The organism is Flavobacterium sp. AK-345 (assembly GCF_058310175.1).
Genome location: NZ_JBZEER010000002.1, coordinates 1 through 673,285, shown reverse-complemented (window position 1 = coordinate 673,285; position 673,285 = coordinate 1). Strand labels below are relative to the sequence as shown.

Below are 673,285 nucleotides of genomic sequence, written 5' to 3'. Positions count from 1 at the left end.
GTACTGCAGTTATGTGGGAGAGTATGTCGTCGCCTTTCTTTTGAGAATCCTCATCATTTATTTGATGGGGATTTTTTTGTTTTATAAATAGTTTGAAATATAAAATCTTCTTATTTTGGAATTTAGAGCTAAAACGGATTAATTCAATCTGCGCAACAACAAAATTTATGCATAAATGTTTAGTATAGTCTAAAAAGAAAAAAATCTACATTTCTGACACCCCTGAATTGTGATCTAAAACTTTTATTTTGCATTAAAAGCCTGTCGGAAGCATTGGTGTTTCTGTTTATATGATTTGATAGGTTTATTCTCGTTCTAATATTGCATTGAATGATTTAAATCCCGATTGGTTTACTTTTTCATGCCATTTGATCGTCTGGAAAGATCAATGATTTTTTGGTTATCTTTTAAAGATATTATACAAATTCTGGTAGGCTATATGCTTTTAGATATCCGGAATTCAAATAATAACACAGACTCTGTCTTGATTGCTCAAACCATTTGATTTGTTCTTTTATATAAATGTAGTGACTAATAATTATAAAAAAAACTCCTAAGTAAGGAGTTTTGATTACAATGTTAACTTTATTTTTTTAAACTTTTTAAATTAAAATTTATCATTATTTACATCATTTACGAATTGGACAACCCCATTCATAAAGACTTTTTGATCATCCCACATTGCTAAATGACTTCCATTAGGACAGTAAAGGTAACGTCCTTTTTGAACTAATTTACTTTGCTCTTCCATTGCTTTTGGATCCATAGTGTCATATTTTGCCCCAATCATTAAAGTTGGTATTATAAGTTCATGAAGACGATTCTTAATGTCCCATTTGGCTAAACGCCCACTAATCCCGAATTCACTTGGTCCCTGCATCAAGGTATAGATCTCTCCATTTACATGTTTGCTGGCTCTGTTTAGACCATCCGGCCATTCTTTTAAGCGGCATAAATGTTCTTTATAGAAATTTGGGATAAGTAATTCCATGTAACGTGGATTATTGAAATCTTTTTTAGCTTCTAATGCTCTTATTTCTGCAAGAATTTCCGGTTTCATTTGTTTGGCTAATACTTCATCTGCATATTTTCCGTATTCTGGCGCGCTGGCTACCATATTTGCGACTAATAGACCTTTTATGTTTTTTTGGTATTTTAAAGCATATTCCATAGCTAGAATCCCTCCCCAAGAATTTCCTAAAACATAAAAATTGTCTTTATCAGCACCAATTGCTTTTCGAACTTGTTCTACTTCATCTACGAAACGCTCTGTTGTCCATAAGCTACTGTCTTTTGGCTGGTCGCTGTAATATGATCCTAATTGATCGTATTCATAAAACTCAAAACCTTCACGTTGAAAATAGGTTTCGAAACACTCCATATATTCATGTGTCATGGCCGGACCACCATGTAATAATAAGATTTTTATTTTTGGATTCTTTCCAAAACGTTTTGTCCAAACTTTAAATTCCCCAACTGGTGTTTTAATTGAAATCATTTTTACTCCGGCTGATTCCACAGCGGTATTTTGACCATAGGTAAAATAATCTGAAAGTGTTTGTGATTTATTTTCATTTTTACAGGAAATAAATAAAGCAACGAATGCTAGAAGGATGATAGAACGCATATTTATAATTAAATTATTAGTTTCTGGTAGATTTATTCTACATCTAAAATACAAATTTTAATTACACTTTGATATTTATGTTTTACGAAGAAAAAAACATCCCAATACTCTTTAAAAAACGTCATTGGTCGAAATATTATGCAATCAAATACTCATTTACATTAAATTTATATTTTTAATTAGCTAACCACCAAAATTTTAATTGCAATCGTAATGAAAAACCTTTTTCTTTTACTGAGTTTTTTTTGTTTACTATCATCATCTGTCAATAGTCAGGAATTGGTAAAATCTCCGGAACCTTTTGGGCCACTTCCTACGCAAAAACAGATAGATTGGCAGCAAATGGAGTTTTATGCTTTTGTACATTTCTCCTTAAATACTTTTACAAATAAAGAGTGGGGCTATGGCGATGAGTCTCCGCAACTTTTTAATCCAACGAATTTAGATGTTCGTCAATGGGCGCGCGTGGTAAAGGCAGCCGGAATGAAAGGGATTATATTAGTAGCCAAACATCACGATGGTTTTTGTCTATGGCCTTCTGCTTATACGGAACGTTCTGTCAAAAATTCTCCATGGAAAAATGGGAAAGGTGATCTTGTTAAAGAGTTAGCTGCCGCTTGCAAGGAATATGATTTAAAACTAGGCTTATATCTTTCGCCTTGGGATAGAAATCATCCGGAATACGGAAAACCAGAATATATTACTTACTTCAGAAATCAGTTAAAAGAATTATTAAATAATTATGGTGATGTTTTTGAAATGTGGTTTGATGGTGCTAACGGTGGTGATGGATATTATGGTGGAGCAAACGAAACAAGAAAAATAAATACGCTTGAATATTATAATTGGGATGAAACTTATAAAATGATTTATGAGTTAGCTCCAAAAACATTAGTTTGGGGAGTTGGACCTGCAGAAGCAAGATGGATTGGAAATGAGGAAGGCCGGGCTGGAAAAACAAATTGGTCGCTTTTACGCCAGAAAGATGAATTGGCTGGTAAAGTACATTATACCGAATTTATGTCAGGACATGAAAATGGTGAAAAATGGGTTCCAGGTGAGGCCGACGTATCCATAAGACCGGGATGGTTTTACCATAGTGTTGAAGATGACAAGGTGCGCCCTTTGGATGAAATGGTTGATATTTATTATGAATCTATTGGTCGAAATGCTACTTTATTATTGAATCTTCCTGTGGACAGAAGAGGTTTGGTTCATGAAAATGATGAAGCAAGATTAAAAGAATTGGTGGCAACAATAAAAGAAGATTTTAAAACTGAATTATTGGCAGGAAGTAAAATAAGTGCCGATAATGTTAGAGGAAAGAGTACAGAATTTACTGCCAAGAATGTTACTGATGGAAATAAAAATACATATTGGGCAACAGATGACAATGTAAAAACTGCATCAATTGTGTTTGAATTTGACAAACCTACAGCTATTGATCGTGTTTTGCTTCAGGAATATATAAAATTAGGACAGCGCGTTAAGGCTTTTAATATTGAAGTCAAAGTTGATGGAAACTGGAAAACTGTTGCAAATGAAACAACCATTGGTTACAAAAGAATTTTAAGAATCGACCGGGTTATTGCTTCGGCATTAAAAGTGAATATTACAGATTCGAAAGCTAATATTGTAATTTCAAATATTCAGGCTTTTAATGCGCCTACTTTTGTTCGAATGCCGGAAATTCAACGTGATAAAAACGGAAATGTTACTATAAAATCTGAAGAAGGAAATAGTATTTATTATACCGTTGACGGAAGTAATCCAACAACAAAAAGCACATTATATAAAGATATATTTAAATACAACAAAGCCGTTCAGATAAAAGCGGTTGCATTCAATAAAGAAGAAAAAATATATAGTGCTGTTAAAACGGCAAAGTATGGAATTTCTAAAGAAAAATGGAAAATTGTTGCTGTTTCGAGTGGAGATTTAAATTCGGCTATTAAAATAATCGATGGAAATCCAAATACAGATTGGGGATTTGGAAATGAAACCAATAAACTTCCGCAAGAAGTATCAATTGATATGGGAGTAATTCTTAAAATTGCTGGTTTTACTTATGTTCCGCAGCAAGTTGGAAATAATCTTAATTTGATTTCAAAATATGAATTCTATACAAGTTTGGATAATGTAAAATGGACATTACAATCTGATGGTGAGTTTTCGAATATCAAAAATAATCCAATAGAACAAGTAAAAACATTTGCCGAAACGAAAGCAAGATACCTTCGTTTTGTAGCAAAATCTGCTGAAGGAAAAGGACAGACAGTTTCTATCAGCGAAATAAATGTAGTTGAAAAGTAAAATAAGACATCTCAATTGGAAGAAAAAAGTTTTAAAGTTTCTAATTATGTCTTTTACCGAAGCTAACGGGTTATTAGTCGAATTTTTAATTTTATCGGCAAAGTAATTCTTAATTTTATATTATAAATTAAATGAAACAGGCAAATGATTAAAGAAGGCATAAATTTTAAAGAAGCTGGAAAATTCGAAGAAACTCGTTTTGAGAAGATTCATAACGTGATTTTCGAATCATCAAAAGAGGCTTCAATATTAGTTGCTCAAGAAATAGCAAACATAATTCAAAGAAAAGAAGAATTAAACGAGCCTTGTGTTTTAGGATTAGCAACAGGATCTTCGCCAGTAAAAGTTTACGAAGAATTGGTTCGCTTGCATAAAGAAGAAGGTTTGAGTTTTGCAAATGTAGTAACCTTTAATCTGGACGAATATTATCCAATGGATAAAAATAATATTCAGAGTTACTATCATTTTATGCATGAGCACCTTTTTAATCATGTTGATATTCATCCGGAAAATGTAAATATTCCGGACGGAAAAATAAGTAATGAAGATTTACAACAATATTGTATCGATTATGAAATGAAAATTAAAGCCTACGGAGGTTTAGATTTTCAACTTTTAGGAATTGGAAGAACAGGTCATATTGGTTTTAACGAACCGGGATCTCACGTTAATTCAGGAACGAGAAGTATTACATTGGATCATTTGACTCGTACAGACGCGGCATCATCATTTTTAGGAATAGATAATGTGCCTAGAAAAGCAATTACAATGGGAATTGGTACTGTAAAAAATGCCAAAAGAATTGTACTTCTTGGATGGGGAATCAGCAAAGCTGAAATCATTAAAAAAACAATTGAAGGAAATATTTCTTCGCAAGTACCGGCAACGTATTTACAACAGCACAACAACACAACTTTTGTTTTAGATACCGAAGCTTCATCAGAATTAACACGAGTAAAAACTCCCTGGTTGGTAAAATCAGTGATTTGGGACGAAGAGTTAAAACTGAAAGCTGTAGCCTGGTTAAGTGAATTGACGAAAAAACCTTTCCTGAAATTAACAGACAAAGATTATAACGATAACGGTATGTCTAGTGTGTTGACGGAAGAAGGAACTGCGTATGATTTGAACATTAAAATGTTTAATAAAATGCAGCAGACTATTACGGGATGGCCAGGTGGAAAACCAAATGCCGATGATACTTACAGACCGGAACGTGCAACGCCGGAAAGAAAAAGAATTATCATTTTTAGTCCGCATCCAGATGATGATGTTATTTCGATGGGAGGAACTTTTGACAGATTGGTAGAGCAGGGTCACGATGTGCACATTGCATATCAAACTTCAGGAAATATTGCAGTTTCTAACGAAGAGGCTTTAAAATTTGCTGAGATTTCGTTGTCATTAAATCCGAACTCTTCTGAATCTGAAAAGATCATTAACTTTTTGAAAACCAAAAAGCACAATGATATTGATTCTTTAGAAGTTAGAAAATTAAAAGGAAGAATTAGAAGAAGCGAGTCTTTGGCTGCTACAAGATATTTAGGTTTACCGGATACGAATGTTAACTTTTTAGATCTACCATTTTATGAAACTGGAACAGTTAAGAAAAATAACCTTGGAGAGGCTGATATTCAAATTATGTGTGATATTATCGAAAGGATAAAACCACATCAGATATATGCAGCAGGAGATTTAGCAGACCCTCATGGAACCCATAAAGTTTGTTTAGATAGTTTGTTTGAAGCTTTAAAAAGATTAAAGCACAAAAAATTTATGGACGAATGCTGGGTCTGGTTATACAGAGGAGCATGGCATGAATGGGAATCATACCAAATCGAGATGGCGGTTCCGATGAGCCCTGATCAGGTTCTTAAAAAACGTCATGCCATTTTCTATCACCAATCTCAAAAAGATGGTGTTATGTTTCAGGGAGATGATAGCAGAGAATTCTGGGTAAGAGTTGAAGACAGAAACAGATTAACAGCAGAAAAATATCATGCTTTAGGTTTGGCAGATTATTCGGCTATTGAAGCGTTCAAAAGATATTATTTTTAGTTAATTTTTTTATAATACAATAAATTATTTTTTAAATGGTTTATTTTGGTTAGTTACCTGTATGTTGAAAATGCGGCCTTTTGGCCGCATTTTTTTTGCGTTGTGAATTTTACGCAAAGAGCGCAAAGTTTTATATAAAGCAATTATAGATTGAGAAGTTCGCTAAGCTTTTTACAAAGTCTAACTGTAATGTATGTCATCCTGAGCGAAGTCGAAGGAACGCAAAGTTATTCCTCAATAAAAATAAAAATCTTATAAAAGTTATGCGGACAAACCCGACAGGTTTTTAAAACCTGTCAGGTTTAGAAACGTACATGTCAATAACTAAAAAACCTTTGTCAAAGTTTTAAACTTTGACAAAGGTTTTCTCATAATATAATAAGTAATTATTTAAATCGAAGAATTCAAAATTCTTTGTTTTACATGATCAATGTACGATCTTCCAATTACATATCTAAGACCTTCAATTTCAATGCTGTTTCCTTCAACGGCGTCAATTTTATCAATGGCAATGGTGTAAGATCGGTGTATTCTTAAGAAATTTCTTTCGGGTAATAAATCGGTAAAATCAGATAGTGTGCTGTGGATGATATATTTTCCTGTAAGGGTATTTATTTTTAAATAATCTTTTAAACTTTCGATCACTAAAATTTCATTAAAAAAAATTTTCTTCATTCTCTTCTTATCAATCTTAACAAAGATAAAAGGACTTTCAGGGCTAGTTTCCTGAGGAAGATTACTATTACTGTTTAGTCTTTTGCTAATCTTGTTTAGCGTTTTCATTAACCTTGGAAATTCTATAGGTTTTACCAAATAATCCAAAACGTCCAATTCGTAAGTCTCTATTGCAAACTGACTGTAAGCACTTGTTATTACAAGTATCGGTGGATTATCCAGACTTTTTATAAAATTTATACCATCAAGAACCGGCATGTTAATATCCAGAAAAATGACATCAACTTTGTTGTTTTTTAAAAAATTCAGACCTTCTATTGGATTACTAAAAGTATTTATAACCTCAAAATTTTCAATAGGCTCCAGATAGTTTTTGATAACATTAATCGCTAATGGCTCATCGTCTATGATCAAACAGTTTATTTTCATTTTCGATTATTTTGGTGAGAGAAATAATTTTAGTAAGTATAGTTGGTAAAAAAGATGCTAATGCTTGCTAAGAGACCTTGATTACAAGCTTTACGACAAAAATATCCTTTTTATTTTTAAATGAAAGCTTATAGTCGTTTTTATTATAACCTAATTCGAGTCTTTTTTTGACATTCTCTAAACCTATACCACTAGACTTGTTAAAATTGTCCTTATGTTGCGTAATTTCAGGCATAGGATTACTAATAGTGAAATGCAGAAAATCTCCTTTTACCTTGAATTTGATATCAATTAGTACTTTTCCCGTGTTTTTATTAACGCCATGTTTGAATGCATTTTCCAGAAACGTTAATAATATAATAGGGCTAATTTCTTTATCATGAATGTCTCCCGAAATTTCCATATTTACTTCCAGGCGATCATCGTTTCTGATTCTTTCTAAATCCAGGTAATTTTGAATGCATAGTATTTCATTTTCTAAACTTTGTCTGGTGCTTTTTGTGTCATACAGCATATAACGCATTAATTCAGATAGTTTAAGAACGATTTTTGGCGTTTTGTTTGATTTTTCTACCGATAAGGAATAAATATTATTAAGCGTATTAAAGAAGAAATGCGGGGAAATTTGAGATTTCAAAAAAAGCAATTCGGTTTCTAACTGAGATTTTTCAAGATCTGTAACTCTTTTTTGTTCTTTCAAAAAGTCAAAAGTAATCTTAATTGCTGTTACAAAAGTCATCACATAAAGTTCTCCCATCATCATATCAATAGTATAATTGAGTGTCAATTTATCTATTGTTTCAGGACCTTCGGGCCAAACTTCGTGCGTTATTAATAAATAGGTAAGATTGAATTTTAAAACTACCATTATAAAGATAGCACATAAAATTGAAACAACATACTGCAAGTATTTCTTTTTATAAACCAAATTGGGCATCAAAACCAAAATATTCAAATAACATAACGCCATATGAATTGGAAAACCCAACAAATTTGTTTTAAACGAATAACCATAATCATTAAAATAACTTCCCCATCTAAAAGTATTAAATATGAAATAAGTTAACCAAAATATAATGTGATACTGCAATTGAATGCGGTATAACCTGCTTGAATTTAAAATCATAATAATGTGACGTTTTGTGACTTTTTTTGATGTTTATCTAAGTTTATACGTCATCCGTCTAAATTAGTTTTGGTAAAAGTCGTATTTGTTTAAATTTAAAGTTAAATTAAGATTGTTTTATATGAAGAAATTTACTCTGCTTGTTTTGTTCGTCATTTTGGTTACAAGTTGCAAAATAAATGTAAACAAAAATAACCAACAAGATAATTTTTTTACTAATCACGTAAATCCTTTTATCGGTACAGGCGGTCACGGACATACTTATCCGGGTGCAACTGTTCCGTTTGGAATGCTTCAGGTAAGTCCGGACAATGGTATTTCGAGCTGGGATTGGTGTTCAGGGTATCATTATTCAGATTCTATCGTTGCAGGTTTCAGTCATTTACACTTAAGCGGAACAGGAATTGGAGATTTGGCAGACATATTATTAATGCCAACAAATAAAAAACTTGATTTAACTACAAAAACAACTTCACGAGATCAATTACCTTATAAATCAAAATACAATCATGTTAACGAAAAAGCAACACCGGGCTCTTACCAAGTTTTTCTTGAAGATCCTAAAATCAATGTAGAATTAACTTCTTCACAACGCACCGCATTCCATAAATATACATTTGCCAAAAACGATAAACAATCTGTTGTAATCGATCTTGGTTTTGCAATTAATTGGGATAAAGCCTTAAAAACTTCCATAACAGTTGAAGATCAATTTACTATAAGTGGTTATCGATATAGTATGGGCTGGGCAAAAAATCAAAAAGTATTTTTTGTTGCAAAATTTTCAAAACCTATCACAGAATCTGTTTTATTAGCTAATAAACATATAGTTACAGGTAAATCTGCAGAAGGAGAAAACACAGCAGCACAATTATTTTTTGATGCTAATAATAATCAGGAACTATTTATAAAAGTAGCCTTATCATCGGTTAGTGTGGCTAATGCCAAAGATAATCTGGATGGAGAAAGTTCAAATTTTGAAAACACAAAAACAAAGGCAGCTAATATCTGGAATGCTGCTTTAAATAAAATAGAAGTCGAAACGCCGGTCGACTCATTAAAAACCATCTTTTATACCGCGATGTTCCACACCCAAGTTGCCCCTGTAGCCTATAGTGATAAAAACGGTCAATTTAGAAGAGAGGATGATCAAATTGTTACAGCAAAAGATTATACCGCTTATTCGACCTTATCACTATGGGATACTTTTAGAGCCGAAAATCCTTTATTGACTTTATTGGCACCAAAGCAAACATCAGACATTGTAAACTCAATGTTAGCGTATTACGATACTAAAAAAATATTACCGGTTTGGACACTCTACGCCAACGAAACAAATACAATGACAGGATATCATTCCATTCCGGTAATTGTTGACGCTTATCAAAAAGGCATTAAAGGTTTTGATGCCGAAAAAGCTTATCAAGCCATGAAAGCCACCATGATGCAGGACGAGCGCGGATTGAATTTCTACAAAAAATACGGCTACATTCCGTATAATTTATTGGACGAATCTGTTACCATAACTTTAGAATATGCTTATGATGACTGGTGCGTGGCTCAAATGGCAAAAGCATTGGGTAAAACCGAAGATTATCAATTTTTCTTAAACCGTTCAAAAGCTTATCAATATTTATTTGATTCGAAAACCGGATTTATGAGAGGAAAATCAGAAGATGGAAAATCATGGAACGAACCTTTCGATCCAAAACATTCGAATCACAGAGAACACACCGATTATACAGAAGGAAACGCCTGGCAACACAGCTGGTTTGTGCCTCATAATGTAGATGATTTTATTACGCTTCATGGAAGTAACGAAGTGTTTACAAAACGATTGGAACAGCTTTTTACAGAAAGTTCAGAAATTACAGGAAGTAATGTTTCTGCAGATATTTCAGGATTAATTGGTCAGTATGCACACGGAAACGAGCCAAGCCACCACATTGCTTATATGTTTAATCACGCCAATCAGCCGTGGAGAACGCAATATTGGGTGCGTCATATTTTAGACACACAATACAACACAACACCAAACGGATTGAGCGGAAATGAAGATTGCGGACAAATGTCGGCGTGGTATGTTTTCAGTTCAATGGGATTATATCCAATGAATCCCGCTTCTGGCGAATACGAAATAGGAAGTCCGATTTTCGAAAAAGCAAAAATCAATCTCGAAGGAGGAAAATCTTTTGTAATCGAAGCAGAAAATGTTTCAAACAAAAACTTTTATATACAATCGGCAACGCTTAACGGTGTTCCTTTTAATACAACAGTCATTACCCATAAACAAATACTACAAGGCGGAATTTTGCATTTTGTGATGGGAGCTGAACCCAATAAAAACTGGGGAACAAAACACTAAAACCACGTAACTAACTAAAAAACAAATAAAATTAATGGACATTATTGACGTATCAATCATCGTAGCCTATATCCTCCTCTCCGTAGGAATAGGAATTTGGATTTCAAGAAAAGCATCAAAAGGTTTAGATGATTATTTCCTTGGAGGAAAAACAATTAAATGGTATTTCCTGGGATTAAGTAACGGATCTGGAATGTTTGATGTTTCAGGAACTTCCTGGATGATTGGCGTACTGTTTTTATATGGCGTAAAAAGTTTTATGTTTATGTGGCTGTGGCCGATATGGAATCAGATTTTTGTAATGATGTTCCTCGCAGTCTGGATCAGAAGATCAAAAGTAATGACAGGTTCTGAATGGATTTTAACCCGTTTTGGAAGCGACAGAGCCGGAAAAGCATCTCATATTATCGTTGCCATTTTTGCTATTATTTCTACAATTGGTTTCATCGCTTACTTTTTTGAAGGAATCGGGAAATTTGTAACCATTATTCTTCCTTGGGACTTAACGCTTCATTACGGAGATTTAATTCTCCTGACTTCAGAAAGATCTTATGCTCTGATAATTATTTTGTTAACTACAATTTATACCGTAAAAGGCGGAATGTTTTCTGTAGTGGCTACAGAAGTGGTACAATATTTAATCATGATTGTTGCCGGAGTTTTAATCGCCGGTTACGCTTTTATCAACTATACAGATTTACAAATCAATTCGGTTATTACAGAAGAATGGAAAAATGTTTTCTTCGGATGGCAGTTTGAGACCCAATGGAGTGATAAATTTCAAACCTTCAATAATTTAATTGATTCTGAAGGATACAAAATGTTTGGTGCTTTTATCGGAATGACATTGTTCAAAGGATTTTTTGCCAGTGTTGCAGGACCAACACCAAGTTACGATTTACAAAGAATTCTTTCTACAAAATCTGTAAAAGAAGCCGCTTACATGAGTGGTTTTACCAACTTGATTTTGTTCATTCCAAGATATTTACTAATTACTGGAATCGTAGTAATTGCATTGGTAAACCTTGCGCCGGAGTTAAATGCAAACACAGGTTTAACAGGAGCTGATTTAGAATTATTAATGCCAAAAGTTGTTAACTTATACATTCCCGTTGGAATAAAAGGAATTCTTCTTGCTGGTTTATTAGCCGCATTTATGTCTGGATTCTCTGCTTTTGTAAATGCAGGTCCGGCTTATATCGTAAATGATATTTATAAAAAATACTTCAAACCCGTTGCAACAAACGAACATTACATTAAGGTAAGCCAGATTTCTTCTTTCCTTGTTGTTGGTTTAGGAGTTTTCATGGGATTCTTTGCAGACTCAATTAATTCATTAACCTTATGGATTACAAGTGCTTTATACGGAGGTTACGTTGCAGCCAATTTCTTAAAATGGATTTGGTGGAGATTTAACGGCTGGGGTTATTTCTGGGGAATGTTCGCTGGATTAGTGGTAGCGTCTTTGCAATTTGCATTAGGTCAGGCCAAAGGAAGTTTATCCGAAGGTTCATTCTTATTTGAGTTAGCGCATGTGCAGGCCATTTATCTGTTTCCTGTAATTTTTGGTTTCTCAATTTTAGGATGCCTTTTAGGAACTTTTCTAAGCAAACCAACAGATATGGAAGTTTTAAGATCTTTTTACAAAAACGTAAGGCCTTGGGGTTTCTGGAATCCGGTTTATAAAACATTAAAAGCAGAAGATCAGACTTTCGAAAAAAACAATGATTTCTGGACAGATATGCTTAATTGCGCGATAGGAATTGTATGGCAGTCGAGTATGATTTTATTACCGATATTTTTCATCATCAGAGATTATCCAAAAGCAATTACAGCATTAGTTGTGTTTTTGGTAACAACAACAATATTGAAATTTACGTGGTTAGATAAAGTTCGCAGAATAGAAGATTAGATAATTAGCCAATTAGATAATTAGTCAATTAGAAAATTAAAAGAACTACGACAGCTTTGTCAAAGTTTTAAACTTTGACAAAGCTTAACAACCCAGTTTGTCATTCCGAGGAATGACAAGATTGCGCGGAGCTTCAATTTTTTTTCAGAACAACAAACAAAAAAACAGCAAACAAAAAACAAACTATAATAATAAAGAAAGAGAGCATGAGTACAATTCCTTGGCAAGACAGACCCGAAAACAGTAACGATGTAATGTGGAGATATTCTGAAAATCCAATTATTGACAGATACGCAATTCCATCATCAAATAGTATTTTTAACAGTGCAGTTGTTCCTTTTGGAGACGGATTTGCAGGTGTTTTCAGATGTGATAACAAAGCAGTTCAAATGAATATTTTTGCCGGTTTTAGTAAAAACGGAATCGATTGGGACATTAATCACGAACCAATCGTAATGCAGTCTGGTAATACAGAAATGATTGAATCTGCTTATAAATATGATCCTCGTGTGGTTTGGATTGAAGATCGTTACTGGATCACTTGGTGTAATGGTTACAACGGACCAACAATTGGTATTGGTTATACTTTCGACTTCAAAGAATTTTTTCAATGTGAAAATGCCTTTTTACCTTTCAATAGAAATGGAGTTTTGTTTCCACAAAAAATAAACGGAAAATATGCCATGTTAAGCCGTCCAAGTGATAACGGACACACGCCTTTTGGAGATATCTGGATCAGTTACAGTCCGGATATGAAATATTGGGGAGAACACCGTTTGGTTATGAAACCATCTCCATTTGAGCAAAGTGCATGGCAATGTACAAAAGTTGGAGCAGGACCAATCCCAATTCTTACCGAAGAAGGATGGTTAATGTTATACCATGGTGTTATCAATACTTGCAACGGTTTCCGTTATGCAATGGGAGCAGCACTTTTAGAAGAAAATGCACCAGATCAGGTAAAATACAGAACACAGCCTTATTTATTAGGACCTGCAGAAATTTATGAGCAAGTTGGAGACGTAGGAAATGTGGTTTTCCCATGTGCTGCTTTACATAACATCGAAGAAGATAAATTAGCCGTATATTATGGTGCAGCAGATACTGTTGTTGCTATGGCATTTGGTAAATTAAGTGAGGTAATTCAGTTTACAAAAGATAATAGTTTATAGAAAAAAGCATGCATTTAAAATTTAAATGGTTAACAGTTGTTTTAGTATTTTTTTCGATTGCGGGTTTTTCGCAATCGAAAAAAAATACCGTTATACCTAAAACTTACGTAGCGGGTAAAACTATAAATCCAATTGTAATCGATGGAGACGAGTCTGATGCTGCCTGGAGCAAAACAGATTGGACAGATCTTTTTGAAGATATAGAAAATGGCATAAAGCCAAAATATGGAACAAAAGTTAAAATGCTCTGGGATGAAACCAATTTTTATATATTAGCAAAGCTTGATGAGCCACATGTTTGGGCAAATTTAAAACAACGCGACACCATTATTTTTTACAACAACGATTTTGAAGTTTTCATTGATCCCGATAGCGACACTTTTAACTATTATGAATTAGAAATTAATGCTTTAAATACAGCTTGGGACCTGTTTCTGTCAAAACCATATAGAGAAAATGATAACGTAGTATTAAATGACTGGAATATTCCGGGCCTGAAATCAGCGGTAAAAATCAACGGAACGCTTAATAACCCAAACGATACAGATCAAGGTTGGGTATTAGAAATGGCAATTCCCTGGGCATCTTATAGAAAATCCTATAATGAACAAAATGTGCCCGAAGATAAATTTTGGAGAGTCAATTTCTCAAGAGTTAATTGGCAGCATACCATAAAAGACGGGAGTTACGAACGCAAGAAAGATGCCGAAGGAAAATTTTTGCCCGAATACAATTGGGTTTGGTCGCCAATGGGTGTAATCAATATGCATGAGCCTGAAAAATGGGGTTATGTTTATTTTTCTTCGAAAGAAGGAAAAGAGACCTTTACAATTCCGCAGGAAGAAAAAGTGAGATGGGAATTGTACACCTTGTTCAGAGCTCAAAAAGAATATTATCAGAAGAATAAAACGTGGGCAAAATCAATACAAAATCTTACTAAGGAAACCATTAGTGTCGACGGTAAAATTTTAAAACCAGTATTAGAAAATCACGCTTCAGGATATAATATTTCAGTAAAAAGTCCTTTTTCTAACCAAACATTGATCATAAGGGAAGATGGCAAAATAATATCAAAATAAACCAACTATGAAGCTACCAAAACTATTACTTTTTTTATTGACGCTGAGCCTTTTTTCATGTGTTGAAAAAGAAGAACCAACCACTTTTAAATTTGGCGTATGGACCACTGCAGATCCTAAAAAATCAGATGCAGATTATACCAAAGAATTTAAAAAATATAAAGATGGCGGAATCGACGAAGTATTAATCAATACATCAACAGACCCAAAACTCTTGAAAAGATTAGTGCCTCTGGCTACAAAAGAAGGCCTAAAAGTTCACGCCTGGATTATGGCTATGAACAGACCCGGAGATTCAATAGCATTACAGCACCCGGATTGGTATCAGGTAAGTAAAGACGGAAAATCTTGTTTTGATAATCGTCCTTATGTAGATTATTACCAATGGTTGTGTCCAACAAGACAAGAATCAAGAAATCATGTTTTAAATTTAGTTGAAGAATTAGCAAAAGTAGACGGAATCGAAAGTGTTCACTTAGATTATATTCGTTTTCCGGATATCTTTTTACCAATAAGTTTATTGCCAAAATACAACTTGGTTCAGGATACAGAATTACCTCAATTCGACTTTTGTTATTGTGATGAATGTGTCAAAGCTTTTGAAAAGATTCACCATAAAAATCCAAAAAACAGCCACAACACTTCTATTGACATGGAGTGGAAAAACTTCAGATTAAATGCCATAAAAGCAGTTGTTGACGATGCTTATAAAATTGTTCACAAACACAATAAACAATTAACCGCAGCCGTATTTCCTTATCCTGAAATGGCAGATCATATGGTACGTCAGCGTTGGGACAAATGGAATATCGACGAAGTTTATCCAATGATTTACCATAGTTTTTATGACGAAGAAATTGACTGGGTTGGATACGCAACAAAACAAGGCGTTGCCGATTTAGAAGATAAAAAGACTAAAATCAATACAGGAATTTATATCCCGGGTTTAAAATCAGATAAAGAATTAAAAGAAGCAATTTTATTGGCAAAAGATAATGGAGCCACAGGAGTTTCGTTTTTTGACGGAAATGCTTTAACAGCAAGTAATTTAAAAACCATCAAAGAAACAAAAGACGGTTTAAAATAAAGAGTTAGAAGATTGTTTAACATATAGAAACATAGATTTAAATTAAAAGTCATTTTTATAAATCCTATTTTTTTTCGCATACAACTATTAGATTTATTTTAAGTAAAAGGACTTTTTTATATATTGAAACTATGTTTCTATGTGTTAAAATAAATTGTAAAGAATTCAACAAAATAAAACATCACAGGGATTACAACTAAAAAATAAGCATATGTCAAATAGAAGAGATTTTATCAAAAAAACAACTTTAGGGACATTGGCCGTAAGTTCAGTTTTAGGCTATAGCGGATTTGCAAATAGCAGGGAAGATGAAAAAGAGGAGATAGAAAATCCTTTGAAAAAGACAAAAAAGCCAGTCGTAATTTCAACATGGAATCACGGTTTGCCAGCTAATCAGGAAACCTGGAAAGAATTAAAAGCCGGAAAATCAGCCTTAGATGCGCTTGAAGCTGGTATGAAAATTCCTGAAGCAGATCCGAATGTCCGCAGTGTTGGTTATGGAGGATATCCGGATCGCGAAGGAAAAGTTACATTAGATGCCTGCATTATGGACCATAATAGTAATTGTGGTTCAGTATGTTTTCTGCAGGGAATTATGCACCCCATTTCGGTTGCAAAAAGAGTGTTGCAAAACACACCTCACGTTATGCTGGCCGGACAAGGAGCCTTGCAATTTGCCTTATCAGAAGGATTTAAAGAAGAGAACCTGTTAACTCCGGAGTCTGAAAAAGACTGGAAAAAATGGTTGGAAGATTCAAAATACAAGCCCGTGATTAATATCGAAAATCACGATACGATAAGCATGCTAATGTTAGATCAAGATGGAAATCTTGCCGGAGGCTGTACAACAAGTGGCGCCGCCTGGAAAATGCACGGACGCGTTGGTGACTCCCCAATAATCGGCGCGGGTCTTTTTCTGGATAATGAAGTCGGCGCCGCTGCGGCAACTGGTTTAGGTGAAGCCGTTATTAGGACCGCAGGAAGTGCAATGGTTGTAGAATTAATGCGTCAGGGAAAATCGCCTTTTGACGCCTGTAAAGAAATTACAGAACGTATTTACAACAAGCATAAAAACCACAAAGACATGGAATATCTTCAGGTTGGTTTTATCGCTTTGAATAAAAATGGAGAACACGCTGGTTACAGTTTAAGATCTGGTTTTAACTATGCCGTTTCTGACGACGAAAATGGACACAGAATGGAAGATGCAAAATTTAAAATGTCGTGGGATAAATAGGAATGCGATTATGGCACGCGGATGACGCGGATTGAGCAGATAAAGCGGATTTTTTTGCTGCGCCATTTACTAACCTTTTTGTCATTTCGACGGAGGAGAAATCACATCCAGAGAGCGACGTACTATATGTCTTCACTTTACGTGATTTCTCCGCCGAAATGACAAAGCAGACGAAAATATTTCTTATGAAAATGATTGCCCTAGCCCCGATAGAAGTGGAAATCCTTTTGTGTAATGAAATGGAGCAAAAGATTGCAACGGATAGCGGGATTTGCTCCTAAAAAAATGATTTATCATAGAAATCGAAAAGACAAGTTTTGCAGAAAATTGAATAAACTAAAATTTAAACACATAGAAAAAACATAGATTTTACTCTCTCATAAGATTAGAATTAAAGCCCCACACCTTTTTTTTTAACTTGAAAATCTATGTTCTATGTGTTTTAAAAAAATACAAAGAGAGAATAAAAAAACAAATAATGAAAAAAAGAATATCCATATTACTATTACTAATAGCTTCAATATTTTCGGTTAAGGCACAGGATAAAACTCCTTTCTGGCAAAATGAAAAAATCAATGAAGATAATAGAGAGCCCATGCACGCTGCTTATTATGTTTATGAAAATGAAGCATTGGCAGCTAAAAATGAATGGAGACAATCTAAGAATTACTTAGATATCAACGGAGCCTGGAAATTTAAATATGTTGACAGCCCAAGCGCACTTCCAAAAGATTTTGAAAAAACGAACTTTAACGATACAGCCTGGGACAATTTTAAAATTCCGGCAAGCTGGGATGTTAATGGTTATGGGTATCCTGTATATGTAAATACAACTTACGATTTTGATTATTTAATGGCACCAAATCCGCCGTTTGTGCCCACAAAATACAATCCGACAGGAGTTTACAGAAGAGAAATTACAATTGATAAATCATGGGAAGGAAAAGATATTTTTCTTCATATTGGTACTGCAAAATCCAATCTTACAGTTTGGGTAAATGGTGTTTATGTAGGTTATGGCGAAGATGGAAAATTGCCGTCTGAATTCAACTTAAATAAATATGTAAAAACCGGTAAAAACAGCATTGTTTTGCAGGTAATGAAGTGGAATGACGGTTCGTACTTAGAATGTCAGGACATGTGGAGAATGAGCGGAATCACAAGAGATTCTTACTTGATTGCCAGAAACAAAGCGCATTTAAAAGATTACGAAATTATTCCTGATTTAGATGCTTCTTACGTAAACGGAAGTCTAAAAATCTCAACTCAGTTTTCGAATTTAAATGCAAAAGACGGTTATACTTTAGATGTTCAGTTAAAAGAAGGTGATAAAATTATTACTTCAAAAGTTATTTCCGCTTTAAGCGAAAAACAAACTTTTGACTTCGCTGTAAATAATCCGAAGAAATGGAGTGCAGAAATTCCGAATTTGTATCAGGTAAGTTTTCTTTTAAAAGATAAAAAAGGAAATGTTATTGAAGTTATCAATCAAAATGTAGGCTTTAGAAAAGTAGAAATTAAAGGCGGACAACTTTTAGTAAACGGAAAAGCAGTTTACATAAAAGGGGTAAACCGTCATGAAGTTGATCCGGTTACAGGACAAACCATTTCAAGAGAACGTATGGAAGAAGATATTAAATTAATGAAACAATTTAATATCAATGCGGTAAGAATGTCGCATTATCCAAACGATGAATATTTTTATGAATTATGCGATAAATACGGAATTTATGTTGTTGATGAGGCAAACATAGAATCGCACGGAATGGGTTACGATATTACCAAAACTTTGGGTAACAAACCAGATTGGGAATTAGCGCACATTCAGCGTATGCAGCGTATGATCGAAAGAGATAAAAATCATACTTCGGTAATTATCTGGAGTATGGGTAACGAAGCAGGAAACGGATACAATTTTTACAGAGGTTATTTGTGGATAAAAAACAGAGATAAATCAAGACCAATTCAGTACGAAAGAGCTACTGCAGGGGCTTGGGACGGAAAAGATTTAAAATTTGAATGGGATTCTGATATTATTGACCCAATGTACAGTTCTCCAAATAAAATGGAAGAATATATTTTGGCAAACCCAAATCCTTCAAGACCTTACATTCAATGCGAGTATGCACACGCGATGGGGAATTCTATGGGGAATTTCAAAGATTATTGGGATGTAATTCGTAAATATCCAAACTTTCAGGGAGGATTTATTTGGGATATGATCGATCAGTCTGTTTATAAAACAACGGAAGATGGAACTCGTATTTTGGCTTACGGAGGAGATTTTGGACCAAAAGATGTAAAAAGCGACAACAACTTCGTAAATAATGGTGTTTTTACAGTTGACAGAAAACCGAATCCACATGCATTAGAAATGCGAAATGTGATGCAAAATATTTTAACTTCGTGGGAAGATAAAACAACAGCAACTATTAAAGTGTACAATGAGTTTTCGTTTAAAGATCTAAGCAATGTTAGTTTACATTGGAAATTAGTTCTCGACGGAAAAGATGATGCAATGGGAACAATTGATAATTTAGACATAAAACCAAGAGAAACTAAAACGTATCAGCTTCCGGTTAATGTAGAACAAAAGGAGTTTCAGGAAGCTTTTATTGTGGTAACATATCATATTAAAGAAGAGGAACCGTTTTTACCAAAAGGATTTCAAATTGCGACAGATCAATTGCCTCTTACCGGAACTTGGAAAAATGATATAAAAATAGCGGGTACAGGAAAAATTTCGGTTGAAAAACAAGCCAATGCAACTGTATTTAAAAGTGATAAAGCGACTATAACTTTCGATAAAAAAACAGGATTTATTACAGGTTATACATTCAATAATGAGCCTATTTTAAAGGATGGATACCAATTGCGACCAAACCTTTGGAGAGCGCCAAACGACAATGATTTTGGAGCTAATTTTCAGGTGAATTTAAAAGCATGGAAAGATGCGACAGAAAATCCGATACTTATAAACTGGGTATCTTCTGTAACAAAAGACAATAAAATTTTAGTAACAGCAACGTATAATTTACCTACTGTTTCTTCAAAAATAATCTTAAATTACGAATTCAACAGCAACGGAGAATTAAACGTAAAAGAACAATTGAATATCGATAAAAATAAAGAAATTCCGATGCTGCCAAGATTTGGTATGGAAATGATTTTGCCAAAAGATTTCAGCTCAATTACGTATTACGGAAAAGGTCCACAGGAAAATTACATCGACAGAAATTACAGTTCACAAGTCGGAATTTACAATCAAACCGTTTCCGAACAATATTATCCTTATATCCGTCCGCAGGAAACCGGAAATAAAACAGAAGTTCGCTGGTTAGAATTATCAAATGATAAACTGAAAATAAAAGTGACATCAGATGAATTTTTGGCAACTACAGCTTTACACTTTTTAAATGAAGATCTAGACGATGGATTGCAAAAAGACCAAAGACACGCTGCCGAATTGAAAGAAAGAGATTTAACTAGTTTAAAAATCGATTCGAAACAAATGGGAGTTGGCGGAATTGACAGTTGGCAAGCGTGGCCGATGAAAAAATATTTGCTTGAAGAAAAAGCGTATCAATATCAATTTAAAATTACACCATCAATAAAATAATTCAATTATGAGGGTTTTAAAACCATTCCTTATCGTAATCTTCCTGACTGTTTTTAATTTCGGCTACAGCCAAAAAATATATACAGAAAAGGATATTCAGATTATACCAAAACCAACAACGCAATTATTAATTAATAAAGGTGTTTTTGAATTTTCTGCGGCTACAAAATTTGTAGCAGCTACAGATTCTCAAAAAGAAATTTCAAATGCTTTGATCAGTAAGTTTGAAAAAGCAGGAGGATTCCGTCCTCAGCTTTCTACATCAGTTCCGCAAAGTAATTTTGTACAGTTTAAAGTTGATCAGAATTTAGAAAAAGAAGCCTATATTTTAGATGTAAATTCTAAAAATATTACGATTACAGCCAAAGGAAATGCAGGTTTTATTTATGCTTTAGAAAGTATCAGACAATTGCTTCCGGTTGTTATCGAAAGTAAAAATGCGCTGCCAAACCAAAAATGGCAAATTCCGAATGTGGTTATAAATGACAAACCGCGTTTTCAATGGAGAGGATTAATGCTCGATTTATCACGTCATTTCTTTGATAAAAACTACGTTATAGAAACCATAGATCGTTTGGCAATGCACAAAATGAATGTTTTGCATTTGCATTTAGTAGACGATCAGGGCTGGAGAATCGAGATAAAAAAATATCCAAAATTAACCGAAGTAGGAGCCTGGAGAGTGGATCAGGAAAACCTTGCCTGGAATGCAAGATTGACTACAAATCCAGATGAAAAAGGAACTTATGGCGGATTTTTAACGCAGGAAGAGTTAAAAGAAATTGTAAAATACGCAGCAACTAAAAACATCGAAATTATTCCTGAAATCGAAATGCCGGCGCACGTAAGCAGCGCCATTGCATCATATCCGGAACTGGCTTGTTTTGATCAGCGTATTGGCGTTCCGTCAGGCGGATTATGGCCTATTACAGATATTTATTGCGCAGGAAAAGAAACTACATTTGAATTCTTGCAGAATGTAATTGATGAAGTGATTACCATTTTCCCCTCAAAATACATTCATATTGGAGGTGATGAAGCCACAAAAACCAATTGGGAAAAATGTCCGAACTGCCAAAAAAGAATGAAAGATAACGGATTGAAAAATACCCACGAATTACAAAGTTATTTTGTAAAAAGAATGGAGAAATACATCAATTCTAAAGGAAAAAAAATCATTGGCTGGGATGAAATTTTAGAAGGCGGTCTGGCTCCAGATGCAACAGTAATGAGCTGGAGAGGAACACAAGGAGGAATTGATGCCACAAAACAAGGTCACGATGTGATCATGACACCGGAATCTCCTTGTTATTTTAATTTTTATCAAGGCCCGCAAAATGAAGAACCTGTAGCTTTTGATGCTTATAATCCTTTGAATGAAGTGTACAAATTTGATCCTGTTGTTCCCGGAATGACGCCTGAAGAAGCCAAACATGTTTTAGGCGGACAGGCAAATTTATGGGCAGAACATTTACCTGGGCCAAAAGATTCAGAATATATGATTTTCCCGAGATTGGCCGCTTTATCAGAAACTTTATGGAGTACAAAAGAAAGCCGTAACTGGAATGATTTTACGCCAAGACTAATTTCTTTAATGCAGCGTTACAATTACTTAGGAATTAATTATGCAAAAAGTGCTTATTTGGTAACAGCTTCTTCAACTGCAGATTTGGCTAAAAAACAAATTAATGTCACGTTGAAAAATGAGTTTCCAAACCCGGACATTCGCTATGTTTTGGGAGATAAAAACATCGAACATAATCCAATAAAATATACAAGTCCAATTGAATTTAAAGAAACTACTATTCTTAAAGCATCTTTATTTCAGGATGATAAACCAGTTGGAAAAACATTTATAGATACTATTATTTTTCATAAAGGATTTGCTAAGAAAGTAAGTTACTTAACTCCTTTTAATGATAATTACAAAGGAGACGGAAAAACGACGATGATCAATACCGTTAGGGGTTCGAAGAATTTTCATGACGGACAATGGCAAGCCTGGTTGGTAAACGATATGGAACTTGTAGTTGATCTTGAAAAACAAGAAAGTATTCAGGAAGTAACCATTGGAGCTTTAGAAAGTCAGGGTGCAGGAGTTAATTTCCCAACTCAGATAAAAGTTTTGGTTTCGAATGATGGAATAACGTATAAAGAAGTTGGAAAAGTGATGCGTCCGTATGCCGCGAATGTAAGCTCAGAATTGAAAGATTTTAAAATCAGTTTTGAAAAACGCAATGCAAGATTTGTAAAAGTAATCGCCTATAACTTAAAGAAAAGCCCAAAAGGCGAATCTTCATGGTTGTTTGTTGATGAAATTTTAGTGAATTAAACACGCACAAAAGCTTTGTCAAAGTTTTAAACTCTGACAAAGCTTGGATTACGCATAATACCAAAAACAAAGAATAATAAACAATAAACAGATTAAAGATGAAAAGAGGAATATTCATAATCGCACTTTTATTTTCGGTTCAAATGTTTTCACAAGCCATTTACGAAGATGAGCGCTATGTACCGGAAACGGATCCGCTGGTGTTGAAAAATTTAGATGAATGGCAAGGCAAAAAATTCGGATTGTTAATGCACTGGGGAACATATAGCGAATGGGGAATTGTAGAATCATGGTCTATTTGTCCAGAAGATTATGGATGGTGTGAGCGTAAAAAAGGAAGTAATCCTGCTAGTTATAATCAATATGTAAAAGATTATGAAGGCTTGAAAAAAACATTTAATCCAACAAAATTTGATCCTGCAAAATGGGCAAAAGCCGCTAAAAATGCCGGAATGAAATACATGGTTTTTACAACAAAACACCATGACGGATTTAATATGTACGACACTAAATATTCTGATTATAAAGTAACTGACGCAGGATGTGCTTTTAGTACAAACCCAAAAGCCAATATTGCAAAAGAAATTTTTAATGCTTTTAGAGCCGAAAATATTTCAACAGGAGCTTATTTTTCTAAACCAGACTGGCATAACGAAAATTACTGGGATCCCTATTTTCCTCCATTCGACAGAAACGTAAATTACGATCCGTCTTTATATCCTGAAAAATGGCAGAAATATGTTGATTTTACACACAACCAAATCTTAGAATTATTATCTGATTACGGTAAAATCGATATTTTATGGTTAGATGGTGGATGGGTTAGAAAAAGAGACCAACAAAACCTAAAAGAAAACTACGAAGAAAAATTCGCAGAAAATGAATCTAAAAACGGTTTCATTAAACACAGAGTTGTAGATCAGGATCCTAAAATGGATGAATTGGTTGTAAAAGCACGTCAAAAACAACCAGGATTAATTGTAGTAGACAGAGCTGTTCACGGAAAAAACCAAAACTATTTAACTCCTGAAGGTCGTGTTCCTGCTAAAACGTTGCCTTATCCTTGGGAATCTTGTATTACTTCTGGCGGTGGATGGTCTTATTCTCCGGATGCAACTTATTTAACTGGAAGACAAGGAATTCACATGCTTATTGATATTGTAGCAAAAGGTGGAAATTTATTATTGAATGTTGCTCCAAGCCCTGAAGGAGAATGGCAGCAAGGAGCTTATGATTTACTGGCAGCTTACGGTGATTGGATGAAAGTAAACGGCACAGCGATTTATAACACAAAACCAATCGAACCTTTTAAAGAAGAAAATATTTGTATGACGCAAAACAAAACCGGAAATGTTTTCTTGTTTTATTTGGCTAAAGAAGGAGAAGATAAAATCCCTGAAACAGTTACAGTGAAAGCTATCAATCCTAAAAAAGGAACAAAAATCACAATGTTAGGTTCAAAAACTTCATTGAAATGGACAAAAGAAGCAGAAGGATTTAAAGTTGTAATTCCGGAAAGCTTGAGAAACAATTTACCTTGTAAAGAGGCATGGACTTTAAAAATCGAAGCTATTAACAGATAGAAAAAAGATTATGTTTTTAAACAAAAGGATAACTATAAAAACAGCATGTATTTTTTACATGCTGTTTTTTAGCATCAGTATTTTTGCGCAGCAGCCTGCTGATTTTGTAAATCCGTTTATTGGAACTTCTAATTACGGAGCTACTTTTCCGGGTCCAATTGCGCCAAGAGGAATGGCAAGTATTAGTCCGTTTAATGTTGCCGGAAAGCAAAATAAATTAGAAAAAGACAGTCAGTGGCTTTCGAATCCTTATGTAAATGAAAATACATTTTTAACAGGATTCAGCCAGGTTAATATAAGCGGCGTTGGCTGTCCGGAGTTAGGGGTTTTAATACTTATGCCAACAACGGGAGCTGTTGAAACCAATCATTTAAAATACGGTTCGGCCTATAGAAACGAAGTTGCAAAAGCGGCCTATTACAGTGTAGATATTGATAAATACAATGTAAAAGCTGAGTTTACAGCATCAAAAAGAGTAGGCGTAAGCAAATTTACTTTCCCGAAAGGACAATCGAATATTTTACTGAATCTTGGTTTAGGTTTAACCAATGAAGAAGGTGCGATGGTAAAAGTGGTTTCTTCTACAGAAATTGAAGGAATGCGTTCCGTTGGTTCGTTTTGTTATAATAGTCCCGAAGATGCTTATCCGGTATATTTTGTGGCGAAGTTTTCAAAACCTGCGGATAAATTCGGCGTTTGGAAAAAGCCATCAAAATATGAAGGTACAGAAGCGCAATGGATGACCTACAACGGCAAAACCAGAATGATGGACAATACCATTAAAACGGTTGTTGGTGACAGTATTGGAACTTATTTTACCTATAAGTTTAATAAACAGGAAACGGTTGAGGTGAAAATTGGAATTTCGTATGTGAGCGTCGAAAATGCAAGAGAAAACTTAGAAAAAGAAACCGGAAACAAATCGTTTGAAGCTGTTTATAAAGATACTTACAACGAATGGAACGAAGAACTTTCGAAGATTTTAGTTGAAGGCGGATCAGGAGACGATAAAACGATTTTTTATACCGCATTATATCACACTTTAATTCATCCCAATACTTTAAACGATTATAACGGAGAGTATCCTGTAATAAAAAGAACCAAGATTGCTAAAACCGAAGATACTCGCTATACCACATTTTCTTTATGGGATACGTATCGAAACATGCATCCGTTAACGTCTTTAGTTTATCCTAAACAACAATCAGATATGATAAAAAGCATGTTAGAAATGTATGATGAAAACGGCTGGCTGCCAAAATGGGAATTAAATTCGACAGAAACATTTACTATGGTGGGCGATCCGGCGAGCATCGTTATCGTTGATGCCTGCTTAAAGGGAATTCAGGATTTTGATATTTACAAAGCGTATTATGCGATGTTAAAAGGTGCAGATCAAATCGAAAATAATCCGTTGCGTCCGGGACTAAAAGAATATATTGAAAAAGGGTATTTGTCAACTAATTATCGTGGACCGGTTTCTACCACACAGGAATATAATACTTCAGATTATGCCATTTCACTTTTAGCGAAAGCTTTGGGTAAAAAAGATGATTATAACCGTTTTACGAAACGCTCATTATCCTACCGAAAATTATATGACAGCGATTTAAAATTACTTCGACCAAGAACGGCTAACGGAAAATGGTATGAACCGTTTGATCCTGTATCCGGAGCAAACTTTGAAGAAAATGTTGGTTTTATCGAAGGAAATGCGTGGCAATATGCTTTTATGGTTCCGCATGATATCAAAGGATTAATCAAATTAATGGGCGGTGAAAAAGAGTTTTCCGACCAATTGCAAAAAGTATTTGACATCAAACAATTTGATATGGCAAACGAGCCGGATATTGCCAATCCTTACTTGTTTAATTACGTAAAAGGAGACGAATGGAAAGCGCAGGAAATGGTAAAAAAACTGGTGAAGGAATATTTTCAAAATAAACCAAAAGGATTGCCTGGAAATGACGATACCGGAACAATGTCGGCTTGGTTGGTATATTCTATGATGGGAATTTATCCAATTTCTCCGGGAGATCCAATTTATACGATTACAACGCCAATGTTTGATAAAATAACCATCAAATTAGATCCAAAATATTATAAAAAAGAAAATATTGTAATTGAAAAAGAAATCAATACTGATGGAAAAATCAATTCAATTGAATTAAACGGAAAAACACTAAATAGCTTTTTCATTTCTCATGAAGATTTTGTGAATGGAAAAACACTAAAAGTGATTCAAAATTAAAAACACACAACTATGTTACAATTAAGAATTAAAAAAACAGCCATTATCCTCGTAATGGCTGTAGGTTTTTTTAACCAGAGCCATGCGCAGAAAAAATACCCTTACCAAGATTCAAAATTACCTGTTGAAGACAGGGTAAAAGACTTGTTAAGTAGAATGAGTTTGGAGGAAAAAGCCCGCCAAATGGATATGTACAGAGGTGAACTTTTTAAAGAAAAAGAAGATTTTTCTAAATCAAAATCAGATGCTAAAATTGGAAAATTAGGAATTGGAGCGATTCATGATCTTTATCCGCGTTCGGCAAAAATGATCAATGACCTTCAAAGTGAAGTAATTAAAAATAACAAATGGGGAATTCCGGCACTTATTATGTGCGAGATGCTGCACGGATATCTGGATGACGGAAGTACAGCTTTCCCAATGAACATAGGTTTGGGCGCGACCTGGGATACTAATGTAATGGACAAAGTAGGTAAAGTAATTGCCATGGAAGCCAGAGCGCACGGAGTTCATTTTGGTTTAGGTCCGAATTTAGATTTGGGTCGCGAACCAAGATGGGGAAGAGTTGCAGAAACTTTTGGAGAAGATGCTTACTTAAACAGCGAGATTGGTTTGGCGATGATTAAAGGGATGCAAGGCGATGATTTAAGATCAGATCGTACTATAATTTCAGAACCAAAACACTTCGCTGTTCACGGAATTCCGCAAGCGGGAGGAAATTCATCTCCAATTTTAGTGGGAGAACGTTCGGCTCGTGAAGATCATCTTCCATCATTTGAAAAAGCATTTAGAAAAGGCGGCGCTTTAGGAACCATGTGTGCGTATTCTGAATTAGACGGAATTCCTTGTGCTGCAAATCATTGGTTATTGACAGATGTTTTGAGAAAAGAATGGGGTTTTAAAGGAATTGTAGTTTCAGATTTAGGCGCGATTAAATACCTTCAAACGACACATTATGTAACGAACTCTCCAAAAGAAAGTATTAGAGAAGCGGTTGCTGCTGGAGTTGATATGCAGTTTTATGATTTTACAAATGAATTTTGGCAACAAAGCATCATAGAATTGGTAGCCGAAAAGAAACTGACGATGGAGCAAATTGACCGTGCTGCCGGTGGTGTTTTAAGACTTAAATTTTTATTGGGATTATTCGAAAACCCATACACAGATAAAAACTTAATTAAAGAGCGTTTTCATACGAAAGAAAATCAGGAAGCTGCTTTAGAAGCGGGTCGAAAATCTATTATTTTATTAAAAAATGATAATAATATTCTGCCTTTAAGCAAAGATATTAAGACAGTTGCCGTGATCGGACCAAATGCTGATGCGTCAAGATTAGGGGGATATGCTGTAAAAAACAAAGTTGGAACTACGGTTCTTGAAGGAATTAAGCAAGTTGCCGGTGCAAAAACAAATGTACTTTATGAAGAAGGTGTTTCTTTAATTGTAAAAGGACAAATCATTCCGTCAAAATTTTTATTTACTCCTGATGGATCTCAAAACGGATTAAAAGGTGAATATTTCAATAACAGAAATGTAGAAGGAAATCCGGTATTAACGCGTATTGATAGTCAATTGGAATTTGACTGGCCTTGGTCTCCTGGTGATGGCGTTACAGATGATGATTTCTCTATTCGCTGGACAGGTTATATTCAATCAGAAAAGTCATTTGACGGCTGGTTAGGCTTAAGTTCAGATGATGGAATCAGAATGTGGGTTGATGATCAATTGGTTATTGACAATTGGACAAAAGGTGCTACAAGTATGGTGACAACGCCAAAAAATATTGAAGCAGGTAAAAAATACAAAGTCCGCATCGAAATGTGGGAAGGCGGCTGGGGAGCCAGAGCGCACTTGCGTTGGAATCTGGAAAAAGTAAACTTTCAGCCGGCGATCGATATTGCTAAAAAAGCAGATGTTGCGATTGTGGTTTTAGGAGAATCAAATGAATTGGTTGAAGAAAACAGAGACGTAGCGAGTTTAGACTTACACGGAATGCAGCAAGAATTGATCGAAGCGATCCAGAAAACAGGAACTCCGGTCGTTTGCGTGTTGTTAAACGGTCGTCCACTTTCAACAAATTGGATCAGCGAAAATATTCCGGCTCTTGTTGAAGCCTGGTTTCCGGGCGAAGCAGGAGGAAGAGCTGTGGCCGATGTTTTATTTGGAGATTATAATCCGGGTGGAAGGTTGCCAATTACAGTTCCAAAATCAGTTGGACAGCTACCTATATATTACAACCAAAAACCATCTGCAATTCACAGATATGTTTCTGAAAGCGAAAATCCATTATACACATTCGGTTACGGTTTAAGTTATACCAAGTTTGAATATTCAAATTTTGCTATCAACACCAAAGAAATTAAAGCCGATGGTGAATTGAAAGTAAGTGTAGATGTTAAAAATACAGGAAATTATGATGGAGATGAAGTCGTACAATTATATATTAAGGATGTATATAGTAGTGTAACGACTCCGAGAAAAACATTAAAAGGTTTCAAAAGGTTGTTTATTAAAAAAGGCGAAACCAAAAAAGTAGAATTTACATTAACGGCTGATGAATTATCTATCTGGAACAGAGAAATGAAGAGAGTTGTTGAGCCGGGAGACTTTGAAGTTATGGTAGGCGGGAATTCTACAGATTTACAAAAGTTAAATTTTAAGGTTGTGGAATAGTATTTTCGACGAAGGGGAAAGTAAAATACGTAGTGTTTTAAGTGTTTTATTTCGAATTCCTTTAAGAAACTGATAAAACGTAAAGATTAATAATATGTAACCCCTGAAAACGTAAGGATTTTAATAGTAAAATCAGGGGTTTTAAACAAAAGTTTGTCGAACACCTTTTCAAAGATGTCATTTGTCGAAATAATGATTTAGTTAACAAACGGGATCCTTAAATTTAACATGTTATTAACTCAAAAAACAACCTATATGATTAAAGACGTACTAAAATTATTGTTGTTGGTGTGCTTGTTTGGATTTCAAAATCTTCATGCACAAACTACAACAGTAAAGGGAATGATAACAGATGCTTCTAGCGGAATTCCGATCCCTGGAGCAAATGTTGTCGTTAAAGGAACGAAAACTAGTGTATCAACAGATTTTGATGGTAAATTTAGTATCAATGTTCCCAATCAATCAGCAGTTTTAGTTTTCTCTTATGTTGGTTCTGCCTCAAAAGAGATTCCTGTTTCAGGACAAACTACTATCAATGTAACTTTAGGTGCAGATACGCATCAGTTAGGCGAAGTAGTAGTAACTGCTCTTGGTATTAAAAGAGAGAAAAAAGCGGTTACTTATTCTGCTCAGAACATTGATGTAGCTGAGGTGTCTCAAGCCAGGTCTTTAAACGTTGCCAACTCACTTTCTGGTAAGGTAGCAGGACTTAACTATTCTACGACTTCAAATGGTGTAGGAAGTTCATCAAGAATTACTTTAAGAGGTAACAGGTCTCTTAATGGTAATAACCAACCATTATATGTAGTAGATGGTGTGCCAATTAGTAACGGAACTACAACTGGTAATCCTGATATTGATACAGGAGGAACTACACAGCCAGATGGTATTTCAAACATTAACCCTGAAGACATTGCTTCGATGACAGTTCTTAAAGGACCATCTGCTGCAGCACTTTACGGAAACAGAGCGAGTAATGGTGTTATCATTATTACTACTAAGTCTGGTAAAGCTGGTAAAACTTCAGTTTCGTTGTCATCTAATTTTATGGCTTCTACAGCTTACAATTTGACAAATTTCCAAAACGAGTACGGTCAGGGAGATGGAGGAGTTTATAATCCTATTTCTGTATCAAGCTGGGGAGGAAAATTAGACGGAAGACAGGTTGCAGCATGGCAGTTGCAACGTAATCCTAATTATGCAGGACCTGCAACTACAGATTACAGCCCACAGCCAAACAACGTTATCGATTTTTATAAAACAGGTTATAATTTAGCAAATACATTATCTATCACTACCGGAAATGAAAAAGCGCAAGGGTATTTCTCTTATACAAATACGCGTGCAGAAGGTATCGTTCAGGGTAATGCTTTAGACAGACACAACCTTAACTTAAGATTGACTAGTAAATTATCTGATAAATTTTCTTTGGATGTAAAAACAAACTACATCGTTCAAAACATTGATAATTTATTAAGAACTGGTGAGGAGTCTATCGGTACATCAGCTTATTTATTGCCTCGTAGTATTAAATTTAATGAATACAGAGATTTTGAATATACTGATGCTGCAGGTCAATTGCAACAAAATTACTTTATTGACGAAGCAGGTTCTCCAGGAGGAAATCCTTACTGGTCTGCATTACGTGACGATTCACGCGATGACAGAAGAAACAGATTTATTGGTCTTGCATCTCTTAAGTATGATATTACAAATACTTTAAGTTTACAGGTAAGAACTGGTTTAGATCAAATGACTAATAAAACAATTAGAAACAGATATGCAACCAGAGCATTTAACAACAACTTAGGTTCATATAGTGAATTCTATGAAACAGTAAGTGAATTTAATACTGATGCATTACTTTCTTATAAAGAGAAATTTGGAGATTTCACAATTGGTCTTAATGCTGGTGCCAACATGTTGAAACAGTCTAGTTCTTCTTTAACATCTGGAGGAGTTTTAAGTAAAAGAAACTATTTTTCTTTAATTAATGTTGCAACAGTTACATCTACTTCAGCAATGTCAGAAAAACAAGTTAACTCTGTTTACGGATTCTCTCAAATTGGTTTCAGAAACTACTTATTCTTAGACATCACAGCTAGAAATGATTGGTCTTCTGCTTTACCTTCTCAAAACAGATCTTTCTTCTATCCATCAGCAGGTCTTTCAGCAGTAATCTCTGACATGGCTACTTTGCCGGAAGTTATTAGCTTTGCAAAAGTTAGAGCTTCTTACGCAAAAGTTGGTAATGATACAGATCCTTATCAAACAAGTTCTCAATTATCTTACATTGGTGGTAATGGAGGTATGTTATATTCTCAAACTACAGCTGCAAACCCTAATTTAAAACCAGAGATGTCAAGCTCTTCTGAATTTGGTGCAGATGTTAGATTCTTTAAAAATCGTTTAGGATTGGATTTTACCTATTTCCAAACAAAAACATCAGATCAGATTTTCTACATTAATACTCCAGAGTCTTCTTCAAAATCAAGAGCTGTATTAAACGGTGGAGATATCGAAAACAAAGGTATCGAGCTTACGCTTACTGCAACTCCAATTCAAACAGAAAATTTCTCTTGGGATGTTATGGCGAATTATGCTTCTTATAAATCTAAAATTACTTCTATTTACGATAACAGAGAGGAATTGGTTATTGGTGAAGGAAGATTGGTTAGAAGTAAAGTTGTCAAAGGCGGAGAATATGGAGATTTATACATAAAAGGATTCCAAAGAACTCCAGATGGTCAAATGATTGTAAATGCTGCAGGTATACCTTTAGCAACAGATGATTTTAGTGTTCGTGCCGGTAACTTTAACCCGGACTGGACTGCAGGATTAAAAAATAATTTCAAATACAAAGATTTTTCACTAAGTTTCCTTGTTGATTTCAGAATTGGTGGAGAAGTGATCTCTTATACACAAGCAAGACAAGCTGGTTTAGGTGTAAGTGATATTACTTTGGCAGGAAGAGAAGGCGGAATTGTTGTTGATGGTGTTGTAGGAACAACTACTGGTGGTGTAACTACTTATGCTCCAAATACAACAAGTATTACTGCAGAACAATATTGGACAGCAATCGGACAAAGAACTCCGGTAGCAGAGCCTTTTATTTATGATGCTACAAACATTAGATTAAGAGAACTTGTTTTTGGATATTCTCTTCCAAAACGTATGTTACAAAACACTGGTTTCGCAAGTATTGACTTCTCAGTAGTTGGAAGAAACTTATTTTTCTTCTTGAATGAAGCAAAATACTTTGACCCAGAAGCTGGAGCAGGTACAGGAAATTTACAAGGTATTGAATCTTTTAACATTCCTTCAACAAGAGAGTACGGTGTTAATGTAAGGTTTGGATTTTAATTTTAATTTAAAAAAAGAGAGATAATATGAAAAATTATAAAATTAAAACAATAGGAGTTGTCGTGTCGATGCTCGCTGTTTTTTCAAGCTGTACTAAGGATTTTGATGAAATAAATACGAACAAAAATACCTTAACAGAAGATCAGTTAGATCAAACTCTTGCAGGTCCTGCGTTTGCGTCAGCATTATATGCAGGGATACACAACGGTTCTTATTCATCTCCAGGAGTTGATGATCAGGGAACCTGGGGTATTGCAACAGGTATTTTACCATCAACGTTTACACAATATCTTAGTTGTGGATATGGTACAGAAAGAAATGCTTTCGTAAATGGTTATGAAGGACGTGGATGGTTAAGATTTTACACAGTTGCTGTACCAGCTTTGAACAATGCTATTAAAGCATCTGAAGGAAATGCAGAAGCTCTTGCTGTATTGAAAATATGGAAAGTATTCATGTACAATCAAATGGTAGACGCTTATGGTCCAATTCCTTACACAGAAGCAGGAAATAATAAAGAAAAAGTACCTTATGATAGTGTAGATTTTATTTACGGAGATTTTTTCAAATTGTTAGACGAAGCAAATGCTACACTTAGTGGTACTTCTGTAACTACAGTGGCTGCACTTCAGCCAAATGACAGAGTGTATTCAGGAAATGTTGCAAACTGGAAAAGATTTGGTAACAGTATGAGATTACGTTTAGCCTTAAGAATTTCTGATGTAGATCCTGCAAAAGCAAAAACTCAGGCAGAAGCTGCAGTAGCTGCGGGTGTTATAGAAAATAATGAGGAAAGTGCTACTTTTAAAGTTAGTAATATTACACCAAACAACATGAATATGATTGTTAATGCATGGGGGTATTATATGACTGCATCTATGGAAAGTTTACTTGTAGGATATGGTGATCCTAGACTTGCTAAATGGTTCGCACCAGCTAATCCTACAGCTGCACCTGCAGCTCAATTTTATAGAGGTCGACCAGTTGGAGGTTTACAAGGTCAGTTTGGAACAACAACTTTCTCTATGTTTAATAATGACGTATTAGGAAGCGGTTCTAACGGAACTCTTAGCGAAACTAAAAATATTGAAATCTTCATGGCTTCTGAAAATTATTTAAGCAGAGCTGAAGGTGCATTGAATGGATGGAATATGAATGGTAGTGCACAATTTTTATACGAGCAGGGGATTTCATTATCATTGAGACAATGGGGAATTACAGATCCAACTGCGATTGCTAATTATATTGCAGGAACATCTACACCATCTGTACCATCTGCTGCAGCTCTTTACCCAACTATAGGTTTAGAAACAGTTCCGGTAACGCTTCCTGTTGCATGGGACGCTTCTGAAGCAAACCAACGTACACAAATTGCGGTTCAAAAATATTTAGCAATATTCCCTGAATCTTGGGAAGCATGGGCTGACTTACGTAGAAGTGATGCAAAAGTAATCTACCCACCTATTAACACAGATAATGTTGAAGCAGGTGTTGGAAAAAGTTTAATGAAACGTGTAATCTTTGTTACAAACGAATACTCTTCAAACAGAGATGCCGTTACAGATGCTATCACAAAACTTGGAGGTCCTGACTCAGGTGGTACAAGACTTTGGTGGGACATCAAATAAATAAATAAAGTAAAGATAAAGAGGTTCGTTACTTTAAAGATAAAAGGAGAGGTAACTCTCCTTTTGTTTTATACGACTATTTCTAAAATAGCCAAAAACAAAACAATGAAAACAGAATAATAAAAAAGGTTATCTCAATTTTTAATGTGAGTCAATAAAAATGAAGAAAGAAGATAACCAGCAAAAAATAAAATTATGGCTAATACCAATAAACCATCCTCATCTAACCAAACCACATTAATACCAATACTAATTATTGCCGGACTATTTTTTATTTTTGGATTTGTAACCTGGATTAATGGCGCATTAATCCCGTTTATGAAAACAATAAACGAATTAACATCTGCGCAATCACTTTTAGTAGCATCAGCATCTTATATTTCGTTTGTGGTGATGGCTTTGCCAGCATCTTATATTTTAAATAAAATTGGATATAAAAAAGGGATGTCACTCGGATTGTTTATTATAGGATTAGGTGCTTTAATTTTTATACCAGCAGCTGAAGCGAGAACCTATTGGATGTTTTTGATGGGTATTTTTATTCAGGGTACAGGAATGACATTATTACAAACGGCATCAAATCCTTATATCACTATTTTGGGGCCAATTGAAAGTGCTGCAAAACGTATTTCTATTATGGGTATTTGCAATAAAATAGCGGGTGCACTGGGATCTTTAATTTTTGGAGCAATCTTATTATCAGGAATTGATGAAATCCAACAAAAATTGAGTGTTGTAAACGCTACAGAAAAAGCACAATTATTAGATACGATGGCTGATAGTGTAGTAGCACCATATTTAATAATGGCTATTGTTTTATTTGTTTTGGGAGTTTTAATTTTAAAAGCCCCCTTGCCAGATGTTGAAGCGGCACCAATTGAAGAATCAAAAGAAGGCGAAACAACAAAAACAAGTATTTTTCAGTTTCCGCATTTATGGCTGGGCGTATTAACTTTGTTCATGTACGTTGGTGTTGAGGTTATTGCTGGAGACACAATTATTGCTTATGGTATTTCATTAGGTTTTCCAGCAGCAGATGCTAAGTTTTTTACCACGTTTACCTTAATGGCAATGGTAGGTACTTATATTTTGGGTGTATTTTTAATTCCGAAATTTATTACTCAGGCTTTGGCTTTAAGAATAAGTGCTATTTTAGGCATCATATTTTGTTTTTGCATCGTTTTCACTACAGGTTTTGTTTCCATACTTTTTGTGGCAGCGCTAGGAATTGCAAATGCACTTGTTTGGCCGGCAATATGGCCTTTAACATTAAAAGGTTTGGGTAAGTTTACCAAAACAGCTTCGGCATTGTTGATTATGGCAATTTCCGGAGGAGCAGTTATTCCGCCTTTATATGGAAAAATTGTAGATTTAACCAAAGCCGATATGGTTTCGTTTGGAATCAATGATACTTTTGCAACAGCTCAAGCAGCTACAGAAGGATATTGGATTTTGTTGCCATGTTATATCATTATTTTATACTATGCTGTTTGGGGACATAAATTAGGCCTGAGCAAAAAATAATTCCCGCCATTAAATTGAAAAGTGAGATTTGAAATTGCCATTCAAATTTCACTTTAAAAACTTTTACAATACAATGATTTCAAAATTTCATTCAATACTATTATTCGTTTTGATAAGTATTACGTGTACTTCTCAAAAACAGAACCCACAAGCTTATAATATTAGAAATAATTTTATAACAGAAAAACCAATTACTACAAACAGTCACGCTGTAACTTTGGTCGAAATAAAACCAAACGAAATTATGGCGGCATGGTTTGGCGGAAGTTACGAAGGTGCAAAAGACGTTGGAATTTATTTCTCAAACTATAAAAACAAAACATGGTCTGCACCGCAAAACTTGATTAAACCTTTAATAAAGGAAAAAGACACTCTGGCTTGTTGGAATCCGGTTTTATTTAAAGCCAAAAGTAAAACCTTATACTTGTTTTATAAAGTCGGTAAAAATCCAAGAGAATGGTTTGGCGCTATGATTACTTCTAAAGATGATGGAACGACATGGAGCAATCCCGAATATTTACCAGAAGGTATTTTAGGTCCGATAAAAAACAAACCGATTGAAGCAACGCCGGGAGTTATTTTATGCGGAAGCAGTACCGAAAGTGTAGAAAAAAACGAATGGAGAAGCCACGTAGAAACCTACACGGAAGCAACCGGAAAGTGGGAGAAAATAAACATCGAAAACAATCAGAATTTCGATATTATTCAGCCGACATTTTTGATGCATTCAGATAAAAACATTCAGATGTTATTTCGAAGCAAACACAATAAACTAATTACAAGCTGGTCGCAGGATAGTGGTCAAAGTTGGAATCATACAGATAGTATAAATGTTGTGAATTCAAATTCAGGAATTGATGCCTTAAGTTTATCTAAAAAATCTTTTTTGGTAGTTAATAACCCACTAAAGCAAGGGAAAGACTGGTTCAATGGAAGAAATGTATTAGATGTTGAACATTCAAAAGACGGAATTCATTGGAACAAACTTTTCGACCTTGAATATCAACCCGAAGGAGAATTTAGTTACCCCGCTATTATTCAAACCTCAGATAAAAAAGTTCATGTTTTATATACTTATAATCGAAAATATATCAAGCACGTAAGTTTTGATGTGAATTAGATAAATAGCATAACTCGTTGCTATAATTTGTTTTAACACATAGAAACATAGATTTATATTGAAATGAGTAAAAAAAGAATATAAAAAGAAACTAGTTTCCCACACATAGTCCCAAAGAAACTATGTTTGTTAATGCAAGTGAAACGCCTTTTTTTAAGCTACGAATACTATGTCTCTATGTGTTAAATTAATAAACGCTTATGATGAAACTTTTTAAAAATTCAAAATTTAAGACTGTATTACTATTTACATTATTTGCCAATATTGCAATTAATGCTCAAAATGGAATCAATCCTAAAACATTTTACAAACACGATAAATATCTTTCGTCAGATAAAATGCAAGGTCGTTTTCCTGGAACAAAAGGCAATAATGATGCAGCAGCTTATATCGAAAAATATTTTAAGAAATATGGTCTGAAAAAGTTCAACGATAGTTATTATCAATCTTTCAGTCTTTTTGTAAAAGAAGGTTTGAATAAAGTAAAATCAGACAGCGTTAAAACCCAAAACGTTGTCGGTTATATCGAAGGATCTGATGAAAATCTAAAAAACGAATTTATCGTAATTGGAGCACACTACGATCATTGGGGTTGGGGCGGACAAGCATCCGGAAGTAAAAAGAAAGATGTTGTAGCGATTCACAACGGAGCAGATGATAATGCATCTGGAGTTTCGGCTTTGTTGTGTATATTAGAAGAATTATCTAAAGCGAAAATCAAACCAAAACGAAGTATTATTTTCATTTCCTTTAGCGGAGAAGAAGAAGGCTTATTAGGATCTAAATATTTCGTTTCGCATTTACCAGTCGAAAAAACCGCCGTAAAAGTAATGCTTAACATGGATATGGTGGGAAGATTAAATGCAGAAAAACAAATCTACATGGGTGGTGCCGGAACTTTTCCCGATGGAGTAGAACTAATGAAAAAACTTGGAGAAAACAGCGGGCTCAATCCCGTAATTCACGCTGGAGAAGTGGGAGGTTCTGATCATGTTTCATTTTACAAATCTGGAATATCTGTAATAGGTTTCCATACAGGAGGACATCCACAATATCATACTCCCGAAGATGATATTGATTTGATTAATGTTGAGGGTGGGGCTTTGGTGGCGAAGTATATTTATAAAGCTTTGACTTCAATTGCAGATTATGATGAAGAGTTAGTTTTTATAAATCAGGATTAGAAAAGATTGACATGGTGTTGAAAATCTACGACAAGCAGAATCCAGAAGCTTTTTATGTGTCTGAAAGGTTTATAAAGACTGCTTAATGTTTAACGACTTTTGGTGTATTGCTAAATTTTCCATTGGTTTATATATGATTACAACATAAAAAAGCAACCCAGTTACGAGTTGCTTTTTGTTTTGATTTTGTTTGTGTCTTGTTGCGGGCACAGAAAGAATTTCCGCGCTATCGTCGTGTTGATATATCTGAGCCATCTGGTTCATTGTAATTAGGTAATCGGGAAAAAACGTCAACACCTCCATCTCCCATAATTAGAAAATAATTTTCTGACTTTGAAAATCCTAAATATTTATTTCCCTCATAACTATTTTGTTGCAACTCTAAAAAATATTTTTTTCCATTCTTACAATTTAAGAGTCTAGGCACCTTAATATTCCAAGTAATGTCAAAAATTTCTATGTTCCATGTATGATCTTTTGTTAATAAATTTCCACCACCACCTCTTAATCCAAAAATAAATACAGTTTCAGACTTACTTTGAACAAAATAAGTCAGATTATCATCAGATATATTTTTTCTAAATGAATTCTCATAATCACTAAATATGATATTCTTTTTAAGAATATCATAAATAAAAATTCCATCTAGATTAATTAGTAAAATATTATCATCTGAAAGCCATCCAATTGCTATTATTCCATTTAGCCGAATAGCCGAATAGTACTCCCATTCAGCTGCTTTGCCAACTAAATTTTCGTCTGATAACTCATTAAATACGTTGGCTTCATATTTGTTTTTTAACTCTCGTAATCTCATAATTATGGGTTTATAATTCTATCACTACCCGGAACTTGCCACTTAAGAAAACCGTTTATTTTATTGGAATGAACCCCGCTCGTGTACGTTCAAAGATCTATAAAAATTAAACAAGTTTGAAAGTCTTTTTAGATTTATATTATAAGCTGGAAATAATTTCCAGACATTTTGATACAAAAAAACTATTGAAAACTTTTGTTATCAATAGTTTAATAAGACTAGGAAATTAATTTATCCCACTATATTTTTAAAATTAAGCCACAGCCAACTTCACACTAGAAGAATTAATTAATGACAAAGTTTGTGAATCTAACTGACCAGAAAAAAATGTATCTAAAACTTCCTTAAATACTGGGTCAGCATTTTCAACTTGTGAAAAAAGGCTCATGGATGAACGTAGTTTACGAGCATCCAAATCTCCCAAAATAGACTCAATAGATTTTCTTTTAAAAGTCAGTAAAAGTTTTGAAATTTCTATAAGATGTTTTGCTAATACGGGATGCTGCAAAAATTCACTAGCTTCTTTCAGATCGAGAATTGCATAATAATTGGCAACGCTGCTAGTGCCAAGTCCTTTTATTTGTGGAAAGATAAACCACATCCAATGAGTTTGTTTTTTGCCTTTTTTTATTTCTGAAAGTGCAGTAAGATAAAGTTTGTTTTGTGCATCTAAAAATCGCATTAAGTCAGTATCTAAGTAAACCATTTGTATTGAATTTTAAAAGGATTCATAAAAGTTTTGAGCGTTCCTATGCTTGATTAAATAAAGTCTAATTTGATTTTTATTAATCATTTTAACAACATGTCAAATGTAAATGCTGAATTCAATTTATTGTTTATATAATTTTAGTCACTTGTTATATAATAACAACTTTATAAGACTATCTTAACTTAATTAGTTGGTTTCTATCTTAAAATTTGACAATAATAGAAGAAAAATTCGTGCTGGAATTATAAGAATAATTTTATATTAAAAAACCCAAAAAGTTTTTTGAACTTTTTGGGTTAAAATAAATGTGATATTTAATGTATGTTTAAACCTGTTTGTAGTCACTATGCCAAACAGCTTCTTCAGGACCATCTCCTTTATGTCCATCTAATTGAATTACAAAGCTTTTAGCTGGAAAATATGGTGTGATATGGATGTCTAATAAAATTCTGTCCTTTTGAGTTTTATCTTGTTCAATTTTCATCACTGTAAATTTTTCAATAAGATTAGTTGGACCTTTAATTCCATCTAAAAACTTAATGATTTGGCTTCTTAAATCAGCTTCTGTTCTTGTTGTCCAGTTTTCAAAAGCTCTTCTGTTTAAAAAGTCGAAAAGTACTTTTGTAATGTGGTCAAATACTCTTACTACAGAGTAAGTTTGTAAACCTAAGTTGTCTCCGTTAAATAATGTTTTAGCAGAGAAAGCCATAATTTTACTATACTCATTTACCATTGGTACAAGACCCATTTTTTCAAGCTCTGAAATTTCGCTCTTTTTTAAATCAAAACGAACACTTTCTACTTCGTTTAGACCTCCAAATTTTTTACCCGCAACAACCTGAGACATTAGCGTTTTGTAGATTTTACCTGCTAAAGAAGTGGATGGCGGTACATATAAATTATCTTCCTCTCCAACTTCATCATATTTACTTCTTCCCAGTAAATAGTTACAAGTCATGATTGTGTTAGATTTAAATACATCGCCACCTGTATGATTTGCATTAAAGAAAATATCTATAACGTCATCTGGAGTTTCAAGATCTTGAAAATCGGTTAATAATACCGTTTTGTTTTCGTGTGCTATTTTAGACCATTTATCTAAAACGGCATTAGAACCTAAATAACCGGGTACTGAAAGAATGGAGTAGTTTTTTCTCAAATCTAGTCTGTCAAAATTTTGTTTTAATTCGTTTGAAACATAATCAATAAACAAAGTATTATCTAAATCTTTTAATTGAGATATATCTGCATTTACGATAGTTACATTTTTAATTTTATCGCTTTCAGCATTTTTATAGAATAAAGCGACACTGCGGTAAGATGTTTCTAACTCTCTTGAAACATTTAATGCGTATTTTAAATTCCTGTTTAATGTTGAATCTGCAGATGTAGCTTTTGCATTTGCCACTTCAATCATAGATTCAACAGAATCGTTGCCTTTTAATAAATCCAACCATAACTCAAGTCTATTGGTTAAAGTTGTTCTCTCATTTTCCCATTGTGCATCATTAAGAAAAATATTTTTTCTTGCTTTTCTCGTAGGGTTTAAGTTTGACAATCCGTCGATTACATTTTCTAAAAAGGCAAAACCGCCATATTCATTTAATAAATTTATTTTGCTGCCTTGTTCCTGTAGCAATTGTTCGGTTGAAGAACCATGACTTTTTTGTTCTTTAGTTTGAGTTGCCATATTTATAGTTTATTGTTGTTAATTTCATTCTTAGCGTTTTCAAGTAATTCAATTATAGCCTCTTTAACAGCAGGGTCCTGAATAGCTTTAATTAATCCTCTGTTACTGGATAGTTGACGCACAATTTTATAAGCTTGTTCTTTTTCAGTATTTAATTTATTTAAAAAAGGACTATTCTCCTTAATTGATTTTGCTCCAAAATCTCCTAAGTTTTGAAATACCATAGATTCATTTAAATCCGAACCTTCTTCAGTAGTAAATTCAAAATCTACACTTGGTTTGTACTTTTCAAACACAGCTTCTACTGTCTGCAAATCATACACAGCTTCGGGTCCCACCGGTTGCTCATTTGTAAGTTTTTGAATTAGTAATGTTCTGTTTGAAGGAATTTCTAAAATTGATTCATTGGCATCAACCTTCACTTCATTGCCACCAATACCATAATTGAACATGCTCATAATTTTATAAGATTTTTAGTTAATTTTGTAAAACTAATAAAAAAAAACTTCTAAATAATATTGATTTGTAAGTATTTTATTTGGATTTTTGTCGTACTATGTTAAAAAATTAGAAACACCATAATTTTTGTTAAAAAACAACTTAATATTTTTTAAGATGAAATATCTGAAATACCCCGTTAATTTTAAGTCTTTGCTTAAAGGTTCACAGGAGAATTTTTGTAAGATTGACGAGTCGATTGCGTACAATATTATGATGATAATTACAACTTCTTTTGGTGAGATTCCAGAGACACCAAGCTATGGCACGATTATTTGGGATTTAGAATTTAATCAACATATTAAAAAAAGAGACTGGGAAGATTTGGTCAGAAAATCATTATATGATTCAATTCAGGCTTTCGAAAAAAGACTAATTCTAAGTGAAGTTTCTATTTCTTTAGATGAAATTAATGATAAAGAATTAGGTTCAAGTATTAGAAGAAAAGCCAATATAGTCGTAAAAGGTTCCATCATAGAAAGTTTAATTCCATTTAATTTTCACACAAAGTTGAATATTAGCCCAATTTCGCAATAAAATAAAATATGAAAGACGTTAAGTTTATCGAAATAAAGAACAGGATACAAAAAAAATGCCTGGAAATTTGGGGAATTGAAGATATCAATATGGCAGATCCTTTGGTGATGATGTTATTAGATGTTTTTGTTCATGAACTTTACTATTTGTATCAGGAAGGAGTAGAATCTGATAATAAAATTATCGAACGAATTGCCCAGGAGATCGTACCAAGCCAGTGGAATTTACCAATGCCTGCTCATACTTTGGCAAGTACAACAGCTACCAAAGGTATTGTTATGCTAAATAATGATACCGAATTTGTTGTAAAATCAGGAATGGTCACCAATGTTGATTATGATATCTATTTTACACCTTTTACAAATGAAAATATTGTAGAAGGGGAGATTAGTTTTCAAATGTATGACTCATTTTTAATAGATTCTTCAAAAACGGTACAGCATTTATCGGCACAAAATAAGGTTTTAGATCATCGTATTTGGGTTGGATTAGATGTTTCGAAAGAAAATCTGGAAAAGCTTAATTCATTGAAATTTACTTTTATAACAGAAAATTCATCATTAGACAACTTTTTGCAATTTATAAAAGTAAAAGATTCTTTGGGGAATAATATTGAAATCGAAAATGAAACTTTTGATGAAGTTCAGGATAATAAACATTATGCCGAAAATATAAAATCATTTTATAAAAATTCTATTTACAAAGTAAAACTTAACGCAGAAAACCTGGTATACGAATCGATATTAGACAGATTTGAAATTGACAAGGAAGAGCTAAAAACCAGCAAAAAAGATACTGGATTGATCTGGTTAGAATTTATATTTCCTGAAATTTTTACTAAAACAGAATTCGATAAAATTCAAATAAAAATAAATACGTTTCCAATTGTCAATAGAAAGTTAAACAATAGAGTTCATAATGCTCAGATCGAAGGGCGTCTTTTCCCGATGAAAGCAGAGAGGAATACCCATTTTCTTGATGTAATGAAAATTTTTAACGAAAAAAATATTGAGTTTACAAATGGTATAAAACAGGCTAATTCACTTACCTCAAATACATTTACTATTTTTTATGGCGGATTAGAAAATTATGATTCAAGAAATGCAAAGTTTTTTCTTAAAAAATTAGCTAGGGCATTACGAGAAGATATTGGTTCTTTTTCTAATATAAATGCAGATTATATTGATGCCACGATGACCAGAATCAACGAAGAACTTAATTCGATCGAAAGCAAAATTAATAGCAGTTACAGTCAGGTTAACGAAGAGGAAGTATATGCTTTAATCCATGAAACTGAGAAATCTAAAATTCTTTATTACTCGTATTGGACTTCGAATGGACAAGTGGCCAATAATTTAAAAAAAGGCACCATTTTAAAACAAACCTCTATATCCGAATTAGCTCAGGATTCCACCATTTTTGAAACAAGTTCAATTGGAGGGATTTACAGGAATAATAAAGTCGAAAAACTAATTAATCTGCGTTACGGTTTTTTGTCAAAAGAGCGCTTAGTAACCAAACAGGATATAAAATCAGCGGTGCACTATCATTTAAGAAATATTACTAAAGATGTTTTAATTACAGATGGAGTAGGGATAAGCAGCAATAGAAAACAAGGAGTACACAGAACCATTGATGTCGAAGTTGTTTTACAGGAAAAATATGCTTTGCAGATAGAAAACAAGAAAAAAATAGAGATGTTTTTAAAAGAAACATTAGAAAAACAATCGGTTATGAACATTCCGTTTCAAATTACAATTAATTAAACTTATGAACGAATTAGATTATAGTCCAAGCTTATTATCTGCAATTAAATCTGCTAAATCATTAGCAATTCAGGATGGTCACAGTACATATGGGGTAGCTCATTTAGCGTATGCATTGTTATTTGAACCAACAGGATTAGTAGAAGTATTAAAATCACTATCTAAGGATATAGAATATATAAAAGAATGGTTTGACGTGAGAAAAGAAGTATATACTTCTTCTCAAACCAATGATAATAGCATTACAAGTGATACCGAAGTTGAAAACGTTTTTACAGAATCAAATTTCAATAAAATTAGATTAGGGGCCGATTCTATCGATGCATTTTGTGTTTTTATTGCCATTATTAAACCCGGATTGGTTTATAGCGACAAACAAATTGATGGCTTAAACTTAAGCGATAAGGAACTTTTGAAACACTTTGGACTTAGAAATAATCAAAAGAGTTTTAGTCTGGCAGACAATGCAGATGAGCAGGAAACGATCGACATTAGCTATTGCGATACTTTATATAAAAAAAATATTATTGAAGAAGGAAGCAGTATCATTGGCAGAAATAGAGAAGTTCGATTGATACTTGAAAATATAGAAAGATATGAAAACCATGGTATTTTATTAATTGGAGAATCTGGTATTGGAAAAACAAGTATTATAAAAAACCTTATTCACAATTTACACGAAACAGATCCTAATTTCTTTGAAGAAACACTTGTTTTATCTTTAAATGTTTCTAAACTCGTTGCAAATTGCAGTAATGAAAATGAGATTTCGAAAAAGCTTATTGAAATTTTCGAAAAATTATCCAAAAACGGAAAAAGCATTCTTTTTATTGATGACATACAGGTGTTGTTAAACTCATCAAACTCAAAATCAAATGCTGTAATCAATATTATTAATACGCAATTAACTCAGGGAGATATTAATATTATTGCCTCAATTGATGCAGATTCTTATAGAAAATCAATTGAAGGAACTACAATAAATGGAAAATTTGAGAACATTTTTATTGAAGAACTGGATTATTCTTTATTGGTTGAATGTTTGAATATTTATAAAAATAAATTAGAAAAGCATTATAAAATAACCATTAATGAAGAGGTAATACAGGAAGCAATTCATTTGTCTAAACGATTTTATAAAGAAAAAAAACTGCCTTACGGAGCAATTGATTTATTAGACAGAACGGCTTCATCAGTAATTGTTTCTAACGCAAATTCATTAGTAGAAATTGTAAAAATAAAAGAACAGATAAAAGAATCTGATCCCGCTGATGAATCAAAAATGAGTTTGCTTGAAAAGGAAATATACAATCGAATAAGCTGTGTTGTAACTAGTAAAATTGATGTTACAGAAAATTCGAAAAGACAAAAAAATGAGCCGGTTACTTTTGAAGATATCGAGAAATTAGCATCAAACATTGAAAATATAGCCAAAGAAAAAATTACGGTTGTAACAAAATCTGAGATTCTGGCAGTGGTTTCTAATGCGACCGGGATACCGTTGGGAAAAATAAGCGCGGGCGAAAAAGAGAAGCTTTTAACAATCGAAGACAAACTGCAAGAAAGGGTAAAAGGACAATCGCATGCTATAAAAACGCTATCCGAAGCTATTATCGAATCCCGAAGTGGTTTGAGTAATCCTAAACAACCTATTGGATCCTTCTTTTTCTTAGGGCCAACAGGAACGGGAAAGACAGAATTGACAAAAACGCTGGCTGAATTGTTGTTTGATGATGAAAATGCGATGATTCGATTTGACATGTCAGAATTTAAAGAAGAACATTCGGCAGCTTTATTATATGGTGCTCCTCCGGGATATGTAGGGTATGAAGAAGGAGGGATGCTGGTTAATAAAATTAGGCAAAAACCATATTCAGTTGTACTTTTTGACGAAATCGAAAAAGCACACAGTTCTGTTTACGATGTGTTTTTGCAAATTATGGATGAAGGAAAAATTCATGATAAATTAGGACGTGAAGGTGATTTTTCTAATGCGATCATCATTTTTACTTCAAACATTGGAAGTCAATGGATTCAGGAGCAAATAGAAAGCGGTCATTTACCGACTTCTAATCAATTAATTGAGATAATGAGCCAGCATTTCAGACCTGAATTTTTAGGCCGTTTGACAGAGGTTGTTCCATTTGCGCCTATCAATATAGAAATTGCCAAAGCCATCTTTAAATTACACTTAAATCGCTTGCAAGAGCAATTAATAAGCATCAAAAATATTTCATTTGATCTATCAGATGGTGCTTTAGAATATCTGACAAATAAAGGATTTTCTAAAAAATATGGCGCCAGACCTATTGCCGGAATCGTGAGAACGTATCTAAAGAAAACAATTTCAAAATTAATTATATCAGAAGCTATTCTTGAGAATGAAGCTATTGTTTTAGATATAAAAGAAGATGAGTTTATTTGGGAAAAAAAGTAAGTTATGGAACAGGATATTACAGTTTTAAAACAACAGCTTAATTTCAATTTAAGAGGTGAAATTCTTTTTTATGAATTACAGAATATTCTAAAAGATGATACCGAAGTTTTTGTTAGGCACAAAGGTCTTTCAAAAAGAAACAATTCCAGAGATGCTATTGATCTTTCTTCAATGTTATATCAGGAAGATTCCAGATTTACCAAGGAAGCGCTTGTTTTGCATTTGGCGAAAAACAGCATTTACCATAATTTACCTGAACTGCTTTTTCATCCCTTGTCTGTTAGCAATCCTACAATGTCAAACAAAGAGATTGTAGAGGCGGTCAGAGAAAATAAAGAAACAGAAAAGAATGCTTTAGATTTCTTTATGCCTTTTGATAATGAGATTTTTTTTGCCAATACTCATTATGCGATCAGAAGCTTACACTTGTTTCAGGACAAGATTGATTTGTTTCTAAATATAGTAGATGAACTAGTTGGTATTGATTTTAATTTATCTAAAGAACAAAAAAAGAATCTGTTCATTTATTTATGTGAGGCTGAAAAACTAAAAGAAAATCTTCCGGAGCTGGAGAAAGTTTTAGAAATGCTGCTAGGCAATGTAGTAAAACTAAAATATAAAAAACATGTATTTACGACATCTCCTTTTTTAAAACTAAGCGAAGGTACTTTAGGCTTTGATTTAGGACTTAGCGGAGCGGTAGAAAGTGAGATTGATGATGTTGAGGTGACGTTATATTTTGAAGGAAATATTGATTATCCCATTTTAGAAAACAAGATGGAGCTTACGCGAAAAGTATTAGAGTATTTTCTTATTAGTAACAGAAAAGTTGATATTGTTTTTTTTAATAACTACCAATTAGGGATAAAACTAAACGAAAACTATTTAGGTATAAATACCATTTTATAATTTTTAAACTATAATAAAAGAGATAACATTCACTTATGAATACAATACTACCCTTTTTTTTAAAATACCTTTTAGCGCCGTTTTTGATACTTATTATAACGCTCATTATGAGTCAGTTTTCGAGTATAAAAATAAAAGCCAAGGCGGCCATAATATTTATTTTATGCTTTTCGCTTATAGCAGCTTTACCTTGTTTGTTTGCGTTTTTTAACAATGAGTTTATTTGGTTTGGCTTATTGTTTTCAGTATTATGGTACTTAATACTCGGAGTTGGATTGTTGTATTTTATGGATTCAGCCATGTTTCAAAAGATAGAAATACAAAATAGTGCTCCGGCAAAAGTTTTTCTTTTTTTAATTGTAGCAATTCTCTCTTCCTGGATTTACTATCTGGCGTTTAATTATATCGCGATTTCCAGTTATGCACATATCAGTATGCTTAATATTCTATGGTTATTTGCGCCAATCTTTTTTCAGGAATCAAAGAAAAAATATTTACAGATTCCTGAGTCATTTTATGAATATTGGAGGGTTGGAAAAGAACGTAAAGACATTGAGTATTGGGACAATATTGATAAGTTTCGTTTAATGCAGGTATCAATACATATAAAGAAAAAAAGCAATTCTGAATTTTTTTCAAAATTTGATGTAAAAATTGCCCAGGATGTTAATCTGGGTAATTGGTTTGATAAGTTTATTGAAGACCAAAATTATAGATTTCCCAATGATGCCATTGAATCCAGTGCTGAACATGAAGATAAGGGATGGACTTTTTATACAGCAAAATATTTCAGTTTTCCTTTGTTTATCAGGAATCTGAGTCCTTATCAGACGATTTCAGAGGGTAAACTAAAAAACAAACAAACCATTTTTGCTAAAAGAGTTACTTTGAAAAAGCAAAATCCAATAGAGGAATAATTAAAATGAAGTATGGAATACTTCATTAACTAAAAAAAACTAACTAATACCAGAATATAACACTTACCAATTATGAAATCAAACATACATTTACCAATTAACTGGACAGATGGTGTAAAACTAACAAAGGACCATTTTATCAATAATTATTTCAACTTTATAACAATTGTCAGTGATTATAATAAAGTTCAGTTAAACAACTTTAATTATGGGGCTATTCAGCCAGCAGGTAATATATCTATAGATGTTGAAATAAAAATTGAAGGCGGACAATTGGTTGCCTATTTAAAAAAATGCGATGTAATTGCTAAAAACGGATATGTAATTTCTTATAATCAGGATATTTATGGTACAAAACTTCCTGAAGCAAGTATCAATGCAAATGATTTAGACCGAAATTCTGCAGAGTATTATTATGTTATTGTTTCTATAAATCCTTATGATCTAATTCCTGTAGGTATTCCAGATCCGGAAATAATTCCGTTACATCATCCCCATGCGCTTCCGGAAATAAAGTTACATATTGTCAAAAAAAATGAGGTGAATGATAATTTTTTATCGGGCTACTTTTTAATCGTAAAAAAATTAGCATTTCAAAACGGTACATTCCTTGACGATGGCAAATATATAGCTCCGGTTGTAAAAACAAAAAACAATGAAACTTTAAATCAATTCATTACAAAAGTTAATACCGAATTATACCAGTTAAACGATTTTTCGATAAAAATTCATAAAAAAAACGCGCACAGTTCCAGTAATAACAAATTAGTATCGAACACATTTAGTTTGTGTACTAAAATAATTGATTACTATGCAGAGCACTGCTTTTATCTTAAAAACATAGCTTCTGAAGAAGCTCCGGTGTATATGTTTGACAAAATAATTGTGTTGGCCAATCATCTTATCTCAACATTGACCCTAATGGACGACAAAGAGAAAGAAATGCTTTTACAATATTATTACGAATGGATTGATGTAAAACCGTCAGAATTACTTAGCGTTTTATTTGAAGCAAAAAGTGCTGTTTATGACCATAATGACATTGCGCAAACGCTGGATAAACTAAATCAGTTTCTGGGGATTTTAAAACGCTTATGGCAAAAATTAAGCGAATTAGAATACATCGGAATCAGAAAAGAAAATATTGTAATTAGTGAAGAAACCAAAGTGTCAGCCCCAAAAAGCAATACGTGGTCAATACTAGATTAAACAAACAACTATGAAACCACTTAATCACGTTAAAATAGTAAGTAAAAAGCGCAAGTTTTTTATTATGTTTTTTATAACCTTCGCTTTTGTTTTTGGTTGCCTCTATATCACGCTGATAACTGCAAACAAAGGCGTTGCCGAGTTGGAACAAAAACATAAATATTACAATGATATCGCAGTAAAACAAGGCGAAATGAACCTGCTCTTAGATGAAATATTAATAGAAATCAACGATTTAAGATTTAAAGACAGAACCTTAAACGAACGCAAAAACCTTCAGTCTCTCATCAATGAGAAAAGATTTGCCATCAATAATGAGATTCAAAAATCAAAAACAAATTTGACAAATTCTTTTGTTTTATATGAAGAGTTTTTGGTCGAACTACAACATATACAGACTAAAATTGATGTTTTGAAAGAAGCCGAGACAAATTACGACATAAATAAAACTCAGCTTAAAAAATGTATTGATAAACACGATCAGGAAAATAAAAAAAAATAATCCCATTTTATGAAGAAGGCAATAGAATTTGATGAAACATATTGGAAAAAGGTAAAATTCAACTTATTATTTATCATCAGTGCTTGTATTATATTTATTGTTGTTACCAAGTTTTTATTAAAAACACCCAATTTTAATAATACAGATATGCTCAACAGAATCAATGATTATGAAAAAATGCAGAAGATTAAAGTAGATTATGCTAATAAATCAAGAAAAATTTTCCAGACCATTGATACTATTAAATATGACATCAACCAGGTACAGCGTATTGATGAAGTAAAAAGAAGAATATCAGATTATAAACGATTGTATAAGGATAACGAATTTCATTCGTCATATAACTTTTGTTTGATTGGCGGTAACCTGTTAAACGTTTTTTTAGAGATAAACCTTGAAGAAAGTACCGTGAAAAAAAACGATACTCTTGTACAAACAAGTCTTAACGAATGTAAAGCAAATTTTAAAAATGAACATTAAAAATAAAACAGTAGTTATCGTTTTGTTTTGTATTGCAATAATTTTGTTTATAGTGGCATTATTATTCCCGTACAATAAAAGATTAAGTAATCTTGATTTTTCAATATTAGACGATAACGATAATCATCAGTATGAATTAAACGAAAAATTATCTTTTAAGATAAATGACAGTACATTAATATCAGATAAAAAAGCAGTCTGGTATTTTGGTAACGGTGATTCAATTGTTAGTAAAGGAAGCGTAAATTATACTTATGACCGAGCAGGTAAATACTTAGTAACGCTAAAAATTGATAATAAATTCGATTTTTCAAAACAAATTAATATCGTCAATGGAAGAGCATTGACAGCAAAAGATTCTATTCCAAAAATATTTTGCTCAGAGTTTGGTTATGTGGGCGAAGAAATTGTGTTTACAGGATATTCTCCAAGTTCAAACAATTGGTATTGGGAATTTGGTGAAACCGGAACGATCGATTCTTATGAAAAGCAGGCTATTTATATTTTTACCCAGCCTGGTATTTATACCGTAAAATTGGAAACAGATAAAACCAGATATCCTATAACAAAAGAAATAGAGATTCTTCAATTGTACGAACCATTCAAAGAACCAGAAGTTGTAGATTCTGCAGGTATTGTTTTGAACGATATAAAAAAGCGCTTGCAAATTATTGCCAATCTGGGAGCAAGGGATACAAGAATGTATAAAGAACAGGTTAATTACTTGAAAAATAAATACATCTGCAATGATTTATCTGATGTAGTAGTAGTGGTAAACGAAGAAAAATACAATGATTTTTTAAGTTATTGTCAGGGACTTCATTACTTAGACGGAAATTCTACTATAATTCAGGAAGTAAAATTAGATACCATTAAATGCTTTAAGCAAATAAATGTTACTCAAAAAACTAAAAAACAAAGTAAATAGATGAAAATTAGTATTTTACTTCGATATACCTCGTTGATTTGCTTATTGGTAACAAATGGTGTTTTTTCTCAGGTTAAAAATAGCACAAGTGTTATCGAAAAAACAGGAAAAACAGTAAACACTTATGATAATGAAAAGCAAAAAGAAAGCGAAAAATCACAGCTTAAATTAGTTTTTTCAGATAGAAGTGATAATAATATTTATGAAGAACCTTATGGCGCCAAAGTAAATAATAAAGCCAATATTTTGTCTCCAATGTATGTGATCGATGAAGATAAAAACTATTATGAGGTTGTGGTTGCAGATAAAAAATTGATTGGGAAACCAAAAGGAACATTTTCCGTTTTACGCAGTAAAAAAAATCATTTTTCTAATGCAAAAGAAGTGCAGTATTTGGGTTGGATTAAAAAAGAAAATGTCATTGAATACAGCAGGGCGATGCAAAATCAGGTTAATTTAAAGTATGTAAAATATTTTGTGGCTTCAAATACCTTAGACAACTTGTTTTCCAGTGGTAAAAATGTCAAAAAAAGCACACTTTTATTAAAGAACGATCCCAACTTAGAATCGGCATCTAAAAAAAATATTAAACTAAATGATTTTGTATATGTATATAAAATCAACAAAACCACCAATTCAGCCTTTGTATCAAATTTTGATGATGTTATGCCAAAAGACACAACCAATCTTAAATTTGGCTGGGTTCCTTTGCAATATTTGAATCCTATAGAAGATAATATGGTTGTCAGGCTGAATCCTGCGGATACGCTGCATTTTTCTTCAGGAAAAATTAATTTTCTGGCTAATGAATTGTACAAGAATACTTTTTTTGTAAATGAAAATCAGTCAAGTGAGCCAATCAAGTTCGAAAACACAAGTAAAATATCGCTGCCCATAAATGTTTGGAACCATGACAAGAACAAAATTACAAATTTAAAAGGCGATGATATTTCGATTAAAACCATCGAACAAATCGCTTTGGAAAGTAAAAATATTAATTTTTATTACGTTTTTGAGAACAACAACTCAACAAAGCAATATTTAAAAAAAACGCTTTCGGCATTACAGAATCTTAAACTAACGACCAGTAGTGAATTATATGCCAATTATAATTTTACATATTCGTTTATAGCAAAAGGGAAATCTAAAAGTTATTATTTGATAAAATCCCAATCTTTTTCAAAATGGTTTGATTTAATAGAGAAAAGCATTAAGACACCGGATGAAATTTTGGATGAGAATATTTTACGCAACAGTAATACAAATATTAGCCAGTTTTTGAGTTCAGAAACAAATTTTGAAAATAACTTTTTTATCCTGACAGGTTTAGATGGATCTATAAACAACGTTTTACCGGATAGTTTCAATATTTTGGCAAAAAATAATGCTAAAATATTATTCATTATTTTTAAAAATGAAAACAATTCCGATAACCAGGATTTCATTCTGCAGAGTAAAATGTATTTAAGCGAGGCAAGTAGTGCCAATAAAAAAAATATCCAGAACTATTATGTTGACCCAAAACTGATTGCAAAAAACGATGAGTTTATATACAATGGTGATGTCGATAATGATTATATCTACGATGCACCATTAAAAAGTAATTTTAACGGAGGCATCATTTTTCCTAAATTAAATGGAGAGCTTACACCGGAAACTATCAATAAATCCATTGACAGCGTTATTAGTAAAACTATTAAAACAAATAATACATTATTAAAATCACTGACACAATACAAAAATGAGTTTAGCTTTTTAAGAAGTCAGCCAAGTGGAACGATCAATAATCTTATTCAAAATTATCCGCGAAAAGACAGTACAAGCACCGACATACCCAAAAACTATAAAAGCGAAACATTTGTAATAAATGCAAAAGATACTCTTAACAGTAGTTTAGAAAACAAAGTCCATATTTTACTGACTGAGAGCGAAATTAAGCAGCTTATTGAAAACTACAGAGAATTAATTAGCAAAGAATATACAAACGCAAATATTGATAAAGTCGAGATTTTAAGCTTTAGGGACAGATGTAAAATGTTTGCCAGTAAAATTAGACAAACAGAGTCAATAAAAAACAGAAGTTCTTTGGCAGATTTACTTTATTACAAGACAAGAGTATTTGTAAACAGTCCCGAGTTGCATGAAATAAGGATTAAAGATATTCGAAAGTTTAAGAAAAAACCGGACCAATTCAGAACAATTTTTACAACTTTAAACAGTAAGGTTGAAGTTTTAGAAAAAATGCAGCGCAATAATACTTTTGAGGTTTTTGACGATGAATCTCAAACTAAATATTATTATATATCAAAAAAACTTCTATTATAAAATAAGGATTATGGAGATTATGAATACGATAGAAATGACAAAACCTTTGCATGAAATAATTCTAGAATTATTTTATTTTGAAAGCAAAGGAAAACCGTGTGAGCTCACAAAAAATGAAATTTTATGGAGACTTAAAGATCCGGGCATTACTGAATACCAAATGGAAGAAGTGCTCAATTGGATGGTACATCATAAAAAACTAACCGAGAGTCTGGGGGTTTATTCCCTGGATCGCTTTGAACTGATAGATTTAGAAGAAAAATTTAAAAACGAAAGATTGAACAAAGAGAAAAAACAAGAACCTATTTTTTTTACTAATTACAGTACTATAAACAATATTCATAGTGCGGTGAGACCAAAACCTATAGAGATAATTGTTCAGTACATTTTACCAACGTTTTTATTATCCTATATTGTTTTTATCTTTTTTTTGGTAAACAAGCTAAATAAAAGTTTCGAAGTTAATAACAGTAAAATTGAAGATGTAAGTGAGTTAACCCTTAAAGAGCCTAAAACCGGGGTTATTAAGAAAAAAGCAGCTTTATCAGACAAGGAAGTAAAACGCTTGTTTTCTAATCAGCACCAAAACATTTTATATTTAAATAAAACGATTGATTCTTTACAAAAACAAGTAAACAAAATAAATGAAATCCATACAATTGCGACTTCAGATATAAAAACTCAGATAAACTCATTGCAGCCTCAGGTTAATGCTATCATCTTGCATATTACGGTTGTGCTTCTGGGATTTATTTTATTATTTTTTATGAAAAATATTATTAATTAAAATCTATTGTTAAGATTTTATTTATATATTCGTGCCTAATTGATTGCGAATCCTCCTCACCTTCCTACAAGAAGCAAATCAAAAAAGTACAATAGTACAAAAAGAGGTATTCTAAAATCATATAGAATACCTCTTTTTTTGTCTATACTAGTCAGACAACATGAGAGGATTCTAAACAAACAATTTTTAACAAATTAATTATTTTTATTATGGCATTTAAATCAATTTTAGAATTCGAAGGAAACGAGTACCAAGTATTATTTTCAAAAGTGGAAATGTTAAGACATACTGATGGGAAAGGTGCTGTTTCTTCTGAAATTAAAGGAGGCAGATTAAATTTAAGATTAAAATCTACAGACAATACTACTGTAATTGAGCAGGCAGTAAACAGTCAGCACAAACCTGTAAGTGGAAAAGTAAAATTTTTCAAAGCAGATTCTGAACAAGTAATGAAAGAACTTTCTTTTGAAAATGCATTTATTGTATTCTTCAGCGAGCAACTTGACGCTATGGCAGAAACTCCAATGACTACTGAGATCACTTTCTCAGCAGAAAAAATTACATTAGGTAATGCAACATTAGATAACAATTGGGCTAAAATCTAATTTATCTCAATTATCAGGAAGCGGTTAAGCACCGCTTCTTGTTTTTTATTATACAATTTCTTCAAAAACATTGAATAATATCACTTCTATTTCAGAGACTGATATTTTAGCTTAAAATCGAATTCGGCATAAAGAACTTTAAAGAAGAAGAGCTTTAGACTATAATCTGTTTAAGTTAAAATTTAAAAAGAATTAAACTTAAAAAGTATACAAATTATGGTCATCCCTAAAATAATCTTTGGTATAGACGGCAAGGAAATTTCTCATTTTACTAAAATCGATTTAAAACAAACCATCAATACTCATCACGAGTTTAAAATAAGTATTCCACATTCTGTTATAGAAAGGTCCAGAGCATACACGATGGAAAGCGCGCAAGAATCTCTTGGAAAAGTGCTGCATATTAGATTAGATGCAAATAATAATTTCTTAGGAATTATAACAAACGTACGATACCAACAAGAATTAGGACATGTAGGCAGTCAAATTGTTATTTCTGGTTATTCTAAAACTATTTTATTAGAGGCAGGTCAAAAATTAAACTCCTGGGAAGATTTTAATTTGAAAGATATGTTGCATGATGTAATTCAAACTGCAGCCGGTGAACAATTACAATATGAAATTGATCCTGAATTTACCTCAAAAATAGAATATCAAACACAATATCTGGAATCGGATTTTAGATATATCCAGCGATTGGCAAGACAATATAATGAATGGTTGTTTTATGATGGAGAAAAATTATTTATAGGAAAACCAAAAAAAGAAAGTAGTCCGATTAAATTAATTTATAACAAGGATTTATTTAATTTAAGTATATCAGTACAGGCAAAACCAAACCAGTATAGTGGTTTTACGTACAATGAAAATAACGACCAATTATACCAGGCTCAAACAGATGACAGTGTCGTAGAAGGTTTGCCAAAATTAGGCAAAGCTGCGTTTGAAGCTTCAACGAAATTATATAAAACATCTTCTTATGAATATGGACAATTTAGCACAGGAGATGATGTATATTTTGAAACTATTTTAAAAAAGAAACAAGAAAGTGCAGCTGCAGATGGCAATTATATTTTAGCCACAAGCGGAAATCCAAAACTTCGAATCGGCTCGATTATTAACATAGAATCTCAACAAGTATTAGATAAATCTGATGTTTTTAAAAAAGGATTAGATAGTACAAAAGTTCATTATGATTCTAATGAAATTGGCACCTATATTATTACCGAAATCACACATACAGCTACTGAAATAGGTGAGTATGAAAATAGTTTTAAGGCACTACCGGCCAAAATAAAAAAACTGCCTGAACCTGAAGTAAGTATGCCGGTAGCACAAGAACAAAGAGCCGTGGTGGTGGCTAATGATGACCCTAGTGGCAATGGAAGAATTCGTGTAGAATTGCTATGGCAGAAAAAACAACAATCCCGTACACCATGGTTGTATGTATTAACCCCAAATGCAGGGACAAGTGATATTATAAATAAAAACCGCGGCTGGGTTACAATACCGGAAGTAGGAGATCATGTGATGGTTAGTTTTCGTTACAATGATCCTAACAGACCATATGTGACAGGAAGTATCTTTAACGGAAAGACAGGCGAAGGGGGAAAATTAGACAATCATATTAAAAGTTTTTTTACACGCAGCGGCTGTACCATCACTTTTGATGATACACAGAAAAGTATACTAATTAAGGACCCATCAGACAATAGTATATATTTGGATGGTGAAGGAAATATTACAGTGAATGCGCCTAAGAATATGAGCATAAATGTGGGAGATAATCTTGATATTACGGTTGGTAAAAACATGTCTGTAGCTGTAGGTGGTAACAAAAAAACAACCATTGATGGAAATAACGAATTAAAAGTTGGAAAAAACAATACAGTAGACACAACCGAATTATATAAACTTATTACTCATATGTATGAGCAAAAAGTATCAGGAGATAAGACTGTGAAGATAAACGGTGATTTAAATAAAGTTACCGCTACAACGACTCACAAAGCCATAGGAGGAGATATTTTGATAAAAAGTTCAGGAATTTCAAAAGTATTAGGGGCAATTGATGCTAAAGTGAATAAGGGGTAAAATATTTGCTTGTAATTGAGATACTTGCATGATGAAGAAACAGGATTTATGCTCGGGAGTTAAACAATCTCTATAACAACGTTTAATGTAAACATTCCCAAAACGGTATAATTAAATAACAAAATGGAAAATGAAAAAAGCTTTTTAGAACATTTACTAATTGCAATTTTAATTGCAATAGGTATTGCTCTGTTTGGTGCTTTATTTGTACTTGCTGCATTCAAAGATCTGTATGCGGAATATGCCGCTTTATTCGTTTTTGGGAGTCTATTTTTCGGAAGCATTATTTTTTATTTCCTTTACATATATTTCAGATCCATACAAAAACTAACATGGCTTTTTGGAGGTATTGTTGTTTTTGGTTCTGTTTTAGCCATAGCTAACTCTGACATTGATATTTATTTAATAAACCAATTTAATAATAGTCGTTTACCTAAGGAATACAATCAATACCAAGATATAAAGCAATCTGTTTTACGGTTTAAAAACAAAGAAATGAGGTCCTTGTTTGACGGTTGTGATGATCCTCTCAAACAATATATTACTGTAAAAAATAATTTAATAGTAGAGGCTTCTGATTGCATACTAGCTAATAGCGAACGAATATTAGGAAAAATATATTATAAATTTGATAGTCTTGGCAATATTATAGCTAAATATAAACCATCTGAAAGTGAGGAGATATTTTTTGAAGGTTATCTGATCAATGTTGATGAAAACTATTATAGAAGTTGGCCTTTAGATGGGGATACCTTAAAACGAAAAATTGAAACATACAATGAAAATTTTAATTTAGATACAATAAAACAAAGTGACTTCGTTAAAAAAAAATTAGAAAAAGCTGATTTTTTATTTTCAACTGATTGTTACATAAAAATTAATAAATCTTATAAAAAATTCCGAAAAGTAATATTTTGGGAAAACAATAGATGGAATGCATTTTATGATGGTAGAAAAACTTATCAAATTCTTGAAAGTAAAGGTACAATAGGAAGTCGTTTGTTAACAAATGATTCAACAGGTAGAAATGTGGGAGAAAATTATATTGAAAATATTCAGTTCAAATATTTTCAAAAGACAAGGTTGCGGCGCTATGCTTATGGGGGGGAATATTGGGACGGTTCTTTATATTCTGACATTATTATTAGCAATGACACCTTAAAAATTAAGAAAGATTTTTCAATAGCTAATGATGGAAGTAAAAAGAATATAAAAATTAATAGAAAAGCTACTAGAGATTCATTACTTAAAACCTTCAAAAATATACCTTATTACTATTATAGTAATCCAAAAAATCAATATCAGTTATTTACTGATGATCCCTTTAGGTTATATCTAATAAAAAATAAGATATCAAAAAATTGAAATTAAATGAAGAAAATTAAGATCGAGTAGAAATGACATTAGAAAATTATAGTGTATAATGCAGATGAAGTTAAGAAGATTCAATGTTTTTTAAAATAATAAATAATATAAATGAGTAAAAACAATATTATAAATATAAAATCAATAATAATTGCACCAATTATTTCATTGATTATAACAAGTTGTATTTTTTCAAAAGGTTTTATAAGTTTTGCAGCAGCAGTTGTCGCAGTTGTTCTTTTTTTCGTGTTTGTTATATTATCTTTTGTAATCGTGAGACTTATTTTAAAAGCTATAGGATAAGATATTTGTATATGAGAATAATCAATTGACAGCAAATATTATAGAATTTAAGTAGGATGTTTTTGTTTTTCTCGTTAAATACAAATAACTACAGCGTGATATAAAATTAAATTTATTTGCATTTTTTAGGACAGAGATTGCGTGACAATTGGCCGCATTATTTTTGACCAAATTCAAAAAAAAATAGAAAAATATTTTTTTTACAACGATGGATCATTAAACGATTATAAAAAGGCAGATGAATTTGGTGTTTTTATAAACACTTAATAAAAAAGATATGAAAAAAATAAAAGTCCTGGCAATGGTACTGTTACTAACCCTAAGCACAGCCTGCCAAAACAAAAAAGAAGATATGAAGAAATACTCCATAATGGATGAAAAGAGACCGGAATTTGAATGGGAAGAAATGTGCAATGCACCAGAAGGCTACCCAATAGAAGTATACAAAGGAGGTATTACAGGCGCAGGACTCGCTAATGGACTTTCGGCGGGTAACAATGGAGGCTGGGGAGCAACAGGTAGTGGCTCTAGTCATGGCCCAAAAGAATTGCCGGATCATATTAACTGTATATGGGTATCGTACGCCGAGGATTGTACGTATAAAATAGATTGCCCAATAGACTATGATAAACTCTTTAAGGTATTTGAGGAAGGATATCAGGATAGCAATCGCAAATTTGGTTATAAAAAAACAACTTACAACTCTATTATAGTAGGTTTTGCACCGGGCGGTGTGGTGGTAATCTGGGCATCAGGCGCAGGAAGACAAGTAGAAATAGGCCGTTATAAAGGAGAAAAATACGAAGTTCCGAAAGAAGAAATAGCGGGATTAGATGCCAGTGGTTACACAATTTTTGATCCCAAGTTCCGAAAAATGATTATGACTTCGCCTAATATAATTCCTGTAGAAATGCAAAATAATCCAAAGCCCATTCCCTATGGCTTGTGGGACAGCTACAGAACCCGATATGTCTGGAAACCAGTGATAGAAGTACAAGACAATGCAACAGTACTTGATGTTTGGTTAGGTATGTTTAACGGAGAAAATGAGGCATTATTTGATAAGGTTTTACTTGAAAATAAATTTGAAAAAAGAGCTGTTCCCTCAGGGATTAGTATAGGCTGGCGAGATACTAGTGGACAAGGTTATGGAGGTGTAATTGATTTTGATGAAAAAGAGATTACCGATGCTTTTAAGGAAATGTACAAAAATAATCTGGAAGCCCAAGCTGAACTTTATTTTACAGTTAACCATGCTAACAATTATGTAACTGTAATGCTAAAATGGGGAGATAAAATAATAAGATTTCCTAAAACTAAAGTAGAAGTTTATAAATCTCGAAAATTAACAATTGAAAAAAAGTAACCCATGGGAAAATCATTTGTATACAACGATGGTGCATTAAACGATGATAAAAAGAGCAGATGAATTATGATTAGAATTTAGTGTTTTTATAAACACTTAATAAAAAGATATGAAAAAAATACAAGTCCTGGCAATGGTGCTGATATTAACCCTAAACACAGCCTGCCAAAACAAAAAAGAAGACATGAAGAAATACTCCATTATGGATGAAAAGAGACCGGAATTTGAATGGGAAGAAATGTGCAATGCGCCAGAAGGCTACCCTATAGAAGTATACAAAGGAGGTATTACAGGGGCAGGACTCGCCAATGGACTTTCGGCGGGTAACAATGGCGGCTGGGGAGCAACAGGCAGCGGCTCTAGTCATGGACCAAAAGAATTGCCCGATCATATTAACTGTATATGGGTATCGTATGCCGAGGATTGTACTTATAAAATAGATTGCCCAATAGACTATGATAAACTCCTTAAGGTATTTGATGAAGGATATCAGGACTCGGGGTTTTATTTTAATGGAAATGGCGAATACAAAAAAACAACTTACGATTCTATTATAGTAGGTTTTGCACCGGGTGGGGTAGTGGTAATCTGGGCATCAGGTGCAGGGAGACAAGTAGAAATAGGCCGTTATAAAGGAGAAAAACACGAAGTCCCAAAAGAAGAAATAGCGGGATTAGATGCCAGCGGTTACACTATTTTTGACCCAAAGTTCAGGAAAATGATTATGACCTCGCCTAATATCATTCCTATAGAAATGCAAAACAACCCAAAGCCCATTCCCTATGGTTTATGGGACAGCTACAGAACCCGATATACTTGGAAACCTGTTGTAGAAGTACAAGATGAAGGAGAATTAGTATATATATATATGGAAACTTTTAATGGAGAAAAAGAAAAATTATTTGACAATGCCTTACTTGAAAACAAATTCAAAAAAAGTGCGGTGATAAAATATTCAAACTTTGGATGGCGAAACATTGAAGGACAAGGTTATGGTGCTGATATTTATTTTGATGAGAAAGAGATAATGAATGCTTTTAAGGAGATGCATAAAGACAATCCGGAATCCCAAATTGAACTTTATTTTACCGTAAACCATGCCAACAATTTTGTAACTGTAATGCTTAAATGTGGAGACAAAAAAATAAGACTACCCAAAACAAACGTAGAAGTTTCAATATCAGAGACAATGACATTAAAAAAATAATATTATGGGGAAATCATTTGTATATAACGAAGGATCATCAAACGATGAAAAAAAGCAAAACGAGCTCTGCTTAGAATTTGGCGTTTTTATAGACGGTACGCTTAATAATAAAGAAAATACAAAAACACGTAAAATAGTACGGGGCGAAACTGACGAAAATGTCATTATTGATGCAGACTCTGAGCACCACAAAGATAATTTAAAACGAGAAGCGCTAAAGCATAAAGCCATTCTGGATGGAGCCGTTTTAGAAGACAAAAGGCTGGAAAATCCTAAAGATTATACCAAATACTTAAAAGGAGTTCATAGAACCTTCACGGAACAATTGGGTACTGATAACAGTTATAGCAACGATTATACCAATGTTGCCCGAATGTGGATGTGCTGTAAAGAAGAGTATAAGGTTTATGTGGAAGGTATGGGGTCTATAGATTTAATTCATGATGATGGTGATGGTTTTATGTTTGGCAAAGGACCAACGGGTATACGCGGAAGGGTGCGGGAAGCCTGTAAAAGGGTAGCCGAAAAAGTAAAAAAAGAGAAGGATAAGAATACAAAAAGTAAGGTTACTCAAATCACGTTAGATGTCTTTGGTTTTAGCCGTGGTGCGGCATCGGCGCGTAATTTTGTGTATGAGGTTACCAAATGGGAGTATGAGCCAAAAACAAAAATGGTCGAGGATGGTTATTACCCTATAAACCCATATAGAGAGGGATTTCCGAAAAAAAAATATAAAAAAGTAGCTACAGATGATGATTTTATTGAGATAAACCCAGATTTAATTATAGAGGGACAACTGCCCAAATACGGGTATTTAGGGTATTGCCTGCTTGAAAAAAAGATTATAACACTAAAAGAATTAGAAGATATCGAAATTGTCATACGCTTTGTTGGAGTATATGATACGGTTTCGTCTTACGATGAAAAAGGTTGGCTTTTAAGTTACGATTTTGATGATGATGTTAGTGAATTGCATTTGAATACAGCGAGCTTTCAAAAAATGGTTCATTTTACGGCTAAGGATGAGCACCGCACAAATTTTGCTCTCACCCGCATTAATAAATCGCAAAACGCGATCGAAAAAAATTTTCCGGGAGTACATTGCGATATTGGTGGCGCTTATGAACACGGTCCTGAAGTTATTGACGAAATTGGCACAAGTTTAAAAGATAATAATTTTAAGAAAGATTTAAAATGGGGACCAATTGCACCAATTGTTATGCTGTTTACAAAATCAGGACTTGAAGAACTTAAAGAATCACTTGTAGAACAATATTGGTACAAACCCGAAGAATTAACAATAGCGAAACAATATTTATCGCAGTTTTATAATCCTATTACAAATACAATAACAGCACCTTTATCTTATAAAAAACTAACAGGAACAAAAAAACTAGTAAGAAAAGATTATAGCTGGCTTTTTGTACATTTTATGGAAGAGTTTTGCAGGACTACGACTATGAAACAATATTTTAATTTAACAACAGAAGATAAATATCCAATTACAGAAGATTCTTTTTTAGGAGCCGTAAAGAAACAATTGCATGATTATGTTTTTAGTGATGGTTTAGAATGGGAATTTGTGAGTGATGCGCAGTTAGAACAAGAAAAAATCGAACGACAAAAAATTGAACAAGAAGAAATTGAACAGGCAGAAGTAGGAAAAGAAGAAATAAGTCAAGAGGAACTCGATAAAATATTTCTACAAAAGGAAAATTTAAAAACTGTTGTTTTAGAAGAAGTAGTTGTATACGGATACAATGTTCAAAAAGCATTGCGAACACTTAGACATGATTATTGCCATTGGTCATCAACCAGAGATTGGTTTGGTATGGATCCAAATGGCGGTTTCTTTTCCAGTCCTACAGAAAATCGTAAAAGAAAATTCCATTAAGTGTTTAAAAGTTAGATATAATGGAAACAACATCCACAAATTTTGTAGCACAAGTACAGAAATACTTACCTATACCTGGTAAAATATACCACTATCATTTTAATACCGAAACCAGTGATTTGGCGAAAATAGGCAAAGACTGGCATAAAATAGAACGAAAAGTAGAGGTTATCTATCTAGGGACGAAAGAAGGCTTTCGTTTGTATCAGATATTGACAACTAAAATTATTTTAACATCAAATAAAGCATTTCCTAACAAAGCATTACTAATAAAAACAGGGTATATTTTTGATTATATAGAAATTGGTGTGAACGATAAAGGTGTTATAAAAAAAGTTTTTAACATTGATGATTTAAAATTGCGACTGCAAGAGACAAAAAGGTATTTAGAAAAGGATCACTCTGGCGAAGTATTTACACAATTTATTAATGGCATTGCTACATTATTACAAGACGAAAAGAAGACAATACAGTTTTTACAATCTTATAAAATGTTTGGTTTGTATTTTAATGGATTGCACAAAAGATTTCAGGAAAGTACACCAAATTTAATTATAAAACCAAAAGTTTTAGATGATTTTGGCCAACTTGAAATTCAGAAAAAAGTAACATTTACAGAGGATAACAACAACTACATTTTTACAATAAAGAACAAAAATGAAGAAGAAAAAACACCAAAATATGCAGGCATCTATAAAATAGAATACAACCAATTGATAATAGGTTTTATAGAAGTAGAAAATCAAGAAACAAACATAAAACATAGTGTATCATGGGTAGGATAAATGATTGGCTAAATAATTTTTTAATGGGAGGTGATGAAGGAAAATTGATTGATATTACATCAATCGAAGAAGAAATTCCTATTGACAAACATCTTGAAGCTGGCAAATTACGAATTGAAGAAGCACGCAAAGAAAATAAAGAAAAAGAAGACGCTGAGGATGGTTTAAAATTTGTAATTGACGGAGCCAAACTCAAATGCGACTTATGCACTGTTCCGGCAGGTGACTTAAAAGTAAATTTTGACACACCTACCATACAAGACAAAAAAGTAGCTACAGTGGTTGAGAAAGACATGAAGAGTTTAATCTTTAAAGGCAACTGCAAAAAAAGTCCCAATAGTGCCAGTCCATGTGCTTCGGTAATGAAACTTGCCGATTGGAAAGATGTAGGAACAGTATACTTTCAGGACCAATTTCCGTTGCTTCTTAAAAGCACCATAAAATGCGAATATGGAGGTGTTGATATTAAAATTACAGATTCGGCACAACGTAATGAGATTGAAAAAATTGATACTACAGGTGCGCCTGTGCCTGATTTGGAAAAAAGGATTGTAGAAATGTATTGGACATATGGAAATACAAAATTAGCTGATAAATCAAGATTCTATGTAGACATGAATTTGGTTGTGAAAACTCTTAACTATAAAGAAGGAGAAAGTGTTACAGTATGTGTAAAAAATGATAATGGACAACCACTAACAGATGAATTGGATGAATTAACTCTTACAAAGACGGTTGGTAAAAGTAATAGTGTGATTTTTGAGGAAATTTTAAAGGATTTTACTCTGAATCTATTAGAAAAAGACGATTCAGGTCCAGATATCGAGCAAGATATAACAAATATAAACCAAGTATAATAAACCAATTATGGATTTTGAAAAAATAATTCCGATAGAATTAAGGCAAGCATTAGTGGTTGAATCCGGCGGAGTTCAAACTAAGCCAATTACTGTAGAACGACCTAAATGGAAACTTGTTTATGAAGGTTATCCTAAGAATTCAACAGATACAGATGATTTACCTGCAACTTTAGTTTTTCCAAAAATACTGGGAGATATTTATGACACTAAAACTTTTGGAAATGCATGTGCAACTAGGGTTTCCTTAGGATTATTAAATGGAAAAATGTCGGTAAGACAAGATTTTCAAATACAGAAAGGCTCTTTTAAGGGTAAAGGTTTTATTGCAAGTGCTGGAAGTTTAAAAAAATGGTTAGAGAAGAAAAGTGTTTGGGGTGGTGCTGATGTAACAGTTTCTGGACCATCTGATATAAATAGTGTAGCAGACAAAATAAATGAGAAAAAAATTAAAAATGGTGTATATATAATTTTAGGTGGCTTTGGTGGTGGAATTTCAGGACATGCTACGTTGTGGATCGGGAATAATAGAAATGTTATAGGAGGGCATAATTATGTGGATTACGGTGGAACTGTATATTTTTGGGAATTAAAATAAAGAAATATGAAAAAGCTAATATTAATAATTACATTGTTTATTTCATCTTTTATAAGAGCACAAGATGATGCCACATTCAATTTAGTAGTGAAAAAATTAAATAAAGATGAAATCTCATATAAACAATTTGTGAGTTTTGGAGAAACGAATTGCCTAAGAAATAAAACTAAAACTCTATTTGATGAGTATGGAAAGGCGTATAATTCTTTTTATCCATTACCAAGATTAATTAAGTTAAAATCTTTAGAGAAATCTTTTTATACTTATGAAAAGAATCTGGCAATTGAGAATAAAAATCGCAAAAAAAAATGTTCTTGTGCTTATAAAGAAAATAATGAGGAGTTAAAGTTGATATATATAAATTTAATAAATGATATAAAAAATTATAATGAAGAACCTGAATATGATATTGAAAATTATATGAAAGATTATTTAGATAGTTATTTCATAAAAATCCCAACCGAATAAAATATTGCTATAAAAACCGATGAAATAAAACTATGGGAACTAAAATAAAAGGTATATATGTATTAATCGTGTTATTAATTTCTTCAAAGATAATAGGACAGAATAAGGTATCAGAAATAAAAAAATATGCTTTCAATCAATGTATTGTTCTCAATTACAGCAAGATTGATTCGACATTTTATAAAACTTATAAAGATGCTTCTGGAGTTCAAATTTCAATAAATGGCAATTTCTTGGGGGATGTTGATTTGAAAAATAAGATAATAGATTATACTATAGCTGTAACTGGTTTATATTATTCTCAAAAGAATAATTTGCATTTTGAGACAGGAGATAAAAATATTATTTTTTGTAATTGTTTTGATTTTTATGAATCTAAAGAACTGGATAAATTTGTGAAGAAATTAATTAAAAAATAAGGAATAGCCAAGCAAGCTATTTTTTAATTAATATTTCACATTTAAAAAATCCATATAAATTCTCTGCAAGCCCTGCAAATACTGTATTCTTACATATTTAAATTGCTTCTCGGGAAAATATTTTACTATTTTTGATGAAAAAGATTACGAATAAACTTGTTTGTTTAATTTGTATTTGTATATTCGTACAAATTATTGATTGCGAATCACCCTCACCTTCCTACAAGAAGCAATTAAAAAAAAGTACGTTAGTACAAAAAAGAGGTATTCTAAAATCATGTAGAATACCTCTTTTTTTTGTTAATACTAGTCATACAAAATAAAGAGGATTCTAAAAAAAACATTTTTTAACTTAATTATTTTTATTATGGCATTTAAAGCAATTTTAGAATTCGAAGGAAACGAGTACCAAGTATTATTCTCAAAAGTCGATATGTTAAGACATACTGACGGTAAAGGAGCAGTTTCATCTGAAATTAAAGGAGGTAGATTAAACCTAAAATTAAAATCTACAGACAATACTACTGTTATCGAACAGGCAGTAAACAGTCAGCACAAACCTGTAAGCGGAAAAGTAAAATTTTTCAAAGCAGATTCTGAACAAGTAATGAAAGAACTTTCTTTTGAAAATGCATTTATTGTATTCTTCAGCGAGCAACTTGACGCTATGGCAGAAACTCCAATGACTACTGAGATCACTTTCTCAGCAGAAAAAATTACATTAGGTAATGCAACATTAGATAACAATTGGGCTAAAATCTAATTTATCTCAATTATCAGGAAGCGGTCAAGCACCGCTTCTTGTTTTTATAAAATCTTAGTGTTTTAAAATAGTAATATTTTTTACTCATCTAACTTATAGGAGTTTTCTAACTATAAAGAAAATATCTGTAATTTTTTGAGAACTATTTGTGTGGTGATATTTTTTTTCTTCTTTTTTATACGGATGAGAAGAATAAAAATAAATAAGAATTATAAGATGTCAAACAAAAATTAGGCTAATCATTACTAAAAATGAGTAGTTGTCTAGCTGTAATTTTATTTGTTCTTAATGCCTTGAATTGAAATGTATAAGGTAACTGATACTAAATAATAAGATATGCAACAACAGGATTTTCTTTATAGTAATTTAGATAAGAACTTTTTATTGAAAAAGATGTTGTCTGGTATTTTATTCTTGATGCTATTTGGAATTTTTTATATGTATTCTTTTATTATATTGATGACTATTGAATCTATTGACAGGAATTTTTTAGCTGAATATTTCTATATAATGAGAGTAGGAATAGCAACATCTTTAAGTTGTATATTCATGTTTTTATTTTATGATAAAAAAAATCCTCTTTTATCTATTTCAAAATTACTTCTGCTATTATTTATTGCCAGTTCCTTTTCAGCTGTATTTGTCTATCTGTTTAAGAATAGCCCTTTTTGGGTTTTGAAATATTCTATTGGTATTATAACAGGACTTTTTTTTTATTTCATATATAAAAAAGAAAAAGGAAATAGTCTCTCAGGAGTAGTTTCACTATTTGCACTTTTATTATGCGAAAATCTGGAGCGTTTTTTAATAATGGATCCCCCAGATTATCCATCAGTTTTATATATCAAATCATTTCCACATATATTTCTTTGGTGTGGAACAATTGTATTTGTTTTTTTCTCGTCGTATTTTTTTGCAAAAGGATTGTTGATCAAAAATAAATTTGTTAGTAGAAGCTCTAAAATATTGGTAAAATGAAATAAAACCAACCTAAACCTAGTAAACGACCAAAATAATATTCTGAATAAACCGAAATAAGATATATGATTTAATGTGTATTGAAATATTTCAAATTAATAAATTTTACCATGGCCAAATCTTCATCCTCAGGAAAACATAAAAATGCCAGCTCATTAGGTGTTAAAGGTCCTCAATATAACAGGCAAACGGGTCAATGGGAAAATACAGATAAGTTGTCGGCGATGATGCAGCGAAGAAGCGTACAAGGCTATCGTGTTGCAGAAGATGTTAAATCTAAAAATTTAAGTTCATCATTTAAAAAAGAAAAACTTCTTCATCACGAGTTTTTGACAACAATAGCCATTGATATTTATGATTTTGCAAAAGCAAAAGGAGCATCTGGTAAGGGTGCATTATTAGTTTTAGCGCAGGCAAGTTTAGAAAGCGGATATGGAGTATCTGCAATAAAAAACGGTGATTATAATTTATTTGGAGTAATGGGGAAACCTTCTAAAAGAAGTACCACCCACGGTAGTGTGAAAGATTATTCAAGCTTGGGAGGTTATCAGGCGGCTTTGACAGATTATTTTAATAAAATAAATAAAAACTGGAGTTATTTTTCAACAATAATAACTCAGGATAATATAACAGCAGATGATATTGATAAAGCTTTCAATACAGGAAAATATTATCCAACAGAAAAAGAAAGACATGCTGGTAAATATACCTATAATGCCGATAAGGATAGTGCAGGTAAAAATCATTATGGAGAGCATTTATTAAATCAGATAAGCGATTTTAAAAAACGTTTTAAAAAGAGTTTAGACTATCAAGTTGAGGAAAATAAAGAAAGATTAAAGGAAATAAATGCCCTCTTAACAAACAACTCCATTTTATTCACAGATCCGGGAAAAATTAAACTAGAGGATGAAAAGAGATTACTTATTAGACAAAACGAAAAATTCAATTCTATTTCAAATGAAATTAACTAATTTTTTTAAACTCAAAATAATTTTAATTGTTTTTGTTTTTTTTGGATGTAATGCAAAGACCAAAGAAAAAGATATTTCAAAACAGATAGTCAAAAATGAGCAAAATAAATTAGAAATTGACAGCCTTGAAGTTAAAGACAAGGTAGGAGCTTTATATACGATTAAGTATTATAATGATAGTATTCATATTAGTCAAAACAAAAAAGATATTATAAAAATAGGATATCTAAATCGATTCGATAAAGTATTTCCTTTAAATGGCCTGATTGTAAATGATAAATCCAGAGATTGTTATATCACAGATAATGAAATGCTTTTATTACCATTAAGTGAGGTTAATAATAGAATAAATCTGATAGTAATTGATCTAATAAATAAAAAACAAATTAACTATCAATTTAAAGAGACATCCGATGATATCCTGACAACAGCTATCAATTCTTTTTATTTTAATGAAAAAAGCAAGATAATTATAAGTACAAATAGCTTGAATTATGAAGGAAAAACAACCGTTCATTATTACAAACTAGGAAAAAAAACAATAACACATCAAGGAACTAAAGACCTGGATTTAACCGCTGAAATGCTTGAAAGCAATGAAGCTTTTTTTAAGTTTTTAAATACAAATAACAATAATATTCCTTAAGATTTGCTACTAATACAAAAAAATAAACTATGACACCACCAACAATAATTTTTGGAATAGATTCTAAAAAAATAAGCCACTTTACCAGCATTGAGTTGGTGCAAGTAATAAATGACCATCATCGATTTGAAATTCTTGTTCCACATGCTGCTGTAGAAAGTCCTTTGGCATATACGCTCGAAAATGCACAGGCATGGTTAGGTAAGGTAGTACACATTGTGCTGGAAGAGAATAATAATTTTTTGGGAGTTGTTACCAATATAGATTTCGATCAGGAAGACGGACATTCAGGAAATCATATTGTGGTTTCAGGCTATTCTAAAACCATATTATTAGAGTCTGGTGAAAAATTACATTCCTGGGAAGAACTATCTTTAAAAGACATCATAAAAGAGGTAATAAAAAATGGTGCTGGAGAGCAACTGCAAAATGATATCAATCCTGAATATACCAGTAAGATGGATTATCAGAATCAATATCTCGAAACAGATTTTCAGTTCATCCAGAGATTAGCAAAACAATACAATGAATGGTTGTATTATGATGGTGAAAAATTAATATTCGGTAAACCAAAAAGCTTTGATAGTCCTATATCGTTAACGTACAATAGTGAGATTTCTAAACTAAAAATATCTGTGCAGGCAGTACCTAATAAATTTAGTGCTTTTACATACAATGAAGGTGCTGATAAACGCTACACTGCAAAATCAAAAGACACAGTAAGCGGATTGCCAAAATTAGGTAATGAAGCATTTGCAAGCTCAAAAGAAGTGTTTGCAACACCTGCGTTTACGCATGGTATAGTGAGTACCGGTGATGATTTGGTTTTAGAATCTTTCTTAAAAAAGAAACAGGAAAGCGCAGCAGCCAATACTAATTATGTTTCAGCAACTACAAAAAACTCAAAACTAAAAGTAGGAAGTATTGTTACCATACAATCAAGTGTTTTAGAAAACTCAAGTATGTTGACACAAGAAGTAGGCTCTTTTATAATTACCGAAATTAGTCATTATGCAACACATTTGGGAGAGTATGAAAATAATTTCAGAGCCATACCTTCAAAAGTACTAAGCTTGCCGGAACCCGATGTTGCGTATCCAATTGCTCAAACACAGCAGGCTGTAGTAGAAAGCAATACAGATCCTCAAAATAAAGGAAGAGTGAGAGTTCAGATGCTTTGGCAGCAGGGTACTCAAATGAAAACCGCCTGGCTGCGTGTCATGACGCCGGATGCGGGTAGTAGTGATAAAGTAGGAACCAACCGAGGAATGGTATTTATTCCGGATGTAGGTGATCATGTAATGGTACATTTTCGTTATGGCGATCCTAACAGACCTTTTATTTTAGGAAGTGTTTTTCACGGAAAAAGCGGCGGTGGCGGCGGAAAAGACAATAACAAAAGAAGCTTTGCCACCAGAGGCGGAACTTCGCTTGTTCTCGATGAAGAAAAAAACACCTTTACAGCGACTGATCCAAGTGGTAATATGATAATGCTTAACGGAGACGGAACAATGACTATTTATGCCCCAAATAAGGTCGATATACAATCAAAAGAAATAAACCTTATTGCTGATGAAAAAGTAAGCATTAGCGGAGTAAATGAAGTAAATGTTGACAGTAAAAAAGTACTCGTTTCCGGGACAGATGAGGTGACCGTTAAAAGTGATACCCAAATTACTGATGAAGCACCAAGTATTAATATTAAAGGGAAAAATACAATTCTGGCAGAAGGAATGGTCGTTGATATAGATGGTAAAACCATGACTAACGTTAAAGGTGGAATTGTAAATTTAAATTAAAACCAAAAATGAACAATGCTCACAATCCTATTGCTGTAAGAGTCGAAAACATTCAAAAGATTTGGAATAAAACCAGAGCAGCCAAACCAAAAGCACAAGTGTTTAGTATGGTTTGTTATACCGAAGATTATCCATTGGTAGATAGTTTCATTCGGTTAGAATCTTCCGCTTACGGCAGATCAGAGGATTCGTTTGTAGCTTTTTCAATTGATTTTTATGATAAAAAAGACTTCTACACCACTATTATAGAACAATGGATTCTGGCTTTTGATGAAGACCTGAAAAAAAATACCGGTTGGAATTGGGAAGATTTCAATTCTTTTAAAGCTGCTCTTCAGGAGATTGATAAATTAAGTGTTGCTGGTTTAAAAGATTTTTACATCAACATGCTGGTAAGTTTCAAAAAGTTTGAAGCGAGAACAGGCAACCTTTTAATCGTTAGTTTTTTAATAAAAAAAGCCACTAATCCTGATTTATTAATAGAGAGTATAAAAGAACTTACAGTCTTATTACCAGACAATATAGGGTTCTTATTTCTTGATTATAAGGAAAGAAAACTGTACACTAAACTAATTGATTTCGTAAAACAAAAAGGAACCATAATAGAAATCCCTAATCAGGAAATAAATCAGGCGTACAAAGAAATAGCCACACAAGGAAACCCAAACGATCCACAGGTGCGCTATAGAAAATGTTTATTTGAAATAGGTGAAGCGGCAAAAGATAAAAAGCAGGAAAAAGTAAAAAAACTGGGCAATGAGCTTATAGACATTAGCAAGAGTACAGGAGAAACCAGTTTTTGGGCTTCCTCTTATCTTGTTTACGCCAGTTTTTTATTTCAGTTTAAAGATGAGCAGGAACTTATTCATCAGTTATTAGATAAGGGAATAAAAATAACAACTCCTTTTTATAAGGATAAACAAGATATTGCAGGTATTTTGATGCAGCTACTCATGTACAAAGGCTCACATTACAGCATCATGGGAAAACGCGATACTGCCATAGATTATTTTTTAAAACAAACCGATATAGCCAAAGAAGTCCAGCAGGAAATGCAGGTAATAAATGGCTATAATTATGCACTGTTATTGGCTGCAAAAAAACGAGACCAACAATATAGTGAAATTTTAAACGATGCTTTCGAATACGGATATGCCTTGACAGATGAAGTACTCAAAATCATCAATTTCACCTTTATAGCCAACAGTTATTTAGAAAATGACCCAAAAATTGATTATTCAGAAAAAGAAGCTATTTCGGACAGAATGAAGTCAATTTTTGGAAAAAACTGGAAAGACAATCCAAAACAAATTGCAAAACAAATACAAGAGGAATATCAATTAAACAACACCTATTAATTATGTTATTGACCGATAATCATTTGACTATGGTCGTAGGGATAGATATCCATTTTACAACCCTGCCTCCTTTTAATCCGTTTCATCCTTACATAGGTATTGTTATTGACCCGGCCGATTATATTCCTTTTTTAGGTACCAGTGTACATGTGAACGGTTTTAAGAGAGGGAACTCAGACACGGGAGGAATCATTATTCCGCTGGTGCACATTCCGCTTTTTACCCCTCCATGGCTTATGACGCCTATTATCGGTCATGAAAGCATGAACTTTTTTGCTTCCCAAACCGTTTTTTCAGACAGTACCAGAATGAGTCCCAAAGGACATATGCTGATGACTTGTAATGATATCGGGATTCCGTTATCGCTGTCGCTGGGAAAAACCAAAATAGGCAAAAAAATGCTTCCTTTTGCACCAACGCTTTTTGCGCCAACTTCATTTTCGCTTCCTATCCCAACGGGAAAACCGGTAATGGTAGGAGGTCCATATCCGCCGGACTGGGGAGGTATGTTAACCGGATTACTGGCCAGCATAGGATTTAGTACCCTGATGAAATATGGAAAAAAAGCATTCAATAAACTTCTAAAAGGATCCGTTGGTCCCAACTGGCTCAGTAAGCTTTTGTGTAAAGCAGGTTTTGAGCCGGTAAACCTTATCAACGGGGCAGTAATCTACGAAGGCAGCGATTTTGATATCACCGGTCCGATAGTCCTTAATTGGGAACGTCGCTGGTACTCAGATTCAGAGTATATCGGATGGCTTGGTCACGGTGTGCATTGTGTATATGACAGGGCTGTGGAGTTATATCCGGAAGATGATGCACTGGGGCTTCGTATGGATGATGGAAGAATAGTGGCATTCCCGTCGCTACTGCCGGAAGAAGAATTTTACCTGCGTCAGGAAAAAACAACCCTTAAAAGAACCGCAGACGGTTATCAGGCATATGATCATAAAGGCAAACTTTTTTATGATTTTACCCTTTTTGACGGTAAAAAATACCAGCTTACGCAAATAACCAATAACGATGGGCTGTGCATTATTTTTGAATTTACAGGATATCGCCTGAACAAAATTATCGATACCGCCGGCAGGGAAATAAAAGTAAGCACCATAAACGGACTTATCCAGAAATTAGAATTGGAGGGACCGGAAGGAGACGAACTTTTGATCGCTTATGAATATGATGAGCATCAAAACATGTCTGCCATTATAGATGCTTTAGGTAAACCGACTGTTATTAAATTCCAAAACCATCTTATGGTGGAAAAAACTGATCGTAACGGACAGACTTTTTATTGGGAATACGACACTAAAAACCGCTGTGTACACACTTGGGGCGACGGCGGATGGCAGGAAGGCTGGCTTGAATACCATCCCGAAGAAGGCTATAACCTTGTAACGGATGCCAACGGAGCGGTAACAACCTACTATTATGAGCCAAGCCAGCTGGTAACCCAGATAAAAGACCCTATGGGCAACAGCATTTTTTATGACTACACCGAGTTTATGGAACTCTATCGTGAGATCGATCAGGAAGGCCGAATCACAGGGTTTATTTACGATGAAAAAGGCAATAAAACAGGTACGGTTTACCCGGACGGCACAGAAGAAATGATGATTTATGATGACGAGAACCGTCCATCGATTGCCATTGATCCCGAAGGACAAAAGACCATTTATTTATACCATGCCCAAAACCCGAACCAGCTAAAAACCATAATTGCACCGGACAAAACCAGCACCCATTTTACCTATAATGCTGACGGACTTTTAGCAACCGTTGCCAAGAACAACAACGAACTCGAACTGGTTTATGATGAGCAGTACAACCTTATTGAATGGCGTGAAAACGACCAAAAACTAAAAACATGGGAATACGACCACCGCGGTCGCGTACGTGCAATATATACGCCAATGCAAATGGCAGATTATTTCAGCTATGATGCGCTTGACAGGGTAAGGCAAATTGTAGAGAAAGACAGCAACGTAATACAATTTAGCTACGATAGTTATGACGATGTAGTAGCCTTAAAAGACAATAAAAACAGCATTAAGTTTACCTATACCCCATTAGGAAGTCTTTCTACGAGAGAACAAAACGGCGTAAAAGTTCGTTTTGACTACGATAAGATGGAACAGCTCGTTGGTATTAAAAACGAAGATCAGGAAGCTTATTATTTTACACGAAACAAAGCCGGATATATTGTAAAAGAAACCGCTTTTGATGGTATCGTAAAAAAATACACCCGTAACCTTGCCGGAGAAGTGACCCGAATAGACCATGGAGACGGAAAATATACCGAATACGAGCAGGATGCCTTAGGACGTATTACAAGGGCCGATTACCATGACGGTACCTGGGAAACCTATACCTACAATAAAAACGGACAGCTAATAGAAGCCGTTAATCAAAATGTAAGCATATACTTTGAGCGAGATGCTGTTGGACGTATTATACAGGAAACCCAAAAGCAACATCTTGATAGCGTTGAGAATGGTGTAACAATTATATCAAATTATAATAAATTAGGACAGCGTACCAATATAACAACAAGTCTTGGAGCAGATATTAATACCAGCTATGACCAAAAAGGACGATTAGAACGCATAGAAGCCCAAAGCAACGAACTCAAGGAACAGCACCAGGCTTGGGAAACTACCCTGAAACGTGACGAATCTGGACGTGAAATAGAGCGTTTTGCCACAGGCGGACTACACATAAAAACGAGTTACAACAACAGCGGCAAGCAAAAAGAACAGGAAGTATTTGCCAATGGCAAACGCACCGGAGCGCGTTTTTATAATTGGGATACCAACCAGCAATTAAGAAGTGCGGTAAACCAAATGACCCAAAGTTTGACCTATTTTGATTATGACGATTTTGGAAACCTTGCCAAAGCCAGTTATGATGGAAAAGAAGAGCTGTACAAAACCCCTGATGCAGTGGGTAATTTATACAAAACGGCAGACCGCAGTGACCGTAAATACGGCAAAGGCGGAAAGCTTTTGAAAGACGAGAAATATTATTACAAATACGACAAACTGGGGAATTTAATACATAAAAGCCCCCGCGATATTACCAAACCGCTTATTTTTGAAAAAGCAACAAACTTCTTTGATAAACTTATAGGCAATAAAGCCGAAGAAGCAAGTTTACAAGAAGAACATGAGCAGTGGCAGGAGGGAGATACCCTTTATAACTGGCTGGCAAACGGAATGCTTGAAAGCGTAACCAACCCAGATGGAAAAGTAATAAGTTTTGAATACGATGCTCTTGGAAGACGTACGGCAAAAATTGCAAACAAAGAAATAAATCGCTATGTTTGGGATGGAAATGTTCTTTTACATGAGTGGAAATACGATCTAAAAGAGAGACCACAACTTATCGTTAGTGGTGATGATTTGGTTTACGATAAACCGGAACCAATTGAAAATCTCATTACCTGGGTATATGAAGGAGGAAGATTTGTGCCAAGCGCTAAGATTGTTGGAGGTAACAAATTTTCAATCATCAATGATTATATTGGTCGTCCTGTACAAGCCTATGATGAATTAGGAAATCTTGTTTGGGAAACTGATTATGATATTTATGGAGATTTAAGAAACCTAAAAGGAGATAGAAGTTTTATACCTTTTAGGCAACTCGGTCAATATGAAGATCAGGGTACGGGCTTATACTATAATAGACATCGTTATTACTCCCCTGAGACTGGACTTTATATTTCAAGAGACCCTGTCGGATTGGATAGTAGAGAATATAATTTTTATAGACATGTAAGCGATACAAATAGTATCGTTGATATTTTTGGATTAGATTGGAATTATTTTTTAACCAATTCTAATGGTGATGCTTACTATCATGGAAGAGCTGATGATAAGGCTACTATGGAAGATGTTGCTAAAAGACACGCAAAAACAGACGGTACTGACGGTGTTAGATTTGGAGAGGGAGATAAAATGACTAGAGTTACTGATGTAGGCTCAGATAAAGATTTAGTTAGAGGTATTGAACAAAGAGGTGTTGAAGAAAATGATTTGTTAGGTTATAATAGTGATAAAGCAAGAGGAAATAAAATAAATGGTATTTCTGAAGCTAAACAAAAAAAACCAAATGGTATTCGTAGGTTGGAAAAAGCTGATAATTTGCTTAATGGCAAAAAAGTAAGCGCATTACCATCTCTTCAAGAGTTAGAATTTGACAGTAAATTTAGAGGTTGTAAATAATTAATATGCAAGAAAAATTAGAAAATATCCACGATACTTGGATTGATAAATTGTTTGAAGAATACAAACAATGTGTTAAAGAAAAGGTTATTGAATCTTTTATAAGAAGTTTTAGCTCCAACAAGCATGATCTGAGATCAGCTTTACCAGTTTTTGCAATAATGCAAACATTCCCTAATCATAAATTTGTTTTAAGGGAAAATCAAGATTTAAAAAGGGAGTCTCCATGTGGAATCTGTTCTAATGCTTATGGCTATCCAAAAGAATTAAATGAAAAAAATATTGAAACATTGTTAATGTGTATAGATACAGGTGGATTGATTGGGCATGATTTACCTTACTATTATCATTATTTAGATTTTTTTAATAATAATAAAGATGTAGAAAATGTAAAAGTTAATGAAGAAGATATTCGCATTTTTTCAGAAATAATTGATATTCTTTTAGATACTGAAGAGGATGCTACTTTAAAAAAAGATGTAGTCAAAAGAATTGGAAAAATTAAAGGTTTTAAAACGAAACCAGAGCAAAGACAAGTTTTACTAGAAACTTTAGGATATTGTAGTATTTTGGAGACTGATGTACACAAAGGCTTATTAGAAAAATATATAAACCTTTCAGTTGCTCCAAAAAAAACTCATAGTTCAGATTGGAATTATCCTGTAGATTTTTGGCTTGGTAAAGATGGTATTAATAAGAAAGCTTTTAAATTTTGGTTTGGAGATTATAAAGAATTAGAAAAGTATTGGAAATAAATGAAGCTATTAGATACTTTTAGTAATTAATAAATTTGATTATATCATATGTCAAAAAATGTAACTGCTGTTACGCCCGGAGAAATATTTTGTATTCCTTTGTTTATGCCAAAAGATGATTGGAAATTAAAATCAAAATTGTCTGACGTAGATTTAGATAAGGATTTTGCATTTGGAAGAGTTATAGATACGAGTTCTTCTGTATTAATTGAAGTATTCAATAAAATAAGTTCTGCCAAAACAGATATAAATGAAATTATAAATTCAGGCATTATGTTTTCTCCAGTACAAATATTTTGGGATGCTATCATAAAAAAAAGATGGAGAATAATTTCACAAACAGAAAATTATGATAAATATAAGGATTCAAATTTTAATACTCTTAAAATGGCATTTGGATTAGATGGCGATTTTAGATTAAGACATTTAGATTCAGCTATAGAAACCTCAATCACAAGAAATGATCTTAGTAAATACGAATACGCAACGGTATGGTTTCCGATTGATTTTGAAAATAGAATATTAAAATCTATTACATAATTTTTTTATAATTGTAAAAAAAATTAAGAGAGGATATTAATTGAAAATTATCGAATAAACACCCGCTCTTTGAAGAGTTCTACTAAAAAGCTGTGCAAATGCCTCCTGATTTCGCATCGGTAAAGCGAATCATCGGCAAAACATAAAAAAACCTCGTCAGTATAACGAGGTTTTTTTATGTCAAAGTAAAATCTCAGAAAAAGATTTAGTTAGAGGTATTGAACAAAGGTGTTGAAGAAAATGATTTATTAGGCTACGGTAGTGATAAAGCAAGAGGTAATAAAATAAATGGTATTTCTGAAGCGAAACAAGGAACTGTTACTGGGAAAGATAGGCTACGTCAAGCAGATAAGTTTCGTAACGGTAAAAAAGTAAGCGAATTGCCATCTCTTCAAGAGTTAGAATTTGACAGTAAATTTAGAGGTTGTAAATAATTAGTATGCAAGAAAAATTAGAAAATATCCACGATACTTGGATTGATAAATTGTTTGAAGAATACAAACAATGTGTTAAAGAAAAGGTTATTGAATCTTTTATAAGAAGTTTTAGCTCCAACAAGCATGATCTGAGATCAGCTTTACCAGTTTTTGCAATAATGCAAACATTCCCTAATCATAAATTTGTTTTAAGGGAAAATCAAGATTTAAAAAGAGAATCTCCATGTGGAATTTGTTCAACAGCTTATGGTTATCCTAAAGAACTTGAAGAAGAAGATGTAGAAATACTAAATATGTCTGTAAATACAGGGGGATTAATAGGTCATCGACTGACTAGTTATTTCTATTATTTGCATTATTTTAACAAAAAAAAAGAAAAAGAAAATATAAAGATTAATGGCGAAGATATTCGAATTTTTTCTGAAATAATTGATATTATACTTAAAGCAGAAGAAGGTGATACCTTAAAAAAAGAAGTTCAGAAAAACATAGGGAAAATTAAGGGCTTTAAGACAACAATAGAAGACCGAAAAGTTTTACTAGAAACTTTAGGGTACTGTAGTATTTTTGGAGACTGAAAAATACAAAGGCTTATTAGAAGAATATACTAATCTTGCTGTTGCCCCAAAAAAAACTCATAGTTCAGATTGGAATTACCCTGTAGATTTCTGGCTTGGTAAAGATGGTATTAATAAAGAGGCTTTTAAGTTTTGGTTTGGAGATTATAAAGAATTAGAAAAGTATTGGAAATAAATCATCCATTAGATGTTTTTTAGTAATTAAAATAAATTTGATTACGTCATATGTCAAAAAGAGCAACACCTTGGAAAGAAGGTAAAATTATTAGTGTAGAAACAAGAAAAGGAATATTTGTATTGGCTCAAATGTTAAAAGATCCTTTTTTACGATTTTATAAAGTGTTTAGAGAAGATGAAAATTGGGGAAAAGTTGATACAGGTATATTCGATACATTAACTGTTACTGCTGTGACAGGACAGTTCTTAAAATCAAGTAATATAACAGAGATAAAAGGAGCTATACCCGATACATCTCGAGAGGATCCGGATACTTGGATTGATCAAAATAAAGGAACTAGAGCTGTTAAAGTATGGGGAAAAACGGAAAAGGAAAAAGAGTTTATAATTTTAGGAAAAGAAGCTGGAGGTAGTTTAGTTAAAAAAAACTTATGGTGGTCACCAACACCTGGTAATCCCACAAGACCCCATCCAAGCGGTGTTATTGATTCTGTAGTATTGGAGGATATACCATTAAATGCGAATGATATTATTGATAAACATGATTTAACTAATTTAGCTGTTTACCCTTCATTAAATGAAAGACTTTATTTATGTTATAAACTAGATAAAAATGTAGATCCTTATAAAGATTTAGTTTTCAATAGAGAAATCCCTGAAGAATATAGCGTAGCGATAGATATTTTGTCAGCAGGAGGGAATGCTGAAAAAAAAGAAAATATATTAAATACTTATTTTAGATAATTTAGTAAGCGCAAGCTTTTATAAGAGAATAAAACAACAAAATCCGCTAAATTAGCGGGTTTTGTTTAGTAAATAGTTCTTTGAAATTACCTTGCAATACGTCTAGAAAGTTATGAAGATGTATAAACGTTTATTATTAATCGTAGATATGAAATATATGGTTAAAGATTTAAGAGCTGCTGGAGGTTCCAGAAGCAAAAATAAAGAAGCAAAAAAAAGCTGTTAAAGAATATTTTTTAAAAATGTAAATAATTATGAAAAAAAATATCTTGAAAATATTTGATCAGTGGCATAAAAATGATAGTGTTAGTATTAATCAAATCAATGAAATAGCGAAAAAATTAAAAATTAATTTTCCAATTGAATATATTGAATTTCTGCAATGGAGTAATGGTGGAGAGGGTTCAGTACAAAATGAATATCTATATTTGTGGAAAGTAGAAGATATTAAACAATTAAATAATGATTATGGGATTCAAGAATTTCTTTCATCTGATTGTCTGGCTTTTGGTACAAATGGAGGGGATCTTTGTTATTGTTTTGATTTTTCCAAAGGAGCAAAGATTTTTCAAAGTCACCTAGGAGATCTTGATTATAGTGAAATTAAATTCTTAGGTTCTAATTTTTATGATTTTATCAAAAACATTAAATGATTGTAATATTTTAGATTAAGTTTTTTAAAGGAATGCATATAAACTTTAATCGTTAGTTGTATATCTCTAGTTTGGAAAATAAATAATTATGTTGGAAAAAAAAATAACTATTACCGACTATGGCATCTATATAATGTCAATAGAAAAATTGCTGATCTTTTTAAAAGAAAATAAAATAAAAAGTAAAAAAATATTAGAAGTTTTCCAAAAGAACCATGACTTGTATTTAAAATCTTTGAAAGAGGGTGTTTGGATTCCTATTATGTCTATTGAATCAACGAAATATATTATTAGTGAAAATGATATTTATTTCAATAACGGTTGGGAAAGGCAATTTAAATATGAAAATTTTAATCTTGATTTGAGTGATAATACATTTTGGGTTGGATCGTTCGGGAATTTATTAAATTTAAATGTAGAACAATTTACAAATTCTACTAACGATAGTATATCATACCAAACATTAGATGGGATTACTTTGTATAAATCATTTAAATTCAAATTAGAAAGTGGTAAATACCTAGTTAATATAATTGGTTATAAAAGAAAAAATAAGTTAGAATATCCTGAGGCTAATTATGGTTACTCATTTGAATTTAAAAAATTTCAGGAATTTAACGGTTATATGGATCCTAGAGAAGATGATAAGTATTTGTTTAATTTGTCAAAATATTAGACCATTACAATGCAAGTTCATGTAGATGTTAAGTATTATTCGTAAATAATAACAAAATGGAGCCAATTTTAAAACTAAACTTTTTCATTGAAAATGATTTGCCTGCAATTTTATCAAATTACACTGAAGATGATTTTGATATGATTTTAGATCAAAGAGATGAAGATTCTTTTTCTGAAAGATGGATGGAAATATTTGACAATGTCAAAGAGAAAATTATCAAGGATAAAGTAAATAAAACGATTACTGACAATGTGAGAGAAAAAGTTTTTAAATTGGTGTTTTCTTTAACCAGTCATTCTGATTTATCTTCGTATATATCGGATGATTTTGGATTAATATTACAAGCCATAGAAGTGAAATATAATAATTATTGGTTAAATTCTCTGTGGTTAGAATATAAAAATGGTAGTATTCCTTATAAAATACTCGTTGATGCTGAGGGAGAATTGATTGACTTATTATAATAAATGAAAATTTACAGTACAGTAACAAAAGGAAAGATATTCAACTTTACTAGAGCTCAAAAATAAAGATGAGACTATTTACTAAATAAAAAAAGAGGCTTTTAATAGCCTCTTAATTTTAGTGTTTTCCGTTTCCTTTACCATTTCCATGGCCGTTGCCATTTCCATTATTTCCTTTGTCTTTTCCTTGTTTATTATTTCCTTTTCCCGGTTTTTGTCCAATCGTTTTTTGAGGTTTCCCTTTATAACCTTTTCCGTATTTTACTTTATGCGTTTTAAAATTGTCATACGGGGTGTTTCCTCTGTAGTCTGTTAATACTACTTTATATTCGTTGTAAAGATCATAGTTTCTATAAACAGAAGGCAATGTTCTGGCTCTTAACCATTTTCCGTTACTAATGTAAATATAATTTGAAGTGTTCACATCATAATAAGTTTCAAGATCCGGCAAGTAGTAATAACGTGCCTCATTATAACCAACTGGACCCCATGCCGGAGGTGTACCAATATTGACATTAACATTCACTTGAGCATTTGAAAAATGAATAGTCAAAAGGAAAAAACCTATGAATAAATATTTTAATGATTTCATAATTTTGTTTTTTTAAATTATTATAATGATTGTTAAACAAAAAGTGTACCTAAAAGTATTATGTTACTTTTTAAACATGGCTATTTTAATGATTACCCCTAAAACAGCAGCAATAAGGATAATATAAGGTTCTTGATTTTTTTTATATAAAGTAAAGCAAAAATGGTTACAATAGCTATTTATAATGGTTTGAATATCAATAATGTTCCTTTTTTGCAACGATAATTACAGATCCTACTAAAGCGCCAATGATGGCAGCGATTTTCGCTAATGATATTAGTATTTAAAAAGCAATTCCAAATTGAAAACCTATTGTAAAAGAAGTGGGATGATCATTGCCAAAGCGAACTGGTAATGGTACGGCTGCATAGTAACTGCAGGTTTTATTTTTTACGATGGTTTTATTAAATACGGGAGTAACACCATACCTGCCGCTGGTTTCAAAAGCAACCCTTCCCGCAAAAGTATACCCATTGCCCAGAGCCACAAGAACACCGGGATGAAATAATAAGTTAGTTACTTTGTCTGTTCCCTGATCGTCTTTTATGTTGGGAACTATTTCAAAAGAAAATCCGATTTTTTCACTTTTCCAGATGTTAATTCCGGTCGGAAAACCAACAGCATAATAATCTCTAAAATTGACATTAGTTTCATGTTCACTAAAGGTAACCACCGGATGCATTATCCCAAAATAGCCAGTAATTTTTGGATAAACTGTTTGTGAAAATAAAACCGGGCTTGTAATCACGGCAAGCAAAAGGAGTGAATATCTGAGTGACATATTTTTGTTTTTTAATAATAAAAACAAAATTATAACTATCAAATCACCGTAAATAGAATCTTATTTACCTTTTGTATCTGGATTACTTTTCTTTGCTTTTTTGTGATAATAAACAGGAGAGATTGATTTTAATTTCTCTTGAAATTTGTTTTAAATCAAATAGAAATTAAGTGTCAATTTAATCCTGAATCCATTTCTTTTTTTGAAAAGATTTGGGCTTCATTCCAATATGCTCTTCAAAAACTTTAGCAAAATGACTTAAGTTAGAAAATCCCAGACTAAAACCAACTTGTGAAACAGACATTTCATTTTCTTTTAGTAATCGGGCAGCTTCTTTCATCCTGAATTTTTGGTAATAACTGAAAAAGCTGTCTCCAAATATTTGTTTAAATAATCTCTTAAACTTTGATTCGCTCATTCCTATTTGAGAAGCAAGATCTTTAATAACCGGAGGTTCATTAATGTCGGTTAAAATTAGATCTCTCACTTTATAAATTTTTTGAACATCGATTTGATTCAGGGCGTGCGTGGTAGGATTTTCTCTTTTAAAAAGCTCTTTTAAAGTTAGATATATTAATTCCTCGGCTTTGATTTTAAAGAAAAAATCACCCAAAGAATCTTGAATTTCAGCTTGAATAATTTCCAAAGCTACTTGTTGAATTTTTGGAGAAATTAACTCTTCAAAAAGAATGGATTGATCGCTATCAATAATATTTTTAAAAATTTCATTATCAATATGTAAACCTAAAGTTTTTGCTAATTTATCTGAATCAATCCCAATAAAAATAGAATTGAATTTGGTTCTGCCCGGATAAAATGTTTCAATATTTAGTTTTCCTTTAAAAATTTGAATCGAAGGCAAATCTTCTCTTGAGTATTTATTTTTTGAATTAGCATCAGGAAAAATATTATTAAAAGAAAATAGAATTCTATTTAATGTATTTTGACCTCCAAATCTCCTGGCAAGCAGATTATCATTAAACTCATAAAAACTTACAAGCATATTTATTGAATTGTCTAATCTAAATCCCATTAAATATCCTTTGCCTTTAGTTTCTGGTATTACTAATATTCCATTTTTTACTTCGGTACCTAATAAATCAGCAAAACCTTCTAAAAAACCGAAATCCTTTCTAACATTTAATTCCATTTATTTTGACCTTTTAGAGCTGTTATTGTGTCAAATATAGCTATTTTAACCCTTATTGATTAGATAATTTTGGCAAAAAATAATTTAAAAAACTACAAAATGACTAATACTAAAAGTAAGGCCATCATAAACGCGAATGTGTTTGATGGTAAAAATGTGATTGGTAAAAAAAACGTTGTTTTTATCGACGGTGTAATTGTTTCCGTTTCTGATGAATTGCCACAAAATATAGATGAGGTGATCGATGGAACGGGATGTACTCTTCTGCCGGGTTTAATAGATGCTCATGTTCATACATCAGTTGAATTTTTAAAAGATGCATTAAAATTTGGTATAACAACCGAGCTAGAAATGATGGGAGGTTTTACCAAAAAAGGACGTGATACGCAATTAAAAGGAATCACTGATGCTGCTGATGTTCGTTCTGCCGGAATGGGTCTGACAGCTCCCGGCGGTCATCCTGACGAGCTGATTCCAAAAGGGAATGGAATTCCTGAATTTGTGTTAAAAGAAATGGAAAAAATGAACGAAGAAGAAAAAGCCATATTTATAGCTGCTCACCAGGCTCAGAAAGAAGAAGAGGAATTAAGTCCCGATGTTACTTCACTTGAAGGAGCGATAGATTTTGTGAATCGTCAGGTAAATAATGGTGCAGATTATTTCAAAATAATGATTGAGGAAGGAACCGTAATGAATGCACCGGGTTTGCCTGTTATTGAAACTCACATATTAAAAGCGGCAGTAGACGAAGCTCATAAATTAGGTAAAATTGCAATAGCGCATGTTTTAACAGCCGAAGCAGCGAAAACAGCTGTCGCAATTGGTGTAGATGGCCTGGCGCATTTATTTATTGACAGACCGGACTGGACACAAGATCTTATTCAATCCATTGCCAGCAAAGGAATTTTTGTAACGCCTTGTCTGGTATTGAATTCATCGATTATCGGGAATTCTGCCTGTCATGTCGCCCATGACGAAAGAGTTGAAAATAAATTGAATGAAGACTGGAAAATGACAATGTGCTCTTGTTTCAATACTTTTCCGGAAGGCAATATGGAAGATAACTTTAATAACGTGAAAGATTTACGCGATGCAGGTGTAGATATACTTGTTGGAACAGATGTATCAGTACCGATGCCCCATTTGGGCGGTCTTGCACATGGTGTGAGCGTTCATCATGAAATGCAGCTGTTGGTAGAAGCCGGATTAAGCCCAATTGAGGCATTAAGATCTGCAACATCAGTAACTTCCAAAAGATTTAATTTATCAGACAGGGGATTAATTGCCGAAGGAATGAGAGCTGATTTACTATTAGTTAAAGGTGATCCTACCAAAAATATTTCAGATTCTCTATCTATAAGGGGTATATGGAAAGAAGGTGAATCTTATCACAGCTAGTCTTGCAGGATTTTATAATCCATAATACTCATAACTCCACTTTTGTCCACTTCATTACTCCGTTTGTCCATTCGGGCTATGTTGTCATTTCAATGCAGGTAATGCCTTGGTACTTTTGACAAGGAAATTAATAAAACAACAAATTAAATAAAACTAAAAACATGAAAACTTTAAATTTTGTATCGACCGCAGTTTCTGCCCTTAGCTTTTTAGCATTGATTATTACAAGTACTGCTTCTGCCCAGCAATCAGGAATAAAACGCACTGATTTACAACGTTATGATCTTAGTGTTCCCGGATACGAAACGGTTCAGGCACGTATTGATTTTGAAGCTCATACGGCTTTTGGAAAGCACTCTCACCCGGGTGAGGAAGTTATTTATGTCCTTGATGGCGTATTAGAGTATGAAGTTGAAGGTCAGTCTCCTGTTATTTTAAAGGCTGGAGAAGTACTTTTTATTCCGGCAGGCGTAGTGCACTCTGCAAGAAACAACAGCCACGCAAAAGCTTCGGAACTGGCAACATATATAGTAGAAAAAGGAAAACCTGTTCTGGTAATGAAAAAGTAATAAGAAGTTAAATTATAAATATAATTTATAAGTATTAAAAATTATTAATTTGATTTATAATTAAGAAAGACGCAATTTTGTCCTGTCAATAAGAAGTGACAGAATAAAAAATCAAAATTTTAAAATAACAATTAAAACACAAAAGAAATGAAAACCAATTTAAAAACAATCGTAACAACAAGCTTCGCCATTTTTTTATTAGCAGTAACAACTGCATTCTCTCAAAGCCAAAGAAAACCGGCAAGCCTTGGAAGAGAAGAGTATATTGAAGTAGAAAAAAATGTAAAATTGCATGTTACGGATTTAGGAGAAGGAAAACCGGTAGTACTAATTCATGGATGGCCATTGAGTGATGCCATGTACGAGTACCAATATGCAGAACTTATCCAGAAAGGATACCGCGTTATCGGAATTACTTTAAGAGGTTTTGGATTATCAGACAAACCGGGTGGGGCGTATAACTATGATGTTTATGCAGATGATATCAAAGTGATTCTGGATAAACTTAAAATTGAAGGAGCAACCATCGGCGGATTTTCTATGGGAGGCGCAACAGTAATTCATTATGTAGCCAAATACAATGCGGCCCATGTTTCAAAACTGGCTTTGTTTGGTGCAGCGGCTCCGTTATGGACTAAAAGAGCGGACTTTAACTATGGTTTTTGGACAAAAGAAGATATAAACGGCCTTATTGCCCTTAATAATACGAACAGACCACAATTGTTTGAGAATTTTGGAAAAATTTTCCCTGCTAATGAAACAAGCGTATCTGCAGGACAAGGTGCATGGCTTGGAACTATTCAGGCACAAGCCTCTCCATATGCAATGGCAGAATCTATGAAAGCACTTCGTGATACTGATTTAAGAGAAGATTTGAAAAAAATCAAAATACCAACTCTTATCCTTCACGGAACACAAGACAAAATCTGTTCTTATGAATTAGCAGAGCAAATGCACAAATCAATTGCCAATTCAACTTTGGTTCCATTCGAAAAAAGCGGTCATGCCTTGTTTATTGAAGAGCTTCCAAAATTCAATGCCGAATTGATCAAATTCATAAAATAAATAAAAACAAAATCAGGAAAGCTGTCTTTTATAGACGGCTTTCTTTTTTAAAACAAATAAAAAGAAACAATGAAAAATATAGCAACCGTGGTATTAGTACTACTGAGTTTTAATTTGTTTGCACAAACTCCGGAGCAAAAAATAAAGCAGTTGGGAATTGAGTTGCCACAAATACCAGAATCGTTAGGAAGTTATCTGGATATGGTAAGAGTTGGAAATCTTGTTTTCCTTTCGGGAAGAGGGCCCCTTAAAGCAGATGGTAAATATATTATCGGCAAAGTAGGGCAGGACTTAACTGCGAATGAAGGTTATCAGGCCGCCAGGCTAACGGCTATAAATCAGCTGGCGATACTTAAGCAGACTTTTGGAAGTCTGGACAAAATAAAAAGGATAATCAAAGTAAATGGTTATGTACATACTGCTGATTCTTTTACGGAGCAATCTAAAGTAATGAATGGTTTTTCGGATTTATTAATTGAGGTTTTTGGCGAGCAGGGAAAACATGCTCGTACTTCAGTAGGTGTATTTACACTTCCACAGAATATGGCAATAGAGGTAGAAATGATTGTTGAGGTGAAATAATAGCTAATAAAATAACTGCTGTTAAAACTAATGAAGAATATATCAATAATATCTTGTTTGATATGATTGCTGAAAAATACTAGATAGTATTTGTTGTTTGTTTTAAAGGCAGAGTTACTATAAATTCAGCCCCATTATCTTTTTCGCCTGTAACAGTAATAGTGCCGCCATGTCTTAGCACAATTTTTCTGCAAAGTGACAGCCCAAGACCGTTTCCTTCATATTGATCTTTAGAATGCAGTCTTTCAAAAGCATTAAATATTCTTTCGTAATGACTTGAATCAAGCCCAATTCCATTGTCTTTAATGTTTATTTGAACAAACTCTCTTTGATCATTCCTTACAATAAGAGATGATATAATAACTCTGGGCGGTAGGTCTGCTTTTGAAAATTTTAAGGCATTGTGTATCAAATTATAGAACAGCTGCTGAATTAAAATTGTAGCCCCTTCTATCTCAGGAAGCTCGCTTTTGATTAGTATGGCGCCTTTTTCTTTTATGATGAGCTCAAGATCAACTTTTATGTTTTCAATTACTTCATCAAGATTAATGTTTTCTATAGGCTGAGTTTTTTTATCCAGAGTAGAATAGGCTAGTATTCCTTCTATTATTGTCTGCATTCTTTGAGCAGACTGATCTACCTTAGTAAGATACTTGTTTGATATATCATTAAAGTAGGCACTGGAGTTATTCCTTAAAAGACTGATGAAGGTTTTGATTTTTCGAACAGGTTCTTTCAGGTCATGGCTTACAATATTGGCAAAATGCATAAGATCTTCATTTGATCTTCTAAGTTCCTGAGTGCTTTCATCCACTTGTTTTTTTAACTCCTGCTCAAATTGTCTTTGCTGGTCAATATCCTGAACAATTCCAATAATAGTAATTGGAATACCGTTCTGATCATTAATTAATTTACCGTTAACCTTTATCCACTTAACGGTCTGATCCTGATTTATAATTCTTGCTTCGTAATTTATTTTTCCGGTGATATGTGCCTCCTGGTGTGCTTTTTCGCGAAGAAGCTGATCTTCTGGATGCAGTTTTGCTATGAGCTGCTCATTCGGAATTTCCTTGTCAATGGACCATATTGTATTGAAATTTCCATTAGTATTGATCTTTTTTGTAGAAAGGTCTATTTCGTAAGTTCCCATTCCAGAAGATTCAATAGCCATTCTGAGCCGCTCATCTGAACTTTGAATTTTTTTATGTGCTTCGTAAAGATCAGAAACATCTGCACCTGTATTCATTATGCCATAGATTTTTTTCTCATTATCAAAAAGAGGAATAAAACTATAGTTGAAATAAAATGTTTTTAATACGTCGTCGATTACCAACTCTACTTTTTTGTTTTTGGCATGAAACGGAATTCCCGTTTGAAACACCCTTAATGCCTGGTCAAAAATCTGCTGGTTTTCGATTTCGGGAACGACCTCAAGATATTTTTTACCAATTACCTCGGTTCCTTTTCCCCATGCCTTAATCATGGCAGGATTAGCCAATTCTATTTTAAGTTCATTTCCTGTGTAAACAGCTATTGGCAAAGGGGTATTATCCACAATGTTTTTCAAAAGCATTAGGTTGTCGTACATCAGTATTGGTGGTTTAGATTTCTGACGAAACTAGCTATAAGTTTTCATCATTTTGTTACGTAAATATAAAAGAATGTTTCAAAATTACAATATTAGGTTCTTTTGGATATTTTATTTATAAATATGACGCTGCCTGAAATTCCCCAAAACTGCTCACTAATATAATTCAGTTTATTAGAAGTAGTAAATGAAAAATTATAACGTAAAGATTATTATCTGCATATTTAAACTTTTACAGGATTAACTTCCTGAAAAATTTTCTTTTTGTGGTTTAATCCCCAATCTTTCATAGCATAGATAATCGGTGTTAGCGTATCCGCATAGGGTTGCAGAGAATAGGATATTTTGACAGGATAATCGTTCGTTATAACTCTTTTAATCAGTTGATGTTGCTCAAGTTCCTTAAGTTCTTTAGAAAGCACTTTTGGAGTTAAGCCTGGAATGCTCTCTTGAATTTCTGTAAATCGGCTATTACCTACACCTACAGAAATAATGATGGATAATTTCCACTTTCCATTTATTACTTCCAATGTGTCACGCACTGGCTTGACGGTATTTAGGCATTCACAATAAGGTTTCTTTTTTGACATCATACAATTATTTATTTCGCTTTCCTTTGGGAAAGGACTATACAAAGGAAAGTAATTTTGAGTTAATTTTGCAACATAATCTCTTCAAAATTTGCAAATTATAACAACTAAAATTTACATAAAATGAAAATAGGAATAATAGGTACAGGCGCAATAGGCGGTACAATCGCAAAAAAAATGGCAGCCGCGGGGCATAATGTGAAAGTCACTAATTCAGGAGATGCTGATAAATTAAAGGCTCTTGCTGGAGAAATAGGTGTAGTAGCTGCAACGATTAAAGATGTTGTAAAAGACGTAGATGTTATCATATTATCAGTGCCGACAGTAGCAATCCCAATTTTGCCCAAAGATTTATTAGCAAACGTTCCCGAAAATGTAATTGTGGTTGATACATCAAATTATTATCCTTTTCGTGATGCCGATATTGAAGAAATCAAAAAAGGAAAAGTAGAAAGTGTCTGGGTGTCTGAGCAACTAGGAAGACCAGTAATAAAAACCTTCAACAATTTATTGGCAGAAACATTAGGAAACGGAGGAAAAGAACCTGGTGCTGAAGACAGAATAGCAATGGCTGTTGCAGGTGATAATACAGAGGCAAAAAAAACAATTACAGAATTAATTAATGATACCGGTTTTGATGCCGTTGACTCTGGAAATCTTTCCGGATCCTGGAGACATCAGCCAGGAACACCTGCTTACTGCACAGAACTTACTGCAGAAGAATTAAAACAGGCACTTTCTAATGCCGTAAAAGAAGAAGCACCGTTGTTAAGAGATAAAGCTATTGCTGATCTTTCTTCGCTGCCATCTTATCCATCTCATCAGGATATAGTAGAATATAATAGAGGATTGTTTCAAAAAAATCCTAAGTCTGTTTAAAAATCCGATTATAAATAGATCTTCCCTTTTTGATCAGGAAAGATCTATTTTGATTTTTTTTGTAACTCAATATAAGAACAATCCAGAAGAAATAGCAAGGAAATTATGTTGATATCTGTTACAAGTGCCGAGTTCGACAGGGATAGAATTTCGTAAAAACGTTTCATTATTGCCTACTTTTGTATCACAATAGCTATTACTGATTAGCAGAACTTTGTCATTATAATATTAAAGATAAAATAATGGCAAAAACAATTTTTATAACAGGTGCATCCCGCGGATTCGGGAGGATTGGACAGAAGCATTTTTACAATGTCGGGATAATGTAGTTGCAGCTGTCCACAACGCTGAAACATTAACCCAACTTACAACAGAATTTCCATCAAATCTATTGGTTGTAAAGCTTAGTTTTCTGAATTCATAAAATCTGCCAAGGTTACTATTGTGAAAAACTGCTTATTATTGGTAAAACACACCTACCCGAATCTAAATAACCCGATTCTTTTTTAAATTGAGAACAATGAGACATTTCAAAAAAATTAGCGATCTGCATGAAGCTCTTGGTGTAAAACCTCCGGAAAATCCACTTTTTAGTGTGGCTTACGGTGAACGTGGTACATGCAATGGTAGTAATATTCTCGAATTTTCTTCAGAATTTTATATCATCGGATTTAAAAAATTGAAATCCGGCAGTATGTTGTATGGAAAAACAAAATATGACCATGACCTTGGTTCAATGTCGTTTGTAAAGCCTCAGCAGAAAGTGGTTTTTAAAAATGTGGAACTAGAGGAAAAGGGATTCCTGATTATTATTCATGAAGATTTTTTACCGGGAACAATGCTTTACAACGAAATCAGGAAATATGGTTATTTTGATTATGAGGTCAATGAGGCACTGCATCTTTCACCTGCAGAAGAAGATATCATCTGGAATTTGTATTTCAGCATTGAAAAAGAATATCATAATAATACTGACGAACTGAGCAAAGCTATTATTGTAAGTCATCTGGATTCTATGCTTAAATATGCACAGCGTTTTTATAAGAGACAGTTTATTAACCGTAAACAACTAACCGGTTCTACAGTCACAAAGTTTAATGCACTGCTGGCCGCTAATTTTGAAGAAAGAAAAACAAAAAACATTGGATTGCCAACGGTATCCCTTATGTCAGAGAAGCTAAATATATCTTCGCGCTATTTAACCGATTTGCTCAAACAAGAAACAGGAAAGACGGCGTTAGAATTGATTCATCTTTTTTTGATTGGTGAGGCAAAAAACTTATTGACCGAAGGGGAATTGAATATTTCTGAAATTTCGCACTTACTTGGTTTTGAAAATACAACTTATTTTTCACGTCTGTTTAAAAAAGAAGTAGGCAGCACACCAAATGAATTTAGAGGAAGCAGGCTAAATTAACAACATATCTCATAAGTTATAAAGAAATAGATCTTGGCTGGTATAAGTGAAATTATATGGGCTGGGCTCTGTAATGATTAATTTTTAAAATACTAACAAATATAAAAACAATAAAAATGTCAAACAATCAAAATAAAATAGCATTAGTAACAGGCGCAAGCCGCGGACTTGGGAAAGATTCAGCTTTACAATTGGCCAGAAAAGGATTTGATATCATCCTTACTTATCAAACCAAAAAAGAATTTGCAGACCAAGTGGTAAAAGAGATTGAAACTCTTGGAAAAAAAGCATTTGCATTGTCTTTGGATATTTCAACAACGGCAGGTTTTGACCAATTTGTAAATGAAGTAAAAGATGTTTTAGCAACTCAATTTTCTTCGGCAAAATTGGATGCATTGGTAAACAACGCAGGCATCGGAATCAATGAAAATTTTGAAGTCACTACAGAAGAAACTTTGGATGCAATGACAAATATCCATTTTAAAGGGCCTTTTTTCTTAACACAAAAATTGCTTCCATTATTAAATGACGGAAGCAGTGTCGTGAACACGTCTTCAGGTTTGGCAAGATTTTCTTTTGCCGGATATTCCGCTTATGGCGCAATGAAAGCGGCAGTCGATTCATTATCAAGATATCAGGCTTTAGAATTGGGAAGCAGAAAAATAAGAGTCAATTCCATTGCTCCAGGCGCCATTGAAACAGATTTTGGAGGCGGTGCTGTTCGTGATGTTTCAGATTTGAATACGTACTTAGCTTCAGAAACAGTTTTAGGAAGAGTTGGTTTGCCGGATGATATTGGAAGTGTGGTAGCATTCCTTTGTTCTGATGATTCCAAATGGATTAACGCACAACGAATAGAAGTTTCCGGAGGATTTAAAATATAATAGAGTTTTAAATTTTAAAAAAGCCTTTAAATACAATATTTAAAGGCTTTTTGTTTTTTAACTTCTACAGAAAAATTATCTTCAGAATTAAACAATGCTTATTTTTTAGAATTTTCCTTTTGCAAATAGGTAATAAAGTCTAAAGGTGAAACTCCTGTGATTTTTTTAAAAGTTATTGTAAATCTGCTATGTGATGAAAACCCTGATTGATCTGCAAGATAACTGATCTTATATTTTAAATAGTTGCTGTCATTTTTCAAACGATCAACTATATAATTAATTCTTAACTCATTGATGTAACCGGCAAAATCTTTTGATTTATGTTTGTTTATAACATACGACAAATACCTATGATTGATATTAAGGTCTGCCGCTACAGAATTTAGCGATAAATCTTTATTCAAATAAAAATGTGACTTTTCAAATTCCTTTATACTTTCCAAAATAGTATTTTCAGTAGTCTCTGACATATATTCCCTGGCAATTTCCTTTTTTGGTTTTTCTTCAATCTGAACCTCTGAAATTACCTGGCTTTTATTGATAAAGCTTTTGAATTTTTTATAGTCCTGCTGTCTTCTGTAATAATTAAAGCAAACGATGAGGATAATGATAAAAATGGAAATACCTATAATTATTAAAGTAGTCTTTTGATATTCTGATTTGTTTTCTACTTGCTTTTTGCGGAGTGATTTGATTAAATCATCTGCAATAATTTTTCGGCTATGCTCTTCATTTTTATGTAGCTCCAGATTTTTTTCATTATAAAGAATGTATTTTTTATTATCGGTCTTTTTATAAAATTCCAAAAGAGAGCTGTATACTTCCTGTTTTAAAGCGAAGAAATTTGATTCATTAGCAATTTGTTCTGCTTTCTGATAATTTGAAATTGCATTTTTATAATCAGCCTTGGAGTAATAAACATTTGCAAGACCATTATATAGAAAACCTTTTAGAGGACTGTTAGAAGACTGCGATGCATTAAGTTCTGTCATTGCTTTTTGAAAGAATATCATAGCAGAATCAATCTTTTGCAATGAAAGATAATTTTTTGCGATAAGTTCATCATTCACTGCAAACTGAAAATTTTCGTCAATACTGGAACTGGCCTTTTCAAATAACTGATTTCCATTTTTAAGATGTTCAATTGCCTTGGCGTATTTCTTATCGTACATTTCATAGTAGGCTATTTCCTGAGATAAATTTCCCTGAAACTTATACATCTCATTTTTATCCTCTATTTTTTTACTCACAGCCAATGCTTTTTGCAAATGAATTTTCCCAAGACTATAAATTTCATTCTCACGGTAAAGCGTTGACAAAAAGCCATTTATTCTTGCCTGCAGATTGTAATTTTTATCAATTGTGACTATACTGTCTGCGCGTTTTAGAGATAAAATAGCTTCATTACGTAAACCGTATTGACGTAAAAGTGTTGCTCTAAGCATGCAGGCTTTAATTCTTTCTGCATTATTACTTGAGATTTTATAGAGATAATCGGTATTTTTTAGTGCTTTTTTTGGATTTGAACTTAGAAGAACTTGCGCTGTTTCAGAAAAAACACTATCGTATTTTGACTGGGAGAAACCTGAATAAGAAGAAACAACAATTAATAGCAGTAGGAGAAAAGATTTTAAGTGCATATAAATAAGTATGGAAATTAAAGTATAATAGATTTCTAGGTGGATATTTTAAATTTTAAGATAAGCAATTATTTTCATTATGATACTATTTTATCTGCATTCTAACAATATTACATTGTTAAGTTAGAAAATAGTAGTTGAGATGCTTTTGAAGACCTAACAGGATTAACATTTTACATCATCATTTTAAACTTCGTCATCTTATTGCAAAATTAAAAAAATGTTGGATTTAAAATATCATTTTCTCTTTGTACCTGCCTGATCTCAATTTAGATATTATTGTATCAGGATGGCGTACAAATATATTTTATACATCTTGTCTCGCGTTTTAGGACGATTCTTTCTTGAGGTTTATCCATAATATAACAGTTGTACGAGCAACTTATATACAGATATTAAGAATTAGCTATGAAAAGTGTAAATAATACTCTTTTTGTAAAGTTCTGTATTTTAGTTGTTTATAGGTTTTTTGAATGATAGATGTTTTTCTTTTTACGTAATTGGTAAAGGTTTAAGGTAATTTTCGGTGGTCAAATAATTTAGTTTCGCAGCCATATTCTATAAAGCTATTTTAAACTAAATTTTCACTTATGATCAGAAATATTTATTGGAAATACATCTGTTCCAACCTTAGAAAACAGTTAGTCTGTTCTTTATTTTTAATCTTATTTATACATCAATCTCAGGCTCAAAACCAAATCAATGGTGAAATTAAACAATTTTATGCAGTGATTTCATTTGATGAAAAAATGAATTTTGGACATTTTGATTCAGATGTATCTTGGAAGATTACAAATTCTCAAAACAACATTAATGTTTCTTTGCAGGGTAATGAAATTAACGATTATGTATTCCAGCAGGCCGGAGATTATGAAATAAATTTTACGGAAAACAGAAAGCATAATCCAGATGAATGCAATCATCCGGCAATGCCCGAAAAAGTACTTGTGAAAGTGCAGCCTGTTAAATTGGTTTTCGATTTTTCTAAAATTCAGTTTTCTGAGAAATTGCAAAAAGGGAGAAACTATTCAGATTTAATAATTACTGTTCCTGCAAAAGTTATATCAAAAGATAATTCGATCACAAAATTACCTGCGCCGGGACTGTCAGTTAACGGTATAGGAGTTGCTTTAACAGCTAAGCCTGTGAATACCGAGATTGTCTTAAATAACAAAATTCAATTATTGAAATATAAAATTTCAGGAAAAGCAGACAAAGAAGCTTATCTGATGTTTGACTTCTATGATTTCAATAATCAGGTGCAGACTTACAATCTTTCTGAGAAAATAAAATAATAAGATAACTTATGATAAAAAACTACTTTACACTAAATAAAATATTGAATTTCAAAAAAACAATCTTCTTGTTTTTTTTGTTTTTTATATTCAATCAGGTTTCCAATGCCCAGTGTTCGACGCCCATTGTTGGATGCTCAAATACTGATTTATCGAATTTTGGAAGCGATTCAAATAACAATGCAGCCACTATAGAGTATGATAATTTTGTTTCTAGTTTTCATACAACAGTAGTAAGAACTTCAGATGGTTCTTTTCAGGTATGGGGAGAAGATATTGGAAATGACGGACTTGCAGATGTACTTTCGCCACTAACAATAAATGTAGCAAATTTTCCTGCTTTAACAACTGCAACGCCTTTAAAGGTCGGATTAGGAAGTATTTCTGCGAATAATGTTCAGGGTATTGTTTTAGCTACAGATGGTTTGTATGCATGGTCAAAAGAAGGAATTGTTCTTGACGGGTCAATTACTTCAGGAACTGCTTTTCAAAAAATTACTATTGGTGGAAATGCAAATGGTTTACCAACAGGAGTAACTCCAGGAGATGTTAAAATGCTGTTTGCAACCTACAAGACATTAGCCATTACGACCTGTAGTGGAGATGTTTGGGTAATTTCACAAACCGCAAGTGTTCGCGGTAATGGGGGAGCAGGAAATGCAACCACCTGGTATAAAGTTACAACTGATGGGACAGGTAATCCATTTTTAAGTGATGTAGTAGTCTGTAGAGGAAATTATGACGGACTTATGGCTTTAAAATCAGATGGTTCAGTCTATGTGTGGGGAGTGAATGTATTATTAGGAGATAATACAGCTATAATTCCGAGCCAGACAAGAGCTATACAAATGGCACTGCCTGGTGGAACACCAAAAATGATTGGTTCATCTGGAAGTGGTACTGAAAGATCCTATTATATTTTAGCGACCGACGGTAACATGTATGCTGTAGGTGAAAATACAAACAGACAATTGGGAGATTGGACAACTATTGATAGATTAGGATGGGTTCAGCCCCGATATACATCTGTTACGGGCCCACTTATGGAGAATATGGATGATATTAAATGGTTCAGCGTACAGGAGCATGATAATTTATATGGCAGTGTTAACGTGATTAACAGCAATAAAAATTTATATGCTTTTGGACAAAGTAATAACTTTTTGCTTGGTACTGCTTCAGATCCAAGTAATCCGTCAATTCCAGCCGGACTAACCGTTGCAGATAAAATTCTTGCTGTTGAAACAGGAGGGCATACATCAATGATAGTTAAAAGCTGTCAGACTAATTTTGGTTATGTTGGTCATAGAATAAGAGGAAGTATGGGTAATGGTTCTAATGGTACCAGTGACGAAAAATCTTATAATTTTGCTACTGCAGCTGTACAAATTTGCGGTGCAGAGTCAAATCCTGTTATCCAGCCTATCTCAACAGGAGGAGGACCTGGTTCAAAATACTGTGTTGGCGATCCTGTTTTGCTAAATCCAACTCCCGCCGGAGGTACATTAAGCATAGTAAGCGGTCCGGGAAGCCTTACAGGAAATACTTTGAGTTTTACATCAGCCGGTAACGTAGTGGTTCAATACTCCGTAACCACCGAGTGTGGAGGTACTTCAGTTACTACTAAAAATTTTGAAGCGGCTCTTTGTCCTATAGATTTAGAGGTTACAAAAACAGTTGATAATATTAATGCAAGTGTTGGTAATAATTGTGTATTCACAATTACGACAACTAATAAAGGACCTTATAAGGCTACAGGAGTTAACGTAAATGACGTTCTTCCTGCTGGTTATACTTTTGTAAGTGCAACACCATCAGTAGGAACATGGTCAGCACCAAATTGGACTGTTGGCAGCCTTATTAATGGAGAAAGTGCCACCTTATCAATTGTAGCTACAGTTAATGCTTCAGGACCGTATGCGAATACGGCTATTATTTCAGGTAATGATCCTGATACTAATTCTGCAAATAATACAGCAACTGCAACACCTGTAGTTGATACTAATCTTTTGGTAACCAAAACGGCAAGCACTGGTACACATAATGTTGGGGACAACGTTACATTTACTATCACAGCTTCTAACTCAGGACCAAGCAATGCTACGGGAGTTAAAGTAACCGATACACTTCCGGCAGGTTATACCTTTGTAAGTGCAACACCTTCAACAGGAACATGGTTAGCACCAGACTGGACTATTGGAAATCTTGCCAATGGAGCCAATACAACACTTACGATTATTGCAAAAGTAAATGCTACTGGTTCTTATGCCAATACGGCCAGCATTACAGGAGAACAGAATGACCCAACACCTGGAAATAATTCAGAATCTGCTACGCCAACAGTAAATCATGCACCAGTGGCTACTGACGATGATCTTAGTGCTTCTCCTTTAAATGAAGATGGAGCTAATGGTACAGTAAATGTACTTTCTAATGATACTGATCCAGATGGTAACCCGATTGCTCCCGTAAATGGAGTTGGGCAATTTACAGTAGATTTAGATCCTGCTTTGCCAGGTATTCAAACAACGTATTCTGATGCTAAAGGTGTTTGGACATTAAACACATCTACAGGAATTGTAACTTTTAATCCTGCAGATAATTATAACGGAACAGCAATAATAACTTATACTTTATGTGATCCTTTCGGATTGTGTGATAATGCAGATATTACTTTTGTTGTGGCAGCAGTAAATGATAATCCGGTAGCGGTAGATGACGTTTATACTGTTGCAGAAGATGCTACGGTAACTTTAAATCCATTAGCGTTGGATTCGGATCTTGATGGCGATACATTGAGTATCACTTCAATTAATGGAACAACACTTACAGGTGGCGTACAAACAATTACCGTTACTAACGGAACAGTAAATATTTCAGCTGCAGGCGTGATTACTTTCACACCATCGGCAAACTTTAATTCAGCTACGGCTATAAGTATTCCTTACGTAATCAATGATGGTCATGGCGGAACTGCTACTGCAAATCAATTAATTACAGTAACGGCAGTAAATGATATTCCGGTAGCTGTAGATGATGTTTATACTGTTGCAGAAGATGCTACAGTAACCTTAAACCCATTGGCGTTGGATTCGGATCTTGATGGCGATACGTTGAGTATCACTTCAATTGGTGGAACAACACTTACAGGTGGCGCACAAACAATTCCTGTTACAAACGGAACAGTAAATATTTCAGCTACAGGCGTGATTACTTTCTCACCATCGGCAAATTTCAATTCGGCAACGGCTATTAGTATTCCTTATGTAATTAATGATGGTCATGGCGGAACTGACACGGCAAATCAATTAATTACAGTAACGGCAGTAAATGATAATCCGGTAGCTGTAAATGACGTTTATACTGTTGCAGAAGATGCGACAGTAACTTTAAACCCATTAGCATTGGATTCGGATCTTGATGGCGATACGTTAAGCATTACATCAATTAATGGAACAACACTTACAGGTGGCGTACAAACAATTCCTGTAACAAACGGAACAGTAAATATCTCCGCTGCGGGCGTGATTACTTTCACACCATCGGCAAACTATAATTCGGCAACAGCCATTAGTATTCCTTATGTAATTAACGATGGTCATGGCGGAACTGCTACTGCAAATCAATTAATTACAGTTACGGCTGTAAATGATAATCCGGTAGCGGTAGATGACATATATACTGTTGCAGAAGATGCTACAGTAAACTTAAACCCATTGGCATTGGATACGGATCTTGAAGGCGATACATTGAGTATCACTTCAATTGGCGGAACAATACTTACAGGAGGAGCACAAACTATCCCTGTAACTAACGGAACAGTAAATATCTCAGCTGCAGGTGTGATTACTTTCACGCCATCGGCAAACTTTAATTCGGCTACGGCTATCAGTATTCCTTATGTAATCAGCGATGGTCATGGTGGAACTGACACGGCAAATCAATTAATTACAGTTACGGCAGTAAATGATAATCCGGTAGCGGTAAATGATGTTTATACTGTTGCAGAAGATGCGACGGTAACCTTAAACCCATTGGCGTTGGATTCGGATCTTGATGGCGATACGTTGAGTATTACTTCAATTAATGGAACAACTCTTACTGGTGGCGTACAAACTATCCCTGTTACAAACGGAACAGTAAATGTCTCAGCTACAGGCGTGATTACTTTCTCACCATCGGCGAATTTTAATTCGGCAACGGCTATCAGTATTCCTTATGTAATCGGCGATGGTCATGGCGGAACAGCTACAGCAAATCAATTAATTACAGTTACGGCTGTAAATGATAATCCGGTAGCGGTAGATGATCTTTACACGATAAACGAAGATACTACAGTAACCTTAAACCCATTAGCATTGGATTCTGATCTTGACGGCGATACATTGAGTATCACTTCAATTGGCGGAACAATATTGACAGGTGGCGCACAAACTATCCCTGTAACAAACGGAACAGTAAATATCTCAGCTGCAGGTGTGATTACTTTCACACCATCGGCAAATTTCAATTCAGCAACAGCCATTAGTATTCCTTACCTGATCAGTGATGGAAAAGGCGGAACTGCTACAGCAAATCAGCTTGTAACAGTAAATGCTGTAAATGATAGTCCGATTGCAGCTGATGATATAAATACCCCAATTTCATCAACGGCAGGAGCGACAGCCCTAAACGCATTAAGCGCGACAGATATTGACGGAACGATATCAAACTATACAGTTTTAACATTACCATTTCATGGAATTTTAGCATTAGCAGGAGTTCCGGTTACCGTAAATCAGATTTTGACGCCTTTAGAAGCAAGCATGCTTACTTATGAACCAAGCGGAACATTTACAGGCAACGATACCTTTACTTTTACGGCAACAGATGACCTTGGTGCGATAGATTTATCAGCGGGAACAATTACAATTCCTGTTGGAAACAATGCACCAGTTGCAAACGACGATACTAATGCTGGTATTCCGTCAACAGCAGGAGCAACAGTGATCAATCCTTTAACAGCAACAGATACCGATGGAACTGTTGTAAGTTATACAATCCTGTCATTACCAGCTAATGGAACTTTAGCATTATCAGGAACACCAGTAACGGTAAATCAGGTATTAACACCTTTAGAAGTTAGTATGCTTACATACGATCCTAGCGGTGCTTTTTCAGGGAACGAAACTTTTACTTTTACAGCAACAGATAATAACGGCTCTATTGATGCAACGCCGGCAGTAATAACAATTGTGGTTGAAAAAACAATTTTGAATGCCGTAAATGATCCGGTAAATCCTGTAGTAGGAATTGATAAAACAGTTACAATTGTAAATGTATTTGATAATGATACTTTAAACAATAATCCTTTAATACCTTCAGATGTTGATTTACATGAATTGACCCCTGATCCAACAGGAACAATTACATTAAAACCTGATGGAACTGTAGAATTGATTCCAAATGCTCCGGCTGGAAACTATACTTTAACATACGAAATTTGCGAAAAAGCGAATCCGTCAAACTGTAGTCCTGCTACCGTTTCAGTTTCGGTTGTAGCCCCTACTATGACAATAACGGCAAATAGTTATTGCGATAATAATACACCGTATGTTTCTTATAATGTTGTTGCAGATAATTTTACACCAACAGGATTATTAACTATTAATTGGATAGACAGCGCTAACAACATTGTGGCAACCCAAAATAATATGCCATTAAGTGGTACTGTTTTATGGCCGGGAGCAGTTGTTGATAGTAATAATAAACCAACAGACTGGCCGGGATGGGTATTAGTAAACGGACAATGGACACAAGGAAATGACGGGTTTGAATTAACAAGACCTGCTGTTACTATGCAGTTTACATTAAACCCTACACAATCTGTTGTCGTTAATTATCCAGCAGCAGCAGCTGGTTGTAACGCGATGCCAACATTCGGAATTCATGCAGGTAATGAAGATGAGGTAACTCTTGCTGACGGACTTAATGGTTCATTAGAAGTAATCAATGTTTTAGACAACGATACCTTAAACGGTGTTCCTGTTAAACCTTCAGATGTTATAGTAAAAGGTATTGACTGGCCAACAGGAATTACCCTTAATAATGATGGTACAATCAATATAGCACCAGGTACAAAAGGAGGAGAACATACACTAACATATCAAATATGCGAAGTAGCCAATGGATCAAATTGTACTACTGCCACGGTTAAGATTTTTGTTGAAATTCCTGCAATTGCAATAGTAAAAACAGTTGTATTGAATGATGATAATGGAAATGGATTTGCCGAAGCCGGAGAAACTTTAACCTATAATTTCGCGATAACAAATAAAGGAAATGTTGCTCTGGAAAAAATAATGGTTTCAGATCCTTTACCTGGAATTGTTATGAATGGAGGCCCTATTAATCTGGCGGTTGGTGAAACCGATAATTCTTCAATAACAGGAACTTATACTTTAACTCAGGCAGATGTCGATTCCGGAAGCATAAGCAATCAGGCAACGGCATCAGGTACGACGAAAAGCGGAATAATTGTTTCGGATAAATCAGATTCTAGTGATACTGAAGGAGATAAACCAACTATTTTAGAATTAGGCGGTTGTGTGATTAAAATCTTTAATGCTGTTTCTGCAAATGGAGATAATCAAAACGAAAGATTCTACATTCAGGGCTTAGAATGTTATCCTGACAATAGCGTACAAATCTTCAACCGTTGGGGAGTTTTAGTATTCGAAAGAGAGCATTATAACAATGCAGACATTGCTTTTAGAGGTGTTTCAGAAGGTCGCGCTACTATTAAAGACTCAAACGGATTACCTGAAGGTACTTATTATTACATCATTAGATATAAAGATAAGCAATCTAACCTACAGCAAGAGGCTGGGTATTTATACCTTACCAAGTAACATACTATACAAATTAAATGGCTTAGTGAAAGCTAAGCCATTATTTTAAAAATAAAATAAATGAGAAAATTAGTTTTAGTTTTATTGTTTTGTTCGGTTGCAAGTTTTGCTCAGCAAGATGCGCAGTTTACACAATATATGTATAATACCATTAGTATAAATCCGGCTTACGCGGGTTCAAGAGGAGTCATAAGTGTTTTAGGACTTTATCGTACACAGTGGGTTGGGTTAGATGGTGCACCCGAAACAAGCAGTTTTTCTGTAAATACACCTGTAGGTAATAATGTAGGACTTGGAGTTTCATTAGTAAATGACAAAATTGGTCCTACAAATGAAAACAACATATCAGCAGATTTTTCGTATTCTATCCCAACATCGGCAACAGCCAAACTTTCTTTTGGTATAAAAGGATCAGCAAATTTATTCAAACTTGATCCCACAAAGTTAAACCCCGAAAATCAGGGCGATCCGCAATTTCAGGATTTTAAAAATAAATTTTCACCTAATGTTGGTGCTGGTGTATACTTGCATTCAGACAAAGGATATGTTGGTTTATCGGTACCCAATTTTATCGAAACAAATCGTTACGATGATAATGAAACTGCAATTTATAAAGAGCAGATAAATTACTATTTGATTGCCGGATATGTATTTAATCTGGATCGTTATGAGCAAATAAAGTTCAAACCAGCAGTTTTGGCCAAGATGATAGAAGGTTCACCGTTTCAGGTTGATGCTTCGGCAAATTTTATGTTTAATGACAAGTTTGTTGTTGGTGTTTCGTACAGATGGAGTGCTGCAGTAAGTGCACTGGCCGGATTTCAGATCACAGACAGTTTATATCTGGGTTATGCCTACGATCGCGAAACAACTAAGTTAGTGAACTACAATTCAGGATCGCATGAAATATTCCTGCGTTTCGAGTTTTTGAATAAGTATAGCCGAATAACATCACCAAGATTTTTCTAGTCATGAAAATAAAAAATATAATTTATACCGTACTAATGTCTTTTTGCTTTTTTAGCGGAATGGCTCAAAAGGCACTTTTGCAAAAAGCAGAAAAGCAATATGATAATTATGCCTATGCAGATGCAATTTCGATTTACGAAAAGCTTGCCGTTAAAGGATATAAAGACGAAAAAATGTTTCAGAGATTAGGTAATGCTTATTACTTTAATGCCGAATTAACAAAAGCAGTCGTTTCTTATGATGAACTTTTCTTTCTGAATCCCAAGCAGGAACCCGAATATTTGTACAGATATGCACAGTCTCTTAAAGCAGTAGGAGATTACGCTAAAGCGGATAAAATGCTCGACGAATTCAATAAGAAAGTAAATACAGATACCAGAGGAATTTTATTTGAAAATAACAGAAATTATTTAGAGCAGATAAAATTAAATTCTGGCCGATTTGATATAGTAGATACCAATATTAATACAGAACAATCAGATTTTGGAACTGCTGTTTTAAACAATAACCTGATATTTAGTTCGGCACGTAAAATTAGAAAGAAAGAAGGAAAGACTTTTTTATGGACAAACAGAGCTTTTACAAATTTATATACTGCAGCCATTCAGCCAGATGGTAATCTTGGGACTCCGGTTTTGCTGGATACAGATGTTAATTCAAAATTTAATGAATCGACTCCTGTTTTTACAAAAGATGGCAAGACGATGTATTTTACAAGAAATAATTTTTTGGATGGAAAACGAGGAAAAGACGACAAGAATATTACCTTATTAAAACTGTATAAGGCTAGTTTCTTAAATGGTAAATGGGATAATATTACAGAATTACCTTTTAACAGCGACGCTTATAGTACAGCTCATCCGGCGTTAAGTTTAGATGAAAAGAAATTATTTTTTGCATCGGATATGCCGGGAAGTTTAGGTCAGTCTGATTTATACAGCGTAACGATTAATAAGGACGGAGCATTTGGAAAACCAGAAAATCTGGGACCCAATATTAATACGGAAGGAAGAGAAACTTTTCCTTTTATTTCAGGAGATAACGAATTGTACTTTGCAACCGATGGACGTCCCGGACTTGGCGGACTGGACATATTTGTTTCGAAAATACTGGACAACGGAACTTTTGACAAAGTGCAAAATATCGGTGAACCGGTAAATACCAAATTTGATGATTTTGCTTTTATCATTGACAGTAATACGCGTAATGGATATTTTTCTTCTAATAAAAAAGGAGGAATAGGCTATGATGATATTTATAAATTTACCGAGACAAGAAAATTAGTTTGCGAAAGAACTTTAAAAGGAACTATTTATGATGGTAATTCTAATACTGTTTTAGAAAATGTAAAAGTAGTTTTGCTTGATGAAAAGCTTCAGGTTTTAGAAGAAGTACTTACAGGAAAAGACGGAAGTTATTCTTTTAAAGTTAACTGCAGCAAAGCATATACTGTTCGTGTAATTGGAGAAGGTTATCCAGTAAAAGAAAATCAGGTTACGATCTCATACGCTGTTGATAATAAGTTAGATTTTACTTTAGAAAAAGAAAAAACAGAAATTAAAGAAGCAAAACCAATTGCAATTGGAACAGATTTGGCCAAAACGCTAAATATTTCAATGATTTATTTCGATTTAGGAAAATGGAATATTACAGATAAAGCAGCAATTGAATTAGAGAAAATATTTGCCGTAATGCAGGAATATCCAAAAATGAAAATAGATATTCGTTCGCATACAGACAGCAGATCATCTGTAAAATCAAATATGGTTTTATCTGATAAAAGAGCAAAATCTATTATGGCGTGGCTTGTAAAAAAAGGCATTTCCGCAAATCGATTAAATGGAAAAGGATATGGCGAAAGCAAATTGCTTAACAGATGTAAGGATGGTGTAAAATGTAGTGAGGAAGAACATCTCTTAAACAGAAGAAGCGAATTTTTAATAATATCCATGTAATTTTAAAACAGCCCAATTCGAAAGAATTGGGCTGTTTTATTTTGGTACAAATTATTTAAAAAGAATAAGTCTGGTCTGAAGTACAATCCTCAATATCTCCTTTGACAATAGCAAAGCATATACATAAAAAAAGCTTCAGAGAAATCTGAAGCTTTTGTATTACTGATTGCGATATAATTTTAGATTGGTCTTTTGTAAACCGTTACATCATCTACCCACATCATTACAGATGAAAATAAGTTAATTTTATTAGGATCTATAAAATTAGAGTCTTTAGATCCCACATTCATATTGAAAATAATCGAATGTGTTCCAAAATTATTAAAATTTAGATTGGCTACACTACTGTTTGTATACGTTGCAACAGTTACATTGTCAACCTTTATGGTTACCGTTACGACATTGTTTTGCATTTTCCAGAAGGATTCATATAAGTGCCATCCGTTATTTCCGTTTAGATTAAAACTACCGGGATAGTTTCTTTCGGCAGCGTTTCCTAATAAGTTGTTTCCGGAAGAAGTTCCATAAAAAATATTTGAAGTATAACGGCTCGCATTTGGTGCAAAAGAGTAACCTTCCAGAATATCAATTTCTCCCTTAGTTGGCCATGCGTTTTGCTGTACAGACCAAAAGGCCGGCCATGCACCGTAAGTATCTGAGAAAGATTTGTAGGTTCCGCCATCCATCGCTATTAATTTAATATTAGCAGAAAGCATATACTCTGTATTGTTTTCCGGTTTGTATTGGTAATGAGAAGAAATGAAACCAGATTGATATTTGGTAGCACTTAACTTGGTTGTTTTGATTTCTAAACATTGTTTTCCATCCCTCCATTGTGTGGTAGGTACCGAACTATTATAGTCACAATACCAGGAATTATAATCCGCTCGTTGTTCTTTTGTCCATTGTGACAAATTAGAACCTACATTGAATGTGTCTTCAAATTGTTTCACCCAGGGTGCAGCGGCTATTTTGCCTGTACTTGGAGCCGTATTTACACTTGACAATTGCTCTTCTGCCAATACAGGATTTGTACTGTCTGAGCAGGATGCAAATCCTAAAGCACAGGATAATGCTAATGATAATAAATTTAATTTTTTCATAATTTTTTGTGGTTATATTAATAGTATAGTAAAGTATTATGCTTTAAAATTTAATCTAAACCTTCCAGAAATCCGGTATGCGAACTTTTGATAGCAAAATTAGAGTCATACAATAAAGGCCAGTCATTTCCAACATGGTTCAGATCTGTACTATACGGAATCCAGGATTCATTATCCTTCATTCCCCAAATCGTTAAAGCGTATTTATTTGCTGCCGGAATTGCATTATAGATTTTTACCATTTCCTTGTATTTTGCTTTTTGGGCTAACCTTCTTTCATTTGTAAAAGTAGAGATGTCATTAAATGGATTGACCTGAATGTCTAATTCTGAAACGTGAATTTTCAGACCTTTTGAGACAGCTCTGTTAATATCTGTTTCGATTTGAGTTTTTGTTGGGCTTAAATAAGTATTATGCATTTGAAAACCAACACCATCAATAAGGTTACTTGTTTTTAGATCATCTATAATGCTAAAAACTTTATCTTGTTTTGGGATATTGGCAGACGTTGCATAATCATTATAAAACAATAATAAGTTGGTGTCACCTGCCGCAGTTGCTGCATTTCTTGCCCATTGAAAACAATCTTTTACATAATTAGGACCCATTCGTCTAAGAAAAATAGTATTTCTCATATTTCCTCCATTGTCATCTACAGATTCATTAACCACATCCCAGGATTTTACTTTTCCGGCATAATGCGTAACAACATCTGTAATGTATTTTTTTACTTCTGCAGCAAATTCAGCATCAGTACCTGAAAAATCGGTTAACCATTTTGGTACTGAATTATGCCATACTAAAGCATGACCGTGAACATTGATACCATTTGAATTTCCGTAAGCAACAATTTGATCAGCCACCGTCCAGTTATAAACACCGCTTGCAGTAGAAATTTGATCCATTTTCATTTCATATTCAGCAGAAATACTGCTAAATTCATTTTTCAAAATGATATCATAAGGGCTTCCGCTGGTTAATTGCGAAGCCTTTATTGCCATACCAACAAAAAATGGATTTGCCGCCTTATTGACTTTTACTTTTAAGAAAGTAGGATCTTCAGGAATACCGTTAGACCCGGTAGTTACAACACTAATAACATTTGAATAATCTGAAATCTCTGTTTCTGATTTGGCTCTTACTCTGTAATAATATTGCGTGCCTCCTGTTAAACCAACTACAACTTCATTTAAATCAGTCACTTCTTTTGCATTGTAATTGGACACAAATGCTGTAAAATTTTCGGTTGTAGAAACATCCAAAAGGTAGCTTTTAGAATTGGAAACATAATTCCATTTAGCTTTAAACCCATTGTCATTCACATCTTTTGGTGCGTTTGCAACTGGATTTTCTAAAGTTTCAACAGTTTCATTGTCATCTTTAGAACAGGCACTTAAAAAAAGGAAGAGACTGCTGAGCACTAGTAAAAATTTAATTTTCATACTGTTTTTTTATTATAGAATATTCTGGAATACTCTTATTATATTTTCTTTATTATTTATGATATAATTTGCTTTTATAAAGAGGCTGCTTTTGATAACAACCTCTTTTTTAGTTAAAGCATATAATCCTCAATTATTCGTAACGAATTTTAATATTGTCAAATTTTATCACACTAGGATTTGGCGTATCACTCTGTACAATTCCTACTTTGATTTCATTAACTTTAGAAGCGTCCAGCGTAGTGGCAGGCAATCCAAACCCATAATTATCTTTAAAATCAGCTAAGGTTATGGTTTTTGTTGTCCAATTTGTATCGGTTACTTTAAAATTATAACCATAGTCTTTACCATCAATAGTGTTTAATTGTATGGCAAATTGAGCGCCTACGACATTGGCACTTACGTCAATATCTATAAAAGTTTTTGCAGCATCAGTGTTTGATGCACTTAGAAAGCTAGTTCCCCCTCCGGCGCTGCTTCCGTTGTAACCGTTGGCAGTTGAACCAGTCCATGCAAGTGTTGCGTAATTACCTGTTGGGCCACCTGTAGTATTTGCGTTAAAACTATCGATATCGCCATACGAATTCCAACTCGTTCTGACACCGTTTCCGTCAAAATCAGACACGATAACAATAACTTCCGGAGTAACAGGAGGAGGAATCTGTATTACTTTTTTTGCTATACCTCCCGGCGTTGTAAGTATTAATTCTGAGCCAAAGACTGCATCTTCAGGCACACCGATAATAATTGAAGAAGATGATTTTGAAGTATAACTTATTGCTTTTCCGTCTAAGGTTATCGAAGAAATATTATAAAACCATGTACCTTCAATTTCAAGCGGAGATCCCGGAGTTGCTATTTCAGGAATTGTTTTTGTAATGGTAGGTACAGGCTGTAAAATTTCAATTTCTTTTGTAAACGAACCAGCAGCAGTTTCAAATGTAATGGGTTGTACACCAAATCTGCTTCCTAGTTTGTCATCAAAGGGAATACTAAAAATAAACGCTTTATCTGAATTATGATTAGGATTAAAACTGATATTGATTTTATTATCCAGCGTAATCTTTTTTAATCCCGCTAAACCTTCACCTTCGACCCTAACTTTATTTAACGGAAAAGCCTGATTAAGTAAATCTCCGGGTTCAGCAACCATTGCGTCTATAGTTGCAACAGTATTATTATCATCATTTTGGCAAGCTGTAAAAGAAACCAAGGCCAAAAGAATTATAATTCTATATTTTATTTTATTGATCATAGTATAAAAATTAATTGAAGTTAAAAGGAACCGGCGCTTCTAATAATGATGGATTAGTATCAATAGCAGATTGAGGTAATGGCAATTCAAAATAATTGTTTCCCGGAGTTATCTTTCTGGAAACCAATTCTGTTCTGGCATCATCAGAATAAAAACCAACTTCCTGCTGTGAAATAATTGCTGTAGCTTCAGCAAGGCCGCGGCGTTTTAAATCAAAGAAATATTGTCCTTCAAGTGCAAATTCAACTCTTCTTTCATTAAACAGATCATCTCTTGTAAGTATTGTTTTAGCTGGTAATCCGGCTCTTGATCTCACTTCATTAAAAGCGATTAAAGCATCTGCAGAAGTAGTAGAACCTGCTCCGGCCAAAATCGCTTCGGCATGCATTAATAAAACATCAGAATATCTTAGTATAATCGTGTTTTGTGATGTTCTCATAAAAAACACATCGTTTCTTTCGGCTGCAGAACCTACAATGTATTTTCTGAAATTAGCTCCTGTAGAAGAAAGGATTTTTTTGTATGTGAAACCACCTTGATTTTTTAATAATTCAGGATAAAAGTCACCATCAGTCATAATCGTGTTCTTTTTTCTGGTATCCTGTGGCTCAAATCCAGCTTGTAGTGAGATAGAAGGCAGGTAAACTCCCCAGCCGTCACCACCACCGGTTATTCCTGTACCTCCCGGAACTATATAGGCCTGATTGGTGTTTTGTGTTCCCCATTCTGTAGCAATCGCTTTCCATTGCAGGGCAAACATACTCTCTGCGCTGTTATTATTTTCAGGGCTGCTAAATAAGTTTCCGTATTCCTGGATTAACTTATATTGGTTTCCAATAATTTGCTGGGTTAAGGCTAAACTTTCTCCGTATTCATTTAAGGTTAAATGCACTTTTGCAAGAATACCCATAGCGACATATTTGGTAACATACCCTTTTTTTAATGGTTTTTCAGGTAGATTTTCAACAGCATATTCCAAGTCCTGTTTTATAAATTTATACACATCAGCAACAAGATTTCTTTTTGGCTGTGCAGCAGAACCTGCTTTACTAATAATAGGCACAGCACCAAAAGTTCTCACGAGATAGAAATAAGCATTGGCTCTCATGAATCTGGATATTGCAATCGCTTTTTTATAAGATGCTTCTGGCAGTTCGCTTTTTCTTTCTTCAACCAGACTCATTAAATTATTGGATTGATCGACAACCGAAAATAACGAAACGTATCCTTCTGTCAGGATTGGGTTTTGCGAGGTTACCTCGGCATCTTTAAATTGCGCATAAGCACCATCAAACGAAAAAGCATTTCCCGCATACATATCTCCTACAGCAATCAGGAATTTATCATTAAAAGTAAACCACGGCTTAAAGTACAAACTCTCAGCGATTCCGTCAAAAGCGGTAACTCCTTCGGGTAAATCGCCCGGAGTTAATTGATTTTCAGATGGTGCATCCAAAAAATCATCTGAACAGGAAAATAAAGACAGCAATGGTATTAGCATTCCCATCATAAAAAGTTTAAAAAGTTTTTTCATAACTACTTTTTTTATGTTAACGATTATGAATCATTAAGTTAAATGTGTTTTTTATCAATTTTAGAATTCTAAATTCACTCCCATAGAAATTGTTCTTGGCACAGGATATCTTCCTAAATCAATACCGCTCAGGGTTATATTTTGATCTAAATTTCCAAGGGCAGGATCAAAACCGGAGTATTTAGTAAACGTGTATAAATTTTGAACATTTGCGTATAATCTTACTTTAGAGAAAATAGAGTTTTCGAATATTTTTTCTGGTAAATCATAGCTCAGTGAAACATTCTGAATTCTTAAATAAGAACCGTCTTCAACAAATCGATTCGAAATTCTGCCATTACCGTTTGGATCATTAAGTGTGATTCTCGGAACATCAGTATTTTCGTTTACTCCAGGTTCAAAAGCCTGCAGCGCCTCAGTACTAACGTTTCCAAAACGATCTCCAAATCCCGGATAAATACCATCTGTATAATGACGCGTAAAGTTGTAGATCTGGTTGCCCTGACTTCCTGTTAAAACAACAGATAAGCTGATATTTTTGTATTTAAAATTATTGGTAAATGCATACGTAAAATCTGGAATTGCATCTCCTATGGCTGTTTGATCTTTACTATCGATTTTTCCGTCGCTGTTAAGATCTTTAAAACGAATATCTCCAATTCCGGTTCCTGTTTCCTGAGTTGGTCCTGCAGCTAATTCGGCAGCATTTTTAAATAATCCATCAGTAACATATCCATAAAATTGTCCTACCGGCTGTCCTTCTGTAGTTCTGGTAACGTTATACAAATCGAATTGTACTTTTCCTAACAAAGATTTGCCCTGACCCTGAAAACTGGTCAGCTCATTATTGTATTTGGACAAAATAATTGTACTGTCCCATGTGAAATTTTCGGTAACAATATTTCTTGTATTCAAGGTAAATTCAACTCCTTTAGTTACAATCTCGCCTGTGTTGAGGTAGTAATTAAGTGCACTTTGATTTGATTCATCGTTGATTTGTTTAGTCAGGAAATCGGATGAATTCTTAACATAATAATCAAAATCTATTTTTACTCTGTTATCAAATAATCCTAATTCAAAACCAGTATTGAAAGATTTAAGAGATTCCCATTTAATATCCGGGTTACCTAAATTATCAATTGTTGGCGACACACCTCCAAACGGGGATGAAAGTAATGATAGTATAGTTTGATATCTGTTTGCCGGAATATTTTGATTTCCTACAAGACCATAACCTGCCCTGAATTTTAAATAATTTATAGTCTTTGATAAAGGCTCAAAGAACTTTTCGTTGCTTACTGTCCATCCTCCTGAAAATGATGGAAAATATCCCCATTTGTTGTTAGGGCCAAAATTTGACGAAGCATCTGCTCTTAAAGACGCAGAGAAAGAATATCTGTCAGAAAAACTATAGTTTAATCTCGAAATATAAGATGCCATCGACCATCTGCCAGAACCATTGCCGTTTAGTGCGGTATCAATATCGCCAATGTTTAGGTTTGTAAAATTCTTATTTAAAAACTCACCCGTTCTGTAACCGCTTAAATATTCATAGCGGCTTTCCTGAGCTTCCTGACCTAATAAGAAAGTAAAATTGTGATTTTCATTTAGCATTTTATTATAAGTCAGATAGTTTTTAATGTTCCAATAATAACTTTGATCTTGCTGTTTGAAAGATTTGTTTAAAAGTTCAGACACATTTCCTAAAGTATATTTAGGCGCAAAAGCACTGCTTTTTGAAAAATTAAGGTCATATCCTAATTCAGATCTAAAAACCAATCCTTTGATAATCGTGAAATCAGCAAATAAATTACCATTAATTTTAAATCTCTCTGTAGTTGAATTATTGTATTCCGATAAAGCAATAGGGTTCGTTGCTTCATTTGCCGAAGATCCTAAACCACTTGTTGGTCCCGCATAAGAACCATCGGCGTATCTAACCGGTAATTCCGGCGATTGTCTTAAAGTGTTCATCACTAAACCACCTCTGTCATCGTTTCTTACTACTTGTTGAGACGATTTGCTTACAGATAAGTTATTACCAATTTTTAGCCAGGATTTAACATTAGAATCTACATTTAATCGCATCGATAATCTGTTGAAATCTGAGTTTAGAACAATTCCTTCCTGATCAAAATAATTTAAAGAAGTATAATAACGTGTTCCGTCTTTTTCACCAGAAAATGACAGCTGATGATTGTACATTGTAGCGGTTCTAAAAAGTTCATCCTGCCAGTTTGTTCCATTACCTAACAAATTAGGTTTTTGATATTGATACGGAACAGGCTCGCCATTTAATTTGAAAATTTTTGCCTGATAAGCAGCATATTGAGGCAAGTTTAAAACATCAACAGTATTGGTAACCTGCTGAGTACCTAAATACGTTTCATAGGTAAACTTTGATTTTCCTTTTTTTCCTTTTTTGGTTGTAATCAAAACAACACCATTTGCACCATTTGCACCATATATAGCCGTTGCCGACGCATCTTTTAAAATATCAATAGTTTCGATATCAGAAATATTCAAGCCCGATAAAGCCGAGTTTTTAGTTTGTCCGTTTCCTCCACCTAAAGCGCTAAAAGAAAAAGAGTCGTTGTTTTTATCTGCAAAAACGGGAGTTCCGTCTATAACGTATAAAGGCTCGTTACCGTTAATGGAAGTTATTCCTCTAATTTGAACAGAGATTCCGCCTCCGGGAGTACCTGAATTTTGAGTCACGTTTACACCTGCAGCCTTACCCACAAGAGCCTGATCGATAGAAGTAAACGGTTTGTCCTGAATTTCAGAAGCTTTAATAGAAGAAACAGCACCGTTTATATCTTTTCTTTTTGAAGTTCCGTATCCTATTACAACAACCTCATTTAATTTTTCCAGATCATTGACCATAACCACCTGCATTACTGATTTTGCGGGCAGTATTAAATTTTTATATCCTACATAACTAAAAAGCAATGAAGCTGTTGGTTCGACATTGTTTAAGGCAAAACTACCGTCGAAATCGGTAACAGTTGCGTTTTTTGTTCCTTGTACTATTACACTAACACCTGGCAGACTGGTTCCGCCTGATGTTACTTTACCTTTAACAGTTTGAGCAAAGAAAAAATTTCCCCACATACACACTATTAAACACAATAGTTTTTTTAATGTTCTTTTCTGCATAAAATTTGGTTGTTAGACTGAGTTAAATAATTAGTTATTTTAGTTTGTAAAAAATATTTAATGGGTTGTTTTTGTCTCACTTATTATTTGAGTTGTGATAAAAAAAACTATTTCTTAAATATTTCTTAACGAAAGTAAAATCTACAGCAGTCCAAGTGTAGAACAGATGAAGCAAATCATGCATCATTTGATGCAAAACCGCATCTCAACCCTCTGGATTTAAATAATAAGAGGTAAAAACCCAAAAACTACCAATGAAGTATTGGTAAAAAATTATGCTTTAAAATATATTTTGCGAAATTATATTGTAGTATTTTTATTAAAATAACAAGTTTTCGCCAATTAAAAAAAATCCTTTTTTAGAAACACACCAACAAAAAAAGCCCTAATTTAAATCAGGGCTTTCTAAAATTATTATCGCTTTTAAAAGTCTTTTTATCTCTCTTCTATATTCTCTCTTCTATATTCTTTCATCTTCCATCTTTCCTCTTTCCTCTTTCCTCTATTCCTTCGATCCAGTTTCCTGCGTAGGCAGATGTCCGTATTTAAGTTTATAACATTTGGCAAAATAAGAAGGGGAAGTGAATCCTACTTTATAACTAATTTCATTGATATTAATAGTATTATTGCCTTGTTCGAGCAATTGTTTTGCTTTTTCTAATCGTACATTTCTAATAAACTCATTTACAGAAACACCCGTTAGCGTTTTTATTTTTCGATACAATTGACTTCTGCTCAGGAAAACTTTAGAAGAAAGCAGCTCCACACTTAAATCAGATTCGCTCAGGTTTCCATTAATAAAATGAAGAATTTTTTGAATGAAATCATTGTCTAAAGAAGTTGTTTTTTCCTTTCCATCTTTTGTAATACCGGTATAAAATTTCTTAAACATTATTTGTCTGCTTGTAATAAGCTGCGCCAGACTGGATTTTAAAATATCCAATTCAAATGGTTTGCTCAAATACATATCGGCACCAGAATCTATTCCTTCAATCCTGTCCTGTACCATTGCTTTTGCAGAAAGCATTAATAACGGAATATGACTTGTTTTCAGATCTCCTTTTATGTTTTTACACAACTGCAATCCATCCATTACCGGCATAATAACATCTGTAATTATGATATCCGGCAATTTTTGAACGGCCAGTTCGTAACCTTTTTTACCGTTTTCGGCGGTAATGACTTTATATAATTTACTCAATTCTGTTTTCAGATAATTTCGTAATTCAAGATTGTCTTCAACAATCAAAACGGTATATGCTTTTGCAGTATCTGCTTCAATTTCTTTTATTGATTCGTTAGAAATCTCTTCATCATCTGGCTGATATTTATTCGATTCAAACAAGAACTTATTTTTATTTTTTTCTATTTTAAAAACTTCATTGACTACTTCATTTTCCTTATAAAAAGAGTTGCCTAAAGGAAATATTACCATGAATTTTGTTCCTTCTCCCGGCGTACTTTCAACATCAATTTTTCCTTTATGAAGCTCAACAAATTCTTTTACAACCTCTAAGCCAATTCCGGTGCTTCCGTAGTAATCTTTATTTAGGTTATTTACCTGATAAAATCTATCAAAAATTCTTTTCAAATCCTCTTTGTAAATTCCTGAACCAGTATCTGTAATGGTTATTGAAAAGGAGGGAACCTTGCTTCCATTAATTATTAAGGAATTATTCTCATCTAATTTATCGATAGAAACAGTAATAAACCCATCATCGGGAGTAAACTTAAAAGCGTTTGAGATAATATTGAATATTATTTTTTCCAGCATTTTAGGATCTAACCAATCTTCAAGCTCATCAATTGATGGCTCAAAATCAATAGTTATGTTTCTCGCAGCTGCTTCCTCATCAAAATAACCTATAATTTCTTTTACAAAAGCGATCACTTCAATTTTTTTAACCTGAAGAAAAATTTTGTTGAACTCTAATTTATTAAAATCCATGAGTTCATTAATAAGCCTTGAAAGTCTGTCTGAGCTTTTATGGACCGTTTTTAATTTGTTATGTATTTCGCGCGATACATTCTTACTTCTTAAAATATCTTCGAGAGGGTTAATAATTAAGGTCAATGGTGTTCTGAATTCATGCGAAATATTAGTGAAAAACTGTAATTTTTTATTGTTTAATTTCTCTAACTGAATTGTTTTTTCTCTTTCTAAAATTATGGACTGTCTGGCTTTAAAGCGATTTTGATAAATCTTGTTGAAATATATAATCAGGAAAACTAAAATAGAAACGTATATTAAATAAGCCCAAATGGTTTTCCACCACGGGGGAAGGATTTTTATTTTTAGTTCTAACTGAACATTACTCCACGAACCATCTGCATTGGCCGATTTTACTTTAAAAACATAATTACCTGGCTCCAGATTGGTGTATGTGGCTGTTCTGTTATTGTCTACGTAATTCCAGTCTTTCTCAAAACCTTCAAGATAATAGGCGTATTGGTTTTTTTTAGAATAATTATAGTTTATCCCCACATATTCGATCGTAAAAACCGATTGTGCATGATTGAGAATAATTTCTTTTGTCTGCGAAATTACTTTGGTTAACGGCGAACCTTCTTCATTTGGTTTTACAGATTTATTGAATAATTTGAAATCACTAAAATACAGCCTTGGCGCTTTTTCTGTTTTTTTAATCTCGTTCGGGTTAAAATAGTTTACTCCTTCATAACCGCCAAAATACAGTTCGCCATTTCCGTCTTTAAAGACTGCATTATTATTAAAATCGTTGTCAATAAGACCATCATCTTTATTGAAATTGGTGCTTTGTTTGTTTTTAAAATCGAGTTTTGTTAGCCCGGATCCACCGCTTATCCATAAAGATCCATTGTTATCAGAAATGATGGCGCGAACTGATTTTTCTTCAAAACCCGGAAAATCATCATAATTAGAAAATATCTTGTTTTTTTTATTATAACTAAAAAGTCCTTCGCCATCTGTACCGATCCATATTTTTTTATCGTTGGATTCATAAATTGATAAAATGGTCTGAATACCGCTATATTTTGTTTTATCCCTGAACATTTCATCGCGCATGTTTATCACTCTAAAACTGGAATCGGCATTTAAGTGTACCTGATATAGCCCTAAAATTGTTCCTACCCATAAAATATTATCAGAGTCAACAAAAACTTTGCGGATAAAGGCTTCGTCTAAGGAGTTGTCTGCAAATGGTTTAGTGTCACAATGCACGAATGTGTTGCTCTTATTGTCAAAATAATGAAGTCCTTTTATGAAAGTTCCAATCCAGATTCGGCCTCCGGAATCTTCAGAAAAACTAAAAATCCTATTCGATTTCAGTCCTGCTGTATTTGTCGTATTGTAGTTTATGAATCGGGTAGTTCCATTTTTCAAAAAATAGATACCGCGATCCCAGCTTCCTACCCAGATATTTTGTTTACTGTCTATGAATATAGTCTGAATATCAACAGCATCAAGACCAGAATAGTAACTTTGATTGTTTTTGTTAACATGAATGTAAGTTTTAGCCGAAAGATTATATATATCAAGTCCGCCGCCTTCATTACTTATTATCAGATTGCCCTTTTTATCTTTTATAACTGAAGTTACATAGCTTGTTTGCAGGGAATTATCATTGTTAACAAGCGACTCAAGTGAATTAAATTTATTGTTTGGCTTATCAAATACGCCAAGCCCTTTATTGAAATAACCTAACCAAAGTCTTTTTTCCTTGTCTTCGTATAATGACCATACGGAATTCGACTTTAAACTAAAATTATTGTATTTGCTGTGCAGGTATTTTTGCAGTACTTCTCCTTTAAAATTTACAACTAATAAGCCATCATTTTCGGTACCGCAAAGTATATAATCCTGACTGCTTTGTATAATAGATAAGATTTTATTTTTGGTAATAAAAAAATTCTCAAATTGATAGTTATCCGTTTCAGGTTTAATTTTTATCAGCCCATTTTCAGTTGTTCCCAGCCATAAATATCCAAATTTGTCTATAACAACACTTTCTATATCATCTAATAAAGGTTCTCTTTTAAACTTGTCTTTATAAACCTGCTTTACTTTTCCGTTTAGATCGATCTCTAAAAGTCCATAACTGGTTCCTAAATAAATAATTCCCTGTTTATTTTTTACCGAACATTTGATTAAAAAGTTTGGTTTTTCGAGAACTTTTGAGTGCACTAAAGACGCTTTTAAGGTTTTTACATTTACTTTAAATAATCCAAAACCATAAGCACCTAAAAGTATGTCGCCATTGTTATCTTCAATAATGGTTTTTATAGTAATTGGCTGTTCGTAACCTTTTACAATTGCATCCTGAATATTGATTTTAGTAAAATTATCCAGATCCCGATTGTATAAACACAAGCCTTCATCTGTACCAATCCATAAGTTATTTTTAGAATCAATAAAAGTGGCATAAATAAAGTTACTGTTTACTGAACCTGGTTTTTTATCATGTTTATATCCAAAATAATTTACCCCGTCATATCGATATAATCCTGCGCCATTAGTTCCTATCCAAATAAAGCCATTGTGATCCTGAATGATAGAAGAAATAGCCCTTTTTGAAGTAGTTTCCTGTATGCTTCTAAATTGGTAGTTTTCAAATTTATCCTGAGAAAACATACAATTTACAAGACCAAAAAAGCACAGAAGAATATATTTGATATTTTTCATTTACATTTTAATATTTATCAATTCTATTAGAAATAAAATTTATAATTGATTTTATTTAATCATATCTAAAACAATATTAATAAAACTAAACAGAACACTTACTTTTTTTATCCAGATTTACCATATTGCTAAAAACCTGAGCAGATTAATAACCTCAAAAGGATTAATCGTACTCAGGCTATAAATTGCTTAAAAATAAATCAAATAATAAGGTTTATCTTTTTGTTTTTAAGTTCGTTAGCGTTTATTTTAGTTCGAATTTACTCGTAAGACCTTCATTAGAATTCCAGCCAACCATAACATTAAACAAACCAGCTTCGGTTAAAAATTTACCATTGTTGTCATAAAAACCAAGTTCCTTGTCAGTTAAGGTAAACTGAACGGTTTTAGTTTCTCCTTTTTTTAATGCAATAAGTTCAAAACCTTTTAATTCCTTCACAGGTCTAACCACACTGGCGGCGACATCATTTATATACAACTGAACGACTTCTTTCCCATCAAAATTTCCGGTATTGGTAACATCAACACTTAGTTCAATTTTTTCTCCTTTCTGGAAGGATGTTTTTGCTAATTTCAGATTTTTATATTCAAAAGAAGTATAGCTTAATCCATAACCAAATGGATATAATGGTGTTTTTTCGACATCAATATAATGAGACCAAAAAGCGTTTTGATCTTTATTGGTTGGTCGCCCTGTATTGTACAAATTGTAATAAATTGGACATTGCCCAACGTTTCTTGGAAATGACATTGTCAGCTTACCACTTGGGTTGTAATCTCCGTACAAAACCTGTGCAATTGCATTTCCGGATTGAGTTCCTAACTGCCAAGCTTCAACAATAGCAGGAATATTTTCTGCTGCCCAAGGTAATGCCAGCGGACGCCCGTTATTTAAGACCAAAACGATATTAGGATTCACTTTGTAAACTTCTTCTAGCAATTGCTGTTGATTACCAGGCAGACCTAATTCAGTCCTGCTGCGTCCTTCGCCACTTTGAAAACCAATTTCTCCTAAAACCATTACCACAACTTCTGCTTGTCTGGCGGCCTTTTTAGCGGCTTCAAATCCGGAAAAATCAGTGGTATTAATTTTTACTTCATCAACAAATACTTGTTTGTTTAAAGCCACATCAGTTCCTTTTTCATAAACTAAAGTATTATTTTTATATTGCTGCATTCCTTCAAGAACCGATATTGCTGTATTATCATCAGCGGCAATTCTCCAGCTTCCAAGCGGACTGGTTTTGTCATTTGCCAAAGCACCAATTAAAGCGATTTTTACTCCTTCTTTTTTTAATGGCAAAAGTTTTTCATTCCTCCCCGGCGGACTAGCATTCTTCAATAAAACAATTGATTTTTTTGCCATATCAAGGACAGCATCATTATTGGCCTTGTTTCCAATACTTGATTTTTCACGGGCTTCATCACAATATTTGTATGGATTATCAAACAAGCCCAATTCAAATTTTACTCTAAGAATTCTGCGAACAGCATCGTCGACCACACTTTCTTTTACCAATCCTTTTTTTACCAGCTTCGCCAATTCTGTTACATAAACATTTGATTCCATATCCATGTCAGAGCCTGCAATAGCAGCTTTTTGAGCGGCATCGGCTGCATCGGCTGCGTAACCGTGGGTAATCATTTCGCCTATAGAAGCCCAGTCAGAAACTACAAAACCATCAAATTTCCAGGCTCCCTTTAAAATGTCTCTTTGCAAAAAACTATTTCCGGTTGCCGGAACTCCGTTTAATGTATTAAATGAATTCATGAAAGTACGAATTCCCGCATCGACAGTCGCTTTAAAAGGCGGTAATACACTATTGTACAGCTTAGAATTACTCATGTCGACACTATTATATTCTCTGCCTGCTTCTACAAAACCATAACCTGCAAAATGTTTGGCGCAGGCAATAATAGAAGTATTCGCACTTAAGCTCTCTCCCTGAAACCCTTTAACACGAGCGGTAGCAATTTTGCTGCCCAGATAAGGGTCTTCTCCGGCACCTTCCATTACTCGTCCCCATCTTGCATCATTCGAGATATCTACATTAGGTGCAAAAGTCCAGTTTAATCCGGAAGCAGAAGCTTCAATAGCAGCAATGCGCGCCGAATTTTTAATGGCTTCTAAATCCCAGCTTGCAGCTTCAGCCAGCGGAATAGGGCTGAGGGTTTTATAACCGTGTATCACATCAAAACCAAAAAGTAACGGAATACCAAGACGGGTTTCTTCAACAGCTATTTTTTGTACGGCTCTTACTTCTTTAACGCCTCTTACACTTAGCATAGAACCTACCAGTCCTTTCTTTATATTATTGTATTTTTCTTCATTAGAACCTGATTCGGGTTTTGGGCCAGTAACATCCCATGAACCATTGTATTGATTCATTTGCCCTACTTTTTCTTCTAATGTCATTTCTTTCATCAAAAGCGAAACTCGTTCTTCAATTGGTTTATTGGTATCCAGATGTTTTTTTGATTGTGCATATCCGTTTCCAAAAACGATTAGCAGTAAAAAGGCATATTTTTTAATTGGTCTTTTCATCATTGTGTTTTAGTTAGCATCAAATTTTTAAAATCTGTATATATCATGCATTATCTTTTAGTATGATCTATATAGATTGTAAATGTACTTTTACAGTAGTGTCGATAGTACAAGATTTGAAGCATTTTCTAAAACAAATGATGTATTTGCATGTCTTTAAATAAACAAAGAGATTGCTATTAAAAGTTTTGGATACGATTTTCAATAAATTGATAAAAGCAGTGGGAGCAATTTTTTTAGAACTCCAAAGACCAAAATAAATGCCTCCATACGTATCTGTTTGGAGGCATTTATAAAATGTAATATATTGATAAGACAAAAAAAATGGAAAAACTAAAATAATTATTCCGTGGATTAGAATTCCTATAAGTTTTCGTGCGTTGTTGTCTGATAATTTTCAATTTCCGATTTTATAACATCTTTATATTTTGCAATCCCAATTCCTATTATCGGAATAGACAATTTCCCTACTATTGAGCCAGCCTGTTTATGGCCTGTTTTATTTAGGTACGAAGACAGAAGTAAAGCACCAATTGCTCCAAAAAGTATCACTTCTCCGGGAACGTCTGCAATTTTAGATTCTATTAATTCCCTGATGTCTTCAAGATTCTCCTGATTGATTAAGTTTTCCATATTTTTATTTTTAAGTGATTCTATTTATATGAATTAAAATTATGGGTAAAAAAACATTTTCACTTTATATAATTGAATGATACAGTTATATGATTATCATTATGATGTAAATTATTGTCGGACTTTGAAGTAAGTAGAAAAAACAGTAAAATATATTTAAAATTTATCTTTATAGAGAATAAAAACATTAGCATTAGCGTTGTTTAAATAAAACAATACTATATATGGGCTTATTTGATTTTATGATGGTGGAAATAGCGATGGATTTAGGAACGGCAAATACTTTAATAATTCATAATGGAAAAATAGTGGTAGACAGTCCTTCGATTGTAGCCAGAGATATTAGAAACGGAAAAATTATTGCAGTTGGTAAAGAAGCGAGTTTGATGCAGGGTAAAACGCATGAAAATATTAAGACAATCCGGCCTCTTAAAGATGGGGTTATTGCAGATTTTGATGCCTCTGAGAAAATGATCAACTGGTTTATAAAAAATATCCCAGAATTAAAAAGAAATTTTTTTACTCCTGCACTGCGAATGGTAGTCTGCATTCCCAGCGGTATAACTGAAGTAGAAATGAGAGCTGTAAAGGAGTCGTGCGAACGTGTAAATGGTAAAGAAGTATTTTTAATTCACGAACCTATGGCGGCCGCAATTGGAATTGGATTAGATGTAATGCTTCCAAAGGGAAACGTTATAGTAGATATTGGGGGCGGAACTACCGAAATTGCGGTTATTGCTCTGGGAGGCATAATTTGTGACAGTTCCTTAAAAATTGCGGGGGATGTTTTTACCAACGATATTTTATATTATATGAGAACGCACCATAACTTATATATTGGAGATGCAACCGCAGAGATAATAAAAATTGATGTTGGTGCCGCGATAGAGGAACTTGAGGATGCTCCTGACGACATAACAGTTCGAGGAAGGGATCTTCTAACCGGAAAACCTAAGGAAGTTAAGGTTAGTTATCGCGAAATTGCAAGAGCTTTGGATAAATCAATACAAAGAATCGAAGATGCTCTTATGGTAACACTTTCTATAACGCCGCCGGAACTTGCGGCTGATATTTATAATACAGGATTGTATCTTGCAGGAGGAGGAGCACTGCTGCGCGGTCTTGATAAAAGGCTTTCACAGAAAACAGATTTACCGGTTTTTATTGCAGAAGATCCTTTAAGAGCAGTAGTTAGAGGTACAGGTATTGTTTTAAAAGATATATCGAAATACCAAAGTGTGCTTATAAAGTAAGATCACAGCTCTGCAATAGCTTTTAGAATCCGAATTTTTAACATTAAAATTTAGCTATAAAAAAAGTCCTAATGAAAATTAGGACTTTTTTAGTGGTTCTAATCTGTTATTTGGCTTAATGGAAAGTTGGTTTTGTATTTGTGATAAAATTTGGCAAATTCGAATATTGGGTTTAATTTAGTCCCAAAATCGCTTTATTATCAGAATGTTATGCATCATTTTACACGATAAAAAACAGAAATTAATCTATGGAAACAAAAACATTAGTTAATATTATTTTGCTTTTAGTTGTTTTAACAGTAGTAATTTACTATCAATTAAAACAAAAAAGAACAGATGACAGATATTTTGGTAAAGAAGTAAAACTATCCAAAAAAGAGTTAAAGATTATTGAAAAATATAAAGCTGAATATGAAATTATTAAAAATGATTTAAGATTACCAACTTTAAAAAAAGATAAATTTATTTTAGATGATATTTCGAAGCTTGCAACACAAATAATTTTCGATTATCCAATACCAACAAAGCAGGAAAAAGAAAATCTTAATAACGGTGATTTGGTCAAACTTGTCTTTCTCGATAAAGAAAATTTTGGAGAAAGAATGTGGGTAGAATTTATAGAAAAAGAAAACGGACTCTTAAAAGGATTACTGAGAAATGATGCTCTTGACGATGAACAACTGAATTATGGCAAAATAATTTGGTTTCATCCAAATCATATTTTTGCAATAGATAAAAAATAAAACCAAATACATAACAGCAACTAAAACCATTTTGGCAATTGGCTTAATGGTAGTAATTTGTTTTTTGGGAAGATTGCCAGAATTAAATAATATCAAAATGGATTATAAAAGCATTGCTGAAAAAATAATTGACCTGAAAAATGCAGACTTGGAGTTAAGGGATAAACTTGTGAAAAGCGGACAACTTAGCGAAGGGTACAATGAAGAAATGAAAGAATTGCATAACAGAAATGCAAAAACATTAAACGATATAATTGATACTATAGGTTATCCAACAATAGATAAAGTTGGTAAAGAAGCAAGCGAAGCGACCTGGTTGGTTATACAACATTCGATTGGGCAGCCAGTATTTATGAAAAAGTGTGCAAAACTATTGAAAACTGCCGTTAGCGAAAATAAAGCAGACCCGAAATATTTGGCTTATCTTACTGACCGGATAGCAGTATTTGAAGATAAGCCGCAACTTTATGGAACTCAATTTGATTGGGACGAATATGGAAATTTAAGTCCAAATCTTTTTGATCATGTAACCAAAGTAAATGAAAGAAGAAAAGTAATCGGACTTAATACTCTTGAAGAGCAAACAGAAATTATAAGAAAACAGGTGGAAAACGAAAATCAATCGCCACCGGCAGACTTTGAAAAAAGAAAAAAGGAAATTGAAGAATGGAAAAAAACTGTTGGCTGGATAAAATAAAAACAACCACTAAAACAATTGATGTTTTTGAACTTTCCTATTCTCAATTACAATGATATTGCTACTTAATTTTTTTCTTTTTTTTCCTTCCCAGCCATATTATTAAACCCGTAACAGGCAGTGTCGCAGCAAAAAGGCAGACTAAAAAAGCCAGAATTTTTGTTGGATAGCCATAAATGCTTCCTGTATGAATGGGATAAATAAGACGGCGCACTTTATCGCCTCGGCTAAAAGATTCGTAAGGTTTTATTTTTAAAAGTTCTCCCGTATATTTATCAAAATAAGCCATACTTGAAATATTTGGAATCGATTTTTCAAGGTTGAGTTTAATCACCATAATACTGTTTATGGTGTCAGATGGGATTCTGATTTGAGTATCTCCTTTATATTTATAAATACTGTCTGTTTTTGAAAATATGTTTTGATAAAAATATGTTTTATCAAGTTTAGGATCAACTTTTGTTGGATTTTCAACTTTTGCTGAAGGCTTTTTTGTGGTTCCGTCTGCTAGTAAATAGATACCGCTTTCAAACCATTTAAAAGACCATGTTAATCCGGTCAGCGATATTATCAGAAGAAATAAAAAGCTGTAGAAACCAAAATTCGAATGGAAATCCCAATTGACTCTTTTAAAAGAAGCGCTCCATTTTACGGTTAATCTTTGCTTTAGGTTTTTTATTTTTTTTGGCCACCATAAAATAAGACCTGAAATAAGCATAAATGCAAAAATGAGACAACTGCAGCCGGTAATAAATTTTCCGACTTTTCCTAAAATCAAATGTCTGTGCAGATCTAGTACAACAGAAAAAAACCTGCTTTTTTCAGGAATAGACGCCAATACTTTTCCTGTGTAAGGATCTACAGAAAAGATCTGATCTTTTTTATCAGCATCGGTTCCGGAAATAATTACAGTTCTTGCCGGATCTTGATAAGTTTGAATACGATCTAATTCAGTAATATTATATTTTTTCTGAATGGTATTAACGTAAAGATCGACAGGTAATTTTTTTGTTCCCAGAGTCGAAACTTTATAAAATTCAGGATTGACAAAAGCATCAATTTCATCTTCAAAAACTAAAATGCTTCCTGTAAGTGCTACAATAAATACAATAAGCCCGGACGAAAGTCCGAGCCATAAATGTAAAAATCCAATATTTTTTTTAAATGTTTTATTCATGTAAAAGAGGAAAATATTCTCAAATATAATAAAGCTTTTTAAAACGAGTAACCAAGAGTTAAAAGCCAGTTCGAAGGCGCGCCGGGAAACAAACGAATATAATCATAGCCACCAACCCAGTAGGTTTTATTCAATATGTTATTGGCATTTACCTGAATTTTAAATTTATTAATGCTGTAATATAATGCCGCATTAAATAAAGTATAGCCAGGAAGTGTCTGCTTGTCGGTTTGGCTTAGTGTACGTGTGGTTGCAAAATTGCTTCCAAAAGCAAGTCCAAAATCTTTCAAAGCTCCGTCTGTAAAATTATAACGGGTCCATAAATTACCTTGCTGGCGCGGTGTATTTGGTTTTTGTCTTCCAATTTCAGATTCAATCGGACTTTCAGAAATTGCAGCTTCATTATAAGAATAAGCAGCAGAGATGCTCCAGTTTCTTGTGATATTTCCGTTCAAATCAATTTCAATACCTTTCGATTCTTCTTCACCTATAGCACGCATTAAATCAGGATTTGTAGTATCGTTTGCCGGATATAAAGTGTTTTTTTGCTGAATTTTGAAAAGGGCAACCGTTACAAAAAGCTTTTCTTTAAACCAGGAAGATTTTCCTCCAAACTCGATCATATTACTTTCTAACGGATCAAAAGGGCCACCCGCATTTGGGTTTGATAAAGAAGAAGCCGTTTGTGGATTATATCCTTTTACGTAAGTTCCGTACAAATTAATGTTTGGGTTAACAGTATATGTAAGTCCAAAACGAGGTAAAAACGAATGTTGTTTTACTTTGTTTTCATTTGTCTTTTTGTAGTTTTCTTTATCGCTGTATTCATCATAACGTACTCCAATTAAAGCCTGAAATGCACCAAACTTAATATGGTCCTGAAGATAAACTCCGTATAAAGAATAAAAAGTAGGATCAAAAGGACGGGCTGCATAAAAATACTTGCTCATGTCTTTTAACTGCTGTGATCCAGACGGATTTGTTAAATCAAAATGCGCCACGTTTGGCACCGGATTACCTTTGGAATCCAATAAATAATTAGCTTTATTAGCTGGGTTATATGTTGCAATCGATCCTGTATTTGCAGCATTTCTATATCCTGTAGCCTGCAATTGCGAACCTCCTGCAGGAACTTCTTCCTGAGCATAATCGTAACCCAAAATCAGGTTATGATCTAAAGCTCCGGTTTTGGCTTCGTATTTAAAAAACGTCGAAAGATTATCGATATAACGTTTACGTTTACGCATAAAAACCTGCATTTCTATAGAAGTCGGAATCGTAGATCCGTCACCGGCAGATGCATATTTATTGGCACCACGATGTTCCAAAAGATCTTCTGTGTAACCAGTACGGATATAAGATCCAGAAAATGACAAACGATCTGTAAATTGATGATTTAAGGAAGTCGTTACAATGTAAGTTTCTTCATTTAAATAATCGTTGGTAGAATTTAATGAATTAGAAATTTTGGTAGAGTATAAATCATCTTCATATGTCGATTGTCCACGATCCAGTATACTTTTTGAGCTAGTGTAAATTAAATCAAAATTGACACTCGTTTTATCATTTGGAAGGAAAGACAGGGAAGGAGCAAGTACAATATTTTTATCGAATTGTAAATCCCTAAAAGAATTTGCATTTTCATAACCTAGGTTTAATCGGTATAAAAGCGATTTATCCTCAGTCAATGGTCCTGTAAAATCGGCTAAAGCGCGTAAAGTATTAAAACTTCCGGTAGAAAAACTCACGCTGTTTGCAGCCTGATCCAAAGGTTTTTTGGTAACTCTGTTGATAACTCCTCCTGGAGAAGCATTTCCAAACAAAGCCGATGAAGGCCCTTTTAAAACTTCAACACGTTCCAGATAATTAGCAAGCGGTTGTTTCCAGAATCCTGTAGACGTTCGCATACCATTAAGTAATTGCGTGTTACTTCCTCCGTTTATTCTAAAACCTCTAATCGAAATATCATCATAAAAAGTAAACTGGCTCACACCACTGAAATTTTTCACCACTTCGCCTACGCGGATAGCACCCTGATCTGCAATTAATTCTTTGGTAGCATACGAAACGGCTTGTGGTAAATCTTTTAAAGCAATTTCTGTTTTGGCACCAATAAAAGATTTTGTGTTTCGATAAGATTTCTCTTTACGTCCTGTAATTTCTACAGTTTGCAGTGTATTGATATTTTCTTTTAAAACAACAGAAAGATCAAGGTTTTCATCTTCATGGAGTTCGATATTTTTTTCCTCAACTGTAAATCCCATTGCCGAGAAATTAACAGTATAGTTTCCAGGGGTAAGATTAGAGATTTCAAAATTTCCCTTATCATCAGAAACAGTATTTTTTTTAAGGCTTTTAATTGAGACAGAAGCATAAGAAACTGCTTCGTTATTTTCGGAAACAATCTTTCCGGTGATTTTGGCGTTTTGTGCCAGGCCTATATTAAAAACGGCAAGCAGCATTAATGAGAATGTTAACTTCATGGCGGTTATTTATTTTTAAGACTGCAAATCTAAACTTATTTAGATTAAATACAAATAAGATTCTTTAAATAAATGTTTTTAAATGAGCCAATATTGTTTCTAATAATTTGATTGTGATTTTGTTAATTTTTTAAACTAGCTAACATTTAAGAAATTAATTTTTGAGGGTTAAATTAAAATCTCCTAAAAAAACTCTAACAGCATTTTTTTTGTTAAATTATCTATTATTCTATCAATAAAGTAAAATTTACTATAAAAAACGGATAATATAGTATTAGCATGTGGTAATATAAACATTTTTGTTAACTCTAATTTAACATAATTTTACAAGTGTCAAAAGTACACTAACCAATATTGTTAAATTATGAAACCAGCCAAACAAGCTTTTAAAAGTACAGCAACATCCTGTTACAGAGATAAAATGCTGTATACGATTTTATTTTTGTTTGTAGTTTTTAGCTCATTTTCGCAACAGAAAATCAGCGGTAAAATTACAGATGCAAATAATCTTCCTCTGCCTGGAGTATCAGTTTTAGAAAAAAACACCTCTAATGGCGTTGTAAGTGATTTCGATGGAAATTTTGAGATTACGCTTAAAAATAAAGATTCAAAATTAATTGTCAGTTATTTAGGTTTTTTAACTCAGGAAATTTCTGTTTTGAATAAGAATAAAGTAAATGTAGTTCTTAAGGAAAGTAAAGAAGAATTAAATGAAGTAGTTGTTGTAGGATACGGAACTCAGAAAAAATCACGAATTACAAGTGCTATCGCCAGTATAAAAGAAAAAGATTTTACAAGAGGCGCAATTAATGATGCTTCTGATCTTATAAAAGGTAAAGTTGCGGGTCTGACCATTAATAATGGTTCAGGAGATCCGGGATCCAGACCAGATATTACATTGCGTGGATTCTCAACCTTAAAAGGAGGAACTGGTCCTTTGGTCTTAATTAATGGTGTACCCGGAGGTATTGATACGGTAGCTCCAAATGAAATTGCGTCGATAGATGTTTTAAAAGATGCTTCGGCAGCTGCAATTTACGGAACCAGAGGAGCTAACGGAGTAATTCTTATTACAACAAAAACAGTAAATAAAGAAACCGCACCCACAATTACGTACTCAACATTTGCTACAACATCTAATTTTGCTAATAAGGCTAAATTTTTGGATGCCAATCAACAAAGAAGTTTGCGTTCACAAGGTGTTACCTTACCTTTTACCGACGGTGGTGCCAGTACGGATTGGTTAGATCAAATCTCAGGAACAGGATTTTCTCAAAATCATAATTTAGCTTTAAAAGGCGGAAGTGCTAAAACAAATTATGTAGTAAACCTTAATTATGTTAATCAAACAGGAGTTTTTGTTAATACGTTTAATAAAGAGTATCGATTTTCATTTGATGTCAATCATACCATGTTCAATGATAAGTTAAAGATTAACTTAAGCTTGCTAAACGGGACAAGCGATATGGGAATTGAAGAGACCATCGCTGCATATGCTTACAGACAGGCAATGATAAGAAATCCTACTGCTCCTGTATATAACCCAAATGGTACATATAATGAAGATCCAAATAAACTTCAGTATTACAACCCTGTGGCAATTATGAATGAAACCACACAGGATAGAAATAGCACATGGCAAAGATTTACGGCTAATCTGACTCTGGATTTGTTACCGGGATGGGATATAAGTACACAGCTTTCAAAAAATAAAAATACAGGTTTAAATGGATATGTTGAAAGCAAAAAACATTATTCAAATACCATAAACAGAAGAAATGGAGTTGCCTCAAGAAGTACAGGAGCTACAGATAATGATTATGTGGAAATAACATCTAAATACCATAAAATTTTTGGTAAGCATGAGTTCACAGTATTAGGTGGTTATAGTTATCAATATACCCTTAACGAGGGATTTGAAGCCAGAAATTCTGATTTTCCAACAGATGCCTTTTCTTATAATAATTTAGAAGTAGGAAATGGTTTGTCAGATGGTATCGCATTTATGGATAGTTATAAAAATGACAGTAAATTAATTGGATTCTTTGGCAGGCTCAACTACAATTATAATAACAAATACGATTTATTGTTCAGTATCAGGCGTGAAGGTTCTTCTAAGTTTGGAGATAATCACAAATGGGGTAATTTTCCGGCAGCTTCTGCAGGATGGAGTATAAATAAAGAATCTTTTCTAAAAGACATTACTGCTGTAAATACTTTAAAACTAAGAGCTGGTTATGGAGAAACAGGAGTAATACCTAACGACCCTTATATGTCAATGACATTGTATGATTATGAGGGGTATTTCTTTAGTAATGGAAAATGGGTTAAGGGTTTAGAGCCGGTAAGCAACCCGAATCCTGATTTACGTTGGGAGAAAACTACGGAGATAAATATTGGTCTTGATTTTGGTTTTTTCAATAATAGAATTAGCGGAAGCTTTGATGTCTATAATAAAAAAACAAGTGATATGTTATGGGATTATAGTGTACCAACACCTCCTTATTTGTTCCCTGAGATTACTGCAAATGTTGGAAAAATGGAAAATAAAGGATTTGAAATTCTTCTTAATACGGTTCCGGTTAAAACAGAAAATTTTGTTTGGAACTCTTCAATGACTTTTTCGCACAATCAAAATAAGCTGACGAGTCTTTCTAATGATTTATATAAAATTGAAGGAGATTTTTTGAATACCGGAAACACAGGAGACCCAATTTCGTTTGAAACACACCGATTAGAAGTAGGACAGCCAATAGGTAATTTTTGGGGATTAAAATCGGTAGATATTACTACAGATGGAAAATGGATTGTTGAATTGCCAGACGGCACAAGAGAAACACTTACCACAGAAATGTATAACGATGATTATAAGCAATATTTAGGAAATGGTATTCCACAATATTATGCCGGATGGACAAATACTTTTACCTACAAGAAGTTTGATCTGAGTGTTGTATTAACAGGTGCTTTCGATTTTCAAATACTAAATACACAGCGTATGTTTTACGAAAATCCAACAATTGCTTACAATACATTAGATTCAGCATATGATAAAGTATATGATAAATCAGTATTAAGCTACAATCAAACCTATGTGAGTTATTATGTTGAACAAGGAGATTATGTAAAAGTAGATAACATAACCTTGTCTTATAATTTTGATGTTAAACCATTTAAAGTTATAAACGCAATGCGATTGTATGTATCCGGAAATAATTTAGCAACAATTACAAAGTATAAAGGATTAGATCCTGAGATAAAGAGAGATGATCCGTTGTCGCAAGGAATGGACAATAGAGATAAATATCCAAGTACTACAGGCTTAACCCTAGGCTTAAATGTAACTTTTTAAATTAAATCAAAATGAAAAATATAGTATATAAAATTCTTATTTCCGGCTTGCTTCTTTCAGGAGCAGGATGTACAAATCTGGATGAGACCGTTTATGATCAGGTAAGTGCAGAGGATACTAAATTAACCGCAGAAGATTTATCGAGTATTATTGCACCGGCCTACAACTCATTCAGACAAATTTACGCAGATTGGGATGCTATTTATAACTTGTATGAAGACTCATCAGATCTAATGGTAACACCTCAAAGAAACGGTATTGGCTGGGGTGATTATTACATCACAATGCATAAACATACCTGGGGAACTGCACTTCCAATGGCAGAGGGTAATTGGTATTATATGTATACCGGAGTAAATAAAGTCAATAGGGCGATATACCAAATAGAGGAATTAGAAGGTATTGAAAACAAAGAAAATATCATTCAGGAATTAAAAGCGTTAAGAGCCATTTATTATTATTTATTATTAGATAATTTTAGAAATGTACCCATTGTAACTTCTTATATCAATCCTCCGGGTTATTTACCTGTTCAAAATACAGGGAAAGAAGTATATGATTTTGTAGAAAGCGAATTAAAAACAGCTTTACCTTATTTAAGCAATAAGAATAATTCTGAGACTTATGGTAAAATTAATCAGTGGGCTGTTAAAATGACTTTGGCAAAATTGTATTTAAATTCGGGCGTTTATTTAGGTACACCAAAATGGGATGAAGCTTTGGCTCAGGTTAATGATGTTATAGATAATGGCGGGTTTCAATTGACACCTAATTATCGGGACAATTTCATCATTAAAAATGAACTTTCTAAAGAACAAATATTATCGATTCCTTTTGATCAGGTGAAAGCTCCGGGAACAAGCTGGCCCTACAGAACATTGGCGGCTGCAAGTCAGGCGACTTTTGATTTGGCGGGAGGTCCCTGGAATGGAACTGGTGGAATCCCACAATTTATAGATACGTATGATCCGGATGACCAAAGATTAAAAGACTGCTGGTTAGGAGGTAAACAATTTACCAGTCAAGGAGACCCAATAATGTTGGATGACAAAGTAACACAATTTGAATATATTAATTATATAACTAATGTTGATGGTGCCGAGCCTAATGAATGTTTTAGAATGGTTAAATATGAAATTGGCCCAGGTGTTGTAGGACAAGCAAGTAATGATGTTCCTTTTTACAGATTAGCAGATGCTATGATGATCAAAGCAGAATGTTTATTAAGAAAAGGTGATGCCGGAGGAGCCGCAGCTATTGTTACTGAAGTTAGACAAAGAAATTTTAAAAATACCAATCCTGCCAAAGCAACAGTAACAGGAGAAAAACTTTTAGGTGGCAGTGTTTATAAATACGGAACTTATGAGGCTGGAGTGATTACAAATTATGAAGGAGGTGCAGATATTCTGTATGGTGGTTTCCTTGATGAATTAGCCTGGGAATTTGTTGGCGAAGCACATAGAAGACAAGATTTAATACGATTTGGTGTATATTCAAAAAAATCATGGCTTTCGAAAAAAGGAGATGCCAGTGAAGAATTTAGAGCTATTTTTCCAATACCACAGTCAGAAATGGCTAAGAATGGCAATTTAAAGCAAAATCCGGGATACTAGATTTAAATATAAAATTTTTGCAGGTTGGTTACTTGTAATTTATAAGTGTGTGAAAAGCTATTCCTCCCCAGGAATGGCTTTTCATTTTAAATGATGTTGATATGAAAAATAAAATAGAAATCTTAAAAATATGCTTTTTTCTGATCTTTTTTCAAGTGATAATTTATGGTCAGACAAAAAACAAAAGTGCTAATTCAACCATAAAAATGAACTATTCGGTTGCTTTTCAGGAACCGGAATCTCATTATGTTGAAGTGACTTTGAATTTTGATGAGCTTCTGGCTTCGCAAACAAATTTGATACTTCCGGTTTGGACTCCGGGTTATTATTTGATTTTGGACACACCAAGATATATTGTAGATTTTGATGTGACAGATTCTGATGGAAACAAAATAAAATGGACTAAAAAATCTAAAAATTGCTGGGTTGTAGAAAATGGTAAAAAAGCCAAAATACAAGTAAAATACAGGGTTTTTGCCAATAAAAAATCGGTTGCAGAATCGTATGTTGATGCAGAAAAAGCGTTTTTAATGCCCAACACTATTTTTATGCATGTAGAAAATGCACTCAACAATCTGGTAACACTAACGATTAATCCTTATAAAAATTGGAAAAAAATCTCAACAGGATTAAAACCAGTCACTCCGGACAGCTTCACTTTTACAGCCAAAAACATCGATGTTTTTTATGATAGCCCTATTTATTTGGGAAATCAGAAAGTAATCAATTTTGAGCATGAAGGAAAATCCTATTCATTGGGTATTGCAACTCCGGAAGGATTAAATGAAGAAAAATTTACCTCAGATCTTAAAAAAATAATGACAGCAACAACGGCAATCATGAAGAAAGTTCCCTATGACCATTACACTTATGTTATGATGGAAGCCGGCGGCGGCGGACTGGAACATTGGAATTCTCAGGCCATTTTTACCAACGGAACTTTCGACTTTAAATCTGCTGAACAATACACCGATTTTTTGAATTTTGTAACCCATGAATATTTTCATCTTTACAATGTCAAAGCAATTCGCCCAATAGAATTAGGCCCTTTCGACTATAATAAAGAAAATTACACTTCTATGTTATGGGTTTCAGAAGGATTTACGGTGTATTACGAATACATCATTATGATCAATGCCGGATTACTGGACGGAAGAGAAGCCTTAAAATATATTACAGAATCCATAAAAAGATATGAAAACATTGAAGGAAGCAGACACATGTCGCTATCAAGATCAAGTTTTGATATTTGGCTGAACTTTTTTAATAATGAAGCAAATGCAAAACAAACTACAATATCATATTACAACAAAGGACCAGTAATTGGCCTTTTATTAGATTTGGAAATTAGAAACAACACACAAAATCAAAAATCATTAGACGATGTGATGCGTTTTTTATACAATGAATATTATGAAAAAAAAGGAAGAGGATTTACAGAACCCGAATTCTGGGAGGCATCTGAGCAAATCGCGGGAAAATCTTTAGCCGAAATAAAATCTTATGTTGATACCGTAAATGAAATCGATTATAAAAAATACTTAAAATACGCAGGCCTTCAAATCAATTTAAGTCCGATAAATTCTGATGCAAAAAATAATGATTTAGTAGAAATAAATTTTGAAATAAAAGAATTACCGCAAGCTTCAGCATTAGAATTACAAATCAGGAAATCGATATTTAAATTGTAATACAAATAACCAAAATCATTGTAAGCCCTTGTTTGTAATGACATAAAAAACGGAGCTAATTTTGTGTAACCTTTGTCAAAGCTTTAAACTTTGACAAAGGTTTTTAGGCATAATCAAACCCGACAGATTTCCAAAACCTTTCCGGAGAATAGAAATAGGGGCGACAAAAATATTCCGACATAGCCCGTGGTTTCAACCGCGGGAAACGAATCATGATCAATTTTATATTTCTATAACATGATAACATTTTCTCTGCATTAAATCAATTGCAAAAAATAACAATCAAAAATGTGCACGATAATGCGAAGGCGAAATTCCTTTTAACTCCTTAAATTTTCTGTTGAAATTGGCAATATCCTGAAAACCGCAAAGCTCAGATATCGAGGCAATCGAAAGGTCTTTTTTATGATGCAATAATTTACAGGCATTTTCAATTCTGATTTCAATCAAAAACTGAAAAAAAGTTTTATTGGTGCGCTTTTTAAAATAACGGCAAAAAGCATTTTTACTCATATTGGCTTTTTCTGCCACTTCATCAAGAGTAATATTTTGATGGTAAAATTCAATCGCATATTCAAAAACGGCGCTCATTCTTCTACCTTCATCATCAGTATATTTTTTCTTGTAAACAAAAGAAGAAAGTGGTGTTTTTTCTGAACCGATAATGATGTTAATAATTTTAAGAAAAGAAGCAATTCGCTGTATTTTATTTTGTTTTTTAAGTTTGGTAAAATGATGAATTATTTTCTTTTGGTTCGATAAGATTTTCATCCCATATTCAGATTCCTTAAAAAAATCGTCGAGACCACTCATATCATTCAGGCTGAAAAAATCTTTTCCAAAGGAAGTTTTGGTAAAAAATAAAGTGAGCATTACAGACTCCGGACTGGCTTCAACATTACTTCTAAAAACATGCGGTACATTCTCGCCAATGACCAAAATATCCTCTTCTTTATAATCGTTAATAGAATCTGCAACAATTAGTGAACCGGAACCTTTCATAATATAACTGATCTGAATTTCTTCATGCTGATGCAGCTGGTCATAGAAAACACGTTCAATATCTTCCTGATATATCAGCGCTTCCCGTTCGGTTTTAGGTATTTTAAAAGGTAAGATTTTCAACGTAATGTTTTTAGATATGTAAATATTAACAAAAAAAACAGATTATCCAACAGATATGGTAATATAGTATTGATAAAGGCTAATAATGACAAAGGAGCTATTTTGTTTAAGCTTTATTTTTGATAAAAATTAAGAATATGAAAATAAAATGGGAAGGCGTAATGCCAGCTGTAACAACAAAGTTTACAGCAAAAGGTGAGTTAGATCTCGTAATGTTCGAGAAGAATATTAAGGCACAAATTGACGCCGGTGTTAATGGAATTATACTTGGGGGTACTCTTGGAGAAGCCAGTACATTGACTAAGGAAGAAAAAGAGGTTTTAATAACGGCTACTTTAAAATTCGCCGACGGAAAAATTCCGGTTATCGTAAACATTGCCGAGCAAACTACAAGTGAGGCAATAACTTTGGCAAAACGTGCAGAAGAACTTGGGGTAAATGGTTTAATGTTACTGCCTCCAATGCGATATAAAGCAACAGATTACGAAACGGTGGTTTATTTTAAAGAAATTGCAAAAAGCACATCATTGCCTATCATGATTTACAATAATCCTGTCGATTATAAAATTGAGGTAACACTGGATATGTTTGAAGAACTTTTAAAATTAGATAATATTCAGGCGGTAAAAGAGTCCACTCGTGATATTAGTAATGTAACGAGAATCAGGAACCGTTTTGGAAATCGCTTAAAAGTGCTTTGCGGTGTCGATACTTTGGCACTTGAGAGTTTAGTGGCAGGAGCCGATGGATGGGTTGCCGGTTTAGTAGTGGCATATCCGGCAGAAACCGTTGCCATTTACAAATTGGTAAAAGCCGGAAAAGTAGAAGAAGCTTTAGCTATTTACAGATGGTTTATGCCATTGCTTGAACTGGATATCTCTCCGCAATTGGTACAAAATATCAAACTGGCAGAAGTAGCCACAGGACTTGGAACCGAAAATGTAAGAGCACCAAGATTGCCGTTACAAGGAGCAGAAAGAGAACGTGTCTTGGCGATCATTGATGTTGCCATGAAAAACAGACCGGTTTTGCCAGCCTACAAAAACATTTAATTTAATTTTAATAGAAAGCGATGACTACAGGTAAAAATTATATTGGAGACGTGCTTTCCGCAAAAGGTAAAACGACATACAAAACCGTAAATCCGGAATTAAATTCTGAAAATGACACTGTTTTCTACGAAGCTGCCGCAGATGAAATTTCCAAAGCTGTAGCATTAGCCGAAGAAGCTTTTAAAACATACGGTGTAATTGAAGATGCAAAAAAAGCCGATTTTCTCGAAGCTATCGCAGAAGAAATTGAAGCACTTGGCGAGGATTTATTAACCACTTATAGTCAGGAATCCGGTCTTCCGGCCGGAAGAGCCAACGGCGAGCGAGCCAGAACAACCGGACAGCTAAGAGCATTTTCGGCTATGTTGAGAGAAGGTTCCTGGGTAGAAGCGATTATTAATAAAACCGAAGGAAAACCAGATATTAGAAGATTGCAGATTCCGCTAGGACCTGTCGCTATTTTTGGAGCCAGTAATTTTCCACTTGCTTTTTCTACTGCAGGCGGTGATACTGCAAGCGCTTTGGCAGCCGGTTGCCCTGTAGTGGTTAAATCGCATCCGCTTCATGCGGGAACAGGAGAATTAGTAGCTTCTGCAGTTATTAAAGCAGCCCAAAGAACCGGAATGCCCAACGGTGTTTTTTCCAATCTTAATAGCAGCGGTATAGAAGTAGGAACAGCTTTGGTAGAACATCCTTCCATAAAAGCAGTAGGATTTACAGGAAGTATAAAAGCAGGTACGGCACTTTGTAAAATTGCTGCCAACAGACCTGTTCCAATTCCTGTTTATGCAGAAATGGGAAGTATCAATCCGGTACTCATTTTACCCTCTGCTTTGAAAACCGATGCCGAAAAATGGGCTCAAAATTATGCCGCATCTATTGTGGCAGGAACGGGTCAGTTTTGCACAAATCCGGGACTTATTTTAGGAATAAAAAGCAACGAATTGGACTATTTTATTACTATTTTAGCTTTAGAGATCGATAAATTAGAGCCAACTTGCATGCTGCATCCTAACATAAAAGCACAATATGAGCGTCTAAAATCAGAAGTGCTTGGAGAAGAAGGATATACGCAGCAGACCAATTTAGAGAGAAGTGTAAAACCAAATTATGCATTGCAAAATGTTATTACGGTTGATGGCGATATCTTCTTAAAAAACAAAACATTTCATAAGGAAGTTTTCGGGCCATTTTCTGTTGTAGTTAAATGTGATAATATTGAGCAGCTTAATGCAATTATTCTTGATTTAGAAGGGCAACTGACCGGCACAGTTTTAAATGCTGATTTAAACGAATGGGAAGATTTCAAAGAAGTAATTGAAAACCTTAAAAATAAAGTAGGCCGATTAATTTTTAATAATGTTCCGACAGGTGTTGAGGTTTGTTCAGGAATGACACACGGAGGACCTTTTCCGGCAAGCTCAGACTCCAAATTTACATCAGTTGGATTAACAGCGGTTAAAAGATGGGTACGTCCGGTAACTTTTCAGGATTGGCCAAATCAACTATTGCCAGTCGCGCTTCAGGATATCAATCCGTTAGGAATTAATAGAATAGTAAACGACATAGTAACCCACAATCCTATTTAATATATGCCTAGAAAAACCTTTTTTTGTGTAGATGCACATACTTGTGGAAATCCAGTAAGAGTTGTTGCTGGTGGTGGTCCAAATTTGATTGGAGCGAATATGAGTGAAAAACGCCAGCATTTTCTAAAAGAATTTGACTGGATTCGCAAAGGACTTATGTTCGAACCCCGTGGTCATGACATGATGAGCGGCAGTATATTGTATCCGCCAAGCAATCCCGAAAATGATTTTGGAATCTTATTTATTGAAACTTCAGGATGTCTGCCCATGTGCGGCCACGGAACTATCGGAACGATCACTATTGCCATTGAAGAAGGTTTGGTAATTCCTAAAATTCCGGGAAAAATTAAAATGGAAGCACCTGCAGGTTTGGTTCAGATTGAATATCAGCAGACCGGTAAAAAAGTAGATTGGGTGCGTTTGACCAATGTAAAATCATATCTGGCCGCTGAAGGACTTACGGTAGATTGTCCCGAATTGGGAGAAATTGTTTTTGATGTCGCTTACGGTGGAAATTATTACGCCATTGTCGACCCGCAAGAGAATTTTTCAGGAGTTCAGGATTTTACAGCAGGAAAAATTGTGCAATACAGTCAGGAAGTGCGCAAAAGAATTAATGAGAAATACCCAAATCTTTTCATTCATCCTGAAAACGATACAATTCGGGATGTAAGCCATATGCTGTGGACAGGCGATCCCATCGACCCGGCTTCATCAGGCAGAAATGCAGTTTTTTATGGAGATAAAGCAATCGACCGTTCTCCCTGCGGAACCGGAACTTCGGCCAGAATTGCACAACTTCACGCAAAAGGAAAACTTAAAAAAGGAGAAGATTATATTCATGAAAGCTTTATTGGAAGCAAATTTATTGGCAGAGTAGAAGAAGAAACTTCTATAGGAGATATCAAAGCCATAGTACCAAGTATTCAGGGCTGGGCAAAGGTTTACGGTTATAACAATATCATTATTGACGAAGATGATGATCCGTACGCGTTTGGTTTTCAGGTGATTTAAAAGAAAATAATAATATAAAAAATTCATTGGTTTGCAGATAACTTTCGAGGCCAATGAATTTTTAAATTTATAAGACTAATGAAAAAAGTAAGTATAATTGGTGGAGGGATAATAGGCTTGTGTTCAGCTTATTATTTAGCCAAAGAAGGTTATGAAGTAGTTGTTTTTGATAAATCAGATATGAATGATGGCTGTTCTTACGGAAATGCAGGAATGATCGTTCCTTCGCATATTATCCCACTGGCACAGCCGGGTATGATTGCTCAGGGAATAAAATGGATGTTTGACAGTCATAGTCCGTTTTATGTAAAACCCAGATTAAATATGGATTTAATGAAATGGGGATTGCAATTTTACAAACACGCCAATTTAAATCATGTCGAGAGAGCAATGCCGGCACTTTGCGATTTATCACTTTTAAGCAAAGAATTATATCAGGATCTTGCCAGACAAAACAACTCTTTTTTTTATGAAGAAAAAGGGCTGTTAATGCTTTATAAAACCGAAAAAACAGCAGAAGAAATTTATCATGAAGGAAAACTGGCAGAAGCATTAGGTTTAGAAGTTGATTTTCTTTCCAAAGAAGAAGTTACAAAATTAGAAAAAGGAACAGCCACAAATGTAATTGGCGGTGTACATTATAAAAGCGATGCACATGTTTATCCGCAAAAATTCATGCAGTTTATAAAAGACGAATTAAAACAGCTCAATGTAAAAATTCAACCTTTGACTACAGTTAGTGATTTTGTGTTAAAGAACAACACCATTGCCGAAATTATAACCGACAAAGGTAATTTTACAACAGACGAAGTAGTTTTGGCAACAGGATCATGGAGTCCGCATATCGCTAAAAAACTCAATATCAATATTTCGATTTTGCCGGGAAAAGGGTACAGTTTTACATTAAAAGATCAAAACCATAAACCATCTATCCCAAGTATTTTATGTGAAGGAAAAGTAGCCGTAACTCCCATGAACAATGATATACGTTTTGGAGGAACAATGGAAATTACGCACACCAATGACACCAAAATTAATCAAAACAGACTTCAGGGAATCGTTAATTCCATCAATGATTTTTACCCCGATCTAAAAATCGAAATGCCGAAAGAAGAAGAAACCTGGTTTGGATTCAGGCCTTGCACGCCTTCCGGAATGCCAATAATAGCCAGAGATAAAAAACTTAAAAACTTAACTTTGGTTACAGGCCACGCCATGATGGGATTAAGTCTTGCCCCTGCAACAGGAAAAATAGTAGCAGAGATTATTTCTGAAAAGAAAACTTCTGTAGACACCCAAATGTTTCAATTCTAAAATTCAGCTTCAATTTTTTAAAGATTGAAGCTGAATTTTTTATTTAGAACAAAACATGTAGGTTGCTAGCCTTGAAAGGGCGTAATATTTATAGAAAAAAGAATGTGTCGCTCCGCTGGAGTTCTAATGTTGAAATATATGGATTGCCGTAAATATTCCGTTCCGCCCGAGCACGCTGGACAATGATCTTTACAAGCCCTGAAAGGGCGAAATATGTATAGAAAATAATACGTTCATTTTGTTGAACCCCATCGGGGTGAAATATTTTTCCGTAAAACGCATATATCGCTCCGCTGGAGCTCATATAAAATAATCTAAAATTCAACTATAAATATCTTGCTCCGCCGGAGCTTTAAAATTGAAATATTATAGCATAAACATTCAGACTGATCATCTGAAAATCTAAATCCTAACTCAATTTAGATTCAATACAACCTTTTCGCATACCTAACAAAAAACAACCAAAAAACAAACCCAAAATGACAGATAATAATCAGGAAGAATTTAAAAAAGAACTCGGACTTCTCGACGGAACCATGCTTGTGGTAGGTTCCATGATAGGTTCCGGAATATTTATTGTAAGTGCCGATATTGCCCGACAAGTAGGATCAACAGGATGGCTTATTTTGATATGGCTTATTTCAGGAATCATAACGATGATTGCTGCAGTAAGCTACGCAGAATTAAGCGCCATGTTTCCCAATGCAGGCGGACAATATGTGTATCTAAAAGAAGCTTATAATAAATTGATTGCCTTTTTGTACGGCTGGAGTTTTTTTGCCGTTATCCAAACCGGAACAATTGCAGCAGTTGGAGTAGCATTTTCAAAATTTGCGGCCTACATAATTCCTGCTGTCAGTGACGAAAGTATCCTTTATGAAATGGGCAGTTTTAAGCTCAATGTAGCACAAATTGTTTCTATTATAACCATTGTTTTTCTTACCTATCTGAACACACGTGGTGTAAAAAATAGCAAGATTTTACAAACCATTTTAACCATTATAAAAATAGTATCCATTTCTGGATTAATCATTTTCGGATTTACATTAGCAGCTAAAGCTTCTATTTGGAATGAGAACTGGACAGATGCCTGGACACCACATTCTTTCAATACCGAAAACGGATCCTGGATGCCAATTGGTACAACAGCTTTAATTTCGGGAATTTCTGCTGCAATGGTTGGAACCTTATTTTCCAGTGATTCCTGGACTGGTGTAACTTTTATTGCAGGAGAAATTAAAAATCCGAAAAGAAATGTGGGATTAAGCATGTTTCTGGGAACTTTAATTGTAACCATAATTTATGTATTGACCAATTTGATGTATGTGGCCGTAATTCCGTTAAACGAAATAGCCGGCGCAAAATCAGATCGGGTAGCAGTAGTAGCGTGTGATTATATTTTTGGAGATATCGGAACTCTTATTATCGCATTAATGATTATGATCTCGACTTTTGCCTGTAATAACGGATTGATTATGGCCGGAGCCAGAGTTTATTATACAATGGCCAATGATGGCTTGTTCTTTAAAAAAGCAGCCGTATTAAACCATTCAAGTGTTCCCGCCTGGGCATTATGGGCACAATGTATTTGGGCTTCAGTATTATGCCTTACAGGCAAATATGGTGATTTGCTGGATTTTGTAATCATCATCGTGTTGATTTTCTACATTCTAACGATTTACGGAATCATACGCCTTCGTAAAAAAATGCCCGATGCCGTTCGTCCATATAAAGCAATAGGATATCCTTTTTTGCCAATATTCTATATTATAGTGGCTTCGGCAGTTTGCATTTCCTTATTGTTTACCAAATTTTCAACTTGTGGCTGGGGCGTTTTTATAATGCTGCTGGGAATTCCAATTTATTATTCAATTAAAGAAAAAACCTCTAATTAAAACCTCTTAAGTCTATCGAATTCCAAAATATAATGTAGAGACGCACAGCAGTGCGTCTTAGACATTGCATATCGACAACCTGTTGTAGACACTACTGTGTCTCTGCAATATTGAATACTTGTAATATGCATTTAATAACTGATTTTGCTTATATCTTTCTTCTGATGGGTAATATAATATTACTATCTGTTAATATTAACCCATAACCGTCAATAAATAATATATATTTTTATTAATATTTAAATTATGAAGACAACTAACAAAAAAATAAGTGTGTTTTTAACACTTTCATGGTGTTTGTTTGCTCACGCTCAGGGAACTTTGAAAGAGTATAAGAAAGCAAATGCCGTAGATTCTTTATTTAAGAATAAAGTGATTAATACGCCTAAAGAATTTCATTGGATTGGAAATGATTATGTATGGTATAGCAATAACCTGCAAAAAGGAAAAGAATTTCTTTTGGTAAACACCAAACAGCAAAAGCAATCTCAGGCGTTTGACCATACAAAATTAGCACAATCCTTATCTAAATTTTCGGGTAAAGAAGTTACTGCAAAAGATCTTCCAATTGAAAATTTAGAATTTGATAAAATGCTTGAAAAACTGGTTTTTACAACAGATACACTTAAACTTTCTTGTAATTTACAAACATACGAACTAACAAAAGTAAGTGGTTATAAACTGCCATTAAACAAAAATGAATACTGGGGCGGAAATTTTGATGAGTTCGGAAATAAACCCGTAGGCTCTCCGGATTCCCTGCATATTGCATTCATAAAAAATTATAATTTATACATACAAAACAAAAAAACAAAAGCAGAAACCCAATTAAGTTATGATGGCTCAAAAGGGTTTTATTATTCGTCTTATATGCAATGGTCGCCAGACAGTAAAATGATTATGGCCTACAAAGTGAGACCGGGAGAAGAGCATAAAATTTATTTTGTAGAATCAAGTCCTGCAGATCAGTTTCAGCCAAAACTGCAAAACAGAGATTATTTAAAACCAGGCGATCAATTACCATTCAAAAGTCCGCAGTTATTTGTAGTGGCTTCAAAAAAACATATTCCCGTTGCCACAGATTTATTTCCGGAGCAATATGAACTCACAGAAATAGAATGGAAAGACGACAACAGCGGCCTTACTTTTGAATACAATCAAAGAGGACATCAATTGTATCGTGTTCTCGAACTAAATGCAGCTACCGGAAATGTAAAAGTTATCATAGAAGAAAAAAGTCCAACCTTTATAGATTACAGCGGTAAAAAATTTCGTTACAACAGCAAAAAAAGCAACGAAATAGTTTGGGCTTCAGAACGTGACGGCTGGAATCACTTGTATTTGTATGATGCCCTTACGGGAAAAGTAAAAAATCAGATTACCAAAGGAAACTGGCCGGTAAGAGAAGTAATAAAAGTTGATGAAGAAAAGAAACAAATCTACTTTGCTGCCAGCGGATTAGACAGCAATCAGGATCCATATCTGCTTCAGTTTTGCCGAATTGATTTTAACGGTAAAAATTTCATCAAATTAACCAAAGAAAATGGTAATCATAAAGTAACTTTTTCGCCAGATTACAAATTTTATGTAGATCAGTATTCTCGTGTAGATGCTCCGCCAGTTACAGTTCTGAAAAGTGTAGACTCTCAAAAAACAATTGTCGAAATGCAAAAAGCCGATATTTCGGCATTAGAGAAAACAGGATGGATCGCACCTGAAGTTTTTACAGCAAAAGGCAGAGACGGAAAAACAGATATTTGGGGAATGATTGTGCGCCCGACTACTTTTGATCCTAATCGTAAATATCCAATTATCGAATACATATACGCCGGGCCTCATGATTCATTTGTTCCAAAAAATTTCCAGCCTTATTATTGGGCCATGACTTCTTTGGCAGAATTAGGATTTATTGTGGTTCAGATTGACGGAATGGGAACTTCAAATCGTTCAAAAGCTTTTCAGGATGTTTGCTGGAAAAACTTAAAAGATGCCGGTTTCCCTGATAGAAAACTTTGGATGAAAGCCGCTGCCGCAAAATATCCTTATATGAATATTGATAAAGTGGGAATTCACGGTACATCGGCAGGCGGACAAAATGCAGGAGCCGCTTTGGTCTTTAACTCAGATTTTTATGATGTAGCCGTATCATCTTGCGGTTGTCATGATAACCGAATGGATAAAATGTGGTGGAACGAACAATGGATGGGGTATCCCGTTGGGCCAGAATACGAAGCCTGTTCCAATACGACGCATGCAGCACAAGTAAAAGGAAACCTGATGCTAATTCTTGGAGAATTAGATGATAATGTCGATCCATCTTCAACCATGCAATTTGCAAATGCTTTGATAAAAGCCAATAAAAATTTCGAATTAGTAACCGTTCCCGGAATGGGACATTCTGCCGGAGGAGATTTTGGAGAACGCAAACGCAGAGACTATTTTGTACAGCATTTGTTAGGAGTTATTCCTCCAACATGGGAAGAAATTTATACGAAATAGGGAATTTCTAAAAGAAAAAGAGATTTTGTAATCATAAGAAAAAGAAGCAGTGATGAAAAAATATCAGTTATTTATTAGTGCGATTTTGAGTTTTTGTGCACTAGGCACAACAAACCTGAACGCGCAAAACGGCGATCAGATTTTAGACGGAATTGGAGAAACCGGATTAATTGCCCGCTATGTTTTTGATGGCGATACAAAAGACTGGTCACGAAATAATTTACACGGTAAAATTTCCGATACAAAAGCCAAATTTGTAAACGACGAACAATTTGGCACCGTACTTTCTTTACCCGCCGACAGTAAAGCTTTTGTTTCTATTCCTGCCGACGGATTGTTGGGAGAAGAATCATTGAGTATTTCAGGATGGATTTTCTTAAGATCTCTACAAAAAGACCAGCGCTTTTTTGATTTTGGAAAAAACACCAATTCACATTTGTTTTTTGCACCAGCCGGAACAGAAAATGAAGCCGGAACTCAAACGCAGGGTATTACTGAAACGGGAACAAAATACACAACAAAATCGGCAGCTTTAGAAACAGGAAAATGGAGCTATGTTGCAGTTGTGATTAATATTCCGTCCAAATCGATTAACACTTACGTGAATGGATTATTGGTAAATGATACCAAGAATGTAGAATTGGACTTAGCAAAATTATTCGATTATAATTCAGCAGAAAAAAATAAACTGTACATCGGAAAATCGCTCGCAGACAGCAATATTTATCTCAATGCAAAATTGCACGATTTCAGAATTTACAGAGTTCCATTAACAGACAAACAAATTACCAGAATTTACAATAATGCCCTCAAAGAAAATCAGGAAGAAGAATCTGGAGAAGAACAAACCGCAGATTTGCCAAAGTTTGCTGCAACAACTCCACAGCTTTATAATCAGTTCCTGACAAGCGTTTCAGATGTAAAAGTGGAAACAGTTGTAGGTACACTTCCAAGATTACCGAGTTATATAAAAGGCGTTTATTCTAATGGAATTGAAGGACCGGAAGTTAGAGTGATTTGGCCTTCGCCGAAGGATAATAGCGATGTACTTAAAAGCGGACAATATACCGTAACCGGAAGCATTTCCGGAACAGATTTAAAACCAAAAGCCACTGTAAGCGTAAAAGAAGCCAAAGAAACTGCAACACCAGAACGTAAATTAGAAGTTTTTAAACTGGATCAAGTTGTATTAAATACGGATCTTGACGGACATCAAACAAAATTTATAGAAAATCGTGACAAGTTCCTGACAACGCTTGCGACGACAGATCCGGATTCTTTCTTGTATATGTTTCGCAATGCTTTTGGACAGCAACAGCCAAAAGAAGCAGAGCCGCTTGGCGTTTGGGATACTCAGGAAACCAAATTACGTGGTCACGCTACAGGACATTACCTCACTGCAATTGCTCAGGCATATGCAAGTACAGGTTATGATAAAACGCTTCAGGCTAATTTTAAAGATAAAATGGAGTACATGGTTAATACGTTGTACGCCTTAGAACAGCTTTCAGGAAAACCAAAGGAAGCCGGAGGTAAATTTGTGTCAGATCCGACGGCAGTTCCTTTTGGTCCTGGAAAAACAAACTATGATTCAGATTTGAGTCCGGAAGGCATTCGCACCGATTACTGGAATTGGGGAGAAGGTTTTATTAGTGCTTATCCTCCGGATCAATTTATTATGCTCGAAAATGGAGCAACTTACGGCGGACAAAAAACTCAAATTTGGGCACCTTATTACACCTTACATAAAATTATGGCCGGATTAATGGATGTTTACGAAGTGAGCGGTAACGAAAAAGCGCTTGAAACTGCAAAAGGAATGGGAAATTGGGTGTATGCCCGTATGAAAAAATTACCGACCGAAACGCTTATCAGTATGTGGAATCGCTACATCGCAGGAGAATTTGGCGGAATGAACGAAGCCATGGCAAGGTTATACAGAATTACAAAAGATCCTCATTATCTGGAAGTAGCACAATTATTCGACAACATTAAAGTCTTTTACGGCGATGCTAACCATACACACGGACTGGCTAAAAATGTAGATACTTTTAGAGGATTACATGCTAATCAGCATATTCCGCAAATTATGGGAGCGCTGGAAATGTATCGCGATTCAAACACACCTGATTATTACCGTGTTGCTGATAATTTTTGGTACAAAACCGTAAACGATTATATGTACAGTATTGGAGGAGTTGCCGGAGCAAGAAATCCAGCCAATGCCGAATGTTTTATCAGTCAGCCCGCTACGATTTATGAAAACGGTTTTTCATCAGGAGGTCAAAATGAAACTTGTGCCACTTACAACATGCTTAAACTAACCGGAGATTTGTTTCTCTATGATCAACGTGCAGAATTAATGGATTATTACGAGCGTGGTCTTTACAATCACATTCTTTCTTCTGTAGCAGAAAACAGTCCTGCAAATACATACCATGTGCCGTTGAGACCAGGTTCAGTAAAACAATTTGGAAATGCGCACATGACAGGATTTACCTGCTGCAATGGAACAGCGATTGAAAGTAATACAAAATTCCAAAATTCAATTTATTTTAAAAGTGCCGATAACAATGCACTTTATGTAAATCTATATGTGCCTTCGACATTAAAATGGACAGAAAAAAACATAACAATCGAGCAAACAACAGATTTTCCTAATGAAGATTTTACCAAATTAACAATCAAAGGAAATGGTAAATTTGATCTTAAGGTTCGTGTACCGCATTGGGCAACCAAAGGATTTTTTGTGAAGATAAATGGAAAAGAGGAAAAAAAAGTAAAAGCACAGCCGGGAAGTTATCTTACGTTGAATAAAAAATGGAAAGACGGCGATGTAATTGAATTGCGTATGCCTTTTCAGTTTCATTTAGAACCTGTCATGGATCAGCAAAATATAGCCAGTTTGTTTTATGGACCAATTTTATTGGCAGCACAGGAAACAGAACCACGAAAAGACTGGCGTAAAGTAACTTTTGATGCAAAAGATATCAGCAAATCAATAACCGGAGATGCGAAAAAATTAGAGTTTACTATAGGCGGAATTTCGTATAAACCGTTTTATGAAACGTATGGACGCCATTCTGTTTATCTGGATGTTACGTTGAAATAATAGATTGAAATAGCTAAAAAAGTTCGCCACGAATTCCACAAATTATCACGAATTAAATTCACAAAAATTAGTGTGAATTAGTGTAATTCGTGGCAAAAAAAACATTCTAAACCATCAAACCACGAGCATGAAAAAAACAATTCTAAGCCTTATTCTATTTTTATTTATGATAACGCCTTCTTTTTCCAGCGAACTTATAGATGTCGTAAATACCTTTCAGGCAGATAAAACCGCGCTGCAAAATTTTTATTCGAACAATGAATCGGAAGAATATTATGTGCGTTTTTCTAAATTTTATGCCGATTGGTCCACAACAGTAAAAAATATTGATTTCAAAAATTTATCTAAAGACGGAAAATTCGATTATTTATTATTGAAAAACCTGATCAGCAAAGAAGATTATTTTCTGCAGATAGAATATAAAGCCTATAAAGAAGTGGCTTCAGTGTTGGATTTTTCAACTGATATTTCGCTGTTTATTCAGGAAAGAAGAAGAGGTAAAAAACCAGTTTCCAATCAATTGGCAAAAGCATTTGATAGTGCCGGAAACAGCATCGATAAAAAAACAGAAGTATTAAAAACAAAACCATTTAAAGATTGGTTTGCAGCCGATAAAGCCGCAAAATCAGTAGCTGCTTTTCAACGATCCTTAAAAGAAGCCTACGAGTTTTACTTTAGTTACGATCCTGATTTTACCTGGTGGATGGAAAAACCGTGTAAAAACCTGTCTGAGAAACTTAAAGTTTATGAAGAATTTCTAAAAACCAATTATCCAAAAACAAGTGTAAAAGATGATGGAAGCGGGATTATTGGAAAACCAATTGGAAGAGATGCGATCATTAAAAGTCTTGCATTTGAATACATTCCATATTCTCCGGAAGAATTAATATCGACGGCACAAAGTCAGTTTGAATGGTGCAAAAAAGAAATGATCAAAGCTTCGACAGAATTGGGTTATGGAAACGATTGGAAAAAAGCACTAGAACATGTTAAAGATACTTATGTTCCGGCAGGCGAACAGCCACAAGCAATCACGAGTTTGTATAATCAATCGATAAAATTTATAGAAGACAGAGATTTAATTACGTTGCCAGACTTGACAAAAGAAACCTGGCAGATGATTATGATGACGCCGGAACGTCAAAAAATAAATCCGTTTTTTACCGGAGGCTGGGAAATCAGTATATCCTATCCAACCGAAGATATGGATCAGAAAGACAAACTGATGAGCATGCGCGGTAATAATCCGAATTTTTCTTTTGCAACCGTACAGCACGAATTGCTTCCCGGACACAATTTACAGTTTTTCATGAACAGCCGTTACAAATCGTATCGTCAGCCTTTTGATACGCCGTTCTGGATGGAAGGCTGGGCTTTGTATTGGGAAATTAATCTTTGGAACAAGCAATTTCCGCAGACACCCGAACAAAAATTAGGAATGTTATTTTGGAGAATTCATCGTTGTGCCAGAATCATATTTTCACTAAAATATCATTTGGGCGAAATGACACCGCAGCAATGTATCGATTTATTAGTGAACGAAGTAGGACACGAAAAAGCAAATGCAGAAGCCGAAGTCAGACGTTCGTTTGCCAGCGGAGACGCACCTTTGTATCAGGTTGCATACATGACAGGAGGTTTGCAGTTTTATGCTTTAAGAAATGAATTATTAGCCAAAGGATGGACAGAAAAACAATTTCACGACCGCGTTCTAAAAGAAAATATTATGCCTGTAGAAATGCTGCGGATTTTACTCGAAGAGCTGCCTGTTTCTGAAGATTATAAAACCAATTGGAAGTTTTCGACTGATTTTAAATAATTAGAATACGCTGAAATTTATCTGTAAAAAGTATAACAAAGAAGCTGAATTAAGTCTGTTCAGCTCTTTAAAAAATAATAGGAATTATGAAGAAAATAAAATTATTTGCTTTAATTATTGGCTGCACCTTTGCTGTAAATAACTTGCAGGCGCAAGAATATTGGGATAAAATAAAAGCTAAAAAATCAACCCTTGAAATAGACAAAGGATTTCTTAATTTGAGCACAAAATCTTTTGAACTTAAATTAGTAAAAGCTTCTCAAACAGTTGCCGCTTTGTCTCCGGTTACAGATAAAACTTTCGATTTTACACCCGGAGAACGACTCTCGATTCGTGATAAAGACGGACTTTATCAATTAGGAGATATTAATCTGAGAATTAAAGCAGTAGATGGAAGCTGGAAAAGTTATTCAACAGCAGCAAAAAGAGCTTCAGTTACGCCTTTAAATGTTTCGGGAAATGTTTTGGCAGCAGCCGATCTTTCGAATACATTGCCAGCCGATATTCCTTTAACCATAAAACGTTTTTATGAGCAAAAAGATGGGGATTTAATATTGCGTTTTGAAATTTTAAATAAATCGGCTACAGCTCAGGAAATAGGAGCATTAGGCGTTCCTATGGTTTTTAATAATATTCTGGAAGGAAAAACATTAGATGAAACCCATCTTCACAACGTCTTTTTTGATCCTTATATTGGTAAAGATGCCGGTTATCTTGAAGTAAAAAGATTAAGTGGTCACGGCCCCGCATTGTTAGTACTTCCGGAAACGAATATGCCTTTTGAAGCGTATCGTCCTTTATTGGATGATGATACACCAAGAAGTATTGTCTTTGAAGGTTTTCATGAGTGGATGCCAATCAGTAAAGCCTATGCAGATAACGAATGGAAAACTGCCGAACAATGGAATACGCCAACTTCATTAGTGCTTCAGCCGGGAGAAACAAAAAGTTTTTCATTGAAGTTTGTTTTGGTTGACCAAATTGAAAACATTCAGGCTGGTTTAATTCAAAACGAACGTCCGGTAGCAGTTGGTGTTCCGGGTTATGTATTACCTCAGGATGTTGACGGTCAGCTTTTTTTGAAATATAAAAAAGCAGTAAAATCTTTTAAAATTGAGCCCGAAGGATCTTTGACAATCGAGGAAAAATCAAAAAATAAAAATGGCTATTTTCAATATGCTGTACACGGAAAAAAATGGGGAAGAGCCAGATTAACAGTTATATACGAAGACGGTTTAGAGCAGACAATCAATTATAAAGTAATAAAATCAGAAGCCAGTGTAGTAGCTGATTTTGGACATTTTTTGACAACAGCACAATGGTTTGATGAAAAAAATGATCCTTTTCATAGAAATCCTTCGGTTATCTCGTATGATTATGAAACCAAAAAACAAGTTGTTCAGGACAGTCGTGTCTGGATTTCGGGTTTAAGTGACGAAGGCGGAGCAGGAGGCTGGCTTGGCGCTGTCATGAAACAATTGGTAGAACCAAATAAAGAAGAAATAGAAAAACTACAGCAGTTTGTGGATAAAACGTTGTGGGGCGGAATTCAGTATAATACCGCTGATACATTGAAATACGGCGTTAAAAAAAGTGTTTTTTATTACGAACCCAAACTAATGCCAGAAGGAACATACAACAAAGATGTTAATTATAAAACCTGGGCTGCATGGGACAAAAAAGGTTCTGATGATCCGGGAAGATCTTATAATTATCCACACGTTGCAGCCGCATACTGGACAATGTATCGTTTGGCAAGATATCATGACGGTTTGGTTACCAATCACGATTGGGACTGGTATTTAAAAAGTGCTTACGAAACCAGTATTGCCATGACAACATTAGCACCTTATTATGCGCAGTTTGGACAAATGGAAGGAACGGTTTTTTTATTGATTTTGAAAGATTTAAAAACCGAAGGATATACAGAAATGGCCAATAATATGGAAGCTAAAATGAAAGTGAGAGCAGATCATTGGAGAACACTAAATTATCCTTTTGGAAGTGAAATGCCCTGGGATTCTACAGGTCAGGAAGAAGTGTATATGTGGTCTGATTATTTTGGATATAATGATAAAGCAAAAATAACCCTTGATGCTATTTTAGCCTATATGCCAACAATGCCGCACTGGGCGTATAACGGGAACGCGCGCAGGTATTGGGATTTTTTATACGGAGGAAAATTATCCAGAGTAGAGCGTCAAATTCATCATTATGGTTCGGCTTTAAATGCGATTCCAGTTTTGGAGCAATTTAGAAAAACACCTGATGATTTTCATTTATTAAAAGTTGGATACGGCGGATTATTAGGCGGAATTTCCAATATTACCGAAGATGGTTTTGGATCAGCTGCTTTTCACTCTTATCCTGAAACTTTGAGAATCGATTATTTATCAGGAGATTATGGTTCTGGTTTCTTTGGGTATGCGGTTAATACGGCTACTTTTATTACCAATGAAAAAGAATATGGTTGGGTAGCATTTGGAGGAAATGTAACAGAAAAAGGAGATGTAGTTGATGTAGCTATTACAACAGCAGCAAAATCCAAGATTTTCATTGCACCAAAAAAAATGTGGCTGACATTGGATGCAGGAACTTTTAAAAAGGTAAGCTACAATACTAAAACGGGTGTTGTTGCAATTACTTTAGACGCTAAAACAGCCTATACACCAAATGCTTATTTAAGAGTAGATCAGGATGTAAAATTATCTTATGAAAAAGTGAGAGGCGCCTATAAAATTGCCTTGAAAAATAAAGAGATTCAAATTAATTTATAAGGATGAAATGATGCCGCAATCAAAAAAACACCTTTTTAAAAAAATAATATTTACTGTATTTGGAGTACTTGCCAGTTTACATTCTGGTGCTCAAAATTTCGATAAATATTTCCCAAAAAAAGACCTGACAACAGTAGGGGTTTATTATTATCCTGAGCATTGGGATCAGAGTCAATGGGATCGTGATTTGAAAAAAATTGCCGAAATGGGTTTTGAGTTTACTCATTTTGGTGAATTTGCCTGGGCGCAATTAGAACCGAAAGAAGGTGTTTATGATTTTAAATGGTTGGATAAAGCTGTTGAAATTGCTGTAAAGTATAATTTAAAAATTATCATGTGTACTTCAACAGCGACACCTCCTGTATGGTTGGTTCGCCAGCATCCTGATATCCTTGCAACTTATGAAGATGGAACCAAAACAGATCACGGTTCTAGACAACATGCATCATTTTCAAGTAATTATTATCGAAGCTATTCGCTAAAAATGATTGAACAATTGGCAAAAAGATATGGCAATAATAAAAATATTATAGGTTGGCAGGTAGATAATGAACCATCACGTTTTCTGGATTATGGTCCGGATGCGCAACAACGCTATCGCAATTGGTTAAAAGAAAAATATGTAACTATTGACGCTTTAAATCAGGCTTGGGGCAACAATTTCTGGAGTGGAACTTATAGCAATTTTGATCAGATTAATATTCCGTTGCACAAGGAATGGGGGATGAACTTACATTCCCAATTAGATCACTATCGATTTGCAGATCAGGAAACGGCAACTTTTTTGGATAGTCAGGCGCTTACCATACGCAAATACATAACCAAAGACCAATGGATTACGTCTAATTACAGATCCAACTATGATGAAAGTTTCGTTGGTATGAGTAAAGAATTGGATTTTGATTGTTATACACGTTATTTGGTTTATGGTGGAAGTTTAGGAATTGGCTCAAAAGGATATCGTTTAGGAGATTATACCAGTATTGGTATGTCCAATGATTTTTTCAGGCCTTTAAAAGGTATGTATGGCTGTATGGAACTACAGCCAGGACAAGTAAATTGGGGAAGTATTAATCCGCAGCCATTGCCCGGAAGTGTTCGTATGTGGCTATGGCATGTTTTTGCCGGAGGAAGTAAATTTGCGTGTACGTATCGCTTTCGTGCGCCTTTGTATGGTTATGAGCAATTTCATTATGGTATTGTAGGTACAGATGGTGTAACACCAACCGTTGGCGGTATAGAGTTCTCCCAGTTTATAAAAGAAATTGATACGTTACGAAAAAAATATGATACCAAAGCAGTATTGCCGGATTACTACTTAAAACGTAAAACCGGAATTCTGTTCAACGCCGATAATGTGATGGGCATTGAATTAAACAAACAAACAAAAGAGTGGAATACCATTGGGCATTTTTTAAAATATTATAAAGCGACAAAATCGATGGGTGCGCCAGTTGATTTTGTTCGGGATACTACTAATTTCTCAAACTATCCTTTTTTAATAGTGCCAGCTTATCAGATGATTGATCAAAAAATGATTGATAAATTGACTTTGTATGCCAAAAACGGAGGAAATTTAATACTGAGTTGTCGATCCGGAATTCAAAATCGTGAAGGCCATCTTTGGGAAGCGAAATTCTATGAACCTATGTGGAATTTAATAGGTTCACAAATAGAATCCTATGATCTCTTAATGCCACAATCTCCGGGTATAATTAAGTTTAATAATCAGGAATTTGGTTGGACAAGCTGGGGAGATTTACTAAAACCAAATAAAGAAACAGAAATTTGGGGAACCTATGAAGGCGATTTTTACGCTGGAACTCCCGCTATTATTTTACGTAATTTAGGTAAGGGATCAGTTACTTATATTGGTGTAGATTCTAAAAATGGTGAACTTGAAAAACAAGTATTAAGGAAATTATATCAAAAGCAAAATGCTCCTATAGAAAATTATCCCGAGGGTATTATGGTGGAGTATCGGGACGGATTTGGTATTGCGGTCAATTATTCGGATAAAATCTACAATATCAATTTACCAAAAAGTGCCAAAATTATTATTGGAACTTCAGCAATAAAAACCGCTGATGTACTGGTTTGGAAATATTAATTGAATTCATTGAATGTAAATTAAATGATTAGGTTTCAGGCTGATGTTTCTATTTGTTTAATTTTTTTTCACGCAGATTTGGCAGATTGTGCAGATTCTTTTTTTTTAATTTTAATAATTTAATCAGGAGAACATAGATTTACTGCAGTGGTAAAAAAACATATTTTTTTAATAAATATAAAACAAGAGTTTATAAAATAAATCTGCTAAATCTGCCAAATCTGCGTGAAAAATAGACAAAGGATTTGCAAATCAATACAGAATAAATGGATCAAAATAATCATACCCAACGTTTTAAAATCAACAAAAGTTAATAATTGCAATGCTGAAAAAGAACCTATTATACAGTCTCATTTTACTTTTTTTTGTGGGAACTATTTTTGCCCAAAAAGACGTTGATGTAAATACACCAGGCGCCGTAAATCCCATTTTACCGGGCTGGTTTGCAGATCCTACAATTAAAAAATTTGGAGATATTTATTATATCTATGCCACTACAGATAATGAAATGCTGGCCTCTGGCGCACCAACGGTCTGGTATAGTAAAGACTTTAAAAACTGGTATAACTATATCATGGAAATCCCTTCTTTTTCAGCAAAATCGATTACTAATTTTTGGGCTCCCGATATTATTGAAGGCGACGATGGTAAATATTATTTGTATTTTGGAAACTGCGAAATAGGCTGTAATATTTACGGCTATGTTTCAGATTCGCCTGTTGGGCCGTGGAAAAAATTAAGCGAACAGGATGTTCCGGTAATTTCAAATGGGTATCCCAGAGAAAATTTCCCTTCGCTAGATGCACAGTTTTTTAAAGATACCGATGGAAAAATTTATGGATATTGGGGAACCTGGGTGCATTATAATGGCGGATATGCCGTAGGAGAGTTGAACAAAAAAAATATGAGCGGAATGATGAATTCTGCCAATATACCTTTACAACAAACTCCGGCTCCTTTTGAAGCCGCTTACATGATGAAAAAAGGTTCTAAGTATATTCTGATGTATTCCGGAGCGTCTTGTCATGACGAAACTTATAATGTGCGTTATTCTTATTCCGATTCGCCATACGGACCTTTTACTCCCGGAAAAAATAATCCTATTTTGAGTACCAATGAAATTCAGACAGTTCACGGGCCTGGTCATCATTCTGTTTTACAGGAAAATAACGACTATTACATTGTATATCACAAACACGATTATCCAATGACTCGTGGAGGTCTTGCCAGACAAGTTTGTATCGATAAAATGATTTTTGAGAATGATTCGACAATCAAAGCGGTTGTGCCTTCAAATAAAGGAATTGAAGATTTGGTAAAGTCTGAGGTTCCTGAAAATATTGCTTTTAAGGCAAAAACAACAGCTTCTTCTTTTTATCATTTAAAATCGACTCAATACGATTATGAATACCAACCTTCGTATGCAACTGATGATAATAATGCTACAATGTGGAAAGCGGCGGATAATACAACTCCACAACATTTAATCGTTGATTTGGGTTCAGAAAAAAAGATAAAAAGAATAATGACCCAATTTGAATTTGCCAGTTATTACTATCAATACAAATTGGAGTATTCTTTAAATGGAAAAAATTGGAATCTATATTCCGATAAATCCAAGAATCGAACAGCCGGAAGCCCAATGATTGATGACAACGACGTAACGGCGCGTTATATAAAACTAACTGTTTTAGCAACAGAAAAAACCGGACTTTATGCTGCAGTTTGGAACATTAAAGTATACAGTTCATTATTTGATCTTCCTTTAAAATTAAAAAATGCAGCATCAAAAAGAGTTCCTGCTGTCAAAAGCACGAAGAAATTGTTGGTTGATCTTGATGCAGGAAAATTTTCTGATATTAATACCATTTCCAATAAAGGTTTTATTGGCGGAATTTTCACAAAAAGCGGAGACATATCTTTAGAAAAATCAGAAGGAATTAAGGCTTTTCATTTTAAAAACGGAGCTTTTACTTTAAATAAATCAGTACCCAAAAGCCTTGCCTGGAACGGTTCTTACACAGTTGCAGCCTGGGTTAAAAAACCTGAAATTGCAAATGAAGGAGATATTATAGCATCATGGTGTGACAGAACCGAATTTGGTTTGGCAAACTCTTATAATGCACTGGCTTACAATAGCGGAAGTTATGGTGCAGGAGTACATTTAGATGGTCATTTTGATATGAAATTCAACAAGATTCCCGAAGCAAATAAATGGCATTATATCGTTTTAACTTTTGATGGTGTTGTGGAGAAAATTTATGTAGATGGTATTTTAGATAATTCTCAAAATATGCTGTTATCATCAGCAGTTGATAAGGCTAAAATTATAATAGGAGCTTCGGATATTGGTGAAAATTTCTCCGGATTTATTGCTTCACTTCGCATGTACGATTATGCGCTGAATCAGGAAGATTTACTTCAGCTAATGAAGCAGACTCAACCAAAAAAGGAATAATTAAAAACTTATTAATTTAGCCGTTTAAATTAAAAAAATAAAAAAATGACAATAGGTATAGGTGGTTCTGATGCAGCCACAGAATTAGGAAAAATAGCAAACAGAACTCAGGATGTACAACCCATTCTTTTAGAGGAATATCTGGAGCGTATCAAAAAATCAGTTTTGTTGATGAAAGAGCTTTCTGTAAAAGCAGTTTATCTAAATGCGGGAACAAATCTGTATTATTTTACAGGAACTCGTTGGAATGCTTCAGAAAGAATGGTGGGAGCTTTACTGTTTGATGATGGGACTTTAGAATATATAGTTCCAAAATTTGAAGAGGGTACTTTTAAAAAATACATGCAGGTTGAGTCACGCATTAATTGTTGGGAAGAACACGAATCTCCTTATGTTCTATTAGGAAAATTATTGACAGATAAAAACCTGAATAGCGGTACAATTGCCATTGATGAAGCTTCTCCTTATTTTTTAGTTGATGGAATTTCAAAAGCAAATATAGCTTATGATTTTACAACTGCTCAGAACATTACGTCGGCTTGCCGAATGCAAAAATCTAAAAATGAGATTGCTATAATTCAAAAAGCAAAAGATATAACGATGGAAGTACAGCGAGCTGCCGCTAAGATATTAAGACCGGGAATTTCGGTAAGCGAAGTAACAGATTTTATAAATAAAGCGCATATAAAGGCAGGGATATCTTCGGGCTCTTATTTCTGTATTGTTTTGTTTGCAGATGATACACAATATCCTCACGGCGTTTCTGTTCCTCAAGATTTAAAGGAAAATCAAGCTGTTATAATTGATACAGGCTGTAGATTAGAAGGATATCTTTCTGATATTACAAGATCGTATGTTTACGGAACAGCTTCTGAAGAATACAAAACGATTTGGAATTTAGAAAAAAACGTACAACTCGCTGCTTTTGAGGCTGCAAAAATTGGTTCTTCATGCGGATCTGTAGATGACGCTGCCCGAAAAACATTGTCCGAAGCCGGATTAAGTCCAGATTATGATTTACCCGGATTACCGCATAGAGTTGGACACGGAACCGGACTTGATATTCATGAATACCCGTATTTAGTTCGTGGAAGCGAAATAAAATTATTGGAAGGAATGGTTGTCAGTAATGAGCCTATGATTTGTATTCCCGGAAAATTTGGAATCAGGCATGAAGATCATTTTTACATGACTGAAAACGGAGCAAAGTGGTTTACCGAGCCTATGCATAGTGTTGATAATCCTTTTGGTTATTAATTGTTAGGCACATAGATTCTCTGTATTGATTAGCTAATCCGGTGTTTATTTTCACGCAGATTTAGCAGATTTTAGCAGATTTATTTATAAGCTCTTATTTTTTTAAACAGATTGAATATAGATTTTCTTTTTATATTAAATAGGATGCAAAAAGAAGTATATTTTTTTCAAACATCGCAGTAAATATATGCAGCGGATTAAATCTTAAAAGTTTAAAAAAGAATCTGCTAAAATCTGCAAAATCTGCGTGAAAAATTTATTCTATCTGTTTTCTAAAATATTGTAATTACATCCGGAAAGATTAATTTATAAAAATAAAAAATGAAACGACTCTTACTGTTATTCTTAACGATTGTTTATACTGCTGTTCAGGCACAGGAAAGTGCATTGATTTGTATTGAAACCGAAAGTTCGGCTTTGGTTTTAAAAGTGGGTAAAAACAAAAAACTGTATCAAACCTATTTTGGTACAAAGTTGAATAACAGTTTAGAATATGAATTGATTTCGAAAGAAAACACAAAAAAGTTTGTTGTCAATGACGGCAATCCTTTAATTGATTTACGTCATTCGGCATATCCAACTTTTGGTACCGATAATTTATTTGAACCCGCTATTCGTATGACGCATAACGATGGAAATCCTTCATTAGAATTTGAATATCAAAATCATAATGTTCAAAAAATAGATGATAATACTTCCGAAATCATTGTCAAATTAAAGGATCCTCAATATCCTGTTTTTGTCAATCTTCATTACAAAATATTTTATAAAGAAGATGTAATCGAAGCGTGGACAGAAATTCAGCATCAGAAAAAAAAAACAGTTACACTTTATAATTATGCTTCATCGGCTTTGCATTTAGATGCTGATAAATATTGGCTGACACAATTTTACAGCGATGTTGTGGAAGAAATGAGAATGGAAGAAAGCCAGCTGACAAGAGGAAGCAAAGTGATCGATTCAAAATTAGGAGTTCGAACCAATATGTTTGCGGCACCCAGTTTTTTTCTTTCTTTAAATGAAAAAGCAGGAGAGAATAACGGTGAAGTCATTGCGGGTTCAATTGCGTGGTCGGGAAATTTTAAGTACATTTTTGATATTGATAACAATAATGAATTGAGAATTATTTCGGGAATCAATGAATTTGCTTCAGAATACAATTTAGAACCCGGAAAAGTATTCAAAACACCAGCATTTATCTATACATTTTCGAATCACGGAAAAGGGCAGGCGAGTAGAAATTTACACGATTGGGCAAGAAAATACGGGCTTAAAGATGGAGAAAAAACCCGCCTTACTTTATTGAATAATTGGGAAACTACTTTTTTTGATTTTGATGAAAAGAAACTGGCCAATATGTTTACAGATGCCAAAACATTGGGTGTTGATATGTTTTTGTTGGATGACGGCTGGTTTGGCAATAAATACCCAAGAAGCGGTTCTACATCAGGTTTAGGAGATTGGGAAGCTACAAAGTCGAAACTACCGAATGGTATTGGTTTTTTGATGGAACAAGCTCAAAAAACAGATGTCAAATTTGGTATTTGGATCGAGCCGGAAATGATTAATGAAAAAAGTGAATTATTCGAAAAACATCCGGATTGGGTTTTAAGCCTTCCAAACAGAGAAAAAAGTATTTACCGCACGCAGCTGGTTTTGGATTTATGCAACCCGAAAGTACAGGATTTTGTATTTAAGGTTGTAGATGATATTATGCAGACGCAATCGGGTGTGGCTTTTTTTAAATGGGACTGCAATCGAATGATGACAAGTGCTTATTCAACTTATTTGAAGAATCAGCAATCGCATTTGTTTATTGAATATACTAAAGGACTGTATAAAGTTTTGGATCGAATAAAAACGAAATATCCAAACCTCCCGATGATGCTTTGCGCTGGCGGAGGCGGCAGGGTAGACTACGGTATGTTGAACTATTTTACGGAGTTTTGGGCGAGCGACAATACTGACCCTTTTGATCGTGTATTTATTCAATGGGGATATTCTAATTTTTATCCAGCATTGGCAACCTGTAATCACGTAACTTCCATGGGAAATCAGTCCATTAAGTTTAAAACCGATGTAGCGATGATGGGAAAACTAGGTTTTGATATTCATGTTGGAGGATTAAAACCAAACGAATTAAAATTTTGTCAGGAAGCTGTTTCGAATTATAAAAGATTAAGTCCGGTAATTTGGCAAGGAGAGTTGTACCGATTGATTTCGCCTTATGAAGATAGCAGAGCAGTTTTAATGTATGTTAATAAAGATAAAACCCAATCGGTAGTTTTTTCATACACCTTGCATCCGCTCACAGATCCTAATTACAGTATGGTGAAATTAGAAGGACTTGACCCTTCAAGAAAATATAAAGTAAAGGAAATCAATATAATGTCTGAAAGTAAAAATACTTTTGAAGAATCAGGCAATGTATTTTCTGGCGATTTTTTAATGAAAATTGGATTAAAAGTTTCTTCTTCCAAGCAGGAAAGCAGCGTTGTATTAGAACTTATTACTGTAGAATCGTAAAATTCATTTTTTACTATTCTTTTTAAATTAAAAAATCCAGATAATTTGGGTAAACAATTGTTTAGCAAATAGATATGGGTTTTTAAATAGGTAAAATAGTATTAATATAAGGTAATATTGTATTAGAAGTGCTACATTTTCATATTTACATTTACAAGAAAATATTCTTAACCTATTAAAAAGATGTAATTATGAAAAAACTTTTCTTACAAGTTCTACTTTTTCTTTGCAGTTATGTTGCAATTGGCCAAAAAACGCTGTTTACGCCCACAGAATGGAGTGATCCCAATAATGAGTTTTACAATAAAGTATCCAGTAGCAGAAAATATGAATCTACAAATTTTGTGGTTTATTGGGGAGATAAAGTTGGTACAAATCCGTCAACTTATTCAGATCCTGCGTTGAGGTTTACACCAAAATCGGTTGCCGATACGCTTGAAACAAGTTTTAAGCGCTATATAACCGATTTGCACTTTATTAATAATGCTTCAACAACAAATTTCGGCAAGTACAAGATCATTATTATGATGATGAATACCTGGAATTCTACAGATCCGCGTTTAGAAGCGTTTGCGCAGGCAAGTTCGTTTAGTAATACGATTGGTGCCATGTTTGTTCATCCCGAAGCCACGAGAGATGGAGGTGCATTATCTCACGAGTTTGCCCATACACTGCAAATGATGATGCGTATTCAGGAAAATCCGGGTAACGGAACCGCATTTTCAGGATATGATTGGGCTGGCCCTTTCTTTGAAGGACATGCTAATTTCATGAGAGCTCAGGCCTATTCACAGTGGGCGGAGATCGATGGAACTTTAACCCGCTGGATACAGACCAAACATTTTATGTGGTCTTCTACCAGGCATCATTACACCAATTTTCATTTAATGTATTATGTGCAGGAAAAAGAAGGTTTTGATTTTACCCGAAGAATGTGGGCAGAATCTATCAATGAAGAACATCCGCTTCAAACAATTAAGAGACTAAAAGGTTTTACACAAGACCAACTAGACGATTATCTTTGGGGATATGCTCAACGACAACCGGCATTTGATTATCCTATTCAGTGGAATTCCCAAATAAATACGACCAGCAATTTTGGTAAAACAATCAGAAACGTTTACAATAGTATAAAAACAAATATGCCGCGTTATACCAGCAGACAATACACACTGTTAACAAAAGTAGCAGGTACTACAGATCAATATTATACCAATAACGACTGGGCTCCACAGGATTACGGAATGAATGTAATTCCATTATACCCAACATGTACAGGAACTCAAAAGAAAGTTACGATTAAATTTAAAGGACATACAGAGGTTAATCCAACTCAGGCCGGCTGGAGATATGGTTTTGTAACGACAAAAGCAGACGGTACAGTATCTCGTTACAGCCCGATGTATAAAACGGATGGAGAAGCTTCTTTTACCTTAAATACTTCTACTGAAACGGGTATTTTTTTGGTAGTGTTTTCAGCACCAAAAGTTCATGTCAATTACAATATGGATGAGGGTTACCCTAAGCAGAGAAGATATCCTTATGAACTAAAAATTGCAAATGCAACTCCAGAAGGATTTCAGCCTGCCGCCAATTTTAGAAGTTTTCTTAAAACAAATGGTCATTTGCATACTAACGGAGGAGGATGGGTATCCAATAATGCGACAGTTGCATCAACCGTTTATGTTGGTCCTTATGCAGTTGTCAGAGCTGGTAGTATTTCGGGAAATGCCCGTATAGAAGATTATGCAATGGTCGATGGAGGAACTATAAATGGTAATGTAATTGTAAGAGGAAATGCATGTGTTTACAATGCAACGTTATCCAATAGCGCCATTGTTGAAGGTAACGCCTGGATGGAAGGCGGTTCTGTAGCCAATACAGCTAATATTAAAGGAAATGCGATGCTGTTTGCCGGTAATTTTGGAAGTTCAGTTGTAGTGGGTGGAGATGCAGAAATAGGTAGTTGCTCAACTCCGGGTGTTTATTTGCAATTTCCTTATTGGAGAAATGGCAGAACAGATTGTGATGGCAAAGGAGCCAGCGATGCTTCCAACATTGATATAAATCCAACTTTTACCAATTTTACAGCCGCACAAATGGCTTTTAGTACAACACCAAACTGTACGGTAAGCACGCTTGCTGCAAGTAAGGCAGTCGATTCAGAAGAAGATTTGAGTGTTTACCCAAATCCAACATCAGGAAGTATAAATATAACCTTTATGCAGACCGAACAGCAAAAAGTAACGATTTCATTATTTAACATTAGTGGGCATAAGTTAAATGTCATTACCGATCAAACCTATGATGTTGGCAGAATTGAAATTCCGTTCAATTGCAGTCATTTGATTAAAGGTGTTTATCTTTTAAAAATCCAAACAGGAGATACTATTGTAAATAAATCATTTATTAAACAATAAAAGACTAAACTTTTTAAAATTAAAGAGCGTGCAAAATAATATTTTACACGCTCTTTTTTAGTTAAATAAATCTAATTTATAAGTTGCTTTCAAGTCGTATGTACTGCATTCGAATTATTTTATTTATCAGAGACTTGCAAATCATCTTTTGTTGTAGAATTGTAAATATAAAGTTCTACCACGGGAATACTTGATTTTCTGTGTGAGCCTCATTCATAAAGAGGGCAATTTTTTTAACTATATCAGGATGTTTTAGTGCAATATCATGTTTTTCCTGAGGATCGGAACTAAGATCGTACAATGCAATTACTGCGTTTTTATCTTTTATAACGTTCAGTCGGATTCCTTTCCAATTTCCATAACGAACCGCTTGTTTGCCACCTCCTTCATGAAACTCCCAGTAAAGATATTCATGAGTGTTTTGATTTTTATTGCCCATAAGTGCATTGGTAAAAGAAATTCCGTCAATGTGTTCAGGACTTTTACTGCCCGTGATTTCTGATAAAGTAGGCATGATATCCCAAAAGGCACCTACGAAATCACTGCTTTGACCAGCCTTAATAACTTTCGGCCATTTGGCAACAAAAGGAACCCTGATGCCCCCTTCATACAAATCACGTTTAATGCCCCGAAAACCTGCAGCGCTGTTGAAAAAGTCAGGATCCGCTCCACCTTCTTTGTGAGGGCCATTATCACTGGTAAATATAATTAGTGTATTTTCTTCTAATCCTAATTCCTTTAATTTAGCAATAACCTGTCCAACATAGAGATCTAAACGGGTTACCATTGCTGCAAATGTGGCGTGCGGGTATTGTTGAGAAACATAACCTGTAGGTTTTGCGTTTGTTCCGTAGTCAAAACCTTTAAAAGGTTTTTCAGGAAACTTTGCTTTATAATAACGAAAAATACTATCGTTGGGTACAATAAGTTCAGCGTGAGGTAATATGTAAGGTAAAAAAAGAAAAAAGGGTTCCTCCTTATTTTTATCAATAAATGCTAATGCCTGCTGTTGGGTTAAGTCAGGTGCGTATTCTTTAAGGGATTCTAATTTACCATTTTCTTTCAGTATTACTTTCTCCTGATCGTTCCATAAATGCTCAGGGTAGTATCGATGTGCCAGAGACTGGCAGTTATAGCCAAAGAAATGATCAAATCCCTGTCGGTTTGGATCTCCCTGTGACCCAACAGGTCCAAGCCCCCATTTGCCGTAGGCGCCTGTTTTGTACCCGCTTTTCTTTAATACTTCAGCCAGCGTTACAATTGTATCGGGTATTGGATACTGTCCTTCAGGTTCAACACCCAAATTACCACGAATAAAAGTATGCCCGGTATGTTTACCGGTCATTAAGGAGGACCTTGATGGAGCACATACGGCAGTGCCGGCATAAAATTGTTTTAGTGTGATTCCGTCATTTGCCAATCGGTCCAGATTTGGGGTTTTAATCAGTTTCTGCCCATTAAAGCCCACATCTCCGTAGCCCAGATCATCCGCCAGTATCAGTACAATGTTTGGTTTTTTATTCTGCGATAAAACAGTAACAATACAGCATGGCAGAAGAAATAGTATTATTAATAATTTTTTTTTCATCTAATAGTATTTGATTAATATTGAATTCTGTGATTATTAAGATTAATTGGAAAATGATGGGAAACCTGCATTCAATTCGTTTCGTTTTTCTAATTTATATGTTATTGTATTAGTTATAGTCTTTGTTCAATGATTAATATCGTTGTAAATTCAAACAACTGATTATAAAGACTAATCTAAGAATTTTTTTGTATATCCTTAATGCATTAAAAATATTTAGACAACAAGATCATTCGGTATAAATTAAATAAATTTTACTGATTTACTGTTTGCCAGTAAAATGTTTGAACAAGTACAATCTAATTATGTTTTTTTTAACTACAAGAAGAGTCTTGTTAATAATTAAATAAATTACTAAATATAAAATTTAAGAGTACTTTAATGTAAAATATCTATAAAATTAACTTATAATTGTACTTGTTACACTTGGCAAAAACATTTTATTTTGAAGTATTTTGTTTTACATCTTCTTTTTTTAATAGGTTTTTCTTCTGTAGGTTTTACACAAGATAATCCTATAAAATTTCTTGATATTTCTGATGGTTTGTCTAATAATTCGGTAACGACCATTTTTCAGGATAGTGACGGTTATCTTTGGTTTGGAACTTATGACGGATTGAACCGCTATGATGGCTATAATTTCAAAGTTTTCCGTAACAGAATCAACGATAAAAAATCATTACTCTTTAATACGATTTATAATATCGAAGGGGATTCCCGAAAAAATATTTGGGTTGGAGGTTCCAACGGGATTTGCATTTATAGTAAAACGACAGCGACATTTCATCCTGTTGAATATACCTCTCTAAACAAAAAAAATAAAGTTTTAAAAGATATAATTCATCAGATGCGATCAGTGTCTGAGAATTTAGTTTTAGTTGCTTCACAGAATTTAGGTTTAATTGCTTTTGAGAACGGTTCTTTCGTCGGAAAACAAATTCCGCTTAAAGTTTTAGGCAATAATATTAGTATTGATAATTACGATGCAATTGCCCTTCAGGACGATAAAAAGAAAGGACATTGCTGGATTCATGTGCGAAATATTGGAATCTGCAGTTACAATTACAAATCAAAAACCTTAAAAGTAGTTTTTCCGTTTTCTAAAGAAGTAAAATCAATGAAACTGGCTTCTGATGGAAATCTATGGCTGGGAACTGATGAAGGTATTTTTCTCTTTAATACAAAATCAGGAGTTCTTTCAGATAATTATTTTTCGAATAAATGCGGCGTTACCGATATTCTTGTGGATAAAAAGAAGGAACTCTGGATTTCTACAGACGGCTGCGGCATCTACAAAATCATCGGAACAAATAAAAAAGCAATTCCATATAATGTTATAAATGGTGTACAGCTGGCCAAAAGTAACTCGGTCTGGAGCTTATACGAAGACAAATCAGGAAATAAATGGTTTGGTTCTTTGCGCGGTGGTATAAGTATGCTCAGCATCACACCAAAATATTTTAAAAGTATTCGTTATAATGCCACAAATCCGGCAGAGAATTTTATTTTATCTTTTTGTGAAGACGAAAAGAAAAATTTATGGGTTGGAACAGATGGTGCAGGATTGAAATATTGGAACCGAAAAAACAATACTTACACGAATTACAGCAACAAGCTTTCAAGTCCTTTTATAACCGGAATCGTACGCGATAATAACAATGAAATTTGGCTATCGACATGGAATGGCGGAGTAAACAAAATCAATCCGGGAAATAATTCAGTTACGCAATACTCTTGTTTTAATCCGTATACCAAACAAATCGAGAAGAAAATTTGGCTGGTTTATAAGGATTCAAAAGCAAATATTTGGGCCAGCGCTACAAACGAAGGTTCATTATATCTTTTCGACAGACCAAAAAACACTTTTGTTCTTTTCGATAAATCAATTACAAATTTGCAATGTTTGACCGAAACAAACGACGGGAAACTTTGGGGTGGTAATTATACTAGTCTCTTTTCTTTGGAAAAAAACACCAAAAAAATTGCGAGAGTTGCTATTGGAAATCCAGTTCGATGTATTCATGAAGACAAGGACAAAAATCTATGGCTGGGAACCCAGGAAGGCGGATTATTATTGTTCGACCGAAAAACTAATACTTTTAAAAGACTAACTACAGATGATGGTTTGCCTTCGAATACAATTTTAAGAATGCTAGAAGATAATGAAGGAAATCTTTGGATGAGTACGTATAATGGTGTTTGTCGATTCGATAAAAAAAGAAAAACCTTTCGTAATTTCTCTGTAAACGATGGTTTACAAAGCAATCAGTTTAGTTTTAATGCCGGAATTAAATTATCTACAGGCGAATTTCTGTTTGGAGGAATTAATGGTTTCAATATCTTTTTTCCGGAAGCAATCAAAGGATTTAATCAGCAGAATAATTTATTGCTGACCGATTTTTACGTAAACAATCAGCCTATTCAGGAAAGCAAAAATGATTTGGTTTCTGAATGGGAATCGGGTAAAATAAAAGAAGTAAATCTTCCTTACGATCAAACCACTTTATCGCTGGAGTTTGTTGCCTTGGATTACAATAATGCCGACAAAATAAATTATGCGTATTATTTAGAAGGCTGGGATGCACAGTGGAATTATGTGGGTCAGGCCCGAAAAGCAAATTACGCCAGATTAACGGAAGGAAAATATACTTTTAAAGTAAAAACTACGAATTTTAAAGGCGGTTGGAATAAAGAAATAAGCCTTGTAACAATCGAAATTTTACCGCCATGGTACAGAACATGGTGGGCATATACGTTGTATTTATTGGCTATGGCAGGGATTCTTTTTGCCTATTTGGAATATCATAAAAATAAGGAAAAACTAAAATATAAAGTAAAAATAGCCGAGCTGGAAAGCAAGAAAGAAAAGGAAGTTGCCGAAAAACAATCGTCGATGTTTACTTATATCTCACACGAGTTTAGAACGCCGCTTTCGCTAATTATAAATCCGCTCAAAAAAGCAGTTCAGAAAGAAAGTGTTCAAAATGGTTCTTCCGGAAGTGATTTGGCAATTGCACATCGAAATGCCCGCAGGCTTTTGAGTTTGGTAGATCAGCTGCTTCTTTTTCGAAAAGCCGAAAATGACGCTGATTCGCTCAGATTATCGAATATAAATGTAAATAATCTTTGCAATGAAGTTTATCAATGCTTCGTAAATCAGGCAAAAGAGAAAAACATTACTTATAAATTTGATATTCCACAACATGATATTGAAATTATTGGAGATTACGAAAAAATAGAAATTTCTTTATTTAATTTAATGTCAAATGCCTTTAAATACACACCAATTGGAGGGAAAATTAATCTGAAACTTTCTGAAAATACAAATGAAGTTATCCTGGAAATTTCAGATAATGGCGATGGAATTGAAAAGAAAGATATCGACGTTATTTTTGAAAAATTCAAACAGATCAACTCAAAAGTGTCTGTTGGAACAGGTTTTGGAATTGGACTTTATATTGTGAAATATTTTGTAAACAAACACAAGGGAACAGTAAACTGTAGCAGTGAACCAGGAAAAGGAAGCACTTTTACCTTGACGTTCCTTAAAGGAAACAGTCACTTTGAAGATATTGAAATTACTGATGTTGTGGCAACAAGAAGCCAGTTGTTTGATGAATTGATCATTGATGATTCTGAGGAAAACAATCAGTCTTTAAATAATACGGTTTCAGAAAGTGATTTTCAGAAAATTATGCTTACTGATAAACGTACCGTTTTAATAATAGATGATAATGCAGAAATCAGGGCATATCTGATCAAATTATTTTCTAAAAACTATATTGTTTATAGTGCTGAAAATGGAGAAGAGGGCTTGAAAATGACCAAAAAACATATGCCTGATCTGGTTATCAGCGATATTACGATGGAACATATGGACGGTCTCGAATTATGCCGAAAAATAAAAGAAAGTGACAGTTTATCTCATATTCCTGTTATTTTATTGACGGCGTCCAAAAATACCGAAACGCATTTACAGGGAATCACAGATGGTGCAGATGATTATATTACAAAACCGTTTGATGATGATATACTCGTAGCACGTGTGGAGTCATTATTGCGAAACAGAAGTAATCTGCGAACTTATTTCTTAGACAGTATAACACTTAGGGAAAACTCACAAAAAGTCCCGGTTGAATATCAGGAAATCCTGAAAAAGTGTATCGATATTGTCGAAGCCAATATTCATAAAAAAGATTTTACGATTAAGAATTTTGCACTCGAAATGGGAATGAGCCATAGAACTCTTTATACCAAAATCAAGATTATTTCAGGCCAGACTTTAAATGCTTTTATTCGTTCGCTCAGAATTCGAAGAGCGGCGATGTTAATGTTGACAGAAGATATGAATATTGCGCAGGCAAGTGCAGAAGTTGGTTTTGAAGATCCAAAATATTTCAGACAGCAGTTTGTCAAACTCTTCGGAATGACACCTTCAGAATACATTAAAAAGTATAAAAATTCGTTTAATTCTGACCTGAATATTATCAAATAACAATCATTTGTATTTTTATTCTTTGAATACTCTTTTGCTTTTTGTGCAGAAGAGTATAAAATTTTAAAAAAAAAATCAAACGTTGTAGTTGTAGTTTGAGGATTATTTAATAATTGCGAATTCCTGAAAAATACCCTATTATTTTTTTGTACTTGTTAATTTTAAATCCAAAATAATAGTTAATTTCCATTTTGACCTCCTTTTTTTTCCATTTTACCCCTCCTTAGAAGTCTGTATTACATATTTCTTTGCACTTATACGTTTAAGAAGAAAAAAAGAATATAAACCAAACTTTACTAGAATGACAAAAAACCACACCATTATCTTTTATTGTCCTATTTCTTTATTATTAGAAAGACAATTTAGATGCTCTTCAAAAATGAGTTTATCTCATCTTCAACAAACAATTTTTTAGTATAAAAACTAACTAACCTAACCTTAAAATTAAAGAAATGAAAAAAAATGTATTTTTATTTTTTCTTGCCCTTTTTGCCGTCCTTGTTACCGGATGTCAAAATAACGAATCCGGTTATCCTTCTTCTGATGATCCTACAGCTGTAGTGACAACAAAGGAAATTTACGGAGCACCAAACAGAAAATTCGAAATTAAAGCGGTGCTTAATGACGATTTAGGACTGAAAAGTGTGAGAATTCAAATTCCTGAATTATCCTTAGATAAAATGATCACGTTTGCAAGTGACCCATTACTTGAATCATATGATTTAAGCTATTTTTTTGAAGTGCCTTCAAACAGGGGAACTTCAGAATCTTTCAAAATTAAATTGACAATAACAGATGTTTCAGGAAATGCCATTGACGAAGATATCAATTTACGTCTGGATGGAGAATTTGCGGCACCGGCAATAACCATGATTACGCCAAAAGAAGGAGCTGTTATTTTATTGTCAACAAGCAATGAAATGCCCGTAAATTTTGTGGTAAACGATGATTCGGGAATAGATTATGTTCAGGTAAAATGTGAAGCTTTAGGTATTGATGAAACGATTCAGTTAGCGGGCTCGCCTCAATCTTATACTTTCAATAAAACGTATACTTTACCTGTAACTGCAGCAAATTATGTATTGACAATTACAGCCAAAGATAAATTTGCGATTCCCAATACAGGATCTTTAAATATCAATATTGTGGCAACAAACGAATATCCTGCCCTCTATTTATGCGATCAGCCAAAAGGTACCAACCTGACTACTGATGCTGTGGGTGTACCGATGTATTTCCACGAGAAAAACGGACAGGATTTTGAGTTTAAATATTATGCTGATAAAGACAATAAAGAAGTTTATTTCTTAGGTCAGGAAGCGGACTTTGCCCCACATTGTTTCGGATTAAATGCAGCTGGAGGTTTAGTAGACGATTTAACTGCAACACCAATTATTTTACCAACAAAAGGGTATTACAACATAAAAGTAAACCCAAATACACTAGCTTATACAGTGACTAAATATACGCCTTCAAGCAAAGTTTGGGCAGATGTTGCCAATGGATTATGGAGTGATGACGAAGCCTTAAGAAGACCGTTTGTGAGCGTATGTGGAGCAGGAATTCAGGGTGCAGACTGGGATACATGGACAGCCTGGACACAAACTGGATTGCATTTGGCAAATAACCCGAATAATGCATATCAATTAGTTGGTGAGTATACGCTGACAGGACAATTGGAAGCCACTTTTACAGGTCAATGGTGGAGTCCGTCATGGAGATTAATCAAAAATGGTATTGCTACAATGTCACCGGGCGAAAATGGAAATGCAAAATATCCAGCTGCTCCGGGTGTATACAAAGTTGTACTGGATACAGAATTGGAAAGAGTCTTTATCACAAAAAAATAGTTTGTTAGAACTTAAGTTTTAGCATTAATAAAAAAATATATTAATATGAAATATAAATTTATATGGTTATTTATCACCATGTTGTGCACCGCCGCGACATTCGGGCAAATAACGGTAAAAGGAACTGTTAAGGATAAAGGCAATGTGCCGATTCCCGGAGTTAATCTGGCAGTAAAAGGAACTTCAACAACAACATCAACAGATTTTGATGGGAACTTTTCTATCAGTGTGCCCAATAAAAATGCTCAAATTGAATTCTCGTTTGTTGGTTTTTCTAACAAAACAATTCAGGTTGGCGATAAAACAACTTTTGATGTTGTCTTGGAGGAATCAAGCCAGACACTAGATGAGATTGTCGTTGTTGGTTACGCCGCGGTAAAAAAGAGCGATGTAACGAGTTCTATTTCTTCTATAAAAGGAAAAGAACTCCAAACCATGACAGTGGGTAATGTAACCGAATCATTACAAGGGAAAGTTTCCGGGGTTCAGGTAACTGGGCAAGGAGGTCCCGGAGCACAGCCAAGAGTTTTGATACGTGGTATTTCTACGTTAAATCTGGATACTTCTCCTCTTTATGTAGTGGATGGTATTCCGATGGGAACCAGTATTAACTTTTTGAGTCCGAATGAAATTGAATCGATGGAGGTTTTGAAAGATGCTTCTGCAAGTGCTATTTATGGTTCACGTGCTTCTAACGGAGTTATTCTGATCACTACCAAAAAAGGGAAAGTGGGTCAGACAAGATTCAACTTTGATATAAGTTCAGGGATGCAGCTTATGAACAATCCCTATCATATGGCTGATGCCGAAGGATATGCAACAATCATGAACAAAGCATACAACAATTCAGGTTATGCAGATTATTTGCCAAACCCTTCTCAATACAAAGGTAAAACGACAGATTGGTGGAAAGCCGGAATTAAAAGTGGATCTCCCGTTACAAATGCTTCTTTAAGTGTTAGTGGTGGTTCTGAAAAACATACCTATGCAATCAGTATGAATTACTATGATGCAGAATCTATTTATGAAGTAGGAGGTTGGGAAAGAATAACGTTAAGAATTGCTAATGATTTTAAATTCTCAGATAAATTCTCAGCCGGAATCACTTTAAATCCACGTTATGAAACCTATGGTCAGCCTGGAAACTGGGCAGATTTTGATAAAATTGATCCGATTACGCCAATTTACAAACCGGCAGATCAGTTAACAGGAAGTGAAAACGAATATAGCATTTATGCGCGTTCGCCTTCGTATGTATGGAATCCGGTTGCAGGTGTAAAGAGATATGATGATTTTACAGATCAATATAATTTAAATACAAATGGGTATTTACAATATACTCCAATCAAAGGTTTAGTATTTCGTACACAGGCTTCTGTTGAAGTTGGTGATAAAATAAGAAGCAGGTTCAGACCCGATTTTATAATTGATGCGGCACACGAAAAAGAGGAGATTAATAAGGTTGAAAGATGGGCTACTAATAATGTAGACTGGACATGGCAAAATACAATTACCTATTCTAAAACATTTGCCGAAAAACACAATGTTTCCCTAATGATTGGTAATACAATGGAAGAGTACAATGGCAATGATGTCTGGGGGTACGGAGAAGGTGTGCCTAATAACTCAGATTTAATGAGAGAGGTAAATGCAGCAACTAAAAACCGCGATAGTAAAGGTAACACTTGGTCAAGTTCATTGATGTCTTATATTTCTCGTTTTTCTTATAACTACGACAATAAATATTATTTCACGGGAACTTTCAGACGTGATGGTTCTTCTAAATTTATGACGAACAACAAATGGGCAAATTTCCCTTCGGCATCTGTTTCATGGAGAATTTTGAACGAAGGATTTATGGAATCTACCAAAGATGTTTTGAGTGATCTTAGATTTAGAGCAGGTTGGGGTAAAGTAGGGAATCAGGGATTGCCAACGCAAGTGTATCAGTCCAACATTGGGCAAGGATTTTATCCTATCGGAGATGTTGTGGGAGATACTTCATTTCCTTCTTCTATGGCCAATAAAGACATTAAATGGGAAACTGTTGAAGATATGAGTTTTGGAATCGATTTCGGATTATGGAAAAACAAACTTTCAGGATCATTAGAATATTATCAGAAAAAAACAAATGATATGTTATTCTTAAAGCAATTCCCAGCTTACAGCGGATTTCCTGAAAATGCCACAATCTGGACAAACGTTGGTTCTATGCAATCCAGCGGTATCGATTTGCTAATTTCTTATAAAGATAAAAAAGGGGACTTCTCTTACGGGGCTGATGTGACTTTTACAACGGTTGATGTTGAGATGTTGTCTTTATCTTCTGATGGAGAAAAACTGTACGGAGCTAATAACAGAAGTGTGACTGTAAAAGGAGATGAACCAGGTTATTTCTACGGATACGTTGCTGATGGTTTATTCCAAAATCAAACGGAATTAAATTCTCATACAGATGAGCACGGAACTAAATTACAACCTTATGCAAAAGAAGGAGACATTCGTTTTAAAGATGTTAACGGAGACGGAAAATTAGATGATAAAGACCGTACTAAAATTGGTTCTCCATGGGCGGATTACAACATCGGACTGAATTTAAATTTTGCTTACAAACAATTTGATTTGGTTGCTAATTTTTATTCCAGTATCGGAAATGATATCGTCAATACAACCATTTCAGATTTATACAATGGTGCAAGTTTAACCAACAAAGTAAGCGGATTAGACCAAAAGGCGTGGCATGGAGAAGGAACTTCTAATTCTATTCCTCGTTTGTCTAAAGATGATAATAATGAGAACTACACTAAATTTTCTTCTTTATACGTAGAAGATGGTTCTTATGTCCGTATGAAAAACTTACAGTTAGGATTTTCATTCTATAATAAATTTGGATTAGACAAACTTAGAATTTCTTTATCAGGTCAGAATTTATGGACCTGGACAAAATACACGGGAGTTGATCCTGAAGTTGCAGGAGGAGATCCAGATAAGGGCGACAGAGTAAAAGGAGCAGGTTTTGGAGAGTGGAACTATCCTGTACAGCCAACAATTTTGATGGGTCTTAATGTAGCATTTTAATAAAAACGAACATGAAAAAAATAATTTTATCAATAATAGCTTTAGCTGCAGTTGCAGTTTCCTGCTCTGATTTTATTGAAAAAGACGAAAGAGGAAAGCAAACCTTAGAAAACTACTTTCAAACGGCACAGGAATGCGAGAATTATACCAACGAATTAACCCGCAGATTGTTAGTCACTAACGATTGGTGGGTATTGGTTGCACCGAGAGTTACCAACGAAATGGCAACAGATGATGCCTGGATGGGTAATACAGGTCAGGACAACAGTGCACACAGACCTTCTTCGCAATACATTATCTCGCCGGATAATATGGGAGATATGAACAGCAGTTATACAGCACATTTCTATACCATTCAATCGGCAAATATTGGTTTGGAGAGAATGGCTGAGGCACCAATTTCTGAGTCACAGAAGAATCAATATATGGGAGAATCTCTATTTGTTCGTGCCTATTGTTATTATGAACTGGTAAACCTTTTCGGAGGGGTTCCAGTCTATACAACATCATTAGGAACCGGTGATTTAAAGTTAGAACGCAGTTCTGCTGCAGAAGTGTATGCTCAGATTGAAGCCGATCTTAAAGAGTCTGCTGCAAAACTGGAAACTATTCCGGTAAACAGAAACGGAAGAATAAACAAATGGGCAGCTTATGCTTTATTGGCGCGTGTTTCTTTATTTCAGGAAAAATGGGCAGAAGCCAAACTATATTCAAACAAAGTAATCACGGAAGGCCCTTTTGCATTAGAAGCAGATTTTCTAAACATTTGGAATGTAAACAATCACAACGGTGTCGAATCCATTTTAGAAGCACAATCTTCAGATGTACAAAACAAAACTTTAGGTTCTGCATTGCCAACATTGGCAGGGGCAAGAGGAGAAGACAAGAAAAACTTTCCAAGCAATGATGCCGCAGATGTTTTAGACGGCTGGGGATGGTGTATGCCAACCAGTGATTTAGAAAATGCATATCTTTCTGAAAATGATTTAATTCGTCGCAGAAGCACTATTACAAAATGGGGAGAGGCTGCTTATGGAGATGAGGTTCTGAATCCAACACATAAATTCAGTTTAAATGACAATAAATCAGGACGTATCTGTCGTAAATATTATATTCCGATAGCAACACGTCGTGCTTTAGATAATAAAGACGGGCATTTGCCTTTGAATATTCCATTGATTCGTCTGGCAGAAATGTATCTGACAAGAGCTGAAGCAAATTATCATACAGGAGGAGATGCTTTAGGGGATATTAACATTATCAGAGCACGTGTAAAATTAGATCCAAAAACAGGTTTATCTGGTCCGACATTGCTGAACCAAATTTATAAAGAGCGTCGTTTAGAATTGGCTTTTGAAGGATTGCGTTTGTACGATATCCGTCGTGAAAAAGACCCAACTACCGGAAAACCGGTTATTGAATCTTTGATGGGACCAAACGGAACTTTTGTTCAATACAACCTGAACTCTGCAGACCCTTATGAAACAACCAATTTGAGAGAACCTCAGGATAAAGGAATCAATTTTAACCCTGCCAAAAACTTATTGTGGCCAATACCTCAAATGGAAATTGACTTAAGTGGAGGAGTAATCAAACAAAATCCAGGATATTAATGAAATTTATAAATAACAAAAAAGTAAGTCTGCTATGTGCAGGCTTGCTTTTCGCTAACTTTTTTATGATTAGTTGCGATTCTGAAAAATCAGATGATTCAGGTGCTGAAAATACCATTGCAGAATTAAGTGTAAATCTGGATATGAATCTCCAAACCATGGAAAGTTTTGGTGCTTCTGATGCCTGGCAATGTAATTTCATTGGAAAAAACTGGCCTTCTGATAAAAGAAATAAAATGGCGGATTTGCTTTTCAGCAGAGAATTGGATGCTGACGGAAATCCAAAAGGAATCGGACTATCATTATGGCGTTTTAACCTTGGAGCGGGAAGTACAGAACAAGGCGATGCCAGCGATATTTCAGATGAATGGAGACGTACAGAATGTTTTACAACAGATGGAGTTTCGTATGACATGAGCAAACAAGCCGGACAAGTTTGGTTTATGAAAGCTGCAAAAGAACGTGGTGTTGAGAAATTATTAGCTTTTACCAACAGTGCACCGGTTTATTTAACTCAAAACGGAAAAGCACACGCCAGCATAAAAGAATTTTATAATTTGCAAGATGGAAAAATGCCGGAATTGGCTGATTTCTGGGTTACTGCATTAGATAAATTAAAAACAGAACAAGGTTTAACAATCGATTATGTGAGTCCGTTTAATGAGCCGCAATACGAGTGGGACGGAACGGCACAAGAAGGATCTCCTGCTACCAATGCTAACATTTACAGTTTTGTAAATGTATTATCTCCTAAATTGCAGTCAAAAGGGCTTACGGCTCAAATTGTTGTTGGGGAAGCCGGAGCTTACGAATCTTTATATAAAACCGTTTCAGGTAAAGAAAGCAGATCGAACCAGATTGATTATTTCTTTGCAGCAAATTCTGCTAAAAAAATAACAGGATTATCAAACGTAAAGAAAACCATTTCAGGACACAGTTACTGGCAGGCATGGCCTTTGAACGAACTGGTTTCTTCAAGACAACAAGCAGCTTCAAGAATTCAGTCAGTTGGTGCAGTTAGTTTATGGTCTTCAGAATATTGTGTTTTAGAAAGTCCCGGAACATCAGAATTGTCAGGAGGCGGAGGTCCAGGAAGAGATTTAGGAATTCAGCTGGCACTTTGGACAGCCCGTATTATCAGTACAGATATTGCTGTTGGTGGCGTTACGTCATGGCAATGGTGGACAGCGATTAGTCGTGGTGATTACAAAGATGGGTTGATTCACGTTGATGACAATGCAAGCAACGGCGCAGGAGATGCAAATTACTGCAAAAACGACGGATACATTAGAGATTCCAAAACACTTTGGGCTTTAGGAAACTTTTCTTTCTTCGTAAAACCGGGAATGGTTAGAGTTCAGATTCCGAGTGTTGATAATGCCACTTCCGTGAATGATGTAATGGTAACGGCATATAAAGATGCGGCAACAAAGAAATTAGTTGTTGTTGCAGTTAACATTAGCAAATCGGCGAAAGCCTACAAATTAAATCTTACGGGAGGAACTTTAGCAGATAATAAATTTACGCCGTATACGACTTCTGAAACTTTAAGTTTGAAAAAAGGTGCAGCTGTAGATGTTTCTAATTTTACAATTCCGGCGAAGTCGGTTGTGACTTATGTTGGAACGTATAAATAATAAGGTTCAGAGGTTCAAAGAGGCAAAGGTTCAGAGGTTTTAGAATCGATGCGCAAATCTTTGTCAAAGTTTAAAACTTTGACAAAGATGAACTACTACAATGCATGAATAAAAATTGAAAATTACAAAAATGAGAAAAACCTATATCTCGCTTTTATTGGTAATAAGTTCGCTGTCTTACGGACAGCGAACCGTAACCATTAGCACAGATAATATTGTACAAACCATGGATGGTTTTGGAGGTTCTGATGCCTGGAGATGCCAGTTTGTGGGTAAATGGCCGGAACAGAAAAAAAACGCCATTGCCGATTTGCTTTTTAGCAAAGAAATCGACGCACAGGGAAATCCAAAAGGAATTGGGCTTTCGATCTGGAGATTTAATTTAGGTGCAGGAAGTACAGAGCAAGGTGAAAACAGCAAAGTTTCGGACGAATGGAGAAGAAGTGAATCTTTTCTGCAAGCAGATGGAACTTATGATTTCTCGAAACAGGAAGGACAAAGATGGTTTTTGCAGGCAGCTAAAAAACGAGGTGTTGAAAAATTCCTGATTTTTACCAATAGTCCGCCAGTTTATATGACAAACAACGGATTATCTTTTGCCTCTCAAAAGAATAAACTGAATCTAAAAGATGGTGCAATTCCAAAATTTGCCGATTTCTTAGTTCAAAGTATTCAAGGGTTGGAGAAAAAAGAAGGAATAAAATTCGATTATATAAGTCCGATAAACGAACCGCAGTGGGAGTGGATGCCAAAACACGGTGATACAAACAGTCAGGAAGGAACACCGGCAACCAATCAGGAAATTTATGATTTGACCAAATCACTTTCGGAAAAATTAAAAGCTCAAAAAATGAGCACCGAAATTGTAATTGCCGAAGCCGCACAAATCAATTATTTATATGAAAATGTAAATGGCGAAAACCGGGATAATCAGATTGATTATTTCTTTGGAAAAACAAAAACAAATATTTCGAAATTCCCAAATGTTAAAAATGTAATTTTAGGTCACAGTTATTTTACAACCTGGCCAATAGAAAAACAAGTTTTAAGCCGTAAATTGATCGCTGCAAATGTGAAACAAAATCCGGGATTAAAATATTGGCAATCTGAATACTGCATTTTAGAAAATCCGGGCGAAGCTGAAATCCCGGGTGGTTCAGGCGGAGGAAGAGACTTAGGAATGCAGACTGCGTTATTCGTAGCACGTTTGATTCATAACGATATTGCTGTCGCTAATGCGGCTTCATGGCAATGGTGGACTTCTATAACCCGTGTTGATTACAAAGACGGATTAATTTATCTGGATGATGGAAAAAGCAATGGAGGAACTGCACCGAATTATGTGAGAAACGATGGAGAATTTCACGATTCAAAACTGCTTTGGGCTTTAGGAAATTACTCTTTGTTTGTGCGTCCGGGAATGTTGAGAATTGATGTTCCAAATCAAAATGAACTCGATGCAGCAAACGATGTTATGCTAACAGCCTACAAAGATACGGCAAACAAAAAACTGATTGTCGTTGCAGTAAACTGCGGAAAATCAGATCAGAAATACAAATTCAATTTATCAAAAGGAGTGCTTAAAAACAACGAGTTTACTCCGTATATAACTTCTGAAAATTCAAACCTAAAAAGAGCCAATATTCAGAAAATTGATAATCTGGAAATCCCTGCAAAATCTATTGTAACGTTTGTGGGAGAATTAGAATATTAAAAAAATTCAAGTTTCAGGTTTCAAGTTACCAAAAAGAACTTGAAACCTAAATAAAAAAAAACATTAACAAAAAGCTTAGAACCTCAGAATCTTAGCAACTTAGAACCTTAAAAAAAAATGTTTACAAAAAAGAGCTTATTACCTGTTTTACTCTTTTCGTGCGTCTCGGCATTCAGCCAGATTTCGTTTGGAGATTCGAAAAAAATCAATGACAACTGGAAATTTAATCTTCAGGATATTTCAGATGCAAAAAACACCACTTTTGACGACAGCAAATGGCAGTCGGTAAATGTACCTCACGACTGGAGCGTAAAAGGACAGCTAAGTCCAACGCTGGCAAGCTGTACAGGTTATTTGCCGGGTGGAATTGCCTGGTATAGAAAATCAATCAATATTCCGCAGAGCAAAGCCGGAGAAAAAGTGTATTTATATTTTGAAGGAGTTTACAACAGAAGTGAAGTTTTTATCAACGGACATTCTTTAGGAAAACGCCCAAACGGATATATTTCTTTTGCTTATGATGCAACTCAGTTCGTAAAATATGACGGAGAAAACACGATTTCAGTTCGTGTAGATCACAGTCAAAGTGCTGATTCCAGATGGTATACAGGTTCTGGAATTTACAGAAATGTCTGGGTAGTATATGCAAATCCGGTTCATATTGCACAATGGGGCGTTTACGCGTATCCGGAAGTAAAAAAGGGAGTGGGAACCCTAAATGTTGAGGTTGATGTAGAGAATGGATCTTCTGCAAAATCAACTTTAACTGTAGTTAACGAATTGATTTCAAAAGACGGAAAATCTGTTGCAAAAGCTTCCAATAAAGTTGAGGTTGCGGCCAATCAAAGCGGTAAAATTGCAGCTAAATTAAATGTCACAAATCCACAATTATGGGACATAGATAATCCAAATTTATATCAGCTTAAAACAACCGTCCTGAAAGATGGAAAACAAATAGATCAAACAGTTACAAAAACTGGTTTTAGAACGTTCACTTTTGATCCAAATAATGGGTTTGCACTAAACGGAACCTGGATGAAAATGAAAGGCGTTTGTCTGCATCATGATGCCGGAGTTTTAGGTTCTGCAGTACCTCGCGAAGTTTGGGAAACAAGATTGAAAACATTAAAAGAAATTGGGGTAAATGCGATCCGTACAAGTCATAATCCACAAGCACCGGTTTTTTATGAGCTTTGCGATGAATTAGGATTATTAGTATTGAACGAAGCTTATGACGAATGGGAATTCCCAAAACGCAAGTGGTTAGAAGGATGGAATTACGGAACACCGGGATTCGAGGGTTCGTTTGATATTTTTGCAGATTATGGAGAAAAAGATCTGGAAGATTTTGTACGTCGTGACAGAAACCATCTTTCGGTTTTTGCGTGGAGTATTGGTAACGAAGTAGATTATCCAAACGATCCTTATTCGCACCCAGTTTTAGATAAAGGAAAAGAAGGTTTTGGACAAGCGGCTTACGGAGGTTATAAAAAAGATGCGCCAGATGCCATGCGTCTTGGAGTAATTGCAAAACGCTTGGTTGCAGCAGTAAAAAAATACGACAAATCTCGTCCGACAACTGCTGGTTTGGCCGGTGTTGCGATGTCTAACGAAACAGAATATCCGGGAGCTTTGGATATTACAGGATATAATTATACAGAAAGTAAATATAAATCGGATCACGAAAAATATCCAAACAGAGTTATTTTCGGAAGCGAGAATGTTCACGATATGGAGCCTTGGCTTGCCGTAAAAAACAACAAACATATTTTTGGACAATTCCTTTGGACAGGTATTGATTATTTAGGAGAATCAGGAAGATGGCCTTCAAGAGGATTTTATTCTGGTTTAGTTGATTTTGCGGGGATTATCAAACCGAGAGGGTATTTCCGTCAATCTTTATGGTCTGATAAACCAATGGCTTACATCGGAACTTATCCTTTAAAAAATGATAAAGATATTTCTAAAGATGCATGGGCAATCTGGAATTACACTCAAGGTGAAAAGATTCGCGTTGTGTGCTATACCAATGCTGCAAAAGCTCGTTTAGAGTTAAACGGAAAAGTGGTTGGCGAAGCAAAAGCTTATGATGAAAAAACAGGAATTATTTATTGGGATATTCCGTTTGCTGCTGGAAAATTAGAAGCGGTTGGTTTAAACAAAGACGACAAGGAAGTAAGCAGATACACGATTAATTCGACACAACAACCTGTTGAATTAACTATTGCTGATACTAATATCACAATTGCAAAGGACAAAGGTGTAGCTAAAATTATGGTGCAGTTAAAAGATCAAAACGGTCTTCCTGTAATGCTTTCAGACAATGAAGTTACCTGCACAATTACAGGTCCGGGGACTTTATTGGGCCTTGAAGCAGGAAATAATAGCGACATGACAGATTATACAGACAATGTACAGCGCGTATTCCACGGCCATATTGCGGCTTATGTACAGGCAACGGGAGAATCATCTCAGCCTATAAAAGTTACGTTTACAAGTCAATGGTTAAAACCGGTTGAAGTTACTGTGAATGTGAAGTAAATTAGTAGTTTGTTTTTAAATTGTCAATTAACCTGTCGGCGTTTTGGTTAGCAGACAGGTTAATTGTATTTAATGACGAAAAGTTTATTATATTCGAGTGTATTATTAACACTTATTAAAAATCATAATGAAAATAAAAAATATAGTTCCGTTGATTTTGGGGTTGGTTTTCGTATCGGTTTCTTCTAATGCCCAGACAAAAGTTTTTAAAAAGGATGAATTCAAACAATGGGCACAAACCCCGCCGATGGGCTGGAACAGCTGGGATTGCTATGGTCCGACTGTAGAAGAACACGAGGTTAAATCCAATGCCGATTATATGGCAAAAAACCTCAAGAAATTCGGTTGGGAATATATTGTCGTTGATATCAGATGGTTTGTTGAAAATGATAAAGCAGGAGGTTACAATCAAACAGATCCACGATATGTAATCGATCAATACGGAAGATATTTGCCAGCCGTAAATCGTTTTCCATCAGCAAAAGACGGACAAGGATTCAAACCTTTAGCAGATTATATTCATAAGAAAGGATTAAAATTCGGGATTCATATTATGCGCGGAATTCCGAAAAAAGCGGTTGAAGAGAAAATGCCAATTAAAGGTGCAAACGGAATCACGGCAGATCAAATTTATACTACAGCTTTGCAATGTGAGTGGTTAAAAGACAATTATACAATTGTTGCAGACAAGCCGGGAGCACAGGAATATTATGATTCTATATTTGAACTGTATGCAAGCTGGGGAGTAGATTTTATCAAAATTGATGATTTATCCAGACCGTATCACGAAGGCGAAATTAACCTGATTAGAAATGCAATCGACAAATGCGGACGCAAAATCGTATTGAGTACTTCTCCTGGTGAAACGCCTATAACCGCAGCTCCTCACGTAAAAGAGCACGCTAATATGTGGCGTATGGTTGATGATGTTTGGGATACCTGGCCTCATATTACACATTTAATGAAGGTAAGTGAACAATGGTATCCACATATTGCACCGGGAACATGGCCAGACTGCGATATGATTCCGTTAGGACGCATTTCTGTTAGGGGAGAACGTGGTGAAGACCGAATGACACGCTTAACAAAAGACGAGCAATACACTTTAATTACCTTTTTCAATATTTTTAAATCGCCGTTATTTTTTGGTGGAGATTTACCAAGTAATGATGCGTTTACATTATCATTATTAACAAATAAAGAAGTTGTGAAAATGCACAATGAAAGTACCGATGTAAAACAACTTTTCCAGAAAGACGGAAAAATTGCGGTGACTTCAAAAAATCCTAAAGACGGAAGTATTTATCTGGCTTTGTTTAATATCTCAGATAAAACTTCAGAAACTATTTCGGTAAATTTTTCTGATTTAGGAATTTCAGGAAATATAGAAGTTTTGAATATGTGGACTGGTGAGAAATCAAAAGTTGCTTCAACAGCAATTTCAGCAGAATTAAAACCTCACAGTTCAGTTTTGTATCAATTAAAAGGAAAAAAATAATGAGGAAAACACATTTTAGTATTGTATTATTTTTATTGTTCTTTAATTTTTTACAAGCACAAAACAAAAGTACAAAAGGGATACCTCCTGTAATTGCAGAGAAGGATTTAACGGCTTATTTGTTTGTTTACTTCACCGGAAATTCGGTTGAAGACGAGGCTGTTAGATATGCCATTAGTGCTGACGGATATCATTATTATCACTTAAATAATAACAAACCAGTCATAGACAGCAAAGTAATCAGTTCAACTGGTGGCGTTCGGGATCCGCATATTTTGCGCGGAGACGATGGCAAAACTTTTTATATGGTTTTGACAGATATGACGTCTTCAAAAGGCTGGGACAGCAATCGTGCAATGGTCTTGTTAAAAAGCACCGATTTAGTAAATTGGAAAAGCAGTATTGTAAATATTCAAACTACTTTTCCCGGAAATGAAAATTTAAAAAGAGTTTGGGCACCGCAGACCATTTACGATGCAAAAGCAGGAAAGTATTTAATTTACTTTAGTTTGCAATATGCAGGAGGTCCGGATAAAATTTATTACGCTTATGCTAATAAAGATTTTACGGGTTTAGAAAGTGCTCCAAAATTATTATTTGTTCCAAAATCGGAGAGAGCTTGTATAGATGGTGATATTATTGAAAAAGACGGAATTTATCATCTTTTTTATAAAACAGAAACCGAAAACCCAGGAATTAAAGTAGCTACAACAACTGATTTGACTTCTGGAAATTGGACAGAAAATGATAATTATCTACAACAAACAAAAGACGGTGTTGAAGGTTCCAGCGTCTTCAAACTAAATAATTCGGATGATTATATCTTAATGTATGATGTTTACACAAAAGGAAGATATCAGTTTACAAAAAGTAAAGATTTAGAGAATTTCACTGTTATTGATAATGATATTTCAATGGATTTTAATCCGCGCCACGGAACTATTTTGCCTATCACACGTTCTGAATTGAAGAAACTGATTACAAAATGGGGAATGCCGGATAAATTTCCAAAAATAAATAATAACCCGGTTTTAGAAGGTTATTATGCTGATCCGGAAATCTTATATTCAAACAAAACAAAGAAATACTATATCTATCCAACAAGCGATGGTTTTGATGGATGGTCAGGAAATTATTTCAAGACTTTCTCGTCAGATAATTTGACGGACTGGAAAGACGAAGGAATTATTGTAGATCTCAGAAAAGATGTGACTTGGGCCAACAGAAATGCCTGGGCACCTTGTATTGTTGAGAAAAAAATTAAAGGAAAATACAACTATTTTTATTATTTCACGGCAGCTCAAAAAATTGGAGTAGCATCATCAGATAATCCAAACGGACCTTTTACTGATAGTGGAAAAGCACTTGTAAGCACAAGACCAGAAGGAGTAAAGGGAGGTCAGGAAATTGACCCGGATGTATTTACAGATCCTAAAACAGGAAAAAGCTATTTGTATTGGGGTAATGGTTATATGGCTGTAGCAGAATTAAATGAGAATATGATTTCGATAAAAGAAGGAAGCACCAAAATAATCAAGGTTGATGATACTTTTAGAGAAGGAACTTATGTTATTTACAGAAAAGGAACCTACTATTTTTTATGGAGTGAGGACGATACCAGAAGTCCAAATTATAAAGTAAGATACGGAACGTCAAAATCGCCTTTAGGGCCAATTGAAATTCCGAAAGATAATATTGTAATTCAGGGAATTCCGGATCAGGGAATTTATGCTACGGGACATAATTCTGTATTACAAATTCCAGACAAAGACGAATGGTACATTACGTATCATCGTTTTTCTTATCCAACCGGAATAAAAATGGGTGATGCCGGCGGTTTCCATCGTGAAGTTTGTATGGATAAACTAGAGTTTAATCCTGACGGGAGTATCAAACAGGTAATTCCAACACACAGTGGGATTGATGCAATAAAATAATTTTAGAATTGTAGTTTTTAAAAAGCCGTTTCTGTATAAAGAAACGGCTTTATGAATTCTGGAAATGCTTGCAAACGCAATTTTATGAGTTCTTTAAATGTAATAAATCTAAAACTTTTGGTGAAACTTTCAAATCAGATCGGAACTTTAAAACACCTTTTATGAAATGTCTTTTTAATTCATTTCCATTGCGTATTGAAAATGGAGTTTTAAATATAATGGCTTTATAAATTATTGTATTCGTAGAGTTATCTAAATAATATACACAAATATCATAACCTACATCTTCACCCTCTGATAAAACTACATCATAATTTTTTAGATCGGGATTTGGGTATAAAGACTCAAAAGTTAGGGATTCAATGATTGTTTCATTTTTATAATGATGTAAACCATTTTGATCTACTATTACTTTGGTGATTTTGTTTTTTCGGTTAATAATTACATCCTTTAATACGAAATATATCAAAAAAGAAGAAAGAATTACGGATATTATTACAGAAGAAATTTTAAATTCAGCAGATAATTTTCCAGATTCAGTAATAATAATCTCTAAATTAATTATTCCTAAAATTGTACTCACAAAAAGAAATACTCCTATTGCCTTTGCTATAAAAGTTATTTTTTTTGATTTTAATGATTCTATTTTTGAAAATTCACTATTCTGAAAATCCATTTTTTGTCAGAAGTTAGAAATTAAAACATTACAGTTATTGGAGCAAATTTAGGAAAGATAAAATTTATTATTCAGATTTTTGATGCTGTTGTATAAATTTGAAAGAAATCATATCGTTCTGCTCCTCGTATTGTTCCTTATGAAAAGCAAGGCAAAACCCACTAAGAAGAAACGGTTTAGTTTGTTTATTCTTGATTAAATGTATGTTAAAAATGTTCCTGCCTTTTAATATTAATTTGAACTTTGTATAACTGTTTAATTAATAAAAAGATGATTATGGAAACGCAAATTATTGAACTGGAAAAAAAATATTGGCAGGGAATGGAAAATCACGACTATGAAACGGTAAAAAAACTTACTCGTTTTCCTTGTATAATCGCTGGCAAAAATGGAGTGTATAGTGTAGATGAGGCCAATTTTAAAAAGATGTTTGATTCAGGGGACGGTGATAAAATAAAAGTGTTGAATTTTTCTGATGTCCAAACACAATTAGTTGCTGAAAATACTGCTGTAATAGCATATTTGATAGAATTGGGAATAATGGGTGATGAACAAAAAGCACCTGCGAAATGTGCCTGCACTTCTACCTGGATAAAAGAAAATAACAATTGGACTTGTCTATTGCATACCGAAGCTGAATTGTCTCAGTAATAGGTTATTTTAAATTATTAATAGAACCAAGCCAGTGCTGTTAAGTGTTCTGCATGGACAATACGACCCTTTGAAACCCTGAAATTATTTGTAATCTCAGGGGCTTTCTTTAGGGTGTTAATATTAATTATTTTTTCTTCGGAGATAAAGTGTTGCTGACTGACTCATTGTAATCAGGGATGCTCCAAGAATAACAACATCCTTAAGAACTAATCGTCCACGTCCGGATAAATAAGGGAATCCATATTGATGATCTGTCAAATGTGGCACCCAGCTTTCTGGTGTTGTAACTAAAAATGAAAGTGTACCGATGGTGAGGATAAATACTAGTATGCTTCCTATCATACTTGCCAAAGGAGCCCAGTTATGAATAGCTACCAAAAAAGCAATACCAATTAGTAAAATTCCTAAACCATTTGCAAAACCATAAGTATTGTTTTGAATATTCCATTGGTGATTTTCAGCAATTAATTCACCTTCCTTATTGCTGTATTTTTTATACTCAGATGGATTATCATAAAAAAAAGACATAAAAGGACTGTTTGCTACAAAAGGCACTATGCCGTCAGCTTCATAAGTAAAAAATTTAAGTCCGCCAATCCATAAAAAAACGATTACGATACCAGCACGTACTGCATTTTTTCCAAGCGTATCAAGATTTGCTATTATGTTTAAAAGAGAATTTTTCATTGCTTTGTTTTTTTAATTTTTGTCATCATTAACAATGCAAAGTTATCTCCTGGATGAGAAGTAAGAAATGGATAAAAAAGGCTATTACTTAGACAAATCTGCCACAATAGAGATACCGGTTGTTTTCCTGAAGGTTTGAGGAGAAACTTTGGTCATTTTTTTAAATACGCGACTAAAATAATATTCATCCTGAAATTTTAAGGCATAAGCAATTTCCTTGATACTTAATCGGGTAAGATGAAGTTGTTTTTTTGCTTCCAAAATTAATCTTTCCTGAATCATTTGCGTGGGCGTTTTATTGAAACGCTTGCTGCATTGTTTCGTAAAATTATTTGCTGTCATAGAAAGTAAGGAGGCATAATCACTTGCTTTATGCAGCGTTAAGAAATTTTCTTCGAGCAGTATTTTAAACTGGTCCATTTTTTCATCTTTTTGAAAATTTTGTTTTTCATCGGTTATTTTCAAACTGCTGGATTTAGCAAGTATAAGCTGAAGATAAGCTCGTAAAACAATTTCTGAAGGAGTTTGCTGTTTAATCTCATTAATAATATGATCGACTAACTGACAATACAATTGATGCTGTTCATGGGTTAATTTTATAGAAGGCTCAACATAAATATTGTTAAACAATAAACCATTGCATGCAACCTCTTTTCTATGATATTCAATACAATAAAAGTCACCGTGAAATTGTAATGTGGTGTAGGTTAATGGTGTAATTTCCTTAATCGATATGGATTGTTGAGGTGTTGAAAACAGTATCGCCGGAGCCTTAAATGCAAAAGAGGCAAAATCAGCATGATAGATTCCTTCTCCTTTGCTTATTAGCAAAACAGTATACTCGCTAAATTGTACCGGCATATCTAAAAATGAATTATTTTCAGATTTTTCTATGCCTAAAAGTAAGGTTTTATTTTCTGAAAATACTTTGTTCATGTTGTAGGAGAGTTGGATGATATATGATTGTAAATTTAGAGAATGAATTCTTGTTATTCAATATTATTTAGAGTATAATTATTTCAAGTATAAAAGATTGATGTTCATCTGATCTATAATATCATTATTAAGATTAGAGAGTATATTTACAGCTTCATATTACTATTTTTTAATAGATACGAACTTCAAATAAATGACAAAATTATTATTTAAATTTTTGTGGCAGGGGCTGAAAAAAGAAAACGGCGTTTTCCGACTCTCCGTTCATGCCTATTTTTTTTTCTTCGCCATCTTTTTTTCTTTTAGCAGCAAAGTTTTTGCACAGGATTTCTTATTCTCTCCAATTGAAAACAGACACCAGCTTAATGAAGAGAGAATTAGGCATTTTATTGAACTGCAGGATGGCAGAATAGGTGTTTTTACTGAGGGAATGTTCAACTTATACGATGGAGCAGATTTTAAGACAATAGAAATTGACGATGATAATTCTGCTGCTCTTATATCATATAGGGGATTCCATCACAGTTATGTAGAGAACAATCGCATTTGGTTTAAGCATAAAGGAAAGATTAGCCTGATTAATGTCTCTAAAGAAAAGAGTGAATCAAATCCAATTAAAACGCTGCGTTTTTTAGGATTTAAAGGTATCCCGGTTGATTTATTTGTTGATGAAAAAAAAGATATATGGGTAGTAGATGATTTGGGTGCATTACTTTGTTACAATCAGGATTCAAAAAAGGTAGTCTGCTTTTTAAACAAAATTTTTATAAAGGGAAGCCCTGATGAACAACTTTATGATCTTGTTGTTCATCAGCAAAAGGTATATTTAATTTATAAATCGGGATTAATCCGTTGTTTTGATCGCTCCTCATCAAAAGAAATTTATAAACTATCTATTGTCAAAGGTACCTTGGATGATTTTAATGATTGGAATCACACCACGGCGGTTGGTAAATATCTATACCTTGTAAGGTCCGGAATTGCAAAAGGACAATTGATTCGATATGATGCTCAGACCAGGAAATCAAAAGTGTTATTACAAGCCAATACATATTGGCTGAATACCTTTGCAGCAAATAAAAATGGAGACTTTTTCATTAGCTGCAGCAAAGGACTTTGGTATTTTAGAGCGGGAAGTACTTTGGGCAGTTTTTATCCTGAGTTAAATTTAACAGAAAAAGACAAAATAAAAACCGAAGTAAGTACTGTTTTATTTGATTATCAGGGGGGACTCTGGATTGGGACATTAAATAAAGGAATTTACTATCATCATCCGGATCGTTCTCGTTTTAAATATTATCAGAAAAGTAATTTCAACTTAAAAGATAATGACGAATTTCAGGTAAATTGTTTTGAAGAAACTGGTGATGATAAATTGCTTATTGGTACAAATAAAGGACTCTATATAGCCGAACTTCCTCTCAATCATAGTAAATTATTCAAGGTTTTGCTTTCTGAATTGCATTGCTATTCTCTGCTCAAAGATTCTACAGGTAAAGTATGGATTTCGACCAATAAAGGACTTTATGTATTTGGCACAAATGGTTTTATAAAACAATATACAAAACAGCTTACCATTAGTGTTTACCAAACCACTAAAAACGAAATATTTGTCTGCACTGAAGATGGAGTTTTCAAGTGGAATAATTCTTTTCAGTCTTTTGGTCTCTCCTTTTTGAAGGATTCTCCTGCTGATGTATTTCAAATCACCCAGTGGAATCATCAATTAATAGGCATTTCTTTTGATGGCCCTTTTATAATTAATATTTCAGGTGATAAAATTATAAGACCTTTAGCAAAAGGGCATAAAAGAATACCAATGTTCAGCCAAAAAAGCCATAAATACAGTTGTCTTTTATCTGACTCTGATCAGGATTTATGGCTGGGCACTTATAATGGACTGACAATTTGGGATCATAAAAATCAAAAATTATATGAATTAAATACGGATAAAGGTTTAGTAAACAATAGCATTAAGGCGATAGTGGAAGATGTCGATCGTTCCTTATGGGTGACCACCTCACGTGGCGTAAGCCATATTATTAAAAAAAGAGCAGCAAGCGGACTTACTTTTAGAATTGTAAATTATGATAAATTTACCGGAGTCCTGGAATACCCATTTGTGGATCGTGCTGCACTTATTTCTTCAAAGAGTGGATTATTTATTGGAGGAATAGACGGTATGAACAATCTAAAAAGAAATGATGCGAGAGATAATCAATTTGTTCTTAATCCAATATTTATTAATTTCAAATTGTTTGGAAAGAATGTGACGAGTGGACAAAAAATAAACAAAGGGATTGTTTTAAAAAATTCGATAACATCAACAGATACCTTAAAGCTAAAACATGATCAAAACTTTTTTAGCATTGGGTTTTCCGGACTTAATTATGTTAATCAATCACACACTTATTTCAGATATAAATTGGAGCATGTTGATAAGAATTGGCGCAGTGAGAATTCTATATCCGGAATAGGCGAAGCTAGTTATACTAATATATCCCCCGGCCACTATGCTTTTAAGGTGCAAGCCAGTTCTGACGGTTTACACTGGCTTGGCAGAGTGAAAAATCTTTTAATTATCATCGAGCCTCCTATATGGAATACTACTCTTGCCAAAGTGCTTTATTTGGTAATATTGTGTATAGGGATTGCTTTAATTTCAAAGGTTCTTATAAAGCATAATACTTTAATCCGCAAAAGGCAACAAGATCATGCTATAGAAAGAGCAAAGTCAGATTTTATAACCAATATGAGTCATGAATTGCGTACGCCGCTCACACTTATAATAACACCTTTAAAATCATTGCTTGCAAAAGTGACAGATGAGAAAATAAAAAGAGAACTGCAGCAAATTAGCTCCAATAGCGATCTTTTATTGGACACTGTCAATCAGTTGCTTGATTTTAAAAAAATCGATACAGGAGAAGAAATATTACATTGCAATTTTTATGATAATCTTTCATTCATGATTGAATTGTGTAAAGCCTATGTAGCAATAGCAAAGGAAAAAGAAATTGACTTTACCTGGGATATAGACCCGCAAAACGATGATTTGTATCTGGACAGACAAAAAATTACCAGAATAATAATTAACCTGCTTTCTAATGCTTTTAAATTTACAGGTTCAGGAGGTACAGTTAAATTCTCAGCCATAATTGACAATTTGGATAAAGTTCTGATAATTTCGGTTGAAGATTCAGGAATTGGAATTCCTAAGATAGAAATAGATAATATTTTTAATCGTTTTTATCAGGCAGATAATCAAAATGAGATAGCAACAGGCAGTGGTATAGGCTTGTACATGGTAAAATATTATGCAGCAATGCATGGCGGGTGGGTCAGCGTAACAAGTAATCCAGAGCAGGGAACTTGTTTTAAGGTACTATTATCAGTGCTTAAAAAAACGGAATTGAAGTCTTTTGAAGGAGAAGTAGCAACAAGAAAAAATATACTTATTGTTGAGGATCACATTATTTTTAGAGGCTATTTGCTGGATGAATTGAAGAATTATTATAATGTGATCACAGCCCATAATGGGGAAGAAGGTTTAAAAAAAGCAATAATGCATGTTCCGGATCTTATCGTAACAGATATGATGATGCCTCAAATGGATGGTCCAGAATTAAGCCAGGCGATTCGAAATACGATTGCCGTAAGTCACATTCCCATTATCATGCTTACGGGAAGAACCTCTGATGAAGCCCGATTTGAAGGTTATAAGGCCGGAGTCGATGCTTATATGGTTAAACCCTTTGATATTAATTTACTGATACTTCGAATTAATAAACTACTGGAGATAAACGAAGCCAGACGAAAAACGTTCATTAATAAAAAGGAAGTGCAAATTGATGCCTTAACAGATAATCCAATTGATCAGGAGTTTTTAAAACGTACTTTTCAGTGTGTCTTAGATAATTTGTCGAATTCTGATTATACAGTAGAAAAGTTCAGTGAAGATATGAATATGGATCGCACTGGTTTATATCGAAAACTTATGGCACTTACAGATCATTCTCCCACAAATTTTATTCGTACTATTCGATTAAAAAAAGCAGCCGAATTACTATTGGATAAAAAACTGACGATTGCAGATGTATCTGATCAGGTAGGTTTTAATAGTATTTCTTATTTTACTAAATGCTTTCATGAAGCTTTTGGTAAAACACCCAGCCAGAGCAGAGGGTAAAAATGTTTCAAAACAGTAAATGAATTATTTTTAATACGCTGATTTTTTGTGTTTTGTGATAAGTATTATCTGATTTCAACATTAGTTATAATTATTTCAACATAGTTTAAAGACTTTAAAAATGACAAAAGTTATTTTTATTGCACTAAACTATTTAACCCAATTGAAATGAAAATTATTTACTCTTTATGTACTGTGCTGCTTTTTTGCTTTCATAGTAATGGGCAGAAATTCCAGAAAACCATTCAAGGAATCAAGACTATCGCCAATGGAAATAATATAGAAATACAGTTTTACAGTCCTGCTATCGTCAGGGTTATTAAATTTCCGGAGATGAAGAATTTTTCAAAAGAAAGTCTCTCGGTAGTTTTAAAGCCTGCCAAAACTGCTTTTAGTGTCAAAACTCTTGGCAAAATTATCTTTTTAAAATCAGATCAATTAACTGTTAGTATAGATACTGATTCAGGAAATGTAGCATTTGCATCCTCTAAAAATGAATTATTAAAAGAAAAACCTCAGGGAACGAAATTTGAAACTTTTGATGATGCAGGAGTAAATACCTTTACAGTCACACAGTCTTTTATCTTAGATAAAGAGGAACCTATTTATGGTTTGGGACAACATCAAAACGGAGAATTAAATCAAAGAAATCAAAAATATCATCTCGAGCAGGGTAATGTTGATGATGCCGTGACTTTTTTTCAATCAATAAAAGGATATGGACTTTATTGGGATAACTATTCTCCAACAGAATTTAAAGATGATGCCACCGAAACTTCTTTTAAATCGATTGTGGGCGATGCTGTTGATTATTATTTTATGTATGGAGGTAATGCAGACGGGGTAATCGGAGAAATGCGGGAATTGACCGGAAAAGCACCAATGTTTCCTTTGTGGACCTATGGCTTCTGGCAAAGTAAAGAGCGATATAAAAGTCAGAATGAATTGGTAGATGTCGTTAAAAAGTATCGTGAACTATCAGTACCCCTTGACGGAATAATACAGGATTGGCAATATTGGGGCAACAATTATTTATGGAATGCAATGGAGTTTTTGAATCCTGAATTTTCAGATCCAAAAAAAATGGTTGATGAGGTTCATAATCTTAATGCTCATATGATTATTTCGATTTGGTCTTCCTTTGGTCCGCAGACAAAACCTTATAAAGAAATGGATCAAAAGGGCATGTTATTTAATATTAAAACCTGGCCGGAATCTGGTTCAGAAATATGGCCTCCAAATGCAGATTATCCTTCAGGAGTTAGAGTATATGACCCATACAATCCTCAGGCGAGAGACATTTATTGGAAATATGCCAATAAAGGATTATTTTCTCATGGTATTGACGGCTGGTGGATGGATTCTACAGAGCCGGATCACTTTGAGCCAAAACCCGCAGATTATGATACAAAAACATATCTGGGATCTTTTAGAAAAGTGCGAAATGCATATCCTTTAATGACAGTGGGCGGAGTTTATGACCATCAGCGTAAAACTACATCAGACAAGCGTGTATTTATTTTAACCCGATCTGCTTTTGCAGGCCAACAGCGCTACGGTGCCAATACATGGTCTGGAGATACAGGTTCGAGTTGGGAAACACTTCGTAATCAGATTCCGGCCGGATTAAATTTCACCCTTACAGGTATACCACATTGGAATTCAGATATAGGAGGTTTTTTTGCAGGAGCTTATAAACAAGCATGGAATGAAAGATCAGGAGCCAAAAATCCGCTTTATCAGGAATTGTACGTGCGTTGGATTCAATTTGGCACTTTTAATTCAATGATGCGTTCTCATGGCACCGATGTTCCAAGAGAGATTTATAATTTTGGTGTAAAAGGTGAACCAATTTATGATGCAATAGAGAAATTTATTAATCTTCGTTATGCGCTTCTTCCTTATATTTATTCCACATCATGGGAAGTTACAAGCAAGAAATCCAGTTTTATGCGGGCATTATTTATGGATTTTCCAACTGATAAAAAAGGATGGGATATTAAAGATGAGTTTATGTTTGGCAAGTCAATCCTTGTAGCTCCCGTTGTCCACGCACAATACACTCCGGAGAAAATAGTAAAAGTAAACGAATCAACAGGCTGGGAACAGCAAGGAGATAAAAAAAATACAGAAAAAACAACTGTAGACTTTACAGCAGAAAAGTCAAAAAATGTGTATCTGCCCGCTGGTACACATTGGTATGACTTCTGGACAAATGAGAAAATTAAGGGAGGTCAGGAAATTATAAGAAAAACAGCCATCGATATGCTGCCAATTTATGTAAGGGAAGGAGCAATTATTCCCTTTGGTCCCAAAGTACAATATGCAACCCAGAAAAAGTGGGATAATTTGGAGATAAAAGTATATCCGGGCAAGGATTGTTCTTTTGTGCTTTATGAGGATGAGTTTGATAATTACAATTATGAGAAAGGATTTTATTCTGAAATTGAATTTTTATGGAATGAGGCATCAAAAATATTAACGATTTCAAATAGAAAAGGACAATATACCGGAATGCTAACCAGTAGAAAATTTACTATTGTAATGCCAAGTGGAATGACAAAGATTATTAATTACAATGGTAAAAAAGTGGAAGAGAGATTTTAGCGATAATTGATTACGGTTATTTTCTAATACTTCTACTTATAAATCCAAATTCAAATGCCGGGAAATATAAACGAAAATATAAAAAGAATCAGGGAACTAAAAGAGTACACTCAGGAATATATGGCCTTAATGCTTAACATTACCCAGACGAGCTACAATAGAATTGAAAAAGGCAAAAGTCCTCTCACTTGTGACAAATTAGAAGAGATTGTCTCTATTTTTGAAATGGATCTTATTAGCATTATAAAGTTTGAAAGCAGTCTGTATATTAAGAGCGATTTTATAAAGTCTAAGGCGCCTCTGGAGCAGTGCGATCTTTCTAAAATAGAGATACTCTACAGGGATAAAATTGCACTTCTGGAGAAACTGCTTGCTATAACAGATAGAGAGCTTATAAAATATAAGGACAAATATAAATGTATTTAAATATTGGTTTTTGACAGTTTTTTAGTAATGCAATGTTTCATGATTTAAAAACATTATCGTTAATTATTACTATAAGTTATATTTTATATCTAGGACAACAACTATATAATGCCAAACTACCGTATTTTTACAAAGTTGGGTAACACTTTTCTATATTGCTGAAAAGGTTTCGGCGATTTGCCTGTTTAATTTGGTAACAGAAGTTAATAATATGATTAATTCTATCATTAACGCTAATTCGGATTTGATTCTGATAATCATTGCTATTGCCTACGGATACTATATCACCATGGTAAAAAAGAACAAAAAGTAAGCTCTTTAAAGTACTTACAACTTTATAAAACAGATAGAAGCATAAAATGGAAGATTATGTTTTTATGGACAGCCGTCTTGTATTTCATGCAAGGCGTTTTTTTTTGTGATATGCATTTTTACATCAGATTTAACTTTGCATAGGCATATAGAAAATGGCTCTCAATACTAAGAAATAGCTCACTCCGCAGTTTATCTCTCAAGTCCCTTATCATTTGCTGCTATTTCATCATTATGCTTTCGAAATTCTTCCAGTACTTGGTTGTACTTTTATAAAGATTAAAAAAATTACTTTTTTATTTTTTTGGTGAAGTATATAAAGTTTCGAACTAATTCCATAAGCCTAAATTTTGCTGAGTTTCTAGTTTTCAAAAAACCCATGTACCACGAATGCGCCACAAAGATTTTGCGCGATTTTATAAATATTGAAAAGCGGTATAAAATAAAAAACCCTGCAAATCGTTGGATTTGCAGGGTTTACCGCTTTTTTTAGGCTTTTTTGAAAACTTTGAAAATCTTGTTTTTCCTTTGTTTTCGGGCCTTCGCGGAGAAAGAGGGATTCGAACCCCCGGACCTGTTACAGTCAACAGTTTTCAAGACTGCCGCATTCGACCGCTCTGCCATTTCTCCAATATGTTGCGATCATTTGCTGATTGCGAGTGCAAATATAAGACCCTTTTTCGGTTCTCAAAACTTTTTTTAAGCTTTTTTACTGATTATTTTAAATTAATTTTCAAGTGCTTCATAATCAGTATTTATTTTAAAAACATTTTTACGTTAAATAACGTGATTAATCTAAAATTGGTGTTGGTTTCTTGTTTTCATCAACTGCAACAAACGAAAAAGTTCCTGAAACTACCGTTTCACGAAGCTCCGAATACATCTGTTCCATGAAAATATCAACGTGAATTTTACAGCTGGTTCTTCCTACGCTATCAACTTTTGCAACTAATTCGATTAAAGTTCCGGCCGGAATTGCTTTTTTAAAATCAATTTGACCAGTTGAAATCGTCACAACTTTCTTTCTGCTGAATCTTGTCGCACAAATAAAAGCCACTTCATCCATAAGATGAAGCGCAGTTCCCCCAAATAATGTATCATAATGATTTGTAGTACTCGGAAAAACTGCTTTAAATATATGGGTCTCTGCCTTTGAAATTCGTTCTTCTAAAGTTCCCATATTAGTAGCTTACGTATTCAGTGATTTCAAGACCATATCCAATCATTCCCACACGTTTTGTTTGTTCCGTATTAGAAACTAGTCTAATTTTAGAAATATCAATATCATGCAGAATTTGAGCTCCAATTCCGTAATCTTTACTGTCAATTACAATTTTTGGTGCTTTCAATGTGCCATTAGACTGTAAAGCTTTCAGTTCAGAAATTCTGTTTAGTAAGTTTACAGCAGACATATCCTGATTAATAAAAATAATGGCACCTTTGCCGTTTTCATTAATCACCTTAAACATATCGTCTAATTGCTGTTCTGCATTATTTGTCAAAGTGCCTAATAAATCATTATTTACCTGCGAAGAGTGAATTCTTGTTAAGATAGGTTCTCCAAGATTCCATGTTCCTTTCGTTAAAGCAATATGAATTTGTTTATTTGTCGTTTGTTCGTAAGCTCTTAATCTAAAAGTTCCAAAACGGGTTTCAATATCAAAATCCTCTTTCTTAACAATTAAACTATCGTGTTGCATTCTGTAAGCTACAAGATCTTCAATCGAAACTAATTTCAAGTTAAATTTTTTAGCCACTTTCACAAGTTCCGGCAAACGAGACATCGTTCCGTCTTCATTTAAAATTTCACAGATTACACCAGCTGATTTAAATCCTGCCAATCTTGCAAAATCAATTGCCGCTTCCGTATGTCCGGTTCTTCTTAAAACACCACCTTGTTTGGCTACCAAAGGAAAAATATGCCCAGGTCGTGCCAGTTCATGTGGTTTTACATTTGCATCCGTTAGAGCCAATACTGTCTTTGCCCTGTCTGCAGCTGAAATTCCTGTTGTTACTCCATGTCCTTTTAAATCTACAGAAACTGTAAAAGCAGTTTCCATATGATCTGTATTATTAGTGACCATTGGTCTTAAATCCAATTCTTTACAACGGCTTTCTGTTAATGGAGCGCAAATTAATCCACGTCCGTGTGTAGCCATGAAATTGATCATTTCCGGAGTTACTTTTTCGGCTGCAGCCAAAAAATCACCTTCATTTTCACGATCTTCATCATCGACTACAATGATTACTTTACCTTGACGAATATCCTCTATAGCTTCTTCAATGGTATTAAGTTGTATTTTTGTTGACATAATTATTGTTTGTTTTGAGCGGGAAAAAAGCGCTCGGAAATTTTTTGAAACAGTTGTGATATTGGAGTTGTAATGGCATCAAAATTAATTAATCCATTGTCGTTTGTGGCACGATATGTTAATAAAACCGCCAACGGCAGTAATATAAAAGAAGACATCCATGAGCCCATAAAAGGAGTCATACCACCTTCTTGCGAAAGTCGTTTTCCAAAAGTGTTAATAAAGTGGAATGTAATAAAAATCAAAACGGCAAATACAATTGGTAAACCAAGTCCGCCTTTACGGATGATAGCGCCCAATGGGGCACCAATAAAAAACATTAAAAAGCAGGCAAAAGCAATTACAAATTTCTCGTATAATGCGCTTAAATGTTTATTGATATCTCTCTGTTTATCTTTTAAATCTTTTTGAGTCGACTCGATAGAGTAGATGTTACTTGTAACAGTACTGCTCGCCATTTTTAATATATCAGACTTTTGTTTGTTGGTATACAGAGATAAAAGATCATTTGGTAATGCCTTTTTCTTTTTGTCTGTTTTTAAAATTTTAGGAGAAGCTTTGATTCCAACACGCTGATTTATATTTTCTGAAAATGAAACTATTTCGTTATTCAGGTTTTTATTTAAGGAGTCTAAAGTGTAGCGTAATTCATTTACATTCAACATTCCGTTTGTACTGTTTACGCTTGCCTGGTTTTCATCAACTTTGTTTAGTTCAGATAAATCAATGTTGATGATTTGTTTTTTAAAATCACTTTTTATAAAAGGAAGTTTTGAACGATCTTCATATTTTTTTGGAGTTACATCCTGATAATAATAACCGTCATTTAAAACAAGTTTTAAAATACTCGATTTTTCATTACTGATTAATTCACCATCTTTAGCTTTTATAACAGTTTTGTTTTCGCCAAAACTATTTGCTTTTTCATGAATCGTAACACCAGTTAAAATGTTTCCGTTTTCGCCTGATTTTTTGTTTACCTTAATATTATATGTTCCAACGTCGTTAAACTGACCTTCGGCAATAGCCATAGCGGGCTTGGCCTGAGCAATGTTTTTTCTGAAATTGACAAATTTATATTCAGCATACGGAATCACATTATTGGCAAACCAAAACGCAACAATACTTAATACGAAGATAAAAATGATTAAAACCCGCATCGCTCTTTGCAATGATATTCCCGAAGATTTCATGGCTGCAAACTCATAATTTTCGGCTAAATTTCCGAAAGTCATAATCGACGACAGTAAAACCGATAAAGGTAAAACCAACGGAATAATTCGAGGCATTGAGAAAAGAAGGAACTTTATAACCAATATCAAATCTAGGTCTTTACCTGCTAATTCAGAGATAAAGAGCCATACAGTTTGAAGAATGAATATAAAAAAAAGGATTACAAATACCGTAGTAAATGTAATCAGAAATGTTTTTAGTAAGTATTTGTCTAAAATTTTCAACCTTGGTTTAATCTAATTTGTTGATGTAGTATTTTGGATATTTGCTCGCTACAAAGGTAAATTGATTTTTTGATAAAGGCTGATTGGTTTTAAAAGAATTAACGGTTAAAGTGGTTTTTGTTCCATTTTTTCCTGTTTCAATCAAATTATAGATGTGTTTTGTTTGTACATCAATACCTAAAAGAATCTCTTTTCTTTGATCTTTGGTGTTTGTAGGTGCTAATTTAATGTATTGAATTTTTCTTCCTTTTACATTTTGAACAATATCCATATTGTATTTGTATCCGGAATTAAAGAAAGTAAGCATTTTTGAAGGCGTAATAGCATTATCGTCTTTTTCGTTTACTTTTGAAATAGTAACTTCTTCATCTTCAGGAACAATAGTATACGTTTTTTGCCCGTCAAATATTTTAGTAACGCCCATGAAATTCAATACATATTGATTGCCTTTCATTACAACATTTCCTTTGCTGTCCTGATTGATATTTTCTTTAGCATTGTTCAAAGAATATTTAAAGTCAATAGCAATATTGTCGTAACTTTTTATTTTGGCTGTTACCTGGTTCAATAAATCCTTTGCTTTTTTATCCTGAGCCTGAATAGAGGTAAAGCTCAAAAGAAATAAAAGTGCTATTTGTAAGCATTTTTTAGTCCTGTTTTTGATAGAATTGTTGTTGATTTCTTGAATTTTTGCTTTCATGATAGAATTAATTTTGTTCATTGTTAAAAAATTGATCAAGAGCACTTAAATCTAAGATGTTCACACTACGTGCTTTACTGCCTTCAAACGGACCAACAATACCGGCTGCCTCCAGTTGATCGATCAAACGACCTGCTCTGTTGTATCCTAATTTTAATTTTCTTTGCAATAAAGATGCTGAACCTTGTTGTGCGTTGACAATAATTTCAGCGGCTTCTCTAAATAAAGTATCTCTTTCGGAAATATCTATATCAAGATTAATGCCATTTTCTTCTCCAACAAACTCCGGAAGCAAATATGCTGTGGCATATGCTTTTTGTGAACCAATAAAATCTGTAATTTTTTCAACCTCAGGTGTATCAATGAAAGCACACTGAACACGGGTTACATCATTTCCATTTGTATATAATAAATCTCCGCGACCAATTAACTGATCGGCTCCCTGAGTATCCAAAATTGTTCTTGAATCAATTTTTGAAGTTACTCTAAAAGCAATTCTCGCGGGGAAATTCGCTTTAATCAAACCTGTAATTACGTTTACCGAAGGTCTTTGTGTTGCGATAATTAAGTGAATACCAATAGCACGTGCTAACTGTGCCAAACGTGCAATTGGAATTTCAACTTCTTTTCCTGCCGTCATAATCAAATCGGCAAACTCATCGACAACTAAAACTATGTAAGGTAAAAAGCGATGTCCAGCTTCGGGATTTAATTTTCTCGATTTGAATTTTTCGTTGTATTCTTTAATATTACGCACCATTGCATCTTTCAACAATGAATAACGATTGTCCATTTCAACGCAAAGTGAATTTAACGTGTTCACTACTTTTGCATTGTCTGTAATAATCGCATCTCCTGCATCAGGAAGTTTGGCTAGATAATGTCTTTCAATTTTATTGAAAAGCGTAAGTTCTACTTTTTTCGGATCGACCAAAACGAATTTTACTTCTGCCGGATGTTTTTTATATAAAAGCGAAGTTAAGACCGCATTTAATCCAACAGATTTTCCTTGTCCGGTAGCTCCTGCCATCAATAGGTGAGGCATTTTGGCTAAATCGACAACAAATGTTTCGTTTGAAATTGTTTTTCCCAAAGCAATTGGAAGTTCCATTTCAGCTTCCTGAAACTTTGCTGAACCGATAACGCTTTTCATCGAAACCATCGTTGGATTCTTGTTTGGAACCTCGATACCGATTGTTCCTTTTCCTGGAATTGGCGCAATAATACGAATTCCTAATGCCGAAAGTGATAATGCAATATCATCTTCTAAACTCTTAATTTTAGAAATCCTGATTCCTGCTTCCGGTACAATTTCATATAAAGTTACCGATGGACCAACGGTAGCTTTAATCTGTGCAATTTCAATTTTGTAGTTACGAAGTGTATCTACAATTTTGTTTTTATTTTCTTCTAATTCTTCCTGATTAATCGTGATCCCGCCCGTCGAATATTCTTTTAATAGATCGATGGTTGGGAATTTATAATTCGATAAATCCAAAGTTGGGTCAAATAAACCAAAATCAGCAACCAGACGCGAAGCCAGATTTTCTTCGATAATATCTTCCTCTTCCGGTTTTTCGATAACCAATTCGTCGTTGTGAGCAGGAGTTTCCGTTACCGGATTTATATTCATCTGAACTGGTTTTAAAACCGGATTTAAATCAATTTCTGATGAATTTGTAATAGTTGGTTTTAAAGCCTCTTTGTTGATTTCGAATTGAGTATCTTCCGTTTTTAAATGAATATTGTCTAATTCAGGATCTTCTTCCTCAATAGCAAATTCTTCTAAATTATAGGCGCTTTCCGCTTGTGGCGGCGTATTCAAAGAGCTTAATTCTGTTTTAAATTCTTTTTTAGTTGAATCGAAATACGATTGAATTTTCTCCGGAGATAATTTTATTTTGAAAATCAGATAAACGATCAATCCGAAAAGCAAGGCTAGTAAAGTCCCTGTTTTCCCGATGTAATCCTGTGAAAATAAGTTTAATTCATAACCAATTGTTCCGCCCAATTCAGGTGCAGAAGTAGCAAAGAATCCAAATAATATGGATACAATAATAATAGCAAATAAATCCCAAAACCAGATATTTTTTAGCTTTCTAAGTGATAATTCCAAAGCCAGAAACATTCCGGTAAGGAAAAACAATCGCACAAGTATAAAAGATGCGATTCCAAAACCTCTGTATACAATTAAATCGGCAAGATAAGCGCCAAATTTCCCTAGCCAGTTTTGTACTACTTCAGATCGATCATCAAGCTGGCTAACAGCGCTTTGGTCTAATTGCCATTGTCCGTTGACATAAAAAGAAATAAATGCAACTAATAATGCAATAGAAAATAATATCAAAAGACAGCCCATAACAAAACGTTGTTGTTTGTTAGGTCTCCAAGATTTTAAACTCTCAGCTTTTGGTTCGGTTTTTTTATTTACAGTATCTTTTTTGGTTGTTTTTGCCATTCTTGCGTTTAGTATTGCCTATATAAATTTGGGTATATAAATAATCAAGCCTATTGCTATTGCTGTCATTGCGGCAAAAAATACCGCTCCTGCAGCAATATCTTTGATAAAACCGATTCTTTTGCTGTAATCAGGATGAATGAAGTCGGCAATTTTTTCTACAGCCGTATTCAATCCCTCAATGCTCATTACTAAACCGATGGCTAATACCTGGAAAAGCCATTCAGTTTGTGAAATATTAAAATAGAACCCCGCAATCGTCATGATAATTCCCAAAGAGAATTGAACCATAATGCTATGCTCTGTTCTTATAAGTTTAACAGCTCCGTTAAAAGCATAAGTCATGCTTTTTAATCGACCTGTTACAAAAGTATTATCTTTTTCAAATGCCATTATCGGGATATTATAATGCTGCTAAAGCTGCTTCGTAATTTGGTTCGTTTGCAATTTCAGCAACTTGTTCTGTATGCAGCACTTTTCCGTTAGCATCAACTACAATAATCACTCTTGAGTGTAAACCAGCTAAAGGTCCGTCAACGATTTCTAAACCATTTGTTTTACCAAAAGAACCTTCTTTAAAATCAGATAAGTTTACAACATTCTCTAATCCTTCAGCTCCACAAAAACGTTTTTGTGCAAATGGTAAATCTCTCGAAATACATAAAACAGTTGTGTTTTCTAAATTGCTTGCACTTTCGTTAAATTTTCTAACAGAAGTTGCACAAGTTCCCGTATCAACACTTGGGAAAATATTTAAAACTAATTTTTTACCAGCAAAATTGCTTAATGAAGCTACTGATAAATCATTCTGTACTAATTTGAAATCAGCAAGTTGTGAACCTACTTTTGGTAATTCTCCTGATGTATGAACTGGATTTCCTCCTAATGTTATTGAAGCCATGGTGATTTTTTTTAATGAGGTTCAAAAGTAAGGATTAATATTTGAATCTAAAAGTATTTGTTAGGCGTTGTCATCACAATTAAGCTAGTTATAAGATAACGAATAATTTGGGGTTTTATGTTATAAACGTTCTGATTTTATCTTTGTGGTTTTGTGTCGATATGGAACGCGGATGAGGCTGATTCGCTTTGCGAAAACACAGATTAACGCGGATTTTTTTGTCTTTGCGAGGAACGAAGCAATCTCACTTGCTAAATCACACTTTGTCTTATTATTAGTGCGGTTACTTTCGCCCCGGCGAATACGTCTTCTTCGAAATGACTTTGCTTACGTTTATCTTTGTCAAAGTTTAAAACTTTGACAAAGATTCTGTACATCGTTTTGCCCGCGAGAGGGATAGGAGCAAACTACCGAAGTAGTGCGGATAGCCCGACAGCATTAGGGAAAGGGGCGAATAAAGCCATGCTAAATTAGCCCCTTTTTCTAATGATGTCTCGCCCAAATAATTAGGCATAAAAAAAGCGCTCCCTTATTCAGAAAACGCTTCTTAAGTCATGTTTTTATTCTCAGTAAAAAGATAGCCGATTATTTATCGATCGAACCTAAAACACGTTTCATGAACGCATTTAAAGCTTCTTTTTTGTCAGTACCCTGAGATACCATTTTGTGTACTTCAAGTGCACCGTACATATTTGAAATCAATTCGCCAATTACATCCAATTCTTCATCTTTTAAAGACGGAATCTCAGTCATAGCTTCCAAAACTTCAATAGTTTCGATGATATAATCCTGATCGTTTTCTTCGATAAATTGCGTTAATTGCTTTATTACAGGTAATTTCATTTTTCTGGATTTCTTAGATTTTTAGACATTAGACTTTTTAGACTTTCTTTAATTTAGGACAACATCTAAGAAGTCTAAAATCTAAGCTAGTCTAACTAATCTCATTATGCAATTGCGTTTACCAAGTCGATTAAAACTTCTTGTTTGTTGGTTTGAGTTTCTCCAACCAATTGTCCGTTTACGAAAGTAGCGAATGTTGGCAAGTTGCTCACATTGGCTAATTTTCTTGATTCCGGAGAATTTTCAGCATCAACCAAAACAAAAGTGATAGCTTCATTTTCTGTTGCTAATTTTTTGAATTTTGGTTTCATAATACGGCAATTTCCACACCATGAAGCTGAATATTGTACTACTACTTTTTCGTTTTTAGCAACTAAATCTGCTAACGTATCTTCGTTTAAGTCGATTAACATACCTTTTGATTTAAATTCCAAATTTTTTAAATTCCAAATTCCAACTCTTACGATTGAAACTTAAAAAAATAAATATTGAAATGTTATTTTTTTAATGAAATTCCAAGTTTATAAATTCCAAATTCCAAATCATGCGATTGAACTTAGAAATGTTATACCTGAAATGTTATTGATTTTTGAATTGAATTTTCCAGTTTTTAAACTCCAAATCCCAATTGGAATTTGGAATTTAAAAATTTGGAATTTTATTTTTTCTTAGTTAGCACTAAGGTATTCAGCAGTACTGATTCTGTCAGCAGACATAGCTTCTTTACCAGCTTCCCAGTTTGCAGGACAAACTTCTCCTTTTTCCTGGATGTGAGTGTAAGCATCAACCATTCTTAAGTATTCGTTTACGTTACGTCCTAATGGCATATCGTTAACACTTTCGTGGAAGATTTTTCCAGTTTCGTCAATTAAGTAAGTAGCTCTGTAAGTTACGTTTGAACCTTCGATGATAACTGAATCAGTTTCTTCGCTGTATTCTGTAGTTTCAATATCTAAAATTCCTAAAATGTTAGATAAATTACGGTTTGTATCAGCAAGGATTGGGTAAGTAACACCTTCGATTCCACCGTTGTTTTTTGGAGTGTTTAACCACGCAAAGTGTACTTCGTTTGTGTCGCAAGAAGCTCCGATTACGATAGTATTTCTTTTTTCAAATTCTGGTAATGCAGCTTGAAAGGCGTGTAATTCAGTTGGGCAAACAAAAGTGAAATCTTTTGGGTACCAAAACAATAATACTTTTTTGTTGTTGTTTACTGCTTCTTCAAAAATGTTGATTTTTAAGTTATCACCCATTTCTGAGATAGCATCTACTGCAATACTTGGGAATTTTTTTCCTACTAAAGACATATTTTTCGTTTTAAGTTAAATATTTATTTAGTGCAAAAGTAGGGCATAAGTAAAGCTAATTACAATAAGATGTAATTATTAATATTTATTAAGTAATAACTTTTAGTTATGATGATGATTGATAAAGTTGTAAGTTATTGAATGTCAATATTTACGGGTAAGCTTCCTGAATAATTTTTATTTTCAAGAAGATAAATTCCTGCAATTTTTTGAAATTCGTCAAAATCCTGATACACCTCGATTAACCCTGAAGCCTTAGACAGATTAGGAATTAAGGGTAAAACATACGGATTTCCAAAAACATAAATAACACATTTTTTGGTTTGAAGCAATTCTGAAAGCAAAGCAAAAACTTCATCATTAACTTCAAAGTTATTTAAAGGTTTTGCCTTCGGAACAAATAATGAAATAAGGATCGTTTCGAAATTTTTCAGTTCTTTCTTTATGGATGCAATATCTGAAACTTCCAGATTTTCAAAAGCAAATTCTGCTGAAGGTAATTTTGAATTTAAGGTTTTGAAAAAAGTATTCTCAACATTTTTATACAAACTCAATTTCGCTAATTGATTGTTTTTTTGAGATCCAAAAATTAGTTCAGAAATAGAATGATCAATAACTTTTGTAATACAGTTTTCGGCAATTTCAAGATTTAATTGAGATGCTTTTTCGAAATTTAACTCGCCTGTTGCGGTAAAAGAATTATTTAAAAGTCCCACTTTTTCTTTTGCATTCCTAATTCTATTGAAACTTTCTTCGATACGATCCGGCGAAGCATTTTTAAGAATGGTTTCAATTCCTTCCGGAACATTTTCTGCAAAGCACAAAATATCATTTCCGGCGTTGAAAGCTTCCCATTCCAATTCGCCTTTTTTTTCATACAATTTAGAAACGCTGTGCATGTTTAAGGCATCAGAAATTACTAAACCATCATAACCTAATTTCTCGCGTAAAAGCGTTTCGATAATAGGTTTTGATAAAGTTGCCGATGTGTTTTTTCCGTCATTCAAACTCGGAACCGCCAAATGTCCAATCATTATGGAGTCGACATTATTTTCAATTCCTTTAATGAACGGATATAATTCATTTTCTAATAATTCTTCCAGAGTTTCATTTAAAACCGGTAATCCCAAATGCGAATCGACATTGGTATTTCCGTGTCCGGGAAAGTGTTTCAGACAGCCTAAAATACCAACTTCAGACATTCCTTTTAAATATTCAACAGCAAAATCAGCTACTTTCTTTTTGTTTTCACCAAAAGAACGGTACCCAATAACCGGATTATTTGGATTATTGTTGATGTCTGCCAAAGGCGATAAATTGTAATGAATTCCGGCCGCTTTAAGATCTAAACCAATTTGTTTTCCAACTTCGTAAACCAAATCAGCTTTATTTTCCGGCAAAGCGCCAAGTGTAATGGCGTACGGATATTGCGGTGTTTTTTCGATACGCATCGCCAAACCCCATTCGGCATCAATACTAATTAAAAGGGGAGTAGAAGCCGCTTTTTGGTAGCGAATAATTAAGTCTTTTATTTTTTGATAACTGTCATCATTAAAAACAACTTTTTTCTTGCTTTCATAATTCGTTGCAGCACTCGCCCGACTGTGAAAAAAAGTCAATCCGCCAATGTTGTGTTCTTTAATCAAACGTTCGGTTTCCTGAATATTTTCTTCGGTATCGTTTATAAAAACAGCAGGGAAAAAGAATTGTCCCACTTTTTGTTTTAATGCTTCGGCTGTCATTTTCATTATTATAAAGTCTTTTTCATGCAAACACTATTATCCATTTTTTCATAAGGAGGATAATTCGGAATTATACTGTAACCTGATTTTTGGTATAAAGCAATCGCTTCGGGTTGTTTTTTTCCGGTTTCTAAAACTGTGTAAGGATATTTAATTTCTGCAGCCCAGCGTTCTAATTCGGTTAAAACCTGTGAGGCAATTCCTTTTTTTCTATGATCCGGATGCACGTACATGCGTTTTATTTCGACCGAATCAGTTTCTTTTTCTCTAAAAGCGCCACAACCTACGGCAATGTCATTTTCATAAAAAACAACCACATGTTTTATTTTATCAATTTTATTAAACTGGTTATAAAAACTGTGATCTTCTCCGTCTCTGATCGCTAAATCTTTGTCTAATAAAGCAACAAGCTTTACAAAATCAAGATCATCAGAATTCGTTCTTTTTAAGGTAATCATCATCAAATAAAAAAAATAGTAATTATTTCAAAACAAGTTCAATCATTTTTACCATTACAGCTATTAAGTTCATAAAGCTGACTTAAATAACTTAATATCTTAATGGTAAAAAGAAAATTAAGCTTAATTTTTTAGAAAATCCGTTACGCTCTCACTAAATAATCAAAGATATTATTTGATATATTACTTCAGTTTTGCTTTCTTTTGTTTGGCTAATTGTTTCTTTGTTTCAATTGCTTTCTCCAATCGGTTTTTAAAACGGAAAAGTTTTGGTAAACCTTCCAAACGATCTTCAAGCGTGATTTCTTCAAAAACAACAATTGCTTTTTCTAAAACCCGAATTTCGTTGTCGATATCGTTTTGGTTTTTGTAGATCGTAGCCAATCTATCGTAAGGATGATTTCCTTTAAAGCTTTCCGCGACATTTTCTTCATATACTTCAATTGCTTTTTCAAAATTTCCTTCCTTTTCGAACTCAGCGCCTTTTAGGTTGCGTTCGTTTTGCAAATTTTCATTGATTTCCATAAGTAAGAGTTTGATTTGGGGTTAAACTTCTTCTGATTTTTTCCCAAAATCTTTTGGGAAAATTAAAAAACGGGACAAAATCAACCCCGGAATTGTCGCCAGCAGAACCCAGATAAAAAAGTGCTGATAGCCTAAATATTGTTGTATATAACCGCTTAACATTCCCGGTATCATCATTCCTAAAGCCATAAATCCGGTTGCAAGAGCATAATGTGCTGTTTTTGATTCTCCTTCGGCAACATGTATTAAAAACATCATAAAACCTGTAAAACCAAATCCGTAACCAAATTGTTCTAAAATAACAACGGCGTAAATATAATAAATAGAAGAAGGGTGAAAAAATGCCAGCAAAATAAATCCGATAATAGGAAGGTGCATCGCTAAAAACATAGGAAACATCCATTTGGTAAGTCCTTGTTTCGAAATAGCAATTCCGCCTAAAATTCCGCCCAGAGTTAAAGCGCCAACACCAAAAGTTCCGTAAATTATTCCAACAGCTTCTGTGTCTAAAGCCATTCCGCCAATATCTTTTCCATCTAATAAAAATGGACTTAGCATTTTAAGCAATTGCGATTCTCCTAAACGAAACAACAAAATAAAAGCCAATACCAATCCGATTTGTTTTTTCTTAAAGAAACTCACAAAGATAGTGGCGAAGTTTTGGTGGTGATCTTTATTGTTTTCAACCGAATTAATTTCATTTCTTGGTGTAAAAACAAAATTGTAAACCGTTATTACAGTCATTAATAAACCAACAGCAATCATCGTATACGACCATGCTTTTGTATTATCTCCGTATTTATGTTCTAAATATCCGGCAAACAAAACGATTAATCCGTTTCCGGCTAAAAGAGAAAGTCGGTAAAAAGTACTTCTGATTCCGAGGAAAAAAGATTGTTGTTCTTTTGGTAAAACCAACAAATAAAAGCCGTCGCTGGCAATATCATTTGAGGCTGATGCAAAAGCTGCAACCCAAAATATCGCCAATGTCATGATGAAAAATCCATTGGATGGAACCGTAAAACCTACTAATAAAAACGCAATCGAAATAAGCAATTGCATCGATAAAAACCATTTTCTTTTGGTTCCGTTCAATTCAATAAACGGACTCCAAAGTGGTTTTATAACCCACGGAAGATATAATAAACTGGTGTAAACCCCAATGTCTTCATTAGAAATTCCGAGATTTTTGTACATGATAACCGAAACGGAAATGATGACGGCGTAAGGCAATCCAGACGCAAAATTTAAAAGCGGAATCCAAAACCACGGAGATTTATCTGTTTTCATTCGGTTGTGCAGGTGTATAGATTTTAAATGTCTTTTTTGTGTCGATAGTAGTTGGGGTACTTTCGTTCGCAAAATAATCAATAAAAGTTACAGCGCAAGCTTTATACTGATTCATTTTTTCTGCAGGGATAGAAAATGAGATCGTACCGTCGATTTCATGCACCATAATCTTGTCAATAATTTGTGTTGCATCGTTGGTATTGATTCGCGAAATATGATCTGCACCGTAAACAACGATATAACGAACTTTGGTATTTAACGGCGATTTGATGTTGAAATAATATTTAAGACTGTCTTTTGAAAATTCATTTACCGTTGGAATATCAATTACAATACGCTTTAAATTAGGAACTGCCGGCGGAAGCGCAGGATATTTATATTGATTTTCTTCTAAAAGACGAACGATATCGAAGTTTTTGGTCATGAACCATTTTGAACTAAAATAAGCGCTTCCGCCCACTTTTTTGAAACTTCTGGCATAATCAATCTGTGTTGGAATTTCACTTACATAATTCCAGCTTTTGTCGCCATCGCCTCGAATTTTGTATGAAGCGTGACCAATATAAAGTGCCGTATTATTCGAATTTTCAGACCACCATTTTACTAGTTTTGAGTAAGAAGCACGTGGATTATTCATGCTCCAATACAATTGCGGCATAATATAATCGATCCATTTTTGGTCCATCCATAAAACAGGATCGGCATATAAATCGTCGTAATTGGAAGTCGATTGTGTCTCAGAACCTTTTGGATCCATCGATTTGTTTCGCCAAACCCCAAACGGACTAATTCCGAACTGAACCCACGGTTTACTTGCTTTTATTGTTGTAGAAATCGTATGCACAAAATTGCTCACATTCGCACGACGCCAATCGGCAAGGCTTAAGCCTGAACCGTATTTTCTGAAAGAAGCCGTATCGTTAAATACTTTTCCGGGAACGGTGTAAGGGTAAAAATAATCATCAAAATGAATCGCATCGATATCGTATTTATCCACAACTTCTTTTACCACTTTCGTTAAATGCGTCTGAACTTCAGGCAAAGCAGGATCGTAGTATAATTTCCCACCATATTCGATCATCCATTCCGGATGTTTGAAAATGTCGTGTGTTGGACTCAAAAGACCTTTGTTTAAATCGAAAGTTGCACGATACGGATTCATCCACGCATGAAATTCAAAACCTCTCGAATGCGCCTGCTCAATCATCCAAGCCAAAGCATCATAATACGGAGCCGGAGCCTGTCCTTCTTTCCCGGTTAAAAATCGCGACCAGGGCGCTAGTTCCGAAGGATAAAAAGCATCGCCAACACTACGAATCTGAACGATTACGGCGTTGTAATTTAGTTTTTTATAAGTATCTAAAATCTCGATAAAATCTGCTTTTTCTTTTTCTACGTTGTCAACGGCAGTTTTTGGCCAGTCGATGTTGACAACCGTTGCAATCCAGACACCTCTAAATTCATTTTTGGGATGCGTCACTTTTTCCTGCGAAACGGCATTCCATCCAAGGGTTAATAAAAATAGGAGAGAGTATATTAGGTGCTGATTTTTATGCATTTCAATCTTTTTTAAACAGAAATCAAAAATAGTTTTTTTAGCGGACTATAATAAATAATTAAGAAATTATAATTTGTATGCTATTTGTTTGATTTTCATGTATTTGTTTTTGAATAAATTTACGATAAATATTAATAATGTATTGTGTGTTGTTTTTTTTGCCATGAAGGCACAAAGGCACAAAGCTTTTTATAAAAAAAATCTGCTAAATCTGACCAATCTGCGTGAGAAAATTTTAAGCCACGGATTATAATATTTCACGCAGATTTAAAAAGATTTAAGCAGATGTACACAGATTAATTTATAAAAATCTAAAATTAGATCTGCCTAAATCTGTAGAATCTGCGTGAAAAAAAATAATTCACGAAAATTTGTGCAATTTGTGGCAAAAAAACTTTGTGCCTTAGCGCCTTCGTGGCAAACCATTTAATCAGGAAAAGAAATTTTACCCATACTAACAGAAGGAATTCCTTTTTTTGTTCCGAAATTAAAATCGCCGCCCGCAACCGTTTCATTGGCTAAAAGCGCAAATAAAACTGCTTCTTTCGCATCGCTTAAAATGCCTAAATCGTCGCTTTTATAAAATTCGCAAGGCAATAATTCCTTCAGCCATTTTACCAATAATGGATTATTTGCGCCGCCGCCCGACATATAAATCTTGAAATTTTCAAGTTCATACGAAGTATTTTTTGCGGCAAACTGAATCGCTTCGGCAATTGTTTCTACGCTAAGCCTCGTTAAAGTGGCAAGCAAATCTGGTGCCGAAATATTTTTAAGGTTTGTTTTTACCAATGCATTTTCGACAAAACCTTTATTGAATAATTCCTGACCAATTGTTTTTGGGAAACTTTTGGTGAAGAAAGCATTGCTTTTTAATTCCGTTAAAAGCGTTTGATTTACCGTTCCTGTTTGGGCAATTTCGGCATCTTTATCGTAACTTTTTTCGGGGAAATAATTTTTCGTAAAAATGTCTATTAACGTATTTGCGGTTCCGGTATCGGTTACAAAAACTTCCTCGGCATTTTGTGAAGCGGGCAAATAAGTAAAATTCGCAATTCCGCCCATGTTGAGCATAATGCGGTTTTCGCCTTTTTTACTAAACAATAAATAATCGCCATAAACGGCCAAAGGCGCGCCTTCGCCACCTGCAGCAACATGTTTTTGCCTGAAATCAGACAAAGTGATAATTCCGGTTTTTACCGCAATATGATCGCCGTCGCCAATTTGCAAAGTAGCATTGGGAAATTTTTCCTGCTGATGCAAAAACTTCGGCGCGTGCAAAACTGTTTGTCCGTGTGAGGCAATTAAGTCGACTTCGTGCGCGGGAATATTCCATTTTTCGAGAGAATCGTTGACCATTCCCGCATGCAAAATCCCGATCCATTCGTTTAATAAAGCCAAATGGTGAAAATCGATCGTTTTCTGTGCAAACACTTTACGGATTTCGGTTTTAATCTCTTCGGAATAATCGATGGTTTCGAATTCCAGAATTTTCACAACCGTTTTTTCGCCCGCACCAGAAATGGTACAAAGCGCAATATCAAGTCCGTCGAGCGAAGTTCCGGACATTAAACCTATTATTTTTCGGGTCTCTTTTTGAGCGATTTCGTAAAGAGAGCGTATATTTTTATTCATTAAAATGAAGTTTTAGAAAAGCAGTTTTATTTGATAACGCTAAAATCAGATTTATTTGCATATAAATATAATGAAAAAGGAATTTTTTATTTCTAAAATTCACTAATTCGGAAAAAGTAACTCAATTCTATAAAGGTTAAAAAATGCAGAAAAAGTTTGATGATTAATTGGTTAAGTTTGCCCGGAAATTCATCAGAATTGTTTTGTTGAATTCAAATCATCAATCAAACTTTTAATCTTAAAACTATGAAAACATTTTTTTATTCTGTCGCCTTATTTATGCTCTCTTTTTGCATAAAGGCACAGGAAAACAGTCCTTTTACAACAGGATTTGGAGAAACCATTTCTTCAAAAATATTAGGACAGCAACGCAAAGTCTGGATCCATATTCCGAATAGTAACGGAGGAAATAAAATTAAAGACAGGGGTAATTATCCTGTCATTTATTTGTTAGACGGAAGCGAAAATTTCAATACCGTTGTGAGCATTACAGAACACATGGCAGAATCGAACCTTTGCCCGCCAATGATTGTGGTTGGAATCCTGCACCCAAACCGATTGGTAGATTTAACAACCGGTACAGATAAAGAATTGCCAGATGTTGTGGGCGGCGGCGAGAAATTTATGTCGTATGTCGAGAAAGAATTGATTCCGTATATCGATGCCAATTATCCAACAACATCGTATAAAACTTTTATTGGTCATTCGCTTGGAGGTTTGACGGTTATGAATACTTTTTTGCATAATCCGACTTTATTTAATTCGTATGTTTCTCTTGATGCTTCGTTGTGGTGGGACAATCAAAAAGCGGTGAAAGAGGCCAAAACGACTTTGCCGACTCAAAATTATAAAGGAAAAACATTGTATATGGCAATGGCAAACCGTTTAGAAAGAGGCGTTGATACGGTAAGTGTTCAAAAAGATACGAGCGGAACTACGGGACTTATTCGCAGTAATTTAGCATTTATTAAAGAGCAGTCTAAAAACAAAAAGAACCAATTGCGTTTTAAATACAAATTTTATGAAGATGACAATCATCCTTCGGTTCGTTTGATTGGAGAATATGATGCGCTTCGTTTTATTTTTGAATTCTACAAACTTAAAATTTACGACAGCGAATTAAAAAATCCTGATTTTAAATTAGATTCTTTATTGGTTGCACATTACAAAAATGTTTCTGAAAACATGGGTTATATCGTAAAACCCGGAGAAAGCCAGATTAACAATTTAGGTTACCAAATGATGGGCGCCAAACAATTAGCGAAAGCCGAAACCTTATTTAAGCTCAACACCACCAACTATCCTGAAAGTGCCAATTGTTATGATTCTCTCGGCGATTTATATTTGGAAAAAGGCGATAAAACAAAAGCAATTGAAACTTTTAAAAAGGCTTTAACGCTACAAGCAATTCCGGAAACAAAAGAAAAATTGGAGAAGTTGTTGAAGGAGAAGAAGTAAGATTATTTAATTATATATAGGAAAGCTCAACTTTGGTTGGGCTTTTTTTGCTTATGAAAAACAGGTATTTGTACTTGGTTGTTTGGAATTGTTAATTGATATTTTTGGGAAATTCATGTTTTGTTTTAGAGTAGGATTTGAATTAAAAATGTATTATGGTTTAAAAAGGATAGGTCAATTCATTGCAAAAAGTAAAAAACATTAAATTAGCTGAACAGAAAGTTATAAGCTATTACACTTAAACAATTTAAAGTCTATTTTTTTATTCTACAAATAATAATAAATTAATAGTTTAAACCAGATAATAATATAAATAAATATGGAATTTGATCTATCAAAACTTAATGACCGCGAATTTGAAGCTTTAGGGGCGTCAATCATTGAGAAAATTTTGAACATACGAGTTGAAACTTTCAAGGCAGGTAAAGATGGAGGTGTTGATGGTCGATTCTGGATTGGCAATAATAAAGAGGGAATTATTCAATGTAAACATTATGTTGATACACCTTACAAAACATTTATTTCAAAACTAAGATCTGAGGAAGTAGCAAAAGTTAAGAATCTTAACCCCAAAAAATATATTTTTATCACTTCTCAAAAATTATCGAGGCTCAATAAAGAAAATATAAAAACACTATTTCATCCATTTATAAAAAGAGAGGATGATATTTTTGGTAGAGAAGATTTAATAGCCTTTCTTCTAAAAAAAGAAAATCAAGCTGTGGTTGAACAAAACTTTAAATTATGGATTACTAGTGCTTCTGTATTAGATTTAGTTTATAATAACGCTATTAAAGGTAGAAGTGAAAGTACTATTCGCGAGATAAAAGAAAATACTTATAAGTATGCAATAACAGAAAATCATATAAAAGGATTAAAAATTTTAGAAGAGAAGAATGTTATAATAATGACTGGTGAACCTGGAATTGGCAAAACTACACTGGCAGATAATTTAGCCCTTTTATATACTGCTAAAGGATATGAATTTTGTGATATTGAAGAAAATTTAACAGAAGCAGAAAACTTGTTTAGAGAAAAAGAAAAAAAGAAAATAATATTTTATTGTGATGATTTCTTAGGTAGTAATTTATATGATGCTATTAATAACAAAAGAGATTCACATATTGTTAAATTTATAAATAGAATATGTAAGGATAATTCTAAAAAATTTATTCTCACATCTAGAACAAATATTTTAAATAAAGCTTATAGTCTAAGCCATAATTTTCAAAATGGAAAAATTCGAGATAATGAATTTTTATTAAGAGTTGAAAATTTAACAAAAATAGATAAGGCACGTATTTTATACAATCACGTTTATCATTCAAATTTAGACAAAATTTATATTGATAGTATATATGAGGATAAACGTTATAAAGATATAATTGAGCATAGAAATTTTAATCCTCGTATAATCGAGTTTGTTACTGATAAAGTAAGAATTGCTAATACTCTCCCAGATGATTATTGGAAATACATTAAAAAAAATTTAGATGAGCCACAAGATATATGGGCAGATTATTTTCAAAATCAGACAGATGATTGTGTAAGAGCTTTGACATTTTTGACTGTATACAATAATGGAAAAATATCTGAAGATATACTAAGAAAATCGTATAATAAATTTCTTAAAATTCATCCTGTAAATTTGGGTGACCATTCAGATAAAAGTTTTGAAGGAATTAGAAAAGTGGCTATAAAATCATTACTAAATAGGAATCAAATAAGTGCAAGTAATTATGAATATATTCTTTTTAATCCATCAATCGCAGATTTTGTCCTTAGCTCCTATCACAAAGAAACTGAATTAATTACTAACATTTTAAAATCCTTAGAAACAGAAACTTCTATAATTTTCTTAAATACTCTTATAATATATAAAAAAATTAACAAACAATCTTCACAAAAAATTCAAGAAGATTTATTTGATTATTTTTTTGAAAAAAAAATAAAAAATGAAGAATGGGATTTTTTGATATTACTTACTTATGTAGATTTTTTCAATGACCGTTTGAAAAGTAGAATAGAAAATTTTATTAAAGCCTTAGTAAATGCTACTTATCCTTCGGGAAGCAAATTATCCGAACTTTTAATGATATTGACAGATTTTGAATTTGAAATAAAGATTACTGATTATACATTTTTACAAGGTTTTTTAAAAGATTCGTTAGATGAAGATACATTAAAAGATCTTTTAAATTTTATAGATAAATTTAATATCATTGATGAGCAAATTTTATTTCTAGCAGGGGAAAGAATTGAAAATTATTTACAAGACATAGTCAATAATAGCTATTTAGACATTAATTATAATGATCATTTAAGTCATATTTATTATGAAGACGGGTATGCTGATTACACAATTAACAAAGAAGGGATTGAATCCGAAGTAAATGATATATTAACAGTTTATTTAGAAGGGTTTAATCAGTCAGTTTTAGAAAGAGTTGAATATAATACTTCCGATATTGTTTCAAATTTAGATATTGACAGCATGGCAATGGATTATTTTAATAGCCAAGATTATGAACCAGAACCAATTAATTATAATAGCAGTTCTTCATCTCAGGATGATGATGTAGATGCAATATTTGAGCGCTAATAAAATGTTATATGTTGGAATAAGCACAAACTATGATTTACAAGTTTTCTAAAAACCAAAAATAACATTAGAAGTTATGCTGTGCGAATTCTTCTAGATGCCAAAAATATTAGTGAAAGTTTTACGCTGTGTGAAGTCCCTGCTCTTCGAAGTCTTCTAAAAATCAAAATATTATTAAAGGTTTTACGCTGCGCGAAGTCTCCCGACTTCGTACCCGTTCCAATAATCAACAAAGAAATTAAAAGAAAAAATCTCGACTTTTAAAAAATCGAGGTTTTTCCATTTATTATTAATTCTAAAAAATTATTCCAAATTCAAATAAGGATTTAAAACTTCGGCTAATTCATTCAGCCAAAAAAAGCTATCTTCTAAGTTGATAAGTTCGTTTTGAAGAGTTGGGTCTTGGCGCAGAATTCCTAAGGCAATGATATAATTTAGTTTCCGTATTGTTCTGGACATTTCTTCGGGATCTATGGTGTCGTTAAAAAAATTGATTAGCCTTTTTTCGGCTTCTTTTGAAAGGGTGTTGGTACTCATAACTCTGTAATTTTAGGAAATATAAAACCCATGAGGCTAAGGTGTCCTACACTTACAGAAGTGTTACGGTTGTTTCCAATACCGCCACCATACCACATGGGCAAAAGTTTTTTCGAAGTCATGATTCTGTAAATTAGGAAAGGCAAATATAGTAAAACCCTTATGTGTAAAAAGAAGTTTTTAAATTAATTCCTCGCATTCTTGAAAATAACTTATATTCGATTCCAATTAGGACTTTGCAATAATTATGATCGAAAAAATTTTAAAAGATTACATCAATTTTATAAGACATTTTGAAATCTTATTAAAAAATGAATACAAACAGGATATAAATCCATGTTCATTTTCTCATACGTTTTTTGAAACAAAAGGAATTATTGATGGAATTGAATATTGGTTTCACGGAAGCGGTTGTACGGCTCAAAAAGATGGAGTTATTTATGCTTATGATATTGCTGTAAATGAAATTGAGTTTTCGCAATGGAAATTTTCAGAGTTTATTAGAACGCATCCTGAATATCAAAAATTAAATTATAGTGATGAGTTTGTTGAATATGAATTGTATCAGCTTATCAATAAAAGAATATTGGGTTGGAATATAATTGAGGGAATCGACGGAACTTCTTTCGGCTCTGTTTTTAAGGAATATAGAGTTCTTCTGGAGCCAATTTTTCCCTGAAGTTAATTTCTATTTAATAAAATGTAATAATAAATTATGGGAACAAGTATTCACTGCATAATTCCAAAAGAAAAAGAATATTCTTTAGAAGAAACCGAGCAAAGGCTAAACGATGTTTTTAAAAGATTAAAAGCGGAGTTTTTGCATTTGAAAGAATTCGGACATTTTACTAAAAATGAACGAGGAAACTGGTTTATAACTCCCAATCAAATAGATGGATTCGAATATGCTACAGGTGAGAGCGATAGTTTTAGCATTAATATTTATAAAAAGGTTGTTTTAATTGGTTGCATAGAAAGATTTTCAAGTTTATATTTTCAGGAAAGAAATATGTCAGAACAATTATTCAAAATTATAACCGAAATAGCTAAAGAATTCTGTGATTCGGGCAAACTTTTAATTGGAGCAGAAGGAATGGGCGAAACTGATCATATAATTAATATGGCTTGTGAGAATGCGGATTTTGATCAAATTTGTAATAAAACAATTGAACTAAATGGAATTCCGGCAAAAGAGTTAAGTGATTTATATGATAAATCCTGGTATTTGAAATAAATTAAATCGTCTTATGAAACCGAGTGCCCTAGCCCTGATGGGAGGGAAAATCCTTTTGTGGTGGGGTTCACCACAAAAGATTTGGAAGGACAGCAGGAAATAGCTTCTAATTAAAAATAAAGATTTCACGTAGACAATTTTTAATTAAGAACTCCAAATAAAATAAGTCGCATTCTGATACACTTGTGTCTTTTGGTTAATTCTTTTGTTTTTTCACAGTTTTAAATTCGAGGCTTCATAATCGCCTCGTTTTAATGAAAAAACTGTTTACACCATTATTCTTTTTTATAGTCTTATTTTTCTGGAGTTTAGATAGTACAGCTCAATTATTTCCAGTTCAGTTAACACCTGTTTTTAATAGTCCGTATAGCATCAAACTATCTGATTACGCCACAAGTACAGACATCAAATTGCGGTTAATGATCAATCCAACTGATATTTCGATATCACAGCGACAAGTACGATTGAAACTTTATATTCAGGGAAATGGGATTAATATTCAAAGTAGTGATTACCTGCAGGGACAACGTCCAATATTTATTAATGGAGGAGAATTGCAGACTTTAACAAATACCGATATTTTCGCCTTATTCAGACTCGAAAACCTGCAGGGAATTACAGCCCTCCAATACGCCAATGGATTACCGGAAGGAATGTATAGCTTTTGTTTTGAAATGTATGATTTTATCACCAATCAAAAAATATCGCAAAAAAGCTGTGCGAGTCTATATCTGATTTTAAATGATCCTCCGCTTTTAAATACGCCAAAGAAAAACGAACAGATCGCCTCGAGCGACTTCCCTAATGTCATGTTTACCTGGACACCACGCCAGATGAACGCAACGAATATTTCGTATAAGTTCGAATTAAAACAATTAGTAGATCCAACATTAGACCCACAGTTTGCATTTCAAATGTCTCCCATTTTATATGAAGAAACACTTTTTGGAACTGCTTTATTATACAATTTAAATAGGCCAATTCTTATTCCGGGAATGTGTTATGCATGGCGTATAAGGGCAATATCGACTACGGGACTTTCAGAAAATGCGGTTTTTAAAAATGACGGATATAGCGAGATCTATTCTTTTAAATATACCCAAAAGTGTGATCCGCCAACATTTGCCCTCTCAGAAATTGTATCTCCAACGAGTGTAAAAATAAATTGGCAGGGATTGCCTGATCACAGCAAATATCAGGTTCAATACCGGAAAAAAGCAATCGTAGAAACGAATAAAAAAGGCAAGGAAAAAGAGAAAGTCTTTGAGTGGTTTTCTACTTATAGCCAAAACAATCAGGCTTTGCTGACCAATTTAGAACCTGAAACAACCTATGAATTTAAAGTAGGTTCAACTTGTACTTTAGAAGGTGATGGTGTGCAGAGTTTTAATTACTCTAATACGAACACTTTTAAAATTCCGAAAAAAGAAAACGGAATCGCCAGTTATAACTGTGGTATTGTTCCGAAAATCAATATTCAAAATCAAATACCGCTTACTAATTTAATTCAGAGCGAAACATTTACCGCTGGAGATTTTCCGGTAACAGTTTTAGAGTTGCAAGAACAACATAGTCCTTATTCGGGAAAAGGTTATATAATAGTACCTTATTTGGCGGATACTAAAATTGCCGTTGAGTTCAATAATATTCTAATCAACACAGATTATCAATTGATTAGCGGTGTGGTTGAAACCAGTTATAATCCGGATTGGAAAAATGTTACCGATATAGAAGATTTCACGGGCGAAGGCCAGGGAGGGCAAATTGAAGAAACGGTCAAGTTTGAAATAAAAAACATCGTTATCAACGCCAATGGCGATATTGTAGTCAATGGTAAAAATGGGGAACAGGTAACAATTCCGGGAGGAAAAGATACTGTAATCACTGATAGCACAGGAAAAGTATACGGGGTAGACAGCAAAGGAAACGGAAGTAGTCAGGGTACAGAACCTGCGCCTGGAGGAAAACCGACTCCGGAGAATACTGATGGCGTTGATAAAAGTGGTCAGGCAACAGCTTTTACGGCACAAGGAGTTACAATTACTTTTTCAGGAAATGGAAGTAAATATGCCTTTGATGTGATGCCAAATAACGCAACAGCCACAATACAAAAGTTATATAAAAAAGTAGATGATACTGCATTACCTTACAAAGCAGTTTTAAATGGAGATACTGATACAGTCGTTGCCACGGTAACCATTACCGATACGATTGTAAAACCGGACAAAATTGTTTTTAAAACCCAAAATGGAGCAAATGTGTCCTTTAGCAGAAATGGAAAAACATTTATACTTACTGTAAAAGGAAACCAAACTTATGCAGAGGAGCAAATATTAGCAGTGATTCAGCAAGGTGAAAGATGGAAAGTGATTGGTGCTTTTATGCTGGTTCATATTTCGGAGAAGGAAGTAAATTTGGTTTTAGTCCCGTTAAATAAAGAAACTCAAATTCCGCCAAATGCAGAAAATGAGATCAGTGCTGTTTATAAAAAAGCAGGTATAAAAATGAATATTACAAGATTTGAAAAAATTAATTATACAGATGCTGACGGAAAAATAGAAGTGGGAGACAGTGATTTTTTTGAAACTTACACAAATGAAGAACAAACGATCAATAATTTAATAAAAAAATCTGGTAACTATAAATCAGATTCTTATTATTTAATTTATTCTGATTTGCCTGCAAGTAATCCGGCTATTAAAGGATTTATGGCACTAAAAGGACAGTTTGGATATGTTTTTGCAAGTGGTGACAATAGAATTGCAAGCCATGAATTAGGACATGGTATTTTTGGTTTGGAGCATCCCTTTAAAAATAAAACAGAAGAAGGCAAAACAGATTTTTTAATGGATTATGGAAATGGTCTAAATCTTTGGCATAATGACTGGAAACAAATTGATGATCCTAAATTTAGATTGTATTTGTTTCAGGGGGATGCTGAGGGGGATTTTAATTCACTTCTGTATGATATCTCCCAAATTGAAAAAATCGATTTTGAATATGATGATTTAACTCCTGAATCTTATTTTAATTTAGGAAAAGTAGATGTATTTGGTGGTGGAGACAGAATTGTTGTAAAAGACAAAACAGGTCGGGTTACAGATTTATTTACTTCACCTAATTATACTTCTGAAATGTGGAAAAAGATAAAACAAAGATTTTGGGTTTACAGCCAAAGTAAAACAACCGAAAGCTATAAATGGACTAAGGGTTATGAAAGTTATACTCAAGGACAAGGCGGAAAAAATAGCTATTTTTATGGAAATATAGGAACTTTAACCATGATTAATACTGGTAAATATCTGTCGTTAGATTTTGATAATTTTAAATTAAATATGATGGGAAGTATTTATATAGGGCCTAGTAATCCTATCAAAAATGCAGGTTTTGATATTGTTGTTGAGGAACCGATTTATGATTATGATAGAGAACCACAGGATTTGGTTGATGCGTCGGCAAGAGCTCATGACATAGGATATGATCTTGTAGGTGCCACTGGAGCTTATGGTGCTACAATGAATAAAAGGGCGCTACAAGCAGACATTCAGCTTGTTAGAAGTGCTAATAAAGTTATTGATATGTATGCAAAGAAAGAAATTGATCCCTTTACTAAAAATTCTATTTCTAAAGAAACATTAGAACGAGCTAAAAAAGTTGTTACATTATTTTCGGTATTGTGCAAAATAAAAGGCATTGATAAAACAGAAAGCATTATTAAACAAAAAGCTATGTCTCAAGCATTAGATGTATGGTTGAGTAATATAGATTTGACAATTGACGATGTAATTAATCCGGTAGATATAAAAGGAAAAAAACAAAAAACATATTAAAATGAAAATTATTAAATGGTTAGCTATTTTAGGCTGTACTGTGCTTAGTGTGGTTGTATTATATTGGATCGGTTTTGCTATTCTTTTTTCGTATGGTGCAGGTGGACCAAAAAGGATTGAGGCATATGAGTTTAAAACAACCAAAAATAATTTACGAAAAGAGTTAAAAATGATATGTAGTAATTCAAATTATCTATCCTATAAAGATACTATTGATAATAATGGATTTACAAAAACATTAGTTATAATACAAATCACAAAAGGAAACAATAAAACAGTTTATGATTTGCGTTTATGGAATATGGGAAGTGAAGAAATTAATAATACAAGCTTTTATCTTTATTATATAAATAGCAAATCAAGTGATTATTTTGGCTGGTTTTCTATTGAGAAATATAAAAAAGTAAAATTATTTGAAGAGACTATAATAGATCCATTATCTAAAAAGTTTGAAAGAGTTGACGAATAATGATTTGATGAAAAAAGGGAAATGAGGTAACTAATAAAATATTAGTTACCTCAAAAGTTTAAAAGAGTTGAAAAAAATATACATATATGCTGAGTAATTTCATTCAAATAAGTTTCTTAATTCTTATAATTTACATTTCATATAAGAGCGAATCTTTTTTACTATCAAATTATTTAATTGGTTTTGTTTTATTATTGTTTTTTACTGATTTAAATTTTCAAGGAGAGTCAAGGGCTCTTATGTTTGAAATTATAATGTTTTTGTACAATATACCATTATATACAATCTTATTTGCGTCATCATTATTTATTTATTTTGATCAGGAAAATGATAAAAGCCATTATTTTTTAATACCGTTCCTTTTGTATTTACTTATTATAATCTTAGAATTATTTTTTTTACGAATGAGTAATGCTTTTATGTTAATGTTTTTACCCATCTTGGTAGCCTTTTTTCCATTATATATTTTGAAATATTATAGAAAATATTAAAAGATAAATAAATTCAATTGATAATAAATTATAATTAATTCGCTAAAATCAAAAGTCTCAAATGAAAATTATTAAATGGTTAGCTATTCTAGGCTGTACAGCACTTAGTATGGTTGTATTATATTGGGTAGGTTTTGCAATTCTGTATTCTTATGGAGCAGGAGGCCAAGGCAGAATAAAAAACTATCAATTTGGAATAAGTACAAGTATTATTAAAAATGAAATATTTTCGATTTGTAATAAAAAATCAAGTATAAGCTGTAAAGATTCTATAAGTGATTTGGGAGGAGGATATAAACAAAAATTAATTATTATTAAAATAGAGAAGGATTCATTTATAATAAAAGATGCTGAAGGAGGAGATTTATATACAAGTTACAATTTAATTTCTATTAATGGCAAAATCGATGATGATTTTGGCTGGTTTTCAATCGAAAAATATAAAAAAGCAAAATTATTTGAAGAGACTATAATAGACCCATTATCTAAAAAGTTTGAAAGAATTGAAGAATAGCAATGCAAAAAAACATATAGATGAATGAATCGGTAATAAGAAAAATATTAAAGTACTTAATGATCATTTTTATTGTAGGGTACGTATTTAATAAACTATTATTCTATGGATTAATTTATATTTACTTTCATCGTCCAGGTCCAAGCGGTCCTGATGAAATGAAAGAATATGAGTTTAATACAACAGTTGAAAACTTAAAAAACGAATTACAAACAATTTCAGATAAATCAATCTATATCTCTCACCAGGACTCGGTTCATGGTAGATCAAAAATAAATACAGTAAGAATATTTAAAGATGGAGAAAAATTAACCTATTACTTAGAATTAGATGAGAGAGAATATGATAAACATGTTCCCGTTAAGCTAAGTTTGTATTTAATAAATGGCAAAAGCGAAGATGATTTTGGATGGTTTTCAAAAGAAAAAGCAACAAAAATAAAGCTTTTCGAGGATAATATTATAGATCCTTTATCTAAAAAGTTTAAAAGGATTGAAGTGAAAGATTGACTTTAAATCTTCTTAAGAAACCAACTGCCCTAGCCCTGATGGGAGGGAAAATCCTTTTGTAGTGGGGGTCACTACAAAAGATTTGGAAGGACAGCAGGAAATAGCTCCTAATTAAAAATGAAATTCTACTAAATGAACTCTAAATTTCAACTTTTTCGTTAATGTTTGAGTTTAGGTTTCAAAAGCCTTCGATTTCGCTCAGGATGACAATCGTGGAAAAAAACTTAGAACCTTAGCAACTTAGCCCCTTAGAACCTAAAAAAAAACTATTTTTGTAATTCATTTTCAGGTAATAAATAAATGTCAATACTTAAGGATTTAGAACAATTATCAGCATCGTTGGAAGGAACACTTTTATACGATGATCTTCATAAAACGCTTTATTCGACCGATGCTTCGGTGTACCGGATTAAACCAAAAGCGGTTGCCGTGCCTAAAACGATAGCAGATATTAGTAAACTGATTCGGTTTGCGGCGCAGCACAATATTTCTATTACGCCAAGGACTGCCGGGACTTCGCTTGCCGGACAAACGGTTGGCGACGGAATAGTGGTCGATGTTTCTAAGAATTTTACCAAAATCCTGAATTTTGACCCAATTAAAAAAACAGTTACGGTTCAGCCAGGCGTGATTCGCGACGAACTGAATTTATTTCTGAAACCGCACGGCGTATTTTTCGGCCCGAATACTTCGACTTCAAACCGCTGTATGATTGGCGGAATGGTGGGCAATAATTCTTCAGGAACAACATCGATTCGCTATGGCGTAACGCGCGATAAAATTGTCGAAATCAAAGGAATTTTGAGCGATGGCTCTGAAGTGGTTTTTAACGAGCTGACTTCGGCGGAATTTATCGAAAAAAGCAAAGGAGATTCTTTAGAAAATAAAATATACAAAAGCCTTTACGACGAACTTTCGGTAAAAGCAACGCAGGATGAAATTATAAAAGAGTTTCCGAAACCCGAAATTCACAGAAGAAATACAGGTTATGCCGTTGATATTTTACTGAAATCGGATTTGTTTGGTGGAACTGAACCCACAATTAACGTCGGGAAATTACTTTGCGGAAGCGAAGGAACTTTGGCCTTTACTTATGAAATTACTTTAAAAGTTGACGATTTACCACCGGCCAATAATATTATGGTTGTGGCGCATTATCACAGCATTCAGGAATCGCTGGAATCTGTTGTGGTGGCAATGAAACATCATTTGTACACCTGTGAAATGATCGACGACACGATTTTGGATTGTACTAAAACGAATCGGGAACACATTAAAAACCGTTTCTTTTTACAAGGTGAACCCAAAGCGATTATGATGTTTGAAGTAGCTTCGCACGATGCAGAAGACGCCGAAAATCAGGCGAATGCTTTAGTTGCCGATTTAGAAAAAAATAATTTTGGTTACGCGCTCGTAAAAATTTACGGGGCAGATATTGAAAAAGTAAACGAACTTAGAAAAGCCGGACTCGGACTTTTAGGAAGTATTGTTGGAGACGACAAAGCAGCCGATTCTATTGAAGATACAGCCGTAGAATTAAGCGATTTGCCAGCTTATATTGCCGAGTTTTCAGCCATGATGTTACGTCACGGACAAGGTGCGATTTATTATGCACATGCAGGTGCGGGAGAACTGCATTTGCGTCCGGTTTTGAATTTGAAGAAAACATCAGATCTTAAGCTCTTTAGAACCATCGCGACCGATGTGGCGATTTTGGTAAAAAAGTATAGAGGGTCATTAAGCGGTGAACATGGCGACGGAATTGTGCGCGGAGAGTTTATTCCGTTTATGATTGGCGAGACAAATTATGAATTGCTAAAAAGAATCAAATTAGCGTTTGACCCGAATTCGGTTTTGAATATCGGGAAGATTGTGAACGCTTTAAAAATGGACGAAAACCATCGTGTGGTTTCGGGCAGGGTAGAACCGGATATTAAAACGTTTCAGGATTTCTCAGACAGTTTAGGGATTTTGCGTGCTGCCGAAAAATGCAACGGATCTGGTGATTGTAGAAAATTACCATCGGCAGGAGGAGCGATGTGTCCGAGTTATCGTGCAACCAAAAATGAAAAAGAAACAACGCGTGCCAGAGCGAATGCACTTCGTGAATATTTGACGTATTCTGAAAAAGAAAATAAATTCGACCAAAAAGAATTATACGAAGTTTTTGAATTATGCGTGAGCTGTAAAGCCTGTGCCAGCGAATGTCCGAGTAATGTAGACGTTGCAACCCTAAAAGCCGAATTTTTATACCAATACCAAAAAGCAAACGGATTCTCGACCCGCAATAAGATTTTTGCACACAACGCAAAACTCAATAAAATGGGAAGTTTGTTTCCGTCGATAACCAACTTTATTTCGAATCAATCGTTCGTTAAAAAAAGTATGGGAATCGCGCCGGAAAGACAAGTTCCGCTTTTGGCAAAAAAAACGTTCAGAAAATGGCACGAAAATTATAAACCTACAGTTACGGATTTTCCAAACGGAAGATTGTATTTGTTTGTAGATGAATTTACCAATTATTATGATGTAAATATAGGAATCGATGCCTTGGAATTATTAACTAAATTAGGATATCAGGTTCTGGTTATCGACCATGAAGAAAGCGGAAGAGCGTATTTATCTAAAGGTTTTTTAGAGCAAGCAAAAAAAATAGCCAATCACAATGTCAACATTTTTAAGGATTTGGTTTTAGGCAATGCACCTTTGGTTGGTCTTGAACCTTCGGCTATTTTAACTTTCCGTGATGAATATCTTCGCTTGGCAGATGATAAGGAAGAAGCAGAGAAGTTATCCCGAAATGCTTTTACGATCGAAGAATTCTTTAAAAAAGAAATCATAGACGGTAAAATTACGCCAGATTCATTTTCTGAAGAAAAGAAAGAAATCAAGATTCACGGACATTGCCATCAAAAATCATTGAGTTCGGTTGAAGCAACTTTTGCAATGCTTAATTTGCCAAAAAATAATACAGTTACCATTTACAATTCAGGCTGTTGCGGAATGGCAGGATCTTTTGGTTACGAAAAAGAACACTATCAGGTAAGTATGCAAATGGGTGAAGATACGCTATTCCCAAAAGTACGCGCCACCGCCGAAAACGTAAAAATTGCTGCAGCAGGAACCAGCTGCCGTCATCAAATTTTTGACGGAACGAAACGTGAAGCACAGCATCCGGTAAGTATTTTGAGAAGCTGTTTGCGTTGAGAGATGGCACGCGGATAACACGGATTCACTTCGTGAAAACGTGGATAAATGCGAATTTTTTTTGTTTCACGCAGATTTGGCAGATTTTAGCAGATTTATTTTAGATTTAACAATAAATAAAATCTGCGCGAATCTGCTTAAATCATTTTAAATCTGCGTGAAAAATTTAATCATTATTTCAGGATTTAAATAATCTGTGTGAATTCGTTCCATCTGTTAGATCAGTGGGCAAAAAATAATTCGGGAAAATTCGAGAAATTCGTGGCAAAAAAACTTCGTGTCTTAGTGCCTTAGCAGCAAAAAATAATTCCCAATAAAACAAAATCGTTTTATATATTTGAAATCAGGATAATTTTTGCATTATTTGCAAAATAAAAGCATAAAGTCCGAAAGAAATTAATTTTAAACTAGAAAATACAATATGGCATTATCAGGTTTATTCCGAAAAAAGACGGTACAAGATATTCTGAAACAAGTTGCAAAAAACGAAGCAGACGGTCATAATGCGCTTGGAAAGCATTTGACGACCAGGGATTTAACTGCATTTGGAATTGCAGCAATTGTTGGTGCAGGAATTTTTAGTACGATCGGAAAAGCCAGTGCAGACGGTGGACCAGCCGTAATTTTCTTGTTTTTATTTACAGCTCTTGCATGTAGTTTTGCCGCTTTTGCTTACGCCGAATTTGCCTCGATGGTTCCCGTTTCCGGAAGTGCTTATACGTATTCGTATGTAGCTTTTGGAGAAATTATCGCCTGGATAATTGGTTGGGCTTTAATTATGGAATATGCCGTAGGAAACATAACAGTCGCCATATCGTGGAGTGATTATTTTACCGGACTGCTCCAGAGTGGCGGAATTCATCTTCCGCAATGGATTCAGATGGACTATCTAACAGCCTCAAATGGATTTAAAGATGCCACAGCTTTAATGCAGGGCGGAAAATCTTTCGAAAATTTAAGTGCTTCTTTGCAAGCCGCACATACAGCCTGGACAACAGCGCCAACAATTGGATCTTTTCATTTTGTGGCTGATTTGCCAGCTTTGTTTATCATTATTTTAATTACAGCCTTGGTTTACCGTGGAATGAAAGAATCTCGTAATGCGAGTAATGTCATGGTAGTGGTAAAACTTTGCATTGTACTTTTAGTGATTGCAGTTGGGGTGTTTTATGTAGATACAGCCAATTGGGATCCGTTTGCACCAAATGGAGTGAGCGGAGTTTTAAAAGGAGTGTCAGCCGTTTTCTTTGCTTATATTGGTTTTGATGCGATTTCGACAACTGCAGAAGAATGTAAAAATCCACAACGTGATTTACCACGCGGAATGATGTGGGCAATTATCATTTGTACAATATTATATATAGCCATTGCCTTGGTTTTAACCGGAATGGTGCGTTATAATGAATTAAATGTTGGAGATCCTCTAGCGTTTGTATTCGACAAGTTAGACCTAAAATGGATGTCTGGAATTATTGCTGTAAGTGCTGTAATTGCCATGGCGAGCGTTTTATTGGTTTTCCAAATGGGACAGCCGCGTATCTGGATGAGTATGAGCCGTGATGGTTTGTTGCCAAAGAAATTTTCTACCGTTCACCCAAAATTCAAAACACCATCTTTTGCGACAATTGTAACCGGTTTTGTGGTGGCAATTCCAGCCTTGTTTTTGAATTTGACAATGGTAACAGATTTATGCAGTATAGGGACTTTATTTGCCTTTGTATTAGTTTGCGCCGGAGTTTTGGTTTTACAAAATAAACCAGAAATTCCGAGAGGAAAATTCAAAACGCCATATGTAAATTCAAAATTTATTATGCCCGTTTTAATGATCGCAGGTTTGTATTATGCTTTTGCTTTCAATAATAAAGCTACAATGGCTTTTATCAATAATGAATCACAAACAAACGACGCAACAACAATAATTACGTCATTAGACAAAGAAGAATCTGCGAAAGTTTTCAATTATTTAGAAAGCATCGATGTTAAAAATAAAACTGCCGAAACCTCAGATTTAGAGCATTTATTAAGTCAATACCAAGACGACGAAGCAAAATATGCAGAAGTTGTAAAAGGTTTGCCAATTAATGATTCATTAAAATACGAATCAGGTTTCAGCTTATTCAAACATAAAATACCAATGTGGATTTTCCTTTTTGTTTTGGTTGGATTAGCCGTTTGGGCATTCAGAAAAAACTTGTCTTTAATTCCGCTTTTAGGATTAATCTGCTGCCTTTACATGATGGCCGAATTAAGTGTCTGGAACTGGATTTACTTCACAGTTTGGTTACTAATCGGGTTATTTATTTACTTTACTTATAGTAGAAAAAACAGTAAACTAAACTTCGTAGAGAAGTTATAAGTTTGATTTATAATTATAAATGAAAAGCCGTTCTGAGATTGATCAGAATGGCTTTTTTATTTTGTTTTTTATAAAAATATATTCTTATTTCCTATAGGCTTTTTCTTAAGTTTGCAGCTTGTAAATTTTAATTTAATTTTTTAAACAGATATGAGTTTCCTGAAAAATGTATGGGGCAAAAAAGATGCTCCAATAGAATCGTATAGTGATTTTTGGAATTGGTTTTTAAAACATGAAAAAGAGTTTTTCAAAATTGTTCAGGATGGAGACAATATACATAAAGGGTTTTTAGATAAAATTGCACCAAAATTAGGTGAAATTCATGATGGTTTTTATTTTTTGACCGGAATGTTTAATAATCAAACCGCAGAGTTGATCCTAACGCCAGACGGAGCGATTAAAAATATTTATGTGGTAGAAGAGTTAGTCGATGCGGCCCCAAAAATTGAAGGCTGGAAGTTTACGGCTCTTAAATCTGCATCAGATATTAATGATGTTGGTATAACTTATGAAAATTTTAATTTTGATAAAAGCAATTTAAAATTTTATCCTAATATTCATAACGACTATCCGGACGAAATTGATTTGACAATTGTTTACGATTATTTTGAGGAAGATAAAAAACCCGCTGTAACAAATGGTGTTTATATTTTTTTGGATAATTACTTAGGAGAATTGCACTCTGTTACTCTAATAGATAATATGAAAGTGATAGGCACAAATGATATTTCTCAAGAATTGATACCAATCGAAAAATTAAAAGATTATTTAATTTGGAGAGAAAAGGAGTTTGTCGAAAAATATGAAGGGACAAGACATAATACGGAAAATGATGGTTACGCAACTTTTGAAGGAAAAAGCCAAGAGCGTGGAGTTATTTTAGCAATAATCAATACAACGGTTTTAGAGTGGGATAAAAAAGCATCTCATCCCTGGATTTTTATTGTTGCAATTCCATTTGAAAAAACAGACGAAACAGGTTTGCCTGATGATGTGACGTATAAGTTATTAGATGAAATTGAAGAAGAAATAATGTTTAGCCTGCCTGATTCTGATGGATATCTAAATATTGGAAGAGAAACAGCAAACAATAAAAGAGAAATCTTTTTTGCTTGTAAAGAATTTAGAAAACCACCAAAAGTTGTAGACGCATTAATCAAAAAATACAGCCAGACTTTTGAAATAAGCTATGAGATTTACAAAGATAAATATTGGCAATCTTTTAGACATTTCGAACAAAATTAAAGCAAAAGCCGTTCTGATCGATTTCAGAACGGCTTTTTCATTTTGCTACAGATTAAAACGATTAATATGATTTTATTTCACGCAGATTTTGCAGATTTAAGCAGATTAAAATAGATTTTTTTTAGCGAATCGCAATAAATAAATCTGTGCAGATCTGCTTAAATCCTTTTAAATCTGCGTGAAATATCTTAGCGATTCTCTGCGAAAACTCTCGGCGCAATAATTAGTGAAAATTAGTGAAATTCGTGTTTCAAAATTCCTAATTCCACCATACATTCCTTCATCATCTCATAAGTACGCTGAATATCATTATCCAACCCAATCGAAAAACGAATCAAACCATCTGTTAATCCCATTTCGTGTTGTTCTTCCAGCGGAATTTCACTAGAAGTAGAAGTTCCCGGCGCGCTGAAAAGTGTTTTATAAAACCCTAAACTTACCGCCAAATAACCCAAGTTTCTTGCTTGCATTAATTCCATTAATTCATTGGCTTTTTCTAAAGTTCCAACATCAATCGTCATCATTCCCCCAAAACCATATTCCGGATTAATCATCGTTTTGTACAATTCATGACTCGGGTGACTTTTCAATCCCGGATAAACCGTTTTTAAACCGTCAGCTTCAAATTGATCCGCTAGAAAATGCGCGTTATGACTGTGTTGTTTAATACGAATATGCAGTGTTCGAAGATTTTTCATTACCGAAGCCGATCGCAAACTATCCATCGTAGGCCCTAAAAGCATGCTCGCGCCGGAGTTTACATTTTTCAGCGAATTAATAAAATCTTTAGAGGCGCAAGTCACACCGCCAACTGTATCGCTGCTACCGTTAATGTATTTTGTCAAGCTATGAATTACAATATCGGCACCCAATTTTGCCGGCGAAACCGATAAAGGCGAAAATGTATTATCGACAACCAATTTCAAATTATGTTTTTTTGCAATTTTAGCCAAACCAGCAATATCAGCCACTTCTAATAACGGATTACTTACCGTTTCGCAATACAAAACCTTCGTTTTTGTCGTAATTGCGGCTTCTACAACATCCAATTTTGTAATGTCAACAAAGCTCGTTTCAATGCCAAAACGAGGTGTGAAATTCTTCAAAAAAGCATAGGTTCCGCCATAAATCGTTCGGCTTGAAACAATGTGGTCACCCGCGCCGCAAAGCTGCAATAACGTAGGTGTAATCGCTCCCATTCCCGAAGCCGAAACATTTGCCGTTTCTGTACCTTCCATCGCCGCCAAAGCCTGATCCAAATACAAATTACTTGGCGAAGAATGGCGCGAATACAAATAGCAGCCTTCCATATTTCCTTCAAAAGTATCAAACATGGTTTTTGCTGATAAAAAAGTATAAGTAGAAGAATCAGAAATTGACGGATTTACTCCCCCAAATTCCCCAAAGTATTGCAAATCCTGAATTTTATCTGCTGGGTTAAAGTCTTTCATATGTTTTTTTAGTTTATTGTTTTTAGTTTGTTGTTTATTATTGAAATTGATTTTTTTGATATTGCAATTGCCATTGGAATTTATTTGTTGGAATTTTAATTTGAAGCTATTCCAGCTTTCCGTTTCAAGTCCTCATAAAAAAGGCAAAGTTTCTAATGGTCTAAAAAGAGCTTCCTCCGGTCGCTTTTTTAGCCCAAGAAACTTTTGCCTTTTTTACTCCGGGCTTTCCACTTCAATCTGGGCTAGGACACTCGTTATCAATAGAAATTCTATCCAAAATAACGTCTTAATAGAAAATTAATCAATGATGAGTGTAATAATTAGATTTTAAAACTACAGAAGTAATTTTATAAAGATTATTAATCTAAATTTGTTTAAATATTTCCAAATCAATAGATTTTCTTTCATCTGCAACGAACCATAAACTATAAATATGACCCTAGACGCCACCGATAAAAAGCTCCTTGTTTTATTACAAACAGATAGTAAAAAAACAACCAAAGAATTATCATTAAAATTGAATCTTTCAGTAACAGCAGTTTACGAAAGAATTAAAAAATTAGAACGCGAAGGAATCATCAAAAACTACGTCGCATTGGTAGATAAAACCAAAATAGATAAAGGATTTGTAGTTTTCTGTCATCTAAAACTCATTCAGCACACCAAAGAATTCCTAACCAAATTCGAAAGCGAAGTCATCAAACTCAATGAAGTTTTAGAATGCCATCACGTAAGTGGTGACTATGATTATATCTTAAAAGTATTAGTAAAAGATATGGAAGCCTACAGAGAATTTTTAGTAACCAAATTAACCTCACTACAGCATATAGGAAGTACACAAAGTATGTTTATGATTAGCGAAGTAAAGAATTCGACGGTGATTTTTTAAGGAAGGGACTAAGGTTCTAAGTTGCTGAGATTCTAAGTTTAGGAACAAAGGCTCAGAGGTACAAAGTGACAAAGTTTTTTTAATTCACTAAGATTTTTAGTCGATAAGGTTTTAGGTTTTTTATTTTGAATTGCCTCCAGCTTTAGCTGGAGATTTTAGGTTTGAGAAGGAAAAGGCTTTAGCCAAATGATAAGTTTGGCTAAAGCCTTTTTTATCCTAATTTATTTTTACATCCAGCTAAAGCTGTACGCTATTCAATTTAGTTATCGCAAAAACTTTGCGACTCTGCGACTTTGCGAGATTAAAAAGAAAAACTTAGCGATCCTTCCAAAACTCTTAGCGAACTTTACTATTAAATTAAAATTAAAAAACTTCGCGTCTTAGAGCCTTTGTGGCTAAAACCTCCACCCCAAAATTTCACACAAAAAACATTGAGATTTAAACTTTAAACAAAACTTTATTCCTTAATTTTGTATCGCTAAAAATAAAATTAACAAACTATGAGTTCATTTGACGTAGTCATTATAGGTTCAGGACCGGGCGGATATGTATCAGCAATTCGTTGCGCACAATTAGGTTTCAAAACAGCAATTGTAGAAAAGTATAATTCTCTTGGCGGAACCTGCCTTAACGTAGGTTGTATTCCTTCAAAAGCATTATTATCTTCTTCTCATCATTATGCAGAAATTGCTCATTTTGCAGATCACGGAATCGAGGTTTCTGGAGATGTAAAAATCAATTTAGAGAAAATGATTGCCCGCAAACAAGCAGTTGTAGATCAAACCGTAGGTGGAATCAACTACTTAATGGACAAAAATAAAATTACTGTTTTCACTGGTTTAGGTTCTTTCGTAGACGCAACGCACATTGCGATTGCAAAAGCTGACGGAACATCTGAAACTATCGAAGCAAAATATACTGTAATCGCTACAGGTTCAAAACCATCTTCTTTGCCTTTCATCAAAATTGATAAAGAAAGAATCATCACTTCTACTGAAGCTTTAGAATTAAAAGAAGTTCCAAAACACTTAGTAATTATTGGTGGTGGAGTTATCGGAATCGAGCTTGGACAAGTTTATTTACGTCTTGGTGCTCAGGTTTCTGTAGTGGAATTCATGGACAGAATTATTCCGGGAATGGACAGTTCTTTGTCTAAAGAATTGACTAAAGTATTGAAAAAACAAGGAATGAAATTCTACGTTTCTCACAAAGTAAAATCAGTAGAAAGAAATGGCGATGCTGTAGTTGTTCAGGCTGAAAATGCAAAAGGAGAAACAATTACTCTTGAAGGAGATTATTCACTAGTTTCTGTTGGTCGTCGTCCATATACAGACGGATTGAACGCTGACAAAGCAGGAGTTAAAATTTCAGACAGAGGACAAGTTGAAGTAAACGATCATTTACAAACTAACGTTCCAAATATCTATGCAATTGGTGACGTTGTTCGCGGTGCGATGTTAGCACACAAAGCAGAGGAAGAAGGAACTATGGTTGCTGAAATCTTAGCGGGCCAAAAACCACATATCGATTATAACTTAATTCCTGGTGTAGTTTATACATGGCCGGAAGTTGCTGCTGTTGGAAAAACGGAAGAGCAATTAAAAGCAGAAGGAATTGCATATAAATCTGGAAGTTTCCCTTTCAAAGCGTTAGGACGTGCAAGAGCAAGTGCTGACTTAGACGGATTTGTAAAAATTCTTGCTGACGAAAAAACAGATGAGGTTTTAGGAGTTCACATGATTGGAGCACGTACAGCAGATTTAATTGCTGAGGCGGTTACTGCAATGGAATTTAAAGCTTCTGCTGAAGATATTTCAAGAATGAGCCATGCGCATCCAACTTTCGCGGAAGCGGTAAAAGAAGCAGCATTGGCAGCAACAGAAAATAGAGCGATACACGTGTAATTTAACGTAAAGTCATATTTTAAACCCGTCAGAATTTAATTCTGACGGGTTTTTCATTTTATATCAAATTTTAATACCTAAAAAAATATAAACCTGAAGAAAAATTTTGTAAATTAGATGTGTAATTCTGATGTTATCTTTATAATTATAAAAAAGACAACATCATGAAAAATAGATATATAACTCCGGTTTTAATAGGAGCAGGAATTGCACTTTTACTATATTCCTGCAAATCTAAAATTCCAGAAAAAGCTGTTGCTGTCACCAATTTTGATAAAGCAAAGTATTTGGGAAAATGGTATGAAATTGCCAGATTAGATTATAAATGGGAGAAAGACTTAAACAATGTAACTGCCGAATATTCGCTCAACGAAGATGGCACTATAAAAGTTGATAATAAGGGCTATAATGTCAAAAAAGACAAATGGGAAGAAAGCATCGGGAAAGCCAAGTTCGTCAAAAAGGACAACGTTGGTATGCTTAAGGTCTCATTTTTTGGTCCTTTTTATTCTGGTTATAATGTAGTTGCAATAGATCCGGATTATAAATATGCGCTTGTTGCAGGTGAAAGCCTCAAATATATGTGGATACTTTCGCGAGAAACTTCGATACCGGAAAACATCAAATTAGATTACCTTAGAAAAGCTCAGGAAATTGGTTACGATACTTCTGAACTGGTTTGGGTAAAACACGATAGAAATTAAAAGACAAAACCCGACATTATTAAGTGCCGGGTTTTTTTATGTTTAAGTAAAATTAAATTATACTTTAAAAACACTTCTGTAATTATCCCAGTATCTGTAGATTAAAAATAAATTAGCAAGGAACAATAGTGCTGCAATTGGCAAACCTTCGGGAGCCAGAAAATAATTGATAAACAAAATGTTTACCGTTATGGGTAAGATCAAAATATTTGCTAATGTTACATAACGTCCTGTTACAAATGCAATTCCGCAAAGCAATTCAATTGATTTAGCTAAAGGCATTAGATAAGTTGAAGCCATTAAACCAACATTGAAGGCTTTAAAATTTCCTGTAGTTTCTGGTTCTGGCATTAAATGGAAAAAATAACTGATTGAAGCAAAAAGCAATAAAAGACCAATCAGGACGCGGATAATAATGGTTGCAATTTTCATAATACTAGGATTTAAGATAGGTTAAAAAATATAATTTATTTTGCTGATAACATTACAAATCGAAATTCTCTAATAAAACAAAAATCTGTTTTTCGGCCAGTTTTATTGAGAATTTTATAATCAATACAATCCTATTTTGGGATTAATTTAATCCTATATCAAATATAATGAATTTTTTCTTATTAAATTGCTGATTTATTAACAGTTTTAGTTACTTCCTGATATATTTTCTATAAAGAAAAAAACTTCCCAAACAGATTAATATAAACGGCCAAAGATTTAAGAGGAAGACAAAAATCGCTTCCAGAATATACCAGCCATTTTTAAGAGCATCAATACTCTGAATTCCTAAATTAGGTTTGTAGGCATTACTGTCTTTTTCACTTGCAGAAATTTCCTGTTTGATAGTTTCATTTTGGTAAAGCTGTAAAGTAACCGTGCTAAAATTAACCTGATCCTGTAATGATAAATTATCAATTGTTCGGTTGTCATTGGCTTCTTTTTGGTTAGCCAAAGTATTTTCGGCTTCCATAATATCATTTATTTTTTTGCCTTTGTTATCAATTGCTTTTTCAACCCTTTTTTCGTTTAAGGTGCTTCTCTTTTGCGAAAGCTGATTGGCTAATAATTTAAGCGAAACATCATCGGCCTTAATGATTCTGAAATCCAGAAAATCAATTTGTCTGGCAATACTTTTTATAACCGTATCAAGTTGCGTATTGGGTACGCGAATCGTAATATTATTTTCTACAGAATATTTAGTGGTTTCGAGTGTGCTGTCCTGACTGATTTTCGTTTTAATCTGATCGTGAATATTGCTTTGTAAATTGGTGTAAGTAACAAAACCACCAAACTTCGCTACAGCGTTTTCAATTGCATATGTAGATTTGACGACGTTTTTGACTTTGAATTTAATATTAGCCGTTCGAATAAATTTCTGTTTGCTGTCTTTCTTTTCGACTGCTGCCGATGATGAAACAGCCGTGCTGTCTGTAATTGCGTAATCTGCAGTTGCTTCGGCAGAAGCATTATCAGCTTTTTTACAGGAAAATAGTAATGCGATGATTACCAAGGTTGTCAAACCTAATTGTGCAATTGTTTTCATAAAAGTTTTTAAAGTTGATTAATAAATAAAGTTTTGAATCTCATTAATGATGATTTTCTGTTAAAAAAAAAGATTTTGTTAATGCGCGCTAATTCGGTATACTAAAAAGTGTGCCAATAATTTTTGAGTATTCTTTTATTGAAGGATTTTTTTTGTCGTAATTTTGAAGTCTAAAATTTATACTTTTTTGAGAGTTTCCATACATAAACATATTCCCAATCCAGAGCAGTTTAAGCAGCAACTTTTGGTATGGTCACAGCAATTTCGCGAAGTTATTTTTTTGGATAGCAATTCTTATCCTCAAGAATATTCAAGTTTTAATTGTATGTTGGCGGTAGATGCTTTTACATCTTTAAAAACCGATTTTCACAATGCTTTTGAAGACCTGAAACAATATCAGCAAACTACAAAAGACTGGCTTTTTGGGTATTTAACATACGATTTAAAGAATGATGTTGAAGATTTAAAATCGACAAATTTTGACGGATTGGATTTTCCGGATTTGTTTTTCTTTCAGCCCAAAAAAATATTTATACTGAAAGAAAATCAGCTTGAAATTCAGTATTTATTGCTTTGTGATGATGAAGTTGAAGAAGATTTTGAGGAAATAGTTAAAAGTGAAAAATTAGAATATAAAAGTCAGGAATCTTTAGAGATCGAACAAAGAATCAACAAAGAATTTTATATCGAAAAAGTAACAAAAATGTTGAACCACATTCACGCAGGTGATATGTATGAAGCCAATTTTTGTATGGAATATTTCGCCGAAAATGCAATTATAAATCCGTTAGATAAATTTCAGAAACTGAATGAAATCTCGCAAGCACCATTTTCTGTTTTCTTTAAAAATCATAAACAATATTTACTTTCAGCATCGCCTGAACGATATTTGAAAAAAATGGGAGATAAGTTAATTTCTCAACCTATTAAAGGAACTTCAAAACGATTTATTGATCCTATTGAAGATGAAAAATCAAAACAATTTCTGGAATCAGATGCAAAAGAACGTGCAGAAAATATCATGATTACGGATTTGGTTCGCAATGATTTATCGCATACAGCGCAAAAAGGTTCGGTTGAAGTTGTGGAGCTTTGCAAGATTTATTCGTTTTTGCAAGTTCATCAAATGATTTCGACCATAACTTCAAAATTGGATCCGCAATATTCACCAATTGATGTTTTAAAAACGACTTTTCCTATGGGAAGTATGACGGGGGCGCCAAAAATTTCGGTAATGAAAATCATCGAAAACATGGAAGAAACTAAACGAGGTTTGTATAGCGGAGCCGTTGGGTATTTTACTTCGGATGGTGATTTTGATTTTAATGTGGTTATTAGAAGTATTTTGTACAATCAGGAAAATCAATACGTTTCATTTTCAGTAGGAAGTGCCATTACATCACAATCCATTCCTGAAAAAGAATACGAAGAATGTTTGTTGAAAGCAAAGGCAATGCATGAAGTTTTACGATAAATAGGGTTTGCCACGAATTACACGAATTGGCACGAATTTTTTAATTTTTGCCAGATATTAAAGGATTAAAAATGATTAAAAAAAATCTTTTGAAATCTTCTAATCTGTGACAAAAAAATCTGCTTAATCTGCGTGAAAAAATTAGTGCTAATTCGTGCAATTCGTGGCAAAAAAAACACACGCTTAACAATTCATTTAAAAATAGATCGAATTTAATTTTTTACATTTATCAAATGTTTTCAAAATTTCAAAATCATATCGTTTCCAGGTTTCCATTTTTGGAAGGAAAAAAAATATTTCTTGCTGTAAGCGGAGGCTTAGACAGTATGGTTTTGCTGCATTTATTTCAGCAATTGTCTTACGAAATTGCGGTTTTACATTGTAATTTTCAACTTCGGGGATTAGAGAGTTTTGGCGATCAGGACTTCATTCAAAATTACTGTGATCAAAATAATATTCCAATTTTTACAACACAGTTTGACACCGAGGCTTTTGCAAAAGATTATAAACTTTCTACACAAGTTGCAGCGCGTGAATTGCGTTATAGCTGGTTTTATGAACTTTTGGAAACCGAAAACTTCGACTATATTTTTACCGCTCATCATGCCGATGATAATCTGGAAACTTTTATTATCAATTTAACGCGCGGAACGGGATTGGATGGTTTAATCGGAATTCCGGAACAGAATGATAAAATTATACGTCCGCTTTTGCCTTTTTCGAGAGAAGAAATCCTGAAATACGCCGAAGAAAATAATATCGAATGGCGGGAAGACAGCAGTAATGCATTAAATAAATACCTTCGAAATAAAATCCGTCATGTTTTGGTTCCGATTTTAAAAGAGATCAATCCGAACTTTTTGAATGCTTTTCAAAAGTCACAGTCGTATTTGCAGGAATCGAAAGAAATGGTTGAAGATGCGTCGATTATGATTTATCAGCAAGTGGCAAAAGAGGTCGGCGATGATATTCATTTTGATTTAAATCAGCTTAAAAAGTTACCCAATTACAAGTCTTATTTGTACCAATGGCTCAACGAATTTGGTTTTGTGGCTTGGAATGATATTTATGATTTGGTTGATGGTCAGTCTGGTAAACAGGTTTTTGCTGCAGAATTTAGACTGTTGAAAAACAGAAATACCTTGATTTTGAGTCCGATTTCTGAAGAAGACGAAAGAGAAGAATATCAAATCAATGAAAATGAAGAAGACGTTAATTTTCCCTTAAAATTGAAGCTTTGTCGTGTAGATGACATTACAATAGATTCAAATAAGTCTATCTTTGTGGACGCCGAAAAAATCCAGTTTCCTTTGGTTTTACGTAAATGGAATGAGGGAGATGTTTTTCATCCTTTTGGTATGAATGGACAATCTAAAAAAGTAAGCAAACTTTTTAAAGATGAGAAATTGTCGCTTATTGAAAAAGAAAAAACATGGATTTTATCTTCTGATAATCAAATTGTTTGGGTCGTAGGAATTAGGCAGGACGAACGTTTTAAAATAGAAAATACCACTAATAAAATACTTAAAATAGAATTACAATAATGAACTTTACTCAATCCTATCAAGCTTCAATATCAAAAAGTGTCTGGAATAAAACCATTGTTTTTTTGTTATTTTTCATCTTTGCTTTTGCAAATAGTAACGCTCAAATTTTAGAACCGGTAAAATGGACTTCTAAAATTGAAAAAAAAGGCAATAACGCCGTTTTAATTTTTGATGGTACTATTGAAAAAGACTGGCATATGTACTCGCAATTTACTCCGGAAGGAGGCCCGCTTGCGTTGGAGATTGTCTTTAAAAATCAAAAAGGAAACTACGAATTAATAGGCAAAGCCAAAGAAGGAAAAACCAGAACGGCTTTTAATGACGTTTTTGGAGTAAATGAAACTTTCTTTGAAGGAAAAGCACATATAGAGCAGGAAATCAAGATTATAAATCCAAATTTAAAAACAGTTGATGTTGATTTTGACTTTCAGGTTTGTAAAGAAGTTTGTATCAATTCTAATAAAAAATTCTCAATCAGCGTTCCGTCAACATTCAAAATGGATGACGTTCCTGCAATAACAGAATCAAAATTAGACGAAACAAAAGTTCCGGCTTTGGTTGTTGATACTTTATCAGCTTCGGTAGAAAAAGCTAAAAAAGAAACAGTTAAAACAGAAGTTGCTGCAACTTCAAAAGAAGAAATTCCTGCACCGGCATCTTCAAGAAGTTTGTGGTCAATCTTTTTTATTGCTTTTATTTCAGGGTTTGCGGCATTGTTAACGCCTTGTGTGTTTCCAATGATTCCAATGACAGTAAGTTTCTTTACAAAACAAAGTAAAAGCAGGGCGAAAGGTATTAGAAATGCGATTATTTACGGACTTTCGATTATTGCTATTTATGTAATATTAGGCTTAATTGTTACTAAAGTATTTGGTGCAGATGCCTTAAATGCTTTGTCTACAGATGTTTGGTTTAATTTGATATTCTTCGTGTTATTGATTGTTTTTGCGGTTTCATTTTTGGGAGCTTTCGAAATTATGCTGCCAAATTCCTGGGCAAACAAAGCAGATCAGCAAGCAGACAGAGGCGGAATTGTTGGAATATTATTTATGGCTTTGGCTCTTGCAATTGTTTCCTTTTCATGTACAGGACCAATTGTAGGAACATTATTGGTTGAAGCAGCTTCAAACGGAGGAATTGCGCCTGTTATTGGAATGTTAGGATTTTCATCTGCAATGGCTTTGCCGTTTATGTTGTTTGCGATGTTCCCGGGTTGGTTAAATACATTACCAAAATCGGGCGGATGGCTGAATACCGTTAAAGTAGTTTTAGGATTTTTAGAATTGGCTTTAGCATTCAAATTTTTATCAAATGCAGATTTGGTGCTGCAATTGCATTTACTAGAAAGAGAAGTTTTCTTAGCGATCTGGATTGCCATTTTTGGAACTTTGGCTTTTTATCTTTTCGGAAAAATTACATTGCCACACGATAGTCCTACGAATCATATTTCTGTAGGAAGATTATCTTTCGGATTAATTGTATTGACTTTTACAATTTATTTAATTCCGGGACTTTGGGGAGCACCTTTGAAATTGATAAGCGCTTTTCCACCGCCTCAGACATATAGTGAAAGTCCGCTTGGATTTGGAGGTTCTGGAGGAGGAGGAAACGGTGTTGTTTCTGAAAAAGGATTACCAGAAGGAGCAGAGTTAGGCCCACACGGAATTATGGTTTTTCATGATTACGAAGATGGTGTAGCTTTTGCAAAATCAATCAATAAACCAATCATGCTTGATTTTACAGGATATGCCTGTGTAAATTGCAGAAAGATGGAAAATAATGTTTGGTCTGACGAAAGAATTTTACCCATCTTAAAAAATGATGTTGTACTGATTTCTCTTTATGTTGATGATAAACGCGAATTGCCAAAAGAAGAACAATTTGTAACAGCTGCAGGAGATAAAATCATAACAGTTGGCGATAAATGGACCGATTTTATGATCTCTAAATACAAAACAAATACACAGCCTTTATACATTATAACTGACTTGGAAGGAAAAAATCTAAACGATACAAAACCAACAATTAGTTATGTGAGTACCGAAGAATATTTGGTTTGGCTGAAACAAGGGATTTCTAATTTTAAATAAAGAATAAAGAGAATAGAGTAAAGAGAATAGATGAAAGACTTCTATTTTAATCTAAAATCTAAAATAAATCAAAAAAGCGCTCTGAATAAGAGCGCTTTTTTTTTGGTTAGTTTTGTTTTTTGGTTTTGGAAATTGATTTTTATAAATATTCTCCGTGTTGAGAAATGTCTAATCCTAATTCTTCTTTTTCTTCAGTAACTCTTAGAGGAGTAATTTTATTTACAACGAAGAATAAAATGTATGAACCTACGAAAGCAAATACAGAAACAAGTACCAATGCTTTTAATTGTGTTAAGAATAATGTAGCATCACCAAAGATTAAACCTTGATTGTCACCAACAACTGAATTTACTGTGTTAGAAGCAAATACTCCAGTTAATAACATTCCTACCATTCCTCCAACACCGTGACAAGCAAAAACGTCAAGAGCATCGTCAATTTTTCCTTTAGGGAATTTGCTCACTACAAGGTTACTAATTACAGCGGCAATGATACCAATAGCTAAAGCATGAGGAATGCTTACGAAACCTGCAGCAGGCGTGATGGCAACTAAACCAACTACAGCACCAATACAAGCACCCATAGCAGATAATTTGTGACCTAATATTTTATCAAGGAAAACCCATGCCATAGCAGCAGAAGCAGCAGCAATTGTAGTAGTTCCTAAAGCTTGAGCAGCAAGACTTCCGGCTCCAACAGCAGAACCTGCATTAAATCCAAACCATCCAAACCATAATAAACCTGTACCTAATAATACATAAGTAATTCTGGCAGGGTTTACTTTTTGAACTTTACGTTTTCCTAAAAAGATTGCTCCGGCCAAAGCAGCCCAACCAGCACTCATGTGTACTACGGTACCACCAGCGAAGTCAAGAACTCCCCATCCAAAAAACAATCCGTCAGGATGCCAAGTCATGTGACATAATGGAGCGTATATAAATATGATAAATAAAACCATGAACAATAAGTAAGCCCAGAAACGTACACGTTCTGCAAAAGCTCCAGTTATTAATGCAGGAGTGATAATAGCAAATTTTGCCTGAAATAAAGCGAAAAGTATCATCGGAATTGTTGGTGCCAACTCCCAGGCGGTATTCGCGCTTACTCCCTGAAAAAATATATTTGACGAAGGATTTCCGATGAAACCACCAATTGATGGTCCAAAACACAATCCGAATCCAATTACTATCCAAAGTACAGTAACAATTACCATTGCCATGAAACTTTGAAGCATAGTACTGATTACGTTTTTCTTTCCTACCATTCCTCCGTAGAAAAATCCTAATCCCGGAGTCATTAATAATACAAACGCAGTTGCAACAACCATCCATGCAGTATCACCTGTATCAAGTTTTAGTTCAACAACGTGAGCGCCTAATGTTTTTGATTCAGTAACAAATGAGATAGAAAAAATAGATAGTAATAAAATCGTGATAAGAATCACGCTTAAAATAATTTTTCGCATAGTTATTTAGTTTTAAATTTTTGATAAAAATATAAAATCAATCAACACCCCTATAAAAAATAGAGTGTAATGTTTAATTTTTGTTAATATTTCATTTTAACCCCCTCAGTTTTGAATGTATTTGTTAAAATGGACTTAAAATTTACAATTTGGCAACATTTTTTTAGCCTCATTTGAGAATTTACATACTTTTCCTGTTTTTTTATTGATTTTTTATGATTGAAACACATCGATTATTGCCGAAAATCGTCTTATTTTTTATGTTGATGACGTATATTTGATCTTTTTAACATTTTTTATAATTAAAACTTAAGAATGGAAATTCAGAAAATTAAATGGGGAATTATAGGTTTGGGAAACATTGCAAATCAGTTTGCTACAGATTTACAATTGCTTGATGATGCCGAAATAGTTGCCGTAGCTTCCCGAAATAAGGACAATGCAAATGCATTTGCGCAAAAATACAACTGCCCAAAAGCCTACGATTCTTACGATGCTCTTTTTGCAGATAAAAATGTAGACATTATATATATCGCTACTCCGCATAATTCTCATGCAGAACTTTCTATTAAAGCCTTAGAAAACGGAAAACATGTTTTATGCGAAAAGCCAATGGCACTTTCATATAATGATGCTGTTCGAATGACTGAAGCTTCAAAAAAACACAATAAATTTTTTATGGAAGCTTTCTGGACACGATTTATTCCGTCGGTTCAGGATGCTTTGGCAAAAGTGAAAAACGGAGAAATTGGAGAGGTAAAATACCTTAAAGCCGATTTTAATTTTATTGGAAATGAAACACCTGGAAGCCGATTATTTGATAAACAAAGTGGAGGAGGAGCTCTTTTTGATGTTGGCGTCTATCCTTTATTTCTCTCCTATATAATGTGTGGAATTCCAAAAACTACATGTGCAAAATCTATTATTCACGAAAACGGAATTGATTTACAGACATCCATAATTTTAGAATTTGAAAACGGACAAGCCATTTTGCATACTTCAATAGTGTCAGAATCTGATATGAAAGCTGTAATTGGGGGAACAAAAGGGCGAATAGAACTCAACGCTCCGTGGTTTATGGCAGATGGTTATGCTATTATTAAAGAAGAAAAAGAAACCGCTTTTAGTTTTCCAACTTTAGGAAAAGGATATTCACATGAAGCAATAGAATGTCATAACTGCATTAGAAACAATCAGATAGAAAGTAAACTTTGGTCACATCAAAATAGTCTGGATTTGAGTAAGATTGTGGAAGGAATTAAAAATCAAGTTGGATTAGAATTTTAGTCTTTATATTTTGTAGTAAAAAAGCTATATTTTAAATATTTTTAACTAGTTTTAAAAATATTTAATGAAAGAAATATTATGTTGATTAAAGTTTACGGAAGCGCCGTTTTTGGAGTAGAAGCCACAACCATTACTGTGGAAGTTCATATGGATAAAGGTATTGGTTATCATTTAGTTGGATTACCGGACAACGCCATAAAAGAAAGTAGTTTTAGAATTGCAGCTGCTCTTAAAAATAACGGATTAAGCCTTCCGGGAAAAAAAATAACGATAAATATGGCGCCCGCCGACTTGCGAAAAGAAGGTTCAGCGTATGATTTGCCATTAGCCATTGGAATTTTGGTGGGATCAGATCAGATAAAAGCACCCGAAGTCGAGCAATATGTTATCATGGGAGAGCTTTCATTAGACGGAAGTTTACAATCTATAACCGGTGCTTTGCCCATTGCCATAAAAGCCAAAGAAGAAGGTTTTAAAGGATTTTTTCTGCCAAAGCAAAATGTAAAAGAAGCCGCAATTGTTGCCGGTCTAGATGTTTACGGTGTCGAAAACTTACAAGAAGTAATTGATTTTTTTGAAGGAAGAGGAACGCTTGAACCAACCGTAATAGATACCAGAACGGAATTTTATAAAACATTAGATTTTCCTGAATTTGATTTTTCTGATGTTCGCGGCCAGGAAAGCATAAAACGCTGTATGGAAATTGCGGCTTCCGGAGGGCATAACATTATTTTGATTGGTCCGCCCGGAGCCGGGAAAACAATGCTGGCCAAAAGATTACCGAGTATTTTACCGCCAATGACGTTGCGTGAAGCCTTAGAAACTACTAAAATTCATAGTGTTGCCGGAAAATTAAAAGAAGTAGGTTTAATGAATCAAAGACCATTTCGTAGTCCGCATCATACTATTTCGAATGTGGCTTTGGTAGGAGGAGGGAGTTATCCGCAGCCTGGCGAAATTTCGATGGCGCACAATGGTGTTTTGTTTTTGGATGAATTGCCGGAGTTTAAACGAGATGTTCTCGAAGTAATGCGTCAGCCGTTGGAAGATCGTGAAGTAACGATTTCGAGAGCAAAATTTACCGTAACCTATCCGTCATCGTTTATGTTGGTGGCGAGTATGAACCCGAGTCCGAGTGGATTTTTTAATGATCCGAGTATGCCAAATACTTCTTCGCCACACGAAATGCAGCGTTATATGAGCAAAATTTCGGGTCCCTTATTAGACCGAATCGATATTCACATAGAAGTAACGCCTGTACCTTTCGAAAAATTATCTGACGACAGAAAAGCAGAAAGCAGTGTCGAAATCAGAAAACGTGTAACAGCCGCTCGCGAACTTCAATCACTTCGTTTCGAAGCGTTTCCAAACATTCATTACAATGCGCAAATGAATACCAAACAAATCAGGGAATTTTGCGCTCTCGACGAACAATCAAAACAATTATTAAAAACAGCAATGGAAAGATTAAATCTATCCGCAAGAGCGTATGACAGAATCCTGAAAGTTGCCAGAACAATCGCAGATCTTGATGCTTCGCCACAAATTATTCCGGGACATATTGCAGAAGCGATTCAATACAGAAGTTTAGACCGTGATGGATGGCTTGGATGATTTTAGATTTTAGATTGTTGATTTTAGGTTGTTGATTTTAGATTTTTTTTCGACCGTTTTGTCAGACTAAGCGTCCCGAGGCTTCGGGAGAAGTCCCGCAAAGTTTTTTTACGCAGATTTAATTAAAAGAATTTTTCACGCAGATTTTACAGATTAGAGCAGATTTAATTTAAAAAAATCTGCTTAAATCTTTTTAAATCTGCGTGAAACATACTTTCGCGACTTCGAGATTAATACTTCAGCTCTTTTACTCAAACTTCAAACTAGAATTCTTCGACATCAAATACGAAGTTAGTTTTTTGATTTTGCCATTTTCCATTTCAAAAACATCACAAAAAACAGCGTCCAGAAGACCTCCGTTTTTCATACTTCCCTGAACAGAACCTTCTGCAATGACAACATTGTTTTCTTCAATCAGTTTTACAATGTGAATAATGGGGCTTCCAACAAAATTTTCATTTTCAATTTCCTTATCAAAAGCTTTTTTACCAACATGCTGATAAATTCCGGGCATTTCCCAAACAATATCATCGCTAAGGCAAGCCAGAATTCTTTCATGATCGCTCACTCTAAAAGCGGCCATATATTCGTTTACGATTTCTTTATTTTGTGTCATGATTATTAGTTTTAGGTTGATTGTTTTAAACAAATTTAAAAAATTAACCCACTGTGAGCGCAATTAATTTTACACATAGAAACATAGCTTTATATAATGTGGAAAGTCGATATAAAAAGATAAGATGACGATTCCTGAAATTTTTAATTTTTAATTCTCAATTTTTAATTAAGTTCAATTGTATTCTGAATATCAATTTGTTCCAAAAAATATTCGTCATGCGAAACAACGATCAAAGTTCCCTGATATTCATTAATCGCCTGAGTCAGAATTTCGATATTCTGAATATCTAAATTATTCGTTGGTTCATCCAAAATAATAATATCCGGTGCCTGATTACTTATGGTTAAACAACAAAGCATCAAACGCATTTTTTCACCGCCACTCAAAGCACTACATGATTTTTCTAAATCATTTTGCGAAAACAAAAACCGATTCAAACGCATTCGTATATCATGTTCCTGTAAACCAGAATTATTGAATTTTTCTGCCTGTTCATAAATTGTAAGCTGATTATCAATCAAAGAATAATCCTGATCGATATAAACTATTGTCGATTCTGCTTTGTAAACAGTGCCTTGTTTAGGAGTTAATTTTTCGGTAATAATTTTAATCAAAGTTGTTTTTCCTGAACCGTTTTTTCCTTTCAAAGCAATACGATCGCCACTTAAAATTTGAAAGTTTAAATTCTCTTTCCAAAGCAATTCATTATTGTAGCTGTAATTAATATCAGTAGCCGTAAAAAGTATTTTTCCTTTATGAAGTTTCGCATTATCAAAACCAAATTTCATTTTATCAATTTCGGGCAAACCCGAACGCAATTCTTGTAATTCTCCAGAAATTCCGCCAATTTTTTCGGCATGAATACTTTTTGTTTTTGAGGTACTGTTTTCGGCATTATTGCGTAAAGTATTCATCATAATTCTGGAAACTCCGGCTTTTTCCTGTTTCTTTTTTCCGCGTGAATCTAGTTTTTGCTGGCGTTCAAGTGTTTCGCGTTCCTTTTCTTTGGCTTTACGTAAAGCCTTTTCTTTACTGTGAATATCCTGATTTAGAGCATTGTTTTCTATTTGTTTTTGCTCTGCATAAAAGTCATAATTACCGCCATAAACCGAAATTCCGTGTTTAGTTAATTCGTACACCGTGTTTAAAAGATTCAATAATTTCCTGTCGTGACTTACAATCAATAAAGTAGCCAAAGAGTTTTGAATGAAACGGTACAATAATGTTCGCGCTTCAAAATCGAGATGATTACTTGGTTCATCGAGTAAAATAAGTTCGGGCTGATGAATCGAAATTCCGGCGAGGAAAATCTTTGTTTTTTGCCCGCCGCTCAGTGTTTCCAATTTTTGAGATAAATCTAAATCCTGCAATTGCCAATATTGCAAAGCTTCATTGCAGCGATCTTCAATAGTCCAGTCGTCGTTTAGGATTTCCAGATTTTCTTCGGTTACATTTCCGTTAAGAATTTCTTTTAGAGCATTGAGTTTATCATCAATTTGCAAAGCTTCGGCAATGGTGAGGTGATTGAATTGACCAAAAACCTGAGGTACATAATAGGGTTTTGCATCTGCTTTAAGCAAACCTTCAGAAGGCTGTAATTCGCCTGCAATAATTTTTAATAAAGTTGATTTTCCAACACCATTGTTGCCAATCAAAGCGATTTTTTCCTGCTTATTGGCAGTAAAAGTAATTTTGTCGAATAGCAAATCTCTATTCGTATGTAAATATGAAATGTTTTGTAAAATAAGCATAATTTCTTTCTTTAGGGAATAAACAAAATGAGCAAACTGCTAGCAGATTGCTTTTATAATTGTCTGAAAGAAATTGTATTTCACATAGAATGTTGTAGTTGATTTATCTGTGCAAAGATATAAAAAATATTTTTTTACACTATTTATAAGATTTTACAAGTTTGCTTATTCTTTATTTTCTTTTGGATACAAAACTCTAAAAGCATTAGAAACAGCCTGATGTAATATAGTGCCATGGTTTTCGAAAGGGAGATATTCAAAATGTACGTTTATATTTTTATTTTCAACACACATGATTTTGTCAGCTAAGAAACTAGCATCATCTTCCATAACTCTCGGGATTTCAGTTGGTGTAATTCCTTCATTACCAACTGCAATATAAATATCGATAGGCTGTTTAAAAAGGGCCAGCAAAGGCAACTGATCATCATTTAATATACAGCCATTATCCCACCATATACTTGGACTTATGATGATATATTTATTGAAAAGGGATGGTTTTGTAAATAAGATTTCAGTTTCTAATAATCCGCCTAATGATTGCCCGATTATAGTTTTCGAGTTATTGGTCTTGTATTTTTTTTCGATAAGAGGCTGTAATTCTTTTTCAATAAAAGAAATAAATTTATCAGAATGGCCAGATGTCGGATAGGCTTCTTTGTCTTTTGCAATTGTAGTTGGAAAAGTAAAATCCCTTCTGCGATCTACTGTTGCAATTCCCACAACAATTGATTTTGGAACCTTATTGACCCATTCGAAACTATTAAATTGTACCAAACCGGCGATATGAATAAAGTCTTCATTTGCCGAACCGTCCAATAAATAAATTACAGGATATTTTACAGCATCTGCAGGATTGTAACCTTCAGGTAAATAAATGTTTATAATTCTTTTTTCTCCTAATTCTTTAGAATCAATTTCTTCAATTACACCTAATACAAAGGGTTTTGTTGTTGCTGTTGATTTATTTTTTTGTCCAAAAATCGTTAATGAGAAAATAAAGAAAAAGAAAATTAAGATTTTGTTCATTTGTTTTATTTGAATAGGTACTGAAATTTTGAAATCAAAGTTAGGATTAAAATATCAATACTTAATTTAATTACTTTGTAATATTCCACAAACTTATTTTTCGTCTTGTTACAAAGCCCAGTTTTTCATAAAGTTTAATGGCTCCAATATTACTTTCTACAACGTGCAGAAACGGAGTTTTATTTTCTTCAAAAATAGCATTTACAACATGCGTAATCAATTGTTTTGCGTACCCTTTTCCGGTATGATCCGGATGCGTAACGATCGCGCTGACTTCGGTGAAATCATTCATTTTCATGCGTTCTCCAGTAATCGCAACCAATTGATTTTCTTTAAAAATTCCGAAATAATTTCCCAATAAAGGTGTTTTATTTTTAAAATATCCCGGCTGCACCAAATTCACCAAAGTGCATAATTCTTCATTATGAATTTCTGTTAGCCTTACAATTTCAGTATCAATAGAAAGCTCAATTTTCTCGTAAATAATCATCTGAAGACAAACTAATTCTTTGGTAATTTTTACAGCATCAGAGATTTCAGGTTTTTCACCTACTATAAAAAAGTTATTGTTTAAAGTGGAATAATGATCGATTGCACCAGCAATATTTTCAGAATCGATAAAACCGCCAAATGGACAATAATCAGGATTATAAAATTTGGTGTTTCCGTAATCAATCGCAAATCCTTTATGGGTTTCTGATAAAGAATGCCAAACGGGATTGTCTAGTTTATTTTCTTCTAAGGTTTTCATTATTAGAGTTTTTAATCACTGTACTATTTTTGCCTTTAAAATTTCTTCCAGGTCAATTATGCTTTTTCTGCTTTCAAATTTAAATCCAAAAGAGACCATTACAATTCCTACTATGAGCATAAAAAACGGAATTAGCATAAATATTCCGGTTTCAGAATTTAAACCCTCTCCGAATATTATATTATACAATACCGCTAAACAAGCAATAGAAACTCCGCCTAACCAAAGAATCATAAAAGCTTTGACAAAATCAATCAAACCCATTTTAACATTTATTTTCGAACCATTGATGTCATCTGCAATTTCACCTTTGATCACAGGTAAAAATGAGTTTCGGTAGTTTATCGCTTTTTTAATTTCAAATCGATTTTGATAAACTTTACCAATATATGGCTTAGAATAAGAAAATCTGTTGGCACCAAGACCAAAAGATTTTTCGGCTTCAATTTCATTTTGAAGATGCGCAACTAATTCTTCTTTGGTAAATGTCGAACGGTAAACTAATTCTTCAAAGGGTAATAATTTTTTTAGCATTTATTTTTAATTGTATTTGGGTTTAATTGTTATCACCTTGCTTGGTAATCATTAATTAACCCCTAAATTTATTTTTCACAATAATATCTTTAAGCCTCGCTTTTAAATCTTCTCCCGTATCGTAAACCATTTGTTCGTTGTTCGGAAAAGGCACTGCGCGTTTGTTAAAATAAGAAATATAACTATCCTCGCAAGCATTTCTATCTCCTTTGTAAGTCGAATAAATATTCTCAAAAACAAATTCACTTGTAACAGGAAATGTTTGTGCCAATTGATTTGTTTTCAAATCGACAAAATCAACCTTAGCAGTTACCTGGCAAGATTTAAATTGCCTGAACTCATACACATTAGCGCGAAGCATTCTGTAGTTGTCTACTTTTATTTCCTTGCCCAAACTATCTTTTACAGGTCTTCCACGGCTGTCTAAAAGCGTTTTTACACCATCTTTTATCTGTTTTTCCTTGATGAATTCCTTTTCTTTAATCTGCTCAGGCGAAATATTAATTTGTATAAAATTTACAATTAAACTGTAATCGTAAACAATATTTTTTTGTCTAACGCTATGGTAAACCGTCCATTTATCGTTTAATCCGTAAGTTTTAATATCCAATAAGTCATCCTGAAGTTGTTTCGGAATCACCATATTGGTTTCGTTTTTAGCATAAATATCTACAAAATCAGTTCCTTTAAACTGTGCGTCTTCCATCAGTTTTTTGGCATTTTTATATCCCGGATTAATACTTTCCAGATAGAATAAATTATCATACGCCTGTCTAAAATCCATTTTGTTTTTTGATTTTAAAAGCACCGAAGAAGTTTCATATAAATATTTAGAAAGTGCATTTTTGCTGCTCACAATCTGATCTGAATAATTATCAAACGGAAAACTGGCATTTTTGCCCTGCTTCAATAAAGGCAGCGGCAATAAAGGTCTTATTTTTTCCTGACGATTATTCAATTGCAGATATGTATTATAAATGCGCTCAGAATTTGCAGGATTAGCTTCTTTTATCATCACTTCAAGATTACGCAAATCCCTGTCTTTTGCTTTCGCAAACGCTTCTTCAAGCAAAAACACATAATCCTGTTTTCCTTTCGAATCTTTTTTAGTTTTCAAAGCCTCGACAGCGCGGTCGATTGCTCCGTCGTAATTTCCGTCACTTAACATTGATTGCGTGGTTTTTACACCACACGAAGAAAATAGTATAAGTAAAAAAGAAAAAAGTAAAGTAAATTTTTTCATCCTAAGACCAATTGATTTTTTCAGCTGTAAATATATCGGTTTTAGATTAATTCAGTTGTAAGAGAAATATCATTTTAAAATTTAAGGAGCAGAAGTTTTCGTTTCCATAATAACTACCTGTCCCGCTTTCGCCTTTATCTCTTCGTCCCGATATTCATCGGGACTGCGAGGATACCGGCTCTATCGGGGCTAGATTAGAAATTTATTTTTTATAAGAAATTGAGATTGATACAACATGAAAAAAAGAAAAAAGAAATAACTCTAGATATATCGAAGCCACCAGTTTGTTTTTTTCGCTTTATAGTCTCCATACCAAATACAAGGTTTATAAAGAATAACTACAATACTTATCCAAATTAAATAAATTCCCCAGAGCGGTAATCCGCTTTCTATGTTTTTGGGTCTTCCAAAAGTTCCGGTTGCAAATTCAAGTTGTGACCAATCAAACCCTTGTGCAAAAAGCATTATGAGTGTTATAGTATGAATTAGATAAAAATGAATGATAAAATAAAACAAAGGCACTTTTCCGTAAACAACAGTCACTTTTTTAATTCCGTTATTAAACTGATCAGCAAAGGCAAGAAGTAAAAGCATGATGCCTAAAGTAACCAGACAATATAGAAGAGAAGGTGGATATTTAGTAACATTCATAAAGGAAAGAAATGTAAAAACCGCGTCTTTTTGTGTTGACCATAGTGCAGGATCTCCATAAATATTGATAAATCGCAGCATAATAAATAATCCTAAGGTACCAAAACCGAATTTTATAAATACTTTTTTTCTTTCTTCTTTTGCCATTTCAAAATACCTTCCAAAACCAAATCCGGTTAACATAATTCCTAACCACGGAATTGGCGGATAACCCATAACAAAAACTTTTCCGGCAAAAACAGGAACCGCAATTGGACTAAAAAATGGAGTTAAAACTGCTTTAAAAACCGATCCTTCGCTAAATGGAATAAGTGGCAGAAGGTTATGACAAAAAATGATAATAAGTCCCGTAATACCTAATTGTTTTGCGGGTATTTTTAAAAGTAAGCCTAAAATAACAAACCCAAAACCTATTGTGGCTATGACTTGAAACAATAAGGTATGAAAACCAATGTCAAAAAATAAACCAAAATTGACAACTGTAAATTCGAGAAATATCAGCCAAAAACCTCTTTTAATAAGATGTTGTCTTACTTCTTGTATATTGTTTTTGCTTTTCAGCGAAAGATAAACAGAAGTTCCTGCCAGGAAAACAAAAGTTGGAGCGCACAAATGTGTAATCCAACGCGTAAAAAACAGCAAAGGAGTTGTAGTTACTAAATCGGTTGGACTTTGAGTGATAGCGTCAACGTGCATTAAATCGCGAACGTGGTCTAATGCCATAATTATCATTACAATTCCTCGTACTATATCAATTGAATTTTCTCTTTTCATTTTTAGAACTTCTTAGTTTACTGCGGCCAATACAAAACATTAAATTTATGACCATCCGGATCAGCAAATCCAAAGAAATATCCTTTTTCAAAGCTTTGTGGTTCGGCAAAAATTGCTCCGCCTGCATTTTTAACATTCAGCAGCCATTGATGAACTTCATCTGTACTGTCGGCCGAGATCGAAAATATAATTTCATTTCCTTTTGTAAGGTCCGACGCCTCACTATTAACGGCCCATTTAAATCTTTCTTTTACAAAAAAATGAATGATAAAATTATCTTCTCCAAACATAAAACTTGTCAATTCAGTATTTGTTCCGTTTGGTTTAAATCCTAATTCACTATAGAATTTGGTTGTTCGCTGCAGATCTTCGACGCCTAAATTGGCCCATATTTTTTTAGTTTTCATAAGATTAGTTTTTAAAAATTAGATTTATTTTAACTACTAAAATTTTTCTGATACTAAATTTAAGGAATTTTAAATTAAAATAGGAATGTAGACGCACTGCTGTGCGCCTCTACGGATTTAGATTGGAGATATTGCCAATGTTTATTTTACATAAGATTTTTGTAGAGACGCACAGCAGTGCGTCTAACGTATGACAAGGACATATAATTTGATTTATGTTATTTCTGTATTCTAATTTTTACCTGATAAACAATCTCCCAAAAAATAATTGAAAAAACGGCATTGGCAAATATTGCTGTTTTAACCTGATACGGATCGTAATTTAAAAACAGGTGTAAATTTGTGAACTTCAAAGCTAAGAATAGGGATAAAGCTGCAATTGCAACAGAGCAGATTATATTTAATAAAGCTGTCCATTTTAGGCCTAAGAAAGTATAGATAATATTTAAAACAGCAAAACCACAACCTAAAGTTATATAAGGATCTGTTTTTAATTTTTCGCCCAATAACAATAAAAGAGGAGTTGAAGTAAGATATAGAAAAAATAATATCGAGTAAAGCAGGATTCTAATTTGTGGTTTCATTTTTATGTTGTTTTAGCTATTGAGCTGGTAAAATTCTATCTATTTTTGTTTCCGATTTTTCTTTAATAGGGCTATCAGGATGAAAACTCCAGATGATTAGAAATTTTCCTATTGCAAGATATTCTTCCGGATGTTCGTCTGTTGGTTCTTTGGCTTTTCCCCAAAGTAATCCCTGTAGAAAACTATCACCTTTAAATCTGTGATCAAATTCAAAATACATTACAGAGCCGCTATCTCCTTTACTTTTAAAACTTTGAATTTCTTTACTTTTTACAGTTCCAACAAAACTGGCGTAGGTGGCAATATCATTATAAAAATTACAAGCCTGCGGAGAAATGCAAATATGACCGTCGCTTAAAGTATAGCTTTTGGGAATTTCTTTTCCTTTTAGTTTTAAATCAGCAATAGTTTGGCTAAATATATTAGTAGTAAATAACAGGAATAATACCGACAGGGGAATCGTAATTTTCATAGGTTTTTATTTTAGTGGTAATTGAATTTTTACCAAGCTAAAATAATATTTTTATTTGAGGTAATTGAAGTGGATTTTGCGTTAGGAGTAAAATAGAATATTGCTTTCGCAAAGGCATTTGCTTTTAAATATAATATTTTACAGTAATGAATTTTATTTATCTTGAAAACGAGTGCGTTAGGGATAGAGGCGTTATCCTTTTGTAAAGTGGAACGGAACAAAAGATATAGCCGATCCCGAAGCTTCGGGACGACCCGGAGGGGGACGCAAAAAAAATCCTATTCGCGTTTCGGGAACAGGAATAGTTTTTTGTGTTATTTAGAGTCTAAAAAGTTCCAATAAATTGCAGCCCAATCATAGAATTTGAAATTTGAGGAATTAATTGTTTGTGCATTGTAAATTTTTTAGGATTTTCGTTAAAAGCATTAGATTCTTTTTTTGCCATTTGCTTACGACTGCTAATTACTATAGATCGCCCGATTATTGTACCGATTAATCCACCTACCAATAAGTCTGAAACCCAGTGATCGTGGCTTTTTATATCTGAAAGAAATACTGCGGTTACAAATGTATACGGTATCCAGTAATTGTTGTATTCCATTTGAAATACTTTGGCAACAGCAAAATAAGAGGTAGCATGAAAAGAAGGAAATGAAGTAGCATCACCTCCATGTGTCAGGTGAACTTGATTGTAGTTTCCAAAATCCCAAGGATTTTTTGTCCAGGGCTCTTCGACAGGATTATTATCATTTATTCTTCTTTGAGGTCTTTTTCGTGATGCTATAGTTTTTAGAACTACCTGACTTATAACATAAGAATAGGCTAAAGATTTAATAGCATTTACAGCTACAACCTGCCCTTTTTTGTTGTTGATGGCTAGTGAACCTGCATATAACCCAATGATTGGGTAAACAATATAGATGTCGGTTCCGATAACGTGAGGGATTGAGCTTTCAACTTTAGGTAAACTATACTTAATATTAGGTTCTACATTATCGTGCCAAAAACCGGTCGTATGTCTGTCAACGGCTATTAAACCAATTATTCCCGCGGTATAAATAGCAGTTCTTTTCCAGTCACTTGAAATGGTATGCCCCATCGCTGAAAAATCACCGGGAACACTAAGAACGCTGTTAGCAAGTACAGAACCGGCTACTTTGAACCGATTTTCTTTTTTAATTTTTAGACTGTCGTGTTTTATTTTTAAAGTGTCATGCTGAGAAAAACAGGGAATAGAAAGTATGCTAAAAAAGATTAGGGTGTAAAATTTCATAGTAAAAACAATTTGAAATTAAAATTATTTAAATATTAATTAAGCTTCATATAACACAAAAAAAGATACTTTTTTGTAATTTTTACGGATTTTAAACTAGGCGATTATGTTTTTCATTTTGTTTAGTTGTCAAAAAACTTCAAACTTATTATCCCATTTTTTAAAGATTAAATAAACTTTGTTAACATATCGGGTTTGATTAACTGTAATGAAAAAAATATTTGCCAAGATGTTAAAATTGAGCATCTTATAGTTTACAAAATAAACCAATCCCTATGTCTAATATAGGAAAAAATAATGTAAGATTTTTAGTAACAACGATTTTTTTTTGAATTTATTGGGGGATAAATAGGGTATTTTAACGAGATAAAATGATTTTTTTTGGGAAGTAAATTTTTGGTTTTGAGGATTTTGGATTTTGAAGGCAGTGATTTTGAATTATTGAAAATATTGAGCAAAAATTATAATGATAATGTATGAGTCTCGTGATCTAACAATACTTTGTCTAATTGAGTTTTTAACTTTGATATCGAGGATTTTTAATTATTCTATATTGTCAGTATGAAGTGGAAGACTTCGTAGAGCAACTCAGTTTCATTAGAATATTTGAGAGAGCTGAGAAACTTTGCAGATCAACTCAGCTTAATAGAAGCCTCTTTGAAACAGATGGCTGGGTTTTATAATTCGTATCGTGCCTCGCTTAAATTGAACTTTAGCTCAAAATTAAAATTATGTTCAGCTTTCCATTTATGATATTCTTCAAAATTTAAAATTACACTATCTGGAATAATTAATATCATTTTGTATTGTTCCATTAAGAATTCATTTAGGAATGGTGAATTAATAATTTTATTTAGGTTTTTTAAATATTCTTTAGTTTCTTCTTTTGAAGAATATTTGTGTTTATATTCAAACAAAACAAATTGTTTTAAAGCTTCTTTATGCATATCAATATACAAATCCTGAAATCCTGAATATTTTTCCCTTTCATCAAGATTTTTTATTAGCCATTCAAACTTTTTGAAAGTATACGCCATAGTGGAAACTAACATTGTTGAGTCTTTCATTGCGGCATTAGTAAATGTAATTGCACCTTTAAGTTTAAATAATTTTAGACCTGTTAATCTTGAAGGCTCAATTTTGTTTATTATTTTAGTTTCTAAATCAATTAAGTTTTTATTGTCTAACTCTGAAGATGTTATTCGAATTTTAAACATCCAAGTTCCACATTCAAATATAGTTAACAAGCTGTTTTCATTATTTGAATTTTTTGAAATTCCTCGTACTCCGTTACAAGTATAATCAGCACCTTTATGATTTAGTAATTTTAGATTTTTAACATCTATATCATTATTAAAAATCACGTTGTAAACAGTTAAAAACTCATTTCTTAATCTACCTTCATTTCCAATTTTGTCAGGATATAGATAGATATTGATTTTTGTATTTTGCTTTTCGTAGGTGACACCAATATTCTCATCTTTTTTATCAAACGAGTAAGCATCAATTAAATTAAATTCATCTATGTTTTTTGGAAATTCTGTTTTAGTTTCAGAATGAAAAAAAACATCTTTATACTTAAGTTTTTTTGGTGAAGTTCTTAATTGGGAGAAGCTATTAATACTAATAAGTAGAAATAGAGGTAATATTCTTAACGTGTTTATTTTCATAGTTTAATTATGGTTTATCCTATTTTTTCGATTCCGTTTTGTATTAATGCCAACGCTTTTGCACTTCTAAACTTTTACAAATTATAAGATGGAAAATGGTGATTAGTTTGAATTTAGAATGACAAGAGAAATATTATATTTTGACAAACTACTGTTTTGTATTTGTTTATTTTTTAATGATTTTCTCACTTTTAATTATATCAATTTTCCCTTGCTGCGCGAAGTCTCCTAACCTCGGACAACTTCAATAATTATGTTGCATTTTTATTTATTTGTTTTCTTAAAAGATGAATAACTAAAAAGAAAATGAACGCTAAGATTGCCCACTTTGAAGAATTTCCTGATTCGGTCATTCGATTGTTATATTCTTTTCCATAAGTTCCCGAATGCTTTATAGATCCAAGAGCGAACATCATTTTTTGAAAATTTGATTTGTCGTTCTTAGGATTGTCAAAAAGCTGAATATTGATCCACCCTTTTTCTCCGAGACTTTTTGCTTCAAATAATGTTTTTCCAAATATATTATATCTGGCAAGCGAATAGTTTTTATTTGAGTCAATTATTAATGTATCGCATTTATAGTCTTTGGCAGTTATTTTATTTAGCATTTTCAGTACACTTTCAGATCTTTCTGCACCTGCACCTGGATTCTCATAATACTGATATCCAATTGTTGGTGATTCTTCAATATTAGTTGAGTCAACAAAAATTTTCCCATTTTCATAAAAAGCATCATATTTTAATCTGGCATTTTCTTTTTTTAATTGAGAAAACTCACTTGGAACCTTGAAAGTTAAATCTCGCAATTCAATTTTGGTTTGAGAATAAAAATTAATTGTTGTAATTAAAATTAGTAGAAAAGGATTTTTCATAGAGAACTGTAGATGTTTTTTATTCTTGCTAAAATATTGAAATTATAAATATAAACTAGATAAACATCTTTTATTTCTAAGTGAAACAAAACTGCGTCAGGGATAGAGGCGGTATCCTTTTGTGAAGTGAAACGGAGCAAAAGATATAGCCGAAAGCCCGGCCCGAAGGGAGACGCCCAGAATATTAAATTCCAAGTTTTTAAAATTCCAAATTCCAAGCTTTGTCGAGTTACTTGTGGAGATTCTTCGTTCCTCAGAATGACAAACGTAATGGTTACTTTGCGTGGGCTTCGACTTCGCTCAGCCTGACAATATTGAGCTTAGAATGTTATGATAAAAAATCCGTTTTAATCCGTGCTTTCGCAAAGCGAATCCGTGTCATCCGCGTTCTATATTGACGATTTGCTTTGTAGAGTTTCTTGCGAAGATTTCTCATTCTTCGAAATGACAAGATTGCGCAAAAAAAATCCCGCCTCAATTAAGAAACGGGATTAACTAGATATTCTCTTTTTTTTTATTTTAAACTGTTGCAGCAATTTCTTGTGGCAACGGAATTTGATTTTTAAGTAAATCTTCGAAAGTTTCGTGTTGACGAATCAAGATTCCTTTTCCGTCTTTCCATAGAACTTCGGCTGGTTTGTATCTTGAATTGTAGTTTGAAGACATTGAGAAACAATACGCTCCGGCATTTCTGAAAGCTAAAATATCACCTTCTGTAATTTCAGAGATTCTGCGGTTGTTGGCAAAAGTATCTGTTTCGCAAATGTATCCTACAACAGAGTAAAAACGCTCTTTTCCTTTTGGATTAGAGATGTTTTCAATATAATGTTGTGAACCGTAAAACATCGGACGGATTAAGTGGTTGAAACCACTATCAACTCCGGCAAAAACTGTTGATGTTGTTTGTTTTACTACATTTACTTTTGCTAAGAAGAAACCTGCTTCGCTCACCAAAAATTTTCCTGGTTCGAAAATCAACGTTAAATCTCTGCCGTATTCTGCGCAGAAAGAATTGAATCTTTTTGATAATTTTTTACCTAATTCTTCAATATCTGTTTCGATATCATCTTTTTTGTAAGGAACTTTAAATCCGCTTCCGAAATCTAAAAATTCTAAATCTTTAAAATGTTTTGCTGTATCAAACAGGATTTCAGCAGCATACAAGAATACTTCGATATCAAGAATATCAGATCCTGTGTGCATGTGAATTCCAACAATACTCATTTTTGTGTTTTCAACAATTCGCAATATATGCGGTATTTGATGTACAGAGATTCCGAATTTACTATCGATGTGTCCAACAGAAATATTAGCATTTCCTCCCGCCATTACGTGTGGATTGATACGAATACATACCGGAATTTGTGGATATTTTGTTCCGAATTGCTCCAGAATAGATAAGTTATCAATATTGATTTGAACACCCATTGCGGCAACTTCTTCGATTTCTTCTAGAGAAACTCCGTTTGGTGTAAAGAAAATTTTGTCAGGATCATAGCCAGCATGAAGTCCCAATAAAACTTCTTGAATTGATACAGTATCTAAACCAGACCCCATGTTCTTTAATAACTGAAGAATCGCAACGTTAGACAATGCCTTCATGGCGTAATTAACTCTCAAGTTTTCTACCTTAGAGAAAGCTTTAGTTAATCTATTGTACTGTGATTGGATTTTTTCGGCATCATAAACATATAATGGACTTCCAAATTGGTCTGCTAACTGCAGTAGATCTTTTGCTTGCATTTTTATAAACTATTTTGAGCAAAGTTATTACACTTTTGAGTAACAGCAAATTTTTTGTAGAAAAATAACAAATTATAACAAATTGTTTAATTTTAAACAAAAATCGACTTATTTCGAATTTTTATAAAAAAATTTAGCCCGCGGATTGTGCGGGTTAAACGGATGGACACAGATTTTAATATAAAGATAAAAAAAAACTGCGTAAATCTGTTGAATCCGTGCAATCCGCGGGCTAAATTTCTGCAAAAAAAGCCGCTAAAATTCCAAGTATATAAACTCAGAACCTTAGCGACTTAGTATCTTAGAATCTTAATTATAAACTCGGTAAATCTCCGTTTCCTTTAGTTGGAAGATTAGTAGATCCCATCAAGAACAAATCTACTTCTCTTGCAGCTTCGCGACCTTCAGAAATTGCCCAAACTATTAATGATTGTCCTCTTCTCATATCACCTGCAGTGAAAATGTGCGGAACATTTGTTTGATAATTTTTTGCCTGATAGTTGCTTCTCATATCTAATTCAAGACCTAATTGCTCGCTTAATGTTTTCTCCGGACCTGTAAATCCAAGAGCCAATAAAGCTAATTCGCAAGGCCAGATTTTTTCAGAACCTTCTTTTTCGATTAATTCAGGACGTTGACCAGGAGTCATTTTCCATGCTACTTCAACGGTTTTTAATCCGGTTAATTCTCCTTTATCATTAGAAATGAATTCTTTAGTATTAATTAACCAGTTTCTGTCGCAGCCCTCTTCGTGAGAAGAAGATGTTTTCAACTGCAACGGCCAGAAAGGCCAAGGAGTTGATTCGCTTCTTCCAACCGGAGGTTTTGGTAAAATCTCAAAATTTGTTACCGATTTTGCACCGTGTCTGTTTGAAGTTCCAACGCAGTCAGATCCTGTGTCTCCACCACCAATAACGATTACATTTTTTCCGGTTGCTTTAACCTGATCAGGAATTGACTCTCCGTATAAAACTTTCGTTTGTTGCGTTAAGAAATCCATTGCCTGAACAACACCTTTGCTTTCGATTCCTTTAGTTGGCAAACTTCTTCTTTCTGTTGCTCCTCCGCATAAAACGATAGAATCAAAAGCGTTTAGTTCTTCAATGCTGAAGTTTACACCAACGTTTACATTTGTTTTAAAAGTAATCCCTTCAGCTTCAAGGATTGCTACACGTCTGTCAATAATTCCTTTTTCTAATTTGAAATTTGGAATTCCGTAACGTAATAAACCTCCAATTGCATTGTCTCTTTCAAAAACCGTAACTGTGTGTCCGGCTCTGTTTAATTGTTGAGCAGCAGCTAATCCGGCAGGGCCAGAACCAATAACGGCAACAGTTTTTCCTGTTCTTGTTTTGGGTGCTTGTGGTTTGATCCATCCTTCTGCAAAACCAATTTCAACAATGTTTTTTTCGATGTTTTCGATAGAAACAGGATCTTTTATGATTCCTAATACACATGCTTTTTCGCATGGAGCAGGGCATAAGCGACCTGTGAATTCCGGGAAATTATTAGTAGACTGCAAAATTTCTAATGCACCCTGCCATTCTTCCTGATGTACCATGTCGTTGAAGTCAGGAATTAAATTTCCTAACGGACAACCACTGTGGCAAAAAGGAATACCACAATCCATACATCTTGAACCTTGTTCTTTTACTTTATCTTTTGCTAACGGAATAGTAAATTCGTTGTAGTTAGAAACACGTTCTGCTACTGCAAGATTACTTTCGTCGGCTCTGTTATATTCTTTAAATCCGCCTATTTTACCCATGACATTTTTAATTAAATTCCAATTTCTTTAAATTCCAAATTCCATTTTTTTATTACTATAGGCATTGATATTGCCATTGGAATTTGGAATTTTATTTTTTGAAATTGATTTTTATCCAGCTATTAATTCTTCTATTTTTTTCTCTTCTGCAATTCGTTGTAATGCTTTTTTGTAATCAGTTGGCATTACTTTTACGAAATGTTTCTGCTCATTTTCCCAGTCTGCTAAAATTCTTTTTGCTAATGGACTGCTTGTGTACAATGAATGGTTTTTAATCAATCTTCTTAGTTTTGTAACATCCTCTTCTTCTATCGGATCAAATGCAACCATTTCCATGTTACATAATGTTGAATCAAATTTTTGATTTGGATCGTAAACATAAGCTACACCACCGCTCATACCAGCTGCGAAGTTTCTTCCTGTTTTTCCTAAAACAACCACTGTACCACCGGTCATGTACTCGCATCCGTGATCTCCAATTCCTTCAACAACCGCAGTTGCTCCAGAATTTCTCACACAAAAACGCTCTCCGGCCATTCCATTAATATAAGCCTCTCCGGTAATAGCTCCGTAAAGGGCAACGTTACCAATAATGATGTTTTCTTCAGGTTTGAAGGTTGCAGTAGGAGGGACTTTGATAATCAATTTTCCTCCAGAAAGCCCTTTTCCTAAATAATCATTACAGTTTCCGTGAATTTTAAACGACAATCCGTTTGTTGCAAAAGCACCAAAACTTTGTCCGGCAGAACCTTCAAAATCAACTAAAATAGTGTCATCAGGTAATCCTTGTGCACCATAGATTTTTGAGATTTCATTACTCAAAATGGCGCCTACAGAACGGTCTGTATTTTTAATTTTAAATGTAACTCTTGTTTTTTCTTTTCTATAAATAGAAGGAATCGCTTCTTTGATGATTGCAAAATCCAATACATTTTCAAGTTGGTGATCCTGCTCTGTTGTATTGTGATTCGGAACCGTTTTCGCTTTTTCCGGTTTGTATAAAATTGATGATAAATCTAAACCATTGGCTTTGTAATGTTTGATCGCTTTATTCACATTTAATTTTTGTGACTGACCTACCATTTCTTTTAAGGTTCTGAAACCTAATTGCGCCATGATTTCTCTTAATTCTTCAGCAATAAAATACATAAAGTTGATTACATGCTCCGGAGTTCCTTTGAAATTTTTTCTCAATTCAGGATCCTGAGTTGCAATACCAACCGGACAAGTATTTAAGTGACAAGCTCTCATCATAATACATCCCGAAGCAACAAGCGGAGCAGTAGCAAAACCAAATTCTTCAGCTCCTAACAATGCAGCGATAGCTACGTCACGACCTGTTTTTAACTGTCCGTCGCACTCTAAAACCACACGGCTTCTTAAATCATTTAAGATTAAAGTTTGCTGAGCTTCTGCTAAACCAAGTTCCCACGGAATACCTGTGTGTTGTAATGAAGTTAATGGTGCAGCACCTGTTCCTCCATCATAACCTGAAATAAGAATAACGTCAGCTTTTGCTTTGGCAACACCGGCAGCAATAGTTCCAACACCCACTTCAGAAACTAATTTTACGTTTACACGTGCTTCACGATTTGCATTTTTCAAATCATAAATCAACTGAGATAAATCCTCAATCGAATAAATATCGTGGTGAGGCGGAGGCGAAATCAAACCTACATAAGGTGTAGAGTTTCTGGTTTCGGCAATCCAAGGCACTACTTTTTCTCCAGGAAGCTGACCACCTTCTCCAGGTTTTGCCCCTTGAGCCATTTTAATCTGGATTTCTTTAGCGTTTGTCAAATAATTGATCGAAACACCAAAACGTCCCGAAGCAACTTGTTTGATCGCACTGTTTCTTGAATCTCCGTTAATTTCTTTCTGGAAACGTTTCGGATCTTCTCCACCTTCTCCAGAGTTACTTTTTCCGCCAATTCTGTTCATTGCAATCGCTAAATTCTCGTGTGCTTCTCTACTGATAGATCCGTAAGACATAGCACCTGTTTTGAATTTTTTTACAATTTCTGTCCAAGGTTCTACTTCATCAATAGAAATTGGATCTAAATTATTGAATTCAAACATTCCTCTAATTGTCATTAGGTTAGAGCTTTGCTCATTGACCATATTAGAGTATTCTTTATAACTTTCAGGACTGTTCAAACGAACAGCTTGTTGTAATTTAGCAATAGTTGTTGGATTAAACATGTGTTTTTCTCCGCCACGTCTCCATCTGTAAATACCTCCAATTTCTAAAGGAAGCAAACTTGCCACTTTTGAATTTGGAAATGCTTTTTGAAAACGTTTCTTCACTTCTTTTTCTACTTCCATCAAACCAATTCCTTCGATTCTTGAAGGTGTGTAAGGGAAGTATTTAGAAGTAAATGTTTTGTTTAAACCTAAAATCTCGAAAATCTGGGCAGCTCTGTAAGAATGTAAAGTAGAGATACCAATTTTGTTCATGATTTTAACGATTCCCTTTGCAATTGCTTTGTTGTAATTTACAATTGCATAATCAGCTTTTACACCTTTAATAAATCCTTGGTTTACCTGATCGTGAATGATTTCATTTACCATGTATGGATTGATCGCACTTGCACCATATCCAAACAATAAAGCAAAATGATGCGGTTCACGAGGTTCTGCAGATTCGATTATTATTCCGAATTTTGAACGAACTTGTAAAATGTTCAAAGAGTGGTGAATGTAAGAACAAGCCAATAACATAGGAATTGGAGCCATTTGCTCACTAACACCTCTGTCTGATAATATGATAACATTGCAACCTTCAGAAACTGCTTTGTATGTTGCCTGAACACATTTTTCAAGAGCACGTTCTAAACCGTTAACTCCTTTTTCTATTTTATATAAAGTAGAAATGGTAGCCGATTTAAAATCTGCGTGATCAATGTTTCTTATTTTATCTAAATCCTCATTAGAAATAACCGGATTTTGGATTTTTAGTTTTTTACATTGTTTTGATTCAATTTCAAAAATATTGAAATCTCCACCTACCGCTAAACTGATATCTGTAATGATTTCTTCACGAATACCATCCAAAGGCGGGTTGGTAACCTGAGCAAATAATTGTTTGAAATAGTTGTATAACAATTGAGGCTGGTCTGATAAAACTGCTAAAGGTGTATCGTTACCCATAGAACTAATAGCTTCAGCTCCCTGACCACCCATTGGGTTGATGATTGTTTTTAAATCTTCAATTGTATAACCAAATAATTTTTGTCTCGTTAAGAAATCCAGTTTCTCAACAGGAGTTGGATTATTTGTGTACGGAACTTTAGATAAAGGCAATAAGTTTGCGTCTAACCATTCCTGATAAGGGCGTTTTGTAACTATCGCTTTTTTAACTTCTTCATCCTCAATAATACGACCTTCGTTCATATCCACTAGGAACATCTTTCCTGGCTCTAAACGACCGTGCTGAATTACATCTTCGGGATCAATATCCAATACACCAATTTCTGATGACATGATTACAAAACCGCTTTTTGTTAAAGTATAACGAGAAGGACGCAATCCGTTTCTGTCTAATAAGGCACCAATTACGTTACCATCTGTAAACGGAATAGAAGCAGGACCATCCCAAGGTTCCATAATACAAGCGTTAAACTCGTAGAAAGCTCTTTTTTCAGGAGACATAGTTTGGTGTTTTTCCCAAGCTTCAGGAACAACCATCATCATGGCTTCCGGCAATGAGCGGCCAGTCATTAATAAAAGTTCCACCACCATATCCATAGAAGCAGAATCTGATTTTCCTTCTAAGATAATTGGGAATAATTTTTTGATGTCATCACCAAAAACTTTGCTTTGCATTAATTCTTCACGGGCACGCATACGGCTTACGTTTCCACGAAGCGTATTGATTTCACCATTATGACACATGTATCTAAATGGCTGTGCTAAATCCCATGAAGGGAAAGTATTTGTAGAGAAACGTTGGTGTACAAGCGCCAAACGCGTCACTAAATCGGGATCTTTTAAGTCAACATAATAACGGCTGATGTCTTCCGGCATCAATAGACCTTTATATATTATGGTAGTTGTCGATAAACTAGAGAAATAAAACATGTGGCTTTCAGAAGTTTTTGATCCTCTAATAGCATGTTCAGCAATTTTTCTAGCGGCAAAAAGTTTTGCATTAAATTCATTTTCAGTTAACTCCTGACCGTTTTTGCTAACAAAAACCTGTTTAACTGTTGGTTCTTTTTCTGCGGCAATCTGCCCTAAATTCTCCACTTCAACAGGTACATCTCTCCAGCCTAAGATCTTTAAGTTCTGATCTTTAACTGTTGATTCAAATGTTTTCATGCAAAAAGATACCTGGTTTTTGCTTTTTGGTAAAAAAACCATTCCTACTGCATACTCACGCGTTTCAGGGATTTCAAAGTCACATACTTTTTTAAAGAAGTCATGAGGGATATCAAATAAAATTCCTGCTCCATCACCAGTTCGTCCGTCAGAACTTACTGCACCACGATGTTCCAATTTTATTAAGATGTCCAATGCTTTGTGAATGATGTCATTAGATTTAATACCATTCAAATTACAAATAAATCCTGCACCACAATTGTCGTGTTCAAATTCAGGCAAATAAAGCCCTTGTTCTTTAACTCTCATTCTTGATATTTTTTCTACAAAAATAAAGATTTCGTTAAACATAATGTATCAAAAATCTATTTTCACTTACATTTTTGTTGTAATAGTAGAAAAAGAGTTCTTAAATGATAATAATATTATAGAAACCATTGCTAAATGATAAAATCACAATATGTTTTAAATTATATTAGGAAAAATCCTTTGGGAGCTATTGAAATCACTGATGGTTTTGTTAAATTTCAAACGAAATAGTGTTTTTTAGTTAACAATTTACATACAATTGTTTAACCGTTTGTTTTCTTTTAAAAAGAATAACAATCTAATATATATCAGAGTGGTTTTTTTAATTGAAAAACATTTTACTATTAAGTTGAATTTTGCTATTTTTGTCGCACTTTTATTCTGAACTAAATTCAGAACCAGACAAATTCTATATTATGAACATACACGAATATCAAGGAAAAGAAATTTTAGCAAGTTACGGAGTACGCATTCAACGCGGAATTGTGGCTAACAATGCAGTTGAAGCTGTGGCTGCTGCAAAACAATTAACTGCCGAAACCGGAACAGGATGGCACGTAATAAAAGCACAAATTCACGCAGGTGGTCGTGGAAAAGGTGGTGGAGTTAAGTTAGCTAAAAACTTGCAACAAGTTGAAGAAATTGCAGGACAAATTATCGGAATGCAATTGATTACTCCTCAAACTTCTGCAGAGGGTAAAAAAGTAAACAAAGTTTTAGTAGCTGAAGATGTTTACTATCCTGGTGAAAGTGAAACTTCTGAATTCTATGTTTCTGTTTTATTGAATAGAGCAACAGGTCGTAACATGATCATGTATTCTACTGAAGGTGGAATGGATATCGAAGAAGTTGCTGAGCACACACCACACTTAATTTTCACAGAAGAAGTTGATCCATCTGTTGGATTACAAGGTTTTCAGGCAAGAAGAATTGCTTTTAACTTAGGTCTTTCTGGAAATGCTTTCAAAGAAATGGTGAAATTCATCGACGCCCTTTACAATGCTTACATTGGTTCTGATGCTTCTATGTTTGAAATCAACCCGGTTTTGAAAACATCTGATAACAAAATTATGGCTGTTGATGCTAAAGTAAATATCGATGATAATGCTTTATACAGACAACCAAAATATGCTGAAATGAGAGATATCCGTGAGGAGAACCCAATCGAAGTTGAAGCTAAAGAAGTAGGATTGAACTATGTAGATCTTGACGGTACTGTAGGATGTATGGTAAACGGAGCAGGTCTTGCAATGGCAACTATGGATTTAATTAAATATGCCGGTTTTGAGCCTGCTAACTTCCTTGACGTTGGTGGAACTGCTGATGCAAAACGTGTTGAAACTGCTTTCCGTATTATCTTAAAAGATCCAAACGTAAAAGCAATTTTAATTAATATTTTTGGTGGAATCGTTCGTTGTGACCGTGTGGCGCAAGGAGTAGTTGACGCTTACAAAAATATGGGTGATGCTATTAAAGTGCCAATTATCGTTCGTTTGCAAGGAACAAATGCTGAAATTGCAAAAGAATTAATTGACAATTCTGGTATGCCAATTTTATCTGCTGTTCAGTTTCAAGAAGCTGCAGATCAAGTTAAAGCTGCATTATCTTAATCAAATAAGAAATCAATTATATAGAAAATCCCTTCGATATTCGGAGGGATTTTTTTGTTTTTAACCGCAAAGGACACCAAGGTTTTTTGAAGTATTGTGAATACAAACGCAAAGTTCGCAAAGCTAAATCAATAAAATTTCGCGGATTGTATTTCAGCATAGCCCGTGGTTTCAACCACGGGGACGTTCAGATATATTGTATGATATGCGTTGGATTCCCGCGGTTGAAACTGCGGGCTATATTTGAAGATAGGATTGTAGTTATAATAGTTATAATCCCTTTAAACGCAAAAGTTCGCAAAGCTAAATATAGCCTTACGAACTTTGCGTAAATCATTGCGCTCTTTGTGGTTAAACCACGTATCGAACGAAACTATTTTTTATTTTTACCGTTTTTGTAAACCACTTTTTCTACAACCTGAATTTTTGGTGAAGCTGGTTTTTTCTTAAAAGGTTTTTTAGCCGCAGTTCCTGTTTTAGAAGGTGCTTTATCGCCTCTTCCTTTTTCAGCATCTTTTGGACTTGCTTTAAATTCAGGTCTTTCTTTAGAAGTTTCCTTTTTTGGGATTTCAGCTTTATGCTTTGCTAAAACGTCATTCGGGTTTTTAGGGTTTTCTTTTGTACCTCTCAAATGAATTACCAATCCGTTAAGGAAATTACGCAAAACCTGATCACCACATTCCATGTAGTTTTCATGATCTTCAGCTCTGAAAAAAGCACCCAATTCTGATTTTGTAATTCTAAAATCTACTAATTCTAAAATTTCAACTATTTGGTCATCACGGAGCATCAAAGCCACGCGAAGTTTTTTTAAGATATCGTTGTTCGTCATCGTTTAATTTTTTACAAAGGTACATTATTTTAAAAAGAATGTCAGAACAAAATTACTCCCGTTCCCGTTCTCTCAGGATAATATGTTTTTCCATTTTTAATAGTAACACCGCTGGCAATATCTTCTGCCAATAATAATGCGCCATCCATATCTACGTAATCTAATTCAGGAAGTAAATGTGCGATTGCAGAAATTCCAACAGTCGATTCTGTCATACAGCCCACCATTGTTTTTAATCCCAGTTTTTTGGCCTCGGCAATCATTCTTTTTCCGGGTGTAATTCCGCCGCACTTCATGAGTTTTATATTAACTCCATGAAAATGATTGTGACATTTCGTAATATCACTTTCAGTAATACAACTTTCATCGGCTACAATGGGTAAAACCGAGTTTTTAAAAACTTCACGTTGTCCTTCCCAGTCATTTGCTTTTAAGGGTTGTTCGATAAATTCAACATTCAAGCTTTTTAAAATTTCAGCATTCAACAAAGTTTCATCGACTGTCCAGGCGCAATTGGCATCAACCCTAAAAATGGCGTCGCTGTGTTTTCGTAATTCTGTTACGATCGCAATATCATCAGGAGTTCCCAGTTTTATTTTATAAATTGGCCACGGAAGTTCTTCCATTTTGGCAATCATATTTTCAATGCTTCCAATACCAATTGTATAATTGGTTAACGGATTATGTGAAATATCATAATTCCATAATTCATATAATTTCTTGCCCTTTTTTCGGGCATATAAGTCATGATAGGCATTGTCTAAAGCGCATAAGGCAAAAGGGTTATGGACTAAATGGGAACTTATTTTGTTCCAGAATTCATCAGGAGTTTCGTTTGATGTTGCTTCAATTAAAGTTCGGATCTGTTCAATATCATTTTGAAGAATTTCAATTGTAATATTATAGTACGGATTAGAAGTTGCTTCTCCAAAACCTGAAAAATCATCTTCCTGCAATTCAACAATAAGAGAAGGCTGAAAATCGATTGATTTTCTTGAAATTCTAAAAGTATGTTTTAATTTAAGGTCGTAGGCTCTTATTATTAGTTTCATATATGACAGTAAATATATTTGAAGCGTACTATTTTTTGTGTTTTATGTTTAAAAACAATATTTTAGCTAAAAATAATAAATTTGATGAATACCGAAGAAGAAAAGAGAAGTTTACTTTTAGAAATGATTGCTTTTTCGACAGTCGATGGTGAGTTGCACAAACGCGAATTAGAATTCTTATGGCTTGTAGCACAGGAATTAAATATTGACCAGAAGCTTTTTCAGGATTTATTTCATCAGGAAAACATTCCGCAAATTATAAAATCAGAATTTCAGCGTATTCAGCAGTTTTACAGATTGGCTTTGATTATGCATTGCGATGGAATTTTGCATGAAAAAGAGGCAAAAGCAATTCAGCAAATTGCCATTGAAATGGGATTAAACCCAACAGCTACAAAACGTGTTTTAGATTTAATGAAAAAAGCGCCAAACGCGATGATTGACCCTAAAAAGCTATTAAAAGTTTTTCAGGAACAACACAATTAAGGCAATTGTTCCTGTAATTTTTTAATATCATCACGCAATTTTGCAGCCTGAAGAAAGTCTAATTCTTTTGCAGCTTTCTCCATCGATTTTCGTTTTTCGCGAATCATTTTTTCTAATTCTGCTTTTGACATATAAGCCGTTTCCGGTTCGGCAGCAGCAGAAAGTGTATGTCCTAATTCGTATTCTACTAAAGGATTTTTGGTAAATGCACTTTCGATTTTTTTGTTTAAAGCCTGAGGCGTAACATTATTTTCGACGTTATAGTTTATTTGTTTTGTTCTTCGATAATTCGTTTCATCAATGGTTTTCTGCATGCTTCCCGTAATTTTATCAGCATACATAATGGCTCTTCCATTTAAATTTCTTGCTGCACGACCAATTGTTTGGGTCAATGATTTATGATTACGTAAAAAACCTTCTTTATCAGCATCAAGAATTGCTACAAGCGAAACTTCGGGTAAATCCAGACCTTCACGAAGTAAGTTTACTCCAATTAAAACGTCAAAAATACCTTTACGTAAATCCTGCATAATTTCGATTCGTTCCAAAGTGTCAACTTCTGAGTGAATGTAACGGCAGCGAATGTTTACTTTGGTTAAATATTTGGCTAGTTCCTCAGCCATTCTTTTGGTTAAGGTAGTTACTAAAACTCTTTCATCTAACTCGCAGCGTACATGAATTTCTTCAATTAAATCATCAATCTGATTTAAACTCGGTCTAACTTCAATAACCGGATCTAATAATCCTGTCGGACGAATGATTTGCTCGACATAAATTCCGTCAGATTTTTGTAGTTCATAATCAGCCGGAGTTGCCGATACATAAATGACCTGATTTTGCAGGGCTTCAAATTCTTCAAATTTCAAAGGTCTGTTGTCCATTGCGGCAGGTAAGCGGAAACCATATTCAACCAGGTTTTCTTTACGGCTGCGATCGCCTCCGTACATGGCATGAACTTGCGAAACAGTTACGTGACTTTCGTCAACCACCATCAAATAATCATTTGGAAAATAATCTAACAAGCAGAAAGGTCTTGTTCCCGCTTGGCGTCCGTCAAGATAACGCGAGTAGTTCTCAATTCCGGAGCAATAACCCAATTCCCGAATCATTTCTAAGTCGAAATTGGTTCGTTCTTCCAGACGTTTTGCTTCCAGATGTTTTCCTATTTCTTTAAAATAATCAACCTGTTTTACCAAATCCTGCTGAATTTCCCAAATAGCACCTTGTAAAACTTCCGGAGAAGTCACAAACATGTTGGCAGGGTAAATCGTAAGTCTTTTGAATTTTTCAATAACTTGTGAGGTCTTAGCATCAAAGGATTCTATTTCTTCAATTTCATCTCCAAAAAAATGTATTCTGAATGCATCATCAGCATAACTTGGATATACTTCGACAGTATCACCTTTAATTCTGAAAGTTCCGGGATTAAAATCTGCTTCAGTTCTGGCATATAAACTTTGTACTAAACTGTGCAATAGTTTGGTTCTTGAAATAACCTGATCTCTGAAAATTTCGATTACATTTTTCTTGAATTCAACAGGATTTCCAATACCATACAAACAAGAAACCGAAGCTACAACCAAAATATCACGACGTCCTGAAAGCAGGGAAGAAGTAGTACTCAAACGCATTTTTTCAAGCTCTTCATTGATAGATAAATCTTTTTCGATGAAAACACCTGTTACGGGCATAAAAGCTTCCGGCTGATAATAATCGTAGTAAGAAACGAAATATTCAACGGCATTATTAGGGAAAAACTGTTTGAATTCTGAATACAACTGTGCCGCCAAAGTTTTGTTGTGTGCCAAAACTAAAGTAGGTCTTTGTACTTCCTGAATCACATTGGCAACTGTAAAAGTTTTACCGGAACCCGTAACTCCCAATAAAGTTTGATATTTATCACCATCGACAATACCTTGCGACAATTTTTGTATGGCTTGTGGCTGATCGCCTTTCGGACTATATTCTGAGGAAACTTGAAACTTCATTTTTGGCGTATGAAAAATTTGGTTTTGTAAAGATACGAAGTTTGGAATCTATAAAAAAGGATCGCCACGAATTCACGAATTTCGATTTTTCCATAAAATAATTCGTGAACATTCGTGTAATTTGTGGCTAAAAAACTTGTGACTATTTTAAAAAATCAATCATAGCATCATTCACAATTTTCGACTGATCAATACTTAGAAAATGCCCCGCATCTTTTATTGTTTTTGTTTTATTGCGGGATAAATACTTTTGTGCGCGCTCTAAACTATCTTCGGCATTTATAACATCTTGATCGCCAATTATAACCAAAACCGGATTATCAATCATTTTTAATTCGTCATCTGAAAAAGGATGCATTTTAAGCATGCTAGAATTTGATTTTGCGTATTTGTTTGCCAAATAAAATTGTCTTTTATAAACAGGACTAATTTTTTCGGGATGCGTTGAAAACGTTTCTAATGTTTTGCCGAATTTCTTTTCGCTTGGAAAAAGTTTCAGCATTAATGCTGATGACGTTTTGCCGACTTTATCGATAAATTTAAAAGTTTGTGCCGGACTCAGTAAAACAATTTTATCTATTGAATTTTTTCTTTGTGTGGCTAATAATGTAGCAATCCAGCCTCCGCGTGATGCCGCAACAATATCAAAGTTCTTTAATTTATAATGATTGAAAATTTCGTTATACAAAGTAATAATTTCCTCTGGTGAAAGAGGTTTTGCACTCAAGGTTGATTTCCCAGGTTCCATCATAAAGTCGATGGCGTAAACACGATGGTTTTTTGCTAAAGCTTTAATATTTGGATACCACATTGTTGAACTGGCATCCATTCCGTGAAGTAAAACCAAAGGTTTTTCATTTTTTGGTCCGGCCATAATAACGTGAGCTGTTCCAAAACTAGTTTTTATATCTTCTTCGGTATAAGGAACATCCCAAAGTTTGAGTGCCTTGTTGTAAGAAGTTATATAAGCGTTTTTTTCTTTTTTTGTCTGAAAAACATAATCGTCAAATTTTACTTTTTTGGAGGAAGCACAACCAACAATTAGAAACAATAAAAGAAATTTGGGTAGTAATTTTAACATAATGGTGAAATTCAATTTACATTAAAGGTAACATTAATATAAAATTCACAAGTATTATAATTTTGATTTAAAGTATCATAATTATAATATTTTTGAATTTCTGCTGATATGTCTTAATTTTCTCTTTAACCTCATTATGAGAATAAAAATTTCCATTCTGAATTTCTTGTTCGGCTACTTTTAGTTCTTCAATATATTGTTTCTCATAATTTTTAGGTGGTTTTTCGGATTTGTAGCAATTTTATTCTATTTTAAAAGCTTTTTGCTGCGCCTCGCTCAAAAAAGTCCACGCTACAATTCGGCTTGTTTTTTGGCCTTGAGCCATATCAATTGTTTTTATTGAAGCTGCGTTTACTTTATTTAAGGTTCTATAAATGCTCGAAAGATTATCTCTTTTTGAAACCAAAGTTGTAAACCATAAACATTGCATTGCATATTTGGCGCTTTCAAAAATCATTTGGGTTACAAAGCCAAGTTCTCCTCCGTCACACCATAATTCGGCATTATGTCCTCCGAAGTTTAAAACCGGATTTGTATTTTTCTTTTCCTTTGGATTTAAGTTAGATACTTTTCGAACCGTACTTTGATTGGCGTCTTCGGCAGAAGAATGAAAAGGAGGATTACAGATCGTAAAGGTAAATCGGTCTTCCGGAGTAATAATGTTTTTAAAAATAAAACGTGATTCGGTTTGTTGCTGTAAACTTATCGCATCGATCAATTTTGGATTTGCTTCAATAATTTTGCTGCAATTTTGAATAGCGTTTAGATCTATATCTGTTCCTACAAAACTCCAGTCGTAAATGGCATTTCCTAAAATTGGATAAATACAATTGGCACCAGTTCCTATGTCTAAACCTAAAACTGAAGAACCTTGCGGAATAATTCCGTTATTGGTTTCTGCTAGTAAATCAGCTAAATAGTGTATATAATCTACTCTTCCGGGAATGGGCGGACAAAGATAATTTTTAGGAATACTCCAGTTTTGAATATCGTAATACGTTTGTAATAATGCTTTGTTAAGCAATTTTACAGAAACAGGATTACTGAAATCAATAGTCTCACTTCCGTGAATGTTGATCGCAACGTGATTTTTTAGTTCTGGACAATTCGCGATGAGAAGCTCAAAATCATAACGGGAACGATGAAGATTTCGAGGATGTAAAATATTTTTTTCAGAATTGTCGGTTACTTTCATTTTTGTGAATTTGGGTGCAAAGATAGTCATTCCTTTTGGAGGAAAGTGCTTCTGTAAATTCCAATTCTTTTAAATCACAAATTCCAACTTTAATTCTATGATTAATTTTAGTTAATGTTGCACTTAGGATGACAAATCAATCAATACATTCCATCAACAATAAATCGCCGTTATCGTGTGTGATTGTTACCAATCCGTCTTGAGCGACTGCATTGCTGCTGCCGGTTCTGTAGCCCATTGTAAGCGTATCATTTTGCAGAGGATATTGTAAATTTTTTGAATAAATACCATTTACAACACCAATCGGTATTAAAGAAATTGGCGTTTTGGCAGTATACCATTTCTCAAATTTAGAAGGCAATAAAAATATTTTAGAATGATCGTCTAGAATTACAATTTTAAGTAAATCGCGATAACGAACGATATTTGTCAGGTTTGTAATGGTATGATCGGCACGTTTTCCGGTCGCCCAGACAACGTTTACAGCAGGAATTTTTCTTTCTATCAAATAATCAAAAGCTTTTTCAAGGTCTGTTTTATTTTGATCCGGTGCATATACAATTTCGATTGGATATTGTGAGGTTTTATAAATTTCGGGATCAAAACCACGATCAAAATCTCCTAAAAGTACGTCGACTTTAATGTCCAGTTCGATAACTCTTTCAATAGCAGAATCAAGCACGACAACAAGCGGAGACCATTCCAGCAATTGTCCTAATAATTCGGGATTGCAAGCAGCTCCGTTGGCAATAATTAAAGCAGGTTCCTGATCGTCGCGAACTATATGGTGTGATGACATGCTGATTTTTTTTGTGATGCAAAGGTACGGGTAGTATTTTAGATTTTAGAGTTCAGATTTTAGATTTTTTGTCACAGATTAAGAGATTAGCATTAGATTAATCTTTTTAATCTTTTAATCTGTGGCAAATATTTTTAAATATGCGTTTTTTCAATCTAAAATCTAAAATTAAATAAGACGCCTATGATAATTAATTTGTCCTAAATGATACGCCAAATGTGTGGAAAGATGAACCAGAAAATACCCTGTTGTCATTTCTTTTTCAAAAACAATTTGTGGATAAACAGCCTCTAAATCTGCTTCTGTTAATGAATCGAGAGCGTTATTGACTACCAGAATTGTAGCATCAATTTTGCTGATTAATTCTGATTTAGGAATATCTTTTAATGAAAATTCTAAAGGCCTGTCGCGAATATAACCTGTTTTTCCAAGCTCGGCACCAATGTAAGTATTGATATTTCCCATTAAATGCAAACAAAGATTTCCTGCCGAATTTGAAATGTTTTTATCAATTGCCCAAAGCTGATTTTCACTTTGGTACGATTCTATCTCTATTTTAAGTTTGTTCAGGTCGCGGTTAAATAACGATTTTAAAGTTTCGATGAGCATAATCTTATTATTTGGTTTTTATCGGAATCCAGATGTCTTCTTCAGAATTTGGATCGTCTTTTTTATATTTTTCACCCATAATTGCAAAATGCGGTCTTTCGTCAACCGTATATGCTGAATTTGGAAGCCATTCAACAAAAATAGAATGATAGGTTTTGTGACCTTCGCTTGCTGGACCTTTGTGTGTAAAAACTGCATATAATCCGGATGGAATAATTAATGTTTCCATTTCAGAAGGAATTTCTTCAAAGTCTGTAACTTCTATCGCAGCCCATTTTTGAAAGGAACTACCGGGATCAAAATTATCAAAATGCCCAACCGGAAATACTTCAAGTGAATACAAATTAGAGTCAATTGAGTTTTTGATTTCTTTTCGGCGTGGCATAAAACCATTCCATAACTGAAATGTTTTATTTTCGATAAAATTCATTTTAATGTAATTGCCGATTAATTTTTTTTCTGCTAAATTTTCAATTCTGGCTTCCATGTTTATTCTATAGTAAATGTTTTTGAATCGGTTTCACTAAGCGAAAAATACCCCAAAGGATAATTGCTTTTGTCTGTCGTGTTCATGATATTTCCTTTTACAGTGGCAGGTGGGGATTGGAATGGTCCGCCCACATTACTGCCGGCAATACTAACCAAAATACTCATGTAGTTATAATATTGTTTTGAAATACCATAATGTGTTATGTTGATTTTGTCTCCGGGTTTTAATTCATCATCATCTGAAAGGCTGAAAAATTCATTGCCCTGAAAAAATTTATCGTCATCAACATAGTAATTTGAGGTAATTTTATTTGAGTATTCGTAATTGTACAGATAAAAGTTGTCTACACCTGCAGGATCATTGTAAAAAGCCCTTACTTCAATGTCTTTTCCAGTAAATCCTCCTTCGTTATTTTGTTCCATTCGGGTTATCGGAGCAACAGATTTCATGATTTCGCTTGCAGTATAAGTATTTCCGTTGCTGATAACGGTTAAGGTATATTGCTCGTCAATTACAGGTTTGAAATTATTACAAACATATCGACCTGAGTTAGGAACTTCAACAAAATCAAATTGTTCTCCTGCACTGTTTTTTATAAATACAATTGCTTCTGAAACAGTTGGGATTACATTTTCAAAATAACCCGTTGTAGTGGTTAGTTTTATTGTTTGTTGCGCGCCTGTGGTTCCCTTTTGCCAGTTTATGGCGCCTTCGATTACTAATTTTGATGGAGCAGTATCTAAGTCAACATCAACAACTTCTTCACAGCTTGTGAAGAAAATCGATATGAAAAATACGATTAACAAGATTGCTTTTTTCATGATTTGTATTTTTAATTCTTTGACAGAAAAGTGATTTTTAAAACTTGAAATTATAACTAACAGCAGGAACAATACCGAAAATAGATGTTTTTACAGCCTCATTATAACCTGTATCCACATTTTGACGGAAGTTTATAGACGCTGCGTTTTGTCTATTGTATAAATTATAAATACTAAAAACCCATTCGCCTTTCCAGTTTCTGTCTTTATTGCTCCGTGGTGTTAAAGTAGCCGAAACATCCAAATGATGATAAGCCGGTAAGCGATGTTCGTTTCGCAAACCATAACTCGGAACAGTAATGCCAAGATACTCATATTGTCCGTTTGGATAAGTAACCGGCTGTCCTGATTGTAAGGCGAAATTAGCTCCAAAAGACCATTTTTCGTTTAAATTATAAGCAGAGGTAATGGCTAAATTATGCGTTTTGTCATAAGCAGAATTGTACCATTGTCCGTTATTTATTCCCGTTTCTTCAGGTGTTCTTCCCGGCGTTTGCTGTTCTGATTTTGATAACGTATAGGATATCCATCCATTAAATTTACCTTCATTTTTCTTGAACATAATTTCTAAACCATAAGCACGCATTTGTCCGTTTAAAATAACCTGTTCAATGGCATTATTGGCAATCAAATCGGCACCATCAATATAGTCAAGGCGATTTTGAATTTCTTTATAATAACTTTCGACTTCGAGAGAATAGGCTCCATTATTTATATTTCTGAAATAACCTAAAGCAACCTGATCTGCAATTTGTGGTTTGATATAGGTGTCACTTGGCATCCAGACATCGAGCGGAGTAGGCGATGAGGTATTCGAAATTAACTGAAGATATTGTGCCATTCGGTTATAACTCGCTTTTACGGCCTGATCGTCATTTAGCTGGTAAGAAATTGAAAATCTCGGTTCCAGATTATTATAGTTTTTTATGGATTTATTTTTGCCATAATATTCGGTTCCAATAGGTGTTCCTTTTTCGTAAATTTCTAAATCTGAATTGAAAACAACAGGATTATTATTATCGTATAAATTGATTTTCGAAGCGCCTAAACGATAAAATAAACTATAACGCAATCCGTAAGCGACTGTGATTTTTTTCGAAAGCTGATTTTCGGCATCAATATAAATGGCAGGTTCAAAAGCATATTTTTTATCTAATTGATCCGGGTTAATTCCGGATTCTGCATTACTTGGTTTGATCGTTCCGGGATTAAATTCATAATAGATTCCGTTTAAGCCGTAATTCAATTTGAATTTATCTGAAATATAGTTTTTGAAATCGTATTTAATATTATAATTTTTGATTCCAGAATCCCATTTGAAACCAACGAAATCAAGGTCTAAACCGTAATAATAATCGCTGTAAATCAAGGATAAATTTGAGAATAATTTATCAGAAAACAAATGATTCCAACGAAGATTTAAAGTTGAATTTCCGTAAATATTCGTGAAGCTTTTATTTAAACTAAACACATCACGGCCAAAATAACCGGATAAATACAAACTGTTATTGTCATTTAATTTATAACTCAATTTGGTATTTAAATCATAAAAATAAGCAGAGTTATCTTTATTTTCTTCGGATAATTTTAAAAATAAATGGGCGTAAGAAGCTCTTCCTCCAATTAAAAATGAACCTCGGTCCTTTACTATCGGACCTTCGGCAAGAATTCTACTCGAAATTAATCCGATTCCTCCATTTACATGGAAATCCTTACTGCTTCCGTCTTTTTGATAAATATCCAAAACAGAAGAAGCTCTTCCGCCATAGCGTGCGGGAATTCCGCCTTTATATAATTTTAAATCTTTTATGGCGTCAGGATTAAAAACGGAGAAAAATCCAAATACGTGTGATGAATTAAATATCGTTGCTTCGTCTAATAAAATTAAATTTTGATCTGCACCTCCGCCTCGAACGTTGAATCCGGATGCGCCTTCACCTGCATTTGTAACGCCTGGAAGTAATAAAATCGATTTTAAAACATCGACTTCACCTAAAACTACAGGCATTTTTTTGATGGTGGCAATCGAAAGTTTATTGGCACTCATTTCCGGCGATTTGATGTTGATTTTTCCTTTATTATCGGTAATAACAACTTCCTGAAGTTCTTCGCCGCCGCCTTCGTTTAAAGCAAAATTATTTTTGGTATTTTGATTTAAAATAACCGTTTTTTGAATGGTTTGGTAACCAACATAACTTATCTCGATTTGATGTTCACCGGATGGAATTGTAAGTGAATAAAAACCGTATTCATTAGTTGTGGTTCCAATTTTTAGTGCGGGAATATAAATGTTGACACCAATTAAGGTTTCATTGTTTTTAAAGTCGGTTATGGTGCCGCTTAAAGTAAATTTTTCCTGAGCAAATGAAGTAAAGATTGTAAAAATAATAATTAGAAACGTAGTAAACTTTTTTGTAATCATTGTTTTGATTTTGATTTACATAGATAATAATTCTTACTAAATATTATAGAGTAAGGTTTGTTAAACATTAGTTAAGAAAAAAAGACAACCGTTTCGGGTTGTCTTTTTTACTATTAATGTGTAAACATTTTATTTATTTAATTTCGGCAAGAATTGCATTGAATGTCGCACTTGGGCGCATTGCTTTGCTTACTAACTCCGGAGTTGGCTGGTAATATCCTCCAAGAGTTTGAGGTTTTCCTTGAGCACCAATTAATTCAGCGTCGATTTTAGCTTCGTTAGCTTCAAATTGAGCTGCAATTGGAGTGAAAATAGCTTTTAATTCAGCATCTTTATTTTGTGCTGCCAAAGCCTGAGCCCAATAGAAAGCAAGGTAGAAATGAGAACCACGGTTATCAATCTGACCTACTTTACGAGCTGGAGATTTATCATTTGCAAGGAATTTATCATTTGCTTCGTCAAGAGTTTCAGCTAAAACAATTGCTTTAGAATTATTTAAAGTTTGTCCTAAATGCTCTAATGAAGCACCAAGAGCTAAAAATTCTCCTAGTGAATCCCAACGTAAATATCCTTCTTCTGTAAATTGCTCAACGTGTTTAGGAGCAGAACCTCCGGCACCAGTTTCGAACAATCCACCACCATTCATTAACGGAACGATAGATAACATTTTTGCAGAAGTTCCTAATTCTAAAATTGGGAATAAATCTGTTAAGTAATCACGTAAAACGTTTCCTGTTACAGAGATAGTATCCAAACCTTTGATAATTCTGTCTAAAGTAAATTCAGTTGCAGCAACAGGATTTAAGATGCGAATATCTAAGTTTGTAGTATTATAATCTTTAAGATATTTTTGAACTTTTGCAATCAATTCTCTGTCATGCGCTCTGTTTTCGTCTAACCAGAAAACAGCAGGAGTATCAGATAAACGCGCTCTGTTTACAGCTAGTTTAACCCAGTCCTGAATAGGAGCGTCTTTTGCCTGGCACATTCTGAAAATGTCATTTGCTTCAACGTTTTGCTCCATTAAAACAGTTCCTTTATTATCAACTACACGAACAACTCCGTCTGCTTGCAATTGGAAAGTTTTATCGTGAGATCCGTATTCTTCTGCTTTTTGAGCCATCAAACCTACGTTAGGAACACTTCCCATTGTTTTAGGATCAAAAGCACCGTGTTTTTTACAGAAATCGATAGTTGCAGTGTAAATTCCGGCATAAGAACGGTCTGGAATAACAGCGATTGTATCTTGTTGTTTTCCTTCTTTATTGTACATCTGTCCAGAAGTACGAATCATTGCCGGCATAGAAGCATCAACAATAACATCAGATGGAACGTGTAAGTTTGTAATTCCTTTATCAGAATTTACCATTGCCAAAGCCGGTCCGTTTTCGATTGCTTTAGTAATGTCAGCTTCAACTGCAGCTTGTTCAGGTCTTCCTGCAATTTTTGCGTAGATATCACCTAAACCATTTCTGGTATCAATATTTAATTCAGCAAATAAAGTTTCATATTTTTTGAAAAGATCAGCAAAATAAACTTCAACGATAGCGCCAAAGATAATTGGATCTGAAACTTTCATCATTGTAGCTTTCAAATGCACAGAAAGTAAAACACCTTCTTTTTTTGCTTCAGCGATTGCTTCAGCAGCAAAAGATTTTAATTTTTTTACACTTAAAACAGAACTGTCTATTATTTCGCCAGCTTTTAACGGTGTACTTGCTTTAAGAACAGTAGTTGTACCGTCTTTTGCAACGAATTCAATTTTTACATCATTAGCGTCTGCAACAGTAAGTGATTTTTCACTTCCGTAAAAATCACCATTTGGCATAGAAGCTACTTTAGTTTTTGAGTCAGCAGACCATGCACCCATAGAGTGTGGATTTGCTTTTGCAAAGTTTTTTACCGCTCTTGGCGCTCTACGATCAGAATTTCCTTCACGCAAAACAGGGTTTACAGCAGAACCTAATACTTTAGCGTATTTAGCTTTGATTTCTTTTTCAGCATCGTTTTGAGGCTCTTCCGGAAAATCAGGAATTTTGTAACCATGAGATTGTAATTCTGCAATAGCCGCTTTTAATTGCGGTACAGATGCAGATACGTTTGGTAATTTAATAATATTAGCTTCTGGCTGTGTAGCTAATTGACCTAATTCAGCCAAAGCATCTCCGGTTTTTTGAGCATCTGTTAAAACCTCAGGGAAATTTGATAAAATTCTACCTGCCAACGAGATGTCTCTGGTTTCGATAGCGATACCAGCCGTAGCTGTAAATGCCTGAACAATTGGTAAAAAAGAATAAGTCGCTAATAATGGCGCCTCATCAGTTAAGGTGTAATAAATTTTTGAATTCTGTGTCATTTTTTTTTTTTTTTTATAATCGTATCGCAAAGGGTAAGCGATGTAAAAGGTATAGTTGGCTCGAAATGAGCGGAGCAAATATAATAAAAACAGTCCGAAAACGGTGTAGTTTTCCGGATAAATACAGGAATTATCAAATTGTTATTTCGGCAACGTTAAATTGCTAATTCGATGATTTTGATATTAAAATATTGCTGTTTTGTTATTTTAAAAAAGTAAGCATAAAAAAAACTCGTTTCAAACAATATGAAACGAGTTTTTTTATAACAAAGAGATAAATGATTATCTTCTTTTATCTCTAATCTTAGCTTTTTTACCAGTAAGTTCTCTGAAGTAGAAAATTCTAGCTCTACGTACAGCACCTTTCTTGTTGATTTCAATTTTTTGTAAAGCTGGTAAGTTTACCGGGAAGATACGCTCAACACCAATAGCACCAGACATTTTACGAATAGTAAAAGTTTCTGTGTTACCAGAACCTCTTCTTTGAATAACAACTCCTTTAAAAAACTGAGTTCTTGTTTTTTCACCCTCTTTAATTTCGTAGAAAACTGTGATAGTATCTCCAGCTCCAAAAACAGGGAAATCTTTTTTAGCAACTAATTCGGTTTGAACGAATTTCATTAAATCTGCCATGATATCTTAAATTATGGTTTTTTATAATAGAGCAACATTCACGGATCTCGCCAGAGGTTAGTCTAATTCGGGTGCAAATGTAGTTAAATAAATTCAAATTCCAAATTTTTCAAATTCCAAATTCCAATGCAAAACGTCAAATTACAATATAAGCAAAATTCCAAATTCCAATCTTTTAACTAGTTGATCAATTGGAATTTGGAATTTTAAAAATTTGGAATTTATTCTAACAGATCCGGGCGTCTATTCTTTGTATGTTCATACGCCATATCTTCACGCCATTTGTCAATTTTGGCAAAATGACCGCTGGTTAAAACTTCCGGAACTTTCCATCCCTTATAATCTGCGGGTCTTGTATATATAGGTCCGGAAAGTAAATTATCCTGAAAACTATCTGTCAATGCCGAAGTTTCATCACTTAAAACTCCTGGTATTAATCGAATTAAAGCATCAGATAAAACCAAAGCGCCTAATTCTCCTCCGGATAAAACATAATCACCAATCGAAATTTCTTTGGTAATAAAATGATCACGAACACGTTGGTCTACACCTTTATAATGTCCGCATAAAATGATAATATTTTCATACATCGACATTGTATTCGCCATTTTTTGGTTTAAAGTTTCTCCATCTGGCGACATATAAATGATTTCATCATATTCACGCTCACTTTTTAAATGAGTAATACAAGCATCAATTGGCTGAACGGTCATCACCATTCCGGCGCCACCGCCAAACGGATAATCGTCTACACTTTTTTGTTTGTTAGTTGTATAATCTCGTAAATTGTGAAAATGAACTTCAACCAAACCTTTGTCGATGGCACGTTTCATAATCGAAGCCTCAAACGGACTTTTTAATAATTCCGGCAAAATCGTAATAATATCAATTCGCATTTTTCTTCAAAATTTTCTAAGTGGCAAAGATACAAAGTAATACTTGAGAACTTTAAAAATATAACAAGAACAATTAGGTTCTTTTTAGGTATAGATTTTTATCTTTTTAAAGTGTTAACTATTTGTTGTTTAGGTAAATAAATGGTAATTGTGTAATGTTATATTTTTTTTGTGTAATTTTTTTAAGACCGAATCGTAGTAGTATTAGATCGCCAAATTTAAATCATTAAAAATATTCGTCTTATGAAAAAAAATATTCTAGTATTCGTCATTCTGATTTTATATGCATGTTCAGGTTCTAAAAATACAGCAAATAACTGGGTGGGAAAATCTAAAAACAGTCTTATTAATACTTGGGGGCCGCCGGTACGTATAATTCAGAATTCTGAAAATGGGAATGAAATACTTATCTATGCAAACCAAATTTATACAGACCAAAATGCTACAAAACCTAAAATGGCAGGTGCGGCTTATTGGGATTATGTTTACGTCTATGCAAACAAGGAAGGAAAAATTTATTCTCTAAAAAATGAAAAGAAGCAATCACGACCTCAGGAAATTGCTGTAAAGTAGGATTTCGATTTTCATAAAAATGATTTTTCATATCGGTTTTATGAAAATCGCTATTTGGTTTTTACTATATTTATTTTCTGGAATATAATTGATTTATAGTAATTTAAACCAAAAACAAATGAGGAAGGCAATCACATTGATAATTGTATGTATTATACTTATTTCCTGTAATAATCAAAATCAACCAAAAACAGTCGACACAACAAAGAATGAAAAACTGATAAAGCAGTATTTCGAGTATTTTAATAAACATGACTGGAAAAAGATGTCGGAAATGTATACTGAAACCGCTGATTTTAAAGACCCATCTTTAGGAAAAGGAATTGTAAAACAAACCCGTAAGCAAACGGAAAGTAAATATGCGGAGTTAAATAAAATTTTTCCGGATTTGCATGATGAAGTTATTCAGATTTATCCTTCCGGAGAAAATCATATTATTGTAGAATTTGTTTCTACTGGAACTGCGCCAGATAATTCAAAATTTGAATTGCCAATTTGTACTGTTTTTACAATTGAAAATGGATTAATTACCAAAGATTTTACTTATTTTGATAATTTCGAAGAAGAAGTTAATGAATAAAGATAGGTTTTGTTAGTTGATACAATAATAATTGCAATATTTTCTTCTAAATAGAAATTTGAAAAAAAGTTGAGAAGAAATCCAAATAGAAAATAAGAATAGCTATTTTTTTGAATATATTTAACGAAAAGTATATGAGAAAAATAGCTATTCTTATTTTTATAATATTTTGTTCCTGCATTAAAGAAAAAACAAATAAAACTCCAAAAGAAGCCCCAAAAGAAATTCCGAAAGAAGCGTCTTATTTTAAACACATTAAAAGTAATGACGTTAAATTGGCTGAACCTGCTTATGGAGATTGGTTGTTTTCTCATAAAGAAAAAGGACAAACTTTTGAGCAATACTTTGCATCTAAACATATCGTGCCAACAAAGGAGACAAATATTATTTACATCCGACCTATTGGAAATTTTAATTCTTTGCAAAACAAACAAATTAAGCTCACCAATGAATATTTAGAAATTTACTTCCAATTAAAAACAAAAACTTTAGCGCCTATTTCTAATGATGTGGTTCCAAATTCTTATAGAAGAATGATGTATGGTCATGAACAGTTATTGGCTGGTTATCTTTTAAATGATGTTTTGAAAGAAGAAAAACCTTTAAACAGAATTGCCTTAATGGGACTTTCAGAATTGGATTTATATCCTAAGCCTGAATGGAATTATGTTTTTGGTTTGGCTTCTTATCATGATAAAGTGGCTGTTAGTTCATTTTATAGATTACAGGATGGAGAATTAACATCTGAAAACTTCAATTTATGTTTATCACGATTACTTAAAATAAGCTCTCATGAAATCGGACATATGTTTGGTTTGCATCATTGTATTGCAGCTGATTGTGTAATGAATGGTACTAATAGTATGGAAGAAACCGACAGGCATTCGATAAGATTATGTTCTGTCTGCCAAAGAAAATTGAATTCGTGTATACAATATGATAATAAAAAGAGGTTGAGTGATTTAGAAAAATATTTTAAAAAGAATGACTTAAATGACGGATTTGATTTGATGAAAAAAGATATTGGAACTATTCAATAAATGGAAATGAGAAAAACAAAAATTCTTGCCATAACCGGCAGTACCAGAAAAAATTCAAGCAACTACAAAATTTTAAAATATATTTCAGAACATATAAAATATGAATTTGAAATTGAGATATTTGAAGATCTGGCTGAAATACCACATTTCAATCCTGATTTGGATAATGAGAATCCACCAAATACTGTTGCTTCTTTCAGGAATAAAATAAATGAGGCAGATGGCGTGCTAATTTGTACTCCCGAATATGTTTTTAGTTTACCGGGAAGTTTAAAAAATGCTTTAGAATGGTGTGTTTCAACTACTGTTTTTTCAAATAGAACTACTGGATTAATAACCGCTTCCGCTTCTGGTGAAAAAGGACATGAACAATTGTTGCTTATAATGAAAACGCTAGAGGCTAAATGTCAGAACAATACACAACTTTTAATTCAGGGCATTCGTGGAAAAATTAATGAAGAAGGAAAAATTATAAACGAAGAAACAGAAGTTGCGCTTCAGGATTTTATATGTAATTTTGAAAGTCAATTTAATTAAAGATTTTATTTAAAAAATTATTTTTACTTAAAAAAGATAAGATGATTTCCAGAAGAACTTTTGTTATTAATTCCGGTTTAGCTACTGCAGCAGTTTTAGCGATGCCATCTTTAGCTTTTACTATGAACAAAAAAGAAATTGGGTTACAATTATATACATTGCGAGATGAAATTTCGAAAGATGTAAAATCTACCTTGCAAAAAGTGGCTGCTGCGGGTTATACAAATATTGAAACTTATGGATTTTCTATAAAAGATCAGTTTTGGGGAATTTCGCCAACAGCACTTAAAAAAATCTTAGACGAAAATCAATTAAAAGCCGTAAGCGGACATTATAATTTAGGAAGTTTTTTATATGATGGAAACACAACAGAGCTTATTGCGGCAATTGAAGCAGCAAAAGTTTTAAAAAGCGAGTATTTGACAATTCCCTGGGTTGATGAGCCATTTAGAAAAGATTTTAAAACAATAGCGTCACGTTTAAATGAAGCGGCAAAAATGTGCAAAGCTTCAGGTTTAAAATTAGCGTATCATAATCATGATTTTGAATTTCAAGGACACGATGGAATTACCGGATATGAAATCTTACTAAAAGAAACAGACAAAGATTTAGTGTATTTTGAGTTGGATTTATATTGGGTTGTTCGTTCAGGAAATGATCCATTAAAATTGTTTAAGGAAAATCCCGGACGTTTTAAAATGTGGCATGTTAAAGATATGGACAAATTAAATCAAGCTTTAAATACTGAAGTTGGTTCGGGTTCAATTGATTTTAAAACTATTTTTAAGGAAGCAAAACAATCAGGAATGAAACATTTTTTTGTTGAACAGGAGAATAATTACAATCCAAATTCTTTTGAGTGTATAAAAAACAGCTATGATTTTATTTCCAAAGAATTGCTTTAGAATAATTCATTTAGAAACCTTATTTTTGTAGGAATAAAATCAGAATAAATATGCAAAGTTTCGGAACAAGTAAAGAATTTATAAAAGGCGATGATATTGAATGGGAAGTAGTTGGTGAAGGAATCAAACGTAAAATCCTGGCTTATGATGATAAAGTAATGCTGGTAAATGTTCATTTTGAAAAAGGTGGAATAGGTGTTTTACACGAACATTATCATTCTCAGGTAACTTATGTTTCAAGTGGTAAATTCGATGTCACAATTTCTGGTGTTACCCAAACATTAAAAGAAGGTGACAGCTTTTATATTCCGCCACATGCAATTCATGGTGTTGTTTGTCTCGAAAGCGGACTTTTAACAGATGTATTTAGCCCGATGCGGGAAGATTTTATGAAATCATAAAGTTTTAAAAATGAATATAATCTTTAAAATCAATCTCTGATTTGATTCTGAATTTGAAAATTTTTTACAATTTTTAAAGTCTTGGTTAAAATTAGATTGGTATTTTTGCAAAATGAATTTATCCAAAACGAATGTCTTATTTATGGCAGTTTGCACTGGACTTATAGTTGCAAATCTTTATTACTGCCAGCCTTTAATTGTTTTAATAGCCAACGAATTTAAAATTCCGGAAGCCAATGCAGGAACCATAACATATCTTACACAAGCCGGATATGCAATTGGTTTATTTTTCATGGTTCCGTTAGGTGACAAAATCGAGCGTAAAAAACAAATTTTGATGACCACTTTTGCGTCGGTAATAGCCTTAATTTTAGCTGCAACAGCAAAGAGTTTCTTTCTTTTGCAAATAGCTTCTTTATTAATAGGAATCACTTCAATAGTCCCACAGCTTATTTTACCATTGGCGGCTTCATTAAGTGCGCAGGAACAACGAGGAAAAGTTGTTGGAACTATTATGAGCGGCTTATTGGTCGGAATTTTACTTTCAAGAACTTTAAGCGGATTCATTGGTCAGGTTTTGGGTTGGAGATCGATGTTTTATATCGCAGCCGGAATTTGTCTTTTGATCTTTTTTGTAATTCAGAATAAATTCCCCATTAATAAACCTCAGTTTCAGGGAACTTATGGACAGTTAATTCAGTCACTTTTTACCCTTATAAAAACGCAGCCGGTTTTGCGCGAAGCTACCATGATTAATGTATTTAGTTTTGCACAATTTGGTGCTTTCTGGACTACAATGGTATTACTGCTTTCCGGAGAACCTTTCCATTTTAATAGTGCAACAATTGGTTTATTCGGAATTGTGGGGGCTTCAGGAGCTTTGGCAGCGCCATTAGTTGGAAAAATGGGAGACAAAGGCGGGTCTAGAGTAGCGGTTGGTTACGGCTGTTTGCTGATATTAATAAGTTTTTTAATTTTTTACTTTTCAGTAGAAAGCGTAATTGGTATTGCGATTGGTATTGTATTTATTGATATCGGAATTCAAGGTGTTCATATTTCAAACCAAACCCGTGTTTATTCTCTACTTCCCGAAGCAAGAAATAGACTGAATACCGTATTTATGTCGTTTAGCTTTTTAGGAACGGCTGCAGGATCTGCATATGGATTATTATTATGGAAATTAGGAGGATGGCACGCCGTAAGTATTGGTTGTGTTGGTTTGTCTTTATTAGCATTTACAGTTTACGGACTTACTTATAAATCATCCCGACGCTTCGGGACTAAAAAATAGAAAGCACAAATTGATACAGAATTAATTTGTAAATTTGCAATCAAAATTAAAAATCACAACATGGAAAACGGAATATACGCTAAATTCAATACTAGTAAAGGTTCGATTTTAGTAAAACTTACACACGACTTAACACCAGGAACCGTAGGGAATTTTGTAGCTCTTGCAGAAGGAAATATGGAAAATAAGGTAAAACCACAGGGACAAAAATTCTATGACGGATTAACATTTCATAGAGTAATTCCTGATTTTATGATTCAGGGTGGATGTCCTAAAGGAACAGGAACTGGAGATCCTGGTTATAAATTTGATGATGAATTTCACCCAAGTTTAAAACACGATCGTCCGGGAGTTTTAGCTATGGCAAACTCAGGTCCTGCAAGTAATGGTTCACAATTTTATATCACTCACGTTCCAACTTCTTGGTTAGACGGAAAACATACTGTTTTTGGTCACGTAATCGAAGGTCAGGACGTTGTTGATGCAGTTGCACAAGGTGATAATCTTGATGCTGTAGAAATCATCAGAGTTGGTGAAGAAGCTGAAAAATGGAATGCTATTGAAGCTTTTGTTGGTTTAAAAGGTGCTCGTTTGAAAAGAGACGCTGCCTTAAAAGCTGAATCTGAAGCTAAAATGGAGCAATTAGCTGCTGGATTTGACAGAACTGAAAGCGGATTACGTTACAAAATGATTAATAAAGGAGACGGTAAAAAGGCTGAAGCAGGTAAAACAGTTTCTGTACACTACGAAGGTTCATTAGAAAATGGAAAAGTTTTTGATTCATCTTACCCAAGAAAAAAACCAATCGAATTTAGATTAGGTCAAGGTCAGGTTATTGAAGGATGGGACGAAGGTATCGCTTTATTACAAGTTGGTGACAAAGCTCGTTTTGTAATTCCGTCTGATTTAGCTTATGGAGCTGCAGGTGCTGGAGGTGTAATTCCACCAAACGCAACTTTGATTTTTGACGTTGAATTAATGGACGTAAAATAAGAAGCTTACAAAGCAATTTAGTTTTGTTTTAAATAATAATCCCATTCGCCAGCCGAGTGGGATTTTTTTATATTTACTCAAAAATTAAAGCAAAATAATGAAAGCAAAAATCCTAATCCTAACCGCTGTAACTCTACTTTTAGTTTCATGCGGAACTAAAAAATCGGTTCCTGCTGTAGTAACTACACCTACGGTTACCGAAACTAAAGCCACAGAATTAACACCTGAATTGGCGGAAGGAAAAAACCTTTATGATAACAGTTGCGCAAGATGCCACAAACTTTACGAGCCAAAGAAATTTAGTCAGGAGGAATGGAAGCCAATTTTGACAAGGATGCAGAAGAAAGCACATTTAGATGATGTTCAAATGGCTTCGATATCAAACTATATTACATCCCAATTATAAGTGTATTTAGAAAGGCATTCTTTAAACGGGATGCTTTTTTTATTTTAGTTGAGAACAAAAAAAACACCTTCACAAATGAGGTGTTTTAAAATTTAAGAATGATGTACAGCCGTATTGTCTACAGCAATTATTTTTAAAGTTTTTATTCCGGCAGGCAATTCCCAATCGACTTCGTCATTTTCCTTAAAACCAATAATAGCAACACTTAAAGGTGCTAAAATTGAAATTTTTCCCGATTTCACATCAGATAAAGAAGGTAAAACAATTTGAATTTTCATTTGTTTTTTTGCCTTGACATCTTCTATTGTAACATGCGAATTGATTCTGACAACAGAATGATCTAATTCGCTTTCCTTGCTTATAACTGCGCGATCTAATTCTTGTGAAAGCTGATTGGCTTCTTTTGTGTTTGTTGAATTTTTACTTTTTAGTATCAGTTCTCTTAGAAACTGATAATCTGTTTTACAGAAAGTGGGTGTTGGTTTCATAATGATATGTATTATTTATTGAATTTTAAACTTGAATAATTGATTGATACGCTGATAAAGCTTAAATTGTTTTCAAATGCATATTGCATTCGAAATAGGCTAATCAATGTTGTGAAAAATTTTAATTGAAAGAACCAGAAAATTATTTGAGAGAGAATTTACTCTTTCAAATAAAATAAATGATTCGTTTTTTGGTAAAAATCCTCCGCCTGAAAGAAGAAATTGAAATAGACGGAGGCCTAATTAATAAAGGCCTTACTATGTGAAATAAATGCAGCAGCAAGCGGTTTTCTTTTCAAAGAAAACAACAAAGATGTAGCTGTAAATATATTTATAGTACTCACAATGAGAAATGTTTATTGATCTGCAAATATAGGAAAAGTTTTCTAAAAAAGCTAAAATCTTATTTCCACTTAATACTACAGCCAATACTTGGTTTTTGAGTTTCGTTTAAACTTCTGTTGTAAATAAGGGCATCAATGGCGCTTCGTAAATCACTTCCACTTAACGGAATTCCGTTATTAGGTCTTGAATCGTCAAGCTGACCACGGTAAAATAAGCGATCTAAATTATCAAATAAATAAAAATCGGGTGTGCATGCGGCGTCATAAGCTTTGGCAACTTCCTGACTTTCATCAAATAAATAAGGAAAATCTATTTTATTCTGAAAAGCAAATTCTGTCATCATTTCCGGTGAATCCTGCGGATATTTTTTTACATCGTTGCTGGAAATTGCAATTACTCCAATTCCTTGTACACGGTAATCATTAGCGATCATAATAATTTCCGGTAATGCATGATGCACAAACGGACAATGATTGCAGATAAAAATCACAAGTGTTCCTTTTGATCCTTTTAAATCTTCAAACGAATAAACGTTATTAGAATTAGTATCTTTTAGTTTGAAGTTTGGAGCAATTGTTCCAAGCGGAATCATATTTGAAGAAGTTTGTGCCATTGTGTAAAAGTTCTTTATTCAAATTTAGATTTAAAATCTGAATAAAAAAGGATCAGGACTAAATGTTGTGGACAAACAGGATTTTTTTTATGCTGTTAGTGATTTTAACCGCAAAGTTCGCAAAGATTTTTATTTTGCGGTATCGTAAGAAATTAAAAGTCCGCAAAGCTAAATCAATACAAACCTTTGCGAACTTTGCCTTTTTATAAAAGCTATAGTAAAAGAAAACTTTGCGAACTTTGCGGTTAAATTTTTTTCTGCTTCTGCTGTCTATTTCTAAACTTTTGAATCTGATCGATAAATTTGAAATAAAAAATATCCAAAGAAACATATTATTAAAAATAGCTCTTTGGATATTGTATTTAGGAAATGATATATATATAGAAGATTTTATGAATTTAAGAAATCCAATAAATCTGAGTTTAATTTGTCTTTGTGTGTGTAAAACAATCCGTGTGGAGCGCCTTCATACACAATATATGTGTTTTGACGGATGGCCTCTGATGTTTTTTTAGATGTTAAATCTATTGGAACAATTTTATCATCGTCGCCATGAATAATTAAAGTCGGAACTTTTACAAAATCCAGTTCATCTCTAAAATCAGTATAAGAAAAAGATTCAGCACATTTTAAAGTCGCTCTGGGAGAAGCAAAAGAACACAACATTCTGTAATATTCCATCAATGGCGTACTTAATGGTTTATTAATAATATTTACACCAAAAAAGGTTTTTCCAAAATTATCTACAAAACCTATTCTGTCTTCTTTAATTGCATTGGCTGTATTATCACTTTTTTCCTTTGGATGTCCGTCCGGATTATCAGTTGTTTTTAATAAAAATGGAACAACGGAAGAAATCAAGGCAGCTTTTGTAACACCTTTTCCTCCATATTTGCTAAAATAACGAACAACTTCGCCACCACCCATAGAAAAACCTACAAGAGTAGCATCTTCTAAATGTAATTGCTCGATAATTTCTTTTAAGTCATCTGTCAGAGTATCATAATCGTAGCCTTCCCAAGGTTGAGAAGATTTACCAAAACCACGGCGATCGTAGGCAATTACCCTAAAGCCATTTTGCACTAAAAAGTCGATTTGATATTCCCACATTTCATTAGAAAGCGGCCAGCCGTGAATTAAAATTACCGGTTTCCCTTTACCATAATCTCTTACATATAATTTTACATTTGGATCTGTTTCTATATACTTATCAGTACATTGTACGGAAATATCACAATTTAAATCTCTAAGAGACGGGCTGCTATTCGTTAAAACATTTTCCATTTTATATTTTTTTAATTGTTAGCTTTATTCATTTACATTTGTAAAATTAAAAGCTTCATCGACAAAAAAAGTTATAGAATTTGAGTCAATACTTACAATATTAATATCTTAAAATAATGGATTTAACCTGGAATGAATTTGAGAGAACCGATATGCGCGTAGGAACCATCATTGAAGTAAATGATTTTCCTGAAGCCAGAAAACCTGCTTATCAACTCACAATTGATTTTGGTGCCGAAATTGGCATCAGAAAATCATCGGCACAAATTACAGTACATTACAAAAAAGAAGATTTAATAAATAGACAAATTATATCGGTTGTAAATTTTCCAAAAAAACAAATTGGAAAATTTATGAGCGAATGTCTTGTTCTTGGCGCAATAGGCAAGGAGGGAGACGTGATTTTATTAGCTCCCGATTTTAAAATAGAAAACGGTTTAAGGATTGGTTAATTTAACCGCAAAGTTCGCAAAGGTTTTACGCAAGGTTCGCAAAGTTTAATTACACAAAGCTTTGCTAACCTTCCTTTTTTTTTTAACTTCAAATGTGAAAATCTTTGCGAACTTTGCGGTTAAATTTATTGACCTATTTTAGAAATTAATTTCTGCAGAATTAGTTGCCCTTCTTCCCAATATTTTAAGTCAGAATCAGAGTTAATGTGACCTTTTTGTCCTACGTTTACAAAATCACTTCCCCACATTTCAGCAAAATATTGTTTTCTTTCGAAAGAAGCATAAGGATCATTTTCACTCGCCACAACTATAGACGGAAAAGGTAATTTTGAAATGGGCATTGGAGAAAAATTTCTAATAATCTCCGGAGTATGTTGAGGTGAATCTACATCGGCGGGAGCGACCAATAATGCCCCAACAATATTTTTATTACTGTTTAATGCTGCCCAATGGTTTACCAGTGAAACCGCAAGACTATGCGCAACCAAAATAGTTGGTTTATCCAATTTTGCCACTTCTTCATTCAATCGTTGGAGCCATTCTTCACGAACAGGCTCGTCCCAATTGTCCTGAACAAGGCGAGTTGAATTTTCGAATTTTTTATGCCAAAAAGTTTGCCAGTGTTTGTCACCAGAATTTCCCAGTCCGGGTAATATTAATAAGTTTGCTTCCATTGCCGTGGATTTTTTAAATTATTATTTTTTGATTTGTTTCTCTTTCAAAATACGATTTATTTCATTTACAAGCAACGGAAATGCAGGTTCTGTCATCCCGTGACCATATCCGTCTAATTCGTAAAGCTTCGTTTCTTTATGCCCTACTAATTTCATCATGCGTGCCATATAAGCGTTTTCTTCGTAACGCCCTAACATTTCTAATTCGCGATCTCCGGTAATTAATAAAAGAGGAGGAGCATCGGCACGAACATGAAAAAGAGGTGCAAATTCGTCAATTGTTGGCTGTTTTTCGGGAATTCCGTTTTCTCTTCTAATTTCAAAATGGGTAATGCACTGACCGCTAAACGGAATTAAGCCTGCAATTTTATTAGCATCAATTCCTTCTTTTTGAAGATATTTTTTATCCAAACCAATCATCGAGGCTAAATATCCTCCTGCAGAATGCCCTGAAACAAAAATTGCGGAATTATCACCGCCATAATTAGCAATATTATTAAATGCCCATGCAACAGCGGCAGCGGCATCATCAATGGCTCTTGCTGCTTTTGCTTTTGGAGATAACCTGTAATTAACGCCAATAATAGCGAAACCTTTGTTTTTTAAAGCTTCCGGAATTTCTTTGCTTCCTCCGGTTAAACCTCCGCCATGAAACCAGACAATTGTAGCAAATCCTTTAGTGTTTTTTGGATAATAAATATCCAAAACACATCTTTCATATATGTAACTTTCAGATTTATTGGTTGCTGCATTATAATATTGAATATTGGTTTTAGTTTCATATTCTGCTTTTTGGGCAAAAGCCGAAACTCCAATAAAAAAGCAAAGTAAGAATATTATTTTCTTCATAATATGAATTTTATTCTATTTTAAAATCGCCTTCCAGACCATTTTCTGCATGCGAAGCAATCCACACTTTAAAATCGCCGGGTTCTGTTTTAAGTTCCATTTTGTCATTATAAAAAGCAAGATCAGAAACAGGAATTGAAAATTGTACGGTTTTAGATTCTTTAGGTTTTAATTCGATTTGTACAAAATCTTTGAGTTCTCGAATAGGTCTCACAATACTTCCTGTAATATCACGAACATATAGCTGCACAGTTTCTGTTCCTGTCGTATTTCCTGTATTGGTGATAACGGCAGAAACGTTTAATTTTTCGGTATTATTATTTTTAAGAATTGCTTTTTCAATTTTTAAATTCTCATAAGAGAAAGTGGTATAACTTAAACCAAATCCAAAATGAAATTGTGGTTCGTATCCAGCATCAAGATAATGAGAATTATTTCCCAGAGAGCTTTGCCAGGCTTCGACAGGAATATCCTGAATAGCGACAAAAGTTTTAGGATCTGCCGGTCTTCCGGTGTTTGGGTGATTGTAATAAATAGGGATTTGTCCCACTTCTTTAGGCCATGTTACAGGCAATTTTCCTGAAGGATTTACAACCCCTAATAATAAATCAGAAATTGCAGGGCCAGCCATTGTTCCCGGATGCCATGCCATAATTAAGGCATTTACTTTTGGCAAAACAGCTCCTAAAGTAATAGGTCTTCCGGACATTATTAGCAATACAATTGGCTTTCCTGTTTTCTGTAATTCTGCTATTAATTTTTCCTGCAAACCCGGTAAGTTAATATTGGCTCTCGAATGTGCTTCTCCGGAAAGAATTGCTTCTTCTCCTGCAAAAAATAAAATAACATCTGATTTTTTAGCTTCTGCAATTGCAGCTGCAAAACCTTCTTCAGACATAGATCGACTATGCGAAAGTCCGGCGGAATAAAATACATTATTTGCGCCAAAACTATTTTGTAATGCTTTTAGCGGCGTTTGAGAATCTTCTTTATTTCCATCAAAAATCCAGGTTCCTAATTGTTCTCGCGAGGCATCTGCCAAAGGGCCAATTACAGCTATTTTTTGATTGGATTTTAAAGGTAAAATCTGATTTTCATTTTTTAATAAAACGCAGCTTTTACTCGCGGCTGTTTTTGCAGTTTGTAAAGCATCGGCACTTAATAACGAAAATTTTTCGCGGTCTTTAAAATACGGGTTTTCAAAAATTCCCGCTCTAAATTTTATTCGAAGAATATTACGAACCATTTCGTCCAGTTGATTTTCAGAGATTTTCTTCTCAGCAATCAGCGTTTTTAAATGATGGGCATACGATAAACTAGTCATTTCCATATCAAGCCCTGCTGAGGCAGATTTTAATGCGGCATCTTTTTCATCGGCAGCAAAACCATGCGGAATCATTTCAGTAACCGAATTCCAGTCGCTTACCACAAAACCATCGTATTTCCATTCTTCGCGCAATATTTTTTTAAGTAAAAAAGGGTTACCAGAAGCCGGAACTCCGTTTACGTCGTTAAAAGAACTCATGAAAGTAGTGGCTCCAGCTTTTGCTGCGGCTTCAAAAGGTTTTAAATATACATTGCGAAGCAAAGATTCAGACATGCTTACGGTGTTGTAATCTCGTCCGCCCTCTGCAGCTCCATATGCGGCAAAATGTTTGGCACAGGCTAAAATTTGTCCGGGAACAGCAGGATCCTTTCCCTGAAAACCTTTTACATAAGCAACTCCCAATCGTGATGCTAATAAAGGATCTTCACCTGGCGATTCTGCAATTCTTCCCCAGCGGGCGTCTCTGGCAATATCAACCATTGGCGCGTATGTCCAATTGATGCATCTTGAATACGATTCGTTAGCGGCGATTTTTGATGTTTTTTCGACCAAATCCATATCCCATGAAGCAGCTAAGCCTAAGGGAATCGGAAAAATGGTTTTATAACCGTGAATAACATCTCTTCCAAATAATAACGGAATATGATTGGGACTTTCTTCGACTGCAATTTTTTGTATTTCAAAAACAAGATTTGGATCTGTAAGATTTAAAATAGCACCTACTAAACCCTTTCGAACATCATTTTTAAGTTCTTCAGATAAACCTTTACTTCGGCTTGAAGTTCCTTTAAGGCATGCCTGGCCAATTTTTTGTTCCAAGGTCATGTTTTTTATGATGTTGCCGATTTTCTTTTCAACATTTAAATCGGTTTTTTGGCTGTAGGATATTGATATTATGGAGAGAAACAATAATAAGCAATAGTGTGGTTTTGTGGTTAGTGTTTTCAAGGTTAGCTTTTTTAAATTAAATATATAAAAAAAGTCCAAAATGCAGGACATATTGGACTCGTACTTTTTAAAAAGTTATATTGGACTAAATATCGTCAAAATCGATATCTGTAAAGCTAGATCTTTGGCCTTCAGGTTTATCAGAACCATATTCTTTTTTAAAATCTTTTTGGTGTCTTTCAGAGATTACTTCTTCGCCTTTGTGGTTCAAGACATATGAAGTCATTTCCTCTAGTATTTCGGCAAAAGCACCAAAATCTTCCTTGTACAAGTAAATTTTGTGTTTTTTAAAATGAAAAGAACCGTCTTCTTCGGTAAATTTTTTACTTTCTGTAATCGTGATATAATAATCGTCTGCTTTAGTAGCTCTCACATCAAAGAAATAAGTTCTTCTTCCTGCTCGTAATACTTTAGAAAAAATCTCTTCTTTTTCTAACATGTCATTTTCTCTCATAATACGTTCTATCATTTTTGGAATTAATAGTACTCAAAAATCATAAAAATTTATCTATTACGCAACAATTAAAGTAATTCTTTTTCCGAAAGTTGTTTTAAATATAACGATGCATAATATCCTTCCTGATTTATTAATTGATTATGAGAGCCTTGTTGGATGATTTTACCATCTTCCAAAATGATTATTTTGTCGGCATTTTTTGCTGAAGAGATCCGATGACTTACAATAATCGTAGTTTTATCCTTGCAAATTTCGAATAAATTGTTCAGAATCGTCTCTTCTGTTTCAGTATCAACGGCAGACAGACAATCGTCAAATAGCAGAATAGCAGGATTCTTAATAATCGCTCTTGCAATAGACACACGCTGCTTTTGTCCGCCCGAAAGTGTGATTCCTCTTTCGCCTAAAATAGTGTCATATTGTTTGTTAAAAGCAATGATATTGTCATGAACCACAGCATTTTTTGCGGCTTCCATAACTTCCTCGTCGCTCGCATTTTGATTGCCAAATTTGATGTTATTTTTAATGGTATCCGAAAATAAAAACGCATCCTGCGGTACAATCCCGATATTATTTCGAAGATCATTTAGGTTTAAAGTGCTTATTTCATTTCCATCAATTATAATTTTTCCTTCGGTAACATCATATAAACGAGAAATTAAGGATAATATTGTTGATTTTCCCGAACCTGTTTTTCCTAATATAGCAAGCGTTTCTCCTTTTTTTACTGTAAAAGTCACATTTTTTAAAGCTTCAATATTGGTATCTTCATAAGTATAACTTACATTTTCGAAAGAAATCGAGCCCTGAATAGTAGATGGATTTTCGTTGTTGTTTTTAATTTCCGGTTCAATTTTCAAAAATTCATTCAATCTTTTTTGAGAAGCTTCTGCTTCCTGAACCATCGATGAGACCCATCCTAATGAAGCAACAGGCCATGTTAACATGTTTACATAGAGAATGAATTCGGCAATTGTACCGATGTTCGGAATCGTTCCGTTGATGTACATAACACCTCCAAAATAAATCACAACCAAATTACTAATTCCGATTAAGGCAATCATCAAAGGCCCAAAAAGTGATTGTACTTTTGCCAAATCTAAACTTTTCTTTTTGCTTTCATCGGCAAGAGCTACCATATTATTTTGATGCTGATTTTCTAATGAATACGCTTTTATTACGCGAATTCCGGAAAATATCTCTTGTGAAAAACTAGAAACTTTTGATAAATATTGTTGAAAAGTGGTACTTCGTTTATTGATTTCTGAACTCAGTTTAAAAATACAATAAGACAGAATTGGCAATGGTAAAATGGTGTATAAAGTAAGCAATGGCGAAACATTATACATATATAAGATAACAATGGCAAAACGAATAAACGTATTTATGCTGTACATCACTGCCGGGCCAACATACATACGAACTTTAGAAACATCTTCGCTAATACGGTTCATTAAATCTCCCGTACGGTTTTGTTTATAGAAATTTTGCGAAAGATTTTCATATTGTTTAAAAACTTCATTTTTTAAATCAAATTCAATATGGCGAGACATTACAATTAAAGTCTGGCGCATAAGGAAAGTCAGGAAACCTGCAACAATTGCACTCCCAATGATTAACAGCACGTTGTGAATTAAATCCTGCTTGTAAGAATTAATTATTATGGAAGATTTTTGATCGGCATCAGACAATTTTAAAAATTGCTCAATAACATTAAAAGAGTGACTGACAAGCTTTGGAGTGAATAAGAAAAAAATTTGTGCGATTATGGTTATTAAAATTCCAAAGGAAAAACTGTATTTATATTTAATAAAATATTTGTTTAAATAGCTTAATTCTTTCATTTTTTTAAGAGATTCAATATTAAGTATGTTTGATTTTGTGAATTATTCCTAATTAAAAGTATAATAAATTGTAATTAAATCAAAATAAAAATATTGTGTAATTGTTATTTTAAAGATAAAAAATTAGCGCAAGTGTATTTTTTGATTAAGTTTGAGAAGTCTTTTTGACAAATTCATAATTTTAACAAATAAATAGTAACGCTATGGATGCAACTTTCGCAACTGGAAAGGAACTTCAAAAAATGGATCCTGTTTTTGGTCAGTTATCTTTTGACGATCACGAACAAATTGTATTTTGCAATGACAAAGATACAGGTTTAAAAGCAATTATTGGTATTCATAATTCGGTTATGGGTCCAGCTTTAGGAGGTACTAGAATGTGGAATTATAATACCGAATGGGAAGCTTTAAACGATGTTTTGCGTCTTTCAAGAGGTATGACTTATAAATCTGCTATTACAGGACTTAATATTGGTGGTGGAAAAGCTGTCATTATTGGAGATGTTAAAACGCAGAAAACGCCAGAATTGATGCGTAAGTTTGGCGAATTTGTTCACTCTTTAAGCGGAAGATATATTACTGCTGAAGATGTTGGAATGGAAACAAAAGACATGGACACTGTTAGAGACGTAACACCTTATGTTACGGGTATTTCTGAAGAAAGAGGTGGGTCTGGAAATCCTTCTCCTATAACAGCTTACGGTGTTTATTTAGGAATGAAAGCGGCTGCAAAAAGTCAGTTTGGTTCTGATGTTTTAGATGGTAAAAAAGTTCTGGTTCAGGGAATTGGTCACGTTGGTGAAGCTTTGGTTGAATATTTAACTAAAGAAGGAGCGATCGTTACAATTGCTGATATCAACGAAGAAAAATTATACGAAGTAGCTCAAAAATACAACGCAACAATTTTTACAGGTGAAGATTTGTATAGTGCTGATGTTGATATTTATGCGCCATGTGCAATGGGAGCTACCATTAATGATGATACAGTAAACAAAATAAAAGCGAAAGTAATTGCTGGTGCTGCCAACAATCAATTAGCTGATGAAAATGTTCACGGGCCAAGATTGCAGGAAAGAGGTATTTTATACGCTCCGGATTTCTTAATCAACGCTGGTGGAATTATCAATGTTTATGCTGAATTAGAGCACTACGGAAAAGCCGAAATCATGACAAAAACCGAAAATATCTACAACACTACTTTAGAAATTATCGATTATGCCGTGAAAAACGGAATGACAACGCATAAAGCTGCCCTTACAATTGCTCAAAATCGTATTGATTTGAGAAAAATTGAAAACAGCAAAAAATAATAAAGACAAGTTTTATTGTTGAGAGTCTCAGTCTCAGTCACAGTTTTTTGATATATCAAAGGCTGCGACTGAAAACTGGGACTTTTTTTATATCGATTATGAATTACAATTTTGAGATATTTTTATGGAATTAAATTTTAATATCGTCTCTTTAATTCTTATTTTTGCAAACTAATTTTTAAATGTTCTTACAAGGTGGTAAATAGAAGACACATACGCGTTAAAGTAATGCAATCCATTTATGCAATGCATCAAAGCGGTTCTGATAATATGGAAAAAGAAGAGAAGTTTCTTTTTTACAGCATTGATAATATTCAGGACTTATATCTTATAATGCTTTCTTCATTGATTGAAATTTGCAAAAAAGAATCTGTTTTTTTACATCTTTCAAGCAAAAAACATCTTGCAACTGCTGCAGAACGTAATCCGAATGAAAAATTTATCAAGAACAAAATTTTTCAGCTTCTTGCCGAAAGCAATTCACTTAGTATTGCTTTAGAAAATCGTAAAATCAACAACTGGTCTTTAAATGACGATTATATCATTTTACTTTTAAATGATATTAAAGCGAGCGATTTGTATGCAAAATACATGAGCACGACAAAAAATACTTTTGAAGAAGACAGACAGTTTATAATTGATTTGTTTGCAGAAGTTATTGTTCCCAATGAGAAATTATATGAGTATTTAGAAGACGATAAATTAACCTGGGTTGATGACATTCCGGTTGTAAATACACATATTATCAAACAATTGAAAGCCATAAAAACCGAAGATCCTGACGATTTTAGAGTGCCAAAATTGTATAAAGATGTTGAAGATAAAGACTTTGCAAAAGATTTATTTAGAAGAACAGTTTTAAACGAATCTATTTTTGCAAAAGAATACGATGATAAAACGCCAAACTGGGACAGCGATAGAATTGCTGAAATAGATACAATTATTTTGAAAATGGCAATTTGCGAATTTTTAAAATTCCCGTCGATTCCGGTAAAAGTTACTCTTAATGAATATTTAGAAATTGCTAAAGAATATTCTACACCAAAAAGTAGTATTTTTATCAACGGAATTTTAGATAATCTGGTAAAAGAACTTGAAGCCAATAAAAAGATGGTAAAAGCAGGAAGAGGGTTGATGTAAAATTTTAAAAGAAATTCCAATCTTTTGAAGTTCCAAATTCCAAAAATGTCACTCTGAGCTAAGTCAAAGAGTTAAAATAAAATATTAATAATAAATCAAATCAAAAACAGAAATTAAATTATGGGACAATTAACTCAATTTGCGCCATTTCTATTAATGTTTGTAGTGATCTATTTCTTCATGATCAGACCACAACAAAAAAGAGCAAAAAACGAAAAAGAATTTGAAAGCAGCCTAAAAGTAGGTGACAAAATAATTACTAAAAGTGGTTTTCACGGTAAAGTTGTTGAACTTGCAGAAACAACAGTTGTAATCGAAACAATGTCTGGAAAATTAAAATTAGAGCGTTCAGCTATTTCTTTAGAATTGAGCTCTGCTTTGAATAAAAAAGCTTAACGCTTTTTAAAATTCCAAATAAAATTTTAAATCCCAAATTCCAACTGGAATTTGGGATTTTTTGTACTTGCAATTTTGCAAGTAACCTTACAAAGATTTTAAATTCATTGTATGAAAAAAACATAGCCCGTGGTTTCAACCACGGGTACACAATCATAGTCATAATTCCTATCCTCGTGGTTGAAACCACGGGCTATGTTTAGTAAGATTGTGCATTTTTCTATACAAAAAAACCTTTGTCAAAGTTTTAAACTTTGACAAAGGTTGGAATTTTTTAATTGGAATTTAATTTATCTGTATTTATCATTCAAACCAACATTCCCTAAAATCATCGGAATCACTTTCTCGATTCTTGATAGTTTCGTTTTCTCTTGTTTGGCTGTTTCAATGTATTCTAAAAACTCATATTGTTTATAAGGCGCGAATTTTTGAAAAGCTTCTGCCAAAGCCGGATTCAAATCCATTTCCTTTTGCAGCAATTCAGAAACAATTGCTTCTTTCTTTGAAGGTTTTATAATTTTTCCCTGCTTTTCATTTTCGATAGCTTCCAGAATATATTCTAAAACTTCTTTTTCGTTTACTTGTTCTTTTGAAGTAAATCGCCATTGACGCATCGATTTCGTTTTGTCTTCCTGAGCGTTAATGAGTCTGTTTTTTTCATCTTTTAGAAATACTCCATTCAGGAACCAAATTGCAAAATAATCCTTAAAACCTCCAATCCCGATAACATTTCTCTTGTTGTAAACATAAATAGGAGCACCCCATTTTATGGTTTCAACAAGTTCGGTTTTATCAATAATTGATTTTAGGAAAAGAAGTTCTTCTTCCCATTTATTGACTTTGTCCCAAACGTGTTTTTTATCAGAAATTGGTTCCAATTTATTTTTTGCTTTTAGGTTTTTCAGTTACATCAAAAGCACCCTGAATGGCTGTTAATTCCGCAATTTTTACAATTACTTCGGTTGCTTTCTGGATACTTTCGGCAGGAACATATTCGTATTTTCCGTGAAAGTTATGTCCGCCCGCAAAAATATTCGGACAAGGTAATCCCATGTAGGATAATTGAGATCCGTCAGTTCCGCCACGAATAGGTTTAATGATCGGTTTGATGTTTAGTTCTCTCATTGCTTTTTCAGCAATGTCAACAATATGTTTTACCGGAAGCACTTTTTCTTTCATATTATAATACTGATCTCTTACTTCAGCAGTTACAATATCTTCTCCAAATTGTTTGGCGAATTTTTTGTTGATTTTCCTGGCGATTTTTCCAATTAAATCTTTTCTTTTTTCAAATTTAACTTTGTTGTGATCACGAATAATCAATTCTAAAACTGTTTCTTCAATGCTTCCTGTTAAATGATGAACATGGAAAAAGCCTTCATAACCTTTAGTTTCCTGTGGCGTTTCTCCTTTCGGAAGTTCGTTGATGAAATCATTTGCAATCAACATCGAGTTGATCATTTTTCCTTTGGCATAACCAGGGTGAACGCTTTTTCCTTTAAAAGTAATTTTGGCTCCGGCGGCATTAAAATTTTCGTATTCTAATTCACCAATCTGGCTTCCGTCCATTGTATAAGCCCATTGAGCGCCAAATTTTTCTACATCAAAATGATGAGCGCCACGACCAATTTCTTCATCTGGAGTAAAGCCAATTCTGATTTTTCCGTGTTTAATTTCCGGATGCTGAATTAAGTATTCCATTGCCGAAACAATCTCGGTAATTCCCGCTTTATCATCTGCGCCAAGCAAAGTTGTTCCGTCGGTTGTGATGATGGTTTGACCTTTATATTGCAATAAATCTTTAAAGTAGTTTGGAGATAAAATAATGTTTTTCTCTGCGTTCAAAACAATGTCTTTACCGTCGTAATTCTCAATAATTTGAGGCTTTACATTTGCTCCGCTAAAATCCGGAGAAGTATCAAAATGAGAAACGAAACCAATTACGGGAACTTCGTGATCTACATTACTTGGCAAAGTTGCCATGATATAGGCTTTATCGTCTATAGTGACATCTTGTAAACCAATGGTTTTTAGTTCTTCGACTAATTTATTGGCAAGATTCCATTGTTTTTCTGTACTTGGAGTAGTTTGTGAGTTTGGGTCTGATTCTGTATCAATTGTTACATAACTGATAAAACGATCTATAATATGCTGCATTTCTTTAATTTTTAGCAAATATAAGGAAAAAGAGTTCGTTACGAATTGCACGAATGTCTACTAATTTATGGTTGAAGGGGAGATAAAAAAGTTCGCCACGAATTTTACGAATTAGCACGAATCATTTATAATTTAAAAATCCAATTTCACGAATTATATTTCATGAAACTGGATTTAAGTTTTATTTGTAGACACTTCTAATTAGTGAAATTAGTGGCAAAAAACTTTACTGCACACATCTAAAACCAATATGATTTGCCGGAGATTGATAATCGCCTTTACCTCGTGTACCAACCATATATCGGGAACAATATTGATCTGTACATAAAAATGAACCTCCGCGCTGTACCTTTTTCAGTAGGCCAGGATCTGCGGGATCGTATGCTTTTTCTGCACCTTTTGGGTTTTTGGTTACTTGTCCGCTTTCGCTTAAAGTGATATAGTAATCAGGAGTATACCAATCATTTGTCCATTCCCAAACATTTCCCCCAATATCATATAAGCCATAAGAGTTTGGTTCAAATTGTGCTGTTGGCGCTATACCAATATATCCATCTTCGCCGGTATCGCCTTTTTCAATAGGGAAATGTCCCTGATAAATATTTCCCTGAAACTTTCCTTTAGGTTTTAATGTATTTCCCCAAGCATACAATTGCCCAGATTTTCCGCCACGAGCTGCAAATTCCCATTCGGCTTCGGTTGGTAGTCTTTTACCGGCCCATTTTGCATAAGCAGCTGCATCAGCATAAGAAACTTGCACAACAGGATATTTCTCTCTGCCAATAATAGAACTCATTGGTCCTTCGGGATGTCTCCAGTCGGCACCACCAACGTAACTCCACCATTGCATATAATTATTTAAATCTACAGTTGCCGGAGTAGGGGTGAAAACTGCCGATCCTGCTATTAAATTTTCTAATGGAGCATCAGGATATTCTTCGTGTGTTGGTTTTTTTTCGGCCAGCGTTACGTAACCTGTGGCTTTTACAAAAGCTGCAAATTGCTCGTTAGTAACTTCAGTTTGATCCATATAATAGCCATCAACATAAACCCTGTGAATTGGCGCGGCATCTTTTGTAACACCTTTTATGCTGCATAAGCTTTCGTCTTCGACGTTACTTCCCATAGAAAATTCTCCTCCCGGAATCCAGACCATGCCTTTTGGTGCTTTGCCGGTAGGTTTATTTTTATTTTCAATGGTGGGTTTAAAAACAGATTCGCCAGTAGCATGCGGAGTTTCGGCACAATCTTTTGCTGCGGCTATTTCATTTTTTTCTTTTGGAATAATCTTAGTATAACCAAATGCAATAGAAATAATTGAAAGGGCTAGTATTGCAAATATCCAATAGGTTTTATTTTTCATATTAATCAATTTTAATTGAAATTAATTGCCGGAAAACAATCTGGTCAAAGTTAAATAATTATTCTAGTTATTCTATAGGGTTAATAAAAATAAATATTTATTATTTATCTTCTTCAACCTGAACAACTTCGTATTTATCTTTTCCATCAACTTGTACGGGTTGGTAGTAGGTTTCTCCAAATTTCACATATTTTACATCTCCTATAGTGACTTCTTCACCGCCTTCGGGCAAGTTATCTACTAAGGTTCCGGCTGTTGGTGCAACAACTTTATAGGTGCTGCCGTCTTTTTCATAATACGTTCCACCGTAATAATAATTATTGACGGTTCCGGTATTTACAGTTTGGGCACCACTCGGAATATTATTTACAGTTCCACCAACTGGAGCTGGTACAGCAGTATAACCACCACTTGTCGAGCTATACCAAACCCCCTGATCATAATGATATTGTGTGCTTTCAACGCTTACTACAATCGCTGTAACAGCCAAAGTTGCTACAAAAAATCCCCATGGATGCCAAACCGGACCCCAGTAAAATGGTCTGTATGGGTGAAAGAAATAAGGATTGTAAGTATGATATCTATAGCCGCCATAAACGTAAGGAGGGCGCACATAAGGTCTTGGACCGGGTCTTACAACAGTATTACGGTTGTTGCGAACATGTACACTATTGTTTACATTAATATTTACATTGTTTCTGTTCACCGTATTACCACTAATATTGGTATTTCTGTTACCGCTATTATTGATGTTGTTTCTGGTTGCTGAGTTTCTGTTGGTAGTTGTATTTCTATTTCCAGCATTTGTGTTTGAAGTATTGGCAGGTCTCGTAGTTGCATTGGTTGATTTTCTAACACCAGAATTATTAGAGCCTGGCCTTGTTTGCGTTGCAGGTCTTTGAGTTGCAGGCCTTGTTTTTGCAGCTCCACCAGCTCGCTTTGTGCCGCCGTTGCCGCCCACTCGTCGTTGTGCTAAACCATCAATAGAAATTAAGAAAAATGATCCAGCCATACATAGTAGTGCCGCTTTTTTTAGTGTTTTATTTATACTTTTCATTTTCAGTGTTTTATGGTGTATTAAAATTATTAAAAAAAATAAGAATAATCGTAAAAATTAAAAATCATTTTTAGTTTTTGTTTGTGCTATGTGATTGTAAATAAGTTAAATGCGAATTTTGTTTTGTGATTTATAGCGAAATATCCCATTGTATTCTAAAACGCCAGCCTGCTTCTAACGGCAGGGTTTTATCCTGAAAACTAAAATAGCTAAACTCTGATGTGAGCTTGTTTTTATGGCCTTTAAAAAACCAATTGAAAGCAATGGTAGTTTCATCCTGCAAATTTTGTCTAATTGAGTTGTCAGGTCTGTAGGCGGCATGTCTTCCTGCCATTTCCAAATGTTTTGGCCACCATTCAAAAGCATTGTGAAAAAAATAACCAAGCTGAGCATAATAACCTTTCATCGTAGTGGTTTTGTTATTGTCCAGTTTATCAATAATTTCTTTAGTATGCCATTCGCTTTGCCACGAAAATCCACGATACATAAAAGCACTTTCAAAATTCCATTGGTTAACGCGATATTGTCCCGGCGCTCCGTCCTCAAATCCGTCTAAATAACCGCCTCCGGATTGCGAAAACCTCGTATATGGACTTCGGTTTGTAATGGCAGAAAAAGCAATAATTGGTGTCGGTTTTTCGTGAAATTCTAAATCACTTCCTTCAAAATCAAGAAATCTTCCGAGAAAATTCCATTGAGCACGACCAAAATACATAAGGTTGTTATCATCGTTTGAAGTATTTCCTCTTCCGGTTCCTGTTAAAGCTGCTGCCCAATAGTTAAAATCAGCGATTCCTTTTCCTTTCAGATGCCCGTACAATTCAACTCCCATTTGCCTGTCTACCGTAAACGGGCGATTGATTAAAGACCGGTCTACGGTTTGCTGCTCTCCACTGCTAATAAAACGTTCCCGGGTAAACTCAACTTTCCATTGTCCGACTTTTAAACTAAGCCATTTGTATTTTTCGACCATGATTCTAAAATCAAGCAAATTCGACTGACTCAATTCATATTCCCAATAATAATTGAGCCAGGGTTCAAAAGCATGACCGCCCACTTTTAACCTCGCACGATTGATTTTAAAAGTCGTTTGTTTATCCTGACTATAATCGTCATATGTTAACGGATCCTGATCATTTGGCGTAGAAAACCGAAATTGTAAACGACTCTGAAGCTGAAATAGAAATTTATTATCGTTGGTTCGTAATTCAATTCCTTTTTCGCCATATCTAAAATGAATGAGTTTGGTTGTATCTTTTATTTGTTGTGATAAGCCTGAAATACTCAATAATAACAGAATAACCGACAGATATTTTTTGAAATGGCGTATGATTTTAATGCTGATGTGCATAGGCTTGATGTAAGACTGTTATTCATTTAAATCAAACAATTCTGAAACAAGAATTTTCTTAGTGTTTCAAAATTAAGTATTAAAACTTCCAAAAGGCAGGCTTAAAGGCGCTACATTGTTTCATTTTATAACTTGCAACGTTAAAAGTTTCATTTTGAGTTTCTTTAAAAATCATCACAATTTTAAAAGTTAAAAATTTAATTATTTTTTAATTAACTGGTTATGATGCTGTTGTGTTTTTGCAAGTAGATTTGAGTACCCTTATTTATTTGTTTTTATAAAAAAGAGTCATTTTCAAGTATTATAATTAAATTTGCAACCGAAAAAACAACAACACAACTCTTATGTATAAATTGATAATTCGCCCAATACTTTTTTGGTTTGATCCGGAAGAAGTACATTATTTTACTTTTTCATTTGTTAAATTCATTTCAAAAATCCCAGGAGTTTCATCAATTATAAAATCAATTTACGAAGTAAAAGACAGCCGTTTAGAGCGTGAAGTTTTTGGAATTAAATTCAAGAATCCGGTCGGACTTGCTGCAGGATTTGATAAAGATGCAAAGTTGTATAAAGAACTTTCAGACTTTGGTTTTGGTTTTATCGAAATAGGAACTGTAACTCCTGTTGGTCAGGAAGGAAATCCTAAAAAACGTTTGTTTCGATTAAAAGAAGATCAGGCAATTATTAACCGAATGGGATTTAATAATGGCGGAGTTCTTGAAGCTGTTGAACGTTTAAAAAAGAATTCAAATGTTTTAATTGGTGGAAATATTGGAAAAAATAAAGTAACACCAAACGAAAATGCCGTTGACGATTATATCATTTGCTTTGATGCATTATTTGATCATGTCGATTATTTTGTGGTAAATGTGAGTTCGCCAAACACACCAAATTTAAGAGCTTTACAAGATAAAGAACCTTTGACAGCCTTATTACAAACTTTGCAAAACAGAAATGTAGAAAAGCAAAAAACGAGCACTCAAAAAATAAAACCAATACTTTTAAAAATTGCACCGGACTTAACAGACGAGCAATTATTAGATATTATTGATATTGTAAAAACTACTCAAATTGCAGGTGTAATCGCTACAAATACTACTATTTCCAGAGACGGGTTACAATCTCAAAATCAATCTGAAATGGGCGGATTATCAGGAAAACCGCTAACGCAGCGTTCTACAGAAGTGATTCATTTTCTTTCTGAAAAAAGCAATAAAGCATTCCCGATTATTGGAGTAGGAGGAATACATTCTGCAGATGATGCTATCGAAAAATTGAATGCCGGAGCAAGTTTAGTGCAATTGTATACCGGATTTATTTATGAAGGTCCGGCGTTGATAAAAGCAATAAATAAAAAAGTTTTAAAGCAATTGTAATAACAAGGCCTGTACAATAAGTCCGATAGTTATAGCAACGCCAAAACTTATTAAAGTGCCAATTAAAACATATTCGGTAAGTTTTCTGTCTTTGGCTTCTTTTAGATCTCCAAACCTAAAAATAGATTTGGCGGCCAATAAAAAACCAATTGCTTCAAAATGGCCGGTCAATATAAAGCAAAATACAAATAAGCGTTCTAATATGCCAATGTAATTTCCGGCATTGGCCAGTGAATTATCCTGATTACTATCTTGACTTTCCGGACTCCAGATAGAAATAATGGTTTTAATAAAAATAGAAGTTGGTTTTGTAATAAATAAAAATCCTGTTATTAAAATCCAGAATTGATTATCAAACCAGATAAAATTGATGGTTTTGTTTTGATAGAGTAATACGATTGTAATTAAAACTAAAATATGTGCAATTTGATCTGCAATAAACCAAGTACGTTTTGTTTTGTTTTTTTGAAAATTGAGTTTGATTAAATCAATGATTCCGTGCGATATTGCGATTAAAATAGCATAAGGAATAAAAGCAATTTCCCATACTAAAACCGCTGCCAGAATACCGTGTAAAAGAATATGAAAATATAAATAAATACTCTTATGTTTTTTAGTCTCTTTATCTGCAACCCACGAATTTGGCTGCCATATAAAATCGCCTAATAAATGTGCTAAAAGTAGTTTTATAAATAAAATCATGACGTAAGTTCTTTTATTTGTGTTCTAAAATATCGATCTAAATTCATAACCAAATCAAACTGGGCACGTTTTTGTCTTCGGCTTACAGCGGCTTGATTAATGCCTAATTTCTGTCCCAGTTCTTCTTGCGACAAGTTTGGGTTTTCTATTGCAACAGCAACAAATTGAGCCGGTTGAGCAAGCCAAGTATCCATAAAAGTTAATGCCAGACGAAGCATTAAATTCATTTTTTCATCAAAAACAATATCTCCGGTTTTAAGAGCTAGAGTCACCTTTTGTTTTTTTAAAGTTTCAAAAAGTTCTCCCGAATTTATAAAGGCAGTTCCGTTACTTTCGGATATTTTTTCGGCATTATGCGTTTTATCTCCAAAACCAATACTCATTCTCGCATCAGATTTTATGGCTCTTAGATGTGCTTTTATTAAAATAGCAGTCAATAAAGCTTCTTCAGGATTTTTGACTTCCACCTGAAATTCATCTCCTCTGTAAATCTCCCATTGAACAGGCATTTCTCCAAACGGCGACAGGATTTTTTTTAAATCCTCTACCCAATGTTTAGACTTTTGCTGTCTTGAACCAATTATGTCTCCTGTAATTACGCTTGTCATATTCAAATATAATTAAAAATTAATTAACTTATGTATTACAAATATATGTAATAATTATAAATATTACTTTTTTTGGTAATATTATTTATAATTACAATATTGTGTAATTATTTAAAGGCACTGAATATAGATTTTAGAAAAACTCAAATGAAATGCCTTTTTAAAAGTATGACAAATCTATGTTTCTATGTATTTAACTGGACTTTTATGATTGCATTCAATGCTTAAGAAAATTATAACTTTTATTTCTTTAAAAAAGAAACTAACTTAGCCTTCACAAAAGAATAAACTTTGAATAAAGAAATCAAAATTATCGAATGTCCACGCGATGCCATGCAGGGTATCAAAACCTTTATTCCTACCAGGAATAAGGTTTCATACATACAAGCTTTGCTTAGAGTGGGTTTTGATACCATTGATTTTGGAAGTTTTGTTTCTCCAAAAGCGATTCCGCAAATGCAGGATACAGCCGAAGTTTTGGCACAGCTTGACTTGTCACAAACAACAAGTAAACTGTTGGCTATTATTGCCAATACACAAGGCGCTGCAATGGCATCAGAGCATGAACCTATTCAATATTTAGGTTTTCCTTTTTCTATATCCGAAAATTTCCAGATGCGAAACACACATAAAACCATCGCAGAATCTTTGGTTACATTAGAAGAAATTCTGGAAATTGCTGATAAAAAAAATAAAGAAGTCGTAACGTACCTTTCAATGGGTTTTGGAAATCCGTATGGAGATCCGTGGAATGTTGAAATCGTAGGGGAGTGGACAGAAAAACTGTCGACAATGGGTGTGAAAATCCTGTCACTTTCTGATACAGTTGGAAGTTCAACGCCGGAAGTAATTACGTATCTTTTTTCGAATTTAATTCCGAAATATCCTCAAATTGAATTTGGCGCACATTTGCATACCACTCCAAATAGCTGGTTCGAAAAAATAGAAGCAGCTTCAAAAGCCGGCTGTACTCGTTTTGACGGTGCAATTCAGGGCTTTGGAGGCTGCCCGATGGCTACAGATAAATTAACCGGAAATATGCCTACCGAAAAGTTAATTTCCTATTTTACTTCAAATAAAAAAACAACAGGACTAAATTCTTTAAGTTTTGAAAGCGCTTATAATGAGGCTTCAAAACTGTTTGGAAAATTTCATTAGAATAAAAAGTAGTATATTTATTACTCAATTTATAATAAGTTACATCAAATTAGCGTTGTTTCTTATTATTTAATCTACTTTTTATGGAAATACCACACTCAATCAGAAGGATTCATATATTCTTAGGCTTGGCATTTTTATTCTCTTCATGCGCAAGCGATTTAGATATTGATCAAATCAATAATATCAAACTCGAACCTGTTTTTGTAGCTAACCTGGCTTTTTTTGATGTTCCTGCAAATAAATTCATAGACGATGGAAGTGCACAGGAAATTGCAGTCGATGTTCAGCCTTTTAAAATTTTTAAAGAAAATCATTTCAAAGATAATCTGGTTAAGGCAGAACTCGATTTCGAAATAGAAAACACTATAAACAGAGCTTTTAGTATTGATTTTGTGCTTTATGATAAAAATGACGCAATCATCGAAACCATAACTTTTGAAGTTCCGGCATACACAGGAAGCGTGAATGTCATAAAATTTCCCACAGAAGTTTTCGAACAGGCAAGACTAGAGCTTTTGAAAAAAACAGTTGAAATTGGTTTTACTGTTAGAATAGCTGCAGGTCCACCCTTAAATGAGAATAGTGTAGGTAATTTGAAATTACGATCGAGCGCAACCGCATATATGGAAATCGAATGAGAAAAGTATATCTGATAATACTGGTTGTTTTCCAGTTTGGTTTTGCGCAAAATAAGGCGTTACTATATAATTTTACTTCAATTCCACAAGCTTCACTAGTCAATCCGGGTGCCGATGTTTCGTATAAATATTATTTTGGAATTCCATTATTATCCGGAGTTTCAGCTAATGTAGGTTCGAAAAGCTTCTCTGCGTATGATTTATTTGCTAATGACGGAGTTGATTTTACCGAAAAAGTTCGAAATATTATAAACAAATCATCAGCCAATGATAAAACCCATGTTAATGAGCAAGTCGAAGTGTTTTCAGGAGGTTTTAGAGTTGGAGGAGAAGATAGCCAGTCGTATGTGTCATTTGGAGTTTATCAGGAATTTGATTTTTTGATGTATGTACCTAAAGATTTAGCAATATTGGCATTAGATGGAAATCGGGATCACATGGGTAAATCCTTTAATCTTGCTGATTTAAATGTTAGAGCCGAAGCGCTTTCAGTTCTTCATGTTGGATTTCATAAAAAAATAAGTGAAAAATTAGTGTTGGGTGGCCGCGCCAAACTTTATTCAAGTGGTGCAAATGCAACATCAACAAATAATTCGGGGTTTATTTATACAGACGAAATTGAAGGTACGCGTAATATTTATACCCAGGTAATTTCTTCAAATTTAGAACTTAAAACTTCAGGTATTTCTACTTTTACAAAAGATGAATACAGAGGGAGTGAGACTGAAGATATTATACATAACAGTTTTTTTAACGGAAGTTTAGGTTTGGGGGTAGATGCAGGAGTTACCTATTATTTTAAGGATAATCTTCAGTTTACAGCAAGTGTTATAGATTTGGGTTTTGTGAGGCAGTCTAAGGATATAGAAACACGAACCTATAAAGGAAGTTATACTTATAATGGAGTAAATCCTAATTTTGATGATATAGATGGACCAAGAAATGTTTTAGGAGAATTTGATAAAGCTATTCCGAGAGATACACTCTATAACAAATACACAACCTGGAGGCCAACAAAATTCTATTCTTCTCTTCAATATTCGTTTGGAGAATCAAGATATGGTGAAGAATGTGATTGCAGGGCCAAAAGTAAGCGAGGATATGCAAATTCTATTGGAGGTCAGTTGTTTATAATGAGTATGCCAAAAAAACCTTTTACAGCTTTTACTGCTTTTTATAAACGCAGTATTTTCGAAAAATTAGATTTTAAAGCGACTTATACATTTGATACTTTTTCGAATACAAATTTAGGATTAGGGCTTTCCGGAACAATTGGAAAATTCAATATTTATGCTCTGGTCGATAATGTTTTTGAATATAAAGATGTCACCAAAGCCAATAGTATAGCGTTTCAATTTGGTTTAAATTTTATTTTTCCAGATTCAGATTAATTTTATAAATTCCAATACATAAATTCCAAATTCCAAACCTTTATTGCAGCATATTTTCGAATGGAGCAACAAAATTGGAATTTGGGATTTTTTATTTGGATTTTGAAGATTACGAATGTAGTACCTTTCTTATAGAGATAAAATTAAGAAAAACTTAGTATTCAAGTTTCCAATTTATTCACTATATTTGCACGCAATTCAACTACAAATTGCACCATGATAGCACACAACTCCAAGATTATCGGCGAAGGTTTAACTTACGACGATGTATTATTAGTACCTAACTACTCGAATGTGCTTCCTCGCGAAGTGAGTATCAAATCAAAATTTTCCCGTAATATAACACTAAACGTTCCTATAGTATCAGCTGCTATGGATACCGTTACCGAAAGTGCAATGGCAATTGCTATGGCGCAAGAAGGCGGAATTGGTGTTTTGCATAAAAATATGACCATCGAGCAACAAGCAGCGAAGGTTAGAAAAGTAAAACGTGCTGAGGCAGGAATGATTATCGATCCGGTAACATTACCAATGACTTCAACAATTGCAGATGCAAAAAATGCCATGAAAGAATTCGGAATTGGCGGAATTCCAATTGTTGACGAAAACAGAATCTTAAAAGGAATCGTTACAAATCGTGATTTACGTTTTGAAAAAAACGGAGCGAGACCAATTATAGAAGTAATGACCAGTAAAAACTTAGTTACTGTTGCAGAAGGAACTTCATTAGAACAGGCCGAAGTAGTTTTACAAGGCCATAAAATAGAAAAATTACCAGTTGTAAATGCTCAAAATGAATTAGTTGGACTAATTACTTTTAGAGATATTACAAAATTAACTCAAAAACCAATCGCTAATAAAGATACTTTTGGTCGTTTGAGAGTTGCTGCCGCAATTGGAGTTACTGGCGATGCAGTTCAAAGAGCTGAAGCGTTAGTTGCTGCAGGCGTAGACGCAATCATTATTGATACAGCACACGGACATACAGAAGGTGTTGTAAACACATTGAAACAAATAAAAGCAAAATTCCCAAACATTGATGTAATTGTTGGAAACATCGCAACTCCCGAAGCAGCTAAATATTTAGTAGAAAATGGAGCAGATGGTGTAAAAGTAGGAATAGGACCAGGTTCTATTTGTACAACACGTATCGTAGCAGGTGTTGGTTTTCCTCAATTTTCAGCCGTTCTTGAAGTAGCTGCGGCTATCAAAGGAACTGGAGTTCCGGTTATTGCAGATGGTGGAATTCGTTATACAGGAGATATCCCGAAAGCAATTGCTGCAGGTGCCGATTGTGTAATGTTAGGTTCATTATTAGCAGGAACAAAAGAATCTCCGGGAGAAACTATTATTTTTGAAGGAAGAAAATTCAAATCTTACCGCGGAATGGGTTCTGTTGAAGCCATGCAAACAGGTTCTAAAGATCGTTATTTTCAGGATGTTGAAGACGATGTTAAAAAATTAGTTCCGGAAGGAATCGTTGGTCGTGTTCCTTACAAAGGAGAATTAAACGAAAGTATGCTTCAGTTTATCGGAGGTCTTCGTGCCGGAATGGGATATTGTGGCTCAAAAGATATTCCAACTTTACAGGAATCCGGACGTTTTGTTAGAATCACGTCAAGCGGAATTACTGAAAGTCACCCACACAATGTTACTATTACAAAAGAAGCTCCGAATTATTCAAGATAATTTTCAGCTTTCACTATAAAACAAAAGGCATAAGATTTAATTCTTATGCCTTTTTTGATTTTTATTGAATAATCGAAATCCCATTATTCAATTCATCAATTATACCTTGATTTGGTTCTATCGCTTCGGCCTGAGCGCCGTATTGCATTTGGATAGAACCACCTTTTCCGTTGTAGATAAAACCTTGGTATTTGTATAAAATATCATTGTAATCTAATTCACACTCAAAGTAATTAACGGTAATATCGTTTATTTTCTTTTTATAGATTTTCAGGTTTTTGATCTTTCCAAACTCTTTGTATTCGTCCTGAATGGTACTTTTAAGATTTTTATCAGTAATAAAATAATCATATTCAATAAAGTACGCGTTTACTAAATTATACTTGTCATGAAATTGTGCATCCCAGTCTATAGAGTCTGTATTTTTAATCCAATGATCAGGATTGTATTTAATTTGATAAATTTCTTTTCGGCTTGTATAAGTTTCTAGTTTTGAATTCTTTTTTGTTTGCCCTATCGAAATAAAACCCGATAGTAAAAATAGGAAAAGTAGATTTTTTGACATGTGATATTTAAATTTTGGCTAATAATATGAAACGAAAGTAGCAAATAAAAATTACTTAGGATAAAAATATTTAAGAGATTTTTTTTACGCAGATTTTGCAGATTTGAACAGATCTTAAATATTTAATTAGCTACACAAATCAGCTAAAATCTTTTTAAATCTGCGTGAAAGAAAAAACTTTGTAACTCATCTTTACTTCAAAATAAAAAAGCCAACACAATTTTTAAAATTGCGTTAGCTTTTTCTGCGTAGAAATATATTATTTTTAAGGTGAAACAGCTTCCTGACCTGCTCTTACTTTTTGGTTATCTAGTATTTTTTGAATAAAAGGCTGTGTTTCTTTTTCAATATCAGATTCAGAAATATCCAATGCTTTCGGATCGTTAACTAATTCATACCAAGGTTTTGGCCCATCAAAATTATAGCTTCCAAAAACAATAACAGGAGTTCCCTTTACTTTTACGTTTTCTTTATCTTTCAAAATCCATTCATCTGCCCATTTATATAGGTATTTTGCATCTTTTTCAAGCAATCGCAAACAAGAATGAGAGGCAGGATATCCCGGTAATTCATACTGATGAAAACCAACTCCGAGTTTATTTTCGATATTAAAATTCCATTTTAAATCCCATTCGTCGTTAAAAGTACTTGTTGTTTGTTCTGCTTTCCAATTGGTAAAAAATAATCCGGTTGGTGTTGGATCTTTTTTTCTTCCCATATTTGTTGGACCGGTATAAACTAATTCTCCATTTTCGTAAGCGGCAAATGTTTGCGTTAGATAAGAAAAAATCAACACTTTTTCAACCTCTTCTAAACTCGAAACGTGAATAGGAAACGGAAGATAATAAGGCAAATCTCCACTAAAATCTGATGGAATAACAACAGAGTCCATTTTAGCTAAATTGGCTTTATCAGTTCTGTTTATGGCATATACAATATCTAATTTAGTCGAATCACTTTTATTAGTCTCAAGCCATTGTTTTGTTTTTTCAAAATGAAAGCTAACAGATGACGCAGGTTTTTTATATTCAATTGTTTTATGCGGTTTTGCTTCTTCCTCATTCGTTCTTGTAGTTTTGCTTTCCTTACAAGAAACTATTAAGGTTAAAATTAATAAAAACAAAATATTTGATGTGTAATATAACTTTCTCATAATTGGGATTTTTTAGTAGAGTAAAGTTATTTTTTTTACAGCTTAGACGAATTACAGAATTTTTGGAATTGTTTATTTTATTAACATTTTACTTTTTATAGATCTGAAGTGCATATAATTTTAAAAATCATAAACACATTACATTCCGAATATATACTTTTTAAAAAAATTAACCTTGACTAATATTTTATATAAAATTATAAATAGAACTTCAAGAATAATAGTTATGAGATAAAATTTAATTAAAGATTGCGTTCCTACTAAATACTTGGAAATTAAGATTGGTAAAACATGCCATAGATAGATACCCAAAGAGTTTATTCCTAACCATTGAATCGATTTAGATTCAAATAAGGAATCTGTCAGGGCTAGTTTTAAGCAAAGATTCAAAATTAAAAGATTTAATAGAAAGAAATTTAGAATTGATAATATCACACTATCATAAAAAAATAAATAAACAACAAGGCCTAGAAAAATAAAAGGGGTTATAATTTCAATTAATCTTAATTTTTTTATAGTTTTATTTCTATAACTAATTCCAATAAGAAAAAATATAAAAAAATAAGGTCTGAAGGTATATATGAGAATTGAAAATATTTTATTCAAAAAAGGGATTTGTGTATAGATTGAGGAATACTTATATAAAATAAAGAAGGTTATCGATATCAAAAGGCCTAAAATCAATATAATATTATAATTTGTGAAAAGTTTTTTAAAAAGCCATGTTAGTAGTATCCAGCTTAAAAAACCAGGAATAAACCATAAATGATAGAAGGGATAAATGATAGAATTTTTAAATTTTGCAATAGAAAATAAATTCGTTCCTAAAATGCAAGATATTATATAGTAAGATATTAAAGCAATAATCCATGGTAGTATTATTCTTAAAAAGTATTTTTTGAAGAGATCGTACAGATTTAATTCTGAAATTGTATTAATGTTTAGGAGGTATCCGGTTATTCCAATAAAAAGAGGCATATGAAAACTATAAATTAGAGTTCGCCAAATTGATTCACTTAACGCTCCCTGAATTACGTGTCCTATTATTACTAAAATAATTAATATACCTTTTAATAAATCAATATTTTTAATTCTTGTATTTTTTTCTCTCACTATAATGAGTTTTTATTGAGGTTAAGTTAAGTATGTAAGTATATTTAAATCAGCCCTTTTATCTTAGCATGCTGCAACAACATAATAGTTTTAGCATCTGTAATCTCACCAGATTCAAACATCGCATAAGCTTCATCAAAAGTATATTCCAATACTTCGATATTTTCCTGTTCAGCATCTAATCCACCGCCATCGTTTACTTTCATAGTTTCATCATACTCACCAACAAATAAATATAAAATTTCTGTTACAGATCCCGGCGACATATAAGTTTCAATAACTTTTTGAACTTTGCTTAAGCGATAACCCGTTTCTTCTTCCGTTTCACGAATAACTGCTTCCTCGGCATTGTCCTGATCCAAAAGTCCGGCGCAAACTTCGATCATCATTCCGGTTTTATTTCCGTTAAGGTAAGTTGGCAAACGAAATTGTCTCGTTAGAATTACGGTTTTTTTCTCGGTATTATATAATAAAATAGCGGCGCCATTTCCTCGGTCATAAACTTCACGAATATGCGATTCTACATTGCCATCTTTCTTTTGATAATCAAAAGTTACTTTGTTTAATACATACCAATTGTCTGATAATAACTTAGTTTCAGTAATTTTAATTTCTGGATTTTTCATGTGTGAAATGTTTTGTATAAAAAAACGCTCTGGTTATCAGAGCGTTTAGATGTATTATTTTGTTATTGTTTGCTTTCTGTCTGGTCCAACAGATACAATCTTGATTGGTACACCAACTTCTGCTTCAATAAACTCGATATATTCTTTTAGCTCGATTGGTAATTGATCATAAGTAGTCAATCCTGTTAAATCAGCTTGCCATCCTTTAAACTCTTTATAAATCGGAGTAACATTTTCAGGCTCGATGTTGTAAGGAAAGTGAGAAATGATTTGTCCTTTATAGTTGTATTCAGTACAAACTTTTAAAGTTTCCAAACCAGAAAGTACATCACCTTTCATCATCATCAATTGCGTAACTCCATTTACCTGAACAGCATATTTTAAAGCCACTAAGTCTAACCATCCGCAACGTCTTTGTCTTCCTGTAACAGATCCAAATTCGTTACCAACTCTTGCCATTGTTGCACCAACTTCGTCAAAAAGCTCAGTAGGGAATGGTCCGCTACCAACACGTGTTACGTAAGCTTTAAAAATTCCGTAAACTTCTTTGATTTTGTTAGGAGCAATTCCTAAACCAGTACAAGCTCCGGCAGCAGTAGTATTTGAAGATGTTACAAAAGGATAAGTTCCAAAATCAACATCTAATAAAGATCCCTGAGCTCCCTCGCATAAAATAGATTTACCTGCTTTTTGAGCCTGGTACATATATTCTTCACTGTCAATAAAATCTAATTTTTTTAATTCTTCAATAGCTTCAAAAAACTCTTTTTCAAGTTCAGCTAAGTTATATTGAATCGCTACATCATAAAAAGCAATCATTGCCTCATGTTTGTCAGCCAAAGCTCTGTAACGCTCTTTAAAATCTTCTAATTCAATATCTCCAACACGCAAACCGTTTCTACCGGTTTTGTCCATATAAGTTGGGCCAATTCCTTTTAATGTAGAACCAATTTTTGCTTTTCCTTTTGATGCCTCAGATGCTGCATCTAATAAACGGTGCGTTGGTAAAATTAAATGCGCTTTTCTTGAAATGATCAATTTGTTTTTGATGTCAAGGTTAAATTTCTCTAAACCTTCAATTTCTTTTTGAAAAACTACAGGATCAATTACAACCCCGTTTCCGATGATATTTACTGAATTTTTATGAAAAATTCCAGAAGGAATGGTTCTTAAAACGTGCTTAATTCCGTCAAATTCTAATGTATGTCCTGCGTTTGGTCCTCCTTGAAAACGTGCAATAATATCATAATTTGAGGTAAGAACGTCAACAATTTTTCCTTTACCTTCATCTCCCCATTGTAATCCTAGTAATAAATCTACGGTCATTCTGTTTTAATTTGCGTTGAGGCAATCTAAGTCGCCCTACTGATTAATGTAGTTAATTTTCTTTTTTTTTATTTTTTGAATAATTCCTTTCCGGATTATTGTTTTTGTTTTTTGTTTCCGTAGAAATAAAGTGAATGATTCGTGATTTCGATATCAAATATTTCTTCGATTGTTTTTTTGATGGTTTGAATTCTTGGATCACAAAATTCAATTACTTCGCCAGAATCAGTCATGATAATATGATCGTGCTGTTTGTCGAAATATGATTTTTCGTAGTAAGCCTGATTTTGTCCAAATTGATGTTTTCTAACCAATGCGCAGTCTAACAATAACTCAATCGTGTTGTATAAAGTTGCTCTACTCACACGATAGTTTTTGTTTTTCATTTTGATATAAAGATTTTCTATATCAAAATGCTCTTCGCTATCGTAAATTTCCTGAAGTATAGCATAGCGCTCAGGAGTTTTGCGATGCCCTTTTTGTTCAAGATACATTGTAAAAACGTTTTTTACAATTTCTTGATTTCTAGTGTTGTCAGTTGAAATGAGTGTCATATCCGGCAAAGATAATTTTTTATTTTTAATGAATAAAAGTTTCGGGTTTAAAGTTTAACGTTCAAATCTATATTCGATTATGAATATCACATTAAATACAAGGTTTTACAACGATAAATTTTAGAAAGTTCACAAGAACTTAATTAACATAATTATTTTTATTTATGATAAAACTAACAAATTTTTAGTTGGTTTTGGACATATACATGAACCAGTTCCATTCCCAGGTTTTTCCTTTGTCATCAGACATTGCCTGACTCCAAACCGGATTGTTTTCATCTCGTGCATCCCATCGAAATACCTGAATTACATTTTTCCCTTCGAATACATCTTTCGAAAAAAAATGCCCTATTTTATTTTCAAAAGAACCTACAACCGGTTTATCCAAAGTTCCCGAAGTCGAATCTGCCCAATAAATACTCCACAATTTTGTTTTTGGATTAAAAAGGCGAACCGTCATTCCTTCAAAAGGTTCTCCGTCAAAAGTGGCAAGGAAATTATCGATATTTCCAATTCCGTTTAAAATCTTGTACATTTCCTGAGTTGATGGAAATTCAATCCATTCGTTAGAATTCGCGAATCTTTTTTTTAATTTTTTATTTCGAATAACAGATTTTCCCTGAAAAAAATCAAAATCATCTTTGGAAGAAGATTCAGAAGCGACAATTATAAGTTCGCCATTTTCATCAAAATTTAATTTCGGAATTTCTAAAGAATCTGTTTTCATAATCATTTTTTAAAGAATAAAGCTATGTTCTGTATTCGCGAGTGACTTTGTCAACTCCGTCTACTTTTTTAATTGCGTTGATCATTTTCTTCAAAATAGTATTATTTTTCACAATAACCGCAATCTGACCATGAAAGATTCCCGCGTCAGTACTCAGTGAAATACTTTGAATATTAACGCTCATATTGTTCGAAATCACTTTTGTTAACTGATTTGTAAGTCCCAAAACATCCATTCCTGTAATGTTGATAATGGCTTTGAATTCTTCCTGAGAAGAGTCAATCCATTTGGCACTCATAATGCGATATGCATAATTAGATTGCATTCCAATAGCATTCGGACAATCTTTTTTATGCACTTTTATTCCTTCATTGATGGTTACAAATCCAAAAACATCATCACCCGGAATTGGGTTACAGCATTGCGAAAGTTTGTAATCAAGTTTGTCATGTTCGGTTCCAAAAACCAGCATGTCATAATTACTGCTAATCACCGGTTTATGAATGTCTTCTGCGGCAGTTGTATCTTTATTTCGCTTAATTTTATTTTTAAAGAAATTGATAATCGTATTGCCTTTTTGGGCTGCGTAATCTTTTAATTGCTGATTTTCGATAGCGCCAATTCCAACTCTGTAAAATAAATCTAAACTTGTTTTTAGCTTGAAAAAGTTTACCAATTCATTGATAACCTGTTCACTGATTGTTATTTTTAGATGTTTAAGTTTTCGGGTAAGCAGTTCTTTTCCTTCTTCGGCAATTTTTTTAGTATTCTCGTTAAGAACGTTTTTAATCTTATTTTTTGCTCTCGAAGTTGTAACATATTCCAGCCAGTTTACAGTTGGTTTTTGGTTGGCCGAAGTAATAACTTCAACCTGATCACCACTTTTAAGTTCATGATTTAAGGGAACCAATCGTCCGTTTACACGCGTTCCTCTGGTTTTAATTCCAATTTCAGAGTGAATGCTAAACGCAAAATCCAGCGAAGTTGCCCCTTTTGGCAATGACTTAATTTCTCCTTTTGGTGTAAAGACGAAGATTTCTTTTGAATATAAATTCATTTTAAAATCTTCAACAAAATCTACCGCATTCGTTTCCTGATTTTCAAGAGCCTCGCGAAGTAAATTCAGCCAAACATCTAAACCGCTTTCTTCGGTTGCTCCGTTTTTGTATTTATAATGTGCAGCGTAACCTTTTTCTGCAATTTCATCCATACGCTCACTTCGAACCTGAACTTCTACCCAACGGCCTTTTGGCCCCATAACGGTAATGTGCAAAGCTTCGTAACCGGTTGATTTTGGAGATGAAATCCAGTCGCGTAAACGGCTCGGACTCGGTCTGTAATGATCTGTTACGATCGAATAAATTTTCCAGGCCACAAATTTTTCGTCATGCGGATCTGCTTTATAGACAATTCTAAGGGCAAATTTGTCATACACTTCATCAAAACTTACATTTTGAGCGCGCATTTTTCTACGAATAGAATAAATAGATTTCGGACGGCCTTTTATGATATAATCAATCTCTTCCTTATCCAAAGATTTTTTCAAAACATCCGAAATATCCTTGATATAAGCATCCTGTTCTTCTTTTGTTTCCCTGATTTTGCTTACGATATCATCATAAACGGCAGGTTCAGTGTATTTTAAGCCAAGATCTTCCAGCTTGGTTTTAATATTGTAAAGTCCCAAACGATGGGCGAGAGGGGCATAAATATATAAAGTTTCAGAAGCTATTTTGGTTTGTTTGTATTCCGCCATTGAATCCATGGTTTGCATATTGTGCAAACGGTCGGCCAATTTGATTAGGATAACACGCACATCATCGTTCAAAGTCAGAATCATTTTTCTGAAATTTTCGGCCTGCATCGACGCATTCAAATCCTTTTGAACCATCGAAATTTTAGTCAGACCTTCAACCAATTGTGCCACTTTTGGGTTGAATAAACGTTCAATATCTTCAACCGTCATGGGTGTATCTTCAACAACATCATGCAATAAAGCCGCAGCAATAGAGGTCGCTCCCAGACCAATTTCTGAGGCAACAATTTTTGCAACTGCAATAGGATGAAAGATATACGCTTCTCCAGATTTACGACGCTGCTCTTTATGCGCATCAACTGCAACGTCAAAAGCTTTTCGAATAAGTTTTTTGTCAGTTGGGCTTAAAGTTTGGTAGCTAATTCGGAGTAATTCTTTGTATTCCTGCGCAATTGCTTTGTTTTCTTTTTCAATATCTATTTCTATCATAACGGCATAGTTCAAGTACTAAAAATAAGAATAAGTTCCAACATACACAAGGGAATGGAGTGTAGATTTATGATATTAGATTTTAGATTTTTAGCACATTAAAGGACTTCAATTCAACTCATTCTAAAATCTAAAACCCTCTCTGACGTTTCGCTTCAAAAATTAAAATAGCAGCAGCAACAGAAACATTCATGCTGTCGATTTCTCCCTGCATCGGGATAATGATGTTTTGTGTAGCGGCATCACGCCATTCCTGCGTTAATCCGGTTGCTTCGGTACCTACAACTAAAGCGGTTGGAGTTGTGAAATTTTGAGTGTGATAAGATGTTGAATTTTGTAAAGTGGCGCAGTAAAAATCAATCTTTTTTTCTTTTAAAAAAGCAATAATTTCAGCTGTAGTTCCCGTTGCAATTTGGTTGGTAAACAAACAGCCAACGCTTGAACGCACAATATTCGGATTGTATAAATCGCTTTTTGGGTTTGCAATCAAAACAGCATCCAGATTTGCAGCATCAGCAGTACGTAAAAGTGCGCCAATATTTCCAGGTTTTTCTGGTGCTTCAGCCACTAAAATTAATGGATTTGCTGATAATTTTAAATCTGATAACTGCATTGATTTGGTTTTGGCTATTGCCAAAACACCTTCGGTAGTATCACGGTAAGCCAGTTTTTGATAGACTTCTTTATTGATTTCTATCATTTGAATTGGTGAATTCACCAATTTATTAATTTCAATTTCTGAAACTAATTCCGGTAAAAATAAAACCGTTTCTATTTCGTAACCGCCTTTTATAGCTAATGAAATTTCACGTAATCCTTCAATCAAAAAAGTTCCGGTTTGTTTGCGGGCTTTTGCTTTTTCCTGCAGTAAAACGAGTGATTTTATATACGGATTTTGAATTGATGTGATTTGTTTCATTTTTTTTAAGGCTCAAAGTTGCAAAGGGGCAAAGGTACAGAGGTTTTTTTCTTCCTGCAAGGTTTTCGAAACCTTGTAGGTGTTTAATACCTTAACTAAAAAAATAGCCACGAATTCACGAATTATTTGCTTTCTATTAATAAAAATTCGTGAATTTGTGGCGAAAAAATCATTTATCAAATACTTCTGAAATCTCTTTTGCTACAGGATGTTCTGCTGTAAAAGTATAGCCCATAATTTTTGCAATAGTCTGCGCAAATTGTTTTTGGTAGAATTGAGAATCTGTTTTAATTTCGCCTTTTGGAGCAATTTCAGGACCAATTGCCGCAAACCAAATTTGAGAGGCGCCCGCAATTTTATCTCCATGACTTGTCCATTCAGATTTTACTTTGTCGCCACGACCGTGATCTACAGTGATTAGTAAAGTCGTTTTATTTTTATATTGCGGATCGTTTTGTATAAAAGTCCAGATTTCCTTAATCCATTTATCCACTTGGTTTGCAGCGTCGAGATACGATCTGTAATGTCCGTGATGTGCCCATTCATCGGTTTCACCATAGGAAATATAAAGTACTTTTGGTTTATTGGTTTTGAGTTCGTTCAACGCTTCATAATGTGTAAAAACGTCCAGGCATTCATCTTCATGAAAGGGCTTAAACGAATTGTCGCGCATTTCATTTAGTAATTTTTGATTTTCAGTTGGCTTATTTCCACCCACTTTATCAAATGCAGAAATTACAGGAAAACCACTTCTTTTTTCATTCAAAATGCGATCAAAAGCATCCCAGGCTCCAAAAGCTGCAACTTTTCCTTTAATTTTAGATTGTTGATTTAAAAACTCCAAAACATTCACATTCGGATTTGGTTTGTAATCGTTGGAATTGACTGCAATATCTACATTTCCCGTAAATATTTCGCTATATCCCGGATAACTAAACCAATATGGATTTGTAACATCAACTTTATTTCCCAGATCACGATTGCCGTAAATTTGACCTTTCACAGCAATTTCAGACCATAAAAAAGGCATTATTTTCTGACGGCGTTCTTTAAAATCTGTACTTCCATATTTTTTATAAATGTAAGTACTGTCGTCCTGATTGAATCTTTTATCATTGGCAATTTCAGCATCCATTCCTTTAAAAACTTCCTGCCATCTAAAACCATCTGTGGTAATAATAATGATGTTTTCTGTTTTTTGTGCGTGCGATAAAAAGCCAAATAAAATGATGAGAATAGAAAATGCTTTTTTCATATGTTTTGAGTTATGAATGTTCAGAGAAACAAAGATTCAAAGATTTTTGCTTATTATTACATTTAGATTATGAAATTCACAACTTAGTAATACTCATTTTACATTTTCACAACATACATTTCACATCTTTACAAAATCCCTCTCGCTTTAATTTCCAAATATTTATTAATTGCATCCAAAGTTAAATTCTCAGGCTGCGTTAAAACCGAATGAATTCCGTATTTCTTCAATTCATTGGCGATTAAGCGCTTTTCGAACATAAATTTTTCAGCAATTACTTTGTCGTAAACTTCCTGAATTGTGTCGGTTTTTTTATTGATGATTTCGTTTAATTCCGTATTGCTAAAGAAAACAACAACCAATAAATGACTTTTTGCAATTCCCTTTAAGTAGGGCATTTGGCGGTTTAAACCGTCCATTGTTTCAAAATTGGTGTATAGAATAATCAAACTTCTTTGGTTGATATTCTTTTTGATATCAACATACAAACGGCTGTAATCACTTTCAAAAAAATCTGTTTTGATGTTGTATAAAGTTTCGAGGATTTTTTGCATTTGCGAACCTCTTTTTTCGGCAAAAACTCTGTTTTCGACTTTTTTCGAGAAAGCAAAAATTCCGGCTTTGTCTTGTTTTTTCAGAATCACATTTGCCAGAACCAACGTCGAGTTTATCGCATAATCAAGCAAACTCAAACCATTAAAAGGCATTTGCATCACGCGGCCTTTATCAATCGCCAAATAAACCGATTGTGATTTTTCGTCCTGAAACTGGTTCACCATCAAGGCATTTTTCTTCGCTGTGGCTTTCCAGTTTAAAGTTCGAAGATCATCGCCCTGAACATATTCTTTAATTTGCTCAAATTCCATTGTGTGACCAATTCGGCGAATTTTCTTGATTCCGTATTGGTATAAATTATTCGAAAAAGCCAGTAAATCGTATTTTCTTAACTGAATATAAGATGGATACGTTGGCACCATTTTATCTTTATCAAAAGTAAATCGTCTTGAAATCAGTTTTAAAGGCGAAGAAACATAGATGTTTAAATTTCCAAAGTAATATTCACCACGTTCTGTCGGGCGCAAATCGTATCCAATTTTATCCTGACCGGAAGCTTTTATATTTCTAATTATTTTGAAATCGCGTACCTGAAACTGAAACGGAATTTCGTCAATAATTTTAATCGAAATTGGAAAAGTATAATGGTTTTTGATCGAAATACTAACAGGATTTAAATCTCCGTTCGAAAGTTTTTCAGGAGTTTCTCTTGAAGCTTCAATTCCGGTTTTAGCCAGATATAAAATTAAAAGATCAAGTGCCAGAAAAGTGATTAATACCAAAATAATAAACCAGACTCCGTTGTATAAATTCGGAAAAATAAAAGCACAAACAAACAATCCTATAATGCCCAAAAGCACATAGAAAAAGAAGTTGTTGAGATATAGACTTTTTATGAATTTCAATTTAAAAGAATTTAAAATTTAATTTTATTCCTGTATTTTAGTGAAACTAGAATAACCGAAACCATCTAAAACAGCTATTTTCCAGATTCCATTTTCCTTAACTGCCGTTACTTTATATTTAGGAGTTTCTTTCCATTCTGTCCACGTCCAGAAAAAAGTAGCTTTATTATTTTCAATTTTTAGGTTGTTTACTTTCAGGGTTTTCCAAAACTTCTCTGGATTATCCTGACAATCACACCACGGATTACTGTCATTACCATAGGGTGGAAGTTCGCCCACAAAATATTCAGCTTTATTGGTTTTAAGATTGTCACCAATTTTTAACCCAATTTTATTATAATTGTCGATAAACTGCTGCGCAAAAAAGTTCGATTTTTTAAGTTCTTCGACTATTTTGTTATGTGTTTTTACATTTAAAGCAACATATTTATCGCCTTTTTTGTTGGCAACCACATCAAAATCATTTTGTGTTTTTTTAGTCTCAATCCATTCATAAGCTTTTCTTATTAAGGTTTCGATTTGTTGTTTATCACTTTCGAAATAGACAGACATATTTGTGTTTTCAGCAGCTTTGATAGGCTGAAATACGAAAAATAAAATTACAAATAAGGGTAAAAAAAACAGTTTATTTAATCTCATTTTTCAGATTTTAAGTTCTCCTGCAAGGTTTTCAAAACCTTGTAGGTGTTCATTATTATTTATTCCGGATAATTAAATACCTACAAGGTTTTGAAAACCTTGCAGGAATGAGAACTATCGTGGAATTTCTACAGTTTCAATAATTTGCTTGATAATTTCAGCACTTGTAATTCCTTCCATTTCACGCTCGGGAGCTACAATAACGCGGTGTTGTAAAACCGGAGTTGAAGCTTCTTTAATATCTTCGGGAGTTACAAAATCACGACCACGAATAGCCGCAAAACCTTTGGCAGCGTTTAAAATTGCGATCGATGCACGAGGCGAAGCTCCTAAATATAAAAAGGCATTTTCTCTGGTGTTTACCACAATTCTTGCAATATATTCCAACAGATTTTGTTCTACCCTGATTTGTTTGATTAAAGCCTGATATCCTTTTATTTCCTGTGCTGAAAGTATGGTTTTTATCGCCTCTAATTTTCCATGATCCTGCAATAAATGCTCTCTTTGAATGATCAGGATTTCTTCGTCCAGTTTTGGATAATCAATCGTTATTTTGAATAAAAAACGATCTAATTGCGCTTCCGGCAAACGATACGTTCCTTCCTGCTCAATTGGGTTTTGTGTAGCAATTACCAAAAACGGGGTTTCCAGCTGATATGCAGAACCGTCAATTGTAATCTGGCGCTCTTCCATTACTTCAAAAAGGGCGGCTTGGGTTTTGGCAGGCGCGCGGTTGATCTCGTCAATTAAAATTAGATTCGAAAAAATTGGTCCTTGTTTGAACTCAAATTCTGAACTTTTTAAGTTGAAAATCGAAGTTCCCAAAATATCAGAAGGCATTAAATCCGGTGTAAACTGAATTCGGCTAAAACCGATATTTAATGTTTTTGATAATAATTTTGCTGTAATCGTTTTGGCAACTCCCGGAACACCTTCAAGTAAAACGTGTCCGTTTGATAAAATGGCAACCAAAAGCTGGTCGATCATTTTATGCTGACCCACAATAACGGTTTCCAGTTCTTTTTTGATACTGTTAACGTGCTCTAAAAGTGGAGCAAGGTTTATTCTTGTTTCAAAATTCACGTTTTCGTTTGTGATTTCTGTTTCAGGTGTATTAAAATCGTCCATGTTTTGGTCTTTTTCTTTTGGGTTTATTTTTTTTGCCACAGATTAAATGATTTCACAGATTTTAAAATCATTTTAATCCTTAAATCTGTGGCAAAATATTTTTTTATTTAATGTAAAACTTTCTCGATTGCATTATTAATTCTGATTAAATCTTCCTCGAGACTTCCGTGATAACTTTTTCGATGTTCGTTGATTAAAAACACCAATTCGCGAATATTATTTTCATCTTTTCCTGATTTATGATGCAATTTATTAATGAAATCGTCATCTAGTTTTGTTGTATCGATTAGATATTCATTTCGAATTCTTTCGAGGAAATAAATGATTTTTTTATCGATTATATTGTCGTGATCGCCTTCCTGGTAATATAAATTCCCGATGGTTTTTGTAAAATCAAGCGTTAAATTAGGCAATGGTTTTACTATCGGAACAATTCTTTGTTTTCGTTTGGCATTAAAAATAATAAAAATCAAAATTCCGATTAAAAATAAATACCAGGCCCATTTTAATGCCGGCTGGCTCATAATATAACGCAAAGGCGAATCTGAAATCGATTCATTATTTTGCCCTTTTGTGTACCAGTAAACATTTCCTTTTGGAACATACGAAAGTACACTTTCTGCATACTTATAGTGGTCTTTTTTTAATAAATGATAATTAGTAAAAGCCACAGGTTTTGTGTGCAAGTAAAAATAACCATTGATATAAGGCACTTTTATAAAATCAATTTGTTTTTTATTTTTATTTCCCTGATATCCTAAAACGGTTGTCATCAGAGTATCAATTTTCGAAAAATAATAGTTTCCAATTTCTTCTTCTCCTATCGTATATTTTTTCGGATTTAGTTTTTTATTAGCCATCCAAACCGAATTCATTTTTTCGTTTGGAAAACTGGTGTTGATTTCAATTTTCAGACTGTCTAATAATGATTTCGGGAAATTTTTCATGCTCAAAAAAGCATTATTTCCGTGTGAAACAAAATAAAAAAGTTCTGTAATTGACTGATCGTCAATTTGACTGTATTCTGAAATATTAAAAAACGTACCTTTTATTTTGTATTTTCCTGCAGTTGTATCAGGAACATATTTTGAATCTAAAAATTCATAAGGTGTTACGGCAGAAACTCTTTCAATTTTCTGATTTTTTAAAAGACCATTTATTTCTTTGTCAAAAACATACAATCCAAACGGAATTTTATCATTGACAGAATAGGTTGGTCGCCAATCGATTGGTTTTTGCTTATCGTGATCTGCTATTAAAATGATGACGAAAACTAAAATCAAAATAGCAATATAAATTTTAATGGATTTACTCATTGCTAAATGTTTTTAAAGATTTCTTAAATCGGCTTTCGGCTTTTATAAAAGTGTTTTCATCGATTTCAAATTCGCCATACCAAATATGGTTGTATAAATAAGATAAATACATGAATTCTTCTCTGTGTACGGGTTTTTGAAGCTCGTACAAATAATCAGAATTTGTTTTTTCGATATCCCATTCTATATAATGATTTTGCGCCATGACTTTTAAAAGCCAAAGATAATAATAGCGGACGGCGATTCTTTTTTCTCCGGCTGCAATACTTTCTTTAATTAATTTTTCGAAATCAAGAAGATGAATATTCTTTTCGATATCAGAATAATAGATTGTTTTTTTGTGTGCATTTTTTCCAAAAATCCATTGCCCTTCTTTGGCTATTATTGCTTTTACAATCAAATAGATTACAAAAATGATAACTAAAGCGGCGATGACTTTTAATAAAATAGCAACAAAATTTAACGATGCTTCCGGATTGCTAAAAGTGAATAATCTTCTGAAAATACTGGCGAGCCATTCTTTAAAATAATCCCAGGCGCCTTTTTCGGGTGCTTTATATTCGTAAACGAAATCAGCGTCTTTGTATTTTTTTTTGAAATCTTGTTTGAAGTTTTTTGCTTCAATAGTATCTGAATCTAGATGAATATCTTTTTCGGTATATTTTACAGATTCGACTTTTGGCGGATCAACCGTAGCCGAAGAATCCTGCGCCTGCGAAATGCTGCAATAAAATAGAAAAGATAAAACGAAGAAAAATTTGTTCATTACTGGTTCCTTATTAATTCAATTTGGCAGATAGCGGTTGTGTTTTTTTGTATACAATAAAAGGATAAACCAAATAATAAAATGAGATGATGCCAAGTGTAACCAGAATGATTAAACTGCTTAACCAATTGGGCATATCAATAGAATATCGGGTAATAAAACCTTCAAGAAATCCGGCACTAATCGTGAATGGAAATGTGCTCAGGAATATTTTGAAACTGTTTTTGAAACCTATTTTAAATGAATTGATTCTCGAAAAAGTTTTTGGAAAAAGGATGGAAGCTCCTAAAATAAATCCGGCAGCTGTTTCGATAACGATGGCAAAAATTTCCATAGAACCGTGAATCCAGATTCCGCGAACGCTTTTCCAGAAAACATTCTGGTCGTAAAAAAAATATTGAAAAGCACCCAGCATAATACAGTTTTGCAGGGAAATATAAAAAGTTCCCAGACCACCAAAAATACCATAAATGTAGCATTTTGCGCCCACATATAAGTTGTTCATGGTAATGCCAACAAAACTTCCCCAATTGCTTCCGGAACCATAAACGGCCATTGGATCTCCTTTTTTGATGTTTTCCAAAGTCATGTTTACATATCCATCACCTAAAATTAAGCGAACGAAATTTTGATCGTATCGTGCTGAAATCACACCAATACCAACTGTTATAAAAAACAGAACAAAAGCATACATTAAATATCTTCTGTAATCGTACACCAAAAGCGGGACTTCGGTTTTAAAAAACTCAACAAATCTGTTTTTTTCGGATCGTTTGGTTTTGTAAATCTTCTGGTAAATCTGCGAAGCAAGATGATTTAAGTAAATTACGGTTTTGCTTTTTGGATAATAAGTTTGGGCATACGATAAGTCATTCATCATTTGAATGTACAAATTAGCTAACTCATCAGGATTTTTTTTAGCTTTACCAAAAATAGCTAGCTCAAATTCCAGCCATTTTTCTTTATTTTGTTTTATGAAGGCGACTTCTCTCATTGTAGGCTAAAATATAAAATATGTCAGAATTATCAATAAATACAACACAAAATGTTAAAATAAATTTTAAAGCAGCATCAGCGGGCGAGCGAATAGGGTCTCATTTCATTGATTTTGGTATTAAAATAGCTTATGTAATCGTGATTTGGAGCATCGTTTTTTACTGGCTTCAATTAGACAGATTGTTGGATAGTTTAGATTCATGGTCCAGAATGACCATTCTTTTACTTTTATATTTTCCTGTTATCATTTATTCGATCACTTTAGAAAGCATTTTTGAAGGACAAACCATTGGTAAAAAAATAGTCAAGATAAAAGTCGTTAAAATTGATGGTTATCAGGCAGGTTTTGGTGATTATTTAATGCGCTGGTTTTTTAGGCTTATCGATCTAAGTCTGTTTTTTGGAATTATTGCTTTGGTAACTGTCATAATAAGTAAAAAAGGACAGCGTTTAGGAGATATGGTTGCGGGTACGGCCGTTATTACTTTAAAAAATAAAATTAATATTAGTCATACCATTCTCGAAGAAATAGGTGAGGCTTATGTGCCAACGTATCCTTTGGTTATAAAATTGACTGATAATGATATGAGAATCATTAAAGAAACATTTTTAAAAGCAGATCTTAAAGATGATTACGAAACAATTGTTAAACTGGTTTCTAAAATTGAAAGTGTAACGGGAATCAAAAACCAATCAGGAAATTCGAAAGATTTTCTTCGTACAATTTTAAAAGATTATAATTTTTATACACAAAATATGTAATTAAGTAATTTAATTTAAATGATTTAAGTAGGAAGTTTTCTTAACTTTGTTTGTAAGTAAAACATTAATATTTTATTATTTGACTTAAATTAGAAATACTATGAAATTACAAAAAGCTTTGACAATTATAGTTCTGTTGCTTATTCCGTTTGTTAATTTTGCACAAGGAACAAAAAAACTGGATAAAATTATAAAAAGAGATTATCAGATAATAGAATGCACAATTGCAAAAATATCCGATAAAACCGTAGAATATTCTTTGCCGGGAGAAACAGTACAAATTTCGCTTGATGTTTCTCAAATTGCCAGAATTGAATTTACCAGCGGTCGTTCTCAAACTTTTGATGTAACGCCTGAAAATACTACTCAAACATCTTCAAATCAAAATATTGCTGTTCAGGAAATTAAACCCAATACAATTGCAGTTTTACCAATTCCGTATATAAATTCAGATACCCAACAAAGCTCTGAAGATATGGCGAAATTTGCCCAAAACGATATGTACAATAAGTTATTAGACAAGTCAGCCAATATTTTTCCACTGACTGTTCAGGATTTAAGAACGACGAATAGTTTATTGCACAAAGCCGGAATTGATCATAATAATATTGATGAAACACCAATTGAAGATCTTCAAAAAATTCTGGGTGTCGACAATATAGTGGCGGCGAAAATCTCGTACACAATGTCATCTAGCTCAACAGCTTCGACTTACGGAAGCGGAAGTACAACGGTCAGCAACAATGATAAAAAAGTCAAGTCTACAGATTATTCGACTACAACTGCCAATACACAAATGTATTATTACTACAACGTGTATTTTGATATGTACAAAAACGGTACGAAAATATACTCACAAACGCGTCAGCCTTTCCTTAAACTAAAAGACAGCTGGATAGATTCAGTTTCTTATTTATTAAAAAGAAGTCCGATTTACGTGAAAAAATAGAATTTTGGATAAAAAAAGAAGCAAGATTTAAGAAGCAGGAATAATGTCCTTTTAACCATTGTTTCTCTATGTTCTTAAACTAAAGAAAACCTTTGTACCTTTGCGCCTCTGAACCTTTGAACCTCAAAAAAGAATGTTTCATTTATTAGATATTATTGGTACAATGGCCTTTGCCATGTCTGGTGCTTTAACGGCAATGCATAAAAAACTGGATCCGTTTGGTGTTTTTATTATTGCTTTTGTGACAGCAGTTGGCGGCGGAACGCTTCGTGATGTTTTAATAGGAAGAACGCCGGTAGGCTGGATGCTGAATTTGCAATATGTTTACGTGATTATTTTAGGTTTTGGTCTTGCGATTCTTTTTAGAAAAAAGTTTGATAAACTGCGTACTTCCTTATTTTTATTTGATACAATTGGTCTTGGCGTTTTTACTTTAATTGGCCTTGAAAGAGGAATTATGACAGGTTTGCATCCTGTAATTTGTATCGCTTTAGGAACAATGACAGCTTGTTTTGGCGGTGTAATAAGAGATATTTTGTGTACAGAAATTCCAACTATTTTTAGAAGGGAAATTTATGCAACGATTTGTATTTTTGGAGGAATAGTATTTTTTGGATTAAGAAAACTGAATTTGGAAGATGATGTTTTATATCTTGTAACTTCGGTTGTGATTATTACGGTACGATTAATGGCTGTAAAATTCAAATGGTATTTACCAGCATTTGATCATAAATAAGAAAAAACATGCCACAAATTTCACGAATCTTCACAAATTAATTCGAGTTAATTTGTGACCCGAGCGATAGCAAACAGGCGAAGCAAATTAGTAGCAAAAAGAAAAAATATTGGCGACATATACCATAAAGAAATACGAACAAAACGATTGCAATACCTGGAATGAGTTTATTGCTCAGGCCAAAAATGCAACGTTTTTATTTCATCGTAATTTTATGGAATACCATCAAGATCGTTTTGAAGATTTTTCGCTTTTAGTTTTTGAAGATGAAAAATTAAAAGCTGTTTTGCCAGCCAACATAAAAGAAAATTTTGTGTACTCACATCAGGGATTAACTTATGGAGGTTTGGTTTATAAAGAAGAAACAAAACAAGCCTCGGTAATCGAAATTTTTCATGATATTTTGTTTTTTTTGAGTGAAAATAAGATTCAAAAATTACATTTAAAAACACTTCCGTCTATTTATCATCTTAAACCTGCTGATGAAATTTTATACAGTTTGTTTTTGGCAGAAGCCAAATTAATACGACGCGATTCACTTTCGGTTATTGATTTATTACAAGAAAATAAAATTTCAAAAATACGTAAGAGAGGTATTCAAAAAGCAGTTTCAAATCAGTTAATTATTAAGGAAGAAAATGATTTTGAATTATTTTGGAATGAAGTTTTAATTCCAAATTTAAAAGCAAAACATGATGCAAAACCTGTTCATTCGATAGAAGAAATGAATTCTTTAAAAGCTCTTTTTCCTCAAAATATTCATCAGTTTAATGTTTATTCAGAAGATAAAATTGTGGCCGGAACAACTATCTTTGAAACTAAAACCGTTGCACATTGTCAATATATCTCAAAAAATGAAAAGCAGGAAAATTTGGGAAGTTTAGATTTTTTGTTTCAATATTTGATAAAAGAAAGATTTGCTGAAAAACGTTTTTTTGATTTTGGAATTTCAAATGAAAATCAAGGAAAAAACCTCAATGAAGGATTATCATACTGGAAAGAAAGTTTTGGCGCAAGTACAATAATTCATGATTTTTACGAAGTTGAAACTTCAAATTATAATAAGTTAAATGGTATTTTTGTTTAACCAATTAAAAATAGAATGATACCATTTCTTGATCTTAAAAAAGTAAACGAACCATACGAAGCTGCTTTTCAGGAAAAACTGAAATCAATTTTAAGTAATGGCTGGTATATTTTAGGAAAAGAAGTTGAAACATTTGAGAAAGCTTTCGCCGAATATTGCCAAACCCAATATTGTATAGGAGTTGGGAATGGTTTTGATGCTTTAGTTTTAATTTTTAAAGGTTATATTCAATTAGGGAAATTGCAAAAAGGAGACGAAGTTATTGTTCCTGCAAATACTTATATTGCAAGTGTTTTGGCGATTTTGCAGACAGATTTAGTTCCGGTTTTGGTTGAGCCAAAATTAGAAACCTACAACATCAATCCTGATTTGATTAGGGAAAAAATCACTTCAAAAACAAAAGCAATTCTGGTTGTTCATTTATACGGACAATTGGCTGAAATGGCTGAAATAAATAGAATTGCAGACCAAAATAATCTTTTAATAATAGAAGATGCAGCGCAATCTCATGGAGCGGCTGCAAATTCCAATAATTTTATCCCGAAGCATCGGGACCAAATCCCAAATGCATCGAATTTTACGCTGAGCGATCCCGAAGCTTCGGGAGAAGAGTCATCAGGTGCAAAAGCATATAGTTTTTATCCAGGGAAAAACTTAGGTTGTCTAGGCGATGGAGGAGCAATCACAACCAACGATTCAGAATTGGCAAAAGTGCTTTTTTCGCTTCGAAATTATGGTTCTGAAAAAAAATATTACAACGAATATATTGGTGTAAATTCAAGATTAGACGAGATTCAGGCTTCATTTTTAAATTTAAAATTGCCCAATTTAAATGCTGATAACGATAAACGCCGAAAGATTGCAAAGCGTTATTTAGCTGAAATTAAAAACGAAAAAATTATCCTGCCTTTTTGGGATTTTTCAGAAAATCACGTGTTTCATTTGTTTGTTATTCGAACTGAAAACAGAGAAGAATTGCAGGAATATTTAACGCAGAATAATATTCAGACCGTAATTCATTATCCAATTCCTCCACATAAACAAAAAGCATTTCCGGAATGGAACAATTTATCTTTTCCAATTACAGAGAAGATTCATAATGAAGTTTTGAGTTTGCCGATTAGTCCTGTTTTGACAGAAAGGGAAGTTAGTTTTGTAATTGAAGTTTTAAATAGATATTAAGTTGGACTTTATAAAAAAAATAACGCAAACTAATCTGTTTAAAATTACGTCTTTAAATAGTTTGAGCGTATTGTTAAAATTAGGAACAGGTCTGATTACTTCAAAGTTACTAGCTGTTTTTGTGGGGCCAAGTGGGATGGCTTTAATGGGTAATTTGCGTAATTTTATAAGTTCGGTTGAAGGTGTTTCTACATTGGGATTTCAAAACGGTATTGTAAAGTATATAAGTGAAAATGAAAATAATAAAAAGGAGTTAAAAAAAATAATTTCTACTCTATTGATCAGTTTTTTAGTAGTGGCTTTTTTTCTAAGTATTCTTATTTTTATCTTTTCAGATTATTTTTGCTATAAAATTTTTGGAAATAATTTACAATACGCAATTGTTCTAAATGTAGTTGCATTAGTTTTGCCTTGGAATGCCATTTCGATATTGTTTTTGTCTATTTTAAATGGATTAGGCAAGTATAACAAAGTGATTTATGCCAATATTATTGCTAATATTTTATGCGTGTTACTTTCTTTCGTGCTGATATTTTATTTTAGAACAATTGGTGCGTTTTTTTCTATTGTTTTTGTTCCTCTTGTTTTAGTTTTTGTAACGTCCTTTTATTTACCTGAAGAAATTAAAAGCTTTATTAGGATAAAGTCTTACGAATTTGATTTTAAAATTTTAAAAAACTTTTCGTCTTTTTCTCTAATGGTTCTTCCACCAACAATATTAAGTCCGATTTTTAAATTGAAAACAAGAATTTTTTTGATAGATAACGTTGGATTGGATCAGACCGGTTTTTGGGAAGCTATTACAAAAATCTCTAATTTATATTTACTATTTGTTAGTACAATTGTAAGTGTTTACTTTTATCCTCAATTAATAAAAGCAAATGCGATAATTGAAACAAAAAAAATAATTTTGAGTTTTTATAAATTCATTCTTCCTGTTTTTATTTTAGGTATGTTTTTAATTTTTTTTTCAAGATTTATAATTGTTAAAATATTATTTACAGATGAATTTTTTCCTGTTTCTGAATTGTTTTTTTGGCAATTAACTGGCGATGTTTTTGGAATTTGTGGGTTGATTTTAGGGTTTTTATTAATTGCACAAAAAAGGACTTTTCACTATATAATTATTGAGGTTTTAGCTATACTTTTTTTATATTTTGCAAGTCTTTTTTGTATAAAAACTTTTGGTCTTCAAGGAGCTTTAATTGCTCAATGTCTTGAGGCTTTACTGTATCTAATTGTATTAATGGTATATTTTAGAAAATATTTATTTTAGAATTATGATTCAAGATTTGCTAGTAACGATTTTTGTGCCAGTATATAATGGGGATAAATACTTGAACGAAACTTTAAGTTCGATTAAGAATCAAACCTATACCCATATAGAAGTTTTGTTGGTCGATGACTCTTCGACTGATGGAAGTAAAAATATTTTAAATGAATTTGCTAATAATGACAATAGATTTAAAGTTTTTACAAAAAAAAACGGAGGAATGGTTTCTGCTTCGTGGAACTTTATCATGTCCGAAATAAAGGGTGATTATGTATTCTATTCTTCTCAAGATGATATTTTTTCGCTAGATCTTATTGAAAAAATGGTCAAAAAGCAAAAAGACACTAACGCAGATAGTATAGTCCCGGATATGGAGTTTTATTTTGAAAACAAAAAAAATAATAAAAAAATAATTGGCTTGAACGGCAATAGGGCTGTTGTTTTGAGTGGAAAAGAAGCCTGTACAGCATCATTAGATTGGACTATTCACGGTTTTCCATTAACAAAAACTAGTTTGTTACGAAACGAATTTTTTTTTGAAGATGCTTTTGATACCGACGAATTTATAAGTCGAAAGCTATTTTTGAATAGTAATAAAGTTGTTTTTTGTGAAGGGATGTTTTATTATAGGCAAGATAATTTGGATGCTATAACTAAAACTTTTACGGTTAAAAACTTTTACACTTTAAATACATTATTCAGACTTTTTTGTTTGGTTAAAGATAATAATTTTGATAAAAGCCTGATCATAAATACCCAATATTCAATACTTAAGAGGTATATACAATTATCTTCCAGATTTCAATTTTATAATTTTGAAACCGAGATTGATAAAGAAAAAGTAATATTTTACTTATCTGATTTTAAAAAAAACAGATTAGAAAGTTCTTTTTATTTTTTAACTCTTGGTTATGCAATATTGTCAATGAGGTTAAGATATCTTTTATTGGTGATCGTTTTTAAAATACCTGTTTTATTTGATCTTATGATAAGTATTAATGCAAGAAGAAGAAAGCAATACTATAATCTAAAATCAATTTAATACTGGAATTATTCTTAAGAATTATAATTGGGTTAGTAATTTATTTGTTCATCTACCGGTTATTAAAATTACAGCAATTAATTGAGAGGTGGAGAAGTGTTTTTGAACTTTAAAAAAATGCAAAAAAAAAATCTTATTAACAATAATTTTTAAAAGACTATATATTTCTAGTTTTGATAGTAAAAAAACGTCTAAACTAACCCCTAATTCGTCGCAAAATTCAACTCTCAATTTTTCACTTCCTTTGTTAATAAATTTCTGAATAATAATTATTACATTTTTTAATGTAATAGTTATTATGTTAAATTTGAAAGAATTAATTTGTAAAATTAACATGATGAAAATTACTAAAAATGCTTGTTCGCTTATTTTTTTTATCGCTGTTTTCACAGTAAACGCGCAAATTAGCACCTCCACAGGTGGTGGCGGAAATATTTTGCCAAACTCACCGACTTCAAATACTAACGTAGGAATTGGAACAACTAATCCCACAGCAACATTAGAAGTTAATGGAGATATTAAAGCTAAAGCAGGAATATTTAATAATAGTATGCCAAATGGATCGATCTTCTCTTCTTACGATGAGAGAAGTGCTAAATGTTTAGTGTTTTCCGGAGGAAGTTCATTAAATACAGATGCTAATTCAAATATTAGAATGCTCCGTTTTTATGATTTTCCTCAATCAAATTTAGATGCTAAGTCTATTTTATATTTAGTTATTAATGATAGGCTTGATAATGAGAGATTTAGGTTTTCTGCTGCAACCGGTGGTTTTTCGCAAATTTTAATGTCTGACAAAAACAAAGCAGAGATAATGAAAATTTATGATGATGGAAATGATAATGTATATGTGCATTTTCCTAAACCAAATTCTAGAGTGGTTATTGGAAATTGGGGAAATTATTTACCAGAACACAAATTTGTAGTTTCAGGAAGCGCAAAAATAGAAGGTAATATTTTAACCGATGCAAATATTGGGATCGGAACTTCAAACTTTACAGACGGTGCAGATACCTACAGACTTTCAGTAAAAGGAAAAGTTAGAGCGGAAGAAGTAAAAGTATACAACACTTGGGCCGATTATGTTTTTAATCCAAATTATGCATTACCAAGTTTAAAAGAAGTTGAAGCTTATATTATTAAAAATGGCCATTTGCAAAATGTTCCATCTGCAAAAGAAGTTACTGAAAACGGTTTAGCGCTTGGTGAAATAGCAAAAATTCAACAGGAAAAAATTGAAGAGCTAACACTTTATCTAATTCAGCAAAATAAAGAAATTGAAGAGTTAAAAGCACAGGTCAAGCTATTGTTGTCACTAAAAAAACAATAAGATTACTATTTTTAAAATGAATTATGTATGAGATATTATATTGTAATATTAGTATTCGGATTTTCTTTTTTGATTAAAGCACAAACAAAACTAACTTTTAATTATGATCCGGCAGGTAATCAAATTTTAAGAGAATTATGTTTGTCAGGTTGTTCTACATCTGCAAAACAAGAGACAGAGATTAAAGAAATTGAAGCATTAAAAGAAGAAGATTTATTAAAATTTTCGCCTGAAGATGTTATTTCATATTATCCTAACCCTGTAAAAGAAGAGTTATATATCAAATGGCAACTTCAGGAAAATAATTATATCACTTCTATACAGGTTTTTTCTTTGACAGGACAATTGCTAAAAAACTATCAGCTAGCTTTGAGAAATGACAATCAAAACATTCCTTTTCAGGAATACCCTAGAGGAGTTTATTTAGTTGTATTGTATTATAGCAGTGGAGACCAAAAATCTATTAGAATCATCAAACAATAAAGTTTTATATGAAACAATTTTACTTTTTTATCCTCATTTTAATAACACATATTTCTTTCTCCCAAAATTTTACTGATACTAAGGGAGAGCTACAAATTTCAGCCTCTGGGACAGCAACATACAATTTGCCAATTGCGATTCCTCCAAGCATAAAAAGTGTTGCCCCAATTATCAATCTTACTTACAGTAGTGGAGTTAGAGGCGGTATTGCCGGACAAGGCTGGAGTATCAACAGCATTTCGGCTATAAGCCGTATTGCTACTCGTAGGGATATCGATGGTTTTGTAGACGGTGTCGATTTTGATGATAATGATAAATTATCGTTGGATGGTCAGCGTCTTTTAATAAAAACAGGGACATATTGGGCTAGTGGGTCAACTTATGAAACTGAATTTAAAAGTAATACCAAAATTGAATTAAAAATTGAAGGAACTACGACTTATTTTGTTGTTACAGGTCCAGATGGTTCAAGAAGCTGGTATGGTTCAAAAGGTTCCGGGAGTTTACAAAATTCAACTTCTCTTAATTCATGGTATATTGTTCATTATGAAGATCCAAATGGTAATTTTATAGATTACAATTATAAAACAGTTACTTATAGTGGGTCTAATCAGTTATATATCGACAATATTACTTTTAGCGGCAATGAAAGTGCAGGAATTGCGGTACAGAATAAAATTTCTTTTACCTATAGGGATTCAAGAAGAGTAGAACGAGATTATTTAAAGGGGCTTCCTGTTTATGCTACTAAAATATTAGAAAATATTCAGGTAATTGCTAATAACACTTATTTTAGAACGTACGTACTTTCTCACACTCCAGATATGGATTTAGGTTATGAACGTTTAACTAGTATACAGGAAAAGAATGGTTTTAATGAAGAATCGAATCCTGTAGTTTTTAATTATGATTCAAGCCCTAATAATCAACAGAGAACAGAAAAGGAATATACGAATACATTGGCTTTTGACAAAACAGAATTGGCAGGTGATTTTGATGGTGATGGAAGATTGGATTTTGTTGCCAATAAAGGAGTTTATACTAATTTATTTAATGGAAATACAGGAAATAGTCCTGTTCAATTACCCAATATTCCTTTTGATGGACAGTATGCTACGCAAAAATTTGCAGCTACTTTACTTACAAATAATAAAATAAATCAATTTCAGTCGATAGTTGTACCTCTTGAAAATATTAGTAATGTTGAATTTAAGTCATATGATTTAGTAAATGGTATATTAGTAGCAAGTACCATTAAGACTGTTCCTATGGATAATGCTGTTTTTTGCGATAATAGTTTAAGTGGAATTGGAGGTAATGCACCAGTCAATTGTCCAACTCCTAAACAAAGAAATTTAGCGAATAACTATTTAGAGGGAGATTTTAATGGAGATGGAATTTCAGATGTTTTAGTTCTGGCGCTTACTGAGAAAAATGTATATGGTCCAGTACCGGGATCGAATACTTTTGTTTGGACTTATTCAAAATCGGCAAACATTACTAATGTCAGATTTGTTGATTTAAACCCAAATGTTTTAACTGTAAATAATACAAGTGGTAATACTATATTAGGAGGTGACCTGGCTTATTTATTTAATGGAAAGCGGATGGTAGCAGATTTTAATGGGGATGGTAAATCAGATATACTTGTGTTATCAACAACTGGCGGTTATTCTATATTAGGCGTGAAACAGCTTACAGCAGCTCCATGGGGACAAATTGAGTTACTTGGATCAGGAACATTAGATCAATATTCTTCAACAAAACAAATGCTGCTTGGTGATTTTAATGGTGACGGAAAAGCTGACATTATGCTGCCTACAAGTGAAGGTGGATCTGGTCAGCAGCAGTGGAATATTTACTACAGTAATTCAAATCCAGTAGGGGGTAATTTTTTTATAAAAGAATCTCTTGATATTGTCGAATATTGGCCTGATACGGGAAGCCATTACGATACCCAAAGACATTGGAGCAATTATTACGCAATGGATATCAATAAAGATGGCAAATCAGATTTAGTTCGCGTAAGGAGAAAATATTATAAAGCTTCATGGACAATTAACAACCATGACACAGAATGGCAGGTTACTGCCTATTCTAATAATATAGGTAAAACTATTGGATCGGGTTTTAATTTAGCTTATGATTCGGGTATTTTAGATTCTAAATCTCCGGATATTCCAATTCCAATTACTTCCAATTATAAATATCAAGGAGCTAATACTGATTTAGTAATTGTTCGTGGAAATAATAATATAATTGAGTATTATCAATTTAATAAAAATGTTGATACAGAAAATCGACTGATATCTGTAACAGAAGCAAGTGGTAATATAAAGCAGACCATTGAATATAAACCAATGGAATCAGTTGGAGGTGGGTTAGGAAGTGCTTATTCGGATTTTTATTCATCAGAAAATATAGCAACTTACCCCAACATAGAAATCATCAGAAATTCCCAAAGTTATCTAGTCTCTAAATTAACAGCTACAATTAATGGTGTTTCGAAGTATCAGGATTTCAGGTATAAAGGTTTTGTGTCAAACTTTAATTATGGTACTGTCGGTTTTACAAGAACCACTAGAAGTAGCTGGTATCTGCAAGATTCAGATGTAAAAATATGGACAACACAATATAACGATGTTAATTTAAGAGGAGCCAATACCATTACCTGGACAAGTACCGATGCTTTGACGGTTTTTGGTGCAACTCCTTCAGGATTATTGAGTACCAAAACGAATGATTTTGCAACCTATACAAAAGGTGGTGGCGATGTTGTTTATTCAACTCCTGTTCAGGATAATATTACTATTACTGATCCTGTAACTACAGGTCAAACTTATAAGGCAGGTAATTCTATAACGGCATCATCAAAAATAAATGATGATTTAGTGGTTAATTATCAAGCGCCTCAGATCATTTTAAAAGATGGGTTTATCGCTAGCGGTTCTAATAATACTGTATTTATAGCTTCACCAACAGTAGTTTCACAGAGTGCAGGTTCTCCAAATTCAAATAGCAGTGTTTATAATATTTTGTTAACCAAGCAAACTATTCAGGATCATAATTCAGGAATAAAAACTGAAACAAATTTCACTTATGACGGAACTGTTGAGAGTAATAATTATTATGGCTTAGAGATTAGAAATGTCACAAAGCAATATAGTGGAGCAACCTTACAAGGAACAACTACCACTGATACAGAATATGAAAGTAATCCGACAGGAGCAGGGACTACCTATTATATTGGTCGACCTAAAAAAGTAAATACATCAAAAAACATATATACAGGCGATACCCGTACCTCTCAGGAATCATATACTTATACCGGAACAAATTTAAGCAGAACCGAAAAGAAAGGTCATAATACATATCCAATAATTGAGGATATGACCTATGATTCTTTAGGTAATTTGTTAACTAAAACCATTAGTGCTCCCGGAGCTCCAACTCCGCCAGCTCCAAGAACTATAAAAGATGAGTATGATACTACAAAGCGATTTGTTATAAAGAAAACAGATCATCAGCTATTTGTTACTGATTTTGTTTACAATAATCAAGGTCAGGTTACGCAATCAAAAGACTATTTAGGAGTCGTTAATGATTATGTGTATGACGCTTGGGGTAAGCTTACCAATTCGTCAACCCAAAATGTCGCCTCAACAGCCCTAACGTCGACAATTGTTTATACAAAATTAGCTAATGGAGGTTATACAACTACAACAACTACTAATACAGATGCCAAAACCATTGTACAATATGATGTTTTAGGCAGGGCAGTAATTACCTCTGCCAAAGGTTTTGCTGCTGGTACTTTAGTGTCAAAACAAGTTGTGTATGATGGATTGGGAAGAAAAACCAAAGAGAGTGAACCTTATTTTTCTTCTCCGGGAAAATGGACACTTTATGAATATGATTATTTAATGCGCCCTAAAAAAATAACATCACCAACAGATAAAATTCAAACATTTGATTATCCAGCCGGATTAACAACAACCAGTAATGATGACGGTAAAATCACAACAGTAACTATCGATGCCCTGGGCAATAAAACACAAACTACAGATCCTGGAGGAGCTGTAAATTTCATATATTATGCTAACGGACAATTAAAAGAGTCTGACTACCAAGGTAACAAAGTTACGGTTTCAATAGATGGATGGGGAAATAAAACAGCAATGACAGATCCAAGTGCCGGCACATATACTTACTCTTATGATGCTTTCGGACAAATTAAAACAGAAACTACTCCAAATGGTACAACTGCTTATTTGTATGATGATTATGGAAGGACAATCGAAAAAACAATAAATGACGCTAATACCAATAGCAAGACACTTTATACTTATAAGCCAAATACAAATTTCATACTTAGTAGTTCTTTTACAAATAATATAGAAGGGAATTCAATAAGTAATGCTTTCGAATACGATAATTACAATAGGATTAGTAAAACAATTGAAAGTACGCCCTATGCTACTTTTACGAAAGAATTATGGTATGATACCTTTGGACGTGCTGATAAGGAAACAGTAACAGCAGCTACTACAACCAAATCAAGTTCGAGAACCTTCAAGCATACTTATCAAAATGGTTTTCCATGGCAAATTGTAGATAATACTAATCAGCAAGTGCTATGGCAGGTAAATTCATTAAACGAAAGAGGACAACTAACAGGTGCTAGTTTAGGAAACGGTATGGTTGTTACCAATACATACGATCAATATGGTTATGCATCTCAGTTTAAATTTGACAGAACAGGTTCTAACCCTGGAAATGTTATGACTCTGACAACTGCTTTTGAACCTAAAAGAGGAAACTTAAATAATCGTACAAACAATTTATTTAACTGGAATGAAAATTTTAGCTATGATGAATTAGACAGATTATTAACTTACAACAATGTCGCGGCACAACAGCAAACACAAAGTTATGATGTAAAAGGAAAAATAACGCAGAATAATGTGGGAACCTATAATTATACTGTAACAGGAAAAACATATCAAAACAATTCTATTAATTTAACCCCCGATGCGTTAAGTTATTACGAAAATAGAGGTGCTGGTGCAAATTCGGCTTCTAAATTAGGAGTTGAAGTTACTTATAATACTTTCAAAAGCCCGGTAACAATAAAAGAACAAGGCCGTGATGGTTCTTATATTGATTATCTTAGTTTTACTTATAATGATGGTAATGATCGTAGTACGATGTTTTATGGAGGATCACAAGAAAATAAATTAGATCGCCCGCTTCGTAAACATTATTCCGGAGATGGAACAATGGAAATTAAAGAGAATAAAACAACAGGAACAGTAGAGTTTGTTACCTATGTTGGAGGCGATGGTTATAGTGCGCAAGTAGTGTTAAAAAGTGATGGTACAACTCAAAATTATTTATATTTACATAGAGACTATCAGGGAACGATTTTAGCAGTAACTGATAATACAGGATCGATAGTCGAAAAAAGATTGTTTGATGCATGGGGCGCTATTTTAAAAGTACAAAACGGAGCAGGTACAGATCTGACCGGGCTAACAGTTTTAGACAGAGGTTATACAGGCCATGAGCATATTCAAAGTGTAGGGATAATTAATATGAACGGCCGTTTATACGACCCAAAATTACACCGATTCCTACAGCCTGATAATTTTATTCAGGATCCCGCTAACACACAAAATTATAATCGTTACGGGTATGTTTTAAATAACCCATTAAAATATACAGATCCAAGTGGAGAAATTGTTATAGGAGCAGTTGTAATTATAGGAGCAGCAATAGCAGCATTAACCTACACGATTACTGCTTTAGTAGCAGATGTACCTTTTTCAGTTGGAGGCTTCATAAAAGCTAATTTTATTGGTGCAGCAAGCGCGGCAGTTACTTATGGTATTGGTAGTGCAGCGGGAACGATTAGTAATTTTTTTGTAAGGGCAGGAGTTAGTGCAGTTGCACATGGTGCTTTTCAGGGAACGATGACGTCTATTTCAGGAGGTAAATTCTGGAGTGGTTTTGCAGCTGGAGCAATTAGTAGTATTGCGGCAAGTGCCTGGAGTGGTGGTGGATCAACAAGTAGTTATAAAGGAGCTGGTAGTTTTGCAGATTCTGGAGTTGGTATGATTGCATTTGGTACTGTTTCCGGAGGTGTAGGAGCGGAGTTAACTGGCGGGAATTTTTGGCAGGGTGCTGCTACTGGATTAGTTGTTTCGGGGTTGAATCATTATATGCATATGATTGAAGAAAAGCAAAATTTAGACGCTTTTGCAAAAGAGAAATTTGGAGCTGACTACAAATCTAAATATGGTGTAAAAAATTTAAAATGGGGCAGTGAAATGAATAGACGAGGTATAATGACAAGTGATGGTCTTGCTAAATATGATTCAAATTCACAAATGATTACAGTTGGGAAAGATGAGGTAGGAGGTTTTAGCTGGGATGGAACCACATACATTTCGGATGGTGTTACAAGTTTCGGTTCTGAATTTTTAGAAGTAACCATAGGTCATGAATTTGTCCACGATTACCACAATAAAATTTTTAATGGTATTTACAATCATAACGCTTCTGAATATGCCGCATATAGGTATACAATAAATTACATGAAGGACAGTATTAGTTTAAAGCAAAATGTGCAAGCTTATACCGATCTTCAACGTAATTATGCTAATGGTGGAAATAGATATAATAAAGTACCTGGTCTTTTACCTTAAACAAAATATGAATGAAAAAGTTAATATATATAATTTGCACTTGTTTTTTAATAATGAGTTATAAACAAAAAAACAATTTTGAAAATATAAATTTCTATTATTTAGGATATGAAAGTAAAACATATTTAAATAATTTTGTTTTACTTCAATTTGAAATTGAAAATGTCTCAAATGATACGATTTATTTATCTGAAAAGAATATTGACTTAAAGATTTTTAAAAATAAAAAAAATATTAAAGAAGATAATCTTCCAATATATCTTCCATTTATTAGACCAACAAAAATTAAACAATTTAAATGTGAAGAGAAAGAAAAATATGTAAAAGTAATAGAAGAATTGAAAATCAAATTTGCAAACAAACTTTATGAGAAAAATTTTGCTTCAAATACTGTTTACAAAAATTATAAAGATTATATATTAGAAAATATAATTAACGACTGTATTGTTTTAATGCCTAATGAATCTATTAACTATAGTAAAGGTTTTTATTCTCAAAAATTCGATAAAACCTGCAAAGTATCTGTTAAATATACAGAAAAAAAGAGGTTTTCTTATTTTGTAGATAATAGTGGGAAAAGAGTTGATATTAATAATTAGTAAATCTATCTAAAAAGCAGAAATTCGAGTAATGCTCTTATTTCATGAATTTTATCATTCTATCAATTCATTTTTGGAATAATTGTCGATTATACGCAAAATAGATTTAGATAAGCGTTTGTTTTAAGAATTGTTAAGATTAATAACTATGAAATTCTCGTTCCTTATTTCTCCAAAATGTTAAAATGAAAAGCGCAAATGTCTCTGACTTTGCGCATTTTTTTGGCATATAAAGAAGTATATGTTGAAAGCCTGTAACTTTTGCCTACACTTCTTTATAAGATAAGTTAATGTAATAATATTGATAAAAATTTTCTAATCAAAATACCTAATTATTAATAAATTTCTTAACAATAAAAACAATGTTTGAATACTTAATTATGTTAAATTTGAAAGAATTAATTTAACATAACAAGAAATCACATGAGAAAAATTACCCAAAAAATCTATTCAGCAGCTTTTTTTCTAATTGCATTCACTTCTAGTGCACAAATTAGCACAGGTACAGGAGGGGCGGCCAGTATACTAGCTAATAATCCAAGTACAAATACAAACGTAGGAATAGGCGTTACCAACCCAAAAGCTAAATTAGAAATTGCAGGATTTCCGGCCATCAGTACTACTTATACTTTTTTGAATGAAGGTGATGGTTATGATAAGAGTAGATTATTAAATATTGGAACTTTAAGAGAAAATTCAACATCTACAAACGGTGCTAGATTATTAACTTTTTATGATGTACCTCCTTCCAATATTTCACCAAATGCAACAACTATGCTAGCTATAGAAGATAGACAGGATGCAAATAGACTTAGACATACTGCAATAGCAAATGGCTCGAGTTTTTTTAGGTTAAGTGATAAAACTCAAACAGCTTTTGTTGATATATTCGACGATGGAACAAATGTTTTTTTTGATTTACCTAAATTAGGATCTTATTTAACGGTTGGCGGTAGAGCTGTATGGCCTGTTGCACATAATTTTTGGGTAAAAACAGGAACATCAAAATTTGATCATGATGTTTTTATAGATACTAATCTATGTATTGGAACCTCAAGTTTTACAGATGGCTCAACAACTTATAGACTTTCAGTAAAAGGAAAAGTCAGAGCAGAAGAAGTAAAAGTTTATAATACATGGGCGGATTATGTTTTTAATCCAAATTATGCTTTACCTAGTTTAAAAGAAGTTGAAAATTATATTGCAAAAAATGGTCATTTACAAAATGTACCATCAGCAAAAGAAATTACACAAAACGGTCTTGAACTTGGTGAAATGGCAAAAATTCAACAAGAAAAAATTGAAGAACTAACGCTGTATTTAATTCAGCAAAACAAAGAATTAACCAAACAAAACACTGAGATTGAAGAACTAAAAGCTCAGGTAAAAATATTATTGGCTCAAAAAAAATAAGCATAGTTTAATAAATCATTTAAAATAATTAAATTATGAAAAAGATATATTTTTATATCGGGTTATTGTTGTTTACAACAACCACTTTTTTGGGACAGGACATTAATAATCATTGGCAATTAGGTAGAGCTGATTTGAACTTTAGTACAAATCCCGCTATTGCATCGACTATTTCAAATTCAGGGCAATATGGTAACGCATCGATTAGTGATGATTATGGAAATTTATTGTTTTACACAGATGGATTAAAGGTTTATAACAAAAATCATCAGGAGATGGTTATGAATTCAGGTTCGAATAATACAATTGGTGTTTTACAGGGATTTACTCAATCTCAACCAGTAGTAATTGTTCCTCATCCGGGTAATAATAAACAGTTTTTTGTTTTTACGACTTGTAATAGCGTTTTTATTGGCACAGGTACTAGTACTGGCTATTCTTATACTTACTATATCATTGATTTTAATGATACACAATATCCATTAGGTAAAATTATAAATCCAAATATTGCTCCCACACATTATTACAATATTTTAAAAGATAGTAGTGGTGATTTGCAATATGATTTTACATTTAGACCTTTAACTTGCGTGAAAAACAGCACTAATGATGGCTATTTTTTAATTGGGCAAAGGGCTTCTCCCACTGGGGTTAGATTATTGAGTTATAAAATAACAGCGAGTGGTTTTAATCCAGTACCCGTAGAAAGTGAAATAAATAACAGCATTGGTTTTCAGTATAGTAATTACAGTGATATTTTTCAAACAAAAGCGTTAGGTATTATTAAATTTTCTCCCAACGGTTTAAAATTAGGAGTGTTGGTAATATTAAATAAATCTATACAGAATGCAAACCAAAATACTTCAAGTAGTCGTTTCGGAACTTTTGATTTTAACAATACAACCGGTGTTTTTAGCAATTATACTTTAGTAGAAGACAATTCATCAACTTTAGGAGCAAGTGTAGATTTTGATTTTTCATCAGATTCTCAAAAAGTATATTTTGTACATGGAAATATTTATGTGAAAGATCTAACAAGTTTAACAACTCCTGCGAGGAATCTTTCAGAGTTTGGTAATGGATCTTCGATTCCGGCTTATTTTAATAGTATTCAAAGAGATAAAAATGATAACATTCTTGTAAGTTCGAATTCAAGTAATTTAAATAGAAATATCTACATTCATAAAATTGAAAATCAGAATGCATTTTCACAATCGTCTGTAATTTTAAATCATATTTCCTTGAATGGGAATGCGATACCTATAGGGAATTATTTTTTGCCACAATTAATTCCTGTCTTAGTCGCGCCATGTGTCAGTAATCTTGTAATTATTACAAATGTTGTTTCAGGAACAGATAAAAAACAGGCCTCAGGTACAATAGTAGCTTCAAATGTTATCAATAACGGAGCAAGCGCACTTTATCACGCGGGAACTTCGGTTACCTTAACTAATGGCTTTAACGCAATATCAGGCTCTACTACCAAAATCTATATTGAAGGTTGTTCAGGGAATTTTGCAAAAAAAACATCAACATCTGATGAAGAAGCAACAGACATATTAGGAAAAATTGATATTGATGGCATAAGGCTTTATCCTAATCCTAACAATGGAATTTTTGATTTAAGTTTAGGAAACGAAAGCAAAAAGGAAATCAATATTGAGATTTATAATGTTTTAGGTAATAAGTTTTACGATTCTAATACGAATGAGAATGTTGTTACTATAAACTTACCTAATTTACCTTCAGGTTTATATATTATAAAAGTAACCGGAGACAATTATAATGATACAGTAAAGTTTATAAAAAAATAGAGTGTAAATAAGGAGAGTGTAATACAACTCTCCTTTTTAATTTCCAGTCCATACATCTAAATAGCGCTGAGCAATTTTAATGTAATCATGTTCTTTCTCAACAAAATTTCTTGCACGTTTTCCTATTGCTATTATTTCATCCGGATTTTCTATTAAATATGACAATTCATTTACTAAATAGTCGACATCAGCAATGGCATTTACGCAAACTCTTTCCGTTAAATTATAATGATCAACAAAATCCTCTTCAGCACCAGTAAAAACCACTTTTCCTTTTGCCATGGCCTCAAGTGCATTATAACCTTGGTCACGGCTAAAAGCCTGATCTAATAGAATATGAGATTTGTTGTATAAATCAATATAGACAGGATAAGGAACTGTATTTGTAATTATGATTTCTACTTTATCCTGATATTTTTCTTTTATAATTTCTAATGCCTTTTCAAAATATGGTATTCCCTTCTGATGGTAGCTGTATTTATTAATGCCTAAAAAGATATTTATTTTATCTGCAATAATTAATTCCTCAAAAGTCAGTTTAGTAAAATCTATAGGATAAGGAATAAAACCAGAGAAAATAGGATATTTTTTTGTAGCATCTACATAATCAAAATCAGTAGCAATTAAACCGTTAAAAGTATCCATCATATATTGATGGATCTTAACATGTTCTTTTTGTAAATAATCCGAAAACCAATTGAATTCTTTTGAAGATTTTGAGCTTTCCAGAGAAGGTTGATAAATAGATTTATAGTCTTTACTTTCAGTATAAAATTTAAGAGTCATATAATCTAACCCGCAGGATAATAAAAAAAAGCGCTTATTATTTTTTACTATTTTTTTTATTAAACAGAGTTCAAATTTTCTTGTTGTTTTTATAGATGATTCGTTAACAAATTGTACGATGTCATAATTTTTTAATTTAGGAAGAAATAAATAAAAACGTATTCCGGATTCTAAACTCGCTAAATCAAATTTTAATAATCTATAAATCACTTTTCTGAGAATAGTAAAAATTTCTCTTTTAAAAAACTTTGGTTCATAGTTATAATCAACAGGATAACATCTGTAACCATTGCTGTTTCCTATCAAAACAACCTCGTGTCCCAGTTCGATTAAACCTTTCTTTAAAGAATTATGTAAAAGGCTGTATTCTCCAATAAGTAAAATCCGCATAAAACCGTATTATTTGAAAGAAGTAGTAAATGTAAAACAATTTGGTCACACTAATAAAGATGATTTAAGTAGAAAAAAAATTACATTTGTTTAAGCATAAAAACCATTTGGAAAAGATCTATACTATTAGCGATGTTGAAATTTTAATTTCTACAATGAATAGAGATTCATTAGATTTTTTGTTGCCGATGTTTCCGTTTTCGCATTTCTCTAATTTTACAATCTTAATTATTAATCAAACTACGAGCGAAAGAGTTTTAATTTCTGAATATTCAAATGTCAGAGTTGTAAATTCGTTGGAGAGAGGTTTGTCTAAAAGTCGAAATTTAGCCTTTGAAAATGCTATCGGAAAAATTCTTGTAATAGCAGATGATGACGTAATATATCAGGAAGAATTTCTTAGCAAAATAATAACCGCTTACAAAAAATTTCCACATGCAGCGGTAATAAATTTTTGTGCTATAAATTCAGACGGAAATTTGATGAAGAATTATCCTTCTCACTCTAAAAAAGATTTGAATACTTTTGATATTTTAAATACCAGCTCCATAGAGATAACGCTAAATAAATCAATTCTTAAGAAGGAAAAGATTCAGTTTGATGAAAATTTTGGATTAGGAGCTATTTTCGAAATGGGTGAAGAAGCTATTTTTCTGTTTGATTTTAAGAAAAAAAATAAGAAGGTTTTATTTGAACCTCAAATCATTGTTAAACATGAGAACCTTTCTTCTTCAGATAAAAAAAGTATTCCTGAAAGATATTATATACAGGGCGCATTATTTACAAGAATTTTCAAAAGGAACTATATTTTTTGGATCTTTATTAAATTATTTTTTGACTTAAAGCAGCGTAAAATAGAATTTAGAAATATCAAAAACGCCCTGGAAAGTGCCAAAAAAGGACATCAAAAATTTGAAAGAATGCAATATGAAAACAAATAATAAAGGAGTTCAAATTATATCAATCCCAAAAATAGAAGAACGAAGAGGAAATCTGTCTGTGATAGAAAATGACACAATTCCTTTTGATATTAAAAGGGTATATTATTTATATGATGTGCCAACAGGCTCAGAGCGGGGCGGGCATGCACATAAAAATCTTCAACAATTTTTGGTGGCTTTAAGCGGGAGTTTTGATGTTGTTTTAAATGATGGAAAAGAAGAACAAATCATTACCTTAAACAAACCATTTGAAGGCTTATTGATTAACTCGGGGATTTGGAGAGAACTTCGAAATTTTTCTTCAGGTTCAATTTGTTTAGTCGTAGCTTCAGAAGTTTATATCGAAGACGATTATATTAGAGACTTTGATGAGTTTATAAAGTATTCTAATTGTAAATAGAAAAATTAAAACCTTGTTTTCTCAAAAACTTTTTTATTTTTAATAAAAAGATTAAAACAAACCTCGGTAAAAAATATATTAATTTGGTTTTAAAAGGAATATTTTCTTTTAAAATATTTTTAAATAATTCTTTCGATTTTTTGTCATTCCCGGCAATTTTATATTGCAAGGCATATTCTAATCTGTAAGTATCAAGATATTTTTTTAGGCTTGGATTACTTTCTTCTTCTTGTTTATAATCCTTAAAATCGTTTAATTTTTTGTCTAATATTGGAGTTTTTGAAAGACTGTCTTCAATATAATGTAAGTAAGATGCTGTAACCTTATTGCTTATCGCTACAGGATATTTTGATGCAATTCGAATCCACATATCAACATCTTGCCCACTTGATATAGAAGGTTTAAAATAACCAGTTTTTTCAAATACACCTTTAGGTATTACAATTGAAGATGATGTAGCAATAGGATAAGGCAGGCTGGTTTCAAAATAATCTGGAATAATGCCTTCATAATCTGCGGAAATCCCTTTAAAATTTGGAATATCATTTTTTCCATTATTAAATACTAATTCATAACGTGAGGCAAAAATTCCGGCGTTAGGAAAATTTTGGATTAAGGAATCTAATATTTCTAAATGATTGGTCATCCACAAATCATCTGCATCCAAAAAAGCAATATGTTCATATTTCGCTTTTTCAATTCCGAGATTTCGGGCTACAGATGCGCCTTGATTTTTTTGGTTAAAAAGCTGTATGCAACTGTCGTTAAACTCTTTTACTTTTGTGACGCTATCATCTGTCGAACCATCATTTATTATGATAATTTCATAATCAGTAAAAGTTTGATTGAGAACACTTTTTAAAGTATTTTCAATATAATTGGCTTTGTTGTACAACGGAATAACAATCGAAAAGGCCATGGATTATTTTTTTAAAGTACAATAATAACCTAATTTATAAAGGTCGAACAAAAACAAAGAAGGTTTTTTTGAAAATAAATTCCGTTCAATTCTGGTTTGATTCTTCTTGAAAAGAAAAGCCGAAAACTGCGTTAATTTTAGTTTTCTCAGAAATTCAAATGAAGTTGTAATTTTGTTTTCTTCTTTCTTTATTTTTTTTGAATCATAAAGAAACACAAGGTTTTCTAAAGCAATTTTTGTTTTATTTAGAAATGCTTTTGAAGTTTCTAAATTGAGATGAAAAGTTGGATTTTCAATTTTTGAAATCTCAAAATTATTAGCTTTCAAAACCGAGAAAAAAAGCAAATCTTCATAACCATATTTTGTAATGGATTCATCAAAAGGATATTGAATGAAAACCTCTTTTTTAATTATTAAATTAGAAGTCAAAATTGTGACCGTTTCTCTTTTATTACCATAAACCCAGCGCAAAAGTTGGTCACTTTCCGGTTTTTTATTTTCATAAATAATTCCCCCAAAAAGGATATTATTTTTCAAATTTGAAATAGTATCAATATACTTTTTTACAAAATCATTTTGAGTAGGAAAAGTATCGCAATCTAAAATAAGCAACCAATCATAAATTGCTTTTAGAGAAAGGGAATTAATGTTTTTTCCTCGTCCCAAATTAGTTTCATTTACAAAAAACGAACAATTTGGAAGAAGATTAATTTCCTGGTTTAAAATGTTTTCGGAAGAGTTTGATGCGTCGTCCTGACATAGAATTTCAAAATCAATTCCGTTAAAACTACATTGTTTTACTAACTCATTTACAAGCGGTAAAACATTATAATTATAAACTGGAATTAAAATAGAAAGCATTATTATCTTTTTTGAAATATATTTGTAAAGGAAATGTTTTTTATTTAACGATTTTATTTTTCAATAAAAATTCATTTTAACTTTCTAAATATTTAATAAATCTAAGATGAATTTAAGGTCCGTTTATTATGCTATTTCACCGAAATCAAGGCTTATTGTTAGAAAAATAGTTTATTCTCCTGTTGATTTTTTAGATTTTTTAAAAGGAAGAAAAAATAAATATGTTCCAAAGAAAGGGGATATTTTTATTGGTTCCGGCGATTTTATTTCTCAGGGAAAACACCATTTAGAACTTTTGAAACAGTTTGCTTTTTTAAAACAAGATTATTCGGTACTTGATGTTGGTTGTGGTATCGGAAGAGCAGCCGTTCCTTTAACTCAATATTTGTCTGATAAAGGGAGATATGAAGGTTTTGACGTTGTTAAAAAAGGAATTACATGGTGCAAAAACCATATTACAAAAGACTTTCCGAATTTTAGATTTAAACATATTCCGTTAAACAATGATTTATATTATTTAACAAATCAAAAAGCAGAGAGTTTTGTTTTTCCATATGAAAATAACTCATTTGATACCGTTTTTTTATTTTCGGTTTTTACGCATATGCAACCTTTGGAAGTTCAAAATTATTTAAATGAAATTTACAGAGTTTTAAAACCTACTGGTAAATGTCTTTCTACATTTTTTCTATATAATGAAGATATAGAACAACATATTTCTAAAGAAAATAAAGGTTTTTGTTTTCCTTACGAAAAAGGTGGTTATAGAATCATGAATCAAAAAGTTCCTTCGGCAAATATTGCTTTTAGCGAAGAATATTTAAATAAAATGATTACAAAAAGCCAATTAAAATTAGAAAATAAAATATACGGATCTTGGTCAAAGAGAGAAGTTAATAATTCTCTGTCTGATTATCAGGATATTTTGATTTTAGAAAAAAACTAAATTGATCTTACACGCTACGTTGCACCACTTCAAAAATTCTCTCATCTTCACATTTTAATGTTTTAGATGGAAACTTCATCAATAGGGCATAATCGTGTGTTGCCATAATAACCGTTTTACCGTTTGCGTTGATTTTTTTCAACACTTCAAGAACTTCAGAACTTGTTTGAGGATCAAGGTTTCCGGTTGGTTCATCGGCAAGAATAAATTCAGGATCGTTAAGCAAAGCTCTTGCAATCGCAACACGCTGTTGTTCACCACCAGAAAGTTGGTGCGGCATTTTGTTCACAAAATCTTTCATTCCTACCTTGTCCAGAACTTCATCAATTTTATGTTCCATGGCTTCTTTTTCGGTCCAGCCGGTTGCTTTTAGAACAAAAAGCATATTATCTTTTACAGAACGGTCCGGAAGCAATTTGAAATCCTGAAACACGATTCCGATTTTACGTCTCAAATACGGAATTTCACTTTCTTTTAAAGTTGCCAAATCAAATTCAACAATATGACCTTCACCTTCCGTTAAAGGCAAATCTCCGTACAAAGTTTTCATGAAACTACTTTTTCCTGAACCCGTTTTTCCGATAATGTAGATGAATTCGCCATGCTGAACATCTAAATTGATATGAGATAAAATTTTTCTTCCTTCCTGATATATAGTGACTTCCTTAAGAGATAGTACGGTTTGTGACATAATAAATTCAATTTTAATGGTAAAAGTAAGAAGATAACGGTTGGATTCAAAATAAATTTTAATGATTTGTCATGAAGGGCCAATAAAATAAAGATACGAAATAGAATCTAACCTGAGGCATAAAAGTACAGTTGATCTAAAGCTCCCCAAAAAAAATACAGAATAAAGATGCAGTTTTTTAAGAAGTTACAAATAGGTTCTTTTTTTATTCCTTAGAAATGTTTATTTTAGAAAGTTTGAAAACCAATATTTTGTGACGTCACAGGCTTTAAAATAACAACTATTAAAAATTTTGTTCATAATAAAAGTCTGAAACGTTTCGTTATAGACGGTATAATATGATACATTTGAATACTAAATATAATTAAAATGCGTAAACTTTCCTGGTTCTTTTTACTCCAATTTGTCCTTTTTTCGACCATAGTTTCGGCACAAAAATCAGCTATATATACCTACGATTTAAAGGATTTTGACAAAGCACTGGCTTTATATAATGATAAACAATACGCTTCGGCACAGCATATTTTTGAGTATGTAAAAAACCACGCCACGACTGAAGAAGTTCAGTCAGATTGTGCTTATTATATCGCAAATTGCGCCATTAGGACCAATCAGGCAAATGCCGATGAGTTGATGGAAAAATTCGTTGCAGATTATCCAACAAGTACCAAACAAAATCAGGCATATATAGAGGTTGCTCATTTTTTCTTCGAACAGGGAAATTACCCAAAAGCCCTGCAATGGTTTGACAGAGTGGATGAAAGTTATATGAGCAAATCTGATCAGGATAAATTTAATTTCCAGAAAGGATATAGTTATTTTAATGCTAAAAATAAAAAAGAAGCTACAACCTATTTTAACAAAGTCGTGAATTCACCTGAATTTGGTTCGCAAGCCAAATATTATTTAGGTTTTATGGCTTATGAAGGCGACGATTATAAAGAAGCAACTAAATATTTCGACGAAGTTTCGGGCGAAGAAAAATACAAAGAAAAGCTTTCATATTTTCAGGCTGATATGAATTTTAAATTAGGAAATTTTCAAAAAGCAATCGATTTGGGGCAGGCTGCGATGAGTAAATCGAATGAACTTGAAAAATCGGAACTAAATAAAATTATCGGAGAAAGTTATTTCAACCTAAAGCAATACGGTAAAGCAATTCCGTATTTAGAGCAATACGCAGGCCGAAAAGGAAAATGGAATAATACCGATTTTTACCAATTAGGTTACGCTTATTACGAACAAAAAGAATATGAAAAAGCGATTTCTCAATTCAATAAAATTATTGAAGGAAAAGATTTCGTGGCACAAAATGCGTATTACCATTTAGGTTTGGCGTATTTAAATACAGGCAAAAAGCAAGAAGCTTTAAATGCTTTTAAAAATGCTTCTGAAATGGATTTTAACGCACAAATTCAGGAAGATGCAGCTTTAAATTACGCTAAATTAAGTTATGAAATAGGAAATGCTTATCAAACCGTTCCGGGAATTTTACTTGATTTCTTAAAAAAATACCCAAATAATCCAAGCAAAGCCGAAGTAGAAAAATTATTAGTAGACTCTTATATTTCTTCTAAAAACTACAAAGAAGCTTTGGTTTTATTAGAGAAAAACAGAACACCTGAAAATAAATTAGCGTACCAAAAAGTGCTTTTTTACAGAGGTTTAGAATTATATAATGAATCAGATTATTCAGAAGCATTAAAGATGTTTAATGGGGCTGTCAAAGAACAAAAAAATCCGGAGTATACAGCTCGTGCAACTTTTTGGAAAGCTGAATGTGAATATCTTAAAGACGATTTTCAGGCGGCTTTAATAAGTTATAAACAATTTGCAGGTTTATCTGGAGCTAAAACTACAGATGAATATAAAAATATCAATTATAATATTGGATACACGTATTTTAAATTGAAAGAATACGATCAGGCTGCCAATTCATTTCAGGCACATATTGATAATTCAAAACAAGATAAAGTTCGCTTAAACGATTCTTATTTACGTTTGGGTGATTGTCGATTTGTAACTTCTAAATACAGTCAGGCAATGGAAGCTTATGCAAAAGCAATTGATGCGAAAGGTGTTGATGCAGATTATGCGCAGTTTCAAAAAGCGATTTCGTACGGATTTATGTCCAGAAACGATAAGAAAATCGACGAGCTGAATAATTTCCTTCAGATGTATAAAAAATCGGAATATCGTGATGATGTTTTGTTCGAATTGGCCAATACTTATGTAACAGACAAAAAGAACGATCAGGCAATTAAAACCTACGATCAGTTAATTTCTGAATATAAAAATGGTTCATTTACTTCAAAATCGATTTTAAGACAAGGTTTAATTTATTACAATTCAGATCGTGATGAACAGGCTTTGGTAAAATTTAAAAAAGTAGCGGCAGAATTCCCAAAAACTCCAGAAGCTTTAGAAGCCGTTTCTACAGCAAGATTAATCTATGTAGATTCAGGAAAAGTAGATGAATATGCAACTTGGGTACGTACTTTAGATTTTGTTGCCGTAACAGATGTTGATTTGGATAACGATACTTACGAAGGTGCTTTCAAACAATACAGTCAAAATAACAGCAAACAGGCGATTGTTGGTTTTACAGGATATGTAACCAAATTTCCATCAGGAATGCACGCACTTGAAGCTAATTTTTATCTGGCACAATTACTTTATGCAGAAGGTTCAGAAACAAAATCGGTTGCTAATTATCAATACGTAATTGGTCAGCCAAGAAACGAATTTACAGAACAGGCATTGACGAGATTATCTCAAATTTTCTTAAAAGCAAAAGATTGCGATAAATCGATTCCGGTTTTAGTGCGATTAGAAAATGAAGCTGATTATCCTCAAAATAAAAGTTTTGCTCAGGCAAATTTGATGAAATGTTATTACGACAAAAAGGATTATGACAATTCGGTTGTGTATGCTGACAAAGTGTTACAGAATGCAAAAGCAGATGTCAATGTAAAATCGGATGCACAAATTATCGTGGCGCGTGCCGCAATGCAAACCGGCGACGAAGACAAGGCAAAAGCAGCTTACGCTAAATTATCGGTAACATCAAAAGGAGAATTGGCGGCAGAAGCATTGTATTATGATGCGTATTTTAAAACCAAAGAGGGCAAATTTGATGCATCGAATGTTGCGGTTCAAAAACTGGCAAAAAACTATTCCGGCTACAAATATTACGGAGCTAAGAGTTTGGTTTTAATGGCAAAAAACTTTTACGGATTAAAAGACAGTTATCAGGCAACTTATATTTTGGATAACGTAATAAACAATTTTACAGATTATCCGGATGTGGTTGAAGAAGCAAAAAGGGAGTTAAGCGCTATCAAATTGGAAGAGTCTAAAACCAATTCGTCGATTACTAAGTAAGAAACAAGAGAATAGAAGCAAGAAAATAGAGCAAAGAAAATAGAATAAAGAAAATAGATATAAGAGCAAAGATTGGAAAGTCTATTCTCTATATTCTATTCTCTTAAAATCTTTTAAAAAAAATGAGTTTACCTTTTTATATAGTGGATGTTTTTACAGATAAAAAATATGCCGGAAATCAGTTGGCTGTTTTTTTAGATGCCGGAAATTTGAGTTCGGGAGAAATGCAAAAAATTGCACGCGAAATTAATTTTGCCGAAAGCACTTTTGTAACCAAGCTTGATAAAGAAAATAATAAGGCAGAAATTAAAATATTTACACCATCTCAGGAAATGCAGTTTGCGGGTCATCCGATAATTGGAACTTCATGGGTTTTGATCAATAAAATATTTGATAATTCTCCTGAAAGTATAACATTAAATGTTCCGATTGGACCAATTTCAATTCATCAGTCGAACGATTTGATTTGGTTAAAAGCTGCGCAGCCGAAATTTTGGGATATTTTTTCGAAAGAAGATTTCCCATCGTTCAGTAATCTGAAAAAAGAAGATTTCGAAAATCAGTTTCCAATTCAGGAAGTTACAACCGGAAGCGCTTTTGTTATGGTTGGATTAAGCAGTAAAAGAGCATTGCAAAATTTGGTTTTAGATAAAGATAAAACAGATGAATGGCTGAAAAAGCATTGCAAAACAAGACACAGAGGTTTGTATTTTTATTATTTGGAAGGTTCGAAACTGTTCAGTAGAATGCTTTGTATTGAACATAATCAGTTAGTTGAAGATGCAGCAACAGGAAGTGCAAGTACATGTCTTCAGGCTTTTTTGCTAAAATATCATAAACCTGAATTCGAATTAATCAATTATCAGGGAGATTATATAAATCGTCCTTCTCAAATTCATTTTAAAGGAAAATTAACCGAAAACGAATTTGATATTAAAATAGGAGGGAGTGCCCAATTTGTTGCAAAAGGCGAGTGGGAGGTTTAATAAAGAATATAGAATAAAGAATATAGAATAAAGAAAATAGATTTTAGAATAAAGAACATAGAGAATAGAATATAGATTTAAAAATAAAAAAAACAAAGAGTCGAAAGAATCAAGATGTAGGTAAAAGTCTATTTTCTTTATTCTTTTCTCTATACTCTCAAATCTCTATACTCTCAAAAAAAATAAATATGAAAATTAATTTCCAGAATAAAACTATCATTTTGATTTTGCTGTTTGTTTTTCAGCTTTCGTTTGCACAAAAGAAAGAAGAAACCATTGGTACTGAAACTGTAAATGTGGTAAAACCTTATTCGCCAACAATATCAGATGCTTTTAAAGTAAAAGAAACACCATCGTTGGACGACTCGGGGAATCAGGCAAAAGAAACTATAAAATATAGTATATTATCAGTTCCTGTAGCGTCAACATTTACACCATCAAAGGGAAAAGCAGCCGGTGTTGATAAATCAAAACAAGAACGTTTATTTAATAATTATGCTACTTTGGGTGTTGGAAATTATGGTACATTAAATGCTGAATTATTCGTTACACAGGATTTGGGAAACAACGATTATGTTGCGGGAATGTTTCGCCACCACTCATCGCAAGGCGGAATTAAGGATGTGTTTTTGAATGATGAATTCTACGACACAGCATTAAATGTAGGTTACGGACAAAACAATCGCGATATGTCATGGAATATTGATTTAGGATATCAAAATCAAATTTACAATTGGTATGGTTTGCCGGTTGATTTTGGTTCAACTTTATTACCGCAAGATCGTTTTATTTTAATTGATAAAATTAATCCTAATCATTCTTATAATACTATTTCTTTAGGAGGAAACATCGATTTTACAGACGGAATTTTTAGTAAAGTTGCTACTAGATTTACACATTTCTCAGATAGTTTTTCTTCTTCAGAAAATCGATTTTACGTAAAACCGACTTTTAAAGTTGATGTTATGGATCAGTCAATTAATACAAATGTTATTATTGATCACGTAAGCGGAAGTTTTGAGAATAATTATTTTCAAAATAGCGGACAACCTATAAAATACAGTCTTACTAATTTTGGAGTTGAACCAAGTTTTGTTGTGAATGAAAATGACTGGACTTTAGAATTGGGAGCGGGATTATATTATGGATTAGATTCTGAAAACAGCGGAAACAAGTTTTATATCTATCCAAAAGTAAATGCTTCGTATAAATTGGTGGGTGATTTAATGATTTTTTACACGGGAGTAAATGGTGGTTTAAATCAAAATTCATATGCTGATTTTGTTACCGAAAATCCGTTTTTGTCACCAACTTTAAACATGAGACCATCAAGTACGCAATACAATGTTTTTGCAGGTTTAAAAGGTAAATTGGCAAACAATGTGAGCTATAATCTGACAGGGTCTTACTTGAATGAAAAAGATAAAGCTTTGTTTAAAAGCAATGATTATACAGAAGATATTACAAATCAAAATTATGCTTACGGAAACTCTTTTGGAGTTATTTATGAAGACATCAGAACTTTTCGTTTTTACGGAGAATTAAAAGCAGATTTCTCTGAAAACGTGACTTTTGGAATCAACGGAACTTTTAATAGTTATAAAACAGATGGACAGTTAGAAGCATGGAATTTACCAACTATGAAGTTAAGTTCTAGTCTGGATGTAAATATTACAAAACAATGGTACGCTGGTTTAAATGTTTTTTATGTGGGAGAACGTAAGGACATGCAATCTAACTTAGATTTAGCTACAGAACCAACTGTAATTTCTTTAAAAAGTTATTTTGATGCCAATGCTCATTTGGGATATAAATTCAGCGATCGTTTGACTTTCTTCTTAAAATTAAATAATATCGGAAATCAGGCTTACGAAAAATGGTTAAATTATCCAGTTCAGGGATTCCAGGTTTTAGGCGGAGCAAATTATAAATTCGACTTTTAGTTTTTTGCCGCGAAGGCGCTAAGGCACGAAGATTTTTTTTAAAATTTTTAAGCCACGAATTCACCAATTTAGATTAATCTTATTTGTGAATTTGTGGCTTACTTTTTTTTACGATCTTTGCGACTTAGCGCCTTTGTGGCAAAATACTATGACATTTAAACAAAAAATACATTCTTATTATTTACAAATGGTTCAGGACCGAATAGATGTTTTTAGGGACATGATTTCGGCTTTGACCGAAGATTCTAAAAACGATGCAAAAGGTTCTGCCGGCGATAAGCATGAAACGGCTTTGTCGATGATGCATATCGAACAGGAAAAACTAACCAATAAATTAAAAGAAGCGATAACACAAAAAGCGATTTTAGATAAAATTGACGCTTCAAAAACAACTGAGAATATCATTTCCGGAAGTTTGGTTAAAGCAAACGGAATTCATTTGTATTTGAGTGTTGCACTTCCTAAAATTACAATTGACGGTATAAATGTAATTGCACTTTCTCCGCAATCTCCTTTGGGGTCACATTTAATGGGGAATAAGGTTGGGTTTCAATTTGAGATTAATAAAACGTATTATACGATTGAGAGTATTTTGTAAAATGTTTTTATTTCACGCAGATTTTAAAGATTTAAGCAGATTAAAAAGGATTTACACGTAAAAAAATTATCCACAATCTTGTCATCCTGACGGAGGAAGGATCTCCGCAAGTGGCTCTACAAAGATTGGCGATTTTGCCTGAGGAGTCTCTTGTTGAGATCCTTCGTTCCTCAGGATGACAAACAAGGGATAACAAATCCTATACAAACATCGAATTTTATCCTTCTTTTATCCTCAAAATTAAAATTTTCAAGTTCAGGGCTTTTTTTAGTGTTAAAATTTTACATTTAATAGGTAAAATTAAGTTTTGTGTTTAAAATTATAACTGAAATAGGTATTTGTGTTTTTCAATTATAACCAATACCGCATCTTTGCCCTATCAAAATAAAATTTACAAATAAAAAAATATATAATTATGTGCGGAATCGTATGTGCCTTTGATCTAAAACAAAAAGCAGAAACCTTAAGACCTCAAGTATTAGAAATGTCTAAAATCATTCGTCACCGTGGACCAGACTGGAGCGGTATTTATAGCAATGATAAAGCAATCCTTTCTCACGAGCGTTTGGCGATTGTTGATCCGGCTTCGGGAAAACAGCCTTTATTTACACAAGATAAAAAATTGGTTTTGGCTGCAAATGGTGAAATATACAACCACAGAGAATTACGCAAACAATTTGAAGGAAAATATAACTTTCAGACTGAAAGTGACTGCGAAGTTATTTTGGCACTTTACCAGGAAAAAGGACCTCACTTTATTGATGAAATGAACGGAATCTTTGGATTTGCAATTTATGATGTTGAGAAAGATGAGTATTTTATTGCTCGTGATCATATGGGAATTATTCCACTATACATTGGTTGGGATCAACACGGAACTTTTTACGTAGCTTCTGAATTAAAAGCTTTGGAAGGATATTGTACAAAAATCCAATTGTTTCCTCCGGGACATTATATGACTAGCCAGGACGGTGAATTTGTGCAATGGTACAAAAGAGACTGGACGGAATATGATGCAGTAAAAGACAACGAAACAAGTATTCCTGCAATTAAAGAAGCTTTAGAGGCAGCAGTTCACAGACAATTAATGAGTGATGTTCCTTACGGAGTTTTACTTTCAGGAGGTTTAGATTCGTCTATCACTTCGGCTGTAGCCAAAAAATTTGCACAAAAACGTATTGAATCTGATGATACAACAGATGCCTGGTATCCGCAATTACACTCTTTTTCAGTAGGATTGGATGGTTCTCCTGATTTAGCAGCGGCTCAAATTGTAGCAAAACATATCGGAACAATTCACCACGAAATTAAATTTACAATTCAGGAAGGTTTAGATGCTGTTCGTGATGTAATTTATAACTTAGAAACCTATGATGTAACTACGGTAAGAGCTTCGACTCCAATGTGGTTAATGGCGAGAGTTATTAAATCAATGGGAATTAAAATGGTGCTTTCTGGTGAAGGTGCAGATGAGTTGTTTGGAGGTTATTTATATTTCCACAAAGCGCCAAACGCAAGAGAATTTCACGAAGAAAACGTTCGTAAATTAGGTAAATTACATATGTACGATTGTTTGCGTGCCAACAAAAGTTTGGCAGCTTGGGGAATCGAAGGTCGTGTGCCGTTTTTAGATAAAGAATTTATGGATGTTGCTATGCGCATCAATCCACAAGATAAAATGATCAACAAAGAACACCCGATGGAGAAATGGGTGGTTCGTAAAGCTTTTGAAGACATGTTGCCTGAAAGTGTAGCATGGAGACAAAAAGAGCAATTTTCTGATGGAGTAGGATACAGCTGGATTGATACTTTGAAAGAAGTGGTAGCTAAAGAAGTTTCAGATGAACAATTGGCAAATGCGAAATATAAATTCCCGTTACAAACGCCAACTTCAAAAGAAGAATATTACTATCGTTCTATCTTTGCAGAACATTTCCCGAGTGATGCAGCTGCGTTATGCGTGCCTCAGGAAGCAAGTGTGGCTTGTAGTACAAAAATTGCATTGGAGTGGGATGAAGCTTTCAAAAACATGAACGATCCTTCTGGTAGAGCGGTTGCAAGTGTGCATGATGATGCTTACGAAAAAGCATAAACTTAGTTACTTAATATTTTAGTTATTAGAAAAACGTTCTCAGTTTCTGAGGACGTTTTTCTTGTCTAAAAATGTTAATTTGTAATATTTCAATTACTTGAAGATAATTATTAGCAATTATTTAACTTTCTTTTTTATATTTGACATTCCCCAACAGAATATTTTAAATTTAGTTTTTTTGCTAAAATAAACCTGCACCACTATTTAAAAAAATAAAGAATAAAAAATACAATCGTATGTCTGGAATATTGGCCGTTATAGGCAAAGGAAAAGACCCGCAACTCGTAAGAGAGCTTTCTAAAAGAATGTCGCATCGTGGGCCTGATGAAAGTGATTTTCAAATCCTGAAAAATGGCAGTATTATTTGTCATGAAAGTTTAGCGATTGTCGATTTACAATCGGGGAAACAGCCAATTCAGGGGACAAAAGATGCATGGGTAATTCATGATGGAGAAATTTATAATTATCAGGAACTGAAAAACGGAGTTCTGAAAGAGCATACGTTTAGAACAAAGTCAGATTCTGAAGTTATTGTGCATTTGTATGAAGAATTCGGATATGATTTTTGCAATAAATTAGATGGCGACTGGACTTTTGTAATTGTTGACGGAGACGATTATATTGCAGGAAGAGATCCTATGGGAGTAAAGCCATTGTATTATGGTCTGGATGAAAGAGGGAGGATTTATTTTGCTTCTGAAATGAAATCAATTGCAGATCAGTGCAAAACATTTTCAACTTTCCCTCCAGGGCATTATTATACACCTAAAAAAGGTTTTGTAAAATATTACCAGCCTGAATATGAGGATTATGAAAATGCAAATCAGGATCTGGATTTACAATTGATCAGAGAAACTCTTACAGAGGCTGTTCGTAAACGTTTGATGAGTCAAATGCCTTATGGGGTCTTACTTTCCGGAGGTTTGGATTCTTCTTTGCTTTCTTCTATTGCTTCCCGATTATCAGCAGAAAATGGTAAAAAACTACAATCTTTTTCTATTGCTTTAAATGCTGATGCGCCAGATGCAAAAGCAGCCAGACAAGCAGCGGAGTTTTTAGGTACAGATCATCATGAAATTCACTTTACGGTTCAGCAAGGTGTTGAAATTCTGGAAAAAATAATCTGGAATATTGAGACTTATGATATTATTTCGGTACGGGCAAGTGTACCAATGTTTTTGTTATCAAAAGTAATTTCAGAAAAAGGTATAAAAGTAATTCTTTCAGGTGAAGGAGCTGATGAAATTTTTGGTGGACATTTGTATTTTAGAAATGCCCCATCTACAGAAGAATTTCAGAAAGAAACTATCGAAAGAGTTCAGAAATTATTTACTGCCGATTTGCTTCGTGCAGATAAATCAACAATGGCAAATGGTATAGAAACCAGAATTCCATTTTTAGACAAGGAGTTTTTGGATGCTACTATTCGAATTAAGCCCGAAGAAAAACAGCCTAAAACGTATGATGGTATCGAAAAATACATTTTAAGAAAAGCATTTGATACACCTGAAAATCCGTATTTGCCAGCAGAAATTTTATGGCGTCAAAAAGAGCAGTTTTCTGATGGAGTAGGATATAGCTGGATTGATGAATTGATCGAATATTGTGCAACTCAAGTTACAGATGCGCAATTAGAAGGCGCTGCTGCAGAATTTCCATACAATTCGCCAACAACAAAAGAAGCTTATTTATACCGTTCTATTTTCTATAAATTTTACCCACAGATTAGTGCGGCACAAACTGTTAGAAAATGGATTCCGAAATGGCAGGAAAATCTTGATCCAAGCGGAAGAGCAAATGCGGCTCACGTAAAAGCTGATGTTGAAATTTCAAAATCAGGAATTACGATTTAAGATTCCAAAAAATAAATTCCAAATTCCAATTGGAATCTAAATGTAAAATCCGAGATGATATTTAAAATCAGACTCGGATTTTTTTATTTCTATCGCTTGGAATTTGGAACTCTTTATCGAATTTAGACATAATTTGGAACTTTAAAAATTGCATTTTATTGAGTTATTTCTTTTTTTGGAATTTGGATTTTAAGAAGTTTGGAATTTAAACTAACTTTTAGGCTTATTTTTTGGTTTTTCAGACAATTGTGTTAATAACTTACGTGCTTTAAATGGGAATTTAACGGATATATAATTTGCGTTTTTATATATTTGCGTGTTAGACACTAATTACATTTTTTTAGAATAAATTATATGAGCGAAGAAATCAAGAAGAACAATTATTCAGCAGATAGTATTCAGGCATTAGAAGGAATGGAGCACGTAAGAATGCGTCCATCGATGTATATTGGAGATGTGGGAGTTCGAGGTCTGCATCATTTGGTTTATGAGGTTGTTGATAACTCTATTGATGAGGCGATGGGCGGACATTGTGATACCATTGGTGTTGCAATTAATGAAGACGGTTCGGTAACAGTTGAAGATAACGGTCGTGGTATTCCAGTTGATTTACATAAAAAAGAAGGAGTTTCAGCACTTGAGGTTGTAATGACTAAAATTGGTGCCGGAGGTAAATTCGATAAAGATTCTTATAAGGTTTCCGGAGGTTTACACGGTGTTGGGGTTTCTGTAGTAAATGCCCTTTCTGTTCATATGAAATCTACTGTTTTTAGAGACGGTAAAATCTACGAGCAGGAATACGAAAGAGGTAAAGCAATGTATCCGGTTAAACAAATCGGAGAAACAGATAAAAGAGGTACACGTCAGACTTTCTATCCTGATGATACAATCTTTACTCAAACTACAGAGTTTTCATATGATACTTTATCAGCTCGTATGCGTGAACTTTCTTTCTTAAACAAAGGAATCACGATTACATTTACTGATAAAAGAGAAGTAGATGAAAAAGGGGAGTTTAAAGTTGAAGTTTTTCATTCAGACGAAGGTCTAAAAGAATATATTCGTTATTTAGATGGTAACCGTGAGCCAATTATCTCACACGTTATCAGTATGGATCACGAAAAAGGTGAAATTCCTGTTGAAGTTGCCTTGATTTATAATACAAGTTATACAGAGAATATTTTTTCTTACGTAAATAATATCAACACACACGAAGGAGGAACGCATTTACAGGGTTTTAGAAGTGGTTTAACAAGAACCCTTAAAAAATACGCAGATGCATCCGGAATGTTGGATAAATTGAAATTCGAAATTGCGGGAGATGACTTCCGTGAAGGATTAACAGCTATTATTTCGGTAAAAGTACAAGAGCCACAATTCGAAGGTCAGACAAAAACAAAACTTGGAAACAGAGAAGTAGTTTCTCCGGTTTCTCAGGCAGTTGGAGAAATGTTAGAAAATTATTTGGAAGAAAATCCAAATGATGCCCGTATCATTATCCAAAAAGTAATCTTGGCTGCTCAGGCACGTCACGCTGCTAAAAAAGCACGTGAAATGGTACAGCGTAAAACCGTTATGGGCGGTGGCGGATTGCCAGGAAAACTTTCAGATTGTTCTGAGCAGGATCCTGCAAGATGTGAGGTTTACCTTGTCGAGGGAGATTCGGCTGGTGGAACAGCAAAACAAGGTCGTGATCGTAACTTTCAGGCAATTTTACCATTACGTGGTAAGATTTTGAACGTGGAGAAAGCGATGCACCATAAAGTATTCGAAAACGAAGAGATTCGTAATATATTTACTGCTCTTGGAGTTACAGTTGGTACTGCAGAAGACAGTAAAGCCTTAAATCTTGAAAAACTAAGATATCATAAAGTAATTATCATGTGTGATGCCGATGTCGATGGTAGTCACATTTCTACCTTAATATTAACGTTCTTCTTCCGTTTCATGAAAGAATTGATCGAAGAAGGTCACGTTTATATCGCAGCACCACCTTTATACTTAGTTAAAAAAGGAAACAAAAAAGAATACGCATGGAATGATGTTCAACGTGATCAGGCGAATGAAAGAATGGGAGGAAGTGCCGCTATTCAACGTTATAAAGGTCTTGGAGAGATGAATGCTGAGCAATTGTGGGAAACTACAATGGATCCAAGTTTCAGAACTTTACGTCAGGTAACAATTGATAGTTTGGCAGAAGCTGATAGGGTTTTTTCAATGTTGATGGGAGATGAAGTACCACCACGTAGAGAATTTATCGAGAAAAATGCCGTTTACGCAAACATCGATGCCTAATAAATTTTAACACTACAGGATTCGTTTAATTGTTTAAATTTACTAAACAATTAAACGAATTGTTAGTTTATACAATAAACAAACAAATTAATAACCGATAAAGTATAAAATATGAAAGTTACCATTGTAGGAGCAGGAAATGTTGGAGCTACATGTGCTGATGTTATTTCTTATAGAGGAATTGCAAGCGAAGTAGTGTTGTTGGATATTAAAGAAGGTTTTGCCGAAGGGAAAGCGTTGGATATTATGCAATGTGCCACAAATACAGGTTTTAATACCAAAGTATCTGGTGTAACCAACGATTATTCTAAAACTGCCGGAAGTGATGTAGTGGTTATTACATCTGGAATTCCGAGAAAACCAGGAATGACTCGTGAAGAATTAATTGGTATCAATGCCGGAATTGTAAAAACAGTTGCCGAAAATGTGCTAAAACATTCTCCAAATACAATAATAGTTGTGGTTTCAAATCCTATGGATACGATGACCTATTTAGCATTAAAATCTACAGGGTTACCAAAAAATAGAATTATTGGTATGGGTGGAGCGTTAGACAGTTCTCGTTTCAGAACTTATTTATCTTTGGCTCTGGATAAACCTGCAAATGATATCTCTGCAATGGTAATTGGAGGACATGGTGATACAACTATGATTCCGTTAACACGTTTGGCTTCTTATAACGGAATTCCGGTAACAGAATTTCTTTCAGAAGAAGTACTTCAAAAAGTTGCTGCAGACACAATGGTGGGCGGAGCAACGCTTACAGGTCTTTTAGGAACATCGGCCTGGTATGCTCCAGGAGCTTCGGTAGCTTACTTAGTAGACAGTATCTTAAATGATCAAAAGAAAATGATTGCTTGTTCTGTTTTCGTAGAAGGCGAGTACGGGCAAAATGATATATGCATAGGAGTGCCTTGTATAATAGGTAAAAATGGAGTAGAAGAGATTTTAGATATCAATTTAAACGAGCAGGAGAAGGCTTTATTCGCTAAAAGTGCAGATGCAGTTAGAGGAATGAATGATGCTCTAAAATCGATTTTAGTATAAATATTTCCGTAAAAAAAGAAGAAGACTGCACTTTTGCAGTCTTTTTTTTAAGATTAATTAATAAATAAATTGGTTAATCTTTCCGTTAATTATATATTTGCTCGATTTAAAAAAAATGTGGTAATTCGTGATTTAGTTTTTTAGTTTTATAAAAATGATGTCAGGGCTTATTTTATGGTACTTTAAAACAAAAACAAACAATAAAACATAATTAATTTTTAGTAATAATGCAGAATAAAGGACTTATTAAATTTTTCGCAATTCTATTTGCATTGGTAAGTATTTACCAACTTTCGTTCACGTACGTGGCAAGTAATGTCAAAAGTGAAGCTAAAGCTATTGCAGGAGATAATCCTGACAAAGAGCTAAAATATTTAGATTCTATTGGAAAAGAGAAAGTGTTGAATCTTGGATTTACTGATTTTACTTATAATGAAGTAAAAAATAAGCAAATCAACAAAGGTCTTGACTTAGAAGGAGGAATCAACGTTATTCTTCAAATTTCTATTAAAGATGTTTTAAAAGGATTAGCAAACAATTCTAAAAATCCGGTTTTTAATAAATCATTAGCTGATGCAACTGCAAATTTAGAAGGAAATAAAAGTTATTTAGATAAATTTTTTGAAGCTTTTGATGCAAATTCAAACGGTACTACAAAATTAGCTTCACCAGAAATTTTTGCTAACAGAAACTTGCAGGGAGAAGGCGGAATTGCTTTCGAAATGACGGATGCACAAGCACAAAAAGTAATTAGAAAAAAAGTTGATGAGTCTATCGAAAGTGCTTACAAAGTATTAAGAGAGCGTATCGACAAATTTGGTGTAACACAGCCAAACATTCAAAAATTGGGTGCTACAGGAAGAATCTTAGTTGAACTTCCGGGTGCTAAAGATGTTGATAGAATTAAAAAATTATTAGGTGGAAAAGCTCAGTTAGAGTTTTGGGAAACTTATAAAATAGAAGAAATCGGAAACTTTTTAGTAGCTGCAAACGAAGCTCTAAAAAAGACTGAGGTTAAAACTAAAGAGACTAAAACAGTTGCTAAAGATTCATTGAATGCTTTATTAACTGATACTAAAGATTCTACTGAAGCTAAAAAAGGAAACAACCCATTATTTGATAAAATTTTAGGACAAGGTGGAGGACCAGTTTTAGGTTACTTCGCTCCAAAAGATACAGCTGTTGTAAATGAATATTTCAAAAGAGCTGACATCAGAATTTTATTGGGTGCTGACCAACATTATGCAAAATTTGTTTGGAGTAAACCAACTACAATTAAAGATGCAAAACAAAAAGATGTTGAAGTTGTAGAATTATACGCTTTAAAAGGAAACAGAGACAATGTACCAGCTATGAACGGTGGTCTTGTAACTGATGCAAAAGATACATTTGACCAAATGGGTAAACCGGCTGTTTCTATGCAAATGAACAGTCAGGGAGCTAAAGTTTGGGAAGAATTAACAGGAAGAGCTTTTTCTCAAAAAAGTTACATTGCTATTGTTTTAGATAACATCGTTTATTCTGCTCCTGGAGTTACTAGTGGTCCAATCGCAGGAGGAAGATCAGAAATTACAGGTTCTTTTGATGTTGCTGAAACTAAAGATTTAGCAAACGTATTAAACGCAGGTAAATTACCGGCTTCTGCAGATATTATTCAATCAACAGTTGTAGGACCATCTTTAGGTCAGGCTGCAATTGATGCAGGAACAATTTCATCTGTATTAGGATTTTTATTAGTTTGTTTATGGATGGTATTCTATTATGGTAAAGCAGGTTGGTATGCTAACTTAGCATTATTATTAAACTTACTTTTCTTATTCGGAATTATGGCAAGTTTTGGTTTTGTACTTACATTACCAGGTATTGCAGGTATCGTATTAACATTAGGTACTGCGGTAGATGCCAACATTATTATATTTGAAAGAGCAAAAGAGGAATTACGTGAAGGTAAATCGTTGGCAGAAGCTGTAGCAGCATCTTACGGATGGCATGGTGCAATGCGTTCTATCATTGATGCAAACGTTACGCACGTTTTAACCGGAGCTATTCTTTTCATCTTTGGTACAGGACCAATTAAAGGTTTCGCTTTAACTTTATTAATTGGTATCGTAACTTCAATGTTTACGTCAATTTTTATCGCAAGAATTTTCATCGATAGAAATATTGCAGGAAAAGGAGATTTAACTTTCTCTACAAATATTACTAAAAACTGGTTTACTAATTTCCACTTTGATTTTATCAAAATTAAAAAATTCACATACATTTTCTCTTCTATTGTAGTTGTAGTAAGTTTAACTTCTATCTTCTTCGTTAACGGATTAGATGAAGGTGTTGATTTTGTTGGAGGAAGAACATTCCAGGTTAAATTTGAAAAACCGGTTGATGCAACTGTAGTTTCAGATGAATTATCTGCTGCTTTCGGAACTCCGGTTGAAGCTAAAATTTTAGGTGATGACGATCAGTTAAAAATCACAACAAAATACAAAATCAAAGAAGATGGAGTAGCTGTTGATGAAGAAGTGAATCAAATATTATTTAAAGCATTAGCAAAATATTATCCAAATACTACTTACGATAAATTTATCAACTCATTTGATGGTAAAAAAGTAGGTGTATTGCAACAGTCTAAAGTTGGAGCTTCTATCTCTGAAGATATTAAAACTAACTCTTATTGGGCGGTTCTTGGTGCAATGGCAGCAATTTTCTTATACTTAATGGTATCTTTCCGTAAATGGCAATATTCATTAGGTGCAATTGCAGCTGTAGCGCACGACGTTATCTTTGTATTAGGAATTTACTCTTTATGTTATAAATTCATGCCTTTCCACATGGAAATGGATCAGCACTTTATCGCTGCGATTCTTACCGTTATTGGTTACTCAATGAACGATACTGTAATTGTATTTGACAGAATTAGAGAGTTCATTATTGGAAACCGTAAAGGATCTTTTGAAGATATCGTAAATGCTTCTATTAACACTACATTATCAAGAACGTTGAATACATCATTAATGATGATCATTGTATTATTAACGATGTTTATCTTTGGTGGAGAATCTATCAGAGGATTTATCTTCGCGATGTTGGTTGGTATTGTTGTAGGAACTTATTCTTCATTATTTATCGCTACACCAGTATTGGTTGACACGATTTCTAAAGATGATAAACATAACATCGAAGACAAGCACAACAAAGCATAATTAATTGCTTACATTATATTAAAAAGATCCGGTGAAAGCTGGATCTTTTTTTTGTGCTATATTTAAATAGTTTTAAAACACGTGTATGAATAAAAAACTACTCTATATTTTGGTGTTTTTCTTTGCAATAAAGATGTCGGCACAAGATGAAAAATCTAAGTTCGCCGTTGGCTTTAATTATGGTTTTGGGAGTGAATTCAATAATAAAGATTAAACTTTTACAAATCATTTTTATAAACTGCAATTGTATTATAAATTGAAGGAAACAAAGCATTTTCAATATGAAGTTTTAGTTCAGCCGGAAGTCAATTTTGGGAAACATCAATTGTTGAATTTTTATTTTGTAAAGCCGGAAGAACCGGATTATATTGAAAAAAGAGAAAAATATACGCAGCTAAAAGAGGTTCACGAATATGTTTTAAATATTGGTTTCTTAGTTAGAAAACCAATTGATGAAAAGTGTTCTTTTTATGTTTTGGGAAGTATTGGTCCGATGATTACGGATACAGAGACCGAAAGAATGTCTGATGGTTTCGCTTTCGCGGATGTTATTGCGGTCGGTTTTTCGTTAAACGTAAATAAATTTCAATTTGATTTGCGTCCAAGTGTAAGACACGTTTCGAATGCTGGTTTAGGCTCAGCAAACGCCGGATACAATACTAAGAATATAGAAGTTGGAATTTCATATTCATTATAAAAAAAATGCCCGATAAATAATTATCGGGCATTTTATATTTTGGAGCTGAGTTTTAAGAAGCTGCTAAAGGATTTCTTTGTGCTCTAATAACAAAGAAAAGACCAATAATGATAAAAGGTATACTTAACCATTGTCCGGTTGAGAAATAACCTAATTCGGCTTCAATTCCGCCCTGGCTTTCTTTTACAAATTCAACTATAAATCGTACTACGAATAATAAAACTAGAAATAAACCGAATAATAAACCAGATTTAAGTCTTGCATTTGTTTTCCAATAAAGGAAAAACAAGATTGCAAATACAAAAATATAGCAAAACCCTTCATACAATTGTGTTGGGTGTTTTGCAGGAACCTGTGCCAATAAATCAGCAAATTTAGGATCTGTTGCAATTGCCGTGTAAGCATCTTTAGGGTTTGCAATTTGAGTTGCATTTACTGCTTCTGATTTGCTAAATTGATCGTGTAAAAAACGAATTCCAAATGAAGAAGTAGTTTCATGTCCGATAATTTCAGAATTGAAAAAATTTCCTAAACGAACAAATATTGCTCCACTCGCCACCGGAATTACGACGCGGTCTAAAATCCATAATAACGGGCGTTTTAAGATCATTTTGCTGTAATAATACATGGCAATAATAATAGCAATTGCAGCACCATGACTTGCTAATCCCTGAAATCCTGTGAATTCAAATTTCGGTTCAAATTTAAAGGGTAAAAATATCTCAAGTAAATGATTTCTAAAATATTCCCAATCATAAAATAAAACATGACCCAAACGTGCGCCAATTAAAGTCGCTAAAACCGTCCATACAAAAAGAGAATCTAATTTGTCTAAAGGTTCATTTTCGCGTTCGAAAATTTTCTTCATTAAAAACCATCCTAATCCAAAGGCGATTACGAACATTAAACTGTAATAACGAATCATAAAAAATCCTAAATCGATTCCTTCTGAAGGATTCCAAATGATATTTAAAGCTTGTGTCATATAATTATATTGTTTTTTGTATTGTAAAAATAAAACTTTAAAACAGAGTAAATCTTTATTTAAAGTTAATGTTTATGCGAGCATTTCTTTTCCGGAACCGGATCGTAACCTGTTCTTCCCCACGGATGACAGCTCAAAATGCGTTTCATTCCCAGATATCCTCCATAAAACAATCCGTGTGTTTGTAAAGCCTGAATCATATAGCTGGAACAGGTTGGTTCAAATCTGCAGCTTGCCGGTGTAAAAGGCGAAATTGCAGTTTGGTAAAAACGTACTAATAAAACAAATGGAGTAATTACTTTCATGATTTATTAGAAATTGAGTTTGTTATATTGAAAAACTGGTTCCTTCTTTTCCGTCTTTCAGCTGAATGCCCAAAGCAATCAACTGATCACGAATCTGATCTGAAAGTGCGAAGTTTTTATCGGCTCTGGCCTGATTCCTCATTCCGATCAGCATATTTACAACGCCTTCTAATTTATCATTATTACTGTCAGCAGCTTTATCGTCACTCAAGCCTAAAACATCAAAGACAAAAGCATTAACTGCTGTTGCAAATATTTTTAAATCATCTACGGTAATAGTTTCTTTTCCTTCTTTTAATAAATTAACAAAACGAACAGCTTCAAATAATTGGGCAATTAAAATAGGGGTGTTAAAATCGTCGTTCATCGCATCGTAGCACAATTGTTTCCATGATGCAATATCTATAGAGCTTGTTGCGCCTGTATTAATATCTGACAATGAATCAACTGCTTCCATCAATCTTTTGTATCCTTTTTCTGCAGCAACAATAGCATCATCAGAAAAATCAAGAATACTTCTGTAATGCGCCTGCAACATGAAAAAACGTGTTACAGAAGCTGAAAAAGCTTTGCTTAGAATGTTGTTGTCACCGCTTAAAATTTCACCTGGTAAAATATTATTTCCGGTTGATTTTGCCATTTTTTTACCATTTAAGGTAAGCATATTGGCATGCATCCAGTAATTTACCGGAGATTGACCTGTACAAGCTTCGTTTTGAGCAATTTCACATTCGTGGTGTGGGAATTTTAAATCCATTCCGCCACCGTGAATATCAAAGTGATTACCTAAGTATTTTGTACTCATTGCAGTACATTCAAGATGCCAGCCCGGAAAACCGTCGCTCCATGGCGAAGGCCATCTCATAATATGTTCCGGTTCTGCTTTTTTCCAAAGTGCAAAATCCTGTGGGTTTCTTTTGTCTGACTGACCATCAAGATCACGGGTATTGGCCAGCATGTCTTCGATATTTCGACCGCTTAGAACACCGTAATTGTTGGTTTCGTTATATTTTACAACATCAAAATAAACAGATCCGTTAGCTTCATAACCAATTCCGGTATCAATAATTTTTTTGATGATTTCGATTTGTTCAATAATGTGTCCCGTTGCAGTTGGCTCTATACTTGGCGGTAAAAAATTAAATGATTTCAAAATATCATGAAAATCTACCGTGTAGCGTTGCACAACTTCCATAGGTTCAAGTTGCTCTAATCGTGCTTTTTTGGCAATTTTATCTTCGCCTTCATCAACATCATCTACAATATGACCAACATCAGTAATGTTTCGAACATAACGCACTTTATAATCCAGATGTAAAAAATATCGGAAAATAACGTCAAACGACATAAATGTTCTCACATTTCCTAAGTGTACATTGCTATAAACTGTAGGTCCGCAAACATACATTCCAACATTTCCTTCATGAATTGGATTGAAATTTTCTTTTTCACCCGAAAGTGAATTGTATATTTTTAGAGGCTGTGTTGTATATAATGGCATTGTTTAAATGTTTGTTGATGTTTTAGGAGCTAATCCTGCTATCCGCTGTATCTTTTATGGTGAACCCCACCATAAAAGGATGCCGCTGCTATCAGGGCTAGACCATAAATATAATAGAAATATCGTATAAAACTAGAACTGAGTCTCTAATTTAATATAATCTAAAAATTCTCTTTTAGTTTGAGGATCTTTAAATTTTCCACCAAATTCAGAAGTTACGGTACTGCTTTCGATGTCTTTAATTCCTCTTGAATTTACGCAAAGGTGTTTCGCGTCAATAACGCAGGCAACATCTTCAGTTCCTAAAGCTTTTTGTAATTCCTGAACAATTTGCATCGTTAAACGCTCCTGAACCTGAGGTCTTTTGGCGTAATATTCTACAATTCGGTTCATTTTAGAAAGACCAATAACTCTTCCGCTTGAAATATAAGCAACGTGAGCTCTACCAATAATTGGCAGTAAATGGTGTTCGCAAGTAGAATAAACAGTGATGTTTTTTTCTACAAGCATTTCGCCATATTTGTAATTATTATCAAAAGTAGAAGCTTTTGGTTGTTTTGCAGGATTTAAACCACCAAAAATCTCCTTTACAAACATTTTTGCTACTCGGTTTGGAGTACCTTTTATGCTGTCATCTGTCAAATCCATTCCAAGAGTCTGTAGAATGTTTTCAACATCTTTTTTTATTTTTTCTATTTTTTCATCATCAGTTAAATCAAAAGCATCCTGTCTCACAGGGTTTTTCGCATTACTACTAAAATGATTGTCTCCTATTTCGTCTAAAAAATCTTCGTTATTTGTCATTAAAAACTACTATTATAATGGGTATATCTTTTTAAGGCGGTAAAGATAATTAATAAAAAGGAAACATTTTCTATCGTTTTTACTATTTAATCATCCATTTTTGGATATAATTTAATTAAAGCAAAACCTGTATTTTTTTTAAATACAAAAGACAATAACAGTTAAGTTATTGTCCTTTTAATGGTTGTTGATGTGTTTAGTTGTTATTTTCTATTTGTTGTAAACCAATAGCGCTTCTTTCAAAATATTTACAGCGGTAACTAAATCTTTTTTATTTAAAACATAAGCAATACGCACCTGATTTAATCCCATTCCCGGAGTAGAGTAAAATCCGGCTGCGGGAGCGACCATAACGGTTTCGCCGTTTAGATTGTAACTTTCTAAAAGCCATTGTGCAAAATCTTCTGAATTGTCAATTGGCAATTGAGCAATGCAGTAAAAAGCACCTTTTGGTTTGGTTACAATTACGCCTTCAATTTTATTTAATTCGGTAATCAAAGTATCACGACGGCTTTTGTATTCTGCAATAACTTCGTCAAAATAACTTTGAGGTGTATCTATAGCGGCTTCACAAGCAATTTGCTCAATAGTAGGCGGACTTAAACGTGCCTGGGCAAATTTCATTACAGTTGCAAGAACCATTTTGTTTTTAGTAACCAAACAGCCAATTCTCGCGCCACACATACTGTAACGTTTTGAAACTGAATCGACCATAATAACGTTTTGATCTACATCTTCTAAATTCATAACAGAATAATGTACGTCATCTCCATCATACAAAAACTCACGATACACTTCGTCAGCAATTAAGTATAAGTCATATTTTTTGATTAAACCTGCAAGTTGTTTAATTTCAGTTTCTGAATATAAATATCCTGTTGGATTTCCCGGATTGCAAATTAGGATTGCTTTCGTTTTCGGAGTAATCAATTTTTCGACTTCTTCGATACTAGGCAAAGCAAATGCTGTTTCGATAGTCGAAACAAGAGGAACTACGGTTGCACTTGTTGATGATGCAAATGCATGATAATTAGCATAAAACGGTTCCGGAATAATGATTTCATCTCCTGGATCTGTAATTGTGGCCAGTGCAAAAAGTAAAGCTTCAGAACCACCGGTTGTTACAATGATGTCTTCTGGGTTAACATTTACATTTTGACGTTGGTAAAATTTAGCTAATTTTTTTCTATAACTTTCATATCCGGCAGACGGACTGTATTCTATAATACTTAAATCAATATTTTTTACCGCCTCGATGGCCACTTCGGGTGTCTTGATATCCGGTTGACCAATGTTTAAATGATACACTTTATGTCCTTTTTGTTTTGCAATATCTGCATAAGGAGCAAGTTTACGTATCGGTGATTCGGGCATGTTTCTGCCTTTGTTTGAAATTGTTGGCATGTGTTTAATTATTGAAGTGCAAATTTGCATTTTTTTTTCGAATTTAACGTAAACATTAACTGCTCTTGTAAAAATGTAACAATAATCAATATATTTACTAATTTTATAATAAAATATTATCAATGAAAAAATATATTGTGTTGTTTTTTGGGCTTTTGTCAGTTTTATCGTTAAAAGCGCAAAGTGATTTTTTAATTGAAAACAATCGTAAAAAGGTTACTATTCCTTTTAAATTGATTAATAATCTTGTTTTTATTCCGATAAAAGTAAACGGCGTTGAATTGAATTTTTTGCTTGATTCAGGAGTCGAAGAAACCATTTTGTTTAGTATGGAAGAAATGCAGGAAGTAAGTTTTAATAATATAGAAAAAATAAAGCTGAGAGGTTTAGGAAGTGAAGAAGAGATAGAAGGATTAAAATCAACAAACAATATTCTGGAAACTCATGGCATAAAATCCAGTAATCATTTGGTTTATATTATTTTAGATCAGAGTTTTAACTTGTCTTCTCATATCGGAATTCCGGTAAACGGAATTATCGGGCATAAATTTTTTAAAAATAATTTAGTCGAAATCAATTATCATAAAAAAAAGGTTATTATTCATTTAAATAACGAGGAAACAAGACAAAAATTAGACAAAAAATTTAAATCAGTTCCAATTACGATTGAAAGATCGAAACCATATATTTATACCACCGCGGTTTCAAATGGTGAAGAAATACCCGCTAAATTGCTTATTGATATAGGAAATAGTGATGCATTCTGGATTTTTGAAAACAATAAAATAAAATTGCCACAAAAGAATTTTCCTGATTTTTTAGGAAAAGGTTTTAGTGGTGATATTGAAGGACATCGGGCAAAACTGGAAAAATTTTCTATTGCTGATTTCGAATTTAAAAACCCAATTGTTTCTTTTCCGGATTCGACTTCTATTCGAAATGTAAAAATGGTGCCGGACCGTATTGGTTCTGTTGGCGGTGAAATTTTAAAACGATTTACTTTGGTTTTAGATTATGCAGACCGAAAATTATATCTTAAAAAAAATACCAAATTTTATGAACCCTTTACCTATAATAAAAGCGGAATTACGATTCAGCATAATGGTTTACAGTGGGTTCAGGAAACAGTTCATTTGCAAACAGTACAAGTTGCAGCATCAGTAAGTGAGTTGGAGGATAAAGAAAAAAACAATGATAATTTCAGATATAAATTTCTTTTGAAGCCAGTGTATGAAATCATAAATATTCGTAAAAATTCTGCGGCTGATAAATGTGGACTTCAAAAGGGAGATATAATAGTAAGTATCAATAAAATATTACCTTATAAATATTCTCTTCAACAAATAAATAATCTTTTAAAGTCTGAAGAGGATGCCTGGATTAATATGGAAATAGAGAGAAATAGTTTGATTTTAAAATTTCGATTCAGGCTGGAAGACGAATTATAATATTCGTATTAAAAGAGAAGTTAACGAGATTTTTTTTGACCTTGCTCTTATTTTTTGACGAAATTAATAAGAAAATTAAGTTTTTTGATAAATTGGCGTAATATTTTTATTATGTTTATCAAAAATATAATTTATGGTCAAAAAATACGCTAATTTCTTACAAGTTTTCTTGTTTTTTGTTTTTTTATCATTACTATCAACAACCACTTACGCTCAATGTGCGGGAAATGACGCATCATTGACAATTTGTGATTATGATAGCGCTGCAAATGCATCGGTTAATTTATATTCTTTGTTAGGACCATCGGCGACTCCGGGTGGTACATGGTCTGATGATTATGATATGGGGGGATTGGATCCTGCAACTGGATTCTTAAATGTACATGCTATTTCCTATAGTGGTGTATTTAGTTATACCTATACAGTAGATGGCATTGCAGGCTGTACAGATAATTCATCAACCGTTTATGTTACAATTGGCGGTTATACGGGGAAACCTTCTCAAACAATAATTTGTTCTGCATTAGGCACTTATAATCTTTTTCAGGCTTTTGATGGTAGATTTCTCAGTCCGTTGCTTAATGGAAAATGGCATGATAACAGGACTAATAAGGATATTGAGGAATCTGTTAATGTTAAAGAGTTAAGCGGACTTTACTCTTTTACTTACAGGATGGATGCTATAGGTACATGTGCAGCTCCACCTCAGGCAACCGTATTTGTAAAAGTTGTAAGAGCACCAGAAGCCGGAGATGCGAAACCTCCTTTATTGATTTGTAGCGATGCTATAACTAATTATACCAATTATGACTTGTATAATTTGCTTACAGGTGCAGATCCCAATGGTACTTGGACCGATATGGGACCTCGGCCAACCGGAGAATTAACTTTTGCCGGAGATCATGTTATAGACATTGAAAAAATTTACAACCGATTTGGAGCAGGTACCTATAATTTCAATTACAGCGTTCCATCTCCAGAGGCAGTTTGTAATGCTGATGATGAACAAATAACAATTATAATCGAAAGAAAACTGGATCTTACTGGTGCAACGCTTGTTGTTAGCCCAGATATATGCGAAACAGAAATTCCAACGGCAACGTATACTGCCAGACTTACAAAAGGACCGGCTGCGATTCCAAATGGAACTTATAACGTGATATTTAGTGTTTCAGGACCAAATGGTGGTATAGAAACGGTTACAGCAAATTTTACCAACGGAATTCTTCTTTTTCCAATTAAATCAGATTATTTTAAACAGGTTGGAGATTTTACAGTAACAATAATTGATGTATTTGCCCAGAATAGCCAAAGAGCCTGTACCAATGTTACTAATAATTTATCAGATATACTTCACATATATCCAATACCGGATCTGACAGGAGCAAAAATTGATCAAATAAAAACGTGTCAAAATAGTGACGCTGTAGCAGTAATATCAAATGCAGTAAAAATCATTGACGGTATTTATGACCTTCGTTATAATATTTCCGGAGCCAATACTGCCAATTTTCAAACAGTACGAGTTACGTTTACAGGCGGCGTGGCAAGTTTTACAATTCCGGATATTTTAAATTCAAGAAGCGGAAACGGTGTAATTACAATTACCAATATTACCCATGTAATATCACTATGTACAAATACGGCAAATTTAAAGGGAAATATTGTTATAAATCCGTTACCGAATATTGCCAATTTGAGAATACAAATTGCTAATGTTTGTTTTGGAGATGCGGTTTCGGCTTCAGTTTCAGGATTAGGAAATTTGACAGACGTAACATTATCCTATACACTTTCCGGAAGTAATCCGTCGACAGTACAGACTATTGTGTTAAATCCAACGGGTGGAAATGCTTCTTTTGTAATTCCTTCCGCATTACTTTTAAATACAGGAACCACAACTGCAACAGTTACAAATTTAATAAATAACTCCACCACATGTGGAGTTAATATAAGTGGTGTTGCCGATCCGTTTACTATAAACCCGATTCCTACGGCTCCAACCGCTATTAATCAGGAATTTTGTAAAATTGATGGTGCAACGATTGCGAATTTACAGCCAAATGGTGCGCAGTATAAATGGTATGATTCAGCGATATCAACAACAGCATTTGCAGATACTTATGTTTTACAATCAGGCAATTATTGGGTAAAAGTAACAGCTTCTGATTGTACATCAGAGCCTACTATGATAACAGTTACCGTAAATGATACAGCTGCTCCGGTCTTAAATACAGACGGACAAAATTTTTGCGGATTAAATACTCCAACCGTTGCAGATTTATCTAACAACACAAATGTTCCTGCAGCAGTAGTTTGGTACGATGCGCCGAACAACGGAAATTTATTGCCGTCAACAACTGCTTTAACAGAACAGGGAAGATATTATGGTTTTAATTTTTCGGACACAAGTGATTGTTTTTCTTATGATTATCTTGAAGTAACGGTTACACTAACAGATTGTGATGACGTGCCGAATGACTTTTTTATTCCCGATGGATTCTCTCCAAACGGAGACGGTGTAAACGACACTTATGTCATTCCGAATATTGAATTTTTATATCCAAATTATACAATTGAAATTTTTAACAGATACGGAAACGGAATGTATAAAGGCTTTAATGGTAAACCGGGATGGGATGGTTTAAATTATGAAAGAGAAGGAATTGGCAGCGGAATGGCGCCAAACGGAGTCTATTTTTATATTCTCAATTTTAATAAAGATAACAGACCTCCTAAACAAGGCCGCCTTTATTTAAATCGATAATTCCTTTACCTTATTAATATAAAATTCAATGAAAAAAATCATAATTTTTATAAGTTTTTTCTTTTATATAACGTCAATATCCGCACAGCAGGATCCTGAATACACACATTATATGTACAATATGAGTGTAGTAAATCCAGCGTATGCATCTGGAATGCCGGCAATGTTAAATCTAGGCGGATTATACAGAACACAATGGGTTGGTGCAGTTGGTGCTCCAAAAACATTTACCTTTTTTGGTCACACAGCCATAAATGATAAAGTCGAAGTAGGTTTGTCATTAATATCTGATGATATTGGCGACGGGGCAAAAAAGGAAAATAATGTCTACGCTGATTTTGCCTATGTACTTAATTTAGGAGGACAAAACAGACTTTCATTAGGTTTAAAAGCTGGATTTTCGTCTATTCAGACCAATTTTAATGGTTTTGTTTTGCAAAGTGGCGATACCTCAACAGATTTGGCTTTCGCCGAAGATGTCAATGTAACCAAACCAAATATTGGAGTAGGAGCTTACTTTTTCAGAAACAATTTTTATGTGGGATTGTCAGCGCCAAACTTATTAAATACGAAACATATCGAAGAAAAATCAGGAATAAACGCCTTCGGATCAGAAGATATTCATACATTTTTAACCGCCGGATATGTGTTTCAAATCAATGACAAGGTGAAGTTAAAACCAGCCTTCATGACCAAATATGTTACTGGCGCACCACTTTCTATAGATATTACGGCCAATGTTTTGTATAATAATAAATTTGAATTTGGTGCCGCGTATAGAATCGATGATGCCATAAGCGGCTTAGTAAATATTAACGTTACGCCGTCTCTTAGAGTTGGTTATGCATACGATTATACACTTTCAAATTTAGGACAGTTTAATTCAGGAACACACGAAATTATGCTGCTTTTTGATCTGGATTTATTAGGAAAAGGATTTGATAAATCACCTAGATTCTTTTAAAATGAAAAATATGAAAAAACTACTCGTTATTATATTCGTATTTTTAATACAGTTTGTAAATGCACAAGATCAGGAATTGATCAGAGCTAAACGGTTTTTTGATAAAACCTATTATAGTCAAGCCATTATTTTATATCAAAAACTGGCAGAAACCAAACCTTCGCAGGAAGTAATTAAAAACCTGGCCGATTCTTATTATTATACAAATGACTTAATCAAAGCACAGCGTTATTACAGGCTTTTGGTCACTAATTATAACAAAGATTTAGACAGACAATATTATTTCAGATACGCACAGGCCTTAAAAGCAAGTAATAGTTATGCCGATGCAAATATTATTTTAAAAGAGTATTATGCCAAGTCAGCTAATAGTCAGGATTCTGTTTATTTTCAGAAAGAATTAAAAGAACTTGAAAATGTATCAGCAATAGGGAACAGATTTGACATCAAAAATCTCGCAATAAATACACCTAATTCCGAATTTGGAGCCGTTAAATACAAAAATAATCTGGTTTTTGCAGGCGTGAAATTAAAACCCGGATTGTTCGACAAAAAATACAAATGGGACAATGAAACTTATTTGAATCTGGTAAAAGTTCCGGTCGAAAACAGTAATTCTGCAGAAACAATTGTGACTTATTTTGCCGATGAATTAAAAACAGGCGTACACGAAGCCAACGCTATTTTTACAAAAGATGGAAAAACAATTTATTTTACCCGAAATAATTCTAAAAACGGTAGCAAGAAAAAGAACGATCAGAAAATTTCAAATCTTCAAATTTTCAAAGCCGAACTTGTAGAAGGAAAATGGAAAAATATTGTTTCACTTCCATTCAATAGTCCGAATTATTCTGTAGAACATCCGGCTTTGAGTGCCGATGAAAAAGTGTTGTACTTTGCTTCGGACATGCCCGGAAGTATAGGTTCATTTGATATTTATTCGGTAAACATTAATAGAGGCGCTTTTGATACACCAAAAAATTTAGGGCCCATTATCAATACAGATAAAAGAGAACAATTTCCGTTTGTTTCGGATGATAATAAACTTTATTTTTCTTCAGATGGACATTTGGGATATGGCTCGCTGGATGTTTTTGTTTCTGATATTAATGGAAATGAATATTCGAAACCAACCAATATCGGTTTACCATTAAATTCGAATTTGGATGATTTCTCCTTTAATATCAATTCAAATACCAAAGAAGGATATTTTGCCTCAAACAGAGAAGGAGGAAAAGGAAGCGACGATATTTATCAATTTAAAGAAATCAAAGACTTAATTGTAGAAGATTGTAAACAATTTATCGCAGGAACAATAACCGATATTGATACAAAACTGGCACTTGAAAATGCAACAGTAATTTTGCAGGATTCAGAGAATAAAAACCTGAATACAATTACAACTTCTGCAGATGGAAAATTTAGTTTTACAGTTGCCTGTGAAGCTGCTTATAAAGTTTCGGCTTTCAAGGAAAAATACACAAATGAGTCTGTAACTTTATCTTTAGACAAAACCAGAAATAAAACAAGCGATGCATCTTTGGCGCTAAAATCTGTAGATGCAATTAAACTGGAAGAAAAGGAAAATGCCGAAAAGAAAAGAAAACAAGAAATCATTATAGAAGAAGAGAATAAGAAAAAAGAGGCCTTGGCAGCTGTTCAATTAAAAGAAAAAGAGAAAAAAGCAAAAGAAGCAGCAATTGTCGCGGCCGAAGTTAAAAAGAATGAAAAAGTAAAACAGATTTTAGAACAGGAAAAAGATGTTATAAAAGATGATAAAAACAGATTGATCATCAAAACAGATCCGATTTATTTTGATTACAATATGTGGTACATCCGTAAAGAATCAAAAGTGGTTTTAAGCAGAGTTGTGTTTTTAATGAATAAATATCCAGGAATGGTAATCGAAATTGGATCACACACAGACTCGCGTGGAAATGCAAAATTCAATGAAGATTTGTCTCAAAAAAGAGCTAGTTCAACAAGAGAATTTATCATACAATCCGGCATTAATGCAAACCGAGTTACAGCCAAAGGTTACGGAGAATCTGTACCGATTATAAAATGTAAAACAGATGAAGCCTGTTCAGAAGAAGATCATGAATTGAACAGAAGAAGTGAATTTGTAATTAAAAATTTGTAAATTCATCAACGTATAATAACTATTGAATTTAATATAATTATGAAAAAACTAGTCATACCATTTTTGCTTCTGACTTTAGTCGGATTTCAAAGCTGTAAAAAAGAAGAAAAACAAAAAGAAACCGAAGCAGTTAAAGCTGAGGAACAAAAAATTGTAAGCAGTGAATGCTATAAGGCCATATACGAAAAAGACACAATTGATTTAAAATTGAATACCTTAAAAAACGGAAAGTTAACCGGAGATATGGTGATGAAAGTTGCGCCTTCAACAGTAAGAACAGGTGAAGTTTCAGGCGAATTTCATGGTGATACCTTATTCGTAGACTATACTTTTAAAGAATTGGCAAGCAAAGACAGAATTTTTAAAAATCCAATGGCACTTTTAAAACGAGATAAACAGTTGATTTTAGGAAATGGTACAATGCAGACAACAATGGGGGTAACGTACTTAGTAAAAGACAAACCTATCGATTTTGAACGTGTAAAATATAAATTTGATACAGTTGAATGTAAATAAGTTATTACTCGTAATTATCTTTGTCAAAGTTTTAAGAACAAAAAAGCCGCTTCAAACGAAGCGGCTTTTACTATTTTAAGAATGTAATTTTTTATAAAACTTCCCCTTTAATTTTTAGGGCAACTCTACCATCAGGATAATTTACAGCATTGGTTTCTACAGTAATTGTTTTACGAATAGGACCTGCAGCCATATTATATTTCACATCAATCTTTCCTTTTTTACCCGGCATAATTGCAGCAGCAGGTTTTGTAACGACGATTGTGCTTACTGTTGATTCTGCAGATGTAATTAATAATGGGGCATCTCCGGTGTTCGTAAATTCAAAAGAGCGAACTCCATTATCACTTTTTGATATTTTCCCATAATCAACTGTATTGTCCGGTGCCGAAAATTCAATTTTTGGACCGTTCTGCGAATAACCTATTGCACTAAATAATACTATTACAATAAAAGTGGCAACATTTTTCATTTTGAAATTGTTTTTAAGTTGTAAGTAAATATACTTTGTTTTAATTAATACACAAATTATTATTTCGCTTTTTATAGTGTACTTAATTATTTACTTTTGCTGTCAGTTATAATTACAAAAATTGAACCAATTTTTTTTATTGTTAATTTGTTTAACTGTTTAATCGTTTCATTGATTAAGCTTAGACGATTAAACGAAGTAACAAATTAACGATTAAACATATCCACGATTAAACAATCTATAAATGAGTATTCCAGCACAATTTGACGCTAAAACGATCGAGAATAAATGGTATGATTACTGGATGAAAAATAATTATTTTCATTCAGAGCCAGATCATAGAACACCTTATACAATTGTAATTCCGCCACCAAACGTGACAGGAGTCTTGCACATGGGGCATATGTTGAATAATACAATTCAGGATGTTTTAATTCGAAGAGCGCGTCTTAAAGGTTTCAACGCTTGTTGGGTTCCGGGAACGGATCACGCATCTATTGCAACCGAAGCAAAAGTTGTAGCAAAATTAAAAGCGGAAGGAATCAATAAAAATGATTTAACCCGTGAAGAATTTTTGGCGCACGCCTGGGAATGGACAGATAAATACGGTGGCGTTATCCTGGATCAGCTTAAAAAACTGGGAGCATCATGCGACTGGGAAAGAACCAAATTTACGATGGACCCAGATATGTCAGCATCTGTAATTAAATCATTTGTAGATTTATACAACAAAGGATTAATTTATAGAGGATACCGAATGGTGAACTGGGATCCGGAAGCAAAAACAACGCTGTCTGACGAAGAAGTTATTTATGAAGAACAACAAGGAAAATTATTTTTCCTAAACTATAAAATTGAGGGAACTGAGGAATTTTTAACCATTGCCACAACACGTCCTGAGACTATCTTTGGAGATACTGCAATTTGTATCAACCCAAATGATGAGCGTTTTACACATTTAAAAGGTAAAAGCGCCATCGTTCCTATTTGTGGTCGAGTAATTCCGATTATTGAAGATGAGTATGTTGATGTAGAATTCGGAACCGGATGTTTAAAAGTAACTCCGGCGCATGATGTAAACGATAAAGCATTAGGAGAAAAACACAATCTTGAAATCGTTGATATTTTTAATGATGATGCTACACTAAATAGTTTCGGATTACATTATCAAGGGAAAGATCGTTTTGTGGTTCGTACCGAAATTGCAAAAGAATTAGAAGAAATTGGAGCTTTGGCGAAAACCGAAATCCATTTAAATAAAGTTGGAACATCTGAAAGAACCAAAGCGGTAATCGAACCAAGATTATCAGACCAGTGGTTTTTAAAAATGGAAGATTTAGTAAAACCAGCTATTAAATCAGTTTTAGAAACGGGAGAAATTAAATTACATCCAAAACGTTTCGAAAACACTTATGCGCATTGGTTAAACAATATCCGTGATTGGAATATTTCTCGCCAATTATGGTGGGGACAACAAATCCCGGCTTATTATTACGGAGACGGAAAAGAAGATTTCGTAGTTGCAGAAAACATTGAAGATGCGTTAAAATTAGCACAGGAAAAAACTAACAATCAACAATTAACAATTAATAATTTAACACAGGATGTTGATGCGTTAGATACCTGGTTTTCATCATGGCTGTGGCCGATGTCTGTTTTTGGTGGAATCATGGATCCGGAAAGTGCGGATTATAAATATTATTATCCAACAAACGATTTGGTAACAGGTCCGGATATTTTGTTTTTCTGGGTTGCGAGAATGATTATTGCAGGTTATGAATATGCAGGTGAAAAGCCATTTACAAACGTGTATTTAACCGGTTTAGTTCGTGATAAACAACGTCGCAAAATGTCTAAATCATTAGGAAATTCTCCTGATCCTTTAGATTTGATAGATAAATTCGGAGCTGATGGAGTTCGTGTAGGATTGCTTTTAAGCGCTTCTGCAGGAAACGATATTATGTTTGATGAAGAATTATGTAATCAGGGAAAAGCATTTTCGAATAAGATTTGGAATGCCTTTAAACTGATTAAAGGATGGGAAGTTTCAGAAACTATTCCACAGCCGGAATCATCAAAAGTAGCGATCGAATGGTACGAAGCAAAATTGCAACAGACATTAGTTGATATTGAAGATAATTTTGAAAAATACAGAATTTCAGATTCATTAATGACCATTTATAAATTGGTTTGGGATGATTTCTGTTCTTGGTTTTTAGAGATGATCAAACCGGCTTACCAACAGCCAATTGATAAAGCAACGTTTGATAAAGCAATCGAAATGTTAGAAAGTAATTTAAAATTGCTTCACCCATTTATGCCTTTCTTGACAGAAGAAATTTGGCATTTAATTGCTGACAGAACTCCGGAAGAAGCTTTAATCGTTTCGACCTGGCCAGAATTAAAACCATTTAATGCGAGTTTAATTGCTGATTTTGATAATACAATTGAAGTAATTTCTGGAATCAGAACGATCAGAAAAGATAAAAATATTCCGTTTAAAGATGCTATCGAATTGAAAGCAATCAACAGCGAAAACATTTCGACTTATTTTGATTCAATCGTAACGAAATTAGGAAATATTTCTGCTTTCGAATATGTTGCTGCTAAAGTAGACGGAGCATTATCTTTCCGTGTTAAATCAAACGAATATTTCATTCCAATTTCAGGAGGAAATATTGATGTTGAAGCTGAAATTGCAAAATTATCTGCCGAATTAGTTTACACACAAGGTTTCTTAAAATCGGTTCAGGCAAAATTATCAAACGAGAAATTTGTTGCCGGAGCTCCTGAAAAAGTTTTAGCAAACGAAAAACAAAAAGAAGCTGATGCTTTGGCTAAGATTGCTACAATCGAGCAAAGTATTGCAGGTTTGAAATAAGAATTAGATTTTCTTTTAAATATAAAATCCCAATACTAAATTTAGTATTGGGATTTCTTTTTTTAGAATAATTTGAATCTCAGAAATTAGTTTTTAATGATCTTTCTGGTAGTTACAATTCCTTTATCAGAAATAAACTGAACGATATAGATTCCAGGAGTTTGTTTCGCAATGTTCACATTAAACTCTGTTCCTTTATTGGTTTTTTCTTCAAAAACAACACCATTATAAAGGCTTGATATTTTTAAAGTTCCCTGTTCGGCATTGTTGATGCTAATTTTAAAAATGCCGTTTGTTGGGTTAGGATAAATCGTAAATACGCTGGAATCTTCTGCTTCTTTAAGTACGATTTCATCAGTTTTAGTGTTAGGTTTGTCAGCTTTTACAAGAGCAAAACGTTCACCACCTTCTAATTCGCCTTTTAAGGCATCTTCCTGAATGACGTCCAAAGTAATTTGTTCATCGGCAGGAAAGTCTCTCGCTACCCTAAAATCAAATGTTATCCCAAAAGTTTCTCCATTATCGATAGGTAAATTTGTAATTGCCGCTTCTGCCGAAGTGATCAGAATTTTATTTTTATCGATAATTTTTACACCTCTCAAACTTCCGTTAGATTCAGCTCTTTCAAATAAACGTTCATCAAGTGTAGCTTCTATAGTTCCGCCTAATTCGAAGAAATTGTTTTTAAGGTTTTCATTAAATCCTTTATCCAGAAATCTAATATTTACAGATTTAGATTTTATTCCCCTAATAAAAACGGCTGTTGGCGCTACAACATCAGTAGTATTTAAATTGTAAACACTCAGGTTTTTCCAGGCAATATTATTGTTGTTTTTAGCATTTGGAGCAATACTGCCATTAACTTCATTAAACATTGGATCACCAAAAGATTCAATTCTGGCCGCTAAACAAAAATGATGCTGGTCAAATGAAAAATCACCTGGGTTTGGCGGATACCACGGAATCATGACAATTGCACTGCTTCCTGCTGTTATGGCCGGAATATTAACTTCGCCTATTAGATCACCATGCAATACGCCAAGTACACTAAAATTAATAAAGTTAGTAGGCCATGTTAGTCCTGTGGATGCTTTTGCAAAATATAGTTTTACTTTTGAAGCAGAACTTGTAGCGGTTCCTCTGTTATAAACTCTAATGTATACGGCATTTGGTGAACTTGTTTTATATTCAGGATTTTCATGTACAAGTCCTGCATCAATATTTTGTCTTACCCAAATATCATCGCTTATCCACATAGGTCCTGAATCCGGATTGGGTTGTACACCAGTATCAAATGGTCTGTCTTTTATATAAAGATCAGCCAGCGGAGGCACTATTCCGGTAACAATAACAGAATATTTTTGAAGGCTGTTTACCAAAGTTCCTTTATGAGAAATACTTATAGTATAGTTACCAGCAGCCCCAATGATCTTGATTCTCTCAAACGGATCTCTGGTATTATCACCTAATGTGTTTGTGGTGGCTGTTAACAATTTGTAAGGAAAAGTAGTTCCCGCTGTATTGGTTACGCGAATATCGAGATCGTTTACCAATTTGGCAGTACCAATATTTGGTGTACTTCCAAAATAAGCTGCACCTGCGGGATCTGTCCATGAAATTGAAGCAATCAAAGGATTTACACCATCAGAGGTTACTGTAAAACTATAATTTGCTCCGTTATTTAATGTGTTTTCGTCGATAATGGCATTCGTTCCTTTTTTTGTAATGGTTTCGGCTGCAAATTTTGCATTTAGTAAACCCCATCCAAAAATTGCATCTGGACCAACCGGCCCTGCATCATCTGCGGTATGTAACGCCAATCCTTTTAAGGTTGCAGCACGCATAAACCCGCCGGTCTTGTTTTTGTAATGCTGTTGCAGCAAAAGCAATGTTCCGGTAACGTTAGGAGATGCCATCGAAGTTCCGGTTGCGTTTCCGTAACTGCTATTTGTTAATGGTGTTATTACAGATGTAAGCGTAGCGGTTGAATACAGCAAAGTTCCGTTTCCGGTAAGATCGGGCTTGATTCTTAAATCGTCTGTAGGACCCTGACTGCTGGAGCTATTAATAGTAACACTTGATAATGCTCCTGTGCTGCTTATTACAGCATCATTGGCATTTGCAATTACAAGATTGTTCTTGCATGTAGCAAATCCGGTCAGCTTATCATAGCTTGCACCTCCTATAGGACTTGGATTTGCAGTATTGTCATTACCATCATTTCCTGCTGCTTTTACCATTAAGTAGTATGGCGCATTAAACATTACGTTATCCCAATCTCTTGCAATGGTTTGGTAAGCACCAAATTGCCATGGAGCAATTAAAATTGGCCCTCCCGGAGAACTTCTTGTTGCCCATCCATAAGAATGATTGGATAATAACATTCCGCTTGAGCCAGCAACAGCCGTGGCTTCAGATAAATCACTATTCCAATCGTTGGTTCTGGCATTTGCCTGATATGCCATTCCTTTTGCCTGGGCTACTACACCTGCAGCAACAATAGTACCGGTAACATGATTGGCATGCTGACTATTGTTGTTTGCCGGATTAATAACGGTAGCGCCATCTAAAATAGAAACTCTTCCACCAAATTCGTTATGCGTAGGAAGTGTAGCGCCACCATCCCAAACATAGGCTGTCATGGTTTGTCCGTTGAGTGTAAGACCCAAACCACCACCGGAATTTAAATAATTAGTTCGGGTTGACTTTGCTGCGTCGGCATTTTCAGGAGTAAAGTAAATTGGCGACTTTCCGTCCGGAGTAACGTCCATCAACTCACTTTGCGTCCCGTCTTTATTAATAATGGTCAGGCTCCAGCCATTAGTTCGGGCAAGACTTATTGCTCTTTCCTTATTTCTATCTGCCTCCGCTTTGTATTTTATACTTAAAGCTTCGAGTTCTGCGACATTTGTTTCAGACTTAATCTTTTCAATATCATTTTGCGTTTGGGAATACATGATTCCGCAAATCAGGAAGAGAATAATTTTGTATAAATTTTTCATATGATTTTTGATTTTTAAGGATAAATTTTTTCATGATTTTTTGTTCTTTGGAAAAAAAAGGGAGGGCTTCTGTCATTTGTGATTTGACAGAATACGTAAAACAAAGTGGTTTTCATTTTCATAATTCTGAGGATTAAACGGTTAGTAAGAAAAACTTTTAAAAAATTGTTTCTGTAATTTTATTTACAAACTAATGTATTTTTGTATGAATTTACTTCAACAATAACAAATCTCGCTAAAGTAAACGAAGTGAAATAGCGTATAAATACCTGATTTTTAAGTTGTTGATATTTTTTTTTAAATTCTCCCTAAATTCTGCTGAAGAAGAATAAATAAAGGCGTGAGATCCTTTTATAGATAGCTGAATTTTTCTCTTTTATATAGAAAAAGTAAAAACAGCTTCAAAAAAGAGCAAAAAAAACCGTCTCAATTAAGAAACGGTTCTAATTTTATTTTAAAGATTCAGAATAGTATTATGTGTTTTTCTTTCGATTTAAAACCAAAAACAAAGGGTAAGAAACTGCAGTAATTCCTATAATAATCACAAAGCTTTTTGGGTCACTAAAAATAAAACCAATCAATAATGCAAAAGAAGCTATAATAGCAATTATAGTACTCCACGGATGCCAAAAGGAGCGGTAAGGTCTTGGTAAATCCGGTTCTGACTTTCTTAGTTTAATCAAAGAAAAATAAGCCAATCCCCAAACAATAATAGAGGTGAAGGCAGCAAAAGAAAACAGGACTTCAAATGAACCAATACAAATTAAAAACAAACTGAAAAGTGACGAAACCAAAAGCGCAACAATAGGAGTTCCGCCTTTGTTGACTGTTGTGCCTTTTTCGATAAAAAAACCATCGCGGCTTAATCCGTATAAAATTCTGGGCGGAATCATCATAAAGGCATTCAAAATGCTAATCAACGAAAAAATAGAAATTACGGTAACGATAATTGCACCGTTTTTTCCAAAAATAATATTGGCGACATCGGCAGCAGCCAAATTAGATTTTGCTACAGTTTCAATGGGCAAAATATAGAAAAAAGCAATGTTTATCAGAACATAAATAGCTATAACAAGCAATACGCCGCTATATAAGGATTTCGGGATATTTTTTCCCGGATTTTCATTTTCTTCTGCAAAAAAACAAACAGCGTTCCAGCCATTATAAGTTCCGATGATCAATTGAAGCGACTTAAAAAATCCAAATATTAACCCTATTTGAAAGACAGTATTGTTTTTTGGAATTGGATCTAATTTTACGCCTGAATACATAAAACAAGCCACAACTAAAGCAACAAAACAAATCACTTTCAGAAAACTGGTAATTTGCTGAATAACACTTCCGTTTTTTACTCCGCTTAAATGCAATAAAACAAAGGCAATTAATAACGAAATGGCAATTTCAGTTGAAAAATTTGCCAGACCCGGAAACAAAATTATAAGATATTCACTAATTACAATACAATAAAAAGCAGGCGGAATGGCATTGGTAATATAATCAAACCAACCCGAAAGAAAACCGGCATAATTGCCAAAAGCTCTTTTGATGTAATTGTAAGATCCTCCGGCTTTTGGTAACATTGTAGCCAGTTCTGCATAAGAATTGGCACCAATTAAAACATAAATTCCGCCAATAAGCCATGAAGCAATAATAAGCCAGTAATTATCAAGCATTCCTGCAATTGTGCCTGGCGTTCTTAAAATTCCAACTCCAATTGTTCCTCCAATTAATACGGCAATATTAAAACTTAATCCTAAACTTTTCTTTAATTGGTTCTTTTTGGAATCTGACATATTTGGGTTTTATTTTGATATTTTGATGGAGCAAAAGTAATTATAAAATGAGACACATTTTTAACAAAATAAAAAACCTCACCTTTTGCAAGATGAGGTTTAAAATTTCCAAAAGAGCATTCTAATTTTTAATAATCAGAAAACGCTGTATGGGGAAAAACTAATTCAAAATTTTAGAATTTATAACGTAAACTAGTCATTACCTGACGAGGTGCGATTGGGTTTACACTATAATTTTCGTGAACTGTATAATTCAATTCATTTGTAATGTTTGATAATCGGCATAAGATTGAGAATTTTTTCCATTCATACCCAAGAGAAACATCTACAGTAACATAACCTTCTAAAGGAATATCACGATCTCTAATCGTTACAGTATATGTTTTTGGATTGGTTGCAGGTGTGTTTTCTGTCCATAAATAATCATCATTCCAGCCACCTGTACGATCACCAACATAATTTCCAATCGCTCCAAAAGTTACTCCTTTTAATAAACCGCTTGGCAATTTGTAGAAAAAGCTCAAATTGGCAGTGTTTTTTGGAGTTCTTGCTAAAACATCTCCAACAACAAGACTTCCGCTTGTGCCGGATGATTTAGATACTTTGGTTTCATTAAAACTATAACCAGCCATAATGTTTAAACCTTCTAAAGGTGTCGCAGTAATATCTATTTCGACTCCTTTTCCTTTTGTCGCTCCAACTAATTCTTTTAGATTAGTATTAACGTTTTGTGTAACACCGTCTGATTGATATTGTGCTGTTTGTGCTAAATTATTATTGGTAATTTGATATAATGTTACGTTTGTAGTCAAAAGACCTTTGAAGAAATCTTTTTTTACACCAACTTCATACTGATCTATAATAGATGGATCTAATGGTTGTGAATCTACGGTTGTTCCTGTATTTGGGGTAAAAGAGTTGGAGTAACTTGCAAACAAAGATAAATCTTTAGTTGGCTGAACTACCAATCCTGCCTTAGGTGAAAAAGCTTTGCTAATAGATTTAGCACCAATTACTGGTAGTGCATCTTCGTAAGCAGTTGTAATGACGTTTACATTGTTCTTTTTCTCTATCACTTCTTTTGTAGTGGTAGCTTCGCTTTGCTGCCATGACCAACGTAATCCCGCCAGAACTTTTATGTATTGATTTATCGAAACTAAATCTTGAAAATACGCTCCAAAACGTTGCGTTTCTGTACTTGTTAATTGAGTAGTTCTTGCTGGATAAGGAATAACAGTATTTTGTGTGCTATAATCGTAAGTATATAAGTTTATAGCGGTAGCTTCTGTTGTTAAAAGGTCTGCAGGTTTTCCAGGAGCATAGAATCCAAAAGTATAACTTGGAGCTAAAGAGTTTTCGTAGTCAGCACCAGTGAAAATTTGATGTTTTACACTTCCTGTATTAAAAGTTCCCTGTAAACTTAACTGGTCACCAAAAATTTGTTCGGCGGCGTCAGCTTTTGTTAAACCACGTTTCCAATTTCCATTAGCATCGATTGTACTTAACTGTGCTGTAGATGTTTGAGTTCTGCGGTAAGATTGGTAAGAAGAATTAAAATTTAATTTCCAGTTTTTATTAAAATCATGGTTAAATAATAAAGAAGCGCTGGAAGATTTAGTATTTGCAGTTGACCACAACGCTCCGAAGAACTCGTTACGAGGCAAATCTAAAATTGTTTTTCCGTAGATTCCGGTTCCAAAATCCGGAGTCCAGTCAGCACTTAAATAATCTCCTTGTAATGTAATTTGGGTTTTATCTGAAAGATGAAATAGGAAGGAAGGATTGATATAAATACGTTCATTTTTCACATAATCTCTAAAGCTTTCTGAATTTTCATACGACCCTGTAAATCTATAGGCAATAGATTTATTTAAAGGTCCGTAAAAGTCAATAGACGGTTTATAATAAGAATAGCTTCCCATTTGCATAGAAACTTCTCCACCGCTTGTAAATTTTGGTGTTTTGGTAACTAAATTCATAATTCCGCCAGGAGCAACATTTCCATACAATAAAGCTGAACCTCCTTTTAAAAATTCAACTTTTTCTAAAGAGGAAACTTCAGGTATAGAACCGGCATTATATCGAAAACCATTTTTAAACATATTATTAGCACTCATATCATATCCTCTTGAAAAGAATGATTCCTGTGCACCACCACGAGCAGATCCTACATAAACCCCATTAAGGTTTTTTACTACTTCACTTAATCTAATTGCTTGTTGTTGTTCGATTACTTCGCTCCCAACAACCTGAACACTTTGTGGCAAGTCCATTACTTTAATTCCCGAACGTGCTGCCGAAATTGGTTTTTTAGGTTTATTGGCTGTGATTAAAACTTCATTAAGAGTTTCTCCTTTTTTGTTTTTTACAGTATCGTTTGCTGTACTATTATCTATACTTGTGTAATCTTGGCTATAAGAAGCAGCAAAACTTATCAAGGCTAAGAATAGTATTAAATTATGTTTCATGGTATTTATTTAGATTCAATAAAAATTACGAATGCAAATATAGAGATGTGAAGACCTTAACAAAAAATTATGAGGTAATTATCTTGATTAAAGTTTCATTAATATTGTCTTAAGATTAGCTTAAGATTTTGCTTTTACTATTTTTATTTTATATTCTATGAAATGCCTAAAAACAAAAAAACCTTGCCCAAAAGAGCAAGGTTTGATCGAAGATTAAAATCTAAAAAAAGGTTTTGAAAATTATTTAACTGAAATTAAATAAGTAGCCATTTTCCAGATTTCATCGTATTTTTTGCCATTGTGTTCTCCGGCTGATTTTTCAGTATAAGCAAATTCTACCATGTAATTTCCTGGCCAGATTGGTGTAAAAGAGATTTCTCCTTTATCATTGCTCCATAATTCTTTTTCCCAGCCATTTGGAGCAATTACTTTGATTTTTTGCTCTTTTGCTTCCTTACCTTCGTATAAAGCGTTTATGTTTATTTTCGTTTTTTGTTTTGCAGTAACTACATCTTTTGCAAATACACTAATAACGTTTGTATTTACTGTGGCTTCGTTTCCTTTTGCAGCATTTCCAACAGTAACGGTTGCACTCGAATTGTAATCTAATTTCATAGTTCCGTAAACATCTTTTACGGTGTGGTGCATTACAACTGTATAAACCCCATCTTCATCCGGAGTAAAAAAGGCCTGATATTTATTGTCTAAAGCTTTGGCAGTCAATTTTGTTTCTTTTTTAGAAGGGCTAATCACTACTAATGTAAAATCTTTTAAATCTGAAAACCATTTATCAGCTTTTGTAATATCATTATCTGAAAATTCTCCAAAGTAAACAGAGATTTCCTGTGCTTTTCCTTTTGTTCCGGTTGCTTTAGTTTCGATCCAAAGTGCGTGAGCAAACAATTGCGGACTTGCAACTAACATAAAAAGAAAAAGGGTGATTTTTTTTAAAGTATTTGATTTCATAAGATCAAGATTTAAATTTTGTTAAGTATGATATTTTTCACAAACTTAACTCTTATTTAGAACAATTAAAAATAAAACATTAAAAATGAACCGTTAAAATTTCTCGTTATTTGGCTAAAACGGCTTTTTTCTTTTTATTATTTCGTCCCCACCAAATATAAAAACCGGTAACAGGAAGACTTGCAGAAATTAAGCTTGCAAAAAAAGCGAGTATTTTTCCGGATAAACCCAAAATTCCGCCAGAATGAATGGCGTAGTTTAACGAACGGATTTTTTCTCCGTTGTTTTTGTCAGCATACGTTTTTTTGTTTAATAATTGTCCGGAATATTGATCAAATTGCAAATTAATTCTGTCGAAGTTTCCGCCATTTTCGATATATACAAATTGTGTTTGTAATGAATCTTCGGGAATTGAAATCATATACGTTTCTGCTTCGGGATACGAATATTCTACTGAATTTGAAATTTTATCAATTAGATTTTCATCATTTTTTTGGGAAAGATCAGAGGTGAGATTTTCTTTCTTTTTCTCAATAGTCTGACCTCCGTTGGCAATCCATTTTACGCTATTGTCAAACCATTTAAAAGACCAGACCAATCCTGTAAAAGCAATAACGAGAGCAAAAAGCAGTACATAATATCCCAGAATATTGTGCAAATCATAGTTTTTTCGTTTCCATTGCGTGGTGTTTTTCCATCGAAACCAAAATCGTTGTTTGGCAGCGCTTTTATTTTTTGGCCACCAAAGAATAAGTCCGGTAATAAGAGAAATAATGAAAATAATTACCGCTATTCCCACAATAGGCTTTCCAATATCGTTTGTAAGCAGAAGACTCCAATGCAAGAATACGATCACGTTAAAAAACTCAGTTGTCGTATTTTCAATCTTCTGAATTTTTCCTGTAAAGGGATTTACATAAATCGTATAATTATATTCCTGAGTGTCCCAATACCAAATGGCATTTTCGTTTTCTTTCTCTTTACTGGCAAAAAAGGTTACGGTGGCGTCTTTTTCATTTCGAATTCGAATAGCGCCGATTGGCTTATCTTTTCCAATAGAATCCTGAACAATTTTTAGAAGTTCGCTTACGTTTTTCTTCTCCTTTTTTGTCTCGTCCGCATAATATCGGCTGTGATAAACAAGAGGTCTTAATTCTTCATCAAAGACATAAATGCAGCCCGTAATTCCTAAAATAAAAATAATTAAACCAGAACTCATGCCCAGCCATAAGTGAATTTTAAGGATGATTTTTTTAAAAGACATTTAAAAGATTTTTGAAATTTGTTTAAAATAGAAACACCTCTGTTCCTTAGAAAGAGGTGTTTATTGATATCGAAATAACTTTTAAAACTTAAGTGTTAAGTTTACTAAGAAGTTAGCCGGTGCCTGAGAATTTCCGTAAAAATCCCAGTATTTTTTATTACTCATGTTGTTGAATTTAACACCAACTCTCCATGAAGATTGATCGTAAAAAACAGTAGCATTGTAAGTTGTGTAAGATGGCATGTAAAAATTATTATCTGTCGCAAAATAACTTTTATCTACATAATTGGCTCCAAAACCGGCACCAAGACCTTTTAGTGTGTTTTGTAAAGTATAAGTTGTCCAAAAGTTGACAACATTTTTTGGTGCTCCCGCAGCGATGTTTCCTTCAATACTTGCATCAGATGCTTTTAGGATTTTATTTTCGTTATAAGCATATCCCGCTACAATGTTTAAACCAGAAAACGGATTGGCGATTAATTCTAAATCAACTCCTTTGCTTTCCTGTACACCATCCTGATAAGTAACTCCGGCAGCATCTGTTCTTGTAGCGTTATCAATTTTTATATTGTAATAACTTGCTGTAGCACTCAGTTTTTTATTAAAAGCTTCTGCTTTAATACCACCTTCGTATTGTACGGCATAAATTGGATCTAAAACTAACTGCGTTAAATCGGGCTGTGTAACCGGAGCGGAATTTTGAAAACCATTCATGTAGTTACCAAATACCGAAACCTGATCTTTAATGATCTCATATACCAAACCTAATTTTGGAGATAATGCCGTTTGATGATAACCTTCTGTAGTACCTACTTTTTCACGGTTAAAATTATCTAAACGTAAACTTAGCATAGCCGATAATTTATCTGTAAAATTAACAACATCACAGGCATAGAAACTAATTGTTTTCTGATCTGCAACCGGAATTGTAGTTAAAACTAAACCAGCATCAACAGCTTTTCTTCTGATAGGAGCAAAGTTTGTCGTTACATCAATATTATCAAGAGTAAAAGTAGTACCGCCAGAAAAATTAGAACTGTACAATCTGTAATTACCACCAACCAAAAGTTTATGTTTGATACTTCCGGTAGCAAATTGCCCGTTGATATTTTCCTGAATATTAGTATAAGTATTAAAAACAGGCCCCCATAAACCAACTCTTCTGGCGACCTGAGTAGGAGAGCTCCAAACTGCATAACTCTGGTAACTGCGTTCTACATTTTCGTCTACAAAAGAAAATACAGTTGTAGATTTCCAGTTTTCAGAAATTTCATATTCTGCCTGCGCAAAAAATTTAGTAGCAGAAGTTTTAGCATCATTATCATCATGAAACATCGATTTTTTATAATCGATTTTCAATTCAGTCGGATTTGTTATTCCCGAGGCAGCGGTATAAGTATTATAAGTACGTCTGGTATTATTAACGTTAAATAACTCAGCATCAATATTAAAAGTAAGTTTGTCAGAAGCCTTATACGTTAAGCTTGGAGAAATGGCCAGCGTATTATTAAAACCATAATCTAAAAAGCTTTTTTCTCTGTTAACCGCCATATTAATTCGGAACAAAACCGTTTTATCCTTGTTAAGCGGGGTATTGATATCAGCAGTAAGTCGGTTTGTATTAAAACTTCCTGTGGTATATGAAACTTCGTTTGCTGCAGTTTCAAATGGTTTTTTAGTAACCAGATTGACAACACCACCAAAAGAAGATACCGAAGATCCAAACAAAGTTCCGGATGGTCCTTTCATGATTTCTATTCTTTCTACATTTGAAAGATCTATAGAAGAACGGCCAGATGCTGTCTCCATACCATTTCGGGCATTCACTCCCGTTGTAAAACCTCTAAATGTAATACCAATTCCGCCAGACGGAAAAGTAACAGGTATAGCACCCGGTGAGTTTCGTATCGCAGTTTCAATATTTACTGTCACCTGCTCTAATAAAAGTTCTTTGTGAATTACATTGTAAACCTGCGGATTCTCCAGATTTTTAAGCGGCATTCTTGCAACATAATCTGTCTTTTTAGATAAGATGCTTTTTTTGCTGTTAATTACCACTTCTTGTAATTCTTTATTAGAAACCTTTAGTTGTAAACTGACATTTGCAGTTTCACTTTCGGCTACAACAACTTCTTGTTCTGTTGTTTCGTAACCAGTTAAGGAGATTTGCAGAGAATACGTATTTGGTTTTACTCTGTTTAATTCAAAAGTACCATCATCATTGGTAACTGTACCGTATTTTGAATTTTTAAGAACAACGTTAACTCCAGCGGCAGGATCTCCTTCTGAAGTTGTGATTGTTCCTTTTACTTTTCCGTTAGTTTGTTGAGCCAGTGCTGTACTAATTGAAAATAGCAAGCAGATTGCAGATAGAAAACAAGATGTTTTCAAATTAAGATATTTCATTATAATTATAAATTTGGTTAGGAATGTTTTTATTTAGAATGAATAAAAACAGTGCAAATGTAGATATTATTGTTTCTTTAACAAATATTATTTCAAATAGATAAAGTCAATTTTGTTATTATTTTAATGGTGATAACGTATCTTGTTGTTAATCATTAATTTATGATTTGTAATGTCATTTTTGTATTCGTAAGAAAAAAATTAAAAGAATAGAATGTGGTTTAAAAGGCCTAAATTTGCAGCCAAATAAATTTTACAAATAATGATTCTCCCTTTTTTTAAAAGAATCCAGAATTCACCAAAAGGATTTAGAATAGCCAATACTGTATTTTTTTTCGTTTCCGGTTTTGGATATTCTTCGTGGGTATCCCGAATTCCGCACATACAAGCACAATTGCATTTGTCTGAAGCAGAATTTGGAGCTGTTTTATTTGCATTTCCCATAGGTTTAATGCTTACCATGCCTTTTACAGGAATGTTATTAAATAAATACAGCAGCCGTTATATTATGTTGTTGGGAGCAATTATGTTTAATATTGCTTTGTCTTTACCGGGTTTGGCCGCTTTTGTATGGCAATTGGTTATGATACTTTTGATCTTTGGAGCGTCTCGTAATATTTTTAATTTATCGATTAATGCACAATCTCTCGAGGTTCAGAAATTATACCCAAAATCGATTATAACCCGTTTTCATGCCGTTTGGAGTATAGCAGTTTTTTCTGGTGCTGGTCTGGGTTATATAATGGTTACACAGCATATTGCACCTTCCTATCACTTATTGGGAGTAAGCATTTTTATGATGGGACTTACAGCTTGTTTTTACCCATTAAGTATTCATAATGAGCCTGTTCCGGTTAAAAAGAAATTCTTTTCGATGCCCGAGAAAAACCTGGTCAAGTTTGCCCTGATTTGTTTCGTTTCGATGGCTTGCGAAAATACGATGTATGACTGGAGCGGAATCTATTTTGAAAACATATTGCATGCTTCGCCAAAGTTAACGAGTGCTGCATTTGTGTTTTTTGCAACAGCCGTAACTTTAGGACGTATATTTGGAGATTACGGAGTTATGAAATTTGGGACTAAGCAAATTCTTCTTTACAGCGGTATATTGATCACCTTAGGATTTGGTATTTGTTTTATTCTGCCATATGTATATCCAACTATTTTTGGTTATGTTTTAATTGGATTTGGGGTTTCCTGCGTGGTTCCGTTAGTATTTAGTATTGCCGGAAGATCTTCAAAACTAAGCAGTGGTTCAGCACTAACTTCTATATCGACTATTGGTTATCTTGGATTTTTACTTGTTCCGCCAATGGTAGGTTTTATCTCTGAATATCTAAGTATGAAATTTGCCTTTTTGATTATGTCTCTTTTAGGAATTTTGATGATTTTTATGGTGAATAAGATTGGGGAAAATGAATAATTATTTGCATTCGTTTTTTTTAACTGGACTGAAGTCCAGCCCTATAAAATAAATCGAACCTCTGGTTCTTTATTTTGATTGTCTTTTAAATCTGTAATTATACATTGCTAAAAATCATTCCTATAGCTTCAGTATCTAAAGAACCAGAGGTTCGATAAATATTGTAGAGCTGGACTTTAGTCCAGTTTAAAATAAAAAACCGAGTTAGGAAGATTATTATTTCTTAGTCATAATAAACCTTTCCGTAGTTTTCTTTCCACGCAAGTTTCCAGTAATTTCAGCCGTTAAAGTATTATTAGCGCCTTTTGTATACGTAATTTTTTGAGGATAATCGTGCGATGGATTTTCGAAAACCAATTTCTTTTCCGTTTCTGAAGTAGAACCAAAATCGATCGCTTTGTCGTCGTTTTGTCCATTTACAGTTGCGCTGTATAGTAACATTTCGCCCTTTTGTGCCAATGTTATTTTTTCAGAATGCAGCGTGTCATCTGTTTTTATGAAATAAGATGTCGCGGTAAAAGTGCTATCGTTTACTTTTTGCCAGCTTTCGGTAAGTACGCCATCCGGAGATTTATTTTCCCAGGTTCCGAGAAGCCAGTCGGCAATTTTGATTTTATCTTTTTCGATAGTTTCCTTTTTTTGACACGAAACTATTGCTAACAAAAGCATTAAAACGGTTATTTTTTGAAACATATTTATGGTTTTTGGTGTTAAATAGAAAAGCTAAGTTATTAAAAAGTTAGCCACGAATTTCGCAAATTTTTATGAATTAATTATTGAGAATATTTAATGCGAAATGTGAAAAATTTGCCACTCCCGATAGCTATCGGGATAAACGATTAAAATGATTTTATTTCACGCAGATTTAAAAAGATTTAAAAAGATTTAAAAAGATTTAAGCAGATATTCGCAGATTCATATAAAATTAAATCAAAATTAATCTGCCTAAATCTGCAGAATCTGCGTGAAAAAAATCTTTAATCTGTGGTAAAAAAATTAACTGCTTTGCTGTAAAATCGAATAAACCAATTCTTTCGTTGGTTTTTGATCTTTTAGTTTTTCTCTAACTACATCAAAAGTCACTTTAAAATCACAGCCTAATTTATAATCGCCACATCCGTAAGCGGTTTTACCTTTCATAATCGTTCCTTTTTTGCATTTCGGACACGTTAATGAATCAGATGCTGTATTTGAATTTACTTTTGCTTTCGCTTTTGATGCTGTTTTTTTAGGCTCTAATTTAAGTTTGTAATTTTCTTCAAAACGAATCAAACCTTCTACGGCACCATCTTGGGTTTTAAAACCTTTTATGTTTACTGTTGAGCCTTTTTGAAGCAATCTTAAATATTGACTTTCTGTTATTTTTTTATCTGAAAAAACATAAGGCAGGACAAAATCACAACCAGCCTTATATTCGCTGCATCCGTAAGCCGATTTTCCCTTAATCAGATTTCCTTTTTTACATTTAGGACAGGCTTCCGCCAAAATTCCATCCGCTTTCTTTTTTTCGACTTTTACGGCTTCTTTCTGAATATTTCCGGCATGCGAAATATTGGCGTGTCGGGTTTCACTTCGAACCTCAGTAACCAAAGCTTCGACCATTCGCTTCATATTTTTGATAAAAGCTCCGGCAGTAAAAGTCCCTTTTTCGATATCTTTCAATTGCTTTTCCCAGGAACCAGTCAGCTCTGCCGATTTGATTAATTCATTCTGAATCGTCTCGATAAGCTGAATTCCCGTTGGCGTTGGCAAAACCTGTTTTTTATTTCGAACAATATATTGACGTTTAAAAAGGGTTTCAATAATATTTGCCCGCGTTGACGGACGACCAATTCCGTTCTCTTTCATCAATTCGCGCAAATCTTCATCATCGACTTGTTTACCGGCGGTTTCCATTGCACGTAATAAAGTTGCTTCTGTAAACTGATTAGGCGGTTTGGTTTCCTTTTCTAAAAACGAAGGTTCATGCGGACCTTTTTCTCCCACAACAAAACTGGGTAAAATATCTGCTTCTTTTTCTTTTGCATTCGGGTCTTCAAAAACGATGCGAAAACCTTTCTTTAAGATTTCTTTCCCCGTGGTTTTAAACATCACATCGGCAGCTTTTCCAACAACTGTTGTATTAGCAACCAAACAATCATCGTAAAAAACAGCAATAAAGCGTTTTACAATAATATCATAAACCTGTTGCTGATTATACGGTAAATTGATTTCTATTCCGGTTGGAATAATCGCGTGGTGATCTGTAACTTTTTTATCGTTGAAAACCTTTGGTGATTTTTTTATTTTTTTTCCTAAAAGTGGCTGGGTTAATGTGCTATAATTAGATAATTTCTGCAGAATTCCAGGTACTTTTGGATAAATGTCGTTTGGTAAAAAAGTAGTATCAACTCTGGGATACGTTACTACTTTTTGTTCATATAAACTTTGTGCAATTTTAAGTGTTTCATCTGCCGAAAATCCAAATTTTGTATTGCAATAAACCTGTAAACCTGTTAAATCAAACAGTTTAGGCGCATATTCGTTTCCGTTCTTTTTTTCGACAGAAACAATTTCGAATTCACTTTCTTTGACTTTATTGGCCAGAATTTCTCCGTCTTCTTTATTTAGAAAACGACCTTCTTCATAACTAAAAAGCGTTTCTCTGTATAAAGTCTGTAATTCCCAATAAGGTTGTGGTTTAAAATTTTCGATTTCTTTAAAACGATCTACAACCATTGCCAATGTTGGCGTTTGCACTCGTCCAATAGACAAAACTTGTTTGTATCCGCCATGTTTTACGGTATACAAACGCGTAGCATTCATCCCCAATAACCAGTCGCCAATGGCTCTCGAAAACCCGGCATAGAATAAATTATCGTAATTAGCAGACGGTTTTAAATTCTCAAAACCTTCTTTTATGGCTTCGGTTGTTAAAGAGGAAATCCACAAACGCTGCACTTCGCCTTTATAATTGGCTTCGTTCATTACCCAACGCTGAATCAGTTCTCCTTCTTGCCCGGCATCCCCGCAGTTTATAACGACATCAGCTTTGTCGAATAAACTTTTTACAATTTTAAATTGCTTTTGAATTCCTGAATTTTCCACCACTTTGGTTTCAAATTTTTCAGGAAGCATGGGCAGGTTATTCAAATCCCAGCTTTTCCAATGCGGTTTATAATCGTTAGGTTCTTTTAAAGTACATAAATGCCCAAAAGTATAGGTTACAGCATAACCGTTGCCTTCGTAATATCCGTCATGTTTGTTATTGGCACCCAAAACGGATGCAATTTCACGTGCTACACTTGGTTTCTCGGCAATACAGACCTTCATTTCTACTTTTGATTTAAAGGCGAAATTAAGGATTTAGAAATTGGTATTGAAATTTTTTGTGGTTTTGCCGCTAAGGCGCAAGGACACGAAGTTTTTTTAAGCTTGCTTTGTTTTAATCTCGCAAAGTCGCGAAGGCGCAAAGTTTTTGCTGCAAATTATTTCACGCAGATCTAAAAAGATTTATGCAGATCTAAGCAGATTTTTACAAATTATTTTAATTAAAAAAATCTGCTTAGATCTGTGTAATCTGCGTGAAACAAAAACTTAGCATCTTAGAACCTCAGAATCTTAGTGACTAAAAAACTCCAACATCGTTTTCAATGCTTCTTTCGAGTGCATTTTTTCTCCATTTTCAATAGATTCCTGCGCGGCTTCTGAAGCTCTTTTACGCATGATGTTTTCATAATCGGAAATAGCTTCCTGAACGGTTTTATATTTTTCAGATGTAAGGCATTCGCTTAATTCCAAAGCATCAAGCATGGCCATATTTGCGCCTTCACCGGCGAAAGGAGGCATTATGTGCGCAGCATCTCCAATCATGGTTAAATTAGGCAAAGCTTCCCAGGTTTGATCCAGAGGCATACAGTAAATTGGACGTGGAATAAATGGTGCTGAAACATTTTCGAATAATTCATACCAAATACTGCTCCATTCTGGATATTCGGTTTTAAACCATTCCAGCATTTGTGTTTTGTCAGCATAATCGAGACCGTTTGTTTTAGTCCAGTTTTCATTGGCTTTAAAACTGACATAAAAACCAAGATCGCCGCCGCCTTTTTGTCCGAGTAAAATATTTTGTGTGTCTCCAAAAGCCATTATTTTTCCGCCATCGATTAACGAAGCGATATTGGGTGCATTTTTTGCCGACTCATAAATATTGCCTTCGAGCATTAAAATGCCTGTATAAAAAGCTTTAATATCGGTAATATAAGGTCGGATTTTTGAATTGGCGCCATCAGAAGCAATGACAATATCTGCGTAAACCGAATTCCCATCTTTAAAATGCAATAACCATCCTTCGTTTTGAGCTTCCATCGAAACAAAATGGCTGTTCCAAACCACTGTTTCAGGTTGTAAAGAATCTAACAATATTTTTCGTAATGCACCGCGATCGATTTCTGGACGAAAATATTCGTTGCTAAAATTTTCATGAACATTCGTTTCGTGATCGCTGTAAAATACTTCAGCTTTTTCATTTAAGATTAAGGTTTTATCGGCACCCGGCAGAAAATTGCTTTTGAATTCCTCAAACAAATCCGCTTTGTGAATCGCTGCCAAACCTGATCCGTCGTGCAAATCGAGAGGCGAACCCTGAACGCGTGCATGTTTGTTTAAATCTCTTTCGTATACTTTTACATTTACATTTTGCAATTGTAAAAGTCGGGCTAAAGTAAGTCCGCCCGGACCGCCGCCGATGATGGCAACTTGTTTATTTTCTAGTAACATTCCTTAGAAGTTTAAATTATTTTATTCCCGTTTGGCTTTTCAGCCATTGTTCGGGACAAAATTATTGCGCTTTCAGGACGGATAATAGTATAAATCGGTCATTCGTATTTTTTAGTAATTCGCTGGGAACTACGCCGGAGAATTTCTTGATTTCTTTGATAAAATGGTTTTGATCTGTGAAGTTTAATTCCGGAAAAAGTCTGCCTTTTGCAATATGTTCTAATGATGCTTTGAAACGCAGGATTTTGCAGAAAGCATTTAACGAAAGTCCGAATTGTTTGTTGAAATACCGATTGATTTCGCGGCTGCTCCAGGATATTTCTTCTGAAAGTTGCTGTACTTTAATTTCACCGTTTGATTCGTAAACCAATTTGAAAAGTTTACGTTTTCTTTCGTCGATTTCTTTAGGTAAAATTTCGCTGATTTTTTGGGTTATTTTTTCATGAAATGCATCAAAGTTTTTCAAGTCATCGTCGTTCACTTCCCAAAAGTTTTGAGGTAAAAGTTTGGCGTTATTTAAAATATCGGCAATCGAAGTCTGTAAAAGATATTCGGCGCCAAGCGGTTTAAAACTAATTTTATATGCCAGTGTATTTGCCCGAATAACTTGTTGCTCAGGCACAGTTTCTAGACCAATAAGCGCAACCTGAAAAGGCTCTGATTCAGACTTCATAAAAAACAAATCAATTCTTCCGTCCGGCATTAAAACCACTTCCATGTCTTTGTCTGATTGGTTATGAAACATTCCAATATTTTCTACAAAGTCAGTGAGAGATTGGTCTGGTTCTAAGGCTTTGTAGTAAAAGTTATTCATATAGGAGGGATTTGCCACGAAGGCGCTAGGGCACTAAGTTTTTTTAAGTTTTATAGACTGTGTCTTTGCATTAGAAGGAAAGGATTGATAAGAAAAACCGTTACAAGAAAAGAAAATTCCTGTAACGGTCTAATTATATTATAACGTTCATTGTTTTTTATTGCTAAAAAAATTATTTAAAATTCAATTTGAACTCGTGTTTATTTATTTCTTCAAGCTTAGTAGATGTAAATTTTATGTTTTTTATTTCATCTAATTTTGGATCAACTTTTACCGTACTATTTATTTTAGCTTGTTTATTTTCTACAACGGTATTTTTAATTAATGTTTTCATTTAATTTTCTTTTAATAATAAATCCGTAAAAATCACCATTTGAGTCAAAAGGGATATTATGGATTGCTCCGTTTTCATCCTCGACTACACCAAAGATATGAAATGTTTCTGATAACTCTTTCACGTTAAGTGAAATCGCTCTCCTATATAATCTTGTTCTGACTTTTGTACTTCCTTTAAAAAATACACTTCTATCAGGGTACATTTCTGTGTAGAGATAAGCAGATTTAGCAACTGTAGCCAAAATAGCATTTCTATCACCATTATCACTTATAGCTAAATCATCAATAATAAATCCATTTTTTATTGGATCAAAAACTAAATCTCCAAAACCTAAATTATATAGTGTTTCATCTTTTGTAACACTGTAAGCAATACCTTTAACGATTTCTCCATTTGGTCCATTACTTTTAAATTCAAAAAGTGTAAATTCTGTGTTGGTGCGCAAGTCATAATTTGGAGTATTCATTCATAAAATTTATTGCGAAAATACATTTTTTTGAAAGAATTAGATTACTTTTTGCCGAATTAAATGTAGGTATTATAAAAGAATTACAACTTGTCTTACTCACCCTTTTTCTGCAAGTTAAAAACTGTACCGGCGGGATCCATAATCCAATGCATGTTTTTAGGAATTTCTTCTATTTCGTCGCAAGTTTCAACTCCATTTTGTTTTAAATAAGTTGTTGCTTCCTCGACATCAGGAACTGTTAATTGTAGCCAGGTTTCAGAATGAGTATAATTATCTACGCAATCCAGCCAAATTACATTATTTCCAAATTGAACCGAATGTGTTCTTGAAACTGTTGGATTATCTATTGGCACTTCTTTTACTTCCAGTTTTAAAATGTCACGGTAGAAAGCTACAGTTTCGTTATATTTTTGCTTCGGAATTTTAATGGCGATATTGATTCCGGCTTCAAATCTTGTTTCCATATTTTTTTCTTTTACTATAAAATTAGTAACAATCATGAAAACACGATCATTCGTATCTCTTTTTTATTTCCTCAATGGCGTATTTTGCAGAATCCTTTACATCTCTTTTCCTGCTTTTTAAATGTTTTTCTAAAAAAGGTATAGCTCTTAGTGTTCCTATTGTATTAATCGTAGCATTTGTATAAACTAAGTCGTATGGATCATCAGAATCATTAAGAATTTCAATTAATGCTGTTTCTGCGGCGCTATCCAATGCGTTTTTTAAGGATTGTATGGCACTATGCCGAATTAACCATTTGTCACTTTTTGTTGCCTGAATTAATGGTTGCAAATCTGTTCCAATTGGTTTTTTAATAGCTGCAATTCTGTCAAGCAGAGATGCAATTATATATTTGTCTGTTTCCTTTTGAATGCGGTAAATTAAGTAATCCAGTGCTTTTAAATCACTTGTATTTTTTGCAATATGACCAAGAAGAAAATAAGACCTGTCTCGTTTCTTTTTGTCTTTTTCATTGCCAATAAATGCAATTAGTTGCGGAATGTATGCTGTGTTTTCAACATTTTCGGCTTCTCTTAAAGCTTTCCAGGAAATTGTTTTGGAACTATCATAACCAGCTTCCTTATTTTGGTCGCTTGTATCCAACATTCTGTCAATTAGGTTTATGAGGTAGTTATCCATTGTATTGTAACTTTATACTTGAAAATATTTCACAGCAACTACGGATTTAAATAAATCAGAAGGCTTTTACCAAATTTATAGTTTTTAACAACACAAAAAAAATGTGCCAATTCAGAAATAAATAAAATAGAAAAATAACAAGATAATTGCTTCAAAAAGTGTATTTTAGAAAATTAAAATAATTATATTCGTTCTTCTTAATTTAATTGTAACTAATTATAAATGAGTATGAAACAAGCCACTACTATAGACGAAGTAATTCAGTTATTGGATGAAATAATAGAGAAAGCAAAACTAGATCAGAGCGCTATAGGTTTGTTTACGATGCTATATCGTGAAGTTACGATACAAGTAAAAGAAGGTATCCTGAACGGTTCTTTTCAAAATGGGGAGCGAATGGAAAAACTGGATGTCATTTTTGCCAATCGGTATTTGAAAGCGTATTACCAATATATAGCCAAAGAAAAACCATCAGAATGCTGGGGATTTGCCTTTGAGCAGGCAGAAGATTTTTGGCCAATAGTGCTCCAGCATTTACTACTCGGAATTAATGCGCATGTGAACCTTGATTTAGGAATAGCCTCGGCTCAGGTAAGTACAGTAGAAGATATTGAGGACTTAAAACATGATTTTGACCAAATAAACGCCATTTTAAGCAATTTGGTTGGAGGTGTAGAAAAATGCTTAATCAAAATTTGGCCAACGCTCACGATGATACTAAAATGGACAGGCAAAATAGACAATTTCTTTATTGATTTTAGCATGGAAACCGCCAGAAACGGTGCCTGGAAATTTGCCAATGAATTTGTGGCGATACCCGAAAACCAAAGAGAAGCCTGTTTAAAGCTAAGAGATCAAAGAATAACAGAAGTCGCCCGATTAGTTTCGAACCCCGGATATTTTGTTAGTGCCGTTTTTAAATTCATCCGTTTATTTGAAAAAGGAACTGTTGCCCAAAAAATAATTGATATGCAGATAGCAGAGGAAAAGGGTATTGAATGTGCTGCTGTTGCTTGATTTCAATATTCAATTCCCTAACGCCAGGATGAGAAAATTACAAAACAAATTCCCCTTCTAAAACCTTTACAGCTTCTCCTAAAATGAAAACTTTATCGTCAACAAGTTCTGTACTCATTGTTCCTGTTCTTGATGAAGACTGATAGGCATTCAATTTTGTTTTGTTTAGTTTTTGTACCCAATATTTCGTCAAAAAAGTTTGAACACCGCCTGTTACAGGATCTTCATTTGTGCCAGACCATGGCCAGAAATATCTGTAGTGAAAATCAAAAGTTTCGGTGTCGGAAACAGCGGTTACCAAAACACCATTTATTCCGGTATATGAATTTACCAAAGCTGTAAAATCAGGTTTTAAATTTGTCAGTTCGGTTGCACTTTTAATTTCAAGTAGAATAATATTATTTTTCGGACTGTATCTTTTATTTACAATTTCAGAAATTCCAAGTGCGTCTATCATTTCCTGAGGCACTTCTGTTTCTTCGGTGTCATAAACAGGAAATTGCATTTTGATTTTATTTCCTATTTTCTCAATAAGCAGCTCAACATTATCACGGTTAATAAACTTTATATTTTCAAATGCAGTAGTATCAAAAACAATTTTTGAAGAAGCCAATGTTGCATGTCCGCATAACGGAATTTCAGTTTTTGGCGAAAAAAAACGGATGCTGTAAATGTTATCTGAGATTTGCTTTATAAAAGCTGTTTCAGAAAATCCAATTTCTGTTGCAATGCTTTGCATCGTTTTACTATCTAATTCTGTGTTTGGTAAACAGACTGCAGCCGGATTTCCTTTAAATTTTTCGTTTGTAAACGAGTCTACAAAATATGTTTTCATTTGTTTGATTTTGTATGTTTAGAGAGATTAAAAGTAGGAATGTTAAATGAATTTACCTAGTTTTTACTTCTAACATAACTTTTTCAGTTGCATACAACCGATTGTATACAATCACTAAAAAGTAATCTGTTACTTGTAGTTTTGTTTCGAAAAAAAATAGAACATCATGGAAACACAACATAAAGAACAAGTCACAGAATTTCTAGAATCGATGAAAAGATTAAATAAATTCAAAAAGCTAAAATCAGAGAATAATAGTGACAATTCGTTTAACGTAAACCTAAAAGTATCTGGTTATAACGAATTAAATTTAATGGTTTCTACACTATTAAAAGCAAGTATTATTTTGCTTAATGATGATGCTAGAAGTCAGGCGTGTTTTTCATTTAATGAAGCGGATAATAATGTAATGACTTTGCTTGAAATTGCTTTACAACTTTTACCAGAAGACGAAATGGAAGTTTTGGATGATTTGCATAAGATTTATTTGGAATCAAATATTTATCCTAATCGATAGTAAGGATTTGTAATCCTTACTCACAATATTAGTTTTTTTGTTTTGAAATATTAATATTGTGTCTTATCGCTTCAAGTAAGGATTGCAAATCCACGCAATCTTGGATTAATCTAATAGTAAATATCTAAATTGTTCATATTGATCTAGACCTGGTAATGGTTGAAATTCATTTTTATGATTTGCATAAAAATTATATTTTGGATTAACAATCCTTAATGTCACTCTCAAAACACCAACATCATATAATGTACCTTTTTTATTTATAAATTCTTTGATTGCGATCTGCCCTCTATTTAAATCTTTTCAATTTCTGAAATTGAATTATACCCTGCTTGAATTAATTCTGGAACTATAATACTCGGTAAAGGAGTATGCTCAATATTTTTAAATATTGGATTTCTGTGAGTTAACTCTATTAAAGAGTTGATTGTGATATCGCAAGTTTGTGAGTCTTCATTTTCAATTTCAACTAATGATTGGATATTTACATTAAGAATTTCTTCGAGTGTTCTTTCTGCATCAACGATATAAAGTATTTGATTTGTATTATAATATGCATTTTGCACATAATGTAAATAAGGAACATGTGCTTTGCTCATCCAATCTCCTTTTGTATTATCTAATGTCAAAAATATTACATCAGTTTTATTTGATACCATAAATTTCATCATTTCATGAAAAATTATGTAATCACCATATGGATCATCAGGCTTTTCTTTTATATCGCCAAAACCTGGAAATATAGCATTGGCTTTGTTGAAAATAGATTCAGGTTTTTCGTTTGAAATTGTCTTCTTTAATGATTCGAAGTCTTTTTTTATAATTTCAAGTTCACTATCCAAAAGGCTTTCATTTGTATTACATAAATTTAGTAATTCTAAAAATTCATCCTTAACAATGATGTTAGTGCGATCTTTTCTTTTTTCATCTGCAGTTTGATTAAGTTTTTTAAATAATTCTTCAAGTTCTTTTTGATGTTTTTCAATCCCTTCTTCAACGAATGGATAATCTTTAAGAATAACTTTGTGTGTATCCAAAAAGCTTTTCATTTTATTAAGTACATCGGTTTTAAAATCTCTGGGAATTTTACTTGTGACTTTTTCAAAAAAATTTTGGATATTATCTTCTCTATTTCTGATAAATTCAATTTGTACTTGGGATGTCAAAAATATTCGCTCCTTATTTAATTTTACAAAATTGAGCAATTTTTCTCGTGCAGTAAATGAAATATTATAGTATCGTATTAAAATGTTTGTATCTAAAAAAATCGGAAGTTCAGACTTTAATGAAATCGCTTCTTCGAATCGAGATGAATATCTCTCTAGACATTCAGTATATTTAGTAATAGAATTTTGATTTCTTTGATTGTAATAATTTATTTCGGAAGTCGATATATTCATGTCTTTTATTTTTGTAGCGTATGGATAATCAGAATAATTTAGAAGTATGAACTTTTTTAAATAGTATAAATAGTAATAGATTGCTGAAAACGAATTTGAAATTTTTACTAAGCATCTCTATTGTACCATTTAATTATTGTCGCGATTTTATTAGAAAAATTTTCATTATTCAATTCAATAAATTTAAATTCATTTCTTATTAATAATTTATTCTCTATGAATGATGGCAAAACTAAAAAATCAATTTCTCCTGTTTCCTTTTCTTCATTAATTTTAAAAATTAATACCGGTATCGTTAACATTCCATTATCTCTATAAATTTTTATTTTCTCAATTTGATTGTTAAGTTTTGAATTGAAGGATGCAGTAGTTTTAACTTCAACGGCAAATTTAACTTTAGTCATATCTTTAAGTGTAACAAAGAAGTCAAATAAAGGTGTCGGATAATTTTCTATAGACATTTTGAAATTTGTCTTTAAAAGAAAAACTTTTGCAATCTCTTCAGCTCGCCACTCCCTAAATTTTTTAGTATTGTTCATTATATTGAATGTTTAAACGTTGGTTTAAAAGTATTAACTTTTGTTTCAATCCAGAACTTTTTTACATCATTAAATAATTTTGTTCGTGTTGCGGTATTTATTTCAAATTTTGTTGAAAGACTAGAAATACTTTTCCTTCTTTTTGTATTTACTGACGTAATATAAGCCTTTTCAGTATTTACGTCAACACCAACAAGATATGTTGGACAAAAATAATCATTCAATTTGTGAAGTTTTTGTTTTGGAGCACTTATTCTTAATTTATTATTTCTATTAACACCTTGATTTGTTGATTTTACCTGAACTATGAAAAAGAAATGTTCTTTTGGTCCAACTAATTCAACATAAAAATCCGAAGTTGGCCATTTTTCACCTAAATGTCTAGATCGAAAATTATAGTCCCTAGAGATAATAACACTAAAAAGATTTTCACCCAAATCTCCAATATCATTTTGTGTCGGCATAAGATATAATTTTGATTATTTTTATTGTGGTTAATTTCTATATAAACTGTAAAACGGCTTCAAGGAAGAGCTATCAAAATTTCAGATAGTTACTTATGAATTGTAGTTTAAAAATACTATTAGCAAACTAATAGTTTCTTATTTAATACTTAAAATAGTTTATTGATTTCTACAAACATTTTTTCAAATCTATTTAGCGTTTCAGGTTTAAAGAAAGTTTTATCAATAGCTAATTGATTTAGCTTATTTGCAGGACGATAATGATTAAATCGTGGTTTATTAATAACCTTATTTATTTGTTTTAAAATTGTGTCTAACGAAATATCTAAGTTACTTAATTTAATTTCAGGAAATTCTTTATCAAATGCTAAATTAAAAAGGTTTAAATATTCATCCTTTTCGAACATATCTTCTATATCTGCAACAGGTTTACCATTATTGGTAAATTCATTAAAAAATCTAATATGTTTTTCCTTAATAATCTTGTGCATGATTAAGTCATCTACTTTTTGCTTACCTTTTTGATCAGTAAATGTATCTAGTAAACATGCTACATTTAATTTTGAACCACGTAGCAAAGAAATAAAAGTTGTTACTTTATCTAAGCCCCCGACAGGAACAATAGTAATGTTTTCATTTAGAAAACTCCTTTTTTCGGTCTCAAGAATTGTTGATAATATTGTTAGATAAATCAAGTCTGCAGGACCTTCAACCAATAAATTGTTTTTAGAGACAAAAAGATTTTGTGCAATGTCATAACCTAATGCTGCTTGAAGTGGAAATAGTGTATTCGGATCTTTTTCCTGAATAGAATCTGAAATTATAGTCCCATATTCAGTTTCAAAACAAGTTCGGACCTTATTTAAATTTTCAGTTTCTACCATAAATGGTGAATGTGTGGTATAAATTATTTGATATTTCCTTGATAGATCTTTGAAAAATCTTAATAAATCAGCCTGTGCAGAAGCGTGTAAATTTAAACCGGGTTCATCCAACAATAGAATATAATCAGAACTCTTATCTACTTGTATTTTGCTAAACCATATAATAAATGAAAAGAACCAATTAAAACCTTTACTCCTTCTATCTAAAGGTAGAGTTATTTTATGGCGCTGACTTTTTACTCTAATATCGAGAATTTTCTCGGGTCTGCCTTGTTGATTTGTAATATTTTGGATTTTAAATTCAATATCGAGATTTTGATTGGTTGACCAATACTTAAAGATTTCGCTAGTAATTTTATTGGAAGAAGCCTCCAATATTGCGATATACTTTTCGTATTCCTGTTCTGTAGAATTAAGGATTTCTTCGGGTTTTATCCTAGCAAGTTCAAAAAGAGCGACTGAAGTTTTTTCCTTTTCATTTGTTGGGGGGTCATTAATAAGTTTATTTATGTTAATTTTTCCAGGTAATGGATAGTAATCATCAAAATACCAAAATTTAGGCATTTTTGTTTTTAACCACTTTTTTGCGATATATGAAGCTAATTGATTTTCCCAACCAAAACCACCATTTATAATTTTAATAATTTCGTCTTTAAAAACTTGTAGATTTGGATCAGCTTCTGTAGTAACAATGTTAGCAATTTCAGATAAAGATTTGACTACATTTACTAGGTCTTTTGCTTCTTTTGATAAAGAATGTTGATTAGCTTTAAATTCTAAAAATTTTTTGAGATTAGCTGTCACATTGCCAAACAGGTTTTTATCAGATTTATAAACATGTGTATATGTGAATTCTTTAATAATGAAGACTTCTTTTCCAACTTCATTTTCAATTTCTTTTAACAATTCTGGTGAAATTTCATATTTGCATTCAATTATATTTGAATCTTCATCGCTGTGCTGAAAATCAATTAATTCATTTCTGGGATAATCTTGAGTAATATCAAATTCAAAATCTGGATCTTTAGTAAAGTAATTGGTTTTCGCTATAGCAGTTAAAAAAGACGTTTTTCCTGATTCATTCATTCCAACAATTGTTGTAATTTCAGAATCAATATTAACTTTTTGTTGTTTTATGATACTTTTATATTTTTCAATTGTTACTTGTGTAAGTTTAATTAGAGCCATAGTTTTTAAAATTTTGATTTCCTTTTATTCTATTTATGAATTGAGATAAAAATTTACTTATAATAATATGTGAAGCTTTCTATAATTTAAGTTTTAAGGCAGATTTAAGTATTATCTACGAAATATCAATAATTGAATATGATTTAAAATCATATTCAATTATTGATATTTTATAAAAACAAACATCGCCTTTAATTTAAACTAATCACCAAGTAAAAATACCTGATTTTATTTAAAATAGTTTTTGCTAAAAGTAAATCCCTTTAATCAAATGATTTTACGGAAAACCATAAATGCCTTAATAAATACAAAATCCCTAGCCCTGATAGAAGTGGAAATCCTTTTGTGCCGGTGTTCGGCACAAAAGATTGTAGCGGATAGCAGGAAACAGCTCCAAAAAAGATATATCGAATAGGCAGTCCTGATAATTATCGGGATCCTAAAAACCATCATAATTCCACTAAAATTTATACCTAAAAAACTCAAAAAATCAATAATAGAATTTTCAACAAAAATTTCGTAAATTTGCACTCCAATAAAAGGATTTAGAAAATGTTAGATAGACTTCAAATAGTAAAACAGCGTTTTGACGAGATTTCGGATTTGATTATCCAGCCGGATGTTATTTCTGATCAGAAACGTTATGTGCAATTGAATCAAGAGTACAAAAACCTGAAAGCATTGGCTGAAAAGCGTGATGAATATGTGCTTTTGATGGCTAATATAGATGAGGCAAACGAAATTATTGCTGATGGAAGTGATGCAGATATGGTTGAAATGGCCAAAATGCAACTAGACGAAGCAAAAGAAAGATTGCCGGAACTTGAGGAAGAAATCAAATTTATGTTGATTCCTAAAGATCCTGAAGATGCTAAAAACGTAATGGTCGAGATTCGTGCCGGAACGGGTGGGGATGAAGCAAGTATTTTTGCCGGAGATTTATTCAGAATGTATACTAAATATTGTGAAAATCAAGGCTGGAGAACTTCGGTTGTTGATATGAATGAAGGAACTTCGGGAGGTTTCAAAGAGGTTATTTTTGAGGTGTCGGGCGAAGACGTTTACGGAACTTTAAAATTTGAAGCCGGTGTTCACCGTGTACAGCGTGTTCCTCAAACGGAAACACAAGGTCGTGTGCATACATCTGCAGCAACTGTTATGGTTTTGCCGGAAGCAGAAGAGTTTGATGTACAAATTGATATGAACGATGTTCGTGTGGATTTCTTCTGTTCATCAGGACCTGGAGGACAATCAGTTAATACAACGAAATCTGCGGTACGTTTAACGCACATTCCAACCGGATTGGTGGCGCAATGCCAGGATCAGAAATCACAGCATAAAAACAAAGATAAAGCGTTGAACGTTTTACGTTCTCGTTTATACGAACAGGAATTGGCTAAGAAAGAGGCTGAAGATGCTACAAAACGTACATCTCAGGTAAGTTCTGGTGACCGTTCGGCTAAGATTCGTACGTACAACTACGCTCAGGGTCGTGTAACAGATCACAGAGTTGGTTTAACTTTATACGATTTAGGAAACATCATGAACGGTGATATCCAAAAAATTGTTGCCGAATTACAGTTGGTTAACAATATGGAGAAATTAAAAGAAGCGTCGGAGGTTTTCTAAAAAAGGTACAGAGGTTTAAAGGAACAAAGGTACAAAGGTTTAGGATCTGCCTTACGATTTAATAAAATTTAAAAAGGGACTGTTTCACTTGTGAAACAGTCCCTTTTTTATAAGATTCAAATCTGATAACTCAGCATCTTTGGCATCTTTGTACCTCTGAGCCTTTGCATCTTTGAACCTTTTAAGATATATAGTGAAGGATATTAACTGATTAACCGTTTGTTTATAAAACGTATAATCAAGTTAGATACCTAAAAATACTCTCGTAAATTCAAAACATTTATATAGGTTAGAGTACATGTAAACACCATTTTTGATAATTATTTCATTTAACTTTTCCATGATACATAATTTAAGGTTGTACAATTACTCTTGTGATGGTTCGTATTGTGATGGATCTTTATCTTCATGTGAAGATTCAGATTCATGAGGTTTTGAAACTAAATTGGTTATAATCAATTGTATTACTGATCCGAATATGCTTTTAAACGCCGAATCGGATTTTCCTACTACTAATCTCTTTGCGAGATAACCAATTCCGATACTGATTGCCGATTGTGCCAAATGGCTTTTAACGCCAACTGCTTCATTGATTTCTTCAACTGTATTTCTAATCAGATTTAGCGGTTTCAGATTGTGCTTAATTTCTGCAACTTCATCTTTAATAGCGATCCAGTCCTGTTTTTGTTGCGCCTTTGTTTCAAGAATCATTTGTTCTAATCTGTCAACAGTAAAAATGTTTTCTTTAATGGTTCCCATAACAGTTAATTTAAAGCTTTGTCACTTTCGTTCGAATCGGTTTTAGTTTCTTTTAAAATGCTGGAAATAATCATATTTCCAATCGGTGTTTTTATTAGCGAATGTTGAAATGTGTTTAACACAATGGCAACAATCAGGTAAAATAACGCCAATATAAAAAAGCCGTAAGAATATTCTCCAAGTTGTTTTCCAATCCATAAACTTATCCCAATATTAAGAAACAAGGTAAAAAATGCAACAACAGCACCAACGGCAATTTTAGATGTTAATGTTGAAAGAACATCTGCTGATGCAGATACCGTTTTAAGTTTGACTAATTCAATACTTGTTCTGGTATAATTTTCAGCTTTTTCAAAAATGTTTTCGTCGTCTCTTGTTGTTGCATTTGTTTCCATGATAAAGGTATTTTATGATTTAAAAAATTCACTTTTTTAATAGTTCGTTTTCACAGCTTTAGCTTCATCTTTAACAGTGTTGAAGTCTTCTTTTACAGAATTGAATTTTGCTTTTCCTTCTTCGATAATATCTTTACCGTTTGAAGTAATAGTGCTTACAATTCCGTCAAATTTACCTTTTAGGTTATCTCCGTAATCTTTTGATTTATCTTTTATTTTTTTTCTTGTTTCTGAACCTTTATCCGGTGCAAATAAAACTCCTAAAAATGCTCCCGCCGCTGCGGCTCCTAAAATTCCTAAAATTGTGCTACTAGTTTTCATAATATTTGATTTAATGGATTAATGTATATTTAATTAATTGTTTTTGTTTTTTAAATTTCTCGACCTTTAATAAGTCTGAAAAGAATTGCAATAATGGCAATTACTAATAAAATGTGAATAATACTTCCGGCGCTGTAAACAAAGAACCCAAGGGCCCAAAGAATAACCAGAATCACTGCGATTGTGTATAATAAATTTGACATGGTCTTATTATTTATGGTTAATAATTAATTGATTTGTTTTTTAATTTAATTTGTATGATAAGTAAACAGATAAATTACTGTTTTTTGCATCCGGGAATGTATAAGTTTGTCCTAAAACCGTTCTTTCTTTACCAATAGTTGTTAAACCATAGTTGTAACGAACACCAATACTTATTGGGCTAAAATCAACTCCAACACCTGCTACGATACCAGCATCGAATTTGTTTAAGTCATCTGTGTCTATATCTTCGTTAAATTCAGCAGCTCCGTTTCCGGTAAGTTTAGAACTTACTAAATAAGATGCATATCCACCCGCCTGAAGGTTAAAGTTTTTAGTGATATTAACTCTAACTAATAAAGGAACTTCGATATAGTTTAATTTGAATTTTGCGTCTCCACTTGCAACATCACTGTTATATTCTAACTTAGAACCTCTTGTGGTAAATAAAACCTCTGGTTGAATAGCGACAAAATCTGATATTGGTAATGTTGCATAAACACCGGCATTAAAACCGTACAGGATGTTTTCGTCAGTTGCTTCATCATCGTCTGATAAAAAATTAGACATATTAAAACCTCCTTTTACACCAAACTCGGTTGTAACATTTTCGTCCTGAGCGTGTAGTACTCCAAAAGAAGCGGTCATAAATAGGACTAAGGCGCATAATAAATTTGATTGCATTTTCATAATTGTGATTAATTTAGGTTAATGATTGCTCTAAAGGCATTTAATTAATTTGTTGTTTAATTTGTTCAGTTTCTCTTAAAAGCTGATACATTTCTGGCAAATAATGCAATACTAATTTCAAAATCACTTCGTCATTTGTTTCTTTAGAAACTGATTCTAATGCTTCAATTTGTTCGTTTAATGATTCTAACAATGAATCCAGATAAACTCTATCAAAGCTGGCAGCATTTGTATCAGTTAACTTATATAATTCCAGTTTACTGGAGTTGTTTATTTCGGTAACAATCACCAGCCTTTTATTAGCTATTTTTGCTATATCCCTTAACAAATTATTTTGGTGATTTTCAATTTTCCTGCTTAATTGCTTTATAACACTTTTTGAAGTTTTTTGTTCTGCAATCTGACTTTTAGAAATAATAGCTTTACTTAAATTTGCCGTCGCAATAAAAAAATAAGCTTCCATTTGCTCTCTGTCATTTGTATTAAAAGCTTCGTTTTTAAAGTTACTTTCTATTAGATTATTTTTATTGCAAGACGTGTTGCAAAGGATAATTATTAAAAAGAATATTTTTAAAAATGTTGCTCTCAATATGGGCATTGCTTTCATTAATTACTTGTTAAAGTATTACATTACAAAGATGCTAACGAATGAAGCGTTTTGCTTTACAGCATAAAAAAGAAACGTTATATAATTCCCATAATGGATTTATATAACGTTTTTTATGTAGTTTTTTGGAAGTTTTATTCTGGTAGAAACACAGTAAATACAGAGCCTTTTCCTAAGGTACTGTCTGCAGTAATATGACCTTTATGGTTCTCAACAATTTTTTTGCAAATCGCTAAACCAATTCCTGTTCCCGGATAATCTGTTTTAGAATGCAAACGCTGAAATAAAATAAAAATGGTTTCTTTAAACTGAGAATCAAATCCCATTCCGTTATCAGAAAAAGTTATCTTATAGAATTTCTTACTATTTTGTTCTAATAAATCAGGATAATCTTTTGATGAAACTTTTTCGGTCACAATATTAATTTCCGGTCGAATATCAGGCTTACTGTATTTTAAGGAATTTCCAATCAGGTTGATAAAAAGCTGTTCGATTTGATACGGAATAACATCAAGCTTCGGTAGTTTTGAAACTGTAATGGTTGCTTTTTTCTCGTCAATGATTTCTGTTAATTCAGATTTGGCATTTTCGAGTAATTCGTTCAAATTCGATTTTATGAATTCCTTTTTAGTAGTATTCGTTCTCGAGAATAAAAGTAAATCGTCTATTAAAACACGCATTCTTTTTGCCGAAACTTCAATCTTACTAATATAATCTTTGGCGCTATCTGATAAAACAGCTTTATCTGCATCAGAAACCCTTGAAATAAAGGTTTGAATTTTTCGAAGAGGTTCCTGTAAATCATGACTTGCCACATGATTAAAAGACGCAAGTTCCTGATTGCTTTTTTCCAGTTCTCTATTACGTTCCTGAAGTTCTATGTTTAATAAATGCTCGTCGGTAATATCAAAATTGATTCCGAGCAAAATCTGGCTTCCTTGCTGATCGGTCAATAATTTTCCTGTCGATTTAAAATATCTTATTTCATTATTTGGAAGCGTAATCTTATAGTAAATAAAAGGTAATTGTTTTTTATTGACAATTCCTTCCATAGATTTTGCCACAGCCTCTTTATCATCCGGGTGTACAAAATTTAAAAAAGTATCTTTTTCAGGAACAAAAGCATTTGGTTTAAAACCTAATAAACGATATTGATTATCTGAATAATCGATTTTATTAAGATCAAGATCCCATTGCCAGGTGCTGAATTTACCAATAACCTCAGACTCGGCCATTAATCGGGAAGAAATCAAAAGTTTTTTGTTGAATATTTTTAATCGTTTAATGTCTTTGCTGATTTGTCTATAAGAAAGAATAATAAAGATTAATGCGGTTAAAAATAGTGAAATAGAGAAAACAGGACTTAAAGAAATTTCCTGATCGTATATTTTTAATCTTTTTTGCTGGTATCTTTTTTCGATATCATTCATTTCATCAACCTGAAAACGAATGTTATCCATTAAAATTCGTCCGCCAAACATATGATTGTCGAGTTTTCTTTTATCATATGTTTGAGGATTGCTGTATTTAAAACAGTTTTCGAATGAGGTAAAACGCTGTGTAATGAGCCCGAATAATTTCTGAAGGTTTTTTTGCTGCTTCGGATTATCGGCTGTAAGTTTTTTTAATGTAATAAATGAAGTATTTACCTTGTCGCGAGAATAAATATAAGGAGTTAAAAAACGACCGTTACGTGTTATTATATAGCCACGCTGTCCCGTTTCGGCATCCTTTATCGCCGACATTAACCGCTCTAATTGAATGTTTATTTCATAAGTATGCATTACAAGTTTACTGGATTCGTTTAAATCCTGGTTGTGTTTGTAAGCAATTGAGGAAAGAAATAACAGAATGAAAACTGCGATTACAAAAATAACTCTCAATGAGTTTGAAGAATTAAACTTGGGTATCCATTTCATTAAGCATTATTATTTTAGGCGCAACAGGAAATTATCACGATTTAAACCAGACGTGTGATAGTGCCAATTTAACGTCACGACTTCATTAATAATTTTCTTTAAAGTGTTAAAATCACTTGGCTTTTTGATATAAATATTGGCTCCTTCAATAAAAGTATCTTCTATGTCCTCTTCAGACGATGAGGTAGAATAAATGGCAATAATTATATTTTTAAGATGTTCGGTTTTTTTAATTTCGATCAAACATTCTTTTCCTGTTTTTTTAGGCATGTTCAAATCCAGAAATAAAATATCAGGCAATTTTACATCCGGTTGCATTAAATGTTCCATTAATTGAAGACCATCATGAACAAAGGTTACTTTGGTTTGCACTCTTACTTCTTCAAAGGCATCTTTAAAGAAAAGGCGGTCGTCTTCATCGTCATCAGCGAGTAAAATGTGTAATGCGTTTTTTTGCATCGAATTAGTGGGTTTATTGGTTGTGTATTTTATTTTAAATTCTCTCTTCTTTTTTTAATAATTCTCTGAAAAGCCGAAGGAGTTATTCCTGTTGTGTTTTTAAACTGGGTACTTAAATGAGCAACACTCGAATAATTAAGTAAAAAAGCAATTTCGGTTAAACTCATTTCATTGACTAGCATCAATTGTTTGGCTCTTTCTATCTTTTGCAAAATAATAAAATTTTCGATAGAAGAATAAGTTACTTCCGAAAATACATTAGATAAATAACCGTAACTATGATTTAATTTCTCTGCCAAAAATACAGAACTTTTAAAATTATTATTGTCATCCATGTAAACAAGCTCAATAATAGCATCTTTAATTTTTTGAACTAAAACACTCTTTTGGTTTTCAACAACTTCAAAACCAAATGGGCTTAAATCATTTTTTAAAGTTTCCAGCGCTTCAACACTCAGATTTTCATCTAGTTCAATTTCGCCAAAACCTAATGTGGTAAAATTCATGTTTTGTTCTTCTAATTTTTGCTTTAAAAATAGAGAACAAATTGTGTTGATGTCAAACTTTATAAATAGTTTCATAGGATCGAAATAGGGTTAAAGATAGTTAATTTTTTTGGACTTTTTATTGAGTTTACAGATTTAAGTGAAATTTATTTGTCAATTCGTTCACTGAGCTAATCAAAAAAATACCGTCTAAGTTTAAAAAATTAGACGGTATCTTGATTGGGTCAAAAAGGATTACAAATCCGATAACATTTGATGAAATTCTTCTTTAGTTTTACCTAATTTTTGCTGAAGTTTTCCGTACATTTCGTCTTCTTTACCTTCTGCATACATCAAATCATCATCTGTCAGATCGGCGTATTTTTGTTTTAATTTCCCTTTTAACTCATTCCAGTTTCCTTTTATCTCTGTAGTATTCATGATAGTTTTATTTAGTAATTTATAGTATTGTAAAATTGCAAATTAATCCGGAGCGATGTGTTATATCCATTTTTAGGATTGTTGCATAATTCACATTTTTAAGCTTTAAACCTGATAACGACGTAAAATCCACGCCATTTTTTCGTGTTGTTGTAATAAACCTGTAATAAAATCAGCAGATCCTATATCATTATTGTCATTCTCAAAAACCGGAATATAGTCTCTAAATTCAGTAACCAATTGTTCGTGGTTTTCTAAAAGTTCTTCCAGCATGTTTTTTTGCGAAGCGTATTCTTTAGGAGATTCTTTTAAGGTAGAGTTTTCAATAAATTCCTTCATCGTTCCAATAGTCTTTTCTCCAAGTTGACTAATGCGTTCTGCAACCTCATCAATGTTGTTTTCTAAAACGCGGTATTGGTCCTCAAATAATTTATGCAATTCCATAAAACTGTTTCCTGAAATATTCCAGTGAAATTTTCTGGTTTTTACATATAAGGTCATTTCGTTAGATAAAATCGTGGCTAATATACTTGTACTTTTCTTTAAACTTTTTGGCGTAATTCCAATATTTGGGCTCATAATCCTTTTATTTTAGGTTTAGGCCAAAATTAAAAAACACACTAAGTTTTTTATTTACATAATTTATTAAAGATGTTACATGAATTCAATGTTAGCATAACATAATAACAAATCTATTATTGTAGTTTTGCCGCCAACTAAATTTTAAACCAAATTCTAAATGAAAAAAACACTACTTATTTTATTTCTTTTTACATGCACTTTAACCGTTAATGCCCAATCCTACATCGGGTATTTTCAGGACAACTACGCCGGAGTTCAAAGCGTTCTTTTCAATCCGGCTTCTATAGCCGATTCTCGTTTTAAAACAGATATTAACTTGTTTTCTATAAGCGGGTCTGTGCAAAATGATTTATACGGAGTTAAACTTTCTGATGTTTATAAAGACGGATATGATTTTGACACTCAGTCTAAAGTATCACCATCAAATGCAAACAATGCGGTGATTAATTTTGATATTATGGGACCATCGTTCATGTTCAACATTGCTCCAAAACATACTATCGCGGTTTTTACAAGAGCAAGATCTGTAAGCAATTTGAGAAACATTAACGGAAATCTTGTTGATCAGGTTAAAGAAGGTCTGGATAAAGCAAGCGATTTTAATTTTAATGCCGGAAACGCCAATGGATCTTCCAATTCATGGGGAGAATTGGGTATTTCATACGCAGCAGTTTTATATCAAAAAGACCAACATTTTTTAAAAGGAGGTATTACGGCAAAATACCTTCAGGGTGGAACAAACGGATATATTCAGGGAAATAATATCAATCTTTCCTATGTTGAAAATACTACAAATCCTGAGAAAGGAACCTTAAATTCTCAAGGGCAGCTTACTATTGGTACAAGCCAGGATTGGGAAACCAACAAGGATTATGAGTTTGATGCTAATTCAAGAGGTTTTGGTTTTGATTTCGGACTTGTGTACGAATGGAGACCGGATTATGATAAATATGATCTAAGTAAAGCAAAACCTGCTGATAATAATTTCAGAGATTTAAATAAATACAAAGTACGTTTTGGATTGTCTGTAACAGATATTGGATCTATCAATTACAAAGATGCTAAACAGGATACTTACAACGTAAATGGCTCTATCACTCAGGAAATGATTGATAATGCAGATGATTTTTACGACTTTTTGAATGAACATTATACAAAAGTTTCAACTTCAAAAGGATTAAAAACAAATTTACCAACAGCGCTTCATCCTGATGTAGACTGGAATATTCACAATAAGTTTTACCTGAATCTTAACGGAGATATTAATATGGTATCTTCAGGTAAACTAAACGGAAATGGTATTGCAAACAGAGTGAGTTTATCACCTCGTTACGAAAGCAGATGGTTTAGTTTTTATTTACCAGTTACCTGGATGGAATACAGCGGAACACAAGTTGGTTCAGGATTACGTGTTGGAACTTTCTTCGTAGGTTCGGGATCGATTCTTAGTAATTTAGTTTCGAAAGAATCTAAAGCAGCTGATTTTTACCTTGGATTGAAAATTCCGGTTTACGAAAAGAAATTTAAAGACACTGATGAAGACGGTGTAATAGACAAAGAGGATTCTTGTAGAAAAGTAGCAGGTCCGGCAGAAAATAATGGCTGCCCATGGCCAGATACCGATGCAGATGGTGTTTTTGATAAAGACGATGCTTGTGCAGCTGTTGCAGGTCCAAAAGAAAACAAAGGTTGTCCTTGGAAAGATACAGATGGAGATACTCTATTAGACAATGTTGATGCTTGCCCAGCAGTTGCCGGTCCGGTAGAAAACAAAGGATGTCCTTGGCCGGATACAGATGGAGACAGCGTTTTAGATAAAGACGATGCTTGTCCGGATGTTGCAGGTTTAGTTGAAAATAAAGGTTGTCCGGATCTTGATGCTGATAAAGACGGTGTTTCTGACAAAGAAGATGATTGTCCTTTAATTGCAGGTCCTGCAGAAAATAAAGGTTGTCCTAAAGTAACCAAAGCGACATTAGAACAATTAAAAGTAGAAGCAAAATCTATCTTCTTCGTAACTGGAAAAGCGACTTTAAATGACGCTAAAAAAGGTGTAACTTCTGGAAGATTAGACGCTATAAAAGAGATATTGAAAAATTATCCAAATGCTAAATTTGCCATTAACGGTCATACAGATAATGTTGGAAATGCAAAAGCAAACCAAAAATTATCTGAAGCCAGAGCAAAAGCAGTAATGGATCTTTTAATTGAAAAAGGTGTAAACCCTGCAAATCTAACTTCTCAGGGATTTGGATCTACAAAACCGGTTAAATCAAATAAAACCGCTTCTGGAAGAGCAGAAAACAGAAGAACAGAAATTGTTTACTTAGGTAATTTGTAAACCAAACTGAATATAATACCAAAAAGCCATTCTTAATTGAGTGGCTTTTTTTATTTTTGCATACTTTCTAAAAAGAGCCATTTCTTTGAAATTAGAAGAACTAAAAAAACAAGAATGACAACACAACAACTACACGAACAAATTCTTCAAAAAAAATCATTTTTATGCGTTGGATTAGATCCTGATTTAACCAAAATTCCACCTCATTTATTAGAAACCGAAGATCCTATTTTCGAGTTCAATAAAGCAATAATTGATGCCACGCACGATTTGGCTGTGGGATACAAACCAAATACAGCTTTTTTTGAAGCCTATGGAATAAAAGGATGGATTTCATTACAAAAAACAATCAATTACATCAACGAGAATTTTCCTGAAATGTTTACCATTGCCGATGCAAAACGTGGTGATATCGGAAACACTTCAAGTATGTATGCAAAAGCTTTTTTTGAAGATTTAAATTTTGATAGTGTAACCGTTGCGCCCTATATGGGAAAAGATTCGGTTGAACCTTTTCTGGCATTCGAAAACAAACATACTATAATGTTAGCCTTAACTTCAAACGAAGGAGCTTTCGATTTTCAGACTTTAAATGTAAACGGTAAAGAATTATATAAACAGGTTTTAGAAACCTCTAAAACTTGGAAAAACAGTCAGAACTTAATGTACGTTGTAGGCGCTACAAAAGCAGAATATTTTGCAGAGATAAGAAAAATTGTTCCCGATAGCTTTTTATTAGTTCCCGGAATCGGCGCGCAGGGCGGAAGTTTATCTGAAGTTTGCAAATACGGAATGAACGACAAAGTTGGCTTATTGGTGAATTCTGCAAGAGCAATTATCTACGCCTCAAAAGGAACTGACTTTGCAGAAAAGGCAAGGGAAGAAGCGCTTTCAGTTCAAAAAGAAATGGAAGAGATAATTAATTTCAAGTTTCAGGTTTAAAGTTTCATTGCTTTACTTTGTGTAACTCTGTGGTAAAAAACATGCACAATCCAATAACTTGAAACCTGAAACAAAACAAACATGAAACAACTCAAAGATCAAATAGGCACTTTACATTCTTTTGAAAGTTCTCCAAAACGAATCATTTCGTTAGTACCATCTCAAACCGAGTTGTTGTTTGATTTAGGTTTAGAAGAAAGAATCATCGGAATAACTAAGTTTTGTGTACATCCATATCATTTTAAATCAACCAAAAAAGTGGTTGGCGGAACCAAAAAGATTCATTTTGAAAAAATAAAACTCTTGCAGCCCGATATTATCATCTGTAATAAAGAAGAAAATACACAGGAAATTGTCGAGCAATTAAGTGCGATTTGCCCGGTTTGGGTAACGAATATTATTTCTGTAGAAGATAATTTTCAGATGATTTCTGACTTCGGGCAGATTTTTAATTGCAGAACCGAAGCGCAAAAGTGGAACGACAAACTGGCTTTTGCTTTAAGCGATTTCAAAAAATACATTCAGGATATTCCGGTGCAAAAAGCCGCTTATTTTATTTGGAAAGATCCTTATATGGTTGCCGGAAATGACACCTACATCAATGAATTATTAAAACTGAATCATTTTCAGAATATATACGAAGACAAAGGACGTTATCCTGAAATAGAACTCAAAAAAATGAGATTGGAAGGCGATCCTGATTTGGTTTTTCTTTCCTCAGAGCCTTACCCTTTTAAAGAAGAAGATGCTTTTGAAATAGGACGTTTTACGCATCACGCAAAAACTATTTTCGTTGACGGTGAAATGTTTTCCTGGCATGGCAGCCGATTGTTAAAAGCGTTTCCGTATTTTAAAATACTTCACGAAAGATTGAAAAACTAAATTTCAATTTTTAAATTCCAAATTCCAAGTTGCCAAACTTTGAACATAATTTTACCGCAAAGTTCGCAAAGCTTTTTTACTATAAAGCTTTTATAAAAGAAAAAGTTCGCAAAGCTATGTGTTGATTTAGCTTTGCGAACTTTGCCTACTTATATTATGAAATAAACCTTTGCGAATCTTTGCGAAAAATCTTTGCGAACTTTGCGGTAAAATTATGTTCAAAGTAAAATATCCCGTTTTTATTTAAAAATTAATTAAACGAACTTCTAAACTCTAAAGGCGATACATTGGTTTTGCTTTTAAACAATTTATTAAATGATTGCGGATATTCAAAACCCAATTGAAAAGCCGTTTCGCTCACACTTAACGAAGTTGTTGTTAGTAATTCTTTTGCCTTTTCGATAATTTTATTGTGAATATGATGCTGTGTACTTTGTCCTGTTAAGGAACGCAGCATATCACTTAAATAATTTGGAGAAACATTCAGTTCATCTGAAAGATAAGCCACTGTAGGCAATCCGAATTTTTGAACTTTATCTCCTTCAAAATAATCAGATAACAAAGTTTCTAGTTTGCTTAAAAGAGTGTTATTGACATTTTTTCGGGTAATAAATTGTCTGTTATAGAAACGGTTACAATAATTAAGCAGCAGTTCGATATGAGAAACCATTACGTCCTGACTAAAAGCATCGATGGAAGAACAATATTCCTGTTCAATATTTTTCATGATACCGGTAATCATAATTTGTTCTTTGTCAGAAAGATGTAAAGCTTCGCTAACGGCATATGAAAAATAACCATAATCTTTTATGTTTTTGGACAAAGCATAATTTTGAATAAAATCAGGATGTATTACTAGCATTGCACCATAAACTGCCGTATCAACGCTAACTTCTGTAGAAATTACTTGTCCTGGTGACATAAAAGTCATTACACCTTCATCAAAGTCATAGGTATTTTGTCCGTATTTCATTTTTCCAGTAAAACCTTTTTTGATGCAAACGGTATAAAAAGAATAAACAACACTTTTTAGATTGTCATCAAAATGGCAGGTTATTTTACTTAAATCGACAAAACTGACTAAAGGATGTTCCGGTTTTGGAATTTTGAGTAAAGAATGTAATTCTGAGATGGATTGAATTGTATAAGGAATATGAACTTCTTTTTTCATAGCGAAATATTTAAAACTAATATATTAAAACATATAAAAGAGGAAAAGCTACCGTAAAGATAACTTTTCCTGAGTGATTTATTTAAGCAAATTATTGATCAATTCCAGCCATATTAGCAGCATCATATCTGGCACCGGTTTGTGTACCAAGTGGAATAATCGATTCTAATCGATTCATTGCGTCTGCAGAAAGAACCATTTGCGCAGCGGCGATATTTTGCTCAACATATTTTACTCTTTTCGTTCCCGGAATGGCTAAAATATTTTTTGATGCAATCCATGAAAGTGCCAATTGAGAAGCGGTGATTTGTTTTTCGTTTGCCATTTTCTGAATTTCATTTACCAATTCTATGTTTTTATAAAATTGTTCTCCCTGAAAACGCGGAATTGCTTTTCTGAAATCAGTATCATCAAAATCATCCGGACTTTTTATATCTCCCGAAATAAAACCTCTTCCGAGTGGAGAATAGGCAACAAAACCAATTTCTAATTCGTTTAGGGTATCTAAAATACCAGCTTCTTCAGCGCTTCTTTCAAATAAAGAATATTCTGTTTGTACTGCAGTCAAAGGATGAATTTTGTGTGCTTTGCGTATCGTTTCAGATGAAACTTCAGATAATCCGATATAACCCACTTTTCCTTCTTTTACCAAATCAGCCATTGCCTGCACAGTTTCTTCAATTGGGGTATTTGGGTCAAGTCTATGTAAATAATACAAATCAATATAATCCGTTCCCAGGTTTTTTAGAGAACGTTCTACCGCTTTTTTTACATATTCTTTCTTGCCGTTAAACTGCCACGTAAGTTGTTCGTTATCATCAATTTCATAGCCAAATTTTGTAGCTATAACATAAGCATCACGATTGCCTTTTATAGCTTTTGCTACTAATCTTTCATTCAATAACGGACCATATAAATCGGCTGTGTCCAGAAAATTTCCACCTAACTCAAGTGATCTGTGAATTGTTGTAATAGCTTCTTTTTCATCGGCTTTGCCATAAATATCCATTCCTGCAATTTGGGTCATTCCCATACATCCCAAACCAATATTAGGAACAACAAGCCCTTGATTTCCTAATTTAAATTTTTGTATTGTGCTCATAATTTGCTAGATTTTTGTGTTTTAATTTAATAACACAAAGATCCATCAACTATAAAGTTGTAAAGTAGCCAAATCCCTTGTAGTTGTATCCAAAATGAGGAAAGAGTTTTTAGTTTATTATTTTGAGCTTAGTTTTACCACAGAGATCCACAAAGTTTTTTCACAGAGATTCGCAAAGTTCTTTATTTATTTTATAAAAAGCCAAAGTTCACAAAGCTTTGTGTTGATTTAGCTTTGAGAACTTTGCCTACTTATTATAATATTAAGTAAACCTTTGCGAAAGATCTTTGTGTGCTTTGCGGTAAAAATTACGTTCAAAGTATAATTGAACAATTTACAATATAAATTCGTGGCTAAAAAAAACCTTTGTGGATCTCTGTGGTAAAACTTTGTGGATCTCTGTGGTAAAATTATGTTCAAACCAACCTGAAACCTGAAACTAAAAACAAAACTTATATAAATAAAGAATGCCGGCATCTCGAAGACGCCGGCATCATTTAACTAACCAAAACCAAAATAATAAATAACCAGTTTATTACATTACAAAGATCAGACATATATGAATGTTCTGCTGTTAAGGTTTTGTTATTACTTTGTTGGACATAAGTTAAGATTTTTTATGATCTCTGTTTTGAGGATTCTGTAGCTATAAATAATTTTTGGTTATTAAAATATAGCAACAATCAATTTTTACTTATATTTTTCGTAAGATTAGTTTGTATATTTGATAAAATATTAAATGTCAGCAACATGGAAACAAACAAAAAATTAACAACTGCAACAGGAACCCCTGTTCCGGACAATCAAAACATTCATACTGCTGGTCCTCGCGGACCTGTTTTATTACAAGATTTTTGGTTTTTAGAAAAAATGGCGCATTTTGATCGTGAAGTAATTCCGGAACGCAGAATGCATGCAAAAGGTTCAGGTGCTTATGGAACTTTTACTGTAACTCACGACATTACAAAATATACAAGAGCCGACATATTTTCGGAAATTGGAAAAAAAACAGATATGTTTGTTCGGTTTTCAACTGTTGCAGGAGAAAGAGGCGCTGCTGATGCTGAAAGAGATATTCGCGGTTTTGCAATGAAATTTTATACAAATGAAGGAAATTGGGATTTGGTAGGAAATAATACTCCGGTTTTCTTTTTTCGTGATCCGATGAAATTTCCAGACTTAAATCATGCCGTAAAACGTGATCCAAGAACCAACTTAAGAAGTGCTGATAACAATTGGGATTTTTGGACATTATTGCCCGAAGCGCTACATCAGATTACAATTGTAATGAGCGACAGAGGAATCCCAAGATCGTATCGTGAAATGCACGGATTTGGAAGCCATACATTTAGCTTTTTAAATGCTCAAAATGAAAGACATTACGTAAAATTCCATTTTGTGTCACAACAAGGAATTGAAAATTTATCTGATGAAGAAGCTGCCTTGTTAGTAGGCGGCGACAGAGAAAGTCACCAAAGAGATTTATACGATGCTATCGAAGAAGGAAATTTTCCGAAATGGAAAATGTTTGTTCAAATAATGAGCGAAGAGCAAGCCGCTACTTATCGTTTTCATCCTTTTGATTTGACAAAAGTTTGGCTAAAAGGAGATTTTCCGCTTATCCCTGTTGGAGAATTCGAACTTAATAAAAATCCCGAAAATTATTTTGCAGAAGTAGAGCAAGCTGCTTTTAATCCCGCACATATTGTTCCGGGAATAAGTTTCTCTCCGGATAAAATGCTTCAGGCACGTTTGTTTTCATACGGAGATGCCCACCGTTATCGTTTGGGTGTAAATAATTATCAAATTCCGGTAAACTCTTCAAGATGCCCATATAATAGTTTTCACAGAGACGGAGCTATGCGCGTAGATGGTAATTTTGGAAGCCGCAAACATTATGAACCAAACAGTTTTAGCGAATGGCAGGAACAGCCAGAATTTAAAGAGCCGCCATTAGCACTCCATGGTGATGCCTATGCACATAATTTTAGAGAAGATGATGCAGATTATTTTACTCAACCGGGTTTATTATTCCGTTTACTGACAGACGAGAAGAAACAATTATTATTCAAAAATACTGCAGCGCAAGTAGGAGGAGCACAATTATTTATTCAGATTCGTCACATCAGAAATTGTTATAAAGCAGATCCGGCTTATGGAGAAGGTGTTGCAACCGCATTAGGATTAACAATGGAGCAGGTAAATAGTTTTGCCGATCCAAGAGTTTAGGAAAAAGGTTCAAAGGTTCAAAGTTCAGAGGCTCAGAGTCAAAGGTTCAAAGTTTTTTTACTTTATCTCAAAGTACCCGACATGTCTAAAAAGTTCCGGAGGAACGATTTATATTGTAGCCGGGGATTTTAATCCCTAAAAAGGAGGATGATTACATTATGTGATTTCTCCTTTCGTCGAAAGACAAAAAAAGATATGATATTATATACAATGAAACCCGACAGATTTTAAGACCTGTCGGGTTTTATATTTTAAAAGGTACAAAGGTACAGAGTGTTAAAGGCTCAGAGTTTTGATGTTGACAAAGCATTGCGAACGTTACTCAACATTATTTTTAAGTTCAAAGAATTAAAGAAAGCTTAGCGAACTTAGCGTAAATCTTTGCGCTCTTTGCGGTAAAAAAAACTTAGAAACTTAGTATCTCAGAACCTTAGTTCCTAAGAAAAAACAACAGTCTTATTACTATAAACCATTGTTTTACGTTCTGCATGTAGTTTTATGGCTCTTGCCAAAACAATACGCTCCAAATCACGTCCTTTCATGATAAAATCATCAACAGAATGTATATGAGAAACCCTCGCAATATCCTGCTCAATAATTGGGCCTTCGTCTAATTCTGCCGTAACATAATGACTTGTTGCACCAATAATTTTTACACCACGCTTAAAAGCGGAATGATAAGGTTTTGCTCCTGGAAATGCAGGTAAAAACGAATGATGGATATTAATAATTTTATTCTCGTAAAGTGCGATCAAATTTGGCGTTATAATTTGCATATAACGTGCCAGTACAATAAAATTAATCTGATATCTTTTCAGCAGTTCTATTTGTTTGGCTTCGCCTTCTTCTTTATTATCTTTTGTAAAAGGAACACAATGAAACGGAATATCAAAACGCTCTGCTATCGATCGTAAATCATTATGATTGCTTATAATTAACGGAATTTCGATATTCAATTCTCCTGCGCTGTAACGGCCCAAAATATCAAAAAGGCAGTGATCATACTTAGAAACAAACAAAGCCATTTTTGGTTTTTGTTCCTGATTGTACAAATCCCATGACATGTTAAAATCTGTTGCAATAGTTTGATTAAAATCTTCTTTTAAGCCTTCAATAGTAATGTGGTGATTTGTCAATTCACACTCTAATCGCATAAAAAATACATTTTGTTCTACATCAACATGCTGGTCAATGTAGGTAATATTTCCTTCTACTTTTGCAATAAAAGTAGTCACTGCGGCAATAATACCTTTTTGGTCTTTGCAATGAATCAGAATGGTAATTTTTTGCATTGTTTTTTGGTTGGTTAATCGGTTAGCTGTTTATTTGTTTAATCGTTTGAATGTCTTATCGATAGTTTCGATTAAACAATAAAACGATTAAACAGTTAAACATAAAAAATTATTTCCCGTCCTGCATAGCAAACACGCTTTTTAATAAAGGCGTTGTTCTTGCACTAATGTTGTTACGGATATCTTTTTCTTCAACAGCAATCATTTTAAAAACACCGGACAAAGCCTGAGTTGTAGTATAATCTGTTAAATCAGGATTTACTTTTTTTACCAATGGAATGGTGTTGTACTTATTGATGATTTTTGTCCAGACTACATCGGCACCCACTTTTTCAAAAGAACTTTTAATTACCGGATTAAATTTTCCGTATAAAGCTGTTGTTGTACTTCCTTGCAAATAAGTTGTTGCAGCACTGTCATTTCCAAGTAAAATATTTTTAGCATCTGTAAAAGACATATTTTTTACAGCTGATACAAATATTGGTGTTGCTTCTTTCACAGCATCTTCGGCTGCACGATTTAGCATTTTAACACCTTCATCTGCCAATGAACTAAGACCAACTTTACGTAAAGTTGCATCTACTTTTTGTAATTCGGCAGGCATTAAAATTTTTACAGCTTCGTTTTTATAAAAACCATCAACTGCGGTTAATTTACTTACTTGTTGAGTAATTCCTTTATTTAAAGCTTCTTTTAATCCAGAAGCAATATCAACACTTCCGCTGGGAAATTGTGATGCCAATTGTGGCAATTGGTTTAAGGTCTGTTGTACTTGCGCACAAGAAGCAAGAGAAAATGTAACAATAGTCAATAATAAAATCTTTTTCATTAGATGGGGGTTATTTTAAGTTTCAAAAATACTACTTATTCAAAAACAAAGCCACAATTTTATTTCGGGAGCAGAAAGATTTTGTTTGTTTTTTTTAAGGTTCTAAAATTCTGAGATACTAAGGTTCTGAGTTTTTACTATTCAGGTTGTTTGAATGATAAATTCTACGCATTATCTTAGCATCTTAGAACCTTAGTCCCGAAACTTCGGGATAGCAACTTTCTTTACGGCCAATACATTCTATGACAATTATTATAATACTCTTTGCTCGAAATATATTTAGAATGCAAATCTATTATCGGGCGATTATTGGAATCGAATAATTTTATTCTTATTATTTGTTCCTTACTGTCATCTTTCATATCAATATTACCCTCGGCATCGTCTAATATTTTCTTTTTCCTGAGATATTCCTCTTTTTTCTCTACAATAAATTGGACTATTGCTTCATTTTGAGATTCTCTTTCGCCGGCTAGTTTTCCATTGCTGTCAAAAGTTGCCATTTTTTGTAAATAGTTATTCTCATAAATAAACAATTGATAAGCAATTCCGCCATGTAATATTTGTAGTTTATGATTAAGTACACGAAAGCGAAGTATCTGTTTTTTTGGATTTGTGTATTCGATAGAACCATTTCCCTGTGCATCAATATGGTTATATAAAACTTTGTTTGGTTTTGAAAATTGCAAAATTCGATCTGTAAAACCATGATATTTGGCATCAGACTGTGCGAACAATAAAGTGTTTTGAAAAAGGAATAAACAGAAAAGGCAAAATAATCTCAATTGTAATAATTTTAGGGGTTATAAAAGGATTTATTTCTGTAATAAATTAATCTCTTCTTCGGTTTTTTCAATATAAACAGACAATTCATTGTATTTCCATTTTCCTCTTTTAGTGGCAACTACAAATAAAGTTCCTGTTCCTTTAGATCCTTTTATGGGAATTTGTATGTCACAGTTTCCGGTATTATTGCTTACATTAATACTGCCCGAAACCATTCCGTCTGATTCAATTTTATTCCCTAATTTTTCAATCACTAATTTATTATTTTGTGCTTCTGTCATTGCACCTTTGTAAGCGTCGGAATCCTTCATTATGGAGGTTACTCCAAAGAAAATCCCTGCTATAAACAAGCCAAAAAGCACTAAAATACTTAAACATCCTGTTGGTACAAACCATTTCCAGTTTCGGGTAAACCAGTCTTTTTTAATATGTTCGCTATTTGAATCTTCCATAGAATCTTTAATTTTTTTTGCTGGGTAATAAAAAATAAATGTATGGAAATTTATTAGATTTAACGGGTCATTTTTCTCCTCAATATTTTACAAAAAGAAAAATCCCATTACTTAATTAAAGTAATGGGATTTACTAGTAGGATTTTGTGTTATATTGAATTAAAATTAAAATTTATACGTATTGTAAGCAATATAAATTAGGGTTATAAACAGGATTTATTTGTTTTAAATCGGCTAAAATGTTGTGAGTATAAACTCTACCGCCAATCGCTAAATAAAATAAAGATTTGGAAACATAAAAGGGTCTTAAGGGCAACGTACGCCAGGCGTTTTTTAAATTTTTCAGGAAATGTCTTAAACTGTACTTGAATACTTTTTCTTCCGGACGAACAAAATAGATTGTAGAACTTTTAGTTTTGGTCATCAAGTTTGGAAACATTACAAATCTTCCGCCTTGTTGAAGTAACATATTTATTTCAAAAAGTGATAATCCTTCGATATTTTCTGTTTTCATGATAATTAATTTTAGTGGTATTATTATGATGCAAATTTCCGTCGATTTTTAGATTTAATTATCCCCTAAGAGGTTTGAAATTAATAAGTTAGGCTATTTTTTATTCTGAAGGATTTATTTGTAGTAAATAGATTACAGAGTATTATTAATGAATAAAAATAAGATATGAAGTGCAAAAAAATAGTTTCTAGTAAGCCTTAAAACTTTTTTATATTGAAAATTAAATAAAAATTGCAATTAACGATTATTGAAGGCTATTTCTTTTAAGGCTTCGGGATTGCTAATTGCCTTAGTAACTTCTTGTTTTCTCATTGAATCAAAATATCCAGTTCCTGTAATTAACAGAAGTTTTTTTGGAATGATTGGTTTTTGGTCAAAAATGGTAGCATAAAGCAAAATTGATTGTAAAAAACCACCATCGTTTAAAAGATGCAGCGTATGTTTTCCATAGCGCAGATTGTCTTTGTTGTCAACCAGATATTTATAACCGTTTCTACCAGCGTAGGCGTCTTTAACGGCATCACCAACTCTTAATAATCCTGCGTTTTTTATAAAGCCCATAACTGAAATGGCATTTTTACGCATCCTATCATGATCTTCCAGATAATCAGAATCAGTATAAGAGACAGGCGGAATTCCCTGATAAATATATACGGCCACATCTGGACTGTTTTTATGTATTTTTTCGACAATCATTTTTACATTCACCTTATAATTTTCAATGTCAGATAAGGCTATGTCAGTTGCCTCCTGAACAACTACATAATCGTAATAATTGCCATCTTTATCTTTATTAGAAAATTTTTGATTAGCTTCTGTTTTGTTTGTAGTATAAACTTTTTGTAATGAAACGCCAACTGTAATTAATTGGTCAACATTCATTCGTTGATTATTGGCTCTGCAAAATTCTTCAAACATTATTGGAGCGCTTACAAAATATTCTGTTTGGCTGTTTCCTATAAACAATATACGTTGAGGCGCTTTTGTTTCTGGGGGTTTAGGATGTGGAATGTTTTTTTCAGAGGTTGTTTTAGATGAAGTATATTTATTGCAGGAAATAAAAAAAACAGCTGCAATGCTGAAAATTAATATGTGTTTTTTCATTTTTAAACCAATTAAAAGTACTTTCAAATATTTTGTAGAAAATACGTGCAAAGGTCTTTTTTATGGGTAGGATCAATTAGCTATAAAAGTTTTAAAGTTTGTGTTTTAAGACAATCTTTTATTCGATAAATAATTAAAAATAAAAACAACAAAAATAGCTTCTTGTTACTCTTCCAAAAAATCAATTTCTAAAAGGTGTAACAAAAAGCTATCTTTAGTTAAAACTTAAGTCTGTGCTGACTAATAAATATTATTTAATGCCAACGGCTTCTTCAGTATGCAAAATTTTGTCCAATTCATTATCTCTTTCATAAACATCCTGATAGAAACCAACTTCACCATTTTCATTTACCAATGAAGTAAAATAACTAATGTAGATTGGCACTTTTTTAGATAATTTAAAGCTGTTTTCTTTTTGGCCATCCATAGCTTTATCAATTTTAGCGGGAGTCCATTCCGGGTAATCGGCAAGCATTGCAACCGCTAATTCTTTTGCTTTTTGTACATTTATACAACCATGGCTGAAAGTTCTTTTTTCAAAATCAAATAAAGTTTTAGATGGTGTATCGTGCATATAAATATCATCCGGGTTTGGAAACATGAATTTTACCAATCCTAAAGAGTTGTCCGGACCTGGTTTTTGTCTTACCTGACCATTTACTATTTCCATATTTTTTTCAGCCAGATAATTTTTATCTTCAGCCATTTTACTTTTTAATTCATTGTTCACAATACTTTGCGGAATCGTCCAATATGGGCTAAAAACAATTCTGTCAATTTCACCATTAAAAATGGTTGTTTTAGTTAATGGCGCACCAACAAATACATTCGAGGTCAATTGTATCTTTCCATTTTTAACATAAATTAATTCGTACGAAGGAATATTTACTAAAACATACTCATCGCTGCTGGCAATTTGAGCCGAAATAGCGCGACATCTTTCCATGTTAAGTTTTAGCGTTTCCATTTTATCAGAAAGCGGCACATTCATTTCTTTAATATGTTCTTCTGCTAAAATATAGTTGGGTTTAAACCCGTTGCGAACTTTATATTTCATTACGGCATCCATCAGTTCACGATCGTAAATATTACTTTTAGAATCATTTTTTAAATCTCCTAATAAATACAAACGAGTTCTGACTTGTGCTATAGTGCTGGAAACAGCATCGGGACGCAAATCTTTATAAGGCACTTCTTCCGGAACAATAAGTTTCCATTTATTTGATCGGTCTAATTTTTTATATTTTTTAAGAACGTCTTGTAATTTGTAATATTGATCATATTCTACCTTAACATTTTCTGTTGTTGAAGCAGTTGCCTGTTCGATAGTACTATAGTTAAGGAAATCTTTTAGCGTATCATTGTAGGATATTTTTTTCTTAGAATCTGAATTATTTTTTTGAGTATAAATAACATATAAAGAACTTAAGAGCATATCAGCATCTATTTTAGATAGTTTTGTTTCAGATGAAGAAAAAAGCTCGTCAATTTCTTTTTGATATGGGATATTCAAATCATTTGTTTTTTTTGCTTTTTCGTATAATACAGAACCAAATTCATTGATCTGATCTTCATCAAACCAAATTGTTCCCAAGGCTCTTTTTTTGTACAAAGACATGATATCAGATTTATATTTTTTTAAATCCGAATATCTTTTAAAGAATTCTTTTGAAAGCTTCTCCAGATTATCAGTATCTGAATTGTAAACAGCTGCAATTTTTGTGGTGTTTTTAGAAGAATTAATGTCTTTTTCTGCTCTGTTAAAAGAAGATAGAAAAAAACTTGCAGCTATAATTAGTGATAGTGGATATAATGTTTTCATTGTGTTTAAAATTTTTACGTTAATTACTTGACGGTAAAAGTTTTGGGTAAAAATTTGGGGATTTTTTACATTGCTAAATTACTTCAGTGTGCTGGAAAACAGTTTGTTATATTAAATTTAAATCTTTCATGATTGCCATGTTATTAACATTTTTATAAGACTTATATAAGATAAATACGATAGATATGAAAATTGTTACCCTTTGTGTGTGAAATGTTAAGTGTGAAATATGAAATGAAAAGAAAATGAAGAGTGGATTTTTTTATTAACATAAAGCTTCAGGTATAAACAAATATTAAAATATTTTGTAAATTGCTCCCTTAAAATTATCATATTCATAAAATGGACCAACAAATACCATATATTCCTAAAAATAAAGTAAGAATTGTTACTGCTGCATCTCTTTTTGACGGACATGATGCTGCGATTAATATCATGCGACGCATTATCCAGTCTACCGGAGTCGAAGTAATTCATTTAGGTCACGACCGAAGTGTAGAAGAAGTGGTAAATACCGCTATTCAGGAAGATGCAAATGCTATTGCCATGACATCGTACCAAGGTGGGCACAATGAGTACTTTAAATATATGTATGACTTGCTTCATGAAAAAGGAGCGGGGCACATCAAGATTTTTGGCGGTGGGGGCGGCGTAATCCTTCCAAGCGAAATTTCTGAATTGCATGAATATGGAATTACAAGAATTTATTCTCCTGATGATGGCCGTTCTTTGGGTTTACAGGGAATGATTAATGATTTGGTAGAACGATCTGATTATCCTATTGGAGATAAACTAAACGGAGAAATCGATCACATCGAAAATAAAACCCCAACGGCTATTGCCAGATTAATTTCGGCAGCAGAGAATTTCCCGGAAATCGCAAAACCTGTTTTTGATCAAATTCACGAAAATAATGCCAATTCTAAAATTCCTGTTTTAGGAATTACCGGAACAGGTGGAGCCGGAAAATCATCTTTGGTTGACGAATTGGTTCGTCGTTTTTTAATTGATTTCCCGGAAAAAACAATCGGATTAATTTCTGTCGATCCTTCTAAAAGAAAAACCGGAGGTGCACTTTTGGGAGACAGAATCCGTATGAATGCGATTAATAATCCACGAGTTTACATGCGTTCACTGGCAACGCGTCAGTCGAATTTGGCTTTGTCTAAATATGTAGCCGAAGCAATTCAGGTTTTAAAAGCCGCAAAATACGATTTGATTATTCTGGAAACTTCAGGAATTGGGCAATCAGATACCGAGATTATGGACCATTCTGATGTGTCCTTATATGTAATGACGCCAGAATTTGGAGCCGCGACACAATTGGAGAAAATCGATATGCTTGATTTTGCCGATTTAGTAGCTTTGAATAAATTCGATAAAAGAGGCGCACTTGATGCGATTCGCGACGTTAAGAAACAATATCAAAGAAACCATAATTTATGGGATAAAAATCCGGACGAAATGCCGGTTTTCGGAACGATCGCTTCGCAGTTTAACGATCCTGGAATGAATACGCTTTACAAGGCGATTATGGATAAAATTGTCGAAAAAACAGATTCAAATCTAGTTTCGACTTTTGAAATCACGCGAGAAATGAGCGAGAAAATCTTTGTGATTCCGCCACACAGAACGCGTTATTTATCTGAAATTGCAGAGAACAACAGATCTTATGATGAAAGTGCGCTTTCGCAGCAAAAAGTAGCGCAGAAACTATACGGAATCTTTAAAACAATAGAATCTGTTTCAGGAAAAATTCCACAAATTACAAAAGCTGGGATTGACGATTCAACAGTTTTGCCAAGCGCAACCGAAGCACATGATGAAAATAGAATCTTCCTTAATCTTTTACTAAATCAGTTCGATAAAGTAAAAATGGATTTAGATCCGTACAATTGGGAAATTATCCTGAATTGGGACGAGAAAGTAAACAAATATAAAAATCCGGTTTATTCGTTTAAAGTGCGTGATAAAGAAATCAAAATCGCGACACATACCGAAAGTTTATCGCACCTTCAGATTCCGAAAATTGCTTTGCCAAAATACGAAGCCTGGGGCGATATTTTACGTTGGAATTTACAGGAAAATGTTCCCGGAGAATTTCCGTTTGCTTCAGGATTATATCCGTTTAAACGTGAAGGCGAAGATCCGTCGAGAATGTTTGCGGGCGAGGGCGGACCGGAAAGAACCAACAAACGTTTTCATTATGTGAGTGCAGGATTGCCGGCAAAACGACTTTCTACCGCTTTTGACAGCGTTACTTTATACGGAAACGATCCTGATATTCGACCTGATATTTACGGAAAAATTGGAAATGCCGGAGTTTCGATTTGTTGTCTGGATGATGCTAAAAAACTGTATTCAGGTTTTGATTTGGTTCATGCGTTAACCTCTGTAAGTATGACCATTAACGGGCCAGCGCCAATGTTGTTGGGCTTTTTTATGAACGCGGCAATCGATCAGCAATGTGAGTATTATATTAAGGAGAATGATTTAGAAAAAGAAGTTGAAGCGAAAATCAACAAAATATATAAAGAAAGCGGATTAGAACGTCCTAAATATCAAGGTGATTTACCGGAAGGAAACAATGGTTTAGGATTAATGCTTTTGGGCGTTACCGGAGATCAGGTTTTACCTTTGGAAGTTTATAATGAAATAAAAGCCAGAACATTATCACAAGTTCGTGGTACAGTTCAGGCTGATATTTTAAAAGAAGATCAAGCGCAAAATACCTGTATTTTCTCAACTGAATTTGCGTTGCGATTAATGGGCGATGTTCAGGAATATTTTATCACCAAAAACGTTCGTAATTTTTATTCGGTTTCAATTTCAGGATATCATATTGCAGAGGCAGGAGCGAACCCTATTACGCAATTGGCTTTCACGCTTTCAAATGGTTTCACTTACGTGGAATATTACTTAAGCCGCGGAATGAGCATAAACGATTTTGGACCAAATTTATCGTTCTTCTTCTCGAACGGAGTTGATCCTGAATATTCTGTAATTGGTCGTGTGGCGCGTAAAATTTGGGCAAAAGCCATGAAAAACAAATATGGAGCCAACGAAAGAGCACAAATGTTGAAATACCATATTCAGACTTCCGGACGTTCGTTACACGCACAGGAAATTGATTTTAATGATATTAGAACGACTTTGCAGGCTTTATATGCGATTTACGACAACTGTAATTCGTTGCACACTAATGCATACGACGAAGCGATTACAACACCAACAGAAGAATCTGTTCGTAGAGCAATGGCAATTCAGTTGATTATTAATAAAGAATTAGGTTTGGCTAAAAACGAAAACCCAATTCAGGGATCGTTTATCATCGAAGAATTAACCGATTTGGTAGAAGCAGCCGTTTTACAGGAATTCGACCGAATCACAGAACGTGGCGGAGTTTTGGGTGCAATGGAAACCATGTACCAACGCTCTAAAATTCAGGAAGAAAGTTTGTATTACGAAACCCTAAAACACAACGGAGATTTCCCAATTGTGGGCGTAAACACGTTTTTGAGTTCAAAAGGTTCTCCAACGGTAATTCCGGCAGAAGTAATTCGCGCCACCGAAGAAGAAAAACAATATCAAATTACGATGCTGGATAATTTACATCAGTTTCATGAAGCAAAAGTAAACGAGCATCTCAACAAACTGCAAGAAGCCGCGATTAAAAACGAAAACTTATTCGACCATTTAATGGAAGCTACTAAGGTTTGTTCGCTTGGTCAGATTACTTCGGCTTTGTTTGAAGTGGGCGGGCAGTATAGAAGGAATATGTAATTTTTATTATTTTATATTTATGGAAAACCTCTCATTATTGAGAGGTTTTTTTTATGAATTGGTAGTTGGAACTTTGTCAATCAGTTTACCCAGTAAATCTGTTATTGGTTTAAGTTTATCAGGATCTTCAGCTTCAGGAACATCAACTTTGTGATGTTGCATTCCTTCAAAATAATTCATTATTTGATTCCATTTTAAGCTTTCTCTTTTTTGATTTACCTCTTTATTTTTAGCTCGTAAAACGGTAACCATTTCTCCATTTTCATCATCTTCCATTTCATGTTCAGCAATTGCCATACCATAATCATTGAGAGCTGATGCGATATTTCCAGAAACAGCATATATGGCAGACATGTTTCTTTTATCTTGATTTATTTTTTCATAAGTAATAAGTAAACTTTTTAGTAATCTATACATACCAGTAAAAACAGCGCTTAAGCATAATGCCCAAGGGAGTTTTACAATCAGAATTCCAACAGCAGAATTTAATATCTGCCAAGAACTTGCATTGCAACCTAAAAGTGTTAAATAAGAATTGTAAGTTTCAAAACATTTTAATAAAGTTGGAACACTTAACGCAACTGTTATAACAGCACATAGTGTTAAAAAAAATATTACCCAAAAGTACAGCTTCATATTAGAATTAGTCTCTGCTAAAAAATCACTGAATTGTTCAATAATGCGAACTTTTCCAGCAGCTTTACGTTGAGTGTCTTGAACTTTTAACGTAGCTTCGTTTTCAGCTGCTGTAATTTTCGCGGTAATTTGTAATAAATCAACTTGGGATTCAGATTCTGCACTACTCACTTTAGTCTCAAACTCTGAAATTCTATGTGCAGTATTGTTTTCAGCTTCAATAACTTCAGCTGCTAGATCATCTCTTTTTTTGATTAAATCAGAAATCTCTTTCTCTAACTGTTCAATTAACTTTCGTGTTAATGTCCCAGGCCCACCTCCTCCATCTTCTCCAAAAATTTCAACTAATGAGGTATGTTGTTTTGTTATAGAAGCTAACTCCTTTTTTTGCTTTTTTATATCCTTTACTAATTCACCGCTTTCGTAAACTTTTGATAAATCTAAATTTTCGAAATCCTCTTTCAATAAATTAAATGCATCTTGGCCTGTTCCATAGTCGTTAATGGTTAAGTATGACATTACATTAGCCCCATAAGTGACGGATGGCAACGTTTCTAAAAGTTTTCGAACACCTTCTAGTGTTTTTTTGGGTAAATTTTCACTTTCCATATATTAATTTTAGTTTTTGGTAAGAGCAAACATACAAAAATTAAAAAATAAAAAAGCGCTTTTGAAATGAGGTTTAGAGTATTTAAAAAACGATAAATTAATTTTCTTGCCCTGTCTCGTACTGAAAGTTATTTGTTGATTTAGCAAATGAAAACCAGCTCTTCAAAGTCTTCATTCATAAAATTTGACGATCGCTGTGCGAAGTCTCCCGACTTCGTACCCGTTCCAATAATCTACAAAGAGAATCAAAAAATAAATTTGTTGCGGGTATGAAATATTATTTAAGTAACCCATCTATTTGCCATTTGTTATTAAAGAAAAAAAACAAAAAGATTCATATTATGTGTTATTTGAAAAATTAAAATTTATAATATAAATTAAAATTTATTCGTAAGACATTCGCACCAACTGTTTTTGTTTACAACCTTAATTATAAATAAAATAATTATCAAGAAATTTTTGATAAAAATTGATTAGATTTAAAGCCAAATTTAAAATAAAGAAGCAATAATTATATTGTATAAAGTAGTATGTCAAAAAAAGAGGAAGATATAAAAAGTGAATGGATAGAATTTAGAAATTCTGTTTATGAAACTAAATCAAAAAGCCAAGATGATTTTGAAAAATATATAAATATAATTGCTTCAGGTGGATTAGGAATAACAATAGCTTTTTTTGATAAGATTGTACAAATAGATAAAGCGGTATGTCTTTGGATAATTGTTTCTGGCTGGCTTCTACTTGCTATTACTTTATTGGTAAATTTATTTTCACATTATAAATCCGTGGAATATATGGAACTTACAATTTCAGAAATTAACGATGAAAAATATGAAGAAATTTTTACTAATGTTGAAAAGAGGAATAAAATTATTAATCAATATAATTTGATCTCTTTGTCTTCACTGATTATTGGTGTTTTGGCTATAATTTTTTTTGTAACAATAAATTTATATATTATGAGTAATGATCAAAAACCGGCTTATCCACAAAAACCTGTTCCTGAAGAAAAAGGAAGAAAAATACCTACTCCTCCTGTCAATAGACCATCTAATACACCAAAAAAATAAAAAGATGAATGAAGAAATAAAAAAGAAATTAGAAGAAGCAATTAGTTCTGTTAAAAAGATTGAAAACTTAGGTAGTAAGGTAACGGCAGGTAGAAGTGTTCCAACACCTTCAAACTCATTAAAACCTAAAATAGTAATAATTGCAAAACCTGAAGATAAAAAATAGGCATTTTAACAATAATTGCCCCCTCGCTGTCGCGAACGTCTCGCTCGTCAACCCAATGTGTGCACTAGCGAGACGCTCGCGACAGCAACTACGAATACTTAATTAAGAGTAGAATTTTCCATTCACTCAAACTCCCCACCAAGCATCTCATTAATCTCAGTTATCAATTCAAATTCATCCGTAGGAAACATTTCTAATACCATTTCTAAAATCAGCCCGACATTAATAGGTGAATATTTTGTTGTTGCCGGTTTATGTGCATCATAATCTAATGCTATAATACATAACTTTAGGATTTCGGTAATGGTTGCTGCAAGTTCATAATAATTTAGCATGTTAATTTTAGCGGTGTAAGTTCCTTTTTTGTCAGGAGATGGCGTTAGCGTATTGCAATATCGGGCAGTTAATATTTTAAGATTTTCTAGTTTTTTAATTTCATTTTCCATGGCGTGTATGTTTTTAAATTGTATCAATTAATCATTTTACAATTTCACTTTCAAAATATATTATAGAGAGAAAAATCGTACTTTTGTTTGATCCGGCGAAGAAAGCAATATATTGTACGGTAGCAAATCATTTTTTGCCGTATTGTACAGCGCTAAATATGTTTTTTACATTTTGCCAGTTATGACACTTAATTATTATCTTTGAATTATGAGCACACTAACAAAACCAAATCATATAGGGCGAAAAATAAGCCGTATTCGTGAACTTCGAGATATGAAACAGGAAGCTTTGGCACAGGCTTTAGGAACCAACCAACAAGCAATTTCGGCTATAGAAAATAGCGAAACTATTGATGAAGAAAAATTGATTGAAGTTGCAAAAGCACTTGGTGTAACGGTGGAAGCAATTAAGAATTTTTCGGAAGAAGGCGTGATTAATTATTTCAATACTTTTCACGATTCAGATAATAACTTTAATAATTATAACACTTGCACTTTCAATCCATTAGATAAATTAATGGAAACGGTAGAAGAAAATAAAAACCTTTACGAACGTTTGCTTCAGGCGGAAAAAGATAAAATTGAATATTTAGAAAAATTACTAAAGGGGAAATAATATTCTTTTAACGATCATTCATTAAAATAAAAAAGCATCAGCCGCGGCTGATGCTTTACGTTTGAGGCAAACAACGATTAACGACGAAATGCAGGACTTTCGTTTACTGACTCATCTAACACAACTGTTTTTACCTTTTTAGTTGAAACTGTAATTTTGTGTTTTACTACTTTACCATTTTCGTTCAATTGTAAATAATAAGTTCCGGCTGGATAAGCCTCTAAACTTAAAGTTTTTGAAACCTCTAAATTGTCTTCATCAGAAGATGGAACTCCTGCATACAACAAAGTATTGTTTTCGTCTAAAATTGAAAAATTTGCTTTTTCAACGGTATTTAAAGTAAAGCTTACTACTTTTCCATTTCCGGTTTTAATATACAAGATATAATCACCTTTTCCGTCAATTGCATAAGTAAAGATAGTTGTTAAAAATACGGCAACAACTAGGCCCATTTTGGTAAATTTTGTCATGTTTTTTTAAATTAATTATTAATCGTGGATGTGTAAAACTAACAAATACAATTTGAATTTTATGCAAAAAAATCTATTTTTTAAAGACATAAGTTGCTGAATTAAAACTCTTTCTGTGCTTTGTTTGAACTATGTACGTATTTGTTGGGGTTCTGGATGTTTTGTCCTGAACTTTTTTTTATGCCTCTTACGAGGCCTGTATTCATTTATTAAGAATAGTTTTTCAAAAAAAAAGCGAGTTGATTTTTTCACTAACATTTAGGCATAAAAAAAACAGCCCAATATCCACAATGAGCTGTTTTTTAAAACAATATCTTCAAATTAACTTCACAATTTTATACTCTATATAAGTATAACTTTTTTAGCGTGTGGCCACGCTGGTATTTTTAGCAGAAAAACCTGCTTTATAAACTGATGAAACTGCTTTTGATGATAAAACATAAGTTCCGTCATTAATTGTAATTTCATGTCTCACTTTTTTTACATTATCTTCAACTTCTAAGAAGTAAGTTCCTTCCGGAAATTCTTCTAAACTAAAAGTTCTCAAAATTCCATCTTTACCAGAAGCAGTTTCAGAATAAATAAGAGTACCGTCTGTATCATAAATTGCTAATTTTGCTTTTTGGACTTTGTTAAGGGCAAACGTAATTAGCTTTCCATTTCCTTTTAATACATGAAGATTAAAATCCTCATTTCCATCAATTGCATAAGTACTCATTCCTGTAAAAAGTACTGCACATACTAAACTTAATTTTAAATTTTTCATAACATCAGTTTTTTTAGTTTATTAGCTTTAATTCTCTGATGCTAAATTACTTATGTAGTTCTGTTTTTCTCACAACTCTATTGGCTAATTTAGATGCTGTATTCTCATTTACGAAACCGTTATAGGTTAAAATTTAAATTATATTTACAGTTTCTGTTAATATGGTTAATATTTTATAACATTTTATTTAAAACGAGATAAATTGTATTTTAATTTTTTCTTACAAATACAGAATGTCTGAAATAACCAAATTGAATACAAAATCAAAAAATTACAAAACGTCGAATAAATAAAAAACTTGTGCCTTCGTGTCTTCGTGGCAAAATAAAAAGCATAAAAAAACAGGTCAATAACCACAAAGACCTGTTTTAAAACAATCACGTTTTTTACTTTACTAACTATCTAACCTCATTTTTATACTGTATGTAGGTATAAAAGTTTTTTAGCGTACTGCTACGCTAGTATTTTTATCTGATGATTTGTATACTGTAGAAATTGCTTTTGAAGATAAAGTAGCGATAGCATTGTTTACCACAATTTCATATCTTACTTTTTTTGCATTGTCTTCAACTTCAAGAAAATAAACTCCATCAGGAAAATCCTCTAAACTAAAAGTTCTTAAGATTCCTTCTTTACCTGAAGCAGTTTCAGAATAGAACTGATTTCCGTCCTGATCATAAATTGCAAGGTTTGCTTTTTGAACCTGATTAAGACCAAACGTTATTAATTTTCCATTTTTTAACACATGAAGGTTAAAATCGGCATTTCCATCAATTGCATAAGTACTCATTCCTGAAAGAAGCACTGCGCATACTAAACTTAATTTTAAATTTTTCATCGTATTAGTTTTTTTAAATTAATAGTTCTAATTCTCTGATGTAAAATTACTTTAGTATTACAGATTTTATCACAACTCTATTTGCTGATTTCGATGCTATATTCTCATTTACGAAACCGTTATAGGTTAAAATTTGAATTATATTTATCGTTTTTGTTAATATGATTATTATTTTTTAATGTTTTGTTTGAATCATGGGAATGTAAATTTATTGTGATTTCTTACAAAAATATATTTGAGATTTTACCGAAAAGAATGCAAAGATTTACGCATCCCGAAGCCTCGGGACGCAAAGCTTAATAATTAAACTTTGTGTCTTAGTGCCTTAGTGACAAAAAAAGTATAAAACAAAAAAAAACAGCTCAATAACCACAAAGAGCTGTTTCAAAACAAAAAATTGTTTTTTACTTTACTAACTATCTAACCTCATTTTTATACTGTAAAAGTATAAACTCTTTTAGCGTACTGCTACGCTTGTATTTTTATCTGATGACTTGTAAACTGAAGAAATTGCTTTTGGTGATAAAGTAGTAACATTATCATTTACAGTAATTTCATATCTTACTTTTTTTGCATTGTCTTGAATTTCCAAGAAATAAGTTCCGTTAGGAAAATCCTGCAGACTGAAAGTTCTTAAAATTCCATCTTTACCTGAAGCATTTTCAGAATAGAATAAAGTACCTTCTTTATCGTATATAGCTAAACTAGCTTTTTGAGTCTGGTTTAAACCAAATGTTATTACTTTTCCGTTTTTCAATACATGAAGGTTAAAATCTTCATTTCCATCAATTGCATAAGTACTGATTCCTGAAAAAAGCACTGCGCATACTAAACTTAATTTTATAATCTTTTTCATGATTGTCTTCTTTTAAATTATTAGTTCATTTCTGTGATGTAAAATTACTTCAGTTATCTGTTTTTTATCACAACTCTATTTTCCAATTTATGTGCTATATTCTCATTTACGAAACCGTTATAGGTTAAAATTTGAATTATTTTAGGTGTTTTAGTTAATTCAGTTATTATTTTTCAACGTTTTTGAAAAATTAACATTTTTTAAAAACATGTAAAATTCTTACAGTAATAGCATATATGTATAAAAAGAGAGAATTAAATACGATATATTGAAAAAAAAGTGAATAAAAATATGGGTCGTGAAAAAAACGACTAAATGTTGGTGATTTTAAGTTTTGTAATTAGATGATTTTAATGCAATATCCTCAGTTACGAAACCGTTATAGGTTAAAATATGAATTATTGTAGGTGTTTTTGTTAAATTTGCTATTATTTTTTAAAGACTTTTATCATGAAGACAATCGCCCCAGCTCTCGAAGTGATATCCAACTCGTATGGAAGTTCTTTTACGTATACCAAACATGCTGAAAAGACGAACGTTAAGTCTCATTTGTGGCATTATCACCCGGAAATTGAATTGGTTTATATTAATGGTGGCGCAGGAAAGAGACAAATAGGTAGCCATGTTTCTTATTATACAAATGGCAGTTTGATTCTGATAGGTTCTAATTTACCTCATTGTGGTTTTACAAACGAACAAACAGGAAATGTAAATGAAACCGTGATTCATATTAAACCTGATTTTTTGGGTAGTGGATTTTTTGCAGCGCCGGAAATGAAAAAGGTTCAGAATATTTTGGCTCAGTCTAAAGGTGGAATCGCTTTTGGTGGAGAAACCAAAAAGAGAATAGGTAAAAAAATTGAGATGATGGATGATCAGCTTCCGTTTGAACGTTTGCTGACACTCCTGAGTATTTTAGATGAATTAGATTCATCAGAAGAGTACACAATATTAAATGCCGATGGTTTTGCAATCGAATTAAATACGCAGGACAGTGATCGAATCAATGTAGTTTTTAATTACGTAAAAGATCATTTTCAGGAATCTATTGCAATAGATGAAGTTTCGAGTTTGGTAAGTATGACAACACCTTCGTTTTGTCGATATTTTAAAAAAATATCAAACAAAACATTCACGGAGTTTGTTAATGAATATCGTTTGGTTCACGCCTCAAAACTTCTGGCTGAAAAACCAATAACAATCAACGAAGTTTGCTATGAAAGTGGTTTTAATAATTTTAGTCACTTTAGTAAATCGTTCAAACAGTATACAGGTAAAAGCGCTTCGCAATACCGTAACGAGCACAAGATTATTATTAAATAATTTTTTTTTGTTTGCCACGAATTTCACGAATTTTCACTAATTATCTATAGTGAGTAATTTTAAAACACAATAGGAACATAGATTTTTTCTTTGTATAAATAAGTTAAAAAAGCGTTTCACTTTAATAACACACATAGCAATGTGCTTATATGCAAGTGGAACGCTTTTTTTTTGGTATTTTATAATTCTATCTTTCTAATGTGTTAAAAAAAGACAACAACATTAAATTCGGGAAAATTAGTGCAATTCGTGGCAACAAACATATAGACTAAAGTTGATAGCTAAACATGTTGATAAACCAGTCGGATTTTTCATATATTTTATTCGGAAAAAGGTATATTTACAATCCCTAATCAGAAAAAATATCAATATGAAAAACTTTAGATTCCTTGTATTTGTTGTGTTTCTATGCATTTCTTCTATGAGTTATGCAGCAAAAGTAGATACATTGCAAATTGCCAGTACAGCAATGAGTAAAACCTATAAAGCTGCCGTTGTATTGCCAAATTCTTATAGTAAAAGTAAAACTGCTTTTCCGGTAATGTATTTATTACATGGTGCTTACGGTCATTTTAGTGATTGGTTAAAAAATACTCCAAACAAAAAATTAGTTCAAAGCTTATCAGATCAATACAATATAATTATCGTAATGCCCGAAGGAGAAACTTTTAGTTTTTACTTAGACAGTCCGGTAAATAAAGGGAGTCAGTTTGAAACTTTTATTACACAAGAAGTGATTCAGAAAGTCGATAAAACATACAGAACGATTAGCAATAGGAACGGGAGAGTTATAACCGGACTTTCTATGGGCGGACACGGTGCTTTGTATTTATCTGCCAAACATCCCGATTTGTTCTGCGCTGCCGGAAGTATGAGCGGAGCGGTAGATATGAGTGTAATGTTAAACAGAGATTCATCTGCACAAGTTGTGAAATTAATGCAGCCCGTTTTTGGAGACAAAAGTGATAGTTCTGAAATGTATGAGCGTTATGCCGTTATCAATATGCTCGATAAAATAAAAGCAAACAAATTACCTTTAATAATAGATTGCGGTGTTGATGATTTTTTAATAGAACCCAATAAAGAATTACACCGAAGATTGGTATATAATAAGGTAGAACATGATTACACAGAAAGACCAGGTTCACATACTTGGGATTACTGGGAAAATTCATTGCCATATCATGTATTATTTTTTAATAAAATTCTACTTAAGAATCAGTTGGTTGCAAAAAAATAAGGAGATTTTTAACAAAGAATGATGTAAATATTTTTTTTGGTTTGATTTTTGAAATACCTTTATGTATATAACCATAAAAAATAAAAATTATGAAAAAGATATTTATACTTTTCGCAGCTGTTGGATTAGTTGCATTTTCGAGCTGTGAAGGACCAGAAGGACCACAGGGGCCTCCAGGGTATGACGCACCGATACCTTTTGTTTTTGAATTTACTACGGACTTTGTTGCTCCAAATTATGAAAGAACAGTTCCGTTAGAAGGTGTTCTATCAGGCGACAATGTGTTGGTATATGAATTAGTTAGTACAAGTGGAGCAGATAGATGGGCATTATTGCCTCAGATATATTATTTTAGTGATGGATTGGAAACAGCTCAGTATAATTTTAATTTTTCAAAAAGTAATGTCACGGTCTTTATTGATGGTAGTTTAACTGATTTTTCTCAGTTGCCAAGTACTTTTAGATTAGGAAAAACATTCCGCGTTGTAATTATTCCAGGTGATGACGGAGTAAATGCAAAAAAAGTAAAAGCAGATTATTCAGATTATAATGCAGTTATTGCCAAATATAATATTGATGATAGCAATGTTAAAAGAATAAACTAAATATTGTAAATAAAAAAAAAGGAAATCGTGAGATTTCCTTTTTTTTTATTTATTTACAGGATTGGTTAATTATTCTTAATGAATGTTAATTGAGTATTTCTATTACTACCTCCCGTTTGGATATTTATAAAATAAGTTCCTATAGTTAGATTTGAAATATTTATACTTATTAAATTTGGATTTATAACTGAGAAATTGTTTGAGTTTACTATAACTCCTAGTGTATTTACAATATTTATTTGAGTATTGGCTAATATGTAATCTGTTCCTTTGTTCTCAATATTTATAACTGAAGAAGCTGGATTAGGATAAACGGTTAATGTTAGAGATGTATATGTTGAATTAGAAGAGATTACGCTTGCTTCGTTACTATACGATTTCGTGTTTCCTTTTACTAATTGACCATTATTTGTAATTTGATAATTTATTACGGCTAGTCGTCTATAATTGTAAGTAGTTTGAATTGTTAAACTGCCTCTTGGATTTGTTACAAATTTGAGAGGTGATGGAAGATAATCTTTAGACGTTGCTCCTGAAATATCAGACCAACTTCCGTATTCTCTATTAGTTATTGGCTGATTTTGCCATTGATATGATACGGTGTAAATTAAATTTGTTCCATTCATTGTTGTCTCGTCTATAAATGGAGTTGAACCAATTATTATGTTTGGAGAGTCAACAACTCCTGGTGAAGGAATGTTTAATATTTGATCGCAACAAATATTGTTATTGTTTCGAACTGTTCTAAGTAATATTTTCAATGAGTTACTTGCTCTTTTTATGTTTTGATAAATAGCAATTCTTCTAACTAGATAATAATTATCTTCGTCACTTACTCCGTCAGATGGATTAAAGAAATCCAATGAAGATGAATTTTCGCCTTCAATGGTTTTCCAATATCTAATTCCGCCTAATGCAATATTTGTTTTAGTATATTCCCATACATATCTTTCAATAGTTGTAATATTATCGCCTCTTTGAGGGATATGAAATGGATTTTGTAAAATATTTAAATTTACTGAAGCGTCAGATCTACCGCCAATAATGGATTTTGGATTTGTATTTGTTATTTCTATAAAATCGTCCGTTATTGGTGTGTTGATAATAGAGATTTCATTTGAAATTATTGGAGAAGGAACAACTGTAATTGTTATAGTATTACTTTTATTTGGAAATTGTCCGCCATAGCTGTAACCTAATTCCCTTGTAACTGTTAGATTTTTTAATTCTGTAACATAATCTATATCTAGAATTTTGTTTGCATCATCTAAACTTATAGTTGTGCCATTAGCGACACTCCATTTGCTATTAACTCCATAAGGAAGTCCTTTGTAAGGATTTAAGTATTGAGATCCGGTTATTGGTGCTGGTTTATCACCTTGTCTAATAGTTTGATTACAACATAATGTATTTGCAATATTTGATGGGTTTGGAGCGTCTGCAGGGGGGTTTAGGGTTGTTCCTCCAGTCATTGTTATGTTTTTGATAACAGGAATATTTGAACTCACATAAGAGGTACCACTTCTATATTCAGCGAATATAAATCCTCCGGAGGTTAAAAAATCGTTCCAATTTAGGTTAATAACAAAACTTTTGACAGCCACATTGCCTCCGCCAAAATAAAGGGTACCACCGTCGCCGCTAATAGCAACATTAGCTCCTAATGCAGCTCCTTTTGAATAGTAAATTTTTATTGTGCCATTATCTCCGGGTGCAGCAGTGGCCGGCATTTCTACTTTAACGCCAAGTGAAATTGTAGAATATGGAACCGATGCTAAATTAATAGGTCCGGTGCTAAAACTTGCACCATTTACAGTTGTTGGAGTAAGAGTAACTTTTTGCCCAAAAACTGAAATGTGTAATAAAAGCAGTAAAACGAGGTAAATGTAATTTTTTCTCATGATAAAATTTTAAAATTATAATGAGATAAACATAATAATAAATAAAGTATAAGCTTACTTTTAAAAGTTAAATTATAGGTATATTTTTATTTTATTGATGTTTTTAAATAAAAAAAGGAAATCGCAAGATTTCCTTTTTTTTATGAATATATGTCTCAAAAAATTATTCCTGATCCAAATCTGTTAATTCTTTTTCTTCTCCAAATTTAAGGGAAACCAAGATTCCAACTAAAAGAGATAGCGCGATGAATCCTAAAGAAGCCCATTCCGGAACGTGAATCCAATCGTGAAGCAACATTTTTAACCCAACGAAACTTAAAATTGCGATTAAGCTGTATTCTAAATAACTGAATTTTGCCAACATATTTGCAAGGAAAAAGTACATAGAACGCAAACCAAGAATGGCAAAAATATTCGAACTAAATACTAAAAAAGGATCAGAAGTAATAGCCAGAATTGCCGGAACACTGTCTACAGCAAAAAGCACATCCATTACTTCAATTACAATTAAAGCAACAAATAGAGGAGTAGCGGCTTTTTTTCCTTTTTCGGTTAAAATGAAAAATCTCTCTTTATCAAATTCAGAAGTAATCGGAATCACTTTTCCTAAAGCTTTATAGATAAAAGAATCTTTTGGATGAAAATCTTCATCGTCGCCAGAAAACAACATTTTTATTGCTGTAAATAATAAGAAAGCACCAAATAAATACGTTGTCCATGTAAATTTATTGATCAGCATAACTCCGAAGAAAATCATTAATCCGCGAAAAACTACGGCACCAATAATTCCCCAGAATAAAACGCGGTGCTGGTATTTCTGTGGTATTTTGAAAGAAGCGAAAATAATTGCGATAACAAAAATATTATCAACACTTAAAGAAAGTTCAATTAAATAACCTGTAATAAACTTCATAGAAGCAACGGCAGGTTTTAATCCGTCAGGGTTTGCAATATAATCTGTAGTATAAAGCCAGTAGATTACTCCGGAAAATAAAAATGAAAGTGTAACCCAAATCAGGGTCCATTTGCTTGCTTCTTTGGTACTAATAATATGAGGGTTTTTATTGAAAACTCCCAAATCTAAAGCAAGAATAAGTACAACGCCTACTAAAAATAAAATCCAAACCATTATAAGATAATTTTTAAATGATTTACAAAGATAAGTTTTGATGTTTAACTTAAAAATTAATTATTAGAAAATAACTTTCAATTTTAGTTAAGATTTAGGTGTTGGACAACTAAACCCGACAGGTTTCTAAAACCTGTCGGGTTTAATTGTGTGTATCGACCTTTTCCAAAGTTTGTCAACGTATTTTTGTCATCCCGAGGGACGAGGGATCTCCTTGAGAAACTCCACAATCAAAATCTTCAATCTTTGTCGAGCTACTTGCGAAGATCCCTCGTTCCTCGGGATGACAAACTGGACGGATTCAGATTATAAAAAAAATGAATGACGAAATAAAAAAAAAATATTCTTATGAAAACGATTGCCCTAGCCCCGATAGAAGTGGAAATCCTTTTGTGTAATGAAATGGAGCAAAAGATTGAAACGGATAGCGGGATTAGCTCCTGAAAAAAAATATTTTAATTATAGAAATCGAAATCACAAGATTGCTTGTAAGTTGGTAGATTTAATGCGCGTAATACCTTTGTCAAAGTTTTAAACTTTGACAAAGATTGGTATGCAAGATCTTTTAAACAAAAAAAAGTGCCATCAATTAAGATGGCACTTTCTATATAATATAAGCTTAAAATTACAACGCTGATTTTACAGTTTTGATAATTCTTGCAGCGATTTTGTATGGATCACCGTTTGAAGCTGGTCTTCTGTCTTCTAACCAACCTTTCCATCCTTTTTGAACAGTCATTAAAGGAATTCTGATAGAACATCCTCTGTCTGAAACTCCGTAAGAGAAATCATGGATAGAAGCAGTTTCGTGTTTACCAGTTAAACGTTGGTCGTTGTAAGCACCGTAAACCGCGATATGCTCAGCAGTAACAGGACGGAAAGCCTCACAAATTCTTTCGTAAGTAGCTTGGTCTCCACATGTTCTTAACACCTCGTTAGAGAAGTTAGCGTGCATTCCAGAACCATTCCAGTCAGTATCTCCTAGTGGTTTTGGGTGATATTCGATATAGTAACCATATTTTTCAGTCAAACGATCTAATAAATAACGAGCAACCCAAATTTCGTCTCCGGCTTTTTTAGCACCTTTAGCGAATAATTGGAATTCCCATTGTCCGCAAGCAACCTCTTGGTTAATACCTTCAAAGTTAATTCCGGCAGCGATACATAAGTCAGCATGTTCTTCTACTAATTTTCTTCCGTGAGTGTTTTTTCCACCTACAGAGCAGTAGTACATACCTTGTGGAGCAGGATAACCTCCAACAGGGAAACCTAATGGCAATAAAGTTTTAGTATCCATGATGAAATATTCTTGTTCGAAACCAAACCAGAAATCACCGTCATCATCAATAGTAGCTCTACCGTTAGAAGAGTGAGGAGTACCATCAGCATACATAACTTCAGTCATTACCAACCATCCGTTAATACGTGTTGGATCAGGGTAAATTGCAACAGGAACTAATAAACAGTCAGATGAACCACCTTCGGCTTGTTTTGTTGATGAACCATCAAATGACCAGTTTCCAAGTTCTTCTAATGTTCCTTTGAAATTTTCGTGTTCTTCAACTTTAGTTTTACTTCTAAGATTTTGAGTTGGTTCATATCCATCTAACCAAATGTACTCTAACTTAATTTTAGCCATAATAATATAAATTTTATTTTTTTTGTTTTTTCGCTGGGTCAAATATAGATTTATTTTTTTAGTCCTAAAAATTAGGGGGCTATTTTGTTGAGCGGACTATAATTTTTTAGAGAAGCGCAATTTTGATAGGGGTATATTTTGAAAAAAGTAATTTTTAACACCTTAAAAAAATAAATTCGTAAAAATAACGTGCTTTTCCTGAGTTTAAAGGTTATGTAATTATGAAAAAATGTTTATTTAATGAATAATACTGAGTTAATTTGTTATATTTCTTCAATTCATATTAATTATTCTTTATAAAATTGATTATCTATTGAAAAATCCTTGTATAAAAATCTACTATTTATCTTTCAAACAGGCTTTTTTATTGATTATATTTGTCCTTCTTTTTTCAATAAAAATAATTACGAATTTTTAAAAATTATATACATGTCAACATTACGTTTCCAAGCTTTAAAAGAAGCTTCTACAAGAAAGCCGGTACATTTTGAAGAAATTGATAGAAAATCTAACATTTTTGGTTCAAATGTGTTTAATGAGAAAGCAATGAAGCAATTTTTAACTTCAGATGCTTTAAAAGGAGTTAGAGATGCCATTCAGCACGGAACTAAAATTGACAGAAAACTGGCAGATTATATTGCCATGGGAATGAAAGAATGGGCTTTGTCAAAAGGAGTAACACATTATACGCACTGGTTTCAGCCACTTACGGGAACGACTGCAGAAAAACACGATGCTTTTTTTGAAACTTCGTATGATGGAAGTGATCCTGTAGAAAAATTTGGCGGAGCACAATTGGTTCAGCAAGAACCAGATGCGTCAAGTTTCCCGAATGGCGGAATCAGAAATACATTCGAAGCCAGAGGTTACACGGCTTGGGATCCAACTTCTCCGGCATTTATTTACGGAACAACTTTATGTATTCCAACCGTTTTTATTGCTTACACTGGCGAAGCTTTAGATAATAAAATTCCGTTATTGAGAGCATTATCTGCAATGGATGAAGCTGCAACAGAAGTTTGCAGATACTTTGATAAAAACGTTAAAAAGGTAACTGCAACTTTAGGTTGGGAACAAGAATACTTTTTGATTGATAAAGCGTTGGCTAATTCCCGTCCTGATTTAATGATGACCGGAAGAACCTTATTAGGTCACACTTCTGCAAAAGGGCAACAACTTGATGATCATTATTTTGGATCTATTCCAACTCGTGCATTAACGTACATGAGAGATTTAGAGCAAGAATGTATGTTGCTTGGAATTCCTGTAAAAACGCGTCATAACGAAGTAGCGCCAAATCAGTTTGAGCTGGCACCTATATTTGAAGAAACCAATCTTGCAGTAGATCACAACTCCTTATTAATGGATGTGATGCAAAGAGTGGCAGAGCGTCATGATTTTAAAGTATTATTTCACGAAAAACCATTTAAAGGAGTAAACGGATCAGGAAAACACAACAACTGGTCGTTGGCAACAGATACCGGAGTTAACTTATTAAGTCCGAGTAAAACGCCAATGAGCAATTTACAGTTTTTGACATTCTTTATTAATACGATAAAAGCGGTAAACGATTACGAAACTTTATTAAGAGCTTCAATCGCGACGGCAAGTAACGATCATAGGTTAGGAGCAAATGAAGCACCACCGGCTATTATTTCGGTTTTCATTGGTGCGCAGTTAACCAAAGTTTTGTCTGAATTAGAAAGTGTAACAACCGGAAAATTATCTCCTGAAGAAAAAACAGATTTAAAACTAAATGTAGTTGGAAAAATTCCGGATGTACTTTTAGACAATACAGACAGAAACAGAACTTCGCCTTTTGCCTTTACAGGAAATAAATTTGAGTTCAGAGCGGTTGGTTCAAACGCGAACTGTTCTAACGCGATGACAACTTTAAATGCGATTGTAGCCAAACAATTAAAAGATTTTAAATTAGAAGTAGATACTTTGATCGAGTCGAAAGACATGAAAAAAGACGATGCAATTTTTAATGTTTTAAGAGAATACATCAAACAATCGAAAAAAATCCTTTTTGAAGGTGACGGTTATTCTGATGCCTGGGAACAAGAAGCTGCTAAAAGAGGTTTAAGTAATTTTAAAACAACACCGGAAGCGATTAAAGCTAAAATTTCTAAACAAGCACTAGATTTATTTGATGAATTAGGAATTTTGAATCATGTTGAAGCGGAAGCGCGTTACGAAATCGAACTCGAAGAATACACTAAAAAAATTCAGATTGAAGGAAGAGTTTTAGGTGATATTGCCAGAAATCATGTAATCCCGACAGCGATTCGTTATCAAAATACGTTGATTGAAAACGTAAAAGGACTTAAAGAAATCTTCGGAAAAGAGTTTGAAACTATTGCAAAAGAGCAAATTGTTTTAATTAAAGAAATCTCTGGTCATATAGAAGGAATCAATTCTAAAGTATTGGCAATGACAGATGAAAGAAGAAAAGCAAATCATCTAACAGACGCTCAGGTTATGGCAGAAGCGTATTGTAATAAAGTAAAACCTTACTTTGAAGATATTCGTAATCACTGTGATAAATTAGAATTATTAGTAGACGACGAAAGCTGGACATTAACTAAATACAGAGAATTGTTATTTACTAAATAATTTTTAAACACGAATTTCACGAATTTTCACGAATTCTATTTTTGTGAATATTAGAACTCAAAAATCATCCTCAAAGGATGATTTTTGCTTTATAAAAATTTGTGCTAATTTGTGTAATTTGTGGTAAATAATTCTACGCAATCTTTAATAAATAAACCCAAGAATTAAAAAAAGGGATTATCTTTGCACCACATCAACACAAACTAATTTTCATGAGTTCAGATTCTAGCAAAAGGTACGCACAAAGAGGTGTTTCGGCATCAAAAGAAGACGTACACAACGCCATAAAAAATATTGACAAAGGATTATTCCCTCAGGCATTCTGCAAAATTGTTCCTGATTATCTTACCCAGGATTCAGAACATTGCTTAATTATGCACGCTGACGGAGCCGGTACAAAATCGTCTTTGGCGTATATGTACTGGAAAGAAACCGGAGATATTTCTGTTTGGAAAGGAATCGCGCAAGATGCGTTAATCATGAATATTGATGATTTATTATGTGTTGGAGCAACAGATAATATCTTGCTTTCATCGACAATTGGTAGAAATAAAAACTTAATTCCTGCAGAAGTTATTTCGGCAATCATTAACGGAACCGAAGAATTAATCAACGAATTAAAAACTTTCGGAGTAACGATTCATTCAACAGGAGGCGAAACTGCCGATGTTGGAGATGTTGTTCGCACTATTATTGTAGATTCTACCGTGACAGCACGCATGAAACGAAGCGATGTTGTTGATAATGCAAACATTAAAGCGGGAGACGTAATTGTTGGTTTGGCGTCTTTTGGTCAGGCAACTTATGAAAAAGGTTATAACGGCGGAATGGGAAGCAACGGCTTAACATCTGCACGTCATGATGTTTTCGGAAAATATTTAGCTAAAAAATATCCGGAAAGTTATGATGCGCTTGTTCCGGAAGAATTAATTTATTCTGGTCAGGTAAATTTAACTGATGAAGTGGAAAATAGCCCAATAAATGCTGGTCAGTTGGTACTTTCTCCAACAAGAACTTACGCACCAATTATCAAGAAAATTTTAGATAAATATACACCAAACGATATTCACGGAATGGTACATTGCAGCGGTGGAGCGCAGACTAAGATTCTACATTTCGTTCAGAATTTACATATTATAAAAGATAATTTATTCCCGGTTCCACCATTGTTTAAACTAATTCAGGAACAATCAAAAACAGATTGGAAAGAAATGTATCAGGTTTTTAATTGTGGTCACCGTATGGAAATTTACGTTCCCGAAAACATTGCTCAGGATATTATTGCGATTTCAAAATCATTCAATGTCGATGCACAAATCGTGGGTAGAGTAGAAGCAGCAGATGCTAAAAAGCTTACTATTACCAGTGAATACGGAACATTCGAATATTAATTTTTTTTAAGTTACAAAGGTTCTGAGTTGCTAAGATTCTAAGTTACAAAGATTCTGAACTTATTCTTAAAAGAAAAAATTTGAATTTATTCATCAAGTAATGTGTAGAGGCGCACAGCAGTGCGTCTTACGCAACGCTCATTTGGATTGCATTTGTTGTAAAATAATAACCATTAGCTTTTTTAGGAGCTAATCCCGCTATCCGTTACAATCTTTTGTTTTTTAAAGAAAAAAACAAAAGGATTTCCACTGCTATCGGGGCTAAAAACCACCAGAGTTATGTACGAGCTACTTTTTTGGAGATATTTAGATGAGATTTATTTAAATCATCACGAAGTTTACGAAGCACTTCTTGAAAAAGAGGAAGTTGAAGGATTAGAAACACTTCCTGTAGAAGTAATTTTTAACCGAATCGCTTCTGTATTTTCTGAATGGGAAAAAGTCGATGAAAATAGCTGGCAAAATACTAAAGGAAAGGGTGCTTTTCAGGTAATTTCAACTCCACAAAGTATTAAAATTGACTGTTACGGAACCGAAGGAAAAACCATGAATAAATTAGTTAGTTTAATGGAAGAATTTAAATGTCCGTTATATGATCCTCAAGTTCCGGAACGTTATGATGAAATGAGTGAGTAATTTTGTTTCATTAAAAGTGAAATTTTATTGATCATTTCAGTATATAAAATAAAAGCCTCTAATCTATTTAGAGGCTTTGTTTTTATAATCAAAAAGGAATAGTTTACTGTATATTCAACTATTTCCAAATAATATCGTTTTTCATGATTTTAAGTTTTAAAGTATAAATTTACTCATTTTAAACATTAGTTTGATTCTATATAATGTTAAAGTTTTCGCCTGAATCAAAACGCCCATTTTTGATGGTGTTCTTTACATCTGTATATTTTTGTACATGTACAAGTCTTCTCCCACTTTTAGAATGTGTACAATCAATTTGTAGTTCCAAATATTCTTTCCTTCCATCCCAAAGTTTTTCTAAATCTTCATCAATTAACATCTGCACGCAGTTATTGTGAATTTCCTTGTTTTTTCTCCGCTTACCAGGAATGTTTTTGAAATCATATCTTTTAAGTTTCAATTCTTTGCCAATAAAATTTTTACCACTTCCATGAATATAATCTTCGATAAGTAATAAATTTATAGATACATTTTCAATATCTGAATACGTTTTGTTTATAAATTTAAAATAATATCTTGTTTTAGTTTTGTCATCAAAAGTTTCAATTTCTTTGCAAAGAATACTGCAGGTTTTTATATTGGGTTTAAATATGCGAAGTGCCAAATAAAATATTAAACAAGATAATACTCCTGTAAATAAGGCAATTAATAAGTCGTACCAAAAAGTATCTCCAAAACTCTTTTCTAATACTATTTCTGTTGCTAATAAAATATTCAAAAAATATAAACTTTAAATGATTGCAATAATACAAATAAAGGGAGAATAATCTTATATTTTATTTCATAAACTATTTAAAATTTCATTAGTAGATGAGATTAATTTTTTAATCTTGAATTTTTTCAAATATCTTTACTAATCAGTACTTAATCAGAAAATTTTTTTCAAAGAATTTCAATTATGAATCCAACATTAAATTTCAATTTCTCAGACAACATTATTTTAGAAGACGATTTAGTTTTATTGCGCCCTTTGCAGGAATCAGATTTCGATAATTTATTAGAATTTTCTATAAATGAACCAGAAACCTGGAAATATTCTTTAGTTGGTGCTGATGGAAAAGAGAATTTGATCAATTATATTCAATCAGCCATAAAAGCAAGAAACGACAATAAAGAATTTCCGTTTATAGTTTTTGATAAAAAATCTCAAAAATACGCTGGCTCAACACGTTTTTACGATATTCAGCTTGAATATAAAACCGTGCAATTAGGATATACCTGGTACGGATCGGCGTTTAGAGGAACAGGACTTAACAAACATTGCAAATTTTTATTGCTTCAATTTGCTTTTGAAACTTTAGAAATGGAGCGAGTAGAATTTCGCGCTGATAATAATAACGACAGAAGTATCGCTGCAATGAAAAGCATAGGCTGTAAAGTTGAAGGTGTTTTGCGAAGCCACATGCCAACAGTAAATAGAGAAGTGCGCCGTGATTCGATTGTTTTAAGTATCCTAAAAGAAGAATGGTTTGCCGAGGTAAAAGAAAATTTAAAGCGAAAACTTTAAAAGATGCCAACGGCAAAAAGAGCCATAGGCTCGACCAATATTGTAGGGCTGTCCCGACGCTTCGGGATAATTCAGTTTAACCAAACAAGCAGATATATTGAATTTCAGTTTTGAAAAAATTGCTATTGAATTTTGACATTGAAATTGAAATTGATATTTAAAATATTACCCATCTTTCAATAATAAATCTTGTTCTTTTCGTAGTTTTACGACCAATTGATCAACGTAAAGTTTTATTTTTTGAGGTAAAGAATTCCAGTTTGAGTCTTTCTTAAAACTTCTGCAAATATCAAGATCACATTCTACAGCACGAACTACATATTTCTTGTTTTTATACACGGTAATAATTTTAACCCGTCTTATTTCATCATTTTCATTTCTTGTTCCATATACAATAACAGGTTCTATATAGCCATCGCCATCAATATCTTTGATGCTGCAATATTTTGTCCAGAACCAAATGTTGGTTTCTTTAGGCTCGTAATCTTCAAGTAAATCGTTAATTCTCCATTTTTCAAGAAAACCGCCGTGATCGTTCATACCGCAAATCGCCTGGATTTTTGTATTTAATGTGTCTTTTTTATTTGTTTGATTTTCGCATAAAACCAATTCAAAAACTCCGCCTTTATCCTGATATTCATAAGCTCTGTAAATAGGGAAATCAGAAAGATTCTCTAATTCTCTTTGTTTTATTTGTTCTTTATCTAAAATAGAACTTTCTGTTTTTTGTGAAAAACCAAAGATTGAATGTAAAAGAAAAAGGAATGAAATAAATCGTTTCATGTGGTATATAAATTATAAATCAAAGATATCTAAAAGCTTTTCAGTTTACGAATATTTATATTTTTTAAATTCCATTTTTGTCGTAATTTCCTAACGTGAAATTGAAATTAATTCAGTTTTGCAAATAATATTAAATACACATCAATGAATATTATAAAAACAAAACACCTTCTTTTTGGATTATCAGTTTTGCTATTTGGTTTTACGAATGAAGTAAATGCTCAAAAGAAAACAGACAGCTTTAAAAATTTAATTCAATACGTTGACCCAATGATTGGTACAGCCAAAATGGGACATACGTATCCTGGCGCAACAGTTCCGTTTGGGAGTGTACAATTAAGCCCTGAAACAGATACAATTGCTTATAGTTTAAACGGAAAATACAATGGTGAAGTTTACAAATATTGTGCAGGCTATCAATATGAAGATAAAACTATTGTAGGTTTTAGCCATACCCATTTTAGCGGGACAGGACATTCTGATTTGGGGGATTTTTTAATAATGCCAACAACGGGAAAGTTACAATTGAACCCAGGAGTCGCTTCAAAATCACTATCCGGATATCGCTCTGCATTTTCGCATTCGACCGAAAAAGCAGAACCGGCTTATTACAGCGTTCTTCTTGAAGATCATAATATTAAAGCTGAACTTACGGCAACAACCCGCGTAGGAATGCATCAATATATCTTTCCAAAATCTGATGAAGCACATATAATTCTTGATTTAACTTCGGGAATTTACAACTATGATAAAAAGAATGTCTGGACATTTGTTCGTGTAGAAAACGATACTTTAATTACAGGATATCGCCAGACAAATGGTTGGGCTAGAACAAGAACCGTTTATTTTGCAATGTCTTTCAGTAAACCAATTAAAAGCTACGGTGAGGCGGCGCAGGAAAAAAGTGTGTACAGGGGTTTTTGGGGAAGATTTGATCAAACCAAAAACTTTCCGGAAATGGCAGGTCAAAACCTAAAACTGTTTTTTGATTTTAATACCGAAGAAGGCGAAAAAATCAAAATAAAAATGGCTTTATCTCCGGTGAGTTCTGCCGGTGCGCTTGAGAATATGAAAAAAGAAGTTCCGGGTTGGGATTTTGAAAAAATAAAAAAACAAAGTCAGGAAATTTGGAACAAAGAATTGAATAAAATTCAGATTGAAACTATTCAGAAAGAAGATTTAGTGAATTTTTACACGGCAATGTACCATGCATTTCTAGGTCCAACAGAATACATGGATTTAGATGGAAATTACAAAGGTCTGGATATGAATGTTCATAAAGCTGAAAACTTCAAGAACTACACAAGCTATTCATTATGGGATACTTATAGAGCTTTACATCCATTGTTTAATATTGTTCAGCCTTCCAGAAACTCAGATATGATTAGTTCGATGTTGGCACATTCAGACCAAAGTGTGCACAAAATGCTGCCAATCTGGTCGCACTATGCTAACGAAAACTGGTGCATGATTGGATACCATTCTGTTTCTGTCGTTGCTGATGCGATTGTAAAAGGCAACACCAATTTTGATCCTGAAAAAGCACTTCAGGCATGTGTAAATACTGCGAAAGTTCCGTATTACGATGGATTGGAATATTATATGAAAAAAGGATACGTTCCCGAAGACAAAAATGGATCTTCGGTTTCTAAAACTTTAGAGTACGCTTATGATGATTGGGCAATTGCGCAGGCAGCCAAAAAATTAGGCAAAACTGAAATTTATAATGAATTTATCGAAAGATCTAAAAACTACAAAAACGTTTATGATGAAAAAACAGGTTTTATGCGTCCTAAATTAGACGACGGAACTTTCAAAAAAGAATTTGACCCGCTAGACACGCACGGACAAGGTTTTATCGAAGGGAATTCATGGAATTATAGTTTGTATGTTCCGCAGGATCCTGCTGAAATGATTAAGATGATGGGTGGAAACGACAAATTTAATGTTCGTTTAGATTCGTTATTCAACATGCATTTGCCGGACAAATATTTTGAGAATACCGAAGATATTACAAGAGAAGGAATTATAGGTAATTATGTTCACGGAAACGAACCTTCGCATCACGTTGTTTATTTGTACAACTGGACAAATTCTCCATGGAAAGCACAGGACAAAATTAGAATGATCCTGAAAAAAATGTACCGAAATGGAGCCGACGGTTTAGGCGGAAATGACGATTTCGGGCAAATGAGCGCCTGGTATATTTTTAGCAGTTTAGGGTTTTACCCAGTTGCGCCCGGTTCTGATGAATATGCTTTGGGAAGTCCGTTGGTTAAAAAAGCTGTTTTTAATTTGGAAAATGGAAAGAAATTCGAAGTTGAAACCGTAAATCAATCGGATAAAAATGTCTTTGTGAGTAAAGTATTGTTGAATGGAAAACAACTTTCAAGACCTTTCTTAAAACATGCAGATGTTATAAATGGCGGGAAAATTACTTTTTATATGAGTTCGAAACCGAATAAGAGGAATTACTAGGTTGTGTTAAAATTAGGATTGATTTTGACTTCCTGCAAGGTTTTCAAAACCTTGTAGGTCTATTTTGGTGATGGATATATAATACCTACAAGGTTTTGAAAACCTTGCAGGATTCGTGGCGAAAAAATACAGCAAACAAAAACTCTAAACATAACAAACTTTGCAAAAACTTCACGAAATTTGCACTTCAAATATTAGAACAATAATTATGAAAATAAATCTAAAATCAGGAATTGATAAATTGCTTTTCGGAATGAAGCAAAACGATGTAACGGCTGCTTTGGGAAAACCTGATAAAAATTATAAAGACGAAGATGATAATGTGATTTTTGTATACAATGCACAAAAAATCAGATTGACATTTTATGAAGAAGAAGAATTAAAATTAGGTTATTTAGTAGCTTCAAGTAATGATTTAGAAGTTTTTGGATTCAAGTTAATTGGAAGAAAAATTGCTGATGTAAAGAAAGATTTTGCTGCAAAAGGAATCACAAAATACACTCAGGAAACTTTTGATACTTTCGAAAATTATTTCAATGAAGACAATTGGTTTATTCTTCAAACAGAATTTGATGAAGTTGTGAAGTTTGAAGTAGGAGCTATCATTAATGATAAAGATGAATTTGACTGGAAGTTTCCGGTGAAGAAATAAACTCAATTTTGTCATTTCGAGGAACGAGAAATCACATCCAGAGAGCGACGAACTGTATGTTCTCACTTTATGTGATTTCTCGTTCCTCGAAATGACAAAATGAGAATAAAAAAAGCTCCAATCTTTTGATTGGAGCTTTTTGTCTTTGTAACTAAAAAAGAAATTTACCCTTTCAACCATGCAGTTTTAAGTTTCTCTTTTGAAGCATCTGTAGCTTTAAAAGTTTCTTTTTCTTCGTATGGAAGTTTCACAGTTCCTTTTATAGTTTGTTCTTTGCCATCACGTTTTATTTGAAGCGTAATAGGATCATTTTCTTTCCAGTTTTCACTTTCTGTAATCAAATCGTAGATGTTGTCAAGGTTGTAAGTTTTGCCATTTACAGTTGTTATACCATCACCGGCTTTAAGATTTAAATTTGTAAAAAACACATTTAAGTCAACATCCTTGCGAATACTTATTGCTTTAGTCGCTTTGTCAACACCAATATAAGGCTGCTGTCCTTTAATGAAAATTGTTCCGGGTGCTTTTTCAACAGATTTTGTTACGCCTACTTTTGCTAAATAAGTTTCATAAGGAATAGGAGTAGTTCCGGCAACATAAGTTTTTAAGAATTCACCAACTTCAGGATATGTCAATTGAGTAATTTTTGCAAAAAGCTCATTATCGTTAAATGGTTTTTCAACGCCATATTCGCTGGATAATTTATGCATTAAGTCAAGAATTCCTCTTTCTCCATTACTTTTTTCTCTAATAATGATGTCTATACACATACCAATTAAAGCTCCTTTTTGGTATACATTTAAGTATTGGTCTTTGTAAGGTGGCTCTAAAACATTTTTGCTCATTACCGTAAACGACATTGTATCATTTAAACCTTTTGCCTGTTCTATTTTATCAGCAATACGAGTATAGAATTCGGCTTCGTCAATTAAACCCTGATTAATTTGAAAAAGGTTTGCAAAGTATTCAGTTACACCTTCATACATCCATAAATGCTCTGACATTTTTGGTGCATTATAATCAAAATACTGGATTTCTTTTGAATGTACAGTTAGCGGAGTTACAATATGGAAAAACTCATGAGAAACTACATCTTTCATAGATTCAACCAATTTTTCTTTTGGCATTGATTCCGGCAAAACAACTGTTGTAGCAGTTGGGTGTTCTAAAGCACCAAAACCGTGTGCATCATCTTTTGCCATGCTTGATAAATACAATAAAACAGTATATTTTTTAGTCGCATTTACTTTTCCTAAAAAGTTTTTTTGCGCCGTCATCATTGTTTTCATTTCCGGTGTTATACTTTCGGCTGTAAATTTTCCTGTTGGAGAATAAACGGCGATTAAAATATCCATTCCGTTTACATTGAAAGTTGTATAGTCTGGTTTAGAATACATAATTGGATTTTCAACCAACACAGCATAACGTGGCGTAGTAAAAACGTCACTTGTTTTGCTTGCATCTTCATCATTCATAGAAGTTGCTCCCCAAAGTGTTTCAGGATGCGTAATGGTAACTTTATACGGAACATCTAATTTATCCTGAAAATACCCCACAAAACCGTGTGTATTGACCATGAAATTGATTCCTGCGTTGATATTAGTTCCTGCTGGTGAGAAAACGTCATCATTACCAAAGCCGGTTCCTTTTTCAGTATCAAAAGTATCACCAACTAAATAAGTTATTTTTGTTAATGTTTTGGCATTTGAAATGGACCATGAATTATCGTCGATTCTTTTTACTGTTAAAGCGTTTCCTTTAGCATCAAAAGCTTTAAAATCATCAGAATATTTACCGTAATTATCTGTAGAATAAGTTCCCGGAACTGTTTTTGGGATACTATAAATAATTTCATCTGTTTTTATTTCCGGCGGAGTAACGGTTACCAAAACTTTATCGTCTTTTACATCAACAAGATTAATAGTAACGGCCACGGTATTACTTTTTGCAGCTCCGGAACCCGTACCGGTTTTACAGCTCCAAAACGTTACCGCAAGAGCTAATGTGTAAAGTATTTTTTTCATTTGTTTATGTTTAGTTATGTGTATTTGACTTATAAAATGTAATAATGTTACATAAAATTAAAAATAAAAAAAAACTCCCGATTCACAGGAGTTTTATGCTAGTCAAGTTTGTTCTTTATGTAATATTTTCCATCCAAATCTTCATCAAAATCATCTATTTTAACGGGTTTTGGTTTTGGTTTATTTGCGATCGCCTTCTTTTTCCACATTTCAAATTTTTCGAGTGGCATTTTCTTTTTCATGATTTCCAGAACTTCTTTTTCTGCCAATCCAAATTCTTTTTTTATAATTTCAAATGGATTTCTTTCTTCCAATGCCAACGAAACAAGTTTTTCCGTTTGTTCCCAGCTCAACTCTTTGCGGTTACTCTTTTTCATCACGTGAAAATTAATTCAAAATAGGGGTTAATGATTAATAGATTGATTTTCAATTTAAGTATCAATATTAATAAAAAAAATAATTAGTTGGTTCGATCAGGTGTGTTTTTTTTAATGATTTTGCTTGTTTTTTTTGGATCTTGATTTTTGAAACGGAATTTTTAATAAATTTTTCAATTTGTTATGCTCATCTGCTGTCATGTGAGTATCTACTCCGTATATTAATTCTTCTTTTGGCAACGTTGTAAAAGTGCCAAAAAGCCGATCCCAAACAGAAAAAATGTTTCCATAATTGCTATCAGTGTATGGTAAAACATAATGATGATGTACTTTGTGCATATTAGGAGAAACGATAAAATAACTCAGAATATTATCTAATTTAGGAGGCAGCGAAATATTTGCATGATTAAATTGAGAAGCTATGACAGATAATGATTGATAAAGAAAAACCATCCACATTGGACTTCCCACTATTAAAACGCCTGCAGTTGTAAATAAAAAACGAATGATGCTTTCTCCCGGATGATGCCGATTTGCAGTTGTAGTATCAATCCAGGTATCTGTATGATGAATTAAATGAAAACGCCATAAAAATTTTATTTTATGTTCGATAAAATGCGCTAAATAAGCGCCTATTAAATCTAATAAAAGCAAACCAATAAGGGTATAAAGCCAAATTGGAATTTTTGGGAGCCATTGCAAAATTCCAAAATTGTTTTCGGTTGTCCAGGCAGCGGTTTTAATTAGTATAAAAGCTAAAATGAAATTTACGATAATAGTTGTAATCGTAAAAAAGATATTTATTCCTGCGTGATGCCATTTTCTATATTGCATCCGGAATAGTGGAAATGTACTTTCGATAAGCCAAAAAATAGTTATTCCTCCAACCAAAATTAAACTTCGGTGTGAAGATGGAATCGTACTGAAATAAGCAATGATTTCATTCATAATAAACTTATTAATTTAAATAGAACAAACTTTTTCGCTTTAAAGTGTATTAAAGTTACTAATATTTCATAAAAAAAGAGAAAATCAAATATAAATATATAAGATTTTCTCTTTTAGAATAAATTATCTTAATGAAGACTTATTACTTTTTGATAAGGCTGATAATAAATAATAAAACCCAGGCTCCTCCAACAGCGATTAGTATTTGCCATAAAAGGCCGCCTCCTCCAATTCCAAGTTTACCGGCAATCCATCCGCCGACGAATCCACCAATAATTCCAACGATGATATTACCAATTAATCCAAAGCCTGCACCTTTCCAAACCTGACCCGCTAACCATCCTGAAATTGCTCCAATAAGTAAGAAATATAAAAATTCCATATTTTAAATTTTAATGTTATTTGTAAATAATACTATTCTGTATCGTCTTGTTTTTGTAATAATGTTTTATAAATGAATCCGGCAACAATAGCTCCTAAAATTGGTGCAACCCAAAATAACCAGACTTGCGAAAGTGGTTCGCCACCCACAAAAATTGCCTGAGACAATGATCTTGCCGGATTAACAGAAGTATTTGTGATCGGAATACTTATTAAGTGAATTAATGTTAGGGCTAAACCAATTGCAATACCAGCAAAAGAGGTGTTTGCAAATTTATCTGTAGCACCTAAAATGATTAATAAGAAAAACAAGGTAAGCACAAATTCAGCAATAAAAGCTGCTGCTAAAGAATATCCGTCCGGAGAAAAAGCACCAAAACCATTTGATGCAAATGCTCCCGCTTTGGTTGCATCAATTACAAAACCTGCTTTTCCCGAAGCAATTGTATATAATGTACCTGCTGCTGCAATTGCACCTATACATTGCGCGATTATATAAGGGATCAAATCTTTTGCAGGGAATCTTCCTCCGGCCCACAAACCAAACGAAACAGCGGGGTTAAAATGTCCGCCTGAAATATGACCAACAGCATATGCCATTGTTAATACCGTTAAACCAAAAGCCAATGCAACACCTGCAAAACCAATCCCCAATTCAGGAAATCCTGCCGCAAAAAGTGCACTTCCACAACCACCAAAAACCAGCCAATAAGTTCCGAAGAACTCTGCAAATAATTTTTTCATAGTAAATAAATTTAATTAATAGTTTGTTTGTTAAAGGGTATATTTATATGCCCATAAAATCAATACAATTTGTAAGGGCAAACGTATTAATAAAATAATTTTTAACAAAGAAAAACTTCCTTTTTTCTTACAAAACATATAAACATTTGCAGGAAAAACAGCAATTAATAATGCTATAATTCCCCAGGCAGCCAATTTTGTTGTAAAAGGAACTATTAGCAGGATGCCTAAAATAATTTCGGCAGCTCCACTTAAAATATTTAATAGTTTGGGGTTCGGCAGATAGGAGGGAATGATCTTAATGTACATTCCCGGATTTTTGAAATGATTAATTCCCGCAATTATATAAAGAAAAGCCATTAAATATAAATGCCAGGGTAGGTTCATGATAGGATTATTTATCACGAAATTATAAAAAAAATTAACAAAAATTGATTTACAATAACTTTATTTTTAATGAAACGTAAATTTGTTAATTTTTACGTTTGAAATTTATATTCATTATAATAATGGCAAGAATGATTAAAACAATTCCAACCCATTGTAAAAAGATAACTTTTTCATTTAATAAAATATATGCCATCATTACTGAAACTGGTAATTCGAGAGCAGAAACAATGCTTCCTAAGCCAATTCCTGTTAATGGAAACCCTGCATTCATAAGCATCGGAGGAATTATTGTTCCAAATAAAGACAGAATGATTCCCCATTTCATGAAAATGGCAAGATTAAAAGCAGTTGTCTGGGTAGCAAATGCAAATGAAAATACAATTATTGCTCCTCCTAATAGCATATACAGGCTACGCTGCGCAGATGAAATTTCAGTAGCAACACGATTTGCAGTAAACATAGTTGTCGTAAAAGACGCTGCAGCCATAATTCCCCATGCAATACCTCTCCAATCCAATTTTATATCATTATTGATAATATTGGTCGCCAAAACAGTTCCAATCAAAACAATAAACACGGCAATAACTTTTTGTTTTGAAGGTAATTTTTTTTCCAGAATCATTTCCAGCAAAACACCCATCCAAACAGTTTGCATCAATAAAACGATACCAATAGAAACAGGAATATACTTTACAGCCAGATAATAGAATAAACTGGTCATTCCTAATGAAGTTCCCGCAAGCATTAAGCTAAATATGTTTTTTGGCGTTGCTTTTGCAACATTATCTTTATGCTTTATTTTTTGAAATGTATTAATTAATAAGATACCAATAATTCCCAATACAAATTGAGATGTTGTTACTTCAGCAGTAGTATATCCTTCAGAATAAGCCATTTTTACAAAAGTAGCCAGCATTCCATAAGTTGTAGCACCAATTGCAACTAAAAATACTCCCTTTAATACATTGTTTTGTGACATCTTAAATTGTTTTAATTAAAAATAAAAGCCGGCAAAGGTAAGCTATTTTGTTTAGGATTTAATAGAAAACAGTTGTAAACATTATTAGTGTTGCGATTTCAGGTTTAATTTTAGACGTAAAATTGTGAATTTGTTAGATTTATGTTAGATTTAATAAAATAAAAAACCCATCAATAATGATGGGTTTTTATATCTAAAATTTAAAATAAATTATTTTAAAGCTGGTTGATTTTGATAAGTTTCGATTTCAAAAACCAAAGTTGCGTTTGGCGGAATTACTCCTCCTGCACCTTTTTCTCCGTAAGCTAAATTTGAAGGAAGAAAGAAAATTACTTTTTCTCCATCAGTCATCATACCTAATGCTTCTAAGAAACCAGGAATCATTCCGTCTTTTTTACCTACTGTAAAAGGAAAAGCCTGATATCCTTTTTGTGCATCTCTGTTAGCATCATATTTACCATATGCTTTTGCTACCTGAGACATGCTGCTGTCAAAAAGATTTCCGTCTTCAAAATATCCTGCATAGTGAAAATAAATTGTAGATCCGTCAGCTCCTTTTACCCCGGTTCCTTTTTGTGTAATAACATATTGTAGACCAGATGGTGTTGAAGTTGCTTTGGCTTTAGTAGCAGCAAAATAAGCCGCTTTTTCAGCAATTACTTTCTTACTTTCCGCTTTTTTGGCTTCATCTTTTTTTGCATCATCAGCTATAACTTTTAAAGCATCAAATTTTTTAGCCGCAGCACCTTTACGAGTAATAGTAATTTTTGTCATGATATCGTCCTGAACAATTTTATTTACATTGTCCATTCCTGAAACTACGTGACCAAAAATAGTATGTTTTCCATTTAACCAAGGTGTTTCTTTATGTGTGATAAAAAACTGGCTTCCGTTTGTTGCCGGACCAGAATTTGCCATGGCTAAAACACCACCTTTTTCAAATTTTAATTCTTCAACAAATTCATCTTTAAATGAATATCCTGGACCTCCCGAACCGTTTCCATCAGGATCTCCACCCTGAATCATGAAATCATTGATAACTCTGTGAAATTTCAAGCCGTCATAAAATGGTTTTCCTTTTAGTCTTTCTACTTTTACATTAGGATTTGTACCTTCTGCCAAAGAAATAAAATTAGCCACAGTAACTGGCGCTTTTACATATTCTAAAGACAAAACAATATCACCTTTAGTTGTAGAAATAGTAGCAAAAATCCCCTCATTAGGATTTGCCTGTGCAACTGCTTTTGTTGTAGCTGGCTTTTTAGCAGTAGTTTTTTTTGTTGCTTGTGCCTGAACATTGATTATTGCAAGGCAAAATAAAAATAGAAATTTAAATTTCATCGTGTTTTAGAATTTAAGTCTGTAATAATGTTTCAAAAATAAGAATATTATTACGGTTTTTCCAGTAATTGTACTTCAAAAATAATATTAGCATTTGGAGGAATAACTCCACCGGCTCCCGCAGCTCCGTAAGCTAAATGAGAAGGGATAAAAAGAACAGCTTTATCACCAAAAGAAAGCTTTTCAATACCTTCAATAAATCCTGGGATCATACCGTCTTTTTTACCTGCCTGAAAAGGAATTGGCGAATATGCTTTTGCTTCAGCTCTTGCAGGATCAAATTTCCCAAAAGTTTTGGCAACGTCTTCAATACTTGTGTCAAACAAAGTTCCGTCTTCTAAAAATCCTGCGTAGTGAATGTATAACTGTGTTCCTATTGCAGGTTTTTTACCGGCTCCTTTTTCAGTAATTACATATTCTAAACCTGTTGAAGTTTTAGTTGCTTTTGCTTTTTGAGCAGCATAATAGTCAATTTTTTCTTTTTGAACTCCTGCAAATTTGCTTTTTTCTTTTGCTATATCTGAAAAATAATCATTAAAAACTTTTACAGCATCAAATTTTTTAGCAGCTTCTCCATTTCTGATAATAGTAACAGAAACGATAGTATCGTCTTGTTTTACCTGATTGACAACTTCTTGTCCTTTTTCAACCACATGACCAAAAATAGTATGTTTTCCGTTTAACCACGGTGTCTCAACATGTGTGATAAAAAACTGACTGCTGTTTGTTCCCGGACCATTGTTTGCCATTGCCAAAACACCGGCTTTGTCAAATTTTAAATCAGTGAATTCGTCTTTAAATTTATATCCTGTATCACCAGAACCTGTTCCTTCAGGATCTCCTGTCTGAATCATGAAATCTTCGATAACTCTGTGAAACTTTAATCCGTTGTAAAACGGTTTTCCTTTTAGATAATCTTTGGTTACAAATTCATTTTTCCCTTCGGCCAAAGTCACAAAATTTGCAACAGTAACAGGTGCTTTTTTATAATCTAATTCAACAATAATATGACCTTTGTTGGTTTCAATATCTGCATATAAACCGTCAGGCAAATTGCTATGCTCGTCTTTACAAGAATAAAATGAGGAAACGGCTAATAGTAATAATAAAATACTTTTTTTCATTTTTAAAATATTGTTTTATGGTTTTACAGTGTCTTTTTTAGTTTCAGTGGCTGCTTTTTTAACTGCCGGTTTTGTTGGCTGAACCGCTGGATTTTTTGTTGCAGCGGCAGTTGTTGTGCCTGTAGTTGTTGTACCTGGAGTTGCTGTTGAAGTTGTTACAACAGCCGGATCCGGAACAAAATTTCTTAGTGTTACAGTGCAAATCAACGATTCATTGGTTCCGATTTTTTTATTATCGCCATGATACCCGTATGCAATATGTGATGGAAATAAAAATGTAACGGTTTCATTTTTATGCATCAGCTTAATACCGTCGCGTAATCCCATCATGATATCTTGTTTGTCAACATAATAAGTTTGCGGGCCAAGCTCTGCTTCAGAATAAATAATTTTACCTTCAATATCTTTTATTTCTAAATTAAAATAAGCGATATCTCCTTTTTTGGGAGTTTGTGTATCGGTTAGATTTTTTTCATCATAAGAAAGCCAGTAACCTTTTCTGGTTGCATAATATTTTACTTTCGGGTTGCTTTTGATGATTTTTTTAATAACATCTTCTTCGCTTGCAACCAGTTTTTTATTACGGTCAGCCGATTTTTTCATAAAAGAACCTGAAGATCTCGAAATAGGTCTTCTGGCTTCTTCATGTTGTTTACAGCTAACCAATAAAACAGCAAAAAGTAGGGTGTAAATGCTTAGTTTTAAGTAGTTCATTTGGGTTATATTTTTAGTTTTGTTACTAAATCTTCAAATTTTTTCACCGTTTCTTCCATAGAAACTTCTGATCTTCCTCCGGCAGCGTTGCTGTGGCCTCCACCATTAAAATGATCTCTGGCGAATTGATTTACGTCAAATCCTCCTTGCGAACGGAAAGATATTTTAATAATATTTTCGTCTTTATTTTCTATAAAAATAGCAGTAAAACAGATTCCTTTTATGCTTAATCCGTAATTAACAATTCCTTCTGTATCGCCTTTTACATAATGAAATGTATCTAATTCTTGTTGTGTAAGTGTCGTATAAGAAGCTTTATATTCTTCAAAAACTTTCATGTTTTGCAATGCACGACCTAATAATTGCAAACGACTGTAAGAACTATTATCAAATAAAAGAACAGGAATTTGAGTATTCTCTACTCCTAAATCTATCAATTCGGCAATAATGCGGTGTGTATTTCCTGTTGTTCCCGGAAAACGAAATGATCCGGAATCAGTTAATATTCCGGTATAAATGCAAGTTGCGATGGTTTTATCTAAATCTTGTTTTTTATCTAAAAAAGAAATGAAATTATAAACCATTTCGCAGGTAGAACCAAACGCGGTGTCAGAGTACATATAAGTGGCATAATCATCAGGTTTTTGGTGATGATCGATCATGATAAATGGCGCAGTTAGTTTTGCTAAAGTATGTTCCATTTCGCCTGTACGATGAAAAGCATTAAAGTCAAGTGTAAAAATTAACTCGGCTTCTTCTAATATTTTGGTGCAGTTTTCAGTGTCTTTTTCGAATATTTTTACGGTTTCAGAACCTGGTAACCAGGCTAGGAAATCAGGAAAATCATTAGGCGCAATCACCGTTGGCTGATGATTGTTTTTTAATAAAAAGTGGTATAAACCTAACGTAGATCCCATGGCGTCGCCATCTGGACCTCTGTGCGGAATTATGGCGATTTTCTTTGGGGTTGCGAGCAACAATTGTATCGCTTGAATATCTTGTATTTTCATAGTGTGCGAATTTACATTTTTTTAATGTAATGCTGAAATCATTTTATATTTTAAGTTAGATGTTACGGGTTATTGATTAAAAGTTTTTTGAATTGGTTAATTCTTGGTTTGAATTCCGAAAAATTGAACGCGGATGAAACGGATTCGCTAAAGCGAAAACGCGGATTTAAGCAGATTTATTTAGATTGAAATTTCGCAAAGATTCACAAAGAATTCAGAGATTCACGAAAGTTTTGGAATTTGGAATTTAATTTTTGGAATTTTCTTTTATTATTGGATTTTGGAATTTAAAAAATTGGAATTTATTTTTCGAGACAATTTGTGATTTATAAATTCCAACAGAACCTGAGGAAAAATAAGCAACAATACAAGCAATTGCAATAAAAATTCCGGGTTGAAGACCAAATAATTCCAGCCCCATAATGGTGCAGGCAATAGGAGTGTGGGTCGCGCCCGAAAATACGGCTACGAATCCTAAACCTGCCAAAAGTGCAATTGGCATTGGAATAATTGCAGATAAAGCACTTCCTAAAGTGGCACCTACAAAGAATAACGGAGTTACTTCTCCGCCTTTAAACCCGGCTCCTAACGTAAATCCGGTAAATAATATTTTGAGTAAAAAGTCATACCATTGGTTTTGATTTGAAAATGAATCCACAATTTCCGGAACTCCTAATCCTGAGAATTTTGTAAATCCAAAACCTGCTATTGCTATGGCTAAAATGATTCCGCCAATGAAAGGTCTTAAAGGTGGATATTTAATTTTTGAAAAAAGTGAACCCCAAAAGTGCGTACTTCTCGAAAATAATAAAGCAGCAAGTCCGGATAAAACGCCAATGATAATGGTATAAAATATGGTGGAAATTGAAATTTGTGGAATCTCAGGAATACTGTAATGTGTATGTTTTACCTGCCAGAATTCTACTGTAAAATAAGCGACATAAGCCACTAAAAAGGATAAAAGGATACTTTTGAGATTTATTTTACTGAAGTATAGAACTTCTAAAGCAAATATAGCGCCCGCCAACGGTGTTCCAAAAACAGATGCAAAACCAGCGCTGATACCGAGAATAATTAGGATTTTGCGTTCGGAATTATCTAGTTTGAAAATTTTCGTGAATTGATCTGCAATTGCGCCGCCCATTTGTACAGCCGTGCCTTCGCGGCCTGCAGAACCTCCGAATAAATGAGTAATTAAAGTTCCAAAAAGAACTAACGGAGCCATTTTAAACGGAATTATTTTTTGCGGATTTTCGTATTCTTCCAGCAATAAATTATTGCCTTTTACAACCGATCCTCCCCAATAATAATAACTCAATCCAACTAATAATCCGCCGAAAGGCAAAAACCAGACAATCCAGTCGTGATGAATTCTAAATTGAGTAACAAATTCTAATGAAACTAAAAAAAATGCCGACGCAGATCCTGAAAAAATACCTATCAAAACGCAGATCAAAATCCATTTGAAAGTGGTAAGGAATATTTCTTTTGGTTTTTGAGAAGTCATTAATGTAAATGCGGGCAGATTTTTCGCCACGAATTCACGAATTTAGAAAAAAATATCTGTTTTGATCTTTTTAGAATAGTAATTCGTGAATTCGTGGCTAAAAAAATATTATTGTATCACAGCTGTAAATTCAATTTCAACTAAATATTCAGGAGCAACCAATTTACTGATTTCATAAAAACCAGTTGTAGGTTTTACATCTTTAAAGAAAGCAGAATGCGCTCTTGCAACATCTTCAAAAGTTGAAATGTTGGTTGTAAAAATACGCGTTCTGATTACATCTTTCATTCCAACATTCAAATCTTCAAGAACTTTTTCAACACGTTCCAAAATATTATACGTTTGAGCATAAGCATCGTCAGCTTTTACTTTTTCGCCATCAACAATTGCCACAGTTCCTGAAACTTCGATAATATTACCAATTCTTACAGCACGGCAATATCCCATTTTATCTTCCCATGGTGATCCTGTCAAGATGTTTTCTCTTTTCATTTTGTTAGTTTTTCTGAATCGTTTTTGTCAGTTTTAAAAACAAATTCGGGTTAATTAATTCTGCTGCAATTTATAAAATATGTAGCTGAAAAGGAGGGATTTTGTTTGAAATCCATCTGCAAATTATTCTTTTTTGTGATATTTTGAATCGAAAAATTGAAGTGATTATTCGATTTGATGCTGCTCAAAAAGGCGAAGCTTGTTTTGCGTCGCTGTTAAGTTTTGCTGTAAAGTTTCAATTTTATTCAGCAAATGATAAATGGCATCAATTCCTTCCAGATTGATTTTAAGATCATAATGCATTCGTATCATTTTTTCTATAGCAGGCAATTGTTCCGGCTGTAAATATTCATCTTCTTCCTGAATAATAATTTCAACTAAACCATAATTATTCAGCTCTGTTATAAAAGTATTTTCAATTTCGTGATACAGGCAAAATTGTTTTATCTGGATTAAATTTTTACTATTCATGATTTTTGATTTTAGCTAATTCTGCGAATAATTCTTTTTCTTTCTGAGATAATTTTGTTGGTGTTTTTACATTATAAGTAATGTATAAATCACCAAATTGATTCTCTTTTTTATAAACCGGAAATCCTTTTCCTTTCAGTTTCACCTTCGTTCCGGTTTGGGTTTCGGCAGGAACTTTAATTTTTACTTTTCCATCAAAAGTATTCACGTAAATTTCTCCGCCTAAAATTGCGGTATACAAATCAAGATCAACATCTGAATATAAATTATTTCCTTCGCGTTTAAAATCAGAATTGTTTTCGATATTAAAAGTAATATACAAATCACCATTCGGACCACCGTTTGCACCTGGACCGCCATGACCGGGGATTTTTATAATCTGACCATTTTCGACACCTGCCGGAATTGTGATTCGGATATTTTTTCCGTTCACGGCCAAATTTTGTTTGTGTGTGGTATATGCCGAAGCCAAATCTAATTGTAGTTCGGCATTAAAATCCTGACCTCGATATTTTGCCTGACTTCTGGAACTTCTTCCTGCAGATCCGTACATGGAATTGAAGAAATCTGAAAAATCACTTCCCGAAAAATCGCCTCCAAAACCGGAAAAGTCTCCGCCCGAAAAATCAGAACTGCTTTGTTGTCCTGATCGCTGTTGATTTGGGTCGTAACCCGCTTTCTCAAATTCGTCTGCATGCTGCCAGTCTTTGCCGTATTTGTCGTATTTTTTTCGGTTTTCGGGATTGCTTAAAACCTCATTTGCTTCGTTGATTTCCTTAAATTTTTTCTCCGCTTCTTTATCATTCGGATTTAAATCAGGATGGTATTTTCTGGCCAGTTTTCGATACGCTTTTTTAATCTCAGTTTCTGTGGCTGATTTTGAAACATCTAATGTTTTATAATAGTCTATATAATCCATTTTCTGTGTTTTTTTAGTGGAATAATTAAGGTATTGAAGTTAGGAATAAGTTGATGATTTTCAAAATTTTATTTTGGTACTTTCTTATAAAAAAATAATTTCTCATTATGTTAAAATAAAATAATTCTTACAATTTAGTTTTATTAATATAGGATTTTGTCTATTATTGCAAAATAATATAGACTATTATCTATTTCTTTAAGGCAATTAAAAAATTATAAAGAAAAATAAAATCTAATATTTTAGCTATGAGAAAATTATCTTTTCAAAAACCAATTTGGAATGTTGTGCTATTAGTTACAATGTCGTTATTATTTATTAATTGCAGTTCAAGCCATGATGACGAAATTATTCCATCAAATAATATGGCATTTAATGTAGCCGATTTTTCTTTGAACATAACAAGAAAACAGCTTTATGGTGATTATCTCGCCATAGATTTTGATGTAAAAAACATTTCAAAAACTTCTTATAGTGTTTATGAACAAGGAACATTCTCTGTAAAATTTACTGCAAAAAGTACTGATGGTGAAGTATTTCAACGAATAACGTATGTAGATTATTTGGAAGCCGGAGTTACTTATTCTGATTATGTTCATCTGAATTTTAGTGCAAATAAAACCTTAGATGTTTCTACGCTAACAGCCGTAATTGTTAAAGATTAAAGGAGAATAACAAATCCGACTTGTGAAAATGAGTCGGATTTTTTTATTTATATAATTTGAGAGAGTAAAATTACGATCGCTTTTTTTGGCAGGTTTTTTGATTCTAAAAATTAGCCTAATATATTGTTATAAAAATCTTAAAGCTGTAGTGCCTAACTAAATTATGCTATTTTTGTGAAGCTACTTTTTGGGTTTGTAAAATTTTAAAAGCCGATTTGATAATACTATTTCAATGAAACATATTTTATTTTTCATATTATTTTTTACTGCCGCAGCAATGTCGGCACAAACTGAATTTAGTACTAAATACAAAAGTATTCCTGCACCAAAGTTTAGTGCAAAGCCAAAGAAAATTCCTGAAGTAAAAGATCCTCAGGGAGAAAATTCAGATATTCCAAGTATAAAAACACCCAATGTTTTTGAGAATACAAGTATAACTCCAAAATCAAAATTTCAGATTGGAGAAGAAAAAAGTAAATTCACCATGTCTACAGAAACTGATTTTGCCAATCCCGGCGATCGTTATGTGCCCAAAATGGAGAAAGAACTGGATAAAGCCTTAAAAGATGCCGGACTAAAAGAAGGAAGGGGAGAATTGGTTAAGAAAAATATTTCCCTTGGAGATTTCAGAACCAAATCAGAATATTTTATTGTGAAATTCAGGGATTTTGGTGCCATTGATGGAGATTTGGTCAGAGTTTCATCCAATGATAGAGTTATTGCAAATCAATTATTTTTGGATGCCAGCTTTAAACAGGTAAAAATCGACCTTGTTAATGGTTTTAATAAACTCGATTTTGAAGCCTTAAACATTGGAACATTGGGAGGAAACACTGCAGAAATTCAGGTTTACGATGATAAAGGAGCCTTAATAACCAATGATTATTGGAACAATCTTGCTGCAGGTTTTAAAGCTTCGATTGTTGTTACGAAAGAGTGACTTTTGAGGTACAAAGCAACAAAGGTTCAAAGGGACAAAGTTGCTATACTTTGAAACCTCTGAACCTTTGTTGCTTTGCAACTTTGAACCTTTTAAAAGCCTTCTTTCAAATGTTTATAATTTGATTTAACGGTATCTAAAACTTCATCCATTTTACCGCCCAGCATTAATCGTGTCATAGATTTTGCCATACCCACAACTTGTTCCCATTCTACTTTTGGAGGCATTGCCAGTGCGTTTGGATTTGTAAAGACATTCAATAAAACGGGACCATTGTGTCGGAATGCATTTTCAATTGCTCCTTCAACTTCTTCGGGTTTATGAACATTTACACCCTTAAACCCCATTGCCTGAGCAATAAGTCCGAAGTCAGGATTTACCATATCGGTTTCGTTATCCGGCAATCCCTGAACTTCCATTTCGAGTTTTACCATTCCCAAAGCGCGATTATTAAAAACAATAATTTTGATCGGAATATTATATTGATGAATGGTTGCCAAATCACCCAATAACATAGACAAACCGCCATCGCCACACATGGCAATGACTTGTCTTTCAGGATGTGCGAGAGCTGCACCAATAGCCATTGGCATTGCATTTGCCATTGATCCGTGATTAAAAGAACCCAGCATTTTTCGTTCACCGGTTCCTTTAATAAAACGAGCTCCCCAAACACAGGTCATTCCCGTATCTACGGTAAAAATCGCATCGTTATTGGCTAATTTATCGATAATATGAGCGACGTATTCGGGTTGAATCGTGTCTTCTCCGCCATTGTCATCGATATAAATGTTCATGTTTTCTTTTACACTTGCATAAAATTTAAGCTGAGCCTGTAAAAAACTGTCGTCTGTTTTGTTTTCCAGCAAGGGCAGCAAAGCTTCTATTGTATCGGCAACATCACCGCATAATCCCATATAAAGATTGGCTCTTCGACCTAAACGTTCGGTGCTGGTGTCAATTTGAATGATTTTATTATCAGTAGGCATGAATTTATCATACGGAAAATCAGTTCCTAATAATAAAACTAAGTGTGATTCGTGCATACTATGATATGCTGAAGGCTGACCAAGTAAGCCTGTCATTCCAATTTCATTAGGATTATTAGGCTGAATACTCATTTTTCCTCTAAAAGAATATCCTACAGGAGCCTTAATATGTTGTGATAATTGTACCACCTGATCGTGTGCTTTTTCAGCTCCAATTCCGCAGAATAAAGTGATTTTTGTACTCTCATTTATGGCTTTTGCCAAATGCTGTAATTCATTATCAGAAGGGCGGATAACGGGATTACAATGAAAATACTGAGTTGATATATTGCTTTCAACCGCTTTTAATTCAGAAACGTCGCCGGGCAGACCAATAACAGCAACACCTTTTTTGCCTAAGGCGTGTTGTATAGCAGTTTGTATGATTCTTGGAGCTTGTTCAGCCGTCATAATCATTTGATTATAACAACTGCAATCGTCGAAAAGTTTGATGGTATTGGTTTCCTGAAAATAATCCATCCCCATTTCTCCTGTATTTATTGTGGATGCAATGGCTAACAAAGGCACATGTGAGCGATGTGCATCATATAATCCATTAATTAAATGAACATGTCCCGGACCGCAACTTCCTGCACAAACAGCAAAACCGTCTAATTCGGCTTCGGCAGCGGCGGCATAAGCACCTACTTCTTCATGACGAACATGAATCCATTTTATTTTTCCGTTTCTTCGTATCGCATCATTAAAATGATTTAAGCTATCACCGGTAACTGCGTAAACACGTTTTACTCCGGCTTCTACCAACATTTCAACTAATTGTTCTGCAACTATTTTACTCATCGAATGTGTTTTTTAGAATTCCTCTTAAAGGTAACACTCATTTCGATTGGGTTTGTTTTATATTTAAAGAATTATATTTTATAATCTACATTAATTTAGGTTCAAAGTGGCAAAGGTTCAAAGGTTCAAAGGAACAAAGCCGTAAAAGCCACTACACTTTTAAAAACTCTGAACCTTTGTCGCTTTGTAACTTTGTACCTTTTTCTAAAACGGATCCGCAGTCACTCCAAATTTCATATCTGCTTTTACGGTTACATCTTTTGTAAGTGTTTCTTTTAAGGTAACCTGTGTTCTAATTTTATATTTATCGGCTTTTATGTATTTGTCTAATCTGGCGTTCGTGCTAATTAGTTCAATCATATTCGTTGTTTCGTTGATATTATCCTGATACGCCAATTCTATTTCATCAGAATCTGTAGTTGAGATATAAAGGTGAATAGATTTTAGAAATGTAAAAGTTTTTCCGTCAGGACTTGTGATCGTTAGGTTGAGCGATTTTAGTTTTACATCTTTTACCAAACCCGCTTCCGTTTTATTGTTTTTAAATTCTGCCGATGAATTTGTTGTAACATCCGGCGTAATAATTTCCGTAGGTAAATTAATAGGCGAAGTACTTTTTATCTGAATTGAAGCTTCGTTTGAAATTGTAAATGACAATAAATCGTCAATAGCATTGCAGGAAGTGAAAAATGCAGCTAATAAAAGGGTAATGGCAATTAGTTTTGATTTCATACTTGAATGGTTTTTTGCATAGATACGAAGTTTTGGGATTATTGGATTTTTGTTTTTTAGATACAAAGTTTCAAAGACACAAAGGTTTAAAGGAAAAATCCTTCAAATCATAAATTTTAAAATCTTCCAACCTTTGTAAATCAGATTCTTTCAATTTAAAATTGAAAATAAAAGAAATATATATTTTAAGGCAAAAAGATTAAAATTAATAAAGAGACAAAGAAAAATCTTTCAAATTATGAGATTTAAAACCTCAGAACCTTTGAATCTCAGAACCTTTGAACCTAAAATCGGAACTGTGAAAAAAAAATATTTTTTTTTCACAGTTCCGATTTTTCAATTTCGAATATAAAAAGTATTTTTGCGCATGCAACACAACGTACTTATTTTAGATTTCGGATCGCAATATACACAGCTTATTGCGCGTAGAGTTCGCGAATTAAATATATTCTGCGAAATTTTTCCTTACAATCACTTTCCTAGTGATTTATCACCTTATAAAGCCGTAATTTTAGGAGGAAGCCCATTTTCTGTTCGCGCAGAAGATGCTCCACATCCTGATTTATCTCAAATTCGAGGCAAATTACCAATGTTGGCAGTTTGTTACGGAGCACAATATTTAGCGCATTTTAGCGGAGGTGAAGTAGCAGCTTCAAACACCAGAGAATATGGTAGAGCTAATTTGTCTTATATTAAAGACAATGAAACTTTCTTTGAAGGCGTTTCAGAAAACAGTCAGGTTTGGATGAGCCATAGCGATAGTATCAAAGCTTTGCCAACCAATGCTGTGAAATTGGCGAGTACTCACGATGTAGAATATGCAGCTTATAAAATTGATGGAGAAACTACTTATGCTATTCAATATCATCCAGAGGTTTTCCATTCTACAGATGGATCAAAAATGCTGGAAAACTTTTTAGTAAAAATTGCTGAAGTTCCTCAAAACTTTACACCAAATGCTTTCGTAGAAGAAATGGTGGGAGAATTAAAAGAGAAACTAGGAAACGATAAGGTTGTTTTAGGACTTTCTGGCGGAGTAGATTCTACTGTTGCCGCAGTTTTATTACACCAGGCTATTGGAAAAAACTTATACTGTATTTTTGTAAATAACGGTTTGCTTCGTAAAAACGAATTCCAAAATGTATTAGATCAATACAAAGGAATGGGATTGAACGTAAAAGGAGTAGATGCCGGAGATCGTTTTCTTGGTGAATTAGCCGGAATTAGCGATCCTGAAACCAAACGTAAAACAATTGGTCGTGTATTTATCGAAGTTTTTGATGATGAATCACACTTGATCGAAGATGTAAAATGGTTGGCACAAGGAACTATTTATCCAGACGTTATCGAATCAGTTTCTGTAAAAGGACCATCGGCAACTATTAAATCGCACCATAATGTGGGTGGATTGCCGGATTATATGAAATTAAAAATTGTAGAACCGCTTAGAATGTTGTTTAAAGACGAAGTTCGAAGAGTTGGTGCTACTTTAGGAATAGATCCTGAATTATTAGGAAGACACCCTTTCCCGGGACCAGGATTATCAATTAGAATTCTTGGAGATATTACTCCGGAGAAAGTTCAGATTTTGCAAGATGTTGACGCTGTTTTTATTGACGGATTAAAATCTTGGGGATTATACGATAAAGTTTGGCAGGCAGGAGCAATCTTGCTTCCGGTAAATTCTGTTGGTGTGATGGGCGATGAGCGTACTTACGAAAAAGTAGTAGCGCTTAGAGCTGTTGAATCTACAGACGGAATGACTGCTGACTGGGTTCATTTACCTTATGAATTCCTGATGAAGGTCTCAAATGATATTATCAACAAGGTAAAAGGCGTGAATCGTGTAGTTTACGATATAAGTTCAAAACCACCTGCAACAATTGAGTGGGAATAGTACCATTTTTAAAATTAAGGTCTTACATTTGTAAGGCCTTAATTTTTTATAACCTACTATTTATGAGAGAACTTTTAACGATTTCTCTTGTGTTTATTTTGTCTTTTAACAAAATAACTGCGCAAGATTCAATTATTGAACACAAAATTCAAAAAGGAGAAACGGCTTATTTTATTGCCCAAAAATATAAGGTTTCTGTTGATGAAATTTACAAACTCAACCCCGAATCGCAAAGCGGAATAAAAGACAATCAGATTCTTAAAATTCCGGTTCATGCTGCAGAAAAACCAAACCAAAACCAAACTACTCATATTGTTGGTGCAAAAGAAACTCTTTTTGGTTTATCAAAACAATACGGGATTTCTGTAGAAGCGCTTCAAAATGCAAATCCAATTCTTGCCAACGGACTTCAGATTGGTCAGGAATTAGTTATTCCGCAAAATGCTTCAAATATTTCAAAAACTGAAATTACAAGTTCTTCAAAAGCAACCCATTTGGTTGTGGCAAAAGAATCGCTGTTTAGCATTGCCAGACAATACAATGTATCGGTTCAGGATTTAGAAACCTTAAATAAAGATTTACTACAAAACGGATTGCAGATTGGTCAGACAATTGCAATTCCGAATAAAAGAAAAACACTTGACGGAAGAGTTCGTGTAATTAATCAGGAAACTGTTTTTCATGTGGTTGAACCAAAGGAAACCAAATTTTCGATTGCTAAAAAATACGGAATTTCAATTGATCAGCTTGAATCTCAAAATCCTGAAATTGTAAACGGATTGGTTGTTGGCAATAAATTGGCCATCAATACAAAAGAAATAAAACCGGCAAATGAGAGTGAAGAATTGATGCTGGCTCTTGCCGAAAAACAAGTTGTTGTCGAAAAAACAAAAGCCAAAACGGTTGAAATTGATGATTTAAAAGACAGATTGGTTGTTCAGAAAGAAATGAATCAGAAAATTATAAAAATTAATGATTTGAAACTAAATCTGGATGATATGAGTGGTTCTAAAGATAATTCGGTTGAAAAACTGAGATTGGTTTTAGAAGCAAATAAAAATGTTCAGGATATTTTAATGGGAAAATTAGATTCTTTGGTTAATACAATGAACAATGATTTGGTTGAATTGAAAAGAATGGATGTTTTAAATATTGACCAATCAAAACGATTAGAAAAACAATCGTATGAAAGCATCGGAAAAACAAACGAATTATCGTCTCAATTAAAGAAAGAACTGGCTGAAAATAGAAAAGCATATGCCGGTTTAATGAATAAAGTAGAAAGAATCGCTGTCGAGGAAAATCAGGAATACAAGAAGAAAATCCGCGAAAGCGAAAAAAACACCAACAAAACAGGATTGCAGCAACGACTTTCGCTTGACGAAATAAAAAGATATAAAATTGAGCAGGAAAAAGGCGATGCACAAAATCAATTACTGATTTCTAAAATTGATTCTTTGGATACTCAAAAAACAATCGAAATAAAACGTCATATCAGTAAAGCCTCTTATTATAGTATGGAAGCCAGAAAGTTTGATGATAAAGTAGCTTTGATTAAACTGAAAAAATATCAGGATGAAGCGATTAAAAATCAAAATAAAGAAAATTCGGCAGTAGTTTCTAAATCAGTTTCAACAGAAGAAATGAGACAGGAATTAAAAGCAAACCCGCTTAAAAATGTAAAAAATGTAAAGATTGAAGTTTTTGATAATCTTAAAGAAGTTTCAAATGGCTATTACTTAGTTTTAGGTATATTTACCGATGCAGCGCCAAGAGATAAGTTAATTATGCAACTTATTGATTCGGGTGATTTTAATGCTAGTTTTTTCTTTAATATAAACAGTCTTTCCTATTATGTTTACTCAGATAAGTATCAAAATATGGAAGAAGTTTTATATCAATGCAAGAAAAGAGAAGAAGATGAGTTATATAAAAACATCATTATTGCTAAGGCCGAAATAGATCTTAGATAATTATTGTGTAAAAATTAACACTGGCCCGAATCTTGCTTTAAGCAAAATTAGTATCTTGTTTTTTGAATTAAAAATTAAATTGTTTTAGCCATATTATGAAATATTATTTAGCATTATTATCTCTTGTTTTTTTTATCAATACTTCTGCCTTTTCGCAGGAGAAAGTGGTAAAATATAAAGTTTCTGCTGGAGAAACCATCAATCAGATTGCAGAGAAATTTAAGGTTACGCCTTATGATATTTATTCATTAAATCCTGATGCGCGTACTGGAATTTCGCCAAATTCTGTTTTGTTGATTCCAACGAAAGCAGGAAAAACAGTAGCTAAAGCAGAATCTGTTTCTAAAAATGTTGTTTCAGAAAATGGTAAAACGCACGAAGTTCAGCCAAAGGAAACGTTATTTGGAATAGAAAAAAAATATGGTGTTTCTGATGAAGCTTTAAAAGCGGCAAATCCGTTCCTGGTTACAAATGGTTTGCAAATTGGGCAAACGTTGGTGATTCCTTCAAAAGGATCAGCAGCAAAATCAGCAACAGCAAAAACAGAAAAACCAGCGAAATCGTCTGCTGCTGAAAAATATGTTTATCACGATGTTGTGGCAAAAGAAACGAAGTATTCTATTGCTAAACAATATAAAACCACAGTTGAGGATTTAGAAAAACGTAATCCCGAAATTGTAACAAGTTTGCCAGTTGGCTACCGTTTAACAATAAAAGGTACGGCGCCAAAAACAGAAACTTCAGCTTCGTCGGCTGTAACTGTTGCGAAACCTTCTGAAACTGCTAAAAAAGGGACCACTTACATGGATTATCAGGTAAAACCAAAGGAAACTTTTTATAGTTTAACACATACATTTCACATTACTCAGGAAGAATTAACGGAATTAAACCCATCGCTTTCTGAAGGTGTTAAAGAAGGAATGGTTTTAAAAGTTCCGTCTGGATATGTGGCTCCAGTGCCAATTATTGCACAACAGCAGCCAGTAATTGAAAAATCGGTTGAAAAAACGGCTGATAAGCCAGTTGAAAATACAGGCGGAGGAATCAGAGTTCTTGAAAAAGTAAAATCTGAAGAAGTTTCTGTTAATCCGGAAGTAGTTGAGTTAACTAAAAAAAGAGGACAAACGGAACGTCAAAAATTGGTTTTACTGCTGCCTTTTAATATTGCTAAAATGCAAAATGACACAACAAGTACAGCAACTCGCCTGAAAAAAGATAAGTTTTTGAATATGACACTTGATTTTTATTCAGGAGCTATGATGGCAATCGATTCGGCGAAAGTTTTAAAATTACCAATTGATGTTGCAATTTATGATTCGCAGGAAACAAAAAACACGTCGAATATTTCGAGTCTGATTTCGCAAAATAAACTGCAAAACGCAAATGCAGTTATCGGACCATTTTATCAAAGTAATGCCGAAGCTACAGCTAATTCATTGCGTTTGTATAATGTGCCTGTAATTTCGCCTTTGTCAAAAGATACAGCAAACCCAATTGATAATTTATATCAGTCAATACCAACAAATGATGTAGTTAGAAACGCTATTTTTGACTATATGCGAAATAAAAACGGAAACATTGTTGCTGTTGTAGATAAGAAGAAAGAATCAGTTATAAATTATATCAAGCAAAATCAAAAAGGAGTTGTATTTGCAGCTTTGTCTGAAACCGGAGGTTTGGATGTGGCGAATTTAAAAAGCCTATTATTGCCAAACAGGCTTAATTATGTTGTAATGGAAACGGCAAATACGGCGATGATTAAAACGACTATAAAAGCTTTAATCGATGCTCAAAAAACCTGTCAGGTTCAATTGGTTATTTTAGAACCAAACAGCACACTTGATACAGATGAAATTAATTTTGATAATTTGGTAAAATTAAATTTAATGTATCCTTCTGTAACTCGTGAAAGTGACGAACAGCCAGTTTTAATTTTTGAAAAAGAATACAGACTGAAAAATAAAGTGAATCCAAATTCGTATGCTACTCGTGGTTTTGATGTTACTTTTGATACTATGATGCGCTTGGTACAAGGAAAAACCTATCAGGAAACGACAGATTTAATGACAACGGAACAAGTTGACAATAAATTTCAATACTATAAAAAAGATGATGGCGGACACGCAAACAAAGGTGTCTACATTTTATATTACGACTCAGACTTAACTTTAAAAGTAGCAAATTAATGACATCGAAAGTAACCTATTTAGGCGATTTAAGAACAAAATCAATTCATGTGCAATCAGGAAGCGAAATTATTTCGGATGCACCACTAGATAATAACGGAAAAGGAGAAGCTTTTTCTCCTACAGATACAGTTGCCAATGCTTTAGCAAGCTGCATGTTTACAATTATGGGAATCAAAGCCCGTGATATGAATCTTGATATTAGCGATTCTACAGCAGAAGTAACTAAAATAATGAACGCCAAACCAAGAAGAATTGGAGCCATCGAAATTGTTTTTGAATTGAAAGGCGCAGCTGATCAAAAAGACAGAACTATTCTTGAACGTGCAGGAATGACTTGCCCGGTATTTTTAAGTTTGAATCCGGATATTGAAAAACGAATTACTTTCAACTGGAAATAATATCATAAATACAATTTAAAAGCCGTCAAGAAATTGACGGTTTTTTTATGACAATAGATTTTTTTTTGTTTTTCAGCTGAGAAATCAGGAATTAACAAAATTTTCATTGCCGGATATTAGTTATAAAGAACTAATTGGAGTAATTTTGTTATGCAAAAAAAATGCAAATAAATGCGTAAAAAATGCAAAATATACACATATTAATTTTTTTTAGTTATCATACTCTCTCACAAGGATTTACTAAAAAAAAGTCAGATAATAATCTTTTTGTTATTCAAATTTAAAGATGTTATCTTTATATGGAATTGATTATAAGTGTTTTATCTTAAAATAAACGACCAAAAAAGAATTAAAAAAAACTATATCATGTTAAAAAGTAAAATCGACAAAGCAACAGGATTCGAAAAACGATTCGAAAACATCAATACTGTTGTTTTTGAAAATTCAACAGATGCCTCAAAAGCAGTTGCACAGGAAATTGCAGCATTAATTCAGGAAAAACAAAAAGAAAATAAACCTTGTATTTTAGGTTTAGCGACAGGATCTTCTCCAAAAGGATTGTATGCTGAATTGGTGCGTTTGCATAAAGAGGAAGGTTTGAGTTTTAAGAACGTAATTAGTTTCAATCTGGATGAATATTATCCAATGGAACCAAACTCAATCAACAGTTATGTTCGTTTTATGAAAGAATTACTGTTTGATCATGTCGATATTTTACCTGAAAATTACCATGTTCCGGACGGGCTTTTAACTAAAGAACAAATTGCCGATTATTGTCACGATTATGAAGCTAAAATTGAAGCTTTGGGCGGGATTGACCTTCAAATTCTTGGAATTGGTGGTAACGGACATATTGGTTTTAATGAATCAGGATCGCTGCAGAACTCAAAAACACGTTTGGTAGCTTTAGATCACATTACAAGAGTAGCAGCCAGCAAAGATTTCTTCGGATTAAGCAATACGCCAAGAACGGCAATTACTCTTGGAGTGAAGAAAATTATGGAAGCCAAACAAGTTATTCTTTTGGCTTGGGGTGAAGGTAAAGCAAATATTGTAAAAAAATCTGTAGAAGACGAAGTTACGAATCGTGTACCAGCGTCATTTTTGCAGGAACATAATAATGCCGTTTTTGTTTTAGATAAAGAAGCTTCTTCCAAACTAACCAGAATCAATAAACCGTGGTTGGTAGAAAAAGTAACATGGACAGATAAACTTAGCCGTAAAGCGGTTTTAGGATTAGCTCTTCAGCTTAAAAAACCAATTTTAATGCTAACAGATGCTGATTATATCGAACACGGAATGAGCGATTTATTAGCAGATTCAGGTCCGGCATACGACATCAATATTAAAATATTCAACAAGTTACAAAATACAATTACGGGTTGGCCAGGTGGAAAACCAAATGCTGATGATTCAAACAGACCAGAGAGAGCAGAGCCTGCTAAAAAACGTGTCTTGATTTTTAGTCCGCATCCTGATGATGATATCATTAGTATGGGAGGAACTTTTATGCGTTTGCAGGAACAAGGTCATGAAGTGCATGTTGCATATCAAACTTCTGGAAACATCGCTGTTGCGGATGATGAAGCGTTGCGTTTTGCAAGATTCGTAATTGATTATAATGAGAAATTCGGAATCAAAAGTGCAGAAGCCGATAACATTTACCAAAAGGCACAAACCTTTTTAGAGAATAAAAAGAATAGTGAAATTGATATTCCCGAAGTTCGTTATATAAAAGGTTTGATTAGAAAAGGAGAGGCGAGAGCTACAAGTCATTTTGTTGGTTTGAGCGATGATCAGATTCATTTTATGGAATTGCCTTTTTATGAAACCGGAACAATTGAGAAGAAACCTATTGGACCAGAAGATATTCAGTTAACAGTTGATTTAATTGAAAAGATAAAACCACACCAAATATATGCAGCGGGAGATTTGGCAGATCCACACGGAACGCACAAAGTTTGTCTGGATGCTATTTTTGAAGCTGTAAAAGTATTGAAACCAAAATCGTTTATGGATGATTGCTGGTTATGGTTGTACAGAGGAGCTTGGCAGGAATGGGGAATTGACGAAGTTGAAATGGCTGTACCAATGAGCCCTGATCAGGTTTTAGCAAAACGTCATGGAATTTTCAAACATCAATCTCAAAAAGATGGTGTTGTTTTTCAAGGAACTGACGCCAGAGAATTTTGGCAAAGAGCCGAAGACAGAAATGCAGAAACTGCTGATTTGTACCAACAATTAGGTTTGGCAACGTATGCAGCGATGGAGGCTTTTGTAAGATGGCATTACTAGAAAAAGTTGCTAAGCTTCATAGGTTTTAGCACTTTGAAATATTCGCCACGAATTCACGAATTATATTTAAAACTAATTCATGAATTCGTGGCGAAATCATTTAAATCTTTTATCCCGATAGCTATCGGGAGTGGCAAAAAAATAATAGCTTTGCATATTAAGAAGCAAGAAAGAGAATCAGTCTATATTCTTTTCTCTTGCTTCTTTTTTCTTTAAACTATGGAACAAGACAAAAAACTTCTCATAAAATTAGCACACACTAAAATGCCTTTCGGGAAATACGAAGGACGTTTTTTAATCGATTTACCCGAATATTATGTCGTTTGGTATCAGAACAAAGGTTTTCCGAAAGGAGAATTAGGCCAGCAATTACAGCTTATTTACGAGTTAAAATTGAACGGATTAGAGGAATTGATCCGTAATATTAAAAAACAATATCCAAAACCAAATTAAATAGTAAGAAAAATCTTTTGTTATTTAATTTTTTTGTATATATTTGAAGTACAAAATATTATAATTTCCAAAAACAAAGTGATACCACAGAATTCAAGACTGAATTTATTAATGTGTACAAGTCAGTGTTTTGAAATTACAGTATATAAATAAAAAATATTATAATTTTTAAAAACAAATTGGCACCACAGAATTCAAGACTGAATTTATAAATGTGTACAAGTCGATGTTTTAAAATTATAATATTTTTTTTATGCCAAAAAAATACCTTTATAAACGGATAATTTAAGACTTAAAGTAAATTAACTTTTTCAATTATTAGTAAATTAGAAAAAAGTAATTAAGTTAGATTTAAAGACATTCCTCAAAAAAAATCCTAATAAATCCTTAAAATTATCGATTACAAAACCAAGTAATCGTTCTGTTTAAAAATTTGCAAATTATCTCAATCTCTAATTGATAAATTGTCTAATTAAATTTGTACTTTTGCCAAGTTTTTTACACAACTACAATACAAACAACAACAGAATGAATCAAACAAAATATATTTTTGTTACAGGCGGTGTGACTTCTTCTTTAGGAAAAGGAATTATCGCAGCATCTTTAGCAAAATTGTTACAAGGAAGAGGATATCGTACAACTATTCAAAAATTTGACCCGTATATCAATGTAGATCCGGGAACATTAAATCCTTATGAACACGGAGAATGTTACGTTACAGATGATGGTGCAGAAACAGATTTGGATTTAGGTCACTACGAGCGTTTTTTAAATGTTCCGACTTCTCAGGCCAATAACGTTACTACAGGAAGAGTTTATCTTTCGGTTATTGAGAAAGAAAGAAGGGGAGAATTTTTAGGAAAAACAGTTCAGGTTGTTCCTCATATTACAAACGAAATCAAAGACAGAATGCAATTGCTTGGGAAATCAGGCGATTATGATATTGTAATTACTGAAATTGGTGGAACTGTTGGTGATATTGAGTCATTACCTTATATAGAATCTGTTCGTCAGTTGGTTTGGGAGTTGGGAGAAAATAACGGAATTGTTATTCATTTAACTTTAGTTCCATTTTTGGCTGCTGCCGGTGAGTTAAAAACAAAACCAACACAGCACTCTGTAAAAACGTTGATGGAAAGCGGTATTAAGGCTGATATTTTAGTTTGCAGAACAGAGCATGAACTTTCTGATGAGTTGCGTAATAAACTGGCATTATTTTGTAATGTAAAAAGAGAAGCTGTAATTCAGTCTATTGATGCTTCTACAATATATGAAGTTCCAAATTTAATGCTTGAAGAAGGATTAGATGTTGTGGCTTTAAAGAAATTAGATTTACCTAAAAAAGCGTCTCCGGATTTAAAAAACTGGAATACTTTTTTACGCAGATTAAAAAACCCAAAACATACTGTAAATATTGGTTTGATTGGAAAATATGTAGAAATGCAGGATTGTTATAAATCTATTTTAGAAGCATTTATACATGCAGGAGCATCGAATGAAACTAAAGTTAATGTAATTTCTATACATTCAGAACATATTACCAGCGATAATATTGAAGAAAAATTAGGCACTCTTGATGGAGTTTTAGTTGCGCCTGGTTTTGGTGAAAGAGGTATTGAAGGAAAAATTGAAGCAGTTCGTTTTGCACGTGAAAATAATATTCCGTTTTTTGGAATTTGTTTGGGAATGCAAATGTCTGTTATCGAATATTCAAGAAATATTTTAGGTTACAAAGAAGCGAATTCTACTGAGATGAATGATAAAACGAAACATCCGGTTGTGAATTTGATGGAAGAGCAAAAAACAATTACAGATAAAGGCGGAACTATGCGTCTTGGAGCTTGGAAATGTGACATCAAACCAAACTCATTGGCACATAAAATCTACGGTCAAAAAACAATTTCAGAGCGTCACCGTCACCGTTATGAGTATAACAATAAATATAAAGATGAATTGCAGAAAGCAGGTTTAATTGCTTCTGGAGTGAATCCTGATACAGGTTTAGTTGAAATTATAGAATTAGAAAATCATCCGTTTTTCATCGGAGTACAATACCACCCGGAATACAAAAGTACAGTGGCAAATCCACATCCAATTTTCGTAAACTTTGTGGCTGCTGCAGTAAATGCACATAAAAAATAATAATTAATATTCTAAAGGATGTAACTTTTGAGTCAAACTCATTACTAATAGCCTTTAATGAATAACTTTTTTAAATTATAATGGAAGAAAAAAAATTTGATCTTAATTCAATCATTGGTTTTGTATTGATATTTGGAATTTTGATTTGGATAATGTACCAAAATCAACCTTCTGATAAAGAAATTGCTGCTGAAAAAGCCAAGAAAGAATTAGTTGCTAAACAAGAAGCTCAGGCTAAAGCTGACAAAACTAAAACCGCTGTTTTACCTGTTGCTGCTGCAACGCCTGGTGATACAGTTCAATTAGCACAATTGCAAAAAACTTTAGGTGGTTTCGCTTATTCTGCTACGCTTCCTTCTGCAAAAGAATCTTTTACAACTATTGAAAACGAAAAGATCAGACTGAAAATCGCTAATAAAGGTGGTTATATAGTTGAAGCTACACTTAAGGAATTTGAAAAGTTTCATAAAGGTTCAAAACAATTAGTAGAATTGATTAAAGACAATAATGCTAATTTGAATATTCAGTTACAAACTACAGATAACAGAACTTTAAATTCTAAAGATTTATTTTTTGAACCTACACTAACTAAAGTTGGTGCAGATCAGGTTTTGTCAATGCGTTTAAAAGCAGGAGCTAACGAATTTTTAGAATACAAATATATTTTAAAACCAAACGATTATTTAGTTGGTTTTGATATTCGTTCTCAGGGATTGAATAAAGTTTTAAACTCTTCTAAACCATTAGATTTAGTTTGGGATTTGAAAACGTATAGAAACGAAAAAAGCGTTGCTTACGACAATCGTTTTACCGAGCTTGATTATGAGTATGGAGATGAAAAATACAGTAACGTAAGTAATCATGGTCAAGGAAAAGAAGAAACTCCTGAAAAAGTAAGCTATATTGCTTTTAAACAACATTTCTTTACTACTATTTTGTCAACTGATAAACCATTTGAAAAATCAAAATTACAATCAGATGATTTAGTTAAAGACGAAAAAATAGATACAGTATTTACTAAACAATTCAAAGCGACAGTTCCTTTAGCTTTCTCAAATGGAGAGATTGATTATAAAATGAACTGGTATTTTGGACCATCTGATTACAAAGTATTAAAATCATACGATAAGAACTTCCAAAAAATTATTCCGTTAGGCTGGGGAATTTTCGGATGGATAAATAAGTTAATTTTTATTCCATTATTCGGATTTTTAAGTTCTTATATTGCTTACGGAATTGCGATTATCATATTTACTATTCTTATCAAATTGGCCATGTCGCCAATTACTTATAAGTCATTCCTGTCTCAGGCTAAAATGAAAGTTTTACGTCCGGAGATTACAGAATTGGGAGAAAAATTCAAAAAAGACCCAATGAAAAAACAACAGGAAACAATGAAGTTGTATAACAAAGCGGGCGTAAACCCAATGGCAGGATGTATTCCGGCATTGATTCAGCTTCCGTTTATGTATGCGTCGTTCCAGTTTTTCCCTTCAGCTTTTGAGTTAAGACAAAAAAGTTTCCTTTGGGCAGATGATTTATCATCATTTGACTCTGTTGTAAAATTGCCATTCCACATTCCATTATACGGAGATCATATCAGTTTGTTCCCAATTTTGGCTGCAATTGCGATTTTCTTCTATATGAAAATGACGTCTGGAGATCAGCAAATGGCAGCGCCTCAGCAAGAAGGTATGCCTGATATGGCAAAAATGATGAAAATCATGATTTATGTTTCGCCATTAATGATGTTAATTTTCTTCAATAGTTACGGTGCAGGTTTGAGTTTATATAACTTTATCTCCAATTTAATTACAATCGGAATCATGTTTGTAATTAAAAACTATATTGTTGACACAGATAAAATTCACGCTCAGATTCAGGAGAACAAATTGAAAGAGCCTAAAAAGCCAAGTAAATTTCAACAGCGTCTTCAGGATGTGATGGAGCAGCAAGAAGCTGCAAAAGCGCAGAATAAAAAGAAATAACAAATAAAAAAATCTCGATTTATCGGGATTTTTTTATACCCCTCAATATAATTTATACAAGACAATTTCGTTTAAGTTTAAAATTGAAATATATATGATTTTAAAAAGACTGTTATTTGGATTAGCATTACTAAATGTACTTTTTATAAACGCTCAGGCTGATAGTAATAAACTCGATGCTAACGGCAAGAAAGACGGTTTATGGAAAGGAACTTACGAAGTTTCCAAGCGTCCGCGTTACGAAGGAACTTTTAGTCACGGAAAAGAAACCGGAATATTTAAATTTTTTGATGATACTAAAAAAGGTGATGTAATTGCAACGCGTGATTTTAGTGCCAATGACGGAAGTGCCTATAATATTTTTTACGATCAGAATAAAAATAAAGTAAGTGAAGGTAAAGTTATAGGAAAAAATTACGAAGGAGAATGGAAATATTACCATAAAGCTTCTAAAATTGTAATGGCAATCGAAAACTACAAAAACGGAAAACTGGAAGGTGCAAGAACCGTTTTTTACCCAAATGAAAAAGTTGCTGAAGAAATGACGTATGTAAACGGAAAGAAAGAAGGTATTTATAAAAAATGGGGGCAAAACGGGATCATTTTAGAGCAGACAACATATAAGAATAACGAATATAATGGCGACGCTGTTTTTTATGATTCTGATGGAGTTGTAGCGTCTAAAGGAAAATTTTTGAACGGCAAGAAGGTCGGAATGTGGCAATTTTATTTTAAGGGAAAATTAACCAAGGAGGTAAATATGAGTGACCCGAAAAGTAATTATAAGGCCGATTCAAAACCTAAAATGGAATAATTTATTTTACACATTGCCCGTTTTTTACGGGCATTTTTTTTGCCACGAATTCACGAATTTTCGCTATTTTTTTTCTCAAACTTGAAGCAAAGAAAAATTAGTAAGAATTCCTGAAATTCGTGGCAAACTTTTTCTAAATTTGACTCACTAACACTTCAGCCAAAATGGATTTAAACGAGCTTTCAGGGAGATTTTTATTGTTGTTTTTTTCGATTCTGATTTTGTACTTTTTCTCGAACAGAAAAGATAATGAAACCATAAATCCGTTGATGGTTATTGTTGGGCTTTGTACTTTTTCACTTTGTTATGTATTTACAAAAATTGAGATTGGAGTAGGAATTGGATTTGGTTTATTTGCCATTTTTTCAATTCTGAGATTTCGTACGCAATCCTTTACGGTCAATGCGATTATCTTTCTTTTTGCAACGATTACGCTTTCAATTTTAGATATTTTATATCCTTATGAAAAAATAGAAGTTTTGCTCTTTTTTCAAATTATGATAATCGGATTTTATATAATTGCCTCTATCATAGTAAATAAAAAAGTATCTAAATATCTTAATACAATTAATGTCAAAATTGCATTAGACACTAATTTTTCTTTAGACAATAACAGCATTAGAAAGTCTATTCAGGAAAAAATCAACATCGAAAATTTCGACTTTAAAATTGTCAATATTAATGCGGTTTCAAATGAAATTGATCTTTTAGTTTTATACTAATTATTCATTAAAAGGCCGTACTTGTTTGATATATAAATCCCTGTTTTCTCCCACAATTTTGAATTCAATGTCTATGGGATGAAATTGGTTTTTTCTCCAGTAACGGTACATTTTAGTTTCGATTTTTTTACTAACCAGAAACAAATTACTTATTTCTTTCCTATTCAATAAAGGTTCGTTGTTGTTAAGATTGGAGTTTGAAGTATAATCTACATCAAAGTCGCTTTCTGTTTTGCCTTCATTAAAATGATAAACTATAAACTGTTCGCAAACTTCTCCTTTTTCTGGTTTTACAACAGAGTTTTCTCCTTTTTGAACATTAACCGTAATTCCTGAAAAATTTTCCCTGAATATGTTTTTAGTGATCACAACTCCATTTGCCAATTCATCAGGAAAAGAGCGATGTACCAAAACGCCCATTGCAATGCTTTCCTGATCTATCCCAAAAAGTTCTCTTTCTATAAAAGAGCTTTCATTCCACGCACTTGCCCAAACTTGTTTAATGGCTTTTTCAAAAGTTTTGATACTGTCACCTAATATCCCGGTTTTAGAATCGTAAAGTCCGGCGCCATTAAAATCATCCATATCTTCGGCATTTGTAGAAGATCTGAATCGGAAATTTTTAAAAGCAGCATTTTTAAAAACTTGATTTAGCTTTGCTATTAATTGAGGATCAATTGGTTCTTTTTTAATAGCATCACGTATTTTTTTTAATTGCTTGTTAATCCAAACAGTTGAATCTTTGTGGGAATATTTCAAAAGCTCCGTGATTAAAGGTGAAATTGATTTTTTTTGAATGTGCTTGGTGTAAAAATAAAATGGAATGGCATGTGCATCTTCAGGCGTTTTAAAAGGCGTTTCTTTTGCAATGGCAATTAAATACGCCATATTTTGCGCTTTAGAACCAATATAATTCACCCCTTTTTTAGGAATTGTAGCTAAGTTGACTAATTCAGTAACACTATTATCGATAATTAGTTTTTTCTTTTTCTTAATAACTTTTTGTGTTATTTTTTTATCAGTTTCTTTGATGTAAAAAGTATCAACTGCAATTTTTAATTCTACTTTTTTAGAAAGCAATCTTTTGATATTCGAATCTTTAAAGACATTCGTATATGCCATAATCGGAATTTTTCTGTTTTTTCCCAACAATACCAAATGGCTTAACGGAGTTTGTAACTCATTTACAATAATGCCGCGAACATTTGGCAGTATATCTGGCGTTCCATCCAGAATAATAATTTCATCAGGATTGGGTTTTATAGTTTCTAATTCCTTGATTTTATATTCTTTTAGAATACCAATATTTTTTCCCGGAACGACTTCCTGATAACTCAATTCATTAAAAATATAATCTGATTTTACACAGGGAATTTTAAATTTATTTTGTTGAAACCATTCAATTTGCTCCGGATTATTGAGATAAAATTTTAAATCTTTGCCAATGAAAGTTGAGTTTACAATTAAATGATAGAAGCGCTCCAGCAACACAATTGGCATGTGATCTGATGCCGCCAATTCAAAAATCCATTTATCAGATCCTTTAATGTGGTTGAGATTTCCCAATAAAAACTCCCGGCCTTTTTCGGTATCACTGTAATTATTATCATTAAAAATATCAAGGTCTTTGGTGTATCCTAAATAGTTGGTCACAAAGTCAAAATGCAAGCGAATCAATGTACTGTTGAAATAGTACATCTTTTGTCTTTTCAAATCGTAAATCACTTTTACCGATTCGATATTCGAAAATTTATCAGATAACGGTTTGCCTTTAAATGCTTTATATTCTGAATAATTTTGCAAAGAAGCACGATAACTTTGCGCATTTAAAGTGCTTAAAATGATAAAGAAAATAAAGGTGTAAAACTGTTTTGACATGACATTTTAATTGATGATTAAAAGTAATTAAAAAATGCAATAAGTTTTATCTACCCTTGCATTATATAAACTAATTAAAACCAACAAAATTTTCTAAAATATGACTTACCTTTGCACCCTTATAAAAACATAAAGGAGTTAAAATGAAACGTGTAGTTGTTGGTCTTTCTGGTGGAGTAGATTCTAGTGTTGCTGCTTATTTGCTGCAGCAGCAAGGTTACGAAGTTATCGGTCTTTTTATGAAAAACTGGCACGATGATTCGGTTACTATTTCTAACGAATGTCCTTGGTTAGAAGACAGTAACGATGCTTTATTAGTTGCTGAAAAACTAGGTATACCGTTTCAGACTGTTGATTTAAGTGAAGAATACAAAGAAAAAATCGTTGATTATATGTTCAACGAATACGAAAAAGGAAGAACTCCAAATCCTGATGTGCTTTGTAATCGCGAGATCAAATTTGATGTTTTCATGAAAATTGCTTTAAGTCTTGGTGCCGATTATGTGGCGACAGGACATTATTGTCAAAAAAATGAAATTGAAGTTGACGGAAAACCTGTTTACCAATTAATTGCAGGAGCAGACAATAACAAAGATCAGTCGTATTTTTTATGTCAGTTATCACAAGATCAATTAGCAAAATCGTTGTTTCCAATTGGCGCTTTAACAAAACCGGAAGTACGCGAAATTGCTGCTGAAATGGAATTGGTAACTGCCGAAAAGAAAGATTCTCAAGGTTTATGTTTTATTGGAAAAGTACGTTTACCTGAATTTTTACAACAAAAATTACAGCCAAAAGAAGGAAAGATTGTTCAAATTGATAAAAATGATCCGATTTATAATCTGGAAATACCGGCTGGATTATCTTTAGAAGAAGAATTAAAACTAGAAGCCCAAAAAAGAGCATACCTGCCAACAATGGGAAAAGTGATGGGAAAACATCAGGGAGCCCATTATTTTACTAATGGACAAAGAAAAGGACTTAATGTTGGTGGAACAACAGACCCATTATTTGTTATTGCGACAGATGTTGATACCAATACGATATATACAGGTTTAACAAGCAATCATCCGGGCTTGTTTAAAAAAGCTTTATTTGTTGGAGATTCTGAAGTACACTGGGTTCGCGAAGATTTGAAATTGGAAAAAGGGGAAACGATGGAAGTAATGGCAAGAATTCGCTATCGCCAGCCTTTGCAAAAAGCTGTTTTGCATCAATTTGAAGATGGAATGTATGTTGAATTTGAAGAACCTCAGTCTGCTATTACAGAAGGTCAGTTTGTAGCCTGGTATTTAGAAAATGAATTAGTTGGTTCGGGAGTAATTTCTTAGCTTTATACTTTTTTACAGAGGTTTAGCCTTTAAAAAAGTAAACTATGAGATACAACTTTACATTTCTTTTATTACTTCTTTCTATCACCGTATTTTCGCAGCAAGAAGCCTGGGTTTATTTCAATGCAAAACCTAATGCTCAATTGTTCTTTAATAATCCGTTGACAGAACTTTCGCAAAAAGCTTTAGATCGAAGAACGAATCAAAACATAGCGTTGGATTTTACAGACGCACCTGTCGAAACTTCCTTTATCGACCAAATTAAGGCAAGTACAGGAATAACTGTAATGGCGCAGTCAAAATGGTTAAATGCACTTCATATTCGTGGTACACAAACAGATATTAATGCTTTAAAATCATTATCATTTGTACAAAAAGTAGATTTTGCTGATAAAACTTTAAATACAACATCAAAAAAAGTTTCAGAAACCAGAACAGGTCAAACGCTGAATAAGCTCGAAACTGCGATTGATTATGCATACGGTAATTCTGCCAGTCAGATTCAGATGCTGAACGGACAGGTTTTGCATCAGCAGAATTTTACCGGAGAAGGAAAAATTATAGCCGTTTTAGATGCGGGATTTCCCGGCGTTAATACAGCACAACCATTTGAAAATCTTAGAAATAATAATCGAATTTTGGGTGGTTACGATTTTACCACAAGAAATGCGAATTTCTACACAGGAGGCAGCCATGGAACCCTTGTACTCTCTACTATGGGTGGTTACAAAGAAAATGCTTTGGTAGGAACTGCTCCAAACGCTTCATATTATCTTTTTATTACAGAAATTGACGCTCTGGAAAATCCTCTGGAAGAATCACTTTGGGTGGAAGCTGCCGAAAGAGCAGATGCCTTAGGGGTTGATATTATTACTTCATCATTGGGGTATTTTGGTGAGCGTGACGAAGCAAGGTACAATCATACTTATAGTGATATGAACGGAATAACCAATTTTATTTCGCGTGGTGCAGAAATAGCGTTTAGTAAAGGAATAGTAGTTTTGGCTTCTGCCGGAAATGAGGGAGCGAAGGCTGAACCACATATTGGTTCTCCGGCTGATGCGGTTTCAGTATTGGCAATCGGATCTGTTGCGGCTTCTAAAGTAAGATCGAGTTTTAGTTCTATTGGGCCAAGTTCTGATGGCAGAATTAAGCCGGATATTATGGCACAAGGAACAGCTTCGGTAATTGCTAACGTGAATGGAACTATAGGAACATCAAACGGAACTTCGTTTTCATGCCCGATCATGGCGGGAATGGTCGCTTGTTTATGGCAGGCTTTTCCATCTAAAACCAATAAAGAAATTCGACAAATGATTTTAGAATCATCAAACCAATATGCGACTCCGGATAATAATTACGGATATGGAATTCCTAATTTTGGGTCGACTTTAGGAGTAGAAAATTTTCAAACAGCTACTTCTTTTTCAGTGTTTCCAAATCCGGCAAAAACAGATGTTTCTTTTTCTTTTTCAGAACAAAATAGCAAAGCTTCGATTGTAATTTATTCTGTTTTAGGACAAAAACTTATTGAAACAGAAATAACAAACGAAAATCCGACTATTTCTGTTCAGCCTTTAAAAAGCGGACTTTATTTTTATACTTTTGAAGCCGAAGGTTTGCATAAAACCGGAAAGATTATCAAGCAATAATACTTTTTAATGAATAAAATTACGCAACTTTTCAATATAAAATATCCAATAATTCAGGGAGGAATGATTTGGAATAGTGGTTATAAATTAGCTTCTGCCGTGAGTAATTCCGGTGGTTTAGGACTAATTGGTGCCGGATCCATGTATCCTGAAGTTTTAAGGGAACATATTCAAAAATGTAAAAAAGCTACAAGTAAACCTTTTGGAGTTAATATTCCGATGTTATACCCAAACATCGAAGAAATAATGAATATTATTGTAGAAGAAGACGTAAAAATCGTTTTTACTTCTGCAGGAAATCCTAAAACGTGGACTTCTTTTTTGAAAGAAAAAGGAATTATGGTTGTGCATGTTGTAAGCAGCAGTATTTTTGCTCTTAAAGCACAAGATGCAGGAGTGGATGCTATTGTAGCGGAAGGTTTTGAAGCAGGAGGTCATAATGGTCGTGACGAAACTACAACTTTGACGTTGATTCCAATGGTAAAAGAAAAAATCCAGATTCCGATTATTGCAGCGGGTGGAATTGCAACCGGACGCGGAATGCTGGCAGCGATGATTTTAGGGGCAGACGGAGTTCAGGTTGGAAGTCGTTTTGCTGCATCAGTAGAATCATCGTCACACAATAATTTCAAACAAAAGATAGTTGATATAAAAGAAGGAGATACGCAATTGACATTGAAAGAATTAGCTCCTGTTAGATTGATTAAAAATAAATTTTATCAGGATGTTCAGGATTTATATGAAAAATGTTTTTCAAAAGAAGATTTAATTCAGTTATTAGGTAGAGCGAGGGCAAAAAAAGGAATGTTTGAAGGAGATCTTGATGAAGGTGAACTTGAAATTGGACAAGTAGCCGGGTTAATTCATAAGATTTTGCCTGTTGAACAAATTATTAAAGAAATGATAGCAGATTTTGAAATTGCCCTTCAGGAAAAGGCTAAATTTGAATTTTGATTATCTGCAAGAATTATATTATGAAAATTATCCGCACTTATTATATTATATTATTTTTTTTAGGATTGGGTTTGCAACAAACTTACAGTCAGGCGTACCAATTTAAAACATCTGGTTTTAGTGTTTTGGAGAAAAATGAGAGAGGAAATTGGGGCGAATGGTCCAATCTTGATTTAGTTAACCTCTCTGTAATACTGGATACTAATAAACACCGAATTGTAGTTTATTCACAGGAAATTCAGCTTTTTAGTATTTTAGATTATATAGAAAGGGAAGAAAATGATACCGATATAGTATATTCTTTTATGTGTAAAGACAATGATGGCAGAGATTGTAAGATCTCTATTATCACCAGAAAAAAACAAGATTATCGCAAGCAATTATATATTAATTACGATGATCATATTATTGTTTATAATATTTTTAGTGTTTAGGTAGTTTTTGATAAGAAATAGTTAATTATGGAATTGAAAAAAAAGAAAATAACAGTATCTGAAGCAAAAAACTGGTATATTGAAAAGAAAGAGGTTTTCTATCAGCTTTCTAAAAAAGTTGAATCTATTATTAATGAAATACTTATTGACGATCATATAGCTATTCATGCAATAATAAGTCGAGCCAAAGAAATTGACTCATTTGTAAAAAAAATTGACAATCCAAAATACACTAATTTTCATCAAATAACAGATCTCGCTGGTATACGTATTATTGCATACGTAGAGAGCGATTTAAATAAGATTTCTAAAGTTATAGAGAATTACTTTGAAATAGATCCAGAAAACAGCATGGATAAAACAGAATCTTTAGGTGTAGATAAAGTTGGATATAGATCGATTCATTATGTTGCAAAATTGCCAGAAGATAGAATCAAATTACCCGAATACAAAAAATTTAATGACTTGTTTTTTGAAGTACAAATTAGAACGATTTTGCAACACTCATGGGCAGAAATTGAACATGATAAAAATTACAAATTCTCAGGAGAATTACCCTCTCATCTTAAAAGAAGATTTAAAGTTTTAGCTGGGGTTCTAGAACTTGCAGACCGTGAGTTTAATTCAATTGCATTAGAAATTGATGATTATAGTAGATCTGTAAATGCTAACGCTAAAAAGGGACATTTTGATATTCCTTTAGATTCTACATCTTTAAATTCATATTTACAAGTTAAATTTAGTAATGTGATTGAAAAAGGACTTGTTCCTTCCTATAGCTCATATGAAAAAGGATTGATTAATGAGCTTAAGTTGTTTGGAATAAATACCTTAAAAGATTTAGATAACATAATTCCTGCCGATCTTCCTCAAAAGATGATTGAATATAATGATTTTGAAGATAATAATTTTGTAGGTTTAATACGTTCTGTATTGATGATTTATGACGCAAAAAAATATTTTGATAAGTGTTGGAAAAATGATTGGACAATAATTTCAAAAAGTGGGATGGAAATGATAATTTTTTACAATAAGCACGCTAAAAGCATTTTTCACCATTATAATATATCTACAAATCTAGATAGCTTGTAATTTATATTTTAAAGTAATTTAAGAAGAGGTTACCAAAAAAAAAATGTTGAATTTTTGCATATATTTTTTAAAAAAACTCAGTAACCTCAGAATATTCCTTTAAGATATATCCTTAATAAACTCATCATACTCCAGATAAAACATTTCAAGAGCGTGCATGTTTTCAAAGAAGAAATCGAAAATAGCATCCCAATTATTTCGGTTGCTAAAACCAACACCTTGTTTTTCTACCCAAATTCGGCTAATGATTTTACCGCTTTCGAGCGTATAGTTCTTTTCAAAAACCAGATCTTTTATAAATTCTTCTTCGAGAATATTTTTTAAAGCTTCTATTTTTTCGAAATAAGCAGTTCGTTTTTCATCGCTTCGCTGTTCAATATCAATTAAGACCTGTGCTTTTTTATTATCTACATAAAATTTAAAAGAAAAGTCTTTGATTTTGGTGTCATAAAGTACCCATTTACGTGGATATTTTTCGGCGAAAGCCACCCAAAACTCTCTTTTTAACTTTTGTGATTCTTCTCTACTGTACATTTTTATGGCTTTGATTTGTGAAAACTTGTAGAACCGCGTTTTCTGAACTATATTTATATTTTATTTGAAAGTACAAAAATAAACTTTGAATATGGATTTTCAAGATTTTTTGCAATATGTTCCTAATTTAATTCCAGTTGAACTTCCGGCAGAGGCTGCGCATATAAAAATGGCCCCAAAAGAGCGTACCGAAGCGTTAAAAAATCTTGATTTACAAGCTGTAAATCCCAGAATTGCTGCTGTAATGATGCTTTTGTATCCAAAAAATAAAGAAACCCATTTGGTTTTGATAGTCAGAAATGCTTATGAAGGAGTTCATTCGTCACAAATAGCATTTCCGGGAGGAAAATACGAGACTTTTGATATTAGTTACGAAGCAACTGCGCTGCGGGAAACGCAGGAGGAAGTGGGAATTTTATCTGAAAAGATAGAAATTATAAAGGAATTTTCTCCAATGTATATTCCGCCAAGTAATTTTTTGGTACATCCTTTTTTAGGAATTTCGCATGATGAACTTTCATTTTATCCGGATGTTCGTGAAGTAGCAGATATTATAGAGTTGCCGCTTTCAATTTTTTTAGACGATGAAATAATTATGGAAGCCACATTGTCAACTTCTTACGGATCTAATATTTTAGTTCCCGCATTCAATATTCAAAATCATATCGTTTGGGGGGCAACAGCCATGATTTTAAGCGAACTTAGAGAAGTTTTGAAAACGAGTTTTCAGGAAAGTTTGTAAAAACATAAAATTAACAATTTGATATTCATAAGAATAACAAAATTTTTCCGAAATTGCTTATTGCTATTGCTAAACGAATAATTTTTGTATGTTTGCGAACTAACAAAAAATAACACAATACACTGCTATGGGATTGTTTAAACGAAATCCTTTCGGACATATATTATTTATCAAGAAATGGTTAATCCGTATTTTGGGCGCTATGACACACCGAAGATACAGAGGGTTTAATGATTTGCAGATTGAAGGATCTGAAATTATTAAAACATTACCTGATACAAATGTTTTGTTTATATCCAATCACCAAACTTATTTTGCTGATGTTGTAGCTATGTTTCATGTGTTTAATGCAAGTTTAAGCGGACGTCAGGATACAATTAAGAATATCGGTTATTTGTGGCAGCCTAAAATGAATTTGTATTATGTTGCAGCCAAAGAAACTATGCAGGCCGGATTATTACCAAGAATTTTGGCATATGTTGGCGCTATTACCGTAGAAAGAACCTGGCGGGCTAAAGGTGTCGATGTAACAGAAAAACGTGATGTAAACCCAAATGATACCGAAAACATCAGAATTGCGCTTGAAGACGGCTGGGTAATTACATTTCCGCAAGGAACTACAAAATCTTTTAAACCCGTTAGAAAAGGAACTGCACATATCATCAAACAACATAAACCTATTGTAATTCCTATTGTAATTGATGGTTTCCGTCGTTCATTTGATAAAAAAGGTTTGCGAATGAAAAAGAAAGGAATTTTGCAGTCTTTCATCATCAAAGAACCTCTTGATATTGATTATGAAAATGATACAATCGACGAAATAGTTGAAAAAGTAGAATACGCCATCGAACAGCATCCATCATTTTTAAAAGTTATTCCTGCTGAAGAAATTAAAGCGGAAGAAGAACTTAACAAATTAAGAAGATGGGAATATTAATGATTTTAGATTTCAGAGTTTAGATTGAAAAACTTTTGTTTTAGGTTGGAAAACCGGGACTTAGTAGCTAAGAACCTTAGAGTTTTAAAAAAAAAACCTTTGTCACTCTGTACCTTTGAACCTTTTTAAAAATCTATTTTCTTCAATTCTTTATAATTAGCATATAACCTTCGCAATAGAGTTCCGTACAACAATCTGTAGAAGCACCAGAATATCCCTAAGAAGGCCAGAGTTACAAGAAATAAAATACCAACCGTCATCATCATTGCTTTTCCGTTTGAAGATAATTTATCTCTTAAAAATTCCATTTCGGGATTATATACAAAGGCAATAAAAAAGCTGATGATTGAGCTTAAAACAGCCATTCCTAAATTGTACCAAACGTAGTATTGAACTGTTTTTCTGGTTTTCAAAATGCTGCTCATCAATAATTTGGTAGAACCTGTTGTTGATATTGTTTTGTAATTTTTGTAAAAAAAGTACACAAATATCAGGACTACTATATAATTGAAATAGGTTAAAAGTTCAAGATAAAATATCATTTCTGCATGTTTTATCTTAATCAGCATTTCATCTGTACTAAAAAAGAAGTTTGAAACTGTCCAGAATAATATCTCTAAAATGCTTATTATCAAAATCCACTTCACGATCGAAGAAGATTTTTTATGAATCATTTTGTAGATTTCATTTTCCGAAATTTGTTCAAAAGAATCCGAGTTCTTTTTCCAGTCTTTTTTTAATAAATCCAGTTCTTTCATAAATAATTTTTAAGGATTTAGTATTTTTTTGAGTTTCCCTTTAATTCTGTTCATTTTCACACGTGCATTCACTTCGCTGATTCCGAGAGTTTCGGCTATTTCTTGATAATCTTTGTCTTCTAAATACATAAAAACTAATGCTTTTTCGATGTCATTAAGTTGATAAACTGCTTTGTACATCAATTTAATTTGTTCTTCCTCTTCATAATTGTAATCAACATCTTTTACAAAATGTTGATGGCTTTCATATTCTACTGTCGATACGGTTCGTTTGGTTTTGCGGTATAAAGTAATGGCGGTATTTAAGGCAACGCGGTACGTCCAGGTCGAAAATTTGCTGTCGCCCCTAAATTTTGGATACGCTTTCCAGAGCTGAATTGTTATTTCCTGAAACAAATCTTTATGTGCATCTTCGCCGGCAGTATATAATCTACAAATCTTGTGGATTATATTCTGATTTGCCTGCAATTGCGCAACAAATGATTGTTCTAGGTTTTCGGTCATAATGTATTAGTAGTTATGAAATCATTTTTGTTACAACTAGTTTTTCTTTTTACCACGAATTTCACAAATTTCCCAAATTCTGCATAAATTTGTAATTATAAAGAGAAATAAAAATTCGTGACGATTCGTGTAATTCGTGGCAAACTCTTATAATTTTCTGGTTTTATAATAATTCACCATCAAATCTAAAAATTTACTATAACTGTCCATACCGTCTTTTTGATTGTTTGATTTCAGGAAATTATCATAAAGAAAATAAAAACCTTCATCGAGAAAAGTATTATATTTTTTGTGAAAATCCTCGCTTTCCTTATAGTTTTTTAAAATTCCAATATGTACTGATTTCTTTAACTGATTAAAAACTTTCTCGTTTTTATATTTCCAGATTCCCAGACAATAATGTAATGTAAAACTATATCCTGCATATTGATAGTAAAGATTGTCGTTTTTAAGAGAAGCCAAAACACCAATAAAATTGCATTCATTTTCACTGGCAAAACCAATTTGATGTGCCATTTCGTGAGCTGTCGTTTGAGGAAAGTTGTACATTGGCAGTAAGTCATTAATTTGTGCTTCGTTAGTAAACGGATTTAAATAACCGCCAAACCCCATATATGTCAGAGGTGTGCTGAATAATGATTTCTTAACACTTAAGATGTTATATTTAAAATAAGGATGTTCTTTGGCTAAATTATCATAACCATTTAAGATCATTCGAAATGATTCCTTTTGAGAGTAAGGAAAAACAATTTTTGCATTGTCATTTTTTGTGATGGAAAATTGAATTTCATTCGTCTTAACTATTAGTCTTTTTGTAAAAGCTAAAAATTCAGCATCAGTATATTCTCTTTTGATTTCCATTTTTTCGAAAAGAGGTTCGCGATAATAGTTAAAAGCCCATAGTACATGAAAGAAAAAGTAAAAAACTGAAATTTTGCCTAAAATTTTTAAAAGATGGTCTTTCCAATCTGTTTTCCATGTTTTTCGTATTTTCCAAAACCAGCTTATTATAGACAAAAGCAAAACAGCATAGATGCAATCGCCGACTGAAAACGGAATTTTTCCTAAAAGCGATCTTGAAAAGTGTGAAATTCTAACAAATAAATTGTTGCTGTAAAAGCCTTCAACAAAATCCGGAAAATAGGGAAGGATTTTTAAAAAGATAATTTGAATTAATAGAAATAAGGGTAAAATGTATTTTGATTTCACAATTTAAATTTTGGATACGTAAATATAAATACAATATTGAATGATAAAAAAAAGTTAGCCACGAATTCCACTAATTTTCACTAATTAATTGTTTCCTTTAATTTGTACATTCCGATTTAGAGCTATTTTAATTAGTGCTAATTCGTGAAATTTGTGGCGAAAAAAGTATTTAACTTTGTAACTTTGGAGCTCTTAATTGTTAAACTTCAAACAAAATATAATGAGTCAGGAAATAAGAAATCTGGAACCGAAAGCACTTTGGAATAAATTTGCAGATTTAAACGCCGTTCCGCGTCCGTCTAAGAAAGAAGAACGCGTAATCGAGTTTATGAAAAACTTTGGAAACAGCTTAGGTTTAGAAACTTTTGAAGACGAAATTCGAAATGTAATCATTAGAAAACCTGCCACGCCGGGAATGGAAAATCGCAAAGCAATTGTAATGCAGGGACATCTTGATATGGTGCATCAAAAAAATGCAGATACCGTTTTTGATTTCGATACGCAAGGAATTGACATGTATGTTGATGGTGACTGGGTTCGTGCTAAAGGAACAACTCTGGGAGCTGACAATGGGTTAGGAGTAGCGACAATCATGGCCATTTTAGAGAGTAAAGATATTCCGCATCCTGCAATTGAAGCGTTGTTTACAATTGATGAAGAAACAGGAATGACGGGAGCCTTAAATTTAAAAGGAGGAATTCTTCAAGGACAGATTTTATTGAATTTAGATACAGAAGAAGACGATGAAATTGATATAGGATGCGCTGGAGGAATTGATGTAACGGCTACAAGAACGTATCATGAAGAAGAAGTTCCTGAAGGTTCAGTTGGTCATATTATTACTGTAAAAGGACTTAATGGAGGACATTCAGGAATGGATATTCATAAAGGACTTGGTAACGCCAATAAAATTATGAATCGCTTGTTATTTGATGGTTTTGAAAACTTCGGATTACAAGTTGTTGAAATCAATGGTGGAAGTTTACGAAATGCTATTCCGAGAGAAAGTGTTGCTAAAGTAATTATTTCTGAAATGTTTGATGAGGCCTACACTTTTGATATGCAGGAAATTATCAATGATATTAAAGCTGAATATAAAACGACTGAACCAAATCTTACTATTGAAATCGTAAAATGCGATTTACCAGAAAAAGTAATGGATTTAGGTGTTCAGGAAGGAATCATCAGAGCAATTTATGCCGCTCATAATGGTGTTTACAGAATGAGTGCAGACATGGCTGATTTGGTTGAAACTTCAAATAATATTGCCAGAGTTATTGTAAAAGATGGTGAAATTTTAGTTGGATGTTTAACGCGTTCTTCTGTTGAAAGTTCAAAATTTGATTTGGCAAATTCATTGCGTTCTGCGTTTGAATTGGTAGGTTGCGAAGTAGAACTTTCCGGTTCTTATCCAGGCTGGACACCAAATGTAAATTCTGAAATTTTAGATACTTTGGTAGGAATTTATGAGAAACAAAATGGTGAAAAGCCAAAAGTTGTAGCTTGTCACGCTGGTTTAGAATGCGGAATTTTAGGAACAAATTATCCTGATATGGATATGATTTCTTTTGGACCAACAATTCACGGTGCCCATTCTCCAGATGAAAGAGCAAGTATTTCATCTGCTCAAAAATATTGGAAATTTGTATTAGAAATTCTTTCGAATATACCGGTAAAATAAAGTTTACAGTCGCAGTTTACAGTATTCAGTTTGACTGAACTGTAAACTGTGACTGAATACAAAAATTAGTCTCTTTTAGGAGAATTTTTCTTTTCTCTTTTTTCTTCTTTCTTTTCTTTTGCTGTTTTCAACGGCTCTTTTTTAACCGTTTTTTTAGCGTCTTGACTCTTTGCCATGATATTTAAATTTAGTTATTTCTTTTTTTATGTAAGTAAATATAACTATAATATTCTGATTTTATGTAGAATATTATTTTAAAAAGTCTCCGTCAATTATTAGCAATTCTACGCCTTTTGTTGTTATAGAACGATGCGAACTTGCATCATCAGAAACCACATAAGTCATTCCTTTTGAAAGTTCAAATTTTTCTCCGTTTTCTAATTCGCTTATAAATTCACCTTCCATACAATGTACAATATGCCCTTTTTGACACCAATGATCTGCCATATAATTTTCAGAATAAGTTACTTTTCGAAGGCGTAAACCGCTTAGTTGTAACGTTTGCCAATAAGCTGTTCCGGTTTCTCCCGGATGTTCTGTTTTTTCAATTTGTGTCCAGTCAATAGTTTGAAAAGGTATTGTAATCATGGTTTTTTGTTTTAGTTAATGGATGTTTTTTTGATTTATGCTAAATGTTGTGGGGGAATATTAAAAATTTTATACTGGCTAATTATTTTTTAACGCAGAGAAAGCAAAGGTTTTTCTGCAGAGTTCGCTAAGGTTTAAGTTGTGTTACACAATCAAAGTCCGCAAAGCTTTGTGAACTTTGTGTTTTTTACAAAACTTAGCATATTAAAAAATACTTTGAGTTCTCTGTGGTATTTTTTTTCTCTCTACACAGGTTTTAGGATTGATTAATTGTTTAAACAAAAAATCCTCAGTTACGAATCGTAAATGAGGATTTTGATTTTCTGGTTAAAAGGTAAAATTAATTACGTTTTAGTACTTTATATTGTTCATAACAGGCGCTAATTGCGTCCATAATTTGTAAATCATTTGCAGTTTGAATAAAAGAATCAGAATAGTTGCAGCGCTGCAAAATCTCCGGAATTTCATCTTTACTAACGCCTAAAAGTACAGAAACAGTTTCGCGATCGTATTTTGATTCCAAAAGATTTCTCACCGTATCGTCTTTCTTCATTTCCTTTAATTTCTTGAGCTCTTTTCCATTTTTTCCAAAGAAACCATATAAAACGTCAGCTGGATTAAAAATAGATCCTAATACCTTTCCAAAAGCATTTGGCGAATATTCTCCGGCTTCATAACCTTGTGTAAGACCTGAAATGCTGTAACGATAATTTTCTTTGGTAGGAATTAATTTTGAGTCAACTTCAAGATAACCGGTTAAACTAAAAGGCGCAATGATAACTTCTTCAAGTGCAATCGCTTTTTCAGTAAGCTGAATTCTGGTTACTTTATTTTTTATCCAGTCATTCGTAACTCTAATTCTCAAAGACTGAAAACCTAAAATCGAAAAGTGAATCGTATCATTTGGCTGTACATCAATTTCAAAGTATCCTTTAGCGTCAGATTTTGCTCCACGAACTTTGTTTGTGTTAATGATATTTACGTTAGGAAGAGGTTGTTTACTATTGTCATTGATAATGTATCCTGATACTCTTTGCGGAACATTAGATTCTGTGTCTTGTGCAAAACCAAAAGTTGAGAATAGTGTAAAAAAGAAAACTGCGAAATATTTCATATCCTGATTTAAAGCACTAAAAGTAGTAAATCGGGATTAAATATTTCGCAGTCTTCGAATATAATTATCAGAAAATTAACAAAGCAAGAATTGCTGCTTTTAGTATTTAAGTAAAAAGGAGCAAGGAGATTTAAATTTTGTTTGAATTACAAGACTCGTCAATTCAGAAGGAGATTTTTATATAAAAAAAATCCCAAATTCCAAGTATGTCTGGAATTTGGGATTTTGTATTTTAAGATATTGACTTATTAGTCTCTTCTTGGTCTTCTTGGTTTTGGTGAATCACCAAAGCTGTCAGAACGTCTTGGAGCTCTGTCTGAACCTCCTTCGGTTCTTGGAGTAGAGCTTCTAAAACCACCTTCTCTTTTTGGAGCAGATGAGTTTCTATCACTTCTAAAACCGCCTCCTTCTCTTGGAGCTGAATTTCTGTCGCTTCTAAAACCTCCGCCACCAGAACCTTCACGTCTTGGTCCGAAACTGCCTCCGCCAGAACCTTCACGTCTTGGCCCTCCAGAAGAACGTCCACCGCCAGAGCGTCCGTTATGGTCACGTCTTCCGCCACCATCATTTTTAGAAATTTCAACATTAATACGACGTCCTTCTAATTGTACGTTGTTTAATACTTCCATTACTTTATCAGTGTGCTCAGGATCAGTGTTAAAGAAAGAGAAACCTTCTTTTACATCCACTTTGAAAACGTCATCACGACCTAAATCTAATGTCTCTTTCAGGTAATCCTTAAGAGTCATCCAATCGAAGTTGTCTCTTGAACCGATGTTTACAAAATAACGAACTGCTCCGTTATTATTGAATTCTCTTGGCTCAGAATCAGTTCTTTCGCGTCTTTCTCCAGATTGGGTAGAAATATCTCTGTTCTTTTTGTAATAAGCAATAAAACGGTTAAATTCTACTGAAACCATTTTCTTAATCAATTCTTCTTTAGATAAACCTTCAAGAACATTGTTAATAGCTGGTAAATAGTTGTCAATTTCGTGATCAACTTCAGTATCTTTAATTTTAGTTGCTAAGTGCAATAATTGAATTTCGCAGATCTCAATTCCAGATGGGATTGTTTTTTCTTCGAATTTTTGTTTGATAATTCTTTCAATAGAAGAAATTTTACGCAACTCACTTTTTGTAACAATTACAATAGAAGTTCCTAATTTTCCAGCTCTACCAGTACGTCCAGAACGGTGATTGTATGTTTCAATCTCGTCAGGAAGTTGGTAATTTACTACGTGAGTAATATTATCAACGTCAATACCACGTGCAGCAACGTCAGTAGCAACAAGCATCTGAATTTGTCTTCCACGGAAAGATTTCATTACGCCATCACGTTGCGCCTGAGATAAATCTCCATGCAATGCAGCAGCGCTGTATCCATCTTCAATTAATTTTTCGGCTACGGCCTGAGTATCTCTTTTAGTACGACAGAAAACCACAGAGAAAATGTCCGGGTTAGCATCAGCTAAACGTTTCAAAGCTTCGTAACGATCACGTGCATTTACTAAGTAAAATTCGTGAGAAACTGTTGCAGAACCTGAGTTCTTAGCTCCAACAGTAATTTCAACCGGGTCGCTCATAAATTGTTTTGCAATTCTGGCAACCTCTTGTGGCATAGTTGCAGAGAACAACCATGTACTTTTTTGATCAGGAGTATCAGATAAAATAGAAACGATATCCTCATAAAATCCCATGTTTAACATTTCGTCAGCCTCATCAAGAATACAGTAATCTATATTTTTAATGTTTACTAAACCTCTGTTAATCATGTCTTGCATTCTTCCCGGAGTAGCCACAATAATTTGTGCGCCTCTCTTAATGTCCCTAGCTTGCTCTGTAATACTAGCCCCGCCGTAAACTGCTACCACATTAATACCTTTCTCGTATTTTGCGTAGTTTTTAAGTTCGTTGGTAATCTGTAAACAAAGTTCTCGTGTTGGCGATAAAACTAATGCTTGTGTATTTCTGTTGTCAGCATCAATTTTTTGAATTAGCGGAAAACCGAAAGCTGCCGTTTTCCCTGTCCCTGTCTGAGCCAACGCAACCATATCTGTATCTTTTTCCAATAATAGGGGAATCGCTTTCTCCTGTACTTCTGACGGATTCTCAAATCCTAGATCTAAAATCGCCTTCAGTAACGATTCATTCAATCCTAATTGTTCAAATTTATTCATATATATTTTTAAAATAGGGTGCAAAATTACTGTTAATATTTCACATAAACTAATGCATTTTTAAGAATTATGCATTTGTTATGATTTGATTATCAAAAAGTTATGTTTGTCGCAATATCAATTCGATGTTAGAATGAATAATTTTACGTCTAGTAATATAAATTTTACCCTTTAATATGTTGTATTTAAAACAATTATTTTGTGGAGTTCAGGAAATCAATTAGTTGCTGAGTTGCTTTCGCACGGTGACTGATTTTATTTTTAATATCTGAAGATAATTCAGCAAATGTTTCAGTATAATTTTCAGGCTGAAATATAGGATCGTATCCAAAACCATGATTTCCAGTTTTATCCAGAGTAATTGCCCCTTTTGCAATTCCGGTAAATAAATGCTGTTCTCCTTTTATATTTAGTGCAATAACGGTCTTAAACTGTGCGCTGCGATCTGATTTGCCTTTTAAGGCATCTAAAAGTTTATTCATATTATCGTCAGCATTTTTTTGTTCGCCCGCATATCTTGCTGAATATACACCAGGTTCTCCATTTAGAGTCTTAACTTCCAAACCTGTATCATCTGCAAAACAATCGTAACCATATTTTTCAGTCACATAATTGGCTTTCAAAATCGCATTTCCTTCTATAGTATCAGCTGTTTCAGGAATTTCTTCGTGACAGCCAATTTCTTCGAGGCTTAGTAATTGTATTGATCCGTTTAGGATACTTTGAATTTCCCTGATTTTATTTAAGTTGTTTGATGCGAAAACAAGTTGCATAATTACGAGTTTAGATATGAGTAATTGAAAACACAAATTTAGAATTCTTATATTTGATAGTTGCCAAAAAAAATAAATAAATGCAGATATCCGCGCTCTATAAAAAAATAACACCTTTTGTTAAACCGTATCGAAAAATGGTAATTGCTACTTTACTGCTTACTTTTTTAGGTTCATTTGCGGCACAGGTAAATGCTTTAATATTAAAGTATACAGTTGATTCTATCAGTAAATTGATGGTAGCGCATGAACCTTTGTCCAAAGGATTTCATTTATTAGAGATTATTAGTATTGTATTGCTTACTAAAGAGTTGGTTTATTCGATAGTACAGTTTGGACAGAAGTTTTATGGAGAAAAACTGCGAATTTTTATAACCCGTGATATTTCTCAGTCAATAGTCGAAAAAATTCTGACTTACAGAATGGAGTTTTACACCTCTAATGAAAATGAAAGCGGAAAACTTCAAACCAGAATAGATTTAGGAATCAGCAGTTTGACAAGATTGGTTCAGAATTTTTTTATTGATATCCTGCCCTTATTTGCAAATGCTTTTGTTGCATTGATATTGATGTTTTATGCCAATGTGTATGTTGGTTTAGTAAGCTTGTGTATTATTCCTATTTATTTTTATGTAAGCCAATTGCAAGCCAGTAAATTAAGCGGTTTTAGAAGGAGAATGCGGAATTATCGTGAAACAAAGAATAACGGAATCATAAGTTTAATAGAATCTATAACGGTTATTAAATCTTTTGTTCGTGAACCAATGGAAGCCGATCGTCATAAAAATATTCAATTTGAAATGACCGAAAATCAATTGGCAACCAGAAAAACGAGTTTCATTTTTGAAAGTATAAAAGGTTTTATTGAACAAATTGGAGTTGTGATTATCATTATCCTGACTGCTTATTTTGTTTTGAATAATACGATGACAATTGGTGCAATTATGTTTCATATCATGTTGTTTAACAATGTTTCATCTCCAATTAGACAATTACATCGCATTTACGATGAAGTAAATGATGCTTTGATTTATTCAGAAGGATTTTTTGAAATTTTAGAATCTGACAGGGAAAAAGAAACAAGTGGAGATTATATTCCGGAGAAAATTGTTGGACTTATAGAAGTAAAAAATGTAGATTTTGTTTACCCGAATGGGACCAAAGCGCTTTCAAATATTAATTTTACCATTAAGCCAAATGAAACCAGCGCATTGGTCGGACTTAGCGGTGCGGGCAAAAGTACTATTATCAATTTGTTAGATAAGTTTTATCTGCCTTCATCAGGAAAAATTTATTTAGACGGAGTAGATTTAAATGATTACGATACTGATTTTCTACGTAAAAATATTGGTTTGGTTTTGCAGAAGAATCATATTTTTAAAGGCACAATTGCCGAGAATATTCTTTATGGAAATCCTGATGCTACAAAATCAGAAATTATTGATGCAGCCAAGCAAGCATACATTCACGAACAAGTAATACAATTACCAAAAGGATATGATTCTGATGCACATTTACTTTCAGGCGGGCAACAGCAGCGAATTGCAATTGCCAGATTGTTTTTAAAAAATCCGCCAATTATTTTTCTGGATGAACCCACAGCAAGTTTGGATGCCATTGCAACAGAGCAAATAAAAAAATCTCTGGATGCTATAAAAAAGGACAGAACCGTAATTATTATTTCGCATAGCATTTCTCAAATTATTGATGCTTCGCATATTATTGTATTAGAAAAAGGAGAATGTGTAGAGCAAGGAACACACGATGAATTATATGAGAATAAAGATGTTTATTATCAAATATTTACAGCGATGGCAAATAGTTTAAATATTGATAAAATTACACAGACACTTGAGTAAGAAAAATACGTATGTTCGTATTTTTGTCATCCCGAGGAACGAGGGATCTCCGCAAGAAACTCCTTATTCAAAATCGCCAATCTTTGTCGAGCTGCTTACGGAGATCCCTCGTTCCTCGGGATGACAAGATTGTGGTTTGGTTTTAATGAACTTTTCGATCTCCAAACAAAAATCATTCGTACATTTTAGGTACACAAAAATACAAAGATTCACAAAGGTCAGCTTTATTTTATAAATTTATCTAATCAATTAAAAACAAAACTATCTACCCAAAATTATAACCACAATGTTTACAAAAAAACTCATTTTTATTGCCTTAATGACCTTTTTATCTTTTATGAATATGGCCTATTCACAAAAAAATAATTCGTTTGATATTAAAAAACAACTCGATTATTGTGCAGAACAAGCATCGAAAACATTAACTGTAATTCCAAATGACGGAACCTCGCCAAGAAGTATCCCAACAGGAAGTAAAGAATGGAAATTTGTCGATTATAAAGATTGGACAAGCGGATTCTGGCCCGGAGAATTATGGTATTTGTACGAAGTAACCGGAGATAAAAAATGGGAAAGAGAAGCAGACAAATTCAGTAGATTCTTAACTCCTTTATCTGTTAGCAAAGCAAATGATCACGATCTTGGATTTCAAATTTTTAATAGTTTCGGAAATGGTTATCGATTAACGAAAAACAAGGCATACAAAGACGTTATACTGAAAACAGCCGATACTTTGGCGACACTTTTTAATCCAAAAGTTGGAACAATTCAGTCCTGGCCGCATAATAAATACGGAGGTCACAATACGATTATTGATAATATGATGAATTTAGAATTGCTTTTTTGGGCATCTAAAAACGGAGGAAATAAAAAGCTGTACGACATTGCAGTCAAACATGCCGAAACTACAATGCACAATCATTTTAGGCCTGATTACAGTTCTTATCATGTTTTAATTTATGATTATGAAACAGGTAAAAAAATAAAAGGAAGAACAGCACAGGGTTATAGCGACGATAGCATGTGGGCGAGAGGTCAGGCGTGGGCAATTTATGGTTTTACAATGACTTACAGAGAAACAAAAGACCCTAAATTTCTAGATTTTGCTCATAAAGTAACTCGTGTTTATCTGGATAAATTAACGACTGAGGATTTAATTCCGTATTGGGATTTTAATGCACCCAATATTCCAAACGAGCCAAGAGATGCTTCTGCAGCAGCAATTGTTTCTTCGGCACTTATTGAATTGAGTTCTTATACAAAAGATAAAAACCTGAAAAATGAATATCTTTCAAAATCTAAAAAGATGATTGTTGAACTTTCGGAGCATTATCAAAGTCATGAAGTGAACTCAGCATTCTTATTGCATTCAACCGGACATAAACCTGCCGGAAGCGAAATAGATTGTTCCATTAATTACGCCGATTATTATTATCTTGAGGCACTTTTAAGACTTCAAAAACTAAAATAATTTTAATGTTATGATTAAGAAAATAACCCAATCTTTGTTTGCAATTATTGTAATCTTGACCCTGATAAGCTGTAAAAATACAAAACAGAAGCTTCAGGAATATGTTGCCACTTATAATAGCACCGCTCCCAGTTTTAAAGCAGAAAATGTAACGCTTACTACTGCCAGAGGATATATCAATGACAACAAAATCGAATTGCGTTTTGAAACTAATTTAGAACAAAACGAATCTAATAAAACGGCAACTATAAAACGATTTCCGGATTTATTGAGAGAGATGCTTAATAAAGATCAAATTCCGAAAGAATTAGTAAATGAAGGCGTGCAATTTGATATTTATTTTTTGGCTGATGACAATACCGTGTTTGTAAAAGAAATAGTAAACGCTGAGACTATGTCGGAATTAATAAAAAAATAATCGACTTAGTTAAAAAAATGAAAGCCCTTTAAAATATGTTTAAAGGGCTTTTTTTGTGTCTGATAGGATTTTTAGTTTTGTAATAATTTATTTATATTCAAGTGGTTAGGTTTTTGTTTTTATTAACTTATATTGTTTTTGTCTGTAAAGTTTGTTATGTTTGAGTTAATATTTAACCATAAAACCAAAAAATTATGAAAAAAATTACTCAAATCGTATTTGTCTTTGCCTTTGTATTGTTGTTGATAAGCTGTAAAAACACCAAGCAGAAAATTCAGGAACATGTAAGTAATTATAATACTTCATCTTCTATAAAAGGAGGAAATGTTGTTAGTACTAGTGCTAAAGCATTTTTAAATGACAATAAAATTGAAATAAGAATTGAAACCAATTTAGAAGGAACTGAAATAAACAAACTGGCTTATAAAGACACTTTTCCTGATTTGCTTAAAGAAATGGTTAAAAACGATCAAATTTCTCCATCGTTAATTGAAGAAGGAGTAAAGTTTGATGTGTACTTTTTATCCTACAACAATATAATTCTTGCTCAGCAATTAGTTGATAAAGAAGAATTGGCTGTTTTAGAAAATGGTTCTGTAGCTGGAAAAGAAACAGCAAAGCTTTAATTTGAATGAATATCAAAAACATAATTTGTAAAAAATAAAAAATCCTCTTTGAAATAACAAAGAGGATTTTTTATTTTAATGTTTTCTAACATTGGTTAGGATGTCAGGAAAATAAATATCTGAAAGATGTGTGAATTCGTCTCCACGCATAAAAATATTAGGGCCAACATCCGCAAAAGATGTTTTGCCGGCTGCAGCCAAAAGTTCATTGGCAGCGTGTAAAGTGTTTTTATGAAAATGATACACACGATCTGATTTATCGGTGACAACCAAACCTTTCATTAGCATTTTATTTTGGGTCGCAACTCCGGTTGGACATTCATTATTATGGCAACGAAGCGCCTGAATACAACCTAGTGAAAACATAAATCCGCGCGCACTATTACACATATCAGCACCCAGGGCAACTGCATGTAAAATAGAATAGCCTGAAATGATTTTTCCGCTTCCAATAATTCTTATTTTATCACGAATATTTAATGCGATAAGTGTTTTATTGACAAAAATTAATGCAGGTTCAAACGGCATTCCAACACCATCAGCAAATTCTAAAGGAGCTGCTCCTGTACCACCTTCAGCACCATCAACAGTTATAAAATCAGGATAAATATCTTCGGCAATCATTTCATGACAAAGCGCTTCAAATTCGTTGGTGTTACCAATACACAATTTAAATCCAATTGGTTTTCCGTTTGATAATTTACGTAATTGTGCAATAAAATGAATAAGTCCCTTACCGTCAGAAAAAGCATGGTGACCGGGAGGAGAAAGAATCATCGTATGCGGTTTAACACCTCTGATTTTGGCAATTTGTTCTGTGTTTTTTGCCGCCGGAAGCACACCTCCATGACCTGGTTTTGCGCCTTGCGAAAGTTTAATCTCAATCATTTTTACGTTTGGCAGATTGGCTTTTTCTGAGAATTTTTCAGGACTGAAATTTCCATCATCATCGCGACAGCCAAAATAACCTGTACCAATTTGCCAGGTAATATCACCACCGCCTGCAAGATGAAATTCGGTTAAACCACCTTCTCCTGTATTTTGGTAGAAATTTCCTTTTTTAGCACCAATATTAATGGCACGAACCGCATTTTCGCTTAGCGAACCAAAACTCATGGCCGAAACATTAAATAAAGAAGCAAGATAAGGTTGTTTGCAATCTTTTCCACCAACCAATACACGCGGCAGTTCTTCATTTACTTTTGCCGGAAAAATGGAATGTTTTATTCCTTCGTAACTATCATGATTTAAGTTTAGCTGTGTTCCAAAAGGTGTACTTGAATCTATATTTTTAGCTCTTTGATAAACCAAAGAACGCTGGTTCCTTGAAAACGGTTTTCCGTCTGTAGATCTTTCAATAAAGTATTGTTGAATTTCCGGTGCAATCATTTCGAATAAATATCTGAAATAACCTAAAACCGGAAAGTTTCTTAATATGGCATGTTTTGTTTGAATGGCGTTATAAACACCAACCACTAATAGTATTGGTAAAATTATAACGAGTAAAAAACCGCGCTCGGTATAATAATAAGTTGCTGCAACAATTAGAAACAATAAGAATCCGTAGATAAAGAATTTTTTTCTCATGTTTTTAAAAAATTAAAAGGTAATAAAGTAATAATTAATTGAATCGTAATCTAACATAGACATGTTTGATTCCTTTTTTATCTGATTCTCTTTCATCAATTTCAAGAATATCAGTTAAAGATTTTAGCATTGGCGTAAGCTTAGAAAATCCATAATTTCTTGGGTCAAATTCTGGTTTTTTCTTCACAATTAAATTTCCAACATCTCCCAAAAATGCCCAGCCGTCATCATCTTCAATATCTTCAATTGTAGCTTCTATAAGGTCAATAGTTTGTTTGTCTATTTTGTGTAGTGCTTTTTCGGTAGGTTTTTCAACAGGCTTTTCAACAGGTTTTTTAGCATCTGCGGTAGCTTTAAGTTTTTTCTTTTGGATTGCTCCATCCAAAACCTCAATATAAATAAACCTGTCGCAGGCAACAATAAATGAGTTTGGAGTTTTCTTTTCGCCAATACCAATAACTTTCATGCCTGATTCACGCAAACGGATTGCCAAACGGGTAAAATCGCTATCGCTTGAAACGATGCAAAAACCATCCAGTTTTCCTGAATAAAGTAAATCCATTGCGTCGATAATCAATGCAGAATCTGATGAGTTTTTTCCAACCGTATAACTGTATTGTTGGATAGGAGTAATGGCATGTTCGAGTAAAACGCCTTTCCACCCATTTGAGTTTGGTTTGGTCCAGTCTGCATAAATACGCTTAGTAGTTGGTGTGCCAAATTTAGCGATTTCTTCCATCATACCTTTTACGTTACTGTACGGAACGTTGTCGGCATCAATAAGAACAGCTAGTTTTAAGTCTTTTACGTTATTTAAAGGCATTATTTACAAGTTAGAAAACAAAGGTAAAACTAAAATTGGTTTTTATTTAGACTTCATGATAAATATGTCTTTTGTTACTAATAAATTATTTTGGTTATAAATAAGATATTTTCTATAAAAATTAATTAAAGATAAATTTGTCTTTTAATATAGGTTTGAATATATTTGTATGGAATTTAATCAACTTAATATGTTTTCAAAAGCGTGCGAGTACGGGATTCGGGCTTCTATATTTATCGCAACCAAATCATCAGAAGGTGTTCGGGTTGGAATAAAAGATGTGTCAAAAGAAATTGATTCTCCTGAACCGTTTACGGCCAAAATAATGCAGATTTTAACCAAAAACGGAATCATAGCTTCTGCAAAAGGAGTGGGCGGAGGATTTGAAGTTTCGAAAGAAGCCGTAAAATCAATCAAATTAATTCAGATTGTAGATGCAATTGATGGAAACACTATATATAAAGGTTGCGGAATTGGATTAAAAGAATGTTCAGAAACACATCCTTGTCCGGTTCATAATGAATTTAAAAAAATACGGGAATTGCTTCTTACCATGTTAACCAATACAACATTAGAAGAATTAGCTTCGGGAGTTAATTCGGGCAATTTTCATCTTAAAATATTGAACAAAAACGAATAAAATTTTATAATTTAAATACTTAATAATGAATAAAAAAGTCAAAATTTCGATGCTTGTGTTAATGGGATTTTTAGCCATAACCTCTTGTGGGAAAAAAGAAACTGCACCAACTGAAGAGTCAACAGAAGTAAATGAAACTACAGAAGGAGAAGGGCAGGCGGCAACTGCAGTAAGCAACGTTTTGGTTGTTGAAGGAAACGATCAAATGCAATTTAATACAGGCGAATTAAGAGCAACTGCCGGGAAGCCAATAACTTTAACTTTAAAGCATGTAGGTAAAATACCAAAAGAAGCCATGGGACACAATCTGGTTATTTTACAGGAAGGTACAGATGAGGCTGCTTTTGCCACAAAAGCTATTACAGCAAAAGATACTGATTATATTCCTGCTTCAGAAAAAGCATCAATTATTGCCCACACTAAATTACTTGGTGGAGGAGAAGAAGATACAATAGAATTTACAATTGATAAAAAAGGAACATATAACTTTTTATGTACTTTCCCTGGACATTTTGCCATGATGAAAGGTGTTTTAATTGTAGAATAAACATAAAAAACTCTAATGTTTTATGATGCATTAGAGTTTTTTTATATCTCAATAAAAGATAATTTTATCTTTTATTGAAATTGATTAGAAATCACAAATAACTAAATCTAAAAAAAATGGAAAATTTAAAGAATAAAACAGTAGGGTCATTTGTAGCACAGGATTTTAGAACAGCGGCAGTTTTTACAAAATATCAAATCGATTTTTGTTGTAAAGGAAACAGAACCATAACGGAAGTTTGCGAAAAACAAGATATTGATGCAGATGTATTAATGCAAAACGTTTTTGATGTACTACAGTCTGAAAACGGAAATACAATAGATTTTAATTCCTGGCCATTAGATTTATTGGTCGATTATATTGAAAAAACACACCATCGTTATGTTGAAGATAAAACAACTATTTTGACGCAGTTTCTAGATAAATTATGTAAAGTTCATGGCGGAGGACATCCGGAATTATTTAGAATTAATGAGCTATTTACGGCAGGTGCAGGAGAATTGTCACAACATATGAAAAAGGAAGAATTAATGTTATTTCCTTTTATTAAACGAATGGTAAAAACGAAAGAATCTAATGGAGTTTTAACACAGCCTTCTTTCGGGACAGTTTCAAATCCTATTGCGATGATGATGCAGGAACATGAAAATGAAGGAGATCGTTTTAGTGAAATTGCAAAACTGACTGATAATTATACGCCACCAGCTGATGGATGTACAACTTATAAAGTAACATTTGCTATGTTAAAAGAATTTGAAGAAGATTTGCACAAACACATTCATCTTGAAAATAATATCCTGTTTCCTAAAGCTGTAATTCTGGAAGAGGAATTTGCCTAAAACTAACTAATTTAGAAATTAATGCACCAACTAAATCACAAATTTGACTTATGTTTGGTGCATTTTTATTTGAAAAGAAATGAAAATACATTTTAAACTGAATTCGGAAAAAAGTTGGGTACTTTGTTGTTTTCTCAACTTTCTCATAGCTTCAATTATGGGTTTGCTATTGCGTTTTTCATACCTTTTTCCTTTAAATGTAAATTATATTTATCTGCTTCATGCACATTCACATGTCGCCATGTTAGGTTGGATTTACATGATGATTTATATTTTAATCATTCATTTTTTTGTTCCAAATGATAAAAGAGAGAAACCAATTTACAATCAATTGTTCTGGACGACAGAATGTGCGGTTATCGGAATGATGATTGCTTTTCCTGTTCAGGGTTATGGATTGTTTTCGATTATATTTTCGACAGCACATATTTTATTAAGTTATGTTTTTTGCCGGCTCGTTTGGAAAGATACAGTAGCTGATAAAACCTATAATAAAAGGCTTTTATTGATCTCGATTCTGTTTATGGTTTTTTCCACTTTTGGAGTCTGGTGTCTTGGTCCGGCAATAAGTACATTGGGTAAGCAAAGTGTTTTTTATCAAATTGCAATTCAGTTTTTTCTTCATTTTCAATTTAATGGCTGGTTTTTAATAGCAGTTTTAGCATTGTTTTTACAACAATTTAAGGGTGGAATCAATCTAAAATATTTTAGAATATTCCAAATTTTGCTAATTATTTCAATCCTTTTAACGGTTGCATTTCCTGTTAGTTGGTTTGTTGATATGAAAATATTAAAATGGATAAATGCTTGTGGCGTTTTCCTCCAGCTTTTGGCTTTTGTATATTTCTATAAAATGCTAAAAGCTCAACTAAAGACTTTTAAAGCCAGTTTAAATTCAACAACCAAAATAGTTTATGGGTTGGCTTTTGGTTCTTTATTTCTAAAAATAAGCTTGCAATTATTGGTTTTGTTACCTTGTCTGGCTGAAACTTCTCATCAGGTAAGAAATTTTGTAATTGGATTTATCCACTTAACATCATTGGGTGTAATTACCGGTTTTTTGTTCGGAATATTAATTCAAAATAAAATGCTTTCAAATCAGTCTTATTTACTTTGTTTAGGAATGAAGCTTTTTATTTTGGGATATATTGCTACCGAAGTTTTGTTATTTCTTCAGGGATCATTTTTTTATTTTGACAGAGGAAAACTTCCCGGATATTACGAAAGCATTTTTGCAGCGAGTTTTTTAATTGTATCAGGATTAATTTTGATTGTAACTTCAATTATAAACAAAAAAACAAGAGTTGATTAATTAAAATCTTCTCTTGTTTTTCGACTAATCAACCTATTTAATTTTTTTAGCTTCTTCGTTTATTATGGTTATGGTTTTATCGTTATTTACTCCTAAACCTTCTTGCTGGTATATTAATTCGCCTTTTGGATTAAAAACACTTATAATATTTGAATGCGAAAAATCGATTGGCGAAATTTGCTTATAATTTACCGCAAGTACAGCAGCAAATTCGCGTGTGTTTTCTTCTGTAGAGCGAAGAAAAATCCAGGGATCCTGATTCATTTTATTTTCTATTGCAAAAGCCTTTAATCTTTGCGGAGTATCGGTTTTAGGATCAATACTTACCAATATAAGTTTTACGTTTTTTTTAGTTTGTTTGTCCAGTTTTGTTTCAATAGATCTCATGTCTGCCACTAATCTTGGGCAGGCAGCCTTGCACGATGTGTAAATCATTACCATGACAAGAACATTACCATTTAAACTTTTTAATTCGATATTTTTTCCATCCTGAGTTGTCCATTCAGAGGGTAAATTATAGATTGATAAATCACTAATTTCTTTGCTTTTTGGTATCGGTTGGCTTTCTTTTTTTTCAGAGTCTTTGCAGCTTTGTAAAGTAAAAAGAAGAATAAAGAGCACCAGTATAGTTTTATTCATTTTTAATAATTTAAAATTAAAGTTTCTTTGTATCAGCACATCTGAAACCAAGATTTCGGGTCGAATATTGCGCTTTTAGACTTCCTCTAAAAGCATATCGCATAAATGCAGCATAATCCATTAAATCAGTTGCATTGACAGATGCGCCGCCGCAAAAAAGATTTTTGTCTTCACTTTTATCTTTTCGGGATTCTCCTGATAAAAAAATGCTGTTAAAATCAGCGGTCCATTCCCAAACTAATCCATGCATATCATAAACGCCCCAGTAATTTTTAAATGTTTGCCCAATTGAATTTTCGTAGGTTTTTGATTTTTCATACCAGGACAAAATGTACTTATTGAATTCTGTTTTGGTTCTGGCATCTGTTTTTTTCTCATCAGCCATAGCTACATATTCCCATTCATCCATTGTTGGTAAACGCTTTCCCTGACACTCGCAGTATTTTTTGGCGGCATACCACGAAACATTTGTTACAGGCGATTTAGGATTTACATTTCCAAAATCAAGATCATTTTTCCAGTAAGCTAAATAACTTTCATCGGCAAAAATGCCTTTTATTTTAGATTTGCTAAGGCTTGGATTTTTTTTGATAAAACTTAAAAACTCAGCATTAGTAACAGGATAAACATCTATAAAAAACGATTTTACTTTTACCGGATTTTTCGATGTGGCCCCGTAAAGAGGGACAAATGAACCCTCTTTTACCGGAACCATTTTCGACTCTTGCGCTCTTAAGAATCCAATCTGAACCAAGAATAGAAAAATAATATAAATGTTTTTTGCCATTGTTTCTATTTTAGCGTTGTGCCTTAACCATTTCCGGTGTAACTTCTGTTTTATTATTACCCCAGTTACTATATATATAAGTCATAACATTGGCTATTTCATCATCTGAAAGATTTTGCGCTGGCATCACACTATTAAATTTTTTACCATTTACAGTAATTTCACCGCTTAAACCATGTAAAATTGTTTTGATAGCTCTTTTTGAATCTGCATTAAGATAATCTGATTTTGCAAGAGGAGGGAAAGCCCCCGGAATTCCTTGCCCTTCAGATTGGTGACAGGCAAAACAAGTTGTCCCGAAAATTTCTTTTCCAATTTTTATTTTATCAGCCAAAGTTCTTTTTGGAGTTGTTGTTACTGCGGTTTTAGTTTCAGGCATTTTTTGGATAGTTCCACCTTCCGGCAAATAAATACCTTCCTGAATAGTACCTGAATAAATGTTTTTATTTTCGGCACCTTCAACTTTTAATATTCCCAAAGCACCTTTATTAAAGGCTCTAAAAATAGAGTGGTCAACTAAGATGAAATTTCCCGGAGTTTCTACTTTAAAATCAACAATTGCAGATCCGCCCGCCGGAATTAATGTAGTCTGAACATTTTCATTCATCATTGTACCGCCTTCAACGTGAACATGATCAAAGATTTCTCCAATAACATGAAAAGAAGAAACTAAATTCGGACCACCGTTCCCTACAAATAAACGTACTGTTTCGCCCACTTTTGCGGTAAGTTCATTTCCGTTTGTCATCGATCCTACTTTTCCATTAAAAACAACATAATCAGGAGTTTCTTTAATCGCTTTATTCATATCAAAAGGCTGAAGTCCTTTGGCTCCATATTCACCCTGCGTGTAAAAATCGCCCTGCATTACATAGTATTCCTTATCAACCGGAGGAAGTCCGCCTTCTGGTTCAACCAAAATCAAACCGTACATTCCGTTGGCAATATGCATTCCCACAGGAGCAGTCGCGCAGTGGTAAACGTAAAGCCCCGGATTTATAACCTTAAAACTAAACACCTTTTCATGTCCGGGAGCTACTAAAGATGATGTTGCACCTCCACCAGGGCCAGTAACGGCATGCAAATCGATGTTATGTGGTAATTTATTGTCCGGATGATTTTTTAGATGAAATTCTACTTCATCGCCCACACGCGTTCTGATAAAACTTCCGGGAACAGATCCTCCAAATGTCCAGTACGTATATTTTACACCATCTGTCATTGTGCCTTCCTGTTCCTTAATTTCCATGTTTACCTTCAGTTTCATGGCTGCTCTTTTTCCAATTGGTTTTGGTACCATTGGCGGAGCGGTAAGTTCGGCATCCATTTGTCCTTCTGTTTTAATTGTAGTGTAATCGACTGGTTCTTCACTTTTTTTACATGAAGATAAAATTAGTACACAAAAAAAGGTGTATACAAATAACCTGATAACAATAAGGGCATCATTCTTCTTTTTCATAATAATTGGTTTACTTTAGTTTTAAATCTGAAGTAAAATTAAAAGACCGTTTTGTCTTTTATTATGATAAAAGTCATATATTACTTATATTTTTTCAAAAATTGTATTTAATAATTAAATAATTGATTGGTTAATTCTTGCAAAAAGGTTACAGTATTGAAGCTAAAGTTCAATATTTTCAATATTTTTTAATAAAAATAATTGGCTAACTCTATTTTAGAATAATAATCATTATTTTTGCACCCTGTATAAATAAAAATTATTACTTCAAAATATATTTATGGTAAAAGATTTATTCGAAAGAATTCAGAACAATAAAGGACCATTAGGAAAATGGGCTTCGCAAGCTGAGGGTTATTTTGTTTTCCCTAAATTAGAAGGTGAACTTGGTCCAAGAATGCAATTTGGTGGAAAAAATATTTTAAATTGGAGTTTGAATGACTATTTAGGTCTTGCAAATCATCCGGAGGTTCGTCAGGCAGATATCGATGCAGCTACTCAATTTGGCGCAGCTTATCCTATGGGAGCCAGAATGATGTCAGGACATACAAAATACCATGAGCAGTTAGAAAATGAGTTGGCTGAGTTTGTAATGAAACCAGCAGCTTATTTATTGAATTTTGGTTACCAGGGAATGGTTTCTACTATTGATGCGCTGGTTACTAAAAATGATATTATTGTATATGATGTAGATTCACATGCTTGTATTATTGATGGTGTTCGTTTGCATATGGGTAAACGTTTTACTTACAAGCACAACGATCTTGAAAGTATGGAAAAAAACCTGCAAAGAGCTACCAAAATGGCACTTGAAACAGGTGGAGGTATTCTTTTTATTACTGAAGGTGTTTTTGGAATGCGAGGACAGCAAGGTAAATTAAAAGAAATTGTTGCTTTAAAAGAAAAATATAATTTCCGTTTATTGGTTGATGATGCGCACGGTTTTGGTACACTTGGAAAAACAGGAGCCGGAGCAGGTGAAGAGCAGGGATGTCAGGATGGTATTGATGTTTATTTCTCAACTTTTGCAAAATCAATGGCAAATATTGGAGCTTTTATTGCTGCAGATAAAGACATTATCGATTATTTGAAATATAATTTACGTTCGCAAATGTTTGCAAAAGCGTTACCGATGATTCAGACAATTGGTTCTTTAAAACGTTTGGAATTATTGCGTAATCACCCGGAATTGAAAGATAAGCTTTGGGAAAACGTTAATGCATTACAAAACGGACTACGTTCAAGAAACTTTAATATTGGAGACACAAATACTTGTGTAACGCCAGTTTATTTAGAAGGAAGTGTGCCGGAAGCAATGGTAATGGTAAACGATTTAAGAGAAAACTACGGTATTTTCTTGTCGATTGTAATTTATCCTGTAATTCCAAAAGGAATTATTTTATTGAGAATGATCCCGACAACATCACATACCTTAGCAGATATTGATGAAACACTTACTGCTTTTGAAGCAATTCGTGAAAAATTAGAAAACGGAACATATAAAGAAATCGCAAGCAGAACAACAGTTGATTTAGACGCTTAATTTCTTTTAAAATAACGATTCCCTCATATGGGAATTATATAAAAAATCCATTCGTTTATGCGAATGGATTTTTTTTATTTGAACTAACTTTATAGTACTAATTATTAAAAAAATCAGATTATGAAAAAAGTATCAGCAATTACAATAATGATTTTAACCCTTTTTATTTCCTGTAAAAAAGAGGCTACGCTTCCCCCTCCACAAATAGAACCAAACCCTCCAAAAGAAGCAGAACTTGTGGAACCGGCAGGAGATCAATGTTATGCATCAAGACTTAACGGTAATATAGTAGCCTTAAGTTTTAATGTTAATTCTCATCAGGAAGTAAACGGAAAATTGAGTTATAACTTAACAGGAAAAGATAAAAACGAAGGTACCTTAATAGGAAACATGAAAGGCGATACATTAATTGCAGATTATACTTTCATGTCTGAAGGAGTTTCTTCTGTTAGAGAAGTGGTTTTTTTGCAAAAAGACGGAACCCTTATTGAAGGATATGGAGATGTAGTTGATGCTAACAATAAAGTGTCTTTTAAAGATAAAACAAAATTAAAATTTGATGCAAAAAATACATTAACAAAAGTTGATTGCCCGCAATAAGAAATAAAGAAATAAAAAAATTGTAAATAAAAAAGAAATCCCTTCGTAGAAGGGATTTTTTGTAAACGATAAATAGATTGTTTTCTTATAAGTTTTTCAGATACGTTTTTCTCTGACAGTGAATTTTTGGATCAAAGTTTTTCCAAAGTAAATGAATAGCTGTGTTTTCGGCTAACTCCGGGGTTCTGATGCAATTTTGAATTCCTTTTTCAGAAAAAGTTTTAAAATATTCATCAAAAATAATAGCTGTTACACCTTTGTTTTGATAGTCAGGATGAACACCAATTAAGTAAAAAACCACATCTTTACTCTTTTTTCGGGCTCTTAATAAATGAATAAAACCAAATGGGAATAATTTCCCTTTTGCTTTTTGTAAAGCCTCAGAAAAACTGGGCATTACAATGCTAAAAGCAACTAGGTTATCTTCTTTATCAACAACAAATTTAATATATTCAGGATTGATAAAACTGATGTATTTTTTCTTAAAATATTCTTTCTGAACATCTGAAATTGCTACAAACGAAGCTAGTTTTGCATAGGATTCATTAAACAAATCAAACATTTTGTCAACGTGTGGCATAATGTCTTTTGTTTTTGTAAATGTCAATGCTCTTAAGCCATATCTTTTTTTGATTAATTCCTGAGCTTTCAGGAAAAATTCAGGTTTTACATTTGAAAACGGAAAAATACTTTCGATATATTCTTTTTCGACCTGAAAACCTAATTGTTCAAAATGAGTAACATAATACGGATTATTGTACCAGGTAATCATAGTTCCCATTTGGTCATAACCTTCGGTAAGAACTCCAACTTTATCTAAATTCGAAAATCCCATAGGACCTTCAGCATGTTCCAGATTATGTAATCTTCCTAATTCGTAAACTTTTTCCAATAAGGCTTTTGTAACTTCAATATCATCAATTACATCAAACCAGCCAAAACGAACTTTTCTTTTATGCTGATTATTGACTTCAGACCAATTAATAATCGCTGTTATTCGACCAACGATTTCATTATTTTTATAAGCCAGATAAAAATACGCCTCGGCACTATCAAAAGCAGGATTTTTTGTTTTGTCAAACGATTCTAATTCATCTGCAATAATAGGCGGAACCCAATAAGGATTGTTTTTGTATAGTGAAAACGGAAATTTGATATATTCTGTTAATTCTTTCTTGGTTTTTGCTTCTTTAATTGTAATCATTAAGATCGTTATTGTAAAATCTCTTTTATATAGAGAAGTTGGTTATTAATTCTTATTCGTATTTAGATTTACGTTTTCTTTCCTGTTCCTGATAATCAGTTTCTTTCTCCGATTTCTTTGATTTCGGATCTTTTGCTTTTTTATCTTTTCTGGATTCTCTTTTAAATTCCATTTGTTTTTCCTTGTACTTACCGTCATAACGCCATGAAACTCCAACTCCGCCATACATAATAGAAGGCGAATTTTTAAAGTTTGTACTTATTGATGCGTCTACCTGTAAATTCGGATTAATTAAGTAAGCAGCTCCTCCACGAACAATAGCGTCACTGTAAAAATCACTTTTATATCCTTGATTTTCAATGAATCCAGACCATTTATCATTAAATCCATGCGTCAAAGTTAATACATATCCGTAACTTGGATAGTCTGTTGTAATATAATCTGCAATAATATTAGTGACAAAAACCCATTTTCCGCCTCCAAAAACGTTTTGGGTAATCAATGCCACCTTTGGAGAAATACTTGACTCTGGAGAAAAAGAATACGGATTATCAGCTCCGACAAAATTAGCTCCTGCAAATACCGAAACAGCCGGAATTAAGGAATGCCAGTCAAAGCGATGATTGGCTTTATAGCTGTAAATGTTTTTCGTTTTTTCGTAGTTTTTAAAGGGATCATAAATTAAATATTTAGCTCCCAAAATAGTTTGTCTGAAATTATTTTTTTTGTAGCTTGTATACGGAGTATCAAAGTTTTCCATTTGATATTGCAAGTCCAGGACGAATTCTAGTTTTTCAAGAAAAGCGCCGTATCTAAAAGTTAAATCGGTTCCAAAACCACTTGCATCATAATTTAATAAATCGTGTTTTTCTTTGATGCCGTAAATGCCAATTTCGGCCTGAATTACTGATTTACCAACTGCATAGGCAGACATCGTTTCACCTGGCCTGTTGGAGTTAATAACATCGGTATATTGCGCAAAAAATAATTGTGGTGCAAAAAAAAGAGATGCAATAAGTAGGTGTTTAATTTTTAACATAAATCTGTTTTTGGGATTAAAAAGATATAACGCATTTCAAATGTACATATTTTATTATTTATTTAAGATTCATATTTTAATTTTAAACAATGGATTTATTAATTTTGGAAAAAAATTATATGATCATGCAAGAAGCATCTTTTTCAGGTTTAATAAAAGCTATTGTATACATGATAGCATTTTATTATATTTTTAAATTTTTAGCCAGAATCTTTTTGCCTGTATTGGTAAAAAAAGCGGTTGAAAAAGCAGGAGAGAATTTTCAAAAACAACAACAATATAGCCAGGATAATAGCTGGCAAAAAACTCGTAACAATAATGATGAAATAATCATCAATACTGCTAATGCAAAAAATCCACGCGAAACCAAAAAAGTGGGTGATTATGTTGATTACGAAGAAATAGATTAAGTTTGTGCCCTAAATAATAGGAATCATCATTTAACCTAAACTAACCTAAATTGAAAATAGTAAATAAGTTCTATCCGCATGCCCTTGTTATATTGGGCTTTATTCTCGTTTCCTTAATTTATTTTTACCCGGTTTTACAGGGAAAACAAATTTTCCAATCCGATATTGCACAATATACCGGAATGGCAAAGGAGCAAAATGATTTTAGAGCTGCAGAACATAGTGAACCTTATTGGACAAATTCGGCTTTTGGCGGAATGCCAACGTATCAGTTAGGAGCCAACTATCCAAATGATTATGTAGGTAAACTAGATGATGCTTTACGTTTTTTACCACGTCCTGCAGATTATTTATTTCTATATTTCCTGGGTTTTTACGGATTGTTGTTAGTTCTAAAAACAGATCCGCTAAAAGCATTTATTGGCGCAATTGCGTTTGGTTTTTCTACTTATTTAATTATTATTTTAGGAGTTGGTCATAATGCAAAAGCGCATGCTATTGCTTATATGCCGCTTGTAATTGCCGGTTTTATACTTGTTTTCCAGAAAAAATACATTTGGGGAGGCTTACTCACCATGTTTGCAGTTGCACTTGAAGTGAATGCAAACCACTTTCAAATGACGTATTATCTGTTGATATTCTTATTAATTCTTTCAGGATATTTTACTTTTCAATTTATTAAAGACAAAGAATATAAGCCATTATTAATATCATTTGGAGTTTTGGCAGCGGCAGGGATTGTTGCTATTGGTGCGAATGCAACTAATTTAATGGCCACAAGCGAATATGCTAAATTTAGTATTCGTGATAAAAGCGAATTGACTTTTAATCCGGACGGATCTAAAAATCAAACAACAGCTTCCATGACAACTGATTATATTACAGAGTATAGTTATGGTATTGCAGAAAGTCTGAACTTAATTGCCCCAAGAATTTTCGGAGGATCCAGCCATGAAAATGTTGGAACCGATAGCCGTATGTACTCTTTTATGATTGAGCAGGGAGTTCCATCAGATCAGGCACAAGATTTCGTTTCCGGAATGCCAACGTATTGGGGGGACCAGCCAATTGTCTCTGCGCCGGCTTATATTGGAGTTGTGGTTTTCTTTCTGGCGGTTTTAGCATTATTTATAGATGAAAGAAAAATAAAATATGTATTTCTGGCAGGTGCGTTATTTACATTGATGCTTTCCTGGGGAAAAAATTTCTCATTGCTAACGAACTTTTTTATAGAATATGTTCCAATGTACGATAAGTTTAGGGCAGTTTCTTCTATTCAGGTTATTTTAGAATTATGTATTCCTGTACTTGCTGTTATGGGGTTACAATCTTTTTTTAAGTTTAAAGATGAACCAAAATTACAGCAGAAAGCACTAGTTCAAACTGGAGTTTTTGGTTTGGGAGTTATTGCTATTCTGGTAATTGCCAAAGGATTTTTTCATTTTACGGGAATGAGCGACAGTGCATACATGGAAAGTTACGGACCAGCTTTTGTTGATGCTTTAAAGGATGACAGAAAGAGTTTGTATTCTGCTGATTTATTGCGTTCGGGATTTTTTATTGTAGTAACATTTGGAATTTTATGGTTGTTCATCAAAAATAAATTTTCACAAAATACTACTTTAATTATTGTAGGGTTTTTGATGATCTTCGATTTGTTTTTTGTGGATAAAAGATATGTTTCCGCAAAAGATTTTGTGAGCCCGGTTCAAATTGCATCTCCATTTCAGGAAACTCCTATCGATACTAAAATTTTAGAAGACAAATCAGTATATCGTGTATTTGATGTTCAAGGCCAATTACAAGGAAGATCTTCTTATTTTCATAAAACAATTGGAGGATACAGTGCTGTAAGACCACGAAGAATGCAGCAATTAATGGATTATCAAATTCAAAAAGGAAACATTGAAGTACTTAATATGTTAAATGTTAAGTATGTAATTCAAACTAATAAAGAAGGAAATGAGGTTCCTGTTGCAAATCCCGATGCAAACGGAAATGCATGGTTTGTAAGTTCGCTAAAGTTAGTAAACAGACCAGATGATGTTATGAAAGCTTTGGATCATTTAGATACTAAAAACGTTGCGGTTTTTAATGTTCATGATTATGAAGGTAAATTTAAAAGTGCCAGATTAAAAAAACAATGGGATACTACCGGAACTATTAAAGTTGTGGAATACAAACCAAACTACATAAAATATCAATCAGATAATAAAAAAGATGGTTTAGCGGTATTCTCTGAAATTTATTATAAAAATGGCTGGAACGCTTATGTAGATGGACAATTAACAGATCATTTCCCTGTAGATTACGTTTTAAGAGCAATGGAAGTTCCGGGAGGAAAACATACTATCGAATTTAAATTTGAACCACAAGTTGTAAAAACCGGAGGAACGATTGCATTAGCAAGTTCAATTGGAATGTTATTACTTTTAATTGGAGGTATTTATTTTGAGAATAGAAAGAAGTATACTGAACAGTCTTAATAAATAGTCTCAGTTTTAACTCTGTAAATCTTCGTGAAATCTTTGCGAAACTTTGTGAAACAATAATTCCACAGAGATACGCAAAGCTTTCACAGAGATACACAAAAGAAATTTTAAAAAACCTTTGTGAAACTTAGCGAAATCTTTGTGAATCTCTGTGAAACGGAATAAACCAAATGGAACAAAAAAAACTCTTAATCATTACTTATTATTTCCCGCCAGCCGGAGGTCCCGGTGTACAGCGCTGGTTAAAATTTGTAAAATATTTACCTGAATTTGATGTTCAGCCCATTGTTTATGTTCCGGAAAATCCAACATATCCAATTATTGATGAAGGTTTGGTTAGTCAAATTTCTGATAAAGTTATTATTCTTAAACATAAAATTTTAGAACCGTATCAATTAGCTTCTGTTTTTTCGAAGAATAAAACCAAGAAAATCAGTTCAGGAATTTTTCCTCAAAAGAAAAAACAAACCTTTCTGGATAAAACATTTTTATGGGTGCGTGGAAATCTTTTTATTCCTGATGCACGTGTTTTATGGGTAAAACCATCTGTGTCTTATCTCGAAAAATACATCAGGGAAAATAATATTGATACAATTGTAACGTCTGGCCCGCCACATAGTTTGCATTTAATAGGTTTAGAATTAAAAGAAAAATTAAATGTAAAATGGTTTGCTGATTTTCGTGATCCGTGGACAACAATTGGCTATCATAAAGCATTGCGTTTATCAAATTACGCTGCTAAAAAACATAAAAAATTAGAAAGTAAAGTTTTAAATACTGCTGATACAATTATTGTAACCAGCAAAACAACCAAAGTAGAGTTTGAAGCAATTACAAATAAACCAATTTCGGTAATTACAAACGGCTATGATATCGAAAATGTAGAGAAGCAAACTTTAGATACCAAATTTACTCTGGCACATATCGGTTCATTTTTATCAGATAGAAATCCTCCTTTTTTATGGGAATGTCTGGTTGAATTACTAAAAGAAATTCCTGATTTTAAAACGCATTTAGAAATTAAATTAATTGGCGCCGTGAGCCAGGAAGTTTTAGATGCTATTTCGCAATTTAATCTAATGGAGTATTTGAATCTTTTAGGTTATGTTTCACATCATGAAGCAATTGCTCATCAAAAAAAGTCACAGGTTTTGCTTTTAATCGAAATTAATTCTGAAGATACGAAAAGTATTATTCCGGGTAAATTGTTTGAATATATGGTTTCGAACAGACCAATAATTGCAATTGGCCCGCAAGGTTCTGATTTTGCAGATATTATAAAAGAAACAAATACAGGAGTATTTTTTGATTATTCTGAAAAAGCGAAATTAAAAAGTGTAATTTTGGACTTTTATAATCAGTTTTTGGAAGGAAAATTACAGTCTCATGGCGTTGGTTTACAACAATATTCACGAAAAAACCTCACCAAACAATTAGCACAATTGATTAACGGATAGTGCAAAAATCTAAAATCTAAATTCAGAAATCCAAAAATGGGTATTGTTTTAAATCAGTCTTTCAAAAATACTATAATTACTTATATAGGTTTCGGTATCGGGGCCATTAATACACTTTATTTATACCCTGTTTTTTTAGGTGCAACCTATTATGCTTTAACTAATTATATTCTTTCGGCAGCAAATGTTATTATGCCTTTATTTGCCATTGGAATGCAAAATACGCTGGTAAAATTTTATTCACAGTATAAAACAGAAGAGGAAAGAGAGCAGTTTTTGTCCTTTACAGCTTTGTTTCCTGTTTTAATGTGTATTCCTTTAGGGATTATCGGAATCTTTTTCTTTGATGATATTACCGCTTTTGTTTCTAAGGAAAATCCTGTTGTAAAAGAGTTTATGTATTTAATTCCGTTTATTGGGATTTGCATGGCGTATTTTGAGATTTTTTATGCTTGGGCAAGAGTTCATATGCACTCTGTTTTTGGAAATTTTATTAAAGAAGTTGGTTTAAGATTATTCTCGACAGTAGCTTTGGTAGGTTTATATTTTGACTGGATAACATTAGTGCAGTTTGTTTATTTAACGGCAGCGATATATTTTATTGCGTTTTTAATAACCATGTTTTATGCATTTTACATTAAAAAGCCTAAGTTTCAGATTAATATTCCTCAGAATGTAAAAGATGTTATGGAGTACACTTTCTTCATTATTCTTTCAGGAAGTGTGGCCAATTTACTTTTAGATGGTGATAAATTGATGCTGAATCAATACATGAAAATTGAGAATATTGCCTATTATTCTGTAGCAACTTACATTGCTTTGGTAATTTCGGTTCCAAGTCGCGCAATGCACCAAATTGTATATCCGATTACGGCAAAATTAATGCACGACAACAAGCACGACGAATTGAATGATCTATATAAAAAGACATCGATAAATTTACAAATGGTTGGTGGTTATGTAATGTTATGCATTTTTGTAAACATCAATCAATTGTATGAATTAGTTCCAAAAGAATACAGCGGAGGAATTTCAGTTGTATTTATGATTGGTTTGTCGAAATATTTTGATTTGATATTAGGAAACAATAACGCTATTATTTTTAATACAAAATATTACAGAATGGTATTGTATTTAGGACTGCTTTTAGTGTTTTTAACAATAGTCTTAAACATGATTTTTATTCCAATTTTTGGAATTACAGGCTCTGCATTTGCGACTTTATTATCTATTACATTATATAGTTTGGCAAAATTACTTTTTGTGGTAAAAAAGATTGATTTGTACCCATTTACAAAACAAACTATTTATTCAATGCTATTAACTTTTGTATTGTTTTTAATGTTTTATTTTTGGGAATTTCCTTTTTATCAATTAATTAGTATTGCTTTAAAATCGATATTGGTAACAATTCTATATGTTTATTTAAACTATAAGTTTGATATTTCTCCAGATATCAACAAGGTAATTGATGGTCTTTTGAGAAAAATAGGTTTTAAAATTTAGTACGATTTTATTGAGAAAACAGAAAGTAATCTAAATTCAATTCTATTTTGTTTTATATTTGTTAGAAGGATAACTAACTTATTTATAATAGAATATGAAAAATAAATTACTTTGTTTTCTAGTATTGTTTGTTGTTTTATTTTCTTCCTTCGCTATTGCCCAAAATGATACCATAAACGCGGCACAGAAAACGGTTTCATTAAAAGGGTATCCGGTTTCGCCTTTTAAGGACACACTTTTTTATGTTTATAATAAAGTTGGTTCTTTTTCTGCAGAGAACAGGGCAAATGCTATTACAGAAAAAATCAGAAAACTTTATCATGATTCTTTTTTTGAATCAGATTCTCTTGTAGTTGTTCCTTCAGATATTTCTCAGGATATCACGTATAAAGGTGATTTTATTATCATGTCTATTTTGGATATTGATGCAAAAATCGAAAATCAAACTACCGCTTATATTGCAAAACGAAATCTGAATTTAATCAAGAAAGCAGTTATTTATCAAAATGAAAATTATTCGCAATTGCCTAAACGATTTGGATATACAGCGTTATTAATTTTAATTATTGGAGTCGTTTTGTTTTTGGTTGGAAAGATTTTCAATCGTATAAAACTTTATCTTTTAAAAAATAGCGACAGGTATTTTAAAGGCTTTAATTATAATAATATCAATATCCTTTCGCCGCATAAGCAACAGTTTTTGTTGATGCGGTTGTTCGGCTTTATTAAGATCTTTACCTTGATTTTAATAGTTTATTTTTCGCTGCCTGTTCTGTTTAGTATTTTTCCTGCTACAGAAGCTTATACTACAACTTTATTACGTTGGATTTTAACCCCTGCAAAATTAGCCGTAATGGGATTTGTTGGTTTCTTGCCAAGTTTGGTAACAATAATAGTCATTATTATCATTTTTAGATATTCTATAAAAATCATTAAGTTCTTTTTTGATGAGATAAAAAAGGAAAACATAAAAATAGATGGTTTTTATAATGATTGGGCAATGCCAACATTCAATATTATTCGGTTATTAATGTATGCTTTTATGCTCGTTATTATTTTTCCGTATTTACCAGGATCTGATTCTCCAATTTTTAAAGGTGTTTCGGTATTTGTTGGGGTTTTATTTTCATTAGGATCTTCAAATGCAATTGCAAATATGGTTGCAGGATTGGTAATTACTTATATGCGTCCGTTTAAAATTGGCGACTTTATTAAAATTGGCGATGTAAGCGGAGAAGTAATTGAAAAAACAGCATTAGTAACCCGAATAAGAACACCAAAATTTGAAGACATAACAATACCAAATGCGACCGTTTTATCAAGTACTTCAACCAATTTTTCTGCAAATACAAAGCAGGCTACAAACGGTCTTTTAATTCATACAACTGTTACAATTGGTTACGATGTTCCGTGGGCAGCTATTCATAAAGCATTAATAGAGGCCGCCTTAAAAACAGATATGACAGAGAAAACACCGGAACCTTTTGTGCTGCAAACCAGTTTGGATGATTTCTATGTTTCTTATCAAATAAATGTCTATACAAAAGAACCTACAAAACAACCCAGAATTTATTCTTCCCTGCATCAAAATATCCAGGATTCCTTTAATGCTGCAGGAATTGAAATTATGTCACCACATTATAATGCTTTGAGAGACGGAAATACGACAACGATTCCAGTGAACTATTTAGGAAAAGATTATGAAGCGCCATCTTTTAGTATTAGAAATAAAGGTTAAAGTGTTGCTGTACAGATTGAAACCTTAAAATTTTAACAGTGGTTGTTTTGTTATTACTATTATAAAAATTAATTTTATATAAGAATTTATCATTACTTTGATTCATTAAATAAAAAATATCTTATAAAATGCAATAAAAGTAAAGTTGAAATGTTTTTATTTAAAGAACATTACTGATAGTTTTTACCAAAACATAATAGTTATAATAACTACTTGGATTAATTTTAATTTGATAATTATGAAAAAAAGTCACCTTAGTCAGGAACAGAGCTTACAGGTATTTTCTAATATGATATCAAATAAAGTTCATAATGGATTTACGCTTGAAGAAAGAAATGACAAATTGCTTTTTGCCGTTCTTTCAAAAGGAGGAAAGGTCGTTAATCATGGTTTGAATTTTACCATTTTTTGCCTTACCTTAGGATTATGGTCATTTGCATGGCTTTATCTTACTTTGGAAGCATCAAAAAAGAAAAAAATATTGGTTGCTATTGACGAGGACGGTTTGCCGTTTGAAGAAAGATGTTTGGTTGCTTAAAAGAAATTAAATTTCAAAAAATAACTTCCAAATTCCAAATACGTGATTAGAGTGTATTGGAATTTGGAAGTTTTTATTTAGGAATATCTTAAAATAAGATTTGCTTTCCTGCAAGGTTTTCAAAACCTTGTAGGTATAGATTTAAATCACATAAAGTTTAAAATCTAAATATTGTAATACCTACAAGGTTTTGGAAACCTTGCAGGAATAAGAGTGTGATGGTTAGAATTTGGAATTTATTATTAAAGTTTATCTTTTAAATAAATTCCCGTTACAGATTCTTTTACTTTTACAATATCTTCAGGAGTTCCGGCTGCTAATAAATAACCACCGTTTTCCCCTCCTTCAGGACCTAAATCAAGAATCCAGTCGGCGCATTTTATCAGGTCAAGATTGTGTTCAATTACAATTATAGAATGTCCTTTTTCAATTAGTGCATCAAACGAAGCCATTAACTTTTTGATGTCATGAAAATGTAAACCCGTTGTTGGTTCATCAAAAACAAATAAAGCTTTATCTTTTGTGGCACCTTTTACTAGAAATGAAGCCAGTTTAATACGTTGTGCTTCACCGCCGGAAAGGGTAGAAGAAGATTGTCCTAATTGCACATATCCCAAACCAACATCCTGAAGCGGCTGTAATTTTTGAGTGATTTTGGTTTGTTTATTTTTTTCAAAAAAAACAATAGCATCATCAATAGTCATTGTCAGAATATCGTTGATGTTTTTTTCGTCAAAATTAATTTCCAGAATCTCTTTTTTGAAACGTTTTCCTCCACAAGTTTCACATGGCAACGAAACATCGGCCATAAATACCATTTCGACGTTTATAGAGCCTTCTCCTTTACAGGTTTCACATCGGCCGCCATCTACGTTAAAAGAAAAATGTTTGGCCTGGTAACCTCTTATTTTAGATAATTTTTCTTTGGCATACAAATCACGAATGTCATCATACGCTTTAATGTAAGTTACAGGATTAGATCTTGAACTTCTTCCAATTGGGTTTTGATCAACATATTCAATATGTTTTATTTGCGAAAAAGAACCTGTTATATCGCTAAACTGACCAGCTTTTTCGGCAGCACTTTCCAGTTTTTTCTGCATTGCCGGAAACAAAATTTTCTTAATTAAGGTACTTTTTCCGCTTCCTGAAACTCCGGTAATTACCGTTAAAACATCCAAAGGAAAGGTTACATTAATATTCTTTAAATTGTTTTCTCTGGCGCCAATAATGTCAATATGATTTTTGAATTTTCTTCTTTTCTTCGGAACTGAAATTTCTAAATCTCCATTTAAATATTTAGCAGTTAAAGATTCTGATTTTAAAATTTCTTCATAAGTTCCCTGCGCGACAAGATTTCCTCCAAAAGTTCCTGCTTCCGGACCAATATCTATAATCATATCGGCAGCTTTCATAATATCTTCGTCATGCTCAACGACAATCACCGTATTACCTAAATCACGAAGTGAAAGCAAAACTTTAATCAGTCGTTCAGAGTCTTTTGGGTGTAAACCAATACTTGGTTCGTCGAGAATATACATCGAACCAACCAAACTGCTTCCCAATGAAGTTGCCAGGTTTATACGTTGCGATTCACCTCCCGAAAGTGTAGCAGAGTTTCTGTTTAAGGTTAAATAATCTAAACCAACTTCTGTTAAAAATGATAAACGATTGTTTATCTCAAGCATTAAACGTTTTGCGATTTGTTGTTCGTAAACATTTAGTTCAAGATTTTTGAAAAAAGTAACCAAATGTTTAATTGGTAAATCAACTAAATCAGAAACTGTTTTGCCACCAATTTTCACATATGATGCTTCTTCTCGTAAACGTTTTCCGCGACAAGCGTGACATTTTGTTTTTCCGCGGTAGCGAGACAACATCACACGATTCTGAATCTTATAATTTTTTTCTTCAAGTTCTTTAAAGAAACCGTTTAATCCCTGAAAATATTTATTTCCTGTCCAGATAATATCTTTTTGCTCGTCTGTAAGTTCAAAATATGGTTTATGAATAGGGAAATCAAATTTATAGGCATGTTTTACCAATTCGTCTTTGTACCAGCTCATACTATCGCCTCGCCAAGGGTAAATAGCACTTTCAAAAACAGATAAAGAGGTATTTGGAACAACTAAATCAGCATCAATACCAATAATATTTCCGTAGCCTTCGCAAACCGGACAGGCACCATACGGATTATTAAAGCTGAATAAATGCACGTTTGGTTCCAGAAATGTAATTCCGTCCAATTCAAAATTATTAGAATAAGAGAATCTTTTATCTGTACCTAATTCCTGTAGATAACAAATTCCTTTTCCTTCAAAAAATGCTGTTTGCACGGCATCTGCAAGACGATTGTAGAATTCTTCTTCATCCTTAACAACAATCCTGTCAATGATCAATAAAATATCTTTATTGTCTAATTTATGAAGATCAGTTGGCGTAAACTCGTCCAGACGAACCATTTCTTTATCAACCAAAATACGGGCAAAACCTTGTTGCAGAAGCACTTTAAGTTTGTCCTCGAGTTGGCGTCCTTCTTCAAGATGGATAGGAGAAAGTAAAAGCCATTTGCTATCTAATTCGAAATTTTTTACATCAGAAACAACATCGGTAACGGTATTTTTTTTGACTTCCTGACCTGAAATTGGCGAATAAGTACGTCCAATTCTGGCAAACAAAAGTTTAATATAATCGTAGATTTCAGTTGAAGTTCCAACTGTAGAGCGAGCGTTTGTTGTATTTACTTTTTGCTCAATGGCAATTGCCGGAGCAATTCCTTTAATATATTCTACTTTTGGTTTGTCTAATCTGCCTAAAAACTGGCGTGCATATGATGATAAACTCTCTACATAACGACGCTGTCCTTCGGCGTATAAAGTATCAAAAGCCAGACTCGATTTTCCTGAGCCTGAAAGTCCTGTAATGACTACAAGTTTGTTTCGGGGAATAGCAACATCTACATTTTTTAAATTATGTACCTGCGCTCCTTTAATGATAATATTATGTTTGGGGTCTAGTGTAGAAAGATCAATTTGCATAAAAAAAGTCAATTTTTACAAAAGTAATCAATTTTGAATTGAGTTTTGTTAATGAGATTGTTACAAATTTTAACTAATTGCTTAGCTGAATAATTTTGTTTCACGCAGATTTTGCAGATCTGAGCAGATTTTAAATTAAAAATAAATAATCTGCTTAAATCTTTTAAATCTGCGTGAAATAAATTACGATTCTTTGTGCATTTAAATGAAGTGAAATGCCTTTTTAGGATTCCAAAATCTATGTTTCTATGTGTTTAAATTAATTATTGTTTTAATGGAAAAATACCCTATTTTAGAACTGCTTTAATACTATTTTAATATTCTGACCAAATTTTGAAAACTAAACTTTTTACTCTTTGTTTTTTAATGGGTTTTGTCCTGTTTTCTCAGGAATTACCGCCAATTGTAAAATATCCTTCAACTGTTTACGGTGCCGGAAATCAAAGCTGGATGATTTCGCAGGACGAACAAAATCGCATGTATTTTGCCAATAATGACGGACTTTTAGAATACAACGGCACAAATTGGGAATTATATCCAACTCCAAATGAAACCATAATGCGATCTGTAAAAGTAATCGACAACAAGATTTATACAGGTTGTTATATGAATTTTGGTTATTGGACAAGACAGACAAACGGAAAATTAAAATATACCTCGCTAAGTGATACAATCAAGAATAAAATCCTGGATGACGAACAGTTTTGGAACATTTTAAAATACGATCAATGGATATTATTTCAGTCTTTGAACAGAATTTATATTTATGATACCAAAACAAAAAGCTTTAAAATTATTTCACCTAAAAATGGTGTTATAAAATCATTTAGCACTAAAAATTCAATTTATTATCAAACCATAAACGAAGGTCTTTTTGAAATAGAAGGAGGAAAAGGAAAATTGATTTCTGATAACCCAATTCTAAAAAAATATACAATTGTCAATGTTTTTACAATTGATGATGGTTTGTTGATTCAGACGCAATTAGATGGATTTTATAAACTTACAGGAACAGCTTTAACGCCTTTTGCAACAGAAGTTGATGCGCAGATAAAATCGGGTTTTGTGTACAGCAGCCAACGACTTCAGGACGGAAGTTATGCTTTGGGAACTGTTTCTAACGGAATTTTTATTTTATCGAATACGGGAAAATTAAATTATCATATTTCGCAAAGCAAAGGACTGAGCAACAATACAGCTTTGTCTTTGTTTGAAGATAAAGATCAGAATGTTTGGGTGGGTCTTGATAACGGAATTAACTGCATCAATCTGCAAACGCCGGTACATAGTTTTACGGATGATACAGGAGTTTTAGGAACTGTTTATGCCTCAATCTCGCACAATGGAATGTTGTATGTGGGAACGAATCAGGGATTGTTTTGTAAAAAATACCAAAGCAAAGATAATTTTCAGTTTATAAACGGAACAAAAGGACAAGTTTGGTCTTTGTTTGCTTATGATAATACGCTTTTTTGCGGTCATGATTCGGGAACTTTTATTGTAGAAAATACTTCGGCCAGAACTATTTTTTCTGGTTCGGGAACATGGAAGTTTGAGCCTTCTCCGAATAATAAAAACATTTTGCTTCAGGGAAATTACTACGGAATTTCGGTTTTAGAGAAAGTTAATAAGCAATGGAAATTCAGAAATAAAATTGAAGGTTTTAATTATTCATCAAGATATTTTGAAATAACGCCAAATCTTGAAGTTTATGTAAGCCATGAATACAAAGGGATTTTCAGGTTTAAGCTGGATAATTCGTTTTCAAAAATCAAAGAATTTCATGCTTATTCTTCTCCAAAAAAAGGAAAAAATGCCAGTTTAACAAAATTTAATAATGCGATATATTACGCATACAAAGGCGGAATTTTCAAATTAAATCCAACTACAAAACAGTTTGAAAAGGATAAATTATTAAGTTCTATTTTTGAAAAAGACGAATATACTTCGGGTAAATTAATTGTAGATCAGTCGAATAAAATCTGGCTGTTTTCTAAAAATTACATTCATTATTTTTCTTCAAGCAAACTGAGTAATCAGTTAAAACAAAACGTGATTCCAATTCCATCTTCTTTAACGAATTCGATGTTGGGGTTTGAGAATATTACGCAAATTTCAAAATCAACGTATTTAATAGGAACTACAGATGGTTATTATACGCTTAATATTGACGATTTGAGTTTTAAAAACTATGCTGTTTCTATATCCGGTATTTTTATTAATAAGCAAAACCAGATTTTAAAGAATGTTGTTTTAAATGATGAAGGAAGTTTTAAATCAAATGAAAATAACATTACTTTAAATTACACTGTTCCGGAATACAACAAATATATCAATTCTGAATATCAGTATTTATTAGTAGGTTTCCAGAATGAATGGAGCGAATGGAGTACAAAATCTTCGGTTAATTTTAAAAACCTGTCTCCGGGAAAATACACGTTCAAAGTTCGGGCGAAATACGCCAATACACTTTTGCAAAACACGGCAACTTATACGTTTGTGGTTTTAAAACCTTGGTATTTAACCAATCTGGCGTGTTTTATTTATTTGCTGTTGTTGATTGTCATTGGTTATTTTATTAATAAAGCCTATCGTAATTTTTATCAAAAGCAAAAAGAGAAATTAATTGAAGAAAACAATCTTCTGCTTGAGATTAAAGAGCTTGAAAACGAGCAGCAATTAATGAAACTTAGAAACGAGCAATTATCTCAGGATGTGGATAATAAAAATAGGGAATTGGCAGTCTCGACAATGAGTTTAAATAGCAAAAACGAACTTTTGGCTTTTATAAAAGAGGATTTAAAAAAGACTTCGCAAGACGATAATAAAAACATCAAATCTGTTATAAGAACCATCAACGATAATATTACCGAAGAAGATTCCTGGAAGGTTTTTAAAGAAGCATTTGACAATGCTGATAAAGATTTCCTAAAGAGAATTAAACAGCTGCATCCATTACTTACTCCGAATGATTTGCGACTTTGCGCTTATCTTAGGCTGAACCTTTCATCCAAAGAAATAGCGCCATTGTTTAATATTTCTGTGCGAAGCGTTGAAATTAAAAGATATCGTTTGCGTAAAAAAATGGATTTACAGCACGAAATCGGTTTAGTCGAATATATTCTTGCTGTATAGGAAGTCAGAAATTCCTTCAAAAACGCCTATACAACACCACAACATTAACGTTTTCTTGTATTTATTACACTTATTTGTTAAAGAAATTAACATTATGATTTTCTAGGTAAACCGAGCTATTTTTTGTCATATATTAAATTTAAGTAATTTTTTTTGTGATGTATGTTTTTTGTTGTGGTTAGTTTTATCGTATTCTTAAAAGGATGGGATATTTTAGCTTCAATAAAAAAACTAACTAATTATGAAACCAAAATTATTATTAATGGTATTATTACTGTTTACATCTTTTGCGTTCTCGCAGACTTTTGATGTAACCGGAACTGTACTGGATGGCTCAGGTTTATCATTGCCGGGCGTAAATGTAAAAGTTAAAAGTTCGTCTCAAAGCACAACCACAGACTTCGACGGATCTTTTAAACTGATCGGTGTTTCAAACGGCACCACACTTGTTTTAAGTTATATTGGTTATCGAACGCAGGAAGTTGTGGTTTCAGGACCAAAAGTTACGGTAAAAATGAGCGACGACACCAGATCTTTAGACGAAGTTGTTGTCATTGGTTATGGTAGCCAAAAGAAAAGAGAACTAACAGGAGCAGTTTCTGTTCTGGATAGTAAAACACTTGATATCCTGAAACCTGCAAGAATTGAGCAGGCGTTACAAGGAACAATTTCCGGTGTAAATGTTACAACACAATCTGGAGCTCCCGGCGCGCCTATAGATGTTCGTATTCGTGGTATTGCTACAAACGGACAAAACGGACCCACTACGATTATTGACGGCTATGTTGCAGACCTGAATGTTTTAAACCCGAACGATATTGAAACCATAACGGTTTTAAAAGATGCTCAAGCAGCCATTTATGGAACGATTGGTGCAAACGGGATTATTTTGGTTACAACCAAAATGGGAAAGAAAAACTCAAAAACAAGAATTTCTTTTAATAGCTACACCGGATTTCAGGAAGCTTCGAGAAAATTGTCCATTCTGGATGCAACAGAATATGCTTTGTTATTAAATGAAAGTTATGCCAATGGCGGAAGAGCACTTCCTTATCCAAATGTAAGCGGTTTAGGAAAAGGAACAGACTGGCAAAAAGAAGTTTTAGGGAAAGGTGTTCCGTTATTAAACAGCGATTTGACCATTTCAGGAGGATCTGAAAAAATCACCTATTCTATTAGTGGCTCACACCTGGATCAGGAAGGTATTGTTGGCGGCGATAAATCAGGTTACCTGAGAAATACTGCCAGAATAGCATTAGGAGCAGATTTGAGTGATAAATTCAAGCTAAAAACGAATGTAATCTATACCTATTTTAACAGAAAAACAATTAATGAAAACGGATTAGGATCTGTATTATTTAATGCCTTAAACGTACCGGCTACATTAAGTCCGTATGATGCAAACGGCAATTTTACATTAGTGCCAAGCACAACAGGATTTGGAACAGAAATTATTAATCCGCTGGCACAAATAGAAAACACGTACAACGATTATAATTATAAAAAACTAAACGGAAACTTTGGTTTAGATTATAAAATTTTCAAAGGATTTGTGTTATCAAGCTCCATAGGATTTAATACCGCAAATAGTGAAAGCAAAACATTTGATCCACAAATAAGTTATGGAGGAAAAGTTTTTGATGTTCAGAGAAGTTCTGTAACGCAAAGAACTGTAAATGACAATGACTATTCATTTGATATTTATGGAACTTATAATGCTAAAATAGCAGAGAACCATAATATTACCGCAACATTAGGTAATACAATCTATAAACAATGGGGAAATTCTGCCGTTGCAACAGGTTATGATGTGCCTAATAATTCATGGGAGTTTGCAGATCTTTCTTTAACTAAAGGTTTACCAACTGCTTTAAATACGGGTGGTTACGTTTACGATCAAAGAAGAATTTCTTATTTTGGAAGAGCACAATATGATTATAAAGGAAAGTATCTTTTTTCAGCAATGATCAGACGAGATTCCTCAACAAAATTTGGTCCGGGTAATAAAGTGGGATATTTCCCGTCTTTTACAGCAGGATGGGTTGCTTCTGATGAAGGTTTTTTTGGAGAATCACAAACGTTTAACTTCTTAAAATTCAGAGTTAGTTATGGAACTTTAGGAAATGATCAAATACCGAATAATGGGTATTTAAGTATTTTAAATGGTGAAGCAACTTATGTATTTGACGGGTTATTAGTAAATGGTGCGGCAACGGGACAAATACCAAATCCGGATTTAAAATGGGAAGAAGCCAAAAAGTTTGATGCTGGTTTAGATTTAAGATTATTCAATGATAAAGTTTCTGTAGTCGCAGATTATTTTATCGATACCAGAAAAGATTTATTAATACCAAATATTCCGGTTTCAGGAATTATAGGAGTTGGTGCTCCGGGGGCAAGTGCTCCAACAATGAATGCTGGTACTGTGAGAAATTCAGGATTTGAATTTGCGATAGACTACAAAGAGAAATTTTCAGATTCATTTTCAATGACATTAGGTTATAATGTAACCTTTCTTAAAAATGAAGTTATAGAAGTAAATAACGGAACCGGTTTTATCGAACAAGGTTCTTTTGGAGTTGGTCAACCAGCCGCGGCACGTATGGAAGCCGGAAAACCAATTGGATATTTTTATGGATATAAAACAGATGGAATTTTTCAAAATCAGGCCGAAGTTGAGGCACACCCGTCGCAATTGGCTTTAGGAGCAAATGCTTCTCCGGGTGATATTCGTTACAAAGACATAAATGGTGATGGAGTAATTGATACCAAAGACAGAACAGATATTGGCGACCCAATTGCAGATGCTACAATGGGTTTCAATATTCAGTTAAATTATAAAAACATTGATTTTGCCGTATATACATTTGCATCAGTAGGAAATGATATGGTTCGTAACTACGAAAGAACACTTTCAGATGCCAATCGTCTTGATTATGTTTTAGACAGATGGACAGGTGAAGGAACAAGTAATTCTGTACCAAAAGTAACTACAGGAGCTACAGCAAACAATGTGTTATCAGATTATTTTGTTGAAGATGCTTCTTATCTTAGAATTCAAAATGTACAATTAGGATATACACTTGATCCGAAAGTGACTCAAAAAGCAGGAATTACAAAGCTAAGACTTTATGCCGGAGTAAATAATCTATACACATTTACTAAATACAAAGGGTTTGATCCGGGTGCTTCATTTGGACCTACAAATCGAGACGGAGTTTCTCAATCGCCAATTGGTGCCGGAATCGATTACGGATTTTATCCTGTTCCAAGAACTTATTTATTGGGCTTAAACATTAATTTTTAATTTCAATTAAAATGAAAAAATATTTATTTACTACTCTGGTAGCGATAACATTAATTCTAACTGTAACAACTTCTTGTTCAGACGAATTTGTGAATCCAAAACCTGAATATTCAATCGACTCTGAGAATTATTTTAATTCTAAAGAAGATTACGATCAGGCATTAATTGCCACTTATGATTTGCTGCAATCAACATATGTAAATGTTTTATTGGGAGAAATTGCTTCGGATAATACATTGGCAGGAGGAGAAAGTCCTACAGATGTAATTGGTTTTCAGCAAGTAGACGATATGATTCACACTGAAGTAAACAGTAACTTAAGAGATGTCTGGAACTGGATGTTTGCCGGAGTTCAAAGAGCCAATTATATACTTGAATTTCAAAACAAAACAGATTTTGCAGGAAAAACTCAGCTTATAGCCGAAACTCGTTTTTTAAGAGCGTATTACCAATTTGAATTAGTAAAATGGTTTGGTGGTATACCGATGAAAGGCGATGTGAGGTTTAAAATTGGAGATGAAAAAACAATTCCGCGTTCATCAGTTGCAGAAGTTTATGCTTCTATCGAAGCTGATTTGGTTTTTGCGTCGGCAAATTTATCTCCAATTGCAGCTCAAAAAGGCAGAGTTACAAAAGGAGCTGCTCAGGCATTATTAGGAAAAGCGTATTTGTTTCAGGGTAAATTTTCGCAGGCAGCCAGTACTTTACAAGCGTTAATAAATACATCACCTTATTCCTTAGAAACAGATTATAATAAAATGTTTGAATTAGATGGAGAAAACGGACCAGAATCTGTTTTTGAAGTACAGTATACAGATGTTGAAGGAGCAGGTTTTGGTTGTTTACAATGTAGTGAAGGAAACGTTGCCGTAGGTTTTAGCGGAATCAGAAATTATTCAGGACCAGTTTTCTCTTCCGGATTTAGTTTTAATCTTCCTACTCAGGAATCATCAGATGCTTTTGAAACTGGAGATAAACGTAAAGCTGTTGCTATTTTAGATATTGCGGCTTGGGCCGGGGCTAATAGTGGAGTAACTTATGGAAAAGGAAATGAGGATACAGGATTCTTCAACAGAAAATATCTTCCAAGAAAAAGAAGCTCAGATGCTGCCGGAGATTTGAATTTAACAAACCCGAACAACTACAGAGCAATTCGTTATGCAGATGTTTTATTAATGGCTGCAGAAGCTTATAACAGAGGTGAAATTGATGATGCAAAAGCCAGAGAATACCTTAATCAGGTTAGAAGACGTGCTTTTGGAGATAACAATCATGATATAACAGCTTCCGGAGCTGCCTTAACGGATTTTATTTTAGCAGAAAGAAGAGTAGAACTTTTTGGAGAAGGACATCGTTTTTTCGACTTGGTAAGAACCGGAAAAGCTGCCGGAACTATTCCTGGTTTTACAGCTAACAAAAACGAGTTATTTCCGCTTCCAATTGAAGAAATTCAGTTTGCAAATGGAAATTGGGAACAAAATCCTGGATATTAAAAAACATCAATTATGAAAAAATTACATTCTATTATAAGTCTTTTCGTTTTGGCAATATTTTTTAGCTGCTCAAGCGATAACAGCGATATTGATTTAGAAGGTTTAGGCGCTCCGACTAATGTATCGGCTTTGACCACAGTTACGCAGGACAATACAGGTAAAGTTACCTTTGTGCCAAAAGGCGAAGGCGTAACACAATACAAAATTAGTTTTGGAGACGGAAGCGCAGATTCTGATTATATTGGAGCCGGATCAACAGTTGCACACGTATATAAAGAAGGCGTTTATAAGTCTAAAATTACGGCAATGGGACTTAACGGAAAAACTACCGAAGTAGAAAAAGAAGTAGTAGTTTCGTTTAAAGCACCAGAAAATTTAGTAGTTGAAATAACAAATGATTTAACGGTTTCTAAAAAAGTAACAGTTAAGGCAACAGCAGATTTTGCTTTGTTTTATGATGTTTATTTTGGAGAAACAGGAAAACCAGATCCAATTTCGGCAAACAATGGCGAATCTGTTTCGTATACCTATCAAAACCCGGGAGTTTACACGATTCGTGTGGTTTCAAAAAGTGCTGCCATTAAAACAACAGAATATACAGAGCAATTTGAAGCAATTTTAATTTTGGCACCCACTTCTGCAGCACCAACACCAACCAGATCTGCGGCAAATGTTATTTCATTGTTTAGTGATGCTTACACAAATGTACCAATGAGTACATGGAGAACTTCATGGTCTGATGCTGTATTAGATGATATTAGTATTGCAGAAAATGCAGTAAAAAAATATTCAAATTTAAATTTTGTGGGTGCAGAGCCAACAGCCACAATAGACGCTTCGGCAATGACATATCTTCATATTGATGTCTGGTCTTTGGATTTTTCAGAATTCAGAATAAAATTAGTCGATTTTGGAGCTAATGGCGTTTATGAAACAGGAGGAGATAATGTTGAACATGAAATTAAAATTACAGCTCCTGAGCAGGGAAAATGGGTAAGTTTAGATATTCCTTTAAGCGATTTTACAGGATTAACAACCCGCGCCCATATTGCACAGTTAATTTTTTCAGGAAATCCTAGCGGAAGCCATACAGTGTACATAGATAATTTTTATTTCTATAAAGAACCGGCAGAGGCAATTAAATTACCACTTGATTTTGAATCTTCTACTTTAACATATACGTGGGGTGGATTTGGAAATGTTGATGCGTCAGTTATTGCAAATCCAAACAAAACCGGAACAAATGTTTCTGATAAAGTTTTAAAATTAGACAAAAAATCAGGAGCAGAAACCTGGGGAGGGGCAAGCCTGAATTTAGAAAATACGCTTGATTATACAAAAGGAACAACTGTAAAAATAAATGTCTGGTCGCCTAGAGTAGGTACTAGTATTTTATACAAAATGGAACTTTCTACGTCGCCAAAAGATGGAAATGGTAATCCAACAGTAGCAATTGAAGTAAGTGCCAAAACAACTGTAGCAAGTGCCTGGCAGGAATTGACCTTTGATCTTACAACGGCACCGGGTTTTAGTACGAGCATTAAATACGACAGAGTAATTTTATTTCCGGATTTTGGAAAAACGGGGGCAGGGGAAACTTTTTACTTTGATGACATCAAACAATCCAATTAAAAGAAGAAATCATGAACAAAAAAATAATCATAAAGATAGTATCCTTATTTACGATTCTCCTTATGGCGGGTTGTCAGAAAGATGATTTCGCATTTGGGTCAATAGATACGCCAACAAATCTTCAGCTAACTGCTGAAATTGTTGGAAAAACAGCCGATGCTCCAGATGGAGACGGTTCAGGAATGGTAAAATTAACCGCGACTGCAGATAATGCAATTTCATATAAATATGTATTTAGCGACGGAACTTCAGAAAATTCTCCAAGCGGCAAGTTTACCAAACGTTTTACAAAAACAGGAGTAAACACTTATACTGTAACGCTCATTGCTACAGGCAGAGGAGGAGTAGCATCAAATATTACGCTTGATGTTACAGTTTTAAGCAACTTTAGTGACGACGAAGCGGTTCAATTCTTAACGGGTGGAACTTCTAAAAAATGGTATTGGTCAGCTTCAGAACCAGGGCATTTAGGCGTAGGTCAAAATGATGGTGATGAGACTAAAAATTTCTATCCAAACCATTATCAGGCCGGAGCTTTTGAAAAAGCAGGTTCACCGACAAGTAGTTGTTTGTATGATAATGAATTGACTTTTTCTCTTGATGGGGACCAATTAAAATACCAATTAAATAACGGAGGAGCAACATTTTTTAATACTGCATTTGCAAGCGTAGCAGGAGGAAGTGGATCAAGTGATTCTTGTTTGACTTATGATACCGGCGGAATAAAAACCGTTTCTTTAAGTCCTTCAGAATCTGTTGTGACAAAAAATAAAGATCATGCTAAGCAAACTCGCGGAACAATGATGAACTTCTCTGACAACGGATTTATGGGGTATTATATTGGTCAGAATTCATATGAAATTCTATCTATAACAGCCAACAGAATGGTAGTTAGAGCTATAATGGGCGGTAATGCCTCATTAGCCTGGTATCATATTTTTACGACTACAAAACCGGTTCAAAATACAGGTCCAGAGGTTGATTATACCAATTTGGTTTGGTCAGACGAATTTAATGTTGACGGAGCTCCAGATGCAACAAAATGGAATTACGATCTAGGAAGAGGACCTAATAATGATGGCTGGGGAAATAATGAAAAACAAAACTATACAAATTCAGCATCAAATGTTATTGTTGAAGGCGGAAACTTAAAAATTACCGCTAAAAAAGAAGCTTCCGGAGGTGTAGATTATTCTTCGACAAGACTAAAATCGGATGGTAAATTTAAGTTTACGTACGGAAAAATTGAAATCCGCGCCAAATTGCCTATTGGAAAAGGAACATGGCCTGCAATCTGGATGCTTGGATCTAATTTCTTAACCAAACCATGGCCGGCTTGCGGAGAGATTGATATTATGGAACACGTAGGAAACAATCAAAACGTGATTTTAAGTACGCTTCATTATCCGGGACATTTTGGCGGCGGCGGAAACACGGGTTCTAAAACGATTCCAAATGTTTCGACAGAATTCCATGTTTATAAAGCAATTTGGAGTCCGGCATCAGTAACTACTTATGTCGATGATGTACAAATTCACAAAGTTGCCAATGATGCCACTCTTCCGTTTAATAGCGATTTCTTCTTAATATTAAATGTAGCGATGGGAGGAAATCTTGGAGGCACTATTGATCCCGCCTTCACACAATCGACAATGGAGATTGACTATGTAAAAGTTTATCAATAGATTATAATTAATTAGTAGAAAGTATTAGAAGGTCAGTTCAGGCTGGCCTTCTAATTTTTAAAATTTAAAACTATACGATGAAAAAAATAGTTGTACTAATAATGTTCTTAACGGTTAGTTTTTGCTTTGCACAAAAGGTAGAGAGAAAACTAATATGGGAAGAAAATTTCAATAAAAAGAAAATAAACGAGTCCTTTTGGAATTTTGAACTCGGTGATGGCTGTCCAAATTTATGCGGTTATGGAAACAATGAAAGACAAATTTATACCAAAACCAATCATGAGATCAAAGAAGGTAATTTAATTATCGAAGCCAAAAAAGAAGGAAATAAATATACTTCGACAAAAATCACAACCAAAGGCAAAAAAGAGTTTTTGTATGGTCGCATCGAAGCAAGAGCTAAACTGCCGGTTGGTCATGGTTTATGGCCGGCATTCTGGATGCTGGGTGCCAATATTGATGCCGTAAAATGGCCTAAAACAGGCGAAATAGACATATTAGAATATATTGGCCGTGATCCGCACATGGTATATACTACATTGCATACACAAGATAGTCACGGAAACACAATCAATACAAAAAGAACTGAGTTTCCAACTATAGAAGAAGGGTATCATGTTTATGCCATTGAATGGACAAAAGAAAAGATTGATTTTTTTGTTGATACCACTTTGGTATATACCTTCAATCCCGAAGTTAAAAACGAAGATACGTGGCCTTTTAATAAACCATTTTATATAATTGTAAATTTAGCTATCGGAGGTAATTTTGGAGGACCAGATGTAGATGATTCTATATTGCCTCAAAAGTATTATATAGACTATGTTCGTGTCTATCAATAAAAAAATAAATACTAATAATACTACTAAAAAGTAGGTGTAAGTTGTTTAAAATAAGATATTTAAATTATTTACGCCTCTTTTTTTAATTTGTTAAAACATTCTAATTCTTTCATATTATTAAGCACTTTCATGGCAAAGTTTAATTTTAATGTATCGTATTTGTAATTTTATTATTAATTATTACTCCATTCATTTGCTTTTTAAAAAAAATATTTGTTAAATTTGGACTCAATATTAACATAACTCACGATAGGCCTATTACATAAAATTACTTTTTAGAAAAATTACTCCAAATTTTAATCAAAAACTAAAAAAGTAGTATTATGGCTGATCTGCATATTCCAGACGCTCTATTAGTGAAAAACTATGTCGAAGGCAATGAAAATGCCCTTGCGACATTGATAAAAAGGCATGAGTCTAAGATATATGGATTTATATATTCTAAGATAGCTGATAGAGATATTTCAAATGATATTTTTCAGGATACATTTATTAAAGTTATTAAAACTTTAAAATCCAATTCATATAATGAAGAAGGTAAATTTTTACCTTGGGTTATGCGAATTTCTCACAATTTAATTGTAGATCATTTCCGCAAGACCAAAAAAATGCCAATGTATAGAGAAACAGAAGAGTTTTCTATTTTTTCAATTATGTCAGATGATTCATTAACAATCGAAAATAAAATGATTTTTGATCAGGTTGAAGTAGATCTTAAAAAGATAATTGAAGAGCTTCCTGAAGATCAAAAAGAAGTTCTTGTAATGCGTATGTATCAGGATATGAGTTTCAAAGAAATTTCAGAACTTACAGGTGTAAGTATCAATACTGCATTAGGAAGAATGCGTTATGCCTTAATGAATTTAAGAAAAATAATTGATAAACATCAAATTATTTTGACCAACTAATAATATTTTGAGCATTAGTGCGTTATACTATTATAAAACATTTTTGATAGTATGGCGAAAATTTACTCTAAGAAAGCATTAGCTTCTAAAAACTTAAAACCTAAGAAAGAAGTAGTTTCTTTTCTATTAAACTATTCACAAGCTCTTACAGTTGTGAAAATTGAAGATAAAAGTTTTGAGATTATAGCTAATTAAACAGCCCACTACTTTGGTCGGATGTTTATTTCGAAAGAAAAAACCAAATGGTCGTTTTGGTTGAAAGCTCACTATTTGTATGTAAATACAAGTAGTGAGTTTTTTTTTGCCGTAATTTTAAGTCTCTTTTTTCTGTTATTGTTATCGTAATGTTTTCTAACTTTTAATAAAATAATTTTCAGGATCTCCTCTTGATTTAATGCCTGAGTTTGTTAAAGTTTGATATTTTAAGTAATTTTTATTGATTTATTCAATATTTGTTTTATTTTAGTTAAAAAGTTTTTTTTTATTCAAGTAAATTACTTTATTGAATAGTTTTTCGTATTAAAAAACTTTGAATGCTAAAAATTGCTCAAAAGTAAGCTAAATATCAGGTAAATAAATGTTTAACCAATAACCAATAATATATGAAGAAAAATTACACTACTCAATTTCATTTTATTTGTTGTGCATCTTAATGTTACTGTTAAGCAAAAGATTTTTTTTGCGTACTAATACTATAAGTGCTATTTGTCCCCAAAAGCGACTATAAATAACCACAATAGCCGTTCAAATCTATTTAACAACCAAACTAAAATGAAATGAAAAAGAAACTAAAAATATTATCAATTTTACTATTGATAAACTACGCAGCATTTGCGCAAAAAGAGGAAATCAAAGAAGCGCAATCTTATTTTGATAAAGGAAAACCTGAAGAAGCTTGTGCGATTTTAAAAAAAGTAGAATACTTAGTAATTAATGCACCCGATGAGGTAAAATCCGATTTCTTTTTTACAAAAGGAAATGTTTATAAGGATTTGGCAACCAAAAACATAGATGCTGCAGCAAATTTCGCAATAGCTTCTGGTGCTTACCAGGATGTGCTTTTGTATGAAAATGATTCCCGCAATTACAAATACGCCTTTAAAGCAAATTTAGCTTTAAAAGAAATGAAATCTAAACTTGTAGATGGAGCATACAATGATTTTAAAGCAGGAAAATACAAAGAAAGTGCAGATAAGAGTAACGAAGTTTACCAGTTTGATAAAAAAGATACACTAAACCTGCTTAATGCAGCTTCGGCTTCCTTAGCAGGCAAAGATTATTCTTCTGCAATTAAATATTATGAAAAACTAAAGAAAATAAATTATAGCGGAAAAGGGATAATGTTTTACGCTACCAATAAAAAAACAAAAGCAGAAGAATCTTTTATTTCCAGAAGTGCAAGAGAATCAAATATTGCAGCGGGACTTTATGAAAAGCCAAGAGATGTCTGGCCGCCTTCTAAAAAAGAAGAAATTTTAAACTCATTGGCATTTTCTTATATGGAAACAAAAGATTATACCAATGCCGAAAAATATTATGAAGAAGGAATACAGTTAAATCAAAACTGCATAGACTGTTATATCAACCTAGCTTATGTTAAAATCCAATTAAAGAGAGTATTGGTAGATCAGATGGCTTTACTTGGGAATAGTCCGCAGGAGATGAAAGAATACGATAAACTGGATGCTAAAAAAGATGAAATAGTACGAAGTGCCATTCCATATCTTAAAAAAGTATTAGTCATCGAACCAAAAAATGAAGACGCTTTTAAATCGCTTTTAGGAATTTACAGATCACTCGATATGACGACAGAATACAACGCATTGAAAAGCAGTCAATAAAGGTACAAACACGAATTTCACGAATTGGCACTAATTACTAGTTTGTGAAATTAATTTCGCAAAATAAGTTTAACAATTTAGATTTGTGCTAATTAGTGAAATTCGTGTTATAATATATGTATCACTTTTAGATGTTCTTTTTAAGAGCTTCTTCTATTATTGATTTTTTGCCAATTGTTCTCGTAATAATATCTTTCTCTAAACTCCAGCCTCTTGCAGGCGAATATTCACGTCCGTACCAAATAATTTGCAAATGCAAATCGTTCCATGTTTCTTTAGGAAATAATCGTTTAGCATCTTTTTCAGTCTGAACCACGTTTTTTCCGTTTGAAAGATTCCACCTGTACATTAATCTGTGAATGTGCGTATCAACCGGAAAAGCAGGAACTCCAAAAGCCTGAGACATTACCACACTTGCTGTTTTATGTCCAACAGCCGGCAAAGATTCAAGCGCCTCAAAACTCTGCGGAACCTCACCATTATATTTATCAATCAAAATCTCAGATAAGCCATGAATTCCTTTCGATTTCATTGGCGATAATCCACATGGGCGAATAATTTCCTTAATTTCTTCCACCGACATTTTCACCATATCATACGGATTATCAGCCTTGGCAAAAAGCAAAGGCGTAATCTGATTTACACGAACATCAGTACATTGCGCAGATAACAAAACAGCAATAAGTAATGTATAAGGATCTTTATGATCTAGTGGAACAGGTATAGTAGGGTAGAGTTCTTTTAACGTATTTATAACAAATTGTACGCGGGCTTCTTTATTCATTTCCGTATTTTTATTGATGTAAAAATAGCATAATTTTCATGATGTGCCTAATCCAGCTTTCCGTTACAACTCCTCATTGTCAAAGTAACATTTTTAAGCATTAACAAGAGCTTCTTCCAGTCGCTTTCTTAATGCAAAAAATGTAAACTTTCACAATTCCGGGGTTTTCACTTCAATCTGGGGCATGATAATTATAAATTGTTAATTATGAATTATAAATTATAAATTATGAATTATGAATTGCAAGTTATAAGTTATCAATGGAAGATATTGAGCCCAATCTATAATCTTGACTCTTTATTCTATATTCTCTATTCTAAAAAAAAAATCTAAAATAAAAAAATATGACAACATTAAAAGCCGGCGATAAAGCACCAAACTTCTCAGGAACAGATCAGGATGGAAAAACACATAAACTGGCAGATTATGCCGGAAAAAAGTTAGTAGTTTTCTTTTATCCAAAAGCAAGTACACCTGGGTGTACCGCAGAAGCCTGTGATTTAAGAGATAATTTTGAGCGTTTTAAAGCCAATAATTATGAACTTTTAGGAGTAAGTGCCGATAGTGCAAAAGCACAATTAAAATTCAAAGACAAATACGAATTTCCTTTTCCATTATTAGCAGACGAAGACAAGTCTGTAATCAATGCTTTTGGTGTTTGGGGGCCAAAGAAATTCATGGGAAAAGAATATGACGGAATCCATAGAACAACTTTCGTAATCGATGAAAACGGTATTATCGATGAGGTAATTTCCCAGGTAAAAACAAAAGAACACGCAGCGCAGATTTTGAAATAGGAGATTTTGTTTCAGATTTCACATAGAGATGCACAGCAGTGCGTCTTCATATTGTGTTAGACGTACTGCTGAGACGGGATCTTTGTCAAAGTTTTAAACTTTGACAAAGATTACGTAACAATTGTTAGGCAAAGACAAAAAATCCGCGTTAATCTGCGTCTTCGCAACGCGAATCCGTGTCATCTGCGTTGAACCAAGATCGCAGTAAAAACCTGAAACAAAATCAAAAAAAATCCCCGAAGAAATTTCTTCGGGGATTTTTTTAAGCGTTTTGTTCCAGTTCCTTTTCCGGATGATATCCAAAAAGGTGGTGCTCCTTTATTATTTCCGGAATACCGGCAGGAAGCATATGTTCCCAACCTGTTTTTCCCTGATTGATCATTTTTAAAACTTCGCGAGAGAAAACCTCCAGATTATTTGGGTCATAATTAGCGATATCAACTACTTTTCCGTTGAATTTAAAGAATTTGTACAATTCTTTCATTCTTGGATGTACTTTTAAATTGCTTGAATTCATTAATACACCATTTTCATCCAGCATTGGGTATAAGAAAACTTTCATATCGCGGTAGAATAATTTCCCGAAAGCTTCCAGGATTCCACCACTTAAATGGCGGTAATATTTCTCATCAAAGATATCAACAAGATTGTTAACTCCCATCGCCAATCCCATTCTTGCTTTGGTATAATTAGCAAAATATTCAACCACTTTATAATATTCCTGAAAATTCGAAATCATAACGGTTTGACCAAGCGAACAAAGCAATTCGGCTCTGTCCATAAAATCGCGTTCATCAATTTCACCATCCGAACGTAAATTAGAAAGTGTAATTTCGAAAACCACTAAAGTATTGTCTTTTTCAACCTTATTTTCTTCGAGAAACATATTTAATGATTTCTCATACATATCCATATTTACTTTCGTAACCGGGCGGAAACTTCCTCTTAAAGCAAGTAAGTTCTTTTTGTATAAAATCGCAGCCGGAAGAATATTTTTTCCTTCAGGATTAAACATTACCGCATCTGTCATTCCGTTTTTAACAAGCTGTAAACTCATCAAACGGTTGTCAACATCAGCAAAACGTGGTCCGGAGAAGTTAATAGTATCTATTTCAAGCTGGTCTTTATCTAAGTGATCGTATAAATAGCGAAGTAATCGTTTTGGGTCGTTGTATTTGTAAAAAGCACCGTAAATTAAGTTTACACCTAAAATTCCTAGTGTTTCCTGTTGCAGTCTGGCGTCAGTTTCTTTAAAACGAATGTGCAGGATAATTTCGTTGTAAGCTTCGTCTGGTTCAATTTGGTATCGAATTCCAACCCAGCCGTGACCTTTAAATTGTTTGGCAAAATCTATGGTGGCAACCGTATTGGCGTAACTAAAGAAAAGCTTATTAGGGTGTTTTTCGCGGCTCAAACGTTCTTCAATTAGTTCACCTTCAAAGGTCAACATTTTTTTAAGTCGGTTTTCTGTTACGTAGCGTCCGTCGCCTTCAATACCGTAAACGGCGTCACTAAAATCTTTATCATAGGCAGACATTGCTTTTGCAATAGTTCCCGATGAACCTCCGGATCTAAAAAAATGCCTAACCGTTTCTTGTCCAGCACCAATTTCAGCAAATGTTCCGTAAATATTCTCGTTTAAATTAATGCGTAACGCTTTGTCTTTTATAGAAGGAATCTGTTCGATGACCTTGTCACCTTTGAGTTTTATTTCTGTACCCATTTTATTTTAAATAGATTTGTTACAAAGTTAGCAAATTAGGCTTCTAATGAAAGAGAAATAATCCCTATTTTTGTAAAAAAAACGAGTTCAATTGAAGATCTATTTTTTAGGTACCGGTACTTCTCAAGGTATTCCAATTATTGGAATCGATCATCCTGTTTGTAAAAGCACTGATGCTAAGGACAAAAGGCTCCGCGTATCCATCTGGATTACGTGGGATAATCATTCGTATGTCATAGATTGCGGGCCCGATTTCAGGCAGCAAATGCTTTCTTGCGGCTGTAGGCATATCGATGCGATTTTATTCACGCACGAACATGCAGATCACACAGCAGGTTTGGATGATATTCGCCCGTTTAATTTTAGACAAGGCGAAATTCCGGTTTACGCGCACCAACGTGTAATTGATAATTTAAAACGCCGTTTTGATTATGTTTTCGAAACCGTAAATAAATATCCCGGTGCGCCAAGCGTAAAAACCATCGAAGTGGTAAATGACAAACCTTTTGCTGTTGGCAATAAAATGGCAATTCCCGTAAATGTAATGCACGGTGAACTACAGGTTTTTGGCTACCGAATCGATGATTTTGCTTATTTGACAGATGTAAAAACGATTCATGAAACTGAGATTAAAAAACTGCAGAATTTAAAAGTTTTGGTCGTAAACGCCTTGCGTGTAGAACCTCATGACACACACTTTAATTTACAGGAAGCGCTTGATTTTATCAATCTGGTTAAGCCTGAAGTTGCTTATTTAACGCATATTAGCCACGTTTTAGGATTTCACGAAGAAGTACAAAAACAATTGCCTAAAAACGTTTTCCTGGCTTACGACAATTTAGAAATTACAATTTAATTATACCTACAAAATGAAAAAATCCTTAATGCTTTACCTTTTTATCCTTGCGATATTAATGAATATTTTTACTTATATGTTTTACAGCCGAGAAGTAAAATTTGGCGAAGAGAGATATGAGAAAACTACAAAAAAGCTGAGAGATAGTATCAATTTGGTTTCAGGTCAATTGGCCGAAGCAGATTATTTTTCTTTATCGCATAATGAAAATGCTCAAAATTATTTTGACAACAGTGCTTCTGGTGGAAAAGTAATTTTATACGAAAAATTGATTCCAATTGTAACCGAAAAATTATTAGACCTAAATTCCAATCCAAAAGGGAATCCTTATACAGGACAAGATATAATTGATGGCAAGAAGTTTATCATCAATAAAGTCAAAATCTTAAACCACAGATGGATTATCGTTGATTTCAGTAACGGAGAATTATGGGGAGAAGCTTTATTGAAATACTTTGTTAACGATGACGAAAGCATTTCTTTCGAAACAAATCAGTCGCTTTTATATCAAAAATAAGAAAGATTTTTCCTATTTTTGTATTTAATCAATAAATAGGAAAAATGAAAAAAGTATTTTTATTTTCAGTTATTATAGCTCTTTCATTTTCTTGTGCGACAAAAAATGCAAATGAAAATAAAGCGGTAGATGAGTCAAAGCAGGAAAAAATTATGGTAGGTGGGGATTCAGATTCTCATGGCTGTAAAGCTTCGGCAGGCTATACTTGGTCTATTGTTAAAAACAAGTGTATCCGAATTTTTGAAGGCACAAAATTATCTCACGCCGAAGAAAACGGAAAAACATATACAACAGCTGCTTACGTAGTTTTCGAAGGCAACAAAGCAGAACTTTTTTTAGATACTCAAAAAGAATCGATCATTTTAGAAAGAAAATCTGAAGGAGATTCGTGGGTAAATGGTGATTTACAATTAATTCCCTGGAAAGGTTATGTTTTGAAAAAAGCGGGGAAGATAATTTATACAGGACAATAAAGTTTACAGTCGCAGTTTTTAGTCTCAGTTGCTGGGACTGAAAATTGCGATTTTCTTTTTATTATTTATTTGGATAGTAGTTTTATTTATTTTCAAAATAGGGTAGACTGTCATTGATAATTGTTTTAATTTCAATTTCATTTTCCAATTTAGATATTAAATGAATATGATGATCTCCATTATAAGGATCTTTTATTATGATATTCTCACATATGAAATCATTATTTAGATTTTTCTTTTCAAACATTTTACAAAATAAGTTACTTCTAAATTGAGCATCTGAAATATTCTGACGATTTTTATTTTTAGTAATTGGATCGTTACTGCAATAAAAGTATAAAACAACATTATTTTCATCAAGAAACTGTTGAATGGCTGATGAAAAGTGAAACAAAGTTTTTCCGTTATTTATTTGGTTTGGTGTTTCCATTACCTCAATTGTAATATCTACAATAGGTAAAATAAAAGTTTCCGGAAGATGATATTTGTTAAATTCTGTGAATTTTATTAGATATTGAAATCCTTCAACCGTTATATACGGTATAATTCTATCAAGCATTTTTTATTGGCAAATTATTTTTTCGGAAAATATTTTGCCCAATCAGCACGCATTTGTTCTTTACGTTCTTCCTTAGCTTTACGTAAATTCCTTAGATTGTCTAAAAGACGATCAGAAGGTTTGTCGATATGAATAGTTGAAGTTTTCATTTGACAAAGTTACATAATAATTACGAAAGAATAAATTTAAATAATATACGTAAAAACTTACAAATTGTAATTTAGATTTATTTAAACGCATTCAATTAAAATAAAAAAAAATTATTCCGCCAGCCAATTCTTAAAATCAAAGAAGTTTTGTGGAGCAACTCCATGCCCAACAGGATATTCCTTATAACTAACCGGAATATTTAATTTTTCTAAAATAGCAGGTGTTTTTCTTGCCCATTCGATCGGAATAACCTGATCTACAGTTCCGTGAGAAGCAAATATTTTTAAGTTTTTAAAATCGTTTTTCTCAAAATCTTCCTTAATAATTTCATGGTTAAAATAACCACTCATCGCTACAACTCTCTGTACTTTTTCAGGATAAGAAATTGCAACAGAATAGCTTAAAATAGAACCCTGACTAAAACCAACCAACGTTATATTATTAGCATCAATTGGATAATTGGCAACCAATTCATCGATAAATTTTGCGATTACATCACGAGATGTTTTGGCTTGTTCATTATCCGAAAATTTATTCTGATCGGCATCAAAATTAATTGCGTACCAGGCATAAGCTCCGTATTGTAAATCATAAGGTGCTCTTGCCGAAATGATATAATAATAATCAGGAAGTTCAGTAGCAAACGAAAACAGATCGGCTTCGTTGCTGCCATATCCGTGTAACAAAAGCAAAACAGGATTTTTATCTAAAATTACTTTTGGTTCTTGTATTTTATATTCTAAAGATAGATTCATTCTTTGGAAGTTATGAGTTATAAGTTTTGAGTTATGAGATTCCTTTAAAGTTGATATAGTGTAATATAAAATCAGTTTTTATCTGCGTTTTTGCTTGCAAATCCGCGTCATCCGTGTTCAAATTAATACGCTAACAAAAACAGATTTGCTAAAGCGAAAACGCGGATTTTAACGGATTTCTTTTTTATTGGAATTTAAATTTTACCCAATCGATTTAAACCACTTTTGAAATATATTTCCAACTAAAGGAATCGGTCTCATCTGTCCCTGAATAGCACTGAAAATTCCGTAAGTCCATAAAATAGAAATACAAATCCACATTGGGAAAGTGATAAAAAAGCTGTCAAAATTACTGATTATAGCTCCGAAAGAAATAAACGTAAGCGATAAACCTAAAGCCTGACGAATATGAAAAGAAGCAAAACTATTTTTATTTTCAGAGTTCATAGACATTGCAATTAAAACCCCAATAATTAAAATATAACTGGTAATTGCGATTGATTTTCCCTCTTCGATTGAATTATTCATTGTAATTATTTTGTGATAACAAGTTGGTTTTGATTTAAAATTCCGTAGACAGAACCTTTAATTTCAGTTCCTAAAAAGGCAGAGTTTTTAGATTTTGAAAGAATATTTTCTTTCGTAAAAGTTGATGTTCCTTCCGGAGTAAAGAAAGTAAAATTAGCTTTTGAACCTTCGGCAATTGAAGTATTTTCAAGACCAAAAACTGTTTTCCCTAAAGTTAATTTTTCAATTACAGTTTCAAGTGGTAAAACGGTTAATAAAGCTCCAAAAGCACTTTCTAAACCAATTGTTCCATTTTTGGCTATATCAAATTCCATTTTTTTGAATTCAATATCAATTGGATTATGATCTGAAGTAATCATGTCGATAGTTCCGTCTAAAACAGCATTTATAAGTGCTTTTCTATCCGCTTCGGTTCTTAAAGGCGGAGTTACTTTAAAACGAGTATCAAAACCTTCTAATTTTTCATCTGTAAGAACCAAATGATGTACAGCGACGCTACAAGTTACTTGTAAACCTTTTGCTTTTGCTTCTTTAATTAATGCTACTGATTTTGCTGTAGAAATAGTCGGTATATGAAGTTTTCCTCCTGTATATTCAAGTAAAAATAAGTTTCTTGAAATTTGAAGTTCTTCGGCCAGATTCGGAATTCCTTTCAAGCCTAATTTAGTCGAAACAATTCCTTCATTCGCAACTCCGTTTCCTTTTATATTTGGATCTTGAGAATAAGTGATTACCAAACCATCAAAATCCTGAACATATTGCAAAGCGATTTTTAGCAAATTGGCATTGTCAATACTTTTATTATAATCTCCAAAAGCAATCGCTCCGGATTTTTTCATGTCAAATAATTCCGCCATATCTTTTCCTTCGCTGGCTTTGGTCAAAGCACCAATTGGATAAAGTTCTGTAGCAAAACCATTCGCTTTATTTTTTACAAAATTTACCTGTGATTGATTATCAATAACAGGGAAGGAGTTGGGCTGTAATGCAACAGCTGTAAAACCACTTTTTGCCGCAACGTTCAATCCGTTTGCAATAGTTTCTCTGTCTTCGTAACCTGGTTCTCCAAACGAAACGCTGCTGTCAAACCAACCTTGAGAAATATGCAGATTGTCGAATTTTACTTCGGTTGAATCATCAATATCAAGAATCGAAGTTCCTATTTTTTCTATTAAACCATCTGAAATTAAAAGATCAACAGTCTGGTTATGAAACGGACTTTCTGAATCTATAATTTTGGCGCTTCTGATGATTATTTTCATATGTAGATTTTTTTTATTGAAATCGTAATCGTTATTTTTTAGAGATTCCTTGTCATTTCGACGAAGGAGAAATCACATCCAGAGAGCGACGTACTGTGTGTCTTCACTTTATGTGATTTCTCCTTCGTCGAAATGACAAACTAAGCGAAAGAAACAATTATGTTTTACTTTACAAATTTGATGATCGCCATTTCTAATGCTAAAAATAACAGTGCAAAGATAACAAACCATTTCCAAATTTGGCTGTCAGTTCGCTCAGTTTGTAGCGTGTTAAAAATGGTCGAAATAGTATCGGCAGTTTTAAAATCTGAAACTACATTTGTATTTATCTGATTTAAATCGCTTTCACTTCTTTTATAATTAAAACTCAGGTTTTCGACTGATTCTTTTTTATCAAAAACGCTATAATTTCCCGCAGTTTCAGGAAAATCATTGAATGTTAATTTGACTTTATTATTCAATATTTGCTGAATAGGAATAAAGGAATCATCATTTCCTTTTACTTCTAAAATGGCATCTTTGCTCAATAAAACATCAACAAAATAAGGCTGATTATTGCCAATCGTTAAAGCATTTACACCCGTTTTTTGATTATTTTGTCCCATTTTATAAAAAAGCGGAACAATTAAAGGTGATTGCTGAAAATTTGAATTGGTTGTATTTATAGGTGCCGAAAAAACAGTAATTCCGGAAACCGGATTTTGAATCATTGTTACAAATACACTTTGATCTTCATAAGATAAAACAGCGGGATACGCACTTGAAATATCAAATGATTTACTTGTTTTCGGATATTGAAAATTCGTGATTTTATTTTCGAAAACGCCTGAAAATAAGGGATGATCAAAGTTGATTTTGGTGATTAATTTGTCTTTGTTTTCAAGGTTTTTAAACAGAATTTTTCCAAAATTGCCTAAAAAAGTATTCAGGTTTGAAATGGAACTTTTCTCAGCAGGAATCACAACCAGATTTCCACCTTTTGAAACAAAGGCCTTCAAAGTGGTTTGCAAAGCCTGAGGAACTTCAATTAATTCATTGAGAATGATAGTGTTTTGTTTTTCTAAACTATTATAATCCAAACTGCTAATCGAATAATTGCTGTAATTAAATTCGGCAGAAGTATAAATTCTGGATAAGAAATTACTTTTTTCAGGTTCACCAATGCTAATCACATTTGTTTTTTTAGCTTTTGAAATGCTGAAATAAAGTTTGTTGTCGTAAGTAAGGCCATTATCTTCAATGGTAACATATCCGTGAAAAGCTTCTTTTGGAATCGTAAAATTGATTTTCTTTTTCTTCGAATCAAAATTAATTATCGTTTTGGCAATCAATTTTTTCTGATTGTACAATGCCATCGAAATGGGTTTAAAATCTTCACCGTAAGCAGATAAATTAATACCGATTTCGTAGAAATTTTCTAAAGTCTGATTGATGAAAACACTGTCAATAGAAACGTTGTTTTTTTGTTCGGCTTCCGGAATTATGAAATACGGCTTTTCTTCGGTATCAATATTTTTTACATCTTTTTCTGCTAAACCAACAGCGTCTGTAATAATAACAATGTCTTTTTTATGTGCTGATTTATGTGCTTTTATTTTTGCCATTATTGACGAAAGTTCAAAAGGAGTTGCACTGTATTTTAAGTTTTGCAAAGAATTTTTAGAAGCTTTAATGTCTGTATTCCAAAAATTTTCGGTGTTTGTTAACAACGAAAATTGTGCAGTTTCGGGCGTGTTTTCCAATAATTCCTGAACGGCACGTTTTAATAGTTCCCCTTTTTTGCCTTTTGCCTGCATGCTAAACGAATTGTCTAAAACAATGTACATTTCGTTTGTTGCATTTTTGCTGTCTTTGGCTTCAAAAAATGGCTGTGCAAAGGCTAAAATTACACATGTAAGTAACAATAAACGTGTCGCTAATAATAGTCTTTTCTTGATTTTAGAACTTTTTCGTGTTTGTACGGCAAGTTCTTTAAGGAAACGGACGTTTGTAAAAAAAGAGGTTTTAAAACGTCGTAATTGAAACAAATGAACCAAAATAGGAACAATCAATAAAAAGAGAAAGTATAGAATTTCGGGCTGTTTAAAGTGCATTCTGGCTTTGATTTACTTCGCTACGTTTTGTTTTTCGCGGAGATATTGGTCAAAAATACAAATTTTTAGTTAAACCTTACAGGGATATTTTTTAAACCATATAAGTAATATAAGATATCATAAGTAAAGCTTCATTATGAGTCAATTAAATGAACTTATATATCTTATATGGTAGAAAAGAACAAATTCCAGTTTGAAAAATGTAACTTTTGGAATTTCATTTGTAACAAAAAAGAAACTTTGTAACAAGAATATTCAGTATTTTAGCTAATTCAAAAAACTATAAAAAAACTATGAAAAGATTGTATATTTTGCTTTTTTCAATTTTAGCTTTTACGAATATGGAAGCACAAAACAAATTTAATTTATTGGTAGGAACCTATACCAATACTTGCGATAGTAAAGGAATTTACGTTTACGATTTTGATGCTAATTCAGGAGATTTTAAATTAAAAAATTCTACAGAAAAAGTGGTGAGTCCGAGTTATTTATCAGTTTCTGCAAATAATAAATTTATTTATGCGGTAAACGAAAACGGAACTCAAAGTTCGGTAAGTGCATTTGGCTACGATTCAAAAACCGGTAAACTTAAATTATTAAATACAAATGCTTCATTAGGAGCAGATCCTTGTCATTTAATCAATGATGATAAAAATGTAATTATTGCTAATTATTCCGGCGGAAGTATTGCTGTTTTTAAAAAGAATGCCGATGGTAGTATTACAGAAGCACAGCAATTAATTCAGCATGAAGGAAAAGGACCAAATGCAGCGCGTCAGGAAAAAGCGCACGTGCATATGGTAGTTTTTTCTCCGGATAAACAATTCGTTTTATCCAATGATTTAGGACAGGATAAGGTTTTTATTTACAAATATAATGCAGCTTCAAAACATGAAATCCTGACTCTAAAAGGAACTGTTGATGTAAAAGCAGGAAGTGGGCCAAGACATTTAACGTTTAGCAAAGACGGAAAGTTTGTTTATCTGGTTCAGGAATTGGATGGTACTTTGACAACTTTTAGTTATGATAAAACCGGAAATCTAAAACTAATTGCCGAAACTAGTATTCTTGCAAAAGGTTTTACCGGAGGAACTGGTGCAGCGGCAATAAAAATTTCACCTGACGGAAAATTTTTGTACGTAACTGATCGTGTTGATGCTAACAATATTTCGGTTTATAAAATTCTTAAAAACGGAAGTATTGAATTGGTTGAACAACAAAGCACTTTAGGAAAAGGCCCAAGAGATTTTGCAATTGATCCTACAGGAAATTTCCTTTTAGTTGGACATCAATACACAAACGATATTATCATTTTTAAAAGAGATAAAACCACAGGAAAACTTAAAAATACCGGGAAAAAGATTGAATTGTGTTCTCCGGTAGGATTGATTTTTACGAAGATATAATTTTTAAGATGCTAAGGTTCTAAGTTACTAAGAATCTAAGTTTTTATATAGACAAAAGTTTATAATTTAAAAAAGCCCAAAAGATGTGAGATAAATTCTTATCATCTTTTGGGCTTTTTCTTAATCTTAGAATCTTAGTCACTTAGAACCTTAGCATCTTTAAAGAAACTATTTGTCCTTATCTTTTCTTTTCTTGTCTCTCGTTTTCAACATGTTTCTGTTAACAGATCCGTGAGTTTTCTTTTTGGTTTTTGAAGGCCCTCCAAGATTGACTTTCTTATTTTTTTTAGCCTTATCATGAAAAGCACCTTCACCGTCCAGTTTTACTTTTTTCATTAAAAACTTAATTGGCTGTTTGTCTTTTTCAGGTTCGATTAATTTGGCTGAAATTTCGACTTCTTCAGGAAATTCTGCTATTTCAAGTTCCTGATTCATTAAAACTTCCACTTCCACTTTAAATTCTTCTTCACGAGGCGTGATAAAACTAATTGCGGTTCCTGTTGCATCTGCACGACCTGTACGACCAATTCTGTGCATATATAATTCAGGAAATTCCGGAAGTTCAAAGTTGATAACGTGTGAGATATTCGAAATATCCAAACCTCTCGCCATAATATCAGTTGTAATTAATCCGCGAAGATTTCCTTCCTGAAATTCTGCCATTGTACTCAAACGATAATTTTGAGATTTATTCGAGTGAATTACACCAAATTGTCCTTCAAAATGTTCTTCAATTCGGGTATGAAGCATGTCTGAAATCTTTTTATTATTAACGAAAACCAAAACACGTTCCATGTTTTCGTTTGTTTCTAATAAATGTTTTAAAAGGTTTACTTTTGTATTGAAATTAGGAACGTTATAAGTGATTTGAGTAATATTTTCAAGCGGAGTTCCTGAAGCAGCAAGTGTAACTTCTTCCGGAAAATCAAAAAAGTCATTCAAAACGGCATCTACTTCATCTGTCATAGTTGCAGAGAATAAAATGTTTTGACGTTTGGTTTTCATCATCGCCAAAAGTGCTGTCAATTGGGTACGGAAACCTAAATTTAGCATTTCATCAAACTCGTCAATAACTAATTTTTGAGTTTCATCAAAACGAACTACAGCATCAAGAGCTAAATCCATCATTCTACCCGGAGTTCCAACTAAAATGTCAACTCCTTCATAAACAGCTTTTTTTTGTGTATTGATGTTTACACCACCAAAAATTCCAAGTGTTTTAACCGACATATATTTGGTTAATTTCTCGATTTCATCTACAACTTGAACTACTAATTCACGGGTTGGAACCAGAATTACAATTTTTGGAGTATTGGTAGGGGTAAATTTGTATAATTTTAAAAGAGGCAATAAATATGCAAATGTTTTACCGGTTCCGGTTTGCGCAATTCCCATCATATCGCGACCTGACATAATCACAGAAAAGGATTTTTCCTGAATAGGAGTTGGCGTAACAAATCCTAATTCGTCGATTGCTTTTTGTACTGATTTTGGAAGATTGAATTTTTCGAAAGTGCTCATTTACATTAAATTTTGTGCAAATGTACGTTAAATTCGTGGTTTTTTGTTAGATTTCTGTTATTGATAGCAATGTACACATTGGAACGTATCGTTTGGACACAAATATTATAAATGAATTTTAAATGCTAATTTCACGAATTTGCACAAATTCTAAAGGTTAACTTAGTTTGTGAAATTAATTTCGCGAACGAATTAGTGGCAATTAGTGAAATTCGTGTTGAAATATTAAAACCCTTCAAAAACACCCAAACCAAATAAAGCAAAATCATATTTTACTGGATCTGCAGCGTCCATTTTACGAAGCTGTAAGTCTAGTTCTGCCAATGCTTTTCCATCATTTTGCTTTCGCGAAAGTATTCCAAGTTTGCGAGCTACGTTGCCGGAATGAACATCAAGCGGGCAAGATAATGCGGCTGGCGAAATGGTTTTCCAAATTCCTAAATCGACTCCTTTTGTATCCTGACGAACCATCCATCGCAAATACATGTTGATTCTTTTTGCTGCGGAATTATTTAAGGGATCTGAAATATGTTTTTGTGTTCTTGGCAAATGATCAATTTCGAAGAATGTTTTTTTGAATTCGCTAATGCTTTTCTGCAAACTGTCTTTTTCCTGATTTTTGGCGAAAACAGTTTCAAGACCGCCGTGATTTTTATAAATGTGCTGTAAACCTTTTATAAATCCACTAAAATCTTTTCCGTTGAAGGTACGATGTACAAAATTTTCGAGACGTTCCAGATCGTTTTCAGAGTGTGACATAATGAAATCATAAGGTGTATTACCCATTAATTCCATCATTTGATGTGAGTTTTTGATGATCATTTTGCGGTTTCCCCAAGCAATTGTTGCGCTTAAAAAACCGGCAATTTCGATATCTTCTTTTTGAGAAAATAAATGCGGAATCTGTACGGGATCACTTTCTATAAAATCCTGATTGTTATATTGAATGACTTTTTCGTCAAGAAATTCTTTGAGTTCTTTTTGGTTCATGTGAAATGAATGTTCTTGTTTATTCGGGTGCCCTAGCCCTGATGGGAGGGAAAATCCTTTTGTGCCGGGGTTCGGCACAAAAGATTGGAAGGACAGCAGGAAATAGCTCCTAATCCTAATTACTAATTTGTCCGTCGACCATTACGAGTTTTCTATCAGCCATATTGGCTAATTCTTCGTTATGGGTTACGATTACAAAGGTTTGTCCGAATTCGTCGCGAAGCTGAAAAAATAACTGATGTAAATTTTCGGCAGATTGTGTGTCGAGATTTCCGGAAGGTTCATCGGCAAAAATAACATCTGGTTTATTGATTAAAGCTCTTGCTACAGCAACTCTTTGTTGTTCTCCGCCCGAAAGTTCGTTTGGCTTGTGATTTATTCGATGTGATAAACCTAAATATTCTAATAGCTTTTTGGCTTCTTTTTCGGCTTCTGCTTTTGATTTATTGGCCATAAAAGCGGGAATACAAACATTTTCTAAAGCTGTAAATTCTGGTAACAATTGATGAAACTGAAAGATAAAACCAAGATTTAAATTTCTGAAATTGGATAAGGTTTTGTCTTTTTTGCTTTTCTTTTGGAAATATCTGGTATAATAAATAACCATTAAGATAATTGGTAATAACAAAATACCAACCGTTACTAATCTCACAATATCATCGTAGATTTTAGCTCTGAAAAACAATAAAAATACAGCTAAAATAATCACATAAATACTTCCTGCCCAGGTAATAATTTTGAACGTTTTTTCTTCTTTTGAATTGTCTTTTTCAACATCCTGAAGTGTTAAAATATTTTCTCCGTTAATCGTTAATGACGAATTTGTATTTTGTTCGGGTTTGTCTAAAGTTCCTAAAATTTGCAATAATGTAGTTTTTCCGGCACCGGAAGCACCAACTATAGAAACAATTTCTCCTTTTTTAATATGTAAATCAACTCCTTTTAAAACTTCGAGTTTATCGTAGAATTTATGTATGTTTTTTGCGTCTATCATTTTGAAACTGTTTCTACAAAGAAACAAAGATTATGATTAGAATCAAATTCTTAAATTTAAATTCCAAAGTTTAAAAATTCCAAATTCCAATTCTTAATCTAAAATCTACAATTAAAAAAACTTGGCTTGAAAATTGAAGAAGTGGTAATTAAGAAAAAAAATAGCGGTTAAAAATAAATTTACTTAGTGAATTATTTTTAAATTCGATTAATCTCTAAATAAAACAAAATGCAGGATTTGAATGTTGCGAATGACGAAAGAATGAGAAAGCTTCTTTTAGGGCTTCTTTTTGATGGTATCGGAATGATTTCGTTTTCGATTCCGGTACTTGGCGAATTTTCAGATGTAATCTGGGCGCCAATTGCGGCTTTTATTATGAGCAGAATGTACAAGGGAAGAGTAGGGAAGGTTGCCGGTTTTTTGACTTTTGTTGAAGAAATAATTCCGTTTACAGATATAATCCCATCATTTACAATTACGTGGATTTATACTTATTTTTTTCAGAACACTAACAAAGATGCTTAGTCTTTAAATAAAAATCCCAATCCTATACTTTTAAGCATTCTTTTTTCGAAAGCCCAAAAGAAACGAAATTGTCCAAAAACAGTTCCGATAGCAACCAATAAAACCTGATAAATTGGGAAAATAATAATTAGCCTAATTAAAGTAAACCAACCTCCAAAATCTTCTTTTGTAATGCCTAACCATACACAAAAAGGTTTAGACAACCATGCAGATGCCGATCCGGTGATGGCAAAAACGATAAATATGATGACCAATTGAAAATTTGAGGTGATGCCCCAACGTTGCTTTAATTTATTCATTTTTATTAGTAATGATTACAAATATAGCAACATTATCTTGATGGTACATATCCCCAAAGCTTTTGTTTGTAAGTATTTTGAAAATAAATCATGTAGTTGTAAATAAGATAATTTACTTCGTAACCGTACTTAATAGTCGGGTTGTAATTAATGCTCATTTCGTACAAGTCAGGATTGTAGCGTTGTGGTTGTAAAACCCTGTTATTCCATTCTGTAATATACAAATTGTTCTTGTTTTCCAGATAAGACAGAGAATGATAATTTCTAGGAAAAGCTCTCGAAGCCAGCCAAGTGCTAAATCCGTTATCAATAATTATGACTTCATATTCGAGAGAATCATTTGCAATTCTAACGGTATCATTTACGGCAACATTTTGTTTTACTGCATTGTCAACCGTCTTTTGAGACGTTGAACAAGCAATAATCGTAAACAAAACAATTAATATGTAAATGCAGTTTTTCATAGCTTAAAGTTACGATTTTTTTTAAGATGCTAAGGTTCTAAGATACTAAGATCCTAAGTTTTTTAAAATGGCGCTAAGATTCTAAGTTTTTCCTTAGTTTATAAAAAAAGCTGTTTACTTAAATGTAAACAGCTTGCATTATTTTTTTTCGACAAAGATTTTAAAAATCTTAGAACCTTAGCATCTTAGTATCTTAGTATCTCAGAACCTTAAATTATTTACTCTTAAAAAGTCGCCCAATAAATCCTGAAATTCCACCTTTGCTTTGTGTTACTACCAAAACATCGGCAACATCAACTTTTCCGTCTGCGTTTTGGTCTAGGCCAAATTGCATTCCATATTTAGAAATAGTATCCATAATGCTTGATGCCTGACCACTGTTTCCTGAAATTGCACTGATGATATCCGAAATTTGAAAACCACTATCATTTGGGTCTTTTGCTTTATTTACTAAAGAATTTAAAACTTGTGGAATCATACTTGCCGCAACACCGGAAGAAGCTTCACTGCTTAAACCAAATTTTTGGCCCAGACTTCCTGATAATTGCTGCGTAATTTGCTGAACAATCGGATTAGAACTGTCTATTGATGATTTTCCACTAAACAGACCAGCTAATTGTTCTGCACCACCTTCTGAAGCAATTTTTTGCAATCCAGCAAAAATAGAATTACTTGTTTCATTTACAACGGCCTCGTTGTGTTCATTTGGGACTGCATTGTTTTTTACAATGGCATCACCTCCGTATTGTTGTACTAACTGCGTTAATTGTTCAAACATGATATTTAAAGTTTAAAATTACACAACAAAATTAATAAAAAAGAAAGGGATTTACTACAAAAAATGCAGTAAATCCCTCTAAAGTTAATCTTTTTATTTTATTATTAGCTCAACAAAGAAATAATTTGTGAGGCTAATTCAGTTCCAATTCTGTCTTGTGCTTCTCCTGTTGCAGCTCCAATGTGCGGAGTCAATGAAATTTTCGGATGCATTAAGATTGCCATTTCCGGTTTTGGTTCGCTTTCAAAAACGTCTAAACCAGCAAAAGCAACTTTTCCTGAATCTAAAGCTTTTACTAAAGCAACTTCATCAATAACACCACCACGAGCACAGTTTACGATTCCAACACCGTCTTTCATGATTTCAAATTCTTTCTCACCAACGATATAACCGTTTTGAGCAGGAACGTGCAATGTAATGAAATCAGCTTCTTTAAACAATGATTCTAATGATTGAGAAACAACTGTCGTAGTGATAGACTGACCATCAAAAAACTCAACTTTGATATCTACTTTAGGAATAAAACTATCTGCTGCGATAACTTTCATACCTAAACCAAGTGCCATTTTTGCAGTAGCCTGACCAATACGGCCGATACCTACAATTCCAAGTGTTTTTCCTCTTAATTCAACTCCGTTTGCGTAAGCTTTTTTCAAACCGTCAAAGTTTGAATCTCCTTCAAGAGGCATATTTCTGTTAGAATCATGTAAAAAACGAACACCAGAAAATAAGTGTCCAAATACCAACTCAGCAACAGATTCTGATGAAGAAGCCGGTGTATTAATTACGTGAATTCCTTTACTTTTTGCATATTCAACATCGATATTATCCATACCAACACCACCACGACCAATAATTTTTAATCCAGGGCAAGCATCAATAATATCTTTACGAACTTTGGTTGCACTACGAACCAAAACAACGTCTACATTATTTTCATTAACAAAATTAGCCACTTGTTCCTGAGCTACTTTTGTAGTTATAACTTCAAATCCACCTTTTTCTAAAGCCAGAATTCCACTTTTAGAAATTCCATCATTCGCTAATACTTTCATTTTAGTTTATGTGTTTATTTGGTTAATCTTAAATCGTAAGATTCGTTAATTAACATATGTGATATTTTTTTCTTTTTGTTTAGGAGCTAATCCCGCTATCCGTTGCAATCTTTTATTTTTTTAAAGAAAAAAAATAAAAGGATTTCCACTTCTATCGGGGCTAAAAATCCCGTATTCATTATAAATTTTCGTGTAAACTGAAAACTAAACTTTAGATTCCAAAGCTTTCATTACATCTACTAAAACCTGAACACTTTCGATAGGCATAGCATTGTAAATAGAAGCTCTGTAACCACCCACAGAACGGTGTCCCGGTAACCCTGAAATTCCTGCGGCTTTCCATAAAGCATCAAAAGTTTCTGTGTGATCAGCGTTGTTTAGCAAGAAAGTAACATTCATTTTAGAACGATCTTCTACTGCTGCAGCACCTTTAAATAATGGGTTTCTGTCAATTTCAGTATAAAGTAAATCTGCTTTTGCGTCGTTTAATTTTTCAACAGCAGCAACTCCGCCTTTTTCCTTAATCCATTGTAAGGTTAATAAAGAAACATAAACAGCAAAAACCGGAGGCGTATTGTACATACTTTCTCCTTTAATATGTTTAGCATAATCTAACATACTAGGAATTGTTCTTCCGTTTTTCTCTAAGATTTCTTCTTTAATAACTACAAGAGTAGTTCCTGCAGGTCCCATATTTTTTTGAGCTCCGGCGTAGATTAAATCAAATTTAGAGAAATCCAAATTGCGTGAAAATATATCAGAACTCATATCGCAAACAACAGGTACATTTGTTGCCGGGAATTCTTTCATTTGAGTTCCAAAAATGGTATTGTTACTTGTACAGTGAAAATAATCAGCATCACTTGGTATTGTGTATCCTTTTGGAATATGGTTGTAATTTTCTTCTTTTGAAGAAGCTACAACAACAGTTTCTCCAAAATATTTAGCTTCTTTTATAGCAGCTGTTGCCCATGTTCCTGAATCTAAATACGCGGCTTTCCCGTTTTCTTTCATTAAATTATAGGGAGCCATTAAGAATGCTGTACTTGCGCCACCTTGTAAAAATAATGCCTGATATCCTTTTCCCTGAAGTCCTAAAAGTTCTAAAGCAAGGGAGCGAGCTTCTTCCATTACTGCAACGAAATCTTTGCTTCGGTGCGAAATTTCCAGAATAGAAAGTCCTGAATCATTAAAATTTAATATTGCTTTTGATGCCTTCTCAAAAACTTCTTGAGGTAAGATACTTGGTCCTGCGCTGTAGTTGTGTTTTTTCATGGTTGTTGTTAATAGTCGGAAATTTTAAAGATGCAAATTTCGGCAATAGGAGCTGAAAAAGCGATAAATTATTCGAAATAATTAAACATTTTTTTACTTTGTTGTTAACAAAAACGTTATAGTATCAACGTTATCTGCATAATCCCACAATTGAGGATTTTGTGTTTCTCCGAAGGGAATACTATTTTTAATTAAATCGTTGCTTACGATGCATTGAATTTGTTCGGAATCAGTTGCAAGACGACTTTGCAGATCTTCGATGTTTTCGTAAAATTCATAAAAAACACTGGAAATAGGTGAGGCGTAACTCGAATCTTCTTTTAAAGTAAGAAAACCATTGTCCAGTAATTTGAAATTACTCATCAAAAATACGGCTTTGTTATAATCGTAATTATTTGCATATTTTTCGTAGTGAATAACGTCCTGATATTTAAAAATAGCCTGAAAAAAAGCATCAAATGAATAGCCCTTCGGAACAAAAAGTTTAGAAACATTGCGACATCCCAAACCAAAATACCTAAAAATATCTTCGCCCAGCGCTTCTAATTGTTCATGTGTTTCTTTTCCGTTTAAAATGGCAGCCGAATTTCTGTTTTTTCGAATGATTGAAGGTTTATCTTTAAAATAATATTCAAAATATCTGGCTGTATTATTGCTTCCGGTGGCGATTACGGTATCAAAATTTTCCAGTTTTCCTTCCACGAAAGTGATCTTTTCTTTTAAGCTTTCATCAACAGCAATCAAATATTTGGCTAAAAAAGGCAATAAGTGCTGATCGTTTGAAGAAGTTTTGATCAAAGTTTTATTTCCGGTAATTAAAACGGAAAGAAAATCATGAAAACCTACCAATGGAATATTTCCGGCTAAAATTAGCGCTACTGTTTTTTCGTTTTTGTTATCCTGAGTGTCAAAGGTATATGCCGAAAGCCATTTGTCGATATTTTCTTCTGTCAGCGCATCTGCCCATGATTTTATTGCAAAGTACACTTGTTCAGGTGTATACCATCCATTATGAGATTGTGATAAATAGATCAGCTTTTCGAAATCATCAAAAAATAAATCGTTATGCAAAACATCCGATTTTTTAATTGTATCGTTTTCAGAAAATTGTTTCAGAAATTTTCCTAATTCAACAAAAACACTTTTTTTTGTTTCTAATGTCATAATGTTTGTTTATGAAGAGTTTTGATTGTAATTTTGCACAAAAATAAGCTATATTAAGTTATAAGACAAAGCAGAATAAAATCTTCACATTATTATTTTTCAACTTGTAACTTTTAACTCATAACCAAGAAAAAAATGGCAATAATTATAACTGACGAATGCATCAATTGTGGGGCTTGCGAACCAGAATGCCCAAATACAGCAATTTATGAAGGTGCCGATGATTGGAGATATAAAGATGGAACGAGTCTTAAAGGAAAAGTAATTTTACCAGACGGAACTGAGGTTGATGCAGATGATGCTCAAACACCAATTTCTGACGAAGTGTATTATATTGTTCCGGGAAAATGTACCGAGTGCAAAGGTTTTCATGATGAGCCTCAATGTGCCGCTGTATGTCCTGTAGATTGTTGTGTACCAGATGATAACCACGTAGAAGATGAAGAAACCTTGTTGAATAGACAAGCATTTTTGCACGGAGAATAATATCTTTAATTCAATTTAAAGATCAAAAAATCCTGAACTTAGCTGTTCAGGATTTTTTTATTTACGAAATATAAGTTTTTTATTATTTTTATACTCTGTTATGCTATTTATAATGATTTATTTTGTTAATTTGATGGCAATATTTAAATAATTGCCTATGAGAGGACTGCTGCTTTTATTTGTTATTTTCGTTAATACTGCCATTTTTGCTCAAAAAGTGGAGTATTCTATTGTCGTAAAAGATATTGAAACACAACTGCCAATAGAAAATGCAACTGTGTTAATTATGAAAACGAAACAAACTTTAATAAGTAATCAGGACGGAAAGGTAACTTTTGAATTGGAAGGTGCATCTAATGTTCAGGTTTCGGAGACCAATTATGAGAAAGTGACACTTCGTTGGGGATCTTTAAAACCGGATTTATTTGTTGTTTATCTTAAAAATAACAACAACAATAAATTAGAAGAAATTGTAGTATCCAAAGAAAAACCAGAAAAAAACCTTCAAAGAATTGTTTCTAATTCCAGGCAGAAATTGGCCAATGCTTACCGATTAAAAGTCTATGTAAGAGAGTTTTTTATGCTGGATAATAAATATTCTTATTATAATGACGGATTGGTTAATTTTCAATTTGATGGAGATCAAAAGAAATCAACAACAACATTATTAGTAGAACAAAACAGATCTTATGGATTGCTGGAAAATGATGTTTCTGCCGATTTAATTGGATATAATTTGAATAATATTATGGAGAATTATTCAAATTTAAAATATTTTGACCCTCTTTTAGATTCAAAAACAAAGAAAGAATATGAGTTTACAACAACAGGACATCCAAATAATAAGGATTATTATATAATGTCTGTAACGCCGTTGGATAAATCTAAAAAGGCATTGGATACTTTTGAAATTATTTACGATCCGACAAAAAAGTTAATTGTAGAATTCACTATTATTATAAAGCCTGGTGATCTTGCTCAAATAGAAGAACAAACAAAAGTAGGTTCAAAGAATGTTACCAGATCACAGGTTAAAGTAACGTACAGAATTGATGATGAGGATTATTATTTACTAAGCTCAAATGAAGAAATTGCGTACGATCTTATTTTAAAAGATCAGGTTAAAAAAAACATTCAGGTTCGAAATAACTTTATCACAACAAATTTTAACAGACAAAACTTTACTTATAAAGAAAGCGATGTTTTTAAGGAGAAAACACTTTTTAATAAGCAGAACAAAATCCTGACCAAGTATTGGGATTTATCTGGGTTTACAGCTACTGAAGAAGAAAAAGGAATTATAAATTCATTAGAATTTAAACTTTAATTTTATTTTCTTTTTTTCGCAACAATTACAAAAGTATCGTAAGCGTATGTTTTGCGGTCGATAGTTTTGATTATGTCAAAATTATTCAGGTATAAAAACAGCTGTATCTCATTAAGAGTAAAAACGCGAACGGTCGAAAAATCATTTTCTATAATTTCCTTTTTGCCATCCACCAAAGTGTAATATTGAGCAGTCCATTCGAGCATAAAATTTTCTAAGGAATTATTTGTATCCCAATGACTTTCTCTGATATAATTGACGTTTTCGTATTTGGCTTCGTGCGTAATAATTGGGTTTTCTTTGGTAAAAGGAATAAACCTGTTGGCGTCTATAAAATCAAAAATGATAACACCGTCATCGTTTAAGTTTTTATAAAGCGAATCAAAAGTTCTGTTCATGTCATTATTTGTAATGAGATAACTTGTAGATCTTCCTGTAATTAAAATAGCATCTACAGGTTTATCGAGTTTAAAATCACGCATGTCTCCCTGAGTAAAAGAGCAATTTGAATTTCGTTGTCTGGCTATTGAAATCATATCGTCACTATAATCCAAACCCTGATAATTTTGATTATTTTGGTCGAACCTTTTTGCAAGATTTCCGGTTCCGCTTCCAATTTCAAGAATGCTTGAAGCTTTGTTTTGCTGAATTAGCTTGTTGTAAAAAGCATATTCTTCATCATAATCAACAAAAGTCTGGTACATCGCATCGTATATCGCTGCCATTTTTCCATCATATAAATTTGCCATAATTTGAAAATTTTAATATAAAAATATAAAAAAGGGCTGTCATAACGACAACCCTTTAGCGTTATTAACTAAATATGAATTAAAATTTATAGTTTACAGATAAGTTAAACATCGTTCCTAACTGACTGAAATGGAAACCATCATAAGTCATTCTTGAATAACGTTGGTTAAATGTAAGTAAGTTAGATTGTTGTTTGGTTTGTACAGGATCAGCTAATAATGCTGCTCCAGCTTCATTTTCTGCTACGAATTTCCATTCAGGCAGAACATTAAATAAGTTATTTACATTTAATGCAATTGTAAGTTTTTCAGTAGCACTAAAATTAACACCTAAATCAGTAACAATTTTAGGAATAAATTCTGTTTTTAAGTTAGCTGCCAAATATTCTGCAGAACCAACTGGTGCATTTGGATCATTTGTAGCTAAACCATCCTGATTAAAAGTAGTTTTTCCAAAATATGTATTGTTCAGAGAAAATCCGAATTTACCAATTTCGTAGTTTATACCAAAAATCCATTTTGTCTCAGGTCTTGAAGTAAAAGTCAATGAATTTAAAATATCCCCGAATGAATTGTTAGTTACAGGAGAAATTCTTTTATTTTCTAAAGTAATATTTCCAGATACGTTAAATCCTAATTTACCTTCGCCAATTCCAATATTATTATAATTGGCTACCACATCTAAACCAGAAGTTCTGGAATCGAATGAGTTAGAAAACCAAGCCACATCTCCAAATTCAGTATCTTGTCTGTCTCCTAATACAATTCTGTCTTCTACTTTAATATTATAGTAATCAATTGTAAAATTGAAGTTTGTAAAAGGTTTTGCACCAATACCAACAGTTATGTTAGTTGATTTTTCAGCATCTAATTGTGGAATTCCTAATTGACGCGCCTGAGGAGAAACATTATTAATAATACCACTTATTTGAATTCCTTGTCCGGCTACAAATGAGTATTGAGATTTTTGAGTATAAATTTGGTGTAAAGTTGGAGCTCTGAATCCTGTAGAAACCGATCCTCTTAAGGTAATTTTATCGTCAAGAAATTTATATCTTGTACTTGCTTTCCAAACTGTTGCGCCACCAAAATCGCTATATTCTTCATGACGAACTGTTCCGTTTATTAAGAAGTCTTTTGTGATATCATAAGCCACATCCAAATAAACCCCCACATTGTAACGGTTCCATTTTCCTGAATTTTCAGGTCTGTTTCCTGCAAATGAGTCAGCACCTGTACCGTCCCATGAAGCTTTATCACCTTCCATAACGGTAAAATATTCAGATCTAAATTCAGTACCAAAACCAATACTGATTTTGTCAGATATAATTTTAGAAACATCAATATTTCCAACCAGGTGATTAAAAGATGTTCCTCCTGGTTTAAACGAAATTGGGCTGTTTTCTCTGTAAACATTGTTTCCGTCTGCATCAAGAATCGAAGATCTGTTTACTGAGTTGTTTACCGAATAAACTTGTTTGTTACCCCCAACTGTTATACTTGCGTCTGTGTTCCATCCATTTTTAACGGTTTTAAAACCTAAAGTACCATTATAATCACTTAAATCTCCTTCGAAGGTTGGGCCATATCCATCATAAGAAGGATTTGCGTCATCACCATTTCCGAAGAAATCATTCAAATAAGGATCATCAGACAAAGGTCTCCAATAAGGTGTTCTGAAATTCGCAAACGAGTTTACTTTTTTGTAAACATAGGCAGCGTTATAATACAAACTTGTATTATCACTAATTTCGTTTCCACCATTAATTAAGAATTTTGCAGCAGCTGTTTCAGGTGAACCATTAATGTTTCTTGCATCAGGATACCTGCTTAAGAATTCATTTACGGTTGCAACAGCAGCTGGTGATCCGTCTAAAAAGTCATTTGCTTCACCTTGAGCATCAACTGTTCCAGGTCTGTTAGCTAAATTTACTTTAGAGAAATCTACAGTGTAATTCAAAAAGCCTTTTTCGCCAACAGTAGTTCCTTGGTTTAAACTCACGCCCAACATTTCTCCATCTCCTTCAGAAGTAATTCCGCTTCTTACAGTCAAAGATCCATCAGTTCTGTTTTTCTTTAAAATAATGTTCATTACACCCGCAATCGCATCAGATCCGTATTGAGCAGAAGCCCCATCACGAAGGATCTCAACTCTTTCGATAGCGTCTGTTGGGATAGCAGAGATATCTGCACCCGTTTCTCCACGTCCCGGAGAAGTTTGTACATAAAGTAATGAACTTAAGTTTTTACGTTTACCATTAATAAGGATTAAAGTTCTGCTTGGTCCCATGTTTCTAATTTCGTACGGATCCAGTAATGATGTAGCATCATTTACAGGAGTTTGTACTGTGTTAAAAGACGGAATCTTGTACTGCAAAGCCTTATCAAATGTGGCCTGTCCTGTGGCCGTTAAATCTTTAGAAGATAAAACATCAATAGGTAAAGCACTTGTTGTATTACTTCTGGCTGCGGTTCTGGAACCTGTAACAACAACTTCATCCAAATTTTGGCCTCCTTCTTCAGATAAAGCAACATCAATTTGAGGGGAGTTTGCCAGCCTGGTTACGCTGTTATACCCCATGTAAGTAAAAATTAATGAACCTCCTTCTTTAACTGTAATTTTATACGACCCGTCAATATCGGTAGAAACACCGTTATTAGTACCCTTTTCGACAATGTTAACACCAGGCAGTGGATTGCCTGTATTGTCTTTTACTACACCAGAAATTTGCTGTTGTGCAAAAATGACGACTGTGTTAAATAGGAATAATAGAATTGCAATTTTTTTCATGTTTAATCTAATTTTGGTTAAAATTTGTATGTTGGTTTGTTAAATATTGTGATAAAAATAGCGTTATTTAACAAAACATTATAAAAAAGTTTGATTTTTTTTAAGAAAAGTCGTAAAAAAACATATATCGTCATTTTTTGTTTACTTAAGAGGTATTAAATCTTATATTTGCAAAATTTTAAGGCTAAAATCTATCATTTTAGCAAAAAATTAAAAAGAAGAAAAAACGTTCAAATAAGAGGCTAAATATTTGATATATAAATCAATAATGACGGTGTCTGACAGAGATAAAATCAAATAAAAAACAAATATTATCTACATATGAAAGCAGGAATTGTAGGATTACCAAATGTTGGAAAATCGACTTTATTTAATTGTTTGTCGAATGCAAAAGCACAAAGTGCGAATTTTCCGTTTTGTACAATCGAACCTAATATTGGTGTTGTTAACGTTCCGGATCCAAGAATAAACAAATTAGAAGAGTTGGTAAAACCAGAACGTGTGCAAATGGCAACTGTTGATATTGTAGATATCGCAGGTTTGGTAAAAGGTGCGAGTAAAGGTGAAGGACTTGGAAATCAGTTTTTAGGAAACATCAGAGAGTGTAATGCTATTATTCACGTTTTACGTTGTTTTGATAATGATAATATTGTACACGTTGACGGAAATGTAAACCCAATTCGCGATAAAGAAACTATCGATATCGAATTACAGTTGAAAGACTTAGAAACTGTTGAAAAACGTTTGGAAAAAGTAAATCGTGCCGCTAAAACCGGAAATAAAGAAGCGCAGACTGAAAAAGCACTTTTAGACAGAATCAGAGAATCATTATTGCAGGCTAAATCAGCTCGTACTGTTGTACCTCAAGGAAATGATGAAGAAGTTTTAATGGAATCTTTTCAGTTGATTACTGCAAAACCAGTTTTATATGTTTGTAATGTTGATGAAAATTCAGCCGTAAACGGAAATAAATATGTAGATCAGGTTCGTGAATTAGTAAAAGATGAAGATGCAGAAGTAATTATTCTTTCAGTAGGAGCAGAGGCTGATATTACAGAATTAGAAAGCTACGAAGAGCGTCAGGTTTTTCTTGAAGATATGGGATTAACAGAGCCGGGAGCATCCGTTTTAATTCGTGCAGCTTACAAATTATTAAAACAGCAAACTTATTTTACAGCAGGTGTAAAAGAAGTTCGTGCCTGGACCATCAACATTGGAGCTACAGCGCCACAAGCAGCCGGAGTTATCCATACTGATTTTGAAAAAGGATTTATTCGTGCAGAAGTTATTTCATACGAAGATTACGTTCAGTATGGTTCTGAATCAAAAGCAAAAGAAGCAGGAAAATTTAAAGTAGAAGGAAAAGAATATATCGTAAAAGATGGTGATGTAATGCACTTCCGTTTCAACGTTTAATTTTTTTTTCTTTTAGAGAATAGAAGATAGAATAAAGAGAATAGATAGAACTGCTGGAGAAATTCAGCAGTTTTTTTGTGTTTAAAAATTACAAACGTCAGGCTGAGCGGAGTCGAAGCCCTTCAAAGTAGAAAGACTTCGACTCCGCTCAGGATGACATTCGTTTTCAAAATAAAATCTGCAAAATCTGCGTGAAACAATAAACACAAAGCATAAAATAAAATCCGTCAAAATCCGTGTCTTCGCTTTAGCGAATCCGCCTAATCCGCGTTCCATTTTCAACTTCAAAAACAAATAAAATTTGAAGTTTAATTTTTTGGCTCAAAAATTGGTTATCAGAAAAAAGTATATTTTTAACAACCAAAAACAAACCAATCAAATGCTAAAAACTTTCAAAATTCTGGGCTGGGCTATTCTTGCCATTATTACTTTTCTTGTCCTATATATAATTGCAGTTTATCTGATTTCTAAAATTACCGTTAACTCGGATAGCGCATTTATTAAAGAACAAAAAACAATTCCAATTTATATTCTCTCCAACGGCGTTCATACAGATATTGTCGTTCCTGTAGTAAATGATATAAAAGACTGGCGCAACCAAATTCAGTTTAGCCAGACACAATCCAAAGACAGTTTAATGAATTTTATAGCTTTCGGCTGGGGCGATAAAGGTTTTTATCTCGACACGCCAGAATGGTCAGATTTGAAAGCCAGTACAGCCTTAAAAGCTGCATTTGGTGTAAGTTCATCAGCGATGCACACTACATTTTTCAAACAATTAAAAGAGGGTGAAGATTGTAAGCGAATTTTAATCTCTAAAGAAAACTATCAAAAGCTGGTTTCTTATATTTCAGACAGTTTTAGTAACCCAACAAATCCGGAATGGATTGAAGGACACAGCTACGGAAAAAAAGATGCTTTTTATGAAGCAAAAGGAAGTTACAGTCTGTTTTACACTTGCAACACCTGGGCGAATAATGCTTTGAAAGCCGCCAATCAAAAAGCCAGTTTATGGACGGTTTATGATAAAGGGATTTTTTGTCATTATAAATAAATCGTCATGAATAAGATATTTTTAATTCTTGTTTTAATTCTTGTTTTAGCTTCATGTAAAAAAGAAGAAGCTTTTAGTGTTGATGGTTTTTTATTTTATTTTGAAAACCCTCAACCTATAAATGATTCGGAATTGAATAGCTTTCCTTCTAAATTTAAAGGATTATATATAGGTAAAGACTCAATTTTTATAAGAATTGAAGAAAGCAGAATTTTAAGAGAATACTATTATAAATTTAAAGTTCATAGACAAAAAATGGATTCCTTACGATCTGAATATGATCTTGTTGATGGGGATTTAATTACAAAGGATACAAAGGATAAATTTAAAGTGTATAAAAAAGGTGATTCGATAGAATTAGTAAAGAAAAACATAGACACATTATTCAGATTGTCTTACAATCAAAAACTAAAACGTATCAATCGTCAATTGGTTTTGAATACACGAGATTCTGTTTTCTGGAAAATTAGAATAATTTCATTAGAAAAGAATATACTTAGGTTTAAAGATATTTATTTACCAGAAGATTTAAAAAAATTAGATTCACTTACAGCGATTAAAGGAAAAATGTTAGACTCACTTTCGTACCTAATAAAGCCAACTAGAAGAGAATTTAAAAATATTTTGAAATTAAAACATTTTGGTGGTGATCGGGAATATAAAATAGTTACTGAGTAAATAACATGGTAAAAATGTAAAATTTGTTCAAAAAGCAACAATTCAAAATTTTAACTTATTGTTTAAATTTGAGAGAATATCCAAAAATCGAAGTATCGTGAAAATTAAGAATATATTCTCCAAAACGTGGTTTCTGCTCAAGAATACCTTTTTAGAATTTAATGATGACAACGCTATTAAACTTAGTGCTGCATTATCCTATTATACCATTTTTGCATTGCCGCCCTTATTGATTATTATCATAACAATTTGCGGTTTTTTCTTTGGTGAAGAAGCAGTAACGGGGCAATTATACGGACAAATTAATGAGATGGTTGGAAATGAAGCAGCAATTCAGATTCAGGAAGCTATAAAAAACGTACAACTTTCCGGAAGTAATGTTTTTGCAACCGTTTTTGGTATTGTAATGTTACTAATAGGGGCTTCGGGGGTTTTTGCAGAAATACAAAGTTCCATTAATTTTATTTGGGGTTTACGGGCAAAACCAGACAAAGGCCTTAAGAAATTCATACAAAACAGATTAATGTCATTTTCAATGATTGCTTCAGTCGGATTTTTAATGCTCGTCAGTCTTTTGGTAAATACAACTCTAGATTTGGTAAGTACCCGCTTAAAAATATACTTCCCGGAAAGTACTGTTTATTTGTTTTACGTCGTAAATATTTTCATTGTTTTGGCTAGTATTACGCTTCTTTTTACCATTATTTTCAGAACATTGCCAGACGGAAAAATAAGATGGAAAGATGCAATTATCGGTTCATCAGTTACGGCTGTACTTTTTATGATTGGTAAATTTGCTATAGGATTTTATTTAGGAAGCTCTACAGTGGCATCAGTTTATGGTGCGGCGGGTTCTGTAATTATTATTTTGGTTTGGGTGTATTATTCAGCAATAATTCTGTATTTTGGGGCAGAATTTACCAAAGTATACGCCAAGTCATACGGAGGAAAAATTTATCCAAATGAATATTCAGTAGAAATACAGAAAGAGATTTTTGAAATAGAAAAATAAGATTTACCACAGATTTTACAGATTATAAGGACTTCGTTATGATATTTTTAATCTGTAGAATGTAATCTGTGGCAAGAACTTTGCTGTCAGATATAACACAAATACCACAATATGAAAATTATAGCCTTTGGAGGAAGTAATAGTCAACAATCAATCAATAAAAAAATGGCAACTTATGCTGCAGGTTTAATTGAAAATGGAGAAGTTGAAGTTTTAGATTTAAATGATTTCGCAATGCCATTATTCAGCGTTGATTTAGAGAAAGAAATCGGTCAGCATGAAAAAGCAAAAGCGTTTTTAGCCAAACTGGCAAGCGCAGATATTTTAGTCGTTTCTTTGGCTGAAAATAATAACAACTACTCAACAGCCTTTAAAAATATTTTCGATTGGTCTTCCCGAATTACCAAAGAAGTTTTTCAGCAAAAACCAATGTTACTAATGGCAACTTCGCCGGGTACAAGAGGCGGAGCTTCTGTTTTAGAAATTGCGCGTAATGCTTTGCCAAGATATGGAGCTGAAATTAAAGGTACATTTTCGTTACCGGCCTTCAATGCTAATTTCGATTTAGAAAAAAAACAAATTTCTAACGCCGAATTAGACAAAGAATTAAAAGATATTATAAAAGATTGTTTCTAATTTTATGACACCAAAAAAGATTGTTTTTTTACTCCTTATAAATGTTATTTTCCTGTATTCTTCATTTGCACAAAAATATAATGCAGTTGATAACATCGTTTTAAAATACCCAAAAAGTTTTAGTACAACCGAAAAATTGGCAGAGAGAATCGAAAAGGATTTTACCTCTGATTACGATAAAGCGAGAGCTATTTATAGCTGGATTGCTTTTAATGTAAGGTATGATTATGCTGCGTTTTTGAATCCGCCAAAATCGCAGGGCTTTAGCTATCGTTCAGAAGCCGAAAAACAAAGAAAGATTCAGGCGCTGAATGATCAAATGGTTGAAAAAGCATTTAAGTCTAAAAAAGCCGTTTGCGAAGGTTTTACGGTTTTGTACCAACATTTGGCTTCATTAGTTGGAATTAAATGTGAAATTGTTCGCGGAGATTCTAAAACCAGATTAGTAGATATTGGACGAAAAAATACTTCTTCAAATCATGCATGGAATATGGTTTTGATTGATAAAAAATGGAGATTGGTAGACGTTACCTGGGGCCAAGGCTATTATGACAGCAGCAAAGGCCGAATGGCAAATGATTTTTCTTCTGTTTATTTTGATACCGATCCTGATTATTTTTTTGCCAAACATTTCCCAGATTCCGAATCTTATTTAGGTGATAAATTAAGCAAAGAAGATTTCCTGAACGGACCTTTAATTTATAATAAAACAATTGAAAAAGATTATAAAATCAAATCGCCCGATTCTGGTATAATTGAAGTAAGGAATGGCGATAAAATCACTTTTGAAATCAAAAATATTTCAAAATCAGATCAGTTTTATTATTTAAATAAAAGAAATCAACCCGTTAAAATCACTAACGGAAGAGAGAGAAAAGGCGGTTTAGAGTTTCTGATAACTTTTGATAATACAATAGGCGAGTATATTACTTTTTTTGTAGACACAAATAGTATTGCAGCATTTAAAATAGTTTCCAAGTAAGAATTTTTAGCAAAGTTGATTTATATCATTTTCTTCTTTTATCGAATTGGCGTATCTTAGCTGTTACGGATTTGAAAAAAAATATAGCAACTTGCCTTATGGAAACAACTTTTTTGAAATCAATTTTAGATAATGATTTCTACAAATTTACGATGCAGCATGCCGTAATCAGACTTTTTCCAAAGGCTAAAGTGCGTTATGGATTTATCAATCGCGGTAAACATGTTTTTCCGGAAGGTTTTGCAGATTTGCTTCGAAAATCGGTTGATGCATTGGCAGATTTGCGATTAACAAAAGATGAAAAGCATTATTTATCTCACTATTGCCCATATCTCGATCCTACTTATTTAGATTTTTTGCAAGGATATAATTACGATCCTTCAGAAGTTAAAATTACTCAGGAGGGATCTGAAATAAAAGTTGTTGTAGAAGGTTTCTGGTACCGAACCATTTTGTGGGAAGTGCCTTTAATGGCTTTGATTTCTGAACTTTTTTATAAATCAAATCACTTAATTCGACTGAATGATGAGGCTATAAAAACCCTCACTAAAAATAAGATTGACAACTATAATAAATTAGGGGTTTCTGTTTTAGAATTTGGTACAAGAAGGCGTCATTCTTATGATGTACATGTTTTGGTTAATGAAACGCTGCGAACTTTTGGCTCAGAAAGTTTCATCGGAACAAGCAATGTCCATTTTGCTATGCTCAACAACAAGCGCCCTTTAGGAACTCACGCACACGAATGGTTTATGTTTCATGCCGCACAATACGGTTTTAAAATGGCAAATTCAATCAGTCTTGAACATTGGGCACAAGTTTATGGCGGTGATCTTGGAATTGCTTTAACGGATACATACACAACAGATATATTCTTCAATCAGTTTGATAAAAAATACTCTAAACTTTTTGATGGTGTAAGGCACGATAGTGGAGATCCTGTTGAGTTTGCTCAAAAAGTAATTTCTCATTATGTCAAAATGGGAATAGATCCAAAATCTAAAGCTATTGTTTTCTCTGATTCGCTTAATTTTGATAAAGTAAAAACGATCGCGGACTTTTGTAAAGACAAAATTAAAATGTCATTTGGCATCGGAACCAATTTTACTAATGATGTTGGATTGCCTTCCATGAATATGGTAATAAAATTAACTGACACAAAACCAGATAATACCCATTGGCAGGGCGTCGTGAAACTTTCTGACGAAAAAAACAAAAATACGGGAACTCCCGAAATGATTGCTTTGGCAAAAGAAGTCTTGGGAATCAAATAGTGTTTTTTATTTTAGAACCAATATTTTCTACTTTTAAAGTGCGTATTATTTTAAAATCAATTTAAATAGAATTCAAAGCTGTTATTATTCGTAACAAAAAGAAAATACGCTTTTATTTTTTAGCTAGAAATGGTACATTAGCCGAAAATCCAATTCATTTATGCTAGAGCAAAATCAATATAACGAAGATAATATCCGATCACTCGACTGGAAGGAGCATATTCGTATGCGTCCGGGAATGTATATCGGAAAATTGGGAGATGGATCTTCGCCGGATGATGGTATTTATATTTTACTAAAAGAGGTTTTAGATAACTGTATCGATGAGTTCGTCATGGGCTCCGGAAAAACGATTGAAGTTACCATCAAAGATAAAACGGTTTCGGTTCGTGATTATGGACGTGGAATTCCGTTAGGGAAAGTAGTAGATGTAGTTTCGAAAATGAACACAGGAGGAAAGTACGATTCTAAAGCTTTTCAGAAATCTGTTGGTTTAAATGGTGTCGGAACAAAAGCGGTAAATGCACTTTCGAATTATTTTCGTGTAGAATCTGTTCGTGATGACAAACAAAAAGCAGCAGAATTTTCAGGAGGAAATCTGGTTTTAGAAGAAGATGTAATCGAGACAACCAAACGTAAAGGAACAAAAGTAACTTTTACGCCAGATGAAACAATCTTCAAAAATTACAAATTCCGTATGGAATATGTTATTAAAATGGTCAAAAACTATTGTTATCTAAACAATGGTTTAACTATTATTTTTAATGGCGAAAAATACATTTCTGAGAATGGTCTTAGAGATTTATTAGAAGAAACCATTAATGAAGATGATTTAGAATATCCGATCATTCATTTGAAAGATCATGATATCGAAATCGCTTTAACGCACAGTAAAACACAATATAGCGAAGAATATCACTCTTTTGTAAACGGTCAGAACACAACACAAGGAGGAACGCACTTAGCAGCTTACAGAGAAGCAATTGTAAAAACCATCCGTGAGTTTTACAACAAAAACTTTGAAGCTTCAGACGTTCGTAAATCGATTGTAAGTGCGATTAGTATTAAAGTTATGGAACCGGTTTTTGAGTCTCAGACTAAAACAAAATTAGGTTCTACAGATATGGGTTCTGATGATGGAACGCCTGCGGTTTCGGTTCGTACTTTTGTAAATGACTTTGTTAAGAACAAACTTGACAATTATTTACACAAAAATCCGCCAACAGCAGAAGCTTTATTGCGCAAGATTTTGCAGGCAGAACGCGAAAGAAAAGAGTTATCAGGAATCAGAAAACTGGCCACAGATCGTGCAAAAAAAGCCAATCTTCATAATAAGAAATTAAGAGATTGCAGAGCGCATCTCCCGGATACAAAAAACCCTAGAAACTTAGAAAGTACACTTTTTATTACCGAGGGAGATTCGGCTTCCGGATCGATTACAAAGTCACGTGATGTAAATACACAAGCCGTTTTTAGTTTGCGTGGTAAACCGTTGAATTCCTACGGAATGACGAAGAAAATCGTTTATGAAAATGAAGAATTCAATTTATTGCAAGCTGCTTTGGATATCGAAGACGGACTTGAAAAACTACGTTATAACAATATCGTAATCGCAACCGATGCCGATGTCGACGGAATGCACATTCGTTTGTTGTTGATTACTTTCTTTTTGCAATTCTTTCCCGAATTAATCAAAGAAGGACATTTGTATATTTTGCAGACACCGCTTTTCAGGGTTCGAAATAAAAAAGAAACCATCTATTGTTATTCTGAAGAAGAGAGAAGAGACGCCATCGAAAAATTAAAACCAAAACCGGAAATCACTCGATTTAAAGGTTTGGGAGAGATTTCTCCGGATGAGTTTAAAAACTTTATTGGAGAAACGATTCGTCTTGACCCAATTATGATGGATAAAAATACTTCGATAGAGCAATTATTGTCTTTCTATATGGGGAAAAATACCCCGGACAGGCAAGAATTCATTATCAAGAATTTGAAGGTGGAGTTGGATACTATTGAAGATGTTGCTATTTAGAAAATAAAAAAAATATAATATTGCCAAACGATCTTCAAAATAAAGTTATATTTCATCAAGTTGCCGAGTTACTTCAAAACGCCCGGCAACAGGTTTTACGTACCGTAAATTCAACAATGACAATTACCTATTTTGAAATAGGAAAAATTATTGTTGAAGAGGAGCAAAATGGAAAAGATCGGGCTGAATATGGGAAACAGCTTTTAAAAAATCTTTCTAAACAATTGACAAAGGAGTTTGGAAAAGGGTTTTCTATCAGGAATTTAGAGCAAATAAGACAATTCTATATTATTTATTCAAAATCCGAATCATTGACTCGGATTTTAGGGATTGAAAATACGCAGTCACTGACTGCGGAATTCAAATCTCAAAAAACGCAGACAGTGTCTGCGGAATTCAAGAAACTAGATTATCAAACCTTGTATTCATTTTTTAAATTGACTTTTAGCCATTATATTTTTTTAATGAGAATTGATGATGAAAAAGAAAGACGTTTTTATAAGATAGAATCTGAAAAACACAATTGGAGTGTAAGGGAATTAAAACGTCAGTATGATTCGGCACTTTATACAAGATTATCTTTGAGTCGGGACAAAGAAGGAATTTTAAAACTTTCTGAAAAAGGTCAGATTATTGAAAAACCGAAAGACATTATTAAAGATCCTTATATATTAGAGTTTTTAGGATTACCTGAATTGCCTCAATATTCTGAATCACAACTTGAAGAAGAAATCATAAATAAACTAGAACACTTTTTATTAGAATTAGGTCACGGTTTTACTTTTGTTGGAAGACAGCAAAGAATTACTTTTGATGATAAACATTTTAGAATTGATTTAGTTTTTTATAATAGAATATTAAAATGTTTTGTTCTTATTGATTTAAAAATAGGAGAATTAAAGCATCAGGATTTAGGGCAGATGCAAATGTATGTAAACTATTATGATAGAGAAATGCGATTGGAAGATGAAAATAAAACTATCGGAATTATCCTCTGTCAAAATAAAAGTGAAGCTGTAGTTAAATATACATTACCTGAAAATAACGAACAAATTTTTGCAAGTAAATACAAGACAATATTGCCGAGTGTTGAAGTTTTAAAAGAGCTCATCGAAAACAAATAATATAAAATTTATAATTTCGAATATAAATAAATGAAAGACGAAGAAGACGATAACATAATTCCAAACGACGACGAAAATAATTCAGACGAAAACCAACTTGATGAAAATCAGGAAGGAGACGATGAAATTATCGACGTAGACGCTAAACATTTTGAAGGACAGCATTTTTACGAGAATCAGGAAGAAGAAGGAGAAGACGTTATTACGAAAGTAACGGGAATGTACAAAGACTGGTTTTTGGATTATGCTTCTTATGTAATTCTTGAACGTGCAGTTCCGGCGATTGAAGATGGTTTTAAACCAGTTCAACGTCGTATTATGCACTCTCTGAAAGAGTTGGATGATGGTCGTTATAATAAAGTTGCCAATGTTGTAGGACACACCATGCAGTATCACCCTCACGGAGATGCGAGTATTGGTGATGCAATGGTGCAGATTGGCCAGAAAGATTTATTGATTGACTGTCAGGGAAACTGGGGGAATATCTTAACGGGCGACGGAGCTGCGGCTTCTCGTTACATCGAGGCACGTTTGTCTAAATTTGCTTTGGAGGTCTTATATTCGCCGAAAATTACAGATTGGGGAGTTTCTTACGATGGTCGTCGTGCAGAACCAAACAATCTTCCGGTAAAGTTTCCGTTGCTTTTGGCACAGGGAGCAGAAGGAATCGCGGTTGGTCTTTCGACTAAAGTTTTACCTCACAACTTCAATGAATTAATTGATGCTTCGATCAAAATTTTAAAAGGAAAAGCATTTACATTATATCCTGATTTCATGACTCAGGGTATTGCCGATGTGTCAAACTATAATGACGGATTGCGTGGTGGACGTGTTCGTGTTCGTGCGAAAATTTCACAATTAGACAAGAACACTTTGGTGATTACGCAAATTCCGTTTTCGACCAATACGACTACTTTGATTGACAGTATTTTGAAAGCCAATGATAAAGGTAAAATCAAAATCAAGAAAATTGAAGACAATACGGCGGCAGATGTTGAAATTTTAATTCACTTGTTTCCAGGTGTTTCTCCAGATAAAACTATTGATGCTTTATTTGCTTTTACAGCTTGCGAAACTTCTGTAGCGCCTTTGGGTTGTGTTATTGAAGATAACAAACCTTTGTTTATAGGAGTTTCTGAAATGCTGAAAATTTCAACACACAGAACTGTAGATTTACTTCGTCAGGAATTAGAAATTCAATTAGAAGAATTAAAAAACAAATGGCATTTCTCGACATTGGAGAAAATCTTCATTCGCGAAGAAATGTACATTGATTTCAAATTGTATTCTGATAGGGAATCTCTTTATAAATATTTATACGACCGATTTGAGCCTTTCAAAAAATCATTCGTCAGAGAAATTAATGACGATGATTTACAGCGATTGACTCAGATTCCGATGATTCGTATTACCCGTTTTGACTCTGATAAAGCCGATGATTTTATCGCTAAGTTAGAGGATGAAATGAAGGAAGTAGAGCATAATTTAGAAAACCTGACTGATTTTGCAATTGCATACTTTACTAAATTAAAAGAGAAATACGGAAAAGGCCGCGAGCGTCAGACAGAACTTCGTGTTTTTGATAATGTTGAGGCTACAAAAGTAGTTTTAAGAAATACAAAACTTTACGTAAATCGTGAAGAAGGTTTTGTTGGAACAAGCTTGAAAAAAGACGAATATCTTACGGATTGTTCTGATATTGATGATGTTATTGTGTTTCTCCGTGATGGAAAAATGCTTGTAACAAAAGTTGATGCAAAAACATTTGTTGGAAAAGATATTATTCATGTTGCTATTTTTGATAAGAGTGATAAACGTACGATTTACAACATGATTTATCGTGATGGAAAATCAGGCCCATCATACATTAAACGTTTTAATGTGTCGGGCGTAACGCGTGATAAGCCTTATGATTTGACGAATGAAACAGCTGGTTCTCAGGTGGTTTATTTCTCGCATAATCCGAATGGAGAAGCAGAAGTAATAACAATTTTATTGCGTCAGGTTGGAACAATCAAGAAATTGAAATTTGATATTGATTTTGCCAAACTAGCCATTAAAGGACGTGCATCAAAAGGAAATTTGGTAACCAAATATCCTATCAAGAAAATTGAATTAAAAGAAAAAGGAATTTCGACTCTATTACCAAGAAAAGTTTGGTTTGATGATACCGTAAAACGTCTAAATGTTGATGCAAGAGGAGAATTATTAGGTGAATTTAAGCCAAGTGATAAAATCTTGATTATTAATCAAAGTGGTAAACTGAAAGTTATAATTCCGGAGTTATCGACACATTTTGATGAAGATATGATTGTGTTGGAAAAATGGAATCCTAAGAAACCTATTTCTGCTATTTATTATGACGGAGAAAAAGAGCGTTACTATTTGAAACGTTTTTTAGTCGAAAATGAAGGAAAAGAAGAAAGTTTTATTACAGAACATCCGAATTCACAATTAGAAATCGTTTCTACAGATTATCGTCCGATGGCACAATTGGTTTTTGCTAAAGTAAAAGGAGTTCAAAAAGAAGATTTACATATTGATGTTGAGGAATTTATAGCTGTAAAAGGTTTTAAAGCTTTAGGAAATCAGTTAACAACTGAAAAACTAAAACAAGTTAATTTATTAGACCCGTTACCTTATGAAGAGCCTGTTGAAGAAGTTCCTGAAACGCCGGAGATTTCAGAGGATGATTCGGTTGAAACAGAATTAGATGACGACGGCCAGATTGGTTTAGTTTTAGAATAAATTTTAAAAAAGCGCTAAGATTTTCTTAGCGCTTTTTTTACAATATATTTTACTGATATCTTTTATCAGTCAGCGTTTTCATAAAGGCAACAAGAGCCTTTTCTTCCTTTTTATTCAACTTTAATTCATCAAAAGGAAGTGTTTGGTTTTCTACTTCATATCCCAGACCTTTTCCACCACCTTTATTATAAAAATCAACAACTTCTTCCAGAGTTTTGAAAACTCCGTTATGCATGTATGGAGCTGTAATTGCAATATTTCTAACTGTCGGAGTTTTGAATGCTCCAATTAGCTGCGGCATTTTATTATACAAATAACGACCAGAATCCAGGCTCAGTTTTTTCCCGTTTGCTTCAGCAGGAGTTCCAATAACTTCATGTTCGGTTTTTGAGTAGTTTGGAGGAACAGTTCCGTTAAACAAAGGCGTAAAATGACAAGTTGCACATTTGGCTTTACCCATAAAAAGATTCATTCCTTCAATTTCTTCATTATTCAATGCATTTTTTTCTCCTCTCATGTAAAGATCAAATCTCGAATCAAAAGAATTTAAAGATCTCACATAACTGGCAATAGCATTTTGAATTTGCCATGCCTCAGGTTTAGTAGTTTTTGGGAATGCTTTTTGAAATAATTTTATATAATCCTGATCTAATAAAATTTTTGCATGAATATTTTCCATAGAGCCATGCATTTCATCTTTATTTTGAATAACATCAACACTTTGCTTTTCTAAATCCAACTGACGCATATCCCAAAACTGAGCATTTTGTAAAGATGCGTATGTTAAGGTAGGAGTGTTTCGGGTCAAATTAGTTCCAGTTAAAGAAACATTAGTTTTTAAGCCATCTGTAAAAGCTTTTTCCGGATGATGACAAGAGGCACAACTTCTGTCATTGTTTTTAGAAAGGCTTTTGTCATAAAATAATTTTTCTCCTAAAGTTGCTTTGTCAGCCGTAAAATTATAATCTTTTGAAAGAACAAATCCATTTACATCAAAAGCATCTTTATCAAATAAAGTAGCAATAGTAGGTTTTAAGGGACTATTTTTTGTTACAATTTTTATATTCTCTTGCTGTTGAAAAATTTTAATTTTCTTTGAAATTGGATTTAAATACTCGGTTATAAAAAAAGCCCTGTTGAAAGCGTTGAAGTTATTATTGTCAACACAATACTTTTGCGCTTTAAGTGTTAGTTTTTTTAAATCGGCCAGTATTTTACTATTTGGGTTTATTTTTTCAAATATAACCGGAATCTCTATTAAGCTTTGACTGGTTTCAGGAATTGAAGATTGTAAAACAGGACTGTCAAAACCAGTGATTCCTAAAGCAATGATTCTGTAAACGTTTTGCTGTACCGCATCTAAAACATAATTATTACTAATTGTTATAACTTCAAAAGTGCTTTGTACCTGTTTAATGTTCGATTTAAAAATATTTAGTTCTCTCATTAGATTTTCTTTATTTTCAATTTCATATTCAGGATAGATTAATTCTTCTATTACCTGAAAACCATGAGGTTCAAACGACCTGTTTTCTTCAAGTTCCATTTCGTCCAATGCAGGTCCATTCATAAACCTGGCTGTTTCAGGAATGAAATATTCAATCGCCCATTCTGTTTTTTTATAAGCAAGACGAGACTTTTTAAACTGTTCCAGAATTTCTTTTTGTGATTTATTATGATCTGCAAGATTTATAAATTTTTCAATTTCGGTGTTTAATTTACTTAAATCAACTAATAAATCCTGTTTGATGGTGGTTTGTGAAACCTTATTTTCTTTGCATGAAAAAAACAAGCAAAGCGATAAAAAGAGAAGAATAAAATGTTTCAATTTCATAATATTACTATAAAAGAAAACAACCCTTATTTTTAAAATAAGGGTTGAATTATTTAGATTAAAAAGATTAACGTTGCACGTTTCTGATAATTACAGTCTGACCGCCTTCTTTATTTGTATTAATTCCTGAACCATCTGCATTTTTAAATGCATCGCTTTGCCACGTATGAGGATGAATATTTACCGTAAAAGTATCCGGAACACCAATAATTTCTGAGATATCCTGCATTGCACCAAATTCCCAGCTTCCAAATCTCATTTCGCCTGTTTGATTGTACAATGTATTCCACGCTGTATCAGTTCTTTTATGGTTCATGTTTAACCAAGGCTTATTTTGTTTTGAAGCGATATTATACTGCCAGATATAAGAATCGTGTTTTGCATCGGCATAATAGCTGTCACCATCTTCCTGAATGTAAACATAATTTTCTGTAACACATAAATTATCAGGATTAATAATTCCCGTTCCTGGAGTACTGTCACCTTCAACAGCCAGCTCTAATGTTCCTTTTAAAGGATCACTGGCATCCATTTTTAATTTATAAACTCTTCCCCACATTGTGTAGCCTTCAACAGGAACGTTTGAAGCTGCCTGACCTGTAGCCGTAAAATAAACCTCTCTATTATTGCTTGCACTACCTTTTCTGTAATCAACGTCTTCGACTCTTGAAAAACGGATAGCACCCAATGCATTTACAGTTGTATTAATTACAGCACCGGTTAAGTTTTTAGCATCCGGAATTTCGACAAATGAAACTGGGTATGAATTGTTTAAAGTCATTGTGGTTTCTACCTGATTTCCGTCTGTTCTTTTTAAAGCATACAATTTTCCGTTAGTTAGATCACCAACAGTATTGCTCATATACATAATTAACTGACCGGCACTTGCGTGAGAAGTTGCATAAGATTGATCTTCACCAATAATTATAACTGTTTTCCCCGGATAAGCTTCCTTTGTTAACGGAACTGCATTTTCCATAGCCGCTTTTCCTAAAGCAGGTAAAACTCTGTCGGTTCTGCTTTTGTCTGTAGACAATCCCAGAGGATTAATTCCGTGAACCATACTTTCCTGACCACTTTCTCCAGCTGTTAAAAAGATAGGGCCAAATCCATGAACCTCAGGAGTTACCAAAGTTGCAGAACACAAACGTGTTAATCCGCCAATTCCGTCAACAAGATAATCTCCTTTTACAGGTTTAAACGTTTTATCAAAATAAACTCGTGAAACCGATTGCAAAATTTCGTGATTTGTAATCATGATGTAACCTTCTCCGGTCGGATTTTTCATTAATCCAGCACCGTCAGGCTGCGCACCGTAAATAAAAGCTGGCGATTCTGGTAAAACATCGGTAGTACTGATTAAAGTACTGATTTTAAGATTTTCGAAGCCAGTCATTGGATATACAAAAGCAGGAACTTTTGAATGTGATGTAAAATCAATATCTGCATTGACATCGTTAGAAGAGTCTTTTGAATCATCATTTTGGCAGCTAATTACAGAAAGTCCTGTAAAGCCCAGTAATGCTACTGATTTTAAAAAGTTAAATTTCATAATAGTTTGTTTTTTGTTTTTTAACAAAGCTATCTTTCAAAATCAATATAGATGTTATGCTAGTTTTTTCTTTTTGCTAATAAAAATAAGGTATATATTATTAAATAGTAAATAATTGATGCTAAATGTAAATTTTAGCTTCATAAAAAAATGTGAATTATTTGAAAATCTGATTTAAATTAATTTCTTTTTTCTCTTTTAATTTCTTTACAATTTTCAAAAACGCAATGGCAGTAATATAAGCGTCGCCTAAAGCGGTATGCCTGTCTTTTTTAGAAATATCAAATTTATCGGCAAGATCATCTAAGGTATAATGATCCTTTCTTTCAAATAAATGCGATTTAATTAAAGTCTTTTTATACAAATGTGCTGTATCTAAAGTTTTGTTCGTTAAAGCTGGCAAACCGTTTCTTTCCAGTGCTTTATTAATCATTGTAACATCAAAAATAGTGTGATGCGCGATAATAATTGAATCGCCTAAAAAAGTTAAAAATTGCTGTAAAGCTTCTAATTCATTAGGACGTTTTAAGACAAAATCTTTCAAAATACCATGAATCTGAGTAGTCGATTTGTCGTAATGATCTTGTTGAATGTAAACTTCAAAACTATCCTGAATCGATATCATATTATTTTGCAAAACCAAGGCGCCAATGCATAGTATTCTATCATTGTCATAATCAAAGCCTGTAGTTTCTGTATCTAAAACAACAAATCTCGTTTCTTCAATACTGATATTTTCATCAAATAAATTATCTTCTTTTTTCCAAAAATTAAATAAACTCATATTTATACCACATTTGAAACATTAAATCTAACACTAATCAATTCCTGAAGTTCTTTGATCGTTTTAAAAGTCCTTTTGAGTTTTATTTTTTCCATTTTTGATAAAGATTCCAACGCTATAAATTGACCCGAATCATTATGTAAAAGCCCTTGTTTCGTTCTAAATTTTAATAACGCTTTAAATGAATAAGAACAGGACAAATACAGCTCTCTATTGTTGGGTTCCAGTTCAGCCAATTTTTCAAAACGTTCGGCAGTATTACTAATTGATTTTACAGAGTGTGATAAAATCAAAACTCGTGCTGCATCTGTGAGCGGCATTAAAGCACGTCTTTTAATATCAAAATTATCTTTATTTGCACCGTCTTGTTCTACCAGAAATTGTCTAAAAAAGCCCGTAGGCGAAGGACTCTGTAAAGCGCCGCTCACTAAGTGAACATAAAAAATAGGGTTTGCTTTTACATTTTCAAAAATAAATTCAGAAAGTTCATTAGTAATCTCTGTATCACCATAAGTAACACTATAATCAAAGAAAATAAAAGAGAGTAAAACCTCATTTTTTCCCGGATTCGTAATCCAATGATGCACCTGGGTTTTCCATTCATCCAGACTCAAACACCATTTTGGATTTGAGGCCATCATTTCTGCAGGGCAATAATCGTAGCCAATATCAAAAAGACCTTTATTAACAAGAGCGGCAAATTTTAAAAAATAGACTTTTGTTTCATCCCTAAAAACTTCCGAAACATTTTCATATACAATTGCATTATCCTGATCCGTATGCAGCATTTGCTCGCTTCTTCCTTGGCTTCCAAGTGCCAGCCATGCAAACTTTACAGGTGGCGGACTGCTCATTTTTTCGATACAAATTTCAATAACGCGCGTTGTACAAGCTTCGTTCAATTCGGTTATGATTTTTGAAATCAATGTCATCGGAATATTTTGATCTAAATATCCCTGAAGCAATTGCATAATTCTGGCACGAATAGGTTTAATTTCCTTTGCTTTTTTAGCTCTTTTTAAAGCTTTTATCAAAACAGCAGGATTATTGCCCAACGCCACCATTACATCATGTTTAGATAAAATACCAACGGCTTTCGTATTTACAGTTCCGTCTTTTGTAAGACATAAATAGTTAATGTTGCTTTTCATCATTGCCATTTGCGCCTCTGTAACCGTCATTTTTTTAGGATACGTAACCACAGGCTTCGTCATAATCGTTTCGGCTGTAGTCAGGATCGAATAATCACCGGTGACAATCTTATTACGCAAATCTTTATCGGTAATAATACCAATCGGAAGCATTTCATCAACAATCAAAATTGCACCAACTTTTTTCTTATTCATGATTTTCGCAATATCTCTCGCTGTTGTCGACGGACTGCAAGTCACAATTTTCTTCGAATATTTTATAGGCTGTAAATCGAAAGAATCTTTTGTAGAATGTAAATTGTCGTTTCCTAAATCGTCGCCGTATAATTTATCTTTATGAATATCCGAATAAGGATTGCGAGTATTTGAAGCGTAACTTTCAATCAGGAAATTACCAACATTTCTGTTTTCCAGCGCATACGGCTTAAAAACAGCAATTGGAATCGCATAAAGAATACTTTCTTCATGAGCAACGGCTTCCATAATATAATTTTCCTGTGCCAAAAGCGGACGCAATCCAAAAATATCACCTTCATCACACATGTCCAAAACATTGTTTTTAGAACTTTTTTTAAGCGCAATTGCCCCTTTATGAACCACATAAAAAGAATCGTGCGTTTTATCATTTTCTGCAAAAATAACAGCATCTTTATCTTTGTAAACAATAGAAATTTGCTCAGATAATTTTTCAAGATCCTTTTGATGCATAAAATTAAAAGGCGGATAATCCTTTAAAAAGTCGGCAACTCTATGTGAAATCGTGTTTTTCATGTGTAAGATTTGAGTTGTAATTTAACATTTAAAATAGAAATGTAAAAGAAACACATTAAAATATTTATGTTTTACAAAAAAGGCACAAAAACACCAAGATATAAACTTTGCGTCTTTGTGCCTTTGTGGCAGAATTAGTAGTTTATTTAATCAATTTTATAAACCTTCCCACGTTGTTTTTCTTCAGAACCCACCATTCCAAATTCAAAAGTATATGAATCTTTAGAAGTATTTAAAATCTTCATGCTGATTGCTTTTTCCTCAGCCATGTTTTTTGGGTGTTTTTTCTGCAAAACATATTCGCAATCACTTACCCAGCGAATTGTTGATGTGTCTGTTTTTCCTTCAAAAGTCTCGATTTCAATATTATCTTTACGCTCAAAAACGGTTGTTTTTTTAACACCATTTACTTCAAACTCAAACTTGAATTTTCCGGTTTTAAAATCTTTGCAATTGTGTTCGGCATTATAACAGGAGAATAATGTGACTAGCGGTAAAAGGAATATAATTTTTTTCATTTTAAATATAAGTTGTTTTTTTAGGAGCTATTTCCTGCTTTCCATTTCAATCTTTTTGTTTTTAAAGAAAAAACAAAAAGGATTTCCATTGCAATCAGGGCTAGTGATATGCTTTGTGTCGCCTAAGCGAAGTCGAAGGATCTTATTTTAACCTTTTCAATTCATCATCAGTAAAGTTCTTGATTTCTTTTTCTTTGGCAAACTTTTCAGCATTGTAATTTCCGGATTTATTTTTCGGAATCGATAAACTATCCCAATCTCCATTTTTCAATTGTTTGGCATAAAAAACAATTTGCCCAACATGATACGGATAATGCGCCAACTGACGATTTATGGCTTCAATAACAGTATGTCCTTCGTTTCGAATATAAATAATATCCGAAAGCTGTTCTGGTTTTAAACTGTTTAAAGCATCAAGAAAACAATCCCAGCCTTTGTTCCAAACCTCGAGAACTTCTTCTTTCGATTGTAAATCATTTTCAAATTCTGCATCGCGATTGCGCCATTCTTTTTCACCGTCAGAAGTCAAAAAGTCAGTCCAGCGCGATAACATATTGCCGGAAATGTGTTTTATAATTGTTGCAATACTATTGGTGTCTTCATTTACAGAAACAAAAAGCTGTTGCGGTTCTAATTGGTCGATGGATTTTTCGCCGAGAATTTTATAATATAGAAATTGCTTTTTAACGCTTTCTAAGTAAGATACATTCGCATTCATGATTTATGTTTTAAAGCTTTAATATTTCGCTCCGATGGAGCTGTAGCAATTCGCTTATTTTTGTTCTATAAATATATTTCCCCGCTGGGGAAGTATTACGTTTATTAGAATTTTATATTTAAACAAACTCTTTTAGGAGTGTAATATTTATAGAAAATTATATGTTTCAAGATGTTTAGCCTCGTAGAGGCGGCATAACTCAACGTTAATTAAACAATCTTAATATCATATTTATCCAAAAGCCCCACAATTCCATCATTAGAAAATTGCGCTTTTCTCATCGGATTAAATTCCGGATCTATTTTATAATTATAGGCAGTTTTAAAATTCACCGCAGCCAATTGTGTATCGTTAAAAATAGCACCTTCCAGATTACAATTATCAAAAATCGAACTTGTTAAATTGGTGCCGATAAAAGTTACTTCTCTAATAGAACAATTTATAAACTTGGTTTTAGGCATTTTTTTATTCGAAAAAATAGCATAATCCAAAGTGCATTCTTCAAAATAAACCTGAAACAAAAAATCATCACATTCGTTAAAAGCGATTCCAAGAAGTTTACAATTTTTGAAAGTCACATTCTTTAAACTCGTGCTGAATAAACTTGTCATAGACAAATTACAATCAATGAATTCACAGTCTAAAAAAGTGTTATAACCAAAATTACTGTTTGAGAAATCACAGTTTTTAAATACACAATCTTCAAACTCCCGATTGTTTATTTTTTTGTCGATGTAAACGACTTTCTCGAATGTTTTCTGAATGTGAATTAGGCTTTCCATCTGTATCTGGTAATTATAATATTTGAAATTGTAGTAGCGATAAACCGGACAGGTTTTTAAAACCTGTCCGGTTTACTGATATGTAAAATTAGTCATTAAACAAACCCTTCATAATAATTTTCAATCCATAAAAAATCAAAAACATAGCACTTAAACAAGCTACAATTCCAATTCCTAAAACCAGATAATGCCAGTTTGTATGCTGATTCTGAAAAGCATTATATATTAAGGAAGGTCCAATAAATAATAGCGGCAATGAACCTGATAGATATTTAATTCCTTTTCCCAGTAATTCTTTATTTGTTGCCATTTTTTAATTTTTGTTTTGAAAAGTTTCAGGTTTCAGGTTTTTTTAGTTTCAGGTTTTACTTTGCGAAATCTTTGTCAAAGTTCTAAACTTTGACAAAGATCGACATCAACTTTGCGATCTTAAAAAACTTTTTTTAACTCAAAGCTTTGTGATCTCTGCGAATCCCGATTGCTATCGGGATTGCGAACTTTGCGGTAAAAATCATGCAGTTAAGCAAACATTCTAGATAAAACCTTTTTACTTATTATAATTATCAACAGCATTCCTAACACTGCCATATTTTTTCAATAATTTAGAACCTTCTTCATATGAAACCGGAATTTCTCCCATAATCATTTTTACGCCACGATCTACCAATTTGATGTTACTCAATTGCATATCGACCATTTTATTTCCTTTTACTTTTCCAAGCTGAATCATGGCTGCAGTCGAAATCATATTTAGAACCAATTTCTGAGCAGTTCCGGCTTTCATTCTCGAACTTCCGGTAACGAATTCAGGACCAACCACAACTTCAACAGGAAACTGAGCCGTTAAAGCCAGCGGACTTCCCGCATTATTGGTAATACATCCCGTAAGGATATTATTTTGATTGCAAGTTTCTAAACCACCAATAACATAAGGCGTTGTTCCAGAAGCAGCGATCCCGATAACGACGTCATTTGCGCCAATATTATTAGCCTGTAAATCAATCCAGGCTTGAGTTGCATTGTCTTCGGCATTTTCTACAGCACGACGAATTGCGGTGTCGCCACCGGCAATAATTCCGTTTACCAAATCAAACGGAACACCAAAAGTTGGCGGACATTCTGAAGCATCAACAACGCCTAAACGCCCTGAAGTTCCAGCTCCGATGTAAAAAATTCTTCCTCCTAATTTTAATTTAGCAACAACTTGAGCCACTAAAGCTTCGATTTGAGGAATTGCTTTTTCAACCGCATTTGGAACGGTTTTGTCTTCATTATTAATATTAATAAGCAATTCATGAACCGACATTTTTTCTAAATGTTCGTATTTTGATGCTTGTTCTGTGGTTTTTATAAACGTCATTTTTTGTCGAAATAGTTATCCTCCAAAATTAAACTTTTTTATTCCAAATCAGGAAAAAGTACAAGCCAAACTCATAAAGATTTTTAATCTTTTTTTGTTGACTTTTCTTTTGAGGAAACTAGTTTTAGAATCTTGTTAAAAGAACTAAAATATTATATTTGTTAATTAATAAAAGAGAATGGATAAATTAGATTTTCTGCAAGGGATTGGTAAGATCTCTGTTTTTGTTTCTTTACTGCTGGCCTTTTTTTTATTAACGGTTAAAACCGAAAATAAATTGGCGAACAGATTATTTGCCTGGTTCTTTATTTTCTCGGCTGTCGATCTCAGTGGATTTTTTATTACTACTGTAACGAGAACTCAATTAAATTGGGAGATTTTCAGGTCAACTGCATGTTTATTCGGAATGCCTTTGTTTTATCTTTTTGTACTAGCGGTTTGTTATTCTGATTTTAGATTACAATGGAAACATTTAGTGCATTTACTGCCCTTTATAGTTGTCAATTTAGTTTTTATTCCAGGAATTTATTTAAACCTTGACACAGATAAAGATACTTTTCTTTCAAGGTTTAATCAATTGCCTGAGATTTATTTTATCCAGATTTTAATTGAATTTCAATATATATTTTACATTGTCAGCGTATTTTTGATCTTAAAAAAATATCGTGATATCTATTTAGAAAATTACGCAAATCCGAGTGCAGCAACTTATAAATGGCTTTTTCAGATTACTTGTGTGTTTCTTACTGCACATTCAATTGTGGCATTAAAAAATGTATTGCGTTACAGCGGATTTAGGGAAATATTTGTTTGGGCAAATGTACTTGTAGGAAGTATCGCTTTGTTTATAACCTGTTGGTTTATAATGAAAGCGCTCAATCATCCAGAACTTTTTAGAGGAGTTAATTCTAAACTAAAACTAACAAAAGAGATTCTGCCGGAAGTTGATGATAAATCTGTTTCAACAAATGTTCAGGATGATTTGATTACGGGTCAAATTTCGACATTGAAACAGTATATGGTTGAGAAAGAGCCTTTTCTCGATCCTTCGCTTACAATTCAGGAATTGGCCAATCAAATTGATATTCCGGTTCGGGATTTATCTGTTTTGATTAATCATAAAATGGATCAGCACTTTTTTGATTTTGTGAATGAATATCGCATTCAAAAAGCAATGAATATTTTGAAAGATGAGTCTAAAAATCAGCTTACGGTTTTAGAAATTTTATATGAAGTAGGTTTTAACTCCAAATCTTCGTTTAATACTTCTTTTAAAAAATACACGAATTTAACGCCGACAGCTTACCGAAACGCTTCATAATAAAGGTTTTGTAAAAAGTCGTACGTCACACGCAATAAAGTCGAACCAAATTCTTCAATAGAAAATGGTTCGACTTTTTTTTGTCGGTCGATTCCGGAAAATTTCTAAGGCAACTTTGCTTCAAATTAATCGAAACAAGTTTAAAAATTAGAAATCATGAAAAAAGCAAACCTCCTTATCTTTTTATTATTGCCATTCTTTTGTATAGCACAATCAACATTTAAATTAAAAGGAAAAATAGCAAGCGAAATAACTCCATTAGAATGGGCAGATGTTTCAATCTTAAATTCAGAAGAAAAAATTGTTGACGGAACAACAACGAAACAAGATGGAACTTTTGAAATCAATCTTAAAAAAGGTTCTTATAAAATAGGCGTTAGTCTTTTGGGATTTACAGATTATGAAAAAGAAATTTCGATAGAAAATAATACTGATTTAGGAACTATCATTTTGAAAGAGAACGCCACCACTTTAGGTGAAGTTGTCGTTCAATCCAAAAAGAAAACGATCGAACAAAAAACAGATCGTTTGGTTTATAATCTTGAAAATAATGTTACTACGGTTGGCGGAGATGCGTTAAGTGCTATTAACACCGCGCCTGGCGTTGTGGTGCAGAATAACACGATCAATATATTAGGAAAAGGAACTTCGCGAGTTATGATTGATGGAAGAATTATTGAACTAACAGGCGAAGAACTGAATAGTTTTTTAAAATCGATATCGGCAAGTGATATTAAGAATATTGAAATTATCAGCAATCCGCCGGCAAAATATGACGCTGAAGGAACTGGCGGACTGATTAATATTATTATGAAAAAAGGAGTTCGTGATTCCTGGAAAAATACGACGACAGTTTCTTACGATCAAAACAAATTTGGTGTTTCTACTTTAAGAGATAATTTCTTTTACAATAAAAACAAGTTTAGATTTTCTTCCAGCGTAAATGCAAAAACGGGTTATATAAATGCTACTGACGATTTAAAGATATATTTTCCTGACGGACTTTCGCATATGAAAAGTGTAACGAAGGTAAAAACGGAAAACCTTTCCGGAAAATTGGCTTTAGATTATGACCTTTCTGAGCGTACTACGATTGGTTTTCAATATTTGAATGACAGAAACAATCCTGATTTTAAATCGGATATTTCGATTCATAACTATAATACTCAAAATCAATTGGACAAAATTACGTTGAATAAAAGTAATACCGATAGAGGATCAGGAAATCAAACTTATAACGCACATTTGATCACTAAACTAGATTCTTTGAAACGAAAATTGTCTGTTGATGTGGATTATTTTAATTACGATTCAAAATTCGACAGAAATTTTATAGCTAATAATTATACACCAGATATGATATTTACAGATGTAAATCAGGCGGGAAGAAATATTTCGAATCAGGATATTGATAACTGGAGTTTTAAGGCCGATATGGAACATCCGCTTCAAACGATCAATTTGTCTTACGGTGCCAAAATGAGTTTTACAAATAGTATTAGCGATATACTTTATTACAATACAATTACAGGAACACCGGAACTTGATCCTAACCAATCCAACCGATTTAAGTATACCGAAAATAATCAGGCAGTTTATGTTAATGCAGATAAAAAAATCAATGAGAAATGGAATTTTCAATTGGGATTGAGATTGGAAAATACTCAAACTACAGGATTTTCTGAAACGCTGAATCAGGAAACAGAGAATAATTATTTGAAATTGTTTCCAACATTTTATGCTTCTTACAAGAAAAATGAAAATAATACATTCAGTTTAAATTATGGAAAACGAATTAACAGACCTCGTTTTGATTTATTGAATCCGTTTAGAATTTACATTAGTAGTAATAGTTATTCTGAAGGAAATCCGTTTTTGAAACCTTCTTTTAGTGATAATTTTGAGTTTGCGCATTCGTATAAAGAAATCCTGAGAACAAGTGTTTTTGTTAATTCTGTTACAAATGGTTACGGTGTTTTATTTACTTCAAATCCGGAAACAAATACACAAATTGTAACACGTGAGAATTATTTTAAAAATTTGAGTTACGGAGTTGGAGAGAGTTATTCGGCAACTTTTGCAGATTGGTGGTCAAGCGAAAATTCATTATACTTTTTAGGGGCAAAAACTGAATTTATTAAAGATATCGATGCAACGCCATCAAATAGTTTACAAATTGATTTTTCGACAAATAATACTTTTATATTAGGGAAAACTACAAAGCTGCAAATTGACTTTGCGTACAGCACACCTTTTAAAAGTGGTTTATATGAAATAGGATATACGTCTAGCTTTGATATTGGTTTTAAACAGGATTTGTTTAATAAAACGATGCAAATTGCATTCTTGGCAAATGATATTTTTAATACGTCTTATTTAAAAGATTTTACTTCGGTTGTAAATGGCGTAAAACAGGTTTACAGTCAAACGGAAAGTAATAGATTCGTACGTTTATCAGTGGTTTATAATTTCGGGAATAAAAAGATAAATGTGAAGGAGAGAGCTTTTGGAAATCAGGAGGAGAAAAAGAGAACTGGAAACTAATTAGATAATTAGTCAATTAGAAAATTGAATTATGAAAATGGATGCACTGGATGTTCTTTTGTTTTGTTGCGTGAGGGATAGGAGCAAATTACCGAAGTAATGCGGATAGCCCGACCGAATTTGCGAAAGGCGCTCATAAGCGGCTTGTTAAATAGCGCCTTTTGTGAATTTGGTCACGCCCTAATTATAATAAAAATGCAAGTAAAATTCCCAGAACAATCATGGAAACTTTGGCGATATTGAATTTATGTCCTTCGCTGCTTTCAAAAATAATTGTTGACGAAATATGGAATAAAATACCAATTACAATGGCTGTAATTTCAGTATAATAGTGATTTAAAACGGGTAAATATTCTGAAGCAATTGTACCAAGCGGCGTCATAATGGCGAAAGTAATCATAAAAGCAAAAATGGCTTTTTTGTTTAAACCTGCGTTGATGAAAAACGTGGTTAAAATCACGGCAATTGGCAAATGATGAATCGCAATTCCAACCGCTAAACCATGATGATGGCTTACCGGAAAACCTTCAAGAAAAGCATGGATACACAGACTTATAAACAGGAGCCACGGAATTTGTGACATTTGTGCATGCCCGTGAACGTGTCCGTGTTCTGCACCTTTTGAAAAAAACTCCAGAATGATCTGAAATAAAATCCCAATCATAATAAATAAACCAATATTGTGATTGTGAGATTCGTAAACTTCAGGTAATAAATGCATTACGGTTAACGATAATAAAAAAGAACCACTAAATGCCAATAATAGTTTTAGATTGGTTTTGTTTTTTGGTTTTAAAAACAAAGCCACAGCATAGCCCAGAAGTACAGAAAATAAGGGTAATAAATAGTTCATCTTTATTGTTTAATCGTTGATTCGTTTAATCGGTTAATTGTTTTTTTGCTTAGCGATTAAACGGTTAAACAATTAAACGATTCACCAATTTATTTAAAAATCATGATTAATCGTTCGCTTTCGGTTTTGTGGAATTTTTTGAGTTTGTAGTCTCCAAAAATATCCAATAGAAAAATTCCGGCTTCAGCCATTAATTCTTCAAAATCTTTTAGGGTTAAAGCTTTTACTTTTTCGGTAAAATGGTATTTTCTGCCTTGATCTTCAAAATCTATTTCCTTAAAAATATGACCGTCCTGAACATATCTTTTTATTTTAAAATCGATGTCTTCAACAGTTTTAGTTTCTTCTGGTACCAGGGTTTCAATTACCTGATTAACATTCATGAAATCAATTACAGCAAAGCCATATTCTGATAAACTTTCCTTAATGGCTTTTAAGGTCGTTAGATTGTCATCGTCACTTTCGAAATAACCAAAACTGGTAAACAGATTAAAAATTGCGTCGAATTTTTCTTCAAAAGGTTCGCGCATATCGTGCACTTTAAAATGCAGGGTTTCGTTGCTATTTTTATTGGCTTCGGCAATACTGTTTTCAGATAAATCTGCTCCTAAAACATTAAAACCTAGTTGGTTTAAATAAATAGAATGACGCCCTTTTCCGCAAGCTAAATCAAGAACTTTTGCTTTTTCGGGCAAGTTTAAATAATGCGTTAGATTATCCATAAAAATCTGCGCTTCTCTGTAATTTCGGTCTTTATAAAGAATGTGATAATACGGAGTATCAAACCATGATGTAAACCAGTTTTCGGTGTTACGCTCCTGATTTGGTGTTGATGAGTTTGGTGCTTCAGACATTTATTCTATTTCAATTAATTCAAAGTCCGGCAAATTTAGTGTATTTTTGCCGAAAAATAACTATTTCGTGACGATACCTGAATAATCAGATGTGTGTATGCGATCGGAGTTTTTTTTAAACAAAAATAAAGATGGAAGAAAATTTTAGAATGATAGCCAAATGTTTTTTTGGTTTTGAGGAAATATTAGAAAAAGAATTGCGTGATCTTGGTGCGCAGGATGTCGAGAAAGGGGTAAGGATGGTGAGTTTTAAAGGTGATAAAGGTTTTATGTACAAAGCCAATTTATCGCTAAGAACAGCACTTAAAGTTTTAAAACCAATTTACTCATTTAGAGCTAATAATGAACAGGCATTATATAAAGGAATTTCGGGCGTAAACTGGTCTAAGCTATTAAACGCCAACCAAACTTTTGTAATTGATGCTACAGTGCATTCTACTTATTTTAATCACTCAGAATTCGTTTCTCAAAAATGTAAAGATGCAATTGTGGATCAGTTTAGAGAAAGAACGGGACAACGCCCAAGTATTGATAAAGCTTTTCCGGATTTAAGAATTAACGTTCATATCGATAAAGATCAGGTTTCGGTGGCTTTGGATACCTCAGGAAATTCATTGCACCAGCGTGGTTACAGAACGGCTACGAATATTGCGCCAATCAACGAAGTTTTGGCAGCAGGAATTTTGTTATTATCGGGTTGGGAAGGACAAAGTCACTTTTTAGACCCAATGTGCGGATCTGGAACTTTTCTTGCAGAAGCTGCTATGATCGCTTGTAATATTCCGGCAAATATCAACAGAAAAGAATTTGCCTTCGAAAAATGGAAAGACTGGGATAATGATTTATTCGATCAGATTGTAAACAGTTTAATGAAAAAAACAAAAGAGTTTCATTATACTATTAAAGGTTTTGATAAAGCTCCGAGTGCTGTTAACAAAGCCAAAGACAATATCAAAAATGCGAATCTTGACGATTACGTTACGATTTCTGAAGATAACTTTTTTGATACTGAAAAAGCTGTTGAAGGAAAATTGCATATGGTTTTCAACCCTCCTTATGATGAGCGTCTGGATATTCATATGGAAGAATTCTACAAAAATATTGGTGATACTTTAAAGAAAAGTTATCCGGGGACAAATGCCTGGTTTATCACGGCAAATCTTGAAGCATTAAAATTTGTAGGTTTAAAGCCATCAAGAAAAATCAAACTTTTTAACGCAAGTCTTGAAGCCCGTTTGGTAAAATACGAAATGTACGAAGGAAGTAAGAGAACGAAGTTTCAGATTAATGAATAAATAGGTACAAAGAGATAGAGGTTCAAAGCGACAAAGGTTTTTTCTTTGCACCTTTGTACCTCTGTAACTTTGAACCTTTAAAAGAAAAAAAAATGTCAAAACTACAAGTAAGAGCTTTTTTATATCAATTAGGATGTTTCGCGATTTTATTTATTTTAGGTCGCTTTTTGGTCGCAACGTATACACAATTAACCGGACTTTGGATTCCGATGACGGCTTTTATTGTGGCAACTTTGATTTCGCCTAAATTTCAGGCGGTAAAAACCAAAGACGGTGAAAAGCTTTTCATGAAATGGATTTTTATAAAAGGAATTAGAGAAATAGGTTAATTTAGTTAGCCACAAAGGATTATAAAGATTTTTTTTTCACGCAGATTCTGCTTAAATAGATCAATTCTAAAGTTCACAAAGCTTTGCGGACTTTGATTGTGTAAACACAACTTAAATCTTAGTGAACTCTGCGAAAAACCTTTGCGTTCTCTGCGTTAAAAATAATTAAGGAATATTTAAAAAATAGTTATTTATGAAGATAATTGGACTTATAGGCGGAATTAGCTGGGTTTCTACAGCTGATTATTACAAACTTATAAATCAGGGAATAAATGAGAAAATAGGAGATTTAAACTTCTCAGAATGTTTGCTTTATTCTTTCAATTATGCTGATATAAAAAAGAATAACGAAAACAACGATTGGGATTCGACTTTTAAGATGCTTTTAAAAGGCAGCCAGTTTTTAAAAGCAGGTGGAGCAGAAGCCATTATTTTATGTGCTAATACCATGCATTTAATTGCTGATAAACTTGAAGAAGCCATCAATTTACCAATTATTCATATTGCTACAGAAACAGCGAAAGAAATTCAGAAGCAAAATCTTAAAAAAGTGGGTTTATTGGGAACCAAATTTACAATGGAACTGGATTTTTTTAAAGATAAGCTTGTTGCTCAGGGAATTGAAGCTATTATTCCGGAAAGTGAAAATGATAAAGATTTTATTCACACCACCATTTTTGAAGAATTAGGAAAAGGACTTGTAACTCCCGAAACCAAAAAACGTTATCTGGAAATTGCAAACGAATTAATAAAAAGAGGAGCTGAGGGTATTATTTTAGGATGTACCGAAATTCCGCTAGTGATTTTACCTGAAGATGTTGATGTTCCTGTTTTTGATACAACTCTGATTCATTCAAAAGCCGCAGTTGAATTTCAATTGTCTTAATTAAAAAATATAAAATTTAAAAGCCACTAATTCACGAATTAAATAATCAATTCGTGAATTCGTGGCTTTTATTTATTTATGAAAATTATTTCTTTGGACTGCTTTTTTGAATTTCAGGTATAATTACTTTTTTCTTATAAAGCGGAATAAAGTAAGAAACAGTATAGTTAAAACCAATTCCGAAATTACCGTCATACGTTCTGTTGAAACCTGGAATATACAGATTATCAAAACCATCAGGTGTTTTATTGGCTACCAAAAGCTTTAACTGAACAGAGAAACCTACGAATACATTATTAAAAACTTTTGCTTTTAAACCTGCTGTAACTTCAAGCCATCCTGCTGTTAAGCCGTCAAATTTTTGTCCCGCAGCAATTGCAGGTTCTTCACCCCAATAAGGATTTGCGTTGTAAATTTTATAACTGTTCAATTGTTGGCTAAAGGTACTAAAACCACCACGTAAACCTATGCTTATGATGTTTTCCATATCAAGCCAGTTTTGGTATAGGTTATAATCAAAACCACCTTTAATATATGTCCCTGTTGCGGTAGAGTTTAATCTGTCGTCATCTGTAGTTTTATCTTCAAAACCAAGTTCTGCTGCTATATAGTATTTTTTTGTTAAACGAAAATCACCTACAATTTCAATTCCTTTATAATCTTTATCATATAAACCACGGGTTAGTTTATACAAATCGACACCCACGCGCAAACCATAGCGATTTGTTTTTGGAGGAATAACAGTATCAGTTTTTGCTTCCTGAATTACTGGTTTTGTAGCAGCTTTTGATTTTTCCTGAACGATTTTTTTTGTTGCTGTAGAATCTTGGGCGTTGACCAAAAACATTGAAAGCAATAAGCAAATACTAAAAGTATACTTTAATGTGTGTTTCATCTTCGTATTCAATGTTAAGATTTATTGGGGCGATATTTTGCATCCATAAACCATCACTGGTAGGATCTGTTTGTTCGTAAGGTGTTTGAGTATCCAGTTTAAAAATAGTTTTAAAACCACAAGCTCTTGATACATACACATTTTGCCTGGTATAATTAAATTTTAATTTATCAGTATTAACCAAATCTGCATTTGTATTATCTGAATTTAAAATAAAACTATAAGTGACTGTATCTTCATCTGTTTTTAATGGAATACCAATAGAATCACCGCTGGTAATGTACTTTTCGTCATCAAGGGCACTTTTATTGAAAACGATTCCTTCCGTCTGTCCGTCGCCAATTACTTTTAATCTTGTTACTTTTTTCTTTACAGTTGGATTATTAATATCGTAAAACGAAATTATTAATCGGGGAGTGGTTGGGGTATTTGCGTCACAAATATCATCCTTCTCGCAACCTGATAATCCAAAAGCAAAGAGTAATAAAAATGAGATTATTTTTTTCATTTATAATTTAGTTATCGAAGTTCTAAAAGTACAACATTTTCAACATGATGCGTTTGCGGGAACATATCAACCGGACGAACACGGGTTACTTTGTATTTTTCATCCATTAGAGCTAAATCGCGTGCTTGTGTAGCCGAGTTACAGCTTACGTAAACTACTTTTTTAGGAGCAATTTTTAAGATTTGATCAATAACGTCTTTGTGCATTCCATCTCTTGGCGGATCTGTAATAATAACGTCAGGTTTTCCATGCTGTGCGATAAAAGCTTCATTGAAAACTACTTTCATGTCACCAACAAAAAACTCACAATTTGTAATATTATTGCGTTCTGCATTTGCTTTAGCATCCAAGATTGCTTCCGGAACACTTTCTACGCCAATTACTTTTTTTGCTTTTTTAGAAACGAACTGAGCAATAGTTCCTGTTCCTGTATATAAGTCATAAACAGTTTCGTCGCCTGTAAGTCCGGCAAAGTCGCGTGTAATTTTATACAGTTCATAAGCCTGATCAGAATTGGTTTGATAAAATGATTTAGCATTGATGCTAAATTTTAAACCTTCCATTTCTTCCAGAATATAATCTCTTCCTTTGTATAATTTTATATCCTGATCGTAAATAGTATCATTTTGCTTCGAATTTACGACATATTGCAATGAAGTAATTTGCGGAAATTTCTCGTATAAATGATCCAGAATAAGTTCACGATTTTTCTTGTCATTTTCAAAAAACTGAATCAAAACCATGATTTCTCCCGTTGAAGCAGTACGAATCATAAAAGTTCTTAATAAACCTGATTGTTCTCTTGGGTTAAAAAATGCCAGATTATGTTCGTTGGCAAAATCCCGAATTTCGTTTCTGATCGCATTTGAAGGATCTTCCTGCAAATAACATTTTTGGATATCAAGGATTTTATCCCACATTTTCGGAATATGAAATCCCAGTGCATTTCTGTTTCCTAAATCTTCTGTACTTCCAATTTCTTTTTCGGTTAACCAACGAGCGTTAGAAAACGAAAATTCCATTTTATTTCTGTAGAAAAACTGTTTTTCTGAACCTAAAATAGTTTCAAATTCAGGAAGTTCAACTTTTCCAATACGTTGTAAGTGATTTTTTACTTCATTTTGTTTATAATACAACTGTTGGCTGTATTTCATGTTTTGCCATTTACAACCTCCACAAACTCCAAAATGATCGCAAATAGGTTCAATGCGATGTTCTGATAATTCATGAAATTTTACGGCTTTACCTTCGTAATAAGCCTTTCTTTTTTTGAAAGTTTGTACGTCAACCACATCTCCCGGCACGACATTCGGAATAAAGATTACTTTTCCGTCAGGAGCTTTCGCAACTGAAACTCCTTTTGCTCCGGCATCAAGAACCGGAATTTGATGAAAGACAACTTTGTCTGTATTTTTTCTTCCCATAGCGCAAAAATAAGGGTTTGTAAACTTTTACAAATTTAATTTTCAAAATATTTTACCAATTTTATCAATTTATTGAGTTTAATAACGTTTAAAAGGTAACTTTGCCTTTGCAACAATCCCCAAATGCTGCATTTTTAACCTATTTGTATTGTTTTTTTATGAAGTTGTACCACAAGCTTTCACAAATTAGCTTTTTAAAAAAGAGTTATGCCTTCAAATTTTTATTTGTTGCGTTTATTGGTATACATATTCCTCTAATCGGAATTTTGTTTTTTGTCCTTTATTATAATAGTGCTATCTCTCCAACTTCTATTTTAGTTTTTTCTTTGATAATGACTTTGTTGGCTACTTTAATAACATTGTTGATTTTGAATCAATTGATAAAACCTATAGCAATTGCATCAAAATCTTTGAACGATTACAGAAACAATCGAAGATTATCTGTTTTACCAACCGGATATTCTGATGAAGCGGGATTGTTAATGTGTAATATTCAGGAATCTATTTATGAAGCCGAAAGTTTTATCAACGAAAAACAGGATCTGATTTATATGCTTTCGCATGATTTGAAAAACTTTGCAGGAAATCCGCAAGGTCTGGCAAAATTAATTATTGAGGAAAATCCATCACAATCTGTAAAAGATATGGCTGCTTTAATTTGCGAATCGACCGATTTGCAATTTAGATATATCGAAAACTTTATAAAGCTATTAAATGAACAAGATCAGGTTGTAAGATTGAATCAGGAATTAAAAACGATTATTTTTCCGAATATTTTGCCCTTTATTAATGAACAGGTTGAGCAGCGTTTGCTGGATAAAAATATAAAATTAAGTCTGAGTGTAGAATTGGAAGAAGCTAAACTTAGAATTGATGAAGGTTTATTGGTTCAGGTTTTGGTTAACTTAATAAGTAATGCTATTAAGTTTTCTTATTTTGATAGTGAAATTAAAGTAAGAATGTACATTGAAAATGACCAGTTGATCATTACTGTTACTGATAACGGAATTGGTTTTGATAAAAATCAAATTAATGAATTGTTTAAGAAATTTACCAAAATGAGCCGATTAGGAACTGCAAAAGAAACTTCAACCGGAATTGGTTTGTATTTATGCAAAAAAATAATCGAAAGAAACCAAGGTGAATTAACCGCTGCCAGCGAAGGAAAAAATAAAGGAGCTGAATTTAAAATTGTATTTGAAATTTAGTTTTTCCTCCTTTTTATAATTTCGTAATTGATAATTGTAAAAAAATAAAAACAAGAATCGGCTGTAATTTTTCCCAGAATAATTCCGAAGAAATAATTTCCGCATAAAATCGGCATCCAATACATACAAAAAGGGCGAACTACCAAAAAGTCCAGAAATGCAGGATACCCAAATTCTAAGGCCAGGTTTTTTATAAGAGATATAACATCTTTTAATGTTGTGGTTTTTTCTAAAATCTTATTTTGCCTCGCTAATTTCCTGTATGAAGTAAAGATTATTACACCATAAAAAGCAAAATATTCTGCAAACGTAATCAAATATGCAGTTGTTAATCCGCTATAAATTTTACTGAAAAGTGATGTTAAAAGTGCAGCACTTGTACTGGCTAATTCAGCATATTTATACCGGTTAAACCATTCTTTAAAATTTGATTTTGTAAGCATTTCGAAAAAAAGATTCTAAGATTCTAAGTTGCTAAGGTACTAAGATTACTTTTGAAAAGCTGATGTTTCTCATTCCAGCAAAATTATATAAGAAAAAAACTTAGCATCTTAGCAACTTAGAACCTCAGAACCTTTAATGTTACCATAAATGATGAACGGAAGGTTTTATATATTCTTCATAAATAGCGTTCATAGCCGAAATTTTTTCAGCAGTTAATTTTGGCTGATCATAAACTGATAAATTAGACAAAACATGACTTGTTTTTGAAGCTCCAGGAATAATACAGCTAATATCTTCAAAACCTAAAATCCATTGCAAGGCATACGGTGCCAGATTTTCAGCTTCGGGAAATAATGCTTTTAATTCCTGAACCGCTTTTAAACCTAAATCATAATCAATTCCAGAAAAAGTTTCACCTTTATCAAAGGCTTCTCCGTTCCGATTAAAATTACGATGATCATCTGCTTCAAAAGTTGTTTTTGCATCAAATTTGCCTGTTAAAAGTCCGCTTGCTAAAGGAACTCTGGCAATAATTCCAATATCTTTTTTTCTGGCTTCTGAGAAAAATAATTGCGACGGACGCTGACGAAATAAATTAAAAATAATCTGAACCGTTGTAACATTCGAATATTCAATTGCTTTCAAAGCTTCTTCGACTTTTTCGACGCTTACGCCAAGATTTAAAATCTTGCCCTGATCTTTTAAACGATCAAACATTTCGAAAATCTCAGGTCGATAATAAACTTCGGTAGGAGGACAGTGTAGCTGAATCAGATCTAGTGTTTCCAATCCCATTCTTTTTAAACTGTCTTCAACATATTTCTGAAGCACTTTTGGCTGATAACCTTCATTTACATGCGGATTAATTTGTCGCCCACATTTTGTAGCGACATATATACGCTCAGATCTTGAACGAACGACACGCCCAACGGCAGTTTCGCTCAATCCATTTTCGTAAACATCGGCAGTATCAATAAAATTGACACCATTATCAATTGCTGTATTCAAAAGTTCGTCTGCTGTTTTATTATCAAACGGAGATCCCCATTTCCCTCCAACTTGCCAGGTGCCAAGTGAGATTTCTGATATATTGAAGTTTGTTTTTCCTAGTTTTCTGTAGTTCATTTCTTTAAGGTTCAGAGGTTTATAGTAGCAAAGGTTCAAAGGTTTTTTGTAGAGGCGCACAGCAGTGCGTCTTTTTTGCCCACAGATTTTACGGATTGAGCAGATTAACACAGGTTTTTTAAAGTTGTAAGAATTTGAGTTTCTAAGTTGCTGATTTTTTAGCTCAATAAGAAACTTAGAAACTTAGTGCCTTAGCGACTTAGTGGCTAATTCCTCAATCAAATAAATCCGAAGATAAATAACGATCACCGCGGTCGCAGATAACGGCAACAATAACTCCGGATTCTAATTGTTCGGCGATTTTCAAGGCAACTGCAACAGAACCGCCGCTGCTCATTCCGGCGAAAACACCTTCTTCAAGAGCTAATCTTTTTGTCATTTCTCTGGCTTCTTCTTCGCTTACATCAACAACAGTATCTACTTTTGAAGCATCAAAAATTTTCGGTAAATATTCTTTTGGCCATTTGCGGATTCCTGGAATTTGAGATCCGTCGCTTGGCTGCGCACCAATGATTTGAATGGCAGGGTTTTTTTCTTTTAAATAAGTCGAAGTTCCAATGATAGTTCCCGTTGTTCCCATTGCCGAAACAAAATGCGTTACAGTTCCGTCAGTATCATTCCAGATTTCCGGACCTGTAGTTTTGTAATGCGCTTTCCAGTTATCATCATTTGCAAACTGATTTAGCATCAAATAACCACCTTGAGCGACTTTTTTGTCGGCATAGTCCCGAGAACCAATAATTCCTTCGCTGGCAGGCGTTAAAATCACTGTAGCGCCATAAGCACGCATAGTTTGAGTACGTTCTTTTGTAGAATCTTCGGGTAAAACCAGTTCTATTTCAATTTGAAACAATTGCGCAATCATTGCAAGTGCGATTCCGGTATTACCGCTCGTTGCTTCAATTAATTTATCACCTTTTTTTATATCGCCTCTTTCAAGGGCAGATGCAATCATATTGTATGCTGCTCTGTCTTTTACGCTTCCGCCCGGATTATTTCCCTCTAATTTCAGTAAAAGTTTTACGTTTTTATTTTTAACCAAATTGACAGTTTCCATCAATGGAGTATTTCCAATTAGGTTTAGCAATTTCTGTGGACCCATTATTTTATTTCTTTTATTTTAACTTCAGTTGTAGTGGTATTCATGACAATAGAACCTGCCGGAATAGATTTTGTTACCCATGCATTTCCGCCAATAATACTGTTTTTGCCAATTGTAGTCTGACCACCCAAAATAGTTGCGTTGGCATAAATGCAAACATTTTTTTCTACAGTTGGATGACGTTTTGCATTTTTCATTTCCTTGCTTACGCTCAATGCACCAAGTGTAACTCCCTGATAAATTTTTACATTTTTTTCAATCACGGTAGTTTCTCCAATAACAATTCCTGTGGCGTGATCAATAAAAAATGGCGAAGCAATTTGTGCTCCGGCATGAATATCGGTTCCGGTAATACGGTGTGCATATTCGCTCATTAATCTCGAAAACAATAACAAATCAAGCTGATATAATTCATGGCTTAATCTGTAAATCGCAATGGCATAAAAACCGGGATAGCCTAAATAAACTTCATCAATACTATTTGATGCCGGATCATTTTCTAAGATATATTCTGCATCCTGATTTAGTTTTTCCAGAACGCCGGGCAATTTTTCCAGGAAACGATCCCAGATAGATTCGCACATATTTTGAGGCTTTTTACAGGCCAGAACAGCTATTTCCTTAAAACGTATTTCGAGTTCGTCGATACTTTGATCTAAAGGCGCATTTGAATCAAAAAGAGTATAAAAAAGCTTTTCGGTAAAATCTTCAGTTTTAGTTTTGATTCCGTAATTTATATTTAAATGGCTTTTTAAAGCTTTTATATTCTCTATGATGGTATTTTTTGACACAATTATAAAAATTGGATGAATAATTTTGAAACGTTAAAAGTAAGGCGTTTTTTGTAAATAAAGGCACGAATTAACTAAAGAAATTTTGTTTTAAGAATTCTATTTGTGATAAATAAAAGAATTTTGAAAGGCAATAATTTATATGATTCTTAAGAAGTTAAATGTGTAATTTAGCCAGTCAAATATATTAAAAATGAAAAATAATCAGACTTTTAAGAGTGCTATTTCTAACCTGTCTTTTCCTGCAAACGAAAAAGTTTCAGGAAAATCTATCCATGATCCTATTTTAGGACTTATTATTCAGGATCATCCTTCTTTTTGTGATGCTGATTTTATTGCTGTTAAAGAATTAAATGACTACCGCCAGAAATATGTTTCAAATTATTTATCTACAGAAATTGGTACATTATCTGATCTTGAAAAAAGTGTTATTACCTCTTTAAAAGAAGATAAATCAATTGTAAGTATTGTAGAAGATGAAGAAGAAACTAGAAGTTTTGGTCAAAAAATAGCCGATAAAGTGGCAGACTTTGGCGGAAGCTGGACTTTTATCATTTCGTTTTTGCTTTTTATTGTCATTTGGATTAGTTCAAATGTTTATATTTTGGTGAATAAAGGATTTGATCCTTATCCGTTTATTTTGTTGAATTTGATTCTTTCGTGCATTGCCGCATTGCAGGCTCCGGTAATTATGATGAGCCAAAATCGTCAGGAAGAAAAAGACAGAACCCGTGCCAAAAAAGATTACATGATCAATCTGAAATCTGAACTTGAAATCAGAATGATTCATGATAAAATTGATCATTTGATTATGCACCAGCAACAGGAATTAATCGAAATTCAGAAAGTACAAATTGAAATGATGAACGATATTCTGAATCAGATTAAGAAATAATTCAGGTTAAAAAATTAAAAATAAAAGTGTTTGAAGTAATATCCGACAACCATAAATATGCCATTTATGACAGCCGAAACCCAAAGCATTTTTTGATTATTTTTTGATTTTTGGAAAAGATATAAAGCTCCAAATCCGAAAAATAAAAGAGTAGAATAAAGTGCCGGATACATCTTAAAAGCAGCAAAAAAATCACCCTGAAAAAGTAAGAATAATGCGCGTTGAAAACCACAGCCCAGACACTCGATTCCGAACAGCGTTTTGAACAAACAAGGCAGCATAAATTTCTCTAAATTCAAAGTGATTATTTTTTACAATTTTACAAAAAAATATCCGATAACATTTCAGGAGGTAGGAACTAGTATTTTAAAGTTTCATACTTTTGGATTCTTATACTTTAAAATATGAAAGCTTTTAAAATTTTAATAATGATACTTGCCATTTCGGTTGCCTTATATGAGCAGGTTTCGGCAGAAAAAAATATCTATATTATGGTAATTGCTATTGCAGTTTTCATGTATGGAATGATGCAGTTGAGTGCAAAAACGCCAAGTAAAAATCAAGAAAAAGAGGAGCATGATGTTGAATAAAGGAGATAAGGTTTCTGTTTTAGACGAAGCCATAAACGGAACAGTTGTTTCTGTAAAAAACAAGGAAGTTTTGATCGAAACTGAAGATGGATTTTTGATGACATTTTTTGTCAATGAATTACTTAAAATGCAAGATTCCAGTAATTTAATGAATTCTATTAAAAGAATTAATTTAGAAGAAATTTCAAAAGAGAAAACCGAGCCAAAACCAAGAAGTTTTGTAAAAGAAAAGAAAGATAAACGTGAAATTGCCGCTCCGGAATTTGATTTGCATATTGAAAAATTGGTTCCTAATAAACGTGGAATGTCAAATTATGACATCTTGACTCTGCAGACAGAAACGGCAAAAAGACATATCGAATTTGCGATTCGAAATCGAATTCCGAAAATTGTTTTTATTCACGGAGTTGGCGAAGGAATCTTAAAAGCGGAACTTGATTTTTTATTAGGCCGTTATGACGGAATAGATTTTCAGGATGCCAATTATCAAAAATATGGGTTGGGAGCAACAGAAGTTTATATTAAGCAAAACAATAAATAAGATTGTTTATTGAATTGAAAAAACTCAAAATAAAGCATAAAAAAACATCCGTTTTTAAAGTCAATTTCGATGAGAAATCAATTTTTAAAACGGATGTTTTTTTGTAAGAATTTAAAGCTTTAAAAGAATTGGATTATCTTAGTTTGCAACACTTGTTGAAAACGATCCAATTGCAAAAGTGTTCCCTAATCTAAAGCTGCTGTTTCCTTTTTGAAGTGTTACATTTTTAAGTACAATTGTGTGCTTAAATGCATTTGGTCCATCCGTAGTAGTTGTTACTTCAATAGAACCATTTGTGTCTGTAGCTCCAGTCCATGTTTCTTTTAAAGATGGAGTAGATGGAGTAGTAGTTTGGCAAAAATAATCTTCGGTCAAAGTACTGTTGTAAACTCGGTATAAAAGTTTATTATTGGTAGCACCTATTACCGCAGTTCTTGGCTGATTTAATGGAGTAACAGTGTTTTGAATTAAACCAGATTCTACAGCATCAATTGTTATAGCTGCTCCAGATACAATAAAATTATAAATTTGTCCTGATGTAGTACATTGTGCTGCTGTTTCATCAAATGTTAAATCTAATGTGGTTTCCAATTTTGTAGCAAAGTCTCCAAATACAATTTCGGGTACAGTTACATCGACACCGGAAACAGAATAAGTAACATTTTTAATTATAATGTTATGACTATATCCATTAATTCTAGTAGCATTATTGGCGTCAGGTTCTGTTGCTGTTTGTACGGTTTTTATTTCTATTAACCCTGATTTAGCATACCATTCATCTATAACTTTAGGTGATGTTGGCGGAATTAAACTACAGATATATGTTCCTGCTATTGTTCCGTCATAACCTCTGTAAACAAGTCTGTAAGTACTATTGTCAATATTATATTGATTTGGCACATCTATAGGTGTCGGGTTTTCCGGAAAAGTATTTTCAGGTACTTGCAATAGTAATGATTCCTGAGTTTTAAGTTTATAAACCAATAAATTCTCATCAGTACAGCTTGCAGAGTTTGTAATTGTACTAAAGTCAACGTTATCAACAGTTATATCACCATCATCGCAGCCATTTAATAAAAATGCGAATAACAGTAAGCTTGCATATTTTCTCATCATAATTTTATTTGGGTCAAAAATAGTGAAAAATTTGGCAAATGATATTTAAGAATTCACAATTGATATTTCTTAACTTTGCACTAATGAAAAAAGTATATCTCGATAACGCCTCAACTACAGCCATGCGACCTGAAGTTATTCAGGAAATGACAAAAGTGATGACTGAAGATTTTGGTAATCCTTCATCTACGCACAGTTTTGGACGAAATGGAAAAACTATTTTAGAACTTTCCAGAAAAAGTATTGCTAAACAGTTAAATTGTTCTGCACAGGAAATTATATTTACATCCGGCGGTACAGAAGCTGATAATTGGATTCTTCGTTCGGCTGTTGAAGATTTAAAAGTAACCCGTATTATAACTTCAAAAATTGAACATCATGCGGTTTTATATGCCGTTTTAGCTTTACAATCAGATTATGGTATTCAAGTTGACTATGTTGATGTAAATCACGACGGAAGTATCGATTTAACCCATTTATCAAGTTTATTATCTGAGGATAAAAAAACTATTGTCAGTTTAATGCACGTAAACAACGAAACAGGCGCTATTTTAGATCTTGACAGAGTTAGTGTTATTTGCAGGCAATACAATACTTTATTTCATTCAGATACTGTTCAGTCTGTGGGTAAAACCGAAATCGATTTGCAAAAAACTACTGTTGACTTTATTGTTGCCAGCGCGCACAAATTTCATGGGCCAAAAGGAATTGGTTTTGTTTTTATTCGTAAAAACTCAGGTTTGCAGCCATTAATTTTTGGTGGAGAACAGGAAAAAGGACTTCGCGCAGGAACCGAAGCGGTACATCAAATTGCCGGAATGGCAAAAGCGTTGTCTGTTACCTATGAAAATTTAGAGGAAGAAAGAAAATATATTTCCGACTTGAAAATGTATCTTATTCAACAATTAGAAATTCATTTTCCGGGTTTTAGAATTAACGGTAAAAAAGAAGATTTCTATAATATCATCAATATCATTTTGCCTTTTTCTGAAGATAAAACTTCGATGTTATTATTTAGTCTGGATATGAAGGGCATTGCCGTTTCCAGAGGAAGCGCCTGCCAGTCGGGAAGTATAAAACCTTCGCATGTTTTAAAAGAAATGCTTTCGGAAACGGATTTAAAATTACCAAATCTTCGAATTTCATTTAGTCATTATAATACCAAAGAAGATATTGATTGGCTGATTGAGAGTTTGAAAACTCTTTAAAAAGGGACAAAGAGACAGAGTTACAAAGGTTCAAAGATTTTAGAGAGTAAATTTTATAATCTAAAATCTACACTCTAAAATCTAAAATCTAAAATTATTTACGAATCACTTTTACCTGCGAATCGTTTGTTAGTTTTATAATCGTAGAAGGTTTTCCAGCAACTTTATCCTGATTTAATTTTACAACATAATCAACACCTTTAACGATTTCAGGGTTAATATCTTTAAATGCAATTGGAGTTGGCTGTCCAGAAATATTAGCCGAAGTCGAAACCAATGGTTTTTTCATTCTTTCTAATAATTTAAAGCAAAAAGGTTCTTTTACTACACGAACTCCCAATGAATTATCTGCTGCAATAATATTTGGAGCGACATTTCTTGGTTCATCCAAAATTAAGGTAGTTGGTTTTTCAGACAAATCTAAAATTTGCCAGGCAACTTCAGGAATATTTTTAAAAACATTGTACATCATTTTTTCACCATTCATCAAAACAATCATGCTTTGTGTTTCGGCACGCTGTTTAAGTTTGTATATTTTGGCAACAGCTTCAGGATTTGTAGCATCACAACCAATTCCCCATACAGTATCAGTTGGGTAAAGTATTATTCCGCCTTCTTTAATAACTTCATAAGCATTTATTATCTCCTGATTCAGATTTTCCATAACAACAATATATTTAATAAAAGTGGCGCAAAGATACTAATAAACTCTAAGAATCTCATGTGTTAATAGTATTCGAATATGTATGTAAAAAGCATTTAATTAATGTACGTTTGTACTTTGTTTATTGGATGTAACAAATTTGTTTGAAAATTAGTACAGTCATTTTAAACATTTATTTTTAAATGTAAAATATATAAAAAAGTAAATTTAGGAATGAAGATAATACTCGATTCACAAGCTTTTAATTATCAAAAATATGGAGGTGTTTCAAGATATTATACAGAGATATTTTCTGTTTTATCCCGAAATCCCGATGTAGAAGTTATTATACCATGGTTTTACACTAAAAATATTTATTATAAAGAAAGCGTCTTATATAATAACAGACAAAAAAAGCATAATTTTTTTCTGAACCTTCTATCTAAACTTGGAATAAGTATTCGAAAAAAAAGCAAAAAATTAAATTATGCAAGAACAATAAACGAAGGTTTGTCAGAAAGCAATTGTGATTTGTTTATTCCCACTTATTATGATCCTTATTTTTTAGATTATATCAACAATAAACCTTTTGTTTTAACAGTTTATGATATGATTCATGAATTGTTTCCTCAGTATTTTTCAGATGCAGATAAAATGGCAACAAATAAGTTGTTATTAATAGAAAAAGCAACAAAAATAATTGCCGTTTCTCAAAATACGAAAAATGATATTTTACGTTTATATCCACATATCGAACAAGAAAAAATAGAAGTGGTTTATCATGGAACTTCAATTAATGTAAATGAAAACATAAGAGTGGATTTGCCATCTAATTATATTTTATTTGTTGGATCCAGAGCAGATTATAAAAATTTTATTTTTCTGGCTGATGCCATCAAAGAGCTTTTAAAGAAGAATTCGAATCTGTATTTAGTTTGCGCAGGTGGCGGAAATTTTAATAAAGCTGAGAATGACCTTATAAAAGAAATTGGTTTAGAAAATCAAATTATTCAGAAAGATTTTGAAGAAGAAGAGTTGGGCAGTTTTTATAAAAATGCAAAATGTTTTGTTTTTCCGTCTCTGTATGAAGGATTTGGAATTCCGGTTTTAGAAGCTATGGCTTGTGGATGTCCTGTTGTTTTAGGAAATCATAGTTCGTTCCCTGAAGTTGCAGGAAATGCTGGTGTATATTTTGATGTAAATAGTAAAGAAGATTTAAAAAATAAAATTAATGATCTTCTGGGAAATGATGCTTTAAGAGCAAATTTTGCTGTAAAAGGATTGGAACAAAGCAAGAAATTTAATTGGGAAAATGCAGCTTTGCAATGTTTGGCTGTGTATCAAAAAGCATTGAAGAAATAATCTGAAAAATGAATAACTACAAAACAAAATCAGCTGTATTATTTTTGATTTTTAACAGGCCGGATGTAACTGAATTAGTTTTTGAACAAATTAGAAATAACAGACCTTCTAAATTATATATAGCTGCAGATGGAGCAAGAAAAGACAGGCCAAATGAAGTAGAAATTTGCAATGAAACCAGGGCAATTACAGCAAAAATTGATTGGGATTGCGAGGTTAAAACATTATTTAGAGAAGAAAATTTAGGGTGTAAATATGCGGTTTCATCTGCTATTGACTGGTTTTTTGAAAATGAAGAAGAAGGAATTATTTTAGAAGATGATTGTTTACCCTCTGAAGATTTTTTTGTTTTTTGTGATTCAATGCTCGAAAAATACAGATTCGATACAAGAATAAGACATATTGGAGGCACCAATTTACAAATGGGTCAAAAACGTGGAAATGATAGTTATTATTTTTCAAATTTAACTCACGTTTGGGGCTGGGCATCCTGGAGAAGAGCCTGGATTGATTATGATGTCGAATTAGCGAAATACAAAAGTGCTGATATTGAGAATACTTTCAAATTTATTTTTAATAATATCATTGTAGTAGAAAGCTGGAGAAGCATTTTTAATAAATTATTGAAAAATGAAATCGACACTTGGGATTATCAATGGACAATAACGAATTTTTTTAATAATGGCTTGTCGATTATTCCAAACGTAAATTTGATTAGTAATATTGGTTTTGGTGCAAATGCTACACATACAGACAATTCTAATGATGCTTTTTCGAATCTGAAAACCGAAAAACTTTTGCAGATAACTCATCCATTAGTAATGCTTCCTAATAAAGAGGCGGATTTTTTTACTTTAAATAGAGAGTTTAAAGTCAAAAAAAGAAAGAGAAAAAAAATGTGGAGGAAATTAAAATTTTGGAAAAAATATAATAATTAATTGATATGAGTAAAGTATCTGTTATAACAGTAAATTTTAACGACAAAAAAGGATTAAGCAAAACACTGGAAAGTGTAACCAATCAAACGTATAAAGATTTTGAATTTATTGTAATAGACGGAGGAAGTAATGATGGAAGCAAAGAATTAATAGAACAATATCAGGATAAAATCACACATTGGGTCAGCGAAAAAGACAATGGTGTTTTTAATGCTATGAATAAAGGAATTAAAATCGCTACCGGAGATTTTGTAATTTTTATGAATGGTGGAGATTGTTTTTATAATAATTCGGTATTAGAAGATACTATTCCGGATTTTACATCAGAATTTGATATTTATTATGGTGATAATTATAAAGAAAGTAATGGTTCAAAAAGATTAAAAACATATCCTGAAAAATTAAGTTTCTCTTTTTTTTATAACAGCTCAATAAATCATCAGTCGACTTTTATAAGAAAAACGCTTTTTGATGATTATTTTTACTATAATGAAAACTATAAAATTGCATCAGATTGGGAATTTTTTATTTATGCAATATGCTATAAAAATGTTTCTTATAAATATTTGAAGAGAACAATTGCTATTTATGATTTTACCGGAATTTCTTCAAATCCAAAGTTTAGGGATTTATATAATGAAGAGAAAAAAATAACTTTTCAAAAATATTTTCCAGCTTTTATGGAGGATTATAAAGAAGTAGAAGTTTTAAATTCAAAAAGATTCTTACAATTTCAGCATATTAAAAATTTTACAGTTCCCTGGAAACTATTAAAAGCTTTTATTAGCTTATTATTACTATTTTTGCCTAAAACCCCTAACAAGTAATTTCAATTTATACTCTTTCCTGAATATAGAATTTATGAAAAAAATACATGTAGGCTTTTTGTTTTCGCACGATTATGAAAAATTAAAATTATCCATACCGCCTGTTTATGCTGCATCTGACAGAATATTTATTGCGATAGATGAAAATTACATTACATGGTCTGGAAATAAGTTTGAGGTTAACCCTGATTTTTTTGAATGGCTTAAAGAAATAGATACCGAAAATAAAATCGAGATTTATAGGGATAATTTTTACGTGCCGTCTTTAACCGAAATAGAGATGGATACTCGCGAGCGTCATTTACTTTCTTTGAAAATGGGAATTGGAAACTGGCTTGTTCAGGTAGATAGTGATGAGTACTTTTTTGATTTTGAAAAGTTTGTTTTAGATTTAAGAAAACACGATCATTATCTGGATAATCCCGAAAAAAATAAAATTCAAATAGCCGCTTTCTGGGTTATACTATACAAATATACAGACAATGGAATTTTGTATGTTGATTTGCCAATGAAAGCAATATTTGCAACAAATTATCCTAACTATAACTTAGCCAGAAGAACAAGCTCTCGTGTAATTTATACGAATAATATTGTTTTACACGAATCGTTGTCAAGAACAGAGAAAGAATTGCGTTTTAAATTAGAAAATTGGGGGCACAAACGTCAGGTTAATGCCGGATTTATTGATAAGTGGATTAAAGTAAACGAAAAAAATTATAAAGAACTTAGAGATTTTTATTACATAGAACCGAACCGCTGGAAAAAACTAAATTATTTTCCGAGCAGAGATTTGAAAGAAATCAAGGATTTTGTAGTAAATTCTAAAGTATTGACCATTTCACCAGTTTACTTAGCTTTGAAGAACTTTGGACAATGGTTTAAATTTTTATTTAAATAAATTAATATAAAATATCATTGTAAACTTTTAAATAAGCAGCAGCTGCTTCCTTCCAATTAAAGCTGGCAGCTCTGTCTTTTAAAAGCGTCTGACATTCAATTTTATTATTTTCGTGATAATTCAATCCTTCAAAAAGAACTGTTTTCATGTAGTCAGGATCAAAATTAGTCCAATAATTGGCTGCATTTCCGCCAATTTCCGGTAAAGAAGTTTTATCAGATAGAAATACAGGCTTTCCAAAACTCATTGCTTCGATAGGAGGAAGTCCGAAACCTTCTCTTATTGAAGGAAATAGAAAAGCAACACAATTTTTCATGTAAAATTGCTTGCCCTCATCACTTACCCTTCCGGTTAAAAACACTTGGTTTCCAAGACCATTATCGGCAATTAATTTTTTTATTACTGCGCCATATTCTTTCGTATCATTTCCGGAAATTATTAAGTTAAAATCTTTTACAGACTTCATCATGTTAATAATTGCGATATAATTTTTTCGCTCAATAAAGTCACCAATTGTATAAAAAAATGGTTTGTCGACAGGAACCTTACTAACAAAATTAGATGTATCTAATAAAGTAGATATTGGGTTTCCGTTATAGATTATATATTCGGGAACATCCGGAATTTTAAAATAGTCATGTGTTTGTTTTTTTGCAAATTCAGAAATATAAGTAATTGCAGTAGCTCTTTCCAGTTTTTCTTTAAATAAGCAATTTCTTTTGTGATCCATATCTTTAGATATTTCCTCAACAAAATTTACATCATGAATCGTTAATAAATATTTTGTATTTGTACGCGGTTCAATTTTAGTGTTTTGATTTACGGCATGCCATAAATCATACTTGCCAAAAGGTCTAAAGGACTTGTACCTGTGAAAAGATCTGTATTGGTGGTATTTGAATTTGTCTCCAAATTCATTTTTAAGTAAATTCGGTTTCCCGGAATTAAGGTAGATTTTTAAGTTGTCAAAAGAAAGTTGTTCCATACCTTTAATTAATTCATAATTAAAAGTTCCTAACCCGGTTGCTCGGTTATTTATGTTATGAGTTTCTAAAAAAACACTCTTTTGCTGTGACATTACTTAATTTTTTCACGAAAATACAATATTAATTTGATGTGTTAAATTGTATATGTATTTTTGTTGTTTATAAAAATATACTGATGAATTTTAAAGTAAATCCCGCTTTTGAAAATAGTACCCTATCTGTACTTGATAATATTAAAACGTTTAATAATTCAGGAACTCTTTTTGGAAATGGTGATCGAAATAAAATAAAATTGTTTGAACTGAACGGAACAACAGTTAATATCAAATCTTTTAAAATACCAAATATCGTAAATAAAATTGCTTACAAATATTTTCGAAAGTCAAAAGCAAGACGTTCGTTTGAATTTGCAACAATTTTGTTAGAAAAAGGGATTGGAACTCCGCAGCCAATTGCATTTCTTGAAAATTTTAATGCTATTGGGTTAAAAGACAGTTATTATGCAAGTGAGCATTTAATTACTGAATTGACCTATAGAGAACTAGTAGAAATTCCTGATTATCCGGATCATGACAACATATTAAGACAGTTTTCGAAATTTACTTTCGATTTACATCAAAAAGGAGTTGAGTTTTTAGATCATTCACCAGGAAATACTTTAATCAAAAAAAAGACTGAAAATAAATATGATTTTTTTCTGGTTGATTTAAACCGAATGAACTTTCATGCCGATATGACTTTTGAACAGCGCATGAATAATTTTAGACGCTTAACGCCTCAAAAAGAAATGATTGCAGTTATGAGCAATGAATATGCAAAGTTTTATAAAGATAAAACAGAAACTGAAATTTTTGACACTATGTGGAAAGCAACGGTAGATTTTCAAGAAGAATTTGCCAGAAAGAAAAGACTGAAAAAGAAGCTTAAATTTTGGAAGTCTTAGCTTGTTTAATAATTTTTTTAAGTTCCTGATAGCGTACAAAAACGCTTAAAGCATTTAAGTAACAGATAATAATTCCTTTTCGGCCATCCAGAATTCCTAATCGTAAAAAATACTGATTTAAAAATTTATAAGCAGGGCGCAGATAAAAATGATAAAATCCTGGTTTTGTGTTTTTTATAAATTGTTCCTGTGCTTTTAATTTTCCATAAAAAATCATTTTTTGCTTGTATTCGTTGTAACTGGAATACGAGTAATGATTCAGTTTATGTTTTAATTTTTTTGTTTTTCCGTTTACAATTAATTTTTCATGCACAATTTTATTGACATTATAATGTGCATGTTCTTTTTTGAAAAGTCGGATGATTTTGTCAGTTTGCCAGCCGCTGAAACGTATTTTTTTGTTTTTGAACATAAAATTTCGATAAACAAAATAAGCCGAAGCGCTGTCTTTTTGATTTATCGTAAAATCTATTTCCTGTTTAAGTTTAGGCGTCAATCTTTCATCGGCGTCAATAAAAAGAATCCATGAATTTGTGGCGAGATTTAAAGCATAATTGCGTTGTAAGGCAAAATTATCAAATGTGCGCTGAAATATTTTTACATTTTTAAATCCTGATACAACCTCAAAAGTTTTATCGGTACTAAAAGAATCTACCACAATTATCTCATCGGCAAAAGCCAAATCGTCAAGAAGTGTTTTTATATTCGACTCTTCGTTGTAAGTAATGATTAAAACTGTTAACCGCTGTTTTTCTGCCAAAATCATTTTATTTTGTGCTAAGATTTTGGATTAAAAAAGACTCAATTTTAGCTGCAAAAAATTCTGGTTTAAATTCTTTATATAAAGATAATGCGTCTTTTTTGAGCATTTTTTCAGTTTTATTTTCAAATAAATCAGGACGATAATCTTTTAGATGTACCGAAAGATGATGAATTCCATCTTCAAAAGTAGCCCAGATTTTCTTTTCAATCCACGGAGAAAAAATAATAAACGAAGGTTTTTCGAGCGCTTTTGCCATATTTATAGCTCCTCCGTCATTACCAATTATAAAATCGCATTGATTTACAATACCAATAAAAGAACGTAAATCTCCACCTAGTAAATCAAAATAAATTTTTTCCTGAGTTGAAGGCTTGCAGGTATTAAAAACAGTTTTGGCTTCTTCGAGCTGCTTGGGGAAATAATTAAAAAGAATATTTACATCGGCATTATCAGCAACATAATCAATAACTTTTGCCATAAAGTCTAAAGGATATGTTTTTAGCTTTTCACTTCCCAAAAGACTAATCATAACTGTTTTTCGATCTTTTCGAACCAGATGTTTTTCAAAAATTGCAATCGCTTCCTGATTTTCTTTTTCTGAAACAAACAATTTAGGGATAGGATCTATTTTAATTTTTAAATCCAAAGGTTCCAATAACGAAAGTCGCCTCTCTATTGCTAAGCCCAAGTTTGTTTTAGGAAAAGGTTCAAATGGAACATTATCTGTATATAGAAAATTTCTTCCCGGTTTTTTATATGATATTTTTCTTTTAGCATTACTTAATAAAACCAAAATCCAGCTTTCTAATTTTGAATAAGCATCGATTAACAGATCGTATTTTTCTTTACGAATCTGAAAGGCAAGATTTAATAATTCCTTTTTGCTTTTTCGATGTTTCTCTTCAAAAAGAATAATATTATCAATACTTGAATTGCCTTCCAAAACAGGAGTTGTTGAGGAATAAACCAAATAATCGATTTGAGCGTCAGGATAGGCAGTACGCAAATTGTTGCATATAATGCTGCTGACTAAAACATCACCAATCATTTTTTGCTGAATTACAAGTATCTTCATAGATAGAATTAAATCTTTTTTAAGCGATTACAAATTGAAGCAAAAAAATCCAAATTCCAATCATATTATTGACCGGAATTTGGATTATTAAAATGTAAATTTTCTTTTATCTTAAACTTTTATACAGCAACATCGTACTCACGAAGTGCATTGTTTAATGAAGTTTTTAAATCCGTAGATGGTTTACGAGTACCGATAATCAAAGCACAAGGAACTTGAAATTCTCCGGCAGCGAATTTTTTAGTGTAGCTTCCAGGAATTACAACAGAACGCGCAGGAACAAAACCTTTCATTTCAACAGGTTCGTCACCAGTTACATCGATAATTTTAGTTGATGCGGTTAAACAAACGTTGGCACCAAGAACAGCTTCTTTACCAACATGCACACCTTCTACAACAATACAACGAGAACCAATAAAAGCACCGTCTTCAATAATTACCGGAGCAGCCTGAAGAGGTTCTAAAACTCCACCAATTCCAACTCCGCCACTTAAGTGTACATTTTTACCAATTTGAGCACAACTACCAACAGTAGCCCAGGTATCAACCATGGTCCCTTCGTCTACATATGCACCAATATTTACATAACTTGGCATCAAAATCACACCGCTTGAAATGTAAGCTCCGTAACGTGCCACAGCATTTGGTACTACACGAATTCCTTTTTCAGCATAATTTCTTTTTAGCAACATTTTATCGTGATATTCAAAAATACCAGATTCCCATGTTTCCATCTTTTGAATTGGAAAATACATTACAACAGCCTTTTTTACCCATTCGTTTACCTGCCATTTGTCACCAACTGGTTCAGCACAACGTAATTTTCCTGCATCAACCAATTCAATAACTTCTCTAATAGCATCAGTTGTTGCTGTTTCTTGTAATAAAGCTCTGTTTTCCCAAGCTTGTTCAATTATAGTCTGTAAAGAATTCATAAGTTTTAATTTTTTGCAAAGATAGCGTATTTGGGTAAAAGCAAAAAAGTAAAAACCTTTGAAAATGTTACAGATGTAACTTTTTGTTTTTAATTTGATAAATATTACGATTTGTTTCAGTTGATAAAAGTTATAAACAACCTCTAAAAGTTTTTTTAATATCAAAATATGACATAAGTCAGGTTTTGTGATTTTCCTTCAACTTAATTTCGCCGCATAATTCAAACATTAAATGAATTATTAAATGCCAATCCAGAAACAAATTTACATACATATGAATCAGGAAAATCAACTTCAGAGACAACAGCGAACTATTATAGATAAAGAAGTTTCGTGGGACAAAACTCAGGTTATTATGAGTAAAACAAATGCATTTGGTATTATAGAATACGCCAATGAAGTATTTGTCGATGTTTCGGGGTACGAAGATTATGAATTAATGGGGCAGCCACACAATATTATACGCCATCCGGATATGCCAAAAGTGATTTTTAAAGTGCTTTGGGAAAATCTAAAAAACGGAAAAAACTTTCATGCAATTGTAAAAAACTTAGCCAAATCTGGAAGGTATTATTGGGTAATTACTGATTTTGAGATTTCGCGTGATGAAAATGATGTAATTGTAAATTACTTCGCAAGAAGACAAGCCGTTCCACAGGAAGTTGTTGCCTTGCATATTGAGCCGTTGTATAAAAAATTACTGCAAATTGAAGCGGCAAGCGGAGTAGAATTTAGCGAAAAATATTTAATTGGTTTTTTGGAAGAAAAAAAGAAAAGCTACGTAGAATACATCAAAGAGTTGATTTTTGAACATGAAAAAGGTCATGCAAAATTTGCTCAGTATGAAGAACAGCATATCGAGGAAGAGGAAGAAGAAAGAGGTTTTTTTAAACGTTTATTTAATAGATAATATTTTTTTAGGTTTTAGATATTTGAATTTTTAGGTTTTTAAATATTTGGGAAAAGGATCCGTTTTGAGTTTTCAAAGCGGATTTTTTATGAATTTAAATTTATATTTTTTCTGGTTGCCGAGAATTCGAAAAAAAAACTAAAATAACTTATCTTTGATAAAAATTAAAAAATGCCAAGAATTCTCTCTATAGACTACGGACAAAAACGAACAGGAATTGCTATTACTGACGAAATGCAAATAATAGCGTCGGGTTTAACTACGATTCCAACTAATACTGTAATTGATTTTCTGAAAGATTATTTTGCAAAAGAAAAAGTCGAAGCTGTTTTAATTGGAGAACCAAAACAAATGAATGGTCAGCCTTCAGAAAGTGCTTCAATAGTCAAAGGATTTGTAACTCATTTCTCGAATATTTTTCCGGATATGAAAGTTGTTCGTGTAGACGAGCGCTTTACTTCAAAAATGGCGTTTCAAACGATGATAGATAGCGGCCTGAGCAAAAAGAAACGTCAGGACAAAGGTTTAATTGATGAAATCTCTGCTACAATAATGCTTCAGGATTACCTTTCTTCAAAACGATTTTAGTTTTTTTTAATCATAATCTTATGATGTTTTAATTTTTAGAAAAACATAACTTTTATCATGCTATTTTAGTTTTTTTTTGCAATTATAAAAATTACCTTTGCACTTTAAAAATAAATTACTGTTATGCCTGACAATACAATACGTTCCAATAGTGAAGTAGTGCTTATTGGAGCTGGAATTATGAGCGCAACTCTCGGATTAATTTTGAAAGAGCTGCAACCTGATATAAAAATTGAAATTTACGAAAGACTAGATGTCGCTGCTGCCGAAAGCTCTGATGCCTGGAATAATGCAGGAACAGGACATTCTGCTTTTTGTGAATTAAATTACACTCCCGAAAAAGCTGATGGAAGTATTGACCCTAAAAAAGCAATAAGTATAGCAGAATCATTTGAGGTTTCACGTCAATTCTGGGCGTACTTAGTACAGCAAAACAAAGTTCCGTCTCCTGATAATTTTATAAAAAGTGTTCCTCATATGAGTTTTGTCTGGGGAGATAAAAATGTAGAATATCTTAAAAAGAGATTTGAAGCTTTACAAAGCAATCCAATTTTTTCTCAAATGACATTTAGTACTGATTTTGAGCAATTAAAAGAATGGATGCCACTTGTAATGGAAGGAAGAGAAGCTAATGAAAAATTGGCTGCCACACATATGGCTATTGGTACCGATGTGAATTTTGGTGCATTAACCAGAAGCATGTTTAATTATTTAGAGAAACTGGATGGTGTTTCTTTACACTTCAACCATGAGGTTCAAAAACTAAAACAACGCGAAGATAAATTATGGCGAATTAAAATTACTGATTTGTCTACCGGTCAAAAACGTAAAGCATATACTAAATTCGTTTTTATTGGAGCAGGCGGTGGTTCATTGCCATTATTAGAAAAAGCAAATGTTCCTGAAGGAAATGGTTACGGCGGTTTCCCGGTAAGTGGGCAATGGTTGAAATGTACCAATCCGGAAGTTATAGCAAAACATCAGGCAAAAGTATACGGAAAAGCAAGTGTTGGTGCTCCTCCAATGTCGGTTCCGCATATTGATACGCGTGTAATTGATGGCGAAAAAGCACTTCTTTTTGGACCTTTTGCAGGATTTTCGACACGTTTCTTGAAAAACGGATCTTATCTTGATTTACCGTTATCTATAAAAGCAAACAATTTAATTCCGATGTTATCAGCGGGATATCACAATATACCTTTAACAAAATATTTGATAGAGCAGGTTCGTCAGTCTCCAAAAGACAGAATGAATGCACTTCGTGAATATTTACCAACGGCACGCTCTAAGGATTGGAAATTAGAAAGAGCGGGGCAGCGTGTTCAGGTTATTAAAAAAGACGAAAAAGAAGGTGGAGTTTTAGAATTTGGAACAGAAGTAATTAATACACATGACGGAACTTTAGCAGTTTTATTAGGAGCTTCTCCAGGAGCTTCAACAGCAGTTTCGATTATGATTGATTTAATTAGCAGATGTTTTACCAACCAAATTAAAACACCGGAATGGGAAGCTAAAATGAAAAATATGATTCCTTCTTACGGGAAAACATTAAATGATAAACCAGAGCTTTTAAAAGAAATCAGACAGCATACCTCTGAAGTTTTAAAATTGAATAATTAAGATATTTTAATTCTTATATAAACAACAAATCCAGATGAATTAATCTGGATTTGTCGTTTTAAGATCTTTCGTGTTTTTCAAAATTTTCTCAGCAAGATTGCTCATCCAGATTAATTGTTCGATAACCATAGAGGCTTCCTGCATTTTAGCCTGACGCGTTTCTTTATCAAGTTCATCATCTGTAGCCAAACGATTAAAATTGATGCGTTTTAGTTCTTCAAATTGCAAAGTCACATCTTCTTTATCAAAAAAAGTATCCGTTACAATAGCTTCATTTTTTAAAATTGAAATAGAATGATCAAGATTTGATAGAATGGTTTTTATAATATAATTAAACGATTCTGAGGCAGAAGTTGTCTGATGTGATTGAATATAAGTTGATAAAGAAGCCAATGCAGAAAGTACGGAATGATTTAAAACTACTAATTTGTTCACCAAAGGCATTGTTTTTTGTTTTGATTTTGGCTCTTGCATCATACGTTGAAACGAAGTCATTAAATTTCCAATTTCAACAAAGGCATGTTTTCTGGCTAATCTGTAAGAAGTAGGAACTTCTCCTTTTTTATTATAGAAATCAGCAATTTCTTTTAAGTAATTTCTATTAGAACGTATAGAATTTTCAATATGTATTGGTGTATTTATAAATTCCCATGCCGGCCATAAAAACTGATTGGCCAAAAAGGCTAAAACAGCTCCTGTAAGCGAATCTAATATCCTGAACTGAATAACTTCAACAACATTTGGTGTTAGAATTCCGTAAATAAAAACCACATACATAGTTACAAAAGTGGCACTTATTTTATAATTGATTTGTGTAAATGAAATTCCGAGTAGCATACAAACAATAGAAAAAATACTCAGTGCAACATGATTCTGAACCAATGAAACAATTCCGAAAGCGAGTAATCCTCCTAAAATTGTTCCGAAAATTCGATTATAAGATCTTTCTTTTGTTAAGCCATAACCAGGTCGCATAATTACAACGATAGTTAGCAAAATCCAGTAAACATTTTGAAAAGGAAGAAATTTTCCAACAATAAAACCAATCAAAATAGTAATCGTTAAACGTAACGAATGCCTGAAAATTGAAGATGAAAAACTCATATTTTCTACCAATGTTCGAAACGGGTAATATTGAGGCGTGAGGAATTTTTCCAGTTCTTTGTCCTTGTCTTTTAGTTTATAAGATTGCATCGCGAGCGAAAATGCCCTTTGAATAGTCTTGATTTTTCCAACTTGATTTTTTGCATATTTAAGCATGTTGGTTAACATTAAAACACCTTCGGCAGCTGCTTCTTTTCCTAATGTTTTTTCATAATCAAAAATGGCAAATTCAAGTGCGTCAAGCTCATTTTTCAAATCATGTTTGTCAACATAAACGGCAATGTGATGTACATTTTTAGAAAGTTTTTTTAAGGTCGAAGCCAGTTTATAAGCGACATTCTGATAGGTGCGTAAAACTTCCGGATGCTTGTCAAATTTTTCATGAAGTTTACTATGATCAAATGAGGTATATAATGCTAATTCCTGAATTTCGATCAAAGTAATAAAAACAAGTAACATTTTTCTGTTCTGGCTTGTGGCTGCAGAAGTATTTTGATTTCCAATAAGTACCTTTCTTAAATCTTCATTAATTAAATTTAATTCTACCTGAAGCGCTAATTGTTTTTCAATAATGGCGGTTCTTTTAGCTTCGGGACTCCATAAATCACCTCTTAATTTTAAATATTTTGCCGTTAATTTAATACCTTCGGCAATCTGCAATTCAACATACTTATAAGGTTGCACAAAATGAAAAACAAGTGATACTATTAGATATAAAATACATCCAATAAAAATAAGACCAGAATATTCAATAGCTTCCCAACCCTGATGTAAATGCCCAAATGATAACGAAATAGAAAGTAAAGCAGAAAAAGATACTAAAGTTGCTCTTTGCCCGTAAACAGAAATCATCGAACATAAAAAAAGCAATAAGGCTAAAAAAGGATAAAATAAAAACGGATACGGATAAGCAAAATTGACCAATAAATTAACACCAGAAACAATAAAAGATGCAACAATCAGTCCTTTGATTTTATGCTTTAAAGTACTCGGAATATCACTTGGATACGTAAAAAAAGCGCCTAAAGCAATGGTGAAACCAAGTTCGAAATATCCCAGAAAATTCAAAATTAAAACAGGAACAACAGAAGCAATAGTTACTTTTGAAGCATTTAAAAAAGAAGTGCTGTTGGTGAATTTTGTGATACGTTCGTACATATAATCAGGTTTACTAGCAAAGGTAAGAATTGTACGAATTACTTTGGCATAATTATGGATGAGTTTTTGGTCATAAAGCAAAAATGAGATTAATCTGTGTTTAGAATTATTCATTGACTATTTTTTACTATTTTTGCCAACTGAATTATAAGAATAAATTTCAACGTTTTTCAGTAGATAATACTTAAATTAAGAGTAATGATTTTACCAATTGTAGGATATGGTGATCCTGTTTTAAGAAAAGTGGGTGAGGCAATTACGCCAGATTATCCCGGTTTAAAAGAAACAATAGCAAACATGTACGAGACCATGTACAACGCTTATGGCGTAGGTCTGGCTGCACCCCAGGTTGGTATAGCGATTCGTTTGTTTGTTATTGATACGACGCCTTTTAGCGATGATGAAGATGTATCGACAAAAGAGCAAAAAGAGCTTAAAGGTTTCAAGAAAACTTTTATCAATGCTAAAATTGTTAAAGAAGAAGGTGAGGAGTGGAGTTTTAACGAAGGCTGTTTAAGTATACCGGATGTTCGTGAAGATGTTTACAGAAAACCAACTGTTACAATTGAATATTGTGAAGAAGATTTTGTAATGAAAACCGAAGTTTTTGACGGATTGATTGCAAGAGTTATTCAACACGAATACGATCATATTGAAGGTGTTTTGTTTACAGATAAAATATCTTCTTTGAAAAAGCGTTTGATTCAAAAGAAATTGAAAAATATAACTGAAGGTAAAACTTTTCAGGAATATAGAATGAAGTTTGCAGCTGCAAAAAAAGGAAGATAAAAACGATGTTCTTAAAGAAGAACATTAAACAAAAAAGAAATTCTTAATACTAATTTTAATAAACATGAATTTAGAGAAAATTTTAGCCATTTCTGGGAAACCAGGCTTATATGTATTGAAAGTGCAAACTCGTACAGGTTTTGTGGCAGAATCATTAATTGACGGAAAAAAAATTACAGTAAACTTAAAAAGTAATGTAAGTTTATTATCTGAAATCTCAATTTACACTTACGAAGGAGAAAAACCTTTAACAGAAGTAATGCAAATTATTGCGAAGAAAGAGAAAAATGGTCAGGCGATTTCGCACAAAGAAGATAATGCTGCATTAACAGCTTACTTTAAAGAAATTTTACCGGATTTTGATGAAGAAAGAGTTTATCCTTCAGATATTAAAAAAGTATTAAACTGGTATAATACACTTCAGGCAAAAGGTTTAGTTACAGATTTAGCTCCGGCTCCCGCTGAAACTGCTGAAAAAGCTCCAGTTGCTGAAGAAAAACCAAAGAAAGCTCCGGCTGCAAAAAAAGCAAAAGCAAAAAAAGAAGAATAGTAAATATCTTCAATTAAATATACTAGTCCTGTTAAGAGTTTTCTTAACAGGATTTTTTACTTTTACAATATTAGGTTTACAACCCAAAAAAACATCAAAATGAGTAAAGAACTTCAACTTCAGGCTTTCGAGAGATTATTAATTATTATGGACGAGTTGCGCGAACAATGCCCTTGGGATAAAAAGCAGACTTTGCAAACCCTTAGACATCTGACAATTGAAGAGACTTATGAATTAGGAGATGCTATTTTGGACAATGACTTAAATGAAGTAAAAAAAGAATTAGGAGATTTATTGCTGCATATCGTTTTTTATGCAAAAATAGGCTCAGAAACCAATGATTTTGATATCGCGGATGTCTGTAATGAAATTTGCGAAAAACTAATTCACCGTCATCCACACATTTATAGTGATACGGTTGTAAAAGATGAAGAAGAAGTAAAACAAAACTGGGAAAAACTAAAACTAAAGGAAGGTAAAAAATCTGTTTTAGAAGGAGTTCCAAGAAGTTTGCCTGCACTTGTAAAAGCAAGCCGAATTCAGGATAAAGTAAAGGGCGTGGGTTTTGATTGGGAAGAACCACATCAGGTTTGGGATAAAGTTCAGGAAGAACTACAAGAACTGCAAGCAGAAGTTACTGCCGGCGATCAGGATAAAATAGAGGCTGAATTTGGAGACGTATTATTCTCCATGATTAATTATGCCCGATTTTTAAATGTAAATCCTGAAGATGCTTTAGAGCGAACAAATAAAAAGTTTATTAAACGTTTTCAATACCTTGAAAGTAAAGCAGGTGAATTAGGAAAACCTTTAATGGATATGACACTTGCAGAAATGGATGTTTTTTGGAATGAAGCTAAAAAACTCTGATTATTCAGCTATTTTTTTTAATGCTTTTACATTTTTAAGAACAATTTTTTTACCAACCAATTCTATCAATTCTAATTTATTAAAATCAGACAATAAACGAATACAGCTTTCAGTAGCAGTTCCGATCATACCGGCTAATTCTTCTCTGGTAAGTTGTATTTTTAATGTTTTATCAGCGTTTTCTCCATAAAAATCATGTAAATAAAGCAATGTTTCTGCCAATCTTTGTTTTACGGTTTTTTGTACCAATGCAATTTTATCGTTTTCAGATTCTTTCAAATCCTCACAAACAGATTGCATCAACTTCATAGAAAACTGATTATTGTTATTAAAAAAGCCAATGATTTCAGATTTTGGAATAAAACAAACTTCCATATCAGCAACAGCTTTTGCAGTTAAATTAGCAGGTTCGTTACTAATCATAGAACGCTGCCCTAAAAGTTCTCCAGATTTAACGAGTTTTATAATTTGGTCTTTTCCGTTGGCGCTCAGCTTTGAAAGTTTTCCAACTCCATCCTTAACACAAAAAACACCATTGGTTACTTCACCTTCCTCAAAAATAGCATCTCCTTTTTTAATGATATAAGTAGTTTTGCTATTGGCAAGTTTAATGACTTCATCTTTATTTAAGGCTTGTAAAGAAGTAAGCTGGCGTACGATACATTGGTCACATTTACTCATGACAAGAAATTTTATGCAAAATTAACCAATATTAGTATCTAATTACATAATTATTCGATAAAAAAAATAATAAAAAATGTACGGCAGTAATTTGCCTTTTTTATTTTACTAAATTAGAATCATAATTTATTAAACTATGATAAATGTCATATTTATAGTCTTTTGCAATTTATAAACTTTGCATAAGTTAAAAAAAACAAATTATGAACGAGCAAGGTTGTTTTCATTGTGGCTTGACCATAGATAAAAATGAAGAAATCAATTTTGATGAAAAAAAGTTTTGTTGTAATGGCTGTAAAACAGTTTACGAAATTTTTAGTCTTAATGATTTAACCTGCTATTATGATTTTGAAAAATCCCCTGGCGCTACTCCACAAGATATTCAGGGCAAATATGATTTCCTTGATAATGAAGCCATCTTATCAAAAGTCCTCGAATTTCAAGAAGGAAACACAGCCATTGCGTCATTAAACATCCCTCACATTCATTGTAGTTCTTGTATTTGGATTCTTGAAAACCTAAACCGATTACAGTCAGGAATAAGTATTTCTCAGGTTAATTTTCCCGAAAAACGAGTTCGAATTACCTATAACTCAGAAATTGTTTCTCTTAAAACAATTGTGTATTTGCTAAGTTCAATAGGCTATGAGCCTTATATTAGTTTAGAAAATTACGAAACAGGAAAAAGCAATATTGACAGAACGCTAACTTATAAATTAGGAGTTGCATTTTTTTGCTTCGGAAATATAATGTTATTGTCATTTCCTGAATATTTTGAAATAAAAGAGTTTTGGCTCGACAATTATAAACCTTTCTTTAGAGCTTTAATCTTTATTCTGTCATTGCCTAGTTTCTTATATTCCGCAAGTGGTTATTATGTTTCTGCCTATAAAAGTATTAAAGCTAAAATGTTAAACATTGATATTCCTATCGCTTTAGGGATTATTGTCATGTTTATCCGAAGTACTTTTGATATGATTATGGATTATGGTCCTGGCTTTTTTGACAGCTTAACAGGTTTGGTTTTCTTCATGCTGCTCGGAAAGATGTTTCAAATTAAAACCTATAGCTTTTTAAGTTTCGAAAGAGATTTTAAATCCTATTTTCCTATTGCAGTTACCAGAATTAATCAGGATATTTCTGAAGAAAGCGTTCCTATATATGATATTTTAAAAGGTAATCGTTTATTAATCAGAAATCAGGAATTAATTCCCGTTGATGGAATTTTGATTAGTGAAAAAGCCGAGATCGATTATAGTTTTGTAACAGGAGAAGAAGTTCCGATAACTAAAAAATCGGGAGATAAAATATTTGCAGGAGGAAAGCAAATTGGTAAAATTATCGAAATGGAAGTTTTGCATTCGGTTTCACAAAGTTACCTGACACAATTGTGGAGTAATGAAATCTTTCAAAAAAATGTAGATCAAAAACATAAGACCATTACAGATGTTATTAGCCGATATTTTACACCAATATTATTATTAATTGCTTTTGCAGGTTTTGGTTATTGGATATTTATTGATGCCAATATAGCTTTTAATGTTTTTACTGCGGTACTTATTGTAGCATGCCCTTGTGCATTGGCTCTTACGGCGCCATTTACTTTTGGAAATATTCTGAGAATTTTAGGAAAGCGAAAATTTTACCTGAAAAATGCTCTGGTAATCGAACAATTGGCAAAAGTTGACACGATAGTTTTTGATAAAACAGGAACAATTACAACAAATAAAAAAGCCAATATTACGTATGAAGGAGATTTAATTTCTGAAGAAAATAATGTGCTTATCAAAAATGTACTTCGGGCTTCAAATCATCCTTTAAGCAGAATGTTATATGATTTCTTACCGGAAACAAAGAAAATTAAAACAGATGATTTTCAGGAAATAACCGGAAAAGGAATCCAGGCAATAATCCAGAATAAACAAATTCAGATTGGTTCTGCTGAATTTGTCAGGAATTCGGTTTCAGATACATCAGAAATTGAAAAAACTTCACTTCATATTAAAATTGATAATGTTTATTATGGCAGGTTTGTGTTTAAAAACCAATATAGGGAAGGTCTGCAAGAGTTGTTTTTAGAACTTAGTAAAACATATCAAATCAAAGTATTATCAGGTGATAATGATGGAGAAAGAGAAAATCTCGAAGCCATTTTGCCTAAAAATACAGAGCTGATTTTTAACCAAAAACCAGAGCAGAAACTTGATTTTATAAAGAAACTCCAGGAAAAGGGGCAGAATGTGATGATGGTTGGGGATGGTTTAAATGATGCCGGTGCTTTGGCGCAAAGTAATGTTGGAATTTCTATTTCAGAAAATGTCAATGTTTTTTCTCCGGCTTGTGATGCAATATTAGATGCAGGCGAATTTTCGCGACTCGATTATTTCCTGAAATTATCGCATAAATCAATTTCAATAATCAAGATGAGTTTTACTTTATCATTGCTGTACAACGTTGTTGGTTTATCTTTTGCCGTTACTGGCAATTTACTTCCTTTAGTCGCGGCTATTATTATGCCATTAAGTACAATTACGATTGTAAGTTTTGTGACTTTTATGTCTAACTATTTCAGTGATAGTAATTTAAAATAATTATAAATAATAATAAGGTAATTTTTCCTACTTTTAGTATATCTTTTCAATCATGATAATTATCATATTTTACAAGCCTGTTACCTATTAATTTTGTTAACATAAATTTAGGGTATGAGTGTCATTTATCTATTAATTTCAGTAAGTATTTTTGTCGCAATCTGTTTCTTTATTGCTTTTATTGTCGCTGTAAAATCGGGACAATATGATGATGATTATACACCCTCGGTCAGAATGCTTTTTGATGACGAGACCAAAATTACTTCAAAAAATAATATTTCACCAACCGAAGAAAAACAAGTATAATTATGGAAATGGAACAGTTTTATTACGACAACAAAATTGTAAAAAAATTCATTTACGCCACTATCCTTTTTGGAGTTGTGGGTATGTTAGTGGGGCTAACCCTGGCGGTTATGTACCTTTTTCCCAACATGACAGATGGGATCTCCTGGCTTAGTTATGGTCGTTTAAGACCTTTGCACACCAATGCGGTTATTTTTGCCTTTGTTGGAAATGCATTTTTTGCGGGTATGTATTACTCGTTACAGCGATTGCTAAAAGCCAGAATGTTTAGCGATTTTTTAAGTAATTTGCACTTCTGGGGATGGCAGCTTATTATTGTTGCCGCTGCTATTACTTTACCTTTAGGATATACTTCTTCAAAAGAGTATGCGGAATTAGAATGGCCAATTGATATAGCCATAGCGTTAATCTGGGTAGTAATGGGAATCAACATGATAGGTACAATGTTAAGACGTAGAGAACGTCATTTGTATGTGGCTATTTGGTTTTATCTTGCGACGTTTGTAACAGTTGCTGTTTTACACATTTTCAATAATATCGAACTTCCGGTTTCTGCTCTTAAAAGTTATTCAGTTTACGCAGGAGTTCAGGATGCGCTTGTACAATGGTGGTACGGACATAATGCTGTTGCATTTTTCTTAACGACACCATTTTTAGGTTTAATGTATTACTTTGTTCCAAAAGTAGCCAATAGACCAATTTATTCTTATCGTTTATCAATTATACATTTCTGGTCTTTGATTTTTATTTATATCTGGGCAGGACCACACCACTTATTATATTCAGCTTTACCAAACTGGGCGCAAAACTTAGGAGTAGCATTTTCTATAATGTTGATCGCGCCATCTTGGGGAGGAATGATCAACGGACTTTTAACTTTAAGAGGTGCGTGGGATAAGGTGCGTGAAGAACCGGTTTTAAAGTTTTTCGTAGTAGCAATTACCGGATACGGAATGGCAACTTTTGAAGGCCCTATGCTTTCGTTAAAAAATGTAAATGCTATTGCACACTATACAGACTGGATTATTGCTCACGTACACGTTGGAGCTTTAGCATGGAATGGTTTCATGTCATTTGGTATCATTTATTGGTTAGTTCCAAGAATGACAAAAAGTAAAATATTCTCTACTAAATTGGCTAATTTCCATTTCTGGATTGGTACATTAGGAATTATATTATATGCATTACCTATGTATGTTGCAGGATTTCTTCAAGCTTCAATGTGGAAACAATTTAACCCTGATGGTACTTTGACTTACGGAAACTTCCTTGAAACCGTTACGCAAATCATGCCAATGTACTGGATGAGAGCAATAGGAGGTACTTTGTATTTAGTTGGTATGCTTACATTGGTTTACAATATTATCATGACAGTTAAAGCTGGTGAAACTGTAGAAGATGAATTAGCTCAGGCTCCGGCATTACAAAGAATAAGCAGTGGCAGAATAAATGGAGAAAAATTCCATTCATGGTTAGAAAGAAAACCAATTCAATTGACCATTTTGGCTACCATTGCTATTTTAATTGGAGGTGTAATTCAGATTGTACCAACAATTATGGTAAAATCTAATATTCCAACTATTTCAAGTGTAAAACCTTATTCTCCATTAGAACTTGAAGGCCGTGATTTATATATAAGAGAAGGCTGTGTAGGCTGTCACTCACAATCAGTTCGACCATTCAGAAGTGAAGTGGAGCGTTATGGGCCACAATCAAAAGCAGGTGAATTTGTATACGATCATCCATTCCTTTGGGGATCAAAACGTACAGGTCCTGATTTGTTGAGAATTGGTGGAAAATATAATGACAATTGGCATTTTAACCACTTTTGGAATCCACAAAGTATTTCTGCAGGTTCAATCATGCCAGGTTATAAATGGTTATTTGATAATAAACCAATGGACATTTCTTTAACTCAAAAGAAAATGCAGGCAATGGTTTCTTTAGGTGTTCCGTATTCTGAATCTGAAATTTCAAATGCGCAGCAAACATTAAGAACTCAGGCAATATCAATCGAGAAAAACTTAGAAAACGATCCTGATTTTGTAAAAAGTTACGAGGAAAGCAAGAAAAATGCTGCTGCAAGAGGAGAAAAATTTGTTCCGATGAATGAAAGAGAAATTGTTGCTTTAATTGCATATATACAAAGACTTGGAACAGATATTAAAGTAAAAGAGACTAAATAATAATAATATTATGTTCGAACAAATAAAACACAATATGGAGAATATATCGGGTATCGAAATTTACCCGATTCTCTCTCTGCTGATATTTTTCTTCTTTTTTGTATTCTTAGGTCTTTGGGTCTTTACATATAAAAAAGAAAAAATTAAGGAGATGAGTCAAATACCTTTAGATGAAGGAAGTAGTTTAATTTCAAAAGATATTTAAAATGAAAAAATTTTTCCCAGTATATGTAAGAGTACCGGTGATTTTCTTCATCGTTTTTGGATTGATGGAATATTTTATAGATTCAGGTGACAGAGCTGCTTTTATAAAATACCCAATGGTTTCAGTTTTTTTATTTGTATTTCTCTTCATCCTTATTGCAATTGAAATTACGTTAAGTGCTGTAAATCGTGTGATGTATCAATTAATGTCACCGGAAGAAAAGGCTCAGGCAGACCATGAAAACAGTTTAAGTCTAAAAGAAAGTACCTGGTACAAAGACCTAATGCATAAGCTTACTAAAACGCAGCCTATCGAAAATGAGGGGGCTTTGCTAATGGATCATGATTATGACGGAATTAAGGAATTGGATAATAATTTGCCGCCATGGTGGGTTTATCTGTTTTATGCCTGCATTATTTTTGGAGTAATTTATGTTGCCCGTTATGATGTTTTTGGTGCTGATGATCAGGAAATGGAGCTTAAAAAAGAAATGGCTCAGGCGAAAATTGATGTTGATGAATATCTTAAAACCGCACCTGATTTAATGGATGAAAAAACAGTTGTTTTGCTTACGGATAAAGAAAATTTAGATGCAGGAAAAGAAATTTTTACAACAAATTGTGCTGCTTGTCACAGAGCTGACGGTGGAGGACAAATCGGACCAAATTTAACAGATGATCGTTGGATTTTAGGAGGCGGAATTAAAAACCTGTTTCATACTATAACAAATGGAGGCCGTGATGGTAAAGGGATGATTTCATGGAAAGGAACCTTAAAACCTAAAGAAATTCAAAAAGTAGCCAGTTATATTTTGTCTTTACAAGGAAGTAATCCAAAAGATCCAAAAGAAGCAGAAGGGGAAGTTTGGGTTGATGAAAACGCTCCGCACCCCGATATAGCAAATGGAAAACCAGCTGATAGTACAGAAGTTAAAAAATAATAAGTCATGTCAAATTTACCAGACGAAGCATTTAGAGATACCATTGGAACTATTGACGAAGGTGGTAAGAGAAAATATATTTTTCCTAAAAAACCGTCTGGTAAATTCTATGATTATCGAAAATGGGTTAGTTATGTGCTATTGGCAATATTAGTTGCTAATCCATTTATAAAAATAAACGGAAACCAATTTATGATGTTCAATATTTTGGAACGTCGTTTTAATATTTTTGGTTTTCCATTTTGGCCACAGGATTTTTATCTTTTTGTAATTTCAATGCTCGTTGGTATTGTTTTTATAATATTGTTTACAGTTGTTTTTGGAAGAATATTTTGTGGGTGGATTTGCCCGCAGACTATTTTCTTAGAAATGGTTTTTCGTAGAATAGAATATTGGATCGACGGTGATCGTGGTGCACAGCTGCGTTTGTCAAGACAAGAGTGGAATGCAGAAAAAATTCGAAAAAGAGTCATTAAATGGACTATCTTTTTTCTGATTTCTTTTGGTATTGCCAATGTTTTTCTTGCTTATTTGGTAGGAAGTGATACTTTGTTTTTAATGATTGAGCAAGGACCTATTGCGCAAGCCAGTAATTTTATTGCGTTACTAATTTTTACAGGTGTTTTTTATTTTGTTTTTGTCTGGTTTCGCGAACAGGTTTGTATTATTGCCTGTCCTTATGGCCGATTGCAAGGTGTACTTTTAGATAATAAATCGATAAACGTCGCGTATGATTTTGTGAGAGGTGAAAAAGAAGAAGGACGTGCCAAGTTTAATAAAAAGGAAGACAGAGCTACTACCGGAAAAGGAGATTGTATTGATTGTCATCAGTGTGTGCATGTTTGCCCGATGGGAATCGATATTAGAAACGGAACACAATTAGAATGTACAAATTGTACTGCTTGTATTGATGAATGCGATTCTATAATGGATTCTGTTGGTTTGCCCAAAGGACTTATTCGTTATGCATCTGAAGATGAAATTGCAAAAAAGGAACCTTTTAAGTTTACTGCCAGAATGAAAGGTTATACTGCAGTTTTATTTGTTTTATTGAGTGTTTTTGTTGGAATGCTTTTTTTACGTGCCGATGTTCAGGCTATTATTTTACGTTTGCCAGGACAGCTTTTTCAACATAAAGGCGATAAAATTAGTAATGTGTACACCTATAAAATTGTCAATAAAACAATGAAGGATTATAATGATATTCATTTTGAATTGATTGATCAAAAAGGAGATATTAAAAATGTTGGTAGTGAGCATTTTAAAATTATAAAAGAAGGAATTTCGCAAGGAACTCTTTTTATAGAAATTGATCAGGCTATTTTAGAAAGTGATAAAACCAAAGTAAAAATAGGTGTTTATAACGGAAATGAGCTGCTTGAAACCAACACAACAAACTTTTTAGGACCGCGAAGTTTTAATTAAAAAATAATACCATGAAAATAAATTGGGGAACCGGAATAGTGATAGCATTTGGGTTATTTATGACCTTTATTCTATATTTTGTTTTTGAAGTACAGTCAAATAGTAAATATGATAATGATTTGGTTGTAGAAGAATATTACAAACATGACTCGCATTTTCAGGATGAAATGGCCCGAATTCAAAATGCACATGATTTACAGCAAAGACCAACTATAAAATATGTTGAGGACGGAGTAGAAATAATTTTTCCTGTAAAATTTGAAAGTGATAAAATAAAAGGAAACATATTATTATACAGACCTTCAAACAAAAAATTCGATTTTAATACGCCAATCGCTTTAACAAAATCTTCATTATTAATTCCTAAAAACAAACTCATCAAAGGCCGCTGGGATGTTAATATGGAATGGCAGTATGATGGAAAAAAATACTTGTCAAAAGAGGTAGTTTATGTAAATTAATAAGACGAAAAATGTTGTATTCTGCTTTCATATTCGGACTAATTAGTAGTTTTCACTGTATAGGAATGTGTGGTCCAATTGCCATGATGTTACCTGTAGATCATCAAAATGAAGTAAAGAAAACAACTCAAATTGTTACCTATCATATTGGACGTTTAACAGCGTATGCAACAATTGGGTTAATCTTTGGATTACTAGGTAGAGGTTTCTTTCTGGCGGGGTTACAACAAAAAATGTCTATTTTTATTGGAGTATTGATGATAATCGTTGTTTTGATTCCGGAAAAAATATTTTCAGAATACAATTTTTCGAAACCCGTTTATAAGCTCATTTCAAAAATCAAATCTAATTTAGGAAGTCATTTTAAAAACAAAAGTTATAAATCGCTTTTTATAATAGGACTTTTAAATGGTTTTTTGCCATGCGGAATGGTCTACGTAGCTTTATTTGGAGCAATAGCTATGCAAAGTGCCGGTTATGGAGTTTTGTACATGCTTTTATTCGGATTAGGTACCATTCCTTTAATGACGGTGGTAGTATATTTACATTCTTTATTAAAAATGTCTTTTAGAAATAAAATACAAAAAGCAATTCCTTATGTTGCTGTGATTATTGGTGTTTTATTTATTCTTAGAGGTTTAGGGCTTGGAATTCCGTATTTATCTCCATCAAATATGAGTTTATTTGTGCAGCAAGTGCCTAATTGTCACTAAATCTAAACCGTCATAGAAAACAAGCTTGTTTCTGGAGATTTTCTTTTTAAATGTAAATCAAAAGCCATGCAAATATTGCGTACAAAAGGTCTTCCGGCTTCTGTAATTTTAATTTTATTTTCTTCAATCACAATTAAGTTGTCTTTTTCTATTTCTTTTAAATCTGAAATTACATTGCCAAGATCTTTAAAATAAAGGTTTTCATTGCTCCATGAAGTTTCAAATTCGCATGTTAGATTTAGAATATGTTTTCGAATAATCAAATCCTCATTATCAAGAATGTGTCCTTTTACAACAGGCAATTTATCCCATTCTAATAATTGATAATAATCTTCCAGGTTTTTAGTGTTTTGCGCAAAACTGTACCAGCTATCGCTAATAGATGAAACACCCAAACCAATCATTAATTGTGTTTTTGAGGCGCTATAACCCATAAAATTTCTATGGAGTTTTTTGTTTTGAGATGCTTTATACAAACTATCTGATTGTAATGCAAAATGATCCATTCCAATTTCGTGATAACCATTTTTAGAAAGTACTTGTTTTCCTATTTCGTATAGTTTTCTTTTTTCGGCATCTTTAGGAAGATTCTCTTCATTGAATCCACGCTGACCATTTCCTTTTATCCATGGCACGTGTGCATAGCTATAAAATGCTAATCGGTCTGGTTTTAATGAATTTGTTTTTTCAACCGTATCCACAACATCTTCAATTGTTTGAAATGGCAGTCCGAATATAATATCGTGACCTATAGAAGTGTATCCAATTTCTTTTGCCCAAAAAGTTACTTTTGCAACATTGTGAAAAGGCTGGATACGATGAATTGCTTTTTGTACTTTTTCTGCATAATCCTGAACACCAAAACTTACCCGGCGAAAACCTAAATCATATAGTTTTTTAAGTTGTTCGTAAGTTGTATTATTTGGATGTCCTTCAAAACTAAATTCGTAATTCTCTGCCTTATTGGCAAAACAAAAAATGCCATTTATAAGATGTTCTAAATTATTTGTTGAGAAAAATGTTGGTGTTCCTCCGCCTAAATGTATCTCTTTTATTAAGGGCTTTTCCGGAAGTAGTCTGCAATAAAGGCTCCATTCTTTTAGCAGCGCTTTTATATAAGTTTCTTCAACTGAATGATTTTTTGTAATACGTTTGTTGCATCCGCAAAAAGTACACATGCTTTCGCAAAAAGGCAAGTGAATGTACAAGCTAATTCCGTTTTCTGAATTGCTTTCTGAAAAAGCTTTCTGAAACGATTCTATCCATTTTTCCTGGCTAAAACCAGCTTCGTTCCAATACGGAACAGTTGGATAGCTCGTATATCTTGGACCAGGGACATTGTATTTTTGGATCAGTGAAATCTTCATAAGAGTACATTTTTGGACTATCAAAATTAATTAACAGGCTTAAAATATAAAATGATAAATGTCATATTTATCGTAAAAAAAAAGAGACTCAAAATGAGCCTCTTTTTACTGAATTAAATAACTAACACTAAATAGAATCCTGAATGATTTTAAGCCATTTTTTTGCAAACTGATGATCTTGATAAGCACTTATTTGCTTAATTCTGTCGTCGTCAAAATCGTAGAATGGAATCGTGATTTTTTTTGATGTTTCTTTTTCCTGAAACTCGAAATCAATTTTTAAGATTGTATCTGAATTTCCGTCAGTAGTTGGAATTAATTTGCAGGATGAAACCGTTTTTAAATCTACAAACGTTGATTCTTGTTTATTGGGATTGAAATTCATTAAAATAAATTTTCTGTTTTTTTGATCAATCGTCAGCGTTTTATTGCTTTGAGATTCTGTTAAATCAAAATCTTCCGGATTTACCGGATTGAATTTCTTTTTGATATTTAAGATCTTTGATTTGTTTGCAGCACTTGTTCGTGCAGAAAAATATACCGGAATGGCTACTATGATCGCAATCACAATACCAATTATAGTTACACTTGTATCCATTATGTTTTTAAATTTGAATTAAATTACATGAAATAACAAACTGTTTTCGTTGTTGAAAACGGCCTGATTAATTTTGGAAGAAGATATTCTTCCCGATAAGTTTCATTAATTTAATTACCAGAAATAATGGAAGGGATAGAGCAATAAAGATATTTTCTTACTCTGATTTGAGAATTGATTGGCAAAATTTGTTGTTGATTTTACAACCTGATGACCGGGAATTGTCATCAATAAAGTTTCAAACCATTTAATTAAAACTGACTGGCTTGTTTTTATATTAGCCGCAAAATGATAACTGGCTTGTGGTTGTATAAATTCTGATGTGTCAACATTTTCTACTGAAAAGGCAGGATTCGTTTTTTTATTTTCATTTTTTGGTACACCAGCTTCACTTGCCTGAAAAGCAAATAAAGTGATGATCAAAAGTGATACAAAAATAATTGTTTTACGAATCCAATTCATGCTGGCGAAATTAGTTCATAAAATACAATAAACGAAACTTTAAAATGCTAATTAATGTTAAAAGAAGACATATCTATCCCCAACAAATGTAAAAAGTCGAGGATAAATCGTGTTATTGCTGCATTTTGAAATAATAATCGGCTGAATGTTTTCCGCCTCCATAAATCAAAAAGAAAATACAAAGTAATAATACAGCTATTGCCAAAATTAAGCTTTGAGAATGCATGTGTCCCATAAAATTAACAAGGACAGCTCCAAATAAAATTGGTAACTGAGCAGCTATTGCCCAACGGGTTAGCAAGCCAAAAACAATCATAATCCCGCCAATCATGTGAGCTGGTGCGATGTAATGCAAAAGAAACATTCCGCCGCCAAAACGATCAATAGGAGAAATCAAATCATGTAAATACTGGACATTCGTTACAAATGAAACTCCTTTCATAAATAAAAAAATACCCAATATAATACGTACTAAATCTACTGGTAAATAAGTGTGCGAATTGGCCCATTTATTTAAACTTTTTACATTTTCCATGATACTACGCTGATTAAAAATTACACACTAAGTTACTAATTTTTAATGAGATAGTTGTTTTTTAGAGATTTAAAATAAATTATGCATTATTTTTTTACGCATTTGAAAAAAAACTAAAAAGTTATACCTGAATAACGCCTAAATTAAATGGTTTTTGAATAGGAGCATGGTTGGCAGCTTCGATTCCCATTGAAATCCAGGTACGTGTATCTAGCGGATCGATAATGGCATCTGTCCACAATCTTGATGCCGCATAATAAGGCGAAGTTTGTTCGTCGTAACGTGCCTTTATTTTATTGAATAATTCAGCTTCTTTGGTTTCGTCTACGATTTCTCCTTTTGCTTTAAGCGAAGAAGCTTCAATTTGTGCCAATACTTTTGCAGCCTGAGTTCCGCCCATAACAGCAAGTTCCGCACTTGGCCAGGCAAAAATTAATCTCGGGTCATAAGCTTTTCCGCACATGGCATAATTTCCTGCACCGTATGAATTACCTACGATTACAGTAAATTTTGGAACTACTGAATTACTAACTGCATTTACCATTTTGGCACCATCTTTTATAATTCCGCCATGCTCAGATTTTGACCCAACCATAAAACCGGTAACATCTTGTAAAAATACCAACGGAATTTTCTTTTGATTACAATTAGCAATAAAACGTGTTGCTTTATCAGCACTATCAGAATAAATTACACCACCAAACTGCATTTCTCCCTTCTTGGTTTTTACAACTTTTCTTTGATTCGCAACAATTCCAACAGCCCAGCCGTCGATTCGGGCATAACCAGTTATAATAGTTTGACCATAGCCATCTTTATAAGCTTCAAACTCAGAATTATCAACCAAACGATTGATAATTTCCATCATATCATATTGCTCGTTTCTGGCTTTTGGCAGAATTCCGTAAATATCTTTTGGTTCAAGAGCGGGTTTTTCAGCTTTGATTCGGCTATAACCAGCCTTATCAAAATCGCCAATTTTATCTACAATATTTTTTATTTTATCAAGAGCGTCTTTATCGTCTTTTGCTTTATAATCTGTCACGCCGGAGATTTCGCAATGTGTTGTTGCTCCGCCTAAAGTTTCATTATCAATAGTTTCTCCAATGGCCGCTTTTACGAGATAACTTCCGGCAAGAAAAATACTTCCGGTTTTATCTACAATCAAGGCTTCGTCGCTCATAATAGGCAAATAAGCTCCTCCGGCAACGCAGCTTCCCATTACGGCAGCAATTTGCGTAATTCCCATGCTGCTCATTTGGGCATTGTTTCTAAAGATTCTGCCAAAGTGTTCTTTATCAGGAAAAATTTCATCCTGAAGCGGTAAATAAACCCCGGCACTATCCACTAAATAGATAATAGGTAATCTGTTTTCCATGGCAATTTCCTGCGCACGAAGATTCTTTTTTCCTGTAATAGGAAACCAGGCTCCGGCTTTTACAGTAGCATCATTGGCTACTACAATGCATTGTTTTCCTCGAATATATCCTATTTTAATGACAACTCCGCCAGAAGGGCAGCCGCCATGTTCAGCATACATTCCGTCTCCAACAAATCCTCCAATTTCAATACTTTTTGAATTTTCATCAAGCAAATAGGCGATACGTTCACGTGCTGTCATTTTGCCTTCGGCATGTAGTTTTTCAATACGTTTTTCTCCTCCGCCCAATTTTATTTTGGTGAATCTTTGTTTTAATTCAGAAAGTAATAATTTATTGTGATCTTCGTTTTTATTGAAGTTTAAATCCATAAGAAATTGTGGTTTTTACAAAATAGTGTTGGCTAATTTACAAAATCAATTGAAACTAGCATAATAAATTAATCCGTTTGGTATAATGCGTAAAATTTAATTAAACGCATAGAAACATAGATTTTATGTGTTTGAAAAGTAAATCAAAAGAAACTCTTTTCTAACACATAGTCCCGAGGCATAGGGATTTGTTGCTATTTGAATTTTTAAACTAAATTCACTTTTTTTAACTTAATTTGCTGTTTCATACTAATTGGTATTTTTTATGTCTAAAGCTGCAAACACCCGACTTACAATTCTTCAAAAAGCATTTGAATTGATTTATTCAAAAGGGTATCAAACCACGAGTATCGATGACATTATTGCGACAACTCAGGTTACGAAAGGTGCTTTTTATTACCATTTTAAAACAAAGGATGAAATGGGTGTTGCTATTATTGAGGAAATTTTAAGACCTACAATGCTGGAAAGTTTTATAAAACCAGTAGAAAATTCAGCAAATCCAATTGAAGATTTTTATAACATGATTTCGTATTTACTTCTCGACGATCCTTTTTTGCAGGTAAAATATGGGTGTCCTGTTGGGAATTTAACGCAGGAAATGACGCCATGGAATAATCAGTTTAGTAAAGCCTTGACTGAATTGGTCGATCAATGGAAAATTACTATTGAAAAAGCTGTTATAAATGCTCAAAAATTAGGATTAATAAGGAAAGATGTAAATGGCGAACAGGTTGCTTATTTTGTAATGTCCGGTTATTGGGGAATACGGAATTTTGGAAAATTACAAGATAATAATTCCTGCTATATTGTTTATTTAAAAGAATTTAAGAATTATTTGAATAGTTTGAAATAAATTCGATTTCAAATAACATACTAATTAGTATGTTTTTGAATATATTTGCATTGTCTAAATCAAAAAACAATGTATCAAACTCTTTTAATTAGCCATTCTTTTCTTAGATGGCTCGTATTAATAAGCTTATTGTATTCTATATTCAGGGCTTATAAAGGTTATTCCTCTCAATTATTATTTACCAAAACTGATAATGCTGTTCGACACTGGACGGCGACAATTGCTCATATTCAATTAATTTTTGGGATTTTAATTTATGTACAAAGTCCGATCGTGAAATATTTTTGGAAGAATTTTTCAGAAGGAATTCAAAATTCTGAAACTGCATTTTTTGGAATACTTCATATTTTCCTGATGTTAACCGGAATTGTTTTAATTACAATTGGTTCGGCTCTAGCCAAAAGAAAAAAAGCAGACAACGATAAGTTTAAAACAATGTTACTGTGGTTCTCAGTTGCCTTATTGATCATTTTTATTGCCATTCCCTGGCCATTTTCTCCATTTTCAAACCGACCTTATTTTAGATAATTATGAAACATTTACTTCAAACAAACATTGGAAGATTACGAATTATTGGATTTTTAGAAGGAACATCTTTATTGATATTATTATTTATTGCAGTTCCTTTAAAGTATGTTTTTGCAGAACCATTTCTAACCAGAATTATGGGAACAATTCATGGCGCTTTATTTTTGCTTTTTATCTTTAATTCAATAAGTGTAGGAGTAGAGCAGAACTGGAAATTTAAAGATACGACATGGAAAGTGCTTTTAGCCTGTATAATTCCGTTTGGGACTTTTTATATTGATGCTAAAATTCTAAGTAAAATTGGAATAACGTCTCAACAGTAAAATCAATTTAAATTATGGTTTTAGTATTTAAAACAAATGTCAATTCTTCTTCGAAAGTAAAAAGAATTGCTCCAAAATTGAATACCCTATTTCCGAATTCGAAATGGAATTTTGATCTTGAAGATTGTGATCGAATTTTACGATTTGAATCGGATAATGATATTATGAAAGAGATTATTTTTTTGATGAAAATTTTAGGGTTTGAATGTGAAGCGTTATGAATTAACGTTAAATGTTGTAGATAAAATTTAACCTCCCTGATCATTTTTTAACGCAGAGAACACAATCCCGATAGCCATCGGGATTCGCAGAGTTCACTAAGATTTAAGTTGTGTTTACACAATCTAAGTCCGCAAAGCTTTGGGTCCCGAGGCTTCGGAATGTGTTTTTACTAAATTTAGCATATTTAGAATCTTTGCGTTCTCCGTGGTAATTTTTTTTTCTATCTCCACAGGTTTTATAATTGATCCAGCGTTATAAATAAACTTTTTTTATTTGTATATAAAGCAAAAAAAAACAGAAGTCACCTTCTGTTTTTTTTATATAATTGTTTTTGGATTATTTTTTAGAATCACAAACCATTCTTTTTAAAATAGCCCATTGTTTCAAAGCATCACGAGCTTCTACTGCAGGATATCCTAACATGGTTTTTCCGGCAGGAACATCTCCGGTAACACCAGAACCAGCACCAATAACAGCACCGTCGCCAATAGTAGTATGGTCTTTTATAGATGCGCTTCCGCCGATAATAACACCATTTCCTAAAGTTACAGAACCGGCTAAACCGCTATTTCCGGCCATGATACAAAATTTACCTAATTTACTATTATGTCCAATTTGCACTAAATTATCAATTTTACAACCATCACCAAGAACAGTTGAACTAAATTTACCACGATCTACACAAGTATTTGCACCAATTTCAACTCCGTTTCCAATAATTACGTTTCCAATTTGTGGAATTTTTACCAAGCCTTTTTCACTGCAAGGACGGAAACCAAAACCATCTGCACCAATTGTTGCATTTGGATGGATAATGCAATCGCTGCCAATATGACAACGCTCACGAACCACAGTTCCAGACCAGATAATTGTATTTTTACCAATAGTACATTCATCAAGAATTGTCACGTTTGGATAGATGGTAGCATTAGCACCAATTTCTACTTTTGGACCAATATAACAACCCGCCCCAATTCTTGCTCCTTCACCAATAATAGCTGTTTCGTCAACTGTTGCAGTTTTGTGAATATTGCTATGGAATATTGGAGTAGGCGGGGCAAAAAGGGCTAAGATTTGAGACATAGCCAAATCAGCATTTTTTACCTTAATAAAAGCACGATTGTCTCCCGGCTCTATTGAAATGTCTTCGTTTACAACTGCAATTGAAGCTTTTGAACCTTCCCAGTATTTTTCATATTTTTTATTTCCTATAAATGAAATTTCTGAAGTTGTAGCTTTTTCTAGCTGCTCTGTTGCTGTAATGCATTGTGAAGTTGTGCCATAAATTACACCATTAATTACTTCATTAATTTCTTGAATTGAATAGGATTTCATCGAATGAATTTAATAGATTGTGGGGTTATTTTTTGCCAAATAAAATCAATTAGATTCGAATTACCTAATCTTATTTTGAAGTTTTTTAAATTCTTTTATAAATAAAGTTA

Annotated in this window: 542 protein-coding genes, 1 tRNA gene and 2 pseudogenes; 288 read left to right on the top strand and 257 right to left on the bottom strand. The window is 33.2% G+C overall.

The window, feature by feature from the left end; genetic code table 11:
- Positions 1–607 precede the first annotated feature (607 nt).
- Complete coding sequence (locus AC4FQ3_RS06975) at positions 608–1,627, bottom strand: proline iminopeptidase-family hydrolase (RefSeq protein ID WP_491181384.1); 1,020 nt, start codon at positions 1,625–1,627, stop codon at positions 608–610.
- A 213-nt stretch (positions 1,628–1,840) separates the two neighbouring features.
- Between AC4FQ3_RS06975 and AC4FQ3_RS06970 the strand changes: the two genes are divergently transcribed.
- Both AC4FQ3_RS06970 and nagB (AC4FQ3_RS06965) read left to right on the top strand, forming a co-directional pair.
- A complete protein-coding gene (locus AC4FQ3_RS06970; RefSeq protein ID WP_491181383.1) occupies positions 1,841–3,940 on the top strand; it encodes an alpha-L-fucosidase in 2,100 nt (699 codons plus the stop codon).
- 144 nt (positions 3,941–4,084) lie between these two features.
- On the top strand, positions 4,085–5,998 hold the full coding sequence (gene nagB / locus AC4FQ3_RS06965) for a glucosamine-6-phosphate deaminase (protein ID WP_042566718.1): 1,914 nt from the start codon (positions 4,085–4,087) through the stop codon (positions 5,996–5,998).
- A 390-nt stretch (positions 5,999–6,388) separates the two neighbouring features.
- Here the strand turns inward: nagB (AC4FQ3_RS06965) and AC4FQ3_RS06960 are convergent, their stop codons facing one another.
- Together AC4FQ3_RS06960 and AC4FQ3_RS06955 are read right to left on the bottom strand one after the other, a co-directional pair.
- The gene (locus AC4FQ3_RS06960) at positions 6,389–7,102 is read right to left on the bottom strand and encodes a LytR/AlgR family response regulator transcription factor (RefSeq protein WP_491181382.1); all 714 of its coding nucleotides are present in this window, start codon (positions 7,100–7,102) and stop codon (positions 6,389–6,391) included.
- A 67-nt stretch (positions 7,103–7,169) separates the two neighbouring features.
- Positions 7,170–8,228: a sensor histidine kinase gene (locus AC4FQ3_RS06955; protein ID WP_491181381.1), complete on the bottom strand. Its 1,059-nt coding sequence runs from the start codon at positions 8,226–8,228 to the stop codon at positions 7,170–7,172.
- Between the two features lie 121 nt (positions 8,229–8,349).
- Between AC4FQ3_RS06955 and AC4FQ3_RS06950 the strand changes: the two genes are divergently transcribed.
- The 16 genes from AC4FQ3_RS06950 to AC4FQ3_RS06875 all read left to right on the top strand — a co-directional run bounded on the left by AC4FQ3_RS06950 (position 8,350) and on the right by AC4FQ3_RS06875 (position 38,357).
- Positions 8,350–10,593: a GH92 family glycosyl hydrolase gene (locus tag AC4FQ3_RS06950; RefSeq protein ID WP_491181380.1), complete on the top strand. Its 2,244-nt coding sequence runs from the start codon at positions 8,350–8,352 to the stop codon at positions 10,591–10,593.
- Positions 10,594–10,627: 34 nt separating this feature from the next.
- Positions 10,628–12,505, top strand: coding sequence for a sodium:solute symporter family protein (locus tag AC4FQ3_RS06945; RefSeq protein ID WP_491181379.1), 1,878 nt, complete (start codon positions 10,628–10,630; stop codon positions 12,503–12,505).
- Between the two features lie 206 nt (positions 12,506–12,711).
- Entirely contained in the window at positions 12,712–13,677 is a 966-nt protein-coding gene (locus AC4FQ3_RS06940; protein WP_073394232.1) for a glycoside hydrolase family 130 protein, read from the top strand.
- 8 nt (positions 13,678–13,685) lie between these two features.
- Complete coding sequence (locus tag AC4FQ3_RS06935; RefSeq protein ID WP_042566712.1) at positions 13,686–14,756, top strand: carbohydrate-binding family 9-like protein; 1,071 nt, start codon at positions 13,686–13,688, stop codon at positions 14,754–14,756.
- A 7-nt stretch (positions 14,757–14,763) separates the two neighbouring features.
- A complete protein-coding gene (locus AC4FQ3_RS06930) occupies positions 14,764–15,843 on the top strand; it encodes a putative glycoside hydrolase (protein WP_491181378.1) in 1,080 nt (359 codons plus the stop codon).
- Positions 15,844–16,054: 211 nt separating this feature from the next.
- Complete coding sequence (locus AC4FQ3_RS06925; protein ID WP_042566710.1) at positions 16,055–17,080, top strand: isoaspartyl peptidase/L-asparaginase family protein; 1,026 nt, start codon at positions 16,055–16,057, stop codon at positions 17,078–17,080.
- 478 nt (positions 17,081–17,558) lie between these two features.
- A complete protein-coding gene (gene lacZ, locus AC4FQ3_RS06920; RefSeq protein ID WP_491181377.1) occupies positions 17,559–20,699 on the top strand; it encodes a beta-galactosidase, LacZ type in 3,141 nt (1,046 codons plus the stop codon).
- A gap of 7 nt (positions 20,700–20,706) precedes the next feature.
- A complete protein-coding gene (locus AC4FQ3_RS06915; RefSeq protein ID WP_491181376.1) occupies positions 20,707–23,031 on the top strand; it encodes a glycoside hydrolase family 20 protein in 2,325 nt (774 codons plus the stop codon).
- Between the two features lie 98 nt (positions 23,032–23,129).
- Positions 23,130–24,614, top strand: a complete 1,485-nt coding sequence (locus tag AC4FQ3_RS06910) for an alpha-L-fucosidase (protein WP_491181375.1) — start codon at positions 23,130–23,132, stop codon at positions 24,612–24,614.
- A gap of 10 nt (positions 24,615–24,624) precedes the next feature.
- A complete protein-coding gene (locus AC4FQ3_RS06905) occupies positions 24,625–26,865 on the top strand; it encodes a GH92 family glycosyl hydrolase (RefSeq protein ID WP_491181374.1) in 2,241 nt (746 codons plus the stop codon).
- A 12-nt stretch (positions 26,866–26,877) separates the two neighbouring features.
- Entirely contained in the window at positions 26,878–29,538 is a 2,661-nt protein-coding gene (locus AC4FQ3_RS06900; RefSeq protein WP_491181373.1) for a glycoside hydrolase family 3 protein, read from the top strand.
- A gap of 255 nt (positions 29,539–29,793) precedes the next feature.
- Complete coding sequence (locus AC4FQ3_RS06895; RefSeq protein ID WP_491181372.1) at positions 29,794–32,901, top strand: SusC/RagA family TonB-linked outer membrane protein; 3,108 nt, start codon at positions 29,794–29,796, stop codon at positions 32,899–32,901.
- 26 nt (positions 32,902–32,927) lie between these two features.
- Positions 32,928–34,529 (top strand): SusD/RagB family nutrient-binding outer membrane lipoprotein, encoded by a 1,602-nt coding sequence (locus AC4FQ3_RS06890; RefSeq protein WP_042566703.1) that lies wholly within the window; start codon positions 32,928–32,930, stop codon positions 34,527–34,529.
- Between the two features lie 195 nt (positions 34,530–34,724).
- A complete protein-coding gene (locus AC4FQ3_RS06885; RefSeq protein ID WP_491181371.1) occupies positions 34,725–36,053 on the top strand; it encodes a sugar MFS transporter in 1,329 nt (442 codons plus the stop codon).
- Between the two features lie 73 nt (positions 36,054–36,126).
- Positions 36,127–37,173 (top strand): sialidase family protein, encoded by a 1,047-nt coding sequence (locus AC4FQ3_RS06880; protein WP_491181370.1) that lies wholly within the window; start codon positions 36,127–36,129, stop codon positions 37,171–37,173.
- Between the two features lie 200 nt (positions 37,174–37,373).
- Positions 37,374–38,357 carry a M20/M25/M40 family metallo-hydrolase gene (locus AC4FQ3_RS06875; RefSeq protein WP_491181369.1) on the top strand — a complete coding sequence of 328 codons (984 nt, stop codon included), beginning with the start codon at positions 37,374–37,376 and terminating at the stop codon, positions 38,355–38,357.
- A 226-nt stretch (positions 38,358–38,583) separates the two neighbouring features.
- On the opposite strand, the gene AC4FQ3_RS06870 is transcribed toward AC4FQ3_RS06875, so the two are convergent.
- From AC4FQ3_RS06870 to AC4FQ3_RS06855, 4 genes are all read right to left on the bottom strand, one after another.
- Positions 38,584–39,174, bottom strand: a complete 591-nt coding sequence (locus tag AC4FQ3_RS06870; RefSeq protein ID WP_491181368.1) for a hypothetical protein — start codon at positions 39,172–39,174, stop codon at positions 38,584–38,586.
- 253 nt (positions 39,175–39,427) lie between these two features.
- Positions 39,428–39,880: a DUF1810 domain-containing protein gene (locus AC4FQ3_RS06865; RefSeq protein ID WP_491181367.1), complete on the bottom strand. Its 453-nt coding sequence runs from the start codon at positions 39,878–39,880 to the stop codon at positions 39,428–39,430.
- A gap of 328 nt (positions 39,881–40,208) precedes the next feature.
- Positions 40,209–41,573 carry a DUF5458 family protein gene (locus AC4FQ3_RS06860; protein WP_042566699.1) on the bottom strand — a complete coding sequence of 455 codons (1,365 nt, stop codon included), beginning with the start codon at positions 41,571–41,573 and terminating at the stop codon, positions 40,209–40,211.
- Positions 41,574–41,575: 2 nt separating this feature from the next.
- Positions 41,576–42,031, bottom strand: coding sequence for a hypothetical protein (locus tag AC4FQ3_RS06855; protein ID WP_042566698.1), 456 nt, complete (start codon positions 42,029–42,031; stop codon positions 41,576–41,578).
- 157 nt (positions 42,032–42,188) lie between these two features.
- On the opposite strand from AC4FQ3_RS06855, the gene AC4FQ3_RS06850 reads away from it, so the two are divergent.
- The 38 genes from AC4FQ3_RS06850 (at position 42,189) to AC4FQ3_RS06665 (ending at position 82,597) form a co-directional block, all read left to right on the top strand.
- Complete coding sequence (locus tag AC4FQ3_RS06850; RefSeq protein ID WP_042566697.1) at positions 42,189–42,608, top strand: GPW/gp25 family protein; 420 nt, start codon at positions 42,189–42,191, stop codon at positions 42,606–42,608.
- An 8-nt stretch (positions 42,609–42,616) separates the two neighbouring features.
- Entirely contained in the window at positions 42,617–44,374 is a 1,758-nt protein-coding gene (locus AC4FQ3_RS06845; RefSeq protein WP_491181366.1) for a hypothetical protein, read from the top strand.
- A gap of 4 nt (positions 44,375–44,378) precedes the next feature.
- A complete protein-coding gene (locus AC4FQ3_RS06840; RefSeq protein WP_491181365.1) occupies positions 44,379–46,811 on the top strand; it encodes an AAA family ATPase in 2,433 nt (810 codons plus the stop codon).
- Positions 46,812–46,814: 3 nt separating this feature from the next.
- A complete protein-coding gene (locus tag AC4FQ3_RS06835) occupies positions 46,815–47,720 on the top strand; it encodes a hypothetical protein (RefSeq protein ID WP_491181364.1) in 906 nt (301 codons plus the stop codon).
- Between the two features lie 35 nt (positions 47,721–47,755).
- Positions 47,756–48,637, top strand: coding sequence for a TssN family type VI secretion system protein (locus tag AC4FQ3_RS06830; protein WP_165587219.1), 882 nt, complete (start codon positions 47,756–47,758; stop codon positions 48,635–48,637).
- A gap of 72 nt (positions 48,638–48,709) precedes the next feature.
- The gene (locus tag AC4FQ3_RS06825; protein WP_491181363.1) at positions 48,710–49,846 is read left to right on the top strand and encodes a hypothetical protein; all 1,137 of its coding nucleotides are present in this window, start codon (positions 48,710–48,712) and stop codon (positions 49,844–49,846) included.
- A 10-nt stretch (positions 49,847–49,856) separates the two neighbouring features.
- On the top strand, positions 49,857–50,348 hold the full coding sequence (locus tag AC4FQ3_RS06820; protein WP_073392760.1) for a hypothetical protein: 492 nt from the start codon (positions 49,857–49,859) through the stop codon (positions 50,346–50,348).
- Between the two features lie 9 nt (positions 50,349–50,357).
- Positions 50,358–50,828 (top strand): type VI secretion system TssO, encoded by a 471-nt coding sequence (gene tssO / locus AC4FQ3_RS06815; RefSeq protein ID WP_042566691.1) that lies wholly within the window; start codon positions 50,358–50,360, stop codon positions 50,826–50,828.
- Positions 50,818–51,756, top strand: a complete 939-nt coding sequence (locus AC4FQ3_RS06810; RefSeq protein WP_042566690.1) for a PKD domain-containing protein — start codon at positions 50,818–50,820, stop codon at positions 51,754–51,756. Before tssO ends, AC4FQ3_RS06810 begins: the two co-directional genes overlap by 11 nt.
- Positions 51,757–54,081 (top strand): type VI secretion system protein TssR domain-containing protein, encoded by a 2,325-nt coding sequence (gene tssR / locus AC4FQ3_RS06805; protein WP_491181362.1) that lies wholly within the window; start codon positions 51,757–51,759, stop codon positions 54,079–54,081. It abuts the gene before it with no gap.
- A gap of 10 nt (positions 54,082–54,091) precedes the next feature.
- Entirely contained in the window at positions 54,092–54,868 is a 777-nt protein-coding gene (locus tag AC4FQ3_RS06800) for a DUF5457 domain-containing protein (RefSeq protein WP_124020522.1), read from the top strand.
- A 209-nt stretch (positions 54,869–55,077) separates the two neighbouring features.
- Complete coding sequence (gene tssD, locus AC4FQ3_RS06795; protein ID WP_302094979.1) at positions 55,078–55,473, top strand: type VI secretion system tube protein TssD; 396 nt, start codon at positions 55,078–55,080, stop codon at positions 55,471–55,473.
- Between the two features lie 216 nt (positions 55,474–55,689).
- Positions 55,690–57,567 carry a type VI secretion system Vgr family protein gene (locus AC4FQ3_RS06790; RefSeq protein ID WP_491181361.1) on the top strand — a complete coding sequence of 626 codons (1,878 nt, stop codon included), beginning with the start codon at positions 55,690–55,692 and terminating at the stop codon, positions 57,565–57,567.
- 123 nt (positions 57,568–57,690) lie between these two features.
- Positions 57,691–58,932 carry a hypothetical protein gene (locus tag AC4FQ3_RS06785; protein WP_491181360.1) on the top strand — a complete coding sequence of 414 codons (1,242 nt, stop codon included), beginning with the start codon at positions 57,691–57,693 and terminating at the stop codon, positions 58,930–58,932.
- A gap of 580 nt (positions 58,933–59,512) precedes the next feature.
- Complete coding sequence (locus tag AC4FQ3_RS06780) at positions 59,513–60,601, top strand: DUF2931 family protein (RefSeq protein WP_491181359.1); 1,089 nt, start codon at positions 59,513–59,515, stop codon at positions 60,599–60,601.
- Positions 60,602–60,710: 109 nt separating this feature from the next.
- Entirely contained in the window at positions 60,711–61,808 is a 1,098-nt protein-coding gene (locus AC4FQ3_RS06775) for a DUF2931 family protein (protein ID WP_491181358.1), read from the top strand.
- A gap of 4 nt (positions 61,809–61,812) precedes the next feature.
- Entirely contained in the window at positions 61,813–63,702 is a 1,890-nt protein-coding gene (locus tag AC4FQ3_RS06770; protein ID WP_491181357.1) for a phospholipase effector Tle1 domain-containing protein, read from the top strand.
- A 20-nt stretch (positions 63,703–63,722) separates the two neighbouring features.
- The gene (locus AC4FQ3_RS06765; RefSeq protein ID WP_491181356.1) at positions 63,723–64,487 is read left to right on the top strand and encodes a hypothetical protein; all 765 of its coding nucleotides are present in this window, start codon (positions 63,723–63,725) and stop codon (positions 64,485–64,487) included.
- Complete coding sequence (locus AC4FQ3_RS06760; protein WP_491181355.1) at positions 64,475–65,344, top strand: DUF4280 domain-containing protein; 870 nt, start codon at positions 64,475–64,477, stop codon at positions 65,342–65,344. Before AC4FQ3_RS06765 ends, AC4FQ3_RS06760 begins: the two co-directional genes overlap by 13 nt.
- A 10-nt stretch (positions 65,345–65,354) precedes the next feature.
- Positions 65,355–65,942, top strand: a complete 588-nt coding sequence (locus AC4FQ3_RS06755; protein ID WP_491181354.1) for a T6SS effector amidase Tae4 family protein — start codon at positions 65,355–65,357, stop codon at positions 65,940–65,942.
- A gap of 6 nt (positions 65,943–65,948) precedes the next feature.
- Positions 65,949–66,410 carry a hypothetical protein gene (locus AC4FQ3_RS06750; RefSeq protein WP_491181353.1) on the top strand — a complete coding sequence of 154 codons (462 nt, stop codon included), beginning with the start codon at positions 65,949–65,951 and terminating at the stop codon, positions 66,408–66,410.
- A gap of 32 nt (positions 66,411–66,442) precedes the next feature.
- Positions 66,443–66,829 (top strand): hypothetical protein, encoded by a 387-nt coding sequence (locus AC4FQ3_RS06745; protein WP_491181352.1) that lies wholly within the window; start codon positions 66,443–66,445, stop codon positions 66,827–66,829.
- 367 nt (positions 66,830–67,196) lie between these two features.
- Complete coding sequence (gene tssD / locus AC4FQ3_RS06740) at positions 67,197–67,592, top strand: type VI secretion system tube protein TssD (RefSeq protein ID WP_042563897.1); 396 nt, start codon at positions 67,197–67,199, stop codon at positions 67,590–67,592.
- Between the two features lie 336 nt (positions 67,593–67,928).
- Positions 67,929–68,570, top strand: coding sequence for a hypothetical protein (locus AC4FQ3_RS06735; protein ID WP_124020521.1), 642 nt, complete (start codon positions 67,929–67,931; stop codon positions 68,568–68,570).
- A gap of 110 nt (positions 68,571–68,680) precedes the next feature.
- Positions 68,681–69,544, top strand: coding sequence for a glucosaminidase domain-containing protein (locus AC4FQ3_RS06730; protein ID WP_463461962.1), 864 nt, complete (start codon positions 68,681–68,683; stop codon positions 69,542–69,544).
- Entirely contained in the window at positions 69,531–70,190 is a 660-nt protein-coding gene (locus tag AC4FQ3_RS06725; protein WP_124020520.1) for a hypothetical protein, read from the top strand. Before AC4FQ3_RS06730 ends, AC4FQ3_RS06725 begins: the two co-directional genes overlap by 14 nt.
- A gap of 29 nt (positions 70,191–70,219) precedes the next feature.
- Positions 70,220–71,989 carry a type VI secretion system Vgr family protein gene (locus AC4FQ3_RS06720; RefSeq protein WP_073392772.1) on the top strand — a complete coding sequence of 590 codons (1,770 nt, stop codon included), beginning with the start codon at positions 70,220–70,222 and terminating at the stop codon, positions 71,987–71,989.
- A gap of 8 nt (positions 71,990–71,997) precedes the next feature.
- Positions 71,998–73,347: a hypothetical protein gene (locus AC4FQ3_RS06715; RefSeq protein WP_491181351.1), complete on the top strand. Its 1,350-nt coding sequence runs from the start codon at positions 71,998–72,000 to the stop codon at positions 73,345–73,347.
- A 2-nt stretch (positions 73,348–73,349) separates the two neighbouring features.
- Entirely contained in the window at positions 73,350–77,570 is a 4,221-nt protein-coding gene (locus AC4FQ3_RS06710) for a DUF6531 domain-containing protein (RefSeq protein ID WP_491181350.1), read from the top strand.
- A gap of 5 nt (positions 77,571–77,575) precedes the next feature.
- Positions 77,576–78,325, top strand: coding sequence for a hypothetical protein (locus AC4FQ3_RS06705; RefSeq protein WP_491181349.1), 750 nt, complete (start codon positions 77,576–77,578; stop codon positions 78,323–78,325).
- Positions 78,326–78,373: 48 nt separating this feature from the next.
- Positions 78,374–78,865: an Imm26 family immunity protein gene (locus AC4FQ3_RS06700; RefSeq protein WP_491181348.1), complete on the top strand. Its 492-nt coding sequence runs from the start codon at positions 78,374–78,376 to the stop codon at positions 78,863–78,865.
- A 218-nt stretch (positions 78,866–79,083) separates the two neighbouring features.
- Complete coding sequence (locus AC4FQ3_RS06695) at positions 79,084–79,299, top strand: hypothetical protein (protein WP_491181347.1); 216 nt, start codon at positions 79,084–79,086, stop codon at positions 79,297–79,299.
- A gap of 5 nt (positions 79,300–79,304) precedes the next feature.
- Positions 79,305–79,880 carry a hypothetical protein gene (locus AC4FQ3_RS06690; RefSeq protein WP_491181346.1) on the top strand — a complete coding sequence of 192 codons (576 nt, stop codon included), beginning with the start codon at positions 79,305–79,307 and terminating at the stop codon, positions 79,878–79,880.
- Positions 79,870–80,055: a hypothetical protein gene (locus AC4FQ3_RS06685; RefSeq protein ID WP_491181345.1), complete on the top strand. Its 186-nt coding sequence runs from the start codon at positions 79,870–79,872 to the stop codon at positions 80,053–80,055. Before AC4FQ3_RS06690 ends, AC4FQ3_RS06685 begins: the two co-directional genes overlap by 11 nt.
- Positions 80,056–80,105: 50 nt before the next feature.
- Positions 80,106–80,801: a hypothetical protein gene (locus AC4FQ3_RS06680; RefSeq protein ID WP_491181344.1), complete on the top strand. Its 696-nt coding sequence runs from the start codon at positions 80,106–80,108 to the stop codon at positions 80,799–80,801.
- Positions 80,802–81,055: 254 nt separating this feature from the next.
- Positions 81,056–81,454 carry an SMI1/KNR4 family protein gene (locus tag AC4FQ3_RS06675; protein ID WP_491181343.1) on the top strand — a complete coding sequence of 133 codons (399 nt, stop codon included), beginning with the start codon at positions 81,056–81,058 and terminating at the stop codon, positions 81,452–81,454.
- Between the two features lie 88 nt (positions 81,455–81,542).
- On the top strand, positions 81,543–82,130 hold the full coding sequence (locus AC4FQ3_RS06670; RefSeq protein ID WP_491181342.1) for a hypothetical protein: 588 nt from the start codon (positions 81,543–81,545) through the stop codon (positions 82,128–82,130).
- Positions 82,131–82,186: 56 nt separating this feature from the next.
- Entirely contained in the window at positions 82,187–82,597 is a 411-nt protein-coding gene (locus AC4FQ3_RS06665) for an immunity protein PIM1 family protein (RefSeq protein WP_491181341.1), read from the top strand.
- Positions 82,598–82,715: 118 nt separating this feature from the next.
- Here AC4FQ3_RS06665 and AC4FQ3_RS06660 read toward each other — a convergent pair whose 3' ends face one another.
- The 3 genes from AC4FQ3_RS06660 to AC4FQ3_RS06650 all read right to left on the bottom strand — a co-directional run bounded on the left by AC4FQ3_RS06660 (position 82,716) and on the right by AC4FQ3_RS06650 (position 85,120).
- Positions 82,716–83,189 (bottom strand): hypothetical protein, encoded by a 474-nt coding sequence (locus AC4FQ3_RS06660; RefSeq protein ID WP_491181340.1) that lies wholly within the window; start codon positions 83,187–83,189, stop codon positions 82,716–82,718.
- Between the two features lie 283 nt (positions 83,190–83,472).
- On the bottom strand, positions 83,473–83,970 hold the full coding sequence (locus AC4FQ3_RS06655) for a hypothetical protein (RefSeq protein ID WP_491181339.1): 498 nt from the start codon (positions 83,968–83,970) through the stop codon (positions 83,473–83,475).
- Between the two features lie 178 nt (positions 83,971–84,148).
- Complete coding sequence (locus AC4FQ3_RS06650; protein WP_491181338.1) at positions 84,149–85,120, bottom strand: helix-turn-helix domain-containing protein; 972 nt, start codon at positions 85,118–85,120, stop codon at positions 84,149–84,151.
- A gap of 99 nt (positions 85,121–85,219) precedes the next feature.
- Here AC4FQ3_RS06650 and AC4FQ3_RS06645 point away from each other — a divergent pair, with 99 nt between their 5' ends.
- The 4 genes from AC4FQ3_RS06645 (at position 85,220) to AC4FQ3_RS06630 (ending at position 88,734) form a co-directional block, all read left to right on the top strand.
- On the top strand, positions 85,220–86,518 hold the full coding sequence (locus tag AC4FQ3_RS06645; RefSeq protein WP_491181337.1) for an amidohydrolase family protein: 1,299 nt from the start codon (positions 85,220–85,222) through the stop codon (positions 86,516–86,518).
- Between the two features lie 161 nt (positions 86,519–86,679).
- The gene (locus AC4FQ3_RS06640) at positions 86,680–87,087 is read left to right on the top strand and encodes a cupin domain-containing protein (protein WP_491181336.1); all 408 of its coding nucleotides are present in this window, start codon (positions 86,680–86,682) and stop codon (positions 87,085–87,087) included.
- A 147-nt stretch (positions 87,088–87,234) separates the two neighbouring features.
- A complete protein-coding gene (locus AC4FQ3_RS06635) occupies positions 87,235–88,152 on the top strand; it encodes an alpha/beta fold hydrolase (protein ID WP_491181335.1) in 918 nt (305 codons plus the stop codon).
- A gap of 69 nt (positions 88,153–88,221) precedes the next feature.
- On the top strand, positions 88,222–88,734 hold the full coding sequence (locus AC4FQ3_RS06630) for a RidA family protein (RefSeq protein WP_491181334.1): 513 nt from the start codon (positions 88,222–88,224) through the stop codon (positions 88,732–88,734).
- A gap of 79 nt (positions 88,735–88,813) precedes the next feature.
- On the opposite strand, the gene AC4FQ3_RS06625 is transcribed toward AC4FQ3_RS06630, so the two are convergent.
- Together AC4FQ3_RS06625 and AC4FQ3_RS06620 are read right to left on the bottom strand one after the other, a co-directional pair.
- On the bottom strand, positions 88,814–90,322 hold the full coding sequence (locus AC4FQ3_RS06625) for a PAS domain-containing sensor histidine kinase (protein WP_491181333.1): 1,509 nt from the start codon (positions 90,320–90,322) through the stop codon (positions 88,814–88,816).
- A 224-nt stretch (positions 90,323–90,546) separates the two neighbouring features.
- Positions 90,547–90,915: a winged helix-turn-helix transcriptional regulator gene (locus AC4FQ3_RS06620; protein ID WP_491181332.1), complete on the bottom strand. Its 369-nt coding sequence runs from the start codon at positions 90,913–90,915 to the stop codon at positions 90,547–90,549.
- A 120-nt stretch (positions 90,916–91,035) separates the two neighbouring features.
- On the opposite strand from AC4FQ3_RS06620, the gene AC4FQ3_RS06615 reads away from it, so the two are divergent.
- The 3 genes from AC4FQ3_RS06615 (at position 91,036) to AC4FQ3_RS06605 (ending at position 94,092) form a co-directional block, all read left to right on the top strand.
- A complete protein-coding gene (locus tag AC4FQ3_RS06615; RefSeq protein ID WP_491181331.1) occupies positions 91,036–91,791 on the top strand; it encodes an NADPH-dependent F420 reductase in 756 nt (251 codons plus the stop codon).
- Positions 91,792–92,311: 520 nt separating this feature from the next.
- Positions 92,312–93,208, top strand: coding sequence for a helix-turn-helix domain-containing protein (locus tag AC4FQ3_RS06610; protein WP_042566660.1), 897 nt, complete (start codon positions 92,312–92,314; stop codon positions 93,206–93,208).
- Between the two features lie 116 nt (positions 93,209–93,324).
- On the top strand, positions 93,325–94,092 hold the full coding sequence (locus AC4FQ3_RS06605; RefSeq protein ID WP_491181330.1) for an SDR family NAD(P)-dependent oxidoreductase: 768 nt from the start codon (positions 93,325–93,327) through the stop codon (positions 94,090–94,092).
- A gap of 98 nt (positions 94,093–94,190) precedes the next feature.
- Here AC4FQ3_RS06605 and AC4FQ3_RS06600 read toward each other — a convergent pair whose 3' ends face one another.
- Complete coding sequence (locus AC4FQ3_RS06600; protein ID WP_491181329.1) at positions 94,191–95,732, bottom strand: helix-turn-helix domain-containing protein; 1,542 nt, start codon at positions 95,730–95,732, stop codon at positions 94,191–94,193.
- Positions 95,733–96,322: 590 nt separating this feature from the next.
- Here AC4FQ3_RS06600 and AC4FQ3_RS06595 point away from each other — a divergent pair.
- The 4 genes from AC4FQ3_RS06595 to AC4FQ3_RS06580 are packed head-to-tail and all read left to right on the top strand — an operon-like array spanning position 96,323 to position 106,841.
- Complete coding sequence (locus AC4FQ3_RS06595; RefSeq protein WP_491181328.1) at positions 96,323–97,027, top strand: hypothetical protein; 705 nt, start codon at positions 96,323–96,325, stop codon at positions 97,025–97,027.
- A gap of 11 nt (positions 97,028–97,038) precedes the next feature.
- Positions 97,039–103,917, top strand: coding sequence for an Ig-like domain-containing protein (locus tag AC4FQ3_RS06590; RefSeq protein WP_491181327.1), 6,879 nt, complete (start codon positions 97,039–97,041; stop codon positions 103,915–103,917).
- Between the two features lie 60 nt (positions 103,918–103,977).
- On the top strand, positions 103,978–104,886 hold the full coding sequence (locus AC4FQ3_RS06585; RefSeq protein ID WP_073392832.1) for a PorP/SprF family type IX secretion system membrane protein: 909 nt from the start codon (positions 103,978–103,980) through the stop codon (positions 104,884–104,886).
- 2 nt (positions 104,887–104,888) lie between these two features.
- A complete protein-coding gene (locus AC4FQ3_RS06580; RefSeq protein WP_491181326.1) occupies positions 104,889–106,841 on the top strand; it encodes an OmpA family protein in 1,953 nt (650 codons plus the stop codon).
- A 179-nt stretch (positions 106,842–107,020) separates the two neighbouring features.
- On the opposite strand, the gene AC4FQ3_RS06575 is transcribed toward AC4FQ3_RS06580, so the two are convergent.
- The 8 genes from AC4FQ3_RS06575 to AC4FQ3_RS06540 all read right to left on the bottom strand — a co-directional run bounded on the left by AC4FQ3_RS06575 (position 107,021) and on the right by AC4FQ3_RS06540 (position 123,175).
- Positions 107,021–107,944: a glycoside hydrolase family 16 protein gene (locus AC4FQ3_RS06575; protein ID WP_491181325.1), complete on the bottom strand. Its 924-nt coding sequence runs from the start codon at positions 107,942–107,944 to the stop codon at positions 107,021–107,023.
- 50 nt (positions 107,945–107,994) lie between these two features.
- Positions 107,995–109,386: an endo-1,4-beta-xylanase gene (locus AC4FQ3_RS06570; protein WP_491181324.1), complete on the bottom strand. Its 1,392-nt coding sequence runs from the start codon at positions 109,384–109,386 to the stop codon at positions 107,995–107,997.
- Between the two features lie 133 nt (positions 109,387–109,519).
- Entirely contained in the window at positions 109,520–110,641 is a 1,122-nt protein-coding gene (locus AC4FQ3_RS06565) for a hypothetical protein (protein ID WP_491181323.1), read from the bottom strand.
- Between the two features lie 10 nt (positions 110,642–110,651).
- A complete protein-coding gene (locus tag AC4FQ3_RS06560) occupies positions 110,652–112,175 on the bottom strand; it encodes a RagB/SusD family nutrient uptake outer membrane protein (RefSeq protein ID WP_491181322.1) in 1,524 nt (507 codons plus the stop codon).
- Positions 112,176–112,235: 60 nt separating this feature from the next.
- The gene (locus AC4FQ3_RS06555) at positions 112,236–115,289 is read right to left on the bottom strand and encodes a SusC/RagA family TonB-linked outer membrane protein (protein ID WP_491181321.1); all 3,054 of its coding nucleotides are present in this window, start codon (positions 115,287–115,289) and stop codon (positions 112,236–112,238) included.
- A gap of 547 nt (positions 115,290–115,836) precedes the next feature.
- On the bottom strand, positions 115,837–119,997 hold the full coding sequence (locus tag AC4FQ3_RS06550) for a hybrid sensor histidine kinase/response regulator transcription factor (RefSeq protein WP_491181320.1): 4,161 nt from the start codon (positions 119,995–119,997) through the stop codon (positions 115,837–115,839).
- 244 nt (positions 119,998–120,241) lie between these two features.
- Positions 120,242–122,542, bottom strand: coding sequence for a beta-glucosidase BglX (gene bglX, locus AC4FQ3_RS06545; protein WP_491181391.1), 2,301 nt, complete (start codon positions 122,540–122,542; stop codon positions 120,242–120,244).
- A 363-nt stretch (positions 122,543–122,905) separates the two neighbouring features.
- Positions 122,906–123,175, bottom strand: a complete 270-nt coding sequence (locus AC4FQ3_RS06540; protein WP_042566645.1) for a hypothetical protein — start codon at positions 123,173–123,175, stop codon at positions 122,906–122,908.
- A gap of 224 nt (positions 123,176–123,399) precedes the next feature.
- On the opposite strand from AC4FQ3_RS06540, the gene AC4FQ3_RS06535 reads away from it, so the two are divergent.
- The 3 genes from AC4FQ3_RS06535 (at position 123,400) to AC4FQ3_RS06525 (ending at position 125,868) form a co-directional block, all read left to right on the top strand.
- Positions 123,400–124,428, top strand: a complete 1,029-nt coding sequence (locus AC4FQ3_RS06535; protein WP_491181319.1) for a rod shape-determining protein — start codon at positions 123,400–123,402, stop codon at positions 124,426–124,428.
- Positions 124,429–124,676: 248 nt separating this feature from the next.
- Entirely contained in the window at positions 124,677–125,171 is a 495-nt protein-coding gene (locus AC4FQ3_RS06530) for a hypothetical protein (protein ID WP_052483745.1), read from the top strand.
- A gap of 97 nt (positions 125,172–125,268) precedes the next feature.
- On the top strand, positions 125,269–125,868 hold the full coding sequence (locus AC4FQ3_RS06525) for a DUF6624 domain-containing protein (RefSeq protein ID WP_491181318.1): 600 nt from the start codon (positions 125,269–125,271) through the stop codon (positions 125,866–125,868).
- A 61-nt stretch (positions 125,869–125,929) separates the two neighbouring features.
- On the opposite strand, the gene AC4FQ3_RS06520 is transcribed toward AC4FQ3_RS06525, so the two are convergent.
- The gene (locus AC4FQ3_RS06520; RefSeq protein WP_491181317.1) at positions 125,930–127,045 is read right to left on the bottom strand and encodes a PepSY-associated TM helix domain-containing protein; all 1,116 of its coding nucleotides are present in this window, start codon (positions 127,043–127,045) and stop codon (positions 125,930–125,932) included.
- 38 nt (positions 127,046–127,083) lie between these two features.
- Positions 127,084–129,528, bottom strand: coding sequence for a TonB-dependent siderophore receptor (locus AC4FQ3_RS06515; RefSeq protein ID WP_491181316.1), 2,445 nt, complete (start codon positions 129,526–129,528; stop codon positions 127,084–127,086).
- A gap of 364 nt (positions 129,529–129,892) precedes the next feature.
- On the opposite strand from AC4FQ3_RS06515, the gene AC4FQ3_RS06510 reads away from it, so the two are divergent.
- The 3 genes from AC4FQ3_RS06510 to AC4FQ3_RS06500 all read left to right on the top strand — a co-directional run bounded on the left by AC4FQ3_RS06510 (position 129,893) and on the right by AC4FQ3_RS06500 (position 136,184).
- Entirely contained in the window at positions 129,893–132,880 is a 2,988-nt protein-coding gene (locus AC4FQ3_RS06510) for a SusC/RagA family TonB-linked outer membrane protein (protein ID WP_491181315.1), read from the top strand.
- An 11-nt stretch (positions 132,881–132,891) separates the two neighbouring features.
- Entirely contained in the window at positions 132,892–134,493 is a 1,602-nt protein-coding gene (locus AC4FQ3_RS06505; RefSeq protein ID WP_491181314.1) for a RagB/SusD family nutrient uptake outer membrane protein, read from the top strand.
- A 101-nt stretch (positions 134,494–134,594) separates the two neighbouring features.
- Positions 134,595–136,184, top strand: coding sequence for a M61 family metallopeptidase (locus AC4FQ3_RS06500; RefSeq protein ID WP_491181313.1), 1,590 nt, complete (start codon positions 134,595–134,597; stop codon positions 136,182–136,184).
- Positions 136,185–136,466: 282 nt separating this feature from the next.
- Here the strand turns inward: AC4FQ3_RS06500 and AC4FQ3_RS06495 are convergent, their stop codons facing one another.
- Positions 136,467–137,309, bottom strand: a complete 843-nt coding sequence (locus AC4FQ3_RS06495) for an AraC family transcriptional regulator (protein WP_491181312.1) — start codon at positions 137,307–137,309, stop codon at positions 136,467–136,469.
- Positions 137,310–137,446: 137 nt separating this feature from the next.
- Between AC4FQ3_RS06495 and AC4FQ3_RS06490 the strand changes: the two genes are divergently transcribed.
- The 14 genes from AC4FQ3_RS06490 to AC4FQ3_RS06425 all read left to right on the top strand — a co-directional run bounded on the left by AC4FQ3_RS06490 (position 137,447) and on the right by AC4FQ3_RS06425 (position 165,151).
- A complete protein-coding gene (locus tag AC4FQ3_RS06490) occupies positions 137,447–138,361 on the top strand; it encodes a dihydrodipicolinate synthase family protein (protein WP_491181311.1) in 915 nt (304 codons plus the stop codon).
- 20 nt (positions 138,362–138,381) lie between these two features.
- Entirely contained in the window at positions 138,382–139,950 is a 1,569-nt protein-coding gene (locus AC4FQ3_RS06485) for an aldehyde dehydrogenase (NADP(+)) (protein ID WP_491181310.1), read from the top strand.
- 3 nt (positions 139,951–139,953) lie between these two features.
- Positions 139,954–140,964 carry a 4-hydroxyproline epimerase gene (locus tag AC4FQ3_RS06480; RefSeq protein WP_491181309.1) on the top strand — a complete coding sequence of 337 codons (1,011 nt, stop codon included), beginning with the start codon at positions 139,954–139,956 and terminating at the stop codon, positions 140,962–140,964.
- A 78-nt stretch (positions 140,965–141,042) separates the two neighbouring features.
- Positions 141,043–142,278: an NAD(P)/FAD-dependent oxidoreductase gene (locus AC4FQ3_RS06475; protein ID WP_491181308.1), complete on the top strand. Its 1,236-nt coding sequence runs from the start codon at positions 141,043–141,045 to the stop codon at positions 142,276–142,278.
- Between the two features lie 479 nt (positions 142,279–142,757).
- The gene (locus AC4FQ3_RS06470) at positions 142,758–144,173 is read left to right on the top strand and encodes an APC family permease (RefSeq protein WP_491181307.1); all 1,416 of its coding nucleotides are present in this window, start codon (positions 142,758–142,760) and stop codon (positions 144,171–144,173) included.
- A gap of 246 nt (positions 144,174–144,419) precedes the next feature.
- Positions 144,420–146,672 carry a S9 family peptidase gene (locus AC4FQ3_RS06465; RefSeq protein WP_491181306.1) on the top strand — a complete coding sequence of 751 codons (2,253 nt, stop codon included), beginning with the start codon at positions 144,420–144,422 and terminating at the stop codon, positions 146,670–146,672.
- Between the two features lie 52 nt (positions 146,673–146,724).
- Positions 146,725–149,784, top strand: a complete 3,060-nt coding sequence (locus AC4FQ3_RS06460) for a beta-L-arabinofuranosidase domain-containing protein (protein WP_491181305.1) — start codon at positions 146,725–146,727, stop codon at positions 149,782–149,784.
- Positions 149,785–149,911: 127 nt separating this feature from the next.
- Complete coding sequence (locus AC4FQ3_RS06455) at positions 149,912–151,603, top strand: DUF885 family protein (RefSeq protein ID WP_491181304.1); 1,692 nt, start codon at positions 149,912–149,914, stop codon at positions 151,601–151,603.
- Between the two features lie 86 nt (positions 151,604–151,689).
- Positions 151,690–154,380, top strand: a complete 2,691-nt coding sequence (locus tag AC4FQ3_RS06450; RefSeq protein WP_491181303.1) for a DUF5695 domain-containing protein — start codon at positions 151,690–151,692, stop codon at positions 154,378–154,380.
- Positions 154,381–154,387: 7 nt separating this feature from the next.
- A complete protein-coding gene (locus AC4FQ3_RS06445) occupies positions 154,388–156,490 on the top strand; it encodes a beta-galactosidase (RefSeq protein WP_491181302.1) in 2,103 nt (700 codons plus the stop codon).
- Between the two features lie 322 nt (positions 156,491–156,812).
- Entirely contained in the window at positions 156,813–158,948 is a 2,136-nt protein-coding gene (locus AC4FQ3_RS06440; protein ID WP_491181301.1) for a family 43 glycosylhydrolase, read from the top strand.
- A gap of 45 nt (positions 158,949–158,993) precedes the next feature.
- Positions 158,994–160,205, top strand: coding sequence for a M24 family metallopeptidase (locus AC4FQ3_RS06435; protein ID WP_491181300.1), 1,212 nt, complete (start codon positions 158,994–158,996; stop codon positions 160,203–160,205).
- A gap of 321 nt (positions 160,206–160,526) precedes the next feature.
- The gene (locus tag AC4FQ3_RS06430) at positions 160,527–162,731 is read left to right on the top strand and encodes an alpha-galactosidase (protein WP_491181299.1); all 2,205 of its coding nucleotides are present in this window, start codon (positions 160,527–160,529) and stop codon (positions 162,729–162,731) included.
- Positions 162,732–162,922: 191 nt separating this feature from the next.
- Positions 162,923–165,151 (top strand): DUF6055 domain-containing protein, encoded by a 2,229-nt coding sequence (locus AC4FQ3_RS06425; RefSeq protein WP_491181298.1) that lies wholly within the window; start codon positions 162,923–162,925, stop codon positions 165,149–165,151.
- 175 nt (positions 165,152–165,326) lie between these two features.
- Here the strand turns inward: AC4FQ3_RS06425 and AC4FQ3_RS06420 are convergent, their stop codons facing one another.
- The gene (locus AC4FQ3_RS06420; protein WP_491181297.1) at positions 165,327–166,739 is read right to left on the bottom strand and encodes an arylsulfatase; all 1,413 of its coding nucleotides are present in this window, start codon (positions 166,737–166,739) and stop codon (positions 165,327–165,329) included.
- A gap of 445 nt (positions 166,740–167,184) precedes the next feature.
- Here AC4FQ3_RS06420 and AC4FQ3_RS06415 point away from each other — a divergent pair, with 445 nt between their 5' ends.
- The 9 genes from AC4FQ3_RS06415 (at position 167,185) to AC4FQ3_RS06375 (ending at position 187,102) form a co-directional block, all read left to right on the top strand.
- A complete protein-coding gene (locus AC4FQ3_RS06415; protein ID WP_491181296.1) occupies positions 167,185–171,234 on the top strand; it encodes a hybrid sensor histidine kinase/response regulator transcription factor in 4,050 nt (1,349 codons plus the stop codon).
- 452 nt (positions 171,235–171,686) lie between these two features.
- On the top strand, positions 171,687–173,084 hold the full coding sequence (locus tag AC4FQ3_RS06410; RefSeq protein ID WP_491181295.1) for a cadherin repeat domain-containing protein: 1,398 nt from the start codon (positions 171,687–171,689) through the stop codon (positions 173,082–173,084).
- 45 nt (positions 173,085–173,129) lie between these two features.
- Complete coding sequence (locus AC4FQ3_RS06405) at positions 173,130–176,162, top strand: SusC/RagA family TonB-linked outer membrane protein (protein WP_491181294.1); 3,033 nt, start codon at positions 173,130–173,132, stop codon at positions 176,160–176,162.
- Positions 176,163–176,173: 11 nt separating this feature from the next.
- The gene (locus tag AC4FQ3_RS06400) at positions 176,174–177,775 is read left to right on the top strand and encodes a RagB/SusD family nutrient uptake outer membrane protein (protein WP_491181293.1); all 1,602 of its coding nucleotides are present in this window, start codon (positions 176,174–176,176) and stop codon (positions 177,773–177,775) included.
- Positions 177,775–179,412, top strand: coding sequence for a glycoside hydrolase (locus AC4FQ3_RS06395; RefSeq protein ID WP_491181292.1), 1,638 nt, complete (start codon positions 177,775–177,777; stop codon positions 179,410–179,412). The genes AC4FQ3_RS06400 and AC4FQ3_RS06395 overlap by 1 nt, the downstream gene beginning before the upstream one ends.
- Positions 179,413–179,542: 130 nt before the next feature.
- Positions 179,543–181,126 (top strand): glycoside hydrolase, encoded by a 1,584-nt coding sequence (locus AC4FQ3_RS06390; RefSeq protein WP_491181291.1) that lies wholly within the window; start codon positions 179,543–179,545, stop codon positions 181,124–181,126.
- 117 nt (positions 181,127–181,243) lie between these two features.
- Positions 181,244–183,667, top strand: a complete 2,424-nt coding sequence (locus AC4FQ3_RS06385; protein ID WP_491181290.1) for a glycoside hydrolase family 2 TIM barrel-domain containing protein — start codon at positions 181,244–181,246, stop codon at positions 183,665–183,667.
- 127 nt (positions 183,668–183,794) lie between these two features.
- Complete coding sequence (locus AC4FQ3_RS06380; protein ID WP_491181289.1) at positions 183,795–185,165, top strand: glycoside hydrolase family 27 protein; 1,371 nt, start codon at positions 183,795–183,797, stop codon at positions 185,163–185,165.
- Positions 185,165–187,102, top strand: a complete 1,938-nt coding sequence (locus tag AC4FQ3_RS06375) for a glycoside hydrolase family 43 protein (protein WP_491181288.1) — start codon at positions 185,165–185,167, stop codon at positions 187,100–187,102. The genes AC4FQ3_RS06380 and AC4FQ3_RS06375 overlap by 1 nt, the downstream gene beginning before the upstream one ends.
- Before the next feature lie 82 nt (positions 187,103–187,184).
- Here AC4FQ3_RS06375 and AC4FQ3_RS06370 read toward each other — a convergent pair whose 3' ends face one another.
- Entirely contained in the window at positions 187,185–187,778 is a 594-nt protein-coding gene (locus AC4FQ3_RS06370) for a hypothetical protein (protein ID WP_491181287.1), read from the bottom strand.
- A gap of 276 nt (positions 187,779–188,054) precedes the next feature.
- Between AC4FQ3_RS06370 and AC4FQ3_RS06365 the strand changes: the two genes are divergently transcribed.
- The gene (locus AC4FQ3_RS06365; protein ID WP_491181286.1) at positions 188,055–188,429 is read left to right on the top strand and encodes a nuclear transport factor 2 family protein; all 375 of its coding nucleotides are present in this window, start codon (positions 188,055–188,057) and stop codon (positions 188,427–188,429) included.
- 123 nt (positions 188,430–188,552) lie between these two features.
- Here the strand turns inward: AC4FQ3_RS06365 and AC4FQ3_RS06360 are convergent, their stop codons facing one another.
- Together AC4FQ3_RS06360 and AC4FQ3_RS06355 are read right to left on the bottom strand one after the other, a co-directional pair.
- Positions 188,553–189,119: a DUF417 family protein gene (locus tag AC4FQ3_RS06360; protein ID WP_491181285.1), complete on the bottom strand. Its 567-nt coding sequence runs from the start codon at positions 189,117–189,119 to the stop codon at positions 188,553–188,555.
- 84 nt (positions 189,120–189,203) lie between these two features.
- Positions 189,204–190,055 carry a helix-turn-helix domain-containing protein gene (locus tag AC4FQ3_RS06355; RefSeq protein WP_491181284.1) on the bottom strand — a complete coding sequence of 284 codons (852 nt, stop codon included), beginning with the start codon at positions 190,053–190,055 and terminating at the stop codon, positions 189,204–189,206.
- Positions 190,056–190,248: 193 nt separating this feature from the next.
- On the opposite strand from AC4FQ3_RS06355, the gene AC4FQ3_RS06350 reads away from it, so the two are divergent.
- From AC4FQ3_RS06350 to AC4FQ3_RS06340, 3 genes are all read left to right on the top strand, one after another.
- Positions 190,249–194,244 (top strand): hybrid sensor histidine kinase/response regulator transcription factor, encoded by a 3,996-nt coding sequence (locus AC4FQ3_RS06350; protein ID WP_491181283.1) that lies wholly within the window; start codon positions 190,249–190,251, stop codon positions 194,242–194,244.
- A gap of 168 nt (positions 194,245–194,412) precedes the next feature.
- Positions 194,413–196,851 carry a glycoside hydrolase family 31 protein gene (locus tag AC4FQ3_RS06345; RefSeq protein WP_491181282.1) on the top strand — a complete coding sequence of 813 codons (2,439 nt, stop codon included), beginning with the start codon at positions 194,413–194,415 and terminating at the stop codon, positions 196,849–196,851.
- A 54-nt stretch (positions 196,852–196,905) separates the two neighbouring features.
- Positions 196,906–197,277, top strand: a complete 372-nt coding sequence (locus AC4FQ3_RS06340) for a helix-turn-helix transcriptional regulator (RefSeq protein ID WP_491181281.1) — start codon at positions 196,906–196,908, stop codon at positions 197,275–197,277.
- An 857-nt stretch (positions 197,278–198,134) separates the two neighbouring features.
- Here the strand turns inward: AC4FQ3_RS06340 and AC4FQ3_RS06335 are convergent.
- The 17 genes from AC4FQ3_RS06335 to AC4FQ3_RS06255 form a co-directional block, all read right to left on the bottom strand.
- Positions 198,135–198,219: transfer RNA gene (locus AC4FQ3_RS06335), tRNA-Ser, on the bottom strand.
- Positions 198,220–198,379: 160 nt separating this feature from the next.
- Complete coding sequence (locus AC4FQ3_RS06330; protein WP_042566611.1) at positions 198,380–198,769, bottom strand: acyl-CoA thioesterase; 390 nt, start codon at positions 198,767–198,769, stop codon at positions 198,380–198,382.
- 1 nt (position 198,770) lies between these two features.
- A complete protein-coding gene (gene ribB / locus AC4FQ3_RS06325; RefSeq protein ID WP_042566610.1) occupies positions 198,771–199,901 on the bottom strand; it encodes a 3,4-dihydroxy-2-butanone-4-phosphate synthase in 1,131 nt (376 codons plus the stop codon).
- Positions 199,902–199,903: 2 nt separating this feature from the next.
- On the bottom strand, positions 199,904–201,358 hold the full coding sequence (locus tag AC4FQ3_RS06320) for an LptF/LptG family permease (protein ID WP_491181280.1): 1,455 nt from the start codon (positions 201,356–201,358) through the stop codon (positions 199,904–199,906).
- 7 nt (positions 201,359–201,365) lie between these two features.
- Entirely contained in the window at positions 201,366–202,058 is a 693-nt protein-coding gene (gene lolA1, locus AC4FQ3_RS06315; RefSeq protein ID WP_042566730.1) for an outer membrane lipoprotein periplasmic chaperone LolA1, read from the bottom strand.
- Between the two features lie 7 nt (positions 202,059–202,065).
- Positions 202,066–204,516, bottom strand: coding sequence for a DNA translocase FtsK (locus tag AC4FQ3_RS06310; RefSeq protein WP_491181279.1), 2,451 nt, complete (start codon positions 204,514–204,516; stop codon positions 202,066–202,068).
- 18 nt (positions 204,517–204,534) lie between these two features.
- Positions 204,535–204,909, bottom strand: a complete 375-nt coding sequence (locus AC4FQ3_RS06305; protein WP_491181278.1) for a diacylglycerol kinase family protein — start codon at positions 204,907–204,909, stop codon at positions 204,535–204,537.
- 10 nt (positions 204,910–204,919) lie between these two features.
- The gene (tpx, locus tag AC4FQ3_RS06300) at positions 204,920–205,417 is read right to left on the bottom strand and encodes a thiol peroxidase (protein WP_491181277.1); all 498 of its coding nucleotides are present in this window, start codon (positions 205,415–205,417) and stop codon (positions 204,920–204,922) included.
- Between the two features lie 585 nt (positions 205,418–206,002).
- Positions 206,003–206,260, bottom strand: coding sequence for a DUF6952 family protein (locus AC4FQ3_RS06295; protein WP_042566605.1), 258 nt, complete (start codon positions 206,258–206,260; stop codon positions 206,003–206,005).
- A gap of 104 nt (positions 206,261–206,364) precedes the next feature.
- Positions 206,365–206,673, bottom strand: coding sequence for a thioredoxin family protein (locus tag AC4FQ3_RS06290; RefSeq protein WP_007805605.1), 309 nt, complete (start codon positions 206,671–206,673; stop codon positions 206,365–206,367).
- Between the two features lie 255 nt (positions 206,674–206,928).
- Positions 206,929–207,567 carry a peroxiredoxin gene (locus tag AC4FQ3_RS06285; protein ID WP_007805603.1) on the bottom strand — a complete coding sequence of 213 codons (639 nt, stop codon included), beginning with the start codon at positions 207,565–207,567 and terminating at the stop codon, positions 206,929–206,931.
- Positions 207,568–207,701: 134 nt separating this feature from the next.
- The gene (locus AC4FQ3_RS06280; protein ID WP_491181276.1) at positions 207,702–209,315 is read right to left on the bottom strand and encodes a glycoside hydrolase family 3 protein; all 1,614 of its coding nucleotides are present in this window, start codon (positions 209,313–209,315) and stop codon (positions 207,702–207,704) included.
- Between the two features lie 2 nt (positions 209,316–209,317).
- Positions 209,318–209,767: a GNAT family N-acetyltransferase gene (locus tag AC4FQ3_RS06275; protein ID WP_491181390.1), complete on the bottom strand. Its 450-nt coding sequence runs from the start codon at positions 209,765–209,767 to the stop codon at positions 209,318–209,320.
- A gap of 183 nt (positions 209,768–209,950) precedes the next feature.
- The gene (locus AC4FQ3_RS06270; RefSeq protein ID WP_042566603.1) at positions 209,951–210,292 is read right to left on the bottom strand and encodes a tetratricopeptide repeat protein; all 342 of its coding nucleotides are present in this window, start codon (positions 210,290–210,292) and stop codon (positions 209,951–209,953) included.
- 21 nt (positions 210,293–210,313) lie between these two features.
- Entirely contained in the window at positions 210,314–211,582 is a 1,269-nt protein-coding gene (locus AC4FQ3_RS06265) for an MFS transporter (protein ID WP_491181275.1), read from the bottom strand.
- Positions 211,569–213,140 (bottom strand): glycoside hydrolase family 10-like protein, encoded by a 1,572-nt coding sequence (locus AC4FQ3_RS06260; protein WP_491181274.1) that lies wholly within the window; start codon positions 213,138–213,140, stop codon positions 211,569–211,571. Before AC4FQ3_RS06260 ends, AC4FQ3_RS06265 begins: the two co-directional genes overlap by 14 nt.
- Positions 213,141–213,566: 426 nt before the next feature.
- Entirely contained in the window at positions 213,567–214,775 is a 1,209-nt protein-coding gene (locus AC4FQ3_RS06255) for an anhydro-N-acetylmuramic acid kinase (RefSeq protein WP_491181273.1), read from the bottom strand.
- 246 nt (positions 214,776–215,021) lie between these two features.
- On the opposite strand from AC4FQ3_RS06255, the gene AC4FQ3_RS06250 reads away from it, so the two are divergent.
- Both AC4FQ3_RS06250 and AC4FQ3_RS06245 read left to right on the top strand, forming a co-directional pair.
- Complete coding sequence (locus AC4FQ3_RS06250) at positions 215,022–216,233, top strand: alpha/beta hydrolase-fold protein (protein ID WP_491181272.1); 1,212 nt, start codon at positions 215,022–215,024, stop codon at positions 216,231–216,233.
- A gap of 319 nt (positions 216,234–216,552) precedes the next feature.
- Positions 216,553–218,835 (top strand): nSTAND3 domain-containing NTPase, encoded by a 2,283-nt coding sequence (locus AC4FQ3_RS06245; protein WP_042566599.1) that lies wholly within the window; start codon positions 216,553–216,555, stop codon positions 218,833–218,835.
- 303 nt (positions 218,836–219,138) lie between these two features.
- Here AC4FQ3_RS06245 and AC4FQ3_RS06240 read toward each other — a convergent pair whose 3' ends face one another.
- Positions 219,139–219,372 carry a hypothetical protein gene (locus tag AC4FQ3_RS06240; protein ID WP_042566598.1) on the bottom strand — a complete coding sequence of 78 codons (234 nt, stop codon included), beginning with the start codon at positions 219,370–219,372 and terminating at the stop codon, positions 219,139–219,141.
- Positions 219,373–219,619: 247 nt separating this feature from the next.
- Between AC4FQ3_RS06240 and AC4FQ3_RS06235 the strand changes: the two genes are divergently transcribed.
- From AC4FQ3_RS06235 to AC4FQ3_RS06195, 9 genes are all read left to right on the top strand, one after another.
- Complete coding sequence (locus tag AC4FQ3_RS06235) at positions 219,620–220,051, top strand: DUF6896 domain-containing protein (protein ID WP_491181271.1); 432 nt, start codon at positions 219,620–219,622, stop codon at positions 220,049–220,051.
- 36 nt (positions 220,052–220,087) lie between these two features.
- Entirely contained in the window at positions 220,088–220,606 is a 519-nt protein-coding gene (locus AC4FQ3_RS06230; protein WP_491181270.1) for a hypothetical protein, read from the top strand.
- Between the two features lie 254 nt (positions 220,607–220,860).
- Entirely contained in the window at positions 220,861–224,436 is a 3,576-nt protein-coding gene (locus tag AC4FQ3_RS06225) for a fibronectin type III domain-containing protein (protein ID WP_491181269.1), read from the top strand.
- Between the two features lies 1 nt (position 224,437).
- A complete protein-coding gene (locus tag AC4FQ3_RS06220; RefSeq protein ID WP_491181268.1) occupies positions 224,438–224,905 on the top strand; it encodes a hypothetical protein in 468 nt (155 codons plus the stop codon).
- A gap of 552 nt (positions 224,906–225,457) precedes the next feature.
- On the top strand, positions 225,458–225,910 hold the full coding sequence (locus AC4FQ3_RS06215; protein ID WP_491181267.1) for a hypothetical protein: 453 nt from the start codon (positions 225,458–225,460) through the stop codon (positions 225,908–225,910).
- Between the two features lie 20 nt (positions 225,911–225,930).
- Positions 225,931–226,419: a hypothetical protein gene (locus AC4FQ3_RS06210; protein WP_491181266.1), complete on the top strand. Its 489-nt coding sequence runs from the start codon at positions 225,931–225,933 to the stop codon at positions 226,417–226,419.
- Positions 226,420–226,719: 300 nt separating this feature from the next.
- Complete coding sequence (locus AC4FQ3_RS06205; protein WP_491181265.1) at positions 226,720–229,626, top strand: FAD-binding and (Fe-S)-binding domain-containing protein; 2,907 nt, start codon at positions 226,720–226,722, stop codon at positions 229,624–229,626.
- 421 nt (positions 229,627–230,047) lie between these two features.
- Positions 230,048–231,982 carry an amino acid permease gene (locus AC4FQ3_RS06200; protein WP_042566589.1) on the top strand — a complete coding sequence of 645 codons (1,935 nt, stop codon included), beginning with the start codon at positions 230,048–230,050 and terminating at the stop codon, positions 231,980–231,982.
- A gap of 150 nt (positions 231,983–232,132) precedes the next feature.
- Positions 232,133–233,227 (top strand): DUF695 domain-containing protein, encoded by a 1,095-nt coding sequence (locus tag AC4FQ3_RS06195; RefSeq protein ID WP_491181264.1) that lies wholly within the window; start codon positions 232,133–232,135, stop codon positions 233,225–233,227.
- Positions 233,228–233,460: 233 nt separating this feature from the next.
- On the opposite strand, the gene AC4FQ3_RS06190 is transcribed toward AC4FQ3_RS06195, so the two are convergent.
- Positions 233,461–234,678 carry an aminotransferase class I/II-fold pyridoxal phosphate-dependent enzyme gene (locus AC4FQ3_RS06190; RefSeq protein WP_491181263.1) on the bottom strand — a complete coding sequence of 406 codons (1,218 nt, stop codon included), beginning with the start codon at positions 234,676–234,678 and terminating at the stop codon, positions 233,461–233,463.
- A 433-nt stretch (positions 234,679–235,111) separates the two neighbouring features.
- Between AC4FQ3_RS06190 and AC4FQ3_RS06185 the strand changes: the two genes are divergently transcribed.
- The 3 genes from AC4FQ3_RS06185 (at position 235,112) to AC4FQ3_RS06175 (ending at position 238,175) form a co-directional block, all read left to right on the top strand.
- A complete protein-coding gene (locus tag AC4FQ3_RS06185; RefSeq protein WP_042566586.1) occupies positions 235,112–235,567 on the top strand; it encodes an Lrp/AsnC family transcriptional regulator in 456 nt (151 codons plus the stop codon).
- Positions 235,568–236,067: 500 nt separating this feature from the next.
- On the top strand, positions 236,068–237,471 hold the full coding sequence (gene lpdA / locus AC4FQ3_RS06180) for a dihydrolipoyl dehydrogenase (protein ID WP_491181262.1): 1,404 nt from the start codon (positions 236,068–236,070) through the stop codon (positions 237,469–237,471).
- A gap of 164 nt (positions 237,472–237,635) precedes the next feature.
- Positions 237,636–238,175, top strand: coding sequence for a lipocalin family protein (locus AC4FQ3_RS06175; RefSeq protein WP_491181261.1), 540 nt, complete (start codon positions 237,636–237,638; stop codon positions 238,173–238,175).
- A 57-nt stretch (positions 238,176–238,232) separates the two neighbouring features.
- Here the strand turns inward: AC4FQ3_RS06175 and AC4FQ3_RS06170 are convergent, their stop codons facing one another.
- Entirely contained in the window at positions 238,233–238,607 is a 375-nt protein-coding gene (locus AC4FQ3_RS06170; RefSeq protein WP_491181260.1) for a DoxX family membrane protein, read from the bottom strand.
- A 211-nt stretch (positions 238,608–238,818) separates the two neighbouring features.
- Entirely contained in the window at positions 238,819–239,712 is an 894-nt protein-coding gene (locus AC4FQ3_RS06165) for a DUF4349 domain-containing protein (RefSeq protein WP_491181259.1), read from the bottom strand.
- A gap of 187 nt (positions 239,713–239,899) precedes the next feature.
- Here AC4FQ3_RS06165 and AC4FQ3_RS06160 point away from each other — a divergent pair, with 187 nt between their 5' ends.
- The 3 genes from AC4FQ3_RS06160 to AC4FQ3_RS06150 all read left to right on the top strand — a co-directional run bounded on the left by AC4FQ3_RS06160 (position 239,900) and on the right by AC4FQ3_RS06150 (position 244,823).
- A complete protein-coding gene (locus tag AC4FQ3_RS06160) occupies positions 239,900–241,186 on the top strand; it encodes an anthranilate synthase component I family protein (RefSeq protein ID WP_491181258.1) in 1,287 nt (428 codons plus the stop codon).
- A gap of 233 nt (positions 241,187–241,419) precedes the next feature.
- Positions 241,420–242,730 (top strand): tRNA lysidine(34) synthetase TilS, encoded by a 1,311-nt coding sequence (gene tilS, locus AC4FQ3_RS06155; RefSeq protein ID WP_491181257.1) that lies wholly within the window; start codon positions 241,420–241,422, stop codon positions 242,728–242,730.
- A complete protein-coding gene (locus AC4FQ3_RS06150; protein ID WP_491181256.1) occupies positions 242,730–244,823 on the top strand; it encodes a protein-disulfide reductase DsbD family protein in 2,094 nt (697 codons plus the stop codon). Before tilS ends, AC4FQ3_RS06150 begins: the two co-directional genes overlap by 1 nt.
- A gap of 139 nt (positions 244,824–244,962) precedes the next feature.
- Here the strand turns inward: AC4FQ3_RS06150 and AC4FQ3_RS06145 are convergent, their stop codons facing one another.
- On the bottom strand, positions 244,963–246,288 hold the full coding sequence (locus AC4FQ3_RS06145; RefSeq protein ID WP_042566579.1) for an ammonium transporter: 1,326 nt from the start codon (positions 246,286–246,288) through the stop codon (positions 244,963–244,965).
- A gap of 315 nt (positions 246,289–246,603) precedes the next feature.
- On the opposite strand from AC4FQ3_RS06145, the gene AC4FQ3_RS06140 reads away from it, so the two are divergent.
- Together AC4FQ3_RS06140 and AC4FQ3_RS06135 are read left to right on the top strand one after the other, a co-directional pair.
- Positions 246,604–247,575 carry a Gfo/Idh/MocA family protein gene (locus tag AC4FQ3_RS06140; RefSeq protein WP_491181255.1) on the top strand — a complete coding sequence of 324 codons (972 nt, stop codon included), beginning with the start codon at positions 246,604–246,606 and terminating at the stop codon, positions 247,573–247,575.
- A gap of 78 nt (positions 247,576–247,653) precedes the next feature.
- A complete protein-coding gene (locus tag AC4FQ3_RS06135) occupies positions 247,654–249,189 on the top strand; it encodes a YifB family Mg chelatase-like AAA ATPase (protein ID WP_042566574.1) in 1,536 nt (511 codons plus the stop codon).
- A 247-nt stretch (positions 249,190–249,436) separates the two neighbouring features.
- Here AC4FQ3_RS06135 and AC4FQ3_RS06130 read toward each other — a convergent pair whose 3' ends face one another.
- The 16 genes from AC4FQ3_RS06130 to gltB all read right to left on the bottom strand — a co-directional run bounded on the left by AC4FQ3_RS06130 (position 249,437) and on the right by gltB (position 269,959).
- Positions 249,437–249,805, bottom strand: coding sequence for a nuclear transport factor 2 family protein (locus AC4FQ3_RS06130; protein ID WP_491181254.1), 369 nt, complete (start codon positions 249,803–249,805; stop codon positions 249,437–249,439).
- A 164-nt stretch (positions 249,806–249,969) separates the two neighbouring features.
- Positions 249,970–251,559 carry a ribosomal protection-like ABC-F family protein gene (gene abc-f / locus AC4FQ3_RS06125; RefSeq protein WP_491181253.1) on the bottom strand — a complete coding sequence of 530 codons (1,590 nt, stop codon included), beginning with the start codon at positions 251,557–251,559 and terminating at the stop codon, positions 249,970–249,972.
- Positions 251,560–251,724: 165 nt separating this feature from the next.
- Positions 251,725–252,588: an alpha/beta hydrolase gene (locus AC4FQ3_RS06120; protein ID WP_491181252.1), complete on the bottom strand. Its 864-nt coding sequence runs from the start codon at positions 252,586–252,588 to the stop codon at positions 251,725–251,727.
- A 70-nt stretch (positions 252,589–252,658) separates the two neighbouring features.
- Positions 252,659–253,339 carry a GNAT family N-acetyltransferase gene (locus tag AC4FQ3_RS06115; RefSeq protein ID WP_491181251.1) on the bottom strand — a complete coding sequence of 227 codons (681 nt, stop codon included), beginning with the start codon at positions 253,337–253,339 and terminating at the stop codon, positions 252,659–252,661.
- Positions 253,340–253,354: 15 nt separating this feature from the next.
- Positions 253,355–253,873 carry a hypothetical protein gene (locus tag AC4FQ3_RS06110; RefSeq protein ID WP_491181250.1) on the bottom strand — a complete coding sequence of 173 codons (519 nt, stop codon included), beginning with the start codon at positions 253,871–253,873 and terminating at the stop codon, positions 253,355–253,357.
- Positions 253,874–253,928: 55 nt separating this feature from the next.
- Positions 253,929–255,116: a hypothetical protein gene (locus AC4FQ3_RS06105; protein ID WP_491181249.1), complete on the bottom strand. Its 1,188-nt coding sequence runs from the start codon at positions 255,114–255,116 to the stop codon at positions 253,929–253,931.
- Between the two features lie 261 nt (positions 255,117–255,377).
- The gene (locus AC4FQ3_RS06100) at positions 255,378–256,541 is read right to left on the bottom strand and encodes an acetyltransferase domain-containing protein (RefSeq protein WP_491181248.1); all 1,164 of its coding nucleotides are present in this window, start codon (positions 256,539–256,541) and stop codon (positions 255,378–255,380) included.
- A 17-nt stretch (positions 256,542–256,558) separates the two neighbouring features.
- Entirely contained in the window at positions 256,559–256,948 is a 390-nt protein-coding gene (locus AC4FQ3_RS06095; protein WP_491181247.1) for a VOC family protein, read from the bottom strand.
- Positions 256,949–257,166: 218 nt separating this feature from the next.
- Positions 257,167–257,532, bottom strand: coding sequence for a hypothetical protein (locus tag AC4FQ3_RS06090; RefSeq protein WP_491181246.1), 366 nt, complete (start codon positions 257,530–257,532; stop codon positions 257,167–257,169).
- A 16-nt stretch (positions 257,533–257,548) separates the two neighbouring features.
- The gene (locus AC4FQ3_RS06085) at positions 257,549–258,004 is read right to left on the bottom strand and encodes a hypothetical protein (protein ID WP_491181245.1); all 456 of its coding nucleotides are present in this window, start codon (positions 258,002–258,004) and stop codon (positions 257,549–257,551) included.
- A gap of 325 nt (positions 258,005–258,329) precedes the next feature.
- Complete coding sequence (locus AC4FQ3_RS06080; protein WP_491181244.1) at positions 258,330–259,277, bottom strand: phosphatase PAP2 family protein; 948 nt, start codon at positions 259,275–259,277, stop codon at positions 258,330–258,332.
- A gap of 677 nt (positions 259,278–259,954) precedes the next feature.
- Positions 259,955–260,947, bottom strand: coding sequence for a hypothetical protein (locus AC4FQ3_RS06075; RefSeq protein ID WP_491181243.1), 993 nt, complete (start codon positions 260,945–260,947; stop codon positions 259,955–259,957).
- A gap of 251 nt (positions 260,948–261,198) precedes the next feature.
- Positions 261,199–261,819, bottom strand: a complete 621-nt coding sequence (locus AC4FQ3_RS06070) for a hypothetical protein (RefSeq protein WP_491181242.1) — start codon at positions 261,817–261,819, stop codon at positions 261,199–261,201.
- Positions 261,820–262,338: 519 nt separating this feature from the next.
- On the bottom strand, positions 262,339–263,562 hold the full coding sequence (gene lysA / locus AC4FQ3_RS06065; RefSeq protein WP_042566561.1) for a diaminopimelate decarboxylase: 1,224 nt from the start codon (positions 263,560–263,562) through the stop codon (positions 262,339–262,341).
- A 313-nt stretch (positions 263,563–263,875) separates the two neighbouring features.
- Positions 263,876–265,330 carry a glutamate synthase subunit beta gene (locus tag AC4FQ3_RS06060; RefSeq protein WP_073394243.1) on the bottom strand — a complete coding sequence of 485 codons (1,455 nt, stop codon included), beginning with the start codon at positions 265,328–265,330 and terminating at the stop codon, positions 263,876–263,878.
- Between the two features lie 111 nt (positions 265,331–265,441).
- Complete coding sequence (gltB, locus tag AC4FQ3_RS06055) at positions 265,442–269,959, bottom strand: glutamate synthase large subunit (RefSeq protein WP_042566722.1); 4,518 nt, start codon at positions 269,957–269,959, stop codon at positions 265,442–265,444.
- A 416-nt stretch (positions 269,960–270,375) separates the two neighbouring features.
- Between gltB and sucC the strand changes: the two genes are divergently transcribed.
- Complete coding sequence (sucC, locus tag AC4FQ3_RS06050; RefSeq protein WP_042566560.1) at positions 270,376–271,569, top strand: ADP-forming succinate--CoA ligase subunit beta; 1,194 nt, start codon at positions 270,376–270,378, stop codon at positions 271,567–271,569.
- A 373-nt stretch (positions 271,570–271,942) separates the two neighbouring features.
- On the opposite strand, the gene AC4FQ3_RS06045 is transcribed toward sucC, so the two are convergent.
- Both AC4FQ3_RS06045 and AC4FQ3_RS06040 read right to left on the bottom strand, forming a co-directional pair.
- On the bottom strand, positions 271,943–272,401 hold the full coding sequence (locus tag AC4FQ3_RS06045; protein WP_042566559.1) for a DUF1456 family protein: 459 nt from the start codon (positions 272,399–272,401) through the stop codon (positions 271,943–271,945).
- A gap of 41 nt (positions 272,402–272,442) precedes the next feature.
- On the bottom strand, positions 272,443–273,453 hold the full coding sequence (locus AC4FQ3_RS06040; RefSeq protein ID WP_491181241.1) for a dipeptide epimerase: 1,011 nt from the start codon (positions 273,451–273,453) through the stop codon (positions 272,443–272,445).
- Positions 273,454–273,537: 84 nt separating this feature from the next.
- Between AC4FQ3_RS06040 and AC4FQ3_RS06035 the strand changes: the two genes are divergently transcribed.
- The gene (locus tag AC4FQ3_RS06035) at positions 273,538–273,939 is read left to right on the top strand and encodes a hypothetical protein (RefSeq protein ID WP_042566557.1); all 402 of its coding nucleotides are present in this window, start codon (positions 273,538–273,540) and stop codon (positions 273,937–273,939) included.
- Here the strand turns inward: AC4FQ3_RS06035 and uvrB are convergent.
- The 11 genes from uvrB to trmD form a co-directional block, all read right to left on the bottom strand.
- The gene (gene uvrB, locus AC4FQ3_RS06030) at positions 273,936–275,927 is read right to left on the bottom strand and encodes an excinuclease ABC subunit UvrB (protein WP_491181240.1); all 1,992 of its coding nucleotides are present in this window, start codon (positions 275,925–275,927) and stop codon (positions 273,936–273,938) included. The two genes, AC4FQ3_RS06035 and uvrB, sit on opposite strands and share 4 nt — an antisense overlap.
- A 142-nt stretch (positions 275,928–276,069) precedes the next feature.
- Positions 276,070–277,008, bottom strand: a complete 939-nt coding sequence (locus tag AC4FQ3_RS06025; RefSeq protein WP_491181239.1) for an alpha/beta fold hydrolase — start codon at positions 277,006–277,008, stop codon at positions 276,070–276,072.
- 241 nt (positions 277,009–277,249) lie between these two features.
- Positions 277,250–278,203 (bottom strand): 23S rRNA (adenine(1618)-N(6))-methyltransferase RlmF, encoded by a 954-nt coding sequence (gene rlmF / locus AC4FQ3_RS06020; protein ID WP_491181238.1) that lies wholly within the window; start codon positions 278,201–278,203, stop codon positions 277,250–277,252.
- A gap of 136 nt (positions 278,204–278,339) precedes the next feature.
- Positions 278,340–279,002 carry a thiamine diphosphokinase gene (locus AC4FQ3_RS06015; RefSeq protein WP_491181237.1) on the bottom strand — a complete coding sequence of 221 codons (663 nt, stop codon included), beginning with the start codon at positions 279,000–279,002 and terminating at the stop codon, positions 278,340–278,342.
- Between the two features lie 168 nt (positions 279,003–279,170).
- Complete coding sequence (locus tag AC4FQ3_RS06010; RefSeq protein WP_491181236.1) at positions 279,171–279,611, bottom strand: DinB family protein; 441 nt, start codon at positions 279,609–279,611, stop codon at positions 279,171–279,173.
- Between the two features lie 7 nt (positions 279,612–279,618).
- Entirely contained in the window at positions 279,619–280,098 is a 480-nt protein-coding gene (locus AC4FQ3_RS06005; protein WP_491181235.1) for a GyrI-like domain-containing protein, read from the bottom strand.
- Between the two features lie 2 nt (positions 280,099–280,100).
- Positions 280,101–280,922, bottom strand: coding sequence for a DUF4249 domain-containing protein (locus tag AC4FQ3_RS06000; protein WP_491181234.1), 822 nt, complete (start codon positions 280,920–280,922; stop codon positions 280,101–280,103).
- Positions 280,923–280,959: 37 nt separating this feature from the next.
- The gene (locus AC4FQ3_RS05995; RefSeq protein ID WP_491181233.1) at positions 280,960–283,344 is read right to left on the bottom strand and encodes a TonB-dependent receptor; all 2,385 of its coding nucleotides are present in this window, start codon (positions 283,342–283,344) and stop codon (positions 280,960–280,962) included.
- A 133-nt stretch (positions 283,345–283,477) separates the two neighbouring features.
- Positions 283,478–285,700 (bottom strand): NADP-dependent isocitrate dehydrogenase, encoded by a 2,223-nt coding sequence (locus AC4FQ3_RS05990; RefSeq protein ID WP_491181232.1) that lies wholly within the window; start codon positions 285,698–285,700, stop codon positions 283,478–283,480.
- A gap of 282 nt (positions 285,701–285,982) precedes the next feature.
- Positions 285,983–286,333: a 50S ribosomal protein L19 gene (gene rplS / locus AC4FQ3_RS05985; protein ID WP_042566433.1), complete on the bottom strand. Its 351-nt coding sequence runs from the start codon at positions 286,331–286,333 to the stop codon at positions 285,983–285,985.
- 221 nt (positions 286,334–286,554) lie between these two features.
- The gene (gene trmD / locus AC4FQ3_RS05980) at positions 286,555–287,229 is read right to left on the bottom strand and encodes a tRNA (guanosine(37)-N1)-methyltransferase TrmD (RefSeq protein ID WP_059116141.1); all 675 of its coding nucleotides are present in this window, start codon (positions 287,227–287,229) and stop codon (positions 286,555–286,557) included.
- A 243-nt stretch (positions 287,230–287,472) separates the two neighbouring features.
- Here trmD and AC4FQ3_RS05975 point away from each other — a divergent pair, with 243 nt between their 5' ends.
- From AC4FQ3_RS05975 to AC4FQ3_RS05935, 9 genes are all read left to right on the top strand, one after another.
- Positions 287,473–287,802 (top strand): hypothetical protein, encoded by a 330-nt coding sequence (locus tag AC4FQ3_RS05975; protein ID WP_491181231.1) that lies wholly within the window; start codon positions 287,473–287,475, stop codon positions 287,800–287,802.
- A 118-nt stretch (positions 287,803–287,920) separates the two neighbouring features.
- Entirely contained in the window at positions 287,921–288,382 is a 462-nt protein-coding gene (locus tag AC4FQ3_RS05970) for a nuclear transport factor 2 family protein (protein WP_491181230.1), read from the top strand.
- A gap of 134 nt (positions 288,383–288,516) precedes the next feature.
- On the top strand, positions 288,517–289,422 hold the full coding sequence (locus tag AC4FQ3_RS05965) for an archaemetzincin (RefSeq protein ID WP_491181229.1): 906 nt from the start codon (positions 288,517–288,519) through the stop codon (positions 289,420–289,422).
- Positions 289,423–289,428: 6 nt separating this feature from the next.
- Entirely contained in the window at positions 289,429–289,959 is a 531-nt protein-coding gene (locus tag AC4FQ3_RS05960) for an NADPH-dependent FMN reductase (protein ID WP_491181228.1), read from the top strand.
- Positions 289,960–290,000: 41 nt separating this feature from the next.
- Positions 290,001–290,864, top strand: coding sequence for a sugar phosphate isomerase/epimerase family protein (locus tag AC4FQ3_RS05955; protein ID WP_491181227.1), 864 nt, complete (start codon positions 290,001–290,003; stop codon positions 290,862–290,864).
- Between the two features lie 50 nt (positions 290,865–290,914).
- Positions 290,915–291,265 (top strand): cupin domain-containing protein, encoded by a 351-nt coding sequence (locus AC4FQ3_RS05950; protein ID WP_042566428.1) that lies wholly within the window; start codon positions 290,915–290,917, stop codon positions 291,263–291,265.
- 142 nt (positions 291,266–291,407) lie between these two features.
- On the top strand, positions 291,408–292,556 hold the full coding sequence (locus AC4FQ3_RS05945) for an MFS transporter (protein WP_491181226.1): 1,149 nt from the start codon (positions 291,408–291,410) through the stop codon (positions 292,554–292,556).
- Between the two features lie 60 nt (positions 292,557–292,616).
- Complete coding sequence (locus AC4FQ3_RS05940; protein ID WP_042566426.1) at positions 292,617–293,549, top strand: peptidylprolyl isomerase; 933 nt, start codon at positions 292,617–292,619, stop codon at positions 293,547–293,549.
- A 97-nt stretch (positions 293,550–293,646) separates the two neighbouring features.
- Positions 293,647–293,955 (top strand): cytochrome c, encoded by a 309-nt coding sequence (locus AC4FQ3_RS05935; protein ID WP_491181225.1) that lies wholly within the window; start codon positions 293,647–293,649, stop codon positions 293,953–293,955.
- Positions 293,956–294,047: 92 nt separating this feature from the next.
- On the opposite strand, the gene AC4FQ3_RS05930 is transcribed toward AC4FQ3_RS05935, so the two are convergent.
- The 3 genes from AC4FQ3_RS05930 to AC4FQ3_RS05920 form a co-directional block, all read right to left on the bottom strand.
- Positions 294,048–294,443, bottom strand: coding sequence for a GreA/GreB family elongation factor (locus AC4FQ3_RS05930; protein ID WP_491181224.1), 396 nt, complete (start codon positions 294,441–294,443; stop codon positions 294,048–294,050).
- A 403-nt stretch (positions 294,444–294,846) separates the two neighbouring features.
- Entirely contained in the window at positions 294,847–295,401 is a 555-nt protein-coding gene (locus AC4FQ3_RS05925) for a thioredoxin family protein (protein ID WP_491181223.1), read from the bottom strand.
- Positions 295,402–295,791: 390 nt separating this feature from the next.
- Positions 295,792–296,685 carry an alpha/beta fold hydrolase gene (locus AC4FQ3_RS05920; RefSeq protein ID WP_491181222.1) on the bottom strand — a complete coding sequence of 298 codons (894 nt, stop codon included), beginning with the start codon at positions 296,683–296,685 and terminating at the stop codon, positions 295,792–295,794.
- Positions 296,686–296,801: 116 nt separating this feature from the next.
- Here AC4FQ3_RS05920 and AC4FQ3_RS05915 point away from each other — a divergent pair, with 116 nt between their 5' ends.
- Entirely contained in the window at positions 296,802–297,137 is a 336-nt protein-coding gene (locus tag AC4FQ3_RS05915) for a tRNA-binding protein (RefSeq protein ID WP_042566421.1), read from the top strand.
- Positions 297,138–297,262: 125 nt separating this feature from the next.
- Here AC4FQ3_RS05915 and AC4FQ3_RS05910 read toward each other — a convergent pair whose 3' ends face one another.
- The 5 genes from AC4FQ3_RS05910 to AC4FQ3_RS05890 form a co-directional block, all read right to left on the bottom strand.
- On the bottom strand, positions 297,263–297,811 hold the full coding sequence (locus AC4FQ3_RS05910; protein WP_491181221.1) for an RBBP9/YdeN family alpha/beta hydrolase: 549 nt from the start codon (positions 297,809–297,811) through the stop codon (positions 297,263–297,265).
- A 21-nt stretch (positions 297,812–297,832) separates the two neighbouring features.
- Positions 297,833–298,660: an alpha/beta hydrolase gene (locus AC4FQ3_RS05905; protein WP_491181220.1), complete on the bottom strand. Its 828-nt coding sequence runs from the start codon at positions 298,658–298,660 to the stop codon at positions 297,833–297,835.
- Between the two features lie 10 nt (positions 298,661–298,670).
- Positions 298,671–300,935, bottom strand: a complete 2,265-nt coding sequence (locus AC4FQ3_RS05900) for a glycoside hydrolase family 3 N-terminal domain-containing protein (RefSeq protein ID WP_491181219.1) — start codon at positions 300,933–300,935, stop codon at positions 298,671–298,673.
- A gap of 85 nt (positions 300,936–301,020) precedes the next feature.
- Positions 301,021–301,389, bottom strand: a complete 369-nt coding sequence (locus AC4FQ3_RS05895) for a PUR family DNA/RNA-binding protein (protein ID WP_026981839.1) — start codon at positions 301,387–301,389, stop codon at positions 301,021–301,023.
- A 68-nt stretch (positions 301,390–301,457) separates the two neighbouring features.
- Positions 301,458–303,236 carry an ABC transporter ATP-binding protein gene (locus tag AC4FQ3_RS05890; protein WP_491181218.1) on the bottom strand — a complete coding sequence of 593 codons (1,779 nt, stop codon included), beginning with the start codon at positions 303,234–303,236 and terminating at the stop codon, positions 301,458–301,460.
- 203 nt (positions 303,237–303,439) lie between these two features.
- On the opposite strand from AC4FQ3_RS05890, the gene AC4FQ3_RS05885 reads away from it, so the two are divergent.
- The 3 genes from AC4FQ3_RS05885 to yajC all read left to right on the top strand — a co-directional run bounded on the left by AC4FQ3_RS05885 (position 303,440) and on the right by yajC (position 306,082).
- The gene (locus AC4FQ3_RS05885) at positions 303,440–304,546 is read left to right on the top strand and encodes a Glu/Leu/Phe/Val family dehydrogenase (RefSeq protein WP_491181217.1); all 1,107 of its coding nucleotides are present in this window, start codon (positions 303,440–303,442) and stop codon (positions 304,544–304,546) included.
- 228 nt (positions 304,547–304,774) lie between these two features.
- The gene (gene nusB / locus AC4FQ3_RS05880; RefSeq protein ID WP_073394248.1) at positions 304,775–305,686 is read left to right on the top strand and encodes a transcription antitermination factor NusB; all 912 of its coding nucleotides are present in this window, start codon (positions 304,775–304,777) and stop codon (positions 305,684–305,686) included.
- Positions 305,687–305,806: 120 nt separating this feature from the next.
- A complete protein-coding gene (yajC, locus tag AC4FQ3_RS05875; protein ID WP_042566415.1) occupies positions 305,807–306,082 on the top strand; it encodes a preprotein translocase subunit YajC in 276 nt (91 codons plus the stop codon).
- Positions 306,083–306,372: 290 nt separating this feature from the next.
- On the opposite strand, the gene AC4FQ3_RS05870 is transcribed toward yajC, so the two are convergent.
- The 5 genes from AC4FQ3_RS05870 to AC4FQ3_RS05850 all read right to left on the bottom strand — a co-directional run bounded on the left by AC4FQ3_RS05870 (position 306,373) and on the right by AC4FQ3_RS05850 (position 312,010).
- Entirely contained in the window at positions 306,373–306,960 is a 588-nt protein-coding gene (locus tag AC4FQ3_RS05870) for a YdeI/OmpD-associated family protein (protein ID WP_491181216.1), read from the bottom strand.
- A gap of 1 nt (position 306,961) precedes the next feature.
- Positions 306,962–308,239, bottom strand: coding sequence for a peptidase T (pepT, locus tag AC4FQ3_RS05865; RefSeq protein ID WP_491181215.1), 1,278 nt, complete (start codon positions 308,237–308,239; stop codon positions 306,962–306,964).
- A gap of 226 nt (positions 308,240–308,465) precedes the next feature.
- Positions 308,466–309,602, bottom strand: coding sequence for a formylglycine-generating enzyme family protein (locus AC4FQ3_RS05860; RefSeq protein WP_491181214.1), 1,137 nt, complete (start codon positions 309,600–309,602; stop codon positions 308,466–308,468).
- Positions 309,603–309,702: 100 nt separating this feature from the next.
- Complete coding sequence (locus tag AC4FQ3_RS05855; RefSeq protein WP_491181213.1) at positions 309,703–310,659, bottom strand: DUF6515 family protein; 957 nt, start codon at positions 310,657–310,659, stop codon at positions 309,703–309,705.
- Between the two features lie 130 nt (positions 310,660–310,789).
- On the bottom strand, positions 310,790–312,010 hold the full coding sequence (locus AC4FQ3_RS05850; RefSeq protein WP_491181212.1) for an OprO/OprP family phosphate-selective porin: 1,221 nt from the start codon (positions 312,008–312,010) through the stop codon (positions 310,790–310,792).
- A 344-nt stretch (positions 312,011–312,354) separates the two neighbouring features.
- On the opposite strand from AC4FQ3_RS05850, the gene AC4FQ3_RS05845 reads away from it, so the two are divergent.
- Positions 312,355–313,389: a quinone-dependent dihydroorotate dehydrogenase gene (locus AC4FQ3_RS05845; protein ID WP_491181211.1), complete on the top strand. Its 1,035-nt coding sequence runs from the start codon at positions 312,355–312,357 to the stop codon at positions 313,387–313,389.
- Here the strand turns inward: AC4FQ3_RS05845 and AC4FQ3_RS05840 are convergent.
- Both AC4FQ3_RS05840 and AC4FQ3_RS05835 read right to left on the bottom strand, forming a co-directional pair.
- A complete protein-coding gene (locus AC4FQ3_RS05840; RefSeq protein ID WP_491181210.1) occupies positions 313,375–314,091 on the bottom strand; it encodes a DUF3307 domain-containing protein in 717 nt (238 codons plus the stop codon). The genes AC4FQ3_RS05845 and AC4FQ3_RS05840 overlap by 15 nt on opposite strands.
- Entirely contained in the window at positions 314,088–314,699 is a 612-nt protein-coding gene (locus AC4FQ3_RS05835) for a hypothetical protein (protein ID WP_491181209.1), read from the bottom strand. Before AC4FQ3_RS05835 ends, AC4FQ3_RS05840 begins: the two co-directional genes overlap by 4 nt.
- Positions 314,700–314,990: 291 nt before the next feature.
- Between AC4FQ3_RS05835 and AC4FQ3_RS05830 the strand changes: the two genes are divergently transcribed.
- The 4 genes from AC4FQ3_RS05830 to guaB all read left to right on the top strand — a co-directional run bounded on the left by AC4FQ3_RS05830 (position 314,991) and on the right by guaB (position 319,578).
- On the top strand, positions 314,991–315,857 hold the full coding sequence (locus tag AC4FQ3_RS05830) for a hydroxymethylglutaryl-CoA lyase (protein ID WP_491181208.1): 867 nt from the start codon (positions 314,991–314,993) through the stop codon (positions 315,855–315,857).
- Positions 315,858–315,940: 83 nt separating this feature from the next.
- A complete protein-coding gene (locus AC4FQ3_RS05825; RefSeq protein ID WP_491181207.1) occupies positions 315,941–316,498 on the top strand; it encodes a hypothetical protein in 558 nt (185 codons plus the stop codon).
- Positions 316,495–317,889 carry a DUF5723 family protein gene (locus AC4FQ3_RS05820; protein WP_491181206.1) on the top strand — a complete coding sequence of 465 codons (1,395 nt, stop codon included), beginning with the start codon at positions 316,495–316,497 and terminating at the stop codon, positions 317,887–317,889. Before AC4FQ3_RS05825 ends, AC4FQ3_RS05820 begins: the two co-directional genes overlap by 4 nt.
- A 216-nt stretch (positions 317,890–318,105) precedes the next feature.
- Positions 318,106–319,578, top strand: coding sequence for an IMP dehydrogenase (gene guaB / locus AC4FQ3_RS05815; protein WP_042566403.1), 1,473 nt, complete (start codon positions 318,106–318,108; stop codon positions 319,576–319,578).
- Positions 319,579–319,639: 61 nt separating this feature from the next.
- Here the strand turns inward: guaB and AC4FQ3_RS05810 are convergent, their stop codons facing one another.
- From AC4FQ3_RS05810 to AC4FQ3_RS05735, 16 genes are all read right to left on the bottom strand, one after another.
- A complete protein-coding gene (locus AC4FQ3_RS05810; RefSeq protein ID WP_042566402.1) occupies positions 319,640–320,143 on the bottom strand; it encodes a hypothetical protein in 504 nt (167 codons plus the stop codon).
- A gap of 265 nt (positions 320,144–320,408) precedes the next feature.
- Positions 320,409–321,296, bottom strand: coding sequence for a L,D-transpeptidase (locus AC4FQ3_RS05805; protein ID WP_491181205.1), 888 nt, complete (start codon positions 321,294–321,296; stop codon positions 320,409–320,411).
- 138 nt (positions 321,297–321,434) lie between these two features.
- Positions 321,435–322,409 carry an acyltransferase family protein gene (locus AC4FQ3_RS05800; protein ID WP_491181204.1) on the bottom strand — a complete coding sequence of 325 codons (975 nt, stop codon included), beginning with the start codon at positions 322,407–322,409 and terminating at the stop codon, positions 321,435–321,437.
- Positions 322,410–322,453: 44 nt separating this feature from the next.
- Entirely contained in the window at positions 322,454–323,035 is a 582-nt protein-coding gene (locus AC4FQ3_RS05795) for an NUDIX domain-containing protein (protein WP_302095189.1), read from the bottom strand.
- A gap of 54 nt (positions 323,036–323,089) precedes the next feature.
- On the bottom strand, positions 323,090–324,361 hold the full coding sequence (locus AC4FQ3_RS05790) for an adenylosuccinate synthase (protein WP_042566398.1): 1,272 nt from the start codon (positions 324,359–324,361) through the stop codon (positions 323,090–323,092).
- 95 nt (positions 324,362–324,456) lie between these two features.
- On the bottom strand, positions 324,457–324,915 hold the full coding sequence (locus AC4FQ3_RS05785) for a Fur family transcriptional regulator (protein WP_029268726.1): 459 nt from the start codon (positions 324,913–324,915) through the stop codon (positions 324,457–324,459).
- Positions 324,916–325,099: 184 nt separating this feature from the next.
- Positions 325,100–325,642 carry a hypothetical protein gene (locus tag AC4FQ3_RS05780; protein WP_491181203.1) on the bottom strand — a complete coding sequence of 181 codons (543 nt, stop codon included), beginning with the start codon at positions 325,640–325,642 and terminating at the stop codon, positions 325,100–325,102.
- A gap of 22 nt (positions 325,643–325,664) precedes the next feature.
- Entirely contained in the window at positions 325,665–327,887 is a 2,223-nt protein-coding gene (locus AC4FQ3_RS05775; protein WP_042566397.1) for a RelA/SpoT family protein, read from the bottom strand.
- A gap of 130 nt (positions 327,888–328,017) precedes the next feature.
- Complete coding sequence (locus tag AC4FQ3_RS05770; protein WP_491181202.1) at positions 328,018–328,806, bottom strand: TrmH family RNA methyltransferase; 789 nt, start codon at positions 328,804–328,806, stop codon at positions 328,018–328,020.
- A 169-nt stretch (positions 328,807–328,975) separates the two neighbouring features.
- On the bottom strand, positions 328,976–330,061 hold the full coding sequence (locus tag AC4FQ3_RS05765) for a phosphoglyceromutase (RefSeq protein ID WP_491181201.1): 1,086 nt from the start codon (positions 330,059–330,061) through the stop codon (positions 328,976–328,978).
- A 128-nt stretch (positions 330,062–330,189) separates the two neighbouring features.
- Positions 330,190–331,521, bottom strand: coding sequence for a DUF58 domain-containing protein (locus tag AC4FQ3_RS05760; RefSeq protein WP_042566394.1), 1,332 nt, complete (start codon positions 331,519–331,521; stop codon positions 330,190–330,192).
- 24 nt (positions 331,522–331,545) lie between these two features.
- Positions 331,546–332,160: a hypothetical protein gene (locus AC4FQ3_RS05755; protein ID WP_491181200.1), complete on the bottom strand. Its 615-nt coding sequence runs from the start codon at positions 332,158–332,160 to the stop codon at positions 331,546–331,548.
- A 114-nt stretch (positions 332,161–332,274) separates the two neighbouring features.
- The gene (locus tag AC4FQ3_RS05750; protein WP_042566444.1) at positions 332,275–333,288 is read right to left on the bottom strand and encodes an AAA family ATPase; all 1,014 of its coding nucleotides are present in this window, start codon (positions 333,286–333,288) and stop codon (positions 332,275–332,277) included.
- 107 nt (positions 333,289–333,395) lie between these two features.
- Complete coding sequence (locus AC4FQ3_RS05745; protein WP_491181199.1) at positions 333,396–334,604, bottom strand: DUF4350 domain-containing protein; 1,209 nt, start codon at positions 334,602–334,604, stop codon at positions 333,396–333,398.
- Entirely contained in the window at positions 334,597–335,370 is a 774-nt protein-coding gene (locus AC4FQ3_RS05740) for a DUF4129 domain-containing protein (protein ID WP_491181198.1), read from the bottom strand. Before AC4FQ3_RS05740 ends, AC4FQ3_RS05745 begins: the two co-directional genes overlap by 8 nt.
- A gap of 13 nt (positions 335,371–335,383) precedes the next feature.
- Positions 335,384–336,364, bottom strand: coding sequence for a stage II sporulation protein M (locus tag AC4FQ3_RS05735; RefSeq protein ID WP_463461786.1), 981 nt, complete (start codon positions 336,362–336,364; stop codon positions 335,384–335,386).
- Positions 336,365–336,384: 20 nt separating this feature from the next.
- Here AC4FQ3_RS05735 and AC4FQ3_RS05730 point away from each other — a divergent pair, with 20 nt between their 5' ends.
- From AC4FQ3_RS05730 to AC4FQ3_RS05670, 13 genes are all read left to right on the top strand, one after another.
- A complete protein-coding gene (locus tag AC4FQ3_RS05730) occupies positions 336,385–337,128 on the top strand; it encodes an RDD family protein (RefSeq protein WP_073393130.1) in 744 nt (247 codons plus the stop codon).
- Between the two features lie 100 nt (positions 337,129–337,228).
- The gene (locus AC4FQ3_RS05725; RefSeq protein WP_491181197.1) at positions 337,229–338,077 is read left to right on the top strand and encodes a hypothetical protein; all 849 of its coding nucleotides are present in this window, start codon (positions 337,229–337,231) and stop codon (positions 338,075–338,077) included.
- A gap of 133 nt (positions 338,078–338,210) precedes the next feature.
- Positions 338,211–338,813: a trimeric intracellular cation channel family protein gene (locus AC4FQ3_RS05720; RefSeq protein WP_073393134.1), complete on the top strand. Its 603-nt coding sequence runs from the start codon at positions 338,211–338,213 to the stop codon at positions 338,811–338,813.
- 109 nt (positions 338,814–338,922) lie between these two features.
- A complete protein-coding gene (locus AC4FQ3_RS05715; protein ID WP_491181196.1) occupies positions 338,923–339,900 on the top strand; it encodes a GNAT family N-acetyltransferase in 978 nt (325 codons plus the stop codon).
- A gap of 15 nt (positions 339,901–339,915) precedes the next feature.
- A complete protein-coding gene (locus AC4FQ3_RS05710; protein ID WP_491181195.1) occupies positions 339,916–341,082 on the top strand; it encodes a DegT/DnrJ/EryC1/StrS family aminotransferase in 1,167 nt (388 codons plus the stop codon).
- A gap of 1 nt (position 341,083) precedes the next feature.
- Entirely contained in the window at positions 341,084–342,358 is a 1,275-nt protein-coding gene (locus AC4FQ3_RS05705; protein ID WP_491181194.1) for an O-antigen translocase, read from the top strand.
- A 4-nt stretch (positions 342,359–342,362) separates the two neighbouring features.
- On the top strand, positions 342,363–343,397 hold the full coding sequence (locus tag AC4FQ3_RS05700; protein WP_491181193.1) for a glycosyltransferase family 2 protein: 1,035 nt from the start codon (positions 342,363–342,365) through the stop codon (positions 343,395–343,397).
- Positions 343,398–343,731: 334 nt separating this feature from the next.
- On the top strand, positions 343,732–344,727 hold the full coding sequence (locus tag AC4FQ3_RS05695; protein ID WP_491181192.1) for a hypothetical protein: 996 nt from the start codon (positions 343,732–343,734) through the stop codon (positions 344,725–344,727).
- A 27-nt stretch (positions 344,728–344,754) separates the two neighbouring features.
- On the top strand, positions 344,755–345,210 hold the full coding sequence (locus tag AC4FQ3_RS05690) for a T9SS type A sorting domain-containing protein (protein ID WP_491181191.1): 456 nt from the start codon (positions 344,755–344,757) through the stop codon (positions 345,208–345,210).
- A gap of 8 nt (positions 345,211–345,218) precedes the next feature.
- On the top strand, positions 345,219–351,917 hold the full coding sequence (locus AC4FQ3_RS05685; RefSeq protein WP_491181190.1) for an RHS repeat-associated core domain-containing protein: 6,699 nt from the start codon (positions 345,219–345,221) through the stop codon (positions 351,915–351,917).
- 11 nt (positions 351,918–351,928) lie between these two features.
- Positions 351,929–352,516: a hypothetical protein gene (locus tag AC4FQ3_RS05680; protein WP_491181189.1), complete on the top strand. Its 588-nt coding sequence runs from the start codon at positions 351,929–351,931 to the stop codon at positions 352,514–352,516.
- A gap of 423 nt (positions 352,517–352,939) precedes the next feature.
- Positions 352,940–353,929 (top strand): hypothetical protein, encoded by a 990-nt coding sequence (locus tag AC4FQ3_RS05675; protein WP_491181188.1) that lies wholly within the window; start codon positions 352,940–352,942, stop codon positions 353,927–353,929.
- A gap of 35 nt (positions 353,930–353,964) precedes the next feature.
- On the top strand, positions 353,965–355,743 hold the full coding sequence (locus tag AC4FQ3_RS05670) for a T9SS type A sorting domain-containing protein (protein WP_491181187.1): 1,779 nt from the start codon (positions 353,965–353,967) through the stop codon (positions 355,741–355,743).
- Between the two features lie 36 nt (positions 355,744–355,779).
- On the opposite strand, the gene AC4FQ3_RS05665 is transcribed toward AC4FQ3_RS05670, so the two are convergent.
- On the bottom strand, positions 355,780–356,919 hold the full coding sequence (locus AC4FQ3_RS05665; RefSeq protein ID WP_491181186.1) for a glycosyltransferase: 1,140 nt from the start codon (positions 356,917–356,919) through the stop codon (positions 355,780–355,782).
- Positions 356,920–357,074: 155 nt separating this feature from the next.
- Between AC4FQ3_RS05665 and AC4FQ3_RS05660 the strand changes: the two genes are divergently transcribed.
- Together AC4FQ3_RS05660 and AC4FQ3_RS05655 are read left to right on the top strand one after the other, a co-directional pair.
- Positions 357,075–357,860 carry a glycosyltransferase family 2 protein gene (locus tag AC4FQ3_RS05660; protein ID WP_491181389.1) on the top strand — a complete coding sequence of 262 codons (786 nt, stop codon included), beginning with the start codon at positions 357,075–357,077 and terminating at the stop codon, positions 357,858–357,860.
- A complete protein-coding gene (locus AC4FQ3_RS05655) occupies positions 357,847–358,260 on the top strand; it encodes a sugar 3,4-ketoisomerase (protein WP_491181185.1) in 414 nt (137 codons plus the stop codon). The genes AC4FQ3_RS05660 and AC4FQ3_RS05655 overlap by 14 nt, the downstream gene beginning before the upstream one ends.
- On the opposite strand, the gene AC4FQ3_RS05650 is transcribed toward AC4FQ3_RS05655, so the two are convergent.
- On the bottom strand, positions 358,247–359,179 hold the full coding sequence (locus AC4FQ3_RS05650; RefSeq protein WP_491181184.1) for a glycosyltransferase family 2 protein: 933 nt from the start codon (positions 359,177–359,179) through the stop codon (positions 358,247–358,249). The genes AC4FQ3_RS05655 and AC4FQ3_RS05650 overlap by 14 nt on opposite strands.
- Before the next feature lie 3 nt (positions 359,180–359,182).
- Positions 359,183–360,040, bottom strand: coding sequence for a glycosyltransferase family 2 protein (locus AC4FQ3_RS05645; RefSeq protein WP_491181183.1), 858 nt, complete (start codon positions 360,038–360,040; stop codon positions 359,183–359,185).
- Positions 360,041–360,146: 106 nt separating this feature from the next.
- Between AC4FQ3_RS05645 and AC4FQ3_RS05640 the strand changes: the two genes are divergently transcribed.
- On the top strand, positions 360,147–360,986 hold the full coding sequence (locus AC4FQ3_RS05640) for a class I SAM-dependent methyltransferase (protein ID WP_491181182.1): 840 nt from the start codon (positions 360,147–360,149) through the stop codon (positions 360,984–360,986).
- A gap of 7 nt (positions 360,987–360,993) precedes the next feature.
- Here AC4FQ3_RS05640 and AC4FQ3_RS05635 read toward each other — a convergent pair whose 3' ends face one another.
- Positions 360,994–361,677 (bottom strand): cell division ATP-binding protein FtsE, encoded by a 684-nt coding sequence (locus AC4FQ3_RS05635; protein WP_042566438.1) that lies wholly within the window; start codon positions 361,675–361,677, stop codon positions 360,994–360,996.
- Positions 361,678–362,046: 369 nt separating this feature from the next.
- On the opposite strand from AC4FQ3_RS05635, the gene AC4FQ3_RS05630 reads away from it, so the two are divergent.
- From AC4FQ3_RS05630 to AC4FQ3_RS05585, 10 genes are all read left to right on the top strand, one after another.
- A complete protein-coding gene (locus tag AC4FQ3_RS05630; RefSeq protein WP_491181181.1) occupies positions 362,047–365,061 on the top strand; it encodes a tetratricopeptide repeat protein in 3,015 nt (1,004 codons plus the stop codon).
- Positions 365,062–365,183: 122 nt separating this feature from the next.
- Positions 365,184–366,047 (top strand): PhzF family phenazine biosynthesis protein, encoded by an 864-nt coding sequence (locus AC4FQ3_RS05625; protein WP_491181180.1) that lies wholly within the window; start codon positions 365,184–365,186, stop codon positions 366,045–366,047.
- Between the two features lie 188 nt (positions 366,048–366,235).
- The gene (locus tag AC4FQ3_RS05620) at positions 366,236–367,990 is read left to right on the top strand and encodes a TonB-dependent receptor (RefSeq protein WP_491181179.1); all 1,755 of its coding nucleotides are present in this window, start codon (positions 366,236–366,238) and stop codon (positions 367,988–367,990) included.
- 148 nt (positions 367,991–368,138) lie between these two features.
- Positions 368,139–368,588 (top strand): hypothetical protein, encoded by a 450-nt coding sequence (locus tag AC4FQ3_RS05615; RefSeq protein ID WP_491181178.1) that lies wholly within the window; start codon positions 368,139–368,141, stop codon positions 368,586–368,588.
- A gap of 415 nt (positions 368,589–369,003) precedes the next feature.
- Positions 369,004–370,680: an asparagine synthase B gene (asnB, locus tag AC4FQ3_RS05610; protein ID WP_491181177.1), complete on the top strand. Its 1,677-nt coding sequence runs from the start codon at positions 369,004–369,006 to the stop codon at positions 370,678–370,680.
- A gap of 236 nt (positions 370,681–370,916) precedes the next feature.
- Positions 370,917–372,533, top strand: coding sequence for an asparagine synthase B (gene asnB, locus AC4FQ3_RS05605; protein WP_491181176.1), 1,617 nt, complete (start codon positions 370,917–370,919; stop codon positions 372,531–372,533).
- Positions 372,534–372,887: 354 nt separating this feature from the next.
- Positions 372,888–374,828, top strand: coding sequence for a DNA topoisomerase (ATP-hydrolyzing) subunit B (gene gyrB, locus AC4FQ3_RS05600; RefSeq protein WP_073393159.1), 1,941 nt, complete (start codon positions 372,888–372,890; stop codon positions 374,826–374,828).
- Between the two features lie 111 nt (positions 374,829–374,939).
- Entirely contained in the window at positions 374,940–375,875 is a 936-nt protein-coding gene (gene mdh / locus AC4FQ3_RS05595; protein ID WP_073393161.1) for a malate dehydrogenase, read from the top strand.
- A gap of 227 nt (positions 375,876–376,102) precedes the next feature.
- Complete coding sequence (secDF, locus tag AC4FQ3_RS05590) at positions 376,103–379,075, top strand: protein translocase subunit SecDF (RefSeq protein WP_491181175.1); 2,973 nt, start codon at positions 376,103–376,105, stop codon at positions 379,073–379,075.
- Between the two features lie 256 nt (positions 379,076–379,331).
- Positions 379,332–379,772 (top strand): acyloxyacyl hydrolase, encoded by a 441-nt coding sequence (locus AC4FQ3_RS05585; protein ID WP_491181174.1) that lies wholly within the window; start codon positions 379,332–379,334, stop codon positions 379,770–379,772.
- A 52-nt stretch (positions 379,773–379,824) separates the two neighbouring features.
- On the opposite strand, the gene lgt is transcribed toward AC4FQ3_RS05585, so the two are convergent.
- The 5 genes from lgt to AC4FQ3_RS05560 form a co-directional block, all read right to left on the bottom strand.
- Positions 379,825–380,757, bottom strand: coding sequence for a prolipoprotein diacylglyceryl transferase (lgt, locus tag AC4FQ3_RS05580; RefSeq protein ID WP_491181173.1), 933 nt, complete (start codon positions 380,755–380,757; stop codon positions 379,825–379,827).
- Positions 380,758–380,822: 65 nt separating this feature from the next.
- Positions 380,823–381,062, bottom strand: a complete 240-nt coding sequence (yidD, locus tag AC4FQ3_RS05575; RefSeq protein WP_041519756.1) for a membrane protein insertion efficiency factor YidD — start codon at positions 381,060–381,062, stop codon at positions 380,823–380,825.
- A gap of 22 nt (positions 381,063–381,084) precedes the next feature.
- Positions 381,085–382,563, bottom strand: coding sequence for a cysteine--tRNA ligase (gene cysS, locus AC4FQ3_RS05570; RefSeq protein WP_491181172.1), 1,479 nt, complete (start codon positions 382,561–382,563; stop codon positions 381,085–381,087).
- A gap of 132 nt (positions 382,564–382,695) precedes the next feature.
- Positions 382,696–383,367 carry a GTP cyclohydrolase I FolE gene (folE, locus tag AC4FQ3_RS05565; RefSeq protein ID WP_042566362.1) on the bottom strand — a complete coding sequence of 224 codons (672 nt, stop codon included), beginning with the start codon at positions 383,365–383,367 and terminating at the stop codon, positions 382,696–382,698.
- A gap of 210 nt (positions 383,368–383,577) precedes the next feature.
- Positions 383,578–384,771 carry a pyridoxal phosphate-dependent aminotransferase gene (locus AC4FQ3_RS05560; RefSeq protein WP_491181171.1) on the bottom strand — a complete coding sequence of 398 codons (1,194 nt, stop codon included), beginning with the start codon at positions 384,769–384,771 and terminating at the stop codon, positions 383,578–383,580.
- Positions 384,772–384,893: 122 nt separating this feature from the next.
- Here AC4FQ3_RS05560 and AC4FQ3_RS05555 point away from each other — a divergent pair, with 122 nt between their 5' ends.
- From AC4FQ3_RS05555 to AC4FQ3_RS05535, 5 genes are all read left to right on the top strand, one after another.
- Positions 384,894–386,219, top strand: a complete 1,326-nt coding sequence (locus tag AC4FQ3_RS05555; RefSeq protein WP_491181170.1) for a PDZ domain-containing protein — start codon at positions 384,894–384,896, stop codon at positions 386,217–386,219.
- A gap of 133 nt (positions 386,220–386,352) precedes the next feature.
- Positions 386,353–388,986 carry a gliding motility-associated C-terminal domain-containing protein gene (locus tag AC4FQ3_RS05550; RefSeq protein WP_491181169.1) on the top strand — a complete coding sequence of 878 codons (2,634 nt, stop codon included), beginning with the start codon at positions 386,353–386,355 and terminating at the stop codon, positions 388,984–388,986.
- Positions 388,987–389,014: 28 nt separating this feature from the next.
- Entirely contained in the window at positions 389,015–389,950 is a 936-nt protein-coding gene (locus AC4FQ3_RS05545; protein WP_491181168.1) for a PorP/SprF family type IX secretion system membrane protein, read from the top strand.
- Positions 389,951–389,960: 10 nt separating this feature from the next.
- Positions 389,961–392,093, top strand: a complete 2,133-nt coding sequence (locus AC4FQ3_RS05540) for an OmpA family protein (RefSeq protein ID WP_491181167.1) — start codon at positions 389,961–389,963, stop codon at positions 392,091–392,093.
- A 39-nt stretch (positions 392,094–392,132) separates the two neighbouring features.
- On the top strand, positions 392,133–392,609 hold the full coding sequence (locus AC4FQ3_RS05535) for a hypothetical protein (protein ID WP_491181166.1): 477 nt from the start codon (positions 392,133–392,135) through the stop codon (positions 392,607–392,609).
- A 91-nt stretch (positions 392,610–392,700) separates the two neighbouring features.
- Here AC4FQ3_RS05535 and AC4FQ3_RS05530 read toward each other — a convergent pair whose 3' ends face one another.
- Positions 392,701–393,081: a DUF1573 domain-containing protein gene (locus AC4FQ3_RS05530; RefSeq protein WP_042566356.1), complete on the bottom strand. Its 381-nt coding sequence runs from the start codon at positions 393,079–393,081 to the stop codon at positions 392,701–392,703.
- 244 nt (positions 393,082–393,325) lie between these two features.
- Here AC4FQ3_RS05530 and AC4FQ3_RS05525 point away from each other — a divergent pair, with 244 nt between their 5' ends.
- Entirely contained in the window at positions 393,326–395,962 is a 2,637-nt protein-coding gene (locus AC4FQ3_RS05525) for a valine--tRNA ligase (protein ID WP_491181165.1), read from the top strand.
- Between the two features lie 86 nt (positions 395,963–396,048).
- Here the strand turns inward: AC4FQ3_RS05525 and AC4FQ3_RS05520 are convergent, their stop codons facing one another.
- From AC4FQ3_RS05520 to AC4FQ3_RS05495, 6 genes are all read right to left on the bottom strand, one after another.
- Positions 396,049–398,964, bottom strand: coding sequence for a S8 family serine peptidase (locus tag AC4FQ3_RS05520; RefSeq protein WP_491181164.1), 2,916 nt, complete (start codon positions 398,962–398,964; stop codon positions 396,049–396,051).
- Between the two features lie 473 nt (positions 398,965–399,437).
- Positions 399,438–400,757, bottom strand: coding sequence for an APC family permease (locus AC4FQ3_RS05515; protein WP_491181163.1), 1,320 nt, complete (start codon positions 400,755–400,757; stop codon positions 399,438–399,440).
- 173 nt (positions 400,758–400,930) lie between these two features.
- Positions 400,931–403,225 (bottom strand): TonB-dependent siderophore receptor, encoded by a 2,295-nt coding sequence (locus tag AC4FQ3_RS05510; RefSeq protein WP_491181162.1) that lies wholly within the window; start codon positions 403,223–403,225, stop codon positions 400,931–400,933.
- 240 nt (positions 403,226–403,465) lie between these two features.
- Positions 403,466–404,191, bottom strand: coding sequence for a DUF4198 domain-containing protein (locus AC4FQ3_RS05505; RefSeq protein ID WP_491181161.1), 726 nt, complete (start codon positions 404,189–404,191; stop codon positions 403,466–403,468).
- Between the two features lie 106 nt (positions 404,192–404,297).
- Positions 404,298–405,455 (bottom strand): PepSY-associated TM helix domain-containing protein, encoded by a 1,158-nt coding sequence (locus tag AC4FQ3_RS05500; RefSeq protein ID WP_491181160.1) that lies wholly within the window; start codon positions 405,453–405,455, stop codon positions 404,298–404,300.
- Positions 405,456–405,536: 81 nt separating this feature from the next.
- Positions 405,537–407,861, bottom strand: a complete 2,325-nt coding sequence (locus tag AC4FQ3_RS05495) for a TonB-dependent siderophore receptor (protein ID WP_491181159.1) — start codon at positions 407,859–407,861, stop codon at positions 405,537–405,539.
- 262 nt (positions 407,862–408,123) lie between these two features.
- Here AC4FQ3_RS05495 and AC4FQ3_RS05490 point away from each other — a divergent pair, with 262 nt between their 5' ends.
- Entirely contained in the window at positions 408,124–409,284 is a 1,161-nt protein-coding gene (locus AC4FQ3_RS05490) for an MFS transporter (protein WP_491181158.1), read from the top strand.
- A 216-nt stretch (positions 409,285–409,500) separates the two neighbouring features.
- On the opposite strand, the gene AC4FQ3_RS05485 is transcribed toward AC4FQ3_RS05490, so the two are convergent.
- The 8 genes from AC4FQ3_RS05485 to AC4FQ3_RS05450 all read right to left on the bottom strand — a co-directional run bounded on the left by AC4FQ3_RS05485 (position 409,501) and on the right by AC4FQ3_RS05450 (position 416,805).
- Entirely contained in the window at positions 409,501–409,977 is a 477-nt protein-coding gene (locus AC4FQ3_RS05485) for a DUF6265 family protein (protein ID WP_042566348.1), read from the bottom strand.
- 303 nt (positions 409,978–410,280) lie between these two features.
- On the bottom strand, positions 410,281–412,596 hold the full coding sequence (locus AC4FQ3_RS05480; RefSeq protein WP_491181157.1) for a type IA DNA topoisomerase: 2,316 nt from the start codon (positions 412,594–412,596) through the stop codon (positions 410,281–410,283).
- 288 nt (positions 412,597–412,884) lie between these two features.
- Positions 412,885–414,042 carry an FAD-dependent oxidoreductase gene (locus AC4FQ3_RS05475; protein WP_491181156.1) on the bottom strand — a complete coding sequence of 386 codons (1,158 nt, stop codon included), beginning with the start codon at positions 414,040–414,042 and terminating at the stop codon, positions 412,885–412,887.
- A gap of 61 nt (positions 414,043–414,103) precedes the next feature.
- Positions 414,104–414,856: a helix-turn-helix domain-containing protein gene (locus AC4FQ3_RS05470; protein WP_491181155.1), complete on the bottom strand. Its 753-nt coding sequence runs from the start codon at positions 414,854–414,856 to the stop codon at positions 414,104–414,106.
- A 172-nt stretch (positions 414,857–415,028) separates the two neighbouring features.
- On the bottom strand, positions 415,029–415,190 hold the full coding sequence (locus AC4FQ3_RS05465) for a hypothetical protein (RefSeq protein ID WP_491181154.1): 162 nt from the start codon (positions 415,188–415,190) through the stop codon (positions 415,029–415,031).
- Positions 415,174–415,659 (bottom strand): DUF6934 family protein, encoded by a 486-nt coding sequence (locus AC4FQ3_RS05460; protein ID WP_491181153.1) that lies wholly within the window; start codon positions 415,657–415,659, stop codon positions 415,174–415,176. The genes AC4FQ3_RS05465 and AC4FQ3_RS05460 overlap by 17 nt, the downstream gene beginning before the upstream one ends.
- A gap of 95 nt (positions 415,660–415,754) precedes the next feature.
- The gene (locus tag AC4FQ3_RS05455; protein WP_491181152.1) at positions 415,755–416,126 is read right to left on the bottom strand and encodes a VOC family protein; all 372 of its coding nucleotides are present in this window, start codon (positions 416,124–416,126) and stop codon (positions 415,755–415,757) included.
- Positions 416,127–416,172: 46 nt separating this feature from the next.
- Positions 416,173–416,805 carry a HEAT repeat domain-containing protein gene (locus AC4FQ3_RS05450; protein ID WP_491181151.1) on the bottom strand — a complete coding sequence of 211 codons (633 nt, stop codon included), beginning with the start codon at positions 416,803–416,805 and terminating at the stop codon, positions 416,173–416,175.
- A gap of 228 nt (positions 416,806–417,033) precedes the next feature.
- Here AC4FQ3_RS05450 and AC4FQ3_RS05445 point away from each other — a divergent pair, with 228 nt between their 5' ends.
- Complete coding sequence (locus tag AC4FQ3_RS05445) at positions 417,034–417,822, top strand: DUF5995 family protein (protein WP_491181150.1); 789 nt, start codon at positions 417,034–417,036, stop codon at positions 417,820–417,822.
- Between the two features lie 37 nt (positions 417,823–417,859).
- Here the strand turns inward: AC4FQ3_RS05445 and AC4FQ3_RS05440 are convergent, their stop codons facing one another.
- A complete protein-coding gene (locus AC4FQ3_RS05440) occupies positions 417,860–418,657 on the bottom strand; it encodes a PhzF family phenazine biosynthesis protein (RefSeq protein WP_491181149.1) in 798 nt (265 codons plus the stop codon).
- Between the two features lie 166 nt (positions 418,658–418,823).
- Here AC4FQ3_RS05440 and AC4FQ3_RS05435 point away from each other — a divergent pair, with 166 nt between their 5' ends.
- A complete protein-coding gene (locus AC4FQ3_RS05435; RefSeq protein WP_491181148.1) occupies positions 418,824–419,174 on the top strand; it encodes a hypothetical protein in 351 nt (116 codons plus the stop codon).
- A gap of 293 nt (positions 419,175–419,467) precedes the next feature.
- On the opposite strand, the gene AC4FQ3_RS05430 is transcribed toward AC4FQ3_RS05435, so the two are convergent.
- The 4 genes from AC4FQ3_RS05430 to AC4FQ3_RS05415 form a co-directional block, all read right to left on the bottom strand.
- Positions 419,468–420,574, bottom strand: coding sequence for a PIN-like domain-containing protein (locus AC4FQ3_RS05430; RefSeq protein WP_491181147.1), 1,107 nt, complete (start codon positions 420,572–420,574; stop codon positions 419,468–419,470).
- A gap of 107 nt (positions 420,575–420,681) precedes the next feature.
- A complete protein-coding gene (locus AC4FQ3_RS05425) occupies positions 420,682–421,113 on the bottom strand; it encodes a hypothetical protein (RefSeq protein ID WP_491181146.1) in 432 nt (143 codons plus the stop codon).
- Positions 421,113–421,577, bottom strand: a complete 465-nt coding sequence (locus tag AC4FQ3_RS05420; protein WP_491181145.1) for a DUF4365 domain-containing protein — start codon at positions 421,575–421,577, stop codon at positions 421,113–421,115. Before AC4FQ3_RS05420 ends, AC4FQ3_RS05425 begins: the two co-directional genes overlap by 1 nt.
- 149 nt (positions 421,578–421,726) lie before the next feature.
- A complete protein-coding gene (locus tag AC4FQ3_RS05415; RefSeq protein ID WP_491181144.1) occupies positions 421,727–423,649 on the bottom strand; it encodes an AAA family ATPase in 1,923 nt (640 codons plus the stop codon).
- Between the two features lie 552 nt (positions 423,650–424,201).
- Between AC4FQ3_RS05415 and prfA the strand changes: the two genes are divergently transcribed.
- A complete protein-coding gene (gene prfA, locus AC4FQ3_RS05410) occupies positions 424,202–425,278 on the top strand; it encodes a peptide chain release factor 1 (protein WP_042566333.1) in 1,077 nt (358 codons plus the stop codon).
- Positions 425,279–425,644: 366 nt separating this feature from the next.
- Here prfA and AC4FQ3_RS05405 read toward each other — a convergent pair whose 3' ends face one another.
- From AC4FQ3_RS05405 to AC4FQ3_RS05355, 11 genes are all read right to left on the bottom strand, one after another.
- Complete coding sequence (locus AC4FQ3_RS05405; RefSeq protein WP_042566331.1) at positions 425,645–426,037, bottom strand: hypothetical protein; 393 nt, start codon at positions 426,035–426,037, stop codon at positions 425,645–425,647.
- A gap of 5 nt (positions 426,038–426,042) precedes the next feature.
- A complete protein-coding gene (locus AC4FQ3_RS05400) occupies positions 426,043–426,432 on the bottom strand; it encodes a phage holin family protein (protein ID WP_073393229.1) in 390 nt (129 codons plus the stop codon).
- 36 nt (positions 426,433–426,468) lie between these two features.
- Positions 426,469–426,753, bottom strand: coding sequence for a YtxH domain-containing protein (locus tag AC4FQ3_RS05395; RefSeq protein ID WP_042566329.1), 285 nt, complete (start codon positions 426,751–426,753; stop codon positions 426,469–426,471).
- Positions 426,754–426,803: 50 nt separating this feature from the next.
- Positions 426,804–426,956: a lmo0937 family membrane protein gene (locus tag AC4FQ3_RS05390; RefSeq protein ID WP_007811479.1), complete on the bottom strand. Its 153-nt coding sequence runs from the start codon at positions 426,954–426,956 to the stop codon at positions 426,804–426,806.
- A gap of 40 nt (positions 426,957–426,996) precedes the next feature.
- On the bottom strand, positions 426,997–427,644 hold the full coding sequence (locus AC4FQ3_RS05385) for a porin family protein (RefSeq protein ID WP_491181143.1): 648 nt from the start codon (positions 427,642–427,644) through the stop codon (positions 426,997–426,999).
- Positions 427,645–427,684: 40 nt separating this feature from the next.
- Positions 427,685–428,242, bottom strand: coding sequence for a DUF4142 domain-containing protein (locus AC4FQ3_RS05380; RefSeq protein WP_491181388.1), 558 nt, complete (start codon positions 428,240–428,242; stop codon positions 427,685–427,687).
- 143 nt (positions 428,243–428,385) lie between these two features.
- On the bottom strand, positions 428,386–430,170 hold the full coding sequence (locus AC4FQ3_RS05375; protein WP_491181142.1) for a sensor histidine kinase: 1,785 nt from the start codon (positions 430,168–430,170) through the stop codon (positions 428,386–428,388).
- A gap of 9 nt (positions 430,171–430,179) precedes the next feature.
- Positions 430,180–430,629, bottom strand: a complete 450-nt coding sequence (locus AC4FQ3_RS05370) for a response regulator (protein ID WP_042566325.1) — start codon at positions 430,627–430,629, stop codon at positions 430,180–430,182.
- 29 nt (positions 430,630–430,658) lie between these two features.
- Positions 430,659–431,210, bottom strand: coding sequence for a helix-turn-helix domain-containing protein (locus tag AC4FQ3_RS05365; RefSeq protein ID WP_042566324.1), 552 nt, complete (start codon positions 431,208–431,210; stop codon positions 430,659–430,661).
- Between the two features lie 159 nt (positions 431,211–431,369).
- A complete protein-coding gene (locus AC4FQ3_RS05360) occupies positions 431,370–431,555 on the bottom strand; it encodes a CsbD family protein (protein WP_042566323.1) in 186 nt (61 codons plus the stop codon).
- 105 nt (positions 431,556–431,660) lie between these two features.
- Complete coding sequence (locus AC4FQ3_RS05355) at positions 431,661–432,134, bottom strand: Dps family protein (RefSeq protein ID WP_042566322.1); 474 nt, start codon at positions 432,132–432,134, stop codon at positions 431,661–431,663.
- A 160-nt stretch (positions 432,135–432,294) separates the two neighbouring features.
- Between AC4FQ3_RS05355 and AC4FQ3_RS05350 the strand changes: the two genes are divergently transcribed.
- The 3 genes from AC4FQ3_RS05350 to AC4FQ3_RS05340 all read left to right on the top strand — a co-directional run bounded on the left by AC4FQ3_RS05350 (position 432,295) and on the right by AC4FQ3_RS05340 (position 436,302).
- Complete coding sequence (locus tag AC4FQ3_RS05350) at positions 432,295–434,478, top strand: DUF5723 family protein (protein WP_491181141.1); 2,184 nt, start codon at positions 432,295–432,297, stop codon at positions 434,476–434,478.
- Positions 434,479–434,592: 114 nt separating this feature from the next.
- On the top strand, positions 434,593–435,420 hold the full coding sequence (pyrF, locus tag AC4FQ3_RS05345; protein WP_491181140.1) for an orotidine-5'-phosphate decarboxylase: 828 nt from the start codon (positions 434,593–434,595) through the stop codon (positions 435,418–435,420).
- An 81-nt stretch (positions 435,421–435,501) separates the two neighbouring features.
- Positions 435,502–436,302 carry an ABC transporter substrate-binding protein gene (locus AC4FQ3_RS05340; protein WP_491181139.1) on the top strand — a complete coding sequence of 267 codons (801 nt, stop codon included), beginning with the start codon at positions 435,502–435,504 and terminating at the stop codon, positions 436,300–436,302.
- A 250-nt stretch (positions 436,303–436,552) separates the two neighbouring features.
- Here the strand turns inward: AC4FQ3_RS05340 and AC4FQ3_RS05335 are convergent, their stop codons facing one another.
- Positions 436,553–437,473 carry a helix-turn-helix domain-containing protein gene (locus tag AC4FQ3_RS05335; protein ID WP_491181138.1) on the bottom strand — a complete coding sequence of 307 codons (921 nt, stop codon included), beginning with the start codon at positions 437,471–437,473 and terminating at the stop codon, positions 436,553–436,555.
- A 91-nt stretch (positions 437,474–437,564) separates the two neighbouring features.
- Entirely contained in the window at positions 437,565–438,575 is a 1,011-nt protein-coding gene (locus tag AC4FQ3_RS05330; RefSeq protein WP_491181137.1) for an aldo/keto reductase, read from the bottom strand.
- A 750-nt stretch (positions 438,576–439,325) separates the two neighbouring features.
- Here AC4FQ3_RS05330 and AC4FQ3_RS05325 point away from each other — a divergent pair.
- Positions 439,326–440,804, top strand: coding sequence for a catalase (locus tag AC4FQ3_RS05325; RefSeq protein WP_491181136.1), 1,479 nt, complete (start codon positions 439,326–439,328; stop codon positions 440,802–440,804).
- A 437-nt stretch (positions 440,805–441,241) separates the two neighbouring features.
- Here the strand turns inward: AC4FQ3_RS05325 and purU are convergent, their stop codons facing one another.
- The 7 genes from purU to AC4FQ3_RS05290 all read right to left on the bottom strand — a co-directional run bounded on the left by purU (position 441,242) and on the right by AC4FQ3_RS05290 (position 447,603).
- Positions 441,242–442,096 carry a formyltetrahydrofolate deformylase gene (gene purU, locus AC4FQ3_RS05320; protein WP_491181135.1) on the bottom strand — a complete coding sequence of 285 codons (855 nt, stop codon included), beginning with the start codon at positions 442,094–442,096 and terminating at the stop codon, positions 441,242–441,244.
- A gap of 109 nt (positions 442,097–442,205) precedes the next feature.
- Positions 442,206–442,925: a DUF4197 domain-containing protein gene (locus tag AC4FQ3_RS05315; RefSeq protein ID WP_302095271.1), complete on the bottom strand. Its 720-nt coding sequence runs from the start codon at positions 442,923–442,925 to the stop codon at positions 442,206–442,208.
- A 224-nt stretch (positions 442,926–443,149) separates the two neighbouring features.
- Entirely contained in the window at positions 443,150–443,662 is a 513-nt protein-coding gene (locus AC4FQ3_RS05310) for a hypothetical protein (RefSeq protein WP_491181134.1), read from the bottom strand.
- Between the two features lie 78 nt (positions 443,663–443,740).
- Positions 443,741–444,163, bottom strand: coding sequence for a cytochrome c oxidase assembly factor Coa1 family protein (locus tag AC4FQ3_RS05305; RefSeq protein WP_463461724.1), 423 nt, complete (start codon positions 444,161–444,163; stop codon positions 443,741–443,743).
- Between the two features lie 172 nt (positions 444,164–444,335).
- Entirely contained in the window at positions 444,336–444,677 is a 342-nt protein-coding gene (locus AC4FQ3_RS05300; protein ID WP_491181133.1) for a hypothetical protein, read from the bottom strand.
- A gap of 237 nt (positions 444,678–444,914) precedes the next feature.
- Positions 444,915–445,781: an SGNH/GDSL hydrolase family protein gene (locus tag AC4FQ3_RS05295; RefSeq protein WP_491181132.1), complete on the bottom strand. Its 867-nt coding sequence runs from the start codon at positions 445,779–445,781 to the stop codon at positions 444,915–444,917.
- 250 nt (positions 445,782–446,031) lie between these two features.
- Positions 446,032–447,603, bottom strand: a complete 1,572-nt coding sequence (locus AC4FQ3_RS05290) for a L,D-transpeptidase family protein (protein WP_491181131.1) — start codon at positions 447,601–447,603, stop codon at positions 446,032–446,034.
- A gap of 342 nt (positions 447,604–447,945) precedes the next feature.
- Here AC4FQ3_RS05290 and AC4FQ3_RS05285 point away from each other — a divergent pair, with 342 nt between their 5' ends.
- On the top strand, positions 447,946–451,386 hold the full coding sequence (locus tag AC4FQ3_RS05285; protein WP_491181130.1) for a methylmalonyl-CoA mutase family protein: 3,441 nt from the start codon (positions 447,946–447,948) through the stop codon (positions 451,384–451,386).
- Positions 451,387–451,437: 51 nt separating this feature from the next.
- Here AC4FQ3_RS05285 and AC4FQ3_RS05280 read toward each other — a convergent pair whose 3' ends face one another.
- Entirely contained in the window at positions 451,438–452,631 is a 1,194-nt protein-coding gene (locus tag AC4FQ3_RS05280) for a hypothetical protein (protein WP_302095278.1), read from the bottom strand.
- A 530-nt stretch (positions 452,632–453,161) separates the two neighbouring features.
- Here AC4FQ3_RS05280 and AC4FQ3_RS05275 point away from each other — a divergent pair.
- Together AC4FQ3_RS05275 and AC4FQ3_RS05270 are read left to right on the top strand one after the other, a co-directional pair.
- The gene (locus AC4FQ3_RS05275; protein ID WP_491181129.1) at positions 453,162–453,701 is read left to right on the top strand and encodes a hypothetical protein; all 540 of its coding nucleotides are present in this window, start codon (positions 453,162–453,164) and stop codon (positions 453,699–453,701) included.
- 4 nt (positions 453,702–453,705) lie between these two features.
- Positions 453,706–453,867, top strand: coding sequence for a hypothetical protein (locus AC4FQ3_RS05270; protein ID WP_491181128.1), 162 nt, complete (start codon positions 453,706–453,708; stop codon positions 453,865–453,867).
- 122 nt (positions 453,868–453,989) lie between these two features.
- Here AC4FQ3_RS05270 and AC4FQ3_RS05265 read toward each other — a convergent pair whose 3' ends face one another.
- Complete coding sequence (locus tag AC4FQ3_RS05265) at positions 453,990–454,313, bottom strand: hypothetical protein (protein WP_491181127.1); 324 nt, start codon at positions 454,311–454,313, stop codon at positions 453,990–453,992.
- Between the two features lie 208 nt (positions 454,314–454,521).
- Here AC4FQ3_RS05265 and AC4FQ3_RS05260 point away from each other — a divergent pair, with 208 nt between their 5' ends.
- A complete protein-coding gene (locus tag AC4FQ3_RS05260; protein WP_491181126.1) occupies positions 454,522–454,929 on the top strand; it encodes a helix-turn-helix domain-containing protein in 408 nt (135 codons plus the stop codon).
- A 77-nt stretch (positions 454,930–455,006) separates the two neighbouring features.
- Here the strand turns inward: AC4FQ3_RS05260 and AC4FQ3_RS05255 are convergent, their stop codons facing one another.
- The 4 genes from AC4FQ3_RS05255 to AC4FQ3_RS05240 form a co-directional block, all read right to left on the bottom strand.
- Positions 455,007–455,399, bottom strand: coding sequence for a hypothetical protein (locus AC4FQ3_RS05255; protein WP_042563175.1), 393 nt, complete (start codon positions 455,397–455,399; stop codon positions 455,007–455,009).
- 361 nt (positions 455,400–455,760) lie between these two features.
- Positions 455,761–456,165 (bottom strand): T9SS type A sorting domain-containing protein, encoded by a 405-nt coding sequence (locus AC4FQ3_RS05250; protein WP_302095279.1) that lies wholly within the window; start codon positions 456,163–456,165, stop codon positions 455,761–455,763.
- Between the two features lie 442 nt (positions 456,166–456,607).
- On the bottom strand, positions 456,608–457,003 hold the full coding sequence (locus AC4FQ3_RS05245; RefSeq protein WP_302095280.1) for a T9SS type A sorting domain-containing protein: 396 nt from the start codon (positions 457,001–457,003) through the stop codon (positions 456,608–456,610).
- A 457-nt stretch (positions 457,004–457,460) separates the two neighbouring features.
- The gene (locus AC4FQ3_RS05240) at positions 457,461–457,859 is read right to left on the bottom strand and encodes a T9SS type A sorting domain-containing protein (RefSeq protein ID WP_042563178.1); all 399 of its coding nucleotides are present in this window, start codon (positions 457,857–457,859) and stop codon (positions 457,461–457,463) included.
- Positions 457,860–458,309: 450 nt separating this feature from the next.
- On the opposite strand from AC4FQ3_RS05240, the gene AC4FQ3_RS05235 reads away from it, so the two are divergent.
- The 3 genes from AC4FQ3_RS05235 (at position 458,310) to AC4FQ3_RS05225 (ending at position 461,027) form a co-directional block, all read left to right on the top strand.
- Complete coding sequence (locus AC4FQ3_RS05235; protein WP_042563179.1) at positions 458,310–459,182, top strand: AraC family transcriptional regulator; 873 nt, start codon at positions 458,310–458,312, stop codon at positions 459,180–459,182.
- A gap of 370 nt (positions 459,183–459,552) precedes the next feature.
- Positions 459,553–460,422 (top strand): alpha/beta hydrolase, encoded by an 870-nt coding sequence (locus AC4FQ3_RS05230; protein WP_491181125.1) that lies wholly within the window; start codon positions 459,553–459,555, stop codon positions 460,420–460,422.
- Between the two features lie 89 nt (positions 460,423–460,511).
- Positions 460,512–461,027 carry a hypothetical protein gene (locus AC4FQ3_RS05225; RefSeq protein WP_491181124.1) on the top strand — a complete coding sequence of 172 codons (516 nt, stop codon included), beginning with the start codon at positions 460,512–460,514 and terminating at the stop codon, positions 461,025–461,027.
- Between the two features lie 65 nt (positions 461,028–461,092).
- On the opposite strand, the gene AC4FQ3_RS05220 is transcribed toward AC4FQ3_RS05225, so the two are convergent.
- From AC4FQ3_RS05220 to AC4FQ3_RS05210, 3 genes are all read right to left on the bottom strand, one after another.
- Positions 461,093–462,928 carry a T9SS type A sorting domain-containing protein gene (locus tag AC4FQ3_RS05220; RefSeq protein WP_491181123.1) on the bottom strand — a complete coding sequence of 612 codons (1,836 nt, stop codon included), beginning with the start codon at positions 462,926–462,928 and terminating at the stop codon, positions 461,093–461,095.
- Between the two features lie 163 nt (positions 462,929–463,091).
- Complete coding sequence (locus tag AC4FQ3_RS05215) at positions 463,092–464,060, bottom strand: TerC family protein (RefSeq protein WP_042563182.1); 969 nt, start codon at positions 464,058–464,060, stop codon at positions 463,092–463,094.
- Between the two features lie 622 nt (positions 464,061–464,682).
- Positions 464,683–465,696 carry a glutamine synthetase beta-grasp domain-containing protein gene (locus tag AC4FQ3_RS05210; RefSeq protein ID WP_042563234.1) on the bottom strand — a complete coding sequence of 338 codons (1,014 nt, stop codon included), beginning with the start codon at positions 465,694–465,696 and terminating at the stop codon, positions 464,683–464,685.
- A gap of 429 nt (positions 465,697–466,125) precedes the next feature.
- On the opposite strand from AC4FQ3_RS05210, the gene AC4FQ3_RS05205 reads away from it, so the two are divergent.
- From AC4FQ3_RS05205 to AC4FQ3_RS05195, 3 genes are all read left to right on the top strand, one after another.
- A complete protein-coding gene (locus AC4FQ3_RS05205) occupies positions 466,126–468,315 on the top strand; it encodes a glutamine synthetase III family protein (RefSeq protein ID WP_491181122.1) in 2,190 nt (729 codons plus the stop codon).
- 212 nt (positions 468,316–468,527) lie between these two features.
- A complete protein-coding gene (locus tag AC4FQ3_RS05200) occupies positions 468,528–469,706 on the top strand; it encodes an AIR synthase related protein (RefSeq protein ID WP_073393283.1) in 1,179 nt (392 codons plus the stop codon).
- A gap of 279 nt (positions 469,707–469,985) precedes the next feature.
- On the top strand, positions 469,986–470,342 hold the full coding sequence (locus AC4FQ3_RS05195) for a hypothetical protein (RefSeq protein ID WP_073393284.1): 357 nt from the start codon (positions 469,986–469,988) through the stop codon (positions 470,340–470,342).
- 196 nt (positions 470,343–470,538) lie between these two features.
- On the opposite strand, the gene AC4FQ3_RS05190 is transcribed toward AC4FQ3_RS05195, so the two are convergent.
- A complete protein-coding gene (locus tag AC4FQ3_RS05190; protein ID WP_073393286.1) occupies positions 470,539–471,120 on the bottom strand; it encodes a hypothetical protein in 582 nt (193 codons plus the stop codon).
- A gap of 180 nt (positions 471,121–471,300) precedes the next feature.
- Here AC4FQ3_RS05190 and AC4FQ3_RS05185 point away from each other — a divergent pair, with 180 nt between their 5' ends.
- Positions 471,301–471,909 (top strand): GNAT family N-acetyltransferase, encoded by a 609-nt coding sequence (locus tag AC4FQ3_RS05185; RefSeq protein WP_491181121.1) that lies wholly within the window; start codon positions 471,301–471,303, stop codon positions 471,907–471,909.
- Between the two features lie 165 nt (positions 471,910–472,074).
- On the opposite strand, the gene AC4FQ3_RS05180 is transcribed toward AC4FQ3_RS05185, so the two are convergent.
- Positions 472,075–472,692: a M949_RS01915 family surface polysaccharide biosynthesis protein gene (locus AC4FQ3_RS05180; RefSeq protein WP_463461707.1), complete on the bottom strand. Its 618-nt coding sequence runs from the start codon at positions 472,690–472,692 to the stop codon at positions 472,075–472,077.
- Between the two features lie 144 nt (positions 472,693–472,836).
- Between AC4FQ3_RS05180 and AC4FQ3_RS05175 the strand changes: the two genes are divergently transcribed.
- Positions 472,837–475,170 carry a GH92 family glycosyl hydrolase gene (locus tag AC4FQ3_RS05175; protein WP_491181120.1) on the top strand — a complete coding sequence of 778 codons (2,334 nt, stop codon included), beginning with the start codon at positions 472,837–472,839 and terminating at the stop codon, positions 475,168–475,170.
- Positions 475,171–475,378: 208 nt separating this feature from the next.
- Positions 475,379–475,822 carry a hypothetical protein gene (locus AC4FQ3_RS05170; protein WP_154783054.1) on the top strand — a complete coding sequence of 148 codons (444 nt, stop codon included), beginning with the start codon at positions 475,379–475,381 and terminating at the stop codon, positions 475,820–475,822.
- 164 nt (positions 475,823–475,986) lie between these two features.
- Here the strand turns inward: AC4FQ3_RS05170 and AC4FQ3_RS05165 are convergent, their stop codons facing one another.
- From AC4FQ3_RS05165 to AC4FQ3_RS05095, 15 genes are all read right to left on the bottom strand, one after another.
- Positions 475,987–477,846 carry a M61 family metallopeptidase gene (locus tag AC4FQ3_RS05165; protein WP_491181119.1) on the bottom strand — a complete coding sequence of 620 codons (1,860 nt, stop codon included), beginning with the start codon at positions 477,844–477,846 and terminating at the stop codon, positions 475,987–475,989.
- A 98-nt stretch (positions 477,847–477,944) separates the two neighbouring features.
- Positions 477,945–478,223 (bottom strand): DUF2805 domain-containing protein, encoded by a 279-nt coding sequence (locus AC4FQ3_RS05160; protein WP_042563191.1) that lies wholly within the window; start codon positions 478,221–478,223, stop codon positions 477,945–477,947.
- A gap of 111 nt (positions 478,224–478,334) precedes the next feature.
- A complete protein-coding gene (locus tag AC4FQ3_RS05155; RefSeq protein WP_491181118.1) occupies positions 478,335–479,171 on the bottom strand; it encodes a sterol desaturase family protein in 837 nt (278 codons plus the stop codon).
- A 142-nt stretch (positions 479,172–479,313) separates the two neighbouring features.
- Positions 479,314–479,553 carry a GlsB/YeaQ/YmgE family stress response membrane protein gene (locus tag AC4FQ3_RS05150; RefSeq protein WP_491181117.1) on the bottom strand — a complete coding sequence of 80 codons (240 nt, stop codon included), beginning with the start codon at positions 479,551–479,553 and terminating at the stop codon, positions 479,314–479,316.
- A 32-nt stretch (positions 479,554–479,585) separates the two neighbouring features.
- Complete coding sequence (aqpZ, locus tag AC4FQ3_RS05145; RefSeq protein ID WP_073393299.1) at positions 479,586–480,296, bottom strand: aquaporin Z; 711 nt, start codon at positions 480,294–480,296, stop codon at positions 479,586–479,588.
- Positions 480,297–480,326: 30 nt separating this feature from the next.
- Positions 480,327–480,683 carry a DoxX family protein gene (locus AC4FQ3_RS05140; protein ID WP_491181116.1) on the bottom strand — a complete coding sequence of 119 codons (357 nt, stop codon included), beginning with the start codon at positions 480,681–480,683 and terminating at the stop codon, positions 480,327–480,329.
- Between the two features lie 85 nt (positions 480,684–480,768).
- Complete coding sequence (locus AC4FQ3_RS05135) at positions 480,769–481,665, bottom strand: EamA family transporter (RefSeq protein ID WP_491181115.1); 897 nt, start codon at positions 481,663–481,665, stop codon at positions 480,769–480,771.
- 210 nt (positions 481,666–481,875) lie between these two features.
- On the bottom strand, positions 481,876–483,006 hold the full coding sequence (locus AC4FQ3_RS05130) for a peptidylprolyl isomerase (RefSeq protein ID WP_491181114.1): 1,131 nt from the start codon (positions 483,004–483,006) through the stop codon (positions 481,876–481,878).
- A 50-nt stretch (positions 483,007–483,056) separates the two neighbouring features.
- Positions 483,057–484,130 (bottom strand): peptidylprolyl isomerase, encoded by a 1,074-nt coding sequence (locus AC4FQ3_RS05125; RefSeq protein WP_073393307.1) that lies wholly within the window; start codon positions 484,128–484,130, stop codon positions 483,057–483,059.
- Positions 484,131–484,145: 15 nt separating this feature from the next.
- Entirely contained in the window at positions 484,146–484,844 is a 699-nt protein-coding gene (gene gldI, locus AC4FQ3_RS05120; protein ID WP_491181113.1) for a gliding motility-associated peptidyl-prolyl isomerase GldI, read from the bottom strand.
- A 5-nt stretch (positions 484,845–484,849) separates the two neighbouring features.
- Positions 484,850–485,854, bottom strand: a complete 1,005-nt coding sequence (locus tag AC4FQ3_RS05115; RefSeq protein ID WP_073393311.1) for a DHH family phosphoesterase — start codon at positions 485,852–485,854, stop codon at positions 484,850–484,852.
- 247 nt (positions 485,855–486,101) lie between these two features.
- Positions 486,102–487,361 carry a voltage-gated chloride channel family protein gene (locus AC4FQ3_RS05110; RefSeq protein WP_491181387.1) on the bottom strand — a complete coding sequence of 420 codons (1,260 nt, stop codon included), beginning with the start codon at positions 487,359–487,361 and terminating at the stop codon, positions 486,102–486,104.
- A 108-nt stretch (positions 487,362–487,469) separates the two neighbouring features.
- Positions 487,470–487,853, bottom strand: a complete 384-nt coding sequence (locus AC4FQ3_RS05105; RefSeq protein WP_042563203.1) for a RidA family protein — start codon at positions 487,851–487,853, stop codon at positions 487,470–487,472.
- A gap of 165 nt (positions 487,854–488,018) precedes the next feature.
- Positions 488,019–488,324, bottom strand: a complete 306-nt coding sequence (locus tag AC4FQ3_RS05100; RefSeq protein WP_052483518.1) for a chaperone modulator CbpM — start codon at positions 488,322–488,324, stop codon at positions 488,019–488,021.
- Positions 488,317–489,243, bottom strand: coding sequence for a DnaJ C-terminal domain-containing protein (locus AC4FQ3_RS05095; RefSeq protein WP_491181112.1), 927 nt, complete (start codon positions 489,241–489,243; stop codon positions 488,317–488,319). Before AC4FQ3_RS05095 ends, AC4FQ3_RS05100 begins: the two co-directional genes overlap by 8 nt.
- A 248-nt stretch (positions 489,244–489,491) precedes the next feature.
- Between AC4FQ3_RS05095 and AC4FQ3_RS05090 the strand changes: the two genes are divergently transcribed.
- Positions 489,492–489,908: a hypothetical protein gene (locus AC4FQ3_RS05090; protein ID WP_491181111.1), complete on the top strand. Its 417-nt coding sequence runs from the start codon at positions 489,492–489,494 to the stop codon at positions 489,906–489,908.
- A gap of 232 nt (positions 489,909–490,140) precedes the next feature.
- Positions 490,141–490,848, top strand: coding sequence for a hypothetical protein (locus AC4FQ3_RS05085; protein WP_073393325.1), 708 nt, complete (start codon positions 490,141–490,143; stop codon positions 490,846–490,848).
- Between the two features lie 92 nt (positions 490,849–490,940).
- Here the strand turns inward: AC4FQ3_RS05085 and AC4FQ3_RS05080 are convergent, their stop codons facing one another.
- Together AC4FQ3_RS05080 and AC4FQ3_RS05075 are read right to left on the bottom strand one after the other, a co-directional pair.
- On the bottom strand, positions 490,941–492,677 hold the full coding sequence (locus AC4FQ3_RS05080) for a thiamine pyrophosphate-dependent enzyme (protein ID WP_491181110.1): 1,737 nt from the start codon (positions 492,675–492,677) through the stop codon (positions 490,941–490,943).
- Between the two features lie 204 nt (positions 492,678–492,881).
- Complete coding sequence (locus AC4FQ3_RS05075) at positions 492,882–493,409, bottom strand: hypothetical protein (protein ID WP_491181109.1); 528 nt, start codon at positions 493,407–493,409, stop codon at positions 492,882–492,884.
- Between the two features lie 367 nt (positions 493,410–493,776).
- On the opposite strand from AC4FQ3_RS05075, the gene guaA reads away from it, so the two are divergent.
- The 10 genes from guaA to AC4FQ3_RS05025 all read left to right on the top strand — a co-directional run bounded on the left by guaA (position 493,777) and on the right by AC4FQ3_RS05025 (position 508,280).
- Complete coding sequence (gene guaA / locus AC4FQ3_RS05070; RefSeq protein ID WP_042563209.1) at positions 493,777–495,306, top strand: glutamine-hydrolyzing GMP synthase; 1,530 nt, start codon at positions 493,777–493,779, stop codon at positions 495,304–495,306.
- Between the two features lie 62 nt (positions 495,307–495,368).
- On the top strand, positions 495,369–497,279 hold the full coding sequence (locus AC4FQ3_RS05065; protein ID WP_491181108.1) for a LysM peptidoglycan-binding domain-containing protein: 1,911 nt from the start codon (positions 495,369–495,371) through the stop codon (positions 497,277–497,279).
- 95 nt (positions 497,280–497,374) lie between these two features.
- A complete protein-coding gene (locus AC4FQ3_RS05060; RefSeq protein WP_491181107.1) occupies positions 497,375–499,465 on the top strand; it encodes a LysM peptidoglycan-binding domain-containing protein in 2,091 nt (696 codons plus the stop codon).
- Positions 499,465–499,866, top strand: a complete 402-nt coding sequence (locus AC4FQ3_RS05055) for an OsmC family protein (protein WP_491181106.1) — start codon at positions 499,465–499,467, stop codon at positions 499,864–499,866. The genes AC4FQ3_RS05060 and AC4FQ3_RS05055 overlap by 1 nt, the downstream gene beginning before the upstream one ends.
- Before the next feature lie 366 nt (positions 499,867–500,232).
- Positions 500,233–502,161 carry a glucosamine-6-phosphate deaminase gene (gene nagB / locus AC4FQ3_RS05050; RefSeq protein ID WP_042563237.1) on the top strand — a complete coding sequence of 643 codons (1,929 nt, stop codon included), beginning with the start codon at positions 500,233–500,235 and terminating at the stop codon, positions 502,159–502,161.
- A 219-nt stretch (positions 502,162–502,380) separates the two neighbouring features.
- Complete coding sequence (locus tag AC4FQ3_RS05045; RefSeq protein WP_192185327.1) at positions 502,381–502,614, top strand: DUF3820 family protein; 234 nt, start codon at positions 502,381–502,383, stop codon at positions 502,612–502,614.
- A 528-nt stretch (positions 502,615–503,142) separates the two neighbouring features.
- On the top strand, positions 503,143–504,756 hold the full coding sequence (gene pyrG, locus AC4FQ3_RS05040; RefSeq protein WP_491181105.1) for a CTP synthase: 1,614 nt from the start codon (positions 503,143–503,145) through the stop codon (positions 504,754–504,756).
- A gap of 80 nt (positions 504,757–504,836) precedes the next feature.
- Entirely contained in the window at positions 504,837–506,744 is a 1,908-nt protein-coding gene (yidC, locus tag AC4FQ3_RS05035) for a membrane protein insertase YidC (protein ID WP_073393345.1), read from the top strand.
- Between the two features lie 94 nt (positions 506,745–506,838).
- On the top strand, positions 506,839–507,558 hold the full coding sequence (locus AC4FQ3_RS05030; protein WP_491181104.1) for a toxin-antitoxin system YwqK family antitoxin: 720 nt from the start codon (positions 506,839–506,841) through the stop codon (positions 507,556–507,558).
- A gap of 164 nt (positions 507,559–507,722) precedes the next feature.
- Entirely contained in the window at positions 507,723–508,280 is a 558-nt protein-coding gene (locus tag AC4FQ3_RS05025) for a DUF4956 domain-containing protein (RefSeq protein ID WP_491181103.1), read from the top strand.
- On the opposite strand, the gene AC4FQ3_RS05020 is transcribed toward AC4FQ3_RS05025, so the two are convergent.
- Positions 508,281–510,158: a PEP/pyruvate-binding domain-containing protein gene (locus AC4FQ3_RS05020; RefSeq protein ID WP_491181102.1), complete on the bottom strand. Its 1,878-nt coding sequence runs from the start codon at positions 510,156–510,158 to the stop codon at positions 508,281–508,283.
- A 143-nt stretch (positions 510,159–510,301) separates the two neighbouring features.
- Here AC4FQ3_RS05020 and mnmA point away from each other — a divergent pair, with 143 nt between their 5' ends.
- From mnmA to AC4FQ3_RS04995, 5 genes are read left to right on the top strand one after another with little or no spacing between them, the layout of a single operon-like run.
- Entirely contained in the window at positions 510,302–511,489 is a 1,188-nt protein-coding gene (mnmA, locus tag AC4FQ3_RS05015) for a tRNA 2-thiouridine(34) synthase MnmA (RefSeq protein ID WP_042563218.1), read from the top strand.
- A gap of 44 nt (positions 511,490–511,533) precedes the next feature.
- Positions 511,534–513,141 (top strand): S8 family serine peptidase, encoded by a 1,608-nt coding sequence (locus tag AC4FQ3_RS05010; protein ID WP_491181101.1) that lies wholly within the window; start codon positions 511,534–511,536, stop codon positions 513,139–513,141.
- A 9-nt stretch (positions 513,142–513,150) separates the two neighbouring features.
- A complete protein-coding gene (locus AC4FQ3_RS05005) occupies positions 513,151–514,095 on the top strand; it encodes an NAD(P)H-dependent flavin oxidoreductase (RefSeq protein WP_491181100.1) in 945 nt (314 codons plus the stop codon).
- A 20-nt stretch (positions 514,096–514,115) separates the two neighbouring features.
- Positions 514,116–514,529 carry a hypothetical protein gene (locus AC4FQ3_RS05000; RefSeq protein ID WP_491181099.1) on the top strand — a complete coding sequence of 138 codons (414 nt, stop codon included), beginning with the start codon at positions 514,116–514,118 and terminating at the stop codon, positions 514,527–514,529.
- Between the two features lie 27 nt (positions 514,530–514,556).
- The gene (locus tag AC4FQ3_RS04995; protein WP_491181098.1) at positions 514,557–515,621 is read left to right on the top strand and encodes a GTP pyrophosphokinase; all 1,065 of its coding nucleotides are present in this window, start codon (positions 514,557–514,559) and stop codon (positions 515,619–515,621) included.
- Positions 515,622–515,720: 99 nt separating this feature from the next.
- Here the strand turns inward: AC4FQ3_RS04995 and AC4FQ3_RS04990 are convergent, their stop codons facing one another.
- Complete coding sequence (locus AC4FQ3_RS04990; RefSeq protein WP_491181097.1) at positions 515,721–516,155, bottom strand: DUF4268 domain-containing protein; 435 nt, start codon at positions 516,153–516,155, stop codon at positions 515,721–515,723.
- 91 nt (positions 516,156–516,246) lie between these two features.
- Between AC4FQ3_RS04990 and AC4FQ3_RS04985 the strand changes: the two genes are divergently transcribed.
- Both AC4FQ3_RS04985 and AC4FQ3_RS04980 read left to right on the top strand, forming a co-directional pair.
- On the top strand, positions 516,247–516,897 hold the full coding sequence (locus AC4FQ3_RS04985) for an NUDIX hydrolase (protein ID WP_052483520.1): 651 nt from the start codon (positions 516,247–516,249) through the stop codon (positions 516,895–516,897).
- A 127-nt stretch (positions 516,898–517,024) separates the two neighbouring features.
- Positions 517,025–517,834 carry a lysophospholipid acyltransferase family protein gene (locus AC4FQ3_RS04980; protein ID WP_042563223.1) on the top strand — a complete coding sequence of 270 codons (810 nt, stop codon included), beginning with the start codon at positions 517,025–517,027 and terminating at the stop codon, positions 517,832–517,834.
- Between the two features lie 125 nt (positions 517,835–517,959).
- Here the strand turns inward: AC4FQ3_RS04980 and AC4FQ3_RS04975 are convergent, their stop codons facing one another.
- The 3 genes from AC4FQ3_RS04975 to AC4FQ3_RS04965 form a co-directional block, all read right to left on the bottom strand.
- A complete protein-coding gene (locus AC4FQ3_RS04975; protein WP_491181096.1) occupies positions 517,960–518,592 on the bottom strand; it encodes a DUF8845 family protein in 633 nt (210 codons plus the stop codon).
- A 9-nt stretch (positions 518,593–518,601) separates the two neighbouring features.
- The gene (locus AC4FQ3_RS04970) at positions 518,602–519,096 is read right to left on the bottom strand and encodes an RNA polymerase sigma factor (protein WP_042563225.1); all 495 of its coding nucleotides are present in this window, start codon (positions 519,094–519,096) and stop codon (positions 518,602–518,604) included.
- A gap of 147 nt (positions 519,097–519,243) precedes the next feature.
- Complete coding sequence (locus AC4FQ3_RS04965) at positions 519,244–520,305, bottom strand: DUF3810 domain-containing protein (RefSeq protein ID WP_042563226.1); 1,062 nt, start codon at positions 520,303–520,305, stop codon at positions 519,244–519,246.
- 220 nt (positions 520,306–520,525) lie between these two features.
- Between AC4FQ3_RS04965 and AC4FQ3_RS04960 the strand changes: the two genes are divergently transcribed.
- Positions 520,526–521,986, top strand: a complete 1,461-nt coding sequence (locus AC4FQ3_RS04960) for an aminoacyl-histidine dipeptidase (RefSeq protein WP_491181095.1) — start codon at positions 520,526–520,528, stop codon at positions 521,984–521,986.
- Between the two features lie 249 nt (positions 521,987–522,235).
- On the opposite strand, the gene AC4FQ3_RS04955 is transcribed toward AC4FQ3_RS04960, so the two are convergent.
- From AC4FQ3_RS04955 to AC4FQ3_RS04940, 4 genes are all read right to left on the bottom strand, one after another.
- Positions 522,236–522,574: a DHCW motif cupin fold protein gene (locus AC4FQ3_RS04955; RefSeq protein ID WP_042563228.1), complete on the bottom strand. Its 339-nt coding sequence runs from the start codon at positions 522,572–522,574 to the stop codon at positions 522,236–522,238.
- A gap of 340 nt (positions 522,575–522,914) precedes the next feature.
- Positions 522,915–523,688 carry a carboxypeptidase-like regulatory domain-containing protein gene (locus tag AC4FQ3_RS04950; RefSeq protein ID WP_042563229.1) on the bottom strand — a complete coding sequence of 258 codons (774 nt, stop codon included), beginning with the start codon at positions 523,686–523,688 and terminating at the stop codon, positions 522,915–522,917.
- Between the two features lie 248 nt (positions 523,689–523,936).
- Positions 523,937–525,865 carry a DEAD/DEAH box helicase gene (locus AC4FQ3_RS04945; RefSeq protein ID WP_042563230.1) on the bottom strand — a complete coding sequence of 643 codons (1,929 nt, stop codon included), beginning with the start codon at positions 525,863–525,865 and terminating at the stop codon, positions 523,937–523,939.
- Between the two features lie 194 nt (positions 525,866–526,059).
- Positions 526,060–526,638, bottom strand: a complete 579-nt coding sequence (locus tag AC4FQ3_RS04940) for a non-canonical purine NTP diphosphatase (protein WP_042563231.1) — start codon at positions 526,636–526,638, stop codon at positions 526,060–526,062.
- 80 nt (positions 526,639–526,718) lie between these two features.
- On the opposite strand from AC4FQ3_RS04940, the gene AC4FQ3_RS04935 reads away from it, so the two are divergent.
- The 4 genes from AC4FQ3_RS04935 to AC4FQ3_RS04920 all read left to right on the top strand — a co-directional run bounded on the left by AC4FQ3_RS04935 (position 526,719) and on the right by AC4FQ3_RS04920 (position 531,012).
- Positions 526,719–528,497 carry an ABC transporter ATP-binding protein gene (locus AC4FQ3_RS04935; protein WP_491181094.1) on the top strand — a complete coding sequence of 593 codons (1,779 nt, stop codon included), beginning with the start codon at positions 526,719–526,721 and terminating at the stop codon, positions 528,495–528,497.
- Between the two features lie 286 nt (positions 528,498–528,783).
- Entirely contained in the window at positions 528,784–529,968 is a 1,185-nt protein-coding gene (locus AC4FQ3_RS04930) for a glycoside hydrolase family 88 protein (RefSeq protein ID WP_491181093.1), read from the top strand.
- Between the two features lie 10 nt (positions 529,969–529,978).
- Entirely contained in the window at positions 529,979–530,386 is a 408-nt protein-coding gene (locus tag AC4FQ3_RS04925) for a hypothetical protein (protein ID WP_491181092.1), read from the top strand.
- Between the two features lie 194 nt (positions 530,387–530,580).
- A complete protein-coding gene (locus AC4FQ3_RS04920) occupies positions 530,581–531,012 on the top strand; it encodes a hypothetical protein (protein WP_491181091.1) in 432 nt (143 codons plus the stop codon).
- 75 nt (positions 531,013–531,087) lie between these two features.
- Here AC4FQ3_RS04920 and AC4FQ3_RS04915 read toward each other — a convergent pair whose 3' ends face one another.
- Together AC4FQ3_RS04915 and AC4FQ3_RS04910 are read right to left on the bottom strand one after the other, a co-directional pair.
- Entirely contained in the window at positions 531,088–532,599 is a 1,512-nt protein-coding gene (locus tag AC4FQ3_RS04915) for an FMN-binding glutamate synthase family protein (RefSeq protein WP_073393395.1), read from the bottom strand.
- A 34-nt stretch (positions 532,600–532,633) separates the two neighbouring features.
- Positions 532,634–533,422, bottom strand: coding sequence for an NYN domain-containing protein (locus AC4FQ3_RS04910; protein WP_042564091.1), 789 nt, complete (start codon positions 533,420–533,422; stop codon positions 532,634–532,636).
- Positions 533,423–533,612: 190 nt separating this feature from the next.
- Between AC4FQ3_RS04910 and AC4FQ3_RS04905 the strand changes: the two genes are divergently transcribed.
- The 4 genes from AC4FQ3_RS04905 to AC4FQ3_RS04890 all read left to right on the top strand — a co-directional run bounded on the left by AC4FQ3_RS04905 (position 533,613) and on the right by AC4FQ3_RS04890 (position 536,760).
- Entirely contained in the window at positions 533,613–534,062 is a 450-nt protein-coding gene (locus AC4FQ3_RS04905; RefSeq protein WP_491181386.1) for an RrF2 family transcriptional regulator, read from the top strand.
- Positions 534,063–534,087: 25 nt separating this feature from the next.
- A complete protein-coding gene (gene azu / locus AC4FQ3_RS04900) occupies positions 534,088–534,609 on the top strand; it encodes an azurin (RefSeq protein WP_491181090.1) in 522 nt (173 codons plus the stop codon).
- Positions 534,610–534,725: 116 nt separating this feature from the next.
- Positions 534,726–535,448 (top strand): iron-sulfur cluster repair di-iron protein, encoded by a 723-nt coding sequence (ric, locus tag AC4FQ3_RS04895; protein WP_491181089.1) that lies wholly within the window; start codon positions 534,726–534,728, stop codon positions 535,446–535,448.
- A gap of 157 nt (positions 535,449–535,605) precedes the next feature.
- Complete coding sequence (locus AC4FQ3_RS04890) at positions 535,606–536,760, top strand: hypothetical protein (protein ID WP_491181088.1); 1,155 nt, start codon at positions 535,606–535,608, stop codon at positions 536,758–536,760.
- A gap of 33 nt (positions 536,761–536,793) precedes the next feature.
- On the opposite strand, the gene AC4FQ3_RS04885 is transcribed toward AC4FQ3_RS04890, so the two are convergent.
- From AC4FQ3_RS04885 to nirK, 3 genes are read right to left on the bottom strand one after another with little or no spacing between them, the layout of a single operon-like run.
- Positions 536,794–537,399: an SCO family protein gene (locus AC4FQ3_RS04885; protein ID WP_491181087.1), complete on the bottom strand. Its 606-nt coding sequence runs from the start codon at positions 537,397–537,399 to the stop codon at positions 536,794–536,796.
- A 16-nt stretch (positions 537,400–537,415) separates the two neighbouring features.
- Entirely contained in the window at positions 537,416–538,186 is a 771-nt protein-coding gene (locus tag AC4FQ3_RS04880; protein WP_491181086.1) for a formylglycine-generating enzyme family protein, read from the bottom strand.
- Between the two features lie 10 nt (positions 538,187–538,196).
- On the bottom strand, positions 538,197–539,645 hold the full coding sequence (gene nirK / locus AC4FQ3_RS04875; protein ID WP_491181085.1) for a copper-containing nitrite reductase: 1,449 nt from the start codon (positions 539,643–539,645) through the stop codon (positions 538,197–538,199).
- Positions 539,646–539,925: 280 nt separating this feature from the next.
- Between nirK and capB the strand changes: the two genes are divergently transcribed.
- Together capB and AC4FQ3_RS04865 are read left to right on the top strand one after the other, a co-directional pair.
- On the top strand, positions 539,926–541,188 hold the full coding sequence (capB, locus tag AC4FQ3_RS04870; protein WP_042564098.1) for a cysteate-C-fatty acyltransferase: 1,263 nt from the start codon (positions 539,926–539,928) through the stop codon (positions 541,186–541,188).
- Positions 541,189–541,308: 120 nt separating this feature from the next.
- Positions 541,309–541,788 (top strand): hypothetical protein, encoded by a 480-nt coding sequence (locus AC4FQ3_RS04865; RefSeq protein ID WP_491181084.1) that lies wholly within the window; start codon positions 541,309–541,311, stop codon positions 541,786–541,788.
- 85 nt (positions 541,789–541,873) lie between these two features.
- Here the strand turns inward: AC4FQ3_RS04865 and AC4FQ3_RS04860 are convergent, their stop codons facing one another.
- Both AC4FQ3_RS04860 and AC4FQ3_RS04855 read right to left on the bottom strand, forming a co-directional pair.
- Positions 541,874–542,992 carry a GNAT family N-acetyltransferase gene (locus AC4FQ3_RS04860; RefSeq protein ID WP_491181083.1) on the bottom strand — a complete coding sequence of 373 codons (1,119 nt, stop codon included), beginning with the start codon at positions 542,990–542,992 and terminating at the stop codon, positions 541,874–541,876.
- Between the two features lie 52 nt (positions 542,993–543,044).
- Positions 543,045–544,031 carry a transporter gene (locus AC4FQ3_RS04855; protein WP_491181082.1) on the bottom strand — a complete coding sequence of 329 codons (987 nt, stop codon included), beginning with the start codon at positions 544,029–544,031 and terminating at the stop codon, positions 543,045–543,047.
- Between the two features lie 125 nt (positions 544,032–544,156).
- Here AC4FQ3_RS04855 and AC4FQ3_RS04850 point away from each other — a divergent pair, with 125 nt between their 5' ends.
- The 6 genes from AC4FQ3_RS04850 (at position 544,157) to AC4FQ3_RS04825 (ending at position 552,172) form a co-directional block, all read left to right on the top strand.
- Positions 544,157–544,441, top strand: a complete 285-nt coding sequence (locus AC4FQ3_RS04850; RefSeq protein WP_042564565.1) for a DUF4834 family protein — start codon at positions 544,157–544,159, stop codon at positions 544,439–544,441.
- A gap of 50 nt (positions 544,442–544,491) precedes the next feature.
- Positions 544,492–546,927, top strand: coding sequence for a YfhO family protein (locus AC4FQ3_RS04845; RefSeq protein WP_491181081.1), 2,436 nt, complete (start codon positions 544,492–544,494; stop codon positions 546,925–546,927).
- Positions 546,928–547,103: 176 nt separating this feature from the next.
- The gene (locus AC4FQ3_RS04840) at positions 547,104–548,390 is read left to right on the top strand and encodes a glycosyltransferase family 4 protein (RefSeq protein WP_491181080.1); all 1,287 of its coding nucleotides are present in this window, start codon (positions 547,104–547,106) and stop codon (positions 548,388–548,390) included.
- Positions 548,391–548,426: 36 nt separating this feature from the next.
- A complete protein-coding gene (locus AC4FQ3_RS04835) occupies positions 548,427–549,896 on the top strand; it encodes an oligosaccharide flippase family protein (RefSeq protein ID WP_302095350.1) in 1,470 nt (489 codons plus the stop codon).
- Between the two features lie 94 nt (positions 549,897–549,990).
- On the top strand, positions 549,991–551,634 hold the full coding sequence (locus AC4FQ3_RS04830; RefSeq protein WP_491181079.1) for a mechanosensitive ion channel family protein: 1,644 nt from the start codon (positions 549,991–549,993) through the stop codon (positions 551,632–551,634).
- Positions 551,635–551,872: 238 nt separating this feature from the next.
- On the top strand, positions 551,873–552,172 hold the full coding sequence (locus AC4FQ3_RS04825) for a hypothetical protein (RefSeq protein ID WP_042564106.1): 300 nt from the start codon (positions 551,873–551,875) through the stop codon (positions 552,170–552,172).
- A gap of 242 nt (positions 552,173–552,414) precedes the next feature.
- On the opposite strand, the gene uvrA is transcribed toward AC4FQ3_RS04825, so the two are convergent.
- Positions 552,415–555,210 carry an excinuclease ABC subunit UvrA gene (gene uvrA, locus AC4FQ3_RS04820; protein WP_491181078.1) on the bottom strand — a complete coding sequence of 932 codons (2,796 nt, stop codon included), beginning with the start codon at positions 555,208–555,210 and terminating at the stop codon, positions 552,415–552,417.
- Positions 555,211–555,543: 333 nt separating this feature from the next.
- Here uvrA and AC4FQ3_RS04815 point away from each other — a divergent pair, with 333 nt between their 5' ends.
- The 9 genes from AC4FQ3_RS04815 (at position 555,544) to AC4FQ3_RS04775 (ending at position 570,053) form a co-directional block, all read left to right on the top strand.
- The gene (locus AC4FQ3_RS04815; RefSeq protein ID WP_491181077.1) at positions 555,544–558,345 is read left to right on the top strand and encodes a triple tyrosine motif-containing protein; all 2,802 of its coding nucleotides are present in this window, start codon (positions 555,544–555,546) and stop codon (positions 558,343–558,345) included.
- A gap of 241 nt (positions 558,346–558,586) precedes the next feature.
- Entirely contained in the window at positions 558,587–561,652 is a 3,066-nt protein-coding gene (locus AC4FQ3_RS04810; protein WP_491181076.1) for a SusC/RagA family TonB-linked outer membrane protein, read from the top strand.
- A gap of 11 nt (positions 561,653–561,663) precedes the next feature.
- Positions 561,664–563,145 carry a RagB/SusD family nutrient uptake outer membrane protein gene (locus AC4FQ3_RS04805; protein ID WP_491181075.1) on the top strand — a complete coding sequence of 494 codons (1,482 nt, stop codon included), beginning with the start codon at positions 561,664–561,666 and terminating at the stop codon, positions 563,143–563,145.
- 12 nt (positions 563,146–563,157) lie between these two features.
- Positions 563,158–564,777: a hypothetical protein gene (locus tag AC4FQ3_RS04800; protein ID WP_491181074.1), complete on the top strand. Its 1,620-nt coding sequence runs from the start codon at positions 563,158–563,160 to the stop codon at positions 564,775–564,777.
- A gap of 11 nt (positions 564,778–564,788) precedes the next feature.
- On the top strand, positions 564,789–566,462 hold the full coding sequence (locus AC4FQ3_RS04795; protein ID WP_491181073.1) for a family 16 glycosylhydrolase: 1,674 nt from the start codon (positions 564,789–564,791) through the stop codon (positions 566,460–566,462).
- A gap of 77 nt (positions 566,463–566,539) precedes the next feature.
- Positions 566,540–567,304 carry a glycoside hydrolase family 16 protein gene (locus AC4FQ3_RS04790; RefSeq protein WP_073393455.1) on the top strand — a complete coding sequence of 255 codons (765 nt, stop codon included), beginning with the start codon at positions 566,540–566,542 and terminating at the stop codon, positions 567,302–567,304.
- A 323-nt stretch (positions 567,305–567,627) separates the two neighbouring features.
- A complete protein-coding gene (locus AC4FQ3_RS04785) occupies positions 567,628–568,212 on the top strand; it encodes an RNA polymerase sigma factor (RefSeq protein ID WP_042564113.1) in 585 nt (194 codons plus the stop codon).
- Between the two features lie 51 nt (positions 568,213–568,263).
- Entirely contained in the window at positions 568,264–568,407 is a 144-nt protein-coding gene (locus AC4FQ3_RS04780; protein WP_165587188.1) for a hypothetical protein, read from the top strand.
- Positions 568,408–568,988: 581 nt separating this feature from the next.
- Positions 568,989–570,053 (top strand): tetratricopeptide repeat protein, encoded by a 1,065-nt coding sequence (locus tag AC4FQ3_RS04775; RefSeq protein WP_042564114.1) that lies wholly within the window; start codon positions 568,989–568,991, stop codon positions 570,051–570,053.
- Positions 570,054–570,180: 127 nt separating this feature from the next.
- Here AC4FQ3_RS04775 and AC4FQ3_RS04770 read toward each other — a convergent pair whose 3' ends face one another.
- The gene (locus AC4FQ3_RS04770; protein ID WP_491181072.1) at positions 570,181–570,837 is read right to left on the bottom strand and encodes an endonuclease III domain-containing protein; all 657 of its coding nucleotides are present in this window, start codon (positions 570,835–570,837) and stop codon (positions 570,181–570,183) included.
- 344 nt (positions 570,838–571,181) lie between these two features.
- Here AC4FQ3_RS04770 and bcp point away from each other — a divergent pair, with 344 nt between their 5' ends.
- Positions 571,182–571,634, top strand: a complete 453-nt coding sequence (gene bcp / locus AC4FQ3_RS04765; protein WP_042564116.1) for a thioredoxin-dependent thiol peroxidase — start codon at positions 571,182–571,184, stop codon at positions 571,632–571,634.
- Between the two features lie 262 nt (positions 571,635–571,896).
- Here bcp and AC4FQ3_RS04760 read toward each other — a convergent pair whose 3' ends face one another.
- Positions 571,897–573,357 carry a TonB-dependent receptor gene (locus AC4FQ3_RS04760; RefSeq protein WP_042564117.1) on the bottom strand — a complete coding sequence of 487 codons (1,461 nt, stop codon included), beginning with the start codon at positions 573,355–573,357 and terminating at the stop codon, positions 571,897–571,899.
- Positions 573,358–573,448: 91 nt separating this feature from the next.
- Between AC4FQ3_RS04760 and AC4FQ3_RS04755 the strand changes: the two genes are divergently transcribed.
- The 3 genes from AC4FQ3_RS04755 to AC4FQ3_RS04745 are packed head-to-tail and all read left to right on the top strand — an operon-like array spanning position 573,449 to position 575,203.
- Entirely contained in the window at positions 573,449–574,213 is a 765-nt protein-coding gene (locus tag AC4FQ3_RS04755; protein ID WP_073393461.1) for an MBL fold metallo-hydrolase, read from the top strand.
- A 13-nt stretch (positions 574,214–574,226) separates the two neighbouring features.
- The gene (locus AC4FQ3_RS04750) at positions 574,227–574,730 is read left to right on the top strand and encodes a hypothetical protein (RefSeq protein WP_491181071.1); all 504 of its coding nucleotides are present in this window, start codon (positions 574,227–574,229) and stop codon (positions 574,728–574,730) included.
- 44 nt (positions 574,731–574,774) lie between these two features.
- Positions 574,775–575,203 (top strand): hypothetical protein, encoded by a 429-nt coding sequence (locus AC4FQ3_RS04745; RefSeq protein ID WP_491181070.1) that lies wholly within the window; start codon positions 574,775–574,777, stop codon positions 575,201–575,203.
- 82 nt (positions 575,204–575,285) lie between these two features.
- Here the strand turns inward: AC4FQ3_RS04745 and AC4FQ3_RS04740 are convergent, their stop codons facing one another.
- The 6 genes from AC4FQ3_RS04740 to AC4FQ3_RS04715 form a co-directional block, all read right to left on the bottom strand.
- Positions 575,286–575,762, bottom strand: a complete 477-nt coding sequence (locus tag AC4FQ3_RS04740) for a hypothetical protein (RefSeq protein ID WP_491181069.1) — start codon at positions 575,760–575,762, stop codon at positions 575,286–575,288.
- A gap of 14 nt (positions 575,763–575,776) precedes the next feature.
- Entirely contained in the window at positions 575,777–575,911 is a 135-nt protein-coding gene (locus tag AC4FQ3_RS04735) for a hypothetical protein (protein WP_256365461.1), read from the bottom strand.
- Between the two features lie 111 nt (positions 575,912–576,022).
- A complete protein-coding gene (locus AC4FQ3_RS04730) occupies positions 576,023–576,667 on the bottom strand; it encodes an alpha/beta hydrolase (protein ID WP_491181068.1) in 645 nt (214 codons plus the stop codon).
- Positions 576,668–576,868: 201 nt separating this feature from the next.
- Positions 576,869–577,195, bottom strand: coding sequence for a hypothetical protein (locus AC4FQ3_RS04725; protein ID WP_302095365.1), 327 nt, complete (start codon positions 577,193–577,195; stop codon positions 576,869–576,871).
- 5 nt (positions 577,196–577,200) lie between these two features.
- Complete coding sequence (locus AC4FQ3_RS04720; RefSeq protein ID WP_491181067.1) at positions 577,201–578,457, bottom strand: dihydroorotase; 1,257 nt, start codon at positions 578,455–578,457, stop codon at positions 577,201–577,203.
- A gap of 164 nt (positions 578,458–578,621) precedes the next feature.
- On the bottom strand, positions 578,622–580,550 hold the full coding sequence (locus tag AC4FQ3_RS04715) for a BatA domain-containing protein (protein WP_491181066.1): 1,929 nt from the start codon (positions 580,548–580,550) through the stop codon (positions 578,622–578,624).
- Positions 580,551–580,843: 293 nt separating this feature from the next.
- Here AC4FQ3_RS04715 and AC4FQ3_RS04710 point away from each other — a divergent pair, with 293 nt between their 5' ends.
- Positions 580,844–581,956 (top strand): lactonase family protein, encoded by a 1,113-nt coding sequence (locus AC4FQ3_RS04710; RefSeq protein WP_491181065.1) that lies wholly within the window; start codon positions 580,844–580,846, stop codon positions 581,954–581,956.
- Between the two features lie 168 nt (positions 581,957–582,124).
- Here the strand turns inward: AC4FQ3_RS04710 and AC4FQ3_RS04705 are convergent, their stop codons facing one another.
- The 4 genes and pseudogenes from AC4FQ3_RS04705 to AC4FQ3_RS04690 all read right to left on the bottom strand — a co-directional run.
- On the bottom strand, positions 582,125–583,477 hold the full coding sequence (locus AC4FQ3_RS04705) for a DEAD/DEAH box helicase (protein ID WP_491181064.1): 1,353 nt from the start codon (positions 583,475–583,477) through the stop codon (positions 582,125–582,127).
- Between the two features lie 225 nt (positions 583,478–583,702).
- Positions 583,703–584,467, bottom strand: coding sequence for a TIGR02757 family protein (locus AC4FQ3_RS04700; protein ID WP_491181063.1), 765 nt, complete (start codon positions 584,465–584,467; stop codon positions 583,703–583,705).
- A 115-nt stretch (positions 584,468–584,582) separates the two neighbouring features.
- Positions 584,583–585,032, bottom strand: a pseudogene (locus AC4FQ3_RS04695) (ABC transporter ATP-binding protein); the annotation flags it as partial.
- Between the two features lie 213 nt (positions 585,033–585,245).
- Positions 585,246–585,461: pseudogene (locus AC4FQ3_RS04690) on the bottom strand (ATP-binding cassette domain-containing protein); the annotation flags it as partial.
- Between the two features lie 228 nt (positions 585,462–585,689).
- On the opposite strand from AC4FQ3_RS04690, the gene AC4FQ3_RS04685 reads away from it, so the two are divergent.
- On the top strand, positions 585,690–585,986 hold the full coding sequence (locus AC4FQ3_RS04685; protein ID WP_491181062.1) for a hypothetical protein: 297 nt from the start codon (positions 585,690–585,692) through the stop codon (positions 585,984–585,986).
- On the opposite strand, the gene AC4FQ3_RS04680 is transcribed toward AC4FQ3_RS04685, so the two are convergent.
- The 6 genes from AC4FQ3_RS04680 to AC4FQ3_RS04655 all read right to left on the bottom strand — a co-directional run bounded on the left by AC4FQ3_RS04680 (position 585,983) and on the right by AC4FQ3_RS04655 (position 591,021).
- Entirely contained in the window at positions 585,983–586,285 is a 303-nt protein-coding gene (locus AC4FQ3_RS04680; RefSeq protein WP_491181061.1) for a DUF6787 family protein, read from the bottom strand. The two genes, AC4FQ3_RS04685 and AC4FQ3_RS04680, sit on opposite strands and share 4 nt — an antisense overlap.
- A gap of 32 nt (positions 586,286–586,317) precedes the next feature.
- The gene (locus tag AC4FQ3_RS04675) at positions 586,318–586,749 is read right to left on the bottom strand and encodes a DUF6146 family protein (protein ID WP_491181060.1); all 432 of its coding nucleotides are present in this window, start codon (positions 586,747–586,749) and stop codon (positions 586,318–586,320) included.
- Between the two features lie 214 nt (positions 586,750–586,963).
- Positions 586,964–587,527 (bottom strand): DUF937 domain-containing protein, encoded by a 564-nt coding sequence (locus AC4FQ3_RS04670; RefSeq protein ID WP_073393486.1) that lies wholly within the window; start codon positions 587,525–587,527, stop codon positions 586,964–586,966.
- A gap of 104 nt (positions 587,528–587,631) precedes the next feature.
- Positions 587,632–588,582, bottom strand: a complete 951-nt coding sequence (locus tag AC4FQ3_RS04665) for a D-2-hydroxyacid dehydrogenase (protein ID WP_491181059.1) — start codon at positions 588,580–588,582, stop codon at positions 587,632–587,634.
- Positions 588,583–588,786: 204 nt separating this feature from the next.
- Complete coding sequence (serC, locus tag AC4FQ3_RS04660) at positions 588,787–589,857, bottom strand: 3-phosphoserine/phosphohydroxythreonine transaminase (RefSeq protein ID WP_491181058.1); 1,071 nt, start codon at positions 589,855–589,857, stop codon at positions 588,787–588,789.
- Positions 589,858–589,950: 93 nt separating this feature from the next.
- Complete coding sequence (locus tag AC4FQ3_RS04655; RefSeq protein WP_491181057.1) at positions 589,951–591,021, bottom strand: acyl-CoA reductase; 1,071 nt, start codon at positions 591,019–591,021, stop codon at positions 589,951–589,953.
- 135 nt (positions 591,022–591,156) lie between these two features.
- On the opposite strand from AC4FQ3_RS04655, the gene AC4FQ3_RS04650 reads away from it, so the two are divergent.
- Complete coding sequence (locus tag AC4FQ3_RS04650; protein WP_042564137.1) at positions 591,157–591,507, top strand: 4Fe-4S dicluster domain-containing protein; 351 nt, start codon at positions 591,157–591,159, stop codon at positions 591,505–591,507.
- A 157-nt stretch (positions 591,508–591,664) separates the two neighbouring features.
- Positions 591,665–592,834: a hypothetical protein gene (locus tag AC4FQ3_RS04645; protein WP_491181056.1), complete on the top strand. Its 1,170-nt coding sequence runs from the start codon at positions 591,665–591,667 to the stop codon at positions 592,832–592,834.
- Positions 592,835–592,836: 2 nt separating this feature from the next.
- On the opposite strand, the gene AC4FQ3_RS04640 is transcribed toward AC4FQ3_RS04645, so the two are convergent.
- Positions 592,837–593,583, bottom strand: coding sequence for a class I SAM-dependent DNA methyltransferase (locus AC4FQ3_RS04640; protein ID WP_491181055.1), 747 nt, complete (start codon positions 593,581–593,583; stop codon positions 592,837–592,839).
- 79 nt (positions 593,584–593,662) lie between these two features.
- On the bottom strand, positions 593,663–596,374 hold the full coding sequence (locus AC4FQ3_RS04635) for a TonB-dependent receptor (protein WP_491181054.1): 2,712 nt from the start codon (positions 596,372–596,374) through the stop codon (positions 593,663–593,665).
- A gap of 321 nt (positions 596,375–596,695) precedes the next feature.
- Between AC4FQ3_RS04635 and ychF the strand changes: the two genes are divergently transcribed.
- From ychF to AC4FQ3_RS04585, 10 genes are all read left to right on the top strand, one after another.
- Positions 596,696–597,790, top strand: a complete 1,095-nt coding sequence (gene ychF / locus AC4FQ3_RS04630) for a redox-regulated ATPase YchF (RefSeq protein ID WP_491181053.1) — start codon at positions 596,696–596,698, stop codon at positions 597,788–597,790.
- A 379-nt stretch (positions 597,791–598,169) separates the two neighbouring features.
- Positions 598,170–598,844: a TIGR02117 family protein gene (locus AC4FQ3_RS04625; protein WP_491181052.1), complete on the top strand. Its 675-nt coding sequence runs from the start codon at positions 598,170–598,172 to the stop codon at positions 598,842–598,844.
- Positions 598,845–598,850: 6 nt separating this feature from the next.
- Positions 598,851–599,522, top strand: coding sequence for a hypothetical protein (locus AC4FQ3_RS04620; protein WP_491181051.1), 672 nt, complete (start codon positions 598,851–598,853; stop codon positions 599,520–599,522).
- Positions 599,523–599,619: 97 nt separating this feature from the next.
- Positions 599,620–600,534, top strand: a complete 915-nt coding sequence (locus tag AC4FQ3_RS04615) for a YihY/virulence factor BrkB family protein (RefSeq protein WP_084540193.1) — start codon at positions 599,620–599,622, stop codon at positions 600,532–600,534.
- A gap of 111 nt (positions 600,535–600,645) precedes the next feature.
- The gene (locus tag AC4FQ3_RS04610; protein WP_491181050.1) at positions 600,646–601,170 is read left to right on the top strand and encodes an NADPH-dependent FMN reductase; all 525 of its coding nucleotides are present in this window, start codon (positions 600,646–600,648) and stop codon (positions 601,168–601,170) included.
- A gap of 4 nt (positions 601,171–601,174) precedes the next feature.
- Positions 601,175–602,152: a transglutaminase domain-containing protein gene (locus tag AC4FQ3_RS04605; protein WP_491181049.1), complete on the top strand. Its 978-nt coding sequence runs from the start codon at positions 601,175–601,177 to the stop codon at positions 602,150–602,152.
- 98 nt (positions 602,153–602,250) lie between these two features.
- Positions 602,251–603,426 carry a nicotinate phosphoribosyltransferase gene (pncB, locus tag AC4FQ3_RS04600; RefSeq protein WP_491181048.1) on the top strand — a complete coding sequence of 392 codons (1,176 nt, stop codon included), beginning with the start codon at positions 602,251–602,253 and terminating at the stop codon, positions 603,424–603,426.
- A gap of 160 nt (positions 603,427–603,586) precedes the next feature.
- A complete protein-coding gene (locus AC4FQ3_RS04595; RefSeq protein WP_042564145.1) occupies positions 603,587–605,461 on the top strand; it encodes a DNA topoisomerase IV subunit B in 1,875 nt (624 codons plus the stop codon).
- A gap of 20 nt (positions 605,462–605,481) precedes the next feature.
- Complete coding sequence (locus AC4FQ3_RS04590) at positions 605,482–606,585, top strand: PDDEXK nuclease domain-containing protein (RefSeq protein WP_491181047.1); 1,104 nt, start codon at positions 605,482–605,484, stop codon at positions 606,583–606,585.
- Positions 606,586–606,615: 30 nt separating this feature from the next.
- A complete protein-coding gene (locus AC4FQ3_RS04585) occupies positions 606,616–609,333 on the top strand; it encodes a DNA gyrase/topoisomerase IV subunit A (RefSeq protein WP_491181046.1) in 2,718 nt (905 codons plus the stop codon).
- Positions 609,334–609,382: 49 nt separating this feature from the next.
- Here AC4FQ3_RS04585 and AC4FQ3_RS04580 read toward each other — a convergent pair whose 3' ends face one another.
- From AC4FQ3_RS04580 to murQ, 9 genes are all read right to left on the bottom strand, one after another.
- Positions 609,383–611,167, bottom strand: coding sequence for a cytochrome-c peroxidase (locus AC4FQ3_RS04580; protein WP_491181045.1), 1,785 nt, complete (start codon positions 611,165–611,167; stop codon positions 609,383–609,385).
- Positions 611,168–611,234: 67 nt separating this feature from the next.
- Positions 611,235–612,719, bottom strand: coding sequence for a PhoX family protein (locus tag AC4FQ3_RS04575; protein ID WP_491181044.1), 1,485 nt, complete (start codon positions 612,717–612,719; stop codon positions 611,235–611,237).
- A 157-nt stretch (positions 612,720–612,876) separates the two neighbouring features.
- On the bottom strand, positions 612,877–613,503 hold the full coding sequence (locus AC4FQ3_RS04570; RefSeq protein ID WP_491181043.1) for a 3'-5' exonuclease: 627 nt from the start codon (positions 613,501–613,503) through the stop codon (positions 612,877–612,879).
- Positions 613,504–613,505: 2 nt separating this feature from the next.
- Complete coding sequence (locus AC4FQ3_RS04565; RefSeq protein WP_073393514.1) at positions 613,506–615,425, bottom strand: DUF294 nucleotidyltransferase-like domain-containing protein; 1,920 nt, start codon at positions 615,423–615,425, stop codon at positions 613,506–613,508.
- Between the two features lie 146 nt (positions 615,426–615,571).
- A complete protein-coding gene (locus tag AC4FQ3_RS04560) occupies positions 615,572–615,943 on the bottom strand; it encodes a hypothetical protein (RefSeq protein ID WP_042564570.1) in 372 nt (123 codons plus the stop codon).
- A gap of 142 nt (positions 615,944–616,085) precedes the next feature.
- Positions 616,086–616,661 carry a DUF1572 family protein gene (locus AC4FQ3_RS04555; RefSeq protein ID WP_491181042.1) on the bottom strand — a complete coding sequence of 192 codons (576 nt, stop codon included), beginning with the start codon at positions 616,659–616,661 and terminating at the stop codon, positions 616,086–616,088.
- 209 nt (positions 616,662–616,870) lie between these two features.
- Positions 616,871–617,443 carry a pentapeptide repeat-containing protein gene (locus AC4FQ3_RS04550; protein WP_491181041.1) on the bottom strand — a complete coding sequence of 191 codons (573 nt, stop codon included), beginning with the start codon at positions 617,441–617,443 and terminating at the stop codon, positions 616,871–616,873.
- Positions 617,444–617,531: 88 nt separating this feature from the next.
- Entirely contained in the window at positions 617,532–617,753 is a 222-nt protein-coding gene (locus tag AC4FQ3_RS04545; protein WP_042564154.1) for a DUF6095 family protein, read from the bottom strand.
- Positions 617,754–617,990: 237 nt separating this feature from the next.
- Positions 617,991–618,803 (bottom strand): N-acetylmuramic acid 6-phosphate etherase, encoded by an 813-nt coding sequence (murQ, locus tag AC4FQ3_RS04540; protein WP_463461633.1) that lies wholly within the window; start codon positions 618,801–618,803, stop codon positions 617,991–617,993.
- Between the two features lie 178 nt (positions 618,804–618,981).
- Here murQ and AC4FQ3_RS04535 point away from each other — a divergent pair, with 178 nt between their 5' ends.
- Positions 618,982–620,124 (top strand): helix-turn-helix domain-containing protein, encoded by a 1,143-nt coding sequence (locus AC4FQ3_RS04535; RefSeq protein ID WP_491181040.1) that lies wholly within the window; start codon positions 618,982–618,984, stop codon positions 620,122–620,124.
- Between the two features lie 156 nt (positions 620,125–620,280).
- The gene (locus AC4FQ3_RS04530) at positions 620,281–622,668 is read left to right on the top strand and encodes a TonB-dependent receptor (protein ID WP_491181039.1); all 2,388 of its coding nucleotides are present in this window, start codon (positions 620,281–620,283) and stop codon (positions 622,666–622,668) included.
- 184 nt (positions 622,669–622,852) lie between these two features.
- On the opposite strand, the gene AC4FQ3_RS04525 is transcribed toward AC4FQ3_RS04530, so the two are convergent.
- Both AC4FQ3_RS04525 and AC4FQ3_RS04520 read right to left on the bottom strand, forming a co-directional pair.
- Entirely contained in the window at positions 622,853–623,521 is a 669-nt protein-coding gene (locus tag AC4FQ3_RS04525; protein WP_491181038.1) for a ZIP family metal transporter, read from the bottom strand.
- A gap of 89 nt (positions 623,522–623,610) precedes the next feature.
- Complete coding sequence (locus tag AC4FQ3_RS04520; RefSeq protein ID WP_042564159.1) at positions 623,611–624,375, bottom strand: class I SAM-dependent methyltransferase; 765 nt, start codon at positions 624,373–624,375, stop codon at positions 623,611–623,613.
- A 131-nt stretch (positions 624,376–624,506) separates the two neighbouring features.
- Here AC4FQ3_RS04520 and AC4FQ3_RS04515 point away from each other — a divergent pair, with 131 nt between their 5' ends.
- From AC4FQ3_RS04515 to AC4FQ3_RS04505, 3 genes are all read left to right on the top strand, one after another.
- Positions 624,507–625,670, top strand: coding sequence for a THUMP domain-containing class I SAM-dependent RNA methyltransferase (locus AC4FQ3_RS04515; RefSeq protein WP_491181037.1), 1,164 nt, complete (start codon positions 624,507–624,509; stop codon positions 625,668–625,670).
- Positions 625,671–625,762: 92 nt separating this feature from the next.
- Positions 625,763–625,999 (top strand): hypothetical protein, encoded by a 237-nt coding sequence (locus AC4FQ3_RS04510; RefSeq protein ID WP_042564161.1) that lies wholly within the window; start codon positions 625,763–625,765, stop codon positions 625,997–625,999.
- Between the two features lie 193 nt (positions 626,000–626,192).
- Positions 626,193–626,885, top strand: a complete 693-nt coding sequence (locus AC4FQ3_RS04505) for an aspartate/glutamate racemase family protein (RefSeq protein ID WP_491181036.1) — start codon at positions 626,193–626,195, stop codon at positions 626,883–626,885.
- A gap of 85 nt (positions 626,886–626,970) precedes the next feature.
- Here the strand turns inward: AC4FQ3_RS04505 and AC4FQ3_RS04500 are convergent, their stop codons facing one another.
- The 3 genes from AC4FQ3_RS04500 to rlmD are packed head-to-tail and all read right to left on the bottom strand — an operon-like array spanning position 626,971 to position 629,712.
- Entirely contained in the window at positions 626,971–627,780 is an 810-nt protein-coding gene (locus tag AC4FQ3_RS04500) for a DUF6048 family protein (protein ID WP_491181035.1), read from the bottom strand.
- Positions 627,752–628,288 carry a DUF6452 family protein gene (locus AC4FQ3_RS04495; protein WP_073393528.1) on the bottom strand — a complete coding sequence of 179 codons (537 nt, stop codon included), beginning with the start codon at positions 628,286–628,288 and terminating at the stop codon, positions 627,752–627,754. Before AC4FQ3_RS04495 ends, AC4FQ3_RS04500 begins: the two co-directional genes overlap by 29 nt.
- Positions 628,289–628,299: 11 nt before the next feature.
- Positions 628,300–629,712 (bottom strand): 23S rRNA (uracil(1939)-C(5))-methyltransferase RlmD, encoded by a 1,413-nt coding sequence (gene rlmD, locus AC4FQ3_RS04490; RefSeq protein WP_042564165.1) that lies wholly within the window; start codon positions 629,710–629,712, stop codon positions 628,300–628,302.
- 332 nt (positions 629,713–630,044) lie between these two features.
- On the opposite strand from rlmD, the gene AC4FQ3_RS04485 reads away from it, so the two are divergent.
- Complete coding sequence (locus AC4FQ3_RS04485; RefSeq protein ID WP_242607187.1) at positions 630,045–630,920, top strand: sensor histidine kinase; 876 nt, start codon at positions 630,045–630,047, stop codon at positions 630,918–630,920.
- Here AC4FQ3_RS04485 and AC4FQ3_RS04480 read toward each other — a convergent pair.
- From AC4FQ3_RS04480 to epsC, 4 genes are all read right to left on the bottom strand, one after another.
- Complete coding sequence (locus AC4FQ3_RS04480) at positions 630,917–631,363, bottom strand: hypothetical protein (RefSeq protein ID WP_073393534.1); 447 nt, start codon at positions 631,361–631,363, stop codon at positions 630,917–630,919. The genes AC4FQ3_RS04485 and AC4FQ3_RS04480 overlap by 4 nt on opposite strands.
- A gap of 139 nt (positions 631,364–631,502) precedes the next feature.
- Positions 631,503–632,489: an aldo/keto reductase gene (locus AC4FQ3_RS04475; protein ID WP_491181034.1), complete on the bottom strand. Its 987-nt coding sequence runs from the start codon at positions 632,487–632,489 to the stop codon at positions 631,503–631,505.
- 214 nt (positions 632,490–632,703) lie between these two features.
- Positions 632,704–633,591 (bottom strand): cysteine synthase CysM, encoded by an 888-nt coding sequence (cysM, locus tag AC4FQ3_RS04470; protein WP_491181033.1) that lies wholly within the window; start codon positions 633,589–633,591, stop codon positions 632,704–632,706.
- Positions 633,591–634,382, bottom strand: coding sequence for a serine O-acetyltransferase EpsC (gene epsC, locus AC4FQ3_RS04465; RefSeq protein WP_042564170.1), 792 nt, complete (start codon positions 634,380–634,382; stop codon positions 633,591–633,593). Before epsC ends, cysM begins: the two co-directional genes overlap by 1 nt.
- Positions 634,383–634,575: 193 nt before the next feature.
- On the opposite strand from epsC, the gene AC4FQ3_RS04460 reads away from it, so the two are divergent.
- Positions 634,576–635,277: a DUF1003 domain-containing protein gene (locus tag AC4FQ3_RS04460; RefSeq protein ID WP_042564171.1), complete on the top strand. Its 702-nt coding sequence runs from the start codon at positions 634,576–634,578 to the stop codon at positions 635,275–635,277.
- A 14-nt stretch (positions 635,278–635,291) separates the two neighbouring features.
- Here AC4FQ3_RS04460 and AC4FQ3_RS04455 read toward each other — a convergent pair whose 3' ends face one another.
- Positions 635,292–635,576, bottom strand: coding sequence for a DUF2752 domain-containing protein (locus AC4FQ3_RS04455; protein WP_491181032.1), 285 nt, complete (start codon positions 635,574–635,576; stop codon positions 635,292–635,294).
- A gap of 105 nt (positions 635,577–635,681) precedes the next feature.
- Between AC4FQ3_RS04455 and AC4FQ3_RS04450 the strand changes: the two genes are divergently transcribed.
- Together AC4FQ3_RS04450 and AC4FQ3_RS04445 are read left to right on the top strand one after the other, a co-directional pair.
- Positions 635,682–635,867, top strand: coding sequence for a hypothetical protein (locus tag AC4FQ3_RS04450; protein ID WP_073393544.1), 186 nt, complete (start codon positions 635,682–635,684; stop codon positions 635,865–635,867).
- The gene (locus tag AC4FQ3_RS04445; protein WP_042564174.1) at positions 635,857–636,408 is read left to right on the top strand and encodes a DUF8465 domain-containing protein; all 552 of its coding nucleotides are present in this window, start codon (positions 635,857–635,859) and stop codon (positions 636,406–636,408) included. Before AC4FQ3_RS04450 ends, AC4FQ3_RS04445 begins: the two co-directional genes overlap by 11 nt.
- Before the next feature lie 138 nt (positions 636,409–636,546).
- On the opposite strand, the gene AC4FQ3_RS04440 is transcribed toward AC4FQ3_RS04445, so the two are convergent.
- The gene (locus AC4FQ3_RS04440) at positions 636,547–637,524 is read right to left on the bottom strand and encodes a hypothetical protein (protein ID WP_073393546.1); all 978 of its coding nucleotides are present in this window, start codon (positions 637,522–637,524) and stop codon (positions 636,547–636,549) included.
- 83 nt (positions 637,525–637,607) lie between these two features.
- Between AC4FQ3_RS04440 and AC4FQ3_RS04435 the strand changes: the two genes are divergently transcribed.
- On the top strand, positions 637,608–638,732 hold the full coding sequence (locus AC4FQ3_RS04435; protein WP_491181031.1) for a cysteine desulfurase family protein: 1,125 nt from the start codon (positions 637,608–637,610) through the stop codon (positions 638,730–638,732).
- Positions 638,733–638,826: 94 nt separating this feature from the next.
- On the opposite strand, the gene AC4FQ3_RS04430 is transcribed toward AC4FQ3_RS04435, so the two are convergent.
- Complete coding sequence (locus AC4FQ3_RS04430) at positions 638,827–639,396, bottom strand: L-threonylcarbamoyladenylate synthase (protein ID WP_073393550.1); 570 nt, start codon at positions 639,394–639,396, stop codon at positions 638,827–638,829.
- A gap of 213 nt (positions 639,397–639,609) precedes the next feature.
- On the opposite strand from AC4FQ3_RS04430, the gene AC4FQ3_RS04425 reads away from it, so the two are divergent.
- Genes AC4FQ3_RS04425 through AC4FQ3_RS04410 form a run of 4 tightly spaced genes read left to right on the top strand, consistent with a single transcriptional unit; the run spans position 639,610 to position 643,400 of the window.
- A complete protein-coding gene (locus tag AC4FQ3_RS04425) occupies positions 639,610–640,737 on the top strand; it encodes a glycosyltransferase family 4 protein (RefSeq protein WP_491181030.1) in 1,128 nt (375 codons plus the stop codon).
- 8 nt (positions 640,738–640,745) lie between these two features.
- Entirely contained in the window at positions 640,746–641,675 is a 930-nt protein-coding gene (locus tag AC4FQ3_RS04420) for a nucleotide-diphospho-sugar transferase (protein ID WP_491181029.1), read from the top strand.
- Positions 641,676–641,680: 5 nt separating this feature from the next.
- Positions 641,681–642,502, top strand: coding sequence for a glycosyltransferase family 2 protein (locus AC4FQ3_RS04415; RefSeq protein ID WP_491181028.1), 822 nt, complete (start codon positions 641,681–641,683; stop codon positions 642,500–642,502).
- 34 nt (positions 642,503–642,536) lie between these two features.
- Positions 642,537–643,400: a hypothetical protein gene (locus tag AC4FQ3_RS04410; protein ID WP_491181027.1), complete on the top strand. Its 864-nt coding sequence runs from the start codon at positions 642,537–642,539 to the stop codon at positions 643,398–643,400.
- 1 nt (position 643,401) lies between these two features.
- Here AC4FQ3_RS04410 and AC4FQ3_RS04405 read toward each other — a convergent pair whose 3' ends face one another.
- Positions 643,402–644,478 carry a glycosyltransferase family 4 protein gene (locus tag AC4FQ3_RS04405; protein WP_073393562.1) on the bottom strand — a complete coding sequence of 359 codons (1,077 nt, stop codon included), beginning with the start codon at positions 644,476–644,478 and terminating at the stop codon, positions 643,402–643,404.
- An 83-nt stretch (positions 644,479–644,561) separates the two neighbouring features.
- On the opposite strand from AC4FQ3_RS04405, the gene AC4FQ3_RS04400 reads away from it, so the two are divergent.
- The gene (locus tag AC4FQ3_RS04400) at positions 644,562–645,329 is read left to right on the top strand and encodes a Kdo domain containing protein (protein ID WP_491181026.1); all 768 of its coding nucleotides are present in this window, start codon (positions 644,562–644,564) and stop codon (positions 645,327–645,329) included.
- Here AC4FQ3_RS04400 and AC4FQ3_RS04395 read toward each other — a convergent pair.
- The 3 genes from AC4FQ3_RS04395 to AC4FQ3_RS04385 form a co-directional block, all read right to left on the bottom strand.
- Positions 645,310–646,095 (bottom strand): glycosyltransferase family 2 protein, encoded by a 786-nt coding sequence (locus AC4FQ3_RS04395; protein WP_491181025.1) that lies wholly within the window; start codon positions 646,093–646,095, stop codon positions 645,310–645,312. The genes AC4FQ3_RS04400 and AC4FQ3_RS04395 overlap by 20 nt on opposite strands.
- Position 646,096: 1 nt before the next feature.
- Positions 646,097–647,167 (bottom strand): glycosyltransferase family 9 protein, encoded by a 1,071-nt coding sequence (locus tag AC4FQ3_RS04390; protein WP_491181024.1) that lies wholly within the window; start codon positions 647,165–647,167, stop codon positions 646,097–646,099.
- A gap of 119 nt (positions 647,168–647,286) precedes the next feature.
- Complete coding sequence (locus tag AC4FQ3_RS04385) at positions 647,287–648,102, bottom strand: 2,3,4,5-tetrahydropyridine-2,6-dicarboxylate N-succinyltransferase (protein ID WP_302095423.1); 816 nt, start codon at positions 648,100–648,102, stop codon at positions 647,287–647,289.
- A gap of 274 nt (positions 648,103–648,376) precedes the next feature.
- Between AC4FQ3_RS04385 and AC4FQ3_RS04380 the strand changes: the two genes are divergently transcribed.
- The 3 genes from AC4FQ3_RS04380 to AC4FQ3_RS04370 all read left to right on the top strand — a co-directional run bounded on the left by AC4FQ3_RS04380 (position 648,377) and on the right by AC4FQ3_RS04370 (position 651,220).
- The gene (locus AC4FQ3_RS04380; protein ID WP_302095424.1) at positions 648,377–649,012 is read left to right on the top strand and encodes a PAS domain-containing protein; all 636 of its coding nucleotides are present in this window, start codon (positions 648,377–648,379) and stop codon (positions 649,010–649,012) included.
- A gap of 171 nt (positions 649,013–649,183) precedes the next feature.
- Positions 649,184–649,600: a Holliday junction resolvase RuvX gene (ruvX, locus tag AC4FQ3_RS04375; RefSeq protein WP_073393573.1), complete on the top strand. Its 417-nt coding sequence runs from the start codon at positions 649,184–649,186 to the stop codon at positions 649,598–649,600.
- A 123-nt stretch (positions 649,601–649,723) separates the two neighbouring features.
- Positions 649,724–651,220 carry a malate:quinone oxidoreductase gene (locus tag AC4FQ3_RS04370; RefSeq protein WP_491181023.1) on the top strand — a complete coding sequence of 499 codons (1,497 nt, stop codon included), beginning with the start codon at positions 649,724–649,726 and terminating at the stop codon, positions 651,218–651,220.
- 39 nt (positions 651,221–651,259) lie between these two features.
- Here the strand turns inward: AC4FQ3_RS04370 and AC4FQ3_RS04365 are convergent, their stop codons facing one another.
- Positions 651,260–653,482: an FUSC family protein gene (locus tag AC4FQ3_RS04365; protein WP_491181385.1), complete on the bottom strand. Its 2,223-nt coding sequence runs from the start codon at positions 653,480–653,482 to the stop codon at positions 651,260–651,262.
- A gap of 198 nt (positions 653,483–653,680) precedes the next feature.
- Here AC4FQ3_RS04365 and def point away from each other — a divergent pair, with 198 nt between their 5' ends.
- The 3 genes from def (at position 653,681) to mazG (ending at position 655,691) form a co-directional block, all read left to right on the top strand.
- On the top strand, positions 653,681–654,271 hold the full coding sequence (def, locus tag AC4FQ3_RS04360; RefSeq protein WP_042564191.1) for a peptide deformylase: 591 nt from the start codon (positions 653,681–653,683) through the stop codon (positions 654,269–654,271).
- 64 nt (positions 654,272–654,335) lie between these two features.
- On the top strand, positions 654,336–654,821 hold the full coding sequence (locus AC4FQ3_RS04355) for a DUF5606 family protein (protein WP_042564192.1): 486 nt from the start codon (positions 654,336–654,338) through the stop codon (positions 654,819–654,821).
- A gap of 99 nt (positions 654,822–654,920) precedes the next feature.
- Complete coding sequence (gene mazG / locus AC4FQ3_RS04350) at positions 654,921–655,691, top strand: nucleoside triphosphate pyrophosphohydrolase (RefSeq protein WP_302095428.1); 771 nt, start codon at positions 654,921–654,923, stop codon at positions 655,689–655,691.
- On the opposite strand, the gene AC4FQ3_RS04345 is transcribed toward mazG, so the two are convergent.
- On the bottom strand, positions 655,692–656,372 hold the full coding sequence (locus tag AC4FQ3_RS04345) for a Crp/Fnr family transcriptional regulator (protein WP_042564194.1): 681 nt from the start codon (positions 656,370–656,372) through the stop codon (positions 655,692–655,694).
- Positions 656,373–656,575: 203 nt separating this feature from the next.
- Here AC4FQ3_RS04345 and AC4FQ3_RS04340 point away from each other — a divergent pair, with 203 nt between their 5' ends.
- From AC4FQ3_RS04340 to AC4FQ3_RS04305, 8 genes are all read left to right on the top strand, one after another.
- Positions 656,576–658,963, top strand: coding sequence for a heavy metal translocating P-type ATPase (locus AC4FQ3_RS04340; protein ID WP_491181022.1), 2,388 nt, complete (start codon positions 656,576–656,578; stop codon positions 658,961–658,963).
- A 114-nt stretch (positions 658,964–659,077) separates the two neighbouring features.
- A complete protein-coding gene (gene ccoS / locus AC4FQ3_RS04335; RefSeq protein WP_042564196.1) occupies positions 659,078–659,269 on the top strand; it encodes a cbb3-type cytochrome oxidase assembly protein CcoS in 192 nt (63 codons plus the stop codon).
- 2 nt (positions 659,270–659,271) lie between these two features.
- Positions 659,272–661,455, top strand: coding sequence for a cytochrome-c oxidase, cbb3-type subunit I (gene ccoN / locus AC4FQ3_RS04330; protein WP_073393585.1), 2,184 nt, complete (start codon positions 659,272–659,274; stop codon positions 661,453–661,455).
- A gap of 10 nt (positions 661,456–661,465) precedes the next feature.
- Complete coding sequence (locus AC4FQ3_RS04325; RefSeq protein ID WP_491181021.1) at positions 661,466–661,660, top strand: CcoQ/FixQ family Cbb3-type cytochrome c oxidase assembly chaperone; 195 nt, start codon at positions 661,466–661,468, stop codon at positions 661,658–661,660.
- A 1-nt stretch (position 661,661) separates the two neighbouring features.
- On the top strand, positions 661,662–662,600 hold the full coding sequence (locus AC4FQ3_RS04320) for a cbb3-type cytochrome c oxidase N-terminal domain-containing protein (RefSeq protein WP_491181020.1): 939 nt from the start codon (positions 661,662–661,664) through the stop codon (positions 662,598–662,600).
- A gap of 6 nt (positions 662,601–662,606) precedes the next feature.
- Entirely contained in the window at positions 662,607–664,025 is a 1,419-nt protein-coding gene (ccoG, locus tag AC4FQ3_RS04315) for a cytochrome c oxidase accessory protein CcoG (RefSeq protein WP_491181019.1), read from the top strand.
- 11 nt (positions 664,026–664,036) lie between these two features.
- Positions 664,037–664,486 carry a FixH family protein gene (locus tag AC4FQ3_RS04310; protein WP_042564201.1) on the top strand — a complete coding sequence of 150 codons (450 nt, stop codon included), beginning with the start codon at positions 664,037–664,039 and terminating at the stop codon, positions 664,484–664,486.
- 11 nt (positions 664,487–664,497) lie between these two features.
- Positions 664,498–665,199 carry a sulfite exporter TauE/SafE family protein gene (locus AC4FQ3_RS04305; RefSeq protein ID WP_491181018.1) on the top strand — a complete coding sequence of 234 codons (702 nt, stop codon included), beginning with the start codon at positions 664,498–664,500 and terminating at the stop codon, positions 665,197–665,199.
- Positions 665,200–665,201: 2 nt separating this feature from the next.
- Here AC4FQ3_RS04305 and hemN read toward each other — a convergent pair whose 3' ends face one another.
- From hemN to AC4FQ3_RS04280, 5 genes are all read right to left on the bottom strand, one after another.
- Entirely contained in the window at positions 665,202–666,566 is a 1,365-nt protein-coding gene (gene hemN / locus AC4FQ3_RS04300) for an oxygen-independent coproporphyrinogen III oxidase (RefSeq protein ID WP_491181017.1), read from the bottom strand.
- Positions 666,567–666,693: 127 nt separating this feature from the next.
- The gene (locus AC4FQ3_RS04295; RefSeq protein ID WP_042564204.1) at positions 666,694–667,164 is read right to left on the bottom strand and encodes a hypothetical protein; all 471 of its coding nucleotides are present in this window, start codon (positions 667,162–667,164) and stop codon (positions 666,694–666,696) included.
- Positions 667,165–667,278: 114 nt separating this feature from the next.
- Positions 667,279–667,626, bottom strand: coding sequence for a hypothetical protein (locus AC4FQ3_RS04290; RefSeq protein ID WP_491181016.1), 348 nt, complete (start codon positions 667,624–667,626; stop codon positions 667,279–667,281).
- 112 nt (positions 667,627–667,738) lie between these two features.
- Positions 667,739–668,161: a DoxX family protein gene (locus tag AC4FQ3_RS04285; protein ID WP_491181015.1), complete on the bottom strand. Its 423-nt coding sequence runs from the start codon at positions 668,159–668,161 to the stop codon at positions 667,739–667,741.
- Between the two features lie 121 nt (positions 668,162–668,282).
- Positions 668,283–669,911, bottom strand: a complete 1,629-nt coding sequence (locus AC4FQ3_RS04280) for an acyl-CoA carboxylase subunit beta (RefSeq protein WP_073393600.1) — start codon at positions 669,909–669,911, stop codon at positions 668,283–668,285.
- Positions 669,912–670,176: 265 nt separating this feature from the next.
- On the opposite strand from AC4FQ3_RS04280, the gene AC4FQ3_RS04275 reads away from it, so the two are divergent.
- From AC4FQ3_RS04275 to AC4FQ3_RS04260, 4 genes are all read left to right on the top strand, one after another.
- A complete protein-coding gene (locus AC4FQ3_RS04275) occupies positions 670,177–670,767 on the top strand; it encodes a TetR/AcrR family transcriptional regulator (RefSeq protein WP_491181014.1) in 591 nt (196 codons plus the stop codon).
- 69 nt (positions 670,768–670,836) lie between these two features.
- Positions 670,837–671,295 (top strand): hypothetical protein, encoded by a 459-nt coding sequence (locus AC4FQ3_RS04270; RefSeq protein ID WP_491181013.1) that lies wholly within the window; start codon positions 670,837–670,839, stop codon positions 671,293–671,295.
- Between the two features lie 2 nt (positions 671,296–671,297).
- Entirely contained in the window at positions 671,298–671,618 is a 321-nt protein-coding gene (locus AC4FQ3_RS04265) for a DUF3817 domain-containing protein (protein ID WP_491181012.1), read from the top strand.
- A 14-nt stretch (positions 671,619–671,632) separates the two neighbouring features.
- The gene (locus AC4FQ3_RS04260) at positions 671,633–671,839 is read left to right on the top strand and encodes a hypothetical protein (RefSeq protein WP_302095442.1); all 207 of its coding nucleotides are present in this window, start codon (positions 671,633–671,635) and stop codon (positions 671,837–671,839) included.
- A gap of 337 nt (positions 671,840–672,176) precedes the next feature.
- Here the strand turns inward: AC4FQ3_RS04260 and lpxD are convergent, their stop codons facing one another.
- A complete protein-coding gene (lpxD, locus tag AC4FQ3_RS04255) occupies positions 672,177–673,175 on the bottom strand; it encodes a UDP-3-O-(3-hydroxymyristoyl)glucosamine N-acyltransferase (protein ID WP_491181011.1) in 999 nt (332 codons plus the stop codon).
- Between the last annotated feature and the right edge of the window lie 110 nt (positions 673,176–673,285).

Excerpts from the sequence above, each read along its gene's own strand:
- AC4FQ3_RS06290 (WP_007805605.1), bottom strand. The coding sequence starts at position 206,673 with ATGTTAATCGACTTAAACGAAGATACGTTAGCAGATTTAGTTGCTAAA.
- nirK (WP_491181085.1), bottom strand. The coding sequence starts at position 539,645 with ATGAAAAAGAAGAATGATGCCCTTATTGTTATCAGGTTATTTGTATAC.
- AC4FQ3_RS04435 (WP_491181031.1), top strand. The coding sequence starts at position 637,608 with ATGAAAAAAGTATATCTCGATAACGCCTCAACTACAGCCATGCGACCT.
- AC4FQ3_RS04580 (WP_491181045.1), bottom strand. The coding sequence starts at position 611,167 with ATGAAATTGAAACATTTTATTCTTCTCTTTTTATCGCTTTGCTTGTTT.
- AC4FQ3_RS06005 (WP_491181235.1), bottom strand. The coding sequence starts at position 280,098 with ATGGAAGCCAGAATTGAAAATTTAGCAGAAAAAAAATTAATCGGCAAT.
- sucC (WP_042566560.1), top strand. The coding sequence starts at position 270,376 with ATGAACATACACGAATATCAAGGAAAAGAAATTTTAGCAAGTTACGGA.
- AC4FQ3_RS06430 (WP_491181299.1), top strand. The coding sequence starts at position 160,527 with ATGAAACGACTCTTACTGTTATTCTTAACGATTGTTTATACTGCTGTT.
- AC4FQ3_RS05965 (WP_491181229.1), top strand. The coding sequence starts at position 288,517 with ATGAGAAAAATAGCTATTCTTATTTTTATAATATTTTGTTCCTGCATT.
- hemN (WP_491181017.1), bottom strand. The coding sequence starts at position 666,566 with ATGAAGATTTCACTGATCCAAAAATACAATGTCCCTGGTCCAAGATAT.
- mnmA (WP_042563218.1), top strand. The coding sequence starts at position 510,302 with ATGAAACGTGTAGTTGTTGGTCTTTCTGGTGGAGTAGATTCTAGTGTT.
- AC4FQ3_RS06190 (WP_491181263.1), bottom strand. The coding sequence starts at position 234,678 with ATGAAAGACTTTAACCCAGCAGATAAAATTCAGGATTTGCAATACTTT.
- AC4FQ3_RS04420 (WP_491181029.1), top strand. The coding sequence starts at position 640,746 with ATGAATAACTACAAAACAAAATCAGCTGTATTATTTTTGATTTTTAAC.
- AC4FQ3_RS04440 (WP_073393546.1), bottom strand. The coding sequence starts at position 637,524 with ATGATGAGAAAATATGCAAGCTTACTGTTATTCGCATTTTTATTAAAT.
- AC4FQ3_RS06605 (WP_491181330.1), top strand. The coding sequence starts at position 93,325 with ATGTCAAACAATCAAAATAAAATAGCATTAGTAACAGGCGCAAGCCGC.
- AC4FQ3_RS04835 (WP_302095350.1), top strand. The coding sequence starts at position 548,427 with ATGGGTATTGTTTTAAATCAGTCTTTCAAAAATACTATAATTACTTAT.
- AC4FQ3_RS04295 (WP_042564204.1), bottom strand. The coding sequence starts at position 667,164 with ATGGATACAAGTGTAACTATAATTGGTATTGTGATTGCGATCATAGTA.
- AC4FQ3_RS04785 (WP_042564113.1), top strand. The coding sequence starts at position 567,628 with ATGGCTGATCTGCATATTCCAGACGCTCTATTAGTGAAAAACTATGTC.
- AC4FQ3_RS06810 (WP_042566690.1), top strand. The coding sequence starts at position 50,818 with ATGAACATTAAAAATAAAACAGTAGTTATCGTTTTGTTTTGTATTGCA.
- ruvX (WP_073393573.1), top strand. The coding sequence starts at position 649,184 with ATGCCAAGAATTCTCTCTATAGACTACGGACAAAAACGAACAGGAATT.
- AC4FQ3_RS05625 (WP_491181180.1), top strand. The coding sequence starts at position 365,184 with ATGAGTTTACCTTTTTATATAGTGGATGTTTTTACAGATAAAAAATAT.
- uvrB (WP_491181240.1), bottom strand. The coding sequence starts at position 275,927 with ATGAAGTTTCAAGTTTCCTCAGAATATAGTCCGAAAGGCGATCAGCCA.
- AC4FQ3_RS05295 (WP_491181132.1), bottom strand. The coding sequence starts at position 445,781 with ATGAAAAAACACATATTAATTTTCAGCATTGCAGCTGTTTTTTTTATT.
- AC4FQ3_RS05330 (WP_491181137.1), bottom strand. The coding sequence starts at position 438,575 with ATGAGCACAATACAAAAATTTAAATTAGGAAATCAAGGGCTTGTTGTT.
- AC4FQ3_RS06875 (WP_491181369.1), top strand. The coding sequence starts at position 37,374 with ATGATGAAACTTTTTAAAAATTCAAAATTTAAGACTGTATTACTATTT.
- AC4FQ3_RS05545 (WP_491181168.1), top strand. The coding sequence starts at position 389,015 with ATGAAAAAAATCATAATTTTTATAAGTTTTTTCTTTTATATAACGTCA.
- AC4FQ3_RS06570 (WP_491181324.1), bottom strand. The coding sequence starts at position 109,386 with ATGAAAATTAAATTTTTACTAGTGCTCAGCAGTCTCTTCCTTTTTTTA.
- AC4FQ3_RS06235 (WP_491181271.1), top strand. The coding sequence starts at position 219,620 with ATGATCGAAAAAATTTTAAAAGATTACATCAATTTTATAAGACATTTT.
- AC4FQ3_RS04685 (WP_491181062.1), top strand. The coding sequence starts at position 585,690 with ATGCAGGATTTGAATGTTGCGAATGACGAAAGAATGAGAAAGCTTCTT.
- AC4FQ3_RS06760 (WP_491181355.1), top strand. The coding sequence starts at position 64,475 with ATGGGTAGGATAAATGATTGGCTAAATAATTTTTTAATGGGAGGTGAT.
- AC4FQ3_RS06905 (WP_491181374.1), top strand. The coding sequence starts at position 24,625 with ATGTTTTTAAACAAAAGGATAACTATAAAAACAGCATGTATTTTTTAC.
- AC4FQ3_RS05810 (WP_042566402.1), bottom strand. The coding sequence starts at position 320,143 with ATGTCAAAAAATCTACTTTTCCTATTTTTACTATCGGGTTTTATTTCG.
- AC4FQ3_RS04500 (WP_491181035.1), bottom strand. The coding sequence starts at position 627,780 with ATGAAACACACATTAAAGTATACTTTTAGTATTTGCTTATTGCTTTCA.
- AC4FQ3_RS04775 (WP_042564114.1), top strand. The coding sequence starts at position 568,989 with ATGAAAAAGAAACTAAAAATATTATCAATTTTACTATTGATAAACTAC.
- AC4FQ3_RS06855 (WP_042566698.1), bottom strand. The coding sequence starts at position 42,031 with ATGAGCATGTTCAATTATGGTATTGGTGGCAATGAAGTGAAGGTTGAT.
- AC4FQ3_RS04355 (WP_042564192.1), top strand. The coding sequence starts at position 654,336 with ATGAATTTAGAGAAAATTTTAGCCATTTCTGGGAAACCAGGCTTATAT.
- AC4FQ3_RS05150 (WP_491181117.1), bottom strand. The coding sequence starts at position 479,553 with ATGGAATTTTTATATTTCTTACTTATTGGAGCAATTTCAGGATGGTTA.
- AC4FQ3_RS04655 (WP_491181057.1), bottom strand. The coding sequence starts at position 591,021 with ATGACATTAGAAACAAAAAAAAGTGTTTTTGTTGAATTAGGAAAATTT.
- AC4FQ3_RS04715 (WP_491181066.1), bottom strand. The coding sequence starts at position 580,550 with ATGCACTTTAAACAGCCCGAAATTCTATACTTTCTCTTTTTATTGATT.
- AC4FQ3_RS04710 (WP_491181065.1), top strand. The coding sequence starts at position 580,844 with ATGAAAAGATTGTATATTTTGCTTTTTTCAATTTTAGCTTTTACGAAT.
- AC4FQ3_RS05130 (WP_491181114.1), bottom strand. The coding sequence starts at position 483,006 with ATGAAATTTAAATTTCTATTTTTATTTTGCCTTGCAATAATCAATGTT.
- AC4FQ3_RS04485 (WP_242607187.1), top strand. The coding sequence starts at position 630,045 with ATGACTTTGTTGGCTACTTTAATAACATTGTTGATTTTGAATCAATTG.
- AC4FQ3_RS04585 (WP_491181046.1), top strand. The coding sequence starts at position 606,616 with ATGAAAGACGAAGAAGACGATAACATAATTCCAAACGACGACGAAAAT.
- AC4FQ3_RS05615 (WP_491181178.1), top strand. The coding sequence starts at position 368,139 with ATGACATTTAAACAAAAAATACATTCTTATTATTTACAAATGGTTCAG.
- AC4FQ3_RS04675 (WP_491181060.1), bottom strand. The coding sequence starts at position 586,749 with ATGAAAAACTGCATTTACATATTAATTGTTTTGTTTACGATTATTGCT.
- AC4FQ3_RS05155 (WP_491181118.1), bottom strand. The coding sequence starts at position 479,171 with ATGAATGAAATCATTGCTTATTTCAGTACGATTCCATCTTCACACCGA.
- AC4FQ3_RS06340 (WP_491181281.1), top strand. The coding sequence starts at position 196,906 with ATGCCGGGAAATATAAACGAAAATATAAAAAGAATCAGGGAACTAAAA.
- AC4FQ3_RS04665 (WP_491181059.1), bottom strand. The coding sequence starts at position 588,582 with ATGAAAGTATTAGCGAATGATGGAATTTCTAAAAGTGGAATTCTGGCT.
- AC4FQ3_RS06455 (WP_491181304.1), top strand. The coding sequence starts at position 149,912 with ATGAAAAAAACAATTCTAAGCCTTATTCTATTTTTATTTATGATAACG.
- AC4FQ3_RS04700 (WP_491181063.1), bottom strand. The coding sequence starts at position 584,467 with ATGAACCAAAAAGAACTCAAAGAATTTCTTGACGAAAAAGTCATTCAA.
- AC4FQ3_RS04325 (WP_491181021.1), top strand. The coding sequence starts at position 661,466 with ATGTTCGAACAAATAAAACACAATATGGAGAATATATCGGGTATCGAA.
- AC4FQ3_RS06445 (WP_491181302.1), top strand. The coding sequence starts at position 154,388 with ATGATGCCGCAATCAAAAAAACACCTTTTTAAAAAAATAATATTTACT.
- AC4FQ3_RS04990 (WP_491181097.1), bottom strand. The coding sequence starts at position 516,155 with ATGTACAGTAGAGAAGAATCACAAAAGTTAAAAAGAGAGTTTTGGGTG.
- nagB (WP_042563237.1), top strand. The coding sequence starts at position 500,233 with ATGTTAAAAAGTAAAATCGACAAAGCAACAGGATTCGAAAAACGATTC.
- AC4FQ3_RS05550 (WP_491181169.1), top strand. The coding sequence starts at position 386,353 with ATGGTCAAAAAATACGCTAATTTCTTACAAGTTTTCTTGTTTTTTGTT.
- cysM (WP_491181033.1), bottom strand. The coding sequence starts at position 633,591 with ATGGGTCCACAGAAATTGCTAAACCTAATTGGAAATACTCCATTGATG.
- AC4FQ3_RS05435 (WP_491181148.1), top strand. The coding sequence starts at position 418,824 with ATGGAAACACAACATAAAGAACAAGTCACAGAATTTCTAGAATCGATG.
- AC4FQ3_RS05100 (WP_052483518.1), bottom strand. The coding sequence starts at position 488,324 with ATGAATAGTAAAAATTTAATCCAGATAAAACAATTTTGCCTGTATCAC.
- AC4FQ3_RS04840 (WP_491181080.1), top strand. The coding sequence starts at position 547,104 with ATGGAACAAAAAAAACTCTTAATCATTACTTATTATTTCCCGCCAGCC.
- AC4FQ3_RS04495 (WP_073393528.1), bottom strand. The coding sequence starts at position 628,288 with ATGAAAAAAATAATCTCATTTTTATTACTCTTTGCTTTTGGATTATCA.
- AC4FQ3_RS05710 (WP_491181195.1), top strand. The coding sequence starts at position 339,916 with ATGATACCATTTCTTGATCTTAAAAAAGTAAACGAACCATACGAAGCT.
- AC4FQ3_RS06620 (WP_491181332.1), bottom strand. The coding sequence starts at position 90,915 with ATGATGTCAAAAAAGAAACCTTATTGTGAATGCCTAAATACCGTCAAG.
- AC4FQ3_RS05385 (WP_491181143.1), bottom strand. The coding sequence starts at position 427,644 with ATGAAAATGCAATCAAATTTATTATGCGCCTTAGTCCTATTTATGACC.
- AC4FQ3_RS04970 (WP_042563225.1), bottom strand. The coding sequence starts at position 519,096 with ATGACCGAAAACCTAGAACAATCATTTGTTGCGCAATTGCAGGCAAAT.
- AC4FQ3_RS05020 (WP_491181102.1), bottom strand. The coding sequence starts at position 510,158 with ATGTCAAAACAGTTTTACACCTTTATTTTCTTTATCATTTTAAGCACT.
- AC4FQ3_RS06675 (WP_491181343.1), top strand. The coding sequence starts at position 81,056 with ATGAAAAAAAATATCTTGAAAATATTTGATCAGTGGCATAAAAATGAT.
- AC4FQ3_RS05685 (WP_491181190.1), top strand. The coding sequence starts at position 345,219 with ATGAAACAATTTTACTTTTTTATCCTCATTTTAATAACACATATTTCT.
- AC4FQ3_RS04555 (WP_491181042.1), bottom strand. The coding sequence starts at position 616,661 with ATGAATGCGAATGTATCTTACTTAGAAAGCGTTAAAAAGCAATTTCTA.
- AC4FQ3_RS05430 (WP_491181147.1), bottom strand. The coding sequence starts at position 420,574 with ATGAATATATCGACTTCCGAAATAAATTATTACAATCAAAGAAATCAA.
- AC4FQ3_RS05945 (WP_491181226.1), top strand. The coding sequence starts at position 291,408 with ATGGCAGTTTGCACTGGACTTATAGTTGCAAATCTTTATTACTGCCAG.
- AC4FQ3_RS05180 (WP_463461707.1), bottom strand. The coding sequence starts at position 472,692 with ATGAAACGATTTATTTCATTCCTTTTTCTTTTACATTCAATCTTTGGT.
- AC4FQ3_RS04735 (WP_256365461.1), bottom strand. The coding sequence starts at position 575,911 with ATGAAAACTTCAACTATTCATATCGACAAACCTTCTGATCGTCTTTTA.
- AC4FQ3_RS06775 (WP_491181358.1), top strand. The coding sequence starts at position 60,711 with ATGAAAAAAATACAAGTCCTGGCAATGGTGCTGATATTAACCCTAAAC.
- AC4FQ3_RS05445 (WP_491181150.1), top strand. The coding sequence starts at position 417,034 with ATGAAACAAGCCACTACTATAGACGAAGTAATTCAGTTATTGGATGAA.
- AC4FQ3_RS06975 (WP_491181384.1), bottom strand. The coding sequence starts at position 1,627 with ATGCGTTCTATCATCCTTCTAGCATTCGTTGCTTTATTTATTTCCTGT.
- AC4FQ3_RS06395 (WP_491181292.1), top strand. The coding sequence starts at position 177,775 with ATGAAATTTATAAATAACAAAAAAGTAAGTCTGCTATGTGCAGGCTTG.
- mazG (WP_302095428.1), top strand. The coding sequence starts at position 654,921 with ATGAGTAAAGAACTTCAACTTCAGGCTTTCGAGAGATTATTAATTATT.
- azu (WP_491181090.1), top strand. The coding sequence starts at position 534,088 with ATGAATAAAAAAGTCAAAATTTCGATGCTTGTGTTAATGGGATTTTTA.
- AC4FQ3_RS05420 (WP_491181145.1), bottom strand. The coding sequence starts at position 421,577 with ATGCCGACACAAAATGATATTGGAGATTTGGGTGAAAATCTTTTTAGT.
- AC4FQ3_RS05010 (WP_491181101.1), top strand. The coding sequence starts at position 511,534 with ATGAGATACAACTTTACATTTCTTTTATTACTTCTTTCTATCACCGTA.
- AC4FQ3_RS06510 (WP_491181315.1), top strand. The coding sequence starts at position 129,893 with ATGAAACCAGCCAAACAAGCTTTTAAAAGTACAGCAACATCCTGTTAC.
- AC4FQ3_RS06205 (WP_491181265.1), top strand. The coding sequence starts at position 226,720 with ATGTCAATACTTAAGGATTTAGAACAATTATCAGCATCGTTGGAAGGA.
- AC4FQ3_RS04705 (WP_491181064.1), bottom strand. The coding sequence starts at position 583,477 with ATGAGCACTTTCGAAAAATTCAATCTTCCAAAATCAGTACAAAAAGCA.
- AC4FQ3_RS04415 (WP_491181028.1), top strand. The coding sequence starts at position 641,681 with ATGAGTAAAGTATCTGTTATAACAGTAAATTTTAACGACAAAAAAGGA.
- AC4FQ3_RS05315 (WP_302095271.1), bottom strand. The coding sequence starts at position 442,925 with ATGAAAAAGATTTTATTATTGACTATTGTTACATTTTCTCTTGCTTCT.
- AC4FQ3_RS04680 (WP_491181061.1), bottom strand. The coding sequence starts at position 586,285 with ATGAATAAATTAAAGCAACGTTGGGGCATCACCTCAAATTTTCAATTG.
- AC4FQ3_RS04740 (WP_491181069.1), bottom strand. The coding sequence starts at position 575,762 with ATGCTTGATAGAATTATACCGTATATAACGGTTGAAGGATTTCAATAT.
- AC4FQ3_RS05500 (WP_491181160.1), bottom strand. The coding sequence starts at position 405,455 with ATGTCTTTTAAAAAAATCATCCTTAAAATTCACTTATGGCTGGGCATG.
- AC4FQ3_RS06870 (WP_491181368.1), bottom strand. The coding sequence starts at position 39,174 with ATGAGATTACGAGAGTTAAAAAACAAATATGAAGCCAACGTATTTAAT.
- AC4FQ3_RS04550 (WP_491181041.1), bottom strand. The coding sequence starts at position 617,443 with ATGGAAAGCCTAATTCACATTCAGAAAACATTCGAGAAAGTCGTTTAC.
- AC4FQ3_RS05505 (WP_491181161.1), bottom strand. The coding sequence starts at position 404,191 with ATGAAATCAAATACTTTAAAAAAAATCACCCTTTTTCTTTTTATGTTA.
- AC4FQ3_RS06650 (WP_491181338.1), bottom strand. The coding sequence starts at position 85,120 with ATGGAATTAAATGTTAGAAAGGATTTCGGTTTTTTAGAAGGTTTTGCT.
- AC4FQ3_RS05025 (WP_491181103.1), top strand. The coding sequence starts at position 507,723 with ATGGATTTAAACGAGCTTTCAGGGAGATTTTTATTGTTGTTTTTTTCG.
- AC4FQ3_RS06420 (WP_491181297.1), bottom strand. The coding sequence starts at position 166,739 with ATGAAAAAAAAATTATTAATAATACTATTTCTTCTGCCATGCTGTATT.
- AC4FQ3_RS05185 (WP_491181121.1), top strand. The coding sequence starts at position 471,301 with ATGAATCCAACATTAAATTTCAATTTCTCAGACAACATTATTTTAGAA.
- AC4FQ3_RS06400 (WP_491181293.1), top strand. The coding sequence starts at position 176,174 with ATGAAAAAAATAATTTTATCAATAATAGCTTTAGCTGCAGTTGCAGTT.
- AC4FQ3_RS05910 (WP_491181221.1), bottom strand. The coding sequence starts at position 297,811 with ATGGAAGCAAACTTATTAATATTACCCGGACTGGGAAATTCTGGTGAC.
- AC4FQ3_RS04920 (WP_491181091.1), top strand. The coding sequence starts at position 530,581 with ATGAAAAAAATTACTCAAATCGTATTTGTCTTTGCCTTTGTATTGTTG.
- AC4FQ3_RS04725 (WP_302095365.1), bottom strand. The coding sequence starts at position 577,195 with ATGAATAATTCAATCGAAGAGGGAAAATCAATCGCAATTACCAGTTAT.
- AC4FQ3_RS05805 (WP_491181205.1), bottom strand. The coding sequence starts at position 321,296 with ATGAGAAAGTTATATTACACATCAAATATTTTGTTTTTATTAATTTTA.
- AC4FQ3_RS04640 (WP_491181055.1), bottom strand. The coding sequence starts at position 593,583 with ATGGCAAATTTATATGATGGAAAAATGGCAGCGATATACGATGCGATG.
- AC4FQ3_RS06015 (WP_491181237.1), bottom strand. The coding sequence starts at position 279,002 with ATGTCATCACACCATATAGTTCGCGACGATCAGGAACCTGCTTTAATT.
- AC4FQ3_RS05370 (WP_042566325.1), bottom strand. The coding sequence starts at position 430,629 with ATGCAAAAAAACGCATTACACATTTTACTCGCTGATGACGATGAAGAC.
- AC4FQ3_RS04610 (WP_491181050.1), top strand. The coding sequence starts at position 600,646 with ATGAAAATTATAGCCTTTGGAGGAAGTAATAGTCAACAATCAATCAAT.
- AC4FQ3_RS06575 (WP_491181325.1), bottom strand. The coding sequence starts at position 107,944 with ATGAAAAAATTAAATTTATTATCATTAGCATTATCCTGTGCTTTAGGA.
- AC4FQ3_RS06380 (WP_491181289.1), top strand. The coding sequence starts at position 183,795 with ATGAAAATAAAAAATATAGTTCCGTTGATTTTGGGGTTGGTTTTCGTA.
- AC4FQ3_RS05795 (WP_302095189.1), bottom strand. The coding sequence starts at position 323,035 with ATGAAAAATCCAGAAATTAAAATTACTGAAACTAAGTTATTATCAGAC.
- AC4FQ3_RS06230 (WP_491181270.1), top strand. The coding sequence starts at position 220,088 with ATGGGAACAAGTATTCACTGCATAATTCCAAAAGAAAAAGAATATTCT.
- AC4FQ3_RS05490 (WP_491181158.1), top strand. The coding sequence starts at position 408,124 with ATGATTCTCCCTTTTTTTAAAAGAATCCAGAATTCACCAAAAGGATTT.
- secDF (WP_491181175.1), top strand. The coding sequence starts at position 376,103 with ATGCAGAATAAAGGACTTATTAAATTTTTCGCAATTCTATTTGCATTG.
- AC4FQ3_RS04645 (WP_491181056.1), top strand. The coding sequence starts at position 591,665 with ATGAGAGGACTGCTGCTTTTATTTGTTATTTTCGTTAATACTGCCATT.
- AC4FQ3_RS05850 (WP_491181212.1), bottom strand. The coding sequence starts at position 312,010 with ATGCACATCAGCATTAAAATCATACGCCATTTCAAAAAATATCTGTCG.
- AC4FQ3_RS06585 (WP_073392832.1), top strand. The coding sequence starts at position 103,978 with ATGAGAAAATTAGTTTTAGTTTTATTGTTTTGTTCGGTTGCAAGTTTT.
- AC4FQ3_RS04635 (WP_491181054.1), bottom strand. The coding sequence starts at position 596,374 with ATGAAAAAAATTGCAATTCTATTATTCCTATTTAACACAGTCGTCATT.
- ric (WP_491181089.1), top strand. The coding sequence starts at position 534,726 with ATGGAAAATTTAAAGAATAAAACAGTAGGGTCATTTGTAGCACAGGAT.
- AC4FQ3_RS04385 (WP_302095423.1), bottom strand. The coding sequence starts at position 648,102 with ATGAATTCTTTACAGACTATAATTGAACAAGCTTGGGAAAACAGAGCT.
- AC4FQ3_RS06540 (WP_042566645.1), bottom strand. The coding sequence starts at position 123,175 with ATGGAAAACTTAATCAATCAGGAGAATCTTGAAGACATCAGGGAATTA.
- AC4FQ3_RS04515 (WP_491181037.1), top strand. The coding sequence starts at position 624,507 with ATGGAAGAAAATTTTAGAATGATAGCCAAATGTTTTTTTGGTTTTGAG.
- AC4FQ3_RS06355 (WP_491181284.1), bottom strand. The coding sequence starts at position 190,055 with ATGAACAAAGTATTTTCAGAAAATAAAACCTTACTTTTAGGCATAGAA.
- AC4FQ3_RS05125 (WP_073393307.1), bottom strand. The coding sequence starts at position 484,130 with ATGAAAAAAAGTATTTTATTATTACTATTAGCCGTTTCCTCATTTTAT.
- trmD (WP_059116141.1), bottom strand. The coding sequence starts at position 287,229 with ATGCGAATTGATATTATTACGATTTTGCCGGAATTATTAAAAAGTCCG.
- AC4FQ3_RS05960 (WP_491181228.1), top strand. The coding sequence starts at position 289,429 with ATGAGAAAAACAAAAATTCTTGCCATAACCGGCAGTACCAGAAAAAAT.
- AC4FQ3_RS05005 (WP_491181100.1), top strand. The coding sequence starts at position 513,151 with ATGAATAAAATTACGCAACTTTTCAATATAAAATATCCAATAATTCAG.
- AC4FQ3_RS06720 (WP_073392772.1), top strand. The coding sequence starts at position 70,220 with ATGACACCACCAACAATAATTTTTGGAATAGATTCTAAAAAAATAAGC.
- AC4FQ3_RS04940 (WP_042563231.1), bottom strand. The coding sequence starts at position 526,638 with ATGCAACTTGTTTTCGCATCAAACAACTTAAATAAAATCAGGGAAATT.
- AC4FQ3_RS05695 (WP_491181192.1), top strand. The coding sequence starts at position 343,732 with ATGATGAAAATTACTAAAAATGCTTGTTCGCTTATTTTTTTTATCGCT.
- AC4FQ3_RS04915 (WP_073393395.1), bottom strand. The coding sequence starts at position 532,599 with ATGAGAAAAAAATTCTTTATCTACGGATTCTTATTGTTTCTAATTGTT.
- AC4FQ3_RS06330 (WP_042566611.1), bottom strand. The coding sequence starts at position 198,769 with ATGGGAACTTTAGAAGAACGAATTTCAAAGGCAGAGACCCATATATTT.
- AC4FQ3_RS05060 (WP_491181107.1), top strand. The coding sequence starts at position 497,375 with ATGAAATATTATTTAGCATTATTATCTCTTGTTTTTTTTATCAATACT.
- AC4FQ3_RS05530 (WP_042566356.1), bottom strand. The coding sequence starts at position 393,081 with ATGAAAAATGTTGCCACTTTTATTGTAATAGTATTATTTAGTGCAATA.
- AC4FQ3_RS04530 (WP_491181039.1), top strand. The coding sequence starts at position 620,281 with ATGAAAAAAGCAAACCTCCTTATCTTTTTATTATTGCCATTCTTTTGT.
- AC4FQ3_RS05340 (WP_491181139.1), top strand. The coding sequence starts at position 435,502 with ATGAAACAACTCAAAGATCAAATAGGCACTTTACATTCTTTTGAAAGT.
- AC4FQ3_RS05360 (WP_042566323.1), bottom strand. The coding sequence starts at position 431,555 with ATGAATACTACAGAGATAAAAGGAAACTGGAATGAGTTAAAAGGGAAA.
- AC4FQ3_RS04310 (WP_042564201.1), top strand. The coding sequence starts at position 664,037 with ATGAAAATAAATTGGGGAACCGGAATAGTGATAGCATTTGGGTTATTT.
- AC4FQ3_RS06745 (WP_491181352.1), top strand. The coding sequence starts at position 66,443 with ATGGGAACTAAAATAAAAGGTATATATGTATTAATCGTGTTATTAATT.
- AC4FQ3_RS04620 (WP_491181051.1), top strand. The coding sequence starts at position 598,851 with ATGAATAAGATATTTTTAATTCTTGTTTTAATTCTTGTTTTAGCTTCA.
- pncB (WP_491181048.1), top strand. The coding sequence starts at position 602,251 with ATGGAAACAACTTTTTTGAAATCAATTTTAGATAATGATTTCTACAAA.
- AC4FQ3_RS04980 (WP_042563223.1), top strand. The coding sequence starts at position 517,025 with ATGGGATTGTTTAAACGAAATCCTTTCGGACATATATTATTTATCAAG.
- AC4FQ3_RS06060 (WP_073394243.1), bottom strand. The coding sequence starts at position 265,330 with ATGGGTAAAATAGGCGGATTTAAAGAATATAACAGAGCCGACGAAAGT.
- AC4FQ3_RS05895 (WP_026981839.1), bottom strand. The coding sequence starts at position 301,389 with ATGAGAGAAAATGACATGTTAGAAAAAGAAGAGATTTTTTCTAAAGTA.
- AC4FQ3_RS04995 (WP_491181098.1), top strand. The coding sequence starts at position 514,557 with ATGGAATTGAAAAAAAAGAAAATAACAGTATCTGAAGCAAAAAACTGG.
- AC4FQ3_RS06225 (WP_491181269.1), top strand. The coding sequence starts at position 220,861 with ATGAAAAAACTGTTTACACCATTATTCTTTTTTATAGTCTTATTTTTC.
- AC4FQ3_RS05885 (WP_491181217.1), top strand. The coding sequence starts at position 303,440 with ATGGATGCAACTTTCGCAACTGGAAAGGAACTTCAAAAAATGGATCCT.
- ychF (WP_491181053.1), top strand. The coding sequence starts at position 596,696 with ATGAAAGCAGGAATTGTAGGATTACCAAATGTTGGAAAATCGACTTTA.
- tilS (WP_491181257.1), top strand. The coding sequence starts at position 241,420 with ATGTTTTCAAAATTTCAAAATCATATCGTTTCCAGGTTTCCATTTTTG.
- AC4FQ3_RS05115 (WP_073393311.1), bottom strand. The coding sequence starts at position 485,854 with ATGAAAATACAAGATATTCAAGCGATACAATTGTTGCTCGCAACCCCA.
- AC4FQ3_RS05925 (WP_491181223.1), bottom strand. The coding sequence starts at position 295,401 with ATGGCACAAACTTCTTCAAATATGATTCCGCTTGGAACAATTGCTCCA.
- AC4FQ3_RS05290 (WP_491181131.1), bottom strand. The coding sequence starts at position 447,603 with ATGAAAACATTATATCCACTATCACTAATTATAGCTGCAAGTTTTTTT.
- AC4FQ3_RS05640 (WP_491181182.1), top strand. The coding sequence starts at position 360,147 with ATGAATTTAAGGTCCGTTTATTATGCTATTTCACCGAAATCAAGGCTT.
- AC4FQ3_RS05095 (WP_491181112.1), bottom strand. The coding sequence starts at position 489,243 with ATGGATTATATAGACTATTATAAAACATTAGATGTTTCAAAATCAGCC.
- AC4FQ3_RS05645 (WP_491181183.1), bottom strand. The coding sequence starts at position 360,040 with ATGCTTTCTATTTTAATTCCAGTTTATAATTATAATGTTTTACCGCTT.
- AC4FQ3_RS05140 (WP_491181116.1), bottom strand. The coding sequence starts at position 480,683 with ATGAACCTACCCTGGCATTTATATTTAATGGCTTTTCTTTATATAATT.
- AC4FQ3_RS06285 (WP_007805603.1), bottom strand. The coding sequence starts at position 207,567 with ATGTCTTTAGTAGGAAAAAAATTCCCAAGTATTGCAGTAGATGCTATC.
- AC4FQ3_RS06590 (WP_491181327.1), top strand. The coding sequence starts at position 97,039 with ATGATAAAAAACTACTTTACACTAAATAAAATATTGAATTTCAAAAAA.
- AC4FQ3_RS06370 (WP_491181287.1), bottom strand. The coding sequence starts at position 187,778 with ATGGATTTTCAGAATAGTGAATTTTCAAAAATAGAATCATTAAAATCA.
- AC4FQ3_RS05335 (WP_491181138.1), bottom strand. The coding sequence starts at position 437,473 with ATGAAAAAAGAAGTTCATATTCCTTATACAATTCAATCCATCTCAGAA.
- AC4FQ3_RS05560 (WP_491181171.1), bottom strand. The coding sequence starts at position 384,771 with ATGCCAACAATTTCAAACAAAGGCAGAAACATGCCCGAATCACCGATA.
- yidD (WP_041519756.1), bottom strand. The coding sequence starts at position 381,062 with ATGAAAGTAATTACTCCATTTGTTTTATTAGTACGTTTTTACCAAACT.
- AC4FQ3_RS05720 (WP_073393134.1), top strand. The coding sequence starts at position 338,211 with ATGTTTCATTTATTAGATATTATTGGTACAATGGCCTTTGCCATGTCT.
- AC4FQ3_RS04570 (WP_491181043.1), bottom strand. The coding sequence starts at position 613,503 with ATGAGTTTATTTAATTTTTGGAAAAAAGAAGATAATTTATTTGATGAA.
- AC4FQ3_RS06710 (WP_491181350.1), top strand. The coding sequence starts at position 73,350 with ATGTTATTGACCGATAATCATTTGACTATGGTCGTAGGGATAGATATC.
- AC4FQ3_RS06755 (WP_491181354.1), top strand. The coding sequence starts at position 65,355 with ATGGATTTTGAAAAAATAATTCCGATAGAATTAAGGCAAGCATTAGTG.
- AC4FQ3_RS06735 (WP_124020521.1), top strand. The coding sequence starts at position 67,929 with ATGCAACAACAGGATTTTCTTTATAGTAATTTAGATAAGAACTTTTTA.
- AC4FQ3_RS05230 (WP_491181125.1), top strand. The coding sequence starts at position 459,553 with ATGAAAAACTTTAGATTCCTTGTATTTGTTGTGTTTCTATGCATTTCT.
- AC4FQ3_RS06175 (WP_491181261.1), top strand. The coding sequence starts at position 237,636 with ATGAAAAATAGATATATAACTCCGGTTTTAATAGGAGCAGGAATTGCA.
- AC4FQ3_RS05405 (WP_042566331.1), bottom strand. The coding sequence starts at position 426,037 with ATGGGAACCATTAAAGAAAACATTTTTACTGTTGACAGATTAGAACAA.
- AC4FQ3_RS04380 (WP_302095424.1), top strand. The coding sequence starts at position 648,377 with ATGAATCAGGAAAATCAACTTCAGAGACAACAGCGAACTATTATAGAT.
- yajC (WP_042566415.1), top strand. The coding sequence starts at position 305,807 with ATGGGACAATTAACTCAATTTGCGCCATTTCTATTAATGTTTGTAGTG.
- AC4FQ3_RS05860 (WP_491181214.1), bottom strand. The coding sequence starts at position 309,602 with ATGAAAAATAAAACCTATTGGATATTTGCAATACTAGCCCTTTCAATT.
- AC4FQ3_RS04905 (WP_491181386.1), top strand. The coding sequence starts at position 533,613 with ATGTTTTCAAAAGCGTGCGAGTACGGGATTCGGGCTTCTATATTTATC.
- AC4FQ3_RS04565 (WP_073393514.1), bottom strand. The coding sequence starts at position 615,425 with ATGAAAAACACGATTTCACATAGAGTTGCCGACTTTTTAAAGGATTAT.
- AC4FQ3_RS05390 (WP_007811479.1), bottom strand. The coding sequence starts at position 426,956 with ATGTCAAATTTATTATACACAATCGCAGTGATTCTGGTTATTCTTTGG.
- AC4FQ3_RS05970 (WP_491181230.1), top strand. The coding sequence starts at position 287,921 with ATGAGGAAGGCAATCACATTGATAATTGTATGTATTATACTTATTTCC.
- AC4FQ3_RS05110 (WP_491181387.1), bottom strand. The coding sequence starts at position 487,361 with ATGACTTCTCAAAAACCAAAAGAAATATTCCTTACCACTTTCAAATGG.
- AC4FQ3_RS06715 (WP_491181351.1), top strand. The coding sequence starts at position 71,998 with ATGAACAATGCTCACAATCCTATTGCTGTAAGAGTCGAAAACATTCAA.
- AC4FQ3_RS06895 (WP_491181372.1), top strand. The coding sequence starts at position 29,794 with ATGATTAAAGACGTACTAAAATTATTGTTGTTGGTGTGCTTGTTTGGA.
- AC4FQ3_RS05355 (WP_042566322.1), bottom strand. The coding sequence starts at position 432,134 with ATGAGCCCAAATATTGGAATTACGCCAAAAAGTTTAAAGAAAAGTACA.
- AC4FQ3_RS06830 (WP_165587219.1), top strand. The coding sequence starts at position 47,756 with ATGAATACAATACTACCCTTTTTTTTAAAATACCTTTTAGCGCCGTTT.
- rlmD (WP_042564165.1), bottom strand. The coding sequence starts at position 629,712 with ATGGGAAGAAAAAATACAGACAAAGTTGTCTTTCATCAAATTCCGGTT.
- AC4FQ3_RS05255 (WP_042563175.1), bottom strand. The coding sequence starts at position 455,399 with ATGACAAAATTTACCAAAATGGGCCTAGTTGTTGCCGTATTTTTAACA.
- AC4FQ3_RS05635 (WP_042566438.1), bottom strand. The coding sequence starts at position 361,677 with ATGTCACAAACCGTACTATCTCTTAAGGAAGTCACTATATATCAGGAA.
- AC4FQ3_RS06040 (WP_491181241.1), bottom strand. The coding sequence starts at position 273,453 with ATGAAACTAATAATAAGAGCCTACGACCTTAAATTAAAACATACTTTT.
- AC4FQ3_RS05170 (WP_154783054.1), top strand. The coding sequence starts at position 475,379 with ATGAAAATAAATCTAAAATCAGGAATTGATAAATTGCTTTTCGGAATG.
- ccoN (WP_073393585.1), top strand. The coding sequence starts at position 659,272 with ATGGAAATGGAACAGTTTTATTACGACAACAAAATTGTAAAAAAATTC.
- AC4FQ3_RS05305 (WP_463461724.1), bottom strand. The coding sequence starts at position 444,163 with ATGGAAGATTCAAATAGCGAACATATTAAAAAAGACTGGTTTACCCGA.
- AC4FQ3_RS04475 (WP_491181034.1), bottom strand. The coding sequence starts at position 632,489 with ATGAACTACAGAAAACTAGGAAAAACAAACTTCAATATATCAGAAATC.
- AC4FQ3_RS04950 (WP_042563229.1), bottom strand. The coding sequence starts at position 523,688 with ATGAAATATTTCGCAGTTTTCTTTTTTACACTATTCTCAACTTTTGGT.
- lgt (WP_491181173.1), bottom strand. The coding sequence starts at position 380,757 with ATGACACAAGCTTTAAATATCATTTGGAATCCTTCAGAAGGAATCGAT.
- AC4FQ3_RS06785 (WP_491181360.1), top strand. The coding sequence starts at position 57,691 with ATGGAAAATGAAAAAAGCTTTTTAGAACATTTACTAATTGCAATTTTA.
- AC4FQ3_RS06670 (WP_491181342.1), top strand. The coding sequence starts at position 81,543 with ATGTTGGAAAAAAAAATAACTATTACCGACTATGGCATCTATATAATG.
- asnB (WP_491181176.1), top strand. The coding sequence starts at position 370,917 with ATGTCTGGAATATTGGCCGTTATAGGCAAAGGAAAAGACCCGCAACTC.
- AC4FQ3_RS04260 (WP_302095442.1), top strand. The coding sequence starts at position 671,633 with ATGGTTTTAGTATTTAAAACAAATGTCAATTCTTCTTCGAAAGTAAAA.
- guaB (WP_042566403.1), top strand. The coding sequence starts at position 318,106 with ATGATAGCACACAACTCCAAGATTATCGGCGAAGGTTTAACTTACGAC.
- AC4FQ3_RS04405 (WP_073393562.1), bottom strand. The coding sequence starts at position 644,478 with ATGTCACAGCAAAAGAGTGTTTTTTTAGAAACTCATAACATAAATAAC.
- AC4FQ3_RS06090 (WP_491181246.1), bottom strand. The coding sequence starts at position 257,532 with ATGAAACCACAAATTAGAATCCTGCTTTACTCGATATTATTTTTTCTA.
- AC4FQ3_RS05075 (WP_491181109.1), bottom strand. The coding sequence starts at position 493,409 with ATGAAATCAAAACTAATTGCCATTACCCTTTTATTAGCTGCATTTTTC.
- AC4FQ3_RS05510 (WP_491181162.1), bottom strand. The coding sequence starts at position 403,225 with ATGAAACATAATTTAATACTATTCTTAGCCTTGATAAGTTTTGCTGCT.
- asnB (WP_491181177.1), top strand. The coding sequence starts at position 369,004 with ATGTGCGGAATCGTATGTGCCTTTGATCTAAAACAAAAAGCAGAAACC.
- AC4FQ3_RS06295 (WP_042566605.1), bottom strand. The coding sequence starts at position 206,260 with ATGAAATTACCTGTAATAAAGCAATTAACGCAATTTATCGAAGAAAAC.
- AC4FQ3_RS05725 (WP_491181197.1), top strand. The coding sequence starts at position 337,229 with ATGAAATTACAAAAAGCTTTGACAATTATAGTTCTGTTGCTTATTCCG.
- AC4FQ3_RS05480 (WP_491181157.1), bottom strand. The coding sequence starts at position 412,596 with ATGAAGGTCTGTATTGCCGAGAAACCAAGTGTAGCACGTGAAATTGCA.
- AC4FQ3_RS05840 (WP_491181210.1), bottom strand. The coding sequence starts at position 314,091 with ATGATTTTATTTATAAAACTACTTTTAGCACATTTATTAGGCGATTTT.
- AC4FQ3_RS05995 (WP_491181233.1), bottom strand. The coding sequence starts at position 283,344 with ATGATTACAAAAAAGTTTACTACGTTTCTAATTATTATTTTTACAATC.
- AC4FQ3_RS06955 (WP_491181381.1), bottom strand. The coding sequence starts at position 8,228 with ATGATTTTAAATTCAAGCAGGTTATACCGCATTCAATTGCAGTATCAC.
- AC4FQ3_RS06210 (WP_491181266.1), top strand. The coding sequence starts at position 225,931 with ATGAATGAATCGGTAATAAGAAAAATATTAAAGTACTTAATGATCATT.
- AC4FQ3_RS05425 (WP_491181146.1), bottom strand. The coding sequence starts at position 421,113 with ATGAACAATACTAAAAAATTTAGGGAGTGGCGAGCTGAAGAGATTGCA.
- AC4FQ3_RS06245 (WP_042566599.1), top strand. The coding sequence starts at position 216,553 with ATGGAATTTGATCTATCAAAACTTAATGACCGCGAATTTGAAGCTTTA.
- AC4FQ3_RS06610 (WP_042566660.1), top strand. The coding sequence starts at position 92,312 with ATGAGACATTTCAAAAAAATTAGCGATCTGCATGAAGCTCTTGGTGTA.
- AC4FQ3_RS06260 (WP_491181274.1), bottom strand. The coding sequence starts at position 213,140 with ATGCATAAAAATCAGCACCTAATATACTCTCTCCTATTTTTATTAACC.
- AC4FQ3_RS05940 (WP_042566426.1), top strand. The coding sequence starts at position 292,617 with ATGGAAAACGGAATATACGCTAAATTCAATACTAGTAAAGGTTCGATT.
- AC4FQ3_RS05400 (WP_073393229.1), bottom strand. The coding sequence starts at position 426,432 with ATGGAAACAAATGCAACAACAAGAGACGACGAAAACATTTTTGAAAAA.
- AC4FQ3_RS05535 (WP_491181166.1), top strand. The coding sequence starts at position 392,133 with ATGAAAAAACTAGTCATACCATTTTTGCTTCTGACTTTAGTCGGATTT.
- AC4FQ3_RS04400 (WP_491181026.1), top strand. The coding sequence starts at position 644,562 with ATGAATTTTAAAGTAAATCCCGCTTTTGAAAATAGTACCCTATCTGTA.
- AC4FQ3_RS06150 (WP_491181256.1), top strand. The coding sequence starts at position 242,730 with ATGAACTTTACTCAATCCTATCAAGCTTCAATATCAAAAAGTGTCTGG.
- bglX (WP_491181391.1), bottom strand. The coding sequence starts at position 122,542 with ATGAAAAGACCAATTAAAAAATATGCCTTTTTACTGCTAATCGTTTTT.
- AC4FQ3_RS06635 (WP_491181335.1), top strand. The coding sequence starts at position 87,235 with ATGAAAACCAATTTAAAAACAATCGTAACAACAAGCTTCGCCATTTTT.
- murQ (WP_463461633.1), bottom strand. The coding sequence starts at position 618,803 with ATGACGTTTATAAAAACCACAGAACAAGCATCAAAATACGAACATTTA.
- AC4FQ3_RS05835 (WP_491181209.1), bottom strand. The coding sequence starts at position 314,699 with ATGACAAGCGTAATTACAGGAGACATAATTGGTTCAAGACAGCAAAAG.
- AC4FQ3_RS05855 (WP_491181213.1), bottom strand. The coding sequence starts at position 310,659 with ATGAAAAGTATAAATAAAACACTAAAAAAAGCGGCACTACTATGTATG.
- nagB (WP_042566718.1), top strand. The coding sequence starts at position 4,085 with ATGATTAAAGAAGGCATAAATTTTAAAGAAGCTGGAAAATTCGAAGAA.
- AC4FQ3_RS05975 (WP_491181231.1), top strand. The coding sequence starts at position 287,473 with ATGAAAAAAAATATTCTAGTATTCGTCATTCTGATTTTATATGCATGT.
- AC4FQ3_RS06385 (WP_491181290.1), top strand. The coding sequence starts at position 181,244 with ATGTTTACAAAAAAGAGCTTATTACCTGTTTTACTCTTTTCGTGCGTC.
- AC4FQ3_RS06900 (WP_491181373.1), top strand. The coding sequence starts at position 26,878 with ATGTTACAATTAAGAATTAAAAAAACAGCCATTATCCTCGTAATGGCT.
- AC4FQ3_RS06890 (WP_042566703.1), top strand. The coding sequence starts at position 32,928 with ATGAAAAATTATAAAATTAAAACAATAGGAGTTGTCGTGTCGATGCTC.
- lysA (WP_042566561.1), bottom strand. The coding sequence starts at position 263,562 with ATGCAAGCAAAAGATCTACTGCAGTTAGCAGACCAATTTGGAAGTCCA.
- AC4FQ3_RS06580 (WP_491181326.1), top strand. The coding sequence starts at position 104,889 with ATGAAAATAAAAAATATAATTTATACCGTACTAATGTCTTTTTGCTTT.
- AC4FQ3_RS06390 (WP_491181291.1), top strand. The coding sequence starts at position 179,543 with ATGAGAAAAACCTATATCTCGCTTTTATTGGTAATAAGTTCGCTGTCT.
- AC4FQ3_RS06220 (WP_491181268.1), top strand. The coding sequence starts at position 224,438 with ATGAAAATTATTAAATGGTTAGCTATTTTAGGCTGTACTGTGCTTAGT.
- AC4FQ3_RS04525 (WP_491181038.1), bottom strand. The coding sequence starts at position 623,521 with ATGAACTATTTATTACCCTTATTTTCTGTACTTCTGGGCTATGCTGTG.
- AC4FQ3_RS05660 (WP_491181389.1), top strand. The coding sequence starts at position 357,075 with ATGAATAGAGATTCATTAGATTTTTTGTTGCCGATGTTTCCGTTTTCG.
- AC4FQ3_RS04780 (WP_165587188.1), top strand. The coding sequence starts at position 568,264 with ATGGCGAAAATTTACTCTAAGAAAGCATTAGCTTCTAAAAACTTAAAA.
- AC4FQ3_RS05750 (WP_042566444.1), bottom strand. The coding sequence starts at position 333,288 with ATGGACGATTTTAATACACCTGAAACAGAAATCACAAACGAAAACGTG.
- AC4FQ3_RS04450 (WP_073393544.1), top strand. The coding sequence starts at position 635,682 with ATGAAAGCTTTTAAAATTTTAATAATGATACTTGCCATTTCGGTTGCC.
- AC4FQ3_RS06440 (WP_491181301.1), top strand. The coding sequence starts at position 156,813 with ATGCTGAAAAAGAACCTATTATACAGTCTCATTTTACTTTTTTTTGTG.
- AC4FQ3_RS04270 (WP_491181013.1), top strand. The coding sequence starts at position 670,837 with ATGTATCAAACTCTTTTAATTAGCCATTCTTTTCTTAGATGGCTCGTA.
- AC4FQ3_RS06950 (WP_491181380.1), top strand. The coding sequence starts at position 8,350 with ATGAAGAAATTTACTCTGCTTGTTTTGTTCGTCATTTTGGTTACAAGT.
- AC4FQ3_RS04960 (WP_491181095.1), top strand. The coding sequence starts at position 520,526 with ATGAGTCAGGAAATAAGAAATCTGGAACCGAAAGCACTTTGGAATAAA.
- AC4FQ3_RS06105 (WP_491181249.1), bottom strand. The coding sequence starts at position 255,116 with ATGAAAAAATTTACTTTACTTTTTTCTTTTTTACTTATACTATTTTCT.
- AC4FQ3_RS06490 (WP_491181311.1), top strand. The coding sequence starts at position 137,447 with ATGAAAATAAAATGGGAAGGCGTAATGCCAGCTGTAACAACAAAGTTT.
- AC4FQ3_RS05375 (WP_491181142.1), bottom strand. The coding sequence starts at position 430,170 with ATGAAATGGATACCCAAGTTTAATTCTTCAAACTCATTGAGAGTTATT.
- AC4FQ3_RS04880 (WP_491181086.1), bottom strand. The coding sequence starts at position 538,186 with ATGGCAAAAAACATTTATATTATTTTTCTATTCTTGGTTCAGATTGGA.
- AC4FQ3_RS04340 (WP_491181022.1), top strand. The coding sequence starts at position 656,576 with ATGAACGAGCAAGGTTGTTTTCATTGTGGCTTGACCATAGATAAAAAT.
- AC4FQ3_RS06880 (WP_491181370.1), top strand. The coding sequence starts at position 36,127 with ATGATTTCAAAATTTCATTCAATACTATTATTCGTTTTGATAAGTATT.
- AC4FQ3_RS04395 (WP_491181025.1), bottom strand. The coding sequence starts at position 646,095 with ATGATTTTGGCAGAAAAACAGCGGTTAACAGTTTTAATCATTACTTAC.
- mdh (WP_073393161.1), top strand. The coding sequence starts at position 374,940 with ATGAAAGTTACCATTGTAGGAGCAGGAAATGTTGGAGCTACATGTGCT.
- folE (WP_042566362.1), bottom strand. The coding sequence starts at position 383,367 with ATGACAAATAACGAAGATTTTTTAGACGAAATAGGAGACAATCATTTT.
- AC4FQ3_RS04890 (WP_491181088.1), top strand. The coding sequence starts at position 535,606 with ATGGGTTTGCTATTGCGTTTTTCATACCTTTTTCCTTTAAATGTAAAT.
- AC4FQ3_RS04790 (WP_073393455.1), top strand. The coding sequence starts at position 566,540 with ATGAAAAAAATAGTTGTACTAATAATGTTCTTAACGGTTAGTTTTTGC.
- AC4FQ3_RS04745 (WP_491181070.1), top strand. The coding sequence starts at position 574,775 with ATGAAAAAAGTATTTTTATTTTCAGTTATTATAGCTCTTTCATTTTCT.
- AC4FQ3_RS06910 (WP_491181375.1), top strand. The coding sequence starts at position 23,130 with ATGAAAAGAGGAATATTCATAATCGCACTTTTATTTTCGGTTCAAATG.
- AC4FQ3_RS06025 (WP_491181239.1), bottom strand. The coding sequence starts at position 277,008 with ATGTTAAAATTACTACCCAAATTTCTTTTATTGTTTCTAATTGTTGGT.
- AC4FQ3_RS05520 (WP_491181164.1), bottom strand. The coding sequence starts at position 398,964 with ATGAAAAATTTATACAAAATTATTCTCTTCCTGATTTGCGGAATCATG.
- AC4FQ3_RS06560 (WP_491181322.1), bottom strand. The coding sequence starts at position 112,175 with ATGAAAAAACTTTTTAAACTTTTTATGATGGGAATGCTAATACCATTG.
- AC4FQ3_RS05205 (WP_491181122.1), top strand. The coding sequence starts at position 466,126 with ATGTCAACATTACGTTTCCAAGCTTTAAAAGAAGCTTCTACAAGAAAG.
- AC4FQ3_RS06460 (WP_491181305.1), top strand. The coding sequence starts at position 146,725 with ATGAAAAAATATCAGTTATTTATTAGTGCGATTTTGAGTTTTTGTGCA.
- AC4FQ3_RS06470 (WP_491181307.1), top strand. The coding sequence starts at position 142,758 with ATGACAGATAATAATCAGGAAGAATTTAAAAAAGAACTCGGACTTCTC.
- AC4FQ3_RS05690 (WP_491181191.1), top strand. The coding sequence starts at position 344,755 with ATGAGATATTATATTGTAATATTAGTATTCGGATTTTCTTTTTTGATT.
- AC4FQ3_RS06200 (WP_042566589.1), top strand. The coding sequence starts at position 230,048 with ATGGCATTATCAGGTTTATTCCGAAAAAAGACGGTACAAGATATTCTG.
- AC4FQ3_RS05890 (WP_491181218.1), bottom strand. The coding sequence starts at position 303,236 with ATGAAAGAATTAAGCTATTTAAACAAATATTTTATTAAATATAAATAC.
- AC4FQ3_RS06825 (WP_491181363.1), top strand. The coding sequence starts at position 48,710 with ATGAAATCAAACATACATTTACCAATTAACTGGACAGATGGTGTAAAA.
- AC4FQ3_RS04730 (WP_491181068.1), bottom strand. The coding sequence starts at position 576,667 with ATGAATCTATCTTTAGAATATAAAATACAAGAACCAAAAGTAATTTTA.
- AC4FQ3_RS06680 (WP_491181344.1), top strand. The coding sequence starts at position 80,106 with ATGTCAAAAAGAGCAACACCTTGGAAAGAAGGTAAAATTATTAGTGTA.
- AC4FQ3_RS05495 (WP_491181159.1), bottom strand. The coding sequence starts at position 407,861 with ATGAAATATCTTAATTTGAAAACATCTTGTTTTCTATCTGCAATCTGC.
- AC4FQ3_RS05555 (WP_491181170.1), top strand. The coding sequence starts at position 384,894 with ATGAAAAAATATATTGTGTTGTTTTTTGGGCTTTTGTCAGTTTTATCG.
- AC4FQ3_RS06940 (WP_073394232.1), top strand. The coding sequence starts at position 12,712 with ATGAGTACAATTCCTTGGCAAGACAGACCCGAAAACAGTAACGATGTA.
- AC4FQ3_RS05665 (WP_491181186.1), bottom strand. The coding sequence starts at position 356,919 with ATGCGGATTTTACTTATTGGAGAATACAGCCTTTTACATAATTCTTTA.
- AC4FQ3_RS06085 (WP_491181245.1), bottom strand. The coding sequence starts at position 258,004 with ATGAAAATTACGATTCCCCTGTCGGTATTATTCCTGTTATTTACTACT.
- AC4FQ3_RS04560 (WP_042564570.1), bottom strand. The coding sequence starts at position 615,943 with ATGAAAAAAATTATATTCCTTTTACCGCTAGTCACATTATTCTCCTGT.
- AC4FQ3_RS05395 (WP_042566329.1), bottom strand. The coding sequence starts at position 426,753 with ATGAAAACTAGTAGCACAATTTTAGGAATTTTAGGAGCCGCAGCGGCG.
- AC4FQ3_RS06240 (WP_042566598.1), bottom strand. The coding sequence starts at position 219,372 with ATGAGTACCAACACCCTTTCAAAAGAAGCCGAAAAAAGGCTAATCAAT.
- AC4FQ3_RS04460 (WP_042564171.1), top strand. The coding sequence starts at position 634,576 with ATGAAAAATAATCAGACTTTTAAGAGTGCTATTTCTAACCTGTCTTTT.
- AC4FQ3_RS06130 (WP_491181254.1), bottom strand. The coding sequence starts at position 249,805 with ATGACACAAAATAAAGAAATCGTAAACGAATATATGGCCGCTTTTAGA.
- AC4FQ3_RS05250 (WP_302095279.1), bottom strand. The coding sequence starts at position 456,165 with ATGAAAAATTTAAAATTAAGTTTAGTATGTGCAGTACTTTTTACAGGA.
- AC4FQ3_RS06360 (WP_491181285.1), bottom strand. The coding sequence starts at position 189,119 with ATGAAAAATTCTCTTTTAAACATAATAGCAAATCTTGATACGCTTGGA.
- AC4FQ3_RS06615 (WP_491181331.1), top strand. The coding sequence starts at position 91,036 with ATGAAAATAGGAATAATAGGTACAGGCGCAATAGGCGGTACAATCGCA.
- AC4FQ3_RS05270 (WP_491181128.1), top strand. The coding sequence starts at position 453,706 with ATGAATGAAGAAATAAAAAAGAAATTAGAAGAAGCAATTAGTTCTGTT.
- yidC (WP_073393345.1), top strand. The coding sequence starts at position 504,837 with ATGGAAGAAAAAAAATTTGATCTTAATTCAATCATTGGTTTTGTATTG.
- uvrA (WP_491181078.1), bottom strand. The coding sequence starts at position 555,210 with ATGCAAATTGATCTTTCTACACTAGACCCCAAACATAATATTATCATT.
- AC4FQ3_RS05785 (WP_029268726.1), bottom strand. The coding sequence starts at position 324,915 with ATGACACTCATTTCAACTGACAACACTAGAAATCAAGAAATTGTAAAA.
- AC4FQ3_RS06750 (WP_491181353.1), top strand. The coding sequence starts at position 65,949 with ATGAAAAAGCTAATATTAATAATTACATTGTTTATTTCATCTTTTATA.
- AC4FQ3_RS04860 (WP_491181083.1), bottom strand. The coding sequence starts at position 542,992 with ATGATTACAATTAAAGAAGCAAAAACCAAGAAAGAATTAACAGAATAT.
- tssO (WP_042566691.1), top strand. The coding sequence starts at position 50,358 with ATGAAGAAGGCAATAGAATTTGATGAAACATATTGGAAAAAGGTAAAA.
- AC4FQ3_RS05135 (WP_491181115.1), bottom strand. The coding sequence starts at position 481,665 with ATGTCACAAAACAATGTATTAAAGGGAGTATTTTTAGTTGCAATTGGT.
- AC4FQ3_RS05465 (WP_491181154.1), bottom strand. The coding sequence starts at position 415,190 with ATGAAAACATTAATTAAAAATACCGTTGTAGAAAATAAACAAGCTAAA.
- AC4FQ3_RS05745 (WP_491181199.1), bottom strand. The coding sequence starts at position 334,604 with ATGAGTAAATCCATTAAAATTTATATTGCTATTTTGATTTTAGTTTTC.
- AC4FQ3_RS05770 (WP_491181202.1), bottom strand. The coding sequence starts at position 328,806 with ATGAAACAAATCACATCAATTCAAAATCCGTATATAAAATCACTCGTT.
- AC4FQ3_RS06010 (WP_491181236.1), bottom strand. The coding sequence starts at position 279,611 with ATGCTCATCGAAACTTTAAAATCGTTATTTAACCGCGACCTGAACAAA.
- AC4FQ3_RS06270 (WP_042566603.1), bottom strand. The coding sequence starts at position 210,292 with ATGGAAATCAATGAAAATTTGCAAAACGAACGCAACCTAAAAGGCGCT.
- AC4FQ3_RS05105 (WP_042563203.1), bottom strand. The coding sequence starts at position 487,853 with ATGAAAAGAGAAAACATCTTGACAGGATCACCATGGGAAGATAAAATG.
- AC4FQ3_RS06525 (WP_491181318.1), top strand. The coding sequence starts at position 125,269 with ATGGATTATAAAAGCATTGCTGAAAAAATAATTGACCTGAAAAATGCA.
- AC4FQ3_RS06350 (WP_491181283.1), top strand. The coding sequence starts at position 190,249 with ATGACAAAATTATTATTTAAATTTTTGTGGCAGGGGCTGAAAAAAGAA.
- AC4FQ3_RS04265 (WP_491181012.1), top strand. The coding sequence starts at position 671,298 with ATGAAACATTTACTTCAAACAAACATTGGAAGATTACGAATTATTGGA.
- tssR (WP_491181362.1), top strand. The coding sequence starts at position 51,757 with ATGAAAATTAGTATTTTACTTCGATATACCTCGTTGATTTGCTTATTG.
- AC4FQ3_RS06410 (WP_491181295.1), top strand. The coding sequence starts at position 171,687 with ATGAAAAAAAATGTATTTTTATTTTTTCTTGCCCTTTTTGCCGTCCTT.
- AC4FQ3_RS06780 (WP_491181359.1), top strand. The coding sequence starts at position 59,513 with ATGAAAAAAATAAAAGTCCTGGCAATGGTACTGTTACTAACCCTAAGC.
- AC4FQ3_RS06765 (WP_491181356.1), top strand. The coding sequence starts at position 63,723 with ATGGAAACAACATCCACAAATTTTGTAGCACAAGTACAGAAATACTTA.
- AC4FQ3_RS06835 (WP_491181364.1), top strand. The coding sequence starts at position 46,815 with ATGGAACAGGATATTACAGTTTTAAAACAACAGCTTAATTTCAATTTA.
- pyrF (WP_491181140.1), top strand. The coding sequence starts at position 434,593 with ATGACAACACAACAACTACACGAACAAATTCTTCAAAAAAAATCATTT.
- AC4FQ3_RS05220 (WP_491181123.1), bottom strand. The coding sequence starts at position 462,928 with ATGAGAAAAAATTACATTTACCTCGTTTTACTGCTTTTATTACACATT.
- AC4FQ3_RS06185 (WP_042566586.1), top strand. The coding sequence starts at position 235,112 with ATGACCCTAGACGCCACCGATAAAAAGCTCCTTGTTTTATTACAAACA.
- AC4FQ3_RS05765 (WP_491181201.1), bottom strand. The coding sequence starts at position 330,061 with ATGAAAAAAGCATTTTCTATTCTCATCATTTTATTTGGCTTTTTATCG.
- AC4FQ3_RS04430 (WP_073393550.1), bottom strand. The coding sequence starts at position 639,396 with ATGGAAAATCTGAATCAGGAGATAATAAATGCTTATGAAGTTATTAAA.
- AC4FQ3_RS06915 (WP_491181376.1), top strand. The coding sequence starts at position 20,707 with ATGAGGGTTTTAAAACCATTCCTTATCGTAATCTTCCTGACTGTTTTT.
- AC4FQ3_RS04770 (WP_491181072.1), bottom strand. The coding sequence starts at position 570,837 with ATGAATAAAGAAGCCCGCGTACAATTTGTTATAAATACGTTAAAAGAA.
- AC4FQ3_RS06690 (WP_491181346.1), top strand. The coding sequence starts at position 79,305 with ATGCAAGAAAAATTAGAAAATATCCACGATACTTGGATTGATAAATTG.
- AC4FQ3_RS06110 (WP_491181250.1), bottom strand. The coding sequence starts at position 253,873 with ATGCTAAAAAAATTATTACCCTTTGAAGAATTAGTTTACCGTTCGACA.
- AC4FQ3_RS05950 (WP_042566428.1), top strand. The coding sequence starts at position 290,915 with ATGCAAAGTTTCGGAACAAGTAAAGAATTTATAAAAGGCGATGATATT.
- AC4FQ3_RS06930 (WP_491181378.1), top strand. The coding sequence starts at position 14,764 with ATGAAGCTACCAAAACTATTACTTTTTTTATTGACGCTGAGCCTTTTT.
- rlmF (WP_491181238.1), bottom strand. The coding sequence starts at position 278,203 with ATGAAAGTAACCGACAATTCTGAAAAAAATATTTTACATCCTCGAAAT.
- AC4FQ3_RS04505 (WP_491181036.1), top strand. The coding sequence starts at position 626,193 with ATGAAGATAATTGGACTTATAGGCGGAATTAGCTGGGTTTCTACAGCT.
- AC4FQ3_RS06520 (WP_491181317.1), bottom strand. The coding sequence starts at position 127,045 with ATGAATAAAACATTTAAAAAAAATATTGGATTTTTACATTTATGGCTC.
- AC4FQ3_RS06885 (WP_491181371.1), top strand. The coding sequence starts at position 34,725 with ATGGCTAATACCAATAAACCATCCTCATCTAACCAAACCACATTAATA.
- AC4FQ3_RS06170 (WP_491181260.1), bottom strand. The coding sequence starts at position 238,607 with ATGAAAATTGCAACCATTATTATCCGCGTCCTGATTGGTCTTTTATTG.
- AC4FQ3_RS05300 (WP_491181133.1), bottom strand. The coding sequence starts at position 444,677 with ATGAAAACAGAAAATATCGAAGGATTATCACTTTTTGAAATAAATATG.
- AC4FQ3_RS06095 (WP_491181247.1), bottom strand. The coding sequence starts at position 256,948 with ATGAAAACTAAAAAAATATGGGCCAATTTAGGCGTCGAAGATCTGCAG.
- AC4FQ3_RS06535 (WP_491181319.1), top strand. The coding sequence starts at position 123,400 with ATGGGCTTATTTGATTTTATGATGGTGGAAATAGCGATGGATTTAGGA.
- AC4FQ3_RS05930 (WP_491181224.1), bottom strand. The coding sequence starts at position 294,443 with ATGAAACCAACACCCACTTTCTGTAAAACAGATTATCAGTTTCTAAGA.
- AC4FQ3_RS06640 (WP_491181336.1), top strand. The coding sequence starts at position 86,680 with ATGAAAACTTTAAATTTTGTATCGACCGCAGTTTCTGCCCTTAGCTTT.
- AC4FQ3_RS06165 (WP_491181259.1), bottom strand. The coding sequence starts at position 239,712 with ATGAAAACAATTGCACAATTAGGTTTGACAACCTTGGTAATCATCGCA.
- AC4FQ3_RS06435 (WP_491181300.1), top strand. The coding sequence starts at position 158,994 with ATGACAATAGGTATAGGTGGTTCTGATGCAGCCACAGAATTAGGAAAA.
- AC4FQ3_RS05080 (WP_491181110.1), bottom strand. The coding sequence starts at position 492,677 with ATGAGTAAAATAGTTGCAGAACAATTAGTTGAAATGTTGGTAGAAGCC.
- lpdA (WP_491181262.1), top strand. The coding sequence starts at position 236,068 with ATGAGTTCATTTGACGTAGTCATTATAGGTTCAGGACCGGGCGGATAT.
- AC4FQ3_RS06450 (WP_491181303.1), top strand. The coding sequence starts at position 151,690 with ATGAAGAAAATAAAATTATTTGCTTTAATTATTGGCTGCACCTTTGCT.
- AC4FQ3_RS05165 (WP_491181119.1), bottom strand. The coding sequence starts at position 477,846 with ATGAAAAAAATACTTTACACATTAGCTCTTGCGGTAACGTTTTGGAGC.
- AC4FQ3_RS04320 (WP_491181020.1), top strand. The coding sequence starts at position 661,662 with ATGAAAAAATTTTTCCCAGTATATGTAAGAGTACCGGTGATTTTCTTC.
- AC4FQ3_RS05620 (WP_491181179.1), top strand. The coding sequence starts at position 366,236 with ATGAAAATTAATTTCCAGAATAAAACTATCATTTTGATTTTGCTGTTT.
- AC4FQ3_RS04305 (WP_491181018.1), top strand. The coding sequence starts at position 664,498 with ATGTTGTATTCTGCTTTCATATTCGGACTAATTAGTAGTTTTCACTGT.
- AC4FQ3_RS04595 (WP_042564145.1), top strand. The coding sequence starts at position 603,587 with ATGCTAGAGCAAAATCAATATAACGAAGATAATATCCGATCACTCGAC.
- AC4FQ3_RS04855 (WP_491181082.1), bottom strand. The coding sequence starts at position 544,031 with ATGTTAAAAATTAAACACCTACTTATTGCATCTCTTTTTTTTGCACCA.
- AC4FQ3_RS05285 (WP_491181130.1), top strand. The coding sequence starts at position 447,946 with ATGGACCAACAAATACCATATATTCCTAAAAATAAAGTAAGAATTGTT.
- AC4FQ3_RS04945 (WP_042563230.1), bottom strand. The coding sequence starts at position 525,865 with ATGAATAAATTTGAACAATTAGGATTGAATGAATCGTTACTGAAGGCG.
- AC4FQ3_RS06120 (WP_491181252.1), bottom strand. The coding sequence starts at position 252,588 with ATGAACAAAATCTTAATTTTCTTTTTCTTTATTTTCTCATTAACGATT.
- AC4FQ3_RS06840 (WP_491181365.1), top strand. The coding sequence starts at position 44,379 with ATGAACGAATTAGATTATAGTCCAAGCTTATTATCTGCAATTAAATCT.
- AC4FQ3_RS05175 (WP_491181120.1), top strand. The coding sequence starts at position 472,837 with ATGAATATTATAAAAACAAAACACCTTCTTTTTGGATTATCAGTTTTG.
- AC4FQ3_RS05000 (WP_491181099.1), top strand. The coding sequence starts at position 514,116 with ATGAAAATTATCCGCACTTATTATATTATATTATTTTTTTTAGGATTG.
- AC4FQ3_RS05630 (WP_491181181.1), top strand. The coding sequence starts at position 362,047 with ATGCGTAAACTTTCCTGGTTCTTTTTACTCCAATTTGTCCTTTTTTCG.
- AC4FQ3_RS04625 (WP_491181052.1), top strand. The coding sequence starts at position 598,170 with ATGCTAAAAACTTTCAAAATTCTGGGCTGGGCTATTCTTGCCATTATT.
- AC4FQ3_RS04280 (WP_073393600.1), bottom strand. The coding sequence starts at position 669,911 with ATGGATTTAAACTTCAATAAAAACGAAGATCACAATAAATTATTACTT.
- pepT (WP_491181215.1), bottom strand. The coding sequence starts at position 308,239 with ATGCAGCATATTATAGATCGTTTTATCAGTTATGTAACAATTGATACA.
- AC4FQ3_RS04445 (WP_042564174.1), top strand. The coding sequence starts at position 635,857 with ATGTTGAATAAAGGAGATAAGGTTTCTGTTTTAGACGAAGCCATAAAC.
- AC4FQ3_RS06630 (WP_491181334.1), top strand. The coding sequence starts at position 88,222 with ATGAAAAATATAGCAACCGTGGTATTAGTACTACTGAGTTTTAATTTG.
- AC4FQ3_RS06730 (WP_463461962.1), top strand. The coding sequence starts at position 68,681 with ATGGCCAAATCTTCATCCTCAGGAAAACATAAAAATGCCAGCTCATTA.
- AC4FQ3_RS04865 (WP_491181084.1), top strand. The coding sequence starts at position 541,309 with ATGAAAAAAGTATCAGCAATTACAATAATGATTTTAACCCTTTTTATT.
- AC4FQ3_RS06925 (WP_042566710.1), top strand. The coding sequence starts at position 16,055 with ATGTCAAATAGAAGAGATTTTATCAAAAAAACAACTTTAGGGACATTG.
- AC4FQ3_RS06465 (WP_491181306.1), top strand. The coding sequence starts at position 144,420 with ATGAAGACAACTAACAAAAAAATAAGTGTGTTTTTAACACTTTCATGG.
- AC4FQ3_RS06600 (WP_491181329.1), bottom strand. The coding sequence starts at position 95,732 with ATGCACTTAAAATCTTTTCTCCTACTGCTATTAATTGTTGTTTCTTCT.
- AC4FQ3_RS05245 (WP_302095280.1), bottom strand. The coding sequence starts at position 457,003 with ATGAAAAATTTAAAATTAAGTTTAGTATGCGCAGTGCTTCTTTCAGGA.
- AC4FQ3_RS05905 (WP_491181220.1), bottom strand. The coding sequence starts at position 298,660 with ATGAAGAAAATAATATTCTTACTTTGCTTTTTTATTGGAGTTTCGGCT.
- AC4FQ3_RS06365 (WP_491181286.1), top strand. The coding sequence starts at position 188,055 with ATGGAAACGCAAATTATTGAACTGGAAAAAAAATATTGGCAGGGAATG.
- AC4FQ3_RS04805 (WP_491181075.1), top strand. The coding sequence starts at position 561,664 with ATGAAAAAATATTTATTTACTACTCTGGTAGCGATAACATTAATTCTA.
- guaA (WP_042563209.1), top strand. The coding sequence starts at position 493,777 with ATGCAACACAACGTACTTATTTTAGATTTCGGATCGCAATATACACAG.
- AC4FQ3_RS06100 (WP_491181248.1), bottom strand. The coding sequence starts at position 256,541 with ATGAAAAGAGAAAATTCAATTGATATAGTACGAGGAATTGTAATGATA.
- AC4FQ3_RS06145 (WP_042566579.1), bottom strand. The coding sequence starts at position 246,288 with ATGCGAAAAATTATTTTAAGCGTGATTCTTATCACGATTTTATTACTA.
- AC4FQ3_RS06405 (WP_491181294.1), top strand. The coding sequence starts at position 173,130 with ATGAAATATAAATTTATATGGTTATTTATCACCATGTTGTGCACCGCC.
- AC4FQ3_RS05655 (WP_491181185.1), top strand. The coding sequence starts at position 357,847 with ATGAAAACAAATAATAAAGGAGTTCAAATTATATCAATCCCAAAAATA.
- AC4FQ3_RS06505 (WP_491181314.1), top strand. The coding sequence starts at position 132,892 with ATGAAAAATATAGTATATAAAATTCTTATTTCCGGCTTGCTTCTTTCA.
- AC4FQ3_RS05275 (WP_491181129.1), top strand. The coding sequence starts at position 453,162 with ATGTCAAAAAAAGAGGAAGATATAAAAAGTGAATGGATAGAATTTAGA.
- AC4FQ3_RS05515 (WP_491181163.1), bottom strand. The coding sequence starts at position 400,757 with ATGTCAGATTCCAAAAAGAACCAATTAAAGAAAAGTTTAGGATTAAGT.
- AC4FQ3_RS06305 (WP_491181278.1), bottom strand. The coding sequence starts at position 204,909 with ATGGCATTTGAAAAAGATAATACTTTTGTAACAGGTCGATTAAAAAGC.
- ribB (WP_042566610.1), bottom strand. The coding sequence starts at position 199,901 with ATGTCAACAAAAATACAACTTAATACCATTGAAGAAGCTATAGAGGAT.
- AC4FQ3_RS05920 (WP_491181222.1), bottom strand. The coding sequence starts at position 296,685 with ATGGAAAATGTTTTAACGAATAGCAGCCCGTCTCTTAGAGATTTAAAT.
- AC4FQ3_RS05210 (WP_042563234.1), bottom strand. The coding sequence starts at position 465,696 with ATGGCTAAAATTAAGTTAGAGTACATTTGGTTAGATGGATATGAACCA.
- AC4FQ3_RS05065 (WP_491181108.1), top strand. The coding sequence starts at position 495,369 with ATGAGAGAACTTTTAACGATTTCTCTTGTGTTTATTTTGTCTTTTAAC.
- AC4FQ3_RS05955 (WP_491181227.1), top strand. The coding sequence starts at position 290,001 with ATGATTTCCAGAAGAACTTTTGTTATTAATTCCGGTTTAGCTACTGCA.
- AC4FQ3_RS05380 (WP_491181388.1), bottom strand. The coding sequence starts at position 428,242 with ATGCCCATATTGAGAGCAACATTTTTAAAAATATTCTTTTTAATAATT.
- serC (WP_491181058.1), bottom strand. The coding sequence starts at position 589,857 with ATGAAAAAACACAACTACAGCGCAGGACCAAGTATCTTACCTCAAGAA.
- AC4FQ3_RS04535 (WP_491181040.1), top strand. The coding sequence starts at position 618,982 with ATGGATAAATTAGATTTTCTGCAAGGGATTGGTAAGATCTCTGTTTTT.
- pyrG (WP_491181105.1), top strand. The coding sequence starts at position 503,143 with ATGAATCAAACAAAATATATTTTTGTTACAGGCGGTGTGACTTCTTCT.
- AC4FQ3_RS05240 (WP_042563178.1), bottom strand. The coding sequence starts at position 457,859 with ATGAAAAAGATTATAAAATTAAGTTTAGTATGCGCAGTGCTTTTTTCA.
- AC4FQ3_RS05195 (WP_073393284.1), top strand. The coding sequence starts at position 469,986 with ATGTACGAGCTACTTTTTTGGAGATATTTAGATGAGATTTATTTAAAT.
- def (WP_042564191.1), top strand. The coding sequence starts at position 653,681 with ATGATTTTACCAATTGTAGGATATGGTGATCCTGTTTTAAGAAAAGTG.
- AC4FQ3_RS04825 (WP_042564106.1), top strand. The coding sequence starts at position 551,873 with ATGAAAAAAAGTCACCTTAGTCAGGAACAGAGCTTACAGGTATTTTCT.
- AC4FQ3_RS05790 (WP_042566398.1), bottom strand. The coding sequence starts at position 324,361 with ATGACCGTAGATTTATTACTAGGATTACAATGGGGAGATGAAGGTAAA.
- AC4FQ3_RS06480 (WP_491181309.1), top strand. The coding sequence starts at position 139,954 with ATGCCTAGAAAAACCTTTTTTTGTGTAGATGCACATACTTGTGGAAAT.
- AC4FQ3_RS05540 (WP_491181167.1), top strand. The coding sequence starts at position 389,961 with ATGAAAAAACTACTCGTTATTATATTCGTATTTTTAATACAGTTTGTA.
- AC4FQ3_RS06865 (WP_491181367.1), bottom strand. The coding sequence starts at position 39,880 with ATGGTTTACTTAGATACTGACTTAATGCGATTTTTAGATGCACAAAAC.
- AC4FQ3_RS06625 (WP_491181333.1), bottom strand. The coding sequence starts at position 90,322 with ATGTACGACAACCTAATGCTTTTGAAAAACATTGTGGATAATACCCCT.
- AC4FQ3_RS06820 (WP_073392760.1), top strand. The coding sequence starts at position 49,857 with ATGAAACCACTTAATCACGTTAAAATAGTAAGTAAAAAGCGCAAGTTT.
- AC4FQ3_RS04760 (WP_042564117.1), bottom strand. The coding sequence starts at position 573,357 with ATGGGTACAGAAATAAAACTCAAAGGTGACAAGGTCATCGAACAGATT.
- bcp (WP_042564116.1), top strand. The coding sequence starts at position 571,182 with ATGACAACATTAAAAGCCGGCGATAAAGCACCAAACTTCTCAGGAACA.
- AC4FQ3_RS05845 (WP_491181211.1), top strand. The coding sequence starts at position 312,355 with ATGTATAAATTGATAATTCGCCCAATACTTTTTTGGTTTGATCCGGAA.
- AC4FQ3_RS05650 (WP_491181184.1), bottom strand. The coding sequence starts at position 359,179 with ATGGCCTTTTCGATTGTTATTCCGTTGTACAACAAAGCCAATTATATT.
- AC4FQ3_RS05700 (WP_491181193.1), top strand. The coding sequence starts at position 342,363 with ATGATTCAAGATTTGCTAGTAACGATTTTTGTGCCAGTATATAATGGG.
- AC4FQ3_RS06425 (WP_491181298.1), top strand. The coding sequence starts at position 162,923 with ATGAAAAAACTTTTCTTACAAGTTCTACTTTTTCTTTGCAGTTATGTT.
- AC4FQ3_RS04390 (WP_491181024.1), bottom strand. The coding sequence starts at position 647,167 with ATGAAGATACTTGTAATTCAGCAAAAAATGATTGGTGATGTTTTAGTC.
- AC4FQ3_RS04975 (WP_491181096.1), bottom strand. The coding sequence starts at position 518,592 with ATGAAAGAACTGGATTTATTAAAAAAAGACTGGAAAAAGAACTCGGAT.
- AC4FQ3_RS04410 (WP_491181027.1), top strand. The coding sequence starts at position 642,537 with ATGAAAAAAATACATGTAGGCTTTTTGTTTTCGCACGATTATGAAAAA.
- AC4FQ3_RS05735 (WP_463461786.1), bottom strand. The coding sequence starts at position 336,364 with ATGAGAGAAGTCGCCTTCATAAAACAAAATAAAGAAAAATGGCTGGAA.
- AC4FQ3_RS04830 (WP_491181079.1), top strand. The coding sequence starts at position 549,991 with ATGAAAAATAAATTACTTTGTTTTCTAGTATTGTTTGTTGTTTTATTT.
- AC4FQ3_RS05450 (WP_491181151.1), bottom strand. The coding sequence starts at position 416,805 with ATGGATAACTACCTCATAAACCTAATTGACAGAATGTTGGATACAAGC.
- AC4FQ3_RS06700 (WP_491181348.1), top strand. The coding sequence starts at position 78,374 with ATGTCAAAAAATGTAACTGCTGTTACGCCCGGAGAAATATTTTGTATT.
- AC4FQ3_RS04985 (WP_052483520.1), top strand. The coding sequence starts at position 516,247 with ATGGATTTTCAAGATTTTTTGCAATATGTTCCTAATTTAATTCCAGTT.
- AC4FQ3_RS06935 (WP_042566712.1), top strand. The coding sequence starts at position 13,686 with ATGCATTTAAAATTTAAATGGTTAACAGTTGTTTTAGTATTTTTTTCG.
- gyrB (WP_073393159.1), top strand. The coding sequence starts at position 372,888 with ATGAGCGAAGAAATCAAGAAGAACAATTATTCAGCAGATAGTATTCAG.
- AC4FQ3_RS05730 (WP_073393130.1), top strand. The coding sequence starts at position 336,385 with ATGTCAGAATTATCAATAAATACAACACAAAATGTTAAAATAAATTTT.
- AC4FQ3_RS05990 (WP_491181232.1), bottom strand. The coding sequence starts at position 285,700 with ATGACACAGAATTCAAAAATTTATTACACCTTAACTGATGAGGCGCCA.
- AC4FQ3_RS06850 (WP_042566697.1), top strand. The coding sequence starts at position 42,189 with ATGAAATATCTGAAATACCCCGTTAATTTTAAGTCTTTGCTTAAAGGT.
- aqpZ (WP_073393299.1), bottom strand. The coding sequence starts at position 480,296 with ATGAAAAAATTATTTGCAGAGTTCTTCGGAACTTATTGGCTGGTTTTT.
- AC4FQ3_RS06275 (WP_491181390.1), bottom strand. The coding sequence starts at position 209,767 with ATGATTACCTTAAAAAGAACGAATTCTGATGATCTTGATTTTGTAAAG.
- AC4FQ3_RS05160 (WP_042563191.1), bottom strand. The coding sequence starts at position 478,223 with ATGAAAAAGAGTAACCGCAAAGAGTTGAGCTGGGAACAAACGGAAAAA.
- purU (WP_491181135.1), bottom strand. The coding sequence starts at position 442,096 with ATGCAAAAAATTACCATTCTGATTCATTGCAAAGACCAAAAAGGTATT.
- AC4FQ3_RS04800 (WP_491181074.1), top strand. The coding sequence starts at position 563,158 with ATGAAAAAATTACATTCTATTATAAGTCTTTTCGTTTTGGCAATATTT.
- AC4FQ3_RS04425 (WP_491181030.1), top strand. The coding sequence starts at position 639,610 with ATGAAGATAATACTCGATTCACAAGCTTTTAATTATCAAAAATATGGA.
- abc-f (WP_491181253.1), bottom strand. The coding sequence starts at position 251,559 with ATGCTTATTTTACAAAACATTTCATATTTACATACGAATAGAGATTTG.
- AC4FQ3_RS04345 (WP_042564194.1), bottom strand. The coding sequence starts at position 656,372 with ATGAGTAAATGTGACCAATGTATCGTACGCCAGCTTACTTCTTTACAA.
- AC4FQ3_RS06970 (WP_491181383.1), top strand. The coding sequence starts at position 1,841 with ATGAAAAACCTTTTTCTTTTACTGAGTTTTTTTTGTTTACTATCATCA.
- AC4FQ3_RS05525 (WP_491181165.1), top strand. The coding sequence starts at position 393,326 with ATGAGTATTCCAGCACAATTTGACGCTAAAACGATCGAGAATAAATGG.
- AC4FQ3_RS06115 (WP_491181251.1), bottom strand. The coding sequence starts at position 253,339 with ATGAAAACCTTAGAAGAAAATAAACTAGACAATCCCGTTTGGCATTCT.
- AC4FQ3_RS04885 (WP_491181087.1), bottom strand. The coding sequence starts at position 537,399 with ATGAATAAAACTATACTGGTGCTCTTTATTCTTCTTTTTACTTTACAA.
- AC4FQ3_RS04850 (WP_042564565.1), top strand. The coding sequence starts at position 544,157 with ATGCAAGAAGCATCTTTTTCAGGTTTAATAAAAGCTATTGTATACATG.
- AC4FQ3_RS05775 (WP_042566397.1), bottom strand. The coding sequence starts at position 327,887 with ATGATAGAAATAGATATTGAAAAAGAAAACAAAGCAATTGCGCAGGAA.
- AC4FQ3_RS06500 (WP_491181313.1), top strand. The coding sequence starts at position 134,595 with ATGAAAAATAAAATAGAAATCTTAAAAATATGCTTTTTTCTGATCTTT.
- AC4FQ3_RS05440 (WP_491181149.1), bottom strand. The coding sequence starts at position 418,657 with ATGAAAACATATTTTGTAGACTCGTTTACAAACGAAAAATTTAAAGGA.
- rplS (WP_042566433.1), bottom strand. The coding sequence starts at position 286,333 with ATGGCAGATTTAATGAAATTCGTTCAAACCGAATTAGTTGCTAAAAAA.
- AC4FQ3_RS05365 (WP_042566324.1), bottom strand. The coding sequence starts at position 431,210 with ATGAAACTATTTATAAAGTTTGACATCAACACAATTTGTTCTCTATTT.
- AC4FQ3_RS06375 (WP_491181288.1), top strand. The coding sequence starts at position 185,165 with ATGAGGAAAACACATTTTAGTATTGTATTATTTTTATTGTTCTTTAAT.
- AC4FQ3_RS06265 (WP_491181275.1), bottom strand. The coding sequence starts at position 211,582 with ATGAAAACAGATAAATCTCCGTGGTTTTGGATTCCGCTTTTAAATTTT.
- AC4FQ3_RS06280 (WP_491181276.1), bottom strand. The coding sequence starts at position 209,315 with ATGAAAATGACAGCCGAAGCATTAAAACAAAAAGTGGGACAATTCTTT.
- AC4FQ3_RS05055 (WP_491181106.1), top strand. The coding sequence starts at position 499,465 with ATGACATCGAAAGTAACCTATTTAGGCGATTTAAGAACAAAATCAATT.
- AC4FQ3_RS05030 (WP_491181104.1), top strand. The coding sequence starts at position 506,839 with ATGATTTTAAAAAGACTGTTATTTGGATTAGCATTACTAAATGTACTT.
- capB (WP_042564098.1), top strand. The coding sequence starts at position 539,926 with ATGGTAAAAGATTTATTCGAAAGAATTCAGAACAATAAAGGACCATTA.
- AC4FQ3_RS06565 (WP_491181323.1), bottom strand. The coding sequence starts at position 110,641 with ATGATCAATAAAATAAAATATAGAATTATAATTCTTTTGGCCTTGGTT.
- AC4FQ3_RS06310 (WP_491181279.1), bottom strand. The coding sequence starts at position 204,516 with ATGGCAAAAACAACCAAAAAAGATACTGTAAATAAAAAAACCGAACCA.
- AC4FQ3_RS04605 (WP_491181049.1), top strand. The coding sequence starts at position 601,175 with ATGACACCAAAAAAGATTGTTTTTTTACTCCTTATAAATGTTATTTTC.
- AC4FQ3_RS05780 (WP_491181203.1), bottom strand. The coding sequence starts at position 325,642 with ATGAAAACAGATTCTTTAGAAATTCCGAAATTAAATTTTGATGAAAAT.
- AC4FQ3_RS05090 (WP_491181111.1), top strand. The coding sequence starts at position 489,492 with ATGAGAAAATTATCTTTTCAAAAACCAATTTGGAATGTTGTGCTATTA.
- AC4FQ3_RS05265 (WP_491181127.1), bottom strand. The coding sequence starts at position 454,313 with ATGGAAAATGAAATTAAAAAACTAGAAAATCTTAAAATATTAACTGCC.
- AC4FQ3_RS06655 (WP_491181339.1), bottom strand. The coding sequence starts at position 83,970 with ATGTCACTCAGATATTCACTCCTTTTGCTTGCCGTGATTACAAGCCCG.
- AC4FQ3_RS04480 (WP_073393534.1), bottom strand. The coding sequence starts at position 631,363 with ATGCTTACAAAATCAAATTTTAAAGAATGGTTTAACCGGTATAAATAT.
- AC4FQ3_RS04925 (WP_491181092.1), top strand. The coding sequence starts at position 529,979 with ATGATTAAGAAAATAACCCAATCTTTGTTTGCAATTATTGTAATCTTG.
- AC4FQ3_RS04365 (WP_491181385.1), bottom strand. The coding sequence starts at position 653,482 with ATGTACGAACGTATCACAAAATTCACCAACAGCACTTCTTTTTTAAAT.
- AC4FQ3_RS06195 (WP_491181264.1), top strand. The coding sequence starts at position 232,133 with ATGAGTTTCCTGAAAAATGTATGGGGCAAAAAAGATGCTCCAATAGAA.
- AC4FQ3_RS06725 (WP_124020520.1), top strand. The coding sequence starts at position 69,531 with ATGAAATTAACTAATTTTTTTAAACTCAAAATAATTTTAATTGTTTTT.
- AC4FQ3_RS06960 (WP_491181382.1), bottom strand. The coding sequence starts at position 7,102 with ATGAAAATAAACTGTTTGATCATAGACGATGAGCCATTAGCGATTAAT.
- AC4FQ3_RS05455 (WP_491181152.1), bottom strand. The coding sequence starts at position 416,126 with ATGGAAACAAGATTTGAAGCCGGAATCAATATCGCCATTAAAATTCCG.
- AC4FQ3_RS04545 (WP_042564154.1), bottom strand. The coding sequence starts at position 617,753 with ATGGCAACAAATAAAGAATTACTGGGAAAAGGAATTAAATATCTATCA.
- AC4FQ3_RS05045 (WP_192185327.1), top strand. The coding sequence starts at position 502,381 with ATGGAACAAGACAAAAAACTTCTCATAAAATTAGCACACACTAAAATG.
- AC4FQ3_RS04285 (WP_491181015.1), bottom strand. The coding sequence starts at position 668,161 with ATGGAAAATGTAAAAAGTTTAAATAAATGGGCCAATTCGCACACTTAT.
- lacZ (WP_491181377.1), top strand. The coding sequence starts at position 17,559 with ATGAAAAAAAGAATATCCATATTACTATTACTAATAGCTTCAATATTT.
- AC4FQ3_RS05820 (WP_491181206.1), top strand. The coding sequence starts at position 316,495 with ATGAGAAAAGTATATCTGATAATACTGGTTGTTTTCCAGTTTGGTTTT.
- AC4FQ3_RS06515 (WP_491181316.1), bottom strand. The coding sequence starts at position 129,528 with ATGAAGTTAACATTCTCATTAATGCTGCTTGCCGTTTTTAATATAGGC.
- prfA (WP_042566333.1), top strand. The coding sequence starts at position 424,202 with ATGTTAGATAGACTTCAAATAGTAAAACAGCGTTTTGACGAGATTTCG.
- AC4FQ3_RS05470 (WP_491181155.1), bottom strand. The coding sequence starts at position 414,856 with ATGAATAACTTTTACTACAAAGCCTTAGAACCAGACCAATCTCTCACT.
- AC4FQ3_RS06645 (WP_491181337.1), top strand. The coding sequence starts at position 85,220 with ATGACTAATACTAAAAGTAAGGCCATCATAAACGCGAATGTGTTTGAT.
- AC4FQ3_RS06035 (WP_042566557.1), top strand. The coding sequence starts at position 273,538 with ATGAATACCGAAGAAGAAAAGAGAAGTTTACTTTTAGAAATGATTGCT.
- AC4FQ3_RS06135 (WP_042566574.1), top strand. The coding sequence starts at position 247,654 with ATGTTGATTAAAGTTTACGGAAGCGCCGTTTTTGGAGTAGAAGCCACA.
- AC4FQ3_RS06550 (WP_491181320.1), bottom strand. The coding sequence starts at position 119,997 with ATGAAAAATATCAAATATATTCTTCTGTGCTTTTTTGGTCTTGTAAAT.
- AC4FQ3_RS06555 (WP_491181321.1), bottom strand. The coding sequence starts at position 115,289 with ATGTGGGGAAATTTTTTCTTTGCTCAAACTGTTAAAGGTAAAGTAACA.
- AC4FQ3_RS04935 (WP_491181094.1), top strand. The coding sequence starts at position 526,719 with ATGCAGATATCCGCGCTCTATAAAAAAATAACACCTTTTGTTAAACCG.
- AC4FQ3_RS05740 (WP_491181198.1), bottom strand. The coding sequence starts at position 335,370 with ATGAACAAATTTTTCTTCGTTTTATCTTTTCTATTTTATTGCAGCATT.
- AC4FQ3_RS04275 (WP_491181014.1), top strand. The coding sequence starts at position 670,177 with ATGTCTAAAGCTGCAAACACCCGACTTACAATTCTTCAAAAAGCATTT.
- AC4FQ3_RS05260 (WP_491181126.1), top strand. The coding sequence starts at position 454,522 with ATGAGCACACTAACAAAACCAAATCATATAGGGCGAAAAATAAGCCGT.
- AC4FQ3_RS06250 (WP_491181272.1), top strand. The coding sequence starts at position 215,022 with ATGAAAACATTTTTTTATTCTGTCGCCTTATTTATGCTCTCTTTTTGC.
- AC4FQ3_RS04930 (WP_491181093.1), top strand. The coding sequence starts at position 528,784 with ATGTTTACAAAAAAACTCATTTTTATTGCCTTAATGACCTTTTTATCT.
- AC4FQ3_RS06215 (WP_491181267.1), top strand. The coding sequence starts at position 225,458 with ATGAAAATTATTAAATGGTTAGCTATTCTAGGCTGTACAGCACTTAGT.
- AC4FQ3_RS05485 (WP_042566348.1), bottom strand. The coding sequence starts at position 409,977 with ATGTTTCAAAAAATAACCGTTTTAATGCTTTTGTTAGCAATAGTTTCG.
- AC4FQ3_RS05280 (WP_302095278.1), bottom strand. The coding sequence starts at position 452,631 with ATGGAAAGTGAAAATTTACCCAAAAAAACACTAGAAGGTGTTCGAAAA.
- AC4FQ3_RS04910 (WP_042564091.1), bottom strand. The coding sequence starts at position 533,422 with ATGCCTTTAAATAACGTAAAAGACTTAAAACTAGCTGTTCTTATTGAT.
- AC4FQ3_RS05350 (WP_491181141.1), top strand. The coding sequence starts at position 432,295 with ATGAAAAAAACACTACTTATTTTATTTCTTTTTACATGCACTTTAACC.
- tssD (WP_302094979.1), top strand. The coding sequence starts at position 55,078 with ATGGCATTTAAATCAATTTTAGAATTCGAAGGAAACGAGTACCAAGTA.
- cysS (WP_491181172.1), bottom strand. The coding sequence starts at position 382,563 with ATGCCATTATATACAACACAGCCTCTAAAAATATACAATTCACTTTCG.
- AC4FQ3_RS04650 (WP_042564137.1), top strand. The coding sequence starts at position 591,157 with ATGGCAATAATTATAACTGACGAATGCATCAATTGTGGGGCTTGCGAA.
- AC4FQ3_RS04810 (WP_491181076.1), top strand. The coding sequence starts at position 558,587 with ATGAAACCAAAATTATTATTAATGGTATTATTACTGTTTACATCTTTT.
- AC4FQ3_RS06345 (WP_491181282.1), top strand. The coding sequence starts at position 194,413 with ATGAAAATTATTTACTCTTTATGTACTGTGCTGCTTTTTTGCTTTCAT.
- AC4FQ3_RS04750 (WP_491181071.1), top strand. The coding sequence starts at position 574,227 with ATGAAAAAATCCTTAATGCTTTACCTTTTTATCCTTGCGATATTAATG.
- AC4FQ3_RS06045 (WP_042566559.1), bottom strand. The coding sequence starts at position 272,401 with ATGACGAACAACGATATCTTAAAAAAACTTCGCGTGGCTTTGATGCTC.
- AC4FQ3_RS06790 (WP_491181361.1), top strand. The coding sequence starts at position 55,690 with ATGGTCATCCCTAAAATAATCTTTGGTATAGACGGCAAGGAAATTTCT.
- AC4FQ3_RS06475 (WP_491181308.1), top strand. The coding sequence starts at position 141,043 with ATGAAAAAAGTAAGTATAATTGGTGGAGGGATAATAGGCTTGTGTTCA.
- AC4FQ3_RS05200 (WP_073393283.1), top strand. The coding sequence starts at position 468,528 with ATGAGTTCAGATTCTAGCAAAAGGTACGCACAAAGAGGTGTTTCGGCA.
- AC4FQ3_RS06255 (WP_491181273.1), bottom strand. The coding sequence starts at position 214,775 with ATGAATAAAAATATACGCTCTCTTTACGAAATCGCTCAAAAAGAGACC.
- ccoS (WP_042564196.1), top strand. The coding sequence starts at position 659,078 with ATGAGTGTCATTTATCTATTAATTTCAGTAAGTATTTTTGTCGCAATC.
- AC4FQ3_RS06800 (WP_124020522.1), top strand. The coding sequence starts at position 54,092 with ATGGAGATTATGAATACGATAGAAATGACAAAACCTTTGCATGAAATA.
- AC4FQ3_RS05235 (WP_042563179.1), top strand. The coding sequence starts at position 458,310 with ATGAAGACAATCGCCCCAGCTCTCGAAGTGATATCCAACTCGTATGGA.
- AC4FQ3_RS04370 (WP_491181023.1), top strand. The coding sequence starts at position 649,724 with ATGCCTGACAATACAATACGTTCCAATAGTGAAGTAGTGCTTATTGGA.
- AC4FQ3_RS06070 (WP_491181242.1), bottom strand. The coding sequence starts at position 261,819 with ATGAAAAATCCTTTTCTACTAATTTTAATTACAACAATTAATTTTTAT.
- lolA1 (WP_042566730.1), bottom strand. The coding sequence starts at position 202,058 with ATGAAAGCAAAAATTCAAGAAATCAACAACAATTCTATCAAAAACAGG.
- nusB (WP_073394248.1), top strand. The coding sequence starts at position 304,775 with ATGCAATCCATTTATGCAATGCATCAAAGCGGTTCTGATAATATGGAA.
- AC4FQ3_RS04795 (WP_491181073.1), top strand. The coding sequence starts at position 564,789 with ATGAACAAAAAAATAATCATAAAGATAGTATCCTTATTTACGATTCTC.
- AC4FQ3_RS04670 (WP_073393486.1), bottom strand. The coding sequence starts at position 587,527 with ATGTTTGAACAATTAACGCAGTTAGTACAACAATACGGAGGTGATGCC.
- AC4FQ3_RS05825 (WP_491181207.1), top strand. The coding sequence starts at position 315,941 with ATGGAAATACCACACTCAATCAGAAGGATTCATATATTCTTAGGCTTG.
- AC4FQ3_RS06000 (WP_491181234.1), bottom strand. The coding sequence starts at position 280,922 with ATGAAAAAAGCAATCTTGTTAATCGTATTTTTCATATCGATTTTCTTC.
- AC4FQ3_RS06665 (WP_491181341.1), top strand. The coding sequence starts at position 82,187 with ATGGAGCCAATTTTAAAACTAAACTTTTTCATTGAAAATGATTTGCCT.
- AC4FQ3_RS06140 (WP_491181255.1), top strand. The coding sequence starts at position 246,604 with ATGGAAATTCAGAAAATTAAATGGGGAATTATAGGTTTGGGAAACATT.
- AC4FQ3_RS06530 (WP_052483745.1), top strand. The coding sequence starts at position 124,677 with ATGGAAACAAAAACATTAGTTAATATTATTTTGCTTTTAGTTGTTTTA.
- tpx (WP_491181277.1), bottom strand. The coding sequence starts at position 205,417 with ATGGCTTCAATAACATTAGGAGGAAATCCAGTTCATACATCAGGAGAA.
- AC4FQ3_RS04575 (WP_491181044.1), bottom strand. The coding sequence starts at position 612,719 with ATGAAATTTAACTTTTTAAAATCAGTAGCATTACTGGGCTTTACAGGA.
- AC4FQ3_RS06595 (WP_491181328.1), top strand. The coding sequence starts at position 96,323 with ATGATCAGAAATATTTATTGGAAATACATCTGTTCCAACCTTAGAAAA.
- gltB (WP_042566722.1), bottom strand. The coding sequence starts at position 269,959 with ATGAGAGTTAAAGAACAAGGGCTTTATTTGCCTGAATTTGAACACGAC.
- AC4FQ3_RS06945 (WP_491181379.1), top strand. The coding sequence starts at position 10,628 with ATGGACATTATTGACGTATCAATCATCGTAGCCTATATCCTCCTCTCC.
- tssD (WP_042563897.1), top strand. The coding sequence starts at position 67,197 with ATGGCATTTAAAGCAATTTTAGAATTCGAAGGAAACGAGTACCAAGTA.
- AC4FQ3_RS06705 (WP_491181349.1), top strand. The coding sequence starts at position 77,576 with ATGCAAGAAAAATTAGAAAATATCCACGATACTTGGATTGATAAATTG.
- AC4FQ3_RS06845 (WP_491181366.1), top strand. The coding sequence starts at position 42,617 with ATGAAAGACGTTAAGTTTATCGAAATAAAGAACAGGATACAAAAAAAA.
- AC4FQ3_RS06080 (WP_491181244.1), bottom strand. The coding sequence starts at position 259,277 with ATGAAATTTTACACCCTAATCTTTTTTAGCATACTTTCTATTCCCTGT.
- AC4FQ3_RS05670 (WP_491181187.1), top strand. The coding sequence starts at position 353,965 with ATGAAAAAGATATATTTTTATATCGGGTTATTGTTGTTTACAACAACC.
- AC4FQ3_RS05680 (WP_491181189.1), top strand. The coding sequence starts at position 351,929 with ATGAAAAAGTTAATATATATAATTTGCACTTGTTTTTTAATAATGAGT.
- AC4FQ3_RS05325 (WP_491181136.1), top strand. The coding sequence starts at position 439,326 with ATGGAAACAAACAAAAAATTAACAACTGCAACAGGAACCCCTGTTCCG.
- AC4FQ3_RS06485 (WP_491181310.1), top strand. The coding sequence starts at position 138,382 with ATGACTACAGGTAAAAATTATATTGGAGACGTGCTTTCCGCAAAAGGT.
- AC4FQ3_RS04510 (WP_042564161.1), top strand. The coding sequence starts at position 625,763 with ATGTCAAAACTACAAGTAAGAGCTTTTTTATATCAATTAGGATGTTTC.
- AC4FQ3_RS05755 (WP_491181200.1), bottom strand. The coding sequence starts at position 332,160 with ATGAGATTAAATAAACTGTTTTTTTTACCCTTATTTGTAATTTTATTT.
- AC4FQ3_RS04520 (WP_042564159.1), bottom strand. The coding sequence starts at position 624,375 with ATGTCTGAAGCACCAAACTCATCAACACCAAATCAGGAGCGTAACACC.
- AC4FQ3_RS04720 (WP_491181067.1), bottom strand. The coding sequence starts at position 578,457 with ATGAAAATAATCATCAGAAGCGCCAAAATTATAGATTCAGAAAGTCCG.
- gldI (WP_491181113.1), bottom strand. The coding sequence starts at position 484,844 with ATGAACTACTTAAAACTAAGCATTTACACCCTACTTTTTGCTGTTTTA.
- lpxD (WP_491181011.1), bottom strand. The coding sequence starts at position 673,175 with ATGAAATCCTATTCAATTCAAGAAATTAATGAAGTAATTAATGGTGTA.
- AC4FQ3_RS06660 (WP_491181340.1), bottom strand. The coding sequence starts at position 83,189 with ATGAAATCATTAAAATATTTATTCATAGGTTTTTTCCTTTTGACTATT.
- AC4FQ3_RS05475 (WP_491181156.1), bottom strand. The coding sequence starts at position 414,042 with ATGTTACTAGAAAATAAACAAGTTGCCATCATCGGCGGCGGTCCGGGC.
- AC4FQ3_RS05225 (WP_491181124.1), top strand. The coding sequence starts at position 460,512 with ATGAAAAAGATATTTATACTTTTCGCAGCTGTTGGATTAGTTGCATTT.
- AC4FQ3_RS05415 (WP_491181144.1), bottom strand. The coding sequence starts at position 423,649 with ATGGCTCTAATTAAACTTACACAAGTAACAATTGAAAAATATAAAAGT.
- AC4FQ3_RS05085 (WP_073393325.1), top strand. The coding sequence starts at position 490,141 with ATGAAACATATTTTATTTTTCATATTATTTTTTACTGCCGCAGCAATG.
- AC4FQ3_RS04955 (WP_042563228.1), bottom strand. The coding sequence starts at position 522,574 with ATGATTACAATACCTTTTCAAACTATTGACTGGACACAAATTGAAAAA.
- AC4FQ3_RS06860 (WP_042566699.1), bottom strand. The coding sequence starts at position 41,573 with ATGGCAACTCAAACTAAAGAACAAAAAAGTCATGGTTCTTCAACCGAA.
- AC4FQ3_RS06075 (WP_491181243.1), bottom strand. The coding sequence starts at position 260,947 with ATGAAAATAAACACGTTAAGAATATTACCTCTATTTCTACTTATTAGT.
- AC4FQ3_RS04290 (WP_491181016.1), bottom strand. The coding sequence starts at position 667,626 with ATGAATTGGATTCGTAAAACAATTATTTTTGTATCACTTTTGATCATC.
- AC4FQ3_RS05935 (WP_491181225.1), top strand. The coding sequence starts at position 293,647 with ATGAAAGCAAAAATCCTAATCCTAACCGCTGTAACTCTACTTTTAGTT.
- AC4FQ3_RS06770 (WP_491181357.1), top strand. The coding sequence starts at position 61,813 with ATGGGGAAATCATTTGTATATAACGAAGGATCATCAAACGATGAAAAA.
- AC4FQ3_RS05675 (WP_491181188.1), top strand. The coding sequence starts at position 352,940 with ATGAGAAAAATTACCCAAAAAATCTATTCAGCAGCTTTTTTTCTAATT.
- ccoG (WP_491181019.1), top strand. The coding sequence starts at position 662,607 with ATGTCAAATTTACCAGACGAAGCATTTAGAGATACCATTGGAACTATT.
- AC4FQ3_RS05460 (WP_491181153.1), bottom strand. The coding sequence starts at position 415,659 with ATGAATACTCCAAATTATGACTTGCGCACCAACACAGAATTTACACTT.
- AC4FQ3_RS05915 (WP_042566421.1), top strand. The coding sequence starts at position 296,802 with ATGGATTTAACCTGGAATGAATTTGAGAGAACCGATATGCGCGTAGGA.